Source organism: Labrys okinawensis, from assembly GCF_047345005.1.
Taxonomy (GTDB): Bacteria; Pseudomonadota; Alphaproteobacteria; order Rhizobiales; family Labraceae; genus Labrys; species Labrys okinawensis.
Genome location: NZ_CP178864.1, coordinates 1,461,847 through 2,378,582 on the forward strand (window position 1 = coordinate 1,461,847; position 916,736 = coordinate 2,378,582).

The following is a 916,736-nucleotide window of genomic DNA, read 5'->3' on the forward strand; positions in this document are numbered from 1 at the left end:
CTGATGCCATGGCGCGGCCGTCCCGAACCTTTCAAGCGCAGCATGATCGCGCGCATACCACCCATCCAACCCCTCGAGGACGCTGCCGAATGAACGCGCCGCTGAAAGCAGAAATTGCCAAGGTTCCCTGCACCATCGTCACCGGCTTTCTTGGTGCCGGCAAGACGACCCTGATCCGCAATCTCCTTGCCACCGCCAATGGCCGCAGGCTCGCTCTGATCGTCAACGAGTTCGGCGATGTCGGCGTCGACGGCGACATCCTGAAATCCTGCGGCATCGAGAGCTGTCCGGAGGACGCGATCGTCGAACTCGCCAATGGCTGCATCTGCTGCACCGTCGCGGATGATTTCGTGCCGGCGCTCGAAACCCTGCTCGCCCGGCCCAACGCGCCCGAGCATATCGTCATCGAGACCTCCGGCCTGGCGCTGCCCAAGCCCCTGGTGAAGGCGTTCAACTGGCCGGCGATTCGCTCGCGCGTGACGGTCGATGGCGTGATCGCCGTGGTCGATGGCGCCGCCGTTGCCGCCGGCCGTTTTGCCGACGATCCCGAGGAGCTGAAGCGACGGGCCGAGGGCGATGCCTCGCTCGACCATGACAATCCGCTGGAGGAGGTCTATGAGGACCAGCTCCTCTGCGCCGATCTCGTGGTGCTGAACAAGGCCGATTTGATGTCGGTGGTCGAGGCCGACAACGTCGAAAAGGATATCGAGAAAACCGTGCCGCGCGCCGTCAAGGTGGTGCGCACCTCCGAGGGCCGGATCGATGCAGCGGTGCTGCTCGGCATCGGCGCGGCGGCGGAGAGCGACCTCGAAGGACGCCCCTCGCATCACGACCACGAGGAGGAGCATGATCACGACGATTTCGACACGTTCATCGTCGACCTGCCCGCCATTCTCGAGGCCGATGCGCTGGTCCGCAGGCTGAAGGCGGCCGCCGAGACGCATGACATCCTGCGCATCAAGGGCTTCGTCGCGATTGAAGGCAAGCCCATGCGCCTGCTGGTGCAGGGCGTCGGCGCCCGCTTCTCGCAGCATTTCGACCGCGCCTGGGCGCCGGGCGAGACCCGCGCCAGCCGTCTCGTCATCATCGGCGAGAAGGGCATCGACCAAGGGGCCATCAGGAAAGCTCTGGAGAACTGATGCATCTGCTGCCGGCCGATACGCGTTCGCTCGATGCCAGCGAGGCGGCCATCGATCTGGGCCAGGCGCCCGGACCGATCGTCTTTGCCTCGCTGACCGATAGCGACCTCGCTCTGGCGGCAGCCACGGGGCTCGACGGCCTGCGCCTCGCGCCCTTGCAGAAACTGCGCCACCCGATGTCGGTGGATCTCTATGTCGAGAACACGGCGAGGCACGCGAAGGCCATCGTCGTGCGTCTGCTTGGCGGCATGGACTACTGGCGCTACGGCGTCGAGGAACTGGCAGCAGCGGCGCGTACGCACGGCATCGCCCTGGCGCTGATCCCCGGCGACGCCAGGCCGGATGGCCGGCTCGCCGCGCTCTCCACCGTGCCGGCGGAGGCGCTGGAGACGCTGGCGCGCTATTGGCGCGAGGGCGGGGCGGCGAATGCGCGATCGTCGTTGCTCTATGCCGCGCGGCTGGGCGGGTTGGATTTCGGCGATCCGGACGAGCCGGTCACTGTGCCGAAGTATGGCACGCTGGGAGCGCGGACATCTTGTCCGCATCTTGGAAACGTCACGCCTGGCGAGAAGGAAGATGCGGACAAGATGTCCGCGCTCCCAGCGGTCATCCTCTTCTACCGCTCCATCCTGCTCTCCGCCGACACCGCCCCCATCACAGCCCTTGCAGAGGCCCTGGAAGGCCACGGCCTCCTACCCACCGCCCTCTATGTCGGATCCCTCAAGGACGCCGAGACCGCCACCTGGGTGTGCGGGCAGCTCGGGGCCTTGAAGCCCGCCGTCATCCTCAACGCCACTGCCTTCTCCGCCCTGGACGACGACGGCGCTTCGCCGCTCGACAGAGCCGATTGCCCGGTGCTGCAGGTCATCACATCCTCCTCGGTGGAGGAGGCCTGGGAGGCGTCCAGCCGCGGCCTTTCGGCCAGCGATCTCGCCATGCATGTGGCCTTGCCCGAACTCGACGGCCGCCTCAGCGCCGGCGTGATCTCCTTCAAGGCCGAGCGGCAGGCCGGCGCTTTCTCGCACCTGGCGCATCGGCCGCATGCCGAGCGCATCGCCGCGGTGGCCGCCAAGGCCGCGGCCTGGGCCCGGCTTGCCGCCAAGCCGCGGGCAGAGCGCCGGCTCGGCCTGGTGCTCTCCAACTATCCCGGCGCGGACGGGCGCCTCGCCCATGCCGTCGGACTGGACGCGCCGGCCTCCACGCTGGCGATCCTCGATCGGCTGGAGGCGGAGGGGTATGCGATAGCGGAGCGGCCGAAAGACGGGGCGGAACTGCTAAAGCGGCTGGAACCGATTCTCGGGACCGCAGGCGTCTCGCCTGCCCTTGCAAACGATACCGGTTCGGGTGAGGGCGCAGGCTTGGTGTGCCGGTCTTCAGACCGGCATGCCCGCGACGGCGAAGAAGTTGCCGGTCCGAAGACCGGCACACCGACCCCGGTCCTTTCCCTCCAAGCCTACCGCACCTGGCTCGACACCCTCCCGAAAGCCATCCGAGAAAAACTCCTCACGCACTGGGGCGATCCCGCCACCGATCCGCTCTGCCGAGACAGCACCTTCACCTTCGCCGGCCTGATCTGCGGCCATGTCGCCATCGCCATCCAGCCCGACCGCGGTTCGGCCCTCGATCGCAAGGGCGATCACCATTCGCCGGACCTGCCGCCGCGCCATTCCTATCTCGCCTTCTATCTCTGGCTGCGCGAGAGCTTCGACATGGATGCGATGATCCATCTCGGCACGCATGGCACGCTGGAGTGGCTGCCCGGCAAGGCCACAGCTCTCTCGGCGGAGTGTTTCCCGGAACTGGCGGCCGGCCATCTGCCGGTGCTCTATCCCTTCATCGTCAACAATCCAGGCGAGGCGGCACAGGCCAAGCGCCGGCTCGGCGCCGTGACCATCGGCCACCTCACGCCGCCCTTGCGCGAGGCTGGGCTTTCGGGCGCCGCGATCGAAGTGGAGCGCCTTATCGACGAATATGCCAGTGCCGACGGGCTCGACCAGCGGCGCATGGGCTATCTGCGCCGGGAGATCATCGAGAAGGCGCAAGATGGCGGCCTCACCGCGGAATGCGGCATCGCGCCCGAAGCCGGTGAAGAGGAGACGCTAGCAAGGCTCGATGCCTTCCTCTGCGACGTCAAGGAGCTGCAGATCCGCGACGGCTTGCATGTCTTCGGGCAGACGCCGACGGACTCCAGCCATCTCCTCGATGTTCTGGCAGCAGCCGGCGGCGAGGCCGAGCGCCCGGCGCTTGCGGCCCGGCTCGAACGCTGTGGGGAGGCCGAGATGGCGGGCCTGATCGCCGGGCTCGACGGCCGCTTCGTCCGACCGGGTCCCGCCGGTGCGCCGACACGGGGCCGTGCAGACGTGCTGCCCACGGGGCGCAACCTCACCACGCTCGATCCGCGCGCCATCCCGACCCGCGCCGCCTATGCGATTGGATCGCGCGCGGCCGATGCCCTGGTGCAGCGTTTCCTGCAGGATCATGGCGACCATCCCCGCCGCATCGTGCTCGACCTTTGGGGCTCGGCCACCATGCGCACGGGAGGTGATGATCTTGCTCAGGCGCTGGCGCTTCTTGGTGTCAGGCCTGTCTGGGACAATGGCTCCAACCGGGTCTCCGGCTTTGAGATCCTGCCGCAAGCCAGGCTCGACCGGCCGCGCGTCGATGTCACCTTGCGCATCTCCGGCCTCTTCCGCGATGTCTTTGCCCAGCAGATCGCCTTGTTCGACGAGGTCGTGCGGGCCGTCGCAGCGCTGGATGAGACGCCAGAGTGGAACCCGCTTGCCGAAGCAGTCCGAGCCACTGCCGAACGCCCGCTGCGCATCTTCGGCGCCGCGCCCTCGGCCTATGGAGCCGGCGTCACCGATCGCATTGCCCGCGGCGCCTGGGAGACCCGCGCCGATCTCGGCCGCGATTATCTCGCCGCCAGCGCCCATGCCTATGGCGCCGGCTTGGATGGCGATGCCGCGCCCGCGGATTTTGCCGCGCGCGTCGCCAGCGCCGATGCCCATGTGCATGGCCAGGACCATCGCGAGATCGACATTCTCGACGATGTCACCTTTGCCGCGCACCAGGGCGGTTTCGCCGCGGCGCTGGAGGCGCTCGGCGCCAAGGCCGCGCTCTACCATGCCGATCTCACCAATCCTCAGGCCCCGAAGCTGCGCAGCCTTGGCGAGGAGGTCGGCCGCCTCGTGCACGGCCGCGCAGCCAGCCGGCGCTGGATCGACGGCATGATGGCGCATGGCTACGCAGGCGCTGCCGAGATGGCGAATGCCATGGATTCGCTCTTTGCCTTCTCCGCCACGGCGGGCGTCGTCACCAATGCCGCCTTCGACCGCATGCACGAGGCCTATGTCGAGGATGCCGAGGTCAGCGCCTTTCTCGAAAGGCACAATCCGGCCGCCGGCCGCGCCATCCGCGCCCGCCTCGCGGAAGCGATCCGACGCGGCCTCTGGCAGCCGCGGCGCAACTCCGCCAGCCAGCTTCTGGACGACGCGGCATGAGCGGCCAGCGCAAGGGCTGGTGCCCAGGCGCCCTCCAGCCGATGCGCACCGGCGACGGCCTGCTCGTGCGCGTGCGCCTGACCGGCGGACGATTGTCGCCGGCGCTGGCGGCGGCGCTCGCGCGAGCGGCGCGGGAGCATGGCAACGGTCTGTTCGATCTGACGGCACGAGCCAATCTACAGCTTCGGGGCGTGCGGGATGAGACCCTCCAGCCGCTGCTGGATCGCCTCTCCGAACTTGGCGTACTGGATGACAGCGCGGCGGCGGAACAGGTGCGCAACGTGCTGGCGAGCCCGCTGGCGGGCCTGGACGAGACGGTACTGATCGATGCCGGGCCGCTGGCGGCGGAATTGGAGCGGCGGCTGACGGGCGACGAGCGCTTTCATGCGCTGCCGGCCAAGTTCGGCTTTCTGGTCGACGGCGGCGGGGTGTTGCCGCTGGAGGGGATCGAGGCGGATATCGGGTTGCGGGCGGTGAGTGCGGAGGCGTTCAGGCTGACGGCGGATGAGGCCGAGTTGGGGCTGGTTTCGAAGGACGAGGCTGTGGAAGCGGCGTTGGATCTGGCGGAACAATTTTTACGCTCGCGCCAGCCCGAGGAACGCCGCATGCGCGACATGGTGAAACGCCTGCAAGCCGAGGCGCGGGCCCTCCCCACGAAGCTGGGGAGGTCACGCACACTCCGGTGTGCGTTGAGCAGGGGTGGGGTGCGGTCCGCTACGGAGGCCCATGCGGAGAGGGCTTTACCAAGCTTGGTCCAGCCTTATCCTGAGATTCCATTGCAAGCGGACCACACCCCCTCCGACCTCACTTCGCGAGGCCACCTCCCCCAGCTTCGTGGGGGAGGCTGGTCGCGCCTGGCTGGATCGTACGGCACCTTTTTCGCCGCAGCCGCTCCCTTCGGTCGACTCGATGCTGGCCAGCTCGAAGGCTTGGCCACACTCGCCGAGACCCACAACCTCGAACTCCGCCTCACGCCTTGGCGAGCCATCGTGCTGGCCGCCAGGGATACAGCTCCCGCTACCAAACTTGGGGACAACATCGCCGCACTCGGCCTTGTCACCGACTCCTCGGACCCCCGCCTTGCCATCGCCGCTTGTCCCGGCAGCCCTTCTTGTCTATCCGGCGAGGCACCGGCGAGGGTCGATGCCGAAAGGCTTGCGCCCGCGCTGGCGCCTTTCATTCGGGCAGGGGCCTCGGTGCATGTTTCTGGCTGTACGAAGGGCTGCGCCCGGCGCGCGCCGGCCTCGATCGTGCTGGTGGGGGAGGCAGGGCGATACGCTCTGGCTTTCGATGCCGACAGCAAGGCGGCAAGCCCATGGCCGGCGATGGAAGTAGACGAAATAGCGGCGTTCCTGGCCAAGAACCCGCCACTGAACAGTTCCAAGAGCTAGGGCGTTTCGTCAGTTATGGATTGGAGTTTGATGAGGTCAAAAAAGGCCAAATGGGAGGAGCAGCGCGACGCCAAGACATTCGTCTTGGCGAGCGATGCGACGCTGCAGTTGGCCTTTTTTCACCTCACCGCCTCCGGCGGCGGGGCGCTTTTGGCCGACGAGTGCGTCGCCACACCACAGGCTTTGCCTGTGGTGGACGTAGCAAGCCGCAAGGCTTGCGTCCTCACGCTCCTTCTCGTCGGCCAAAATCGCTCCCGTCAAACCCAACCCATAACTGACGAAATGCCCTAATCCCATGTCTGAACGCGACTATATCCGTGACGGTGCCGAGATCTATCGCCGCTCCTTCGCGATGATCCGGGCCGAGAGCGACTTGTCGCGCTTCACGGCGGAGCAGGCGCCCGTTGTCGTGCGCATCATCCATGCCTGCGGCATGGTGGAAGTCGCCGCCGATGTCGCGATGTCGGCGGATCTGGTATCGAGCGCCCGCGCGGCGCTGCGGGCCGGTGCCCCGATCCTGTGCGATTCCAAGATGGTCGCCAACGGGGTCACCCGCGCCCGCCTGCCTGCAGACAACCAGGTGATCTGCACGCTGGACGATCCGCGCACGCCTGATATCGCCAGGGAAATCGGCAATACCCGCACCGCGGCGGCCATGGAATTGTGGCGCAATCACCTCGGTGGCGCTGTGGTCGCCATCGGCAATGCGCCGACCGCGCTCTACCACCTGATGGACATGATCGACAAAGGCGCCCCGAAGCCCGCCGCCATCCTCGGTGTTCCCGTCGGTTTTGTCGGCGCGGCCGAATCCAAGGACGACCTCAAGGCCTGGGCTCATGTGCCCTGGCTGATCGTCAGGGGACGCAAGGGCGGCAGCGCCATGACGGCGGCGGCGATCAATGCGCTGGCGAGCGAAATCGAATGAGTGCCGGCCGTCTCTACGGTGTCGGGGTCGGCCCCGGCGACCCCGAACTGATGACGCTGAAAGCGGCGCGATTGCTGCGTTCGGCGCCGGTCGTCGCCTATTTCTGCAAGCTGGGCAATCGGGGGCATAGCCGCACCATCATAGAGGGCTTTCTCGCCGAGGGAGTGATCGAGGAGCAGCTCGCTTATCCCATGACGACGGAGGTCGCGGCCTCCGATCCGGCCTACCAAGCGGCGCTTACCAGCTTCTACGACGCTTCCACCGCGCGTCTTGCCGCCCATCTCGACGCCGGGCGCGATGTGGTGGTGGTGTCGGAGGGCGATCCCTTCTTCTACGGCTCCTTCATGCCGATCTTCCACCGCCTGTCTTCCTCCTATGAGACGGAGGTGGTGGCCGGCGTCTCCGGCATGGCGGGCTGCTGGACCCGGGCAGGCACGCCGATCACCTATGGCGACGACATCCTCACCGTGCTGCCGGCGACGCTGGGGCGCGAGGCGCTCAAACGCCATCTCGAACTCGCCGACGCGGCCGTGATCATGAAGCTCGGCCGCCATTTCGCCAAGGTGCGCGAGGTGCTGGAAGAGCTCGGCCTCGCCGCGCGCACCGTCTACGTCGAGCGCGGTACGATGGCAGGCGAAAAGATCCTGCCCCTGCCGCCGGCCGATTTCACCGGCGCGCCGTACTTTGCCATGCTGCTGGTGCCAGGGCAGGGGCGGTTGCTGTGAGGGAGATAGTCGGTCATCCCGTGCGCATTGCAGCGCGAAGCGATGCGATGCAGACACGGGACCGTTTTCCTGTTGTGTTTCTTTCGGCAGGCGGTCCCGTGTCTGCGGCGCGGCATGGCATGCCGCACCGCGCACGGGATGACGTAGGAGTCCTCCCATGACCGGCCGTGTCATGATCATCGGCCTTGGTCCCGGCCCCGCGAAATGGGTCACGCCCGAGGCGAGCGCGCTGCTGGCCGAGGCTACCGACATCATCGGCTACGGCCCCTATGTCGACCGCGCGCCGCCGAGCAAGGCCGTGCGCCATGCCAGCGACAACCGCGTCGAGGTCGACCGTGCCCGTCATGCCCTCGAACTTGCGGCCGGTGGCGCGCAGGTGGCCGTGGTTTCAGGCGGCGATCCCGGCGTGTTCGCCATGGCAGCGGCGGTGTTCGAAGCGGTCGAGGCCGGCGAGGAGGCCTGGCGCGAGCTCGACATCGTGGTGGCACCCGGCGTGACGGCGGTGTTGGCGGCGTCGGCTCGCATCGGCGCCCCCCTCGGCCATGATTTCTGCGTGATCTCGCTCTCCGACAATCTCAAGCCCTGGTCGGTCATCGAAAAGCGGCTGGTTGCGGCGGCCGAGGGCGATTTCGTGCTCGCCTTCTACAACCCGGCTTCCAAGGCACGGCCGGACCAGATCGCGAGAGCTTTCGAGATCCTGCGTCGAAAGGCCGGCGAGCGTATCGTCATCCTGGCCAAGGCGGTGGGGCGGCCGGACGAGGAAATCGTCTATACCAGCCTGGCGGCGGTCGAGCCGGCCGATGTCGACATGCGCACGCTGGTGCTGATCGGCTCGTCGCAGACGCGGATGATCGAACGCGAGGACAAGGAGCCGTGGGTCTATTCGCCCCGTCGCTGGGAGGCGTGAATGGAGGGGTGGAACGAGGTCGTAGAGCGCGACTCGCCTTCCCCACGAAGCTGGGGAAGGTGGCCCGACGAAGTGGGGTCGGATGGGGTGTGGGCCGACAGGCTCGACCTCTCAGGAAAGCGCTCCGCTTCTTTGCGAAATGGCACCTCATCCTGTCATAAGCGGCTAGCGGACCACCCCGCCTCCGAGCTCACTGCGTTCGGCCACCTCCCCCAGCTTCGTGGGGGAGGCTTTAGGTTGCGCCTCGTCCTAACCCAACCGCCTTTCGATCCAGGCCAGCGCCTCTTCTGCCGTCGTCACTGTCTCCACCTCAGCCACCTCCGGCCGCTTCAACAGGATCACCGGCAGCCCCAGTCGCCTCGCCGCGACAATCTTGCCGTAAGTCGCGCTGCCGCCGGAATTCTTGGTGACAACCACCTCGATGCGTTCCTCCCGCATCAAGGCAAGTTCGTCTTCCTCCGCAAACGGTCCGCGCGCCAGGATCAGCCGCGCATGTGGCGGCAGCTCTTCCGGCGCGTCGACAGAGCGCACCAGATAGAAATGGTGGGGCGCGGCGAGGAAGGCCGGCAGCTCCAGCCGGCCGGTTGTAAGGAAGACGCGGCGCGGTTCGCTCCCCAGCGCGACGGCCGCCGCTTCGGCATCCGCGACTTCGGTCCAGTTGTCGCGGGGCTCGGCGCGCCAGGCCGGACGGCGCAGGGCGAGCAGCTGTACGCCCGTCCGCTGCGCCGCCGCTACCGCTTGGGCCGACATCTGCTCGGCAAACGGGTGGGTGGCGTCGACCATCGCCCTCGCCCGACGCTCACGCAGGAAGGTGCTCAACCCCTCCACGCCGCCGAAGCCACCGACGCGATAGGGTATGGGTGGCGGCGCCGGGTTCTGCGTGCGGCCGGCCAGCGAGAGCATGGCTGGGATCCCCGGGCGCCCGGCCAGCAGGCGCGCCAGTGCCGCCGCTTCGGTTGTGCCGCCGAGGATAAGGATCATGATGGCCCCCAAGGCAAAACGCGTTTGGCTAGAAATGGCATTCCGGATTGGCTCATTGTCATCGAAGCATTTTGCGATTCTTGGCGATGCGATGAAGGTGTGGCGCCTTCGGGAAATCAATGATGGCTATCAATCATTCCCAACGCTGGCTGTCCATCGTGGGCATCGGGGAGGACGGTCTTGCCGGCCTTTCGCCGATCGCAGCTGCCGTGATCGCCCAGGCCGAGTTGCTGGTCGGCGGCGCGCGCCATCTCGCCATGGTGCCGGCGGGATCGGCCGAGCGCCTGGCCTGGCCGCCGCTTCTCACCGGCGCGATCGCTGCGATCGAGGCGGCGAGGGGCCGGCGCGTCGTGATTCTGGCGTCGGGTGATCCCTTCCTCTGGGGTGTGGGCGTTACGCTCGCCCGTTCCATCCCGGTCGAGGAGATCGCCTGCTATCCCGCGCCGTCCTCCTTTGCCTTGGCGGCAGCCCGGCTCGGCTGGGCGCAGCAGGATTGTGCGATGATCTCGCTGCATGGACGCCCCCTCGAGACGCTGGTGCCGCATGTCCAGCCTGGCGCACGCGTCCTGGCGCTAAGCTGGGACGGCACGACGCCAGCCAGAGCCGCCGAGCGCCTCACCGCCATGGGCTTCGGCCCCTCGCGCCTCGTCGTACTGGAGCGCATGGGCGGCCCGAACGAGGTGATCCGTGTGGCACGGGCCGATGCTTTCGATCTCACGGATGTCGACCCGCTGAACGTGCTGGCGATCGAGGCCGTGCCAGGTCCGGAGGCGCGGCCCTTGCCGCTCGCCGCCGGGCTGCCGGACGAGTTTTTCGAGAATGACGGTCAACTCACCAAGCGCGAGATTCGGGCGGTGACGCTCTCGGCTCTACAGCCACTCAGGGGCCAGCTCCTATGGGATATCGGCCTCGGCGCCGGCTCGATCGCCATCGAGTGGCTGCTGCGGCATGCCGCCAATCGCGCCATCGGCATCGAGGAGAATGCCGAGCGTGGGGCGCGGGCGATCGTCAACGCCGTCAATCTCGGCACGCCGCAACTGCGCATCGTGCATGGCGCGGCTCCCGCGGCCCTCGATGGGCTGGAGGCGCCGGACGCCGTCTTTATCGGCGGCGGAGTGGGAGACGAAGCGGTGTTCTCGGCCGCCTGGGCCGCGCTGAAGCCCGGCGGCCGGCTGGTCGCCAATGCCGTCACGCTGGAGAGCGAGCAGCGGCTGGCACAGTATTTCGCCCGTCATGGCGGCAGCCTGATCCGTATCGCCGTCGAGCGGCTCGTGCCGGTCGGCAGCATGCATGGCTGGCGGCCGGCGATGCCGGTGACGCAATGGAGCGTGGTGAAGCCATGACCCGCATCGTCGCCGCCGGGCTCGGCTGCCGCAAGGACTGTTCCGGCGAGGAGATCGCCGCGCTCGTCCGCCTTGCGCTGAACGAGGCAGGCCTGACGTCCGATGATCTCACCGGGCTTTTTGCCCCGGTCTTCAAGCAAAGCGAGGCGGGGCTCGCCGAGGCGGCGAGCCTGCTCGGGGTGCCGCTTGTGCTGATGCCGGACGCGGCGATGAAGGATGCCGAGCCGCGGGCCGTTACGCGTTCCGAGCGTGTGGTGGCCTTGACCGGGCTCGGCAGCGTGGCCGAGACCGCGGCGCTGGCGGGGGCAGGCGCGCAGTCGCGGCTCCTGCGCGCGCGTCTCGCGAGCGCGCACGCGACCTGTGCGCTTGCGGTGAGCGAGTAGGAGCGATCTGTTGCCTAACGGAGTTTTCTCATGACCGTGCATTTCATCGGCGCAGGGCCTGGCGCGCCCGATCTCATCACTGTGCGCGGTCGCGATCTGGTGGCGCGCTGCCCGGTCTGCCTCTATGCCGGCTCGCTGGTGCCGCCCGAGATTGTCGCACTGGCGCCGAAGGAGGCCCGCATCGTCGACACGGCGCCGCTGACGCTCGATCTCATCATGGCCGAGATCGAGGCGGCGCATGCCAAGGGGTTCGATATCGCACGCCTGCATTCGGGGGACCTGTCGATCTGGAGCGCGCTGGGCGAGCAGACACGCCGCCTGCGCGCCCTCGGCATTCCCTATACGGTCACGCCGGGCGTGCCCTCCTTCGCCGCCGCCGCCGCCTTGCTCGGCAAGGAGCTGACCTTGCCCGAGGTCACCCAATCGGTGGTGCTCACCCGCACCTCCGGCCGCGCGTCGGCCATGCCGGAGAGTGAGCGGCTGGAGGCTTTCGCCGAGACCGGCGCGACCCTGGCGGTGCATCTTTCCATCCACGCCCTTGCGCGCGTCGTTGCCGAGACCACCCCGCATTACGGTGCCGACTGTCCGGTTGCGGTGGTGTTCCGCGCGAGCTGGCCGGATGAGCGGGTGGTGACCGGCGCGTTGGGCGACATCGAGGCGAAGATTGCCGCGGCTCCGATGGAACGCACGGCGCTGATCCTGATCGGGCGCTCACTTGGCGTCGAGGATTTTCGCGAGAGCGCATTGTACGATCCCGATTATCGCCGCCGCTATCGCGGCTTCGAAGGGTAGGGACCCTCCGGGTGCACAGGCATCCTGCCCGTTCTTGTTCTCCCCCAAACGTGGTGGCTCCAAAAACGGGCAGGATGCCCGTGCACCAGGAGCGGCCGCAATCGAACAGGAATGTCGTGTTCAGGCTATTTTGTGTCCTGAATCCGGGCATTCTGCTGAAATCCTTCGTTGGTTGCGTCACGCCATGACTTCCCGTCAGACTGCTCTCTTCGGCGCTTTCCTGGCGCTGGCCGCCGGAACGGTGTTTTCCTTCGGCAGCATCACAGTGCGCGTCTCGCCCAGCCTCGATGCCGTGCAATATCTGCTCTGGCGCAGTTTCGGCCTGTTACCGCTTGTGCTGATCGTCGCCCTCCTCCAGGGCAAGTCACCGCTTCGGCAGTTGTTCTCCGGCGGCTGGCTCGGCCTGGGCGGTGCCGTCTGCATGACGGTGATGGCAGATCTCTTCATCTTCGCCATGAAGACCACCACCATCGCCAACGCCCTGCTGTTCTCAAGCGCCGCACCCCTCATCGGCGCCATACTGGCGCGGCTGATCCTGAAGGAGCGCATCCTCGTCTTCACCTGGCTCGGCATCGTCATCGGCATCGGCGGCCTGCTGATCATGACCTGGGGCGAACTCGGCAGCGGCAATGCCATCGGCAATCTCGCGGCCTTCGGCGTCGGCTTTGCCTATGGACTCTACTCGATCATCGCGCGGTTGGGGCGCGACCGCGACATGTCCGGCGTGGTGATGGGCTGGGCGGTGATCACCATCATCACCTGCAGCCTGTTCATGCTGGCGACCGGTTCGAGCTTCGCCACGCCGATGGTGGAGAACCTCGCGGCGATGCTGCATGGAGCGGCTTTCATCGGCGGCGGCATGTATCTGCTCAATACGGCCGCCCGCTATGTCGGCGCCGGGCGCCTCGTGCTGCTTGCCCAGACCGAGACGATCCTCGGGCCCGTCTGGGTCCTGCTCTTCTTTGCCGAGGTGCCGCGGCTGACCACCATCATCGGTGGCGCCGTGCTGCTGGCCGGCGTCCTGCTGTCGGCCTTCGCCCGCAGCGATGCTCCCGAGGACGAGTCTGAGGTGGCGGCGCGAGCCTCGGTGTAAGGCCGGGGTGCACGGGCATCCTGCCCGTTCTTCCTTACTCGTCGAGCTTGGTGATTCAAGAACGGGCAAGATGCCCGTGCACCCGGCGCTATCGAACCCGCGAAATGCGCAGTCCGTCGAGGATGTGCCAGACCACGGCGGCGAAGACGATGGCGCCACCGATGATCGCCGCCTGACCTGGGTTTTCGGAGAAGATCAGATAGACCCAGAGCGGTGAGAGCACCACGTCCAGCGTGGTGATCAAGCCCGATTCGGCCGCCGGGATCTTGCGGGCGCCGGCCAGGAACATGAAGAAGGCGAGCGGGATCGAGGTGAAGGCGAAGGCGGCGAGGACCAGCCAGTCCTGCGGCGTGGCATGGCTCGGCGAGGCGAAGGGCAGGCCGATCAGCGCCGTGAACAGGCAGCAGAACAGGTTCACCGGCAGCATTTCGAGGCCGGGACGGGCGCGCACGATCACCGCTACCGTGGCGAAGGAAAGCGCCATGCCGAACGCCATGCCGTCACCGAACAAATGGCTGGAGCCGAAGGAACCGGAAACCATGACGATGACGCCGGCCAAGGCCACCAGCGCGGCGATCAATGTCTTCAGCGGCACTGCCTCGCGCATGATCAGCCAGGCAAGGCCCGCCGCCCAGAAGGGCGTAGTGGCATAGATCACCGAGACATTGGCGATGGTGGTGTGGAACAGCGCGCCCACATAGAACAGCATCGACAGTGAGGCGCAGACCCCCACGCCGACACCGAACCAGCCGATCGAGCGGATCGCCGCGAGGCTGTTGCCACGATGCACGACGATGAGGCCGACCAGCATATAGACCGCGCCGATCGCTGCTCGCATGCTCACCGTGGTCCATTCATCGACGGTGAGCAGGCGCGCGAAGATGCCGCTGATGCTCCAGGCAACGGCGGACGCAGCAACAAGAAAAACGCCGAGACGATGGTCGGAGCGAAGGGTGGGAGAATCAGCGAGGGCGGACATGGGGGACCTGTAAGTTGCCCCGCACCATCCTGGTTTCCCGTGATTTCTTCAAGGTGGCTTAACTATCTTCATCGACAAGGAAATCTTGATGATCCTGGAGCGCTCCAAGGCTTGTCGCGATCCGCATCACTCATGTCGCGCCGTGCAAAGGCGCCGGCAGCTTTGCCCTGTCTATTCGCATCAACAGGAGGAACCTCATGGCCAGGACATTCGCGATTGTTGGAACGGGCGTCATCGGCGCCGGCTGGGCGGCACGAGCCCTTGCCCATGGACTCGATGTCGTGGCCTTCGATCCCGCGCCGGGTGCCGAGGCCAAGCTGCGAGCCGCCATAGACAATGCCTGGCCTGCGCTGGAGAAGCAGGGTCTCGCCGAAGGTGCCGACCGCAGGCGGCTGAGCTTCGCCAGGACGATTCCGGAGGCCGTCGGCCACGCCGATTTCGTCCAGGAGAACGCGCCCGAGCGCGAGGAATTGAAGCAAAGCCTGCTTGCCGAGATCGATGCTGCCGCCAAGCCCGGCGCCATCATCGGCTCCTCTACCTCTGGTCTGCTGCCGAGCCGCCTGCAGGCCAAGATGGCCAATCCCGGGCGCCTCGTGGTCGGCCATCCCTTCAATCCGGTCTATCTCCTGCCGCTGGTCGAAGTGCTGGGCGGCAAGCAGACCACGCCGGAGACGGTGGAAGCAGCCAAGGCCTTCTACACCTCGATCGGCATGCGCGCCCTGCATGTGCGCGTCGAGATAGAAGGCTTCATCGCCGACCGTCTGATGGAAGCGCTCTGGCGCGAGGCGCTCTGGCTGGTGAATGACGGCGTCGCCACCACCGAGGAGGTCGATGCCGCCGTGGTCTATGGCTGCGGTCTGCGCTGGTCGCTGATGGGCACCTTCCTTACCTTCCACCTGGCTGGTGGCGAGGGCGGCATGCGCCACATGCTGCATCAGTTCGGCCCCGCCCTGAAGCTGCCCTGGACCAAGCTGGTGGCGCCGGAACTCACGGAGGAATTGATCGACCGCGTCGCGGATGGCTGCGAACATCAGGCTGCCGGCCGCCCGATCAAGGAATTGGAACGGCGACGCGACGATTTCCTCATCGAGGTGATGGCGCTGGCGAAGAAGTATTGGCCCGAGGCGGAAGGGCTGAAGGGGAGAATCTGAGCTGGGAGCGCGGACATCTTGTCCGCTCTTGAACCGCCGTCGTTCGAATGTAAGAACGACCTACGTTAAAGACGGCGACCGCTTCAGGACTTGGCCTTTGCTATCGGCCTCTGCCACCTTCTTCACCCGATATGTTTCAAGAGCGGACGGGACGTCCGCGCTCCCAGGTTCCCATGCACCTCATCGACGAAACCGTCCGCCCGGAATGGCTCGACTATAACGGCCACCTCTACGACGGCTATTATGCCGTCATCTTCGCCAAGGCGATCGATGAATTCCTCATCCGGGCCGGCCTCACCCCGGCTGTGCGCGAGACGACGCGCCACACCATCTACACGATGGAAACCCATGTGCGCTTCCTGTGGGAAGTGAAGCTCGGCACGCCGGTGAGCGTGACCTGCCAGGTCCTGGACCTCGACGCCAAGCGCGTGCGGGTGTTCCTGTCGATGCACGATAAGGTCCGCAACATCGTGGTGGCGACGTCAGAGCAAATGCTGATGTCGATCGACCAGACCGGCGAAGCACATTCGGCGCCCTGGCTGCCGGAGAGCGCGCGCATTTTGGAGGGGCTGCGGAGCGAGCATGCCACCCAGCCGATGCCGAAGGATGCGGGGCGCAGCATCGCCATCAAGCGATAGGAGCACTCTTCTCGTCGACGCTGATCCGAAATCAGCTGTGCAGAAAGTCGTCGATCGCCTTCGTCTTCGCCTGCGACCCCTCATAGTCATCGGCAATCGTCTCGTAGAAGTCCGCGAGCGCTTCATAGAGCCGCGCGCTGGCCGGGTCGTCGCCCGCGAAGGCCGCGATCTCGCGCATCTCCGCCACCCAGCGATAGGCCTTGGGATACATGTCCGGCAGCGACTTGCCGAAGCGCTGCAGCAATTGGGCCTGGCTGACGCCGAGTTCCTTGTGAAGCGAGGTGGTCGCGCCTGCCCGCGATGCGGCGAGGATCATGGCGGCTGCGATGCCGGTGAGACCCTTGGTGATGCCGGCATAGGACATCTTGAGCGCCGAAGCGGTGCCGATGGGGCCTTCCATCACCACGGCGTGCAAGCCTACGCCATTGAGGGCATCGAGTTCGGGCGCCGGCCTCCCTGAAATGTAGAAGGTCGGGCCCACTCCCCCGGGAACCGGCGGGCCGCCGATAATTCCGGCATCGGCGAAGGGAGCACCGCTCGCCTCGATGACACCGGCCACCTGGACAACCGTTTCCACGCTGACGGCGTTGCAATCGACGAAAACCGGCTTGCGAGGGCTCTGCTTCAGAAGAGGAGCAATGGTTTCGGCAAGCGGAAGCGCTTGAGCCGGCGGTACGATGGAAAGCATGATATCCGCTTCGACGAGCCGGTTCGGCTCGACGCCGATCATGCCGGCGTCCTCGGCTCGCTTCCGGGATTCCGCGCTTCTCCCCTCCAGCAGGGTCGTGACACGGATGCCATGCTCGAGCAGGCGGCGCGCCACGGCGCTTCCCATCGCGCCCGGTGCAATGATGGCGACCTCTCGAATCATGGTCATCCTCTCAGGCTAAGCCCCCCGCCGAACCATATGTAGGATGAATTGAGCCGTTGTCGACTTTCAGATGGGCTTCTCTGGTGTTTTGCGCGGCTACGGTTCCAGCATCAGTCCGGCCAACCGCCGGGGCTCGTTTCTGCGCCGTCATCATATTTGGACAGCCACTCCACCGCCATGTCGCGATAGCGCGTCAGGCCCTTGTAGTCGACCAACTCAGGCGGCAGCGTCTTGAGAACCCGCGGCAGGCGACGACCCCATTTGGGCACGGTCACCAGTTCTTCCAGCTTGATCAAATAGCAGCGGATCGGGAAGACGATGGCATTGGAGCGCGGCAGGCGGAAGAAGCTCTGCAGTTCCACGCGCAGATGAAGCTTGTTGCCGATATTCTCGGGCGTCAGCGTGGTGCGGTCGGTGCCCCATTTGTGATAGTTCTCTGGCGAGGTGTCGAGGCGGGGATTGACCGTCATCGTCCAGTTGAGCCGGCGCGCCGGTGACCCCTGACGCAGGTTCAGCATGAACTTCAGCGCCCGCTCGAACACACCAAGCTGATGGGCGAGCGGCACCGGGCCGTGCCACTCCATGAAGTTCATGCCGATGTCGAAATCGAGCGACCAGTCGGCCTGGGTGGTGACGATGCCGGCATCCATCCACAGATTGCCGTCACGCTGGTCGAGCAGGCAGAAATCGCCCTGGGACTGCCTGGTGATGTATTCCATCGGCCCATAGGGCAGCGTCGAAACATCGCCGAAGGTGAACTTGTCATCGATGCCGAGCGGGCGGTTGACCCAGTGCCATTTGTCGCCATCGCGCGTCAGCGAGAAATGCTCGGGGTAAGAGGTCGACTTGCACTCCATCAGGAGTTCCAGGAGGTCCCAGCCGGCGAGAGTCATATGCGGCAGCGACTGGCAGCGCAGCGGATCTTCCTTGAGCACCAGCGCGCGGTCGGCCATCTCGGAGACGTAATGCTCGTCGACATCGATGGGATGCTCATAGACCGAGCCCTTCGGCCCGGCTACATGCGGCTCGATATTGACCGCATACATGTAGCTGTCCTTGTCGAAGGGAAAAGGAAAACGCCGGATCGCCGCCGGGCTGTTGCGGAATGTGAAATCGTCGCGGAAGGTTTCGTGGCGGAATTCGATACCCATGATGGCGTTCCTTGTGAGAGGTTCCTGGGATCGCAGGCGTCTCGCCTGCTCTTGGAAGCGATGCGGTTCAAGATGGAGGCGAGACGCCTGCGATCACAGGGAAGCTACAAATCCAGCACCAGTTCACGGCCCTCGAAGCGCGAGACGCAGGGCATGACCTTGGTGCCGGAGGCCTTGTCGGCCTCCGAAAGGTAGTGGTCGTTGTGCAGCAGCGTGCCGTCGCAGGCGATCACGCGCGTCTCGCACTGGCCGCAGGCCCCGCCCCGGCAGAGATAGGGCGCATCGACTCCGGCCGACTCGATTGCCTCCAGCATGCTCTGATGCGTGCCGACCAGAATGTGCTTGCCGGATTGGGCGAGGGTAATCTCGTAGGGCGAGCCGGTAGCCGGTGCCAGGAACTGCTCATTGTGCAGGTTCTGCTCGGGCCAGCCCTGATTGCGAGCGGTGGAAAGCACCCAGTTGATCATGCCGCCGGGCCCGCAGACATAGAGATGCGTGCCGAGCGGCTGGCGGGAGAGGAGCTGGCTCAGCGGGATCGCCTCACCCTTGTTGTCGCGATAGATGTGAATCCGCTTGCCATGGCGTTCGGCCAGATGGTCGAGATAAGCGCCATGCTCATCCGAGCGCACGGCGTAATGCAACTCGAAGGGCCGGTCCTCCTCCGACAGTTGCGCCATCATCGCCATGAAGGGCGTGATGCCGATGCCGCCGGCGAAAAGCAGGTGCTTCCTGGCGCGCTGATCCGGCGGGAAGAGATTGACGGGGTGGCTGATCTTCAGGACGTCGCCCGGCTTCACCTTGCCGTGCATGAAGAGCGAGCCGCCGCGCCCGTTCTCGTCACGCCGCACGCTGATCGTGTAGCAGGCCTTGTCGCCCGGCGTGCTCATCAGCGAATAGGGATTGCGCCGCAGCGTCGGGCCATCCTCCATCTCCACCACGACATGCGCGCCGCCGGAGAAGTTCGGCAAGGCGGAGCCATCGACAGGTGTGAAATGGAAGCGCTTGATCTCGGAAGTGACATCATGGATCTCGGTGACGCGCACCTCGATCTTTGGGGTCTTGTCGCTTCGACTCTTGTTTTCATTCATGGGAAGGCCTCCTCGGTCGCCGGGACGACGCCGGGTTCTTCCGCATCGATGCAAACCCCCTGAAAGGCAGCGATACGGCGGGAATAATGGTCGCGCACCAGCAATGTCAGTCCGCAATGGGCGCATTTGACCGGCTGCGTCCTGACATTCTCGGTGATGCCCTTGCAGTGCACGCATTGCACGCGCCGCTCCTCGGAGCCGCGATGCTCGGTCTGCATCGAGAGGTGGTCGACGCCGGCCTCGATCGCCACTTTCATGGCCTGGCCGATCAGGCCTTCGGTGCCGGCGAGATAGATCTGCGTGCCCATATGGGCGGTCGCCAGCGTCTGGGCGAGGCGGGGCAGGGCGGCGGCGATGGACGGGCCGAGGTAGAACATGTCGGGGCCGAGCGCCTTCAGCGCCTCGCCGTAGTTCTTCGGCGCCGCACCGGCCGGGATATAGATGATATGCGCCCTGTCGAGGAACGGCACGGTGGCCGTCTTGGCCGCATCGAGAATGGCCTGCGCCCCCTCGGCATCCGCCACGAACAGATGCAGCGTGGGGCCGGGGCGGATGGCGAGCTTGCCGTAGACGGGGCGGCTTTTGATGCCAGATACCAGCATTGTTCGTTCAGTCCTGCAGATCTCTCGGCTCCGCAAAGCAAGGAGCGGGCCAGAATTGGTACCGGGAACCCCTCTCTCAAGCTGAGAGAGGCAGGGGTGAGGCGCGGCCTTTGGAGTGTCGACCTCCGGTCGACATGTCGATCGGAGATCGACACTCCATTCGCCACACTCGGCAAGGTCTAGTCCCTGCCGCCCCCAACCTTCTCCACATTGTGGCGAGGAGATTCCACGCCTCAAGCAGCCGTGCGTTTCTTCTTCTCCGGATCATCGAAGGTGATGGTGTGGGCGATCGCGGAACACTGCACGTTCTTGCCCTTCACCTCGAGCTTGGTGCCCTGCTTGGCCACCCCGACATCCATGCGGGCGATGGCCATCGAGCGCTTGGTGGCGCGCGAATACATGCCGCAGGTGACCACGCCCACCTTCTTGCCCCCGGCCCAGAGTTCGTCGCCGGCATCCAGGATCTTGTCGGTGTCGGCGAGGACGCCGAAGATCTTGAAACGCTCCTTGCCCTTCAGGCGATAATGCTCCTCGGCGCCGCGGAAGCCGGTCTTGCCGGGCGAGACGGTGAAGGTGAGGCCGAGTTCCCAGAGCGTGTCGCCGGGCCCCTCGTTCTCGAAGGGATACATCTGCGAATTGTCATAGGGATAGAACAGCAGGTAGCTCTCCACCCGCAGCCAGTCCAGCGCGGTGAAGGAGGCAGGCACGATGCCCATGCGCTTGCCTTCCTTCAGGATGGTGTCCCAGATCTCGACCGCGTCCTCAGCCTTGCAGAAGATCTCGTAGCCGCGCTCGCCGGTATAGCCGGTGCGCGAGATCATCACCGGCTTGCCGAACAGGGTGGTCTGCATGTGGTGGAAATATTTGAGATCCTTGATCCCGGGCACGTGCTTGGCGAGGTATTTCACTGCGAGCGGGCCCTGCAGCGAGAGGTCCTGCAGATCGTCGTCGAAGATCACCGCGACATTCTTGCCGGCAGCATCACGGGCCATGTCTTCGAAGCCGGTGCCCGACCCATAGACCGTCATCCAGGAGTTGGGGCCGGTGCGGTAGAGGATGCAGTCATCCGTGAACTTGCCGGCATCGTTGAGCACGCAGGCGTAGGCGGACTTGCCCGGATAGATCTTGCGCACGTCGCGCGTGGTGAGGCGCTGCAGTACCTGATGCGAATGCGGGCCGACCAGATGCGCCTTGCGCAGGCCCGAGACGTCCATCAGCGCCGCCTTGGTGCGGATCGCCTCATGCTCATCCGCGAGGTCCGATTTGGTATAGGTCCATGCCGTCTCCATGCCGTTCCAGTCTTCCAGCGTGGAGCCGAGAGCCTTGTGGCGCGCAGCGAGCGGCGAACGCCGCCAGGACATGACACTCATCGATGGTTCCTTCTTTATCGGTGTTTTGTCGTCCCGGACGCATTGCAGCACCAAGTGATGCGATGCAGATCCGGGACCGTTCGTCGTTCAGGTGCCTTGTTCGTCTTGCGGTTCCGGATCTTCGTCACGGCATTGCATGCCGCTCCTCGTCCGGGATGACTCTCACATCTTCACCCTCGTCTTGTCCGGATCGTAATGGGCAAAGCGCACCACCTTTGCTTTCAGGCGCTTCTGGTGACCGTCGAGCTTGCCAACCTCGATTTCCGTGCCGATGGCGCTGGAGCCGACATCGACTCGGGCGAGCGCAATCGTCTTGTCAAGAATGGGTGAGCGCATGCCTGAGGTGACGACGCCAATGCGGGCGCGACCGGCATAAACAGCATCGCCATGATGGGCGCTTTCGCGGCCCTCGATCTCCAGGCCGACGAGCTTGCGCTGCGGCTCGGCCTTGCGCTTGACCAGCGCCTCGCGGCCGACGAAATCGCCCTTCTTGGAGACGAGCGGCACGGTGAAGGCGATGCCGGCCTCGAAGGGATCGATCTCGTCCATAAATTCGTAGCCGGCAAAAATAAGCCCGGCCTCGATACGCAGCATGTCGAGGGCTTCCAGGCCCATCGGCACCACGCCGAGCGGCTTGCCGGCGGCGAAGACGGCATCCCAGAGCGTCACGCCGTCGCGCGGGTGGCAGAAGATCTCATAGCCGAGTTCGCCCGTATAGCCGGTACGGGATACCACGAGCGCGGGGCCCTGCGCATCGCCGAGGCGCCCCACCGTGGAACGGAACACGCCGATTTCCGTCACCGCGGGCTGAGAAGGCGCAGTCCAGACGATCTTGCTCAGAAGCTCGCGGCTCTTCGGCCCCTGCACCGCGATGTTGTGGAGCTTGTCCGTGGAGGAGCGCACCCAGGCCTTGAAGCCCTTCTCGACGGCGAGCTGTCGCAGATGCACGCCGACATAGGGATCGCCGCAGATCAGGCGGAACTGCTGCGGCCCGAGGCGGAAGACCGTGCCGTCGTCGAGCATGCCGCCATGCGGATAGCAGATCGCGGTGTAGACCACCTGGCCGACCGCGAGCTTGGTGACATCCCGCGTCACCGCATAATCGAGCAGGGCCTCGGCATCGGGCCCCAGCACCTCGAACTTGCGCAGAGGCGAGAGATCGATCACCGCGACCTTCTCGCGGCAGGCCCAGTATTCGGCGACGGCGCCGTCGGCCAGGAAGGAATTGGCGAGCCAATAGCCGCGATATTCGACCATGCGGCGCGACAACGGCGCGATGCGCGAATGGAAGGCCGTTTCCTTGGTGAAAACGGGGGGTGAATCGGGTGTCATGCGGGTCGCAATCGCCTTGGGGAAGTCATGCTCCGCGCCATAGACGCGGACCTGGATGTCGGTGGGGTTCCAGCCATTGGCGGGATCGATGTCGTCGGCGCAGGAGGAGGCCGCGCAGGTGAGATCGACAAGAGCGCGCAGCAGCACATAGTCGCCGGGGCGCGACCAGGGCTCGTCCGCGCCGATGGTGCCGTCGTGATTGACCTGCGTGTTGAAGAAGAAGTTGATCGCCGGCCATCCCGGACGCGAGGGGATGCCGACGGGCGCCAGCACCTTGTTGAAGTTCTCCGAACAGGAATCATGGCCCGGATAACCCTGGTCGTCGTAATATTTCATGGTGCAGGCAAGGCCGAAAGTATCATGCCGCCCGCAAGTGTCCTGCACCACCTCGACGGTCGCCCGCATGCGCTGGTCGTAGAATTTCGAGAACAAGCCGGGGCCGGGATAGGCGCGGCCCATGATGGTTCGGGTGGCCGTGGCGTCGAGCCCGCATTCGATGCCCTGGCTGAGGAGTTCGGTATCGAAAGCGAGGAAGTCGGAGCACTGGCGGCCGTCGATATCCATGATCTGGATATACTGGCCGGCCTTGACTTCGAAGCGCTCGGCCGTCGCGGCCTTGATGCGGAAATCCTGGAGCGGTTCGGCGAGAGGCGGCGCTGGCTGGCTCGATGGCGGCGCCTGCTCGTTGCGAGCGATTTCCAGCGCGAAATCCGTGGCGGGGGCGACGGCATCGGCGGTGGAGGGCGTGGCGGGCACGATGAGCACGCAGGTCATTTCGTCCTCGGCCGCGAGGGCGAGGGCTTCGCCGGCCTCGGCCTGAGGCCCCGACACCAGGATGCCGCTGGCGCTGGCGAGATCGCGGCCTGCGAGTCGGTGGTGGGTGGCGCCGGCATTCTCATTGGCCGCGATCAGCCCCGCCAGGGCATCGCGCGGGGCTGCCGGATGCGAGGCGGGCAGGACGGCCTTGGGCCCGAAAGCATAGAGCAGGGCATTCTGGCCGCCCTCGATATCGAACACCCGCAGGCGGTCTCCCCTGCCAAGTGCAAACACCTGGCTCGAGCCACCGGCAACACGAAGCATTTCGGCTTCAGGCATGATGTGCTCCTGCGTTGGACAAGGAGGGCGCCGAGCCTTCCCCACGAAGCTGGGGAAGGTGGCATTGCGAAGCAATGACGGATGGGGTGTGGTCCGCTAGGTGAACAGTGGAGGTTCTGGCGCCGCATCCTGGCCACACCCCGTCCGACCTCACTTCGCTCGGCCACCTCCCCCAGCTTCGTGGGGGAGGCGAGTCGCGCTGCACTCCGTTTGGCATGTTCCTCATCAGCCGATCTCCTCGCCCAGAGCGCGGTAGCGGCCGCCGAAGAAAAGCAGCGGCTCGCCTTCGACATTGTGTTCCATGTCGACCACCCGCCCGACGATGATGCGGTGGTCGCCGCCCTCATATTGGGCGTGATGCAGGCAGTCGAAGGCCGCCATGGTGTTGGGCAAGATGGGTGCACCGAAGCGGCCAGGTGTGTAATCGACGCCTTCCCATTTGTTGCCTCCCGATTTGTTGCTTCCTTGGCGGGCGAACCGCACGGAAAGCGCCCGCTGGTCCTTGCGCAGAACGTTCACGCAAAAGCCGGGCGCTTCCAGGAAGGCGGACAGGCTGCGCGCCGTATTGGCGATGGAGAACAGCACGAGCGGCGGATCGAGCGAGACCGAACTGAAGGAATTGGCGGTGATGCCGATCAGGCCTGCCTCGGGATGGCTGGCTGTCACCACCGTCACGCCGGTGGCAAACAGGCCAAGGGCGCCGCGGAACCGCAAGGGGTCGAGCACCTGCGTCACCGATCCTGCCGCACGCCCCTGAGCCATGCTTCCTCGCACCCGCAAGCCGTTTCCGGTCCCATGGACCGGAGACAATCCCGCTTTCCTGTTTCCACGCATCCTCTTAGCCGAAAAGCCGGCGGGCTTTCCTCGAAAATGCTTGCCTGCAAGCGGGATATGAGCTGCCGTGACCACGATTTTACGCCGTTTTCCGCGCGGCGGGTGGATTGGCTTCGGCAAGAAGCCGTTCGGCCAGGGCGCGCTTGGCCTCGGCGTCCATCTTCTTGATCTCATTGGACAGAACACGCTCGTTAATCGCGGTGTTCCAGTAGTCCAGCGATTCGAAGCCGAGCAGCGAGGCCTTGCCGACGAACTGGCGCAGCACTTCATTGGTCGGGCCCATCACCCAGCCGGCCTTGGCGTCGCGCAGATAGCGTTCGATCTGCAATTCGGGCTTGTAGCCGGTGCCGCCGCAGGCATGCAGCATCTTGTCGGAGACATGGGCGACATTCTTGGCGGCGGCGAATTTGAGCTGCCAGAGCCAATGCAGGAGGCCGGCGCGCGGCAGATAGGTCACATCGTCCTTGTGGATGGACCAGTCATTGTTGCCGGTGGCGTCGTCGAGTGCCCTGGCGATCATGAAATCCATCGAGCGCACCACGTTGGTGTCGATGATGGCTTCCCCCACATAGTCCTGGATGGTGGGATAGTCGGCCACCCGCATGCCGACATCCTTGTGCGTCTTCTTGGTGGTGTGTGCCTTGGCAATGTCGATCATGCCCATGGCGATGCCGTTCCAGCAGGCCGAGGAACAGAGCAGGAAGAAGGGATCGACCACCTCGTCATTGGAACGGGCGCCATCGCCGACAGGGCCGACGAGGCGGTTCTTCGGTACCACCTTGTTGATTTCGAGCGGCCCGGACTGGTTGCCGCGCAGGCCGAGGCCGTTCCAGCCCGCCGGATCGTAGCTCGCCTCGTCCCCCAGGATCAGGAAGCAGGAGAGGTCGGCATAGTTGCCGTTGAAATTGGGTGAGGTCGTCTGGACGATATACCAATCGGCAAAGCCGCCCGAAGTGGTCCAGGAGGCCTTCTTCTTGACGTGCCAGCCTTCCTTGGTTTCCTCGGCTCCGGAGGAAATCGGATACCAGAAATGCGAGCCGGTCTCCGGGTCGGAATAGGAGAGTGTGCCGACAAGGCAATCCTTGTCGAGGCGCTTGAGGATGTCCTTGAGGGCGGCGTTGTCGTGATGGCGCAGCAAGGCGGCGGCGACGGCGCCGGTATGCATGGTGTAGCACATCGCCGTGGAGGCGCAGCCATAGCGGGCGATGGTCTCCACCACCATGGCGGCACAGACATGATTCTCGCCCAGGCCCCCAAGTTCCCTGGGCACGATCAGGCCGAGGAAACCGTGTTTGGCCAGGGCCTGGAAATTCTTGCGGGGATAGACGCGGTTGCGGTCGCTTTCGATGGCGTTGACGCGTAGCTCGGTGTGGCAGAGTTCGATGAGCGTGGCTTGCAGGGCCTTCTGGCGTTCGGTGAGAACCCATTGCGGGTCCCACTCGAAGCCGAGGCCCCAGAAGGGTTCCCCGCCCCACATCTTCCCTACCGCCATACTCGGTATCCCTGGTCTGGTCCCGGACTGTTATCGACACGTCCGATGATCGGCGAAGTTTCCAGACAAGAAACAAGTTTGTCCAGCAGGAAATTTTCGCAAGCCGTATTCTTTTTTGAGCGGCGCCACAACTAGGACGTGTATGAGCTGCTGAATTGATGCATGTGCATATAAATTAGGCAAAAAATCTGTGATTTGGGGCTTTTCCGCTAAAAACTAGGAGTTGACGCTTCCTCTCAGTGTGTCACTCTTCACTCATAGGAAAAAAGAAAGACGGTAGGTAAAGTCGGGAGCTCTATTCGGTCACCATGACTTGCCTTCGCGCACCATCCTGTGAAGTCGATCCGTCCGGGGAACCATAATGACAACAACCAATAACATCGCGGCCAGCGCGGAAGCGGAGGGCCAGCTTCTGCGCCATATCGATTGGCGCGGCGCCTTCTGGGTCGCCAGCGGCGTGCCCGCCCTCGTGCTGTTCTCCATCGGCGGCATCGCCGGCACGACAGGCACGCTGGCTTTCCTGATCTGGACGGCCTCCATGATCATGGGCTTCATCCAGTCGTTCACCTATGCCGAGATCGCGGGCCTGTTCCCGAACAAGTCGGGCGGCGCCTCGGTGTATGGCGCCACGGCGTGGCTGCGCTATTCGAAGTTCATCGCGCCGCTGTCGGTGTGGTGCAACTGGTTTGCCTGGTCGCCTGTGCTCTCGCTAGGCTGCTCGATCGCGGCCGCCTACATCCTCAATGCCTTCTTCCCCATTCCGGCCTTCACCGAGACCTCGCCGGAAGTGGTGGCTTATATCGCCGCCCATGCCGGAACGGTGCCGGCCGATGCGATCACCGCCGTGACCGCGGCGGCGACGCCGGCGATCCGCAACTGGACACTGTTCAGCCACACGCTCGGCCCGGTCGGCTTTTCCTTCAACGCGGTATTCTTCATCGGCGCCATCCTGATGCTGATCACCTTCGCCATCCAGCATCGCGGCATTCTCGGCACGGCCAATATGCAGAAATATATCGGCCTGCTGGTGATCATCCCGATGCTGATCGTCGGCGTGGTGCCTCTGGTCACCGGGCAGATCAACTGGGCGAATTACTCGCCGCTCGTCCCACTCGCCACGGCCTACGCGCCTGATCCCGGCCACTGGAACATCGCGGGCTGGACCCTTGTGCTCGGCGGCATGTTCATTGCCGCCTGGTCGACCTATGGCTTCGAGACGGCCGTCTGCTACACCAGCGAGTTCAAGGATCCGGGCACGGACACCTTCAAGGCCATCTTCTATTCAGGCCTCCTGTGCATGCTGCTCTATATCCTTGTGCCCTTTACCTTCCAAGGTGTGCTCGGGCTGAACGGCATGCTAGCCGGTCCGATCGTCGACGGTTCCGGCGTGGCAGCCGCCATGGCGCAGATGGTGCACGGCGGCGCACTCATCACCAACCTCCTTGTGATGCTGATGATCCTGGCCCTCATGCTGGCGATCATGACCGCCATGGCCGGTTCCTCCCGCACGCTCTATCAGGGCTCCGTGGATGGCTGGCTGCCGAAATATCTGAGCCATGTGAACTCGCATGGCGCGCCGACACGCGCGATGTGGACGGATCTCGTCTGCAACCTGATCGTGCTCGCCATCGCCTCGACGGATGCGACCAGCTTCTTCTTCATCCTAGCCGTGTCGAATTGCGGCTACATCATCTTCAACTTCCTCAACCTCAATGCCGGCTGGATCCACCGCATGGATAATGGCCATATCGCGAGGCCCTGGAAGGCGCCGACCTTCGTCATCGCCCTTGGCGCCATCTTCGCCTATGTCAACGCCGTCTTCATGGGTGCCGGCGCCAAGGTCTGGAACCCGATGGCACTGTGGGCCGGCCTGATCTTCGCAGCCCTCATCATCCCGGTGTTCTGCTTCCGGCACTACGTCCAGGATGGCGGCAAGTTCCCCGACCATATGCTGGACGATCTCGGTCTCAAGGCTTCCGATCTGCAGGTGAAGAAGGCGGGCATGCTGCCCTACCTCACCCTGGTCGCGGGCCTCCTCGTGGTGCTGCTGGCGAACTGGTACTTCACGATGTGAGTCGCCTGCCCGGGACCGACAAGGAAGCCTTCTCCGCACTGCGGGGAAGGCATTTTCTTTTTTCGCACGTCAGCCGATCTCGATTCGGGCGACCGCATAGGAAAGCAGGCTGATAGGGGCATTGCCGAGCGTGTGAGCTTGCTCGAAGGCTCCCACCCTCGTCGAAGCCTCGACGAAATTCGTCTCGTCCAGCGTGGCGATCCTGGCTCCATCAACACCCTTCAGCAACACCTCCTGCACCGCCGGCGTCAGGTTGGCGAGCCAGAGCACCGTGCGCTTCCCGGCACGATAGGCGAAGGCCTCGACGGCCGCCTTCCTGTCCGATTTCGCCTCGACCAGCGTGGCGCCGCCATCGGCCGCCAACGCCGCCATGACGTGGAAGGCCGGATAGAGCGCGCCGTCCGGTTGGCTTTCATAGAAGGGATGTGGCCCGTCCATGTGGCGGTGGATGAAGCCGAAGGGCCCGGTCGGCGCACCCATGCTCAAGGCGCTGACGCCGCCGCGGGCACAGGCTGCGGCATAGCCCAGCGTATAGGCGGCGTTGAAGAGGCCGCGCTGACGGGGATCAAGCCGCGACAGGCAGGCACGACGATTGTCAGGGTTGGGCGTGGTCGCCCTGCCATAGGGGTTCTCGCGGCAGCCGATGCTGCTCGGCCCGACATGATAGGGCTTCTCGCCCATGAAGGCCTGGGTGGACAGGAAAACATAGGGCAGTGATTCGAGCGTCTCCATCACGGATCGATCGTCGGCGGCATGCACGGTGGGGCAGGTGGTGTGGGTGACGAAGTCGAGCAGCGCGGCCGGCGGGCGCTTGCGGTTGAGCTCGGTGAAATAGGTTGCCATGCCACCGCCAAGCCTCACGCCCGGAAAGGCAGCGCGTGCCGCGCCGAGAATCGCCTCGAAGCTGGGCATCTCCGGCCAGGGCGAGCCGGGCAGCACGGATTTCATATCCTGGGCGGGGAAAACTTCGATCGCGGCCGGCGCCAGGCCGGATTCGGCGGCCGCCTGGGCTACGGGACTCAGATCGGCGGCCGGATCCATGCTGCCGGGAATGATGATTTCGAGCGTCACCTCGGCCCGCAGGGCTTCGGCGAGCTTGCGATAGGCCTGGAGTTCGCTGAGGCCGTCGCCGCGTCGGCGGTCGACCTCGCAGACCAGGAATTTGGCGCCGAGCGCCTTGAGGCGATCGATATGCTGCAGGGCATAGGGCGCTTCTTCCGCGGGCACGCCGATGCCGATGGTCGGAAATCTGCCCGCGGCTTCTCCACCAAGTGTAACGCTGATGGGCTGGGCGCCAACGCTCGCCACCGCCTTCGGCCGGTCGCCGCTGATCGAAAGCTTCACGGTCTGCGCAATCGGCTCTCCCTGCTTCAGCGTATAGGGCCAGGGCCGGGCGAGAGGGCGTACGTAGGTCTTGTAGGAAGCATCCGTCCAGTTGCGCTGGTCTTCCATCTCGAAGGTATCGCCCGTCATCGTGCAGGTGACCCAGGTACCCGGCACCACCTCATGCGAAAGCGAGCGGATATCGAGGAAGGGCTGCATGGGGTCGATGCGATCGGGGAACGCAGCGGCTTGCTCGGGGCCGTCGACATGTTGCACCTTCACCGGGTGGCCGGCCACGCCCACGAGCGGGTGCAGCACGATGAAGCCGGTACGGTTGGTGAGCACGTCGGTGTGAGGATGGGCAGTTACCTCGAAATCGAGCGAGCCGTCGCGGCGTCCGGCAATGCGCGCATCGTAGGTGAGCTTGCGCTTGGCATCCTCGCAGGTGGCGCGATAGGAAACGTTGAAGCCTTCGGAGGTCTCTTCCACCGCAAGGTCCGTGATCTCCGGCGAGAGCGTGCCCCAGTTCTCATCGCGGATCAGGAAGGCGATGGCGCGGATCATCTCGATGCCGCCGAGGCGGATGGCGCGCAGGGCGCCGCCATCGAGTTCCGCGGAGAGCGGGCCGGCCTCGAGCAGCCGTGTCTGGCCCAAGGCCTCCTCGGTGCCGTAGAGCCGGATGGCGAGACTGGGTTCGGGCATCGTCGTCACAGCGCTTTCTCCGTTGCGGCGTCGAACAATGACGCGCGATTGAGGTTGATGTCGAGAGGAATGCGCTGGCCCGGGCGACTGACGTCATGGGCCTGCAACTCGGCCAGCACCGACGTGCCGGCAAGACGCAGCGTCGCGAAGCTGCGCGAGCCCGTGGGCTGCAGCAATTCGATCTCGGCGTCGATGCGGACAATGCCGGGGCCGGGTGCCGGCCCGCTCGCGCGGCTTACATGTTCTGGTCGGATGCCGAGAAGGATGGCGCTGCCATCGGCGATACCGGCCGGCATACGCCCGGCAGGCAGGGGCAGGCTTTCGATCGGCCCGGCGAGGCGGATGGCGTCGCCGGCTTCGCTGCGCGCGAGCGTGCCCGGCACGAAGCCCATCTGGGGTGAGCCGAGGAAGCCTGCGACGAAGCGCGAGGCCGGCTTCTCGAACAGGTCAAGCGGTGCACCGCTCTGCTCGATCACACCGTCGCGCATCAGCACGATACGGTCAGCCAGGGTCATCGCCTCGATCTGGTCGTGGGTGACATAGATCATAGTGGTCTTGATGCCCTGGTGCAGGCGCTTGATCTCGCCGCGCATCTCCTCGCGCAACTGCGCGTCGAGATTGGAGAGCGGCTCGTCGAACAGGAAGATCCTGGGGTTGCGCACGATGGCCCGGCCTATGGCGACGCGCTGGCGCTGACCGCCCGAGAGCTGGCGCGGATAGCGGCCGAGCAAGGCGGTAATACCCAGCATGGCGGCGGCGCGGTTGACGCGCTCCGCGATCTCGGGCGGCGGCATCTTCCGGGCGCGCAGGCCGAAGCCGATATTCTCGGCGACCTTCATATGCGGATAGAGCGCATAGTCCTGGAACACCATGGCGACGTCGCGATCGCGCGGGCGCATGTCGTTCACCACCTCACCGCCGATGGCGATCTCACCCTCCGAGATATCCTCAAGGCCTGCTATGGTGCGCAGCAGGGTGGATTTTCCGCATCCGGACGGGCCGACAAGCACGGCGAACTCGCCGTCGGCGATGGCAAGATCGATGCCCTTCACGGCATGATAGGCGCCGTAGCGCTTGTGCAGGCCGCTGATCCTGACCTCAGCCATGGGGGACTCCGCGTTGGTTGAAGGGTGCGACCTCGCCTCCCCCACGAAGCTGGGGGAGGTGGCCCGGCGAAGCCGGGTCGGAGGGGGTGTGGGCAGAAAAGAGTACTGGAAGCGCGAACCCAGAACAGCGTTTCCCGAGCCTTACTCCGCCCACACCCCCTCCGACCTCACTTCGTTCGGCCCAGCGCACACAAAGTGTGCGCGATACCCCCAGCTTCGTGGGGGAGGCTGATCGCGCCTTTTCCTGACAACGATATCCCCTCATCCCCTCACAGCTCCCAGCGTCAGCCCCCGCACCAGATGCTTTTGCGCCAGCACGCCCAGCATGATGGACGGCACCAGCGAGACGATAGCCAGAGCGCTGGCCTCGCCATATTGCGCGCCCTGGAAGCCGAGGAAGGCACGGAACACGGTGGGCAGGGTGAAGGCGGCCCGGCTGGTCAGGATCAGGGCGAAGAAGAATTCCGTCCAGCAGGCGATGAAGGCGAACACTGCGGCCGCCACGATGCCGGGCGCCGAGAGTGGCACCGCCACGCGCCAGAAGGCCTGCCAGCGCGTGCAGCCGTCGACCAGCGCCGCATCCTCCATCGAGCGGGGCAGACCGCGGAAATAAGCGAACATCATCCACACCGTCACCGGCAGGGTGAAGACGGTGTAGGCGATGATGAGGCCGACATGCGTGTCATGCAGGCCGAAATTGCGGTAGATCAGGAAAATCGGCAGCACCACGGCGATCGGCGGCAGGAAACGCTGCGAAAGCACCCAGAAGGAGAGATGCCTTCCGCCCGTGCCGAAGCGCGCCAGGCTGTATGCCATCATGGTGCCGAACAGAGCGGAGAGGATGGTGGCCGCTACCGAGATCACCAGGGAGTTGATCAGCCCCTGCATGCCCCGATAGGCGAACAGTGCCGCGGTGTAATGCACGATGGTCGGCGCCTTCGGGAACCAGACCGGCGGCACGGCAAGATAGTCGTCGCTCGGCTTGATCGAGGTGATGAACATCCAATAAAGCGGCATAAGCACGAAGAGCAGGAAGAGGCCGATGAAGATCAGCCGGCCGACCATGCCCCTGCGCCGCCACTTCGGCGTGGGATCCGCCATCACGCTTCCTCCGTGTTCAGGAGACGCCGCACCAGGAGGCTCACCACCGCCGCGGTGAAGATCAGGAAGATCCATGCCCCCGCCGTGGCCTGGCCGATATGGAACTGGGTGAAGCCCACCGTGTAGAGATAGAAGGAGGAGGTGTAGGTCTTCGTGCCCGGTCCGCCTCCCGTCATGATGAAGATGGTGTCGAACAGCTTGATGGCGTCGAGCAGGCGGAAGGTAATCGCGAGCAGGATCATCGGGGCGAGCTGGGGTAGCGTGATGGCCCGGAAGGCCAGCCAGTTGTCGACGCCGTCGAGTTCGGCCGCTTCATATTGGTTGGCGGGTATCGAGGTAAGGCCGGCCAGCAGGATGACGAACATGAAGGGCGTCCACTGCCAGACGTCCGCGATGACCAGCGAGATGTAGAGCCACGGCGTCTCGGTGAGCCACGAGATGGTGACGTCGTGGCCGGTGAGCACGGAGAGCAGATAATTCGTCGGCCCGAAGGGGCGCTGGAGCAACAGCGCCCAGGCTTGGCCGACGATCACCGGGCTGATGAAGAGCGGGATGATGAGGATCGACATCACGAGCCCGCGGCCGGGAAAGCTGCGCACCATGGAGAGCGCCAGGGCGAGCCCCAGGCCGAATTCGATGATGACATTCACGGTCGAGAGCATGACGGTCAGCAGCAACGACCAGCGCGCCACCGGGTCGAACACGACCTGCGAGAAGTTCTTCAGGCCGATGAAGGCATGGCCGGGGATCTGGAAGTCGTAATTGACGAAGGCGACCCAAACCGAGAACAGCAAGGGGTAAACAGACAGGGACAGGATCAGCAGCACGGCGGGCGCCACCAGCAGCCATTTGAAATGCCGGTCGCTCCACTCCGACAGGCGCGTTAGGGCGCTTGGCGGTGGGCGAGGTGAGGGGGCAATACTGGCGGTCTGACTCATCGGATCCGGTCCATTGCCATTTCGGGATAAAGCGCGGGCCCTCCCCACGAAGCTGGGGAGGGGCAGGGGTGGGGTGTGGTCCGGATAGAGCGCACCCCTGAGCGCGTGGTGGGACCCATCGCTTGGGCCGAATAGGGCGAAGGAAACGAAGTGGTGTTACCGCGGCTTTTTCCGTGCCACACCCCCTCCGACCTCACTTCGTTCGGCCACCTCCCCCAGCTTCGTGGGGGAGGCAAGCCGCGCCTCACTCCTCTTGGGTCTTGCTCACTCCGCATTCCACCTCAGTCCAGCTTCACCGCCATCCCTAGCGATTCCACCGTATGGTCGGCCGAGGAACCCGGCAGCTTGTTGTATTCGGCGAAGAAGGCCTTCTGGCTGTCGACGCCGAGGCGCTCGGTGGTCTGGTCCCATTCGGCGGCGGCGGTATCGAGCGCCGCCTTGGGATCGGTGCCAGCCCAGACCGAGGAGCACATGCGGTCGAGCGAGAGGGCATAGTCCTGCCAGCCGGGCATGACCATGTCGAGCAGGCCGCCATTGGCCGAATTGCAGAGATTGACGAGATACTCCTTCGCATCCGGCCAGAGCGCCCGGTATTCCTCCGACTTGTAGTGAGAGAGGCGATAGGGATCGCGCAGCGAATAAGGCAGCATGGTGCGCGCCAGCGAGACCGGCGGCGAGGTCGCCCATTGCATGAAGAGATAGGCTGCCTCGGCATTGGGCGAGTCGGCCGTCAGTGCCTTGGAGTAGCCGGTGGCATGTTCAGGATGCCCGCCCGGCACCACGGCGTAGCCGACCTTGCCGGCGATCGAGGATTGCGGGATGAAGTTGATCGCCTTGGCGCTCTGCGAATAGTTCGCGGCCATGCGGCCCGTGGGCGGCCAGGAATAGATCATGGCGACCTTACCTTGCAGGAAGGCGGCCCAGAGCGAGACGGCATCGAGTTCGTTGTTGCCCGGGATCGAAGCCTTGTTGGCGGCGATCATGTTCTCCAGCGTCTTCATGCCGGCGGGCGAGGAAAGCTGCGCCTTCATGTCGGCATCGAAGAACACGCCCTTGTTGGCCCGGAACTGCTGCAGGAAGTCGAACTGGTTGCCGGGGCTGCCCGCCTTGCGGAAATGGCCGGCGCCATAGACATTGGGCTGCAACTGGTCGCTGATGAACTGGGCGGTCTGAGCATAATCTTCCCAGGTCTTGGGTACTTCGAGCGCCTTGCCGAACTTCTTCTGGTAGGCGTCCTGGAGCTTGGGATCGCCAAAGATGTCCTTGCGATAGTAAAGGGCGAACATGTCGCCATCGTCGAAGAAGCCCCAGATCTTGCCCTTGTAGGTCGGCAGCGCCTTGAAAAGCGGATGATAGTCGTCGAAATCCGCCTTGTTCATATATTTGGCGATGAAATCGTCGAGCGGGGCGATCACGCCGCCATCGGCGAGCGAGGGAGTCCAGGCCGGTTCGATATCGAGGATGTCATAGGCGCCGGAGGCGGCGATGTGCTCGGCGATCGGTTTGGAATATTGGTCGGGATGCGAAAGCTCCACCACATTGGACTTGATGCCGGTGAACTTCTCCCAGACGGGGCCGGAGAAGTTGCGCGGATCGAGCGCCTGCAGGCCGGACTCATAGGTCATGTTGAGGGTGACGCCCGAGAACGGCTTGGCCGCTTGCACGGCGCGGAAGGCCGATCCATCGGCCGGCCCTTCGGTGGACGCCTTGACAGCCGCGGCCTGGGCCTTGCCAAGCGGTGTCGAAGCGTCCGCGAGGTCGACTGCAGCCTGTGCGAGGGCCTGGTCCACCCAGGCCGGCAAAGCAAGGCCAGCCAGCGGGATCATGCCCATCATCTGGCCGAATCTCTTGATGAAGGTTCGCCGCGTGGGCTTGCCGGCCAGGAAGGCATCGACTTCCTCAGCCAAACCTTGTTCGAAATCACGCCGTTCACGCTCATTCATGGTCTTGCTCCTCCCGATCGTCTCGTCCCGAGGGCGCTTCGGCCGAGACCTGTTTATGCGAGGGCGCCCGGACACTGGGTCGTCTGTTCCTGGGCCGCCTTGCGGGCCGGCCTCCTTCCAAGATCTTCCTATTCACCTGGCCTTAGACGCCGCGCTGCCCCTCATGTTTGCTTCCCATTGCCCCCAAACCTCTCGCCATACTCCGTCAGCCGCCCCTTCCACCGTTCGCTTTCCAGCACCGCTCGATTGACGACGCCTCGCGGAACCCGGCCATGCTGAACCTCGAGCACGGCTGCGACATCGGCAGCTCCATTGCCGGCAAAGCACTGGTCCGTCCAGCACAATGCATGCGGCGCCAGGATGACGTTGTCGAGCTTGAGGATGGTATCATCCGGATCCGGCGGCTCCTGCTCGAGCACATCAAGCCCGGCGCCGGCAATGCGACGCTCCTGCAGCACCCTGGTAAGTGCTTTCTGGTCGACGATAGGGCCACGCGCCGTGTTGATCAGATAGGCCGTCGGCTTCATCAAGGCGAGGCGTTCGGCGTTGACAAGGTGATGCGTCTCGGGCGTCAGCGGACAGCTCACCGAGACGATGTCGGCCCGCCGGAATACATCCTCCAGCCCGACCAGCTCGATGCCCAGTTCGGCGGCCACCGCCTTGTCGGCATAGGGGTCGTGGGCGATGAACTTCATGTCGAAGGGCTTCAGCAGTCGGAAGAGTTCGGCGCCGATATTGCCGATGCCGAGCGAGCCGATTGTGCGTCCGACGAGGCCGACGCCCATATGCTCCGAGCGCTTGGCGAAGCCCTCTGCGGCCTGACGCGTCAGACCGTCCTTGACCATCAGCTTCCCGGTGAGAGCGAGCATCAGGGTGATGATCGAGACGGCGACCGGACGGCGCACGCCGTCCGGCGTGATCACCAGGGCGATGCCGGCCCTGGTGCAGGCCTCGACATCCACGGTGTCGTAGCCCACGCCGAAGCGCGCCACCACCGCGAGGCGCTCAGTTTTCGGCACGCTGTCGGCATTGAAGCGGTGGGTAAGCAGGATCAGGGCGTCGAAATCCTCAAGTTGCCGAGCCTGAAGGGGATTGGCCACCTCAAGGAATTGCATCTCGACGCCGGGCGCATTCCTGAGGGGCTCGAGATCGAAATCCGGGTAGGTCAGCGAACCGTCCGTCTTCCTGAAATCGCCCGAAATGGCAACGCGGAAAGGTGAGGCCATGGCGCTAGCTCCGGTGGCTCTTGGTGCCTTCGCGTAGGCGGCCGATCGCCTCCGCAAGGGCTGACTGGAGCACCCATACGTCGCCGGAATAGCAAATGAAATCAAAGCCTTCATTGACGAGCTGAATGCCCGTCTCGACATTTGGCACCAGGCGGCCGAGCGACTTGCCGTGCCTCTTGCAGGCGGCATGGGTGCGGGTGATCGCGTCCTTGAATTTCGTGTGCTCGAATTCGCCGGGAACGCCGAGCGAGACCGAGAGGTCGAAATGACCGACCCAGAGGCAATCGACGCCGTCGATCGCGGCGAGCTCGTCGGCATTCTCCACGCCCTCGGCCGTCTCGATCTGGCAGAAGAAGGTGGAGCGCTTGTTGGCGGCCACGAACTTGTCGGCGACGGCGCCCGGGGTGTAGCGGTCATGTGCCACGCCGAGTGCGACGCCGCGGCCGCCTTGCGGGTGGTACTTCATCGAGTTGAGGATGTGGCGGACCTCCGCGGCGTTGTTCACCATCGGCAGCATCAGCCCTTCGGCGCCCATGTCCATTGCGCGGGCGATGTGATGATATTCCTTTGAGGGTACGCGCACGATGGTGGGCAGGGCGGCTGCCTCGAAATAGCGGATGACGCTCTTCACGGTCTCGAAGTGAAAGCCGGAATGTTCGAGGTCGAACAGCACGAAATCGCAGCCGGCCGATTTAAGGATGTGACCGATGCCGGGCGTGGCGAATTCCACGACGAAATGCCCGAATTTCGGCGCCCGGCTCTGTGCCATGGCTTTGAGGCCCTGGTCCGTCATTCCAATTTCCTCCAAACAGATCCGCCCGTTTTCCGGGTCGATATCATCAAAAATCGGTTCGTTCACCGAAATATCTAGTCGGCAAACCAATTGGTCTGCTGGCGTGACAAAAACGCGACGGGCCCGCCCGCTCGCGGCATGCGCAGTCTTCTTGGACGTCAGGCCGAGCCTTCGCAGACAAGGCCACCCGTTGTCACTATTTTGCTGGCAACCATTTCCGCACTCTCGGCGTCGAAGGCGAAGTAATGCTTCGTCTTCATATGAGCGTCGAAGGCGGCGCGGTCGTCATAGATCTCGTAGAGCAGCACCCTGTCGGCCTCGCCATCGGGCTCGACCACGTCGAAGCGCCGGCAGCCGGGTTCATCATGGGCGGACAGCCTGGCGTTGAGATCGACCAGGGTACGGAAGGCGGTGCGGGCGCCCGGCTTGAGGCGGAAGTCGACCATGACGACATAGCGGCTCATTGCCGGCCCTCCACGATGTCCGTGTAGCGCTGCGCGACATATTCGAGATGGTTGCGCATGGCCTCCTCGGCCTTATCGGGATCGCGGGCGGCGACAGCCTCGTAGATGGCGCGGTGGGCCTCGAATACGGTCTGGTAGACGGCCGCGTCCTTGGCGGGCGCCAATGTGGTCTGACGCTGTTCCGTCAGCCAGTCGGCGAGCGCGGCATGGATAGCGGTGAAGATCGGGTTGCCCGGGATGACGGCCAGCACATAGTGGAAGGCAACATCCGTGTCGCGGAAGCGCTTGAGATCGCCGATGGCGGCCTCGTTCCGGTCGAGAGCCGTTTTGAACTCCGCGATGTCCTCGTCGGTGGCGAAGCGCGCCGCATAACGGGCCAGACCCGCTTCGAAGAAGACGCGGGCGTTCTGGAAGTCATGCACGCCGCCGGGCGCCGCCAGCATATGGCGGGCGGTGCCGGAAAGAGCGCCGATGACGAATTCCGGCGTCGGCCGGGTAACGCGGGCACGCTCGCCCGAGCGGATCTGCACCAGGCCCATCTTGCGTAGGTGAAACAGCGCCTCCCGCACCGCCGGGCGCCCAACGCCATATTGGCGCATCAGGTCACGCTCGGAAGGCAGGAAATCGGAGGGCGCATATTGGCCGTCCTGGATCAGACGCTCCAGGTCATCAGCCACTTCCTCATAGAGCTTGCGCCGTTTGATCGCTGCATGGGCCATTTTTGGTATACCTATGATACCATCCAAGAGGACGTTAATACCGGTGTGGCGGACGAGTCAAAGAAATTGCATGCTGCAATGCAGTGCCCCTGGGCTCGCAGGCATTCCTGCCGATATGGGCTAACTTTGTGGGGTCAGGCGACGGACACTGGAGGGGCGATCACCGATCGCCCTCTTCCCTCCCCGCAAGACGTATCGTTTCCAAGGTTGTCGATCGGTGATCGACACTCCAACTGGGCGCCCTCCCACCAATGTTGGCGCATATGGGCATCCTTGCCTGCTTTTCCTTGTCGGTACCGGTATCGTTTCCCGGAGCAGGCAAGGATGCCTGCAATCCCGGGGGCTGCGGACAGGTGAGCTCTATCCCGCTTCCGCTACCACCCCGTCGATCACCCGGCCGATCGCATCCAGCATCGCGGTGTCGTCACCCGCCATGCCTTCCATATCGGCCATACGGGCCGTGACGGTGGCGGCGATCTTCTCCTCCACCGTGTTCTCGGCATAGGCGTAATAGATCACCGCATGCTGGCCGTCGCGGTGGCAGCGCCCCTCGATCTGCTGGAGCTGGATGGCACTGTGGCGCATGTCGTGCACGATGAGGGAGCGTTCGCGCTCGCCGCCCGGCAGTTCGCCGCGATGGAGTGAGATCGATTCCGTCACCGTGAAGACGACGGCGTCGAGATCCCCGCTCTGGAAGGCGATGCGCACCGTCTCGTTCTTCTCGCCCGTCTGCGTGCCGTTGATCTCGCCGACGCGCCAGCCATGGCCCTTGAGCTTTTCGGCCAGCAAGGTGCTCGTTTCCAGGAAGGCGACGGAGAGGGCGACCTGTTGGCCGTTGCCAATCAAATCGTCGGCAAAGTCGGCGGTACCGGCGATGCGCAAGAGGCTGCCCTTCTGGCGAAAGCGTAAATCCGCCGCCCAGCCGGCGGCTCGTCGCGTGGAGCCGCCGAGCAGGCCGATCTCCCTGCGGAATTCGCGCCAGGTCGCCTCGTAGAGCCGGCGGCTCTCGGTATCGAGGGCGGTGGGTGTGACCTCGCGCTGTACTTCCGGCCAGCCGGCGATCTCCTCGGGCCGCCGCCGGAGGCCGATGGCGTTGGAGCCCTTGTAGAGCAGGTCCGACATCGCCTTGCGGTCCGGCTCGTTCGGCTCCCAGGACCAGTTCTTCCAGCGCCCTTTGGCCCTTCCGATCTTCAGACGCTTCATCAGGGCGCGGAAGGCATCGAGATCACCACCCTTGTCGCCGGTGGCAGCGGCGAGAAGCCTGGCGAGATAGGAGAGTTCATGCGGCGCCTGGCCGGCCGTGGCGCTCATATAGAGCGTGAAGGTTGCGGCCGCTGCCATTTGCCGGCAGACGAGGCCCTGCTGCGAATTGGGATTGCGGATGCGATGGCTCTCGTCGACAACCACCAATGGCCACACCCGTTTGGGCGTGCCGAGCTTGGCAAGCTCGTTGTTCTTCGCCCGGGTCGAGCGCTTGCTGCTCACGGGTGGCGGCGCCATCAGCGATTTCGTCTTTTCGAAATTCATCAGGGTGACGGATTTAGGCTTCAGGCCCGACCGCGCGATGGTGCTGCGCCATTGCGGGATGGCGCCCTTGGGACAGATCACCAGCACGTCCTGCTCGGGCATGGCCGACAAGGCCAGCCAGGCCGACAGCGTCTTGCCGAGGCCGGTCAGGTCACCAAGCAGGAAGCCGGGCTTGCCCGCCGCCCGTGCCGCAAGGATAGCGTCGCGGGCCTGGAGCTGATGCGGGCGCGGAACGAGAAGAGAGGGACCGCTCACTCCTTCTCCCGGAAATAGGGCTCGACCCTGCCCTTGAGCTTGATGGTCAGGGGATCGCCGTGGCGATCCCTGGCATTGCCGGCGGCGACGCGGATCCAGCCTTCGCTCACGCAATATTCCTCGACATTGGTCTTATCGACGCCGTTGAAACGGATGCCGACGCCGCGCTCCATCAGGGCCTCGTTGAAATAGGGGCTCTTGGGGTTGGCGGCGAGGCGGTCGGGCAGCGTGTCAGTCATGGTAGGCACTCTCGGAACGAAATCATGTGCCGCACTTACCCCCAAGTGCGTCCGATGCCAATGCATTCTGCACATTTTCCGATGCGGAAAGCGCGCCGGAACTCGTAAAGCAGGTGCATGTGGATGCGATGCCAGCTAAGCAGGGCGCTTGAGAATCGAATGCAGGAGCGCAGCGATGGACAATCTTCCCCTCAAGAAGGCGAAGCTGCTGGCCGAGATCGTCAACATCCAAAAGCAGGCCAAGGTGGCGGCGGTGCAGAAGAACCGCGGCGCTCATTACGAGCGCCAGGCCCGAGAAGCCGAGGAGCGCGTCGCCAAGCTTCGCGACGAGATCGCGACAATCGACGCTGAAATTACCGCTAGGAAGGGCTGAGTTCTTCTCCTTTATGGCTTGAGTCACCCGATGTCATAGAGATGCAATAGTCGCATAGCTTTTTATCAATTTGGTAAAAAACGAGGCAAAATAGCGTTGGAAGGTCGGAAGCTATGCATCTAGCGTGTCGCTGCAATGCGACATAGGTTATTGCAATGCAGCATAATCATGCCAAACTCTGACCAACAGAAGGAGTTTCATCATGATTTTTGCAAGCCTTATCGCCCATCTCAAGGATCGCATGGCCAAGCGCGCGGAGTTTCGCCGCCTGGTCGCCGAGATCAACAGCCTTTCCAACGGGGACCTCGTTGACCTGCGCGCCGATCGTTCGGATATGATCCGCTACGCCCACCAGCAGGTTTACGGCGTCTGAGCCGCTTCAATGACGGGCCGGCTTTGCTGCTGGCACTGCTGCCCCCTACGCACCGGATCCGTCTAAAAGTGGGATTGGGCCGTGTAGGAGATTCCGACGTCCTCGTCTGCTCTTGGAAATGGTGCGCATAAGAAAAAAGGGCGTAAACCTTCGTGGTTGCGCCCTTTTTTGCATCGTTGTCACTTCCAGGAGCGGATCGTCCGACACTCCTCCCGGGTGTCGCTGGGCCGTCCCCACTCCCAACCTACTCCGCCGCAGCCTTGGTCGGGACCACGCTTGCTTCCGCGGCTTCCTGGGCCTTTAGGGCCTCCGGATGCGGCATCGAGATGATGTTGTAGCCGGAGTCGACGAAATGCACTTCACCGGTGACGCCCGAGGCGAGATCCGAGAGAAGGTAAAGCGCCGAACCGCCCACTTCCTCGATGCTCACGGTGCGGCGCAGCGGAGCGTGGGCGCGCTGATAGTTGAACATCAGGCGGGCATCGGTGATGCCTGCGCCGGCCAGCGTGCGGATCGGGCCGGCCGAGATGGCATTGACGCGCACGCCCTGCGGGCCGAAATCGGAGGCGAGGTAGCGCACGGAAGCTTCCAGCGCTGCCTTGGCGACACCCATGACATTGTAGTTCGGCATCACGCGGGTGGAGCCGCCATATGTGAGCGTGATGATCGAGCCGCCGTCATGCATCAGGTCGGCCGCGCGCTTGGCGATCTCGGTGAAGGAGAAGCAGGAGATCACCATGGTCTTGGTGAAATTGTCCCGCGTCGTATCGGCGTAACGGCCCTTGAGCTCGTTCTTGTCGGAATAGGCGATGGCGTGGACGAGGAAGTCGATCTTCCCCCACTTCCTGGCAAGAGTGGCGAACACCTCGTCGACCGAGGTGATATCCTCGACATCGCAAGGCACCAGCAGGTTCGAACCGATGCTGTTGGCCAGCGGCTCGACGCGCTTGCGTAGCGCTTCGCCCTGATAGGTGAAAGCCAACTGGGCGCCGTGGTCGGCAAGGTTCTTGGCAATGCCCCAGGCGATCGAATGATCATTGGCAACGCCCATGATCAGACCGCGCTTTCCTTGCATAAGCCCCAACATCGCGTGCAACTCCAAATCCTGATCTTCAGTTGTTGGGTGCTATCACGACTGAATAGGCAGACCGCACCGCATTTCCGCCTCTTTACCACGTTTCGATAAAGCTGCTGGCGATTTGCTTGTTCCGCCAATCACTTTATCTGTCTCTTTGTTACGCGATATCGGCCGGAAAGCGGCTTTTGCGGCGGTTTTTCAGGCGTCGAGGCGCTTGAAGACCAGAGCCGCGTTGGTGCCGCCAAATCCGAAGGAGTTCGATAGAACATGGCTCAGCTTGGCGTCGTCGATCCGCTTGCGCACGATCGGCATGTCAGCAAAGGCCGGGTCCAACTCCTCGATATGCGCGCTCTCGCAGATGAAGCCATTATTCATCATAAGAAGTGAATAAATTGCTTCCTGTACACCGGTAGCACCTTGCGAATGGCCGGTCAGGGCCTTGGTGGCCGCGATCGGCGGGCACTTGTCTTCGGAACCGAAGACCTTGCGGATAGCTTCGATCTCCGGCGGGTCGCCGGCCGGGGTCGAGGTCGCATGGGGGTTGATGTAGTCGATCGGTGCCTTCACATTGGCGATGGCCATGCGCATGCAGCGCTCGGCGCCCTCGCCCGAGGGGGCGACCATGTCGTGGCCGTCGGAGGTGGCGCCATAGCCGGCAACCTCGCCATATATGCGCGCGCCACGCGCCTTGGCATGTTCCAGTTCCTCAAGCACCAGCACGCCGGCACCAGCCGAGATGACGAAGCCGTCCCGGTTCTTGTCATAAGGCCGCGAAGCCGTGGAAGGTGTGTCGTTATACTTGGAGGACATCGCGCCCATGCCGTCAAACAGCACCGCCAAGGTCCAGTCGAGCTCCTCGCAGCCGCCCGCGAACATCACATCCTGCTTGCCGTACAGGATCTGCTCATAGGAATTGCCGATACAATGATTCGAGGTCGCGCAGGCCGAGGAGATCGAATAGTTGACGCCTTTGATCTTGAACCAGGTCGAGAGCGTGGCGGAGGCGGTCGACGACATCGCCTTGGGTACGGCGAAGGGACCGACCTTCTTGGAGGAGCCGGACTCCCGGGCCTTTTCCGCGGCTTCGACGATCGTGCGGGTGGACGGGCCACCCGAACCCATGATGATGCCGGTGCGCTCGTTCGAGACTTCGTTCGGCTCGAGGCCGGAGTCGAGGATGGCCTGGTCCATGGCGACATGGTTCCAGGCCGTGCCGCCGCCATGGAAGCGCATGGCGCGCCGGTCGACCACAGAGGCCGCATCGAGGGTGGGTGCGCCGTAGACCTGGGAACGGAAGCCATGCTGGGCGAACTGTTCCGCCCGCGTGATACCGGACCGGGCTTCGTGCAGACTGGAGAGAACTTCCTGCGTCGAATTGCCGATCGAAGACACGATACCCATGCCGGTAACGACGACACGTCTCATGGCGATCCCTTCTCGTTTCGCGTCCGGCCCGGGGCGCTTCTGGGAAGCGCAAGCGGGCCGGTCCACGCAATACCAGCACGGCCGGAACAGGGCGTCTGCCTCATCCCAGCCACCTCATAACAAAGCGTCAGCCTCGACACCGCATCAGGCGGGCCAAGGGCCGCATCCCCCGGTTCATGTCAAAGCATATTGTCTCAGGCAAGCCAATTCCAGTTCCGCCCAAAAATGCGTCAGATCGACGTGAAATCCGAGGCACGGTCACATCCACCTATCCCCGCACTCCCGGTCCTTGCCGAGAGCGTAGCTACACCTGGAAGGTCCCGACGATCCGGCATGCCACCCTAGGCCTGGAACAGGCCAACACGCAGATCCTTGGCCTCATAGATGGTAGTGCCATCCGCCTTTAGCCAGCCATCGGCAATGCCCAGGATCAATTTTCCCTTGAAGACCCGCTTGAAATCGACCCCATATTCGACGTTCCGGACGCTGGGCAGCACCTGGTTGGTAAACTTGACTTCGCCGACGCCCAGTGCGCGGCCGCGGCCGGCCTGGCCGAGCCAGCCGAGGAAGAAGCCGGTCATCTGCCAGAGGGCATCGAGGCCGAGACAGCCCGGCATGACGGGATCGCCCTGGAAGTGGCAGGAAAAGAACCACAGGTCCGGCTTGACAGCGAGCGTGGCGCGCACATGCCCCTTGCCGTTCGGCCCGCCGGTCTCGGAGATCTCCGAGATGCGATCGAACATCAGCATCGGAGGGAGTGGCAATTGCGCATTGCCGGGGCCGAACATCTCGCCGCGCCCGCAGGCCAGGAGATCTTCATATTCAAAGCTGGAACGGCGCTCCGCCATTGCGTCTCAGTCCTTATCGACCTGTCAAAACCGTGCGGCCGGACGATTACGCCGCCCGCTCCACGGCCTCCCCTTAACATAGCATTTGCTGAACAGGAAAGCGGGGGGAGGGATGTGGGACATGGATGAATCGTTAATAATGTGACAGCTGGTTAAAGGCGAGCCGCCCAGAATTCGATGAAGCCAAGGCAAGCTTGAGCCTTTGCCACTCCATAAGGAGGCCTGGCGATTCCTTAGTGGGACCGCCGATGACTGAGGTGACGGTGCAGTATTTGGATTTCCAAAGTCGGGCTGATGTTTCGCTGCGCGAGTTCGATGGCGAGTCGTCACAATCGAGGGAATTGCTCCGACTGTGCGAAACCGTTACGTCGGTGTCTGGTCTGGAGTCGCAGGCGAGTGACAAGGTCCGCTCAGAGGCCTGAAACAGGGAGAGTTCTGCTTGACCATCCTTCCCCAGGAAATCATCCGCAAGAAGCGCGACGGGGCGTCACTGGCGCCGACCGAGATCGAGGCCTTCGTGCAGGGGCTCGTCGCGGGCAGCGTCACCCATGCGCAGGTCGCGGCCTTTGCGATGGCGGTTTATTTCCGCGGCATGAGCATGGAGGAGCGCATCGCGCTGACTCGCGCGATGATGCAGTCCGGCACCGTGCTGGATTGGCGCGGCCTCGATCTGCCCGGGCCGGTGGTTGACAAGCATTCCACCGGCGGCGTCGGCGATAACGTCAGCCTGATGCTGGGTCCCATCGTGGCGGCGTGCGGGGGCTATGTACCGATGATCTCGGGCCGCGGCCTCGGCCATACCGGCGGCACGCTCGACAAGCTCGATTCGATCCCCGGCTATGCCACGCAGCCCGACCTCGCTCTGTTCCGCAAGGTGGTGAAGGAGGAGGGCGTCGCCATCATCGGACAGACCGCCGATCTCGCGCCAGCGGACAAGACTGTCTATTCCATCCGCGACGTAACGGCGACCGTCGAATCGATCGCGCTGATCACCGCCTCGATCCTCTCCAAGAAGCTCGCCGCCGGGCTGCAGGCACTCGTGATGGATGTGAAGACAGGCTCGGGCGCCTTCATGAGGACGCTGGAGGATTCGCGCGAGCTTGCAGCCTCGATCGCCACGGTGGCGACCGGCGCCGGCCTGCCGACCGTTGCGCTGATCACCGCCAAGGACCAGCCGCTTGCCAGCGCCGCCGGCAATGCCGTGGAAGTGCGCAACGCCGTGGAGTTCCTGACCGGCGCCCATCGCGACGCGCGCCTCAAGGCGGTGACGCTTGCCCTTTGTGCGGAGATGCTGGTGCTCGGCAGGCTTGCCGACGATATCGGGGATGCGCGGGCCAAGGTCGAGCAGGCGCTGGACAGCGGCGCAGCGACCGAACATTTCGCCCGCATGGTCGCCGCCCTCGGCGGGCCGGCCGACTTCGTCGAGCATCACCAGCGCTATCTGCAGGTCGCGCCGGTAGTGAAGCCGGTCTTCGCCAGCGAGGCAGGCCGCATCGCTGCCATCGACACCCGGACCGTCGGCCTTGCCGTGGTGGCGCTCGGTGGCGGCCGCACGCGCCCTCAGGATGCCATCGACCATGCAGTCGGCCTCACCGACCTGGCAGAACTGGGCGAAGAGGTCGGCGGCGACCGGCCGATCGGCTTCGTGCATGCCCGCAGCGAGGAGACTGCCAGGGCGGCGGCCGAGACGCTGAGTGCAGCCTACCAGATCGGCGAGAGCCTGGAGGCCCTGCCGCCGGTTCTGGAACGCATCGTGGGAGCGTGAAATGGCGCGCGCCTTCATTCTGGTTATGGATTCCTTCGGCATCGGCTCAGCCGATGACGCAGCCCGCTATGGCGATGCAGGCTCGAACACTCTCGGCCACATCGCCGCAGCCTGTGCCGACGAGAAGTGCCGGCACTCCGGGCCGCTGCACTTGCCGGTGCTGGCAGGCCTCGGCCTCGGCAAGGCTGCCGAGGCCGCATCCGGCTTGGCTCCACCGGGGCTCGCCACCGAGGCCATCAGCGGTCTATGGGGCTACGCCGCTGAAGTCTCAAGGGGCAAGGATACGCCGTCGGGCCACTGGGAGATCGCAGGCTATCCCGTGCCGTTCGACTGGGGCTATTTCCCGGCTACGATCCCCTGTTTCCCGCCCGATCTCATTGCTGCGATCATTGGGGAAGCCGGCCTGCCGGGCGTGCTCGGGGAGAAACATGCCTCGGGCACCGAGATCATCGCCGAGCTTGGCGCCGAGAGCGTCAGGACCGGCAAGCCGATCTTCTACACCTCCGCAGACAGTGTGCTGCAGATTGCCGCCCATGAGGAGGCCTTCGGGCTGGAGCGCCTGCTCGACCTCTGCCGGATCGCACGACGCGATGTGGATGCGCTCAACATCGGCCGGGTGATCGCGCGGCCCTTCATCGGCGACGAAGCCGTCGGCTTCACCCGCACTGCCAACCGGCGCGACTTTGCCGTGCCGCCGCCGGCCGATACGCTGCTCGACGCGGTGGAGAAGGCCGGACGAACCACCATCACCATCGGCAAGATCGGCGACATCTTCGCCCATCGCGGCACTGGCGAGAACATCAAGGGCCCAGATAACGATGCTTTGATCGACCGCACGCTCGAAGCCATGAAGCGCCTGCCGGAAGGCGGCTTTCTTTTTGCCAATTATGTCGATTTCGACACGCTCTACGGCCACCGCCGCGATGTTGCGGGCTATGCAGCAGCCCTGGAGGCGTTCGACCACCGCCTGCCGGAAATCCTGGCGAAGCTCAATCCCGACGATCTCCTGATCATCACAGCCGACCATGGCTGCGACCCCTCCTGGACGGGGACAGACCATACGCGCGAATTCGTGCCCGTGCTGGCAAGGCTCGGCGGACGCAGCGGTCCCATCGGCCGCCGCGAGACCTTCGCCGACATGGCCGCAAGCGTGGCGGAGCATCTCGGCCTGGTTTGGCGAGGGGCGGGGCAGTCGTTTCTGTAGCGCACCCCGCATGTGCAGACGAAACGCCGAGGGAAGGCGTCGGAAGAGCACGAGCACGGAAATAATTCTCGCATGGCGCGATGCATGAGGGGACGCGCGGACGTCCTACTCCATGTCACTGTCATGGAGGATCTCTGCAATGGTCGATTTGTCCCATACCCCGATTACCGTCATCGGTGCCAGCCGCGGTCTTGGTCGCGTCCTGGTCGAAACTTTTCATCGTCTCGGCGCACCGGTGCTCGCTGTGGCGCGCGGGCAGTCTGGTCTCGACGTCCTCGCCCGCGATATGCCCGGCGTGGCGGTTCTCGCCTGTGATGCGTCGGCGGCCGGTGCGCCAGAGCGAGTCTTCGCGGTTCAGACCCCGCGCGTGCTGATTCTGTGCGGAGGCGCCATGCCGCCTTGCAAGCCCTTCCCCGAGGTCGACTGGGAGGCATTCAGCGACAACTGGAACAATGATGTGCGTATGAGCTTCCATTTCCTGCAAGCGGCGCTGGCGCGGCCCTTGCCGCCTGGCACGACCGTGGTCACGATCACCAGCGGTGCGGTGCGTCAGGGCTCGCCGATTTCCGGCGGCTATGCCGGCGCCAAACAGATGCAGATCTTCATGACCGGCTATGCCCAGAGAGAGGCGGAGCGCGCCGGCCTTGACCTGCGGTTCCTGTCCCTGGCCCCGGCGCGCCTGATGCCGCAGACGGATATCGGTGCGGCGGGAGTGAGAGGCTATGCTGCCTACAATGGCACCAGCGAAGCTGCCTTTCTGGAGGCAATGGGACCTGGCTTGAAGCCGGAGCAAGTTGCGGATGCGCTGCTCGATCTCATCGGGGAGGCACATCCGGGCCGCAATTTTATCGTTTCTCCCGAGGGTATGGCGGCGCTAGGCTGATGCAAATGGAGAATTCGATCACCCTCCCCGATGCTTCGAGCGCCTTTTCCGCTCTGGCGAGCACCATGCGCGGCGAACTGAAGCGACACTGCTATCGCATGATGGGCGGCGTGCAGGATGCCGAGGATTGTGTGCAGGAGACCCTGCTGCGCGGCTGGCGTGAATTCGCCAGCCTGCGCGAGGAGGCGGCAGGGCGCTCTTGGCTCTACAGCATCGCCACGCGCGTCTGCCTCGACGCACAGCGCACGAGCCGCCGCCGGCAGACCTTGTTTGGCCCCAGCCTCGAGGAGATGGAGCCGGGACTGGAACCATGGATCGAGCCGTGGCCGGGCGGGATTGCGCCATCCGACCCTGAACGCAGGCAAGACATCCGGCTGGCCTTTGTCTCGTTGTTGCACGGGCTTTCGCCACGAGCCCGCGCCATGCTGCTTCTCCATGACGGCGTGGGCATGACGTCGGCGGAAGCTGCAGCCGCACTTGGCATCAGCGTGGCGGCAGCGCGCAGCGCCTTGCAGCGAGCGCGGACGGCCCTGCCGCCGCAGGATGTCACTGCGAGCGATGAGGCTCCGATAGAAGCCTATGTCGAGGCTTGGAATGCGGGGGACGTCGATGCCCTGGTCAGTCTGCTCCACAGGGATATTGTCATGACCATGCCGCCGTGGCACCGCACATTCACCGGCCGGGACGAGGTCGCGCGTTTCATGACGGGCGTATGGCCGCGCTACAGTGGTTTCCGCGCCATGGCCGTTATCGCAAACGGGCAACCCGCGGCGGCCGTCTATACCCGCCGCGACGACGGGCCTCATTTGCCACATTCGCTGCATGTGCTGGCGGGCAGCGGGCAGGTCGGTGAAATCGTCCTTTATGCCCCTCCGCTGGGTCCGAGCCTGTTTGCCTTTTTTGACCTGCCGCCGACAATCTGAGGCATATGGGCGCCGTGGATTTCGCTCCCACCTGGCAAAGGCCTGCACGCTCACACCTTCTCAACCATGATTTGAGACCACATCGTCAATTCGGCGCCCGTTAACGCCTCGGCATCACCCGCCCTTCCATCATGACGCTGGACTTCGTTGAGTTGAGCAGTTTCATGATCGAGCGCATGCATTGGACACTGAGGGGCGGAATTGCGGCCGAGGACAAGGCGCAGTTCTGGGTAGGGCTTGCTCTGGCCGTGGCGACCGCCATCCTGCTGTTTGCAAGCTTCCTCGATCTGGTGATGATCTGATCTTCCCGGGCGCGCGGACATCTTGTCCGCCTCTACCCATCTTGCATCCGCGGCGTTCCCGGGTGCTGACGGGACGTCCGCGCACACGGGAAAGCACTCCCATCTACCCCAGATTCTCCGGCCCGAAGCTCTCCGGCAGCAACTCGTCCAGGGTGAAGCTGCGCCTTATGCCCTCAGGCCCGGCAATATGGATCGGCGTGCCGGGCGCCGCGAATTCGCGAATGCGCTGGCGGCAGCCACCACAGGGCGTCGTGAGGCCGGGCGCGTCGGGATGGGCATCCGTCCAGCCCAGCACAAGGATCTCGGCGATCTCAGTCTCCCCGCTCGCCACCATCAATGAGATCGCCCCGCCTTCGGCGCAGGCGCCGACAGGATAGGCCGCGTTCTCGACATTGCAGCCGGGATAGATCCTGCCGGAACGGCCGCGGATGGCCGCGCCCACCTTGAAGCGCGAATAGGGCGCATGCGCCTTTTCGCGCACGGCCTTTGCGGCCTCGAAGAGGTCGGCGAGCTTATCCATCACCGCTCCTTCACATAGGGCACGCCTGCAGCCCTGGGCGGATGAGCGGTGCCCACGAAGCCGGCGAGCATCAGCACGGTGAGGATGTAGGGCATGGCATCGATCAGTTCCGAAGGAATGTTGCCGATGCCCGGAATCACCATGTTGGAGCCCATCTGGTTGGCGATGGCGTTGAGCAGGCCGAAGAGGAGGCAGGCCCCCATCGACTGCCAGGGCCGCCACTTGGCGAAGATCAAAGCGGCCAGACCCATATAGCCGCGCCCGCCGGTCATGTTGGGCACGAAGGCGGCGGAATAGGAAGTCGAGAGGAAGGCCCCGGCAACGCCCGTCAGCACGCCGCAGATGATAACGGCCCGGTAGCGCAGCCAGGCCACCGAGATGCCTGCAGTGTCGACCGCCTGCGGATTTTCACCGACGGCGCGCAGGCGCAGCCCGAATCGCGTCCGGTAAATAGCCCATACCGTCAGCGGCACGCACAGGAAGGCGAAATAGGTCAGCGGGGACTGCTCGGAAAGGGCGCCGCTATAGATGGGGCCGATGACCGGGACGTTCGCAAGCGCCGCAGCGCCGGGCAGGTCGATCGGCAGGAAGCGTGCGCTGCCGGAGAGATCGGGCGTGCGCCCGCCCTGGCCATACCAGGTATTGCCCAGAAAGGCGGTGAGGCCGACGGCCAGCTGGTTGATGGCCACGCCGGAGACGATCTGGTTGCCGCGATAGTTGATCGAGGCGATACCATGCAGAACCGAGAAGGCGATCGCGGTGATGATGGCCGCGACCAGGCCGAGCAGCGCGGAATTATAGGTAGAGGCCACGACGGCGGCGGCGAAGGCGCCGGAGAGCATCTTGCCCTCCAGACCGATATCGACGATGCCCGAACGTTCGGAATAGAGGCCGGCGAGGCAGCAGAGCAGGAGGGGAGTCGCAAGGCGGATGGTCGCGGCGGGTGCGGTGATGCCCAGCGTCATCAGGAAGTCCATGGCGTCAGGCTCCTTTCGGCTTGCGACGCAGGAAAGGCCCGAGCACGGCGACGAGCTGCGGGCGCACCATCAACTCCAGGGCGCCGACGAACAGGATGATCATGCCCTGGATCACCTCGATGAGATGACGGTCGAACACGGGATAATCGAACACCAGCTCCTGCCCGCCCTGGATCAGCGCGCCGAACAGGATCGAGGCGAGCACGATGCCCACGGGATGCGACCGGCCCATCAGCGAAACGGCGATGCCGATGAAGCCGGCGCCGGCTGTGTAGTCGATGAACATGCGATGCTGGTCGCCCATCAGCACATTGGTGCCCATCAGCCCTGCAAGAGCGCCCGAGACCAGCATGGTGACGATGATGATGCGGGCCGGCGAGATGCCGGCATAGACGGCCGCGGTCTTGTTGTGGCCGACGGTGCGCATGGCATAGCCGAAGCGGGAACGCCAGATCAGCAGCCAGACCAGGAAGGCGGCAAGCAGGGAGAGAGGAAAGGCAAGATTGACCAGCGTGAGGTCCAGGTTGATTCCGAGATAGGCCAGTATGTCGCTGAGCGTCGGGAGGGCCGTATTATCTGGAAAAAGCTCCGACTTGGGGTCGCCGGTGCCCGGTTTCATCAGCACATGCACAATCAGATACTGCACAAGGTCGGTGGCAATGTAGTTGAACATGATGGTGGTGATGACGATATGGCTGCCGCGCTTGGCCTGGAGATAGCCGGGCAGGAACGACCACAGCGCGCCGAAGATCATCGCGGTGACAATGCCGATGGGAATGGCGAGAAACCAGGGCAGCGCGGTCGCATGCAGGCAGGCAAAAGCGATGCCGAGGCCCGCGACCTGTCCCTGTCCATCGACGCCGATATTGAACAGGCCGGCGTGGAACGCGACGGCCACCGCAAGGCCGGCGAAGATGTAGGTCGTGGCATAGTAGAGCGTGGTGCCGATGCCGTTGGCGTCGCCGAAGGCGCCCTGGATCATGGTGGTGCCGACGGTCAGCGGATCGGCGCCGACGAAGGCCCACACCACGATGCCGGAGACCAGGAAGGCAATCAGCAGGTTGATCAGCGGCAGCACGATGGTGTCGGCCCACCATGGCAGCGGTGTCAGCGAACTGGCATTGGCCGAGAAGGCCTGAATGAGAAGGCGGTGGAACTTTTGGGAGGGAGTGTCGAGCGCGCTCATGCCGCGTGCTCCGAAACGCCCGCCATCAACAGGCCGAGTTCGTTCTCGGTCGCGTTTCTGGCCAGGCGCTCGCCGGTGATCTGGCCCCCGCACATCACGAGAATGCGGTCCGACAGGCCCATGATCTCCTCCAACTCCACCGAGACCACCAGAATGGCCTTGCCGGCATCGCGCATGGCGATCAGCCGACGATGGATGAATTCGATGGCGCCGATATCGACGCCGCGGGTCGGCTGGCCGATGATGAGCAGCGAGGGATCGCGTTCCATCTCGCGTGCCAGCACGATCTTCTGGGCATTGCCGCCCGAGAAATTGGCAGTCTTGAGCTTGGGATCGCGCGGGCGCACATCGAAGCGCTCCATCTTGCCCGCGAGGTCGGAGATGATGCGGCGATAGTTGAGCAGCAGGCTGCCGCCGAGCTTGGGATCCTTCTGATAGCCGAGGATCGAGCTCTCATAGGCCGCAAAGGGCTTCACCAGCCCCATGCGCATGCGGTCCTCCGGCACATGGGCGAGCCCGAGATTGCGCAGATGTGCCGGATCAGCTTCCGCGATGTTGCTGCCGCGCAGGATGATCTGCCCCGATGCCACCGGGCGGATGCCGGCTATGGCTTCCAGCAGTTCCGACTGGCCGTTGCCGGCCACGCCCGCCACGCCGACGATCTCGCCGGCCCGCACGGTGAAGGAGACGTTGTCGACGCGGGCGACACCTTTCTCGTCCTTCACGATGAGGTTCTTGACCTCGAGGATGACGTCGCCGGGCTTCGCCTCGGCCTTGTCGACACGCAGGAGCACCCTGCGGCCGACCATCAATTCGGCAAGCTCGGTCGTGCTGGTCTTGGCGGTCTCGACAGTTGCCACCATTTCGCCGCGCCGCATCACGGAGACGCGGTCGGTGATGGCCATGATCTCGCGCAGCTTGTGCGTGATGAGAAGGATCGTCTTGCCCTGCTCACGCAGGACTTTGAGGATTTCGAAGAGCTGGTCGGCTTCGGAGGGCGTAAGCACGCCAGTCGGCTCGTCGAGGATGAGAATGTCGGCGCCGCGATAGAGGGCCTTCAGGATCTCCACCCGCTGCTGGTTGCCGACCGGCAACTCGCCGACGATGGCATCCGGGTTGACTTCGAGACGGTAATTCTGCTCCAGCGTGGCAAGCTCGGAGCGGGCATGAGCCATGCCGCTCGCCAACATGGCGCCGCCCTCGGCGCCGAGCATGACATTTTCAAGGACCGTGAAGGGATCGACCAGCATGAAATGCTGGTGCACCATGCCGATGCCGGCCGAAATCGCATCCTGCGAGGAGCGAATCGCCATCTCCTTGCCATCAACCAGGATTTCGCCGCTGTCGGCCTCGTAGAACCCGTAGATGATCGACATCAGGGTGGACTTGCCGGCACCGTTCTCCCCGATAATGCCGTGGATCGTGCCTTTCTCAACCGTAAGGTCGATCGCCTTGTTGGCATGGACCGGGCCGAAACGCTTGTCGATTTGCTTCAGTTCGAGGGCAGTAGCCAAAGCGGCCTCGCAAGATGACCGGAAAGGTCAGGACTGTTGATGCAAGGTTCGATAGAAAAAGGCCGACGGCAATATTGCCGTCGGCCTCTTGCCGTCAGACTTAGTTCACCGGGCAGGCATTGTCGGCCTGATAGTCATGCACGACAGTCTTGCCGTCGATGATGTCCTTGGTCACGGCATCGATGGCGCCCTTGTTGTCGGCGCTCACCAGAGACTTGTTGTTGTCGTCCATGGCGAGGCCGACGCCGTCCTGCTTCAGACCCAGCACGTTGGTGCCGGTCTTGAAGGTACCTGCTGCGCCCGACTTGAAGCCTTCATAGATGGCTTCGTCGACATGCTTGAGCACCGAGGTCAGCACCTTGCCGGGATGCAGGCCGTTCTGGTTGGAGTCGACACCGATGGAAAGCTTGCCCTCGTCGGCCGCAGCCTGCAGCACGCCGAGGCCCGTCTGGCCGGCCGCTGCGTAAACGATGTCGGCGCCCTGGGCGATCTGCGCCTTGGCCAGTTCGCCGCCACGGCCCGGGTCGTTCCAGGCGGCCGCGGTGGTGCCGGTCATGTTCTGGATGACCTTGATGTTGGGATTGGCGGCCTTGGCTCCCTGCACATAGCCGCAGCCGAAGGAGCGGATTAGCGGGATGTCCATGCCACCGACGAAGCCGATGGTGCCGCTCTTCGAGGTCTTGGCGGCGAGATACCCGGCGAGATAGGAACCTTCGTCGGCGCGATAGATATAGGAAGCGACGTTGGGCAGGTCGACCACATCGTCGACGATGCCGAACTGCGTCTTCGGATAGGCCTTGGCGACGGCGGCCAGCGCGTCCTCATAGGCAAAGCCCAGGACGATGATGGGGTTGTTGCCGTCCTTGGCGAAGCGGCGCAGGGCCTGCTCGCGCTGGGAGGCATTGGTGATCTCGAATTCGCGGTAGGTCTTTCCGCTTTCCTTCTTCCAGCGCTCGGCGCCGTTATAGGCGCCTTCATTGAAGGATTTGTCGAACTTGCCTCCCAGGTCGTAGATGATGGCAGGGCCGGGCTTGTCGGCAGCCGAAGCTGTCGTCGCAACACCGGCTGTGCCGAGGCTCAGCAGGACGGCCAGGCCAAGAAGGGTCGATTTCATCACGCTCTCCCGCGCTTATTCTCGTTGGTGGATGGAGGGCAATCCCGGTTTACCCGCGACAGCCTTCGCGTGAACATGGCATGGCAGTTACACTATTGAGAAGGGGTGTCGTGCGTTCCCCTGTACTTTTCACACAAATCCGGCGGGAAACGCGGGTTCAGAATGAGGATTTCGGATGGCCAAGCTGATCAAACGCACGCTCGCTCTCATTGCCCATGACCAGAAAAAGGATGAGATGGTGGCCTTTGCCGAAACGCATCGCACCATCCTGGCGAAGTTCGATCTCGTTGCCACCGGCACGACTGGCGGGCGCGTGCTGGCCGCTTGCCCCGAATTGTCGCTGACGGCGCTGAAGAGCGGACCGATGGGCGGTGACCAGCAGATCGGCGCGCTGATCGCGGAAGGGCAGGTGCACGGCCTGTTCTTCTTCGTCGATCCCCTGACGGCCATGCCGCATGATGTCGACGTCAAGGCACTGACGCGCCTCGTCCTGGTCTACGACATACCGATGGCCTGCAACCCTTCGACCGCCGACATGATCATCCGCCAGATGGCCCATCTGAGCTGACCAGATGCTGCTCGTCCGTGAGGGTCGCAACGACCGTGAAATGTCCGGGATGGATCTTCCCCCGGGCCGGGCGGGCGGCCGAGCCGCACGCTCGTGCGCGGAGCCTGGCGCGGGCGCGACCCGTGAGGAGATCGGGTGTGAACGCCCGAGCGCGAAAACCGGCGATGAAGGCGAAAACCTTTCTGTGGAGCGTCATTCCAAGCCTTGCGGCCCGGGAACGCCCCCCTTATATACCCGCCGAACCCGTGATTAATCCACGTCAGTTACGGGGTTTCCGATAGGGACCGGCCGGGTTCCTGAGGGCTTTCCCGGCCTAGGCGCTGCTGCTTCGGGGCGCGTCGGTCTGCTGCAAAGGAAGGATGAGACATATGGCTAAAGTTATTGGTATCGACCTTGGAACCACCAATTCGTGCGTCGCCGTGATGGAGGGCACGACCGCCAAGGTCATTGAGAATTCCGAGGGCATGCGTACCACGCCCTCCATCGTTGCCTTCACCGATGATGGCGAACGCCTCGTGGGCCAGCCGGCCAAGCGTCAGGCCGTGACCAATCCCGAGCGCACGTTCTTTGCCATCAAGCGCCTGATCGGGCGTACTTTCGATGACCCGATGACGCAGAAGGACAAGGGCCTGGTGCCCTACAAGATCACCCGCGCCAGCAATGGCGATGCCTGGGTCGAGGCGGACGGCAAGTCCTACTCTCCCTCGCAGATCTCGGCCTTCACCCTTCAGAAGATGAAGGAGACCGCGGAGGCTCATCTGGGCCAGACCGTGACGCAGGCCGTCATCACCGTTCCCGCTTACTTCAACGACGCCCAGCGCCAGGCCACCAAGGACGCCGGCAAGATCGCCGGTCTCGAAGTGCTGCGCATCATCAACGAGCCGACGGCAGCTGCTCTGGCCTATGGCCTCGACAAGAAGAAGGCTGGCACCATCGCGGTTTACGACCTCGGCGGCGGCACCTTCGACGTCTCGATCCTGGAGATCGGTGACGGCGTGTTCGAGGTGAAGTCCACCAACGGCGACACCTTCCTAGGCGGTGAAGACTTCGATATGCGTCTGGTCGAATATCTGGCGGACGAATTCAAGCGTGAGCAGGGCATCGACCTCAAGAAGGACAAGCTCGCTCTCCAGCGTCTGAAGGAAGCGGCCGAGAAGGCCAAGATCGAGCTGTCGTCCACGGCGCAGACCGAGATCAACCTGCCTTACATTACCGCCGACGCTTCGGGTCCGAAGCATCTGGCGCTCAAGCTCTCGCGCTCCAAGTTCGAAAGCCTGGTCGAAGATCTCGTCCAGCGCACCGTCGAGCCCTGCCGCAAGGCCTTGAAGGATGCCGGCCTGGCCGCGGGCCAGATCGACGAAGTGGTGCTGGTCGGCGGCATGACCCGCATGCCCAAGATCCAGGAAGTCGTGAAGCAGTTCTTCGGCAAGGAGCCCCATAAGGGCGTCAACCCGGACGAAGTGGTCGCCATTGGCGCCGCGGTCCAGGCCGGCGTGCTGCAGGGCGACGTCAAGGACGTGCTGCTGCTCGACGTGACCCCGCTGTCGCTGGGCATTGAGACCTTGGGTGGCATTTTCACCCGCCTCATCGAGCGCAATACCACGATCCCGACGAAGAAGAGCCAGACCTTCTCGACGGCCGAGGACAGCCAGACGGCCGTCACCATCCGCGTGTTCCAGGGTGAGCGCGAAATGGCCGCCGATAACAAGGCGCTGGGCCAGTTCGATCTCGTCGGCATTCCCCCGGCACCCCGCGGCGTACCGCAGATCGAGGTGACTTTCGACATCGATGCCAACGGCATCGTCAATGTTTCGGCCAAGGACAAGGCAACCGGCAAGGAGCAGCAGATCCGCATCCAGGCTTCCGGCGGTCTTTCCGACGCCGACATCGAGAAGATGGTCAAGGACGCCCAGGCCAACGCCGAGGAAGACAAGAAGCGGCGCGAGCTCGTCGAGGTCCGCAACCACGCGGATGCGGCGGTTCACCAGGCCGAGAAGTCGATCAAGGAGCTTGGCGACAAGATCTCCGCGGCCGACAAGTCGACCGTCGAGTCTGCCATCGCGGCGCTCAAGTCCGCGCTGGAAGGCGATGATGCCGAGGCCATCAAGGCTCGCACCAACGACCTTCAGCAGGCTTCGATGAAGCTCGGTGAAGCCCTCTACCAGCAGCAGCAGGCTGCTGGCGCCGAGGCCGGCGAGGCCGGTGCGAAGAACGACGATGTTGTTGATGCCGACTTCGAGGAAGTCGACGACGACAAGAAGCGCGCGTAATATACATCGATAGCGTGAGGGCCCTCGCCAGAAATGGCGAGGGCTTTCGCACACTCAGTAGTTGGGATGCTCCGAGCGGTTCTTATGGCCAAACGTGACTATTACGAAGTGCTCGAGGTTACTCGCGAAGTAACCGAAATCGAACTCAAGGCTGCTTTCCGCAAGCAGGCCATGAAGCATCATCCGGATCGCAATGCCGGCAACAAGGACGCCGAGGCCAAGTTCAAGGAAGTGAACGAGGCCTATGAGGCGCTGAAGGACCCGCAGAAGCGTGCGGCCTATGACCGCTTCGGCCACGCTGCCTTCGAGCAGGGCGGCATGGGCGGGGGAGGCGGCTTCGGCGGCGGGGCGGGCGGCGGCTTCGGCTCCTTCTCCGACATTTTCAACGATATTTTCGAGGATCTGGCCGGGCGCGGCCGGGGCCGCGCCAGTACAGGCGGGCGCGAGCGCGGCGCGGACCTGCGCTACAACATGGAGATCGGGCTGGAGGATGCCTTCAACGGCAAGACCGCCACGATCAAGATCCCGACCTCGGTGACCTGCGAAGCCTGTCACGGCTCCGGCGCCAAGGCGGGCTCCAAGCCCAAGACCTGCTCCACCTGCGCCGGCCATGGCCGCGTGCGCGCCACGCAGGGATTCTTCTCTATCGAGCGGACCTGCCCCGCCTGCCAGGGCCGCGGCGAGGTGATCGACAATCCCTGCCCCTCCTGCGGCGGCGCCGGCCGGACCACGCGCGAGCGCACGCTCTCGGTCAATATCCCCGCCGGCGTCGAGGACGGCACACGCATCCGTCTTGCCAATGAGGGCGAGGCCGGCTCGCGCGGAGGCCCGGCTGGCGATCTCTACATCTTCCTTTCCATCGCGCCGCATGAGTTCTTCCAGCGCGATGGCGCGGATCTCCACTGCCGCGTGCCGATTTCCATGGTGACGGCCGCACTCGGCGGCGAGTTCCAGGTGCCCACCGTCGATGGCAGCAAGGCCAAGGTGGTGGTGCCGGAAGCCACCCAGACCGGCAAGCAGATCCGCCTGCGCGGCAAGGGCATGCCGGTGCTGCGCTCGCGTGAACATGGCGACATGTATGTGCAGCTCTTCGTCGAGACGCCGAAGAATCTCACGCGTCGCCAGCGCGAGCTGCTCGCCGAATTCGACGAGCAATCGTCGAAGGAGACGCAGCCGGAGAGCTCGGGCTTCTTCGCCAAGGTGCGAGATTTCTTCGACGGGCTGGGGCAGTAACTCCTGGGAGCGCGGACGTCTCGTCCGCTCTTCCTTCCCGACAGATGCTACCGGTTCCAAGAGCGGACGGGACGTCCGCGCTCCCAGGGCGCCTCATGAACCTCCTCATCTTCGGCCTCGGCTACACTGCCTCGCATTTCGTGGCTCGCTACGGCCAGCGCTTCGCCCATGTCGCCGGCACTTACCGCTCGCCGACGCCCGGCGAGAAGCTGCCCGAGCTACCCGATGTCGAGCGCCTCGAATTCGACGGCCTGAAGGCTTCACCCGCGATCAAGGCCGCGATCGCGAACGCCACCCACATCCTCACCTCCATTGCACCGGACGACGAGGGTGATCCGGTGCTGCGCCATTTCGGCGCGGCGATCGCGCAGGCGCCGCATCTGGCCTGGATCGGCTATCTCTCCACCGTCGGCGTCTATGGCGACGCGGATGGGGCGTGGATCGACGAGACCGCGCCGCTCCGGCCAACCCTCGAGCGCAATGGCGTGCGGGTGAGGGTGGAGCAAGCATGGCTCGACCTTGCGCGCAAGTGCGGCGTGGATGCCCAGATCTTTCGCCTTGCCGGGATCTACGGTCCGGGGCGCAATGCCATCGTCAATCTCCGGCGCGGCACGGCACGGCGCGTCGTCAAACCGGACCAGGTGTTCAACCGCATTCATGTCGAGGATATTGCCGGCACCGTGATGGCCGGCATCGGCAATCCCAAGGCGGGGCCGTTCTTCAACGTCACGGACAATGAGCCCGCGCCGCCGCAGGATGTCGTGACCTTCGCGGCCGGGCGCCTTGGCATCGAGCCGCCACCGGAAGTTGCCTATGAGGCAGCGCAGATGTCGCCGATGGCACGCTCCTTCTATGGCGAGAACAAGCGCGTCTCCAACCGTTGCATCCGAGAGGATCTCGGCTACCGGCTGGCCTTCCCCACCTATCGCGAAGGCATCGAGGCCTGCGCGCGCGAGGATACGTAAGGCGTTTCGCCGCGGGCGGTGATCCCGCGGCGAGGAGGAACTTGCACTGACGCCTACTGTGGCCGCTTGACCCTGGGTATCGGGCGCTTGGCGCCCGGATGGCCGGGGCGATGATGCGGACGGTTACCAGGGTGGATGACGGGCTTGGTGCCGTGTGGCGGCCGGAAATGGGGCGGTCTTCCGCCAGGCGGGTGTATGCCGGGAGGACGCACATGGGGAGGACGCACATGGGGAGGACGCACATGGGGAGGACGCCCGCCAGGGGGATATACACCAGGAGGACGTGTGCCCGGCGGACGATAGCCCGGGCGGTTGTAATGCGGCGGCCGCGGGCGGCCATGACCCCACCACGTGTTGTACCAGGGGCGGCGCGCGTAATAATTGTCCCAATAGGCATAGCTGAAGACCACCGCTGGCAAAGCGAGGGTCGCCAGTCCGACGCGCGAGCCGCGAGCGGCCGACAGGTAACTGTTCGATACCCAGCCGCGATCGTCGCCAGCGGCGACGTCGCACCATGAGCCATCGCTGAGGCATCCATAGATGGCAACGAGTTCGCCCGCCGAGAGCGTGGTGACAACTGGATAGTCCGTGGCCGGGCCGGCGCGCATATTGACGTTCGACGTCGCATAGGCCTGCGCGGCGCTGGCTGCGGTGGCCGAGAGGACCGCCGTGCTGCTCGCGATGGAAATGGCGAGCAATGTCCATAGGATAACGCGCATTCGCGTCGATAAGGCTAAAATATCAGGCCGACGAAACGGCATTGCTTGACTCCATAATGTGGAAGTCGCCGCCGGCCGGAGCCGAACGGCTTACGCCGGCAGCATGCAATACCAGGGAGTCATCGCCAAGATGGCGGGATAAATATGCCTGCGATCCCAGGGCTCCTACCCCAGAGCCTGCGCGAGATCGGTCACGAAGCCCGCTATATCATCGGTGATGTAGTCGACATGCTCGGCCTTGGCGCCGTCCAGCTCCCAGGCGTCGCGCACGATCCGGGCATCGCGCCGGGGCACCACCAGCACGGTTCGCATGCCCCGGTCATGCGGCACGATCAGGTTGCGCGACAGATCCTCGAACATCGCCGCCCGGGCGGGATCGACATCGTGGCGCGCAAAGAAATTGACGTAGGTATCTGCCGCCGGCTTGGGAAGGTAGTCGGCCGAGACGATGTCGAAGACGTCGGCGAAGTGCTGCTCCACGCCGAGCTTCTTCACGATGTTCATGGCATGGCGGGTGGTGCCGGAGGTGAAGATCAGCTTGCGGCCCGGCAGCAGGCTCAAGGCCGTGCCGAGCAGGGGATTGGGCTCCAGCGGCGAATGGTCGATATCATGCGCGAAATCGAGGAAGTTGGCAGGATCGAGGCCCTCGTCGATCATCAGCCCACGCAGCGAAGTGCCATAGCGCTGATAGTAATATTTCTGCAGGCCGCGCGCACTGAGCCCGTCAACACCGTAGAAATTCGCCATCCAGGTGGTGATGCGATTGTCCACCTGCTCCCAGAGATTGGCATGATGGGGATAAAGCGTGTTGTCGAGATCGAACACCCACGTTTCGACGTGGGCGAAATCGGCCGCCAATTTCTCTTTGCTTGAATAAACCGTCTGATCCATCGCCTGTCTCTACCGGCAAGATATGACAGTATCCTGAGGCAATGTTAAGGACGGATTGCGAGGCGTCATCCCTGACACGGCACAGCACGAAGTGGTGCGCCGCAGTCGACCAAACAAAAGGGCTGGGCATTCGGGACGATACCGCTATCGCCTGATCAGCGTGCCCGCCCCGTGATTGGTGAGGAGTTCCAGCAGCACGGCATGCGGAACCTTGCCGTCCATGATGACGACAGCCTCTACACCGCGTTCCAGTGCGTAGATGCAGGTCTCGACCTTCGGGATCATGCCGCCGGTGATGGTGCCGTCGGCGATCAGGCGGCGGATACCTTCGACATCGATCTCCTCAATCAGTTTCTTGTCCTTGTCGAGGATGCCCGGCACGTCGGTGAGCAGGAGCAGGCGCGTTGCCCCCAGCGCCCCGGCGATGGCGCCGGCGAAGGTGTCGGCATTGACGTTGAAGGTGCCCCCATCGGCCGAGGCCGCCACGGGTGCCAGGACCGGGATGATGTCGGACTTGATGATCTGGTCCAGAACCGTGGTGTCGACCTTGTCGGGTTCGCCGACGAAGCCGAGATCGACCACCTTCTCGATATCGGAATCGGGATCGTAGATGGTGCGCGTCGCCTTCTTGGCGATCAGCATGCGGCCATCCTTGCCGGAGAGACCGACGGCCCGGCCACCCTCTGCGTTGATAAAGCCGACAAGCTGCTTGTTGATGGAGCCTGCCAGCACCATCTCGACGACCTCGACGCTGGCCGCGTCGGTGATGCGGTGGCCGGCGGCGAATTCGGACTTGATGCCGAGGCGCTGCAGCATCTCGGAGATCTGCGGGCCACCGCCGTGCACCACCACGGGGTTGAGGCCGGCCTGCTCGAGCAGCACGATGTCGCGGGCGAAGTCGCGGGCGACCTGCTCGTTGCCCATGGCGTGCCCGCCATATTTGACGACGATGGTGGCATCGTCATGCTGCTGCATGTAGGGCAGGGCCTCGGAGAGGATTTCTGCCTTGTCGTGGACGCTGAGATTGGGGCTCATGGCTTGGCGATTCCGGGGAAGGTTGGAAGGGCTTTTACAGCATGCTGCGGGCATGAAAAGGGGGGAATGTCATCCCGGATCTGCGATACATCACTTCGTGCCGCGCCGCGCACGGGATGACCTGCCGCTCACTCCGCCACTACGGGAGCGGTGCCCACCTTGGTGCGCAGCGGCCGCTCTTCCATCACGATCAGGCTGTAGAGCGTGAGGAGGATGCCGATCGCCGCGGCACCGAACACGAAGCGGAACACGGTGCCGATGTCACTGCCGCCGGCGGCAAGGGTGGAGGCCAGATTGTCCATGGTGACAGTAGCCGCCTTGTCGGCCGGCAGGCTGCCCATCACGATGGCGCCGAAGCCAGCGACGATAATGGCGCCGCCAAGCGAGCGGAAGAAATTCATGGTGCCGGTCGCGGTGCCCATCTGGTGCTGCATCACGGCGTTCTGGATTGCCACGGTGGTGACCGGCAGCACCGTGCCAATGCCGAAGGCCGCCACCGCCAAGATCACCTCGATGACGGCCAGCGGCAGGCCGACGGGCCGGGCCGCCACAATGGCGAGGGCGATGACGGAGACGGCGAGCCCGATCATCGGCGTGCGCTTGTAATGTGTCATATGCGCCATCAGGCGACCTGAGAAGGTGGCGCCCGTAACAGTGCCGACCATCAGCGGGATGAGCGCGAGGCCGGACTGGCTGGCGGTGAGCGTGTAGACGCCCTCCAGATAGATCGGCGTGTAGATGGTGAGGCCGATGAAGACACCCATGCCGAAGCAGGCCGCCAGCGTGCCCATCGCCACCACCTGGTTCTGCAGAACCTCGGGCGGAATGAGCGGTTCGGGCGCCGTCAGCAGGCGTGCGACGAAGGCGATCCAGAACAGCGCGGAGCAGCCGATGAGCCCCAGGATGGTCAGCGAGGTCCAGGCATAGCGCGGCCCGCCGAGGCTGAGGGCAAGCAGCAGCGCGACGGTTGCCATCGTCATCAGGGCGGCGCCGAGGAAGTCGAGCTTATGCGGCCTTTCGTGGCGTGGCAGCTTCTTGAGCTGCGAGTTCGTCATCCAGAAGGCGAGCAGGCCGAGCGGCAGGTTGATCCAGAAGATCGCGGACCAATGCAGCTTCTCGGCGAAGAAACCGCCCAGCACCGGGCCTGCGATGCTGGAGGTCACGAAAACGCCGGCGATCAGCCCCTGGTAGCGCGGGCGCTCCTTGGGCGGGACGATATCGGCGATGATGGTCTGGGCCAGCGAGATCAGGCCGCCGCCGCCGAGGCCCTGCAGAGCTCGGGCCAGGATCAGCACCAGCATGCTTGGTGCCAGGGCGCAGAAGACCGAGCCGACGACGAAGACGGTGATAGCCACCAGCAGCGTCACCCGCCGGCCGGCGATGTCCGACATCTTGCCGTAGAGTGGCGTGACCGCGGTCGAGGTGAGGAGGTAGGTGGTGACCACCCAGGGCAGGTTCTCGAAATCGCCGAGGCTGCGGCCGATCGTCGGCATGGCGGTGGCGACGATGGTCTGGTCCAGCGCCGCGAGCAGCATGGCAACCATGATGCCGATGATGATCGAGCGCACCTCGCTGGGGCTCAGCGCAGCGGCCGACGTCGCCGGTTCTGGGTGGGTCATTGGGAGAAGTCCAAGAAAAATGCCTGAAAAGGGCTTGTGAAATGAAAGTCCGATTATCGTGAAAACATGATCATAGTTTGATCATCCGCTCTAATGGGCAACGCGCACCCGAGGATTTCGGATGCGCGCCTGTCGAAATTCCGCCCGAGGCAGGCACCTTGACAGCACCTGGTGTCGGACGCCTGTCTACTCCGCCGCCTCGCGGGCAGGGGCGGGGACCGGTTGAAGATCGAGTGGGAGACGCTTTTCGGCCTCGCCGATATAGTCGCGTGTCAGCGGAACCGCATTGACCGACTTTGCCACCTGGATCTGGAAGACCATGTGACCGCCCCAGCGGAAGGTCGCCTCGGAGGAAGCCAGATACATCTCCCACATGCGGCAGAAACGATCGTCATAAAGAGCGCGGATCTGGTCGAGGTTGCGCTTGAAGCGCGCCCGCCAATGCTTGAGCGTCTCTGCATAATGCAGGCGCAGGATCTCGATGTCGGTAACGACGAGGCCAGCCCGTTCGATCGCGGGCAGAACTTCCGATAGGGCGGGGGAATAGCCGCCCGGGAAGATGTATTTCTGAATCCATGGATTGGTGGCACCCGGACCGTCGGAACGGCCGATCGCATGCACGAGCGCCACGCCATCATCGTTCAGCAGCTCAGCGATCTTGCGGAAATAGGCGTCGAAATGGTTGACGCCGACATGCTCGAACATGCCGACCGAGACGATGCGGTCGAATTTCTGCGTCACCTTCCGGTAGTCGACCAGGTCGAAGCGCACGCGGTCGGCGATGCCGGCGGCAGCCGCACGGGCATTGGATACCTTGTGCTGCTCCTCCGATAGCGTGATGCCTGTTACGTCGGCTTTGGTGACGTTGGAGATGTACAGTCCCAGGCCGCCCCAGCCCGAGCCGATGTCGAGCACCTTGACGCCCGGTTTCAACAGGAGCTTGGCCGCGATATGACGCTTCTTGTAGGCCTGCGCCTCCTCGAGCGTCACGTCGTTGGAGGGGAAATAGGCGCAGCTATATTGCCGGTCGTCATCAAGGAAGAGATCGAACAACTCGTCCTTGAGGTCATAGTGATGGGCGACATTGTTCTTCGAGCGACTGGCTGGATTGTACTGGGCGATTCGTCGGCCGACCTTTCGGGCCGTCGCGCCGATGCTGCTCAGCGGGCCAATATGAACAGACCAGCCGATATTCTGCATGAAGAGGGCGATCATGTCGTAGACGTCACCCTTTTCGATCACGAGCCGGCCATCCATATAGGCTTCGCCGACTTCGAGCTCGGGGTGCGTGAGAAGCTTCCAGGCAGTCGCCTTGTCGGTAATTCGGAGTGCGCTGGTAAAACCTTGGTCGTTCCCGTAGGTATGTACACGCCCGTCGGGATCGATAACCGTAAGTGCGCCCTTCTTGACCAGGCGCTTCAACATTGTATCGAGAATAAACATCTGCAAGACCCTAGCGGATTCATGTCGCTGGAGCTTGTTCTGCCGCACACCGCGTATAGTCACGCCCGGCGGACGAACTCTGTGCGGCTGGCAGATTCGACACGATCCGTTCCTAAATTGAACGCAATTTCGTGAGCGATGCAATTGTTTTTCTACACTCGAAGCTGATTCGGCCTCGCCGTTATGCATGGCAGGCCTTGAATACATTCATAGGCTCAGATTTTGTGCAGTGCAGCGATTGTTGCCAATCCAGCCAAGGCCGCATTTTGCCGTTGCGCCACGCCAAAGGATTTCTATGATGCGCGCGCCAAGAACAATTGTCTGAGGAATGCGCTCCGTGGCTAACTCGTCCCTTCGTCTCGCCCAGATCCAACTCGACGGCCAGCGCGCCGTGGCCGCCACCGAGGGAGGGGCCTCTCGTCTCGTCAGGAACACGGCCAGCGTGCTGGAGCTGGCGCAGGCCGCCATCGAGGCTGGGCGCTCGCTAAAGGCAGAGATCGAGACGCGGGGCCTCGGCGAAGGTGTTGATCTCGCGGCGCTGCTGAAGGCCGGGCGGGTGCTGGCGCCGATCGACCATCCCGATCCCAACCATGTCATGGTGGCCGGCACCGGCCTCACCCATCTTGGCAGTGCCGAGGGGCGGGACAAGATGCACAAGGATCTGGCCGATCTTTCCAAGGCCACCGATTCCATGAAGATGTTCCGCATGGGCCTCGACGGAGGCCGCCCGGAACACGGCACGGCGGGTGTTCAGCCCGAATGGTTCTACAAGGGCGACGGTTCCACCCTGGTGCCGCCGCAAGGCGCGTTTCCCTCGCCCTCCTTCGCCCTCGACGCGGGCGAGGAGCCGGAGCTTGCCGGCATCTATGTCAACGGCCCCGACGGCACGCCCTGGCGTATCGGTTTTGCGCTTGGCAACGAATTTTCCGACCATGTCACCGAGCGGCAGAACTATCTCTACCTTGCCCATTCCAAGCTGCGCGTCTCCTCGATCGGACCGGAACTGCTAGTAGGCGAGCCGCCTGCCGATATCCGCGGCACCTCCCGTATCCTGCGCGATGGCAAGGTGATCTGGGAAAAGCCTTTCCTCACCGGTGAGGCGAATATGTCGCACACCCTAGCCAACCTCGAGGGCCACCATTTCAAATACCGCCTGTTCCGTCAGCCGGGCGATGTGAACGTGCATTATTTCGGTACGGCGACCCTGAGCGTTTCCGATGGCGTGCAGACGCAGGAAGGGGATGTCTTCGAGATCTCGGCTGAGCCCTTCGGCCTGCCGCTGGCCAACACGATCGGCCGGGCGGACGCGCCCTGGCCGGTGGTGAAGGTGCTGTAGCTGGAAACGCGGAGGGCCTTGTCCCTTACGCGCCAACCCTGCGGAAAAGGTGCAGGGAACGCGGAGTGGCGATCTCTGATCGCCATTCTGGGAAACGAAGCGTTTTATGCTGAAGGAAGATGGCAGTCAGAGACTGCCACTCCGTGTTTGGCGCACCTCAGCCCGCAAGGTTTGCGCCTACGGAAGTCATTGTCCGCTCTCCCAATTAAGAAAAATACTGCCCCAGGATCCGCTGATAGATCCGCGCCAGGCTTTCCAGATCAATGATCGCCACACGTTCGTCGGTCTGGTGCATGGTCTTGCCGACCAGGCCGAACTCCACCACCGGGCAGATAGTCTTGATGAAGCGCGCGTCCGAGGTGCCGCCGGAAGTGGAGAGCGCCGGCTTGCGGCCGGTTTCCGCCTCGATCGAGCTCACCACCGCATCGACGAAAGCTCCAGGCGCGGTGAAGAAGGCTTCGGAGGAGGAGCGCCCGAACTCCAGGGCGTAGACGATGTCGTTGCCGGCAGCGCCGTCCAGCTTCCCGCGCACCCAGGCTTCCAGCTTCTCGCGGTTCCAGTGGTCGTTGAAGCGGATGTTGAAGATGGCGCGCGCCTCGCCCGGGATGACGTTGGTCGCCTTGTTGCCGACGTCGATCGAGACGACTTCGAGGTTGGAGGCGTCGAAATGCTCGCTGCCATGGTCGAGTTCGTCCGCCATCAGGGCGGCGAGCAGACGCACCATCTGCGGCACCGGATTCGTGGCGAGATGGGGATAGGCGACGTGGCCCTGCTTGCCATAGACGGCGATGGTGCCCGACAGCGAGCCGCGGCGGCCGATCTTCACCATGTCGCCGAGCGTGGCCGGGTTGGTCGGCTCGCCCAGCACGCAATGGCCGATGCGGTCACCCTTCGCGATGGCCCAGTCGAGCAGTTTGACGGTGCCGTTGATGGCCGGGCCTTCCTCGTCGCCCGTGATCAGGAAGGCGATGGGATCGTCCGGATGCTCTTCGAGGTGGCGCAGGCTTGCCGACACCGAGGCGGCGACACCGCCCTTCATGTCGACCGCGCCGCGGCCATAGAGCTCGCCATTGACGATATCGCCCGAAAACGGGCCCCGGCTCCAGCGCGCCTCGTCGCCCGGCGGCACCACATCGGTATGGCCGGCAAACATCAGCGCCGGCCGGTGGGCCGGGCCGATATGGGCGTAGAGATTGGTGACGTCAGGCGTATCCTCGTCGCTGAAGGAGACGAGATGGGTCTCGAAGCCACGGGCCTTCAGGATCTCGGCGAGGAGATGCAATGCGCCACCTTCTTCCGGCGTAACGGACGGGCAGCGGATCAGGGCCTGGGTGAGGGCGACGGGGTCGCGGGGGTCGAAGGTGAGGGGCATCGATATCCTGGGATCGCAGGCATCCTTGCCTGCTGGAAACGCAGCGCTTGAAGGATAGGAAGAGCAGGCAGGATGCCTGCGATCCCAGATTAATCCCGCAGCAGCTCGTTGATGCCGGTCTTCGAGCGGGTCTGCGCGTCCACCGTCTTCACGATCACTGCGCAGTAGAGCGAGGGGCCAGGAGCACCGTTGGGCAGCGGCTTACCAGGCAGATTGCCGGACACCACCACCGAATAAGGCGGCACATAGCCGCGATAGGTCTGGCCGGTGGCGCGGTCGATGATGGTGGTGGAAGCGGAGATGAACACGCCCATGGCGATCACCGAGCCCTGGCCCAGGATCACGCCTTCCACCACTTCCGAACGTGCGCCGATGAAGCAGTCGTCCTCGATGATGGTTGGGTTGGCCTGCAGCGGCTCCAGCACGCCGCCGATGCCGACGCCGCCCGACAGGTGCACATTCTTGCCGATTTGTGCGCAGGAGCCGACCGTCGACCAGGTGTCGACCATGGTGCCGGTGTCGACATGGGCGCCGAGATTGACGAAGGAAGGCATCAGCACCACGCCCGGAGCGATATAGGCAGAGCGGCGCACCACACAGTTCGGCACGGCGCGGAAGCCGGCATGGCGGAATTCGGTGGTGCTCCAGCCCTCGAACTTGGAGGGCACCTTGTCCCACCATGTCGTGCCGTGCGGACCGCCGGGAATGGCCGCCATGTCGTTGAGACGGAAGGACAGCAGCACGGCCTTCTTCAACCACTGATGAGTATGCCAGCTCTCCTTGCCCGTCGCACCCGCCACCTTCTCGGCCACGCGCAACTTGCCCTCGTCAAGCAGGCCTAGCGTGTGGTTGACGGCGGCGCGCAACTCGCCCTTGGTCTCGAAATTGACCTGGGCGCGATCTTCCCAGGCGGCATCGATGACGGTCTGCAAACGGGCGATTTCCATAATGTCTCCTCACAAGCTTTCGCCGCAATTGCCGCGCGAAGCCGAGGCGTGTCAAGCTCTAGAGGCGATCATCCGGCATGAATGCCGCGTCGCCGCCGCCCGATTTCCGGCAGGCCGTCAGATCACGATGTCGCCGACATCGACGATCCATCGGGTCTGGCGGGTTGATTCCAGCGTTCCCTGCGCGTCGAAGGGACGGAGCGTGGAGAAGTCGAGGCCGGTCTCCTGTTCGATCGCCGGGATCGTCGTCTGGATGTGCCGGCTGCGCATCTCGTCGACCGTATAGGGCCTCAGGCCGGAGAAGGCCTTGGCTTCGTAGAGCGCCTTCACATATTGCGTCTGACCCACGATGAAAGCCGCGGCTGCCACCCTGTCCGGCGTTTTTTGCAGCACTGCGATCTTCCAGTAGGACAGCGGAATCTGCCAGGGACCACCCGTGCGGCTCTTGCCGTAAAAGGGATCGTCATCCCGGTAGATCGGTCCGGTAAAGATGGTGAGGCGCTTTTGGTCTTCCTGCGCTTTGTTGAGCAGGTAATCTTCCAGATTGCCCCAGTCCACATCGTTATAGGTTTGAACCTGCGGCGCGGCGTTGGTGTAGTGAAACGTGTCCTCTCCGCTGGCCTGGGATTCAGCGAGATCTCCCGTGGTTGCGCTCCAGCAGGGATCGAGGAAGCGCACCTGATGTCCGCGGCTGAACTGAACCCTGTCGGTTCCCTTGCCCTTCTCGTAAAAATCGCCGTTGGGCTGATAATCATCCGCCATGCGCGCATCGCGCCGCCAGGTGTTCCGCCGCGCGCCGGGGGGGACCAGCTTATTGCCGTCTATGTTGACGGCGGTGATCAGCGGGAACTTGCGCTTGGCGTGAACCACGGACGTGAAGTGGTGGTAGGCGAGTTCATGTCCCGAGCCGTCCAGCAACGGTGCGAGCAGGCCCTTGGCAAGAGCCGGAGCGTAGATGGTGGAAAGATCGATCCGCAAGTTCAGAAAGGCCGGATCATATCCCGTAACGCCGACCCATCGCGAAAGCTCCAGCGGAGCATGATCGGCCTCGAGCGAGGAATCATTCAATACTTCCGCTCTAACAAGGGGGGACATGCCGAGCGACCTGTCGAGCCTGTCGAGTATCAGCCCAGCATGCGGATGGGTGAACCGCTGCCGTTCGAGAAGCTTGAAGATAGCACTGACGCGGATGCCTTCATTGGCCAGCCATTTGGTCTTTCCGGCAGGGGCGCCTGGCTTTGCCGGCGCCGGAACGGCCTTATGATGCACGGCAAGCACTTGCCACTGATCGTTGAAGACTGGCGATCCGGAGGAGCCAGGCTCCGTGTCGGTAGAATAGTGAAGGAAGCGATCAAGATCGATGCCGAGGTCCGCCTTGTCGAGAGTAAGTATCTGGCTTGCCCGGATCGCGATCTGTTTGGCCTGCCCGCCTGGATGCTGGATGATCGTCACCCATTCCCCATCGACGACCTTGCCCGGAACAGGAATGAGCGGCAGCCAGCCATAGCGATCGAGTGGGACGTCCTTGTCGGAATAGTGCGTGACGGCAACGAAGGTCACGTCCAGTTCGGCGTCGGTGAAGAAGATCTCATGCGGGCGCAGATTGAAGCGCACCGCTTGGCGCAAGGCGCCATCGCCGTCGTATTCGTAATCGAACTCGGCTTCGCATTGGCTCGCCTCGTCCGCGTCGCTGAGTACATGATGGTTGGTCACCAGCAAATGTGGGCCCACGAGAAAGCCGGTGCCGTACCATGCGCTGCCGTCATCGGGGACGTTGATCCGGCAAACTGCCTTGGCGGCACGCTGTCCACGCTCAAGGAAATTGATCGACATCAGATCGCTTTGGCCGATGATGCGTTCGTAGCCATTGGGATCGCTCTGCTGCGATTCAAGGAAATGCTTGCGCAGAGAGAAGCGTTTGTCGCTTTCGGCGCGTTGAATGCGCCGGGTCTTGTTGCTGAGCGGCGTGTAGCCGGAGTCCACCCTCACAGTCTTTTCGACCGCGTTTGAAAGTGCCGCCGACTGGGTTGCAACGATATCCTTGCGCGGCTCCGGACTTACCATGTTCGAGTCCATTTCGCTGCTCCTGGTATCAAGTATCACTCCGCAAGAGCAAATTATAGACTATTCTGCGTGAGGGAGGCGTGATGCAAATACTGATCGAGTGCCAGATACCGCTTCGAGCAAAGTCGATCAGAATACGCTCTTGGCCAATAATAAGGCGCCCGGCTTTACAGCGCGGATGGCGCACATCTTGACGGCGAACCTGGGTCACCGGGCACTCTTCTTGGTTGGCTCGGCCCGCGCTCTGCCGGCTTCGGCGATGGACGCAATCCCGGGCGATCTTACGACAAAATGCTTGACGGAGCGATGCATCGTTGATGGTCTGCGCGCCTGTTCCGATCCTGAAGAGGTTTACCATGCACAAGCCCATTGCGACCCATGACATGCGTCTCGACAAATTTGCCGAGACGGCGGTGAAAGTCGGCCTGGGCCTTGCGCACGGCCAGGAACTGGTGATGACGGCCCCGATTGAAGCGCTGCCGCTGGTGCGCCGTATCACGGAGCACGCGTACAGGGCCGGCGCCAGCCTCGTCACCACACTGTTCTCTGACGAGGAATCGACCCTGGCACGCTACCGCTTCGCGCCCGACGATGCATTCGATACCGCCACGGGCTGGCTGTTCGACGGCATGGCGGCGGCCTATGCCAGGGGCGCGGCGCGCCTCGCCATCGCCGGCGAGGATCCGGCGCTGCTGGCCGGGCAGGACCCCGCCAGGGTCGCCCGCGCCAACCGCGCCCGCTCGGCCGCCTACAAGCCGGCGCAGAAGCTGATTGTCGGCTTCGACATCAACTGGAACATCATCTCCTACGCCTCGCCCGCCTGGGCACGTACGGTATTCCCGAACGAAAGCGAGGAGGTGGCGGTGGCGAAATTGTGGGATGCGATCTTCGCCGCCTCCCGCATCGACGCGGAAGACCCCATCGCCGCCTGGGCCAGGCATAACGGGAATCTCCACGCCCGCGCCGCCCATCTCAACAACAAGCGCTATTCGGCGCTGCATTTCACCGGACCGGGCACCGACCTGACGGTAGGGCTTGCCGACGAGCATGAGTGGCATGGCGGTTCGGCCAAGGCAAAGAACGGCATCACCTGCAATCCCAACATCCCCACCGAGGAAGTCTTCACCACGCCGCATCGCGATCGCGTCAGCGGCCATGTCTCCTCCACCAAGCCGCTTTCCTACCAGGGCACGCTGATCGACAAGATCTCGGTGCGCTTCGAGGGCGGCAACATCGTCGAGGCGGATGCGGCTAGCGGCAAGGACGTGCTGTCGAAGGTGCTGGAAACCGATGTCGGCTCGCGGCATCTGGGCGAGGTGGCTCTGGTGCCATTCTCCTCGCCGATCTCGAAGAGCGGCCTCTTGTTCTACAACACGCTGTTCGACGAGAACGCCGCCAGCCACATCGCGCTCGGCCAGTCCTATAGCCAGTGCTTCATCAATGGCGGCTCGCTCAGCCCTGAGGAACTCGCGGCGCGCGGCGCCAACAACAGCCTGATCCATATCGACTGGATGATCGGCTCGGGCGAGATCGACGTGGACGGCATCACCGCCGCAGGCGCCGCCGAACCGCTGATGCGCAAGGGCGAGTGGGTCTAGTCCGGGAGCGCGGACTTCCAGTCCGCTCTTGAACCGCCTTCACCAGCCAAAAGGGCGCGGCCGTCATGTGAACTGACCCCCGAAAGTTGGACATCAACCTTCGGGGGTCAGTTCACATGGTCTGCGCCCTTTCTCTTACCGTCTTCGTTTCCAGGAGCGGTCTGGAAATCTGCGCTCCCGGGCTACTGGTCCCTCGGCTTGATGCCGATGTGGGGTCGCCGACAAAGGCCATTTTTCGAGATTTCCCGGCAGCAAGGCGAATTCCGAATGGCGAGCAGCGTCCGGACGATAGAAATTTCCTCGAATTCCGGTCATGCTATATAAGGAAAAAAATATTCCTAGGGAGAAAGGCGTCGATGGCCTCACGCGAAACGCCCCGCCTGGCAATCGCTGATGCGAACCCGCTGGTCATGGCGGCTTTGCGTGAATTGTTCGAGCGGGAGGGACGTTTCAAGGTCGTGCACACATGCACCGGCGGTGGCGCACTCGTCTCGGCCTTGTTGCAGTCGCGCTGCGATGTGGCGGTCGCCGGTTGGCGCCTCTCCGACATGACGGCGGCCGACCTTCTTGGCAAGCTCAAGTCCGGCGGCCCGGCAACCCGGGTAACGGTTCTGTCGAGTGATCACGACCCGACAATCCTGCGGCGCTGCGTCAAGCTTGGCGCCATGGGTTTCTGTTGGCAGAGCGATGCTCCCTCGGTGCTGATCGAAACCGTCGAGGCCGTGCATCACAATCGGATGAGCTTGCCCTATATCGATGTTTCCAAGATGGATGACACGCCGCTGTCGGCGCTGACCCCACGCGAGCGCGATCTCCTCAAGGCGCTCAGCGACGGTTGGAACAATCTGCAGATCGCATCGCGCTTCGGCGTCTCGCAGAACACGGTCAAGTACCACCTGAAGAACGTCTACGACAAGCTGGGGGTCAAGAACCGGGCGATGGCGATCACCTTGTTCGTGAGTGAAAACCGCCGCGGATGAGCCGTTCCGGCCTTTCGCATCCGTCGATCGCGCCGTCGATCCTTTTCCGCCGTGCAACAGATCGCTGATCCATCCGGGTAGGGAACAACCTACCCACCTGGCCCGGCGGGGCATACCCGTTCGTGTGAAACGGGCTGCCCGATCGTCGCTATTTCCTATCCGAGCGGGTGTTGTGACAAGCCGGCGTGCCATCGATGCTTCCCTCATAGCGGCGAGCGATGAACCAAGCCGCGATTCCTGGGAGACATCGTATGCCTGGTTACACGCACCTCTTCACGCCCGGACCGACCAACATTCCCGAGGTCGTGCGCCAATCGATGAACCTGCCGACGGAGGATATGCGCTCGCCGACTTTCCCCGACTTCACCCTGCCGCTCTTCGCCGACATCAAGAAGATCTTCCAGACCGAGACGGGGCGGGTCTTCATCTATCCCTCGTCCGGCACGGGTGCCTGGGAAGCGGCGATCACGAACACACTCAATCCAGGCGACAAGGTGCTGCTGTCGCGCTTCGGCCAGTTCTCCCATCTGTGGGCCGACATGGCTGTGCGACTCGGCCTCGATGCAGAGGTGATCGATGTCGAATGGGGCGCCGGCGTGCCCGTGGAGGCTTATGCCAGCCGCCTGGCCGCCGACAAGGGTCACGCCATCAAGGCGGTCTTCTGCTGCCACAACGAGACCGCTACGGGCGTGACGAGCGACATCGCCGCGGTGCGCGCCGCGCTCGACGATGCAGGTCATCCCGCGCTTCTTTTCGTCGATGGCGTCTCGTCCATTGGTTCCATCGACTTCCGGATGGACGAGTGGGGTGTCGATTGCGCCGTCTCCGGCTCTCAGAAGGGCTTCATGCTGCCGACCGGCCTCGGCTTTCTAGGCGTCAGCCAGAAGGCGCTGCAAGCGTCGAAGGCGGCGACCATGCCCCGCTGCTACTTCAGCTTCGACGACATTTCGCGCGCCAATGACAGTGGCTACTTCCCGTATACGCCTCCAACACAGCTGCTGCGCGGCCTGCGGGTTTCGATCGACCTGCTGCTGGCCGAGGGGCTGCCAAATGTCTTCGCGCGCCACAGGCGCCTGGCGGAGGGCGTTCGCAAGGCAGTCGACGCCTGGGGACTGAAGCTTTGCGCCAAGGAAGCGAAATGGCAGTCTGATACGGTCAGCGCCATTGTCGTGCCGGATGGCATCGACAGCGCCGAGGTGGTGCGTCGCGCCTATCATCGCTACCAGATCTCGCTCGGCGTCGGCCTCGCCAAGGTTGCCGGCCGCGTCTTTCGCATTGGTCACATGGGCTCCTTGAACGAGGTGATGGTCTGTGGCGCGATCGCCGGGGCCGAACTCGCGCTGATCGACGCCGGCGTCGCCATCAGGCCCGGTTCAGGGGTTGGCGCTGCGATCGAGCATTTCAGCCTCACGCCTCACCACGCCGCCCTCGCGGCCGCCGCCTGATCGACCGGGACTGGAGACCGACCATGAGCCATACCCTTCATCCCCTGCGCAAGCCGCGCCTGCAGCGCAGCGAGCTTGCCGTGCCGGGCTCGAACCCGACCATGATCGACAAGGCCGCCGCCAGCGCTGCCGATTTCATCTTCCTGGACATTGAGGACGCCGTCGCTCCACCCGACAAGGACAAGGCGAGGAACAACATCATCCAGGCGCTCAACGACATCGACTGGCGCGCCAAGGGCAAGACCATGTCGGTGCGCATCAATGGCCTCGATACCCACTACATGTATCGCGACGTCGTCGACGTGATGGAACAGGCAGGTGACCGGCTCGACACCATTCTGGTACCGAAGGTCGGCGTTCCCGCGGATCTCTACATGGTCGAGGCCCTGGTGAGCCAGATCGAGGCGGCAAAGGGTTTCCTCAATCGTGTCGGCCTGGAGGCCTTGATCGAGACGGCGCTCGGCATGGCCAATGTCGAAGCGATCGCCGCCTTCGGGGGACGGCTCGAGGCCATGCATTTCGGTGTCGCCGATTATGCGGCCAGCCTGAGGGCGCGCACCGTCAACATTGGCGGGCTCAACCCGGATTATCCCGGCGACCAGTGGCATTTCGGCCTGGCGCGCATGACGGTGGCCTGCCGGGCTTATGGCCTGCGCCCCATCGACGGCCCGTTCGGCGATTTCAGCGATCCGGAAGGCTACCGCCTCGCCGCCAGGCGCGGGGCGGCGCTTGGGATCGAGGGGAAATGGGCCATCCATCCCAGCCAGATCGACCTTGCAAACGAAGCCTTTTCTCCCCCGGACAAGGAGGTCGACAGGGCACGGCGCATCATCGCAGCCCTGAAGGAAGCCGAAGAGCAGGGCAAGGGTGCCGCCGCCCTCGATGGCAAGATGATCGACGCTGCCTCCGAGCGCATGGCGCGAAACGTCCTGATCATGCACGACGCCATCATGGCTTCGACGCCCAGCCACAATGCCGTTCCGGCCTGACCGCAGCCAAGGAAGCCTCTTCGATGGACATTCATGAATATCAGGCCAAGGAGATCCTCTCCCGCTTCGGAGTCGCCATACCGCGCGGCGGCCTCGCTTACTCGCCCGAGCAGGCGACTTATCGCGCTCGCGAGATCGGCGGTTCGCGCTGGGTCGTGAAAGCTCAGATCCATTCCGGCGCCCGCGGCAAGGCCGGCGGAATCCGCCTGTGCGCAAGCGATGTCGAGATCTCCGATGCGGCCGATGCCCTGCTGGGGCGCCGCCTCGTTACCTCGCAGACCGGGCCGCGCGGCAAATTGATCTCGCGCCTCTATGTCGAGGCGGCCTCGGAGATCGACCGCGAATATTATCTCGGCTTCGTAATGGATCGCACGTCGGAGCGGATCATGATCGTCGCCTCGGCCGCGGGCGGCATGGAGATCGAGGACATCGCCGAGAGCAAGCCGGACTCGATCATCCGCCAGACTGTCGACCCCGCCGTCGGCATGCAGCCTTTCCAGGCTCGTGAGATCGCCTTTGGCCTGGGGCTCGAATCCGACCTGATCGGCAAGGCCGTCGATACCATCATGGGTTCGTTCCGCGCCTTCAGGGACCTCGATGCCGCCATGCTGGAGATCAACCCCCTGGTTGTCGGCAAGGATGGCTCCCTCATGGCGCTCGACGCCAAGATGTCGTTCGATGACAACGCCTTGTTCCGCCGTCCGCAGATCGCCGAACTGCGCGACAAATCACAGGAGGACGCGCGCGAGACCTATGCCAGCGACCGCGGTTTGGCCTATGTCGGCCTCGACGGCCAGATCGGATGCATCATCAATGGCGCAGGGCTCGCCATGGCCACGATGGACATGATCAAGCTTGCCGGTGGAGAGCCGGCGAATTTTCTCGATATCGGTGGCGGCGCTTCGCCGGAGCGGGTGGCCAAGTCGTTCCGCGCGGTGCTCTCCGACAAGAATGTCGAGACGATCCTCGTCAACATCTTCGCCGGCATCAACCGCTGCGACTGGGTGGCCGAGGGCGTCATCAAGGCGATCGAGGAGGTCGGGGTGAATGTGCCGCTGGTCGTGCGTCTGTCCGGAACCAATGCGGAGAAAGGCCTCGCCATCCTGCGTGGTTCCGGGCACGCCATCACCACCGCCGAGACGTTGTCGGAAGCCGCGCAAAAGGCGGTCTCCGCCTGGCGCGCCAGCCGGATGAAGAAGGCAAGCTGAGGATCAATGGGATGAGCATTCTGATCGACAGGAACACCAAGATCATCATCCAGGGCTTTACCGGCCGGCTCGGCTCTTTCCACGCCCAGGAGATGGTCGATTACGGCAGCCGCGTCGTCGGCGGCGTGACCCCTGGCAAAGGTGGCTCGACCCATTTGGGCCTGCCGGTCTTCAACACCGTCAAGGGAGCGGTGGCGGAGACCGGCGCCACGGCCAGCCTCGTCTTCGTGCCGCCGCCTTTTGCCGCCGACTCCATCATGGAAGCGGCCGATGCCGGCATCAGGACCTGCGTCTGCATAACCGACGGCATCCCCACGCAGGACATGATCCAGGTGAAGCGCTTCATGCGCCGCTACCGCTTCGAGGACCGTATGCGATTGATCGGACCTAATTGTGCCGGCGTCATCACGCCCGGCCAGGCGATGATGGGCATCATGCCGGGCCATATCTACAAGCCCGGCCGTGTTGGGATCGTCGGCCGCTCGGGTACGCTTGGCTACGAGGCCGCCTCGCAGATGAAGACCCTCGGCATCGGTGTGTCCACCAGCGTCGGCATTGGCGGCGATCCCATCAACGGTTCGTCTTTCAAGGATATTCTCGAGCTCTTCGAGGCTGACGACGGTACCGACGCCGTCGTGCTGATCGGCGAGATCGGCGGGCCGCAGGAGATGGAGGCGGCGGATTATATCCGCACGTCGATGACCAAGCCGGTCATCGCCTATATTGCCGGCCTGAGTGCGCCGCGTGGCCGCAAGATGGGGCATGCCGGCGCGATCATCTCCGCATTTGGGGAGGGCGCAGCCGAAAAGGCGACGATCCTGCGCGAAGTCGGCGCGGCAATTGCCCCGACCCCCTCCGACATCGGCTCCACCGTGGCGAGGGCGCTTGCGGCGTGAGAGCGGCTTGTCGAACCGGCTAAGGCGATAGCAGCAAAAGTAGACCGGGTTGACTTGCAACCCGGTCTTGCAGATTGCCGGAGCAAGCCTAGTAATGCGGCTCGGGAAGGTCCCCCTTGGCTACTTGGTCCCGTAAATCCTGTCCCCCGCATCGCCCAAACCAGGCACGATATAGCCGTGATCGTTGAGGTGGCTGTCGACCGCGGCCGTCCAGATCTTCACGTCGGGATGGGCCTCCCGCAGGCGCTTGATGCCTTCCGGGGCGGCGAGGAGGCAGACAAAGCGGATGTCCTTCACGTCGCGCGCCTTCAGCCGCTCGATGGCGGCGACCGCCGAGTTGGCGGTAGCGAGCATAGGGTCGAGCACGATGACGAGGCGCTCGGCCACATCGGGCGGGGCCTTGAAGTAATATTCGACGGCCTGCAGCGTCTGCGGGTCGCGGTAGATGCCGATATGGGCGACGCGGGCGGAGGGCACGAGGTCGAGCATGCCTTCCAGGAACCCTTCTCCCGCCCGCAGGATGGGGGCGAGCACCAGCTTCTTGCCGGCGACGCGGGGCGCCATCATCTTTTCCAGCGGCGTCTCGATCTCGACCATTTCGAGCGGCAGGTCGCGCGTCACCTCATAGCAGAGCAGGCGGCCGACTTCGTTGAGAAGCTGGCGGAAGCCTTTGGTGGAGCGGTTTTTGTCCCGCATCAAGGTGAGCTTGTGCTGTACCAGCGGGTGATCGACGACTGTCACGCCTTCCATCGGGGTCTCCCTTAATCGGCCATTTCCTCTACCTAGCCGATTTCGGGCGCTGGGTAAGGCGTCGCGATGCTCCTTCCACGTCTTTCATCATCGAGGCGTGACATTTTGTGACATGCATGCCAAACAGGTGGCGCGAAACTTGCATCGAGCTGTCGCCCGTAGGACGACGGCCCGCGCAGGATAGTTCCCGACCCTGGCAATCTGAACGGGCCCCGAGTATGGCGTTGTCGCAAAGGCTTGAGTTCCGCCAGACACAGTCGCTGGTGATGACCCCGCAGCTGATGCAGGCGATCAAGCTCCTTCAGCTCTCCAATCTCGATCTCAACGCTTATGTCGAAGCCGAGCTCGAGCGCAATCCCGTGCTCGACCGCGCGGATGGCGAGTTCTCGCGCGAGCCGGAGACACTGGCGCCGGCCCTTGCAACCGACCCCGCCGACGGCGACTGGCTGCACGAGGACATGGCCCCCTCGCGAGAAGCGCTCGAGCAGGGGCTCGGTACCGATCTCGACAATGTTTTCCCGGATGAGCGCCCGCCGGAACGCGCAGAGGCGCCGGCGGCGATCGAGCAGCTTTCCGGCAGCGATCCCTATGTCTCCTCCTGGTCCAATGTCGGGGCCGGTGGTCATGGTGGCGAAGACGACATCAATTTCGAGGGTCTGGCGGCGGCTGAGATTTCGCTGGCTGATCACCTGGAAGAGCAGCTCACGCTGGCGGTGGAAGACCCGCGCCGCCGGCTGATCGGCCATTTCATCATCGATCTGATCGATGAGACCGGCTATTTCACCGGCAGCGTCGAGGAGATCGCCGAGCGCCTTGCCGCACCGGCCGGCGAGGTGGAGGCGGTACTGCGCATCGTGCAGAGCTTCGAGCCCTCCGGCGTCGGCGCGCGCTCGCTGAAGGAGTGCCTGGCAATCCAGCTCGCCGAGCGCGACCGGCTCGATCCGGCCATAGCTGTGATGCTCGACAATCTCGAACTGGTCGCCAAGCGCAACATCGCAGGTCTGCGCCGCCTGTGCGGCGTCGACGAGGAGGATGTCGCCGAGATGATAGGCGAGCTGCGAGCCCTAACGCCGAAGCCCGGCCTCGCCTTCGGCTCGATGCCGATCCAGCCGGTGGTGCCCGATGTGCTGCTGCGCGCTGCGCCCGACGGCACTTGGCTGGTCGAGCTCAATGCCGACACGCTGCCGCGCGTGCTGGTCAACCAGACCTATTACTCGAAGGTGGCTCGCACCACCCGCAACGAGGCGGACAAGATCTTTCTCGCGGAGGCCCTGCAGACCGCCAACTGGCTCACTCGCAGCCTGGAGCAGCGCGCCCGCACCATCCTGAAAGTCGCCACCGAGATCGTGCGTCAGCAGGATGCCTTCTTTGCGCTCGGCATCAAGTATCTGAGGCCGCTGAACCTGAAGACGGTAGCCGATGCCATCGGCATGCATGAATCGACGGTGTCGCGCGTCACGGCCAACAAGTTCATCGCATCGGCCCGCGGCCTGTTCGAGCTCAAATATTTCTTCACCGCCTCGATCTCCAACGCCGAGGGCGGCGAGGCGCATTCAGCCGAGGCCGTGCGCCACCGCATCCGCCAGATGATCGACGCCGAGGCGCCCGACGCCATCCTCTCTGATGACACCATCGTGACCCTGCTGCGCGAGGCCGGCATCGACATCGCCCGGCGTACCGTGGCCAAATATCGCGAATCGATGCGTATCTCCTCTTCGGTCGAACGGCGGCGGGAAAAGGCTGGGCGATAGAGCGTTTTGCGATTTGACGGAATCGGCAAGAATCGCAAAGACGCGTCGAAACAAAGAGCTAGAGCAGAGAAGCGCTTACGCCTAAACGCGCTTTGCTCTACTGGCGGGCGCTTATGTCGGTGTCGGCGAATATGCCGCCAGCAACATCAAGGACGCGTTGTGGCTTGCGTGAAAGCACACTTAAGCTGGGCCGAACGACAGCACGCGGAGGAGGAAACCGATGGCCAGGATCGCGATCGTCGGAACGGGGTTTGTCGGACGTGCCTGGGCGATTTCCTATGCCCGTGCCGGTCACGAAATCACCCTATGGGATCAGGAAGCTTCCGCGGCAGCCAAGGCGCTGGAGTATATTGCCGGCGTGCTGCCCGATCTCGCGGCCAATGACCTGACCGACGGCCAGGCGCCCGCGGCCATTCTCGACCGTCTCAAGCCCGTCGCCCGGCTTGCCGAGGCACTGGAGGGCGTCGACCATGTCCAGGAGAGCACGCCGGAGATCCTTGAGGTCAAGCGTGCCGTCTTCGCCAAGCTAGACCAGCTCGCCGCGCCGGAAGCCGTGCTGGCTTCCTCGACCTCGGCCCTGCTGCCCTCGGCCTTCACCGAAGGGCTGCCGGGCAGGCAACGTTGCCTGGTCGTCCACCCGCTGAACCCGCCTTATCTCATCCCCGCCGCCGAGCTGGTGCCGGCGCCCTGGACGTCACCGGAGACGATGGATCGCACCGCGGGCCTGCTGCGCAGGGCCGGGCATGCGCCGATTGTGATGAAGCGCGAGATCGATGGCTTCTTGATGAACCGCCTGCAGGGCGCGCTGCTGGAGGAAGCCTTCCGCCTGGTAGCCGACGGCTATGCCTCTACCGAGGACGTCGATATCGGGCTGCGCGACGGGTTGGCGCTGCGGTGGTCCTTCATGGGGCCGTTCGAGACCATCGATCTCAACGCGCCGGGCGGCGTGCGCGACTACGTGCTGCGCTACCAGCAGATCTATTCGAACATATTCCCCTCGACGCAGCGCCGGGTCGACTGGGCCGGCCCAGTGATAGAGACCGTCGAGGCCGACCGGCGCAAGCGCCTGCCGCCCACCGATCTCGGCCGCCGGGCCGTGTGGCGCGACAGGCAGCTGATGGCGCTCGCCGCCCACAAGAGGCGTACGCGCCGGGAACTTGGGGACTGACGTGTCGCTACCAGTCCTGCCCATCGACGGCCGGCAGTCGGCCGCTGCCCTGACCATCCAGCGCGGCGCCAGCCGGCTGCTACGCCAATATGGCCTGGCGCCCGTGCCGGAGGTGACGCTGCCGAGCGGGCGCCGCGCCGATCTCGCTGCCATTGGCCGCAAGGGCGAGATCTGGATCGTGGAGATCAAGTCCTCGGTGATCGACTTCCAGGTCGACCGTAAATGGCCCGATTATCTCAGCTTTTGCGACCGGCTGTTCTTCGCCGTCGGTCCCGATTTCCCGCTGACGCTGCTGCCCGAAGAGGCCGGCGTCATGGTCGCCGACGCCTATGGCGGCACGCTCCTGCGCGAGGCCCCTGAACAGAAGCTCGCCGCGCCCACTCGCAAGGTGATGACCCTGCACCTCGCCCGCCTCGCCGCCGCACGCCTGCACCAGGCGATGGATCCGGAAGGAGCGTTCGGGTTCGGGGAGTGATGGAACGAAGGTGTCCGGCCGGATCGATCTTGCGGCTTACGCTTGCTCCCGCCCGGCGCATCGTGATCTATGGAAGGAGCGGGCGCGAGGGCTGCCGCAAGGCTCCATATGGGAGAGGGCCATCGCCCGAGGAGGAATATGTCCATGGATATGAGCGGTTCGCAGCGCATCGAGGCTTCCCGTGAGAAGGTCTGGGAAGGCATGAACAATCCCGAAGTCCTGAAGAAGTGCATTCCGGGCTGCGAGTCGATCGAAATGACCTCGCCCACCGAGATGGTGGCCAAGGCGGTGCTGAAGATCGGGCCGGTGAAGGCGACCTTCAACGGCAAGGTCACGCTGTCGGATCTCGATCCACCCAATAGCTATACGATCACAGGTGAGGGGCAGGGGGGTGTCGCCGGTTTTGCCAAGGGCAGCGCCACGGTGCGGCTCGAGGCCGACGGCGAGGATGCGACGATCCTGCATTACGACGCCAAGGCCGATGTCGGCGGCAAGATTGCCCAGCTTGGCGCCCGCCTGATCGACGGGACAGCCAAGAAGCTTGCCGGCGATTTCTTCGAGAAGTTCGGGCAGGCGATTTCGCCGAAGGCGGAGGGGGAGGAGGTTCCGGCCGAGCCTGAGAAGAAGAAGGGCTGGTTCGGGAAGAAGTGAGCTGGGAGCGCGGACGTCTCTACGACACTCAAAAGAGTGTCGGACGATCCGCTCTTGAACCGCCAACGCCAAGGCAAGAATACCGTGGCCGCTCTCAGCCGAGGCGTTTTGTCTTTGCAACGCCTGCGGTTCAAGAGCGGACGAGGATGTCCGAACTGCGAGCAGTTCGCCTGAATGTGAAATAGGCGCCACGCCGGCCCTCGCGCAAGGCTTTGGCCTCGTAGCGTGTCGAGCGCCAACCCTCCCACGGTGTCAGCCAGTCGGCCTGGCGCTCCGCCGTCCAGACGAAATCCGGCGAGCGTGCGATGCGGGCGAGAGCATAGGCCGCGTAATCGTCGATGTCGGTGGCGAAGCGCAGTTCGCCGCCCGGCTTGAGGATGCGGGCAAGGCGCTCCAGCATGTCTTCGCCCAGGAAACGGCGCTTGCGGTGGCGGCGCTTGGGCCAGGGATCGGGATAGAGCAGGTAGATGCGCGCGATCGAGGCCTCGGGCAGCCAGTCCACCACCGCCTTGGCGTCGTCGTCCCACAGGCGGATATTGGCGAGCCCGTTCAGCTCGATCTGGGAAAGCATCTTGGCGGTGCCGTTGATATACGCCTCGCAACCGATGAAACCGACATCCGGATTCTCACCGGCACGCTGGGAAAGATGTTCGCCGCCACCGAAGCCGATCTCCAGCCAGATATCGGCGACGGTGGTTGGGAACAGCGTGCGCATATCGGCCGGAGCAGGGGTTTCGAGATCGAGCCGCAGGTCCGGCAGGGCGCCCGCCATCAGGCCGGCGTGACCCTTGCGCAGAGTCTTGCCCTTGCGCCGTCCGAAAAAGGCGCCGTGGCCGCGCTGCGGCGGCTCTTCGTCCTGCGGCTTCCCGTGGTTCTCGACCGTCACATATCACTCCATAGAAAAGGCCTTCACCACCGAGGCATTTTCAAGCGAAGTGGATACCGGTTCGCGTTGAAGAAAATGCCGCAACTCAAAAACAGAAGGCAATCAGCCTGACAACAGTCAGGCTGATTGCCTTGGCGGGAAAGGCTTCTTAATGCAGTTGGCCGCGAAGATTAAGCGCGAACCGCCTTCTTGAGTGCGTCGGCGAGATCGGTCTTCTCCCAGGAGAAGCCGCCGTCGCGCGCCGGCTTGCGGCCGAAATGGCCATAGGCGGAGGTGCGGGCATAGATCGCCTTGCTGAGGCCGAGATGCTCGCGGATGCCGCGGGGCGTGAGGCTGACGACTTCGCGCAGGGCCTTCTCCACCTTGTCCTCGGACACCGAACCGGTGCCGTGCAGATCGACATAGATGGCGAGCGGCTCGGAGACGCCGATGGCATAAGCGAGCTGGATGGTGCAGCGGTCGGCAAGCTTGGCGGCCACCACGTTCTTGGCGAGGTAGCGCGCGGCATAGGCGGCCGAACGGTCGACCTTGGTCGGATCCTTGCCGGAGAACGCGCCGCCGCCATGGGGCGCCGCGCCGCCATAGGTGTCGACGATGATCTTGCGGCCGGTGAGGCCGGTGTCGCCATCCGGACCACCGACGACGAACTTGCCGGTGGGATTGACGTGCCAGACAGTGTCGCCATTCACCCAGCCTTCCGGGAGGGTCTTGCGGATATGGGGCTCCACGAGCTTCTTGATGTCACTGGAGGTCAGCGTCTCGTCGAAATGCTGGGTCGAGAGCACGATCTGGGTCACGCCGACCGGCTTGCCGTTCTCATACTTTACCGTGACCTGGCTCTTGGCATCCGGCCCGAGCATGCCGAGTTCACCGGACTTGCGGGCCTTGGTGATGTCCTCGAGGATCTTGTGGGCGTAGTAGATCGGGGCCGGCATCAATTCCGGCGTCTCGCGGCAGGCGTAGCCGAACATGATGCCCTGGTCGCCAGCGCCCTCGTCCTTGTTACCGGCAATATCAACGCCCTGGGCGATATCGGGCGACTGGCCGTGCAGCAGCACGTCAATCTTGGCCTTCTTCCAGTGGAAGCCGTCCTGCTCGTAGCCGATCGCCTTGATGGCGCGGCGGGCGGCGGCCTTGACCTTGCCCTTGGTGATGCTGTCGGGGCCGCGATACTCACCGGCGATCACGACGCGATTGGTGGTGGCCAATGTCTCGCAGGCCACGCGAATCTGGCTGGCGTCCATGCCGGTCTTCGCGGCTTCGCGATAGAACAAGTCGACGATCTCGTCGGAGATACGATCGCAGACCTTGTCGGGATGGCCCTCAGCGACGGATTCGCTGGTGAACAGATAGTCGGAACGAGACACGAGAATTTCTCCACGCCAAAACGGAACCATATCTCCCCGTTTTGGCGAGGGCCGACGCCGACGTCAAGCGGCAAATCGTACGTTTTGTTCGTTTAAAGGAACGATGGTGCCGATTCCTGAGGAAAGACGGCGTCCGCTCTTCCGACCGGATATCGCTCCAATACCCGACACGGCGTCGAAAACAAAAACCTTCCCGAGCCGATGGCGGCGGGAAGGCTGCAAAAAAGGATCGATGCTTCAGGCCGCGGTCTCGTTGCTGAGCGTCGAGACGAGGTCGACAACCCGGCGGCGCACCTTGGGATCCTTGATTCTGGCGAACGCTTTGTTGAGCTGCAACCCCTCGGTGGTCGAGAGGAATTCGATGACATGGGAGGTGTCGCTCTCGTCCATCGCCTGGGCGCGAACGGCGCTGCTCTCGGAGGGAAGGCCTTCGAAAAAGAAGGAGATCGTGACGCCGAGGATCGATGCAATGTGCTGGAGACGGCTCGCTCCGATGCGGTTCGTGCCCTTCTCGTATTTCTGCACTTGCTGGAAGGTCAGGCCAAGGGCCTCGCCCAGCTTTTCCTGACTCATGCCCGTCAGGACACGGCGAATCCGGACACGGCTGCCCACATGTTGGTCAATGGGATTAGGTGCTTTCTTGATCATCAAATTTACTCCGGATCACATGCAAGTATTTGAAAATACGCATACTATTTTAAAACGAATTGTGGCTAAACCGTGGCAAAAGTGCGGTAACCCAAAGACACAATTGTGAAACCACAATCTGAGGTAGTTTGAGTCCGTGGTTGCACGCTGCAACAGGGAATATATGCTTATAAGCGAGAAAATCCATACCAATGCGCGGCATGAGCGCGCGGCCAGTTCACGATAATGTGCGTTCAGGTACGTTTTTGCTCGCTCCAAAAGCCAGAAATCGCGCCGATTGTGGCAAGCAGAAACAGTATAGCAATAATTGCATCGCCGGCCTTGACAAACACCGTCGGTGGCAGGCCTTCCGGCAAGCGCGAATCGAGCACGCCGCTCACGCCCAGGGGCAGGCTGGCGACGATGCGGCCGACCGGGTCGATCACCGCCGAAATGCCGTCATTGCCCGCGCGTACCAGCGGCAGTCCTTCCTCGATCGAGCGCGCACGCACTTCGACGAAATGTTGGTAAGGCCCGGGCGTCATGCCGAACCAGGCGTCATTGGTGACGTTCAGCAGCCAGCCTGGCCGGTTGGCGGGATCGTAGGCCTCGCCTGGGAAGATCGCCTCGTAGCAGATCAGCACGCCCACTGGCGGGGCATTCGGGATTTCGAGCGTGCGCAGCCCCGGTCCCGAGGTGAAGCCGCCACGCTGCTCGGTGAGCTGCTGCAGGCCCATCGATTCCAGGAAGGACTGGTAGGGCAGATACTCCCCAAAGGGAACCAGGTGAACCTTGTCGTAATTGCCGATGATCGTGCCGGTGGCATCGATCACATGCAGCGAATTGAAGAAGCGCCAGGTGCCGTCGTCGAGGTTTTCCTCGGCCCTGCCGGCGCCCGTCAGCAGCACGGCATCCGGGGCCACCAGATCGCCAAGCGCCTTCAGCGCGTCCTCGTCCTGAGCCACCAGAAAGGGAAAGGCGGATTCCGGCCAGATCAGATGGGTGATCTTGGCCATGCCGTCGACGCCGTCGGGCGTGGGCTGGCGGGACAGGGCCAGATACTGCGTCATGATCTGGTTGCGCATGCTCGGATTGAACTTGGCGTCCTGCGGCACGTCCGGCTGCATGATGCGCAACTGCACCTTGTCGACAAAGCGGGCTGGATATTGGTCGAGGCGCCAGGCACCAAAGCCGGCCATGGCGGCAAGTACCGCCAGGGACAGCATTGGCCAGCGCCAGCCGCCACGCCGCACCAGGGCGACAGGGGTTGCGAACAGCACCAGGGCAAGCAGCGTGAGGCCATAGATGCCAAAGATGGAAAGGCTCTGCGCCAGATGGATCTCGGCCGCCAGCGCATAGCCGAACAGGTTCCAGGGAAAGCCGGTGAAGATATGTCCCCGTAGCCATTCGGTGGCGAAGATCGCAGCTGCGAAGGCCAGGACCCGCGCTGTCCCCCGCGACCAGGCGAGGCGCGCGAGGGCGAAGGCGGCGGACATGAAGAAGGCGAGGCCGGCCGGCAGCAGCAGCACCGCGAAGGGCAGGAGCCAGGCGAACTGGTCGGCATCGACAAGGAAGGCATTGCCGATCCACCAGAGCCCCGCCAGGAAGAAGCCGAAGCCGTACCACCAGCCGAGCCTGGCGGCGCCCCAGAGGCTGCGCAGCAGCGAGGGCCCTGGCTCGTCCGGCGCGCCGAAGGCGATGCCATCCAGCAGCCAGATTGCCACGGGAAAACTGATGGCCAGCGCCGGAAAGATGTCGAAGGGCGCCATGGCAAGCGCCGCCACCGCGCCGGCCAGGAAGGCCACGCCGGCCCGGCGCCACCCCCTCAATGCGGCAATGTTGGAGGCGAAGCGGCCGATCACGTGGCGCCGTCGGTGCCTGCCTGGCCCGCCGCTGCTTCTTCCATGGGTGCGGCTTCGGCGGGAGCCGTCGCGCCCTTCCTGTCACGCTTGCTCTTGTCGCGCGGCTTGGCGCCGCTGCTGCCCAGGGTGTGGATGCGCACGCGCTTCACACGCCGGGGATCGGCATCGAGGATTTCGAATTCCAGCGTGCCGGGCCCTGGGACGATCTCGCCGCGCACAGGCACGCGGCCCGCCAGCGTGACCAGCCAGCCACCCAGCGTGTCGACATCGGCCTCGATGTCGTCGTCATGCAGCTGGATGCCGACGGTCCGCGTCACGTCGTCGAGATCCGCCCGCGCATCGGCGGTAAAGATGCCCTCGCCCGAGGCGACGATCATGTCGCCACTGTCCTCGTCATGCTCGTCCTCGATATCGCCCAGCACGATCTCGACGATGTCCTCCATCGAGACGAGGCCGTCCGTGCCGCCATACTCGTCTATGACCAGGGCAAGCTGGGTGCGGGTCGTCTGCATCTTGGCGAGCAGGTCGATCGGCGGCATCGAGGGGGGAACGAACAGCACGTTGCGCATCAGCGAGCGCACGGAACTCAGCGGCGCCGTGAGCGAGATATTGCCGAGCGCAAGAGCCGCCTCCTTAGGCGAGGCGGGCTTGGCCGGCGTCTCGCCTTCCTTGGGCGGCCCGCTCTGCCTGACGTCGCTATCGCGGGCCTTGCGGCTCTTGCGGGCTGCGATCGCAGCCCGCGATGCGAGCCAGGCAACGAAGTCGCGGATGTGAACCATGCCGCGCGGGTCATCAAGCGTCTCGTTATAGACGGGCAGGCGCGAATGGCCGGCGGTCTGGAACACCTTGAGCAGGTCGCCGAGCGAGATATCCAGCGGCACGGCCACGATGTCGGCGCGCGGCACCATCACATCATCGACGCGTTTGCCGCGCAGGCCCAGGATGTTCTTGAGCATGGCCCGCTCCTCCGGAGAGAAGCTGGAATCCTCCGACGCCCGGGAGTCCTCGAGCGCATCGGCAAGGTCTTCGCGGATGGAAGGATGAGATTTGAGGCCGAGCGCCGATTTGATGCGCTCGAACAGGCCTTCGGGGGCCTCATGGGAGTTGCTGGTCTGGCTGGTACTTCGGTCGTTGCTGTCGGACATGGCGGCTTGGATTAACTTGCTTCGCGCAGCAGGGGCGCGTCGGCATAGGGGTTGTCGATGCCGAGTGAGGCGAGGATGCGCACTTCCAGCGCTTCCATCGCCTCGGCTTCGGCGTCGGTGAGATGGTCATAGCCAAACAGATGCAGGAGGCCATGAACGGTGAGATGGCTGAGGTGATCCTCGAAGCTCTTGCCGGCTTCCTCCGCCTCGCGGGCGATGGTCTCATGGGCAAGGATGATGTCGCCCAGCATCGGCGCCCTGGCGATGGCCGTGCCCTCGGCCTGCGGGAAGGACAGCACATTGGTGGGCTTGTCCATTTGGCGCCACTGGGCGTTGATGGTGCGGATCGAGGCATCGTCGGTCAGTACGACCGAAAGCTCGGCGCCGGACGCATGCCTGAGCTTGGCGACGGCGACGCCAGCCGCCACGGCCTCGCTTATTCGGATTTCGATGGCATCGAGATCCTGCCACAGGTCGCTTTCCTGCGCGATCTCGATGGCGATGGCATCGCTCATGGCCTGCTTTCACCCGAGGGCTTGGTTTCGCTCTTCGCCTCATAGGCCCGCACGATCTTTGCGACCAGTTCGTGGCGCACGACATCGGCGGCGTTGAAGCGACAGATGGCGATTTCCGGGATGTCTTTCAACAGATCGATGGCTTCCACCAGCCCGGATTTCTGCCCGGGCGGCAGATCGATCTGCGTCGGGTCACCGGTGATGATCATGCGCGAGCCTTCGCCCAGGCGCGTGAGGAACATCTTCATCTGCATCGCCGTGCAGTTCTGCGCCTCGTCGAGCAGCACCACGGAATTGGCAAGCGTGCGTCCGCGCATGAAGGCGAGCGGCGCGACCTCGATCATGCCGGAGGTCAGCCCGCGCTCGACCCGCTCGGGCGGCATCATGTCGTAGAGCGCGTCATAGAGCGGGCGCAGATAGGGATCGACCTTCTCGCGCATATCGCCGGGCAGGAAGCCGAGGCGCTCGCCGGCTTCCACCGCCGGACGCGACAGGATGAGGCGGTCGGCCTCGCCCTTCTCGATCAGGGCGGCGGCATGGGCGACCGCGAGATAGGTCTTGCCCGTGCCGGCCGGACCAGTGGCGAAGACGAGCTCATGCTTCTGCAGCGCGCGGATATAGGCATCCTGCGCCGGCGTGCGGGCAGCAATGGTCTTCTTGCGGGTGCCGACGGAAGCGGCGCCGCCGGTCGAGGCGACTTTCGGCTTGCCCTCCGGCGTGAACAGCACGCCCTGCGAGCCCGCCATGCGCAGGGCGCCGTCGACATCGCCCAGCGCGATCTGCTGGCCGGTGCGCAGGCGCTGATAAAGGCTATCGAGCACGCGCCTGGCCTGCTCGACGCTGTCCTTGGCCCCACGCAGGGCGACATGATTGCCGCGCGCCGTGGCCTCGATACCGAGCTTGCGCTCGATGAAGGCGAGGTTCTGGTCGTGCTGGCCGAATAGCAGCGTTGCGAGGCGATTGTCCTCGAAGGCTGTGACGATCTCTGCCGGCGCATCTGCTGCCGGCATGGATGAAGCTTGTGATGTCATCCGTGTCCGCCGTTCCTCGTCAACCTTCAAGCAACTGCCTCCCTAGGTCTTGTACCCGCCAGAATACCATGAAGCGACCAGGCGCCGGTGGTCGTAATCTCGACCGGCGCCACCGTGCCGATCAGGCTCTCGTCGGCCTCGATCTGCACGGCCTGGAGATAAGGCGAGCGCCCGGCGATCTGGCCGGGATGCTTGCCCTTGCGATCGAACAGCACCTCCATGCAGCGGCCGATGCTCGCCTGGTTGAACGCCCTCTGCTGGCCCTCTGTCAGCGCCTGCAAGCGGGCAAGCCGCTCGGCCTTTACCGCCTCGTCGATCTGGTCGGTCATCCCGGCGCCGGGCGTGCCCGGGCGCGGCGAATATTTGAAGGAATAGGCCGACACGTAGGAGACGTCTTCGATCAGCCGCAAGGTCGCCTCGAAATCCGCATCCGTCTCGCCGGGGAAGCCCACGATGAAGTCGGAGGAAAAAGCCATGTCGGGCCGGGCATTCCGAATCGTCTCGATCAGCCTGAGATACTCCGCCGATGTATGCTTGCGATTCATGACATCCAGAATGCGGTCGGAGCCCGACTGCACCGGAAGATGCAAGAACGGCATCAGCGCCGGCAGGTCGCGATGGGCCTCGATCAGGCTGTCGTCCATGTCGCGGGGATGCGAGGTGGTGTAGCGCAGGCGCGTCACCGGCTCGATACGAGCGAGGCGATGCAGGAGTTTGCCCAGCGTCCATGTGCGGCCATCCGGCCCCTCGCCGTGATAGGCGTTCACGTTCTGGCCGAGCAGGCTGATCTCGCGCACGCCAGCCTCGGCCAGGCGCTCGACCTCCGCGACGATGCCGGCAACCGGGCGCGAGGTCTCGGCGCCGCGCGTATAGGGCACCACGCAGAAGGTGCAGAACTTGTCGCAACCTTCCTGCACGGTGACGAAGGCGGAGGGGCCACGCGCCAATATCTTCTCGCGCCGCGGCGCCGGCAGGACCTGGAACTTGTCCTCGACGGGGAAGTCGGTATCGACGGGCTTTTTCGTGCCTCCAACTCTCGCGATGAGATCCGGCAGGCGATGATAGGTCTGTGGACCGACGACGAGATCCACCGCCGGCGCCCGGCGCATGATTTCCTCACCCTCGGCCTGGGCGACACAGCCCGCCACGGCGATCTGCATGTCGCCACCCATACGTCGGCGTTCGTCGCGCGCCACACGCAGGCGCCCGATCTCCGAATAGACTTTTTCGGCCGCCTTTTCGCGGATATGGCAGGTATTGAGAATGACGAGATCGGCGTTGTCGGGGCTCGTCGTCTCGACATAGCCAGCCGGCGCGAGCGTATCGGCCATGCGCTGGCTGTCATAGACGTTCATCTGGCAGCCATAGGACTTGATGAAGACGGTTTTCGTGCCGGTATCACCTTGCGGGAGCGCGGGGCGTTCGGTCTTGGTCTCGTCAGGAATCATGGGTCTCGTGGTGGCCGCCTATTAGGGGAGGAGGAATAGCCGGTTTTGGGGGTGATGAGAAGGGCTGTGATCTGGAGAGGGCAAGCAAGCCTAGCCGCCTTACCCACGACGACAGCCCGGTCTAACGATCCATCAGCACCGGTACGTGCGGAAGAACACCCGGCTCGCTCCCCGCTCTATCCCCTGTCGGTAATGTCCACATCAAGCAGGCGACCATCAGGCGTCAACGGGGGCGATACCTAATTCCTTCAATAAAGCCACCGCCTTTGCAAGGCGGCCGTTGCCCGTCTTGCCAACCTTTCTGACTTCGATCTCAGCGCGCCAGTCGGCAACCTTCTCATGAAATGCGAGCCAGTGAACAGTTGCGGCCAGTTCGAGAACGGTTGAACTCTGGCCGGAAAAGCGCGTGAGAAGTTCGCGTGCACGATCGGCCTCAATCCGGCCAAGAGCTAGCACATCGCCGGCCGCCTGCGTCTTGAACGTGCTGTAAGGTGCTCCGTCAGACTTCCGAAAATCGGTTGCTTCTTCAAGCTTACCCCAGAACTTGGCGTCCGTGACAGCATCAGATACAGCCTCGGAATATGGACCATAGTGATGGTATTCGAACGGTGCGCCACTATCGAGGCCGAGCTGATCGAGCAGATAGATCACTTTTTGCAGCCGGATGCGCCCGACAAGGCTGCCGCCAGACAATGCAACGGCACCAACGACGATTTCGTCAAGTTGCGGCATTGATCTCTCCCGTGATCTTCTGGACTCTTGTGAAATCTTTTTGGTTAAGGAAATAGAAACGAAGAATGTCCTGGCTTTCGAAAAGCGCAGCAATTGGCTTGGAAAGCGAGGTGATATCGACGATCCGACCACCCTCTCGCCGAATGTAGACGCGCTTGAGCGGCGAGACGGATTCCCGTTTAGGGTCCTTGTAGATGGACAATGGAGCGCGATCCGGAAACACTGTCTTGCCGATCTCGTCCTTCATGTCGTTCTCGATGAACTTGCGCCTTGCGACATCGGCGGGTTGCTGGTTCACGGTATCGATCGGCACGACCTTCAAAATCCTCCTGGAGCAGATCCTATCGGCGAAATCCCGAATCGTTCCGTCTCCGTACGCTACGCATATCTCCAATGCACTCCAGACCACGGCATCGTCCAGCGCCACATATTGGTTGAGGTTGGGCGTTGCATCTCGATAGTAGACCCGAAGCGGGTGATCTTTATGAACGGGCAGCTTCGCCTTGCTCCCTTTGGCGGCCTCGCGCGCAAATTCCAGAAGAAACATGGTGAGCATCTGCTCGATCCCACGCGTTGTGCGATGCAGATAGACCTGTGAATAAAGGTGGAACCGCGCCAGGATAAAGCCTTCGACTGCCTGCAAGGCCTTCTCTTCGAAGGCGAAAGTCTGGATGACGGAACTTGAATTCTCCTCTGCGTCGTCGTCCGGATCCGGCGACACGTCGACTACGCGCAGATTATCCAGCAGCCAATCAAAATCGATCGCACCAGCCCCTGAGCCAGTCATCATGCGATCGCGTCTCAGATAGTCGAGACGGTCGGCATCGAACGAGCTGGAAACGACTGCGGAATAGAGATCCTGGGTCTTGCCAATGAGCAGGTCGGCGATGTCGTCGGCAATTGCCCCGTCTCCGCCAAACTCTTCCGTCAGTACCCGCCGGATATCGCCGCCCCTCTTGCGGATCATCTCGGCCGTCCAATCCTCATGATCTTTGTAGATCCCGCCCCGTTCGATCATGCGTGCCTTCTCCGCATTCTCAAACGCGTGGCTGAACGGGCCATGACCAAGATCATGAATCAGGGCCGCGATTAGTGCAGTACGTTTACGGTGATGTTTCTGCTTTTCACGCGGCACATAACGCTCAGCGACCTTCATCAGCTGGCGGGCAACGTGGAACACGCCAATCGAATGAGCGAGTCTCGTATGAGTTGCGCCCGGAAATGTGAACTCTGACACGCCGAGTTGCTTCACTCGGCGCAGACGCTGGAATTCTGGCGTATCGATCAGACGCCAAGCTGCCTTATCGATCTCGTCGTCGAGGTCGAAGGTGATGAGTCCGTGAACAGGATCGCGGAGGCGTTTTAAGGTGGGCATTGTGAAGAACAAATATAGAACAAGAGGGACGATTGCAAGATGGTTGCCCAGGATTGGATCATGGCACAAACAGCCTGCTAACGATCATGTACTACCCCGGTTCAAGAATCTCGCAACTATTTATAATAACGAGCTTCATCTCTTTGCCACAAGAACCGATGCAGTTTTTGCACATTCCGCAGGGCAAAGCGCGGCGCTTGATTTCGCCATTGAATTCACGGAGCTCGGTACTTTCAGATAAGGCATAGCGTCTGCTTTGACGCGGTTGTTTCAATGCAGTTTTCAGAAGGTGACCGTTATCTTTATTCCGCGCTTTAGCTACGGCCTGCCTCCGAACGATGCGAGAGAATGTGGGTCCTCGACCATTCGGCCGGAATGACAGGTTTGCCCTTGCCAGCCCCGCTTCGATCCCTGCACTGTGCGCCATCCCTCCAAGGCGATTCAAACCCATGCCCTTTGCCGATCCTGCCGTGTTTTCCGACGAGGCCGTGGCGCCCGCCACTGCGGTGCTCAATGCCGACATCCTCGCCCGCATGGCGAAGCTCCCCGATCTCTGGGCCTTTCCGCCGGAGCTCGTTCGGGAGTCCCGCCGGCAGGGCAAGGGGATCTTTCCGCTGCAGGCCAAGAGCAAGCGGGCTGAGGTGATCGAGATCGAGGGCAAGCACGGCAAGGTGCCGATCCGCATCATTGCGCCCGACCAGCCTAGCGGCGTCTACATGCACATCCATGGCGGGGGCTGGATGTTCAACCAGTCCGATTTCCAGGACGAGTCCCTGGAAAAGATCGTGGCTGAGACGGGCATGGCCTGCATTTCGGTGGAGTATCATCTCGCGCCCGAACATCCCTTTCCCGCCGGCCCGGACGATTGCGAGACGGCCGCGCTCTGGCTGGTCACGGAGGGCGCCAGGCGCTTCGGTACGGACCGCTTCTTCATCGGCGGCGAGAGCGCTGGGGCTCATCTCTCGGCCGTGACGCTGCAGCGCCTGCGCGACCGGCACGGCCTGACGCCCTTTCGCGGCGCCAATCTGATCGCGGGCTGCTACGATCTCGGCCTGGCGCCGAGTGCCCGCAACTACAACCGCGGCAAGCTGATCCTGACGCCGCGCGACATCTTCCTGTTCGTGCGGGCCTATATCCCGCCGGGCATCGATTTGCGCTCGCCCGATGTCTCGCCGCTTTATGGCAGTCTCGAGGGCATGCCGGCCGCCCTCATCTCGATCGGCACTTATGACGCGCTGCTCGACGACAGTGCCTTCATGGCCTCGCGCTGGCAGGCGGCAGGCCGGGAGGCCACCCTGAAGCTCTGGCCGGGCGGCTGCCATGTCTTCCAGGGCTTCGACTTCCCGATGGCTCATGAAGCCTTCGCCACCGAGGTTGCGTTCTTCAACAGTCACTGAGGGGTGGCGCCATGCCCAGCGAAGGACGGATTTGGGTTTCCGACGCGCCTTCGCTTGAGGACCTGCATCGCCTCGATGATCTGCTGGATCAGGACAATATCGAGCGCACCGGCATCCAGGACGCGCGGCTTCTGGCCGTCATGCTCCGTTCCGCGGATGGCGACCTCTACGCGGGCTTGCACGGCCATAGCTGGGGCGGCTGCTGCGAGATCAAGACGCTCTGGGTCGCCGACAGCCATCGGCGGCAAGGCATTGGTACGCGCCTCATGGCAGCCGCCGAAAAGGAAGCGGCAAGGCGGGGCTGCACACAGATCGTTCTGACCACCCACAGCTTCCAGGCGCCCGAGTTCTACGAGAAGCGTGGCTTCCGCCGCCTTGCTTCGGTCGATGATGACCCGATCGGGTACTCGAACATCCTGATGGTGAAGCGCCTGGAACGGTGAAGTGCGACGTCGCAACAAGAGTTTGGGGCCGGGAGTCTGCACGTCAAAGCCCAGTGTCAGGCAGGCGATCTTACGTGGGGTCGCTTCCCTTCACCTCGGGACGGAAGGGCTGGCGACCGGAGATCAGCGCCTCTTCCAGCAGGCCGAGCCGGTCCTGACCCCAGAAGACCTCGCCGTCGAGAACATAGGCGGGCGAGCCGAAAACGTCGGCGGCCACGGCATCCTGGAGGTTCTGTCGATAGATCTCGGCCGTTGCCTGCGCCTGGGCTTGCGCCAGGAGGGCAGGGCCATCGAGGCCGTGCTCGGCGGCAATGCGCTCCAGCGTCGCTTCGTCCGCCAGGTTCTCCTGCTTCTCCCAGATGGCCGAACTGGCGCGGGCGAAAAAGCCCATCGTGTCGCCCCCGCTTTGTTCGATGGCGATGACCAGGCGGTCGGCCAGCGTGGGATCGAAGGGCCAATGGCGTGGCTGGAGATGAAGGGGCAGGCCGAGCTTGTCGCGCCAGCGCTGGAGCTCAACGAGGCGGTAGCGCTGACGGGCAGGGTGGCGCTTGGCCAGCACCTGGCCGCCGGTCTCCGCAAAGACATTGCCGAGCAGCACCGGCTTGACCCGAACATCGAGGCCATGGCGCCGTGCCATATCCCGGAAGCGGCCATGGCCGAGATAGGCCCAGGGGCTGGAGAGCGAGAGGTAGTAGTCGATCCTGCGCGGCACGTGGTTCACCCCAAAAGAAAAGGCAGGGAAATCCCTGCCTTCTTAAGCAATCATGCCGGCCCGAGGGTATCGGTTTCAGGCGCATGCGATGCGACAAGATAGTCTTCAGGCACGAGCTGTGCGGCGCTCTCTGTCGCGGTCGCGGCGGCGATCCAGCACGGGCTGATAGGCAATCGAGGCATGATGGCTGCAATAGGGACCGGTTGGACCGACGCGGCTGCCGCAGAAGCGGAAATCCTCGCGGCCGGGGTCGCCCAGCGGCCAGCGGCACATGTGGTCGCGCAGCTCCATGATGGTGACCCGCTCGGACATCGGGATCACCACCTCCTCGATGGGGCGCAACTCAGGCTCCGGGCGCTCCTCGATCACCGTGAGGGGAATGATCTGGGTGGCGAGAGCGGTGTTGCCGCGCACCACCGGGGCGGTGGTCTGCGGGCGCAGCGGATGGGAAGGTGCGCGGGTCGGCTTGACACGACGCTGCGGTGCCGGCGCGGGCGCCTTGGCGCGGCCAGACAAACCAAGCCTATGTACCTTGCCGATCACGGCATTGCGTGTGACGCCGCCAAGTTCTGTGGCAATGGCGCTAGCAGAAAGACCTTCTGACCACAGCTTTTTCAGAAGTTCTACCCGCTCGTCTGTCCAGTGCATCAGCCTCTCCTGCATTCCGCCTTGTTTTCGCCCGAATTGCATACGCCGAATCCTTTCCCTTCAGCCGCGATGTCGACGTGACATCGTTGCGTGTTCACGCTGGGAGCTGATTGGAGTTACGAGACGCCGCACGAGATGTCGTGCTTAACGAAGCCTTAACTACAATAGGCAGTGACTCCGGCGCAAGAGTCCACCTGAAATCGGGCGCGTTTTCCCCAGCTTCGGTGCGAAAGTGAGTCTTTTCGGCAACAGCGTTTGATTGTTTCAATTGCCGCTTACGTCACGGAAGCGGCGTGAAAGGGTCGATGGGGAACCAGCGCCTCACGATATCGGCATAGAGACCCTGTTCCCAGATCTGGAAAAGGGCGTAGTCGATCGCCTGGCGCAGGTCGTCATCTTCCCGGCGCATCGCCATACCGATGCCATCTCCGAAATAATGGCTATCGAGGTAGGGCGAGCCCTCGAAGATGCAGCAGCCTTTCGCTTCCGAGCCGCTGAGCCAGAGCGAAAGGCCGATGCCATCGCTGAACATGAGGTCGACCTCGCCGTTTTTCAAGGCGGCCCGCAAAGCGTCGTCGCTGGGGAACGGCACGAGCCGGGCGGTGGTGAGATAGGCTTTCGCATAGGCTTCATGCGCCGTGCCGGCCACTACGCCGACCCGTCGCCCGGTGAGGCCCTGCAGGGTGAGGGCGGGCGGCGCATCCTGCTGGCGTGCCGCAAAGCGAGCTGGCCGCAGATAATAGGGGCGCGAGAATTGCAAGCGTTCCCGCGCTTGCGCGGTTGGCACCAGCGAAGCGGCGATGACGTCGGCCTGGCCTTCTTCCAGAGCCGCCACAATGGTGTCCCAACGTCGCGCCTGTATGGTGCAGGGCACTTTCAACTGCAGGCAGATGGCACGGGCGAGATCGACATTGAAGCCTTCCAGCGATCCACTCGCACCCTGGAAGTCGAAGGGCGGGAAGTCGTCCTCGGTCAGGAAGCGGATCTGCCGGATCGATCTGAGGTCGGGCTTTTCGGGGCGGCGATGCGGGTCCCACAGGCCAAAGGGGCCGGTCGGGGCTGCCTCGGCGGCGCGCGCGGGGCTGACGCCAGGCAGGGCGACGAACAGGAGCAGCGCGAGCATGAGCGCTGTCAGGCATATATCGCCGAACTGGCGCATGGTTCCAGCCCAGGCGCATCTGCCGGAATTATGCGAAGAGACAGCAATTTCCGAGTCAGTCCGAAGGATAGACTCGGAAATTTTACTTGGCCTGCGGGTTTTCAAGCTGCGACATTCCTATGCCAGCAGGGCGCGGACATCGGCCAGCGCCACCTCCAGCTTCGTGTTCAGGTCGAAAGTCGACCTGAAGCGCCCGCTTTGGTCAAGCAGGAAGACGTCGCTGGTGTGGTCCATGTTGTAGTTGGAGCTGGTGGTAGGCACCACCACGGCCTCGATGCCATAGATATCCCAGGCCACCGCGAGATGAGCGCGATCGCCCGTCAGGCCACGCACGGGTGGGTAGGCGGTCAGATAGGATTTCATCTGGTCCGGCGTATCCCGGTCCGGATCGACGGTGATGAACAGGGCATTGATCCGGCTGGCGTCGGGGCCAAGCCGGTCAAGCACCTGCGACATCAGGAATAGTGTCGTGGGACAGATGTCAGGGCAATGCGTGAAGCCGAAATAGACGAGGCTTGGCTTGCCCTGGATGTCCTTGAAGGTGAAGGGGAGGCCATCCGCATCCACCAGCTGAAAAGGACCGCCGACCTGACCGGCGGGACTCTTCGTCTGCGGCCAGAACAGCCAAAGGCCCGCGCCCGCAAACGCAAAAAAGCCCGCGATAGCCGCCAGGCTTTCTCTGCGTGTTAAGGTAGCCACTTACCGCGACAGGGCGTTGGCCAGGCCTTCGTAACTGCGGCGCAATTCCACCAGTGCTTCGTCGATCTCGCGACGTTGACGCTCCAGATGCTCGATCTGGTCGCGAACGGTGCTGGCGCTGATATCAAGGCTTGCGCCCTTGCCTTCGCCGTGATGGGCGATCATTTCGCCGATCTCCACGAGCGTGAAACCAAGGCGTTTGCCCTTGAGGATGAGCTGAAGGTGTTCACGATCCCGTGCACTGTATAGCCGGGTCAAATTGTCCCGGGTGGGATTTAAAAGGCCCTTGTCTTCATAGAAGCGCAAGGTGCGCAGCGTGACACCAAACTCGCGCGCAAGATCCCCAATTGTATAGGTGATCGCGCCATTTGAGGCTTTCTCGTGATCTGCCATGAATACAGTCACGGGTTGCCCCTTTGCATTTGTCGCCGATGAGGCTTCCAACTTTGACATGGTCTCTCTCTCATGCCTGATACAGGCCAGCAGCACCCCAACTCAAGATGTGGCAGCCGGTAGCATCATACGAAAACTTGTGGGCTTCAGCAATTAATATATTACCAAACAGTCGCCCAAATCTCCAGCAGAGTGACCATATCCCTCACTCTGCTTCATTTCAAGGGTAACGCACAAAATTAGTGCGAAATAAGCGCGCCAATTAACACGTTCCCAAAGTGAATATAACCCTTTTTGCAAAGTTTAATACGGGTTCTTGCAAGGTATCCAACTTTCCTGTCCAGGCCGCAGCTTGGTCCCTGCCAATGTCGTCATAAAAAGCGCTTTGAATGCTCAATAATGTTGGGCCCTCCACCAAAAGCGTTAGGGCAGCCTGAATTAACGCGATATTTACCCTGTTGGACGAAAACCTGTTGATGAGGGCATTGCATTTCGCTGCCAATTCCCGAATCGGCGTCGCGGTGGCCGCAGGATCAGGAGGGCGCGAGAATCGGGCGGATTCGCCGATTTTGCGTAGGATTTGATGAGTCAAAGCGTGCCATGGAGTGTCAAGGGAGTGGATCCCGAGACGCGCGAGACCGCGAGGGTCTTGGCGCAACGCTCCGGCATGACGCTCGGCCAATGGCTCCAGAGCTTGATCACGGAGCGAAAAGAGCCGGAAACGCCGCTTTTTCGTGACCTCGACCGGAGTGACGAGTCACCCTTGGCACGTATTGCGCGTCAATTGGAATCAGCGGGCAGACGGTATCATAGTAGCGATACGCTGAGTCGACGGACCGAAGAAAGAGCGGTGAATGTGAGCGCCGCCGTCCTCGCCCGTCACATCCGCGCCAGCGAGGCTCGCATGGCCGGCCTGGTCGAACGGCTGATCCGTCGCCAGGAGGACAGCGAGGCCCATATTGCCGCACTGGTCGATGCAGTGGTGGACGGCTTCGCCGGCCGACAGCCCGAGCCCGGAGCCACGCCGCAGCACCAGCGTGACAATGTTGCCGCGCATGGATCGGTGGAGGATCTCGAGCGGCGCCTGGCGGAGATGGCTGCCGGGCTCGAGGCCGCACCGGCCCAACCCGAGGTCGAGCCGCCGCCGGTCGATGCCCTGAGCGAGCAGATCGCTGCCCTCACGCGTGAGATCGCCGGACTCCGGCGTGCCAATATGGCGCCCCCTGCTGGCAAGGGGGACGTCACCGACCTGCGCGCCGACATCGCCGCGCTCGGCCAGCATCTGACCGGCATGGCGACGCCGGCACACATTGCCCAGCTCGACCGGAAGCTCGATCTGCTTGCCCGGCAGGCGCAGGACCCGGCCGTGCTTGCGTCGATCCAGCGTGAGACGGCCGATATCCGCACACGTCTTGGCGATCTCGCCCGTCAGCCCGACCCCTCGCAGCGTCTCGAACAGAAGCTCGATGCCTTGCAACGGGCCGTGGAGGACGGGCAGGCGGCAACATCTTCCTCCCTGTCTGCCCTGTCGGCCCGGCTTGAGGCGCTTGACGCCCCTGGTCACGACGATGCTGCCCTTGCCGCCCTCGAGCAGCAGATCACGATCATGGGCCGCTCCATCGAGGGGCTCAGCCAGATGAAGCCCGATCTTTTCGGTCTGGAGCCGGCGCTGCGGACGGCATTCGCCCAGTCTGCGCTCCAGGCCTTGCCCGAGGAGCTGCGGCGCCACTATCGCGAACTGCGCGCCCTGCAGGAGGGCGAGGTCCGCGAAGGCCGCAAGGCGCTCGATGCCCTGCAGACGCTGCTCCACCAAGTCGCCAGCCGGCTCGCCGCCGTGGAGGATCTCGTGCGCGCCCGCCCTGCCGGCACACTGGTCTCCGGGCCGCCGGAAATCGGCGACGTGCCACCCCTGTTCGGTCGCGAGCGTTCCGACGACATTGTCTGGTCGCGGGAATTGCCGCGTTCGCTCGCTGGCGATGCGCCGCTCGACGCGGCAGCGGAAAGACCCTTGGATGGCCGCCCCAGCCAGGTTTCCGTATTGGCCCCAGGCGATCCCAATTCAACGGGCAATACGCGCAGTGCCTTTATCGCAGCGGCACGGCGCGCCGCCCGTGCGGCAGCCGCAACCGAAGGCAGCCTCGCGGAAGAGACAGCCAGGCCGGGAGGAAACCATGAGCCGTTCTACAAGCGCCACAAGCGGCCTATCCTGCTGGGACTGGCGGCCGTGACGATGATGATGGGCGCCCTGCAGGGAGGAAAGACACCGGCTGCACCCAGCAGCGGCCGTCAGGTTACGCGGGCGGTTCCGGCCGTGACGCCGCCGGCCCCCCGCGCCGGGCTGGGCCTCGCCCCGGCCGCCCGAGCCCGCGAAGTGGGGCCGGCTGCCCTGGAGGACCAGGTGCCCATCGCTTCGTCGCTGCTGCCGGTTCCTCCCAACGAGGCCGTCTCGCTGTTCGAAGAAGCGCGCCAACTCGATACCTCGCAGGCCTCCACCCTCGATCTCGCCAAGGCAGCGGGCCTCTACAGGCAGGCCGCGCAGCTGGGCTATGCGCCCGCGCTTTTCCTCCTCGGCCTCGCCTACGACAAGGGACGCGGCGTCGGTCATGACACCATGCTGGCAGGCTTGTGGTATCAGCGCGCCGCCGAGCACGGCTCGGTTAAGGCGATGTACAATCTGGCTGTGCTCTACGCCGGCGGTGCGGTGATGGGCGTGCCCGACTACGAGCAGGCCGCCCGCTGGTTCCACCAGGCAGCCGAGCAGGGGCATGTTGCCAGCCAGTATAATTTCGCGCTGCTCGCGGCCCAGGGCCTAGGCACCCCGCGCGATCTCGTCGCGTCCTACCAATTCCTCGCTCAGGCAGCCGCCAAGGGTGACCTCGACGCCCTCGCCAAGCTCAATGAGGTCGAACAGCGCATGACGCTGGAGGAGAAAACCAGGGCGAAGGGGTAGCTGGGAACGCATCCCTGGGAGCGAGGACGAGAAACCCGCGCTCCCAGGCTCATCCCCCCAGACACCTTGCCCTCGGGAAGGCGAAGACGCGTTCGTCCCCCATCAGATGGGCAGTGAAACCGTTGGGAAAGAGAGGTGCGAACGCAGCGTCACGCACGTTCAGTCCACCCGCATAGGCGCCAAAGGCGGGCAGGATAGCCCGCCTGCCGTCACCCGCAAAGCAGCGCCGCCGCAATGAGCGACCGCGTGTCGCCACTCTCGCCACGGGGTGGAGGTGTCCCGCTATCTCGCCGGGTTCAGCGCCTTCGGTCGGCTCATGGCGGAACAACACCGGGCCGATGGCAAGCTCCGGCGTTGCCGTGCCAGCGAAGCCCGTAGGTGGGTGGGGGTCGTGATTGCCGGCGATCCAGAACACCTCGCGCCGGTGAAGGCAGTGGGAGAGGGCCTCGCGGTCGTGCGGGACGATACGGTCATCCGCGCGGCGGTCGTGGAAACTATCGCCGAGGAAGATCAGGCGCCTTGCCGCGAAACGGGCGAGCAGGCGAACCAGGCGCGCCAACGTGGCGGCAGTGTCGTAGGGCGGTAGCAACTGGCGACGCTCGGCAAAGGAGGAGCCCTTTTCGAGGTGGAGGTCGGAAACCACCACAAGACTCTCTTCCAGCCAGACCAGCGCACCATCGGCGGTCGCAAGGAATTCGGTGCCGGCGACACTGAGCACGGCTTCGTCGCGCCGGATCATCTCAGGCTCCGCCTCCTGTTCCTGCTGTACCCCGCCGCCCAACCATGGCCTCCGCAATCAGATCCTCCGCTGCGCCGGCAAGCGCACTGTCGGTGCCCTCGCCATAGACCGGCTCCCGGCCGATCTCCAGCATGATCGGCACCGCCAAGGGCGTGATGCGATCGAGATCCTTATGAATGATTCGGCCCTTGATACGCGAGAGCATGGTTGAGAGGCGGGCGAGATCGAGCAGGCCGGTGCGTGCATCGTCCCAGGCGGCGCGCATCAGGATATGGTCGGGTTCGTGCTGGCGCAGCACGTCATAGACGAGGTCGGTTGAGACGCTGATCTGCTTGCCCGTCTTCTCCTTGCCCGGGGCGCGGCGCTCGATCAGGCCGGAGATGATGGCGCAGGTGCGGAACATTCGCTTCATCAGGGCGGATTCGGCCAGCCATTCCTCGAGGTCGTCACCCAGCATTTCCTGGTCGAAGAGCTGGCTCATCGCACCCCGGCTCATATCGCCGACGCCCCAGACCGCGAGGGCGTAGTCGTTGGCGACGAAGCCCATCGGCTTGAGCCCGGCGCGCTCCAGCCGGCGCGTCAGCAACATGCCGAGCGTCTGGTGGGCAAGGCGCCCCTCGAAGGGATAGCAGACGAGGTAATAGCGATTGCCACGCGGAAAGGTCTCGACCAGCAGGTCGCCGGCCGGGGGCAGGCGCGAGATGTCACGCTGCAAGCGCAGCCAGTCCGCGACCTGGTCCGGCAGAGCGCTCCAGCTTTCGGGATTGGCGAGGATCGAGCGCACGCGCGCGGCAAGATGGGTCGAGAGCGGGAACTTGCCGCCGGCGAAGGAGGGGATCTTCGGGTCCTTGCCCGGCGCGGCGCGGGTTACCAGCACATCCTCTTCCGAAATGCCCTCGAAACGCAGGATCTCACCTGCGAACAGGAAGGTGTCGCCGACGCTCAACCCTTCGGCGAAATATTCCTCCACCTCGCCGAGCACGCGCCCGAAGCCGCGGCGCGGCGCGGCATCGCCGGGCTTCTTCCTGGGCGGGCCGGAACTCGTCGGGTCCATGAACCAGGGCAGATAGGGCGTCGGCTTGTCGGCGGCCATGCGCGTCGGCTCGCGCGGGCCGCGATTGGAAAGCCGCACCTTGAGCAGGGCCTCTTCCACGATGGTGCCGACATTGAGACGGTAAGCCTGCGCCACCATCGGGTTGGACACGCGCCAGAGCCCGTCCTTTCCCTGGCGGATCTTGGCGAAGCGGTCGTAGGTCTTCAGGGCATAGCCGCCGGTCGCGACAAAAGAGACCACATCGTCGAAGGTCTTGCGGTCGAGTTTCGCGTAGGGTTCCGCGGAGGTTACTTCCTCATAGAGCTTAGTCGCCTCGAAGGGCGCGCCGCAGGCAACCCCGAGCACATGCTGGGCAAGAACATCGAGCGCGCCGGTGCGGGCGACAGCCGTGTCCTGCTCCCCGGCATAGGCGGCATCGACGGCAGCCCGGCATTCCAGCACTTCGAAGCGGTTGCTCGGCACCAGGATTGCCTGCGAGGGCTCGTCAAGCCGGTGATTGGCGCGGCCGATGCGCTGCAGGAGGCGCGAGGCGCCCTTGGGTGCGCCGACATTGATGACGAGATCGACATCGCCCCAGTCGATGCCGAGGTCGAGGGTGGAGGTACAGACCACCGCCTTGAGCTTGCTTGCTGCCATGGCCTCCTCGACACGGCGGCGCTGGCCGACTTCGAGCGAGCCGTGATGCAGGGCGATCGGCAGGGCGTCCTCGTTCACCCGCCAGAGTTCCTGGAACACGAACTCGGCCTGCATGCGGGTGTTGACGAAGACCAGCGTGGTCTTGTGCGATTTGATCAGGGCATAGAGCTCGGCCATCGCGTGGCGCGCCGTATGCCCGGCCCAGGGCAGCCGCTCCTCGGTTTCGAGGATGTCGAGTTCCGGCGCCGCCCCGCCCTCGGCGATGACGAGATCGGCCATCCTGGTTTCGCCAGGGCGTTGCGGCACGATCCACCGGCGCAACTCGTCGGGATCGCGCACGGTGGCGGAGAGGCCGACCACTTCGAGATCGGGCACGAAATCGCGCAGCCGCGCCAGGCCGAGCGCCAGCAGGTCGCCGCGCTTGGAGGTGACGATGGAATGGAGTTCGTCCAGCACCACGCGCTTCAGCGAGCCGAAGAGATCGGCCGCTTCCCGGCTTGCCAGCAGCAGTGCGAGCTGCTCGGGCGTGGTGAGCAGGATATCGGGCGGATCGCGCTTCTGGCGCTGGCGCTTGGCCTGGGGCGTGTCGCCCGTCCGCGTCTCGATACGGGTCGGCAGCCCCATCTCGCCGGCGGGCCGTTCCAGATTGCGGGCAACGTCGACGGCAAGCGCCTTCAGCGGCGATATATATAAGGTGTGGAGCGAAGCCGGTGCGTCGGCGCGCCGCGGGGCGAGATCGATCAGGCTCGGCAGGAAGCCGGCGAGCGTCTTTCCGGCGCCGGTCGGGGCGATCAGCAGGGCCGAACGACCTGCCCGCGCCTTTTCGACGAGCTGGAGCTGATGGGCGCGCGGGCTCCAGCCGCGGGCCGCGAACCAGTTCGCAAAGAGGGGAGGAAGGGAAGACACCGTCCCTTGGGAAGCGATGTCTCCAATTTGTCTGTTCATGCCGCTATCGCCAATTCATGCGCAGATATTGGCGTGCGCCGACCAGAAGTCCACTCCCGGCGAGAACAAAACGCGTTCAGGCGGAGGCGGCATTTTATTCTAACTCTTTGTTTCGACGTATCTTTGCTATTTCAGGCTATACCGCCGAGAATAGCTATTGCGCGAATATGGCGACCATGCCGGGTACGGGGATGCCACGGTCCTGTCGAGCCCATTCGTCGTTCCGGCAGAGAAGAGTCAATCCTGCCGTCCTGGCCCAGGTCTCCATGCCGGCATGGGAGTGCGCATATCGCATGTCATGGTTGAGGATGAAGGGTTCCGGGCCGTCATGGCGCTGCGCCGTGAATGCGAAAAGACCGTTCGGCTCGAGCACCCGCGCGACCTCGTTGAACAGCGCCTGCAAATCGCCGAGATAGACGAAGACATCGGCAGCAAGTACCAGCTCGGCGCTTGCCGCCGGCTGGCTTTCGAGAAAGGCGAGGGCATCCTCGCATATGAGGTCGCGATAGAGGCTTTTGTTGCCGGCCTTCGCCAGCATGGCCTGCGAGAGGTCGACGCCGATCATCTCCGCGCAGCAAGCCTGCAAGGCCTCGCCTGCCAGGCCCGTACCGCAGCCAAGGTCCAGCATCCGCCGGAAGGCCAGGGGCTGGCGCAACTCGGAGAGTGCGGCTTTGAGCAAGGCCGGCCCGCGATAAGAGAGGTCGCCCACCAGCGAGTGCTCGAAACGCGGGGCGTATTCGTCGAACAAGGCGGCGACGTGCGAGGCGGTCATCGCGCCATCGGCGGGGCGCTCTCCAAGCCTCGCCAGCCTTGCGCCAGCGCCGGCAACATCTGAGGCGTCGAAGGCAAGGCTCTGCCGATACGCTTCGATCGCCTTGCTCCGCTCGCCGGCTTCCTCCCGCAAGTCGCCAAGCACGTACCAGCCCGCCGCCCAGCGGGGGGCGCAGTCCAGGGTCTGCTCCACGAGCTCCGCGGCGGCCGCAAGGTCGCCCTGCGCCTTGTAGTCCATGGCATAGGCGAAGCGGCGGTCGGCGATGGGGTCGCCGGAGGTGTGGAAAGAGTGCATGACGCGGATATAGGGCGGGCGGGGTTCTGGAGCGAAACTTGGCTGCTGCGCCGGTTATACCTATCTTGTCGTCATGCGGCCATCCGATTTGCTGATCCCGACGCCATCCGGGCTCTATTGTCCGCCTGCCGATGTCTATGTCGATCCGGTGCGTCCCGTCGACCGGGCACTGATTACGCATGCCCATTCCGATCATGCGCGCCCCGGGCATTACCAGGTGCTGGCGACGGAGGAGACGCTGGCGATCATGGCGGCGCGGCTCGGCGAGGATTTCTGCCATACGCGGCAGGTGGCTAGATGCGGCGAGACGCTCGATCTCAACGGCGTCAAGGTATGCTTCCATCCGGCCGGCCACGTACTGGGGTCGGCACAGATCGCCTTCGAGGCCGAGGGGCTCCGCATCGTCGCCTCCGGCGACTACAAGCGCCAGGCCGACCCCACCTGCATGCCCTTTGAGGTGGTGCCCTGCGACGTCTTCATCTCCGAGGCCACCTTCGCCCTGCCGGTGTTCCGCCATCCCGATCCTGCCCATGAGATCGCCAAGCTACTCAACTCGCTGGAGCTCTTTCCCGAGCGTGCCCATCTTGTCGGCGCCTATTCCCTCGGCAAGGCGCAGCGCGTGATCGCCATGGCGAGGAAGGCCGGTCACGATGCGGCGATCTATCTGCACGGCGCCATGGAGAAGGTGACGCGGCTTTACGAGCAGCACGGCATCGCTCTCGGCGAACTGCATCTGGTACGCGACACCAAGCCGGCCGAACTTGCCGGCGCCATCGTGCTCTGTCCGCCGAGCGCCGCTCAGGAACCCTGGTCGCGCAAGATGCCGGAGCCGCTCAGCGTCTACGCTTCGGGCTGGATGCGCATCCGCGCCCGCGCCCGGCAGAGCGGTGCCGAGCTGCCTCTGGTGATCTCCGACCATGCCGATTGGCCGGACCTGCAGCGCTCCATCCTGGAGACCGGCTGCTCGGAGCTCTGGGTCACCCATGGCCAGGAAGATGCGCTGGTGCATTGGGCGCAGAGCCAGGGCCTCAAGGCCAAACCCCTGCACATGGTCGGTTACGGCGACGAGGAGGCGGGAGAGGCATGAACCGCTTCGCTGCGCTCCTCGATCGTCTTGCCTATGAGCCCGGTCGCAACGCCAAGCTGCGACTGCTGACCGATTATTTTCGCGCCACCCCGGATCCAGACCGCGGCTATGCCCTGGCTGCGATGACCGGCGCGCTCAACTTCCGCAATGCCAAGCCGGCGCTGCTGCGCGAGCTCATCGCCCAGCGCACGGATCCCGAACTCTTCGCGCTCTCCTATGACTATGTCGGCGATCTCTCCGAGACCATCGCGCTGATGTGGCCGGCACGGCCCGGCGCCAATCATTCGCCGACGCTCACCGAGGTGGTCGAGGCTCTCACCCATGCTGGCAAGTCGGCCATGCCGGGGCTGATCGCCCACCACCTCGATGCCCTCGACGAGACAGGGCGTTGGGCCTTTCTCAAGCTGATCACCGGGGCGCTGCGTATCGGTGCGTCCGCCCGCCTCGCCAAGAGCGCAGTGGCGGCCTTGGGCAGGCTGGCGCCCGACGATATCGAGCTTGCCTGGCCGGGCCTGACGCCGCCCTACGAAGCCTTGTTCGCCTGGGCCGAGGGCAAGGGCGAGCGGCCCGAGACGGGCAATCCCGCTCCGTTCCGGCCGGTGATGCTGGCCCATGCGCTGGAGGAGAACGATCTCCCGGCCATGCTGCCGGAGGATTTCGTCGCCGAATGGAAATGGGACGGCATCCGTGTCCAGGCCGTGGGAGCGATGGCGCATGGCCTGCCGATGCTCAGGCTCTATTCGCGCACGGGCGAGGATATCGCACCGGCCTTTCCCGATCTCGTCGAAGCCCTGCGCTTCGAAGGCGCCATCGACGGCGAGTTGCTTGTACGCCGGGAGGCACGCATCGAGAATTTCAACACCTTGCAGCAGCGGCTCAACCGAAAGACCGTCACGACGAAGATGATCGCGGAGTATCCTGCCCATATCCGCGCCTATGACCTGCTGGCCGAGGGCGAGGAGGACCTGCGCAACCTGCCCTTCATCGAGCGTCGCGCGCGGCTGGAGGCCTTTGTCGCCAGGCTCGCCTCGCCGCGCCTTGACCTCTCGCCGATGGTAGCCTTCGCTATGCCCCAGGAATTGGCCGCGGCCCGCTCCGATCCCCTGGCGGCCGGAGCTGGGGAGGATGCAGACGCGGTCGAGGGCCTGATGTTGAAGCGGCGCGACAGCCTCTATGTGCCGGGCCGGCCGAAAGGGCTCTGGTTCAAGTGGAAGCGCGAGCCCTACCGCATCGACGCCGTGCTGATGTATGCCCAGCGCGGCCATGGCAAGCGCTCCTCCTTCTATTCCGACTACACCTTCGGCGTGTGGAGCGGGAACGAGCTCGTGCCTGTCGGCAAGGCCTATTTCGGCTTCACCGACGAGGAGCTGCGCGACATCGACCGCTTCGTGCGCAACAACACCGTCAACCGTTTCGGTCCGGTGCGCGAGGTGACGCATACGGCCGAGATTGGGCTGGTGGTGGAGGTGGCCTTCGAAGGGCTTGCGCGCTCCACCCGCCACAAATCGGGCGTCGCCATGCGCTTTCCGCGGCTGGCGCGCCTGCGCTGGGACAAGCCCCCCAGCGAGGCCGACCGTCTGGAAAACTTGACTGCGCTGCTTGACCGGACGCCCGCCACACCCGAAATAGAGGCCGGTTCGGCAGGAGACTAGGGCATGGCAGGCGGGGTTGAACGCTTCATGGGCGGTTCGGTGACGAGCACCATCATCAAGCTGGTGGTGATCTCGATCGCCGTCGGGCTCGTGCTCGCCTGGCTCAATCTGACGCCATGGGAGCTGCTCGAAAACATCAGGCGTTCGCTGGAGCACCTCTTCGCCCGCGGCTTCGGCATGGTGCGCGACCTCTTCGGTTATTTCCTTCTGGGCGCGGTGATCGTGATCCCGGTGTGGATCGTCCTGCGGCTGCTGCAATCCAGCCGGGGCGGGGGGAAGTAGAGGACTGCCTCGCACATCCAGGTGCACGGGCATCCTGCCCGTTCCTCCTATCCCACGGGTGCGGCGGTTCAAGAACGGGCAAGATGCCCGTGCACCCGGAAAAGCTTCCCTCTCCCTATGAGTCGGCTTGCGGCGCAGCGCGGCATCATTGCATGGTCTGGCCAGGACAGACGAGAAGGATGGCGGGTGCCAGATGGACGGTTCCAAGACGATGGCGCTCGGCGCCGCCATCCGGGCTGAATGGCCGCTCGATTGGAGCAAGCTGACCGTCAACCACGGTGCCTATGGAGCGACGCCCAAATGTGTGCTGGCGGCCCAGGCCGTGTGGCGCGACCGCATGGAGGCCCAGCCCAGCATCTTCATGCGCAGCATCCTGCCGGGTGCCCTTCGCACCAGCGCAGACGCTCTCGGCTCTTTTCTGAATGCCGATGGGCAGGACATCGTCTTTGTCGACAATGCGACGACCGGCTGCAACGCGGTCCTGCGCTCTCTCGATCTCAGGCCAGGCGATGAGATCGTGCTGCACGGACAGATTTATGGCGCCGTCGGCAAGACCGCCCGCTATGTCGCCGGGCGAACCGGCGCCAGGATCGTAGAGGTGCCGCTTCCCTTCCCGGGGAGCGATGCCGCCAGCTTCATCGATGCCTTGGCGGCGCGGCTGAATGATCGCACGCGGCTCGTCATCGTCGATCACATCACCTCGCCGAGCGCCCTGGTCCTGCCCGTCGAAGCTGCGGTGCGCCTCTGCCGCGATGCCGGCGTGCCTGTCCTCATCGACGGTGCGCATGGCCCGGGCCAGATCGAGGTCGATCTCAAGGCCATCGATTCCGATTGGTACGTCGGCAATTGCCACAAATGGCTGGCTGCGCCCAAGGGCTGCGCTTTCCTGTGGTCGCGGCGCGACAGGCAGGCTGGCCTGCATCCGACCACGATCTCGCATGGCTTCGAGCAGGGCTATCTCAGCGAATTCGACTGGACCGGCACGCGCGACGCCACGGCCTTCCTAGCCATCGAGGCCGCGCTTGCCTTTCACGAAAAGCTGGGCGGCCCGGCTCTGCGCCGGCGCAATGTCGACCTCGCCCACCAGGCCGGGCGCCTGCTGGCCGACCATTTCGGCACCGCCTATGGCAACGAGGCGCATCCCGTCGCCATGGCCATGGTCCGTCTGCCGTTCGGCGGAGCCACTTCGGCGGAACGGGCGCTCGCCTTGCGCGACCGGCTGCTCGACGAGTTCGGCTGCGACGCCCCGCTGATCGCCCATCCCGACGGCATCTGGGTGCGGGTATCGGCGCATGCCTATAACGAGATCGGCGACTACCAGAGGTTGGCGGAGATTTTGGACCAACTGATCCATACCGATGGAGCGGTTAATCAGAGCTGATCGGGTGGCAACAGCATTGCCAGGTTGGCGCAAACGCCGTCATTCCGGCGGAAGAGCCGGAATCCTAGAGCACAGTCTTGCGAAGATAGTGTTCACGGATCCCGGGTCTCCACTCATAAGCAAAGCTTGTGAGGAAACGGTAGCCCGGGATGGCGAGGTGTCTCCCTCCAACTCTCCAAAAAAGACGCAAGCGTCCTGCTGTCCGGGACCACAGCTCCATCAGTGGATTTCCAGCCTGGAGATCAGCCCGTCCGTCAGTCCAAAGCTGAACTCGAGATCGACCGGGCTGCCGGGAAAATTGCCCGTCACCTTGCCGACGACGACGGTGCGGTCGTTCTTATACGAAACGCGGAGCGGCTCGATGCTGTGCTGGTATTTCGCCTTGGATGAGGCCTTCCATTCGGCGATAGCCTGCAAGCCCGTGATGTCGCGCCCTTCGTCATGAACCACGGCGTCCGGGGCAAAGCAGCGCGGTATGACGGTGGCGTCGTCGCTGTTTTCGATGGTGAAGTAAAGTTCGATGGCTTTTGGCAGGTCCAGGGCCATATCTATATCCTTAAAAAAGTAGCGGTTGAGACAGGCCGTATCTGAGCTTAAGCTGCAGAAATGACAAGAACGCACGAAAAAGTAGGGTACTTACCTCAAGGTAAGGAAGCTGAGCACACGCTCGACAGTGCTGTCGAAGGCGTGGAGCAGATCTTCCGGCTGCTGGAAGGTCGCTGGAAATTCGTGATCCTGTTCCATCTGTTCGGCGGCAAGCTCAGGCGTTTCTCCGAACTGGAACGGGCGATACCGAGCGTCTCCCAGAAGATGCTGATCCAGCAACTGCGCCAACTGGAGGCCGACGGCATCGTGCGCCGCATCGTCCATCCCCAGGTGCCCCCAAAGGTGGAATATGGCCTCACCGACTGGGGCCAGGCCCTCTGCCCGGCGCTCGACGCGCTGCTGAAATGGCATGCGCAACGGGAGAAGCTGGGGGCGGGAGAGAGTGGAGCGGCGGCGCGAAGTCTTCCGGGACGAAGCTAGCCTGCACCGTCATTGCGGCGGGCGTTTGCACTTGGAAATTGTCCGTCCGCGGGATAGCTAGAAAGAAACGCTCCCTGGACTTTTTCCGATATCCATGACCGCCATTTCCTCGCCCGAAAGCACCGTCGTCCGCCCGGTCGCTGTCAGTCACCGCATTGTCTTCGGCATTGCCGCGCCGATGACGCTTGCGCATCTGTCGACTCCGCTGCTCGGGCTGGTGGACACCACGGTGATCGGGCAGATCGGCGATGCAGCGCTGATCGGCGCGGTGGCGCTGTCGGCAGTATTGTTCGACTTCCTGTTCTGGGGCTTCGGCTTTCTGCGCATGGGCACCGCCGGCCTGACGGCGCAGGCGCTCGGGGCCGGAGACAAGCTCGAACAGCGCGCTGTCTTCCTGCGCGCTTTGGTGATGGCGGCGGTGCTCGGCCTGGCGCTCATCGCGCTGCATGGCCTGATCGCCACTGTGGCCTTTCCGTTCTTCGAAGCCTCGCCGGCGGTCACCGACGCGGCCCGGCTCTATTTCGCCATCCGCATCTGGTCGGCGCCTTTCGCCTTCGGCAACTATGCCGTGCTGGGCTGGCTGATCGGCATGGGGCGCACCACCACCGGCTTGTTCCTGCAAATCGGCATCAACATCGTCAACATCCTGCTCTGCGTGCTCTTTACGCTGGGCATGGGCTGGGGTGTCGCAGGCACGGCCTGGGCGACGCTGCTGGCGGAGACCGGCGGCGTGCTGGTGGGGGTGGTCGTGGTGGCGCTGCATTTCGGCGGCGAGTTCGGCGTGCCGCGCGCTTTAGTGTTCGATCGCGCGAAGTTCATCCGCATGGCGGCCGTCAACCGTGACATCATGGTGCGCACCGTGGCTCTGCTCGCCGCCTTCGTGTTCTTCAGCCGGGAAGGGGCGAAGGCGGGCGACACCACGCTCGCGGCCAATGCCATCCTGAACAATTTCTTCCTCATCGGCGGCTATTTCCTGGATGGCATCGCCACGGCGGCTGAGCAACTCTGCGGCCGCTCGATAGGCGCCAACAACCGGCCCTCCTTCGAGGCGGCAGTACGCTATTCCGTGTTCTGGAGCCTGGTACTGGCGGTGGCGATGTCGCTGCTGCTGTTCGCCGCCGGTGGCGCCTTCATCGACTTCATGACGACGAGCGCGCCCGTACGCGAGGAAGCGCGACTGTTCCTGCCTTTTGCCGCGGTGACGCCGCTGGCCGGTGCTCTCGCCTTCACCTTCGATGGCGTCTATGTCGGAGCCACCTGGAACAGTGCCATGCGCAACCTCATGCTGGTAGCGCTGGCCTGCTTTTTCGCCGTGTGGTGGCTGCTGCAAAGCTGGGGCAATACCGGTCTGTGGATCGCGCTGGTGAGCTTCCTGGTCGCGCGCGGAGCAAGCCAGGCCATTGCCTATTTCAGGCTGATGCCGAAGGCTTTTGGCGGGTAGGGGGCGCCTGCATCACCTGCCCGCGCCGCGAAATACCCTGCCGATCCGGTCACCGGCAGGTCTTCGAGGTCCGCCACTCAGCTTCCGGCTTCGACCAGCACGGCGTCCGGGCTCTTGACCAGTCCAAAGCCAGGGCTGTCGGGCACGTTCAGGCGGCCGTTCTCGGGCACGGGTTCGTTGGAGAACAGGGGCCCGAACACGGGCAACACGCTCTGCCCGTCGGCGCTGTTGGCCACATATTCGCAATAGGGCGAATGGGGCTGCGACATCACGAAATGGTAGCTGAAGGGCCCGCTGCCATGCGGCACCACCGGGATATCGTAAGCCGCCGCGTGGGCCGAGATCCGGAGCAGTTCGGTGAGACCGCCGACCCACATCACGTCGGGCTGCAGGATATCGATGTTGCGGCCTTCGATCAGCTTGCGGAATCCGTAGCGGGAATATTCATGCTCGCCTGTGGTCCATTTGGTAGCCGGCAAAGCACGCCTAAGTAGGGCATAGCCGTCGAAATCGTCGGGATGCAGAACCTCCTCCCACCAATAGATGCCGAGATCCTTGCAGGCGGTGGCGAGCTCGACGGCATAGGGCACATCGAGCGCCATGTAGCAGTCCACCATCAGCGGGTAATCCGGGCCGATGGTCTCGCGATGGGCCTTGAGGAAGGCAACATTGGCGCGCAGCCCCTCGATACCGTCGGCCGGGCCATGGGGCAGGGGCACCTTGCCGCCCCAGAAGCCGAGCCTCCGGGCCGCTTCCGGGCGCGGGCCGGTGCAATAAAAGGTGATCTCGTCCTTGGTGCGCCCGCCGATCAGCTTATAGACCGGCTCCTCTCTGATCTTGCCGATCAAATCCCAGAGCGCGAGATCGACCACGCTTATGGTGGCGAGCGTAAGGCCCTTGCGGCCATAATACATCGAGGCCCGGAACATCTGGTCCCACAGGCGATTGAGGTCGCGCGGGTCCGCTCCCTCCAGGAAGCGCTTGAAGTGGTGCTGCACCAGCCAGCAGGCGGGCTCGCCGCCGAAGCCGGTGGCCAGGCCCACATGGCCGCTTTCGCTCTCGATCTCCACGACGATCGAGCCCATGATGTTGATGCCCCAGGAAGTGCGTGAGGCCTTGTAGTCTCCATAGCCCGACATCGGATTGGCGATCAGCGTGTCGATCAGCCAATGGCCCTGCTTCTGGCTGAAATAGTCGCCTCCGCCCGAGCCGACGAGATAGGTCCGTACTGCCTTGATACGAGGGCCGGCCATGCGGTTTCCTTTCTTCAAGCGCAGTCACTGGGGGCGCAAAATATGTAGCTAAGAAATTTGTAAGTCAAGTTTTAGGTTTCCTGGGATGCCTACGATCGCAGGGCGCAAACCCCCAGCGAACGCATCCATGATGCGCCGGTCCTTCGATGAATCTCGGCTCGCTTCATTTGACTGATTGACTGACAAGTTTAGGGATGCCAACCTTATTGTCAGGCCGCCGAAACACTGGACGGTCCTTGCGCGCCGATCTCGATTTGTCAGATGATCATAAGCTGATTCCGGCGCGATATTTGGGTTGCGGCTGGCCGGGAGCGAACAGGGAGACCGCGATGTCGGTGCTCGAAAGCATTGAGCCGTTCAGCCGCAAGCCGATCGCCGAGCGCGTAGCGGACCGACTGCTCGAGCTGGTGCGCTCCGGCAATCTCAAGCCGGGCGACAAGCTGCCGACCGAAAACGAGCTTGCGGAGGCCATGCGTGTGAGCCGCCCGGTGGTGCGCGAGGCCCTGCGCGGTCTGTCCATTCTTGGCGTGGTGGAATCGCGCCAGGGTGGACGCTGCTATGTCACCGATCTCGCGCCCTCGCGCCTGCTCGGGCCCCTGGAGCTGGTGCTCTCGCTGGACGAATCCAATGTCGATGCCCTCTATGACGCGCGTGTCGTGGTGGAGTGCGGTCTGATCCGCCGGGCGGCAGCTAGGGTCAGCGACGCCGAGCTCGCGCAATTGCATGACCTTGCGGTCGCCGGCTACAAGCTTGCCGCCGATCCGGTCAGTTTCCGCGTGCTGGACCAGGAGTTCCACATGCTCCTGATGAAGATCGCCGGCAATCCGGTGCTGGAGCGCGTGGCCGCCAGCCTCTACAAGCTTGGCATGGAATATCGCCGTGTAGCTTCCGAGACACCTGGCGTGATCGAGCGCAGCGCCGCCGAGCACGATGCGGTGGTGAAGGCGCTGGCAAAACGCGATCCCGACAAAGCCGACGAGGCCATGCGCGCCCATCTTCAATCGATCAACCGCACGACCTATGATGCCATGCGCAAGCTCGCCGGCGAGCGGCGCGGCGAAGAGCAGCCCCCGCTGATCGAGCGCGCGAGACTGCCTTTCTGAACTACCTTTCCGACGTCCCCAAAAGCCCAACATTTTTCAATTTTCAAAGGGAAGAAACGCATGACCACGATCATTCGCTATGAAGGCCGCGGCGCCGTCATCACCGGCGGTGCCTCAGGCATCGGTCGCAGAACGGCCGAGCGCATCGTGGCCGAGGGCGGCTCCGTCTGCATCTGGGATGTCGATGCGGCCCGTATCGAGGCGGTGTGCAAAGAACTCGGCCCCACGGCACATGGCGTTGCCGTCAACATCACCGATCCCGCGGCGGTGGAGAAGGCTGCGCAGACGGCCGAGCAGCATCTCGGCCGCATCGACGTGCTGGTCTGCTCGGCGGGCGTGGCGGGCCAGAACGAACTGGTGGCGAAGTACCCGATCGACGAATGGAAGCGCGTCTTCGATATCAACGTCAACGGCCTGTTCTACTGCAACCGCTTCGTGGTGCCGCTGATGCAGAAACATGGCTATGGCCGCATCGTGAACGTGTCCTCCATCGCCGGCAAGGAGGGCAACCCCACGGCCTCGGCCTATTCATCATCCAAGGCGGCGGTGATCGGCCTCACCAAGTCGCTCGGCAAGGAGCTGGCCAAGGACGGCATCACCGTCAACGCCATCGCGCCGGCTACCGTCGACACGCCGATCCTGGCGCAGGTGAGCGAGGCCCATATCGAGTATATGCGTTCGAAGATCCCGATGGGCCGCTTCGGCACGGTGGACGAGCTGGCCTCCATCATCACCTGGCTCGCGAGCGAGGAATGCTCCTTCACCACCGGCGCGGTGTTCGACATTTCAGGGGGACGGGCGACTTATTGAGCCCGGGCCCATTTCGCGCTTTAGAGGGTCATCCGGTGGGCCCCACAGGGTCAATCCGGGCGACCGAAGGGAGACCCGGAATCCATGAACACAGTCCCTCCATGGTCGTGTCCATGGATTCCGGCGCTTTGCTACGGCCGGAATGACGGCGCCGCCTGTCCGATGATTCCGCTATAACGCGGACGGGATCTGACGCCAGCCACCGACCCCTCAGTGGCTATGCTTGTCCGTGACGCTGAGTTCGAACACCAGCACAGCGAGCGCCACGGCGCCGATGAGAAGCGCCGTCAGCATCGCATCGGTGCTGGTGGCGGCGTAGCATGGCACCCCGCCATGCGCGTTCGGCAGGCAGGGATCGAAGCGGTTGGTGAGCTTGCCGAAATAGCCGCCCCTGTTTTCAAAGTAGAGGAAGGCTGCGCAGGCAAATGCCAGCACGGCAGAAAAGGCGATGCTGAGTGACCTCATGGCCATAGCTCCAGCGTTAGCCATATGTATATATGTATGGTTAACGCCAGTTGCATCAGGGAGCTGTTCCACCAGCTACAGGGATAGGGCCTTTCCGAGCGCCTCCAGCCTCTCCATCGCGAGCACGCCGTCATGAATGGTCGGCGCCGGCGTCTTTTCCACTTTGCACGCCGTCAGCCCGATGACGGGCGAGACCAGCAAGGAGACGCAGTCCACAGAGCGGCGGGCGGCTGAACCGAACGAACTTTCGCCGGCAGACTTTTCGGCTAAGACTTTTCCCGAATTCCTGGCGGGAGGCGAGTCGGCATGAAGGTTGTGTTCAGCGAGGCCCAGAGGCGGCACGATCCGACCTTCTTCCTCTCCAGCGGTGCCCAGCGTCCCAATCCGGAAGTGCCAGCCCGTTGCGACATCCTGCTGGAGGCCGCTCTCGGGCTCGGCCTGACCCAGGTCGCGCCCCCTGATGCCGGCCTTGCGCCTATCGCCGCCGTGCACAAGCCGGACTACATCCATTTCCTGCGCCACATCTATGAGCGCTGGCAGCATATCGAGGGTGCCTCCGCCGAAGTGATCCCCAACATCCATCCCGATCGCCGTAATGGAGCCTATCCCGCTTCTGCCGTTGGGCAGGCGGGCTACCACATGGCCGATACGGCCTGCCCGATCTCGGCTGAGACCTATGACGCCGCCGTCGCGAGCGCACACACGGCCTATCATGCCGCGCAACTCGTGTTCGGGGGTGAGCGGGCCGCCTATGCGCTCTGCCGTCCGCCCGGCCATCACGCCTTCGCTGATCTCGCCGGGGGTTTTTGCTATTTCAACAATTCCGGCATTGCCGCACAGGCGCTGAGGGCGCGGCATGAGCGCGTCGCCATCCTCGATGTCGATCTCCATCACGGCAACGGCACACAGGGCCTGTTCTACGGCCGGCGCGACGTCTACACCGTCTCCATCCATGCCGATCCCATCCGCTTCTATCCCTTCTTCTGGGGCCATGCGGACGAGCGCGGAGAGGGCGAGGGACTCGGCTACAATCTCAACCTGCCGCTCCCCCGCAAGACCGGCGACGAAGGCTTCCTCGCCGCCCTCGACCGGGCGCTGGAGCATATCGCTGCCTTCTCGCCAGGCGCGCTGGTGGTTGCACTCGGACTCGATGCGTTCAAGGGCGATCCTTTTGGTGGCCTCTCGGTAACCACGCGAGGGTTTGCCGCCATCGCCAGGCGCATCGCCGGGCTCGGCCTGCCCGTGGTGATCGTCCAGGAAGGCGGCTATGTCTGCGACGAACTCGGCGCGAACCTTGCGAGCTTTCTGAAGTGTTTTGCGCTTTGACAGAGTCGTTCAGAATCGCAAAGACGCGTCGCAACAATGTGCCAGAGCAAAGCAATGTTTACGCCTTGGCGCGCTTCTCTGTGATTGAAGCCTGTCATTCTAAATCCGCTAGGGAAGGCCGGCCGTGGCGTCTCCAAGGCCTGGAAGCGAAAACCGCCGGCGCCAAGGGCATTATGGACCAAAAGAACGGCTTTATTGCCGTCTTTTAATCCTGATTGGCCGTTTGTGACATCAAATTGCCCGGCTGAGCGCGCATTGTTCCTGCTTCCTCGAATCTTGTCGGGGAAATAGTGGAGATGGTCGGATGAACAGCTATCTTGCGGAGGCAGCCGCCTTCCTGGCTGCATTCTGGCTGCCCTATTTCTGGAAGATCCTGGTGGCCGACATCGTCATCGCGGTGGTCATCCTGTCGGGCTATTTCTGGCTGAGGCGCGCGGAGCACTGCACCTCTGCCCCCACCGAATTCAAATGGACCGACAAGCGGCACCATCGCAGGTGAGCGAAGGCATCAATGCCTGACCACACCCCTCGGTGCGGTCCTCGATATCCATGTCACCAGCGCCGATTTGAACGAGACAACCGCCTCGCGAGCGATCGGTATGCGAATGATGGCGCCACCTTCAAATTCGAACTCAGCGACCGCGAAACGGCGATGGTCCGGCGCGGTCAGGCCCCGAAACCGGGTTAGAAGCGGCGTGACGACCGGACCGTCATTGCCCTCATGCACGTCCGTGGGATCGCTCATGGCACCACCCGATTCCGTATATGCATTGATCCTCCCTCATATGGGGAAAACCTGTGACGCGCCCGTGATTCAACGATAAGATTGTGGAGTTTCACCCGATTTTTTGCGACACGCCATCGCGCGCAAGGTATCATGATGCTTGATGGCGGGGGGTCTGGCTCGGCTTGCCGATTTTGCCGATGGAATGTTGCAGCAGTGCAGCCAAGGTGAAATGTACAAGTGACTTGCGCGGGGCGGAGTGCAACTATACTGTGGGAAAGGAAGATCACGGAGCTACTCTGCAATGTCCTTCGACAAGAAAGTGCAGTCTCCAACCGCCGGTAGGTCCGGATCCGGATCTGTTTATCAATATAAGGGCTGGCTGTATCTTCATGTCGAGGGAGAGCCGTATGATCGAGGCTGGCATCATGGCTTTCTTCTTGCCGCAGAGATAAGAAGTGCACTCGACAGTATCGGCATATTATTATGGCAGGATACAGGGCTACCTTTCTCCTGGTATGCGGCCAATGCCCGTGCGATGTGGCTCGACCGTCTCGCTGGTGACGACGAGGGCAGGCTAACGGACGGTTCCGGTCGCGCGGCGATCGAGGAATTGCGCGGCATCGTGGATGGGGCGAACGCAAATCGCGCGGCCGATGCAGCCGAGATCACCATCGACGATATTCTGGGCTGGAACGGCTATCCCGAACTGATCTGTCAATGGCTGCCGGCGGTGATGTCCGGGGCGCTCAAGCCGGCCGTCCCGGTTCCCGGCGATCCTGGTCGCCTGGAGAAGATCGTCGCCAGCGGACGTTTTTCGACGGTGCATCATTTCCTCCCGCACCATTGCAGCGCCTTCGTCGCCACGGGGGACTGGACCGAGAATGGGGAGATCGTGGCGGCGCACACGACATGGCAACGTTTTGCCAATGGCGATTTCTACAACGTCGTCCTCCATCTGGTGCCGCCGACGGGGGAGGGCCTGCCGATCCTCATGCAGAGCGTGCCGGGCTATATCGCCAGCAGCATGGATTTCGGCCTCAATGCGGCCGGGCTTGTCGTCGCCTCCACCTCGATCTCTGCTTCCGGCTTCGATCCCGAGGGATTGCCCTATTTCTTCAGAGCACGCCGGGCCGGCCAGCGTGCTGCAACGATCGAAAATTGGGTCGAGCTCTTTCGCCGGGGCAACAACGGCGGCTACGTCAATACCTGGCTGCTGGCGGAGGCTTCGAGCCGGCGTGTCGCTGCCTACGAACTCACCAAGGCTCACGAGGAATTGCAGCCTCCGCTGGCCTCAGGGGCCTATTGCAGCTGCAACATCCCGCTGTCGGTGCCGATCAGGGTGCTCGACACCGGCGGCTCGGGATATGACAACATCCTTCAAAGCGGCGGCCGCCGCATCCGGTTCGAGCAACTGATGGCCGAGCATAAGGGCCGCATCGACGCCTCCGTTGCCCGCGCCATCCTGGCCGACCACCGCGACCTCTACACTTGCAACGACCTGCCGAGCGGGCGTACCATCTGCGGCCATATCGATGTGGATCCCGGCAATTTCGGCGGCGGGCACGCTCCTTACTATCCCTGGGGTTCCCTTGACGGCAAGGTGACCACAGGGGCCATGGCAAGGGAATTGTCGCTGCAGGGACGCTGGGGGCGGGCGTGCGGCACGCCATTCCAGGCCTCGGGGTTCTTCGCTCGCGCTCCCCAATATGGCTGGATGAGGAGCCTGACCCGTGATCGGCCGAGCCAGCCCTATTGCCTCTTCCGGGCCGGCGGAGACCCGGTCCGCCTCTAATCTTCCGTTTTTAAATAATTTCGATCGTTTGTCGTAAGTTGTGCTTATAAATTGGGCATTCTGACCACCAGGTTGCAGTTGTGAAGCCGCGATCGCCGGCATTACACTCCACATGGATTGGTTTGATTTGCTCCTCAGTTATGAATTTCGCTATTTAGATAAAGATGGCTTTCGCAAAAAATATGAATAAGTATGTTGTCTTGATTCTGAGCCGGAGTGAAATGATTTTTAGGTTGAAACTTGCTGTACTGTCTTCCAATTTTGGTAATGATAGAAGATATTTCACCTCTATATCGTCCTTGTCGTAACAAACGTGCCGTGTGACCTTCCAATTCGCGGGGATGAGCTGCTATGCCAGCCTGGAGACAAGCCTTTCAATATGGTATACGTGACCTGGGATTGGCAACGATCCTGCTTTGTGCCGGCTTGCTGGGGGCAATGTCGGACGCTTTTGCTGCGGATCCCTTTGCCGCCAACAATGGCGTCTATCCAACCGCCCAGGAGTGGCGGGGTCCCTACCGCGTCTCCAACTACAATTATCCGGAGACGGCAGAGAGTGCGTGGCTCAAGAAACTCGAAGACCTCAGGCAAAAGCAGCCGCAGTTGCGCGGCAAGCTCACACCGGACACCGCCGGGCTCTACGTCGATGCGCTCAAGCAGTTTCTTGAGCCTTCGATGGAAGCGATGATCGACAGGCCGGACAAGTTCGATCCAGCGGCGACCAACTGGTACAGCATGCCTTGGACCGGGGAAGGCAGCCCCACCAGTAGCGGCGCCACCGACACCACCAGCGGGCGGGAGGCTATTCTCGGCTCCTTCTCCGGTCAGGTCATCCAGGGCAGCAGTTTCAAGCTGCAGGCTATGGCCATGATGCTGAAAACCGGGCAGCAGATGCAGTTGGCCTATACCGACCTGCTCGCGGACATGCAGAACCATACCGTCATCTACTACGATCCCGTCGCAGCCACGATGCTTCGCAAGGTCTGGGCCGACCCCTTCAATCCCAATGCCCGGGCTGCTGACTTTCCCGAAGGGGCCCTCGTCATCAAGGCCGGGGCGGTGACGGCCACCGAGAGCCAGTGGCCGGTGGTGAAGGGTTCGGCCATCTGGCACGTATTCCGGCCGCCGTTCCAGCCCTACAACGATCCCAATCCTCCTTCCAACACGCCGAAGGTGACGGAACTGCGCGTGCTCCAGTTCGATGCCATCGTGAAGGATACCATCGCCTCGCCCGATACAGGCTGGGTGTTCATCACCTGGGTCTATAAATTCAATGCGCCCGGCTCACGGCCTTGGGACCGGCTGGTGCCGCTCGGCGCCATGTGGGGCAACGATCCCGAACTTGCGCAATATCCCGATGGCGTCGGCCCCTCGGGCAAGCTGCAGGAAACCTGGATCAATCCGGACGCTCCCGACTACGCCAGGAAGACCCTGGGGTGGGGCGGCCGCTTGTCGGGGCCCATCGACGTGTCCCTGCGCCATGGTATCGTGTTCACCAACGGCCAGATCCCCGGCAGTGGCGTGCGCGCCTCCTCGTGCATGAGTTGCCACGGCACGTCGCAGTATCCTTTCGTCGCCAATCTCTATCCCTCGCCCAACAAGATCTTCCCGAAGGACGGGGACACCTTCCTGCTCTATCCGCCGGGTTCGCGCGAATGGTCGTGGTGGTTCGCAAACCGGCCGGGCAAGGAGGCGCAGAACAAGGCCAACGACGTCAGTGCGGTCGGGCTCGACTATGACATGCTGCTGACCTTCGCTCTGAGTAATTTCAACAATGCGTCGGGCCACCCGGCGCTCGTCCAGCCCCGTTTCAGGGTGCATTGATGATTGCGGAGGTGCCGGGCGCGTGAGTAGGATCTGCCGGGAATGTCTCTATGTGAATGCCGCGGCGGCGCGCTTCTGCGGTGGTTGTGGCATTCGCATCGAGGAGGCGTCGCCGCTGCCAGTGCTTGAAAAGGCGCCGAACGGGGGAGCGGCCAATGTGGCGCAGCTCTCCTTCGGCGAGCGTCGTCTCCTGACGGTTCTTTTTGCCGATGTGGTGGGCGCCACCCAGCTCGTCGACAGGATGGATCCTGAGGATCTCGTCGACCTGATGGACGGCTACCAGAGCACCATCACAGCGGTGGCCGCGCGTCATCGCGGCGTCGTCAGCGCCCGGCTCGGCGATGGCATGCGCATCCTGTTCGGCCATCCCGTCGCACTGGAGGATGCCGCCCATGCGGCCGTGCGCGCAGGCCTCGACATCGTGCGCGCCGTCGAAAACCTGGGCGAGCAGTTCGGAGCGCCGGAGGATGTGGCGCTCCAGGTCCGGGTCGGTATCGCCACCGGCACGGTTGTCGCCTCCCTGAAGAATGCGGCCGAGGGCCTGGAGGACAATCTCGTCGGTTCCCCGCTCAATCTCGCTGCCCGCCTGCAGCATGTCGCGCCGCCCAATGGCGTGGTGATCGCCGAGTCGACGTATAAGCTGGTCTCGACCTCCTTCGCGCTGCGCGACATCGGCCTGCACGATCTCAAGGGCTTCCAGCAACTCGCCCGTGTTTATGAGGTGGGTGGGGAAATCCGGGACCAGAGCCGCTTTGAGCGCCGATTGCGCCAGGCCCGGACGCCGATGATCAACCGGGCCCATGAGCAGGAGATCCTGGCGCAATGCTGGGCGCGTGCGCGCCAGGGCCAGTCCGAATTCGTCTCCATCTATGGCGAGGCCGGCATCGGCAAGTCGCGCCTTGCCAATGCCCTCACCGAGCGGCTGGCAGACGAGCCGCATCTGGTGCTGTGGATGCAGTGCAAATCCACTTTGGTCAACACGGCCCTGCATCCGCATATCGATCTGCTCGAACGCATCTGTGGCATCGAGGCGGATGACGGGCCGCCGGCCCGCATTGCCAAGCTGCGCACCCTGCTGAGCGACGAGGACGAGGAAAGCGAGGAGGCCCTGGCCTTGCTGGCGCCTCTCCTGTCGATCCCCCCTGGTCCGGATGTGCCCCGCCTCGTGATGAGCCCGCATCTGCAGCAGCAGCGCACCTTCGATTTGCTGCTGCGCCTGTTGACGAGCGCCGCGGCCCGGGCGCCGGTGCTGCTCATCTATGAGGACCTGCACTGGATGGATCCCTCCTCGGGTGCTCTGGCGGCGCAGATCGCCAGCCAGGCGCGGGCCGCGCCCCTGATGGTGGTGGGCACCTCCAGGCCAGGCCGTCCCTTCCCTTGGGGCGAGGGGCGCAATGTCACCACCCTCAATCTCGGCAGGATGAGCAGCAGCGAAAGCGCCGCCATCGTATCCTCCTTTACGGCCGGATCGAGCCTTGCGCCCAAAGTGGTCTCCCGCATTGTCGCCCATACCGATGGCGTGCCGCTCTTCGTCGAGGAGATGACCCGCATGATCGTCGATGCCGGCCAGGACGGCGCCGATTCCGACTTGCCCGAGACCCTGCGCGACCTGCTCACCGAAAGGCTCGACAGGCTGGGCCGGGCCAAGACCGTTGCGCAAATCGGCGCGGTCATCGGGCGCGAGTTCCCCGTGGAACTGGTGGCCGCGGTCGCGCGAGTCCCTGCGCCCTCCCTTGCGGATGAGATCACGCAACTGCTCGAATCCGGCTTGGTAACCGGCTCCGAGGATAGCGATGTGCTAGTGTTCAAGCACGCGCTCGTGCAGGACGCGGCCTATTCTTCCCTCCTGGCCCGCGATCGCCGCGAGTTGCATGCCCGCGTCGCCGCGCAGCTCATAGCGGAAGCCGAGAACAGCGTGCCGGATTCGCCCGAACTGGTGGCACGTCATCTCAAGGCCGCGGGCGATCCGCTGGCAGCGGCGCAATGGTGGCTGCGTGCGGGCGTACAGGCCATCCAGCATGGCGGCGTCGCCGAAGCCGTGGCGCATCTCGAGGCGGGTCTGGAAGGTCTCGGCGAGGCGAAGCAGGGGGAGGCACGGCAACTGGCGGAACTCGATCTGCTGGCGCTGCTGGGCCCCGCCCAGATGGTACGGAACGGGCCGGGCAGCCCGCTATTCGGGGATGTGCAGCGGCGCGCCTTCGACACCATGAAGATCCTGCCCGGTCAGCCGGCCCAGTTCCCTGTGACTTACGGCCTCGCCCTCTTCCATTGGGCGCGAAACGAACTCGATAACGCCGAACGCTTGGCACGGGAACTGGTAACGACGGCCGAGATGCAGCCGACGCCGGAATTCGTCATGGCCGGCAACAACATGCTCGCCATGGTTCTCTTCCATACCGGCCAGCCGCAGGAGAGCCGCCGCCTGCTGCAGCAATCGGTGGGCCTCTACAACCCTCCCGAACATGGTGGGCTCTATCCGCGCTACATGATGGATTTTGGCGTGTTCGGGCGTTTCTACCTTGCTCTGGCGAGCTTCGCCTGCGGCGAGGCCGAGGCGGCGCGTGGCCTGGTGAAGGAAGCCCTGCCACTGGCCGAACAGCTGCAGCAGCCCCATTCCCAAGGCTTCGCCATGCTGGCGAATTTCGTGATCGCCTGTATGCGCCGCGACATGGAGCATGCCCTGTTCCATGCCGAGCGCTGCATTGCGTTCTCGGGCGAGCAGGGCTTTCCAGAATTCGTCGCCATGGCCACCATCGTCAAGGGTTGGGTGATCGCGCATCGGGGCTATATCGCCGAGGGACTGCCGATGCTCGAGCGGGGCGTCGCGCTCTGGAAGACCACCGGCTTCGAAGCCTGGCAAGCCTGGTTCGGCGCGCTCAGGGCCGAGCTCCTGGTAAAGGCCGGCAGGGGCCGGGAGGCGCTTGAGGAGATCGCAACACAGGAGGCCCGCCTCGCCCTCAATGGCGAGTGGCAGTTCGCCAGCATCCTGGAGGCCACCAAGGCGCAGGCCCTCGAACTCGAAGGCGCCGCGCCCGAGCTGATTGGCGGCACCTATGAGAGGGCACTCGACATCGCCAGGACGCAGCAGGCCGCGGGCTGGCACTTCCTCGTCTCGGCGGCCCATGCCGCGTGGATCCAGCGCGTGGGTCAGTTCGAGCAAGGGCGCCAGATTCTTGCCGGCGCCATCGCGCTTCTTCCGTCAGGGGTGGCGCCGGCGGATCTGATCGCGGATTGGCTGTGAAGAAAGGCCGAATGTTCTCGCCTTTTGCCGTGGGCTTTCGTTAGAGCCCGGCAAGACAAGATAAGACCAGGAGAGGGCGGGCGCGACGGAGACGCCCGGCAACCTCCGCCAATGGCGTCAATGATCTGGCGCGGATGTTGCACCCCGGCAAATTATGCTAGCCCATAGGCCCTGTCAGCGAAGATTGGGAGGCTCAGTATGCCGAGGATCGACCTTGCGGATGTTCCGCGACGCGAGGGCGCGGGATATCCGCCACCGTTCGATGCCCCCTGTGCCCAACGTGTGCGCCAGCGATTGGGCAATGCCGGCGGTCTCACCGATTTCGGGGTCAATCTCACGCGGCTGCCGCCGGGCAATTGGTCGAGCCAGCGGCATTGGCACTCGCATGAGGACGAATTCGTCTATGTGCTCGCAGGCGAACTGACGCTGATCGAGGATGACGGCGAAACCCTGCTGCGCGCTGGGGATTGCGCGGCCTTTCCCAAGGGCTCCGGCAACGGCCATCATATGATCAACAGATCGGGCGAGACGGCCGTCTATCTCGAAGTCGGCTCGCGTCATCCCGCCGACCTCACCACCTGCTCGGATATCGACATGATGAGCGCCAATGCCGACGGCCGGTTCGTGCACAAGGATGGCACGCCCTGTGAGACCGATGGGCACGGCTGAAGGGCTTCAGCGTTGTCGATTGTCCAACGGGGACACACAGGGAAGGGCAAACGACACGAAGCGGCCGACCACCGCTTGGAGTCGGTGGCCGGCCGGTATCTGTAGAAGCCGATGTCGAGCGTTCGGCAAACAAATCTGTAATACAATTACGCAGGCCTTCAACTTACGGTTTTGTAATTTCTGCCTTGCCAACTAATTTGTATTATCTGCAAAGGGCGCTAGCCGGCTAAAGATTTGGTGATTATTATTGCCGGTCGAAACTCGATTGTTGGGAGCTATCCGTGTCTGCGGATACCTTTTACGCGGTTGTGCCCTTTGTTCGGGATGAGCGTAACGAATTGGTGGCGCTGGAGCCTAAATCAGCGCCCACCCGATATTCCGCATTACGGGAGGCCTCTTTTTCGATCGGAAGAATGGAAGGAGATGTCCGGATCGTCGGCGCCGTGGTGTTCTCCAGAGGCAGGGATGACAGCGGCGCCTTTGAAGACATCCTCGTTCTTGCCCGCTACGGAGAAACGCCAACCGGCGACTAGGGCGTTTTATCTTCACGCGGAATCACCAAGGATCGCAAAATGCTTTTGATATCAAAGCCTTCCTTTAGAGGGCCGCTCCCGTGTGAAAGCATTTTGCTCGAGGGTTTTACTGCCAGGGCCTGTTTCTGCGACATTGACGTGTACCGCGCGGTACTGACGGGTCACAGCAATTTTGCCAATCTCGCGCTGCAATCCACCTATCGGATTGAACATGGGATTTGGCTGAAATGACAATGATCACTCATTCCAAAGTCGTCGCGTTCGTCGCGACCTTGGCATTTGTGGCGATCAGTTCTGTCGCCAATGCGCAAGGTCCGTACATTGTAAATGGCGCGCCACCCGCACCCAGAATCGCTGCCCTGATGGCTCGCGCGAATATGCCGCCTGGCTATTACTGGTGGGATTCCCAGACCTGTGCTTACGGGCGGGGTGCCAATCCCCTCCCGCTCGGCAAATACTGCCCCGACGAAGACCCTGGAAATGACCCAGCGCTTCGCGCGGACAGCCCATTAACGCTTTGGGACCTCATGCACTAAGCCAAAGAGGCCCGCGGCTCCGTCGAGAAGGGCGCCGCGGGTGATGGCTGTGGCCTTTCTACGGGCGATATCTACCGCGAGGCAGTGGCCATCCCATTTGATCTCATATGCCCAGTTCTCTCCAGTTGGGATCTTTGGCACGAGCGTGGCAACGCCGAGCTCGATCCGCTCCGACAGGGGATCACGGAAGAGACCGGACTGGTGTGGATCGATCGGACGCGGCGCCCTCGAGCTCGGAGCGCTGATGCTCGACTTGTGTTCCTTGAGAATGATGGAGCGGACAGGCATTTTACCGGGTTTGCTCATATTCCTCGGTATCGTCGATGGCGATGGCCATTGCAATCTCGGCCATCCTCCGTTTGCTCACGCTGCCCGCCTTCGATGATAAAGCACGCGGCCTGGAGCTGGTGTTGCGGGGGCGCCACATCGTTAATCATATTGTATTACTTTACCGCCCGGATCTTGTCGGACAAATGGGTTCCCTCCATCAATGTCGGCATTTAAGCCGCTGATTTGAGGGAATCTTTTTATGCGACCGCTCGGACGCGCTATTGGTATTATTTTACTTACATCCACAAAGAAGCGGCTACTGACGAACGTCTGCTGCGCCGCGCTGATGCTGGCTTGGGCGGTGTCGCCGGCCTGGGCCGGTGGCGGGATTGGCAGCGGTGCCACCGTTCCCAACGTTGGCACCAGTAACCCCGGTACAGGCGGCGTGGACGGATCGCCTGCGAGCGCGACCGGCAAAGACGCCACCACTATCCGTGGAGGCAACGTAGTGGGCGGCGGCGGTGGCGGCGGTGCCACGGATCTCACCACCGGCAATGGCGCTGCAGGCGGCGCAGGTGGTCTCTTCTACACCGGCGGCAGCGTTACCACTGGCACTGCCGGCACGACAGGCACAACGGGCGTGCAACTCACGGCGCCGACCAGCGTCCTCTCCACCACGGTCAGCGGCGGCACGGGAGGAGCGGGCCCGTTATCCGTTCCCAATACGAGCACCGAAGGCGGCGGCGGCGGCGGTGGCGTCGGCGCCAGCGCGGTGGGCGATGTCGAGGTGATCGGGACAGGCGCCGTCACGGGCGGAAGCGGCTCCGGCGCGGCAACCGGTGGCGGTGGCGGCGGCGGGACAGGCCTGTTTTCTTCGGCCAGTGTCATCGTCGATGCGGGAGGGACGGTCACTGGCGGTGCCGGCGGCAGCGGCAGGACTTCGGGCGGTGGCGGTGAAGGCGGCACCGCAGTCATCCTGACCAATGGCGGTACACTCGCCAACAACAGCACGCTGACGGGCGGCGTTGGCGGAACCAGCATGTTCGGCGCCGGTGGCGATGGCGGCGCCGGCGTCCAGATGCTGAACGGCGGAACCGTCGTCAACGGTGCCGGCGCCTCCATTACGGGTGGCGCTGGTGGCGTGTCGCCCAATCGAACATTTGGCTTCATCGTGAGTCCGGGACGCGGCGGCGTCGGCATCAGCGGCGCCAATTTGACCGTCGTCAATGCAGGCACCATTGCCGGCGGCCTCAGCGGCGCGGCTCGAACCGGAACGGCTCCCATCGTCCAGGCGAATGCGATCCAGTTCACGGGTGGCGTAAACTCGCTGGAAATTCAGGCCGGCTCGACGATCAGCGGCAATGTCGTCGCCTTCAGCGCGGCCGACACGCTGAAGCTGGGAGGCGGCACCGATGCCAGCTTCGATGTGTCGGCCATCGGTGCAGCGGCCCAATATCAGGGCTTCGGCAATTTCGAGAAGACGGGCACCAGCACCTGGGCGCTGACGGGTTCCACCACCTACTCGGGCAACGTGACGGTCGCGCAAGGCACATTGCAGGCCGGTGCTGCCAACATCTTCACTGCGGGGGCCGCCTTCACCGTCGACGCCGGTGCGCGGCTCGATCTCGCCGGCTTCGACCAGACGGTCGTGAGCCTGACCAATGCCGGCACCGTTTCCTTGAATGGTGCGCCGGGAACGCAACTGACGGTGACCGGCAACTATGTCGGCCAGGGCGGAACGATTGTTCTGAACACCGTCCTCGGGAATGACAGCTCGCTGACCGATCGCCTCGTGGTCAACGGCAATGTGTCGGGCAATACCCTGCTCGATATCCGCAATGTCGGCGGTTTGGGCGCCCAGACCGTCAACGGTATCGATGTCGTTCAGGTCGATGGCACCTCGACGGTGGATGCCTTCAGCCTTACGCATGCGGTTGCCGTGGGCGCGTTCGACTACGGACTATTCAGGGGCGCCGACCAGGACTGGTACCTGCGCAGCGTCAATGTAAACGGCAGTCCTGGCCTGAACCCTTCGGCGCAAACCGCCCGGCCCTATGCCGACATCCTCGGCAACTATGCGCTGGCCAGCCTGGGTACGCTGGCGCAGCGCGACGGCAATCGCATCTGGCCCGATGGCACGCCGCCCCAACTCGCCGCGGATCTGCCGCCCGCAGAGGCGATGCGCTATGCGCCCGCCGGACCCGCGATCTACGGCGCCGGGGCCTGGGGCCGGATCGTAGGGCAGTATTCCTCCTATGACCCCAAGGCGGGCTCGTCCTACACGCAGAGCCTGGGCTTCACCCAGGCCGGCTACGAGGGGACGGCCTACGAATCCGCGGCCGGCGATCTCTCGCTCGGGGGCTATGCAACCATTGGCACCTCGCGGGCGGACATCGACCTGACGCGCGATCCCGTCACGGGCGCAGCGCGTGGCTCGGCCCATATCACCAGCACGGGTTATGGTCTTGGCGGCACCATGACCTGGCTCGGCAGTGATGGATTCTATGCCGACGGCATCGGTCAGTTCACCTGGTACGACAGTGACCTTTCCAACCAGACCACAGGCGACGACGAGGGCTGGTCCACGGCCCTGAGCCTGGGAGTCGGCAAGCGCTTCACCCTGGGTTCCGGATGGGCTGTGGTGCCGCAGGCCCAGCTCGCCTGGACGCATGTCGACTTCGACAGCTTCATCGATGAGAACGGTTCGCTCAACGAACTCGGCAAGGGTGACAGCCTGAGGGGACGCGGCGGCCTGCGCCTTGAGAAGCTCGACACCTGGAAGGGTGAGGACGGCCAGGTCAGGCGCGTACAGCTCTATGGGGTCGCCAATCTCAGCTACGAGTTCCTGGACGGGACCTCGGTGGAGGTCGACAGCACCGAGATCGATCAGCAGGAGAAGAAGCTGTGGGGCGAGATCGGCCTCGGCGGGACCTATGCCTGGAACGACGAGTGGAGCCTGAACGGCGAGGCAAGCTATGGCGCGGCCCTGGCCTCGAACGCCGGCAGCAACTACGCGGTGAAAGGCACCGTCGGCCTGCGCTATCGGTGGTGAGCCGCCTTGATGGAAACGCTGGCGCGATGATGCATTTTTGGATGATAACGCGAGCGTGAGGCGGGCTCCCGGGGGTCCACACGGAATTTGCGCGCTTAAACGACGTGACCCCCAGCGCTGCACTAGTGGTACGAAATCTTACGCTTCTCAAGTCAATCATCGCTCGAACGATCAAATGGAGAAGCCCGATCGCTGCAATTAAATTGAGGCTCTTGGAGCACCAGGCTCATCTTTAAATGCAGTTCCTGATCGAAAAGGGCGCAATCTCACAATTAAGTACGGTGCGACAACCCGGCCCAGCATTTAAAAATGTCGTCGTGAATATGCTCGAATTAGACCCCAGTGATCAGCTTCCGCATGGGCGGTGAGTTTCGCACCTAAACAGGCATTTTCCCAAGAAATCCGGTAGCGGCCCGGCTACTTCGCAGTAGAGAGGGCTTCGATGGCAAAAGGTTGCTGCCACGAAGCAGGAGAATTCGGCATGCTACGGAGTTGCGGTCAAGGTGGAATGGGGAGCTCAGCCTTACGCAGCGACGCCAGGAACCGATCACGATCCGCTGGCTGGACATTTTTTAGCCCCGCCCAAGATCGAACGTTCGTCGCGAATTCGGGGGCGTGTGTCATCAACCATCGGCGTTGCGTTGCGGCCTCATCGGCAAGTCCGGCTTCTGCGAAGATCGCAGCCGCAATAAGGTGGTAGGCAGGATTGTCCATAACCGCAGCCTTCCTGACCAAGGTAGCTGCCTCCTTGTAGTCTTTGCGTACATACGCGCAGATCGAGAGAATGGTTTCATAGTATCCTGAAGGCCCAGGATTACGATCCAGCGCTTCCGCGATCAGTTCGCACCCCTCGTTCCATTGTCCGGAGTCGGCCAGGCGGGACCCGTATTCTCCCATAAGCTCGGTATCGTTTGGATTTGTCGCCGATGCACGTTTACCGACATTCAAAGCCGCGTCGAGCTGTCCGTCGAAATAAAGGGTCAACATCTTGGCCTGGAGGGCTCGTACGTTCTGCGGATCGAGATCAATGGCGCGATTTGCCGCCGCAATGGCTCGTTCAAGCGAGGCCGGCGACGTTGACGCATCAACCGGATAGCCAAAGCGCATCTCGTCGATATAGGTCTGTGCGAGAAGCGCCCAAGCCGTAGCGTAGTTTGGAAAGCGGGCCACTGCGTCCTCAAGGCATTTTCGCACATTCGGATGGGACTTGGCATCAAGATTGGCGCGGTATGCGAAATAGGAAAGGGTGCACGAATAGGCTGACCAATCGCCGGTCGTAGCCTGCATGCTGCGACTGGCATCCGCCTTGAAAATAATTCCATAAGGTTGCCCGAGCGCCGTCGCGACCTGTCGTGCAATCTCGGATTCGACTGCAATGATCTGTGAGGGCTCGAAAGCGGTCTCGTAAGTCTGAGCCCAGAGTACCGCAGAGTCTTCCGCATCCGATACGCGGGCCTGCAAACGAAGCTTGTCCGCAGCCACGCTGACGCCGCCTGCAAGAATGTAGCGAGCATTGCGCGCTATGGGCTTGGCGCTGCCGTCGTCTTCAACCGTCACTATATCCTTGAATTTTGCCAACTGGCCGATGATCTCCTGGGTCAGGCCCTTGACGACGACACGCGACGCGCCAGAGCCGGTAAGATCTTCAAAAGGTCGGACCATGAGGCGCGGAATAGCGGGCCCGACGGGTGGAGCGGCCGCAAAAAGCGTCAGCAGTCCAAAGGTGACAGCGGCTGCCGCGGCAAGCGTCGCAGCCAACGTGAGGGGTACAAAGCGACGTCGAGACGGCAGTCTGGTTGCCTCTGCTGGCGGCCGAAAGGTGACATTTGGCTCAAAGAGCGGGACATATCCACCCTTGGGAATCGAGATCCTAACGAGGTCTTCATGCCCGGCGGCCGCGTAATATTGATCGAGCGCTCGACGTAGTCGACCTGCCTCAAGCCGCACGATTGGATCACCGTGGGCATCGAAGTTGCTGTTGCGGCCGAATACATCGGTCGCAATCGTGAAGGCCTTGATGCGATCGGCACGGCCGGCCAAGGTCTCGTCGACCACATAAGCAAGGAAGTCCCGGGAGCGCTGGGTTGCTTCGAAGGCGGGCGTTTCAAGGATCCGCTTGAGCTGTGCGCGGACGCTTCCATCGGTGGTGGGAACCTCCGCGGGCAGGGAGACCATCTGCGGGGCTATACGCTCCTCGCGCGCCAACAGGCCTCCTAGCGCGCGGACAGAGGCGAACCACGAGCCCATGGCGTAATATTACCCCCCAATTTGCGTAATGTTACGCTCGATAAGCCTCTACCCACCCTACAATCATCCCATGATGACGGCGAGAGGAAATGTCATGGGCAGCTTAGACGTCGAAGGGCTGAACTCGGCGAAACGGCATTTTCCGAACCGTTCTCAAGATGTCGAATTGCTTGCCCAAGAAAGCGAGAGCTTCCGCGACCTGTGCGACGAGTTGGTGACCGCGGAGAAGGCGCTGGCCACCGTCGACCAGCTCGATGAAGCAACGCGTGCAGAGCGGCGCCTCGAATGGCTCGCCTATATCCGGAGCGCCCTGGCGGCGATCGAGGCCGAGCTGCAGCACGTCAATATCATTCCGATCGAGCGCGGCAGTCGAAGGCAGTCATGAAGCAGTCAATACCCGGATCCACGGGGGGGGAAGAAAGATGACACCGACATTGACGGCTGTCGCGGTGCTTTTATGCGCCGCAACGGGGGTGCCGGCGATAGCGCGGGATGCGATCCAGGCACCCGCTCAAAAAACCATCGGCGTTGTTCAGAGAGCTGGGGTCGAACCAGCGTTGATTGTCATGAACGCGGCCGGCGCCAAGCTCGATGGCACTCAGTTAACGCTGCTCAGCGCCGCGCCCAATTCGATCATATTCGCCGACCGGCCTGTGCGGGGCAGCAGGTCACGCGCTCACCGCGCATCTTCTCGAAGAATGGTACGCGGGATCCGACAGCTTCGCCAAGGATCCGCCCAACGCCACCATCTCAGTTTTCAGCAAGGATGGCTCCACGGTGAAGGACGCCGTGGTCACCCTAAGATCGCCCAAGATTGAGGGAGCGAACATCACGTTCGACGTCGCTGTTCTGGAGGGCGCCATACCGGTCGACGCCGACGGGCCGGCCTCCATTTTCATCGACATCATCGGCCTGCCATTCACGCCCCTTTCCTTTGCAGGTGCAGCCAGGCGAACCGCAATTCGCGGGGCGTTCTACGCAGGCGCCGCAGCTGGCGCAACCTACGGTTATCCCCCGCCTCCCGAAGTCTACCCGTATTACCACCCTTATTACCCTGCCCATCGGCCTTACTGGTAAGGACAAGATCATGCCCGATATCACCCGACGCGCTGCCCTTGGCGGCCTGAGCCTCGCCGCTGCCCTGGCGGTTTCACCCGCACGGGCCCTCGACGGCCCGCTTGCCGACCTCGTTACCAGCGCAGACGATTTCTGGACCGCGGTCGATGCCTATATCTATGGCTATCCGCTCGTCACCATGGAATTGACGCGCCGCGTCATCACCAACGTCACCGAAGTGAAGGGTACGCGAGGCCCGATGGGCCATCTCATCAAGTTGCGCGAATACCCGAACGCGACCTTCCGGGATGTCACCGCTCCCAATGCTGACACACTCTATACGACCTCGTTCATCGATGTGGGAGACGAGCCCTGGGTATTCTCGTTCCCGGATATGGGTGACCGCTACTTCCTCTTCCCGATGCTCGACGGTTGGACCAATGTCTTCCAGGTCCCCGGCAAGCGCACAACAGGCGGTGCGGCACAGACTTTCGCCATCACCGGTCCAGGCTGGTCGGGCACGCTTCCGCCTGGCATCACTCAATATAAATCACCAACCGCCATCGTCTGGCTCCTCGGTCGGATCTACTGCACGGGGACGCCGGAGGATTACGCCACCGTCCACAAGATCCAGGACGCCTGCAAGCTGCAGCCGCTCTCGACTTGGGGCAAGAATTACACACCACCGCGAGGCAAGGTGGACCAATCCGTCGATATGAAGACGGCCGTACGCGAGCAAGTCAATCGGATGAGCGCCGGGGAGTATTTTGGGGAGCTCTGCGAACTCATGAAGCGCAATCCGCCGGCCGAGGCCGACGCGCCGGCGCTGGAGCGCTTCGCTTCCATCGGCATCGTGCCGGGCCAGTCCTTTGACAAGGCAAAGCTTGACGCCACCTTCGAGAAGCGCGTTCCTGAAATAGGCTTCGACCGTATCATGTCGCACTTCAAGTTCAGTGACGGCGACGTGCAGCAGGTCAATGGCTGGGGTTTTACGACGAAAACCGGCCTTTACGGCACGAACTACACTCAGCGCGCCCTCGTCACCGCCATTGGACTCGGCGCCAACCGGCCGCAGGACGCCGTCTATCCGACTTCGCTAAAGGACGGCAACGGCCCACTTGCCCGCAGCTATGATGGCTCCAACAATTATGTCGTGAACTTTACAAAAGGCCATCTGCCTCCGGCCGCCGGCTTCTGGTCGATCACGATGTATGACGAGGGATACTTCTTCGTCGCCAATCCGATCGACCGCTACTCGATCAGCGCGCGCCAGGATCTCAAGGCCAATCCCGACGGGTCGGTCGACATCTTTATCCAGAACAAATCGCCGGGCGCAGACAAGGAATCGAACTGGCTCCCTGCGCCCAAGGGTAAATTCTATCTGATGATGCGCCTCTATTGGCCGGAAGAGAGCAATCCCTCGATCCTCGATGGCTCCTGGGTCATACCGCCAGTTAAACGCTTGGGCTGACAGCCTGAGCCTGCAGCTATACTCAACAAACGGAGATGCCGTGATGCAGATTCACAGGTTGCTAATTGTCGGAGCCCTCTTGAGCTTGGGCATGACGGGCGCGCGCGCCCAGGAGGCGACGTCACTCTCGAAATATGTCGACGCCAATGGCTTCCTTGACGTGCAGGCTCTGACCTGCGCCCAGCTTGCCGATACTTACCAGGAGGATGCAGACGCCCTCACAACCTGGTACAGCGGCTGGTATAACGGGCTCGCGCATAAGCACTTCCTGGACTTCAAAAAGGGAAAGGAAGCTGAGCACGAGGTTATCGTCTACTGCAAGGCTCATCGCGACAAGAAGATCATCGAGGCGATTGCCGTCGTCTTCAAGGACGAGCGGGCGAAGCTAGGTATCGAAATGAAGTGAGCCCGCGCATGGAAGGCGCCGGCGCAAGCGACGCCGACGCCTCCGACCATCGAGCTCACTAGAGCAAAAATGCGTTCAGGCAGGAGCGGATTACGAAATTAGCTTGTTGGCACCAAAAGCATTTTGCGATTCTTGGTGATTCGGTCTGAAAGTAAAACGCTCCAAGGATATCGTGGCGCACCATGATAGGCGACGTACCGACGCTTTCACAAATCTCACGAGTCATGCTGCAGGCGACGGCCCCGGCTTTCATGCTGGGAGCCACCGGCTCGTTCATCGGCATTTTGGTAGGTCGGCTGAACGTGATCATCGATCGCAGCCGCTCCATCCATGGCATCAAGGATGAGGATGAAGACCGGCCGCCTTTGAGGTCAGACAAGCCGCGTCTGACGAGACGTGCCGCATTGTTGCAGCGTGCACTGGCCCTTGCAGTGGCGAGCGCGATTTGTACCACGCTTCTCATTGTGTGGGGTTTTGCAGTTGCCTTCATCGGCTACGACCACGAAATGGGCGCAGCCCTGTTCTTCATCGCCTCGCTGCTTCTCTTCTGTGTCGCGCTGCTAACCCTCGCAAGGGAGGTTCGGATCGGCCTGGTCGATCTCGATCATCTGCCCTGACGTGCTGGGATGTCGCTCAATAGAATCGGCGACCAACCAGACCACAGGCGACGACGAGGGCTGGTCCACGGCCCTGAGCCTGGGAGTCGGCAAGCGCTTCACCCTGGGTTCCGGATGGGCTGTGGTGCCGCAGGCCCAGCTCGCCTGGACGCATGTCGACTTCGACAGCTTCATCGATGAGAACGGTTCGCTCAACGAACTCGGCAAGGGTGACAGCCTGAGGGGACGCGGCGGCCTGCGCCTTGAGAAGCTCGACACCTGGAAGGGTGAGGACGGCCAGGTCAGGCGCGTACAGCTCTATGGGGTCGCCAATCTCAGCTACGAGTTCCTGGACGGGACCTCGGTGGAGGTCGACAGCACCGAGATCGATCAGCAGGAGAAGAAGCTGTGGGGCGAGATCGGCCTCGGCGGGACCTATGCCTGGAACGACGAGTGGAGCCTGAACGGCGAGGCAAGCTATGGCGCGGCCCTGGCCTCGAATGCCGGCAGCAACTACGCGGTGAAAGGCACCGTCAGCCTGCGCTATCGGTGGTGAGCCGCCTTGATGGAAACTCTGGCGCGATGATGCATTTTTGGATGGCTGCAATTGCCGCCCGATAAGAGGTGAGGCTTGCCGCACCCGCTGGGCTGCGAGCACGACCTTGGAGGGAGTGGTCTTCTGTGACCAGAAAGTGGCCAGCAAGTGTCAAAATGGTGGCAACGTTCTTTTGATCATGCTATTGTTTTCTAGTCGGGAAACAGTAACGTAATACCTTCTCGGGGGCCGGTCAGGGTGTCTGCACCCAACCGCGGCTGCCTGGCCGGAACCCTTGGAAATAAAAGCCCGGCTCGGTGTAGCGAGTCGGGCGAAGTGCTTTATCGCTGGTGACCGGACTGTCGTAGGCAGAAAGGATTCGCGCGGCATTGGTTCGCAAAAAGCGGCTCGTCCGAAACTCGCGCTGACGCCTTCACATCCCCTCCACGTCATCCGGCGTTTCGCCATAGCGCGCCAGGAGCAAGGCGTCTTCAAAACGACCGGTCCCTGGATCACCCGATCTCGAGAAGGCGACGGCGCCGACGATGGTATCCTCGCCTCTTGTATCGCCCACTATGTTGAATGCATGGATCTTCGCCTTCGATACGTCTGGTGCTTCCTCTGCCTGAAGGCCAAGCAGTTCACCCTCGGGCGTGCGGACGAAGGGAAGAACGACATAGTAGGTGATGCGGGACATGATTTTCACCCCCAGCATGGCATCGCGGGACGAACTCCGCTTTCTAACATGGCGCGGCTCGATCTCAATACGGGAGGACATGGGGCGAACCGTCCAGGGATTTTTGTCCCAAGCCAGCATCGGGCTTCCCGCCCAGGCTGACGACATCACTTCTCCCAGCGCCGGTTTGGCGGCCTCAGGATCGAGCCGACGCATGGGGCGCGTCGCCAGGCAGAGAAGCGGTTGGGCACCGAGCACGCCTTGCGCTGGCGGAGGGCGTCGCCCATAAAACTCCAACTCTTGCATCCGAGACAAAAACCCCCGGCCTGTCGGGTGAAGGCCGGGGGTGCGCAGCCGCCACTCCTGTGGCAGTGGCGGGCGCATGACCGTCTGGCAGGTCAAGAGGGGCAATTCGCATCACCCCCCGCTACATACTACTTCTGGTTGAAACAAGAAATTGATGAATATACCCAGCAACTAAACAAAAATAGTCACCGCCGGCCCAAATGGTCCCGAAATTTCCCGCGCCTTTCGCTTGTCGAAGAAGGCTAGGCGCTCGCTAAACTCTGATCTCTAAAGGGAATTTCTGGAGCGGGCGATGGGAATCGAACCCACGACATTCAGCTTGGGAAGCTGACGTTCTACCTCTGAACTACACCCGCATCAGCGGTCTTGTATCCTGTTTCTAGCGAGGCAGGCAAGGGCCATCCCTGGCTTACGTCTTGCTCACCGGCTGGGAGCGAAGGCGGGCGGCGATGGCAGGGTCGGCGCGGCGGCAGAGTTGCGGGGGAAGGCCGCGCAGGATGAGTTCGAGATCGGCGACAGCCATGCTGCCAATCTGAAGGAGGGCGTCGGCGGTCCCCCCGGAGCGGTGGGCCGAGAAGATCATGTTCGGCGTGGTGCGCACGGGATCGTCGGCCGGTACCGGCTCCACCGGAAAGACATCGGTGGCGGCGCGGATATCGCCTCGGCGGGCAGCATCGAGCATCGCCGGGAAATCCACAACGGCGGCGCGGCTCATCAGGAGGAAGGCGGTACCCTTGCGCATCAGGGCGAATTCCCGGGCGCCGATGAAATGTGTGTTTTCCGTCGTCACGGAGGCGAAGACCACCACGAATTGGCTCACGGCCAGCAGCGTATCGAGATCGCTTTGCCGGCAATCCATCCTCTCGATGATCTCGGCGGGCAGCCAGGGATCATAGACGAGCACGTCGTTGCGGAAGGGGCGGATGAGCTCGCGGAACTTGCGGCCGAGATCGCCGAAGCCGATGATGCCCACGGATGCGCCCTCGAAACGGATTGTGTCGACATTGGCCTCGAGGCCGTAGGTTTCCGTGCCATCGCGAAAGGCGCGGTCGGCCGCGCTGATGCCGCGCGCAAGGTCGATGCACAGGCCCAGCGTGGTCTCGGCCACCGGCGCGGCGAAGGCGGAACCGGGCGTGATCACCCAGATGCCGCGCTCCTGACAGGCCGCATAGTCGATGTTGGGCAGGAAATTCGTCTCGACATTGACGATGGCCTTCAGCTTCGGTGCCCGATCCAGCCGCTCGCGTGGCATCGCCGTCTGGCCGAGGATCGCAACTGTTTCCGGCAGCAGCCGCTCGATCTCCCCTTCGTCCATAGGCCGCTCCTGCGAGATGAAGAGGCGTCCGAGCCGTTCGAGGCGCGCCCGTACCGGCGGCGTCATGATCAGATCGAGCGTTCGGGGCAGGGGATCGACGAGGATGACAGGCTCGGACATCGGCGATGGTCCTGTGAAGGAGTGGTCGGCCCGCAGCATGGAATCTCGCCGAGGAGTCGGCAATGTATGGTGTGTCGATCTGTAGACAACGCCTTTCGGCTCCCGGATTGCTCGGCTGCGCCCGCAAGGACGAACACACGCTGCTAATGCGGAGCCTGAACAACCTGCCGCTTTGTCTCGCCTGCCATTTCTTGCTAGCACGGTCTCAAGTCTTTTCAGAATTTGCGACTGCGGGCAGTCTTTCATGCAAGCCTTTGCCACCCCAACTCTTTGTCGGGCCTGACGCCATGGCCCGGAACCAGCCCAATTCACTTGCCGTCGGCGGTCTGGCGGCTCTGGCTGCCGGGCTCGGCATCGGCCGCTTCGTCTATACGCCCATTCTGCCGGGCATGATGGCCGATCTCGGTCTCACGGGCGGGCAGGCGGGGCTGATCGCCTCCGCCAATTTCGTCGGCTATCTTGCCGGGGCGCTCGCTGCCGCGCTGCCGATACCGGTTTCCCGCCGCCTGGTGCTGGCCGCCTGTCTCGGCGTGAGCTGCCTGACCACGCTCGCCATGGCGGGCCTCTCCGATTTCTGGATGATGACGGCTGTTCGCTTCATCGGTGGCTTTGCCAGCGCCGGGGTGCTGGTCCTTGCCACCGGGCTGGTGCTCGAGCGCAGCGCCGCCCGGGGCGACAAGCGAGCGCCGGGTATCCTTTTCGCCGGCGTCGGCGTCGGCATCGCCATGTCGGCCCTCCTGGTGCTGATTGTCGAAGAAGCGGGGCTCGACTGGCGCACCGACTGGCTACTCACCGGCCTGGTTTCGATCCTCCTCGCCGGCATGGCCGTGGCTAAGATCGACGAGGGGCCGTCCACGCAGGCCGCGCGCCAGCCGGCCAAGGCGCGGTTCACCGGCGGCCACGCTCCCCTCGTGCTGGCCTATGGGCTGTTCGGTGTCGGCTATGTCGTGACCGCCACCTTTCTGGTCGCCATCATCCGCGCCGATCCCGCACTCTGGGCGATAGAGCCCTACACCTGGTTCCTCGTCGGCGTCAGCGCGGCCTTTTCCGTGCCGCTGTGGCTGGCGGTCGCTGTCCGCCACGGCACGCTCGTCGCCTTCGCCGCCGCATGCGTCATCGAGGCTATCGGGGTAGGGGCGTCCGCTGCAGTCGCCACGGAAGCGGGCATGCTGCTGGCCGCCGCGCTCCTGGGCGGCACCTTCATGGGCATCACGGCACTCGGCCTGGTCGCGGCGCGCGAGCGCGTCAGCGGCAATCCGCAACGCCTGCTGGCGGTGATGACGGTGGCCTTCAGCATCGGCCAGATCGTCGGCCCTTCCGTCGCCGGCCATCTGCATGATCTCACCGGCAACTTTACCCTGGCCTCCTACGGCGCGGCTGGGGCGCTCGTGCTCGCCGCGCTGTTGGCGCTTCTCGCCCAAGGCTTGTCGCGTCCTGGCGCGAAGGTTTGACCGCAGGCCCGCCTCGGGCGTAAACCAAGGCATGTACACCCGCATCACGCGCCACATCAAAGTGACGGTCCGGCCACAATATGTGCCCGGGGAGTCGCGGCCGTCCGATGGGCGTTATTTCTGGGCCTATACGATCGAGATCGTGAATATGGGGCCGGAAACGGTGCAGCTGCGCTCACGGGCCTGGCAGATCACCGACGAGAGCGGCCGCCGCGAGGAAGTGCGCGGGCCCGGTGTCATCGGCCAGCAGCCGGTGCTCGATCCTGGAGAGCGCTTCGAATACACCTCGGGCTGTCCGCTGGGCACGCCTTCGGGCATGATGGTTGGCACCTATCAGATGGTCGCGGACAGCGGCGAGAGCTTCGATGTCGAGATCCCCGCCTTCTCGCTCGACAGCCCCCATGTCAAGCGCATCGTCAATTGAACCGCCGGCGATACGGGCCATTGACAGCAACGTCTCCGAGTCTCATATATTTTCGCGAAACAGCCGCCCCCAAGCAGCACCTTGGGGCGGCGTTTTGATTTTTTAGCCCTGTCATCTTCACCCCTTAGGACTGTAAATCCAGCCAACAGCCAATCGAAAGCCAATCCCGTGACCACCTCCGTGAAAACCGCTCAGCCCCATGATCCCGCTCAATCGGCCATCCTGCCGACCTATGCCCGCGCGGACGTGGCTTTCGAGCGAGGCGAGGGCGTGTGGATGTATGGTTCGGACGGCGAGCGCTACCTTGATTTCGGCGCCGGCATCGCGGTGAATTCGCTCGGCCATGCCCATCCCCATCTGGTCAAGGCCCTCACGGACCAGGCCCAGAAGATCTGGCATACCTCCAACATCTTCCAGATGCCGCTGGGCGAGAAGCTGGCGCGCCGGCTGGCCGACGCCACCTTTGCCGATCTCGTCTTCTTCACCAATTCGGGTGCGGAAGCGCTGGAGTGCGCCATCAAGATGGCGCGCAAATATCATTCGGCCAACGGCCAGCCCGAACGCTACCGCATCCTCACCTTCGAGGGCGCCTTCCATGGCCGTACGCTCGCCACCATCGCGGCCGGCGGCCAGGCCAAGTATCTCGAAGGCTTCGGTCCCAAGGTGGATGGCTTCGACCAGATCCCATTCGGCGATCACGAGGCGCTGGACCGGGCCATCACTCCCGAGACAGGCGCCATCCTGGTCGAGCCGATCCAGGGAGAAGGCGGCATCCGCACGCTGCCGCAGATCTGCCTGAAGGGCATGCGCCAGATCTGCGACGCCAGGGGCCTTCTCCTGATCTTCGACGAGGTGCAGACCGGCGTCGGGCGCACCGGCAAGTTCTTCGCGCATGAATGGTCCAGCGTGACCCCGGATATCATGGCGGTGGCCAAGGGTATCGGCGGCGGCTTCCCGATGGGGGCCTGCCTTGCCACCTTCGAAGCGGCCAAGGGCATGACGACCGGCGTCCACGGCACCACTTTCGGCGGCAATCCGCTCGCGATGGCGGTTGGCAATGCCGTGCTCGACGTCGTGCTGGAGGAGGGCTTCCTGCAGCACGTCGCGCAGGCTGGCCTGTTGCTGCGCCAGCGTCTCGCCGAGCTCAAGGACCGCTTCCCCGATGTGATCGAGGAGATCCGGGGCGAGGGCCTGATGCTGGGCATCAAGGGCCGCGTCACCCCGGCCGAATTCGCCGCGGCCCTGCGCGCCGAGAAGCTGGTGGCCATTCCGGCCGGCGACAATGTCGTGCGCCTGCTGCCGCCACTGATCATCACAGAGGAGGAGATTCTCGAAGGCGTGCGCCGTATCGAGGCTGCCTGTGTTGCCCTCTCGCGCAAGTTGAAGACTGCCGGAAACTGATCATGTTGAAGCATTTTCTCGATCTTTCGGAGATTTCCGCGCCGGAACTGCGGGCTGTTCTGGATCTCGCCGCCTCGATCAAGTCCAAGCGCGTCAAGGGCGCGGTGGCGGTCGAACGCCCGCTCACAGGCAAGGTGCTGGCCATGGTGTTCGAGCAGCCCTCGACCCGCACGCGCGTCTCCTTCGATGTCGGCATGCGCGAGCTTGGCGGCGAGACGTTGATGCTCACGGGCGCCGAAATGCAGCTTGGCCGTGGCGAGACCATCGCCGACACGGCCCGCGTGCTGTCGCGCTATGTCGATGCGGTGATGATCCGCATGCTCGACCACGCCGCAGTGCGAGAGCTCGCGGCCCATGCCTCGATCCCGGTGATCAACGGCCTGACAAAGCTCTCCCATCCCTGCCAGATCATGGCCGATATCCTCACCTATGAGGAACACCGCGGCTCGATCAGGGGCAGGACGGTGACCTGGACGGGCGACGCCAACAACGTCCTGGCCTCGTGGATCGAAGCCGCCCAGCGCTTCGACTTCACCATGCGTGTGGCCGCGCCGGGCGAGCTCACGGTTCGCAAGGAACTGGTCGACTGGATGAAGGCCAATCACGGGCGCCTCGAGATCGGCACGGATCCCTTCGAGATGGCCGATGGCGCCGACTGCATCGTCACCGATTGCTGGGTGTCGATGGGCGACAAGGAAGGCCACCGCCACAATCTTCTCAAACCCTACCAGGTCAACGCCAAGCTGATGGCGGCCGCCAAGCCGGATGCCCTGTTCATGCACTGCCTGCCCGCCCATCGCGGCGAGGAAGTCACGGACGAGGTGATCGACGGGCCGCAATCGGTGGTGTTCGACGAGGCCGAGAACCGCCTGCATGCCCAGAAGGGGGTGCTGGCCTGGTGCTTCGGACAGGCAGCTGCATGACAGACTCACATTTGATGGGGGATGACCACATCCTCCCGTTCCAGGCTGAAGGCCTGGATGTACGCGGGCGTGTCGTGCGGCTCGGCCCTGCCATCGACACCATCCTGCGCCGGCACGATTATCCGGCGCCGGTTTCGCGGGCCCTCGGCGAAGCGACGGCGCTGACCTTGATGCTCGGCACCACGCTGAAGTTCGATGGCCGCTTCATCCTGCAGACCCGCACAGACGGGCCCGTGCGCATGCTGGTCGTCGACTTCCAGGCGCCGGATCGCGTGCGCGCCTGCGCGACCTTCGACAAGGACGCCGTGGCCGAGGCGATTGCCGCCGGTAAAACCAGCACCATCGACCTGCTTGGCCAGGGGCACCTTGCGATGACCATCGACCAAGGGCCGGAGATGGCGCGCTACCAGGGCATCGTTGCCCTGGAGGGCGAGAGCCTGGAGGCGGCGGCGGACCAGTATTTCCGTCAGTCAGAGCAGATCCCGACGCGGGTGCGCCTGGCGGTCGCCGAGAACTATGTCGCGGGCGAGGGCCAGAGTTGGCGCGCCGGGGGCATGATGATCCAGTTCCTGCCCAGTTCGCCCGAACGCATGCGCATGGCCGATCTGCCGCCAGGCGACGCGCCGGAGGGCGCCGAGGTCCTGGAGCAGCGCGAGGACGACGTGGAGGATGATTCCTGGGTCGAGGCCAAGCTGCTGATGGGGACGGTGGAGGATCACGAGCTCACCGATCCGAATGTGCCGGCCGAGGAACTGCTCTACCGCCTGTTCCATGAGCGCGGCGCCCGCGTGTTCGAGAGCTCGCCCGTGGTCGAGAAGTGCCGCTGCTCGCGCGAGGCCGTGACGGGAATGCTGCGCAATTTCTCGCAGCAGGATCGGCGCGACATGGTGGCTGACGATGGTTCCATCGTCGTCACCTGCGAATTCTGCAACACCCGCTACGCCTTCGACAAGGCGGAGACGGAAGAGCTGGTGAACGCGTAAAACCTGGCCCCGGGTGCACGGGCATCCTGCCCGTTCTTGGAAACGGGACGCTTTACGAAAAAGGAAGGACGGGCAAGATGCCCGTGCACCCGGAAAGAGTCATGTCGCCGCCCCGCTACACCCCCATCGAGCTCACCGCCAAGCTGGTCGCCTTCGACAGCGTCAGTTCCCGTTCCAACCTGCCTCTGATCGATTTCATCGCCGACTATCTCGCCGCCCATGGCGTCGAGGCCATTCGCCTGCCCAACCCGGCCGGCGACAAGGCGGCGCTCTTCGCCACCATCGGCCCGGCGGACAAGCCCGGCGTCGTGCTCTCCGGCCATGTCGATGTCGTGCCGGTGGAGGGACAGGCCTGGAGCTCGCCGCCATTCGAGGCGCGGCTTGCCGACGACAGGCTCTACGGCCGCGGTACCTGCGATATGAAGGGGTTCGTCGCCACCGCCCTGGCACTGGTGCCGGAGTTCCTGACGATGGGCCTTAAGGAGCCGATCCATCTCGCCATCTCCTATGACGAGGAGATCAGCTGCCTCGGCAGCCTCGACATGATCCGCCGCTTCGGCACCGACATGCCGTTGCCGCGTGCCTGCATCGTCGGTGAGCCGACCTTGATGGAGGTGGTGGATGCGCAGAAGTCCCTCTCGGGCTACGTCACCCTGGTGACGGGCCGGCCGGCCCACTCGGCCATGCCGGCGCTCGGTGCAAATGCCCTGCATGCGGCGGCGCGCATCATCGCCCATCTCGACGACATCGCCGATGAGCTGAGGGCGGCGGGCGACGGCTCCGGCCGCTTCGACCCCGCCTATTCCACCGTGCAGGCCGGCCTGCTAACCGCCGGCAGGGCGATCAACATCGTGCCGGACGAAGCGCGCATCGTCTGGGAATGCCGCGGCCTGCCGTCCCTGCCGGTGGCGTTTGTGCCCGACCGCATCCGCGCCTTCAGCCGGGAAGTGGTGTTGCCGCGTCTGAAGCAGAACGCCCCGGAGGCCGATATCGTCACCCTGCAGGATGTCTCCGTGCCGCCTTTGGCGCCGGATCCCGGTTCACAGGCAGAGACCCTCGCCCTCTATCTTGCCGGGCGCAACGGCACGCAGGCCGTGTCCTATGGCACCGAGGCCGGGCACTTCCAACTCGCCGGCGTGCCCACCGTGATTTGCGGCCCGGGTTCGATCAAACAGGCACATGGCGCCGATGAATGGATGGCCCTCTCCGAATTCGAAGCCTGCGCCGGTTTCCTCCGACGTCTTGCCGCAACCCTGGCCGATTGAGGCGGCGATGTTCTACGAACCCCGCAAGGGCGATCACGGCCTGCCGCATGATCCGTTCAAGGCCCTGGTGGCGCCGCGTCCGATCGGCTGGATCACCACGCAGTCATCAACCGGGGCGATCAATCTCGCGCCCTTTTCCTTCTTCAATGCCTTCCAGGCCCGCCCGCACCTGGTGGGCTTTGCCGCCGACGGTCGCAAGGATAGCGTGGTGTTCGCGGAGGAGACGAAGGAGTTCGTCTGCAACCTCGTCACCGAGGACCTCGTGCACGACATGAACGCCACCTCGGCCCATCTGCCACGCGGGCAGAGCGAGATGGAGCATGCGCGCCTGGAGGCGGCGCCTTCGCGTCTCGTCAAGCCGCCGCGCGTCGCCAAGGCCGCCGCTGCTCTGGAGTGCCTGTGGACCCAGACCATCCATCTCGTCGATGCCGAGGGCCAGCCCAGCGATGCCTGGCTGGTCTGCGGCGAGGTGCTGGGCATTTATGTCGACGATCGCTTCATCAAGGACGGCAGGGTGGATACGGCGGCTCTGCGCATCGTCTCGCGCCTCGGCTACAAGGACTATGCTGTGGTGGAAAGGACTTTTGAGTTGACTCGCCCAACCTAATGTCAGCTTACTTTGATGCATAACGCCGTCATTGCTAGGGACGCACAGTCACTTTTCGCAAGCCTGGAGGGTTCATGCTTAAGGAATTTAGAGAATTCGCGCTGAAGGGCAATGTGATGGACCTCGCCATCGGCGTGATCATCGGCGCGGCGTTTACCAAGCTTGTAACCGCGGTGGTCGATGACCTGATCAACCCCATCATCGGGTTTGCGACCCCGGGCGGCCTTGATTTCTCGAATATCTATGTGATGCTGCGCGGCACCGTCCCGCCCGGCACCTCCCTCGTCGACGCCCGGAAAGTTGGCCCGGCATTCGCATTGGGCGATTTCGTCAGCGTGATCATCAATTTCCTGATTCTCGCTTTCATTCTCTTCCTTATGGTCAAGGGAATGAACAAGCTGCGTCGCGAAAAGCCTGCCGAGGCTCCGGCGCCGGCCGCGCCCCCGGCGGATGTGCAGCTCCTCACGGAGATCCGCGACCTGCTGGCTGCCAAGCGCTGAGTCGCTAATCTGTGAATCCAAGAGGATGGTGCCGGCAGGGCATTCATCCTGGCGATGGATCGCATTCCAAGATTTGGTTTTCGGCGCGCCCGGCGATGCCCTATGGTGAAGTTGGATTTCACAAGGACATCGCCGTGACTGCCGCTGCCGAGAAGCTTCCCCCCGCCCCCTCCTTTCTCGACGGATTGCGGCCGGAGGCGGTGGAGGCGCCGGAGAGCGGTATCGTCGAGGTGATGAATTACGGGCGGTTGCGCGAAGGCCTGATTCCGCTCTGGGCAGGGGAGGGGGACGTTGCCACGCCCGCCTTCATCGCCGAGGCGGCGACGCGTTCGCTCGCCGCCGGCGAGACCTTCTACACTTGGCAGCGCGGCATCCCCGATTTGCGCGAGGCTCTCGCGCGCTACCATGCCAACCTCTTCGGCAAGCCCTTCTCGGCAGAGCGCTTCTTCGTCACCCAGTCGGGCATGCATGCCATCCAGACTGCGGTCCGCATCATCGCGGGCGCCGGCGACGAGGTGATCGTGCCGACGCCGGCCTGGCCGAACTGCGCTGCGGCCCTCGGCGTTTCCGGCGCCAAGCCGGTGATGGTGCCGCAGGTCTTCACAGAGGAAGGCTGGAAGCTCGACTATCAGCGCCTTAGCGACGCCATCACGCCGCGCACCCGGGGCATCTTCATCAACTCACCCTCCAACCCAACGGGGTGGGTCGCCACGCCCGAGGACCTGGCCTTCGTGCTCGACCTCTCCCGCAAGCACGGGCTGTGGATCTTCGCCGACGAGATCTATACCCGCTTCTATTATGCCGGCACGCGCGCTCCCTCGTTCCGCGATATTCGGTCGCCGGAGGACCGCATCATCTTCACCGACACCTTCTCCAAGAACTGGGCCATGACCGGCTGGCGCATGGGCTGGATCGAGGCGCCGCCTGAGCTCGGCCAGGTCATCGAGAACCTCCTGCAATATTCGACCTCGGGCGTCGCCGCCTTCCTGCAACGCGCCGGCGTGGCCGCCCTCGAACGGGGCGAGAGCTTCGTGCAGCACCAGATCGCCCGCGCCCGCCTGGGACGGGACATAGTGGTCAACGGCTTGGGCGGCACCGGCAAGGTGCGCTTCGCGCCGGCAAACGGGGCCTTCTACCTGTTCTTCGCGGTGGAAGGGAAACCGGATGTCCGGCGCCTCGGCCTCGAAATCGTCGACCAGGCCAATGTGGGCCTCGCGCCCGGCACGGCCTTCGGCGTCGGCGGCGAGGGCTTCATGCGTCTGTGCTATCTGCGTAGTCCCGAACAGCTCCGGGTCGCGACGCAGCGCCTGGTGGACTGGCTGGGGCGGATCTGATCCGGTGGCTGCTCGTCAGACCCGGCTCTTCGCTCGGCGCGTATCCAGGTTCAGGCGAGTCTGAAGACCTGCCCCCCATTCACGGCGTCGCTCCCAGGCGCGACAGCCCTCCCTTGGCAGGCTTGCTGCCGGGGTCGAGTTCCAGCGCCTTGGAGAAATCGGCGATGGCGTTATCGCGGTCGCCCTTGGCTTCCTGCACCTGGGCCCGCGTGACGAAATAATCGGGCACGGTGGCGTCCGCCGCGATGGCGGCATTGGCGTCGGCCAGGGCTTCGGCATAGCGGTCGGCGGCGAGGTAGGTGAGCGACCGCTCCTCCAGCGTGTCGCCTTCGCCGCTCTTCAGAGAAAGGGCCTTGGTGAGGTCGGCCAGCGAATTGTCGTAGTCGCCCAACTCCCTCCAGGCGATGCCGCGCGAGACATAGGCCTGGTCGCTCGACGGCATCTCCCGGATCGTCTCGTCATAATCGGCCATCGCCTCGTCATAGCGGTGAAGCGAGGCGAAGAGCTGGCCGCGCTCGAGACGGGCGGCCGGAAAATCCGTATCGAGGGCGAGGGCCTTGGTGTAGTCGGCCACCGCCGCCTCCGTGTCGCCGCGCTGCCACTCCACATAGCCGCGACTGAAATAACCGGAGTCGAAATCCGGATCGAGGTCGAGCGCTTTCTGCAGATCCTCCATGGCGCGCTGATAGTCCTTCAGTTCGATCAGCGAGCGAGCCCGGGCATAGAAGGCGTTCTTGTAGGTCTTGTCGATGCGGATGGCCTGCGTGTAGTCGTCGATCGCCTCCATATGCTCCTCGAGGGCGCGGTGGCCGTCGCCGCGGCCCTTCCAGGCCTCCTCGTCGCGTGCATTCAGAGCGATCGCCGCGTCGAAATCGGTGATGGCATCCTGGTTGCGGTCGAATTGCAGCAGGGCAAAGCCGCGATTGACCAGGGGCAGGGAGGTACGGCGGTCGAGCGCGATCACGCTCGTATAGTCGGCCAGCGCGGCATCGGCATGGCCAAGGCGTGCCTGCGCATCGGCTCGGGAGGTGAGGGTCGAGGCATCCTTGGGACGCAGGTCCAGCGCCGTGCTGAAATCGTCGATCGCCTTATTGTCGTCGCCTGTCTCGGCATAAGCCTGGCCGCGCCGGAAATAGACCAGGGCCTTGGTCGATTTCGCCATCGGCCGGTCGAGGAGCTGGGTGCAGGCGGGAATGCGCTGCTCGGCGGCACCTTTCGAACAGTCGCGGTCAGCGCTATCGGCAAGAGCGGGCGTGGCCGCCGCAAGGGCGAGCAGGATAAGGCAGGGGCGTAGAAAGGCGATCATTCCAAAAGCAAGTCCGCAGGCAGGTCGGCCATCCATAGAACATGCCGTGCCAGCAAGGAATGGCAGAACTGTGTTTTCGTGGATCATCCCCGCACCCTTGTGGATTTCGATAAACATGTGATATCGATTTGACGTCGATTTGGCCGGACGACTGGGCCGGTGCGCCTTTGCTTAGCTGGGCGTACGTTCAGGACACCTCCCCAAATTTCGCAGAACCGGGCGATGCACGGTCAGCCGTGGGTCGTCCATGCTTTGGAACGAAGTGAAGGACTACCTATGAGCACGGGAACCGTAAAATGGTTCAACACCCAGAAGGGTTACGGCTTCATTCAGCCAGATGACGGTGGCCGCGACGTGTTCGTGCACATCACCGCTGTTGAACGTGCCGGCTTGCCGGAACTGCGGGAAGGTCAGAAGATCGGTTACGAGATTCTGACTGACCGCAAGACGGGCAAGGCTGCCGCGGGTAATCTCAAGCCCGTCTGAGTCATACGAGAATCTTCAAGCGGAAGGGGCTACCGGTTCGCGTGAAGGGGGAATAGACCATAACAACGAAAGAGGGATACACCGGCCGAACGCCGGGAAAGTCTCTCGACAAACATTCAGAGGCGCGCTTTGGCGCGTCTTTTTTATGTGCGCTGGCCCTTGCCGGCGACCTACCTGCGAGCGGCACACGATGCTGGTGCCCGCCAACCCTCACAAAAAGCTGAACAACCTTACAATTTGATCATTTGCGGCTGCGAAAGCCCCGTGACAGGGTTGTATTAACTTAAATTCTCCATGTTCGAAGGCAATTGGCTCTAAGCTATTGTCCGGCACGACCCCTCCCGAAAGGCCGTCTCCATGATCAAAATTCTCGCGGGCCTCACGGGTCTGGCCACCCTTGGATTGGCGGTGGGCGCAGTTGCGGGACCTGTGCCGGTTTATCTGCCAATCCTTTCTTTGGCTGTTCTGCTTGTCCTGCTCGTCGCCGATGGCGTGCCGCTTGTCAAAACCCGCGTTCCACTGGTGATGCGGTTTCTCATCGGTCTGTTTGCTGTGTCATTCGTCGTGCTAGCCCTCGTCGCTTCGGCAAACGGTGCTGGCCTGATTCCGGAAACGTTCCAACCGTTCCTGCCTCAAACGGGTTCCTCGATAATTTCGGCGATCCTGGCGATCGCCCACCTGGCGATCAGCTATATACCTGTCATTCGGCGTATCGCAGAAATGGCCAATCCGTTCTTTGAGGCCAAGGATCGCAGTCAACTGGAGATGGGAATCTTTGGCCGCTGGCCCATGAGTTTGAAAGCACTCGGGTTAGGACTTTTCGGTGTCATTATCGTTTTGAATGTCATACAGGTCTACCTGCTGGTTAGATTTAATTTTTGGTACAATGTTTTCTATACAGCGCTGCAAGAAAAGAATGCTTCTGTATTCTGGGCTCAATTGCTCGTCTTTACGTTCCTTGCGACAATCTGGATTATTCGAGGCATGACGGAGGCATACCTAACCGGAATACTCAAACTACATTGGCGCGAATGGCTTACCGAGCGTTATATGCGGCAATGGCTGTCCGACAAGGTTCATTATCGGCTTGCTCTCGATAGAAAATCAACAGACAACCCTGATCAGCGAATTTCGGAAGATGTGAGGGATTTTACGGACCAGTCATTCGATTTCTACATCAATATATTTAGCACATCACTAAATTTATACGCCTTCGTGCAGATCTTGTGGACGATTTCGGCACAATTCCCTTATAAGATCGGTGGTTTTGATTTGAGCAACGTGCCTGGATATCTGGTCTGGGTGGTCCTGGCGTTTGCCATTCTAGTAACTTACATAACTCATCTTGTTGGACGTCCCTTGATTCCACTGCAGTTCGGGCGCCAGAAGGTTGAGGCCGATTTCCGCTACAATCTTGTTCGTGTTCGCGAAAACAGCGAGCAAATTGCATTGTTGCAGGGAGAGGAGGTGGAACACGCAGGATTGTTGGATCGATACAAAGCGATTTTTGATAATACGCTCGCTATCATTTATAGGAATCTTAAATTAACCATTGTTACATTGGGCTATGCTCAAATAAACGCTATCTTCCCGTTGGTTTTGCTGGCCCCCGCCTACTTTGCAACAGAGAGTATGAAATTTGGCGACCTTCAACAAACGTCCGATGCTTTCACCAACGTTCAGAGCTCGGTTTCCTTCTTCATTACTTCATATGCCTCCTTGGCCGTGTTCAAGGCTATTATTAACCGTCTGACAACCTTCGATCATGCGATCGAGCAGGCAGATGCCGCACGGAACGATGGTGTCGAGGTGGTTCCCGCGCGGGGCGCTGCAGCGATTTCGGGCGAGAATGTCGATGTCCGTCTTCCGACGGGAGAGCGTCTCCTGGACAAGCTCGCATTTGCCTTACGCAAGGGCGAGCGGACCTTAGTGACCGGCGAGTCTGGGTCGGGCAAGACCACGTTGTTCCGGGTGCTGGCCGGCATCTGGCCCTATGGCAAGGGCAGAGTCACATTGCCCAGGGATGAGTCCGTGATGCTGCTACCGCAGCAGCCATATTTCCCATTAGGCACGTTGGCGGGAGCGATGGCCTATCCTCTTCCTGCTGGGACTTTCAGCACAGAACAGTTCTCAGAGGCACTGGTGCAAGTTGGTTTGCCACAATGGTCAGATAGGCTGGAAGCTCATGAGAACTGGTCGAGCGTGCTCTCCGGCGGCGAAAAACAAAGAATTTCCATAGCACGGGCCATATTGCGTAAGCCGGCTTGGTTGTTGCTCGACGAGGCAACCTCTGCCATGGACGAGGAGAATGAGGGAGGCCTCTACAATCTGCTGAGGCAAGCCTTGCCTGATACGACAGTCGTGTCGATCGGCCATCGTTCCTCGCTCGCCAAGCTCCACGACAGGCGGTTGGGAATCGTCAAAGACGATGATGGTGCCAGGCTCCAGGAAACACCACTTGCCGCCTTCGGGAATGCGTGAAGCCGCTCACGTCTGACAAAAGGCCGGTCGCGAGACCGGCCTTCTCCACATCCCTAGTCCGACCGCGTCTTACGCCGCTGGTTGGAATTTCATTTCGCCGTATGGCCCGCGGAAGGTCAGCGTGTAGCCGTCATAGAACCATTCCTGAGAGGTTCGCATCACGAACAGGAAGACCTGCTCGTTGTGCATCAGCCGGTCCTCGCATTTGCGCTTGGAGATGGCGACCGGGCCGATGACGAGGCGCTGGTCCTGGCGCGGCAGGATGGTGGCCGACCAGTTGTTGCAGGCCGAAAAGCCGATGCCGCGGTTCATGTCCGAGATCAGGATTGTCGGCCGGTCGTCCTTGAAGGTCTGGTCCTTGTAGGATATCGCCGCGAAGGTTCGGTTCAGTGGGAAAGGCAGCGATGTCTTGTTGTCCAGGGGTTTTGGCAGCGTCGGCGGCACATTGTTCGGCGGTATGGAACCAAACATCGAGCAACCCGCCAGGGTGAAGGCCGACAGGGCGGCAAGAGCAAGGGGACGCAGAACGCGCATCAAAACCTCCGGTTCATCGCGGCGCACGATAGTGGGGGAGCGACAAAATCGCAACGCGGCATATACAGCTTAGTTGTGTTCAAAAGAATGACGTTGTGGCGGTATGGTTTTTCTATGTCCGAGGGATTGAGGGCGGACCTTTGTCCTCAGCCCAATCGTGCGGTGATGCGGTCGATCAGGCCTTCGCGAAGGGCACGATAGGCATCGAGCTTCTGGTCGCGATTGCCGCTGGTCAGGCTCGGATCGGCGGTTGGCCAATATTCGACGTCGGCAGCCAGGGTTCGTGTGAGGTCGAGTGCCTTATGGTGCGCCTCGGGCGCCAGCGTGATGATGAGGTCGAAATTGAGCCCCTCCCATTCGTCCAGTTCCTCGAAGCTGTGCGGGCGGTGCTTGCCGAGGGAAATGCCGATCTCGTCAAGCACGATCGGCACGAAAGGGTCGGGCTCCCCTGGGCGCACCCCGGCCGAACCGAAGAAGATCGAGCGGCCGAAATAATAGCGCCCGATCGCCTCCGCCATGGGCGAGCGGATGACGTTGTGCCCACAGGCGAACAGGACCGACTGTGGACGGCGGCCCTCTCTCACGTCTCAGCCTTTCCAGTACAATGCGCTGATGAGGGTAAAGAGCCGCCTCGCGGTGGCGAGATCGAGGGCGATCTTGCCGGCGAGGCGCTCGCGCAGGAGTTCGGATGCCTCGTTGTGCAAGCCACGGCGAGCCATGTCGATGGTCTCGATCTGCGAGGGCGTGGCCATGCGGATGGCGGCGTAATAGCTGTCGCATATCGCGAAATAGTCGCGCACCACCCGGCGCAGCGGCGTCAGCGAGAGCACATGCGCCACCACAGGCTCACTGTTGACATTGCGGATGTCGAGGACAAGGCGGCCATCCTGCAGCGAGATGTGCAGGCCGTAGGGTCCGGTATCGTAGCCCACGGGCGCGAAGACATTCTCTTCGATCAGGTCATAGGCAGCCACGCGCCGCTCATGCTCCTGGTCGGGGCTGCCGCGGCCGATGCTGCGCTCATCGAGGTGAACGGCGATCAACCGGCAATCGGGGCCGAATTCTTCCAAGCCTTGATCCCCATGCGATTGTCGAGGCCGAGATGCACGCCGTCATTCCGAGTTCTCCCTTCGGAGCCCGGAATGACGTCGCTCCGCTCATAGCACGCGATTGCTGCGGATCGAAACCGAGCGCGCATGGGCTGCGAGCCCCTCCGCCTCGCCCAGGGTGATTGCCGCGGGGCCGAGGGCCGCGAGCTGCTCCGGCCCGCATTTGAGAATCGAGGTGCGCTTCATGAAATCGAGCACGCCGAGGCCGGAGGAGAACCTGGCTGAGCGGGCCGTCGGCAGCACATGGTTGGAGCCGCCGACATAATCGCCGACCGCCTCCGGCGTATGGCCGCCCAGGAAGATGGCGCCGGCATTGCGGATGCGGGCGGCGAGCCCGTCGGCATCGGCAGTGATGATCTCCAGATGCTCGGCCGCCAGCCGGTCGGCGAGGGCCGGTGCTTCGTCGAGGGAACCGAGCGTGATCACCGCGCCGAAATCGCGCCAGCTCGCGCCGGCGATCTCAGCCCGCGGCAGAGTCTGGAGCTGCGACGCCACCTCGTGCTCCACCGCATCCGCCAGAGCGGGGCTGTCGGTGATCAGGATGGATTGGGAGGCAGTGTCATGCTCGGCCTGCGCCAGCAGGTCCGCCGCGACCCAGGCCGGATTGGCGCCGTCGTCGGCGATCACGAGCACTTCGGACGGGCCGGCGATCATGTCGATGCCGACATGGCCAAAGACTCGGCGCTTGGCGGCGGCGACATAGGCATTGCCCGGGCCGGTGATCTTGGCGACGGGAGCGATCGTCCTGGTGCCATAGGCGAGGGCCGCGATCGCCTGTGCACCGCCGATCCGGTAAATCTCGTCGGCACCGGCAAGCTTGGCCGCCGCCAGCACCAGCGGATTGAGCAGGCCACCGGGGCTCGGCACCACCATCACCACGCGCGGGCAGCCCGCCACCTTGGCGGGAATGGCGTTCATCAATACGGAGGAGGGATAGGCTGCCGTGCCGCCGGGCACATAGAGGCCAACGGCCTCGATCGCCGTCCAGCGCCAGCCGAGCTCGACGCCGAGAGCATCGGTGAAAGCGAGATCGGCGGGCTTCTGCCGTTCGTGGAAGGCGCGGATGCGTTCGGCCGCCAGTTGCAGTGCCTGCAGCGCCTGCGGCTCGCATTCGGCGCGGGCGGCATCGATTTCCACTTGCGTCACGCGCAGTGTGCCGGGCGTCAGGTCGAGATGGTCGAAGCGGCTGGTATAGTCGATCACCGCCTCGTCGCCGCGTGAGACGACGTTCGCGATGATGTTGCGCACGGAGGTATCGACATCCTCGGAGATCTCGCGCTTGGTGGCGAGCAGCGCCGCAAACGCGGCGGCGAAATCGGCCTTTGAACTATCGAGCCGAACCGGCATGGCAATCCTCTGGAAGATCACGGGCAAGACAATGGCGAGGCGCAAGCCTGCCGCCGCACCCTATGAAGAATTTTCAGGCGGAAGTCACCCCGCCTTGTCTCGATGAAAGGGCTGTCTTTTCTGGGGGCAGGACGCCCGTGAACCCGGAGCGGCGCTGTGCTCACGCCCTGACAGGCGGCGGCGAGCCACAGGGCCAGGCAGGACCGAGATCGGACATCGCCGCTTCCAGGCACTCGACCTCGAGGCGGATAGCCCCACCCCCTTCGAAGAAAAGGGTCACCTGGCCGGCCGGATCGTCGCTCGCCTGGAAGGAGATCGACAGCAGCACTTCCGACTTCTCGCAGTTTTGCTCGAAATGCGAACGCTTGACGCCGAGCACGCGTTCGAAATGCAGGCCCGAGCGCCGACGCGTGCGCTCCCCGCTCTGCGCGCCGCACCAGTCATAGCGATCGACCACCAGCGCGAAACGCTTCTCGCGCGGCAGAAAAGCCATGTCGACAGACTTGACGGCCGCATCTTGCAGATGCGTGGAGATGACCTCCAGGTCTTCTCCGTCGAAGGCCAGCAACTTGAGGAGCTCGGGCGACAACATAACCTGGATGTAATGTTTGGTGGTTCGCAGGGCAAGAGGTGCGCCGACCTCCTGGTCGGCATGGAAACTCCGGCGTCGCCGAAAAAGCATGCCGGTCCGAAGGTCCAGCATATCCACGCCACGGGGTTGCCTTGCCTCTCAGACGGCGTATGACAGGCACAGTCCTTTCGAGAGTATCCATGACCCAGTTTCCTTCCCGCAATGGTGGCCGCCTGATCGTCGACGCGCTGGTGGCGCAGGGGGTCGAGCATGTGTTCTGCGTGCCGGGCGAATCCTATCTGGCCGTGCTCGACGCGCTGCATGATGCCCCCATCAATGTCACAGTATGCCGGCAGGAAGGCGGGGCGGCGATGATGGCGGAGGCCGCAGGCAAGCTCACTGGGCGGCCGGGCATCTGCATGGTCACGCGCGGGCCCGGCGCCACCAATGCCTCGCATGGCGTCCACATCGCCATGCAGGATTCGACTCCGATGATCCTGTTCATCGGCCAGATCGAGACCGGTATGCGCGAGCGCGAGGCCTTCCAGGAGGTCGACTACAAGGCCTTCTTCGGCTCGATGGCCAAATGGGTGGTGGAGATCGACAAGGCCGAGCGCATCCCCGAGCTCGTCACCCGCGCCTTCCGTGTCGCCATGCAGGGGCGTCCCGGCCCCGTCGTGATCGCGCTGCCGGAGGACATGCTGGTGGACCTGGCCGAAGTCGCCGATGCCGCCTATGTCGAGCCTGCGCAGACCTGGCCGGGCAATGCGGACATGATGCGTCTGCAAAGCCTGCTCTGGGCGGCAAGGAAGCCGTTCGTCATTGCTGGCGGCTCGGGCTGGTCGCCGAAGGCGGTGGCGAGCCTGGTACGCTTTGCAGAACGCTTCGACCTGCCGGTCGGGACCTCCTTCCGCCGCCAGATGCTGTTTCCGGCCGATCATCGCAACTATGCCGGCGATGTCGGCATCGGCCCCAATCCCAAGCTCGCCCAGCGAGTGAAGGAAGCCGATCTCCTCATCCTCGCCGGGGGGCGCCTCTCGGAGATGCCGTCCTCTTCCTACACGCTGGTGGATATTCCCACCCCGAAACAGCAGCTCGTGCATATACATGCCGGCGCCGAGGAACTCGGGCGTGTGTACCAGCCCACGCTCGCCATCCATGCCTCTGCCCAGGCCTTCGCCTCGGCGCTGGAAGGATTGCAGCCACCCAACAGCCTGCCCTGGTCAGGTGAAACGCGACAGGTCAACCAGGATTTTCATGCCTGGACCGACGAGCCCAAGCCCATTCCTGGCAGTTTCCAATATGGTGAGGCGCTTCTCTGGCTGCGCGACCGTCTGCCCGAGGATGCCATCATCTGCAACGGCGCCGGCAACTACGCCGTCTGGGTGCAGCGTTATCTGCGTTTCCGCCGCTTCGGCACGCAGCTCGCGCCGACCTCCGGTTCGATGGGCTATGGCGTGCCCGCCGCCGTGGCCGCCAAGGCTCTCTATCGCGACAGGACGGTAGTGTGCTTCGCCGGCGACGGTTGCTTCCTGATGAACGGCCAGGAATTCGCCACCGCCGTGCAGTATGAGCTGCCGGTCATCGTCGTGGTGATCGACAATGGCATCTACGGCACCATCCGCATGCATCAGGAACGCGAATACCCTGGCCGTGTCTCGGCGACGACGCTGAAGAACCCGGACTTCGCTGCCTATGCCCGGGCCTTCGGCGGCCATGGCGAGACGGTTGTGACGGCGGCGGAGTTCGGCCCGGCCTATGAGCGGGCGGTGGCCTCGGGCAAGCCCGCCATCCTGCATTGCAGGCTCGACCCCGAGGCGATCACACCGATGACGACGATCTCCAAGATCCGCGAACAGGCGCTGGCGAAATGAAGCATCCCTGGGATCGCAGGCATCCTTGCGTGCCTCTTCCTTTCCGAACGACGCCTGCGATCCCAGGGATGCTCGCACTCGCGCTTCTCGCGACGCCCGCTCTCGCCGCCGATGCCGCCAAAGGCAAGGCCGATTTCGCCAGATGCGGTGTCTGCCATCGTGTGGGGGAGGGTGCCAAAAATGTCGTCGGCCCCGAGCTCAATGGCGTGGTGGGCCGGCCGTCGGCAGCTGTGCCAGGCTTTCCCTATTCCGCCGCCATGAAGGCATCCGGCGTGACTTGGGACGAAGGCTCGCTACGCGCCTATCTCGCCAAGCCCTCTGCCTTCATCCCTGGCACCAAGATGACTTTTGCCGGCCTGAGCGATCCGGCCGTGATCGACGACGTCATCGCCTATCTCAAGACGTTCAAGCCGGACGGATCGCCGGCGCCATGAGCGATCCCCTGCAGAACCGCGTCACGCCCTTCGGCGAGATCGTCGCGGTCAGCGCCCGCGGGGCCATGATGGGCAATCGCGGCGGCCGGCTGCACGACGATCACAAGCGCCTGCGCCGGCGGCGCTGGGCTTCAAAGGCCTGGATCTGCTGCGAACTCAGCTTCAAGGGCTGGCACCGCGAGGTGATGGCGCCGCGCAACACCTATACCGAGCTCTTCTTCCTCGACGAGGTCACCGCGCTGGCGGCCGGCCATCGCCCCTGCTTCGAATGCCGGCGTGTGGACGCCAGGGCCTTCGCTGCCGCTTTTCCTGAGAAGGAAGCCCGCGCCGGCCGCATGGACGAGATCCTGCACGCCGAACGTCTGGCCGAGCACCGCATAGAGACGACGGTGGGCCTGCCTGATGGGGCTGTATGGGCGGATGACCAGGAAGCCTTTACGCGCCGCGGAGGCATGATCTTGCGCTGGTCGCCGGAAGGCTGGCACGAAATGGCGAAGTGGCGGGACAAGCCGGTGCGGTTGTTGACGCCGCCCGCTGTCGTGACGGCGTTGTGCAATGGGTTTGAGCCGAGATGGCACCATGCGGGGGGTGGGTCTTCAGACCCAGCGTCTTCCTGATCTCGGTAGCGCAGCGTTTCCGGCGGCCCTGAAGACCCGCCCGCCATCAATCCGCCAGGGCCGCCGAGATCCGCTTGTTGAGCTCCTCGGGATTGACCAGCGCCAGCGCGCCTCTCGTCTTTGCCACCAGCCCCTCCTTCTCCAGCGCCGAGAGTTCGCGCGAGACGGCCTCGCGGCGGCAGCCGATGCGTGCGGCAAGGTCGTGGTGGAAGGGCGGCGGAGAGAGCACACGCTGGCCGGAATGACCTGCACGGGGCAGGGAGAGGCGGATCAGCTCGGCATAGAGCCGGTGCTTGGTCTGCAGGAAGGAATGCTCGGCGAGCTTGGTGTTGAGGGCACGCACGCGGCTCGCCAACAGGGTCAGGATCTGCCTGCACACTGAGGCGTTGGTAGTGATCAGCTCCATGAAGACCGGGCCGGAGATGATGCACATCTGCGAGCGGTTGAGCGCGGTGACATTGGCTGAGCGGCCGACGCCGTCGATGGCCGAAAGCTCGCCGAAGAACTGGCCGCCGCCCAGTTCCGCCAAGATCACTTCCTTGCCGGTAATGGTGCGGTAGAGCACACGCACCTTGCCCGAGAGCAGGAAGTAGACGTCGTTGGAATTGTCGTCATAGTCGACCACCAGTTCGTTCTCTTCGAACCTGGCCCAGCGTACCCGTCCGTCATACGCCTTGATCGTTGCCTCGCCCAACGAATGGAACAATGGAATCTGCGACAGGGTATTCGACATCATTCCTCCGGCCGGCGGGCTTTCTCGTGCGCAAGGTGCGTCATGGCGCGTGTCGTGGAAGGTGCGTCATGGCGCGTGTCGTGGCAAGACCACGTTCGCCTGAGCTACAACGGAGCACCGAAGCTCGGCGTGATTCCGTCCGTTGCAGACGAATTCGGGGCCGCCGGCTTATCATCGGCCTGTCCCGGTTTGCCTCGCTGCGCCCCGCATCCTATTTTTGCACAAACGATTCGCCTTATTCCATAGCGTTCTGCGATTTGCCGTCACCGTCAAGACTCGCGAAGACGCGCCAAACCAAGGGTATACGATGTCGAAAACGCGCGTCGCTGTTTTGTTCGGGGGGCGCTCGCCGGAGCATGACGTCTCCATCGTCTCCGGCCTGCAGGCGCTCAACGCGCTCGACAGCACGAAATATGAGGGCTTTCCGGTTTACATCGCCGGCGACGGCGCCTGGTTCACCGGCGATGCGCTGCGCAATCGTGCCAACTACATACCAGGCGAAGAGGCCCGCAAGAACCTGGTCCGCGTCGATCTCGACCTTTCCGCCAACAAGGGCCAGCTGATCCCGCGCAGCAAGGGCGGTTTCTTCGCAAGAAAGCCCGAGCCGATCGGATTCGACGTGGCGCTGCTCGCCTTCCACGGCAATATCGGCGAGGACGGCCAGATCCAGGGCGTGTTCGAGACGGCGAACGTGCCCTATACCGGCGCGCGCACCATGGCCTCGACCATCCTGATGGACAAGGCGATCACCAAGCGCGCCTTTGCCGGCCGTGGCATCGGCATGCTGCCGGATGCGGTGGTGAACCGCCCCGCCACGGGCCTGATCCCCGACAAGGCAAGCCTGGAGGAGGCGCTACGCAATATCGCCTTCCCGGTGATCGTAAAGCCGGCCCATCTCGGCTCCTCCATCGGCGTCGCCAGGGCCGAGGATATCGACACCGTGCGCCAGGTGCTGCCCGGCATCTTCAAATTCGATACGCAGGCCATCATCGAACCCTTCGTCGAGAACCTGGTGGAATACAATGTCGCGGTGAGGCGCGAGAACGGCACCGTCGTAACTTCGGCCATCGAGCGGCCCAAGCGCCAGAGCGACCTGCTCGACTTCAAGACCAAGTATATGTCCGGCGGCTCCAAGAAGACCGGCGGCGGCAAGCAGCCTGGCGCCTCCAGCCAGGGAATGCTCTCGCTGACGCGCGACATCAATCCGGATATCCCGGGGGGGCTGGAGAACGCTATCCGGCAATGGGCGAGCGAGGCGTTCCTCGCGGTGAATGGCACGGGCGCGCCCCGTATCGACTTCCTCTCCAATGAGAAGACCGGCGAGGTTTGGCTCAACGAGGTGAATCCCTGCCCGGGCTCCTTCGGCTATTTCCTTTGGGAGGCGGCGGCCAAGCCGGTGCTGTTCACCGCGCTGCTCGACCAGTTGATCGAGGAGGCCAAGGTCTGCCACCGTGCGGCGCAACTGCCGAGCGACCCGACGCCGGCGGACGCGCGGCTGTTCAAGCGGTGACTGGGAGCGCGGAGGGCCTGTCCACTCCTGGAAACGAGGCGTTTGTTGGATGAGGAAGAGGCGGACGGGGACGTCCGCGATCCCAGCCACGGCGCTTTTCAATGACGGATGACGTACCCGCGCACAAGGAAACCTAACCGCGCGCCGAGCCCGAAGAACTAACGCTGTGGCTGGGACCGCGGACGTCCTCGTCCGCTTCTTCCTCGTTCCCGGGGGTGTCGTTTCCGAGAGTGGACAGGATGTCCGCGCTCCCGACAAAACCAAAGCCTCAACGCCCGGCAGCCCTCAACGCCGCCACCGTCTCTTCCACATCGACCCATGCCGGTTTATCCGGCGCGAAGCGCCCTCGCACATAGTGCGTGAGCTCCACGATCTGCCGGTCGTCGAGCGCCTTGCCGAAGGCCGGCATCGCGCCATGGCTGGAGTTGTCGATGCCTTCCATCAATACGCGCAGGAAGTTCACCGGCGTGGCGGCATGGAGATTGGTGTTGAGGGCGAGCGGCGGTCCGTCATTGATAAGCGGCGCGCCGCGCCCGGCCTCGTGGCAGACCGCGCAGGCGCCATCGAAGAGGCGTGCAGCCGGGGTGGTCGAGGGGTGGCGGGTTGAGGAACTGGCCTGCACGAGGTTGGCCGCGTGTGTCTGTGCATCCTTCGGCGTAGAGGGCACGCTGAACGTGGCGAGATAGACCGCCATGGCGCGGATGTCCTCATCCGGCAGGGCCTTCAATTCGCTGATCACCGGCGCCATCGGGCCTGCGGCGACGCCATGATGAACCGAAGCCCCGCTGCGCAGATAGGCGAAGAGTTCGTCTTCGCTCCAGGGAATCGGCGCCGGGGACAGCCGCGTCAAGGCTGGAGTATCCCAACCCTCGACCGTTCCGCCGGCGAGATAGGCCGCGCCGGTGCCCTCCGCCCCCAGAGCGTTGCGCGTGCTGTGACAGGCGCCGCAATGGCCGAGGCCGTCGACGAAGTAGCGCCCGCGGTTCCACTGCGCCGATTGTGCGGGATCGGTCGCGACCTCGCCGCTGCGGTTGTAAAGGAGGTTCCAGCCGGCCATAAGCGGGCGAAGGTTGAACGGGAAAGTTAGCCGGCTAGGTGGCGTCGTCTCTGCTACGGCGGGCTGCGCCATCAGATAGGCGTAGAGGGCTTCGAGATCGGCCTCGCTGGTCTTGGCGAAGCTCGGATAGGGGAAGGCCGGATAGAGATGGCGGCCGTCGCGGTGGATGCCCTCCCGCATCGCGCGCGCGAAAGCCGCGAAGGACCAAGCGCCAATGCCGGCTTCGGGATCGGGAGTGATGTTGGTGGTCATCACCGTGCCGAAGGGCGTGTCAATCGCAAGGCCGCCGGCAAAAGCTGCGCCGTTCGGCTTGGTGTGGCAGGTCGCGCAGGCGCCAAGTGCCGCCAGGACGCGTCCCCGTTCGATGGTCGCCGCCGAATAGACGGCAGGATCGGGACGTGGAATCGGCGGGATGGCGCTACGGATCGGCATGGCGAGGGCGGTGAGGCCGGCCAGCCCGGCGAACAGGGCACCGATACCGCCGAGCAGGCCGATCCGGCGTCGGGGCTTCGGCTCCACAGGCTTTGGGGGCACCTTGCCGAGGGCTGCGAGCACGCGCTCGGGCGTCAACGGCAATTCGCGGAAACGCACGCCAGTCGCATCATAGACGGCGTTGACGATAGCCGCAGCGCTGGGAACGGAGGCGGACTCGCCGGCGCCAAGGGGCGGCTCGAACTGCCGATCCATCATCATGACGTCGATGGCAGGCAGCTCCGGGAAGGCGAGGACGGGGTAACTGCCCCACTCCTTCTCCGCCACCGCCATGGTTTGCGTAAAGCTGACCTCCTCCTTCAGCACCCGGCTCGTGGATTGCACGACATTGCCGTGGATCTGGTGCTGGACTCCGGCGGGATTGACCATCATGCCGGTATCCTGGCCGACGACCACCCGCGTCACACTGACTTCGCCAGTCGAGCGGTTGACCGCCACATCCGCGGCCCAGGCCGACCAGGCCGCACCCACCCCCGGCCATCGGCCATGCACATAGCGCGCCTGGGCGAAGCCGCGTCCTCGCAGAATCGCGGCGTGCTCTTCCTGCGGTGCCGGGCCGACATGAGGCTGCCAGCCCGCACGCTCAGCTGTTGCCTTGACCAGTTCGGCCGCACGCGGATCGTCGATATGGCGCAGGCGGAATTCGACGGGATCGATGCCGGCCTGTTCTGCCAGCTCGTCGATGAAGCTTTCATGGGCGAAGACATTGGGCAACGCCGAGACGCCGCGCAGCCAGGAGGCGCGGGCAAGCGGCGCCATGTCATGCACCGTGACGCGCAGATTCTCGTAGGCGTAGGAGGGACGTGCCGTCCGGTCTCCCATCTGGACGACGGTTGGTTCGGGAGAAACGCGGCCCGTGAGCAGCAGGGCCAGGGTCGGCGCCGTGTTCGAGGGGTAGCGCGTCTGGAAATCATAGGCGAGCAGGCTGCCGCCCGGGCCGAGGGCACCGGAGACATCGATCAATTGTCCCGCACCCTTCGGCTCCCACAGATGCTCCTGCTCGCGCGTCAACTGCACCCGCACCGGCCGGCCGACAGCACGCGACATCAAGACCGCATCGGCAACCACATCGTCGGCGCAATTGCGGCCATAGCAGCCGGCGGCCTCGGCGCGGATGACCTTGATGGATGCTTCCGGCAAACCTGTCAGCAGGGCGAGATCGGTCCGCAACGGAAAGGGATTCTGCGAGCCGGACCATACCGTCATGCCGTCGGGCGTGACATCTGCGACCGCGCAGGAAGGGCCGATCGAGCCATGCATCTGATAAGGCCAGACATAGGTGCGGTCGAGCCGCTTCTTTGCCCCGGCCAACGCAGTCTCGACATCGCCTTCATCGATCAGGCGGCGCGAATGCACGGGCTGGGCCCGCAGGGCCTTGTCGAGATCGTTGAGATTCCGGCCGATCGCCCAGGGTTTCCAGGTTACCTTCAGTGCCGCGGCGGCCGCCGCCGCCTGTTCCTCACGCTCGGCGACAACGCCGATGAAGTCGCCCTCCACCACCACGGCCACGATGCCTGGAAGGCCGGCGATGGAACCATGATCGACAGCCTCGAGGCTGCGGCCGATGAAGTCTCCATTGTCGATGCCGGCGTAGGGCGGGCGAACGACACGGCCATGCAACATGCCGGGCACGCGCACATCGTGAACATAGACGAAGCGGCCCGCCACCTTGTCGGGAATGTCCACCCGACCGATGGGCTTGCCGATGATGCGATGCTCGCTCACGGGCTTCAACGGCGTATCATGCGCAACATGCATGTGAATGCGGCGGTTGCGCAGGAGATCGGCGAAGCTCACGCTCTGGGTGGCGTCGCTGAGAGAGCGTATGACGCCGTTCTCGGTGGTAAGACTGTCCGTGGGCATCCCCAGCACCTCGGAGGCGAGCTCGACGAGATGGTGCCGGGCCTGCGCCGCCGCGATGCGCAGCGGCTTGGCGGTGATCTGTATCGTCTCGCTGGCGATGGTGGCGCCTTGGTTGGGGGTCTCCTCCGTATCCCCGAGGATCACGGTGACGCTGTCGAAGGGGACGTCCAGCTCCTCTGCCACGATCTGCGCGAGGGAGGTGCGAATGCCCGTACCCAGGTCGACATGGCCGCAGAAGGCGTAGACCTTGCCTTCATCGGTCAGGCAGACATGGATATCGGTCTCCCTGCCATGCGTGCCGTGATGAGGTTCGGTGATGGCGAGCACGCCGCTGTGCAACAGCAGGTCACGGCGGGAGGGAACGCTCATGCCCGGGCACCCGCGTCCCGCAGTCTTTCCGCCGCCAGCCTGGCGGCGCGCAGGATTTCGACATGCGTGCCGCAGCGGCAGAGATTGTAGCGCAGTTCATTGCGGATCATGGCATCGTCGGGATCCGGCTCGCGCCGCAGCAGGGCGGTGACGGTCAGGATCATGCCGTTGGTGCAATAGCCGCACTGGGCCGCTTCGGCTTCGATGAAGGCCTGCTGCACCGGATGCAAGGCCTGTGGGGTGCCGAGACCTTCGAGCGTCACGATCTCGCGTCCCTCGGCCAGGCGCAGGGGAAGAACGCAGCTTCGCGCAGCGACGCCGTCGATCAGCACCGTACAGGCGCCGCATTCGCCGAGGCCGCAGCCATATTTGGGGCCGTTCAGTTCGAGGTCGTTACGCAATATATGCAGAAGCGCCGTATTGCCTGCGGCCTCCACGGCGTGGCCGGATCCGTTGACGTAAAGGCGATACGAACGCGTGTCTCTCATGGCGACTGCTTCTTCGGCCAAAGACGGCTTCGCATGGACCGGCGCCCCGCAGGAATCGTTTGTGTACACACAAGATGACCCAACCCTGCCGCTTTGACAACCGGAGGTACCAGGGTTGGGGAGACGCGGGGAGGTGGCTCGTCTTCAAGACGGAGAGCGCGACTCCAGCGCACACAAGTCGTGCGCTGGAGTCGTGCCTCATCCCGGAAAGTTGTTCAGGACACTCAGCGCAGTGTCCCGTTCAAAGTCCCAGACCCTTCTTCACCGCAGGCAGGCCTGGCTGTCCGTCGAAAGTGGTCACGCCGGCAAGCCAGGTATCGAGCACGCCGGGATTGGCCTTGAGATATTTCTCGGCTGCGGTGGGACCGTCCAGCCCGTCGCCGGTGATCATCTGCATCACCTGGTTTTCCAGCCCGACGGTGAATTTCAGATTGCCGATGAATTTCGCAGCATTCGGGCATTGCTCGGCCCAGCCGGTGCGCAGATCGGTGTAGACGACTGCCTTGCCGAAATCCGGGCCGAAAGTGTCGTCCCCACCCGTCAGGTACTGTATCCTAAAGTTGACGTTCATTGGATGCGGTGCCCAGCCGAGGAAGACGATGTCCTCGCTGCGCGAGACTGAGCCTTGGACCTGGGCGAGCATGCCCTGCTCGGAGGATTCCACCACCTCGAAGCCCTTGAGCCCATCCTTGTTGGCGTCGATCAGGCCTTGCACCAGGCGGTTGCCATTGTTGCCGGGCTCGATGCCGTAGATCTTGCCCTGGAGCGAATCCTTGAACTTGGCGATATCAGAGAAATCCTTGAGCCCCTTGTCATAGGTGTATTGCGGCACGGCGAGCGTGTATTTCGCGCCATCCGGCAGGTTGGCGGCGGAGACCACGATCGATTTGTCGTCGAGATAGGCCTTACGGTCATTTTCCATACTCGGCTGCCAGTCGCCGAGATAGACGTCGATGTCCTTGTTCTTCATCGAGGCATAAGTGACGGGAATGGACAGCACCGTGGTCTGAGGATCGTAGCCGAGACCCTTGAGGATGCGCGAGGAGATGGCGGTGGTGGAGGTGATGTCGGTCCAGCCCACATCGGAGAAACGGACCGATCTGCAGCCGTCCGGATCGCCCGCGAGGGCCGGGCTGGCTGAAAGCAAGGCAAAGGCGAGGAATGTGCTGAAGCGCTTCATGTCATGGTTCCCGGGATGATGACGACGATTTTTTCGCTTGTCGCTAATCCCGGCCTATGACGCGTAACCCTCTACGCTCGGTACACACTGCGGATCGGTGTCGCTGAAGACGAGATTAGGCGCCCCAGCCAAGCACAACGGGTCGATCTCGCCTATGTGACTACAGGCACCATCGCTCCCTTCCGCGAAAGGCCAGTGCTGCGCCTTGATTGCAGCTTGGTCGTTTATGGACCAGACGGTCTCGATCTTCCCTGCGGCGGACCGATAGAAAACAAAACACTTTTCATTTTCACCGATAGGATGAAGCCGGCGAGCACGAATGTGACGCCGTTGCCCAGCCAGATCGCCGGAGCATCTCGCAAGGCGCCGTAGAAAATCCAGAGGCTGGTTCCGGCTTCAAGCATCAGGAGCGTGGCCAAGCTGAAATCATTTGCGCTGCCGCTGCGCCAAGTCTTCACAACCTGCGGCAGGAACGCGAGTGTGGCTAGGCTGCTGGCCACGAAGCCTATATATTCGATAGCGTCCATGGCAACTCTCCCCAAACTGCGAGCATTTGATACCGCTCACCAACCGTGTGCTTGCAGGCAGGAATATAGCGGTCCACTATGGACTTAGGGAGTACGTACAAACAGGACATGTAGTATCATGGATGATAGTACTACCCGCCGATCACGGCAGCGGAAGGCCGGTCGTACCGGCTGCTCCGTAGAAGCGACGCTTTCCGTCATCGGTGGCGTCTGGAAGCCGGTCCTGGTTTTCCATCTGCTGGACGGCAAATTGCGCTTTAACGCCCTGTGCCGCGTCACGCCCTCCGCCACGCCACGAATGATCACCTTGCAACTGCGCGAGCTCGAGGCGGATGGAATCGTCAAGAGGACGGTGTTTCCCGAAGTTCCCCCGAAAGTCGAATATGAGCTGACGGAGCTCGGCCAGTCGCTCGCGCCTGTGCTGCTGAGCATGCGCGATTGGGGAGAGCGGCTTCAACAATCGGACTCGGTGGACTCCTAGGTGCTCCGGACAGGACCACCATAAGCGGTCCTTTAAGCTTATACCTCGAGCGAGCCGACCCTTGAGCAGGGGGCGTCTCCAAAGCCTCCTCAACGTTCGGGCCGGTTTTCCAGGCTCAATGCCCCACGATCACTGGTATCTTCGTCGCCGGCGGCGTATTCCGGCTGCGCTGGGTGCGGACCACGCCGTCGATGATGGTCATGCCGATACCGGGCAGGTCGCCGAGCTGGATGGAATCGAGCAGGTCCTTGCCAGCCGAATGCTGGGCCTTGTCCATGATGACGAAGTCGGCGGCGCGGCCGACTTCCACGATGCCGCAGTCGAGGGCGCGCAGGCGGGCGGTATTGCCGGTGGCAAAGCACAAGGCGATCTCCGCCGGGACGTCGCCGAGCGAGGAGAGCATCGAGACCATGCGCATGATGCCGAGCGGCTGCACGCCCGAGCCGGCGGGGGCGTCGGTGCCCAGGATGACCCGTTCGAGCTGGTTCATCTCGCGGGCGATGCGCAGCGTATAGAGGGCGGCACGCTCATTGCCGTTATGCACGAGTTCCAGGCCGCGGCCACAGCCTTCGCAGATGCAGCGGATCTGGTCGGTGGGCAAGGCGGTGTGGCCGCCATTGATATGGCCGACCACATCGGTATCGGCCTCCAGCACGACATCCTTGTCGATCAGGCCGGAACCGGGGATGGAGGGGCCGCCAGTGTGGATGGTCGACTGGATGCCGTATTTGCGGGCCCAGGCCACCATCCTGCGTGCGGTCGGGCCGTCCTTGACGCCGCCGAGGCCGACTTCGCCGAGCAGCTTCACGCCGGCGCTGGCGAGATCCCTGAAATCCTCCTCGACCATGTCGGGCTCGATCACCGGTGCGCCGGCATGGATTTTCACGCCGCTTGGGCGGAAGGCGGTGAAACAGCGCTGGGCATAGATTGCCATCGCCTTGAGGCCGACGACATCGCGCGGGCGGCCGGGCGTGTGCACCTCGCCGGCAGAGACCATGGTGGTGACGCCGCCATGCAGGTTGGATTCGATCCAGCCAAGCTGATTCTGGCGCGGTGTCCAGTCACCCGCAACGGGATGGACGTGGCTGTCGATCAGGCCCGGCGTCACCGCGGTGCCGTTGGCGTCGATGATGCTGGTGGCGCCGGAAAGGTCGAGATCCCCAGAGCGCCCAATCGCGGCGATCCTGCCGCCGATGGAGACGATGGTGTCGGCGTCGAGGATTGGCCTGGTGATATCGCCGCTCAGGAGAAGCCCGACATTCCGGATGACCAGCTTGTCGTTCGCCCCGCCAGCTTTGATTTCCTCTTGCGCCATCGTCCGCTCCCGTCGTTGTCCGAAGTCGTTAGTCTACAAACAATTCGGGGGAGCTCAAGCAGGCATCGCGCTCGCCGGGGCGATCGCGTCGTCTCATGCAATCCGCCTCTCTTTCCGAAGGCAACGCAGAGGCGTAGTATCGTCTCAAGTCTCCATCCAAACGTGTGTTGTCAGTGTGCTCTGCCAGCCGTTTTTTGCCGGTGGAATCATTCCCCGCGAAGCGGTGTGCGCTTGATGCGACCAAGGGGAACAAGATGAGCGACAAAAGTTTGATCGAAGCCTTCGTGCGCCAGAGCTACAGCCGGCGCCGTGCGGGCGATATCGAAGCCATCATGACGGATTTCGGGACAGATCCCGTTTTTCGGCTCGCGGGCGATGAGATCCTCGGTGCCTTGACCAGCGAGATCCGTGGTCGAGAGGCTCTGCGCCAGATGATTCAGTCACTGGTCGAGCTCTGGGATTGGTCCGAACATGGGATCGACACCATCCTGATTGACGGCAACCGCGTCGTCGTCCACGGCAAGGGTGTAGTCCGTTTCCTGCCAACGGGCCAGCGCTTCACCACCGAGACACTGGACCTGCTCACACTGGTGGACGGCAAGATCGCCGAATTCGTCGAGTTCTGCGACACGCACACCGTTGCGAAAGCGATGAGTTCATTGGCCGCCTGACCGCGGCGCCGTGCTGCCTTGGAGATGACGACAAATCGGGAGGAGGAACGTCGTGAGCGATCGTGACCGGATCGAAGCCATGGTGCGAGAAACCTATGCCCGGCGCTGCGCCGGCGACATTGACGGTTTCATGGCCATGTTTGGACCTGAGCCCCGCTTCCGGCTTGCGGGTGATGAGATCCTTGGCGACCTGACCGTTGAAATACGCGGCCACAAGGATGTGCGCGCGGTTCTGGAGCGTCTGACGAACGCTTGGGATTGGAGCGACTACCGGGTCGACGCCGTGGTGGTGGACGGCGATCGCGCCGTCGTGCATGGCAAGGGTACGATGTTCTATGTTCCGAAGCAGCAAAGGATCGCTACAGAGACGCTCGATATCCTGACCATCGCCGACGGCAAGATCACCGACTTTGTGGAGTTCTGCGACACCCACATGGCAGCCAGGGCCATGGATCTCCTGCCGGTGTGAAATAGACAGGCGGCTCAGCCCGTCTCCTCGTCCTCCTTCGCCTCCTCGGCGGCGTTGATGGCGTCGCGGTTCAGCGTGACGCCCATGGTGTCCGGCCGCTCCAGCGGTTCGGGCTTCAGCAGGCGCTTGGAGTTGACCAGATCGATACCGGCATAGATCCCGCCCTGTTGCTGGGCGACGATGCGCCTGGCGTCGCGGTCGCGCACATCGTCGATGATCTCCTCGGCCTCCATGTTGTCGACGCCGAGAGCCTCCAGCGTGGAGCGGCCAAAGGCGAGGGCGCTCTCGAAGGTCTCGCGCATATGGTAGTCGACGCCGGCCGTAAGCAGCGCCAATACGTGCTGGCGGTCATAAGCCCTGGCATAAACCTCGGTCAGCGGGAACTCTGCCTTGACCATCTCGACGATCTTCACGGCGTCGGCGCGGTTATCGATGGCGATGGCGATTACGCGCGCATCGGCCGCGCCCGCGGCGCGCAGCACGTCGAGCCGCGCCCCGTCGCCGAAATAGACCTTGGCTCCGAAGCGGGCGGCCACGTCGATCATCTCGACATCCTTGTCGATGATGGTGGTTTCGATGTTGGCGGTGCGCATGACCTGGCTGACGACCTGTCCGAAGCGGCCGAAGCCGATGACCAGCGCCTTGCCATGGGCGTCGGAATAGTCCTCCTCGATCATGGGCTCGGGGGGCGTAAAGCGTCTGAGCAGGCGCTCGGAGCCGGCCGCGATCAGCGGGCCGAACAGCATGGTCAGCGCGGCGAGGGCCTTGGCGAAGGCGGCCTGGTCGCCGTTGAGAAAGCCGTAGCTCGCGCCGAGCGGAATGAGCACGAAGGCGAATTCGCCAGCCGGCGAGAGCAGGATGCCCGAGCGCAGCGAGTCGAGCCGGGACGATCCCATCAGGCGGAACACGGCAGCGACCGAGACCGACTTGACCAGAGCGAGGCCGAGGGCAAGCGCGATCAGCGCCAGCCAGTTGTCGAGCACCAGCCGGCCGTTGATGTCCATGCCGACGCTCATGAAGAACAGGCCGAGTAGCAGGCCGCGGAAGGGCTCGATATCGGCCTCCAGCTCATGGCGGAACTGCGATTCGGCCAGCAGCACGCCGGCAAGGAAGGCGCCGAGCGCCATCGACATGCCCGCCCATTGCATCAGCAGGGCGGTGCCGAGCACCAGCAGAAGGGCGGCGGCGGTCATCACCTCGCGCGCTTGCGTGGAGGCGAGGATGCGGAACAGCGGGTTGAGCAGATAGCGCCCGGCCAGAACCACCATGGCGATCGACCCGATCATATAGGCAGCATTCAGCAGGCCGTTGCTCTCATGGGACGCACGCGCCATCTCGACCGAAAAGAGCGGGATCAGGGCCAGGATCGGCACCACCGACATGTCCTGGAACAACAGCACCGCGAAGCTGCGCTGGCCGTACGGGGCCTGCAATTCGCCGCGCTCATTCAGAACCTGCAGGGCGATCGCGGTGGCGGACAGGCCCAGTGCGATGCCGGTGATCGCCGCGCCGAGAATCGGCAGGCCAAGGGAATAGGCGATGCCGCCGATTACCAGCGCACAGACCACCAGCTGCAGTCCGCCCAGCCCGAAGATGTCCTTGCGCATGGCGAGCAGACGCGACAGCTGCAGTTCGAGCCCGATGACGAAGAGCAGCAGTACGATGCCGATCTCGCCGACATGCTGGATCGTGGTGGTATCGGTGAAGAGCGCAAAGCCCGATGGACCGATGGCCACGCCCGCGATCAGATAGCCGAGAATGGCGCCGAGCCCGATGCGCTTGAAGATCGGCACCGCGATGACGGCGGCACCCAGGAAGAGAAGAAGGCTCGGGAGAAAGGACGTGTTCGCGTGTTCCATGAGCCTTCATGCAACTGATGGGAGGGAGAGGTCAATTGGCTGGGAGCGTGGACATCCTGTCCGCTCTTCGAAGCGGAGCGTTTGATGGAGAGGTTGGAGCGAACTGTGTTGGATCCTTCCGGAGATTTATTCCGAAACCATGTCGTTTCAAGAGCGGATCGTCCGACACTCTCTTGAGTGTCGTAGGACGTCCGCGCTCCCAGCAAAGAAAAGGGCGGTGCCTTTCGACACCGCCCTCGTCATTTCTACAGGGAGCTAGGACTTAGAAGTCCATGCCGCCCATGCCGCCGCCGCCCGGCATCTGGGGCATCGGGGTCTTGTCCTTCGGCGCTTCGCCGATCATGGCTTCCGTGGTGATTAGGAGCGAAGCCACCGAAGCGGCGTCCTGAAGCGCGGTGCGCACGACCTTGGCCGGATCGACGATGCCCTTCTCGAGCAGGTCGACATATTCCTCGGTCTGCGCATCGAAACCGAAGGACTTCGACTTGTTCTCGAGAATCTTGCCGATGACGATCGAACCCTCGACGCCCGAGTTTTCGCAGATCTGGCGGATCGGCGCCTCGAGCGCCTTCTCGACGATCTTGATGCCTGCACGGATGTCGGAATTGTCGGAGGTCAGCTTCGACACGGCAGCCTTGGCGCGCAGCAGAGCCACGCCGCCGCCGGGAACGATGCCTTCCTGAACAGCCGCGCGGGTGGCGTTCAGAGCGTCGTCAACGCGGTCCTTCTTCTCCTTGACTTCCACTTCGGTGGAACCACCGACGCGGATCACGGCAACACCGCCAGCGAGCTTGGCGAGACGCTCTTGGAGCTTCTCACGGTCGTAGTCGGACGTCGTTTCCTCGATCTGGGCCTTGATCTGCCCAACGCGGCCCTCGATGTCCTTCTTCTTGCCGGCGCCGTCGACGATCGTGGTCTTCTCCTTCTCGATCGACACCTTCTTGGCGCGGCCGAGCATCTGGAGCGTCACGGTCTCGAGCTTGATGCCGAGGTCGTCGGAGATCACCTGGCCTCCCGTGAGGATGGCGATGTCTTCCAGCATGGCCTTGCGGCGATCACCGAAGCCCGGAGCCTTGACGGCGGCGATCTTCAGGCCGCCACGCAGCTTGTTGACGACGAGCGTGGCGAGGGCTTCGCCTTCGACGTCTTCAGCGACGATCAGGAGGGGCTTGCCGGTCTGCACGACGGCTTCGAGCACCGGCAGCATGGCCTGGAGGCCCGAGAGCTTCTTCTCGTGGATGAGGATATAGGGATCCTCGAGGTCCGCGATCATCTTCTCGGCATTGGTGATGAAGTAGGGCGAGAGATAGCCACGGTCGAACTGCATGCCTTCGACGATGTCGACTTCGGTGTCGAGGCTCTTGGCCTCTTCGACCGTGATCACGCCTTCATTGCCGACCTTCTGCATCGCCTTGGCAATTTCGCCGCCGATGAAGGCATCGCCATTGGAGGAGATGGTGCCGACCTGGGCGATCTCGGAGGAGTTGGCGACCTTCTTGGAGCGATCGGCGATGTCCTTGACGGCGGCCTGAACGGCCATGTCGATGCCGCGCTTCAGATCCATCGGGTTCATGCCGGCGGCAACCGACTTGGCGCCTTCACGCACGATGGCCTGGGCCAGAACGGTGGCGGTGGTGGTGCCGTCGCCAGCGGTGTCGTTGGTCTTGGAAGCGACCTCACGAACCATCTGGGCGCCCATGTTCTCGAACTTGTCCGCGAGCTCGATCTCCTTGGCGACGGTGACGCCGTCCTTGGTGATGCGGGGAGCGCCGAACGACTTCTCGATCACGACGTTGCGGCCCTTGGGGCCGAGCGTGACCTTGACGGCATTGGCGAGAATGTCCACGCCGCGCAGCATCTTGTCGCGCGCATCGGTGGAGAATTTGACTTCCTTGGCAGCCATATTGGTGTCCTCAGAGTGAAATTATGTGTGATATCCGCCGTTTAGGCGACGATACCCATGATGTCGGATTCCTTCATGATGAGGAAATCCTCACCATCGAGCTTGATCTCGGTGCCCGACCACTTGCCGAACAGCACGCGATCGCCAGCCTTGACGTCGAGCGGGGTCAGCTTGCCGGCCTCGTCGCGGCCACCGGGGCCAACAGCGACAACCTTGCCCTCCTGGGGCTTTTCCTTGGCTGTGTCGGGGATGATGATGCCGCCCTTGGTCTTTTCTTCGGCATCGACGCGCTGGACGACCACGCGGTCGTGGAGCGGACGGAACTTCATGGCTTTTTTCCTCTTGTGCGACAGGCGCGGGGTGCGCCCACATTCCACATCGAAGGGATTATCTTGACGCCGTTAGCACTCACCTCAAGCGAGTGCTAACGACTGGCCCGGATTTAGTCAGACCCCCTCGGACTGTCAAGAAGCGTGCGGGCAAAGAATTTGCAGCGGGCGCATTTTGATGAAGGCAGGATTGATGTGCCGGTCTTCAGGCCGGCATTCCTTTCCTGCAAGCACCGCTTCCTATGCCGGCCTAGCGAGCCTGACCGAAGAGTCACCGGAACGTGACTTTTTTGTCATTGCCGGGCTCGTCCAGGCAATCCAGCAGGCATGAACGCTCACAAAGTTGCGTCTGGATACCCGGGACAAGCCCGGGCAGGACAAAATCTGCGTCTCTTTCGGCTCTTTCGGAATTTTTGGGTCAGATTTTTCAACCAAGCACACCTCATGCCGTCCGACCGCGGCCCTGGCTGAAGGTCGCGAACAGGCAGGCGGCCATGATCAAGGCCGCACCGGCAAGCGTCCAACTCGTGGGGATCTCGGCGAAGATGAAATAGCCGAAGAGCATCGCCCAGATGAAGGAGGTGTATTCCATGATTCCGAGACGGCCAGCATGGCCGCGCGCGTAGGCCCAGGCAAGGCACAGATGGCCGCAGGTGCCAAACAAGCCGACGGCGCCGGCGATCAGCCAATGCAAGGGCGGCACGGGCTGCCAGTTCCATACCGCCGTCGGCAGCACGAAAAGAAAGGCGAAGCAGTTGGAGAGGAAGACGATGGTGACAGTCGAATCCTGGGCGGTCTGCTGGCGCATCAGCACCATGGACAGCGCATAGAAGAAGGCGCAGCCGAGCGCCGCCAGCAGTCCGACGAGATCGAAGCCGTGGGTCTCACCCATCTCCTGGCCGCGGGCGATGACAATCACCCCGACAAAGCCGACCAGGATGGCGACGAGCGCCGGGATCCCCACCTGCTCCTTGAGTATGAGGCGGCCGAGCAGCGCCATCAGCAGCGGTGCGAGGAAAGTTAGCGTGATCGCTTCAACCAATGGCAGGCGGGCGATGGCGGTGAAGAAGCAGGCTGCCGTCGCCACCACGATGAGGGCGCGCAGGGCGTTGCGCCTCATTGCGGCCAAGCTTGGCCGTCCACCGCCGAAGAACAGGTAGATCGCCACCGCAAACAGCGCCCCGCCGCCATAGCGAAGCGTAACAGCCTGCGTGAGCGGATAGGTCTCCGAAATCACCTTCATGCAGGCGTCGAGGAAGGACAGGAAAGTGACGCCGAGGCCCGACATCAGCACCGGGCGGAACGAGGCTTCGTTCCTCATGGCGCGCGATCGCAGACAAAGGCCGGCAGACCGCCGGCAGTTTGGCCGCCAGCCTCGCGGATGCGGATTTCGCAGGGGGAAGACACAGGAGACGATCGCGGGCGCAGGAGGGAAAACAGCCTCTCAATAAAGAGGCATCTCCTGCGCCGCAATCGCCATCTTGAGAGGCAGCGAAAGACGATCCGCTGCGGGCTGCCTATTTCTCAGGCATCATCTGGCCGCGGATCTCACCGCCCTTGTTCTGGTCGGTGTGGACGTTGAAATAGACATTGCCGTCCGCAAAGGCCTTGGCCTGCTCGGGCGTCAGCGTCGCGGAACCCTTGAAGGGGCTCTTTTTCGCCGTCACCGGCACCATCACGCCCGCATTGGTTCCCACCGGCGCCGGGCCATGGAAATGGGCAGCAGTCTCGGGCCCGGTGAGGCCGGTATAGCTGCCGGACCAGGTCAGCTTGCGGGTGGTGGTATCGAGATCAGCCTCGATCGTACCGGTGCCCTTGGAGGTGGTTGGCGGGTTTTCGCTGGGGCCCGAAAGATCTGCCTTGTACTTGATGATCTCGGCATGGGCAGGAGCGGCCAAAAGGGCGAGCGACAGGCCGAGGGCGGGGAAGAGCGTCAGGCGGCGAAATGACATGATGTACCTCCTTTGAAGGGCAGACAATGCTAGGGCCGATTATGGTCGCTTGCGTGACTATCGTAGGACGTCACGCTCATGTGATCCAGCGCCGTCGTGTCCTGGTGTCCCGAATGACAAGCGGCGATGGCTCGCAACTGCCTTCGCAGGCGCAAGGCAAGGAAACCGAAGACCACGAGCAACCCGGCGACGCTGAAGCCATGCAGGCGGGCGAGGGATCGAAACTGTTCGTCATCGAATGTCGCAAGGCCGTTCTGATGGCTGCCATGGATGACGAGGAGGCCGACGCCGCTGCCAACGACGCTGGCGATCAGGCCGTAACCTGCTTCCTTGCCGGAAAAGAGCAATGGCGCCAGGGCGAGGCACGGCAGATAAAACAATTCTACCCAGCTGCGAGGACCCAGTGCGGCAGCTGTGACAACGGTGTTGCCGATCGCGCAAGCCATCAGCAGGAGCCGGCCCGAAAGCGGTGCGCGGCGACAGACCGCCGGCACGGCGAGGAAGAATGGCGTGGAAAACCAGGTCAACAGAGCGGGCCAGAATTTTTCTCCCGCGATCGCTGCGACGTAGAGCGGATAGAAAGGCTGGCTGCCCGCGACGATGAGCGCTACGGAGCCCGCCGCCGCGAGGTGAGGCTCGTCATTGCCGAAGTAGGCATTCATGCGGCCAAGCCAGCGAAACCGTTTCATGGCACCACCGCAGACCATCATTCGAGAAAGCGCAGGAGGGGGATTGCCGAAGGGCACGACAGTAATACGTCCGGAAGGCCCAATTGGTTCAATCGAGGAGGCCGACCGAGATCCTCCTGGACACAGCAGCCTGCTCGGGCAATGGGTTCGGACAGAGCTGGGCGCGACCAATCGCCATCCGTGTCACGCAGCCTGATGCATTATCACAAGAATGACGATATGACTTTCTCAGTTTTGAGGAGTTCCACACGGGAGATCCCGTGACGTATCCTGGTGCACAGGCAATCCGGACGAGGTCCGGCAATTGAGGCCCAGGCATCGGTAAAGTTGGGTTGATATGATGAATTACACCGCGATCTTCGAAAATGCGGTCGACTCGCTCCGGCAGGAAAAGCGCTATCGGGTGTTCGCTGATATCGAACGTATCGCCGGGCGATTCCCGCATGCCCTCTGGCATTCGCCCCAGGGCCGGCGCGAGATCGTGGTGTGGTGTTCGAACGACTATCTCGGCATGGGACAGCACCCGGCCTCGATCGAGGCGATGGTGACTGCGGCCAGGCAGCTCGGCGTCGGCGCCGGCGGTACGCGCAATATTTCCGGCAACAGCCATCAGGTGGTGATGCTCGAGTCCGAGCTTGCGGACCTCCACGGCAAGGAAGCTGCGCTCGTCTTCACCTCCGGCTATGTCTCGAACCAGACCGGCATCTCCACCATCGGCAAGCTCCTGCCGGACGCGCTGATCCTCTCCGACCAGCTCAACCACAATTCGATGATCGAGGGTGTGCGCCAGTCGGGCCGAGAGAAGGCGATCTTCCGCCACAACGATCTCGACCATCTGGAAGACCTCCTGCGTCGTGCCGGCAAGGAGAGGCCCAAGCTCATCGCCTTCGAGAGCGTCTATTCGATGGATGGCGATGTCGCCCCCATCGGCCGGATCTGCGATCTCGCCGAGCGCTACAACGCCATGACCTATCTCGATGAGGTGCATGCGGTGGGCATGTACGGTCCGCGCGGCGGTGGTATCGCCGAGCGCGACGGCGTGATGGAGCGCGTCGACGTGATCGAAGGCACGCTCGCCAAGGCCTTCGGTGCCCTGGGCGGCTATATCGCCGCCGCGGCGCCGATCGTGGATGCGGTGCGCTCGCATGCGCCCGGCTTCATCTTCACCTCGGCCTTGCCGCCGGCGGTCGCCGCAGCGGCGCAGGCCTCGGTCCGCCATCTCAAGGTCTCGCAGGCCGAGCGTGCCGCCCAACAGGCCAATGCCGCCAAGACCAAGGCGGCCCTTTCCCGCGCGGGCCTCCCGGTGGCGATCTCCGATACGCATATCGTGCCGGTGATCGTCGGCGATGCCCAGCGCTGCAAGGCGGCGAGCGACCTGCTGCTGGCCGACCATGGCATCTATATCCAGCCGATCAATTATCCGACGGTGCCGCGCGGCAGCGAGCGACTGCGCATCACGCCGACGCCTTTCCATGACGAGGCGCTGATCGCCGATCTCACAAAGGCTCTGGTGGCTGTCTGGCACAGACTGGATCTGCCCTTTCAGGTGAAGGCGCAGGCGGCGGAGTAGGGCTAGGGACCGCAGGCTTCCACCCTGCTCCTGGAAGCCGCGAGCAGATAGAAGAAAGGCGCAGACCATAGTGGCTGCGCCTTTTCCTTTTGCGGCATTCGTTCAAGGGCAGGCACGAAGCCCGCAATCCCGGGACGGCCTGCGGTTCCGGCGGGCTCGTAAGCAAATAGTCACCATGATTCTGGATTGGGGCGCTCCCGCTCGCGCAAGTCGGCCTTAACGCGCCAGGATTCAGCCATTTTTTGCGAATTTGGCCCAGATCTTGGGCTGCAGCCTCAGGCAACCGGGGCTGCGGCAGTTTTGGCGTTTGTTCGACAGAGTACCCATGCGTGTATCCGGCCTTTTTGCCCTTCTCGGCGCTTGCCTTCTCTTGGCCGGCTGCGGCGCCGTCAGCAGCTATACCTCAGGCTCCCCGCGCGTATCGACGCCGGACACCACCGCGTCCATCGCCGATACGCCGGCTCCCCTGCCGCCGGCACCGGTCGAGCAACCCTTGCCGGACTCACGGGCCTTGCCGGATGCCCAGCCCTTGCCAGCCGCGGGGCCCCGAAAGACAGTCGCCTTCGTAGCCGTGCCTCCCGTCCGCCCGGACGCCGTTCCCCTGCCGCGGGAGGCGGCCAGGCGGTCCGGTCCACGCGATCGCATCTACGGCCGCCGCTTCAGCGATGCGAAGCCGATCAATTTCGGCAGGGCCTCCCCCCGCGCCTTCGCCGTGCATGGTGTCGACGTCTCGCGCTGGCAGGGCGACATCGACTGGCAGACCCTGCGCCTCCAGGGCGCCAATTTCGCCTTCATCAAGGCCACCGACGGCGGCGATCACCTCGATCCGATGTTCAGGTACAACTGGCAGGCGGCGCACCAGGCCGGCCTGAGGCGCGGCGCCTACCACTTCTTCTACTGGTGCCGCAACGCAGCCGAGCAGGCGCGCTGGTTCATGCGCAATGTGCCCAGGGCCGAGGGCGCCCTGCCACCCGTGCTCGATGTGGAATGGAATGCCGATTCGGATTGCAAGGCGCGCCTGTCGCCCGCCCAGGTGCAGGAAAAAATGCGCGTCTTCATCAACATGGTGGAGCGCTATTACGGCCAGCGGCCCATCATCTACACCGCGCCGGGCTTCTATCACGACAATCTGGAAGGCGCCTTCCTCGACTATCCCTTCTGGCTGCGCTCGGTGAAGCAGCATCCCTCGATGGTGTTCGAAGATCGGAAGTGGATCTTCTGGCAATATTCCGGCTCCGGCCTCTCCCACGGCGTCGATGGCAAGATCGATCTCAACGTCTTCAACGGCAGCGCCGATGCCTGGTACCGCTGGATCGGCGACAATGCGGGGTGACGCTGGGAGCGCGGACGTCCTTGTCCGCTCTTGGAAACGCAGTGTGTTGAAGAAAGAGCGCCGCCGTTAAGACTGCCGCATTTTTACAGGCGCCCCGTTTCCAGGAGCGGACGAGACGCTCAGGCTCCCACGAACAGTCTACTGATTTTATAGACCTTTACCTTCGCGCACAAATGGTGGATCGTTGCTTCCGACCGTATCGGAAACCGATGAAGCCTGCCATGCGCGTGATCTCTGCCGCCATCTCCGCCTTTCTGCTGCTGATCGCCTCGCTCGGGACGGTTTTCGCCGCCGAGCGCTGGGAGATCTTGCCGCCGACGCCGCCTCCCGTCGCCGGCGAAAAGAGCGGCTTTGCCGAGGTCAACGGCATCAAGCTCTATTACGCCACAGTCGGCAAGGGACCTCCGGTGGTGATGCTGCATGGAGGCCTCGGCAATTCCGATTATTGGGGGCTCCAGGTCAAGGCGCTCGCCCCGCATCACCAGGTGATCCTGGTCGACAGCCGCGGCCATGGCCGGAGCACGCGCGATACCAGACCTTACGGCTATGACCTGATGGCCGACGACGTCGTGGCGCTGCTCGACCATCTCAAGATCCAGCGGGCCGATATCGTCGGTTGGAGCGATGGCGGCATATTGGGCCTCGACATCGCCATCCGCCATCCCGACCGCATCAACAAGATCTTCGCCTTCGCAGCCAACACCGTGACCTCAGGCGTGAAGGATGGCGTGGAGAAGAACCCGACTTTCGCGGCCTATATCGAGCGCGCCGGCAAGGAGTACGGGAAGCTTTCGGCCACGCCGAAGGAATATGACGCCTTCGTCGACCAGATCAGCCATATGTGGGCGACCCAGCCCAACTGGTCGGACGCCGACCTGAAGTCGATCAAGGCGCCGGTGCTGGTGGTCGATGGCGATCATGACGAGGCGATCAAGCGCGAGCACACCGAATATATCGCCGCCACCGTGCCGGGGGCGGGGCTCCTGATCCTGCCCAACGCCAGCCACTTCGCCTTCCTGCAGGACCCGGAATTCTTCAACGCCGCGGTGCTTCATTTCCTGGATGAGAAGTAGGGCTGGGAGCGCGGACGTCTTTCACGGGACCGCAGGCATCCTTGCCTGCCTCTTGAAGTGGGATACTAAAGGAAAAAGGCGCAGACCTCATGAACTGACCCCCGAAAGTTGGACATCAACCTTCGGGGGGCAGTTCATCATCGGTTGCGCCCTTTTTGTTGAACCTGATACTTCCAGGGGGCAGGCAAGGATGCCTGCGATCCCAGGGGGCTCTGGGCTTACCCCTCGCCGGAAATCCGCTCGATCTGCGCGCCGCAGGCGGCGAGCTTGCGCTCCAGGCTCTCGAAGCCGCGATCGAGGTGGTAGACACGGTTGACCGTGGTCTCGCCCTGGGCCGCCAGTCCTGCGATCACCAGCGAGACCGAGGCGCGCAGGTCCGTCGCCATCACCGGCGCGCCCTTCAGGGTGCGTACGCCCTCGACGATAGCCGTCTGGCCGTCGAGATGGATGTGGGCGCCGAGCCGCGCGAGCTCCTGCACATGCATGAAGCGGTTCTCGAAGATCGTCTCGGTGATGCGCGACTTGCCCTTGGCCTTGGTCATCAGGCCCATGAGCTGGGCCTGCAGGTCGGTGGGGAAGCCGGGGAAGGGCTCGGTGGTCACCGCAACCGGGTCGATGCCATGGCCGTTGCGGCGCACGCGGATGCCCTCATTGGTGGCGGTGATCTCGGCGCCGGCCTCGCGCAGCACGTCGAGCGCATTCTCGAACAAGCCGGGCTGGGCGCCGTCGAGCATGACGTCGCCGCCCGTCATCGCCACGCACATGGCGTAGGTGCCGGCCTCGATGCGGTCGGAGACAACGCGATGATGGGCGCCCTGCAGGCGGGATACACCGGTGATCTCGATGGTGGAGGTGCCGGCGCCCTTGATCTTGGCGCCCATCTTGATCAGGCAGTCGGCGACATCGACGATCTCGGGCTCGCGCGCCGCATTGTGTATGACGGTGGTGCCGTGGGCGAGGGTGGCGGCCATCATCGCCACATGGGTGCCGCCGACGGTGACTTTCGGAAACTCGATCTCGGCGCCCTTGAGGCCGTCCTTGGCCTGGGCCACCACATAGCCGTTCTCGATGTCGATGCTGGCGCCCAGGCGTTCCATCGCCATCAGCAGGAAGTCGACCGGCCGCGTGCCGATGGCGCAGCCGCCCGGCAGCGAGACGCGGGCCTGGCCCATGCGGGCGAGCAGCGGGCCGAGCACCCAGAAGCTGGCGCGCATGCGCGAGACGAGTTCATAGGGAGCGGTGGTGTCGACGATTGTGCGGGCATCGAGGCGCACGGTCTGGCCGGTGAGCTCGACCTCGCCCGGGCGCTTGCCGGCAATGGTGACGTCGAGGCCGTGGTTGCCCAGGATGCGGGCGAGCAGGGCGACGTCGGCGAGGCGCGGCACATTGGTCAGCGTCAACACGTCTTCGGACAGGAGGCTCGCAATCATCAGCGGCAGTGCGGCGTTCTTGGCACCGGAAATCGGGATGACGCCGTGGAGCGGCGCGCCGCCGGTAATTTTGATGCGATCCATGATCAGTCCTTCGAAATGGCTTCGGCCCGTTCGCGAGGGAGGAGTTTTGGGGGGCCGGGACTCCGAAACGAGTCACTCAAACACTAAGGCTAACCGGTTTGAGTAAACGAACCACAAAGGCCGGACAAGGGCGAAACCCCGGACGCAAGGGGGCGACCGTTATTCGGAATCCTCTTGTGACTTTTTCGCATCGCTTTTCGGCGCTTCAGCCTCTTCGACCGAGGCCGCGTCGCGCCCGCGCGCCTGCGATTTGCGCCGCCCGAGATTGGCGCGGAGCGCCTTTGCAAGGCGCTCCGCCCGCTTTTCGGCTTCGGTTTTGGGAGGCGAACTCATGTAATCAGCAACTTTATACGGCAGGCGTCTTGCACTGAAGCCTCCCTTGTGGCACTAGGGCGCCGCGCCGGGCAAGTCCCTTCGGACGAGTCCCCTGGCAAATGCTGCAGTAGCTCAGTGGTAGAGCACTCCCTTGGTAAGGGAGAGGTCGAGAGTTCAATCCTCTCTTGCAGCACCATTATTTCTTGATTTAGATCAAGAAGTTAAGATAAATCAGCACCTTATGTATGCCTCGCCTTCACACAGAAGGCTCACACAGTGGCTCTTTGCATGCCCCGACCGATCAAGCCCGCAGCATCTTCAATGCTTCGCTTTAAGTCCCGCGTTCCTGCGGACATCCGCGACAAGGTGAAGGGCAGGAAGATTGAACTCCCTCTAGGAAGCGTTAAGCAGGTCGTGACTATCGGGGAATTCGTGGATGCGAGCCTTCAGACTGGCGACCCGACAGAGGCCAAGGCCCGGCACAGCGCGGCGCTTTCATTGGTTCTTCGGTATTGGGAGGCAGTGCGCGCGGGTCCCAAGGCGCTGACCCACAGGCAGGCGACAGCGCTGGCAGGCATCGTGTACAGGGACATCATCGCAGCGGTGGAGGACGAGGGCTCACCGACCTCGCAGAGGGGGTGCGAGCGGTCAGGGACATCGCTTCGGTAACTGACCGATCCATAGAGTTTGGCACTGAGGAGTTGATGCACCACCTTGCAACCGACGGGCCGCAAGGTCTTGTACGCCTCCTCAACAAATCCCAGATGGCGTCTATCTTTCCGGAGATCGATTGGTACGACCTGCTCGAAGTCGAGTTCGGGGAGAAGGTCGATAGGGTGCTGACCCGCGAGGGCATCGTGGTAGATGTCGACAGGAGGCGGCTTGTCCTTGATTGCGTGCGGGACGCCATTGCTGACGCGGACGCAGACACACGACGAAAAGTCGATGGCGACTACTCCCCCGATCCCAAGGCGGTGCGTTTCCCTCCACCGTCTGAAGCCAAGCCCAACGCCCGCTCAAAGCTGTCCCTAGACGACCTCTTCGCCGAGTACATTAAGGAGCTTCAGGCTGGAAGTGCGTTGTAAAGATCTCAAGCTGTAAATCGACAGACGGGACGGAACCGATCGCGAAAGGCCGCCGCCGCGCGAATGAAAATCGGGCCCGGCGTAGCCTAGGTGGACGTTTACGAGACCTTTCAGCGCGACGTGAGATTGCGGGCGATAAGCACCGCTGCCGTGCCTTGGACGCCTCCGTCGCGAATCGACAATTGCGATCCTGCCTTGATCGTAAGTTCGGTCATAACCTCAAGTATTTGTTTGTCCGTCTCGATGACGCCCGCGGCGTCGAAATCCTGGCGAATCTTCGTGAACACGTCGCTTCTTTCTGGGTCGAGGGCGTCCTTTGCCAGCGCGTTCGCGTAGACGTCGGTCTCTCCATTGGTTAGGCCCAATCTTTTGGCTGCCCATCTGCCCAGCAGCATGTTGCGGAGCATCATCTTCGTGGCTTCATCGAAGTCAGTCATTTGCAGCTCTCCGACTGCCCGGCTTCCGGCTCCTTTGCCAGAATGCGCTGCGGTGAGACGCATCTCGAAAGGAAGCGAAGAGCGAAAATACTCCCTCTGTCGATCGAAGCAAGGGACGCGGAACTGAAGTGCCTTAGGCCCTGCGCGCCCAGCTATGGACTTGTTTGGGTGACCTCGGCGCTTGATAGTTGCGCTCTGCGATGGGCTTCAAGCGCAGCGGCTGGCACAGCCAAGCTGCCGCTGCCCGCTGATTGAACGGCCACCGTAGTGTTGGCGAACTCGATGCCGGCCGCTGAAAAGGCATTAAACATCCTCTTCAACGCCTCGCGCTGCACAAAGGTCGGCTTGCTGGGACGCACAGTAAATTTGAACCTGACGACGAGCGCATTGTCGATGATGTCAGCCACCCCCTGCATCTTAAGCGGCATCATTATCTCATCCTTCAATTCGGCATCGTCCATCATCTCGAGTCCGATTTTCTTGACCGTTTTCCGGAGCTTCTCGAGATCAGTGTCGCGGACGAAACGAAGATTGAACTTCACCGTAGTCCAATCACGGCTGAAATTGGTAATCTGACCAAGCTGACCGAAAGGGATGGTGTGAATTTGTCCGTTTTGGTGGCGCAGGCGGATGCACCTGAGGGTGAACCCCTCCACCGTTCCTTTCGCCTTGCCGCAGTCGATGTATTCCCCAACCCGGAAGGCGTCATCGATCAAATAAAATATGCCCGACATGATATCGCGCACCAGTGTCTGGCTTCCGAACGAAATTGCCAACCCCACGATGGAAGCGCCTGCGACGAGAGGTGTGATGTTCACCCCAAGTTGCGACAGAAGGATCAGGACAGCCACAGCGCCAATGATGATGATCATGGCAACGCGGAACAGAGGCATGATTGTTGCCAGGCGGGTTGCCGCTGTTGCGGATTCATCGTTGTCGGAAGGTGTGAGACCGGCGCGACTGCGCGCATCTCCTCCCGTCGCGACTTTGACCACTTCAAGCGCCACGACCGCGAAGAACACGACGAATGCGGCTTTGAGCAGCGACCGACTGAGCGCGGGCCAATGCTCAGGCGACACCATGCCCGAGATGTCGACCAGCCAAACGCGACACAGAAGGATCAGCGCAGCAAATATCATCGTGATGCGAGCGATACGACTTATGAATTGCGCTAGCCGCGCTGGTCGCAGGTCAGCTTCCGACGTGGATGCCATCCTTCGAACAACGTAAGAAATGAGGGTCTCGCCAAACAACAGCACCAGCAGCGCAAGGATGCTTGAGATGGTTCCTCGAGCGACTTCGGGCCTGCCCGACAGCGCTCCATAGACGCGGGTTGCAGTGAAGATCGCGATGAGACATGTGCTCACGACAAGCCAAAGTCGGACAGCATGGTGCGTCGGCTCGTCGGCTCGTCCGGACGATGCAAGGCCCGCAAGCCACGCTCCAAACGAAGATCGCAACCCTATGGAAATCGCCAGATAGAGCATCGGAACAAATATGCTGTTCACCAGAAGCGCGGCTTGGATCATATCGGGCACGTCCAGGATCGCGACCCAGAATCTGCTCGCCATGACCAGCGCGACTGCTAGGATAATCGCTCGGTGAAGGCGCCTAGCGTCTTCGTTGCCGATCGGTGCCAGCCTTGCCCTGCCGTCGTTGGGACTGAACCAAATATCCGAGACACAAACTGCGGCACCTACGCCGACAATCCAGGTCATGACCCGCTCCGCGAATACAGTCTGAAAATCGGCTGAAGAGAAAAGAACGCCGATCCACGCGTGGCCGGTGAACCAAACCAAACCCAGGACCAGAATCTCGGCGATCGCGAACAGCAGGACATAGCCGAGAGTCAGGGTCGGCGAATGCGCCTCAATCCTATTGCGGAGACCTTTCACTGTCCTACGAAGAACGAGGCCAACGGCAGCGGTCAGCGCACTCACCAATGCGAGCAGCCCAAGAAATTCCCAGTTGGAGCGAGCACCCACCTCGCTACGATCGAGGCGATGCAGCGCTTGCACCGTTTGGATTGGTAGATCCGGCACCGCGCGCAGAACTTCGGGCAATTCCTTAGTAAGTTCGGCAGCTCGCTGCGCGACCAAATCATCGGAGCCCAATGGAACCCTGGCGTCTTTCGGATCTCGTGGCACGAGTCCTCGCTGGGCCAAGGATCGCACTGCGGCGTCGCTAACCTCCGATACGATTTCTTCGAATTGTTGTTTGGTCATGCCAGGCGGCGGTTCAGCAGCCCTGCCGGTTAGTGACAACGCGAGCAGCAGAAACAATGAAAGGCAAGCCCGAATGATCATGTGCGAACTCAAATCGGTATACCGGCAAGCCCACAAAACTAGCCGAATTGCCGCAGACTGGCGAGGAGCGTCCGTTTCAGAGGCATTCGAATGTGTTTCAGCGCTAAAGTATGACCCCGAGGCGATGCGAGCCTAATGCGCTGAACGTGCTATAGAATCTGGCCTGAGTATGGGGTCACCTTTGGCGCCGATCGTGACCCCTCCCTTGCTCGGGAAATCCGTTATGCCTCAGAGACTTCTGATAATTTTCCACGGGGTCGAACTTCGGTGCTGATTCTCATTCGAAATCTGCCCAAAGCTCACGATCAACAAAACAAGGACCTAATTTATCACCCATCAGAGCCGACATTCTCCTCTAACAACGAGCGTGGGCAACTCTCACACAAACCGTGCCACCGTCCTGCGAAGATATCAGTCCGAGGGCATCGGTAAGAAAGATAAGAAACAAAAGAAAGGCCCGACCCAGGGAAGCTGGGCCGAGCAAAGTATTTTCGGGCTTATGTGGCTAATAATAGCGACCTCCCAACTCTCATCGCTAGGCGAGCTAGGTCAAGATAAACCCGCCTTGTCGCCGGGAACGGCCAGACTGTCCCGACGATAACATTGGTAGGCATTCACTACAGCAGGGTTATAAAATCTCAGCTCGATCAAATCGTACAGATTCACATTGAGAAACCGAGATGCACCGCAAGTCGGCGCAATGTAAATATTCGCAAAAGGCTGATGGCAGACGGCTATGTATTCGAAAACCTCACCGTTATCCGAGGGCGGCCTACATCCCTCCCAACCAGCCGAAGAATATAATTAACTCACGCCGCGCACAGAAGAGCATTGCTTTTGCAGACGAGCTCGGTCCGATTATTTGCTTTAATTTTTCTCATCATATTGCGAACATGAATTTTTACCGTTGCCTCGCTCATACTCATTTTATAAGCAATTATTTTATTGGGATCACCAATGCGAAGGTAATTAAGCACTTCAAACTGTCGTTGGGTAAACATTCCAGCACCGGGGGCGTCAGGCGTGGCCGCAACGTTAGGGGTAGGCGCCGAGCGCATGGACATCAGGCTCGTCACGGGTACGAAAGTTCCCCCGACATTGACCAATTTGATAGCTCCAATAAAGACCTCAAGGTCCAAGTTCATTGGGGCGAAACCTCGCGCACCCTTTTCCAGTGCACTTATCATCAGATCCGGGCGGTCGAAATCCGAAACGATAATAACGCGTACGTTATTGGCAGCTTGGAGAGCTGCTTGCAGGTCTTGCTGCACGACCGTCTCGGTTGCTTTTTGACCAGTAGCACACAGCAATACGATCTTCGGGGTGTCCGAGCCAGTGTTGTCCGACCATTCATCAATGGTGTTGTAGGAGCGGATATCGAATTCCACTCCTATTTCTTTCAGGCATCGGCTTAGACAAGTACGGAAGAAGTTGTTGGTAGATACGACAGCAATTCTCGCCGTCGAAGCAGCAACGCTCAATGACGGGACCTGGGTCTTAGCGCTGTGAAGAAGGTAATCATTCTCGGAAGACAGAGGCGCGGCTAGTTCTCTTGTTGAGCTGGCAATGGAGGCGGCTGGTACAAAAGCGTTCATGGTTGGCCCGCAAGGTTTGTCGCTGCTGATGATCAATAAATATCCTTGTTTGCGGAATTCGTCGTTAGCTCATAATCCTAAGACGTAACAAGGCGTATAAATCTCTGGTCTCCGCACGCTGCGCAATAGTTCCATGTTGGTAGATTGGAGGGATGGGTGCTCAGCCGTTTACATCGCCTGTCCCTGACGGCTGACGCTCTCAAGACCACGCCAAGCGGTCCTCGTCATCGATGAGGATGAGGCGGCACGGCGCCGCGTCGCTCCACTTCCAAAGGACGAGGTCGAGGTCGTCATCGGTTGCACCGGGAGCAAAACTTCTGACGAGCAATCCATGGCAGCCCGCCGCTATGAGCCGTCGGGCGAAGGCTTGTGTCCCTCCTTCCCCTGTCGCCTTCATCTGGTCTCGCCAGCTCGGATCGGCGAGCGCTGCAGCATCCATCCCCTCCGCGCGCAGGGCGGCATCATCCCGGCTGTCGAACACGCGCTCGATATCGGCATCATAGGACACGAGCGTTGTCGGTTGCAGGTTACCGACCTGGTTGGCCTCCCGCAGCGCGGTTAAAATAGAGAGGCTGGTATAGAGTGCAGGCGTCCCCTTGCGATTGAAGCGGCCGCCATAAAGCTCCGCTCCACGGCCAGACAACGGCCCGCGCGCATAAACGGGGTTCAGCGCCCGATAAAGGGTTCCCTTGAAACGCATCAAGCCGATCAGGCGTGAACGCCCGCGTCGACCGCGTCGATATAGTCGAGCACATCATCGGCGCGACCGTCGCGGACCAGTTGCATTGCCGTCTGCCCCGAAAAGCCGGGCAGGGGCTCGGAGCGATACCAGGCATAGGCCATCAGCGCTGTTCCAAAGCGAGGCTCGACCTTGTTGATGATCTCGGTCATTTCGCGCAGCCGGCGCTGCGTCTTATCGGATCGGATGCGGTCCTTGCGCTGGATCGCATCCTTGCCGAGCCCGGTCGTGCGAGCGATCTCTTCGCTTGTCGTGCGGAAGGCATCTGCGATTTTGCGCGGCGAGAAAAGGCCGTCATCAGCATATTGGGCAAGGCCCATGGTCTTAACTCCTTTTCCAGCGCCAACTATTATGACGCTATATAGCGTCAATACTCCTGTGTTTCAATGGATGAGTGGTGGAGAATGGGAAGCACCGTCATGACACGCAACTCCCCTGGCACAACGCCGAGGAAAAAGTGACATGTCCAATGAGGAGAGGTGTCTAAGAGGGTCTACACGCTTGATTCGCATAACGGGCGGTATGGAACTCTGTAGTCACAGGTTCAAATCCTGCCTACGCAACTACTTACGTCAGTCGGCGGAAACTCGCATTGGCGGGGTAGGTCAGCATCAAGCGCCTCATGTGGCCAGATTTCGTTTAATCAACTGCACGCATCGACGAGTCTCTTCCACGCAGTCCAGGTACGGATCAATGTCGGGAACCCATCCCTCATACTCTATGGTGATGACATGAGGACGGTGGCTGCTTCGGATCGCCGACATCATCTCGGCGATTGGAAAATGCGGTTCCTCGCCTGCCTGGTCTAAACGAAGGAGCTTGGCATGGACGAGACGAGCCAACGGCAGGCACTCCTTGAACAGTTTAAGTTCCGCGGGAGCCGGTGCAATCGTTTCCTGTCTTTCGACGTGCGAAAGAGGGAGGTCTTCGGTTGCAACCCGCCATGCTTCGAAATCCGGCACGACGGTGAGTTCCGCCTGGCCGATTTCCCTGACCAGCCGCGTAACCGCCTGCGGCGTGCAAACAGTTCCCTGCGAGCGGGCTGACTCTAGCCCGACCGTCAGTTTGTAAGATCTTGCCAGGCAAACAAGCTCTTCGACGATGTGCCGGAACTTCTCCACGCCACGCTCGGTCATATATTTAGGTAGGGAATCCGCCGGTGTCATGACAACGACCTCGGCGCCAAGGTCCGAAGCGATCTCGAAGCATTTGTCGATCTGGTCCATGAGGTCGGTTAGTGATGACGTTTCGACCGCGCCAAGCATATCGATGTAAAACCATGTCGACGCCACCCGCAGACCGGCCTCTAAAATCCTGCTGCGGAGATTACGCCGGCCGGGAGCGCTGCCGTATTGCGGCAGACGAGAATAGTCTTCGTTGATCTCGATGGGGTCTATACCGAGACTTCCAAAGACGGGAAGAAGATCCTCAAGAGACCGCCCCTCGACGCGGCAAGATCGATTTGCTCCAAGCCCGCGTGATTGGTGCGGGATAGGCTCCTTCTTCATCAAAATTGCGTCAGAGCCAAATTTGCGTACCGATTGACAGGCGCTGCCGAGGTCTCGCCACCCCTTTATGTTCAGAAGACAGATTTAGGCCGCTCCGCCCTTGCAGAGCTGGAAGCAATCTCGGCCACACGCTGGCCAAGATGGGTGAACTGCTCTTGTTCTGGCCACTCTTTGTAGGGGCAGCCCGTGGACCGCAGCGGGCCGTTTTGGACGGCGCTCGTTTCAAGCAATGCGATCGCTATTAATTCTTGTTGTCACGCCAACTCGTGAAAGCTCGGGAGCCTCTACTCACACGGCGCCAACGCCTTCGCCAATATCGGGCCAAGGTCGGTGGGGGTGAAAGGTTTGTTGACCCGCGGGGCCGATTGGAGAGTACTGGCGAGTCCAAGATCGCCGTAGCCGGTAACGACAACAAACGGCAGCCGACGTGTGGCGAGCTCCGCGGCGATTGGGGCACTGCTTGCCCCTCCAAGATTCGCATCGAGAAGAACAGCATCCAACTTCTCGCTGGCGATTGCCTCCATCACCTCGGGAATCGTCGGGAGGGGCCCGACGACCTCATAGCCCAGATCCTCTAGAATCATGGTGATGTAGTCGGCGACAAGGTATTCATCTTCAACGATGAGGATGCGAAGTTTCGCGCCGGCCGATCGATCAACGGACGACATTTAAGCCTCCTCGCTGCCGTTTACAGCGTTAGTAATGCCTGTCGGGATCGTGAGCGGAAAGTCGATCGTCGCGCGAAGTCCCTCGGGCCGAAAATCCAGGGTCGCGTTACCGTGCAGTTCGTGCCGGACGCTACCCATGATGAAGCGTGTTCCCTGGCCAGCCCGGTCGGGCGCCGTCACGACTGGTCCACCGCTCTCGATCCAGGTAAGCACGATGCGCGGGTCGGTTCCGCTCGCCTCCAGTCGGCAGTTGATAGCGATCCTCCCGTTATTTGCCGAAAGTGCACCATACTTGAGCGCGTTGGTCGCTAGTTCATGCAGCAACAACGTAAGCGACTGGCTAGCGATTGGACTGAACTCGACTTGCGGGATATCGCCGATCTCCATGCCGCCATTGATCCTGAACGGATCTAACGCGAGCTCGACGATGCTGCTTAGCGGAATGTGTTGATAGCCGCCTTTCAGTGCGATGTCGTGCGCGCGGCCAAGCGCTTGGATGCGCCCGGTGAAAGCGTGGTCGAATTCTCCGAGCGTTTTGCTGTTGCGGAGCGTCTGTGCCGCAATCGATTGAACAACCGCAAGCGAATTCTTCACGCGGTGGCTGAGTTCCGCGACGAGCATGTCACGATGCTGCTCGGACTGCTTCCGCTCGGTCACATCGTCAAAAGCCAGCAGGATGAGATCGTCGCGGTCGCCATAACCGACGATCCGCTGCGCATTGAGCACCATCCAGCGGTGGCCGATCTTCGGAAACTCATGCTCCACCTCGAAGTTAACGATGCTTCCTGCCGAGGGCAGCAATTCACCGAGAAGCTTTCGCAGCTCTGGGACATCCCATTGACCATTGCCTAAGTCATAAAAGAGATGTCCCTCTGTCTCTTCGGCCGAACCCTGAAAATGCTTATAGAAAGCCGGATTGGCTGATTGAACACGTAGATCGCCACCCAACACGATCAACGGCTCGTGGACCGTCCGCACTATCGCCTGGGCATAATCGCGCGCCTCAGCGGTACGTGATTGCGATTGCTGGAGGTCGGTTACATCGACGAAACTTGCGACCGCGCCGGCGATGCGGTTGTCGCGTGTGCGATAGGGTTGCACGCGCAATGAATAGAAGCGACCGTTATCGGCCCGCACTTCCTCCTCGGTCGTGGCAAGCTTGTCTATCGCTCCACGCGCCTTGCCGACGAGATCTCCATTGACGAACTTCTGCGCGAGATTGGTGATCGGGCGTCCGATATCGCTATCGATGACGTCGAACACTCGCGTCACTGCGGGGGTAAACCACTTGATCCTTGTATGCGTGTCGAGGAATATGGTTGCGATATCGTTGCCTGACAATAGGTTGCGAAGGTCATCGCTGGTCTCGTCGAGTTCAGCCACTTTGTGTTCAAGTTCGACGTTGACCGCGTTTAGTTCCTCGTTGAGGGACTGCAACTCCTCTTTAGACGATTCGAGCTCCTCATTAGTCGCCTGAAGTTCTTCGTTGATGCTCGTCGCTTCCTCGTTTGCGGCCTTCAATTCTTCGTTCGCTGTTTCATATTCCTCGACGACAGCGTGAAGCTCGTCGCGAGCCTCCTTGAGTTCGTCGTCATAGTCGCGCTCGCGCTCAGGCTTCACTTTGTTCGCTCGCGTCGCTGCAGGGCGGGCTTCGGCACCTTTCCGAGCCGGCGAAAAACTGACCAACGTAAGCCCGTCGCCGCTCCGGCCGCCGAGGGGGGGTTGCTGTCACTTCGATCCGACCGGTCCTGGTATCGCTCGCGACGGTTGTCGCAGGTTCCTTTTCTTCAAGCGCCCGCTTTACCGCGCGACGGATCGACAACGCCAATCCGTCGCGCGCCATCGCCATAAGGTCAAGCGTCGGCGGGCCCGGCGGATGTATCAGGTAGTCCTCGGTCGAACCATGGAAATGCTGGATCCGGTAATGACGGTCGATCACCACGGAGGCGGGCCCGAAGTGATCGGCGAGCGCCTGGACTGCGACGTCGGCGAGCTTTGGTTTGGCGCGCTCGCGTTCAAGCGACTGGACCGGTGGCCAGATAGGAAAATCGATAGCTGCGGGTTGGCGTCCACCAGTCCGCTGATAGATACGCCAGCGCTTCGACACGATCGCGAACAAATGATCGCGTTGCCCAATCGATTCAGCGTTGCCGAGGAACAGATAGCCGCCCTCGCGGAGCGCAAAATGCGCGAGCGAGAGGACGCGATTCTGCCCGTCGGCGTCGAGATAGATGAGCAAGTTGCGACAACTCACCAAGTCCATCTTCGAGTATGGCGGATCGGCGAGCAGGTTCTGCGGCGCGAACACGACCATTTCGCGGATCTCGCGCTTGATGCGGTAACTTTCGTCGGCCTTCTCGAAAAAACGATCGAGGCGGTCGGAAGAGAGACTCTCGACCATGCTCGCAGGATAGATGCCGCGGCGCGCGGCGGCGAGGTTGTTGTCGGCAAGGTCGGTGGCGAAAATCTTAGCCTGCAAGCCTTTTTTAGCCCCTTCGGAATGTTCGGCCAGCAGCATTGCGATCGTGTAGGCTTCCTCGCCCGTCGAGCAGGCGGGAACCCAGGCGCGGATGGCCCGATCTGGCAACGCCTGTTGGACGATTGGCCCGATCACGTCGCGGTCGAGGGCCTCCCACGCCTCGGGATCGCGGAAGAAGCCGGTGATATTAATCATCATATCGCGGACTAGGGCTTGCAGTTCGGCGGCGTCATCGCGGAGCCGGACCAGATAGTCGTCGAATGATTCGAGCCCGGCGAGTCCCATCCGCCGATGGGCGCGGCGTGTCAACGTAGTGCGTTTGTACTGACGGAAGTCGTGGCCACTGCGTGTCCGGACCAGCGTCAGCACATCCCCGAAATTCGATTTCGACGCGTTCGAGATAGTTTCGACGGCGCCGCCCTCGATATAGGGGTGGTGAACATAGCGCATCAGCACAGAAGGCATATCGGCAGGTGTGAGCACATAATCGACCGCGCCCGAGGCGATCGCCTGTCGCGGCATGCTGTCGAACCTCGCCGTCTCCGGCGTCTGCGCCATACACATGCCGCCCGAAAGCTTGATGTCCTGGATGCCAGCGGAGCCGTTGCTACCGGCGCCGCTCAGCACAATCGCAATGGACCCGCTCTTGCGGTCCCTCGCGAGCGCGGTGAAGAAGTGATCAATGGGATGGCGCCGACCGCGCGGTTCGGCGGGGTCGCTAAGCCGCAGAATACCGTCCTCAATCAAAAGCGTCTGAGCGGGTACGATCACATAAACATGGTCGGCTTGAACCGCCATCCCATCTTCGACCTCGATGACCGGCATGTCGGTATGTTTGGCGAGCAGCTCGGCGAGGAGGCTTTTCCGCGTCGGCTCGAGATGCTGGACAATGACGAAACCCATGCCGCTGACGGGTGGCATCGCCTTTAAAAACTCGGTTGCGGCCTCGAGCCCGCCCGCTGACATGCCGATGGCGACAACAGGAAAGAGACCGCCATCGCTCTCTTCAGGGTTCACGCTCAGGGGATCGGTGGCAGCAGGGCCCTGCGGACGGCGAGCTCCGGATCTTCCGGGTGGCACCATTCTAGTTAAAGGAGCGCTTTTGCCCATTTCACTTCCGAGGAGCTGGCACAAGCTGGCGGCCTCGCCGGCCTCGATAGGATATTAATGCCTGTAACAGGCAGAACGGAGAGAATAAGGAGTTGTTCCATCGACAGATATCACCATTCCCATCGTCAGAAGCAAGAGCGGTATCTTTCCCTCGCCAGCCCGATTGTTTCCGAGCGGGTCGAGGCTCGAATGGCCCGCGTGGCGGTCGGAGCCGTTCGGGAAGCCGCATCCTGACGGTGCACATGAGATCGACGTAAGCAGCGATGTGGCCGGCATCCTAGCAATCGGCAGAAGGAGCCATTCGTCGGACCCGCTACGTAGCCGCATAAGGAACACCGGGCGCCGACCCCTACATCTCTCCTTTTACCCACCTGAGGGATCACTTCGCCGTATAGCTTCGGGAGCGGCGACTAACGAGGAGATCTTGGATCAACTCGGGTTCTCCGTCTCGAGCTCCAAGCGGCCGGGTCTCCACCAAAGTGAGACGGGTCGCCCGAATGGCGCTCGATTGTCCGCTGGCTGGCGTTGGCTGAACTCGAGATCTTAAGCGTCGCCGCGCTACGCGACGAGGGCGAGCTTGATCCTCCGTTGCCTGAGGCTTTGATCGGCCCCATTAAAAAGTCTCAGATATTCTCTTGGCGCATGATTTCGCACGGCTCTTGCTCTGCCGCCTACAGAAGCACGACTTTTGGAAATTCGACCGCCAAATGATCGATGAAGGCGCGAACCGACGGCAGCAGGCCCTGACGATAGGGGATCAGCGCCGTGAGCGTCGAGTCGCCAGCGAGCCAGTCCGGCAAGACGCGACGAAGACGCCCCGATCGCACTTCGTCGCGGCAGACATAGCCCGGCAAAGCGACGATCCCGAGGCCTGCGATCGCCGCCTGCTTGAGGCCAGCCATATTGTCGCTCAAGAGACGCGGTGTGAGAGGCATGACCACCTCGTCCTTGCCTTCGCTGGAGTGGCGCAGCCGCCAGGTAGGAGCAATCCCGGTCCGCATCATGAATAGCGACGGGTGTTTGGCGAGATCCTGCGGCGTCGCCAGTCCGCCATTGGCATCGAGATAGGCGGCGCCGGCAAAGAGGAACCAGGGCGCCGGCGTCAGTGTCCGCTGCACCAGCGTGGAGTCCGGCAGGGGCGCGGAATGGGCTCGGATCGCAACATCGAAATTCTCGCCAACGATATCGACGGCCAGGTCCGTGGCGTGGCAGACGAGGTTCACCTTGGGAAATCGGACGAGGAAATCGGCGATCATGTCGCACATTGCGAACTGGGCCGTCGCCACGCCCGCGGTCATTCGCACCGTGCCGGCCGGCTCGATCAGCCGATGGCGTATAACCGTCTCGGCCTGTTCGGCCTGTTGGAGCATTGCGACCGCATGGAGATAGAACTCGTCGCCGGCGTCGGTCATTCCAAAGCGCCGCGAAGTGCGATTAAGCAGGCGAACGCCGAGTTGGGCCTCGAGTTGGCGAATTCGATGGCTCAACGTCGACTTGGGCACGCGAAGCGTGCGTCCCGCCGCCGTGAACCCCCCTCGATCAACCACCTGGACGAAATAGTAGAAGTCGTTGAGATCGAGCACGCATCCTCCATCGTCCAATACGGCGAACGTTAAGTTCGAAGAATGCCGACTTCTTAGCCGCGGATCCAGAGCCTAGGTTTCCGCCATCGCACCATGTGGTCGCGACCCCGGATGCGCCGCGGTGGCCGACGGGGAATTGCACGGAGGCCCCAATGGAACGGCGTCAGTTCCTCCAGGCAGCGGCGATCGGAGCAACGGTGACCGCACTTAGAATCGTCCCGTCCCTTGCCGCCGCATTTCAACCACGCCGAATGCAGGAGAATGCAATGATCGACCAAGCCCGCCCCTATGAACCACTCACGTCCGAGAACGCAGCGCTCATTCTCGTCGACCATCAGATTGGCCTGATGACCGGAGTGCGCGATTATTCGACGGGAGAGCTGAAGCACAACGTCGTCGCTTTGGCGAAGGCAGCCAGGGCGCTCAATCTTCCGATCGTGGCGACGACCACGGCGCGCGACAGCATGTGGGGACCGACTTTCCCCGAGCTCGTGGAGGCGCTGCCAGGCGTGCGCATCATCGACCGCTCGTCTGTGAATGCCTTCGATGATCCGGCCGTGGCGCGCGCAATCGAGGCGACCGGCCGCAAGAAGTTGATCTTCGCCGGCATCTCGCTTGAAGTTTGCGCTGCATTCCCTGCGATCACGGCGATCGGCAAAGGCTTTGACGCCTATGTCGCCGTCGATGCGTCCGGCACGTTCAGCGAGACCAAGCGCGAAGCGGGTCTTCTGCGCATGCTCCAGGCCGGTGTCATCGTCTCGGACTATGCGACACTGATGGTCGAAGTCCTGAAGGACAATGGGCGACCCGAGGCTGGCGCCGTCTATGGGGCTCTCGACATGCCCTGGGCCAAGCTCGTCGGGCAGATCGCCCACGCCTATGGCAAATGACAGCGCGCCGCACTTCTATCCGGCGCTGAAGTGATGAAAGGAGATGGCGAGATTATCTTCAAGCTTGTGACTGGAGCGACAATAGCCCTTGCAGCGCTTCCTGCGTCAGGATTGGTGCAGGCCAGGGCGACGGATAAAGCGCAGCACGCAGGCGGATCCCGGCATAGGCATTGGCCCTGGGGCAGGGCGTTTCAGTGAGTTCCCAGTACCGGGGCCGATGGTGCAAGCAGAAAGCGGGCATTATGCGATCAAGCCATCGTGAAGCTGCGACGCTTGCTTGGGACGGCCGCATCGCGTTGAGTACCATGAGAATCTGGATTGGAGCACTGGAATGGGCGAACGGATCAAACTGAAGACCGCAGACGGCTTTTCGCTCAATGCCTACAAGGCCATCCCGAATGGCAAGCCTAAAGGCGGGGTGGTGCTACTACAGGAGGTATGGGGGCTCAATAACTGGATCCGAGGCGAGGTCGACCGCTATGCGCGGGAGGGCTACCTTTGTGTCGCCCCCGCGACGATGGACCGTCTCGAATACGGTTTCGAGAGCGAAAATTACGGTTCGGACCATTTCGCCAAAGTTGGTCAGCTCATGAAATCGTTTGATCCAGCCAAGGCGCTCATCGACGTCGAGGCAGCGGTGCAGGCCGCTGCCGATGGCGGCAAGGTCGGCATCACCGGCTATTGCTTCGGTGGCGCACTCAGCTGGCGCGCGGCGCATGCTGGCCTCGGGCTGTCCGCCGCCTCCGGCTATTACGGCGGTGGGGTGCCGAACTATATCGATCTCGCACCTGGCATTCCCCTCGAGATGCACTACGGCGAGAACGACACCGGCATTCCGCTCGATCAGGTGGAGGCCCTGCGTAAGCGCTATCCCGAAGTGCCGATCTACCTCTACCCAGCGGGCCACGGCTTTTGTAACAGCGACAGGCAGGTTTATGACGAAGCTAGTGCGAAAAAGGCTAATGCCCGAACGCTTGCCTTCTTCGCGCAGCATCTTGCCTAAGCGGCGGCCTCGCTTGTTTGGCGCCGATGTCACAGAAACTCGAGACTGAGTTCGCTCGCGTCGAGGAAGCTTTCGCTGCCGCCCGCTTGCATCCGCTATCGTTGCGCAAGACGCTCTTGGTTGCCGTGCTCCTCGACAACTATTGCGATCAGGCGTTCGACCTGCTGCGTAGGTCCCCGCCGGCGCGGATTTTCGATGTCGAAGACGTGCTCGCCTTCCGCGAGCGGCTGAGGGCGGAAGAGCCGGCGCTCGGGCTTATCTTCGACCTCTGTGCGTCAGCGCCGGGCGGTCCAAGCCTCCAAACCTGTGCCGTCACTGTGCCGATCGAGGAGTATGGCAAGCTCTCGATCGAGGACTATATGGTCAGCCTCTACAACGACAACACTGTACAGCGGGTCATGATCGTCGCTGCGGATGGGTCTATGGATCTGGCACATGAGGTGTTGGGCAAAGCGATGGCTTATCTCAGCAAAGCAATGGCGGGAAATTTGACGGTGAAAGCTTCGCACGGGCAAGCCAAGATATGAAGCGGTGCCATCGCGGCATCCGCAACACTATTAGTGACACGGCGTGCCGACCGACGTCTGGACCCCATACTGATTGACGGTCCAACGCCGCGATCATGCTCGTGACCAAGGACCAGACGGGCGCTAAACTCACATAACGCCTGGACCTGGCCTTCCGCCTGGCGGCTGCAACAAGACCCTGGTCAGGAGGCTGTCGCCGCGAGCGCAAGGAGCGCTACAAAGAAGCCGAGCGGCACAAGGTGGACAAACTCACGGTTACGCAAGACAGTCAAAACCGCAGCGGCGATAATGGCAGCGCCAAGGACCAGGCCCACCCCACGAGTGCCAGGGAGTGCGATCAGGGCGGCGTTCACCATTTCCAGCCCGCCAGTGACACGGCACCACCATGCGGGATAACCCCAGCGGACGAAGCTGTTTTGCGTGGCCGGCGTGCCGATAACGTTGAACAGGCCCGCACCGAAGAACGCGGGGACGAGAAGCCAGATCGAGACGGTATGCAGCATCTCAGGCCAGCCCCGCAATCAGGGGAATTGCCGCTAGGACCATGAGCGCCGCCGTCGCGCCATGGATGCCAATGGCCCTCTTCGCCGAGCCCTTCGCTGCCAGGATCAGCGACATGTCGCCGGCAGGGGTAATCGCTTCTATCAACAAGGCGATGCCGATTGAATGCGGGCCGCCCCATACGGTCAGGGCCAACACGACCAGCCCGGAAACGATGTCGCGGACGCCCTTGAGGCGAAGCCACCAATTGATGTTCGCGCCGTCTTCAGGGAGCGGCAGGCCGAAGCTCTGCGTCGCCACCCTTGGATTGAAGAGATACATAACGCCGATTGCGATGATTCCGACCGCCACGACCAGCGCCACGCCAACTGAGAACCAATGCATTGCAGCCTCCTTCGTTGCAGCGATACATAATCTAGCATTGCTATATTTTCAAGCCTTGTTATAAACGTACCTCCGCGAACGCGAAACGAGGAGGCGAGTGGTGGGCGTCGCAGAGAGAAAAGACAGGGATCGGGCTGAACGCGAGCGCCGGATCATAGCCGCGGCGAGACAGATTGCTGAAAGCGAGGGATGGAGTGCGGTCACGGTTCGCCGCTTGGCGGAGGAGATCGAATACAGCCAACCGGTCCTATACTCTCACTTCGAGAACAGGGACGCGATTGTGGCGGCAGTCGCTGTTGAGGGCTTCCGGGACCTGGCGAGCGCGCTCCGACAGGCTGCCCATGGATCGACCGATGGTGGAGATGCGATCAAGAACGTTGCCATGGCATATCTTGCATTCGCCAGGGATCAGCCAGCTCTCTACGAAGCGATGTTCACCATGCCAACCGGCCTGCGCTTTGCGGAAGCGGACACAAAATCAGAATTGAAGGAGGGCTTTGCGGCGCTGGCGGCTGTCGTCACCCCGTCGAGCAGCGATGTTGAGATCGCGACCGAGACATTCTGGGCAGCCCTGCACGGACTTGCCGAGCTGGAGCGCTCGGGCCGAATCAGGCGCAATGCCCGCGAAGAGCGGGTGGCGCTCGTCATAAACGGGCTTCGCAAGTAGCCTCGTCGATATGGAAAATCGCCCGCAAAGCTGACGCCGTTGCCGTTGAAGCGGGAGTAGGAAGACCCCTAACTAAGTATAGTGCGACGTTGTGTAAGGGCTTTATTGATTTCATTTGCACTTGAACTCGTAGCAGTGACAATTCTGTACCACGAAGAGTAAGGAAGCGACGCACAGTTAGCGCTGTGATATCTTCTAGGCTGCAGAGTAATCAGCGTTCGGGCCGATCCATTAGGTATTACTACGATTGGCTCCCTGCCGAAAGTAGCGACCGCGCTTCTACAACATCTCGAGTTTCAAACCCTTCGCGGAAAGAGCTGACGATTGGTGCCATCAATCCCACAGCATCTTCTGTTCTGCCCTGAGCCTGCCAGTAGCGCGCGATACCGAGTGCCGCTTGTAGCTCAAGTGAGGTCGCGTGCTGTGCCTGAGCAACTTCGAGAGCCCTTACGAAAGCACGTTCCACCTCCTGGGGCTTCGCGCCGGAGCGCACGAGCAGGGACGCCCGAACGCGACGAACCAACGACTCCCAACATCGTTCGCCGCTGGCTTCGATTTGGGCGAGTGCCTTGTTGACTGTCGCGAGGCCCTGATCGACTTGGCCGATTGCACCGTAAGACTCGGCCAGCAGAGCTTGGTAGAATGACTGCCGCAAAAGCGCACCGCGGGTCGCGCGCTGCTCAACAGCTGCCTGAAAGTCCTCGATAACCTCCGATCCGCGACCAAGAGCTGTCGCAACCCAGTCCCTCAGCATCCGCGCATTGGTACGCCAGATCTCGATGTTCTGCTCGGTCGTAAAGGCCAGCATCTCCTCTGCAAGGCCAAGTGCTGTTTGCCATTCGCCCCGTAATGCTCTGATCAACACGATCACCGACTGAGCGGTGGCAAGGCTTACTGGATGAGACAGCCGCTCACCCAAATCCAGCAGATCCCGGGCATAGCGAAGTGCCTGATCGGGAAACCCGAGCTGCCACTTGAGTTCGGCCGCGTGCAACCCCGCGCATACGCCGGGATCATGGCCAGCATAGATGAATGCGTGAGAGCGATGGCGATCGATGTCGTACAGCCGCAGACCTTGCTCCGCGTGGTGCAAAGCATGCGAAAGGTCGCCGATTGCATGGCAGGCGGTCCAGGCGGCGTGGTGGGCCTGCAACTGGAAACCGCTGTCCGGGAGTTGCGTGGCAAGTTCCACGACGTCATCCGCCGCGCGTTGTGCTTCTTGCAGATGTGCGCTCATGTGATAGTGCGCCCAAAGCCCAAAAAGTGCAGCAAATAGATCTTCAGCGTCGCCGACCCGTTCGCACAGTTGTCGCGCCTGATGGTAGATTCGTCCGACTTCCCGCCCGCCAGACCCTCTGATATTGGAAACTGCAGATCCCATAACGAGGTACATGTCGAGCGCCTGCTTCATGCGGACGCGGTTCTCGGGAAGAGATTCAAGCAGTGCCAGTCCCTTTTTCAGATGGGCAATTGCTTCGGCATCGGCCGAGGCCCGGGCGCTGCGCTCTCCGGCGCGCTGCCAATATGGAATAGCCCGCTCGACGAGCCCGCCTTGGGCAAAGTGGTGCGCCAGCAGTTCAGGTTGGATCTGCGCGACATCGGGAATGCCGGACTCGAGATATTCGGCGATCCTGGCATGTAGCGTCCGCCGCGCAGTGTTAGGCAAACTGTCGTAGGCGGCGTCGCGGACCAATGCGTGCTTGAACCGATACACGACCTCACCTGGCGTATCGGTTGGGAATACGAGCTCCGAAGCGATCAATCGTTCGAGCGCCTTGTCGACCTCCACCGCGGCCAGGTCTGAGATCGCCAAGAGGATCGAACGTTCGAAGCCGCGCCCGATACACGCTGCCGTCTGTGCGACGATCTTGGCTGGCCCCAGCCGATCAAGGCGGACCAGCAGCGAGCTTTCGAGGCTGGCCGGAATGACGGCCGCCGACTGGCTATCGGCGAGTTCCTGAAGGGCACCGGATTCAATGATCGCCTTTGTCAATTCTTCGATATAGAGGGGCATTCCATCTGTTCTCGCGGCGATCAGATCCAAAAGCCCGGTGGGCAGGAGCAGTGCGCCAGTGACCTGGGCGGCAATGGCCTGCGTCGCTCGGTGGCCCAAGCGGTTAAGCGTGAACCGCGACAAGTGTGGAGCGGATCCGAATCGATCGTTGAACTCCGGTCTCGCTGTGATGACGACAAGCGCACTTGCGTCTTGGACGCGGCCGATGATCAACCTCAGAAGTTCGAGTGATGTCGGATCGGCCCAATGGACATCCTCGACGATGAAAAGCACCGATCCCTGTTTCGCCAGGCTGGTCAGCTGGTCGGCGAGAAGGTTGAGCGTTCGATCGCGCTGTTGCTGACCGGAAAGGCCGAGAGCTGGATAGCGCGGGGCCGACTCGATGCCAAGCAGATCGGCGATCAGCCACACGGATTCGACGATGTCGTTCCTGCCGCGGCGCAAGAGGGCCTCGAGCTTTTCAAGCCTTTCAAAGTTCGAATCCGCCGCGGCCAAGCCGGCCGCCAAGTTAAGTTGCCGGATCGCCGGCCAGAGCGCGCTGTCAACGTGATAGGGGGAGCACTGCCACCGGACCATGAGCGGCGTGTATGCATCAAGTGCTTCTCGAAGGGCGCTGATCAAGCGCGACTTGCCGATTCCGCCCTCACCAGTGATCACTACACATTGCCCCAAGCCGGCGGCACTTTGACGCCATCGCTCCACAAGGAGCGCCAGCTCTTGGTCACGGCCGACCATTGGAAGGATGCTCGCGACTTTAGCTTTGGATCGCCTCTCCCCCAGGGCCGACGAGAACATGGCAAGCGAGTTCGCGGTTTCGGCACTCTTGCGCAGCGCACGCTGCTGCTCGATCTTTCGCAACTCCGGCTCGATCGCTCCCACAACGCTTCCAGTGATTTCGTCTTGCACGACAAAGCCGTCGGAAAGGTCTCGATCGTAGCGCTCCGCCCACAAGTGGGCGCCGGTCGCCACGTCGATCAGCTGCGCCGTAACGCGCACCTGCCGGGCCGCCTTCCGGACGCTGCCTTCGAGCACGTAGCGCACGCCCAGCTCATGCCCGATTTGTCTTACGTCGATCGCTCGCCCCTTATATGCAAAGCTCGAATTATGGGCAGTCACCAATAGACTGCGCAGGCGCGACAGTGCGGTGATGATTTCCTCAACTATGCCATCAGCGAAATAATCCTGCTCAGGATCACCCGTCAGGTTGGCAAATGGCAGGACTGCTATCGAAGGCCGGTCCCGCAGGGCGACACGTTCAAGCTGGCCAGAAGGCGAAGGCAAAGGTGCCCCCGCGAGCTCCCCCGCTTCACGAACTGCGCCCACAAATCGCAAGCCCTTGCGTGGCAGTGTCTTGATGAGGCGTTGTGCTTCGCCGCTGTCGCCGATTGCGTTGCGGGCCGCATTGATACGTGTGGTCAATGCCGACTCCGAAACAATTCGTCCATGCCAGATCGCAGCTAGAATGTCGTCCTTGCTGACGACGCGATCACGGTTGCGTACCAGGTAGGTCAGGAGGTCAAAAACCTGAGGTTCGACAGAGACTAGGCCTGCCGCCCCACGAAGTTCGCGGCGGTCGGTGTCGAGAGCAAAATCGCCGAAAAGAAACAGCAACAGCAACCCCCACTGCCGCTTAAGTCAGTGAGAAGGTTAGCACATCGGATCTTCCAATCTAAAGATCTCCTTAAGTGAAAATAAAGGCCCTCTGAAAGCGCCGCAGGCAGGGGCTTGTTACGCAAGATTTACGCGCCAACACCGACGAAAAGCCTTTTCGTCCAATCATTGCCGGCGCGCCGGCCCTGGCTCCGCGACGTGTCTAGTCGCCGAGAGTCTACCGCCCTTGGAGACACTGAAGGAGGGAGAATTATGACCATGCTTATCAAGGCACTTGCCGCGGTTGCGGCCGGTACAGTGCTCGTCACCAGCGCCTTTGCCCAAAGCGCAATGGATATCCGCGGCCCGTCACCCTACATCGCCATTGTGAACGAGCCAGCACCAAAACTTATCGTGGACCCCCCGCTACCCGAGGGATTGGCAATAGGTGTCTTCTGGGCTCAGTACCGCGTAGAAAACCTGCACATCGCACCAGTGTTTGGAGCCGGCGCCGCGCAGGCATCGCCGCGTCTCGGACATCTGCACGTCATTGTCGACGACTTGCCATGGTGGTGGGCAGACGCCAGCGACACCAACACTGTCGACATCGCGAATTTCCCGCCCGGTCCGCACAAGGTGACGATTGTGTTGGTCGACGCCAACCACAACCCCTTCCCCGGTCAGGTCGTGACGGTGCCATTCACCATCCCTGCCTCTGCGTCAACGCAGCACGTTCATCACACGAACTGAACACCAGCAGGCCGCGACCAGGCCATGCACCAGCCTGTCTTCGTAACTAGCGGAAGGGAACGAACTTGCTCGACTGGAAACAGACAATCCATGACCTGAGTATCCGTATCAGGGAACTAGGATCTCGCAGCCCCGACACGCTGAGGGGCGTGACATTGATCGCCGGTGCCGGCGCCAGGACCAATCATCTTGATGCGAAAATGCGCGAGCTGATCGCACTGTCAGTAGCCGTCACGACACGCTGCGACGGATGCATCGCATTTCATGCTGCCGAAGCAGTAAAGCTGGGTGTCAGTGATGAGGAAATCGCGGAGGCGCTAGGTGTCGCCGTCAATCTCAATGCAGGCGCAGCCATGGTCTATAGCGGCCACGTGCTCGATGCCATGGACAAACTTAAGCAATCCTGATCAATCGGAAGGAAAGCCCATCATGCTGAATGGAAAGACTGCGCTTGTCACGGGCGGGACTTCGGGCATCGGCCTTGCGACTGCAAAACTTCTGCACAAGCACGGCGCTCGCGTTGCAATTACGGGCCGTGATCCCAGCTATCTCGATCGAGCACGCGAGGCCATCGGGAGCGATGTCCTCGCACTTCGGAGCGACGTCCGCTCTCGCGATGCCCTGCGGCAGATGGCAGTGGACGTCAAGCGGGACTTTGGCGCACTCGACATCGTCTTCGCTAATGCCGGCGTGGCCTATGTCACCCCACTCGCGACGACCACCGAGGATGCCTACGACACCCTCATGGACACCAACGTCAAATCCGTCTTCTTCTCCCTTCAGGCCGTGGAGCCCATCCTGCGCGAGGGGGCCTCCGTCATCCTGAACGCCGCTTGGCTCAACCAGGTAGGGGTTCCCGGTCGTGCGGTTCTGTCCGCCTCCAAGGCGGCGGTGCGCTCCTTCGCCCGGACGTTCTCGGCCGAGCTGTTGGCACGACGAATACGGGTCAATGTGGTGAGCCCGGGCCTGATCGACACACCGATCCTACGTGGTGTGGGTCAATCCGAGCGTCCCGGCCAGACTGACGCCGAGTTCGAGGACTACTTGGCCGGCGCAGCAAAGCAAATTCCGATTGGACGACTAGGACATCCAGAAGAGATCGCGGCGGCGGTATTGTTCCTGGCAAGTGACGCCTCGAGCTACATGCTCGGCTCCGAACTGGTGGTCGACGGCGGTTTCGCCGGGCTCTGAATGCCATAGATAAGAAGGAGAGAGTGCAATGACCGGCTTGATCAAGACCACTACCGGCGGGGCTGAAAACGCGCTCGCAACACAGCTTTTTCTTCTCGAAGATGTTGAGGACGTGAGTAGGACGGGCGGGCTCGGCGAAAGCGATCTAAGGGCACTCCAGGCCGTCGTGGACTGGATCTACACGTTCGTGGCTAGGCCTCACAAGGATCTTGGCCGCCCAGGGCCCGTGTGTCCCTTCGTACCCCTGGCTCTGGAGCGCAAGACGCTTTGGCTGGCTGCCGAGCAGATTGCCGACCGCAGTCTCTTGGATGTCGTTAAGCTTGTGGACGGTTATAAGAAACGCTTCCTGGATCTTCGACCGTACGACGGCCATGACGCCAACTACAAATCGATGGTCCTTGTCTTCTCTGATTTGCAGGCAGTTCACGCAAAGGAGCTCTTTGACGGTGTCCTGCAGCATCTAGGAGTTCCATCCTATACAAAAGACGGGCTTGTGATGGGAGGATTCTACGAGCGGAACGAAGGGTCAGCGATTTACAACCCAAATTTTCGACCGTTCACACCACCTGTACCCTTCCTGCTCGTGAGACACGCGGTCGTCAGTGATTGGAAGTTTTTCCTGGACAACGAGGACTGGCTCAATCTCTGGGCGCGTCGTTATGGAGAAGCCGCAGTCCGGGCACTTGCGGAGGAGTTACGCGGCTTACCCTGGCGCACGCGTCTCGGCTAATCCTGTCGCGATGAGGTTTCAGACTGTGATCATCTCGAGCCTGCCAGCCGCTAGCCTCGCCACTTCGTCTTTCCTCGTTCGCACATGACTGCTCAAAAATACTTTCTATACAACGTTAGCATGACGCTGTTGTCTCCCTGCATAATGCGACCCAGTCTCCAGGATGATGCCAATCACGCCCATGATCGAGAGATCCTGGCCGCTCCGGCCGCTGGCCAGGCCAGGTAGGGAAATCGCATAACGGTTGTTATGCTTGGATCGTTTTGGCATTCGTCGGCGAGGGGCGCGTCAAACTGCGCGCTGGTTCCGTCGGACCTGTTCTCTCGATCGCTCGGTCTCACCAACCCCGTTTGGCCTGTTACTGATTTAATCCAGGCCGCTGCGTCATCTCTCCTGCGCATTCATCGCTCGCCTCCGATCCAGGTCGGGAACGCATTTCATCCGGTGAAAATGCAACCGTTCGAGGCGCCGGCCCGTCGGCAACATAAGATTGACGGTTGTTCCGCGAAATAGAATTGGAAGACGGCAATTCGGGGATATTCGATGACCAAGAGGCAGCATAGGCACATTGCGGCATAGAGTCCGGGTGGGGCTCTCCTTCGCGGAACGAACCGGTCATCACCGCGGCAATAACGGCGTTGGACCAAAATGGATTGCAAGGGCCCAGTGCCGGAGACGGATAGAACCTTATCGTCCGTTCTTTGGCTATTCCTCTATTTCGAGTCCAAGAAATATACGTTTGATACAGGAAATGGGAGATATAAAGGGCTGGACGCTTTCTGATCGACCTGTTGTCGGGTTTATCCTATGGTCGGTTCTGCAACGCGCGCCCATCGAGAGCAGTGTAAAGCAGTGAGAAGTCCAAATCCTGATTTGCACATGCCGTGCATCAGAGCTTGTTTTATGCACAATGCCCCCAAGCGGGGGCGCAATATATTGCTATGACGAGTGATAGAAGTCGCAAGGCCGAAGCTCTGGAACTGGCTCTCGAGCGCGCCCGGCTCGGCGTGTGGGACTGGGATCTGCGGAGCGGCAAATGTTATTATTCGCCGACCTGGTCGCACATGCTTGGCTACGACGCCAATGAATTGAGCGATACGTTCGACCGCTGGCTGAAGCTGACGCATCCGGATGACAAGGCGCAGGCATTGGAAAGTGGCGAGCGCCACATCGCGGGTCTGACGGATACGATCGAGACGGAACTGCGCCTGCAGCACAAATCCGGAGGTTGGGTTTGGGTCCTCGACCGCGGCGGCATCGTCGAGCGCGATGCCGAGGGGCGGCCGCTCCGTGTCATCGGAGTCCAAACCGACATCACCAGGCAGAAGCAGGCAGAGGCTCAACTCGAGCAAGCCAATGCGCGGTTGAGGCTGGCGTTGGCGGCCACCGGCATCGGGATCTGGCACCATGAGCTCCATAGCCCGAAGAGCTACTGGGATGCGCGAACTCGCGAGATCTACGGTGTTGATTCCAAGACGGACGAGGTCTCGGCGGATCTGTGGCATACCTTCCTGCATCCCGAGGATAGGGAGGCGACAGAGCGGGCGCATCTTGAACCCTTGGAGAATCACGGCGTTGCCGCCGTCGAGTACCGCATCATTCGCCGCGACGGCGAAATCCGTCATATCGAGTCGCTGGTCCGCTACCTGTCCGACGGCCCCTCGGCGGGGCAGATTCTCGGCACCGTGCGCGACATCACGGAAGAAAGGCAGCGCCAGCAGGAACTCGCTTTCGCGGCCCAGCACGACGTGCTCACGGGTCTGTTCAATCGCGCCGCATTCGAAAAGCTGCTGTCCGCGACCATCAGCGATCCCCTTCAGCTTCCGCTTGCGGTCCTCTACATCGATATCGACTACTTCAAGGCCTTGAATGACTTTGCCGGCCATGCTGCCGGCGACATTGCGCTCAAGAACGTCACCGCCAGCTTCATGGGCTGTCTGCCGCCCTCGGCTTTCGCGGCACGCCTCGGCGGCGACGAATTTGCTATGGTGTTTCCCACCAGCGACGCGGTTCAGGCCCGGATGTTTGCCGAGGCGATCCTCGCAGCCATCCGCAATGCGGATCTCGGGCAGGGGCTGTTGTCGCGCAAGCTGGCGGCAAGCGTCGGCATTGCCCTGATCACCGATTGCAGCACGAGCGTTGCCGACGCCCTCGCCAATGCCGACGACGCCTGCTATGCCGCCAAGGCCGCTGGGCGCAACCGGTTTGCCGTGTTCTCCGTTGACGGAGCTGGCGCCAGGGGCCTCAATTCCTCGCGGGTGGCGACGGATACGCTCGAGGCTCTCGACAAGGGCACCCTGCAGCTTTTCGGACAGCAGATCCACCTGCTCGGCAAGCCCTGGAAGGAAAGCCGCCGCATCGAGGTCCTGGCCCGGCTGACGACGCGCAACGGGACTTCCATTCCGCCGGGCGATTTCGTCAAGGTCGCCGAGCGGTTCGGGCTGGCCTCACGCGTCGACCGCTGGATCATCCTGCGAGCCCTTTCGCTCTATGGCGCCGCGACGAGATCGGGAGAGGCGATGCTTTGCTTCAACCTGTCGGCCCAGACGCTCAGCGACCCGCAGCTCTGGAGTTTCGTCGACAGCCTGATCGAGGAAACAGGCTCGTCCCATGCCGGCATTGGCTTTGAGATCACCGAGACGGCGGCCGTCACCAATTATGAAGCTGCCGCGCAATTCGTGCAGAAGGCGCGAGAGCGCCAATGCCGGGTCAGCCTCGACGATTTCGGCGCCGGCATGAGCTCCTTCGAATATCTCAGGCGCTTTCCGGTCGATGCCATCAAGATCGACGGCTCCTTTGTCGAGAACATCATACACAGCCGCTTCGATCGCGAGATCGTGGTGGCTGTCGCAGGCATCGCCAGGAGCCTTGGCTGCAGCGTGGTTGCCGAGAGGATCGAGCAGGAGGACGTGCTCGATATGCTGTACGAAATGGGCATCGATTATGGCCAGGGATTCCTGCTGCATCGCCCGGAACCCCTAGAGGCGCTCATCGCGCGGGCGGCGTCGAACGTCGGCTCCTGAACGAACGGCGTACTTGATCCGTTCGGATATCGCTTCAGTCGAAGATCGTGCGGGAGGAGAGGGCGGCGATCGAGATCCGCCCCTCTCCTTGCGAAACTACCAGTGCCTGGAGGTGCTGGACAGCTGCGTGCCGACGATAAGGCCCAGAACGAAGCCGATAATGCCGGCTGACGAGAGCACGGTGGCGGCCGTGCCGGGATTTTCCTTCATGGTGTCCGAGACGAGCTGGGCCTGTTCGCGCACCTGATGGAGCGAGCCACGAGCGTGACCCTTCGCACGGTCGAGGGCATCTGCCGCAGTTTCCCGCGTACGCTCCAGGCTCTCGGCGCCTTGCCGGGCGAGCATCTTGCTGAGGGCGCCGACCTCCTTTTTCAGATCCGCGATCTGCTTCTCGAATTCCTTGCGCATGTCTTCCGGTGACAAGGTGTCTGCCATGTGTTCTTCCTCGGCATTGAGTGGAAAGGCGCGACCGGATGTCCGCCGCTCTAAAAAAACTCCCGCCGGGGTGGTAGGTTCCCGCGTCGTCGGACCGGCGCGCTGCTTTGGAGCTTGCGCAGGCACCGCACGGTGATCGCGGCTGAGACGCCCAGCGGCATGCTGGCCATCGTCTGCATCGCGACCTGGCTTACATTTTGAACTGGGCCGCCCGGCGATGGCTCCGGTGGCGCCGCCCGCCAACAACAGAGCCTCGATCGGCTCGATGCAGACTTTCCGCGGCTTTGTGGGTGGTGTGGTGGGCCCGACCGTGACCGATTGATCACCAGGGCCGTTGACCCGTTCGTGCGGGAGCTTTTTACGGTACAGTAATCGGCGTGGCGGCGGGCGACCCGTGGTCTGCCCGCCGGAGCGTCAAAGCGTGTTCGCGTCTACTCGTTCGGCGTGGATGACGTAGCGTTTATGCGGCGCTCATTGGCAAGAAAGAAACGATGCGCGAGCACTATGATGGCCGCGACCACAAGATCGAGAACGATCATGTTGGTCATGTTCGAGGCGAACATTGTCTGGAGCAGATCGCCCGACAGTTGAGCATTTTGCGCGATATCAGCCATGACGTGCCTGGCCTCCGATTCGATTGCTGCAGCTGGGCTGCCTGAATTACCTCACGCTAGAGGCGATGACCTTGCACAAAGGTTAACGCACCCCGCGCTATTGGTACGTGATCAAAGACACACCTGTTACGCAACTCGGCCATAAGGGGGGATGCTTATCCTATTGGTGAGGGGTGGCCGTCGTGGCATGAACGCCGGCAGGTGGGGAAGGCGGAGGGGCATGTGAGCTACGGTCTCTACATCGGCAGGAATCACACTGCAGACGGCATCGCCTACCTTGCCGGCTATGGCGACGAGCCGTCCAGCCACTGGCTGGAAATCGTGTCGCGCCGGCACCACGAACCTGGTGCTGTTATCAGCGTCGGAGTGACGCAGCAGGCGGATCTGCCGGGGCGGATGAGCGAAATTCCGCAGGTTGTGGAGACAGCGCGGCATATTCGCGTCAGCTACAGCCACTACAGGGGCGTGCCGGCGCCGCTGACCAATGGTGGGCTCAACGAGCATGGAGTCGCCGTGCGCGACATCTGGTCGCCGTCCCGTCCCGAGCTGGTCGCCATGACACCGGTGGACCAGAGCGGCCCCAATTACAGCGATCTTGCCCGCATACTTTTGGAGAGGGCCAGGACAGCGCGCGACGGCGTGAAAATCATCGCCGATCTCATCGCCCGCCATGGCTATGCGGACTATGGCGGCAACTCGCATCTGATCGCCGATGCCGAGGAGGCCTGGGTGGTGATCCAATTCTCAGGTGGCAAGGGCCTATGGGTGGCTGAGCGGCTCGGTCCCGACGCCATCCGCGCTTCGCGCCCGGGCTATATTGGCGTGGTGCCGGTGCATGACACCGGCCGGGCCGACTTTCTCTATCCCGCGCATTTCGTTTCCTTCGCGCGCGGACAGGGCTGGTATGACGGCGAGGGGCCGTTCGATGCCAATGCTGTCTATGGCGACGGAAGGGGGCGTTGGGCTGGCGTCGCCTGGATCGAGGCTGAAATGGCTGGACGCGCCCGGCGGCCCGACAAGATCGGCCTTGCCGATGTGATCTGGGCGGTGCGCACGTCCCGGCTTACCGGCGATACCGCCGGCTATGGCCAGGTTGTGCCCCTGGCCACGCCTGCCCATGCGGAGCTCCGCATGCTCTGGCACACGCAGGTCGGTGCCGTTGCTGCGCCCTTCGTACCGGTGTTCATGGGCGTTGCCGGGGTGCCGGAGGAATATCGCGCCCACCGCCATCTCAGCGCCGGCGAGGCCGCTCGCTTCCTGGATGCGCGGCACGCCGACAAGGGGCGCCCCGATACGGTCTCGCTGATCCCGCAGGGTATCGAGTCGACCCGCTCCGCCAGCGCGGCCGGCAAACGCCTGCTCAATCTCATCTTCCAGCATCACGAGGCCTTTCTGCCGGAAGCGACCGCGCTGTGGGAGGCGATCGAGGCCGAACTGAGCCGCAGCCAGGCCGGTATCGCGCGCAGCGCTGCCATTCTCCTCGATGCCGGCGAGGGTGAGCTCGCGACGGAGCTGCTGACCTACTACAGCCATGCGGAGCTGAGGCGCGCCCTCGACAGCGTCGAGCAGCTTGCCCAGAGCCTGGAGTTGCGCACCCGCTACCGCCACGGCTTCAGAACCGATCCGGTGCCTTTGTCGCCGCCACAGATCTGGTGACATTGGCAAGGGCGCGCACGCATGCCTGGGCTGCGGTAGGCGCAACCTTGGGAGGCATCCTGCGTTGAATCTGTCGCGTGGGCCAGGCCGACAGGCCAAACTCGCCGATTTTCCCGGATCTTCCGAAATTATCGGAAAGAACCTTTGCCCGCACAATGAGCACTGCCGGGTCTGTACATCGGGCGTCAAAGGCGGCATAGCGCTGGGAAGGATCGATTTTGACAATATGATCGGTTGCTGAGTGAGCAGGGGAGACGCACAGGTGGCACAGGCAGATATTGCAGTCATTGGCATGGCGGTGATGGGGCGCAACCTCGCCATGAACATCGCCGAAAAGGGTTTCAAGGTCGCCGTCTTTAACCGCTCCCCGGCGCGCACGGATGAGGCGATCAACGAGGCGGGCGATCTTGCGGCCAACATGATTGCCTGCCACACGATCGAAGATCTCATCGCTGCCCTCAAGCCGCCGCGCGCACTGCTGCTGATGGTCAAGGCCGGCGCCGCCGTCGACGAGACGATCGACCAGCTCAAGCCCCATCTTTCACAGGGCGACATCATCATCGATGCCGGCAACGCCAATTATCGTGACAGCGTCGCCCATGACAAAGCGCTCGGCGCCGAAGGCTTCCAGTTCCTCGGCGTCGGCGTATCCGGCGGCGAGGAGGGCGCCCGCCACGGCCCCTCCATCATGGTTGGCGGCAGTCCCAAGGCCTATGAGCGCGTCAAGGATGTGCTGAACGCCATCGCAGCTCGCTATGAAGGCACGTCCTGCTGCGGCTATATGGGCCCGGCCGGCGCCGGCCATTTCGTCAAGACCCTGCATAACGGCATCGAATATGCCGACATGCAGATGATAGCCGAAGCCTATGGCCTGATGCGCTCGGGCCTGGGCATGGCGCCTGCCGCCATCGCCGATGTGTTCGAGGGCTGGACCAAGGGTCCGCTCGCCTCCTACCTCACCGAGATCACGGTGCAGGCCCTGCGTACGGCCGATCCCGCTACCGGCAAGCCGCTCGTCGATGTCATCCTCGACAGTGCCGGGCAGAAGGGCACGGGACGCTGGTCCGCCATCGAGGCGCTCGATCTCGGCGTGCCCGCCAGCGCCATTTCTGCCGCCGTGGAGGCGCGTGGCCTCTCCTCCATGCGCAGCCTGCGCCAGGCGGTGAATGGAGCCTTGGGCGATGCCGAGCGGGCGCCGATCGGTTCTGCCACGCCCGAGATCATCGCTGACATCGAGAAGACGCTGCTCACCGGCAAGATCCTTGCTTATGCCCAGGGCTTCGACGTGCTCGCCGCCGGCTCCAAGCAGTTCGACTGGGACCTGCCGCTGGCCGAGATCGCCAAGATCTGGCGTGCGGGCTGCATCATCCGCTCGCGCATGCTCGATTCGATGTCGAAGGCCTATTCGGCCACGCCCGCGCCCGAATCGCTGATCCTCGATCCGGACTTCGCCGGCGAGTTGAAGGCGGCCCTCCCGTCTGCCCGCAAGATCCTGGGCCTTGCCGTCGCCAACGGCCATCCGGTGCCGGCGCTTACCTCGGCAGTGAACTATCTCCAGCAGCTGCGCACCAGCCGCGCCACGGTGGACCTGGTCCAGGCCCAGCGCGACATCTTCGGCGCCCATGGTTTCGAGCGCATCGACCAGCCCGGCGCCCATCATGGCCCCTGGCATACGGGCGCCGAGTGAGCCCCACTATAAAAAGGCTGGAGCCGCCAAGCTCCAGCCTTTCTGATTCGTGGGATCCCAGGTCGCTCAGAAGCGCAGGACGCAGCGGTGACCCGAGGGATCGAGACGCATGCGGGGTGGGCAAACCAGACGGCGAGCCGCTGGAACAATCGGAGTAAAGCGCGGACCCTGGTGGACCACCGTATCGTTGTTGCGCTTGCAACGGCCGTAATGGTCGGGATGCGTGCCGTTTGGGCAACCGAAGGCCGCCTCCGTGGTCATCGACGACTCGTCATGCTGCGGCACGGTGGTCGGCATGGCCTGGGCAATACCGGCAGTGGCGATGGCGAAACCGAAAGCTGCGGCGAGTTTTGCATTCCTGAACATGGAGATCCCTTTTGCCCGGTGATTATCCAGGGTTCGTCCAGTGAAATAACGCCATGGGAATTGTCTTAACAAGATCTCCATGGCGGACCTTTTGACTCAAAGAATCCAAAAGAACCTACTCGTAACGCTCTCATTGGCTTCGAGATAAACACGATCCTTAGTGGCTTTATCTTGGTGGATGGTTCCATTTCTTGAATAGATCAGCCATGACATTCATAAGTAATTTATTGGGGCTGTGCTGGCATTCTTTTTTCACAACCATGATGATGCCATTGCCATCGGTGCTGCTGCCGACCCAATGATTGTCATTCCGGCTGTCCAGCCCCGTCCACCATCCGAGAATCCAGGTATTGCCTTCCCCCTCGAGCTGCGGCGTGGACAGCCAATATTTGCACGGCATGGTGCCGATGCCGACCGCCATGTAATCATAGGCCTGCGCCTGCGATACGCCCAACACCACCGGTATGGCCGCAGCCACGGCCAAGACAGACTTCCTCACCCTTCATTCCCATCACTGACAAAGTCAAAATGCTCCCCTTGCGGCGCGCGGTTGCGCGCGAGGCGGACTCCGACACCTCTACCATGATCCCAGATAAATTCGACCCCTCCTGTTTCGAGTGCCCGTCGAATGGCAGCGGCATTGGCCGCCGTGATCTGAGGAACGTCGTCGGCGGCATCCGCGCGGCGGATGGTCGCCACACCCAGCCTGGAGGCGTCGGCCAGCTTCTGGGCCGTCCACCGAAGCAAGGCGCGGCCTGCCCGGATCTGGGCCCCCGTGATCGGGGTCGCATGCATGGAGCCTCTCCCCTTTTTGATCTTATGATCATATTCGCATCAGCGATTATACGCTGTAAGGCCTTCCCATGAAACGGGGCTTCTGCGGATCGGCTCCTCGCCGATGCCCGCAATTGTGGATCATGGGCGGCACGCGGGACCCCTTCAAAAGATAGTCGCCATCTTTACCTGCCGGAAATGAACAGCCCTTTTTTGGCTGCAATCCACGCGCGAATAGGGACCATCCTGTTGTGTGTGGTCCCGTAATGTTCCCCGGCCGAAAATCGATCCTTGCCGTGAGTGGCGGCTGTCTCCTCGCCGCTTTGCTCGCCGTGGGCGCCTATGCGACCAATGCCCTTGTTACCGGTAATTTCGGCACGGTCGTGCCCGGCGAGGTCTATCGGTCCGCCCAGCTCGGCAACGGACTGATGACCCGCGACGTTCAGCGCTATGGCATCAAGACCATCATCAATCTGCGTGGCGCCAATCCCGGCCAGCACTGGTATGACAAGGAACTGGCCGACGCCAAGGCGCTCGGCGTCGAACATATCGACTTCAGCATGTCCGCCACGCATCGGCTGACGCAGGACCGGGCCCAGCAATTGATCGAGCTGATGGCGAAGGCGCCCAAACCCCTGCTGATCCACTGCAATTCCGGCTCCGACCGAACGGGCCTTGCCTCGGCCCTCTACGTGGCCTCGATCGCCAGGCAGGGCGAGGAGGCGGCCGAGAAACAGCTTTCGCTGCGGTTCGGGCACATCTCACTGCCTTTCGTGCGCGAATATGCGATGGACGAGACTTGGGAGAGCCTCGAGTCCTGGCTGGGTTTCGGCGATTCCTGAGAGAGCCGTTTAGGCATTGCTAAAAAATAAGTGCTTCAAGCGTGACGCTTGTGTGCCTCTCCTGCTCCCTGAACACCGGCTTGGCGAAGTACTGATTTCTTAACGCTTCCCAAGCGTTGACCTTCTTCGCCTCCACCGCCTTCTCACCGCAATGCGCAAGCGCTCTCGTTCCCACGCCCTTTCGGGCTGGGTTGATGAGGAGACCGGGCGATGGCGGCTGCGGGGCAGCCGTGAAAGCAGGATTCATGGAAGATGCAGGCCGCACTGTCGGTGCTGGCCGCCATCGCTCCGTTCCGGCGGCCCGGCACGCTGACAAAGCGCGCAAGGCCACCCGTTTTTCCGCCTTCTGAAGGCGGAGGCGAGCCGGGAGCGGATGGCACGGACCATCCGAACCTGACCAGCCGGCTCGGCACAGGGGCTGAGCGACGTCCATCCTGGCCGGACGGTGGCATCAGCCGTCTTCACCGCATCGGCGGGAGGAGGGACGAAGGCATTGCCGGGCTCAAGCCCTTCACGCTCCGTCCAGGGATCCAGGGCACTTCCATGGGGTGCCGATCCCGTCTGTCCCGCTCGTCACCCCTGGAGGCCGGCTTCGAAGGAAGCAGGACCGCCGCTTGAGCCTGCCACTTGGACAGGCTCTCGGGGTGGATGGAGGCGTTCGGGGCCGGGTTGTACCTGCGCCGGCCATTGACGCCTCATTCCGTTACGGAATAAAGCATAGGAAGGAACACAGGTCAAGATTCGTTCTTTTTATGTCCAACCAAATCCAACGCATCACCGGCGGACGAGGAAGCCGAGGGCGTGCTGTCGATTGACCCGGTTGCTGACGAGCGGTTTGACCGGCTAACCAAGGGATCGTTCAAGAATGAACGCTTCCAGCACCGCGCCTCTCCCGCACCGCGCCTCTCCCGCACTCCCGACATCGGCTTGCCGGTTCACTTATCTTTCAACGGCCCTACCAGAACCAAGCCTGCAGGCCGAGCGCGCCCAGAGCCAGGAGCAGGGCCGGCGGCATGGCGATGAAGCCGATCTTCAGGAAGGCCCAGGCGCTCACGCCATGTCCCTCGCGCCTGAGCGCGGTGAGCCAGAGAATGGTGGCGAGCGAGCCCGTAATCGAGAGGTTCGGACCGATATCGATGCCGATCACAGCCGCAGCCCGGATCGCATCCGGCACCTGAGCCGCCTGCACCGTACTGCCGGCGATCAGCCCCGCTGGCAGGTTGTTGGTGACGTTGCAGGCGAAGGCGGTGACGAGGCCGGTGACCCAGCTCGCCGCTGGGACGGACTGCCCGGCGAGCGCCCGCAGGTGGTCGACAATTGCGGTTAGCACCCCCGTTCCTTCCAGGGCCTGCACCAGCACGAACAAGCCCGCCACCAGCGGCAGCACGCCCCAGGAAATGTCGCGCATGACATGGCGCAGCATGGAGGGCGCACCCTCCTTGCCGATGATGGCGACGATCAGGGTGGTGGCGATGCCGGCGATCGCCGTCGGCAGCCCGAGATCGCGGCCGAGAGCCGAAGCGGTCATCAGGCCGATGGCCGTGGCGGCAATGCCGAGCGCGGCGGCGATGGCGCCTCGCGAGAGCGGCACCTCGGCGATGTCGCTGGCGATCGCGCTGGCGAAATGGCTGCGGAATGTCAGGCGCAGGGCGACATAGGTCGCGGCGATCGCCGCGAGCGAGGGGAGGGTGAAAATGACGAGCCACTGCAAGAGAGGCGGCATGGCCGCGCCTTGCACCACCAGATTGGCCGGGTTGGAGATCGGCAGCACGAAGGAAGCGGCATTGGCGACCAGCGCACAGACGAGCAGATAGGGCAAGGGCTTGTCGATCCGTGCCGCCCGCATCGCGGCCGCAACCGCCGGCGTCATCACCACCGCGGTGGCGTCGTTCGACAGGAAGACCGTGACCACCACGCCGACGCCATAGACCAGCGCGAAAAGGCGCAGCGGCGAGCCTTCCGCATGGCGCATGGCTTGCACCGCGAGCCAGTCGAACAGCCCTTCATAGCGCGCGATCTCCGCCAGCAGCATCATGCCGACCAGGAAGAGATAGACATCGGTTCCGCGCGCTACACCGGCGAGCGCCAGAGACGGCGAGAGCAGGCCGAGGACAAGCAAGAGCACCGCGCCCGCCACGGCCCAGATCGCCTCGGGCCAGTTGAACGGACGCAGGATGACGGCGGCGGTCGAGACAGCGGCTATACCGAGCGTGAGGTTTTCAGACATGCGGCCCTGTTACACGATCGCGAATGGTCTTCAATAGCGCTGGCCGTGACAATTGGTTCCAACGACGCCAGGGGAACAGGCGGAATTGGGGGGCGGGTCTTCAGACCCGCCTCTTTCGGAGAAGCGACCGCCAAGAGCCGGGTCTGAATAGCCCGACCGAAAAGTAGGCGGAACCTCGACTTTGTCATTGCCGGGCTTGTTCCGGCAATCCAGCGACGCGCAATCCGTGGAGAAGTGGTGCCTGGATACCCAGAACAAGCCGGGTATGACAAAATCTGCGCCTCTCTCGGCCTTCTCGGGGCTTTTGAGTCAGGCTCTGAAGACCCGCCCTCCAGCCGCGCTTCCATTACCCTTCCTTCTGTGCCCAGGGCGTGGCGTCGGCGGGATCCGGCGCCGTCAACGTGTAGCGGTTGAACTCGGCCCAGGCGCCGGGATCGACCTTGAAGTCGAGCTGGGAGAGATTGCGCGTCAGGCTCCTGGGATTGCCAGTGCCGATCAGCACCGAGGCAACGGCCGGACTGCCGAGCGGGAACTGCATCGCCGCCGCCGCGAGCGGCACCTTGTAAGTCGAGGCCACCGTTTCGAGCCCACGCACGCGCTCCCGAACATCCTCGGACGCTGGGCCATAATCGAAAGTGGCACCCGGGATCGGGCCGGTGGCGAGTATGCCGGAATTGAACACGCCGCCGATCACGAGTGAGGTTCCCTCCTTGAGGCAGCGCGCCAGCAGTTCCGGTTCGGCCGAGCGGTCGAGCAGCGAATAGCGTCCCGCCAGCAGGATGCAGTCGAGCGGGAAATGATCCATCAGATCCAGGCAGATCCGCACTTCGTTGACGCCGACGCCAACAGCCTTGATTGCGCCCCGGCTTTTCAGCTCGCCGAGCGCCTTGAAGCCGCTGTCGAGGAGCGCACGGACATGCCGGTCGTTCTCCGCCTTCCCATGGGTGAGAACGCCGATATCGTGGATATAGACGATGTCGATGCGGTTGAGGCCGAGGCGCGTCAGACATTGGTCGAAGGCGCGCATGATACCATCATAGCCGTAGTCGTAATCGGCGGCGAAGGGCAGGGGATCGGCAAAGCCGTAATCGGGCACCGCATGCTCCGGTACTGGGCGCAGGACTCGGCCGACCTTGGTGGAGACCACATAGCTGTCGCGGGATTTTCCATAGAGGAAGTCGCCAAGCCTGAGCTCCGCCAGGCCATGCCCGTACCGCGGCGCCGTGTCGAAATAGCGGATGCCGGCGTCCCAGGCGACCTGGAGCGTGGCCGCCGCTTCCTCGCGGTTGACGGGCTTGTAGAGATTGCCGATGCCCGTGCAGCCGAAGGAGATCTCGGTGACTTCGACACTGGTGCGGCCGACCCTGCGTGTCTTCATGACGGCTTCTCCCTTTTCCGGCTGTTGGCCCAATTGAACGCGCTGGCGCAATCCGTGCAAGGCCCGGCCGCCGCGATTTCCGCGTCGACGGATCATTTTTGCATAGTTCATGCAATATTCTTGACGTCGTCAAGAAGCGGGGCGTATGGCTGATGCGAGGCCGCGCGGAAAAGCGGCATTGGGAGCGCTCAGCAGGGGGGCCTCATGGCCAGGATCACACGCGTCGAGCTCTCGATGGTGGTGCTCGAACCGAAGGTGAAACGAGTCGACGCGATCCAGTCCTTCGTGGCGCAGGAAACCCCGATCGTGCGTATCATCGATGCCGATGGCGCCGTCGGCACAGGCTACAGCTACACCATCGGCACCGGCGGTCATTCGGTGCTGGAACTCCTGACCCGCACCTTCGCCCCGGCGCTGATCGGACGCGAGGCTGGCATGGTCGAGCAGATCTGGCGTGATCTCCTCTTCCTCAGCCACGCGACCACGGTTGGCGCCATCACCTCGCTGGCGCTCGCGACGGTCGACTCCGCACTCTGGGATCTGCGTTGCCGCAAGGCCGGCCTGCCGCTCCATGTGATGGCAGGCGGCGCGCAGGAAAAGGTGCGGCTCTACACCACCGAGGGCGGCTGGCTGCAGCTGGAGACGCAGGCCATCGTCGAGGACTCGCTCAAGGCCAAGGCGGATGGTTTTGGAGGGTGCAAGGTAAAGGTCGGTCGCCCTGTCCGCGAAGACGTTAGCCGGCTTATCGCCGTGCGAGAGGCAGTGGGCGGCGCCTTCGAGATCTTCACCGACGCAAACCAGGCCTTCGCCGTGGACGAAGCGATACGGCGCGCCCATCACTATCGCGAGGCCGATATCGGCTGGTTCGAGGAGCCGCTGCCGGCCGACGACGTCGACGGGCATGTACGCCTTTCCGCCTCGACCACCATCCCGATCGCAGTGGGCGAGAGCCTCTACAGCGCCTCGCATTTCCGCGACTACCTGCAGCGCCGCGCCTGTTCGGTGGTGCAGGTGGACGTGGCGCGGATCGGTGGCATCACGCCTTGGCTCAAGGTCGCCCATATGGCGGAGAGCTTCAACGTCGCGGTCTGCCCCCATTTCCTGATGGAACTGCATGTGGGTTTGTGCTGCGCCGTGCCGAATGCGCGCTGGGTGGAATATATTCCCCAGCTCGACGGCGTGACCCGTAGCGGCATGCGTATCGAAGCCGGCTATGCGGTGCCGTCCGCCGAGCCTGGGCTCGGCATCGACTGGGACTGGGAAGCGCTCGGCCGCCACCACGCCGAAGGATCGGCGCGGGCGATTTCCTGAGGAGTGGTGCATGGCTCCTCTCGAAGCCGGCAGACGGCTGAAGCTCCTGTTCATAGCCGTGAACTGCGACGAGGATTTCTTCGGCCCCGTTCGGTGCGGCATGGCCGACGCTGCCGCACTGATGGGGGTGGATGCCGAGTTCACGGGCACGGTAGGGGTGGATGCTATCGGGATGGCGGCGATCGCGCGGCTCGGGCTCGAACAGGGTGTCGATGGGCTTGCCATCGTGGTGTTCGATGCGGGCGCCTTCGCGCCGGTGATCGCCGAGGCACGAGGCCGCGGGGTGCCGGTGGTCGCCTTCAACATCGGTGCCGACCGGGACAAGGCTGGCACGCTCAGCAGCATCGCCCAGGACTTCCCGGCCGCCGGCCGGGCCCTGGCGCGACGCGTTGCCGCCGATATCGGGCCGGGCAGCACCGTGCTGCTCACCATGCACGATCCCGGCATTTCTGCGCTCGAGGAAAGGCGCGATGGCATCAAGGCGGGGCTTGCCAATCAAGGCATCGAGTGGGTCGAGACCGTCACCAGCCATTACCCTGAAGAGGCTGCGCGACACATTCTGCGCATTCTCGCGCAGCGGCCGGACATTTCCGCTGTGCTCGCCACCGGCCAGGCCGACACCGAGGGAGCGGCACTGGCGGCGGAGCTGATGTCACGACCCGTCTATGTGGCCGGCTTCGATCTCTCCCCGACGATCCTGCGCCTGATCGAGGCCGGGCATCTTGCCTGCACTACCGACCAGCAGCCCTACACGCAGGGTTTCTATCCCGTGATCCAACTGGTGCTGCACATCCGCTATGGCCTGCTGCCGGTCGACATGGATGCCGGCGCCGCTATCATCGATCGGACCAATGTCGCGCGTATCGGCGCCCTGTCGGCGGCTGGCTTCAGGTGAGGCCCATCCGAGGAGGAGAGGCCATGAGCGAAACCTTGGCCGCCGGCCGCGAGCCCGATGCCGTGCCTGTCGGCGGGCGGCGCCGGATGAACGAGATCGTTGGCCAGGTGCTGGCCGATCACATCCGTTCCGGCGCCTTGCCGGAGGGCTTCGTCATCCGCGAAAAGGCGGTGACGAATCTTTTCGGCATCGGCCGCATGCCCGCGGTCTCGGCGATGATGCGGCTGGAGGCTGAAGGTCTTGTTCACCGCAGGCCCTCCAGGCGCGGGGTGATCGTGGGCCCGCATCCGACGGACATTTCGATATTGGGCGAACTCGCCACCCATGTCGTGCTGCCGCCAGACGTCGTGGCGGAACTGCGCGTCCGCAATTGGCGGGCGCTGATCTACGCATCGGTGGAAAAGGAGGTCGCTTCCTGCCTGCTGTTCGGCCGTTTCCAGATTCGCTCGCAGATCCTTGCCGAACATTTCGGCGTCAGCCGCACCATCGCGCATGAATTGCTGCTTCGGCTGGAGCGGGTCGGCCTGGTGCGCCAGGAATCCAATGCGCGCTGGTATGCCGGGCCGCTGACGCCTGGCCGCATCAAGGAGCTTTACGAGATGCGTATCCTGCTGGAGCCCCCAGCGCTGCGGCAGGCCGCGCCGCGGCTTGACCCGCGCATGATCTGCGAGAGGCTGACGCGTGTTTGCGATGCCGAAACACCGCAGGCCCGCGCCGATCCGAGCCTGCTGCATCGGCTGGAAGTCGATCTGCACCATGACATCGTGCTCAAATGCAGCAATGACGAGCTGCGCGAGACGCTTTATCGCTGCCAGCTGCCGCTCATCACCGCGCATCTGTCCTTCGGCTCCTACCGGGAGCAGCCCGACATCCCGCGAATGATCGTCATGCACAAGGCCATTCTGAGCGATCTCGCCGAGGGCCGCGTCGATGATGCCGCCTGCGTGCTGGAGAGCCACCTCAGGGAATCCTCCGACAACAATCCCAGGCGGCTGGCTGGTCTGCCGCCGCTCGATCGCATCCGCCTCAGCCCCTATCTCGACCCGGCCTAAGGGCTCGAAAGCGGCATATCTATCGGGCGAGGTTAAGGTAAAATTGAACGGATGTGATCGCACTACTTGCATTTGATCGTTAATGACATCATAAAACGCCATCGAACTCGGCCGGACGTTTTGGCCGCGCGGTCCTGTGGCCGTGCACGCTGATGACCTTCCTACCAATTTCGACCAAAAGCGCTTTTGCTGCCCTCCTGCTGCAAAGGCACGTGCCCATAGGAAAGGTTCATCATGAGCACAGGTACCGTGAAGTGGTTCAACACCCAGAAGGGTTATGGTTTCATTCAGCCGGATGACGGCTCCAAGGACGTCTTCGTCCACATCAGCGCCGTCGAGCGTGCTGGTCTGCGCGACCTCCAGGAAGGCCAGAAGATCAGCTATGAGCTGGTCGAAGACCGCCGTTCCGGCAAGATGTCGGCCGACCGCCTTTCGGCGGCCTGAGACGTCGCTGACTGACCGGCACCCATACCGCGGTGTCGCGACAGAACCAACACATCAGAGCCAGGCGAGAGCCTGGCTCTTTTGTTTTCATGGACTCTCGTCAGCCTTCCCGCACTTCGCGCCAGGCTTGAACAATCGCGCTGGCCGAGCGCAGGGCGTCCGCTTCGCTGGTCTCACAGCCGATGAGCGAGAGGCGCATCACCCAGCGGCCCTGCCATTGGGCGCCACCGGCAAAGCAGGTGCCGTCTCGCTGGAGGGCGGTAATGGTACGGCGGGTGAGGTCGTCGCCCTTCTGTGCTTCCTCCCCCGCGCCGAAGCGCAGGATGACCTGGTTGAGCACGACATCGTTGACGATGGCGATGCCGGGTTCGCCGCGCAGCGTATCGGCGATGAGGCGGGCGAGATGGCAATGGCGCTCCACCAGGGCGGCGATGCCCTCGCGGCCATAATGGCGCAGCATGGCCCAGGTGGCGAAACCCCGGGCGCGGCGCGACAGTTCCGGGACGTAGTGGGAGGGATCTCGCTCTCCGTCACCCACCGAGGGCAGGTAGCTGGCCGCGATCATCATCGCGCGGCGATGGGCATCGGCGTTGCGGACGATGGCATAGCCGCAGTCATAGGGCGTCTGCAGCCATTTGTGTCCATCCGTCGCCCAGGAATCCGCGCCTTCGATGCCATCGGCCAGTGCGGCGCGCGCGGGACAGGCCCGAGCCCATAGGCCGAAGGCCCCATCGACATGGATCCAGCAATTGGAATGAACGCGGGTGGCGTCGATGATCGCCGCATACGGATCGAAGGCCCCGGTGTTGATCTGGCCCGCTTGCGTGACCACGATGAGGGGCGCGTCCCAGTCGACATTGCGCATCACCCTGGTAAACGCGTCGGGCAGCATGGCGCCTTCCCTGTCGGTGGCGACGCGGGTCACCCGCTCGTGGCCGAGGCCGAGATATTGCAAGGCCGAAAACACGGTAGAATGCGCGGCATCACCAATCAGCACCTGGATCGGCGGCGCATCGAACAGACCCTTGGCCTCGACATTCCAGCCGAGCCGAAGCAGCACCTCGCTGCGGGCGGCCGCCAGCGCCACGAAATTGGCGACGGTAGCACCGGTGACGAAACCGACCGAGGCTTCCCGCGGCAGGTCGAGCAGGTCGAGCAACCAGCGTGCCGCCACCGTCTCGCAGGCCGCAGCCGAGGGGGAGGCGGTGTGGTTGCCAGCATTCTGGCCCCAGGTCGAGGTCATCCAGTCGGCGACGACTCCGACGGGATGGGAACCGCCGATCACCCAGCCGAAGAAGCGGCTGCCTGTGGTGGCATGCAATCCGGGCGTAGCGCGCCGCACCAGGTCTTCCAGCACCGCCTCGGCAGGCTCGCCCGTCTGTGGCGTCGGCATCTCGAAGGCCGCCAGAGCCTCGGCATAATCGACCTCCGGCCTTTGCGGGCGCTCGTCGAGGCCGGCGCGAAAGGCAAAGGCCAGCTTCGCCGCCTGAGCGAAGAGATGCGCGATATTGGTCTGCGACTCCGTCATCTCAGGCCTCCCCCGGCATCTTCTCGTTATCGGGATTATGACAGAACCGCCGTCGTCATGAAGCCTTCGCCTTGGCGTCGAGCGCTTGCCGGTATTTCTCGGCTTCCCAGTGGGTGAGTTGATAATCTTGTTCCGGGGTCAGGCGCTGGATCGTTGCGCCAGCCGGAAGGCGCGAGGCGACGTTCCACAGGCAGAGCGCCAGCGCATCGGCCGCCGCGGTGGTCTGGTGATGCAGCACGATGCCGAGCCCCGGCAGCACCAGCATGGGCGGCGGGCCGTCCTTGGCCTCGGGCTTGCGGATGGCTTCGCCGGCGGCGATGTCGTCGGTCTCGATAACGCCCGGGCCGAGAAAGATGACATGGTCCGGATAAAGCGAGCCGCCGCGCACATGGCCGGCGCTGACCGGATCGAGCGCCACGCCATGCACGATCGGGTTGGCGGGCAGCCGGTAGTTCGTGCCTGCGACGATCGTCGCGAGCTTGCCAAGATCGGCCTCCTGCGCCGGGCGGTGCGGCAAAGCGAGGGCCTGGCAGACACGGTCCAACCTGTCCTCGACTTCGGCGACGCGGGCGCCGGAAACGACGAGGCCGTGATTGCCGAGGATCAGCACATTGGTGCCTGGTGTCGATCGCGCCAGGATCTCCTTCGACAACGGCACGCCGGGCCGGCAATAGGGCACGAAGGCCCAGACGACGTCGCCGAGCGGATCGAATCGCCTGGCGATTTCCGCCTCGCAGCCCGGCTGCACTGCGTGGGCGAGTGTCTCGACGCAGTGGATATGGGCGACCACGGCATGGGGAATGACGGCGTGCACGCTCGTCTCGATCGATGGCCGCAGGTTGAGGCGGTTGCGGGCCCGGTCGACGAAATCGACGGCGGTCTCGGCACGCGGATCCCCGTCGGCCAGCGCGGCAAGGAGGTCCGCCAGCACGACCGGCACCATGATATCCTGCTCCAGCGCATGGGCGAGCCAGGTGCCGGAGGCCTTGATCCACATCACGCCGTCAACCTTGAGCGATGTATTGCCGCCCGCCGCCTGGGTGCGGTCAGAATTCCGGCCGAGCGCCGCCGAGAAGGCGTTGAGGGCCTGGAACTCGCTATTCGCAGCCATAGGATGGGTCATGCGTTGGTGGCTCCGAGTGGACTGGCCGCGGGATTCGTTACGGCGGGATCGTAGATGATGTGTCGTCATGTCAGCAGTAGCGTATCCTCACAAACTTTGCTTGTAAGTGGATACGCCGACATCCACGGATTCGACTTTTCTCTGTTGAGCTGCATGCAAGGGTTCGGGATTGCTGGCCGAGGCGTCGGCCGACTTAGCCGCCATGTCCGGCGGCGAGGACGAGCGTGAAGACCGGCAAGATAGCAAGCAGGAAGTGTGCGAGTCTTTGACTGCTATCAATGATCCATAGGCCATGGCTTTTGCCAGAATGATGCTCTATTGAGGAATCATTCCCCTCCAGATTCTTGTTGCTCGATGAAGACGCCAATCAAACCTTTCGTTGTCGAGGTAAAGCGCTCGCGTTCCAGCGTTTCGGCTAGAGAGCCAGTTCCGATCCGACAGGCAATACTGGCCGAGACGATCGCACCCCCCGCCCCTGCCTCTCACACTGAAGCACGCCAGTTGGCCGAGCAGGCATTCAAGTCCTTGACGACCGCTTCCCCTGACCGGCGCGAGGAAGTCTTTAGGGCCGAGACTGTATTTCGAGCGCCGGCGCAGGCCGTAACGGCGGAGATCTCCGACGCTGAAGTCCTGACTGCTGATCCGCAGGTGCAGCCGGCGCCAGCACAGGAACCGGCGCCATCAAAGCTGCCCAAGCCGCGCGCCAAGAAGATGCAGGTTGCGCCGGCGCCTGCAAAAAAAGGACGGCCCTCGAAAGTCCTGGCGGCCACTACCACGACGCGAACGCAACAAGATGCGCCCGCCCCGGTCCCGAAGGTGCTTCCGCCATCGACATCGGCTGTGCAGGGCGCATCGGGAACGCTGCCGGTCGGAGAAGAAGAGCGCCAAAACACCCGGCAAAGCTGGGGATGGGCCCCCGGCGAGCGCTGGAAGAAGCGGTTGCGGCATTTGCGCTGAAGCGTATCGGCGCCATCCCGAAGGCTCGAGACTCGACCTCAGCCTGACAGCCTGGGCGATATGTAGCCGACGGGACCGGTGGGAGTGCTCTCCGCAGTTCTGCAAGCATCAGCTCCGGCAACCTCAACGGCCGATCTGGGTCCCATCTGGGGCAGGTTGGTTTCGTCGCCGAAGTCGTCCGGCGCTGCTGGGCAATGGGAGCCGGCTGGCCTGCGCATCAATGAAAATTGCCGATATACTATAATTGAAATTTTCATTGCGAACTCTGGTGATCCGTGATCCTCTCGGCGGAGGGTTCAAAAAACTCGTCCGTAAATGACGTGACGATCATCGCTTGGCAGAACTGCCGGCCGGTCGCCCTGAGGAGAGGTAATGATGATGCTGAAGTTCGCGATCAACCGCACTGTTTCGCCCTTCCGCGACCTCACCGCCTTCCTCGCTGTCGCTCGCGGTGTTGGCGTGCAGGGCGTGGAGATCCGAAACGATGTGGAGGGGCAAGAGTTTGCCAACGGCCTGGCGCCTCGCGAACTTGCCTCGCGCGTAGCCGAGGCAGGACTGACGATCGCCTCGATCAACGCCTTGCAGCGCTTCAACGACTGGAACGATGAGCGCGCCCAGGAAGCGCGTTTCTTGATCGAATACGCGGCGACATGCGGCGCGCCTGGCATCGTTCTCTGCCCGGTTGTGGATGAGTGGGACGGGCGCAGCCCCCTTCAATTGGAGTCCGACCTGCGGCGTTCCCTGCTTGCCCTGAAGCCCATGCTTGCCGACAATGGCGTCATCGGCCTGGTCGAGCCGCTCGGCATGCCGGCCAGCACCCTAAAGTTCAAAGGCCCGGCTGTGGCAGCTATCGAGGACATCGATGGCTTCGGCTCATTGGCCCTATGCCACGATACCTTCCAGCATTTTCGCTGCAGTGATCCTGCGTTATATCCGCAACACACCCGGTTGATTCACGTCTCGGGCGTCTCCCGCCGGGACCTTCCGCCCGAGGGGCTGCGCGAGCCGGATCGCGGCTTCGTCGGTGCCGATGATATCGCAGGCAATGTCGAGCAGGTGGTAAGGTTCCTTGGTGCTGGGTATGATGGCTTCATTTCCTTCGAGCCCTTCGATCCCGTCCTGCAGGCCCTTCCTGATCCCGGACCCGCCTTGGCCGAGAGCATCCGTTATTTGAACTCGGCGCTGGTCAATGCGAGAGCCTGACGCCTATGGCATTTTGCGATTTGACGGAATAGTCAAGAATCGCAAAGATGCGTCCAAACAAGAAGTTAGGGTGAAGAGCATTTGGGTGTGAGCGCGCCTTGCTCTCGTAATGACGGCTGCGGCCATACGATTTTCCGCCATCACATGCCGGCCGCCCCGATCAATCGCCCACTATCCAAATGCCTGACTATTGGGCCCTGTAAGATCGACTATAATCAGCAAAGAATATTCGGTGGGGAAACGCGATTTTGGAGAGGGACGTGATCCTTCTCGATGGCTTCGGGATCATCGCCAGCGATCTGGTGCCTCCTGGAACCGTCGCGATCATGCTTCACGGTGGCGATGTCAAAGTCGTACCCGCCGAAAATCTGCGGGCGACGGTCAAGCAGCTGGGCGCCGACAAAATCGAGGGGCTATCGATGGCCCCTTCGGATTTCGAGAAGGTCGAAGCCGTAATCGAACGCCGGAAAAAGGCTGCGAAATCCAGCGAAGAATAATGAAACCGCGAAGTGATCCTCGATCGCGGTTGCTCTTTGTTACGCCCTCGTCCCGATTGGGGCCCTGACGCTCACGCGACATGTATGCCCCCGCAGCGCCTTTTCTTGCAGTTTTGACCTGTGCCGGTAGCCCTTTACAGGAAAGCGTGTTCAAAGGCTGAACGCTGTTTTGCTTTAACTCTTTGTTTTTACGCATTTTCCTAATCGAAAAGTCTGTCATTCCCTCTCGAAAATGCTTTAGCGTCACAAACAGACGTGAGACGGTCCAGACAGGAGCAGTCGATAATGACAATAGACCCTAACGATCCGCCAAAACCGCCCGCCGATCCCGAACCGATCGAGCCCGAGACGCCACAAGAGGATCCCGCGGAAGAACCGGCCGAGGACCCGGAGTCCTATCCCTCGGAAGTGCCGAGGTTTGATGAGCCGTTCCTGGTTCCGTCGAGGGAGTTTTGAGGCACGGCCGCGACTTATCGAAGTTCATGGGCCGTCCCGATACCTTTCTCACGAAGCACCCCGGTGAGGCCCCGCGATTTTGGCGGCTGGTGTGGCACCTGGCTCCGCCAGCGGATAATCGGCTGACACCCGTTTCAAATGGCGCCCGAGGAGGACGCCTACCATGACGGAGCTGACGCCCCAGGCCGCCAGATAGAACAACCAGCGCGTGGACGCCCTCTGCGGATGCCGCTCTCGCTCGGTCATGGTCGCCCCATCCTTTCAGCGGTCGTCGCTTGACGCGTCTCAACGTGGCTAAGGTCGTACGGAACCGGGCAACGGACACTGCTCATATCAGCTTGAGCCCTCGGGGTCCCGACCAGGTCGCCGCGGTTGGGTGCAGACACCCTGGCCGGTCCCAGCCGGGTAGCGTTGCGACATGCCGGCCAGGACCACCATAACATTCGAATTTTTGCTTCGCCGCTTAGCTCATAGGAGTAGAGGTGCCGGGCCTTTGGCCCAAGTCGGTGCGACGATGCGCATCACTATTAATTTGGCCAAATAGGTGTGCGTTGATACTGCTTTCAGCTAATTTCGAATATCGTTCCATGTAAATCATTAATGAGTTGTGAATCATCCTATGAACTTCGAGCGAAACGAGTCTCTTGCCGGGTCCATTATCACCGATGTAGCTAAATCACTTGAGGAATTGTCAGCTCAACCGAAAGATTACATTTCAGTGATTGCAAGTCCGGACCTAAAGTTATCAAAGATAACTATCTTTGGCCAGGACAAGCCATTAGCAAGCATTGATTTCGACGCTGACCAACTCGACATTCTTATTTCAAGGATTGTGGCGGTGAGAGACGCCTTGAGCGGTCGGAGATAGTTTCCCGAGATTGGAAGATTCCCGGACCGCGACTTCCGTTTCCTCGAACTCACGCACTCGCCAGCCTGGTGCCTAGCGATGCGGCTGCGGTATTACTATCCGGCTTGCATGCAATTGGGCTCATTCCTGAGGCCCGGCATTTTCAAGTGCAACCCTTTAGTTGGCTGTCCAGCCGGGCTCAAATCACGATCGTCAGTGCAGCCCTTGACGTCACTCCCTGATTGGCTGGCCTCACTTTCGAGCCCGGGCCGTCGCCTTGAATTCCCCTGGCGTTGCGCGTGGCGCTGCGGCTCCCCGAAAAGAGCATAAAAAGCCCGGCTCAGAGAAACCTGGGCCGGGCCAGTTACTAGCACTGTGTGGTTGATGCCCACCTCATTGTTGTAGCAGAGAATTTCAGGCGGGTGCATGGCGCATAGGTTTGTGTGGCATCCACTCTACGCAGGGGGAGTAAGGCTTCGGGGTAGGTTAAATAATCCCCCATTCGATAGTGGCGATATGAGCGGCGTAGTGACACGCGTATAAGTATATATCCGTCTTCGGACACCGGCATCGGCAGTGGGCTTCGATACTGTTGATCAATCGAAGCGGCCGATGCATGCACAGTCCCGTTGTCTATTTACTCATCGTGCGCTGCAATCGAGCTTTGCACGAGGCAGAGAGCTGAGCCATGTGAGACTTCAGGCAAGTAGGTACGCCGGAGCTCGAATTAACGTATCCGCCACAGTATTGCTTGGCATCGCTGTAACAGGGGTTTGATCCGTGAACGGCCGCCAGCATATGAGCCATTGACGGAAGGGCACTGCTGGTAAGGCCGACCAGGATAATGGATCCTGCGAACACGAATCGTGAGAGCATTGCTATTCCTCCCTTGTCTTCGTACAGCCGCCAAACCCCAGACCATGATCTGCCAAAGGAATAAAGCTTACAAGGTCGGCTCGATTACGAAAGCCGCACTCATAAGATGTATCTGGTCTACCTCATTCGCGTTTGCTCGGGAGGCTCTGGTGTAGGCTGCACGCTTATTCAGCGGAAGGAGCGTGCTCCAGGGCGCGCTGTAACTTATGAGCGGGCAACGCATGTCTCCGGCCTGGGCCGGCGGTTCAGGCGGCTTGCCCGAGAGGTCAGGCCGGACGCTCTAATCTGACGTAACGAGAACTGGACGTCTTTACGTCAGCCACAAAATTTCGTAACGGAAGGCTCTGACAAATTCACAGAATGCCAGGCAGTGTGATGACCGCGAGACGGACAGTCACAATTGAGCACGCTGCAGGGCACTGAGGCAATCAGGAGAGCGCTGGCGGTGTTGCAGCAAAGTCAAGTTCCCACGTTCATGACTGCGTTCGAGCGCCAACGCCGCGTCATGGTGGCAGTGCTTTTGCGGAATGTCAGGACCCGATTTTTTGGGCATGGCTTGGGATATGTCTTCGCTATCCTGTGGCCGGTGGCGCACATGCTGCTTCTTGCTGCGATGTTCATAGGAGCCGGGCGGGCACCCCCGGTTGGCGAAAGTACCCTCCAATTCGTCTGTACGGGCTGCGTTCCCTTCATGGCCTATTCCTATCTTGCCCGCTTCATGATGGTTTCGCTGATATCCGCCAAACCTCTCATGGGCCTGCCGGAGGTCAAAGTGATGGACGTATTGCTATCGAGTGCCCTGCTTGAGATTCTCTCAGCAGCCGTCGTCATTATTGTCATGATTTGCCTTGGCGTGGCATTCGACGTGAGTGTCTGGCCACAAAGCATCACGACAGCCTTTTGTGCCATGAGTGCTGCCATTCTTCTCGGTGTCGGTTTTGGCGTCCTTAACGGCGTGATCGTTCTGGCCTATCCGATGTGGATGACAGGATACGCACTCTTGAGCATCGCTATCTGGGGTGCATCAGGGGTGATGTTCATCCCCGATCTGGTGCCGGAGCCTTACAGAACCTGGCTATCCTACAATCCCATGCTTCAAGTCGTCGAGTGGATGCGAGCCGCCTATTACGAGGGTTATGGGGACCAAACGCTCAACAGGAGCTACGTCGTCGCGTTCGGAGCCGCGACGCTCCTTGCCGGATTGATACTTGAACGCGTTATGCGGGGCTATGTGCTCTCGAGCCGTTAAGGCCCTCGGATCAAAATCCTGGCCCGACTTTTGACAAGCGGGCGGGTAGGAATGATTGTAGTTTCATATGCTCTTCAACATCCAATCGGACAATGGACACGCCATAGTCGGCTATGTAGTCCCTGACGACTACGAGAGAACCACAACGCTCCGGGTCGTTGTGGAGGGCGAGGTCATTGCGCGGGTACCCACGGACGAGTGCCGCATATCGCTGGTCGAAAGCGGCCGACATGGCACAGGATTATGTGGCTTCACCATCGACAACGCGGTCGTTCCCGATCTCTTCGATCTTCACGATCTCCAAATTTTCGAGGACGAAACGGGTATCTTGATATACCGGCGCCGACCTGCGAGCGCGGACATCCAGGAACGCGTTTTTCGTATCGAGACACATCTCTTTCCCTTGTGGCATATGGATACGGCATTGCAGGAACATTTCTGCCATTTCCATAAGGGCGTTGATCGATACGGCAGTGAGACAACGACGCAAATCTTCCTGCTAGACAACGCACAATCGATTTATATTAGCGGTCGACTTCCATATAGACAGTACTATTCGCACCTTGACAGCTTTGCATGCGTCACACTCCTGCATGAACCTTACTACGAACTTGCCGAGCGGCTCATGACGCTTAAGCACGCCACGAAGTATGGAGACACCTTGCTTGGGCCACGTGAATCGACGATTTTGCAGCCGGCCATCGATTTTGCCAATGCGTTGAATTCGGATGGCGAGGCGCTGTCACGCGCCTTTGCGGCAATGCCCGGTCCAGTCATCGCCCTTCTATCGAACCCCATTGCCCGGCAATTCGCGGCAGAATCCTTCGACGCGCCGGAGCCACGAGGCTCCGTCGCCACGGCTTTGGCGAACCTTTCCCAGTGCGCCCTTGTGGGCGTTCGCGAACGCGCCGCGCCCTTCGCGGGAGATTTGGAGAATTTGCTCGGTTTGCCACCCGCAACAGTCCAGATCGCCCCGATGCTGCAGCCGGCTCAGGCTCTGGCGAATAAGTTGCGCCATATTCCCGAGGTTGAAATTCTGCTTGAATCGGACCTCGACATTTACGCGCAGGTCAGCGAGGCTGTTCATCACGCCTACGGCATGGAAGACTAAAGCGTTTTGCACTTCCTGGTGAATCGATCTGAGAATAAGACTCTCTACTTGTCCGTGAAGCGCATTGAAGTGGGACCGCGCTCCAAGATGATAGGCGGACGGAGATGAGGCTCTATATCGCTTGATCCATGGGCCTGGCATCATGCAGTTGTAATCGAAATCTGGATCCCATTCAAAGCTGATTGAGATTCAGATACACAATCTTGTGCGTTTTCTGCGTGAATTGGTTCAGCAACTCCAACAAAACGGCCAAACGAACGCAGCCGATATTTGTGCGCAACCTCGGGTTTAAGTCTAAGTGTAAAGCCTTTTATCACTTTGCTCTGGTGGCGAGTTCCCGCGAATTCACCAGATTGATACCATGGGCTCCATGTCGAGTCGTGGTAACAAACACGGTGCTCCAAAATATTTTCGCCACAGCTTATAGCCACGCCCTCTATTCCGTTACCTAAATTTATCACCCCGGAATAGCTGCAAACATCTCCTATGTTTTGCAAATGAGCAATCAACACCAGATCAATGCGATCTCCCTCCAAGCTGTCCTCTCGCAGCGCCTCTCCTATCAATACATCCCTTCTATTTATAATAGTGTAAGCCCTATCGACTACTATGTCAGAATTACTTTTGCCAAATAACCATACTCTGGCATTCTTTTTCTTGGCGGTAACGCGAGTATCGCCGGCGTCCCCATCGTTATTGATCTTATCAAACAAAGATTGCGCAATATATTTAGGATTCTTGCAATGCAGCGCATATCCAGTGCCATCTTTACTCCCGATGTAATCGACAAGGGGTGAATGGTAATACTTGATATTTGTTTTGAATGCCATGTCCATCAATGTATAGTTTGGATTGATGCGCTCGGAATGGGCCAAGACAATTTGCCGCGAGGTCCCGCCGGAAAATCCCGATGCATGGAATACGGATCCGATGCCGCCCAATATTCTTTTTCTATCCCGAAAGATCGCTAGCTGTTCGCTGAGGCTCAGCGTCTCAGGGTAAATGATTTCTACGCCGAGATTCTCCAAACATTCCTCGATTTCGACTTCATTCACAATTCCTGTAATTTTGTTACTTATTTTTGACTTTGACAGGTAAACAATCTTATTGTTATTTGTTGTCGGTACATCCTTCAACAATTTATTACCTATTTCTCGGAAGAACTTCTGCGTTGTCTCGGGGTAAATCCATCCAAGCATCTGCATGCATGGAGTTGGAACTATTATGTCGTGAAAGACTTCGGTCTCGTTCAAACATTCTACTATGTCAGATCTTTCGATTCCTATCGCCGCCAGAAACGACTGTACAAACTCATGTCCGAACCAGTGTTCAAGGGGTGTCTGGGTCTGGAAAAGGACCTTCCTGCCATTCAGGCCTTTCTGGGCGATGTACCAAAGTCTCGACAGAGATTCGAATATAAAGTGACCATAGTACAGGTTTATCCTTCCCCCAAAGATGAGGCCGGACTTATCAGTGTCAATGACGCTTTGAGGATGACATGCAAGCTGAGGAATCTGATCCAGATATCGATTTGGAGACCCTTGATAATTAATAGCCTCCTCAATTGGATTCCCATCAAGATCGAAAACTCCCCACCTGCCTCCTTTGTAAAAAGGCGTGATAATTGCGCTTCTGACGTGAACTACGCGAGGCGTGCCCAATTTGATCTCAGTGGAAACCCTGCGCGGATCGTACCAAGGCCCGGCGCAAGGAATGAGAGGGGAATTGGTGCTGTCATGCGGCATATTTAGTCCATTTCGATTTATGATCGGCCGTATCAACAGGCCATTAGGGAAGCGGATCCTGACAGACAAGAGGCAAGGCGCCCTGACCAGGGATGGGGCGGCTAGCAATCATGAGGATTGCAGGGATGCCAGTATGTGAACTGTCGGCCAGAGATTGGCGAAGATGAATTACAGGCAATTGCCAATAGGCTACGCAGATTTCGCAACAGCGTCGCAACGATGCCTTCGCAGTAACGTTCGACTGTCGTAGCGACCTTCGGATTTCGGCCTTGCTGCAATGTCACCGGCGCGCTCCTGGTTACCCTGGCGTCGAAAATAGATCGTATCGCCGCTGGTGCTAACAAATACAGCGCATGCCATAGCGGCCGAAATCTGTTAGTGCCATTGGTCATAGGACTCTAAACCTTGCGTTAGCACCAGCTTCGGACCTATTCAAGGCAAGCGCTCGGGGGCCCGGGGAATAAGGCGGATGGCTCAGCGTTTCAACTTCGGCATGGGCGGGCGTGTGAAACGTCGCTGGCAAGCAGTAAGGACACACTTCGCGATTGAAGCCGACTTCGACGCGGCATTTTATGCTGACTACCATCCCGACCTTCAGCACCTCCGGACGCGCGGCGATCTCTGGCGCCATTATGAGAACCATGGTCGCATGGAAGGGCGAGCGCCAAACTGGAAGGAAGCTCTGCGGGCGTTGGAGGAGCGGCATGGGAGCCTTCCCGCGACATTCACGGTGCCAGTCTATCGAATGCTCAACGAGGATCTCGCCGGGATCTTCGTGACCGACTATCAATATGTCCGGCATTTCCTTGAAAATGGCAGGCGAGAGGGGCGTCCCTTCGAGGTGGCGAACGCTGACCCAGCTTCAGGGTTGCCGGAGGGGCCTTGGCAGGTTCTATTTCGCCCTGCGGAGTTTGCTGCGATGGCGCAGGACTGGCTGCCCCATCCTCCTCGGACAAAGCCGGAGATGTTGCAGGTATTCGCCATGGCGGGGGTGCCGCGCCTGGCGCCAATCAGGTTCACGCATTCGTTCGATCCGCTCTTCTATCGCCAGGCATATGATCTCGATCCCGATTTGGACGCATCGTCGCTTTATCGTGACTGGCTGGAGCACGCGGCCCAGCGCGCACCGAATGAAAGGCTTCTGCTCTATCCCTATCTTGGCGAGCGGGATTTTCCGGTCGGCTTCGATTGGAAGGCTTATGGGGCGCAATTGCCACGTGGACATCGCGCAGCGGTGGCGCATCGTTGGCAGGCGCTCATGCACCTGTTCGATCATCCGCCTTTGCACTCGCCGAGAGAGCTGGAGGCTCTCGGCTTTGAGATGCTTGCCGCCATCGGGGACTATCAGCTAAGGCGAGGCCGAATGCTTGCCGCCTGTGAGGTATGCGACCAGGCTGAAAAAACGATATCTGCTCCGTTGACGGCTGCTTTTCTCTCTCGTCGGGGCAAGGCGCGTAAGGCACGATCGCCAACCGAGGCCCTGTCGGATTTTTTCGCGGCGATCAAAGTTGGAGGTGCGCCTTGGGAAGCGGTCCATATGGCGGTCGAGATTCTCACCGAACAGGGACGTTTCGACGAGGCATTCGCACTTCTGCGGCAGGTGGCGCCCGAGTGGCGCAGGGTGCCTGAGTTCCTGGAATGTGCGCGCCGGGCCGTCGAGGCTCGCTATGATTTCATGTGTTCCAGCGCCATGGGCGCCTACGCAGCCGGGCAACGTGCACAAGCAGACTCATCGGTATTTCAGATCCTGCAAAAGCTTTGCGATCTCATTCAGGATCTGGAACCCCTTCCTCCCTTGCGCGCCGCCCGGCCGGATGGTCCGATCATGATTCTGGCCAACCAGGAACTGCCCCAATGCACGTTTTATCGTGTCGAACAGAAGCTTCGTCTGCTGGCGCACGCCGGTCTGGAGGCCCGCGCCTTTCGTCCAACCGAGATCGAGGCCTTCATCACAGCCTTGTTGCCTGCAAGAGCGGCGGTCTTCTACCGTGTTCCGGCGACTCCTGCCGTACTTCGTGCTTTGCTCTACGCCCGAGCCCTTGGCATTCCGACCTATTACGAGATCGATGACCTCATTTTCGACGCGTCGGACTTCCCCGACACATTCGAAAGTTACGAGGGCCAGATAACGTCTGAAGAGTATTGTGGCTTGCAGCTAGGCGTGCCGCTCCATCGCTTCGCGATGTCACTATGCCAAAAGGGAATCGCGTCCACGCCATCCCTTGCCGGCGCCCTGGCCGATATTGTCGCCACGGGCGAGGTCGTGCTTCTGCGCAACGGGCTCGATCAGCGAAGCGACGCCGCAATTGCACGAGCCGCCGTCGCCAGGGCGCCACAGGATACCGTCACCCTCTTTTACGGCACAGGCACGAAAGCACACAGCCTGGAATTCACGCGCGATCTTGCGCCGGCACTGATCGCTCTCCTCGATGCGCATGACTATCTGCGCCTCGTACTGGTTGGCTATCTTCAGCTTGGAGCCGAATTCGAACGTTATCGCTCGCGCATCGTCCAGGTAGGATTCATTGCCGATCTGGACGCTTACTGGGCATTGCTGGCGGCTTGCGATATCAATCTCGCCGTGCTGTCCCCTGGACGGATGACCGATTGCAAAAGTGAGATCAAGTGGCTGGAAGCGGCTGCGTTGGGGGTACCTTCTGTTGTCACCGCGACAGCCACGTACGGGGCCGCTCTCTCACACGGCGTTGATGGGCTTCTGGTCGAGACGCCAGACCAATGGATATCCATGCTGGACACCTTAATAAGGGACGGGGCCCTTCGCCGATCGATCGGCGGAGCCGCGCGAGCAAAAGCCCTGTTGAATTACGGCTTGGCTCCCAATTCCAGACGGCTGGCAGATGCCCTGGCCAAGGGCGATGAGATCCGCGTCTCGAGCGGCAAGCGCCCAATCAGAGTTTTGATCTGCCACGTCTTCTTCTCGCCGCAGAGCTATGGCGGGGCGACGCGAGTCGTCGAGGAGAATGTGGATTACCTCATAGAAAATTGCCCAGACATCGAGGTCAGCGTGTTCACGACCGATGAAGGGCGTCGGCCGGTGGGCAATCTTCGCTGCGAGAGCTATCGTGGGCGCCCTGTCTATAGAATCTCTCCGGCGGTCCAAAAACTAAGGGAGTGGCAGCCCTTTGACGATGAGATGGCGACAGTGTTCGAGAAGGTGCTCGAAGCTGCGGAGCCCGATCTCGTCCATTTCCATTGCATCCAACGCCTTACCGCATCGATCGTCCAGGTCTGCGCCCAGGCGCAAATACCCTACATCGTCACGCTTCATGACGGCTGGTGGATCTCTGATTCACAGTTCTTTATCGATCGGGATGGCGCAATAAGTTTGCCGGCAAATGATCCATTGACATTTTGCAGGATCGACGATGTCGACCTTCCACATTCTCTATGGCGGCGCCAAGCGCTGGCGCGCCTGCTGGAGGGCGCCAAGCATGTCCTGGCTGTTTCCCCCTCATTTGCCAAGCTTCACCAGGAAGCCGGTATCAAATCGGCATCATGGCTGGCAAATGGCGTACCGGCGATCGAGGCCAAGCCACGCCGTCCTCGCGGAGACGGTCGCCTGGTTCTGGGACACCTCGGTGGACGCTCAATTCAAAAAGGCGCTGTGCTGGTGGAGGCTGTCTTGAGGAAAGGCCACTTCGATCGTCTTGCCCTGGTCATGATCGATAATGCTCTGGCAGCGGATGTTCAGTACGAGGTCGTCTGGGGGCTAACGCACGTCACTCTTCGGGGACCGTGCCCGCAGGCAAAAATCGCTGATCTTTATGCCGAACTCGATGTGCTGTTGGCACCCTCCTTATGGCCGGAAAGCTTCGGTCTCGTAAGCCGCGAAGCCGCGTCCCTCGGGCTGAATATCATCGCCTCCAATCGAGGTGCCATTGGCGACGGCATCATGGCCACTGCCAACGTAGTCGTCATCGACGTGGGCAGCGACAAACCGCTGGCCGATGTCTTGACGGCCATGAACCAGAATACGGAAGGATGGCGCGCCAGAGATCCCCTAGCACAGGGCAGACTTCGCAGATCCAGCGATCAGGGGCGAGACCTGGCAAATCTGTACCGAGACATTCGTCGCGCCCCGTCAAGCAATGCGCCGGCGCAAATAGGAGACGGCACTGACGCTGACGAGCCAAGCCAGCACGCTAACCAGTAGAACCAACCCAATATTGATCTTGCGACGCGGATATTTAGCCTCTTCGGCTACGGCGGGCTCCACGATCGGATGAATGTAGAGCAACTTTCGCTCGCTTACCAACCTAGCCATGTTCAGGCTGGCCGAGGCCTCGGCGTAACGTGCTTCAGCAATCTTCTGTTCGAGTTCGAGATTGGAAAATTGGCCGAGCTTTTGGGAAAGCGCTTCATCGCCAGTGGATCCCTTCTGGGCTTCCGTGATCTTGGCTTGCGCGTCGGTAACCTGTGTCGTGAGTGAAGCTACCTTCTGTTTCAGCAGGCGCATTTGCGGGGCTTGGGGAGAGAGGGATGCGAGCCGGGTGTTGTAGTCCGACTGCGCCTTCAAAAGCTGGCCTTGAAGGTCCGTAAGCAGCGAGTAGAGGTGGGCGGTCTCCGATTTTACGTCAATAACGCCAGCGTCGTTGCGTGCCTTCTCATAATTGATGCGTGCTGTTTTCAGGGCGTCCGCTGCGGCTGCAACGTCTTTTTCGGAATCCGAAACCGTATCTCGAAACATTCGATCATTCAGCTGATTGATCATGGACTCGCATTCGGAGATAACGGAGGCCGCAACACGCTGGGCATCGGCGGCGTTGAAGGCCCGGACTCTGAGCGTCACGACACCTGAAGGATACGTGACGGCGGCGGATGAAAACTTGTTCCAGTAAGCGGTAAATTTTTCGATCGGCTGGTCTTCCTGAAAGCGTGACCACCGATCGATTGTATCTGCGCTGTATATTTTACGAAGAGTCACCGTATCTTGAAGCTTGGCTACCATCGCCTGGCTCTCGATATAGGAAACGACAATCATGGTGTCTTGTAAAATGGTGACCGGGGGCACGCCCGTTGCCGAGCCGATATCATCCATTTTAGGAAGCGCCCCACTCGAGACGGTAAACTTTGCTTCTGATTCAAATTGATCCGAGGCGATGAAGCCATAATAGCTTATCGAAGCCGCGTTCGGAATAATGACGACCAGGGCGAACAGGACGCGACGGATGAGCAGTGTAGCAGCGCGCCTGCGGGCGCTGGCACGTCCAAAAAAAGCCTCCTTCGATCGATTGGAAAATCGCGCCCGTCGGGCAGCATCCGTCAGTGCCGTTGATATATTTTTCGCTCGCTCAAGCGAGCGTTCATGTTGTTCTGGTGTAACTGGCGTTATTTCGTTCATAGATCTATCATTTGTTTAGGCGATTATACATTCTAATCGCATCATTTACATCATCATACATTATCAGACGACCATCGGCTAAAACCAAGCCTTTATCGCAATAGTCAGATATTGTGCGCATTGAGTGAGATACAACGATAAGCCCCGAGTTCTTTCGGCGTTCATCGAAGGCTTCCTGGCAGCGCTTCTGAAAGCGGGCATCACCTACGGCCGTCACCTCGTCGATGAGATAGACGTCAAACTCGATCGCCATCGACAGGGCGAAGCCGAGCCGCGCAGCCATGCCTGACGAGTAGGTCTTGATCGGTATGTCGAGGTATTCGCCGAGTTCGGAGAACTCCTCCACGAAACGATCGGCCTTGCGGATGTCCGCACCGTAGGCCCGAGCGATGAAATGCACATTCTGGCGGCCGGACATATGAGGATGGAATCCACCCGAAAAGCCGATGGGCCAGGATATTCTCACGGTTTTTCGAATTCTTCCGGAATTGGGTAGTTCGGTACCGGATAGAAGCCGTAGCGTCGTCGATTTCCCGGCGCCGTTTACACCTAGAATTCCGTAGGAATAAGAAGTATCGAAGACCATGGAAACGTGGTCCAAGATCAGCTTGCGGTGATTCTCCACCTTGTAAAACTTGAATACGTTATCAAGCTGGATCATTGCAGCTCCTGAACGCGCGTCGCGTGCAACCTGGAAACACTTGCGAATCTTATGGCTAGGGCATTGCCGGGCTAAGACAACGAAGGTGGGGAGGCAGGAACAATCTGGTTTGTGCCGGGGAAACCATGTGGCCTGCGTACTGGATTTTCCTCACCACGAGCCGCTGTGGCGGGCAATACATGTGACAATGCCCTGACATATGTCTCTTTGCCGTAATCCCTTCGGAGGAGAGCTGCGGCCTCTTCGCGAAGCGAATTCCATAGCTCCGGCGATCTGTAGACTCTCACGACTTGGCGAGCGAATTCCTCGGCATCATCGACCGGCACCGCGATCACGTGCTGACCGCTCTTCCAGCCCAGTTGATTGGCAAGAAGGTTGGTAATTACCGTCGGGATCCCATAGGACGCCGCCTCGTAGACCTTATAAGGCGTCCCTGCTGCAAAACGCGTCGGCGCAATGAGCAAGCGGTTCATATCGTAGACTTTTTCCAGCTCCACGACCGGGCCATGCCAAGTAACGCGAGAATGGCTGGTAAACCGATCGATCGGGACGCCCGGTGCACAGTGTCCCACGATGTTCAACCGGGTTTCCCAACCGAGCTCGGCTTCGATCAAAGGCATGACTTGATCGATGAACCAGCAGAGAGAATCGTAGTTGGGAGTGTCATCCCCATAAAGGCTGCCGACGAACAATATTCCTTCTCGCTCCTGCCAGGAACGTTCAGTCAGTTTGACTGGACGGTAGGTCCCGACGACTCGGGCATGCGGAAATCCGAAGCGATGGAGCACGGCTGCTTCGGTAGCGCTGACCGTGACGATCTCCTGGCAGAGATGCGCATGCTCGAATTCCCTCGACATCGCTTCCTTCAAGTCGAGATGTCTGCCCGCGCGCTTGGCCTGTACGGCCTCCCGGATTGAAAAGATCGCTTCGGTATCCAGTACGGTGGTTGTCTTCTTGGGATCGAAGTTCGCCTGCTCGAGCGCAGTCTTGAGCAAATTGAGATTGTGAGCCCGACAAATCCACACGCAATCGAAATAGTCACGCCTATCGGAGAGAAACTTGCCGATATTGTAATGCGTGACATCGTGCATGACCTCCACGCGTTCAGGGAAGTCTGCATAGATTTCGGCAGGCGTCGCCGTCGTGCCGTGCATAGGGTAGACAGTTACCTGATAGCCGATTTCATCCATGACACGGATAAGATCATTGCTTCTGACGGCACCGGCGCCCAAGCCGCGCAGTGGCACAAAGTCTTCGATGAATAGAACCCGCGGCCTGCTCTTTCCTGCGAAGCGGGCCATCGAAACTATATCGGGCAGATCCTTGAAGTGTCGCTTCAACTGCTGAAAATGCTTCGTGTAAAATGTCTTCTGATTGCGATGCATCATCGCAAAAGCAGCGCCTGACTCACGCGAACTGCCATATTCATAATGATAGACGGCTACGCTCGGATCATAAACGACACGATATCCTGCATTCCAAATTTCCAGACATAAATCTGCGTCCTCAAAATAGGCAGGCGCAAACCGCACATCGAAGCCGCCTATGCGCCTGACGACGTCAGTTTTGGTGAGGAGAAACACTCCCGAGCAGAAATCGACATCGCGTACGAAGTTCGCCTCCGGGCAGAGCGGAGACCAATCCCGCATATACCCAGTCGTACGTCCGTCGCGCCAGACGATGCACCCGGCCTCCTGCAGTTTTTCGTTGGTGCGAATAACCTTTGCGCCCACCGCTCCGATATCATCTTCTGACTCCAGTCGACTGACTGCCGCATCAAGGGCGCCTGGCGTGAGTTGAATATCGTTGTTCAGGAACAACAGATAGGGAGCCCGAACGTGAAGCAGGCCCGAGTTACACGCATTGACAAAACCGATGTTGGTTTCGAACCGAAGATGCAAGCCGCCTTGAACATGGCGGTCGATGAAGCGCGCTTCGTCGGTGGAACCTGAGTCGACGAGAATGACCTGGATCCTGCCGTGATAAGTTGCCCTTAGCGTCGTTAGGGCCGCCAGCGTCATCGGCAGATGATTGTGAATAATCATGATCACGCTGATCTGTGGGTCGCCTTCAAATCTGAAATCCAAAGGGTGCCGCGCACGCTGTGGCATCATATTGTCGGCGTGTGCGAGAAACAGCGCACGGGATTGCCGTTCGGGCACATCAACGGGATTGCCCATCGGTGCGAACGGCAGGCCTTTGAGTACGCCAATTGTAAGCAGATGCGCGAACGGCTCCTGTATATTCGCGAGCTGGGCGTCGACCATCACATTTGAACGCCGCGTCCAGTAATACTGGAGGTTGATATAGGGAGTCGGGTTGCGAAACTCGAACTGACCGAATCGAATGAAATGCAGATAGCCGCTGCGAAACCATTTGCCGAGCCCCACATCCTTGTCGAGCTCCGGATAGCGTTCCAAGTAGAACTTCTCACGAAAATACTCTAGAGGATTAAATTCTGTCGGCGTGGAGTTGGCGAGATAATGATGTAATGCACAGGAGAATTTCTTATTAAGAATTTCACTCTCTACTTCGGGATATTGTAATATGTACCAGTCGTTATCGAAATAAGTAGATGTCGGGATTTCCGTATTGTCGTTTTCGATTTGCGTAAGATAGTGCAAGAACGGGCATTCATCTTCCCCGATCCTGAAGCCGGATCGATCTATAAAGTTCTCGCGATATAGCGTCGTCGAGAACAGCGCATGTGCGATCCGATTTTCGCGCGAACCCACTTCCAGATAATGGTCGTAGAGATTGGCGAAGCCCAGCCTCTCAAGAGCTTCGTCCGTCAGATCAGGGTTCTTTTCGCGATAATAGCCGGGGTCAAAAAGCCAATGCCCGGCTCTTTCATGGCGGCCGCTCGTGCAATAATGCTCAAAGCCGCTGCGGATGCGGCCTTCGGTAAGCGCCTGCTGCACGACGGGGTTGGCCGCAGCATACCACTCTTCACAAAAATATATGTTCGGTGAATGCCCGAGTTTGAATCCCTCGGTCAGATAATACTCCAGAGCGCCCTGGCCATCCTCGGCAATGCCGTAGGTCTTGCGATACCACGCGGCGTCGAACACGGCCCAAGCTGCCCTGCGCCCATGCCCCGAGCCGGTCAAGGTGTCACGAACAACGCCTTCCAATGCACCACTCCTTTAAAAAACTGGTTAATTCTATGGCCTGTGGCCTTGATGCCGTAGGGATCAGCGACATTCAGCCTTGCTTGGCAAAGAAGGTCTCGCGTTCTCCCTTGAGCCACCGGAGATCTGCTGGTGACGCATCTTCGTCCTCCACAAACTTGTCGGTCATAAAATAGGGCCTCGGGGAAGGGCTTGCGGAACCGCTCAGTATCTCACGATAGAGCCCTATGAGATCCGTTGCCTGATCTTCTGCGGTGCGTGCACTCAAATGCACCTGGGGCGGCGAATCGAGGTAGCGCTCAGGATTGGCATCGATCGCCTCAAGGGTCCGCAACAAGGGTTCCAGGGTTGAGACATCAATGACCCATCCATTGACACCGTGCTCAATGCCCTCGCCAATCGCCCCACGGTCCGACGCAAGGACCCACATGCCTGCGGCACTTGCCTCGCGGGAAACCAGGCCGAAACTCTCCGGCCAAACGGAAGGCACCAGAAGGACATCCTGTGTTGCGTAGAGCGTGTGCATTTCTTCCTGCTTCGTCTTTCCGACGAAACGAACCAGGGTGTCGCCCCACCGCGTCTCAAGTATGGGGCCTCCGTAGCGCTGGTGATCAACGATCGTAAGCTCCAGGTTCGCGAAGCGCCCTTGCTTGAACGCGCCTTGGATCAGATGGAAGCCCTTGTGATGTGTCTGACCGCTCACCTGCAGCATGCGCACGCGTCCATTTTCGGAGCGAGACTTGGGAACCCGCTCCATGTGGGGAGTACCGTTCGGAACGGATCTGGTGCTCGGATATCCTGCTGCATGCATAATGGCTGTAAAGGCGTCCGACACACCAAGAATGGCGATCGAGCCCTCGAGGAGGCTGCGTAGCCGGCGGCGGCGCTCGAGCGAGTGCCCTATCGATTTGCCATGAGGCGGGATGGCTGGAAGGGGTTCTTCAGGCTGCACGGCTTCGCCTGTTGGAGCGGTCAGGAAATTATAATCTGAGACCCACCAACCATCATGGATCGTATTGATGTAGGGAATACCTTGGCGGACGCACGCCAACAGGATCGAAGCGCTGCCGCGCTGGATCGAATGGACATGAACCAGGTCGGGCCGCCACAGCTGCAGAACTCGTTCGAAAAGCTGACCGTAGCGAGCATTGAAGGGGCGCCACTCCTGGATCTCCTCGATGGGAGAGTTGGAGCGGAAGACACAAATACCGTTATAGTCTTCGACCCGTAATTGATACGGTACCGGATTGTCATTGTCGGACGTGACTACGGCAAATTCGCACTCGTCGGAAAAAGGAGAAGCGAGGAAGCTGTCGATATTGTCGCGTGCCACACGTGTCGAACCACCGATTGTTTGTGGCGGGAAAAAAATGTTGAAGAAAAGGATCCGCTTTTTGCGTCGCGTGGTGAGTTGCTTCCGCTTGGCGTCGGCCTGCTCGAAAGCGGGCTGCAGAAGGGCCAGGAACCGCTCGCTGTTTCTCTCAATCGAATAAAAATCGAGGGCCTTGGCGCGAGCAGCCCGGACCATCGCAAGACGCCGCTCCGGCGAGCGGATCAACTCGTCGAGCGCATGTTCCCATTCCTCCGAAGTGTTCGCAATGAAAGCGTCGACCCCATTTTCCAGGACCTCCTTGTATCGGTGCGTTGCGCTCACGACGGAGGCGACATTGAAGGCCGCCGCCTCCAGCCATTTGATTTCACTCTTGCAATCGGTTGTCGGCGATGAAACCAGCGTTGCCATCGCGATGTCGGCCTCCGACAACAGCGACCAATAGGACTGCACGTCCTTGGTCCAACCGAGTTGGACAATCCGATCGCGAATGGAGTCAAAGCGCGAGTCGAGGGAAAGGAAGCCGACCACCATCAGGCGCAAATTGGGATAGCGCGCCATCAATCGCAGGATCGGGTCGGCCATCAGGTCGAGAAAGTCGCTGTTATGGGCTTTCGTTCCGGAACCGTAGAAGAGCACGACCTCATCGTTGCGCCTGACCTTCGGAACCTGCTGGATGAAGAAACTTGTATCATGGCTGTCGATGCCATTCGGCAGGACGAAACTGCGCCGCGCTTGAACGACCTCTTCCATATATTGCGCCAGCAAAGTAGTGGACGAGATTGCATAGTCGCACATTGCCATCGCAGCGCGAAAAAGCGGCACGCCCATCTGCAACGAGTAATAGAATGATTTATTGACGGAGGCGCCGTAAGTCTCGATCGGCTCGGGGTAATACGCTTGATCGAAGATCAGATCATCGATGTCGTAATAGCTGGGAATGCCGAACGAACGACAGACCGACAGCGCACGGATGTTCATCGGCAGGGCCGGCAGCCGATAAAAAATTGCGGCACAGGCGCCGGGCAGGGCTGTCAAGAAATCTTCAACTTCCGCTTGCGTATAAACCTCGAGATTTACGCCTGCGGCTCTGGCAAGCTCGATTTTCTGCGTAACGCGATATTGTGTGCACTGGCGCAGGTCCACATTGGCCAGCATCACGACACGATTGACGGGATCTACGGGCAAGGGCGGTCCCAACGGGTCGAATTCGTTCCACCATGAGGCAATATCAGCAGCGACCTGGGTCAAAACCGCATCCGCCTCGCCGCGTTGCTCTTGGTGATAGAGCGCCTCGGCCATGGTCCAGGCGCGGCGAAACACGGCGTCGATGACGTCACGCAGAATATTGCGCCAGCGTATATCGCCATTGGCCGAGCGTTGGGTCCGCCGCAGCAGTTCGACGGCCAGGTCGGTATTGTCCCTTTTAAGCGCTGTACCGATAGCCTTGAGGGCGATGGGGACCTGCGTCGAGCCTTGCCTGACGGCTTGGAGATATTGATGCAGCGCCTGATCCCATTTTTCCTGGGCTGCGAAGCAATCGCCCCACAGCTCCGCGTTGGCGGCAGAAAGTGGGTTTCGAGCGTGCGCCAGTTCCAATAACGCCGCCGCGCGGGCTGGATTTCGTTCCCTTTTGGCGCCGGCGAGGCTTACTAGAAATTCCGATGCCCCCGGCTCTCTCAATGGGAGTTCTCCGACCGGAAGATCGTCGTTGGTCACCGCCAGATATAAGATACTCCAGCGGTCACTGGATGTGCGCCCCATGAGATGAGCATAATTTTTCCAGTCAAACCCATGAGGATAGACTGTGAGATTCAAGCCATAGTGCTTGAGATGTGCGGCGGGCGTACCCGGAACCTCGGCTTTGATACAATGATTCAGCCAGTGAATATACCGTTGAGGCGGGGCCTTACCGTCCTGTCCTTCATTGGCTTCAGCAAAATAATCGGGATCGAATTCGTGGCTAAATGAGATGGGAGCGATACGATCGAAACCCTCGCGAATCATCGCGCGCAACGCCTGCTGTTTGTCCGTAACCTCTCCGGCCCAGCGGGAATTCAGGAGATTGAATTCTTCGACATTCAGGCAATGCAGCCAGCTTGCTTCATCCAGGCCTTCGCCTTTGGCGATCTGTTCCAGTGTGGCGAGCGCACCCGCTGGTCGCCCGATCGTTTGATAGTGCTCCAACAAAGCATCTTCGGAGATTCGGGCCCCCTTGAAATACATGGAGCGATAGACTTCCGGTTCGAATCGAAAAGGGATGCGCCCTTCCTTGCGGCCGAACCTGAGGAAATGCCTCGTTGCCTCATAGGAAGACGTGATAAAAGCAAGGTCTGGATAGTTTGCGATGTATTCGAGCCAGCTGAAATTTTCGGGAAGCCGACCATATTCATCTTCGAGTTGAGACACGAAGCTGCGAATTGCGTCTCGACTATAAAGTCGCCCTTCGCGAGCGCCATGGGCAACATAATGCGCTTCAGCGCGAGACCGGTTCCAGTTGGAAAGGTCTTTGTGCACCTTGGTGTACGTATTCCAATCAAAATCCGACGGCAGTGCAGCTTGGACCGCCTTGGAATCATTAGCTCTAGCTTCCTTTTGCTCCACAGTAGTCACCGTCGGAAATGCAATTCTGGCAAGTACGGGAAGAATTTTCATAATGCTGTGTGGACCTTGCAGAACAACGTAAAGTTCGTGTCTTACGATTTAACTCGTTAGAAGTTGACCCAATTGCATCCGTCGACGGAAATTTGGAAGAAACTTTGCCTTCGAACCAGAGTGTCGACCGCGGCAATGCACATCGCCGGGTTTGCCGCCCGCAGGAGGGGCGCCGACGAAGGACGTTGCCGCGAGTTTGCCCTAACTGAAATTTTTCATAGTGGCGCTTCTACGATCGCGCAAGCCCTACATTCCCTAACGTTGACGAACAAGGAATACTAGGTGTAAAGAGAAATTGCTACCTTACTTTGGAGGCCTGCGCTTGATGGCACCGGAGTGGCCGGCTTTATACGGAGCGAGAAACACGGGCAGGGAAGGTGGGTCCACGCCGTGCACGGGATCGCCAGTCGGTCGCGAGTCTATTGGCTAAAAGTTCTCTAACCTCTGTGACGTCGGTCAGGCGTACATTTGGTCAGTTACTGTTTATTTTCATCAGGGGTGGTCTTGTAATCGGAAAATGAAAACTAAGTATAGTGTGCAATATGTGGAGAAATAATATTAATGATTATTTGTCTTAATCTATTTAAGGCATATTGTCTACATTCGTTGATTTTAGAAATTGTTTGTCGCGTATGTGTAGTCACCTTAGTCGATCCGGTGTATAGAGCGCCCTAGGGATAACGGTCATCTTGTTCCATCCTGTGATGAAGACGCACAACGGCTTGGCGAAAATCGACTCGTTCCGCTGGGAGGCCCGGGAGGTAGATCCGCACTTTACGTTTCGGGTGCGGCCGTGGTCGGCTCGGTATCTTGTCATCGAGATCGATGCGGATGTCGATCTCGATCCCGTTTTCTATCTTGATACGGGCTTCGGCTTTCACTCGGATTTCGAACAAGCCATGCCGACAACGCGTCATGGCGCCTACATCATACGGCTACAGGGTAGAGCACGGCTGCGGCGCGTGCGCTTCGATCCGCATCCGACACAAGCGGTCTTCGACTTGAAGGTGCGCTCTACTGTGACTTTGCGTGCCGCGCGCCGCGCTCTCGGTTCGGCGGGACGCTGCGCCTTTGTCGTCGGCGCGCAAGAGCAACCCCATGCGGTTTCTCTGCGGCGTGACATAGACCCGGGAGCTTACTTCCAAGCGGTGGTATCGCTCGCGGGCAAGCATTTTCAGGGCCCGGCGGCAGAGATATCCGATGTTCCGCTGCTGTCCTTCGTGGCACCTTTGTACAATTCCCGGCCGGACCATCTCGACGCACTCGTCCGTTCCTTTGTCGACCAACAGGCCACGAATTGGGAGCTCCTTCTCTGCGACGACGGCTCGACTGACCAAGCAACGCTCGCCTGGTTTGCGCGTCGAGGCCGCGATCCTCGAATCCGTGTCCTCCATGGTGATACGAACGCCGGGATAGCGCGCGCCACAAATCGCGGTATTTTCGCCGCCGCTGGCCGGTGGATCGCCCTCATCGATCATGACGATGCATTGGCGCCGCACGCGATAGGTTGCCTTAATCAGGCGATCCGCTCTTACCCGTCTGCAAAGTTCATTTACACTGACGAAACGATCACCGACGCATCGCTGAGGGCGACCGGCTTTTTCTTCAAGCCTGCCTTCGATCCGGTGCTGCTGTCGGGTGTAAACTACATCAATCATCTGTCCGTTTATGATCGTGATCGCCTCGTGGACATCGGGGGACTACGCCCAGGCTTCGAGGGATCGCAGGACTATGATCTGTTGCTGCGATATCTGGCCGGCGTTGCGGAGGAAGATATCGTCCATGTTCCCTACCCCGCGTATCTCTGGCGCCGGCACAAGGCTTCCTATTCGACGTTGTATGCTGAGAATGCGATCGTTAGCGCACGTCGCGCCCTTGGCGAGGCCTACGGACATCGGGCAGAGGAACCTCCGGTAGACCGAGCCCTCTCACCAGATCTGCATAGAATGCGGTTTGACCTGCGTCAGCAGGAATGGCCGATGGTCAGCGTCATTATTCCCAATCGCGATAGCTATCGCCTGATCCGGCGCCTGCTTGATGACCTTTCCATGCGTACGGATTATCCGACGTTGGAGATTATCGTGGTTGATAATGGCTCAACCGATCCCGACGTGACGCGGCTTTATCAGACCTTCAACTACGGGCGCATCAGGTTTGTGACCGATATAGTCGTGGAGCCCTTCAATTTTGCCCGCCAGATCAATCGCGGTCTGAAGCGTGCAAGCGGCGACGTGTTTCTACTTATTAACAATGACATCGAAATACAGGAGCCAAACTGGCTGAAGGAGATGGTGAGCTGTCTTGCCTATGATCGCGCCGGGATTGTCGGTGCTCGTTTGCTGTATCCTTCGCAAGCACTCCAGCATGTCGGCGTCATCGTTGGCCTGGGTGAGCTCGCGGGCCACTGGTATTGCAATGCGCCTTCGGCCTCAGCTGGGCCGATGAATCGCCTGAGCGTGCGGCAGAGTTTCAGCGCCGTCACCGGCGCCGCAATGTTGCTCACGCGAGCCTGCCATGAAGCAACAGGTGATTTCGATGAGAAGCTTTTTGCTATCGCCTATAACGACATCGATTACTGCCTGCGTGCCTCTCTGGCGGGATTTCGGACGGTATGGACGCCATTTGCGACATTGATCCACCATGAGTCCGCCTCTCGGGGCAGCGATGAAATTGCCGAAAACCGAGCGCGCTTCGAAGTGGAGAAAGGCAATCTTCGCTTGAAATACGGCACCAGCAAGCGTGCCGATCCGGCCTACAGCCCCTGGTATTCGACCATGTACAGCATTCCGCGCCAGATCGTGCCGCGCAATCTTCCTCCAGCTCGAACGTGGTATCACAATGCCATCCTCAACGCGTCGCACGAGCGGGGTGAGTAGTCATGCGGCATGTGCGCGGCGTGGCGCTGACGGCGATCGAGGATGTCGTGCTGCGGGACGGGCAGACGGTGTCATTGAGTTTGCTTCCGTGGATGCGGGTCGAGGTCGACACGGCGCTTTGGGCGGGACGCTGGATATGCCTCGAATTCGAAGCAAGCCTGCTCGATCCATTGACGCGTCCGATACTTCGCCTGGTTCAAAAGGAAGGACATATCGACTGCCTGTTGCCAGCCCCCGTCTTCGGCAGGGGGCGTTGGATCGGCCTCATTCCGGCTGATACAATCCAGATCAACATTTCGCCTGCAGACTGGATTGGTCAATTCGCGTTCCGTATCGCAGGTTTCTCGCGGATCGGCTTGTCCAGGCGAATGTTGAAAGCAATGCAACAGCGCCCTCGCAGTGCCATGCTCTCAATATGGGCGGGCATTCGCGGACAGGCAAGAATCAAGCAGTCGCGAATGCGGCTGGCGCTGGGGGCCACGCCGCTCGAGATGTACGGCAGATGGCGAGCGGCTGGCAGCCGAAAGATCGAATGGAATGGCCTGGATGCCCACCTCCTCCGAGCCGAAGACAATGTTCGTATCCACGTGCTCCTGGTCGGCGTTGGCGTTCATGAGCAGGCCAGCTGGAGGCGCTTTATCGACGGTCAGTCCTGGCGGAACGTCGGTTTGATGGCAGTAAGCGCCGACCAGCCCTTGGCCCATTTGCTGGCAAAATTCGCCGAAGATGACATTGTCTGCGCGATGGCGCCTGGCGAGCGACTGGAGCCCTTCTCGCTCGCGGCGGTGGCTCGGAGGGCGGCACACCAACCAGCGCAGCTCTATTATGCTGACGAGGAGACGCCCGCCGGGCCAATTTTCAAGCCGGATTGGAGCCCCGTGCTGGCACGCTACACCGACTTGATTGGCCGTTCCTGGTTTGGGCGCGTTCGGTGGCTGCGGGCAGCTTATGGACAAGGGGCGACGGCGAGTGATCTGTTCGGATCTGTCCCAACCAAAAACCTCACCCAGGTTGTGCATATCCGCCGGCCCCTGCTTGTTACGAGCGGCAAGAATGTTGTCGCTCGAGGCGCTGTGACGATGCCGGACACTCCAGAGCTGACGGTCGGAAACGGAAAGCCTCTGGCGACTATTATTATCCCTACCCGCGACCGTATCGATCTGCTTGAGCCATGTCTGCGCAGCCTGACCAGTAAGACCGCGTCCGATGCCTATGAGGTCATTATCGTCGACAATGACAGCTCTGAGCCTAAGACGGCGGAATTCTTCAATCAGTTGGAGCTGGATCAGCGCTTCAGGGTCCTCTGCGTACCGGGCCCTTTCAATTTCTCCTCCCTTTGCAACACGGCCGCACAAAAGGCACGTGCGGATACGCTGATCTTCCTGAACAACGATACGGAGATCATATCGAGCGATTGGCTGTCGATGTTGGTGTATTGGGCAAGCCAGCCCGATGTGGGAGCGGTTGGGGCAATGCTGCTCTACGGCGACGACACTATCCAGCACGGTGGTGTTGTGCTCGGGATTGGTGGAGGCGCTGCCCATTTTGAGCGCAGGCTGCCCTCGGCCGATGCCGGCTTTTTTAAGCGCCTGAGCGTTCCGCACGAGCTTTCCGCCGTGACAGCAGCCTGTTTTGCCATAGCCACAGAGAAATTCCGCGCAATTGAGGGGTTCGATGAGCAGAACCTGCCTATCGATCTCAACGATATCGATCTGTGCCTGCGTCTGGCGCAGCGTGGCTGGCAGACACTGCTGGAGCCGCGGGCTGTATTGCGCCATCATGAGTCGGCTTCACGTGGAAAGCAGGCTGCTTATCAACACCTTTATCGCAAGGAGATCGCCTATTTTCGGGATCGATGGCTGCATATTCTGCGCAATGATCCTTTCTTCCATCCCGCGCTGTCCCTTGATTGGTTTCGCGCCTCCCTGGGGTGACGGGATGAAGCAAAAGAGCGAACAATTGAGCTGCTTCCAGGATCACCCCAACGCAGGCAGGGATGCATGCAGGAGGCTTTAGACCGCAAACTTCAGTTGGAATTCAGAAGAAAACCTTCGATTTCGTGGCCTTCGGCATGAGCAGCGATCCAAGATCGGGTGCCGAAACGTCCGAGGGTTGGTCTTTTTGCTCCTCCAGACCGGGGCCGCGGCCGGCACCTATGTGCCTCAACAGATTTTGAATGGTCATGTCGAAATATCTAGTAATGTAGAACGACCCGTTGACTTGGGTATCGGCAATAAGCTTGCTGACATAGGCAGTAATGGTTTCCCCACCGGGCAGGAATGGGAAACGCCAGAAATAATTCAGCTCGTCTTGTTCTCCGTGTGAAACAAGGCCGTCGATGCGAAACAACGCCTTGCCGAGCACAAACACTGGGCAGTTCCTTCGAAGGGCCAAAAGAGCCGATGTGCTGTTGACCGTCACCACGCCACGTGCATGCCGCAACAGCAACCCCATCGGCGCATCGTCAATAACGACTACGCGGTCTTCAACTTTGGCCAATCTGGCCAGCTCCTGTACGAGCTTGTGGTAGGTTCGATGACCGCGATCGAGCGGATGTGATTTGAAGACCAGCTTCTCGTTTGCCGGTGCATATTTGGCAAAGGAACGGATGGTCGCTTCAATGACACGCTCCATATTCCAACCGGCACCATGCGCGCTCAACTGAAGATCATCGTGAACCTGAAGGGCAACGACAAAATATTTGCGCTCGAAGCGATCGAGCAGGTCGAGTGTCAGCCGCGAATTCCTACCGGCATGGCGATGCTTGCGATAAGCATTAAGCCCCCAGCAAATAATCTCACTCAGAGCCGAGCGGTTTCGATGGTGGGTGTATTGTCGATGAAAGATATTGCCGATTTTCAACGCTGTAAAATATAGGAAGGCTGACCAGGCCATTGGCCTGAAACCATTGTGGACGATGGCAACGGGTCGCGGTATAGCCGCCGGCCCATTGCGATACTTTGAAAGTTGACGCGGCAATAGTGAAGCCGCATTATTGCCCCCGCGCTCTACGGTCACGTAGTCCGGCCTGATATATCCTTCTTCAAGGCACCACACATCAATGCCAAGAGCGTTACATAGAGCGACCGCGATCTTGTGATAGGGGCGTTGGTCTCCGAAGAGGATAACTTTTTGTGGACCGTAGCCAGTCAGAAATTGCCGTAGCCAGACTTCCCACGAGGCAAGACCATCTCGATATGTGATGGCTGGCAGGCTGCCGCTATACATGATGTCACCAACATGGAAGTTGATCTTTATCACCCGGTAGCCTTGAGCCTCCAACGCCGTTCCCAGCTTGTTGAAGAAGGGACCGACGGGGCCTTGAAGAAGTACAATAATCGGTAAGGGGGAGAGCGGTTGCGCGACCACCTTGGAGAGCCCCATCAGTTTGCAACGAACGTTAGGGCAATTCTACACATGCCGCAGCGTTCTAGCAAATGGTACCTTAATATCTGCCGATAGGCCTAAAGGGTTTGGGCTATTTTTGGAGGAAATCCGGTCATACGCAGACCATGTATCAACGCTCAAGTCAGTTATCGCGGATATTTTGTTCGATTGCGTCGACGGTCTCTGCGACATGCGTTCTCCAATGACGCAGCGAGGATGTGGTTCTTGGAAACCGGTTCCTGGGGAGACCGGCGACAGCCAGGATCGAGCGCTCCCAGGCGGGCGCGTCCAGTGGATCCAATAGGAGCGTCCCAACGGGTGCGATCTCCCGATGGGCCGGTATATCCGAGGCGATAACGGGAATGCCCAGCGCGCCGGCTTCGACAAGAGGAAGACCAAAACCTTCAGCCAAGGAGGGCTGCACCAGTCCATGAGCCCCGGCCATGAGCGCCACCACTCCCCGGTCGCTCAGGTCGGCAACTTCGACAACAGCACTGGATAGACCCTTGCCGAGTCTCAACAGGTCGAGAGGGAGCTCGATCTTCCAACCTCGGCGGCCGACCAATACCAGGCGCGGGCACGAATCCCCCAGCCTCTCCACCAGGCGTCGCCAAACCAAGAGCAGAAAAGAATGGTTCTTTCGTGCTTCGATCGTACCGAGGCAAACGAAATAAGGAAGCGGCGACAGGTCCCGCGATGAGACCGTCGCGGAGAGAAAGTGATGTTCGGTGGCTAGCGGCACCACCACAGTTGTGGGCGGAGCAGTTTTCCGCTCGACGGACCATGCAAGGAAGCGTTCACGGGTATAGGCAGAAACCGTCACAACGAGGTCTGCGAACAAGACAATGTTCGCCAACCGGGCACAATGGCGCCGGTCTTCACCGTTGCGGCAAAATTCAGGAAAATCAATTGGAATGAGATCATGGAGGACAACGACAATCCTAATACCCTGTATCTTCAGCGCCTGTAAGTATCTCGTATCGTCCAGACCGGAATGCGAGGTATTGAGGTATACGGCACGGCTCGTCACCTTAGGCAACGCGCGCATCGACACGCGTAAACTCAGTGCAGCGATTGCATTTCCGAGGAGCGTTTGCCTGCGCTGATAATGTTCTGAGAGGTGGACGGCTTCTTTACCGTCCCAGGCACTTTTCGCCAGATGAGAAAAAAGAGCGGTTGAAACGGGGTCGTCGGTCGGACGAGCACTTTCCGCAAGGAAGGTCGAAACCCGTGCTGGTGATATGACTCGCGGGCGGCCTCTGCCCGCCAAGTAGGTCACAGTTTCGCAAAGCGCCGGCAATTCGCGGGCATAGGCAAGATCAACCCTGTCAATGCCTGTAAGAGTGGAATGCGCAGCACGACGAATGCTGCGCGATAGGTCAAAGAAGACATTCATAATAAGAGTAACTTACGTTACGAGGTAGGGTTTGTTTTGTTTGAACGGTCCGGCTTTTGCCAATAGCCGGATTGCCTTCTTTGCTGTGCATTGCCAGGACCCGGATTGGCGTTGGTGCGGCGAAGTAGGCCTGATTGGGTACCTTTTGGTCAAGGCTCGAATAGCGTTCGCTGGAGTTATGGAAGGTTAGACATCGGCCGGTGGATGCACGGGCACGCGCGCGTTGGCATAGGCCGCAGCCAGAGCGCTCCTCGCTGATTATCCAGTCAACTCCTCAGGGAGGCGCAGACTTTCAGTGAATAGTCGGGCTGGGCCGCATCGAATCGGTGGGCTAGGTGGAAGGCCATTTTCGCCTTTGAAGCCGCGGTGTGATGGTGGCGGCGCACGTCCTGATAAATTCTGCTGTCGGTGTCTTCAATCCCGATGGAAACAGTCCTCTGCCTGCTTCAAGAGTACAGATCTCGCGAGCTGGCAAGCCTTCATGGGCAATCACATCTCATTAAGAGCCTGATATTATTGTGAAAAGTATGCCATCAGTAATCTCGTGGTCTCTGATAGCTAATCAGTCTCTGAGTTTATCTTCGATAAAAATTAAATAGTGAACAAGGAAGGTGGCTTTTGATCTGCGATATACCTAGAGGCATACGTCGAGATGGCCGATACATGCTTCTGCCGGGCGTAGAGATTCTAGCCAATACACAACGGCAGGCAGCTAAGAATTGTTGCCTTATGGGTTCGATCGACGGTCTCGTCTCATAATGCCCTAGGTGCGATTCGACATTACGCCGCGGATGTTAGAATTTACGTAAGCTAAATCATTCCAAAAAATTTCTTTTTTCATTTTCATGAGTCAATATGTTTTTGCCTTACGCAGGAGTTGCATAATAATATGGGGCGTGCTTAACATGCGTCTCCTGCCAAAAAACAAAAGTGACCGTAGATGCCCATCTTTCGCTCGTTGCCAGCTGCATTCGCCGTGATTGCTATACCTGCCGCCACCATGGCGGCAGATCTCGCGCCAAACCGAATCGAGCCAATTGCGCCTGTCATGCCGTATTCCTGGGCCGGCTTCTATGTCGGTGCCAACGCAGGTTATGCGTTCGGCGGAAGCGATGAGGTGGGCCTGTGGCATAACTCAACGAAGGACGGCATCATCGGCAAGATCGGCGGCAAGGGCTTTGTCGGTGGCGTGCAGGCCGGATATAACTACCAAATCGACAACTTCGTGCTTGGTCTCGAAGCCGACATTCAGGGCGGCGCCGTAACCGATAGCGTCAGCAACGCAGCGCTTGATGGTGGTTCGCGCGCGCATTCGAAGATTAACTGGTATGGCACGCTCCGCCCGCGGGTAGGCTACGCGATCGACCGCACCCTGATTTATGCAACAGGTGGCTTGGCCGTCGCCGGCGTCGACTACCAGCTTTCGGCGACTAACTATGGCGCCTTCAGCAAGACCTCTACCAAGGCTGGCTGGACGGTGGGAGCTGGTATCGAGCAAGCCATCACCGACAATATTTCGGTCAAGCTTGAATATGACTATGTGGGTTTCGAGAGGTATCGGACAGGGAATACGAATCTCTATTCCTACCCAACCCCATCCTTCCATGCAATACGCGTTGGCGTGAACTATAAATTCTAAATATATATTTTCTCATTATGTGAAATGGCTTCTGTATCTTCCGGTACAGAAGCCTTTGATTTTAGGCCTTTCTGTCGCAACGCAAGATTCCGGAGCTGGATATCAGGACTGGCCTTTCGATTGCTTGAGAAGCAACATGATTTCAAAGAGTTATTTAATATATACTTTATTCAATCCTCAGTGGAGGGCTGGCATGTTGCATTTGCGCCGGCGTCTAAGCGTGGCAGTCGACAATGGATGCGCAGATCTGCGCCAGCACTCGGCAACGCAATTGGTTAAGGCGACCATCTTCATGCCGATGAGAATGCTCAACAGTTTAAGAAAGCATCACCCGACGCAACGCCAGCGCGAGGTGTCGCGAAGCGAAGTTTTCGATCATTACGTGGTTTCGATGCCGACCCAGCAGAATGCCGTTGATCTTGTGGAAGGATGGAACTGTGCCTTCCCGCCCGAGTTTGGCGTCGCCGGCGGTGAGCTAGCCGCATATCAAGACCCGAGAATCGGCTGGATGTTGGAAAAATACGGATCCACCGAGCACCGCTCGGTGTTGGAGTTGGGGCCGCTCGAGGGTGGGCACACCGTCATGATGGAGCGCTCGGGGGCAGCTCAAATCGATGCGATTGAAGCAAATAGCCTCGCCTATTTGCGCTGCCTGATCACCAAGGAAATCTTCGGCCTCACGCGCTCGCATTTCTGGCTGGGCGATTTCGTGAAGTGGATGGAGAATAGCGAAAAACGCTATGACCTCGTGATTGCATCAGGCGTTCTGTATCATTCGAATGACCCTCTGCATCTGCTTGAGCTGATTGCTCGGAGGACAGACTCCGCATTTATTTGGACTCATTTTGTCGATGACGTCGCAATGCCAGCCGACGATCCCAGACGTCAGGTAATCTCTCGAGAACCCCAGATCCAACATTTCCGGGGTATTCCCATCCGGACCTACAAGCGCACTTATCTCAACGCCCAACAGCATGCAAAATTCTGCGGAGGTCCAACGGATGAGCACCGATGGCTCAACCGTGACGACATGCTGGCCGCTCTCCGGGCCGTCGGCTTTACGGATATCAGTGTGGCTCACGAAGAACCTGACCATCAGTTTGGGCCGGCAATGTCTATCTTTGCCACCAAATAGTCTAAACCACTCTCTACCTCTACGGAATGAAGACGGGTGCACTAACCGCTGGGCTCGTCAGCATTCTACGGCCACAGCCTAAACTGGAACATTCCCATGGCTTTTGACGACATGCGCACAAAAGACGAGGAGATGTCGTCATCCGCTGACGTGAGAGAGACGTGGCCTTCGAGAGGTGTGGGGCTGGCACTTCGTAAGTTCACGAAAGATTTAACACTCCGAAAGACACAAGTCCCCGTGGAGGTACCGTCCAAAAAGGCGTCGCCGGTTTCCACGATTGAACCTTCGGTAAGGCGTTCCCATCCCTATTTGTGGACCTTCATCCTGTTCGTGTGTCTACCCTCGATCAGCGGCGCAGTCTATTTCATCCATTTCGCGGCCAACCAATATCAGTCAGAAGCGCGATTGTCCGTGCGCGCCATGGAACAAGAAGCATTAGGAAAGGGAGATGACGCCGAGGCAGGCACTTCGTCTGCGCGCAGTGCCTATGCTGCCACCTCCCCAATCCAGAATGCCTATATTCTCACGAGTTACATACGAAGTCGCGCGATTATCGATAGCATCGCGGCCGATCTGGATGTCGTGAAAATCTTCCAACGGCCGGAAGCGGACGCACTTACGGCTTTGAGACCCAATGCGTCGATCGATGAAGTTACAACCTATTGGCAGCGCATGGTCGACGCCTATGTCGATCCCTCCTCAGGGATTGTAATACTGGACGTCACAACTTTTCGGCCCGATGATTCCCTGAAGCTCAGCCAGGCAATTCTCCGTCAAAGCGAGAAGCTTCTCAATCGTATTTCAGAACAGGCACGCAACGACGCTACGCGTTCAGCCACCGAGGAAGTCAGACAAACATTCGTCAATCTGCAGGCAAGCCTGAAGGCACTCCAGGACTTCCGCAATAAGGATGCCATTATTGATCCAAGTGTGTCGTCGGCGCGCATTCTCAACCTCTTGACACCTCTCATGGCCGAGAGCCTGAAGGCAAGGAACGACGAGGCCATGATGGCCTCGACAATGGCTGCGGACGCACCCAGCCTGAAAGCTTTGCGCACGCGCATTGCCGCACTTGACGGCCAGATTACAACACTGAAGGGGCAGTTGACCGGTTCCGATTCACAGACCGTCGCGGCTTCCATCACCAAGTTCGAGGAACTCGACATAGCTCGTTTGATAAACGAGAAAAACTATAGTCGCGCCCAGGCGGCCCTTGATCGTGCGGAAATCCGGGCTCGTAGGCAAGCCGTGTATCTGAGTGTGTTTGTGCCGCCGTCGGCACCGCAGTCTGCTCAGTTCCCTTATCGCTTCGGCTACTCGTTTATGCTCTTTACGGCACTCCTGATACTTTGGGGGATCGGCGCCGCCATTTATGCATCCATCGAAGATCACCGTCTTTGAGCCGATTGCCGCCGGCGTTGATCTGCAAGCCAGGCAACAGCGTCCTCGGCTTCCATTGGCAACGAGAGCTTGGGATGGAGGTAGGCCGGGTATTGAATGAGGGAGGCCGCAACCAGTTCATTGAGCGAACATGAACGTGTACGACGATTGATCCGGACATGATCGCGGGTCAGGCCCCAGCCAGCATAAAATGGTGCGCCGTGACATGTGACAGGTTTGCAACGCAGGAGAGCCTCAAAGCCAGCAAGCGATGTGCGGACGTGAACCTCGTCCGCGAAATCGATCCATGCGCTTGCAGCGCCCTCGACAGCATAGTGATCCGCATGGCGGAGAACCTCGGCTTTCTCCGTCCGGCCGGATCTCCGCCCCGACACAAGATCGGGGTGCTCCTTAAAGACCACGAAAGCTCCCGGATTCGTGTCCCGGACAAACTTCAGGAGTGCCATGTTGCTTGGTTGCGTGGGCATGCCAAGCAGAATCGATTGATCGTCTGGCACCTGGGCTATCACCAGGAGCCGCCGCCGCGTGCCTGCCATAGTGAGCAGATCCGCGTGGACATCGCCGGATAGATTGTATTTCGTCAGATTGGCGGCAAGAATACTTTCACGCAGACGCTCTGCACGCGCAAGCAACGGTGGCGGAAAATGACCGGCCTCCAGCAGGATTTCGAGATCGCTTGGACGGGATGCATCATAGTATAAACCCTTGCTATCGAAAGCGAGGGAGATCGGCTGGTTGCCTGGGCGGCCGAGACCGACCGAGCGCAGAAATCCATCTTCGACGCTTATGTTAGGTGTCGCCACCTGTTTGGCGCAGCGCGCGGAAGATTTCGAACCCCACTGCAGTATTCGATCGACCGTTTTAGGAGTGCGCCCAAAGCTCAGCGATGCATCGGGCGCGTCGCAATAACGCCGAAGCATCTTGCGTTTGTGCATGGGGGCATTTGGGTACCAAGTATGTCCCCTCCATTGCTCGGAATGTCGCCGCCACAGCAAAATCCTGTCAATCGCCGCCTCAGGCTCTGTTTGCAGACTTAGCACGGGGTCCGTGTAGAGAGGGAAGCGCAGCAGTGCGACGTCGACGAGATCGACGCGATCCAAAGGACGTGACCTCGATTTTGCGCGGCGGTCCAATGCGCCCTTCGCCGCCGGTGTAAGTAACTCGTCTCTCGTAAGGCCCCAGCCAGCGTAAAAGGGAACGCCATAGCATCGCACCTTCAAGCCACGAAGCAGTGCATCGAAACCGAGCTGGCTCGATACGGTCCACACTTCATCAACCGCATCGAGAATCGCATGTGGAGAAAGTACCCCCTCGATGCGCCCGACGCGTGAAGGCACGACAATATTCGCAAAACTGCCTTTCGCCCTGCCAGAACTGACGTCGGGGTGAGCACGAATGAAGACATCGGCGTGAGGATCGGCGAGGGCGTCAGTCAGCATGCGGTGAAAGCTGCTTTTCTCGCCAAAGGCCCCCGAGATGGAAAGGTCGCCCTCGACTTGTTCCACGAGGAGAATGCGACGTCTGCCTCGTGATGATCCCAGACAGAGCGGTCGATCTGGCAGATGATTGTATTTTGTCAGGCGCTCGCGTGTGATCAGCTCGAGCATGTCGGTGGCGCGTGCGCGGGTGTCGCTGTCGTTCACCTCGGCGAGCATGAGTTCGAGCCGGGAAGGCGAGGCGGCGTCATAATAGACGCCACGATCGTCAAGCGTGATGCATACGGATGTCGCTCGCTGCTTGCCGAGTCCGACCGAGCGTATGAACCCATCTTCGGCCGTAAGATAGGAATGACCGAGAGTTTGAGCCAGTCGCCGGGCTCCTCGTGCCGGGAGCTTCCTCCCCCAGCCCAGCACCGCATCCACACGGAGCGGATTTAGCTCCAAGGGCACTAACCGATAATTGGGAAGAAGTGCTGGCAGAAATGACAGATTGCGAAGGGTGATCGAGGGGACGCCGATGCGGGCGCCTTGCGGAGGCAACCAGGCTTGATTCATCGGGTTTATAGTAGCTCGTGCAAGGTGGGGGCTGGCCGGCGCAATAGGCCGGCCAGCATAGGTTCATTTTGCGATTGAAGCGATATTCGCCCCTGTACCTACCATGCCAACACCCGTTCCGATCAGCTGCAGGAATTTGTACAGCTCGGTTGAAGGCGAACTCGATACAAAGATCACATCCTTGTCATGCATAAAAAAGCGTTGTGCAATCAGCAGGCTGTTGGGATCGATAAGATTAAGGCGATAGACCAACGGTACACGGCCGCCAACGTCGGCGCATTTCTTGCCCAGGAAATCCGCATAGACGCAGGCGTCCTCATACCGGAAGATAAAGACACCGGTTGCATCGGACCGCTGGTCGTCGAGGCCGCCGGCCTTGCCGATAGCTTCCGCGAGCGTCACTCTCTTGCTTTCAAAGTCAATGTTGGAATTTCTACCGCTGGCTCCCAGCACTGTGAAGCTCTTGGGATCTTGATAGAGGAAGATTTGATCTCCCGCCCGCAGATAAACGTTCTCGTCGGGATTGGACAAAAGGACCGACATGGGAACGACAGCACTGGATTTCCCACGGATCATGCGCACATAGATGTCCTGTGAGGACGTTTTCGGACCACCTGCTTCGGCGATGGCATCCAGCACCTTGTCACCGCGCAGGCTCAAAGGGAAACGCCCCCCTTGTCCGACCTCACCTGCAACCGACACGGTACTGGACATATTTTGTACCAGAGAGACTACAACCTGGGGCTCGATTGCCTTGGGCGAAAGTGCGCTGGTGATAGCCCGGGAGACCTGATCCGGTGTCAGGCCCGCGGCGCGGACCGTTCCCGCGAAGGGAACGTTGATGCGACCATCGTGGCCAATCTGCTGAGGCGGGATCTGCGCGCTTTTCGTACCTACACCTGTACCGACGTCGCCCGTGCCAAATAGCCCGCCGGACGACGCCTCGTATACCGATACTGAGACAATGTCGCCGATCCCAAGCGTTCCGCTCGGCGCCGGGCCCCTCAGCCGAAAGCTGCCGTGAAATCCAGTCGGTTTACGATTTTCAATCGCGGAGACAATTCGCTCGTCGATATCATAGACGGCATAGCGGCTTCGGGTCGCGCCACTCGTGTCGCGCGCCTGCTCGGAGCCGCTGACGATGGAATTGGCCGTCGGTCCCGCGTGCGGGAGAGTGCTGCAGCTCGCCAACAGCGAGATCAAAAACAAACTCGCGATAGGGGCATGGACACGCATAATATAAACTCTCTATCTTACCTGCGTTCCACGATGCAAACTCCACATAAAGTCAGAGCCAAAATTCACCGCACGCTCATCTTGATTGAATAGGCACCACATAACTGGTGTAGGGTTAAGGTATTTACTGGCCTACAACCAGTCGAGGAAGAGAAGTTCTTGCACGGCGTCCCACGGATGAGGGCCATTCCTCCAAGACCCGCAAGAGGTACTGGCCGTAACTGCTTTTCGACATGCCGGCAGCCAGCCTCGACACTTGCTGCGCGTCGATCCAGCCCTGGCTAAAGGCAATCTCCTCCGGGCAGGCCATGCGAAAGCCTTGGCGCCGTTCGAGCACTCGCACGAATTCGGCAGCTTCAAGAAGGCTGTCTGGCGTACCGGTATCGAGCCAGGCGAAGCCACGGCCCATGCGTTCGACATGCAACGAGTCCCGTTCCAGATAGGCTTGGTTGACGTCGGTGATTTCATATTCGCCGCGGGCTGATGGTTTGATATTGGCGGCTATGTTGACGACATCCGCGTCATAGAAATAAAGACCGGTAACCGCCCAATTCGACTTGGGGTTAGCCGGCTTTTCTTCAATCGATGTCACACGGCCTTCGGCGTTGAAATCGACGACGCCATACCGGTGGGGGTCGTTGACGTGGTAGGCAAAAACCGAGGCGCCAGACTGCCTGAGAATCGCCGATTGGGTGAGCCGCGGTAGGCCGTCGCCGTAAAAGAGGTTGTCGCCGAGAATAAGGGCTGAGGGCTGATTGCCGATGAAATCGGCACCGATGACGAAGGCCTGTGCCAAACCCTCAGGCTTGGGTTGTTCGGCAAAAGCGAGGCGCAGGCCCCATTTTGATCCGTCTCCAAGCATGCGCTTGAAATGTGGGAGATCGGAGGGAGTTGAAATTAAGAGGATATCCCGGATGCCCGCCTGCATCAGGGTTGAGAGCGGGTAATAAATCATGGGCTTGTCGTAAATCGGCAAGAGCTGCTTCGACATGATGCCGGTCATTGGGTGGAGTCGGGTACCGCTTCCCCCCGCCAGAATAATTCCACGCATGATCAATACTTTCTTGTTCCAAGCTCGCCGTCTTGTCGGCTCTTTTATGCCATATACCACACTCAGGCTTTGCGCCGGTGAGGGAAAGCAGTAGTAACAGGTGTCGATATTATGGAAAATCGGACCTATCGTCCCTTGAGAGCCTGAGCCTATGCCTCCGAAGCGCTTCGCCTATCGGAGCGGAAGATGCTTCAAACTTATCGTTACGTCAAGGGAATAACGTTGTCATATTTTGTCCAATATACGCTGTTAGTTTTTTTGAAGCTAAAATTGCGTGCACAGAATTTGACTCTTGAGGTATATATACAAATAACTTAAAGTAAGTTGAAATATAAAATTACCATTTAAAAGTATATGATGTTTTATTATGACAAAAAGAAAATCAATTTATAGTAAATTCGGAAGCAAATCGCAATACATCGGAGGATGTATCTAGTATATTTACATCTTTGTTGGCATATATAGATATCTTCCTTGTTTTGTGTCAAAAAAGACGCAAAGAAATATTACTTTCTGCGCTTCTCAAGCGACAGTAGGCTTTAAGAATCCGCATATGGCAGGGATCAGAGCCCGTGTCTTCGAAGAAATAGATTTCCTTTGGGGCAGCGTATTTAGTGCATGGAGCGGGGGCGTAACGCGGATACTAGTTGATCAGATCGATCAAATCCGGAAGGGCTATACCCGGCCGCCGGGAAGTAACGCTTTGACGCAAGCATCGAGCGAAGAGCGCCAATTTGGGAGCTCGATACCCAAACCCGCAAGTTTGCCACTGTCCAACCTTGAATTTGCCGGCCGCTTGGCCGGAGTGGGATAGGCCGAAGTCTCAATCCTTCTAACTTCGGCGCAAGGGCCGCCCAATGCCTTCGAGCGCGCGAATACAGCGTCCGCAACGTCGGCCCACACCGCATCGCCTTGTGCCGCCATGTGATAGATTCCCCAAGGAAACGATGGCTCGGCGGAGTGATCGGTCAGTTGCCGCGCCAGCTTGAGAATCGCTACCGCAATATCGTCAGCAGAGGTTGGACAGCCGTGTTGATCAGCAACCACACCAATTTCATCCCGCGTCAAAGCGAGGCGCAACATGGTCCGAACGAAATTATTCCCAAAGGTTGAATAGACCCAGGCGGTGCGCAGGATGACATGGCTCGGCGTAATGGCGCGAACTGCATTTTCGCCATCGAGCTTGGTTCTGCCATAAACCCCAAGCGGCCCTGTTGCGTCATTCTCCTGATAAGGCCGATCGAGGGTGCCATCGAAAACATAGTCGGTCGAGATCTGAATGATGGGTACGCCGGCAGATTGTGCTGCCCTTGCGGCCGCTGCTGCCCCTTCGGTATTTATGGCGCGCGCTTTGTCGGGCTCCAACTCGGCCTTGTCCACAGCCGTGTAAGCCGCGGCATTAACAATTACATCCGGCCTTGCCGCAATCAGTATCGCCGTCGCTTGCTCCGGGCGCTCGAGATCCAGGTCAGGTCGGCCCAGGCAAATGGCAGTGGCACCGAAACGATGGCTGGCTGCCGCCAGAGCTCGAGCCACCTGACCTTCGCGGCCGGTAACAATGACGCGCATTCGGATGTATCCATAAAGCGTTTTGCGGTTCTTGGTGATTCGAGCCGAAGGTAGGACGCGCTAGCAAGCGCTGACCGGTTCGGGTGCCGCCTCTGACGTCAAACCCAACCGTTCGCCCGAATAGACGTTCGATCGCAGCGGCCCCCACCACCATTCGTTTTCAAGGTACCACTCGATCGTGCTTGCAATGCCGGTTTGGAAATTCTCCTGAGCTTTCCAACCCAATTCGTCTTCGCAACGTGTGGCATCGATCGCGTAGCGCTTATCGTGACCCGGACGATCGGCAACAAACGTGATCAATTCGCGATGAGGCCGCGGAGTGGGGCGGAGCGTGTCCAGCGCATCGCAGATGGTCTCGACAACTTCCAGATTGGAGCGTTCGTTGCACCCGCCTACGTTATAGGTCCTGCCTGGCAGCCCCCCGCGCAAGATTGTCCATAGCGCGCGTGCATGATCTTCAACATACAGCCAGTCACGGATGTTGCTGCCATTGCCGTAGACCGGGAGCGGTCTACCTTCCATTGCATTCAGAATTGTGAGCGGTATCAGCTTTTCGGGGAAGTGGTATGGCCCGTAGTTGTTCGAGCAGTTCGAAACCAGTACCGGCAGGCCATAAGTTCGCATCCACGCGATGGCAAGGTGATCCGATGACGCCTTGCTGGCCGAATAGGGCGAGCTTGGATCATACCGAGTTTCTTCCGTGAACAGTCCCGTCTCACCTAGTGAGCCATAGACCTCATCCGTCGAAACATGCAGAAAACGAAAGGCCTGTCTCTCTGGGGCCGGCAACGTCGACCAATAGGCTCGAGCGGCTTCCAAAAAATGGAAGGTGCCGACGACGTTTGTCTGGATAAAGGCCAGCGCCCCTGTGATTGATCGATCGACGTGACTTTCGGCTGCCAGATGGATCACGCCGTCCGGACGGAAGGAGCTAAAGATTTCATCCAGTTTAGGCCGATCAACAATATCGACCTGTTCAAAACTGTAGTTGGGGAGAGCGGCGACAGAGCGCAACGATGCCAGGTTTCCGGCGTAAGTCAGCTTGTCGATATTCAGAATTTTGATTCCGTCCAATTTCGCAAGAAATCGGACTACCGCAGATCCTATGAAGCCGGCGCCACCACTGACGATAATACGCACTAGAGGCCACCCTTGTTATCGTTCGCGTAGCTGAAGACTTCGGGCAAATCCGCCAAAAGCGGCAAGTGACGATCCTTGTCCGATAGAATCGGACCGCCCGGAAAATCCGGCCATTCAATGCCTATGGCAGGGTCATTCCAGCGAAGGCCGCCATCGTCGCTCGGGCTGTAATAATCTGTGACCTTGTAGGCCACGAGGGTGTTTGGTTCCAAGGTGCAATAGGCGTGTGCAAATCCCACGGGCACCCAGAGCTGATCTCCGCCAATGCCATCAAGCCGGGCGCTTACATATTTGCCGTAGGTCGGAGAGCCTCTCCTGATATCGACGGCGACATCGAGAATGGCGCCCCGGATTACGCGCACGAGTTTGCCCTGGGCTCTTGGATTACGCTGGAAATGCAGGCCGCGAAGTGTGCCGGCTGCAATGGAAAACGCCTCATTGTCTTGGACGAAATCGACGGCTTCGACGCACTCGCCAAAAGTGTGCCTTCTGAAAACCTCATAAAAATAGCCGCGGTCGTCGCCATGGCGCTTCGGTCGAATTCGAACGACCTCGGGTATCTCTAGTTTCTCGGAAATCATGCCTGCGCGCTTCGAGTCTTGGAATTTGGAGGTCCAACGTCAGTGGACCTTGTGATCGCCGAGACAATATAGGTAACACCGAGAGTTGGTCAACCTCTACGTAATGTAGAGAGTAAATTACAATATGTATCTAATTACCTTACGTCTATAAGATTGTAATTATTGAAAATATCCAGGCCTTTATAATGAAATAAACGTACATATAAATATACACAGTATCTTATTCGACGAAGCTTCGTATCTATTTTACTTATATTCCTGTATCTACAGGATGTGTTCTTCAAGATAAGGGGGGAATGGCTAAAAAACACAAGTCAGTACAGCGCCCACTTGCCGCGCTTCGCCAGGTACAGCTCCGCCGGCAGGTGCAACCAACAAGACTATGGGCTACGATTGATCGCGATCGTTCAGCTCTTGATGGCAGCAGATGGGGGCGCCACCGTTCCAAGCGGTTTTGTTCGGATCTTCCTGCCGCCTGCAACTGATTTGGCGGCCGGAACTGCAGAAGAGCCATCGGTCATCAGCGATGCCTCCGGCAGCGTTGTCGAGTCAGCCCGACTGCCGGGCTCGTTGGGTGCCGAGAAAGTCTCCGCCGGCACGTTTTCAAGCCTGATTTCGCCTTGCAGCTTTGCAGTCGAATTGTCCGGCGGCGTTTCATCATTGCCAGGCATTGCCATCGAATCGGTCGTTATGACCGGGTTCTCCGTAGTCTCCATAGCAGGGCCATCGGACCGCCCGCTTTCGCCGTCGCCTCCGACGCTCCTTGTGTCGGCCGACGAGGAAGGGGCAAGGGCCGGCTGTGGTTCTTCGCCATCCGTCTCAGACCCATTCCCAAAATCGACCGACAGCCCCAGCAAGGCTTCGAGGGCATCGGTCTCCCAATCCTCGCCTTCAATTGCCGGAGCGCCGGTCCAGTCATTGCGCTCCTCTGTGTATGGCGTCTGCGCTGCCTCCAGATGATAGCCCGGCAGTTGGCCCTGGACATGAATCTCGATCAGGGTGGGTAGCTTGTCGTCATATTTCAGAATTGAGACCGGCAGGTGTGCCTCGCCATTTGTCCAGCGCCAAAGCCTGGTTTCCCGCCGTTCCGGCTCATAAAGGCCCTGAGTCAAAAGAGGATGATCGATCGCTACTTCGCGCTTGCCCGTGCCGTTACGCAGCACTATACGGCCTATCGCAATTCCCATAAGCCTGATGTCTTCGCTCGTCGCGTCGGCGACCTCGCGGAGGCTGTTCGACCGGGAAACAACACGCAGATCCTCAAAAACCTGAGGTATGGCGAATGTGTAGACTGCGCCCTCATTGGAGATAGGCCGGAAATCACGGCCATCCACACGCAGGCGAAGCGCTGGGTCGGTGCTGATCCGATAGGCTGGTGCCTTCTGCCTGCTGGCGGGCTTCTGGCTGACCATGGCGTGATTATATCCTTGCTGGCGTGACGACGTATTTCAATTCGGCTCGAAGTGCCCTCTACTCCGGTTCGAGGGCCGAAATAGGCGGCTGGAACACCATACACCCTAAGGATGCTATAGATGTCTTATTTCAGATTGCAACTGTCTGCGTGTTGCCGTTACGCCGACACCCTATGATGACGCCGAGCGCAAGTATTGTCCTCTTTGCGGTTGGCCGTTCTCCGCGGCTCTCTCGATATTCCGCTATGGCACTGGACGAGGCGTATCTGAAAGTGGAGGCCGAATCGCTCGACAATGGCCAACCGTTGTCCCGTTGATCGAGAACTTTGTCCGCAATGCGCCAAAAGATTCTTCGGCCTGGAGCGTGCCAGGCTAGCCAGTGCCATGCGAAGCAGCGAGAGACCGAGCTGCAATGTGGCGGACAAAGGGGATCGAACCTCTAACGATCCGCCAGGATAGAGCTCCAGTTTGGAACATAGTCCTCAAACCAGCACAGGCCCGCGAAGCGCTTTTCAACAAAGCGATAGAGTGCAATGTCGAACTGATTCCTGAAGGCGGTCAAATTCTCGACGCGCCTCAAGTCGAGCTCATGCATTTCCTGGTTGGGCGGCGTCACATTCTCACGCGTGATGGGAAGGCGAACTCCGATATGGGCACTGATGTTTTCCAGCGACGTTGCAAAATCCTCAACGCGGCCGACATACAAAAATGTCTTGATGATATTATCGATGGCGATATCGAGGTGCTCGCGCGTCACCGGTTCGGGGCCGACGTGGCCCGCGATGAAACGAACTTGGTAGTTATCGAACGTGATCTCATCCAAGCTCTCGATGGCCTCGAATATGGATCTACATTCCGCCAATCGTGGATCCGCGATCACGTATTTCATGTAGAAGTAACAGGAGATCAGGTGATCACGGGGGTTCCTCACAAAAGTCATATAGTTAAAGTTGCGATGCGATGCCGTATGGATGCCGTATGCGAAATGGCCATAGGCGATATCCACGTCATCCATGGCATTTAAGGAGAATTGCTCAATCTGCTCTCTGCGAACGTAAGGTGCGCTTTGATAAATGCGCAGCAGTCGAATATCTGATGCCCGCTCCAGAGCAACACGCATACTCGATCCTGCAGTCTTCGGAATATGCATAAAATAGAGGAGGGGAGAACTACCTGTTCGCATCGGTATATAGCGATGACTGGACCTGCTCAAAAGCACATCATTTGCATGAATTTCAAGGAGTATTTCCCTTTTGTGCATTGAAACATAAGCTGCAGGCTCGTAGTGGACGACCCAACCCGTGGAATAGCTGGCGCCAGTTGCCTTCTGAACATCGTCGCGGTGAGTCAGCTCCAGAAAATCAAGCTGTCGTCCATTGACCGAAATATTCAACGATTGAATCGGGTTGCTTGATGCGATCCAGCCCTCGACCCTCACGATACGGGAGACAATGACATCCTCATTGCCCGTTTCGATGTACGAAGTCATGAACTCAGAACCCTCTTGCGAATTCGAGGGTTTCTCTAACATAAGTCTTGCACCACGATATACAAAGCCCCCACGGCATATTTCACTGAAATATTGCGCCTAACTTATTCCATTGGTTTCTTGATTCAGCAACAGAGTGTACGGACAGCGATGGCTGAAGGCCCACGGCAACTTCCATAGATCGTTCCGCCACTCCCCCGTCGTTGTTATGCCGCAATTTTACATCCGCGTGAAGAACACGGCAACATGGCACCGGTACCTCCGATTTCTCCGTTTAAAACCCCTGAGTTCGTATATTCCGTAAATGGACATACTTCCAAGTGGAGTTATCAGCTCTATTCCGATATCGCAAGAGCCATAAGTTTTTTAGCTACGTTACGGCATCTAATGTGATTGACAGCCTAACTCCCGATATCTATCGTAACGTCGCTTATAAATCGTCAGCATGTAACTCGACAATACGTTAAGTTGCGTGCCCGATGTTTATTGGCTTAACAACAACACACTCAGATAAATTGAGGTAACTCCATGTACGTTCTGAATGAAACCGAAGTCGAAATGGTTGCCGGTGGCACGATTCTCGGCGCGATCGAGGGGGGCATCCTTGGCGCCGCCCTGGGTACCTATGCTGGCGGCACCAATGGCGGCTACGCGACCGCTCCGCTTGGCATCCTTGGCGCCCCGTTTGGCGCTCTCTTCGGCGCCGTGCTGGGTGCCGCTGCTGGCGCCGTCATCGGTTCCAACCTGACCCCCGCTCAGGTGACAAATGTGGCTGTTACCAACCTGCCGGGCATCATTGCGACGATCGGCCAAGGCAACCACTCGCTGATCTGAACATAGAATGGCTCGGCAGGCATTGGTCTCGCCGAGAGGCTACACCGGATAGGTCATTGGCACGCCACCTCGTCGTTGCGCGTTTTGATTTTGTCATGCCGGTAACAAGCGCGGGTTGGCGCCTCGTCAGCCCGCGTACCATTGAGCAATTCCATTAAGGCATTTTGAGATTAGGCAGAACCGACAAGAATCGCAAAGACGCGTCGAAATAAACAATCACAGCAAAGCATCGATTACCTTGAGCGCCCCTTTTGCTGTAGTGGTGAGATGATTGATCTTTAAATTCTTCGCTCCCCGCCGGCGGTGTAGACTTTGAAGATGAGCAGTTGACGCCAAAGTGAGGCGACGCAAATCCGCCGCTTGAAAATTCCCCAGTTTGCGCCGCCTCGGTCTTCCCGGGGTATGCCCCGGGAAGACCGAGGCGGCAATTCGCCGATGCTTCTTTCTATGGTCGAAGGGAGGCAGCCCGATGGTCGGGCTTGGGGAGGGGGCACCCATAGGCGCTAAGATAAGACGCAATTGTCGCGACGCGTCACCCTCCCCTTGATGGGGAGGGTCGGCCTGAAAGGCCGGGGCGGGGTGAGAACCACCATCCTCAGAAGGAAAAGTCGCGTTTTTTTACGATCTTTTGCAAGAAGTCACCCCACCCCGACGCTTCGCGTCGACCCTCCCCATCAAGGGGAGGGTGGGCGTCGCGCCCTTCTTCGCGCCTATGGAGGGGGCGCCTCGAGTGGGGCTTTTCAGTGAGGGCGTTATTGTAGCTGCAGCGAGCGGCATCGTCGGCAATGAGGGCTTCCTGGCCGCTTGACGGTCATGCGATTATTGGCGCTGGCCGAGACGCAGACCAGATCCGACCGAGAATGGCGCGGTGCGCTGGCGCGACCTGAGCCGGGTGATCGTGAACGTTTCGGCTTGGTCTATCTCGAGCGCAGCGTGGCCGCATCGTGATCGACTCAGCCTCTCCCACATCGCTGTCCGCGCCACCCCGACCAGATGGCCAGGACGCCCGCAGGGTTCGAGACTTCGAAGGCACGCTGAACCTGGCATAGCGCCCTGGAAGGCCCAGTGGGTACTCAAGTCAATGCCTTGCTTTTCAACAGAATAAATACGGGCCGGGTGAAACCCTGGTCTGACTGCTGGAAGTATTGCACAGAATGCCGCAGCCTTTCCGGAGTTGACGTAATCGGCTAGAAACGGAAAGACACGTTGAAACAATGAGTCGGAGCAATGTGGCGTTTGAGCTTATACGCACACTGCTGCTGAGCGTTTTATTTCAGATCAAAGCACCAAGAATTACGAAACGCTTTTGATAGCAGTTCGTTAATTTCGAAATCCGTTTCTATGTGAACGCACTTTGCCTTGGCGTAAAGCAAAACAGGGCGGCATCTGCGCCGCCCTGACGTCAAATTGGCAATCGCGACGATGGCGCTCAGGCCGCCTTCATTTCGATAACGCCCGAGGCGATCTGCATGCGCGCTCCGATCTTGATGACGAGCGTCGTGTCGCCACTCTCGGCGGATGGCAGATCCAGTGCTGCGTCAGCACTTGTCCAGCGCTGGGCCTCCTCCTGTTCGTACCAGCCGGGCAGGTTGAGATCGGCGGCAGTAACAATCTTTGTGCTACCGTTATTCAGCCATTCGATCTCGTTGACGGCGACACCCAGGAGACGGCGATCGTCAACAAAGGGGCCGATCGCATTGCAGGGCATCGATGCATTGGATAGCAGACGGACGGGCTTCCTGCCCTCCGGGATGTGGAATATTTCGCACCCTTCATTGCCTTCCTGGGGCTGAATTTCCTCTCCGTCGTCAAGCTGAACACGCAGTTGCGAATCCTGCCCGAGCCTTACCCACCAATCCATCGGCGCCAGGCCCGCTTCTCTCGCATAGGCATACAGGCGATGCCAGATTGGTTCGACAGTCGCCCGATCGACAGCCAAAGGCGCGGCGAGCACAACTGCTCCGTCGACTTCCGGCGCCGAGGCCCGATTGTCGAACGTCTCGCGATTGGAGCCGTTGAGATAGCTTTCAGTCATCAGCCCTTCGGACATCAGGATCGCGTGTTCTTCCAACTGAATATGGAAATACTCATACTGGGGTATGCTGCGGTCGATCATGATTGACTGGCGATTGACCAGCATGCGTGCCGGTATCAGCTTGCCGTCCACGAAAATGCAATGTTCCTGGGTCAAAAGTAGATCGCGTTGGGGCATATTCGGGGCGAAAGCGCCGGCCTTGATGCGAACGGGATAAACAACGGGATCGAAGTCGTATTGCCCCGCGTCCACATGGCCCGAACCGATCCAGGTGATACGGCGATACACGGCCTGCCCATTGACCACCGTGGCGACTTCGTCGCCAATGTTCAGATCTTCGACAGCAACCTCGCCATCCCTCGTCGAGATGAGCGTACCTCTCAGGAAACAACCGATAATAGTACCATTGGTGAAGGTATAGGTCTGACCGCCATTTTGTACCGCCAACCCAAACTGTCCGTCTGTATTGAGGTATATCGTTCCTCGCGCTATCGAGGATGTCGCTGTGGAGGTGGCTTCATTGATCGAGTAAGTCCCGGTAGAAGAGACATTCGGCAGGCTTACGGTGTCGCTGGCTCCAAAATTCTTCAGATAGGCGCCAGCCATGGAAGCTGGGCCCTTAAGGCCGGACGACGACTGGCTTCCATTTTGCGTGAGCTGTGCCACATGGCTCGAATCGTCCAAGATCGTCAGGCTACTCCCCGTCGTCCCCGAGAAATCGACGGCGCCGGTGACGGTCGATCCCTGCGAGACCGTCAGGTGGGCCCCGTTTATAACGACACCGCTAAGAGTGCTGGAGGCCGGAAGAGTGTAATAGGCGCCCGCTTCGAGAGTTGGATTGCTCAGGCCGGATGACAGAATATAAGGGTTAGCCTGTGTTCCCGCTCCACCCGTTACAGAGTTTCCCTTGCCGTCAGTAGCCATCGTCTTTCCACCTTTTTTGTCGCGTTACCGAGATTCAAGATATTGAAGCGCCGTCGATAGACAAAAGCGACAGAGGTCAATCTCTCCGTCGCCTTTCTGCTGCAGGGGATCGCTTGGCGAAAGCCGGTAGACTTTCGGCTCAACAGCAGCGACCACCCGTATTGCTCACCTTTCGTCTTCCCCCGCACCTTGCGTGCCGAGGATTGAAAGCTCACGGTTCGTGACCGGTGATATTTAGAGACCAGCGGGAATGCCCAGGCCGCCATGCAGCAGGCTGGTCAAGCTCTGGGAGGCAGCGTTGTCGAGAGTCGACGTCAGGGCGCCAAATCCGGTGCTGCCGAGCGGAACATAGGTCCCCAGGACTGTCCCAGTGGTCGACAAGGCCGAGGTGACGCCACCGGCGATGCCGCTGAGCGTCCCGCCCAGGATGCCGTTGCTCAGGACGGAATTGCCGAAGGTGGTGACACCATTGTAGGCCGCAGCCACCGGGGTGAGGGCGATGCTGCCGATAGAGCCGAGCAGGTTATCCAGGGCACTAACGAGCGAGCCGCCGGAGACCTGTTCAATCTCAAGTGCATTCAGTTCATACATCGTAGTCATGGTGATTCTCTCCAAAGTTCTCGGTACGTTGTTTTTTTGAGTTTTCTCAATGGGCCATAATAGAAGCTTTCCGATCGCCTCTATCGTATAGATAGGATTGATCTAGCTGTCGGAAAACATCACGCAATATGCCCCACTACATATTGTCGGAAGATCGGGAGACCTTCCAATGCCTGGCCATTGCTCAAGTGAGCGAAGCATCGCCGGACATTGCGAGAATTACCTCTCGACATGACTGGCAATGCCATCGAGTAATGCAGCGCCTCGGCGTCGCTGGCACTGCACATTACCAAAAGATAGGGTTCCCATCTGTTTTCTGAAGCAGCATCAATTCGAAACACTTCCTCGCACAGACGTGAAAGTGGCTACAAGCCTGACTCGATTCGTAGCGTCATGTCAATTAATTTTTTGAAATTTTGAATATAATCGTTCGTTGAAGGGTGATATATTATCTATGGTACGCAAGGGAATATGTCATTGGAACTAGGATATATCAAGGTGTTGACAACTCGTTGTGATGGTGTATGGGGCGACGTCGGCCGATCTGTGGGACCTCTCCACAGTTCAGCTACGGCATCTAGTTCCACGGTACCGCCCAGCACGGCAAGATAGCTATTTCAGCTTCATTTTAAGATGCGCTCAATCGGAAAAAGTAGAGGTGATGATGGCACTCTTCAGGGGGGAAGCTATCGCAGCAATGCAGAAAACAGAATTCGGAGCCCCCGTAGCGTCGCGTCCTATGGCGTGGACAGTCATGCTGTGTCTCTTTCTGATTTTTGGCGCCGCCACCATAACGGTTCTTTCGCTGGTCAAGTTTGCTCGCAAGGAAACCGCTTATGGAGCTCTCAATTTTTCCAAGGGTGAATTGCGCGTCCTTCCGGCCAGAGGCGGTGTCGTGCGTGAACTCTACGTGAGTGAAGGGCAGGCCGTGAGACAGGGCGACCCTCTAGCCCTGATTTCCACCGAGCAGCAACTTATCGGCGGCGCGGCCGTCGACGCCCATGTAATGGAAGCCATCGATGGCGAACAAGAGACGCTGGAAACAAGGCTTGCAGCTCTTGATGCTTCCGCTCCTTTGGAAGCCAAGGCGAAGATCGAACATATTCGTGGCCTGAACGGCCAGATCGACCAGTTGAAACAGACCTTGCCGATTCGCCTTGAGCGTCAGCGCCTATCGAAGCAAGCCGCTGACGAGGGGCGGACAGCCGCTACACGCGGCTATCTAAGTGGCGATAACCTGCGTCAGCGCGTCTATGATTCACTCGCCGCCCAGCAGGCTGTGAGCGATCTTCAGACCCAGATCGCCCAACTGGAATCCCAGGCCTCCGAGGAGCAGACCTCATTGGAGATGCTGCCTTCGAAAACCGCGCAGGAGCGCGCCAGCGTTCAGCGCGAGATCGTCTCCCTGAATGAGCGCCGCGCCAACACCCAAGCGCAGAACAGCTACCTCCTGAGCGCGCCGGAGGCCGGCACAGTTTCTTCACTGCAGGCGCTGGTTGGCCAGCCAGCGGACCCAGGCAAACCGTTGATGGCAATCGTCCCGATTGGCAGCACGCTCCAGGCTGAAATCTACGTGCCGTCCCGCGCCATAGGCTTTGTCCAACCCGGCCAGACCGTGCGTATTCTCTATGACGCTTTTCCGCATGAACGTTTCGGCATTGCCAGCGGCCAGATTACCGACATCGCGGGCACCATCCTCAAGCCCGACGAAATCACCACCGTGGCGCCCCAGAAGGAGCCTGCCTACCGGGTCCTCGTCAAGCTCGACCATGACGATGTCACAGCCTATGGGCGTAAATTCCCTCTGCGGTCCGGCATGGCTCTGACGGCCGACATACTCCTCGACAGACGCAGCTTCCTGGGCCTGCTGATGGACCCGCTGCTCGCCTCGGGTCACCGTATTTTCACCAACTGACCCACGCATTCGAACGTCTGGCTGCAGACTGCCAGCCCGATCGCCCAACGCCAGGAACTGATCTTGCCAACCGTACAAACCTTGCTCAATGTCACCGGTATCCGACGCATGCCTCTGGTCCGGCAGGCGGAGGCCTCGGAATGCGGGCTCGCCTGCCTTGCCATGATCGCGGGTTGGCATGGCTATGATGTGGATATTCGCGCTCTTCGCAGCCGGTTTCCCATCTCGATGAAGGGCGTGGCGCTCAAGGACCTGCTCGACATTGCCGCACGCATAGGCCTGGGAGGTCGTGCTCTGCGCTGCGAACTGGATGATCTGCCCAAGCTCCGCCTGCCCTGTATCCTGCACTGGGAATTCAAGCATTTCGTCGTGCTGTGCAAGGTGAAAGGCAACCGTGTCTGGCTGCACGACCCCGCCGTGGGCTTGCGCGTGATGTCACTGAAGGAATTCTCACCGCTGTTCACTGGCGTGGCCGTAGAGTTGAGTCCGACCGACAAGTTCGAGAGGAGAAAAGAACGCACCCCTATCAAGATCTCCAGCTTCTGGAAGTGGGGAACGGATAGTCTGTCAAGTGCTGCCCAAGGGTTGTTGCTATCGCTTCTGCTGGAACTGTTTGTGCTGATCACGCCGTTTTACATGCAGCTGGTCATCGACGAAGCGATCCAGAAGCATGATCTCGATCTGCTTGTCGGCCTCTCGATCGCCTTCGGGCTGCTGGCAGTGTTCAACACTGCCGCAGGTGTGCTGCGCAGTCTGGTCTTCCAATATCTCGCCAACGTGCTTTCCTTCGACATGGAGGCAAGGCTATTTCATCATCTGGCCAGGCTGAAGCTCGAATTCTTTCAAAGGCGCAGTCTCGGCGACGTGCTGCAGCGATTCCACTCGCTCGAACCGATCAAGGCCTTCATTCTCGGAGGCGGCATCACCGCTTTCATCGATGGCATGCTCGCCATCTTCACTGGCGCGCTGATGATGGCCTACAGCGTCAAGCTGGGAGCGATCGCGGTTGCGGTATTCCTGGTCTATGTCGCGCTGAAGTTCGGCGTGATGCCTTATGCGCGCCGATTGCAGACGGACCAGATCGTCGCGGACACGAATGAGCAGACGAAATTCCTCGAAACAATTCGCGCCATCCAAACCATCAAGGTGTCGGGCGGCGAGAGCAATCGCGAGGCCACCTGGCGTAATCTCTATGCCGAAAGGATCAACACCTCGATCCGCAACGGTAATCTTGGCATTGCCTATTCCGGCCTCAGCAGTCTCCTGTCGGGCCTGTCCGATATTGGTTTGATCTATTTGGCGGCCCGTATGGTCGTTGATGGTCAGATGACCATAGGCCTCATCACTGCCTTCATGGCCTATAAGGGACAATTCACAGGCAAGCTGACCTCTCTGATCGACCAGGCGGTCGCCTATCGCATGCTCGACGTACCATTGGACCGGGTGAGCGACATCGCGCTAGCCGAACGCGAAAAGGGCGGTGAGGCGATCGGCGCGTTGGATGATGCAAGCACCTCCTTCAGCACGCTGAAGGTGAAAGACGTGCATTTTTCCTATTCGCCGGTGGATCCGCCAATCCTGCGCAACGTCAGTTTGGAGATCCCGGCCGGCTCTTTTATTGCCATCGCCGGGGCATCCGGCGCGGGCAAGTCGACCCTGCTCAAACTCCTGATTGGCCTCTACGAACCGACACAAGGCGAAATTCTGGTGAATGGCCACGACATCGCGACGGTCGGCTCGGCTGCGTTTCGCAAGCGCCTCGGCGTCGTAATGCAGGAGGACCAACTGCTGGCCGGGACATTGTCGGAAAATATCGCACTGTTCGAGGAGAAGATCGACCTGGCTCGGGTCCGTGCCTGTGCGCAGCTGGCAGCCGTGGATGATGACATCATGGCGTTCCCGATGCAGTACAACAGCTATGTCGGCGACATGGGCAGCATATTGTCCAGCGGACAGAAACAACGCGTGATCATCGCACGCGCGTTCTACCGCAATCCGCAGATCCTCGTGATGGACGAGGGAACCGCCCATCTCGATCCCGTCCGCGCCGCCCATATCCTGAACGTGCTGAAGCAACTGCCCATTACCCGGATCATCGTCGCTCACTCTCTTGCGATGGTCCAGGCCGCGGATCGCGTTTTCGAACTGCGAGAGGGCCAGCTGCACGAAGTCGTCATCCCACGACCCGACGTTCCCGCCCCAAGCGGTGACCAGGTAGTGGCGGAGACGGGGCGGGGGCGGCAAAAGATGGAGGCCTGCGGATGACGGAATGCCATGCGCCGTATGGCGTTCGCGGGGATAGCGTGCGGCGGGCAAGCTGGAGGTCTGACGATGCCGCCTTCCGATTCCGAAAAGCTTCAAGCGGTTAGCTTCGGCTCGCAGCCTAACACCCGCCTTTGCTTTGCTCCCTACTTCACCTGCGATACAAATGCGATAGTCGAGCAGCCCTTCCGTGCGCCCTTGCTGGCGCAGATCTTGAAAATGTAGGCGTCTTTGCCGATAAAGCCCTTATTGGGCGTGTATATGAACCGATTGGCGCCGGTCTTGGTCAGTTTTCCGTTCTCTGGTTCGCGCTCGACCGTGAGGCCCGTGAAGGCATAGCCTGGGCCCTCGCCAAAATTATGCGTGCAGGACGAACCGCCATCGACGATCACGTCGACCACCACGCCGTCGTTCTTCTCAGGATGGAAGTCGAAAGGCTTGTAGAGACAGCCCGCGCGTGCGGCGGCGGGCAGGAGCATCAGCAGCGCGGCAACGGTCAGCAAACGGTATGACATCGATCTTGCCCCATTGCCTTACCCCGTCAGTCGCAGACTATCACAACCAGGATCGGAGGACATCTAGCCGGGGTCATCGTCACCATTGGCGCTCATCTCAGTTCATGGGGGAGCATGCGTCCTCGCAAGATCTCAAAGCCAGAAGGGTCATACATGGCGCGCTTGAGCGTCTTTCGCATGGCCGCTGCTCCATGGCTCCCCGATGGCGCGCTTCATGGCCTCGATGTCGTGCATCCGTGTTCTTGCGGGATATCTGAGAATGCACAGGCTGCACCATTCTCAGATAAAATGCATTTGCTGGGTCAGAGGTAAGCGATTCTCAGCTCAAAGTGTTGCCCAACAGCTCCTCACACCTGTCCGATACGCCATTGATAAGGCGGTGGCGTACCGTTGACGGCGAAGTCGCCGACAATTCGGTCCTTGTAGATGCGCGGGTTGTGTGAGGACAAGGTACGGGCGTTGCGCCAATAGCGGTCGAAGGCGCTGGTCCGCTGGGTGGCGGAGGCGCCGAGGGCGTCGAAAAGCAGGGTCGACGCGTCGAGAATGAGATTCGAGACCACGGTCTGCGCCTGTGCAACTTCGAGTTCGGCGATGGCATTGGCCTTTTCCTCGGCCGCCACATCGCCCTGGAAGCGTGCATCAAAGGCACGCTGCAGGGCCTCGGCAGACTTCAGCACGATCGCGCCGGCCGAATAGGCCGCACCGCGGATTCGGCCGACGACTTGCAGCACTTGCGCGTCCTCGGCCGGGCGCGGGGAGGGGGCGTTTGAATAGCTGCGCCGCCTGGCCTTCACCGCCTGTGCGACATCGTTCGTAACAGCCCGGCCTATGCCGGCGAGGGTGGCCAGGTGCACCAGCTGATAGAAGGCCGCCGAATATTTGAAGCGTTCCTCGTCGACGACGACATCCTGCACCTCTACTGGTGCGTCGGTGAATGTTGTCGTGCCGCTGGCGGTGAGGATCTGGCCAAAGCCATCCCAGTCATCGATGACATTGACGCCCGGCGCATGCCGCGAGACCACGGCAGAAAGCGAACTTCCATCCTCGCCGCTGGCGCCGATGTCGATCCAGTCGGCAAAGAGGGAGCCGGTGGTGTAATATTTGGCGCCAGTGACATGGGCCTTGTCCGCTCGCCGCTTGACGACGGTGGCGAAGGCGGCCTGCTTGGCCTCGCCAATCTCGGTCCAGGCACTGCCGGCGATCTCGCCTCTGGCGAGGCGCGGCAACCAGCGGTCGCGTCGATCCTGCGAATGCGAATTGACGATGTCCTCAGCAAAGCCGAAATGGGCGCGCAGAGCCTGGGTGACGTTGGAGTCGGCCTGGGAGAGCTCGGCTAGCAAGGCGAAGAGCTGAGGCAGGGTGGCGCCGAAGCCGCCTTCTTCAGCCGGAACGCGCAGTGCTCCGAAACGGGCATCCTTGAGCCAGGCGATCGGTTCGTGCGGCAGGGTGCGATTGAGTTCCCGCGTGACAGCGCCCTCGCGAATCCTTGAAAAGACCGGCCGGAACTGCGAGGCCAGATCCTCGTAATTGTCGCCGGGACCGCTGCCCCATCCTGCTTCTACCGTCGAGTGCGACTGCGTCATCTCGTTGTTTCTCTTTGATTTTAGGAAAATTCGCCGCCTGGTTCAGGCTGCCCGTCCCGAGGCTGGTGAGCCTCATGCGTCAAATCTTTATATATTTTCTATAAAAATACTAGACATTTGAATCGAGCGACGTTTTCATAGGCGCTCGAAGCGGTAGCCCGGTGCGGCGCCGTCCTTGTTTCAGCTCTGGAGATGCGGCATGGCCCGCCAAATTCGTTTCAACGCCTTCGACATGAACTGCGTCGGCCATCAATCGCCGGGCCTGTGGGCGCATCCGCGCGACAAATCGTGGAAATACAAGGATCTCGATTACTGGCAGGATCTCGCCCGCACGCTGGAGCGCGGCATTTTCGACGGCATCTTCATCGCCGACGTCGTCGGCTATTACGATGTCTACAAGGGCTCCAATTATCACGCCATCCATCAGGCAGCGCAGATCCCGGTGAACGATCCCCTGCAGCTTGCCGCACCCATCGCGCTCGCCACGGAACATCTGGGCATAGGCATCACCGCCTCCACCTCCTTCGAGCACCCCTATACCTTCGCCCGGCGTCTCGCCACGGCCGACCACCACACCAAGGGACGCGTGGGCTGGAACATCGTGACCTCCTATCTCGAAAGCGGGGCCAAGAACATCAGCCAGGGAGGCCTGCGCCAGCACAACAACCGCTACGAAGTCGCCAGCGAATATGTCGAAGTGCTCTACAAGCTTCTGGAAGGTTCGTGGGAGGAGGGCGCGGTGCTGCGCGACCGCGAGCGGCGCATCTTCACCGATCCCGCCAAGGTCCATGAGATCGGCCACAAGGGGAAATTCTTCGAGGTGCCGGGCTATCAGCTCACCGAGCCCTCGCCCCAGCGCACGCCGGTGCTCTACCAGGCCGGCGCTTCAGGCCCCGGCAAGGCCTTTGCCGCCGCCCATGCCGAATGCGTCTTCGTAGCCGCCCCCACCAAGTCGCTGCTCAAGGCCTATGTCGCCGATATTCGCCGCCAGGCCGCGGCGGCTGGGCGCGATCCTCGCAAGATCCTGATCTACAACCTCACCACCGTCATCCTCGACGCGACGGACGCCAAGGCGCAAGCCAAGTTCAAGGACTATCAATCCTACGCCTCCTATGACGGCTCGCTGGTTTTCCTCTCCGGCTGGAGCGGCATCGATTTCGGCCAGTATAAGCCGACGGACCCGATCAAGAAGGTCGAGACCAACGCCATCATTTCTGTCGTCGAGCACTTCGCCGGTGAGGACAAGACCTGGACCATGGAGGAGCTTGCCCTCTGGGGCGGCATCGGCGGTCTCGGTCCTGTGTTCGTCGGCTCGGCCGCCACGGTCGCCGATACGCTGCAGGAATGGGTCGAGGAAACCGATGTCGACGGCTTCAACCTTGCCTACGCGGTGACCCCGGAAAGCTTCGAGAATGTGGTCGACCTGCTCGTGCCGGAACTGCAGAAGCGCGAGGCCTATGCCACCGCCTACAAGCCCGGCACCTTGCGCGAGAAGCTGTTCGGAGAGGGGGCCTATCTTCCCGAGAACCACCCGGCTCATGCCTACCGCGATATCGAGGCAGTCAAGCGCCGTGAGGCGGCCGAGCGCGAAGCGGGAGTCTCGCGTCTCGCAACAGGCAGGTGAGAACAATGCCGGCGCCGCTGCTGCAGCTTCACGATGTCACGCTTTCGTTCAAGGGCATCATTGCCTTGAGCGGGCTCAGTTTTGATGTGGCCGAGGGCGAGATTTGCGCCCTGATCGGGCCGAACGGCGCTGGCAAGAGTTCCCTGCTCAATGTCATCAACGGTGTCTACCGCGCCAATGAGGGGGACGTGGTATTCGACGGCACGCGTTTCGGGGCGATCCACCCCTACAAGGCGGCGCATCTGGGCATCGGCCGCACCTTCCAGCACAATGCCCTGTTCGATCGGCTGACCGTTATCGAGAATGTATTGGCCGGACTCGCTCGCCATGGCCGCGCTACCTTTGTCGAGAACATCCTGAGGGTCGGGCGCGACGCGACGGAGCGCTGGAGTTTCAAGGTTCGCGCTCTCGATATCCTGGCTTTCCTGGGCTTGGATAGCCATGCCGACACGATCGTCTCGACCCTGCCCTATGGGCTGCAGAAGCGCGTCGATCTCGCCCGGGCGCTGGTGGCCAAACCCAAGCTTCTCCTGCTCGACGAGCCGATGGCCGGCATGAATCAGGGAGAAAAGCAGGAAATGAGCCGGCTCATTTTGGAGGTCAACACCAAGCTGCACACCACCATCGTGCTGATCGAGCACGATGTCGGCATTGTCATGGGTCTCGCCCACCATGTCGTCGTGCTCGACTACGGCCGCAAGGTTGGGGACGGCCCACCCGACGAAGTGCGCGCCAACCCCGACGTCATCGCCGCCTATCTCGGCACGGTTCACTGAGGCTGCAATGAGCTTTTTTCTCGAAACATTGGTCAGCGGGCTCCTGGCGGGCGTGATGTATTCGCTCGTCGCCATCGGCTTCGTGCTGATCTACAAGGCCTCGGGCGTGTTCAATTTCGCGCAGGGCGCCATGTTGCTCTTCGCCTCGCTCACCTTCGTGACGCTGGTCGAGCACGAGATCCCGTTCTGGCTTTCGCTCGCCGCCACAATATTGGTGATGATCATCGGCGCTGCGTTGATCGAGCGCCTTGTGCTGCGGCCGCTGATCAATCGCGATGCGCTGACCCTGTTCATGGCGACCCTTGGCCTCAGCTTCGTGATCGAAGGCCTCGCCCAGCTGCTGATGGGATCGGATGTCCATATGCTCGACCTCGGCATCGACGACATCCCCATCTCGATCGCTGGCCTTTCGATCAGCCAGTTCGACCTCTTCGCATCCGGCAGCGCGCTCGCCATCGTCCTGGCCCTCTCGATCCTGTTCGACCGAACGCGCATGGGCATTTCGCTGCGGGCCGTCGCCGACGACACGCTGGCCGCCCAATCCATCGGTATTCGCCTGCCGACGATCTGGCGCATCGTCTGGAGCGTTGCCGGCATCGTCGCGCTGGTGGCGGGCCTGGTCTGGGGCGCCCGGCAGGGCGTCCAGTATTCGCTCTCGCTGGTGACGCTAAAGGCCCTGCCGGTGCTGATCATCGGCGGCTTCTCTTCGGTGCCCGGCGCCATTGTCGGGGGGCTGCTGGTCGGAGCCACCGAGGCGCTCGCCGACATCTATGTCGGGCCGCTGCTGCAGGGCAGCGTCTCCACCTGGTTCGCCTATATCCTCGCCGTGGCCTTCCTGCTGGTGCGTCCTGCTGGGCTGTTCGGCGACCGTGCCATCGAAAGGGTCTAGCCGATGTCGTTCGTGTCCCAACGCACCGACGGCGCCTTGCTGCCTGAGGGCAGAAGCCTCAATCCCCACCTGTTCGCCATTGCCGGCGGCCTTGCCGTAGCTCTCGGCATAGTCCCGCTGCTGGCGAACGATTACTGGCTGTCCTCGATCATCATCCCGACCCTTGTCATGGGCGTGGCCGGCATCGGGCTGAACTTGCTCATGGGCTATGCCGGCCTGGTATCGCTGGGCTCGGCAGCCTTCATGTCGATCGGCGCCTTCGCCACCTATAATCTGCTTCTGCGCGTGCCGGTGTTGCCCCTGCCGGTGGCGCTGGCGACGGCCGGCCTGATTGCGGCCGCGGCCGGCGTCGTCTTCGGCCTGCCGAGCCTGCGCATCAAGGGCTTTTATCTTGGGGCCTCGACACTGGGCGCGCAGTTCTTTTTCGAATGGCTGTTCACCAACTGCAACTGGTTTTCCAATGGCAGCCAGTCGCTGACCATCTCGGCGCCGCGCCTTCAGGTCTTTGGGCATGATCTTTCCTCCGCCACCGGTCGCTATCTCCTGGTCGCCGTCACCGCGGCGGTATTGATCGCCTTTGCCTATGCGGTGGTGCGCAGCCGTGTCGGCCGCGAATGGATGGCGATCCGCGACATGGACACCGCTGCCGCCGTGATCGGCATCCATGTCGCCAGCCGCAAACTGCTCGCCTATGGCATCAGTTCCTTCGTCTGCGGCATTGCCGGCGCACTCTGGGCTTTCGCCTATCTCGGCACCTCTGATGCCCATACCTACGATCTCGACAAGTCCTTCCAGGTGCTGTTCATCGTGCTGATCGGCGGCTCGGCCACGATCTGGGGCAACTTCCTCGGCGCCGCCTTCATCGTGCTGACGCCGATCGTGCTCGACCGCATCGCGCCCTATACCGGCCTCGGCGCCTTCGCCGATCAGGGCGCGCTCTCCAACATCCAGCACATCCTGTTCGGGGGGATCATCATCCTCCTGTTGATCAAGGAACCGGACGGCCTCGCCAGCCTGCTCAAGCGGCTGCTGCAGGGGCTCTTGCGAAGGCGCCACGCGCCAGCCTGATCCGACCTCACAGAAAGACGGCCTGAACGGAGGATTTGGCCCGCCGGCAGGCAAAGAACGCCCAAAACCATCCAAAAACAGCAAATCAGCAACGGAGACGAACTCATGCCTTCCTCTTTCCTCAAGGCCCTGGCTGTGGCAGCCGGGCTCGGCCTTGCCGGGCTCTCCGCCTCGGCGCCGGCCCTTGCGCAGGACCACAAAGGAGAGCAGCTCTACCCGCTCTTCACCTATCGCACCGGCCCCTACGCGCCATCCTTCATTCCCTTCGGCGCCGGCAATCGCGATTACCTCAATTACGTCAACGACGTCGAAGGTGGCGTTGACGGGGTGAAGATCTTCATCCAGGAATGCGAGACCGCCTATGAGATCGAGCGCGGCATCGAATGCTACGAGCGCTACAAGAACGGCTATGACGGTGCGCTGACGGCGGCGATCTATCCGCATTCCTCCGGCCTCGACGTCGCGCTGACCGACAAGGCACGCATCGACAAGATCCCGATCGTGTCGCCGGGCGGTGGCCAGAACATTGCCACCGACGGGCGGGTCTTCCCCTATCAGTATCCGCTGATCTTCGATTACTGGAGCGAGGCGCAGATCGTCGTCGATTTCATCGCCCAAAAGGTCGGCGGCTATGACAAGCTGAAGGGCGTGAAGATCGCCACGCTCTATCACGATTCCGGCTATGGCCGCGACACCATCGAGCCGCTCGGCATCCTCTCCAAGAAATACGGCTTCACTGATATCCAGATCCCGGTGCCTCATCCTGGCGAGCAGCAGCAGGCTCAGTGGCAGCAGATCCGCAGCGCGGGTGCCGACTGGGTCTTCCTGCGCGGCTGGGGCGTCATGACGCCGGTGGCGATCAAGACCGCGGCTCGCGTCGGCTTTCCCGCCGATCACATCATCGGTGACATCTGGAGCGGTTCGGAAGATGACGCCCGGCCCGCCGGCAGCGTCGCCAAGGGCTACCTTGCCGTCTCGGTATTCCCGCCAGGGACCGACTACGACATCATCAAGACGCTGAAGGACAAGATTGTCGATACCGGTAAGAGTGATCTCAAGGACAAGGCCAAGTTCGGGACAGTCTATTACAATTATGGGGTGATCGAAGCGATTACCTTTGTCGAGGCCTTGCGGGTCGGCCACAAGAAGTTCGGCAACCGTCCGCTCACCGCCGAGGAGGGTCGCTGGGCCCTCGAAAATCTCAACCTCGACGACAAGCGCATTGCAGAACTCGGCGCCAAGGGCCTGATCTCGCCTCTGAGGACGACGCCCGACAATCATAAGGGCGAAACCATCGCTGCCAAGATCATCCAGTGGGACGGCGCCAAGTGGAATGCGCTGACCGACTGGATCAAGGCAGACTCGACGCTCTTCGCCGACACTATCCGCGCCAAGGCGGCAGCCTACGCTCAGGAAAAGGGCATCACGCCGGTGGCACAGACGAACTGATTGCGACAGACGCCTCTCCCGAGCGGAGACAGGCAGGGGTGAGAGGCTGGAGCGGGACGAGTGAGGCGCGGGGAGACTCTGCCCCACTCGTCGGAGGCCGGACCCTCATCCGGCTGCCGCTCCCTTCTCTTACCTGGACCAAGATACCCTTCATGGAGAGGCCGATGAGCGCCGCATTACCCCATCCCCGACCTCAAGCCTTCCTCGATGTCTCCGGCATAGAGGTACACTATGGCCAGGCGATCCTGGCGGTGCGGGATGTCTCGCTTTCCGTCGGCCAAGGCCAGATCGTTGCCCTTCTGGGGGCCAATGGCGCCGGCAAATCCACCACCCTCAAGGCCATCTCCAATCTGCTCGGCCCCGAACGCGGGGCGATCACACGCGGCAGCATTTCCTGGCAAGGAGAGTTCGTGAGCAGCCTGACTCCTTCGACCCTCGTGGGCCGGGGCGTTGTGCAGGTGCTCGAAGGCCGACATTGTTTTCCGCAGCTCACCGTCGAGGAGAATCTACTCTCCGGTGCCTTCCTGCGCCGGCCCGGACGGCGCGAGCTCGCCGAGGATCTCGAACAGATCTATGCTTGGTTCCCGCGCCTGAAACAGAAGCGCAAGACCAAGGCTGGCCTCACCTCGGGCGGCGAACAGCAGATGACAGCGCTTGGCCGGGCTCTGATGACGCGCCCAACGCTGATGCTGCTGGACGAACCCTCCATGGGTCTTGCCCCGATCGTGGTGCAGGAGATCTTCGAGATCATCCGCAGCCTCAACAAGGATAAGGGCGTCAGCTTCCTGATAGCCGAGCAGAATGCCAATCTGGCCCTGCGCTACGCCGACCATGGCTATGTGCTGGAAACGGGTCGTGTCGCCGCATCGGGGCCTGCGGCAGAGCTTGCGGTGAGGGATGATGTGAAGGCGTTCTATCTTGGAGCAACGACTATAAAATAGACAGTTTCGCTTTTGGCGATATTGCGGGCCTTCGGGGTTTGTGCCGACTTAACCCAATCCCGAAGCGACCCTTCGATTGGGACTGGGCGCCGGACGACGAGTCCTATAGCGGCGGTACGCTCTCTTCCCTGGTGCGGCGTTTGCCCTCGCCCAGATAGAGATCACGCATCAGTTGCGAACCGCGCAGTTCGGCGATGGCGCTGGCGGCGACGATGCGTCCGGACTGCATGAGATAGCCGCGCTGCGCCACGGATAGTGCCAGCGAGGCATTCTGCTCCACCAGGAGCACGGCGGCGCCGAAATTCGTGCGGACATCGGCAATGACGGTCTGCACTTCCTTCACCATCAGTGGCGACAAGCCGAGTGAGGGTTCGTCGAGCAGGAGAAGCCGGGGGCGTGCCATCAGGCCGCGGGCGATCGCCAGCATTTGTTGCTGCCCGCCGCTCAGGGTGCCACCTTTCTGGCCGCGCTTCCTGGCCAGGATCTCGAAATAGCCTTCCATGCGGACGATATCGGCTTCGATCCCATCGATGTCTCGGCGCGAATAGGCGCCGAGACGCAGGTTCTCCCGCACGGTGAGATCCGCGAAGATCTTCCGCCCTTCCGGTACCATGACGATTCCGACCTTCGCGAGACGGTCCGGCGGCAGCCGCGTGACTTCCTTGTCATCCATGGCAATGCGCCCGCGAGTCGGCCGAAGCAGACCGCAGATCGCTCGCAGGAGCGTCGTCTTGCCGGCACCGTTGGGCCCGAGGATGGTCACGATTTCTCCCTCCGAAACCGAAATCGAGACGCCGCGGTTGACGATGACCGGACCGTAGGCGGTGTCGAGATCGCTGACATCCAACAACGTCATGCCGGCGTCCCCAGATAGACTTCCATCACCTTCCGGTCCTGCAGTACTCCGGCCGGCGGGCCCTCGGCGATCTTGGTGCCGAAGTCGAGCACCACCAAGCGACTGCAGATAGAGGCGATCAGGTTCATGTCATGGTCGATCAGGCAGACACCCAGGCCCAGGCGCGGTAGGCGCACGATGATGTCGGCAAGGTCTTCGGTCTCGCCGTCGTTGAGGCCCGCGGCTGGTTCGTCGAGCAACAGGAGCCTCGGCCGCGCAGCCAGGGCCAGAGCCAGGCCGAGGCGCCGCAGGTTGCCGAAGGGCATCGAGCCTGCGATTTCCTCCTCGCGGCCCGCAAGCCCGACGAAGGACAGCAATTCCTCCGGCGGCACCGCCGACGGTGCGCCACGGCCGCCATGCTCGCTGGCTATTCGCACATTCTCCCGCACCGACAGAGCCTGGAAGGACATCGCCTGCTGGAATGTGCGGACCAATCCGCTGCGTGCGATCTGATGGGGCGGGTGGCCACTGATCTCCTTGCCCAGCCAGGTCACGCGTCCCGCCGTCGGTCTCAGCGCGCCGGAGATCACGTTGAACAGGGTCGTCTTGCCCGAACCGTTCGGCCCGACGATGCCGAGGATCTCGCCAAGGTCCATGGCGACGTCGATGCCGTCGAGCGCGACGACGCCGCCAAAGCTCTTGCGGAGGCCGGAGACTTCCAGGGCGCTCATGATCTCACCACCTTGCCGCGCAACGTCATATAGAGCTGTGCCAGGCCTGCCATCACCCCGCCGGGCAGGACCAGGATCACGAGGATCAAGCCGACGCCATAGGCGATGCGGGCATCGACGGGATCGAGGTTGAGTACTTCAGGCAGGAAGCTGACGATCAGGGCACCGACGAGCGGCCCGAGCAACAGGCGAGGGCCGCCCAACATGACCATCAAGGCGATATAGATACTCGGAAAGGCACCGTAGAGGTCGGGAGAAATGTGCTGCAGGAAATAGAGCTGCAGGATACCCGCGACACCGGCGAAGGCGCCGCTTAGCATGAATGCGCCGATTTTGTGCAGGGAGGTGTTGACGCCGAGCGCCGCGGCAAGCGGCTCGTTCTCCCGGATGGAGCGCAGTGTCCTGCCATAGGGCGAGGCGATGATCAGTCCCATCAGGGCGATGCTCGCCAGCACGAAGCACACCACCAGGAAATAGAGATTCTGCAGACGGCCGAAATTCACACTGAGAATGGTGCCGATCGGCGCAACGTCGAGTCCGGTCGCTGCGCCGGTGAAAGCGCCGCCATTGGTGAGTATGATGGTGAACAGGCCGCACATGGCGAAGGTGATGATGACGAAATGATGCCCGCCCACGCGCAACGAGGGCAGCCCCACCAGACCGGCCACGCCGGCCGAGAACAGCGCGGCGAAGGGCAATGCGGCAAAGAAGCCGAGATTGGCGTCACGGGCGAGGATCGCGCCGGTATAGGCTCCTACCCCCATCAGAGCCGCGTGGCCAACCGACATGATGCCGGCCTGGCCGAAGAGTACCGCCAGACCGCAGAGGGCGACGACGCTGACGCCCGTGGAGGCGGCCAGCGACAGGAAACGGTAGCCGGGATGCAGGAATGGCAGCCCGATGAGGATGATCGCAACAAGGAGGGGCACCAATGCTCTCTCGGCGAAAGTGACCCTGATATTCGTCGCCGGTCGTTCTGGCAGGCCTTTTGTCGATGCCACGTCAGGGAGTTCGATCTTTGCGTTCATGGGCTCTTGATGCTCCGGCCGTCACATGGCGCGCGGGCCGGCGGTGCCGCCGAGAAGGCCTTGCGGCCGGATGAGCAGGATCAGGATCATCAGGGCGAAGGAATAGGCTTCGGTCCATTCCGGCAGGCCATAGCCCGCGCTGAGGCCATCCATCAGCCCAAGCACCAGGCCGGCGACCACCGCTCCGGGAACATTGCCCAGGCCTCCGATCAGCGCCACGGCGAAGCCGCGGACAACCACGACGCTGCCGATGAAAGGGGTTATTGGAAACAGTGCGATCATCAGCGCCCCGCCGAGCCCGGCGAGCATGCTGCCATAGATGAAGACGCCGGTGACGTAGCGGCGTACCGGCACGCCCATCAGCGATGCCGTCTCCTGGTCGGCGACGCTGGCGCGTAGCGCCAGGCCGTAACGACTGCGGGAAATGCCGAAGAAGGTGATGCCCACGATGACCGCGGTGATCAGCACCACCACCGCACGCATCACGATGATGCGCACGCCGCCGATCTCCCATACTCCGCTCAAGGGCTCGGGGATGGCCTTCTGATAGGAATTCCAGAAACGGATGACGACGTGCTGCAGCACGACGATCAGGCCGAGCGAGATGATGAAGCCGTTCATCGGCCGCGACAGGGTGAGGCGGAACAGGCTCCTCTCCAGCAGGAAGCCGAGCAGTCCGACCCCGAGAATCGCCGCGACGAGGCCGAGGATGAAATTGCCGCCCTGGCTGACGACCAGCCAGGTCACCATGCCGCCAACCATCAGGAACTCGCCGTGAGCGAAGTTGATGATGCCGGTGAGCCCGAAGATCAGCGTGATGCCGATGCCGATGAGGACGATCACGCTCGCGACCGAAAGGCTGTTGATCAATTGCTGGATGAGGATGTCCATCGTCTACAAATCCCGCTGTATCTCCGCGGGAGCAGGTCGCGCCGCTCGCGGAGAGGCTTGCGCGAAAATGAAGTCAGTCGCGGGCCTGTGTCGGTGGAAAAACTGTCCGCCGGCTGGCCGTTGGGGGAGCGGCGCAGCCGGCGGGTGCGGGCTTCCTCAGCCCGCAGTGTCGCCTGCCGGAGGCTCCGCGGGCGGCTCCTCGACGGCACATTCGAACTGGTCGGAAGTGTTGGGTTCGACCAGGCAGACCTCGGTCGCGAAGGTCACCCGGTGGCGCTTGTCGAAATAGAGCGGCACCTTGGATACGACGCCCTGATACTTCATCTTTTCGAGCTGAGCGACCACCTTGTCCGGGTCGGTGGTGCCGGCTGCTTCCATCGCCTTGGCATACCAGTGAACATAATCGTAATAGAGCAGCGATACCGAGGACTGCACGCCCTTCACGGCGCCGGTGGCGAAATATCGGTCGAAATAGCTTTTTGCCTCCGGTGTGGGCGGGGCGCCCCAGCACATGGGAACGCAACTCAGCGTCACCGGCGCCGTCGAAACGAGCTTGCGCTCCGCCCAGACACCCGAATCGACACCGAATAGGAAATAGCCCTTGGCGACGTTGAGCTGCACCGCCTGCGGGAAGGCGATCAACGTCACATCGCCATTGTACCAGAAGTGCACCGTATCGGGATTCAAGCCTTTGGCGCGGGTCAGAAGCGGGGTGAAGTCGGTGGTGTTAGGCGGATATTTGATCAAGTCGACGTGCTGGCCAGCCGCCTCGAGCGCCTTGACATAGTGTTCCGACAGATACTGGCCCGTGGCGTCGTCCGCGACGAACACCACCGCGTTCTTCAGCGGCTGGCCGATTTCCTTGCCCAGCAGTTTCAGCACGCCGCGCGCGGTACTGCCGCTGCGCTGGAATTCGGGTGGCTCGGTCTGGAAGGTATAGTGCAGCGGCCCACCAGGAGCGACGGCCTCGTCGGTCAGGATCGCACCAAGAGAACTGTTGCCGGTGAATTGCAGAACCTTGGCGGGCCCGGTGATTTTGGTCATCGAAACCGAATAATCGTGCGTCTCGGTGCCGTACAAGGCGCTGACGGCGATGTCCTCAACCAGTTCGCGCCCAGCTGCAATTGCAACGTTGACGTCGGTGCGGTCGTCGCGGTTCTGCAAGTCGAACTTGTAGGTCTTGTCTCCGATCTTGATGCCGCCGGCATCATTGATCTCCTTGGTGGCCAGCGTCACGCCGGCACCTATCGTATTGCCTGCCGAGACGAAGGCGCCGGTCTGCGCAGCGACGACGCCGATCTTGACGGAGTCGGCATCCTGGGCTGTCGCGGGACTCACAAGCACGCCGACTCCCAATGCGAGCACTGCGGTTTTCAACAACTTGCTTTTCACTGTCGAACCCCTCCCTATTTTATTATTGCAGTCTTACAGGGTTGTATGACAACCCTGTTATAAGTTAGATGCGGTCGTACGAATTTGTCAAGCGTGAAGCACGTACCGGTCGCGTGCTCGGTTGAGGGAGATGCGTGGCTACGCAAGCAGGTTCGAGGTGTTAAGAGATATCGTCCGAGAGGCCGCGAGCAGACAACGACGAACAAAATCTCCGCCAAACGCGAACCAGTCTCTGGTCGTAAAGGCCACGCCTGCGCGGAAGATGGATGAAAGGCCGGGAGAAAAGGCCTACTATTTTGCCAAGGGTTCGACGGCAGGAAGCTCTGCCGACTGAGGCTCAACATCCTCGAAAATCCAGGCGGTCAGCAGTGTATAGGCCACGGCAAGAACCGTTGGGCCTATGAAGATGCCGAGAAGGCCGAAGGTGATCAGTCCCCCGATCACACCAGCCATGATGAGGAGCAAGGGTAGATCGGCGCCTCGCTTGATTAGGACCGGCCGTATGATCTGGTCAATTGTCCCGGCAACGAGCGTGAAGGCCAGCAGCACGCCGCCTCGGATCACCTCCCCCGAATAGAATAGCCAGATCACCGCCGGTAAGAGGACGAAGCCGGGCCCGGCCTGAACCAGGCACAGAATGAACATCAATGCAGTGAGCAGCGCTGCAAAATCGACGCCCACCGCAACGAGTCCTATCCCTCCGATGACACTCTGGACAATCGCAGTCACGACTACACCGAGCGCGACGGCTCGTATCGCCTTTCCCGCGAGGGCGACGGCCCGCTCGCCGCGTTCGCGCGCCATCCGCCGGCCGAAACGTAGCATATACGCGCCCGCGTTCTCGCCACTCGCGTAAAGGACCGCTGCGAGAACCGTCGATAGGAGAAGCTGCACCAGCAGCCCGCCAAGGCTTCCTGCCACAGAGGCCAGCCATCTTGTCGCGGTGCCCGTATAGGGAGCGAGCCAGGTTGCGGCGAGGTCCTGGACGCCGGTCGAGGTCAGGCCTTCCCAGGTATCCGCGATGCCTGCCCCGACGATCGGCACGCCGGCGAGCCATGGCGGTGGCGGTGGAATGCGCATCGAAAGGATCTTGCGCAAGAGGTCGGCGATCACATCGAGATTTGTGACTATTTTGCTGACGGCGAGCCAGAGCGGCACGATGACCAGCATTAGGATCAGGACCGTCATGATCAGCACCGCGATGCCACGTCGATTGCCGACATGACGCTCGACCCAGCGCATCAGGGGCCAGGTCGCCAGCACGAGCGTGGTCGCCCACAGGATTGCGGGCAGGAACGGTTGCAAAACAAAGAAGCTGGCGAGCAGCAGCCCTCCGATGAACAGTACGTTGAGGGTGACGCGCCCGATGTCCTGATGGCTCTGTGACATGCTGCGACCCGAAACCGGAGTGTTCACAACTCAGTATGATCTTGGCAAGCGCCACGATGCAAGCGATCCCGGTTTACGACGGCGGTACCGGCTCGGTGCCACGGAGCGTTTTCCCGGTTTTGTAGCTGCGACACCGAGCGCGAGGCCCTTCCGGGGCCCACGGGTGCCGATGCACGGCTCAACCAGCGCGATCCACGCGGGATACTAGGTCGTCGAAGCCGTTGACAGGGTGATGCTCCTTCGGACCGATACCTGACAGGCAGCGAGGAGTGAACATGCGTCCTGGGATCGAGTCGACAGCTTGTTGCCACAGGCTGGACAGACCCCCGCGGCTAAACCGTCGCCTCCAACAGTCGCCGGCAGCAACCCTCATCGGAGAATGCCTGCGTCATCTCGGAAAGCGTCGTGATCCGCGGCAAAATCGCCAAAGCATCTTCAGCCATGGGCGCCTCCAGAATTTAATGAAATGCAAGCAATTTGAACACTATTATGCTTTTCGATGATAAAAGCGGCGTCCGATTTCGTACGGCTGTTGTTCTGACCGCTAATATGCGAAATCTATCAGGGATGGCGCCTCAATCGGTGGGGATCGTAAATCGAAAAAGAGCCCCTCGCGGCTCGCATCTGGTCGCCCACAGCCGCCCGCCATGGGCTTCGATAATCGATCGGCAGATTGAGAGGCCCATGCCCATGCCGTCGGGCTTCGTAGTGTAGAAGGGCTCAAACAGACGTTGCAGGTTCTCCGGGCGCAGTCCAGCTCCAGTATCCCGTACAGCAACGCACACACCCTGCGGCTCGATACTCGAGGTGCTGATCTCTAATTCGCGGTTGCCGTCCTCAACGCCACTCATCGACTGGATGGCATTGACGATCAAGTTCAACATCACTTGCTGCAGCTGCACCCGATCGCCTTGGATGCGTGGCAATTCGCCCGCCAGTCGAGTGCCCACCGTGACGCTGGTCTTGACCGCTTCGCCGTGGGTTAGGGCGATCACTTCGAGGATCGCCGCATTCAGGTCGACAACTTCCTTCCGCGGTGGCGCTTTTTTGATGAGAGACCCGATCCGGTCGACGACCTCGCTGGCTCGATCGGTGTCGTCCACAATGCAGGTGAGCGCTTCCCTCACCTCCGCCACATCGGGCGGGCTTCTGTCCAAGAACCGCAGAGCAGCAGCGGCGTTGTTACGTGCCGTTGCAATAGGCTGCTTGATTTCATGAGCAATAGAGGCGGTGAGCTGGCCCATCGTGGAGACGCGGTTGGCATGCGCAAGCTCCCCCTGCACCTCGCGATATTGCCGCTCGCGACGGGTGCTCTCCAAGGCAATGGTGGCTTGCGCGGCGAAGTCCTTGCATAAGGAAATCTGTTGACCGGTGAACGGCTGCACCTGTCTGCGGCCCAGACTAATTATCCCGACTATCTCATCATCTTTGAGCAACGGCACACCCAGAGCCGATCGAAAACCTGCAGCCACCACCGCGATCCAAAAATCATCGCGATGATCGCCTTCAAGTGCTGTCACGTCGGGGGTGTGGGAGGGCAACCTGCTTGTTGCTAGCCGGCTGAGAAACGACCCCTTTTCTGCGAGCATTGGAAACGATGACCAGGCTTGTCTGACAAAAAAGGGGTCTCCTCGCACCGCCACGAGACGAAGGCCGTTTTCTTCGCAGAGACGTAAGCTGCCTATGTCTGCTCGGCAGAGACGTGTGGCGCTATCGAGGATGGCGTCGAAGATGGGCTGCAAGTCGTGTGGCGAACTCGCAATGACGCGCAGCACCTCCGAGATGGCTGCCTGTTGCTCGATAAGCTCGGTCACACGATCTTGCGGCTCAGAAGCGGTATTGTCCCCGTGGATACTCTCGTTCATGCGGAGCAGTCCCTCGGCTTAGACGGCGTGGGCAACATAACGGTTCCAGCCACAGTTCGCGATAGCCTCGCAGGCATCCAAACCGAAGAAGCCGCCAAACGTCTAATGTTTGAGTCCAGGTCGTGCAAAAAATCTTGAGGCTAAGGCGAGCGATTATCGATGGAGCGTCGGCTCAAGATTGGCTTCAGCACCTGGAGGCGAAATCGGTCCAGGTGCCGGTACGATGTAACCTGATCGAATGCCGTTCTCGCCTGAGTTCCTCTCTCGCGCGGACGGAGGAGCGTTGCTTTCCGCGGTCAAAGTCGGAAGGACCCGGCCCGAAGGAATCGTGGGCACGCCCGTCATACCTGGAGCAGGCTTCTCCAAGAAGAAACCGTCCGCCGAGGCCATATTCCCGCTCACATTTTATTCCGAGAGATCGGGACAGTCGAGCAGGAGAACGAGGATGGCAGTCGCAATCAAGGAAGATAAGAAACCGAAGCCTTTGCCTGCACCGGACAGCGACTTCTACCAGCTGGTCGATGTCCTGACCTCAGACGAACTGGCGGTGGTCAAGAAGGTACGGACCTATATGGAGAGCAAGGTCCAGCCCATCATCAACAAATACTGGTCCGAGGATGCTTTTCCTTTCGAGCTGCTGCCTTCGTTCAAGGAGCTGGGACTCGGCGGCGTTGGCTATGAGGGATATGGCTGCGCCGGTGGAAGCCAGAAGCTGTTCGGCTTCGTCGCCATGGAGTTGGCACGCGTCGATGCTTCGTTCTGCACTTTCTTCGGCGTGCATAGCGGCCTCGCCATGGGCTCCATCTATCTCGATGGATCCGAAGAGCAGAAGCAGAAGTGGCTGCCGCCGATGGCGCGCTGGGAAAAAATCGGCTGCTTCGGCCTTACCGAGCCCCTGGCCGGTTCGGGAACCAGCGGAGGCCTGACCACGACCGCCAAGCGCGAGGGCGACACGTGGGTGCTCAATGGGCAGAAGCGCTGGATCGGCAATGCGTGTTGATTTCCACTGAGAAGTGACCCAGTCGGAGGGGATTTTTCCATCGAGAATTGACCCATGTTCGAAGCTCCCCCTGTGCGGCTAGCGCAGGGGACGACGGAGTGATCAACATGGAGTTATTGAGCGTCATTCGACGCTGGCACTACCGGGACCATTTGCCGATCCGGGAGATATGCCGACGCACTGGGCTATCGAGGAACACAGTTCGCAAGTATTTGCGCGCCGAGCGGATTGAGCCTCGGTTCGCTGTTCCCGATCGGCCCAGCAAGCTTGATCCTTATGTGGACAAGCTGTCGGCGATGCTGCGGGTGGAAGCCGGCAAGAGCCGCAAGCACAAGCGCACGATCAAACAGTTGCATGCCGATCTGACAGTCCTTGGTTACGGAGGCTCCTACAATCGGGTGGCGGCCTTCGCGCGCGAATGGAAGGCAGCCCGCCAGCATGAGCAGCGCACCAGCGGTCGTGGCACCTTCGTGCCGCTGGCCTTCGTGTCGGGCGAGGCGTTCCAGTTCGACTGGTCCGAAGACTGGGCCATCATCGGCGGCGAGCGAACCAAGCTGCAGGTTGCCCACTTCAAGCTGTCGTGCAGCCGCGCCTTCACGCTGCGGGCCTATCTCCAGCAAAGCCACGAGATGCTGTTCGATGCCCACAATCACGCCTTCCGTGTCCTGGGCGGCGTGCCGCGCCGAGGGATTTACGACAACATGCGCACGGCGGTCGACAAAGTCGGCCGTGGCAAGGATCGCCAGGTCAACATCCGCTTCTCGGCAATGGTCAGCCACTTCTTGTTCGAGGCCGAGTTCTGCAATCCCGCCTCAGGTTGGGAGAAGGGACAGATCGAGAAGAACGTCCAGGATGCCCGGCATCGGCTGTGGCAGCCCATGCCGAACGTCCCGTCCCTGGAGGCGCTGAACGACTGGCTTGAGACACGCTGCCGGGACCTATGGTCCTTGACCCCGCACGGCGTCCAATCCGGAACCGTCGCCGATGTCTGGAACGAGGAGATCCGTCATCTGATGCCGGTCCAACGCCCCTTCGATGGTTTTGTCGAATACACCAAGCGCGTCTCACCGACCTGCCTGATCCATCTGGAACGTAACCGCTACAGCGTTCCAGCTTCCTTCGCCAATCGACCGGTCAGCGTCAGGCTCTATCCAGACCGCATCGTCGTCGCAGCCGAGGGCCAGGCTATCTGCGAGCATCGGCGGGTCTTTGTCCGGTCCCATTCCCAACAGGGCCAGACGATCTATGATTGGCGCCATTATCTGGCGGTCATCCAGCGCAAACCAGGAGCCCTGCGCAACGGTGCCCCCTTTGCCGATTTGCCGGATGCCTTCCGATCGTTGCAACACCGCTTGCTCAAAACGCCAGGCGGCGACCGCGAGATGGTCGAGATCCTGGGGCTCGTGCTTCAGCATGACGAACAGGTCGTGCTGACGGCCGTCGAACTGGCATTGAGTGCAGGTGTTCCGACCAAGACCCATATCCTCAACCTGCTGCATCGCCTGATCGACGGCAAGCCGATCACCCCACCAACCGTGGACGCTCCCCAGGCTCTGGTTCTGACCACTGAGCCCAAGGCCAATGTCGAACGTTATGAGGCCCTGCGCCGGGAGGCTCGCCATGCGTCATAATCCGGCAAGCGGCGCTCTCGTCATCATGCTGCGCAGCCTCAAGATGCACGGCATGGCCCAGGCCATCGGCGAATTGACCGAACAGGGCTCCCCGGCCTTCGAGGCCGCCATGCCGATCCTGGCGCAACTCCTCAAGGCCGAGACAGCCGAACGCGAAGTTCGATCAACGGCCTATCAGCTCAAAATCGCCCGCTTTCCAGCCTACCGAGACCTCAGCGGCTTTGACTTTACTTCCAGCGAGGTCAACGAGGCTCTCGTGCGCCATCTCCATCGCTGTGAGTTCCTCGAGGACGCTCATAATATCGTCCTGATCGGCGGCCCCGGTACGGGCAAGACCCACATCGCCACCGCACTCGGCGTTCAGGCGATCGAACATCATCATAAACGCGTTCGCTTCTTCTCAACCGTCGAACTCGTCAATGCTCTCGAGCAGGAAAAGCTCCAGGGAAAGGCCGGTCAGATTGCCGGTCGCCTCGTCCACTCCGACCTCGTTATCCTCGACGAATTAGGATACCTGCCCTTCAGTGCCTCGGGTGGCGCGTTGCTCTTCCACCTGCTCTCCAAACTCTATGAGCGCACCAGCGTTGTCATCACCACCAATCTCGGGTTCAGCGAATGGGCTTCCGTCTTCGGCGATGCCAAGATGACCACTGCGCTCCTCGATCGCCTCACCCATCACTGCCATATCCTGGAGACCGGAAACGACAGCTTCCGCTTCAAAAACAGCTCTGCGAAAAGTCCAAAGCCAGCAAAGGAGAAGGCACGAAACTTGACCTCAGCCTGACACACAAACATCATCGGGGCGGGTCAGTTCTCAATGGAAATCCCGGGTCACTTCTCAACGGAAATCAACAGTCGTCGCCATGCGGGTGGGACATCCCTTCGCCGACGACCCGACCATCGAGCGGTATTGCGAGATGCGGCACTTGGTTGTCTCGCAAAGCGGCGATCCTCACGGATTCGTCGACGAGCAGCTTGCGAGGCAAGGCCTCACGCGACGGATAGCGCTGACCGTTCCAAACTTTATGTTCGCCCTTTCGGTCATCGCGGAGACTGACCTCATCTCGGCCCTGCCGAAGCGGTTCGTTGTAATGAACGCGGCGCGCTTCAGGGTCAGGTTCCTGGACGCCCCCATTCCGCTTCCCGACTTCCGGCTCAACGCGGTCGCGCCCAAGGTCGCGATGCTGGACACGGGGCTGGCCTGGCTCTTCGGCATACTTGGAAAGCCTTCATAGAGTGGGCAAGCGAAAGCCCCAACCGCGGGCGGGAGTAATGTCCGCGATCGCAGTTGCCCCGATTATCGTAGAGCGGACAGATGAGCGGTGAGCCGGTATTGACCCGAACGCCGCCCTCACTTGCGACTTGTTCGGTGAGCTTTTGCTGTATTGCTTCGAACAGGTCGCTGGGCACGATGGCCTCTTGCTCGCCCCCGTAATGCTGGCCCCTGTGAACGACATCGCCCACATAAGTTCGATTGCGCAGGAGGCAGGAAAGGGCGCTTTTCTGAAACTGAACGCCGCCGCGGATGCCACCGTCTCGCCACAGGGTCCTTTTGGTGCGGACGCCTCTCCCATTCAGGTCGATCGCAAGTTTGGCGAGACTGCCGTGATCGAGACAGCTCAAGAAAATGGAGCGAACCCCGCCTTGAAGCCGAGCGAGGGTGGCACCGGCGGAACTGACGACGCTGTTTGGTCTTCCGCTTTTCCCCGGCTCGCAGGCTCTTGGACCGCGCTTTGCTGATCTCCCTCAGATTTCGCGGTGTGTCGACATCGAGATCGACATGGACTCAGGGCCTGCAACTTGTAGGCGACGACCTGCCATCCGTGACAGCAAGCGCACAAAGACAGCGCTAGGAGAAAGCACCGATCCAGCTATGTATTTGATTTCGCGGGTGTCTCTGTCGCGAACAGAAAACACGGAAAGTGCAGGAGCTGCTTGGTACAGTTGGGTGGACTCGAACCACCGACCTTCGGAGCCACAATCCGACGCTCTAACCAACTGAGCTACAACTGCATCTGGGCATGCGTTTAGCGGGATCGATCCGCTATTTCAAGTGTGGAGATGCGGGAAATTTGCACGCTCTCCCCGATAAAAAAAGGCCCGGACGAGCCCGGGCCTCCTCAAAATATCAAGACGTGCTGAAAACTCAGGCTACGCTCTTGAAAGACTTCTCAACCTGGGCCTTGACCGGCGCAGCCGTCTCGTTAGCGACCTTCTGGGCCAGCTCGCCGAATTCCTTGGCCTGAGCCGAGAGGCTCTCGGCCTGCTTGCGCACGAAAGCGGTGTTGAGTTCGATCACGTCGGAGAAGGTCTTCACGCCGAACAGGGCGATGGCATGGTCGAAGGTGGCATTGGTGTTGGTGCGTGCATTCTCGAGCACCTTGAGGCCGAGGGTCGAAACGCCCTTGGTGGCCGTCGAATAGGTGTTCTCGAGAGCGTTGGAGGCTTCGTCGGTCGCAGCCTTGATCTTGGTGTAGGTTTCTTTCGCCTGGGCAGCGCCCTTCTCGGCGAAGTCACGCACGGAAGCGGGAACTTCCAGCTTGGACAGATTTTCGAAGGCGAGTTCAGTTTCGGACTTGTTCTTGGCAGTAACCACGGGAAGCTCCTTGAGACAACGTTAAAGTGGGCCGGGAGGCCTGGCGATACCTGGAGGGGCCTGCGGCTCAACGCGCTGCAACAAAGGCAACCTCATCTGCCTGGTTTTATAGCAAATGCACTTGTGCGACGCAATATCTTTGTTGCACTGCACAATCATCGGACGATTTGGCTTTTTTGGGGATTTTTGGTGTCGAAACAGCGCGGCGAGCGGTCACTAAGCCCGTGCTGAACTCTTCCATTTTGGCGGCAATGCGACAGGATATTGCGGCGCAATAGGTATGAAGGTAACGGTCTTCACTCAGATCGGGACCGTTTGGTCCATTTTGTTCCAGTCGACTTCCGTTAAGGAAAGTAAACAGCAGCACCATCGCTCGCAGACATGCCGTTCTTGCAAGACAGGGCTGCGTTTTCGCCGTGTCTTGCAAGTTTTGCAATGGTTTTTACTTCTGAGGCTTGGCGACGTCGGAGGCGATCTTGCTCGCCGTGGAACCGATATCCTTTGCCTGTTCTCCAAAGGCCTGGAGCTGGCTTTTGATGAAATCGCTCTGCAACTGCAGCACTTGCTGCGGGTCTCGGGCTTTCACTAGGCTGGAGGCAAATTCGAGCGCGGCCGCGACATTCTGCTCGGCATAGGTCAGCGCCTTGCGCCCGATATCCTTGCCGCCGGCCTGGATGGTGTCAGTGGTGCCTTCCAGCGTGCCGGCTGCCTTATAGGCGGCGCCCATGAAGCCGTCGAATGCCTTCTTGGCCTGCTCGACGCTCTTTTCGGCCATCTCGCGCATTTCGGGTGGAATCTCGAAATTGGGCGGTTTGGTTGTCATCTCACTGTCCTCCGTGGCCTTTTCAAGGCTATTTGACGATAGCGCAGCCTCGCCGTTTTAACCATGCCCCAGATCAACGGGGGATGACGGAGGGCTGGCGATTTACCGTTTTGTTTTCCATCTGTATTCATACTTTGTTAGTCATTTTCGCAGGTTTCAGGGAACGGCATGATCGAGGCACTGTTGCGCACCGCACTGCTTGCCGATCAGCGTCTGCAGGCGCTGACGGACGATCCGCGCCCGGCCTTCGTCTGGCAGCTTGACGGGCGTTCGCTGGTCTGGGCGAATCGCGCCGGCGCACAGAGCCTCGGCCTGTCGCCCGCCGACACCACGCGCCAGCAGTCCAATGCGGCGCTGGTCTCCCTTGCGCCCCAGATCGCCGCCATTGCCCGCAAACTGCCGCGCCCTGGCGCGATGCGGCTCGAGCGCCTGCGCCTGCCGGGCATGGGCGCGCTCGACACGCTCTCCTGCGCCTGCCGCTCCTTCGACGGCCCCGAAGGCTTTCTCGGCCTCCTTGTGCAATCGCTCGACCTTCCGCGCCGCGGCCGCCGGCAGCAGGGCTGGGCGCCGCCCTCGGTGCCCGAGACCCTGCCGCCCTTGCCGCAGACCGACGATGCCGGCCTCACCAAGCCCTATGAGCAGAGCGGAGCCTGGAGTTGGGTCGATCTCGACGGGGAGAAGCCTGCCACGGCGGCGGAGGAAGCACTCCCCAGGCCTGCCGCGCCTGCAAGAGCGGAACCGAGCAAGGTGGAGCCGCCACCGCAGCTGGTGGCCGCGGCGCCCGTCCAGCGCAGCAGGTCCGTGCGCTTCACGTTCCAGACGGATGCCGGTGGACGCTTCGTCACGGTTTCGCCGGAGTTGGTCCAGGTGCTTGGCCGCACCGGGGCTGACTGGACCGGCCGACGCTTCGAGGATATCGCCGCCGCTGCCGGCCTTCGGGACAGCACGGCCATCGCAGCCGCCCTGGCCGGCACCCAGACCTGGACAGGTCTCTCCTTGGTGTGGCCCGACCGGGCCGGCCGCCAGGAAATCCCGATCACGCTCAGTGCCTCGCCGGCGACGGGCAGCGAAGGTCGCTTCCAGGGCTTCCGTGGTTTCGGCGTCGCCGGCCTCCCCAGGCCGATGCTGGCGGCCGCCGAGCCGGAGCCGCAGGCCTCGCCCTCGATCGTTTGGCAGGAGGCCGACCCCAACGACGAGGGCGAATCGGATGTTGCGAGGCAGGGAGCCGAGCCGACACCTTCGGCATCGCCGCCCGAGCCCGTAAAGCCTGTCCGCCCGTCGACGGAAAGCAATGTCGTGCGCCTGCCGAGCAAGCCGGCGGCCGAGCGCATCGCCCAGGAACGGCAGGCGCTTGACCGCCAGGGACATGATCGCCACAGCCTGACGCCGACCGAGCGCATCGCCTTCCACGAGATCGCCAAGGCCCTCGGCGCGCGCATCGAAGGCGAGCCCATGCCGGCTGCCAGGCCCGAGACGCCCAAATCCGATATCGCCAAACCCGGCGCGTCGAAACCGGAAGTCGCCAAGGCCGAGCCGGCCAGGATCGAGCATGCCAACCCCGAGTCCATTAAGACCGGGGTGATCGGGCTCGAACCACAGCCGGGAGCGCCACAGTTCCAGCCTCCCAGGCCTGAACCGGAGATGCTGGATGAAGAGGCCCGGCTGCCGCGGGCGACTGACGAGGATCGCTGGCGCGAGGAGGAGATCTCCGAACCGCCCGCCCTCGAGCTTGCTCCCGGCGAGACGGAGCCCCCCCGCCCGATCCGGCTCGGCAGGCTCGACAAGGTGCCGGTCGCCCTGATCGACCGCCTGCCGATCGGCATCTTCATTGCCCGCGGCGAGGATCTGCAATTCGCCAACCGCACGATGCTCGAACTGCTCGGCTATCCCGACGTTGAGGCGATCCGCCGCGACGGTGGGCTCGACCGCGTCTTTGCAGGCGCGGCACCGACGGTGAGTGGGGAAGCCAGTTCCGGCGTGCTTCTGAAGACGGCCTCGGGGGAAACCATCACGGTCGACGGCAAAGTGCAGACCACGCATTGGGATGGGGAAAGCGCGTTGCTGATCTCGGTGCGTCGTCCGCTCGGCGAGATCAGCGCCGAGAAGCTGCGCTTTGCCGAGCGTCGCGCCGATGAATTGCAGGCGGTGCTCGACACCGCCACCGATGGCGTGGTGATCCTCGACAAGGAAGGGCGCATCGTTTCCATCAACCGCAGCGCCGAGGCCCTGTTCGGCTATGAGCAGCGCGAGATCGTCGGCAAGGACCTTTTGCTGCTGTTCGCGCCCGAGAGCCACCGCGCCGCGTATGACTACCTCGACAGCCTGCGCTCCAACGGTGTGGCGAGCCTGCTCAATGATGGGCGCGAGGTGGTGGGACGGGTGCGCCAGGGCGGCTCGGTGCCGCTGTTCATGACCATCGGACGCCTCGGCGACGACGGCAAGCGCCTCTGCGCCGTGCTGCGCGACGTCACTTCCTTCAAGAAGGCGGAAGGCGAGCTGACGGCAGCCAAGCGCCAGGCGGAGGAGGCCTCCTCGCAGAAGTCGGACTTCCTCGCCAAGATCTCGCATGAGGTGCGCACGCCCCTCAACGCCATCATCGGCTTTGCCGAGGTGATGATGGAGGAGCGCTTCGGCCCGATGGGCAATGAACGCTACCGCTCCTATGCGCGCGACATCCACACCTCAGGCGAACATGTCATCAGCCTGGTGAACGATCTCCTCGACCTCTCGAAGATCGAGGCCGGCAAGCTCGACCTCACCTTTGCCAGCGTCAATCTCAACGAGGTCGTGCAGCAATCGGTAAGCCTGATGCAGCCGCAGGCGAGCCGCGACCGCATCATCATCCGCATGGCGCTCGCCAATGGCCTGCCCAATGTCGTGGCCGACAACCGCTCCATGCGCCAGATCGTGCTGAACCTGTTATCGAACTCGATAAAGTTCACCCAGGCCGGCGGCCAGGCCATCATCTCCACCACGCTCTCCGAGCGGGGCGAGGCGGTGCTGCGCGTGCGCGATACCGGTGTCGGCATGACCGAGCGCGAACTTGCCATCGCCATGGAGCCCTTCCGCCAGGTTGCCTCGACCACCCTGGGCGGCACCGGCCTCGGCCTGCCGCTGACCAAGGCGCTGGTGGAAGCCAACCGAGCCACCTTCGCCATCCAGTCGACCAAGAACGCGGGGACGCTGGTGGAGGTGATCTTTCCCTCGACGAGGGTGCTGGCGGAGTAGCGCTGTGGCTGGGAGCGCGGACATCCCAGCGGCACTCGAAGGGTGTCGGACGATCCACTCTTCCTCAATCATGGAGCGGAACGTTTCCAAGAGCAGACGAGGACGTCCGCGCTCCCAGCCACAGCGCTTCCCCGCTTCTCCCAGCCATGCTACATCCCCATCACCTTCGGTGCCCGCGGTGGCGGGAGAATCGGGAACGCGGTTGAAAGCCGCGACGTGCCCAACGCTGTAAGGGGGACTGCCCGGGCTGATGCCACTCGCGATCGCGGGGAAGGCGCCGGGGTGGGATGATCCCGAGTCAGAAGACCGGCCGGAGGCGATAGGTTCCCGCGCGCGGACGGCGCGGGGATTGCCATCGTCAGGGGACAATCGATGGACAATAGCGAAGCTCTTTCGGCTTGTGGCCCTTTCTCCTCGGCCGAGCGGGACGCCGTCTACCGCGCCATCTATACCAGGCGCGATGTGCGCAGCCAGTTCAGCTCCGAGCCGGTGCCGGACGAGGTGTTGGCGCGTATCCTGCTCGCAGGCCATCACGCACCATCGGTCGGCTTCATGCAGCCCTGGAACTTCGTCGTGCTGCGCAGCCTGGAGATCCGGCTCAGGGTGCAGGAGCTGTTCCGCGAGGCCAACGAGGAAGCCGCGGCCCTGTTTCCGGCGGACAGGCAAGGCGCCTATAGAGCCCTGAAGCTCGAGGGCATCGTCGAGGCGCCGGTCAATCTGTGCATCACATGCGATCCCGACCGCGCCGGGCCGGTGGTGCTGGGGCGCACGCATGACAAGGCGATGGACAGCTATTCCACTGTCTGCGCCGTGCAGAACATCTGGCTGGCGGCGCGGGCCGAAGGCGTCGGCGTGGGCTGGGTCAGCATTATCGATCCCCTCAAGCTGCGCGCGCTTCTTGGCATTCCCGAGCGTGTGATCCCCGTGGCCTATCTATGCCTCGGTTATGTGCATGAAGCCTATATCCGCCCGGAGCTTGAAGTGAAGGGGTGGCGCAAGCGTTTGCCGGCCGAGGAAGTGCTGAATTTCGAAGGTTGGGGGCAGACGGCTGCCAATGAGCCCTTGCTCACTTTGATGCAACAGGGCATGGAAGGCGGACTTGTGCGGCCTTCCCCTTCGTAACATCTAGCGGCTGGCAGGCTGGGGTTGAAGTCGTAATCATGGATGCCATACGCAAATGGGCCGGTTGGATCGCCGCTCTCGTGCTGGTGAGCCTCTTGTTGCTGCAGGTGCCACGGGGTGTCTTCCTTCTCGCCATCGCAGCGGGAGTGGGCGGTCTCTACTGGATGACGAGGCCCAGGGCGAAAGGCGCGACTGTAAATTCCCCAAGCTCGCAGGCCTTAGACCCTCGGCCTCTCAACAAGGGTGTCGACGGTCCCGATCCGGCCGCGCTGACGCGCCGCCCGTTGCACCATCTCCAGGATGTGCGCCTTGCCGCGGTGGTCCTGATGATCCAGCTGGTGCGCACCGGCGCGCCGCTGACAGCGGCGGAGAAGAACGTCATCCATGAATTGATGGCCGATCCCCTGGAGGTCGAGGATCGGCAGGCTATGTTCGAACTAGCCTGGCAGTTGACCGACCGCGGCCGGGTTTTCTCGCCGGTTGCCGATGACCTCACGCCACTGCTCGTCAGCCGATTGACCATGGACGAGAGGCTGCAGTTCATCGAGATGCTGACCCGCGTCGCCAATGCTTATGGCGAGGCGAGCGACCTGCAGCAGGAGGCCATCGTGCGCCTGAAGCGCCGGCTCACCATGGCGCAGGCGGCGAACCTGCGGCGATAATGTCCTTACTCGAAGACGTTGGACAGGTTGCGGCCCGATATCACGCCGTCCTTCAAAGCGCGCAGGCGATGGGCGGTGATCACGAACAGGCCGATGACCCAGCCGCCCAGCAGCGGATAGATCAGAGCGACGAAGACCAGCAGAATGGTGTGCCCGAAGGCGGCGGGTGCCAGGAGATAGTCGAGGCCGAGGACAATACCCTGATAGATCGCCATGACTACGACCCCAGCCAGGCCGACCCCTAGCACCGGCCAGCGATAGTCGCTGGTGAGATATTTGCTGCGTCTGAGCGAGGCGATCGGGCCGAGCTCTTCGGTGATGCAGACGATGCCCGACAAGACATAGGGAAAGACGAGGTAAAGGAAGACGGCTCCCAGCGCGATCGCCAGGACGATGGAGAGAAAGCCGAGAACGCCCTGGAGCAGCGCCAAGACCAGCGCCACGACGAAGGCGAACACGATATAAGCCGCCACGAAAATAAGAAGCAGCAGGAGAGCCGGCAGCGATCTCTTCGCCCCCGTCAAGGCCGCCTCCCGGTCGGAGACGGGCGCGCCGACGTAGCGATCGTAGAGGATGCGCGTCATAGCGCAGGAGCAGACGATCGAGACGATGAAGATCAGCACCTCAAGTGTAATGAAGCGACCCATATTCTCCCGGACCATCTGTTCCATGGCACTCCCGTCCGCGGAAAACATCGATTGGGAATCGGCCCCGAAGGCTGCCACGGCGGCGATGAGGATCGGCAGGTTGAGGAAGAAAAGCCCCAGATAGCTCTTGATGCTGGTATTCCAGGCATCGTTGACGATCTGCCCCACGCCGAGTGAGGAGTCGCCGCGATAGCTTGGATTGGGTTGATGCATCGACATGGGCGCTCCACTGGATAGGAAGGGGCCCGGCTGCCTCCAGACCTTTGCCGAGAGTGTGGCGGCAGTATCGAGACGCGCAAGTGAAATGTCGTACACAACCCGTCGGGGAGCCGACGGGGGAGAGCTTGTCGCTCCGCGATGGAAGCAGGCCGCATTGGGGGGCGGGTGTTCAGACCCGCCTCTTGATTGCAGGGTGCTCCCAGGCAGGCGGGTCTGAAGACCCACCCCCCCGACCGAACCTCTCCTTAACCGCAGTGCATCAGACGATCATCTGATAGGCGGGCAGAGTGAGGAAGTCGGCAAAATCCGGCGCCAGCGAAAGCTGCTTGAAAAGCTTCACCGCCTCCGGGAAGCGCCCGCCGGAGAAGGCGGCATCGCCCACTTCGCCACGCACGCGCTGCATCTCTTCCTCGAACACGCCCTCGAACCAGGACGGCGTCACCGTGATGGCGCCCTCCAACGTCACACCGTATTTGACGAACTGCCAGATCTGGGCGCGGGAGATCTCGGCTGTGGCCGCATCTTCCATCAGGTTGTAGATCGGCACGGCGCCGCGGCCGCGCAGCCAGGCTTCCATATATTGCACGCCCACCCGGATATTGTCGCGCAGGCCCTCTGCCGTGCGGGTGCCTTCATGCACTTTGAGGAGTTCTATCTTGCCGACCTTCACGTCCTCGCGCTTCTTGTCGAGCTGGTTGGCCTCCGGCATCAGGCGGTTGAACACCTCCATCGCCACCGGTACGAGATCGGGATGGGCGACCCAGGTACCGTCATGCCCGTCGCCGGCCTCGCGCTCCTTATCGGCCTTGACCTTGGCGAAGGCAGCCTCGTTGGCGGTGGGGTTGTTCTTGATCGGGATCTGCGCCGCCATGCCGCCCATGGCGAAGGCGCCGCGGCGATGGCAGGTCTTGATCAGCAACAGAGAATAGGCACGCAGGAACGCCTTGCCCATGACCACCTGTGAACGGTCCGGCAGGACATAGGCCTGATTCTTGGCCAATTTCTTGATGAAGGAGAAGATGTAGTCCCAGCGTCCGCAATTGAGGCCGGCCATGTGGTCGCGCAATTCGTAGAGGATCTCGTCCATCTCGAAGGCCGCAGGCAGCGTCTCGATCAGCACGGTGGCCTTGATCGTGCCCTTGGGGACGCCGAGGCTCTCCTGGGCCAGCAGGAAGACTTCGTTCCACAGCCGGGCCTCGAGATGGCTCTCGAGCTTGGGAATATAGAAATAGGGGCCCGACCCTTGTGCAATCTGCGCCTTCGCGTTGTGGAAGAAATAGAGGCCAAAATCGAAGAGCGAGCCCGACAGCGGCTCGCCGTCCAGCGTGACATGGGCCTCGTCGAGATGCCAGCCGCGCGGGCGCACGATCAGCACCGCCGGATCTGATTTCAGCGCGTAGGCTTTGCCGGTGGTAGCGTCGGTGAAGTCGATCTTGCCCGCCCAGCGATCCCTAAGATTGATCTGGCCGTCGAGGCAGTTCGACCAGGTGGGCGAGTTGGCGTCCTCGAAATCGGCCATGAAGACCTTGGCGCCGGAATTGAGCGCATTGACGATCATCTTGCGGTCGACAGGTCCGGTGATCTCGACACGGCGGTCGAGCAGGTCGGCAGGCAGCGGAGCGACCTGCCAGTCACTCTCGCGGATATTGGCCGTCTCGGGCAGGAAGTCCGGCGTCTCGCCGGCATCGAAGCGTTTCTGCCGTTCGGCGCGCCTCGCCAGCAGCTCCTTGCGGCGGCCGTTGAAGCGGCGCTGCAGCGCGGCGACGAATTCGAGAGCCTCAGGCGTCAGGATTTCATCGTAGCGCGGACCCATCGCGCCCGTGATGGTGAGACCGGTTGGAACTGAGTCAGGCATGAAAGGCTCCGTAGGGCTGAAATCGTCGGGGAAATGGATAGACCAATAGGCAGCACCCTTGAAACCCAATATGCGATTTTTCGAGGAAAACTTCCCCGCGGGGAGGGAGGCCCGGGCAGGGGGCGAATTGACCTTTGAGTCGCCATCCGTCACAAGGGCCGACACCACCTCCCCCCGCACGGATGCAAAGCCATGGCCGCCGAAGCAAAACTGAAAACAGCCATCGACCATCATCGCGAGGGCCGTCTCGACGAAGCCGAGGCGGGCTATCGAAAAGTGCTGGCCACGGACAAGCATGATTTCAACGCCCTTAACCTGCTCGGCACCCTGCTGCTCCAGCGCGAAGCCTATGCCGAAGCGGAAAAGATGCTGCTGCGTGCCGTGGAGATCAATCCGAGGAGTGCGGACGCCCAGATGCGGCTGGGGCTCGCCAATCGTGGGCTGGGCGATACACGGCGGGCCGAATATTGTTTCCGCTCCGCGCTGGATATCGATCCCAAGCTGGCGGATGCGCATTTCAACTATGCCGGCCTGCTCGCCTCACTGGGGCGCGGCGACGAAGCGTTGCGGGGGTACCTGGCCTGTATCGAGGCCGATCCTCGTCACGCCGAGGCCCATCTCAATCTCGGCTATCTCCTCCTGGAGCATGAGCGCTTCGAGCCAGCGGCAGCCCATTTCCAGCAGGCCCTGCAGCTCCGCCCCTCGGAGCCGGCGCTGATGGGCCTGGGACATGCGGCCAAGGCCGGCGGCCAGTTGGACGAGGCAAGACAGATCTTCGCAAAGGCGCTGGAGCTCAACCCGGCGAACGTGGTTGCGAAGAAGAATCTGGCGGAGCTGGCATCGTAGCTGACTTCGCAGGTTGAGCGCGCGCTTGCGCTGATATTTTCACCACGCTCCTACGAAGGCCGCGCCCGCCAGCAGCACTCCAGTCAGAATATTAGCCATGAACAAGCGGAAATTCACTTCCGGGCGGGCAAGGTCGATCCGCCAAGTCTGCCAGGCGAGATGCACGGCGATCACCAGCATTCCAATGGCGTAAGGCAGCGACATGCCCAGCAGCCAGCCCCCAAGCGACCACGCTCCGACCGCAAGAGCGTAAAACAGGCCAATGCAGGTCTTGCCACGCTGTCCGAACAGGATTGCCGTCGACTTCAGGCCGAGGCGGCTATCATCTTCGACGTCAACATAGGCATAGACCGTATCGTAACCGATCTGCCATGCGATGGCCCCGGTCCACATGAGCACGGCTCCTGCCGGGATGTGCCCCACAACCTCGGCCCAAGCCATCAGCATCCCCCAATTGAATGCCGCGCCTAGAACGGCCTGGGGCCAATGGGTGAAACGCTTGCAAAGCGGGTAGACGAACACGAGCGGTAGAACGCCTATCGCAATCAGGCGCGTATATGGCGAGAGAAAGAGCAGGAGAGAGGCCGCAAGCGCAAGCTGAACCGCTAGAAATACAAAGGCGTGTGGGATGTCGATCTGTCCGCTTGCCAAGGGCCGAAAGCGGGTGCGCTCGACGTGGCCGTCAAAATTCCGATCTGCAATGTCGTTGACTGTGGCGCCGGCACTCCTCATCAGGAGCGCGCCGAGAGAGAAGACAATCAGCTGCCGAAGATCCGGAAAACCGTGCGATGCCTGGATGAGCGCAGCCCAGCAAGGGAAAAGCGTCAGCCATATTCCCACGGGGCGATCCAGCCGCGCCAGCCGTGTGTAGGGCCGCCACGCGGTCGGCAATCGGCGGTCCACCCAATCGCCCCGACGAATGTCGCTCAGGTCCGGGCGGCTCAGAGTCATCATGACGTGATCCAAATTCCTGCCGTAATACTTCCAGCTTTTGTCCGCGCCTCGCTTGACGCCAAAGATTTCTTCAACGACGCGGCTGTCCGCATTTCCATAAAGTTGAACTCGACAGGATTGGGCTATCCTTACGCCGAGAGCGCCTTCGGCCTCGGACCGCCCGTCGCCCAGTCCAAAAGCTCCACCGTATGCACGATGGGTGTCGTGGTTCCCTGCGCCAGCTGCGTCATGCAGCCGATATTGCCGGCGGCGACGATCTCTGGCTTCGTCGCGGCGATATTGTCCAGCTTGCGTTCGCGCAGGCGCGCCGAGATTTCCGGCTGCAGCATGTTGTAGGTGCCGGCCGAGCCGCAGCACAGATGCGCTTCGGCGGCTTCCTTCACCACGAAGCCGGCCTGCTTCAAGAGGTTCTTGGGGGCGGTCTTGATCTGCTGGCCATGCTGCAGCGAGCAGGCGGCGTGATAGGTGACGCTCTGCCCAGTCCCCCGTGTCACCGGCAGCGGCGCCAGGGTGTCGAGATATTCGCTGATATCCTTGGCGATGGCGGAGACGGCGGCCGCCTTCCCGGCATAAGCGGGATCGTCCCGCAGCATGAAGCCGTAATCCTTGATCGTTGTGCCGCAGCCCGAGGTGGTGATCAGGATGGCGTCGAGGCCCCTGGCCATTTCCGCCGTCCAGGCGTCGATATTGACCTTGGCATAAGCGAGGGCCGAGGCTTCCTTGCCCATGTGATGCACCAGGGCGCCACAACATCCTTCGCCCTTCGGCAGCACCACTTCGAGGCCGTGGCGGTTGAGCAGGCGGATGGCCGCCTCATTGATGCCGGGCGCGAGCTCGGCCTGGGCGCAGCCGGTCAGAAGCGCCACGCGTCCCTTGCGCTCGCCCTTGGGGGCAAAGCTGCCTGGCTGCGTCGCGGCAGAGACGGCGGGCAGGGAGGAGGGCGCGAGGGCCAGCATGGCGGCGAGCCTGCCGCCTTCCGGGAGCTTCGCCGCGAGGCCGGCAAAGGGTCGGCCGAGACGGGCGAGCGCCATGGCCCAGCGAAAGGCCCTGCGGTTGGGCAGGATCCTGGCGAGCATGTCCCGCAGGAGCCTCTCGCTGGCCGGACGCTCGTAGGTCTTCTCGATATGCGCGCGCGCATGGTCGACCAGATGCATGTAGTTCACGCCCGAGGGGCAGGTGGTCATGCAGGAGAGGCAGGAGAGGCAGCGGTCGACATGCTTGACCACCTCCGCCGTGGCCGGCTTGCCGCCTTCCAGCATGTCCTTGATCAGGTAGATGCGTCCGCGCGGGGAATCGAGCTCGTCGCCGAGCAGCACATAGGTCGGACAGGTCGCCGTGCAGAAGCCGCAATGCACACAGGTGCGCAGGATCTGCTCGGATTCCTTCATATGCGGATCGGCGAGTTGTGCCAGGGAGAAATTCGTTTGCAAGGTCAGCCTCCCAGGCGCCCGGTATTGAGGATATTGGCGGGATCGAAGGCCTGTTTCACACGGGCACGCAGCGCTGCGAGCGGGCCATCCTTCTGGCCGAAGGCAAAGGTCTCCGCCCGATAATCGGCGCTGGCTCGGATCAGCATGGTATGGCCGCCCTGGGCTTTCGCGGCGGCCTCGACCGCCTTGGCTATCTCCGCTGTCTCGGGAGCCAGCAGCCAGATCAGGCCGCCACCCCAGTCATAGAGCAGCTTGAGGTCGCCGCTTCCGCGCAGGCCCTGCGCCAGCGCCACGGCCTTGGAGGGCGCGACCGAAATGCGCCAGACCGCGCCGCCCATCTGCGCAAACGGCGCGACATCGGCGATCTGCCACCAGAAGCCCTGGCACGCCTGGCTGTCGAGATGGTCCGGGCTGCCGAAGCGCTTGAGGAGGGCGGCAAGCTTCTCGCGCCGATAAGCGATCGAGCTCTCGAAATTCTCAAGCCGCAGCACGGTCTGCGCCGTGCCGGAGGCGAGATTGGCAGGGATATGTGCGGCGGCCGAGACTTCGAAGGGACTGCCGAGGCCGGCCGACATCAGCTCGACCGCCCTGGCGTCGTCGAGCCCCTGCCACACCAGGCCGGCGCTGGCCTCGGGCTTGGGCAGCACCTTGAAGGTGACTTCGGTGAGGATGCCGAGCGTGCCCCACGAGCCCGCCATCAGCTTGGTGAGGTCATAGCCGGTGACATTCTTCATCACCCGTCCGCCGCTCTTGATGGCATCACCCTTGCCATTGACGAAACGCACGCCGATGAGGCTGTCGCGGCAGGCCCCGGCCGTGATGCGGCGCGGCCCGGAGAAATTGGCGGCAACGAGGCCGCCCAGTGTCGGCTCCGTCGGTCCGCTGCCGAGCAGCCCGCGCCAGTCCGCCGGTTCGAAGGGCAGCATCTGGCCTCTCTCGTCGAGCGCGCCGGTGAGTTCGGCGAGCGGCGTGCCGGAGAGCGCAGAGATCACCATCTCGGCGGGTTCATAGAGCGTGATGCCGGTAAGGGCCCGGGTGGAGAGGGGAGCGGCATTTGTGGGACGCCCGATTCCAGCCTTCGAACCGCCGCCCGTGATGGCAAGGGGCTGCTTGGTGCGGAAGGATCCGGTGACGATCTCAGCGAGTTCGGCTTCGGTGGTGGGGGCGTGGGTCACGGCAGCGTCTCCCCAAATGCGTGGCGCGGGGAGGCTTTGCGCGGCGCCTCTAGGCATTCAAAACTCACTTCCAGCCTCCTGGCCGCATGTCGAGCGGGAACACCTTGGCCGGATTCAGCAGCCATTTGGGATCGAACGCCAGCTTCAAATCCCGTTGCTGGTCGAGATCGGCCTGGTTGAACTGTTCGCGCATCAGGTCGCGCTTTTCGATGCCGACGCCGTGCTCGCCAGTGAGGCAGCCGCCGGCCTCGACGCACAGGCGCAGGATGTCGAAGCCACAGGCCTCGGCCTTTTCGCGCTGGTTGGCGTCGTTGACATTGTAGAGCACGAGGGGATGCAAGTTGCCGTCGCCGGCATGGAAGACATTGGCGACGCGCAGGCCGTAACCCTGAGTGATCTCGTCGATGCGGCGCAGCACCATCGGCAGTTGGCCCGTCGGAATGGTGCCGTCCATGCAGATATAGTCGGCGATGCGGCCGGTGGCGCCGAAGGCGGATTTGCGGCCCTTCCAGATTGCCGCGCTCTCGGCCTCCGATTTCGAGATCTTGATGGTGGTGGCGCCATGCTCGCGCGCCATGTCGGAGATCAGGCCGAGCAGGCGGTCAATCTCGGCGTTGGAACCCTCGACCTCGATGATCAGCATGGCGGCGGCATCGAGCGGATAGCCGGCATGGGCGAAGCCCTCAGTGATCTCGATGGCAAGCTTGTCCATATATTCGATCGCCACGGGGATTATGCCGGAGGCGATGATGGCGGCGACGCAGCGCCCGGCATCCTCGGGCGCATCAAAACCCACCAGCATCGGGCGCGCACCTTCGGCCATCGGCAAGATGCGCACCACCGCCTCCGTAACGATGCCGAATTGGCCCTCCGAGCCGATGACGATGCCGAGCAGGTCGTAACCGTCGGCATCCATGGCATCGCCGCCGATGTCGAGGATCTCGCCCTCCACCGTCACCAACCGCACGCCAAGGATGTTGTTGGTGGTGACGCCATATTTGAGGCAGTGCGCCCCGCCCGAATTCATGGCGATGTTGCCCGCGATGGTACAGGCGAGCTGGCTCGACGGGTCGGGGGCGTAGAAGAAAGCCTCGTGGGCGACCGCGCCGGAAATGCCGAGATTTGTGATGCCTGCCTGCACGCGGGCGAGCCGGTCCTCGAAGCGCAGTTCCAGCACGCGGTTCATCTTGGAAAGCCCCACCACCACGGCATCGGCCTGTGGCAAGGCGCCCCCGGCGAGCGAGGTGCCTGCGCCGCGCGGAATCACGGGCACGCTCTCCTGGTTGAGGAATTTCAGGATCGCCGCGACTTGTTCCGTCGTCTCCGGCAGCACCACGGCAAGCGGTATCGTACGATAGGCGGTGAAGGCGTCCGTCTCATAGGCGCGGCGCTCGTCCTCACTGCTGATCAGGTTCTCGGCCGGCACGAGCCTCGCCAATCCGTCGACGATCGACTGGCGGCGGGCCAGAATCGCCGGATCGGGTGAGGGCATGGGAATGCCGGTGGTGCTTTGCGGCGTTCCTTCGGGCATGGTCCAATTCCTCCTGGGACCGCCGGCTCTCCAGCCGGCTTCAAACGCTTGGCCGGCTGGAAAGCCGGCGGTCCCAAGCGCTATTCTCGCGCGAGCCGCATGAAATTGCGATAGAGAATGGCGGCATTGGCCTCAAATGCCGCAGCATGCGCCGCGATCTCAGCCTGCAGCCTTTCCATGGCGCCCTCGCCGTTGGTCCGTTCGAGCGCCGCCCTATAGTCGGGGACGCAGGCCCATTCCCGGACGGCTTCGAGCTCGGCCTCGACATGGTACTGCATGCCCCAGGCGCGTGGTGTCGCCCGCATTGCCTGGACGGCACAGATTGGGGAGGAGGCCAGCACCTCGGCTCCCTCCGGCGGCTGCGCCACCCGTACCGAATGCCATTGCAGCGCGGGGAAGCTGGTAGCGAGGCCCTCGAAGAGCGGATCGATCTTGCCTGCCGCCACGAGATCGACATCGAAGACGCCGACCTCCGGCGGCTTCTGCGGCCCGCAGGTCCCACCGAGCGCATCAGCCAGCAATTGATGGCCGAGGCAGATGCCGAGAAACGGCCTTTGCAATTCGCGCACCCAGCGCCGGATGACACGCTTCTCCTCGACCAGCCAGGGAAACTCGTCGACATCCCAGACATCCATCGCCCCGCCCATCACCCAGAGCGCGTCATAGGGCTCCAACGCCGGGATGACGCCGCCTTCGTCGAGCTCCACCGCATCCCATTCGACGGCGTCCCTGGCGAAATGGGAGCGGAAGATGCCCGGATGTTCGGAGGCAAGGTGTTGGAGAACGAGGATGCGCATGGGAATCTCCGGGTGCTCGGGCATCCTGCCCGATCTTCTTCTTCCTTCAGGTTACGGGGGCTTTTATGAAACGGGCAAGATGCCCGTGAATCCGGCCGCCTGCTCTCAGCCCTGCGCCGCCTGCATGAAGTTGCGGTAGAGCAGGGCGGCATTGCCTTCCAGCTCGACGGCGCGGTTCACCATCTCCGTCTCCAGGTGCATCATGGCTCCCTCGCCATAACGCCGCTCGAAGGAGGCCCGGTAGTCGCCATGGGTGCTCCAATCCCGCACCGACTGGTCATCCGCCTCGGCGTGGAACTGCAGGCCCCAGGCACGCGGTGCGGCCTGCATGGCTTCGATGCTGCAGCCATCGCTGCTGGCCAGCACCTGCGCGCCCTCGGGCGGCTGGGCAACGCGTACCGCATGCCACTCCAGGGCCTTGAAGCGTGGCGAAAGGCCTGAGAACAGCGAATCCCCACGCCCGGCAGGCGTTGCCTCCATGTCTCGCAGGCCAACATCGGACTGGCGCATCGGGCCACAGGTGCCGCCGAGCGCATCCGCCAGTAGCTGGTGACCGAGGCAGAAACCGAGAAAGGGGCGCTGCAACTCCCGCACCCAGCGGCGGATCGCCCCCTTCTCCTCGACGAGCCAGGGATATTCGTCGACGTCCCAGACATTCATCTCCCCGCCCATCACCCAGAGCGCGTCATAGGCTTCGAGTTCGGGAATCGCCTCGCCGAGATCGAGACGGATCGCATCCCAAATGAGGCCGTCGCGAGCGAAGAACGAACGGAAGATGCCGGGATGGCCAGCGGTGAGATGCTGAAAGACGAGGAGGCGCATGAGGAGCCTTGATGAGAAGATCGAGTCGCGGAGCGGCCTGATCCGACCGCACATCGCCATAATGATCAAGAGCGGGGCGATGGCTCAGCTTTGTGAAGCTGCGGTGGCTGCTTGAAAGGATCGAGGATATCGACGCCACGTCCGCGTACATCAGAGACGTTGCGCGTGACGAGCACTAGGCCGTGGATTTGCGCGATCGCAGCCAGTCCCGTGTCTTCGATATGTTTCTCGCTCTGGCCCAGCATTTCGCCCCATCGTATGGCGATCCCTTCATCGATTGCAAGGATACGCCCTTGATAGGCCAAGCGTATATCATTCGCGGCCTGTTCGAGTCTGCCCGCCAAATCGGTGTCGCTCAGGCGTTTCTTCTCGATTCCTTTCCATATTTCACGAATGCTAATTACGCTGATCGCAAGCTGGGTATCATTAACATTTGCAAGCCGGGACTTAACGTTCGGATGAGGGCTCACTCTACCAATCTCTTTGATGAGATTGGTATCAAGAAGATATTTCACGAGTCATCATCCAACGCGTCGAGACCGGAATTTCGCATGGCCGCCTTGGCGGTTATTCTTGGGAAAGGACGCCCAACTTTGGGATGGAGTTCTGCATAAATCTGGGCCGCCAGGATCTGGTCCTCGTCGAGGGAGGGATAGTCCTCCCGCACGGCTTCGAGCGTCATGCCGCCCTCCAGAAGTGCTGCGATGCGATGAGCTTCGATGTCAGTGCCCTTGATCAGAGGCTCGCCCGTGGATGTGTCGATCTCGTCGGCGAGCCTGTTGAGGTCCTCAAGACGCGACTCCACTTCCCGAAGATGGGGCTTGATTTCGAGTTTGAGGCCACCGAACGCGACCGCTTCCATCTCCACCAACTGGGCTGGCCGCTTCACTAGCGCGTTATAGAGTTCGGCTCTTCCTTTAGGCGTGAGGGCTGTCCTGAGATCCCGCTCGGCATGAAGATAGACAAGATCCGGCAAGGCGACGGTCCGCAGCTTCAGGCGTCCGCGATGAACAAGTCGCACCCTGACAGGGCCACGTTCGACCACTTTCCTGATAACTTCGACGGGCTCCTTCAAGACATAGGCCGCCTCGGCAACCGTCCAGCTTTCCCGCATGTCATATTCTCCAACTAAACCCAATTTAGGGCTGAGTTGCGAAAACCGCAAGCGACTATCTTCATGGGCGGGCTACATTCTGAGCTCCGGCAGATTCTTGTACAGCGCCAGCGCTTCGGGGTTGGCCAGCGCCTCCTGGTTTTTCACCCCGCGTCCGGCCACGATGTCGCGCACCGCGAGTTCGGTGATCTTGCCGGATTTTGTGCGCGGAATATCCGCCACCTGCAGGATCTTGGCCGGCACATGGCGCGGCGAGGCGCCGCTGCGGATCTGGCGCTTGATGCGATCGACCAGGGCGTCGTCGAGCGTCACGCCGTCGCGCAGGCGCACGAAGAGCACGATGCGCACGTCACCATCCCAGTCCTGGCCGATGGCGATGGATTCCAGCACCTCCGGGATCTTCTCGACCTGGGCGTAGAGCTCGGCGGTGCCGATGCGCACGCCCCCGGGATTGAGGGTGGCATCCGAGCGGCCATGGATGATCAGGCCGCCGTGGCGCGTCCATTCGGCAAAGTCGCCATGATGCCAGACATTGTCGAAGCGCTCGAAATAGGCGGCGGTGTATTTCTTGCCGTCCGGATCGTTCCAGAACATCACCGGCATGGAAGGGAAAGGCTTCACGCAGACGAGTTCGCCCTTTTCCTCGCGCACCGGCTTGCCGTCGTCGTTCCACACGTCCACGGCCATGCCGAGCCCGGCCGCCTGGATCTCGCCGGACCAGACAGGAGCGGTGGGATCGCCCAGCACGAAACAGGAGACGATGTCGGTGCCGCCGGAGATCGAGGCGAGATGGAGATCGCCCTTCACCTCCTCATAGACCCAGCGGAAGCCCTCGGGGGAGAGGGGGGAACCGGTCGAGGTCATCAGGCGCAGAGCGGAGAGGTCATGCGTTGTCCTCGGTGTCAGGCCGGCCTTGTGGGCGGCGTCGATATATTTGGCCGAGGTGCCGAACAGCACGCCATTTTCTCGGCTGACGAAGTCGAAAAGCACGCTCGGCACGGGATGGAAGGGCGAACCGTCGAAGAGAAGCAGCGTCTCGCCATTGGCGAGGCCCGCGACCAGCCAGTTCCACATCATCCAGCCACAGGTGGTGAAGTAAAAGCTGCGGTCGCCAGGCTTGAGGTCGCACTGGTAGCGGTGCTCCTTGACGAGCTGCAGCAGCGTGCCGCCGGCGCCATGCACGATGCATTTCGGCACGCCCGTGGTGCCGGAGGAATAGAGGATGAAGAGCGGCTGGCTGAAGGGCAGGCGCACGAATTCCACCTGCCTGGCCGTGTGGGGCGCGATGAAGGCCTCGAGCGTGTGGGCGCCGGGGATCTGGCTGGCGAGAGCCTCGTCCTCGCCGAGATAGGGCACGATCACGCACCTGCCGCCGAGCAGCGCCGCGATCGCCACCACCTTGGCGGCATTGTCGATGCGCTTGCCGGCATACCAATAGCCGTCGATGGCGAAGAACAGCTTGGGCTCGATCTGGCCGAAGCGATCGAGCACGCCCCGGTCGCCGAAATCGGGCGAGCAGGAGGAGAAGATCGCGCCGATGGAAGCCGCCGCCAGCATGATGGCGATCGTCTCGGGTCGATTCGGCATCATGGCAGCCACGCGATCGCCCGGCTCGATGCCCTCGGCCCGCATGGCCTGCTGCAGGCGGGAGACAAGGGCGTTGAGCTCACGCCAGCTCATCGTGAGGCTGGCCTTGTCCTCGCCCTGGAAGATCAACGCCGGCGTGTCATCGTCGCGTACCAGGAGGTTCTCGGCGAAGTTCAGCCTGGCATCGGGGAAGAAGCGCGCCCTCTGGATGCGGCCGAGGTCGGTGGCGAAGCGTTCGCCCTTTTCGCCCTTGATGCCGCTGTTGTCCCAGACGAGGCTCCAGAAATCACCCTGGCTCTCGATGGACCAGCGATGCAGGTCGGCATAGGACTTTAGCGCGAGTCCGTGCCTGTCGTTGGCGGCGGCGATCAGGGCCATGACCTGCGTCCCGGCAACGCGTTCAGGCGAGGGGGACCAGAGCGGCTTATCGGCAGTCGTCATGAAGGGATCCTGGCAGGCGAGGCTTGCGGAGCGCGGACATCTTGTCCGCATTGTCCTTCGCCGCAAGCGCAATGTTTGAGAAAGTGGATGAGAGATTTCTGGGATTGCAGGCATCTCTGCCTGCTGCGGGCAACGTCGCATTTGTCGGAAAGGAAGATGCAGACGTCTCGTCTTCTCCCGGAACCGCCAAGCATTTCGACAAAGGCAGCGGCAGGTAAGGACGCCCGCGATCCCAGGAAGGTGGAGACCGCCACTCCGATCATCCGCGCAGCGCACCATAGTTCGGCGGCAGCACGAAACCGTGACCGAGCGGATCGTCGGGATCGATCTCGAAGGTGGCCGTGCCGCTAAAGGCCGATTGGCCGGCGACGCGGACCCGTACGGTATCACCCTTCACCTGCGTGATACGGGCGTGGAAGGGCAGGCCTGTCGGGCCCATGAAGCGTCGCTCGATATCCTTGCCGATCAGGCCGCGGCCATGGTCGCGCGCCATGCGGGCGGTGACGCCGCTGCCCGTGGGGCTGCGGTCGATCTGACCCTCGGCGAAGATGCAGAGGTTGTAGGTCGGTTCGGCCGCCGTGGCATCGTCCGTCAGGATCGTACCATAAAGGAAGCCCAGATCCGCTTCCTCGGGATGCGCGATGCTCAACTGCCGCCGCCCCGCAGCGGTGATGGCGGAGCCAGCTGCGACCAATTGTTCCAGCGGCGTCGAGAAGAAGTCCAGGCCGAGGCGCGAGGCCGGCAGGATAGCGTAGAAGGCGCCGCCGAAGCTGATGTCGCAGATCACGCGGCCAAAGCCGGGCACGTCGAGTTTGGCGTCCTGCTGGCTGAGGAAGGCCGGTACGCTCTCGAAGGCGGTTTCCACCACGCTTCCCGCTTCGATCCGGCAGGCGACATCGACGACGCCGCAGGGCAGCTCGAGACCAAACCGGGTTTCCGGCGCCGTGGCAGCGATCTGGCCGCTTTCCACCAGCCATTTGCCGATTGCGATGGTGGCATGGCCGCACATGGTACTGTACCCCTCATTGTGGGTGAACAGGGCGGCAAAGGCCGCTTCCCGCGCATGCGGCCTGACCGGAATGACGCCGTACATGCCTGCATGGCCGCGCGGCTCCAGCATCATCGCCCGGCGCAAATCGTCATGCTTGGCCAGCGCCTCGCGCCTTTTGTCGAGGATGGTGGTGCCGGTAAGTTCGGGATATCCGCTTGTGACGATGCGCACCGGCTCCCCGGCCGTGTGCATGTCCACAATGCCCAGCGTGCGAATTTGCGGCTTTCCCATAATAATTTCCAGCTTTGTTAACCATGCATCTGCCATGCTATAGACGTGGACAGTCTAGCAATACCCTGGGACGGTCACATATTACGTCGGTTCGGCCACGTCGCCCGGCATGGACGGGCCATCACAACCCGGCCTCGCTTTTACCACGATGGCCTGCCATCTATAGTGAACTTCGTTTGTGAGTCAGCCCCGCCTACCCGGCGCGCGCGATTGATAATCAAACATCTTTTGATCGAGTGAGGCGCGGATCCCGCATGAAGCGTATTGGGCTGTCTCTAGCCGCCATCGCTGCCGCGCTCGTCGCCCTGGTTCTCATCGTCCCGTCGCTGGCACCAGAGAGCGCGCTGCGCGAGGTGCTTACGCGCCAGCTCGTGGCGCTCACCGGACGCCCGGTGCGAATCGACGGCCCGGTGCGTCTGTCCTGGGCGCCGCTCCCCACGCTGCTCGTGGAGAAAGTGACCATTCCAGGCCCGGATGGCATGCCGCCCCTGCTCGTCACCGACAAGCTGCAGGGCGAGCTCAACCTGACGCCCCTGCTGATCGGCCGCCTCGATGTATCCAGCCTGATGCTGAAGCGGGCGCGCATCGGATTGACGACGACCAAGACCAACGGTCATTCCTGGGACTTCAAGACCGGGGTGCTGGCCGATGCAGCCAATGGTCATTTCGAGACGGCGATGCCGATTTCCGCCCTCCGGCTGGTCGACAGCACCATCCAATATGCCGATGCCGGCGGGCAATTGACGACGGTTTCGGTCGAGGACGCGACGCTGGCCTGGTCGGGCCTCACCGACGCGATGTCCGTTGCCGGCATCATCAATTGGCGTGATCGCAATGCCGAGATCTCGGTGGCGATCATCGAACCCGCCAGCCTGATTTCCGGCGGCAAGTCGGACATGCGCGCGCGGATCAAGGGTGAGATGCTCAACCTCACCACCAGCGGCACCGTGGACGGCGACGGCCGGCTGGAGGGGCAGGTCACCGCCAGCGGTGCTTCACTGCGCGAGACCCTGCGCTGGCTCGGTCTGCCCCTGCCGGACGGGCACAGCCTCGCCGCTTTCGAGGTGCAGTCGCCGGTCACCGTCGATCCCACGGGCATCTCGCTGGACGATGTCCAGCTTTCGCTCGACGGCAATGAGGCCGAGGGTTCGCTGGTGATCCAGCTTGCAGGCGAACGGCCCAAGGTCAGCGGCACCCTGGCGGCCGATACCATCGACCTGTCCGCCTATTCGAGCGAGGTACAGCTCTCCCGCGGCATGCCCAGGCAGTGGCGCGACGACCGCATCAACATCAAGAGCCTGATGGTCAGCGATCTCGATGTGCGCATCTCTGCCGGCGAGACGGTGATCGACAAGATCAGGCTCGGCCGCACAGCAGCAACCATTTCCAGCCATGATGGCTTGTTCGAATTCGCGCTCGGCGAAGCCGCAGCCTATGGCGGCTCCCTCAAGGGCAATGTCACGCTGAAGAGCACAGGCAGTGGGGTCGAGTTTACCGCTGGCGGCAATTTCGATTCCGTCGAGATGGGCAAGTCGCTTGCAGATTTCTTCGGCTTCCATCACCTCGAGGGCACGGGAGAGGGCAGCGTCGAGATCAGCGGTACCGGCGCTTCTGTAGCCGAACTGTCGCGCTCCCTGGAAGGACAGGCCGACATCAAGGTAAACAATGGCGCCCTGATCGGCATCGATCTTGCCGATCTCATGCAGAAGATTGAAAAGCGTCCGCTCTCGGCGCGGTTCGAGTCTGGCTATGGTGGCCGCACTACCTTCGACACCGCGCAGGCGAGCCTCAAGATCACCGCAGGCCTGGCCAAGACCACGGATTGTCGCATGGACAACGGCTCGCTTTCGGTGACTCTGGCCGGCCAAAGCAACATCGCCCAGCGCAGCCTCGACATGGCGGGCATGGCCAATTGGAGCGACGGCGACGGAGCCAGGCCCTTCCACCTGCCGTTCCGTGTCTTTGGCGGCTGGGAAGTGCCGGTGGTCGAGCCCGACACGGAAGCCCTGATCCGCCGCTCCGGCGCCGCCGCCCCGTTGCTGCGCAGCTTCGCCAAGCCTGGACAGGATGTGACCCAGGATTCGGTGACGAGCGTGCCGGCATCATCGGCGCAGGCGCAATAAACGTGGGAGCGCGGACGTTCGCGCTTCCCAAGCCTTACCCCGCCGCCGCGAGCCGCTCGGCCCTTTCCCGCTCTGCCTCTGCACGCCTGGTATAGATTGCGGCGGCGACCACGCCGATGGCGACTACGGCGAGCATCAGGGTGCAGGCAGCGTTCATTTCCGGCTTCACGCCAAGCTTGACCTGCGAATAAATGATCATCGGCAGTGTGTTGATGCCGGCCGAGGAGGTGAAGCGAGCAATCACGAGGTCGTCGAGCGAGAGCGTGAAGGCCAGCATCCAGCCTGAAATGACCGCCGGCGCGATGATCGGCAGCGTGATCAGGAAGAAGGACTTGAAAGGCCGGCAGCCCAGATCCAGCGCCGCTTCCTCGATGGAGCGGTCGAAGGAGAGTAGGCGGGACTGCACCACCACCGTGACGAAGCACATGGTGAGCGTCGTATGGGCAAAGGCCACCGTCCAGAAGCCCATCTGGACGTTCGTCGCCACGAAGAACAGCATCAGCGACACGCCGATGATGATCTCCGGCATGACCAGCGGCGCATATACCATTGCCGAGAAGGTCATCCGCGTTGGAAAGCGCCCGAGCCGCACCAGCACAATGGCCGCCAAGGTGCCGAGGATGGTGGCCAGCGTCGCTGACAGGGCGCCGATGCGCAGAGTGACCCAGGCGGCGCTCAGGAAGGCGTCATCATGGAACAGCACGCCGTACCAGCGGGTGGACCAGCCGCCCCACACCGTCACCAACCTGGAATCGTTGAAGGAATAGATCACCAGGATGAGGATCGGCAGATAGAGGAAGGCGAGGCCGAGTGCGACCGAGGTGGCATTGAACAAGGAGGCGCCATTTTTCATCGATTGGCCTCCAGAGCCTTAGCCTGAATATGCTGATAATAGGTGATCGGCCCAACCAGCACCACGAGCAGGATGATCGCCAGGGCCGAAGCAGTGGGCCAGTCGCGGTTCAGGAGGAAGAGGTCGAACAGCGACTTTCCAATCATCAGGGTCTGCGAGCCGCCGAGCAGGTCGGGGATGACGAACTCACCCACCGCCGGGATGAAGCACAGCATGCAGCCGGCGATCACGCCGGGCAGCGACAGCGGGAAGGTGACCAGCCAGAACGCCTTGATCGGCTTGCAGCCGAGGTCGGCGGCCGCCTCCAGAAGGGTGTAGTCCATCTTCTCCAGCGTCGAATAGAGCGGCAGCACCATGAAGGGCAGGTAGGAATAGACCATGCCGATATAGACGGCCCAGTTGGTGCCGAGCAGCTCCGGCGGGTTCGCCATGTCGACCAGGCCGACCTGCGAGAGGGCGAGGTTCAGCAGACCCTGGCCCTTGAGAATGCCCGTCCAGGCATAGACGCGGATGAGGAAGGAGGTCCAGAAAGGCAGGATCACCAGCATCAGCAGCGTAGGCCGTAGCGTTTTCGAGGACCGGGCCATGCCATAGGCGATGGGGTAGCCGATCAGCAGCAGCAGCACGGTCGAGATGAAGGCGATCATCACCGAGGAGAAATAGGACTTGATGTAAAGTGAGTCGCCGTCTTCGCCCCAGATGTTGAAGATCGAGTAGTAATTGTCGAAATTGAGCTGTGAGAAATAGTCCGTCAGGCTCTGCCAGGTGCCGTTGAAGCTGAACACAGGCGTATAGGGCGGGTTGCCGTCAGCGACCTGGCTGACCGAGAGCTTGAAGACGATGAAGAAGGGGATGGCGAAGAAAACCAGCGACCACAGATAGGGGATCGCGATGACGAGCGTGCGCCCGGAAAAGAAACGCTGGCGCGGTCCATTGTCCTTGGCTACGACGACGGTGCTGTCCGCCGGTCCTGCAAGAGGGGTGGCATCGGCCATATCAGCCCCCTACTTTGTCAGGAGCACGCCGGCATCCGGCGCGAAGGTGACGTAGACCTTGTCTTCCCAGGTGAGGGGCCGTTCGACGAAGCGGCTCATATTGGCCGAGCTTACCCGGATGCGTTGGCCGAGGCTGGCAATCTCGACGACATAATTGGTCCAATCGCCGAGATAGCCGATGTCGAAGACCTCGCCGATGAGGCAATTGCTGGTGTCGGCCGGCTGATCGAGCGATATGCGCATCTTCTCCGGGCGGATGGCGAGGAACACGGTCTGGCCCGTGCTTACCGGTTCGGCGCTCTCGACGCGGAAGGGCGGGTTGCCCGCGGACTGCACCGAGACGGCATTGCCGTTCACGCTGCCGACCTTGCCCTCGAAGATGTTGATGTTGCCGATGAAGTCGGCGACGTATTTCGAATTTGGCTGCTCGTAGATCACGCCCGGCGGGGCCACCTGCACCAGCTTGCCGTGATCCATAACCGCAATGCGGTCGGACATCGTCATCGCCTCTTCCTGGTCGTGTGTGACGATGATGAAGGTAATGCCGAGCTCGACCTGGATGTCCATCAGCTCGAACTGGGTTTCCTCACGCAGCTTCTTGTCGAGGGCGCCGAGCGGCTCGTCGAGCAGCAGCACCTTTGGTTGCTTGGCGACGGCCCTCGCGAGGGCAACGCGTTGGCGCTGGCCGCCGGATAGCTGGTGCGGCTTGCGCGCGGCGAATTTCTCCAGCTTGACCAGTTTGAGCATCTCGTTAACGCGTTCCTGGATCTGCTGCTTCGGCATCTTATCCATCTTGAGGCCGAACGCGATGTTGTCGGCGACCGACATATGCGGGAACAGCGCATAGGACTGGAACATCATGTTGGCCGGCCGCTCGTAAGGCGGAACGCCGGCAAGATCCTTGCCTGCCAGGGTGATGCGCCCTGAGGTCGGCTCCTCGAAGCCGGCCAGCATCCGCATCAGCGTGGTCTTGCCGCAGCCGGAGGGACCGAGAAGGGAGAAGAATTCGCGCTGGTGGATATCGATCGAGACATCGTTGACGGCGACGAAATCCCCGAAACGCTTGGTGACATTCTCGAAGCGTATGAGGGGAACAGCGGACGGATCGTTCCAGGGCTGGAATTTTCGGCGAACGCCCCCGATCGCCGTCTGCGATTTCACCGGCGCCGCGACGCCACCCCCGTCTGTGACACTCATGATATCCCGTCTGACTGTTATCGTTGCGTATAGCCTAAACCGGGAAGTCGACTGTGGTCCACTGAAGAAATGGGCTCTCGATCTATTTTGTGATCACATTCTTGCGGAGTCGAATTGACTTTTACCGCCCGCTGAAGGCAGTGTGTCCGCAGCGTCGGTTTACCGATGCCTCTTTTGCGCGTCTTCCTCGATGCGCGGCGCGTGCGCCTCCGCCCTCCTAAACCAAGGGCCCGAACCGGAGGTCAGTCGCGTGATGATCCCGGGCAGATTTCTCGGTCTGCCCTCCAGGGATCGTCAAACAGGTCGCCGGCGCTTGTTTCGGGTCGCCGCTCCGCATTTCGCGGGGTGGAAGCCGCATGTGTGCGACGATGAGCAAAAAGAAAAAATCAGAAAGGCTGGAAGTTTCCGGCGTGGCGGATATCGACTCCGCGCGCGGCATCTCCGGCGTGGAGAGCGCGAGGGACTGGTTCCGCGCCCGTACTATCGAGGAAATCGAATGCCTGGTGCCCGACCAGGGCGGCGTTGCCCGCGGCAAGATCATGCCGGTCTCGAAATTTCTCAACGCTCCGGTGATGAACCTGCCGCTGTCGATCTTCTACCAATGCATCACGGGCGAATATCCCGCCTATGACGGGCTGGTCGATGCGGTGGAAGCCGATACCGACATGTTCATGCAGCCGGACTGGTCGACCCTGACCTCGGTGCCCTGGGCGATGGATCCGACCGCGCAGGTCATCCACGATGCGGTGACGCGCGACGGGCGCCCGGTCGAACAGGCGCCGCGCCAGGTGCTGCGCCGCGTCCGCGAACTCTACCGCAAGAAGGGCTGGCAGCCGGTGGTGGCGCCGGAGATAGAGTTCTATCTGGTCGAGCCCAACACCGACGCGGATTACCCGCTCAAGCCGCCGATCGGGCGCTCGGGGCGCCCCGAAATCGGGCGCCAGGGCTATTCGATCTCGGCGGTGAACGAATTCGATGCCCTGTTCGAGGATATCTACAAATATTCCGAGCAGCAGGGTCTTGAGATCGACACGCTGATCCATGAAGACGGTGCGGCGCAGATGGAAATCAACCTGCGCCATGGCGATCCCCTGGAACTGGCCGACCAGGTCTTCCTGTTCAAGCGCACCATCCGCGAGGCTTCGCTTCAGCACAAGATCTATGCCACCTTCATGGCCAAGCCCATGACGGGCGAGCCCGGATCGGCACTGCATATCCATCAGTCCATCGTCGATGCTGAGAACGAGGAGAACATCTTCTCCGATCCGGACACCGGCGGCCCGACGCCGCTGTTCTTCTCCTTCCTCGCCGGCCAGCAGAAATATTTGCCGGCTATCATGTGCATGCTGGCGCCCTATGTGAACTCCTATCGCCGCCTTACGCGGGATTCCATGGCGCCGATCAATGTGCAATGGGGGTATGACAACCGCACAGCCGGGCTTCGCGTGCCGCCTTCCGGCCCCGCCGCGCGGCGCGTCGAGAACCGGGTGCCGTCCTCCGACGCCAACCCCTATCTCGCCACGGCGGCAGTGCTGGCGGCCGGCTATCTCGGCATGACCGAGGAACTGGAGGCCACCGCGCCGATCGAATCCGACGCCAAGAACCGTGATTTCGAACTGCCGCGCGGCCTGCTCGAAGCCGTGGCCGAAATGGAGGAGTGCGAACCGATCAAGCAGGTCATGGGCGCCTCCTTCGTCTCCGCCTATGCGGCGATCAAGAAGCAGGAATATGAGACCTTCATGAAAGTGATCAGCCCCTGGGAGCGCGAGCACCTGTTGCTGAACGTGTGAGGTCATGGAGTGGCGGTCTCCGACCGCCATCTTCCTGACCCACAAGCGTTGCGTTTCCAAGATTGGCGGTCAGAGACCGCCACTCCATTCCCGAATTGCCATCATGACCGAGAACACCGGCCATCCGGCCAATTCCTATTACACCGCTACCGCCCACAAGCTCGCGCCGCAGCCGGCGCTGACCGGCGACCAACGGGCGGACATCTGTATCGTCGGCGCTGGCTATACCGGCCTTGGCGCGGCGCTGGCCTTTGCCGAGCGCGGCCTGTCGGTGATCATCCTCGAAGCCGCCGAGATCGGCTCGGGCGCCTCGGGCCGCAATGGCGGGCAGGCGCATTCCGGCCAGCGGCGCGACCAGGACTATCTCGAAAATCTCGTGGGCCTCGATGGTGCCAAAGCATTGTGGGCAATGGCAGAAGAGGCCAAGGCCCACCTCAAGGACCTTATCGCCAGATATTGGATCGAGTGCGATTACAAGAACGGTATCCTGATCGCCGACCACAAGCCCCATTATGTGGCGATGTCGCAGGTTTATGCCGAGAAGCTTCGCACGGTCTATGGCTATGACAAGGTGGAGGCCATCGACAAGCGGCAGCTCGACGGCCTGCTCGGCGCGAGCGGCTATCATGGCGGCTTCATCGACCATGATGGCGGACATCTTCATCCGCTCAACCTCGCCCTCGGTCTTGGGCGCGCGGCGCTGGATGCCGGCGTGCGGATATTCGAGCAATCCCGCGCCGTGAGCTATGAGGTCAAGGGCGGCAAGGCACTCGTCCGCACCGACAAGGGAAGCGTCTCGGCGGACTGGCTGATCCTGGCCGGTGACGGCTATCTTTCCGGTCTCGACGCCTATACCGAGGCGAGGGTGATGCCGATCAACAATTTTCTCCTGGCGACGCAGCCCTTCTCGGACAACGAGGCGCGAGCGCTGATCGCGAACGACTATGCGGTGGCCGACAGCCGCTTCGTCGTGAACTATTACCGCCTCTCGGCCGACCGGCGTCTGATCTTCGGAGGTGGCGAGAATTATGGCAGCGGTTTCCCGTCCGACATGAAGGCCTTCGTGCGCAAGCGCATGCTCAAGGTGTTTCCGCAGCTTGCCGACAAGCCGATCGACTACGCCTGGGGTGGTACGCTCGGCATTACGACCACGCGCCTGCCTTTCGTGCGGCGACTGGCGCCCAACGTCCTCACGGCCTCCGGCTACTCCGGGCAGGGGGTGATGCTGGCGCCCTATTTTGGCAAGATCCTCGCCGATGTGACGGCTGCGACCCTGGGCGAGTTCGACCGACTCGCCGCCTTGCCGACGCCGCCTTTCCCGGGCGGAAGGCTGCTTCGCTGGCCGACGCTTGTCGCCGGGATGAGCTATTTTGCGCTGCGGGACAGGCTGTAAGCCCGGGAGCGCGGACCCTTTCGTCACAGTCGCCGGTTCAAGAACTGGCAGGATGCCCGAGGCACCCAAAGTCACGCATTGCCGGGGTATGCGAGTCGCAGCTTGTCTCCAGTTGGTCAATGTAGTAACGTTTATACATACCCGGAGGGGGCTATGTCTATCACAACCTTATCGAGCCGAGAGTTCAATCAGGATACCAGCCGAGCGAAGCAAGCCGCGAAGAACGGTCCCGTTTTCATCACGGACCGAGGCCAGCCAGCGCATGTGTTACTCAGCATCGACGAATATAGGCGTCTGACTGGCAACCGGCAGAAAATCTCAGATCTCCTGGCAATGCCGGGCGCCGAGGACGTCGATCTCGAACTGCCGGAGCGTGGTGAATTGGCCGATGGTGCGGACCTTTCCTGATGTTTCTTCTCGATACCAATGTCGTCTCTGAGTTGAGAAAGATCCGGTCGGGAAGAGCGGACGCTCATGTCGCGGAGTGGGCTGACAGCCAGGATCCTGCAGGCCTTTTCCTGTCCGCGATCACCATCCAGGAATTGAGCATCGGAATCCTCAGAGCGGAACGCAGGGACATTGCCCAGGGCACGGTGTTGCGAGCCTGGTTAGACAATCACGTCCTGCCGACTTTTCACGGGCGCATCCTGGCCTTTGACATGGCCGTCGCATTGCGGAGCGCGCAGCTGCATGTTCCCGACCCGCGTCCGCTTCAGGATGGATTGATCGCCGCAACCGCCCTGGTTCATGGAATGACGGTGGTGACGCACAACGTTGCAGACTTCGCCGGCATGGGCGTACCATTGCTCGATCCCTGGCAGGTCGTACGCTGAGACAGCGCAATTCCTGGTGCCGGGCAGCAGGAAATCACTGGAGCAGCGCCTGCATCCTCTCCATCCGGCGCCGGAACACGCCGGGATCATCCAGCGCCCGCGCCGCCACCAGCGCGCCCTGGATACCGGCGACGACTTCTTCCGAGAGGTCCGCGGCCGAGGCCTGATCGCGCCCAGACCGCCGCAATGCATCGGCCAGCGCCTCCCGCCACGCCGCAAAGTACGCATTGATACGGGCGGCGAACAGGCCGCGCACGTCGCTCAGCGCGAAGACGCCGACGATGCAGACCCGCTCGCCCGAATGGAAATAGCGGTCAGTGGCATCGAACATCGCCTCGATCCCCCGTCGCGGATCCTCATGGCTGCGGAGGGGATCGAAGACATGGGCGTGGAACCAGCCGTCGATACCCTCGAGCACGGCCGTTGCCATCTCCTCCTTCCCGCCCGGGAAGAAATTGTAGAGGCTGCCCTTACCCAGGCCAGTATGCTGGCTGATGAGGGCGAGGCTCGTGCCCTCGTAGCCGTAGGTGCGGAACACCTCGGTCAGGACAGGCAGGACATCGGCGCGCTCGCGGATGAGCTTCATGCGGCGTGTTACCTCCGGATCGAATCGCCTGGAATCGCAAAACGCTTATATTTTCAGGCGGGTTAGCTCGAATACTGCTTCAACCCGATCGCATTTTGCTTCGGGCATCAGAGCCCCAGATCGGACAGGCCCGGATGGTCTGATGGCCGGGGCTTGGAGCGGTCCCAATGGAACTTGCGCTCGCTCGCCTGGATCGGCAGGTCGTTGATACTGGCATGACGCACCGCCATCAGGCCGTTTTCGTCGAACTCCCAGTTCTCATTGCCGTAGGAACGGAACCACTCGCCCTCGTCATTGTGCCACTCATAGGCAAACCGCACGCCGATGCGGTTCCCGCCGAAGGCCCAGAGTTCCTTGATGAGGCGATAATCCAGCTCCTTCCGCCATTTGCGGGTGAGGAACTCGACGATCTCCGCCCGTCCGCGCGGGAATTCGGAACGGTTTCGCCAACGGCTGTCGAGCGTATAGGCGAGCGAAACGCGTTCGGGATTGCAGCTGTTCCAGCCATCCTCGGCAGCGCGGACCTTTTGGATAGCGGTCTCGTGGGTGAAGGGCGGGAGAGGGGGGCGTTGTTCGGACATGGGAGCACCTCGTTTGTACCAATCATTACAATATGTACTGTTCGGTACAAATGTCAAGCTCAACGCTTCTGAACGCAGCGTGTCCTTGGCTCATGGTGAAGATCCGGAGTTGCCTTTTGGTCGATTCTTGCCCAGGTTCTCCCCTCCTTAAGAGGCGCACAGGCAACGCTTGCATTCGTTAATTTAAGGAGTAAAAATTTACTAATCGATTTGGGCTCCCCGGAATTGATCGACGGTCAGGCCAGGGCTTGTCGTGGATCGGTTCGGCCGTGGCGGTCTCCACCGTGGCAGGGGTAGGGAATGGCAACGATCAAGGAAATCGCGGCGGCTGTCGGCGTTTCGTCGGCGACGGTCTCGCGCGTTCTCAACTATGACGCGACCTTGTCGATCTCGGCTGCGAAGCGCCAGGCGGTGATCGAGGCGGCGGAGGCCCTCAAATATGCCACGCCGCGTAATCGCCATCGCGCGGCGGGGGCTGCGGTGGCGGCACAGAGTTTGGTGCCCGGCGCTGGCCGCATCGCCTTGGTGCATTTCCTGCGGCCGACCCAGGAATTGACCGATCCCTATTATATCGGCGTTCGGCTCGGCATCGAGAACCGCTGCCAGGCCCTGAAGATCGAGGTCGTCAAGCTCTATCACACCGATGCCCCGCCGGAGGCCGGCCTGTTGCGTGACGCCTCAGGGGTGATCGCCGTCGGCTATCATAAGCCGCAGGAGGTGGAATGGCTGCGCGAACACAGCCGAAACCTGGTTTTTGCCGATTTCTTTCCTCCTTTCGACCTCGATGACAGTGTGGCAAGCGACCTCGCGCTCGCCACGCGCAAGCTGCTCTCCGCCCTTCATGGCCGTGGCTATCGCCGCATCGGCCTCATTGGATGGATCGAGGCGTTCTATGCGGATACCGATGTTTTCAACGAACCACGCTGCCGGGCTTATGTCGCCTGGATGACGGAGATGGGGCTGTTCGATCCGGATATCTGCCTCACCGAAAGGCTGACGCCGGAGACCGGCTACAGCCTGGCGCGTCGATTGATGCAGGGCGCCCGGCCGCCCGAGGTCATCATTACCTGCAACGACAATCTGGCTATCGGCGCCTATCGGGCCATCAAGGATCTTGGCCTGCGCATCCCCAAGGACGTGGCGATTGCCGGTTTCAACGATATTCCGGTGGCCGAACTCCTCAATCCACCGCTGTCGACCATCCGCATTCCCGCCGAACTGATCGGCGAAACCGCAGTCGATCTCCTGCTCGAACGCTTCTCGGGGCGCGAGACCGCCAAGAAGGTCACGCTGGCAACGGAACTCATCTGGCGTGATAGCGTGGCAGAGCGATAGAAAAGCCTTTCTTTCCAAGTGGATAGATCGTTTGGTAAAAATTTACTAAAGATCTTGCCTCTTTTTGCGTTCTGAGGAATACTCCTCGCGGGAAACGGGAGAAACCCGTTCCTCAAGCGGACCTCCAGGAGGAAACGATGAGGCATTTTCTGCGTGCGCTGCGCCCCCACCTTGCCAGCATGGCGCTGGCCGGCGCGAGCCTGCTGGCGGTCGCCGCCGCCGAGGCGAAGGATATCACCGTCTGGTGCTGGGATCCCAATTTCAATGTCGCGATCATGAAGGAGGCGGGCGAGCGCTACGCCAAGACCCATCCTGACGTGCACATCAATGTGGTCGACTTCGCCAAGGCGGATGTCGAGCAGAAGCTGCAGACCGGCCTCTCCGCCGGCACCGGCGCCGGCCTGCCGGATATTGTTTTGATCGAGGACTACGGCGCCCAGAAATATCTGCAGTCCTTCCCCGACGCCTTCGCGCCCATGTCCGGCAAGGTCGATTATTCCGGATTTGCGCCCTACAAGGTCAAGGTGATGACTGTCGGGGACAAGGTCTATGGCATGCCCTTCGATTCCGGCGTCACCGGCATGTATTTCCGCAAGGATTATATCGAAGCGGCAGGCTTCAAGCCCGAGGACATGCAGAACATCACCTGGGATCGCTTCATCGAGATCGGCAAGCAGGTGGAGGCCAAGACCGGCAAGAAGATGATCGGCATCGATCCCAATGATGCCGGTATCGTGCGTATCATGATGCAGTCGGCAGGTGGTTGGTATTTCGACAAGGATGGCAATCCCACCATCACCGGCAATCCAGCGCTGAAGGCCTCGCTTGAAACGCTGGGCAAGATGATGGGAGCCGGCATCTACAAGCCCGCCGCCGGCTGGGCCAATTGGGTGAGTACGTTCACCTCTGGCGACGTGGCGGCCGTGATCACCGGGGTGTGGATCACCGGCACCGTGAAGGCGCAGGCCGACCAGTCCGGCAAATGGGGGGTTGCTCCCATACCTGCCTTGAGCATCGATGGCGCCACCCATCAGTCCAATCTCGGCGGTTCAAGCTGGTATGTGCTGGCGAGCTCCCCTCAGAAGGATGACGCGATCGATTTCCTGAACGAGACCTATGGCAAGGATGTCGACTTCTACCAGAAGATCCTGCAGGAGCGGGGTGCGGTCGGTTCGCTCCTGGTAGCGCGTCAAGGCTCGGCCTATAGCCAGGCCGATGCCTTCTTCGGCGACGCAAAGGTCTGGCAAAGCTTCGCCGATTGGCTCGCCAAGATTCCGTCCGTCAGCTACGGCACCTATACCAACGAAGCCGATGCGGCGGTGATCGCGCAGATCCCGGCCCTTGCCAAGGGCGGCTCGGTCGACGACGCCCTGAAGGCGATCGAAGCGCAACTGAAGACACAGATCCAGTAGGCGGGGACACGCCCCAAAGCGACGGGCGGCATCAGTCATGTCGTCCGTCCGCGACGGTCAGGAAATGCCGATGGCTCTTGTGCGACCCGGCGGCGTGCGCCGCTATCATGATATCAATGGCTGGCTGTTCGTGGCGCCGGCGCTCGGGCTGATCGGCCTGTTCATGGTCTATCCGATCCTGTGGTCGCTCTGGATGTCCTTCCAGTCCGGGCGCGGGACCATGATCCGCTTCGTTGGCTTCGGCAATATCGTCCGTCTGTTCAACGATCCTGTCTTTCTCAAGGCCCTGACCACGACGATCACCTTCTTCGTCGTGCAGGTCCCGATTATGCTGCTGCTGGCACTGATCCTGGCGGCCGTCCTCAACAGTCCCCGGCTCGTCGGCCGCGATTTCTTCCGCATCGCGATCTTCCTGCCCTGCGTGTCGTCGCTGGTGACCTATTCGGCCCTGTTCAAGGGCATGTTCGCAAGCGACGGCATCGTCAACGCGACGCTGGAAGGGATTGGCCTGATCGCTTCGCCCATTCCCTGGATGACCGACCCCTTCTGGGCGAAGGTCATGATCATCATCGCCATCACCTGGCGATGGACCGGCTACAACATGATCTTCTACCTGTCGGCCATGCAGAATATCGACCGCTCGATCTACGAGGCGGCACGCATAGACGGCATCAGCGCCAGCGGGCAGCTCTTTCGCATCACCATTCCGATGCTGAAGCCGGTGATTCTGTTCACCGCCGTGATCTCCACCATCGGCACGCTGCAGCTCTTCGACGAGGTGGCGAACATCACGCTCGGCGGCCCCTCCGACGCGACATTGACCCTCTCGCTCTACATCTACAACCTGACTTTCAAGTTCATCCCCAATCTCGGCTACGCAGCCACCGTGTCCTATGTGATCGTGATCCTGGTGGCGCTGCTCGCCTTTCTGCAGTTCTACGCGGCAAGGGAGCGCGAGCAATGAGCGGCGATCGTTTCAGGGCCATTCTGGGCCAGGTGTTGATGTATGGCTTCGTGGGAGGCATGGCCTTCCTGTCGGTCTTCCCCTTCCTGTGGATGCTGGTCGGCACCACCAATACGTCCGGCGACATCATCAAGGGCCGCCTGTCTTTCGGGGGAGCGCTCGCCGACAACGTGCAGAAGTTCTTCTCGCAGGTCGACGCGCCCCTGATCTTCTGGAACTCGGCCAAGATCGCGCTGCTCAGCACCCTATTCACCCTGGCGGTCTCCTCGCTGGCCGGTTACGGTTTCGAGATGTTCCGCTCCAGGCTGCGCGAGCGGATCTACAGCGCCATTCTCCTGACGCTGATGGTGCCCTTTGCGGCCCTGATGATCCCGCTCTTCGTAATGATGGGCCGCGCCGGCTTGATCAACACCCATATCGCGGTGCTGCTGCCGACCATCGGCTCGGCCTTCGTCATCTTCTATTTCCGCCAGAGCACCAAGGCTTTCCCTTCCGAGCTTCGCGATGCCGCCAAGGTCGATGGCCTGAAGGAATGGCAGATCTTCCTCTATATCTTCGTGCCGGTGATGCGCTCGACCTATGCGGCTGCCTTCATCATCGTCTTCATGGCGGCCTGGAACAGCTATCTGTGGCCGTTGATCGTGCTGCAGTCCAACGAGACCAAGACGATCACGCTGGTGATCTCGTCGCTGGCCTCGGCCTACTACCCCGACTTTGGCGTGGTGATGGTTGGCGCGGTGCTCGCCACCCTGCCGACCCTCATCGTCTTCTTCCTCATGCAGCGTCAGTTCGTCCAAGGCATGCTGGGTTCGGTCAAATAGGAATGAACATGCGTATTGTCGAGAATTTCAATCAAGGCTGGCATTTCCATGAGGGCGCCATCGCGCCGGAGCAACTCGCCGCGGGGGGGCTTGCGGTCGAGCTGCCTCACACCGCCGTGCAACTGCCGTTCAACTATTTCGACGAGACCTCCTATCAGCGCGCCTTCAGCTACCAGAAGCATCTGCCCTGGCGCTCCGATTTCGCGGGCCGCGAGATATCGCTGGTGTTCGACGCAGCGATGGCCGATGCGGTGGTCTTCCTCAATGGCGAAGAGATCACCGCGCACAGCGACGGCTATACGCCCTTCGAGGCTCGGCTGACCGGCCGCCTGCGGGAAGGCGACAATCTCATCACCGTGAAGATCGATGGCAGCGAGAACCCGGCGATACCGCCTTTCGGCGGACGGATCGACTACCTCACCTATGCAGGCATCTACCGGGACGTCTGGCTGAAGGTGACCGACCCCATCTCGATCGCCAATCTCAAGATCGAAACGGGCAATGTGCTGGCCGAGCGCAAATCGGTGACGGTGCGCTGCGATCTCGCCAATCCGCAAGGTCTGCCCATCGAAGGAACCCTTACGGCCCGCCTGCGCACTGTGGGGGGCCGTGTGATCGCCGAGGTCGGCATCGCTGCCGGCGTGCAGGGCGGGCTGTTTTCATTCGAGGCCCTGGAGGGATTGTCGCTCTGGGATATCGACGATCCCGTTCTCTACGAGATGGACGTGGAGCTCCGCACCGCTGCGGGCAAGGACAGCCTCTCCTCCAGATTCGGCTTCCGCACGGCGGCCTTCACCACCGAGGGCTTCCTGCTCAACGGCCGCAAGCTGAAGATCCGGGGCCTCAACCGGCACCAGGCCTATCCCTATGCCGGCTACGCAATGGGCCGCTCGGCCCAGGAGCGGGACGCGGAAATCGTGAAGCGGGTACTCAAATGCAATCTCGTGCGCACCTCGCATTATCCGCAGTCGAAATATTTCCTCGATCATTGTGACCGCATCGGCCTGCTGGTCTTCGAGGAAATTCCTGGCTGGCAGCATATCGGCGACGTGGCCTGGCAGAAGGAGGCCATCGAGAATGTGCGGCGCATGATCCAGCGCGACTGGAACCATCCCTCGATCGTGATATGGGGCGTGCGCATCAACGAATCCCAGGATTCCCACGAGTTCTATGCCGAAACCAACCGCCTTGCGCGGGAACTCGACCCGACTCGTTCCACCGGCGGGGTGCGCTACATCACCGAGAGCGAATTCCTCGAGGACGTCTACACCATGAACGATTTCATTCTCGGCAATGAGGAACTGCCAGGGTCGAACCGCCCGCGCACGGCCTTGCGCCCGCAGCAGGAATGCACGGGGCTCGATCGCGCCGTGCCCTATCTCATCACCGAGTATGGCGGCCACATGTATCCAACCAAGAGCTACGACCAGGAACAGCGCCAGGCCGAACATGTGCGTCGGCATCTGGAGGTGCTCAACGCTTCCTACGGCGATGCCAGCATCTCCGGCTGCATTGGCTGGTGCATGGCCGATTACAACACCCACAAGGATTTCGGATCGGGCGATCGCATCTGCTATCACGGCGTGCTCGACATGTTCCGCGAGCCGAAATTCGCTGCCTTTGTCTATGCCAGCCAGTGCGATCCCGCCGAAGAGGTGGTGTTGAAGCCCGTCACTTTCTGGGCGAGGGGCGAGCGCAATATCGGCGGCGTGCTGCCGCTGATCATCCTCACCAATTGCGACGAGGTGGAACTGCGCTATGGAACACTGACCAAGCGTATTGGCCCCGATCGAGAAAACTTTCCGCATCTGCCCCACGCTCCCGTCGTCATAGACCACCGGCACTTCACCAAGGACGAGCTTGGGGTCTGGGGCATGCGTTGGGAGGATGCGCATTTCACCGGCTTCGTCGCCGGAAGACCTGTCGCCCAACTTCACATGGTCGCCGATCCCGTCCCGAGCCGGCTCGAGGTCGTCACCGACAGCCATACCCTTCAGGCAGGCGAGCGTGACAGCACGAGGGTGATCGTGCGGGCCCTCGACCAGGCGGGCTCGAAGCTGCCTTTCCTCAACGACGCTGCGACCATCCGCCTGGACGGACCGGCAAGCCTGATCGGCCCGGCCGTCGCGCCGTTCCAGGGCGGCACCACGGGCTTCTGGGTGGAGACGACGGGGGAGCCGGGCGCGATTAGCATCGAGGTATCATCGCCGCGCTTCGCCACCCATACGCTGCAGCTCAGTGTCGGTTGAGCGGAAGGAGAGGGAGCGGATGAGTGACCTCACGCTGAGCAATGTGCGCAAGTCGTTCGGCAATCTCGAGATCATCAAGGGGGTCGATCTCGAGGTGAGGTCCGGCGAGTTCGTTGTCTTTGTCGGTCCTTCGGGCTGCGGCAAATCCACCTTGCTGCGCATGATCGCCGGGCTCGAGGACATCACCAGCGGCACGCTGAAGATCGGCGACACCGTGGTCAACGATGTCGACCCGTCCCGGCGCGGTATTGCCATGGTGTTTCAGTCCTATGCACTCTACCCGCATATGACGGTGCGGGAGAATATGGGCTTTGCCCTGCGTTTTGCCGGGGTGCCCAAGGCCGATGTCGCACGACAGGTCGGCGAGGCCGCGCGCATCCTGGGCCTGGAACCGCTGCTCGACCGCAAGCCGAAGCAGTTGTCCGGCGGCCAGCGCCAGCGCGTGGCCATCGGCCGCGCCATCGTGCGTCACCCCAAGGTCTTCCTGTTCGACGAGCCGCTTTCCAACCTCGACGCCGAGCTGCGCGTGCATATGCGTATCGAGATCGCGCGCCTGCACAAGAAGCTGGCGACCACGATCATCTATGTGACCCACGACCAGGTCGAGGCTATGACCCTTGCCGACAAGATCGTGGTGCTGCGCGGTGGCGCCGTCGAGCAGGTGGGTGCCCCGCTCGATCTCTACGACGACCCGGCGAACCTCTTCGTTGCCGGTTTCATCGGTTCGCCGAAAATGAACTTCTTCAAGGGTGTGCTGGCGCGGGCGGGGGATGGCGGCTGGACGGCGTGCTTGCCAGATTTCGGCAATGCCACGATCCCCCTTACCCTGGCAGATGGCAGGGACGGGGCAACGGTGGTTGTCGGCATTCGCCCCGAACATTTCGATGCGAATGGCAGCGCCGCCCTGGAGCTGACGATCGACCTCCTCGAACAATTGGGCGGCGAGACCTTCATCTTCGCCCGGCATGGTGCCGGCGATCTGGTGACGATCCAGACCAGTAATGGCCGCGGCCTGAAGTCCGGCGAGCCGATTACGGCCCGCTTCGATCCCGTCAGGGCTCTGGTGTTCGCGGAGAGCGGGCAAAGAATGCGCTGATCAGAGGCGGCATGCCGCCGCGATCCCCGCATCAGGATCGGTCAGGCCTTTGCCGGCGGCGTCAGCCCATACTTCTCCGCCAGCTCGGCGAAAGCCTTCTCGCTGTCCGGATCCACGGGCACGCCCTTTATCCGGCGCTCGTCCTCGACCTTCCATTCACGGTCGCCCGGCGCCATCGGCTTGCCGGTCGCGTCCTCCGCCGGGACGGCGGCGCGGATACTGGCAAGATAGCGCGTGATGATGGCGCCATAGACCTCAGTGCCGATGAAGGCGGCGGGGTTGATGGCGAGCGCAAAGCCGCCCATGTCGCGTGGGGCGCCGGTGGAGGGCTTGCCATACATCGGCACAAGCTCGGTGGAGAGGGACATGCCGGTGAGGGGCGAGGACAGGATCTCGACGAGGCCCGCCAGTGCCGCGCCCTTGTAGCCCTGCTCGCCGCCGATCGGCGAGAGCGTGCGGGCGGCGTACGGATCGGTGGTGTGGAGGCCCTTCTCGTCCACGGCGACATTCTCGGGAAGTGTCAGCCCCAGCGAGCGATAGAGCAGCACGCGGTTCTGCGGGATGGCACTCGTCGCCATGTCCATCAGCCAGGGGCGCTGGCCGGGCACCGGCGCGCCGATGGCGATCGGGCTGGTGCCGTGGAAGGCGTCGCGCCCGTCGAACAGGCGCACGGCCGCGTCCGAATTGGCGACGAGCATACCGATGAAGCCCTGTTCGGCGGCCCACTTCGCATAGGCGCCGGCAGCACCCATGTGCGACATGTGCTTGATCGTCACGGCGCCGACACCCTGCGTCCTGGCGATGTCCACGGCCTCCTCCATGGCGCGATAGCAGGCATAGTGACCGATGGCGCCGTCGGCATCGAGCACGGCCGTGGAGCCTTCGCCGCGGAGGACCTCGATCTGCGGATGGCCGTTCACTTCCCCGCTTGCCACCACGCCGAGATAATAGGGCAGCAGGCGCACGCCATGGCTATCCACGCCGATGGTGGAGGCGTGCATCATCGCCCGGGTTGCGGCATTGGCGGAGGGAACGTCAGCTCCGCCAGCCAGAAGGGCGGACTCAAGGAAGGCCTCGAGGCTGGGGATGGTATAACGCTGCGGTTCGGTCATAGGTCACGCTCTGCATTGAAGGGATCGTCCTGGTCGGTCGGATCGGCCTCGTCATTCTCCGTGGCGGGAATGGCGTAGACACCCTTCAGCCAGCGTGACAGGTCGATATCGGCGCAGCGCTTGGAGCAGAACGGCTTCACGGCTTCGATGCTGGGTTTGCTGCAGATCGGGCATTTGCGCTTGAGCATGGGGGTGGCAACCGGTTCGCTCACAGATTTTCCCTCCAGGTGCCGCGGACGGGGAAGCCGGCGCCTTCGAGCAGGCTCACGGTTTCATAAAGCGGCAGACCGACGACATTGGTGTAGGAGCCGACGAGGCGCAGGGCGAAAACACCGGCGAGCCCTTGAATGGCATAGCCGCCGGCCTTGCCCCGCCACTCGCCGGAGTCAAGATAGGCATTGATCTCGTCGAGCGACAGATGCTTGAAACGAAGGCGCGTCTCGACCAGCCGAGTGCGGATCGTGCCCTGCGGATTGGCCACGGCGACGCCGGTCATCACGATGTGGCTGCGGCCCGAGAGCAGGCGCAGGCAGGCTTCCGCATCCTCCAGGGTTTCGGCCTTGGGCAATACGCGGCCAGTGCAGGCGACGACCGTATCCGCCGATACGGTATAGGCCCCGGCGAGGTCGTACCGGCTCTTCAGCGTGACCAGCGCGGCCTCGATCTTCTCCTTGGCCAGGCGCTGCACCAGCGAGCGTGCCGCCTCGCCGCGCCTGGGCGTCTCGTCGATATCGGTCGGCAGCAGGGCATCGGGCGCGCATCCGGCCTGTTCGAGCAGGGCATGGCGGCGTGGGCTGGCGGAGGCGAGGACGAGTTTGGGACGATCGGTCATGACAAGCCGGCAACAGGATTCGCCCCTGTGTGGACCAGTGGGGGGTAGTTTGCAATGCTTGGGAAAGAGCGCAACGCGAAAGCCTCCTTCAGCCTAGTGGAGGAGGCTCGCGCCGCGCCGATCACTGCCCTTCCGGATAATCGGCGCCTTCGGTCACCTCCGCCCAGGCGTCGAAATCGGCGGCGAGCTGTTCAAGCTTGATGCGGGCGCCGGCGAGGGCGACCTTGCCGAGCAGCAAGCGCAGCGGTGGCTTCTCCGCCTCGACGGCCTTCACGATCGCCACGGCCGCGCGCACGGGGTCTCCGACCTGCTTGCCGCTGTTGCCGCGGATCTGCGCCAACCGGGCGCCGGCAGTCTCGTGATAGTCGGCAATCGTTTGCGGTGCCTCGTTGGCGGAGCGACCGGCCCAGTCGGTGCGGAAGGGCCCGGGCTCGACCAGCAGGACCTTGATGCCCATCGGAGCAAGTTCCTGGGAGAGCGCTTCGGATAGCGCTTCCACTGCGAACTTCGTGGCGTTGTAGAAGCTCACGGACGGAAAGGCACGCAGGCCGCCGATCGAGGAGACGTTGACGATGGTACCCGACCGCTGCTTGCGCAGGGTCGGCAACACCGCGCGGGTCATATGAGTGAGGCCCCACAGATTGATGTCGAACATCTTGTGGACTTCGGCGAGCTCGCTTTCCTCGAAGGAGCCGAAATAGCCGATGCCGGCATTGTTCACGAGCACGTCGATCCGCCCCAGCCGCTCCAGCGCGATCTTGACCGCGGCATCGATGTCGTCCTGGCTGGTGACGTCGAGCTTGAGCACCAAGGCTAGCTCGCCATACTCCATGGTGAATTCTTCGAGCTGCGCCGGATTGCGGGCGGTGACCACGGTGGGATAGCCCAGCGAAAGCGTGTGACGGGCGAGTTCGCGCCCGAACCCGGTCGAGCAGCCGGTGATGAACCAGACGGGCTTTACACTATCGGACATGATAATCTCTGAAATGAAACGGGAGGGGCCGCTACCATAGAACCTGGCGTCTTGCGTGATAACCCGAATAATTCACGTGGCAGCCCGGGATCGCAGGCATCCCTGCCTGCTCCGGGAAACGTGACGTCAGTAGCAAGGAAAGAGCAGGCAAGGATGCCTGCGATTGTCTATTTCAATCCCATCGTGAAAGCCTAGCTTTTGGATGCCTCCAGCTCGGTGGCCGCCGAGCTGGAGGCGGGAGGGGACGGGTCGTGCCTGCGATAATCGAAGGACTGACTTAGGAGTCTGACCACCCCTCTCTTTTCCATGAGGCCTGAACGGATACCGGCATTGCTCCGGAGACAAGCAGAGGACTTGGAAAAGATGACGAGCAGCCTAGCACACAATGTCGGCACCGACATCGGCAAGGATCATTTGGATGTGGCTGTCCACCCGGCAGGCCTCATCAAGCGCTTTGCCAACACCCAGGCGGGCCATCGCGCCCTGCTTGCCTGGCTTTCTTCCTGGACTGTCGAGCGTGTGGTGTTCGAAGCAACGGGGGCCTATCATCGCGCCTTCGAACGCGCGCTCAACCAGGCCGGCCTGCCGGCCGTCAAGCTCAACCCGCGCCAGGCCCGACGCTTTGCCGAAGGTATTGGCAGGCTGGCCAAGACCGATCGCATTGATGCCATGACCCTGGCCCGCTATGGCCAGGCCGTCCAGCCCGAGCCGACCCTCATCGTCAGCCAGGCCCTTGAGGAGATGAAGCAATTGGCCGCGGCGCGGGACGCCCTGATGAAGATCAAAGTGGCAACCCAGACCCGCCAGCAAACCGCCGAACTCCCCCTGATCAAGCGCCAACTCGCCAAGACACTGGCTCTGACCCAAGCGCAGATAAACGCCATCGACGAGGAGATCGCCAGGCGGGCCGACAAGGATCCCGCCTTCAAGCGCAGAGCCGAAATCCTCGATTCCATCCCCGCCGTGGCACCCATCACAGCTCACGCCATGCTCATCCACATGCCTGAACTGGGCACCCTGTCTCCCCCCTCAAGCCGCAAGCCTGGCCGGCCTCGCCCCTGTCCCACGCGACAGCGGCAGCAAAAATGGCAAGCGCTTCATTCGCGGGGGAAGAGCCCTTCTGCGACGAGCCCTCTATATGCCCATGGTCGCCGCTATCCGATGGAACCCCGACCTCGCCGCTAAATACCAGGCCATGGTCGCCGCCGGAAAACCCAAAAAATCGCCATCGTCGCTATCATGCGCAAGCTCATCATCCTCGCTAACGCCCTCTTGCGAGATAATCGGATTTGGACACCTAAAGCTGCTTGACCGAATACGGATACTCCCAGGGCGCTACCCCAACTTCTTTTCCAACTCGCTGTACAGCGCATTCTGGGGTTCGAACACGAAGTCGAGATTGGTCACCGCAATTGCGGCCGCTCCCTGTTCAGTCAGCCAGGCGGCGAAGTCGAAGACCTGTCCGGAGGGGACATGGAAGGTGAGGGGCTGGCCCGGGGAGGGCAGCCCGAAGGGTGCGCTGGCGCTGAACTGGCGTGCTGCATCCTGCAGATGCTGCTGGTTGGCGCCGCGCAGGACGCAGCGGATCTCGCGCTGGGCGCTGCCCGTCGCCTTGGCGGCGAGGCGCCCGAGGATGGCGGCGGCACCGGCGCGGGCTCGCGGGCTCCAGTCGGCGCCGAGGGAAGCGACCAGATTGGCTTGGCTGCGCAGCATCACTCCGTCATCCACCACCTTCAGTGCATTGGCCGTCAGCGTGCTGCCCGTGGTGGTGATGTCGACGATGAGATCGGCCGCTCCGGAAGCGGGCGCGCCCTCTGTAGCGCCGAGGCTTTCGACGATGAGATAATCAGCCACCCCATGCGCGGAAAAGAAGGCCCGAGTCAGGTTGATATATTTGGTTGCGACCTTGAGGCGGCGGCCATGGCGCTGGCGAAAGCCTGCGGCGACATCCTCGATATCGTCCATGGTGCGCACATCGATCCAGGCCTGCGGCACGGCGACCACCACATTGGCGTGGCCGAAGCCAAGCGGCTGGATCAGGCTGACGCGCTCATCGGCGCGCGGGATGTTCTCGCGCACCAGGTCCTCGCCGGTGACGCCGAAATGGATGGCGCCGGAGGCGAGCTGGCCGGCGATCTCCGAGGCCGAGAGGAACAGCACTTCCACATCGTCCATGCCCGGCACCGCGCCGCGATAGTCGCGCGCGCCGCGTTCCTGCACGAAGCGGATGCCAGCGCGCTCGAAGAAGGCGGTGCAGTTTTCCTGCAGGCGGCCCTTGGAGGGAATGCCGAGAAGGAGGGGCGAAGGGGAAGCGTTCATCATGCGTCTCCGCCGAACCGGTCGAGCCAGATCGAGCAGCCGACAGCCGGGACGGCTTCAGCCGATCCAAGCTGGCTCATCAGCTTGTCGTAGCGCCCGCCGCCGACACGTGCCTGTGCATCGGGCTGGCCTGGATCATGCAGCTCGAACACGAAGCCTGTGTAGTAATCGAGGCGCCGTCCGAAGCCCGTGGCGAACTTGATGGCGCCGACTTCGATGCCGCGCGCGGCGAGGAAGCCGGTGCGTTCGTCGAAGGCATCGAGTGCGGCGTTGAGATCGAGCCTGGCGTCATCGGCAATACCACGCAATTCGGCGGATGCGGTGTCGGGATCGGCGGCCACGGCGAAGATCTTGCGCGTGATCGCCACTTTGTCGGCGTCCACGCCGAGACCGGAGGAGAGCGCCGCCTGTTCGAGAAAGCGATCGGCGATCTCGTCGACGCTGCGCCCGCCGACGGGCTGGATGCCGGCGATGGAGAGGAGGTCGGCCACGGCGGCGCGGGCCGAGCCGGGATCGGAGCCTTCGAGCGCTGCGAGGAAGCCGGCATAGGCCGCAGCGCCGTTCTTGGGCGCCGTGCTGCCGAGGCGAGCGAGGTCCTCGTCGAGGTTCTTGGAGCGGCGCAGGTCGCTCACGAGGCGCCGGCGCCAGACCGGCGGCAGATCAAGCGCATCGAGCATGGCGGTGACGATGCCGGCGTCGCCCATGCGGATATCGGGCTTGACGAGGCCGAGCCCTGCGGCAGCCTCGATGGCGATGGCCATCATTTCGGCATCGGCTGCCGGCTTGTCGCTGCGGCCATAATTCTCAAAACCGGCCTGCAGGAATTCGCTGGGACCATCGGTGCGGAAGCGGAACACCGGGCCGCGATAGGCATAGGCGCCAATGCTGCCGGGCCTGGTTTCCTTCAGATAATGCAGCGAGACGGGAATGGTGAAATCGGGCCGCAGGCAGAATTCGCGGCCCTCTGCATCGGTGGTGAGGAAGGCGCGCCGGCGCATGTCCTCGCCGAGCAGGTCGAGGAACAGCCCGGCCGGCTGCAGGACGGGCGGATCGATCAGCGCATAGCCCGAGCGCCGGGCAAGCGCATCGAAGGCTTCATAGGCTGGGTGGGGCATATGCGCGGTCCATCATCGAAATCGGGGTGTCTTCTAGCAAAGCAGGGGGTGTTGCGCGACTGGAAAGCCAAAACGAGGTTTATACCGGGAGCGTGGACGTCCTCGTCCGCTCTTGGAAACGTTGTGCTCGATGATGAACGAAGAGCGGACGAGACGTCCGCGCTCCCAGCGATTACCCCAGCATCTCCTTCACAGCTTTCACCAACTCGCCCCTCGGCACCACGCGCTGTGCCACGCGGGCCTCGCGCCATTCGGCGTTGTCGGCGATCGCCTTGGCCATCTCGGCGCCGAGCGCCAGGTCCTTGAGCTGCACCTCGCCCTTTTCGGCCTCGTCCGAGCCCTGAATCACCACGACTGGAGACTTGCGGCGGTCAGCATATTTGAGCTGCGCCTTCATGCCCGAGCCGCCGAGATAGACTTCCGACCTGATGCCGGCCTGGCGCAATTCAGCGGCCATGGTCTGGTAGTCGGCAAGGCGGGCCTGGTCCATGACACAGACCACGACGGGACCCTTCTCGCCGGCGGTGTCGACGCGGCCAAGCGCGGTGAGGGCGGCCAGCAGACGCGAGACGCCGATGGAAAAACCTGCCGCCGGCACGGGCTCGCCGCGGAAGCGCGCCACGAGGCCGTCATAGCGCCCGCCGCCGGCCACCGAGCCGAAGCGAACCGGGCGGCCCTGCTCGTCCTTGACCTCGAAGGTGAGTTCGACCTCGTAGACCGGCCCCGTATAATATTCGAGGCCGCGCACGATCGAAGTGTCGATGACGATGCGGTCCGGACCGTAGCCCGACTTGTCTACGAGGTCGGCGATGCGGGCGAGTTCCTCGACCCCGGCGCGGCCCGTGGCGGTATCAGCCACCAGCGGCCGGATACGCTCGACCGTCTCGGCATTGCTGCCACGCTGGCCGGTGACATAATCCAGAATGGTCCGGGCCTGGGCCGCCTCGAGACCGGCGCCCTTGGTGAAGTCACCCGACTCGTCCTTGCGTCCCCCGCCGAGGAGGTCGCGCACGCCCTCGGCGCCCAGGCGATCGAACTTGTCGATGGCGCGCAACACGGTGAGGCGGCGGCCGGCATTCTCGTCACCGCTGAGGCCGATCGCCTCCATGATGCCGTCGAGCACCTTGCGGTTGTTGATCCGCACCAGATAGGAGCCGCGTGCGATGCCGAGCTTCTCCATGGTGTCCGCGGCCATCATGCAGATCTCGGCGTCGGCGGCGACGGAGGGGCTGCCCACCGTGTCGGCGTCGAACTGCATGAACTGGCGGAAGCGCCCAGGGCCCGGCTTCTCGTTGCGGAAGACAAAACCGGAGCGATAGCTGCGATAGGGCTTGGGCAGGGCGTCGAAATTCTCGGCGACATAGCGGGCGAGCGGCGCCGTGAGGTCGTAGCGCAGCGACAGCCACTGCTCGTCGTCGTCCTGGAAGGAGAACACGCCCTCGTTCGGCCTGTCCTGGTCCGGCAGGAACTTGCCGAGGGCGTCGGAATATTCGACGAAGGGGGTCTCGCCCGGCTCGAAGCCATAGAGTTCGTATACGCTCTGGATGGTGGCGACCATCGCGCGGGTCGCCATGATCTCGCCGGCGCTGCGGTCCACGAAACCACGCGCCTGCCTTGCCTTCAATTTCTGCTTCTTGTCGCCGGCCATTGCTGCAAACTTTCAAAAATGTTGCCGCTGTTTAGGCAGCAATGGCGCTTGGGGCAAGGATTTCGCGCAGATTTATCGGGCGTTGGCTGCCTTTGTGCCTTGTGCTGCCAAAGGGTGCTGCCTTGGCAGGATGAGGTGCGGGATTGGAGTGTCGATCTCCGATCGACGTTCTTCCTCCCCGACAAGCGTCTCGTTTCCAAGACTGTCGATCGGAGATCGACACTCCGTGTTTGGTGCGCCTCGTTCATCCGCCGAACCGCAAAACTGTTCTCCATAAAAATTGCTCACCCTCCATGATTGAAAGCTGACTGAAAGCTTGGTGCGCTAGGCAGAGTAGCAAGCGCCCTCTCGCCATCCCTCGCGTTGGAAGAAGACCGGGCATCTGGAAACGCCATTTGGAGAAGACAATGTTCGCCAAACCCAACCTGCTGCGCGGCCTTCTGCTCGCAGGCACCGTTGCCACCATGACCCTGGGCGCTGCCGCCGTGGCGCGGGCGGACGACAAGATCACCATCGTCGTGGGCGGCTACGAAAAGCAGATCTACCTTCCCGCCAAGCTGGCGGAAGGCCTGGGTTACTTCAAGGACGAGGGCCTCGACGTCGAACTCCTGAACGACACGGCCGGCGTCGATGCCGAGACCGAGATGCTCGCCGGTACCGTGCAGGGCGTGGTCGGCTTCTACGATCACTGCGTCGACCTGCAGGGCAAGGGAAAGTTCGTCGAGAGCGTCGTGCAGTTCAGCCAGGCGCCGGGCGAAGTGATCCTGGTGTCGGCTAAGCATCCGGAGATCAAGTCGGCCGCCGACTTCAAGGGCGCTGATGTCGGCGTCACCGGCCTCGGTTCCTCCACCAACTTCCTCACGCTCTACCTCGCCCAGAAGGCCGGCGTGAAGCCGAACGAATTCACCACCCTGCCCGTTGGCGCCGGCGCCACCTTCATCGCCGCCATGCAGCATGACCAGATCCAGGCCGGGATGACCACCGAGCCGACCATCGGGCGCATGGTGAAGTCGGGCGATGCCAGCGTACTGATCGACATGCGCACGGTGAAGGGTGCCGAGGATGCCCTCGGCGGCACCTATCCCGCCGCTTCACTCTATATGCCCACGGCCTGGGTGGAGTCGCACAAGGATACGGTGCAGAAGCTCGCCAATGCCTTCGTGAAGACGTTGAAATTCATCAACACCCACAGCGCCGCCGAGATCACCGACAAGATGCCGAAGGAATTCTACGGCGACGACAAGGATGGCTATGTGAAGGGGCTCGATGCCGGCAAGGGCATGTTCACGCCCGATGGCGTGATGCCGGAAGATGGTCCCAAAACCGTGCTCGCCGTGCTGCAAACCTTCAAGAAGGAACTGCAGGACAAGCAGATCGATCTATCCAAAACCTTCACTACTGAGTTCGTGAAGAACGTGAAGTGAGATTCGGGGGGGCGGGTTTTCAGACCCGCCTTGGCGACAGCCGAACTATTGAAGGGCGAAAGGCGGGTCAGACCCGCCCCCCGAATGGAGGACCTCCATGACCCAGTCCCAGGCGCAGGCATCCTCGCCCGCCATCGAGCTCATCAATGTCACGCGGCGCTTCGTAACGCCGACCGGCAAGTCGCTCACGGCGATCCACGACTTCTCGATGACCGTCGCCCGAGGCGAGTTCGTCGCTGTCGTCGGGCCGACGGGCTGTGGCAAGTCGACCACGCTGAACCTCGTCACAGGCCTCGCCAGGCCAAGCGCCGGCGAGGTGCGGGTGATGGGCGGGCCAGTCAACGGTATCGACCCCAGCGTCGGTTTCGTCTTCCAGGCCGATGCGGTCTTCCCCTGGCGAAATGTCCTCGACAATGTCGCCGCCGGTCCGATGTTCCGCGGGGTGCCCAAGGCGGAGGCCTATGCCCTGGCGCGCGATTGGTTGAAGCGCGTCGGCCTGCCGCGGTTCGAGAACCATTATCCGCATCAGCTTTCGGGCGGCATGAGAAAGCGCGTCGCGCTGGCGCAGACCTTCATCAATCAGCCCAAGATCCTGCTGATGGACGAGCCCTTCTCGGCGCTCGACGTGCAGACCCGCGTGGTCATGCACAATGTGCTGCTGAACCTGTGGGACGAATCCAAGGCCTCCGTCGTGTTCGTCACCCATGACCTCGACGAGGCGATCGCGCTCGCGGACAAGATCTACGTGCTCACCGCCGGCCCGGCCACGGTGAAGTCCGTCTACACGGTCGACCTGCCGCGCCCGCGCATCGTCGAGGACATCCGTTACGACCAGAAGTTCATCGACTATTCCAGGATGATCTGGAACGACCTGCGCGAGGAGGTCCAGACCTCCAACCGCCGCGCTGCCGAAGCCGCGTGAAAGGAGGCAGCAAATGAGCGATGTCACCATGTCCCCGAAGACACCGACCTTTCGGCCCGGCACCTCGGATGCGGAAATCGAGGCCGCCGCAGCCAAGGCGGCGCAGATCCGGCGCACGAAAGTCATAGTCTGGCAGGCGGTGATCCTCGCGGCTCTGCTCGTGCTGTGGGAGATCTCCGTTCGCCTTGGCTGGATGACGGACCTCGCCCTTGGCATGCCCAGCACGGTAGTCGTGCGGCTGTGGGAGTGGATCACCCAAGGCGCCAACGGCACGCCGCTCTGGTACCATCTGTGGGTCACGGTGGAGGAAGCCACCATCGGCTTCGTCTTCGGCTCCATCGCAGGTGTGCTGGTGGGCGTGGCGCTGGGCCGCAATGCCTTCCTGGCCGATATCTTCTCGGTCTACATCAAGGTCTTCAACTCCATCCCCCGCGTCGTGCTGGCCCCGGTCTTCATCATCATGTTCGGCTTGGGGCTCCCCTCCAAGATCGCCCTGTCGTTCGTGATGGTGTTCTTCCTGGTGTTCCAGAACGCCTTCCAGGGCGTGCGCGAGGCCGACCGCTCTCTGATCGCCAATGCTCAGATCCTCGGCGCCAAGCCCTGGCAACTAACCCGGGCGGTGATCATTCCCTCGGCCATGAGCTGGATCTTCGCTAGCCTGCACGTCAGCTATTCCTTTGCCATTACCGGCGCGATCGTCGGCGAATTCGTCGGCGCCCGGTACGGAATCGGCCAGCTCATCGCCATCGCCCGCGGCTCCTTCGATGGGCCGGGCGTGGCGGCGGCGATCATCATCATCATGCTGGTGGTGCTGGCGGCGGGCTGGATCATGGGCCGTGTCGAAAACAGCCTTGCCAAGTGGCGTCCCAAGCCGCTGTCGGATCATTGAGCGGAGGCGCTGGTTTCACGGAATAAACATAAGCAGGATCAAAAGATCCCATCTCCAGCAAAGACTAATGCCCGGGTTCTCTCCCCGGGCATTTTTTTCGAGACGCGGGCGAGGCCAAAGCGTTTTTGCTTCCGGTGATTTGATCTGAAGGCAAAACGCCGTAGCGGCGAAAAGGCCCGCCCTCTACGCCTCCAGTGCCAGCAGGGTGACTTTGACCACCAGACCCGGCGGTGGCGCGTGGTCGGCCAGTTCGATTTCGCCCTCATGCGAAGACACGATCTCCTTCACCACGGCAAGGCCCAGGCCGGTGCCTTCGATGCCGGTGCCGAGGCGGCGGTAGAAGCGCTCGAACACCTTTTCGCGCTCATCGGCCGGGATGCCAGGACCGTTGTCCTCGACACGCAAGGTCACGGTCGATCCGCCGGCCGCCCGCACCCGAGCCGTCACCGTGCCGCCCTTCGGCGTGTAGCGCAGGGCATTCTCGACCAAATTGGTCGCCATCTCGCGCAGCAGCGTCGGGTGGCCATTGATGTGGAGCGGGGCGGGAGCCCCGTCGAAGCCGAGATCGATGCCAAGTTCCACCGCCATGATGGCGAGATCTTCCACGGCATCGTGGCAGAGCGCGTTGAAGTCGACCTTCTCGCGATGGAGGAGGGCGCTGCCCTGCTCGGCTCGGGCAAGGCTGAGGAGCTGGTTGGAAAGGCGCGTCATGCCCTCCACCGTGGCGCCTGCGGCCGTGAGCGATTCCCGTGCCGCAGGCGCGTCCGGCGCCCGGAGGCCAACGCCGACCTGCGCCTTCAGCAGGGCCAGCGGCGTGCGCAACTGATGGGCGGCATTCGCGACGAAGCGCCTCTGCGCTGCGACCTGGCGCTGGACTTGGGCGAGCGCCTCGTTGAGGGCCGTTACGAGCGGCCTCAGCTCGGTCTGGACGTCCGTGGTGTCGAGGGGCTCCAGGGAATCGGGGCCGCGCTGGCGCACCTCGTCACGCAGACGCAAGAGCGGCGTGAGGCCGCGCCTGAGCCCGAGCAGGGCCAGGATGCCGGCCACCGCCACCAGCAGCATCTCGTCGCGTAGCGCCCTCAGCCACAGGCTGTTCACCAGCCTGTCATGGCTACGCAAGGTCTGCCCGACGATCACCAGCGCATCGCCGCTTTTGCCGGCGGCCGAGACCACAGGCTGGGCAAGGGCGACGGCGCGCACCGCCTCGCCCCGATAGCTGCCCTTGAAGTAGACGTGCCGGAAATTGGTCGGCGTTTCGGGCGGTGGCAGCGTATCCGGATAGCCGGCGACCAGTTCGCCACGCGGGCCGTTGACGCGGTAGATCACGTGGTCGCGGTCGTCGGTAGCGAACATCTCCAGCGCGGAGGGCGGGATCGGAGCCTGGATGACGCCGTCGCTCTCGTGGATGTTCTCGGCGATCGAGCGGGCGGAGGAGATCAGCGTGCGGTCGGTGAGGAGATCGGCCGTCTCGCGCGCATCCGAATAGGAGTTCCAGACGTTGTAGCTCACCACCGCGGTGAGCGGCAGCACCAACCAGCCCAGCAATTCGCGGCGAAGGCTACGTGACATCGGCGCGCCGCAGCATATAGCCCAGCCCGCGCAGCGTGATGATGCCCACATCGCTGCCTTCGAGCTTCTTGCGCACGCGGTGGACATAGACCTCCACCGCGCTCGGCCCGGCCTCGTCGTCGAAGCCGAAGACGTTCTCCACCAGCCTTTCCTTCGGCACTGGGCGGCCGGCATTCAGCATCAGCGTCTCCAGCACAGCATGTTCGCGCGGCGTGAAGGCCAGGTTCTCGCCATTGAGGGCGAAGCTGCGCGATTGGCTGTCGAAGGCAAGCGCCCCATAGGCGAGGACCTGCTCGATGCGGCCCCGGCCGCGGCGCAGCTGGGCACGGATGCGGGCCTCCAGCTCCTCCACCTCGAAGGGCTTGACGAGATAATCATCCGCCCCGCTATCGAGGCCGCGCACGCGGCTGGAGACGGCGTCATTGGCGGTGAGGATGAGCACGGGCGTGGCATCGCCCCGCGCCCTCAGGCGCCGGAGCACCTCGATGCCGTCGAGGTCGGGCAGGCCGAGATCGAGGATGAGCAGCGCATAATCCTGCGACTGCAGCGCCGTATCAGCCTCGTCGCCCCGATGCACGCAATCCACCACATAATTGCTCTGGCGCAGCAGGCGGCTGACCCACTCGGACAGATCGCGATTGTCTTCAGCCAGGAGGATACGCATGGGCCTGCATTCGCGGCGGGAACCGATATTGTGATGATTTTACGGGATGGCAGCGTAGGGAAGCAACCCATGGGCAAGGGTGCCAACCCGGGCAGGCCGGTTGAGTTCGCGAAGAAGCCCCAGCCTGTGCCGCCACACCTACCGCCGTCTTTCCCTGAAAAATCCCTGCAGCAACTCCCGCGCGGCCGTTGCGTCGATGCCCGAATAGACCTCCGGCCGGTGATGGCAGGTAGGGGAGGCGTAGAATTGCACGCCGCTCTCCACGGCGCCGCCCTTAGGATCGTCGCAGCCGAAATAGAGGCGACGAATGCGAGCGAAGGAGATCGCTGCCGCGCACATCGGGCAGGGTTCGAGCGTCACATAGAGATCTGCGTCGACGAGCCGCTCGCTGCCGAGCATCCTCGCGGCGGCGCGGATGGCGAGCATTTCGGCATGGGCGGTGGGGTCGCGCAGCTCCAGCGTGCGATTTCCTTCACGCGCCAGCACCACTCCGTCCTTGACGACGACCGCGCCGACGGGTACCTCCCCGCGACCTGCGGCCGCACGTGCTTCCTCCAGCGCCAGTTCCATGATCGAGCGCTTCATCTCGTGACATGCCGCCTTTTCTGCCAAGGCGTTTTGTGATTTGACGGGATCGCCTCAAATCGCAAAACGCGTCGAAACAAAGAGTTAAAGCAGAGAGGCGTTTGCGCCTAGCCGCGCTTTGCTCTAGGAGCAATGAATGTCCGACGACGATAAACGATCTGGCGGCGACGGCCGCACGCCCCCGCGTGGGGGCAAGAAGCCTTTCGCTGCCGGCGACGGTCCCCGCCGTCGTGGTGTCAGTGGCGATGCACCGCCGCGCCGATCCTTCCGTGATCGCGAAGAGGGCGAGGGCCGTCCGCCCCGTCCCGCGCGTCCGGCCCGCTCCTTTGCCGAGAGCAGTGACGGCGAGCGCCGCCCCAGTCGCTTCAAGCCGCGTGAAGGCGAGGCTTCCGAAGCCCGCCCCCCGCGCAAGACTTTCCGCGACCGCGATGCCGGCGGCGAACGCCCCTTCAAGCCGCGCCCATCGTTCCGCGATCGCGATGAGGGCGGCGAGGCGCCGCGCCGCCCCTTCCGCCCGCGTGAGGACCGTGAGGGCGGCGAGGCACGCCCGCGCCGATTCGAGGACCGCGCCGAGCGTGGCGGCGACCGCCCCTTCCGCCCGCGCACCGATGCTCAGCGCGGCGACAAGGAGGAGCGTCCGTTCCGTGCCCGGCGCGAGGATCGCGAAGGCGGGCGCAGTGGCGATCGTCCCTTCCGTCCCCGTAGCGATGCCCCGCGCAGCGACCGGGAGGAGCGCCCCTTCCGGGCCCGGCGCGAGGACCGCGAGGGTGATGGTCCAGCCCGTCCCCGCCACGTCGATACTGCCTTCGAACCACGCGAAGGTCGTTCGTCCTTCGAGCCGCGCTTCGACGAGCGCCGTGAGAACCGCCCGGAGCGTCCGGCGCCGCGCCGCGCCGAGAAGCGGTTGCAGCCGCGCGAGGATACGGTCAAGCAGGCCCCGGCGGTCGAGGGCGAATTCGCCGGCGATCGTGTCGCCAAGGTCATCGCTCGCGCCGGTCTTGGCTCGCGCCGGGACGCGGAGGCCTGGATCGAGGAAGGCCGGGTCGCCGTGAATGGCGAGGTGCTGACCAGCGCCGCCCGCAACGTGCTGCCCACCGACAAGGTTACCGTCGATGGCAAGCTGCTGCCGAGGCGCGAGCGTACGCGCCTGTGGCTCTATCACAAGCCTCGCGGCCTGGTGACCACCGAGAAGGATCCCGAAGGCCGTCCCACGGTGTTCGAGAACCTCGATCCGTCGTTGCCGCGCGTGATGTCGGTCGGCCGTCTCGACATCAACACCGAGGGCCTGCTGCTTCTCACCAATGACGGCGGCCTCGCCCGCCAGCTCGAACTGCCCAAGACCGGCTGGCTGCGCCGCTATCGCGTGCGCGCCTTCGGCGAGACCGACCAGGTCCAGCTCGACAAGCTCTTCGAGGGCCTTACCATCGATGGCGTCGATTATGGCCGTATCGAAGCCAAGCTCGACAAGGAGCAGGGCTCCAACTCCTGGCTGACGCTCGGCTTGCGCGAGGGCAAGAACCGTGAAGTCAAGAATGTGCTGGGCTCCATCGGCCTGGAGGTGAACCGCCTGATTCGTGTTTCCTACGGCCCGTTCCAGCTCGGCGAGCTCGCCGAGGGCGCGGTGGAGGAGGTGAAGACGCGTGTGCTGATCGACCAGCTCGGGCCGGACCTGATCGCCGAGGCCGAATGCGAATTCGAGGCGCCCGCCTTCGAGCGCGGGGAACTCGCCGCCAAGCCGGTCGAGAAGCCTGCGAAAGCCGGCCGCGGCCTCCGCGTGAAGGCGGAAGAAGGCGGCAAGGAACGCGTGATCCGTGGCGGTCTTGTCGAGGACCGCCACGGTCGCCGCGTGCTGGTCCAGCGTGTCGCCGACGTTCCGGAAGACAAGCCGGCCAAGCGCAGCAAGCGCCCTGCCTTCCGCGACCGCGAGGAGGGCGGCGAGCGTCCCTTCAAGCCGCGCGCTTCCTTCCGTGATCGCGACGAAGGTGGTGATCGTCCGCGTCGCAGCTTCCGCGATCGCGATGAGGGTAACGAGCGCCCGCCCAGGCCTCGTCCGGCCTTCCGCGAAGGCGACGAGGGGGCCGAGCGCCCGCGCCGCAGTTTTCGCGAGCGTTACGAAGGGGAAAAGCCGCCCTTCAAGCCGCGCCCTTCCTTCCGAGACCGCGAGGAAGGCAGCGAGCGACCGCGCAAGCCGTTCCGCGCGCGCGAGGGCGCCGAGGACCGCCCCTTCAGGCCGCGCCCGGCCCGCCGCCGCGAGGGCGAGGAGGGCGAGCGCGCCTCCAAGCCCCGTCCGAGCTTTCGCGACCGCAACGAGGGCGGCAGCGACAGGCCGTTCAAGCCACGTTCTTCCTCCCGCGACCGGGACGAAGGCGGCGAGCGGCCGCGCAAGCCTTTCGGTGACCGTGAAGGCGGCGGAAACCGGCCCTTCAAGCCGCGTTCCGGTGGTGGCAAACCCACGGGCAGCAAGCCGAGCGGTGGCCCACGGCGGGGACGCTGACGGATCCGCTCATGCGCATCATCGGCGGGCAATTTCGCGGCAAGCAGCTGGCGACACCGAAGTCGGACTCGATCCGTCCGACGTCGGATCGTCTGCGCGAGACCTTGTTCAACATCCTCGCCCATGGCTATGACGACCCCGTGCGCGATGCGCGTGTGATCGACCTCTTCGCCGGCACCGGCGCACTCGGTTTCGAGGCTCTTTCGCGCGGTGCGCGCTTCGCCACCTTCGTGGATGAGGGGGCTGAAGCGCGTGGCCTCATCCGCACCAACATCGAGGCAATGTCGCTCGGTGGCAAGACGCGTCTGTTTCGCCGCGATGCCACCAAGCTCGGCGCCATTGGGCCGACCGAGCCCTATTCGCTCGCCTTCCTCGACCCTCCCTATGGCAGGAACCTTGCCTCCCTCGCCCTCGCCAGCCTTGCCGATGGCGGCTGGCTGACCGCGGGTGCGCTCTGCGTGGTGGAGGAGGCGACCGACGCGCCGCTGGAGGCGCCGGCCGCCTTTGCGCTGGCGGATCAGCGCGATTATGCTGGGACACGTCTGAGCTTCTTTGAGCGGCGTCCCCCGTAGCAAAGCGATTGCCGGGGTTAACCCGAATTCGGAGGTCCGGAGAATTCTGTCCAACCCTTTCTTTGGACAGAAATGAAAGGCATAGTGAAGGCATGACCGAGCTTCTTGAGAAGGCCGTTGCAGCTGCCCGCTCCCTTCCGGCTGATCTGCAGGGCGAATTGGCGCGCATCCTATTGCGTCTAGCAGACGCCGAGGAAGAACCTGTGCCGCTCACCGCTGATGAGCAGGCAGCCATCACCGTTTCGAAAGCCGCGGTCGCACGCGGCGAGTTCGCGACCGATGAGGAAGTTCGTGCGGTGTGGGCAAGCTATAGTCTGTGAAACTCCGTTATACGACGCCAGCTCTTGCCGATCTGAAAGCGATTGCCAAATATCTCGATCCGCGGTCGCACCAGGGAACGCGACGTGTCTTGGAACGCATCAAGGCACGGATTGAGCAGCTTCCCGATCAGCCCTTCGTCGACAAGCGCACGCAAGACCCTGATATTCGCCGCCTGAGAACAACTCCCTATCCCTAACTGATCTTTTATGAATTCAGTGGTGACGAGATTATTGTCCATGCCGTGCGTCATGGCGCTCGCGATCCTTGCGGCATGCCCGGCCAATCATGAAATTTGCTTGGCCTGCAGAACGTTTCAACGAAGTGCGCGATTTCCTCCATGCAAACAAAAGTCCAAGCGACGACGGTGTCGGACGAACTGGCTCCGACGGCATGCCGCGAACCCCTTGCGGCTCCTCTGCCGTAACGCTATGGGGGCTTCACAAAGTTCTTTTTCGGCCCATATTGAGCTGACTTCTTTTCCCCACCCGATCGGATCTTCAATGGCGATTGCGCTTATCCCCGGACTCGGCGGTGCCTCCCAGGCCCAGGGTCCGGCGATTACGGACTTCTATCTCGAAAACGGCCTGCATGTCGTCGTCATCCCCGATCACCGCGCGCCAGTCGTCACCCATATGATCTGGTACAAGGTGGGGGGAGCGGACGAACCGAAGGGCAAGTCCGGCATCGCCCATTTCCTCGAGCACCTGATGTTCAAGGGCACGGAGAAGAATCCCGGCGGCTTTTCCAAGCAGGTCGCCGAGCTCGGCGGCCAGGAGAACGCCTTCACGTCCCTCGACTACACCGCCTACTTCCAACGCGTGGCCAAGGAGCATCTCGGCGCCATGATGGCTTTCGAGGCCGACCGCATGACCGGCCTCGCCCTCACCGACGAGGTCGTCAACCCCGAGCGCAACGTGGTCCTGGAGGAGCGCAAGATGCGGGTCGACAACGATCCCGGTTCCCAGCTTGCCGAGGAGATCGCTTCGACCCTGTTCACCCACCATCCCTATGGCACGCCGATCATCGGGTGGGAGGACGAGATCGAGGGTCTGACGCGCCAGGATGCCATCGATTTCCACGCCCGCTTCTATACGCCCAACAATGCCAGCCTGATCGTGGCTGGCGACATCACGGCCGAGGGGGTTCGCACCCTCGCCGAGGCGACCTATGGCCAGGTTGCCCGTCGGGCCGAGCCTCCGCCGCGTCTGCGCCCGCAGGAGCCGCCACAACGGGCTGATCGCCGCGTGCGCCTCGCCGACAAGCGCGTGGAGCAGCCGATCTATCAGCGCCATTGGCGGGCGCCGTCCTATATCCGCGCCCGGAACGGCGAGGGCGAGGTGCTGGACCTGCTCTCCCAGATCCTCGGCGGCGGGCAGACCTCTCGTCTCCACCGCTCGCTGGTGGTCGACAAGAAGGTGGCCTCCGCCGCCGGCGCCTTCTACGGCGGCTCCGCCGTCGACGAGACACGCTTTGGCGTCTGGGGTATCCCGATGCCTGGGGTCAGCTTCGAGACGCTGGAGGCGGCAATCGACGAGGAGATCGCCCGCATCGTCGGCGAGGGTGTCACCGATGACGAGTTGGAGCGGGCCAAGACGCGCCTGGTGGCCGATGCGATCTACGCGCAGGACAACCAGTCGACCTTGGCGCGCTATTACGGCACCATGCTCTCCGTCGGCGGCAAGGTCGAGGACCTGCAGCTTTGGCCGCAGCGCATAGCCGCGGTTGCGGCCGAGCGCCTGCCGGAAGTGGGACGCCTGGTTCTGACCAATGGAAAGTCCGTGGTGGGCCTGCTCGAAGGGCAGGCCTGACAGCTGCTCGTCGCAACGCCGTCAAAGAAGAGTGTTTGGCTGATTTCCCTGTATGATCGACGCAAAGCCTCGATCTGACCGAGTATTTCCATGATTCAGAAGATCGTCTCGCCCCTCGGCATCGAAGCCTGGCTGGTGGAGGATTATGCCGTGCCGCTGGTTGCCGTCGACTTCGCCTTTAAGGGCGGCGCGGCGCAGGACCCGGCCGACCGCGCGGGCCTCGCCCATATGATGTCCGCTCTCTTTGACGAGGGCGCCGGGCCCTACGACGACCAGGGCTTCCAGCGCGCGCTCGAAGAGAACGCCGTGGAGATTTCCTTCCAGGCGGCGCGCGACCAGATCAACGGTTCGCTGCGCACTCTGGCCGACCGCAAGAACTTCGCCTTCGACCTTCTGCATTACGCCATCACCGAGCCTCGCTTCGAGGAAAGCGCGGTCGAGCGCATCCGCCAGAGCCTGCAGGCGGGCCTGCGGCGCGAGGCGAGCGATCCCAATGCCATGGTGTCGCTGGCCCTGTTCGCCGGCCTCTTTCCGGACCACCCCTACGGCCGCTCGCCCCGGGGCACGCTGGAGAGCATCGGCGCCGTCATCCGTGATGACGCAGCGGCCCAGCATCGCCGCCTGATGGCCAAGGATGGGCTGACGGTTTCCATCGTTGGCGCCATCGACGCCCATGACGCGGAGGAGATGCTCGACAAGGTGTTCGGGTCCCTGCCGACCTCGGCGCTCCTGCAGATCGTGCCGGAGGCTAGCCTTGCCGGTCTCGGCGAGCGCCGGATCATCGAGCTCGAAGTGCCGCAGACCGTGCTGCAATTTGCAACCCCTGGGGTGAAACGGGACGATCCCGACTACATGGCCGCCTTCGTGCTCAACCACATCTATGGCGGCGGCAGCTTCTCTTCGCGCCTGTTCCAGAAGGTCCGCGAGGAAAAGGGCTTGGCCTACTCCGTTTCCACCCAACTCGGGGCGCTCGCCCATGCCGCCTTCATCGGTGGCGGGGTCGCCACCCGCAACGACCGCGCGGCCGAGAGCCTCGCCATCATCGAGGCGGAGATGGCCGAGATCGCCCGCAACGGGCCGACCGAAGCCGAGCTCGAAAGTGCCAAGAAATACATCACGGGCTCCTATGCGTTGCGCTTCGATGCCTCTACCAAGATCGCCAACCAGCTCACCATGATCCAGACCGAGCAACTTGGCATCGATTTCATCGATCGCCGCAACGATCTGGTCGAGGCGGTGACACTCGACGACACAAGGCGCGTGGCACAGCGCCTGTTCGGCGGGGGGCGGCCCTTCGTGGCGGCGGTCGGCAAGCCTGAGGGCCTGACCTGATCCAATCAGGATGCCCGTGCACCCGTAAGCGCGCTGGTGTATGTCTGCGCGACTACCGTTGCCCAGCCGCAGCCGGACGATTCGCTTCATGACCATTCGAGCCCTTCCCCAGATCCTGATCGATCGCATCGCTGCCGGCGAGGTGGTCGAGCGGCCGGCCAGCGCGGTGAAGGAACTGGTGGAAAACGCCATCGATGCCGGATCGAGCAGGATCGAGGTGGTCAGCGAGGGCGGCGGCCAGCGCCTGATCCGCATCGTCGACGATGGCTCCGGCATGTCGCCGCAGGATCTGGAGCTGGCGGTGCAGCGCCATGCCACCTCCAAGCTGCCGACCGAGGACCTGCTAGCCATCACCACGCTGGGTTTTCGCGGCGAGGCGTTGCCTTCCATCGCCTCCATCTCCCGCCTTTCCATCACCACCCGGGCTCGCGGGGCCGATACCGGCTCGATGATCGCCATCGAAGCGGGCGAAAAACGGGCGATCAAGCCGGCGGCACTGAGCGAGGGCACGCGCATCGAGGTGCGCGATCTTTTCTACGCCACGCCGGCCAGGCTGAAATTCCTCAAGACGCAGCGCACGGAAGCCGCGGCGATCGGCGATATCGTCAAGCGCCTCGCCATGGCCAATCCGCAGATCAGCTTCACTTTGGCCGGCGAAGATCATGCCCCCACGACGTGGCCGGCGGGCGACGAGGCCGCTCGCCTCGGTGCCATCCTAGGCGCCGATTTCATTGACAACGCCATCGAGATCGATGTCCGGCGCGGCGACGTCCGCTTGCATGGGCAGATTGGTTTGCCGACTTATAATCGCGGCAACGGGCAGCATCAGTACCTCTTCGTCAATGGCCGGCCCGTGCGCGACAAGCTGCTGCTCGGTGCCGTCCGCGGCGCCTATGCCGACCATGTGCCGAAGGATCGCTTCCCCGTCCTGGCGCTCTTCCTCGATCTCCCCTCGCGTGACGTTGACGTCAACGTCCATCCGGCCAAGGCAGAGGTGCGCTTCCGGGACGGCGGCCTGGTGCGCGGGCTGATCGTCTCGGCCATCCGCACCGCGCTGGAGCAGGAATCCGGCCGGACCTCCTCCGGCAATGCCGATGTCGCGCTCGGACTGCTCGCCCGCAGCTTCGCGCGTCCTGCCAATGCCGATTGGGATTGGCGCCTGTCGCCCGCTGCGCCGCGCATGCCGCTCGCGGCGCCCGGAGGCTTTGCCGAGCCTGTCCAAGCCGGCTTCGACACGCTTGTGCTTCCCTCGGCCGATGCGCGCGCCAATGCGGCCCCCGTCGCGCCCGACAATCTCGACCGCCCGCTCGGCGCCGCCCGCGCGCAACTGCATGAAACCTATATCGTGGCGCAGACAAGAGAAGGCGTCGTCATCGTCGATCAGCATGCCGCTCATGAGCGCCTGGTCTATGAAAGGCTGAAGCGCGAGCGGGCGGCGGTGGGCGTGAAGAGCCAGATGCTCCTCATCCCGGAGGTGGTGGATCTCGACCCGGTCGATGTCGAGCGCCTGACCGCCTCCGCCGAGGATCTCGCTGCCCTCGGCCTCGCGATCGAGCCCTTCGGCCCCGGTGCATTGCTGGTGCGCGCCACGCCTGCCGCCCTCGGCACCACCAACCCAGCCTCGTTGATCCGCGACCTTGCCGATGGCTTTGCCGAATGGGGCTCGGAGATCGTGCTGGAACGCCGTCTCGACCACGTCGCCGCCACCATGGCCTGCCACGGCTCGGTCCGGGCTGGCCGCCGCCTGCTGCCGGCCGAGATGGACGCGCTGCTGCGCGAGATGGAGGTCACGCCCAATTCCGGCCAGTGCAACCACGGCCGGCCGACCTACGTGACACTGAAGCTGACCGATATCGAGGCGCTGTTCGGGAGACGGTAGGGGTAACCTGGGAGCGCGGACGTCCTCGTCCGCTCTTGAAACGATGACATTCCAGGAAAGAGCACTCCCATCGTCAAGGCTAAGTATGTTTCGGGGGTGCTTCTGATCTCTATGTCGTGCTCGGCCCCGCAAGCGTATCGTTTCAAGAGCGGACGAGGACGTGCGCGCTCCCAGCCTATTTGGGCAATTCGTTCCACAAGGGATAAAGCTTGGCCTCATCTTCCTCGATTGCGGCAAAGCGCCCGAGCCCGTCGAGGAAGATGTTATCCGTCAGGTCGTCATTGACCTGCGAGACCTCGCCTACGAAGACGGTGCCCTTGCCGGGTTCGCCATAGAATCGGTGCCAGAGATTGCGCGTGATGGTCACGCTCTGGCCCGGAGCGAGACGCAGCGGAGCGCCCGGCTCTAGAGCCGTGCGCACGCCGTCGACGCGCACCTCCACCGGGGTGTCGGCGCGGCGGCCATCCTCCGTCATGTTGTGGAACTCGATGATCAAATTGCCGCCGCCGCGCACGATGATGTCTTCCATCTTGATGCGATGGGCGTGGGTGGGCGTCTCCTGGTCTTCGCCCACGACGAGCAGCTTCTCGGCGTAGGGCTTGCTGTGGGGCTGGGACTGAAGGCCGTTGCGCACGCAGAAGATCACCAGTCCGCGCCTTGCGAAATCGCCAGAGCCGAAATCGGTGACGTCCCAACCCATCTGGTGAGCCCGGCAGTAATGCGCGGTTTCGGGATCACTCCGCCACTGAGCTTCGCCCCAGGTCGCAAAGAGAGGCAGCGCGAAGCGGTAATCGGCGAACAGCGCGGAGGCGGCCCTCTGCTGCCGGTTGATCTCGGAACGTTTCATGGCAATCCCTGTCAGAAGGAAGCGAGCAGCCCGCCATCGATGAGATGATAGGAGCCCGTAATGAAGCTGGATTCATCGGAAATCAGGAACGCCGCGAGCCTTGCGACCTCGATCGGCTGGCCGATGCGGTTGAGGGCGTGTTTCGCGCCCCATTCGGCAAGCACCGCCCCGGGATCCTCAGGGTTCCAGTGCCGTGCGTTGGCCTGGGCAAGGGGTGTGTCGATCGTGCCCGGACAGATCGCCGTGACGCGAATGTTCTGCTTGCCGTGATCGAGTGCCATCACGCGCGTCAGTGCGAGCACGCCGCCCTTGGTGGCGGCGTAGGCAGCGACTCCGGCCTGGGTGGCGAGGCCCTGGATCGAGGACATGTTGACCACGGAGCCGCCGCCATGGGCGATCATATGCGGAATGACATGCTTTGAGAGGAGGAAGATCGACTTGAGATTGACGTTCATCACCCGGTCCCAATCGTCCTCCGGCATGTCGATGACCGACCCGTGCAGTTCGATGCCCGCGGAGTTGAGGAGGCCCGTGATCCTGCCGAGCGCCGCGGCCCTGTCGGCCACGCGTTTGCATTCCTCAGCCCTGGTGATGTCGGCAACAGCGGGATGGATACGCTCGGAGGCCAGCGAGGCGAGGCCCTCGGCATTGATGTCGACGGCCAGCACCGTTGCGCCGCAATCGGCGAAATGCAGCGCCGATTCCCGGCCAAGGCCGGACGCGGCTCCGGTGACGATCACGATACCGGACAATTGCGCCATGATAGCCCGGCTCCCCCCCTGATGATGCGCCTGCGTCTAAAAGTCCGGGGGCACGCCCTGCGTTCGCCAGGGCCGTCCCCACCTGGAGGGCGAATGTGGAGCCCCTCGCTTGTGAGGTCAATGCAGCAGAAGGGCAGTTGGCCTGGCGGAGGTGCGGTTCGCGCAAACAAAATGAAAAAGGCCCGGAACGATCCGGGCCCTTCGAAAGTCGATCCTCGATGCCTCAGTGCATCTTCGGGGTCTTGAATATCCGCTCGTACCACGGCGCGCTCTCGTTGGCCTGGGAAGGCAGCGGCTCGTCGCCGCCGATCGGAGCAGAGGCCAGCGGCTTGCGATAGCCGGAAGGCGGATCGGTGAGGGAGCGGCGCGGCGGCTCCTGCCCAACGACCAGTGGCGTATCGTCCTCGTCGCCGGTCTTGATGCGCTTGCCATAGAGGTCACTCGGCTTCAGTGGCACGGCGCTCGTCTTGGCGGCGTCGAAGGGTTCAGCGCTATCCACCTGGCCGCCACCGGACCCCTGACCGCTAGCCATCTCGTCGGGCGAGAGGCGGCCGTCGCCATGTTCCGGCTTGCCCTTCGGAATGATGCCGGCAGACTTGCGCTTCTTCTCGTCCGGATCGTTCGGCCAGTTGGGGTCCGACGCATTGGATGTCGCGGTGCCGGGCGCCGGCAGGTCTAGTTGCTTGGGCTTCACCAGCGGCGCGCGCTCCGAATAGTTGATCGGCGGCGCATCGTCTTCGGTGCCCAGCATCTTCTGGAAGAAGCCCTGAACCGACTGCGCGCTGGCGGCACCGGCGGGGGCGATGACAATGAACGCAGTGGCCGTAGCCAAACCGATCCAATTCTTTGTCCGCATCCTAAATCCCAATCGCTGCTCGAACCCAGAAGATATCTCTGGAAATTACATCTTCCAGGAAAGTTGGTAAACTTTCTGCAGAGAAAATGCGTCAAAACAAAGAATTCCTGCCCAATTCAATCCATCGGGATCAGAATATCCACTAGGATAGATGGGCCCGAGGCTCCTTGTTCAGGACGACGTCATACAGCAGGAGGGCCACGCCTGCAACGATGGCGACGTCAGCGATGTTGAAGACGTACCAGCTGAAGCTGCCGACATGGAACAGAAAGAAGTCGGCCACGCCTTCGCGACGCAGCCAATCGGCCGTGAAGGGCCCTTCGATCGCCAGCAATCCGTCGATGGCATTGCCGATGGCGCCGCCGATGATCAGGCCGATTGCTACCGCCCCGGCGCGGGTGGGAATCCGCGCCAGCCAGGCGAGCAGGAAGATCGTCGCCAACAGGCGGAAGGCTACCAGCAGGATCATGCCAACCTGGCTTTCCTGCTGGAACAGTCCATAGGAGACACCCCGGTTCCACACCAAAGTGAACTGCAGGAACGGCGTCCAGTCCACCGGCCCCTGAAAGGCGACCTGGTCGGCGATACCGAAGATATGCAGCGCCCAGACCTTGAAGCCCTGGTCGAGAATGATGGCGACGAGCGCCACCAGCATTCCCAAAACCGTGAAACGACCGATGAAGCGTGACAGCATCGATCAGGCCCCTAGTCTGCTTCCGGCTTGCGCCTGCCATTCCCTCATCGCCGCCGCGTCGCGCGGGGTGATGTCGAGGAAGGCAGGATCGGCGGTCTTCGGGTCGAAATAGCGCCAGGAACGGGCGCACTTCACGCCGGAAGCCTTGCCGGGCACCACGGCGACGCCCTGAACACCTTCGAGACGGAAGGCCTCCGCCGGCCCGTCTCCGGCTTCGAGTGTCAGGCCGGAGACGATGCAGACATCATCGAAGTCGACGCTGCCGACCAGGCTTCGGGTCGTTGCATCGCCGATATAGACCGTGGGCGCGGCTTCCAGCGAGGAGCCGATGCGCTTGGCGGCGCGTTCCTGTTCCAGCGCGCCAGTGACGACGCGCCTGACATCGCGGATGACCTCCCACTTCTTCGCAAGCTCCGGATCGAGCCAGGCGGGATCGGCGCCGGCAAGCGGCTCGAGATGCACCGAGACCTCCTCTCCAAAACGCGAGGTCCACGCTTCCTCCATGGTGAAGCACAGCACCGGCGCCAGCCAGGTGGCGAGGCTCGTGAAGAGCCTGTTCACTACGCTGAGCGCAGCCCGGCGGCGCAGTGACGATCTCGGGTCGCAATAGAGCGCGTCCTTGCGCACGTCGAAATAGAAGGCCGAGAGGTCCGAGGTCATGAAGGTCGCAAGCAGAGCGATGACGCGTTTGTAGTCGTAACCTTCATAGGAAGCATGGATCTGCGGGCCGAGCTCCGCCAGCCTGTGCAGCATCAGCCGCTCCAGTTCCGGCATCTCGGCGGCCGGCATGTCGTCGCTTCTTTCGTAGTGGGCGAGCGTGCCCAGCATCCAGCGGATGGTGTTGCGCAGCTTGCGATAACTGTCTTCCACCGTCTTGAGGATTTCGGGACCGATGCGCTGGTCGTCGGCATAGTCGGATGTCGCCACCCACAGGCGCAGGATGTCGGCGCCGGAGCGCCTGATCACGTCCTGCGGGGCGACGGTATTGCCCAGCGACTTCGACATCTTCTTGCCCTGCTCGTCGAGCGTAAAGCCGTGCGTGAGCACCACGTCATAGGGCGCCCGGCCACGCGTGCCGCAGCTTTCCAGCAGCGACGAGTGGAACCAGCCGCGATGCTGGTCGGAGCCTTCCAGATACATCACCGTATCCTGGCCGCCATCGGCTTTGCGCACGATGCCGGCAAGACCCGGGAAGTGCCTGGGATCCTCCAGTGTGAAGGCATGCGTCGAGCCTGAATCGAACCAGACATCGAGGATATCGTTGACCTTGACCCAGCCTTCGGAGGCGCGTGCGCCAAGGAAGCGCTCGGCGGCGCCGTCCTTGTACCAGGCGTCCGCCCCCTCGACCTCGAATGCCCGAGCGATCGCTTCGTTGACGGCCTCGTCCTTGAGGATCTCGACGCCGCCGCCCCGCTTGTCGCGCACGAAGACCGAGATCGGCACGCCCCAGGCGCGCTGGCGAGAGACGACCCAGTCCGGCCGATTGGCGATCATCCCGGTGATGCGGTTTTCGCCAGCTGCCGGCACCCACTCCGTCACGCTGATGGCGTGCAAGGCGAGCTCGCGCAGGGACGAGCCGTCGCCGAGCACCGGGCCGCGATCGTTGCGCAAAGCGCCGTCGGCGGTGCGTGCGGGCGAGGCAGCGGGAACGCTGCCTGGCGGCACGACGTCGATGGGCATATCCATGGCGATGAACCACTGCGGCGTGTTGCGGAAGATCACCGGCTTCTTCGAGCGCCAGCTATGCGGATACTGGTGCTTCAGGCGGCCACGCGCGACGAGGTTGCCCTGCGCCACCAGCGCCTTGATCACGGCATCGTTGGCATCACCCTTCTCGCCCTTCTCCGTGATGACGCGCTTGCCCTCGAAGCCGGGGGCATCGGCCGTATAGAAGCTGTCGCCGTCGACGGGGTAGGGGATGTGGGTGGCGATGCCCTTGTCCTGCAGGAGGCGGGTATTGGCCATCCAGACGTCAAAATCCTCGCGGCCATGGCTGGGTGCGGTGTGCACGAAGCCGGTGCCGGCTTCGTCGGTGACGTGGTCGCCGTCGAGCAGCGGAACCCTGAAGCCATAGCCGGGATCCAAGCCCGCCAGCGGATGGGCGACCGTGAGCGTGGCGAACTCGCCGGCATCGACCCCGCCAAGGCGTTCGAAGGCCTCCACCTTGGCAGCCTTGAACACCTCGGCCGCCAACTTGTCGGCGAGGACGAAAGTATCCCCCACCTTGGCCCAGTTGTTCTCGGGCGCGGCGGTGACGCGGTAGAGGCCATAGGCGACGCGGCTGGAAAAGGCGATCGCACGGTTGCCGGGGATCGTCCAGGGCGTGGTCGTCCAGATCACGATGGCGGCCTTGGCGAGTTCGTCGCGGCGCGCGCCCTCGATAACAGGGAACTTCACCCAGACCGTGTCGGAGGTGTGGTCCTCATATTCGATCTCGGCTTCGGCCAGCGAGGTCTTCTCGACTACGCTCCACATCACCGGCTTGGAGCCGCGATAGAGCTGGTCGCTCATGGCGAATTTCATGATCTCGCGAGCGATCTGTGCCTCGGCGGGATAGGCCATGGTGAGATAGGGATGGCTCCAGTCGCCCTCGACGCCGAGGCGCTTGAACTCCTCGCGCTGGACATTGACCCAATGCTCGGCGAAGGCCCGGCATTCCTGGCGGAACTCGACCAGCGGCACCTCGTCCTTGTTCTTGCCCTTGGCGCGGTACTGCTCTTCGATCTTCCACTCGATCGGCAGGCCGTGGCAGTCCCAGCCGGGGACGTAGTTGGAATCGAAGCCCAGCATCTGCTGCGAGCGCGTCACCATGTCCTTGAGGATCTTGTTGAGCGCATGGCCGATATGGATGTTGCCGTTGGCATAGGGCGGACCATCATGCAGCACGAATTTCGGCCGCCCGGCAGAGGTCTCGCGCAGGCGCTTGTAGAGATTGCCCTTCTGCCAGCGGGCCAGGATCTCCGGCTCCTTCTGGGGCAGGCCGCCGCGCATAGGGAAGGCCGTCTGCGGCAGGAAAAGGGTCTGGGAATAGTCGAAGCTGTCGGCTTCGGGAGGGGACACAACGTCGGTCATGGAAACAGGTCCGTCGATACGGATGGAGAAGACAAGCGGCGCAAACCCGGACCTTCCGCGGAGCTCAGCCGAGCCCGCACGCGGAAGCCGGGACGATAATTCGTATGAGGCGCAGCGTATCTGTCATGCGGGCGTGAATAGCAGGCTATCGCGGCGGGATAAAGCGCGGCGGGGAATTTTCTGGGCATTTGCGAGCCGAGCGGGGGGAGGCTTGCGTCGCGCTCTTTGCAAGAAGTTGAGCACCACACTCTCGCTCCGCGATATTGTTTCGCTCCATCGTGCGCCTATATCCGTGGCATCCGCTATCACCCCGGAGCCCAACGCATGACCGACACGCCCGATTACACGCCTCCGAAAGTCTGGACCTGGAATAAGGCGAACGGCGGCCAGTTCGCCAGTATCAACCGGCCGATCGCCGGCCCCACGCATGAGAAGGAACTGCCGGTCGGGCGCCATCCGCTGCAGCTCTATTCGCTCGGCACGCCCAATGGCGTGAAGGTCACCATCATGCTGGAGGAGCTGCTGGCCCTTGGACACAAAGGTGCCGAATATGATGCCTGGCTGATCAAGATTGGCGATGGCGAGCAGTTCGGCAGCGGCTTCGTCGACGTGAACCCGAACTCGAAGATCCCGGCGCTGCTGGACCGCAGCGGCCCCAAGCCGATCCGCGTGTTCGAATCCGGCTCGATCCTGTTCTACCTCGCCGAGAAGTTCGGCGAATTCCTGCCCAAGGACACAGCCACCCGCGCCGAATGCATGTCCTGGCTGTTCTGGCAGATGGGCAGCGCGCCCTATCTCGGCGGCGGCTTCGGCCATTTCTACGCCTATGCACCGACAAAAAACGAATATGCCATCGACCGTTTCGCCATGGAGGTGAAGCGCCAGCTCGACGTGCTGGACCGGCGCCTGGCCGAGGTGACGTATCTTGCCGGCAATGACTACACCATCGCCGACATGGCCGTCTGGCCCTGGTATGGCGGCCTGGTGAAAGGCTGGCAATATGGCGCGGGCGAGTTCCTCGACGTGCAGAGCTACGAGAACGTACTGCGCTGGGCCGAGACGATATTCCAGCGTCCGACCGTGCAGCGCGGGCGCATGGTCAACCGCACCTCGGGCGACCCCTCGACCCAATTGCGCGAGCGCCACGACGCCAGCGATTTCGAGACGAGGACGCAGGACAAGCTGGAAACCGCGAGCTGAGCTGGGACTCGGGGAGCGGGTCTTCAGACCCGACTCTTTACTGCGCACGCCACGCACAGGCGGGTCCGAAGACCCGCCCCCCGTTCACTGCAACTGCGGCTTCCTGAGAAAGCTGTTGCGGTCGGCCGACTTCACGCGCAGCCAGGATTCGCGGCCCTCGCGCAGGATACGCAGCGGCACTTCCGCGCCGGCCGGCCCGGTCTTCCAGACCTTGCGGTAGAAATCAGCGAGGCCTTGCACTTCCTCATTGCGCACGTCGGAGATGATGTCGCCCGGGCGCAGGCCTGCCTTGGCGGCCGGGCAGCCGCCGGCGACACTGACCACCACCACCTTGCCGTCGCTCTCCGCCGAGAAGGCGCCGAGCCAGGGACGCGGCGGGCGGTTGACCTGGCCGCGCGTCAGGAGATCGTCGAGGATGGGCGGCAAGAGGTTGATGGGCACGACCATGTTGATGTCGAAGCTCTCGCCGTTGCGATCCATCTGCAGGAGCAGCGAGCCGATGCCGAGAAGCCGGCCATCATTGCCGATCAGCGCCGCCCCGCCCCAGGACGGATGGGCGGGTGCCGTGAAGATTGCCTCGTCCAGCAGATATTCCCAGTAGCCGGCAAATTCCTGCTTGGCCACGATATTGGCTTCGACATAATGGCCGGTGCCGTCGGCAAAGACGGCTTCATCGCCAACCTCGGCCTTGCCCGAATCGCCGAGATAAAGAGCCGGCAGGTCGAGCCTGCCGAGCGCCTGCACGAGGCCGAAGCCGGTCGTCTGGTCATAGGCCAGCGCGTGGGCGGGAACAACGCGACCGCCCTGCGTGGTCAGCCAGACCTCCTCGGCTTCGGTGATGAGATAGCCGATGGTGAGCACCAGCCCGTCGTCGCGGATGACGACGCCGCTGCCCTCGCGCTCGGTGCCGAGAGCCCCCGCAGTGAAGGCTTCCTGTGGAATGATAGAACGCACGGCCACGACCGAGCGCATGATCGACTGAATATCCATGGCTTTCATCTTGATAGGGCGCGGCTTTCGGACTGAGCACCGCGAGAGGCGGCAAAAGCCGCATGCATGACATCTTACGAAGGTATGAAAGCCTGGCTGCGGGCGCAAGGCACGGGATGGGTAAAAGCGCGTCAAGAATGGGTGAGGCGCAGGATTGGTGTGCCTCACTTCGCCAGCTGCCAACTACCCTCTTGTCTCACGGCGTCCGTCGCACGCCGAGCTGCACCAGCACTTCGCGCGGGATCGCGAGGTCGCGGATCACAGCGCCATGCGAAGATTGGCCCATCAATTCGCGCTGGATGAAATAGCCCCAAACCGCCTCGGCTGCTTCCGCCAGCAGGCGCGGGCGCTCCGGATCGTCGGTGGGCAGGGCGTTGAGGACTGCCACTGCCTTTGCGGCGGCCTCGCCGGTGCGCTCCAGCGAGATCGCCTTCTCCACACGGATCTCCGCGGCGAGGACATCGACGGCAGCATTGGGCGAGAGGCCGGACAGGTTCTGCGGTGGGCGGACGGTCATGGCGGCCATAGTGCCGCCGTGGCTGCCCTTTGTCGATCTCCCAGCGGCCCATCAACGATGGTGCAGGGGACTCAGGGGAGAGGCGGTGATGTCGTCGTGCCAGGGATCGAAGATAGCAGCACCACTACGCTGCAGGTCACGCTTACTTCGTGAAACCAGATAGAGATCCGCCTCGATGGCCGTCGCCGCCATCAGCGTGTCGATGACCGGCGGCGGATGTCCGGTATCACGCTTGACGCGGCCGGAGATGCTGCCCCACCTGCGGACCACGCTGTCGCTCAAGGGAAGGATACGGCCGCCGAAGCGAAGTTCCAGGGCATCGCGTATGGCTGCGAAGCGTTGCCGGTTCGGATCATCCTCGGGGAGATTGGCGATACCCTTGTCATATTCGGCGAGCGTGAGAACACTCAAGAACAAGCTATCCTCATCGACGGCGCGTCCCCAAGCCTTGACGCTCGGCGCTCCGTTCGGCGCGGCCAGCGAGGCAATGACATTGGTGTCGAGCAGCCATCCGATCACAGATCGACATCCCGGCCGGAGTCGGTTGTGCGCGACAGGTCGAGGCCTTCGGCGTGAAGGCTCTCCATGAACGCGACGAATGGCAGGGGTTCGGCCTTTTTCGGCAGAAGGCGCTGCAGTTCCTCGACATCGATGATCGCCACCGAGGGCCTTCCGCGGACGGTGACGTACTGAGGCCCTTCCGCATGCGCGCGACGAACCACCTCGCTGAACCTGGCCTTGGCCTCCTCCAGCTTCCAGCTGGAAGATTTCAGATTTCGCGGCATTGCTACCTCCTGACTAGCTAGTCAGATAATAAGGTACCGACCGGTGTTTTGCCAGTCTCTCGTCAGCTTCCGGCGTCCAAAGCATCAAGGATCGTCCAGTGCTTCAGGTCCTCCTGGCGCTGCGAGACGCGTCTTTGGTAGCTTGCCCTGTTCTTGGTGCGGATCAGGCTGTTCCTGGCTAGAGCGCTTTGCCTTCAGATCGAATCACCAAGATTCGCAGTGCTTTTGATGCCAGCAAGTTAATTCGAAATCCGCTCCTACCTCAACGCATTTTGCTCTCGGGTCCGCCAGTCGAGGTCGGGCTTGAGGTTGCGGATTTCGTGCTCGACATGACCGCGTATGTCCTGACGAGCGCTCAAGATCCATTCCCGCTCGTGCGAATCCTTCAAGAAGGTGTTCAGGCACGGAGTGGCGGTCTCCGCCACCATATCGGCTCTCGCCGATGTGGTGAGGCCATCTTCCCTCCGGCCATATGTTCCGGTTCCCAGCATGGCGGTCGGAGACCGCCACTCCAAATCCCGCTCCTACACCATCCGTGCCACCGCTCGCCCGGCCTGCCGCCCGCTGAACAGGCATCCGCCGAGGAACGAGCCCTCCAGCGCCCGGTAGCCATGCATGCCGCCGCCGCCGAAGCCGGATGCCTCGCCTGCGGCGTAGAGGCCTGGGATCACGGCGAGGTCGTGGCCGAAGACGCGGCCGTCGAGGTCCGTCTCCAGGCCGCCCAGCGTCTTGCGGGTGAGGATGTGCAGGCGCACGGCGATAAGCGGGCCATGGGCGGGGTCGAGCAAGGCATGCGGGGTTGCCGTGCGCACCAGCCTGTCGCCGAGATAGCGCCTGGCGTTGCGGATGCCCATCACCTGGCCGTCCTTCGAAAAGGCATTGGCGATCTCGCGGTCGCGGCCTTCCACCTCGCGTCGGACTGCGGCGGCATGGAGCAGCGGCTCGCCGGCGAGTGCATTCATACCGCCGACGAGGCTGTCGAGGTCGTGGCGCACCACGAAATCCTCGCCATGTTGCTTGAACGCCTCCACTGGCGCGGTCGCCTGCCGTCCCCTGATGCGGGCGAGGATCAGGCGCCAGTCGCGCCCGGTGAGGTCGGGGTTCTGCTCCGAGCCCGACAGCGCGAATTCCTTGCGGATGATGCTTTGGGTGAGGATGAACCAGGAATGGTCGAAGCCGCTGCGGCGCAGATGTTCCAGCGTTCCGAGCGTGTCATAGCCCGGATAGAACGGACCCGGCAGGCGCCGGCCCCGCGCATCGAGCCAGAGCGAGGAGGGGCCGGGCAGGATGCGGATGCCGTGCTGCGGCCAGATCGGGTTCCAGTTCCTCAAACCCTCGACGTAGTGCCACATGCGGTCGCGGTTGATCAGCCGCGCCCCGGCCGCCTCGGCGATGCCGAGCATGCGCCCGTCGACATGAGCGGGCACGCCGCAAACAAGGCTATCGGGTGGCGTCCCCAGCCGCGCGGGCCAGTTCTGCCTGACCAGATCGATATTGCCGCCGATGCCGCCGCTGGCGATGATCACCGCCCCGGCCTGCATCTCGAAGTCGCCCACCGTGACCCGCGAACTCGCCATCCCGCGGGCGGACTCGTTCGGCTCCAGCAGGCTACCCTGCACGCCGGTGACGACACCGTTGCGGACAACAAGCCTGTCGACGCGATGGCGGAAGCCGAAGGCGATCCGCCCGGCCCGCTCGGCCTCTAGCGCCCGCCGCTCGAACGGCTCCAGCACGCCCGGCCCGGTACCCCAAGTGACGTGGAAGCGCGGCACCGAATTGCCATGGCCGAGGGCATTGCCACCCCCGCGCTCGGCCCAGCCCACCACCGGAAAGATGCGATGCCCCATGCCGCGCAGCCAGGCGCGTTTCTCGCCGGCTGCAAAACGGAGATAGGCCTCCGCCCAGCGCCGCGGCCAATGATCCTCCGGGCGATCGAAACCGGCCGCGCCCAGCCAATCCTGGAGCGCGAGATCATGGGAGTCGCGGATGCCGAGCCGGCGCTGCTCCGGACTGTCGACCAGGAAGAGCCCGCCCAGCGACCAGAAGGCCTGCCCGCCGAGATTGAGGCGCGACTCCTGGTCCAGCACGATCACCCGTTTGCCGGCGTCGGCGAGCTCGGTCGCCGCAACGAGACCGGCGAGACCAGCGCCGACGATGATGACGTCTGCATCGGGCATGGGGGCTCCGAGGGAGGGCAAACTTCCAGGGCCGGTCACCCTGCCTTCGGAGGTCATCCTATTCGATATCAGCGGATGATTTGTAGGGGCGAATGTCGGCAGATGCCGGGAGTGGCCATTGCAGGCCGTCTTTCGACCCTTGTTGATCAGATGCCCCCATACCACTCATAGCCATTGTCTTCCCAATAGCCGCCATGGCCCATGCCGATTTGGGCGAAGCTGTCGACCAGCTCGATCTTCTCCAGATATTTCGGCATCTTGTAGCCGAGCTGCCGCTCGACTCGTACGCGCAGCGGGGCACCATTTGCGACCGGCAGAGGCTTGCCGTTCATGCCATAGGCCAGGATAGTCTGGGGATGCCGGGCGTCGATCAGATCGATCGAACCGTAATATTTGGTGCCATCGTCTTCGTCGATGGTATCCATGCAGTAGAACACCACATAGCGCGCCGAAGGTTTCGGCTTGGCTTCATCGAGCACAACTGACAAGGGGACCCCGGTCCATTTTGCGATGCAGCTCCATCCCTCCACGCAATCATGCCGCGTGATCTGCGTACGTGATGGCATGGCCTGCAATTGGGCGAGCGACAGCGACAGGGGCTTTTCGACCAGGCCGCCAACCTCGAGTTTCCATTCCTTGAAATTGTCGGATGCGAGCTGCTTGTAGTCTTCGTCGTCCGGATCCGTGCTGCCGTTCGGCCGCTGTGGCTGACGGATGTCCGCCTCCGTGAACTCCTCTGCCAGGGCATTGCGATCAGCCAATGCGCGGTGGACACGGTAGGTCAGGTTGTTGGCGCTCTCGAGGACGTTGCGGACGCTGCTGTCCCTGTCCAGGTCATCCAGCACATTGCAACTTGCGAGCAAAAGGCCCGAACCGCCGATGGCGGCGCCGGTGAGGAAGCTTCGACGGGACAGCCTGAACTTCGACATTCTCATATCTCCTGCTCAGGCGTGCTGTGGGGTGGCAAAGGGGGATCGATGCGATACCAGCCCGTAACGATCGAGCGCAGTTCGTTGAGCGGGCCCGCGGCGATCACCATCAGGATGTGCACGACGAAAAAGCCGACCAGCAGCAGCATCATGCAAAAATGGATGGTGCGCGCCGTCTGCCGGCCACCCAGAATATCGGCCAGATGGGGCACGGCGGCGTCTATCCCAGGCGACATCGTCAGACCGGTCAGAATGATCAGCGGCAGCACAACGAAGAGCACGCCGCCATAGGCCAGTTTCTGCAGGGTGTTGTAGTCCCGGGTGTGATGGAACCTGAATTTCAGGTGGTCGGTGACGTCCCGGGGCAGGTTTCGCAGGTCTCTGCCCCGCGGAACGAGGTCACGACCGAGGTGCCCGTTGATCAGGCCGCCAACGAACCAGCCAAGGAAGGTGATGACCAGAATCCAGGCAAAGAAAAAGTGCACCACCCGCCCGGTCCCGAGATCCTGATAGGAGGGTATTGTCACCCAGCTCGGAAAGCCGCGTTCCGTCGGCGTATTGTCGACTGCCGACAGGCCCAGCACGCCTGTGGTGTCAAAGCTCTTGCCGAACACGCGGGTAAAGCCGACGGGACCCGCCGGCGTGTCCTCGGAGCCTATCGCCAGTACTTCATTGGAAAAGCCGAAGCCTGACTGATTGCCGATGTAGAGCGTGGGATGGGCGTTGAAGATCTGCAGGCCGGACAGCAGCAGAAAGAACATCGCAAGGGCCCAGGTCCAATGCGTGACGCGCGTCCACAGAAACTGCCGATAGACGAGAGGCTTTGCGCCTGCGGATAGCTTCGCTTCGTCGGAACCGGATCGCCGCTGTTCCACCTTGTCGATCATCGCGGTACTCCGTAAGCGCCCATTTCGCCGGGTGAGGGCGGTTGGGACCGGGAAGATGCCGCTGCCCGCATCCGTCGGCCTGAGCCGGCAAATGCGGGCTAGTCGGCGAAATTGGCTTAATGCTGCATCGGCATCATGCTGTGCGATTTGCAGGCCTTTTCCATGGACTTCATCTTCATGGCATCAGTTTCCATTTTAGCCTTCTTCATGCAATCCGCCATCATGGCGTTCTTCGACATGGGCTTTGCCTTCATGGTTTCGGTCGCAAAGCCATTGCTAACCATCGTGAGCCCAATTGCTGCTGCGAGAAGTGTCGAGGCGGTCGTCTTCTTGATCGGGGTCATTGCTCTTCTTCCTGTTGTGGGGTCCCGCCGGCCGGGGCCCCGGTTGAGTTGCCCGATTGGGCAGTCCGGATCCGGGCGCCATGGCAGGCATCCTCATCCGAATTCCAGGAACGTCGTCCCCTGCAGCAAAGCGCGACTGAGCTTAAACGCCGTCTTGCGCCAACTCTTTGTTTCGACGCGTTTTTGCGGTTCTTGCCAAGGTCGGCAAACCGCAAGGGGCTCTAGGGATTTAGTCGGTCACTGCAGCCAGGATTGGCCCGCCATTGGGCACCTGCACCAGAATGGCCGTCCGCAGCCCAGCGCTCGCAGGTTCAAAGGTCTGCCTGAAGGCGCTTCCCGTCCAACTGCCGAGCCGCTTCAATTCATGAACGACGTTTGTATGAGGCAAGGTTCGTCCCGTGTTCTCGCCGCGACCCACCGCAACATTCACGACGTTTGGATCGTAGCGGACAAGCCAGATGTCGGTTCCGGAACGGGGGGCGGCGCCGGCCGCAAGGCTGACGCTGGTCGAGGAGAGCTCGATGGCCGGGCCATTCGACAGATGGCTTCCGCCAAGCAGGCCTTCGACGGATGAATAGTCGTTGCCCACCGTATCCCGGCTGCCGTTCACCACCATCTGAGGCGTGAAGGGACCGCTATGCCCCAGATTTGTCTCATAGGAGCTTTGCCTGTCGGTGAATTTTTCCTGGCCGAACACATCCTTCCAGCCCAGGCTGTCCCAATAGGTCACCGAAAAGCTCAAGGCCAGAACATCGTTGCGGCCGCGAAGCTTGATCAGATTGGCGTTGGCGGGCGGACAGGACGAGCAGCCCTGGCTTGTGAACAATTCGACCACGAGCGGCACGTGGCGTCCGGAAGCTTCCGCCAAGCCAGGCAAGCCCATAAAGACCAGCAGGGCACCGGAATAAATACCCGCGCGGAAAATTGAGCCTCTCATGCCTTGCTCCTTACAGTCACGACGATCGCCTTGGAGAATCCGTCTCCTGTTCGGGACTTCGTGGGGAGCGCCTTTCTGTTACATCACGTGTCCGTGATGGGTTGCTCGGTAGCCAGCTCGCCAGTGCCCCGACGGCGATTGCGGTGGATCTTGAACAGGAAAGGGGCGAAGAAGAGATTGCGCGTAGCCTTCGGGCGGCCAATCGCCATAGACGGTCCTGTCTGACGGGCGGGATTTGGCTCTGCGCACTGCTACGTCAAGTCCAGGTTCCCGCACCGGGATCCGTCGTCACGGCGCGCCAGCCCATTTGTTCGCCCACCGGCCGCATCATTCCCATCGCCCATAGCCAGGGCGTTGCGTTTTCAACCGAGAAATCATCGCCCGCTCCCATGATGTTGCCGGAGTTGCCGATGCCCTGTTCGGAGCCGTAGCAGAAGTGTGAATTCGTGCCGCCTTTTATCTTCCAGTATGTGTCCATCCCGGCCTTTGCGGAGGCAATCGCAAATTCGCAAAGCGGCAATCGCCGCATGACCCCGATATGATCGAGACCGATCGTATGACCGATCTCATGAGCGATCGTGTGATGTGTTCGCGGCTCACCTGGCTGGGGAACAGGGTCGACATGCGGAATGGTGTCCAAGGAATCATAGAGCAGGGAGTGTGATCTGAATGTCAGGCTATCCAATGGCTGGCCAGTGAGCATGGCCAGGTTGAGATAGGCGACATCGATAGTCCTGTGGGCGTCGCCGGTTGGAGCGAAGTCAACGGAGAGCTCGCAAACCACATTTGGCCGCCACTCCTTGGGCATTGAGATGATCTTCTTATTGTACTGAGAGAAACTGGGCGGTGAGACGAGCCAGAATTGACCGTTCCACATATTTGCCTGGGCCTGAGCTGCAGCGACGTACCGCCCCCATTCGACTGCGGGCCAGGGCAAGGTCCAAAACAGCTTGTCGTCGGCGTCGAAAATAAACGGCACTGACTTCGATTGTCGCAGTTTCATCCGGATCGCGATCGTCAATTTCATCGGCGCGAGGAAGGAGTCACTTGTCGGCTGGTAGAGAAAGGCATCGAACGATGCGGGCACGCTGCCGCCAGTGGTTGTATTGGAGGAGAATGTCGTTGCCGCTACAGGCATTGGATTGTACGAAATCGCCATAGTCTGGCCCTCTGCATTCTGTGCCGGTGTATAGCTAAACGTTATCTTAAATATACTTCTAAGCATATTAAGCTTTAAGGACTGCACGAGGGTTTAACGCGTCAGTCATAAAAGCGTGTAAATAACTACGTTCTTAAGTCTTGATTTAATGGTATTTAATAAATATCAAAAGATTGTGAGTTATATAGGTTTCATGCCTACTGAGGGATCGAATGGCCGGGATTGATGTCGCCCAGGTACATAAATAAAGTTCGCGGCGCTTTTGACTGCCGGAATCTTATTTCCAAGGAGATGTCCGAGCTCTTTCCATCGCAGGACACAAGCCGTGTTTCCTGCTAGCTCAGCCCGAAGCTGATGAACCCAGTAAGAAGCCAACGCCGTGACGAGGATGTGATCCGGTCTTCAGCGAATCTGGCTTGTCGCAGCGCAAAACCAAACCATTACGCCGCATTTCGCTGCTTGTCGTTGCGTCTCAATCGCATGGCGCACGCGAACCTACGTCATTGACTCGCGCGAAGCATCTGCAGTTCCGCAATGCAATTATCGGCGCGCCGGAGCCGTCGACAAAGCTCGCGGTTGATATTCTGTATCACCATGACATACGCGTGGATGTCGGCCTTGTAGAACGTGTAGAGTTTTCCGGCGGTGAGCTCGTACAGCACGATCGGACTCTCCGCGACGACGCTGGCTGATCGGTTCTGCATTTCGATGAGCGTCATTTCGCCAAAGAAATCACCGGGTCCGAGACCCGCTATGCGAATTGCGTGCTCCGAATCCCCTCGCTTGCTCACCGCGAGTTCGCCGGAGTGAACAATGAACATCGAGCGCCCCGATTCTCCTTCCACCACGACAGTGGCCCCGACGTCGAAGCGGCGCTCGACCAGCATTGCGACCAGGAGATCGAGGCTTGGCTCTGAGAGGCCACCGAAGAAAGGCGTGGAGAGCAAAAACGCTTTCAGATCGGGCAAGGTGGCTGCCATCGAGATATTATACCCCTGCTTCCGGCGGCGGCAAGCGGGCCAAGCCGTGCCGGGAGAAGGCCGGTTGGCAGCCGCTTTGGCCTTGGGCTCGCTCGCCTTCGCTTACGTCCACGGTGCTCCCGCCAGCGCCCCCGCCAGATAATCGATTACCACCTGCACCCTCAGCGGCCGCAGCGGGGAGGGCGGCATGATCAGATGCAGCGCCAGGGGCGGCACCCCCCACTCCGGCATGGCGATTTCCAGCGTACCGGCGCGCAGCTCGCGCCAGACGAGGAATTCCGGTTGAATGGCGAGGCCCATGCCCGCCACGAGAGCCGGATTGAGCATGTCTGCATTGTCTGTCCAGAGCCGCACCGGCGGCTGCACGACCTCTTCGCCGAACTGGGGATGGCTGAAGCGCCAGGAGCTGGGCGAGGGGGCCCTCGCATAGGCCAGCACCCGGTGCCGCTGAAGCTGGGCCGGATGGGTCGGGCGTCCCTGCGCGTCGAGATAGGCCGGCGCGGCGACCAGCAGCAGCCGCACCGTGCACAGCCGCCTGGCCAGCAGCGAGGAATCCTCGAGCCGGGCGATGCGCAGCGCGAGATCGAAGCCGTCTGCGACGAGGTCGACCTGGCTGTCGGTGAGCGAGACATCCAGCGTCACGTCGGGATAGGCGGCCATGAAGCCGGGCAGGGTGGCCGCCATGTAGGCGATGCCGAAGGAGAGGGGCGCGCTGAGGCGCACGCGCCCGCGTGGCGTGGCCGATTGCTCGACGGCCTCGTCCTCCACCGCCTCGCCCTCCTGGAGGATGCGCGTCGCCCTCTCCAGCGCGGCGCGGCCGCCTTCGGTCAGCGACAGCCGCCGCGAGGTGCGCGATATGAGCGCGATGCCGAGCCGCGCCTCGAGCCGGGCGATGGCCTTGGAGACGGTGGGATTCGACAGGCCGAGTTCCTGTGCGGCCCGCGCGAAGGAGCCTGTTTCAGCCACTTTCGCGAAAATGGCCCAGGCTTCGAGATCGGGGAGACGACGTGTCATTTTCGGAAACGATGAGATGACAATGTTTCTATTTCATTAAAGTAGGACAGCCGCCATCTTTCCGTCAACGCAGCAATCGTGCTGAACACGGAGACCTATCATGATCGATCGTCGCCCCTTCGCCAGCCTCGGCGGTGCCAATCACGGCTGGCTCGATGCCAAGCACCATTTCTCCTTCGCCAGCTATCATGATCGCAAGCGCATGGGCTGGGGTCCGATCCGGGTGTGGAACGATGACACCATCGCGCCCGGCACCGGCTTCCCGCCCCATCCTCATGCCGACATGGAGATCATCACCTATGTCCGCGAGGGCGCGATCACCCATCAGGACAGCATGGGCAATTCCGGCCGCACCGAGGCCGGCGACGTTCAGGTGATGAGCGCCGGATCGGGCGTGCGGCATTCGGAATATAACCGCGAGCCCGGCACGACGCGCATCTTCCAGATCTGGATCGAGCCGAAATCGCGCGGCGCCAGGCCGGCCTGGGGTGCCAAGCCCTTTCCGAAGGGCGATCGCTCGGGCCGGTTCGTGACGCTGGCCAGCGGCTTTGCCGAGGATGCCGATGCCCTGCCGATCCGCACCGACGCCCGCATCCTGGGCGCCACGCTGAAGGCCGGCGAGACCGCCGACTACGAGCTCGGCGCAGGCAACCACGCCTATCTCGTGCCGGCCAAGGGGTCCGTCGAGATCAATGGCGTGCGCATCGATGCCCGCGACGGAGCCGCGATCACCGATGAAAAGGTGCTGCATGTGACCGCGCTCGAGGACGCCGAGCTCGTCCTGGTCGACGCGGCCTGAGGCGGCGGCGCGTCGGCATCGCACCGGGGCGAACATCCGGAGGCGATGCTGGCGCCAGGTCGCGCAAGAAGGCTCGGCCGCCGGCGCGTGCTTCGACGAAAAAGGCGACGACCCTCGCTCTTCATCAAGAAAAAGCAGCGTTGTCAGCAAGTTGGCGGGATAGAATCGGTGCTCGAATGCCGGGGCGTGGGATTGCAAAACGCCAGATATCGCCGCCAACAAATCGCCGGTCATGGGGGTGAGAGTTGGCCCCTATTTAACATGGTTATTGGATAACCCCGGAATTGCCGCTTTGCTGTCACATTATTGACACAGGATCTCTCCGAGGTTCACCCCGGGGCTGATCCCAAGGAGACGATGACCATGAGAAAACTTGCTATCATCCTGGCAAGCACCATTCTGGCCGCTTCAACAATCGGTATTGGCGCAGCTTCCGCGCAAACGACGCCAGCGCCGGCGACGCCCGATGCCACGACGGCTACGCCCGCCCCGGATACGGCTGCGCCAATGAAGAAAGCCAAGCCTCACAAGGCGGCCGTCAAGCACAAGGCGATGAAGAAGAAGGCCGCGCCCAAGAAGAAGCCGGCCATGGAGCCGAGCGCGCAGCCGCAGCAGTAGGTTTCCGTAAGCGGGGATTGTGCCTGAGCCCGGCCGGCTTGCCGAGTTCAGGCGCAATCGCACCGGCCGAGAGCCTGATAAGAAAATTCTAACAGAGCTGAGAAAAACTCAGTTCGTCATGCCCGGCTTGTTCCGGGCGTGCAGGCGTGACTTTCGCCAATGTTTTGCGCCACACTGAATGTACACCGGACACTTGGCCGGTGGGAGACAAGTCCGGTGACGACAGGAAGTCGAGGCTCCGCGACTTTCGGTCAGGCTCAACGGACTTCGCACGCCGCTTGCAGGACCATCGCGAAGAGCAAACACAGAAGTGGCTGCACTTCATGAGCATTGGCGGCGCTGCCTGGAGCAGCGCCGCCGTGTTCTATGCCATCAATTGGCGATGACGCGGTCGCCGCGGCAAACATTCACATTGTTGTAGGTCGAGGTGTAATCGTCGCTGAAGCGCACCTTGATGTCGAACAGGCAGTTGTCGCCCGAAATGGTGAATTCGGATGTGGAGTTCGGCGCGATCGCCGACTCGACATCCGCCGCCTTCCAGGGGTCGGACTCCCCGGCATGGGCGAACCACACATCCTGGATCGCCAGGTTGCCGTTGCGGTTGACCACGGTGAACTCACCGGCCATGGCGGCCGATCCCTGGAACAGGGCACCCATCGCGAGGGCACCGACGACAACCAAAGCCTTGATGGACTTGCTCATAGCTGAATTCTCGCTTTCTGGAGGAAGTATTTGATATGACGGCCTGATTGACCACTCCGGCCGTCGCCAGAGCTATAGGCCAGACCTCGCCGCCTTCATGTTCCCCACGTTACGAAAATCCTGCAAAAGGGCCCGAAATCGGCCATTTTTGCCCCCAGCGCGTGCGCTTGGGCACAAATTTGGAGATTTTAAGCGCGGCGTGCCAGGTACAGGCTGGTCGTCATGTTCCGCACGACGCGATTGCCGAAGTCATACCGCGCGATGCGGCCAAGTTCTGCCAGGACCGTTTCGCGGTCGGCCCGGATATTCACATTGGAGTAGGTGGCGTAGAGCGCCATCGTCTGCTCGGCATTCAGGACCAGCGACCAGCGGCTCGACATGCCCTCAGCGGAGTCGAAGGCGCCTGTTCGATATATCGCTGCCAGCCGGGCTTCGGTATCGAGGCCGAAGGGGATGCCAAGATCGCCCGCCGAGGGGCCAGACGGCCCGTTTAGCAGGTCCCTGGTTGCCACATGGAAGGGATCCGGCTGGCCGTCATCGCCAAAGACATTCCATATCGCGGCCCACCAGCCGCCGGGACGGAGCAGCCGCGCAATCTTGTCAAGTGCGGCATCTTCCTCGAGCCAGTGGAATGAGGTGGCGCTGATCCCGAGATCGTAGCCGCCAGCTTCCAGTTTCGCGTCCTCGAACGCCACATTCTGTACGCACAGGGCCGGGTGAGCGTTGTTCTTGCACAGGAATTCGGCGAGGCGCGCGTCTGGCTCTATGGCCATGAGCCTGCGGACACCCTCAGCGAGCAGGCGGCGGGTGGCCTTGCCCGTACCAGCGCCGATCTCGAAGACCGCGGTGCCGCTGGAGAGGCCACATCGCGTCCGCAGCATGTCATAGATCCATTCCGGATAGTCGGGGCGCGCAATATCGTATCCAGCAGGATCAAGTCCGAAAGCCTTGCGTCCGATCTGCCTGGGGATCGTATTCATGGGCCGCTTTCCCCCTCTCGCATCCCGATGCTATCCCATGCCAATAACATGGCAGAATTCGTCGCTGAGGCTGCAGTGTCTACAGCAGCCAGGCAATGGGGGCTGCGAGGCTCTTATCGGTCAGACGCGACCGGCAACAGCCTATGCATGCGGGGAGGCGAACATGGACGCGGCCTATATTTCAGCGCTTTTCGGTCTCGCAGGCGCGATCGTTGGCGGGCTGGCTTCATTCAGCACGACCTGGCTCACGCAAAGCGCACAGCTCCGCGAGAGGCGGCGGGAGGTTGAAAGAAACCGGCGGGAACAACTTTTCGACAGCTTCATCACCGAGGCAACGCGCCTGTATGGCGACGCGCTGAGCCATGAGAAGGATGATGTGGCGGATCTTGTGCTCCTCTACGCGATCGTCGGCAGAATGCGGCTGACGACCTCGCGGACCGTGGTGGAGGCCGCGGAGCGGGTGTTGGATGCCATCGTCGACACTTATCTGTCACCCAACCGGACATTGCACGAGCTCCGCCAGCTCGCTCGCGACGGCGGCTTGAACTTCCTCGGCGAGTTCGGCGAGATCTGCCGTGCGGATCTTCTGGCAACCACGTATGGCCGGAGATGACATGAGGTTGGTGGGAAAACCTCACAACTCGTTGCCGCTGTCGCTTTCTTATTCGTGATCGGGATACGCCGCGGATGACGGCCTCATAGCGATGCCGCTATCCCAATTCTCATGGACCGCACCGCCATCTGTGCCGTGCATCCTGAAGCAGCCCTATGCCGGTCTTGTCGCTCAGCCGACCGGTATCGCCGCCCTCAGTTTTTCACTCTGGTCGACGGGCGGTCGCCGCCGGCGGCGTGCTCCTTGTGCCACTTGCCCTTGGCGTCCTCGAAATCGATCTCCGCATCTTCTCCCGGCGTGCGCTGCTCACGTGCGGCCCGCTCCGCTGCCGCATGGGCTGCTTCCCGTGTCGGGAAAGGCTCCGAGAACACGCCATCCGCTTTGTAGGCCCATCCCCCATCATGCTCGACGACTTCATAAATCTCTTGCGACATGAACAAACTCCATTTTGAAGAATCGGCGAGGGCCCTTGGGGTGGCGCTCTGTTCGGATGGGACTTCATTTCCACATTACGCCAATTGCCATTGAAAGCCATCGTATCGCCGCCGACCTTGGCCGTCTCGTCGGGCTCGGCAGGGTGTGGCGATTGAACGGGTGCTGTTTACGACCGGGGGGCTGTCCCTCAGCAGAAGAATCGCAGATGCAGCACCGGGCCTGATGTCCGCCACAGGTCCGGCGCCGTCGTTTCCACATGCGAGCAGCGGGGTGTTACACCCCAGCGTTAGGATACTCGCCGAGCCCGCGCCCGCCCGGCGTCTTGTAGTAGTCGTCCACGAGGCGGGTCCGATCGGGGTCGCTCCAGTCCCACTGCTCCTCAGTCGCATATTTGGGAGCGCGGGTGAGTTCGTCCTCGGTGACGCCGACCTGGTAGCCGCCGAGATCGGTATTGTATTTCAGCGTGTTCCACGACAGCGGGTAGTGGTCGTGGCCGATGCCCAGGAAGCCGCCGAAGGCCAGCACGGCGTAGGAGACCTGGCCGCTGCGCTTGTCGAGCATCACGCGCTCGATCGAGCCGATGCGCTCGCCATCCGCGCCATAGACGGCGGTGCCTTCAACCTTGTCGCTGCCGATAAGGTTGCCGTATTCGGTATTTTCGATTGCCATGGAAAATCCTCCTGTTTCCTCATCGTGAACGGGGGCAGGAGGCATTTGTTCCGGTGGCAACGTTTCTGCTTGGACCCGTAGGGCAAACGCAGGCTTGCGCGATTCACCTTCACCGCCAATGCTTTGGCAGGGCCTTGCTGTCGCGCGGCGGGTCAGCCTTCGTATGATACCCGCTACCGAAGGAGAATAACGAATGGCGGATAGTAGCCGCACCAAGATGATACCCAGGAGAACGCCGGAATCGGCGGCCATGCTGGCAAACGTCAAACGAGCGATGGCGATCACCGCCAGTCTCAACCGTCTGACATTCAACGACGCGGACGAAGTCCGCGCCCTGTTCAGCGATCTCATCGGTAAGAAGGTGGACGACAACTTTATGTTGATCCCACCATTCTACACGACCGGGGGGCTCGACATCCGTGTTGGGTGCAATGTTTTCGTCAATCAGAACTGCACATTTTATGACCTTGGAGGCCTTGATATTGCCGACGACGTGATGATCGGGCCGAATGTGAGCATCATTACGTCCGGCCATCCCCTTGCACCTTCACAGCGGCGCGCCTTCGTAACCGCAAAGCCCATCGTGATTGAAAGAAACGTCTGGATCGCGGCCGGCGCAACGATCATCGGCGGCGTTACGGTGGGCGAAAACTCCGTTGTCGCGGCGGGTTCCGTCGTCACCAAGGACGTTCCCCCGAATAGTCTCGCCGGAGGAAACCCGGCGAGTATCATTCGTTCGATTGCCGACTGAAGGATTCCAGTCGGCAACGTCGCTGCAGGGCGTTCGACTCCGCCTTCAGGCCGCCAGCGGCAGCAGTGCGCGCAGGCGGGTTTCGCGCAGATAGAGGCCGCCCCAAGTCAGTGCGCCGAGCAGGAGGCAGATGAGCTGGGGCGGCGAGCCGAGTTCACCGAGGCGGAAATGCGTGCAGATCGCTCCGCCGAGGAAGCCCGTGACCAGGATCGCGCCCAGCACGGCCGTACGGGGAATGGCATAGAGGATGGCGCAGGCGAGCATGATGATGCCGAGCGGGATAGCCTGGCTGGTCGGGAAACCGGTGGCCTCCATTTCCGCCTTCGTCAGACCGGGCGCGAAGAGCTGCACCAGGCCATCCGCAAGAAGGGCCAGGACCACGAGGCCGGAGAAAAGGCGGCCGATCCAGATCGCAGCCGAGGTTCCAGGGGTGGACGACATATGGATTTCTCCCGAAAGTCACTGCCGAACGACAAAGGCCGCGCCGGGCAGGAAGACGCTAACATATGGAAACAACGACATGATTCCGCCTCAGGACGGAAGGCCGCCGCGCGTCGGAGCCTATAGACCGGCCAGTGAAATCGTGCGTGACATGTGTTTGCAGACCGAGGCAGCCGGCGAGCCTGAAGCCGAAAGTCGCGGATGCGCGCACGCCGGCGCTCGCACTCCTCATGCCCCGGCCATCTCCCGCGCCACACGCGCATCCTCGTTCATGCGCGCGACCAGCGCCTCGATCGAATCGAACTTCTCCTCGCCGCGGATACGCCCGATGAAGGCGACCTCGATCACCTTGCCATAGAGGTCGCCCGAAAAGTCGAAGACATAGGTCTCCAGCAGCGGCGGACCGTTGTCGAAGGTGGGGCGGCGGCCAAAGCTGGCGACGCCGGGGCGGATGACACCGTCGATAACGGTGCGCACGGCGTAGATGCCGTGCTGCAGGCCGCATTGCGGCTCGAGTGCCATATTGGCGGTGGGAAAACCAAGATCGCGGCCGCGTTTTTCGCCATGGATGACCGGGGTGAGCACTGACCATTCATGGCCTAGCAGCCGGTTGGCCCTGGCGATGTCGCCAGTCGCCAGCGCCTTGCGGATGGCGGAGGAGGAGACGGCCTCGCCGGTCTCGCGCGTCGGCGCCACGATGGCAATGTCGAGGCCGAGCGCCCGGCCATGCTGCACCAGGAATTCGGGCGTGCCGCGCCGGTCCTTGCCGAAATGGAAATCATAGCCCACGGCAACCGCGCCGGCGCGCAGGCGCCGCACCACCAGCTCTTCCAGGAACTCCTCGGCCGTCATGCCGGCGAGCGCGCGATCGAAGGTTAGGGTGATGAGGGCATCGAGCCCGGCGCGTTCCAGGAGCAGCGCCTTAAGGGCGGGAGGCGTGAGCCGGAAGAGCGGCTCCTCCGGGCGGAATAGGGCGCGCGGATGCGGCTCGAAGCTCAACGCGATCGCCGGGCGTGGCGGGCCATGCGGGGCATTGTGCGGCCCCTTGGCCAAGGCCTCGGCGGCATCGATCACCGCTTTGTGGCCGCGATGGACGCCGTCGAAATTGCCGATCGCCACCGCCGCGTTGTGAAGGTGGGCGGGCAGGGAGACGGGATCGAGGAACTGCTCGAAAGGCATGGTGCGTTCACCAGATCAGACGCGGCATCACGGCGTCCGGGACGACGCCTTTGTCGGCGAGGAAGGCGGCCAGCGCGCCGGCGTCGATCTCGCCCTCGCCATGACCCGCTTCCAGCGCATGGATGCCACCGGAGATGAACAGCGCGCCGCAGCCGATGGCGGCGGCGCCGGCGAGGTCCGTGCGCACGGAATCACCGATGGCGAGGGTGCGGGCATGCGCCACGGAGCTGCCGCGCCTGGCCGCGGCGGTCTCGAAAGCGGCGTCGTAGATCGGCTGGAAGGGCTTGCCGCAGATCGTCGCCTCGCCGCCGATGGCGCGATAGGCCTCAGCGATGGCGCCGGCGCAATAGATCATGATGCCGCCGCGATCGACGACCAGATCCGGATTGGCGCAGATCATCGGTATCTTGCGGGCGAGGAGGGCGCGCAGCATCGGCCCGTAATTGTCGGGCGTCTCGGTGGTGTCGTCGAACAGCCCGGTGCAGACGACGATGTCGGCCTCGTCCGCCTCGACGAAGTTGATGCCGAGCCCATGATAGAGCGGGAGGTCGCGCTCGGGGCCCAGATGGAAGACCTTCTTCTCGGCGACGGCGGCGATGTGGGAGCGGGTGACATCGCCCGAAGTGACGATGGCGTCGTAGGCCTCGCGCGGCAGGCCGAGGCGGTCGAGCTGCGGGCTGACGGCGCCGTTGGGGCGCGGCGCGTTGGAGACCAGCACCACTGTGCCGCCGCCCTTGCGAAACGTGCTCAGCGCCTCTGCCACACCGGGGAAGAGGGCATGGCCATTATGGATGACGCCCCAGATGTCGCAGAACAGGAGGTCATAGGCCGGGGCGATCTCGCGAAAGCCATGGATGAGACGGGGCGAGGCAGCCAAGGCGGGACCTTTCGGATGGGGACGGAGCGGCGTCCTTCACATAAGCCGGGAAGGCGCGGGTGGAAAGGGGCGGAACGTCTCAGGGGAAGGCGGCAGGCCGCTTGCGGTAACCAAGCCCAGGGGAGGCTCGCATCGCGCCTCTCACTCCATCAATTCGCTCAGCCTTCGCTTCAACTGCTCCTTTGCCGGTTTCGCCAGCCTGAAAATCACGCTCGACCGTCCGAAATCCAGCGCCCGGATGCTCCCGACATTCGGGCGGATCAGGATATCCGGCCTGTATTGGGCGGCCTTCGCGTCCACGATCGCGCCCTGCATGATCTGCAGCGCGCCGAACATCGCCTCCCAGGCGCCGGGCATGTCGGTTTCGCCGGGCACCACCGGCGCGCCGCTGACGTCGATGCCGACGATGAGGTCGGCCTTGCCCGCCAAATGGTCGATCGGCAACGGGTTGACGGTGGCGCCGTCCACCAGCACCTGCCCGTCGATGCGTACCGGGCGTATCGCGCCGGGGATCGCCATCGAGGCGGCGATCGCCGGGCGCAGCGGGCCCTCGGTGAAGACTTTTTCTCGCCTTGCGTAGTAGTCAGTGGCAACCACCGTGAGCGGTATCAGGCATTGCGCGAAGGTCTGCGGCACGCCTTCTGGCAGGAAGGCGTCGCAGAAAGCCTCGCCATCGATCAGCACGGGGTTGCCCAGCGGCGAAAACAGGTCAGCGAGCCTGCCGACACGTGCGGCGAACAGCTTGCTGCGCGTGCCGCGACGGTCCGCCAGCGTCGCGAGGGTGTAGTCGTGCAGCTCGCGGGCCGAAAGGCCGCTGGCATAGGAAGCGGCGTAGATCGCGCCCATAGAGGTGCCGGCCAGCGCCGTTGGCTTGACGCCGAGCTCGTCGAAGACCTCCAGCATGGCGATATGGGCAAGGCCACGCGCCCCGCCGCCACCCAGAGCCAGCGCCACCGTCTTGCCCATGACTCAGACCTTTTTGATCGCGCGCCAGCCTATGTCGCGGCGGCAGAAGCCTTCCGGCCAGTCGACGAGATCGATGGCCTCGTAGGCGAGGGCCTGCGCCTCCTTGACCGTCTTGCCGGTGGCGGCGATGCCAAGCACGCGCCCGCCATTGGCGAGGATGCGGTCGCCCGAGCGTCGCGTGCCGGCGTGGAAGACCAGCACGTCGTCGACCGAGGCGGCCTTGGCGAGGCCGCGGATTTCCGAGCTGCGCGGAAAGTTGCCGGGATAGCCCTTCGTCGCCATCACCACGCAGAGCGCCGTATCGGGCTTCCAGCGCAGTGAGATGGTGGAGAGCAGGCCATCTGCCGAGGCGAGCAGCGCCGGCAGGAGGTCCGAGCGCAGGCGCGGCATGATCACCTGAGTCTCCGGATCGCCGAAGCGCACATTGTATTCGATGAGCTGCGGCCCGTCCCTGGTGATCATTAAGCCGGCAAACAGAACGCCTTTGAAGGGTGTGCCGCGTGACGCCATGGCCCGGACGGTGGGGCGAATGATGGTTTCCATGACGCGCTCCTCCATCTCCGGCGTCATGATGGGGGCGGGCGAATAGGCGCCCATGCCGCCGGTGTTCGGGCCCTTGTCGCCGTCGAACGCGCGCTTGTGGTCCTGCGCCGAGATCAGCGGAATGGCCGTGGTGCCGTCGCAGAGGGCAAAGAAGCTTGCCTCCTCACCCTCGAGATAGGCCTCGATCACGACTTCACGGCCAGCCTCGCCCACACTGCCGGCAAAAATGGCATCGACCGCCGCGAGGGCGTCGTCGAGGGTCATCGCCACCACAACGCCCTTGCCGGCGGCGAGGCCATCGGCCTTAACCACGATCGGTGCGCCATGCTCGCGGACATAGGCCTTGGCGGCGTCCGCCTCGGTAAAGCGCTGATAGGCGGCGGTCGGGATGCCGAACTCACGGCAAAGGTCCTTGGTGTAACCCTTGGAGCCTTCGAGTGCGGCCGCGGCCTTGCTCGGCCCGAAAGCCTTGATGCCGGCTTTGGCGAGATCGTCGACCATGCCGGCCACTAGCGGGGCCTCGGGGCCGACGACCACGAAGTCGATATCGTTCTCCTGGCAGAAGGCGATCACGGCCGCATGATCGGTGATGTCGATATCGGCACAGATGGCGCATTCTTCCATGCCGGGATTGCCGGGCGCGGCATAGAGCCTGTCGCATTCCGCACTCGCCGCTATCGCCCAGGCCAGGGCATGCTCGCGCCCGCCCGATCCGATCAGAAGAATGTTCATCGTTATCGCCTGCTGAGATTAGCCGGGCCGGACCTTTGCCCGATTGGGGGGAAGGATGCAATATTTGGAGTGGCGATCACCGATCGCCATCTTGCTTGCCGTGGGCACGGCTCGTTTCCAAGATTGTCGATCGGTGATCGACACTCCGTGTTTGGCGCGCGCCCACTCGCAAGGGTTGGTGTGCCAGTCTCCAGACCGGCATGTCCGCGACCTCTCTTGTGGTGGTGAGATGCCGATCTGGAGATCGGCGCACCAAACGGCCCCTACCCAATCGAAGTCTCCACGATCCACCAGCCTGGCTTGAACGGCCTGAGCGCCTCGGCGGCCATCCTCGCAGCCTCGCGCGTGTCGAACAGGCCGAACACAGTAGCGCCGGAGCCGGACATACGGGCGAGGCGGCAGCCGGGCTGCTGGCCGACCGCCTCGATCGCCTCTCCAATCACGGGACGCAGGGCGATGGCCGGCGGCTGCAGGTCGTTGCGGCCGGAGGCGATGAGGTCGATCAGGCTGGCGGCCTTGCCGGCCAGGCCGATCCGGCGAGGCAGCATCTCGTCATAGGGGGCGACACTGCCCGGCTCCAGGGCAAGGGCGCGGAAGACCTCGGCGGTGGGCGTGGCGACGCCCGGATTGACCAGCAGAGCAGGCAAAGGCGGCAGCGTCACGGGTTCGGAAAGCATCTCACCGGCGCCGCGCATCCAGCGGCTTCTCGCTTCCAGGCATACGGGAACGTCGGAGCCGGTGGCGCGGGCAGATTCCACCACGGCATCATGCGTCAAGGCGAGCTTGTTGGCGCGAGCGAGCAGGCGTAGCGCCGCCGCTGCATCCGAAGAGCCGCCGCCGATCCCGGCCGCCGCCGGCAGCGCCTTCATGAGATGGAAATGGCCGAGGATCAGGCCGGGAAAACGGCTCGCCAGCGCGTTCGCCGCCTTGAGGACGAGATTGTCGGCCAACGCGCCGGCCCCCTCCGCCCGCGGGCCGCTCACTTCCAGCGACAGGTCCGGCCCCAATTCCAGACTGAGGCTGTCGGCGACATCCGCGAAGGCGACCAGGCTGTCCAGGACATGGTAGCCGTCGGCGCGACGTCCTGTTACGGCCAGGGTCAGGTTGACCTTGGCGCGCGCATGCTCACTGAGGCGCATGGATCAATGCCTACAGGTGGCCTCAGCCGCCGCTGCCGGGAGCAGCGGGCTTGGGCGCGTCTGGCGGCTTGGGCGCGTCGGCCGGCTTGGGCGAATCCACCGGCTTTGTGGTATCCGCCGGCTTGGGCGCGTTGACGGGCGTCGGCGTCTCGACGGCAGGCTTGGGCTGCTCGGTGGGCTTGGGCGGGGCCTCGGCAGCCTTGCTGGCATCGGCCGAGGCGGTGTCCTTCATGCCCTGCTTCATCTTGAGCTCGAGCTCGGCCTTCTCATCCGCTTCGGGCTTGGAATCGAGGGCATGACGCCACTGGAAGGTCGCTTCCAGCTTGCGGCCGGCCTTCCAATAGGCATCGCCGAGATGGTCGTTGATGGTGGGATCGCTGGGCTTGAGCGAAACCGCCCGTTCCAGTTGCTCCACCGCCTCGTCATATTGGCCAATCTTGTAGTTGGCCCAGCCAAGGCTGTCGACGATATAGCCGTCATCGGGGCGCTGATCGACGGCCTTCTTGATCATGTCCATGCCTTCCTGGAGGTGGACACCCTGGTCAATCCAGGAATAGCCGAGATAGTTCAGCACCGAAGGCTGGTCCGGATAGAGCTCCAGCGCCTTCTTGAAATCGGCCTCGGCCTTGGGCCACTGCTTGGTGCGCTCATAGGCGATGCCGCGATAATAGAACGTCGACCAGTCGTTGCGGCTGGGCGTGCCGATTACGTCGATGGCCTGCGAGAAGGCCGTCACAGCTTCATCCCAGCGCTTGCGCGTCTGGTAAATGCCGCCGAGCGAGATGATGGCGTCGAGGTCCTTGGGATTGGTGGCGATGATCTTCTTCAGATGCGCCACGCCTTCATCCGTCTTGTCGAGTTCATCCAGCGTCGAGGCAAGCTCGATCTCGGCATTGCGCTTGAGTGGGGAGGAGGGCGGCACCGCCTGGAACAGTTGCTGGGCGATCTCGGGCTGCTTGAGATCGCTGTAGAGTTCGGCGAGGCCGATCAGCGCATTGGGGTTATTGCCGTCGAGATAGAGCGCCAGGCGATAGAACACCACGGCATAGTCGGCTCCGCCCTGCTTGGCGATGCCGGCGGCGACCGAGATCAGGATATCGGCCGAGCCCTGCTGGGCCGAATTCACCGCCGGGCCGATGCGCTTGCCGGCCTGGATATCGGAGATCAGGCTGGCGACGATGGGCTGGCGCGGCACCTTGGCGGCGTAGTCGTTGAGGACGGAAAGCGCTTCGTCCTTCTTGCCGCCGCGCACCAGCGCGCGCGCATAGGCATCCATCACCGACACGGCGTTGGAATCGCGCTCATGCGCATCCTTGAGGCGGGCGATGGCCTCCTCATGCTGGCCGGCGAGGTCCAGCATCATTCCAGCCGAGAAATTCTTGAAGGTGGAGAAGCCGTCATTGGACGAGATGTCGTCCGTGGCGGAGACGCCCTTCTTCGTCTGGCCGGCGCCCGCATAGGTCCAGGTCGAGATCAGTGGCGTGGCGAGCTGCAGGATCGGCTTGTCGAGGGTGAAGGCAAGCTCGGTGCGGGCCGCATTGTAGTTGCGCGCCTTCAAGGCGCGGATGCCGAGCACAAGGTGGGCGATCGGGTTCTTCTTGTCGATTGCGATCACCCGGTTGGCGAACATTACCGCCTTGTCCATTTCGCCGGAGGTCAACAGCGCGATGAAAGTGCGGTTGGTCAGTTCCTGCCGCGCCTGGTCGTCCTTGAACAGGCCGCTTCGCAGCGCCTGGGCATAGAAGGCTGCGGCATTGTCGTCATCGCGCAGATTGGCGGCAAGGCGCCCCGCCAGCAGGCTGCCGGAGGCCGTGGTCGGCCGGAACGGAGCCTCGGCGGATTTGGCCGCGAAGGCCGGTGCAACGGCGGCGGTCGAAACCAGGAACGCCACGAGGGCAACGGAAAGGGGCGCGCGAGAAGACAAGGCCACTGTTGGGAAAACTCCGAATCATCCGTTCGCCTCCGCGAGGCGACGCAGTCGCAAATCATTCCCTCCCACCATGGCCGCTTTGAGGCGAGGGAACAACCCGTCCCGAGCCGGGGGAATCGATTTTATCTTTCCCCCAATGTCGCAATTTCGTGAATGACGGGCCGCTGGTAAGGCCATTGCATGAGACCACAGGAGCTTTCGTCCCCGGCGCGTGTAGCGCGGGAAGGGGATCCAGGGGCCCAAGGTCTCGGATAGCTGCCCCCCGGGAATCGCTTCCCTTCGCCCTTTCTCACTTTACTCAAAAGCGGCTCAGCCGGAAATGACACTGAGCTTTGATCTGAAGCGACTGCTCCGCACTGGCATGTCCGCTTGACACGACGCGGCGATCGTCCGACCCCTTCGGCATGTCTGTCGCCTCCGCTTCCACCGAGCCCGTTCCTTACGTCGTCAGAGGTTCGGCCGCCTATCGCAAGATCAGCTTCGGCCTCTTCCTGGCGGGCTTCGCTACCTTCTCGCTCATCTATTGCGTGCAGCCTTTGCTGCCGCTGCTGGCCGCGCATTTCGAGATTGGCGCCGCGCAGAGTTCGCTCGCGCTGTCGCTGACGACGGGCCTGCTGGCGCTCGCCATCTTCGTGGCGGCGGCGGTGTCCGAAAGCCTCGGCCGTCGCGAATTGATGTTCGCCTCGATCGGCCTCGCCAGCCTCCTCAACATTGCCGCCGCCGTCACGCCGGCCTGGCATGCCATCCTCGTCATCCGGGCGCTGGAAGGACTGGCGCTCGGCGGCGTGCCGGCGGTGGCCATCGCCTATCTCGCCGAGGAGATCGAGCCGCGCGGTCTCGGCTTCGCCATGGGCCTCTATATCGCCGGCACGGCCTTTGGCGGCATGGCCGGGCGGGTGGCGACCGGCTTCCTCGCCGAATTCTTCTCCTGGCGCTTCGCGCTCGGAGGCATCGGCGCGATGGGGCTGGTGCTGGCGCTCGGCTTCATCGCGCTTCTGCCGCCGTCGCGCCATTTCACACCGAAGAAAGGCTTCGACCTCGCCTACCACGCCGGCGCCTGGGCCTCCCACTTCAGGGATGGCGGGACGGGCGCCTTCGCCAAGCCGATGCTCTTCGCCATCGCCTTCTGCACCATGGGCAGTTTCGTGACCATCTACAATTACGCTGGCTTCCGGCTGATGGCGCCGCCCTTCGATCTTGGCCCGACGCAAACAGGGCTGATCTTCACGGTCTATCTCTTCGGCATCGCCTCCTCGTCGCTCGGCGGGGCGGCAGCAGACCGTTTCGGCCGGGCGCCGGTGCTGATCGTCAGCCTGGTGCTGATGGCTGCCGGCGTAGGATTGACGGTCGCGCCGCACCTTCTGGGCATGATTGCCGGCATCGCGGTGCTCACCGGCGGCTTCTTCGCCGCGCATGCGGTGGCGAGCGGCTGGGTGGGCCGGCTTGGCGGGGCAAGCAAGGGGCACGCCGCCTCGCTCTATATGCTGGCCTATTATCTCGGCTCCAGCATTGCCGGTTCTACCGGCGGCTGGTTCTGGAGCGAGGGCGCCTGGCCGGCTGTGGCCGGCTTCACGCTGGTGCTGATCACGCTGGCGATCGGCTGTGCGGCGAGGCTGGGGGTATCGAGGGCAGGCGGGTAGGGCGCCCTGGGATCGCCGGCGTCCTTGCCTGCCCTGCCATTGTCGGAGAACGCGACGTTTCCAAGAGCAGGCAAGGATGCCTGCGATCCCAGGAAAGGAGTGCCGACCAAGGCCGGCACGCTGGACTTACCCCTTCACGGCCGCCGCCACGGTCTGCGCATAAGGCGTCGTCGGTCGGCCGGTCAGCCTGCTCAACTGCCTGCTGTCATCGAACAGCGCGCCCTTCGCGGCGCCCGCATCGGAATCCGCCAGCAGGCCGGCAAAACCTTCCGGCAGACCGGCGCCGACGAGCGCTGCCTTGAATTCCGGCTCGCTGAGATTCTTGTAGACCACGGGTTTGCCGGAGGCCTTGGCGATCTCGGCCGCGAATTCGGAAAGAGTGAAGGCGTCGTCGCCCGCCAGCTCGTAGATGCGCCCGCCCTGGTCCTCTTCGGAAGTCAGCACGGCGGCGGCGGCGCGAGCATAGTCGGCTCGGGCGGCGGTCGAGAGGCGTCCATCGCCGGCAGCCCCGAGGAAGGCGCCGTGGGCGAGGGCAGGGGGAATGGAGGCGGCATAGTTCTCGGTGTACCAGCCATTGCGCAGCAGCGCGAAGGGCACGCCCGATTGACGCAAGGCGGCTTCGGTCTGCCTGTGTTCGTCGGCGAGGCCGAGCGGCGTGGTGTCGGCGCGCAGGATGCTGGTATAGGCGATCAGCTTGACGCCGGCCTGCTTCGCCGCCGCGATGGCATTGCGATGTTGGCTGGCACGGCTGCCGACGGCGTTGGAGGAGATCAGCAGCAGCCGGTCGATGCCGGTGAAGGCGTTGGCGAGGCCGGCCGAATCGGCATAGTCGACCTTGCGCACTTCGACGGCCTTGGCCGCGAAGGCCTTGGCGGCATCGCCGTCGGGATTGCGCACTCCGGCGACGATCTGCGAGGCAGGCAGGCTTTCGAGCAGATCATCGACGACGAGGCGGCCGAGCTGGCCGCTGGCTGCGGCGACGAGAATACGAGCGTGGGTCATGGAAAGCTCCCTTGGAGGTCTGATTTCGGGAGTTGGTATATATTTGAAACCTTGTAGTGGCATAAGAAGGCAGGTTGAAGGAAGGTAGTTACTTCAATGTGCCTACGTCCGCGCTCCCAGCCTCACATATTCGGATAATTCGGCCCGCCGCCGCCCTCCGGCGTTACCCAGTTGATGTTCTGGGCGGGATCCTTGATGTCGCAGGTCTTGCAGTGCACGCAGTTCTGCGCGTTGATCACGAAGCGCGGATCCTTCTTCGCCGCCTCATCCCCATAAACCACTTCGTAGACGCCAGCCGGGCAGTAGAGCCGCGCCGGCTCCCCAAAGATGGGCAGGTTCTTCTCGATCGGGACCTTCGGATCCTCAAGGGTGAGGTGGATGGGCTGGTCTTCCTCGTGATTGGTCGAGGACAGGAACACCGAGGAGAGCTTGTCGAAGGAGAGCTTGCCGTCGGGTTTGGGGTAGGCGATCGGCTTCGACTCGGCGATCGGCTTCAGCGTGGCGTAGTCGGGCTTGCCATGCTTCAGGGTGCCGAACAGCGAAAAGCCGAGCTTCTCGTTGAGATGCATGTCGATGCCGCCGAGGATCACGCCGGCGAAGGTGCCGAGCTTGGACCAGAGCGGCTTGACGTTGCGCACCTTGTAGAGGTCCTGGCCGATCTCGCTGCCGCGCCAGGCCTGCTCATAGGCGAGCGGTTCGTCATGGGCCCGGCCCTCGGCCAGCGCCTGGGAGATGTGCTCGGCCGCCAGCATGCCCGAGAGCACCGCATTGTGGCTGCCCTTGATGCGCGGCACGTTGACGAAGCCGGCCGAGCAGCCGATCAGCGCGCCGCCCGGGAAGGAGAGCTTGGGCACCGACTGGTAGCCGCCCTCGGTGATGGCGCGCGCGCCGTAGGCGATGCGCTTGCCGCCCTCGAAGGTCGGTGCGATCAGCGGATGGTGCTTGAAGCGCTGGAACTCGTCGAAGGGTGACAGATAGGGGTTGGTGTAGTTGAGGTGGATGACGAAGCCGACCACCACCTGGTTGTTCTCGAGGTGGTAGAGGAAGGAGCCGCCGCCGGTCTTCGAATCGAGCGGCCAGCCGAAGGAGTGCTGCACGCGGCCAGGCACATGCCTGGCCGGGTCGACCTGCCAGAGTTCCTTGATGCCGATGCCGAATTTCTGCGGCTCGCTGTTGTCGTCGAGCTTGAAGCGAGAGATCAGCGTCTTGGACAGGCTCCCGCGCGCGCCCTCGGCGAACAGGGTGTATTTGCCGTGCAGCTCCATGCCACGGGTGAAGCCGGATTTCGGCTTGCCATCGCGCCCGATCCCCATGTCGCCGGTGGCGATGCCCGTGACGGCGCCGTTCTCGTCATAGAGGACCTCCGCGGCGGCAAAGCCCGGATAGATCTCGACGCCCAGCGCCTCGGCCTGAACAGCCAGCCAGCGGCAGACATTGCCCAGCGAGCCGACGAAATTGCCATGGTTCGACATCAGCTTGGGCATGCCGAAATTGGGCAGCCGCACGGCGCCGGAGGGGCCGAGATAGTAGAACCGGTCCTCGCTGACCTCGGTCACCAACGGGCGGTCCGGGGCCTCACGCCATTCGGGCAGGAGCTTGTCGAGGCCCACGGGATCGATCACCGCGCCGGAGAGGATGTGGGCGCCGACTTCCGAGCCCTTCTCCACCACCACGACCGTGATTTCGGGGTTGAGCTGCTTGAGGCGGATGGCGGCCGAGAGGCCAGCGGGCCCGGCGCCGACCACGACGACATCATATTCCATCGCCTCGCGGGGGCCGAGATCGGCGCTGTCGGTCATTCCACAAGTCTCCACGCATCGGGACAGTTGATCACGCGTGCTTTTTTCACGTTTTTGGAAGAGGTGCAAACCGCGTTGCGACGGAATCTTCGCTGGGAGCGCGGACGTCCCGTCCGCTCTTGAACCTCCATCCTTGCAGGAAAGGGGCGCGGCCTGTGTGGTGGCTTCGACAACTGTGTCAGGCTTCCCAGGAACTGCATCGTTTCAAGAGCTGATCGTCCGACACTCTCTTGAGTGTCGTAGGACGTCCGCGCTCCCAGCAGACTATTGCTCCCCGCGTCAGCTACTATAGGTTGATCTTGGCGGCAGCGATGCGATGGAGAGCACGGGCATGAGCCTCATGAATTTCATTTCCAAGCAATTTATCGACATCATCCAGTGGACGGCGGAAGAGCCGGGCCTCGTCGCCTACCGCTTCCCGATGCAGGACAAGGAAATCCAGAACGGTGGTCAGCTGGTCGTGCGCGAGACGCAGAAGGCGGCCTTTTTCAACGAGGGCAAGATCGCCGACGTCTTCGGGCCCGGCACCTATACGCTGAACACGCGGACGCTGCCGATCCTCACCTATCTGCAGAACTGGGACAAATTCTTCGAATCGCCGTTCAAGTCCGACGTCTATTTCTTCGACACCCATGACCAGATCGACCGCAAATGGGGCACCACTCAGCCCCTGACCATCCGCGACAAGGAATATGGGCCGATCCGCATCCGCGCCTTCGGCAATTATTCCTATGCCATCGGCGACGTCGGCCCCTTCTGGTCGCGGCTGGTCGGCACGGCCGAGCGCTGCACGACGGAGATGATCGAGGGCCAGCTGCGCGGCGCCATCCTCACCGCGATCGCCACTTATCTCGGCCAGAGCAACATCGCCTTCATCGACATGGCGGCCAATCAGGAGATGTTCTCCCAGAAGCTGGCGGAGGCGATCAAGCCGGCGCTCAGGGATTACGGCATCGATCTCAAGACCTTCTACGTGCAGAGCCTGTCGCTTCCCGACGAGTTGCAGCAGGTGCTCGACAAGGTCTCGTCGATGAACATGCTGGGCGACCTCAACCGATACGCCCAGTTCCAGACCGCCCAGTCGATCCCTATCGCGGCGGAGAATCCGGGCGGGCTTGCAGGCGCGGGCGCTGGGCTCGGCGCCGGCATGGCGATCGGCCAGGCGATGGCGCAGAGCTTCAGCACCGCCTCTTCGGCGTCTTCGTCCTCCGCGGCCGCGCCGCCAGCCCAGCTGGCGGAAGATCCGATCGCGCTGCTCGAAAAACTTGGCGGGCTCCTTGCGAAGGGGATTCTGACCCAGCAGGAGTTCGATGCCAAGAAGGCGGAATTGCTGGCGCGGATAAAGTAACGGTGTGCCGGTCTTCAGACCGGCGCTGCTCGCCTTGAGGATGCCGGTCTGAAGACCGGCACACCAGTTCCCACCCGGTCCCCGATCCCCATGCGGAAATTCGCCTGTCCCTCCTGCGGAGCCGATGTGGTGTTCCAGTCGGCGCAGTCGGTCTATGCCGTCTGCGCCTATTGTCAGTCCATGGTGGTGCGTACCGATCTCGACGTGAAGGCCATCGGCAAGATGGCGGCGCTGCCGGACGATATGAGTCCGCTGCAACTGGGCACCGGCGGCGTCCATGACGGGCTGGACTTCACCATCATCGGCCGCCTCAAGATTGGCTGGCGCGACGGGTTGTGGAACGAATGGCACATGCTGATGTCGGACGGCCGCCGTGGTTGGATCGGCGAGGCGCAAGGTTCGTTCTCGGTGAGCTTCGAACTGGAAGAACCCTTGCCACGAGACGTCATGGCGTCCCTGGAGCGCTGCCTGCCCCTGCTGGCCGGAAATGGGGAAAGTGGGGAGGAAGTGGCGCCTGGCTTCCCGGTCGTGCTCAACGGCCAATCGCTGCGGGCCGTCGACATCAAGCAGGCGACCTGCCTCGGCAGCGAAGGCGAGCTCCCTTTCGCCGCCCCCAAGGGCAGGCGGACGATCGCCATCGATTGCGTTGGCCCCGACGGCGGCTTTGCGACGATCGAGCACAATGCCCATGAGGCGCGCGCCTATCTGGGCCGTTATGTCGAGTGGGATGATTTTCGCTTCTCCAACTTGCGGCCGCTGGAGGGATGGTGATGGACGAGCAGCCCTCGCCCCAGACGCCACCCGCCCGGCCCGCCGGCAAGCCACGCACCTTCGCCTGCCCCAACTGCGGTGGCCCGGTGACCCTGCGCGCCGTCGGCCAGTCGATCAGCGCCACCTGCAGCCAGTGCTCCTCGCTGATCGACGTGGCGGACGAGAATCTGCGCATCATCGAGGAGGCGAACTCGGCCCTGCGCCAGGGCGCCATCCCGATCGGCACGCGCGGCAAGCTCAAGGACATCGAGTGGGAGGTCATCGGCTATATGCGCCGCTCCGACCGCTCGGGCGACTATCGCTGGACCGAATATCTCCTGTTCAACCCCTTTTACGGCTATCGTTTCCTCGCCGAGGAGCAGGACCACTGGACCCTGGTGAAAATGCTGAACCAGGACGTGCCCGGCGCCGGGGGCCAGGGCTGGGTGAGCGCCAACGGACGCTCCTACAGGTTCTTCGGCAAGGGTACGGCGCTGACCACCTATGTCGCCGGCGAGTTCTACTGGCGCGCCAGTACAGCCGATGTCACCACCGCCACCGACTATATCGCGCCGCCCTACCGCCTGATGGTGGAAAGCAATGGCGAGGAGATCATCGTCTCCGAGGGCGAATATCTCGATGCCGGCACGGTTGCCGCCGCCTTCAAGGTAGCGCTGTCGCGGCCGTCTTCCTGGTCGTCGGGGGTTAGCCAGGTCAACCCGCACAAGACCTCGCTGAGCGTGGGCCTGATCGCCATCGCTGCGGCGACGGTGCTGCAATTCGTCTCGCTGGCAATGTCGCCGGATCAGCAGGTGAATCGGCAGACCTACACGCTGTCGGCCGCCGACAAGGGCAAGACGCTCTCCTCCGACACCTTCACGCTGAAGTCCGGGGGCAATGTCGAGATCGATAGCAATGCTGCGCTCGACAATGATTGGCTGGAACTGGACATGACGCTGGTCAATGTTGAGACCAACCAGTCCTATCCGGTTTCCCAGGCGCTGGAGCATTATTCCGGCTATGACGACGACGGCTTCTGGAGCGAGGGCGACAACGAGAATTCGGTGCTGCTGCCGCCCGTTCCGGCGGGCACCTACAAGCTCCTCGTCGAGCCCGATGCCGGCGTGTTCTCCAAGGCGGCGGTTGCGCCTCCGACTGGTCTATCGCCCAGCATGCAACGCCTCCTTAAGGGTGGGGCGAACATGAACACGCAGGACTGGCTCAACGCGCCGCCAGATCCGCCGCCGCCTCCGCCTGTCCTGCCGACGCAGAGTGTGTCCATCGCGGTGAAGCACGGTGTTCCCGTGTGGTCCAACTACCTCATCGCCATCGTGCTGCTGGCCATCCTGCCCATCTTCAGCATCGCCAGGCGCATGATGTTCGAGAAGTCGCGCTGGGAAAAAGGCGGCCTTGCCGAGGAATTCGAGAAGGGGGATGCATGAGCAGACTTCAGATGATCTACGCGGCCCTCGTCGTGCTGGGCATGTCGGCGGCCAATTACAACGGCTATGCCGTCGCCTCGATGTTCAACGGCAAGCAGACCGCCACCCGCGGCGTCAACGCGTATCACAAATAGGGCGTGTCATTCTCGAACTGAGTCAGCAAGATCGCAAATTGCTGCTGATATCAGTGAGCTAAGCTAGAAGGACGTTTCGACTTGAACGCATTTTGCTCCAGGGGGCTTCGATGGATACGACCAGCCTGATCGAATGGAAATACGTCGTCGCTTCCCTGCTTTATTCAGGCATCGGCGTCGTCGTCTTCGTCATCGCTTTCGCTTTGCTCGACCTGCTGACGCCCAAGGTGCAGGTGTGGAGCGAACTGGTGGAAAAGCAGAACGTTGCGATGGGGATTTTCCTGGGCGCCGTGGCGCTGGGGATCGCGGTGATCATTGCCTCGGCGATCCACGGGTGAGTCTTTGGGGAAAGGGCGCGACTCGCCTCCCCCACGAAGCTGGGGGAGGTGGGCCGACGAAGTCGGCTCGGAGGGGATGTGGTCCGCTAGCTCTCTATTGCCGGAAAAGGCCTCCAATTATTCATGACAGAGGCTGAGACCTTTCTTCTGAGGTCCTTACCCGTCGGACCACACCCCCTCCGACCTCACTCCGTTCGGCCACCTCCCCTAGCTTCGTGGGGGAGGCGAGCCGCGCCTCACTCCTCCAGGACTCCCCCGTGGAAATCCTCCTCCTCTTCTCGGCCTTCGTGATCGCCACCTGCGGGCTGGTCTATGAGCTCATCGCGGGGACCCTCGCGAGCTATCTCCTCGGCGATTCCGTCACGCAGTTCTCCACCATCATCGGCAGCTACCTCTTCGCCATGGGCGTGGGCTCCTGGCTGTCGCGCTATATCGAGCGCAACCTGCTTGGCTATTTCGTGCGCATCGAGCTCCTTGTCGGGGCCGTCGGCGGCAGTTCGGCGGCGCTACTTTTCGTGCTCTTCGATCACGTCGCTTCCTTCCGCGTCTGGCTCTATTTCCTGGTCGGGGTGATCGGCATCCTGGTCGGCATCGAGATCCCGCTGCTCCTGCGCATCCTCGAAGGCCGGCTCGCCTTCAAGGACCTCGTCTCCAAGGTCTTCACCTTCGACTATGTCGGCGCGCTGTTCGCTTCGCTGCTTTTCCCACTGGTGCTGGTGCCCTATCTCGGCCTGATCCGCTCGGCCTTCCTGTTCGGCATCCTCAACACGCTGGTGGCGATCTGGGTGCTCTATGCCATCCGGAGCGACATTCCCCGGCGCGGCGCCCACAAACTGGCCGCTTTCCTTGTGCTGGCCGGCCTTGCCGCCGGCTTCGTCTGGTCCGAGCGCATCCAGTCGATCTCCGAGGCCAGCATCTATCCCGGTTCCGTCATCTTCGCGGAATCGACGCCCTATCAGCGCATCGTCGTCACCCGCCAGCAGAAGGACATCCGTCTCTTCCTCAACTCCAACCTGCAATTCTCCTCGCTCGACGAATATCGCTACCACGAGGCCCTCGTGCACCCGGTGCTGAGCGCCCTGAAGGAGCCGCGCAAGGTGCTGATCATCGGCGGCGGCGACGGGCTGGCGCTACGCGAGGTGCTGAAATATCCGGCGGTGGAGCATGTCACCATGGTGGATCTCGACCCGGCCATGACCAAGCTGTTCTCTTCCAACGACCTCCTGACCAGCCTCAACCAGGACTCGCTGCACTCGCCCAAGCTCACCCTCATCAATGCCGATGCCTTCCTCTGGCTCCGGGAACAGAAGCCGGCGGACGAACGCTACGATGCGGTGATCATCGACCTGCCCGATCCCTCCAATTTCTCGATCGGCAAACTCTATTCGCTCACCTTCTATCGTCTGCTGAAATCGGCGGTGAAGGACGACAGCATCGTGGTGATCCAGAGCACCTCGCCGCTGGTGGCACGCAAATCCTTCTGGTGCGTAGACAACACCCTGGAAGCGGCGGGCTACCAGACCGCGGCCTATCACCTCTTTGTGCCCTCCTTTGGCGAATGGGGCTTCATCATCGGCTCGCTTTCGCCCTACCAACCGCCGGAGAGGCTGCCCGAGGGCCTGCGTTTCCTCGACCTGCCGACCATGCGAGCGATGTTCCAGTTCCCGCCCGACATGTCGCATATCCCGACTGCGATCCAGCGCCTCGATGACCAGCCGCTCGTGCGCTATTTCGATGAGGAGTGGGGCGATTACCTTATTTATTGAGCAGGGGAGGGCAGGAGTTTCGGCTGCGCGAGATGAGCCGCATGAGGATAGAGCGCGTCCTCGAAGTCTCCTCGCCCCGTTCTTGCAAGCCTCATCTCGCCCGACCGAAGAGCGCGATCCGCCCAATCCTGTGATGGGCGACTTCCCCGCTCCGGGCGGACGGCCTTCGCGTGTGCCGCCGCCATGACCCGCATCACCCGCAAGCAATTCCTCGCCCTCGGCGCGGCCGGTCTCGCTGGCGCCGGCCTCCTTGGCATCGAGAAGTTCGCGTCCCCCGCCTCCACCAGCGCACCAGCCGTCCCCGGCCAGCTCGTCGGCGCCTCTTCCGCCATCGGCCACCGCCTGCGCTCCGGCGGCTTCCCGGCGCCCGAGGAAACCCGTTCCGCCGGCCTCGTCATCGTCGGCGGCGGCGTTGCCGGGCTCGGCGCTGGCTATCGTCTGGCCAAGGCCGGCTTCGACGATTTCCTGCTGCTCGATCTCGAGGCTGCGCCGGGTGGCAATGCCGCAAGCGGGCGCAATACCGTCTCCGACTATCCCTGGGGCGCCCATTATGTGCCGTTGCTGACGCAGGAGGCCAGGGCCGTGCGCTCGCTGTTCGAGGATTTCGGCATCATTACCGGCTATGGCGCCGACAGCACGCCCGTCTATGACGAATACGCCCTCTGCGCCGACCCGCAGGAACGGCTCTACCGCTATGGCCGATGGCAGGAGGGCCTGGTGCCAGCTATTGGCATCAGCCCGGAAGAGGAGGCCGAATACAAGCGCTTCTTCGCCGCCATGGCAGCCTACCGCCAGCGCATCGGCAGCGACGGCAAGCGCGCCTTCGCGATTCCCATCGACCTCTCCTCGCAGGACGCCGACCTCATGGCGCTCGACACCATCACCATGACGCAGTGGCTGGAGCGCGAGGGCTACCGCTCGCCCAACCTCGCCTGGTACATCAATTACGGCTGCCGCGACGATTATGGTACCGAGGCGCAGCATGTTTCCGCCTGGGCCGGCATCCACTACTTCGCCGCACGCAACGGCCGCGCCGCCGATGCCGACGACCAGGGCCTGGTGACCTGGCCCGAAGGCAATGGCTATCTCGCCCATCGACTGGCGGCCGCGCTGGGCGACAAGGTGCGCACCCGCCAGCTCGCTTTCCATGTCGAGACCGGCGCCGATGGCGTCGCCATCGATGTCTGGGATGCCACGGCCGACAAGGTCTACCGCCTGCAGGCGAAGGCCGCGATCCTGGCGACGCCCCATTTCGTCACGGCGCGCCTCACCGGCGATCCCGCGCTCGCCACCGGCTTCAGCTACGCGCCCTGGGTGGTGGCCAACATCACGCTGAGCGCCATGCCGGCGGGCCTCGGCGCAGAGCTCAGCTGGGACAATGTGATCTTCGACAGCGCCCTGCTCGGCTATGTGGTGGCGACCCACCAGGCCACGCAGATGCGCCCGCTTGCCACCGTTCTCACCTATTACTGGCCGATCAGCCACCTGCCGCCCGAGGATGCCCGCCGTGAGGCGTTGGCCCGGCGTCTGGAAGACTGGCAGGCGATCTTCCTCAAGGAGCTGCTGGCCGTGCATCCCGAGCTTGACGGCCATGTCGAGCGCTGCGACGTCTGCGTCTGGGGCCACGCCATGATCCGCCCCGAACCCGGCTTCATCTGGGGCGAGCAGCGCCGCGGGAGCCTCGTGCAGAAACCGCCACTCTTCACTGCCCATTCCGACATGAGCGGAATCTCGATCTTCGAGGAAGCCTATACCCACGGCGTGCGTGCGGCCGAGAATGCCATGACTTATGCTGGGCACAGTTTCGAGACGGTGCTTTGAGGGCTGGATGATGAGCGGTTCAAAGGCGGGCCTCACTACTCACACTTTCCACCCAAACCCGATGCTTCACACCCAGCCCTGGATCTTCTCCGCCCGCTTCGATCTCGGCTTCATCCTGGCGCCGGCGCTGCTGGTGACGCTGGCGGCACTCGCCTGGCCGCTGCTCGGCCGGGCGCCGGATGAGATCCCCGCCGCGCTCTGGCTGGTGCTGGTGGTGGGCGTCGACGTCAGCCACGTTTATTCGACGCTGTTCCGCACCTATCTCGACCGTGCCGAGCTCGGTGCCCGCCCGCTGCTCTACACGCTGACGCCACTCCTCGCCTGGGCCGGCGGCTGCCTGCTCTATTGGTGCGGCAGCCTCATCTTCTGGCGCGTGCTTGCTTATGCCGCCGTCTTCCATTTCGTGCGGCAGCAATATGGGTTCATGATGATCTATGGCCGGCGCGAGCGCAGCCTGCCGGCCTTCTGCCGACGCCTCGACAAGGCCGCCATCTATGGTGCCACGGTCTATCCGCTGATCTGGTGGCACTGTCACGCCAGGCAATTCAACTGGTTCGTCGACGGCGATTTCCTGCAGCTGGATCTGCCCCTGCTGAGCCGACTCGCCGGCGTCGCCTATGCCGCCGTCCTTCTCGCCTATGCCGCCAAGGAGATCTGGCTCTGGCGGGGCGGCCATGGCTTCAACCTGCCGCGCAATCTTCTGCTGGCTGGTACGGCGGCATCCTGGTTCATCGGCATCATCCTGTTCGACAACGACCTGATCTTCACCGGCACCAATGTCATCGCCCACGGCATTCCCTATATCGCGCTGATCTGGGGCTATGGCCGCAACCAGACGCAACTGCAGGGCCTGACGCGCAATTCCTTCCTGACGCCCTGGATCGCACGCCTGTTCAGCTGGCAGGCCGTGCCCTTCTATATCGGCGCTCTCTTCCTGCTCGCCTTCATGGAGGAGGGGCTGTGGGACGGCTTCGTCTGGCGCGAGCATGCCAGCCTGTTCGGCGCCTTCCAGGCCCTGCCGAGCTGGAGCGACTCCGCCAACCTGATATGGCTGGCGCCATTGCTCGCCATGCCGCAGGCGACCCACTACATCCTCGACGCCTTCATCTGGCGCATGCAGACAAGGGATACCAATTGGAAGCGCATCCTCTTCCTGCAGAATCCGGGGCGGCCATGACCGTATCAGCGCCCTTCGTCCCAGGTCTGCACCTCCTCATCGACTTCTGGGAGTGCCGCATGCCCGATAACCCGACCGAGATCGAGGTGGCCCTGCGCGAAGCCGCCGTCGCCTGCGGCGCCACCGTGCTGACGGTGGAACTGCATCATTTCGGCGAAAGCGGCGGCATCACCGGCGTGGCGCTCCTCGCCGAATCCCACATCAGCATCCACACCTGGCCCGAGACCGGCTACATCGCCCTCGACATCTTCATGTGCGGCCGCTGCGACCCGCAGCTTGCGGTGCCGGTCCTGCAGAGGCGGTTCCGGCCGGGACGGGTGAAGGTGGGCGCGCATCAGCGGGGACAGGATTAGCGCGCGAGGCTTGTGACGGGAAACGCGGTTTGCGGGGGGGGGGCGGGTCTTCAGACCCGGCTCTTCTGGACGGGGAGAGGTTACCAAGAGCCGGGTCTGAAGACCCGCCCCCAATCGTGCCCGATTCCGGCACGACATAGCATGCTCTGGAATCCCACCCTGAGCCTGCTACAACACCATCGATGGACATTCCGAGCCCTCCCATCCTGACCGAGAGTTCCCGCGCCGTGCTGCGCCTCCTGGCGATGCGGGGGCCGATCACGCGGCCGCAGCTCGGGGCCATTCTCGATCTGTCCAAGCCCACCATGTCGGCGGCGGTGTCGGAGTTGAGCGCGATGGGGCTGGTGACCTCCTTCGGGTCACACAAGGGCGCCATGGGACGCACGGCCGTGATCTACGGGCTTGGCCCAGCGGCGGGCTATGCGGTGGGAATCGATGTCGGCGAGGCGCAGGTCAGGGCGGTGGCGCATACGCTGGACGATCTGCCGCTCGCCACTATCGAGGAGCAGATCCCGCGCCGCCAGCGCGGCTCGATCGAGGGCGTGGGCGAGGTGATAGAATCGGTGGCGCGGGCGGCCATGCTGGCCGTCGGCGACAAGCATGGCTCCCCGCGTACGGTGGCCGTCGCGGTGCCGCGCATCGTCTCGCAGCATCATCTCGGCCAGAACAAGCGCCGCAGCCCCGAGGCAATCCTTCAGCAGCTCAGGAACTGGCTGGAGGTGCCCGTCATCCTCGAGAACAACGTCAATTGCGCCGCGCTGGGTGAACTTCATTACGGCGCCGCGAAGAGCCATGATGTCTTCGCCTATCTCCAGGTCGGCGTGCGCATCGGCCTTGGCATCGTCATCAATGGCAAGCTGTTCCGCGGCTTCAACGGGGCCGCCGGCGAAATTGGGCGTTTGCCCTTTCCCTGGTCGCTGTCGGACAGCCCGACGCGCGAAGGCCTCGAGCATTATCTCGGCTCCAACGCGCTGATCCGCCGCTGCACGGAGGACTGGCCGGAAGAAGAAGGGCCGGCGCCCGTTTCGGCCAAGGAACTCTTCGCCTGGGCCGAGGAGGGGCTGCCGCGCGCCGAGAAATGGGTAACGCGCCATGCCGCCGATATCGGCCGCCTGGTGGCCGCCTGCATCGGCATGGTCGATCCCGGCCTGATCGTGCTCGGCGGCGGCGTAGGGCAGAATCCGCTGGTGCTCAAGGAAGTGCAGCGGGTGGCCAGGGAGCTCACCTGGGCGGCCGACATCGCCGTCAGCGCCCTCGGCCCCGGCGCGACGGCCCTGGGCGCGACGCGGCTCGCCGCCGAGCACGCGCTCGGGCTGATCCTGGGCGAGAGCAATCGTTCGCTGGTGGTGCTGCCCTCGCTGAGGACGGGGGCGGTAACTGCAAGGTAGATGTGGAGTGGCAGTCTCCGACTGCCATCTTCCTTTCCTGCAGACGCACCGGATCCAAGATTGGCAGTCGGAGACTGCCACTCCAATTCCCACTATACCTCCGTCGGCGACCAGGGCTTCAGCTTGGTGTCAGTCTGGCGGTAGCGGAATGTGATGTCGGTCAGGCCGGCGGCGTCCTGCATCTCGCCGACGATAAGCTGCGTTGCCACGATATGCACGATGGCATCGGCGATCTCGTTGCCGCCTGATGGCAGGGTCATCACCGCGAGCTTGTCGGTGGGGGCGATATCGGTGCGGTTGGTGATCAGCACGCTGGGGCAGCCGAAGCCGGCAACGTCGACGGCGATCTGCGCCTCCCTGCCATTGCCGAAGGCGATAAGGCCGGTACGTCCGTCCTGCGATTCCATCGGCCCGTGCAGATAGTTCAGCGTGTCCCAGCCGGCAGCGGGGATGCGCACAGCCTCGCGGATCAGCATCGCGCCCTCGCCCGCGGTGGCAAAGCCTGCACCGGCGCCCACGAGATCGATGGAGGCGCGCTTGGCGAGGAGGTCGGCGGCCCGCTTGGCCGGGTCGGCGCTTTCCATGAGCACCCGAGCGATCGTGCCGGGCAACGGGCCCCAATGGGCGTCCACCGCCCTGCCGGTGAGGTGGTCCGCCAACTGGCCGATGGCAAGCAGCATGCTGGTATAGCCGGTGGAACTGGCGCCGTTGTCGTCGCCCGACTGTGTGCCGATCACCGCGCCGGTGATGCCGGCCAGCGGGTTGTCGGTGCCTCGGCAGATTGCAAGGCGCGGCAGGTGGCTGCGCGACTGCATGACATCGGCGATCTCCTTGCTCTGCCCGGAGGCCGAGAGCGCGACGAAGGCATCGGCGGCGTCGACAGCCTCGTAGAGGTCGGTCGAGCAGAAGGCGAAGGCGCGGCGGCCACGGGCGCGCAGGAAACTCGCGCCGGCCAGCGCCGCCTGGTAGCTGGCGCCGATGCCGGCAAAACCGACAGCCTTGCCCTCGAAGGCCGAAAGGTCGAGGACCCTCAGCGTCTCGCTGACCGCCGTCCGGGTCGTTTCCAGGGCTTCCGGCTGGCGGGCCACCGCCGCGCGATAACCGATCCGCCGCATTACGGCATCCTTTGTCATGGCTGAAACATCCGCTGTGAGTTTCGATTGGGAAGAAGAGGTTATTGGAGAGCGCGCTCGGCCAGCACCAGGGCGCCGGTGACGGGCGGGGCTCGCAAAAGCACGACGTTGCTGGCGGGCGAGATCTCGGCCATGCCGCTCCTGAAGGCCTGCATCAGGCGCGGCTGCTCGACGATGACGCCGCCGCCGGCGACCACGTTCGAGGCATCGGCCCCGCGGCGGATCAGGATGCCAACCAGCGCCGCCAACGCCTTGCCGCCCTCCGCGATCACCGTTTCGGCCAGGGGAGATCCACCATCGGCCGCGCGGAACACGGCGTTGGCGTAGCGGCCCCAGATCACGGCACTGCGTGTATCGTTGAGGAGGCGGCCCAGCATGGTGGGATCAGCTGTGCCGATCTCGGCCATCAAGGAATCGATCAGCCCATCGTTGCGATGGCCATTGTCGAGCGCGCCGCGCACTGCCTTGGCGGCCTCGCGCACAAGGGCCGGGGCGCTGCCCTCGTCGCCGAGGATCCAGCCCCAGCCGCCGGCGACCAGCATCTCACCTCTCGCCGAGCGCGCCACGGCGATGGAGCCGGTGCCGGCGACGACGCCGATACCGCCGACATAGCCGGCCGCCGGCGCCATCAGCTCGGAATCGTTGAAAACCTGGACCACGCCGGGCAGGTGCTGGCCGAGGGCCCGCTGATATTCCCGGCACTGCTCGTCCGTATCGCAACCATGCGCACCCACGGCGGTGGCGCCAAGCGCGGCCGCCGGCAGGTCCTTCTCGGCGCAGAGACGCGTGACGAGGCCGGCGAGGGAGCGCGCATCCGCTTGGACCTCGCGCACGCGCCATGCGTCGGTCGGCAAGGTGGTGTCGACGACGGGCCGCCCGGAACTATGGATGAGCACGCTGGTCTTGGTGCCACCTATGTCGATGCCCGCGATGATCTCTGTGCCCATGCCTTCACGCCACCCCAGCCGCCGGACGTCCGTTGAGACCGTCCTTCTAATTTAGTTAGGCAAGTTAACAAACTATCTAGCCACGGGGCAAGATCTATGATTTCTTAGCCGCATAGATAAGCGCGAAGCGTGCAACGGGAGATGGGGAATGGTTACAAAGCATATCGGGAGAACCCTTCTGGCTGCTGTTGCGGCTTGGGGCCTGGCGGCGTCGGCTGCCCTTGCCACCGAGATTTCGTTCTGGACCTGGCGCCAGGAGGACAAGGCCGCCTACAACGAGATGTTCGCGGATTTCACCAAGCTGAACCCGGACATCACGGTGAAGTTCGAGTCTTTTCCGGATGAGAACTATCCCACCATCGTCTCGACGGCTCTGGCGGCCGGCCATGCTGGCGATGTGATCCACACCCATGCCTATGGCTGGCTGGAGCAGTTCATCAAATCCGGTTATTTCGTGCAGCTCGACCCGTCGAGCGTGCCCTCAATCGCCAACATGCCAGCCGATGCGCTCGCCGCCACCAGCTATCGCGTCGACGGCAAGCTCTATTCGCTGCCTTTCGCCTCGCAGACGCTGGGCCTGTTCATCAACAAGGACGTCTTCGCCAAGGCGGGCCTGACCCCGCCCAAGACCTGGGACGAGTTCATCGCCGTCAGCAAACAGCTGAAGGAAAAGGGCATAACCCCGCTTGCCAACGGCCTCGGCACCAGCTGGTTCAACGAGATGTTCGTGGCTGTGTTCACCAATCCCTTCCTCAGCCAGGATTTCGTCAAGGATCTGGTCGCCGGCAAGACCACCTTCAAGGATCCGCGCTATGTCGCGGCGCTCGGCAAGCTGCTGGAGCTGCGCGATTACATGCCGCAGGGCTATGAGGGTGTCGATTACGACACTGCCGGGCAGCTCTTCCTCACCGGCCGCGCCGCCATGCTGGCCGGCGGCAGCTTCGACATCGCCACCTATCGCGGCCAGAACCCGGCGATCAATATGGACTTCGTCGCCCCGCCGTCGGCCAAGGCCGGCGATACGCCCGAAGTCACCAAGTTCTACGACGGCGGCTATGCGGTGAACGCCGCCTCGCCCAACAAGGAGGCCGCGCTGAAGCTCGTCGACTACATGGGCACCAAGGCCTTCGGCGACAAGCTGGTCTCGCTGCTCGGCAATATCTCGCCGATCAAGGGTGTCGAGGTGAAGGATCCCCTGCTTTCGGAAGTGGCGATGCTGAACCAGACGGCGATGCCCCACATCAACGTCGTCTATTTCCGCTTCCAGAAGCCGACCGGATCGGAGCTTCTGCAGGGCGACATCACCAAGATGATGGCCGGGAGCATCACGCCGGACCAACTCGCCGCCGACCTCACCAGCGGCCTGGCGAAGTGGTATGCTCCCTTCCAGGGGAAGTGAGGGGAGGAGGGCGACTTTCGGGGCTGATTGGCCACGGGTGGGCGCCCACCCGTCATCCCGGCCACAGAGCCGGGATCCATGAACACCATCCTGCCAGGTTTGGTGTTCGCGAATTCCGGGTCTCCACGCACAAGTGAAAGCTTGCGAGGTTACAGTCGTCCGGAATGACAGATCGTACCGTGGAGGCACCGCCGGATTGGGCTCGCCAAACGCGGAGTGGCGATTTCCAATCGCCGTCTTCCTTGCCGACAGGCGAGGCGCTTCCAAGAATGGCGGTCGGAGACCGCCACTCCCTTTTCTACGCCTCTCAAAGCAGAGACCACGCCGCACCGATGCACCAATCACGAGAGTCACTGGCATGACCAGCTTTCTGCCGCGACGCCGGACGCTCTGGATCATCTTCCTGCTCGCGCCGGCGACGATCACCATGACGGTGTTCGTCGTCTGGCCGCTCCTCTCGGCCCTGCGCCTGTCCTTCTACAGCTTCAACGGCCTGAAGCCGGCCGGCTTCGTCGGGCTTGAGAATTTCCGCCAGGTGCTGTTCGAGTCCCCCTACAGCGACTGGACCTACAACGCCTTCTTCCACAACGTCGTCGTCTTCATCGCCCTTATGGTGTTCGAGAACGGCACCGCCTTCCTCATTGCCTTCGCGCTCCTGAAAACCCTGCCGGGGCACCGTGCCCACCAGGTCATCGTCTTCCTGCCGGTGGTGCTCTCGGCCGTGATCGTCGGCTTCCTGTGGAAATTGCTGCTGCATCCGCTGTTCGGCCTGGTCAACCAGACCCTGGCGCTGGCGGGCGTTCCCCCGCATGCCTGGCTCGGCGATGAATCCACCGCGCTCGGCAGCATCATCCTCGCCAATGTCTGGCACTGGGTCGGCTTTCCCACGCTCGTGCTGCTGGCCGGCATGCAACGCATTAGCAAGGAAATCCTCGAGGCCGCCCGTCTCGACGGCGCCGGCGATGGGGTACTGCTGCGCCAGATCATCTGGCCGTTGATTGCCCCGAGCGTCACCATCGTGTGCATTCTCACCTTCATCGGCAGCTTCAACTGGTTCGAGCTGCCCTACATCATGGCAGGGCTGACCGGCTCGCCGGGCGGCTCCACCGACGTGCTCGGGCTCTATTTCTACCGCACGGCCTTCGGCAGCGTGACCAGCGGCATCCAGGATTTCGGGCAGGGCAGCGCACTCGCAGTGCTGATGTTCGTCTTCATCGCCGGCGTCACCGCCATCGCGCTGCGCATCCTCCGGCGGCGCGAGATCGAGGTATGATGAGCCTTTCCGCTGCCTCCACCACCGGCGAGACGCAAGCCCGGGCCGGGCGGCGGCCGGATATGCTCAAGAACGGCGCCATCCAGGTCCTCCTGCTGATCAACGCCTTCATCATGGTCTACCCGCTGGTGGTCATGGTGCTGTCGTCCTTCAAGACCAATGCCGAGATCTTCACCTCGCCCTTCGCACTGCCCGCCAGCTTCTCGCTCGCCAATGTCGAAAAGGTGCTGGCCGAGACGAATTTCGTGCGCTATCTCGCCAATTCCGTCGGCGTCACCGGCGCGGCGGTCCTGCTCATCCTGGTCTTCAGCACCATGGCGGCCTATGCCATCGCCCGCTACGAATTCCGCTTCAGCTCGCTCGTGCTGATGTTCTTCCTGAGCGGCATGACGGTGCCGCTGAAACTTGCCATCATCCCGCTCTTCATCCAGCTCGACACGCTGCATCTCATCGACACCTATGCCGGCCTGGTGCTGGTTTATGTGGCGATGGGCATCCCCTCGGCCATCTTCATCATGACCGGCTTCCTGCGCTCGCTGCCGCGCGAAATGGAGGAAAGCGCCCGCATCGATGGCGCCAGCGAATGGAAGGTGATGACCGCCATCATGCTGCCGCTTGCCCGTCCGGCCCTGGTGATCGTGGCGATCCAGAACGCCGTGCCGATCTGGAACGATTTCTTCTTCCCGCTGATCCTGATCAACTCGGACGACCGCAAGACCCTGCCGCAGGGCCTGACAGTGTTCATGGGCGAATTCACCACCAATTGGGGGGTGCTCTTCACCGGCCTGTCGCTGGCGGCACTGCCGATCACCCTGCTCTACCTCGTGCTGTCGCGCCAGTTCATCGCCGGGATCACCCAGGGCGCGGTGAAATAGGCATCCGAAGGCACGCGAACAGCCTGTGGAGATCCGCAGGCGCCCCTGGCCCTGAAACACAAAAAAGCGGAGGCGCGTGACGCCTCCGCATTGAACTTTGTCGTCCAGGCTTATCGGCCCTTATGGCCGCCATCGTTGCCGCCCTGCTGGCCGCCGTTGTTGTTATTGCCGCCCTTGTCGCCCTGGCCACCCTTGTCGCCCTGGCCACCCTTGTCGCCCTGGCCACCCTTGTCGCCCTGGCCACCCTTGTTGTCGTGGTCGCCCTTGTCGCCGCGGCCGCCCTTGTTGTCGTGGTCGCCATTATCGCCGCGGCCACCCTTGTTGTCGTGGTCGCCATTATCGCCCTGGCCACCCTTGTCGCCGCGGCCGCCCTTGTTGTCGTGGTCGCCCTTGTTGTCGTGGTCGCCCTTGTCGCCGCGGCCACCCTTGTTGTCGTGGTCGCCCTTGTCGCCCTGGCCACCCTTGTTGTCGTGGTCGCCCTTATCGCCCTTGTCACCGCGGCCACCCTTGTGGTCGCCGTCCTTGCCGCGCCCGCTGGAGCCATCGTGATCATGGTGGTGCCCATCCTTGGAGCCCGGATCGCTGTTCCCACCGTTGGGAGTGCCCCCGCCATTGCCCGGGTCGCCGCTTCCAGAACCCGGGTCGCCGCCCTTGTTGCCCGGCTTGCCGGACACCGAGGTGGATTTGGTCGAACCACCCGCGTCCTTGCCATGCGAACCGCCGCCAGGCGGGGGGTAGATTGCTTCCAGATCATAAGCTGCGCATGACCTGCCGCCGAAAGCTCCAAATATGGCGCCAAACTGCTGCAGCGAACAACCTCCGCGGGATCCGGCCGCATTCGCCGGCGCCGAAATACCCAGCATCAGCGAGACGGACAGCATGGTTCCGCCAAGAAGACAAATAACTTGTGCGTTCTTCTTCATGATCAATCTCTATGTGAAGTAAAATAGCTTTGTCTGACTGCGCTCTTTTGTTGGGTCAAAGCGAGTGAGTTGTTTATGGATAAAATAATATCGACTTTGCAGTGCTGTTTTTGTTTAAAGGGTCATGCTCTATGGCGTAAGAAGTTCTGCTCTTCAGGCTTAACCATTATGCTCTTGGGAGGCCGTGAGTTGCCCGCTCTTTGACCATTCGGATTAATCCCGAGCGTCGAAAGTCAATCGAGTGGGATGGGGCTCAAACTTCGGTGGAGAGTGTTTCTCCTAAAGCGATCGGTGAGAGGGGATCGCCATTCCTGGAAGCGAGGCGTTTCATATCGAGTGGAAAATGGCAGTCAGAGACTGCCACTCCGTGGCGATGACTCGCGACGGATGCCCTTTGGCCCTGGATTGCTTCGCGTCCCAAGCAATTCCAAAGGTTTGGTCGCGGCAATGACGGGTGGGGAATCCGTTTCCAGACTGCAGGCCTGGCCCTCATGCCACACAAGTCCGCATCCGGCGCCATGACCTGAGCGCGCGACACCGGATGCATGCCCTCTTACAAGCGCACCACGATCTTGCCGTTTGCTCCGCCGGCCTCCATCAGGCGATGGGCCTCGCGGATCTCTTCGAAGCGGAACACCCGCGCCGGCCTGGCCTTGTAGGTGCCGTCTTCAACCCGCTCGACGATGGTCTGCATGGGAATTTCGGACGTCGGAAACGCCGGCGTGCCGAACATGAAGCTGCCGAAGAAGCTGAAATGCACACCGCTGGGCAACTGCATGACCGGCATGAAGGTGGGGATCGGATCGAGGCCACCGAGGAAGCCGGCCAGGCAGAGGCGCCCGTGGCGACGAACCGTGGCGAGCGAGCCGACGACCGTGCTGTTGCCGACCAGTTCCAGCACGGCATCGACACCTTGCGGGTGCCGGTCGCGCACGCGCTGGGGCAGGTCGGGTGCTTCGAGCACCACTTCCTTGGCGCCCAGCGCTTCGAGTGTCTCCGCGCGCTTCGGGTTACGTGTCGTGGCGATGACATGGGCGCCGATATGGGCGGCGATGTTCACCGCCGCCTGACCCAGCGCCGAAGTGGCGCCGCGGATGACGATGGTCTGGCCGGCCTTGAGGTCCAGATTGCCATGGAGCGCAGCCCAGGCGGTTGCGTAGGATTCCGGGATCGCCGCCAATATGTCCCAGGCAAGCGAGGTTTTCACCGGCAGCACATTGCCGGCGGGCACGCTGGTCAGCTCGGCATAGCTGCCGTTGATGCTGCGCCCCATGCCGCCCATGAAGGCGACGACTTTCTGGCCCGGGGCGAGATGTCCATCCGGATCGGCCTTGACCAGGCCGACGCATTCGATGCCGCTGATTTCGGTCGCCTCGGGCCAGTTTCCTTCCCGCATATGGGTCTCGGCATGGTTCACGCCGAAGGCTTTGACCTCGATGAGCACATGGCCCGGCCGAGGTTTGGGATCGGGGCGTTCCTCGATGCTCAGCACGTCCGGGTCGCCATATTGCTTGATGACAATGGCGCGCATGACAGATCTCCAGGTTGGTTGGGCGCGCCCTTGATGAGTGATTGGAGATTTGATAAAAAGAATGAAGTTTCGATTATCTTAATAGGATTTGTCGATGATCGATGGCCTCACCCTGCATCAGCTGCAGTGCTTCGACGCGGTCGTGGTGGAGGGCGGCTTTCAATCCGCGGCCGAAAAGCTCCGGCGCACGCAGCCGACGGTCTTCACCGCTGTCAAGAATCTGGAGGCGCAGCTTGGTCTGACCTTGCTCGACCGCAGCGGCTATCGCGTGGCGCTGACCGAGGCCGGCCGCTCCTTCCATGACCAGACGCGCGTGTTCCTGCGGGAACTCCGCGGCTTGCAGAACCACGCTCGGCAATTGGCTATGGGCGAGGAGAGCGAGCTACGCGTCGTGATCGGCGATCTCTGCCCTGTGCGCGAGGTGCTTGCTCTGCTCCGCGCTTTTTTCGATCGCCATCCGGGCACCCGGCTGCATTTGCATGTCGAGGCCATTGCCGGCCCCTGGGAGCGGCTTTTCGACGGGGAGGCCGACCTGATCATCCACCATATCGACAAGGCCGACCCACGGCTCGAATTCATCGATCTTTGCGCCGTCAAGCTCATCCCGGTGGTGGCGCCCGGATTTCTGCGCATGCCCATCTCCTCGGAAATCACGTTCGACCAGATGCGTGGCTACGTCCAATGCGTCATTCGGGACACGGCCCGCCACAGCGTCCGGCCGAACTTCTACATTATTGAAGGCGCGCCGAGCTGGACGGTTGGCGACCAGCTGATGAAAAAGGAGATCATCGTGCAAGGCGCGGCTTGGGGCCACCTGCACGACGTCTTGATCGAGCGGGAACTGCGCGATGGACGCCTCCTGTCCATCGCCGGCCGGCATCTGAAGGGCGGCCGGATCGAGCTCACGGCAGCTCGGCAACGCGATCAGGTGCACGGCCCCGTCGCCAACCGGCTTTGGCAGCACATCGGAGAGATGGCCGCGAATTTTACTGTCGACGGCGACGAATGAGACGAATTCCCGCGTAATGCCGACGCGGCGTTTCGTTGCGACCGCCGGCCATTCTTCTTGGAAGGCCCGGCTTCATCGACGACGGCATATGATTGCTCTTGGCGATGGACGCCGATAATCGCATAAATCCGCATCGCGCTATTCATGCGCCTGTCATGTGGCGGGACGATGCTGGCTCGATTGTCACCGCCTGACGCTCGAATGCGAGTGATGGCCAAGGCGTCACCAGAGCGCCCTTTCGAGAAGTTTCGCGACATACCGAACTCGGCCCGCCCGCTTATGTCAGGTGGCGTGGTGTCAACGCAGATGGCCAGACCACAGCGCATCGGTCCTTGCAGGAGGAAATCATGGACGCCCCAACCCGTTCGAGCCTTGCATCAAAGCAGCAGACTCCCCAGCAAGCTCCCTCCGTGCCGTTTTTCGGACAGGCCGATGCCCTGTTCGAGCGCCATCTTTTGTCGGACGCCGTGGTCGAACCAGGCGGCGCCTATGAGCGGCAGCGCTTCGAGGCGCTGGGGCACTCCGTCCGCGATGTCCTGGCCGCGCAGTGGATCAAGACCCAGGCTGCCTATGACAAGGCCGACCCGAAGCGCATCTACTATTTGTCGATGGAATTCCTGATTGGCCGGTCGCTGACCAACAATCTCACCAATCTGATGTTGAACCCCTCGCTCGAGCATGCCGCGCTCGAGGCTCAGCTCGACTGGATCGGCATGGTCGAGCAGGAGCCGGACGCCGGTCTTGGCAATGGCGGCCTTGGTCGGCTCGCCGCCTGCTTTCTCGACTCGATGGCAACCATGCAGCTCCCGGCGATGGGCTACGGCCTGCGCTACGAATATGGCATGTTCAAGCAGGCGATCGACCAGGGCTGGCAGCGCGAACAGCCCGACAATTGGCTGCGCCGGCAGGATCCCTGGGAGATCTCGCGGCGGAGCGAATTCGTCGAGGTCAAGCTCGGCTGCACCTTCGAGATGCATCAGGGCAGTCTCCAGGTTGTCGCCGATCGGCCCTCGACGCTGATCGGCGTGCCCTATGACCGCCCGATCGTCGGCTTCGGCGGCCGGACGATCAACAGCCTGCGCCTGTGGAGCGCCACCGCGCCCGATTATTTCGACTTCCAGGAGTTCAGTTCGGGCGATTTCGTCGGCGCGCTCGTCGGCAGCATCTCGGCGCAGACCCTCACTCGCGTCCTCTATCCCGACGACTCCACCGAAATGGGACAGGGCTTGCGGTTCGCCCAGGAATATTTCCTCGTCGCCTGTTCGCTCGCCGATCTCGTCCGCCGTTTTCGCCGGCACAACCAGGATTGGCAGCTTCTGCCCGAAAAGGTTGCCATCCAGCTCAACGATACCCATCCCGCCTTGTCCGTGCCGGAACTCATGCGCATCCTGCTCGACGAAGCGCATCTACCCTGGGATGAAGCCTGGGATCTGACGACCCGGAGCCTGGCCTATACCAATCACACGCTGCTTCCCGAGGCTCTGGAGAAGTGGCCGCTGCATTATTTCCGCCAGATGCTGCCACGCCAGCTGGAGATCATCTACGAGATCAACAGCCGCTTCCTGAGCGATGTGCGCAGCAGCCATCCCGGCGACGAGGGCCTCGTCGAGCGCGTGAGCCTGATCGAGGAAGGCGCGGAGGACAAGGTGCGCATGGCGAACCTCGCCATCGTCGGTTCACACAGCACGAATGGCGTTGCCGCCATCCATTCGAACCTGCTGAAGGCGACGACGGTGCGGGACCTTGCCCAGATTTTCCCCGAGCGTTTCAACAACAAGACCAATGGCGTCACGCCGCGCCGCTGGCTGCTGATGTGCAATCCCGATCTGTCGCAGGCGATATCGAAAGTTATCGGCGAGGACTGGATAGAGGATTTCAGCAAGATCGTTGACCTGGCGCCGCATGCCGCAGAGCCGGAGTTCCAGCATGCGTTCCTGCAGGCCAAACGCAGCGCAAAGGCAAAATTCGCTGGCTGGGTGCATTCGGTCTCCGGCCAGTCCGTCGATCCGGACAGCATCTTCGACTGCCAGATCAAGCGCATCCACGAGTATAAGCGGCAGATGCTGAACGCGCTCAGGGTGATCGTGCTCTACAACCGAATCCGCTCGCTTCCGGATCTCGAGATGACGCCGCGGACCTTTTTCTTCGCCGGCAAGGCGGCGCCTGGCTATCGCATCGCCAAGCTGATCATCAAGTTCCTGAACAATTTGGCCGGCACCATCGATGGCGACCCGCTCGTGCGCGGACGCATCAAGGTGGTTTTCCTTCCGGAATATTGCGTCTCGCTCGCCGAACGCCTGATCCCCGCCGCCGATGTCTCGAACCAGATATCGACGGCGGGCTACGAGGCGAGCGGCACGAGCAACATGAAATTCATGATGAATGGCGCGCTGACCATCGCCACGCGCGACGGCGCCACCATCGAAATGGCCGAGCAGGCCGGGGAGGAGAATTTCTTCCTGTTCGGATTGACGGCACAGCAGGTCGCGGACAGCCGCGGCTGGTACGACCCACGCTGGCATTACGACAACGACCCCGAAACCCGGCAGGCCATCGACCTGATCTCGAGCGATTATTTCAGCCAGAACGAGCGGGGCGCCTTCGGGCCGATCGTCGATATCCTGCTACGTGGCGATCACTACATGCACCTGGCCGACCTGTCAGCCTACCTGACGGCAGACCAGGCCCTGTGTTCGCTCTATGCCGACCGCAACGAATGGGCGCGCAAGGCCATTCTCAACGTCGCGCATTCCGGCCCCTTCTCCAGCGACCGCAGCATCGCGCAATATGCGACGGAGATCTGGGGCGCGAAGTCATGCCCGGTGGTGTGAAGCGGGCGCAGCCTGGGAGGCGCTCTACAGTTGGGCGAGATGAGCCGGTTTGAGGGTGAAGCGAGGCAGTTGTGCCCTCTCTCCCCGTAAGAACGGGGTGAGGGGACTTCGACGGCGCACACCATTCTCAATCGTCTCATCTCGCTCAGCCGGGTCTTTGCCGCCCTGGCACTGCCGAGCGATGATCGAAGGCGGCTAAATCTTTCCTTAGCCGGCTTCTATTCTCCCTTCCACGGCCGCCACCGCCGCGAAGCCGCGGGCCAGCATGGTGGGCGTTTTGGGCAGGGCAACCGCGACGGGGCAGGCTTGTTCCTGCGAGGCCGTCGGGGAATAGAGTATTTGCCGCGCCGGCTCTTCCGCGAGAATGAATTCAAGGTGATCGAGGGATATTGCTTTAAGTCCGTGCGTCCAATAATCTATTTTCTAATATATAAGCGTCATAGATGGGTGTATGTGATTGAGATCTGGTAATTAGATCGATATATACTTGGATATGTTATGTTAATACCGATTGAACGGCATCGAAGGCCGATATGCAGGGAAGCAATATGCCAGCGCTAGGTCCCGCAGGGTGGCGACGAATAGGTCGAGGGAGATCTTGGTTGATGTCATGGGGATAAAGCAGAACGAATCTTGACTTTCATTTGGCCCCATGCTCTATTCCCTAACGGAATGAGGCGTCAGCGGCCGGCGTGTGCGCAACCCGGCCCCGAACGCTTCCATCCACCCCAGCGGCCTGTCCAAGTGGCAGGCGCAAGCGGCGGTCCTGCTTCTCTCGAAGCCGGCCTCCAGGGGTGACGAGCGGGACAGACGGGATCGGCACCCCATGGAAGTGCCCTGGATCCCTGGACGGAGCGTGAAGGGCTTGAGCCCGGCAACGCCTTCGTCCCTCCTCCCGCCGATGCGGTGAAGACGGCTGATGCCACCGTCCGGCCAGGACGGACGTCGCTCAGCCCCTTTGCCGGGCCGGCTGGGCCGGGTTCGGATGGTCCGTGCCGTCCGCTCTGGGCTCGCCTCCGCTTTTAGAAGGCGGAAAAAAACAGGTGGCCTTGCGCGCTTTGTCAGCGTGCCGGGCTGCCGGAACGGGGCGATGGCGTCTGGCACCGACAAGGCGGCCTGCCATCTTCCATGATCCTGCTTTCACGGCTGCCCCGCAGCCGCCATCGCCCGGTCTCCTCATCAACCCAGCCGGAAAGGGCGTGGGAACGATGGCGCTTGGCTGTGGCGATGAGAAAGCGGCGGAGGCGAGAGAGTCTCACGGCTGGGGCTGAAGTGCTTATCGTTTTTTGCTCTCCCGCCGAACCTTTCGTCCGGGGGAATCGCCTGCTTCACCTTACTCCGCCGCGTCCTTCACCGACTCCGGCGGCGTCCACCTGAGTACTGGCTGCCGGGCGGCCCGCGTTTCGTCCATCCATCGCTTCGGCGCGTGATAGGGCGCAGCCGAGAAGCGCACCTTTCGGAGCGGCCTCGACCCATAGAGCAAAATGCGTTCAGGCAGGAGCGGACTACGAAATTAACTTATTGGTACCAAAAGCATTTTGCGATCCTAGGTGATTCGATCTGAAAGTAAAACGCTCTAGCGGCCGTCCCATCATGCTGCCGGTATGCCCGGAAGCAGGCACGGAATTGAAACGGTAACGCGCTTTCTTTCCGTATCTGGAAGGAGCAGGCTCGGCCGACAGCCGTATCTTGCCAGTGATCGATGGCGATCTCGAAGATTTCGATCGGCCTGGTGCGCTGCCTCTCGGCAAAATCCTGCAATTGCGCTAGTATTCAACCCTCGAGGGAGAGACGAAAATTCAAGCGCTACCAATCGCACATCCGGAGAATGCGAAGGCGGCCCCGGGCGCCTCGCTTCCACTCGCCTACTCGACCGCGGCCCTCTGCTGGCTGCTTTCTGCCGGCGTCTATATTGCAGCCAAATGGGTGGCGCCGGAGATGGGGCCATGGGCGCTCTGCTTTTGGCGGCTGGCACTTGCTTTCGCGATCCTATTGCCAATCGTGTTTCACCACTATGGCGCGATGATCGCGTTGATCCGATCGCGGGCTGTGGAGGTGGTGCTCATTGGGGCGATTGGCATGACACTCTGTCAGGGCATGATCTACACGGGCCTCCACGATACCAATGCTACCACCGCTGGCATCATAATGGCGCTTTCACCGGTCATGACGATGGTGATTGCTCGAATTGTGCTGAGCGAGCCGCTCGGTCTGTGGAAGGCGATCGGCGCTGTTTTTGCCTTGGCGGGCATGATGATCATCGTCGCCCATGGCGATCTCGCCGCGTTGAAGCGGCTCCAGTTTAGCGCCGGCGAACTATGGATTGCCGCCAGCGCGCTGTGCTGGGGCCTATACACCGTCCTTTTGCGGCGTGCCAAATTCGACATCGAACTTTTGCCCATGGTCGTCCTCTTGCTCGGGGCTGGCAGCCTGGTCGCCCTGCCTTTCTATGCGTGGGAACTCTATTCCGGCGACCGCTCGACGTTGCACGCGAACGGCCTGATTGCGCTCGCCTACATGGCCGGCCCGGGTGGCGCACTGATGTACTATCTTTACAACCGCAGTGTCGCGGTACTTGGTGCCGGCCCTGCCAGCATGCTGCTCTACCTGCAGACGGTATTCGTTGCCTTGCTCGCCTATCTGCTGCTCGGAGAAGGTCTGCAAAGTTATGACGTCTACGGGGCGGCTTTTATTGTCGCCGGAGTCATATTGGCTACGTTGATCAAGCAAAAACCCTCCTCTGCCAATTCTTAATGGGCAGGCCCGCAAGCCTGTACGGAAGCGTTCCGGACCTCATGAACGCACCGGGGCCGCGAGCGGTATCTCGGCCGGTTTATCTACCGGCCCATCTTCCGCTCGAATGCCCACATAGCCCCCCGCCTTGGGCCAGCAGCCCCCAGTTTCACAAGTTGCCGACGCCTCCATCGACCAGCAGTTCCGTGCCGACCATGAAAGCGGATTCGTCTGATGCGAGGAAGACTGCGGCTTTGGCAAGTTCAAGCGGCGTGCCCATGCGTCCGATCGGCACGAGTTGCTGGATCTCCCTGCGCAGCTTTGCCTCGGCCTCGCCCTTCAATCCGAGCTTGCTGAGCGCGGACGTATCGGTCGGCCCTGGGCTCAGGCCGTTGACACGAATGCCGCGGTCCTTGAACTCGCCGGACAAGGTTCGGGCGAGTGAGAGCAGCCCCGCCTTGCTTGCTGCGTAAGCGCTTGATTGCGGCACTCCAATATGGGCGGCGACCGAACCGCAAAGGATGATCGACGATGGATTGGCAAACAGCGGCAACAGTGCACGGATAAGAAAGAACGGCCCTTTCAAGTTCGTGGCCATCAGGGCATCGAAGCTGGCCTCGTCCCAGTCAGCAAGCGGGCGATGTGTGACGTCGCCGGCGTTGACAAAGAGGATGTCGATTTTCTGCCAGTGCTTCCGAAGCGCCGCTGCCACGTCCTCCTGGCCTGAGACGTCGCCTGCCTCGCTGCGAAGCGTAAGAACCGTGCCGCCGAGCGCGCGCTTTGCAGCCTCCAACCTCTCTTCCGATCGGCCTGTAATCGCAACCGCGGCGCCTTCGATCAGGAACTGCCGCGCTGTTTCCAGGCCAATGCCACTTGTACCACCTGTGATCAGTGCAAGCTTGCCATCAAGCCGTGCCATGTTCTCTCCTCTGCCGTTTCTTTCGGCGGCAATTATCCTTCGGATGTATACTTTGTACAGCAAGCAACTTTTTTGACAAAGAACTCTCCAAAGTATGTCCGACAATGCAAATTGACCACAAAATGGTTCCAATTCAGATGACGGCACATCGGGTTGCGGTGGTTGAACTCCCTATCGCTGCGGGGCGGCAAGATGCAGGGCCTCAAATAATCGGCATGATGGCGTTGCTCGACAAGCACCGGGTGAAAGACTCGAAGATTGCACCAAAAAATTGTATAAATGCTTCCTAGGCAGGTTCCGAAAAAGTGTTGCAACACGGCTTGACGGTGTTGGGGGCGCGCCGTTCTTGCATTTCCCAGCCCTCCTTGCCGACACGCGGTAAATCCAAGCACATTCTTCCAGCGCTGACCCAACTTGCAGGGGAATTGAGATGAGCTCGCCCGATGGCGTTCACCTATTATCATCGTCGGTTCGGGAGCAGGCTGCTGCGTTGTTCCAGACGCAGTGGCAGACCTATCGCAAAGTGGTCGACAACAATTATCTCTTCCACAACGACGCCTATGCCGCGCTGCACCAATTTCTGATCGACGAACAACCGCTGCCCTTTAGTTTCCTCGATATCGCCTGCGGCGATGCGAGTTCCACCTTCGGTGCGCTAGCGGGAACGGCCGTGGCCCGCTATGTCGGTGTCGATCTTTCGGAATACGCACTTGAGCTGGCGGCGCGCGGCGCACTGCTTTCATGTCCGTGCGCCTTTCGGCTCGGCGATCTTGCCGATGCTTTGACGAGTTGGTCGGAACCGATGGACGTCATCTGGATCGGGCTGTCGTTGCATCACTTCCGTGCACCACAAAAACTTGACCTGATGCGCGAATGTTGCCGCATCGTCGGCGGCTCGGGAAAGCTCGTCATCTATGAGAACGCTGGCCCGGACGGAGAGACACGGGACGATTGGCTCGCGCGCTGGGATTGCCAGAGACCGAATTGGCATGCGTTCACGCCTGCGGAGTGGGCGGCTTTGAGAACCCACGTCCATGAGTACGACTTTCCTGAAACGGTTTCGAGTTGGCACGAACTCGGACGGGCTGCCGGCTTCGTTGCTATTCGTCAGCTCTTCGCCTCTCCCACCGACTTGTTCCGGCTCTTTGTTTTCCAAGCCTGAACAGCATCGCGCTCACAGGTGGGGAAAGTGCGCGAGTCCGGCGTTCCGCGGAAGGTCAAAATCAAGGCCCTGATGACCCTTCCGGAGGCACAACAGGAGGTCCCGCAAACAGGGGAAGCCCGCGGACCGCAATGCTGATATTCAAAGCCTGTCGGCGCTGGCTATGCATGCAGCGCCGCCGCCGGGAAGGGCTTGAGGATGCCGAGCACAAAGCGACCGACGGTTCTTGCACCGTTTCCATCCGCCGAGCATCTGGCGAAGGGCACCCCCTACAAGGTCAAGGATGGTGACAATTGGTGGAGTATCGCCAGCGCCAACCGGGTCGACGTCGCCGAACTGATCAACTTCAACTTCAAGACTTCCAATACCGACGAGATCAACTGGTATCTTCGCGAAAAGGTCGGGTGCCGGCTGGAGACGCCGGACCACGACAATTACCGGTTCGGCTCCGCAGACGTTCCCGGCACAATCTACATTCCCAAAGTGGCGCCGCCACCCTGTCCCAACGACTTCAGCAAGTCGTTCGAGATCGAATTGAAAGAGGCGCTCCGCACCAAGCACCAGAGCGTCGACGTCGCCAGCCGGTTTTTCACCACCGTCGGCGCGGTGGGGCGCACCGGCCGTTTCATTTCGACAATCAGTGACACAAAGTATTGGTTCGCCAAGCTCTATGAGATCACCACAGGCTTCGAGATCAGCGCGGCACGGGACTACAAGCAGCCTGGCTTCGTTCTGCACTTCATTCCGATCTTCTACAACATGTACAATCGCGCGCTGGATGCGTGGGACGCAGGCGGCGCCGGCGTTTCACCGCTATGGCGTCTGCATTTCATGAACACCGGCCGCCCCGACAACGATTCCATATTGGGTTGGTCGAGCGGGATCATGACCAGCCTCATCACCGGCGTTACCGCTCATATCCGCGGCGATATGGGCCAGGCGCTCGAGACCGCCTACCACTCCTTCGCCAGCAAATACTGCCTCGATCCGCCGCCGCCCTTCGATACCTACAAAGAGGACTTTTTCGCCATGGGCACGGTTTTCAATCAGGCGCGAATGGCGGCCATGTCACTGGTGGCGTCCCTCGGCCCGATCCCCGAGGCCGGGGTGAAAATCGGGGACTCGCTCGGCGCCGGCCTCGACGTTAACCAGGTCAACCAATGGCGCGCGGAAGCATGGGCCGACGCCAAGCGGCGTCTAGGGCAGTAGGGGAACGGCAGCGGAGGTGATGTACCTGCCCGAGGCGCTGCCATCCGCCTCGGCCGGCCCGTTCCCCAAGCTGGGAAACAGTCATTCACTCGCACCGGCCGATAGCGGCTCTGTGCCTCAGAAAGCCGGCGGATGAGCGCAGGCACCGCTGACCGATGCCGTAATCTGCATGATCTTGTCGAAGCTCAGCGCGAAGTGAAACTGCTGGAGCGTTTTGCGACTTGACGGAATCGGCAAGAATCGCAATGACGCGTCGAAAGAACGAGCTGGAGCAAAGCAGCTTTTACGCTTAAACACGCCTTGCTCCAGACCGAGTGGACGTTAACGACTTTGGTGCATGGCAGGCCGCTTGGCGAAGGCCCGAGCTTGCCAATCGAGCCGTGTGAGGGCAATCTCGGCTCAGCAAGACATTCAGCGGGCCTATGCCGGTGTATTCTCTGGTCGGGCGACAGGACAGGGGAACTTCAAAATCATGATCATGGATGGTGGCATCGCCGATGCCGGCGAGAGGGACGAAGCAGCTCGGCTTGGGCTTCAATCGGGGCTTCTCAACCGCCGGTCGTTTCTGTTGGGCTCCGCCGTCAGTCTCGGCGCGCTCGGACTGGCCGGTTGCGCAAACTCTGGCGGCATGAGCCGCGCCGAGGCGGCGAAGCTCTATGGGCCGGTGCCCGAAGAGCGATTCCCGATCCCGGCGGTCGATGTCAGCAAGATTGATCCGAAATATTATCGCCGGACGGTGCGTTACGACACCAAGGAGGCCGCAGGTACGATTATCATCGATCCCGGCCATTACTACGTCTACCGCGTCGAAGGCGATGGGAACGCCACCCGCTATGGCGCCAATGTCGGCCGCAAGGGATTCCTGTGGAGCGGCGAAGCCTATGTCGGGCGCAAGGCCGAATGGGCAGTCTGGACGCCACCCAAGGAGATGATTCAGCGCCAGCCCGAGGCGGCCAAATATGCCGGCGGTATGCCGCCCGGCCTCGACAACCCGCTCGGTGCCCGCACGCTCTATCTCTATCAGAACGGCAAATACACGCTCTACACGATCTACAGCACAAGAATAGCCCAGTCGATCGGGACCGGCGTTTCAAGCGGCTGTACCGGCCTGCTCACTCAGGACATGATCCACCTCTACTCCCAGACACCTGTGGGGACGAAGGTGGTCGTGCTGCCGGCCTAGGCAATCGCCTCGGCCCCCCGGTCCAGGCGCCGCCGGTGGGGGGCCAAGGAACAGGACCGATCGTTGGAGTCACGGTGACTGTGGCGGCGGCGGTCATTCGTCGTGTGTCGGCACTGCGCCGTTTCGAACGTCCGCTGTCTGGATGTTGCCTCCAAGAGTGGACCGACTGGAATGCACCAGAAGCGGGTATTGGCCACATGCTGAGAAGCAGGCCTTGTCAAAATTTGCGCGAAAAGACTGCACCCGACCCATCGTGAACCTGACGCGTCAGCGCAGTTCGTCGGGCGGGTCGCGTGATCAGGCAGGAACGTACGTCAACCTGATCGCTTCCTCGCCAATTCGATCGCTGGCCATGAGGCGGAGCGGCGGCCGGGGGCCGGCGAAGAATGGCTTGCCGCGACCAAGCACGACGGGGTGAAAGTAGAGGCGATACTCATCGATAAGACCAAGGTCGGTCAGGCTCCGCGCCAGGTCTGGTCCAGAAACGGCAATCTCCCCAACGAACTGAGCCTTCAGTCCCCGTACCACCGTCTCGATGCCACCCGAAATAAGCGTGGCGTTGGGGCCGACCGACTTCAACGAGCGCGACACGACCCATTTCGGCTGGTTCCTCCACGCCGCTGCGAACTCGCATTGTTCCGCACTCCACTCAGGACGGTCTTCGTCCCAATACCGCATCACCTCGTACATATGCCGACCGTACACGCTGCCGGCCAGGTCACGCACATGCTCTATCCAGTGACGAAAGAGCGCGGGGCCTGTCCGCATTTCCAGGTGGTCGACGTAGCCGTCCAGGGACTGGTTCATTCCAAAGATGAGCTTCGCCATGCTGCAAAATCTCCATCGCAGAATCAACAGCCCAGAACGCGCCAGCAGCTGACGTTCTTCAACGCGCCATAAGGCGACATCACGACTTGCGCGGGTGACGGCGGGTCGCCCGTTTGGAGGCCCTAGCCAGAAGCATCCGAGCCGCCCCGCTGGACCAGCTCGAAGGTAATGCCTTCAGGCCCCTCGAACAGCCGCAGCTTTCGGCTAATGTAGTCCATCTCGTCGCTCAGCATGGTTACGCCGTTGGCTACGAGGTGCGCGGTGGCTGCCTCGATGTCGTCGACGCGGAAAGCCAGGTGGTTGAAACCCAGCCGCCGCAGGTTTGTCGGGTGCGCCCCCGGATCGGTTCCTGTGGGCGGGTCGAACTCGAGCAGCTGAATCTCGAAATGAGGGTCCGCTCCCTCGAGAACGAGGGTGATGTGCTGCGCTTTCATGTCCGGCATGCCCATGTACCGGGCGGGAAGGCCACCGTCGATTGTCGCGACGTGCTCCTTCCGGAAGCCGAGGAGTGCGAAGAACTCGATCGCCGGCCCGGATTTGGCAACGGCGATCGTAACGTGATCCGGATTGAGTATCATCTCATTGCTCTCTGTCATGAACGCCTTCACGCCCTTGCAAGCTAGCAGCTCGCTCCGTCGCACGGTAGGCGGGTTGGCCGGTTGAAGCAGGGTACCGCTCTCCATCCGCGTCCGGCCCGCATGGCCTCGTTCCGATTTCCCGAAAGCGAATCTGCCGGGATTCCCCAACGGGTCAACTTCTACGATGGCGAATAAGTCGAGGTGCCACCTCGCGGTCAGATATGATATCCTTCTGAGTAGTCGGCACATGCAAAACAATAACGTTAACAGGAAGACGGAAAATGCAGGAGTAGATCTTGCCAGATTTGCGGTGATCCCAGCAATCCGTGCAGGTCAGCGGGCCAGGGGCAATCACGATGGATCAGAGTGCATTAGTCAGCCTATTGATCGGTCTGGCTGGTAGTGGGGCGAGCACAGGCATTTGCATTGCTATAGCAAACCATTACCTATCAAGGGAAAAACTTCGGGCGGAGGCCCAAAAGCTCGAAGCTGAAGCTGAGGAAACACGTGTCAGGGCCGAAGAGGGACGGATAAGGATTACGCAGCAACTCGCGAAGGCGAGTTTGCCGGAACTGGTCGACAACGCCGAGACACCGCTGCCACCAGGCTGGAGAACTTGGGGGGATGACGTCGGCGCCTATGAAATAGGACGCGATACGGAGACGGTTCATAATGGAAGCGCGAGCGGCTACGTCAAATGGCGACACCCAAACAACGGATTTGGGACGATGATGCAGGTCTTTCGCGCCGACAATTTCAAGGGGCAGCGCTTGCGGCTGAGTGCCTACGCAAAGACGAGCAATGTCACGGGTTGGGCAGGCATATGGATGCGCGTCGATGGCCTGAAAGACGCTTTACTTGGCTTTGACAACATGCAGCAACGTCCAATCAAGGGCACTACGGATTGGACCAAATATGAAGTAGTCCTGGATGTCCCGCAAAAGAGTGAACAGATAGCTTTCGGGTTCCTGCTCGCGGGACGTGGACAGCTTTGGTGCACAGGCTTGGATTTACAAGCAGTCAGCCGCGGTGTCCCCACAACAGACCTGACGCCGGAAATGCTGTCGAGCGATCCAGTCAATTTGGACTTCTCGCAATAGAGGTAGTCATCCTGGAGCGTTTTGTCTTTACACGGAATCACCAAGAAGCGCGAAATACGCTTGATGCCAACGAGTTGATTTGCAGATCCGCTTCGGCCGCCGGGGTACTTCCCCCGGCGGGCCCACTTCCCCACCTTACTCCGCCGCGTCCTTCACCGGCTCAGGCGGCGTCCACCGGAGAACCGGCTGCCGCGCGGCTCGCGTCTCGTCCATCCTGCGCCTCGGCGCGTGATAGGGCGCGCCCGAGAAGCGCGCCGTCTCGCCGCGCTTGGCCGCCATCGCGAGGTCCCGCAGGGTGGCGATGAACAGGTCCAGCGAGGCCTTGGATTCGCTTTCCGTCGGCTCGATCAGCATGGCGCCGTGCACGACAAGCGGGAAATACATCGTCATCGGATGATAGCCCTCGTCGATCATCGCCTTGGCGAAATCCAGCGTGGTGACGCCCGTATCCTTCAGCCAGGTATCGTCGAACAGCGCCTCATGCATACAGGGCTGGTCGCCGAACGGGGCCGACATCAGATCGTGCAGGCCGACGCGGATGTAGTTGGCCGAGAGCACCGCATCCTCCGAGGCCTGGCGCATGCCGTCGGCGCCATGCGAGAGCATGTAGGTGAGGGCGCGGGTGAACATGCCCATCTGGCCATGGAAGGCGGTGAGGCGGCCGAAGGGCGTCTCGCCGTTCATCACCTCCTCCTCCCGCTCGACCAGCACGCGGGCATTGACCACATAGGGGAAGGGCGCGAAGGGTGCGAGCTTTTCGGAAAGCACCACCGGCCCCGCACCCGGCCCGCCGCCGCCATGGGGCGTCGAGAAGGTCTTGTGCAGGTTGATGTGCATGGCGTCGACGCCGAGATCGCCAGGGCGGACCTTGCCGACGATGGCGTTGAAATTGGCGCCGTCGCAGTAGAAATACGCCCCCGCCTCGTGCACGGCCTCGGCGATGGCGATGATGTCCTTCTCGAACAGGCCGCAGGTGTTCGGGTTGGTCAGCATGATCGCCGCCACTTCCGGCCGGAGCGCCTTGCGCACATCGGCGGGATCCACCGTACCGTCGGGGCGGGCAGGGATCGATTCCACCGTAAAGCCAATCAGTGCCGCGGTGGCGGGGTTGGTGCCATGGGCCGAGTCCGGCACCAGCACCACCTTGCGCGTCTCGCCCTCGCCACGCGCGGCGATGGCGGCCTTGATCGCCATCATGCCGCAGAGCTCACCATGCGCGCCAGCCTTCGGGCTCATCGCCACGGCGGGCATGCCGGTAAGGGTCTTGAGGTAATGGGCGAGGTGGTCGATCACCGCCAGCGCGCCGGGCACGGTCGAGACCGGCTGCAGGGGGTGGATGTCCGAAAAGCCCGGCAGGCGAGCAATCTTCTCGTTGAGGCGCGGATTATGCTTCATGGTGCAGGAGCCGAGCGGAAAGAGCCCGGTGTCGATGCCGAAATTCTTCTGGCTGAGCCGCACGAAATGCCGCATCGCCTCCGGCTCGGAAAAGCCGGGCAGGCCGATTGGTGCCTTGCGCTCGAGGCCGCCGAGGCGCGGGGTGAACGCTTCCGGCTCGTCGATATCGACGCCGGTCACCTCCAGGCGGCCGGATTCGAACAGCAGCGCTTCCTCGATGATGAGGGCACGGTTGCCGGTGAAGGTAGCGTGGCTGGTGGCAGAGGTCTCGCCGGCGGAGGTGGGGCGTCCCTGGTTGTTCAACATCACACGAGCTCCTTCAGGGCGCTGACGAGGGCGACGCGATCCTCGTCGGTGTTCACTTCGGTCGAGGCTATGATCAAAAGGTCCTTGAGCTCGGCCTGGGCGGAAAGGCGCGAATAGGGCACCCCCGCGAGAATGCCCCTTGCGGCGAGCTTTTCGAGAAGCGCGGCAGCGCTGCCGGGCACGCGGATGGTGAACTCGTTGAAGAAGGCCTTCTGCAGGATCTCGATACCCTTCACGCCAGCGAGCATGTCGGCGAGCTTCACCGCATTGGCATGATTCACCAAGGCGAGCTTGCGCAGGCCGGTCTGGCCGAGCAGCGCCATATGGACGGTGAAGGCCAGCACGCACAGGCCCGAATTTGTGCAGATGTTCGAGGTGGCCTTGTCGCGGCGGATATGCTGCTCACGGGTGGAGAGCGTCAGGACATAGCCGCGATTGCCGTCCGCATCGACGGTCTGGCCGCAAAGGCGCCCCGGCATCTGGCGCACATATTTCTGCTTGGCGGCAAACAGGCCGATATAGGGGCCGCCATAGTTGAGCGCATTGCCGATGGACTGGCCCTCGCCCACCACGATGTCGGCGCCCATCTCGCCGGGCGACTTCAGGAGGCCGAGCGACACCGTTTCGGTGAAAACGGCGATCAGCAGGGCGCCGGCCTTCTGGGCGGCCGCGGCGATGGCGGTGAGATCGCGCAGATTGCCGAAGACGTCTGGCGTCTGCACCACCACGCAGGAGGTCTCGCCATCGATCTGGGCGATGATGTCCTCGGCGGCGGTGACGTCGGCCGGCATGGCGACGACGCTGTGACCGGCCATCATCGAGAGGGTCTGCACCACCTCCGTGTAATGCGGATGCAGGCCGCCCGAGAGGATGGCCTTGCCGCGGCGGGTGACGCGGTGGGCCATCAGCACGGCCTCGGCGGTGCCGGTGGAGCCGTCATACATCGAGGCGTTGGCAACCTCCATGCCCGTTACGAGCGCGACCTGGGTCTGAAACTCGTAGAGATATTGCAGCGTGCCCTGGGCGATCTCGGGCTGGTAGGGCGTGTAGGAGGTCAGGAACTCCGAGCGCTGGATCAAATGGTCGACGGTCGCCGGCACATGGTGCTTGTAGGCGCCGGCGCCGCAGAAGAAGGGTGCGGAGGAGGCTGTGAGATTGCGTGAGGCAAAGGCGCCCATGATCTTCTCGACTGCCATCTCGCCCTTTTCATTGGGCAGTACAGGCGGGGATTTCAGGAGCGCGCCGGCTGGCACATTGGCGAAGAGGGCATCGACGTTGTCGACGCCGATTTTCGCCAGCATGGTGGCGCGGTCGTCGGGAGTAAGGGGCAGATAACGCATCGATCAGGCTCCGATATGCGCCTTGTAGGCAGCATCATCCATGAGGGCGTCGAGTTCGGCCGGGTCGGAGAGCTTGACCTTGATGAACCAGCCCTTGCCGAGCGGATCCTCATTAACCGTCGAGGGCGCGTCGGGCAGGCCGTCATTGACCTCGATGATCGTGCCGGAGACGGGGGCATAGACCTCGCTCGCCGCCTTGACGGATTCGACCACGGCCGCCTCGTCGCCCTGCTTGAGCACCTTGCCGTTGGCTGGCAGCTCGACGAACACCACGTCGCCGAGCTGCGACTGGGCATAGTCGGTGATGCCGATGGTGGCGACATCGCCTTCGACGGAGACATATTCGTGATCGGTGGTGTACTTGATGGTGGCCATGGGTTGGGTCCTCTGGTGGGGATGGATTGATGGGGCTTAGCTGGCGGCCGGGCTTATAGAACTTAGGCCCAAACAGAGAAGGCGCTTGCTTGGGAAGCTCATGAAGCCCATGCCCGCCCCCTATCCCCGATGAAACCGGTGCGGTGCGAAGGGCATGGCGGCGACCTTGATCGGCACGTCCTTGCCGCGCAGCTCGACGAGGAGGCTGGTGCCGGGCGCCGACAGGGCTGGGGGCACATAGCCGATGGCGACGGGGCCGCCGACCGTGGGGCCGAAGCCGCCGGAGGTGACGATACCGACCGTTTCGCCATCAGTGTTCTTCAGCGGTGCTCCGTCACGCACGGGCGAGCGGCCTTCCGGGATGAGGCCGACGCGGGTGCGAGCCACGCCCTCGGCGATCTCCTTCTGCAGGCGCGCGGCACCCGGGAAGCCACCCTCGACGCGGCGGCGTTTCTGGATCGACCAGATCAGGCCGGCTTCGATGGGGGATATCGTCTCGTTGAGTTCATGGCCATAGAGGCAGAGCCCAGCTTCCAGGCGCAGGCTGTCGCGGGCCCCGAGGCCGATCGGCTTGACGCGGTCGTCGGCAAGCAGGGTGCGCCAGATCTGCACGGACTTGGAGGACTTCACCGAGATCTCGTAGCCATCCTCGCCGGTATAGCCCGAGCGCGAGAGCGCGATGTCGATGCCGTCGAAGGTGGAGGAGCGCGAGCCCATGAAGGGCATGGCGGCCGCATCCGGACAGTGATCGGCCATCACGGCGGCGGCCTGCGGCCCCTGCAAGGCGAGCAGAGCCCGATCCTGCACGATCAGCAGCTTGGCCCGGTCGCCGATCCTGCTCTTGATCAGCTCGAAGTCGGCCTGCTTGCACGCGGCATTGACGACGAGGCCCAGCGAGCCGTCATCGGCCTCTTCAGGTGAGCGGGAGATCATCAGGTCGTCGAGCGTGCCACCCTCCTCGTTGAGGAATTGCGAGTATCGCTGGCGGCCGCGGGGGAGGTTGAGGATATCGGCCGGCACCAGGGCCTCGAGCGCCAGCGCGATGCTGTCATGGCTCTTGCGGCCATCCTTGGCGGTCACGAAGGCCTGGCCCATGTGGGAGACGTCGAACAGGCCGGCAGCGATGCGGGTGTGGTTGTGCTCGGCGATGATGCCGGTGGGATATTGCACCGGCATGTCATAGCCGGCGAAGGGCACCATGCGCGCGCCCAGCGAAACATGTTCGGCATGCAGAGGGGTGGTAAGAAGCGGCGCTTGAAGGTCGTGATCTGCGACGGGATCGGCCATAGGCACTCCGGCAATAAGGTTGCACGCCGGACGAATGTCCGGTGGTGCCCCCTCTGTCGCGGTACCTGAGAGATTTCGTGACCTTGCCCCCGAATGAGGTGACGGATTCAAGGGTCACTTACGCCCGTCGGTGAGCCCGGACGCTTGCGCGCCCGTGCCGCTTTCCAGAGTCTCGTTCCCCCGCGGTCCGGATGCCTGAGAGTTTCCGGGGCGGTTGCTCCTTCGGCGCCAGCCATCGATTCACAGAGAATCGGACCAGTCTCTTCCGCGGGGATCGACCGAGTGGCCGGACCCTAGCCCTGCCCTCCTCTGTCGTCAACTGGGCAAAAGGCGGCGCAACCGGAAAAGGACTGGCGCCCGGGATCGCAGGCATCCCTGCCTGCTCTTGGAACCGCTGCATCTCCTGGAAAGGAAGAAGCAGGCAAGGATGCCTGCGATCCCAGGGACGAGCGCTCCCCGTTACCCGCGCTTCTTCTTCTTGTGAGGCAGGTTGGTCATGCCCTTGCCGTCGAAGCCGATCTCGATGTCGTAGGAGCTCAGCGGCTGCTGCAGGCCGATGGTGATCGGTGTGGAGGTGTCGACCACGCGGAACTTGCCCTGCGCCGCGCCCGGCTCGACCGTGGCCGAGACGCGCACGACCTTGGTGTAGACATCCTTCTCGTTGTTGTCGCGGATCGAGATGCGCACGGGTGCCGAGTAGGTGCCGCCGCCGGCGCCGGCGAGGATGACGTGACCCTCGACGCCGATCTTGATGGTGACGGTGGTGCCGCTGGCGAGATCGCACTCACGCGCAAAGTTCGAGATCGAGAATTGGGAGCCGTTCGGCGTGCCGTAAGCAGCGGCGCCGGTGGGGATGTTGATGGTGGGGCACTCGGTGTCCGGGTCGAAATCGACGCGGGTCGGGCCTGATGGGGTGGCAACCTGGGTGGCATTGACGTCGGGCGGCGTGCCGTACACGCCGGAAATGAAGGTGTTGGCCCCCGAACAGCCCGCGAGAGCGAAGACGCCCGCCAACAGGGCCCCGCGAGCCGCCCAAACGCCAAACTGACTGCCAACCATCGAAACGCTCCCTGGGCGGTAATTACTGGCGCCCTTATAGCATGCCCGTTGGCTTCGGCCAGTGTGACAGAGGGTGCCTTCACAGGCGTTGTGGGGTTGGCTCGGATTTGGAGTGTCGATCTCCGATCGACATCTTCCCCGTCTGCGAACGCCTCTTTTCCAAGGAATGTCGATCGGAGATCGACACTCCAAATCCGCGCCTCACAGCGACCGGTCGCTCTTTTCCAGGAAGCGGCGCAGGATGTGGTGGGAGTAATAGCTCGCCACCGCCCTGAGGAAGGCTGGGAAGTCGACATGGGCATTGTCGTCGGCGCTGTCTGAGATGATGCGCAACACGGCGCAGGGGACGCCGTAATCGTGGCAGACCTGCCCTATGGCGCCGCTCTCCATTTCGATAGCCATGGCATCGGGAATGTCATGGCGCAGGGCAGCGACGGCGTCATGGCCGTTGACGAACTGGTCGCCGCTGATGATCAGGCCCTGGTGGAGCCGCGGGGCGGCAAGGGCGAACTGTTCGCGGATCTCGGTTGGCAGCATGGGCAAGTCTTCGGCGAGAAAGGCGAGGACGGCCTCGCACAGGCCGGCGCTGAGGAGGGTATCGGCGGCAAAGAGCGACATGCCGGTGAGCGGCACTTCGTAGCGCGGGAAGATCGGCCGGGCATCGAGGTCATGCTGCAGCAGAGTCTCGCCAACCACGATGTCGCCGACCTTAACCGAGGCGGCGGCTCCGCCGGCGACGCCGACATTGAGGATGCCACCGACCTCGTACTCATGGATCAGCCCCGCAGCCGCGGTGGCCGCGGCCACCTTGCCGACGCGTGAGAGCGTGAGCACGCAGGCCCGCCCGAACAGGTGCCCGCTGTGATAGTCCCGCCCGCCGATGCGCCGCGTCCTGGTGGCGCCGTCCTGCTGCATCAGCGCGAAGAGTGCCTCGGCCTCCTCGGCGAGGGGAACAAGGATGCCGAGGGGCGAGAGGGAGGGCATGGGCATGGGCGCATTCCTGAAGGGCGGAGGTGGCGGAGACGTTCCTGGGACCGCAGGCGTCTCACCTGCTCTTGGAAACGAGGTTGTTCAAGATGCAGGCGAGACGCCTGCGGTCCCAGGCAGGTTGGGCGAAACGCCAGGTGGATAAATTACTTCGTCGGGAAAATATCTGGTTCTGGTGGCGGAAGCTCATTCTCCGTATCCCACGATCTCACCCAGGCCTCAACAGCTTCACCTGAAATGAAGATGCCCTTGTCGGCTTCGGCAACGGCGATCTTCAACGCCTCGAGTCTGCGTGCCTTGTGCTTAGCCGCCTCCTCTTCGTAGGAGTGCTCATCGGGAAATTCTTCTTGGCTTATTGATCCTTCTCCCATGACGCTCAACCGTAATCCGTCTCGCCCAAAAAGAAAGGCCGGGACGATGCCCGGCCTGTTCCTGAATTCGATGTTTCGCCGGCTCACACCGCGATGCGCTCTTCGATCTCGTTGGGCTCGCGCAGCACATAGCCGCGGCCCCAGACGGTTTCGATGTAATTGGCGCCGCTGGTGGCGTTGGCGAGCTTCTTGCGCAGCTTGCAGATGAAGACGTCGATGATCTTCAGCTCGGGCTCGTCCATGCCGCCATAGAGGTGGTTGAGGAACATTTCCTTGGTGAGCGTGGTGCCCTTGCGCAGCGAGAGCAGCTCCAGCATCTGGTACTCCTTGCCCGTCAGATGCACCCGGGAGCCGTGGACCTCGACCGTCTTGGTGTCGAGATTGACGATAAGGTCGCCGGTGGCGATCACCGATTGGGCGTGGCCCTTGGAGCGGCGCACGATGGCGTGGATGCGTGCCACCAGCTCGTCCTTGTGGAAGGGCTTGGTCAGGTAGTCGTCGGCGCCGAAGCCGAGACCCTTCACCTTGTCCTCGATGCCGGCGAGGCCCGAGAGGATCAGGATGGGCGTCTTGACCTTGGCCACCCGCAGGGAGCGCAATACTTCGTAGCCCGACATGTCGGGCAAGTTCAGGTCAAGCAGAATGATGTCATAGTCATAAAGCTTGCCCAGATCGACGCCCTCTTCGCCGAGGTCCGTCGTATAGACATTGAAACTTTCTGACTTGAGCATCAGCTCAATGCTCTGCGCCGTGGCGCTATCGTCTTCGACAAGAAGTACGCGCATCTCAATCCCCCACTGCGGCCTCGGAGGGTCGACCGCCGTCGCGAATGCGCAGACGACACGGTAAATTCACCTCGTCGATGATCAACCGCGACGCTACGCAGGAATGGTTAACAAATTGTGATTCTCTCATGCAAGCGAAACCTGAAAAAAGGATGTGAAACTTCCCGTAACACATTGCCTGAAAGACAAATTTGGCGAATGAAGGGCGTCAACATTCACATGAAGAAACCCTTCTAAGCGATTCATCGGACTCAACCATTCCGTCGCAAAGATTGACAAACGTGGTTGCGAGACCGTTGATCCGCATTAGGGATCATTAACGAGCCAGGTAAATTAAAGGTTACCGCGGCGGCAGGCTCTTAGCGATTTTGACCGAATCAGTCAGGCCTGCTGCCTCATTTTTGACGGACCTGTCCGATGGCGGCAGGCGAGGCCGGGGCCTTCCTGGAGAGGCCCGCCGCGGGACAATCTGAGGTCAAAAATAATCGATATATTTCAACGCATTGGGTGGAATCTGTTTTCGTGCCGGGCGAAGCCTGCAGAGCCTTCTGGAGGCATCTCCATGACGTTGCGGAACAAGGCTGCTGGTCCACTGGTCCGCGCTTCAAAAAAATCTTAAGAAAAATCTCCGTCTCCGGGAAAAGAGATGATTCATCTTCATGAACGGCGCCATTTCCTATCCAGCACTTGCCTGTCCCACGTTGGTTCGCGGCTTTTTCAGGGCCAGTAAGGAAGAATTCACGTCCATGCTGGATGGTGAAGCTCTCGCCGGGTCTGTTGCCCGGCGGCCAAATTATGCGGCCTATTCCGCGCCAGCACGGGCGGGCCGATGCGGCTGATGGAGTAATGAGTAATGAAGTCGCGCGATAGTCTCATTCGTCTCAAGCGCTTCCAGGTCGACGAGAAGCGCCGCCAGGTCATGCAGATCGAAACCATGGTTGCCGAGTTCGAGCGAATGGCCGGTGACCTCGACCGGGAGATCAAGGTCGAGGAGGCCAAGGCCGGCATCACCGATCCCACCCATTTCGCCTACCCCACCTATGCCCGCGCCGCCACCTCCCGCCGCGACAATCTGCGCGGCTCGGCCGACGACCTGAAGATCAAGCTCGAGGACGCGAGGGTTGCCCTCACCGACGCCATCGAGGACCTCAAGATGGTCGAGACGCTGGACGATCGCGAGAAGGCGAGCGAGCGCGGCCTCGCTGTACAGGGCTGAGATTGCCACTTCTGGTTTCGCGCAGGTAGGGGCGACGGCTCAGCCGGACACCTCCTCCTGCCACAGCGTCGGATAGATCCTGGCAAAGCCGCTGGGTGCAAGATCGATCAGGCCCTCAAAGGCCGAAGTCGGCGATTCATACCAATAGGTCGTCTCGCTTTCGCGCCGATAGATTTGCGGCAGGGCCGCCAGCGTACCCATGCCGACATCGAACCACACGACGGTGAACTTCACGCTCTGTCCGATTTCGAGGGCTAGCCGGCGCAGTTGCGGCATGTTGGTGGCGGGTGTGAAGCCGAAGTCGAGATCGGCGAGATGATTGAGGCCGTCGACAATCCTGCCGTCGAGAGACCAGCCGCCGGCTTCGTGCCGGATCACATGGTCGAAACGCTGTAGCCCCCGGAAGCCCTGCACCCGTCCGCTCAAGCTGTGCCAGCGCTCGTCGAGTTCGACCTCATAGCACAGGCCGGTAGGATCCCCGGTTTCATGGAACGCGGCATGCCCCTGCAGGAACCAGCCGCCCGGGCGCACTGTCAAAGCGGCCATGTCGTGGCCCGGCGCATCCAGACGCCGCCAGAATGCAAATTCGCTCATCGCAGCACCCAAAACCCTTTGCCGCAGGGCAGTCTATCACTGCTTGGGCGTCGGCGGCTTGGTGCTGGTGCAGCGGACTTCCTTCTTCACGCAGGAAATTCCGGGCGTGGAGCACATCGCCTTGCCGCTGACCACAGCGCAGATGATGCACTCATCCGTCAGCTCGCTGCAGTCGGGATTGGCGGCAATGAAGGCGAGGATGCTGTTGTCGGGCGCGATCGGCTGCGACGGGGCGGGGGGCGCCGGCGGCTTGCTGGGCGCATCCTCAGCCCGCGCAGCCACGATACCGGCGGGCCAGGCCATGGCGCCGATCAGGCAGAGACGAAAAAATGTGCTGCGCATGGTGGCGAAGATCCTTCCAGTCCCGGGGCTCCCATATCCTAACCGCGAAATGCCGTGACTTCGATCTCGACCTTCATTTCGGGCTTGAGCAGGTCGCAGACAAGAAGGGTCGCCGCCGGGCGGATCTCGCCGAAGACGCGCCCCGTCGCGGCGAAGACCGGATCGGCATACTCGGCCTTGGTGACATAATAGGTCGCCCGCACCACGTCGCTCATGGCAAAGCCGCCTTCGGCGAGCGCTTTCTCGATGGTGGCGAGGGCGTTCGCTGCCTGGTCGGCGACATCCACCGGCATGGCCATGCTGGCATAGTCATAGCCGGTCGTGCCGGCAACGAAGCACCAGGCGCCTTGCACCACGGCGCGCGAGTAGCCGGCCACCTTTTCAAAGGGCGATCCGCTGGAAATCAGCTTGCGCGTCATATGCGATCCTCAGGCCGTGGTCGCGGTAAGGCGCGAGCCGCCGTCGATGGTCTCGACCTTGACTTCCATGCTGGCAGCGCGGGCGATCAGCCCGGTGAAATAGGGCTGGATGACGTGGCTGTCGAGCGAACCGTTATCAGGCTCGCCGGCGAGCAGGCCGGTGAGGCCCTGGGGAATGCGCGAGTTCGTGCCCTGCGCCACGATCTCGAAGGTGGGCGTCTCCGCCTCGCCCGTCACCCTGGCGCTGATGGTGCCGCCGCGCGGAATGGTGGAACCGGCAACGACCAGTAGGTTGAGAAGCAGCTTCACCTTGTTCTTCGGCATGAACAGGCGCGGCGCCGTCCAGTTCAGCGTCACCTTCTCGTCCTGGATGAAACCGCGGGCGACATTCTCGGCATCGCTCAGATCGATCGAGGCGCCGGCCGAGCCGGCCGCTCCGAAGGCGATGCGGGCAAATTGCAGGCGGGCCGAGGCGGTGCGCGCGCTCTTCTTGATCAGATCCAGCGCAAAGGTCTTCATGGAAGCGTCGTCCTCGTCCTCCAGCACCTCCAGCCCATTGACGATCGCACCGACGGGATTGATCACGTCATGGCAGACCCGCGAGCAGAGCAGGGCGGCAAGATCAAGCGCATCGAGTTGAAAACCGGCGGTCATCGCAGCACCCACGGCAGAGAACAGGAGAATCACGTCGCATTGGACGCATTTCCAGATAGACTCTGCAGCTTCGTCTGTGAAGGCAGCCTTCCGGACCATCCCCCCGGGGCGCGACAAAGTTGCCTCGCGCGAGGAGGGTGCAAACCGCGATCCCGCTCCCTATATGCTTGCCAGTTGCGGCCTGGCTGACTAAACAGGCCGGGATGAACAGAGGGCCCATCGTGTCCCAATCCACGCAAGCCGCGCCAAGAGCCAAGTCGCATGATGAGAAAATTCTCTCTCACGACGACCTGGCGCGCGCTTTTGCCGATATCGCCCGCGAGGCGGGTGCCGCCATCATGCAGATCTATGCCAGGGGCTGCGCCGCGCGCATGAAGGAAGACCGCTCGCCGGTGACCGAGGCCGACGAAGTGGCCGAGGCTATCATCCTGGAGCGTCTGGCCAAGCTGGTGCCGGACGTGCCTGTGGTCGCCGAGGAATGCGCCGCCAAGGGTGTGCTGCCCGACAATGTGGGTACCCGCTTCATTCTGGTCGACCCGCTGGATGGCACCAAGGAATTCATCAACCGCAACGGCGAGTTCACCGTCAACATCGCCCTCATCGAGAACGGCAGGCCGGTGGCGGGCTGCGTCTTCGCGCCGGCGGTCGACACGCTCTATGCAGGCGGTGATACCGCATGGCGTGTGCAGAACGGCGTTGCGAGCGAGATCGTCACGCGGAACTATCCGAGCGAGGGTCTCACCGCTCTGTGCAGCCGCTCGCATCCCGATCCGAAAAGCGAGGCCTTCCTCGCAAACTACACCATCGCCGATCGCCGGGAAGCTGGCTCTTCGCTGAAGTTTTGCCGCGTGGCCGAGGGAACGGCGGACATCTATCCGCGCTTCGGGCCGACGATGGAGTGGGACGTGGCGGCCGGGCACGCCGTGCTGGCCGCAGCTGGCGGTACGGTGCTGATGCCCGGCGGCGAGCCTTTCACCTATGGCAAGACCGAAAGCGGCTTCAAGAACGTGGCTTTCGTCGCCTGGGGACAGGATGAGCTGAAATAGGGGAATTGGAGTGGCGGTGGGAGTACGCCGCTCCGCTTTCGGTGCGCCTCGCCGCTCTGTAGCAGACCGGTACCAAAGCCCCTTTCGTGACAAGATGTCCGGCCTCGCTTGACCATTTGGCCGGGGCGTAATGCTGCCGCGCTGCGGCGCTCCGAGCAAAGCCACCAGTTCATGGCCGGTGATCGAAAGACGGCATCTCCCGTTTAGCTTTCCGCGTTACTCCAAATTCTTGCCCTTTTCGCCGCAATCCGGCACGAGTTGAGTCACAGTTCCGAGCCGTTTGCTTGGCCAAATCACAATATCCGCGGCTGATGGAAGCAATTTGTTAACCCTGATCAGGCACAGATTGAGACCGAGTAAGGCCTAAGCAAACGAGGTTTGACATGAAAGACCTTCTTCCTCGCCGCAAGGCTCTGACGGTCATGGCCGGCATGACCCTCTCTGCCACCGGTCTGGTGACATCTTCCCTGGCCGTGGGCGAGCCCGAACGCCCGCAGCAGATCTCCTCCAACGAACTCATCAATTCCGGCCACCGCTTCTTCGGCACGGTATCGCGCGATCTGGCTCTTGCCATCCAGAACGCCGTATCCCGCTGGGGCGAGCCCAATGGCTATATTCTCGGCCAGGAAGGCTCGGGCGCCTTCATCGGTGGCCTGCGCTATGGCGAGGGCACGCTGTTCACCCGCAATGTCGGCGACCGCAAGGTCTATTGGCAGGGTCCCTCCGTCGGCTGGGACTTCGGCGGCGATGGTGCCCGTACCATGATGCTGGTCTACAACATGGCGCGGGTCGACGAGATCTTCAGCCGCTTCCCCGGCATTGCGGGCTCTGCCTATATCGTCGGCGGCTTCGGCATGACTGCGCTGGGCGACGGCACGATGATGGTGGTGCCGATCAAGTCCGGCGTGGGCGCTCGCCTCGGCATCAATCTCGGCTATCTGAAGTTCACGCCCTCCGCCACCTGGAACCCCTTCTGATCCCTCGGTTCATCCTTAGGGATCACGCGAAGATGAAGCTACGCCTTAAGCACATTGTGCGTTTTGTTCCTTCATCCCAGCGGCTTTGACGTATAGTGTGGCGACATCAACTCGCTGCACTGAGGCTTTACGGTGCTCGACTACGCGATAGCCTTTTTCCTGGGGGGATCCCTTGCAGGCCTGTTCGCCCTGGCCATGGTGCCGGCGATCTGGGCGCGCGCACGCCGGCTGATCCGCCGCGAGATGGAGACTGCGCTTCCGTTGTCGATGACGCAGGTTCGCGCCGCGCAGGACCATGTCCGCGCCGAGGCCGCGATGACGCATCGGCGCCTCGAACAGAAGCTGGAGCGCGAGCGCGGCCTGCGCCACGACCTGATGGCCGAACATGGCCGGCAGAGCGAGCGCCTGCGCCGCGTCGAGGCTCTGGTCGGGATCGATGCGAATCGGCTGGGCACGGTGGAGGAAGGGGCCGCCTCGGCCCAGCGCGACGTGCTCAACGCCCAGCATGACCTCGCCGCCCTCAAGGCCGAGCTTGCCGCCGCCCGTGTCACCATCGCGCTTCGCGACGACAAAGCGGCCGAGCATGAGCGCGACATCAATGCCGCCCGCATCAACAACGACAGCCTGCGTGTCGAGCTGGTCGCCCTGCGGACCAAGCTGAGCGCCGCCGAGGATGGCGCTGTCCTGAACCAGCGCGGGCTGCAGCAGGTGCTGGAGGCCGTTGCCGAGAAGGACGACCGCCTTGCCGTCCAGGCCATCGATCTCATGCGTGCGGAGACCGCGATCGCCGCGCTGGAAGCGCGTGCGGCCTCGCTTCAGCATGAATTCCAGGCGATGACCGACCGTCGCCATGCCTCGGAGACCGAGCGGGCGGATCTCGATACCCGTCTTGCCAATCTCACCGCCGATATGCGCCGCCGGGATGCGGCTCTCGCCGAGCGCGATGCCCGCCTCGCCATTGCCGCCGGCCGCGAGGCCGAGCTGGTGACCGAAGTGGCCCGCCTGCGCCGCAGCAACGAGCCGGGCGCCGCCGATGGTGAGATCGCCACGCTGCGCCTTGAACGTGCCCGCTTGCAGGCCGAACTCGCGGCGCTGCGCGAGGACGCCCACGAATCCTGGCTGCGCATCGAGGCCGACAACCGCATGCTCCGCCGCGAGATGGCGCAGGTCGCCGCCGCGATCGCCCGCGAGGTCGCAAGTCGCCAGGCCATCGGCGTGGCCCCCGCCGAGCGCTTTGCGGCCAACGACCAGGACAATGCCGCCAAGGGCGCGGCGGCTGTTTCCGACACGCACTGAGGCTGTTTCTGTGGCAGTGCCAAATCTTATGCCAGGCCCGTTGCTAAACGCGGTCGCAGAAATGATGCGTCAATAGGAGCTTTTGCAGCCGGACCATCATGTGCAGCAAGTGGAGCCCTTCGAAGCCGTCGGTGCACAGCATTGGCTCACTTTTTCCTGTTGCTCTGCTCTATGACGTGGTTTGCATATGGCCGCCCGTGCGCCAAGCCGTAATTCGACCTGCTCGGCTCTGATCTGCAGCGTGTCGACGTCAAACACCTGCATGGGCACTCCGGGTGGCCCCACTTCGAAGGTGAGACGAGCATCCGGGTCAAGGCGGACCCGCGTTCCAACCTGATTGAGAATGCCGGTGAACTTACCGACATGCATGAAGGATCGTTCCCCTTCCGGCCCTAGATCCTCAACCTGCAAAATCGTCTCTTGCCATGCGTCTGGATTACCGCCGCAGTCGAGTGTAACGAACGAGCCCGCCTTGACCTCGGTGACATGATAGCCGGGCCGGATAGTCCGGTCGCCATAGCGGATGATCAGGGCCTTGGCAGCGTGTGGGCCTAGAGCGCTCAAGATTGCGCCAAGCGAGGCATCACCGTGAAAGTCGACGAGAAGGGGACTGGCGGAAGCGTTCATGCTCGTGTATCCATTGTCTCAATATCTATTGAGATGTTGAGACAAACATGGACGAAAAGCAAGCGCTCAATGCCTTTGCCGCCCTTTCCCAGGAAACTCGGCTGCGGGTCGTCAAGTTGCTGGTGATAGCAGGGCCGGAAGGCATGGCGGCTGGCGCGATCGGCGAGGCCATGGACGGTGCCTCGTCCTCGCGCATGTCCTTCCATCTCAGCCATCTCGAGCAGGCCGGCCTCATCGAGTCCCGGCGGGAGGGGCGATCGATCGTCTACAGCGCCGCCTATCCGTCCCTCTCCGCTTTGGTCGAATTTCTGATGCGCGACTGCTGCCAGGGGCATCCGGATGTATGCAATCCGGCCGTCGCCGCTCTTTCTTGCTGCTGTGAGCCTGCCAAGGAGGTTGCCCGTGTCTGAGCCAAGCTTCACTCTCTCGCCATGAGGATCGACCTGCCCCGCCGCCTGGCTGCCGAAGGCCTGGGAGCGGCGTTTCTCGTGGCCACGATCGTTGGATCCGGCATCATGGCTGAAGGCCTAGCCTGTGATCCGGCCGTGGCGCTTCTCGCTAACACTCTTGCGACGGGCGCCATGCTGGTCGTGTTGATCACCATTCTCGGGCCGGTGTCGGGCGCGCATTTCAACCCGGCCGTATCCTTGATCTTTGCTCTGCGAGGCGATCTGGGCGCACGCGATGCGGGCCTGTATGTCCCCACTCAGATCATTGGCGGCATCGCCGGCACCTGGGTGGCGCATCTCATGTTCGCCCATCCCCTTCTTGAATTCGCCCTTAGGGAACGGTCAGGTATCGGCCAATGGCTTTCCGAGGGAATCGCGACCTTCGGTCTGGTCGCCACGATCCTCGCGGGGCTGCGCCATGACCGCAAGGCCGTGCCCTGGCTGGTAGGCCTCTACATCACGGCCGCATACTGGTTCACGGCCTCAACCTCGTTCGCCAATCCGGCCGTTGCGATCGCCCGTTCCCTGACCAACAGCTTTTCCGGCATCCGGCCGTCCGATTTGACCGGTTTCGTTGTGGCCGAGTTGATCGGAGCCTTGGCCGGTTTGGTGCTGACGGGCTGGCTGTTTCGCGAGTCAGCGCCTACCCAGAACCACGAATTCGAGACCCCGTCATGACCATCACAATCTATCACAACCCTGATTGCGGCACCTCCCGCAATACCCTGGCGATGATCCGCCAGAGCGGCGAGGAGCCGGTTGTCATCGAGTATCTGAAGACACCGCCGAGTCGCGAGCGCCTGCAGGCGCTGATCGCGGCGATGGGCATGAAGGTGCGGGACTTGCTGCGCCAGAAGGGCACGCCCTATGCCGAACTGGGCCTCGCCGACCCGAAATGGACAGACGAGCAACTGCTCAACTTCATGCTGGCACACCCGATCCTGATCAACCGACCGATCATCGAGACGCCGAAGGGCACGAAATTGTGCCGGCCATCGGAGGCGGTGCTCGATATCCTGCCTAATCCAGACATCGGCCCCTTCACGAAGGAAGACGGCGAGGTTGTCATCAATGGTGAGGGCCGGCGCGTTGTCTGACTCATCCACCACAGTATTTGCGGCATTCGAAATTCCTTTCCCAATTACGGTGGCAGCGTGACATGTCGACCGTCAGGCTTGGGTTGACGAACAAGGGCAACCCTAAAGACCACGCGCCGCCAGCCTCAAGAATATGCGTTTGCCTCCACCAAAAACCGTCGACAAACCCCTAGCTGAAAATTTTTTACCCCCGCGGGAATAAATCCAACCGCTCGCCAGTCTGGACCCTCATCGGAGGCACGCAAGGAAGTGCAGCCGTATGGCCAACGCCGCTTCGAATGAGGAGTGAACAGAATGTTGAATGTAACGCGCCGCACTGTGCTGGGCTCTGGACTGGCAGCTGCAGCTTTCGGCCTCGCGGGAAAGCTGGAGTTCGTTGCTCCTGCCCTGGCCGACACGCCGATCGAGCCGAGCGTCGGCTTCTACAAGTACAAGGTCGGCGATATCGAGGTGACCGCGATCTATGACGGCATCTGGCGCAAGCCCCACGACCCGACCTTCATCAAGAATGCCTCGGTGGACGATACCAAGGCTGCCCTGGCCAAGGCGGGCCTGACGACGGACTTCATGCCGATCCCGCTCACCGTGGTGGTGCTGAAGGTCAACGGCAAGCTGATCATGATGGATGCCGGTTCCGGCGTCGGCCAGTGGCAGACCAATGCCACCCACCTGCCGGCGAACATGGCTGCCGCCGGCATCGACTACAAAGCCATCGACACCATCATGATCTCGCATTTCCATCCCGATCACGTCTGGGGCCTGATGGAAAAGGGCACCAATGCTCCGGTGTTCCCCAACGCCGAGCTGATCGTCAATGCGACAGAATACAATTGGTGGACGGACCCCTCGCGCGTCGACAAGCTCGCGGAAGGCCGCAAGCCCGCTGGCAAACGCATCGTCGAGAACTTCCCGAAATGGAAGAACTGGAAGCTGGTCAAGGGCGGGGACGAGGTTGCCCCGGGCATCCACATCATGGACGCTCCCGGCCACACGCCCGGGCACTCAGTCTACCTCATGGGCTCGGGCAACGAGCAGTTCATGGTCTCGGCTGACATCATGTATGTGCCCGCTCTGCTCGCTCCTCACCCTGAATGGCAGGGCGCTTACGACCAGGACGGCGCGATGGCCATCACCACCCGGCGCAAGCTGATCGATCAGGTGATCGCCGACAACATTAAGATCTGCGGGTCGCATTTCCCGTTCCCCGGCACCGGCACTTTCGTGAAGGACGGCAACGCCTACGGGTTCACGCCCGCCACGCAGATCTAAGTGACTGATTAAAAGATCGCAGGAACCTGGGCCTTTTGATCCTGGGCACCACAAGCGCCTCGAAAGTTGGCGGTTGGATGCCCGGGACAAGCCCCGGCATGACAGATCCGGTCGTTGAGGCGGATTCCTGAAATCGAGATTCCCCCAAATCCCTGAGAGAAAACCCATGTTGAAATATGCTGTCGCGACCGCTTTCGGTTCGCTTGCAATCTTCACCGTCGCCACCACGGTGCTCTCGATCCCGGCCTACGCCGTCGATAATATCGAGTCCACGGACGCTCCGGACCTGACCTCCGTCAAAGCGAAGATCGAGGCCAAGAACTACACTGGCGCGCTCGAGGAACTTCGCGGCCTTGCCGAGGATACCCAGCAGGCCGATGTCTACAACCTTCTCGGCTTCACGCTGCGCAAGACCGGCGACTACAAGACGGCGCTGACCTACTACTCCAAGGCACTCGAAATGCAGCCTGATCACAAGGCGGCGCGGGAATATCTCGGCGAGCTCTATGTCGAGACCGGCGACATGGCCAAGGCCAATGAGCAGCTCGCAACGCTCGTCAAGCTGTGCCCGCAGGGCTGCGAAGAGCGCGAGGACCTGGAGAAGGCCATCGCCACCAAGGTGACGAAGTGACGACAAAGCCGGCGGGCGCCAATGTTGCATGGTGAGGTACGCGAAACGTGGAGTGGCGCTCTCCGGCCGCCATTCCTCTCGCTCAGGCGCCTCGTCTCCGAGATTGGCAGTCAGAGACTGCCACTCCAGACCCGCGCTTCTCACCGCAAAATCAGCGCCTGCCCCCAACATTGGAGTTGGTTGAGATGGCCCACATCAGCAAACTGATAGCGTGCTTCCCCGACACGGTCCTGCTCGCAAGCCGCCTGCTGCTCGCCCTGATCTTCGTGCATGAGGGGACGACCCTGGCGACGCATTTCACCGGCACCGTCAAGGCGATGGCGGTGGTTGGCATCGGTGCTCCCCTCGTTGTCGGCGTCATCGCGCTGCAACTGGGTGCGGGCCTCGCCATCGTCCTCGGGGTTCTCGCGCGGGTCGGCGCCGTCCTGCTCGGGCTGTTCTGCCTGATGACCGCGACGATGTTCCATATGGATTTCTCGAATCAGAACGAATTGCTGCATTTCGAGAAGGACCTGGCTATTGCCGGCGGAATGTTTGTACTGGCCGTCATGGGTCCAGGGCGGTTCTCCCTCGATCGGTTTGTCTCGCTTCCTTTCATGCACAAGCGTGGGACGGCAAGCGCGCGGACCGCTTCCGAGGCCAGCTGAGCGTCGAAGGTCGAGGTGCAGCTCGCGCCGCGTCCTCTTCATAGCGCAGCAGCGATCCTTGCGGCGAGCCGCGCGTTGTTCTCCACCAGGGCGATATTGGCGATCAGGCTGCGGCCCTCGGTGAGAGAAAGCATTCGGGAGAGCAGGAAGGGCGTAAGCGCCTTGCCGGAGACGCCGGTGGCGTCTGCCTCGTCGATGGCGGTCTCGATGGCCGGGTTGATCTCGCTGGCGGCGATCTCGTCTTCGAGCGGAATGGGATTGCCCACCAGCACGCCGCCGTCGAGCTTGAGCTCGGCGCGCGCGCGAATGAGGGCGGCGATCTCCTCGGGCCTGTCGAGGCGCAGCGGGGCCGGCAGGCCGCTCTTGCGGCTCCAGAAGGCAGGGAATTCGTCGGAGCCATTGACCACCACCGGCACCCCCAGCGTCTCCAGCGTTTCCAGCGTCTTGGGCAGATCGAGGATCGCCTTGGCACCGGCGCAGACCACGCAGACCGGCGTGCGCGCCAGCTCCTGCAGGTCGGCCGAGACATCATAGGTCTTCTCGGCGCCGCGATGCACGCCGCCGATGCCGCCGGTGGCGAAGACGCGGATGCCCGCCCGGTCGGCGGCGATCATCGTGGCGGCAACGGTGGTAGATCCGTTCCTCTTCTTGGCGACGGCGTAGCCGAGATCGGCCCGGCTGAGCTTGAGAAAACCTTTCGCCTGGCCCATCGCCTCGAGCTGGGCATCGTCTAGCCCGGCATGGATGATCCCGTCGAGCACCGCGATGGTCGCGGGCTCGGCGCCCTCGGCCCGCACGACGGCCTCGACCCGCCGCGCCGTCTCCACATTCTGCGGAAAGGGCATGCCATGGGTGATGATGGTCGATTCGAGGGCAACCACCGGCTTTCCAGCCTTCAGGGCGGCGGCGACGGCGGGGGAGTGGGTAAGGGAGGTCATGGGATGATCGTTTCGGTTGGTTGGGAGAGAGCGTATCGGGCAAGCAGCGCCGACATGGTCAGGTCGGCCCGCACGGTATGGGGCGATTCCACCGTCAGCGCGGCGGCAGCCATGGCCCGCCTTGCGGCAGGGATGAAATCGTCGCCCACAGCGAGGCGGGCGAGGGTGGCGCCGGCGAGGGCATCGCCCGCACCATTGACGTTGACCGGGCTGGACGCAAGAGCGGGGATCGCCGTCACCTTTCCATCCGCCCAGGCGAGCGCGCCGCGGGGACCGAGCGTAAGGAGGCCGCGCCTCACGGGCCCCCTGGCGAGACGATGCGCCAGGCTTTCGGCATCGTCCTCGCTGCCGAGCAGGGCGCGCGCCTCATGAAGGTTGAGAAAGAGGATGTCGAGATCGCCAAGGATCGATGTCAGGCGCGCAAGCTTCTGGATCGAAACGGGGACCGAGGCCAGCATGCGCCCGCCCTTTGCCTTGGCGATCGCCCGCAGGGTCGCGGGCTGGAGATTGGCGTCGGTAAACAGGACTGCGTCGGCGGCAGCCGTAGCAAGGGCCTCGATGGCGGTTTCGGGCGTGATCGCCTCAAAGACACCCATGTCGGCAAGCCCGATGACGAGTTCGCCCTCGCCGTTGAAGATGGCGGTGTAGGAGGCGGTCGCCGCCTGGCTGTCGCGCACCACCCCCGCCATGTCGATGCCGGCGCGGCTGCTGGCGGCGATGACACGCTCGCCCTCCGGATCATCGCCCACCCGCGAGAGCAGGCTCACGGGAATGCCGAGCCGTGCAAGGTTCTCGGCGACATTGCGGGCGACGCCGCCAAGGCTGGAGCGCATATGCCCGATATTGGAAGTATGCAGGCGCTCCTTCGCATCGACGGTCTCGCCGACGCGGTCGATCACGCAGCCTCCAATGCACAGAACAGAACGGTTCTTCATGCCTCCCCGTGCCACAGATTCGCGTTTCCAACAACGCAGGGAAGATGGTGCATCGATTCTTCTTGTTTTGCTGGCCGTTTACCGTCAATAGAGGCGCGGTTTCCGGGGCTAACCTGACTTTCACCCGCTGTCGCCACATTATGTGCATTCTTGTCTGCCTTGTGTGGCCGCCCTTCCCTCCGAGATGATTTCATGCGCACCGCCACCCTTTACGCCGCCCTGATGATGTTTGCCGCTACGCCGGCTCTGGCCCAGAACCAGGACTGCAGCAACAACGCCGCCGGATTTCCGCAGTGGCTCGAAGGCGTGAAGAAGGATGCGGCGGCCCAGGGTATAGGCGCACGCGGGCTCGCCTCGCTTGACGGCGTCACCTACGACCAGAACGTCATCTCGCATGACCGCGGCCAAAAGGGCACGTTCAAGCAGAGCTTCGAGGAATTCTCAGGACGCATGGTCAATGACTTCCGCATCAAGCGCGGCAAGCAGGTGATCAAGAAATATCAGGCGGTGTTCGACAAGGCGGAAGCCGATTATGGCGTACAGGCTCCCGTGATCGTGGCGCTCTGGGCCCTGGAAACCGATTTCGGCGCCAATATCGGCAAGTTCGATACCGTGCGCTCCCTTGCCACGCTCGCCTATGATTGCCGCCGCCCCACGCAGTTCCGGCCGGAACTCATGGATGCCCTCAAGATTATCGACGAGGGCGATGTCCCGGCTTCAGAGATGAAGGGCGCCTGGGCTGGCGAGATCGGGCAGGTGCAGTTCCTCCCCTCCAGCTACCTCCAGCATGCCGTCGACTTCGACGGTGATGGTCGCAAGGATCTGGTGAAGGACCAGGCCGACGTGATCGGCTCGGTCGCCAAATATCTCGCCGATGCCGGCTGGCAGCGCGGCGCCGGGTGGGATGAGGGGCAGCCCAATTTCGAGGCGCTCAAATCCTGGAACGCCAGCGAGGTCTACCGCAAGACCATCGCCCTCCTTGCCGACCGCATCGCCGGGCAGTAAGGCGCTCCCGGGGGAAAGCGCCAGATTCCCCTGTTCCGCGTGGAAGCCGCGTGGCAAGGTTGCAGCAGGACCTTGCTTCACCGGAGTTTCCCGATGCTTCGCCGTACCTTTCTTGGCCTTGGTGCCGCCGCCGCGCTCGCGTTCACGCTCGGATCAGCCTATGCCGATCCGCTGCCGGATCTCAAAGGCCGCACCATCGTCGCCGTGACCGAGAACGCCTATTTCCCGCTGAACTTCACCGATCCGAAGACCGGCAACGGCATTGGCTGGGAATATGATGCGATGAACGAGATCGGCAAGCGCCTCAACGCCAAGATCGAGTGGAAGACTTCGTCCTGGGACGCGATGATCCAGGCCGTGCAGGCCGGCCAGTTCGACATCGGCATGGATGGCATCTCCATCACCGACGAGCGCAAGAAGCAGGTGGCCTTCTCCGACCCCTATATGGTGTCCGAACAGTTCATGCTGGTGCGCAAGGACGAGAACCGCTTTACCGACGCCAAGAGCTTCTCGGCCGATGACAAGCTGCTGGTGGGCGCCCAATCCGGTACCACCAATTATTTCGTCTCGGTGTCCGACCTGCTCGGCGGCAATGACAAGAGCCCGCGCATGAAGCTGTTCGAAACCTTCGGTGCCTCGGTGCAGGCCCTCAAGGCGGGCGATGTCGACACCGTGCTGATGGACAAGGCCGGCGCGCAGGGCAATATCGCCGCCTCGCCCGACAGCTTCAAGATCATCGGCAACGGCCTGGGACATGACGAATTCGGCTTCATCCTCAAGCAGGGCTCGGATCTGGTGGCCCCGGTCAACGCCGCACTGGCGGCGATGAAGGCCGACGGCACGCTGGATGGGCTCAGCAAGAAGTGGTTCTACGACTACCAGGCCGCCGCGAAGTGATGTGGAGTGGCGGTCTCCGACCGCCATCTTGAAACCGCAGCGCTCGCAGGACAGCAAGATGGCGGTCGGAGACCGCCACTCCGCGCTTTCGGTGCCCTTGCCTCCGATGTCGGCGTTTTCGGACGGGACATCCACATTCTCGGGATATCCCGCGCCCCTTATGACATCCCCGCCCAACCCCACCCGGCATGCGCCCCCGCCGCCGCCATCCCGTATTTCCCGGATCCCCTGGTGGCTGGTGATCCTCTGCGTGCTCGGGCTGCTTCTCGTTGCCACCGGTCTTGCCAGCGAGCAGTATCGTATCATCTTCAATGTTGTCGGCTCGGGGCTGTCGGTCACCATTCGCGTGACCATTATCGCCTTCGCCGCCTCGCTGGTACTCGGCACCACGCTGGCGCTTGGGCTGGTGTCGGTGTCGCGCTGGCTCGCAGAGGGCCTCAAGGCCTATGTCGAGATCATGCGTGGCGTACCAATGATCGTGCTGCTCTATTATATCGCCTTCGCCATCGGCCCGGCGTTGATCGACGGCTATGGCTGGCTGTTCCACGGCGCCATCGCGATTGGCATCATGCCCGAGATCACCATCCGCGACTTCAGCTTCGAATGGCGCGCCATCTTTGCGCTGACGCTGGCCTATTCCGCCTTCATCGCCGAGATCATGCGCGGCGGCATCCAGTCCATCCATATCGGCCAGTGGGAAGCCGCCCAGGCCCTGGGGCTCAGCCGCTTCAAGACCATGCGGCTGGTCATTCTGCCTCAGGCCTTCAAGACCATGACACCGCCGCTCGGAAATGACCTCGTATCGATGCTGAAGGACTCCTCGCTGGTCTCCGTGCTCGGCATTGCCGACATCACCCAGAACGGCAAAACCTACACGGCCTCCACCTTCCTGTTCTTCCAGACCTATACGGTGGTGGCGTTCTTCTACCTCGTCATGACCATCGGCCTGACGCTGCTGGTGCGCCGGCTCGAAAGACGCATGAAACGCAACGAACAGCGGGTGGATTGACCGGGAGCAGGGGCGAGGAGGTTCGCGCTCCGAGGAAACTTGCATCCCGATGGCGGGAATGGCACCCTGCGTCAAGATCATGCCAGACATCGCTTCCCCCTCGGGCCCGCTCGTGGCCGTGCTCGTTTATGACGGCCTCTGCACCTTCGAATTCGGGGTGGCCTATGAGGTGTTTGGACTGCCGCGCCCGGAGATGGGCGAGGGGTGGTATCGCTATGCGACGGCCGCCATCGAGCCTGGCCCCTTGCGCGCCGCCGGCGGCCTGATGGTCGGCGCGGGCGCCGGACTGGAGGCCCTGGCGGAGGCCGACCTCATCGTCGTTCCTGGTTGGCGCGGCATCGATGCGCCGGTGCCATCGGATCTCGTCGCCCATCTGCAGACCGCCCATGCCCGAGGCGCCAGAGTGATGTCGCTGTGTTCGGGCATCGCCGTACTGGCCGCCTGCGGCTTCCTCGACAAGCGGGCGGCGACCACGCATTGGCGCTATGCCGAGGCGATCGGCGCGCGTCATCCCGATATCCGGCTCGATCCCGACAGGCTCTATGTCGATCTCGGCGATGTACTGACCGCTGCGGGCAGCGCGGCCGGCATCGATCTGTGCCTCCATGTCGTGCGCCGCGACTACGGCCCAGATATCGCCAATGCCGTGGCACGCCGGCTGGTGGTGCCGCCTCATCGCGATGGCGGCCAGGCCCAGTTCATCGAGCGGCCGATGCCGCGCGAGAGGGAGGCAGCCCGGCTCGGCCCGCTGATCGACTGGCTGCGTGCCAACCTTGGCGCACCGCACCGCATCGAGACCATCGCCGCGCGCTCGGGTATGAGCCAGCGCACTTTCCAACGACGCTTCGAAGAGACGACCGGCCTGCCGCCCGGCGAATGGCTGGTGGCTGAGCGCGTGCGCCTCGCCAGGGAGCAACTCGAGCGCAGCCACGGCGCCACCTTGGACGACATCGCGGCCAATTGCGGTTTCGGCTCGCTGGAAACCATGCGCCACCATTTCCGAAAGCGGGTCGGGGTGAGCCCGGCGGCCTATCGGGGGAGCTTCCTGGGAAACTCGACATCCCGAAGCTGAACAGAGTCATCCTCTATGTGCGCGATGTCGAGGAAACCGTCGCTTTCTATGAACAGCATTTCGGTTTCAGGGCCGTGCAGTTCTCCCGGGATCGCAGGCATCCTCGCCTACTCTTCCCTCGCCGTTGAGCGAACCGCTTCCAGGAGCAGGCAAGGATGCCTGCGATGCCAGGGAGGCTAAATCCTAAGCCCTGTCTCGCCATCGTAGAGATGGATCACCTCGGGCGGGATCGCCACGCTGATGGTGTCGCCCGGATTGAGGGCGCGCTTGTCGGTGACGGCAATGGCGAAGGGCGTGCCCTTGAGGTCGGCCTGCACGATGCGGCCGGAACCGAGTTCCTCCACGAAATCAACCGTAGCTGCGAGCGTGCCTGGCGTGCCATTCTCGGCGAGCGTGATCTGTTCAGGCCGCACGCCCAGCGTTACCCTGCGGCCGGTCTTCTCGGCCACGTCGAGGATCGGCACGGGAATGCGGGCATGGCTGCCTTGCGCGAAGACGCCGCCGCTCTCGATCGTACCTTCCAGCAAGTTCATGGGCGGAGAGCCGATGAAGCTGGCGACGAAGCGGGTGGACGGCTTCGAATAGACCTCGGCCGGCGTGCCGACCTGCTCGATATGGCCCTTGTTGATCACCACCAGCCGGTCGGCCAGGGTCATCGCCTCCACCTGATCGTGGGTGACGAAGATCGAGGTGGTCTTCAGGCGCTGGTGCAGACGGCGCAACTCTGCGCGCATCTGCACGCGCAGGCGCGCGTCGAGGTTGGAGAGCGGCTCGTCGAACAGGAAGACCTTGGGCTCCCGGATCATCGCGCGGCCCATGGCAACACGCTGGCGCTGGCCGCCGGAGAGGGCGGCGGGGCGGCGGTCGAGATAGTCGGTCAGGCCCAGCGGTTCGGCGATCTTGCGGATGCGTTCCATGCGCTGGGCCCGGGGCACACCCGCCACCTTGAGGCTGTAACCGATATTCTCGGCCACGTTCATGTGGGGATAGAGCGCATAGTTCTGGAACACCATGGCGCAGCCGCGCTCGCGCGGCTCGACATTGTTCACCACCTTGCCGGAAATGGAGATCTCGCCGGAGGTGATCGATTCAAGCCCCGCCACCATGCGCAGCAGGGTTGACTTGCCGCAGCCGGAGGGGCCGAGGATGACGATGAACTCGCCGTCATGGATGTCGAGGTCGACCCCGTGTACGATCTCGGTGCGGCCATAGCTCTTGCGGACATTGCGGACGGTTATTTCGGCCATTGCCATGCTTTCTCTGGATTACTTTTCCGTCGCAACCAGGCCGCGCACGAAGAAGCGCTGCATGAAGATCACGAGAATGAGGGGTGGCAGCATCACGATCAGCGTTCCGGCCATGGCGAGGTGCCATTCGGGGATGCCGTTCTGGCCGGGAATGAGCGCATGCAGGCCCACGGCCGAGACCATGTGCGAGGGCTCGGTGGTGACGAGCAGGGGCCACAGATACTGGTTCCAGCCCCAGACGAACATGATGGTGAACAGTGCCGCCATGTTGTTGCGCGAGAGGGGCAGCAGGATGTCCCAGAAGAAGCGGAGCGCGCCGGCGCCGTCCATCTTGGCCGCTTCCACCAGTTCTTCCGGCAGGGTCATGAAATGCTGGCGATACAGGAAGGTGCCGGTGGCGGTGGCGACGAAGGGCAGGATCAGGCCGGGATAGGAATTGAGCAGATTCCACTGCAGGTCCACCGTGGTGCCGGTAAGTGCGTTGATCACCGAGGTGATGCCAAGCGCGTCGAGGATAGCCTGGTAGGGTGAGAGGGCGTTGGTGGCCACCGCATAGGTCGGCACGATGCGCACTTCGAGTGGCAGCATCAGGGTGATGAAGATCGCCCAGAAGATCCATACACGGCCGCGATAGCCGAAGAAGACGAGCGAATAGGCCGAGATCGCCGAGATGACCACCTTGCCGAAGGCGAGGCCGGCACCGAAAATCACGCTGTTGAGCAGCACGGTGCCGAGATCGGCGCGCGTCCAGGCTTCCTTCACATTGGCAAGAAAATCCCGGCCGGGCCAGAGCGGCATCGGCACCTGGTTGACTTCCTGCAGCGAGTGGGTGGCGGCGATCGTCACGATGGCGAAGGGCAGCAAGGTGATGATGGCGCCGAGAACGAGGAGCACGTGCGTGACGAGGTTGAGGATCGGCGTGCGTTCGACCATAGCGCCCTCCTACCGATAGTGAACGCGCCGTTCCAGGAAGCGGAACTGCACGATGGTGAGAAGGATGACGAGCAGCATCAACACGATGGACTGGGCCGCTGCGCCGGAATAGTCGAGGCCCTTGAAGCCGTCGAAATAGATCTTGTAGACCATCAATTCGGTGGCACGGGCCGGCCCGCCCGAGGTCATGATATCGACGATACCGAAACTGTCCTGGAAACTGTCGGTGATATTGATCACCAGGAGGAAGAACAGGGTCGGCGTTATGAGCGGGATCTGGATGTCGAAGGCGCGGCGCAGCCAACCGGCGCCATCCATGGCGGCGGCCTCGATCTGCGAGCGTGGGATGGCCTGCAGGGCCGCGACCATGAAGATGAAATTGTAGCCGACATACTTCCAGGAAAAGGCGAAGATCACCGCGGCCATGGCGTCATAGCCGTTAAGCGTGGGATTCCATATGCCTGGCCAGATCTGGTTCACGAAAGCGATGAGGCCGGCGTCTGATCCCAGCATGAAGCGGAAGGCGAGGCCGATCGCAGGCGGGGAGATCGCATAAGGCCACACGAAGATGGTTCGGTAGAAGCGGTTGCCCGAGAGCTGGCGGTCGACGAGAAGCGCGAGGCAGAGGGCCGAGCCCATGGCAAGCCCGGTCGAGATGATGGCGAAGGCCAGGCTGCGGACAACGGACTGCCAATAGACTGTGTCGGAGAAGAGGGCAGCGAAGTTGTCGAAACCAACCCAATCGTTACCGCCACCCCAGGGCCTCTGCAGCGTGAAAGCCCAATAGAGGGCCTGGCTCGCGGGCCAGTAGAAGAAGGTGAAGATCAGGAAGAGCTGCGGCAGGATGAAAGCGATGCCGAGCCACTTGTTATTGAAGATTGCGCGCTTTTCCATGCATCCACACTTCTGTGCCGGAGCGGACCCTGTTCGGTGTGCCGGTCTTCAGACCGGCATCCTACAACCTTTCGAGGGGTCGCGGGCCTGCCGGTCTGAAGACCGGCACACCAATGGGACCCGCCTACTGACAAAGGCCGGAGCTCGAGCCCCGGCCTCGTACTGTCGATCGTGCTGGCGAAGCGGATCAGGGCAGTTCCTTGCCCTTGTAGGTCGCCTGGAAACGGCGCAGCACGGCGTCGCCGCGGCTGGCGGCATCGTCGAGAGCCTGCTGCACCTGGGCCTGGTTCGAGAAGATCGACTGCAGGGCGTTGGCGACTTCGGCGCGGATCTGCGGCATGCCGCCGAGGCGCAGGCCGCGGGTGATCGGCGTCGGCTCGGAGGCGGTCAGCGAGGCGATGGCGTATTCGCGGCCCTTATACGGCGCCTTGTCGTAGAAGCCGTTCTTGGTCATGAAATCGTAGCCCGTCTTGGTCACCGGGATGTAGCCGGTGTTGGAAGACCACCACAGGGCCTGCTCGGGCTGAGCGATGAAGTTCAGGAAGGCGGCGGCGGCCTTGTATTCCGTTGGGGACTTGCCTTGCAACACCCAGAGCGAAGCGCCGCCCACCAGCGAGTTCTTGCGGTCGGTGCCGGCATAGACAGGCAGTTCGGCAACCGACCAGTGCATGTCGGGCGCAGCGGTGCGGGTTATGGTGCCGTGGTCGCCAACGGAGGTCAGCGTCATCTGGCAGTGGCCCGCGGCGAAGGCGGTGATGTAGTCCTCACCCGCCTGCTTGGACTTCAGCTTGACGAGGCCCGCGTCGTACCACTTCTTCAGGTCGGTGACATACTGGACGAACTTGCCCTTATTGAAGACGAGTTCGGCGTCGAGCCCATCATAGCCGTTATTCTTCGTGGCGACGGGCTGATTGTGGATGGCGGAGAACTGCTCCATCAGCTGCCAGACTTCATCGGAGCTGATGTCGATGCCGAGCGGGCAGTCATAGCCGGCCTTCTTGAGGGCATCCATGTCTTCGGCGGCTTCTTCCCAGGTCTTGGGCGCGGCATCCTTGCCGATCTTCTTGAAGGCGTCCTGGTTCCAGTAGAGCAGGGCGGTCGAGGAGTTGAAGGGCATCGAATACATGTCGCCCTTCGAGGTGGCATAATAGGCGCGGATGCCGGGGAAGTAGTTGCTCCAGTCAACCTTGTAGCCATTTTCGGCCATCAGCTTGTTGACGGGGTAATAGGCGCCGGAGAGCATGAGGTCGAGCGTGCCGATGTCGAAGACCTGCACGATGGTGGGTTGCTTGTTTGCGCGGAAGGCGGCGATGGTGTTCTGCAAGGCGTTCGCATAGCCGTTCTGGCTGGTGCAGACCACTTCATAATCGGCCTGGGAGTCGTTGAAGTGCTGGCAGACGTCCTGCACGCGCTTGGCGATGTCGCCGGAATTGCCGAACCAGAAATCGACCTTCGTCTTGTCGGCCAGGGCGCCGCTGACGCTTGCGGCCAGCATTATCGCTCCGCCGGCAACACTCACCAGACTTTTCAGATTCGCCAGTTTGCCAAATAGTGACATCGCTCGTCCTCTCCCGGCAGCACGGTTGTGCTGCGATCAGGACGACGCTCCTAGAGATACTCTATGACACTTTATAAACAGCGCCCCGAAAAAGACTCAGTCTGATAAGCTTTCCAAAGTGCTTCAGAGAATGGTAATTAGCCGGCAAATTTAAGCGATGAATGGATGAGATCAATGAATTTTTCTCCATTTGCAGAGGCAGCGCTGCAAAGAGCCCTCCTCCCACTCGATGCACCATGCGGCCAGCCCCGCACAACCACCGGATGTGATCGTTGTGGCAAAAGCGCGACGTTGCCGGCGGGACCATCCAGGTCTTTCCGATCTTGCGCCAGCAGCATCGCGACCACGCCGGTCCGGCTGACGTTGCTCACATCGAGGTGAGGGTGTTGCACTGCACGATGGCTTTCCTATATTCGATAACTATCGAACTGTGAGGCTGCAGTGCCGCGCCCGTCCGGTTGACGTCAGAGGGCAAGGCTTGTGATTTCAGTCGATCAACACTTGATAAGGTTCATTGACGATGCCGACTTTGCTTGATCCGCTCCGCGTTGGAGCGCTTGACCTGCCCAACCGCGTCATCATGGCCCCGCTTACGCGCACCCGCGCCAGCGAAGGCCGCGTGCCTAACGCCCTGATGCGTGACTATTATGTGCAGCGCGCCTCAGCCGGCCTGATCATTACCGAGGCGACCTCGGTCACTCCGATGGGCGTCGGCTATCCCGACACGCCCGGCATCTGGTCAGCGGCGCAGGTGGCCGGCTGGAAAGAGATCACCAAGGCGGTGCACGCCGCCGGCGGCCGCATCGCCCTGCAGCTCTGGCATGTCGGCCGCATCTCCGATCCCATCTATCTCGACGGTGCCCTGCCGGTCGCGCCCAGTGCCGTCGCACCGAGGGGGCACGTCAGCCTTGTCAGGCCCGAGAAGGCCTATGTGACGCCCCGCGCCCTTGAGGCGAGCGAGATCCCCGCCGTCGTCGAGGCCTATCACCAGGGCGCCCTCAACGCCAAGGAAGCCGGCTTCGATGCCGTCGAGATCCACGGTGCCAATGGCTATCTGCTCGACCAGTTCCTGCAGGATTCCACCAACAGGCGCGAGGATGCCTATGGCGGCTCGATGGAGAACCGCGCCCGCCTGATGCTCGAAGTCACCGATGCGGTGATCTCGGTGTGGGGCGCCGACCGCGTCGGCATGCATCTCGCCCCCCGTGGCGATTCCCATTCGATGGGCGACAGCGATGCGCCGGCCTTGTTCGGCTATGTCGCGAAGGAATTGAACGCTCGTGGCGTCGCCTTCATCTGCACCCGCGAATATCTCGACGGCAGCAGCATCGCGCCGAAGATCCGCGAGAATTTCAAGGGCATCTTCATCGCCAACGAAAAGCACACGCCCGAGAGCGCCGAGGCGCTGGTGGAGCAGGGCGGTGCCGATGCGGTGGCCTTCGGCAAGCTCTTCATCGCCAACCCCGACCTGCCGGCCCGCATCGCCGCTCAGGCCAAGCTGAACGCCTGGAACGCCGCGACGTTCTACGCCAAGGGCGCCGAAGGCTATACGGATTATCCCGCGCTGAAGACAGAGCCGGCATAGCTTCCTGGGAGCGCGGACGTCGCGCCCGCTCTTGGAAGCGGTACAGACGTAGAATGGGGCGCGGCCTTTCGGTCGCGCTTTTTCGGGTGCGCGGGCATCTTGCCCGTTCTTCCCCTTTGCTGACTCCACGCTTCAAGGACAGGCAAGATGCCCGTGCACCCGGAGCGCTCCCACTCAGTTCGCCTTCTTCACGTCCTTGATATCCGCGAACACGATGGCCGGCGCGCGTTCGCCCTGGTAACGCAAGTCGAAGGCCGATTTCGCCATGAACACCGGATCGCCGTCGAGGTCGTCGGCGATCGAGAAAGTGTGCGAGGAGACGAAACTGTCGAGTTCCTGGCGCGTCGGCGCCGAGATCCAGCGGGCGAGGGCGAATTCGGAAGGCTCGAAGCGGATCTCCAGGCCATATTCGGCATCGAGGCGGTTCTGCAAGACGTCGAGCTGCAGGGCACCGACCACGCCCACCAGGGCCGGAGAGCCGTCGCGCGGGCGGAAGGATTGCACCACGCCTTCCTCGGCGAGATCCTGCAGCGCATCCCTGAGCTTCTTGGCCTTCATGGCGTCGGGCAGGCGCACGCGGCGCAGGATTTCCGGGGCAAAGCTCGGCACGCCCAGGAAGGCGATGTCCTCGCGCTCGGTCAGCGTGTCGCCGATGCGCAGCGCGCCGTGATTGGGGATGCCGACGACGTCGCCGGCATAGGCTTCCTCGGCCAGCGCACGGTCCTGCGCGAAGAAGAACTGCGGCGCGTTCAGGCTCATCGACTTGCCGGTGCGCACCTGCTTCACCTTCATGCCGCGCGTCAGCTTGCCCGAACACAGGCGCACGAAGGCGATGCGGTCGCGATGGTTGGGATCCATGTTGGCCTGGATCTTGAAGACGAACGCCGAGAGATTGTCCTCGGTGGCTTCCACCATGCGGGTTGAAGCCTCCTGGTCGCGCGGCTGGGGCGCATAGTCGCCGAGACCCTGCAGGAGGTCGCCGACGCCGAAGTTCTTGATGGCCGAGCCGAAGAACACCGGCGTCATATGGCCTTCGCGGAAGGCCTTGAGGTCGAAGGCGCCGCAGGCTTCCTGCACCAGGGCGATCTCCTCGGAGGCCGCCTCGGCATCGATGGAAGGCACCGCCTTGGCGAGCGCGGCCGTGTCGCCGGCTATTACCGGGATCGGCGCGATATCCTTGTCGAGCAGGCGGACATGGCTGGCGGCAAGATCGTAGGTGCCGGCGAAATCGCGCCCGCGGCCGAGCGGCCAGGTCATCGGCACGGTGGAGAGGGCGAGCGTCTTCTCGATCTCGTCGAGCAGTTCGAAGGGGTCGCGCCCCTCGCGGTCCATCTTGTTGATGAAGGTGACGATGGGAATATCGCGCAGGCGGCAGACCTCGAACAGCTTCCTCGTACGCGCCTCGATGCCCTTGGCGGCGTCGATCACCATCACAGCCGAATCGACCGCTGTGAGCGTGCGGTAGGTGTCTTCCGAGAAGTCCTCGTGGCCGGGCGTATCGAGCAGGTTGAAGACGAGGCCTTCATATTCGAAGGTCATCACCGAGGTGACCACGGAAATGCCGCGCTCGCGCTCGATCGACATCCAGTCCGAGCGGGTATTGCGCTTTTCCGCCTTGGCCTTGACCTGGCCCGCGAGCTGGATGGCGCCGCCGAACAGCAGCAGCTTTTCGGTGAGCGTGGTCTTGCCCGCGTCAGGATGGGAGATGATGGCAAAGGTGCGCCGCCGCTCGACTTCACGCTCGAGCGGGGTGAGGTTGGAGGTATGCGACAGATCGTTCAAGGCGAAACCGTTCAAAAAAGCACGAAGGCCAAAAAGCCCGTAGCTCTGGGAAATTCGGGATTGGGCGCGCTTTTGGCACGAAACGGCGCGCGCGTCACCCAGGGATTTGGGGTGGGGCCTGTGGATGAAAAGAGCCAAATGAAAATTTCTGACATTTCCCTGTTGCAATCCCGCCGAGCCTTTGGCATAGAGCGGCCTCGCTGATGGCACTTGCGTCGGCGGCCCACGGATGCGGGTGTAGCTCAGGGGTAGAGCACAACCTTGCCAAGGTTGGGGTCGAGGGTTCGAATCCCTTCGCCCGCTCCATTTTTCCTTCGGGAAATCAATAACTTAAGAGGCCTCCTTCGGGAGGCTTTTTGCTTCCCCGGCCCTCGTGACGAACGCGGGGAAGCAGGGGGGAAGCACGAGGAAGCAAGCACGGACGTGCTGCAACGCACAATCAGGGCCCTTTTCCCAGTGCTTCCCAAAATAATTCCCAACATCGATTCACTGATTCCTGCGCGACACGTTAAGGCGCTCACATGCATCGGCGACCCTGTGCGCCATCCTCTTCCAATAAACCATAGGAATGCAGTTTGTCAGTCGATACTGCGGCCCCCGGCTCGACGTTTCCCAGCACAACACCGAGCAGCGCTTCCTTCTTAACGTTAGGGAGACCTCAGTTGTGAGGCGACTTCCAGACCAGCTTGCCGACATAGAGCTAATTGTTGAGGATGCCGTTGCCGCGCTTGGGATTGCCATTGATGGTGCTGGCGTCCGAAGCGCCGCCGCCAGGACCGGCGATGCCATCCCTGTTCAGCTCATGAACAATGCGCTTGGCCGACTTGCCGCCGGCACAGTCGCGAAAGATACGGCGTATCACCTGCGCCTGGTGCTCGTTGATAGTGCACTCCCCGCGGGCCAACTCGCCACCGCCGTCGACCTTCCTGACCACGTCATAGCCATAGGCATTGCCACCGCCGACCTTGCGCCGCTCGATCCGTCCGCGCTGGCCGCGGCGAGTCTTGTCAGCGAGATCCTTCAAGAGCAGGGCATTCATCGTGCCTTTGACGCCAACATGCAGGCGCGAGACCTCGCCTTCGGAGAGGGTGTGAAGCTTTACCTCCAAATAGGCCATGCGCGCCATCGTCCTCATGTCGATTGAGTCGCCTGACGTTTGAACATATCAAGGAGTTCGGCGCGAATTTGGCGAAGCTGGGGCCAGGGCCGCTCATCCGCGTCCTCGCTTGGTTCATCGAGGGCAATCAAAGCTTCGATCTTGGCGACGATGCCGGGAATCGTCAGGGCCTCGGCAGCAAAGAGGTCGTCGGCCAGTTCTTGCTCGCGGGCCAGGGCAAGTTCCTCTTCCCGCAAGGCGACGGAATATCCCAAGCGACGATCGGCTTCGTCCCAACGGGCCTGTTGCGCGCAAAGTTCAGCTTCAACGAACTCGCGTAACGAACGGATCGAAGGCTCGCCAGATGCGAGGTTGTCGAATGTTTGCAATGATCCGACACGAGTCGGTTTGCCGAGTGCTGTAGTGTTTAGGATTAGCGATGGAAAGCCTATCGTGCGGACGAGTTCCGTTTCCAGACTCTGCTGCCTGCGGCACAGGGCAAGTGCCTTGCGTGAAGCCAAGTACCAAGCCTTCCCGGCAATAAGGGCAGGATCGTACTGCGCTCCCACGGTTGCGGCGTGGTGAAACGGACTGCCGGCGGCGGTCGCCACTAAGGTGGAGAGAACGTCCCTGCGCGATAATCTGGGCAGACTCGTGCTAGTCTCAGAATCAACCATGATCCGAGCTCCTCACAGCTTGGGTAGTGGCCAGGCCGGGCGAGTGTTACGAGCATTCGCTCGGTCGATTTCACATAATAGGCATATTTGCGCTTTTTACGCAATCATTGACGTGCAGTTGAATGAAGAACTTTCCCTCTCAAGTCCGGGCTGCTCGCGGGCTTCTCAATCTAACCCAACAAGATCTTGCTGACATTTCGCGGGTCAGTTTGCGTACGATCGTACAACTTGAGCGTGGAGAAAGGGAGCTGTCATCTTCCATCACGCAAGCGCTCAAGCTGTCGCTTGAAGCGGCGGGAGTAGAATTTATCCCCGAGAATGGTGGTGGTGCTGGTGTTCGATTGAGAAAGTGATTTTAGTTCAAGTGCCCGAATTGCAAGAGTTCTGCCAATCTGTTGACACGCGCCAACTACGGTCATTGGCCTCTGACGAGGTAGCGGACGTTCGGCTACGCGCCTAATCTCAGTCGCTGCGAGGGACTTTGCGGCTTCCTGAAAGCTGACATTTCTGGTCTCCACGACGGTCGTCGCGACTGCGCCAACTACGAGCAATAGCCTTGGGCTTTGCAGTGGGCCTTCCGCCTGACACCCTATTGTCCCAAGGCTACGCTTGGGCAAGTTAATACCCAGCCGAAATGGGGATTCCAGAATTCCACCTTTAGTGAAATGATTGAGCGTCGATCAAATCTTGGTCGTAATTACAATAGGTGAACACGGCCCATGCCTCGAATCAAAGATGAATACCTTGATTGCGTAATATATCTTTACCCGTCTGAGAAGGACGCTGACGAGGGGAAGGCTATCGGAGGAAGCGGATTCCTTATTAGTGTAGCGACCACACGCCTAGAGAGAAATTTTTACTGCGTGTACGCAGTAACCAATCGCCATGTTGTCGAGGATGGTGCTTGCGTTATTCGTATGAACTCAATTGATGGTAAGAAAGAGACCCTAGAAACAGACGAGAGGGATTGGCTTTATCATCCCGACGGCGATGATGTAGCCGTTTGTCTGATTTCTTTCGATCCTAAGAAATTTAAGTTTCAGCATGTCGATACAAAGCAACTTTTGACCAAGGAAATAGTCGAGAGCGCACATATAGGTCCGGGAGACGATGTTTTTGTTGTTGGCAGATTTGTCAACCACGAAGGAAAGCAAAGGAATAATCCGACTGTTAGATTCGGCAACATTGCTCAGATGCCAGATGAGCCGATAAGAGTGGGTGGATTCGACCAAGAAAGCTTTCTAGTCGAAGCAAGATCCATCGGCGGCTACAGCGGTTCGCCAGTGTTTTGGCACGTGCAGCCGTTTCTAGGAGGACCTTACAGACCAAGCGTAAGCATTGGTTATGGTCCGTACCTGATGGGAATTGAGTGGGGATACTTGCGAGCGTGGGTGCCGTTGAGCGATTCTCTGGGACGCCCCCTCGGGAACGGTCCACCGTGGGATAGGCAGGTTGAGCAAAACTCGGGAATGATGGCTGTTGTGCCATCTTGGAAACTTTTAGAACTGGTCAATGGCGGGGAGGTTTTGCGAAGAAGGCAGGAGATCGAGAACCAGGTGATGCAGACACTACGGGACAACCCGCCTAAAGAAGGCACATAACAGCCGTCTCGTTCGGCTATCTAGTGCTGGCGGCGGAAACAGTAGCGGCCTAAACCCGGTCAAATGCCCTGAGACCCGCCAGAAAGACATTTTATGTCAAAAGTATCGGAAAATGCGCTGATATTTCATCCAGAGTTTCAACAACGGCTCGGTGCCTTTGTGGCTGCATGGTCATCATTCGATCTGACAACGGATTTTGCGATCTGGAAATTCCTAAATGTCTCTTCTGTTCAGGCTCACTTAATTGTAAATGGTATGACCTTCGGTAAGAAAGCTAAACTTCTGTCCGATCTCATTAAGAGAAGTGAACATCCAAACAAAAACAATATCATTCGCGCATTCAATGAGGCGAGAAACTGTGTTGATCGTGACAGTATTATCCATGCCTACATACAAACAGATGATGATACTGTCACATTCGTCACAAAAAATCAATCTGGCTCTTACAAGACAAAGTCAAAGACTTTTACGCTTCAGGAGTTTAAGTTATACGTTGATACGTTTCAAATGAAAGGAGTATATTTTCATCTTGCAATGGGTCTATCGAGGGAGGAATACGCTACATTTGCAGAGGCCTCTATTGAACCATAACGTTTAGAGCGCGCCGCTGCATTTATCTCGCATAGCGAAATCACCCGGGAATGCATCGATGCCAGAAAGTCCAGCCATAGAATTGAGGCTAGCCATGGCCGGACTTGTCGAAGACCCGCGCGAAGTGAGAGGGAAAAAGGGCATTGCGCTGGGTCCGACAGCCAACCAAATCTCCATACGACAAGTGCTTGCGAATTTCGGCGCTGCGTTCGCCACGATAGCGAACGCAGTCGAGAACGGCGAGTTCGCGCTGTGGGTCGGTTCAGGTATGTTCCGGTTCGCTCCCAATCGCAGCAATCTGATCGGACGTGCATTCGAGAAGCCCGAGGAACCTCATGCTGGAGGGGGAGAGACAGGCAGCCGTGTAGCAAATGCTCGAACAGCGAACTAGTTGGGTGGCAGGATTGAGAGCAGTATCTCTCCCGACTCTTGGCGGTCAGTTTAAGTGTCTGTTTTCGAGACGGGAGCTGAGGCTCCCTTCCCACCCGAGAGCGGCAGATTGTTGATTTCCACTGAGAAGTGACCCAGTCGGAGGGGATTTTTCCATCGAGAATTGACCCATGTTCGAAGCTCCCCCTGTGCGGCTAGCGCAGGGGACGACGGAGTGATCAACATGGAGTTATTGAGCGTCATTCGACGCTGGCACTACCGGGACCATTTGCCGATCCGGGAGATATGCCGACGCACTGGGCTATCGAGGAACACAGTTCGCAAGTATTTGCGCGCCGAGCGGATTGAGCCTCGGTTCGCTGTTCCCGATCGGCCCAGCAAGCTTGATCCTTATGTGGACAAGCTGTCGGCGATGCTGCGGGTGGAAGCCGGCAAGAGCCGCAAGCACAAGCGCACGATCAAACAGTTGCATGCCGATCTGACAGTCCTTGGTTACGGAGGCTCCTACAATCGGGTGGCGGCCTTCGCGCGCGAATGGAAGGCAGCCCGCCAGCATGAGCAGCGCACCAGCGGTCGTGGCACCTTCGTGCCGCTGGCCTTCGTGTCGGGCGAGGCGTTCCAGTTCGACTGGTCCGAAGACTGGGCCATCATCGGCGGCGAGCGAACCAAGCTGCAGGTTGCCCACTTCAAGCTGTCGTGCAGCCGCGCCTTCACGCTGCGGGCCTATCTCCAGCAAAGCCACGAGATGCTGTTCGATGCCCACAATCACGCCTTCCGTGTCCTGGGCGGCGTGCCGCGCCGAGGGATTTACGACAACATGCGCACGGCGGTCGACAAAGTCGGCCGTGGCAAGGATCGCCAGGTCAACATCCGCTTCTCGGCAATGGTCAGCCACTTCTTGTTCGAGGCCGAGTTCTGCAATCCCGCCTCAGGTTGGGAGAAGGGACAGATCGAGAAGAACGTCCAGGATGCCCGGCATCGGCTGTGGCAGCCCATGCCGAACGTCCCGTCCCTGGAGGCGCTGAACGACTGGCTTGAGACACGCTGCCGGGACCTATGGTCCTTGACCCCGCACGGCGTCCAATCCGGAACCGTCGCCGATGTCTGGAACGAGGAGATCCGTCATCTGATGCCGGTCCAACGCCCCTTCGATGGTTTTGTCGAATACACCAAGCGCGTCTCACCGACCTGCCTGATCCATCTGGAACGTAACCGCTACAGCGTTCCAGCTTCCTTCGCCAATCGACCGGTCAGCGTCAGGCTCTATCCAGACCGCATCGTCGTCGCAGCCGAGGGCCAGGCTATCTGCGAGCATCGGCGGGTCTTTGTCCGGTCCCATTCCCAACAGGGCCAGACGATCTATGATTGGCGCCATTATCTGGCGGTCATCCAGCGCAAACCAGGAGCCCTGCGCAACGGTGCCCCCTTTGCCGATTTGCCGGATGCCTTCCGATCGTTGCAACACCGCTTGCTCAAAACGCCAGGCGGCGACCGCGAGATGGTCGAGATCCTGGGGCTCGTGCTTCAGCATGACGAACAGGTCGTGCTGACGGCCGTCGAACTGGCATTGAGTGCAGGTGTTCCGACCAAGACCCATATCCTCAACCTGCTGCATCGCCTGATCGACGGCAAGCCGATCACCCCACCAACCGTGGACGCTCCCCAGGCTCTGGTTCTGACCACTGAGCCCAAGGCCAATGTCGAACGTTATGAGGCCCTGCGCCGGGAGGCTCGCCATGCGTCATAATCCGGCAAGCGGCGCTCTCGTCATCATGCTGCGCAGCCTCAAGATGCACGGCATGGCCCAGGCCATCGGCGAATTGACCGAACAGGGCTCCCCGGCCTTCGAGGCCGCCATGCCGATCCTGGCGCAACTCCTCAAGGCCGAGACAGCCGAACGCGAAGTTCGATCAACGGCCTATCAGCTCAAAATCGCCCGCTTTCCAGCCTACCGAGACCTCAGCGGCTTTGACTTTACTTCCAGCGAGGTCAACGAGGCTCTCGTGCGCCATCTCCATCGCTGTGAGTTCCTCGAGGACGCTCATAATATCGTCCTGATCGGCGGCCCCGGTACGGGCAAGACCCACATCGCCACCGCACTCGGCGTTCAGGCGATCGAACATCATCATAAACGCGTTCGCTTCTTCTCAACCGTCGAACTCGTCAATGCTCTCGAGCAGGAAAAGCTCCAGGGAAAGGCCGGTCAGATTGCCGGTCGCCTCGTCCACTCCGACCTCGTTATCCTCGACGAATTAGGATACCTGCCCTTCAGTGCCTCGGGTGGCGCGTTGCTCTTCCACCTGCTCTCCAAACTCTATGAGCGCACCAGCGTTGTCATCACCACCAATCTCGGGTTCAGCGAATGGGCTTCCGTCTTCGGCGATGCCAAGATGACCACTGCGCTCCTCGATCGCCTCACCCATCACTGCCATATCCTGGAGACCGGAAACGACAGCTTCCGCTTCAAAAACAGCTCTGCGAAAAGTCCAAAGCCAGCAAAGGAGAAGGCACGAAACTTGACCTCAGCCTGACACACAAACATCATCGGGGCGGGTCAGTTCTCAATGGAAATCCCGGGTCACTTCTCAACGGAAATCAACAGGACACGTTCCTTCATCGACCGGCGACGGGCGCGCTCGAGGCCAATGTCCGCCATATCTTCTTCTCTGCACAAGCGGACGAGTTGAAGGATTGCCCCTCGGCAAAATCCGTTACCGATCGGCACGAACGCTGGGGCGACCTGGTTCCGATCGATGACCAAGCCCTGTGGAATTGGCTCGTCGGGCTCGACGAGGGCAGCCGGATGAATCTGCTCGCCCATTGCATCAGCTACGGCGTGAACGCGCTTTATGAGCGGCCGAACCCTTACAGTGGATCAGGCGTGAGCGAACACGGCCTGCAAGTGCGAATGTCGCAGGCCGACCGGCTTGCACGGGCGACGGGGCTCGACATGGTGAATGCCGGATGGCGGCCGACAGTCGGCAATTATTTAGGCCGTGTCACCAAGGCCCGAATCCTCGAAGCCGTGCGAGAGGGCGCCGGCGACCGAGCCGCCCAGGTCATCGACCATCTCAAGAAGGGCGACATGGCCAAGGAGGCCGAACGGCTTCTGTCTGACACGGGCTGGCTGCCGGAACCGCTTCGCCTTTCCCAGGTGGAACCCGTGGGTGAACAAATGACGGCAGACGGCGGCGAAACGGCTATGGACGAGACAGCGTCCGCCACAGAAGATGAAGAGGCCGGCGATGCTCCTCCTGTCGTCGCGGCCGAATAAATCGAGCCGAGTCACCACACTGGCCCGCCGACACTGGCGGGCCTTTTTCTTTGCAGGAGGCCCATATGGTGGAAGGAGCTCGTGATTTGGCCGCCCACCTCGCCAATCAGGCCGAGGCCACATGCCGGCACTACCTCTCGAACGGGCGGCGCGATGGTAAGTACTGGGTGGTTGGAGATGTCCGCAACACACCCGGCCGCTCAATGTTCGTCCGTCTGGGGGAAACGAGTAAGGGCGCTGCTGGAAAGTGGACCGATGCGGCAACGGGTGAGCATGGCGATCTCCTCGACGTGATCCGCGAAGCGCTTGGCCTCGTCGACTTCGCGGAGGTGGCCGAGGAGGCCCGGCACTTTCTCAGCTTGCCAACGCCCGACCCTGAAGTGGGGCCCAGGAAGCTTATTCGCAATCCAGCACCCTCAGGATCGGCTGAGGCGGCACGAAGGCTGCTTGCCATGTCGCAGCCGATCGGCGGTACGCTCGCTGAAACCTATCTGCGAGGTCGTGGCATCACGGCCTTGCACGGAGCTGGAAGCCTCCACTTCCATCCCCGCTGCTACTATCGGCCCGAGGAGCATGGTCCGACCCAGACCTGGCCTGCCATGATCGGCGCCGTCACAGATCTCATCGACAAGATCACCGGTGCGCATCGGACCTGGCTCGCCTCGGATGGGTCAAGCAAGGCTCCGATCCACCTTCAGCGCAAGGCGATGGGCGATCTCCTCGGGCATGCCGTCCGCTTCGGCCGGGCCGGCGAGGTCTTGGCAGCAGGCGAAGGCATTGAGAGCGTCTTGTCTGCACTGGAGGTCATGCCCGGAATGGCGGCCTGTGCGGCTCTCTCGGCCGCCCACCTCGCGGCCATCCTGTTTCCCGGTGGTTTGCGCCGCCTCTATATCGTCCGCGACAACGATCCGGCCGGCGACGTTGCACGAGATACCCTAATCGAACGCGCAAATTCTGCCGGGATCGAGGCTCTCGTGCTTTCGCCTGTTCTCGGGGATTTCAACGAGGATCTTCTTGCACTCGGGCGTGAGGCCCTGCGCGCGCATATCCGGGTGCAGCTTGCTCCCCAGGACGTCGCACGCTTCATGACCCTGCCGACATAAGCGGGAGGCAACAAGGTGGCCGCGCACCCCGCACCCCTTTCCGCTTGGATGGGAGGAGCCTTTGCGGGGACCGCGCCTCGGTCCTTCGAGAGGGCGATCGGCCCACATTCGGGGCGGACAAGCAATGGCGGAGGCCGACTATTTTCCAGCGGCGCTTTCGCCCCACGCGGCGGCGTGGGGCGAAAGCGCCTTTCCATCGCGAAACAAAATAGTCGGCCCCCGTCATCCTCCGCTGGCGCTTCGGCCCTGCGCTGAGCTTCGGGTGCAGGTCCGCTCCGCCCGTGGGCTCCGTCGCCATGAAGGCCGCGGCGGCCGCGGTCCAGCCAAAGGAACATCCCATGAGCGGATATGATGACGACGAACTGCATCGCGACGCATCCCCGACCACTTATGTCCTGCAAGAACTCCAGCTCTACGGCTATCGCCCTTACGAGGATGAGCCTGATCCCAGACCGCTCCCGGAGGGCAACCGCGTTGCCGGCGCTATCGCCGATATCTTCGACGCCCTGATCGCGGCACTGCAAGACACACGCCTGGAGCCCGACCTCGACGATCTCCTTTGGTCCACGGTCAATCTCTTCCACCGCGCCACGGACCGCGTCGGGCGTGAACTCGACGACAACGAGCGGGCGCAGGGCCGAAGCCAGCGCGAACAGGATGGCAGTGAAGTGAAGTCAGTCGAACTCGAGCGCCTGACCGCCGAGGGGCAGACTCTCATCGAACGCAGAAACGCTTTCGAGCTGATGCGCGACCAGGCGGCCGAGCATTTCGAACGGCATACGCACTCAAGCTGGCGTCCGCATACCGGATCCCTGGTGAACCATCGCAATCTCACCGCCGCACTGATCGACAGCCGCGACTTCCTCGCAGCCAGGCGGCGAGCGGAAACCGAGGTGATGCTGCCCACCGGGCCTAAGATTGTCTTCTCCGGCGGGGACACGACCGACCACATGCTCATCTGGGCCAAGCTCGACCAGATCCACGCCCGGCACCCGGACATGGTGCTGATGCACGGGGGATCACCGAAAGGCGCCGAAAAGATCGCTGCCCGCTGGGCCGATCACCGCAAGGTCCCGCAGATAGCCTTCAAACCCGACTGGACAAAACATGCCAAAGCCGCGCCGTTCAAACGCAACGATCAGATGCTGGCCGTCATGCCGATCGGCGTCATCATCTTCCCGGGGACCGGCATTCAGGACAACCTCGCCGACAAGGCCCGCTCGCTCGGCATCCCGGTCTACCGGTTCGGCAAGGGCGGTGCGTAAGCACTGCCTCTTCCACATTGCCACAACGTGGTCAGTGGTCGATCACAAGTGCCCAGAAGCGGTATCTCCAGCCTGCCAGCTGGACCGGAACGACCCCCTCGCTTGCCAGCGATGCCGGGGGTCGTGCTCCCCCTCTCTATGACCGCCAAGTCTACGGACTGCTCAGACAGCCTCAAGGATGAGCGGTCCCCCCAAAATTCCACGAATTTCGGTTCCCCCGCTCCCCGGCTCCGCCGGTCGCATGGCGATCCTCGACCCTATCTTCGCCAGTCCGCCGGCCCGGCCGTCATAGAGACAAAGGAGATCATCATGACCATCGTTTACGGAAGCTGCGTCGAACCCGGCGGTATGGAATTGGATGACACCACGAGCTGCGATCGGTGCCCAAGCTGCGACGGCCCTCGCTGCAAGTTCCAGTACTTCGAGTATGCCTCCTGCGGCTCGATCAATCTCCACCACAGCATCATCTGCGAGGATTGCGGCTATCGCGATCTGGATTTGCCCGACGCCTTGGTCTGTGATGACGATTTCGACCCGGATGACGCGGAGTGACACCGCGACTTCAGAGGGGAGGGCCGGCGCTCTCCCCTTGTTATTGGCACCACTTGTGTTGGCCTTCGCTCAGGTTGCTCGTTTTATTGGCGCGCGTTCGCAAGGAGCCATCGCCCAGCCACAGGTGAATTGTCAGCAGGGAAGTCCCTGCGCGAACGCATACCGGCCATAGCCATCCGCTTGCGCAGTAGCCGAGGTGCTTGCATTGCACGCCGATGGGCTCTGATGAATCTTGGCGCTCGGGTCCTTTACCGATGATCCTCGTAGCTTGCGCTAAGCATTTCCTTCCGGATCAACATCCTTCAGGGATCTATAGCGCCGTTCGGCAACCATTGCTCGCAAGGTCTCGATAGCATCAGCGGCTTCCAGCAGGGCTTCTTCGATTTCCACGGTGGGTCGATCATCGACCATCGACGCCAGAACTCTTAGCTTATCGACAATATCCATGGCGTATTCTCCGGACTTTGCTGAACATACATGAGCCGGAGGCAAAGCAAGCATGCGTCCCTTGCCGAAGATACGCGGGCGATATCGGATCATAATTCCCGAGACTGGAGCGGAATGGGTCTTTGTCGATTACGACATCGGCGGAAAATTCGAAATCACCCGCGAACGATATGAACAGAGAGGATATGAACCGCCCATCGACAGCCTGCCAACCAACGAGCAATACGAGGCTATCGTGGTGGCGAAGAAAGATGAATGAAATCTGTGGTTTGGGCGGATACGGCGTATTGCTCCATGCTGATATTGTCCCAAAGAGTAACTAGAACAAAGGAAGATCAAGGCATAAGCACCGCCTTCTCCACAACGGCGCATTCTCTGTACACTGGCCGGTCATGAGTGCCGAGAGGCTATGACTGCCAAGTCTAAGGACTGCTCGGACGCCTCAATGATGAGCCGTTCCCCCAACATTCGACGAATTTAGGCTCCCCCCGCTGCGCCTGCCGCCGAGCGCTCGTTGACGCTATCCTCGTCAGTCAGCCGACCCGGCAGTTACTACACGGTCATAGAAATTCTCAGGATCATCAATCGCCTTCGGCCCGGAAAAGGGAGCGCAACAATATCAGCTTCCCCAGACGGGTTGCGCTCGAAAATACCGTGAGCTCAGTGGCCCGCGGCCTTTGGCGACTTGTCCATTGCTATCGATGCGGCAACGAATTTTGCTCGGCTCTCCGTTGCAGGAAGTGAACAAACGAGCTTGAGAAAGCTGATCAAATCCGGTGTGGGCTTAGGAGCAAGGCCCAATCGTGAATTTGGGGCACGGATTGTGAACAAACGATCACGAATGCGGCGATTTGGATCATGATCGGACCGCGGGAGTCTAACCTTCCAAATTTGGCTGTCCTCTAAAACACTGAAAAATCTATTGTAATTTATCGGCGTGCGATCTTGCGCAGCTTTTTTGGCCTTCCCGCGCGCGTCGCAAAAAAGATCCAAATCATTAGTTGACAAATTCTATCGATTATAGATTCTAAGCGACCACGAAAGGAGCCGCCATGTCTGCGCGCAAAATTGTTGGGATCTCAGGAAGCGTAAGGCGGCCATCGCGCACGACCGGCCTGGTTCGCACCATTGTGGATGGTCTGCAGGACCTAGGCAGCGTTCATCTGCTTGAGCTTGTCGATGAGGCGCCGCACCTCTTTTCCTCGTTGACCGCCGCGACACTGTCGCCACGGGCCGCGCGTGTCGTCGATCTTGTGGAGAGCGCCGACCTGCTCGTCGTTGGCTCGCCGGTCTATCGCGCGTCATACACCGGTGCTCTCAAGCACCTCTTTGATCTCGTCGACTATCGTTCCCTGCAGGGCACGCCCGTCGTCCTCGCCGCCACGGGTGGCACGCCCCTGCATGGCTTGATGACCGAACACCAGCTTCGGCCGCTATTCGGCTTCTTTGGCTCTCGCACCATCCCGACTGCGGTCTACGCACTCGATTCCGACTTCAACGACTATGAGCTTGCCAACGAACGCGTGCAGGATCGCGTCGATCGCGCGACCGCCGAGGCCCGGCAGCAACTCGAACTTCAAACGCTGAGTGCACGGCCGGTCCCAGTTGCCTTGCCGGTCGACGCTTAAGCCTTCTCAGCTCCCCAGATCCAGGAAAACCAGAATGTCGTCCATTCCCCTGTCGTCCGAACGTGAACCGGTTAAATTTGCCTATTGGGTCCCAAACGTGTCCGGCGGCCTGGTGATCAGCAACATCGAGCAGCGCACGAGCTGGGACATTGATTACAACCGCGAGCTCGCCCAGATCGCTGAAAACAATGGCTTCGATTATGCCCTGAGCCAGATCCGCTTCACAGCAGGATATGGGGCAGACAATCAGCACGAGCCCGTCACCTTCAGCCAGGCGCTTCTGGCGGCGACGGAGCGCCTGAAGGTGATCGTTGCGCTCCTGCCCGGCCCCTGGAACCCCGCGGTTGCCGCCAAGCAGATTGCGACGATCAACAACATCTATGGTGGCCGCGTCGCCGTGAATGTGGTGAGCGGCTGGTTCCGCGGCGAGTTTACAGCCATCGGCGAACCCTGGCTTGATCATGACGAGCGTTATCGCCGCTCGGAAGAGTTCATCCGGTCCCTACGCGGGATCTGGACGCAAGACGCGTTTACCTTCCGGGGTGATTTCTACCGTTTCAGCGATTACAGCCTGAAGCCCAAGCCGATCGATCCTCAGCCGGAGATCTTCCAGGGTGGCTCATCTCGCGCGGCGCGCGACATGGCGGCCCGAGTCTCGGATTGGTACTTCACCAATGGCAATACACCCGCCGAGATCAAGAAGCAGGTTGATGACATCCGTGCCAAGGCAGCTGCCAACGGGCACGCGGTCAAGGTTGGCGTCAACGCCTTTGCGATTGCCCGGGACACGGAAGAAGAAGCCAAAGCGGTCCTGGCCGAGATTATCGCAAAGGCCAATCCGGAGGCGGTCCAAGGTTTCGCCCATGAGGTGAAGAATGCCGGCAAGGCCTCGCCCGAGGGCGAAGGCAATTGGGCCAAATCCTCCTTCGAAGACCTCGTGCAATATAATGACGGCTTCCGCTCCAACCTGATCGGAACACCGCAGCAGATTGCCGAGCGCATCGTGGCTCTCAAGGACGCCGGCGCCGACCTCATCCTCCTAGGCTTCCTGCATTTTCAGGAAGAGGTCGAATTCTTCGGCAAGCACGTCATTCCCCTGGTGCGTGAATTGGAAGCGGAGCGATCGCTGGCCGTCGCCGCGGAATAAGTCGGCCCGCTCCAGGCGAGCAGGTTCAACAATCACTTATTAGATCAACGGGAGCGGCTGATGGGCGCTACCTTCGGCGCGGCCTTGCAGAGCTCGGCAGACTACGATGTAGGACCCGCTGTCCCCGTTGAGGATCTGCGTGCTTCGGCATCTCCAACCACGGCACGACAACATGCCACCGCGCTTGCGGTCGAGGGCATAGGGTTGTCGTTTGGAGGCGTTACGGCCCTCAGCGAGGTCGATCTGGCCGTCTATGCCGGCGAGATTTTCGCGATTATCGGACCCAATGGCGCGGGCAAGAGTTCGCTGATCAACGTGATCAGTGGCATTTACCGGCCCGACCGGGGTCAGGTCCGCTTAGGAGGACAAGCGTTCGCCGTCGTGCCCACGACCCGACTGGCCTACCTGCGAGTCGCCAGGACCTTTCAGAACCTCGCCCTCTTCAAGGGGCTGAGTGTCGTCGACAATGTGGTTGCAGGCCGTGTGGCCGCCGGGCGAGCCAGTCTGTTCGAGCAAATCCTCGGTCTGAGGCGCGCCCGGCGCGAACGGCAGGACGCTTATGCTCGAGCAGACGAGATCATCGAATTTCTTGATCTTGCCGATTGTCGCGACCGTCTCGTCGGAACCTTGCCTTACGGCCTGCAAAAGCGCGTTGAACTGGCACGTGCCCTGGTGGCCCGTCCAAAACTGTTGCTTCTCGACGAACCGATGGCTGGCATGACGGCCGGTGAAAAAGCCGAGATGGCACATTTTATTCGGGCAGCGCGCGACGAATTCCACACCACCGTGGTGCTGATCGAACACGACATCGGTGTCATCATGGGCCTGTCGGACCGCATTGCGGTCCTCGACTACGGGCGCGTGATCGCGCAAGGCACGCCGCAACAGATCCAGAGCAATCAATCCGTCATCGATGCCTATCTGGGTGTCGAGGACGACGATGACGGCGGCGAGCATCCCCATGATCTCGAGAAAGTCAGCTGATGGACGGCTTCGATTACCAGTTCCTTATTGAAGTCCTTGTCGGAGGATTGCTGTCGGGCGTGATGTATTCGCTCGTCGCTATCGGCTTCGTGCTGATCTACAAGACCTCGGGCGTCCTCAACTTTGCACAGGGCGCGATGCTGCTGTTCGCAGCACTGACCTTCGTCAGCCTCGTCGAGCGCGGGTTTCCTACATCGCTGGCGATTGCCGCGACCTTGGCCATCATGGTGATCCTCGCCATTGGCATCGAGCGCACCGTGTTGAGGCCGCTCGTCAACAAGCCGCCGATGACTTTGTTCATGGCGACGCTCGGTCTTTCCTACATCATCGAAGGCGCCGCTCAGCTAATGTGGGGGACGCAGGTCCATGGCCTCGATCTCGGCATCGACGACACGCCGTTTGAAGTCTACGGCGTATTGATCTCGACGTTCGATCTGTTTGCGGCCGGGGTCGCCGGTCTCATGGTCGTTCTCCTGACCTTGTTCTTTCGCTTTACGCGGGTCGGGCTGGCATTTCGGGCAGTCGCAGATGACCAGTTTGCGGCTTACGCCACGGGCCTTCGCCTGCCGCGCATCTGGACTATCGTTTGGAGTGCCGCCGGTGTTGTCGCGCTCGTCGCGGGTTTGCTCTGGGGTGCCCGACTTGGTGTGCAATTTTCCCTGTCGCTAGTGGTTCTTAAGGCACTCCCTGTGCTGGTCTTGGGCGGGTTCGACTCGATCCTCGGTGCGATCGTGGCGGGATTGTTGATCGGTGCTCTCGAAAAGCTCGCCGAGGTCTATATCGGTCCGTTTTTTGGTGGCGGCATCGAGGGCTGGTTCGCCTATGTGCTCGCGCTTGCCTTCCTGCTCATTCGGCCGGCCGGCCTGTTTGGCCAAAAGATCGTGGAGAGGGCTTGATCCATGTCCTCGCTCACGATGCCTTCATCCCTTGACAAAGCCCGCCGGGTGCCAAGCTGGCTCGCGCCTTCGCTGCTGCTCGTCATCGCTTACTTCGTATTGCCTTTTCTAGGTACCGATTATCTGTTCGAGGCAATCCTCACGCCCTTTCTGGCTCTCTCGCTCGCAGCACTCGGCTTAAACTTGTTGACGGGATATGCCGGACAGCTGTCGCTCGGCTCGGCGGCTTTCATGGCGGTCGGGGCCTTTGCGGCCTATAACTTCAATCTTCGCATTCCCGGCATGCCGCTGCTTGGCAGCATGGGACTTGCGGGTGTGATCGCCGCCGCCATCGGCATCGTGTTCGGTCTGCCGAGCTTGCGCTTGCGCGGCTTCTACCTGGCTGTGGCGACCCTAGCCGCACAGTTCTTTGTCGAATGGGCGCTCACCAAATTCAGTTGGTTCTCGAACGACAATCCCTCCGGCGTCATTGACGCTCCGCAACTCACCATCGCGGGCCTGACCTTCGATGGCCCCGTGGGGCGCTATCTCTTCGCCCTGACCGTGGTGACCGGGCTCACCGCCCTTACATACCGGATTGTAAACACACAGACAGGGCACAATTTCATAGCCGTGCGGGATAACGAGATGGCCGCGCGGGTGATTGGCGTGCCCGTTCTGCGCACCAAGTTGCTTGCCTTCGGCCTGTCCTCGTTCATCGTCGGGGTTGCTGGCGTTCTGTGGGCTTTCGCCTATCTGCGGACAGTCGAGCCCGCCGGCTTCAATCTGGACCGTTCCTTCCAGATCCTGTTCATCATCATCATCGGCGGGCTCGCCACAATCCGGGGCGCATTCTTCGGCGCCGCCTTGATCGTGGTGTTTCCCTTGATCCTGTCGAGACTTGGCAGCCTGCTTTTTGGAGGCGCCTTCGACTCCGGCGTGCTCGACATGAGCCAGCATATCGTGCTGGGCGCGCTGATCATCCTGTTCCTCATCGCCGAACCAGACGGGCTCGTGGCCCTCTGTCGACGCTTGGTGAATCGCTTCTCCCCGCAAATCTGACCCGAAAACACGACCTCGTTGTCGATCAACACCCGGAATGTAACCATGCCAATCCAGAACTCCTCTTTCCTGCCGTACCTAAGGCGCACAGCGCTCGCTCTCGGTCTCGCGCTGGCGGTTGCCGCTCCGATCGGCCTGTCCGCGGCACAGGCGGACGAGCAATATTTTCCGCTGCAGAGCTACCGCGTTGGCCCCTATGCGGCTGGCGGCACCGGGTTTTTCGGCGGCTTCATCGACTATCTCAATCTGATCAACATCCGCGACGGCGGCGTGAACGGCGTGAAGCTCACCTGGGACGAGTGCGAGACCCAATATGAGGTCGAACGCGGCGTCGAGTGCTATGAGCGCCAGAAGAGCCATCCGGCGGCTGCGGCCTGGAATCCGCTTTCAGTCGGCATTGCTTATGCCATGATCGATCGCATTACGGCCGACAAAGTTCCGCTGATTACCATCAACCATGGTCGCACCGACTCAACGGATGGGCGCGTCTTTCCCTATGTCTTCCCATTGCTGCTCAATCCCTATAGCGAGACGTCGGGTATCATCAACTATATCGGCGGCAAGCTTGGCGGGGTGGACAACCTGAAGGGTAAGAAGATCGTGGTGCTCTACCATGGCTCGCCCTATGGCAAGGAAACCATCCCGATCTATGAGCTTCTGGCCAAGAAATACGGCTTCGACCTGCAGCAGATCGAGGTGCCGCATCCTGGCAACGAACAGCAGTCGCAATGGCTGACAATCCGGCGCTACAAGCCAGACTACGTTGTGCTGCGCGGTTGGGGCGTGATGAACCCGGTAGCGCTGAAGACCGCTCAGAAAGTCGGCTTTCCGGCAGACCATATTGTCGGCAATGTCTGGTCCAATTCCGAGGAAGACGTCATACCAGCCGGCGATGCCGCGAAGGGCTACACCGCCATCACGACGCAGGCTTCCGGCAACACCTATCCCGTGGTCCAGGAGATCGTGAAGACGGTCTATGGAGCCGGCAAAGGAAACCTTGAAGACAAGAAGCGCATCGGCAGTGTCTATCACAACCTCGGCATTGTGAACGGCATCCTCAATGTCGAGGCCATTCGCATCGCGCAGGAAAAGTTCGGCCACCGAACCTTGACCGGCGACGAGGTGCGCTGGGGCTTCGAGCACCTGCAACTTGATCCGGCCCGTGTCGAGGCGCTCGGGGCCAAGGACCTGTTCCATTCGATCAACGTCACCTGGCAAAACCACGAGGGCGACGGCTACGTGACCTTCCAGCAATGGGATGGCGCCAAATGGAATGTTGTGTCCGACTGGATTGCGCCGGACTGGGCATTGCTTCGCCCGATCATTGAAAAGTCCGCTGCGGCCTACGCGGCCGAGCACAAGATCGTTCCGCGAACCGCCGCCGACGCCGATCAGTTGGGCGCCAATTGACGTCCGTGCCCTTGCTCTCCCAACTTTGGGGGGCAAGGGCATCCCATCGGAGCAGAAGCGATGGCAGTCCAGCAACCTCTCCTTTCCATTACCGGCATCTCGGCTTCCTACAGCCATACGATCGCGGCGCTCCACAACGTCAGCCTGGAAGTGCGCGCGGGCGAAATCGTGGCCTTGCTGGGCGCCAATGGCGCCGGCAAATCGACAACGCTGAAAGCCGTCTCCAACCTGCTTCCGGCTCAGCGAGGAAAGATCACAGGCGGATCCATCCACTTCGACGGACATGATGTTTCGACCACGAGTCCTTCCAAGCTGGTTCGGCTCGGTTTGGTCCAGGTCCTCGAAGGAAGGCACTGTTTTCGCGCCTTGAGCATCGAGGAAAATCTCATCGTCGGGGGGCTTGGCCGCTCATCGAGCCGATCGGAGCTCGCCCAGGATCTCGAGCGGGTCTATGCAACCTTTCCTCGCCTGAAGCAAAAGCGCAGGACGGCCGCCGGGCTGACATCGGGGGGTGAGCAGCAGATGGCCGCCATTGGTCGAGCGCTGATGGCGCGGCCCCGGCTGCTAATCCTCGACGAGCCGTCAATGGGGCTCGCCCCGCTGGTCGTGCAGGATATTTTCCGCCGATTGAAGGGCCTCAATCAAAGCGATGGGCTCTCGATCTTGCTGGCCGAGCAGAACTCGACCATTGCGCTGCGCCACGCCGACCGTGCCGCAATCCTTGAGGTCGGGGTCACCGTCGTCGAGGGCACGGCGGCGGATCTGAGGGCCCGCGACGACATCAAGGCTTTCTATCTCGGCCAAGCCGTCACCCCGGCTGGGTCCCACACGCGCGCCGCCTAAGCCACCGAATTCAAACAGGAGCAATCCATGACCATTGCCGTCAAACAGGCCGACATCGATCCGAAGGTGCAGCCGGTTGCCATTCCAGCTGTGCCCCGCCCAAAAGAGCCAGCCCACCTGATCAAAAGCGACGCAGAAGCAATTGCCGTTGCAGAGGACCTCGCCCGGCGGTTTGCGGAGGGAGCGTCGGAACGCGATCGTCAGCGCATATGGCCCGTGGCCGAGCTCGACGCTTACTCGCAAAGTGGTCTGTGGTCCCTGAACGTGCCCAAGGCCTTTGGTGGCCCGGGCCTGTCCTATGTGACGATAGACAAGGTGATCCAGATTATTTCGGCGGCGGATCCCTCGATCGGCCAGATCACGCAGAACCATATTGGCGTCGTCGCGGCAATCTTGACCAACTCGGATGAAGCTCAGCAAAAGCTGTTCTTCGCTGAAGTTTTGAAGGGCACCAGGTTTGGCAATGCTTTCTCCGAATTCGGCTCGAAACGGGCTGCCGAATTCGAAACCAAGTTCACCGATGCCGGGGACCATGTGTTGGTCAACGGTAAGAAGTTCTATTCAAGCGGAGCCCTGCTAGCTCATTTGGTGCCGATAGTCGCGCTCGATGACCAGGGAAGAGCCTGGTACGCCATTGCAGAGCGTGACGCGGTGGGACTACAGGTGATTGATGACTGGTCGAGTTTTGGCCAAAAGACCACGCTCAGCGGCACTGTCCTGATCGACAATGTAAGAGTGCCCAAGACCCATCTCGTTCCGGGATACAAGGGCTTCGAGCGACCGACGGCGGACGGGGCCATCTTCCAGATCATTCAGGCAGCCGTCGACACAGGTATCGCCGAAGCGGCCATCAAGGATACCATCAGCTTCGTCCGCGGCAGCTCTCGCGCCTGGATTGACAGTGGCCTCGAGCACGCATGGCAGGATCCCTATACGATTCAGGCCGTCGGCGACCTGACCCTGAGGCTGCACGCGACCGAAGCTTTGCTCGAGAAGGCGGGGCTTGCTGTCGATCAGGCCGTCGAAAATGCGACCGCCGAGACTGTTGCCAAGGCACAGATTGCCGTCGCTGAGGCCAAGGTGCTCTCGACCGAAATAGCAATCGCTGCAACCAACAAGCTGTTTGAACTTGCTGGCACCCGTTCCACACTCGGGGTGCACAACCTGGATCGGCATTGGCGCAATGCCCGAACCCATACGCTTCATGACCCGGTGCGCTGGAAATACGCAATCTTGGGAAATTACGCGCTGAACGGGGTCAATCCTCCGGTTCACGCTTGGAGCTGAAACTGTGAATCTCGGGCCCGCGGGGGCGGACGTCGCGTGTTGGGTCGATACGAAAGGGCGCTTTCGCCAGCCGGAGATGTTGCGCCGATGGTCTTGCTCGGATGGTATCGACTGATGCCATCCGACGATCCAGTGGTGCATTTGGGCCGGAAGGTATCTGGCCCCCGAGAATGGCTGCATTCCCTCGACTGAATGCCGTTAGGCATAGTCATGGTATGACAGGGGGCCGCTCATTGTCGGCTCAGTTGGCGTCCACTGCCTTTGATGCTGGCGTCGGATTTGGCGCCATGAACACTTTAAGCGCTCGGAATACCTTTTTCCGGTGAGCAGGCTGCCAGACCAGTCGCCAGGCGACCTTTTTGGTTCTTGTCTCAACCTGCTGATAAACAGAAACAATTGAAGTGTTTCGTCGATAGAAGAGATAGATGCGACCATCAAACTCAACTTCGGTACCGCCCTTCTCGTCAAGGCGCCGGAATTTAACGTCCGATGAATTGCTCGACATCTTTGGCGGCGGGTCCTTTTTCGGCTGGTCCGGCGTATAGTTGAGCACAGATAAGGCAACGTCTCAGCCATCTGCTGGTTCCACTTCACAAGCATGTCGGACCGCGGACTAGCTCTCCAATGCTGGGCCTCGCCGTCCTAGAAACGCCGCACTAGGGCAGGGGGCCGATTGTGCCGCCACGGATGTCTTGCGACCGCAGGCATTGCCATAGGCCAGGATCGCTCAGGGTGCGAGCGAAGCTGGAGCTGGGCCCGTCATCCGATTTCGCAGAGAGTGAATAGTTCTTGAGTTTAACCGATGCATTCCCTCAAAGTGAGCGGGCCAGCAATCGCGCGACATTATTATAGCTTCACAGAGGTGTGGAATGCCTGTCGGTACCGTCAAGTGGTTCAATGCGACCAAGGGCTTCGGGTTCATTCAACCCGAGAGCGGTGGCGGCGACGTGTTTGTGCACATCAGCGCTGTCGAGCGAGCCGGTCTGCGCGATCTGCGAGAGGGTCAGAAGATTTCGTATGAGCTCGTGGCCGACCGGCGAACGGGCAAGTCCTCAGCGGACAATCTGAAGCCGAGCCAGGGGTGAGGCAATTGGGGGCAACGCCGGTCCCCATGGCGAACAGCACTGAGCCGTACTGACAGACCTATATCGATTTGCCTGTTCGAGCACGAAAAGCGCCTCGGGCGCAGATAGGGCCCAGGAGACGAATCGTGCCGATTGACGACGGCAACTCCATCAATGCTGATCTCATCGCCGTGCTTGTCGCGGTCACCGCCGATCGGCCCAGAGTTATGACCGTGCAAGGCGGTGATGCCTTGCCGTCGGGACCTTTCGAAGCCGGGCATCGGTCGCTGCAGTCCGGGTTGCGGGCCTGGGTGGAACGCCAGACCGGACATCCCCTGGGCTATATCGAGCAGCTCTACACCTTCGCCGACAAGGATCGCGCGGGGGAGGATGCCCATCGCGTTATTTCGATCAGCTATCTGGGGCTCACCCGGGAGGATCGAAAGGGCTCTGTCGAAACGGGTTGGCGCGACTGGTATGACTATTTTCCATGGGAGGATCACCGCGCGGGCCTGCCCTCCTTCTTTGAAGAGCGTATTGCGGTACCCCTGCGCCGCTGGGCCGAAAGCGCCGAAACTTCGACCTTGCGTGGGGAACGCCTTCAAAGGGTGAATATCGCCTTCGGCCTGCAAGGCTTCGGCTGGAACGAGGAACTCGTGCTGCAGCGCTACGAACTCCTCTACGAGGCTGGACTCGTGCCCGGGGCTGCGCAGGCTGGCGCGGGGAACAATGCGGTTCTTGTCCCGGGCAAACCGATGCTGGCTGATCATCGCCGTATCCTTGCCACCGGTATTGCCAGGCTCCGCGCCAAGATCAAATATCGACCCGTCGTCTTCGAGCTCCTGCCGCCGACCTTCACGCTCCTGCAGTTGCAGCGTAGCGTCGAGGCCCTGGCGGGGCGACTCGTCCACAAGCAGAACTTCCGGCGCCTCATCGAGCAACAGGAACTGGTCGAGGAAACCGGAGCCATGACCGCGGATACGATCGGGCGCCCGGCCAAACTCTTCCGTTTCCGCCATGCCGTCCTGGCCGAACGCGTGGTGGCCGGCACCAAGCTGCCGCTCTCGCGGGCTTGACATTCCTTATGCTCAGTATAAGCATATGTTCGATATATGCTCAATCGGAGTATAAAAGATGCCAAGCGATATCGCCCTTCTGGCCCGAACGGCTCCTCTCTACGATCGCGTGAAGCGGGTCATCCCAGCCATCGAATGGCCGGTCTTTGCCGACGATGTCGATGCCATTCTGGAGCTCAAGAGGCGGCGCAACGCCGTCATCCTGGCCCACAACTACCAGACGCCGGAAATCTTCCACTGCGTTGCCGACGTGGTTGGGGACAGTCTGGCTCTGGCACGCAAGGCGATGGAAGTCGATGCCGACATAATCGTCCTCGCCGGCGTGCATTTCATGGCCGAGACCGCCAAACTGCTCAATCCGGACAAGACTGTCCTGATCCCGGATAGGGCGGCGGGCTGCTCGCTCGCCGAGTCAATCCGTCCGGAGGATGTGCGTCTCCTGCGCCAAACCCACCCCGGTGTGCCGATCGTGACCTATGTCAACACCTCGGCTGCCGTGAAGGCCGAGTCCGACATCTGTTGTACCTCCGGCAACGCCAGGGCGATCGTGGAGGGACTGGGTGTCAGCCGCGTGATCATGCTGCCGGACGAGTATCTCGCCAGGAACATTGCGGCCGAGACGGATGTCGAGATCATCGCGTGGAAGGGACATTGCGAAGTGCATGAGCGCTTCTCGCCGCGGGAGGTGCGCCAGCTTCGCGAGGACCATCCTGGAATCATCATCCTCGCCCATCCCGAATGCCCACCCGATGTGGTGGCGGAGGCGGATTTCTCGGGATCGACAGCCGTCATGTCGGACTATGTCGCCGTCAACAAGCCACCGCGCGTCGTGCTTTTGACCGAGTGCTCGATGAGCGACAACGTGGCCGTGGAGCATCCCGATGTCGAGTTCGTGCGGCCGTGCAATCTGTGTCCGCACATGAAGCGGATCACCCTCGCCAATATCCGTCAGTCCCTGGAGACGAACAGTCATGTCGTGACCATCGACCCAGCTGTTGCCGTGCGGGCGCGCCAGGCCGTCGAGAGGATGCTGGCGCTATGAGCGATCATCCCAGGGCCTTTGCCGATCGGCCTGTTGTTGTCGGTGCGGGCATCGCCGGTCTGATGACGGCACTCTGCCTGGCGCCCGAGCCTGTCGTCCTGCTCTCTTATGGCCATCTTGGTGCGGAGACGTCGACGGCCTGGGCTCAAGGGGGCCTTGCTGCCAGCATCGGCTCGGACGATAGCCCCGAGCTGCATCTGGCGGATACCATCGCCGCCGGCCACGGTCTTGTCTATCGGGAGCAGGCGCGGCGTATCATCGAGGCGGCGCCGGCCGCCGTGCAGACGCTGAGCCGGCTCGGCGTCCGCTTCGACCGCGAAGGCGAGAGCTTGTTGCTCGGTCTCGAGGCCGCCCATGCACGCCGTCGCATCATCCATGCCGGAGGTGACAGCACCGGCCGGGAGATCATGCGGGCACTCATCCTGGCTGTCCGCCGCACGCCTTCGATCACAGTGCTGGAGGGCGTCGAGGCCCGCCAGCTCATCGTCGAGGAGGGCATGATCGCCGGACTGCTTGCCGCGCGCAGCACTGGACCTTTTGTGATCCCCACGTCGCGTGTGGTGCTGGCAACCGGTGGTATCGGTGGTCTTTTCCTCGACAGCACCAATCCGCGAGCTAGCATGGGGCAGGGCCTTGCCCTGGCAGCGCGGGCAGGGGCGCTGCTTTCCAATCTGGAATTCGTTCAGTTCCATCCAACGGCATTGGATGGCGCCGCTCGTCCCATGGCCCTGATCAGCGAAGCCGTACGGGGGGAGGGCGCCATCCTTGTCGACGAGACGGGGAAACGCTTCCTCGCGGATCTACCGGGAGCGGAGCTCGCCCCACGAGATGCCGTCGCTCGCGGCATATGGCGTCACCTTGCGGAGGGGCATTCGGTCTATATGGATGCACGCAGCAAGCCGGGCGCCGCCTTCTCCAAGCGGTTTCCTGGGATCAGCGAGATCTGCAGGCAGGCCGGCTTCGATCCACAATCACAGCCTTTTCCGGTCCGCCCGGCGGTGCACTATCACATGGGCGGCGTTGCAGTGGATGGAGAGGGGCGCAGTTCGATCGAAGGCCTCTGGGCTTGCGGTGAAGTGGCCTCTACGGGACTTCACGGCGCCAACCGTCTTGCCAGCAATTCGCTGATGGAAGCTGCGGTCTGTGCCTCATGGATTGCGGACAGCGTCAAGGGACAGGCCGCCCGACAGCGCGCCTTTCCGGCCTTGCCTGTCGTGCCAGCCCCACCCAACCCCACGCCCGTGCGGCCCATCATGTCGCGTTGGCTCGGGGTCCTGCGCAACCGGCATGGGCTTGAAAATGCCATCGCACAGCTCCTGCCACTCGCCAGCCGCCGAGCACCAGCTTCGGAGCCGGCGCTGATTGGCCTCATGATTGCCGTTTCCGCTCTTCGTCGCGAAGAAAGCCGCGGCGCTCACGCCCGCACGGACTTTCCCCATTCGGATCCGGCATCTCAGCGATCGCTCCTGTCTCTCGATGCCGCCATGACAGCCGCCGCCATGACAGCCGCCGCTGAGACAGCCGCCGCTGAGACAGCCGCCGCTGATCTGCCCCCGAGCCCGTTCCAATTTGCAGAAAGTGCCTAAGATGAATTTGTGCCCCCTTTCTCCCCTTTTGTTCGAACCGTTGGTTCGCGCGGCCCTGGTCGAGGATCTCGGGCGGGCTGGCGACCTGACGACCGACGCGATCGTTCCACCGGACTTGCGCGCGACGACCGTCCTTGCCGCTCGCCAGTCTGGTGTCGTCGCGGGGCTCGACATTGCCGCCCTCGCGTTCCGGATGCTCGAACCCGGTATCGGATTGGTCGTGGAGCGGCCGGATGGCAGCCCTGTCGAGCCAGGCTCGGTGATCGCAACCCTGAGCGGCTCTGCTCGTGCGCTGCTGACTGGGGAGCGCACGGCGCTCAACTTCCTATGCCATCTGAGTGGTATCGCCACGGCGACCGCGGCGGTGGTCTCCGCTATCAGTGAATACAAGGCCCATATCGTCTGCACCCGGAAGACCACGCCTGGCCTGAGAGCCCTTGAAAAATACGCCGTACGTGCCGGCGGCGGCAGCAACCACCGCTTCGGTCTCGATGACGCCGTGCTCATCAAGGATAACCATGTCGCGATCGCCGGCGGCATTCTCCCGGCCCTGGAACGCGCGCGCGCGGCTGCCGGGCATATGGTCAAGGTGGAGCTTGAGGTCGACACCCTCGCTCAGCTCGAGGAGGCATTGGCCTTCGGTGTTGACGCGGTATTGCTCGACAACATGACGCCGGATGAGCTGCGCCAGGCCGTCGCGATGGTCAACGGCCGTGCCTTGACCGAGGCCTCCGGCCGCGTCACCGCCGCCACCGCACCGGCCATCGCGGCCAGCGGCGTCGATCTGATCTCCATTGGCTGGCTCACCCATAGCGCCCCAGCCCTGGATATCGGGTTGGACTACCAATCCTGATCAGCCAAAGTGGGCAGAAACTAAACTTCGGTGGGGAATACGCCTTGAACGTCAAAGGGATTGAAGAAGGGCAGGGGCATTCTGCCGAGTCTTCCTATGCAGGCGCTTATCATCGTTGGGCGCGCTTTTACGACCTTATCTTCGATTGGCCGTTTCATCCTGGACGGTTGGCGGCCGCGCTTGCGGTCGCACAGGCTGCGCCGTCGGGAGGGGATGTCCTCGTTGCCGGGGTTGGTACAGGGCTCGAACTTGAACTGCTTCCGCGCAGGACCAGGGTAACCGGGATCGATCTTGCCCGACCGATGCTGGCGATCGCGTGTGAGCGAGTTGCACGAAAAAACCTGCATCACGTCGAGGGCCTGCACATCATGGACGCCGGTTCGCTCGAGTTCGCAGATGGCAGCTTCGACGTCGTTCTCGCCCCTTACATATTGAGCGTTGTGCCGTCGCCCAAACGCGTGCTCGAGGAAATGTGGCGGGCCACGCGTGTTGGGGGCGAGATGATCATCCTCAATCATTTCTCCGCAGCCGAAGGTCTGCGGGCGCGGGTAGAGGAGTCCCTGCAGGGGGCGGGCGGATGGCTTGGTTGGCGGCCTTACTTTCCCTACGCTATTGTCGCCGACTGGCTCGCTTCTCAAGTCGATGCCACAATCGTCGAGCAGCAGCAAGTTGCTCCCTTTCGCTTGTTCACTCTAATTCGCGTGAGAAAAGAGGCGCAACCGTGTTGCACCGCAGATCAATAGGGCTCCTTAGACCTTGGTAAAGCGCCCAGAAAAAGTAGCGTTTTATCTTTCGAGAGCTCGATGGGCTGACGCATGGCGCATCAGCGGGACCGAGGCGACGGGGCCTCGCCGTCTTCATCGTCGAAGAGGTTGGCGCTTTCGAGCCCTGTCGCGCGGATCGAGCCGTTTCATTGGCACATCGCGATGCGGCTGGTCGCACTCGATGCCAGGCAAGGGACCTTGCGCGAACAAGGGCGATGAACGGGTCATTGAGGCATTCGGCCCGTGACGAGAACGTCGGAGAATGGCGAGGCTAATTGCCTGGGACGCGGGGACAATGCCTGTGAAACTCATCGCGATCTTCTCTCGGGGCGAAGGGCCGCCAGCGTCTCCGGTTTCAATCCGTCTCCAGAGCGCACCAAACGGCCTCTTCAATGGGCTGATCTGACCGAAGGGCGGCTGAAGCCTCGACCGCCTATGCCGCAACGGCGCATCTCGACTTTCTTCCCCTGCCGGACTCCCACCCCACGCGGAGGCCGCGTGGGGACCTCGAGAGCGGCGACATTCCTCGCGAAGCAAGAAACTCGTGCCTGCGCCGTCCTCCGCGTTGCTCCGGTAGCGAGCGATGCGGCGTCGGTCGCCTCCGGTCAACCGATCGCCATCGAGGCCGCATGGTGCGGGCTCGGAAACAGAAAACGGAGACTTAAAATGGCGACCATCGGCACCTTCAAGAAGACCGGCACGAACGAGTTCACCGGCGAAATCGTCACCCTCAGCGTCCAGGCCAAGAACGTGCGCATCGTCCCCGACCAGCGCGCCACCGGCGAGAACGCCCCCAGCCACCGGGTCCTGGTTGGTCGCGCCGAGATCGGTGCCGCCTGGTCCAAGCGCTCCAACGAAGGCCGCGACTATCTGGGTCTCAAGGTCGATGATCCGAGCTTCAACGCTCCCATCTACGCCAACCTCTTCGATGACGAAGACGGCGAGGGCTACTCTCTGATCTGGTCCCGGCCCAACGGGCGGCGCAGCGATTGAGGTTCCAGACGAAGCCCCGCCGAAAGGCGGGGCTTCAGTCCCGCCAACGGATCGGCGGCATCCATCTCTTGGGCGCCATCACCCCATCCAAGCGTCGAAACACGTGATGGCACGGCCTTCTTTCTGCGCGTCAAACGTCTCCGAGTGGTGTAGTTTTAATGCGCATTTGATTTGCTTCACGGGAGCATCCTTGGAGAAGGGCACGAGAAGCCAGGGCATGGAACAATCCATACTGCCTTTTCTGGATGAGCCGCCGCAAAGCCAGCACCTGACGGCGTATGATCGCGCGCATATGGCGCTCTATCTCAGGCTGCTCGACGCCTCCCGCGATGGCGCTGACTGGCGTGAGGTCGTCCGGGTTCTGTTCGGTGTGAATGCCGATGACGAGCCCGCGCGCTGTCGCCGGATCCACGACACCCACCTGGCTCGGGCTCGCTGGATGACGCAATGTGGTTACCGCGAACTTGCCCGCGAGCACCGCCGCTCCTGACCAGGGGGATGCCAAAACGGCATCACCCGTTGCCAACAAAGAGACTTCTGCCGCGTGCTTAATCCGGGAATCCTCCGCCTTCCTTGATCACATGGGCAGCGGGAGGAACGCGACGATGCCGGCAGCATCCCAATGGCGCTCCTCGGCGTCGTACGACTATATCGACGACTTGACCGCGTCCGAACTTGCCTGGGAATGGTTGCGGCGCAACGAGGCCTATGGTCGCGACTACGAAGCATTCGCGGTTCCCGGAGCCGACGAGAATGCGTCGGGGACCCTGATCCGAGACCGTTGGGGGGTGCGATTTCCCAGTCGATCCATCGCTCGATTGGCCCGACGGAGAGGTGTTCTGGTCGCCGTTGGAGGACACATCGTCGGTCCTCCTGACGGCGCTGCCCGACCTTCCGATCGCTGATGACGATATTCGGGCCTGCATGAACAAGGTTGGCTTTCATGCCGACGAACTGGGTGCCCATGCTCTCTGCAATCTCGATGAGCGACAACGCCTGCAGCTGCTCTATGTCGGTGACGCGGAGCGGGGAGGGCCCATCGCCGCCATCGTGCCGCTCGGCCTGGAAGGTTTTGATCGTCTCGAAGCCATCTTCAGATTGCTGGCCGCGTTGCATCAACGGCCAGTCCCTCAGGACAGGCGACTGACGCCGCAGCAACGCTCGCGCGCCCGTCGCATGCTGCAAGCCTGGGACGGTGACCGCAACGGCGCCACCCAGCGCGAGCTTGCCGAGGTGGTTTTCCATCATGTCCCGCGCGGTCGCGACGAGTGGCAGGCGTCGTCGAGCCGCTACGCCGTCATGGCACTTTTGCGCGATGCCCGCCGGATGATCGCGGGCGGCTATCGGACATTGCTTCATCATCGCCGCCGATCCTAACCGTGCCGGCCGACAGTTGTGTGTGCGAATTCAGGTCTCCCCAACTTCGCACTGCATGTCGCAGGATTTCCTCCGCCATCGTGATCCTCGTTCCCCGTCGACCACCGGCGGCGTCCACGAACGCCACGAAAGGCTCCTTCATGCGACCCGATCACACCATCCTGCCGCCTCGCTTCCTGCGCACCAAGGAAGCGGCCGAATTCCTGAGCCTGTCCGCTCGTACGCTCGAAAAACATCGCACGTACGGGACGGGTCCCGCCTACAGCAAGCTGGGCGGGCGCGTGGTCTACGCCGTTGACGAACTGATGGCCTGGACCCGACAGGGGGCCGTGACCTCGACGTCCGATCCGCGTGGATCGGTCCTTCCTGCCAAGCGTCATCTGCCGACACCCTCGCTTCACGCCAGTCGTTTCACGCGCTGACCGCCAGTCGTTTTAGCGATGACCGCTCGACGTCAGTCCCCGCCGGCGGCAGGTCAGCTCGATCTCTTCCACTCCCTTCCCGGCGATTTCGCGCCTCGAGATGCGCAGGACCTTATGACCTATCCGTTCTTTTCCCTCTCCAAGACGCATCGGGTCAAGGCGATCGACTATAGCGCGCCCAATGTCTCGATCCGGGTCGAGGCCGTGCCCGAACATGGCATGGCGACGATCTGGGATGCCGACATCCTGATCTGGGCGGCGAGTCAGATCGTGGAAGCCCGCGATGCCGAACTTCGCACCTCACGGCTGATGGCCGCCACGCCCTATCAGATCCTCAGATTCGTCGGCCGAGGTACGTCGCTGCGCGATTATCTGCGCCTCAAGGCCGCGCTCGACCGACTGCAATCGACCACGGTCTGCACCTCGCTGCGCCAGCCGGCGGAAGGGCGGCGCCATCGATTTTCCTGGATCAATGAATGGAAGGAACGTGCGGATCCTAGCGGAAGGCCGCTCGGGATCGAGCTGATCCTGCCGGACTGGTTCTATCAGGCCGTCCTCGACGATGCGCTCATCCTGACCATCGACCGGGCTTATTTCGGGCTGACCGGCGGGCTCGAACGCTGGCTCTATCGCCTGGTGCGCAAGCATGGCGGCAGCCAGCGTGACGGCTGGCAGTTCGATTTCCGGCACCTCTATGCGAAGTCCGGCAGCCTGTCGCCCTACAAACGATTTGCCTACGAGCTGCGCGACATCATCCGGCGCCAGCCCTTGCCGGGATATTCGTTGTTCATCGAAATCGACCGGCGCAGCCGGCCGCTGCTGGCTTTCGAGCGATCGGCTCCCCTTGGACAGGCTGTGGATCAGCTCGTGCCATCGGGAACCGCCGCTCGCGTGCCATCGGGAACCCGTCTCTCGTGCCATCGGGAACCCGAACCGAGCCTAACCCACGGCGGCAACAGCGAAAATCGTGCCCTTAACTTAGAGTCTAACCTTGAATCTAACTCTTATAGACGCGCGCGCGGTGTGGAAAACGCCGCAGCGAGGGTGCCTGCCGGCGCTCTGATGGCGCCCCCTGAGCGTGATGCCTCCGCCAGGCTCAACGGCAATCGCGATGGGACGCTGCCCACGGCCAATTCCTCCTCTCTCACAGGAAGAAAATCATGACCGGTGCAGCTAGCTCTCCTCCGCGCGGCGCCCCGGCGCCGGCCGCGGATACCTCGACCATCTTCACGGATGTCGAATTGACCTGGATCGAGAAGCGGCTGGAGAACTGGATCCGTTTCGGCCAGGCGGCGCAAGAGCAGGTGCTTGATGAAAGGCGGCGCGTTCTCTCGTTTCGGCCCGGCAGCATCTTCGCGTTCCTGCGTTGGGCCGCCAATGACTACGGGACTGTGATCTCCCGGATCGACATCGTTCGCGCCGTCAAGCCTGGTGAGCCGTACCAGACAGTGCCTTTCGTGCGGCCAGGCGGCGACGTTTTGTTGAAGATCGACGGCTGGCCCAAGGTCGAACAGGTGCTCCGGCACATCGATGCCATCGAAGCGCTGCGCATCGAGCCGACCGACGTCGCCCCCGATCACTGGCGACACGTTCACAGCCGACTGAAAGCAGGGTTGCCGCCGCGCCCTTACACGGTAGCGCGCCATCAAGCGTGGCTCAGGCGACGGGGACTCGAACGATGATCCGCCCCCGCTATGCCCTACTGGCTACGGTCGCGGTGCTCGGCAGTTCCGTCACCTCCTACGTGACATTGCCCAGGAAACTGGTCTGGAACGCATCGGCCAGCACACCGATTGGCTTGTACTTTGTTGCCTCGCCACGAGATCTCGCCGTCGCGGATCTGGTCGTTGTCGACGCCCCCGCGCCGCTCGCGGCCTTCCTCGCGGAGCGCGGTTATCTGCCCAAGGGCGTGCCGCTGCTAAAGCGCATTCTGGCGATCCCCGGGCAGGTGGTTTGCCGGTCGAACCTCACCATCACAGTCGACGGCATTAAAGTCGGCACGGCGCTCCGGCGCGATCGCGCCGGCCGTGATCTGCCTGTCTGGCAGGGCTGCCGTCGCATTCCGACCGGTGAGGTCTTCCTCATGAATCGGCAGGTCCCTGACAGCCTCGACGGTCGTTACTTCGGCCTGACTTCCACAGACCGGATCATTGGCCGGGCCGTCCCTCTGTGTACGGATGAGCACGGCAATGGCCGCTTCGAATGGCGCGCGCCGAGCCGATGACCGCGCGACCGACGGGCGCCCAGCCAACCAGTTTCACATCGCAACCCCAACGAAAAGGAGATCGACATGCCACAGATTGGTGGTTTCACCAAGGGGGAGACGGGCTTTTCTGGTTCCATCCACACCCTCAGGCTCAAGCTCGACATCGCCCTGGTGGCGATGGACGCGAGCGATACGGAGAACGCACCTGACTACCGCGTCCACGCCGACAGCGATGAGGGTCCCGAGATTGGCGCCGGCTGGAAGCGCTCCAGTGAAAAGGCGGGCGAATACATCTCGATCCAGCTCGACGATCCGACCTTCCCGCAGCCGATCCGCGCCAACCTCTTTCAGAATGGCGACGACAAGACGTCCTGGTCGCTGCACTGGTCTCGCCCGCGCGATCGCGCCGAGAAGGATTGAGCGATGCCGTTTGGCTGTCCAGCGGCGAGCGGCCGGCGTGCTCTCGGAGCGCGGTGCGCAAAACCCACGGCTCTCCTTCTCCTTTCCGGCATCGTTGCCGCAACGATCATGCCGCTGCTCGCAAGGGCGAAATTCGCTGCCCCCACGCAATCGATTAGCGCCCGCTATGCCGTGCCTATCGCAGAGGCGGCGGCGCGGTTTCGGCTGCCGACCACATGGATACGTGCTGTCATTGGCGCCGAGAGCAATGGCGATCCGCGTGCGAGATCGCCAAGAGGCGCCATGGGTCTAATGCAGATCATGCCCCGAACCTGGGCTGATCTGCGCAAGCGCCAGCATCTTGGCAGCAATCCCAACGATCCGCGGGACAACATCATCGCGGGGGCTTGCTATATCCGCGAGTTGTTCGATCGCTATGGATGGCCGGGTTGGATCGCGGCCTACAACGCCGGTCCCCGGCGCTATGAGGCCTCGCTTGCCGGTCGGCCGGTGCCTCTGGAAACGCGCGCCTATGTCGCCAACGTTGTCTCCGCGATCGAAGGCCGCAAGGTCATTGGCACTGTGGTGGCGCGCCTATCAACGCTTCCGCAATGGCGGCGTGCGGCACTCTTTGCCGCCCCGTCGGATCGCCGATTCGCCGGCGATCCGACGCGTGTCGGGCATCCATCCAGTGCGATCCTGAAGGCGGCCTTCGTGCACGATGTCTCTGCCATCGAGCCGCAATCAGGCGATCTGTTTGTTGCGCGATCGGTTGGGAGGAATGCGCCATGAGCGTCCTTGACGTCGGTCGAGATATCTCGCGCTTCTGCGTGCCATGGCGTGCGGGGAGGGTGGGAGCAGGCGATACGACCGGGGGATGGCCAGATAAAAGGCCACAATGTGTGGCTCGGTCGGGGTGTTGTTTGGCTTGGGCTTTCTTAGGTTTTCGGCAATGTGCGCTCTTTCAGCGCAATGTGCGCGCCCGCTTCAAGTCTTTGTTCGTCCTGCGGTTTATGAACATTGCCGGAGATGGCGATGGCGGGTGACGACGATTTCCAGGTCCGGCCAGGACGCATCCGCTCCTCTCGCGCGCAGCGTGCGAGACTGTTCATCGCGCAGGCGCTCGCCGCCGCTGAGCGGGCCGGCGGCGGCATCTCGCGACAGGGCATGCTCAGAAGCGGGAAGCGTTCGGCGTTCGGGCGCGGTCGCGTCGCCAGCGTGCGGGCCAACCGTCTGCTGACCGGCCGCTCGCGTCTGGTCACGATCAAAACGCGCGTCGTGCGGCACACGGCACGCTCTGCGCCGCTCGCCGCCCATCTCGGTTATCTCCGTCGCGAAGGCGTCACCCGGGACGGGGAGAAGGCGCGCCTCTTCGGACCCGAGACCGAGGACACCGACCCGAAGGCCTTTGCGGAGCGATGCCAGGGCGACCGGCATCATTTCCGCTTCATCGTCTCACCCGAGGATGCCGTCGAGTTGTCGGATCTCAAGGGCTACGCCCGCGAGCTGGTCGGGCAGATGGAGAAGGACCTCGGCACCGAACTCGACTGGGTCGCCGTCGATCACTGGAACACCCAGCACCCGCACGCCCACATCATCGTCCGAGGCGTCGCCGAGGACGGCCAGGACCTCGTCATCGCGCGCGACTATATCAGAGAGGGAATGCGTGCCCGCGCCCAGGATCTGGTCACGCAAGAGTTGGGGCCACGCACCGATCTCGACATCCGTCGTGCACTCGAACGTCAGGTCGAGCAGGAGCGCTGGACCCAGCTCGATCGTCAGCTTGCCCGCGACGCCGATCGGCATGGCGTCATCGATCTGGCGCCCATGCCTGGCCAGCAGCCCGACGAATTCCATGCCCTGAAGGTCGGGCGGCTGCGCCGGTTGGAAGCGCTCGGTCTCGCGCATCAGCTTGGGCCCGGCCAATGGATGATGGCCGAGGCTGCAGAGTCCACCCTACGTGAACTCGGTGAGCGTGGCGACATCATCAAGCGCATCCACCGCGGCTTGAAGGAGCGGGGAATCGAACGCGGTACGGCGTCATACGTGCTCGCCGGCGAAAGCCTCGATGATCCTGTTGTTGGCCGGTTGGTCGATCGCGGCCTGGACGACGAGCTTAAGGGAACCGCCTATGCCGTGGTCGACGGCATCGACGGCCGCACGCATCACATCAAGCTGCCCGACCTCGATGCCGCCGGCGACAGCGCGCCGGGCTCGATCGTCGAGCTGCGCAAGTTCGACGACGCGAGGGGCCAGCGTCGCGTGGCAATCGCCGTTCGGTCCGATCTCGATATCTCGGCCCAGGTCACAGCGACCGGCGCCACTTGGCTCGATCGGCAAGCAATCGCGCGGGAACCAGCGGCACTCGGCCAAGGCGGCTTCGGCGCCGAAGTGCGCGACGCGATGGATCGAAGAGCCGAGGAACTTATCCGGCAGGGCCTTGCTGAACGCCAGGGACGCGGCATCACCTTCGCGCGCAACCTCATCGCCACGCTCCGCGGCCGCGAGGTGGTGGCACTCGGCGAGCGGCTCGCGGCCGAGACGGGGCGTTCGTTCAATCGTTCCGCGTCCGGCGAATATATCGCCGGCACCTATCAGCGACGTATGACGCTCGCGTCCGGACGCTTCGCCATGCTCGACGATGGGCTCGGCTTCCAACTGGTGCCCTGGTCGCCCTCGCTGGAAAAACAGCTCGGCCGCCATGTCTCCGGCGTCGCCCGCGATGATGGCGGCGTCGACTGGAGTTTTGGCCGCAAGCGGGGCCTCGGCCTGTGATCCGCCCCGATCCCTTACGCCTATCCTGAAAGGACCCTGTCATGTCCGCTACCAAAATCCTCTGGGGCCAGGTCATCACCATCTTTCTGATCGTGCTCATGACGATGTGGATCGCGACGGAATGGACGGCCTGGCGGCTCGGCTTCCAGCCGGAGCTTGGGCATCCCTGGTTCGAGATCTTCGGTTTCCCGATCTATCTTCCGCCAGCTTTCTTTGCATGGTGGTACGGCTACGATGCCTACGCCCCGCATATCTTCGTCGAGGGCGGCTATATCGCTGCATCCGGCGGCTTGATCTCCGTCGTTGTCGCGATCGGCATGTCGGTCTGGCGGGCGCGCGAGGCCAAGAACGTCGAGACCTATGGCTCGGCCCGCTGGGCGCAACCGAAGGAGATCGAGCTGGCCGGTCTGCTTGGTCCCGATGGCGTCGTGCTGGGCCGGCTCGACCGCGATTACCTCCGCCATGATGGACCCGAGCACGTGCTGTGCTTTGCCCCGACGCGCAGCGGCAAGGGCGTCGGCCTGGTCGTACCCTCGCTGCTGACCTGGCCGGGTTCGGCGATCGTCCATGACATCAAGGGGGAGAATTGGCAGCTCACCGCCGGCTTTCGCGCACGGCACGGCCGCGTGCTGCTGTTCGATCCAACCAATGCGAAATCATCCGCCTACAATCCGTTGCTCGAGGTTCGGCGCGGCGAATGGGAGGTCCGGGACGTCCAGAACATCGCCGACATCCTCGTCGATCCTGAAGGAAGCTTGGACAAGCGAAACCATTGGGAGAAGACAAGCCACGCACTGCTGGTCGGCGCCATCCTCCATGTCCTCTATGCCGAGGCGGACAAAACGCTGGCCGGGGTCGCCGCCTTTCTCTCCGATCCGAAGAGGCCGATCGAATCCACCCTCGCGGCGATGATGAAGACGGCCCATCTCGGCGAAGCGGGTGTTCACCCTGTCGTCGCTTCCGCGGCGCGGGAACTCCTCAACAAATCCGACAATGAGCGGTCGGGCGTGCTCTCCACCGCCATGTCGTTTCTGGGACTCTATCGCGACCCCGTCGTGGCGGAAGTCACGCGGTGCTGCGACTGGCGGATCGCCGATATTGTCGGGGGCAAGCAGCCGGCGACGCTCTACCTCGTGGTACCGCCCTCCGACATCAACCGGACCAAGCCGCTGATCCGGCTGATCCTCAACCAGATCGGCCGACGCCTGACCGAGGAGCTGCAGGCCAAGGGCCGGCGCCACCGACTGCTCCTGATGCTCGATGAGTTTCCGGCGCTGGGGCGGCTCGACTTTTTCGAGAGCGCGCTCGCTTTCATGGCAGGCTACGGCTTGAAGAGCTTCCTGATCGCCCAAAGCCTCAATCAGATCGAGAAGGCCTACGGACCCAACAATTCGATCCTCGACAATTGCCATGTGCGCATCAGCTTTGCGACCAATGACGAAAGGACTGCGAAGAGGGTTAGCGACGCACTCGGCACCGCGACCGAAATGAAGGCGATGAAAAACTATGCCGGGCACCGGCTCTCGCCCTGGCTTGGCCATTTGATGGTCTCGCGTTCCGAAACCGCCCGGCCGCTGCTCACCCCCGGCGAGATCATGCAGCTCCCGCCCGCGGACGAGATCGTCATGGTCGCGGGCACGCCGCCGATCCGAGCCAAGAAGGCGCGCTATTACGAGGACGAGCGGTTTCTCGAGCGTGTGTTGCAGCCGCCGGCGCTGACCCGGCCCGAGACCGCCCGCCCCGATGACTGGAGCGCTCGGCCGCTGCCAGCGCGACCTCAGGTCGCCGAGGCAACCCTCAGCGAACAGGCGGAAGACGACGATCCGACCGAATCGGAGCGTCGTCGACAGCCGGAACTCAGTAGGACGAAGCCGATCGAGAAGAAGGAGCCGATCGACAACGAGTTCGCGCCCGATGCCGACAATGAGATGGAGGACGACGCGGCCCGCATCGGCCGGATGAACCGCCTTATGCAGGGCGTCGTGCGGCAGGTCTCGCTCGATCCAGGCGACGGCATGGAGCTGTGAGGTGACAATTACCATGCGGAAAAAGAAAGCGGCCTTCTCCGTTTATCTCGATCCCGAAATCATGAAACGGTTGTCTGCCTATGCCGCACGGCGCGAGCAACCGATGTCGCTCATCGCGGAAGCCGCCGTTGCTTCCTTCCTGTCGCCTGATGCCGACGAGCGGCGCGAAGCGGCAATCGCCAAACGCCTCGACCAGCAGGACCGGCGCCTGGCGCGCCTTGAGCGCGATGTGGGCATCGCCGTCGAGACGCTGGCGCTGTTTATCCGCTTCTGGTTGACCACCACGCCGCCCTTGCCGGAGCCAGCCGCCCAGGCGGCGCGGGCCAAGGCGGGGGCGCGGTATGATAATTTTGTCGCCGCGCTGGGGCGCCGGCTCAACGAAGGACCGAAACTCAGGCAAGAGATCATGGAGGACATGGATCTCCCTCCGACGTCCCACCAAGATCACAACGAAACGCAGATGTAATGCGATCTTCTCTTGGCAAAAATCGTTTGGTGCGAATGCAAACAAGGCTTGGTCGAATACCACGCTCGATGAATAAATGACTACCTTCTATATACATCTCACAAGAACGCATCATTTTCTGGCAGAGGTGTGGCTGTTGATGGCTTGGGATTCGTACTTTGCCAGAAACTCTTCAGTCGACAACTTGCGGAAATCCGGCAGTGCTGCGCGCAAGCTTTCGTGATCCCAGTCCCACCAAGCTAGTCTGGCGAGTCGCGCGGCGATGTCGTCCGAGAATCGTTGCCTGACGGGGCGGGCGGGATTGCCCGCGACAATCGTGTACGCGGCCACGTCCTTGGTCACGATGGCACCAGCCGCCACCACTGCGCCCGTGCCAATATTGCGGCCGGGCAGCACGATTGCGCCATGGCCGATCCAGACATCGTGACCGATATGGACATGGTGTTGTCGGCGCCACTCGAAAAACTCCGCCTCGTCGGTCTCGCCCGGAAAGTAAATTCCGGCGCGGTAGGTAAAGTGGGCCTGGCTCGCGCGGTTCATCGGATGGTTGCCCGGATTGACCCGGGTCATGGCCGCTATCGAACAGAATTTGCCAATCGTCGTGTAGGTAATCTGGGAATCGTTCACGACATAGGAATAGTCGCCGATGGTCACTTCGTGGAGAAACGTGCGCGCACCGACCTCGCAATAGGCGCCCAGTTTTGCCTCGTGCAATTCGGCTGTGAGATGGACGGACGGTTGGACCGAAAGCGCTTTGGCGACCATGGTGGCTCCGCTGATTGTATGGTGGGTGCTCGTCCTGAGCAGTTTTGATGATCGTTTCGGGGCAGATCGAGACAGTGATACGGTGAACGGTTCCTGTTATTCGCGCCGGCAGCACCGGAGAGCAGGATCCAAGCCGCGCCGGCAAGAGCGACACTCTTTCGCCCTACGGCTGGCATTGGCCCGCTGTGCGCGGCCAACGTGCGGAGCCAGGCGCTCTTATGTGCCTTGCCGGGCACAGACCGAACTTAACCCGTGTCGAGGAGCCAAAGGAGTTGTCACACGTTCGTCGACTTTCGACGGGTGCCAGCATCAGAACAGAAACCCTGGTTGACCCGAAGCGTGTGCTCGTGAGGACGTTCGCATGTGAACTGGTGCGAAAGCCTGCGCAGCTTGCGTCCGACGATTTAACTGTCATGCTTGCGAACAACCACGTAAAGCTCGTCATTGAACCAGAGGCCGCCGTATTTCCTCAAAACCTTTTTTGTTGTTTCAATGTATCTACCGCTATGCATTGCCTCTGAGAGGCGCTCGTCCTCTATCTGAGCAACGTACGTTGCATTATTCCATGCGGCTAAGAGTGTTGACGTACCAATCGACGTCGACTCGTTTTCTACCTCGTCAGGCAGGGTGTACATCTGATACCTGAATTTAGCTCTATCTTCAGGATAAGCGTCGAAATTGTAGTGCTTGGCCTCAGAGCCGAGTGACAATCTTGTCTCTCTCAATATGTCGTGCCGGGTGTTTGCAAAGGGCGCCTCGCCGGGCCAGACCGCCTGGACGATCTCCAGCGCCGGGTCGTCGCCACACGAATGGATGCCGATAAGACGCCCACTTGGAGCGAGACTTTGGGCGAGAGGAGCAATTACCTTTTGCGCCTTGAAGGCCGCGGACGCGCTTGCACGGTATGGTTGGGACGCAATGATCAGGTCGTAGCCGGCGCTGACCGCACCGCGCTTAGGAATGACCTGATCGAGCAGAAATTTGTGGCTCTCCAAGTAGAGTACGAGAACCGTGGGCTGCTCGTAAACTGGATTGCCTGTCTTTTCGCTGACATTGGCCCGCCAATGCTGAGCCAGGAAGGGCTCCAGCGCGTTGATCTGCTGTTCGTACTCGCCAGCTGTGCTCCCCGACAGCGCGACTTCGCGCCAGACCAGACGGGCAGCCATTGAGGGTGAATTCGGCTGAAGACGCGTTGCTTCTGAATAGTAGAGATTTGTAAGGATCAGGACTGTGGCGGGGTGCTCGTGGAAGCGGTCCGACACCTTCTCAAGCGTCAGGCGCATATCCTCAAGACTGATCTCCTTGCCCACGATATAGAATGGCAATTTCTCGAAACGTTGGTGCATGGCGCGCAAAACACGCGCCAGCACCGTGCCGTCGCCGACACCGGCATCGAACACGCGAACTGCCGGTGGGCGCGGGCGAACGTATTCCAGTTCCTGAGAAATGCGTTCGGCAACCACCCGTTTCTCACTGCACGTGTTGACGAACATCAGATATTTCTGGCGATTGTCGTAGAAACGAAAATTCTGTTTCGAATTTTCGATTCCGGGTGCCGGGGCCGGAAGGTCGCCATGCACCGTTGCTTTTTGGGCGGTCTGCAAACCCATTTGCGTTCTCAACCTTGTTAAAAATTGCAGTGTCTTATGAGGCCGAGCCCTGCCGACCACCATTTGAGCCCGACGTGGCTAGTGTCTCGAGTGAGCCAACCGGTCGACGGATCCAGACCGGTGGGAGACGGGGGTGCTTGTCGCCCTTTGAGCGAGCGCTACGCGGCCTCCAGCACGTTATCGGCAAGAAGGTCTGACGGCGTCCGTTGCGCCACAATCTCGCCCTTCTGGATCAACAGTGCCCTGCCCGCCAGCGACGCAACGAAACTGAGATCCTGATCGGCGATGATCATGGCCGTCTTTTCAAATCGGTGGATCGACAGCAGGCATTCGGCGATTTCGTCCGTCACAGAGGGTTGGATGCCTTCGGTCAATTCATCCAGGAGAAGCAGGCGCGGAGAGCGAACCATGGCGCGGGCAAGCGCAAGCAGTTGCCGTTCTCCGCCACTCAAAGCCCCACTGGGGCGATCAAGAAGCTTCTCCAGCCTCGGAAAGAGTGACGTGATCTCTCCAATCGTTTTCGCCGTGCGGGCACCGGGCATCATGCTCGCGAGCATGAGGTTTTCCTTGACGGTGAGACCGGGAAATCCTGCTCCACCCTGTGGTGTGTAGCCGAAACCAAGACGGCTGCGTCGATGGGCCGGCAGGCGTTCGATTGCGACACCGTCCAGCACGATCTGGCCAGTCTCGACCGGCAGCAGGCCCATCAGCGTCTTCAGCAAGGTTGTCTTGCCCATACCGTTGAGGCCGACGATCCCGAGTATCTCCTGACTGCCCAGATCGAAACTCAAGCCGTGCAGCACCCTTGTCCGGTCGTAGCCTGAGGTTAGTCGCTCAACCTTGAGCATGGACTATCTCCTTCTTGCGGCCGAGGTAGATGTCGCGAACGGTCTCGTTTGCCTCGATCTTGTCCATCGTGTCCTCCACCAGCACTCTTCCCCGGTGAAGGACCGTAACGCGTTGCGCGAGACGTGCGATGAACTCCAGATCGTGCTCGACCACGATCACCGTCGCATGCGCATTGAGCCGCTTGATGATGTCGACGGTCTTCAACATCTCGTCGCGCGTCATGCCGGCGGTGGGCTCGTCCAGAAGGGCAAGACGCGGATTGCTAGCGAGAAGCATCCCAAGCTCACACCATTGGCGATGCGCATGCGAAAGGGTCGCTGCCGACTGCTTGGCGAGAGGGTCGTCGAAGCCGATCTCGTTGAGCGTCAGTTCGACAACCTTGCCAAGCTCGCGTTTGGCCAGTCCTCGCGGCAGCGCAGCCAGCCGAATGTTTTCCCTCACGCTAAGGTTGGCGTAAACACTCGGGATCTGGTTCTTGATGGCGATGCCCAGGCGAGCGATGCGATGTGTCGGCAGGCCCCGCAAGTCGCGACCGTTGAACAGGACATGACCGCTGGTTGGCTGGTGCTGATGCGTGAGGCATTTGAACAGCGTGCTCTTGCCGGCGCCGTTGGGGCCAATCAGACAGCGGATTTCGCCTGCCATCACAGCGAGGTCGACGCCGTCGACCGCCGCAACACCCCCGAAGCGTTTGACAAGACCGCGTGTAGCAAGAATGGGGGAGCCGTTCATACCGGTTTCTCCTTTCGCACCAAGCCGCTCAAGCGGCGTGGCAACTTCGGGTCAGCCAGGCTCAGGATCATCGGCAGCAGACCTCGCGGCACCAGCAGGACGAAGAGCAGGATCGTCGCACCGAAAATGAGTTCCGTGTTGAAGATCTGGTTTGCGCCTAGCTGGCTGCTCAGAAGCTGAAAGCCGAAGCTTGCTAGTGTCGGGCCCGCGAAGGTGCCGAGGCCGCCGGCGATCACCCACAGAACGAATTGCGAGGCCTGCGGCAGATCGAACACGTTAGGGCCGACGAAACCCATAACCGCTGTGTAGAGTGCCCCGGCAAGACCCGCAACGGCGGCGCTCACGGCAAAGCCTACGAGCTTGTAAAAGCGGATGTCGTAACCCAGAAGTTCGCTGCGCAACTCGTTTTCGCGGATCGCTGCCATGATCCGTCCGGCGTTGCTTGCGCGCAAGAACGAAAGCAGGATGTAAATGCCGGCAAGCGTGAGCAGGCAAATCGAGAATGTTGCCTCCACCGACAGTGGCGTCTGCGGGTCGGCCGGCATGTTGAGCGGCGGTATGGCCGTGATGCCGTTGAACCCGCCGAGCAGGACCGAGCCGATGTGGTAGGACGGATCGGCTGTCGATGTTGCGAAGGAATAGAAGATCAGTGTCACGCACAGCGTAATCACGCCGAGGTAGACGTCGCCGAGACGACTGAAGAACAGGAAGTAGCCGAGAACCAGCGAGAACGCGACCGGCAAGATTATCCCGATCAGCAAACCGGGCGTGCTGTCACCCAGATTGGAGGTAGCGACAGCATAGGCATAGGCCCCGAGACCAAAAAAGACCGAATGACCCAGGTTCAGGATGCCAAGCGTGCCCCATACGAAGGCAAGGCCGAGCGCCGCGATGGCCATGGCCGAAAAAGCGGACAGATTGATCAGGTCGAAGGGTTCCAGCACGAGTGGTCCCAAAGCCGCGAACAAGACCAGAGCGGCCGGTAAAACTGCATGTTTGAGTTGGCTCAGCATGGCGTTATCGAGCTCCGGTCCATAGGCTTGAGATACCCTTCGGCAGCGCGCGCAAAATGATCACTGCCACGAGCAGCAGCGAGGCCTGGCCCACGACCGGCGTCGCAAAAAAGGAAAGCAGCGCTTCCACGGGCCCGAGCACGGTTGCGGCCGACAGAAGGCCCGTTACCAAGGCGCCGCCGCCACTAATGACCGTGACGAAGGCGCGGGCGACGTAGGCGGACCCCATGTGCGGAAGAACGCCTGAGATCGGCGCGAGCAGAGCGCCCGACAAGCCGCTCAATGCGGAACCAACGACGAATGTAGCGGCGTACATGCGGCCGCAGTCGATCCCGACCGTCGCAGCCATCTCGGGGCTTTCCATCGCTGCTCGCGCCAGCAGCCCGTATTTCGTTTTGTAGAGCGTAAAGAGAGAGCACCCCACCAACACAATGGTGATCGCAATCAGGAAAAGCTGGTAGGCTCCGATGGAATAGGCGCCGACCTGGACATTGCCAAGTGGTGCGCTCACTCCCATGGTCGTGTTGCCGAATATGGCTGTCACCGCACCGATCAAAAACAGGCTGAGCCCCCAGGTGGCCAGCATCGTCGTCACCAGATGGCCGTAGAGCCGGCGGATGATGAGCCGCTCCGCCGCGACGCCGATCAGACCCACCACGACCGGGGCGACGACCAGCATCGACAGCCAAAGATTTATGCCGGCATGGGTGGCGATCACTGTCGCATATCCGCCCAGCATGATGAACTCGCCATGGGCGAAGTTGATGACCCGCATCATGCCGAAAATGACGGCCAGCCCTAGGCTGATCAAAGCAAGCATCGCGATGGAATTGACCACCGTGAAACACAATATGGCAAGCTGGTCCATGCTCTTCCCCTTGCTGAAAACCGAAAAAGTCAAGCGAAGCCGCGGCGCCGCCCGCATGCGGCGCCGCGGGCCTCCCCGCCTAAATCTGGGGCATGAGGAAATCCGTCTGGCTCGGATGGGCAAAGACGTCGCACCTGCCACCATAGTTGTCAGGCCGGATCTGTGACTTGGTTTCCACCAGGCTCCAGACGCGATTTTCGACCTTGATGATGCGAACGTCCTGGGTGGTGTGGTGCGTGGAAGCGTCAGTCGCCATCGTGCCGCCAGGCCCTTCCCACGTGATGCCACTTTCCCAGGCTTTCATCACCGCGTCGCGATCAAAGCTCTTGGCTCGCTTGACGCACTCAGCCCACAGCATGACGGTGTTGTAACCGCCGATGGCCTCTCCGTTGATGTAGGAATGGTCTTGGCCCATGGCTTCGGCGAAGCGCGCCAGGAAGGCTTTGTTTTGAGGCGTATCGAGCTCCTGGAAGTAGTTGTAGGCGGCGTAGATGCCATTGGTTTCCTGGGGTGACAGAATCTCGCTCTCCCGGCCACCGCCAAAAATAATCGAGATGATGGGAATCTTGTCCAGCATCCCCGCTGCGGCCCACTGCCGGTAGAATGACATGGACGGGCCACCAACCAGGCAGGAATGGATGAAGTCCGGCTTTGCCGCCTGGATCTTGGCGATGGCCGCGGTGAAATCGGTGACGTCCAGCGGATAATAGTCGTCGGCAAGCACCTCGCCACCCGCCCGCTTGGCCATAACGTGGTTCCAAAGCCCGAAGACGCGCGGCGCGTTGTAATCCGAGGCGATGTAATAGAGCTTCTTGCCAAGGTTTTTGAACGACCACTCAAGGAGCGGAACGACCTGCTGATTGCCTTCGGTGTTGCAGCAGAAGATGTTCTGCTCGCAGGCTCCGCCTTCATAGATCGAACCGTAAAAGTACGGGACCTTGTATCGATGCAGGATCGGACGTGTCGCCTCTCTGGCTGCTCCGGTCAATGCGCCGACCGCCATCACGGCCCGGTCACGAAGTGCTGCTTGTTGTGCGTATTGCGGACCCTTGTTGATGTCTGACTGGCAGTCATAGGCCTTCAGGACCACCTGTTTGCCAAGGAGGCCACCGGCCTTGTTCAACTCCTCGACGGCGAATTCCGTGCACATGTTCGACGGGACGCCGTAGACATCCAATGGCCCGGACAGATCGTACAGCGAGGCAATTGTGACTGAGTCCGATCCCGCCGACGCGATGCCGGGGAACGAGGCGGTCATGGAAACGGCGGAGACCGCCAGGGTAGAACCGAGAAACTGACGACGTGACAAGTTCATGAGGTCGCTCCTTGCGCTCAATTGGAAACAGATGAACAAACCCGCGGGCCATGAAGGCCACCGCGGCAAAGACCTGGCCGACTAGATCTGCGGCATCAGGAAATCCGTCTGGTTCGGATTGGAGAACACATTGCATCTGCCGCCGTAGGTATCAGGTGCAATCTGCTCTTTCGTTTCGATCAGGCTCCACACACGGTTCTTCACCGAGACGATGTGCACGTCTTGCGTGGTGTTATGGGTCGGACCGTCCGTCGTCATCACGCCGGCCGGGCCGTCCCACCGGATGCCGCTTTCCAGCGCCGCCATGACAGGCTCACGCTCGAAGCTTTGGGCACGCTTGACGGCTTCCGCCCATAGCATGACCCCGCTGTAGCCGCCGAAAACCTCGCCGTTGATGTAAGGATGGTTCTTGCCGGCCAGGGCTTCGACCTTGGCCAGGAATTCCTTGTTCTTCGGGGTGTCGAGTTCCTGGAAGTAGTTGTAGGCCACGATCACGCCGTCGGTTTCTTCCGGGGCAAGAACCTCGTGCTCGTTGCCGGCGGCGAAGACGATTGAGATGATGGGAATCTTCTTCAGCATGCCGGCCGCGGCCCACTGCCTGTAGAAGGACATGGCCGGGCCTCCTACGAGGCAGGAATGGACGATGTCCGGCTTGGCGGCCTGTATCTTTGCAATCGCAGCGGTGAAATCTGTAACGTCCAACGGGTAGTAGTCGTCGGCTACCACCTCGCCGCCATGGCGCTTTGCCATCACGTGGTTCCAGATGCCAAAATTGCGAGGCGCGTTATAGTCTGAAGCGATATAGTAGAGCTTCTTGCCGAGATTGTTGAACGACCATTCAAGCAGCGGAACAACCTGCTGGTTGCCTCCAGTGTTCACACAGAACGTGTTCTTCTCGCAAAGGCCGCCTTCATAGAACGAGCCATAGATGAACGGAATTTTGTACCGCCGCAGAACCGGTCGTGTGGCCTCGCGCGCCGCGCCGCTGAGCGCGCCCTGCACCATGACCACCTGGTCGTTCAGCGCCGCCTTTTGCGCATACTGCGGGTATTTGTTGATGTCCGACTGACCGTCATAGACCTTGAGTTCGATCTTCTTGCCAAGCAGGCCGCCGGCGGCGTTGATTTCATTGACGGCAACCTGCATGCACAGGTTCGACGGCACGCCGTAGATGTCGAGCGGGCCAGACAAATCGTGCAGCGAGGCGATGGCGACGCTATCCGATGTCGCCCAGGCGCGATCGGATATCGAGCCGGTGACAATCGCAGCGGAGACGGCTGCTGAGGATCCTAAGAACATGCGACGGGACATTTTCATGGGAATGCTCGCTGTCTTGCGTTGACATGACGGGGCTTGCGAAAGGCCGTCCGTTACCAATGTCCGCGACGCCGAGCTGGCCGCCGCGGACCAGTCCCTAGATTTCCGGCATCAGGAATTCGGTCTGGTTGGGGTTGGTGAAGACGTTGCACTTGGCTTGATAGGTGTCCGGCGCAATCTGCTCCTTCTTCTCGATAAGGCTCCAGACGCGGTTCTTGACCGTGATGATGTGAACGTCCTGTGTCGTGTTATGGGTGGGGCCATCGGTGGTCATGACGCCCGCAGGTCCGTCCCAACGGATCTTGCTTTCGAACGCCGCCATGACTGCATCGCGCTCGAAGCTTTGGGCTCGCTTGACGGCTTCGGCCCAAAGCATCACCCCGCTATAGCCGCCGAACGCATCGCCGTTGATGTAGGGGCGTTCTTTGCCGGCAAGCGCTTCGACTTTCGCCAGGAACTCCTTGTTCTTCGGTGTGTCGAGCTCCTGGAAATAGTTGTAGGCGACGGTTATTCCATCGGATTCGTCGGGCGACAGAACCTCATGCTCGTTGCCACAACCAAAGACGATCGAGATGATCGGGATCTTCTTCAGCATGCCTGCCGCCGCCCATTGGCGATAGAACGACATAGCCGGACCGCCAACGAGGCATGAGTGAACGATATCGGGCTTGGCTGCCTGGATTTTGGTGATCGCCGCGGTGAAGTCGGTCACGTCGAGCGGATAATAGTCGTCTGCGACCACCGTACCGCCTTCGCGCTTGGCCACCACGTGGTTCCAGACGCCGAAATTGCGTGGCGCGTTATAGTCCGAGGCAATGTAGTAAAGCTTCTTGCCGAGGTTTTGAAACGACCATTCGAGCAGCGGCACGACCTGCTGGTTGCCACCGGTGTTGACGCAGAACGAGTTCTTTTCGCAGAGGCCGCCTTCGTAGATCGAACCGTAGAAAAATGGTGTCTTGTAGCGCCGCAGGACCGGGCGCGTGGCTTCGCGTGCAGCACCCGTCATCGCGCCCTGTATCATCACGGCCCGATCGCTCAGGATCGCCTTCTGCGCATATTGGGGGTTCTTGTTGACGTCGGACTGGGTGTCGTAAGCTTTGAGGTCGACCTTCTTGCCGAGCAGACCACCGGCGGCGTTGATTTCGTCGACGGCAACCTGCATGCACAGGTTGGACGGAACGCCGTAGATGTTGAGTGGGCCAGACAGATCGTGCAGTGAGGCGATGGCGACCGTGTCCGATGTCGCGAAAGCGCGATCGGCGAACGAGCCGGTGACAATCGCGGCCGAACCGGCTGCCGAAGACCGTAAAAACATGCGACGGGACATTTTCATGGGAATGCTCGCTATCTTGCGTTGCAACGTTTAGGCGCGCCAAAGCCGGTCGGTCCGCTCGCGCAGCCGGAAAGGCATTTCAAGGCTGTGTGAGAAGTGGTTTTTCGTTTTACCGTGCCATCGGCACCACCTGTCGCTCGACCGGCAGGTCCGGGTCGTAGAAATATTTGGGGCTCGCGTCGAGGAAGTCGTGCGTATGGACGACCACTGCACCGTCATCGACAAATGCGATCGCGTAAGCCGGCGGTTCCATGCTGCAGGCAATTCCGCGCTTCAGATTGAAGTCGAGCCAAGTCTGGTGGTTCAGGCCGCGTAGGGTGGAAAAGGGAATGTTTCGCCAGGTACCGGCGATCGGGCGGTGAACATGGCCAAAAAACAAGTGACGAATGTTGTGGCCATCGAGGATCTCTCCCAGTGCTTCACCGTCCTCGAGCATGATTTCGTCGACGGCCCGAAGTTGGACTGGCAGAGGGTGGTGGTGCATGAAGAGATAGACGGATTTACCCTCTGCCTCGCGCAGACGCGCATCCAACCATGCTCTTCGCGCCTCGCAATACGAGCCTGCATGGCTGTCCGACCTGTTGGTATCGAGAAAGATGAACCGTCCGGCAGGGGCGTCGAGCACCGATTGGATAAAGCCATTGTCGTCGACTGGAAGCTCCGGAAACACTTCGCGGAACTGGTCGCGATCGTCGTGGTTGCCGATGAGAAGGCGCACCGGCATCGGCAAAACCTCGAGCGCTTTGCGCAGGCGAACATACGCGCTCCTTTGGCCGTGATGGGCCAGATCACCTGTCAGGACGCAAAGGTCGGCGTCGGAATGATGTGTGACGACATCGTCGAGGCATGCCTGGAGCCGCTCGCCGGGATCGCTGTCGAAAACGCGATCGCCTGGCGGCAGAAGATGAAGGTCGGTGATCTGTATAATTTTCATGTTATTTCCTGCTGCGGATCTTAACCTGACGCACGTCGTGCTTCAGATGCCGGGTGTCCTGTTCCAGAGGCGGCGCGACGCGATGTCGGCGCCATGGACCAGTGACTCCAGCTTTCGCCAGGCGATGTCTGGATCGACAGTGTGGAACGTCGCAAAGCTCGCAAAGCCGCAGTCAGTGCTGGCGATTACTCGCTCCCGACCGACCAGGTTAGCGTATTGCTCGATACGCTGGGCGACGACTTCCGGATGTTCGATATAGTTCGTGCAGGTATCGATGACGCCAGGCACGATCAGTTTGTCGTCTGGAAGCCTGGTTTCCTTGAACAGACTCCATTCATGGGCATGACGCGGGTTCGCGGCCTCGAGAAGGATTGCCATCGGCCTGGCCCTGACAATGATGTCGAAGATTTCGTAAAGATCGATGTCATGATGATGGGGCGACTCGTAATTTCCCCAGCACAAATGCATTCGCATGCGATCAGGGGGAATGTCGCGCAGAGCGTGGTTCAGAACTTCGACGAGAAGTGTGATTTCCTTGCGAAAATCGGCAACGTCCAGCGGTTTTTCGCGGAAATGGCGACCGAGCGCCAGATCCGGACAGTCGATCTGCAGAAGAATACCGGACTCCACAATAGCGTCGTACTCTCGCTTCATGGCATCGCCGAGAGCGTAAAGATATGCCTCGTGCGAGGGATAGAATTTGTTCGGCATGTAGTGCGCCATGATTCCTGGAGACGAGGCGTTCATGAACGCTTCCTCTATGGCACTCTCCGCAAGCGCCGCCTTCAGGTTCGCGATGTCAGTCGCGAGGATCGCATCGCCGTGGTAGGTGATCGGCCCGACGCAAGCCGGCGTTTTGATGTCAAGGACGATACGCTTGGCAAAATCCGGGAACTCCGCGAGCTCGGAAAGAGCCAATGGTTGATCGGCGCCCGTCAATCCGGTTAGGCGCTCACGGGCATAGGTGGCGTATGCGTACTTGCTCATTTCGCCGTCGTCGACGATGGAGATGCCGAGAGCTGTCTGCCTGCCGACGACGTTCTTGACCGCTAGAGCGATCTCGCTCGGCAACGACGCTCGGCTATCAGCATCCAGTTCGCCCTTTTCTTTGGCTGCGATTTTCATTTCGAGAGCCGTCGGACGGGGAAGGCTCCCGACGTGAGTTGTGAGAATTTGGTCCGTGCTTGTCTTCACCGATGTCTCTCCATTTGCTCACGGGGCGCTTACCCCAAAGCCGTGTTCTTCCCGTGCCAGTCGCATGGCACTTGCCGCTGTTCGCTTTCGGAGATAGCAAGCGCAGTTGACAGGCGTGTGTCTTCATATTAGCTCAGCTAATGCAACGATGAGCACCAAATGGGGCCGTCATGAAAGTTAGCTCTCCGCAAATCACAGCGTTCACCGAAGTTTTTCGGCAGCGAAGCGTCTCTGAAGCAGCCGCTGCCCTAGGGGTTACACAGTCTGCGGTTACACAGCAGCTGGCCAAGCTCGAGCAGCGAATTGGCTCCGCTCTCTTCGTTCGTTATCGTTCTGGTCTCCAACCGACAAAGGTAGCCCAGGAACTGTTCGCATTGACTGACAGGATTGACGTTATTGAGAAGTTGGTGGCGGAGAAGATCAGCGCGTACAGCAGCCTTTCTGATGGCCATTTAAGTATCATCGCTAACGCGCCACGCCCGGCGATGCCGATTATCGCTAGATTCAAAGTGCGCTATCCAGGGGTGAAAGTAACGTTCACTCTTTTGAACTGGACAATTACTATGCAAAGACTGGAGGCTCGCGATGTCGACATTGCAATCGTCACCGAGCCGAACGACATAGCGGGAACGTTCAAAAGCGAACTGACAAGGACTCGGCTGGTGGCAATGCTTCGAAGCGAGCACTCCCTGGCCTCTCGGAAAAATCTGACGCTGGCTGAACTGGCCAACGAGGTGATGATCCTTCCGGAAGAAGGCTCCCTGACACAAAGAGAGCTTCTTCGAGCAAGTTCACTGGTGGGTGTTCGATTTTCCAACGTCATCCAGGCCACCACATATCCCGTGATGAAGGAGGCTGTCTTGCACGGTCTTGGAATCGGTATTTTCCTGGAGGACAGCGTCTTTCCTTCTTCGGAAATCGTCAGCAAGCCGGTTGTTGAGCTCGATACGAGGTTTGCGACATATGTAGTCACCACGAAGGACAAAACGGATCTGCGACTCGTGCGCGCTTTCATCGATGAGAGCCTCGACTAAGGCAGGATCAACGGCCGTATCACCAGAAAGGGTGCTGACACCGGTTCGTCCCCAATCACAGCCGTCTTGCAGTCGCCAGCGTTTTGGAACGCCACATCACGCACGAGCGTCTCGGACATTAATGCCTGAGCTAACCACCGTTGGAACCAGAAGACCGGTGCCAAAACCTTCGGCAACAGCCTTGCACGCCAGATCAAAGGAGACGGTCGTCGGGCCTCCTCGCCCGTCGATAGCAATGCGTGGCCGCGCCGGTGCGCAGATCCCGAGGCGGTCCGCGCGACGCCGGGTTGCAGCGCCAACCCGCAATCGCGGTCGGAGATTTTTGAGCAGCTATTGGACGTCGATGAAGGCGGACCGGTCCGCATGGCGGCTGGCAACCTCGCTGCCATAATCCGCACGGTCGCCGAGCACGAGCCCTTCGATCAAACGGTCCGGCGGCGGCAGCAATCCGTTGGCCACACCAGGCCCAGTACAAACTAAGACCGCTTGAATGTGCAGATTTGTTGCGCGATGGTCGAAAGGCCCCAGAGCCCTGTGCAACGAATGACCACGACAAAAAGCGCACCGTTGTTCGTACCCACAGAGTTTCACGTAACTCCCGTCGCCGATGACGAGGGTGCGCTTGGCATCCTCTCCATTCAGACGACAAATGGACAACTGGACCTCGCTCTAGAAAGCGATGCAGCAGAAGCGCTCGTCAAAGCAACCTACGCTCTTCAAGCGCAACTTGACGGATTCCGGAATGAGGCCTCTGACGTAGGCTAACCACCCTACCAGGCGGGGACACAGAAAGCAGGCCATTCCTTTTGCGTGAGCATTCACTTATTTGCTGACAGTGACTTTGATCTATCGAACGCTGCCCTTGTCGTGCGGCGAATGAGACACAAGAGCTCGTCCCCTCCCGTTAGTATCGAGAGCGCCGCTTCTGTCGTGCCTTTGGCGCTTGTCACTTGTCGCCGGAGCTGCCCCGGCTCGCTTTCAGTTTGCATAGCCAAGGCGCCGGCGCCGAAAACAGTCTCCTTAGCGAGAGTCATGGCAAGTTGCCCCGGAAGACCGAGCTCGCGAGCGGCTATGGCAAGGCACTCCATGAAATAGAAGAGGTAGGCGGGACCGGAACCGCTGATCGCTGTCGCTGCATCCAACAAAGGTTCGCTATCCACCTTATGCACAGGGCCGCCCACGGCAAACAGTGACACCACTCTGTTCAGGCTTATCTCCTGAACGCCATCGCCTGGGAAGACTATCGTCGATCCCTTGCCAATTGCAGCAGCAGTGTTGGGCATAGCCCGTATCACGCGCGCTTTTCCGAGCAGCGCCCCCAAATCTCTGATGGTTATACCCGCAGCAATGCTAACGAAGACAGCTTGTTCGGCAAAACGACGATAGGCCGGGACCTCTGCCACCATTGCCTGAGGCTTTAGAGCGAAAACGACTAGATTGGCCTGGTCCGGCAGGCTTGCTGGCCCCTCATGTGCCTTGGTTCCTAGTCGCGCCGCTCGCTCGCGAAGATCGTCAAGGGGCTCAACGACATGCACGTTCCCCGGCTCGAGCGCCTTTGAGTCCAGCCAGCCGCTTAAAAGCGCGTAACCCATATTGCCGCAACCGACGAGTATCAATCGGCCGGCCGCTGCCGATGGTACAGTGCCAACCATCTGGCCCTTCCTTTCGCAGTTCCTCGCATTCCGAAGCACAAGGGTCGAGACGTCGTTTGCCTGAGTCCGCGAGGCCGCGCAGAGCCGATCGCGTCTAGGCCGGCGTTGATTGTTGCGTCGCCATCCGATCCCAACAATTGTTTAAGTCTGTCGGAAGCAAATGTTTCATGATCCTTTGACTTGGCGTGCGCTCGAACTCACCGACGACTTCGATGTAGCGAGGGTTCTGATAGGATGCCAATCGTTCGGCCAGCCAGCCGGATAGGTGTTCCGGTTCAATTGTCTTGCCTTTCTTGGCTTTGACGAACAGCTTGATGTCCTGTTCGCCGATGTCGGCAGTGACACCTATCATTGCGCAGTCTTCGACAGCGGGATGACCGGCCGCTACGTGCTCAACCTCCCAGGCCGACACGTTCTCGCCCTTGCATCTGACGCTGTCAGTGATGCGCCCGTGTAACCAGAGGTTTCCTTCAATATCCAAGGTGCCGGAGTCACCGGTGTGCAGAACTCCTCCCACCAGGGCTTTGTCGGTTGCTTCCTGATTGTCCAGATAGCCTTTGAAAAGCGAACCCTCTAACAAAGACCGGACAACAATCTCGCCTCTGCTGCCCGGAGCTATACGATTGCCACGCTCGTCTACTACGTCAACCGTGTACCAAGGCATCGGCTTGCCGACCGAACCGACCACGCCCTCGATATTGCAGGTGGTAATGCTCGAGGCTTCCGTCATGCCGTAGCATTCCCGCATTTCCACACCGAAGCGGTCCCGGAACTTTGGCCAGACATCCATGGGACAGCCGCCACCCCATGCAATGCGCACCAAATGTTGACGGTCGAGATCGCTTTCTGGCTTCTTGAGTAGAATTTGCAAGATGCCGCCGAGATAGTGAATGTGGGTCGCGCCAGCGTCTCGTACCTGACTCCAGAATGAGCTTGCGCTGAAACGATCAACCATGGCCAATGTGACATCTTCGATGATCGGCAAAGTGATCAATTGAGCGCCGCCGATGTGGAAGAGCGGCTCCCAAACGAAGAATACGTCTCCCGGTTTCATCGCCGTCAGGATGCGAGCGGCCTCCCCGGCAAGCCGCAGCATGCCATGCGTGACAAGAACGCCCTTCGGTCGTCCGGTTGTCCCGGACGTGTACATTATCGCAAATAGATCATCGGCTTCGATCCGAACGTCGGCGAAAGCTAATTCCTTCTGCAGAACCGTCTCGAGTGAACGTCGATCATAGGGCTGACCGACCGTCACCACCGCTTCGGATCGAATGCCGGCGTGGCAATCAACAACGCTCGGGAGAAGTTCCTGATCGCAGACCAGCAGTCGAGGCTTGCTGTGATCGAGGATGTAGCGCAGCCCCTCGCCTTTCTGATGAGTGTTTACCGGAACCCAGATGGCACCTGAGCGGGCAATCCCGAAAAGCAAGGCGAGCGATAGTCGAGAATTTCGCATCATCACAGCGACACGATCGCCACGCTGCACGCCTTTGCGACGTAGTTCAGCCGCAAACGTCGCAGACTGTTTGTTCAGCGTGGCGAACGTCAGCGCTTCACCGTTAAACTTGGCAAAGATCCGGTCCGGGTTCCGATCGGCTTTTTTGTTGAAGTCCGCAAAAAAGCCTTGGAGGGACTTGAGCATAGATGTCACGCCTTCCTGGCTGCACGTTCAGCCAGGAATTTTTCCATCATCCGAGATGTCTCGCCTGAGGCGTAGGCCTCACGATGGATCCGCACCGCCGCATCGAGACACTCGCGGAACCTGGCCTCGGTCATCTCACGAAGCCACTGCTTGTCCAGACGCATGGCAAGACGTGGTTTCGCTGCCAATTCGCGTGCCAGCGAGAGAGAAGCGTCCAAGACGTTTTCTGCGGGAACAATCTTGTTGATGATCCCGATGGAATGACACTCCGTTGCATCCATCAATCGGCCGCTGAGCGTCAAATCTGTGGTTCGAGCAAGTCCGAGGATTTCCCGCATGATCCACGGGCCAGTGACGCTCGCAATGCCCGAATTGATTTCAGGCTGTCCCATCCGTACTCCAGAATGGCCGATGCGGAAATCGCAGAGCAACGCAACCTGGAACGCTGAACCGGCAGCAACCCCATTCAGCGCTGCGATCAGCGGCTTATGAAGCGATCGAATGACATCGTACAATCGTTCCCATTCTGCGATCCACTTGGAACTGCTGTCACCGTCGAACGTCTTTGCCTCGTTAAAATCTTGACCTGCACAGAATGCCCGGTCACCCGCCCCTGTCACAACAATCGCACCGACGGTTTTGTCGCTCTGGAGTTCCAGGAGTGCATCAACAAGCTGGCTCCGCATTGGAGCGTGCCAGGCATTGAGGACTTCCGGCCTGTTCAGCGTAATGACAGCAACGGCGTCGCGTCTGTCGACGAGAATGTAGCGATCCACGGGCTAACTCACATTGGAATGCAATATTAGATATTATATAGTGTGAATAGATCGCGCAAGTAAGTCAAGCGTCTTTTCGCCCGTTCGGATTTGGAACGCCTTTCGCCAGAATCGTGTGTGGCGAGAGAAACCGCGACGGAAGTGGATTGCCCCGCGACCAAACCGGCAGACGCTTTTTAACGTCTGTACAAGGGCTTGCAGGCATTGCGAACAGATGCTCGACCACCGCATGCAGCTTCGTTTGGGCTTTGATATGACTATCGGTGTCCTGTGCCGTCAAAGTTTGCGCACGACGCTCGCTGAGGTGGATGTGGCTCGCTTTGCAGTAAAAATTATGCTCGTGTCAGAATGGGTTGTCAGCCTCACGCGTCACGAAGCACACGATGCTGCGGCGCTGCGGCTCACGAGAGTCGTAAGCCAAAATCGCGCTGCTGATCGCTTTGTCCAAACGCCTTTTCGATGGGTCAATGCAGGAGGTTCGACCGCCAATCTGGTGGACTAACAAGCCTCGGAGGGTTCTCACCCGGCCAAACGCTCGCCTATTGGTAGTAAACAGCGCACTTGGGCATCGCCATGATCATTGCCGGCACCACTTTCGCTCAGTCGCGCAAACCCGACGCGTCCGATACGTTTGGGTTCAAGCAGGTGCTGACTTGCAAACCGCGCAAGCTCGCGGTCGTCACGTTCAAGATGGAGCAGTTCCCTTGGCGATGACACTCTTCAAGAGCCTGCAATTTAGCTCATGTGCGCCTGTACTGGGACACCACCTTGGACATTTGGCGCGCGATTTCAACGGTAATCGGGCTCAGCTCAGCTTCCACTCTCTCAGCCGTCCAATTGGCGGTCGAAGCAGCAATATTAACAGCAGCCACAACCTTGTTGTCGTACCCGAAGACAGGCGCAGCGGTCGAAATGTCTCCCAGCATCGCCTCCTGACTGGCGATGGCAAAGCCTTTTTGGCGAACCTTGTCCAATTCCTTGAGAAGTTTTTGCCGACTTGTCGTTGTGTGTGGGGTGATCGCCGAAAGGCTCGAGCCATCCAAGATGGCGTCAGTAGCGTCGGCGTCGAGGTTCGCCAGAATCGCGCGACCCGGCGCAGTGGCGAAAGCGGGGAGACGCGTGCCGATCGTCACGTAGGAGCTCATCACGTTCCTGCTCGGAACGCGTGAGATGAATATGATGTCGGACCCTTCGAGCTCTGTCAGGTTGACCGTCTCCTGCGATTGTTTGTTGGCCTCGAGCAAGTAGGGAAATGTTGCCTCCACGATGGGATTGCTGCGAAGGTACGCATTTCCAATATCCATAGCCCTGGCGGCCAACGAATACTGGCGAGTTGTTTCGCTATGCGTTAGGTATCTCAGCGCCCGCAACGTGTAGAGCACGCGTTGGGTTGCACTCTTGTTCAACCCGGATGCTTCCGAGACCTCAGCCAGTGTCAACGGCCGGGGGTTGGCACAGAACGTATCGAGGATAAGCAGCCCCTTCTCGATCGTTCCCAGATAGAGCCGCTCGTCGATATCGGGCTTCGCGAATGCAACAGGCGGATTGAGCCCGCTCCTGCTCTTGTTCCTCTTGTCGAGCATCATCATACCCAATCCCTAGCGAAATGCGGTTCCGCATATTGCTATCCAATGTGGACTCAAAGCTCAACCCCCGTTTCAAGCCAAGAACGGAGCCAGCGCCCGTTACAAGCGCGGCTAAGCGATTTTGCTATTGACTCGCAGAAAACAATATGCGATATTGCATAACAATACAGAAAGCTCAATCGTTCGGGAGGAACCAGAGGGGCTTACGGCCACGTTGAATGAGGTATCCCGCTCGTGAAAACCGAGTGCGCCTGAGCTCAGCGCTTCGGTGAAGTTCGATATCCATTCAAGCGCGGCGTGCAGAAGCCTGCTCGGCAGATCAGGAGTTTTGGTCAAGCACGAGAAGGTGGAGTGACGTCGATCAGCTCGGCCGTATCCGCTGCAAGCCACTCTCGAATCCGTACGGCAAGACCTTAAGGGCGTTTGTTGATCCGATGAACCGTTCAGGAGATTAGCGTCGATCGTGAAACCAGATGGGCGAGTCGGTGCCCAGCGCGACATGTTCGCTGATATTGAACTCCAATCGAATGTCCTCCCGGACTGGTGTGCGATGCGTGCGGCGCGAATGCCGCGCGTATCGCGCTTCTTTACAAGCTTCGGCCTAGGCTCAAATGAACCGCTCAACCAATCTCAAAGTGCAGTCGCTGTTCATGTCACCTGCCGCATTGGTTGCAGTGGGCATAGTACTGCCGCCCCTTTGCTATGTCCTGATTACAAGCTTCAGAGCCGACGCCGGGCCCGCCTCAGCGTACACAGAAATACTCGAAGGCAGCCTATTTAGACAAACGTTAGCAACGACACTAATTGTCGCGTCAATTTCATCCGTTCTGAGCCTCGTGCTGGGATACATCGTCGCCCTTCATCTGGCGAGACAGAGTCCAAATCGACGAACTCTACTGATGTTTCTCATTCTCCTGCCGTTCTGGACAAGCATTTTAGTCAAGTGTTTTGCCTTCACCATCATCTTGGGTCGCTACGGTATTCTAAACAACCTCCTGAGATGGGCGTCTGGGATCGACGTGCAGCTGCCGCTCGTTCTCAATCGCGTCGGACTGCTCGTCGGCATGACCAATTTTCTCGTTCCTCTCGTTGTCCTGCCTGTGCTGGCCAGCCTGCTTGCAATCGATGGTTCACTTTATAGAGCCGCGTCCGTCATGGGTGCGAAACCGCCGAGGATATTTTGGACCGTGACACTGCCCCTAAGCCTCCCAGGAGTCGTGGCAGGTTTCCTAAGCGTGTTTGTTATGTCCTTGGGCGCGTTTGTGATCCCAGCGCTTCTCGGCGGCCCAAAGGATCAAATGCTCTCCAATCTGGTCGACTTCTATAACCGCGAAGTACTCGACTGGCCGAAGGCGTCGGCAATAAGCGTTATCTTGCTGACATTGGCGTCAATCTTCATCGTTCCGATGGCGCTTTGGCGTCGGCGCAGGATCTGAGAGGCTGATCATGGCGAACTCAGTGCTCGATCCCTTGTCGCAGCGGTACAGCTTTGTTGGTTCAAGCCTCGCAACAGTGATCTACATCTTCTTGCTGGCGCCGGTGGCTGTAGCGATTCCAATGGCATTCGGACCGACGAACGCGCTCGAATTCCCACCGTCAACATATTCGCTCGATTTGTTTAGGATTCTTTTTTCGTCGGATAGCTGGCTGTTACCGCTGTTTACCAGCCTCAAAGTCGCGGTCCTCTCCACGACTGCTGCGCTTTTCGTTGGTGCTCCTTCGGCATACTGGATTGCGCGTCATGAATTTCTGGGAAAGCTTGCAATCCTCGGCACGCTGCTTAGCCCTTTGGTCATTCCCTCGATCGTCTCCGGATTGGGAATTTACCTGTACTTTTCGTACATCGGCATTGGCGGAACAACGCTCTCGCTTGTGCTTGGCCATCTGCTGGTGACGTTGCCATTCGTTATCGTAATGATCATCGCAGGTGTACAGAAGCTCGATCGAAACCTGGAGTTCGGTGCAGAGTTGATGGGTGCGTCTCCGCCCCGCATGTTCCTTACGGTTGTACTTCCCCAGCTTGTCCCATCCTTGATAAGCGCCGCGTTCTTTGCATTTTTGCTTTCGTTCGACGAGGTTATAATCTCTTGGTTCCTCGCAGGCAGCGATACGGTGACACTGCCGGTCAAGATGTATAACGCCCTGTCGTGGGAAGTATCGCCGGTGATCGCAGCAGTATCGGCTCTACTGACGGCGCTGTCCGTGCTGGCCTGCATTGTAACTATTGGCCTGAGGAAACCGACAGGCGAGGATGTATCTTGACCAACGAAAACATAATTGCAGTTCGGCCTGCGACGGGCTTTCGCTCAGGCAGCGACCTGGCCAGATCGGAGCCTGGAAGTAGAAGCATGCGCGCCGATAATTCGATCAGTGCTGAGGCAATAACCCTGAAGGGGATCTCCAAAGCCTTTGGCTCGGTGACAGTCCTCAAGCCTACTGAGCTGACTGTCAAAAAATCTGAGTTTCTAACCTTGCTTGGCCCCTCCGGCTCCGGAAAGACAACCCTCCTGAACCTGATCGCCGGGGCTATTTCGCCTACCTCGGGCGAAATACTCCTGTCGGGCAGGAACATCACTCGTCTGCCGCCACGCGAAAGAGGCATCGGCATGGTGTTTCAGAACTATGCCCTTATGCCCCATATGACTGTCTTCGAGAACGTTGCCTATCCACTGCGCGCCAGGCGCGAGCCCTCTGGATCTATTCGGAGGAAAGTCCTGGATGCGCTGGATCGAGTTGGACTCAAGGGTTTTGACGATCGAAAGCCCCGGCAGCTTTCAGGTGGCCAGCAGCAGCGCGTCGGTATTGCCCGCTGCATCGTCTATTCGCCTGAGATCATCATGATGGACGAGCCGCTTGGCGCCCTCGACAAAAACCTTCGTGAGCAGATGCAGACTGAAATCAAACGTCTGCATCAGGAGTTGGGCACCACGATCATCTACGTGACGCATGATCAGGAAGAGGCGCTCAACATGTCTGACCGGATCTGCCTCATGAAGTCCGGCGAGATCGCTCAGCTGGGCACTCCGGATGAATTATACTTCAGTCCCAATAGCCGCTTTGTCGCAGAGTTCATCGGCGAATCTAATTTGCTCCGGGGCACGTGCATCGCGGCCGATAGGGTGTTGATCGAAGGGACCGGAGCTGTGCAGGTGCCGAGCTCAGAGCGGGCCCTCGCCTCGGACGTCCTGGTGATGGTTCGGCCGGAAAAGATGGAGGTCTCTGCTGCGCAGGCAGAAACCCCTACCGGTCACAACGTCCTTCACGGAACGATCGACGCGATTTCCTTCATCGGGGGCATGACTCGAATTGCGTTGAAAACGGAGCAAGGAGTTTCGGTCACAGCGAAGATCGTCTCCGGTCCCGCCCACACCCGCCCTGAGCTCGGATCCGCAGCCAAGCTTTTCTGGTCACCTGCCGAGTCTGTCTTGTTGGACGCTTAAGCGTCCAGCTCGGACCTGAAGTCGGCTTTGTCAAATGCGGCACGGTCATCGTCAACATAACAACGGGAAGGAGTGAACTATGTCGATATCGCACAATTTGTCGCGGCGGACGTTTCTTATCGGATCCTCGGCCGCTCTGCTCGCGCCAGCTGTGATCAACCGCGCCGGCGCGCAGTCCAAGGCGATCACCATTACTAGCTATGGCGGAACTTTTCAGGACGCGCTGGTAAGAACTGTCACCACACCTTTTACTGACGAGACGGGCATCAAAGTCAATCTGGTCCCGCTTCCAGATATTGCGAAGCTGAAAGCCCAAGCTCTCACCGGACGGGTTGATATCGATGTCGTCATGACCGTCGACGAAGATGCTGCGCTCGGATCCAAGCTCGGACTGTGGGACAAGGTCGACGTGGGCATGTTGAATGTCGCCGATATGGCCGTTCCCCCGCAGAAGGAATATGTGACGTCAAGCTCCTTCGTAGGGGGCATCGCCTGGGATCCTGCAAAGTATGGCGCTGATGCACATCCCAAGAACTTCGCGGAGTATTTTGACCTCAAGAAATTCCCGGGCCGTCGGACGCTTCCCAATCGACCAAATGAAACCTTGGAAGTAGCTCTGCTTGCCGACGGTGTTTCACCCAAAGGCATGTACCCGCTCGATCTGGATCGCGCGTTCAAGGTCCTGGATCGCGTGAAGTCCAGCATCGCATCCTGGGTGACCGCGACTCCCCAGACGATTTCGCTGCTGCAGACCCAGGAGGTCGACTTCAGCTACAGCTACGCCAATCGGGTCAAGGCCACCAACGCGCCGGGAGGCGGCAAACCACTTGCGTTCTCGTTCGAACAGAACCTACTCGGCACCGAGAAATTGATCATACCAAAGGGGGCGCCGAACAAGGAAGGCGGCATGAAGTACATCGAATATTTCTTGCGGCCTGAGGTCATGGCGCGCTTGTCCAACGCGGCCTTCATCGCTCCGAACTCCAAGAAGGCAATTTCGCTTCTCGATCCCGAACTCAAGAAGTGGACTCCGGATATCACCAACCCCAACAGCCTGTTCGTTGATGGCGCTTATTGGACCGACAATCTGGAGCCTATTTCGCGCCGATTCAAGGAATGGGTCATCGGCTGATTTGGATGCACGCTTGGGCGTCGCGATCGACGCCCAAGCTCACGCACGTAGTTGCGACGTTCATGTCGGGCAGACGTAGCTGAATTTATCGCGGGATTCATTATGGGTACGACAGCCGACATTGCGCAGTTCGTTCGAAAGACTACTTTTGATGAGTTTGATCCGAAGCTTGTTAAGCATGTGAAGAACGTTCTCCTTAGCGGCGTGGGAATGACGCTGGCTGGCGTGAACAGCGAAACCAGCAAGGCCGTTCTGAGCTATGTGAAAGAATGCGGCGCTCCGCAGGAAGTTGGTGTTATCGGCGCAAACTTCCGCACCTCCGTGGAATACGCGGCGGTGGCGAACGGGACGACCTCCCATACAACGGAGCTCGAAGATGATACCCGCGCTGAAAACATGTACAGCGTCGGCGTCTTTCCCGCGATGCTCGCATTGGGTGAGAAGCTGAAAATCTCGGGCAAGGAGCTGATTGAGGCGTTCGTCGTGGCCTGGGACGTTGCGTCAAAACTGGCCATCGCTTCGCAGGATATGATGGCCCGTGGATTGGCGCCTTGGTCTGCGGGATCCACGATCGGCGTGGCCGCTGGTGCAGCCAAGTTGCTCAAGCTCAGTGATCAGCAGATCGGTATGGCCGTTAGCATAGCGGCCTCACACGCGGCGGGCCTGTTCAAACAGGTCGGATCGGGGGCGCACCTTTACGAATCAGGCATGGCCGGGCGCAACGGCCTGGCTTCGGCTTTCCTGGCGAAGCATGGCCTGACCGGACAACTCGCCGCACTGGAATGCCCCCTGGGGTATCTTCATGGAGTGGCGGGAATTGCAAACCCTGATCTGAAGCTCGGGGCACCATTCAGGGCGCAGGATATCGAAATTAAGAAATATCCATGCTGCCTGTCCCAAATGCATCCTATCGATGCATTTGTCAGGCTAATCGAAGAGCACAGCCTTTCCGCTCACCAAGTCGCAGCCGTTCGGCTGGAGGCGCCACCTTCTTTTCAACTCGCCGCCGCGCTCTATCACCACCCAAGGAATGCGGATGAGGCGAAGTTCAGCTTGGCTCACAGTATCGCCAGCAGCTTCCTGGACAAAAGACCATGGCTGGACAGGTATACGACCGAGGGCGCTAACGGATCGGATGTGGCTGCCTTCCGCGACAGAATTGAGATCGTCTACCGAGAAGACCTCGCCGGCCAAGCGCTGCCAATCACCATCACGCTCAACGACGGGGCTCAGATTCACGTGGTGACGCGGAAGATTACCGAGCACATCGACGTCAGTGATGATGAGATCCTCGACAAATATCGCAAATGCGTCTCGGGCGTTTTTTCCGAGAGCCGAGGCGATCAGGTTGCCGAAATCCTTTTGTCTTTGGAGACAAACACCGACATCTCCGAACTCATGGCGAGTATCACTTACATCAATTAGCACTGCAGTGCCCATCCAAAGGCACGAAGGATTAAGAAATGGGGCGTTTGGACGGCAAAAGGGCTGTGATCACCGGTGGCTGCCAAGGCATCGGATTGTCCGCTGTGGAACTGTTCGTCGCGGAGGGCGCGAAAGTCGTAGTTGCAGACCTCCTTGCCCCGGAGGGAGAGGCCTTATGCGAGCGTCTCGGTCCCGCCTGTATGTTTAAGAAGACCGATGTTACGGACGAGGGTCAGGTCAAAAGCTTGATCGAATCGACCGCCAGACAATTCGGTCGCATCGATTGTCTGTTCAACAATGCTGGAATGCTCGGCCAAACCGGTGGCATTGAATCGATGCAGGTGGAACGATTTGACAGGGTAATGGCCTCCCACGTGCGGAGCGTCATGCTCGGCATGAAGCATGTTGCTCCCCACATGAAAAGGCAGGGATCCGGCAGCATTATCAACACGGGGAGCATTTCAGGCATCCAGGCCGTGTCTGCCTACATGGACTACTCCGCCGCCAAAGCGGCTGTCATTCACCTCACCAAGTGCGTGGCCATGGAACTCGGCGAATTTGGTGTGCGCGTGAATTCCGTTTCTCCTGGTCAGATCGCGACCGGAATGGGAAAGACGGGTCCGCAGGCCCTCCAAAAGGCCGCTCTCCTTCGAGAGTTCAACAAAACTCGTCAGCCGATACCGCGCTCCGGCCTGCCTGAGGATATCGCTTTCGCTGCGCTCTATCTTGCAAGCGATGAGTCCAGCTTTGTGAACGGCCACAACCTTGTTGTCGATGGCGGCATGATTGGCGGAGCCGGCTGGACCGAGCGTCAAAGAGCGGGCGCTGCACTTCAAAATGCCCTCAACTCGGTCCGGCCGGACTCGTCAAATCAACCTCTAATCAAAGTTGCAGAGTGAAGCATGGACCAGCGTTTGAAAGGCAAAGTCGCGATCGTTGCAGGAGCCGGATCCACCGGGGGGTACGGCCTTGGAAATGGCAAGGCGTCAGCGGTCGTTTATGCCCGCCATGGCGCCTCAGTCATGCTTGTTGATGTTAATCTGGAGGCCGCCGAAAAGACCCGCCAGATGATCGAGCAGGAGGGTGGCACCTGCTTTGCTTTTCAGGCCAACGTTAGCCAGCGCTCGGACTGCGAGGCGATGGTCAAAAAGTGTCTGGACGAATATGGGCAAATCGACATTCTTCATAACAACGTTGGTGTCGAGCCGAAGACATTTGGCGGAGTCCTCAACACCGACGACGATGAATGGGATCGCGTCATCAACGTCAACCTGAAGAGCATGTTCATCACCTCCAGCGCGGTCCTACCGTCGATGTTGGAACGTGGCAGCGGCGTGATTTTGAATATCTCTTCAGTCTCCGCCGAGAGGCTCTCACCAGGATTGTTCCTATATTGTGTCTCCAAGGCCGGAGTGAACATGCTTACCAAAGCAATGGCACTTGACTATGCCGATAAAGGCATCCGCGTGAATGCAATCATGCCGGGGCTCATGGATACGCCGATGGTCGAGAGGCACAAAGAATTCTATGGCGGCGATCTTGAGAAAATGCGCCAGCTTCGAAATGAGCGCGCCCCAATGAAGCGCATGGGAGAAGCTTGGGATGTCGCAAACGCTGCGCTGTTCTTAGTGTCTGAAGAAGCGAAGTACATCACCGGCCAAGTCCTTGCCGTTGATGGCGGATACCTTTGCAAGCCCTGACGTCGGCTGCTGCCTGCCACCGGATTCATCCTGTCGATGGGTTGGTCTAGAGGCGGCAGCCGTGCCTGGTAACCGATGTGCGGATGGTCTCGGGACAATGGAAGAGTACTCGAACTACGACGGCCTCGGTCTTGCAGAGCTCGTTCGCGGGAAAGACGTGAAACCGGAAGAACTGCTTGATGAGGCGATACGCAGAACTGAGAAGATCGACCCAGAAATCAATGCTGTAGTCATCAAGCACTATGACTTTGCCAGAGGGCAGATCTCGGAGGGTTTGCCGGAAGGCCCCTTCACCGGCGTCCCGTTCTTGCTGAAAGACATCACCACCCTGGCGGGGACGCGAACCACGTTTGGATCGAGCGCTTATAGTGAGTACGTGGCGGACCATAGCAGCACGATTGCCCGTCGCATACTGAACGCCGGCGTCACAATTTTTGGAAAGACCGCTGTCCCCGAGTTTGGCGCGCTGGGCACGACCGAATCCCGTCTGCACGGCCCAACGCGCAATCCATGGAATCTCGACTATTCAGCTGGTGGCTCTTCGGGCGGCACTGCTGCCGCAGTTGCTGCGCGCATCGTGCCGGTGGCGCACGCCAGTGACAGCGGCGGTTCCACTCGAATACCGGCCTCAATGTGCGGCCTGTTCGGACTCAAACCAACCAGAGCACGCACGCCGATCGGTCCCGATATCGGACTAGGGTGGGCCAGTTTGGTTGAATGCCCGCACGTAATCAGTGTGAGCGTGCGAGACAGTGCTGCAATGCTTGACGCGTTGTCTGGGCCGGAGCTCACCAGCCCTTTTCGAGCGCCCCCCGCGGAACGACCGTTTTTGGATGAAGTCGGTCGTAGCCCCGGCCGTTTGCGGATCGCCTTCACAACCAAGTCTCCTTATGGAGAGCACATCGACCCTGAAATTGCGAATGCGGTCCGCGAAGTGGCCTCGCTTTTGGAGCAGCTCGGTCATGATGTCGAGGAACGAGTGCCTTCTCTGCCTTTCGATCCGATGGAGGTCGGAGAGGTTATCAACGGGGCGAACTTGGTAGCATTGGCAGTGCGCTTTGCCGAAATGCGACTGGGTCGCCCAATGACCGACAGTGATCTCGAGCCGCTAACGCTCCTGCGCGCACGGAATGCCCAGATCGGAACTGCAATCGACTACGTGACCGCTGAACAATCAGTTTCTGAAATCTCTCGTTCCCTTGTCGAGTTCTTTACTACGTGCGAGGTGTTCTTATGTCCGACGCTTTGTGAGCCACCGATACGCATTGGAGAGCTTGATCCAATGATTCCTGATCTCGCGCGTATCCAGGCAGCACGCCGGCGCGTTTGGCCAATGCCAATTGTTTTCAATATGTCCGGTCAACCGTCAATGTCTGTTCCGCTCGCTTGGCACAAGTCAGGACTGCCGATGGGCATGATGTTCTCAGGCCGTTTTGGTGATGAGGCTACCCTGCTGCGGCTCGCCAGCCAGCTTGAGCAAGCGCGGCCGTGGAACTCCAAGATGCCGCCAAACTTTGCGGCGTAGCGGCTTGAGTTCAGAGTCCTGTATTTTCAATGTACAAATAGCGCCAACCGTAATGGCGAAGACAGGCGGAATCCTCCCCGCGCTCGACCCAGACGCCGCCAATCGGGGCGGTTTCGACATCAGTCTTCAGGCGGTTGCTCCTTATGACTTCCTGAACAGCGAGCTAGGAGACCTGTGCGCGGATAGGTTTCGACCTTGATTTTGTTTGATTTTTTATCGGTCTTGATCCGCCCCCAAAGAAACTGGACCGTTCTTGAGGTAGAGTTTTCCGCGGTCGATTCCCAAGGCTGGGAGGAGCGTAGGACGATGAAGGCAAGTTGGTTTTCGAAGGCCCAGAAGGCATTCATTCTCAAGCAGGGTGCTGATCGCGAGCCTGTGGGGAACATCTGCCGGCGGGTTGGGATCAGCCATGCGACCTATTCAACTGGAAGAAGAAATACGAGGGCCTGACACCGCCTGAGATGCGGTGCATGACTCTGCTCGAGGACGAAAACGCTAAGCGGCGCAAGCTGATTCCAGACCTGGCGTCGGACAAGCAGATGCCGCAGGACCTCATCTGCCGATTATTCTGAGGCTTGGTCTTACACGAAAACCTGTTGGCGTGATCTGCGCGGACTGAAACGTCTCGATCCGTAGGCCATGGGGTGCCCTGTGAGATGGCGCAAATTTCACGACCGGTACCTCTACAGAAAAGGGCAACGGGGACAAGTTGATTCTCGCCTCAGCAAGTCTTTTTTCTCCTCGCTACGCTGGGTTTCGACGGCAGTAAAAACCTTGTTGATCCGCCCCATTAATTGCCTTTTCTAATCATCCCCGTCGCCAATCGCATGCTGCGATCGGCCTTTGAAGGGGACGATCGTGGCGGTCACACCTCTCTATTCCGAAGCCTTCTCACGCGGCACCCGTATGCTTCGCACTGCGCTGGGTCCTGCGATTGCGACCTTCCTCGATGACCCTTCCATCGTCGAAGTCATGCTCAACCCCGACGGCCGACTTTGGATTGATCGGCTTTCGGGTGGCTTGGAGGATAGCCGGCTCATCATGTCGGCCGCCGATGGTGAGCGGATCGTGCGCCTGGTCGCCCACCATGTCGGCGCCGAGGTCCATGCCAGGGCTCCACGCATCTCGGCCGAGCTGCCCGAAACCGGAGAGCGGTTCGAAGGGCTTCTGCCGCCGGTGGTCGCGGCTCCGACTTTCGCGATCCGCAAGCCTGCCGTCGCGGTGTTCACGCTCGACGACTATGCCGCCGCCGGCGTCATGACCGTCGGGCAAGCCGCTGTGCTGCGCAATGCCGTCGCCGCGCGCAAAAACATCCTGGTCGCCGGCGGCACCTCGACCGGCAAGACGACGCTCACCAACGCGTTGCTTGCCGAGATCGCCGGCACCACCGACCGCGTGGTGCTGATCGAAGATACCCGCGAGCTGCAGTGCCGGGCGCCGAACCTCGTAGCGTTGCGCACCAAGGACGGCGTCGCATCGCTCTCCGATCTTGTCCGCTCGTCGCTCCGCCTGCGGCCTGACCGCATCCCAATTGGAGAGGTTCGTGGCGCAGAGGCGCTCGATCTGCTGAAGGCCTGGGGCACCGGTCATCCCGGTGGTATCGGCACGATCCATGCAGGCACAGCCCTCGGCGCCATCCGTCGGCTTGAGCAACTCATCCAGGAAGCCGTCATCACGGTTCCGCGCGCGCTGATCGCCGAGACCATCGATTGCGTCGCCGTGCTCTCCGGCCGTGGCGCCGAGCGCCGCCTTACCGAACTTGCCCTTGTCGCCGGGCTCGATCCCGCCACCGGCGACTATCGCGTCCTGTCCGCCGAGATGGGCGGCAAACCCAACCCAGCTGGAGAGCCGTTATGACTCGTATCCTTCCATCCCTTCGCCGCCAATTCGGCGATCTCGGTGCGATCGTCTTCGTCTCGCTGGCGTTCACGCCGGCGGCATATGCCTCCGGTTCGTCGATGCCCTGGGAGACCCCTCTCAACCAGATCCTGGAGTCCGTGCAGGGGCCGGTCGCCAAGATCATTTCGGTCATCATCATCACCGTGACCGGCCTGACACTGGCCTTCGGTGACACGTCAGGCGGCTTCCGTCGGCTGATCCAGATCGTCTTCGGCCTTTCGATCGCCTTCGCTGCATCGAGCTTTTTCCTGTCGTTCTTCTCATTCTCGGGCGGAGCATTGATCTGATGGCCGCGCTTAGCGATCCGGACGTTCCGGGCTTTTTCGCACCGGTTCATCGGGCACTCACCGACCCGATCCTGATGGGCGGTGCGCCGCGGGCGGTAGCAATCGCGAATGGAACGCTCGCCGCCGCCATTGCGCTCGGCCTGCGCCTTTGGATTCCAGGCGCGCTGATCTGGGCCGTCGGCCACACCGCCGCCGTCTGGGCGGCAAAGCGTGATCCGCTTTTCGTCGACGTGGTGCGCCGGCATCTGCGCTACCCGACCTATCTCGGCGTGTGAGGGTCTGATGCTGAACCTCACCGAATATCGCAATCGTCCCGCCGGCCTCGCCGATTTCCTACCCTGGGCGGCGCTGGTCGAGCAGGGCGTTATCCTCAACAAGGACGGCTCCTTCCAACGCACGGCCCGTTTCCGCGGCCCTGACCTCGATAGTGCTACGCCGGCCGAGTTGGTCGGCGTCACCGCACGCCTCAACAACGCGCTGCGCCGCCTCGGCTCGGGATGGGCGATCTTCGTCGAGGCGCAGCGCGTCGCGGCACAGACCTATCCGTACAGCAGCTTTCCTGATGCGGCGTCGGCGCTGGTCGACCTTGAACGACAGGATGCGTTCGAAGAAGCGGCACACATTTCGAGAGCCGCTATTTCCTTACGTTTGTCTGGCTGCCGCCAGCCGAGGACACCTCGCGCATCGAGGGCTGGCTCTATGAAGGTCGGGCGCACACCGGCGTCGATCCCTGGGAGCTGCTGCGCGGCTTCGTCGATCGCACCAACCGGGTGTTGCAACTGGTCGAAGGCTTCATGCCCGAGGTCGGCTGGCTCGATGACAGCGAGACGTTGACCTACCTGCATTCCACCGTCTCGACCCGCCAGCAGCGTGTTCGTGTTCCCGAGACGCCGATGCATCTCGACGCACTGCTCGCCGACGAGCCGCTGTCCGGCGGGCTGGAGCCGCGGCTTGGGTCCCATCACCTTCGCACGCTGACCGTCGTCGGTTTCCCGACCGCAACGCATCCCGGCATCCTCGACGAGCTGAACCGGCTCGCCTTTCCATACCGCTGGTCGACCCGCGCCATCCTCCTCGACAAGACCGAGGCAGTTCGTCTGCTCACCAAGATCAGGCGCCAGTGGTTCGCCAAGCGCAAGTCCGTCGCCGCGATCGTGAAGGAGGTGATGACAAACGAAGCCTCGACGCTGGTGGATTCCGACGCCGCCAACAGGGCGGTCGATGCCGACCTGGCGTTACAGGAGCTCGGCTCCGATGATGTCGGCCAGGCCTATATCACCGCCACCGTCACGGTGTGGGACGAGGATGCCGGTATCGCGGCCGAGAAGTCGCGCCTTGTGGAGAAGGTCATCCAGGGCCGCGACTTCACCTGCATGCTCGAGGGGGTGAACGCCCTCGAAGCGTGGCTCGGTTCATTGCCGGGGCATGCTTACGCCAACGTCCGCCAGCCGCCGGTCTCGACGCTCAATCTCGCCCACATGATCCCGCTCTCGGCGGTCTGGGCAGGCCCAGCGCGCGACGAGCATTTCCTGAGCTCCCCGCTCTTCCTGGGCAAGACCGAGGGATCGACGCCATTCCGTTTCTCGCTGCATGTCGGCGATGTCGGTCACACCCTGATCGTGGGGCCGACCGGCGCCGGCAAGTCCGTGCTGCTTTCGCTGATGGCGATGCAGTTCCGGCGCTATCGGCACAACCAGATCTTCGCCTTCGACTTCGGCGGCTCGATCAGGACCGCAGCGCTCGCCATGGGTGGCGATTGGCATGATCTCGGCGGCAGCCTGTCGGCCGGATCGCAGGACAGCGTTTCGCTCCAGCCGCTCGCGCGTATTGATGACGCGACCGAGCGGGCCTGGGCGGCCGAATGGGTGGCGGCAATCCTCTCCAAGGAAGGCGTCACGATCGACCCGACCGTCAAGGAGCATATCTGGTCGGCGCTGACCTCGCTGGCGTCTTCGCCCGTCAATGAACGCACGATCACCGGCCTGGCGGTGCTGCTGCAATCGACCGCGCTGAAGCAAGCGTTGCAACCCTATTGCGTTGGTGGTCCCTACGGCCGGCTGCTTGATGCCGAGGCCGAGCCTCTGGGGTCGGCATCGGTGCAGGCCTTCGAGACCGAGGGCTTGATAGGCGCGGGCGCCGCGCCCGCCGTGCTGACCTATCTCTTTCACCGCATCGAGGGCCGGCTCGACGGCCGCCCGACCTTGCTGATCATCGATGAGGGCTGGCTTGTCCTCGACGATCCGGCCTTCGCCCAGCAGTTGCGCGAATGGCTGAAGACGCTGCGCAAGAAGAACGCCTCCGTCGTCTTCGCCACGCAGTCGCTTTCCGACATAGACGGCAGCTCGATCGCGCCGGCTATTGTCGAGAGTTGTCCGACCCGTGTCTTCCTGCCGAACGAGCGTGCGATCGAGCCGCAGATCACATCCATCTATCGCCGCTTCGGCCTGAACGATCGGCAGATCGAGATCCTAGCGCGAGCGACCCCGAAGCGGGACTACTACTGCCAGTCCCGGCGTGGCAACCGCCTGTTTGAGTTGGGGCTCGGCCCGGTCGCGCTCGCCTTCTGCGCCGCGTCCTCCAAGGCCGACCATGCTGCGATCGAGCGTGTAGTCGCCGAGCATGGTCGCGAAGCCTTTACGTCGGCCTGGCTCGCCGACCGCGAATTGCTCTGGGCCGCTGACCTCATCCCCGACCTCGCCAATCTGGAGACATCCCTATGATCAAACTCCGCCATCTCGCGGCAGTGAGCACCGTTGCCCTCTCGCTCGCGCTCGCCGTTCCGCCGGCTCACGCCATCATTGTGTTCGACCCCACGAACTACGTGCAGAACGTGCTCACGGCGGCGCGCGAGCTACAGCAGATCAACAATCAGATTCAGATGCTGACGAACCAGGCGCAAAGCCTGGTCAATCAGGCACGCAACCTTGCCAATTTGCCGATGTCGACGCTGACCCAGCTTCAGTCGTCGATCGCCCAGACGCAATCCTTGCTCAGCCAGGCGCAGAATATCGCCTTTAACGTCCAGCAAATCCAGACGGCCTATTCCAGCAGCTATGGTGCCGCGCCGACAAACGGATCGAATGCCTCGTTGTTCGCCGCGGCGCAGACGCGCTGGCAAAACTCGGTGGGAGCGTTCGAGGACAGCCTGAAGGTGCAAGCGGGTGCCGTCGGCAACATCGGCAGCAACAGTTCCGCCATGTCGTCGCTGGTGACCGCCAGCCAGTCGGCGACCGGCGCTCTACAAGCCGCCCAGGCCGGCAATCAGCTCATGGCGCTGCAATCGCAGCAGCTTTCTGACCTGGTGGCGCTGCTCGCTGCCAAAGGTCGGGCCGATGCGCTGGAACAAGCGCGGGAGGCGGCGACGGAATCGCAGGGCCAGCAGCAGTACAAGATCTTCTCGACGCGCTCCGGCTACGTGCCCGGCAACGTCACCATGTTCCACGGCAACTGAGGTTTTGGACGATGGGGCGGTCGGACATTTTCCGCGCGTTGGCGATCGTTGTCCTTATCGGCGTCTTCATCGCAACGCTGACCGTGATCAACCGACATCCAGCCACGTCGATCGACCGAGACCCTCACACGACGTCTTCGCCCGACGATCTCTCGGCCGAGCTACGTCGGTGCAGTGGGCTCGGCCAACAGGATGCCGAAGACCCGCATTGCCAGGGGGTGTGGCAGGAGAACCGCCGCCGCTTCTTCGGCAGGCCGGCGCGGCCGTTGCCGCCAGCCTCTGCGCCGGCCAACGCCAAATCGGGAGAGGCACGATGAACAATGTCGGCGTTATCGACACGTTCCTCAACACCTTCACCACCTACATCGATTCCGGCTTTGGGTTGATCAAGGGCGATGTCACCTATCTGTCCTCGACCCTGATCGTCATCGACATCACGCTGGCGGGCCTGTTATGGGCCAGGGGCGCCGACGAGGATGTGCTGCAGCGCCTGGTGAAGAAGACCCTCTATATCGGTTTCTTCGCCTTCATCATCACCAACTTCAACAACCTCTCCGCCATCGTCTTCAACAGCTTCGCCGGGCTCGGCTTGAAAGCCGGTGGCTCCTCGATCTCGACCGCTGACTTCCTGCGGCCCGGCCGCCTCGCCCAGGTCGGGCTCGATGCCGGCCAGCCGTTGCTCGATGCCGCGAACCAGATGGTGGGGCCGGTCGCGATCTTCACCAACGCCATCCAGATCGCCGTGCTCATGGTATCGTGGATCTTGATCCTGATCGCCTTCTTCATCCTGGCGGTCCAGCTCTTCGTCACCTTGATCGAGTTCAAGCTGACGACGCTCGCCGGCTTCATCCTCATCCCCTTCGCGCTCTTCAACAAGACGGCGTTCCTGGCCGAGAAGGTGCTCGGTAATATCGTGGCGTCCGGCGTCAAGGTCATGGTGCTTGCCGTCGTCGTCGGCATCGGTACCGGGCTCTTCTCGCAGTTCACCCAAACCTATGCCGGCGGACAGCCGACGATCGAGCAGGCGCTGTCCGTGGTGCTGGCTGCTCTCGCCTTGCTTGGTCTCGGCATTTTCGGTCCCGGCATTGCCACCGGTCTTGTCTCCGGCGCGCCGCAACTTGGCGCGGGTGCCGCCGCCGGCACCGGCCTCGCGGTTGCAGGTGCGGCCATGGCTGCTGCCGCCGGAACGGGCCTTGCTGCTAGAGGCGGTGCCGCGGTCTTGTCTGGCGGAGCCGCTGCCGCGCGTGGGGCGTCCTTTGGTGCTGGCGCGGCCTCGTCCGCCTATAGCCTCGGCTCGGCTGGACAGCCGGGCGCGGCAGGCGTCGCCTCCGGTCTTGGTGGCGTCGGCCGTGCCGCTGGCGGTGCTGCGACAGCGCCGTTCAGGCGTGCTGTCACGCGCGCAGCCGGCAGCCTGAAGGAAAGCTATCAGTCCGGCGCGCAGGCCGTTGCCGGTTCGGCGGGCGGCTCCGCAACTCCAGACTCGGGTGTTGCCGGCCCTTCCAATCCTTCGTCACCGCCAGCCTGGGCGCAGCGCATGAAGCGCGGCGCCTCGACCGCCGCCGACGCCATCAAATCGGGGGATTCCCGTGGCGGCGGCCATTCCGTCGATCTGTCCGAAAGGCAATAGCCCCATGTTCCGTCGATCCACGGTGCGCTATGGACGCACCCCCGAACCCGAAACCCCCTACCAGAAAGCCGCCCAGGCCTGGGACGAGCGCATCGGCTCGGCGCGGGTGCAGGCGAAGAACTGGCGGCTGATGGCCTTCGGGTCGCTCGCGCTGTCGATGGGGCTCGCCGGTGGCCTGGTGTGGCAATCGACGCATGGCACAGCGATCCCATGGGTGGTGCAGGTCGACAAGCTCGGCGAAGCGCAGGCGGTCGCCCCCGCAGCGGCCGACTACACGCCATCCGATCCGCAGATTGCCTGGTATCTCGCCCGTTTCGTCGAGATGGTCCGCTCGCTGCCGGCCGATGCCATCATCGTGCGCCAGAACTGGCTGCAGGCCTATGACTTCACGACGACGGCGGGAGCAACTGCACTGAACGACTACGCCCGTGCCAACGATCCGTTCGGCAAGCTCGGCAAGCAGCAGATCGCCCTCGACGTCTCCAGCGTCATCCGCGCCTCGCCCGATTCCTTCCGCGTTGCCTGGGTCGAGCGCCGCTATCAGGACGGCGCGCTTGCCGACACCACCCGCTGGACCGCCATCCTCACCGTCGCGATCCAGCCGCCCACCGATGCCGACCGGCTGCGCAAGAACCCGCTCGGCATCTACGTCAACGCCATCAATTGGTCGAAGGAGCTGGGACAATGACCCCGCCGATTTCCTTAGATGCCGGCGGTCCGGCTTTCCGCATCTCCGCAAATCGGAAGAGCCGCAAAGGAGGTCTTGCGGGTTTCCGTAGAGCAGGATTAGCGGCACTGCTGATGTCCGTCACCGCGCTCGGCGGTTGCGCGCACAATTTCATTCCGCCCGACATCAACTATGATGAAGCGGCGCCGGCTAAGCTCTCGGCCGAGCCCCCGGCGCCGATCAGGATCGTCGAGCTGCCGCGCCCGCTGCCCTTGCCCGGTCAGTTGAAGCCGCTGCCGAGTGGTAAACCGTTGCCGGAGGCTCGTGATCCGCATGTCCGCGTCAACCAGGCCAACGCCGCCGCGCGCGTCCAGCCTGTACGTGCCGGCTTCATCAACGCCGTGCAGGTCTATCCCTTTTCCAGCGGCGCCCTTTTTCAGGTCTACACCGCGCCCGGTCAGATCACGGACATCGCGCTGCAGGACAGCGAGCAACTCGTTGGCTCCGGACCGGTCGCCGCCGGCGACACAGTGCGCTGGATCGTCGGCGACACCGAAAGCGGCGCAGGTCCGACGAAGAAGGTCCACATCCTGGTCAAGCCGACACGGCCGGAACTCGTGACGAACCTGATCATCAACACCGATCGGCGGACCTATCTCCTCGAGCTGCGCTCGACGGAGAAGACCTACATGGCCTCGGTCTCCTGGCAATATCCGGAAGACCAGCTGATCGCGCTCCGGCGCCAGAACCAGCAGGCTGAGACCGCGGCACCGATCGCCGCCGGCGTTGATCTCGCCGCCGTCAACTTCCGCTATGCGATCCAGGGCGACAATCCAGCCTGGCGGCCGCTGCGCGCCTTCGATGACGGACAGAAGGTCTATATCGAATTCCCGTCAGGCATTCGTCAGGGCGAGATGCCGCCGCTCTTCATCATCGGTCCCGCCGGCGGCTCCGAACTGGTGAACTACCGGGTCAACCGCAACTACTACATCGTCGATCGGCTGTTTGCCGCCGCGGAGTTGCGCCTTGGTGACAAGGACAGTGAGCGGCGCGTGCGCATCGTCCGCACTGACGGCAGGCCGCGGTCATGACGGACGAGCCGAACGAGGAGAGGGACGAGACGCCGACACCGGTTGTGCCTCCGGACCTGCGGCTCCGCGGCAGGCAGCCGCGCGTCACGCGCCTGTCGCGCCGGGTTCTAGTCGTCCTGGCCGGTGTCGCGGCGCTCGCCATCGCGGGGGCGCTCGGCTATGGGCTCCAGACCCGAAACAGGTCGGGGACAGGTCAGGAGTTGCTCTCGACCGAGAACCGTCCTTCGGCCGACGGCCTGGCTGGCCTGCCGAAGGACTATACCGGCCTGCCGCGCCAGGCACCGCCGTTGGGACCGCCGCTGCCCGGCGATCTCGGCCGGCCGATCCTCAACGCCGGGGCGGCCCCCAACACGGTCGTGACGGCGACCACGCCCGATCCCGAGGTCCAGCGTCTGGCCCAAGAAAAGGAAGCCGCGCGTGTCAGCCGACTCTTCGCTCAAACCACCCAGCAACCTCAGGGCGTTGCTCCCGTGGCGCAACCCTTCATCGCTGGAACGGACACGGCCGCGAATTCCACGCCGCCAGTCGATGCCGGCTCCGCCCAGAATATGCAGGATCGTAAAACGGCGTTCCTGAATGCGGCGATTGACAAGCGCACGGTCAGCCCCGACCAGCTCCAGGCCAAGGCCTCGCCCTATGTCGTGCAGGCCGGCACCGTCATTCCGGCCGCCCTTATCACCGGCATCCGGTCCGACCTGCCGGGCCAGATCACAGCGCAGGTGACGGAGGCCGTCTATGATTCACCGACCGGCAAGTACCTGCTCATTCCGCAGGGCGCAAAACTGATCGGACAGTATGACAGCTCCGTCGCCTTCGGGCAGTCGCGCGTGCTGTTGGTCTGGACCCGCCTCATTATGCCGAACGGCACCTCGATCGTGCTGGAACGCGAACCGGGTGCCGACACCGGCGGCTATGCTGGGCTCGAGGACGAGGTCGACAATCATTGGGGTATGCTGTTCAAGGCGGCCGTGCTCTCGACGCTGCTCAGCGTCGGCGCCGAAGCCGGCACCAGCCAGGATGAGAACAATCTGGTGCAAGCCATCCGCTCGGGGGCCTCCAACTCGATCAGCCAGACCGGCCAGCAGATCGTGCAACGCCAGCTCAATATCCAGCCGACCCTCACGATCCGGCCGGGCTTCCCAGTCCGGGTTGTCGTCTCGCGCGACCTGGCATTGGCGCCTTACGGTCAAGAAGGAAATTCGCCATGACGAAACTGAAGCTTGGACCGCTCGCCGACGACAAGCCGATTAAGCTGACAGTCGCGATTCCGGCGGCGGTGTTTCGGGACCTGCAGAGCTATGCCGAGGTGCTCGGCCGAACGAGCGGGCAGGGGGCTTCAGATCCCGCGAAGCTGATCGTGCCTATGATCCAGCGCTTCATGGCCACCGATAGAGGCTTCGTGAAGGCCCGCCGCGCAGGGTCGGCTCAAGCCGCGCCGGGATCCACCGAAAGATCAGGATAGCGCTCGCGAAGAAGGTCGAGAAAGAACGGGAGGGACGGGTTGCGGTTGGCCTCCCGCCAATACGCGCGAAAGGTGAGCCGCGTCGGCCCGTTGGCGTCATGCACCTCTCGAAAAATCACACCCGGATAGGATGCCCCGGTTGCACCCTCCAGCGCCAGCAGGATGCCACGACTGAGTCCGACAAGCGTCAAGAACCGATCGAGCCCCATGTCATGGCGGATAACACGACTGGGCTCCGAACAGTCCAGCTTGCTGAGCACAAGCTTTAGAAATTCGGGGCCGGGACCACGCTGCGGCATAAGCAGCGTTTCATTCGTCAGTTCGGCCTAATGAACCAGGTCGCGGCCAATCAGCGGATGGCTCTCCGGGATGGCGGCGACAACACGCTCGGTCCAGACCGGGAGCGACTTGTCAGTCCACCTCGGATTTTCTTCCGTTACGAAGGCGATATCGATTGCCGAACCGGTGAGCGCGGAAATCAGATGATCGCTCGACCCGTCGACCATGTGCAGCTCGATGTCGGGAAAACGGCGCCAGTGCTCCATCAGGATCGCCCGAAAGTTGCCTGCTGAAAGAGACGTGTGAATGCCAACAGCCAGTTGAGCACTTTGCCCCCGTGAATGCGCGGTTATGGTCGCCGCCGTTCTCCAGGTTAGCCGCGGGAGGGCAACAGTCGTCGCAGGAGCGTCCGCACCTAGCCACCTTGAACGATGCAGGAACGCGGAACGTCTCGCAAAACTTGGCAGCGATTTGATCCTAGTGAGCCAGCCGTACGAGAACGTTCGTCAGTATGTGAAGGAACTGCAAGAGGTGGCCGCCGCTGCGGCTCTGCCGTTGATGGTGCAGGACTGGGATGCAAACGGAACTGGCGTACCGCTCGCTTCTCTCCTGGAGGCTTAGGGGCTATCCCGCAATTCCGATCACTTAAAGTAGAGACTGCCGACGCCGGGCCAAAGTACACCGCTCTTAAGAAAGCCTCCGAAGGCAAGATGCATGTGTCCGGCGGGTGGACCGTCATGCAACTGATCGAGGCCTTGGACCGGGGCGTCGACGCTTTCATGCCGACCTCGCTTCATCGCATTTACGTAGGCATCTACAAACTGTATCAGGCTGGCGATCGGGACGGGGCTACAAAGCTGTTCAGGCGAGCTTTGCCGATCCTCGCATTTTCCAACCAACACCTTGAGCACTCGATTCACTTCTTCAAGCGGCTTCTGTGGAAGCAAGGCGTTTATCCGACGCCCAGGCTGCGCGCGCCCGTCTTCGTTTTTGATAGTCATCACGAACGCATGGCCGATGAGTTTATCGCGTTGGCCCTCGGGCTCGATGACGAATTGAAGGAACAGCACTCCTAGGGGCAGCGGTACGGGAAAAAAGCCTCCCAAGACCTGCGGGTCACGACTGGACCCAGTGCAATTGCACTGGGTCTTTTTTCGTGTGCGCCCAGCATGGGCGCACTCTTGCGGGTGCAAGTCCCGCCGTAAGCTGGTCACAGCGAGCGAAGAGAAGCGCAACTGCGAGAGGGTGACCGAGCGTGGGGAGGAAGCGTGGATCGAAGCTGCGGGCCGATGAACAAGAACCGGATAGAAGGCGGTGCCGACAGGGCGAGCGGGCACGTTTCCGCGAAGCTCTTGTGACCAAAGGTCGGTGACGTAAATCCGGCGGTCGTGCAGTGAAGGAGTGCGTTCTTACCTGGGGAGATCTCGCCTCATGCCTGAAAGGGCGACGGTGCAAGCCGGAGCGAGAAGTCAGCAGAGGCCATAGTAGGGAGCGGACAACCGTGAACGAAGGGCCAAACGAGGAGGAGAGTGCGTGACCTCTACCTCTCGGGCAGGCACGGCATCAGAAGTCGGATGGACATCCGAGCGCGTTAACCAGGGACGAGGTGAAGCCGAATCTCTGTTATCGAGTGATGAAGCCTGAACGGCGGGGTGAAGGACGAACGGCTCGGGGATAACCTCAACTCCTCGAACCGCCCGGTGCGGACCCGCATGCCGGGTGGTGTGGGAGGGGACGGCTCAGGGGAACCTGGCCGCCCCTATCCCGATAGTTGGTCGGCTAGGGAGCGCATAACGATGATCGACCAAAACCATGATCTGCAGCTGGAAGGTCTTCAAGAACGCCTCGGACATGCCGTTGGACTGGGAGACTTTTCACTGGACTGGGAGACTTTTCACCGGCGTGAATCAGGGGCCGAGGGCCAGCGCAGTGGCGAAGCCTCGGGCTCCTTGGCCGTGTGGAGCTGTCGTTGTGGGAGAGATGCTCGTCTGGATGAAGCGGCTTGCACGAGGGCGAAGCGCCGCACCCTTTGTCTCGCCCTGCTCGAGAGACACCGCTCGCTGAAGGAGAAAGGCCCGCAGCGAAAGGCCTGCCCCTACGCGGTGGAGCGGGCGAAGGGACTAGCACCCTCGGCCCCAACCTTGGCACCAAGGAAATGGCGCGCCGTCGCGGGTGATGATGAGAACTATGTCTACTCTATAACCCTCTAAGACCCACCCCTTTCAAGGTGTTTTCTTTTGTCGGCTGGGGGGGAGTCTAGCGGTTGCGACGTGAGCGCGGGCTTTTTCGGCCTCGACATATTCCTTGGGCTTTTGGAGTTTTGGCCCGCGTTTGCTGGCGGCGATCTGCGCCGGTCTTATATTGCGCGCCAACTCCAGGAGCTTTTCGGCCAGACGCTGAGGGTGGTCCGGGACGAACTGGCCCCATTGTTCGGGCGGAACGGCGATGAGCATGCCTTCATACCCGCTCTTGATGCTTTGGGTCAGATGATATGCGGAGACCTCGAACTGCGGCTGCACAGGCCGTATGGCGCATTCTATCGCTCGTTCCAGCAAGGCCACGACATTGTAGGCCAGCAGCGCCACGGCAAAGCCAAGCAAGGCCGCGCGTGGATGCCCCAGACTTCTGATCTCGCTGTGCAGAGCCGATTCGAGGCGATGGAACATATGCTCGATACGCCAGCGCCGGCGATACAAGGACGCGATTGTCGCCGCCTCAACCTCGGCGGGCAGGTTGCTCCAGATCGCCAATTGCGTCTCACCGACCTCGGTCGGCGTATCCAACGTAATCTCGATGCGACGCCACCTCGCTGGCTCGGGCTGCGTATCGTGCAGGTTCAGCACCTTGATGGTCTGTTCGCGCACAGTGCCTGTCTCGATATGCGAGGGGTCACTCCAAGCCCCTTGCTCGATCAGGCGGGGATGCGTGCTGTGCTCACGGATGATGAAGCAGGCCCACGCCTGATGCAGGCCGAGCATCACGGGCAGAGAGCAGAAATTGCGATCCGCGATCCAGACTTGGCCGGCCTGGGCGCTGGCCACCAGAGGCAGCACGCCAATGCGCTCACTCTCATAGGCGTCCTCGCAGGCCACCATGTCGCAGACAAGACCCGTGTCCGGATCATAGACAACCAGACTGTGGCCCGGCAGCGCCGCACCAGCATGGTCCCGCAGGACCGTAAGGCGTTTGTCGCTGCCAGGAAGATGATTGCCATCCACAATCCGAAGCGCCCAGCCAGGCAACACCGCAGAACAGTCCATGGATCGCACCACTGGCATCAGCCGCTGGCCGCTCCCTGTGACCAAGCCACGCAAGATCGCCGGTTCCGTCCGACGAAGTTTGTCATACAAGGCCGCCAGCGAGACCGGTAGATTGTCCATCTGCTTCACTGCCGCATGAAGGGAAGGACGAAGCCCAAGGGCCACAAGGCTCATCAACTCCACGATGGTCGAGAACAACAGTTCGCGCATATATTGGCGCTCACGGTGTGCCTCGAACACTTCATCAACCCAGCTCGACGGCAAGACCTGCTCCAGCGTCAGACGTGCCATAACGCTCGCTGGCGCATGCCGCTCAAATCGCTCCAACACTGCTTGCCACATCACCTTCGCCCGCGCTCCATTGATCCGAGCAAAGGTTCCGACATCAGTATTTAAAACACCTTGAAAGGGGTGCCTCTAAGACCCTTCTTTTGTAAGATAGCGAAGGCTCGCGCGCCTGGCGCAGCCTTGGCGTCTATGTTCCTCGTTGTTCTCGTCAGCGAGCATTGGGATATTCATTGCAGCTTGAAGGAAGCTGATATTCTGATCCGGCGGTAGGTTAGAATCCCTCCCGTCCCGTCGATTGCTGCCGTTCCTACGCTATGGCCAACCTCGGGTCCGGTCAGATTCAAGCCGAAATGCTGACTTTTGCATCAGGACGCACCACCCTTGAATTTTCGGGGAAAATCCTGTCGCAAAAGTCAGGTGCAAAAGTCAAACTTATGCGACGGACTTTCGCGACACTTCGCGGCCCGGATTCGAACCGAGGATATGGGAACTTGCAGTCCCCTGCGTAGCCAGTCCGTCATGAGGCCGTGATGTTGAGCCTATCATACGACAGTTAACCGACTTCACATCGGCCTCACGCCGATCGTTTCAGCGTCAAACTGGCGATCGCGATATTGACAGCGACCAGGCCGATCATTGCCAGCAACGCGGCGTCGATGCCGCGCGCCGCAATGAGACTCCCGCCGATATAGGGAAACCCGAACTGGCCGACGAAATAGCCGAGCGTGAACACCTGCGAGGCCACCGGCACCGACAGGTTCCGTTCCCCGGCCAGATTGACCACCATCGCATTCAGTGTCGAATAGGTGAGGCCATACCCGGTCGCGAACAGGATGGTGGCTGCGATGTAGAGCGTGACGTTTCCTCCGTTCACAGTAAGGAGCCCGATTCCTGCCAGGGTCACCAGAAAGAGCGTGAAGGCGAGAGGACCGAGCGGCAGTTTGCCGACCAGCGACGCACCCGAGAAGCGTAAGGCGACCGTGGTGACGGTGAAGGTCAGGAAGAAAATATCCGGCGCGAGGTCGCGTGATTGGGCATAGAGGCTCTGGAATACAGAGAGGCCGGCGAAGATACAGGCGGCAATGCCCATCATCATGACCGGCAGGACAGTCCTGGCCCGCAGGATCGGGAAGACTGCTTTGAGCGAAAGGGCAACGGCGTGCATCGGGAGCTGGGGTTGGTTTTTGATCTTCGGCCGGATGAACAGCACGAGCGCCGCTGCCAGGACGCAAAGAGCGCCATAGCAGACATAAGCGGCGCCTGGCCCGCCAAAGCGGCCAGCGACGAAGCGGCCGAGCGGGGCGGCAATGCCGAGGCCGAGCATCTGCGATCCGGACAGCAGCATCAGTGCCTCCAGCCGCGACGCTGGCTTCAGGCAATGGATGATCTGGATCGGGGCGAGCATGTAGAACAACGCCCAGCCCAAACCAAGCAGCAGCCCTCCGGCATAGGCGAAGGGCAGACCGCCGGTGCCTGTCAGGGCAAAGCAGGTCATGGCCCCGGCCATGACCGCTACCGAAGCGGACACTAGGACTATGATACCAGCGCGTTCCGCCACATGCCCCGCGAACAAAGCTCCGACTAGCGTGGCGAGAATGCCGGCGCTGATTACCGAACCGGCCACCGTACCCTCATATCCTACCGATCGCAGCAAGTCGGAAAGCAGGAAACTGGATCCGTAGGCCATTGTGTGCACGAAGGCGACGAGGAGATAAGGGACAAAAACGCTCGCCGGCAACCTGTCGGCAAGCATGTCGGCGGTGATGACCTGAAGGGCCGGGTTTGAGACCGGCGAAAGCGTTTCCGCTGCTAACCGGGAAGTGTTATCTGTATTTCTCATGAAAAGAGATAACAGTCTTTCCGCCGTTATTCAATCGCTCCGCGAAGTCATCGCCGACGCCCGCCCTGGCGACCGACTTCCATCGGTTAGAGAACTGCTTCAGGAGCATCGTGTCAGCCCCAAGACCGTCGAGCGCGCTTTTGCCCAATTGGCGAGTGAAGGACTGATCGAGCCGCGCCCTGGTCAGGGAACCTTTGTTCGTCCGCCGGCGGCCGACAGAGCGAAGGAAGCCGATTTCTCCTGGCAATCGGCCGCCCTTGGCTCTGCGCGCGGCGACGACGGCGTGATGCAAGCGCTGACCACGTTGCCCCCGGCCGGGAGCCTCGTGCTGAGCATGGGCTATCTGCCGCCTGAGCTTCAGCCCACTGACCTTCTCGCAAGCGCCTTGAGGCAAGTCGCAACGCGCTCCGAACTATGGGATCGCCTGCCGGTCGAGGGTCTGGAATCGCTGCGCGGCTGGTTTGCGCGCGAGGTCGGCCGTGGCGCTGTTTTCACGCCGAATGACGTAATCATTTATCCTGGAGGACAGGCAGCCATCGCCTCGACCTTCCGGGCGCTTGTACCGCCCGGCCGCCCCGTTCTGGTTGAAACGCCGACCTATACCGGCGCGATCTCGGCGGCACGCGCGGCGGGCCTCGAACTCGTCCCGGTCCCGATGGACGAACATGGCGCGCGGCCGGGTCTGCTGGCCGATGCGTTTCGGCGGACGGGTGCGCGGGTCTTCTACAGCCAGCCAACATTTTCCAATCCCAGCGGCGCAGTGATGCCGCCAACACGCCGCGCCGCCATCTTGGCCGCCGTTGCGGAAGCCCGCGCATTCGTGATCGAGGACGATTGGGCGCGTGACTTCAACCTTGCCAACGCGGCCCCCGAACCGCTCGCCGTGACCGACCGGGACGGGCATGTCATCTATATCCGATCGCTGGCGAAGTCGGCCGCGCCAGCCTTGCGGGTTGCGGCCGTGATGGCGCGCGGGGCGGCGCTGGCGAGGCTGAAGGCGATGCGTGGGTGTGACGATTTCTTCGTCTCCGGCCCCTTGCAAGCGGCGGCCCTGTCGGCGGTCACGGCACCGGCTTGGAAGCGTCACCTCCAAAAGGCACGCGCCGCCCTGGTCGAGCGACGCGACACGCTGGTTTCAGCCCTGAAATCCGAACTGGGGGACAGGATTGCGTTCCGGGTTCCTCAAGGCGGCATGCACCTATGGATACGCTTGCCGGATCATATCTCCGATACAGGGCTCGCCGCCGAAATGGCCCGGCAGGGTGTCGTTGTAGGTCCTGGCCGTGCGTGGTTCCCGGCCGATCCAGACGGGTCTTTCCTGCGGCTGACTTTCGCCGGGACGACCGCTACTCTTGTCGAGGGGGCAAAGCGTCTCGGGGGAGCGATCCGGAAAGAAAGCTAAACCTCTCGCAAAAAATCTCGACCAGATCAGGCATCAAGCTCCGCCCGATCTCTTGGCACCCTGTCAGTCAACGGTTGATGGTGGTGGAACAACTTGTGACTTGGCCAGAGAGTGCAAAGTCTACCCCTGTAGCGACGCTCTTTCGGGTGACAGGCGATCAGGTATCCGCTTCATTGCGCCTGCCTGAGCTGAAATCGACCTTGGAACTAGCATATATATGCCGTGAATTGGCGGCGACCGAATAGTGCGGCCGATGTCGGACGCTCGCAACCTGGAAACGGCACAAAGTCGCCTACTCTTTGAGTTCGTGCGCCACTGGTCGCGCCGATGGCACCCCGATGATGATACGCGCGGACGTCGAGGCCGCCATGGGCATTGTCACGTAAACGTCTGGGCGGTGCTAAGGTCGAGGGATGACGTCCATATCCTACGCCCGCCATCGCTTTCCGCCCACGGTGATTCAGCATGCAGTCTGGCTGTATCTTCGCTTTTGCCTGAGCTACCGCGACATCGAGGATCTCCTGGCGGAGCGCGGGCTCGACATTTCCTATGAGACCGTTCGTCGCTGGGTCGCCAAGTTCGGGCCGCGGTTTGCTCGGGAACTGCGTCGACGACGACCGCGTCCAAGCGGTCGCTGGCACTTGGACGAGATGGTCCTGACCATCGCGGGCAAGCGGGTCTGGCTCTGGCGGGCCATTGACAGCGAGGGCGAGGTCCTCGATTTGCTGGTACAAACGCGGCGGAACACGGTCGCGGCCATCCGGCTCATGCGCAAACTGCTCAGAAAACAAAGATTCACGCCGGAGGTGATCATCACCGACAGGTTGCGGTCCTATGGTGCCGCGATCCGTGAGCTTGGCCTTTCGGCGCGGCACGAGCAGGGCCAGCGCCAAAACAACCGAGCCGAGAATTCGCATCAGCCGACACGAAGACGAGAACATCGAATGCAGAGGTTCAAGTCGCCGGGATCGGCGCAACGCTTTCTGTCGACTTATGCTGCCGTCTATAACAATTTCAACCTCGAACGTCACCTCATCTCGCGCAAATCCCTGAAGTCATTGCGCGCCGCAGCCATGAACGAGTGGCGCGGTTCGACTGCTGCGCACGTCTAAACTGCGTGTTTCACGACCCTTTTGCAGACGTGAATGGACAACGTGACAACGCCGCTGGGATAGCTTTGCCCGCTTCGCCGATGATGGTCGGATCTGCATGTCGAACAATGCGGCGGAACGCAGCCTGCGCGGATGGACTCTTGGTAGAAATGCCTGGTTGTTCGCCGGTTCCGAACGTGGTGCCGACAGGGCCGCCGTGATCGCCACCCTCATCATCACCGCTAAGCTCAACGACGTCGATCCACAGGCATGGCTTGCCGACGTCTTCGCTCGCATCGCCGAAATCCCCCAAAGCCGGCTACACGACCTGTTGCCATGGAATTGGAAACAGTCGCTTCAAGCACCGGCAACCGCTCAGGCAGCCTGACACAGCCCCATCAAAGCCAGAGCCGACCACACGCTCCCATTACGCGGCCCTCCTCGGATGCGTACTGCGCAACTGCACTACATCCGATTGATTTCGAGCCCCATGAAGTATCACAAACGCTTGGACTGGGCCGAGCTTGGAGAAATGCCTTGTGGCCGAAGAAAAGCTCTATCTTGAAACCTATCGGCTTCAGCGAATCGTCGACGGCAGCACTAGGACCTTGCTACCTTCTATTCGCAGAAAGAAGCGCTAACGATAATCCCGAGCCTGGATGATCGCTACCGTCTGATGTTGGGTGACAGCCAGATGTGGCCTAACACAGCTTCGCCCAAATGTCGCGACAAGGTCGCATCTTAGCGACGCCGAATACGATGATCCGACATAGACATTCGTTTCTTGTCGACCGGATCAATTCAGGTCTCTGTGGTTTCCAGCTTGATCCTGATAGAGCCAATGGCTCTTACAATGGCGTCGGCAGCCTGCCGGTCAAGCGTGATTTCAAGTAGGCCCTCGGTGGTCATGATCGAGAGGATGCCGATAGCGCCCTTCTCATCCGTGACGATGCCGACGTGAATTTCGGTCGGCACGAAAGGGCGCGCCTTGTCCCTACGGTTCATCGTTCACCCCATCGGGGCGACAATCGCGTAACGAACCGACACATTCAAGCTGTCCTAGGTTGTTGAGCCGATTATCAATGGGCGTGAGAATGCCTTGATACGCGCCTACGCAGCCGCGGCCGTGGTGTCGACCATGGATGCCAAAAGCTCGCGGGTGTAGTCCTCTCTGGGGGAGTTGAGGACCTCGGTCACCGAACCGCTCTCGACAAGCTTGCCATGCCGCAGCACATATACGCGCTGGCAGAAGCTCGCCACGACGGCGAGGTCGTGTGAGATGTAGAGTATCGACAGAGACCGCTCCTTCTGCAGCGCCTTGAGAAGCTTGAGCAGTTGCGCCTGTGTCGTGACATCCAACGCAGATGTGATTTCATCGGCGATGATCATTTCGGGGTTCAACGCCAGGGCACGCGCAATTCCTACGCGCTGGCACTGTCCGCCCGACAGTTCCCGTGGTTTGCGATTCCAAAGGTTGCGCGGAAGCTCGACCATGCCAAGGAGCTTCTGGGCTTCGTTCATCGCATCGCGTCGGCTAGCCAGTCCGTGTCGCCAAACTGGTTCGGCGACGGCGTCCGAGATCGTCATACGGGGATTGAGGGCGTCGTATGGACTTTGGAAGATCATCTGCACACGCTTACGGAACCGCTGTAGGTCGGCTCCCCTTAGCGAATGAACACTGACACCGTCCAGTTCGACCGAACCTCTCTTAGGCTGGTTTTGGAGGACGATGGTACGCGCGAGTGTCGACTTACCGGAGCCGCTCTCACCAACGATACCGACCGACTCCCCTTTGGCCAGGTGGAGCTCAAGACCGTCGAGGGCCATAAATTCCTTGGAGCCGCCGACGATCTGCCGCGAGGCGACCTGGAACGATACCGCCAAGTCGCGCACCTGAAGCAGCGGTGTTGTCTCAAGTTCCGGCGCAATTTGTTCCTTTCCCTTCGGGCGCCGCGGCTGCGACTCGATCAAAAGCTTGGTGTACGAATGGCTCGGTCGACGGATGATGTCTTCGGTCGCTCCCTGCTCCACCACCTCGCCATTGCGCATCACGATCACGCGCGTGCAGATATCAGCAATTACCCCGAGGTCGTGCGAGATCAACATTATCGCGAGGCCGCGCTGTTGGTTGAGCTGCTTGAGAAGGTGAAGGATCTTCGCCTGGACGGTAACGTCCAATGCAGTCGTCGGCTCGTCCGCGATGAGGAGTTTGGGCTCGCCGCCGAGAGCGGCCGCGATCATCGCGCGTTGTTTCATGCCACCGGAAAATTGATGCGGGTACGATCGCGCGCGTCGCCGGGGATCTTGGATGCCGACTGCGTCGAGCAATTCAACAGCTTTGGACTTCGCGTCGTTCTTGCTCAGGCCCTTATGGCGGACGACCGGTGCGGCTATCTGGCTGCCGACAGTCTGCAATGGATCGAGATGAGAAGATGCGTTCTGGAAAATCATTGCGATCTCGGAGCCACGAACGTCCTGCCAACCGCGGTCGTCAAGTGAAAGGAGTTCCTTCGATCCCAGCCGAGCGGATCCAACCGCGCGCGCGGCGGAGGGCAAAATCCCCAAGAGCGCGCGCGAAGTCATTGACTTTCCGGAACCGCTCTCGCCAACGATGCCAAGGATCTCCCCTGGCATGAGGGAGAAAGACATCGCCTTCACGACTGCTAGGGATCCAATTTCGATAGAGAGATTGTCAACCGTCAGGAGAGCGTCGGTTGTCATCCTGGGTTTCTCCTGATTTGCAGCTGATCGCCGAGCAGCACAAAGCCGATACCCAACGAGACTGTCGCGAGGCCGGGGAACAAACAGATCCACCAGGCCTGGGAGACGAATGGCTGTCCTTCCGCGATCATCACGCCCCATTCCGCGAGTGGCGGCTGAGCGCCCAGGCCCAGGAAGCCGAAACTGGCACCTGCCAGCATGGCTAAGACCGCGTCACTTACTGCGTAGCCGAGGATCGGTCCGGCAACATTGGGCAAAATGTGCCGGAAGATGATTGTCCGGTGTTTGAAGCCCATGCACTGGGCCGCGGCAACATATTCGGCCTCTCTGGTCGTCAAAACTTCGGCCCTGACTAGGCGCGCGTAGGTTACCCAACCGACGATCGCGATCGCCACTATGAAATTGGTGAGTCCCGGTCCGAGGATGCCGACAATGGCCAGGACCAACACGAAAAAGGGAAAGGCGATCGTCAGGTCGTAGATGCGCATCAAAATGACGTCGATCATACCCCCAAAATAGCCACTGACGAGACCGATCAACGTCCCAAGGATGAGCGATGGGAGTACGCCAGCGATGCACAAGAGAAGATCGATGCGGGAGGCGAATATCACGCGCGAAAGGACGTCCCTTCCTACCTGATCGGTGCCGAACCAATGAGCGGCACTAGGTGGCGAGAGCATGCTCATGATGTCGATGGCGGTTGGGTCATACGGAGCGACGAATTCCGCAGTCAGCGCGATTAAGACCCAACATCCAAGAATGAGCGCGGCAAAGCATGCTCCGAGATTGATGGCGGCGGGCTTTCGCACTTCGGTTCGTGCAACTTGCGACATTGGAGCTCCTCACCCCCGAATACGGGGATCGATCATCATCGTCGTTATGTCGATGATGAACGTGACCAGTACGGTGGAGACCGCGAATAGTAGCGTTAGGCCTTGCACGACGTAGTAGTCGCGCCCAAGCAAGGATGAGATCATCAGTGTCCCGAGCCCAGGAATTGCGTACACCGTCTCCACAATGATCGTTCCGGCGATCACGTACGCGATCATCACACCCAACAGGTTGAGTGTCGGGACGACAGAGTTGGGAAGGACTGTCCGCCAAAGGATTTCACGCTCGCTCGCGCCCGCTGCACGGGCCGCCGTCACGAAGTCAGCCTGCGCCTTCTCGATGAGGGCGGCGCGTAGGCTCTGCAAAAGCACGGGGATCAACCAAAGAGACATGGAGAACGCCGGCAGAAAGAGATGGTGCAGCCGATCGACAAATGTGTCGCCATAGCCGGAAACAGGAAACCAGCCCAGCGCAATGCCGAATAGCCGCGACAACATGATCGCAAGCCAGAAGACGGGGATGGTCATGCTGGCCACGCCGACGATGCGGATCGCATTGTCGGCAAAGCCGCGTGGCTTACTGGCACTGGCAATCGCGCCGACAACAACAACCGGCACCGATATACATATGACATACGCGGTCAGGAAGAGCGTGGGCGAGATGAATTGCTCGATGAGCTGAATCACCGGACGCTGATATTTGAGCGACCAGCCCATATTCCCCTGAAGTAGGCGCAGACAATAGTAGGCAAATTGGTCCCACAAAGATTGATCGAAGCCATACTGGTGTCGTATGGCCTCAACCGTCGCCGCGGAAGCCCGCTCTCCGGCCAGAATTCGGGCCGGATCGCCAGGAGCAAGACGTACAAGCAGAAACGTCACGGCGCTGATACCAAACAGGACACCTATGAGTTGCAAAATCCGTCGCAAAAGAGCTTTCAAAGAGCCACCTATTCCAAAAGACCTGGTAGGGTGAGGCGCGCTAGGCGCATTGCCTCACTTGGAAGTGGTCATATCCTCGAAAGTCCAGCCGAGCGCCGGAGTGAATAGGAGCCCCTGTATTTTCTTGGAATAGGCCACCGGGTTCGGAGCGTTGAAGAGCGGAATATTGGCGACCTCATTGGTCGTAATTTCCTGGATCTTTTTGTATATCTCCGACCGCTTGGCCGGGTCCAACTCGCGAGTTCCCTCATCGGTCAGCTTGTCGACCGTTGGGTTCTCGTAGAAGGTCCCGTTGGAATCGGATCCGCAGGTGCCGCACAAGGCCCAGCGAACCAGGCCATCTGGATCGGGCGTTTCGTTGAAATACAAGCTCACGGTCGCGTCATAGTCACCCTTGCTAACGGCTTCATCTCTCGCGCCTTCGTCCATATTGACGATTACAGGTTTAAGCCCAAGGGCCATCAACTGAGCTTGGATAAGCACGGACAGCTGCTGCTCTGCCGTTCCAGGAGCCGCCAGGATCTTGATGTCATGTCCTCGCATACCCGAGGACGCGATAAGCTCCGCGGATTTCTTGAGGTCGTAGCCGATGCCGGGATACTCAGTATTGTGGAATAACAAGGTCGACGGTAGCGTCGTGTTGGCATAGATGCCGTAGCCGTGAGTGACTGCAGCTGCCACGGCCTTTACGTCGATCGCCATTGCGGCCGCTTGTCGAGCATCGACTCTTGAAAACGGCTCGCGTTTGTTGTTCAGGCGGACCTGATAGAGCGTCGTCGAGGGCTCAAGACGCATGTCGACCTTGTCGAACGATTTCAACCCATCGATTTGAGACCATTCCACCGCCCCCATGATGTCGATGTCGCCAGCCCTGAGCATAGCTTCCCGCGTCTGCGCCGATGAGACGGTTACGATTTCGACGTCGTTCTGGGACTTGGGGTGTCCTTTTCGCCAGTATTCCTGGTTGGGCTTCAGCACGATCTTGTCGTTGGGCTTCCACTCGGAGACCGTGTATGGCCCGGAGGAAACGGGAACGTCGGAAAATGCTTTATCTGCCCCTCTTTTTTCGACATCGTTCTTGGAAACGATCCCCATGTTCCAAATCTCGAGATTGGCCAGAAGGGGCGCGAAGGGGTATTTCAGTTTGACAACGACGGTCTTGTCGTCCTGAGCCGTAATGGCTGTGACGGCTTGGAGAGGCGCGGCGAATACCGAAAGCGGGTCGGTGCGGACGCGCTCCAGGCTAAAGGCCACGTCCGCGCCAGTGATCGGGGAATGATCTGAAAACTTGGCATCTCGCAAGTGAAAGGTATAGGTCAAGCCATCCGCCGATATTTCCCACCGCTCGGCGAGGCCGGGCTCAATTTCCCCCGTCTGCCAATTTCGCCTCACCAGATGCGTGTAGAGCTGCCCATAGACCGCAATATCCCCGCCGTTGGGCGACTTTATCGGGTCTAGGATCGTCGTAGCGTCTGGCATCGCAACATGAACCGTGTCTGCCGCTTCCGCCGAGGTTACGGGCACGATGGGTGACATCAAGACCGAGCAGCCCAGCGCGGTCATCAACAAGCGTTTGCGAACAGACATTGGATCCTCTCTGAGAGTTTTTGGTCGATTTAGGCGCGCTTGGGAGAGATCCCGGCGGTGGATACCGTACACAAATCGATTTAGATAGTAAGTCGAAAAAATTCCAAAATGCCAATTTTCCGACATTTTTGTTATCAATAGCGACATTCACGCATGAAATTTGACGAGAAGCGTCTCTTTCTTCACAAAATCTGCTGTTTTTTGTATACGCTAGTTGCCCTCCCCCGAGGGAGCGTGGAACGTTTCAGAAGAAGGGGCTGTTAGATGCACGGTCAATCGATGCACGGTCAATCGATGCACGGTCATCTGTCAGTCAGTGACTTCGAGAAGGCATCGCCTACGTTCGAGCTTTTCGACAACGGCGCGTTTCAACCGCCGCACGACGCCCGACCAGCGTTTTGCACCTTCGAGGGGGTGCTCACCGTTGACGAAACAATGATGAGCACTGACCCCGAAACTCTCACGGTGCCGTCTGCATTCGGTAAGGATCTCCGCCTCTTCCCAGCGTTCGAGATCGGATTTTTGTCGACAGATGGCGAATTGATTCCCGCCAATCAAGACCTCACCGCGCGACCCGGGGCAAGCTACTGGGAAGTGATCGTCCAGCCAGGCAAAGTATGGTCAGAAAATGGCGACGGCGATTGGTCGCGCGGGTCATTCCCTTTCGCACTCGTGAGCCGCATAGACGGCAACACGCACAACGGCGTCGCAACGTTTGTCTATCGTGAAAACGCCATCAGCTCACTTCGATATCAAATCGTACAGCAGACAGCCCCGTTGTCGCTGCCGGATAAGTTTTTGGCCTCCGGAGCTCTGAAAGCCAGATACCGCGCGGCCCCTCTTGGAAATCGGGATGAGTTGATCACCGAGTTTCGCAAGTTTGAAAAGATGCGCCTCAGAACGAGACCTTGGTCTGATCTGGCGGAACTAACGGGCTCAGCAAAGATCCACGATTTCGATAGCGACATCCTGCCTGAGAAGTTGGTGGCTGACGCGCTCCTTGTCGGCGAGACGCTCTATGTGAAATCCGCCGCCACTCCCGCTGGTGAACTTCCCTACGCCGGGCGCCAGCGTTTCGGCGTCTGGTCGATAACCAAAACAGCCGCGTTGGGCGTTGCTATTCTCAGGATCGCCCAGCAGTTCGATCGCGAAATCTTCACCAAAAGAGTCTCTGACTTTGTTGCCGAAGCGCGTGCGTTCCCTGGTTGGGTCGATGTCACATTTGGTGATGCCTACACCATGGCAGCCGGCCTGGGCTATGGATCCGACGATCCACAAAATGGGGCCATGGAGCCCTATGACGGGGTCTATCTCGACTGGTACTCAGCTCAGTCCTGGTCGGCGAAAATGAACCACATGTTCCGCAATACGAACCTCTATTCCTGGGGTCCTGGAAAAGTTGTTCGTTACCGCGACGAGGAGATGTTTTTCCTGGCGCTCGGTCTCGACGCCTACGTCAAGCAACAGCTTGGACCTGATGAGGATATCTGGAGCTATCTTACGCGAGAGGTTTACAACCCGCTCGAAATTCAGGTGCTTCCGACCAGCCGAACGGTTGAGCAAGACCTGAAGACCGGGGTGCCCTACATGGGATACGGGATGTATCCCACGCTCGAGGACCTGGCAAAGATTGCGAAGTTGTATCTGAACGAAGGCGAATGGAACGGAAACCAGCTGCTGCCGCGAGACATTGTTCGGGAACTGCTCGCCGGCAAGGAGCCGAGGGGATACCGCACTTATTGGAGCAAGTTTCCGTACTACTACCGCACATTCTGGTACGCGGCGCATCAGTGGAGGGGGGAACTCACCTACGTCCCTTGCATGTCGGGATATGGTGGCTCTGTCGTGGCGCTGCTTCCGAACGGCGTCGTCGCGCTGAGAATTGCCAACAGCATCGATGCAACCGACGACGTGGTAAAGATGCAGTCATTCTTGGACGTGGAGTTATAGGGGATTTGGCCTTTCAATCGATCCGTCATCGCCGATGTCGGATCGAGGCAGGCCTAAACCAACGCCCTTCCCAAGAGTTGTCCGTTGGTAAGTAGGCCACCGATGCGTGCCTCAATATCGAGGGACGCGGGATCGAGAAGTGACTTGCGATAGCCGAGGTTTGCAGGACCTGTTCCGTGCTCGGCGCTGAAGCTGCCGCCATATCCATCTGCAAGCAGCCGGTAGATGCGCTCTCGGACGGTCGCTGCAACATTGGCGTCATAGGCGGGAACGTCGCGATGCGGCCATACAAGGTTGAAGTGGTCCCCTCCATCTCCGCAGTGGCCGAAGTCACAAATGAGCAGCCACGGGTACTCGCGTAGCAGCAGCGCCCGGGCCTCGGCATGGAAGGGCTCGAGGTCGGGCCGCTTGGTAGAGATGTCCAAGCCGATGACGTGGCCCTCATCTCGCAGGGCTTCGGAAATTGAATGGCGGATTTTCCAGAGCGAGGCCGGATGGTCCATCACGGCATTGGTGATTGTGCCGGCCTCGAGCTGCTGCTCAAGAAAGGTGCTCAGATGCTCGGACAGACGCGGCTGCGAGTCGGCTTCGTCGGAGGCACGCGTCAGCTCGATCAGGGCCGCATACTCTGGGACCGCCTCCGGGAAGAAGGGATTCCTTGTGCCAGGTATGTGTCGGAGCACGCACGAAATAGCCTCGCCGGACATTCCCTCAAAAGATGTCAGGTCCCCACCGAAGGCCGCTTCGGACGCGAGGAGAAGGGGGACGACCGCTTTGCGGTTTTGGGGGGCTATGAGGGCCGTGGCCGACTGTCGTGGCAGCGGCTGGACTTCTAGGTCGACTCGGGTGATGACGCCGTAGGCGCCGCCCGTTCCGATAAACAGCTGCTTGAGGTCGAGCCCAACATTGTTCTTTCGAAGGCCGCTCCCCAAGTCGAGCCGCGTGCCGGCGTCGTCTGCCAGGACGACTTCCAGGCCGAGCACACTTTTGCGGACATCGCCGTAGCGGATAAAGCGGGACCCACCGGTATTGGTGGCCACCATGCCCCCGATCGAAGGGTCCGCGCCCAAATCTATAGGGTAGAATAGTCCGTGTTTTGCCAATTCGTCATTGAGAACCGACAGCCGTACGCCGGCTGAAACGCGCACGGAGCGATTGGCGACGTCCACGGCCAACTCACCTGCGAACTTTTCGAGGGACAAAATGCCCTGCCGGCCGGAGGAATCCGGGACGGCGGCTCCTACCAATCCGGTATTAGCTCCCTGCGGTATCAACGCGACCGCGTGCTTACGACAAATCGAAATGACCTCGGCGACGGCCTCTGTTGTGCGCGGGAGGACGACGAAGGCGGCTTTTCCATTTCCGTAGCGGGCCGCCGCCTCGTAGCGGCGCATCTCGGCATCGTCCAAGATGATGTCCGGCGCAGCCAGGCTAGCTCCCAACGCTGCGATACATTGCTGCAGGGACTGCGCACTGGTCATTGGGCGGCGGCCTGTTGAGCCGGTTTCCAGGTGGCGGTTGCATGGACCGCGAGGCGCCCCTCGGCATCCCACATGCGCGACTCAAGGAAGGAGATGTTGCGGCCCTTGCGTAGAAAGCGTCCCTCGCACACCGCTGAAGGCGGCAGAATGGGTCTCATATATTGCAGCTTCATCTCGAGCGTTGCTCCGCCTGCGCCGAACGAATGCTTGAGCAGATGTCCCATGGAGATATCCATTACGGTTGCGATGACACCGCCGTGCAAGGATCCTTGTGGATTAAACAGGAAGTCGCGAACGGGGAACGAAATTCGGCAGGTGTCCTCGGGATAGGTGATTTCGAGGTCCATCAGACGAGCCAGGAAAAACGTGCCAAAATCCGGCCTATGGGTTTTGATGGCGGTCTCGAACGCGTCCCGCGCTGCCTGTTCGTCCATCTATTTCCTCCTCGCACTTGCTGACAGCTAGCCGGCCGCTTGATGGGCTGCGACCCGGCTGATCCCGAAAACTCTCGAGCAATCATCGAGAGACACGTTCGCCGGCACGACTGCGCCGGCGAACCCATGAGCGATCATCAAGCCATCATCTTCTTGCTGGCCGGATCGTAAGGCGGGTTCTCCAGCGGCCGCGCGCCAAAGCGCTTGCCACCGATCTCGACCTCATAAGTGCTCGTCGGCGAGTCATCCGGAGAAGTCAGGAGGGCGAAGGCCAGCAACGAGCCGACCGTATGGCCGTACGCGGCTGATGAAACCATTCCGCAATAGACACCGTCACGATAGAAGGGCTCGTCGCCGTAGAGGAATTCATCGCCCGTGTTGTCGATGGCAAATTGCACGAGCTTGCGCGTCAGCTTCTCGTTCTTCTGCTTTGCGACCGCCTTCGAGCCGATGAATTCTTTCTTGGAACTGACCGCGAAGAGGAGGCCGGCCTCGGAAGGGGTGACGTCCGGCAGGATGTCGCGACCCCAGGAGCGGTAGGCCTTCTCCATGCGGAGCGAGCCGAGCGCATTGTAGCCCGCCCACTTGATGCCGAGGTCACTTCCGGCGGACCAGATTTGCTCCACGACGCCAGAGGCGACTTCCGGCGGGACGTAGAGTTCCCAGCCAAGTTCGCCGGCATAGGAGATCCGCGAGGCCAACACGCGAGCGCCGCCGATCGAGATCAGTTTGGCGGTTCTGAACGGGAAAGCCGCGTTGGACATGTCCGTGTCGGTGACGCGCGCAAGGAGCTCACGCGAATTCGGGCCCATGACGCCGAGCACGCCATAGCTGGACGTGATGTCTGTCAAAGTAGCGCGCAAACCTGAGCTGATGTTCTTGCGGATCCAGTTGAAATCCCGCGTCGTTTGTCCGGCGCCGGTGACAATGAGGAATTCCTGCTCCGCGCGCCTGATCACGGTCAGATCGGACTGGATGCCCCCGTTCTCGTTGAGCAGCGTGGTGTAAATCACGCGGCCCACGGGCACGTCCATGTTGCTCGAGAAGAGAGACTGTGCAGCGACGAGCGCATCTTCTCCGCTGAGGACGAATTTCGCGAAGGACGAGAGATCGAACAACGCCACCGTCTCGCGTGCGGCCTTGTGCTCAGCGGCGGAAATATCCAGCCACCAGGGCCGGGCGAACGGATTGTCCAGCTTCGGTTCGGCATCGCCATACCAAAGCGGACGCTCCCAGCCCATGAGCGAGCCATACTGTGCACCGTGCTTGCTGGTTAAGGTGTGGAATGGCGACAGACGCTGCGGCCGGCCGGTCGCATAGTCCTTGCCCGGCGCCGGAACCGCCATATGCCGTCCGACGATCTCGGTCGAGCGCACTCCGAGCCAGGTCGTGTTGTTGTGGATTTCGCCGAAGCGGCGAATGTCGTAGCGGGTCATGTCGACGGTTGGGCCACCATCGACGATCCACTCGGTGATGGTCCTGCCCATGCCGGCCGACATCGCGACGCCGCCTGAGTTGAAGCCGGTAAGTACGTAGAACGAGCGCAGCTCGGGAGCTTCGCCGATCAGAAGGTTGCCGTCGGGAGTGAAGCTCTCTGGACCGTTCATCAGGTAGCGGATTTCAGCAGTCTCGATGGCGGGTACACGCTGCATGGCATTTTGCATGTACGGTCCGACGTGATCCCAGTCTTCCTCGAGCCGGCCGAATGAGAAGTCGGCGGGAAGTTTGTCCAGGGACAGGGGCTTGGCGTCAGGCTCGAAGCAACCAACCAGGAGGCCACCGAGATCCTCGCGCATGTACACGTTGGCGTCTGGATCGTTGAGGATGGGCAGATTGCGATCGATGCCTTCGATAGGGTTCGTCAGCATGTAGAAATGCTCGGTTGCATGCAGAGGTACGTTCACCCCCGCCATCTCACCGATCTGACGCGACCAGATGCCAGCGCAATTGACTACGATCTCGCAGCTGATCGGGCCGTAATTCGTGACGACGCCGCTCACGGCGCCATTGCGCTGCTCTATGCTGAGAATCGAGCAGTTTTCGATGATCTTTACGCCGCGCGACTTAGCGCCCTTTGCGAAGGCAAACACCAAGCCTGTCGGATCCAAGCGACCGCTGCCAGGCTCCCACACCGCGCCGTGCAAGTCGTCGACGGAGGCCAATGGCCACCGCTCCTTGACTTGGGCAGGCGTAATCACCTCAGCGGCTCCGCCGAGGGCATTGAAAGTGGAGACCGAACGCTTGTAGTCCTCGAAGCGCGCGAGCGTCCTGGCGACCTTGATGTAACCGCAGTTGCGCCAGCCGACGGATTGCCCAGTCTCTTCCTCGAGGCCGGCATAGAGGTCCGCTCCGTAGCGGACCAATCCGATCAGACCCGTCGGCTTCATCAGCGGAATGTCGCCCGCGGAATGCCAAGTGGTGCCTGAGCTCAGGAGACCCTTCTCGAGCAACACGATATCGGTCCATCCGCGTTTGCTGAGGTGATAGGCGACGCTCGTACCAGCCGCACCACCGCCGATGATAACGACCCTGGCCGAGCGAGGGACCGTCGTCGGTTGTGAGGAAGTTTCGCTTACGCTTGGGTCAGAGGGTTGAGCCGCCATGATCAGGGTTCCAGTGGGTTGAATAAGGTAAAAGTGTTGTATCGTACATTGTATACAAAGCACAGTTGACCGATTTAAGCGCCAGCCCGATCATCTGTCAAGCCTCTAACTCTGGCCCGTTGCAGTGATGCCAGCTCTATCCGGGCACCAGGCAGGTTTCTAGGTTCCGGAGCCGAGGATCATCGCCGCTGACGTGCCAGTCTTTTTTCGAGCCTCGCCAAAAGCCACGCGGTGCCGAGGCTCAGAACGAGGAAAATTATGCCAACCAAAGTGAAGGGTTCGGTGTATCGGAAGGTGTCCGAACCGATGAGCTTGGCGGTCTGCAAAAGCTCCACTATGGCGACGGCGGAGAGCAGGGGAGTCTCCTTGAACAGGAATATGAGATAGTTTCCGAGCATGGGGATGATGGGGCGGATTGCCTGCGGCAGAACGACCAAAAAAAAGGTCTGACCTCGGCGCAGGCCCAGTGAGGATGCCGCTTCGCGTTGTCCCTTCGCGACGGTGGCAAGTCCAGCCCGATACGTATCCGACATGTAGCAGGCGTAGTGCACCGATAACGTCAGGATGCCCACCACAATTGCCGGCAAGGTAAGGCCGATCGCCGGCAGCGCAAAATAGAGCAGGTAGAGCTGAATGAGGATCGGCGTACCTCTTATGAAGTCGACGATCGCACGGCTGGGCCAGCTGACAATTTTGCGCCGCCCATCGCAAAGCAGCGCAACGCCGATCCCCAGGATCATAGCCACCACGAATGATGCCACCGTTGCCGTCAGCGTCCAGATCGCGCCATAGAGCAACGACGGCAGGATCTGCAAGGCAAAGGCCATGTTCCAGTCGATACCAGTCATGACCGCGCCCCGGATGCGAGTCGCCACGTCCCCACATAGTGATCAAGAATGCCTGCAGTCGCGGCGACGCATTTGGTCATAGCGTAGTAGATCAACATCACGGTCCCAAAGATGGGGACGATGTGCATCGAGAGCTGATTGAGCTGATATGCGCGATAGGTCAAATCCGCGATGGTTATAAGCGATACCAAGGACGTCGCCTTGACGAGCTGCACGTAAAGCACGCCGAGCGGTTTGATCAAAAGGACGGAGGCTTGGGGCAGGACGACGAGCCGCAGAATGGGGAGCCGACGAAGACCCAGCGAGGCGGCCGCTTCCCATTGGCTCTTATCGATCGCATTGATTGCGCCGGCGACAACAACCGCCCCGTAGGCGCCGTAATTCAAGGAGATAGCGCTGATTGCAACGACCTTTTCGGAGAGCAAGATTCCGAATTGGGGCAGGACGAAATACATCCAAAAGAGCTGGACGATGAGGGCGGTGCCCCTGAACAGCTCGACGTAGATTTTTAGTGTGTAGCGTAGCACCCGCCCGCCCATCGCCATCGCTGTGCCCACAACGATGGCGATGAGGAGGCTGAAAAAGATCGACTGTATCGCAATTTCGATCGTTGTTCCTGCGCCGGACAGGATGAGCAGAAAGCCGTTGGATGTCATCTCTCATCCCAACCCGTGATTCAGAGATTACCGGCAGAGCTCGGCAGTCTTCTTGTCAGGCAGATCCTTCTTGGTCAGGCCGTACGGCTTGATCACGCTCTCGAAGTCCGGCTCGGCCATGACTTCGGCGAGCGCCTTGTTGAACGCGGCCAGCAGCTCGGTGTCGCCTTTGCGGACCGCGAATGCGTCGTAGCCGCGCGCCGGCTTGCCGTTGACGACCGGATCCGAAAATCCCTCGACAAGGCTGACCGAGGTCCCGCCGTCCGTGGCGATGAGGCGGCGAGCGGCGAGAGCACTGATTGCGAAGACGTCGGCGCGTCCCGAAGTCACGGCAGCCACGCTGCCGGTCATATCCGGGTAGCTTTGGATCCGGCCCTCCGCGACGCCCAGCGTCTTGAGGTAGTTAGCTTGGACAGCACCGGACATCACGGCGATCTTCGCGTCACCCTTCACGAGGTCGTCGTAGCCAGCGATCTTCTTGGGATTGTCCTTGGCCACCAGGAGGGCCTGGCCAACCGAGTAGGCCGGCTCCGAGAAGGCGACTTCCGCGCAGCGAGTCGGGTTGACGAACATGGCCAGGACCATGTCGAACCGCCCAGCCTTCAGACCCGGGATGAGCGAGGAGAACTCGGTCAGCACGCCGTCCATTTCGGCAATGCCCATGTGCTTGACGACGCGTCTTGCGATGTCCGCGTCAACGCCCGTGAGCTGGCCCTTGTCGTCGGCATAGGCGTAGGGAACCTGATTGGGGAAACCAACGCGGATATAGCCAGCGCTCTTGGCATTATCGAGGGTCGAAGCTGCACTGCCCAGGCCAGCCGACGCGACCAGGGCAGCAACGGTTACGGCAAGGCATTTCAGCGCATCGATTGGTCGCATGTCTTCCTCCCAGATTGGACTGCGAGGCAGTTTTCTGTATACAAACAACAATGTCAAGTGGTTTGGAAATGGGAAGAGCGCACCGGCGAGCGTCAGCCACGGCACAAGGGATTGCGTCGGCGACCCTGGGTACCAGGCACCGAGGCTCTAAGTGCAAGCGCTGATGAAAATGGACGCTGTAGAGACGACTTGTCAGCTGTGCTCGTGCTTCAGAAATGTCTGGATGGAAGCCCACGATTTTTGAATCATGTCTTCCATGAGTGTACGAGCGTAATTCTTGTTCCGCTTTTCTATCGCGGAAAGCACCTCCTTGTGGCCTTCCACAGAGGCGCGCATCATTTCTGGAAAGTGCGAATAGGCAAGAATGCGGTACCGATACGACTGCTTGCCGATCGTGCTGAGAAGTTTACCCAGCGTCTTGTTGTGGGTCGCTGCATGAATCCTGGCAGAAAGAGCAAGATTATATCTGAAGAATTCCCGAAGGTCCGAGGATTCGATAGATGCTTCCAGTGCCTCCAAAGCTGCCCTAATATCCACTAAGTCTTGGTCGGTCCTCCTCTCGGCCGCCATTTCTGTAGCCAAAGCTTCGAGATTGAGTCTGCAAGCATAGACGTCGTTTAGATCGTCAATGCTCATCTCACTGACCCAGACGCCTCGCCGAGACTCTCTGATTGCGAGGCCTTCCTGTTCCAAAGAGCGCAATGCTTCCCGGACTGGAGAGCGACTAACCTTGTGCCGCTTTACGATATCTTCCTCAACCAAACGAGAGCCTGGCGGCAGCTCGCCGAATATAATCTGGTCTTCGAGGAAGCGGCTCAGTTCCTTCGCTATGATGTCGGGAACGTTGAACGCTGGGCCACTGTCTGAAATAAGCTCGTCCATGTCGGCTATTCTCCCATCGCTCCGCGATCCTGAACATAGGATACGAATCGGATAACAGCGATCCCCAGTCTGCTCAAGCAGCTTGATGACGGCAAGGGGCAACAAACTCGGAAAATTCGGCTAGTCCAAGCCGTCGTTTTCCGGATCTGATCCCAACTAGCGCGAAAAAAGGCGAGAGGCAAGCATTGACGCGGGTCGTTTTTTTGCGCTTAGTATACAAAGTGGTGAGCGCGTCCTCTCGCATTCCGTTTGATCGGCGTCAGAGCGGGAGCATTTTGAACCAGTCCTTTTAACTCGGAGAGACACTGATGGCTGCTAGCGAAACCCCCTGGGCGAACTACATAGGAGGCCAGTGGATTAAAGGTAGCGGTCAATCCATTGTCGTGAATGCGCCGGCGACCGGCCAGGCATTCGATGAAATTGCCGGTGCGAGCGAGTCCGATGTCGGCGCCGCGGTTGAGGCTGCCCGTCGCGCGTTCAACACCCGCGCGCTTTACGATATGCGTCCGCATGACCGCATGCTCCTCCTGTTCCGGATCGCGGCTGAGATCAGGAAGCTGTCTGACGAGATCGTCCCGGTTCTTGTGAAAGAGAATGGCAAGAGCGTCGGTTTCGCCAAGGACGAGGTGGAATGCACAGCGCAGTATTTCGAATATTACGGCGGCATCGCTGACAAGGTCCACGGAAAGTCCATTCCGCTTGGCTCCGGCTATCTCGACTACACGCAGCTGGTGCCATTTGGCGTCAGCGCTCAGATCGTGCCGTGGAATTTCCCTCTCGAGATCGCGGCGCGCGCAATAGCACCGGCGCTGGCATGCGGAAACGCCGTGGTGGTGAAGTCGCCCGAGCTTTCGCCATTGGCGATGTGCTTCCTGGCTACGGCTTGCGCCCGGGCGGGGCTCCCGGCGGGCTACTTCAATTTGATCACTGGCTACGGCAAGGACGCCGGCGAGGCATTGGTCTCGCATCCTGGCGTCGACCAGGTGGTATTCACCGGATCCGTGGAGACCGGCCGGAAAATTCTTCGAAACGCTGCCGAAAAGATCATTCCGGCCGTTGTCGAGCTGGGCGGCAAGTCCGCCGGCATCGTCTATGCCGATGCGGACACCACCTCGGTTGCAAGCAGCGCGGCAATCGGTATTTTCGCGCATGCCGGACAGGTTTGCTCGGCCGGTTCACGCCTGATCGTTCACGAATCCATCCATGATGAGGTCGTCGAGAAAATCGTGACCTGGGTCAAGGGGCAGACGATGGGGCCGGGCGAAGAAGACCACTTCTTCACCCCGCTGATCTCGGCGGCTCAGCGCGACAAGGCGGAGCGCTTCGCCATGATCGCGTTGCAGGCAGGTGCCACGGCTGCGACCGGTGGGCGTCGGCCGGATGGGCTGCCCGGGTTCTACATGACGCCGACTGTTCTGACCGGCGTGACTCCGGCCATGGAAATCAACAAGCACGAAGTGTTCGGACCTGTCCTTTCCGTGTTGAAGTTCTCCGACAGGGAAGAGGCGCTCTCGATCGCCAATGGAACGGAATACGGCCTGGCTTCGGGCGTCTACACAAAGGATCTGTCGCTTGCGCATTGGACGGCCGATCGCCTGGAGGCGGGCACGGTCTTCGTCAACCAATGGTTCGCGGGCGGCAACGAAGTGCCGTTCGGCGGGTTCAAGCGTTCCGGCTTTGGACGCGAGAAGGGCGTCGAGGCCATGGCAAACTATTGCCAGGTACGAAACGTCGCGGTTCGGATCTAGGCTCGAGATTTGAGCGCGGCAGTTCGTGGTGGCAGGCGACGGTGATTAATCACCAACGCTTCTCACGCGAACTGGCGTTGTTCCGACACCGATATCAACTATGCGCCCTTGCGTGCGGAGTTCGCCGCACGCGCGACATAGGCGTCGCCCTTGGCCGGAAATCGAAGGAGCAGGAACGTGCTGGCCCTTTACGACCATTTCATCGGCGGTAAGTCTGTTCCTCCGGCAAGCAACGAATATTTCGAAAGCGAAAATCCAACGTTTGGTCAGCCCTGGGCGCGGATTGCCCGTGGCACCGAGGAGGACGTCAACGCAGCCGTGGTGGCGGCTAAGGCGGCTTTTCCCAGTTGGTCGGGTTTGAAGCCCAGCCAGCGCGGCAGGCTACTCTATCGCTTGGCTGATGTCATCGAGAAGAAGGCCGAATACCTTGCCGAGATCGAGGTTCGAGACAACGGCAAGCTCTACGCCGAAATGCATGCGCAGATGCGCTACATTTGCGAATGGTATCGCTATTACGGCGGTTTGGCCGACAAGATCGAAGGCCACGTCATCCCCACCGACAAGAGCGGCATCTTCAACTTCACGCGCTATGAGCCATTAGGTGTCATCGGAATGGTGACGCCTTGGAATTCGCCGCTTCTGCTGCTGACGTGGAAGTTGGCTCCCGCCCTGGCCGCAGGAAACGTAGCAGTCATCAAGCCATCCGAGTTCACCTCGGCATCGACGCTAGAGTTCATGCGACTGTTCGAGGAGGCCGGCTTCCCGCCGGGCGTGGTCAACACGGTAACAGGCTTCGGTCTCGAGGCGGGAAAGCCGCTTGTCGATCACCCGGACGTTGCCAAGATCGCATTCACCGGCTCCGATATCTCGGGCCAGAAGATCTACGAGGCCGCGGCGCGTCAGATCAAGCATGTCACGCTCGAGCTCGGTGGAAAGTCACCGAACATCGTGTTTGCCGATGCCAATCTCGACGCGGCCATCAACGGCGTTATTTCGGGCATCTTCGCGGCTAGCGGACAGACCTGCATCGCGGGATCGCGGCTGCTGTTGCAGCGTTCAATCCATGACGAATTCCTCGAAAGGCTGCTTCGCGTCGCCGGCAGCGCCAAGATTGGGGATCCGATGCGTAAGGAAACCAATGTGGGGCCTGTCGCGACCCGCCCGCAATGCGCAAAGGTGCTCGAGTACATCGAAATCGCAAAAGCCGAAGGCGCGGAATGCGTGCTTGGAGGTGGGCGCTATCAGGGAGAGGGGGCAACAAGCGAGCTTTTTGTATCGCCGACGATTTTTGCCGGCGTGAAAAATAGCATGCGAATTGCGCGCGAGGAGGTGTTTGGGCCGGTCTTGGCCGTAGTGCCTTTCGAGGATGAAGACGAAGCCTATTCCATCGCCAATGACACGGCCTATGGCCTGGGATCCGGCCTTTGGACGAGCGACATCCGTAAGGCGATCGAAGGTTCGGCTAAGATCGAGGCCGGCACCGTCTGGGTGAATACCTATCGCGCCCTGAGCTACACGTCTCCGTTTGGCGGCTACAAGCGCAGCGGCATTGGCCGCGAAGGTGGTGTGGAGGCAATCAAAGAGTATCTTCAGACCAAGTCCGTTTGGATATGCACCGATCCCGTCGTCGAGAACCCATTCATCATGCGATGAACGACCCGAAGTCGAGCGGCCTGCATCCCGACGTTTGGCAGGCCTAGACACCGGCTGCTTGCCTGGTCATTGATTTGTAAGTCGCGGATTTTCGACTGCGTCTAGGTCGCCTGCATGGTTTCGTTCGAACACGGGGGCAGGGGCGCTGGAACACAGGCTGTGCGAAAACTCGCGGCTTGCTTGGGGTAAGACATTGTCGCGCGCGCCTCGGCGAGCGCGACCGGATCAGCGTCCCCAGACTAGCTTGTCGGTCCCGAAGGCGTTTGCGGCGTGGATCATGTTGTAGACCAGGACCGAGAGTGCCGCTTCGGCTTTCATGCGCCTCAAACCTCGGGTGAGGAACCTTCCTCCACCAGACATTCGCTTTATCGTGCCGAAGGGTGTTCGACAGTCCATCGGCGCGTCACCATAAGACTAGGATCGGCGTAGATCCCGGCTTCCATCGGATCGAGCGCCCCCTGATCGAAGAGTCGGTGGATGGTCCGTTGGGCGCCAGGGGTACCTCGCGTGATCCGCTTTGACGCCATACAGATTCTAGCGACGTTTGCGTTTATTAGGCATAAAAATCAGGTTCCGTGCATGAAGGTTGGCCCTATAGCATTACCCGACCGCCCGCGACGTCGAGGGTGACGCCGGTGATCCAGTCCGATCGATCGCCGAGCAGGAACATGGCCGCTTCGGCGACATCGCTGACCGTGCCGAGCCGGCGCAGGGGGAAACCCATTGCGATCTGGTCGCGGACCGACTCCGGCGCGGCCGCAAGGCGATCGGTGATGATTGCCGAGGGCGCGATCGCATTCACTCTTACGCCATACGGCGCCGCCTCGGCCGCGACTTGGCGGGTGAGCGATTGCAACCCCGCCTTCGCGGCTGTGTAGGGCGCCGAGGCGCCGGAGAGCTGTCGTCCGGCCGACGAAGACATCGTGACGATCGCGCCACGCCTCGCCTGCAACATGGCGGGCAGAAAGGTCCGCAGCGTCAGAAACGCCGACGTCAGATTGGCGTCCAGCGTGGTGCGCCAATGCTCCAATGTCTCCTCAGCGAGGGGCTTGAGCTCGCCGCCGCCGCCGGCGCAGGCGGCCAGAAGCGACACTGGGCCATAGACGCGCTCGGCCTCGTCACGCAGCGCACGAACATCGTCCTCGCGCGTAACATCCCCGGTGGCGGCGTGGGCCACGCCGCCAGCCTGTGTAATCATCCCCACAACCTTCGCCAAAGCTGCCTGGTCGCGGCCACAGACAACGACACGAGCGCCGGCGCGCGCGAGCGTGACAGCGATGCCGGCGCCTATACCGCGCGAGCCGCCTGTGACTACCGCGACGCGATTGGTGAAGTCTTCCGACGCCTCAGACATAGCGCGCCGACGCCATGCAGATGATAGTCACCGCAAGCAAGCCGGAAGCGAAGCGCTGGGCCATGGCGAGACGTGAACTAGCGACAGCTTGGTCGGACTGGCCGTGGCACAGCGCCCTGACGGCTTGACCGCCGACGGCGCCCTGGACGCCGGCCGCGTTGACCGCGCAAATGGCCCCTAGCGCCAGGGCCTTTTCGGCGGCTCCGAAAGCGCTCGCGTGCACCTGGCCCCGCAAGGCCCCGGTTCCGGCCCAGAAGACGACGGCAAGAACATGGAGCGACATGGCGACAATGAGGGCAAGCTGCATGACAGGATTCCTCTGAGAAGGGGAAGATTGACTATACGACCCGTACAGTCAATATGGAAAGTACGATGACTCCTCGTGCCTATGTCAGTCCCGCTCGGGCCGCCGCCGCCGGCGAAAAGCGCCAGCGCGTCATCGCCGCCGCGGGCGCTTTGCTGATCGAACGGACGAATGTCGCCACCTTTTCGATGGAAGTGGTGGCGAAGGCCGCCGGCGTGACACGCCTCACCGTCTACAACCAATTCGGATCGCGCCGCGGCCTGCTCGAGGCCGTGTTCGACGAGCGTGCGCGGCAAGGCGGGCTGCATCGAATCCCGACAGCCATGGCGATACCGGACCCGCGCACAGGCCTAAATCGTCTGATCCAGATATTCTGCGAATTCTGGAGCGGCGACGAAGCCGTCGGCCGCCTTCACGACGCAGGCGCGCTGGACGCGGAGTTCGCGCTGGCCCTTGCGGAGCGCAACGAGCGCCGCCGCCACGCGATCAAGGTCCTTGTCGGCAGGATCGGCGCAGATCTCGATCGTCCGGCCCCCCGGCGAGACGATCTGACCGACCTTATCTTCGGTCTGACGAGCTATCCGATGTTTCGGATTCTCAGCAGCGGTCGAACCCCAGAGGCGACCTGTGCGCTTATCACATCGGCCTGCATAGCCGCCCTCGAAACCCCATCCAATTAAGGAACGGCAATCTCCGTTGATGGCGTTGCGGTCGCATTGGCAGTTTTAGCACAGCCTGAACAGAGAGCCGCAGAACTTCAGCTGTTTGTCGACAGCGCGCTCGCTGCCCTCGAGGAATTCGCGCGGACGCCGGAATCAGGACGTCCTATTGAACAGGTCAAGCTCGCGCTGAGGCAAGTTGGCGAGCACCCGGCTTGGCCCGGCGCCAGGTTGCGGGTGTGCAAGCAGTTGCCTTCGGCCCTCGCCGTCGAGACGCGAAGCCCATCGCTTCACCGCCTTGTGGATCATCTAGCCGAGGCCTGCGTGGCGCCAACGCTCCGACATCGGCCGCACGGCGAGCGCCGAGGTGCCGTTGCTGCCATTCTGGATGCTTCCCGCCGCCAGACATTGATTGCGGAACCTTTACAGGGAGAGCATTCCGCGTACTTTGCCGGCCCTATTAACTGAGCAAGGATGCGAAAGGCGATGGAAGCGGCTCTCTGAGCGGGAGAGCCGCTGGGTCCTCGATTGTCGCGCTCGCCCCGGTCGGAGGTCGTGCTTCACATGCCGGGGTAGACCGGGCCTTCGCCGCCTTGTGGCGGCACCCAGTTGATGTTCTGGTTCGGATCCTTGATGTCGCAGGTCTTGCAGTGGACGCAGTTCTGCGCGTTGATGACGAAGCGCACGTCCTTGGCGGAAGGATCGGCGGCGGCGTTGCCGTCCTTGTCCACCCACTCATAGACGCCAGCGGGGCAATAGCGGGTCGAAGGACCGGCGAAGATGTCGTGCTCGGAACGCTGCTGCAGCGCCATGTCGCCGACGATCAGGTGCACCGGCTCGTTTTCCTCATGGTTGGTGTTGGACAGGAACACCGAGGAGAGCCGATCGAAGGTCAGCACGCCGTCAGGCTTCGGATAGGCGATCTTCTGATGCTGGGAAGCCGGCTCCAGCGCCGCGTAATCGGTCTTGCCGTGCTTCAACGTGCCAAAGGGCGAGAAGCCGAACAGCGTGTTGAGCCACATGTCCAGCCCGCCGACACCGACGCCGACGATGGTGCCGAAGCGCGACCAGAGCGGCTTGACGTTGCGCACCTTCTTCAGGTCCTTGCCGATGTCGGTCGTGCGCCAGGCTGCCTCGTAGGAGGCGAGTTCGTCATTGGCCCGTCCGGCGGCGATCGCGTCCGCGACATGCTCGGCGGCCAGCATGCCGGAGAGCACCGCATTGTGCGAGCCCTTGATGCGCGGCACGTTGACGAAGCCGGCCGAGCAGCCCATCAGCACGCCGCCAGGGAAGCAGAGCTTCGGCACCGACTGCCAGCCGCCCTCGGTTATGGCGCGGGCGCCATAGCCGATGCGCTTGGCACCCTCGAACGTGCTGGCGATGGCCGGATGCGTCTTGAAGCGCTGGAATTCCTCGAAGGGCGAGAGATAGGGGTTCTTGTAGTTCAGGTGCAGGACGAAACCGACCGCCACCTGGTTGTCTTCCAGATGGTAGAGGAACGAGCCGCCGCCGGTCTTCATGTCGAGCGGCCAGCCGAAGGAGTGCTGCACGAGGCCGGGCTTGTGGTTCTCCGGCTTGACCTGCCAGAGCTCCTTGAGGCCGACGCCGAACTTGGCCGGTTCGCGGCCGTCGGCGAGCCGGTATTTGGCGATCAGCTGCTTAGCCAAAGAACCGCGCGCGCCTTCGCCGATCAGCACATATTTGCCCATCAGCGCCATGCCCGGCGCGTAGGCCGGCCCGTGCGTGCCGTCCTTCTCCACGCCCATGTCGCCAGTGATGACGCCGGTGACGGCGCCGGCGTCGTTGTAGACGAGGCCTACGGCGGCGAAGCCCGGATAGATCTCGACGCCCAGCGCCTCGGCCTTGCTCGCCAGCCAGCGGCAGACATTGCCCAGCGAGACGATGTAGTTGCCGTGATTGTTCATCAGCGGCGGCATCAGGATGTTGGGCAGGCGGAACGAACCGGCGGGACCCAGCACCAGGAAATGATCGTCAGTGACGGGCGTCTTGAACGGATGGCCCTCTTCCTCGCGCCAGCCCGGCAAAAGGCGGTCGATGCCGATCGGGTCGACGACGGCGCCCGACAGGATGTGGGCGCCGACCTCGCCGCCCTTTTCCAGAACGACGACGGAAAGATCGGGATTGAGCTGCTTCAGGCGGATCGCGGCGGCAAGACCGGCCGGACCGGCGCCGACGATCACCACATCGAATTCCATGCTCTCGCGTTCGATTTCGCTCATCGGTGGATCAAAGCGCCTTTTGGAGCTCCGGCAGAATGACGAAGAGATCGCCGACGAGGCCGTAGTCGGCAACCTGGAAGATCGGGGCTTCCTCGTCCTTGTTGATGGCAACGATCACCTTGGAGTCCTTCATGCCGGCAAGGTGCTGGATGGCGCCGGAGATGCCGACCGCGATGTAGAGGTCGGGGGCAACCACCTTGCCGGTCTGGCCGACCTGCCAGTCGTTCGGCGCGTAGCCGGCGTCGACAGCAGCGCGAGAGGCGCCGACCGCGGCGCCGAGCTTGTCGGCCACAGGCAGGATGACCTCCTGGAACTTCTCCGACGAGCCAAGCGCGCGGCCGCCCGAGATGATGATCTTGGCCGAGGTCAGCTCCGGACGGTCATTCTCGGAAAGCTTGTTCTCGATGAACGATGAAATCCCCGGGTCGGCTGCCGCCGAGATGCTCTCGACGACAGCCGCATTGCCTTGGGAGGCGCTTGAAAACGATGCGGTGCGCACGGTGACGACCTTCTTGGCGTCGGTCGACTGCACGGTCTGGATGGCGTTGCCGGCATAGATCGGCCGCTTGAAGGTGTCGGGCGAAACCACCTCGATGATCTCCGACACCTGGGCGACATCGAGCAGGGCTGCGACGCGCGGCGCGACGTTCTTGCCGGACGAGGTGGCCGGGGCGACGATCGCTTCATAGGAGCCGGCGAGCGCGACGACCAGGGCGGCGAGCGGCTCGGCGAGGCGCTCGGAAAGCTCGTCGGCTTCGGCGAGCAGCACCTTGCGCACGCCCTTCAGCTTGGCGGCGGCATCGGCCGCGCCCTTGGCGCCCTTGCCGGCGACCAGCACGTCGACATCCGAGCCGATCTGGAGGGCCGCGGACAGTGCCTTGGCCGTCTGATCGGAAAGGGTTGCGTTGTCGTGTTCGGCGATGAGGAGAATTGCCATTGTTTTATCCCTGACTTTCGTCTTCGAGGCTCCCTGAAATCCGGTCAGGCTGAGCCGAAAACGGTTGGTTTCGAGAACCGGAGCGGAGCGTACACCCGTACGTGAGCACCGGAAGCGCAGAAGCCAGCCGTTTGCAGGCTGGCCTCATCGGATTTCCTTAGAGCACGCCGGCTTCGTTCTTGAGCTTCTCGACCAGCTCGGCCACCGACTTGACCTTGACGCCAGCCTTGCGGCCGCTCGGCTCCTCGGTCTTGACCACCTTCAGCCGCGGCTTGACGTCGGCGCCGTAGTCGGCCGGACTCTTCTCGTCGAGCGGCTTCTTCTTGGCCTTCATGATGTTGGGCAGCGAGGCATAGCGCGGCTGGTTGAGGCGCAGATCCGCGGTGACGATCGCCGGCATCTTCAATTCAACCGTCTGCAGGCCGCCATCGACTTCGCGCGTCACCTTGGCATGATCGCCGGCAAATTCCACCTTGGAGGCGAACGTCCCTTGAGCCCAGCCGACCAGCGCCGCCAGCATCTGGCCGGTCTGGTTCGAATCGTCGTCGATCGCCTGCTTGCCGAGGATGACGAGGCCGGGCTTCTCGGCGTCGACCACGCCCTTCAGCACCTTGGCGACGCCGAGCGGCTCGGTCTGTTCGTCGGTCTTGACCAGGATGGCACGGTCGGCGCCCATGGCGAGCGCGGTGCGCAAGGTTTCCTGCGCTTGGCTCGGGCCGACAGAGACGACGATGATCTCTTCCGCCTTGCCGGCTTCCTTGATGCGGATCGCTTCCTCGACCGCGATCTCGTCGAACGGGTTCATCGCCATCTTGACGTTGGCGAGCTCGACGCCTAGTCCGTCAGCCTTCACCCGGACCTTGACGTTGGCATCCACAACCCGCTTCACAGGCACAAGGATCTTCATGGTAGCCTTCTCTCTCTAGGCAAAATGCTCAAGGTCGGGACAGCTGCCGCCGCGTGTGCCGGACTTAGTCCAGGCAATTTCGCCGCGTCCCACCCTGGACGACGTCAAAGCCGTCCGCGGTGGGGCCAGCAGCTTCAGTCCAAATGCTAGTCTGCTTAAACTTCGACTTTGTAGGTCAGGCCGATTTCGTCGCCCGGTTCGCCCATCAGGCCCCACGCATAGCGCGGCTGTTGGGTGATGATGATGTCCAGGTCGCGCGGGTTGATGCCCGTCGCCGCGGGTACGCGCTGATACATCTGGCGCACCAGTTCCTTCAGAGTGTCCTTGGACCGGCCCTCGAAGGTACTGATCTCGACAATTGTATAGCGCTCGGAGCGTTCGCTCGGCGGATAGATGAAATCAGCGCGCTCCATCGGAAAGAAACGCTGGAGACGGCGCTCGGCAGGGAACTGAAATGCGATAGAGATCGATTCATTGACGGCGTCTGACATAGCCTGGCGAATAGGCTCCAGATGCTCCTTGATTCCGTAGATTTTAGCTTGCGGCATGTCGGGCTCCCAATTTTCGTACCAATCTCGTATACAAAAAACAAGAGAGATAAGCAAGCCGCTTCTCTAGGCTTTCTGGCTTCGGCTAGAGAGAAACCCAGATATCCGCAGGGTACGAGGACTTAGCCGCGAAACCGGCGAATTTTGTGGCGCAGGAGCCGAACACGCGATTGACGCCGTAGATTGGATACAGTACACATAAAGGCCTGCAAATGGATATCGCAAAGCGAGGAAAGGGTAATCCGATGCGTGCATCAGCGACGGCTAAAGAAGGCTCGAACGCCTTGGGCCGTGGTGGAAACATCAGCCCGACGGAGCAGGCATTATTCGATGATGCGGCTCGTTTCTTTCCGGGGGGCGCTCTGGGCGGCAATGCGCTCGCGGCAGATGCTCGCTTTGTTTTTGACAGGGGCGATGGTTCCCGGTTTTGGGACGCTTCTGGCAATGAATATATTGACTACGTGTTGTGTTCGGGCGCGATGTTCCTCGGCCACGCGCATCCAGCGATCCAGAAGGCGGTCGCTGACCAGGTCTCGCGCGGCACCCACGCATTTGCCTATCTGAACGAAACGGCGATCCGGCTTGCCCGTCGCGTCATGCCTCACATTCGCTGCGCCGAACGGATCAGGTTCACGACGGCGGGGTCCGATTCCACATTCCACGCCATCCGGCTTGCTCGCGCTTTCACGGGTCGCGAAAAGATCCTGAAGTTCGAGGGCGCCTATCATGGTGTTCATGACTACGCCCAGCTTAGTACGGCTCCCAAGGTCTCGGGAAACTTCCCTCATGGCGTGCCCGATACTGCAGGTATCCCTGCGGGCGTTCAGGACCTCATGCTGGTGGCGCCCTTCAACGATCCCGAAACGCTTGCGTCCATCTTGGCGGAGCATCATCAGGATATCGCGGCCATTATCATCGAGCCGATTCAGCGCATCCTGCATCCGAAGCCCGGGTTCCTCCAGGCGGTTCGTGAGCTGACAGCCAAATATGGGATCGTGATGATCCTTGACGAGGTCGTCACGGGCTTCCGGTATGGCATCGGCGGCGCGCAGGGATATTTCGATGTTGTCCCTGACCTTGCCACCTATGGCAAGATCATTGGCGGCGGATTGCCGGTTGGTGCCGTTGCTGGCCGTAAGGACATCATGGATCAGGCGGACCCGACGAATAAGGGCAAGCCAGGCTATGTCTATCAGAACGGCACGCTGCAAGGACACATGCTGGGTTGCGCGGCCTCTTTGGCGACCATGGACGTCCTGGAGCAGCCTGGGGTTTACGACAATGTGTTTGCAATGGCGGACAAGTTGCGCGAAGGACTTCAAAAGGTCTTCGATCGGCACAACTTGGGCATCCTTGTGTTCGGTGAGGGGCCGATGTGGCACATGCTTTTCACTGATAAGGTACCGCAGGACTGGCGTGAGGTTATTGCCACCGACACCAAGCGGATGGCGACCTTCGAGGCCGAGCTTTTGAGGCAGGGCTTGTTCATTCTGCCCAACAACCGGCGCTTCATCTCGATCCGCCACACCCAGGATGACCTCGAGCAAACGTTCGAAGCGGCCGATCGTGCGGCGCGGATCTTCAAACGATAGCAGGTCGTGACGAAAGCCTAAGACTCGCGAGCGGTCAGTTCCGGCCGTTCGCCCGCGCCTGGTCTGTGCGGCGGGCGTTTTCGGCGTTAACACAATTGCAGCGCTATAGGTGTTTCTGAAGTGCGCGATCCTAGGTACGACATCCTGTTCGAGCCGGTTAAGATTGGACCGGTCACCGTCAAGAACCGGTTCTATCAGGTGCCCCATTGCAATGGGCTGAGTGCCACGCTCCCGCGCGGGCATGCGGCCATGCGCGGCGTGAAAGCCGAAGGAGGGTGGGGCGCTGTTTGCACCGACATCCTTTCCATTCATCCCAGCTCCGACACGACCCCGTTTCCACAGAACAAGCTTTGGGAGAGTGGTGATGAAAAGCCGCTGCGGCTTTTGACCGACGCGATTCACGAGCACGGCGCGCTTGCGGGCGCGCAACTCGCTCATGGCGGTTGGGCCGTTGCTAACCGCTTGACGCGCGAGCCCTTGCTATCGCCGACCGACTTTCCGTCCCGCCGAGATCCGATTCAGGCCAAGGCGATGGATAAGGCCGACATCAAGGCTTATCGGGGCTGGCATCGCCGCGCCGCCTTGAAGGCAAAGGAAGTTGGCTTCGATCTCATCTACGTCTATGCCGCGGACGATCTGGAGTTGCTCCAATTCTTCCTGTCCAGGCGGCGCAATCATCGCATCGATGAGTATGGCGGATCGCTTGAGAACCGCACGCGTCTGCTGCGCGAAGTCATCGAGGATACGAAGGATGCGGTAGGGGATAAGTGTGGCGTCGTCGTGCGCTACACGGTGGATGAACTGTCCGGGCCGGATGGTCTCGTCGCCGAGGAAGAGGGACGCGATATTGTCGCGATGCTGGCCGAACTCCCGGACGCCTGGGACATCAAGGTGAGCGGCTGGCCCGAGGACAGTCAAACAAGTCGCTTCGCCAAGGAGGGCTACCAGGAGCCCTATGCCAAATACGTAAAACAGGTGACCACCAAGCCGGTTATCGGCGTCGGTCGTTTCACATCGCCTGACACGATGGTCTCTCAGGTGAAGCGCGGCATCCTGGATCTAATCGGATCCGCCAGGCCGTCGATCGCCGACCCATTCCTGCCGCGCAAGATCGACGAAGGAAGGCTCGATGACATTCGCGAATGCATCGGCTGCAATATGTGCGTGGCGACCTATAACGTCGGGGCGCCCATAAACTGCACGCAAAATCCGACCATCGGCGAGGAATACAAGCGTGGCTGGCACCCGGAACGTTACCGTCGTGCAAAGTCGGACGCCTCCGTCCTGGTGATTGGAGCAGGGCCGGCTGGCCTCGAATGCGCGCAGGCCCTGGGCAATCGAGGTTACGAGGTTCATCTGGCGGAGGCTACCCGCGAGCTCGGTGGGCGGGTCACGCGTGAATCTTCTCTGAACGGCCTATCGGAATGGGCGCGCGTGAGAGACTGGCGTGTCGGCCAGCTTGCCAAGATGACGAATGTTTCAATCTACCGCGAAAGCCGGATGACTGGCGCCGACATCTTGGAAATGGGCATTCCGACCGTGGTCATTGCCACCGGTGCGAGCTGGCGTTCCGATGGGTTTGGCAGAACCAACCATAAGGCCGTCCCGGTGGGGCAGGGCGTTCGCATATTCACCCCTGACGACGTCATGTCTGGAGCGCAAATCGACGGTCCGGTCCTGGTGTTCGATGACGACGACTTCTACATGGGTGGCGTTGTCGCCGAGACCTTGAAGGCCCGTGGGGCTGGTTCCGTCTCGTTGGCCACCCCGAATGCGATGGTTTCGGCGTGGACGGCCAATACCTTGGAGCAGTTCAAGATCCAACGCAGGTTGCTTGAGGCAGGTGTGGAGCTTCATGTCACGCGCAATCTGGTGTCGGCCTCCTCTGGCGAGGTCGAACTGGAGTGCGTATTCACCAAGCGTCGCCAGAAGGTGCAGGCCGCGTCCATTGTGATGGTCACCGCTCGCTTGCCGGAAATCACTCTCTACGACGAAATCTTGGTCCAGCTTGGATCGGAACCAGGTGCCGCGGTCAAGGCAATCACGCGCATCGGCGATTGCATTACGCCGGGCACCATCGCGGCGGCGGTCTTTTCTGGAAGACGTTTTGCGGAAGAGTTCGAAGAACCGCAGGCCGACATGCTCCGTATCGCGAACGAGCCTGTCGAGATCGACAATGTCGAGCGTTTCCACTCGCGACATGAAGACCGCACTGTCGCGGCCTTTCCGTTCTAGTCCAGCGGCATCTCTAATCGTCGCACGAGCGATATTTGTGCGGAATTGCCACTTCGAACTTCGTATACAGAATGCTCCGGAGATTGCGGAAGCCGCCCCGCAATCATATTGGCGGAGACCTCGTCCAGGAGGCTTGTGTGAAGCCTTAAAAAACAACAAAATCAGCGATGTAAAGCTTGCCTCAATGAGCCAAAGCATAAATCGGCGTATCGCACGAATTCCCTTGGTTTGCTGCAGGTACCCTGTAGACAGTGCCTGAAAATTGCACTAAGTATACAAAAAAGAGAATAAACACCGCTTGAATGGGGAAAAGTGGATGCAAGCTCTGTTGAGCGCGCCTCATTTGACAATCATGCGCTACCCGACTGAGGCGCTCGCGCAAGGCGGGTCGGTATGTTGACCGGCGTCGAACCGTTTGTGGAATTCTCCAACATACAAAAGACGTATGATGGAGAGTCGTTGGTTGTTAAGAACCTCAACCTCCAGGTTTCGAAGGGCGAATTCCTGACGATGCTTGGCCCGTCGGGGTCCGGCAAGACTACGTCTCTTATGATGCTCGCCGGGTTTGAGGCGCCCACCCATGGCCGGATAACGCTTGATCGTCAGCCCATAGACAAGCTGCCACCGCATAAGCGCAACATCGGGATGGTTTTTCAGAACTACGCCCTGTTCCCGCACATGACGATCGAGGAGAACCTGGCCTTCCCGTTGAAGGTCCGGAAGATGGGGCGGGCCGACATCGAGGGCAGGGTCAGGCGCGGACTTGAGCGGGTGCGTCTCGAGGGGCTCGGCAAGCGAAAGCCGGGGCAATTGTCAGGCGGCCAGCAACAGCGTGTGGCGTTGGCTCGCGCGCTAGTCTTTGACCCCAAATTGGTCCTCATGGACGAGCCGCTCGGCGCGCTCGACAAGCAGCTGCGCGAGCAAATGCAATTCGAGATCAAGCATCTCCATGCGCAACTCGGGGTCACGGTGATCTACGTCACTCATGATCAGGAGGAAGCGCTCACGATGTCCGATCGCATCGCGGTGTTCAACCAGGGTGTGATCCAGCAGCTTGCCTCACCGACGGAGCTTTATGAAAAGCCGCAGAATTCGTTCGTGGCTCAGTTTATCGGTGAAAACAATCAGTTGAAGGGCAACGTGGTGGAGCTGGCCGGAGCGGCCTGCAAGGTCTCCACCCCTTGCGGTAAGCTCATCCATGCCCGGGCCGTGAACGTAGAAGGCGTCGGTAAGCCGACGACGCTGTCTGTGAGGCCGGAAAGAATTGCACTCAATCCCAAGCCGGGTTCGCTTCACAACATCATCGAGGCTCGTGTCGAGGAGCTCGTCTACCTCGGTGACCACCGACGCATCCGCGTCAGGGTCTATGACAATAACGAATTCGTCCTGAAGCTGTTGAACGTTGACCAATCCGTTCCGCTGAGCTCGGGCATGACGGTCAATATCGGTTGGAACGAGGAGGATTGCCTGGCGCTTGACGTTGCTTGAGCGCTCGCCAGCAAGCGAAACAAATCATCAGAATAGGCAGAGTTTCGGCAATACTTGGTTCAAAAAAGGAAGGGAACTAATATGAAGAAGCCTTGTGGAATGAAGACTGTGTGGGGAATCGCCGGCATTTGCTTGGCAGCAGTCATGCCTATGTCGATCGCTAAGGCGGCCGACCTCACTGTTGTTGGATGGGGTGGGTCATATCAGGATAGTCAGAAGAAGGCCTATTTCGAGCCTTTCGCCAAGGAAACGGGGGTCAACATCAAGGAAGATTCCTGGAGTGGCGAGATTGCCAAAATTCGCGCAATGGTCGAGACCAAGAGCATAACTTGGAACGTCATCGACGCGGATTCGCGGACTGCTGTGCAGGGTTGTAATGAAGGCGTGTTCGAGACGATCGACTGGACCAAGCTCGGTGTCGACCGCTCCAAACTGATCACTGCCGACAAGTACGACTGCGCGGTGCCGACGATCTTCTACTCTCAGATCGTGGCCTATGACAGCGACAAGACCAAGTCGGGGCCGCAGACGATCGCCGACCTGTTCGATCTCAAGAAGTTTCCGGGAAAGCGCGGTCTTCAGAAGAACCCCTTCTTGAACCTCGAGTGGGCTCTGATCGCGGATGGCGTGGCTGCCAAGGACGTCTACAAGGTCCTTCGGACCCAGGAGGGTGTCGATCGAGCCTTTAAGAAGCTCGACACCATCAAGAGCGATGTCGTCTGGTGGGAATCAAGTGCTCAACCCGCCCAGTTGCTGGCAGACGGCCAGGTCGTGATGACCTCGGCCTACAACGGACGTATCGCCGATGCGAACAAGAAAGAAGGCAAGCATTTCGGCATCCTTTGGGACGCGCAGGGCCTCGACTCCGATCTGTGGATCATCCCCAAGGGAAGTCCCAATCTCGACGAAGCTTACAAGTTCCTCGCTTTCGCCAGTTCGCCCAAGGCTCAGGCTGAACAGACCCGCTACATTTCCTACGGTCCGGCGAACCAGGATGCCGTCCAGTTTGTCGACCCGGCCATCACGGCAACCTTGCCGACCGCGCCCGATCACATGGGTGACGCCATCCTGGTCGACGCCGACTTCTGGGGTGAAATGGGTGATCAGCTGCGCACCCGCTTCACGGCCTGGCTGGCACAGTAAGGGGCAATAGAGAATGGGGGCGAGGACAATTCCTCGCCCTCGTTCGAAGTGGGAGGATACTTCGATGGTCGATGCAACTATGGGAGCCGCACCCAATTCTGCCGGCCGCTCGGATCTGTCGAAGGAATTGCGCCGCGCCGAACGGAGGCAGGGACGCAAAGCGTTCTACCTGGTGCTTCCTTGTCTGCTTTTCATACTCCTGTCGTTTATCTTTCCCATTGCCCGGATGCTGTTTTACGCCGGGCACGACAGCGTCCTGGCTACCAACCTCCCGCAGACCGAACTAGCCCTCCAAAATTGGAATGGGGAGGGACTACCCGACGAAGGGGCCTATGCGGCCCTGGCGGTAGACCTCAAGCAGGCCGGGAAAGAGAAGACCGCGGCGGCGATCGGTAAGCGTGTCAACTACGAGCTGCCAGGCACACAAAGCCGCGTTGCGGCTACTGCGCGAAGACTCGGCCAAGTGACCACGGGTCCATACAAAAACGCCCTCGTCGCAATGGATCCGATGTGGGGAGAGCGCGACATATGGGCCGTGCTCAAACGTGGCGGATCGACTTTCACTTCGTACTATCTCTTGCGAACCGCGGATCTGCGCCTCAACGCGGATAGCTCGGTAGAGCAAGTGCCGCCCGACATCGCGATTTTCAGAGACGTCTTTGCGCGTACCTTTGCTATCAGCATTTCCGTGACGGCGCTGGCCCTGCTTCTGGGCTTCCCGCTCGCATATTTCCTGGCCATGCTCCCGCCACGCAAAAGCAACCTGTTGATGATCATGGTGTTGCTGCCTTTCTGGACATCCCTGTTGGTGCGCACCACCGCCTGGGTCGTCCTGCTTCAGCCGAGCGGCCCGATCAACAGCCTACTCATGGCGTTGCACATTGTGTCCGCGCCGGTCGACCTGATCTTCAATCGCTTCAGCACAGTCGTGGCGATGACATACATCCAGTTGCCGTTCACGCTGCTGCCCATCTACAGCGTCATGCGGGGGATACCCCCCACCTATGTGCGGGCAGCTAGGTCTCTCGGCGCCGGGCCCTTCTATGCGTTCTGGAAGGTCTATTTCCCGCAGACGCTGCCGGGGATTGGAGCCGGCTGCCTGCTGAGCTTCATTTTATGCCTGGGCTTCTACATCACGCCGGCGCTGGTTGGCGGTCCCCGCGACCAAATGATCAGCTACTTCATCGCGTTCTATACAAACCAAGAGCTGAACTGGGGAATGGCATCCGCACTCGGTTCGGTGCTGCTGATCATCACGCTCTTCTTCTACTACATCTACGTGAAGATCGTCGGCGTTGATCGCGTAAGGTTGGGATGACGAACATGCACGCAAACTCCTACGCATCTCCCGTCGAGAGAGTCTGGGCCGTCGCGAAGACCATCATCTGCGGAGCAATTTTGCTCTTTCTGATTGCTCCGATCCTGGTCATCATTCCTCTATCGTTCAATTCGGTGCCGTTTTTTACGTACCCGATGCCGGGGTTCTCGCTGCGCTGGTATGAGGACTTCCTCCTCAATCCCTCGTGGCGGCTAGCTCTGTCGAACTCTGTGTTCGTTGCCGTCTTCACGACCATCTTGGCGACCGTGCTCGGGACGGTCGCCGCTCTGGGCCTTAGCAGAAAGGACATGCCCTTTCGCAGCTTGATCATGAGCATCATCATCTCGCCATTGATCGTGCCGGTCGTGATTACGGCCGTCGGGCTCTATTTCTTCTACGCCGACCTCGGACTCCTAAACAGCTACACCGGCCTGATTTTGGCTCACACGACCCTGGCAACGCCCTTCGTCGTCATCACGGTCACGGCGACGCTCGCGGGATTCGATCAGAGCCTGTCGCGCGCCGCGGCTGGTTTGGGCGCGCCACCGCTGACCGTTTTTTTCAAGGTTATCTTGCCGCTAATTCTCCCCGGCATGATTTCTGGCGCACTCTTTGCTTTTGGCACCTCATTCGACGAAACGGTTGTCGTCCTCTTCCTCGCCGGCGGCGAGCAGCGCACGTTGCCGAAGCAGATGTTTACCGGGCTTCGCGAGCAGATCAGTCCGACTATAACGGCCGCCGCAACGGTATTGATCATTATGTCTTTGCTGATGCTCCTTACGTTGGAGTTTCTGCGTCGGAGATCTCAGCGCATGCGAGGTGCCGAGTGAGCACCGAACTGGCCGGCTGACTCGGAGTACTGGCTGCTGCCGACTTCATCCGAATCCTCAGGACGGACGGCGCAAATCGCGTCTTCCTTCTGCGGGGAGACGCTCATGTGCACGACCTCACACTGGTTACGCGACGCACGCACCAATTGGGCTTTGCGCGAGGACTCCGATCGGCTCTGATTCTTTTGCTGATGCAAGACCTGTAGGGTTCCTGCGCTAAACCCCCGCGGTTTGTAGAAGGCCTTGTGTCAGCTAGCTCCTCCTACTCTCGTTTTTGTATGCTCTTACCTCTGACTTAAGCCAGGCAATGAAGGCCTCTACGTTAGGGTTTTGGTTTGACTTCTGCTTTCTTACGATATGATAGGCATCGCGACTTGTGAGGACCAAGTCCGGGAAGGGCGCCGCCAGCTCTCCGCTAGCCAAAGCGTGCTCAGCAAGTTCCAGGGCACAGAGACCAATGCCTTCGCCACTCGCAACCATGCGCATCAGCACGTTGGTATCGTTCACCACATGGCCATTTTCCAGGCTGAAGTTCTCGAGCCGAGCAATCGTCAGCCAATCCGCCCAATCTCGCCTGTCTCGGTCGTGAAGGAGCTCGAACCGGCGGAGCTCGCCCAAGTCCTTTAGTTGTGAGTTTTCCTGTAACAAGGCAGGCGCGCACATAGGCGTGTATCGAAGCCCCATTAGCGGCTCGCTGAGATACCCCGCCCAGCGGCCGTTTCCCCATTTGATCGCGAGGTCCACGTGCTCGGGCAACGTGATCTTGATTGAATAGAAATGCTCCAACTGCACGTCTGGGTATTGGCGCTGAAATTTGCCGATCCGGGGAGCCAACCATGCAGCCGCGAAGCCGGAGTCGAGCTCCAGGCACAGGCGCTTGGAGACGCCGCCGGCCCGACAGCGCTCTACGGCTGAGCTCAGAGCATGGAGCGGCTCCGCGACATCGTTCAAAAGCGACTCGCCGGCTCTTGTCAGAGCGATGCCGTGCGCTGATCTCACCAGCAATTTGCGGCCCACAGAGGCTTCCAGCTTACGGATCTGATGACTGACGGCAGACTGCGTCAGGTTTAGAGCCGATGCCGCTCGACTGAAATTGCCATGCTGGGTCACGGTCACGAAGGCCCACAGCTGCTGCGCGGCTGGAAAGCGGTTTGGCATTGCCGGCTCCATCATGACGGATCGTAATAGTAAACAGCACGACAAATCATTTCGCAACGGGAAGGCGGGGGAATAGAATTTAGAAAAGAGAAGGCAAATTTACATGCAAGTATTGATCAAATGAATCAGCATAGATCGATCAGTAAAAAGTATTTTGAAGTGGAGGTCGTTAAAATCTCGCGAGAGGCGGCTGATGTTAAATCGATAAACCTAAAAGTACGAAGGAGAGACGAAGCAGTAGAAACCGAGCCTGGCAGCCATATCGGAATTCATCTGCCGGATATCGGAATACGCCAGTATTCAATAATCGGCGGTGGGGGCGGCGAATACAAGATCGCGGTCTATCGCGAAGCAGAGGGCCGTGGGGGTTCTCGGTATCTGCATGAAAGCGTTCATGTCGGCGATATTCTGCTTTGCGAGCCACCGCGCAACACGTTCCCGCTCAGCTTCGACGCTCAAAGCTACAAACTGATCGCGGGCGGTATTGGCATTACGGCGATTTTGCCGATGGCACGTGAGCTCTGGACGCGGGGAAAATCCTTCGCGCTGACCTACCTCGCCCGAGATCCTGACAAGGCAGCGTTTGTCGATGAATTGCTCCAGGCGCCTTTTCGAGGCTCTGTGAACATACATTACAGCGCCCTTAGCGGCCGGGCCGACATGCGCTCCATAGTGGGCCATGCTTTCGACGGTTCGCGAATATATTGCTGTGGTCCGCAAAAGCTCCTCGACGCGGTTCTCCGCGCCACGGAAGGATGGCCGACTTGCGCGGTAAATTTCGAGCGTTTCGCCGCCCCATCCCTCGATACGAAAGGGCGTGCCTTTCACGTCCGGCTGGCCAGCGGCGTCGAGTATTTGGTGCCTTTCGACAAGACGATACTGCAGGTGCTTCGCGAGAATGGGCTTGAGGTGCCCAGCATGTGCGAACGGGGCGTGTGCGGTTCTTGCCTCGCACCGGTGACTGAAGGGATTCCGGACCACAAGGACACCACCTTGTCGCCGCAAGAGAAGCTCGCGAATGACGTCATCGCGATCTGCTGCTCAAGGGCCAAGAGCGAAACAATCTGCCTGGATATTTGACAGGTCTGAGAAGGGATTGAGCTATGTACGACACATCGAGGATTCACGAATTGCTGTCGCAGAGGCGCGAAGGTTTTATGCTTCCGCAGCCGTTCTACAACGAGGCGCAGATATTCGAATTCGACATGGACGCGATATTCAAGACGTCCTGGATATTCGTTGCCTTCGACATAGAGTTGCCCAAGGTTGGCAGCTACCTGGCGATGAGCATCGGGCGGACCCCGATCGTTCTGGTGCGAGGGCGCGACGGGCTCGTGCGCGGGTTCTTCAACACCTGCCGGCACCGCGGCGCGCAACTGTGTTCCGACGGCAAAGGGAGGGCGCAGCGAATCGTATGTCCCTATCATCAGTGGTCGTTCGACCTTGACGGTCGTTTGGCTGTCGCTAGGGGAATGAACAGCGACTTTGAAATCGAAAACTACGGTCTGATCCCGATCCGTGTCGAATCCGTTGAGGGAACGATCTACGTTTGCTTGTCGGACAGCCCTCCGGACTTCGCTCCGTTTCGCGATGCATTCGCGCCCTTGGTTGCGCCCTACCGGCTGAAGGATGCAAAAATAGCCGCCGAACAGATCATCCTGGAAAAGGCGAACTGGAAACTCGCCATGGAGAACGCGCGTGAGTGCGCTCACTGTGCGGTTGGGCACCCGGACCTCTGCTTGACGTTAGTCGATTTCTTCACCCTGGACTACGAGAACGAACAGGACCCTCACCTGGTAGAATATGCGCGTCGGTTGAAAGAGAGCGGACGGCCAGTCGGCGCGGTGGAGGGCGATTGGTTTTCTACCGGACACATGCCCTTAAAGCCCGGCAAGAAGTCGATTACGATGGATGGAGACTACGTCGTTCAGAAGCACTTGATGAGCGAGCCAGGCCTCGGTGCCCTTCGATGGACGCTGCAACCACATTGTTACAATGTCGGTCTGCAAGACTACATATTCACGTTTTCAGCGATCCCAGTGAGCGCCGAGGAGACGTTGATCCATTCGAAATGGCTTGTTCATGGCGAGGCCATCGAGGGTGTCGACTACTCGGTCGATGAGCTGCAGAAGCTTTGGAAGGTGACCAATGAGCAGGACGTCGTTTTGACCGAGCGCAATCAGCGTGGCGTCAATTCTATCGGCTATCGACCTGGCCCCTACATTGAGGGCGCCGAGAGCGGATGCCAGAAATTTGCGGACTGGTACTGCGCCGAGGCGCACGAGTATCTGCGCAAAGCAGAGCCCGATCGCGCAGCCAAGACCGCAGCTTGAAATCGCCCAGTGTAGAACGGCATTGAACTAACTCGTCGAGATAGCGCTGGCGACTTCTTTGCTCGCCGGCGCCCAATGAATTTCCTTGCTGGATGCTGCAGCGACTGGGGGGGCGGACATAGCTGTCCGCGGTTCAGTAGGATGTGAGGCATCATCGCTGGCCCGTCCGGTTCAAAACCGGAGTGCTAAGCGGTCGTTCGGCATGGTCCTGAAGTGTGATCATTCGGCTAATCAGCCACTACCCGAACGAATGGGTTTTCTACCCACCCGGGGGTTTTCAAACAGTGCAAAAAGGGGTTTTCTCCTTAGCCTGACCGCCCTTCGGAAAAGTCCAGGCGCGCCAAGTTCGCAGGCGACCATCTGCCGTTTTTGGAACAAGACAAACAATCGGGTGACGCGTTGGAGGAGGGTCGACCACTTAGTTTCCAGGAGGACGCGCGCAGCCTTTTGTTGAGGTTGCTGGTCTCGGTCGTCAGCAAGCGCGAACCTGCTGTGGCGCAGGTTCTGTCTGGCGCGACGCCGCTGGACGCTTTGCCGAAAGAAGATCGCATCCACGCGTTGCAGGCGACCGGCATTTGGTTCCAGCTTTTTACCATAGCCAAGGAGCTGGTGGCGATGCGTTCAAGGCGCTCGCTCGAGCAACAGGGTGGCGCCGACGAAGTCGTCGGGTCCTTTTCGAACGTCATGAAGGAGATAGCGGCCGCCGGCCATCCACCCGCCACCATTCGGACAGCATTGGACAATCTGTCGGTCGGTCCGACGATGACGGCTCACCCGACTGAGGCCAAGCGGGTGACCATACTTGAAATTCACCGCCGCATTTATCGGAAGCTAACGGACCTCGAACAGCAGCGGTGGGCGCCGCGGGAGCGCGAGCAGCTCATCAACGACCTCGAGGGAGAGATCGAGCTGCTTTGGATGTCGGGTGAGCTGCATCTTGAGCAGCCGACGGTCGAGAGCGAGATCGCCTGGGGTTTGCAGTTCTTCAGAGAAGTCATCTTCGAGGCGACGCCTAAACTCTATGACTCCCTGCAGGAGGCGTTGGCGCGCCATTCTCCGGGGTTCGACTTCAATATACCGTCCTTCATGCGATACGCATCCTGGATCGGAGGCGATCGAGATGGAAATCCGAATGTCACGGCGAAGGTGACCGAATACGCCCTGAACGAATATCGCAACGCCGTCATTGGTTGGTACATCGCGCAGGTGCGCAAGCTGGTCACGATGCTCAGCATAAGCGCCAATGTCGTCGAGATTCCCGATGACTTCAAAAAAACGCTGGCGCGCGCGCTGCATCGTACCGGGGTTGCCGCCAAGATCGTCGAGCGCAACCCTGAGGAGCCGCTGCGCCAGTACGCGTCGACCATGTTGGCGCGTCTCCAGGGCACACTTGGCGGGGTATCGGCTAAGCCATATGCGAGTGTCGACGCGTTCAAAGCCGATCTACGCGACTTGGAAAGTGTTATGCACAAGCTTGGCGCCGACCTCGCGGCGAAGCGCCTTGTGCGGCCACTGCGTCAGCAGGCAGAGAGCTTCGGCTTCCACACCGTCTCTCTCGACATTCGGCAGAATTCGACCGTCGTCAACCGCGTATTGGGTGAGTTGTTTAAACAGCTCGACGGAGCCGCCGCCCCCGTTCAGAGCACCCCGCAGTGGTCCAACCGTATCCGCGTTGCGCTCCATTCGGGCGAACAGATCGCGGTTGACCGAGGGCAACTCTCCGACGAAGCGCGCGAACTCCTCGACCTGTTCGGCGTTGTCCGTAAAGCTTCTTTGGATCCGAACGGAGGCGGCATCGGCAGCTTCATCTTATCGATGACGCGCTCGAGTGAAGACCTATTGGCCGTCTACTTGCTCGCCCAATATGCCGGCATCGCGACCGCGCAGGGGGGAGGGGCTCCAATCAATCTACGCGTCGTCCCGCTGTTTGAAACCATCGCCGACTTGCGCGCCGCCCCCGACATTCTTGAACTATTGCTTGGCGACTCTGTCGTGCGGCGCTCGATCCGCGAGTTCGGCAATCGCCAGGAAGTCATGCTTGGCTATTCAGATTCGAACAAGGACGGCGGGTTCCTCGCATCGAACTGGGAGCTCAACAAAGCTCAGCGGCGGATAACGTCGCTTGGTCGCAAGAACAGAGTCAAGATCAGCTTCTTCCACGGCCGCGGCGGATCAGTTAGTCGCGGAGGCGCTCCCACCGGCCGGGCGATTGCGGCCCAACCCGCTGGCACCGTCGGCGGGGTTATGCGGGTCACGGAACAGGGCGAGGTGGTCTCCTCGAAATTCGCAAACCGCGGCACCGGGCTCTACCAGTTGGAGATCCTTGCGGCGAGCGTGTTTGCTCACTCCGTCAAGTCGCCCAACGAAGCCGAGCTCAAAGACATGCCCGAATTCAACGAGGCGCTCGAGGCGCTGGCCGGCATGTCGCAGGCACACTATTCGGGCCTGATCAACGATCCTGGTTTCGTCCAGTACTTCAATCAGGCAAGCCCCGTGGAAGAGTTGTCGCTGCTCAAGATTGGCTCACGTCCGGCACGACGCTTCGGCGCCCGCGGCATCTCCGATTTGCGCGCCATTCCGTGGGTATTCGCCTGGAGCCAAAATCGTCATTTGATCACCAATTGGTACGGCATTGGAAGCGCACTGAATTCTTTCGTCGACGTGCGCGGAATTGCCGGAAGGGATCTGCTTCGCCAGATGTTCGATAAGTCGCGCTTCTTCCGCCTTATCATCGACGAAGTTGACAAGGGACTCTATCAGACCGACCTCGAAATTGGGCGCCTATATGCGAGTCTGGTGCAGGATCCCAAGGCTCGGGAGCGCGTCTACGGCAAGATTGTTGCCGAGCATGCACTGACCCGCAAGATGATGTCGGAGATCCACGGCGGGCTGAAGCTCTCGGAGCGGTTCCCAACATTTAAACTTCACTTCGACCGCCTTCGCCCGCAGATGGATTCCATCCATCGTCTCCAGGTGCAGCTGTTGAGGGAGGTGCGAGCCAACGATCGCAGCCTGCCGAGCTCAAAGCCCTCCGTGGACGCGCTGCTGCTTTCGATCAACTGCATATCGGCCGGTCTCGGTTGGACGGGCTGAGTGGATTCATGGCGCAACGACACGCCGTTAAGGAGGAATAGGTATGAACATCCCAGCCAGGCCAGGTACTGGACGCAGAAACCGCTTTTTCGGTGCCGGCTTGGCCGAAGCGGATCCCGCGGTAAATGGCGCGATTGACCGTGAGCTCACTCGTCAGCGTGACGAGATCGAGTTGATTGCTTCCGAAAACATCGTCTCCAGGGCGGTGTTGGAGGCGCAAGGTTCCGTGCTTACCAACAAATATGCGGAAGGCTATCCCGGTCGTCGCTACTATGGCGGCTGTCAGTTCGTGGACGAAGCCGAGGAGTTGGCACGCGAGCGCGCCAAGCAACTGTTTGGCTGCTCATTCGTCAACGTCCAGCCAAATTCGGGCAGCCAGGCCAACCAATCGGTCTTCATGGCGCTGATGGAGCCCGGTGATACCTTTCTTGGCCTGAACCTTGCTGCCGGCGGACATCTCACCCACGGCTCGCCGGTCAACCAATCCGGTAAGTGGTTCAACGTTGTTTCTTATGGGGTTCGCTCCGACACACACCGCATCGACCTTGACGAGGTCCGGGACTTGGCCCGCAAGCAGCGGCCGAAAGTCATCCTTGCTGGTGGTTCGGCCTACCCGCGCATAATCGATTTCAAGGCGTTTCGTGAGATCGCTGACGAAGTCGGCGCCAAGTTGTTCGTCGATATGGCGCATTTCGCTGGCCTAGTGGCTGGTGGCTTTCACCCAAATCCTCTCGAACATGCGCATGTGGTTACCACGACCACCCATAAGACATTGCGTGGGCCGCGCGGGGGCATGGTGCTCTCGAACGACGAAGACATTGGCAAGAAGATCAATTCGGCGGTCTTCCCCGGTCTGCAGGGCGGTCCGCTCATGCACGTGATTGCCGCGAAAGCTGTCGCCCTAGGCGAGGCCTTGACTACGGAGTTTAAAAGCTACGCGGCCAATGTCGTCGCCAATGCTGGGGTGTTGGCGGAAACGCTGGCCGAGGGCGGTGTCGATATTGTCTCGGGCGGCACCGACACCCATCTCATGCTTGTCGATTTGCGCCGGAAGAATCTGACCGGTAAGGCCGTGGAGGCCGCGCTGGGCCGAGCTCATATCACGTGCAACAAGAACGGCATTCCGTTCGATCCACAGGGGCCGATGGTTACGTCGGGGGTTCGGCTGGGGACGCCGGCCTGCACCACGCGGGGATTCCTTGCGGAGGAGTTTCGGCAAGTAGGCCGCCTGACAATGAGTGTGATCGACGGCTTGGTTGCGAACGGCGAGGGCGGCAACGCGGCAATTGAAGGGGCCGTGCGGGAAGAGGTGCACGATTTGGTGCGCCAGTTCCCGATCTACGACTAATTTTTGTCGCTGGGTAGCTGGCAGGCCCGCGCACCGCGGTGTGGAATGTGTGCTTGATCGTTGGCTGGGCGCAAGTCGGCCGGCCAGCGATCGCAAGCACGGAGCAGCGCACGATGTCGTCGCAAGCGCTTCATCTAATTCGACCCAGGTGGAATGCCGAAGGCAACAGCGAGTTGATGCCAGAACAGCGGACGTTGCGTGTCATGATTGCCGAGCGCAACCCGCTGGTTATCTCGGCGTTGCGGGACTTGATTGATCGTGACGAGCGGTTTGTTCTCATTGACGGGACGCAAACTGGCGAGGGTCTGATTAAGGCACTGTCGGGCAAGCAAACCTTCGACGTGGCCATCGTGGGTTGGAAGCTGCTCGACATGGATGCAGGCCAATTGCTTGCGGAGGTTCAACAACGGCAAATCAACACCCGCGTGGTCGTCTTTTGCAACGACCACGACGTCGGCATCGTGAAGCACTGCCTGAGAATGGGCGCCCAGGGGTTCTGCTACCAGTTCGACGACCCCGGTATCCTGTTCGACACGCTTCTTGCGGTGGCAAACGGACGGATCTGTTTTCCGTATGTGGACATTTCGCGCATAGACGAGACGCCAGTGTCGAGACTGACCAACCGCGAACTAGAGTTTCTCGGCATGCTGGCCGATGGGTGGACCAATCTGCAAATCGCGACACGTACAGGGATTTCGGAGAACACCGTCAAGTATCATCTGAAGAATCTCTACGACAAGATCGGCGTTCGCAATCGCGCCATGGCGGTCGCTCTCTACGTCGGTGAGAAGAAGCGTCTTCCTCAGATCGCCATGCAATAGCGGTTGAGATCCTAAGGGATTTGCAGCGGCCGAGATGCCGACAGGCGCGGGCGAGGCTGTGCGTCTGTTGCAACCGCAGGTGGTCAGGCCTGAACAGTGCCGTTGTTTCTTCGCGTTTCTTCGATGAAAGGAAGGGCGGCCGAGGCCGCCCTAAGAAGTCTCAAGCAACCTGCTTCAATTGCTGAAGCACGCCAGTGATGGTCTCGCCGAACGCCGCCGGCGTCGGAACGATCGTGACGCCGGCCTTTTGCAGGCTCTCGACCTTCTCCTGCGCCGATTCGCCGAAGGCCGAGATGATCGCGCCGGCATGGCCCATGCGGCGGCCTCTCGGGGCGGAAAGCCCGGCGATGTAGGCGATCAGCGGCTTTCGCATATTGTCGCGCGCCCAGATCGCGGCTTCGGCTTCCTGCGGGCCGGCGATCTCGCCGATCATCACCACGGCGTCGGTGTCGTCGTCCTGCTCGAACAGCTCCAATATGTCCTTGAAGGACGAACCGTTGATTGATCGCCAAGACCCCTTCCTGAGCGAGGCACAAGAGGTGCTGCGCGCGGGCCTGGCGAGCGCCCGCTGGGTCAGCGTCGACGACACCGGTGCTCGGCAAAAGGCCAAGAATGGCTTCTGCACGCAAATCGGCAACGACCGCTTCACCTGGCTCGGCACCACCGGTTCCAAGAGCCGGCTCAACTTCCTCGAGCTGCTGCGCGCCGGCCATTTCGACTATGTGATCAACGCCGAAGCGCTTGCTTATAGGCCCAGTCGGCCCGAAGCTGCGATTTTGGCCAACTGGAAGAACGTTGTGGGAACATGGTCTGCGGGATTGACCTGGGAAGCTGCTATTCATGACATTGCGCTCCATTTTGAGGAGCGTGGTGATGAGTACGGGTATTTCGAGCTCGGATTTAGTCGGCCAATGGAGCCTGAGCTTCGCCGACATTGATTTCATCAATTCCAAACCGGCGGCAACCAGGCTCGGTCTGGCGGCGCAGTTGAAGTTTTTCAGCGCACGCGGATTTTTCATTGTTGATAGTGCGGCGATCCCGGACGATGCAGCCGACTATCTGGCGGAACAGCTCGGTGCTCAGACTGAGGAGCTATCCAGCTATGATTTCGGCGGGCGAACGGCGCGGCGGCATTGCGCCGAGATTTTGCAGCATCTCGGCTTTCGCCGCATGAAGCGGACGGACCGGGAGGCATTGTCGTTATGGATTATCGATGAACTGTGCCCGTCCGGACAATCCGTCAGTGCAATGCTTGAGGCGGTGTTCCTCTGGTGCCGGGATCGCAATATCTATGGTCCTTCGGGCAAGGAACTGGAACGGCTGGTCCGCTCCCAACGCCAGCAGTACTTGGACGGTTGGCTTCATGAGGTGAGCGCCGCGCTGCCTGCCGAGACCCTTGCCTTGATGGAAGGCTCCTTGGCTGACGCAGATGGACCGACCGGCTTTAATGCGATGAAAGCGGATGCAGGCCGGGCAACGCTGGATAATATCCTGGAAGTCACCGAACGTCTGTCATTCATCCGGACGCTGAACCTTCCCCGGAAGATGCTTTCGAACGTCAATCCGGTATGGGTCGATCAGGTCGTTCGCCGCGTTTCCGGCGAAAAAGCATGGGAGATGCGCCGTCACACAGAAGCTCGCCAGCTTGCGCTTTATGCGGTGTACCTGATGGCTCGGGAAACGGCGATGACCGATGCGATGGTCGAACTGCTGGTGGAAACGGTCCACAAGATCGGAACCCGGTCGAAACGGAATGTGGTAGGCGACATCGCCAAGGATGTCGAACGGGTCTATGGCAAGGAACGGCTGCTTGCCGATATTGCTACCGCATCGATTGACGATCCGGATGGTCGCATCTGCGATGTCATCTTTCCTGTCGTCGGCAAGGAAAAGCTGGCAGCGATCGTCAAGGAAAGCAATGCCAAGGGCGCGCTCGACCGCCGCATTTATGCAGTTATGCGCAACTCATGGGCCAATCATTATCGCCGGATGCTGCCAAGCCTGCTGTCGGTGCTGGAATTTCGATCGAATAACGCGGTCTGGCGGCCGGTCTTGTCCGCTCTCGATTGGATCAGGGCAAGGCTGGCCGATGGATGCCGGTTCGTACCGCAACAGGATGTGCCGACAGAGGGAGTAATCCCGGCAAAGTGGCGCAGTTCGGTCATCGACGGAAACGGCCGCGTGAACCGCATCAGCTATGAACTATGTGTTCTTACCCAATTGCGGGAGTGCATCCGGTCCAAGGAAATATGGGTTGTCGGTGCTGACCGTTACCGCAATCCCGACGACGATCTGCCGAAGGATTTTGCAGTTCGGCGCTCCTCTTATTATTCCCTGCTGAACCTGACGCAAAAGCCCCACGAATTTGTGGCGGTGGTTCGCAAGGAGTTGGAATACGAACTGCTGCTCCTGAACGAAACAATCCCACGAAACGAGAAGGTGCGAATCCTTTGGCGCGGGGAAAACCGGATTTCGATCACGCCGCTCAAGCCATCGCCCGAGCCGAAGGGGCTTGCCGGTATCAAATCGGAGATTGGCCAGCGCTGGCCGATGACGGGCCTGCTCGATGTTTTAAAGGAAGCAGCGCTCGACACCGGGTTCCTCGATGCGTTCGAAACCTCGGCCTCCCGTGTCGCTACCGAAGGCGGTGCTGGATCAACGATTGCTTCTTTGTCTCTATGGTCTTGGCACCAATGCCGGTCTGAAGCGGGTCGCCGGTGCCACCACCGATGCCAGCTATGAGGAGCTTCTGCATGTGCACCGGCGCTTCATCCACGCGGGCGCTTTGCGGGAAGCCTGCGCTCGTGTCGCCAATGCCACGCTCGCCATCCGTAATGCTGCGGTTTGGGGTGATGCCGGAACGGCTTGTGCATCGGATTCCACGAAGTTCGGAGCCTGGGATCGCAACCTTATGACCGAATGGCATGCCCGTTATGGCGGACGCGGCGTCATGGTCTACTGGCATGTCGAAAAGCGCGCCACCTGTGTCTATTCCCAGCTCAAACGGTGCTCGTCATCGGAAGTCGCATCGATGATCGAAGGTGTTCTTCGTCATTGCACCGATCTGGAAATCCAACGGCAATATGTCGATAGCCACGGCCAGAGCGCCGTTGGTTTTGCCTTCTGCCGCTTGCTCGGCTTTGAACTCGCCCCACGCCTGAAGGCGATTGCCCGGCAGAAGCTGGCACTACCGGATGCGAGCTTTCGGGCAAGATTGCCGAACCTGCTTGCGATCCTTTCCAACCCGATCAACTGGGAGGAGATCGAGCAGCAATATGACGAAATGGTCAAATATGCCGCTGCCATGCAGACGCGCACGGCCGATCCGGAGGCGATCCTGCGCCGCTTCGCGCGGGCAGAAGTGATACACCCTACCTACAGGGCGTTGAACGAACTCGGCCGCGCGGTCAAGACGATCTTCTTATGCCGCTATCTGCGACAGGAAGCCTTCCGCCGGGAAATCCATGAAGGGCTCAACGTCGTCGAAAACTGGAACAGTGCCAACGGCTTTGTCTTCTTCGGTAAGGGCGGTGAGATGGCAACCAACCGCATCGACGAGCAGGAGGTTTCGGCGCTGGCGCTGCATTTGCTCCAAGCCTCGCTTGTCTATGTGAACACGCACATGTTGCAAACGGTACTTGCCGAGCCGTCGTGGGAGGGCCGCATGACACCGGAAGATTATCGCGGCCTCACGCCACTGATCTATGCCCACGTCAATCCCTATGGCCGGTTCGATCTCGATCTGGACAGCCGGATAGATTTCGGCAAAATCGCCGCATGAGCAGCGGTGCAAAAAGTCGCGTTGCAAAACTCAGGCGCAAAATTCCAACTTTTGTTGGGAATTTCGCGACATGGGGGGAATATGGAAGGTGAAACGAGACAGACGCGAGCAACAATAATGCTCTCCGTGGGAATGGCTCTGTCGGGAACGGCAGGGCTTTTTTCTGTGTCGTCTGGTCAGCCTACCTTCAACGTGGTGTTTTTCCGCTGCCTCTTTGGAGCATTGGCGCTCATCGGCTGGGTATCGCTGCGTGGTGGCTGGAAAAGCTTGTTCTGTATCGAGCGACGACTATGGCCGCTCGTCCTGGTGAGCGGCGTCTGTTTGGTGCTCAACTGGCTGACCTTATTTGAGGCGTTTCACCGCACCTCGATCGGTTTTGCGACGATCATCTATCATCTGCAACCCTTTTGGATCGTGCTCACCGGTGGCCTGCTCCTGAAAGAGGTGCTGTCTCGCCACAAGATCCGCTGGATAGGCCTCGCCTTTGGGGGCCTCGTTCTCACCATCCTGCCGAAGATCGGGGACATGCAGACCGACAGGAATTGGCTGATCGGCGTCGGCTTGGCGCTCGTCGCCTCGCTGTTCTATGCTGCGACGACACTGACCACGCGCGCGGTCAAAGGCGTGAAGCCTGACGTTCTCAGTGCAGTTCACTGCCTGATCGGATGCGTCGTCTTCCTGCCCTTTCTCAATATGGAAACACTACAGACGGGTAGCCTGAGCATGTGGGGATGGCTCATCGGACTTGGGATCATTCATACTGGAATAGTTTATGTCTTACTGTACACCGCCTATCCCAAGGTCCAGACCACCGTCATTGCTGCTGCCGCGTTCCTGAACCCTGCTGCCGCTCTGTTATCCGATTTTCTTGTTTTTGGCCGCTCGATCACTGTCATGCAGGCCGTTGGCTTAGTCCTGATCCTGCTTGCAGGCCTCGGCGTGAATCTTGGTTGGCCGTTTTTCTTTGGTAGGTTCCGCAAATTGTCGCAAAAATCCTGATTTTTAAGCTTGTCAGGCGCGCACTGAAATCAGTGGGCAGTTCTTGTCGCAAAAATCGCTTGCAAAAGTGAGCCAATTGTAGGGATTTTTGCGACAAGCTTCCAACCTGTGGCACATTTGGGTATACCTATAAGAGACAATCATATGTGACGCGTAGCACGTCTAACAAAAGGGTGGATTTTCGATAAAAGTGACGTTACACAATCGATGCCACCCTAATGTTACAGATTTACCATGGCCCGCATCGGATACGCCCGCGTCAGCACCACAGAACAGGACCTCGACATTCAAAACGAGCGCCTGAAGGCCGCCGGTTGCGAAATCATCCGGTCGGAAACAGGATCGGGCGCATCAAGGAAAGGCCGCTCCGAGCTGGAAACCATCATGCCGTTTCTGCATGCGGGCGACGAGCTGGTGGTGTTGCGGCTTGATCGGTTGGGCCGTTCTACCCGCGACGTTCTCAATCTCGTTCATGAGCTTGACGAAAAAGGCACATCCCTCCGCGTCCTCGAACCGGAAGTCACGACAGCCGGAAGCATGGGCCGAATGGTCATCACCATCCTCGGTATGGTCGCCGACATGGAACTAAAGTTTATCAAGGACAGACAAAGGGCTGGTATCGATGCGGCAAAAGCCGAAGGCGTCTACAAGGGGCGCAAGAAGAACATCGACGATGAAGAAATCCGCAGTCGGATCGCTGCTGGCGCAACCAAGGCAGCCATCGCCCGCGAATTGAACGTCTCCAGGATGACCGTTTACCGCGCTTTGGAAGGTCATACAGCGCCGTCAGAAGCTATCTGATTATGCGTTCACTGTCCGTTCTTTGAGTTGGCCAAAATCGCAGCTTCGGGCCGACTGGGCCTTATATGCGCGACCGCTCGCTCGCCGCCCCGTTGATCCGCCTGCTCGCCGGACACGACGACAAGCACTTCGCCGGTGGCGCGGCATCGCAGGCCCATCTCGAACAGCTCGGCCTCAACGCGCTCGAGGTCACGCCCAATCCGGTGCAAATCGCCACTGAAGGCGCACTCTGGGGCAGCATCCAAGCCCGCGGCCTGCTGACCGACACGGTCATCGTCAGCGACGATGCCGGTCAGTTCCAGCTCGGCCAACACGGCCTGTGCTGGATTCATGCCGAACGCCTCGTCCACAAGCTCGACACCTTCACCGAGGCCCATCGCGCCGCGCAACAATGGATACGCGGCCTCATCTGGTGGTATTATTCAGACCTCAAGGCCTATCGGCGCGATCCGACGCCCGAACCCAAGACCGCCTTACGCGCCCGCTTCGATCGCATCTTCAAGCGCCGAACTGGCTTTGTCACACTCGACAAGCTGCTCGCTCGACTGCACGCCAACAAGGCCGAGTTGCTGATGGTGCTCGACCGCCCGGAGATTCCCCTTCACACCAATGGATCGGAGAACGATATCCGCTGCCAGGTCACCAGGCGCAGGATTAGTGCGGGCACTCGCTCCGATTCCGGTCGTGACTGCCGCGACGCCTTCCTCGGCCTCGCCAAGACCTGCTCCAAGCTCGGCATTTCCTTCTGGGACTACCTCGGCGCAAGGCTCGCCGTCCCTGGCAATCAGCCTGTCCCGCTCCTTGGCGATCTCGTCCGCCAGGCACATATGCCAGCCTGACCGGCCCGGGCTTTCGCTCCTATTACTCGCAACTGGCGCAAGTGATTGATAGTGTGACTCATTTGCAGCTTCCTCTGTGCGCCGGTCAAGCGACGCGGCCGGTTTCATTCTTGAACACCTTCTTCGTGTCCTCGAACAAAGGCAGCGTGAGATTGAGGAACGAGGTGGGCGCATGGTGGATGCTAGGTTCATCTGCCCACAGCACCTAGGCGGATAAAATCGTGAGCCGACGGCATGAAACGGGGCTAAACGCTTGGCTAGCCAGGAGGATAGTCGCGGACCACCTCATTGGCGGGCTATGAAACATAGCTACCCGACTTGGGTCGGGGCGCTTTGCGGAGAGCGCGATGCGTAACCGGCCACGAATGGCGCGTGCCACCTTCATCCCATGGCCGCTTAATCGGAGCGGCTTGTCGTGGGTAATTCATGAGGTGAATGTCGACAGATCATTTATTGATTTGGCAGATGAAGTCTGATCTGCGAAATCCTAGGGCAGACAATCGCCAATGAGGATTCAAGATGGCCGACATCGCCGAAATCAGAAATACCGTTAAGGTCTGCATGTTCGATCAGTATGGAACTGTGGTCGACATGCAGGGTGGCCTGATCAAGGTCGCCGAACCCTTCCTGAAGTCGAAGGGCTCGACCCTTTCGCCCCACAAGTTCGTCACATGGTGGCGCCGGCAGCACTTCGAAAACTCCATGATCGATGCGTTGCTTCACCGCGCGCACACTCCGTATCGCGAAATCGGCCATATGTCGGTTGCCCACGTCCTTGAGCGCTCGGGCATCGAGTACACGATGGACGAGGTCAGGTCGCTGGTCGCGGAAATCCCGAAGCTGACCTGCTTCCCTGAAGTTCCCGAAGCGCTTGCCCGTCTCCAGACGAAGTACAAGCTGGTGGTTCTGTCCAATGGCGACCCAGACATGCTGGAAGAGGCTCTGAAGTGGCACAAGGTGCCTTTCGACCAGGTGATTTCGGTCGCCGAGGCGAATGCATTCAAGCCGCATCGCGCAACTTACGAGAAGGGTGCGGAACTTGCTGGCGTGAAGCTCGAAGAGGTTCTCTTCGTGGCCAACCACACCTTCGACACCATCGGCGCGAAGGCTGCTGGAATGCGCGCCGCCTTCATCAACAGGCGCAACCGGCCTTTCGAACGGACCCCTTACCTCCCGGACATCAATGTCCCCACGATGACGGATCTGGCAGATGTCATGGTCTGACGCAAAGCCCCTGGCAGGTATTCGCATACTCGATCTCTGCCGGGTGGTCTCTGGCCCTTTTGCGACTATGCAACTCGGTGACCTTGGCGCAGACATCGCCAAGGTCGAGGAGCCGGGCCAGGGCGACGAGTCCCGCCGCTACGGCCCGCCATTCGTGGCGGGCGAAAGCGCCTACTACATGTCGGTCAATCGCAACAAGCGAAGCATTGCCATCGACTTGAAATCGCCCGAAGGCAAGAAGCTGGCGCTAGATCTCGCTGCGAAAGCCGATGTCGTTATTGAAAACTTCCGGCCCGGCGCCATGGAGCGGCTCGGACTGGGTTACGAGGACCTGCGCAAGGTCAATCCGCGGCTCATCTACTGTGGGATATCTGGCTTTGGTCGCTCCGGCCCCGAGGCCGGCCGTCCCGGTTACGATCTGATCCTGCAGGGAGAGGGCGGGCTGATGTCCATCACCGGCGAGGCAGGCGGTCCGCCTCTGAAGTTGGGCACTTCGATCGCTGACCTTGTGACGGGTCTCTACGCCACGCAGGCGGTGCTGGCAGGCTTGGCCCAGCGCGAGCGCACGGGAACGGGCGGCCGCGTCGATGTTTCGATGCTCGATTGCATGGCGTCGCTGCTGACCTTCAACGCGGGCATGTACTTCGCTTCGGGGAAGAGTCCTGCTCGCCGCGGCAACGCGCACCCGACGATCAGTCCGTACGAAGCTTTCGAGGCGAAAGATGGATGGTTCAACCTTGGTGTGGCGAACGACAAGTTCTGGTCGATCTTCTGCCGAACGGTGGGACGTGAGGAATTGCTCTCCGAGCCGGATTTTGCGTCCGCGCCCAAGCGTGTTGAAAACCGGCCCAGGCTGCGTGACCTTCTGGCTCCCATGTTCCTCACCGAGTCGCGGGAACATTGGTTGCGCCTGCTGACCGAGGCCGCCGTTCCATGTGGTGCCATACGGTCGGTCGGGGAGGTCTGCGAGGCGGAGAACCTGAAGTCTCGCGGCGTGTCGCGCGTCATGAGGCATCCAAAGGCTGGCGATCTGCGCTACATCGCAAGCGCGGTCAGGTTCGATGACCTGCCGCCGCCCGATCCGACGCCTCCGCCCTTGCTTGGGCAACATGGCGAAGAACTGCTCGCCGACTGGCTATCGCACGGGCGCGAAGACATCGAAGGGCTCGCCGAACGACGCGCATTCTATCGCCCGGTCTAAGGACCGGGCGCTAGGAAACCGCGGCGCGCAGGCTCTCGCGAAGCCAGCGAATTGCGGGATTACGGTCCTGGCGACGGTGCCAGTAAACGTTCCACGCGAATGTCGAACTGGAAAAAGGAAGGTCACAAGCCACGAGTTTGGGATCGGCAAGTGCCAGGTAAAGCCGTTCCGGCATAACCGAGACCAGGTCTGTTTCGCGAAGGATTTGCGGCACGACAAGCCAGTGCGGCACATTTAGAACAACCGCACGTTTTTTGGCGCTCGCAACAAGAATATCGTCAACAAAACGAAGATCGGTTGGTGATATGGAAACTCTAACGTGCTTTGCGGACAGAAAAGAATCGATGAATGGCTTGTTTAGCGAGAAAGGATGACCTTTGCGCACAATGCAAACCATTCGATCGTTCATAATCGTCTCTGACAGAATTGTTGCTCCATGCGACAGGCCGAAACTGATTGCAATATCGATTTCATCACGCTCCAGGGCATCTACGGTGCGATCGGGAGAAAGGTGAACGACGTCGAGCGAGACGCGGCTTTTCGGCAAGTCGAAGTGCTTGAAGAAAGACGGCAAGACCAACATGGCCAAGACATCTGATAGACGAACGCGAAAGTTCCGCTCCGTCGTGGAGGGGTCGAAGTGCTGATCGGGCTCAAAGACGCGCTCAATCTGTCGAAGAACACCGCGCACAGGTTCGATGAGTTCGAGCGCGCGGCTGGTTGGCTGCATGCCGCTAGGGGTGCGCACCAACAATTCGTCGGCGAACACGACCCGCAGCCGACGCAAGGCGTTGCTGGTCGCCGGCTGGCTGAGGCCGACTCTGTCCGCGGCTCGCGTGACATGCTGCGTCGACATCAGGGCATCGAAGACCACCAGCAGATTGAGATCGATGCTGCGAAGGTTCATGGCGCCGTACCAGTTAGTTGTTTGGTGAATGAAGGGCTATGTGTCATGCGCAAGAAGAATGTGCAAGACGCTGAGCCGTCCATTGTGAAAATGGGAGTGGGTCGTTGATCGACGCCCTGTTCTATCCCCGAGCATCTCGAGCTGCGCCGACGCGGGCCGACACGTCCGTTCGCAGTTTTCGCGAGGACCCCGCCCCGGACGTCACGTTGGCGTCTGGTAGTCCGGTGACCGAGCTCATTGTCGTGCTGCTGCCCGGCTTTTCACAGCTTTGTCTGGCATCCCTGATCGATCCACTTCGGCTAGCCAATTCCCTGTCACGCACGACGATATTTGGCTGGATGATCATCAGCCTTGACGGGAACCCAGTCGAATGCTCGAGCGGTATTCCGATCGGAGTGCACGGCAACATCCTCGATGCCGAAAAGTCGCTCGGCGCTCGCCAAAAACTTGTGCTGTGCGCGGGCGAAGGCGTTGAGCAACTCGACAGCGCTCAGCTCAGAGGCCCGCTGCGCCGTGCCGAGCGCGCCGGCGTGCCTATCTATGCGCTTGGCACCGCGACTTGGCTGCTTGCCGACGCCGCCGTGCTGCGCGCGACTAGGTGTACCATCCATTGGCGCTGGATGGCGGCACTCTCCGAGACATTCGAGAACCTCGCGATCGATGATGCTCTCTTTGTGCGTGACGGCCAGATCGTGACTTGTGCTGGGGAGTTCGCGACCTTCGATCTGGCGATCAGCCTCATTCAACAATTTGGGGATGCCTCGCTCGTTCGCAGTGTGTGCCAGCATGTTACCGCTGACCGGTGGCGCGATGGATCGAGTTGCCAATCGGTCCCGCCCGGCCTGCGCTACGCCGGTGTCGCCAGGCAGCTGCTGCCAATCATCAAGCTGATGGAAACGCACCTCGAGGATCCGCTCTCTCTCGACGATATCGCGCGCAGAGTTTCGCTCTCGCGCCGGCAGGTCGAACGGCTATTCGCGCGACATCTTTCGCGCACGCCCGGTCAACACTATATGGCCCTGCGTTTGGGCAAGGCCCGTCGGCTGATCGAGCTCACCAGCATGCCGATCACCGATATCGCGTTCGCCTGCGGCTTCGTCTCGACGTCGCATTTCCCCAAGACGTTTCGAGATCATTTTGGTCTGCTGCCCAGCGCCATTCGCACTTCGACACGTGAAGCCGGCAGCGTCGAACTGCGGGCCGTGGGAAGCGCCCTTGATGCTCCAGTCGTGGTGAAAAGCCTCGGGCGTTCCTCTCGTCTACAGCGAGTCGCAAGATGATCCCCGACATCAATTTGGTCAGTCGCGCCGGTCCTCATCGCATTGCGCGCGCGATACACAGCCTCGCTGTCGGAGCTGATTTTTCACCATTGATCGGACTGGTGATCTCACCTCAGTTTTGCGGGCCAAGTCGGTGCCACAATTTACGAAAGGGAAGACAATGGCGCACGTCCTAATGATTGGCGCAAGCGATATCGGGCTTTCTTTGCTCGGCCGGTGCTTTGCAGTCTCAGAATACCGAGATGGCCTGATCGAGCCAGGCATCATTGATCGGATCCTGCCGAGCAAGGGCTACACCTTCTCGGTGGTTGAGCCAGTGAATTGCGCACGCCTGAAGGCGGCTAGAATTGGTGCAATAGCTTATGCTTCGCTTGTCACGCTTTTGAGGCCTAATCTTGGGTTGGCCGAGTTCTCTGAGCTGGGAATGTTTTGCGCAAGGGACAATATGTCACTCGCAGTCGATCAGCGTTGTGAAGAAGAAGCGCTGGTGGACTGGTGAACGTTTCACATCGTGCTTTAGCCGCTCGCATGTCGAGCCCCGCCGGCGCGATACTGGTCGAGGCGACGACCGGCTCATTGCAACCGGACTAGTTGCCTTCGTCACACTGCGCCGTTCCAACGTTCAGGAGCTTGTTTGATGCCCTTTGCGATCGTTCGCACGGTTTCGAAGCTACGCGACACCGTCAGCGGTTGGCGCCGAGCCAATCTTCGCGTCGCGCTGGTGCCGACAATGGGCGCGCTGCACGAAGGCCACTTGAGCTTGGTTCGCGCGGCATTCGAAAGCGCCGACCGCGTGATCGTCACACTGTTCGTCAACCCCACGCAATTCGACAGCCAGACCGACCTGGCAGCTTACCCGCGGACCGAGGATGACGATGTCGCGAAACTGCTCCCGACAGGAGCGCACGTTCTTTACGCATCGTCAGCGGCCGAAATCTATCCGGCGGGCTTCGCGACATCCGTTTCCGTTTCGAGCGTCAGCGCAGGATTGTGCGGAGCGTTCAGGCCCGGTCATTTCGATGGTGTCGCGACTGTCGTCACAAAACTGCTTCTTCAAACCGGCGCCGACATCGCTTGTTTCGGAGAGAAGGATTTCCAGCAGCTCAAGGTCGTCACGCAACTCGTGCGCGACCTGGATATTCGGGTCACGATAGTGGGATGCCCGACCATTCGAGAGTCCGACGGTCTGGCGCTTTCGTCGCGTAACACCCGTCTTGACCTTCGAGCGCGGCGCATCGCGCCGGTATTCCATCAGGTTTTGAAAGACGCCGCAAAGCGCCTGCTTGCTGGTGAGCCGGTGCCATACACGCTGACCTGGGCGCGATCAGCCATCGTCGGGTGTGGTTATGATTCAATCGAATACCTGGAACTAAGAGCGGAGGACGATCTCGCACCGGCCTCGGGCCTCGAGAGGCCGGCGCGCTTGATCGCGGCGGCTTGGCTGGCTGGCGTGCGCTTGGTCGACAACGTCAAGGTTGAGAGCGACGGACCGTTGGCGCTCATCCACTGAAGTGGCAGAAGGGGGATTTCATGAAGATCGGCGCGCTTAAGGAAAGATATGCGGGCGAGACCAGGGTAGCAGTAACGCCATCTTCGGCGGCCCACATGGCAAAGCTCGGACACAAGATCTTCATCGAGGCTGGAGCGGGCGTCGCTTCGGGCTTCAGCGACGCCGATTACGAGAAAGCTGGCGCGACGGTGGCGACGTCGGCGGGCGCCCTGGTAGACGTAGCGGACGTGCTGGCCAAAGTGCGCCAGCCGACCGAAATCGAGCTCGGACAGATGAAGGAGGGCCAAACCTTGATTTCCTTCTTCTACCCGAGCCAAAGCGAGGCGCTTCTGAAGCAGGCGCAGAAGCGCGGCGTGACCGTCATCGCCATGGACATGGTGCCGCGTATCAGCCGTGCCCAGAAGATGGATGCGCTCTCCTCCATGGCCAATATTGCTGGCTACAGGGCCGTCATCGAGGCGGCGAACAATTTTGGCCGGTTCTTTACCGGCCAGGTGACGGCCGCGGGTAAGGTGCAGCCGGCCAAGGTCCTGGTCATCGGCGCTGGCGTTGCTGGACTTGCCGCGATCGGCGCGGCCCGTGGTCTCGGCGCCATCGTGCGCGCCTTCGACGTACGCCCTGAGGTCGCCGAGCAGATCGAATCGATGGGCGGGGAATTTCTGTTCCTCGACTTTTCGGACCAACAGGACGGTGCCTCCACGGGTGGCTACGCGGCGCCCTCGTCGCCGGAGTTTCGCGCCAAACAGCTTGAATTGTTCCGGGCTCAAGCCCCGGAGGTGGACGTGGTGGTCACCACGGCGCTGATCCCTGGGCGCGACGCACCGAAACTTTGGACCGCCGACATGGTGGCGGCAATGAAGGCTGGCTCGGTCGTCGTCGATCTCGCCGCGGAGCGCGGCGGCAATTGCGACCTGACGGTCCCGGATCAGAAGATCGTCACCAACAACGGCGTCACCGTCGTCGGCTACACGGATTTCCCAAGCCGCATGGGAGCCCAGGCCTCTGAGCTCTATGCCAACAACGTCCGGCACTTCGTCGCCGATCTCACGCCAGCCAAGGACGGCGCTATCAAGCACAACATGGAAGACGACGTGATCCGCGGCGCGACCGTCACGCATGAAGGCGAGATCACCTTCCCGCCGCCGCCACCGAAGGTCGCCGCGATCGCGGCGCAGAAGCCGAGGGAAAGGCCGAAAGAAGTGACTGCGCAGGAGAGGCGCGTGAGGGAGCGCGCCGAATTCCGGGCGCAATCGCGCTCGCAATTTACGCTGCTCGTCCTCGGCGCCGGACTGATGGTGCTCGTCGGGGTCTACGCGCCGCCGAGCTTCCTCGCCCACTTTATCGTGTTTGTGCTGGCTTGCTTCGTCGGCTTTCAGGTGATCTGGAACGTTAGCCACTCCCTGCATACGCCGCTGATGGCGGTGACCAATGCGGTCTCAGGCATCATCATTCTGGGCGCGCTGCTGCAGATCGGGCTGGGTTCCAGCTGGGTAATCGTGCTTTCCGCGATCTCGGTGCTGATTGCTTCCATCAACATCGTTGGCGGCTTCCTCGTCACGCGGCGAATGCTTGCAATGTTCCAGAAGTCGTAAGGGGATCGGCATGGAAATCGGACTCACTTCTGCGGTCTACGTCGTCGCGGCCATTCTGTTCATTCTGTCTCTAGGCGGCCTGTCCGGGCAGGAAAGCGCCAAACGCGCCGTGTGGTACGGCATCATTGGCATGGCCCTGGCTGTCGCGGCGACGTTGTTCGGCGCGGGCTCTGGAAATTGGCTGGTGACGATCGTGATGATCGCCTTCGGAGCGCTGGCGGGCTGGTATGTAGCCAACCGGGTTCAGATGACTGAGATGCCGCAGCTCGTCGCTGCACTGCATTCCTTTGTCGGTCTGGCCGCGGTTTTCATCGGCCTCAACGCCGAGATTGCTCTCATGGACATTTTGGCCGTCCGTAGCGCGGGCGGGAACGAAGCTTTCACGGGCTTCGCCGCCGTGCTTGCGCACAAGACGCCGGCGGAGATCGCGATGCTGAAGGTCGAGGTCTTCCTCGGCGTCTTTATCGGCGCGGTCACCTTCACGGGTTCGATCGTCGCCTTCGGCAAGCTCGCTGGCAAGATCGATGGCAAGGCGAGGAAGTTTCCCGGTGGCCATGTGTTGAACGCGGGCGCGGCGTTGATCTGCCTTGCGCTTGGGATCGCCTACTGCATGGGCGCGGGAATTTGGTCTCTGATCGCGATAGCGCTGTTCGCCGGTTTCATCGGCTGGCATCTCATCATGGGGATCGGCGGCGCCGACATGCCGGTGGTGGTGTCGATGTTGAATTCCTATTCGGGCTGGGCCGCGGCGGCCATCGGCTTCACGCTTGGCAACGATCTCTTGATCGTCACCGGCGCGCTGGTCGGTTCATCGGGTGCGATCCTGTCCTACATCATGTGCAAGGCTATGAACCGCTCCTTCGTCTCGGTCATCCTGGGAGGGTTCGGCGCTGCTCAGCAGTCAATTGCGCAGATAGAGGGCGAGCAGGTGGCGATCGATGCCGACGGTGTTGCCGCCGCGCTCAACGACGCCGAGAGCGTCATCATCGTGCCGGGCTACGGCATGGCAGTCAGCCAGGCACAGCAATCTGTCAGTGAACTGACACGCAAACTCCGCGGCGCCGGCAAGGAGGTGCGTTTCGCGATCCACCCGGTTGCCGGCCGCCTACCTGGACATATGAACGTGTTGCTCGCGGAGGCAAAGGTGCCCTACGACATCGTGTTGGAGATGGATGAGATCAACGAGGATTTCCCGAACACCGACGTAGTCATCGTCATTGGCTCCAACGACATCGTCAATCCAGCCGCGCAGGAGGATCCAGCGAGCCCAATCGCTGGCATGCCGGTCCTGGAGGTCTGGAAGGCCAAGAACGTGTTCGTCTCAAAACGCGGCCAGGGCACGGGTTACTCGGGCATCGAGAACCCGCTATTCTTCAAGGAGAACACGCGGATGTTTTATGGCGACGCCAAGAAGTCGGTCGACCAGCTCATTCCAATGGTGGTTTGATCTGTTTGGAGCTGCCTTCAGGAGCCGAGATTTGAAGGACGGAAGACCACTTCAGGAGGAGCGTGTTTTAGAGTCCTTAGAGCACTACTATGCCGGTCTGCTGACGAACGCGGAAGCGACCGCGCGTCAGTATCGAATGCCGTCGGTCCCCGGCGACATCGTCTACTGGGAATGGGGCGCATCCAGAGAAACTACTGCAATCCTGGTCCACGGCGGATCCGGTAGTTGGCTTCACTGGTTCCCAATCGTCGAGCAGTTAGCACCGAGACATAGGGTGATCGCTGTGGACCTCCCCGGGTTTGGCGAGTCGACGACATCGCGGATCGCCAGAATTGATCAGGTATCAGATGGCCTTGGATTATTGCTCGGCGCGGCAGGATCGAAACATACAGAAATTGTTGGCTTTTCCTTCGGCGCGGTTGTCGCCGCTATGGCGCTGGACGCGCTCAACTGGCCATTCAGGCTGCACGTCGTGTCCCCGGCGGGTTTCGGATCATCGGCAATCGATCAAAACCGCTTTGTGCCCTGGAAGAGTGCCAAGACGCCAGAGGGTCGATTGTCCGCACATAGGAGAAACTTGGTGGCGGGCATGGTTGCTTGCGGGGACTATGCGACACCAACCGTTGTGATGGCCTACGCCCGGGCGGTGGAAGCTGCCCAGTTCGACAGCCGGCAAGTCTCCTATTCGCGACGCTTCGAAGCTCTATTACCAATGGCGCGGATCGCATCTGCGACATGGGGCGGTTCGGACGCATTTGCCGGGGCAGATCTTCCGCGACGGGTCAAACTTTTTCGGGAAGCGCATCAGAGTGTGCCCTGGTTCGTGGTCGAGAAGGCTGGACACTGGTTGCAGCTGGAGGAGTCCGCTTTCGTGGCCGATTGGCTGCTGGAGCACGCCTTTGCGGAATGACGACGACCAGCGTTCGTTATCGGCCTGTGAAAAAGGTTCTCCCTGCGACAAAATGAAAAATGAAGTGTCCAGGGGCTGGGCGGACAGGGTCGGAACATTGTATACATCGCCAACGCTAGACTGACGGCACCAACGTGGTGCACCGTTGAACTCAGAGGGAAGAGACGATGACTGCCTTGCTGCCGAACGTGGACCCCGACGGCCTCCTTGAATATTCTGTCGTCTTCACCGACCGCGCGCTCAACCACATGTCCCAGGTCTTCCAGGGCGTCATGCGAGACATCTCCAAGACGTTGCGGCGCGTTTATAATGCGGAGGGAGCCGGCGAGGGCGTGGCGTTGGTTCCCGGAGGTGGCACTTATGCCATGGAGGCGGTGGCGCGCCAGCTTGCCCACGGCAAGAAGGTGCTGGTTATCCGCAACGGCTGGTTCTCCTATCGCTGGACACAGATATTCGAAGCGGGCTCCATCCCCGCGGGGAGCATCGTCTTGAAGGCAAGTCAGACTGGCTCGGAACCGGGCGCGCGCCAGCAGCCGTTCAGACCTGTTCCGGTCCAAGAGGCCGTGGCCGCCATCGAAGCTGAACGGCCAGATCTCGTGTTCGCGCCGCATGTTGAGACCGCCTCCGGCATAATGTTGCCTGACGAGTACATGAAGACAATCGCCGACGCGGTGCACAAGGTTGGGGGTCTTTTTGTGCTCGACTGCATCGCCTCCGGTGCCGTCTGGGTCGACATGAAGGCGATCGGCGTCGACGTGCTAATCTCGGCGCCGCAAAAGGGTTGGAGCGCATCGCCCTGCAGCGGCATCGTCATGTTGAGCGAAGCCGCCAAGGGGCAGGTGAAGGACAGCGCCAGCTCCTCCTTCGGCTGCGATCTGAAGAAGTGGCTCGAGATCATGGAAGCCTACGAGAAGGGTGGCCATGCTTATCATGCGACCATGCCGACGGATGCGCTGCGCGGCTTCCGCGACGCCATGATTGAGACCGAGGCGAGGGGCTTCGACAAGGTGAGGACAGCGCAGATCGAGCTCGGCGCTCAGGTGCGCAAGCTTCTTGCACAACGCGGTTTCGCCAGCGTTGCGGCTTACGGCTTCGCGGCACCCAGCGTCGTCGTCTGTTACACTGATGATCCCGGCATCAAGTCCGGCGCCAAATTTGTCGCTGTCGGTCTGCAAACAGCGGCAGGTGTGCCACTCATGTGCGACGAGCCCAGTGACTTCCAGACCTTCCGTCTCGGACTCTTCGGTCTCGACAAGCTGGCCGACATCGACCGCACGGTAGGCAACCTTGAACGCGGCCTAGACCAGGTGTTGGGCACGGCAAACGTTCGGTAGCCGGACGAGCTGGATCAAAAGCCACCCTGTAAAAAGGGCGGCTTCACTAGCGTTCAGACGACCGTGCTTCCACTGATCTAGCGGTGATCTCAAAGCCTACTAAGCCGGCGGCGGTTGGAACGCGGACTCGTGGGTTTCCGCTCCAAAGTATCTTGCGATCGCCAGATCGGTTGCGTCGATTTCCGGCTTCTTTCCGCCGACAAGATCGCTGATAACACGTGCCGACCCGCAACTCATCGTCCAGCCTAGCGTGCCGTGACCTGTGTTGAGGAAAAGTCCAGCAATCTTCGTCGGGCCGATGGCCGGCGTGCCGTCCGGAGTCATCGGCCGCAGTCCTGACCAGAACGAAGCCTTGGTGACGTCGCCGCCCGGGAAGAGGTCCGTGACGGAATGCTCCAGCGTCCGCCTGCGCGCCTGGCCGAGATCGTTTGTGTAGCACGAGTGTTGATTTCCACTGAGAAGTGGCTCTGACTCAGATTTGCTGCTGTTGCTGGCGACGCTTGTGCTGATTCACCGGAGGATCAGCTTATGCGCCATCGATTTCAGCGCGCGGGCCTCGCGCCGGACGGCTTTGTAATGGATTCAGTGAAGTTCGTCGGGGAGAGCGTTCAAATCCAGTTGCGACCACGCTTGCCCACCGGGATTTGCCCTGCCTGTGGCCGACAAAGCCGGCGCGTTCAAAGCCGATACGTGCGTCGACCTGCGGATCTGCCCCTCGGCGGTCGGCGAGTTGAGTTGACGATCGTGGCGCGTCGGTTCTGGTGTGACGCCGTTCTGTGCGGGCGGCGCATCTTCTGCGAACAATTCGAGGACGGCGTGTTGGCCCGTTATGGTCGGCGCACCCAGCGGCTGGAGACGATCGTCCACCACCTTGGTTTGGCGCTCGGTGGTAGACCCGCGGCGGCCTTTGCCAATCGCCTCATGATGCCGGTGAGCAATGACACGCTGTTGCGGGTGGTTCGTCGGCGTATTGCTGATCAGAACGATGAGCTCACTGACATAGGCATTGACGATTTTGCCTTCAGGCGCGGACAGACCTACGGAACAATCGTTTGCGACCTGGAGCGGCACAGACCTGTCACCCTGCTGCCGGATCGAGCATTGGATACGTCTCGGGCATGGCTCGCCCAGCATCAGTCCATATCCATCGTCGCTCGCGATCGCGGCGGCGGCTATGGTGAGGCCATCGCCAAGGCCTTGCCGGATGCTGAGCAGGTCGCCGACCGTTGGCACCTGATGGAGAATTCCAGCCGGGCATTTCTCGATGCCGTCGGCAAGTCCATGCGCCAGAAGGTCCAATTGCGACGTCCGAAGGACATGCACCTAGGCCAGTCGGAAGGTCAGATGTGAGAAATCCGCATGTCCTATTTGATGAACGGGACGTGAAACGAAGGCGGTGCCACATGGCCCTACCACCGTGCCCGTCTTCAACTCTATCGCAATTTTGGGGCATTGAAGGTCAGTTGCCCGCGCAAACCCCCTGGAGAGCTTGGGCGAGCGGATCGTGCAAGAAATCCCGACCGCCAGACTGCCGAATCGACGTCCGCTTCGCAATTGTGAAGCGCTTCTCGGCCTCCAGACGGGCCGAAGTCGAAGCTATTGCCTGAAGCACGGGAGCGGAAAGAGAGAGATCATCCTCGAAGCGCATTGGCGCAACATTGCCCTTCGGGACGGACGCGATAGGCGCAAGCGAGGAAATCTCGAGTATCGACGCTTGTTGCGATCTGGCCGAACACCTTCGCGATGGCCGCGTAGATCATTCCTGCTTGAGAGTCCGCACCGAGATAATCGGATATCTCGGCCATTTCCGATGTCCAGCGCTGCGCCTTCGGCAGCATGTTCGGCACGGATTTGGAGAAGGAGTCGAGCAGCCCAGACTGGGACCGGGCCAATTCCGCGGTCAGGCTTTCGTCGCATTGCTTCCGTTGCGCGGCAATAGCCGCCATAGTGGCAATCGCGATCAGCCCTTTTGTGATCGCGGCGTAGCTTAGCTTCAGTGCCGATGCAGCCCCGAGACCCGCATCCATCACGGTTATCTGCAGTCCGAGGTCTCCCACCTCGGCGAGAAGGCCGGCAGCCGGGCCGGAGGCATAAAGCGTCGGGCCTGGAGTATCGACGGACCAGTTAGCAAGGCCGATGATACCGCCGTCGATCAGGGTCATGCCGGCGGCGGCGAGGCGATCTGCGATGCACTGGAGTTTTCCGGGCGAGATCGCATTCCATTCGCAGTAGACTGGCTTGCGGGCGTGGGATCGGCAGATTGAAGCGACGCGCTCAGCGAGTGGGGCCGCGGCTTCGGACGGGACGACCGAGAAAAAGAAATCAGCGCCGCCAATCTCGTCTTCCGCAACGATCTCGATCCCGGCCTGCCGGGCGCGCTCCACCGAGGCGGCGCTCCGCGGGGGGAAGGTCACAACATGCTGGCCTTGGGCGATCATCCGGCGCGCCAATGCCACACCCATCTCGCCGACGCCGGCGATGGCTATCGTTCTCATCATCTCATCAGCCTTTCCGCCGTTAGAAAATACGGTCCGCCACGTCACGCCGCTAGACCGGCAGTCGATTCTGTTAGCGCTTCCAGCGCCGCGTATTCGGCAGGGGTAATATCGGCCAGCGGTGGGCGGGTCGGGCCGGCCCCACGTCCGACGATCCTAGCCCCGGCGCGCAAGATGGTGACCGCATAGCCAGGCGTGTTGCCGCGGATCGCGGTATAGGGCAGGAAGAAGTCCCGCAGGATCCGATCCGAAACAGCACGGTCTCCCTCGGAAAGCGCGCGGCGGAAGGCCGTCGCGATACCCGGCACGAAATTGAACACGCCCGAAGAATAGGTCGGGATGCCAAGGCCGGCATAGGCATAGGCGAACATTTCGGCCGTCGGCATCCCATTAACGAACAGCAGGCGGTCTCCCAGGGTGGACCGGAGCGCGACCAACACTTCAATGTTGCCATGGCCGTCCTTGATCCCAACTAGGTTGCGACAGGCCTCGGCCAGTCGCTTGACGGTATCCGGCGCCAGGTCGCAGGTGCCGCGGTTGTAGACCAGCACTGGAAGCCCGACGCTGTCGCAGACGGCGCGCACGAAGTGGAACAGGCCCTCCTGCGTGGCGCGGGTGAGATAGGGGGGCATCACCAGAAGGCCGTCGGCGCCGCCCGCCTCCGCCCGTCGGGCCATTTCGATTGCCAGTGTGAGATTGTAGCCGACCGAAGCGACGACGGGGATCCCTGTCGGGCGGCTCTCGATCGCTGTCCGCAGCAGGGCGTCGAGTTCCTGCCCGTCCAGCGAGAAGAACTCGCCCGCGCCCGCGCACGGGAAGATGGCGGCAGGATCGAACCCGCTCAGCCAGGCGAGGCGCTGGGCATAGCCGTCGAGGTCGACATGACCGTTGGCGGTATAGTCGGTGATTGGAAAGGATAGGACGCCCCCTTGCAGACGTGCAGCGAGGCCTTCGCTGATCTGATTGCAGCCCACGCTTCCTCCTCCCCTTCAAATGGCCAGGCCCTGCCGTCCAGCAGATCAAACTGGCTTGACATTTGTGCATAATGCATTATGCACAAAATCACAAGTGGGTAGGGCCGGGATGTAGTCAGGGAGGAAAAGCAATGAAATTTGCCGTCACGCCGACGATCGTCGCGTTCAGTGTGTTATCCGCGGTTTGGGCATCGCCGGCCGGTGCCGATACCGCAACAAAACGAATTGCATTCTCAGTCAACTACGCCGGCAACACGTTCAGGCAGCAGATGATCAAAGCGTTCGAGGATGTGGCGCAGAAGGCTTCGACCGACCATATCATCGGCGGCGCCAAGGTCTTCGTGACATCCCAGAATTCGGTCACTGAACAGGCGGCCCAAGTCCGCAGTCTGATCCTCCAGGGCTACAACGCGATCGTCATCACCGCCGCCTCGGGGGATGCGCTAAACGGGTCGGTTAAAGAGGCCTGCGACGCTGGCATCTTCGTGGTGACCTTCGACGGACTCGTCTCGGCGCCCTGCGCCTATAAAATCGAGGTCGACTACCACAGGCTCGGGCTGATGGAGGGCGAATATATGAAGGCCCATCTCCCGGCTGGCAGCAACCTGCTCCAAGTACGCGGTATCGCCGGCATCCCTGCCGAGCAGCAGATCAGCGACGGCCATTTCGATGGGCTGCAGGGCTCCGACCTGAAGGTCGTCGGCACGATCTACGGCCAATGGACGCAAACGGTGGCGCGCAAGGAAATCGCCGCGATTCTGCCGACCCTGCCGAGGATCGCCGGCGTGTTGACAGAGGGCGGTGACGGATTCGGCACTGCCCAAGCCTTTGCGGATGCCGGTCGGCCGGTGCCGCTCATCTATTTGGGCAACCGGTATGAGGAGCTGAAGTGGTGGAAGGAACAGCGCGACGCCAACGGCTACGAGACGCAGTCCACCGCCAGCAACCCGGCGTCCTCGACCTTGGCCTTTTGGGTCGCGCAACAGCTTTTGGACGGCGTGAAGGTGCCGATGCGTCTGCCCGACGAGTTGGTCACCGTCCAACCCTCGGATCTCGACACTTCGCTGGCCAGCCTGAAACCCGGCGAGGTGGTCAGCAAAAGGTACACGCAGAAAGACGTGATCGATCTGATCAATCGGTGAAATAACTGCGCTGACGGACAAAGATGACCCTTAATGCGGTGCGATCGGTAGCGAGTGGCCTGGCTGGTAAAGCAATTCCGGCGTCAGCGGGATGGTAGGAAAGGCTTCAGTCCGTGTATATTGTTGCGCTGAACGATGTGTCCAAGTCCTTCGGGCCGATCGCGGCCGTCACCGATGTCTCGCTCAGCGTCGGGAAGGGTGAGCGGATCGGCCTGCTGGGCCACAACGGCGCCGGAAAGTCGACCCTGCTGCACCTGATCGCGGGCAATTTGCGGCCGACTGCCGGCTCGATCACTGCTGCCGGGCTGCCGCCCGCCGCCGGCCGCAGAACCGCGATCCGTTGCGTCCATCAGGAGCTGAGCCTCTGCCCCAACCTCTCGGTGGCAGAGAACATGCGGATCATGTTCCCCTGCCTGCGCGGGGCAGCTTGGCGGCGCCCGGCGCGGGCCGCAATCGCGCAATCGCTCGACCGGGTGTTCCAGGAGCATGGGATCGACCCCGACGCTTCGGTGGGCAGCCTGCCCATCGGCAAGCGCCAGCAGGTCGAGATCGCTCGCGCCTTTGCCGTGGTCGAGGAGGAGCCGACGCTCGTCATCCTCGACGAGCCGACCTCGGCGCTCGACCGCAATGCGAGCCAACGGCTCTTCGCCCATCTGGAGCGCTTCGCAGCCGGCGGCGGCTCCGTGATCCTCGTCACCCATAAGATGGACGAGGTGTTCAGGGCGACAGACCGGATCGTGGTGATGCGCGACGGGCGCAAGGTTGCCGACGGCTGCACCTCGGACTACTCCTTCGACCGCCTCGTCAGCACGATGGGCCACGTGGCCGCCGCGCAGGTCGACCGCCGATACCAGCCTCAGAAGCTGCAGGCCGCCGCAGTCCGGGCCGAAACCCACGACGCCGCCGGCGCCCCGTTCCGAGTCCATGCTGGCGAGATCGTCGGCCTCGCCGGCCTCGCCGGGCACGGGCAGAGCGAGTTGATTAAGTCGGTTCTAACGCAATACGGCTCGGGCCGCGCCCGCTATGGGCAGAAGCCGCGGGCCGCGCTGGTGGCGGGCGACCGCCGCAACGACGGGCTGTTCACCCGCTGGTCGATCCTGCAGAACATCTCGCTTTGCAGCCTTGGCCGGCTGCAGACGACGCTCGGGCTCGACCTTTGCGCGGAGCGCGATCTGGCGCGACATTGGTGCGACCTGCTCCAGGTCAAATGCGGCAGCGTCAACGATCCGGTGATGTCGCTGTCGGGCGGGGGCCAGCAGAAAACACTCTTCGCCCGCGCGCTCGCCTCGGGGGCCGACTTAATCCTGATGGATGACCCGATGCGTGGCGTGGATATCTCGACCAAGCGAGACGTCTACCGGCTGATCCAGGAAGAGGCGACGAAGGGTAGGGCCTTCGTCTGGTACACGACCGAATTCGACGAACTCCTTGAATGCGATCGGGTCTATGTCATGCGCAACCACCTCATTTCCGGCGAAGTCCTCGCCGCGACGATCACTGAAGAGCGCGTCGTGGCGCTTTCCTTTGCACAATAGGCCCGTGCGATGGACAGTAGTGTAAGAGGCCAAGAGGGTCAGCGGCAAGTCGGACAGCGGCAGAGCCTTTCGCAGATTGTCGGTCCGCTGCACGCCCTGCTGCCGGTGATCGCTCTGGCCCTGCTGATGGCCTATGTCGGCTGGAGCCAGCCGCGCACACTGTCGTATTTTGGGATCAACCTCCTGCTCGGGCTCTGCCTGCCGATCGTGCTAGCGACTTTGGCGCAGGTCTTCATCCTGGCGATCGGAGATCTTGATCTCTCCATCGGCCAGTTCGTCTCCCTGGTCGCCTGCATCGGGGCCACTCTCTTGCCCAAGAGTCCGTTCCTGGGGCTGGCCGCGTTGGTCGGTCTGGTCGTCGCGTACGCCTTCGTGGGGGCGCTGATCCAGGTCCATCGGGTGCCCTCGATTATCATCACGCTCGGGCTCTCCTTCGTCTGGACCGGTCTTGCGCTGCTGATCCTGCCGGTGCCGGGGGGGCAGGCTCCGGACTGGCTGACCACGCTTGCCGGCTGGCAGACGCCGCTGGTGCCGAATGTGATCTGGGCGGCGACCATCGTAGCCGCCCTCGGCTATCTGATCATCACCCGCTCGGCCTGGGGGACGATGGTCCGCGCGGCAGGGGCGAATCCGCTGGCGCTTGAACGGTCGGGCTGGTCGCTGGCGCGGATGAAAGCGGGAGTCTATGCCGCCGCCGGCTGTTGCGGCATCCTGGCCGGGCTCGCACTGATCGGCGATACGGTTGCGGCCAATGCGACCATTGCGGATCAGTACACGCTGCTGTCGGTCGCCGCGGCGGTGCTGGGCGGCGCAGATTTCTCGGGCGGCCGGGTGGTGCCGGCGGGGGCGGTGCTCGGGGCCATTATCATGTCGATCGTCGGATCGCTCCTGATCTTCATAAACATCTCGACCGACTGGCAGGTCGCCGCCCAAGGCTGCATCCTGATCCTGGTGCTCGGCCTGCAGCATCTGATACAGAAACTCTCCGGATCCGTGGTGACCTCGTGAAACGCTTCAGGCCGGCCCTTTCGAAACCTTGGCAATGGTCCTTTGTCGCGGCCGTGGCGGCCTGGCTCCTGTGTATCGCCTCGGTCGAGGGGCGGGGTGCGCTGGACCTAATCCGCGCCGCCTTTGCCTTCGCCACCTTCACCTCGCTGGTCTCCTTCGGGCAGATGCTGGTGATTACCTCGGGCCCCGGGCAGATCGACCTGTCGATCCCCTCGGTCATCGTCATGTCGGGAACCATTGCCATGGTGGAGATGGGCGGGCAGGACGGCCGGATTGCACTCGGGCTCGGGCTGGCGCTCGGCGCGAGCATCGCGACGGGGCTGGTCAACCATGCACTGATCTGCCTGCTACGCATTCCGCCGATCATTGCGACGCTGGCCTCGGGGCTGATCGGCATGTCCGTCGCTACCGCCGTCGGGCGCGCGTCAAAGGTACCCCCGCCCGACCTGCTCGCCGCCACGGTGAACGCCAAGCTGCCGGGTGGCTTTCCGCTGCTCGGGCTCTTCGCGGTCGGCACCGGCATCCTGATCGCCGTCCTGCTCGCCCGGACGACCTATGGCCGCGGCCTAAGCGCGGTTGGCCAGAACGAGCGCGCCGCGCGGCTGTCGGGGGTCAATGTGCAGGGGATCCGGATGGCCACCTATGGCATCTCGGCCTTCCTCGCCGGGCTTACAGGGGTGCTCATCGCCACCTTCGCGGGCGGCAATGCGCTAGACCAGGGAGGGGAGTATCTATTGCAGACGGTCGCCGTCGCCGTCATCGGCGGCACCCTGGTGACCGGCGGTCGGGCCAGCGTCGCCGGAGTCATCGGCGCTTCGCTCTTCATGTTCTTCCTGCTCGCTATGCTAAGCACCACCGGCACCAATGCCGGGCTACGGGCGCTGCTGACCGGGGCGATCATCATCTTCGTGACCGTCCTCACCAGGCGCAGCGATTGACCGGCCTGCCTGCCTCAGCGCACCGCCCAGCCGCGGTGCAGCCAGGGCGCGAGCCGCTCGGGCCCGAGGTCGAAGCCGATCCCGCCACCCTCCGGCGCGGCGACTCGGCCCTTGGCATCGGGGCGGACCGGGCCGCAGATTGCCATCAGGGGATTCTCGCCGCAATCCACCTCAATCCAGGGGTAGTCTGGCGCCCGCCGGTTCGGGGTCGGGGGCAGGGTGGCGATCATCTGTAAGGCCGCGCGGAAACCGACCACGCTGCCCCATACATGGGGCACGACGGCAACGCCCCAGGCGGAGGCCAGCGCCGCGACTTGACGGAGGCCGGTATAGCCGCCGCAGACCGTTAGATCGGGCTGGACGATCGAAACCTCGGCGCGTTCGAGAAGACTTCGGAAGCCCTGCAGGGTCGCGAGGCTTTCGCCGGTCGCGATCGGTGTGACCACGCCCCTCGCTACGCGGGCATTGCCGTCGAGATCCTCGAGGGAAACCGGTTCTTCGGCCCAGATCAGCCCGGTTTCGGCCAGCGCAGCCAGCAAGTGCTCGGCATCAGCCACCGAATAGCCGCCATTCAGGTCGATCATCAGCGACACCTCCGCGCCAAGATCGCGCCGCAGATCGTGCAGGAACCGGATCGTCGCCGCGTTCGTCCCGCCAACCCGCGGCTTGACGGCCCGGAAACCGGCCTCGATGAAACCCCTAATTTCCTCCCCGAAACCAGCATAGGTATCCAAGCCTTGTGCCAGATAGGGGCCACTGGCGTAGGCGAAATGATGGCTCCGCATCGAGCCGCCAAGCATCTCGGCGACCGAGAGGCCGCGCGCTTTAGCGACCAAGTCGTGCAGCGCGATGTCGACGGCCGAGATCGCCATCATCGCCACTCCCCCGCGGTCATAGCCGCGCTGTCGCATCAGATCGTGCCAGATCGGCCCGATCTCGGCCGGATCTCGCCCGATCAGCGTCGAGGCCGCCACCTGCTCCAGCCAGGCACTGGCACCGGCGGGCGCAGGCCCGGCCTCACCCCAGCCAACTTGTCCGTCTTCGGTCACGAGGCGCAGCAGGAGGGCCTCGCGCCGGGTCATGAAACCATTGGCATTCCCCGCCGCCCCTCGCAGCGGCGCCACTAGATGGTAACCCTCAACCGCGGTGATCTTCATCTCGACCCTTTCCATCCAGCAATACGCGACACGCCCCTAAGAGCAGCTTCCAATTGCAAGATTATGCATAATGCATTATATTGCAATTGGAAGGCAGCGAGCAACGTAGCGACCCATGCTGAATCATGCTGAATTCGACTATGTTATTGTGGGCGGGGGCGCTGCCGGCTGCCTGCTGGCTGCGCGCCTGTCCGAAGATGCCGGTCGCCGCGTCGCGCTGCTCGAGGCGGGCGGTCGCGACAACACGATGCTCGTGACCATCCCGGCGGGGTTTTGGTTGTCGTTGAAGACCGGGTTCTACAACTGGAACTATTCGACCGAGCCGCAGAAGCATCTGAACAACCGGGTCATCTACTGGCCGCGCGGCAAAATCATCGGCGGGTCAGGCGCCATCAACGGTATGGTCTACATCCGTGGCGTCGAAAGTGATTATGACACTTGGGCACAGTATGGCAACCGTGGCTGGTCCTACCGCGATTGCCTGCCGTTCTTCAAGAAGACTGAGGGTTGGTTCCGCGGCAGCAATGACTACCACAACGCCGATGGGCCGTTCAAAGTCACCCGCTTCGGCGTCAAGCATCCGCTGCAGAAGGCCTTCGTCGAAGCCTGCCAACAGGCGGGCTTTCCTTACAACGACGATTTCAACGCCGGCGACCAGGAAGGTGTCGGGCCGCTCGACTGCAACATCTCCGACGCGCGGCGGGTCAACACCGCCCGGGCGCTGCTGCATCCAGCGATGGCCCGCGGCAATCTGTCGGTCGTCACCCGCACGTTGGCGACGAAAGTGCTCATCGAGGGTGGCCGCGCTACTGGCGTCGAGGTTCTGCAGAACGGCGAGCGGCGGCGGTTCCATGCCGCGCACGAGGTGATCCTGTCTGCCGGCGCGGTGAATTCGCCCCAGCTTCTGCAGCTCTCGGGCATTGGACCGCCAGATCACCTTCGCGCCCTGGGCGTGAAGCTGGTGGCCGACCTGCCGGGCGTGGGCGAGAATCTGCAGGACCATCTGGTCGCCGGGCTGAAGCAGAAGATCACTCAGCCGATCTCCTTCATGCGCGGCACCGAATGGCACAACGTGGCCCGCTATTTCGTCCAGTATCTGCTCACTAGGAGTGGCCCTGCCGCCTATCACGGCGTCGAGGCGATCGCCTTCCTGCGCAGCCGCAAGGATCTCGCCGATCCTGACCTCCAGATCCACATGACCAACATGATGTACGAAGACAACGGCCGCCGGACGATCAAGGAGCATGGCTTCATGCCATATTTCAACCTCTCGCGCCCCGAGAGCCGGGGCTATATCCGCATCAAATCGGTCGATCCGCGGCAGTATCCGGAAATACAGCCGAACTATTTCGAGCGCCAGATCGATATCGACGTGATGCGCGCCGGCTTTCGGATGTGCAGGGAGATCATCGATCAGCGGGCCTTCGATAGGCTGCGCGCCGAGGAGCTTTCGCCTGGCCGCAGCATCTCGACCGATGCCGAGATTGATGCCTGGCTGCGAGCTAATGCCGAGACGATCTATCACCCGGTCGGCACCTGCAAGATGGGCCGGGACGAGATGGCCGTGGTCGACGATCGGTTCCGGGTCAGGGGCGTTGAACGGCTGCGGGTGATCGACGCCTCGATCATGCCGACGCTGGTCAGCGGCAATACCCAGGCACCCACGGTGATGATCGCCGAGCGGGGAGCGGAGTTCATCCGCAATCCGGAGCTCTGAGCGCTGGCGCTGGGCGAGACCAGCCGGGGCGAAACTGTTACGGAAGGATGAGGCAAGTGAAGAGCCAGAAACATTTCATTGCCGGCGCGTGGCACGCGCCAAAGGATGGGCGGCCATTCGACGTGATCAACCCGGCGACCGAGGAGCCCTGTGCGAGGATCCTGCTTGGCACCGCTGAGGATGTCGACAGCGCTGTCCGCGTGGCCCGGCAGGCACTGAAAGGCTTCGCGCGCTCAAGCGTTGCCGACCGCATCGGCCTACTTCGGGCTGTCGAGGCCATCTACATCAAACGCAAGCCCGATCTTGCTGAGGCCATGACGCGAGAGATGGGCGCGCCGAAAAACTTCGCCCTCGGACCGCAGGTCGGCACTGGACTTGCCCATATCTCCCGCATGATCAGGGTGCTGGAGAACTATCCGTTCAGCATGATGCAGGGCGGAACCGAGATCGTGCGCGAGCCGGTGGGCGTTGCCGGCCTGATAACGCCCTGGAATTGGCCGAGCAACCAGATCGCCTGCAAGGTGATTCCAGCGCTGGCCGCCGGTTGCACAATGGTCCACAAGCCCTCCGAACTAGCGCCGCTTTCGGCCATCGTCTGGGCCGAGATCCTGGAGGCGGCGGGCGTCCCTCCAGGCGTCTATAACCTAGTTCAAGGCGACGGAGCGACCGTTGGTCGGGCCATCTCCGCCCATCCTGGCATCGACCTCGTGCATTTCACCGGGTCCACCCGCGCTGGCATCGCGGTGGCCCAATCGGCGGCAACCACGGTGAAGCGGGTCGCGCTGGAACTCGGGGGCAAATCGGCCAATATCGTCTTACCCGACGCAGATCTGGCCGCCGCGGTCACCGCCAATGTGACGAAAGTGATGGGCAATTCCGGCCAGTCGTGTGCCGCCCCCACCCGGCTTCTGGTGCCACACGATCAATGCGCCGAGGCTGCGCGGATTGCCGCCGAGGTAGCCGATGCGCTCGTCCTCGGCGATCCAGCCGACGCAGCGACTGATCTCGGTCCGGTAGCAAATGCCGCGCAGTTCGAAAAGGTGACCCGTCTGATCCGTAACGGGATTGCCGAGGGCGCAATCCTCGCCTGTGGCGGTGCCGATCGGCCGGCACATCTTCCGCGTGGCTATTTCGTCCGGCCCACCGTCTTCACCGAGGTGTCGCCCGGTATGCAGATCGCGCAGGAAGAAATCTTTGGCCCGGTGTTGGTGATCATTCCTTATGCTAACGAGGAAGAGGCCATAGCGATCGCCAACGCAAGCGAATACGGTCTGGCCGGCTTTGTACAATCCGGCAACACGGACCATGCGCGCCGTGTCGCTTTGCAGCTTGAAGCCGGGCGGATTGAGATCAATATGCCGGCCTGGGACGATGCGGCGCCCTTCGGAGGATACAAGCGGTCGGGCATTGGCCGTGAATATGGAAAGTGGGGATTGGAGGAGTTCCTTGAGGTCAAGGCTGTGATCGGCGGCCGATCGGAAGAAAGCGTTTAGGAAAATGCAGCCGCTGCATCAGGCACTTGCGATCGGAACCGCAAATGGAACGAAGTGATATCCAGAGCTTGCCAGTGCAGCGCAAGACATTGACTGAGCATACCTTCGATCTCATCAAAGGGATGATCCTCGACAATGCGCTACAGCCCGGCGAGCAGTTAAACATCTCCACTCTGGGTAAGAAGCTCGGGGTTAGCAGTTCACCGCTACGCGAGGCGCTCGTACGGCTCGAGGCCGAGCGACTGCTGGTTCAAAAGCTTTACTGCGGCTATGTCGTCGCCGAACAGCCAACGCCGGCCTATTACGAAAGTCTGCTGGAGTATCGTATCGTCACCGAGGGGTATTGTGCCGAGAGGGGGGCACAGAGGCGCGCCCCAGAGATCCTTCAGGCGCTTCGGCAAAGCTTCGAAAGGATGCAGGCAGTCAATCTGCTCGGCCAGAAATACGAAGAATACAAGGACTTCATCAGCGCCGATGCAGAGTTTCACCAGCTGATCGTCATGAGCTCGGGGAACCCTGTGATGGTGGAGACGCATAGGAGCCTGAACGTGATCCTCACCCAGTCACGTCTTTATCGGACAATCGGGTCCACACCGGAACGCTTCGCCGAAGTCATGGCCGAGCACGGTCTCATCCTCGATGCGTTTGAAAGGGGCGACGGCACGGGGGCCAGAATGGCGCTGAAGGCGCATCTTGAAGGCGGCAAACGCCGACTTGTAGACGCCGGATCGAAGGATCCGTAGGGAGAGATGTGGGACGATGGTCGCAGCACTAAATTAGCGATGTAAGGAAAGGCCTCGAAGGCCGCTTCACTCGCACCTGTCGGGCTGTCCATCACCCGACGTCTGAAGAGCCTGTATACTCGACAATGCGCGCCGGTTAATCTCCTCCAAGGCGCGAATTTCTCACTCAGTTCAGTACGAATAGACCTGGTGAAGCCAGCGATCTCATCGAGCATGACGGTGAGCGGATGCCACTGTGTCATTCCGCGCGGACGGTCAAACAAAAGCGGCGAATCGAATATGTTCCGCAATCGGTGCGGCAGTATCTCAACCCGGCTCTGAACGCCGAGTATTTCATTTCCAGACGGCTGCGCCAGGCAGGGCGCGATCACTCCTCTGCAGCCATTGTTGCCGCGCTGGCGCAGGTCTTTTAGCCCGCCGACTATCGCCGCAAATGTCGCGGCGAATTGTCCGGCGGAGAATGCCAGCGGCTCGGTATCGCGCTTGCGCTCGCCAGCCGCCCGGCGCTCCTGCTGCTCGATGAGGTTACGGCGTCACTCGATCCCGCGAATGGGCGCGCCATCGCCGACATCCTTGAAGCGCAGCTGGGTAGCGGAGACATGGCGATGATCCTTGTGTCGCATCAGCCTCAGATTGTCGCCCGCCTCGCGAGGGAGGTTCTGGAATTGCGCGACGGTCAGGTCATGCGCGCAGGTACGGAGGAAATTCAGTTTTCTGGTCAGAGCGAGATAGCGACCGAGCACAATTTCGTTGGAAGTGAGACGTCTCTATGCGCGTACTGATCTTTATCGGGTTTGTTCTGTTCTTTGTCGCGGCTCGGGACTGTCAGGAATTTCGTGCGCGGGGCGAGCATATTGGGAAGGATGGAGATCCCTTATGGCCCGACGCAGAGAGCCTGTTATCCCTGACGCGATCCTCGACCAATTGCTCGGCGGGGCGGACGCCAAGACGGCCTTCGATCAGAACGACCTGATCGACCAGCTGAAGAAGGCCCTGGCCGAGCGGGCGCTGAAAGCGGAGCTGGACCATTACCTGGGTGGCGATGCTAGCTGTTTGAACCCGCCTCTCTTCACCGTCTCGAACAGTTGACGGCGGCCCGTTTGCGGGACCGCGAAGCATAAGGAAGAGAGAGTGACATGATAGCAGCAACGACGGTAATGGGGATAGATGTGGCCCGTGACTGGCTTGACGGGTTCTGCTGTCCCGCTGGGCACCGTTTCCGCCTACCCAACACCTCAGAAGGTCACGCACAGGTGCTCGCACTGATCCAGCGCGTGCCGGGCGTCGCCCAGGTCGGTTTTGAAGCTACCGGCGGACAGGAATGGGCACTCTGGGTCACCCTCGTCGCGGCGGGGGTCAGAGCAGTGCAGTTGCCTCCGGCCCAGATCAAGGCCTTCGCCCTTTCCCGTGGCACACGCGCGAAGACAGATCGGATCGACGCGGAACTCATCGCCGGGTTTATGCTGTTCCGACCGGAAGCCGGACGGGCATTGCCGAGTGGAAACTTGCGCGTTCTCAGGGCTTTGACGACCCGGCGAGCTCAGATCGTCGATATGCGCAAGCGACTTATGGCGCAGATCTGCGCACGCGAGAAACAGGGTGTGGTGGCAGATGTCGGGGACATGGACAACGCTCTCGAGACCATGCTGGATGACCAGATCGGGGCTCTCGAGCGCCGGATCGAAAATGCCATTGCTCAAGAAGAATGCCTGGCTGCGAAGGCGCGACTGCTGCGATCCATTCCGGGAATTGGCTCAGTCTCGGCAGCCATGTTGATCGCCGAAATGCCGGAACTCGGTCGGATGACCGTAGGCGCGGCCGCAGCCATGATCGGCCTCGCGCCGGTGCCGCACGACAGTGGAACAATGCGGGGCCGGAGGATGATTGTCGGAGGACGGCGGGCGCTGCGACATGTTCTATTCCAGGCTGCGCTCGCTGCCGCGTGCCACAATGCGGTGCTGAGGCTACTCGCCAAACGTCTCAAGGAACGTGGAAAGCCCCATAAGCTCGTCATCATCGCAATTGCACGCAAGCTGGTCACAATCGCAAACGCAATCCTCAAAACGGCGACTCCATGGCGCTTAAACCCAGCTACCTAGACACAGTTGCTAGCGGCGAGCCGGTTCAAGTGTCCGTGCGATTTCAAGGAAGCGGCGCAAGGCGAGCCTGTTGTTGTCTGGTTGTGAGAGCGCACTGAAGACAACAGGGTAGGGAAGATTTGCAATTGGGCGAAAGATAACTCCTGGAAATGAAATTGCCGTCGTTGCCTCACCACACAGACCAAGGCAGCGCCCGAGCGCCACCTGGCTCAATAAGGCAACGCGCCCCAAGGTGCTGCGCTCGAGGGACGGATGACAAACGGCATTTTTGGCACCAAGCGAAATCGCGTTGATGATTTCTTCTGTCGGTTCGTTCTGGCCAATCAGAACATGCCACCGCGAGAGAGTAGGGAAGTCCACCGCCTGGCATGCTTCCAACGGATGCCCCGTAGGCAGAATCATGGACAGGCTTTCGCTCCAAACCCGTGTCAGGCGGATGGACGGCGAGGCGTTCTGGCCGGGGACAATGGCGACATCGAGCCGGCGGCTTCGTATCGAGGCCAGATGATCTGCGCTTTCGCCATCGAACAGCTTCTCCCGGATCATCGGGTATCGGGTCTTGAGGAGATCCAGCAAGGCATAAAGGAAGCGCGGGCTTATGGCGCAGGAGACCCCAATGCGCAACGCTCGCGATTCTCCTTTCACGATCGTATCGGTCGCCGCCTGCAGGGCCTCCAGTGCGGGCTGGGCACGATTGAGAAACTCTCGGCCTTCCGGAGTAACCTCCACGCCGCTTGGGCCGCGAACGAAAAGTATCGCACCCAGACGGGTTTCGAGGTCATGAATGCGCTTGCTGATTGCTGACGGGTGAATATTCAAGTAAGCCCCCGCCCGACGGAAGCTTCGATGCTCGGCTGCCGCAATGACATATCGAAGTTGGCGCAGATCGATTGGACTCGCCTGTGGACGATACTGCTCGAAAGCTGACGCTGGCCGTTGACCATGCATGTGCGAACCAGCCCGCTAACATCGCTTCAGACAAGAGCCCAAGCTATTGATACGACACCCCTCGATAAGTTTTGAGGCACCTGTAACCCATCAACTCGTGAGGGCCTCCAACAAGCAAGCTATATTGGCGAATGTATTCTTTCTTCGCGGGGGGCCATCCATTCCCTCGACGTCAATGGACTTGTCTGTGCGGACATTCCCTCGCCTCAGACACGCTTCAAGCGAAATGGCCATGAGCCACGTTCGAACGGATATTAGCTCCACTTGGATCCGTCGCACATCGTTGAACCTTCGGATTGCCGGAGTTCCGCCGTTGTGGTGGAGCGCAGGCGGCGAAGAGTAGCACTACGACTGCGATCACGTCCGTTCGGGGGCGAACAAGACAACCCCCGTTGGCAATCAATCTCGGTGATCGGTGATGTTCAAAGCGGCATGTCGCGGCCCCGGTGTGCTTAGCCTAGCGCTTTTTGCGCAGTTCCATGTCGGGCGGAAGCAGGAGCTCCAGATAGTCAATTTCGAGACCCGCGCCGATCGCGAGAAGCGACTTCAGCGTGGCATTCTGCTGACCCCGCTCAAGGGTGCTGAGATATTGTTGACTGAGTCCCGTCAGATCCGACACCTGCTCCTGCGTCAATCCCAGGCGCTTTCTGATACGCCCGAAATTCTCGCCAAGATGCTTGTACGTGTCCATGTCGACAAGCATCGGCAAGTGGGGTGCCGAAGTTTATCAACTGTAATATGTAAGTGCGGTTAGATTGACGAAAACCAGTCTTCACGCGCTTGCCTGACACGCTGTAACCCGAAGGCGATGTGGTTGCGCTGAATATAGCCGACCGCCTTCACATCGCCGACCGCAAGGGCGTGAGCGGTCTCGGCCAGTTCGTTGGAGAAATCCTCGATCTGTTCGCCGAGGAAGCGCCGGATGACGCTGTACCAAATCCGCGAGGCCTGAAAATAGTAGCGCTCGTGGGTTTCGCGAAGAGCCTTGTTGGCGATCAGACGGTTGGTGGCGAAATGAAGCTCGTGATTCAAACCCCAGAAGCCCTCCAGTTCCCTGCTTATCTTCAGGGGCTCGAGCTTCTCCTGCAAGGCCATGACAGCGTTGCGCGCCGATAACACCTCGTCAAGGGCGGGGAAGTCGCCGAGCAATTCGCTGAGCCGTAGCCGAAATTCGTATATCTCCTCGAAGGCGAGACCGTCGACGCCGGTCACGATCGTGCCCACGCCATTGCGGGTCGTGGCAAGCCCATCATACTCCAGCCTCTGCAACGCCTGGCGCACGGGGGTGCGACTCACGGCAAATTCGCCAGCCAGTTCATGCTCACTCAGGCGCATGCCCGGCGGGTAACGCAGCAGGCAAATACGCTCGCGAAGGGCGTCGTAGATGTCTGGAGCCTGACCCCTGGGGGAAGGGGAAGTGACCTGGGCTGCCCCTCTATTTTCAGGCTCCATCGCGCGCTCTAATAATCTTGAAACAATCTTCCGCAATCCGTCCGACGATCAGTGATGTCGGCGAGCCGCAGGCAGTCCCACATCATCGCCTGGTTGCTGGTGACGACCGGCTTGCCAAGTCTTACCTCCAGATCGGTGATGATGTCGATGGAGCGCAAGGCGCCACAGCTGATGAACATGGCATCGGCTTCCGGTCGATCGACGAACTGAGCAAAGTCGAGGATCGTCTGAGGAGACACTCGGACCATGTCGGCATCGTTCTCGATATCGAGCCCCTGGATGTTGACGATCTCAAATCCCCTGGCGGCCATGTAACGCTGCTCGATGACATTGACCTCCGCCAAATAGGGCGTGGCGACTGCGATGCGGCGCGTTCCAAGCGTATTCAAAGCCTTCATGACCGATGAGATCAAGCAAGTCGGCCTGGCTTTGGGTTTGCCGCGCTTTAGTTCCGAAAACACCCGTTCTTCGCCGATCACCACGCTGCCTGATGTGCAGGCATAGCAGGCGACATCAAGATCCTCATCGGGGAGCAGGAGACCAGCGGCGTCTCCGATGCCGGCCGCCATGGCGGAGAGCGTCGCCACACTGATCCGATTGGCCATGGGCGCACGAGTGAAGTGGACGCCCACGCCGGGTGGACACAGGCGAAACATGTCCTCTTCGATCGTCTGCTCCATGGCCAGAAGCACAAAGCCGATCTTTGCCCGGTGGTGACGCCCCTTATCGAAGTCGATCCTTCGCGGCCATGGAGGTATAGCTGTATGCAGCAATGCGACGTTGTCACCCGGTATACCGTCATATTCGACACTTGACATCACCTTTTCCTAATCATTAATGGACATAGCACTCAAGCTGCATACAGGTTCAATCATGACAAGTCCATATGCTCAACGCACCTCAGATCTTCGGCACGCTCTGGCCGCAGTCGACGTCGATGTCGCAATCCTGACCCATCCAGACGCGATCGCGTATTTCGCGGGCTACTGGAACTATCTGGGCATGGAGTTCGGGCGGCCGACGATCTTGATCGTGGCCATCGGGTTCCCACCCACGTTGATCACCCCTCTCATGGAAGTAGAGATGTGTGCCTCGATGACCTGGATCGGCGACATCAGGCCCTGGAGCGATGGCGGCGAAGAATGGCGTCGGCCTCTCAGGGACCTGATCGAGGGCTGGCGATCCTCTCGCGTCGGTGTCGACGCGAAGTTTATTCCCAATGTTGTTTCTCACGAGTTGGGGAGCCTGGTTTGCGAAGGCCAGATCCAGGATATCGGCCCGGTTGTTGCAGCATTGCGTCGGATCAAGTCACCCGAAGAAATCACCATCATGCGCCAGGCTGGTCAGGTCGCGATCGCGATGATGGACGGTGCCCGCGGTGCAATCGGCGAAGGCGTTCCTGAATATGAGATCGCCTTGACGGCAATGGCCGCAGGAACGCGCAAGGCCGCCGAATTCCTGGCTGCGTCGTCCGATCGCTTCGTCTCCCCACTCATTCACGACCTGCAGATCCTGCAGTCCGGCCGCGACACCTGTATGGTGCACAGGCGTGCTTCGACACGCCGGCTGGAGCGCGGCGATCCTGTCTATCTGTGTTTTTGCGGCATGGTCCGGTTTCGCAATTATAAGCTCGGCTTCGATCGTCAATTCTTTGTCGGGGAGGCCACCGACGAACAGTTGCGTGTTCAGCGGGCCGCTGTGGCGGCTCAGGAGGCCGCCCTTGCTGCAATCCGTCCCGGCGTCACCTGTGAGGCGGTCAATGAAGCTGCCGAGCACGCCTATGCGCGGGAGGGCTTTCAACCCGGCTACCGCACCGGCCGTGCCGTCGGCCTCTCCCTGCTGGAGGCCCCCGAGCTCAAACGCGGCGAGGGCACCCGGATCGAGCCCGGCATGACCTTCGCCGTCGACGGGGGCATAACTTTGCCTCGAACAGGGGGCGGACGGGTCGGCGATTCCATTGTCGTTACCGACGATGGTTTCGAATGGTTGACACCCTATCCACGCGATGACGCCATCGTTTGAGACATCGTTTTGAGTGAAAAGGAGGACTGCCGTGCCCCGTGCGCTATCGTCAAACGGGGGCGTCGGGGGCAAGCGGCGTGGTCGGGTCTATGGGACGCTGAGAACACAAGCGTTGCACTATCGGTTCAAGCCAGGTCAACACCTGCCGATCGGCGTGATCGCCGGGCTTCTCAAGGTGTCCAATACGCCGGTGCGAGAGGCGTTGACGCAGCTCTACGCCGAGGGATTGGTCAATGCGGTGCCGGCGAGGGGGTTCTTTGCCCGGGAACTGCGCCTTCAGGACATCGTGGAAAACAACATGATGCTCGAGATGATGGTGCGCCATTGTCTCGAGGGAGCCGATCTGGCGCGCTGCCAGCGCCTTGGGGAGGTTGCTGATGCCGGTATGGTTGATGCTGGGCAGAAAAGACGTTCTGCCCCTCGCAATCTCGCATGTGAAGCGGAATGCCTGTTCCAGACGCTTGGCGCCACGATGGGAGAGAGCACGATACCGGTCTGCATTCGTCGACTATGCGAGCAAACCCATCACATTCGCCTGCGTGCCTTCGAAAGTCGACGCATCGGGGGCAAGCTTCGTCAAGCCTATGCGGGCCTGACCGAGGCCGTGCAGCAACAGGATCGGTCGATGGCGCTGGAGACCTTCGGTGGGTTCTCCCGGCTTTTTGCTAAGGCGCTTCCTCATATCGTGAGCCACGTGCTTGGAAGCGCCTATCAGTCTGATCTGAAAGACTTGGCGAATTTGGTCATGAGCGACGATCAGGCGACCTGTTGAGCACCTGAGGAAGAAGCTTCATCGTCGACGGAGAAGTTGTCAGGCGCATGCCATCGCACCAACCCGGCCTGTTCCAGCGCCTGCCCGATCGTCAGCAATCTACGATCCGCGAAACACGGGCCGATGAGTTGCAGGCCGATCGGCAATCCAGCGGAATTGCGGGCGACCGGTACGGATAGGCATGGATTGCCGGTGAGGTTGAAAAGGCAAGTGAAACGGGTCAGCGCCTGGCCAACCGGCTCTTCAATTATGCCGGCCGTTACAATCCGGGCTCCAAGTCGAGGCGCTACGATGGGGGTCGTCGGTGCCACGATGACGTCGATATTCTGGAACAAATGCTCGATCTCGAGCCGTTTGACCTCCATGAAACGCAAGGCCTGCACATAGTGCTCGGCGAGTATGAACTGCCCCTGGAGGAGACCGTCGCGAACGTCTTCGCCGTAGAGCGCAGCGTGTATTTTCAACCGGGGCTTATGCCACGCAAAGGCTTCGACGAGTTGGATGACAAGCGAGGCGGTGCGAACATGAGCCATGTCGATCGCTGGCAGGGCAACCAACTCGGAACCCAGATCCCGGCATCGCAGCAGGAGGTCATCGACGGCGTTGCCAATTTCGGGATCGACATCATCGAAGAAATAGGGGCGAGGGACGCCGATGCGCAGCCCCTGGAGCGCTGCGGTTTCCGTGCCATGTCCGAGCGCAGTCAACCGCTCAGCGGATGCTTCACGACCGGCCAGAACTTGAAGCACGTCGCTTGCATCGGCACAGCATCTGGTAATCAGGCCGACATGGTCGAGCGACCAGCAAAAGGGAATGACGCCTTTGGCCTCGATTAGACCCATCGTCGGCTTCAGTCCCACCAGACCACACAAGGCGGCGGGCACGCGGATGGATCCTCCGGTGTCGGTCCCAAGCGCAAAGACGGCGCTCCCCTGCGCCACCGCCACGGCCGATCCGCTGCTGGATCCACCCGCAATCCGGGTGTCGTCGTAGGGATTGGGCGGCGTGCCGAAGGCGGCGTTCTCGCCGGTGATGCCATAGCTGAATTCGTGCAGATTGGTCTTTCCGATCAGGATCGCACCCGATGCCCGCAGGCGCTGAATGGCGAGTGCGTCCTGAGTGGCGCGATAATCGGCCATGGCCAGCGACCCTGCCGTCGTTGGCATGTCCGTGGTGTCGAACACATCCTTGCAGGCATAGGGAATGCCAAATAAGGGGCCAGCGGTTTCGCGACCTGCAAGAGCTCTCACTTCTTCGATCGCGGCATGGTTCGAGAGCGAGATATAGGCGTGGCTTTGATGGTTCCGACGCCGGGCTCGATTGAGGGAGGCCCCAACCAGTTCCTCGGCATGCAAGACACCAGCACGCAGGTCCTTGCGGATGTCGCGAAGCGAAACAGGGAGAGGTTTATTCATCACCGGGCCTCGCGCCAAGCAGGCGATGTGGAATGGCCACGACGCCAAAATCGAGATTGGCCAGGATCTGCGCAGCGAGCAGAAGATCTTGAGCCGGAGAGACCAGGCCGCTGCCGGACGAAGCCGTCAGACGGGTAAGGTCGCTTCGATCCCAGGCATAAGCCGCGAAGGCGATCGACACGGCCTCCAGAAGGTCCACCTGCAAGGGTGAGGGGACAGCGATCAAGGCGCCCTCCCAGGAGAAAGGGTGCCTCGGACCAGGGCGATTGCCACCATCACAAGCGCAACCACCGCGATGAGCAACGTCGCCGCGGCCAAAACGGCGGGGCTCAGCTGATCACGCACGCCTGACCACATTTGGAGGGGCACTGTCCTCTGGTCGTAGCCGGCCAGAAACAAGGCAACCACGGCCTCATCGAACGAAGTGATGAAGGCAAACAATGCGCCGGCCAGGATGCCAGGGGCCATCAGCGGCAGGGTAACTTTCCAGAAGGCTCCAATGGGATTGGAACCCAGGATCGAGGCAGCCAGCAGCAGGCGTTCGTCGAAGTTGGCGAATGCGCCGCCGACCGTCACCACGACATAGGGCGAGGCCAGCGCTGTATGCGCCAGAATGATGCCGGCAAACGATTGGGTCAGTCCGAGAGGCGCCAAGAACAGATAGCTGCCGGTCGCGAAGATGATGATCGGAACAATGAGCGGTGACGACAAAATCATAACGACGGCGCCCTTCTGGCGCGAAGGCAGACGGCGCAGGCCGAAGGCCGCCAGCGTGCCCAGGGCTGTTGCCGCCGGTGTCACCACCGCCGCGATCAGGAGGCTGTTGCGGAACGCCAGGCGCCATTGCGGATTGAGGGCAATGTCGCGATACCACCGCAAGGACCAGCCATCCGGATCGAGCGTGAGCATCCGGCGCGTGAACGAGAAGTAGGGCTCGGGATTGAAGGAAAGCGGGATCACCACTAGCACCGGCACGATCAAAAAGGCACAGACGGCACTCGAGAAGATCCACAGCATGATCGAGGTGAAGCGGTTCATACGCTGAGTCCCCCCCGCCGGGTCAGATGCGGCAGCGCCAGTGCGATCATGATGACGATGGCGAGCAGCACGCTGCCCAGTGCCGCGGCCAGGCCCCAGTTCAGGCTCTGCTGCATATGAAATGCGATCTGGTTGGAAATCAGCTGCCCAGTCCGGCCGCCCACCAGCGCCGGCGTCACATAGTAGCCAAGCGACAGCACGAAGACGAGAATGCTTCCAGAGGCGATGCCTGGAAAGGTCAAGGGCAAATAGACCCGCCAGAATGTATAAAGAGGCCGCGCACCCAGGCTGGCTGACGCCCTGACATAGGCGTCTGGCAGGCCGACCATCACCGAATACAAAGGCAGTACGAAGAAGGGCAACAGGACATGCACCATGACGATGATGGTGCCGGTCAGATTGTAGATGAGCTCCAGCCTCTGATTGTCGCGCAGAACACCAGCGGCGACGAGCATTTCATTGAGAACGCCCTTGCGCTGAAGAAGAACGATCCAGGCCGTGGCCCGCACCAGCAGCGACGTCCAGAAGGGAAGCATGACGGTAAAAAGCAGGACCAGCCTCAGGCGGGGCCCTGACCGGGTGATCGCGTGCGCGAGCGGATAGCCCAGCAGGGCGCACAAGACCGTCACCGTCGCCGCGACGCCAAGCGTGCGTAGAAACAGGGCAACATAGATCCGGCGGCTCGAGTCCTGGGGCTCGACGCTGCCATCCGCATCTACCTTGAAATCAAAGGCATTGAGGAAATGCGTGGCGGTGAAGACTTGCGTCTGGCTCGCCAGCACCTGCCACACCGCTCGCGATTGCCATTGTGGATCTAGATTGGCTAATTGCGCGGTCGGCCGGGTCTGCAGGGCCGCGCAAGTCGCTTCGATGAGTGGTCCAAGGCCTAACCCTTCCCGGTTGAGACGCAGAACTAGCCGGCCCGTCGTCCCTTGCTGGGCGCTCGTCGCCAGATCGTCTCTGGCGGCGTCAAATGCCGTGGCTGGCGGCATCCCTGCGCCGTCCCAAACTGCCAGTGCCACCCGTGTTCGGGGCATGAGCTCCGCCAGTTCCGGGTCGTAGGCGCTACGCAAGAGCATGAGCGCGATCGGCGCTATGAAGGTCACGAGGATGAAAGCCAACAGAGGCAGGACCAGAAGCCAGCCCGTTCGGGTCGTGCGTGTGAGCTTCATTGCGCCAGCCACGCCGCGTAGCGTTCATTGACGACGTCACCATGGTCCGTCCACCATTTGGCATCGAAGGGTAGGGCGCTTTGAAAATTCCCGGGCGCGGTGGGCAACTCGGGTGCGAGTGAAGGATCGACGAGTGCCTGGGCAGACCGTCGCACGGGCCCGTAGGTCAGATAGCGTGTCTGCGTCGCGAGCGGTTCGGTTCCAGTTGCGAAGGCGACGAACGCCTGGGCGCTCCGGCGGTTCTTGGTGCCTGCCACCACCGCATAGTAGTCGGCATTCCAGATCTGGCGATCCCAGATGATGGCCAGGGGTTTCTTGTCGTCGCTGATGGCGCCCTGGACGCGGCCATTATAGGCGGTCGACATGGCGACCTCGCCATCGGCCAGGAGCTGAATCATTTGCGCTCCGGTCTCCCAGAACACCGCCTGGTCCTTGATGGTGTCGAGCTTGGCAAAGGCCCGATCGAGGCCTTGTGCCGTGGACAACGTCGCATAGACGTCCTTGGCTGGCACGCCATCGGCCATCAGCGCCCATTCGAGCAAGGCATTGGGGCGCTTGGGCAGGCCTCGCTTGCCTGGAAAGGCCTTCAGGTCGAAGAAATCCTCCAACGTCCTTGGTTTGGCCTGAGGGAAGGCCGTCTGGTTGAAGGCGATGACATTCGACCAGACGACAGAACCGACGCCGCATGGCTGGAGGGCCCCCGGCAGGAAGTCAGCGGGGGCCGGCACGCCGTTGGCTCCGGCTGGCAGGGCGGCCTGGTCGATTTTCTCGAACAATCCGTCGGCACACCCTTTTGCGAGGTCTTGTTGTTCGACGTCGACGACATCCCAACTGACCGTTCCTGATCGTACCTGCGCGATCAGTTCCGCCAACCCTCCATTGTAGTCGACCGACTGGATGGCAGTTCCGGTTTTTGCCGTGAACGGCTGGTACTGCGCCTTGCTTTGGCTCTCTGTGTACTGACCACCATAGGAGGCGACGGTGAGCGCATCGCCGGCATGGGCCGGCGCCGTTGAGACCATGACCAATAGGCAATAGGATACCCATGCTGTCGGACGACAGTTCATTTGAACCTCCAGATGTATGGTTTCTTGTTCAGATGCGAGGCGCTGGAAAGGCGCGCGCATCTTCCGTGCGCCAGCCCAATCTTATTGTCTCTCCCGGCGTGGGCAGGGCCTGGCCCCCGCAATTGGGTAGTTTCCAGATGATTTCTGTGCCGTCGCTCGCACGCGATCGGACCCGGTGGCTGTCGCCCAGATAGGTGGCGTCGATGACCTCGACATGGAGAACATTTGGGCTGCCCTCCGGGACGGCCTTCACCCGTTCTGGCCGTATGGCGAGCGAAACGGGCTCGCCATAACTCCCGTTGCCGATGTTGATCGCGCAGACGATCTCGCCGCCCTTGAGCCGCACATGACACCGATCCCCATCGGAGGACAAAAAGATCCCGCCGATCGCATTGTTCTCGCCCAGGAAACCGGCCACGAAGGCATTTGTCGGCGCCTCGTAAAGATCGGTTGGCGCGCCAATCTGGGCAATGCGGCCGCCCTCGAAGACGCAGACCCGGTCCGACAGGGACAGGGCTTCGCCCTGATCGTGTGTTACGTAGATGATGGTAGGACCCAGCTTGCGATGGATCCGGATGATTTCGTCCTGCATCTGGTCCCGCAACTGCTTGTCGAGAGCACCCAGCGGCTCATCCATGAGCACGAGCTGCGGATTGTAGATAAGGGCGCGGGCGAGGGCGATGCGCTGTTGCTGGCCGCCTGACAGCTGACTTGGGTGCCGACTTCCCATCGCCGTCAGACGCACCAAAGAAAGGGCCCATTCGACACGCTCGGCGACATCCTGGCGCGCCCAGCGCCGGGCCTGGAGCGGATAAGCGAGATTCTGCGCAATCGTCAGATGCGGAAAAAGCGCGTAGTGCTGGAACACCATACCGATATTGCGCCTGTGGGGCGGCAATATCGAAACGTCGCGCTCTCCAATTCGGATCGAACCGGCGCTAGGGCGCTCGAAGCCGGCCAGCATCATCAGGATGCTCGTCTTGCCCGACCCGGACGGACCGAGGATGGTGAGGAACTCGCCGGCCCCCACATCGAGATTGAGCGCATCGACGACATTTGCGCTGCCGTCATAGCTCTTGCTGATACCGCGCAAGAGGACGGGCTCCGCCCTAAGAGGGCCTGCATCGCCTTGTGGGAAGTCGACACCCTGTGTCATCTGCTTTCTCCCTCAATCACGTTCGCCCAGCACGAAGCTGGTGATGCGATTGAGCGTTCGGGCGATGTGATTGCGCCGGATAAACCCCACGGCTTTGACGTCGCCGGCTTCGAGCGATGCGACAATCTCCCCGATCTCCTCGGCCTGGGCCAGGACCTCGGGCGCCCAGCTGAGGTCGGGCAGGATCTGCAGATAGGCCCTGATGGTCTTGTAATAGAGGACCTCGGAAATCAGCCGGTACTCGGCATTGCCGGACAATTGTAGGATTTCGTCCTGCAGTCGATGACTGATCTGAGCCAGCGCCTGGACGTCATGGTTGACCATCAACGGGGTGCATTCTGCGGCCAGCTCGCGCAGCGATGCGATGGTGCCAGTGAAATTGGTTGCCGGACTGAGATCGCCGAGCAGTTCCGCCAGCTTGATGCGCAACGCGTAGGCATCGCGCAGAGCCCGCAGGTCGACGGCCGTGACCATCGAGCCGACACTGGGAGTGGTTTCGATCAGGCCCTCGTTCTCGAGAGCCTGCATCACGCGCCGCATCGGTGTGCGGCTGACCCCGAACTCACGGGCGAGTTCCGCCTCGCTGAGGGCTGCCCCGGGGGGATAGATCAGCAAGCATATCCGATTGCGCAGCGTCTGATGGATGGCGGCAAAGCGCTGGCGCGGCGATGGCGCCTGACGTTCGATGCTCAATGACATGAAGCGACCTCCCGATGAGGTTCTATTACATATTATAATATGTATTGTCAACGACGGAATACCGACAGCGCGAGCCGGTATACCGGTTGTCGGAAAGGTTCTAAGTCATTGGAGGAGCGAATATATTCTACAATGTAGTTTGCATGTTCGTTCGCTGGCGCTCAAGCTTGGGCCATAAGCATGTCCCACAACGAGGCTATCGATGGTGACACCCAATTTGCCCCCCGCAGGGAAGGTCCATGTCGCGAAACACGACTTTTCAGGTAGCTACAATCGCGATTGGCCACATCGCTATATCAAAGCGCATCTGGCGCTCGACTACATCATTCCGGATCGGGCGAAGCCCGTGTTTCTGGCGATTCTGGAGCGCTATCGGGCCATCCGTCAAAGAGATCATCTTAAGATTGTCGATGTGGGCTGCTCCTATGGCATCAACGCAGCGCTGCTACGCACCGATATGAACCTGGATGACCTCTATGCCGCCTACACTGCGATCGAGGGGCCCTTGAGCGGTAGGCTAAGCGCCGATCATCGCGCTTTTTTCGAGAGCAGAGATCTTGGGGCAGACATCCGGATTATCGGTGTCGATCCAAGCCAGCGCGCAGCCCGGTATGCGCGTTCAGTCGGCTTGGTCGATGCCATCGTGACCACAGACATGGAGGGGTCGGATCCCACGGCCGCCGAGATGCGGGCCCTCGAAGGTGCCGACATCATTATCTCAACGGGTTGCGTGGGCTACGCCACCGAGCGCACCTTCGGGCGCATCTATCAAGCCACCGCCGCGTCGCATCCCTGGGTCGCAGCGTTTGTCATGCACTCGTACCCCTATGACGGCATCAACAACGTGCTTGCGAGCCATGGCCTGCGGACACGGAAAATGTTGGTCGCGCGTCAACGTCGGTTCTCAACCAGCACCGAGCAACGCGGCCTTCTGGCAGCCATGTTGGACCAAGGTTGCGACGGTCGCCTCGAGCGCACGACTGGCTACATCTATGCCTCACTTTATCTGTCCACCTTGCCGAATGAGCCTGTTGGCGATCGCATCGGTATGTGAACACGCACCATCGCTGAGCTGAACTCGGGTGAAATACATGCGTGCCAAGGCGCAAAGAGCGATTCATTAGCCTGTCGGCAGGACCCGAGGACGATGACGCGAGGAGCGCTTAATCGGATTGACAAGGTCGTTTGCCTCTGTGGGCTTCCTTAGAGACCTTATGCAAGTTTGTTCAGGTCGGGCACAATTAACATATTATAGTTGATAAACTTACGGAGCCGCGCGCGCCAACCTCCGACGCATGGATATGCGCAAGCTCGTGGGGCAAAACTTCGCTCGTCTGCGACAGGAAAGAAGCCTGACGCAGGAGGACATGGAAGCACGGTCGGGCTTCAGTCAGCAATATCTCAGTAAGTTGGAGCAAGGTCAGCGCAATCCAACCATCATCACGCTATACGAGTTAGCCCAGGCTCTCGGCGTGAGTCATGTTGAGTTGGTTCTTCCCCCGAAGAAGGAAACGTAAGGCGTGATAGCTGCTGATATTGATCTGAGCAATGTTAAACGACTGATGAGAGCATTTGCGCACGTGCAGATGACGGATGTTACCTTAAGTATCTGATAGTGCAATATTATCGGATATCGTAATGCACCTTACCTGCGGCGGTTTTACGCCTTCCTGTTGGCTCTAAGCGCCAAGCTGGTCTAGCCGCCCTGGCCATGCCCTTTCCCGGGGCCACGCTACCGCCAACCCCGCGCCCTGCGACCCGTGCCGGACTCGGTCAGGATCAAGACTGCGTTCGCAGGCGCCTCGGAACTCGCCGAGACGCCGCAGGCAGGCGGGCTGTTCGCGGTAGATGTCGACGCGCCCGGCCCGAGGCAGATTCTAGCCGCGATTTAGCCGGGACGAGCGGCATCCGTGGTTAGCCTCGCATAGCTGAATTGAGGCTTCCTGTTCATAGCATCCGGTCGTCAGTCGTGACTCAAGTGTGCGATTAACGCGCATAAGTGCGTAATGTTGACAGATGGGCAGTGGCGAGTTTATCTACCTTTCGTGATCAGCGCTCAGAGTAGCGGGCCGTGAGGATCTCGCCACCTGATGATTTCGAATAGGGCGCCGAGGAGACCTGAGGCCGCCGACTGCAAGTCCTGACTCGCCGGCAATGAAGGGATGTCTCGGATGTTAAATTCTCTGCGGGAGCTTATGCACGCCACGGGCACGATCGACGTGCACGAGCATCACTTGCCCCAAATATTCGGGAGCAAGGAGGTTTCGCTTAGCCGGCTTTTCCGCGAAAGTTACGCAAGCTGGACGAAGATGCGCGCTTATCGCCTGCCGTCCGAGCCACCTGCTAACGAAGACCCAAGCGTGCCAGTGCCCACGTCGTGGGAAGCGCTGGCTCCCTACTTGGAACATAGCGGTTCTAACGCTTTCGTTCGTAATCTTGTGTACGGAATCCTTGAACTCCACGATCCCGACCAGACTGCCATTACCCGCGACAATTTTGAAGCTATCGATGCGGCTGTACGTTCGCACCATCGCGACCCACAGTGGCTCAGAAGAGTAATAAGACGAGCAGGAATTGAACGGATCATAACGGATCCCTATCTGGACCCTATGTTGAACGCGCGGGAGACTTTAGGTGCGGAGTACGACTCGGTGCTGCGCATCAATGCGTTTGCAGTCGGGTGGAACCCGGAATCTCGCTGTCACAATGGAAATTGTGCGCATTCGCTTCTCCGGCTCGCCGGCATGGAAGTAAAGTCGTTTGACGACTATTGCACTGCATTGCGGGAATTGGTCGCCGGATGTGCCAGCCGCAATCAGGTCGCCCTCAAGAATGCGCTTGCATACGACCGTGATCTTAATTTCGACGAACCCGACGAACTGCTCGCGCGTCAGGCCTGGGGCAAGGTTTCCCCATCACCAGAAGAGAAAAAAGCTTTCAGCGATTTTATCGTTGATTTGTTGTGCCGCTGTGCAGCTGAGCACGATCTGCCTGTGCAGACCCACCTTGGCACCGCCATCATCCGCGGATCCCACCCGCTGAACGTTGCTGGCCTTATAGAGAGACATCCTCGTACACGCTTTCTATTGATGCATTTCGCCTATCCGTGGAGCCGCGATTTGCTCGGGCTCGCGTTTGTCTACAGGAATGTCTGGCTTGACGTTTGCTGGGCGCCCCTACTGAGCCCGTCGCACTTCAAGCTTGCATTACATGAAGCGATTGAAGTTCTACCGGATGAGACTCGGATAATGCTTGGTGGCGATTGTCTTCATATTGAGGAATCCTATGGCGCTATGCAGAAAATAAGACATCTAACCTGTGACGTTCTTGAGGAAAAAGTCGCCAATGGATATTTTGCCGCCAGCGACGCCGAGCGCTTAGCTGGAAAGATTGCTCGAAACAACGCCGCGAGCTTCTTCAATTTTCCTAACCTTGCGTTCTGAACACGGATATAGAACTCGCCCCTCTGCTTCTCAACGAGACGCTTCATCTTCGGTCTGGGTGGTGCCTGCCGAAGCGTCTGGGCTGCCGACTTTTCCGGCGCCCTCATTTCTCGTAGGATACGTCGCACTTGCTGTTCACAGCCGATCTCACAGCAACAGGGATCGGCTACGCCACCCCGACCCGCGACACTGCTACCCTGTTGCTGTCCGCCCTCGGTCGCAGATCAAGAGCGCACGGCGTGCAAGGTCCTGGGAACCAGGTATGGTCGGAGTGTTCGAATGCTTTGTTCTCCCACGACATCGAGCGCCTCCATAATCCCCAGAAGAATACACTCCACCCTGGGCTCCGTGCCAGCCTTGTCCAGTTCGAGGAGGCCAGCTGATAGCCCCAGAGTTACCATCGCATGTGTGGAATTTGCGAGCTTGGGATTCACCAAGGCGAGTTACCCCTCCATCGTTCTCAAGGACTTGCATTGACCAGGCGGGTTGGTCACATCGCTTCGATCAGTTCCTTCTCGAGATCGCTGATTTCGGCGCCTCCGGCCATCAGGCGGCGAATTTGCGGACCTTTAAGATCTGTCTTAGTTCCCTCGCCGATCACCTCGCCCAGCGAGAGGAAAGTATATCTATCAGCGACAAGCTGAGCGTGGAGTTCATTGTGAGTGATGAAGATGACGGCGATATCGCCTCGGGCGCGTACCCGTGATATCGTCTTTAACACCTGCAATTGCTGTTTTTGCCCGAGTGCCGAAGTTGGCTCATCAAGCACGAGAACCTTTGCGCCGAAGTAAATGGCGCGTGCTATTGCAAGCGTTTGCCGCTGGCCTCCCGACATCGTGCCGACTGCCTGCTGCGGATCTGAAATATCTATGCCGATCTTGATCATCTCGTCATGGGTGACATGGTCCATCTCATTCATTCGCAAGAAACCGAATGGCCGAGGTCCCTGATAGATTTCACGACCCATGAAGAAGTTGCGTGTGACGCTCATTAAGGGGTTGAGCGCGAGATCTTGGTAGACGGTGCCAATGCCTGCGAGGCTGGCGTCGCGAGGCGAACGGAAGCCCACCACCTTGCCTTCGACGAATATCTGTCCACTGGTTGGCTGGTGGACCCCACTCAAGATCCTGATCAGCGTCGATTTTCCCGCGCCGTTGTCTCCTAGCAGCGCATGCACTTCTCCAGCGTAAGCCTCCAAGTTTACCCCGTTCAGCGCGGTGAACGGTCCGAACTGCTTTACCAAGTCCCGGACACGAATAAGCGGCTCAGCCATTTCAGAGCCCTCCTGTGATACGCTTGCGAACACTCTCGTTAAGGAAAACCGCGAGGAGCAACACTACGCCGACAAAAACGCGATAGTAGCTGCCGTCGATAGCGGGGATGAAGAAGACCGCGTTCGCAACGAGCCCAAAGGTAATGGCCCCAAACACCACTCCAATGACGGAACCGAAACCGCCTGTCATCAGCGTGCCACCGACTACGGCGATCGCCACGGCCTCGAGTTCCTTCATGTTTCCCTTCGCCGCATCGGCCGTGTTGGTGTCGAAGACTTGGCAGGCTGCGAAAATCGTTGCGCAGAAGGCCGTGAACATGAAGAGCGAAATGCGGACCTTATCTACCGGTACGCCGTTGGCGCGCGCGCTTTCGCGGTTGTCGCCGGTCGCAAAGATCCAGTTGCCTGCCTGCGTGCGCGAAAGGACGACATAGGCCACCGCAGCGATCGCGAGCCACCAGATGACTTTCGCATCGAGGCCCGTTACCCACTGTGCGCCAGTGCGGCTGATATTGCCGCCAAGGGCAAACCACAGATTATAAAGCCATTGAAAACTCTGCCCGCCGAATGCCGCAGCAATCCAGCTGTGCTGCTTGAAGTCAGGCAAACCGGAAATCTGGGTGGACTGGTTGATCACTCGAAAGCTCACTTCAGTCACACCGCGCAAAAAGAAAAGGAAGGCCAGTGTCACGATGAAGCTCGAAAGCTTCGAATGCACAACGATGGTGCCGACCAGCCATCCGATAAACAGGGTCATGACGAGCGTGACTAAGAAGGCCGTCATCGGCGTCGCTGCGCCAAGCCCGAATGGCAGGCCCCACTTGAGCATCATTGCCATCGACATTCCAGCAAAGCCGATCACAGAGCCGATGGAAAGATCAAATTCTCCGGCGATCATCAGGAGGCTCGCCCCTGTCGCTATGATCCCAAACTGTGCGATGATCGAAAGATTGTTTTTGAGTCCGAGCGGATTGAAGGCGGTGCCCCTGGTCGCGATACCGATAGCGAGGATCACCAATGCCATGACTAAGAAAACGCCGACTTCGGGACGCCTCTTCAGCGCGGACAGGCGCCCTCCCTTATTAAGCCGGTCCCTCTCGGTGCGGCCGGTCGCGATGCCGGATATCTGAACCATGTGTCTCCTCCCGCTCGAATTGGGGAGGCCGATGGCCGACCTCCCTAGGGTTGCTCTCTGATGAATCAGCGCGTAACGCCCGCCAATTTGGCCACACTTTCGGCGTTTGACTTGTCAACAAAACCAGGTCCGGAAGGAATGTTGCCAAACGGGAGCATGTGAGCGTTGGTGTTGTAGAGATGTAAGATCACAACGGGTAGATATCCCTGCAGATACTGCTGCTGGTCCACAGTGAAGTCGACTTTTCCTTCTTTAATCAGGTTGGTCACCCCCGGCGAAAGGTCGAAGCAGTCGAGATGTACTTTTGCGCCAACATCTTGTACCGCCGCGGCAGCTGCTTCGCAGACGTGTGATCCAACTGCAAGCAGCCCATCGAGCTTGGGGTCAGCCTGGAGCGCCGCGGCAGTCCGGGTCTTAATCTGGGCGGGATCGGAGGAGACGTCGATCATGTTGAGCTTCTCGCCGAGCGCGTCGAAATAGCCGCTGCAGCGATCGGCCAACGCCGTGTTGAATGCCTCCTGATTCAGGCAGAGCGCATGGGTAACGCCGTCCTTCTTCGCACGTTCTCCGGCTGAATGGCCCGCCACGCTTTCCGGTTGACCGATATGCATGATGGCCCCGACCTCCTTCGAGTGTTCCAGGCCGGAATTGATGGTGACCACCGGAATGCCGCTCTCGACGGCTTTCTTGATCGACGGACCCAGTGCGTCGTAGTCCGGTAACGAGACAATCAGCCCGTCTGGATTACTGGCGGCGGCGGCTTCGATAAGCTTCGCCATGTCAGCCATGTCCCCCGACGGCGCGTACTTGTATTCGAAGTCAACACCCAACGCCGCTGCCGCATCCTTGCCTGCCTTCTCAACGACTGGCCAGAACGGATCGGTTCCTTGAGTATGTGTGATCATAAGATAATGCTCGGCATGAGCAGCACTGCTCAGCATAAGAAATGCCGCACCAACGGCCACGAACCTCATCACGATAGCTCCTCCCTCTTACTGGAACGCCTCGAACGGCGATCGATTGCGCATCCCTTCCGGTGCTGCGCCAAGCAGGAGCGCGGCCTGTCTTGGCCCGGTTACGGGCGAACAAATCGCACGAAGCCAAGGCGGTGTCAATAAACGCGCAGTTGCGCGATAATCGCGCGTCCTTGGCCGAGATACGGGCGCGTATGCCCATGCCTGGCAGCCGGGAACCCCCCGCAAACGGTCAGGTTTCGATTTCTGGCATGTGCGTTAATCGCGCGTATGCGCGGATCTTGACGTACGCGAGTCACCGTCGCAATGTGCGCTCCTAGGGTCGGGTGTGGATCTAGTCGATCTCCTTCGGTAGGCGGCGCGCTGCCACGCTGCAGTTTTTATCGCGCACCCAGGCAAACCACCCTTTTGACTCAAAACAGCAGTTCCGGTCGGTCGAGTGACAGAAGAGCGCGAATATGAAGGACGTTGAAATCATTGCGAGCGGTCTAAAGTTCCCGGAGGGTCCGGTATGCCTCAGCGACGGATCAGTACTTGTTGTAGAAATCGAGCGCGGTACGGTTACAAAGGTGCACGGAGACGGATTGATTTCTGTCGTGGCGGACGTTCCCGGAGGGCCAAACGGTCTCGCTGTTGGACCCGATGATAAGATATACATTTGCAACAATGGAGGCTTTAGCTGGAGGAGTGTTAAAAACTATCGGTTGGTTTCAGGAACGGCGACCGACTACAATGGTGGCCGCATAGAGACATTAGATTTGCGAACAGGGCGAGTTGACGTTCTATATAATTCGTGTGATGGACGAGGACTTCGTGGGCCAAACGATCTTGTCTTTGACAAATCAGGTTGTTTTTACTTCACAGACCTTGGAAAGCAGCGAGAACGAGATCGCGATGTAGGCGGTGTATACTACGCGAAGCCAGATGGATCGGCCATATCTGAAGTAATATACGGGATGCTCACGCCCAACGGAATAGGCCTGTCGCCGGACCAGAGTACCCTTTATGTCGCAGAAACCGACACCGGCAGGCTATGGGCGTTTACCCTGGCTGGTCCAGGTCAAATTCGAAAGGAACCATTCCCCTCGCCCCATGGAGGACGACTTATCACCACAATGAGTGGCTTCCAGGGATTCGACAGTCTTGCAATCGACTGTGAGGGGAATATCTGCGTGGCCACGTTGTACTCAGGAGGAATTACCGTCATTTCACCAGACGGAGAGGTTCGCTATCAAAAGCTGATGCCGGATCCTATCACAACAAATATTTGTTTCGGTGGGGTGGATATGAAGAAAGCTTATGTGACGCTGTCGGCAACCGGGAAGCTTGCCGTCTTGGATTGGCCGTGCGCGGGACTGAGGCTGCCCTTCAACCTATAGCGGTAGAGAGTGACCGGTTGAGCGATGACGGCGTTGCGAGGGATCTCGCCCGAGCATTCTTGTTCCGGTAGGAGTAGTGTCTACAAAGCTGGATGGTGATGCAAGCGGCGAGACCGCTCGAAGAATGAGCGTTGCAAACGTGCCCAGTCCGCGGGCTGGAACTTTGGCGGACAGAGCAAGGAATGGTCCGGGCCGAGTTCTTCGTCGCTTGCGATCATGGAACGACCGGGTTCCATCGCTTTGATGCGTTATTCGCGCGACCGTGCGGCTATCGCGCATAGAGTTCCTATGCTACACTCGCCTAATTGTTCCGGGGGGTGCTGTGGAAATCAAGAAACAAGACTTTGCACAAACACTTGCTCGGGGCCTTGCTTGTCTCGATGTCCTCGCGGCAGCGCCCGCGCCGTCGACAGCGTCGGAAGTCGCGGCCGCGACGGGCGTCCATCGTGCCTCCGCCCGGCGAATTTTGCTCACACTCGAAAACCTTGGATATGTCAATGAGCGCCAAGGTCGTTTCACGTCGAGCCCGAAGGTTCTTGCGCTGGGCCGCGGCCTGTTGAGCAAGATGAGCCTGTGGTCCGCAGTTACACCTGAGGTTGTGAGCCTCGCCAATCTGGTCAATGAGCCCTGCTCTATATCTGTCCTTGATAATCTCAGCATCCTGTTTGTGGTGCGAGATTCCACGCGGCGAATCTATACTTCAAGGCTCGGGGTCGGGGATCGTCTGCCGGCGCACTGCTCGGCTAGCGGAAAGGTCCTCCTTGCGGCACTGACGCATAGCGAACTTGAGCGCCGGCTCGACGGCGTTCAGCTAGAGAAGCGCGGCCCTAAGAGTATAACGGACAAGAAGAAGCTTGAGGTGGCGCTTGCTGCAGTACAAGAGGCTGGCTACGCGACCGCCGTCGACGAAATGGAAGAAGGTACCCTTTCGATATCAGTCCCCTTACACGAGCGGACAGGCCGCGTTGTCGCCGCGATCAGCGTAGCTTCGCACATCAGTCGTATCTCCGCATCGGAACTGGAAAGCAAGGTGTTGCCCAAACTCAAATCGACGGCCAGGATGATCGAGCTGACCATTGGCGACTTCCAAGATCGCGGGTTTGGAATTTTGTGAGCGCGATATGTTCCTTCCTTGCGATGTCCAACTCAAATGCAGTGGAGGGGCTTGAAGGGTGCATGTCAGCGGCACTTGCTGGAACGTTTTTGGTGAGATGCGTTGCTGGCTAAGGACTGGCTGAAGGAAAATCGATGCAGGTCCTCAGCCTCGACAAGTTCGCCCCGACTTCGAAGACGATCGCTCGGATCACCATCTCGTGGCCTTGCCCGCGGCGGGGATTATCGCCTCGCGTTTAGCGCCAAGCAGGTCTGAGGCGGTCCGAAAAGGCGAACCGGACCAGTTGCGGTGCGGCAATGTAGCCTGCTGTCCGAGGAAATGGAGGCTGGTGGTAGCTTCGCAGTGGAGTTCCTCGGGTGGTCGTCGGGTAGATCGATGATCATGAGCACAGACCGTCGCATGGGTGAGTCGGCGAAGCAGTGCCCGGCGATTGAATATCTATGCACCGAGGAGTGCTTCTGCCTGGAAACACCCTACTAGCGGCTTGGCTGGGGCGGTATGGTGGTCGAGGAGTTGAGGTCATCAATGCGCAAGGGCCTTACCTGAGCGCCGATCAAGGTGCACGCGCCAGCCTGTTAGGCGAAGTCGTGTCGATAACGAAATGCCTCCTGCGCCTGTTCGACTGGGGGAATGTCAGTAATTCCATCCGCTGTGCAAAAAGGCCACGGGATATCAAAAGAGTCGCCGGGTCGAGATCCGTCGGTCATCCACGTCTTCAGCAAGCCCGCCCGCCAATGCCATAGTCGTTCGGATGCGCCCAAGGCCGGCCAACAAGTCTCCTCTCGATTTTCAAAGCGCGCAAAGGCGTTGCTGTAGTCCCGGAACGTCGATATGGGCCTGGAATATCCCGCCTGCATTCGGTGAGCTTGCCAATTCCTCCGGCGTATGGCGTACGCGAAGCGTCGTGATGAAAAGGGTCTTCAATTCGGGGCCACCCAAGGCGACACATGTCGGCCCCTTTGTGGGAAGTTCGACCTGGGCGGTAATGCGCCCTTGTGGGTCGAACCGAACAGCGCAACCGCCCCAGACCCTGGCGTTCCAGTAATTGCCTTCGGCATCAACGGAGCCACCATCAGGACGACCCGGAGCTGCGTCCGCATCCACGAGTGGCGAAATTTCCTTGAAGGATGAGAAGTCGGCCCCGATCCGGAACCGTCTAATGACGCCCACGTGCGTATCCGCGAAATACATGATCTCGCCGTCGGGGGAGAACGCCAAGCCGTTGCTGACGGTGACCCCGCCCAAGAGCTTACTCAAATTTCCGTCGGGGCCAAGTCTGTAGAGGGATGCGATGGGCCTGCGCGCAGCCATGTCGTGGGTCTCGTCGAAGGTGCCGAAAACCACCCCCCCGAACGGGTCCACCGTCGCATCGTTGGCGCGGGTCTGGGGCAAATCCGTTTCCACATCGTGCAACTTCTCGAAAGACGTCAAGTCGCCATTCGCGCGAACGATCTGTTTGGGAAAGCCGATCAGAAATCCTTCATCGGCCCTAGGGAGGATAAAGCCCGCTCGTCCGGGAAGTTGATACCGGTTCGTGACTCCATTCTGTGCCCTACGGTAAACGCAACTTCGCTCGATATCGGTCCACCAAAGCGCCTCGTCCCTCGGGTCCCAGTAGCAACCTTCGCCGAGCTCGTTCTTGCCGTCGACAAGCAATTCGCTACGCATCCGGGTCAGCCTCCGACAAATGCTGCCAGCTCGCCCGCCAGCGCGGACTTCAGCAAGTTCACGTCGCTATTCGGCACGACAAAATCGAAGCCCTGATCCGCTCGTCCTTTTGCGACCGAGCCAGACGGGCAGAACAGTCCCGCTCTTTTTCCAGCAGCCTTTGCCGTTGAAAGGCAGTGGTCGATGGCCGAGCGAACCTCGGCATCGGTTGGGTCCGCTGCCGTTCCTTTTCCCAGATTGAGGCCAAGGTCGCTTGGACCGATGAATATTCCGTCCAGTCCCGGGACTGCGCAGATCGCTTCGACCTCGGCAAGGCCCTCGCGCGTCTCGATCATGGCGAACCTTACGATCGTGTGGTTCGCATGCAGCGGGTAGTCCGGGCCACCGTAGAGAAGACCTCGGGCCGGGCCGAAACTTCGGCCCCCGAGGGGTGGATAGGACGACGCATTTACGAGGCATACTGCATCGTGGACCGTGTTCACCAGCGGGCAGATAATCCCATAACTGCCTGCGTCGAGTGCCTTCATGATGACGCCCGGTTCCAAGTTCGGTACCCGGACGAACGGCGTGGCCGGAGTCGCCGAGATGGCCTGCAACATGATGATCATGTCGGAGATGTCGGTCATCGCATGTTGGAGGTCTACGGTGACGCAGTCCACTCCGCTCAGCCCAACGATTTCGGCCGTGTAGCTGTCGCCAATTGACAGCCATCCCGACACCGCCGCCTTGCCTTGGCTCCAGCATTGTCGAACCCTGTTCGGTCTCATCTCACTTCCCTTCGATCGCTGCAGCATTGACCACGAACTGTGCGTCAAGGCGGCCGTCCAGCCCGCCAAGGACGTTTTCGACCGTCTTCATTCCCATGGCGATGAGCGAGCCTTCGGTAAGCGCCGCCGAATGGGGGCTCAAGACAATGCGATTCTGCCCCACCAAAGGAGACGTGACCGGAAGAGGTTCCTGGTCGAAGGTATCCAGACCCGCGCCGTGGATCGCGCCCCTTGCTACAGCTTCCGCCAGCGCAGTCTCATCGATCAGCCCGCCGCGGCTGGCATTGACGACGATCGCATTAAGTGGGAGGAGCGCAAGCTCCTCCGCACCGAGAATGTTGCGTGTCTCCGGCGTCAACGGAACATGGAGAGAAACGACATCGGCAGTCGGTAGGGCCTCTTCAAGGGAAGCAAACCGTGTCACACCTTCTTCGGTTGCGTTCAAATAGGGATCGTAAACAGCGACTTCCATGTTGAACGCCCTTGCTCGCTTCGCGACCTCCCGTCCGATGCGGCCATAGCCAATCAGGAGGATCGTCTTGCCGCTAAGCTCCAGGCTGAGGGAATTGCTTCGTTCCGAAAAGCGACCGTCGCGGACCGACTGATCGAGGTGCACGCCCACTCTTGCAGCCGCCAGCATGAGAAAGATCGTGTGCTCGGCAACGGAAATCGCGTTCACCGGCCCGACCACGGTGACGGGTATTCCGCGTGACGAGCAATAGTTGACAGGAATGTTGTCGAAGCCGACGCCGTGCCGTGACACAACACGTAGCTTAGGTGCCGCGGCAAGCACCGCCTCACTGAGCTTGGCGTCACGCACAGTGATGCCGTCAGCGTCCGCAACACGTTGGAGCAGATTTTCCTCGGCGAAGTCCGTAACGACCTCGAACTCGATGTCCGACCTGGCTTCAAGCATCGCGAGAGCCTTCGGATGCAGCGGCTGCACCACCAATATTTTTTGCATTACCATCTCCTCCCAAATCTCGGAACGTCGGAGAACTGCGGCAATACGGCCTCGCGGAGGCGCGCTGCGAAGTCTCGGACCTTGTCCATCGGTCCAAGAGTTGGGATGTGCCGGGATGTTGGCACATACCCGATAGCGGCTCGAGCACCTTCCAGGTCCCAGCGCGTCCCGCGGTTTTCCGACATAATGTTGATCACCGCCGCCCCTTCGAATGGAGCCGTGGATGATTTCACTACGGCTTGAGCCCAATCTTCATTGGATAGCCACATTTCCTGCCCCCACCGGCCAAATGCCATGTGCGGACCCGGAGCATTTTCGGCGGGCGCGCAATACCCGATACGGAGCGAAAGGAATGCCATGCCTGTGCGCATGGATTGAGAGATGCCGACCCGTTCGACGAACAATTTTGAGGCACCGTAGGGATTTATCGGACGCGGGGGTGTGTCTGCGGCGAGCGTCTGATTGGTGAACCTGTATCCACCAAGGATCCAGTTGGAGCTTGCGAAGACGAAACGCCGCACGCCGGCTTCCTCGGAAGCCCTGAGGACATTGAGAGCCAGATCGACGTTGAGCGTCTGGACTGATTCCCAAGTTGCGACAGGTTTCGGGTCAGCCGCCAGATGGAGCACCGTGTCTACGCCGACGAACGCCTGAGCCCATTTTGGGTCAAAGACCTCAAGGTCAGCGGGTATCACGTCCCCGACGCCTTTGGAGTTGCGGCCGATCCTCACGACTGCAACATCGCTCAACGCCCGGAGGGCCGTGACGGCCTTCTCGCCGAGATTACCCGTCGATCCAGTGACAAGTACGCGCATCCCGCCCATTAGGGTTCTCCGTCAGAAACCGACGGACGAGAGGTATTCGCGGTTTGCACGGGCCATGTCGACCTTGCTCACCATGGCGTCAGGCGCACAGTCCTGCTCCACCGTGCACCATCCTTGATACTCGATCTTTTCAAGGAACTGGCGCAACGCGGCGAAGTCGACTTCGCCTTTCCCCATCTGGCAGAACATGTCCTCTGAGCATGCCTTATAGAACTCGATATGATCGCGGACGACCACGGCCTTTTTCTCGGGATCGATGTCCTTGAGGTGCACATGCGAGATGCGATGTGCGTAGCGTTCGGCAAGCTCGAGCGGGTTCATTCCAGCAAGCGTCGAGTGAGCCGTGTCCAGGCAAACCTTGAGAAGACGTTCGTCGACCGCTGATAGGAGCCTGTCGTGTTCGTCTTCGAAGTCGCAGTAACCCCCAGCGTGCGCGTGGATCGATGCGGTGAGTCCAAACTCACCGACAGCGATGGCGCAGGCTTCCCGGATGCGGGCCACGAAGCCGGTCCAGTCTGCCGGCGACAATTGCGGGGCATCTCCAGGCCTTCCGAGGGTCCGAGTTCTTTCGGGGGCGATCGAGTCGATGAGAACCAACTGCTTCGCGCCTTGGGCGACAAGGCTGCGACAGGTCCGGATGTGCGCGTCCTTGACCTTCTCCCAAGCGGAGGAGTCGTGAAATGGTTGGAAGACGACGGCGCTGGAGAGGGTCAATCCTCTGGACGCCAAAGCATCCCGCAACTTGCCAGCATCTTCTGGGAAAAAACCGACGGGGCCAAGGTCGATGCCTTGATAGCCGGCGGCGGAGCATTCGTCGAGCACGGCCCCCCACCTAGGATTTCTGGGGTCGTTGGCGAATTCGACGCCCCACGAGCATGGCGCGTTTCCTATTTTCATTAAGGCCTTCCTTGTTGCGATGGCAGCAGTAAGGCGATGCCGAAAGGGTGTCAACAAAAAACGCACAATTTGGGCGATAATTGTAAACCCGTAGAGACTCTAAAGGGAATGAGTTGGCGCCAAAAAGTCATTGAGTAGTGGCAATAATCCGTCAGATCGGCCATTTTTAGTTGTTGACAGTGCGAAAGAGACTCGATACCCATCGTACAAATTAATGGAATATTTGTGCTATTATCGCACAATGGGAGGAATGATGAAAACGATGAACTGGGGCATTGTCGGCGGCGGCGAAGGTAGCCAAATCGGATTCGCCCATCGTGCGGGTTCAGCGCTCGACAGAAAGTTCAAGTTCGCCGCGGGTGCGCTCGATGTGGACCCGGCCCGTGGAAGAGAATTCGCAATCTCGCTCGGCGTCGACCGGGCGCGTGCCTATGGCGACTGGTGGGAGATGCTGCAAGGCGAGAGGTCGCGCGACGACAGAGTGGAGCTTGTTACGGTCGCCACGCCCAACGTGACACACTTTGAAATCTCAAAGGCTTTTCTCGAAAATGGCTTCCACGTGCTCTGCGAGAAGCCGATGACGATGACGGTCGAAGAGGCTCGCGAGCTCGTGGCGGTGGCCAAGCGCGCGAACCGGGTGTGCGGAGTCAACTACGGATATTCGGGCTATCCTTTGGTCCGCCAGATGAAGGCGATGGTAGCGGACGGCGTGCTGGGCAAGATTCGCGTGGTCGTCGCCGAATTCGCCGGGGGCTTCATGGCGGATGCCGCCGATGCTGACAACCCGAGAGTACGGTGGAGATTCGATCCTAAGCAGGCCGGTGTTTCGGCGGTTTCGGTAGACTGCGGGATTCACGCTATGCACATGGCCTGCTTCGTGACCGGCCAGAAGGTCACGAAGGTGTCGAGCGACTTTGCACACGGTATCACCAGTCGCGAGCTGGAAGATGATTCTTCGACCGCGTTTCGCATGGATGGCGGTGCAATCGGACGGCTGTGGGCAAGCGGGCTTGCAATCGGGCGCACGCACGGCTTGACGCTTCAGGTCTTTGGAGAAGTGGGTGGTCTGAGTTGGAAGCAGGAGCAGCCTAATCAACTTCTATACACACCACTCAATGAGCCCACGCGGATTATCGAGAGAGGTTCGGCCGGGCTCTCGCCGGCATCCCTGAGGGCGGGTCATGTCACCGTCGGCCATGCGGAGGGCATGGTGGAGGCCTTTGCTAACATTTACCGCGACCTTGGCGATGTAATCGAGGCGGCAAAGGTTGGTGCTCAGCCTAATCCGTTGGCTCTCGATTATCCGACCGCAGAAGACGGCCTTCATTCCATCGAGTTGATCCACGCAATGGCCCGTTCGGCGAAGAACGGCAGCCAATGGACAGACCTGATCTGACAAGAATTCCGGCCTAGCCGGATGTCCTGCCCATTCGGGCCAGAGGATCGGCTTGGGCCGATCCTGACTTTAAAGCCGGGCACTATGCCCAAATCTCGGGAGGAGAATATGAACGTAGGCAAATTCATCACCGCGGCGGGTTTTATGGCTCTGCTCGCTGGTAGCGCCACTGCAGCGACAATCGGCTACTCGAGTCCGAACTTCGACGATAATTTCCAGACGATCCTTCGCGAGGCAGCCAAGAGCTACGCCGAGGGCAAAGGCGACAAACTTCTCGTCGAGGATGCCCGCGAGGACGTCGGTACCCAACTGAGTCAGGTCCAAAACTTCATTGCGTCGGGCGTAGACGCGATCGTCGTGGCACCCGTCAGCACCGAGTCCACTCCCGCAATCACGAAGCTCGCGAAGCAGGCAGGAATCCCGCTCGTCTATGTCAATCGCCGTCCGGCCGATCTGAACACTTTCGACGGCAAGGTGACTTATGTCGGATCGGACAACTATCAGGCCGGCAAGCTCGAAGGCGAAGCCGCCTGCAAAGCCGCTGGCGGTAAGGGTGATGCAGTCATCCTGATCGGCTTCCTGCGCAATGAAGATGCCCAAAACCGCACGAAAGCGGTCAAGGACGTGTTGGCCACCGACGGCTGCAAGAACATTAAAGTCCTCGCCGAGCAGGAGGGCGAATGGCAGCGAACAAAGGCCCAGGACATCGTAGCAAATTGGCTCTCCGCCGGAATGAAGCCGTCCATCGTGTTAGCCAATAATGACGAGATGGCGCTCGGAGCGGTCCAAGCCATGAAGTCTGCTGGCATTTCGATGAAAGATGTTGTGATCGCCGGGATCGACGCAACGCCGGACGCAATCAAATCGATCGAGGCTGGCGACATGGACATCACCGTGTTTCAGAACGCCAAGAGCCAGGCAACCAACAGCATCGACGCCGCACTCAAAATCATCGGCGGTGAAAAGGTGGACAAGTATATTGATGTTCCCTTCGTTCCCGTGACCAAGGAAAACCTAAACAAGTTTAAGTAAGGTTCGCCTTCGGCAGATCGAGCGGGGCAACAACTGTCGTCCCGCTCCAATTCACAGGGAGGAAATAAGGTGCCCGATATCGTACTTAGCACTCGCGGTCTTACGAAGCACTATGGCGGAGTGCATGCACTCGTGGACGCTGACTTCGAGATTCGCAAGGGCGAGCATATCGCGATCGTGGGTGACAACGGGGCAGGCAAGTCTACCTTTGTGCGGCAGATCACGGGCGTCGAACAGCCCACCTCAGGCTCGATAATTTTTGAGGACCAAGAGGTCTCCTTCCAAAGTCCGCTCGACGCGCGACGAGCTGGTATCGAGACTGTATTCCAGAACCTAGCGCTCGCGGACGACCTCGATGTGCCCGCAAACATCTTCCTTGGTCGGGAAGAAGTGTATTTCAATCTCGGCCCGTTTAGCTTTCTCAATGAAAAGAAGATGCTGAGGATGGCCGAAGAGGGTCTAACGCGGACTGCAGTGAAGATCCCCAACCTGCACAACACAATTGGAAATATGTCAGGTGGACAGCGGCAGTGCGTCGCGATCTCTCGTTCCGCTACTTTCGCCTCCAAGCTTATTATCATGGACGAACCGACCGCCGCTCTTGGCGTTCAGGAAACAACGCAAGTCGAGAATATTATCCGGACTCTCAAGGACCAAGGCGTACCCTTGATCCTCATCAGTCACAACCTCAGGCAGGTGCTGAACCTGGTAGATCGGATCGTGGTGTTTCGGCGCGGCCGCATCGCGGGCACCCTCGACGCAAAGTCCACGAATGGCAACGAAATCGTCTCCATGATCACGGGCCTCGAAACTGGCGTTCATGAAAACGCCAGCTACATCTGAGGAGCCGTCAATGTCGATTAAGAGGTTCCTCCCAGCGGACGCGAGCATCTTCCTGATTTTCATTGGGGTGGTACTCGCGTTCGAGCTCTTGGGATGGCTTGTGATGGGCCAGAGCTTTGTTTTCAACACCCGGCGCCTTCCTATTATAGTCCTTCAAGTGGCCGTGATTGGCATCATCGCGATTGGCGTCACCCAGGTCATTATAACGGGTGGCATCGACCTCTCCAGTGGCTCGGTCGCAGCGCTAAGCGCAATGGTCGCAGCCAGCTTCGGCCAAGCTGCCAACGGTTACGCAATGTATTTTTCAGCCTTGGCTGACTTGCCCACAATTGTCCCGCTATTCGTCGGGATCGCGGTTGGTTGCGTGGCGGGATGGGTAAACGGAGCGATCACAGCTTATACCGGTGTTCCGCCTTTCATTCCAACGCTCGGAATGATGGTGAGCGCACGTGGACTTGCCGTTCTGTATAACAACGGCAACCCAGTGGTTGGCCTCACAGATGGGTTCAATGCACTGGGCTCCGGGGCAGCACCTATCGTGATTTTTGCCATCGTGGCACTCCTTTTTTATGTTGTGCTCGCTAAGACCCTCTATGGACGGCGCACATATGCCATTGGCTCGAACGTCGAGGCCGCTCGCGTCTCGGGAATAAATGTCAAATCCCACAAGGTTCTAGTCTACACGATCGCTGGTGGCTTGGCGGGTCTGGCGGGGGTTGTGATGTGTGCCCGCGCGACGATGGCGCAGCCAGGCATGGGCCTTATGTACGAGCTGGACGCAATCTCCGCTGCGGTCATTGGCGGAACATCACTATTCGGTGGACGCGGTCGAATATCTGGAACCGTTATCGGAGTACTAATTCTAGGCGTTATTACATCTGGCTTCACCTTCCTTCGCATCGACTTTTACTACCAGGAAGTTGCCAAGGGGCTTATCATTCTGGCTGCCGTCATCGCAGATCGGTATCGCCAAGGTGCGAAATTCGGGATGCGCTAAGATGAGCAACATTGCACAAAAGAAGCCGATAATGCTTCCACGTGAAGCCGGGATTCTCCTCGTCCTTATCGGAGTGGCCTTGGTATTCGAGGTCGCCGGATGGGTCATCCATGGTCAAAGCTTCATATTCAATATCGAGCGGATCTACATCATCGTCTTACAGATGGCGATCATTGGGATCATGGCGGTCGGAGTGACGCAGATCATCGTCATGGCAGGAATAGATCTTTCAGGAGGCTCGATCGTCGCGTTTGCGGGACTCGTTGCGGCTTCACTCGCTCAAGCCTCCTCTGCAGGAGAGGCAGTGTATCCTTCCCTGACCGATCTGCCGATAATTCTCCCTCTCTTAGTGGGACTCGCGATCGGCGCTGTGCTCGGGCTGATCAACGGTTCCATCATAGCGATAACCGGGATTCCCCCATTTATTGCCACCCTTGCAATGCTTGTGATCGCGCGGGGGTTGGCTCGTTGGTATACGTCGGGCAAGCAAGTGAGCTTTTTCACTCCGGAGTTCGCTAGCTTCGGGGCGGGCGCAACGCCGATCTGGATCTTTCTTGGTGTCGTCGCGGTCTTCCACATTTTGATGACTCGGACATTGTATGGTCGACGAACCTACGCCATCGGGTCGAACGAACTGGCCGCGCGCATGGCCGGTGTCAATGTTGGGCGCCATAAAGTGCTCGTCTACAGTATCGCGGGTCTATTGTATGGGCTAGCCGCGGTCATTCAGACGTCTCGCGCAGAAACTGCGCAATCTGGCACCGGCCTTATGTGGGAATTGGACGCCATCTCGGCCGTCGTCATCGGTGGAACCTCGCTGATGGGCGGTGTCGGCCGCGTTCCAGGAACAGTTGTCGGCGTATTGATCCTGGGGGTTTTAACGTCAGGCTTCACCTTTCTCGGGATCAACGTCTTCTACATCGCGATAGCCAAAGGGGTCATCGTAGTCGCCGCCGTGGTCGCGGACCGATACCGGCATCGGAACAAGCGGGCAAACTGACCCGCAGATTTGAAGGTTAGAAAGATCATGGACTTCTATTCATCTGAAAAGAAAGAGCGCCTTACACTTTCGCAAGCGCTCGTGAAGTTTCTTCAAGCTCAGTACAGCGAGTACGACGGGCAAGAGCAGCGTTTCATTCAGGGGATTTGGGGAATTTTCGGGCATGGCAATGTGTCCGGAATGAGTCAAGCACTGGTCGAGTGCGGAGCCGATCTGCCGTATCATCAGCCCAAGAACGAGCAGTCGATGGTCCACGCGGCGACCGGGTTTGCGCGCGCAATGCGGCGGAAGGCCACTATGGCCTGCACGACATCCATAGGTCCCGGCGCAACCAACATGATCACCGGAGCAGCTACGGCAACAATTTGCAGAATTCCGGTGCTGCTGCTGCCGTCCGACTACTACGCCTCTCGGTATCAGGGGAAGGTGCTGCAGGACATCGATCATCTCACTTCGGACGATATGTCTGTCACGGACACGTTCCGAGTCGTTAGCCGATTTTACGACCGCATCACGCGGCCCGAGCAGATTCTCGCATCGCTGCCGGAAGCAATGCGCATATTGACCAGCCCGTCTGATACAGGCGCGGTTACCATCGCACTTTCCCAGGACATCCAAGGGTATGCCTACGACTACCCGGTAAGCTTCTTCAGAAAGAAGGTCTGGCGAATCGAGCGGCAACATCCCAATCCCGACCGCATTCGCGAGACTATAGAACTGCTCAAGTCGGCCAAGAAGCCATATATTATTGCAGGTGGAGGTATCCATTACTCCGAAGCATGGGACGAACTGGCGGAATTTGCGGAACGATTTGGTATTCCTGTCGGCGAAACGCATGCGGGCCGCGGAGCAATCAAGAACGGTTCCCACATGCTCCTAGGAGGAACTGGTCATTTGGGTACGCCATCTGCAGGACGGATCGCTGTGGAGGCCGATCTCGTCATTTGCATTGGTACCCGCCTGCACGACTTCGTGACGGGTTCGAATTCGGCTTTCGAGAATCCCGATGTGAAATTCGTCTGCATCAACGTGAACGGCCGCGACGCCTACAAACTTGGGGCGCTCCCCGTGACCGCAGATGCAAGGATCGCGCTACGCCAGCTTTCGCAGGCGGCTTCCGAAGCCGGACTGAAGCCGAATACCGAGTGGGTCTCCAAAGCCAAGCAACTCCGTGAAGGTTGGGAACACACCAAGCGGAGCGAGGTCTTCGTCACTCCAGTGGGAGAAAAGATTAGCCAGGGTCATCTGATTGGGGTCATCAACAAAGAGATGCGCTCTGGCGATACGCTGCTCGCAGCAGCCGGGACAGTTCCTTCCGATTTGACCAAGTTGTTCGACGTCAACGGGGGGAAGACGGTTCACATCGAATTCGGCAACTCCTGCATGGGTTATGACATCCCGGCTGCGATCGGCGTCAAGCTAACGGGAACGACAGGCGAGGTCCTGGTTCTGATGGGAGACGGGAATTATCAGATGCATCCGCTCGAGCTGATCACCGCAGTTCAGGAGCGGACCAAGATCACTGTCATTCTGAACGTAAACAATGGCTATCAGTCCATTCACGGACATCAGAAAGCCCTTGTGGGGCATTCACTGGGCAACGAGTTCAAAGTGCGCGACCAAGATAGCGGCCTTCTGGACAAAGGCTCGTTTGTTGAGGTCGATTACGTCAAGAACGCCGAAAGCCTTGGGGTTAAAGCTTGGCTCGCGACGGATGAGGAAGAGGTTCGATCAGCCCTTCGCGCTGCCCGTGAAGAGCAGGGTCCGTGCATGATCGTCGTGCCCACCGAGCGCTATCGGTTCCCGCCGGGATCGGGTGTCTGGTGGGACGTCGTCGGTGCAGAGGTGACCTCTGACACCAAGACCCGCGCGCTGGTTGAGCAGCGAGAGGCAGGACGCGTCAAGCAGCGATATTATTACTGATTCCTCGCGCATCCGCCATTTCTATGGCGGATGCGCATTCGGTAATGTAAATCGCAAGAAGACGGGGAGCACACGATGGCGGTCACAGAAGAGGTCGAGGATCAGAGCAACGACTACTCGCTCTCGCTGGCGCGCGGCATGCGAATACTCGAAATCTTCAGTCCTGAAGTGCGGTCTGTAACCACCAGCGAGACGGCAGATTTCGTCGGGATAAGCCGTGCGGCAGCGCGGCGTTTCCTGTTGACACTTGTGAACCTTGGATATCTCGAGCAAAGCAAGTCTTCGTTTGTTCTGACCGATAAGATTGCAACCATTGGCCAAGGTGCTTTGGCCCGCGACACTCGTTGGCTCCGCGCGGCTGCGCGGGTGATCGAGCTCTCAAATAGAATGAATGAGCCGTTCTCTGTTTCCGTGCTCGACGGCCTGAAGATACGGTTCGTCGCACGGGATCAGAAAAGGCGGATTTACTCCGCCAGGCTTGGGGTAGGGGACACGTTGCCCGCATATTGTGCGGCGGCTGGAAAGGTCCTTCTGTCGACGCTGGAACCCGATGAGATCGATGACCTCATACATAAGCACGGGCCACTGGTGAAGCGGACGTACCGGACGATTACCGATCGGGAGGAGCTTCTCGGAGAGTTGCGAAAGGTGAGATTGCGGAGTTGGGCGACCGCCGAAGACGAAATGGACATCGGCACTCTCGGCATCGCCGTCCCTATTTTTGACAATAACGGTAAGGTTATCGCCGCACTCGCCGTCGGATCCCATAAGATGCGGCGTTCCATCGAGGAGTTACAGCGTGACTTTCTACCGGTTTTACTCGATGCCGCCGATCGGATAAGTGAAGACGTGGCTTAACAGCAACTATGTCAGCATTCCGTGCTTCGCTTTCACAGTTTCCTATGCTTTGAACTCAGTGAGAATATAGTCCCGCGGATGCGGCGACCTCCCAAATCGCCGAATAGGCTTGGGGACGCGACTGCCAGGGCGGGCGCGGTGTTCAGTTTGTTTCAGTTTGCGCTTGACGCTCGGCTTTTCTGTATCCAGCACCAACGGCTCGACACATCTAGATGGTGCTGGCGGCAAAGGTGGCTGCTCGACGGGCTTTGCGCTGATGAGATATCCTGGAGGGGAAATCGGGCAATCTCGACCTTGCGTTCGGGCCAGGCGAAAATGTTCTATGAATCTCCGGATCACAGCAATCGCCAGTCAATGGCCGGCCGTGAAAAAGGGGCCCGTTTCGTTGCTAAATCGCGCCGTATTTGCATAACGACGAACTCGTACAATGGAGTGGGTCGTGGCTCCAGCCGTGTTCGCGGGGGGATCGTCCTTGCTGCCTCAAGTGAGCGTCAAGCGCTGCCGCGAATAATCAATTTGCCAGGCAATACGTGTACTGCGCCGCCGTCCGACGGCCCCAGGGTCTCGTCGTCTATCATGTCTAGGGCTTCTTGTATCATCCGATCAACCGGCTGTCGTATCGTTGTCAAGCGATACGACGTCCATGCTGCCATGGGTATGTCGTCAAAACCGACGATCGAAATGTCGTCACCGATCCGCAGACCACGCTCGCGAGCAGCGTCGATGGCTGCGAGTGCCATTATGTCGTTGCAACAAAATAGTGCATCTGGGGCGTCTGGCTGCGCGTAAAGGCTCATCGCCGCAGCATAAGCGGAATGATAATTGAAGTCGCCCGCGGCCTCGGCATGCAGGCTTCGACCAGCCTCGCGAAGAAGGTCTTTGAATCCCCGGGCGCGCTCGACGTGGGTAGAGGTATCCGCTGTCCCGGCAATAAATCCTATTCTCTTTCGGCCATTTTGGACAAGAAACTGAGCAATATCGCGCCCGCCACCGTAGTTGTCGCAGGAAATTGAGTTCAGTTTAAAATCACGCTGTATCCTATTCAACAATACCACCTTTATTTGATGTTGCCGACAGGCTTGGGCTAGGCGCGAGGACAGTAGTGCCGATGTAACGATGACGGCAGCAGGGCGCGCCGCGAGAATTTGGTCTGTAATGATATCGATGTCGCCGTGATCAGGTAACGCGTAGACCAACAATTGCCTATCTGAAAGCTGCAGTTGTCTCGCTAGAGTGTTAAGCACCATCGGATAGAAGGGATTGAGGAGATCTCCGGCAATCAAGGTGACGGTGGTCGCGGCAATGGCCTGAGCGGTGCGTCGAGCCGGGCTCACATATCCGATTGCCTCGGCTGCCGCGAGTATGCGCTTTCGCTTGTCCGTATCCAGGGATGCCCCCGGCGTGAAAGCCCGCGAAACGGCTGAAAGGGATACGCCCGCAGCATGCGCGACCTCTTTTGCGGTTGGTTTCATACACATTCCTTGAAAATTTTGCAAAGCTGCCTTGAAAACTTGCATCACGGTCGTAGCAAATTACTCTCTCTTGAGAAAGGGAGAACACAGATGGCAATCACCTACCTGAAGCGAGGTAAGCCCGAGGCGGCGCGATCAGAGGACGACGCCAAAGTTCGGTCGACTGTCGAGAACATCCTTAAGGACATTGAAACTCGCGGCGACGGGGTAATCCGGGAGTTGTCCGAGAAATTCGACAGGTATTCGCCGGCTTCATTTCGGCTGAGCGAGGGGGAGATCGACGCGCTGATGAACCAGGTCGCGCCCCGAGACATGGAGGATATCAAATTTGCTCAGGAACAGGTTCGCAATTTCGCGCGGGCCCAACGTGCTTCCATGTTGGATATCGAGGTCGAGACTCTTCCCGGCGTGATCCTCGGTCATCGTAACATTCCGGTTCAATCAGTCGGTTGCTATGTCCCTGGTGGCAAGTTTCCGATGGTCGCGTCCGCACATATGTCGGTCGCGACCGCCTCCGTTGCCGGTGTACCTCGGATCATCGCTGCGACACCGCCGTTCAAGGGAGCGCCAAACCCAGCCGTCATCGCTGCAATGAAGCTCGGCGGCGCTCACGAAATCTATGTCATGGGCGGCATCCAGGCTATCGGCGCGATGGCTTTGGGAACCGAAACCATCAAACCTGTCGACATGCTCGTTGGACCGGGCAACGCGTTTGTCGCGGAAGCGAAGCGTCAACTTTATGGCCACGTCGGCATTGATCTCTTTGCCGGTCCCACCGAAACCATGGTGATCGCTGACGAGACAGTCGACGCCGAGATCTGTGCCACTGACCTGCTCGGTCAAGCCGAGCACGGTTACAATTCACCAGCGGTGCTGCTGACAAACAGCCCCGCACTTGCCGGGGCAACCCTGGTTGAGATCGAACGCATTCTCACCATTCTTCCAACCGCCGACACAGCGCGGCGAAGCTGGGAGGACTACGGCGAAGTCATCGTTTGCGACAGCCATGAGGAAATGCTGGACGTGGCCAACGACATCGCCAGCGAGCACGTCCAAGTGATGACCGATCGCGACGATTGGTATCTTCAGAACATGCACAGTTACGGCGCTCTGTTCCTCGGCGCGCGCACCAACGTTGCCAACGGAGATAAGGTGATTGGCACCAATCACACTCTCCCTACAAAGAAGGCGGGGCGCTACACCGGCGGCCTCTGGGTCGGCAAGTTTCTGAAAACGCACAGTTATCAGAAAGTGACGACTGATGAGGCGGCTGCAAACATCGGCGCCTACGGATCCCGTTTGTGTATGCTCGAGGGATTCGTCGGGCACGCCGAGCAATGCAACGTTCGGGTTCGACGTTATGGCGGTCGAAACGTCGCTTATGGGCAGGCAGCCGAATGAGCCCCCTGCAACTGCCGCGGACCCCGACATTTAGGTTGGATGGAAAGGAAGCGCTCGTTGTCGGCGCTTCCTCGGGTATCGGCCAGGCGGCAGCGGTCGCATTGGCTGAGGCGGGAGCGCACGTGACGCTCGCGGCTCGTTCGCTCGAGAGGCTTGAGCAGACGGCGTCTGCTCTTCGGGACATGGGCCATTCCGCACAAGCCGTTAAGCTTGACGTGAATCGCGTGGAGGAGACCGAAGCAACTGTCGCCGTCTTGCGACCCTTCGATATTCTGGTCAACAGTGCCGGTGTCGCGCGGCACGGACCGGCGCTCGACACAACCGTTTCGGATTTTGACGCCGTGGTTGGCATCAACCTACGCGGGGCCTATTTCCTCACTCGTGTCGTTGCCAGAAAGCTGATTGAAGTCGGCCGGCCGGGCTCTCTCATCAATATTTCATCGCAAATGGCACATGTCGGTGGGATCGATCGAGCTGTCTACAGTGCGACAAAGCATGCCGTAGAAGGGTTCACAAAGTCGATGGCGATCGAATGGGGGCGCTATCGCATCCGCGTCAACACGATCTGCCCGACTTTTATTCGAACGCCGCTGGCCGAGCAGACTTTTGCCAATCCTGACCGCGTCAAGTGGATAGAAGAGAAGATCAAGCTCGGCCGCGTAGGCGAGCTCGAAGATATCATGGGCCCCGTCACTTTCCTCGCCTCCGACGCAGCAAACATGATCACTGGCTCTTCACTGTTGGTTGATGGCGGCTGGACCGCGGATTGATCAAGAAACGGTATGTAATGCCCCCACGCTCGAACTGGTGGCGTCGCTATTATCGAGGAAGAGTGATGACGAAGTGGGTGTACGGGTTCGGCGACGGCAAGGCCGAAGGCGAACAGGGCATGAAGAACCTGTTGGGTGGCAAGGGCGCCAACCTGGCCGAGATGTCGAATATCGGCCTGCCGGTGCCGCCGGGCTTTACTGTGACCACCGAGGTCTGCACCTACTATTACGCCAATGGCCGCTCCTATCCATCGGAGCTGAAGGGCGAGGTGGAAGCGGCGCTCGCCGAGATCGGCCGGATCACCGGCAAGACCTTCGGCGATGCCGCCAATCCCCTGCTCGTCTCGGTGCGCTCGGGCGCCCGCGCCTCGATGCCGGGCATGATGGATACCGTGCTCAATCTCGGCCTCAATGACACCACGGTGGCCGCCGTGGCCGCGGCCTCAAAGAATGAACGCTTTGCCTGGGACAGCTACCGGCGCTTCATCACCATGTATTCGGACGTGGTGCTGGGCGTCGACCACAGCCATTTCGAGGAGATCCTCGACACCTACAAGGAACGTCGCCGCCTTGACGACGACGTCGATCTTCGCGAACAGGACTGGCGCGCCGTTGTCGACGAGTACAAAGCGTTAGTTCTGCGGGAATTTGGCGATCCATTTCCACAGGATCCGCACGAGCAGCTCTGGGGCGCCATCGCTGCAGTGTTCTCCTCCTGGATGAATGCCCGCGCCATCACCTACCGCACCCTGCACGCCATCCCGGAGGAATGGGGCACGGCGGTGAATGTGCAGGCCATGGTCTTCGGCAATCGCGGCGACAGCTCTGCCACCGGTGTTGCCTTTACCCGCAATCCCTCCACCGGCGAGCATGCGCTCTACGGCGAGTTCCTGATCAACGCCCAGGGCGAGGACGTCGTCGCCGGCATCCGCACGCCCCAGCCTATCTCCAGGGCCGCCGCTGCCGCTTCGAGCTCCAGCAAGCCCTCGATGGAGGAAGCGATGCCTGCTGCCTTCCAGGAATTCGTCGGCATCACCAGGACGCTCGAAAAGCATTACCGTGACATGCAGGACATCGAGTTCACGGTCGAGGACAACAAGCTGTGGATGCTGCAGACCCGCTCGGGCAAGCGCACGGGCAAGGCCTCGCTGCGCATCGCGGTGGAGATGGTCAAGGAAGGCCTGATCAGCAAGGAAGAGGCGATCGCCCGCATCGATCCCGCCGCCCTCGACCAGCTCCTGCATCCCACCATCGACCCGAAGGCTGAGCGCATCGAGATCGCGCGCGGCCTGCCAGCCTCCCCCGGTGCCGCCTCGGGTGAGATCGTCTTCTCCTCGGAGGAGGCGGAAGCCGGCAAGGCCGCCGGCAGGAGCGTGATCCTGGTGCGCCAGGAGACCAGCCCCGAGGACATCAAGGGCATGCTGGCGGCGTCCGGCATCCTGACCCGCCTCGGCGGCATGACCTCGCACGCTGCCGTGGTGGCGCGCGGCTGGGGCAAGCCCTGCGTTTCCGGCGCGGGCAATATCCGCGTCGACAATGCCACGGGCACGCTGATCGCCGGCGGCAAGACCTTCCGGAAGGGCGACATCATCACCATCGACGGTTCTACCGGGCAGGTGCTGGCCGGCAAGATCGCCATGGTGCAGCCCGAGCTTTCCGGCGAATTCGCCGACCTGATGGTCTGGGCCGACGGCGTACGGCGCATGAAGGTGCGCACCAATGCCGAAACGCCGGCCGATGCCCGCCAGGCCCGCACCTTCGGTGCTGAAGGCATCGGCCTGTGCCGCACCGAGCATATGTTCTTCGACGAGGGCCGCATCGTCGCCATGCGCGAGATGATCCTCGCCGATGACGAGAAGGGCCGCCGCACCGCTCTCGCCAAGCTGCTGCCGATGCAGCGCGAGGATTTTCGCCAGCTCTTCGAGATCATGTCGGGCCTGCCGGTGACCATCCGCCTGCTCGACCCGCCGCTGCACGAGTTCCTGCCGCATACGGAGGACGAGATCGCCGAAGTCGCTGCGTCGATCGGGGTGTCGCCGGCCAAGCTCAAGGCCCGCGCCCAGGAACTGCACGAATTCAATCCGATGCTCGGCTTCCGCGGCTGCCGCCTGGCAGTCGCCTTCCCCGAGATCGCCGAGATGCAGGCGCGCGCCATCTTCGAGGCTGCGGTGGAAGCCGCCGCCTCCACCGGCCAGCCGGTTACGCCGGAAGTGATGGTGCCGTTGGTGGCGACGCGGGCCGAGCTCGATATCGTCAAGGCGCATATCGATGCGATGGCGCAGGCGGTAGAGAAGGAGCGTAGCGTCAAGCTGGTCTACCAGGTCGGCACCATGATCGAGCTGCCGCGCGCCGCCATCCGCGCCGGCGACATCGCGCAAAGCGCCGAGTTCTTTTCCTTCGGCACCAACGACCTCACCCAGACCACCATCGGCATCTCGCGCGACGACGCCGCCTCCTTCCTCGGCACCTATGTGCAAAAGGGCATCTTCGCCGCCGACCCCTTCGTCTCGATAGACCAGGAAGGTGTCGGCGGGCTGGTGGAGATCGGCGCCGAACGCGGCCGCAAGCAGCGCCCGGGCCTCAAGCTCGGCATCTGCGGCGAGCATGGCGGCGACCCCGCCTCGATCGCCTTCTGCGAGAAGACCGGGCTCGACTACGTCTCCTGCTCGCCCTTCCGCGTGCCGATCGCAAGGCTCGCAGCGGCGCAGGCGGCGCTGTTAGTGGGCCAGTGACTATGCGGCAGACACTAAGACCTCTGACTACAACCGTGAGCGATCCTCCCAGCTCCGGTCTTGGCCGAGTCCCTAGCTTTGGGACTCGGCCCTTTTGGCAATTCTTTATTCAGCATCCTTGGATCTGGCGAACAGAGCCGCGAAGATCCCATGAGTAATAAAGCGCGACCGACCCACTACAAAGCTTTCGAAGGGAACGTTGTAATGTCAGGTGTATATGATGTCCTAGTCGACCTATGGGCTCGCCAAAATACCTCTGAAGATACAGGACCGCTGATTTACGTTGGTCGAATGCCGCTTTGGAGGGCCATTCGAATCGTAATGGTCGATTGGGATGGAGAATTTCTCCAGCGCGGCGCCGAGATCTTGTATTTCGATACCGGGGAGAAACTCTACTTCGACCACATACATGCGAAATACGATCAAGACGATTTTCCTGCAAAGCGGGACCGCGGCCCAAAGCGAGCGTTGGGCCTCGCTAGGATGTACTAAGGCCCAGGTTGTAGCCACCATCTTTGCCCTTCTTCGAGTGCAAGAGCCCGGCATTCTTCAACTCGCCAAGGATCGTATCCAGAACCTTCTTGGGGATGCTGTTCTGTCCACCAATTTCCGCGACCAGGACAGGTTGGCTCGGCTCGGCACCGGCCAGATAACCCATGCCCCTCAGACCGTATCTTCCTTTGTTGGTGAGTATCAAACCCTCGGGCCCATAGGGGGCGCTATAGTCAACTTTGTTCATAATATAGGAGGATTGATGGAAATTACATGGCTCTCCCAAGGTGGATCTCCCGCCTTGCCGTAAAGCCTGAATGTCCACAGGTCCCAGAATATTTGCTCAAACCATTTCGCGACGGTATGGCTGGAACAGGCCCGACAGCGGCGACCGCAGGTCCCTTTTCTTTCGACCGCCAGGGCCGCGCCACCCCTCATCGCACGCCTGTTCGATTGCCGGACCTGCTTCATGTGCGAGCCTAGCTGTCCCGAGGACGCTCCGTTCGTTCATTCCAACGCTGATGAAGCCATCGGCGTCGAACTTGCTTCGGTCAGGCGAGCGGGACTGCGGGCAGCTATCGTCTTTCCATCGGCTGGACCAAGGAGAGCGTGAACAGGCGGACAAACGACATGTCGCACGAATTTATTGGTGAGGGATAGCTCGGCCAGAGCGTTTCAAAGGGGCAAAAGCCTTTTGGGCAAGCCCCGAAACGGGTGGCATCTCGATCCGCCACCGTGGTTGACAATCAATATATAAAATATATATACTCTATTGATTTAATATAAAATAGCTGCCATCGTGCTGGCAGACGCACTCCGCCGGATCGCGAGTGCTGGCTTTCTTTCTTTTGAGTCGGGGAATCCTGCGATGGCAGACACACGCGATGGTCACGCCTCGAGACGTGACGTTATTCTTGGTACGTTTGCCCTTAGCAGCGTAGCGGTTCTTGGAACTGGGCGCCCGAGTACGGCGGCCGGTTTGACGACACTCCGCGTTGCGACAGGTGAGGCCGATGGTGTCAAGGGAACACTCGATCCTGCCTATGGCAATAACGACAACGATGCCGCGCGAGCCAGCCTCGTCTATGAGCGGTTGGTGGTGCCGGACGAAGCCTTTTCCGCCCAGCCTCAACTTGCCCTGAGCTGGAAGCCGGACGACACCGGGCAGGTATGGACCTTCGCCCTGCGCAAGGACGTCAAATTCCAGGACGGCGCGCCCTTCACGGCAAAGGATGTCATCTACACCTTCAGACGCCTGGTCGATCCGAAGACGGCTTCCGCTGCCGCTGCCATCTTGAGCCAGATTGATCCGGACGGCATCCACGCGCTCGACGACCACACGGTGGAGTTTCGACTGCGTGCCCCTGTTGTCGAGTTCCCGCTCCAAATTGCCAACCGCTTCACCTATATCGTGCGGGAGGGCCAGAGTTCGGATGAGTTGCGCACGACTGGTATCGGCACTGGGCCCTTCAAAGTCGAGAAGTTCGTACCCGGCGAGGAGCCGACGATCTTTCTCAAGAATGAGCACTATTGGCAGCGCGGGCGTCCGCATGTGGACAGGGTCGAATTGCGCGCGATCGCTGAGCCTTCCTCGCGGGTAGCCGCGCTGCTGGCCAACCAGGTCGATATTGTCACCGAGCTTCCCGCTCTGGGGCTGCAGCGGCTCGAGGCGAGCGCGGATGTCAAGATCCAGTCGGCGCGCACCTCGTTCTGGCACGGCTTGGCAGCCTTCACCGACGTGCCGCCCTTCAATGACGTACGGATCCGCAAGGCGCTCAAGCTCGTGGTGAACCGGGAGCAATATCTCAAGGCCATCGTCGGTTCCCACGGCACGGTCGCCTATGATACGCCCGTGCCACCCTGGCAAACCTATGGCTTGCCTGAACAGCCTTTCAAGCCCGACATCGAGGCAGCGAAGAAGCTTCTCGCCGATGCGGGCCATCCCGACGGCATCGATCTCGACCTCTACACCTCGGCCGCCGATGTCGGGCTGATCCAGCTTGCCACGCTGTTCAAGGCCCAGGCCGCGCCTGCCGGTATTCGTGTCAATATCATCCAGGCGCCGGCGGCCGACTACTGGAGCAATATCTGGCTCAAGAAGCCCTTCGTGGCGACCGGATGGAACGCCCGTTCCGCCGATGAGGCTCTGTCGTTGGAATTCCTGTCGACCGCTTCGTGGAATGAAACCCACTGGCACAACAAGGACTTCGACGAACTCGTCTCTGAGGCGCGCAAGACATTGGACGAGGGCGCCCGTACGGAACTTTACCACAAGGCCCAGCGGCTGATTCAGGATGACGGCGGAGCGCTCATTCTGATCTATGCCGACACGGTCGGCGCTACGCGGGCCAATATCCAAGGCTACAAGGTCCATCCCCAGAAGATCACCCACGACTTCTCAGACGTCTCGATCGTGACCTGAGAGCGATGACGTTGCTGGCTCCCTTCGCCGGACCCGTCGGCCGGCTGATCGCACGAAGGCTGGTGTTTGCCGTCCTTTCGCTGCTGGCAGTGGCGACCATCGTTTTCTGGGCCATCGAGTTGCTGCCGGGGGATGCGGCACAGCGCATCCTCGGGCGGGAGGCGACACCCCAGGCGCTCGACGTACTGAGGCAGAGGCTGCATCTCTACGATCCCGCCTCATTACGCTATCTGCGCTGGCTGGTGGGATTGTTGCATGGAGATTTCGGCATCTCCCTTGCGGCGAACCGCCCGGTTCTTCCCTATGTGGTCGATCGACTCGACAACACGCTGCTTCTCGCCACGGCGGCGTTGATCATTCACATTCCCCTCAGCATCGGACTTGGCCTGGTGGCAGCCGGTTCCCGTCGGAACGGGCTGCTCGATACACTGTTGTCCGTGGCTGTCCTGCTTGGCATGTCGGTTCCCGAATTTGTCATCGGTATCTGGCTGGTGGCGTGGCTCGCCACCGCCTGGAACTGGTTTCCTCCTCTGGCATTAATCGATCAGGCCCGTTCCGCCTGGCAACTCATCGTCTTCCTGACACTGCCGGTAATTACCCTGAACCTGGTCATGACCGCCTATGTCGTGCGCCAGACTCGCTCATCGATGATCGACATCCTCCAGTCAGATTTCGTGCGTGCCGCCAGCTTGCGTGGTCTGTCGCGCGGCCAGGTTCTACTCCGTCATGCGCTGCCGAGCGCGATCGGGCCAGCCATCAACGCCATAGCGCTGAACGCCGGCTGGCTCATCGGCGGCATTGTCGTCGTCGAAGCCGTCTTCAATTATCCGGGACTTGGACGCCTGCTCGTGGAGGCCATCGGCAACCACGACGTGCCGCTGGTGCAGGGCGCGGCGATGGCATTGTCGGCAGCCTATATCGTCGTCAACCTCATCGCCGATATCGCTGTGACGCTGCTCAATCCAAAGCTTCGGACCGCCTTGGCATGAGTACCGTCTCGACAGGCCTGGCGCCAGGAACCGCGTCCTTGTCGCAAGCGGCGGCCAAACGCGCGCGAGGCATCTTCATCGCGCCATTGCCGTGGACGGGCTATGTCGGCTTGGCCGTTCTCCTTCTCTACGCCGTCGCGGCGGTCGCCGCCCCCATGATCGCCGCCAATTCTCCCACGGACGTCTTCGTCGGCGGTCCCTTCGAGCCACCCTCGGCCATGCTTTGGCTGGGAACGGACGGGCTGGGGCGCGACGTGGCCAGCCGTTTCCTCTATGGCGGAAGAACCGTGCTTTCCACTGCTTGTGGCGCCGCCGCCCTGGCGACAATCCTGGGCGGTGCCGTCGGCATGGTGTTGGGGCTGCGAAGTGGTCTGGTCGATGAGATCGGCATGCGACTGCTTGAAATCGTCATGAGCATTCCCTCGATCATCTTCGCCCTGCTCGTCATCGGTCTCGCGGGCTCCGACCATCTCACCGTGGTCCTCACGGTGGGCCTGCTCACCGTTCCGAATGTGGCGCGCGTCATCCGGGCTGCCACGCTGACCTTTGTCGCGGAGGATTTCATCGCAGCGGCGCGGGCTCGAGGGGAGGGCCTGTTGTCGATCGCGTTGCGCGAACTGTTGCCCAATGTCGCCGGTACGCTGATGGTCGAGTTCTCGATCCGCACCGGCTATGCCGTTCTGTTCATCGGCGGCCTCGGCTTCCTGGGCTTTGGGACGGCGCCTCCGGCACCGGACTGGGGGCTGATGATCAATGAGGGGCGCTCTTCCCTTGATTCCGCGACCTGGCCGGTGCTGGCACCGGCTCTCGGTATTGCGGTGCTGGTAACGAGCGTGAATCTTCTCACCGATGCGCTCTTGCGCAGCATCACGCCGGCTGGTCGGGGAGGCGGCAAGGCATGACGCGCCAGGCGAAGCCCTTGCTGCAGTTGCGGGCTGTCAGTGCGGATTATTGTCTGCACGGTGGATGGCAGAGCGTGCTGCGCAACATTTCGCTTGATATCGAGGCAGGCGAATCCGTGGGGCTCGTCGGGGAGTCCGGCAGCGGCAAATCCACCCTGGCGTCCCTTGCTTTGGGAGAGCGTCGCAGCGACCGTCGCATCGTTGCGGGCAGCGTGCTGTTCGATGGGATCGATCTGTTCGGCGCCGATCGCGGCACGGTGCAGCGCCTGCGTGGTGCGAGGCTGGCTTTCGTGCCGCAGAACAGCGGCGCCTCGTTGACGCCCACCATGCGCGTGGCGAAGCTCTTCGAGGAAACGTTGCGCCGCCATCGGCCGGGACTGAACCGTCCGGCCACGCTCGGGGCAATCGTCACACTGCTGTCGGATGTTGGGCTCACCGATCCGGTGGCGGCGATGGCGCGCTATCCTCATCAGTTCAGTGGCGGCCAGCAGCAGCGCATCGCCCTGGCGCTGGCCCTTAGCTGTGGGCCCAATCTCCTCGTTCTCGACGAGCCGACGACCGGGCTAGACCCGGTCATTCGCCGCGCGATCATCGGCCTGCTGAAGGCGCTCTGCCGCCAGCGAGGCGTTGCCATGCTCTTCGTCTCGCACGACCTGGAGACGGTGGCCGAACTGTGCTCGCGCGTGGCGGTGATGTATGCAGGCGAGATCGTTGAGGCGGGAACGACCGCCTCGATCTTCTCGGCCCCCCGCCACGCCTACACGCAGGCACTCATCGATGCGCTGCCGCGTCTCGATCGCCCGGGTCGGCCGGCCAGCCTGGCCGGCGAGGGTGCCATCCTGCGGAAGGTTGTCTGATGTCGAGAATCATCGAAACGACCTCCCGCTTTCGCTCTCCGCCGCTGCTCGCGATACAGGACGTTTCCTATGGCTACCGGGGCAGCGCGGAAGCAGCCAAAGCCTTGCAAGCCGTGTCCTTTGTCATTCGCCCCGGCGAGATCCTCGCCCTCATCGGGGAGAGCGGCAGCGGAAAGTCAACGCTCGCGCGTATCATTTCCGGCCTGCTGCCGGCGAGTGAGGGCCGCATCCTTTTCCAGGGCAAGGAGATCGACACGCTTGTCCAGCGGCGAACCAGGGATGTCCTGAGGCAGATCCAGATCGTCTTCCAGAATCCGGATGCTTCGCTAAATCCCCGTCACCGGGTCGGCACCATCATCGGGCGGCCCTTGCGGCATTTTCTGGGACTGAAGGGCCGCCTGCTGAGTGACCGCGTCCATCAACTCCTGGCCGATGTTCGTTTGCCAGCTCACTTTGCAGACCGCTATCCGGCCGAACTCAGCGGTGGTGAGCGGCAGAGGGTGGCGGTAGCGCGAGCCTTGGCGGCCGAACCGCAAGTGCTGGTCTGCGATGAGATCACCTCGGCTCTCGACGTCTCGGTCAAGGCCTCCTTGCTCGACCTTCTGAAGGATGTACAGGGGCGCACAGGTATAGCGATCCTGTTCATCACGCATGACCTGCCAGTTGTGCGCTGGTTCGCCGACCGCGTAGTCGTGCTCTATCGCGGCGTTCTGTGCGAGGACACCACCATTCCGGATATTTTCCAGCAGCCGCGGCATGCCTACACGGCGAGCCTGATCGATGCGGTTAGCGCCGGCTCTCGCGATCTTTCCAACCTGTCAGCGAGCCTTCAATGACACATGTCCGCCGTCTCAAGCTTGGCCTGTCATTTTATCCCTCCGGCTATCATGTTGCCGGCTGGCGCTTTCCCGGCGCCATTCCTGACGGCGGCATCAATCTCCAGCATCACGTGGACATGGCGAGAGCGGCGGAAACCGCCTGCTTCGACTTCTTCTTTCTCGCCGATACCAATGCGATCTGGGACGAAAATATCGAAGCCGTCTCGCAAACGACTTGGGGTGCCAAGTTCGAACCGTTGACGGTTCTCTCTGCGCTGGCCATGGTCACGAGCCGTATCGGGCTCGTCGGCACGGCCAGCACTACTTACAACGATCCTTACAGCCTGGCGCGGCGTTTCGCATCGCTCGATCACATCAGCAGCGGAAGGGCAGGCTGGAACCTCGTTACATCGGCATCTGCCTCGGAAGCCGGAAACTTTTCGCTGGAGCAACACCCCCAGCATGGCGACCGCTATGCGCGTGCGCGGGAGTTTGTCGAGGTGGTGACCGGGCTGTGGGATGGTTTCGATGACGACGCCTATCGCTTCGACAAGGATAGCGGCGTGTGCTTCGAGGCCGGCAAGGCTCGGCGCCTTGACCACCGCGGCCGGGATTTCCAGGTCCACGGTCCGCTAAGCCTGCCCCGGCCAGTTCAGGGCCATCCGGTCATGGTGCAGGCCGGGCTGTCCGAAGCGGGGCGCGAACTGGCCGCCGAGTCTGGCGAAATCCTGTTCACGGCCCAATCCGAACTCCCAGTTGCAAAAGCTTTCTATGACGACGTCAAGGCCCGGCTCGTCCGACATGGCCGGTCGCCGAACTCCTTGAGCATCATGCCTGGTGCTGTCACCATCGTGGGCGGCAGCCGGGCGGAGGCGGAAGACCAGATCGATGCGCTCAATCGCCTGTTGCCACCCGTTGCAGGACTTGCCTTCCTTTCTGGCCTGATCGGCGACACCGACCTATCCGGCTTTCCCCTCGACGAACCGGTGCCGGCGCTGCCTGCCACCGAGGGTCCCAAGGGGCGCCAGCAATTCGTCCTCGATGCGGCGCGCCGGAAGGGGCTCACCCTTCGGGAACTTTACAGCTCGATCGCCCTGACCAGTGGCCACCGGCTGGTCTACGGCACACCTGCGGACGTGGCCGATCAGTTGGAGGAATGGTACGTGGCCGGCGCCTGCGACGGCTACAACATCGCTCCGGCGCATCTGCCTGGCGGATTTGAGGCCCTCGCGGCTCTCGTCGTACCTGAACTGCAGCGGCGCGGCTTGGTGCAACGCTCCTACTCCGGCAGGACGCTGCGGGAGAATCTCGGGCTTTCCCGCCCACTCAGTCGCTACCACCGCCCCGCCACCCTCAACGCGCTCGCGAGCTAACCATGGATCCGCCCCGGCAGACACTGCCGCGCTTCTGTTCAGCCCTCCGGGAAAGGCTTGGGCAATTGCCTGAGTCGGCGCCCGAGGTAAGCGGCGAAGCAGCCTCCGTCCTTGCTCTATTGCCGGCGGAGGAGACGCGTTTCCGCCGGCCTCCGGGAGAGAACTGGCCTGCCCCCCCGCCGGTCGTGGCCTGGCTCGAGACCGCCCTGTCACAGGCGCAGGTCGGCCCCGAAGCCGCGCTCGCGGCGGCGGTTTCGGCGTTCGCCTCTGAGCTAGTCTGGACTTTCGGCTATCCACCTGATCCGCGCTGGCCTGGTCTCGGCTCGTCAGTCGGCTTCGCAGATATCATCGGAAAATCGGGCCTGCTGGCAGCGGCGGATCTGGTCGTTGGACTGACACTCCTCGCACCTCACACCTACTATCCGCTGCACGCTCATCCTGCTGTCGAGCTCTATCTCGTGCTTTCAGGCACGGCAGAGTGGACGGCCGGTCCATCCGTGGCGATCCGGCCGGCAGGCTCGCTCATCCTACATCCGGCGCAATTGCCGCATGCCATGAAAACGCACGACGAACCACTCCTGGCTCTCTTCACCTGGAGCGGAGACATCAGATCGTCTTCAGTATTCGTGGAATAGGCATAACCAGCTTTCGCTTAGCTTCAAGAATGGCTTTTCGCCTTGCCAGAGATTAATTATGACACGTGAAATTCGTCTCAATGCTTTCTTCATGAATTGTGTCGTGCATCAGTCGCCGGGACTATGGCGTCATCCCAGAGATCGCACACGGGATTATACGAACATCGACTATTGGGTTGACCTCGCAAGGACTTTGGAGCGCGGGAAGTTCGACGCGCTGTTCCTCGCCGATGTGCTCGGTGTCTACGATGTCTATGGCGGCAGCGTGGACGCGGCCCTGAGCGGTGCCGTGCAGGTTCCCGCCAACGATCCGGTGCTGCTGGTTCCGGCCTTGTCCTATGCCACCAGCCATATCGGCTTCGGCGTTACCAGCATCCTCTCCTACGATCAGCCCTATGCCTTCGCACGGCGCATGTCGACGCTCGACCATCTCTCCAAGGGTCGGGTGGGCTGGAATGTCGTCACAGGCTATCTCGACAGCGCGGCGCGTGCGGCGGGTCGCTCGCGGCAGAATGGCCATGACCTGCGGTATGAGATCGCGGACGAATATATGGAGGTGGTCTACAAGCTCTGGGAAGGGAGCTGGGAGGACGGCGCCGTTCTCAGGGACCGCGAGGCCGGCCTCTTCACGGATCCGAAACGGGTGCATCGCATCCGCCATGAGGGCCGGCATTTTACGCTCGATGGCTATCACCTCAGCGAGCCTTCGCCTCAGCGCACGCCCGTCCTGTTCCAGGTGGGATCCTCACCGCGGGGGCGAGCCTTCGCCGCGCGTCATGCCGAATGCGTCTTCATAGCCGGCAATTCGAAGACGGAGATCCGCAAGCTCGTGGATGAGATCCGCAGTCTCGCTAAAGCGGCCGGGCGGCCACCCGAGGCGATCACGGTTTTTCTGAGTGCCGTGAGCGTGCCGGGATGGACCCGCAGCGAGGCCGAGAACAAGCTCGACGACTATCGGCGCTATGCCAGCGTGGAGGGAGGTCTCGTCCTGCAATCAGGTTGGCAGGGCCTCGATTTCGCGAGCGCGCCGCTGGAGGCCGCCATTGGTGAGGTTCGCAGGGGATCGGTTGAAGCCCATGACCGCAGCGACCGCGCAGCAGACCGCCGGACGATTCAGGAATTGGGTATGGCGACCACGCTGGGGGGAGGTGCGCCACTTTTCCTCGGCTCGGCTGCTGAGATCGCGGACGAGATGCAGGACTGGGTGGAGCAGGCCGATATTGACGGCTTCAACCTGACCAGTGTCGTCGCCCCCGAGAGCTATGTCGATTTCGTCGACATCGTGGCGCCGGAACTGCAAAGGCGCGGCGCCTACAAGCGCGACTATGCCAAGGGAACACTACGCGAGAAACTTGGTGGCGCCGCGCGGCTTGCCACGTCCCATCCCGCGGCGCGTCATCGCGTTGCAGAGGCCTTGGTGTGAGCGGGCGGACACCGCGCCCGGGGGCCAGGACAGGAGGATAAGCCTAGCACGAAGAAATTTAATACATTTAGTCTATAAATTATATAGACATATGACTCGAAACCAATAGGATGTGCTTCGCAAAACGTCGATGCGCTCCGCCGCGGCAAACATTCATCCCGGCGGCCTTGTGGAGTTTCCATGTCTTTCTCAATCAATTTCAACCGTCTGGGTCGCGATCTCGCAGCCATGGAGGCTGCTGGCACGGCTGGCCGAACGATGAAGGGGCGCCGTCTGCGCCTTCGCTCGGGCCTTGTGCTCGCGACGCTCTCCGGCGCAATGCTGGCGGCCGGAATCGGCGCCCAACCCGGCTGGGCCGCAGATGCCGCGACACCTGTTTCGGGGGGAACCCTGATATACGCCACCGATCGCGAGCCGACCTGCCTGGACCCGCATGTCGACGGCGACATGCCCCAGGTCTTCGTAGCCCAGCAATTTCTCGATTCTCTCGTGTCGATGGACAAGGACGGTCACATCGGTCCTTGGCTGGCCAAGAGTTGGACCATCTCGCCAGACGGCAAGACCTATACGTTCAGCCTTCGCGATGATGTGACCTTTACCAATGGTGAGAAATTCACCTCCGCGGCCGTAAAGGCCAATCTCGATCACATGATCAATCCGGCCACGCAATCTTCGACGGCCGGTGGCTATGTCCAGCAATATGTCGGCACGGATACGCCGGACGACCATACGGCGGTGGTCCATCTCTCCAAGCCTTACGCCGCATTCCTCGAGGTGCTGGCGCAAGGTTTTCTGGGAATCGAGGCTCCTTCTGCGCTCAAGCGTTCCCGAGACGAGAATTGCCAGAGCCCAGTGGGTTCAGGCCCGTTCAAGGTCACACGCTGGGACCACCAGAGCCAGGTCGTGTTGGAGCGAAATCCCGACTACCGTTGGGCTCCGCCGACGACACTCCACCAGGGGCCTGCTTATCTCGAGAAGGTCATCTGGAAATTCATCCCGGAGCCGGCGGTTCGCTTTGCCGCCTTGCAGAGCGGCAGCGTCGACGTGATCGAGGTTCTCCCTCCTGAATCGGAAGCCGCCGCGGAAAAGAACCCGGACCTTACGCTGCTCATCAAGGACCGTCCCGGCAATCCGACCAACGGGGAACTGAATACCAAGCGAGCCCCTTTCGACGACATTCGTTTTCGAGAGGCATTCGTTCGGTCGGCCGATATCGACGGGGCGCTCGCCAGTGTCTACTTCGGCCGCTATCACCATGCTTCGGGGCCGTTGAGTTCGGCAACGCCCTTCTATTCGGGTGATTTCCAGCACGCTGACGACTACGATCCTGACCGTGCCAACAAGCTGCTCGATGAGGCAGGGTGGAAGGATAGGGATTCCTCGGGTTTCCGTGTCAAGAACGGGCAGTCCCTCGTCGTGCATGTTCCGATCGGAGCTTCGATCAGTCCGGCCGAGCGTTCGCTCTGGGAGCAGGTCCAGGCCACCGCCGGGCAGGTTGGCTTCGATGTCCGGCTTGAGCCGGTCGGCGACACCGAGTCGAGCGAGCGCCAGGGCAAATGGGACTATGACGTCACCCTGGACTATTGGAACACCAATACGGCCGACGTGCTGCGGATCGTGTTCGGTTCCGAGTTTCTCGGCGCCGCCGGATCCGGCGGCTATCACCAGAACGGTTCGGGCTTTAAAAATGCCGAATTCGACGATGTCGTCGAAAAGGCGCTGGAAACCCAGGATCCCGATAAGCGCAAGGACTACTACCATCAGGCACAAAAAATCATTTCGTCCCAGTATCTGCAGTTGCGGACTTACCCCCAAAGCACACGCCTGGGGGTCTACAAAACGGCGCATGACGTCAGGCTCGAACCCTCCCTAACCGTCACGACGCTTTATGACGCCTGGGTCTCGAAATGAGTATGGCGGAGAGGCTCGCGGGACATGTACCGGTTCCGGCGGACGGCCGGTTCCGGCGTCTTCTCCAACGAATAGCGCTTCGCGGGGCCGGCGGCGCACTGGTGCTGCTGGCATCGGCGACCGTGACGTTCTTCGCTCTTCATCTGACACCGGGCGATCCGGTGCGTGCGCTCCTGGGAGGGCCGACATCCAATCCGACGCCGGAAACCATCGCCGCGGCCATCAAGGAGTTCGGGCTGGATAAGCCCTTGCTCACCCAATACGGCATCTATGTGCTCCGGCTGTTGCAGGGCGATTTCGGCATGTCCTTCTCGCAGCACATGCCGGTGAGGTCCGTCATCGCGGAGCAAGCTTGGTCGACACTGCAGTTGACGATGCTGTCCTTGCTTCTGTCGTGGATATTGGCGCTGATTTCCGTGCTGGGGACCACGCGGCGCGGCCGATGGCTGAGCGGTATCGGCTCCGCGATCGAAACCATCAGCGCCTCCTTGCCGCAATTCTGGCTCGGGATCGTGCTCCTTGCGGTCTTTGCCTTCGGTTTGCAGCTATTCCCTCCTGGAGGAAGCGACGGTTTTTCGAGCCTCGTGCTTCCGGCCCTCGCACTGGGACTGCCGCTGGCCGGCTTCCTGGCGCAGGTGATGCGTGAAACGCTCGAGCTCGCGCTTGATCAGCCATTCATCCTGTCGGCTCGTACGCGCGGGCTCAGCGACTGGCACGTCCGCATAAGACACGCGCTGCGCCACGCGGTCTTGCCGGCCATCAGCCTGTCCGCCTGGGCTGTCGGCTCGCTGATCGGCAATGCGGTCCTGGTCGAGTACATCTTCTCCCGCCAGGGCCTGGGACGACAGCTTTACCAGGCCGTCTCCCTTCAGGACATGCCACTCACCATCGGCATCACGCTGTTCGTGACCCTGGTCTACATCGTCACGAGCATTGTGGTCGATGCCCTCTACGTCGTCGTGGACCCCCGTCTCAAGGCAGGTCGCAGATGAACACTTCAAATTTTGCAATGGCCGCCCAACTCGCGCCCGGGAGCCGTTTCAGAGCCTTCCTTGCGCCGGGGCCGGCATTGGCCGGATTGTTGCTCATCGCGATCGTGGTTGCAGCGATCGCGCCTCAACTGTTCTCGCATCTCAATCCTTTGGCGATTGCGCCACGTGAAGCGTTTCGGGCGCCCGGGTGGGCACATTTCTTTGGCACGGACCAGTCGGGGCGCGACATCTTCACGCGTGTGATCTATGGCACCCGCCAATCATTGCTGCTCGGTGTGGGCGCGGTGGTGCTATCGATGGTCGTGGCCGTCATCCTCGGGCTGCTGGGCGGTCTCACCGGCCGACTTGGCGAACGTGCCGTCGGCTGGATCCTGGATGTCTTGTTTTCTTTTCCGACGATGATCTTGGCGCTGCTGTTCGGCGCTCATCTGGGTAACGGCATCATCCCGCTCATCATCGCTACCGGGATCGGCAATGCTCCCGGTTATGCCCGCATGGTGTTCGGCCAGGTCCTGACGGCGCGCAATGCCGGTTATATCGAGGCGGCGCGTGCGCTTGGGCATTCTCCTCTGCGAACGATCCGCCGGCAGATTCTGCCCAATGCCATGCGCCCCCTGATCGTGACGATCACGATGGGCGTGGGACAGGCGATCGTATGGGCTTCGGCCCTATCCTTTCTCGGCCTCGGTGCCAAGCCGCCGGCGGCGGAGTGGGGCACGATGTTGTCGATGGGTCGCGATTTCGTCCAACAGGCCTGGTGGCTGACCTTCTTTCCCGGCCTGTTCATCGTTCTGACCACGCTGTCGACCACCATACTTGGCCGATACCTTCAGCGCCGATTGGAAGGGCGTGTGTCATGAGCGCAGCAAGCCTGATTGTCGAGGATCTCTCGATTACGCTTGGGCAGGGATCCGCTCGCCGCAATGTCGTGCGCAGCATCTCCTTCAGCGTCGAGCCAGGGAAAGCTGTCGCCCTGGTCGGTGAATCTGGCTCAGGCAAGAGCGTCACCGCTCGTACGCTTGTGGGGCTGACCGGGGGAAACAGCCAGATAAGCGCGAGCACGTTCAGCTATGGTGGCCAAGACTTGCGTCAACTCTCGGAAACGCAATGGCGGGCCCTGCGCGGCAAAGAAATCGGGTTCGTCCTGCAGGACGCGCTGGTCTCGCTGGATCCGTTGCGGGCCGTTGGGCAGGAAATCATCGAGGCGCTCGCTGCCCATAACTGGGGGACGCCGCAGCGCCGCAGAGAGCGCATGCTCGAACTGTTGGGCCTGGTCGGCATTCCCGAGCCCACGCTACGATCCCATCAGAGACCGGATGAACTGTCAGGCGGCTTGCGTCAGCGTGCCCTTATCGCCACAGCTCTCGCACTTGATCCGGCGCTCGTGATCGCCGACGAGCCCACAACCGCCCTGGACACAACGGTGCAGGCCCAAATTCTGGGTGTACTGGGAGACATCAAGCGGCGAGGCAATGGCCTGCTTGTCATTAGCCACGACTTGGCGGTCGTTTCGGAATTGGCTGACGAAGTGCTCGTCCTCAACCATGGCGAGGTCGTCGAGCAGGGATCTGTGGAACAGGTCCTCAATCGGCCCAACCACCCTTATACGCGGGCCTTGCTCGATGCAGTGCCTGGTACTCATCCACGCGGCACCAGGTTATCTCCAGCCAATGGCAGATCCGCGGTGACACGGGCGACCCAACTGCCACGTCCCGTGCTTCAGGCGAAGGACCTTACGAAGGCCTATGATGGCCCCGACCATCTCAGCAGACTGGCAATCGACGGCGTCGGCTTCACACTCGACGCAGGCCGCACCCTCGGGATCATCGGCGAGTCAGGATCTGGCAAGACGACCACTGCCCGCATTGCTCTTGGCCTGATCGAACCAGACGCCGGCACCGTGAATTTCGATGGGCGGCCATGGGTCACGGCTGGAAAGACAGGAAGGGTCACCGAAAGAGACCGTCGGTCGAGGCGCCGGGAATTTGGCATCATCTATCAAGACCCGCTGAGTTCTTTCGATCCGCGCTGGAGCGTTGCGCAAATCCTTGGCGATGCCCTCGATGCCTGTGGTGTGCCGCGCCGGCACCATCCCGATCGTATTGCGATCTTGCTCGAAAAGGTCAGGCTGTCGCCCGACTATGCGAAGCGCTGGCCCCTGCAGCTCTCGGGCGGGCAGAGACAGCGCGTCGCAATTGCGCGCGCGATCGCATCCGAGCCCAAGATCATCGTCTGCGACGAACCCGTCTCTGCCCTTGATGTTTCCGTCCAAGCCCAAGTCCTCGACCTGCTAACAGACCTTCAGGATGAACTCGGCGTGTCCTATCTCTTCATTTCGCATGATCTCGGCGTCATCCGGCACATGAGCGACGATGTCTTGGTGATGCTCGGCGGGCGGATTGTCGAACATGGGTCCGTCGAAAAGGTCTTTCACGACCCGCGCCACGAATTCACCAAGCGGCTCCTGGCCGCCTCGATTCACAAGATTTCTCCTTCGCGTCAGCCCAATCGGGCCTTTGGCTGAGATCGCGGTCAAAGACCAGCAATTGCTTTCAATTCCAATGGATCAGCATGACCAAGCAAATTCACTTCAACGCATTTGAGATGAACTGCGCCGCGCACCAGTCGCCTGGCCTCTGGGCGCATCCGCGCGATCGCTCCTGGCAATATAAGGACATCGAATATTGGACCGATCTGGCGCAGATTCTGGAGCGCGGCATCTTCGATGGTGTCTTCATTGCCGACGTCATCGGCTACTATGACGTCTACAAAGGCAATAATTATCACGCCATCGAGCAAGGCGCGCAGATCCCCGTCAACGACCCCCTGCAACTCGCCGTGCCGATCTCTATGGCTTCCAAGCATCTCGGCATCGGCATCACGGCTTCGACGACCTTTGAACATCCCTATACCTTTGCCCGGCGCCTATCGACCGCCGATCACCTGACCAAGGGGAGGGTGGGCTGGAATATCGTCACCTCCTATCTGAACAGCGGTGCTCGCAATGTCGGCGAGAATGGACTGCGCCGTCATGACGATCGCTATGAGGTGGCGGAGGAATATCTCGAAGTCCTCTACAAGCTCTTCGAGGGGAGCTGGGAAGAGGATGCAGTGGTTCGCGACCGCGAGCGCCGGATCTTCGCGCTTCCGGAGAAGGTTCATGAAATCGGTCACCACGGCAAATTCTTCGACGTGCCCGGTTACCATCTGAGCGAGCCGTCACCACAGCGCACGCCTGTGCTCTACCAGGCCGGTTCCTCGGGGGCCGGAAAGCGCTTCGCCGCCCGGAATGCCGAATGTGTCTTCGTGAGCTCTCTCTCCAAGAAGCTGCTGAAGGCCTATGTGGCCGATATACGCCGGCAGGCAGCGGAAGCGGGGAGGGATCCGCGCAAATTACTCGTCTATACGCTGGTGACGGTGATCGTCGACGAAACCGACGAAAAGGCGCTTGCCAAGTTCAGCGAGTATCAGCGCTATGCTTCTTATGACGGCGCGCTTGTGTTCATGTCGGGCTGGAGTGGCGTCGATTTCGGCCAGTTCGCGCCTTCGGATGTCGTGAAGGACATTCCACCGAATGCCATCACCTCGATGATGGAGGAGATTGCCTCGGATTCGAAAGCGTGGTCCGTGGAGGAACTGGCAAGCCGTGGCAGCATCGGCGGGCTTGGCCAGGTGTTTGTCGGATCTGCGGCAACAGTGGCGACCACCCTGCAGGAATGGGTTGAGGAAACGGATGTTGATGGTTTCAACCTCGCCTATGCCGTGGCGCATGAGACTTTCGAGGATATCGTGACCTATCTCGTGCCCGAGCTTCAGCGACGAGGCGTCTATCCTACGGCCTACCGACCCGGGACTTTGCGGGAGAAGCTGTTCGGGGACGGGCCGTTTCTACCGGAAGATCATCCCGGCAGTCAGTTTCGCGACATTCAAGCAGTGAAGCAGCAGAGGATCGGTCGCCAGCCGCTCCCTCGACCTCAGCACCCATGATGACCCGGACCGTTGCTTTCACAGCACACGGACGGCCCTCGGGGGGGGGGCGGTCCACCGGTCGTGGAATTTACAACTCAGGGGCAGGCTCCCTTGGCATCGCCAGAGCTATCGCCGAACACTCCGGCCCACGTCCCAACTGGATCGGCCATGAGATTTCGGATGATCACGCGGACTATCTGCGACAGGGGTTGATGGACGTCGCCATTGACCAGGACCCGGCTGGGCAAGCCATCGCGGCGCTTCAAACCCTGCTGCACGCGATCGGAGTGACGGATCGTCGCCCGTGGACGTCGCGCGGCGAATTGCGGGTATATACCCGCTACGTCCCCGGCTCGATGCTTCCGGGCGGGACGTTGCCTCTGTCACTTCCATTGGTGTAATGTGCAAGTTTGTCGATCGTTGGCCGGCGCGCAGCGATCTGGGGCGCCTCGAAGCGTGGTTATAGAATAGGGCCATTTCGGAGGTGATACCCGGCAATTCCGGTCCGGTTTGGTGCATCCGTGGTACCAGCCTTAAGGGGCAATCCTGAACGAAAGCTACGCTGCGGTCCGAAATAGCCCACTGACACACGCGATAGCGACCTTTTCCAGAACGCCTTCATAGCGAAAGCAAAAACGCAATTTGAGATGGTTGCAGGCCCCCGCAACCACTTTTATCATAACTCAATCGCCATCTGGGTCTGACAACCTGGATGGCGTTTTGCGTTCGTACACGTACTGCGCACCACGCGAACAGCCTACTCTCACGATGGCAGGCTGAGCGTAGATTTGGATGCCAGCGGCAGCCGACGCCACCGCGCGCCGCCGGGCCTTGGGATCTCGTGTGTATAGTGTTATGCTATACGCGTATCGAAGACTCGTATAGGATAACGCTATGCCGCCCGAAAAGTCCGCGCAGGTCAATTTGCGCCTCACACCGTCATTGAAGGCTCGCGCCGAAAAGGCTGCGGAGCGCGATCACCGTTCGCTAACCAGCCTCATCGAAAAGCTTCTGGCCGACTATCTGTGCGGGCGCGTGAGCCTCGAAGTGTGGCACAATGCGGCGAAGGAGAAATTCGAACGTCTCGCCCTCGACCGTGGGGAGGCTAAAATCCTTTCGCCGCGCAAGTATCGCACGCTTTCGTTCTCGATCCATACTGCCGATGCGTTCGAGTTCGAGCCCGCCGCGCTTCTTCCGATGGTCAATGCGCTGCCGTCGCTTATGGCCGGCTATCGCACCCAGCTTTTCGACGTCTACACCCGTGAGGGACTTGCGCCTTATCTCATTGCTGACGCCAAGGCCACGCCGACCGGCAAGACCTCAGAAATTCTCGAAAGCGCCATATTCCCTGACAGGGCGGTTACCGGCTTGACCGACTTTTGGCGGGTCGCCCCCGGCGGCTTTGCCACGCACATCGGCGTCTACTATGAAGACCGGAAAAAGAGCTACGACGGCTTTGAGCCCGGCACGTGGTTTTGGCCGTTTCAAGCCATGCGCGAGGTTAACGCGCTCGTTCTGATCGCGATGGTAATGGCTCAACGGCTGGAAGGTGCAGAGAGCGTCGAATTTCGATGTGAATGGCAGGGGCTCGGGGGCCGCGCGCTTTCTGATGCAGAATTCGGCTTTCCTTGGCTGCCGGGTCTCACCTCTTATGAGGAAGAGCGGGTCACGCTTGGCGAATGGAGTGTCGACGATCTGAAGCACCAGCCCGTCATCGTATCCGAATTGGTTGGGCCGCTCGTTCGGTCGTTCTATCCGTCCTTCCCATGTGATCCCGATTGGGTCGGCCGCCAGATCGCCTTGCGGCGATAATTTCCGCAAGGGCTAGGGAGGTATTTGGATGGGACGGGGCAAAGGCTCACCGACCCAAGGCGTGTTCGACCTCGCGAAACCCGAAGACTTCTACGCGCTGATGATCGCGGACTGCATTCGAAGCAGCATGGATGCAGACCGTTCACCCGCAATACGTCCGCGCGCTCCAACTTGCGGACAGTCGGCCTAAAATACAGCCAGTGGTGGCGTTTCCGGGGTTGTTGGTGAGATAGATCTGAAGCAGACGGCTTCGTCGTACTGGATTTGTACAAGATACTTCCGTATGACTACCTACAATTGCCTATCCGCGAGCAAGATGGCTGTGTGAACTAATGGATATCGATGGTATTGCTAAGCTTGCGCAAACCTGCTTTGCAAGCAATCCGGTGCTTGTACTTGGAAGCGGGGCTTCGGCCCCACATCAATTACCGGGAATGGACGCCCTGAAATATCACCTGATGGCGGTAGTTGCAGCAGATGGCCCGGAAGAGGAGACTGCATGGGATCAAGTCCGACAAGCGTTTGAGGCTGGAGAGCATCTTGAGAAGGCACTTACCGGAAAGGTGCTGCCGACGCGCCTGACGAAAAAGATTGTTGATGAAACTTGGCGCTGCATTAATGCTGCAGACAAGGCCGTATTCTTCCGTGCTTTGTGTGGGACCGAGGTGTTTCCCTTGGCTACGCTACTGGCTTCTCTTTTCCGAAGCAGCAACAAAACAGTCGACATTGTCACTACAAACTATGATCGCATCGCAGAATACGCCTGCAACTCGACAGACCTTCTGTTTTCGGCGGGGTTCATCCCCGGGTACATTCAACTGCGTGAGGGGGGAGACCCTGTCCATTTTCATCGAGGCGGTAAGCAGATGCGAACTGTTCGTATCTGGAAGGTCCATGGGTCACTGGACTGGTTCGAACGTGCGGATGGCAGCGCCATCTCAGCTCCACTTTTCGATCTTCCGGATGGGCCTATCACCCCGCTGATCGTTACGCCCGGTTTCAACAAGTTCGAACGTACGCACGATGAACCATTTCGTTCAGCAATCCAGGGTGCTGATAGGTCGCTTGAAAATGCTGATGCCTTTCTATGCGTCGGGTTCGGGTTCAGAGACACTCATATCGAACCTAAGATGCTGGGTCGTTGCAGACAAAAAAATCTGCCCGTGACTGTTATTGCCCGTTCACTCACCGATGAAGCACTTGGATTCCTGCGTGACAAGGCGGGAGCGCGGTACCTTGGGATTGAAAAAAGCGGGACCGGTTCAAGGGTATACGTAGCAGAACACCCAGGGGGCTTATTTATTGCTGATAAAGACTTCTGGTCAATGGACGGCTTTATCAAATTAGTGACTTAAGGAAGAACATGCCAATCTTCAATTTCGCCGACAACGAGGCGCTTGGTTGTGTTATCTCCGTCGATACGGCGACCGTTACTATTAGGGTTGATGCGATCGAGAGATTGCGTCGGATTCAGGTGAATCGTCTCACGGCTCTCCAAAGCAGTCGCGCAGGGCAACATCTCATTGGCGTCGTTACCCGCATAACTCGACGCGCGGAAGATCGCGTGGATGCGCCGGCGGGCGAAGTCGATCCGATCGATCAGGTGCTCCCTGAGAACAACCTCGTGAGGATCACGTTGATCGGCACGCTGCTGGACCGTGTCGGCATCCTGGAGAACGTCTTCCGCCGAACACTTGAGACGGTTCCGGAAATCGACTCAAACTGCTTTGCGTTAGAGGGCGAGCGCCTGACCCAGTTTATGCAGGTCATCTCGGATGTGGGAGCTGACGGCCCACGTCTGTCTCTAGGTACGTTCACTCTCGACGATGATGCAGTGGCCTACCTAAATGGGAATAAGCTATTCCAACGCCATGCTGTCATTGTCGGTGGAACCGGTTCGGGCAAGTCGTGGACCACCGCACGTCTTCTCGATCAGGTCGCTCAATTGCCCCAGGCCAACGTCATTCTTTTCGATATTCACGGCGAGTACAAGCCGCTGATTGGGGATGAATTTCGCCACTTTCGGATTGCAGGGCCGGTTGATATCGAAAGAAAAGCCGGCCTTGCTGACGGGGTATTGCATCTCCCCTACTGGTTGCTGGGCTATGAAGCACTGATTTCGCTGTTCGTTGATCGCTCTGACCAGAACGCACCCAATCAGTCTATGATGATGATGCGCTCCATTACAGATGCGAAGCGGGCGGCATTGAGTGTTCCGGCTCACGCTGACATTCTTGCAAATTTCACTATTGACAGCCCAGTGCCGTTCGACATTGGCGCCGTGCTGTCAGAACTTGGGCGCCGTAATGTCGAGATGGTTCCGGGAAAAACAACGGAAAAGCAGGGACCTTATTTCGATAAGCTCAGCCGCCTGATTGCCCGACTAGAGGCCAAACAGCAGGACCGCCGCCTCGGGTTTCTCTTTCAACCGCCGGCGGAATGTATGGATATGAGCTGGCTTGCGCAGGTCGTCCATCTGCTGGTCGGCGGTCGCGGGGCGCAAGCCGACGCCAAAGGAGGCATAAAGATCATCGACTTTTCGGAAGTGCCCTCGGATGTCTTGCCGTTGATGGTGAGCCTTCTTGCTCGACTGGTTTTTACAACGAGCCAATGGACGGAGCAGGCAGATCGGCACCCGATTGCGCTCTTGTGTGATGAAGCTCATCTGTACATCCCGGAGCGCACAACGTCGGATAGTAGCGATGCTGTCTCCGTGGAAATTTTTGAACGCATTGCGAAAGAGGGCCGAAAGTATGGAATAGGCCTGGTTGTCATTAGCCAGCGTCCCGCCGAGGTGAATCGGACGGTACTCAGCCAATGTAACAACGTAATCGCTATGAGACTGACCAACGGCGACGACCAGATTGTCATTCGCCGGCTGCTGCCCGACAGTCTTGGAAGCTTCGGTGACCTTTTACCCGTGCTGGATATAGGCGAGGCCCTCGTTGTTGGCGATGCAAGTCTGCTACCAACCAGGGTGCGGGTAGCGGAACCACGTCATAAGCCGAATAGCCAGACGGTAGCATTCTGGGATTGTTGGAATGAAGCCGAGGGCAAGGGGGATTCGCCGAAGGCTGTCAGAGCCTGGCGCCGTCAGAGCTTTCAACTCTAAGCTTTTCTACAACACGAACTCAGGGCCTTCCTAAGTGTGAATCGGCATTGCGGAATAACCCCGGTCGCTGCAACAATATCAATGACATAAGATGCCGATCGGCGCCCAAACTCCATGCCGATTCACAGCCGGGGAAGTCCTGACTGCCCCGCCGATCGGTCGAACAACGGAAGGTGAGATGCCGCCCTGGCAGGGATGATCGCCCTTAACGTCGGTTCAATCTCACCAGGATCGGCAAATCGCCCAGCTCAAATCTGAGCAGTCGAAATAGATCAACAGGTTACACTGGGGGTCATGTTTTGGGTGCAGCTGGCACCGTGATCGGCGACGAGGTAATGGAAATCGCGCCCTTGATGTTATCGATCGCCTTTTGGTAGGCCATGGCTTCTGGCCGGTTGTTGGTGGGGTTTTTCAGATCGGCGTCGGCAGGACACGGAAGCTCGGAAACATAGCCTGTCCATTTATTCAGCGACGCGACAGTGCCGGCCAAGTTCGCATTGACCTTTTCCCTATCAGAAGCGAGAGCCACGACTTGATCTTGCAGCTTGGTGTTCCCGGCACTGAGCGCCACGACTTGCTCTTGGAGATTGGCGTTAGTTGACTGAATAGTGTTCGTTTCCTTTTGAGATAATATACCAAGTATCATTATAATAATAGAAAATAGCATAAAGATATAAACGGGCGCTCTCTGCTGCGTATAATGCATAAGAAGCCGGAAAGATAAAACCGCGCAGACGCCGCCTAAGCCGGTGACGCCATAGTTCAACGCAGATAGCAGCCCCATTTTATGTCCCCCTGGCTCGTCACTAGTATCGCGCCCCCGCGCCCAATCGGAGATTATCTCAAAAGCACCGTGACCTTGCCGTGACCCTCCAATACAACGGCGGGAGGGGCTGCCGCTTGTGGATCAAGCGCTCCTCCAAGCAGAATGCGCCCCATCAACCGGGCGGTCCCCAATGGCTGAGGACAGCAAAGAAGCGCCGGAGAGCGGCGCCAAGCACCCGGGCGGCCGCCCTACCAAATACGATCCGGCCTTCGCCAAGCAGGCTGCCAAGCTCTGTAAGCTGGGCGCGACGGATCCCGAGCTGGCCGATTTCTTCGAGGTAAGCATCCGGACTGTGGAGCGCTGGCGTAGCGAGCATCCTGAGTTTTGTCGTGCCGTAAAGGTCGCTAAGGCCGCTGCCGATCAACGCGTTGAGCGCAGCCTTTACCAACGCGCCATCGGCTACAGCCACCACGCTGTGAAGATCTTGCAGAACGGCGGCGACGTCATCACGAAGGAATATCGGGAGATCTACCCGCCCGACACCGCGGCTTGCATTTTCTGGCGCATGAACCGCGACAAGGAGCGCTGGCACGACAAGCAAGAGGTCGAGCATGGCGTCACGGGTGAAGTGTCCGAGCTGCTGAAAGCGATCGATGGCAGAACCCGCGGTCTTCCAAACGGCGGTTGACCGGTTCCTGGATGTCAGGTGGCGCCTCAGCAACCTCCATTACATCACGGATATGACCAATCCAATCCTGCAGCTGCCTGACGGTGCCACGCGGTGCGCCGAACACCCCATTACTTGCGCCCTAGCGTGACCAAATAGCGCCCAGCGGGGTGATGAAAGCTCGCTCGGATAAAATCGATCTTCTAACCTCACGGCCGATCTTCTGATCGAGAGCCGCCATCCACGGGGGCCACCGGACCAATATTAGCATTTGCGCCAGGATTGCCGGTCTTTGTTAGCGCTTTGCTGAAAACCCAGCCCGTTGCCCCGTTCTCCAGGCGAACGTGACTCCAGCCTTGCTCTTCATTCAACACCAAGACTACAGAATTCTTCTGCAGAGTTCCGATTACCAGATACTTCGACCCCGGTCCTTCTCGAAGATTGAGGCCCGTGTTCGTGTAACGGACTACGGGTGGTGGAGCAGGGAGGCCAGAAACGCTCGACGGCGAGTTCGGTGTGCTGAGTGAATGGGCTTCGTTCGTTGCCGAAGTTAAAGACTTCGGTGTCGTGACAGAAACGGATGAAGAATGAGGCACTGCGCTCGGAGATTCCCCAACGTTCGAAGAGGACGTTTGCGAATTCACATTGGCGCCTTGCGCAGGCGCTGCAGGGGCACCTGTGAACTGAGTTGAGATACTCCGCTCGAGTTCCTTGCTGAGACGTGTGGTGGTGGCCTCATCCTTGCCTTTGAGCAATACCGCTGTAAGCGGCAGCAGAAGAAAGGCAGCGCCCGCAATCATCAGACTGCGTACCCCGCTAAGCTTCTTTTTGTGTCCGGTCTGCGGTTCGAAGGTGTGGACTGCCGGCGTCGCTGCATCAGGGGCTGAAAGTGCCGGGCTCGTTTCTTTTGGAAGCCGTGCGAGTTTCAAACACCCGTCCGCAAAGTCGGCAGCCTTACCTGTCTGTGAGAACTCAACGAGCTCATTCACGCCGCTGTCGCTTTGGAGGTGCACCGTTTCGTATAGACAGATGGGTAACTGGCGATTGCTTTTGAAACGCCGATCCGGTCCGCCATTCTTGTTGGGGTGTTCCCAAGTATGGTCGACAACTTGCGCGTCGATCGGTAGCCGTTCGGTTTCGATGAACCGGGATTCCTGCCAGCGGAGGCGAAGGTCAGCGTAGCTCACTGCACCAACTTTCTTGCCGTCCTGAATGAAGACCACGTCCGGCATGAAGAACATAGTCTGCTTCCCAACGCCCATTGCCGGTGCAGAAACGTTGCTCTTGATCACCGACGGAAGCGAGTTAGTTAGGGTCGTCGCTTTCCTACGAACCAGATACGACGCCCCGGCATTTCGCTTCCACGCAGCAAGGCTTTGGATAGCGCCACCCGCTTCGATGTGCCATTTGCCCGCACACCTCGCGAGCCCGTCAAATCCTTCTGCAAGACGGTTGTATGCAGCCTCGGCATCGCCTTCGAGGTCGTAGTAGAGAACGACGCTGCGGCGATAGGAATCAAACCATCGTCCGATGGCCCATGCTGGCAGAGCAAGGACGGCAAGGACAAGGCCGGGGCCTCCCGAGGCGAAGCCTGCTACGACGCCGACTACGATCATCGTCCAGCACAAAGCAACAGACATTCTGATCTGGGCAGCCTTGGTGTTGATTTCGTCCAGCATCTCCCCGAAGGACTCATCGCGCATGTGCACCACGTCGGCAGACTCGACTTCGGTCATCGCGACGTCGTCATTCGCTGTAATGACGGGTTGAAGGGGTTGGGCGACGGATTGTGCCGCTCTTTGCCGTCCAGCGTTACCGAGCGAAGCTCGATAGTAGAGTCCGCCGCGGCCGGCATGAATGTAGTGGCCACGCGGTCCGGTGCCGAACCTCAGACCTTTCACGCCGATCGAGACGCCCACTCCGCCTTTTGAGAAGTTAAAGCGAAACGGGCCAGCGGATACAGATTTTCGAATATAGAACGGCACGATCGGCCCCAGTTGAGAGTGACGATTTTTCCAATGCACAGCCAGCGCTGATAACCATAAGCGTTCCGGCTCCGAGTACCGCGCACCTCACGAATTGCTCTCCTAATTTGAAGGGGCGTCGTCCGACCCTTGGGATTTGGCAACTGAGGATGATGACGGTTCGTCCACGCCGCCATAGGCTTTGGAGGCCTTTAGACGCGCGTCCCAATTCGCCTCAAACTCCCGGGCAACCGGCGGGCTGAATATCACGAGCAAGTTTTCAGCGTTTCGCGTCTTGGCAGCCTTGGTGAAATTGTAGCTGCCGGTGATCACCCTGGCATGGTCAATCACCATAACCTTGTTGTGGGCAATCCCCGGTGTGGTGTCGATCCAGACCGGGATGTTGTTGTTCGTCAAGTACGTCGCGGCGCTGTATTTGCCACGATCGTTGCTCTTATCGAGAATGACCAGCACCTCGACGCCGCGGTTCGCAGCGGCCTTCACCGCCTGAAGGATCGGGATCGAGGTGAAACCATAGGCCTGGATCAAGACCTGCTTAGTGGCCGCTTTGAGCGCTTCGACCACCTCAGCCTCGCAATCCTCGCCGGGCGTAAAGCAAACTGACACACTAGGCGGAAGTACCCGACGGATTGGCTCGGCCACAGCAAATTGCGGGATGAACAAAGCGCAGATAATAGCGGCAACGATTTTTTTCATAGACGGAAAACGGCGCTCATTCAGTTGTTTACCCGACTATTGAATTGATCAACGGCTTCATTGTACGCTTGGAGAGCAGCATCGGATTCTCTCTTCATACATTGCAAATAGTCGTCGACATCAGACTTATAGCTCCTCATTTGACTAAGGCATTCCTCGTAATCGCTCTGGTCATCGAAGGCTCCCGACTGTTCGCTGCAGGCAGGCCTTTCAGGTTCGGAGCATAACGCTTGCGCCGGCGCTATATTGCCGACCACCAGAAGGATGGAGCAGGTGCAACCAATAATTTTGGCAGTTGCCATGGCTTACTCCCAGCGCGCAACACCGCCATGGTGACTGCAGGTGCCTTGATGATGATGGGAGTAGCTGTGGGTGCCGTCCCCACAGACTGCGATTTCCTTGCCGTGTTCTCCGTTGCTTTCCGGCACATGCACCCAAGTGCCGTCGCTTGATTGGTAGTAGCTGCCTTCCCGGTTATAGTCCCTCGCTTGAAGGGGCTGAAAAGGAAGGATCGCTGTGGCCAATGCGAGCAGCGCAATATCTGCGAATCTCATGCGTTTCCCCAGCCGGCCCCACCTGCTTCGTGGTCTCGTCCGGTCGGGCTGAACCCACGCAGCTACCGTATTCGTGACGCGAGCGTGACGCGATAAGGGCAGGCCTACTTCGCGCGCTTGATCCAGCCTTTTCGCCGCGCAATCTAACGGCGAAAACGTTGGGGGGATCACCGAAAGCGTGTAAATGAGTGCCAGCGGCGTCTCGGCGGCGGCAAATGCGTTTATGTGCCGCGCTGATGCTCAACAAGAGACAAGGGCGCATAGCCAAGTATGGGGTTCGCTCGCTACAAACTGACGAAATCAACGCAGCAATGCCCGCCGCCGATTTTGACTGGAACTCTCGGAAACTAAACTGTGAAAAGTAATGCTCTATCCCGCCTCCTCGATGGCATCGCAAAGCCTTCGCATGACAGGCGTCCGTCGATTGAGACCTTCCCAGACATTGATACCGACCGGCTCGCCAAGCAGATGGACCTCGCTGGTCGCGGAAGGGAGCGAGGCGCAAACAATGAACCGCCTACTTCCGTAACAGCGCCAGATCAAATCGAAGCCGAGATTGTCGAGCGGATCGAGGCCGTAAAAAAATCGTCTCATGCATTAATCGAGGATGAACTGCGAACTTACGCCGAGCGCCTGGCGGCGTTAGATTTCGAAGATCGCTTTACTCAAATCCAGCATGCAGCACCAGCTGCAGTTGGCGACTTCAAGTTGGAAGCGAGGGCTGGCAAGGACGATCTTTACGCCTTACGCAGGAATTTGCGGGACCTCGACGCCGAGCAGCAGGCATTCCGCAGGAGAAATAAGATCGAGCACACCGCGCGTGTTCAGGGAGGTGCAACAACATTTCTTAAGATTGCGATTTTAGTGGTATTGTTTCTTGTTGAAGCTATCGCCAACGGCAATTTTCTGTCAAAAGGAAATGAATTAGGTCTTCTAGGCGGATTGACTGAAGCATTCGCATTTGCGGCGCTTAATATCGTTGGTACTGTCATCATAGGACTTTACGGTATTAAACAGATAACGCATATAAGTATATCTCGTAGGGCGATTGGTTTCATATCTGTTCTCTTCTATCTAGTTTTCTCCTTCTGCCTTAATCTCGCTTTGGCACATTATCGTGAGGTCTCGGGAACGATTTTGGAGGGTGCTGGTGCAGAGGTTGTTCGCCGTCTGGCAAGTAGACCCTTCGAACTTCAAGAACTCAATTCCTGGATCCTTTTCGCGCTCGGCCTACTCTTCTCCCTCATTGCCCTTATCGACAGCTTGACGTTCTCGGATAGCTACCCGGGGTATTCCGACGTGCAACGGCGTCTTGAGGCCGCCCGCGAGGACTATCGTAGGACGAAAGCAGATCTTGGCGACACGCTGCGGGAGGTCAGAGACGAGTACCAGGAGCGGATGGAAGAGATCAGTCGTGATTTGTCCGTACGGAGGAGTGAATATGAGGCGATCGTCGCCAACCGTTCCAGAATGATCAAACTGTTTGTCCAACATCAGGAGCACCTGGAACGCGCAGCAAACGTTCTTTTGGGAATCTACAGGGAGGCCAACAAGGCATCCCGACCGTCAAAGACTCCTAAAAGGTTTGACAGCACCTTCAGTCTTCCTCGGATCCAAATTGATGCCCATGCGGACGGTGAATGGAGTGCCCGTGAATTACGCTCCCGCATTGGGGAAATACACTCGCTACTCATTTCAGAGGTGAAGGAAATCCACGCTTACTATCAAGCAACAATGGACGAGTACCGTCAGCTTGACGACATCGTGCCAGAACCAGGGGAACGCGATGGCGCGCAGCCGGCGTAGACGGACGCGAGGCCGAAACGGCTTGCCTCAGATATTGATAGCCTGTGTGCTTTGCGTTCTCGCAGCTGGTGTGCTTGGGGCTTACGGGTATTTCGAATTCACCACCCCCCGCCCGGCGAAGCGCGGACCTGACGGATGCCCGGTAGACGGACCTGCAGGCGTGACCGTGGTGCTTGTGGATACGTCCGATGCAATGCCACCGATAGGGCGAGAGGAGCTAACGACGCAACTCGTGGACCTGGCAGAAGGCCTGCCAAAGCTCAGCCTCCTCGAGCTTCGCGTTATGGATCCTGGGATCGCGAGTGGGGCTGTGAAATTTCATGCCTGCAACCCCGGCGACGGGGCTGATATTGACCCCCTTACAGGAAATCCCGAGCTGGCAAAAAAGAGGTGGAGAGAGTTTCAGGACAAACTAAAGGCTGTACTGACACAAGGTCTCAGTGACATTCCTTCTGAGCAATCTCCGATTATGAAGACTATTCAAGCGATAGCTGTTGAGGATTTCACGACCTCTCGTGTTGAAAATATCGCAAAAACATTAGTTGTTGTGTCTGATATGCTTGAGAACGGACCCGATTACAGCCAATACCGAGGCGATCTCTCTTTTGCACGTTTCAAAAAATCTGCGGCATATAGAGACTTCCGGACCGATTTGCACGGGACGAGCGTATTCATCAAATATGTACAGCGCCAGCGTCCGCCCATCGACAGTGTTGCCCACATCGCTTTTTGGAAGCAGTGGATCGAGGACAATAATGGGCAATTCGTTAGCGCAGAAAAACTGCAGGGAGTTAACTAGGCATGCCACAGCTCAAGATAACTCCAGCAACTGATAGCGCCATAAACGCAACCCTGTTTAGTGTTTTCGTTGTTGCCGGTGCAATTTATATCATTTTTGCCAAGCTTTATGACTATCCAGCGGCTGTGGTAACAGCTGTGCCAGTGGTTTTCATGTTGGCCTACGCTCTGATCGTCATGGTCCTGCGACGTCTTCGGCTTCGCTTGGACCAAGTGGGCGACAATAGCTATTACATGGGCTTCCTGTTCACCCTCACTAGCTTGGGCGTTTCACTTTACCTATTCCAGGTCGAAGGTGCTGCGGAAGAAATTGTCCGAAATTTTGGTGTTGCAATTGCTTCTACGATCGCGGGGGTGGCGCTCCGCGTTTTGTTTGGCCAGATGCGTCAGGATCCTTACGAGGTGGAACAGGCTTCGCGTCTGGAGCTTGCTGAAGCTACTCGCAGGGTCCGGCGCGAACTCGACACGACCGTGATGGAACTCGCGCATTTCCGGCGCTCGTCTCAGCAAATGATACTTGAGGGGCTTACCGAAGTGCGCGAGGGCGCGACTGAAGCCACCAGGAAAGCCATAGATAATTTCGAGGATCTCACTAAGAGGGCCGCAGGCCCGATCGAGGCTAGCGCGGATGCAACCGCTACCGTGCTCAAAGCTTTCACGCAATCCGCCTTTGAAACCATCGAAGCAGCAAACACTAATTTCGCGACACAGGCTTCCAAACTCACCGATGGCACGAGGGATCTAGCCGTGACTCTCGCGGTGATGTCCGACCAACTAAAAGAGCTGAAGGCTCCGTCCAAAGTGATCGAGGAGAAACTGGAGCCATCCGTAACTCAGCTCACCGACGCTGTCGGCGAACTGAACAAGAGTCTGTCGGTGTTTATCGAACAAAATGCACACATGACACAGGCTCAAGTGCTGGAAGTCGAACAGAGAAGAAACGCTCGTTTCGATAGCCTTGCGGACGCCATACTCAACATGACGCGTCAGCTGGAGGCCGCGAATGCTGCTGCTTCTGAGCGCAGAACGCCATTCAAATATTTTGAGCGCCTGTTCGCAAAGGAGGCGCCCGATGCCTAGGATTACCTCGATCACAGCTGATGGGACGGCTTATCGACGGGGAATAGTTCTCGGCCTTACCATGGCCGAGATAATGCTGCTGCTGGTCTTCTGCCTTCTGATTGCACTGTCGGCGATGTTCACGCGGGAGAAGCAACAAAACGACTCATTGGCGGCCCAGCTTGCCGCGGCGCGCATCCAAATTGATGAGGAGCGCGCCAAGGAAAAGACCCTCACGGCTAAAGCCGACGACTTAAAGTCTCAAATTAAGCGACTGAGTGATCTGCTAAACGCAATGCAGGTTGCTGGACCCAAGTCGGATAACGACTGGATGAAGCTCGTCGACGCGAGCAAGATTGTTGACGCCATCCGTGCAAGTGGAGTTGATCCTCAGCAGGTAGTCAAATACGCGAACCAGCTGAACGATCTGGTCGACGTGCTGAGCTCAAATGCTAAGGGTACTGAGGTCGCCGAGGCATGGCGAAAGCTGCAGACGGCCAAAGGACAGCTACAAACTCGTGGTCTCCAGGATGTCGCGATCCAGGATTTGGACAAGGTCATCGTTGAGGGCGTTCAGGCGGAGCGAGATAAAAAGCAGGGCCTTGGTGAGCACGACTGGCCGCCTATCATTAACCTCAGCGAGGCCAGCGGCTACAGCTTCGCCGTGGGCAAGGCAGACCTGACGCCAAGTTTTCAAAGCAAGCTGAAAACGAGCGTCATTGACCAGGTCGCGGACATCGTCAGCCGCTACAATGTCGATATTGTTGAGGTGATCGGCCACACGGATGAGCAAACGGTGAATAACCGGATCTCCAATCTTGATGGAAAGCTTATCTCTGCGTCTGATGGAAGCTTTCCGATTGACGGCTTGACGCCCGCTGACAATGCCGGCCTTGGCATGGCCAGGGCTGTGTCCGTTGCGAGCATTCTCAGAAGCGATCCAAAGTTGAAGGGCGTGACCGTGTTGCCGCTCTCTGCTGCCCAGATGATAATGCCTGGCGACAAAAGCGCCGACGGCACCGCCAAGGGAAATGTCAAGGAACGGCGCCGGATTGAGATCCGCGTGCGTCGATCAGTAAGCAAACTCGCTGATGCGCCCCTTCCACAATCCAGTTCTCAATAGGGCTACTCTATTGTTGACAGATGTCATCGCTGACCATCTGTCAACCGAAGTGAGGATCCGTCTCCTTTGGCGAGATGAGCATGTCATGGTCGACGTTCGTCATGATCAAGCCCTCCGACCACCGCCTCGAATTCCGCAAGCAGCCGTAGCAAAGCGGCTGGAGGGATCTCGATGGGATCTGCACACACCGATTCCTCGAAGCCGGCGATGCCGACAAAATGCGACCGGTCCACGATCCGTTGTCGTCGCCCCCGCACAGGGCTGACCACCCGCCATCGGACCTACATGACGGATGACCACACGGCCGGCCAGCACCACGACCTGGACACTTTCGCCGATCAGGCGCCAGGGCACAGAGTAGCTGTTCGTGTCGAGATCGATCGAGAAGTCGACCTGGACCTTGCGGACCAAATCGCGCCACTGACCAAACGGGGCACTGCCGGTTGACTCGGCGTCGGATAGGTGAAGCTACGCTGTTTTGCTCGACCAGATCGCTTTGCCCGGTGCCTATGCCGACTAGCAGGAGCAATGGGGGATCGTTAGATCTGTGAGGGCGATGGGGGTGGCGGCCTAAGCCGCCACTCTACCCTGCCACCCGCGGTCGCGCTTCGCGGGGAAATCATCTTGGTCGTATACGGCTTGGATGGCTCCCAGATCCATCAATGAAGCGCCTTGATCTCTGAGGATCTGGGCATCCATCTGCCGCTTGGAGCCAAGCACCCAATCGACAAGCACGATCCGCACAGCTCGCCACAGTGGCATCGGTCCAAGCTTAATTGCCTGCGTGATATTCCTATTTCCAAGCGCCTTGTCGTTGTCCGCGCTTGTGGTGACAATATCCACCAACTCTTCGTAATCTATCACACTCATCATGTCCTCAGAGTCTCACAGAAAATGCCGTCCGGTGAGGTAGTATTTGCATGCCTGGCACGGGCTTCAAGGGACGCCTCGATCGATAAATCAATTTAACTTTTGGCATCGGAAAAATTTTTTTCATTTGCTCGAACTTTATCTTTTCGACCCTATCGGTGTCGATCCCGAAACTGGCCAAGGGCTGCCCGCCAAGGCCTCCGACACTGGTCTGAAAGCTCTCGACTGTCGTTTGACGATGCTCATGCTTCATTCATTCTCGAACGCCTGCTTTCCCTTCGTTGCCCAGAGCGCCCGCGCCTGTTCTCTCTGTTCGCTCTGGAGCTTATCGGCCATCCAAAGTAGCGCGCCATAGATCATGGCGCGATCATCACCGGTCAGTTCGACGATGCCGGCTTTGATGACCAAGCCACCCAGTTCGATCAGCTGTCGCGTGCGCTGGCGGCGCTCGATTTGCCACGAGCGCATGTCATGCCGAGCCCGTACCGCCTGATGGCGGTTGCGGGCTGATCTGTTGTGTTTGAGCGCCACCTGTGTCGCGGTCAGTCGCTGGAGCAGGTCGCCGTGCTCGCCCCTGGAAAAACGTCGCTCCGCGCCTGGCCCATGCCTCCCTCCTGCCGGCATCCTTGGTCTCCGCCAGTACGATCAGTGCACCCGCTAGTTCCTCGGCGCTGAGGGCATCGGCACCGGTGGCGATCACCAACTCGCCGAGCTGCTGCACCTTGCGGTTCTTGAGCTCCCGTGCCTTGTCTTCGAGGGCTTTCAGCTCGGCATCGAAGTCTTTCGGCTTGCGCATTGTCATCTCCATCATCTTCGTCGATTGTCGATGCAGCGATGATAGGTGAGCCCCTGCCGAAAGGCTCCAGGGTCGCCAGGACAGGCTGGGACGGGAAGGTCCCACCCGAGATTTTTTCGAGGGAGGGCGCGCTTATACGTCGTTCCGACGTGTGCTTGGCCGTGCCACAGATCGCATCGCGATGGCGATCTATCATCTTCACGTCAAGGTTATTGGCCGCAAAGCCGGCTCCAGCGCAGTGGCCTCGGCTGCCTACCGCTCGGCCTCGCGCTTGCACGACGAGCGCGTTGACCGCAGCCACGACTTTTCGAGTAAGCGCGGCGTCGTGCATTCCGAAGTCATGCTGCCTGAGAACGCACCCGAGGTCTGGAGCGATCGCGAGCGGCTGTGGAACGATGTCGAAGCCTTCGAACTCCGCAAGGACGCCCAGCTTGCCCGAGAGGTCGAATTCTCGCTTCCGCGCGAACTGAGTGAGGCGCAGGGCATCGAACTGGCGCGAGACTTCGTGCAGGCCGAGTTCGTCGATCGCGGCATGATCGCTGATCTCAATGTGCATTGGGACTTTTCCGAAGACGGCCTGCCCAAGCCTCATGCTCATGTCATGATCACCATGCGCACGGTGGAGGTGAATGGAGACGAGGTTGGCTTCGGTCAGAAGGTACGGGACTGGAACCGCACGGAAATGGTTGAGCACTGGCGTGAACGCTGGGCCGAGCTTGCCAATGAGCGCCTGGCCGAACTCGACATCGACGCCCGCATTGATCATCGCAGCCTGGAGGCCCAGGCCATCGCCCTGGAGCCGCAAAGCCAGATCGGTGCACCCGCCAAACGTATCGAGGACGAGAGTCTAGAGGACGGAGGCACCGAGGCAGACAGAGCGGAGATGCACCGGGAGATCGCACGCGGCAATGGTGAACGCATCATCGCCAATCCCAGTCTGGCGCTCGACGCCATCACACATCAGCAATCGACCTTCACGCGGCGCGACATGGCGAGGTTCGCCCATCGGCACAGCGATGGCCTCGACCAGTACAACGGCGTGATAGATGCGATCCGTAGCGCGCCTGATCTCATTGAACTAGGGAAGGACGGACGGGGCGAGGACCGCTTTACCACACGCACCATGATCGAGGCAGAACAGCGCCTGCACCGCGCTGCCAACTTGATGGCGGAGAGGGAACGCCATGGGGTCGACGACCACGACAGGGAAAAGGCTCTGGCCGCTGCTGAAAAGCGCGGTCTCGTCCTCTCTGGCGAGCAAGCCGAGGCATTGGCGCATGTCACCGATGGGCGCGATCTGGCGATCGTGGTTGGCAATGCCGGCACCGGCAAGAGCGCCATGCTGGGCGTGGCACGGCAGGCCTGGGTCGCGGCGGGGTTTGAGGTCCGGGGTGTGGCGCTGTCCGGCATCGCCGCCGAAAATCTCGAAAGCGGATCGGGCATAGCTTCCCGCACCATCGCCAGTATGGAACATGGCTGGGGGCAGGGGAGGGACATGCTCACTTCGCGCGATGTCCTGGTCATCGACGAGGCTGGCATGGTCGGTACGCGCCAGTTGGAGCGCGTGCTCTCCCATGCCGCCGAAGCGGGCGCCAAAGTCGTGCTGGTCGGCGATGCCCAGCAGCTACAGGCCATCGAGGCGGGCGCAGCCTTCCGCTCGATCCATGATCGGCACGGCGGGGCCGAGATCGGCGAGGTTCGCCGCCAACGGGAAGACTGGCAGCGGGACGCCACGCGCGATCTGGCGACCGGCAGGACCGGCGCCGCCATTGATGCCTATGACAGCCATGGCATGGTGCATGAGGCCCCAACCCGCGAGCAGGCACGCGAGGATCTGATCGAGCACTGGGATCGCGACCGGCAGGCCTCGCCCGACCGCAGCCGCATCATCCTCACCCACACCAATGACGAGGTCCGTGCCCTCAACGAGGCCGCGCGCGAACGCATGCGCGACGCCGGCGATCTCGGCGATGATGTCCCAGTCACGGTCGAGCGCGGCGAGTGTCGTTTCGCCAGCGGAGACCGCGTCATGTTCCTGCAGAACGAGCGCAGCCTCGGCGTCAAGAACGGCACGCTCGGAACCATCGAGCATGTCAGCGCCCAATCCATGAACGCGCGCACAGACGATGGCCGAAGTGTCGACTTCGATCTCAAGGATTATAACCGTATCGACCATGGCTATGCCGCGACCATCCACAAGGCACAGGGCATGACGGTGGACCGCACCCATGTGCTGGCATCACCGGGCTTGGATGCCCACAGCAGCTATGTCGCCCTGTCCCGCCACCGCGATGGCATGGAGCTTCATTATGGCCGCGACGACTTCTCCGATCGCGGCCGACTGGTCCGCACCCTGTCACGCGACCGGGCCAAGGACATGGCCTCGGATTATGACCGGGCCGATCCTGCGCAGAGTTATGCCGAGCGGCGCGGCATCAGCTTCCGCGAGCGCGTCGCCGAGATCGTCAAGAGGATCGTGCCCGAGAAGGTGCGCACCATGCTCGAGGGCATGCGTCCGTCCGTCCAGGCGCCCGGCCAAAACGGCGTGCAAAGGCCGGAACCGGAAGGCGCTGGACGGGACACCGCCAGAGAGGCCAGACACGAACCCGCAACGCCCGCCAAAGAGAGCGCAGAAGATCGCGAGGCGGCGATGCGCAGGGCCCGCAGCGAGGCGCTCGTGCGGCATGCCAGCGCCGTGGATGCGATCTTCGAGACGCAGGAGAGGGGCGGCAAAGCCAGCTCGGCGCAGACACGCGATCTGAATGACGCCCGCAACGCCTTCGAGAAGGTCCGGCCCCATGGCTGGCGCGATGCCGAAGCCGCCTATGTCAAGAACCCGGAGCTTGCCCTCGAGGCGGCGGGCGGCCGGGTCGGCCGCGCTGTGCGTGCCCTTCAACTCGAGACCGAGCTGCGCACCGATCCAGTCCGCCGTGCCGACCGTTTCGTGGAACGCTGGCAGAAGCTCGACCAGGCCAGCCAGCGTCAATATCAGACGGGTGACATCACCGCCTATAAGGCCACGCGATCTGCCATGGGCAATATGGCCAAGAGCCTCGAACGCGATCCGCAGCTGGAGTCCATCCTCGCCAGCCGCAAGCAGGAACTCGGCATCGGGTTCGAATCAGGCCGACGTCTCGGCCTGGAACTCGCGTTCAGCCATGGCATCGACCTTGGAAGGGGACGGGGGCTCGGCTTGTGATCCATCCCAATTGCCGCCGTCTCTTCGCTGCAGCAGGACGACGAACAGAACCTGCTTGTACGCGCACACGGGACTCCTGTCTCTCATCAGAAGTAACCACAAACAGTCAGCAGGAGATAGGGCGGCCATGCGCGAACCAGATCGTATCATCCGTTTGAAGACCGTCCTGTCCCGGACTGGGCTGTCCCGGTCCACCATCTACCGCAAGATCGCCGAGGGCACATTCCCGCCTCAGATCAGGATCAGCGTGAACGGCGCTGGTTGGCATGAGTCCGAGATCAGTCGCTGGATCCGCGATCCTATATCGTGGCACCCAGAAGGTGAGGGATGAGTTCTGGTGAGGGAGGTCCACATTCGGTGGTAAGCTATCCTTCATGCAAGTGAAGCGCCCCTCATTCCCGATCGTACAAATTGCTTGGGTAACACTGCTTGTCTCGGCTACTCCCAAGCTCGGCGATAACAGTCGAGGGTACAAACAGCGTTGCTGTCACCCTCGCAGTTGGTGTCAACACCGACGGCCGGCGCGAAGTGTTTGGTATCGATATCGGTCTGTCGGAAGCGGAGACTTTCTGGACCAGCTTCCTGCGCAAGCCTACACGCCAACCCGCGCGCGGCAGTCACGCGGCCTTCGTCGTATGCGTACGTTTCTTCCTGCCGGTTCGTGTTCCTTCTGGAGTTTTTCCGATGCTGGCCCGCACTCCCGTCACAACCTCTCCGATCGGGCGGCATCGAAAATCTTGATAATTCAGGCGTCAATAAGGTCCCTGTGCGCTGCCGATTCACAAGCGGCTAGTACCAGCGCATTGGTGGCGGATCGCCGAGGGGATCAGCCAACTCGTCCGAGGCCGGATTCGGAAATAGGGTCGCATCGCCGAGATGCCTTTCAACGCCATCGGTGTTCAATTGCCCTTCGATTTTGCGAAGCTTCTCCCGCGTCCACTCGATCATGCGAGCAGTTTGGCTGTCGGCATCCACTCCAACCTCAAGCTGCGTTCGGCCGAGCCAAGAGCGCAGAATCTCTGCCTCGTTGGTCAAGCGGATCACCCTCTCAAGGAATTTGTGTCGGGCCTCCTCGCGCTCCCGCCGCTTTTTGAAAAGGTCATGTCGATAGGCGAGTTCGTTGCGCTGGCGCTCTCTTTCTTCGTTGGCCTCCCGCCTTGCCTTGCGTGCGGCCAACAGCACCTCGATGCCGTCGACAATTGATGGAATGACATTCTCTAGCCGCTGCAGGCGCCCATCGCTCCAGCGACGGCGAACGCCATCGCCATATCCGTCAATCTGGATAGTGAGTTCTCCTGTCCAGACCGTATCATGTGACGGGTACACCGACCCGTATGGTGGTCGCGGCCATCTCGACGGATTCCGGTAGTGCCGTTCCAGTTGCTCTTTGCGGCGCGCTTCTTCAGCAAGTTCTGCCGGCGTCGGAACATGTGGAACCAATTGAGTCCGCTCGCTCAATGTGAAGGTAACAGAGTCCCTGCCAACAGCCACCTGCATCGCCTTGCCGGTGCAGATCATGGGCATTTGCTTGGCATCCAAGGCCTGGGCCAATCGGTCAAGCACGAAGATCACGCGTTCGACGCTCGCACATCCGACCGTTGCCCCGCACATGCCCTCTGCCGTGGCTTCGACGAAGGTATCTTCCACTTTGAAGCGGCGCAGGGCGCGGGCTGATATCTGCAAGGTCAAATGAACGTTGACCACCACTTCGATTTCTGCTGGAGGTCGAGGAGATTTTGGCGCCTTTGGTCTTTCGAGCTTCCTACGCTCGCGCTGATCGGCCAGGACTTGTTGAACAGGTTCGGGCAAATCGGTCCCTCCACCGATCTCGATTTGATCCAGACGCTTGTCGGCCGCCTCGGCGAACGCGGCCTTCTTCGGTTTTTGCCCAGCCTGAATCTGCGCCCAATAGCCCCGGCTCGGCGTCGGCACCCGATGTCTTTCGCAGGTCTTCTTCAGGCCGACGTCAGAGATGCCGAACTGTTCGGCAAGGCGGATCATCGGCGTCGACCAGACCAGGTCGTAGAGTTGCCGCCTCGTCAGCCTTTTATTGCTCGTCATGCTCAGCGCTCCCAACTCGTTTCAGCCGTGGCAGTCAACTTCTCCGCCGCCGCAAGGCACCGGCAGCGAAGCTGACATTTCTGCGGCCGACCCTAAACGACCGCTTCCCACCCAGAGCCGCAGATGGATCGCGAGATCAATAGGCTAGGTTGCGCCACTTTTGACACTCAGCTGAATCACAGGAGCGGACCTTCGGAAGGCCCGCTCCTTGCGGCTGCAACTGGCAGCCTTTTTTCAACTGAAAAGCATTTGTTGGCGTCGTCCCTGGGAGCAGTGAGTGCTCAGTGTCATATTTGCGGGGATACCATACAGCGGTCGGCTCGGCTTCCTTGACCTGCTCCTGAGGCCTGCACTTATTGACAGGCATGGTGCACAACTTTGCGAATCTATCCGCGACAGATTTTGAAGAGTTAAGCCGCGACTTGATCGGCCGGGCCCTTGGCGTGCGTTTCGAGGGCTTCACTCCCGGCCCGGATGGCGGGATCGATGGCCGGCACGCCATCGGCCCCACGGCAACAATTCTCCAGGCCAAGCATTTTGGAGCGTCGAGTTTCGCCAGCCTTAAGCGAACGATGATCAAGGAACGCACTTCGATCGACCGCCTCGCGCCTCAGCGCTACATCCTGGCAACCTCGCAAGGCCTAACGCCACCGAATAAGGCAGCTCTGAAAGGCATTATCGGACCGTCTCTCCGTGACGAAGCCGATATCTTCGGCATTGACGATCTCTCTGGATTGCTGCGCGAGTACCCTGACCTTCTGAAGGCTCATCCGAAGCTCTGGATGGTGAGTGGCGGCCCGCTCCAGGAAATCGTGACGTCGGCCGTCGCCGCGGGGATCGAGCGCACCCGAGAGGTGCCGAGACCGCTTGTCGAGTTACTCCAGCCAACCCATGCCATCAAGTCGGATTTGGGCGCCGAGAATCCCGCAGCAAACCGGGACGTCCTATTTGTCGCCAAAACGAGACAGGATGACGAGTTTGCTTTGTGGCTCGCGCCGAAGCTCGAGGCAGAGGGCTACAACATTTTTGCCGACATCCTGACGCTTGAACCTGGTGATCGGTGGCGCAAGGAACGCTCCCAGGCTCTGCGTAACCGTGCGATCAAGATCTTGCTACTGTGTCGCGACACATCGCTGACGACGAGCGAGATCCAAGACGACATCTCGATGGGCGGGGAGCTCGCCGAGGAACTGGGCGACAAACGCTTCATCATCCCCTTGCGGCTTGAGCCCTATAAAAAAGTGCATGGCATCGGAGATGCAATTCACATCGACTTCGTTCGTGGATGGGCAGAGGGTTTCCAGGGGCTTCTGGACACCTTAAAACGGCAGGGCGTGCCCAAGCGCGCTGGAGATCCTCAGATCCATCCGAATTGGGAGACCTTTCGCCGACGCAGCGCTATTCCGCTGCAAGATGAGCCCGAGCGGCTGACATCCAATTGGCTACGCGTCAGCGAAGTACCTGATCAGATCTTCTATTACGAGCCGGTCGGCCATATTGATCGCGATCTGCTGGCCCGGGCGCTTAGCAAGTTTCCGCGACCGGTGAGCGTTCAAGGAGCGGGTTTCTTTTCCTTCGCAGATGGGCATGAGGTCGATGCTGCCTTGGCGAATCACGGACGCTTCAAGGTCAAACATGCTGTCCGCCTCGACGATTTTCTCGATAATGGATTAGCCGCCTTAGGCGTCGAACCGCAGACGGCTTCCAACATTCTCTACGTGCTATTCCGGGTGGCTTGGACAGCGCATTGCACTCAGCGCGGCTTCATCAAGAGGCAATACTCGAATGCTGCCGGATTTCACGTCTCTCAAGACCAGGCTGCAATCGCCCAACGTATTCCGTACGGTAAGCAGGGAGAGCGACGCTGGTCGATGCTGCGAAACGTCGCAAAAGCCGTAATCTGGTCTTTCGGCGTCACCGCGATCCCTGTCTTCCAACCCTTCTTCCATTTCCGGCTGAAATCGCGGGTTCTTTTCGCCACACCGGAGGCAACGAAGGGAGAAGAGGTCATCGACGATGCCCGGAAACAGCATCGTCTGAGGCGCACGATATGCAAAGGCTGGCGAAACAAGCAGTGGCGCGGCCGGCTCTTGGCTTTCCTCGAGATCCTTTCTGAGGACTCGGCATTTGTCACATTGCCGGTATCAGACTCGGGGTCGATCATCCTCGACGCTTGGCCGATGCTTTTCACCTCGCCGGTTAGCACTTCGCTGCCCGATGAGCTGAGGGACGACGAAGAAGAGGTCGACGCGTCGACGCTGGGACGGCCCGAACCGGACGAGGTCGAACCATGAAATTTCCGGAGCGCTCTCTCGTCGTCGAGCATTTTCAGGAGCCGCCGCTCGAATTCGCTGCGAAGCAGCGGACGGCGCATCCAAAGGACGGCCTATTCCTTTATGGTCCTCTCGACAAGGCCCGGAGGTCGCAGGACGTCCGAGTCGGCGTCGTCGGGACGCCACAGGGGATCTCACATTTCAAGAGCTGGGGAAAGAAGATCCACTGTATGATTGCCGTTCCTCCTCCCGCGAGGGGCGAGAAGGCGGATCGCCTCCATCTGGCGAATTTCCCAGGCCTCGAAGCCACCTTCAGCATCTCCTTCGATCCCGATGCCTGTAGTTGCCTGAGCATTCCGCTGCCCGACATCGACCGTGCATCGCGGATCCTCAATCTTACCGAGGCTGTCGCCAAGGTGGCCGGACTCTATGTCGATCGGGTCAAGAAACACCTGGCGAATGACGAACGGGCCATCGACCTTTGGATCATTCTGATTCCCGAGATCGTCTACGAGCGCTGCCGGCCAGAATCGAAGCGCACCGGCCTTCCGATGGTTGTTGGCGATTTCATCAAGAAGCAGCGGGGTAAGGAGGATCTGCCACTTCTGGCACCGGTCCTCGACCAGTCTGCCGAGGCGATCTTTGAGGACATGCCTGACTTCCACCGACGGATCAAAGCCGAGTTCCTCGGCATCGCGCCGACACAGCTCATCCGCGAGACAACGATCGCGCCTCAGGAATTCTTGAACAGGGCGGGATACCCTCTCCGGAAGACACAAGACGAGGCGACGATCGCCTGGAATCTCGCCACTGGGCTCTATTACAAGACGCAGCCGAGACCGCCATGGAAGTTGGCTGAAGTGCGGCCAGGGGTTTGTTACATTGGGATGGTGTACAAGGCGCTGCCGGCCGATCCTGACGGCCACTCCTGCTGCGCGGCGCAGATGTTCCTAAATGAGGGCGACGGCGTGGTTTTTCGGGGCGCCAACGGCCCTTGGAAGACGGGTGACAACGAGTTCCACCTGAGGCCACAGGCCGCCAAAGACCTCCTCGCAATGGTCGTGGAAACCTATAAAGAGGAGTATGGCGGCCCACCAAGAGAGCTGTTCATCCACGGCCAGACATATTTTAACGACGATGAATGGAAAGCTTTTGTTCAAGCTGCCCCGAAGGAAACGAATGTTGTCGGTGTCCGCATTCGGACCACCGGAGGCGAAACCAAGCTTTTCCGGGATGGCGACTATCCAGTACTGCGGGGTACGGCGCTCCTGCTCGATGAGCGAAATGCTTACCTATGGACAACCGGATACGTTCCACAGATCGACACATACATCGGTCCCGAGACGCCCAACCCCCTCCTCATCAAAGCTTTGCGCAGCAAGAAGGAGATGCCCGATATCCGGACGATCCTCGGCGATATCATGGGTCTGACCAAGATCAACTATAATTCTTGCAACTATAATGACGGTCTTCCGGTGACGCTCCGTTTCGCCAAGATGGTCGGCGATGTTCTAACGATGGGGTCGGCGAGAGGCGCGGAGCGTCAGCCCTTCAAATTCTACGTTTGAGGCTCCGAGACGGCACAGTTGTAGGCGTGCCGCGGATGTTCATTAGAAGTCGCGATCCATCGCCGCTTCAGGAATCGGCGGCCCGGGACATCGCAAACTCAAAGAGACCCTTCAATCTCGAAGGCAAAGTACTGCCTACATCTGCGACCTTGAGTTTATCGACGTCAGACGAGTGTAGGGTCAGCCTCCGAGTGGCGAGAGCCATGAGAAATTCCGCGCAAGCCTCACCCTGCGCGTCACTGTGGCGTTCGAGACAGCGCTCCACCAAACGGCGCATTTCCGAACTGAGATCAGGCCTCGCGCTGAAATTGAGTTCGTGAGGGTAAGCCAATCTGAGGAATGCGGACTGAATTATCCCGTCGTTGTATCGGCCGAAAATTCCTGGCGACAGCACAGTGCAATGAAATTCGGTATGAGAAATCGTCGGCTCGGGACGATCACGATGACGCGTCGTCCGCATGTGATGGAGCAGACTACCGATCGTGGCCAGGACATCGCCTTGATCCGCGTTCGCCGTCGGCGCCATCGGAGGCCAAAAAGCAAAACCGTCCCGAAGCTTCAGTTCTACTCCATGCGTTGTTGGTAAAAAGAATTGATGGCCCTCGATCACATCCTTTGACAAGATGGTCAGGCGGTCTTCGAAATACTCTCGTTGGTCAGGCGGCAGGTCATTATAGGATTCGTTACTACCAAACTCCTCGAGTACTTGCCTTTCGCGCATCCATGCAGTCAAACTAGAGCTTCGTGGAAGGGACAACGTGTAGATGAAATCAAACTCATGATTGTAACCGTGTGAATTGTAAATCAGGTCGCTTCGAAACGACTTGTGCCTTTCAACTTCCGCATGTTTTGCAACCACACCGAGATAAACCCGCGGTTGGTCCTTGAATATATCCCGAAGGTCTCTGCTGACTGATTGGAGAGCGCTTCCTGATCCTATGCACCCTGACGCAACAACGATTGAGCCGATGTCATTCGGATCGATATTGCCAGCGTCGCGCGCAAATATCACCCGCAAAGACGGGCGGCCGTACTCGGAGATCTTTTGATTGAGCAGATCGGCGAACGCTTTCGAGTCAGGGTCGTTCAGATGCACAATGTGGCTAACGGACGCCGGAATATATCGCCGTGCTGCCTTGGCGACCTTCTCGTCGGTGTCTTTCGCCTGAATAAGCTTGCTCGCGTCGATCCAAAATCTGTGAACGTTTGAATTCGTCGAATCGGTCTTGAGCTTAAAAAGGCCACGTCCCGCCAGTGCCTTCATCGTACTTGAAAGATCCGGGGGTGCGTCTTTGACGACAACAAGATGCGGTCGATATGTAATGGCATTCGCAAGGAACTGGTCGCCGACAAAGCGGATAAGTGGGGAGCCATCCCGGCAAAATGGACAACTTATTTCGGGATAGAGCGTCATCACCGAATGATCGCTCTCCCATACAAGCGCCTCGTCAGATACGTCACATAAAACCGTCAGATTCGTCGCACCTCTCACGGAAGAGAACAGGTTGACGACCATTGCCGGACGTAATCTGTTCATATCAGTGAGTTTTCGCGCGAGTCTCCCGCTCGCCGTTGCCGATATAAGTACAAGAGATGAATCCGGATATTCGAATTTTGTTTCGGCGATACCTTCATACGAGTGAAAGCTTTCGATGATCGGGACTTCGTAGCTTCCAAAGCTTTGCCTCATCGATACCATCGCATAGGCGATACTCGCGATTGTGGAGGTGTCGATCCAGATCCTTTTTGGGTTCTTTGCCAGGAAGGGCAGGAGCGCCATTGCGATGAAGCTGACTTCCGTGCCTTGAACCAACGCATTTGCCGCTCGCAAGAACCCTCGAGAGTGGTCTCCGTTTGGGTGGACAAAATGAAGTGCTGGGCCAGGACGCACTAGTACGTCGCGAGTTCGAAACACCTCCAGCAGACCTGCCTTCTTGAGATCATCGAATGAATCTGCGTCAAACGACCCTGAGTGGTTGTTGACATCCTCGACAGAAGCGATTTCTCCGTCACTTCTGAATGAACCGACCGCGATCGGCACTCGCGCCGGCTCGAATCGCAGGGCGCTGCCTCCATTCACAAGGTTTCTCACGCCTTTCGCATATTGAGACGCCCGGGTTTCCGGCACGATCACAACTATGCCATCCGGGCGGAGATTTTCGCGATAGTCCTCATCCAGTGAAAGAACGAAACTACTTCCCTCGAAATCTGCGGTCGAAAACACGACCAGCACTGACTTTCGCGAAGTTCGAGGCTGCCAGCGGAACGTGAAGTACATCGTCATTCGAAAGCAATCCCCACCGGAAGAAGAAGAGTGATGACTGCACCTGAAACCTGCCTTTGTGCCTCTCCCCCGACATCTTGCAATCGTTCCAGCTCAAAATCAGATTTTTCGAGAACTATCTCTTGCGGCGAGTATCCTCCTGGCGGAAACGCTCGAAACAACGTAAGCCGACCTGTACGGAGGAACAAGAAACCGCTCCGCTCCTTCAGCATGTGGAGCACACGTGTCAGGCCGAGGCCATAGCCCGGCCTGCCAACACTCGTCGCGTTTTTCAAGAAGCACTTCTCAACCAGCCTATGTTCTATCTCGATGCTCATCCCTTCAGGGAGAGAAGCCTCATTTATCCTGGCAGCCAGCCCTGGACCACTATCGAAGACGGTCAACTCAATCATCTTTAGCGTATCTCGCCGTTCGACGTGCGTCAGTGCCGCAAGATAGGAAACGAGAGGAGGCAGACCCATACTGAACTGCGCAATTATTTGACGTTTGACGTTACGTTGAGCGACAATCACCCCACGGACACCGCGTCTATATCGGACGCCCTCTGCATCTCGTCTCGCATGGATATGCGTATTCACGAAGAGTTCGCGAAGCGCTTCGGCGAGGTCTTTCACGACCGTCGCCATGGACGAGGCGTAACTGTGTGAGCTCTCGCGGATCAGATCCCAAACAAGGCTTTCAAACTCCGCAGGGCTTCGAAACGAATCTTCTCCCGTGGGGTAGTAGAATGGCCGCAGCCTCGCCAGCGACGAGGGGTCAACGCACACAAGATCTATTGCCTGGCCTCGCTGCAGTCCTCTTATATCCAAAGAATTCATTGCGTCGACGCGTGACTTGGCGCTCGCGTTGACCTCACGGGTAATCTCAGTTCGACCGTCGTTTGCGAGAATCCGGGACGCAAGCATAGCACCGCTCAGCCCGTGGAGCTGTTTGACAAATCGGTCGATCGCTACGACGTCGTCAGCTCCTGTTGCATAGATCGCCAGATCGGGCTTCGAAACGTTTCGAGCCCATGTCGCTACGAGTTGTGCGGCTCGAGCCGCTCCGCCAGGTCCTTTTGCAAGATCCCATTCAGTCGGCAGTCGCAGCAGGGGTCTTTCGCCCTTTGAAAGCGCTCGATCCAAGGCAGATTCGAATTCCGTCGCCGTCATTGAGGAGTTGACGACGAGTTGGCTGCTCCAGGACTCTGATGTCTGACTACCCAGCATAGGCACTACTTTCGATCGGTCTCTTGGCGGTTGCGACCGCGGTCAAATGGGCGAATCATATCGCCTAGTTAGTCGCCCGGCAGACCGAAGGTGAAGCAAACTTCTGTCCATTCCCGCGTTGTCAGCCCGCTCGTCGTTCCCGTCACCTTTTCTCCCAAAATCATTCGTTTCACGGCCTCGATTGCGGAGCGGGACAGGTTCGTAGCTCCCATGCGGTGTTCCATAAACGCCTCATGGCTAAGTGGGACCCAACGCTTCATGATATCGAGCATCACTTCGGCGTAAACACGGATCTCGTATTGCGCGTGCGAGTCTGCGCGGAGGCGCAGAAAACCCATGAGATTGTGTAAATTCGTCTTCCAATACCATTGTGTGTAGGTATTGAGGGTTAGATTCATTCGTGCGAGTTCGCGCGCAAGACCAGACCGGTCCGGATCGACTTGATTTGCTTCGGCACCCTCGTTCAACATCCAGGCGTAGTCAGCATAGTTTCGCTCGGCATCATCGCGCAAGATTTGCAAGACACGTTGTGCTTCGCTTCCTTCGAGCACGGTTCCACGACCTTGTCTATTTACGCTGGATTGCGCCGCGAGCTGTTCGGGCTCCGGGATGTAAAATTCCTTGTCCAAGATCGAGTACCTCGCTGAATACTCGTTCACACTGGCCGTCCGATGACGGATCCACTGCCGCGCAACGAATATCGGGAGCTTGACGTGAAACTTAATATCAGCCATTTCGAACGGCGTCGTATGCCAGTGCCTCATCAGATACATGATAAGACCGCGATCCTCACTGACTTTCCTAGTGCCGCGTCCATAGGAAACCCGAGCTGCTTGGACGACAGAAGTATCGTCACCAAGATAGTCGATGACACGGACAAACCCATGATCGAGAACTGAGAAGGGTTGATACAAGACCTGCTCGAGCTCTTGCACCGTGGGACGTAACGTTTGGAAGGTAGTGGATCTACTCTGTCGTATTTCTTCGTGCTGCTGGCTGGAGATGCTCATTCGTATACCTTCGCGTCCTAGATCGAATTCCCTTACGCTGGGCGTAATTGATAGCTCAAAACCTGGACGGCGATAACGCCTGATCGAATTAATGTCCCTTTCCGATCGATTGCGAGGGCCGCGCGATTGCTCAATTTTGAAGAGGTCCGCCAGCAAACGACGGATCAGATCGAGGCTTCAATTCGCGGTGGTGATCAGCAGCCGGTGGGGGGTACGGTCACGTCGTGCTGCGGCGCTATACGTAAGAAGTGGCGGCATGAGCCTTCGCCGGCATGACTTTGGAGCGACATTTGTCACCGAGGATATCGCAATTCCTCACAGGCGACCACCAACCTTTGCCAGGCGCCGCCGGAAGCGTGTACCGGCAAACGAGCGCTACGTACTTAAATTTTCCGGACCTCTGGGATGTCCAGCGTTCCCGGACGACTCAACAAGGAGTGCACGGCGCGTTCTTCGTAAATGTCCGCTTATCGCGAGGAAGCCAACGTCTCAAATGGGTCAATATCGACCCTCTGTAGCGTTCAACCATGGTTCAACGGCTTGGATTGCAGCCTTGCGCTGCAAACCCTGTCCGTCGGCGAGACCCGGGCAGCACGGGACAGGAGAAGTCTTTGGCACCGTGGAATAAATGGAGGAGGCCCGCTTGCGGGAAAGAGGCCGTTTATGCCGCGGAAGGCCAAAGAGTTCTCTTGACCCGCGCGGGCGCGGAGCCCCTCCTATACAAAGCCCGATTGTGTGCGAATGGATGCGGCCTCATGTGGCGAATATGAAGTCATATGCACCCCGCTACGAACTCCGCATTCGCACGCCGGGACTACCACCATTGGTAAATTCGACGCCAGCTTCTTCTAAGGCTGCTCGGATTTTTCCCTGTGTGGCTTGTGACACTGGAGCCGCGGTGCCCGTGTCGCTCTCACAGCGCTTAATAGTGGGAATGGACACGCCAGCTCGCTGAGCGAGTTCCGCTTGCTCCATACCCAATAGGGCACGGGCAGCGCGCATTTGACCGGGTGTCACCAAATTGCTTGATCCCTATAGATCATTACCCTATGATCCAAACGTATCATTGGTGTTCCCGAACTTATCTAACTTTGGACTCGCAAAGCGGCTGAGCAGGATGTTTGCACCATCCGGCCCAGCCTTACCACCACCCAAGCTGTCAGGAGCTCGGATCATGGCTGCTTCTGAGACTAGCACGAGTCTGCCCAGATTATCGCGCAGGGAAGTTCTCTCCACATTAATGGCAGCGGCTGGGGGAACGGCCCTGGCCTCCACTTGTGCGACGACTGTGGCGGCCGAAGCATCGCAAGACGCGGCGATGACCGCTTGGCGGGCGTGGCATTCCGCCTCCGGGCGTGCACTCGCCTTGTGCCGGAAGCAACAGCGTCTCGAGACCCAGCTTGTCGCCATGATCGGCTTTCCGTCAGTGGTGATAGAGGACCCGGCTCTCGGCAATCCCACTCGGATCCGATCACTGCGGGCTTTCGACGATTTGGCATCGTCGGTGCCTTCGATCCGTCATCTGCGCGACTCCGTCGATGCTGAGCTGTCAGCTCATAAGGCGCGGTGGGCCGAGGCCGATGAACGGATCGGCTACTCGAGAGCACGCCACGAAGAAGAACTGGCGATGAATCGAGAACAAGAATTGGCCGATCTCCTGTGGTCGATGCCGGCATCCTCGCTTGCCGGCATTGCAGCCAAACTCGCAGCCCTGATCCACTCTGGGGAACCGTCGGAGGATTGCGACGAGTTCCCCTGGCCACAGATCCGATCCGCGCTTGCCGATCTGCTGCGCCTTTCACAAGCCGGCAGCTTCATAGAGGTGCGGAATGAAGGGCAGGGGCGATGAAGACGTGTTTGAGCTCGGACAACGTCCAAACCCATTCCGACGTGAATCTCCGGCGGGATCAGCTAATTCTGCTTTTCGTCATGGAGCCGGACCAGCGTCAGTCCCTCAAGGCCAGGCCGCTTCGCGGTGGCGCGTGCCGCGCCAGCCTTGACCGGCTGCCACTGGCCCGGCAGGGGCTCTCCAAGCAGTTAAGGCCGATTGGGAGCAAGGCGCTCCAAGCCAGACACAGAGGAGGGCAGGGGCATGCAGCCGCGAAGGGACGAATGGAATGATGGAATGTAGGGGGCACGCCCTGCCGCTTCATGGCAGCCATTGGCGGGAGGCTCGCGAGCATCGTTCGATTTGCCGATCATCGGCTCGGGATCGCAAATGGCGCGCCTCGGTCGGAGAAAGGCCATTTCTGGAATCTACGCATATGCCGCCGACAGCAAGTTCTTAAACGCCAGGGTACGCCGATGGCGTTTTCGGGCTTTTCAATCCGATCTTGCTCTCGCTTCCTGTCTGTTTGTCCCGAAAAACGGAGCAAGCGACAGCATGGGAGAGGATCGAAAATCGCCGCCGGAAGGATACACGCCGGCCAATGACAATCGTCCTTCCTCGAATGAGGCAGGAGATGAAGACATCGTGCCTTGCCAGCCGAGTGGTCGAGTGGACCGGGTGGTGCTCGACATCGCCAGGCTGATTGGGCGACGCTTGGCGCGGGAGCAGTTCGAGGCTCGGCTCGCCGCCAATGACAATCTGCCCCGGACCGCTCACCCTGCACAGGCCGAGGTCGACGAGGATTGAACCGAACGGAGAGGCTGATGACCCGCGCTGCACTCTATGCCCGCTATTCCTCCGACAGCCAGCGGGAGGCCTCCATCGAGGATCAGTTCCGGCTGTGCCGTGAACAGGCGGCGCGCGAGGGCTGGAATGTCACGGGAACATACCAGGATGCGGCGGTCTCGGGCGCCAGCACCGTGCTGCGTGCGGGCATCCAGCAATTGGTGCGCGATGCCCAGCGCGGCTTGTTCGAGATCGTGCTGGCCGAGGCTCTCGATCGCATCAGCCGCGATCAGGCCGATGTCGCCACGCTCTTCAAGCACCTCAAATTCGCCGGCATCACCATAGTCACTTTGGCCGAAGGTGAGATCAGCGAGCTGCATGTGGGCCTCAAGGGCACCATGAACGCGCTGTTCCTGAAAGACCTTGCCTTGAAGACCCATCGCGGGCTGCGGGGCAGGGTGGAGAAGGGCAAAGCTGGAGGAGGGCTCTGCTACGGCTACCGGGTGGTGAAGAAGTTCGATGCTGAAGGCGAACTGCTCCGCGGTGATCGCGAGATCGTGCCGGAGGAAGCGGCCATCGTGCGCCGCATCTTCCGTGAGTTCGCGGCCGGCAAGAGCCCGAAAGCCATTGCCGTCGACCTCAACAAGCAAAGCATTCCCGGTCCCCTCGGCCGCCATTGGGGCGACACCAGTGTGCGCGGGCATGTGATCCGGGGTAACGGCGTCATCAACAATGAGCTCTATACCGGCGTATTGGTATGGAACCGCCAGCGCTTCATCAAGGATCCTGCCACGGGCCGACGCGTCTCGCGCGCCAATCCATCCAGCAAATGGATCCGCACCGAGGTGCCTCATCTCAAGATCGTGGAAGACGAGCTGTGGCAAGCCGTGAAGCAGAGGCAGAAGGTCATCGCCAGCCGGTCCGAGGCAGTGACCACCGGCACCCGCAAGGCCAGGGCGGCGAAGCTGCACGCGATGAAGCGGCCGGTTTCCCTGCTTTCCGGGCTCCTCACCTGCGGCTGCTGCGGTGGACGCTATGGCCTGTTCCAACGCGACCGCTACGCCTGTCTCAACCACCAGCGCCGGGGCATCTGCGATAATGGTCGCACCATCACCCGTGAGAAGATCGAGCAACGTGTTCTCTCAGGCTTGAGGGAAAGGCTGGTCTCTGCCGATGCCGTCGCCGAGGCGGTGCGGGCCTTTGCGCAGGAGACCAACCGCCTGAACCAGGAACGTCGTCTACAAGGCGAGCAGGACCGGAAGGCCCTCGAAAAGATCGAGCGCGCCATCGCCGGCATCATGGCCGCGATCGAGGACGGCATGTATCAGCCTTCGATGAAGGCCAGGATGGAAGACCTGGAGAGGCAGAAGGCGGAGATCACGGTTCGTCTTGCCGAAGCTCCAGCCAACGCTCCCGACCTGCATCCCAGCATCGCCCATCTCTATGGCAAGCGCGTGGAGCAGTTCACGCACATGCTTGCTGACCACGAGGACGGCCGCCAGGCCGCCGAGGCATTGCGCTCATTGATTGGGCAGATCGTGCTCACGGCTGGCGAGAAGCGCGGCGAGATCCATGTCGAGCTACGCGGCGAGCTGTTCGGCATCCTCGAAATCGCCAATCCCGAACGAAACCAATGGGTTGGCGATGTTATGACAAAAGGGGCTGCGGGCCCTGGATTTGAACCTAGGTTTGACCAACGGCGTTCAAACAATATCATCCGAGCAAAAAGCCAACTGAAGAGGCGGTTTTCGGATAATCGGGACCTCTGGCCCTCGCCCCGTTGTCCAAACGAGAAACTTTCCCGGGAGGGTTTCGATTGCCCTGAATGGGAATGTCTTGAGGTGAGCAACGCCCTCATCTAGGCCGATTGGCTGGCGCTAGGAAGTCGCGAGCAGCTTGGCAGTCTGGGAAAACCGCATTAGCTTTGCTTCCTTCATCGAGAGCACCTCTCCACCGTCCAGCAACCTGCCTATTTCGGCAGCCACCTGGTCGGCGGCGATCACCAAGGCTGCGTCCAGGTGGATGTAGCGCTGCGTGACGCCGCGCGGCCCGTGCCCCAGCAACCCAGCGACGGTGAGTTCGCTATATCCCAACGATGCGGCGATGCTCGCGAATGTATGGCGCAGCGTATGAGGGGTCACGCCCTTGAGACCGGCCCTCGCACACACCCGATCAAGCACACGCACGACGCCGATGAAATGGCCATCTCCCCAATCCGCCGGGAAGACAAATGGCGCGGTGGTCCGCTGTCCAAAGCTCGTCAGGTGCCCGATTGCAGCATCGCCCGCAGCGCGCTTCTGCGCACCCGACTTCGTGTCAGGGAAGGCAACGCAGTTGTCCTCCGGCTCGATCCACTCCTTGCGCATGGCGAGGATTTCCGTCCTCCGAAATCCCGTCAGCAACATTGCCCGAATGGCAGCAATGCCGGTGGGGTGTTCACCCTCGCGCTCCATGTGGGTCATGATCTTGCCCATATGTCGCACTTCGCCCGGCGTCAGGCGGCGCTTCAGCCTGTCCGATGCAATGACGCGAACGCCGTTCGCGGGGCTCCGCTCGATGATGCCTAGCCGGCGGGCGTGGTTAAGCAGGCTTCGCAAGGTACCGATTGCGCGTCCAGCAACGCCGGCGCCGCCAGAGGTCCGGCCACCTCGTCCTGATTGCCGTCCGCGCGCGCTCTTGCCCGCTGCGATATCGGCCTGCAGGCGTTCGATATCGGCAAGTTTCAGGTGACTGACAATGCGCGTCCCCAGGAGCGGCTTGATATGTTGGTCGATGCGGCTCTTGTCACCGTTAACCGACGATAGCTTGATCGGTCGCCTGTTGCGTCCCAGCAGACGTCCTGCGCCGGCCTGTTCGATGTACCAGTCGCACACCTCAGCGACGGTCATACCTTCGCGCGCAGCTCGTTTCTCGGCGGACGGGTCGGCACCATCGATGACCGAAGCCAATTTCTTCTTGGCAATGTCCCGGGCACCGTCAACTGTCAGCACGCCATATTGGCCGATGACAAATCGGCGCGTGCGGCGCTCCCCGTTGCGGTACTGGATCACAAAGGTCTTGGTACCCGAGGGTTTCAGGCGAACCCCAAATCCCCTGACGATCGTATCCCAGACGAACAGGTCACGGCCATCTTCATGTTGCAGTGCATCAACGACACTCTTGGTCAATTTCGGCATTATTCCGCTCCTCATGCTGCTATTTCTGCTTCAAGATCAATGGCTTGCAGCGATGGCGGGCCGCGTGGACACACCGATTTGCTTCCCCACGCAGGTGCAGCACGAGCGGGGAAGCAGGGGGGAAGCATCACAGAGGAAATCAGGGGTTTTTCTAGCGTACGTCCGGCGGACCGCGTGTCAATATAAGCTATTGATCCGTCGTGATTTTTCGTAGTATGTCGCGCAATGACCTGCTGTGGCGAAAACGACCCGAACCAGTTGCCAAGGTTGGGGTCGAGGGTTCGAATCCCTTCGCCCGCTCCATTTTTCCTTCGGGAAATCAGGACGATACGAGAAGGCCGCCGCAAGGCGGCCTTCGTCGTTTCTGTTGTGGTGTCCACATGGTGTCCACCATGGCGGAAGGTGGACATCACGCGTGTTCCCACCGCGAGCCGCGCCTCATTGAAGTTCAAGCGTTTCCAATATATATTCCGGTGCAGCGGAAGATTTATATGGAGACTGCCATGAGCTCTGCTGCCGACATGTTGAAGCCGTCCGAGGCTGCGGTGGTCGCACGCGTGGCGCTTCGGGACGTCAATCGAGTCATCGATGAGCACATTCTGCCTGAGGGTTTCTTCTCGCTTGACGACGGCCGACGCGTTGCAGCGACCGCCTGCACGCTCATCGCGTTCTACTTCGATAGCGCCAAGCGTCTCACATCGGAAGAACGTCTATTCGCGATCCGCGAGGTAGGGTCGCGCCTCTACAGATTCCGCGCCCGCGCGCTCGCCTCGCTGATGGAAGAAGATTGGACTGTACGCGATGAATTCCTGACCATCGACCTGGCGCCCTTCGTTCGTCGAACCAAGGAACGGATGGAGCGTTTGGCGGCCGCCCGCAAGATCATCATATCTAATCCGGACGTGCTCGGGGGCACCCCGGTCGTCCGCGGCACGCGCGTTCCCGTTCATGACGTCGCCGCCTCAGTGGCGGCCGGCCTTTCGACAGACCGCATTCTCGCGGCCTATCCCTCACTCGACGTGGATAAGATCGAACTCGCAGCGATCTACGCTGAAGCAAATCCTATGCGGGGCCGCCCCAAAGCGAGTGAGGACCTTCCCGGAGGCGCGGTCATCGTCACCGACCGCCGGGTCCCTCGCCGCAGGAAGGCGGGATGAAGTTTTTGATCGACGAGTGCCTCAGCCCCGAACTGACCAAAGTTGCGCACGCCAAAGGACATGGCGAGTCGTCCCATGTCGTCTGGCTCGGCCGGGCCGGTCTAAAGGACTGGGAGTTGAAGCCACTCATTCTCGATGGGGACTGAACCTTCGTCACCAAGAATTCCATCGACTTCCGCGGTCCGGAGCAACGACCGGGGACAAAGGGCGAGTACGCCGACGTAACCCTCCACGCTGGACTTGTCTGCCTCAACGGGCCGCCAGGTATGGATCTGGATATGCAGATCGAGCTTTTCGAGCAGGCCCTCGGGGAGCTTGACGTCGACCCTGATCTCGTAAACCAAGTGTTGGAAATCACCTTCGAGGAGTATGCTCTCGACATCAGGCGCAATAAGCTTCCGGCGATCGAATTATAAAAGCTATTCTGTCAGATGAAACGCACAGGGCTTCAAATGAAATTAGCTCGAATAGTTCGGCCAGTTCACTTCGAGGATTTTAGCGGAGCCGAGTTCGAGCGCCTAGTCTTCGCCTATCACCTTTGTGAAGGCTGGACCGATCTCGCGTGGTTCGGCCAGACAGGAAGCGACCAAGGTCGCGACATCATCGGACTGCGCCCCTTTGATGATCGACCAGCCCAACGCACCGTCATCCAATGCGTCAATCGAAGCACTCTTACCCAAGACAAGGCGGAGAAGGACATGGCGGCTGCCGCCGGTGCTGCGACCGGACGACCAGACGCATTCAAGTTCGTATGCCGGAGCAGCGTTTCGGCCCAGCGCCGCGACGCAGTGTGTGCGGCCGCGGCCCGGCTTGGAGTCCGGGAAGTGACGATCTGGTCCGGCTCCGAATTCGAGGAACACCTGCGTCTACGCGCCGAATTCCTCCTACGGCGTCTGATAGACGGCGTCGCCTTTCCTGACGCCGAGGTGGAACTGCGAGACTTCGTTGAGCAATTTCAGGATATCGATGACGGCCAAGCGTTGGCCAGGGTCTGTCAGAGCAAATTGCCGAAGGTGGAGGGGTAAGGTAGGGAGCGAGGATGTCGCGCCCCAAACCCAAACCGTTTCGCTATTTCAATTCGTCGCCGGAGATGATCCGCCTCGCTGTGATGATGTACGTGCGTTACCCCCTGTCATTGAGGAATGTGGAGGATCTGCTGCATGAGCGTGGCATTGACATCTGCCATGAGACGGTGAGGTTTTGGTGGAACCGCTTTGGCCCATTGTTCGCTGGCGATATCCGCAAGCGGCGGATGAGGGCTAGAAACTTCAGCCGCTGGCACGTCGATGAGGTTTTTGTGAAGGTCAACGGCGAGCTCCATTATCTTTGGCGGGCCGTCGATCACGAGGGCGAGGTGTTGGAGTTCTTCGTCGGCAAGACGCGGGACAAGGCCGCCGCTTTGAAATTCCTCAAGAAAGCCATGAAGCGCTACGGCCGTCCCGAGATCATCGTCACCGACGGGTTGCGCTGCTATGGTGCGGCAATGCGGGAACTCGGCAACCTCAAACGCCGGGAAGTGGGCCAGTGGAAGAACAATCGGGCAGAGAATTCCCATCAGCCGTTTCGACGACGAGAAGCGGCGATGCTCAAATTCCGCAGGACCAAAACACTACAGAAATTCGCCGCTGTCCACGGCCAGATCCATAATCATTTTTATTCGGAGCGCCACCTCGTCAGCCGGCAAATCTACAAGCAGAGACGCTCGGCTGCCCTGGCCGAGTGGTGGGCCGTCGCGGCCTAAACCGAGCCTCGGTCTGACCTCTGTGCATCTGGCAGAGACAACTTAGGGTTAGTCTGACAACACCGTGGAAAGGGCTGTGCTCTTCGACGAAACGGACGCTTCAATCATTCTCAAACGCTTGCTTCCCCTTTGCCGTCCACAGCTCGCGTGCCCGTTCGCCCTGATCGCTTCTGAGCTTGTCGGCCATCCACAACAGTGCTCCATAAATCGTCGCGCGGTCATCGCCGGTCAATTCCACCAATCCAGCTTTGAAGACAAGTCCGCCGAGCTCGATGAGATGCCGCGTGCGCTGGCGGCGCTCGACCTGCCAGGTGCGCATGTCATGCCTCGCCCGTGCCGCCTGATGGCGGTTGCGGGCTGATCTGTTGTGCCAGAGCGCTGTTCGTGTCGCGGTCAGGCGCCGATGCAACTCGCCGTGCTCGCCCCTGAAAAAACGTCGCCCCGCGCCTGGCCCATGCCTCCCTTTTTCCGGCATCCTTCGTCTCGGCCAGCACGATCAGCGCACCCGCCAGTTCCTCGGCACTGAGCGCATCGGCTCCAGTGGCGATGACCAGTTCGCCAAGCTGCTGCACCTTGCGGCTCTTGAGCTCCTGTGCCTTGTCTTCGAGTGCCTTCAGTTCGGCATCGAAATCCCGTGGCTTGCGCATCATCGCCTCCCTAAACTGTTGATGCAGCGATGATAGGGGAGCGCCCAGCGAAAGGCTCCAGGGTCGCCAGGACAGGTTGGGACGGGAAGGTCCCACCCGAGATTTTTTCGAGGGAGGGCGCGCTTATACGTCGTTCCGACGTTCGCTTGGCCGTGGCACTGATCCGATCGCAATGGCGATCTATCATCTTCACGTCAAGGTCATTGGCCGCAAGTCCGGCTCCAGCGCGGTGGCCTCAGCCGCCTACCGCTCGGCCTCGCGCTTGCGGGACGAGCGCCTCGATCGCAGCCATGACTTCTCGGCCAAGGGTGGCGTCGTGCACTCCGAGGTCATGCTGCCTGAGCACGCACCCGAGGCATGGTGCGACCGCGAGCGGCTCTGGAACGACGTCGAGGCCTTCGAAATCCGCAAGGACGCCCAGCTTGCCCGCGAGGTCGAATTCTCCCTTCCACGTGAATTGAGCGAGGCACAGGGCATCGCGCTCGCTCGCGACTTTGTGCAGGCGGAATTCGTCGACCAGGGCATGATCGCCGATCTCAATGTGCATTGGGATTTTTCCGAAGACGGCATGCCCAAGCCCCATGCCCATGTCATGCTGACCATGCGCCAGTTGGTGGTCGATGGGGACCAACATAGCTTCGGTCCGAAGGTGCGAGACTGGAACCGCACCGAGATGGTCGAGCACTGGCGTGAACGCTGGGCCGAGCTTGCCAATCAGCGCCTGGCCGAACTCGACATCGATGCCCGCATCGACCACCGCAGCCTGGAAACCCAGGGCATCGGGCTAGAGCCGCAAAGCCAGATCGGCGCGCCCGCCAAACGTATCGAGGGGGAGGGCTTCGAGGATCGGGGCATTGCGGGGGAAGGGCTCGAGGCGGACCGCGCGGAACTGCACCGCGAGATCGCGCGCGGCAATGGCGAGCGCATCATCGCCAATCCTTCTCTGGCGCTCGACGCCATCACGCATCAGCAATCGACGTTTACACGCCGCGACATGGCAATGTTCGTCCACCGCCATAGTGATGGTCTCGAGCAGTTCAATGCTGTGATGGGAGCGATGAGCAGCGCCCCTGATCTCATTGAACTCGGCCAGGACCGAAAGGGCGAGGATCGCTTCACCACCCGCGCCATGATCGAGACTGAACAGCGCCTCCATCAGGCGGCCGCGCGCATGGCCGAGAGGGAACGCCATGCAGTCGACGATCGGGAAAGGGAAGAGGCTCTTGCCGCCGCTGAAGAGCGCGGCCTCATCCTGTCGGGCGAGCAGGCCGACGCGCTGGCGCATGTCACGGATAGCCGCGATCTTGCCATCGTGGTCGGCAATGCCGGCACCGGAAAGAGCGCCATGCTGGGCGTGGCGCGGCAGGCATGGGCAGCGGCAGGCTATGAGGTTCGGGGCGTGGCCCTGTCCGGCATTGCGGCCGAAAATCTCGAAAGCGGATCGGGCATATCCTCCCGCACCATCGCCAGCCTGGAACATGGCTGGGGACAGGATCGCGATCTGCTCACTGTGCGAGATGTCCTGGTCATCGACGAGGCGGGCATGGTCGGCACGCGCCAGTTGGAGCGCGTGCTCTCCCATGCCGCCGAAGCCGGAGCCAAAGTGGTGCTGGTCGGCGATCCCCAGCAGTTGCAAGCCATCGAGGCGGGCGCGGCCTTCCGCTCGATTCACGACCGTCATGGCGGGGCGGAAATCGGTGAGGTCCGCCGCCAGCAGGAAGGCTGGCAGCGTGAGGCCACGCGTGATCTGGCGACCGGCAGGACCGGGGATGCCATCGGCGCCTATGACGCCCATGGCAGGGTGCATCAAGCTCAGACACGCGAGCAGGCGCGCGAGGAACTGATCGAGCATTGGGACCGCGACCGGCAGGCCTCATCCGATAAAAGCCGGCTCATCCTCACCCACACCAATGACGAGGTCCGCGCCCTCAACGAGGCAGCGCGCGAATGCATGCGGGACGCCGGCGATCTGGGGGACGATGTGCACCTCACGGTCGAACGTGGCGCGCGCCGTTTCGCCAGCGGCGACCGCGTCATGTTCCTGCAGAACGAACGCGGGCTCGGCGTCAAGAACGGCACGCTCGGAACCATTCTGGAGGTCAGAGCGCAATCCATGAGCGTGCGCAGCGACGATGGCCGAACCATTGACTTCGACCTCAAGGATTACAACCGCATCGACCACGGCTATGCCGCGACCATCCACAAGGCACAGGGCATGACAGTGGACCGCACCCATGTGCTGGCGACACCGGGCCTGGATGCCCATGCCAGCTATGTCGCCTTATCCCGCCACCGCGATGGCATGGACCTCCATTATGGCCGTGACGACTTCTCCGATCAGGACAGGCTGGTCCGCACCCTGTCGCGCGACCGGGCCAAGGACATGGCCTCGGATTACGAGCGCGCCGATCCGGCACAAGCCTATGCCGAGCAGCGCGGCATCAGCTTCCGCGAACGGGTTGTCGAGATCGTCAGGAAGATCGTACCCGAGAAGGTGCGGACTATGTTTGACGGCCTACGTCCGTCCGCGGATGTGCCTGGCCCAGATGACGTGCAGAGGCCGGAACGGGAAGGTGCAGGACAGGAGGCTGGAAGGGAGGCGCACCGTGAACCCGCAGCGCCAGCGAGAGAGACTGCCGAAGATCGCGAGGCGGCGTTGCGCAAAGCCCGCGCTGAGGCGCTCAAGCGGCATGCTCGTGCGCTAGACGCGATCCTCACTGCCAGGGAAGCGGGCGGCAAGGAGAATCCCGAACACATGCGAGAACTAACCGAAGCCCGCAAAGCTTTTGAGGGGGTGCGGCCGCATGGCTGGCGCGATGCCGAAGCCGCCTATGTCAAGAACCCCGAGCTTGCCCGCGAGGCGGCTGGTGGCCGGATCAACCGCACCATCCAAGCCCTTCAGCTCGAAACCGAACTGCGCACCGATCCGAGCCGCCGCGCCGACCGCTTTGTCGAACGCTGGCAGAAGCTCGACCAAACCAGCCAGCGTCAGTATCAGGTGGGCGACATCTCCGGCTACAAGGCCACGCGGTCTGCCATGGGCGATATGGCCAAGAGCCTGGAACGCGATCCGCAGCTCGAATCCATCCTCGCCAATCGCAAGGCCGAGCTCGGGATTGCATTCGAATCAGGCCGCCGGCTTGGCCTGGAACTCGCCTTCAACCACGGCATCGACCTCGGCAGGGGGCGGGGGATCGGCTTGTGATCCATCCCAATCACCGCCGTCTCTTCGCTGCAATAGGACGACACTCAAAATCCTCTTGCGCGCCCGCGACAGCCTGTCCTGTCTCACATCAGCAGCAGCCAGAAACAGCCGACAGGAGGCAGGGCGCCCATGCGCGAACCGGACCGTATCATCCGCTTGAAGACCGTCCTGTCGCGAACCGGGCTGTCCCGGTCAACCATCTACCGCAAGATCGCCGAAGGTACGTTCCCACAGCAGATCAGGATCAGCGTCCACGGCGCGGGTTGGCACGAAGCCGAGATCAGTCGCTGGATTACCGATCCTGTGTCATGGCGTCCGAAAGGCGGGGGCAGTGAGGTCGGGTATTGATCTAACCCAGTTTGTTTCAAAAACTTAATTACGACCTCGCGTGTCACACCACCATCCCAGCCCACCTCGATGAACGTCCGATCATGGCTCTCAAAGAGGAGATAGACATAGATCTCGCCATCGAAATCTATCTCACCTGGTAGAAACCAAGTTTCCCCCATCCATCTTCGATCGTCATGTCAAAGCGACGACCGGGACTTCGCTCGATCTGATCCTTCGTCGCCGTTATCCCTACGCAGAAATTTAAGTCACTCCGTATGCATCTGTTGGCTGGCATTATTGAGAGCTTGGATACCGAGGGTGCCGGGGCACGAAATGAATGCAGCCAGTGGCCCAAAAATCGACGCATTTGGTAACCGATCTCAACGGCAATTATCTGGAAGGACTTCGCAATATCTCGAGTTTTGTTCCGATTACTGAAGTAACAAGCAGGAGAGCAAAAATCAGAACGAGAAGAACTTTGATAACTAACAATTCGTGATTCATATTCCGACCGATTTTTCGCAAATTTCCCAATTAAAACGGGACTTTTGCATCTGACTTCTGCAACCGCTCTACAACCACCAGCGCGTCATCCGGCAACGGCCAGCGCTTCTACTATCTACCTCCGCTAGACGAGTGCCATCGGGCATTTGAGGGGTGGATCGATGCCTCTATCGACTGGGGTGACGACGAGATCTAGCGTCGTCTCGCTCGATCTCTAGCGTCGTCCCGCTCAATCTCCGCGTTAATGGTCTCACGAAGAGCCATCGTTTCTATGAGGCTCTCATCTGACCCAAACAATGAAAAGCTATTGAGATTGTAATCGTCCAGTCGCTTCAAGACGTTCATTCTCTCGTGTATCGGTATAGTAAATTTATGAATTGAATCCGGCCCGGCAGCGCCACTCGCGTATCCGGCTTCATGTCGCATAAAGCGCCAGTCGCCGACTAAGTATCTAAAGCAAATGGTATACTCACCCTTCTGCAAATAGTGCCGTCGGTGCGTCGCTACATTTGGACCAAAGATATGGATTTGAGCTCCCCCGCTTGAATAGACGTGCCCCTTCGGAGCTCGACAGTACGCATATATCGCTACACGCTCACTCGCTAAGCGCCTTCCTGAGGGAGGGTTAAAGGCAAAGTACGCGGCGACGTATGGCGATCCGGTCCAGTCCAACAACGGGGATGGGAATCCGTGATGGCGCAGATAAGCCAAATATCCGTAGGCGGGTAGATCACCCCGGGTTAAGCTTAAACTGAAGCTATCGTAATCATCCAAGACCTTCGATATTTCCGCGGGGTTCGGAATGTCCCATTTGGTGTCAGTAAAGGCCTCAATCTGTGTGAGGCAATTTCTAGCCCTGCGATAATATTCCTTGGCGTCTATTTCTGGCCACGTTCTTTCTAGTGTGGTTTGTATCGGCCAATTTTGGTCTGCTTGACCTCTGTACAACACACGCATTCCTGCAACGGCGTTCCCATCCTGGAATGTCGTGAGTTTCTGCTCGAAGTCCTCCCAGGTGTCGCAGCTCGTGACCGGTATATCGTAGGTGGTCAAGTCAATCACAAAGCTGGCGCTTTCGTTGGGCTTGTCACTCATTTTTGGGTTGTCCAAGCGCGAAGTGCGATCGTCGGCAGGTGTTGAGGCTCTGGGGCAGGGATCGTCGGGTGAGGCGTTACGACCCCAGCAGAAGGTTAGTTAGAGCAGGCAGGAAGGGCGCGACAACCGTCATATGGTTGGCTACGCCGGCCACAAAATGTTGGTACGAACTAAACTGTGCATCTTTGGTGTCAGCGGCCTTCATGGCTTCGATCAATGCCGTGAGCCTAGCCTGCTCTTCCTGTTTCTCGATACTTGTGCGCACGACGTCAATTAATTGCGTAAAGAGTTTGTCGTGCCGATCGCCGTATTGATTAACCGAATTGTCAGTCGAATTGATATTAACACGGGCATTGTCGCCCGAAATATTATTTATGATTGTTTGCATCGGTGCCAATGGAGCGCCGCTCCTTCGATACTTTATTTCCCAATGAGCCAGCGGTGGCGACGGGTAGCAATGGGCGCTGGTGACAATATAGTCTTCACTCAGTTTGCTCGGAAGCTGACGCAGAATATGGTCGCCTAGCTCGATCGGCAGCGTCACGTCGGAGACGAAAATCATCCTGGCTTGCACAGATGCCCTAACGTTCTCTTGGAGCAAGGTGCCGTCTTTCTTGATGATCGTAATCCGATCAGTCACCAGGCCATGCAGGGACATTTCCTACTCCTCCGTTCGATGCCGCCTTCGACTACCGCACTTTCGATGTGAATCGCGAACTTTCTAAGCACCTCTGGGCGCCCAATATATCGGTATAAAAACCCGCGCGAACTGCTGGCGCTCAACCACAATGACGGTAAGCATCCGGCGGAGGCCGCAAGCTGATCACTCTGACGGGTCCCAACGCTTGAGTAGCGTGGGGTCATCCTTATGCATCTTGATGAGCTCGGTCAGGTTCTCGATTCCGAAGTCGGTGAATGCCATGACGCCGTCTTCTCCGACGCCGTAGACCCAGATGACGCCGTCCTCGATTTCCATTTCATTGGCGACATCGCGGAGCCAGTCCTCGTCTTCGCCGAGATCTTCGGCGACGCGAGAGATGGTCGTGACGTGATGGACCTTGTTGATGTGCATAATCAGGCCGCTCGAGCGCGGATCGCCGATGCTGGAGACGTCCAGTTCCATGGCAGCAACTCGTCCAGCCGGTGAACGGGATGGGCGGCGATGCGAGAGAGGACGTCAGCCAGCCAGGCCTGCGCATCGACGCCGTTCATCTTGGCCGTGACAATGAGGCTGTACATGGCCGCGGCACGCTGGCCGCCGCGGTCAGATCCGCAGAACAGCCACGACTTTCTGCCAAGAGCAATACCACGCAGACTTCGTTCGGCGGCATTGTTGGACAGGCAGACCCTCCCATCTTCGAGGAACAGGGTGAAGCTCGCCCACCGCTTGAGGATATAGTTGAAGGCCTTGGCCAGGTCATGCCCGCGAGCCAGCCTAGCGGTCTGCTCACGCATATAGACACGAAGCTCCTCAACCACGGGCCGGCTTAGGGTCTGGCGAACCGCCAGGCGCTCTTCTGGGCTCTGGCCATTGATGGATCGCTCGATCTCGAACAAGGTATCGATGCGACGCACGACCTCGATCGCAATCGGCGACAATACGATCTCCTTCTTGCCCGCGGCCTTGCGACGCGCATTCTCCTCGATATCGGCCATGGCAAAGAACGGGCGCCGCGCATGCACCCAACATGCCGCTTCCCGAATAGGACCGGGATTGCGGCCGGCCAGATAGAGCTGGCCATAGCCCTCAAAGGCATCGGCCTGCAGGATGCCGGCATAGTTGGCCAGATGCGCCTGAGGATGTTCGCCCTTGCGATCGCGTGAGTAATAGAACATCGCCGCCGGCGGCCCCGTGCCCCCAAAAGGCCGGTCATCCCGCACATAGACCCAGCATCGACCCGTATCCGTCTTGCCCGCCGCGAGGACGGGCACCGTCGTATCATCTCCATGAAGACGTTCGGCCGCCATGACATGGGCCTCAACAAGCCGACGCAAGGGATCCAGCACCGCGCAGACCGATCCCACGGCGTCGGCCATGGTCGACAGGGCGACGGGTACCCCCTCCAGGGCGTAGCGCTCGGCTTGACGGTTCAGGGGCTGATGCTGACCGAACTTCTCGAACATGATCATGGCCAGGAGGCTGGGGCCCGCCCATGCCCTGGCGATGACATGGAACGGCGCCGGCGCTTGCGTGATCTTCTCGCAGTCCCGACAGCTGAACTTCTCCCGCACGGTCTCGATCACCTTCCATTGCCGAGGGATCGATTCCAGTGTTCGGGTCACGTCCTCAACAAGTTTGCGCAGGCGGCTGCCGCCACAGCACGCACACGCTGTCGGCGCCTCGATCACCACGCGCTCGCGGGGAAGATGATCGGGGAATGTATTGCGCTCGGGGCGCTTGCGCGTAAATCCGTTCACAGCTGTTGTGTTGGCAACCGCTTTCTCGGCCGCGAGCTCATCTTCGGTAGCGCTGGCTTCCAACTCTTCGAATGAGAGTGCCAACTGATCAATCAGGCGAGAAGAGCGTTCCGATCGCTGCCCGTAGACCTGGCGCTCCAGCTTGGCGATCCGCAGCTTCTGCTGGGCGATCAATGCCAGATCCTCGGACGCTTTGGCCCGCGCGACCGCGAGTTCCGCTGCCATCTGCAAAGCCTGCGCGCGCTCGATCCTCAACGCCTCTTTCAGGGCGGCGATGTCGTCGGGAACGGCGTCGCTTGCAGCATTCATACCAGGAAGTGAATCACAAATTCGGCGCGTTGTGGCGCCCTAAAATGCGTTCCGCTCTACTTTTCTGCCTCAACCCGCGCGCTCGGGCCGCCATGTCAGTTGGGGATTTCGCCAGTCGATCCCTTCCAACATATAAGCCATCTGGGCCGCCGAGATCGACACCGCCCCAGCCGACGCCGAGGGCCAGATGAACTTGCCGCGATCCAGCCGCTTGGCGTAAAGGGACAGCCCGATGCCGTCATGCCACAAAATTTTGGCTAGATCGCCACGACGGCCCCGGAAGATGTAGAGATCGCCCGCATGCGGATCGCGCTTCAGGCTCTCCTGCACCGTCAGAGCCAAGCCTTGCATGCCGCGGCGCTTATGTAGTGCACTACATAAGCGGCGTTATGCGGCGCGTACGATTATGCGGAGTCCGGGGCAGAGATGCGGGCTTTCTCTATTAATTTCAGCATGATGAATGACCTCCATCAGGTTGCGGGCTCCACATAATCTAAGCTTTCTCCAGCGCCAACCTGACGCGAGGAGAGAAGCCATGAGCAGCGTTGAGAGACCGGCCAGAGTGCCACGGACCATGGAAGGAGGAGACCTTGCACCATGGGTCGCTGCATTCGCCAGCGAGCTTGGAGCGTTGAGCCACACGCCCCTGACTATCGGTGGTTACACGGATTGCGCCCGCCATTTCGCGGCTTGGCTTGCATTCAACAACATCGGACTCGATGAAGTTAGCGACGAGTCCCTTAATCTCTTTGGGAAGCACCGCTGCCGCTGCGGGGGTTATCGGCGCGCCATGCCGCCCTCGGGTAACTATCTAAGCCGCGTTCATCGCTTCATCGTGTTTCTCGCCGGACGCGGCGTCATCGCACCGCTAGGCGAACCGGTTGCCAACCCCATTGATCCACTTGTCGAAGACTACCAAGCGTGGCTCACGCGCCATCGCGGCATTTGCGCATTGACGGCCAAGCGGCACGGAAGAATGGTCATGCGCCTGCTTCCCGCATTGGGGGGTGAGCCGCAAGCTTACGACGCGGGAACAATCCGGACGGCCATCCTGCGAGAAGCTCAACGCTGCTTGCCCGCCTACACCAAGACGATGACAACCGCCCTGCGTGGATATCTACGCTTTCTTGCCGCCATCGGTCTTTGTCGTCCTGGGCTTGAGCATGCCGTACCGCTCATTCCGCATTGGCGCCTTTCGGCATTGCCACGTTATCTGTCGCCTGATCAGGTCGAGCGGCTGATTGCTTCCTGTGATGTTCGCACAGGGCGAGGCGTCCGCGACCGCGCTATTCTGCTCCTCCTAGCCCGCCTTGGGCTAAGGGCCGGCGACATATTAGAGATGCGTTTCGGGGACATCGATTGGTCTTCGGGAACGTTGCGGGTGAAGGGCAAGGGACGCCGCGAGACTCGTCTGCCAATGCCCCAGGATGCCGGCGACGCCGTGCTTGGTTATCTTGATGGCGTGCGCCCCTCGACCCACTGTAGTCGCCTGTTCGTAAGGTCGATCGCGCCTTTTGACCCCTTCGCCTCGTCTTCGACAGTCTCTAACATCGTGGCTCTGGCTTTAAAGCGGGCCGGTATTGATAACCCACCATCGCGCGGCGCCAACCTGCTGCGCCACTCGGCGGCGACGCACATGCTCCGTGGCGGCGCGACGCTCCATTCGGTCGGCGCTGTTCTGCGTCACAGGTCGCTGGAGACCACGACCCTCTACGCCAAAGTCGATCTGAATATGCTGGCGCGGGTCGCACAACCCTGGCCCGGAGATGCGACATGCTGAGCGATAATCTCGCGCGCTATGTCGCGCTTCACGAGGCACTGGGCTTCAGCTTTCGAACGCAGCGCATACTGTTACGCATGTTTGTGGCCAACGCGGAGCGTCACGGTGACAACTTGATCAAGAGCGATCGGGTGGTCGCATGGGCGGTCGAGGCACCTTCACCCGAGCAACGACGCAACCGGCTCCTTACCGCTCGCCGGTTCGCAATTGCCATGCACGCCGAAGACTGTCGTCATGAGGTGCCCGCCGTCGATGCGCTCGGCCGGGGGCTCTTCCGCCGAACCCAGCCATACATTTATTCCGGCGAGGAGATTGGGAAGCTGATGGAGGCCGCGGCTTCCCTCGGTCCCGCCGGCGCGCTTCGGCCACTCACCTACTTCATATTGTTTGGCTTGCTCGCCGCAACCGGAATGCGGATATCAGAAGCGCTGGCATTGCGGCTCAGCGACATCACCGATGACGGGCTGATCATCCTCAGGACTAAGTTCAAGAAGAGCAGGCTTGTTCCACTCCATCCCACGACCCGTGCCGCCCTCGATCGCTATCTCTCGTCGCGGCTGACGATCTGCGCCAACGTCGAGTCCCTATTCTTATCCAACGCTGGAACTCCGCCCCGTTATGACACCGTTAGCGCGCTATTCCGGCAGATCTCGCGCAAGATCGGGTTGCGGGGCGAGCCGGGCCAATCGGGACCGCGCATCCACGACTTGAGACATACCTTCGCCGTCAAGTCGCTGGAACAATGTCCATGCAACGCTGATGCCGTATCGCGCCACATCCTCGCCCTGAGCACCTATCTTGGTCACGCCCACGTCGCCGATACCTACTGGTATCTTCAGGCCGCGCCCAGCTTGATGGCGCAGGTCGCCGATATCGCAGAAGCCTTCGGCCAGACAGGTGCGGCATGACTGCACTCGCACCGCCTCTATCCCGCTTCCTCAGCGAGCACCTTCCGCGCGACCAGCGCGCCAGCCCACACACATGCGACGCCTATGCCTACAGTTTCCAGTTGCTTGTGACATTCGCCGCTCGACGGCTTCGCAAGACGCCATCGCGGCTGGAAGTCGAGGATATCGGCGTGCCGATGATTCTGGCCTTCCTCGATCATATCGAGCAGGACCGTGGCAACACGGCGCGGTCGCGCAATGCTCGATTGGCAGCGATCAGATCATTCTTCCGGTTCCTCGAGTATCGTGTCCCCACCTGTCTGGATCAGTCGCTTCGTGTTCGCGCGATCCCGATGAAGAAGACTGACGAGGCGTTGGTCGCTTCACTTACCAGGGTTGAGATTCAGGCGCTGGTCGACGCGCCCGATCCCAAGACCATCTTTGGTGCCCGAGACCGCGCAATGCTCCACCTTGCTTTTTCGGCGGCCCTGCGCGTCTCGGAGTTGGTCGGATTACGTCTTGATCAACTCGATTTGCGAAGTCCTAGTGCAATCCACGTCATCGGCAAAGGTCGGCGCGAGCGTGTGCTCCCACTGTGGAAAGAGAGCGTCGTGGCGCTCAGGGCCTGGCTTGCCGTGCGTGAACAAAGGCAAGATGGCGCGATATTCCTTAACGCCGCCGGCCTCACCATGACCAGAGCTGGGTTCGAATATATCCTTGACAAGCACGTGGCCACCGCTGCCCAGCGCCTTCCATCCATCGCGGCTAAGCGCGTGACGCCCCATGTCCTGCGCCACAGTTGCGCAATGCACATGCTGCAGGCCACGCGTGATGTTCGGAAGGTGGCATTGTGGCTGGGACATGCCAGCCTGCAGAGCACGGAGGCTTATCTACGCGCCGATCCGACGGAGAAGCTCGAAGCCCTCGCCGCTGCTGCCGCACCCACGTTGCGACCGGGCAAGTTCAGGCCGCCTGACAAGCTCATCGCCATGCTAAAGGAGCAGCACCACCCGTAATATTATGCGGAGTGACATCGACGCTCACGCCAGGGCCTTGCTCACGTCGAGGCCCCGGACTCCGCATAATCGTACGCGCCGCATAACGGCGCATATCGGTGTGGCCCGTCGCGATCCAAACCCTGACATTGCTTGGGATCGGGATCATCGCCGGCTCAGGACATCAAGTACGCGTCTCAACGCCTCGGCGTCGACATTCTCATCGACCCGGATACTTTTGCCGTCACCGAGTTTGATCTCGATCAGGCCGCGGCGTTTCCTGACGGGCGCCCCCGATGGCGGTTCCATGGAGGGTGCCTTCTCGGCCACGGGCTCGGCTGGGACGATCCGGACTGGAACAAGATGTGCCACTGTAGAAGGGCTCCTCGCAACCCGAGCCTGCCGCCGCCACGTGAACACCAAACTGGTCGCAATGCCGTGTCTGCGCGCGATCTCCGCCACCACCGCGCCAGGCGCCAACGTCTCTTCAATGATCCGCATCTTCTCGTCGCGAGACCAGCGACGGCGGCGCTCAATTCCGCCCAGAACTTCAACCCGCATCAACCGACCTTAAGGCTAGCCTTAAAGCCGCATGCTTCGCCTCAGGCCGTCACCATGCAAGGCGGCCCTCGCCGGAGGCATACCAATGACGATCCTGTCGCCGTGGACAATCAGCGCCACGTGCGGAAGGTGCTCGAGAGCGCTGGGCCGGTCGTCTGCGCCTGGGGCGCCCATGGTGGGCATCTCGGCCAGGACGAAACGATGCTCGGATGGCTCGGACCCAGCCATCTCTATGCCGTCAAGATCACCGCGGCTGGCCACCCAGCACATCCGCTCTACCTGCCGAGGCACATCAAGCTCAAGACGTTGGCACGATGAAGCGCAATGTAAAAGGTGACCCCCGATGATCTCGAAGACTGAGCAACTCTCTGCCGAGGTCCAGGAAGCTGCTACTGCTCGACCACGGCGGCATACCTCGCCGCATAAGGCCTTAATTCTCGCTGCGGCGTTGCTCTCGGCAGCAATGGTGGGCGGCACTATCGTGGCTGCCGCCTATGAATATGGCGTCATCTCCGCGGTCGTTTTGTTCGTGCTCGCGCTTGTCCTGATTATCGCATTCGTCGACGTGTTTTTTGCCAATGAATAGCAACGTTTCCGAGTTGCACCGCATCTATCAGCGGGGAGATATTGCCTTGCCATTCCGAGGGGGATGCTACCGACCTTGCGTTGCAGGACCATGGAAGCCAGCAAATCACCTGCCTGATTGTGATCCTGTGCCAGATGAGTCGCGAGCTTGGTATATTGCATCACACTTTCGCGGACTTGCCGCGTAACTGTAGGCTCTCTTGCAAGGAGCCGCTGTAGCGATGATGTCCATGATGGGCGACACGAGCATCAACGTCGCACCATATCTCGCCGCCACAACCCCTGGTCCATCGATCACAAAATGCATAATCCTCGCCAAGGATATTATTATGTTCATCTTTTGCTAGATCAAATAATCCATGATATTTGAGGTTTGGGGTGGTCAAATTATCTTTGAGGGCATCCCAACGGTATTCCGTTTCTGCATACTTCCGGACCATCGACTCAAGGCAATCCCGCCGCAAAAGCATCAGCCCAGCTCCGATACGCGAAGCTTTTGCAAAGCCGCGGCGAACAGCGAGCTTCTCCTGGCCCGTGATTATCGCCGGATTGTCGAACACCACGTTCCAATTTACGGTGGCGGCATGAAAAGTATCAAGGTTCTTCGGCAGGTTGCCTTCAGGTAGTGGGTAATCGTAGTTCTTTGACACATAGGGTGCGGCTGCGAATGGTACATCTGCTCGCAGCAGGCGAAGTATGGTGTGAGGCGACCATTCCATATCGGCGTCTACGAATAGTAAATGTGATTTATCCTTCCTCGCGAGAAATTCTGCTACAATAGCGTTCCTTGCGTGGCTAATTACCGCGCACCCGCTGAAAGAGAATATTGCCGCCTGGGCCTTTTCCTGCAGCAGAGTAACTATGGTATTTGTTATTGAGGTGGCCGTCTCCACGTATAATTTTCTGTCGTAGGAAGGTATGGCGATCAGAATGTTCCAGGTTTTCATTCAAGGTACCTAAATATTCTAAGGGGACTTTCGACGGGGAAGTGCCCCGTCGTATTAGTTCCATCGGTAGAGAGTTCGCCTCAGCGCTAATGTTGCGGTTCGCTGAGCGGGACGACAGTCGCATATCAAGCTGGTCGCTATCCAACAAGGTAGAGGTTGACTCGTGGAGTGAGAAAAGAATGATCTCACACCTTGTGATCTTGCATTGGCAGTTCGACACGCCTGAGCGTGTATGACTCCACCAAAATTCTCTGTTTTTTAGATCCTATGCACAATATTTAAAGACGCCTTGCTTCCCTTGTCTCTTCTGGATCGGCCCATCACGATCTCGCGCTTGGCGGGCGGAACGACAATTAAGGTCTCTCTCTCTGCAGGACGCGCGCCGTGACATTGGTGAACCGGTGGATCCACAGAGGCGAAAATGGCAACGACACCGGCGCCGACAGCGGTGACCAAGGTGCCTCGATCTAACGCGGCGGCATCGGTTCCGGCTCCTGGGAAATGGGCGGTTCGCAAGGCAACGGGGCGATGGCATGCAGGGCGGCTCGTCGGCCAGGAAGAATGGCAAAGAGCACGGAAACGGTGATTGGCCAGGAAACGGCGGCGGGCTCGTTGGCAATGGCGACTAATTACTGACCAGCAAGGCCGCCCCGTTCGCCCGGGCAGCAAGTCAGTACACCTTGATTGAAAAAGAAAACCCGGCTGGGAGGTCAAGCTCAGCCGGGTTTTCATATTTGCTTTGAGCCTCGCGAGCTCACTTCAAAACGTAGCAGCAATCGCATTAAGGTCAAGAGCACAACCTTGAAGAACGCAATTTTTGAGACTCATAATGGCTAAGAGCGTTTCCGCAGATTGTGTGTCTTTTTTGATACGACCATTTAGCGAATCGAGCTTGGAATGAGGCCAAAGTCTGGTCTGAACGTAGAAGGAAATAGGAAATGGAAGGTGAAAAGAAAAAAAGAGGCAAAGGATGGGAGCCGAGCTTACGTATAGATTGGAACAGAGTAAGAAAAGACTTGCGCGTTGCTCGTAAAAAAAGAGGATTGTCTTTTCGAAAAATGGAAGAACTTGTAGGAATGTCTTTTGCAAGTCTTTCAAAAATGGAGCTTGGAAAATCAAAATGCTCAGCAGACGGCTTGATAACGATTATAGACTTTATAGATGGTAATATTCACGAATATATAGTTAAATCTGAGATTTAACTGCATATTGCTGTAGTGTCGTGTCTATCTATACACGCTATAAGAAATATAAATTGAAATTATAAAAATTATTACCATTAGAATTAAAAATTAAGCTTCAACATATTTTAATTTGTAGCTTTGTGAATTTTAGATTTTATAAAAGTAGCTTTAGAAACGTTATTGTACACTTTGATATCGCTCAAAAATTGATTGGCCGGCCAATACTGCAGGAGTTAGTTGTGTGTCTTCCACGCCACACCGTTGCTGCAAAGTGGCATTTTGGTGACGTCATCGCGACGCCGGGCATTGCAATTTGCAACCCCTTGTAAGCATTCTCACTCAACGGTCCCCGATCAAGGGATCGGCATCCGGATTGCAAGCAGTGAGTGTGATCGGGGTCTCGCAAACGGTCAGCTGTATCTGGCCATAACAAACCTGTCTTGGAGGTCATCCTTATGATGATTAAGTCTCTTCTCCTCGGCGCCGCCGCCGGTATCGTCGCTCTCGGCGCTGCTCAGGCCGCCGATCTGCCCATGACCAAGGGCGAAGCCGTCGAGTATGTTAAGGTCTGCTCGACCTTCGGCCCCGGCTTCTTCTACATCCCCGGCAGCGACACCTGCCTCAAGATCGGCGGTGAAATCCGCGCTGACTATCGCGTGTTCGGCGGCGATACGCCGGTTGCCGGCCTTCGCTCTGGCAGCTTCAACCGCAACGACAACCGCAGCGCCTTCGGCACCCAGGGTCGTATCTGGTTCGATGCCCGCACCCAGACCGATTGGGGTCTGCTGCGTTCCTACTTCCAGATCAACGCCTCCGGCCGTACCGCCACCCGCATCGGCACTGGCTCCACCAACACTTTCTCGGTCGATAAGGCCTTCATCCAGTTCGGCGGCCTGACGGCTGGTTATGCCCATTCGTTCTTCGGCTTCTACGATAACGAATACGGCGACACCATCTGGGCGCCCTACTACGCCGAATCGAACACCGTGAACCTGCTGGCGTACACCGCCCAGTTCGGTGGCGGCTTCAGCGCCACGCTGTCGATCGAAGACGGTCGTGATCATCGCGCCGATGGGCTCGACGGTGTGTTTGTCGGACTTGGTGGCGGCACGGGCACCGCTTATCTTGCGGGTGGCCAGCAGGTTCCGGATATTGTCGGCCAGCTGCGCTATGACGCCGACTGGGGCTCTTTGGCAGCGCAGGCTGCCGGTCACCAGACTCGCTCTGGCGACATTATTGGTGCTAACGGTGTTCCGCTTCCGCCCGGCGGCGGCGGTATCCCGCATGAGAACAAGTATGGGTTCGCGGTGGGCGGTACGGTGCTCATCAAGATCCCGGTCATCGACGGCGGCCACTTCATCGTTGAAGGTCAGTATGCCGATGGTGCGACCGACTACCTCGGCGCTGGAAACACCGTCTTGGGCAGTTCCGATGTCTTCTTCTCCAGCACGGCGGTCGCCCGCGCTGAGCGCGGCAAGGGCTGGTCGATCGTCGGTGAACTCGGTGGCAACATCACGCCCGTGTTGAACGCCAACCTGGTCGCCAGCTATATCGACACCCAATACAACAATGCCGTCCTCACTCCGACTGGCGGCTTCCAGGATTACAAGATCCAGGAGTTCACGGTCGCCGGTAACCTGACCTACACCATCGTGAAGGGCCTGACGATCGCGGGTGAAGTTTCCTACACCCGCGTCGAGCAGAATAACATTCCCAACGCGGTGGTGGCGCCGACCGCGCTCATCGACGACAAGGCCAATATCTGGCAGGCTGGTATCCGCCTGAAGCGGACCTTCTAAGCTATAGCCTAAGTTTGCGGAAAGGCCCGGCGAAAGCCGGGCCTTTTTGCGTTGTATCGTGTCGCACAAAGCAGGTCGGTGGCCTCGCACAACAAATGCGGAAGCGCAGCTAATTTACGAACTGACTTCCGGCTTAAGCATGGCAATCTTGATAGGACCCCTTCTCTTATCTCTTGTGATGTCGGAAATAATAAGATTGTTCGAGCAATCGCGATTTAGTTGAGTCCGGGCGTTTCTATGATCTCGACGTTGGGTCACCCCGCGGCGTTATCCATTACTCCCTGCAGGGCTAAGGTTTTTTTTAAGTTCGAATCGATGCATCGCAGGTTGCGTACCACATTGGCGATCGGCGTCATGCTCATAGAACAGATCGAACTGGTGTGTCATGGGTTGACGCGGCATGGACTTCTCCCCGAGTCGTGTCGTGAGAGCCCAATGCTGCGCCGATGCCTTGCGATTGCGAGAAAGCCCCTATGTCATGAAGAAGTCGCGCCAGAGCGCCGAGCACTGCAAGGTCGACGCACGGGACTGTCGTAATACGCCAGTTCGCGCTGGCTACCCGGTCGAACATCCATGCCGGAACCTCCAGCCACCGATGTGACGACCGGCCAGAAAGACTGCAGCGCAAAACCGCAACGTCATGCTTCTCGATCACTTCATGGATATGGACTTGTCGCCCGGCCCAGGGGTGCCACGGATAAAGAAGCTCCCGCTGGACGGTCCCGTGGGCGTTCCTTCGCTGAGTTGTATAACGAGGTTCGTCCTCACAGCGCCATCGGCAACAAGGTGCCGATATCGCTCATGAACGGCCCCGGCGCATCCCAGCCGCCGTGAGCCTTAGCCCGGAAAATCCGCCGGCCGGGCGGTCCAAATTCAGGGAGCACCTCAATCGGTACAAGAGGATGCATGAATTCAATACTTTCATTAGCGAAGCTATTAGGTAGTGCGCCCGCGCTCGGATATACGATCTGTGGCAAGCTTCGACTCAATGCGGAAACAAAACAATGAAGAAATTCGAGTGGCTTGCGATGGTTGCAGGACTAATCATCTGTGGAGTTACGATTTCGGTCGGCATAAGGCTGCTCGAATTTGCATGCCGAACTCACCTCAGTGGGCACACTCAATAGGTGTTGGATTTGGCGTTTTCCTTGGTAGCGTTACAATAAACGTAGTGAGCCGGGCGCAAAGCACCAAAAGCGGGGACTTGCCGTGAGGCTCAGGAAAAGCATTTGCGTCGTCGCGGCCCTCGCCGCTGGACTTTCAACGCTCGTGCAGGCAAACGCCGACGAACTTCATATTCCTCATGCGACTGAGCAGATGCAACGCGTGGTCATGGACCGGATCAAGGCGTGCATGTCTCCAGCGGCTGACGGAGACTCGATCGTTCGCATAGCTGTCAATAAGGACGGCACACTCTCTGGCAAGCCGATTGTCATTAAGTCTTCGACGCAGAATGCGGGTAACATGGTGTTACGTGCCACTATACGATGTATAACCGTTGCCGATCCGCTGAAGATACCGGTTGGTGACTATGACAAATGGAAGGTGGCGGATTACGATTTTCACCTCCAAATGACTGGAAGTGAAAATATTTTGGGGCAAGGCGATCGTTATGGTGATCATTCCCCGCGATTTCGAAAAGAGACTGCGAGAGATCCTTAGCGAATTTCGGGCACTTGCGGCTCAAGCTGAGAAAGAGCTGACGAAGTTAAATGAAATAAAACTTGATGAAAACGGAATCGATCAATCAGATAACCTCACTTTATACTCTGAGTTGGCACCTACCTTCGCGAAATTACCGCGTCGCGGCGTGCTACCCGACGTTCAACGGAAGGAATTTTCCCAGAGGGAAATCGAGCGAACCATTCGTGATTCTAAAAGTAAGGCAGACAAATTTGAAAAATACATTCCAAGACTGTCTTCATTGATCGAATACGCTTCGGAAAAACAAGCCAAAGGATATCGGAGATTCCTTTCTGAAACCAGAAGGAGTTCAGACAAAAAAGATTTTATCTCTAATGCTTCGAAGAACCTCATTCACAATATAGTGAAAGATGTATGTCCTGACGTCCATCCCAGTGACATTTGGATGCTGACATTTATGTTCTATCAGTACCACTATACAGAATACTGAATCTGCATACGATCAATTTTGCCGGAAAAATCTCAGACCTCAGCGCCACGCCGCCGACCCGCCAATTCCCCCTTGCCCGCTATTTTGTCCGGGTAAAAATGATTCTACAATCCAAGAATGTAGATCAAAAAAGGCATGCTCCGACTTGGCAGAATCCAATAGAGCTTGCCCTACTGGGTAAGACCGTATGTCCGCCTCTGCCGGTGAGGTGGCTCGCCCTACACTGCGCGTCCGAGGGTTGCTCGGGCGGTCCGAGCCGATCCTCATCACAGGAGGACGAGCCGTGGCGGATTATAGGGAAGCTTTTGTCGGAATCGATGTCGCGAAGCTGAGGAATGCCATCGCGGTTGCCGAAGCCGGCCGGGAGGGCGAGGTTCGCTACTTCGGCGAGGTCGATGCATCAGATGCAAGCATGCGCCGGGTTATCCAGCGGATCGCCGCCAAGTTCGATCGGGTCCACTTCTGCTACGAGGCCGGCCCCACCGGCTATGGTCTCTACCGGCTGATCCGTTTGCTCGGCCATGAATGCACCGTGGTGGCGCCGTCGCTGATTCCAAGGAAGCCTGGCGATCGGGTGAAGACGAACCGCCGGGATGCTCTTTCACTGGCACGATTGCTGCGCGCCGGCGAGCTCACGGCGGTATGGGTTCCTGATGAAGACCACGAAGCCGTGCGAGATCTGGTTCGCGCCCGCACGGCAGCGGTCGAGACGCTGCGGGTCCATCGTCAGCAGGTGAGTGCCTTCATGCTCAAGCATGGTCGTACCTATCCGCGTACGAAGGGATGGACCATGCGCTACCTGCGTTGGCTACAGGAGCAGCGGTTCGATTATCCTGCCCATCAGATCACACTCCAGGAAATGTGTCGCGTTGCCTCGTGTAATTTTGTTACCGGATGCCTCACCGAGAATGTTACCAATCCGCCTAGCATGCGGCCTTCGAAGCGGCTGTTCGCGCCATCCTGCTCCCGGCAGCGATCTGCCGCCGAACGACTGCAGTGAACGCGAACAGCGGGACCATAGGGTTGAGTTTCTTGGTTGCTGGCCGTCCCGGAGCCTTAATCTAGTCACGTGGCATGGGCTGCTTTGTTGATGCTACGGCTGTGGGCCTGTGGGCAACGCGTGAGCGTTGTCCAAGCTTCGCCTCCGGCGAAGCGTCATGTCCACACCCTTATTTGCGTGGAGTGCCGGTGGGGCGATCTTGCCGGTAACATTTTCGGTGAGGCAACGACACCCGTTCGGTAACATTTTGTTTGAGGCAATGCGACAACAATGAACTCTACACCGGGGTGCTGGTGTGGAACCGCCAGCGCTTCATCAAGGATCCTGCCACCGGCAGGCGCGTCTCACGAGCCAATCCGCCGAGCAAATGGATCCGCACCGAAGTGCCGCATCTCAGGATCGTCGAGGACGAGCTGTGGCAGGCCGTGAAGGAGAGGCAGAAGGCCATCGCTAGCCGGTTCGAGGCGGCGACCATCGGCACGCGCAAGGCAAGAGCCAGGAAGCTGCACACCATGAAGCGGCCGGTCTCCCTGCTTTCCGGCTTGCTCACCTGCGGCTGCTGCGGTGGGCGCTATGGCTTGTCCCAGCGTGATCGCTATGCCTGCCTGAACCATCAACGCCGGGGCACCTGCGAGAACGGCCGCACTATCACACGCGAGACGATCGAGCAGCGTGTCCTGGCGGGCCTGAAGGAAAGGCTGGTCTCGGCCGATGCCGTGGCCGAGGCGGTGCGGGCCTATGCCCAGGAAACCAACCGGCTCAACCAAGAGCGCCGCGCGCAAGGCGAGCAGGATCGCAAGGCGCTCGACAAGATCGAGCGGGCTATCGCCGGCATCATGGCTGCGATCGAGGATGGCCTCTATCAGCAGACCATGAAGGCCAGGATGGAAGATCTGGAGCGACAGAAGGCGGAGGTCACCGAACGCTTGGCACAGGCTCCCACCGATGTTCCCGACTTGCATCCCAACATTGCAACTCTCTACCGCAAGCGCGTGGAGCACTTCACCCAAACGCTCGCTGACCACGAGGACAGCCGCCAGGCCACCGAGGCGTTGCGCTCGCTGATCGGGGAGATCGTGCTTACCCCCCGCGACAATCGCGGCGAGGTGCACGCCGAGCTACGCGGCGAGCTGTTCGGCATCCTCGAATTCGTCGATCCCGAACGAAATCAAAGGGTTGGAGAAGTTATGACAAAAGGGGTTGCAGGCCCCGCAACCAACGATCCTTGCGACAGCAAGCGACCCAAAATCCCGACCTCCGAAAGGACGTCGGGGTTTTTCTTGTTGGCGGCAAAGCGCAGCATGGCGGCCAAATCCCCGCGCAGCACGATGGCGAGCGTGCCGGCATCCGGGACCAGGGTGATGCTCTCGACCAGGCTGCGCAGGATCGCCGCCGCTTCGCCGATCGTCGATGGGTCCTGGAGGTTGGTGTGCAGGTCAGTGATACGCTGACGGTAGAACTGCGTCATATTCGGGTGGAGCAGGGGCGGCGGCTTCTCGACATTCGCGAGCATGCCGGTCAGTTCCGACTTGCGGACCTCCAGTGCACCGATCTTGTCCTTGAGCGTTGCGCCGGGCACGCCGTCAAGGATCGCCTGAACGGCCTTGTCGAGTTCCCGGTTCGTGCGTTCGAGTTCTCGCCGCTTGGCCTCGATATCAGCACCTCGCTGGATGCGTAGCCGATTGACCTCGCGGGTGAACGCCTCGCAGAACTCCTCGAACAGGGCCGGCTCCATCAGCTGGGTGCGCAGGCCATTCATCACCGAGGCTTCGAGGGCGGCACGCCGGATGTTGAGGCGATTGCCGCAGATTCCCTTGTTACGCGCCGTGGTGCAGCCGAGCAGATCCTTCGAGATCATCCCGTAGCCGCCGCCACAGCAGCCGCACTTCACCAGGCCCGCGAACAGATGCCGGGGACGGCGATGCTCGTTGAGCTTGTTCTCACCCGGGGCGGAGGGCTCATAGGCGAGTGTCTGCTGGCGGTTCTTGGCGGCATCCCAGGTCTCTTGCTCAACGATACGCAGCGCGGGGACATCCTGGATTACCCATTCGGATTCCGGGTTGGGCCGGGAGACGCGCTTGCCGCTGTCCGGATCCTTGATGTAGCGCAGCCGATTCCAGACGAGGCGGCCGACATAGAGTTCATTGTTGAGGATGCCGACGCCACGCCTCGGGTTGCCGTGAATGGTCGAGGGTCCCCATTCGGCGCCCTGTGGTCCGGACACGCCCTCGTGGTTCAGCTCGAAGGCGATGGTGCGCGAGGATTTGCCGGCGAGGTAATCGGCGAAGATGCGGCGGACGATTGCCGCCTCCGCGAGATTGATGGTTCGCTCGCCTCGGGCAAGTTGCCCACCGACGGCGGCTTGGCCGACGACGTCGTAGCCGAAGCACAGGCCCCCGCCTGATTTGCCATCCTCGATACGCCCCCGTAGGCCTCGCCGGGTCTTGTCGGCGAGGTCCTTGAGGAAGAGCGCGTTCATCGTGCCCTTCAGGCCGACATGCAGATGGGTGACATCACCTTCCGACAGGGTGACGATGCGCACGCCCGCAAAAGCCATGCGCTTGAACAGGCCGGCTATATCCTCCTGGTCGCGGCTGAGGCGGTCCATGGCCTCGGCGAGCACCACGGTGAACTTGCCGCGCATCGCATCGGCGATCAGCTCCTGGATGCCGGGCCGGAGCAGGGAGGCCCCGGAGATCGCCCGATCCGTGTAGCTGTCGACAATGGCCCAGCCCTGCTGCTCGGCATGGCGACGGCACAGGCGCAGTTGGTCCTCGATCGAGGCGTCGCGTTGGTTGTCGGAGGAATAGCGGGCGTGGAGCGCAACCTTCATCGGCGGGTCTCCTCAGTCGGGGAGGTCATCCTGCTCCCGCGATCGAGCTTCGGCCAGCACGAAAGCCTGCGCGGCTTGTCGCGCCAGCAGGCGGACGAGGGCGACGAGGCGAGGATCCGGCCGGGCAGGGGGCGAGGACGGCGAGCCACGGTCGACCGTGTTCGGTCTCGCGCCAGGCTTTGCGACCGATATCCTCTGTCGTCTGGCCACGATGGTCCCGCTTTCTCTCTCCGGAGAGCTTCGCATCGGCAAAGCATGCCAGGGCAGGGGGTGATCGCAAGACAAAAGTCGAGCTTAAACAAAGGCTTGCCTCGTAAGGAAGCGGGTTAAGGCGCAAGTTGGATAAACGCGGCGATAAACGGCGGGAAAGGGCGGCGCGGTCAAAACATCGTGAGCATCGGCCAAATGCCCCCTACGAATGAGCCCAGCTAGGCTGGTTCGATTGCCCTTTCTGAAAATTGTTCATGATCGTCCTGTGTGAAACGGCGGAGGTCGGCGAGGATCAGCCTCAGTTGCGGCCATGGGAACTCGTCGGAATCCTCCGAGGGTTCGCCCGAACGCAGAACGGCGTCGAGCTTGGCGGCGACGCCGGATAAGGATGAGGCGGCAATGCTCCATAGTGCCTCGGCCAGCTGTTGTTCGTAGTCGAAGGCGGCGGCTTCTTCGGCGAGCGCGGCGGAATAGCCGATCCGGCGGTCGGCGTCCTCCCAACGCCGGCGGTGTTGCTCGAGTTGCAATAGCGCTTGGGCTCGGAGGGCGGCCATGGTGGGATCGCTTGCGTCTAGCCGCTCGACGTCGCGCGCGCAGGTGATGCGTATCGGCTTGGTCCCGATGGCCGGGACAAAGACGATTTGAGGCAGGCCTACCGTTTGCTGCAGCTTGGTCTCCAGACGCTGCTGCTTGCGGCAGAGCGCCAGGCTGGCGCGTGAGGCCGCGTCCCAGGCACGCCAGGCGTCGACGGCGGGGTCGGTCTGTTCGCTACCGTTGGCAATTTGAGGCAGAAATGGCGCTGTCGAGGCGGCCAATGCCGTTGAAATCAAACGTCTGCGCGAAACGACGGGCAGACTCGTGCTAGTCTCAGAATCAGCCATGATCCGAGCTCCCGATAGCTTGGGTGGTGGTTAGGCTGGGTTGGGTGTTCCCGCACTCGGCCCAGCCGGGTCACGTGCAATGCACGTGCAATGCATGTGCGTATCTTTGCTCTCGTTCCTTGGTAAATGCAAGCATCAAAAGACTATGTCGAAACAGCCGTTCACGACCCGCATTGATGCCGAGATTCTTAAGCTCGCTAGGCGCATTGCTGCGTCTGAAAGACGTTCGATCACAAGTCTGATTGAGGTGGCGCTGCTGGAATACGCGGAAAAGGCCGGCTTCGCTGATGAACGTCGGAATAACGAATTAAAGTCGAAAGAGCGGTCAGATTGACGAAAACATCACATGGATCGCTGGGGGCAGACGTTCCGCGCTTTCGGCTGCAGCGGAATTCCGCGCGGGGCGTCAATTGTAGCGGGCCCTGCTAAGGGCTCCGCCCCCGCGCGGGTCAAGAGAACTCTTTGGCCTTTCGCGGCATAAACAGCCGCCTCCCCACAAGCGAGTCCCCTCCATTTATTCCACGGTGCCAAAGACTTCTCCTGCCCCTTGCTACCCCGGTCTCGCCGACAGGCAGGGTTGCAGCAAAGAGCTGCAACACACGCCCAAAAACCTAACGACCCATGAATGAGCTGAAGCAGGAAGCCTAAACTGGTTGACCCTGCTTTGGCGTCAACCCCTACAGTCCGCGAGCGGACCGGTTGGGCTTCGCCGGAATGGCCAGCCCGGGTTCTCCAATCTCAAGAATCAGGTATCAAACATTCTGAACCGATGATGGAGATCAAGGAACTGGCCGGACCCCTGCCGACCTCTCGAAAGCACCCACGCAAAGGAAAAGGCCGATGCCGGCCTGACACAGCAGTGGCGGTTGAGACTTCAAGCCAAGAACGAGAAAAATTGGGCGGACAGCAGACTGCAGCTTTTGGAGAGCGCGACCAGAAATCTGACTTATCGCTAGTGTTCAAACCACACTCTCGTAGTTCGAATCTCTTCCGGTGCTCTCGGTGGGCCTCGAACACCTCATCAACCCAGCTCGACGGCAAGGCCTGCTCCAACGTCAGCCGCGCCATAACGCTCACTGGCGCATGCCGCTCAAATCGCTCCACCACTGCTTGCCACATCACCTTCGCCCACGATCGATTGCTTCAAGCAAAGGGTCAGGCCACAGTATTTAAAACACCTTGAAAGGGATGGGTTTAAGGAGCGGCCCAAGCAAAGCGCGAGTACGCGTCTCTAAATTCGGATGGCAGCCGAATTCTTCTGGCCTCCGATGGTGTCAAAGGAGAGCGAAGCTCCCGCCACAAGCGGCGCGGAGCAGCGCGACCACTGCAAGCGTCCGTTAGGACGATCTATGGGGCCTTGCGAAGTGGCAGGGGGTAGAGGCAGCATCTCTATCGCCACTTCCGCGCTCAGCCTCGTCACCGATCACCGAGATTGCGTTTGAGCCAACACGGCATACCGGACATCAATTCAGAATTACGCAAAACACGCCCGGGAACAATAGCGAAGCGAATCCCTCTTACCTAACTGAGGCTTATCGCGTCAAAACCGCCGAATTACATTCCACTTTGGTGAAGTAAGTCTTTGTCCAATCCACTCGCCAGACATGCTATTGTAAAAAGTGCGTCATTTTTCCGATTGATTTCAGAAATACCTTCACTGTATGGTTAAGCGCCGTGGGGTCGGCAAAGAGAGGCATCTTTCATTCGCCAATGCTGCGGAAGCCAGCATCGAGGTGCTGCGTACAAATATAAGCATTATGCTTCTTACTACGCTTTGCAGATGTGACCGACTCTGACGTGATACTGATTATGTATCTCTAAGTAAAAATTAGCACTATTAAGAGCTTATGTCGCAATGCCTAACGGAGGCCGTGCTCCCAATGTCCAGCTTTTATCCTCGTGGCAATCCTGTCGGTACTCCAACCGTTTTAGGGCACCATTACGAACTTACGACTGTCCTTGGACCGGTCGGTACCCCCGGACTAACGGTTGACTCTGCCTTTGACGCAATGCTGAGCTTTTCGGCTCCAGGCGTTGTTGGCATAAAGGTGGAAGATAACAAAGAATATACCCTAACGGGCAATAATAAAATTATTACTATTGTGGATTATGAAAATCATGTTGAAGAAAACGTTACGGTTCCAGGAGAGCATATATTTGATGACGGGAGCGTTAAAAGAACCATAGAGATTGAGAATGGATTTATTGTAGTAAAGACCGTTGGCTGGGGGCAGTCAGTCAGCATGCCAGCCGTAGATATATTAAACTACGTCCTGGGGGAAGCTATATTCAAAGATATAGATAACCAATTAGTGAATTATTTGGCTCAGAAATATCACTATGCGAATCCTTATGAGCCACAACAGCCTTTCGGGCCGATGTGTTTTGCTCCGGGAACGCTTATATTGATGGCGGACGCGAAATTAAGGCCTATTGAGCAAATTCGGATCGGCGACCAGGTAATGGCGTTTGACGAAAATGTCTCCAGTGGGCGGGGCGCTCTGACTCGTAAAAGGGTGACAAAGCTTTACCAAAATATAACTACGGAGTGGCTTAAAATATCCGACAGAAATATTTTTGTAACGCCAGGTCATTACTTTTTGGATGAAATGGGGCGCTTTGATAGAATAATCAATATCGTCGCGAGGAAAGGAAACATTGTTCGGGAAGACGGTGTGGTCGAGCCACTGTCCGTTGAGAGAATTATTTATTCTGAAGATACTCGCCACCTATTCGAGGAGGCGGAGGACATCTTATACGATACAATTGGCGGTACGGCAATTGCCCCTTGCGCAATACATGGCTGGCGAACGTATAATTTTGAGGTGGAGGGCTTTCATACATACGTTGCCGGTGGATATCGTGTACACAACGAGTCGACGATAGTTGGAGATCTTGTCGACGGAGTAGTTTTGGGAGCGACTCCGCTGGCTCTCGGTGCCGTTGCACTCGCTGAAGATGGTGTGATTACTACTGTTGGAGTGGTGAAGGACCTCGCTAGGTTTAACATCATCGGCGCGGTCAGTGACGTTTTTGCCGGTGCCCGATTGGCGGGTGCTGTCGTTCTGGCGAGTCTAGGCTCGGCAATCCGTGGGATCGCTGGCGGCATCGGTGGTGCTCTTGGTGTCGCCGCCAACGATATTTCAGGAGTCACTTCGACGCTCGCTAACGGGATTGGCGGGCCAATTGGGGGTGTGATTGGCGCACTCGGTGGCGTGGCTGCAGGCGTCGTAGGTGGTATTGGCGCTGTGTTGTCGGGTATCTATTCGGGGCGGCCTCTCGCGAATACGATTGCAGATGAGGCACCTCGGGTTGGAACTCCTGACGCTAATCCGGATAGTTCAGGCACGGATGCTGGCTTTGCAGACAAATCTGGCGTCTATCACAATACCTACGACGAGGCCGTGGCCGCTAATCAGGCGGCTGCCGCTAAGCAGGAGCTAGCCTCTCAGGATCCGAGTTTTGCGCGTTTCGACCCCGCCGGTAACAGCCCCGCAGCTGGCGACGGTGGTGCCTTAGCGAGAAGCTTGGGACTGCCTGGACCGAGCGGACAAAGTGGTACCAGTAATGGCAGCAACAGTAGTTCCTCGGGCGGAAGCGCCGGTACTGGCCCCGGTCAAAACAGCAACGGCGCAGGTGGGCGCGCTAGCGAATCGAGCGGGGAAAATGGTGGGAGCAAGCCCGTAATTTTGAACCTTGACGGTAAAGGCCTAAAGGTCACATCGCTTTCCTCATCCACCCAGTTCATCGACACGGATGGCAGCGCCTATCAGCATCTCACGGCCTGGGCCGGCGCTGGCAATGGTGTGCTGGTGCTGGACCTCAACAATGATGGTCAGATCAATCAAAAGAACGAATACACCTTTACAGACTGGGATCCGACCGCAACGTCCGATCTCCAGGCCCTGAAGGACGTGTTCGACACCAATCATGACGGCAAGCTCGATGCGGGGGACGCCAACTGGTCGGAGTTCAAGGTCATGGTCAACGGCCAGATGGTGTCGCTGGCGTCGCTCGGCATCACGTCGATCGATTTGACACCGGTGGGCAGCGGCGAAACCTTCAACGACGGCTCGGCCATTACCGGTGTCACGACCTATACCAAGTCCGATGGCACGACCGGCCAGGTGGGCGATGCCACCCTGGCGACGGACAGCAATGGCTACTTGATTCACCAGACCCAGATCACCAACGCTGACGGCTCGGTGACCACCGACATCAAGGGTTACAATGCGGACGGCTCCGAGGCCTTCGAGAATGTCGTCACGATCAGCGGCGATGGCCTCTCCAAGACCATCAAATATGACGACAATGGTGATGGTGTCTTCGATCGCTCGCAGACCGACAACATCGTCGCCAATGGCGATGGCTCGTCCACCGAGACCATCAGCGATTTCAATACGGACGGCTCCTTGAAGGATCGCACGGCAACGACGACCAGTGCTGATACGAAGACGGTGACGACGCAGGTCGACCAGAACGGCGATGGCATCTGGGACCAGTCGGAAGTCTTCGGCACCAATGCCGACGGTTCGACCTCCACAACCACCAAGAGCTTGGCGGCCAATGGTACGGTGATCAACCAGACGCAGGTCACGACCAGCACCGATGGGCTGGCCAAGGCCACCAAAGTCGACAATACGGGTTCTGGCACCTTCGATCAGATCAAGATTGATGCGACCGTGGTCAATGGCGACGGCAGCCGCGTAGAGACTGTCTCTGATACCGGCAACAATGGCACGCTGCTCGATAAGACAGTGACGACGACCAGTGCTGATGGTCGCAGCAAGACCGAAGACGTCGATGATACCGGTTCCGGCGTCTACGACTTCGTCACGAGTTCGGCGATCGTTGTAAACGCTGACAATTCTATCACCACCACCGTGCAGGACAGGAACGCCGATGGCTCGCTGCGCGACGAATCTGTCACCACGCTCAGCGCGGACGGGCTATCAAAGACGGTCTCGGCCGATATCGATGGAGATGGCAGCGTCGATCAGGTCTCATCCGATATAGCGGTCGTCGCTGGTGATGGTACCCGTACCGAGACGATCGCTCTTGAGAGCGGCAACGGCACATTGCTAAGCCAAAGTGTGACGGTGACCAGCGGTGATCAGAGGACGATCACCACCACCACGGATGGCAATGGCGATGCGGCGCCCGACGAGGTCAAGACCATCATCGTCAATGCCGATGGCTCGACCACCACGACGGTGTCGGATTTCGCGCCGAATGGCGCGTTGGTTGACCGGACCCTGACCACGACATCTGCCAATGGCCTGTCGAAGACCGTGAAGGTCGATCTCAGTGGCGACGGGACCTACGACGCCGTCACCACGGATACCACGGTCATCAATGCGGACGGCTCCAGCACGGAGACGGTTGCAGATACCAGTGCCAGCGGGGCGTTGATCGACAAGACGATCACCACCACGAGCGCCAATGGTCTGACGCAGACCATACAGAGCGATCTCGATGGCAACGGTACAATCGATCAAACCACGACCGATGCCATCGTGCTGAGCGCCGATGGCCGCCGCACCGAGACGGCGTCGACGACCAGCTATAACGGCACGCTGCTGTCGAAGACGATGACAGTGGACAGCCCAGACCGCAAGTCAACGGCGCTGAGCTTCGATAGTAATGGCGACGGGCGGGTCGACGAGGTGCTGGTCAGCGTGATTAATGCCGATGGTTCAACCACTGAGACGGTGATGGACGGGGCAATCAAAGGGGCCTTGCTCGACGAGTCAGTCACCACCACTAGCGCCAATGGCTTGAGCGCGACGACCCAGACCGACATCGATGGCGATGGGATCTTTGACGGCTCGACCAGCGATATAGTGGTGCTGAATGCCAATGGCTCAAAGATCGAGACCAAGAGCAGCTTCAGCGGCAATGGTGTCCTGCTAGGCAGAAGCGTCACCACGACCAGCGGCAACGGACTGTCGGTCACCACGCAGGTGGATAGCAATGGCGACGGCATCTTCGATGGCGAGACGACCGATGTCACGATTATCAGTGCCAATGGTTCGAGGACGAGCACCGCATCAAATTACAACGGCGCTGGCACCGTATTGCTGAACCGGACGGCGACCACCACCGCCGCTGATGGATTGTCGACGGTGACCACCGACGACGTCGATGGCGACGGCACGGTCGATCAAACGGCGAGCGATGTCATCACGCTCGATGGCGACGGCTCCCACGTCGAGACCATAATCACCACCAGTGCAAACGGCACCCTTAACGCCAAGAGCGCGATCACGACGAGCGCGGATCACAAGACAATCACGACGGTGATCGATCTCGACGGCAATGGCGTCAACGACATCACCGCGACAGCGATCGTGAATGCCGATGGTTCGACGAGCACGACGATTTCGACCTACAACGCGTCGGGCACGTTGACCTCAACCTCGACCAAAGTTGTGAGCGCCAACGGTCTTTCGATCACCAGCCAGACCGATCTCGACGGTAACGGCACGATCGACCTGTCGACCAGCGACATCACGGTAATCAATGCGGATGGCTCCAGGACCGAGACGCAGGCGGAATATACCAGCACCTCCACTTTGAAGAACAAGGCCATCACCACCACGAGCGGCAATGGGCTGTCTGTGACGACGACCTGGGACAACAACGGCGATGGAACCGCGGATCGAACCCAGACCTATGTGAAGACAATGAATGTCGATGGCTCGACGACTGAGGTAGTGACCAATAGCGGCAGTCTGGCCAACACGACGACTACCACGATCAGCGTCGACAAGCTGACGACGACCGTCGCCAAAGACATTGATGGCAATGGCACCATCGACCAGACCATCGTGGCACAGGTGAATGCGGATGGTTCGACAACCATCTCGTCAATGGACGGCTCTCTGAAGTCTGGCGCGGAATATAGTTTCAACGGCGTAGCCAACTATGGTGCAACAGACGGGCGCTATGAGCATGATAGTGCCGACGGCCTATCGAAAACCATTCAGTACGATCCGCACGGTTGGGGCAAAGCCGTTACACAAACAACCGACGACACAACGATCAATGCCGATGGCTCAAGGGTAGAGACGATCACCGATTCTGACTTATCGCTCATCAATGTAACGGCCGGCGTTGGAAACTACAATGTCACCCCCGTTGATAGGGAAGTCATCACTACGAGTACCGACGGACTGACCCACACGGCGCAATACGATCTGACCGGGAGCGGTATTTTTAGCGAGATCAACACGGATCAAATAGTTCTCAACACTGATGGGTCCACGACTGAGACGCAGACTGAAACCAAGGCTGGCGTGCAGACTGATCGCTATGTGATGACCACCAGTGGCAACGGGGTGAGCATCGGTAGGCAGTGGTATTTCGGGGCTTCAACTACGGCGAACGAGACGCAGACGGATGTCACGGCCATTCATGCGGATGGCTCGAGCACAGATACGATCACCAATCGCAAGGCCGATGGCTCACTGCTGTCCAACACCGTCAAGACCACGAGTGCCGACGGTCGCACTGTGTCCCTCCGGCAGGATACAACGGGCTCCGGCTCGATGACGCAGGGGAGCAACACCACAGCCGCGACACTGGCTGACGGCACTGAGATCACTACAGTCCATGATCTCAATGGCGATGGCAGCCTGAAAGATATTGTGACCACCGAGGTGAGCGGCGATGGCCTCACCACCACTATCAACCGCGATGCGAATGGCGATGGCATAAACGACCAAGTGGAGACCATTACCAAGCTGGTCGACGGCAGCTCCGGCGATATCATCACGGACTACAGCGTGTCCGGCGCGAAGACCGGCCAGATGACCTCGTCCGTCAGCTCCAACGGTCTCACGACGAATGTTAGCTGGGATTTCAATGGGGATGGAGTGAACGATCGCACCCGTAGCGACACCAAGGTCTACAATGCTGACGGCTCTTATACTGAGACCATTAAGGATTACCAGACCAGCACGGCAGTCGCCGGGGGATGGGGGGCGGCACAGACTCCAGTCTTACTGAAGACAACTGGCGTTAGTGTTAGCTCCGACGGCAGATTGACGTTCACGGAGGTCAAATTCAACAGCGATACCACTGCCGATATCTCAACCCATCCCACCAGGGGGATCGATGGATCCCTTGTGATGCAGACGACCACTGATGCAACGTCGCAGGCCGTGGCTCCGCTCCCGGGCCATGTTCTGTGGAACTCGGTCATTGCCACCAGCCATAAGACTGTAGCCTTCTACACTATCACCACGACCAGCGCGGACGGCCTGTCCAAGACTGTTCAGGCTGACTATGACAGTAATGGAACTTTCGAGCATACTGAGACCTGGCAGACGCAGATCGACGGTTCACAGGTGGGCACAATTCAAGATGTTAATGCAAGCAACGCCGTCGTGGCCAAGGGCACTGAAACGATCAGCGCCGACGGATTGATCACCACACTGCAGGAGGACTCCGACAACAACGGCACCATCGATCATGTCGATACGGCCGTGACCCATGCCGATGGCTCGATCACCGAGACCGTGACGGACAACAATCCCAACGGGTCGCTCAAACAGACGACTGTGACCTATGTCAGTGCCGATGGTCAGTCGACGGCGGTGGTAAAAACCGTTGCGCCGACCACTGTCGGTGCCCCAATAACCTCGACGGCAACCATCACCGGAACAGGTGCTGAAGGAGCGGCGAGCGGTTCGAACGACACGGCTACGATTACTGGCAATAAGAATGTCCTCTCGCTCGACGCGGGTACCGACACGGTCACCGTCAGCGGAACAGGGAACGTCGTCGATGTTGGGTCGAATGTGTCACTGACCGTCACCGGCGGCACGGGCGATGTCATTACTGTCACCGGCACCGGTAACACGCTGAATGCGAACTCCGATACGATCAATGTCGGTCCTGGGGCCAGCGCTACGGTGACGGGTACGACCAACACCGTGAACGTCACAGGCAATGGCATCGTGTCGACGACCGGCAACACCAACGCGGTGACGGCGACGGGCAGCGGCGCAACGGTGACGATGAAGGGTGCAACTGGCGGCAAAGCGACCATGACCAATGGCACCCTGAATCTGGGAAACAGCACCGCGGTGCTGCTGACGGGATCGGGCAATGCCATCAAGGAGACGGGCAGCGACACGCTGACCGGCACCGGTACGGGAGGTACGCTCGATGTGACCGGCATCACCAATGCGGCGACCCTGTCGTCCGCGGCGGTGACGGTCGAGGGGGGCGGCATACTAACGCTCACCGGCACATCGGATAGCGTGACCCTGATGGGCAATGCCGCGCAGGTGACGGTCTCGAGCGCCACCGACACCGTCGACGTCATCGGCACCTCGGCCAAGGTCACGATCACCGGCGGCGGTGGCCAGGTCACGCTGCAGAACGGCGCCTCGGCGACAGTTGCAACCAACGCCGCGGCGGTGACGCTGACCAGCAACACCAGCCTGACGGCGAGCAGCACCGCCGACGCCATCACGGTGACCGGCACCGGCAACACCATCACCGGCTCGTCAGAGACGGTCAATGTCGGCGCTGGCGCCAGCGCGACCGTGACGGGTGCGACCAACACGGTGAATGTCACCGGCAACGGCGTTGTCTCTACCACAGGCAACACCAATGCGGTGACGGCGACGAGCAGCGGCGCGACGGTGACGATGACGGGTGCGACCGGCGGCAAGGCGACCATGAGCAATGGCAGCCTGAACCTGGGCACCAGCACCGCTGTCCTGCTGACGGGATCGGGCAACGCCATCAAGGAGACGGGTAGCGACACGCTGACCGGCACCGGCACGGGTGGTACACTGGATGTGACCGGCATCACCAATGCTGCGACGCTGTCGTCCGCGGCGGTGACGGTGGAAGGCGGTGGCATCCTGACTCTTACCGGCACCTCGGATACCGTAACCCTGATGGGCAATGCCGCGCAGGTGACCGTGTCGAGTGCCACCGACACCGTCGATGTCGTCGGCACCTCGGCCAAGGTCACGATCACCGGCGGCGGCGGTCAGGTTACGCTGGAGAACGCCGCCTCGGCGACGGTGACTACCAACACGGCGGCGGTGACGCTGACCAGCAACGCCAGCCTGACGGCCAGCGGCACCGGGAACACGATCACCGTGAATGGAACCGGTAATACCATCACCGGCTCGTCGGAGACGATCAACATCAGTGCCGGGGCCAGTGCCACGGTGACGGGTGCCACCGACACGGTGGGGATCACGGGCAATGGTGCCCTCACGATCTCAGGGAACACGGCCCATGTCACGGCGACTGGAACGGGCGGTTCTGTCACCTTCGCGAGCGGGACTGGTGGCACCGCGACGATCTCCGGCGGCACGGTCACTCTCGCAAACGCCATCTCTGCGTCGGTAACGGGCTCGAACGACACGATCAACTTCGGCAAGGGCAGCTCGGTCACCGCAACTGGCTCTAATGACACCTTCGTGTTCACACCGAGCTTCGGCCTCGATACGGTCACGGGCTATCAGGCGTCGGGGACCGGCGCCGATCAGATCAACATCGCCCACACGGTGTTCGCCGACTGGGCGACCTTGCTCTCCCATACAGCGCAGTCAGGCACCGATACGATCATCACGGCCGATGCCAGCGACAAGATCACCTTGAAGAACACCACCGTGGCCAGCCTGCAGCAGAGCAACTTCCACTTCACCTGAACGGGTCTCGGCTCAAACATTGGCCGGGCAGTTCACCTGCCCGGCACCTCCGCAACTGCTGTCGGACAGCAGGTGCAATCTCCACTTTTGTCTTTCCTGGTGTGTTCATGACCGAGCAGGTAGGATTTCTGCCCGCTTCCCATACTTCCGCGGCTTCCAGCTCGGACGACGAATGGATCGGAAGCTCTGGCCTGAGCTTTCGGGGAGGCCTGGACGCCACAGCCCAGACGCATGGACTGGGCCCCGCGGCGCCCTTCGTCTACGCACCAGTGGTCAGCGATCACGACTCGTTTTGGTCACCGGCATCAGCCAATCCGGCGGAGGTCTCATCGTCCGCCCAATCTCCGGCGAGCGAGGCGACCCTTCACCTCTTCGACAGCTGGATCAACACGCTGGCGCCCTGGACGCAGGCCGGCACGGCGACTGTGCTGCTGCAGAGTGGTGGCTTTGACGAATACGCCCTGGCCGCCAGCGGTATCAACACCATGACCCATGGCGGTTGGAACAGATGATGATGTCCCACCGCAGTACCTTTGCCACACTCCGATCTTGATTTCGAGCCTGCATGGACACCTCCGACACCGCCACTGCCCCGACCGAGCCGCTCGATTCCGGCCTCAGGGCGCTGTGCGGCATCGCCGCCTTCTACCGCATCGCCGCTGATCCGAAGCACCTGGCTAAGGAGCTCGCCCTCACCGGCCGCTTCGCCACAGAGCGCGACCTGATCCGCGCCGCTTCGATGATCGGCCTCAAGGCCCGCCTGCTCATTCGCGTCAATGCCAAGCGCATCGAGACCATCCCGGTACCAGCGATCGTGCGGGTGGCCGACGGCTCCTTCCATGTCTTCGGCGGCAAGAACCCGAACGGCAAGTTCCGCCTGGTCGATCCCATCACCCGCATCGACCGCGAGCTCAGCCTGGAAGCCCTGCTCGTTGAGATCGGCGGCCAGGTCGTGCTGATCGGCCGGCGCCTGCGCGGAGCGGGCTCGGATCCGCGCAGCTTTGGCCTCGGCTGGTTCCTGCCCTCGATCTGGCGCTATCGCAAGCCGCTCGCCCATGTGCTGCTGGCTTCGCTGTTCGTGCAGATCTTCGCTTTGGTCACGCCTTTGTTCTTCCAGGTCGTGGTTGACAAGGTGCTCACCCACAAGGGCTACTCCACCCTGTTCGTGCTGGTGGCCGGCATCGCCGGGATCGGCATCTTCGACGTGGTGCTGCAATATCTGCGCAGCTATGCGCTCTCCCACACCACGAACCGCATCGATGTCGAACTGGGCCAGAAGCTGTTCCACCACCTGCTGCGCCTGCCCCTGGGGTATTTCGAGACAAGGTCGGCCGGTCAGACCGTGGCGCGGGTGCGGGAACTGGAGACCATCCGCTCGTTCCTCACCGGGCAGGGGCTGTTCTCGGCCATCGACCTCGTCTTCACCCTCGTGTTCATCGCCGTGCTCTGGGCTTATTCCTGGAAGCTCACCCTCATCGTCGTCGGCTCGATCCCTCTCTATATCCTGATCGCCGTACTGGTGCGGCCGTCCCTGCGCGAGATGATCAAGGAGAAGTTCAACCGCGGCGCCGTCTCCCAGCAATTCCTGGTCGAAGCCATCGTCGGCATTCACACGGTGAAGGCCGGGGCGGTCGAGCCGGTGATGCAGGCCCAATGGGCCGAGAGGCTCGCCTCCTATGTGCGCACCGCCTTCGATGCCACCATGCTCAGTGCCGGTGGCCAGAACGCCATCCAATATGTCTCCAAGCTCTCCACTGCCTTGCTGCTGCTGTTCGGCGCCAAGGCGGTGATCGACAATGAGCTCTCGGTTGGCGCCCTGGTCGCCTTCAACATGATCGCCGGCCAGGTGACGGCGCCGGTATTGCGCCTGTCCCAGCTCTGGCAGGATTTCCAGCAGGTGCAGATCTCGATGGACCGGCTCGGCGACATCCTCAACACGCCGATGGAGCGTTCCCCGCAGACCAGCTTGGTGCTGCCGCCCCCGCGCGGCCTGATCGAGCTGAGGCAGGTCAGCTTCCGCTACCGGCCCGGCGCGCCCGAAGTGCTCAAGCAGGTCTCGCTCGCCATTCAGCCTGGCGAGGTCATCGGCATCGTCGGGGCCTCCGGCTCGGGCAAGTCGACCCTCACCAAGCTGATCCAGCGCCTCTACCTGCCGGAAGAGGGACAGGTGCTGCTCGATGGCGCCGATCTCTCTCAGGTTGATCCGGCCTGGCTGCGCAGCCAGATCGGCGTGGTCCTGCAGGAGAACCTTTTGTTCAACCGCACCATCCACGACAACATCGCCTTTGCCAATCCGGCCCTGCCCAGGGCCAATGTCATCGCCATCGCCAAGCTTGCAGGGGCCGACGAGTTCATCTCCAAGCTCCCGGCCGGCTATGACACCATCATCGAGGAGCGTGGCGCCAATCTCTCCGGCGGCCAGCGCCAGCGCATCGCAATCGCGAGAGCCCTCGCCACCAATCCGCCGATCCTGATCTTCGACGAGGCGACCTCGGCGCTGGACTATGAGAGCGAGCGAGTGATCCAGACCAATATGCGTGAGATTGTGCAGGGCCGTACCGTGATCATCATCGCCCATCGCCTGGCGGCGGTGAGGCCCTGCCACCGCATCATCGGCATGGCAGAGGGCCGCATCGTCGAGGCCGGCAGCCATGCCGAGCTGCTGGCCCGTCCCGACGGCGTCTATGCCCGGCTCTGGGCTCTGCAGAACGACCAGGCGAGCGCCGCATGAACGCCCAGTCCCCCCCTCCCTCCGGCATGCCCATCCCGCCGCCGCGCCGGCTGAAGCCGCGGCGCTCGGACCAGGAGTTCCTGGCCCCGGCGCTGGAGATCCTGGAGACGCCGCCCTCGCCGGTGCGCATGGCGCTGATCGTCATCATCTGCCTGTTCGTCGCCGCGGCGCTGATCTGGGCCTATGTCGGGCGCATCGACATCATCGCCTCGGCGCAAGGCAAGTTCGAGCCGACCGGCAAGGTCAAGATCGTGCAGCCCTTGGAGACCGGCAAGGTCAGGACATTGCCGCCGGCTGACGGCGCCCATGTCAAAGAAGGCGATGTGCTACTGGCGCTCGACGACAATGAGGAGATCGCCGACGAGGCTGGCTTCAACCGGGATCTCGCCTCCTTCAAGGCCGAAGCAATCCGCAGGCGTACCGCCATCGCCGCTGCCAGGGACCAAAAGCTCGATCCTGTGCCGGTGATCGCCTGGAGCGACGACATCCCCGATGTCCTGCGTCGGCGCGAGCAGAACATTCTCAATGGCGATATCGGCCAGCTTGCCTCGGCACTCGCCTCGCTCAGGGCGCAGCGTGAGCAAAAACTATTGGCTCGCGACAAGTTCGCGTCGACCATCGAGACGCAAAAATCGCTGATCTCGACCCTGCAGGACCGCGTGACCATGCGCTCTGCGGCGGCGGCGAAGCAGGCTGACACCAAATCGAGCGTCATCGACGCGACCGAGACTCTCAAATACCAGATCACCCAAGAGGCGATCCAGCAGGGCGAACTGGCCGATGCGGAGGCGGGCGCGGCCGTGCTGGAACGCGAGATCGACAAAGCGGTGCTGGGCTTTATCAGCGACAATGCCGAAAAGCTTGGCGAGGCCGAGCGCCAGATAGACGATCTCACCCAGAAGCTTGCCAAGGCCACCGCCGAGCGCGAGCATAAGACCATCCTGGCGCCAATCTCCGGCACGGTGCAGGAATCGGTGATCACCAATGTCGGCCAGGTCGTCACCGTCGGGCAGGAGGTCATGCGCATTGTGCCGGATGATTCCAAGCTTGAGCTGCGGGTCTATGTGCTCAACACCGATATCGGCTTCGTCAAGACCGGGCAGGAAGCGGTGGTGAAGATCCAGTCCTTCCCCTTCACCCGCTACGGCACCATCACCGCGAAGGTGACCAACGTCGCCACCGATGCCATCCCCGAGCCAGACGCCAAAGAACTCGAGGGCAACCCGGCGGCACAGATCGCCAATGCCACCTTCGCCGGCGCCGAGCGCACGCAGAACCTGGTGTTCCCGGTTACGCTGGTGCCAGACAAGACCATCATGAGCGCCGATGGCCACAACGTGCCGCTTACCCCCGGCATGGCGGCGACAGTAGAGATCAAGACCGACAGCCGAAGGATCCTCGAATATGTGTTCTCGCCCATCGTCGAGGTGACGAGCGAAGCGTTCAAAGAGAGGTGAAGTAGAGTAGGTGTTAAGTGAAATGTGTACCCTGACTCCCTAATCAACGAAAAGGGCCCTCAAGATGCTAACACTTGTAAATGACAATAAGTTTCCGGTGGTAAACACAAATAGATTTGTCTTATTATCTTGGAGTCTAGTTTTTCTTGCCCTTGTATTTATTGCAATATCGACCTCATGTCATTCCGCGGAAAACGATAATGATAACGCTTTATCGCCTGATTTGTCTTTCCATTTTAAATGTCTGGGCAATGCGGACCCTCCTGATTCAGCCAGAATAGGATCATTTCTTCAGGCGAAGGGGTTTCGCGTTCTTGATAAAGTGCAGCTGGCGCGAGAGCACCGTATACCATTTCGATTTACTCTTTACATCAGCGCCCTGGATAAGGATCGTCGCCTGATCAACCTATTAGGATTGCCCCTGGACGACAATATGTATACTCTTCGACTAAACTCTCCTCCTCCGACTCATCACGATGCCGCTCTTGAGGCTGAACTACTATCATTTGTAGGCGGTGACCTCAGGTGTGAAGTTCGACAAGTGTCTCGAAATGAAAATTCTTCTAGATCCACTCCGCTTTACAATCAGATTTTTGATATGACAGAGGGGTGGTTTAAACAAGCGCAAGAACTAGGAACGGTTACACCGTAGTAAACGTGTGAACCAGAATGGAGTTTGGGTGCCGATCAGGGGTTCTGTCGCAACCTTGGAGTTGAGCCACGCAAGGGCCTAGGGACCGATGTTCACGCCACGATGACATTAAACTGCTCGGCCAAAGACGGTGCTGGGTTATAGACGTACTTCGCCTGTCGTTTGCGCATCATTTGGATCATCTCGATGCCGGACAGGATCGCCTCTGCGCAGGCGAATGATTTGAACCCGAGCATGGGTCCAACTCGGCCTTTGATGCGCCGATGATGCTGCTCGATCCGGTTGTTGAGGTATTGGTTTCGGCGGATACAGATTGGTTTCTGAGAACGGCGCGATCGAACCAGCAACCGGCTCTCGCGGTCACAGGCGTTGAGTGCCTCCCTGTTTGTCTGGCTGCCATCAATGACGATGCGATCAGGCCGGCCGTGACGCTGCAGTGCCTTGCGGATGAACCGCTTGGCCGCCAACAGGTCACCATTTTCGCTGAAAAAGAACTCGACCGTGTCGCTGACGCTGTCGATGGCGCGGTACAGATACGTCCAGCGGCCACGGACCTTGATGTATGTCTCGTCGACATGCCATTTGCCGGTCACAGCTCGTTTACGCTGATTGAACCGTTCAAGCCGCAACGGCGAGAACCGGACGACCCAGCGATGGATCGTGGAATGATCGACGCAGATGCCGCGTTCGATCATCATCTCCTCCAGATCGCGAAGGCTGAGCTTGTAAGCCAGATACCAGCGGACGCACAGCAGGATCACCGACCGACGAATTGGCAGCCCTTGAACATCGAAACGCTCCACTGAACCACAGGAGATTTATGTCACGGCTGACTTTGACGGAACCTTTGCGACAGAGCCTGGCGGTCCACTTCCTCAAAATCCGAGATTTATGTCGAGGATGAAGGGCCCGGCATTCCCGCGGAGGAGCTCGATCAGGTCACGCTTCGCTTCTTCAGGGGACGCCACGAGAGTCTGAGAGGCAACCGACAGGATTCGAACCTGTGGTCTTCGCCTTCGGAGGGCGACGCTCGGCTTCGAGGAGATGAGCTGGCTGTTTGCGGTGGCGAGTAGGAGGGAACTCACGTGTTGAGCGCGACCACCTGGGCTATGATCGCTCGCAGCCGGGTCGCGTCCGAACCTTCTTTCGAGAGCCGCTCGGCCAGCACGCGGATCAAGTCCGCATCGAGTTCCGGGACATCATCAGCAGAGTTGCCATCTTTCGATTGTACGGACTTCCCCTCCAGGGCTGTCGCTAGCAGCTTTTCGACGCGCTTCGCCGCCTCTAGAGATGGGTTGTGCTGCACATGCGCGTAGATTGCGGTTGACCGAAGGTTTGCGTGACCCAAGATCGCCCCGGTGAGAGCCAACGCCTCACCGCTCGACGTGGCCGTCGATCCGAGCGTATGGCGCAGCGTATGCGGGGTGACGCTGGGCAAGTTGGCGATCTTGATCACCTCAGCCCAGACTTTGCGCGTGCTCTGGTAGTAGCCTTCGCCCGTCTCGGCCGGGAACACGTAACCCGGCTTCCGATCCTTCAGAAGTTGCGCAAGCAGTGTGGCGGCCGCTGGCCCGAAGGGACGAATGGATTTTCCGGTCTTCGTATCGTCGAACTCAAACCGGTTCTGGTCCAGCCTGACCTCGTGGACCTTGAGTTCCGCGATTTCGTTACGCCGACAGCCGGTCAGCGCCCACAGCCGCGCGATCGCGATGGCCTTCGGATTGGCCCCGTCGGCCTCGACCTCGTTGAACGCCTCTCCCAGCCGCGAGATCTCCTCCAGAGTGAGAAAGCGTTCGCGGCGGTTATCCGTTTTCCTCACCGACGCGTTCTCGACGGGGTTTGTCGTGACGAAGCCGTGCCGCGCACCGAAGTTGAACATAGCCGACACATCCCGCACCACCTTTCGTGCAGCGCCCTCGCCGCCACGGACAATGATGCGTTTGCGTGGACCGACCTTCTCGTCTTTCGCTGTTTTCCCTGCCGTAATGTCCGCGACCATCGTTTCGATGTCGCCTGAGCTGATCTCGCTAACCCGACGGTGGCCGAGCAGCACCTCGAAGTGATTGCGGAGCCGGCCTATCGTGTTCTTCTTCGTCTGGGGCTTCATCGGCTTCCCTTTGTGGATGCCGCGCTGAATGAAGCAGCCATGCTCCTCGTAGAAGTCGAGCATCTCGCGCCCCGTCTTCTCGCGACGTTTCTCCTGCACGTCGCCGGCCGGATCTTCACCGCTGGCGGCTGCGCCCAGCAAGGTCTTGGCCTTCTTCCTCGCTTGCTCGACCGTCAGCGTCCCAAAGCGTCCGACGGTCAGGAATCGCCGCGGTGCGGACCGGCCGCCCCCGTCGGTGCGGTAGCGGATGATGAACGTCTTCGTACCGCTCTTTTCGACCCGCAGGCCAAAGCCGGCAAGCTCCAGGTCCCAGAGGTCGTAGCGGATGTCGCGAACCTCTGCCTTCTCGGCTACCGTTTTGGTCAATCGAACGCTGGACGACCGATTCATGACGCGCCTCCACGCCCGTCTTCCAATGGTCACCAGCTTACAATGGTGTCCACATGGTGTCCACCATGATAGAAAAGCGTGGCGCGTGCGATCGTAAGCCGGACGGCTCGCCGCATACTAAGCAACTGATATCGTGGTAAATTGGCGTAGTGCAGAGAGAGCCTGGCGGATCCAAAGGATGTAGAGCACAACCTTGCCAAGGTTGGGGTCGAGGGTTCGAATCCCTTCGCCCGCTCCATTTTTCCTTCGGGAAATCAATAACTTAAGAGGCCTCCTTCGGGAGGCTTTTTGCTTCCCCGGCCCTCGTAACGAACGCGGGGAAGAAGGGGGGAAGCAGGAGGAAGCAGGCAGGGACGTGCTGCAACGCACAATCGGGCCCTTTTCCCAGTGCTTTCCACGATAATTCCCGTCATCGAATCACTGATTCCTGCTCGACGCCTTCCAGCACTCGCCTGCGTCACCGCGACCTTGTGCGCTATTCTCTTCCAATAAACCATAGGAATGCAGTTTGTCAGTCGATACTGCGGCCCCCGGCTCGACGTTTCCCAGCACAACGCCGGGTAGCGTTTCCTTCTTAACGTTCGGGAGACCTCAGTTGTGAGGCGACCGCCGCGCTCTTTCAGACCCATAGAGCCTTCGGGCAGGTCCGTTATCGCTGACTGTGAATCGGCATCGTCGAGTAACCCCAGTCGCTACAACAATATCAATGACATAAGATGTCGATCGGCGCCCAAACCCCACGCCGATTCACGACGGCGCGCCACAGGCACAGGGTGGGTCGCTGACCGCTTCCATCTCCTTCAAAGCCCATGTGATGCGATCGATCTCCAACCGAGAAGCGCGGATCGGGCAGCAGGCCGAGCTTTGCTGCCAGCCAGCAAAGATGAGGAAGGCCGGGCGATGGTCGCCTGAACGCGACTACTTCACGGACGACTAGTTAACATGCGTTCCACGGGTGACCTTTGCGGGTCATATCGGAAACGCCGGGGAACGGCCGCCGCGCGCATTCCCGGTAAAGGTCGACGCGCCAATACACGAGGTCGCCGCGGTTGATGCCGATGTCCGCAAGCAGATGGTCGTCGAATTCCGCCAGTTTGGCGAGATCCCTGTGGACTTGGCGACGATGCTTGATGTGCGCTACGGCTCGCCGAACCAGGGTCGGGAGAGCTTTGGACCACCGGCCAGCACCGGTGCCGGGCAAAGGCACCTGGGATGCAATTGAGGAACTATTGGTTTTCATCTTTCACTCCTTGTGTCGTAGGTCAACGTTGGACGTGCCGAGTCGAAGCTGAGTTGGGAGTGCAAGATGAGGCGATGCAGTTGCGCGCCGATTTCAGAAAAGCAGATTTTAGTTACGTCTGAAATATGCATCATTATTTTCGCGTTCTTTTCGGAATTTGAGCAAAGGTTCCAGGAGATCCATGTTCTGGCTCCTGTTTCTTGTTTCCCGGCTATTCTTCGAGGGCGCGATGCTGTCGAGGCTACAAGCTTATAGCGAAGCCGTAGGCTTCTGACCGCCGATCGCCTAGCCAAGCGGCAACCCTAGAACGCGGGCAATACGGAGCAGGTACTCCGGTTCAGCCCTCTCACCAGCCTCGATCTTGGCGATCTCGGCGGCGGTTAGGCCCGTGGCGATCGCCATTTCCTCAATACCGTAAGCCTTTCCCAATCGAGCTTCGCGAATAATATCGGCCGTTACGCTGGCGGGCAGCTGTACCTCGTCGCCGGTAGCTCGCTGGAATCTTGAGTACGTCATTGCAAGCTTCCTTCTTGTCGACGCTGCGAACTCATAAAAGGTAAGAGAAGTTCACGGGTTGGCGTAAAGCGACGCCATCCCGTGAGCTGATCGGCAGACAGGCCCAGATTAGGAAGCAGTGCTCCGCGGCGCGCGCAACGATGCCAGCGTTCGGCGCCAAACTCCTCAACCAGCGCGCGGGTCAGTGACCCTCATGGTTTGGTCTCTGACCAGACGCGCGGCAGCGCCCCCTCGACGTGACCCAGGGCTATGAGCCCTTGATGGATCGAGCCGCTGAGGCAGCGCAAGGATTGATCCAGACAAAATTCAATGCGCTGAGGCGAGCCCGACACTTTGGGCTGGGCGCTACAGCGATTAATACTCAGGGACAACGTTCTGATTCAGGCTAAAAAAGTTGGTCGGGTCGTATTTGGTTTTGACCGCGACCAGGCGGGCGTGATTAACCCCGAAAGCGGCCTTGATCGCGACCGGTGCCTCCTCACCAAGGAAGTTCAAGAGATAGCCACCGCCGGAGTAGTGGTGCAATGCGTTCCACGTCTCACGTGCCCACCTCATGTGTCGGTCGCCGTCGTCACCGGCAATCCATTGCGCAGTGATCCCGAGATTGAATTGCGACTGGCGCTGAGCAAAGGCGGTAGCATCCGGACCGACCCGCCCAGCGGCGCCGCCATAAAATTCGAGCAACGTGGCGGACAGGGGCGACTGCGCCCTGTTGCCATGCTCGACGATGAGATCGATCGCATCGTCGCTCAAATCCGACAGGAATAATGATTTCCAGTAATTGTGTGTCCCATCCGGGAACGAGGCGTCGGCCAACTGTTGCATTACCGGAAAGGGCATTTCCTGGATTAAGTCTTGCAGTGGCGTGCCGAAGCTACGCAACGGTCGTAAGATTCGTTCTCCCTCAGTGAGGTTTCCGCAGTAACATGCGAGCACGGCGGTGATCGGCTCGCCGTTCGGAGCTGAGACCAATCCAGCATATGCGGTAAGCTCGTCCGGTGCTGAGGCCATGAAATCCCGATAATGGCGGAGCACCGCTCCGGCTTGATCGCGTGGATACACAATGAGGCCACCAAGTACCGTCTTGACTGGATGCGCCTGGAAAAGGAACGAGCAGACGATGCCGAAATTCCCGCCGCCGCCTCTCAGGCCCCAGAACAGATCCGGGTGGCTCTCAGCGCTGGCAGTAACAATGTCGCCGGAAGCTGTCACGACCTCGCACGACAAAAGGTTATCGCAAGTCAGCCCGTGCTTACGCACCAGCCAGCCGACGCCGCCGCCAAGTGCGAGGCCGGCGATACCTGTGCGGGAAACAACGCCGGTAGGGACTGCGAGGCCATGCAGATGCGTCTCGCGGTCCATGGCACCCAACGTCGTGCCGGCCCGCACGCGGACAGTCTGTCGCCCGGGATCCACGAACACACCGGTCATCGCCGAAAGGTCGATGACCATACCGTCGTCGCACGTGGCACGGCCGCCGACATTGTGTCCACCGCCGCGGACGGCGACCAAAAGGTCGTTGAGCCGCGCGAAGCGCACGGCGTGAACAACGTCCGCCACACCTGTGCATTGTGCGATCAAACCGGGATACCTGTCGATGCTGGCATTCCAAACGCGTCGCGCCTTTTCGTAGGCAGCGTGGCCGGGCTGGATCACCGACCCAGCGAACCCTTCCTTGAATTTTTCAATCAACTGCCCGTCAACACCGGTGCCATCGCGCCGTCTCAAGCTCTTATTCTGCATGTTCGTCCCCCAAAACCAGTCGTCGGAGGTCAACCTGCAGCTGCAGCACTACAATCTGACTACGAACCTCCGCTAACGCGTTACGCTTGTAGCAAATTTGGGACTATGCGTTCTTGCCGTTGTCCTATAGCGCAAAATGCGGCAGCCCCTCCTCGGGTGCTCCGCTGCAAGGCCGAACCGCCATTGCCCTGGATGATTAATCGGTGGCAACAGGCCCGCGAAAGCCCGGCATGACCAATCCGTGACCAAGACCAGTTGTATTTTCCGATTGGGAGGGCGCCCGAGAGGATTCAGTGGTTATGCCCGCGCCCTTAGTTCACTTTACCATCAACCGCCGCCCTGCGTCCCGTGCCGGCCTGGGCCTGCGCTAAAACGGCACCGCCGAGCGCGGCAGACACCGCCTCGCCCGCCGGTGCGGCCGTTGCCGTACTGAAGGCGATGGTTCTGGCCGAGCCCGCCTTCGCCGGCGTTTGCCGCCATCGGCCGGCTGGTCGGTGCGGGCGGAGTTCCATATGCTCTCCGGCAGGCGAGGGCGGTGCGCTATGCGTCCGCTGGTTCAAGGACGTCCGCAATGCTGGCCACCGGCTGCGCGCCGCTCCGCGCCGTTTCCGGCGAGAATTTCGCTCTTCTTTGACACCACCAGACCCTGGGCGGGCCGACAGCTGCAAGTTGCCAGTTTCCCGTGCCCGGCCCGTCTCGCTACAACCGTAGCCAGCATCTTCAAGCCTGAAATGTTTCTGTAGCCTGGGGCCAGCAACCTCTACTCCGTCAATACCTGGCAAATAGTGGAGAAAGCAATGCAGCTTGAAAGAAAGGTGCCACGTCGCGTAACTGCCACCGACGGGAACCACCGCGCCCGCGGATGGGACGGAGAACCGTTGGATCTCGTCGAGGCCATTCCGCCCTTCACACTCAAATCTGAGCCGCCCACAATCGAGCACCTCGTCAGATCGCCGAAGCGAGGGCCCGCGCCTTATATGTCACCGTTTGCACACCTCAGGCCAAAGACACTCCCCCTGCGGCAAGAGCGCCGCGGCGCGTTCTTTGGCACGCATCCTGCTCATGCCCACTCAACCCTCGGAGGTCCGGCAAAACCGGCCCCGTTGCGTGGCTTCAACTGAGAGAACCCCACAATGACGAAGTACAAGCTCGAGTATATCTGGCTCGACGGCTACACTCCGGTGCCGAACCTGCGCGGCAAGACGCAGATCAAGGAATTCGATCACTTCCCGTCGCTGGAACAGCTCCCGCTGTGGGGTTTCGATGGCTCCTCGACCAATCAGGCCGAAGGCCGCAGCTCCGATTGCGTGCTGAAGCCCGTAGCCGTCTATCCCGATCCCGCCCGCAAGAACGGCGCCCTGGTGATGTGCGAAGTGATGATGCCCGACGGCGTCACCCCGCACGCATCGAATGCCCGCGCCACCATCCTCGACGATGACGGCGCCTGGTTCGGCTTCGAGCAGGAATACTTCTTCTACAAGGACGGCCGTCCGCTCGGCTTCCCCGAGCATGGCTATCCCGCCCCGCAGGGCCCGTATTACACCGGCGTCGGCTACAAGAATGTCGGCGACGTCGCCCGCCAGATCGTGGAGGAGCACCTGGAGCTCTGCCTCGAGGCCGGCATCAACCACGAAGGCATCAACGCGGAAGTCGCCAAGGGCCAGTGGGAATTCCAGATTTTCGGCAAGGGCTCCAAGAAGGCCGCCGACGAGGTCTGGATGGCCCGCTACCTCCTGCAGCGCCTGACCGAGAAGTACGGCATCGACATCGAATGGCACTGCAAGCCGCTCGGCGACACCGACTGGAACGGCTCGGGCATGCATTGCAACTTCTCGACGAAGTTCATGCGCGAAGTCGGCGGCAAGGCCTATTTCGAAGCGCTGATGGGCGCCTTCGAGACGAATATCGAAGACCACATCGCCGTCTACGGCCCCGACAACCACATGCGCCTGACCGGCAAGCATGAGACCGCACCGTGGAACAAGTTCTCCTACGGCGTGGCCGATCGCGGCGCCTCCATCCGCGTGCCGCACTCCTTCGTGCGCAACGACTACAAGGGCTACCTGGAAGACCGCCGCCCGAACTCCCAGGGCGACCCATACCAGATCGCCTCCCAGGTGCTGAAGACCATCGCCTCGGTCTCCACGGAAGCAAAGTCAGAGGCTGCGTAAGCGTAACGTGCGTATCTTGAGTCTTACGGCGCGGGTGGCAACACCCGCGCCGTTTTTGCTTTCCGGGTGCACGGGCACCCTGCCCGTTCTTCCCTTGACCTCTGGCGTATCGTCTCCAGGAACGGGCCTGTGCACCAGGAGATCCATTATTCTATAGCCCCGGCCAACATCAGGATTTCCACATGTCGGCACTTTCGATCGAGCCGGCGGCGTGTCTCGCGCTCGCTGCCGTCACTCGGGCAGGGTCACACTCGCGCCTGCTGTCGATTTGTAGTGCATGATGAGCCCGCGATATCTAATTTGATCAATGACTTGAGTGAGACTTGGTATTAGTCTCAACGTGCCGGGTCGTCTAAGACAAGCGTTCTTTTAAATGACTGAAAAATTTACAGTATTTCATTACCGTACGATTTCGCACCGCTCTTGTTCTGAGCCCATATTCGAGCGCCCGCGTCCGCATTTTCTGCGCTGGCATCGCGAGAACTGTTTCAAGCACTAGGGATGGATCGGAATTGCCGGAGCTGCCGCAAAGTACCGACCATAGAAAGCTCTTGACAGCGTCATCAAGGGCTGCCGGTCGATGACCGCTTATGGCGCAGTCGCGACGAAGTCGGGAGACGCGGTAGGTCACCATCATGAAACATTCGACACCGATATTGCTTAAAAATTCTCTACGCCCTTCAGCTGTCTCAGCACATCACAAAAAATGGACCAGCTGAAGCATACATGCGAGCCCATTTGTTGGCCCTATCACGGTTTATATCCATCGAGAATCCTTGCAATCGTTCGGTTCATCACATTCCTGTCGTCCGTCGAATTCGAAATGATCATTGCTCCTTCCAAACTTGCAACGATTTCAGACGGAAGCATCGCAACAACTTCACGCCCGTACTGTTGATTTAACTCCGTTAGCCACGCGATATTCATTTGAAAGAAATCCCGGACCTTGGCGTTGATTTCAGGCGGCAGTCCATTGGCTTCAGCCCCGAGCACTGCGCACAGGCACATCGACTCCCCAACAACCAAGGCATCGGCGTACAGAGTGGCGAATGCCGAAATTGCGCCCAGCAGGTCGGATTGATCGATCGTATCCAAGGAAGCTCTGAACCTCGCTGCATAGCGCTCCACCAATTGCACGCCGAGATCGGTCTTCTGCGGGAAGTGGTAGTGAACGCTCGCACTTTTGACGCCGACGTCCTCGGCCAGCTCGCGAAAACTAACCGCTTTGTAGCCGACCGCGCGGACGCGCGTTTCGGCGGCATCGAGTATTAACTCGCGCATCGATGACTGGGTCGACATGAATAACTCCGCTACCTATCGATTGATAGATAGGTGTTGACAGGGCGCAAGTCAACGCGTAAATGACCGATACCTATCGATCGATAGATAGACAAAAAATCGATAGCTACGGAGAGAGCACATGGCAAAGCGCGTTCTAATGGTTCTGACTTCCCACGACATCATGGGCTTGAGCGGCAAGAAGACCGGCAATTGGTTCGATGAGATCGCAACCCCCTACTATACGTTCAAGGAGCGCGGCTTCGACGTCGTGATCGCATCGCCCAAGGGCGGAGCGGCTCCCATCGATCCGTTCAGCTTCGATCCTGCGTTCACGACCGCCAATACCGATCGGTTCGAGAAGGATGCGAGTGCACAGCGCGCGGTCGCAAATACGTTGAAGCTGAGCGATGTAAACTACCACGATTTCGACGGTGCATTCTTTCCCGGCGGCTATGGCCAGCTCTGGGATCTGGCAAGCGACTCGCTGGCGATCAAGATGATCGAGGATCTGATCGCCGCCAACACGCCGGTGGCGATGGTGTGTCATGCCCCGGCAATCCTGCGCGACACCAAGAAGCCGAACGGCGAGCCTCTCGTGAAGGGCCTGAACGTGACGGGTTTCACGGACGCCGAGGATATCGAGCTCGACCTTTCCCGCCATCTGCTTTTCTCGCTGGAGAAGGCGTTGATCGCCAACGGTGGCAATTTCATCCGGTCTGAAGCCAATTGGAACGCCAACGTCGTCGAAGACGGCGCGCTCATCACAGGTCAGAACCCGGCATCTGCAGCACCTATCGCTGAAGTGCTGGCAAATCGCTTGGGCTAACGGGGATTAGAGGGAAGCTTCACCCGGCTTCCCTCTCTCTGCGGCGGAGGTTGAAACATGAGAATTAACGCTGACTTTAGGATGCGTGCGGTTGTGCACGGCGCTTTGGCTGAATGGACACCATCGCCCGTACCCGGCGCCGAACGTCTGATGCTCGATCGCATCGGACACGAAGTCGCCCGAGCAACGTCCATTGTCCGTTACGCACCTGGAAGTGCCTTTTCGCGCCATGAGCAAATATCGCCCATATCAGGCGGATGACACGCTTCATCGCAAGATATTGCTATGTCTCATAAATTTTCGAGGCGGACTCTAGCAACGATTCATGCCGCCGCAACCGCGAAGCGCGTCACACGGTAGCGCAAATAATCAGCGATCTGAGCCAGGGCAAGCTCGCTCGTAATTGGCCAACCCCGTTTGCCGGCCGTCGGATCTCTATGTGATTGGCTAGACGATGAATACTCAAACAAGCAAGCTCGACGACGTCGAACGCCGAGCACTCGATCAAACTGGCTCCCATGCGAGCAGCGAGCGCCGCCAACCAATCGGCGTCCTGGTCGTCGACAATGATCCCGCGATGCAGCATATGATCGTGGACTACCTCAAGGATCACAATATCCGCGCTCTCTCCGCCTACCGGCGGCAAGAGATGATGAGGCACCTTTCGGCCGAAGACCTTAGCCTGATCCTTCTCGACCTGCACCTCGGCGAACAGGACGGGCTCGATCTGTTGCGCGAAATCCGATCGCAATCGGATGTCCCCGTCATCATCACCAGCGGCCATCGCCGCGACGAGATCGATCGGGTCATTGGCCTGGAGCTCGGAGCGGATGATTATATTACCAAGCCGTTCGGCCTCCGCGAGCTTCTGGCGCGTATTCGTGCCGTGCTCCGGCGTGAGACCACGCGCGCTGCCACGCCGAGGGATTCGGAGCGTGGAGGCTATCGGTTCGGCGGCTGGAAGCTGGACCGGCGCCTCCGGCGCCTGACCGCCCCCTCCTCGGAATTAGTGGCCCTGACGAAAAGCGAGTATGCCCTGCTGGTTGCGTTTCTTGACGCACCGCAACGGCCACTCACGCGGGAGCATCTGCTGCAGGCAACCCGCATACATGAAGACATCTTCGATCGCAGCATCGACGTGCAGGTGCTCCGGTTGCGGCGAAAGCTTGAGACCGATCCGATGGCGCCGAGCATCATCGTGACCGAGCGAGGCGTTGGCTATACGTTCGCGCTGCCAGTCGAGCTGTATTAACGCATGGAAGAGTTCCGGTACGCTATCGAGGAGTTGCCAGTTCTTCAGGGCTTATCGTCGCAAAAGTAGAAGCCGTCATTTAGCTGATTCATGGTCATCTGCATGCCCTGGGCTTCGTACGCGCTGATCCAGGCGGTAATGAAGCCCGAAAAACTGTTAAGCTTGTAAATGCCGACATTTGGATCGAAGAAATGCACTTGGCCAGCTTTGCTCTTGTATGCTCCGACCGCGTGGCGGGCTATGATGGCGCCGCCCGGTATCTTCAGGAAGGTCATCGACATGACAAGACCAGCGCCGCCCTGAAAATCAGTTCCTTCGCACAGGTCTCTAAAGCTGCGCTGAATATCGGTTACGGGTTGATAAGTTGGTGCACTACCCTTGTTCTTTTGCGCGGGCGCGTCATGGAGATACAGCTCCTTGCCCTTGTATAGATTGTGGATGTTGCCGTTCGCCGCGTACTCGATCTGCCCGGGCGCGGCAGATCTCATGAGGCTGGCCACCTTGGCAGAATTCTTGTCGTCACCGCCCCCCGCCGTGAACGTTTTTTGGCTCGTGCTGAATAGGGAATTGGAGCCCAGCACCTTTTCCTTCAGCCAGTCCGCCACGAGGCTGGCGCAGATGCCACCTCTGATCGAGTCATAGGTGGCGTAGTTCCAAGATACATGATTTACCACATTGCCGGCCAGCAATGCGGCCGGCTCGAGATTAAACATGTTCCGCCCCTGCTGGAACTTCATTTCCTTCGTCGCCCATTTCTTGAGAGCTTGAAAGCGATTCTGACCGGCCATCGATTGTCCCCAAATAGCGAGAAGTGATCGGACGCCCAAAAGAGGGCGAAGCACGGCGTGCTGCCGCGAGATCACCAATTCGGAGCCATGTCGCCAGAAGCGGGCTACGTGCGGATTTCAAAAGCCGATTAAACTGACTACACCTGTAGCGGTGCCCCTTCGGGGCCGGGCCAGATCAGGGTGTCGCATTGTACTTGACTGCGGTCTTTCTCCCCTGTCGTGCTGGATAGGCAGGTGGGCCGCAACATCCGGGCGCATCTCGACGCAAAGTCGGCCGAAAGAGCTGGCCCGCGATTGTGGCGCGATCCGCGGCGCGCGCTTGGCGCTTTCCAATTCACCGCTCTTGGATGAACTCGATGAACGCGCGCAACTTGCTCGGCGTGTGGGCGCGATTCGCATAATAGAGATGAAACGGCTGGTCCGGCGGCAGAAACGGGTCGAGTATGGCAATGACGGCCCCCGAGGCGATCTCGGCGGCCGCGAATTGGCGGAAGACGAGGCCGAGCCCACTGCCCTCACACGCGGCGCCGAGCACTGCGCGCATGTCGTCGAGCACAAGTCGGCCGCGCACGTCGATGGTTACGTCCTTGCCGTCGACACGAAATTCCCACTCAAAAAACCGCGCGCGGTTGAGGCGGTGACGGATGCAATCGTGCTCAAGTAGTTCGTGCGGCGTTCTCGGCCTTCCGCGACGTCTAAAGTAGTCTGGCGAACCGACGACCGTCAGTTGTTGCATCGGCCCCAGCGGTACGGCGATCATGTCGAGTTGCAACGCGTGGCCCAGGCGGATGCCAGCATCGAAGCCGCCGGCGACGATATCGCTGAGATTGTTGTCGATCGTGATATCGAGCGTGATCTCTGGGTATCGCTCGCCGAACGAGGCGAGGCGCGGCTGAATCAAAGCAGCGTACGCGACGTACGAAGTGTTGATACGAAGCAGACCATGTGGGCGCTCAGAGAAATCTCCCGCTTGCTGCACCGAATCACGGATCTGAGCCAATGCGGGTGCGAGCGTGCCGAGCAGCTTCGTCCCGGCCTCGGTGAGCGCGACACTGCGGGTCGTGCGGTTGAACAGGCGCACGCCCAACTGCGCTTCGAGCTGCTTGATCGTCTTCGAGATCGCTGTGTTGGTCACGTTGAGCTCTTCTGACGCGCGGACAAAGCTGAGATGCCGCGCCACGCATTCGAACGAGACCAATGCGGGCAGGTGAACCGGTCGTGGAGCGCGCTGCGTAGGGGTTGCGGGCAGAGAGTTTCGCATGACTCGGACTATGAACCCAGGGTTCATACCAGATCAACGTCTGCGAGGATTTAATTCATAGCTGCCGGAGGTAGGCTGTCTCCCATCAAGCGCCCACCGCAAGGGATCATCAATGTTCACAAACGACTCTCTCCGATCGGCCAACGGCCCCGCCGAAGGCTCCAGGATTGTCACATCGTGCAGTTCGCGATCCCAGAGACGGAGAAACGGTGCAGCGGCCACATCGTGCGGATCACGACCAGCTTGATCAAACACGCCAAGTCCCAACGGCCATCCGCGCTCGCCTCCTGCCACAGCCCAATCGGCTTGCCGGACCCCCTTATAGTTCTCGATACCGGAAGAACCCGATGTCCAACACAAGTCCTGCTTTCGTTTTCGTTCATGGCGCCTGGCACGATGCCGCGACCTGGCACCTGGTCACGCCGCTGATCGAGGCACGTGGCTATGCTGTGCGAGCCTTGGATCTTCCCGGCGCAGGTAGAAATGCCAAGGCTCCACGCGCGAACGGTCGTCGCCCCCTGGATCTGGCAATCGAGCCTTCACCTAACGCTCATGTGAGTCAGGAGGATCGCACCCGCGCGGTGGTTGCCTTGATTGACGAGGTGACGCGTAACCAAGCCAGACCAGTCGTTCTCGTCGGTCATTCGCTTGGCGGCCTCACAGTGAGTGCGGTCGCCGAAGCTATTCCTGAACGAGTGTCCGCCGCCGTGTATCTCACTGCCCTGCTCCTGCCGCCCGGCATGACTGCGCTTACCATGGTCCAACATCCGACCATGGCCGACTCGTTGGTGCCGTCACTGTTCCTTGCCGATCCTGGGCTCGTGCAGGCGATGCGAATTGACCCGCGGTCAGACCGACCGGACTATGCGCTGCAGACGAAATCCGCCCTATATGGCGACTTGAGCGACGCAGACCTTCAAGTCGCGCTGTCTCATCTCCATTCTGATGAGCCGTGGGGTGTGATGCTGAACCCGGCACATGTAACGCCGGCCCGCTTCGGTCGTGTCCGCCGCCACTTCATTCGATGCTTGAACGACAGGGCCATTCCGATTGCCGCTCAAGATTTCATGATCGGCGCAATCGATGAGCACGTCTATGGGCCGACGCACGCCCACACGTTGGCGACAAGTCACTCGCCCTTCTATGCGCAGCCCTCCGCGTTAGCAGACATCCTGATGGAGATTGCCGGCAACGCCAATTGAAGAGTGTTGCTCGCGAGCAAGCGCGCGCCTGACGCGTGGACTTGGTGCATTGGCTTTCGCGATGGGACCGTCCCGGCTGCGGCGCTGGCGCTCGCCACAGTCACTTCGTCCAAGCGTCGCGATGACAAAGGAAACCTACGATGAGCAAAGGTACTTTTCTCCTGGTGGCGTCTAGCGCCAACATGTTCGAACTGCAAGATGGCAAATCCACCCCCGCCGGCTTCTATCTCAACGAGCTGAGCGTCCCGGTGATGGCGGCGGTCGCCGCCGGCTATGACTTCGTCCTAGCCACGCCGAAGGGCGACAAGCCCGTGGTCGACAAGAACTCGATTTCCGCGTCACATTACGGCAACAGCGAGGAAGCGCTGCAGGCCGCGGTCGATTTTGTCGAGAAGGACCCGCGGATGCAGGCGCCCGTCTCGCTGCGCTCGGCGATCGAGGGCGGCCTTGACCACTTCATCGGCGTGTTCATCCCGGGCGGCCACCCGCCAATGGTCGATCTGATGCAGGACGAGGAACTTGGCGTCATCCTGCGCCACTTCCACGAGAAGGCGCAGCCGACCGCGATGTTGTGCCATGGCCCGATCTCGGTGACCGCTGCGATGAAGGACCCCCGCGGCTTCCACGGCGCGATGGCCGCCGGCAACATCGAAACGGCCCGCAAGGCGGCCGAGGGCTGGCAGTATGCCGGCTACAAGATCACCGTCTTCTCGAACAAGGAAGAGAAGGTGGCTGAGGAGCACTTCATCAACGGCAAGCTGAAGTTCTATGCCGGCGATGCGCTGACCGTCGCTGGCGCGGACCTCACCAACAATGACGGCCTGTTTGAGGCCAACGTGGTCGAGGATCGCGAACTGATCACCGGCCAGAACCCCCCCTCGGACCATGGCGTCGCTAATCTGTTCGTCAAGGCGCTCGATCGCCAATCGGCCAAGATCGCCGAAGCTGTCTGACGTCCCCACCACCCCCGATCCCCTCACCAAGGGTCGGGGTGGATTGGCGGTCCTGCGCGACGCCAATTTTCCATTTCCATTCGAAGGTGAACCATGACGACCAAGGCCTATGCAGCGCAATCGCCCGACCAGCCGCTCGCCCCGTTCGATATCGAGCGGCGAAACCTCGGCCCGAAGGACGTGGTCGTCGACATCCTCTCGCGCCGCCAAATGCTGGTCTCGGGTGCGGGATTCTTGCCCATCACGTTTTTCGCGGAGGCCGCCATGGCTCAAGACACATCATCCGTTTCGGAAACCAACCGCGCGATCGTAGCGCGTGCCTTCGCCAACTGGTCGCGCGGCGCGGGCAACGTCTTCATGGACCTGCTGGCGCCCGACGCGACCTGGACGATCGTCGGCCGGTCGCAGGTGGCGCGGACCTTCCCGACACGGGAGGCATTCCTCAGCCAGGTCATCAGCCCATTTGGCCAGCGTATGGCACGCCCGCTCGTGCCGACGGTGCGCAGCCTCGTCGCCGACGGAGATCAGGTCGTGATCCATTTCGACGGCGAGGGTGTCGCCCATGACGGGCAGCCTTATCGCAACAGCTATGCCTGGTTCTTTCGCATGCGGGACGGGCGTGTGACGGAGGCGACGGCGTTCTTCGACAGCATCGCCTTCGATGACCTCTGGTCGCGCGTGTCGCCCGAGCCGGCAAAGTAAGCGGCAGGCGCGGGCTGGGGAAGTAGCTCTCGGACGCAAGATTGCGACATATCACTCAATAGCGAAGCGGCGGAGTGAAATCTCTCCCGGCAATGTCATTGCGGGTCGGCGCCGGTGCCGACCCGGATGAAGGGCGGCCGGCGGCTCGCTCGCAAGAAGATATCGCCATGAAGTGAGACCGTATGTCCGCCTCTGCCGATGAGGCGGCTCGCCCTGCACTGCGCGTCCGAGGGTTACTCGGACGATCCGAGCCGATCCGCATCACAGGAGGACGAGCCGTGGCGGATTATAGGGAAGCATTTGTCAGAATCGATGTGGCCAAGCTGAGGAATGCCATCGCGGTCGCCGAGGCCGGCCGGGAGGGCGAGGTTCGCTACTTCGGTGAGGTCGATGCATCAGACGCAAGCATGCACCGCGTTATTCACCGGATCGCCGCCAGGTTCGATCGGATCCACTGCTGCTACGAGGCCGGCCCAACCGGCTATGGTCTCTGTCGGTTGATCCATTTGCTCGGCCATGAATGCACCGTCGTGGCGCCGTCGCCAATTCCAAGGGAGTCTGGCGATCGGGTGAAGACGAACCACCGGGATGCTCTGTCACTGGCAAGACTGCTGCGCGCCGGGGAACTGATGGCGGTATGTGTTCCTGACGAAGACCACGAGGCCATGCGAGATCCGGTTCGCGCCCGGGCGGCCGCGGTCGAGGCGCTGCAAGTCCATCGTCAGCAGGTGAGCACCTTCATGCTCAAGCATGGTCGTACCTATCCGCGTACAAAGGGGTGGACCATGCGCTACCTGGCCAAAATTGAGGCCGAACACGGCATGGGATCCGAAGATCTTGTCTCACATTGGCAGCTAACCTGAGACTGGGGTCTGCTTCAATCTCGGGCCAAAATGCCAAATAGCGCGAACAATCTTGCAGTCTCACGCGAAGATACCAAGCGACACGCCGCTACAGGTGTAGTCAGTTTGATCGGCTTTTGAAATCCATACGTAGCCCGCTTCTGGCGAGATAACTCCGAATTGGTGATCTCCCGGCCGCGCGCCGTGTGCCGTCCTCCCTTGGCCGTCCGATCACTTCTCGCTGCATAGGAACAATCGATGGCCGATCAGGATCGCTTTAACGCCCAGCAGAAATGGGCAACGAAGGAAATGAAACTTCAGCAAACGCAGACCATGTTTAATCTCAAGCCGGATCAAACCGACGACATAACAGATCGGGATGACGCAGACGCTGGGGTGCGGCTGGCCGCGATCGCCATCCTGTCCCTCCTTGCCGGCCTGGCCTTTCTCGCCGCCGTTATTGGTATCGGCTTGGCCGTCCACGGGGCTCACCCATGATCTCATTAGAGCGTTTTACTTTCAGATCGAATCCCCAAGAATCGCAAAATGCTTTTGGTACCAATAAGTTAATTTCGTAGTCCGCTCCTGCCTGAACGCATTTTGCTCTAGCCACGATCTTTGCCCGTCGCAAATCCCAGAAATCACGCGCCGGTCGTCCACCCGTTGAGCACGTAATCTATGGCTTCAAGACGGAGGAGGCGGCACACGCCTTCAAGGAGCGCTTCGGTGGCTTCAGGATCGGGCCGACGGATGGAAAATGCTGGGACGGCTTGTAGTCGTCGTCTTTAGCTCGCAATACAGGAACGGCCCCATGATTTGATCCGGGCATCCGCAACGCTTTCGACGACATAGCATGCGGATCGGCGTCTGAGCCCTTTACTGACCACATTCCAAAGCCACGATCGTGCTCGCGGCCACGAACCAGGCTGGCGGATTCGCATAACGGCTGTTATGGCCGGCAAACGCTCGCCCGTTCCTAATGGGCACGGGCATATGCGCCCGTACATGCTATCAGACTGCCGCCGCGTACCGATGCGGAGCCTGAGGGGTATCAGTGACCTCCTACTATTGGCTGTCTTCGTCCGCCTGCCGGATGGCTGCTACCATGTGGTCCGAGGGTCACGAAAATGCTGATTTGGATGAGGAAGGTGCTACGCCGGGCCTTGGGCCTGTCCCCGGAGATTAGTCCAGGGGAACGCCACGACCGATTCATGCGGCGCTGCGTTGGATTACCGGACGGCAGCCGGTGTCTCCGCGACAGCCAAGGACGCTTCTCGGTCGCAATGCGGCCCCGTGGAGTCAAGGAAAGAGAAGGCCACGGCGCACCGGCACGTCCCAGACGACACCCGCTCCCGATACTGCGTTCGTGGCCATGGTGAACGTCGCGCTGAGTGTCTTCGGGCCGCCTTCGTGATCTGAAATCGACGCCGCCACCGGTTTTCATACGGCCAATTGATGCAACTCTTGACGAAGGCGAAGGCCTGACCGCCCCTTTAGGGGTCGGAACAAGAGCTGCTCAAAATCGCACGGTAACGAAATACTCTAAATTTTTCAGTCATCTGGGAGGGCGCCTGACTTAGACAACTCGGCATGGCGAATGATGTGCCTCGTGACGCGCTCTGCCACTATCTGGCGTGGGCTCGAATTGTGGAGACGACATCCCCATATGCCGGTCAGTGCGCGTATGCGCGCGGGAGATGCTGTCGATGCGCTTGAGTGCCTTCAATTGTCGGCGATTTGTTTCAGTCCTGGCAATCTTGCTGCTGGCGTTGTTTGCAGGGGCCGAGCATGCCGATGCCCGGCGTGCCTCCGGGGGTGGCTTCGGTAGCCGCGGAACACGGACCTTTCAAGCCCCGCCGACGACAACGGTGGCCCCCACGCCCGCTGCTCCCATCCAGCGGTCGATGACGCCGCAGCCTCAAATCAACCAGACGACCCCGAACCAAGCGCAGGGCACCGCGCCACGCCCCGGCTTTTTTAGCAATTTCGGCGGTTCACTCGTAGGAGGGCTGTTGGTGGGCGGCTTGGTAGGGGCGCTTCTCGGGTATGGTTTCGGTGGTGGAGCGGGCATCCTGGGAATGCTGCTGCAAATCGGAATCATCGTCGGAGCGATAATGCTGGTGATGCGCCTTATCCGGGGGCGCCAAGGACAGGCTTCCTCTGCTTCCGCACCCATTGGACAAGGCGGGTTCAATGGGCTGGCGGGCTTGGGCCCGTCCTCGGCTCCGGCAAGGCAGGCTGCCTCTGCTCCACCGCGCAAAACCGATGAGATCGGCCTGGTTCGGGATGATTTCGATACCTTCGAAAGACTCCTGAATGAAATCCAGTTTGCCTATGGTCGCGAGGATTATGCGGCACTGCGAAGCCGAACAACGCCCGAGGCTATGTCGTATCTGGCAGAGGAGTTGGCTGAAAACGCGACCCGCGGAGTGCGCAACAGCGTTTCCGATGTCCGCCTTCAACAAGGCAACCTGGCCGAAGCTTGGCGAGAAGATAACATTGAGTACGCGACTCTCGCGATGCGGTATTCGAGCGTCGATGCAACACTCGATCGTGCGACCGGGAAGGTAATCGATGGCGACGCGAAAAATGCCACGGAAGCCACTGAAGTATGGACATTCGCTCGAAAAACCGGGGCCGATTGGAAGCTCTCAGCAATCCAGTCAACATAAAAGTAGTGTTGGTGCCCCGAGTTAGTTCATCACCGGCCTTTGGTCGGCCCGTCTGCATGAATATGGACGGCGCCATGGGACAACCTGCCGACGGTTGCGGGTGAAAGGGAAGGGGGGAGGAGGAGGGCGACGCCGAGGATGAGGCGGTCGAAGAACTTCCGAGGGCCTATTCCTATATTCCATCGGCGCCGCGCAACAACATTCCCGCTTGGGGAAGAACGGATAGCGATTTCGCGCCACCCGTCTGCAAGTGGGGCCCCCACAATACCAGCACGGCGCACAAACTGCTTGTTAGCCATTCAAAGCCACCAGGATCTACCTGTTGCTGCCCTCCACCCTTCGAGGCAAACCCTATCCGGCAGTGCTTTGCCTTAGCCGGCCGCGCCTCCCAATGGAACTGGCCGCGACAGCTGATGCGATCAACAGGCAGAGGGTGCTGAGAACCATCGAGAATCTCATGCCCGCGACGGATGGTCCAATGGCACCAAAGACTGCGACGCCGATGGCGCCGCCAGTTTGGCGCAGAGCGTCGAACGCGCCGGCGGCGATACCGGCCCTGCCACGCTCAACTGTCTCCATCATTGCGGCCGTCAGGGGCTGATAGGACGCGGCCGGCCGATCTGGACAGCGCCGGCCGGCCCCCTGCATCGCTGAGCACGTGTCGCTCACGGACGAACGCGGATGATTGTCTTCCCCTTGCGCCGCTCGATCGGGTTGAGGGCGGCGACGGCGTCGTCGAGGGTCGCGATATTGCCGATGTTCGTCCGTAGTCGTCCGTCCCGCACTCGCTGGATGATTTCACTCAGCTGAGCACGATCGGACTCGACAACGAAGTCGACCGCGAGGCCGTCGGCCGGCCGCGCCTCGGCCGGCCCGACGATTGACACCAGTGTTCCTCCGGCTCGAATCAGGCCAGCGGACCGCTTCTGGATGTCGCCGCCGATACCATCGAACACCAGATCGACGCCGCCGACGTCTTCGAGCCTGTCGTTATCAAGGTCAACGAACTCCTGCGCGCCGAAGTCGAGCACCTTCTGACGGTCGGCCGCTCGTCCAGTGCCGATGACATATGCGCCAGCCTCGCGCCCAAGTTGCGTCACCATCGTCCCGACTGCGCCTGCCGCGCCATGCGCGAGCACGCTCTGCCCCGCCTGAAGGCGGCCGTGCTGGAACAGTCCCTGCCACGCGGTAAGGCCCGAGATTGGCAGGCTCGCACCCACCGTGAAGTCGACATCGCCCGGCAGTGGCGCGAGGTTGCGTGCCTCGATGGCTATATATTCCGCCAGGGTGCCGTCCCGATACCAGTCGGCGAGGCCGAACACTCGCTGTCCCACCGACAGTCCCGTCGTGCCGTAGCCGAGAGCCGTGACCACTCCGGCCAGCTCGTGGCCCGGGATGGACGGTGTTCGGTCACGGTCGCAGCGATCAGTCCAGGTCGAGGGCCACGCCATCTCAGTCGGGACGAACCCCGACGCGTGAACCTGAACGACGACGTCGTTTATCGCCGGTTGCGGCTCGGGCCGCTCCGCCAGCTTCATTCCGGCTGTTCCCGCAGCCTGGTCCGTCACAATGATTGCCTTCATCATCCACCTGCCTGTGTGAAGCTCGTCATCTTCCGGATTCCTTTGCGGACGAGCGAAAATAAGAAGGCGAAACTCGATGGGTCCGATGACCTCTGGTTATTGGATCGGCGCTAGCGACGCAGCGCGCAAAAAACACCGGTCGCAGCGACGAAGGTTCAGACCTTCATCGGCTTCTCCTTCTATCAGCCTGAAGATGCCCCTCATTGGGTCGGATAAAAGTGCCAAGAACCCGAAGAAATTGTGTACTACGGCGGGATGCGCGAGCCGCTGAACCTGAGTTTAGACCGCACGGCAAAGATTCCCTTGGCGGAGCAGATCCGAAAAGGGGTGAGTGGCGCTATCGCGGATGGAGTGCTGCAGCCCGGTGCGCGCTTGCCTTCATGGCAGGATCTCGCTGCCCAGCTGGGTGTCGCGCGCGGCACCGTACGGACTGCGTACGAGAAGCTGGCTGCCGCCCAGTTGATCGAGGCCTCGCGGGCGACCGGGACGCGTGTCGCCCCGCGTCCTCGCGCCGTCATAAGGACCGAGCCACCGCCGGACGCGGGCTCGTTCATGAGCATTTATCAGGAAATGACGCAGGGGCCTGCGTCCTTCCAGATGGGGGTGCCCGCAATCGAGACCTTTCCGGCGACCTTGTTCGCGCGGATTCAGGCGCACGCGGTCCGTGCCGAGGCGAGTGCCTTCCCCCTTTATCCCGATCCTCGCGGCGAGCTCGTGCTGAGGCGCGAAGTCGCCGGCTATCTCGCGGTCGCCCGCGGCATCACCTGCTTGCCATCGCAGGTCATCATCACTGGCGGCTTCAGCGCTGGGCTCGGCCTGGCGCTCAGCGTGTTGGGCCTGGGCGGGAAAACGGCCTGGATCGAGAACCCGGGCTTCCCGTGGTCCAGAAAGGGTCTTGAGCTCGCAGGATTGTCCCTCGCTCCGATCCCGGTTAATTCCGAGGGTATCGATATCGATTACGGCCTGCACCAGCATCCTGGCGCCAAGCTCGTCCTCGTCACCCCTGGTCAGCAGGCGCCGCTTGGGCCCCCTTGTCGCTTGAGCGCCGCATTCGTCTGCTCGAGTGGGCAGCCGCGAACAAGGTTTGGGTGATCGAGGACGACTATCTGAGCGAGTTGCAACTGGCGGGGAGGGCCGCGCCGGCGCTCGCATCGCTCGACCGCGACGGACGTGTCATTCACATCGGCTCATTCAGCAAGACGATCAGTCCGGCTGTTCGGCTCGGCTTTCTGATCGCGCCCCTCGATCTGATGACTCGGTTCGCGGAGGTGGCAGCGTGTCTCGCGCCGCCGCCTTGCCCTTCGGTACAACTCGCTATCGCCGAGTTCATGCGCGAGGGCCATTATATGCGCCATCTCCGGCGCACGAAGCGTGCTTATGCCGCCAAGCGACAGGCGTTGCTGGCCTGTCTTGAATCATCCGTCAGCACTGATCGTCTTGCCGCGCCCGGTTTGGCCGTGCTGCTGAAATTGCCGAAGGGAATATCGGATGTGGCCGTGGCACGCGAAGCGTTGACGTTCGGTATGTCTCCGTCGCCGCTTTCAGCCTGGTATGTCTCGTCCGACGGCGCCGATGCCGGGCTTCTCCTGGGTGTTGCCACCGCGCCGATGAAAAACCTCGCTCGAACCTGTGATCAGCTCCTCGATTTAATCCGTCGGTTTGGCTGATCGGCGGCAAGGCAGAGCCATGGACTATCAAAGTTTTCATGTTGGCCACGCGCAACGGCTTGAACCATCTGAACCGCATTGTCACGGAAACGTCGAAGCCGAGGTTCAGGTTGGGGATGGCGTCAATTTCAGACACCCGCCGTTGTTTTCCGCCTGCGTGTGAATCGGCAGCATGAGTTGACCCTGGTCTCCACAACAATATCAGCGTCATAGGGCGCCGATCGGCATCCAAACCCTATGCCGATTCACATCCGGCATCGGGAGGCGTCTTTTGTCTACCGGGCCGTGCAGGCCGCCTTCTCGATCGCAGCGTATTCCAATGGACGGGGCCGTAAGCGTATCCTCCCCTTGTCGCCTTCATCGCGGCGGCCGAGGATTAAATACTTGCCCTCACTAATAGCAATTCGCATGGCTCTGCAATATAGTTGTCAGAGTTCGCTGACATCGGGACCCTCTCACCAGCAACCGATCAGCGCTCGAACTGAGTCGGTGGCATGCAGGCTGGGACCGATCCGAACAATCCTTCATTGGCGCGTGGCGAGGAACCGGAAGGGTTCCGGCTCGCCCGTATCCGCGACCTGCAGGATCTGGAAGGCGGCGTGTATTGGCCGCAGTTACAGCCGCACTTCCTCAAGCCTCATTTCAAGCTGTTGCGCTATAAGATACAGGAGGGGGCCAGAGCCGACCGGACCCCGAAATTCTTTTCGGTCCGGGGCGCAAGCGGGGTCGGCGAGCTGGATGTCGCCTACATCGCGGATCGTCTCGCCGCGACGCTGACGGTCACCGGATCCGGCATACCCGACTACTGCCTCACCGCCGTGAGCAGGGGCGCCCTGGAGTTCGGCGGCGCGCCGGGCGCTCGGACAGCGCTTGGAATCGGCCGCAGCGTGGGCCTGGTGTACCGCGGAGCGCCCGGAACGACACTGTCCGCGACCGGGAACCACGAGCGAATTTCAGTGTGGATACCCGCGACGAGCCTGAACCAGCGATTGGCTGCGTTGCTAGGCCGGCCCCTGACGAAAGACCTCGCCTTTGAGCCGGTCGTCGATTGGGGTGCGGCGCCGGCGCAGAGCTTGAGGCGCCTTATGGAGTTGATGGTGGAGGAGCTTCGCGCGCCGACACCCTTTGCGGGCAGCGAACTCGCCATCCGTTCCTTCACCGACCTCATGCTCTTCACGCTCCTGCGCGCGGTTCCTCACAACTATTCAGATCATCTAGCACGGGCGGGCGGCCCCGCTGTCCCAGGAATCATACGGCGAGCGGAAGCCTATATCCACGCCCATGTCGAAGAGCCCATCGCGCTGCACGAGGTCGCGGAGGCGGCGGGGTGCAGCGTACGCAGCCTGCAACTTGGCTTCCAGCGGTTCCGCGAGACGACACCGCTGGCAGCGATCCGCCTCGCCCGGCTCGTGGCGGTGCGCGATGCCCTCCGGTGCGGTGACATCGCGGGCACGGTCACCGACCTCGCTCTTCGGTTCGGCTTCACCAATCCCAGCCGCTTCGCGCACGACTACAAGGCGGTATTCGGTGAGGCCCCGCGCGACGCCTTGCGTCACGATTCAGGACATCGACGACACGGCCGGTGATCACGGCGCCATGCAGGCCTGGGGCGCTTCGCCGCTCTCGCGATGTTTGCGCCATCTGTCCTATTCTTTCGCTTTCCGCATAGAACGCCGCCTTAGCGTCGTGGTAGCTTGGGCCTGTCGCGCTCTACAGCAACCTCACCGCAAGGCTGAATGGAGCCAACTAGATACTGAAACCCGGCTTCCCCTGGGAAAGGGTGCTTCATGAACGACCTAGCCTCGACGTTTCGACCTGCCGCACAAGTGATGGACTTTCGCCAATTGGCCCGCGGCCTGGGAACCGTCATCAACTATGCCCCCGGTGATACGATCTTTCGAGAGGGAGACGAACCCTCCTATGCCTACATAGTTCTGAGCGGAAAGGTCGAGGTGAGCAGCCACGGCAAGCTCATCGAACAGGTCGGCGAGGGCCGGCCATTTGGCGTTGTTTCGCTCATCGACAAAAAGCAACGAACGGCCACGGCAATGGCTGTCGAGGCGTGCGAAATTGCCTTGGTGGCCCCGAGGCAGTTCCGCTTCATGATTGAGACGACCCCGAACTTTGTATGGTACGTCCTCTCCGAAGTCGTTGACCGACTGCGCGCAACGAACTCAGCATTGTGAGAAATTGGACTTGCCGATTGCGCGGGCTCCGGAACTTCGTAGCCCGGCATCGCACCTTCACCCGCTCGGCGTGACGCTGTCGCTCCCGCGCCGACTCGCTCGTCTCGAATGGGCACGGGCGAACGACGCCTGGATCAACACCAACCCCTTGAACGGCTCTGTCGGAGCAGATTGCAGAAGATGACCTGGAAGGGTAGGGAGCGAGGATGGTGAGCCCCAAGCCTGATCCGTTTCGCTATTTCAATTCGTCGCCGGACGTGATCCGCCTCGCTGTTATGATGTGTGTGCGTTACCCCCTGTCATTGAGGGGTCGGAACAAGAGCTCTTCTCGCGCACTGAAAGAAGGCCTTGCTCGACCTCGTCGGGAGGGATGGGTTCTTCGGGGGCAACGACCTGCTGGCGCTGTCCTTGTTCTACCCCGGCCTCGAGCTGGCCACCACCGTCTCCTGAAAACCACCTTCGAGCCATCACAGGCCCGGCCAAAACGATCCGGTGGAGGGTCTAATCAGGCACGCCGGGGAGTCGCGGATTGCGAAACCCCATCGTCGCCCATGTCATCATCAGTTTGACGAAGAACCTCCCAGGCCGACCGCGAAAGCGCGGCACCCCATCGTCCGGGAACGCCGTGCCATCCACCACATCGCTTGTCATCACGCGCATTGACGGCGCGGGTGCATCCGTGACCCGACCGCGATAAATCGAAACCCAGAAACCCTTCGTGAAGTCCCCGAACATCGGAGTGCCGCAACACGAAGCGACCATGCGGCGCGACGGCGATTCCGGCTTAAGGCGATGAGCCACCAGACGCTCGCTTCCTCGCACGCAACGCACCCGGTCCTTTCGCCATAGCACCACCGGCGTCCCACCGGCAATATCGACAATTGGAGCAACAGGGGATTGGACGTCAAACGCTCGCCCAGCCGTACGGCAGCTTGTGCAATGGCAAATCACAGTCATCATCGAAGGGGCGATGGCCTCGAGGCATACCGCGCCGCATGCACACACAATCGCTACCATTTTTTCTCCCCCGCTTAAGCGGACCGTCGCTTAAGTACCATCGATTTCTGACAATCCGGCGGGTTCGAATCACGCAACCTACATATTCTCTCAGCTGGCGGGCGGACTGAGGCCATAACGGATGAGTCCGATTGCAGTGCCCATATGGAATCCAGCTTGGGTACAACCGGCGGGTCGCCAAGAGGTTCGCGCAAGCTCCCTACCAATAGGAGCTCGCAACTAACAGCCCAATCCCAGGCTTCCCCTCTTTACCGAGCCAAAGTGTGGCAGCAAGCAAGGCAAGACCACTCAGGAACTAATTGAAGGTACTGTAGTGCAATCAACTGCCGAACAATGCTGTTTGCATGGCGCTGAATCTGGAGCGTCCGAGCTGCCGAATTGAACGAACTATTAGGCGTTGAATAAGGACGCCAGGAATGATCGCGACGGCACAACCGATAATGCCAGCGGCAATGAGCGCAGCGTTGCGTGCATCTGTGATCATGCATTCGTTTCTAATTACGGCCTAGATCGAGGTGCTCGACCGGCTCCTCGGATGGAAGAACCAGCCGAAGTAGAGAAAGACAAGAAAGATCACGAAATGGACCGCTCCGCGCACGCCGCTGAACTCCGGCGACTGAACGGCGCTCGTCCACACGAGAGGAACTGGGAGCTTCGCTAGGTAGAAGTAGCTCTGCATGCCGCTGCTGGCAAAGAACGCGCCGGCCAGGAATTTGCGGAACTCGCGGTATCGCACCGCGGCGTAGATCGTCGGCAATCCAATGAAAATAAACGTGCCGACAAAGTACGGAAGCATGGACCATCTCCGGGCTCGCCCCTTGCCACCGGCCTTTCCGACGAGTTACATATTCGGAATATGCCGAATATGTCAAACGAAGTTCTAAACGAAAAGCAGCTTCGCTTCGTCGAGGGCGTGGCGGCTATATTGACGCCTTGGGGGGTGCCGTCAGTGGCGGCGCAGCTCTACGGCTATCTGCTCCTGTGCGAAGCCCCCGCGAGCCTGGATCAGATCACCGCCGGCCTGGGAATCAGCAAGAGCACGGCGAGCGTGGCCGCTCGGCTGCTTGAAAGCTACTCGCTGGTTCGCCGACAGCGCGAAGCTGGGACCAAGCGAGCGCTGTACGCGGCAGCGGACAATTATGAGGCCATGATCGCCCAACAGAACCGGCTGCTCGATGCGCTGGCCCAGCAGTTCGATTCCGGCGCGGGCATCGTCACAGCGAAGGGAGTGGGCGCGCGCCTCAAGGAGATGGCGCACTTTTATCGGCTGATGCGTGACGCGATGGACGATGCCTTAAGCCGCTGGAGACAGACGAAGCGGTCGTGACCAAGAGACTCGTCGAAGCCCTCACGGGGTTGGAGTTCGGGAATGAAGGGGACTTCGTTGATCCCCTCCAGTCTGAGGACCAGAGGGGATCAATGCGCTTCGACGAGTCGAACAACACAAATAGTCTAGCATATTTGTTGTGTACAGCCGAAACCTACCCTTACCATCAATAATGATAATAGTAGTGCCGAGGATGATAGTATGGCCTATGGTAATAGTGTGGATGATAATAGTAATGTCGCCGATAGTATCTGTGATAGGGATGATAATAGTAGTGGTGCCCATAATAGTGGCGATAGTAGTATATCCTCTGTGCTTGCGGCCCGTTGTCTGCTGCGGCCAAGGGTACGACATATTCTGCTGGGGCGATCGGTAGCGCAGAAGACGGCGTCGGCGCCATCGCCCAACCGATCGCCAGCGGAGCCATTGCAAGCAATGATCTAATCGTGAACCGCATCATCATCTCCCATTGTCGTATGGTGGCCGGGAAGGACCATTGCCTCTTTGCTTGGCGCTGCCGTCGCCCAACAGGCACGGGACCGCCGACAGAGAAAACGCATGGCAGCCATAAAAGTTCGGCCTGTAGGGCAGGGCGCCAGCGAAATCGGCGGGTTTGGCCGCGGTTGGGGCCTCGCCTTAGGATGTAGATCGTAGAGGCTGGGATTCACTGCGCCCAGGTTTTCCACAATCTGCTCGGGATCATTGCGGTGCTCTGTGGGCAGGCGCTCAGGCTGCCACGCATAACATCTCCAAGGGTACCAAACGGAAAGTTCTATCGAGATCAGACGCTAGACGCTCTGGTTTACCCCGGGCCGGCGACTCGGCATTTGTCCGCAGAGACCTCACGGTCTTCTGTCGAACGGAGCCCATTCGGCGCTTTTGTCGTTCCAGCCCTCGGAGTTCGATATTGATTGTTTAGTCGACAACGGAACCGGGAACCGCGTCGAGCGCTGGAGGCTGCCATGTTTCACTCGATGCAGAAGGTACCGTTCGAAAGGCCGGTATATTTCACACGGCAGGGCAGCCTTGTTGAGCGGGTGAGCAGCTTCGACGAGGCTGCATATTATCTTCTGCATCGCTGGCTAAATCCCTCCGGCGCTGCACATGAGGCGGCCCGCCGGAAATATCGGGAAGTCATGGCGAAAACTTGCGGAGAAGGAGCTGCGCGAGAGGCCTTTGTTCTGGCCGTAGCCGAAGCCGGCATGACCATCGTGGAGCGATGATGGATCTAGTTTTTTGGCAGATCTAGTTTTCTTAGAGACAGATTTCGTCGTCTGATTGCGACCGTCAGTCACGCCATTGGCGCGTCGAAATCTTGCCAACGTGACAGTGCCGTCTATACCAATATTGCGGAAGATGATCTTGCTATCTTTCTCACGGCCTACGATGTGGGTGTAGTGACATTTAACTCAATCCATGTCTCCAAAGTGGCTATCGCATCTTCCATCCAAATAGCCCTGTACACGACCTCGTAATGTATTGAGATAGTACATTGAACGCCCACTTTGGCCTTTTATAGCGCTCGCAACGCAACCTCCAAATGAGCGCATCATATAATATGTACTATAGAGCAGGCCGAGGTGATGCCGGCGCAATACATAGCCCATGCCGCGGCCATATCCCCGCACCTTCAGCTGCATGGGTGCATCCATGACATCCAGGATCATTTCCGGATGATGGGCATAGATGTTGTCGTCGTAATAGGCACGATAGCCCTTGGCCATCATGCGAAGCACGATCTCCGGTCCCTCGCAAGATTGCCAGGGTGAGGGAGCACCAGCGCCGACATATTCATCGAAGCCGTTCACGGTCACAAAAGCGCTACGCTTGCAGAACGATACCCACTCGATAACGGTGCTGAAGACATCTTTCCTGTCGATCCAGCGGGCCCCCTCGGCGAAGCGGCCATTGATTGATCGCCCCGCCTCGTCCGCGGCCCGCCCGTTGACGATATCTGCGCCCGTATGCTCGAACGTGCGCACGACCTTGTCGAGGAGCGTCGGCGGATACGTGCAGTCGTCGTCCGGAAAGCCAAGAAGATCGCCGGTCGCGGCCCGCGCTCCGATATTGCGCGCCCAGCTGGCCCCCACATGCCTTTGCCCGTTGCCTACGGGACCGACCATAGCCCGCAAATGCCGGATCGGGAAAGGGCGCGGCTTCTGTGCTAGGATATCGGTGACCCGTTCATCCATATTCTGGTCGACGATGATGACCTCGAAATCCTTGAACGTCTGGCTTTCCAGACTATTAAGCATCGATGTGATTTCCCCGGAACGGCCGAGGGTCGCCATTATGAGCGAGATTCGCACAGTTGAGATCCCTAAAGAGAAATCCAAAAAACGACATGTTCGGAGTGCTGGCAGACGAGAGCCACCCCTGATTAGGTGCTGGGCCAGGAGAGTGCCGACGATCCTTCTGCGTCAATGAGCCCAGGTTTTGGGGGGACGTTCGGGCAGAAGTTCGCAGCGCGTCGGCGGCGCCGTCCTCCTGCGCCCCATTCAGGGTTACATTGCCCTTTCTCGTGATGTAGACCCACTTGGCCATCTGCGAATGACCCAGGCTCCAGCCCGGGCCGCGGCTGGCCTTCCTGGTATGGAGATGCACGCTGCGAAGGCGATCCATCTACAGGCAAACTGACATACTTCGGCCAGGCATAGAGTCGCGGGTTCTCGTCTAATCGGGGGCCATATTCGCGCGCACGGACCACAGCCCGACCGCCATGTCGCCGCCGTGGCCAGTTCAGATCCTTCAGGACAGCCGTGGTCAGAACCTCGAGGACGGCGCCTAAGTAGAGTCCGGCACCGTCGGCGATGACGCCGCTGTTGTCCACAACAATACCCACGTTGACCTCGAACGATCTTTTAGTCTCCTTAAAGAAATCCGGCACGGGCGGGAAATCGTCGTCGGAAAAAATCATGGTATCTGCAGGGGAAGCCTTCATCATGGCTTTGCTCCGCGATGCGAGGACGCTCTCATGCCCGAAACGATGTGGATATGCGGAACGATCTGACTTAGTCCCGCCACATCTGCGCCTTCGGGCTCCACCGGGTTGATCGGAGGCTTGCCGGGGATGCGGCGCCGATGCGCCATGAAGCGTTTGGTTTCCGTCAACACTTCCGTGCCGCCAGCCTTAGCAATGCCAGTTGCTATTTTTGTTTTATTCATCGTGCTCACCGCCGAGTGTCCTCAAGTGATCTTCAAAACGGTGCAATCCACCCTGTATCTCCGCAAGAACTGTTCTAATAATACCAGACTCGATCGCATAGGGTTGGCTTAGCAACAAAGTAAAACTTATTATAATTGTGGCGTCTATTTCGATCCGCACGTTCAATACCTTGCTACACAGCGATGCTGCGTTAGCTGCTAGACTTTACTTGTCAAGGCAGAGCATTTCCGAATATCCAGTCTGTGGGTATTTTTCCCACAGATTGGATATTCGGAAAGCCTTCTGCTGTCAAGGCGTTTGCACCGGAATTGCAGCTTCCGACGACGCCCTCAGTCGCAGGCCCGCGCCCGTACAATAGTGATTGGGGAGGGAGGCCAACACTCTCTGGCACCGCAGGGCATGGCACAGGGGGGGGCTCTGTCAGAGCAAATGCCGAAGGTGGCGGTGTAGGGTAGGCAGCGAGGATGGCGCGGCCCAAACTCAATCCATCTCGCTATTTCAATTCGTCGCCAGAGGTCATCCGCCTCGCGGTGATGATGTACGTTCGCTACCCCTGGTCATTGAGGAATGCGGAGGACCTGCTGCATGAACGGGGCGTCGACATCTGCCATGAGACCGTGAGACTTTGGTGGAACCGCTTTGGCCCGTTGTTCGCTATCGAAATCCCCAAGAGGTGGGTGAGCGCCGGAAATTTAAGCCGATGGCGGCGTGAGGCGGCGCTTCAGCCTGTCCGATGCGATGACGCGAACGCCGTTCGCGGGGCTCTGCTCGATGATGCCTAGCCGCCGGGCGTGGTTAAGCAGGCTTCGCAAGGTCGGGGTCCAGGGTTCGAATCCCTTCGTCCGCTCCATTTTTCCTTCGGGAAATCAATAGCTTAAGATGCCTCCTTCGGGAGGTTTTTTGCTTCCCCGAGTCACGTAATCGATGTCGGGCGAGCGCAAAGTAAGCATGCGAAGCCCCATTTTTCGTTGTCGGATTCGTGGCCCGTCCTCCGACACCGCGAGATTTGCTCCATGATCGGCCCTTGGATGGATCGGCGCGGCCAAGCTTATTGCGCATAACGACGCGCTTGGAAGAGAGCTATTCGGCAAGCTCCGTGATTTCGAAATGACGTAGGCCCGTCGCGGCCGCCAGGAGCGACAGGCGCTCGCTTACCGCCTCGCTATCCGGGACTCTGACCAAACGCCCGACCTCGAGGCGCAACCGCTTGGGACCGATCACCAGCCGGGAGCCTGTCAACACCGCCGGCATTCCTCCCGAAAGGCGATAGGCCAAAAGGATGGCGCGCCCGAGTATTTCGGCGCGGCGACGAGCCTTGCCGGACAGAAGGTTGATCGCAGGAGAGAGCCAGGGGGCGTCAAAGCGCCCCGCATAACGCGAGTTCATGGCGACGGCCAGGAAGGCCCTCTCGGCATGCTCGATGCCGATAAAGGGAAACTGCAGGACACGGCGAAAGCTCTCCTCGGCGCGGATGTCGGGATGATCGCGCCAGCCCAGGTCAGAGAGGGCGCATAGCGCCACACGCAAGCGCGTATCGGCGGGACCTTCATTCGGAGACAGCCCGGCCGTCCAGGGCACGAGCGCATGGGCGAAATCCGGCACGCGCGCCCCCGGCAGCCCTACGAGCTGCGCACCCTCGATCAACGGGTCGAGATAACGCTCTTCATGCGGCAATTGGGAATAAAGCCAGCCCTCCCGCAGGCCGAGGGCGGAAAATATGACCTGCTCCGGGGCCAGATGCCTCAGCACGCGATCAAGCACCAGGGCAGCAGCAGGCAAGGTTCGGGCACGGCGTCCCGGCACGCCTGTCAGGTCCGCCAGCTTGCCGGGCGGCATCCGCAGGATAGTCTTGGCAAAGGCGCGAGCCTCCTTTGTGGGGATGCGATAGCCATGCACCACCTGGACCGGCGCCTCCGCGGCGTGCATTTGGGCCCTGGCGAAGGCGCGCCAGCCACCGCCAACGGCGTAGAAAGTGGGCTGGGACAATGTGGAAGGCAGATTCTCCGCCAGCAGGGCGTCGATGCGGTGTTTGGCATCGCCGTCACCCTGCATCAAAGCCTCAACCGGCAGGGCACCGAGCGGGAGGCTGACCCAATGCTCCCCGACACGGTCGTCGAGCGCTTCGGCGACCTCCAGGCTACCGCCACCCATGTCGCCGACCAGACCAATCGGACGGTAGAAGCCCGAGATCACGCCGAGGGTTGCGAACTGAGCCTCTTCGGCACCGGAAAGGATACGCACCTTCACGCCAGCCTCGGCATGTATCGCTTCGACAAGGTTCTTGCCGTTATCGGCACGGCGGATGGCTTCGGTCGCGGTGGCGTCGAGACGAGCGACCCCCATGGCGTCGGCGATGGCCCGGAAGCGCCGCACGGCCTCGATCGTGCGGCGAAAGCCGTCCGCGGAAATCATGCCCGTTTGGGCAAGCCCTTCTCCAAGGCGGCAGAGCGACTTTTCGTTGAAGCGCGGCAGGGGGGCCCGGCCCAGCTGGTCATAAACGACCAGGCGGACCGAATTGGAACCGATGTCGACAATCCCGTAGGGAGCTCGATCAACGCGTCCAGCTCTCTCCGGGTCAAGCTCGAGCGGACGATGTGCCGGCGCCGAAGGATTCCCAGTCGTCATTGAACGCCCCCTGGATACTCCGGGTTGAGTTGGTCGTCTTAACAAAGTGGAGACTACCAGCTTGCCGGCCATCATGGGTAGACTCTGGCTGGTTTTGTGGTCAACGCCGACCATGCCATCGCGGCCCCAGTCGTCATCACAGCAGCGTGCAAAAAAATTCGTTTGCTCGATCATTGACTGGGAACTTCTCACGCCTATCCGCGTTTGCCTGTCAGGTGACGAGCGACCCCTCGCCACTCCAACTTCGCCCGGCCCTGCTTTTCCAAAATGCATCGCCGGGCTCTCTATGAGATAGGCCTCGTAGACATGAACGAAATTTACCCTGTGCAGACTTTGCGCGTGAAACTGGAGGCTGAACGCCTTGCGGCCATCGAAGAGCTGGCGGCTTCAAGTGACACGTCTGCGCTCGAGGGAATGCAGAAGCTTGCCGTCATCCAGTCCGCGCTAACCGCCGTGGTCGAGGAAATCGACCGGCACCGAGTGAAACTCGGCGGCGGAAGCGAAGAGGGCCTGAAGTAGGCCTGCTGGTTGTTGGTTGTGACCGCTGGAGCTTAATGCACGCTGCACGAAATGAGCTCACGTCGCCACACCTCGCTCTTGTGTCGATCGCCCACCATTCCACGCTGTATATCGGCAGGGGCTCTGATGCCGATCGGCGCACTATTTCTCTGAAATTGCTGCCGAGGTCGGGGTTATCTTATGACGCCGATCCGTACCATGCCAAAGACTTGCCGGCCGCCGGGAAAGTCTGAAGAACTGCTATCAGCTGTTGTTCACTAAACGCGAGATCAACTTGGCGTCGCGCAGCACCGCTTTTCGATATATGTTCATCGTGATGACGTGAGCACGGAGCTAAACCAAAAGCGATCGTAAGAGGATGCTTTGCTCGTGACGCCTGCTATGGTTTTCAGGATGCGGTCACGCTGGGGTCACACGAGAGTCCTGAATATTATCCGCGAGGCCTCTTGAGCCGGATACTCACCTCCCACTCGATAATTATTGCCGTGATGTGAACCTCGCTGAGGTTCCGGTTAATGTAAACGAGAAGATATCGAGTCCAAATGCTCTCATCGCGAGGCTAGCCTCGACCTATAGTATCTTTGACTATGAATGGTATAGTGTATGTCGCCTGGGCACTACGAGGGCGGGAGTCGATCCTAACTCTTGGCGGAATGGAAAAAGTGCCGGGCGGGGACGGACTCTCGTTTTAGGAGGCTTGGGATCCATTTCCTGATAGAGCGTGCTTGAGCTGGCAAAGCCCTCTCAAGCCCAAGGTCCTTGGGGGAGCCTGATGAAAGCGCATATCGTAGGTGGCGGGTTCGGAGGACTCGCGGCGGCAGCATATCTCATCCGCAACGCAGGAGTGTCCGGAAAGGACATCATCATCTACGAAGCGGAACGGCAGATGGGCGGCGGGTTCTTCCTCGGCGGCACGGCAGAGACCGGCTACAACCTGCCCGGCTCTGTCTTCGATGATAAATTCGTCTGCGCGTTCGACCTGCTTCAGGGGATCCCTTCTACTCTCAATCCCGATATTTCAGTGAAGGATGAATTCTTCACATTCAACAACCGCGAAATGTTCCAGGACCGGGTGCACATTATCGATCGCAACGGCGCTGTCCTGCGCCGCCCGCATTTCGGCCTCAACATGCGCGATGCCTTCGACCTGGTGAAACTCGCCCTGACGCCCGAGTCACATCTCGACGGGCGGCTCATCAAGGAGTTCTTTCGAGAACAGTTTTTCGATTCCGAATTCTGGTGGCTCTGGTCGACGATCATGGGCTCGTTGCCCGAGCATAGCGCGGCAGAATTCCGGCGCTACATGAACCGCGCCCTGGCTTTGTTTCCGGATCTTTCGGATATGAAGCACATTCTGCGAACGCCCGTGTGCCAGTACCAGACATTCATCGAACCATTGGTCGCCTGGTTGCGTCCGCGCGGCGTGAATTTTCTGGCTGGCGCCTTCGTACGGGACTTCGGCCTCGATCCAGCGCCCGACCGCATAACAGTCAATCGGATCGATTTCGAACAGGACGGCGCGGCACAGTCGGCTGTCGTCGGACCCGAAGACATCGTGCTCGCCACGCTCGGATCACAGGTCGAGAACATGGCAGTGGGTTCGATGAAGGAGGCGCCTATCCCACAAACCGCCGGACGATCATCGGCGCTCTGGCGGCGGCTGGCGGAGAAACGTCCGGTTTTCGGCAATCCTGAGCTCTATTTCGGGCCTCAGAAGCCCACTTCCCGCTGGGTGTCATTCACGGTCACCACGACTGAGACTTCATTCGTGGATCAACTTTCGAAATTGACCCTCAGCAAGCCGGGGCTTGGTGGGCTCCTGACCTTGAAGGATTCGGGATGGGTGCTGTCGGTGACGATCTTTCATCAGCCGGAAGTGATCGGCCAGCCCCCTGGCACGCATGTCTGGTGGGGTTACGGCTTGTATCCGGAACGCGACGGCGATTTCGTGAAGAAGCGGATGGATGCCTGCTCCGGTGAGGAAATCCTGTCGGAGGTGCTGCAGCAGTTGCGGTTCGACCACAAGGACGAGATCATGGCCTCGTCCATCTGCATCCCCTGCGACATGCCCTTTGTGAACAACATCTGGCTGCCGCGTGGCCGGGCTGACAGGCCCGCTGTGGTTCCCGAGGGGGCAACCAACCTTGGGCTTATCGGCCAATACATCGAGGTTCCGAAAGATATCGCATTTACCATCGAGTATTCTGCCCGCACGGCGTGGGAAGCGGTCCATCAGTTGCTGAAGCGCGGTCCTCCACCACCGAAGGTATTTCAAGGTCAGTTCGATCCGAAGGCTCTTTGGGGGGCCATTAGGGTGTTTCTTTTCCAGTGACGGCCTTGGCTAATTCGCGAAGGCGCATGCTACTCCAAGCATCGTAGAAGGAAAATCACTATGAGGATCGCTCGCTTTTTCGCCTATGTGCTGGCGATCGTTGCCGGCCTCTACCTCATAGCCGCAGTCCTATACGCGATCCCGGTGACTCTCGGAGCGTTTGACGACACGTTGCAGGTCAAATTCGACCGTCCTGATCCTACAATTGTCGCCGATTACGACAACGGACTGACGCAAGCTCAGAAAGAGAGTTTCTATCACCTGTCGCAAGGCTCCGAGATTTTGCCTTGGACCTTTCTGACCGCCCTTGACGTTGCCGATCCAGGTTCTACCAAGCCTTTCGTCGAGGATCTCGGGCGTTTCGGCCTGTTACCCGATCCTGCGCACAAAGACGGCCTGCCGGTAGGCCTCACCCTGTCCTCCAACACTTTCACCTTCGGTATGGAATTTGCCGGGATCACCTGCGCGGCCTGCCATGTGGGTGAGTTGCGCCACAACGGCAAGACGGTCCGCGTCGATGGCGCGCCAAATATGTTCAACATGCAGTTGTTCTATTCTCAGGCAGTCGACGCGTTGACGGCCACGCTGAACGATCGAGGCAAGCTGTGGCGGGCGCTCAAGCGCCTTGGACGGCAGGATTACGAACGGTATGGCATTGCTGCACCTTTGGTGCGACCGGCAACTCTGGTTTATTACGGTGTTAATGTATTGATGCGCCGTGACGTTCTGGATGCACGGAGGGAGCTGATCGACGTCATCGGCATCGCCAAGGCGCAGCGGGACCCGGAACATCCGACATCCGGCTTCGGCCGGCTGGATGCGTTTGATGGCACGCGCAATTTCATCCTGACGCGGCTGCGCAAAGAAAATCCGCAGGATGGCTTCAAGGTCAACACCGCGAACCTGGTCAAGCTCGACGCTGCCGTAAAATTCCCGCCGCTGTGGTCCAAAAAGGCGCAACCACCTCAATCGGTGGAGTACTATCGCGACCAACCTGAGAAATTCCCGCAGGTTTGGGGCTTCAAGGACTATGATTGGGTCGAATGGACGATCGACACCAATACGGTGATGGAACGCAATGTCACGGAGACGCTCGGCGCGGGGGCCACCGTGATTCTCGATCCCGCGCAATCAAGCTCACTGTTCGGGAGTTCCATCCCCGTAAGCAATATGCACGAGCTGGAGTGGCTCGCCTATTACATCGATCCTCCGCGCTGGCCTGAGGCAGCCTTCGGCGCAGTCAAGCCCGACCTTTCGGCTTCTGGCGAACAGATATTCAAGACCCGTTGCGCCAACTGCCATGAGTATGGGAGTGATCAACGCACCTCAGCCGGCCTGATCAAGCTGCGTGGCATGCGGCCGGAGGCCGTTGGGACGGATGCGACCGCGGCGCTGCGAATCTCCTGTCCAGTTCCCGATATCGGCGCTCTCAAGGTCGAGCCAAAATCCTATACCGCCGCAGACGCCGAGCTTCTCAAAGACTGTGCCGGTGTGAAAGCCGGCGTGGCGTTCACTGGTAATTCCTTTGCCAGAACCGTGCAAACCGCAGTGGATGGCATCAAGCAAAAGGCCTATGCAGCCGGCGGAATTGATGCCGCGCGGCAGCGGATGATGGAGGACCTCGCCCGGCGCGGCAGCGTTGCCTGGCGGGACACCCTGCTCGATACGCAATCACCCTATGGCCCCTATGCCGCGAGGCCCCTCTATGGAGCTTGGGCAGCGGCGCCGTATCTTCACAACGGATCGGTCCCTACATTATACGACCTGTTGCTTCCGCCCGATCAGCGGCCCAAAGCCTTTGCGCTCGGCGCACGCGACTATGACCCGGTCAAGCTCGGCTTCGTCGTGACCAAATCCTGCGACAGGCAGGATTGTCTCGTCGACACCAAGCGCACCGGCGATGGTAACGGCGGGCATATCTGGGGCACGGACTTGAGCGAGTCAGACCGCATGGCCCTGTTGGAATTCCTCAAGACCTATTGAGCGCTTCAGGGATCAGCCACGAGCTTGAATGAGTCCGGGAACGCCCCATCATAGGCCGGCGGCCCCGCTGGGCGCAGATTCGCGCGCTTTAGCAGCGGCTTTATGATCTGCGGGATCTGAATCTGACTGATGTATCGACCGAAGCAGGCGTGCATGCCGGTAGCGAAGTGCAGATAATTGTTAGCCGGCCGATCGAGCCGGAACTCTTGCGGCGCCGCCACGACATGCGGGTCGAACATGGCAGACCAGGTCAGCGCGAAAACCATCGTACCTTTGGGAATAAGCGTCTGGTGGGGCTCGCCCGCCGCAAGAAGATAGTCTTCCTGGGTGACCCGAACGATCATGGGATTGATCGGGGCGAAACGGAGCGCCTCGAAAACCAGGCGCGCGAGCCCCTCATCGTCATTGGCTTTGGCAGCGGAAACGGCGCTGGCGAGTGCGTCGGGCTTGGAGAAAAGCATCGCTAGAGATTGGACGACGGCCTGGGAGGTCGTCTCAACCATGCCGATGAACAGGCCCATCAAGGTGCGGTAAATGCCTTCATCGTCGAGACCCGCAACCTCGCCCGCTGATTGCAGCTGCAACAGGCGGCCAAATACATCGTCCTTAGCCACAGCGCCCGGTGCACGACGCTCTGCCAGAAGGGTATCGAAACGCTGGCGCATCTCAGCACCGGCCGACACGGCAGGCGCGCGGACGGCAGGATCGTCCAGAAGATTGATGAAGAACTCCCGAAAGCAGGCCCGGGCCCAAACCATCAGTTGTGAGTCAATAGCCGCGGAAAACCCATAATATTCGTCCGCCAGCCGAACCGGGACCTTCCGGGTGAGGGTCTGAACGATGTCTGCGGGCTCGCTCGTTCGAAAAAGGTTGCTGACAATCTCGTCAGCGACCGCCGCAACGATATTCTTCACGCGCAGCAGGTCTTCGCGCCGCACGACAAGATGCATGACGGAGACATCATGATCGTAACGGGGCGTAATATCCTGGGATAGAACGAATGGGCCGATCACGCCCGTCATTCGCGGCAGATAACGGCTGACGGTAAAGATCGTCTCACGATGGAGAATCTCCTCGACATCGCGGAAGCGCGAGACCAGCGTCGCCATTGGGGTTCGAAATATTGGCCGAAAGTCGCGCAGCTCCTCAAAGAAGGGGAGGCCATCGCCCCGAATATGGCTCATGATGAACTGGAATTGCTTGGTGGCGACTTCCTTGGGGTCGCCGCCCTTTGCCGCGATCGCGTCGAACGCCTGCAGGATGGGACCGCCCGAATTTTGTGCGCTGACGTCATTTGTGGCGGTTATATTCAGGGAATTCTCGATTGTAGCCATAGCAAGACCCCGATTGACTGCACACACAACGATACACTGTCAGGGCATACTTTGGCAGAAAATTTCGGAGAAGCTCCAAACGCGTGGGAGTGGATTCCGGCGCCGACACGTTGCGGACGTGACCCGCTCGAGGTGGTCAGATGCTGCAAAGGTTTGACCGGCTTCGCCAATGACTGCAGAAATTGCTCTCCATTCGTGATATTCATAGTTCAAAGAGAGCAAAATATTGAGGGGGAGGGGAGACCTTTTCGGGCCATCGACCGTCCGTTCACCGCGCCAAGATCTAGCCGCCATCGACAATTCGAGATACAGGCTTGGAAGTCTTTTGTGGGATAACTGGGTGAGACTTCAGCGGAACTTGGCAGTAAGAGGCCATCAGTGTGTTAGAATCACGGTCTCGTCACGCGATCGTCGTATCCTTTTAAAGGATCGTAATTAAAAGTCCGGTTGCCGCTTCTCCAAGGTGGTTTTGCCATTTGGTCTCGTGATAAAATTTTAAGTAACATTCTTGACGCTAATATTGAGTAGTAGTGAATTATTACTTGGAGTGTGCTAAGGTTTATTGGTATATGGTGATACTTCAGGTATCTTGATCGTGTTCGATTTTCAGGAGAAACAGATTTCTGTCTTCGGGATCGTCGAGAGAGAGGCCTTGAAAGATGAGCACAATCGTTCTGACGACCTACACCATACGGCGATTTGTCATCCTTGCTATCGGCATTACAGCACGGCTTCCTAGCGGCCGAGCTGCCTATGCTCGAGTGGAAGGTCAATGAAATGTGATGAGAGGGGACGGTTCGATGCTGAAAGCGATTGTTTCGACTGCGTTATTCTTATGCGTGGCGTCGGTGGCCCATGCTCAGACAGTAACGGATCCAAACGAAATTGCCTCGCGTCTTCGCTTTTGGGCGACGGACGCTGGCGATCCAGTTTACTATGGGGAAGTCAAAAACGTCAACCGCCGGGGCATGCGGCCGGCGGGGCACTACCAGTGCTTGGCCCTGGCATTCATCAAATATGAGAACGGCGCATTTTCTTACGCTCACAAGATGTGGTCAAAGTCTCGGGATGGATCCTGTCACTATGACGATGTGACCTCGCGTAAGGTCGGCAATCATGGCACTTGTGTGCGAGATACAAATGCAGGCTTCGGTAACGCTGTCGGTACAGCACTCATGACCAAGGCTAATATCGATTACCAGCACAGTACCTTCAGAACAATCGATACGAAAACTCGCCGAGTTGGTGAGACGGCGGCATGCGTCCCCCCCAGGGGAGCGTCGGCAGGACTTTACTCCCTCAAGATTGAGGATGGCCGCTTGAAGGTGATGACGACCAGGCCCTTGGACTACGAGGTGAATATCAATCCTCAGGATCCACTACATCCTCCGACTCAGCCAGTTTTCTAATCATGCCTGATAAGGGAGCATGAGCTGTCTTGTATCTTTCGACAGCGTAACAAGTCCTGGCATCCGAATGGAGTTCTTATTGAAAGTGTTGCGCACGGACAGCGCTCTCTCCTTGCTGAGCCGTGCGTACACTGGCTGTTTGAATTCCAAAGGGGATCACGACGGTGCGGAGACAATCACAATGGCTGTTGACCGCGTCCGGGCATAATATTTCTTGTGACGTCGACAGAGTCGGACAAGATCACGTAGTTCATCTTGAAGACCACAATTTCAGCTGCGTCCTCGCAAATAGCGCCGATCTCCTGGAAGGCTTTTCAAGTTTTGAAGGCACTATGACGTGGATGTAGTACATTACACTGCATAGGGACATCGATGCCAAAGCGGAAGCGTGAGATGATAGTGATGCCAGTTTACGATGGCGTCGATCTCCTGGACGTGACAGGTCCCTACGAAATGTTCCACTGGGCGCAACTGGACGTGCTCTTGGTCGCCGAACGGGTAGGGCTCGTCACCAGTAATAGTGGCCTAGCCCTTCATGTGGACAAGGCGTTCAGCGATGCTCCAACTGGCGATGTCCTTTGGACACCGGGTGGTGAGCCTGCCGTCCTAAGTCGTTTGATGCGAGATCCCAGTCGCGCTTACCTCAACTTCCTGATTGCTCAAAGTAAGACCGCACGTTACGTCGCTTCGGTATGTGAAGGGGCTCTGCTCCTTGCGGCGGCAGGGCTACTCGACGGGTACAAGGTGACAACGCATTGGGCGGTTATCCCATGTCTGCTTCAGCGATTTCCACACGTAAAGGTTGCGGACGGTTACCCTCGCTTTCATCTCGATCGTAATCGTCTCACCGGTGGGGGTATCTCATCGGGCCTTGATGAAGCACTTGAGCTTATTCGACTGCTCAAGGGCGAAGAAGTGGCTCAATCAGTACAGCAAACGACACAGTATTATCCTAAACCTCCAGTGCATAGCGAAATTCCGGCCACCGTAACATGCCCTCTCGATGAGATAGAAGCCTGAAGAGGACTAGAAGAGGTCTACATGTTTGTACGCAATACGAAGGACGTCTAAATTTATAATAGCAGCGCAATTCCTCTAGAATGCGCAGTGGTATCGTCAATACGGGCCACCTGCAAGTTATTCAGACCTTAGGACGGGGCAGATGACTTTGCCCAGGTGGATTGAATACGGCAAATTCTCGAAGGGAGCTGGTTCAAATGACAGCGACATTCACACGAAATAACGCTTGGGATAATGGCGGCACCCTTGAAGGCAATGCCGACCTACTTTGGTACGCGATTGGTGTCGGCAAGATGATGCAGCGCAGCATCACCGACCCGAAGAGCTGGTGGTACTTCGGCGCGATTCATGGCGATGGCCCCGAATGGGCTGGCATTACCGCCCCGCCCCAGGTGCCACCGCTGCCTTCCCGCGACTTGAAGGGTTGGAGCCAATGCCAGCACGCCACTTGGTACTTCCCACCCTGGCACCGCGGCTACCTCATCGCCCTGGAAAATCAAGTTCGCGAGGACGTTATTTCCCTGGGAGGGCCATCAAGCTGGTCGTTGCCGTATTGGGACTATTTCGGACAGCAGAATCCGCCGGATCAGTTCAATATCCCGCCGGCGTTTCTAGAGCAGAACTTCCCCCAGGCGGCCCAGCTTCCACCTAATGTGCCGTCAAACATACCAGGATCTCCGAATCCGCTGTTTGTGAGTGCTCGTTACGGCCCGAACGGCGACGGGGTCATCTTTGTGCCGACACAGGCCGGCGTTAACGCTCACCCCCAAGATCCCAACTCGGATTTCGATTTCGGCCTCGTTACTGCAGATTGCCTGTCGGATACCACTTATACCAACTCCTTCGGCGGTGGTCAGACTGGATTTGAACATTTCGATTCCGCCACCGGAGACCTGGAGAATAATCCGCATAACCTGGTGCACTCCTATATTGGCGGTTTCCAGGGGAACAATCAGAATAACGAGCAGGGGCTGATGGGCGATCCGCTCATGGCCGGTCTCGACCCGGTTTTCTACTTGCATCACGCCAATATCGATCGTCTCTGGGCGATCTGGAACGTTACCTTGAAGAAGGACAACCCAAACAACGTCAACTGGCTTTTCGGCCCGACTACCAACGGGCAGCCGGATTTTCAAATGCCCAAAGATGGCTCATGGTGGCTTTTCACGCCAAGCGATGTTACCGACATCAGTAAGCTCAACTATACTTACAAGGAGCTGAGCGCTCCGGCGGGGGTGGTTACCGCGGCGCAAGCCTTCTCCGCGCGGCTGACGGCCCTGGGCAAGGCTCCCGCCGCCGGCACAATCGGGGGAGTCACGAACGTGGAACCCGGGAACAAAGTTGAACTGATGGGCGCCACGCAAGGCTCAGTCGTGGTGAATGGGGCAGGCGCCCGCGCGCCTGTCAGGCTCGATACCGGGGTTCGCAACGAGGTGGTCGCGAGCCTGCAAGGCGCCTCGCAGGCCGCGCCTCCCGACAGGGTGCTCCTGCGGCTGGACAATGTGGTCGGTAAGATCGGCGGCGTTATCAGCGTTTACATCAACATGCCGGAAGGCGGGAAGCCCTCTCAATTCCGGCATCTCAGCGCCGGCTCGATCGGACTGTTTGGCCTGCGCGAGGCGAGCGAGCCAGCCGGGAAGCACGGTGGCAAGGGCATGAGCTTCACGCTCGACATCACCAAAGTGATCGATCAGTTGCACCTCGACCGGGCGTTCGATCTCAACACGCTGTATGTGAGTCTAGTGCCCTCCAGAGCCATCCCCGAAAGCACTCCGATTACGGTGGGACGCATCAGCATTTACCGCCAGGCCCACTAGCGCAAAATGCGTTCGGGTCGGAGTGGATTTCCAAATTAACTTACTGGTATCAAAAGCATTTTGCGGTTCCCAGTAAGTCGGTCTGAAAGCAAAATGCTCCAGGCGGATCGGGAGGAAGGATGATTGACATCGCCCGTGAAGTGGCCCGTGTCCGTTATCCGGTAATGGCGCTCAGCACACTCGCATGGGGCGCGCTGGCATTCGGGCCGGGCATGCACGTCGAAGGTCTGGACGTTTATTGTTCGGCAACCGGCAGCGGTACCGCGACAATAGCCGCATCGCCTTCTTTGCTGCTGGCGCTGAACCCCCCGTCGGCGCTCGCCGCAGGGTGGGCGCTGATGCTGGTAGCCATGATGTCTCCGCTGATAGTCCCGGAGATCCACCACATTCGTTTCACGTGTCTCAGATCCCGCCGGGCGCGCTCGATCGCCCTTTTCGTGGCTGGCTACGCTTGTGTATGGATGATGTTTGGGGCCGTCCTGGCAAGTGCTGAGCTTGCGTATCTGGCATTGGCGCCTGAATCCTATATTCCGGCGATTGTGACTGGCCTGGCGACAGTCGTCTGGCAGGCCTCTCCATTCAAGCAACGGTGCCTGAACGGGTGCCACGACAACCCCCCTCTTCGGGTGTTCGGACTGAAAGCCGATCTCGACGCGCTTCGCTTTGGCTGGTCGCGGGGTGTATGGTGTGTCGGATCCTGCGGCTGGCTGATGCTGTTCTCCCTGTCGCTGCCGGCAGGTCATTTGATGGCAATGGCCGCTGTGGCCATTCTGGTCTTTTGCGAGCGGCTGGAAGATCCCGAGCCGCCGAGATGGAAGATGCGTGGCTTGGGAAGGGCAGGGCGAATGACAGCCGCGCGGCTTCGTATCCGCTGGCGGACGGTGCGGCGCAAACTCGATCTCGTTTTGGAACAGTAATGCGAATTATCGGGAGATGCCCTTCGAGCTGTACGCCGGCTTCGAGCACGTCGCCCGGTCCATTCTCCCTCCCAGGAGACAACAAATAAGCGGTCCTTCGGGGCCGCTTCTTGCGTTCTTGACCGGTCCCCACCCCGACGAATACCTGCCGCTGCTCCACCCGGCGCAAGACCATGGCCGAATTGTCCGTGAGGCTGGTGGATTGACACCGTCCGCCGGTGGTGTAACAGATTTTGTGAAATCTGTAACAGGTTTGGACGGCAGCTTTTGACCGCACGAAGGACAGAGCGGGTTTTTGCCTTGATCGCCGCCCTCGATCGGCGCCGGATTATCCATCTGAGCGAGGCGGCCCAGCTCCTGGGCGTGTCGGAGATGACCGTTCGGCGCGATGTCGCCCAGAACCCCGAGCAATTCGCCTTCCTCGGCGGCCATATCCTGGCGGCGTCGCACGCGGAACGCGACGTGCCCTACGAATTATCGACGGCGGCAGACAGCCACGCAGCCGCCAAGCGTGAAGCCTGCGCCCATGCCGCCAGCAAGATCCGGCCGGACGAAACGATCTTCGTGGACTGCGGCACGACGCTTGTTCACCTCGTCGACCTCATACCGGACAATTATCAAATAACTGCAATATGCTACGCCATGAATGTGGCACAGCTCCTGACGAAGAAGCCAGGCATTACCACCATCATGCTGGGGGGCGTTTATCATCCGGCATCCGCTTCCTTCTCGGGAACACGCGATTTCGATATTCTCGATTCCGTCGGCATCAATGTGGCGTTCCTGTCGGCCGCCGGTGCGGATGCCAAGCGCGGCGCCACCTGCGAGCATTTTCACGAGGCCGAGGTGAAGCAGAAGGCGATAAGCCTTTCGCGTGAGAACTACCTGGTCGTCGACAGCAGCAAGATCGGCAAGATCAAGAGAGCTTTTTTTGCGGACCTCAAGGTGTTCGATGCGATCATCACGGAACACGGGGAGACCAAGCTCGATAGCGATTGAGCTTGGCTCCGAATGATTGACTTTTGACTGTCGTGATGGAAAAGTCACAAAAAAAGTAAGGCAAATCTCATTTTTCGAGATCGGCGTCGAGGTACGCCCATCTCCGGGAGGCGGCCGGACGCACCATGACTGAACAGGATCGGATGGTGCGCGAGCCTCTCGAAGGGCCGCCCTTGCTGAAGGCGACCGGCATCGCCAAGAGCTTTGGCGGCGTTCGTGCCCTGCTCGGCGTCGACCTGGAGATCCTGCATGGAGAGGTCCATGCGCTGCTCGGCGAGAATGGCGCCGGCAAATCGACCCTCATCAAGATCCTCAGCGGAGTGCAGAGACAGGATGCCGGGACCATCGAAATCGAAGGAGAAGCGGTCTCGTTCGACTCGACGGCACAGTCCCGTGACGCCGGGGTCGCGGTCGTCTACCAGGATCTAAGCCTGGTGGAGTCGCTGACGGTCGCCGATAATCTGCTGCTCGGACGCGAGCCGAGAACGCGCTTCGGCTTTCTGAAGAAACGGGAATTGCTGGCAGAAGCCGAGGCGTTCCTCAAAGCCCACAAGATCCCCCTCAACGCTCGTGCCACGCTCGGGTCGCTGCCCTTCGCCTATCGGCAGATGACCGAGATCGCCAAGGCGCTCATGGGGAAGGTGCGGCTGCTCATCCTCGACGAGCCGACGTCCGCCCTGACCGATGACGAGGAGAAGATCCTCTTCGATGCCATCCGTACCGTAACGGCCCGCGGGGTGGGCGTCATCTATGTGACGCATCGCCTGAACGAGGTCTTCCGCATCTCGCATCGCGTTACCGTGTTCCGGGACGGAGCCAATGCCGGAACGTTCGAGACGGCGAAGACCGACATGGCCCAGTTGGTGAGCGCGATCGTCGGGTCCAAGCAGATGAAGTCAGGCCATGCTTTGCGCGAGGGCGAAAGCCGGAGGACGGCAACTGCGGCGAACCTACCGTCTCCTGAGGCTGCCGCGGTGGAATTGCGCGGCGTTCGAAACGATCGTTTGAAAGGGGTGGACCTCACGATCAATCGTGGGGAGATCCATGGCCTCGCCGGATTGATCGGCAGCGGCCGGACCGAGATTCTCGAGACCATCTTCGGACTGAGGCCGGTGGTGGGCGGCGAGCTCCTCGTTGCCGGCTCGCGCATGGAACATCTCGATGCGGCGACCGCAATTCGTCTCGGCATGGCGCTGGTGCCGGAGGACCGGCATGTGCAAGGCCTGGTGCTCGAACACACCATCGAGCGCAACTTGACGCTGCCTCGCCTGCCCGCCCTTTCGAAATGGGGCTGGTTCCAGGCTTCGGCTGCCCTGGTCCGGGCGCGGAAGGCCGTTTCGCAATTGTCGGTAAAGGCGCCCGGGCCTGGGACCTATGTGAAGAACCTGTCCGGAGGCAATCAGCAGAAGGTCGTTTTCGGCAAATGGAACGAGCCTCGGCCCCGGATCCTGCTGCTCGACGAGCCGACCGTCGGTGTCGATGTGGGCGCCCGCGAGGAAATATACGGCGTTATCCAGGATGCGGCGGCTTCCGGAACGGGTGTGCTTCTGGTGTCGTCTGACCTGAGCGAACTTCTCGCCTTGTGCGATCGCATCTCGATCGTCGTCAACGGGCGCACCCTGCGCGCGGTGCCGCGTGCTGATCTGGGGAGCGCCGAGGCTCTCCATCACCTTCTTCAGACCCAGCAAGCGACTGAGCAGGCAGCATGACACAGACCCAGCCGGCCACCGATGGAACTCCCGGCAACGCCCAGGCTCGCAGGCGCATCTTCCTGAGGCATCTGCTTCGCGGCGAGCGGCCCTATATGCTGTATATCGCCTTCGCCGTCATGCTGGTGGTCTTCAGTTTCGCCTCGCCCTGGTTCCTGTCCGTCGACAATTTCCTCAACATCGGGCGGCAGACGACGCTGGTGTCGATCATCGCCGTGGGGATGACGTTCGTGATCATCGCCCGGCAGATCGATCTGTCGGTTGCTTCGACGCTGGCGCTTTCCGGCATGGCCGCCGCACTGGCGATGTCGTTCCTCTACAACAGCTGGATCGTCGGCGCCGTCGCCGGGCTCGGCACCGGCGCCGTGATAGGACTGATCAACGGCCTCCTGACAACCCAGCTCAGCATTCCCTCTTTCCTGGTGACGCTCGGCACCCTCAGCGCCGCCCGCGGCCTCGCCTTGATGGTGACGAACACGAAGCCGGTGATCATCACGAACGAGTACTACTTCGCCATTTTCGGGGAAGGGTCGGTGCTGGGCGTTCCGGCGCCGATCATCTGGACGGCCGCGGTGGTGGTGGGCGGTATTCTCCTGCTTCATTTCACGGTCTACGGCCGGCGCATCTATGCCGCCGGCGGCAATCCGACGGCAGCTCTCTATTCCGGCGTCTACATCAAGCATGTGACGACGCTGGCGTTCGTGATGACCGGAATGCTGGCGGGCCTGGCGTCTCTTGTGCTCTCCGCCCGGTCTCACGCCGCCCGGCCCGATGTCGTCCAGGGCATGGAACTCGACGTCATCGCATCGGTGATCCTCGGTGGCTGCAGCCTGTTCGGGGGGCGGGGCTTCGTTCTCGGCACGCTGCTTGGGAGCCTGATCATCGGCACCCTCAACAACGGCCTCGTGCTCCTCGGCGTGAGTTCATCGCTTCAACTCGTCATCAAGGGCGCGATCATCGTCGCGGCCGTCGCCTTCACGCGAAGATAGTGGCGTAACCCTGTGAGTGGCAGGGCAATTAGTCGGAAGAAATAGAAAAACTTATTCAAGGGAGGAAGATCATGAAGTCCTGTGAACGCGTCGGCGTAATCCTGGGTTATGCCATTGCAGCCGCCAGCGCCGTTGCTTTTTCAACCTCGGTGAGCTTCGCGCAGGTCCCCGATACCTGCGTCAAGGGCGTCGATCTGGCGACCCTCGGCCCCAAAGGCATCGTTGGCCAGGGACCGCATGGCGAGACGGCGGCCTCGCCGGAGGTGCTGGCGCTCAGCAATGACGAAGCGGCGAAAGTCAAGGCGGGGAATTTCAAGGTCGGCATCTCCATGCAGACGGTGAATCTCGACTGGTCCCAACTGCAGGTTCAAGGCATCACCGATACGCTGAACAAATATGGCGTGACCGTCACGGGTGTTGCATCGGCCGAATATCAGGTCGACAAGCAGATTGCCGATATCGAGAACACGATCCAGCAGCACCCAAACGGGATCATCTCGATTCCGGTGGACTTTACCGCGACCGCGCCAACCTACAAGAAGGTCGGCCAGGCCGGCATCAAGCTCGTCTTCATGGATAGCATTCCGACCGGATTGAAACATCCCGACGATTTTGCAGCGATGATCTCGGCCGATAGCCAGGGCAATGGCCAGATCGCCGCGCAGATCCTGTCGTCCTGCGTGCCGAAGGGCGGAACCATCGGGCTGGTGAATTTCGGCGTCGACTACTTCAGCACCAATGAGCGGACCAAGGGCGTCAGCGCCTGGATGAAGGCGAACCGGCCTGACATCGTGATGAAGCAGGTGGATTTTACCGATCCCTCCAAGGTATCGCAGATCGCAGGCGACTTCCTGACGGGCAATCCTGATATCAAGGGGCTGTTTGCGGTGTGGGATCAGCCGGCGCTGGATACCCTCTCCTCCATGCGGGCCCAGGGTATCGACATTCCCATCACCACCGTCGATCTCGGACTGCAGTCGGCGATCGAGATTGCCAAGGGAGGCCCGTTGAAAGCGACCGGCTCCCAGCGCCCCTACGACCAGGGCGTAGCGGAAGCACTGGCGATGATGAAGGCACTCATCGGACAGACGCCGCCGGCGTGGGTTGGTGTCCAGTCGCTGCCGGTCGTCCAGTCGAATGTTCTCGAATCCTACAAGACGGTGTTCCACAAGGACCCGCCCCAGGAGCTTCTGGACGCCTGCAATGGCGCCAAGCCTGCCTGCAACTGAAGCGGCGAAGCGCCGGCGCGGCAGTCGTTTCTGCCGTGCTCGGGCTCGCGTCGCCACATGGACTCACAAAAAGCCGCCGCAAGGCGGCTTTTCTATTGCCGGCCGACGAAATCGCCAGATGCAGGTGTTTAGTCCCGTCTCATTATCGTCTACCTCGTTCCATCCATTATTCCTCAGGTGGTTTTTCATGAAGAAGATCGGTTTTCTCTCGTTCGGGCACTGGACTCCCTCACAGCAGTCGCAGACACGCTCGGCGGCGGATGCGCTCCTGCAATCCATCGATCTCGCCGTCGCGGCGGAGGGCCTGGGTGCGGATGGTGCCTATTTCCGCGTGCACCATTTCGCCCGCCAGCTTGCCTCGCCTTTCCCGCTTCTGGCGGCCGTGGGGGCCAGGACCAGCCGCATCGAGATCGGGACTGCGATCATCGACATGCGCTACGAGAACCCGCTCTACATGGCCGAGGATGCCGGCGCAGCCGATCTCATCGCCGGAGGCCGCCTGCAATTGGGCATCAGCCGGGGATCGCCCGAGCAGGTGATCGATGGCTGGCGCTATTTCGGCTACGCTCCGGCCGAGGGCCAGAGTGACGCCGACATGGGGCGGAGCCATGCGGAGGTGTTTCTCAACGTGTTGCGTGGCGAGGGTTTCGCCCAGCCCAATCCACGGCCGATGTTCGCAAATCCCCCTGGCCTGCTGCGTCCTGAGCCCTATTCGGAAGGGTTGCGCGACCGGATCTGGTGGGGCGCCGGCTCCAATGCAACGGCGGTCTGGGCCGCGAAGCTCGGGGTGAACCTACAAAGCTCGACCTTGAAGGACGACGAGACCGGAGAGGCTTTTCACATCCAGCAGGCCGCCCAGATCCGGGCCTTCCGCGCCGCCTGGAAGGAGGCCGGCCATACGCGCGAGCCGCGGGTCTCGGTCAGCCGCAGCATCTTCGCGCTGGTGGATGACCGCGATCGTGCCTACTTCGGACGCGACGACGGCCAGCAGGATCAGATCGGGTTCATCGATGAGAAGACCCGGGCGATCTTCGGCCGTAGCTACGCGGCCGAGCCGGATGTTCTCATTGAGCAATTGAAAAAGGACGAGGCTATTGCCGAGGCCGACACCTTGCTGCTGACCGTCCCCAACCAGTTGGGCGTCGCCTATAATGCCCATGTCATCGAGGCGATCCTCACCCATGTCGCGCCGGCCCTCGGCTGGCGCTGATCCGGCTGCTCAGGCTGTTGGAAACTTATCTGCCGCCACGCTGGCGAACGATCAGGGAGCCGAGTTGGCCTAGCCCGCGCGAGGCGCCAAAAACAATGAGCGTGCCGACGAGAACCGCTCCGGTGACGATATCCTGCTGTTCCGGCGTCATGCCGACCAGGCCCAGTGCGTTCTTGACGAAGGCGAGGACGAGGAGGGCGAGCAGCACGCCGACGAGGCTGCCCGACCCGCCAAAGATGTTGACGCCACCGAGCACCACGGCCGTGATCACCTGGAGTTCAAGCCCAACTGCCGTGTCCGATCGAGCGCTGGCGAGGTAGGCCGTCAATACGATCGCTGCGATCGCCGATACCGTGCCCGACGCGACGAAGACACTGACCATCGCCCGTTCCACGAAGATTCCGGAATAGCGCGAAGCCTCCTTGTTGTTGCCGATCGCATAGATCGACCTCCCGCCGCGCGTGAAGTGCAGAAAGAAGCCAAAGCCGGCGAAAAGGGCCAGGAAGATGAGGATGCTCCAGGGAATGGGCGTGTCGCCGATCGTGCCGAAGCCGATGTTTTGATACCAGTCCGGAAAGCTGTTGACGCCGCGCTCCTTGAGGATGATCTGGGCGATGCCTCGATAGAGGGCCAACGTGCCGATGGTCACGACCAGCGATGGCAGGCCGAAGCCCACGATGACGGCGCCATTGAACAGGCCAGCCAGGGTGCCCACCACGAGGCCGGCTAACATTGCGAGCTCGACCGGCCATTGGTGCTCGAGGCATACGGCCATGACCGAGGCACATAATCCAACGATGGATCCAACCGAGATATCGATCTCCCCCGTAATGATGACCAATGTCATGGGCAGCGCGATGAGCGCCACGGGCACCGTCCCGGCAAGGGCGATGGAGAAGTTCGACGCCGTGAAGAAATACTTGGAGGCGCCGCCGCCAAGGATCAGGACCACGATCAACGTGACAAGGAGGAACGTCTCCCATCTCAGCAGCCAGGGTGGCGCCTTCATGGTGTTCCCTTTCTGCTCCGCGACGTCTCGGACCTTCGCGTCAACTGGCTGTAGAAGATCACCGTGGCCAGAATGGCGGCTCCGAGCAGGGCCGGAATCCAGAACTGGTCGAGACCCAGCAATTGGACACCATTCTGCAGCACAACAAAGATTGCCGCGCCGATTGCCGCGCCGTAGACGGAACCACTGCCACCGAAAATGCTGACGCCGCCCACGACGGCTGCAGAGATGGTCTGCAACTGCAGATCGGGCGCAATGATGGCATCGACCGTGCCGAAGCGTGCACCCCAAAGCACACCCGTCAATCCGCAGAGACCGCCGGAAAGAACGAAGAGATAGGCGATGTGGCGGCGCACGCCGATACCCGCAAACTCCGCTCCCTCGGTATTGCTGCCGATGGCGTAGACATTCCGTCCCGTCCTCGTGAAGCGGGCAAGCCAGCCGAGGATCACAACAAGGGCCAGCGTTGTCCATACCAGGGGCGACTGGCCGCCAATATGCATCTGGGCGATATTGCCGTAGCTGTCCGGCAGGACAGTCGCCGAAATCTGGCGCCCGCCTGCATAGACGATGATGCCACCGCGATAGATGGCAAGCGTTCCGAGCGTCGCCACGATGGCGGGAATGCGAAGACCGGCGACCAGCACGGCATTTCCGGCGCCCAGCAACAGGCCGATCGAGATGCCGATCAGGAAAACGAAGATCAGCGATCCATCGGGATGGGCAGCCAGCCAGTCGGCCGACACGAAAGCGCTCGCGGCAACCATGGCTCCGACGGACAAGTCGATCTGGCGACCGACGATCAGGAGGGCCTGGCCGAGTGCGACCATGCAGACGAGCGTCCCCGAAAGCGCAACCTGTTCGAGGTTGTCCAGATCCAGGAAACGCGGCTCGCGCACCGAAATCGCGCTGCATATAAGCAGCAGCGCCAGCAGGAGCTTGGCTTCCCGCGAGGCAAGCCATAGACGGCTCAGGGAACGACGGCTCTGCCCGGCCGAGGCTTGTCGTGCCTGCTCGGTCATCCGGTGCTCGCTTTCTTGCCGGACGCCCCGATGAGAACCTCATGCGCCGCCGCCAACAGTATTTTCTCGCGATCAAAGGTGCCGCGGTCGAAGGAGGCCGTGATCCGCCCGCCGCGAAAGACGAGAATGCGGTCTGCCATGCCGATCAGTTCCTCGGCGTCGTCGCTGATCATGATGATCGACATGCCGGTCGTCGCCAATTGCGAAATGGCGCGGTGGATCTCGGACTTTGCACCGACATCGATACCGCGGGTGGGTTCATCCAGGATCAACAGGCGGGGGGTGGGCATGAGCCACTTGGCGAGCAGGACCTTCTGCTGGTTTCCGCCCGAGAGCGTGCCGGCGGCCTGCTCGACACTGGAAGCGACGACCCGCATGCGCTGGGCGTAGTCCCGCGCAACCGTCTCCTCGCGCGCGCCATCGATGCGGCCAAGCAGGCCGGAAAGGGCGCCGAGCATAGGCAGGGTCTCGTTTGCACGGATGGAGAAGGGCAATACGAGCCCTTGCTTGTGACGGTCCTCAGGTACGAGCGAGATGCCCTCGCGGATGGCCTGGCGCGGAGAACGAAGCTCGATCTGTTCGCCTCCCAAGGTGATCGTACCTGCGTCCGGCCTGATGATGCCGAACAGCATGCTGGCGATTTCAGAACGGCCGGCCCCCACCAGGCCAAAGAAGCCGAGGATTTCGCCGGTACGGACCTCGAAGTCGACATCTGTCACGAATCCCGCACCAGACAGGCCCCGCACGCTCAGGACCGGCTTGCCGATCTCGGCCTCCTGCTTGGGAAAGAAAGACTCGAGTTTCGTCCCGATCATCGCCCTGACGATCGTTTCGGGCGTGAAGGTTTCGGTCGGGCTGGTCACCACATGCCGGCCCGAACGCAGCACGGTCACGTCGTCGCTGAACTTCATGATTTCATCAAGGAAATGGGTCACGAACAAGACCGCTACGCCTCTTTGCTTCAGCCTGCCGACAAGGTCGAAGAGTCTGATGACCTCTGTCCCCGAGAGCGCGGAGGTCGGCTCGTCCAGGACAAGAACGCGGGCGTCGATGGCAAGCGCGCGTGCGACTTCGATCGCCTGCCGCTCGGAAACGCCAAGATGCTTGACGGGGGTGTCGACATCGAAGGCCACGTCGAGTTGCGCCAGGAGTTCCCGGGCGCGGGCATTCATATAGCGCCAGTCGATCCTGCCATTGCGCCGGGGCTGATGGCCGATGAAGACATTTTCGGCGACGGTCAAATCGGGGAAAAGGGCAGGGTGCTGGTGCACCACGGCAATCCCCTGACGCCGGCTTTCCAGGGGAGACAGCAGCTTGAGGGGCTGGCCCTCTTTCAGGATCTGTCCCGCGTTGGGCTGGTGGACGCCGCCTATGATCTTCACCAGCGTGCTCTTGCCAGCACCGTTTTCGCCGGCGAGGGCATGCACGCGGCCTGGCCACAAGGCCAAGCTGACATCGACGAGTACATCGATGGCACCGAAACGCTTACTGACGTGCTGCAGATCGAGCACCGGTACGGTCAAGGTAGATGCACTCTTTAAGCGTCTTGCGATTTGCTGGGGGCGGATCAGCAAGATCCGCCCCTTCTGGCACTCTAGAAATTGAAGTCCTTGTAATTATCCTTGGTAAACTCGACAGGCTTGCCCGTAATGATCTGCCCGTCCTGGCCGATCGTGTAGGTTCCAGGCCATTTGCCTTTGTCGATCACGAATGAATCGCCGGGTTTTCCAGTGATCTTTCCGTCGACGAGCGCCTTCGCCGCATAATAGGTAACATAGCCAAGTTTGCTGGGATCCCAAAGATAAAACCCTCCGATGGTGCCATCGAGCATGTATTTGGAGGTAATGCTTGGTACGCAGTTTCCCGAAAGCTTGATCTTGCCATGCCCCTTGTCGACGCTTTCCAGCGCCCTTGCCACGGCGGGAAGACCCGGGCAGGTGGGTGCAAAGATGCCGGCAAGATTGGGATGCTTGGTCGTCAGGGCGACCGTGGCATCGAAAGCCTTCTGTTCGTTGTCGTAACCATAGACGGTGTCGACCACCTTGAGCCCGGGATATTTCGAAACCTCGTCCTTGAAGGCCTCGATCCACAGGTTCTGGTTAGCCGCGGTCGGCTGGGCAGACACGACCGCCACCTCGCCCTTGGGATCCGGCCCGAGTTCACGGATCAGCAATTGCGCGCCGAAACGGCCAATGGAATCGCTGGTGGCCTGGTTGACGAAGAAGGATCGGCCGCCTGACGCGTCCGCGTCGAACGTAACGACCTTTGCACCGAGCTTCGCCGCCCGTTGCATGGCGGGCACGACGGCATCTGGATCGCTGGGTGCGACCGCGATAGCCGTTACGCGCCGATCCGCGAGGCTATTGATGATGTCGACCTGGGCCTTGGCGCTGGACTCGGTCGGTCCGTAATTGTCGACCTCTCCGCCCGTCTCCTGCGCGGCAATCTTCGCGCCGGCAAGTGTCGCGTTGTAATAGGGGTTGGTGGTGGACTTGATCACCATTCCCAACTTGAAATCATCGGCCAGGACGACCGAGGGCAGCGCGAAGGCAATGAGCGCTCCCGCCAATAAGACGTGCCTGAGATTCCTGGACATCAAGCTCCCTCCCATCTGTTTGGTCGACATTCAGCTCGCTGGCGCATCTTCAGTCGCCCGTCGACCTATCCCGTCACAGGCTTACCCGAATACCGGGCGCCGGATTGCTTTTGTTGACGTTTCCAATCGGTTGCACGTTATCGTTATCGTGTCAATATCGTGCGAACCGAGATCGAGATCCCCAAGGTTGGGCCTGATATTGATGACGCAACGCGATGCTCAGCGCGAAAACGTGAAATTTGGAAGGCAGCGGTCCATTGTGAAATCGCCAAGCTATGTTATCGATATCCCAATCACGAAGGGCTGGGACATGGTTCGATGAAGCAGAGACTATTTGGACGCACGGGGCGCCTCGTCAGCGAGATCGGCTTCGGTTCATGGGGCATCGGAGGCGCGCAATGGACGGCGGTCGATGACACGGAGGCGATGAGCGCCATAACGAGTTCGCTGGATCTCGGCGTCACCTTCATCGATACCGCCGACGTTTATGGCGACGGCCGGTCCGAGAAGCTGATAGCACAGGCGCTGCGTGGTCGCAGCGAACGCCCCTACATCGCAACGAAGGCGGGCAAGCGGCTGCCCTCGCAGGTCACGGCCGGCTACACCCTGGCCAATCTGCGCGATTGGATAAGGCGCAGCCGCGACTATCTGGAGACCGATATTCTCGACCTCGTACAGCTTCATTGTCCTCCGACAGATCTCTACTATCACCAGGAGGTGTTCGAAGCATTGGACCGTCTGGTCGAGGAGAAACTCATCCGCAACTACGGCGTCAGTGTCGAGAAGATCGAGGAGGCCATCAAGGCGATCGAGTATCCCAACGTTGCGAGCGTGCAGATCATTTTCAACATTCTTCGCCAGCGGCCGATCGAGTTGTTCTTCGAGCTTGCCAAAAAGAAGAATGTCGCCGTGATCGCCCGAGTTCCTCTCGCCAGCGGTCTCCTCTCGGGGAAGTTCAGCCGTTCGTCTGTCTTTGAGAAGGAGGATCACCGCAATTTCAACCGCAATGGCGAGTTCTTCGATGTCGGCGAGACATTCTCGGGCATGCCTTATGAGCAGGGCCTGGATGTCGTGGAAAAGATCCGCCCCCTGGTGAACGGCAGCGAGACCATGGCGCAGTTCGCGCTGCGGTGGATCCTGATGTTCGATGCCGTGAGTGTCGTCATTCCAGGGGCGCGTACCGTCGCGCAGGCCCGGTCCAATGCGGCCGCATCCGCCCTGCCGCCCATCTCCGATGAGGCGATGGCACAGATCCGCGCGATCTATGATGCGGATGTCCGGCCGTTCGTTCATCAGCGCTGGTGATCTGCGGGCACCTTTACGGGGCCTGGCGTCCTCTTGTCAGGCCCCTTCGGTCGAGGCACGCAGCACGAGTTCCGGCTCGATGACGATCCCTTGCTGGATGTGTCGCTGGTCGATGCGATCGATGAGCATCCGCATCGCGGCGGCGCCGAGATCCTCCTTGGCAACCCGCAGAGTCGAGAGCGGGGGGTTGACGAGCGAGGCGGCAAGGATGTCGTCGCACCCGATCATCGCAATGTCATGGGGAACGGCAATCGAACGCTCCTTCAGGACTCCGAGCAGGCCGATCGCGATCAGGTCATTGTAGCAGATGATCGCATCGATCTGCTTGCCGCTGTCGAGGAGCGCCGTCGCTCCCGCAACCCCGCCCTGAATATCGGGAGAGCAGGGGACATCCAGCACGAGTTCCAGGCCATGGCTGTCGAGCGCCTGCAGGATGCCTTGGCGACGCTGCTGATCTCCTCTTGAGGTTGCGTGGCCACCCGCATAGGCAATGTGCCGGCGACCATTCCTGACCAAATGGTCGATAGCCGCAATCATGCCGCGCCGGTAGTCGACCTCGATCGTGCCGGCGATGCTCTTGGGAGCCGACCGATTGATCAGCACGGCGGCCTTGCAGCGCTTGACCGAGTCGAAGAGCCGTTTGTCGCTCATCCGCGCGCTGCAGATGATGACGCCGTCGACACGCCGGTTCAGCAGCGTTTCGAGAACCTCCTCCTCACGAGCGGGATCCTCCACGACATTGCAGCACAACAGCGTGTAGCCGGCGGGGCGCGCCGCAAGTTCGGCACCTCTTATGATTTCCGGAAAGAAAGGATTTACAATATCGGGGACGATCAGGCCGACAATGCCGGAGCGATCGATCTTCAATCCTTTTGCGAGGGTGTTCGGCCGGTAGTCGAGTTCACGAACAGCCGCCAGGACGCGCTCTTTCGTTGCCGCGCTGGCGCCGTTCCGCCCGTTGATGATGCGCGAGACGGTCATGGGAGACACGCCCGCCTTGGCTGCAACATCCGCCAAAGTCGCATGTCTTTGCATCGCGGGCTCCCATCGGAACGATAACGCTATCTAGAAATTGAAGGAAATTGGATGACTTCAATTTGTCGACGGGCTCAGCATCCACAAATAATAGCGTAATATCAATAGTTCAGATAGAAACTGGCCTTACTGCCGAATGATAACGCTAACACATGGCGGGGAATCCGCTTCGCGGGGGATGTCAGATCGGGAAACTGCCGAAGTCTCCCGATCGTCTTGTATGCGAGATCGCGGTCCCTGCATCGAGCAGGTTACGATGTCTTCGCTTAGCCGGCTACTGGGGCGGCGTCGGCCTGGCCGCTCAATGCTGCTGCGCCTTCAGGCGCTGACGGTGGGCGGCCTGCTTGGCGCGGTTGCCGCAGATCGCCATGCTGCACCAGCGCCGGGCGTGGCCGCGAGTGTGGTCGGCGAAGAGCAAGGTGCAGGCCGGGCCTTCGCAGGCTTTTACATGGGTGAAATCCTCCGTGCAGACGAAACGCGCGAGGGCCTCGCCGATCGGCTGTAGCAGGGATTCGGGCGTGCGCCACTTGCGCAGGGATTGCAGCTCCAAGCCGGCGGTGCCGGTTGAGTTGCGAAGAGCGATCCGGCCGAAGGCCTCGTCCCGCTCCATGAGGCGGTTCAGCGGCTCGAGCTCGGCGAGACTTTCGGCCGGCAGCGGCCGGCCCTTGTGGCCGCGCACGAAGCCCCTGAACCATTCACGCAGATTCCGCACCTGTTCGGCCACCCTGTCAAGCTCGCCCGGCAGAGCCTGCGCCCGGATCGCATCGAGCGCGGCCGATGGTGCAAGCCTCGCCTGCTCCAGCCAGTTCAACAAGCCCTCGCCATCATCGAGCCACTCGATGGTGGTATCGACCGGCGTGGCGATTGAATTCAGGAAATCCAGTCCGAGTGCGTCAGCAACGAAAATCGCTGGGTAACGATGCGCCATCACAACTCCTCTTCCGGCCCTTCCGTCCCGCGGATCCGGCCGCCCTCCAAACCTGCCGCAACAAATAACCTCTTCGGGGCATCTTGACAAGTTACGACTTTTCTTAGTAACCATATTAAAGCGATCAGAGAGGTTATCAAATTCACGCGAGAGGAGAGCGGAGATGCCTGCAACCAATGTGACCATCGTGCTGGTACATGGCGCCTGGGCTGATGGATCGAGCTGGGCGAAAGTCATTGCGCCATTGGCGGCCGATGGCCTGAAGGTGACGGCAGCTCCCCTGCCGCTGACCTCCTTCGCCGACGATGTGGCGGCGCTCGACCGTACGCTGGAGCGAGTCACGGGGCCGGTGGTGCTCGTGGGCCATGCCTATGCCGGGGCGGTCATTGCGGCAACGCGCAGCGAGAAGGTGAGGGCGCTCGTCTATGTCGCGGCGCTGGCTCCCGACGAGGGCGAGACGGTCGCCGATGTCTTCTATCGCGCCGAGCCGCATCCGCAGGCACCGAAGCTCGCCCCCGACAGCCACGGGCTGATCTATCTGCCGGATGACGCCTTCTCCGCGGCCTTCGCCCAGAATGCATCAAAGGAGGAGCAAAGATTGCTGGCAGCGGTGCAACGGCCGATCTCGCCGGCCTGCATCACGGTTGCCGTCGACAGGCCGCTCTGGAAGGACCGGCCGGCCTGGTTCCTGATTGCCGAACAGGACCACATGATCGTCGAGGAGACCCAGCGCTTCATGGCCAGGCGGATGAACGCCCATATCCACGCCCGTCCGGTCGATCATACCCCGCTGGTAACGGCTCCTGCCGTGGTCGTCGACATCATTCGCGAGGCAGTAGGGGCGGTGGCGGCGGCCTGATCCCAGCTCTTTGAGGACGCGGAAGGGGAGTGAGGCCAATGCAAGAGCGGCGAATGACGACGGAGCGGGTCAGCGCCTTTTCGGACGGCATGATCGCGGTGATCATCACGATCCTGGCGCTGGAACTCAAGGCCCCGGAGGAAGCCAGCCTTGCGGCGATCCTGCCGCTCTGGCCGACGGCGGCGAGCTATCTGCTAAGCTATCTGTTCATCGCGATCATCTGGGTGAACCACCATCATCTGCTGCATCTGGTGCGTTTCGCCTCGCCGCGCCTGATCTGGATCAATTTTGCCCATCTGTTCCTGGTGTCGCTCCTGCCCTTCACCACCGCCTGGATGGCGAGGACCGATCTCGCGCCGGTGCCGGTCGCCGTCTACGCCGGCGTCTTCGTCCTGGTGAACGTGGCCTACCTCCTTTTCGAGCGCGAGGTCTTCGTCCAGGCCGATGCCAGCGCCGTCTCGCACCATGCGCGGCACATAGCGCGGCGGCGAACGCTGGGCGGCGTCGCTCTCTTCGCCCTGGCAGCCGTGACGGCATCAGCCTTGCCGCTTCTGGGCTTCCTCCTGATCTGCTGCGCCCTTGCTCTTTATCTGCGGCCAGAGGCCCTCGTCACGCACGGAAAATAGCCGTTCGTCCATGCGGCTTGGGATCGGGCGGAACGGTTGTAGGCCGCATCGATAACCCTTTAAAGATATCTGAAACAGTTACTTTAATCCCAAAGGAGACAATGCCATGACGACCATCAGCTACCGCACAGCCGACGTTGACGGCTTCAACATCTTCTACCGGGAAGCGGGAACGAAGGGTGCTCCCAAGCTTCTCCTCCTGCATGGCTTCCCAACCTCCAGCCACATGTTCCGCGATCTCATCCCGCTGCTGGCGGACCGCTTCCATATCGTTGCGCCCGATCTCCCGGGCTTCGGCCGGTCCGACCTGCCGGGCCGCGGCCACAGTTTCGAGCGGATCGCCGAAGCGATCGATCGTTTCACCGAGGTGGTGGGTTTCGATCGCTATGCCGTCTATGTTTTCGACTATGGCGCGCCGACCGGCTTCCGCCTGGCCGTGAAACATCCGGAGCGCATCACCGCGATCATCTCGCAGAACGGCAACGCCTATGAAGAGGGGCTCAGCGAGGGCTGGAACCCCATCAGGGCCTATTGGCAGGACGCTTCGCCGGCAAATCGCGAGGCGCTGCGGGCCTTCCTCAAGCCCGACACGACCGTCTGGCAATACACCCACGGCGTAGCCGATCCGAATGCGGTTTCCCCAGATGGCTATTCGCTCGACAACTTCTACATGGCGCGCCCGGGAGTGGAGGAGGTGCAGCTCGACCTCTTCGGCGACTACCGCAGCAATGTCGCGCTCTATCCCACCTTCCAGCGCTATTTCCGCGACCACAAGCCGCCCTTCCTGGCGGTGTGGGGCCGGAATGATCCATTCTTCCTGCCGCCGGGTGCCGAGGCTTTCAAGCGCGATATTCCGGATGCCGTCATAAGCTTCTTCGATACCGGGCATTTCGCGCTGGAGACCCACGCGGCCGAGATCGCCGCCGCCATCCGCGATTTCCTCGCTCCCTGAGCTCGCAACGCCCTCAAATCAGGGAGACTTCGGATGTCCAACTCAGTCGCGATCGTCACAGGCGCCAGCCAGGGCATTGGCCAGGCCACGGCCATACGCCTCGCCCGGGACTTCTCGGCACTTGTGCTGGTGGCGCGCAGCCGCGCCAATCTCGAGGAAACGGCGAAGGCGGTGGAAGCGGCCGGCGCCAGGACACTCGTCATCGATGGTGATCTCGCCAAGCCTTCGGTGGCGCAAGCCGTGGTCGATCAGACGCTGCAGGCTTTTGGCCGCATCGATGCGCTGCTCAACGTCGCCGGAGCTGTGCCGCAGATCGATCTCTTCGAGATGACCGACGAGCAGTGGGACAACGGCCTCGCCCTGAAGCTGCACGGTGCCCGGCGGCTCACCATCGCCGCATGGCCGGCCCTCAGGGCGGCGAGGGGATCGGTGGTGCTGATGTCGGGCAACTCTGCCTTGTTCCCGAAGGCGCCCTATGCGGCCGTCGGCACGATCAACGCCGCGATCGTGGCGTTGGCAAAGGCCTTTTCCGATCGCGGCATCGCCGATGGCGTGCAGGTCAACAGTGTCCTGCCCGGCCCGGTGATGACGGGCCGCCGCCGCTCCTATCTCCAGCACTGGGCGCCGCTGCACGACATGACGGTGGAGGAGGCGACCGCCAACTTCCCGAAGGAAGCCGGCATTGCCCGCTATGGCGAGCCGGAGGAAATCGCCGAGCTGATGGCCTTCCTGGTCTCGCCTGGGGCACGCTGGATGACGGGTTCGGCGCTCCGCATGGACGGCGGCGAGGTGAAGTCGATCTGAGGGGGCCTGAACGAAAAATCGCGGGAACCTCGACTTTTTGTCATCACCGGGCTCGTCCCCCACCGGACAAGTGTCCGGTGTAGATCGAGGGTGACGCGAACATGGTTAGGGACCGGATGCCCGGGACGGGCCGGGCATGACAAATCTGCGCCTTTTTTGCTCTGTTAGGGGCCGTTAAAAAGTAAGTGAACCGGCAAGCCGGTGTCGGGAGTGCGGGCTCGGCGCTTGAGGCGCTCATTCTCGAACGATCCCTTGGTCAGCCGGTCAAACCGCTCGTCAGCGACCAGATCGATCGATAACACTCCGCGTGGCCTCCTCCTGCGCCGGTGATGCACGCCGTTGGTCACAGGCCAGACAGAAATAGAACGGATCTTGACTTTCGTTCGTTCCCATGCTATATTCCGTAACGGAATGAGGCGTCAGCGGCCGGCGAAGGTACACCCCGGCCCCGAACGCCTCCATCCACCCCGACAGCCTGTCCAGGCGGCAGGCGCATGCGGCGGTCCTGCTTCTCTCGAAGCCGGCCGCCAGGGGTGACGAGCGGGACAGACGGGATCGGCACCCCATGGAAGTGCCCTGGATCCCCGGACGGAGCGTGAAGGGCTTGAGCCCGGCAACGCCTTCGTCTCCACGTCCCGCCGATGCGGTGAAGACGGCTGATGCCACCGTCCGGCCAGGACGGACGTCGCTCAGCCCCTGTGCCGAGCCGGCTGGGTCGGGTTCGGATGGTCCGTGCCATCCGCTCCAGGCTCGCCTCCGCCTTCAGAAGGCGGAAAAACAGGTGGCCTTGCGCGCCTTGTCAGCGTGCCCGGCCGCCGGAACGGGGCGATGGCGTCTGGCACCGACAAGGCGGCCTGCCATCTTCCATGAATCCTGCTTACACGGCTGCCCCGCAGCCGCCATCGCCCGGTCTCCTCATCAACCCAGCCGGAAAGGGCGTGGGAACGAGAGCGCTTGGCTATGGCGGTAAGAAGGCGGCTAACGCTTGGGGATCGCTAAATAATCTCCCGGCGCATGCGCGACTCTCGCTTGTGGATCGCACAGTGCCAGAATCAGCGGCGTGGTATCGATCAGAACCGCGTGAGTGGGATGTTGTCTGTCCGCCTTGTCCGCCGGGGGTTGCCCGGGTGCTGGAGTGCCGGGATATGGCCACCAAGCCGCTACCGTCGAGGCAGCGCAGCATGCGGGCGATCACTTTCGGCCCATCGGCTCAAAAATGCTCAACACCTTTTGGATCAGGCAGCCTTATTGACCTAGAAAACACCAAAATCAATCTCTATTCATAGATGGTGGTATACCCCGAACGTCCGAGGCTGGGATCGCGTCGAGCTGGGTGTGCTGGAGCAAAGCGCGTTTAAGCATGAACGCCGGTTTGCTCTCGCTCTTTGTTTAGACGCGTCTTTGCGATTCCTGCCGATCCCGGCAGATTGCAAAACGCTTTAGAGATAGTCGCCGTAGGCACGATGGGTCCCCGAACGATGAAAAAGCTTTCCATTCTTCTTTGCGGCGTCGCCCTGGGCGCGATGGCCACCGTTGCGGTGACGCATCCGCAGCTGCTTCTGGTCGGGCATGCGCGCGCAGCCGATTCGGACGTCTACAAGCAGCTCAACCTGTTCGGCGATGTCTTCGAACATGTGCGCGACGACTATGTCGAAAAGCCCGACGACAGCAAGCTGGTGGCGGCGGCACTCGACGGCATGCTCACCTCGCTCGATCCCCATTCAAACTACATGGATGCCAAGAGCTTCCAGGATATGCAGGAGCAGACCTCCGGCCAGTTCGGCGGCATCGGCGCCGAGGTCTCCGCGGAGAACGGCGTGATCAAGATCGTCTCTCCGATCGACGATTCGCCCGCCGCCAAGGCCGGCGTCCTGGCCGGTGACAGCATCATCGCCGTCGATGGCGTCTCGATCCAGGGCATGACGTTGGAGCAGGCGGTCGCCAAACTGCGCGGGCCGATCCACACGCCGGTCATCTTGAAGATCCAGCGCCCCGGCAAGACCGATCCCTTCGACGTCAAGCTGATACGCGACATCGTCAAGGTCGCCTCGGTGAATTCGCGCAAGCTCGGCGACGATATCGGCTACATCCGCATCAGCCAGTTCACCGAGCAGACCTTCGACGGCCTGAAGAAGAGCCTGGACAAGCTGAACAAGGACATCGGCAAGGACAAGCTCAAGGGCTATGTCGTTGACCTGCGCGACGATCCCGGCGGCCTCCTCGACCAGGCGATCGCGGTGTCCGGCGCCTTCCTTGGCCGCGGCGAGGTCGTCACCACCCGCGGGCGCAACCCCGACGACGTGCAGCGCTTCACCGCCAGCGGAACGGACCTCACCGGCGGCAAGCCGCTGATCGTGCTCGTCAATGGCGGCTCGGCCTCGGCCTCGGAGATCGTGGCGGGCGCCCTGCAGGATCATCGCCGCGCTACCATCCTCGGCACGCGCTCCTTCGGCAAGGGCTCGGTGCAGACCATCATCCCGCTGCAGGGTGATGGCGCCCTGCGCCTGACCACGGCGCGCTACTACACGCCTTCCGGCCGCTCGATCCAGGCCAAGGGCATCGAGCCGGAGATTGTGGTGACCGAGAACGTCCCCGCCGACCTCAAGGGGCAGGACGAGACCCATGGCGAGGCTGGCCTCAAGGGCCATCTTGCCAATCCCGGCGACGACAAGTCGGAGGAGGGCGGCTCCTCGGCCTATGTGCCGGCCGACGAGAAGGACGACACTCAGCTCCAAGCGGCGATCAAGCTGCTCGAGGGCACGCAGAAGAGCGCCTATTTCCCGCCGGATGCGAAGGCGGCCATTCCGAACTGAGGTCACGCGGCGCGATAGGGCTTGGGCCCGGTTCACGGATCGGGTCCGTGGCTGTTGCGCCGCCGCTATCGGATTTGTCCATCGTCGAGCCCATGGCGCGTTTGGTGCGTCACGTCGAATGGAGCTGCCCGGCTTCGTGCGATGTCGCATTAACCTTTCTTTAAGGATTGCATTGATCCAGCCCCTTGCCTCGTCCCTAATTGCTCAAGCTGGGCGGCAATACGGTGGCGACGATAATGTGGCGCTGGTTCAGGCTCTCCTTTTGGGTTCTGTCTTTCTGCACGGCGATTGCCGGAAGCGCCGAGGCATCGCCCCATGCCCAGGCGAGCGGCGTGAGCATCCCTCAGGCGACTTACGCGATCATCGGCGGCCCGACGCACATGCCCCATGGCTGGGTGGATTTTTGCGGACGCCGGCCCGAGGAATGCAAGGTTCCCCCACTGCCGGCGGTCGACGTCAAGCTGAGCCTCCACACCTGGCAGATCCTCGACCGCATCAACCGTGAGGTGAATGCCGCCATCGTGCCGATCAGCAATTTCGACCATTGGGGCACCTTGGTCGATCACTGGGACTATCCCGTGGATGGCATGGGCGACTGCAAGATCTATGCGCTCCAGAAGCGCAGGTTATTGATGGAACAGGGGTTTCCGCGCCAGGCCCTGCTCATGACGATCGTCCGCGACCTGAACGGTGAGGGGCATGCCATCCTCACCGTGAAGACGGATCGCGGCGATTTCATCCTCGACAACATGGTTGGCAACATCCGCTCCTGGGACGCGACAGGCTACCAGTTCTATTCGCGCCAATCGCAGGAGAACCCCAATGTCTGGGTGTCGATCGAGCCGGGCGCCGCCGGCGCACCCGAGACGTCCAGCCGTCTCGCCGCCAGAGCCAATTGATCGAAAACCTGCGCCGTCAGGGCAATAGGTTCACTTGAGGCGGGAAACGCTCAATTTTGTCATACCCGGGCTTGTCCCGGGACCCAGCCATGCCCTCAACGACAGTGTTCCATGCCGGATTGTCGGGATAAGCCCGGCAATGACAAAAGTAGCGCGAACTCGCTCTTGCTTAAGTGAACCGCATTGGCACCAGCAGGGTGCCTTCTACTCCAGGGTCGCCACCCAGGCGCTATCCGGGCCGCGGGCGAAGTGGATGGTCACGACCTCGGCCGAGGCGGCCGGCGTCTTCTTCACGCTCGTTAGGCAGACTACACCAGGCTCGCCGGTGGCGGCCTTGCAGGATTTGATCGTGGCGGTCCCGTGCTGAGATTGGGAATTGCCTTGTGCGACCGCCGGGATGGCGCGATAGGCGGCGGTCGCCTCCGCGTCGCTGGGCTGGTCGAGGAAGACCGCGGCTGAGGCATTGCCGATCGGAGCAGCCGCTAGCAAGAGAGCAAGGATGGTGAAACGAACACGCATGCCCTAGGCCTCAACAACAATAATTCGCACCAGTCTGCAATTTCACAAAGTCCGCCAGCCGAAGCTGGCGGCAGTTTATGTTGGAAGTCACGACGTGTCTCGGCATCCCTCAAACAGAGTGACGTTAAGGCACGTTTTCAGTATGGCATTTTGGTGTGGTGATAGTTGGGCGCTCATATGAGAAACTGAAGAGATCTTGAGGTCGCGACCCGACTTGGCGTGCTTTTCTAAAGCCATCGGCCCAGCGATGGCTTTCTGCTCTTGGGCCGGCCAGACGCCGTCGAACCGACCCTGGAATGGGCGAGTCTGCCCGGCCTTGCCGCTGTTCAGAGCGACTCCCGGATGACCTTTCCAAGCCGCTCGATGCCCTGGTCGATCGCCTCGTCGCCGGCGAGCGAGAAACTGAGGCGGATAGTATTCGCGCCGGTGCCGTCGGCATGGAAGGCGCGGCCGGGCACGAAGGCGATGCGCGCCGTCTCGATCGCTCGGGCCAGCAATTCGGCCCCGTCGAGTTGCTCGGGCAGGGTGACCCAGATGAACATGCCGCCTTCCGGCCGCGTCCAGCTCACACCGCCGGGCATATGGCGATCGAGCGCGGCGAGCATACGGTCGCGGCGATGGCGATAGGCGCCGCGGATCTTCTCGACCTGGGCCGGGAAAGCGTGCTCGGCGACGTGGTGCATCGCCATCTGGTTGATGGTGGGACTGTGCAGGTCGGAGGCCTGCTTCATCAATACGAGTTTGCGGATCACGGGGGCGGCGGCGCAGATCCAGCCCATGCGCAGGCCCGGCGACAGCGTCTTGGAGAAGCTGCCGCAGGAAATGGTGCGCGTTGCGTTGATGCCACCATGCCTCATGACGTCCAGCGCCAGCATCGAGGGGACGGCGGTCCCGTCATAGCGCAGCGATTGATAGGCCGTATCCTCGATCACCACGATGTCGAGCTCTTCGGCGAGATCGAGCACGCGCTCGCGAGCCGCCTTGTCGAGCGTCTCGCCGGTGGGATTGTCGAAATCAGGCGTGAGATAGGCGAACTTCACCTGGCCGCCCGCCTTTTCGGCGGCGTCCCGATAGGCGGCCGGCGTGCGGTTGCCGTGCATCGGTGTCAGCCTGTCATAGCGCGGCTCATAGGCGTTGAAGGCCTGCAGCGCGCCGAGATAGGTCGGCCAGGTCACGAGGGCGGTATCGCCGGGCGAGAGCAAGAGCTTGCCGAGATAGTCGAGCGCCTGCTGCGATCCCGAGGTGATCAGGATATTGTCGGGCCCGCAATCGACGCCGAGCGCGGTCATCTGGCCCATCACCCAGTCGCGCAGGGCCGGGAAGCCCTCGCTGGTGGAATATTGCAGGGCTGCAGCGGCGCTGCCATCCGCCAGCACGCTGGCATAGGCCTCACGGAAGGCCTCCTTCGGAAAGAGCGAGGGATCGGGAATGCCACCGGCGAAGGAGATGATGTCGGGCTGCTCCAGGAGCTTGAGCAATTCGCGGATTTCCGACGCCCGCATCCGCCCCGAGCGCGTGGCGAAGATCGCTTCCCAGTCCAAGACCGTATCCTCCTGAAGGCTTGTTGCGGACACCATGCGCCTTCGAGGAAAATATGTCAATAATACTGACATATCATTCGGAATGTTGCGCGGGAGACGATATTCGGTTCCGCTTCAAAACTCTTGCCAGCCTCGCACCTTTTCGATCCCGCCAGCCATGCATAAGTTCGACTGGTCCGGCTGAGCCTGCTTGACCATGCACAGCGACTTGGCCCCGCACAACAAGGAGCAATGCCATGTCAGATCTGGATGCCGGAAAGTCCGGCAGCTTCAACATCGGCGGTGACCTTCCCGTCCATCGCCTCGGCTTCGGCGCCATGCGCATTACGGGTTCGGGTATCTGGGGCCCGCCGGCGGATCACGCGGAGGCCATCCGAACGCTGAAGCGCCTGCCGGAACTCGGCGTCAATTTCATCGACACGGCCAATTCCTACGGCCCGGATGTGTCGGAGGAGCTGATTCACGAGGCGCTGCACCCCTACAAGGGCCTGGTCATCGCCACCAAGGCCGGCCTGACGCGTTCCGGTCCCGATATCTGGACACCGAACGGCCGGCCCGACTATCTCAAGGCTGAAGCCAAGAGGAGCCTGAAGAAGCTCGGCGTCGAGCGGATCGATCTGTGGCAGTTGCACCGCATCGATCCAAAGGTGCCGCGCGATGAACAGTTCGGTGCGGTGAAGGAATTGCTCGACGAGGGACTCATCCGCCACGCCGGCCTCAGCGAGGTTTCGGTGGCCGAGATCCAGGCCGCCGCCAAGGTCTTCACGGTGGTGAGCGTGCAGAACCGCTACAACCTCGTCGACCGCGGCAGCGAGGATGTGCTGGATTATTGCGAGAAGCACGGCATCGGCTTCATTCCCTGGTATCCGCTGGCGGCCGGCGATCTCGCCAAGCCCGGCTCACTGCTCGACCGTCTCGCCAAGGCGCAGGGAGTAGCGCCGAGCCAGGTGGCGCTCGCCTGGGTGCTGAAGCGCAGCCCGGTGATGCTGCCCATCCCCGGCACCTCCAGGGTCTCGCATCTGGAAGAGAATGTCGCAGCGGTGAACGTCACCCTCTCCGAGGCCGATTTCACTGCCCTCGACAGCGAGGGCAAGAGGGCTTCGGCGGCCTGAGATATCACGCTTGACCGGGAACGCTTGAACGGACCCCTTGCGGGTCCGTTTTTGCGGCGGGGCAGAGGTCGGCGGTGTCAGTGCTGACGTTGGAGATTGATGGCGAGATCCCAGCCCGTCATTGCGCTCGCGATGACGGTGTTTGTGCCATGTCAATTGAAATGAGCGCCTATCGGCTTCGGCATGGCGGCAAATAAATTTCAAGATCGCCTGGAATAAAGCCGCCCTTAGCTTGTCTGTCTCCCTGACGATGCCTTTCGCTCGGGAGATTCAATGAGCAACTCCTCATCTTTTCGGCCGCAGCTTCACCGCCTTGCTACGGCCGGCCTCGCCGGTGCTCTCCTTCTGTCCCTGGTTTCTACCCTCCAGGCTGGCACGGACGAGAAGCCCTTTCTCGATGCCAATGATGCCGCCATGGCCAGGATGATGGCCGGCATGGCCGCCAAGCCCACCGGCGATGTCGATCGCGATTTCGTGGCGATGATGGAACCGCATCACCAGGGCGCCATCGAGATGGCTCAGGCCGAGCTGCGCTACGGCTCGAACGAGCAACTGCGCCGCATCGCTCAGGAGATCATCGTCGAGCAGCAGCAGGAGATCGCGGCGATGCAACTGGCGATCAATGCACCGCTTCCACCCTCCCAGCCTTCCCCCGACCAAGCCACGCCCAATCAGCCGTAACAGGAGCCTCGCGTGAAAAAGTCATTGCTCATCCTGGCCGTCCTGGCCACCACGGCCCTTGGCGGCCTGCGGCCCGCCTTTGCCGGCCAGGCGCCGGGCGCGGCCTCTTTGCCCGACATTCCGGTAAGCCATCGCGATCGCGTCTATGCGGCCGAACAGTTCTCCAACACGGTGTCGGTGACCGATCCGGTCGACAACCGGCTGCTCGGCGTCATCCGTCTTGGCGATCCGCAGCCCGGCAATCTCAGCCCGCTCTATCGTGGCCAGGTGCTCGTGCACGGCATGGGTTTCTCGCCCGACCACCGCACGCTCGCCGTCGTCTCGATCGGCACCAATTCGGTGACCTTCATCGACACCGCCACCAACGCGGTCAAGCATACGACCTATGTCGGCCGTGCTCCGCATGAGGCTTTCTTCACGCCGGATGGCAAGGAAGTCTGGGTCACCGTGCGCGGCGAGGACTATGTCTCGGTGATCGACGGCCAGACCTATGAAGAGAAAGCTCGCATCAAGCTGCCGGCCGGGCCGGGCATGACGATCTTCTCGCCGGACGGCAAATATGGCTATGTCTGCTCCTCCTTCAATCCTGAGACCGATGTCGTGTCGGTGGCCGACCACCAGATCGTCGGCAAGGTGAAGCAGGACAGCCCCTTCTGTCCGAACATCGCCGCCTCCGCCGATGGCGACCAGGTCTGGTTCACGCTCAAGGATGTGGGCAAGACCATGGTGTTCAACTCCAAGCCGCCCTTCAACGTGCTGCGATCGATCGACACCGGCCCCATCACCAATCATGTCAATCTCGTGCGCACGCCCAAGGGGAGCTTCGCCTATGTCTCGATCGGCGGCCTCAACGAGGTGAAAGTGTTCAATACCGCCGATTTCAGTCTGGTGGCGACCATTCCCGTCGGCAAGTTGCCGCATGGCGTCTGGCCCTCCGGAGACGGCTCGCGCGTCTATGTCGGACTGGAGAATGCCGATGCGCTCACCGCCATCGACACGGCCACCAACAAGGTGATCGCCACCATCCCGATCGGCCAGGCGCCGCAGGCGGTGAACTACGTGCCCGATGCCGTGCCCGAGGGCGAGGGAACGCAGAACCTGCAGCCGCTCGGCCTTGCCGGGCAGACCGCCCATCTCCAGCTCAAGGCTGTGAAGGGCGGTGCGGCGTCGCCAACCAGCGTCTCGCTATTCGACCAGGGTCTTGCCCAGGTGCTGCAGGCCTCCGTCACCGGGCTCGAGCCGAAGCAGCCCTATGTGCTGGCTCTTGCCGACAAGGCCGATGGCAGCGGCAACGTCGAACCGCTGGCAAGCTTCATGACCAATCCGGCCGGGGCTGCTATTGTCAATGCCGTGGGGCCGATCCGCCAGATCGTGCAGGGGGACGGCAAGTCCGCCAGGCGCTATCTGGTGATCCTGGCGGGGGATGATGCCAAGACCGGCAAGCCGGTCCAGATCCAGGCGGATTGAGATGATGCGGCTCGATCGGGATGCGCCCCTTAACGACATGAAGCGTCTGATCGAGCCGCAGATCCCGGCCTTGCGCCGCTACGCGCGCGCACTCGTGCGCGATCCCGTGGCCACTGACGACCTGGTGCAGGACTGCCTCGAGCGGGCGATCAGCCACTGGTCGCAGCGGCGGCAGGATGGCGAAGTGCGCCCCTGGCTGTTCTCCATCCTCCACAATCTCGCCGTCAACCAGATGCGGCAGGCGGCGCGGCGGGGCCGTCACGACAGTCTGGAAGTAGCTGATGAAGTCGCATTGGCACACCAGCCCGCACAGGAATCCCCTCTCTTGCAACGCGATATAATCAAGGCGCTCGCCACTTTGCCGGAGGAACAACGCAGCGTGCTCCTGCTGGTCTCGGTGGAAGAACTCAGCTACGCGGAAGCGGCGCGCGTTCTCGATATTCCATTGGGGACGGTGATGTCGCGGCTGGCGCGTGCCCGCGAGAAACTGCGCGAAGCGATGAATGGCGGCAATGTCGTGCGGCTCGACCCTTCTGCCTTCCGGAGGCCGAAATGAACAACGAACGTCCGACGGAAGACGAACTCCAGGCCTTTGTCGACGGCGTGCTCGACGAGGCTGCCCATGCCCATGTCGAGGATTATCTCGTCGGCCATCCCGAAGAGGCGGAGCGTATCGCCGACTATATCGCCCAGCGTGGCGAATTGCGGCATGTGCTCCAGCCCATCGCCGAGGAGAAGGTGCCGCCGAGGCTTGACCTCGATCGCATCATCGCGGCCACGCAGGCAAATAACCGACGGCGACCCTGGTTCGCCGACTGGCGGGCAATGGCTGCAGGCCTCGTGCTATTGCTGGCCGGCGGCGCCTCCGGCTGGTTCCTGCATGGTGTGCCGACTCCCGAGAGCGGGGGCATCGCCACCCTGGCGCGCGAGGCTGCCGACAATTACGCCGTCTATGGCGCCGACCATGTGCGGCCGGTGGAGCTCAAGGCCGATGCCCGCACCGAACTGGTCAAGTGGGTCTCCAATCGCCTGCAGCGGCCCATCTCCGTGCCCGATCTTAGCGAGTCCGGCTACCGCTTCATGGGTGGGCGCCTGGTGGCGACAGCGCATGGCCCGGCCGGGCTGTTCTTCTATGACGACGACCGCGGCACGCGTCTCGCCATGCTGATGCGGCCGATGGAGGTCGACAAGAACGCGCCGATGACCGAGCTCGACCTCGACGGTACCGGCGGCGTCACCTGGTCGAAGGATGGGCTCGGTTACAGCTTGGTCGGCCCGTCGCCACCAGCCCTCCTGCATCCGCTGGCGGACGAAGCCCGTCGGCAGATCGACGCGGCGATCTGATCGCTTCATAGTTCCATGAGGAGAGTGGCGATGGGATTTCTGAAGAGCCTCGCTCGAGAACGATGCCGGTAAAGGCTCGGAGTTCCTCATGCCCGGTAATGACAAAACGTCGAGGTTCCCCGGATCTTTCGATCTGCTCGTGAAGACGACAGCCCTACTGCTGGGTGCGAGCGTGCTGGCCCTGGTGGCAGTCTTCGGCCTGCTGGAGCCGATGTAGAGCGGGGATCCTGGGTCGAAGCGGGAACACATGGGGGGCGGGTCTTCAGACCCGGCTCGTTACGGGAACGGCACGGCCGAGAGCCGGGTCTGAAGACCCGCCCCCCAAGTGCCTTTCCCCTTAAGCACGTCGCCTTTACCCCCGCACCGTCACCGCGAAATCCGCATCTGGCCAGGGCTCGCCGATCTGGGTCACGCGGAAGCGGATTTCTGAGCCGGCGGGCAGGTTCGCCGTCGGCAGGTCGACATAATGCAAGGCCAGGCCCGGATCGGTGGTGTGGTCTTCGCTGTGACCAGCCCACTTGTCGAAGCTCCAGCGGACCGAGGAGAAGTCCAGCAATTCCACGCGCAGCACCTCGCCCGGCGCGATCGTCTTGCGCTGGTGATTGAGGCGCCAGAAGCGCTTGTTGCTCGTGACCTTTTGCCTGCAATAACGCTCCACTGTCTGGGGCGGGGTGTCGAACACCTTGCCGTCGCGCAACGAGCGCAAGAGCTTGATGTGCTCGCCATGCGCCCAGACCAAAGGCATGGCGCTGCCCGAGGGCTTGCCGAAGAAGAGTTCGTCCTCCGGCTGGTCCGGGCTGTCCCAGATCTGTTCGGGCAGCATGCCGCCGGGGCCGGCCGAGAGCTCCAGGGCCCTGAGCAGGCGCCTGGCTTCCTCCGGGTGGCCGGCGGCGAGCTCGTAATGGGCGCGCTCGCCCGTCAGCAACGGCCAGAGACGGCCGACGCCGGTGCCATCGAAGGCCGAGCCGTCCTCATGCTCGCCATAGCCATCATTGTTATAGCGGTACCAATAGGGTCCGTTGGGCAGGTCCCGCTTGAGGAGGCTGTCGATCGCCTTCGCGGTGGCGATCATGCGCGGATCATTGGCTTCGCGCAGGCCGAAGCGTACCAGCGCCAGCGCATCGGGGCTCAGCAGCATCTTGGCGCTGAGCACGGCGTCCTGCGCCGAGCGGTTCTTGATCGGCACATTCTCGCTTAGGCCGGCGCTGTCCTCGATGTCGCCGGGGCCGATGCGGACATAATACCCCTCGATTCCGAGCTTGCCGGCAAGGTCCGTGCCGGTGGCGAAGGTCCAGTCGTCGATTTCGCTATGCCAGCCGTCGGCGGTCTCCCGCAGGAAGGTCGCGGCCGCCGGCTTGCGGGCTGCGTCCATGGCGTCGGCGGCAGCGAGAAGGGCGGCGATCTCCACCGCGAGCGTGAAGGGCGAATAGCCGGTGTCCTCTTCCCAGCGGTCCTCGTCGGTGACCGGGCCGTTGCGCAGCACGAAGCTCGCCGCCTTCTCCAGCGTGGGCTGGAAACGAGCGCGATCGGCCTCGGTGATGCTGCCGGCCCGCTTGAGCATGTCGTAGAGCAGGATCGGGAAGGCGGTCTCGTCCATCTGGATGCCGTCCCAATAGGGATGACCGTCGATCCAGTTGTTCTGCGACCAGTGCCCGTCCTCTTCCTGGATGGCGGCGAGATAGTCGAGGATGCCGCGGGCATCGGCCGGGCTGCCGGCTGCCAGGAAGCCGCCAGCCGTCTCAACGAGATCGCGCGGCCAGACGAGGTGATAGCCTCCGAGATTGTTGTCGCCCATGTTGAAGCCCCAGGGCGTCGACAGGCTGGCGATGGCCCCGCCTGTGAAGGCGCCAGTGCGATGAGCGGCGAGCATGGCGGTGGAGGTACGGTAGCCGGTGGTCTCGCTGAGGCTCTGGCTATCGAGCGCCTCGAGGCCGCCCTGCCAGCCCTGCCAGATTTCGTGGCTGCGGCTGCGAGCAGGCTCGATGCCCTGCTGCAGGCTGGCGATGGCGTTGAGCGCCGCCTCCTCAGGCCCGAGGCCGAGGCCGAGCGTCACCAGAGCGTGGCCATCGCTGTCGGAGAGGTCAAGCGTGCCGGTGAGCGCGACGTTGCCGTCACTCGCTCGCTGCCAGTCGGTAACCACCCCCTGGCCGCGATGCAGCGTCTGCCAGCCATCCGACGTGCCGACGAAGCCGGTCGAGCGAGCGCTCCACCGCACAGAGGCGGCGAGGGCGAGGGAGACATTGTTGGTGCCGCTGGCGAACAGCAGGCCATAGCCCTTGTAGTCGTCAACCCAGGCGTTGTTGTGGGTACCCTGGTTGAAGATATGGGGCGCCAGCAGGACATGGAGCTTGTAGTCGGCGAGTTCGCCGTGCAGGGCCTCGAAGTGGATATCCTGCAGCACGCTCTCGTGGAAGGGATCGGCAAGGATGGTCTTGGAGATGCGATAGCGTCCGTCGCTGGCGGTGTTGACCAGCTTGAAGACCGGTACACCGTCCTGGTCCATGCGGATGTCGGAGACGGTGTCGCGCTTTTCCTCGGAGAAATAATCCGGTGCGGTGACGAGGAGGCCACAATCGCGCGTGCAGGCACGATCGATGCGCGGATAATAGACCTCGTTGAGAATGCCGTGGCTGAGGGCGAACCACACCCGGCTGGCTGGGGAGGCGGCAGTGCCAATGCCGCTCTTGGCCGCGGAGGTCCAGCGCGGCAGCAGGCCCGGGGCGCCGGGCGGCACCTCGCCATGGCTCATGTCTTGGCTCCCTTGGCGGGAGCCGGCGGGGCTTCCTCGGACGACCAATAATTCTTCAGCCGCCACAGCGCGGCGCCGCCATCAAGGCCGGCGTCATTGGAGCCGATTGTGATGTTCTTGGGAAATTCCACCTTGAGATGCTTGGTGTTGCCGCCGCCGAGATAGAGATGATCGAAGTGGAACAGGGTGAAGAGCACCTCGGTGACATATTTGACCCGCTTGTTCCACCGCTTGCTGCCGATCTTCTCGCGCGCGGCCTCGCCGATATAGTCGTCGTAGGTCTTGTTCTTGGTAATCGGGTGGTGCGCCAGCTCCATGTGGGGCATCAGCTCGCCGTCGCGGAATACCGCCGTGCCGGCGCCTGTGCCGAGGGTGAGGGCGAGTTCGATGCCCTTGCCCTTGATCAGGCCCAGGCCCTGCACCTCTGCGTCGTTGATCACGCGCGACGGTTTGCCGAGCTTGGCCGAGAGCTTGGCGCCGAGCGGGAAATTGTCCCAGCCTTCAGGGCTGAGATGGGGAGCGGTGAGGATCTTGCCGTGGCGAACCATGCCGGGGAAGCCGACAGAGATACGGCCATAGGCGGGCAGGGGCGCGACGAGCTGCGCCAGCGTGTCGACCAGCAGGGCAGGCGGGCAGGGATGCGGGGTGGGCACCCGCACGCGGTCGCCCTTCATCTTGCCGTTGGCGTCGATGATCGCCGCCTTGAGGCCTGTGCCGCCGATATCGATGGCCAGGATATCCGTGTTTGCGCTCGCCAACTCCGCGTTCCCTCTTTTTAGGCTTCCATTACGTAACAGTTCCGTGACGATGGGACTGTCCAATTGTGGCTGACTTGTGTTGAAGCGCAAGGGGGTGTCCGAATTCCCTCGCACGCCACGCGCATGCCGCTCCTAACTAAACCCAGGGTTGTTAACCATACGGCCTGCACTCAATTGAGGCGGATTGTTGCCGTTTTATTAAGCGGCGTGCACGAAATCCATGCAGGCGCCGCATAGCCGGCATACGCACTTATGCGTGCGATTTTTTACCGTTCGGTGCGGATTCGGGATATAACCCAGCCCAACAAATCAATCGAACTTGGAAAGTAAAAGTTATGGTTCTCTTTGGCTTCATCTCTGCGATCACTTCGCGTCTCACTGCTTATCGTAACTATCGCCGCACCCTGCAGGCCCTGTCGGCTCTCGATGATCGTGAGCTGTCGGACCTTGGTATTTTCCGCGGCCGCATTGAAGAGATCGCTCGCGGCGCTGCCCGCTAAGAATTTGCTCTCCGGAGCACCGAAAAGTCAGGCCGCTGGGGGAAACCTCAGCGGCCTTTTCTTTGCTGACCTTCGGGAATTACTGCCGGCAGCATACGCCAGCCGATATAGGCGCTGAGAAAGCTCAGCAGGGCGGTTGAAAGAGCCACCGAAAGGAAGGCCGTGATCAGCGCGTATGCGCGCATGGCTTGCGCCGCAGGATCCATCGGGACCATCGGTTCGCCATAGCCACCCGGTACCAAAGCCGGATCGATGCTGAGGCGATAGGCGAGGGACGCCACGACACCCAGGCCTGCCACCGCGAACAGCCCGGCAATGCGCGCAACGCCGTTGTTGACGCCGGATGCTGTGCCGGCGAGGGAGTCGTCGGTCGCCGTCATCACCGTGGTGGTGAGCGGGGAGACCACCAGTCCCATGCCGATGCCCATCACTGCCATGGCCGGCATTATGCCGAACCAGAAGGCCTGCAGGGCGACGGCGAGGCCCAGGCCGAGGAAGGAGAGGCCGGTGACGCCGGCGCCGAGCGTCAGGGGCAGGCGCGGGCCGATCCTGTCGGTGAGCTTGCCGGCATAGGCGCCCATGATTGACATGGTGACGGTAAAGGGCAGGAACACTGACCCCGCATAGGCTTCCGGCAGCCGGAGGGCCTCGATCAGCGTGGTCGGCAGGAAGAACAGCGCACCGGCGAGCGAGAAATAGAGGAAGAAGGTGAGAAGGTTCGCGCCGTTGAACACCGGCAGCGCGAACAGGAAGCGCGGCAACATCGGCGCCTTCGACCGCCCTTCCCAGAACCAGAACAGTGCCAGCGCCGTGACGCCGGCAAGAAAGGCGAGGGCGATCCGCAGGACGTCCGGCTGTGCATCGCTGGCATAGGTCAGCCCCAGCGCCAGAGCGCCGAGGCCGATCGTCACCAGCAGCGCACCGACGAGATCGAGGCCGCCGTCCTGCTGGGCGGCGAAGCGCGGCGTATGCGCAAGCAGCAGGGCGAGCGCGATGAGGCCGATCGGCAGGTTGAGCCAGAAGATCCAGCGCCACGCCTCCGGCCCACCGGTCTCGATCAGAAAGCCTGCAATGATCGGCCCGAAGGCCGAAGCGATTCCCGAGGCCATCGACCAGATGCCGATAGCCCGCCCGCGCTCCCGCGACTCATAGGCTCGGGCGATGAGGGCCAAGCTGCCCGGTATCATGAAGGCCGCTCCTGCGCCCTGGATCGCCCGCAGGGCGATCAGCTGGCTGGGCGAGGCGGCAAGCGCGCAGCCGATCGAAGCCAGGCAGAAAACCGAGATTCCGCCCGCAAAAGTCTCGCGCAGCCCGAACCGGTCTCCTGCTGTCCCGCCCACCAGGATCAGCGAGGACAGCAGCAGCATATAGGCATTGACGATCCACTGCGCCTGGCCGAATCCCGCCTCGAGGCTGGAGCGGATGGCCGGGATCGCTACCGGCAGCACCGAACCATCGATGAAGCCGAGCGAGGAGGCGAGCACGGTTGCGATGAGCACGGCGGCGCGGATCGACCGGGGCGAAGAAGCATCGGACATGTCTCCGCCCTACCAGTTACGGACAAGAAACGACAACTCATTTCATGGGGGAGGCAGGGAAGCGCGCGCCCGTCATCCTCGATCCTCCCCCGTTTTGCTTCCCGCGTTCTTGCCAAACCAAGCCAGGGCCTCGTCCAGCTGCGTAAACTTCGCCTCTTCGTCGAGCTTGGTCCGCTCGCCGTCCTTCTTCTCGAAGCGCCGGCCGCGGTAGAAAGTCGTCACGCCCCTTCCATCGGTGTTCGGCTTGTCGAGCTTCCACAGTTCCGCTGCCTCGTCCTCGCGAATCCTGACCCAGCGCAGCGTCACAGGCCGTTGATCCGCATCAGGGCGTCGAAATGGAGCCTGGCCTGGTGATCGAGCACGGCAGTCCACTCGCGCGCGGTGCTTTCCACCACCTGCTGGGGAATCAGCTTCAGCGGCTTGCCGGTCGACATCGCCAGCACCTGTTGGCGGCAGGCCCGGTCGAGATAATAGAGGTCGTCGAAGGCGGTGGCGACCGAGGGGCCGCCGACGATCACACCGTGATGGGCGAGGAAGACGATATCGGCCTTCTGGTCTGACTTGGCGGTGGAGGCGATGCGCTCGCCCTCCTCGGAGCCGGAGGCGAAGCCGCCGAATTCGTCGTTATAGGCGGTCCGGCCGTAGAAACGCGCGGCGGTCTGATGGGCCATTTCGAGACGCCCGCCTTCCACCATGGTCAGGCTGGTGGCCCAGGGCATATGGGTATGCAGCAAGCACAGATGCCGTGGATTGGCGCGGTGGCCCGCGATATGGATATTGCGCGCCGTCGCCTCGAGTTCGCCTTCGCCTTCGATGATCTCGCCCTTGCCGTCGACGAGCAGCAGGTCGTCCGGGCGCATCTCCGACCAGTGGATACCATAGGGGTTAAAGAGATAGCACTCCTCGCCCGGCACCTGCACCGAGAAGTGGTTACAGATGCCCTCGTTGTAATCGAACTTGGCGGCAAGGCGGAAAGCGGCCGCAAGCTCGCGGCGGTAGACATCGATATCGGGCATCTCGGGCGGTCCGGTTCGGGAGAGAGGCCGAACCTATCGACGTGGTGGGCAAAGGACAAGGCCGTCATCTCGCACGCGCTGCGATGCGAAGCCTTGCCGCGCAGATGCGGGACCGCCCGTCGCAAAAATCAGCGGAAGGTCCCGCATCTGCGCCGCGGCATTGCATGCCGCAACGCGTGCGGGATGACAGCCTTTTACTGGCTGCCGATCAGGATGCCGGTGAACAACACGAGCAGGCCGCCCAGCACCACCTGGACGATGGCTGAGGTGAAGGGCGTCGCCATGAAGCGCGTGCGGATCCAGGAAATGGCGATCAATTCCACCACCACGACGCAGCCCGCGACGCCGGTGGCCACCCAGAAATCCGGGATGAGATAGGGCAGCGTATGGCCAAGCCCACCCACGGCCGTCATGATGCCGCACGCTGCGCCCCGCACCCACGGCAGGCCGCGGCCGGTGATCTCGCCGTCGTCGGAGAGGGCTTCCGTCAGGCCCATGCTGATGCCGGCGCCGATCGAGGCGGCGAGGCCCACCAGGAAGGCGTCCCAGGAATGCTGGGTGGCAAAGGCGGCGGCGAAAATCGGGGCGAGGGTGGAGATAGAGCCGTCGATCAGCCCGGCCAGGGCCGGCTGCACGATCTGCAGCACGAAGAGCTTCCGAGCCGTCTCCTCCTCGCTCTGCCTCTCCTCCTTCGGCACACCTGCTTCCAGCGTGGCCGCCAGATTCTCGTGACGCTTCTCCTCCTCCGCGAGGTCGGCCAGGAGGGCGCGGATATCGATATCGCGGGCTTGCCCGGCCGCCCGCTCATAATATCTCGCCGCCTCCAGTTCCATCGTCTCGGCCTGCTCGCGCATGGCGTCGATGCGCAGATTGTCGAGCAGCCAGATCGGGTTGCGCTTGAGGAAACCCGTCACGTCCTGGCGGGTGATGTAGGGCAGGGTGTCGCCGAACTTCGAGGTGTAGAGCTCGGCGAGGCGGTGGCGATGGCCGTGCTCTTCGTCCGCCATCGCCTCGAAGATCCTGGCGGAAGAGGGATAGTCCGCCCGCAGGCGGTTGGCGAACTGGAGGTAGATGCGCGCATCCTCCTCCTCATTGGAGATGGCGAGCGCGAGAATCTCGGCCTCGTTCAGGTCAGCGAAGCGTTTCATGGCATATTCAGATTTTAATTGGAATAATTCTAAATTAGGTAATCGTTACCCTGCTTCAGCCGGAGAGTCGAGTGCAATCTCCGGAGCGGAGCGTTTCGATCCCGAAAAAAGGCTGTGAAGAAAGGCCGAAATAGTCTCAGCTCCCAGGGCTGCTCGCCAACCAGATAGTGTGCCGCGCGCCACTGCGGCCTTTGTTGGCGCGCACACGCACTTCGTCGACGGTGAAGCCTGCCTTCAGCAGGCGTTGGGTGAATTTCGGATCGTCGCGCTGCGACCACACAGCGAGCACGCCTTCGGGTGTCAAGGCCCTCGCCGTTGCCACCAGACCCTCGATCTCGTAGAGGCGGTCGTTCGACTGGCGTGTCAGACCTTCCGGCCCATTATCGACATCGAGCAGGATGCCATCGAACCGGCGCCCGGACCGGATCACCTTGCCGACATCCGCTATCTCGATGCTCACGCGTGGATCATCCAGACTGGTGCCGAAAATCGACGCCATCGGGCCCCTTGCCCAGGCCACCACAGCCGGCACAAGTTCCGCCACCGCGATCTCGGCATCATCGGGAAAACAGGCGAGCGCCGCGCGCAGCGTAAAACCCATGCCGAGCCCGCCGATCAGGATGCGAGACCGCTTGCGTGCGCCGATCCGCTCCCGAGTCATGGTTGCCAGTGCCCCTTCGGAGCCGCTGAGACGGCTGTTCATCAGCTCGATCGGACCCAGCATGATCGAAAACTCGGCCCCACGCTGCATCAGGCGCAGTTCCCCATCGCCACCCGGGATCGTCGATGTAGCAAGGCGATTCCAGGGAATCATGGGCACTCCAGTGCAAGACGGCGACGGTATGGGTTCGTCTAGAGCAAGGCGCGCTTACAGGCAAACGAACATTGCTTAACCCTTTGATTTAACGTGTCTTTGCGATTCCTGTCATTCCGTAAAATTGCAAAACGCTATCGCAGAATGCCACGATAAAGGTAGCGCGCCTTGGGCGGATCGTCGCAAGTGCTGAGTTCAAGGCATTGCTGGCTGTAGCGGTCAATGGGAGGCGGTCCGTGTGTCATGTTCAAATTCATCGATGAGTGTTCGATTGCGCTGTCTCAAGGTGAAGCGATCGTTTTCGGCATTTGTCATTCCACCCCAAACTGGCAGGATGGCGAAAATGATGCGAGGAGAGAGCGATGGCGACGCGATTGAACTGGGGGATACTGGGAACCGGCTGGATTGCGGATCTCTTCGTCAAGGACCTCCAACTGACGGGTCGCAAAGTCGTCGCCGTCGGCTCGCGCAGCTAGGCCGGAGCCGATCGCTTCGCCAAGACCTTTGGTATTCCCAACGCTCATGGCAGCTACAAGGACCTCTGTGACGACCCGGAGGTCGATCTGATCTATGTCGCCACCCCACATCCGATGCATGCCGAAAACGCGCTCATGGCGCTGGAGGCCGGCAAGCACGTGCTGATTGAAAAGCCCTTCACCATCAATGCCGAAGAGGCGCGACGCATCGTCCACCTTGCGAGCGCCCGCAAACTTGTCGTGCTGGAAGCGATGTGGAGCCGATTCCTGCCGCACATGGTTCGCGTGCGCGAGATTCTCGCCTCCGGCGCGCTCGGCAAGGTGTACTCGGTGATCGCCGACCACACCCGCGACCTGCCCAGCGATCCTGGTCATCGCCTCAACGCCCTGGAACTCGGCGGCGGCGCTCTGCTCGATCTCGGCATCTATCCGATTTCCTTCGCCTGGGATGTGCTTGGCAAGCCCGAGGAAATTGTCTCCATGGCGCGTTTCAAGCACACGGGCGCCGACGCCGAGGTCGCCACCATCTTCCGCCATGCCGGCGGCGCGATGTCGACGACGATTTCGACCAGCGACAATGGCGGACCCAATGTCGCCGTGGTTCTCGGCACCGAGGCGCGCATCGAGTTTGCCGCAACCTGGTATATGCCGACCTCGTTCCGTGTCATCGATCGGCATGAAAAGGTGCTGGAGACCTATTCTTTTGACGTCCCCGGGCGCGGCATGCAGTATCAGGCTGATGAGATCGAGCGACTGGTGAGGGAAGGCCGGCTCGCCGGCGACATCCTGCCGCCGGACGAAACCGTCGGCATAATGGAGACGCTCGACACCATTCGACGGCAGATTGGCCTGCGCTACCCCACGGAGCAGTGAACACCGGCGCGTTTCCCTACGAGTTGTCGCAGTCGGAAGGACCCGTTCGTGCGCCTGGCGGTGATAGCTCAGTCCTAGTTTGACAGTTCCTGTGTGGATTGTCGTCAGGCCGCCGGCAGATACGGCACGCTGAACAGGCGCGACAGGATGGCGCTGATCACGAAGTTGATGATGATGCCGATCAGGATGACGGCGATGGTGTAGATCAGCGACCTGTCCTGCGGCGTGCGCATCATGACGGGCACGCCGGTAAAGAGCAGGTAGATGCTGTAGAGGCCGAGGAGGCCGAGAAAGCCCAGAAGAGGGATGACGGCGAAGATTCCCGCGAGCCACGCCGCTGTCATGGAATAAGCCACGAGCTTGAACGCGTTGAGGAAATCCGACGTGCTGTCGAAACTGGGCGCCAGCTTGTCCACAAGCAGCGCCACGACATAGACGACCACCAGCGAGGCCGCGTAGCTGAGAATTGCGAAGATCAGGCCGCTGAAGAAGCCAATCCGCATGCCGCCGAAGCCGATCAGCCATGTGCCGAGGAAAGTCGCGACGGGACCAATCGCCGCGAGATAAACCACGTAATGGCGGTAGATTGCCTCGACGCTGGTAGCCTCCCCGGCGATGACCCGCCATTCCTCGCTGGGAGACAGCAGGAGGTTTCGTGCTCGTGCAACCACGTCCATGCCAGCCTCCCGTGGAGTTCAACCCGCCCAAAATACCACACGGCACCTTCGGTTGTATGGCAATCCCTGGCGTATCTCGTCAGTTATCCAATGCCGTTGAGCTGGCAGAGGAGGCGCATGCGATGAGCGGCGCGTTCGGGATCGACAAGCAGCTGCGCCTTGTCGGCGAGACGGAAGACATCGGCATAGTGGGCGATCCCACGGGCCGATTCAGCCCCGCCCACCATGCGGAAATGATCCTGGAAACCGTTCAGCCAGGCCATGAAGACCACACCGCTCTTGTAGAACTGGGTGGGCGCTTCGAACAGGCGGCGCGAGAGGGCGACCGTGGGATCAAGGATGGCGCGGAAGCCTTCGGCGTTGCCGGCGCTCAGGCGGTCCATCGCGGCGGCGGCGGCAGGTGCGATCGGATCGAAGATGCCGAGCAGGCCATGCGAGAAGCCCTGGAGGTCGCCCTGCATCAGCTCGGCGTAGTTGAAGTCGTCGCCGGTGTACATCGCCACGCCCTCCGGCAGCAGCCGGCGCATGGTGATCTCCTTGCCCGTGTCGAGCAGCGAGATCTTGATGCCGTCGATCTTGGAGGCGTGGCTGCGGATGAGCTCCAGCACCGTCTGCATGGCCGGTTCGAAGCTCTTCGAACCCCAGTAGCCCTCCAGCGCCGGATCGAACGCGTCGCCCAGCCAGTGCAGGATCACCTTGTCCTTCGTCTGCTCGATGAGCCGGCCATAGACGGAGAGATAGTCCTCCGCCCCACCCGCCACCTGGCAGAGCGCACGGCTTGCCATCAGAATGATTCGTCCGCCATGTTTCTCGACATGAGCGATCTGCTCCTCATAGGCCTTGACGACGTCATCGAGGGAACGGGCCGCTTCCGGCTCGAGCTGGTCGGTGCCGGCGCCACAGGCAAGATCCGCCCCTTCGACGCTGCGGGCCTCGCTGAGGGATCGCTCGATCAGCTCGGCCGCGCCGGGCCAGTCGAGACCGAGGCCGCGCTGGGAGGTGTCCATCGCCTCGGCGATCTTGAAGCCGAGGTTCCAGAGATGGTGGCGGAATTTCATTGTGGCGTCCCAATCGACGGCCGGCTTGCGCCAGGGATCGGAGAGCGCGCGTGCATCCGCCACGACATGGGCGGCGGCATAGAGAATGCGGGGGAAATCGCCGGAATGCAGCGTGGAATAGGGGGAGGCAGGGCCATGCTCATAGGGCTCCAGGCCACCGTCCAGCGTAGGCAGAACCAGCGCGCTCATCGCACTCTCCTCGATCGTCTCCCATCCTCGCTTCTTGCTAATCGAAGCTGCGCGCGAGGTGCCCGAAGAAGACAATTAGAACGTTCCAAAGTCAAGGCGTATTCGATTTTTTTTGATTTTAGCAAGATAAAACAAGGGCATGAAGATACTGCTTTGAGATAGTTGACATTGAAATCAGAACGTTCCAAAAATAGCGCCGTCGGCTCAGGGGAAGAAGGCCGAACAGGAGAGAGCGCGGATGGACGGGGCGAAGCGCGGCGCGGGCCGGGCGACGACAATCGTTGACATCGCTAGGGCGGCGGGCGTGTCGAAATCGACCGTGTCGCTCGTTCTCAAGGAGTCTCCTCTCGTCAAGCCGGCCACGCGTGAACGCATCATGCGGGCCATCGACCAGCTTGGCTATGTCTATAACCGCTCGGCGGCGAGCCTGCGTACCGCGCGCTCCAGCTTCGTCGGCATGGTCATCTCCGATCTGATGAATCCCTTCTTCACGGAGCTTGCCGTCGGCATCGAGGACGGACTGCACAATATGGGTTTCGTGCCCATCCTCGCCAACACCAATGAGGACGTGGGCCGGCAGACCAAGGTGCTGCAGTCGCTGCGCGAGCACGGCGTGGCCGGCATCATCATGAGCCCGGCGCGGGGCACGGATGTCTGGTCCCTAGCCGAGACGTTGCCGCGTTCCCTGCCAATGGTGCTGACCATGCGCCGGGTCGACGGCTCGACGCTGCCCTATATCGGTCCGGACAACCGAACCGGGTCGCGCGAGGCGGTGACCCACCTCATCAATCTCGGCCATCGCTCGATCGCCTTCTTCGGCGGCTACAGCACCATGACGACGCAACGCGAGCGCATTTCCGGCTATCGCGACGCCCTGATCGCCGCCGGCCTGCCGCTGCATGACGAACTGATCTTCGAGAGCATGCCGACCCGTGCCGGCGGTGCGGAATCGCTTGCCGCCGCGCTCGCCAGCCCTCTGAAGCCGACGGCCGCCTTCTGCTACAACGATATCGTCGCGATGGGCGCTACCCGCGCACTCGGCCTCCGGGGCATTCGTGTCGGCATCGATTTCGCCGTGATCGGTTTCGACGACATCGTCGAGGCCGAGCACAATGCGCCGCCGCTGACCACGGTGAACGCCGACACCCGCATCATGGGCACGCGCGCCGCGCGCAGCCTGCTCGGCCTGATCGACGGGGCCGATCCCGAGGCGATGTCGTACACGGGCACCACGCGCCTGGTGGTGCGGGAATCCTGCGGCGGCCATCGGCGCGAAACTTTCAAGGAGACGGCATGATGGCCAAGGGCTTGCGCTGGGGGATCGTCGGAGCGACGACGATCGCCAGGGAGTGGATGATCGGCGCAATACGCGAATCCGGCGGCGAGGTGGTGTCGGTGATGTCCTCCGACGTCGAGCGCGGCAAGGCCTATGCCAGGGAGAATGGCATCCCGCATTCGACCAAGAGCCTGTCGACACTGCTCGGCAAGGACATCGATGCCGTCTACGTCGCCACCACCAACGAGAAGCACAAGGCGCAGACGCTCGCCGCCGCCAAGGCCGGCATTCATGTGCTGTGCGAAAAGCCACTGGCGCTGAGGCTTTCCGACGCCCACCAGATGGTGGCGGCCTGCAAGGCGGCGGGCGTGGTGATGGGCACCAACCATCATCTGCGCAACGCCGCGACCATCCGCGCCATGCGGGATGCCGTGGCGGGCGGGAAGATCGGCAAGCCTTTGTTCGCGCGTGTCTTCCATGCCGTCTATCTGCCGCCCCATCTGCAGGGCTGGCGCATCAAGGACGCCAAGGCGGGTTCCGGCGCCGTCATGGACATCACCGTGCATGATGCCGACACGCTGCGTTTCGTGCTCGGCGAGGAGCCGGTCTCGGTCACCGCCTATACCCAGCAGGGCGGCATGGGCGGCAGCGGCATCGAGGACGGTGTGATGGGCGTGGTACGCTTCAAGAGCGGCGTGCTTGCACAGTTCAACGACGCCTTCACCACCAGATATGCCACCACCGGTTTCGAAGTGCATGGCAGCGAGGGCTCGCTCATCGGCACCAATTGCATGACGCAGAAGCCCGTGGGCGACGTGGTGCTGCGTGACGCCTCCGGCGAGCACAAGCTCGAGATCAAGCCTGAGAATCTCTACGTGCGCAGCGTGACCGCCTTCCAGAATGCCGTGCGGGGCCAAAATCTTTCCAGCCCACCCCAACCCGCCGCCACAGGCGAGGACGGCATCCGCTCGATGGCGCTGGCGCTCGCCGCGCTCAAATCTGCCCGAACCGGTCGCGAGGCCAAAGTCGAGGCAGGCTTGGTCGAGACGGGGCTCTGAGCGATGGCATTTCCGAAGGTTCTCACGACCGACCAGGCTGCGGCGCTGATCCCGGATGGGGCTGTCGTCACGGTTTCCTCATCCTCGGGCCTGGGCTGCCCCGATGCGACCCTCGCCGCCATCGGCAAGCGTTTCGAGGAGACCGGGCATCCCCGTAACCTCACCACGCTGCATCCGATCGCGGCTGGCGACATGTGGGGCATCAAGGGCGTCGACCATATCGCCAAGCCGGGCCTGCTCGCCCGCATCCTCGGCGGCTCCTATCCCTCCGGCCCCTCGTCGGCCGAGCCGCCGGCGATCTGGAAGATGATCACCTCCAACGAGATCCCCGCCTACAACATCCCCTCGGGCATCCTGTTCGATATGCATCGTGAGGCGGCCGCCAAGCGTCCCGGCGTGCTGACCAAGATCGGCATGGACACCTTCGCCGACCCCGCGCGCCAGGGCTGCGCCATGAACGCCAAGGCCGCCGAGGAGCCGGTGGTGCGCAAGATTGAATTCGATGGCGACGACTGGCTCTACTTCAAGGCGATCGTGCCCCAGGTCGCCATCATCCGCGCCACCACGGCCGATGAGCGCGGCAATCTTTCCTATGAGCATGAGGGCGGCTATCTCGGTCCACTCGATCAGGCCCTGTCGGTGCGCAACAATGGTGGCATTGTCATCGCGCAGGTGAAGCGCCTCGCCAAGAGCGGTACCATCAAGCCTCAGCAGGTGCTGGTACCGGGCATTCTCGTCGATGCCATCGTGGTAGTGCCCGATCAGATGCAGACCACCCATACCGTCTACGAGCCGGCGATCTCGGGCGAGATCTTCCGGCCGCTGTCGAGCTTCGAGGTACCGGAATTCGGCGTCTCCAAGGTGATCGCCCGACGGGTGGCGCAGGAACTGCGCTATGGCGATGCGGTCAATATCGGCTTCGGCATTTCCGCCAACGTGCCGCGTATCCTCATCGAGGAGGGGCGGCATGGCGATGTGACCTGGGTGATCGAACAGGGCGCCGTCGGCGGCGTGCCGCTGCTCGACTTCCAGTTCGGCTGCGCCTCCAATGCGGAGGCGATCATGCAGTCACCCTATCAGTTCACCTACTTTCAGGGCGCGGGTTTCGACGCGTCGCTGCTGTCCTTCCTGCAGATCGACCGGCAGGGCAATGTCAACGTCTCCAAGCTCGGCGTGCGCCCGCACGTCACCGCGGGGGCAGGGGGCTTCATCGACATCACCGCGCGGGCCAAGCGCATCATCTTCTCGGGCTTCTTCACCGCCGCGGCGGGTCTTGCCATCGAGAATGGCGCGCTGGCGATCACCAGGGAGGGCAAGGTGCGCAAGCTCGTCAACGATGTCGAGCATGTCTCGTTCTCCGGCAGCCGGGCCGTCACCCAGGGCCAGGACATCACCTACATCTCCGAGCGCTGCGTGATGAAGCTGACGGCCGAGGGCATCCTCGTCACCGAAATCGCCCCAGGCGTAAACCTGGAGCGCGACGTGCTGGCGCAGGCCGAGTTTCCGCTCAAGGTGGCAGGCGATCTCAAGGTCATGGATGCGGTGCTTTTCCAGCCGGGGGTGATCGGCCTGGATATTGGGGGAGGGCGCGCCGATGTCTGAGCCCGTCCGCCTCGAAATCGAAGGCCTCATCGCCGTCATCACTCTGGCCCGGCCCGAGAAGCTTAATGCTCTCGATGAGGCGATGATTGGCGGACTTGCCGCCGCGGTGGACGCCATTGATGCCAATGTCACCGTGCGCGCCGCCATCCTGACTGGCGAGGGCAAGGGCTTCTGTGCCGGCGGCGACATCGCGGCCTGGGGCAAGCTGTCGCCGCTCGAGATGGGCCAGCATTGGGTACGCAACGGCCATCGTGTCTTCGACCGGCTGACGCGCCTGCGCGTGCCGCTGGTGGCCGCGCTCAACGGCCATACGCTCGGCGGGGGGCTGGAACTCGCCGCTACCGCCGACATCCGCATCGCCGAGGAGCAGGCCAAGTTTGGCCTGCCGGAAACAGGCATCGGCATGGTGCCGGGCTGGTCGGGCACGCAGCGCCTTGTCGCCCGTTTCGGCGCCGCCGCCGTGCGCCGCCTTGCCCTGACCGGCGAGATCGTCACCGCCGAGCGCGCCCTCCAGCTCGGCCTCATCGACGAGATCGCGCCGAAGGGCGAGGGGCTGCAGCACACTCGCGCGCTCTGCGAGAAGATCGCCGCGCGTGGGCCTGTCGCCAATATCGTCGCCAAGCAGATGATCAATGCCGCCGAGGGCGAGGATGCCGCGGCGGCCATGGAAATACTCGCCGGATCGCTGGTGTCCTACACCAGCGATCTCAAGGAGGGCGTCGCCAGCTTCGTCGAGAAGCGTCCGCCTGTCTTTAAGGGATTTTGACCGTGACCATTGCCGTACGCCTCGACCAGACCCGCCTTTCCGCCGCGCTCGCCAGCGTCCCTCAGACGCATGAACTCTTCATCGGCGGTCGTTTTGGTCCCGCCGCCAGCGGCAAGACCATCGAGCGCCTCAGCCCCGGCCACGGCGTCAGGGTCGCCACCTATGCCGAGGCCGGCGCAGCCGATCTCGACCGTGCCCTTGCCGCTGCGCGCAAGGCCTTCGACCACGGGCCCTGGCCCGATATGACGGGGGCAGAGCGCTCGCGCCTCCTGCACAAGGTCGCCGATCTCGTCGAGGCGAAGCTCGAGATCTTCGCCACGCTCGACAGCCTTGAATCCGGCAAGCCGATCAGCCAGGCGCGCGGCGAGATGGCCGGCGCCATCGACATCTGGCGCTATGCCGCGGGCCTCGCGCGCGACCTGCATGGCGAGAGCTACACCACGATCGGCGCCAACAAGCTCGGCCTGGTGGTGCGTGAAGCCATCGGCGTTGTCTCGATCATCACGCCCTGGAACTTCCCCTTCCTGATCGTCAGCCAGAAGCTGCCCTTCGCGCTCGCCGCCGGCTGCACCGCCGTGGTCAAGCCGAGCGAGATGACCTCGGGCTCCACGCTCCTGCTCGGCAAGGTTCTCGCAGAGGTCGGCCTGCCGGAAGGCGTCGTCAACATCCTCTCCGGCTATGGCCCGGAGATCGGCGCGCCGATGACCACGGATGCCCGCGTCGACATGGTCTCCTTCACAGGCTCGACTCGCGTGGGCAAGGCAGCGATGGCGGCGGCTTCGAGCACCCTCAAGAAGATGTCGATGGAGCTCGGCGGCAAGAACCCGCAGCTGATCTTCCCCGACGCCGACATGGATGCGGCGCTCGATGCGGCTGTGTTCGGCTCCTATTTCAACGCCGGTGAATGCTGCAACGCTGGCAGCCGCCTGCTCGTGCATCAGGATATCGCGGCCGAGTTCGAGGCTGAGTTCGTCGAACGTTCGAGCCGTGTGGTGGTTGGCGATCCGCTCGATCCCACGACGCTCGTCGGTGCTCTGATCTCGCCGCAGCATTTGGCGCTGGTGGAAGGCCATGTCGCCCACGCCAGGTCGGAGGGAGCCAATGTCGCCCTTGGCGGCAGCCGGCTCGACAGCGATGGGGGGCAGTTCATGGCGACGACCGTAGTCGCCGGTGCCAAGCCTTCCATGGCGATTGCGCGCGACGAAGTCTTCGGACCGGTGGCGACCCTGATACGCTTTTCAAGCGCCGATGAAGCGGTGGCTATCGCCAACGGCGTCGATTACGGGTTGTCAGCCAGCGTGTGGAGCCGGGACTTCGACACGGCCGTTGGCGTTTCCAAACGTTTGCGCGCCGGCACGGTATGGACCAATACTTTCATGGATGGCGCGGCTGAGCTGCCTTTCGGCGGCTTCCGCCAATCCGGCATCGGGCGGGAACTCGGCCGCAATGCGGTGGCCGACTATACGGAAGAAAAAACTTTGCACCTTCATTGCGGACCGCGAACGGCCTGGTGGCTGCCGCGGTAGGCAAATGAATTCAGGAGCCATTGTCGATGGCTCCTGATGCCCTTCTGTGAATCTTCGCCAAATCTCCGGTTTGGCATCGAAAATTCACAGGTGTTCAGGGACCGGGCGTTCCAGCGCCGCTGGCCCCTGACAAAAGACGTCGCCGGAACGTATCCGGCATTATGGTCATGGGAGGATTATATGACCGTTCGTATGAAACTGATCGCCGGCGTGGCCCTTGCCGCTGCCAGCTTCGGCCTGGCGGGTCTGAGCGTAACGGCCGCTCAGGCGCAGACCAAGGAAGTGCAGATGCTGCACTGGTGGACCTCCGGCGGCGAAGCAGCCGCCCTGAGCGTTCTCAAGAAGGACCTGGCCGACGAGGGCTATGCCTGGAAGGACGTGCCGGTGGCCGGCGGCGGCGGTGACGCTGCCATGACCGCGCTGAAGGCAATGGTCGCCAACGGCAACAACCCGACCGCGTCGCAGATGCTTGGCTACACCGTGCTTGACTATGCACAGGCCGGCAAGATGGGCGATCTGACCGATCTCGCCAAGTCGGAAGGCTGGGACAAGGTGGTGCCGGCGCCGCTGCAGAAATTCGCTGTCTATGACGGCAAGTGGGTCGCCGTTCCCGTCAACGTCCACTCGGTCAATTGGCTGTGGATCAACAAGGCGGTGTTCGACAAGATCGGCGGCACCCAGCCGAAGACCTTCGACGATTTCATCGCTCTCCTCGACAAGGCCAAGGCTGCCGGCGTGACGCCGCTCGCCCTCGGCGGCCAGGATTGGCAGGAAGCCACCATGTTCGACTCGGTCGTGCTCTCCACGGGCGGTCCCGAGTTCTACAAGAAGGCCTTCAACGATCTCGACGAAGCCTCGCTGAAGTCGGACACCATGAAGAAGTCGTTCGACAATCTGGCCAAGCTCAAGGCCTATGTCGATCCGAATTTCTCGGGCCGCGACTGGAACCTGACCACCGCCATGGTCATCAAGGGCGACGCCCTCGTGCAGGTGATGGGTGACTGGGCCAAGGGCGAGTTCAAGGCCGCCAAGAAGACCCCGGGCACCGACTATATCTGCATGCGCTTCCCGGGCACCGACGGCAGCGTCGTCTACAACTCCGACATGTTCGGCATGTTCGCGGTTCCCGACGATCGCAAGGAAGCCCAGGTCGCCCTGGCCAAGGCAACGCTGTCCAAGTCCTTCCAGTCGTCCTTCAACGTGGTCAAGGGCTCGGTCCCCGCGCGCACCGACGTCCCGGACACGGACTTCGACGCTTGCGGCAAGAAGGGCATCGCCGACCTTAAGGCAGCCAATGAAGGCGGCACGCTGTTCGGCTCGCTCGCCCAGGGCTATGGCGCTCCTCCAGCCATCGCCACCGCCTACAAGGACGTCGTGGACAAATTCTTCAACGGCCAGATCAAGACCTCGGATGAAGCTGTGACCCAGCTCGTCAAGGCCATCGACGAAGCCAAGTAAGAGCCGAAGGCGGCCGGGCGCGGCTTGCCGCGCCCGGTTTGCCCAAACCTTTGTGCCGTGTCGGTCGTCATTGCAAGCGGAGCCAAGCAATCGGGCTGTAGGCCTTCGCGAGGAGTGGTTCGAACTGCTCCGCTCGCAATGACGATCTCGACCGACGGGAACCGAGGACCACAAGAACAACCCAGCGGGGGACCTCCATGGCTCTAGCTTCAACAACCGCCGCAAGTACTGCGCCTGCGCGGCCGGGCTTGCGTGAAAAAATGCAGGATGCCCTGCCGAAGATCGTGCTGGCGCCGAGCTTCGCCCTCATCCTGGTGTTCGTCTACGGCTTCATCCTTTGGACGATCTATCTGTCCTTCACCAATTCCAAGACCTTCCCCAGCTACGAGCTGACGGGCGGCCTGGCCTATCAACGCCTCTGGGGCTGGACCTTCGAGAGCGATCCGCCATCGAGCTGGTATTATTCGATCACCAACATGGCGGTGTTCGGTGTGCTCTATGTCGGCATCTGCATGGTGCTCGGCCTGTTCATCGCCATCCTGCTCGACCAGAGGATCCGTGGCGAAGGCATTCTGCGTCCGATCTATCTCTATCCGATGGCGCTTTCCTTCATCGTCACCGGCGTGGCCTGGAAATGGTTCCTGGACCCGGGCCTCGGCCTGGAGGCAACCCTTCATAATCTCGGCTGGACCAGTTTCCATTTCGACTGGATCAAGAATTCCAGCCGCGTGATCTACACTGTGGTCATCGCCGGCGTCTGGCAGGCCTCGGGCTTCGTCATGGCAATGTTCCTCGCGGGTCTGCGCGGGGTCGATGGCGAAATGCTGAAGGCGGCGCAGATCGACGGCGCCTCGACCTTCCAGGTCTATTGGCGCATCGTCATTCCGATCCTGCGTCCTGTCTTCCTGTCCGCCTTCATCGTGCTCGCCCATATGGCGATCAAGTCCTACGACCTTGTCGTGGCCTTGACCTCGGGAGGCCCCGGCGGCTCCGCCTGGCTGCCCTCCAACTTCATGTACGAGTACACCTTCAAGCGCAATCAGATGGCCATCGGCTCGGCGAGCGCGGTGATCATGCTGATGACCATCAGCGCGATCATCGTGCCCTATCTCTATTCCGAATTGCGGGAGAAGAAGTGATGGCCGCCGCAAGTCGCGAAACTTCGGGGCCTGTCGGCTCCAACATGGTCAGCCGCATCGTCATCTACGGGTTGCTGCTGTTCTTCGCCTTCGTCTATCTCGTGCCGCTCTTCGTCATGCTGACGACTTCGTTCAAGACGATGGACGAGATCCAGGGCGGCAACATGCTGGCCTTGCCGAGCTCGCCCACGGTCCAGCCCTGGATCAAGGCCTGGAACGAGACCTGCGTCGGCCTCACCTGCGCCGGCATCAAGGGCTATTTCTGGAACTCGATCAAGATGGTGGTGCCGGCGGTGGCGATCTCCACCATGCTCGGTGCGCTGAATGGCTATGTGCTGACCAAATGGCGCTTCCCCGGCCACAAGATCGTGTTCGCCATGATGCTGTTCGCCTGCTTCATCCCGTTCCAGTCGGTGCTGCTGCCGATGGCGACGGTGCTGGGCAAGCTCGGCATGGTCGGCAGCTTCCTGCAGTCGACCATCGGCACTTCGCTCGGCATCGGCTCTTCCACCGCAAACCTCGTCTTCGTGCATGTGGTCTACGGCCTCGGCTTCACCACGCTGTTCTTCCGCAACTACTACGAGGCGTTTCCCAACGAACTCGTGCGGGCGGCGATGGTGGATGGAGCCAGCTTCTTCCAGATCTTCCGCCGCATCCTCTTGCCGAATTCGATCCCGATCTTCGTGGTGACGGTGATCTACCAGTTCACCAATATCTGGAACGACTTCCTCTTCGCCTCCTCCTTTGCCGGCACCGGCGACGTCATGCCGATGACGGCGGCGCTGAACAATGTCGTGAACACCACGACGGGCGCGGTCGAATACAACGTCAACATGGCGGCTGCGATGATCGCGGCGCTTCCCACCCTGTTCGTCTATATCGTCGCTGGCCGCTACTTCGTGCGTGGCCTGATGGCGGGCGCTGTGAAAGGCTGACCCCATGGCATTTCTCGAAATCGACAACCTCAAGAAGCGCTATGGCGCCGTCGAGATCCTCAAGGGCATCAATCTCGATCTCGACCAGGGAGGCTTCCTCGTCCTGGTCGGCCCCTCGGGTTGCGGCAAGTCCACCTTGCTCAACACCATTGCCGGGCTCGAGAACATCTCGGAGGGCCATATCCGCGTCGCCGGCAATGCGATCAACGATCTGCACCCTTCCAAACGCGACATCGCCATGGTGTTCCAAAGCTACGCGCTCTATCCGAACATGACGGTGGGCGGGAATATCGCCTTCGGCATGGAAATGCGGGGCGTGCCCAAACCCGAGCGCGAGAAGGCGATCGAGCAGGTGGCGAAGACCCTGCAGATCGGCCACCTGCTCAGCCGCAAGCCCTCGCAGCTCTCCGGCGGCCAGCGCCAGCGCGTCGCCATGGGCCGCGCCCTGGTGCGCGACCCCAAGCTCTTCCTGTTCGACGAACCCCTGTCGAACCTCGACGCCAAACTGCGTGTCGACATGCGCGTCGAGATCAAGCGCCTGCATGCCACCACGGGCAAGACCATCGTCTATGTCACGCATGACCAGATCGAGGCGATGACGCTTGCCACCAAGATCGCGGTGCTCAAGGACGGCGAACTGCAGCAGGTCGGCACGCCAGCCGAAATCTACAACAAGCCGAACAACCTCTTCGTCGCCGACTTCATGGGCTCGCCCGCCATGAACCTGATCCAGGCCAAGACCGCCCAGGAGAATGGCCGTACGGTCCTGAAGATCCTCAACAAGAGCGGTGGAGGCGTCACCTTGCCCATGCCGGCCGGCATCGCCGCCGAACCGCTCGCCGATGGTCGCGAAGTGATCTTCGGCATCCGCCCGGAGGCGATCACCGACCAGGACGGGGCGGATCGCAATTCGCGCGCAATCGAAATGGTGAACGCCGTGGTGGATGTGGTTGAGCCGGCCGGCGCCGACACCTTCGTCGTCACCCACCTCGGCGGCAAGGAGGTTACCGCCCGCATGCGCTCGGACGCCATGGTGCAGCCGGGCCAGGAGCTGCCCTTCGCCTTCAACCTCGACAAGGCTGTGGTGTTCGACCCGGGTACGGGCAAGAGGCTGTAAGGGGCCGGACAGCCTTCCCGCTCCGCCGGGAAGGCTTTCGCGCCGCGAACGTAGCAGGAGTTCCCATGTCCTCTCCCGATATCGTCATCATCGGCGCCGGCATGGGCGGAGCAACCGTTGCGAAAGCGCTCGCGCCAAGCGGCGCTGACATCCTCATCCTCGACAAGGGTGCGCAACTGCCCGATCGGCCTGAGAACCGCGACGCGCGCGCCATCTTCCAACAGGGGTTCTTCCGCCCGAAGGAGTTCTGGTACGACAGCAAGGGCAACCCGTTCAACCCGGGCAATTACTACTGCAATGGCGGCAATTCGAAGTTCTACGGCGCGGTGCTGCTGCGCTATCGAGCCGAGGATTTCGACGGTGTCAGCCACACGGACGGCCACGCCCCGGCCTGGCCGTTTCACTACGGCGAACTTGCGCCCTTCTATGACGAAGCCGAGATGCTCTACCAAGTGCGCGGCAAGGCGGGCGAGGATCCGACCGAGCCGCCTCGCAGCGGCGACTTCGCCTTCCCGCCGGTGCCGGACGAGCGCGCCATCGCCGAGGTGCGCGAGCGGCTGCGCAAGGTCGGGCTCAAGCCCTTCTCCCTTCCGCTCGGTATCGACATCGACGCATGGCTCTCGCACGGCAAGACGCCCTGGGACGCCTTTCCCGATGCGCGCAGCGGCAAGATGGACGCCGAGACCTGTGCGCTGCTGCCCGCGCTTACCCATGCCAATGTGCGCCTTCAGAACAACGCCGACGTGAAGCGCCTGATCCTCGGCGCGGACGGCAGGCATATCGAGGCGGTGGAATATGAGCGGGACGGCGAGACCCGCCGCGCCACGCCGAAGCTCGTGGTGCTCTCGGCCGGCGCCGTGCGCTCGGCGGTGATCCTGCTGGCCTCCTCGCCCGAAGGCCTCGCCAACCGCTCAGGCATGGTCGGCCGGCACTTCATGAACCACAACCTTTCGGCGATGATCGGCATCGATCCGCGCTTCAACAACGACGCGATCTACCAGAAAACCTTCGCCGTCAACGATTTCTACCTGAGCGACGGGAAGGGCGGGCCGCCGCTCGGCAATGTCCAACTGCTCGGCCGCGTCTCCGGCCCGATCCTGAAATCGGACCTCAAGCAGGTGCCCGAGTTCATCCTCAGCGCCGTGGCTCGGAAATCCATCGACTTCCTGATCATGACGGAAGACTTGCCCGATCCGGCCAGCCGCGTCCGGCTCGACGGTGAGAAGATCGTGCTGGAATGGCGCCGCTCCAACATGACGGCGCACGAGGGGTTGAAGACGGTCATGCGCGCAAAGCTCAAACAGGCGGGCTTTCCCATCGTGCTGACGCATCTGTTCGACCGCAGGACGCCGTCCCATCAATGCGGTACCATCCGCATCGGCGCCAATCCGGCGACGGCGCCGCTCGATCCGTTCGGCCGCGCCTATGACCATCCCAATCTCTTCGTGGCCGATGCTTCCACGCTGGTCACCTCTGCCGCTGTCAATCCTTCGCTGACAGTGGCCGCCCTCTCCCTGAGGACCGCCCGGCATATTCACGAAACGGAGCTCAATGCATGACCCGTCCCGTCCTTCTCGTCACCGGCGCCCGCCGCGGCATTGGCCTTGCCATTGCGGTGGCCTTCGCCGAAGGGGGCTATGACATCGCCTTCACCGATATCGTCGACGACGATGCGGTCGACGATGCCGAGCTTGCCATCGGCGAGGCCGGCGGCGCGGCGATGTTCTTCCAGAACGATGTCGCCGATCTCTCCAGCCACCAAGCCCTGGTCGACGATGTCCTGAAGAGCTACGGCCGGCTCGACTGCTTCGTCTCCAACGCCGGCATCGCCTCGCCGGTGCGCGGCGACCTGCTCGAGCTTGCGCCCGGCAATTACGACCGGGTGATGAACGTCAATGTCCGCGGGGCGATGTTCCTGAGCCAGGTGGTGGGGCGCACCATGCTGACGCTGCCACCGCCGCAGAAGCCCACGCGCAACCGTTCCATCCTGTTCATCACCTCGGTGAGCGCCGAGATGGCTTCACCCGAGCGGGCTGATTACTGCGTCTCCAAGGCCGCGCTGTCGATGTGGGTGAAGAACCTCGCCGTGCGGCTGGCGCCTGACAGCATCCCGGTCTTCGAGATCCGCCCTGGCGTGATCCGCACCGAGATGACGGCGGCGGTCGCCTCGACATATCAGGCCCGCATCGATGACGGTCTTGTGCCGGCGCGCCGCTGGGGGGAGGGGGCCGACGTCGCCCAGATGGCCCTGGCGCTTGCAGGCAGTTCCTTCGGTTTCGCCACCGGCAGCGCCATCGCCTGCGACGGTGCCCTTTCGATTTCGAGGCTGTGATGTTTCCCGGGTGCGCGGGCATTCTGCCCGCATCTTCCTATCCATTGAACGTCGCGGTTCCAAGAGGCGGACAGGATGTCCGCGCTCCCAGGAGGCTGCCATGACCGACTACATCATCACCGGCGCCGGCCCTGCCGGCTGCGCCCTTGCGGCCCGCCTCAGCGAAGACCCGTCCGTGAAGGTCCTGCTCATCGAAGCGGGCGGGCGCGACAGCCATCCCTATTTCCACATGCCAGCCGGGTTCGCAAAGATGACCAAGGGCATCGCCAGCTGGGGCTGGTCGACGGTGCCGCAGAAGCATCTCGACAATCGCGTGCTCTGGTATACCCAGGCCAAGGTGCTCGGCGGCGGCTCCTCGATCAATGCGCAGATCTACACCCGTGGCAATTCGCGCGACTACGATATCTGGGCCTATGTGCATCGCTGCACAGGCTGGAGTTATGCGCAGGTGTTGCCCTATTTCAAGCGCGCCGAGGATAACCAGCGCTTCGCCGATACCTATCATGCCTCCGGCGGCCCGCTCGGCGTTTCCATCCCGATCAATCCGCTGCCGATCAATGAGGCCTTCATTCGCGCCGGCCAGGAATACGGCCTGCCCTACAACCCCGATTTCAATGGTGCCAGGCAGGAGGGCGTCGGCCATTACCAGGTCACCGTGCGCGATGCCAGGCGCTCCTCGGCCGCCTCGGCCTATCTGAAACCCTTGCGCGGCAAGCGGCCGAATCTCACCATTCGCACCGGCACGCTGGTGACGCGCATCCTCGTCGAGAATGGCCGCGCGGTGGGCGTCGAGGTCATCGAAAATGGCGAGAAGAGCGAGATCCGCTGCGAACGCGAGGTGATCGTCTCCTCCGGCGCCATCGGCTCGCCGCGCCTCCTGCTGCTTTCGGGCATCGGCCCGGCTGCCCATCTGAGCGAGGTCGGCGTCAAGGTGGTGCATGATCTGCCGGGTGTCGGCGAGAACCTGCAGGACCATCTCGACGTATATGTCATCGCCGAATGCACCGGCGACTACACCTATGACAACATCGTCAAGCCGCACCGCACCGCCTGGGCGGGCCTGCAATATCTCCTGTTCAAGAAGGGGCCGGTGGCCTCCACCCTGTTCGAGACGGGCGGTTTTGCCTATGCCGACAGGTCGGCGCGCTCGCCCGATATCCAGTTCCATCTCGGCTCGGGTTCCGGCATCGAAGCCGGCGTCGCCAGGCTCAAGAATGCCGGTGTGACTTTGAACTCCGCCTTCCTGCATCCGCGCTCGCGCGGCACGGTGCGCCTGAAATCGGCCGATGCGAATGACCACCCGCTGATCGACCCCAATTACTGGTCGGATCCCTATGATCGGGCGATGTCGCTGGAAGGCCTGCGCATGGCGCGGGAAATTTTCCGGCAGAAAGCATTGCAGCCCTACATCCTGGCGGAGCGCATGCCGGGGCCTGGGATCGAAAGCGAGGGCGAACTCGCCGATTATGTTTACAAGACCTGCAAGACCGATCACCATCCCGCCGGCACCTGCAAGATGGGCGTCGACGATATGGCCGTCGTGACGCCGGAGCTCAAGGTACGGGGGCTCGACGGCCTGCGCGTCTGCGATGCCTCGATCATGCCGATCGTCAATTCCTCCAACACCAATGCGCCAACGATCATGATCGGCGAAAAGGGTGCTGATATCATAGCCGGCAAAGAACCTCTCCCGGCCGTCAATCTGCAGCCGGTTCCCGAGCTGGCGCAATGAGACGCTCGCAGATCGAGGCGATCATTGAGAAGTCCCTTGCGACGATGGGCGAGCAGGGCTTTCAACTGCCCCCTTTTGCCGACTGGACACCGGCACAATGGCGCGAGAAGGCAGAGGGGACGCAGGCTCTGCGCGCGGCCGGGCTCGGCTGGAACATCGTCGAGTTCGAGAAGGACGCCTTTTTCAAGAGCGGCATTGCTGTCTTCACCCTGCGCATGGGCGACTATCGCGACCTGTCCAAAGGCCGCGGCCGACTCTATGCGGAGAAGGTCTTCGTGCTGTTCGAAGGCCAGCGCGTGCCGCATCACTATCATCGTGTGAAGACCGAAGACCTGATCAATCGCGGTGGGGGCATTCTCGGCGTCAACCTCGTGAAGGTCGATGCGGACGGCGAGCCTCTCGCTGAGGCGATCACGCTGGAGCGCAACGGCATCGAGGTCGGCGTGCCGGCCAACACCACACTGCATCTGGAGCCGGGCGAGAGCATCGTGCTGGAGCCTGGCGTTGCGCATGCCTTCATCGGCGTGGGCGAAGTGCTGTGCGGCGAGATTTCGCTCGCGAACGACGATGCCACCGACAATTATTTCCTTCAGCCGCTGCCCGCACCCTCGGCGATCGTCGAAGATGTCCCGGCCCGCCATCTCGTGCTGGCCGACTACAGGAGCCTTGCCTCATGATCCGTCACATCGTGCTCGCCAATCTGCGCAGCGATCTTTCGCCGGCAGAGAAGGAGAGCCTGTTCGCCGCGCTTGCCGGCATGAAGGAGCACATTCCCGGCATCGTGGCCTTCACCGCGGGCGCAAACAACAGCCCCGAGGGCCTCGACCGCGGCCACAGCCACGGCTTCACGGTCGACTTCGTCGATGCGGCGGCGAGGGACGCCTATCTGCCGCATCCCCATCACGTCAAGGTAGCCACGCAATTGGTGGGCGCGACGGAGGGCGGTGTCGGCGGCCTTCTCGTGCTGGATTACGAGATCTGATGCTTGGGAAATCATGTGGGGGAAGAGCGATTGGAGTGGCGATTCCCAATCGCCATTCTTTGAAACGGCTCGCATGCGGGAGAGGAAGATCGCGGTCAGAGACCGCCACTCCAAGTGCGGAGAAGGCTCCGCAATGAAAGACAGCGCCGCGTCCAAAGCCTATGTTGTCGGCACAATCGGGCTGTTGCTTGCAGGCTTCGTCCTCAACAGCCTCTACCAGGTCGGTCTCTACTCAGATGGAGCCTATTATTTCCTCGGCCTCCTGTCAGAGCGCTTCTATTTCATCTCCTCCTGGTACCGGCTGGGAGCGATTGTTCTTACGCAGACCTTCTTTCTGGCGGCGCTGCATCTCGGCGTGACCTCCATCGATATTCTCGCCGTGCTGCACTCGGCCAATCTGGTGGTGGTGCCGACACTGTGCTTTGTGGCCTCCACCTGGATCGTACGGTGGAATCCGCTTGCCCTCGTCGCCAATACGGTGGCGATCGCCTGCTGCTATGTTCCTGTGAGCTTCTATGCGGTGGGCGAGTTCAACGGGCTCTACGGCCTGTTCTGGCTGACGCTTGCGCTGCTGCTGTTCGTCGAGAGGCGGGACAGGACCCATTTCCGCCTGATCACCGGCCTCGGCCTCTTCATGGTGGCGAGCTACGAACTGACCGCCATCACCGGCCTCATCCTCGCCGCCATCTGTGCCATTCGCCGGGCGGCGGAGGCGGAGGAGGGGACACGGCGCGCTTGGAAAATCGCCATTATCGTTTTCCTCGTCGGCAGTCTCTACGGGCTGGCCGGCATCGTCTTTCCCAGGGACCCGGCCAATGCTTCGAGCTTTGGCCGGGCTCTTTTCGAGCTTTCCGAAAACCGGATACTCTTCGGCCTGTGCGGCATCACCGTCCTGAGCGCGATCGCGGCCTATTCCAGGCCGGCGCGAATCCTGGCGCTTGCTGCCGCTGCGGCGGGTATCTGGCTCTTTGTCGAGCGCCTGCACGCGCCCATCAGCACCACTGCGCTCAATCTGGGAGACCAAAGCGAGCAGCGCGCGCAGGTCTTTCCGATCCTCCTCGTGGCGACGGTGGGACTCATCGTCGCCGGTCTCCGGCCGAGCTGGCTTGCCTTCAAAGCAGGAGGGCAGGCCTGGCCGCTGTTGATTCCCCTCGCCACCGTCTTCCTCATCTATGGCAGCGACCTCTTGGCCTGGCGAGGCTTCACCCGCGACATCTGCCGGGAATTGAAATCACCAAGCGCGGACGCGTCTCAAACCGCTGCCTTCTTCGGCCAGAATCGCGTCATCCGCTATGGGTGGTACTGGAACTGGCCGGTGATCAGTGTGCTCTACCGGCCGGTGGACTCGCAGCGCATCCTGTTCGATCCGCACTATCAGGGCTGGCTCCCCTTCGACCGTCCCGAGGACGCTCCTGATATCAGCCGCTACAAGGCTGTCTCCAGCCTGTGCAATCCGTGAAGCCGGGCGGCCGTCGGTTGGGGTTCCGAGTTCGGGCAATAATGACGGCGTCCTGCCTTTCTTGACCGGAGTTCGAAACCCTTGCCCTTCTCCCCCAGGCTTGAGAGAGGCGGGGAAATGGCGTAGCAACCCTGGGGTTATCCAACCGGCGAATGGGATCTCGTGCAGGACAACCTCGTATTCTCAGTCGTTGTACCTTGCTTCAACGAAGCGGAAGTCCTGGGTGAGTTCCACCAGCGTCTTTCGGCCATCATGGCAAGGCTCGATCGCTGGGAGGTCATCTATGTCAATGATGGCAGTACCGACGATACGTTGGCTCGGCAGATCGCCCTGCATCATGAAGACGCCCATGTCGTCGTGGTCAACCTCTCTCGCAACTTCGGCAAGGAAGTCGCCACCACGGCCGGACTCGACCAGGTGCGCGGCGAGGCGGTGATCGTGATCGATGCCGACCTGCAGGACCCTCCGGAACTGATCCCCGAACTGGTCGAGGGCTGGCGCCAGGGTTTCGATACCGTCTATGCGCAGCGCCGCACGCGCACCGGCGAGAGCTGGCTCAAGATCTTCACGGCGCGGATGTTCTACCGCGTGATGCAGACCTTCACCGGGGTAACGCTGCCGCCCAACACCGGCGATTTCCGGCTGATGAGCCGCAGAGTGGTCACAGCACTGCAGGAACTGCCCGAGCATCACCGCTTCATGAAGGGGCTGTTCGCCTGGGTCGGCTATCCCAGCAAGGCCGTGCTCTATGATCGCGCGCCACGCTTTGCTGGCAAGACCAGCTGGAGCTACTGGAAGCTCTGGAGCCTAGCGCTGGAAGGCATCACCAGCTTCACCACGACGCCGCTCAAGCTCGCCACCTATATCGGCCTGATCATTTCCACTGTGGCCGGCCTCTATGGCCTCTGGATCATGGGCAAGACCATTGTCTTCGGCAGCGACCTCCCCGGCTATCCCAGCCTGATGGTGGTGGTGCTCTTCATGGGCGGCGCCCAATTGGTGTTCCTCGGCATCATCGGGGAATATCTCGGCCGAATCTTCAACGAGACCAAGAGGCGCCCCCTTTATTTCGTCGAGCGCATCCTGCGGAAGGGCGAAGAAGAGCCCTGATCGGGCAGCCGGTCGCCAAGTGGGCGAGATGAGACTTATGCTTCACCGCCTCATCTCGCCCGGCCACAGCCTCGTTCGTTACACCTCGTCCATTTTCTTGCCGCATCGATAGCGTAGCAAGGGCGGCCTCGTGCAACGGACGTCTTATGTCCGCGCTCCCAACTCCCTCTTGGCGAAGCTCGCGACTTCTGGTAATGAGAATGAACGTTCATTCTCATGCTGAGGTTTGCGGTGGGTATTGTTGGCACGTCGGCGAGCGGGGAAGCCGCCCATTCTCAGGCAGAGCCGAAGGGGCTGGACGTACGCCGCACGCGCATTCTCGATGCCTTCGAGAATTGCATCCAGCGCGCCGGCTTCCATCGCACCACCATGCAGGACGTTGCCCGCGAGGCCGGCATGAGCGCGGGCAATCTCTATCGCTACTTTCCCTCCAAGGAGGCCCTGGTCTCCGGCATGATCGGCCGTGACAGGGAGCGGTTCGGCGCCGATTTCCGCGAGGTCGCGCAATCCGAGGACGTGATGGGCTCCTTCATCGCCCTCGGCCGCAAGCATTTCACCGAAACGCCGCGAGCCCGCTGTGTCCAGTTCATGGAGATTTGGGCCGAGGCGAGCCGCAATCCGATCGTGGCCGACATGTGCAACGCCGTCGACCGCGAGATCAACGACTACATGATCGCCATTCTTGAAGCTGCCAAGACCTCGGGGCAAATCCCCGCCTCCGTCGACAGCGCCGCCACCATCACAGTGCTCTCGGCCATGGGCGACGGCTTTTTCACCCGCCGCGCGCTGGAGGCGGACTTCGACGCCTGGGAAGGTTTTCGCCTTCTGGTGAACGTCATGGACGCTCTCTTGTCGGGAAAGGTCGAACTCGATCGTCCTTTATCCAGCACCTCGAATTCTCTGGGCCCCTCGCCCGCTTCTGAAGGAAAACCCCATGTCCGCTCTTGAAAAGCAGAACCGGTCGGACCGCGACGTCGTTGAGCGTCGCCAGGGCCCCGGCTTCGAGGGAGATTCCGGCATGCCGACAATCCATCAGGCCGGGCATGGCGCAGGCAATCATGCCCACGGTGCGACGGTCGAGCATCGGCGCGCACCCTGGTACACCACCCTGGCGGTCTGGCTGGTGATCATCGTCATCGCCGCAGGCGTGCTCTATGCCCAACGCGAATCGATCGTGGCGTTGGTGAACCCGCCTGCGCAGGCGGTGGTGGTGACGAAGCCGCCCTCCATCACCGTGACCAGGGCCACGACGGGCTCCATCACCGAAAGCGTCGTCGTCACCGGCAATCTCATTGCTCGTGAGGAGATCCTGGTGTCGCCGCAGATCGATGGCTATGCCGTCGACAAAATCAATGTGGAAGAGGGCGACCGGGTCACGGAAGGCCAGGTGCTGGCGCAATTGTCGCGCACCACCATCGACACCTCGCTTGCCCAGAACGAGGCGCAATCAGCCCGCGCCGATGCCGCGATCGCGCAGGCCCGGTCGTCCATCGCCGAGGCCAGCGCCAACAAGGATCAGGCGGTCAGCGCCTTCGCACGCTCGCAGGCCCTGGTGAAGAGCGGCAACACCACAGCCGAGACACTCGACCAGCGCGAGGCCAATGCCAAGATGGCGGATGCCCGTCTGGAAGCCGCCCAACATGCCCTGACCGTGGCGCAGGCCGACAAGAAGCTCGCCGACGCCCAGCGCATGGAGTTGATGGTTCGCCTCGATCATACCCAGATCCGTGCTCCGGCGTCCGGCATCATCAGCCGCCGCACGGCCCGCATCGGTGCCGTCGCTTCGGCGGCTGGTGACCCGCTGTTCCGCATCATCCGCGACGGCGACGTCGAACTCGAGGCCGACGTGCCAGAGACGACACTGGCCCGCATGCTGCCGGACATGAAGGCTCAGGTGATCACCGCCTCGCGCAAGGAGCCTTTCCCGGCCCATGTGCGCCTGGTCTCGCCCGAGGTCAGCCCAACGACTCGCCTTGGCCGGGTGCGCATCGCCATCGACCAGGCCCCAGGCCTGACCATTGGCGCCTTTGGCCGGGCGAGCGTGCAGATCGCAAGCCATGATGGCGTCCTCGTGCCGCAATCGGCCGTGCTCTATTCCGAAGAAGGCGCGACCGTGCAGGTCGTCAAGGGCGATACGGTGTCCACCAGAGCCGTTACGCTCGGCTTGCGTACGGAAAGCCAGGCAGAGATCGTCAAGGGCGTGGAGGCGGACGACGCCATCGTCGCCACCGCCGGCACCTTCGTGCGCGACGGCGACAAGGTGACGCCCATCGACGCGGCCACCACCCCCGCTCAGGCGAAGTGAGGCGGCGATGTCCTTCAATATCTCCGCTCTTTCCATCCGCCATCCCGTTCCCTCGATCGTGCTGTTCGTAGTGTTGCTGCTGCTCGGCTGGGTCTCCTTCGAGAGCCTGCCGGTCACCAAATTCCCCAACATCGACGTGCCCGTCATCTCGGTGACGATTACCCAGCAAGGCGCCGCGCCGTCGGAACTGGAAACGCAGGTCACCCGCAAGGTCGAGGATGCCGTCTCGGCCGTCGCCGGCGTCAAGCACATCCAGTCGACGGTCACCGATTCGAGCTCGGTCGCGGCGATCGAGTTCTGGCTGGGTACCGATACCGACCGCGCCCTCAACGACGTGAAGGACGCGATCACCAAGATCCGCACCGTCCTGCCGCGCGATATCGACGAACCGGTGATCAGCCGCGTCGATGTCGAGGGGCAGTCGATCCTGACCTATTCGGCCTCCGCGCCGGGCATGACGCTGGAACAATTGTCCTGGCATGTCGACGATGTCGTCACGCGTGAGCTGCAGGGCCTGCGCGGCGTCGGCCGTATCGACCGTCTCGGTGGCGTCACCCGCGAAGTGCGCGTTGCCCTCGATCCCGACCGCCTGCTCTCGCTCGGCGTGACGGCAGCCGACGTCAATCGCCAGCTGAAGGCGACGACCGTCGACCTTTCGGGCGGCAAAGGCGACGTCGGCAACCAGGAGCAGTCGATCCGCACGCTCGCCGGCGCCCATACCATTGACGAGCTCAAGGAAACCAAGGTCACGCTACCCGGCGGCCGGCAGGTGCGCCTGAACGAGATCGCCGACGTCACCGATGCCTATGCGGACCAGAAATCGTTCGCGCGCGTCGACGGGCATGTCCCGATCGTGGCCTTCTCGGTGTTCCGCGCCAAGGGCGCCAGCGACACGGTGGTCGCCGATGCCGTGGCCAAGAAGCTCGTCGAACTGCATGCGGCCCATCCCGACGTCGCCTACGCGCTGGTCGACGATGGCGTCAAGAACACCTATGGCAATTTCAAATCGGCGATGCAGACCCTGATCGAGGGCGCCATCCTTGCCGTCATCGTGGTGCTGATCTTCCTGCGCGACTGGCGCGCCACCATCATCGCCGCCGTGGCGCTGCCGCTCTCCGCCATCCCGACCTTCTGGGCGATGAGCGCCATGGGCTTCTCGCTCAACCTGGTCAGCCTGCTGGCCATCACGCTGGTGACTGGCATCCTGGTCGACGACGCCATCGTCGAGATCGAGAACATCGTTCGGCACATGAAGATGGGCAAATCGCCCTACCGCGCCTCGATCGAGGCGGCTGACGAAATCGGCCTCGCCGTGATGGCGATTACCCTCACGATCATCGCGATCTTCACGCCGGTGAGCTTCATGGGCGGTGTCGCCGGCCAGTATTTCAAGCAGTTCGGCCTGGTGGTTGCCGCAGCGGTGTTCTTCTCGCTCCTGGTGGCGCGGTTGATAACGCCGATGATGACGGCCTATTTCCTCAGGCCCCATCTCCATGTCGAGCCGCGCGACGGCTTCATCATGCGCTTCTACACGCGCTTCCTGGGGTTCACGCTCGCGCGCTGGTGGTCGCCTTATCTGACGATCGCCGCAGGCTTTGGCCTGTTCTTCGTCTCGCTGCACCTGATGGGCTACCTGCCGCAGGGCTTCATCCCGCCGGACGATTCGGGCCGCATCGTTTACGCCGCCGAGGTTCCGCCGGGCGCAAAGCTCGAGGATACGCAGGCCAAGACCGACGAACTCGCCACGGCGATCCGCAAGATCCCTGAGGTGCAGCGTGTCTTCGTCATCGGCGGTTCCTCGCCGACGGGCCAGCTCGAGCTGCGCAAGGCAGCGATCTATGTCGAGCTCTCCAACAAGGCTGACCGCGTGCGCCACCAGTCGGAGGTCCAGAACGACATCACCGCGTTGATCGCCGGCATCCCTGACGTCCGCGCCTGGCGCGTGAACGATCGCGGCGACCGGGACGTCAACCTTGCACTGCAAGGCACCAATCCTGTCGAGCTTGAAGGGGCCGTTGCCAGGCTCGAGGGTGCCATGCGCCATGTCGAGGGCTTCAACAATGTGGCGGCCTCCACCGGTCTCGATCGACCGGAGGTGCGCATCATCCCGCGAACCGACGATGCGGCCCGTTACGGCATCACGACCGAGCAGATCTCTGAAGCCGTGCGCGTGGCGACGATCGGCGATATCGACGCCAACCTCGCCAAGTTCAACGCGGGCGATCGCCTGATCCCGATCCGTGTGCAGTTGACGGAAGCCTCGCGCGCCAGCCTCAGCCTGATCGAGGCCCTGAATCTCACGACCAGCGCCGGCGGTACCGTGCCGCTCTCGGCGGTGGCCGATGTCAAATTCGGCCAGGGCCCGTCCTCGATCGACCGCTACGACCGTGCGCGCCAGGTGAAGATCGGCGCCGATCTCCGGCCCGGCCTCGAAATCGGCGAGGCGCTGGAAAAGGCCAAGGCGCTGCCGGAAGCCAGGAACCTGCCGGCCTCGGTGAAATTCGCCTCGACAGGCGATGCCGAGATCATGGAAGAGGTCTTCTCCGGCTTCGCCATGGCGATGGGCGCGGGCCTCCTGATGGTGGCGGGCGTGCTGGTGCTGCTGCTTGGCAGCGTCTTCCACCCGATCACCATCCTGATGTCACTGCCGCTTTCGCTGCTCGGTGTCGTGCTGGCGCTCCTGGCGACGCATCATTCGATCTCGATGCCGGTGGTCATCGGCATCCTGATGCTGATGGGCATCGTGACGAAGAATGCCATCATGCTGGTGGACTTCGCAGTCGAGAGCGTCAAGCACGGCATGCATCGGCATGATGCGATCATCGATGCTGGGCGAAAGCGCGCCCGGCCCATCGTGATGACGACCATTGCCATGGTGGCCGGCATGCTCCCGACCGCTCTCGGCCATGGCGACGGTGGCGAGTTCCGCGCCCCGATGGCCATAGCGGTGATCGGCGGCCTGATCGTCTCGACACTGTTGTCGCTGGTCTTCGTGCCGTCATTCTATTCGGTGATGGACGACATCACCCGCGGCGTGTCCTTCATCTTCGGCCCGCTGGTCGGGCCAAAAGACGAACCGACGGTTGGGAAGCCGGTGCGCGAGGTTTATGAAAGACACGTCGGTAGGGGCACCGCCGCCGCGGCTGAGTGAGGACAGACAATGAACTTCATGCCCCGGCCGGAGCGCGATCCCACGCCTCGCGAAAAGGCCTATCTGAGCGCGCTGGAGGCGGGCGAGCTGCGTCCGTCGATCAGCGGCCAGGCCGGACATATGTGCCGCAGGTTCGGCTGGTGCGAGGCCGTGTACCGCCTGCCTGATGGCAGCGAGCTCCGGCGCTCGGAACTGCCGGCCCAGATGGATTCCATCGCCATCGTCAAGGCCGGCTACCGCGCCATCGGCTACTGCCTGACGGCAAGGGGCCGGGCGGCGCTGGCGAAGGGGTAGGGTGGTCCGGAGCGCGCCCAGGATCGCAGGCATCCTTGCCTGCGATTCCTTTCCTGAATGCGTCTCGTCCTGAATGCGTCTCGTTTCCAAGTGCAGGCAAGATGCCTGCGATCCCAGGAAGGCGGCCGCACCCGGCAGGCACCGAGCGCAGCCTTTCTCATTCTCAAGGCTTATTTCGTCGTTTCCCCATACAGAACCACGTCCGACGCCGGTCCGAGCAGGAAGCCCTTCACATTGCTGCGCTCGGCGGTCTGCTTGATCTCCTGGAACATGATGATGAACGGACCCTCGTCCATCACCTTCTTCTGCAGGTCCTTGTAGTCCTGCTCGCGCTTGGCGAGATCGCGTTCTTCCACCGCCGCTTCCGTCATCTTGCTGATATCGGGAATAAGCCAGGAATTGCGCCAGGCTAGCGGCTTGGTGGCGGGATTGTCGGAATTGTCGGTGTTGCGGGCAAAGCTGTCGGCGTTGGTGTGCGGATCCATATAGTCCGGGCCCCAATAGACCAGCAGCATCTGGTGCTGGCGGGCGCGATATTTCGTGAGCAGGGTCTTTTGCTCGGCCGGGATGATCGTCACCTTGACGCCGCCCTGCGCCATGCTCGCCTGGATCGACTGGGCGATGTTGATATAGGGCGAGGAATTGGCGGCATCGAGCGAGAGTTCGAGGCCGTTGGGATAGCCGGCGGCCGTCAGCAATTCCTTGGCCTTGGCGGGGTCGAACTTGTATTCCTTCTCGTCGAGCGAGGCCCAGAAGCCCGAGGGCCAGAAGGTCTGGTGTACCTGGTCCTGGCCCTTCAGGAACGAGTTGACCATGCCGTCATAGTCGACGAGGTAGTGCAGCGCCTGGCGCACGCGCACGTCGTCCAGCGGCTTGTGGGCGACGTTCAGGCCGACATAATGCAGCGTTGCCTGCGGCGATACTGAAATGGCGACATCCTTGTTGCCGCTTAGACCGGCGATCTGGTCGGGCGAGAGGTCGCGCGCAATGTCGGCGTCGCCCTTCTCGATCATCAGGCGCTGGGACGCCGGCTCCGGCACATGGCGGATGACGACGCGTTTCAGCTTTGGCTCGCCCTCGCGATAATTCGGATTGGCATCGAGCACCACGCTCTCATTGGCCTGCCAGGAGCGCAGGGAGAAGGAGCCCGAGCCGGCCGAATGCGCCTTCAACCAGGCATTGCCGAGGTCCCCGCTCTGGTCGTGCTGCATCACGGTCTGCTTCTCGACCACCGATCCGACGATGGAGGAAAGCAGGGACAGGACCAGCGAGGGCGAGAAGGGCGGTGCGATAGTGATCTGCAGCGTGGATGGATCGACCACCTTCACCATCTGGTCGACATTGTCCTTGGTCCAGCCGAGCTGCGAGATCAGGAAGGCCGGCGTCTTGTCCAGCTTGATGACCCGCTGGAGCGAGAAGGCGGCGTCCTCGGCCGTGATCGGGTCGCCCGAGGCGAATTTCATGCCCGCGCGGATCTTGAAGGTGAAGGTCTTGCCGTCCTCGCTCACCGTCCAGCTTTCGGCGACGCCGGGCTCGATCTTGGTCGGGTCCTTCGCGTCGATGCGCACGATGCGGTCATAAATATTGGCGTCGACCTCGATGCCCGACAATTCATAGGCCTCGGCTGGATCGAGGCTGATCATGTCGTCGATATTCTTGGCCATCACCAGCGTGTTGGCCGGCGTGGCCGCGAAGGCCGACGTGGATGCCAGCAGCATCGTGGTCATGACGGCGATGGCAAGTCTCGGTCTGAAGTGCAGCATGCTCGGTTCTCCTGCGGAGGGTATTCTTGTCGGACAAACTCCAGCATCACAGTGCGTTTCGAGGCGGAATGCAAGGAGTAGGGTAGGGAGTGTCGATCACTGATCGACATTCCTGGAAACGATACGCCTGGCGATGAGGAAGAGGGGCGATCGGTGATCGCCCCTCCGCATTCGGCGCGCCTTCATGTCAAGCCGCGCTGGTTCTCCGATATCCCTGGCTCATGGCGATCAGGTCGAGTGTGTAGGCTTCCCTGGCTTCACCCTTGCGCAGGTTCTCGACATCGAGGACTTCGAGGAGCCGACCCCCGCGCATGACGCCGACCCGGGCGCAGAGATGCGCGACGACGGCGAGGTCATGGCTCACCAGGATGGAGGTGAGGCCCCGCTCTGCGCGCAGCCGGACGAGCAGGTTGAGAATCTCCGCCTGTACGGAGACATCGAGAGCGGAGGTCGGCTCGTCGAGCAGCAGGATGGCCGGCGCCAGAATGAGGGCGCGGGCGATGGCCACGCGCTGGCGCTGGCCGCCGGAGAGCTGGTGCGGAAAGCGATAGCGGTATTGCGGCGAGAGATCGACGGCCGCGAGTACTTCCGCGACGCGCAGTTCCGGCCGATCCAAGCCCTGGATCTCCAGGGGTTCGCGCAACTGCCTGTCCACGGTCTGGCGCGGATGCAGCGAGGCATAGGGATCCTGGAAGACCAGCTGCTGCATGCGCCGGTCAGCCGGGCTGCGCCTGGAGGTGAGCGTCCTACCTTCAATGGCGATGCTGCCTGCCGAGGCTTCGACCAGACCGGCGATAGCGCGCAGCACGGTAGATTTGCCAGAGCCGGATTCACCAACGATGCCGAAGCTCTCGCCGGCCGCCACCGAGAATGAGACGTCGCGGACCGCCGTCGTCAGGCCGCCAGCGACGCGAAAGGTCACCGACAGGCCCCTTATGTCGATCATGGGTGCGCTTGCGGTCATGCCAGCCACGCCGGGTCGCGGCGGACCACGCTCAATTGGGGCCTGGGATGGGCAAGATCCGGCACCGAGGCGAGCAGGGCTTTCGTATAGGGGTGTTTGGCGGCGCCAAGGTTCCGGGCGTCGAGCGACTCCATCACCTTGCCGCCATACATTACCAGCACCCGGTCGCAGAAACTGGAGACGACGGCGAGGTTGTGGCTGATGAAGATGAGACCCATGCCGCGCTCTGCCACCAGGCGGTCGAGGATGGCGAGGACGCTGTTTTGCACGCTGACGTCGAGGGCAGAGGTCGCTTCGTCCGCAATGAGGATTTCGGGTTCGGCCACCAGCATCATGGCGATCATCACGCGCTGGCCCATGCCGCCCGAAAGCTGGTGAGGATAGAAGTCGAGCACCCGTTCGGGATCGCGGATCTGCACGGCCTCGAGCATGGCGAGCGCGCGACGTCGCGCTTCGCCAGCCGAGGCGCGGCGATGCAGGCGATAGGCCTCGGCGATCTGGCTGCCGACCCGCATGATCGGATTGAGCGAATATTTCGGGTCCTGCATGATCATCGCCATGCGGCTGCCACGGATGTCGCGCCACTCGCTGCCAGACAGGGTGCGCAGGTCCTTGCCCTGCAGGGCGATGCGGTCGGCGGTGACGCTGGCGGGTGGTCCGAGCAGGCCGAGAAGGGCGCGGCCGGTCGTCGATTTGCCCGAACCGGATTCGCCGACGATGCCCAGCCGTTCCCGCCCGAGTGTGAAGCTGACGCCCCGCACGGCCTGGATCACGCGGCCACGCGCGGGAAAGCTCACCGACAGGTTCCGGATATCGAGAAGGGGCTCTTCCGCCTTGCCGCTCATCCCGCGCTCCTGGGATCGAACACGTCGCGCAGCCCGTCGCCCAGAAGGTTGAAGCCGAGACTGACGATGAAGATGGCCAGGCCCGGATTGGTCGCCACCCACCATTGATCGAGCACGAGGCTGCGGCCCGAAGCGACCATGGCGCCCCATTCGGCGATGGGCGGCTGCGCGCCGAGGCCGAGGAAGCCGAGCCCGGCGGCGATGATGATGATACCGGCCATGTCGAGCGTGAGGCGGACGATCACCGAGGAGAGGCAGAGCGGCACGACATGGCGCAGGAGGATCCGGGCGGTCGAGCCGCCCTGCAGCTTGATGGCGGCGATGAAGTCGGAGCGGGCGATCGAGGCGGTTTCTGCCCGCGCGAGGCGCGCATAGGGCGGCCAGGCCGTCAGCGAGATGGCGATCACAGCGTTGACGATGCCGGGCCCCAGCGCTGCCGCGAAGGCGAGCGCCAGCACAAGGCTTGGGAAGGCGAGGAAGATGTCCGTGATGCGCATCAGGACCGTATCGGTGATGCCGCGGAGAAAGCCTGAGACGGTGCCGACCAGCAGACCGAGCGGCACGACGATGACTGCTACCAGCGCCACGATGGTCAGCGTCACCCGCGCGCCATAGACAGTGCGTGCGAAGATGTCGCGACCCAATTCATCCGTGCCGAACCAGTGGACGGCGCCGGGCGGGGCGAGGCGGCCGGCCAGGTCCTGTTCGATCGGCGAGATGCCCCAGGCGATCAGCGGGGCGAACAGCGCCATCAGGATCAGCAGTACGACGACGACAAGCCCGGTAAAGGCCAGCGGATTGCGCAGAAGTGCTGCGAGCACGCGCCAGGTACCGCCCAGCCGCGCCTGCAGCGGCGAAGACGGCGATTCGGCGGTGAGCCAGGCATGCCAGCCCGGCCGTGTCTCGTTCACACTGAGGTTGCTCATGTCCCCCTCAACCGCGGATCGACCAGCTTGTAGAGGAAGTCGCAGGTCAGGTTGATGGCGATGAACATGGTGCCGACCACGAGCGTGCCGCCGAGCACCGCATTCATGTCGGCATTGAACAGCGATTGCGTGATGTAGAGGCCGAGGCCCGGCCAGGCGAACACCGTTTCGGTGAGCACCGCGCCCTCCAGCAGCGTGGCATAGCTGAGGCCGATAACGGTGATCAGCGGTACCAGGATGTTGGGAAAGGCGTGCCGCCAGACCGCGCCCCAATAGGAACGGCCCTTCACCTGCGCGACGGTTACGTATTCCTGGCTGATCTGGGAGATCATGAAACTGCGGGTCATGCGTGCGATATAGGCGAGCGAGAGATAGCCGAGGATGGCCCCGGGCAGGACGAGATGCTGGGCGGCGCTCCAGAAGGTATCCCATTCGCCGGCCAGCGCGCTGTCGATGAGCACGAAGCCGGTTACTGGTTCGACGATTCCCTCGAAGGCGACATCGATGCGCCCGGGACCGGCGACCCAGCCGAGCTTGCCGTAGAACAGCGCGAGCCCTACGAGGCCGAGCCAGAACACCGGCATCGAATAGCCGAACAGGCCGACGATACGCACGAAGTGATCGGGCCATCGCCCGCGCGTGGCGCCGGCGACTACGCCGGCCGGCACACCGAGCGCCACGCCGATCACGGTGGCGACGGTCGAAAGCTCGATGGTGGCCGGGAAGAAATGCAGGAGGTCCGACAGTACCGGGTTCGAAGTGATCACCGAGGTGCCGAGATCGCCATGCAGGACCTTGTTGAGATAGATGAGAAACTGCTCCGGGATGGGCTTGTCCAGACCCATGGCAAGGCGCGTCCGGTCATAGATATCGCGCGGCGCATGGTCGCCGACCACGGCGAGCACGGGATCGGTGGGGATGAAGCGGCCGATGCAGAAGGTGACGAGGCTGAGGCCGAGCAGGCTCAGCACCACAGAGGAGACGAAGGTCACGCAGGTGCGAAACAGGCGGTAGCCCAGGCTGTGCGCAACGAAAGGCTGGTCGTCGGGCGGCCCATCGGTGGCGCTCGCAGAGGCTTGGCTCATGCCGATCGAATGCCTCCCAAGCTGGACGTTTCCGTCATGCGCAAATGCTTCCGATTATACCGCCGACCACGCCGCGCATCTTCGAACGGTATGCCGGCAAACTCAAGGGGAGAAGCAAGGAGCGCGCCACCCCCGACTTCCCCCTTATAGCCAGTTCCTCCAGCGGAAAATGAAATAGGGCGCGACGGCGACGATTACCATCAGGGCGAGCGCCATCGGGTAGCCATAGTCCCATTTGAGTTCGGGCATATGCTCGAAATTCATGCCGTAGACAGAGGCAACCAGGGTCGGCGGCATGAAGATCACCGCCATCACCGAGAACAGCTTGATTATGTTGTTCTGCTCCAGATTGACCAGGCCAAGCGTGGCGTCGAGCAGGAACTGGATCTTGCTGGACTGGAAGCTGGCATGTTCTTCGAGCGACTGGAGGTCGCGCAGGGTCGCCTTCACTTCCTCGCGCAATCCGCTCGGGATATGGGCGGCCTTCAGCCCAGCCGAGAAGGAGAGCAGCACGCGCTCGATCGACACCAGGCTCTCACGCAGTTTGGAGATGATGTCGCCGTGGCGGCCGAGGCCGCGCAGCGTGCGTTGCAGCGTGGTGTTGCGGTCGCCCTGCTTCACGTTTTCCTTGAAGACATCCCGCGAGAGCGCGTCGAGGCGGTCGCCGGTATTCTGCAGGAGCTCGGCGCAGCGCTCGATGATGGCATCGATCAGGCCGGCCATGATGGCCTCGGCCGTGCCGCTGCAGCCGCCGGGCTTGGTGGCATGGCCGACGAATTTCGAAAAGGCCCTGGGATCACAGTAGCGCACCGTCACCAGGACCTGGCCGGCGAGGATGAAGGTCACCGCCGATATCTCGGGGTCGCTGGTGTCGTTCTTGATCAGCAGCCGCATGGTCATGTAGCGGGTGCCGTTCTCCGTCCAAAGGAGTTCGGACGGCTCGATATCGTCCATGTCCTCATGGGTGGGAATGGAGATGCCTAGCAGCGCCTCGACCTGCTGGTCCTCCTCCTTGGTTGGCTCGTAGAGGTCGATCCACAGGACATCGCCCGCGAGCGTCTCGTCCGGCTGCAAGAGATGGGGCAGGAGCCTGTCCTTGTTGTCGGGGCAGAGGCGATGGGTAATGATCATGGGTGTCGGTTTCCGGTCATGGCCCGCAGGCTATGAGCTGTAGATGTCGGCCATAAGTATATTGGTACCGGGTCATCCTTCCAGTTCTTCCCGCAGCATCTCCAAGGCCAGCCATTCCTCCTCTGCCTTCGCCTTGTCGGCCTCGACCTTCGCCAGATCGTGACTGAACTGGCCGAACTTCTTGGAATCCTTGGCGAACAGGGCGGGATCGGCCAGGCGCTCATGCAGGGAGGCGGCCTTGGCGGCAAGCTCGTCGATCTTCTTCGGCAGGGTTTCCAGTGCGTGCTTTTCCTTGAAGGAGAGCTTGCGCTTGGCTGCGCGCTCCGGCGGGGCGGCGGGGAGGGCCGTGCTCTCCTTCGACGCCTCGGCTTTTTCCGCGACCTTGCGGGCGACTCCGGCACCGCGCTGGGCCACCATGTCGGAATAGCCGCCTGCATATTCGGTCCAGCGCCCGTCGCCCTCACTCATCAGGATGGAGGTGGCGACGCGGTCGAGGAAGTCGCGGTCGTGGCTGATGACGATGGCGGTGCCCTGGTAGTCGCCGATCATCTCCTGCAGGAGGTCGAGGGTTTCGAGGTCGAGATCGTTGGTGGGTTCGTCCAGCACCAAAAGGTTGGAGGGTTTGGCGAGCGCGCGCGCCAGCATCAGGCGGCCACGTTCGCCGCCAGAGAGCACCGAGACGGGCGTGCGGGCCTGCTCGGGCGAGAACAGGAAGTCGCGCATGTAGCCGACCACATGCTTGCGCTCGCCGCCGACCTCGACATAGTCGGAACCGCCGCCCGTCAGGGTGTCGGAGAGTGTGGTCTCGGGATCGAGGCTTTCGCGGCGCTGGTCGAGCGTCACCATCTCGAGGCTGGCACCGAGCTTCACCTTGCCGCTGTCGGGCGGGATCACCCCGGTGAGCAGGTTGAGCAGCGTGGTCTTGCCGGCGCCGTTCGGGCCGACGATGCCGATCCGGTCGCCGCGGGCGACACGAATCGAGAAATCCTTGACGATCGGCGGGCCGCCCCAGTCCTTGTTGACGCCGACGGCCTCGATGACGAGCTTGCCGCTCTCCTCGCCCTCGGTAAGCGTCATCCTCACCGTGCCGGCGACGCGGCGGGCGTCGCGTCGCTCCTGGCGCAGGGCGGCGAGATTGGCCATGCGGCGGACATTGCGCTTGCGCCGCGCCGTCACGCCGTAGCGCACCCAGTGCTCCTCGGCGACGATCTTGCGGTCGAGCTTCTGGCGGTCGCGCTCTTCCTCTTCCAGCACCTGGTCGCGCCATTCCTCGAAAAAGGCAAAGCCGCGATCCATGCGGCGCGTTACGCCGCGATCGAGCCAGATGGTGGCGCGCGAGAGATTTTCGAGGAAGCGCCGATCATGGCTGATCAGCACCAGGGCGGAACGCAGCGAGCCGATCTCCTTTTCCAGCCATTCGATGGCGGGCAGGTCGAGATGGTTCGTCGGCTCGTCCAGCAGCAGGATGTCGGGCTCCGGCGCCAGCACGCGCGCGAGGGCGGCGCGGCGGGCCTCGCCGCCAGAAAGATTGGCTGGATTCTCAACGCCCGTCAGGCCGAGCTCATTGAGGAGGTAGGCGGCGCGATAGGGCTCGTCGCCGGGGCCGAGGCCTGCCTCAACATAGGCGAGCGTGGTGGCATAGCCGGTGAGATCGGGCTCCTGCGGCAGATAGCGCACCGTGGCGCCGGGATGGACGAAGCGTTCGCCCTTGTCGGCCTCGATCAGGCCGGCGGCGATCTTGAGGAGCGTCGATTTGCCCGAGCCGTTGCGGCCCACCAGGCAGAGCCGCTCGCCGGGCGCAATCGAGATATCGGCGCCCTCAAGCGTCGGCGTGCCGCCGAAGGTGAGGTGGATGTCCCGCAGGAAGAGTAGAGGAGGAGCCATGCGCGCCTTGTGACGGCGGGCGCGGAGGCGGTCAAGCCTTTTGCAGCGCAGCTCCTTGCGTCCGATGGGCAGAAGCTGATTGCTGCTGCCGAGGCAGGAGAGCCATACGTCAGTTTTGCACCTTCATCTTTCGGACGGCGTCGGTTCGGGCTTCATTCCTTTATCGCTCGTGTCACGCCGAGCGGCTTATGAAAGTAAGGTTAACGACTATGCTTTCACGAAACCGCGATGCAAAGAAATGTGAAACGTTGCAGCAAAACAACAGCCGAACAGGCTAGTCTTGCTTATTGTATGCGTCGGTTCTCCCGATCCCTGTAGGATGTATAATGTCGTCTCTTTCCCGCCGCGCCTTTCTGATGGGCGCATCCATGACCGGCCTTGGTTTGAGCCTCGCGAGCTGCATAACCGATTCCGCCTCGATCAAGCCCGTCGTGGTCGCTTCCAGCGACCCCGCAACACTGCCGATGCCTGCGGACGGTAGACCCACGGACGCGATCAGCCAGCCCGTGCAGCCGCTCAATCCCGACGGCACGTATGATTATAAGACAATCTACGGGCAGATGACCGACGGTAAATTCATTGTGCCGGCCGTGGATACCAAGCGTATCGGTGCGGAGTTCCTGCGCGCCGAGGTCGATTACCCGACGGAACAGCCGGCCGGCACCGTCATTGTCGATGCGAAGGCACACTACCTCTACTATATCCTGGGCGACGGCCGTGCCATGCGCTACGGCGTGGGTGTGGGCAAACAGGGTTTCGGCTGGTCCGGAACCGCTCAGGTCCATTTCAAGCGCGAATGGCCGGATTGGTATCCGCCCAAGGAAATGATTGCCCGCCGGCCTGATCTGCGGCCCACCCTCAGCAAGCTGCAGAGCGGCATCGGCATGCAGGGCGGTCCGCGCAATCCGATTACCGGGCGCGCCATGTATCTGTGGCAGGACAACAAGGATACGCTCTTTCGCATCCACGGCACCAACGAGCCCTACAGCATCGGGCACAATGCTTCCTCAGGCTGCATCCGCATGATCGTCCAGGACGCGATCGACCTTTACCAGCGGGTGCCGCTCGGTGGCCGCGTGGTCGTTCTCGGCCCGGGGCAGGCCAGCGCCTGATAACTGAATTTCAAAGCGTATTGCGTCCATTTCAAAGCGTAGTGCGTATTTAATGTTGGGGAAGAGGCCGGGCGCAAATGCCCGGCCTTTTTTCGTTGCGCTCCAGCGTCTCAAGAAGAATTTTGCTTGGTGTACGTACGTCAGGCGCGTTGCGAAGCCTCACGCGATTTGCCATGGTGGGAAAATCCAAGCAACGGGCCGGTGAACGGGTCCGCATATCTTCATGGCAGGAGACGCAGCAATGGCGGCCACGATCAAGGGACCGGCGATTTTTCTCGCCCAGTTTGCGGGCGACTCGGCGCCCTTTAATTCGCTCGATTCCATCTGCGCCTGGGCCGCCTCGCTTGGCTACAAGGGCGTGCAGATCCCGACCTGGGACGGGCGCCTGTTCGACCTGAAGAAGGCCGCCGAATCCAAGACCTACTGCGACGAGATCGCAGGCGTCGCGAGGAAACACGGCCTCGCCATCACCGAATTGTCGACTCATCTGCAAGGCCAGCTCGTCGCCGTGCATCCGGCTTATGACAGTGCCTTCGACGCTTTCGCGCCCGTGGAAGTTCATGGCAAGCCGAAGGAAAGGCAGGCCTGGGCCGTGCAGCAGCTTAAATACGCCGCCGCCGCCTCGCGCCATCTTGGCCTCGATGCCCATGTCACCTTCTCCGGTGCGCTGGCCTGGCCCTTCGCCTATCCCTGGCCGCAGCGCCCGGCCGGCCTGATCGAGGAGGCCTTCGGCGAGCTTGCCAAGCGCTGGAAGCCGATCCTCGACGCCTATGACGCGGTTGATGTCGATGTCTGCTACGAGATCCATCCGGGCGAGGACCTGTTCGACGGCGCCACCTTCGAGCTCTTCGTCGATCGCCTTAAGGGGCACAAGCGGGCCAACATCAATTACGATCCCTCGCATTTCGTGCTGCAGCAGCTCGATTATCTCGCTTTCATCGACATCTATCACGAGCGCATCAAGGCCTTCCATGTGAAGGATGCCGAGTTCAACCCAACCGGCCGGCAGGGCGTCTATTCAGGCTACGCCTCCTGGACGGAGAGGGCGGGACGCTTCCGCTCGCTCGGCGACGGGCAGGTCGACTTCTCCGGCATCTTTTCCAAGCTCGCCCAGTACGACTATGATTCCTGGGCAGTGCTCGAATGGGAATGCTGCCTCAAGCATCCCGAGGATGGCGCCGCCGAGGGCGCGCCCTTCATCCAGAGCCACATCATCCGCGTGACGGAAAAGGCCTTCGACGATTTCGCCGGCGGCAGCACGGACCGCAAGGCGGTGCGCAAGCTGCTGGGGCTGAGGTAAGTGGAAGGGCGTTGGGTGCAGTGGTGATCGAGTTTGCAAAGGTCGCGCAGCCCCTTACCTCTATCCTCTCCCCGTAAGAACGGGGCGAGGGGGCGCAACCGTTGCGATCGATCCTGCGGCGGCTCATCTCGCCCGACCGTTGAGCGAGATGAATCGTTCTGAAAACGAAGCTCGTCGACGAAGTCCCCTCGCCCCGTTTACGGGGAGAGGATAGAGGTGAGGGGCTGCGCGGCGCTTTAAGAGATGGGTGGGAGCTGGCTAAGGCCCGCGCCCCAAATTCGATGGAAAGGAAACGTTCAGATGGCAATCGAAGGCCGTTCGGATAGCAAGGCAGGCGGGCGCGTGCGCTACGGCATGGTCGGCGGCGGGGAGGGTGCGTTCATCGGCGCCGTGCACCGGCTCGCGGCCCGCATGGACGACGATTACGTCTTCGTGGCCGGCGCCTTGTCCTCGACCCCGGAGAAGGCACAGCGCTCGGGCGAGGCGCTGGGGCTCGACCCCGCGCGCATCTATCCAGATTTCGCCACCATGGCGCAGAAGGAAAAACGCCGGAAGGACGGCATCGAGGCGGTTGCCATCGTCACGCCCAACCACATGCATGCGCCCGCCGCCGAGGCCTTCATCAAGGCGGGCATCCATGTCATCTGCGACAAGCCGGTGACGACGACGTTGAAGGACGCGCTGAAGCTCAAGAAGCTCGCCGAGGAGAAGGGCGTGATCTTCGCGGTGACCCACAACTACACCGGCTATCCCCTCATCCGCGCGGCGCGCGAGATGGTGATGGCTGGCGACCTCGGCGAGATCAGGCTGATCCAGGTGGAGTATCCGCAGGACTGGCTCACCACGAATATCGAGCAGACGGGCCAGAAGCAGGCCGATTGGCGTACCGATCCCAAGCGCTCCGGCGCCGGCGGCTCGATCGGCGATATCGGCACACATGCCTTCAACCTGGCACAGTTCGTCGGCGGCCTGGAAGTCTCCCAGCTCCTGGCCGAACTCACCACCTTCGTGCCCGGCCGCGCCCTCGACGACAATGTCCAGGTGTTGCTGCGCTATGCCAACGGCGCTCGCGGCGCGTTGTGGGCGAGCCAGGTGGCGCCGGGCAACGAGAACGGCCTGATGCTGCGCATCTATGGCTCCAAGGCCGGCTTCCACTGGCGCCAGGACAACCCGAACTACCTCTATTTCACCCCGCACGGCGAGCCGACCCGCATCCTCACCCGCGGCTCCGGCGCTGTGGGGGAGGCCGCTGCCCGCGTGACGCGCGTGCCACCGGGCCATCCCGAAGGCTATCTGGAGGGCTTCGCGAACATCTACACGGAGATCGCCCGGGCGATTAAGGCAGCCCGCACTGGCGCGAAGCTCGACCCAGCCGTGACTTTCCCCGGTATCGATGACGGCATCGCCGGCATGGCCTTCATCGAGGCCGCAGTGAAGTCGTCGAAGAAGGGCGGGGTGTGGGTGAATTGGTAGCTGGGGTGTGCCAGTCTTGGAGCTGGCATTTCCTTTTTCTGACGAGGCATCGATGGAGAGTGCCCAACCACATTGGACAAAGAGTGTTCGCATTTTCGACTGGATCGATGTAGGCAGCACTTCTCCAGCCAAATATCCCAATACATGGCTTCTACAAGGATTACTCGATGACGAGGCTGCCGCCGAACGAGTTCGCGATTACGAGCGCGGCACGTCAATCGACATTCACTATGCCTGCACGTTCACGGTGGTGCTGGTCGATGACTCGGAGCAGGCCGTCACCGGGTTGGTGAAACTCCCGAGAGTGCGAAGGAACGTGACCAACAGAGTCATCGCCAACCTGATCTTCTTCATGTTCAAGACGTCTGGCAGCATCAACTTTAAGGATCATCCCCAGATCAAGGATCTGGTGCTTCTGAAAGAGGTAGCGAGCGGTTGGTCACTCCCCTAAGTGTCGCTTTCTCAGGCGTGGCGCCTGCGGTCCCAGGGATCTTCCCCCACTCCCACCATCATCTCCGCATCAGCCCCTTCACCTTCCCCGCGATTCCCTCCCTGAACGCCAGCACGCAGACCACGAACACCACGCCCTGCGCAACCGTGACCCAGGAGCCGAGCCCGGAGAGATAGGTCTCCATCGCCACCACTAGAAGGGCGCCGAGCATCGGGCCGAACAGGGTGCCGGTGCCGCCGACCAGTGCCATCAGCACGACTTCGCCCGACATCGTCCAATGCACATCGGTAAGCGAGGCGAGCTGGAAGACGATCGCCTTGGTGGCGCCGGCGAGGCCCGCGAGCGTCGCCGAGAGGGTGAACATCAGGAGCTTGAAGCGCTCGGCATCGTAGCCGAGGGAGAGCGCGCGGGGCTCATTGTCGCGGATCGCCTTCATCACCTGGCCGAAGGGCGAGTGCACGATGCGGTGGATAACGAAGAGGCCGGCGAGCACGATCACCGCCACCACGACATAGAGCGTCATATCGTTGGAAAGATCGATCAGGCCGAAGAGCTTGCCACGAGGCACGGACTGGATGCCGTCCTCGCCGCCGGTGAAGGGCGCCTGCAGGGAGAAGAAATAGACCATCTGCGCCATCGCCAGGGTGATCATGGCGAAATAAATGCCCTGGCGGCGGATGGCGAGCGCGCCGATGACGAGGCCGAGGAGGCCGGAGACCACCGTGCCGCCGAGGATGGCGAGTTCCGGCGTCAGACCCCATTCCTTGGCGGCGTAGGCGCAGACATAGCTCGCCATGCCGAAGAAGGCAGCATGGCCGAAAGAGAGCAGGCCGCCATAGCCGAGCAACAGGTTGAATGCGCAGGCGAAGAGGCCGAAGCACAGCACCTTCATCACGAAGATCGGATAGGCCACGAAGGGCGCCAGCACGATGACGGCGACCAGCAGCAGAACGAGGGCGCGGTCGCCCATGAGGCCGCCGGCGCGTTGCTGGAAAGCGGTTTCGCCCGGCCCCGCCATTACGGGGCCCTCCCGAACAGCCCGGCGGGGCGGACCAGCAGCACGATCGCCATGATCACGAAAACTGCGATCGAAGAGCCTTGCTGGTAGAAGATCTTGACGATGCCCTCGATCAGCCCCAGGCCGAAGCCGGTGACGACCGAGCCAAGGATCGAGCCCATGCCGCCGATCACCACCACCGCAAAGACGACGATGACGATATCGGCGCCCATGTTGGGATTGACCGAATAGATGGGTGCCGCCAGCACGCCTGCCAGGGCCGCGAGCGCGACACCGAAGCCATAGGTCAGCATCATCAGGCGGGGCACGTTGATGCCGAAGGCCTCGACCAGCTTCGGATTCTCGGTGGCAGCCCTGAGATAGGCGCCCAGGCTGGTCTTTTCGATGATCAGCCAGGTGGCGAGGCAGATGAGGGCCGAGAAGACGATAACGAAGCCGCGATACATCGGCAGGATCATGAAGCCGAGATTGACGGGCCCGGCGAGCTGCTGCGGTATGGCATAGGGCAGTCCGGAAACGCCGTAGTAATTGCGGAACACGCCCTGGATGATCAGCGCCAGGCCGAAAGTGAGCAGCAGGCCATAGAGGTGGTCGAGCTGATAGAGCCGGGAGATAAACAGGCGCTCCAGGACGACACCGAACAGACCGACAGCCAGTGGCGCCAGGATCAGGGCCGGCCAGAAGCCGATGCCGCAATAGTTCAACAGCATCCAGGCCGCGAAGGCGCCCATCATGTAGAGCGCCCCATGGGCGAAGTTGATGATGTTGAGCAGCCCGAAGATGATGGCTAGCCCCAGGCTCAGCATCGCATAGAAGGAGCCATTGATCAGCCCGAGCACGAGCTGGCCCAGCAAGGCCGGCAGTGGAACGCCGAAGATCATCGTCACGGTTGGGCCTTCCTGCTGAGAAAAGGGATGGGCATGGCGCGAGCCTCCCCCGGCTTCGTGGGGGGCTCGCGCCATGCCTCTTATCGTCTCACTTTATCGCGCAGCCTGAATCGGCCACCGACTGGAAGGCCTCCGCTGCCGGGATGGTGGCGAGCAGGTTGTAATAATCCCACGGGCCCTTCGACTCCTCCGGTTTCTTGACCTGGAACAGATACATGTCGTGGGTCACGCGGCCGTTGGAGAGCACCTGGCCCTTGCCGAAGAGCGGATCGTCGGTGGGCGACGCCTTCATCCCGGCCATCACCTTGGTGGCGTCCTTGCTCTTCGCCGCCTCGATGGCTTTCAGATAATGCAGCACGCCGGCATACACGCCCGCATGCACCATGGTGGGCATCTTGCCACCGCTCTTCTCGGCGAAGCGCTTGGCGAAAGCACGGGTGTTGTCGTTGAGATCCCAGTAGAAGGCCTCCGTCAGCACCAGGCCCTGTGCCGCCTGCAGGCCGAGGGCGTGCACGTCGCTGATGAAGATGAGCAGGCCCGCAAGGTTCTGGCCACCCTGGGTGATGCCGAATTCAGCCGCCTGCTTGATGGCGTTGACGGTGTCGCCGCCGGCATTGGCGAGGCCGATGACCTTGGCGCCGGAGGACTGGGCCTGCAGCAGGAAGGAGGAGAAGTCACTGGTGGGGAAGGGCGCCTTGACGTCGCCGACGACCTTGCCACCGGCCGCCGTGACGATCTTGGACGCGTTGTCCTCGAGCGACTTGCCGAAGGCGTAGTCGGCGGTGATGAAGAACCACGAGTCGCCGCCCCGCTTCACCATCGCACCGGCGGTGCCCTTGGCGAGGGCATAGGTATCATAGGTCCACAGCAGCGTGTTGGGGCTGCATTGCTTGCCGACGAGATCGGTGGAGCCGGCGCCCGAATCGATGAAGATCTTGTTCTTTTCCTTGGTGACCTGGCTCACCGCCAGCGCCACCGAGGATGTCGGCACGTCGAAGATGGCATCGACGCCATCCTGGTCGTACCACTGGCGCGCGATGCCGGCGCCGACGTCGGGCTTGTTCTGATGGTCCGCCGAGACGATGTCGACCTTGATGCCCTTGTCGGCCGCCTTGAAGTCCTCGACCGCCATCTGCGCTGCGATCACCGAGCCCTGGCCCGACAGGTCGGCATAGACGCCGGAGCGGTCGTTGAGCACGCCGATCTTGACCGAGATGTCGTCGGCAGACGCGGCGCCGAAGCTGAAGCCGGCCATGACGGCGGCCAGCAGCAAAGGTTTGAATTTCATGAATTATCCTCCCATTCCCAAGCTTTAATTGGAGCTACACGCCGAGATAGGCGTGCAGCTTGTCGATATTGGCCTCCAGGTCGCCATTGGGGATCATGTCGATCACCTTGCCCTGCTCGACGACGTAGTGGCGGTCGGCCACCGTCGAAGCAAAGCGGAAATTCTGTTCGACCAGGATGATGGTAAAACCCCGTTCCTTCAGCCGGGCGATCGTGTGGCCGATCTGCTCCACGATCACGGGCGCGAGCCCTTCCGTCGGCTCGTCCAGCAGCAGGAGTTTGGCGCCGGTGCGCAGGATCCGGCCGATCGCCAGCATCTGCTGCTCGCCGCCCGAGAGCTTGGTGCCCTGGCTGGCGAGGCGCATCTTGAGGTTGGGAAACAGCGTGTAGATCTCCGCCACCGGCAGCCCGCCCGGCTTCACCACCGGCGGCAGCATCAGGTTTTCTTCCACCGAGAGGCTGGCGAAAATGCCGCGCTCCTCCGGGCAATAGCCGATGCCGAGCCGGGCGATCTGGCGCGAGGGCAGGCGGATGGTCTCGTGGCCGTCGAAGCGAATCGAACCCTGGCGCTTCGCCATCACGCCGATGATCGATTTCATCGTGGTGGTCTTGCCGGCACCGTTGCGCCCGAGCAGCGTGATGACCTCTCCAGGATTCACGTCGAAGTCGATGCCGTGCAGCACATGGGATTCGCCATACCAGGCCTGGAGACCGCGCACGCTGAGCAAGGGGGCGGGTTTTTCGGGATCAGGCATGGCCGCTCCCGATATAGGCCTCGACCACGCGCGGATCGCTCGAGACCGTGTTGTAGTCGCCCTCCGCCAGCACCTTGCCGCGTGCCAGGACGGTGATGGTGTTGGAGAGCGTTTCCACCACGGAGAGATTGTGCTCGACCATCAGGATCGTGCGGCTGCGCGCAATGCGGCGGATGAGTTCGGTGGTGCGCTCGACATCTTCATGGCCCATGCCGGCCATCGGCTCGTCGAGCAACAGCATTTCGGGATCGAGCGCCAGGGTCGTGGCAAGTTCCAGCGCCCGCTTGCGGCCATAGGAGAGCGCCGAGGCCGGCGTGGCGAGCAGGTCCGAGAGGCCCACGCTGTCGGCGAGGGCGGCCGCCTCCTCGTTTAGCGAATCAAGTGTGCGCTGCGAACGCCAGAAATCATAGGAATGGCCGCGCCGGCGCTGCAGGGCGATGCGGATATTGTCCTGCACACTCATCTGGCCGAATACTGCCGAGATCTGGAAGGAGCGCACGAGGCCGAGCCTTGCCACGGCAGCCGGCTTCATGCCCGTAATGTCCCGGCCCTTATAGGTGATGCGTCCGCTGGACGGGGAGAGGAAGCTGGTCAGCAGGTTGAAACAGGTGGTCTTGCCGGCACCGTTGGGGCCGATCAACGCATGCACCGTACCGCGCTGAATGGTGAGGGCGACATCATCGACCGCGCGAAAGCCCCTGAAATCCTTCGTCAAGCCTTCGGTCTGCAGGATTGTGTCTGCCGCCATGAACCGAACCGTCTTTCCTGCCCACTTAATCCATTGTTTTGCCTTAGCTTGTCGTTCCCGACCGGGTTCGTCAATGGCGATATGGCGTTAAATCTGACGCAAAGTTAGGCATGGCATTAGGAGACGAAGAATAAAGGAATATGACGGGGCATCCTGGGCTAGCAGGCACCCCTGCCTGCTTCTTCCATTGCCAGGAGGCGTATCGTTTCCAAGAGCAGGCAAGGACGCCTGCGATCCCAAGCGCCGCGGGAACGGCATGCGGTGCCCTTGGTTGCGGGATGTCGGTCTGAAGACCCGCCCACAAAATGGGCCTTGTTTTGACAGTACGGCGGTTCCAGAGCTGCACCGCTTCCCAGCCTGATCTCCCCATCACACCGCTTTTTCTTGCATTGTTTAGCGATAGGTGAAACACTAAACAAATTGCCAGCGGAGCGACGGCGTTGTTTGCACCGCGCGGAGATACTGCATGGGGTCAGGCGATGGATCAACAGGCGAAGGAGCAGCTCATTCGCGCCGTTGCCGCCACCATCTTCGATCATGCCGATGAACTGACCGCTCTCGACCAGGCCATCGGTGATGGCGATCACGGCCTGAACCTCAAGCGTGGCTTCGAGGCGGTGGTGGCCGAATTGCCCGGCCTTGCGGCAAAACCCTGGCCGGACCTCTTCAAGGCCGTCGGCATGGCAATGGTGATGAAGGTTGGCGGCGCCTCCGGGCCGCTCTTCGGCACATTCTTCATGGAATTCGGCAAGACCATCGGCGCAGAGCCCGACCGGGCCGCGGTGGCGGCGGCTTTCGCAAGGGCGATCGAGGCGGTCAAGGCGCGCGGGCGTTCGGAAGGTGGGCAGAAGACGCTGCTCGACGTCTTGATCCCCGTCAATGCCGTTCTCGCGGATGGTGGCGATGCTGCGGCGATCAACGCCGAAGCCGCTGCCGCAGCCGACAGAACCGTGCCGCTCAAGGCGATCCGCGGCCGTGCGTCCTTCCTGGGCGAGCGCTCGATCGGCCATATGGATCCGGGCGCTCGGTCCTTCTCGCTGGTCATCATGGCAGCGGTCGACGCGCTCAAGAATCAGGGTTTCGTGCAATGACGGTGAATATCGTGATCGTCTCCCATTCGCCCAAGGTCGCCGAAGGGGCAGCCGATATGGTGCGGCAAATGGTCGGCGAGGCCGTGCGTCTGGCCTGGACGGGCGGCGATCCCGGCGGGGGGCTCGGTACGGATGTCGCCAAGATCATCGCGGCGATCGACAGCGTCTGGTCGGAGCAGGGCGTTGCCGTCCTCGTCGATCTCGGCGGAGCGGAGACCAATGCGGAGATGGCGATCGAGCAACTCGACGAGCACAAGCGCGATCTCGTGGTCATCTGCAACGCGCCGGTGGTGGAGGGAGCCGTGATCGCGGCAACCGAAGCCTCGGGCGGCTCCTCCCTCGCCGCCGTCCGCGACGCGGCCGAAGATCTCTATGGATAGGCCCTAATATGCTGGATATGGACAGGACATTGACTGGCAAGGCCCTGCTGACCAACACGATTGGCCTTCATGCCCGGCCGAGCGTGAAACTCACCCAGCTTGCCAAGCGTTTCCAGTCCACCATCCGACTGGCGCTGGAGGAGAGCGGGCCGTGGATCGATGCCAAGAGCCCGGTGAAAGTGATGCGAGCCCGAGCGCCGAAGGGCAGCATGCTCTATTTCAACGTCTCCGGGCCGGATGACGAAGCGGCCCTGGCGGCCATCCTGGCCCTGATCGAAGACAAGTTCGGAGAAGAGTAAGATGCGGCTCGGGGGGCTTTGCAGCGAGGAATTTGGCAGATGACGGAGAGGCGGCTCACGGGACGTTCCGCCTCGCCCGGGCTGGCCGCCGGCCCCGTTTTCGTTATCGGCGGCCCGGTGCCGCATCGTGCGCCCATTCTGCTGGACGAGGATGGCGAGGCTGCCTTGCGCCAGGCCATCGACGCTGCTCTCACCGATCTCGTTGCTCTCGTCGAGAAAGTCGACGAGGAGGGAGCCGATATCATCGGCTTCCAAATCGCCATGCTGGAGGACGAGGCCCTGTCGGAAGGTGCCTTCGATGCCATCGCCGCCGGCGTCCCTCCCACTCACGCCTGGCGTTCGGCGCTCGATGCCGAGATCCTCGACTACGAACACAGCGAGGATCCCTATTTCCAGGCACGCGGCATCGACCTTGCCGATATTCGCGACCGCGTGCTTGCCCATCTCACCGGCACGGCCGGCCCCACGCATGCGCCGGCAGGTTCGATCCTGATCGGCGAGGAGGTCGCGCCCTCCCTCTTCCTGTCCACCGACTGGAGCAAGGGAGGCGGCATCGCGCTTGCCAGCGGCTCGCCTTCCTCGCATGTCGCCATGCTCGCCCGCAGTCGCGGCATTCCCATGGTGACGGGGCTGGGCCAGCTCGGCACGGCAGAATATGCCATCCTGGACGGAGAAACCGGCGTGGTGACCTTGGATCCCGGTCCGCAGGCGCTGGCAGGACTGGCGCCTGCTCTCGCAGCCAGCAACCAGGCCAATGCCCATGCCGAGGAGCTCAGGGCCAAGCCCGCCTTCCTCGCCGATGGCACGCGCATAGAGGTGATGATCAATGTTGCCTCGCCGGCCGATATCAAGGGCTACAGCCCGGAGATCTGTGACGGCATCGGGCTGGTGCGCACCGAATTCCTGTTCGAGCCCGGCCGCCCCCTGCCGGACGAGGAAAGCCAGTATGCCGCCTATATGGCGATCGCGGCCTGGGCCAGCGGGCGGCCCGTGACCTTCCGCACCCTCGACGCTGGCGGGGACAAGCCGGTGCAGGGGCTGACGGAGGCGAACGAATCCAACCCCTTCCTGGGCTTGCGCGGGTTGCGCCTCTCCCTCGCCCGGCCGGAAGCCTTCCGGGACCAGCTCAGAGCCCTCGCCCGCGTGGCGCTCCATCATGACATCCGCATCATGCTGCCGATGGTGACCATTCCTTCTGAATATGCCCAGGCATCGGCCATGCTCGATGCGGTGGTGGCCGCTCTGGTCGGGGAGGGGACGGCCTGCCGCCGTCCGCCCCTGGGGATGATGGTGGAGGTGCCCGCCGCGGCGCTCGGTGCGCTGCGCTTCGCCGCCGACTTCTACTCCATCGGCTCCAACGACCTCACCCAATATGCGATGGCCGCCGCGCGCGATATTTCGACGGTGGCGGCCCTCAATGATGCAGGTGATCCCGCAGTGCTGGAATTGATGGCGCGCGCGGTCAGTGCCGGCAAGGTGCGCAAGGTTCCGGTCTCCATCTGCGGCGATGCGGCGGCGGATGTGCGCCTCATACCCCAGCTTCTCGGCCTCGGATTGACCACATTGTCCGTCCCACCTGCCTTTGTCGGCCGGGTGAAGGCGGCAATTGAGAGTTTCGCGCATGTCTGACGCCAAGGAAATCAGTGCCCGCTCGATCGCCGCCTACAAGTTGATACTGCGGCGGGCGCTGGACAACCGTCCCTCGGGCACGCGCCTCAAGCTGGCGGCGGCGCTCGGCACCAACCGATCCTTCATCTCGCAGATCACCAATCCCGGCTATCCGATACCGATCCCCGCTCAGCATCTCGACGTCATCTGCGAAGTCTGCCGCCTGGCGCCTGCCGAGAAGGCGGAATTCCTCGAGGCCTACCACGCCGCCCATCCGGGGCGGGCCACAGGCCAGAACCGCCAGGCGCAGAGCCGCAACCTGACGCTGACCTTGCCGGATCTTGGCGACGAGCGGCGCAACCAGGCCATGGAGCGGGCCATTCTCGATTTCGCCGCAAGCCTCGTCCACTATACCCGTGAACTCGACCGCCGCCCCAAGGGGGAAGGCGGCGCTGTGGCGAGCGAGTTCGAACCACCTCAAGTCAATCAATAAGCCGAAGATCCGCCCCTAGTGACAGCCGGGCGATATCTCGACAGGGAAGGAACGTTCGATGAAGAAGCTCATCAACGCCGTGGATGATGTGCTGGCTCAGAGCCTCGACGGTTTTGCAGCGGCTCATGCCGATATCGTCGTGCTCGGTGAAGAGCGCAAATTCGTGCGCCGCAGGCAGATCCGCCACGGTAAGGTCAGCCTGATCTCGGGTGGGGGCTCCGGCCACGAGCCGCTTCATGCCGGCTTCGTCGGCGTCGGCATGCTCGACGCCGCCTGCCCTGGGCAGGTCTTCACCTCTCCGACCCCCGACCAGATGCTCGCGGCGGCTGAATCGGCAGATGGAGGAGCCGGCATCCTCTACATCGTCAAGAATTACGAGGGCGACGTGATGAACTTCGCCATGGCGGCGGAAATGGGCTCCGGCCTGGTGGAGAGCCTCGTCCTCGATGACGACGTCGCCGTCGAGAATTCGACTTGGACGACGGGCCGGCGCGGCGTGGCCGGCACACTCATCGTGGAAAAGATGCTGGGCGCCGCCGCGGACCGCGGCGATTCGCTCGTCGACCTCAAGGCGCTCGGCGGGCGCATCAATGGCCGCACCCGCTCGATGGGCGTGGCGCTGACCTCCTGCACCGTGCCCGCCGCCGGCAAGCCAACCTTCGCGCTCGGCGAGGATGAGATGGAAATGGGCGTGGGTATCCATGGGGAGCCGGGCCGGCGCCGCGTCAAGCTCGCCTCGGCGGACGCCATCGTCGACGAGATGCTGGGCTCCATCGTCAACGACCTCTCGCTGAACAGCGCGACCGAGGTGCTGCTCTTCGTCAACGGTTTCGGCGGCACGCCCTTGATGGAACTCTATCTGATGCAGGATCGCGCCCGCAAATGGCTCGACGCCAAGGGGATCAAGGCCGCACGCTCGCTGACCGGCTCTTATGTAACCTCGCTGGACATGGCCGGCTGCTCGCTGACGCTCTCTGTACTCGACGAGCAGGCGAAGACCCTGTGGGACGCACCGGTGCACACGGCCGCGCTGCGGTGGGGGATGTAATCCAGGGGGCGGGTCTTCAGACCCGCCTGGATATGTACACGTTCAAAAAGCCGGGCCTGAAGACCCGCCCCCCGCGAGGCTCGCCTCGATCAGCATGTCGGCCACATCCGCGACAGAGCCGGCCGGGCCGCCCTCGTGGAAGATCTGGCCGCTGACGAAGGCGCCTTCGATCAGGAGCAGCAGGCCGTCCGCCAGCAAGCCCGTATTTCTGGCGCCCATCTGGCGGGCCATGCCCTCCAGGCGGTCGCGCAAGAGTTGCTTGCCGCCTTCGGCCACCAGCCGGGCCGGATTGTCCTTCTCCGGATATTCCACCGCCGCATTGCTGAGGCCGCAGCCACGATAGCCAGCGCCGGTCGCCCGCTCGCCGAGGCCGCTGAGGTAATTGTGAAGATGCCGGCGCGGATCGTTCTCGCACCCCACGCCGGCGCTTTCAAAGCGCTCCCAGAACTCGGCGTCGTAGTCCCTGACATAAGCAGCGGCGAGCTCGTCCTTGGAGGAGAAGCAGCGATAGAGTGTCGGCTTGGTTACGCCGGCCTTCGAGACAATGGTGTCCACACCGACCGCGCGGATGCCCTCCTTGTAGAAGAGCTCGCGCGCCGTCTGGCGGATGCGTTCCCGAGCCCGCAGCGGCGGAGCGGACTCCAAGTTCGGAGAATCGACCATAAGCCTCTTTCCTTTTCGATCCTTCGATGTTACAGACCGGTACGTACCTAGTCAAACACTTCCTCTCGCCCGAGTCTATCCGATGCAGAAAGCAAGCCGTAGGCCCTTCGGCCAGAACTATGCCTTTGTGGTTGTCGGAGTGATCTTCCTCTCCCTGCTTGTCGCCGCCGGAGTGCGGGCCGCGCCCGGCCTGCTGATCCAGCCGCTCCACAAGGATTTCGGCTGGAGCGTCGACATCATCTCGCTCTCGGGCGCCCTCGGTATCCTGTTGTACGGCCTGGTCGGCCCCTTCGCCGCCGCCTTGATGAACAGGTTCGGCGTGCGCCAAGTGCTGGTGGTGGCCCTCCTCCTGATGGCGCTCTCCATCGGCGCCAGCCTTTTCATGACACAGCCCTGGCACCTGATCGCCACATGGGGCGTGCTCTCCGGCCTCGGCTCCGGCTGCGTCGCCATGGTGCTGGGCGCCACCGTGGTCAATCGCTGGTTCACCACCAATCGCGGCCTGATCATGGGCCTGCTCTCGGCGAGCGCCGCCACCGGCACGCTGATCTTCCAGCCGGGCCTCGCCAAGCTCGGCGAGATCGGTGGCTGGCCCTGGATGGTCACTGCCGTGGCGCTCGGCTGCGCCATTCTGATCCCGCTCGCGCTGTTCCTGGTGCCCAACCAGCCCAGCGACATCGGCCAACGGCCCTTCGGCACCGACCCCTCGACGCCGATCGCCCCCGTGCCGCCGCGCGAGGGCCTGATCGACGCCTCGTTCGGCGCCCTGGCCCGCGCCGCGAAGACCCGCACCTTCTGGTACCTCTTCGCCACCTTCTTCATCTGCGGCTTTACCACCAACGGCCTGGTGGGGATGCATCTCGTCTCCTTCTGCGGCGACATGGGCATTCCCGAGGTGCAGGCCGCGAGCCTGATGGCGATGATGGGCATCTTCGACCTGTTCGGGACCACCTTCTCGGGCTGGCTGACGGACCGTTTCGATCCGCGCAAGCTGCTCTTCCTCTATTACGGCCTGCGTGGCCTTGCCTTGATCTATCTGCCCTTCAGCGGTTTCAACCTCTACACACTGACCATTTTCGGCATCTTCTACGGCCTCGACTGGATCGCCACCGTGCCGCCAACCCTGCGCCTCACCAACGAGGCGTTCGGCGACCGCGACGCCCCCGTGGTGTTCGGGTGGATCGCGGCCGGCCACCAGATCGGCGCGGCCAGCGCCGCCGCTCTCGCCGGCTATCTCAGGGTGATGCAGGGCAGCTATGTCGAAGCCTTCGTCATCTCCGGCCTTACCGGCATCGTCGCCGCCCTGATTGCGCTGCTGATTGCGCGCCGACGGGCGGGAACCGAACCTGCACTTGCCTAAGTAAAAGGTTGCGCCGGTCATTTGTTAGACTAATGTCCGGCCAACTCCGCTCAGCTCCAGGAAGATTGTTATGACATTGCACGCCCGTAACTTTATCGCAGGCGAATGGGTTGCCGCCACCGACCTCGCGCCGGACGTCAATCCTTCCAACACCGGCGAGATCGTCGGCCATTTCCCGCGCGCCAGCAAGGCGGATGCCGAACGTGCCATCGCTGCCGCCAAGGCCGCCTTCCCGGGCTGGAGCCGCTCGACGCTGCAGGAACGCCATGACGTGCTCAAGCGCATCAGCGGCGAGATTCTCGCCCGCAAGGACGAGCTCGGCGCCATCCTGTCGCGCGAGGAAGGCAAGACCCTGCCCGAGGGCATCGGCGAAGTCGCGCGCGCCGGCCAGATCTTTGGCTTCTTCGCAGGCGAGGCGCTGCGGCTTGCCGGAGAGATCATCGGCTCGGTGCGCCCGGGCGTCGGGGTTGAGATCACCCGCGAGGGCATCGGCGTAATCGGCCTGATCACGCCCTGGAACTTTCCTGCCGCGATCCCGGCCTGGAAGATCGCTCCGGCGCTCTGCTACGGCAATTGCGTGGTGCTGAAGCCCGCCGATCTCGTGCCTGCCACCGCCCACGCGCTCGGTGAGATCATCGCCAAATCCGGCGCGCCGGCCGGCGTGTTCAACCTTGTGATGGGCCGCGGCTCCGTCGTGGGCGAGGCGCTGCTCAACTCGCCGGATGTCGATGCCATCTCCTTCACCGGCTCGGTGGGCACCGGTCGCAAGATCGCCGCCACCTGCATCGCTTCCTCGCCGATGAAGAAGGTGCAGCTCGAAATGGGCGGCAAGAACCCCTTCGTGGTGCTCGACGATGCCGAAATCAAGGTCGCGGTTGACGCCAGCGTCAATGGCGCCTTCTTTTCCACCGGCCAGCGCTGCACGGCCTCCTCGCGCCTGATCGTCACCGACGGCATTCATGACGCTTTCGTCGCGGCCCTGGTCGAGCGCCTCAAGGGCCTGAACGTCGACGATGCCATGAAGAGCGGCACTCACATCGGGCCGGTGGTCGACCAGAGCCAGCTCGACCAGGATCTCAACTACATCAAGATCGGCAAGGACGAGGGCGCCAAGCTTGCTTTCGGCGGCGACCTGGTGAAGCGCGAGGCGCCCGGTTTCTACCTGACGCCGGCGTTGTTCACAGGCGTCAGCAACGATATGCGCATCGCGCGCGAAGAGATCTTCGGCCCCGTCGCCGCCGTGGTACGTGTGAAGAATTACGAGGAGGCGCTCGCCGCCGCCAACGACACCGAGTTCGGCCTCTCCGCTGGCATTGCCACCACCAGCCTGAAGCACGCCACCCACTTCAAGCGCAATGCCCAGGCCGGCATGGTGATGGTCAACCTGCCGACCGCCGGCGTCGACTATCACGTGCCGTTCGGCGGCCGGAAGGGCTCGAGCTACGGCCCGCGCGAGCAGGGCCGCTATGCGGCGGAGTTCTATACGACGGTGAAGACGGCCTATACGCTGGCGTGATGTCGCGCGCCGATCCCTTGGTCGGCGGGTTGTCGAAGTTGACGAAGTTGCATGGAGTCCCTATCTTTAGTGAGGAGGGTTCCATGACAGCGAAGATGCAGACCAAGACCGGATCCGACGCCGACAGGCAAGCGGGTGGCGTGACCACTATTGTTCCGCTTAAGGGCGACCTTGTCGCGATCCTCAAGGACGTGCAGCTTCCCAAGGGCGTCAACCTTGGGTTCTACGCGACGGAACCAGAGGCGATCGCGAGCCTTAAGAAGCAATTGGGCGCAAGGGCGGGCAGAGTGCGTAGGTTCGGCGGCAAGTCGGCGCAGCGGCCGGGCCAGCCCACTGCCATCAGCCGGGATGCTTTCCGGCCGAGTGCCCGAGCCCAAGCCGTGCTTCAGGGTATCCGCATCGCCGAAGAGGATCTTCGCGCGGCGGGTGGCGCTTATGATCTTGATGAAGTCATGGCCTTGCTGCACGGGATTTCGCGCCAGGCGGTGGACAAGCGTGTGCAGGAGGGAAGTCTGCTCGCCGTGCCCGGGCCAAGCAATCGGCGGATGTATCCGACGATCCAGTTCCAACGCGATGGTTCCCTTGTCGAGGGTCTTAAGGCGGTACTGCGGGCGCTCCCGACTGATAATCCCTGGACCGTCCTGAATTTCCTCGTCCATCCCGACGGCCGGTTGGGTTCGCGCAAGCCGATCGACGTGCTGAAGGCAGGCGAGGTGGACCTGGTGGTGGAGGCAGCGCGCCGCCTCGGTGAGCAGGGGGCTTGAATGCGCCCCTGCCGCCTCCGGACCTCTCAGACCGGTCGCCGGAAATCGTATCCCTACCTGGGGGCGCGCAGATACACCGCTTCTACACCGCACTCTACGAGCCGATCTTTTTCGATATTTCACGCAGCGGCCGGCTGAATGCACCGGATGCGAGCTACGGCGTGCTTTATGCTGCGAAAGAAGAGAGTGGCGCCTTTGCGGAAACCTTTCTGCGCGTTCCCGGCCGCACGTTGATCGATACCGGCCTGCTCCGGCGCAAGGCCTATGTCCGCCTGGGTCTCCTGACAGATCTCACGTTCATCAAGCTTGCCGGCCCGGGACTGGCCCTTCTTGGCGCAACCGCTGAAATCGTCCATGCCGGCCTGCCTTATGATACTCCGCAGATATGGTCGAAGGCTCTGTGGGATCATCCCGTCAGGGCCGACGGCATCGCCTACTACGCGCGCCACGACGATGAGGCGCTTTGCTATGCGCTCTTCGACAGGGCCAAAGCAGCGGTGCATGAGATCGAGAGGCAGGCAGATCTCGATCAGGACTGGTTCTGGCAACTTGCGAACCGCTACGGTCTCGGCATGGCAACGCCGTAGACAAGCCGCCACCCGAACGTCGTCTTCACCGCCCGTCGAACACTTCAACAGCGCGCAGGCGTTCCACGTAGATGGCGGGCAGGAGGTCGCTCCCGGCCAGCAGGTGGGCGAGATAGGCCGCACGCGGCTTGAGGTTCGTGTCGAGAAAGTTGCGGGCGACATAGGTGACGGCGTCGACCTCGTCACCTATCCCCGGGCGGTGAACCGTCACCGCCATGCGCTCGTAATGGCCAGCGGCGACGTTTTCGTAATGATCGAGGACGTCGAGCCCCGCCTCAGGCATCCGATTGAGCGTGCCCAGCACATGCGCGCCCGTGGTCGCAGCGATATTGGCGGCCGACGCGCCCGGGAAATAGGCCGACCGCTTGTCGAAGACCAGTGACCAGCCCTCCAGCCGGCCGAGAACGCGCTCGGAGCAGATCACGCCAGCCGGCTGCAGACGAGCCGTGATCAGGCGGGCCGGATCCATGTTGGAGCCATAGGCGAAATACCAGACGGAGGGCATGAGTGGCGCTGCCGTGACATCGCGAGAAACGAGGTGGCCATCATGCCTCGCAAGGCTCGGGCCGTCGAGCGGGATGGCAGCGAGAGGCCAAACTCCCTCACACAGCACCAGAAAGTTCGAAATGGCCGGCGTTCAGGAGCCCGATGATGATGCCGAGCGCCTGGCGCAAGTCACCGAGCGAGGGCGCGGCGCCCACATTGATGCGTACGGCATGAGCGAGGGTCTCGCGGCCGATGGCGAAGGCGTCGGCAGGCAGCACGCCGACGCCGCGCTGGCGGCAAGCGCGCGCGAAGCTGGCGCCGCGCCAGGGTTCCGGCAGATGCAGCCAGGCATGCGGCGAAACGGCATGGCTTTGCACATCGAAGGGCTTGAGCACTTCGCTCAGGATCGCCTGGCGTCGCTGCAGTTCTTCGCGCTGGCGCTCGATGATCCGCGCCACCGAGCCGTCTTCGAGCAGGCTGGTGGCAATGAGCGGGATGAGCGGGCTGACGCTCCAGCAATCGATGCGCAACGCCGCTGCGACATTGCCGAGTACCGCGCGGGGGACCACCACAAAGCCGAAGCGAAGTCCCGGGGCGACACATTTCGACAGGCCGCCGACATAGACCGTGAGTTCCGGCTCCAGCGTCGCGAAGGAGGGCAGGGCGGTATCGAGCAAGGGGCGATAGACGTCGTCCTCAATGATCAGCACATTGTGCCGCCGGGCGATGGCGGCCAGCGCCCGGCGGCGTTCCTCGCCGAGGGTTACGGTCGTCGGGTTGTGGAGGGTCGGCACCAGGAACACGGCGCGTGGGCGCAAGGTCTGGCAGGCATCCTCGAAGGCGTCGGGACGCATGCCCTCCCGATCGGCCGGCAGTCCGCGCAGGTCGAGCCCCTGCGAGCGGCAAAGCGCGCTGATGCCCTGATAGGTAATCTGGTCGACCAGGACGATGTCACGTGGCTGCGTCAGGGCGCGCAGCACGCAGGCGAGGCCATGCTGTGCCCCGTCGGTCAGGACGATGCGGCTGGCGTCGCCATCGCCGGCAATGCCCTGCAACCAGCCGGCCACGGCACTGCGCGCCCAAAGCGGCCCCTCTGGCGGATGATAGTCCTGTACGGCGCCGAACCGACGGTCCCTGGGCAGGCGCGGCAGCAGTGCCGACAGCGCCTCGAGATAGGCTGAGGTCGCCGGCCGGTTCACCGACAGGTCGATCAGATCCGCCTCGTCGCTCGGCGCGGATTTGAAGCCGGCATCCTCGCTCTCGCGCGAGACGACCAGGGTGCCGCGGCCCGGGCGGGCCTCGACCAGGCCACGCTGCTGAAGGGCCGAGAAGGCGCGGGTGACGGTAGTGACGTTGACACCGAGGACGCGAGCGATCTCGCGCTGAGGCGGTAATTTCTCGCCTTCCGCCAGATCGCCACGAGCGATGCGCTCGCCGATCGCATCCGCGAGGCGTTGATAGATGGGCCGGTCGTTCTCCGGCAGTTCCAGATGATCCAGCATACCCGTCCTGGCGCCCCGAGCGGCTACTCCCTCGCCTCTCTTAGCATGGTGATCACAGTCAGACAATTGGGGTTGTATGCAGAAATTTATTGGGCTGATAAAACTTGTATCCCATACAAGGCGACAAAATATCTCCGTATAAGGCTATTGACGTCGCCGATTATCGCACATATGGTCACTCAAACAAAAGTTGTATGACCAGACAATATGCGAAGTGTGGCAACGTGCTTCCCTGGAAGCAGGCTGTCGCGACACAAGCGCTTCCGCGAGGGATGCGGTCACGAGGATGGGATGGCGATGGCAGCCAGGTCGGTCGATGACGAGATGGACGGGGCCCGATTTGTCGAGTTCATCGACGTCGAGAAAATGTACGGCACCTTTCATGCTGTAAGACGCCTCAACCTCGAAATCCGCCGCGGCGAGTTCCTCACCTTCCTGGGACCGTCAGGTTCGGGCAAGACCACGACGCTGAACATGCTGGCAGGGTTCGAGCGGCCAAGCCTGGGCGAGATTCGCCTCAATGGCCAGCCGGTCGAACGCATGCCGCCCTATGAGCGCAATATCGGCATGGTCTTCCAGAACTATGCGCTCTTCCCGCATATGAGCGTGGTCGACAACGTGGCCTTCCCGCTCACGGTGCGGAAGGTGCCAAAGGCGGACATTGGACCGCGGGTCATCCGAGCCCTCGAAATGGTGCGTCTCGAGCAGTTCAAGGACCGCAAGCCGGCCCAGCTCTCCGGTGGCCAGCAGCAGCGTGTGGCGCTTGCCCGCGCCCTCGTCTACGAGCCCACTCTGGTATTGATGGACGAGCCGCTGGGCGCGCTCGACAAGAAGCTGCGCGAGCATATGCAGATCGAGCTCAAGCAGCTCCACGAGATGCTCGGCGTCACGGTCGTCTACGTCACGCATGATCAGAGCGAGGCGCTGACGATGTCCGATCGGGTGGCGATCTTCGAGAGCGGCCTGATCGCCCAGATCGGCACCCCGGACCGGCTCTATAACGAGCCCTCCAACGCCTTCGTCGCCGGGTTCATCGGCGAGAACAATGCCCTCGACGGTACGGTCGAGCGGGTTATCGGCAATGAGTGCGCTGTCGTTCTGCCCCAGGGATTGCGCGTGACCGCCAGGGCGGTCGGCGAGGTTTCGCCGGGCGTGCCGGTCCAGCTCGCCATTCGTCCCGAGCAGATCAAGCTGGCGGCAGAGGTCGCGCAGAACGACAACCGCATCGGTGCCACCGTCGACGGCCGAATCTATCATGGGGATCATCAGCGCCTTCTGGCGCGGCTCGCCAATGGGCAGATCCTTACCGTCAAGATTCGTCCCGAGGCTGTGATGGCGACGGGCGAGGCCGTCGATCTCGCCTGGGCCATAGAGGATTGCCGCGCCTTTCCGATGAGCGCGGCTGGCGGCAAGCATTAACAACGGGAGAGAACCATGAAAGGCTTGCGAGGATCCGTCGTGCTCGCTCTGGCGGGAATGGCGTTGTGTAGCCAGTTGCAGCATGCTGCGGCTGGGGAGCTTACGATCATGGCCACAGGCGGCGCCTGGCAGGCGGCGCTGCGGCAGGCGTGGTTCGAGCCCTTCGCCAAGAAGGCCGGCATCACCTTCAACGAGCAGGAATATACGGGCGAGCTCGGCAAGATCAAAGCCATGGTAGAGACGGGCGACGTGCCAATCGACCTGGTGACGGTCGAGACATCCACGGTGCTTCAAGGTTGCGACACCGGCGTCCTGGTCCAGCTCGACTACGGCAAGATCGCCGACCGCTCGCGCTTCCTGCCCGGAACGGCACTGGATTGTGGTGTCGGCATCGACGTCTATGGCGATGTCGTGGCCTATGACACCACCGTTCTGAAGCAGGCGCCGACCTCCGTGCTCGACATCTTCGACACACAGAAATACCCCGGCAAGCGGGCGTTGCGAAAGGCGCCGGCGCAGAATCTCGAATGGGCTCTCATGGCCGATGGCGTGCCGATCGACAAGGTCTACGACGTACTGGCAACGCCCGAGGGGGTCGATCGCGCCTTCAAGAAGCTCGATACCATCAAGAAGGACGTGGTCTGGTGGGATGCCGGTGCCCAGCCGGCGCAGCTCCTTGCTTCCAAGGAAGTGGTGATGACGACCGCCTGGAACGGGCGTATCCAGAGCGCCATCGACCATGACAACAAGCCTTTTGCCCTGGTCTGGGACAACCAGATCGTCGAATACGACATGGTCGCCATCCCGAAGGGCGCCAAGAATGTCGACCTCGCCTATCAATATCTCGCTTATGTCGCGCAACCCGAGATCAGCGCGCAACTCGGCCGCTACATTCCTTACGGGCCGGTGACGACGGATGCCACACCCTTCGTTCCCAAGGACGTCCTCGCCAAGCTGCCGACGTCGCCTGACCATATGCAGAAATACCTGGTGGCCAATGTCGAGTTTTGGGGCGATCACGGCGAGGACCTGGTGAAGCGCTTCAACGCCTGGCTGGCGCAGTAGGCCTGCACTGCCGCGACGTGTTGGATCGGGCGGCCTGACGCCCGATCTCCAGCCTTTGGGCCAGAGTGCGTCCTTTGAAACCCACTTTCCTCTGACTCTTTGTTCTGGCGCATTTTCTCAATCGAAAGTCGAGCAGACTTTATCGGAAATGCTTTTTGGGGAACGACAATGGCATCGATCGCCATGCCCAGGATCCGGATGAACGAAAGGCGCGAGGGCCTGCGTCCGCTCGCACTGGCAGCGCCGCTGCTTGTGCTTCTGCTGTTCAGCTTCGCGGCGCCGATCCTCGCTTTGTTGTCGAGGGCCGTTTATGAGCCGACGATTGCCAACACGCTGCCACGCACCGCCACGGCACTCCGCCAGGACCTTTCCTCGGGTGTGCCCGGCGATGCCGCTTTCATCGCCCTCGCCGCCGACCTGAAGGACGCGGCTGCCGCCGGCGCCATTCCCGAATTCGCCAAGAGCCTGAATGTTCGACTGGCGGGTGCCCGCAGCCAGATCCTGCGCCTCGGACGTGGTGTGACTTCCGGCCAGGTGGCGGATAGGGCCAGCATGATCAAAGCCGCGCCCCTGCTCGGCGAGGACCGCAGCTGGACAGCGATCCGGGGCGGCCTCAATCGCTTCACCTCCTTCTATCTGCTCTCTGCCTTCGACCTGCGCTGGACCGAGGATGGCGGCATCGGCGCCGTCCCGCCCGACCAGGCCGTGTTCACTCGGGTGCTCGGCCGCACCTTCCTGATCGCGACCCTGGTCACGCTCGGAACTTTGATCCTCGGCTTTCCGCTTGCCTATTGGATGACCAATCTCAAGCCTGCACTCGCCGGTATCGTCCTCGTGCTCGTGCTACTGCCGTTCTGGACCTCGATCCTGGTGCGCACCGCCGCCTGGACGGTGATCCTGCAGAAATTCGGCCTGCTCAACGACATGCTGCTCTGGCTCGGCCTGACATCCGAGCGGCTGGAATTGATGTACAGCCGCACCGGGCTGGTGCTGGCCATGACCCATATCCAGCTGCCGTTTACCCTGCTGCCGATCTACAGCGTCATGCGATCGGTTCAGACTTCGCAGCTCAGGGCCGCCCAGTCGCTCGGCGCCCGGCCCTTCACGGTGTTCCGGCGGGTCTATCTGCCGCAGGTGATGCCGGGCGTGCTGGCGGGCTGCCTGCTCACCTTCATTCTCTGCCTCGGCTACTACATCACGCCTGTCCTGGTCGGCGGCGCAAGTGACCAGCTCATCAGCAATTTCATCGCCAACTACGTCAATGTCGAACTCAATTGGGAGATGGCGGCGGCTCTGAGCTTCGTGCTGCTGGCCTCCACCCTGGGGCTCTATATCGCGATGACGCGCTATCTCGGCCTCGACCTCTTCAAGATGGGATGAAGCCATGCTGTCGCCCTACCCAACCCTCGGTGAGCGCATCCGCGTGACCCTTCTGTGGTGCTGGTGCGTGCTGGTGCTGATCTTTCTGGTGGTGCCGATCTTCGTGCCAGTGCCGCTCTCCTTCAACTCAGGTTCCTTCTTCACCTTCCCGCTCGCGGGGTTCTCCACACGCTGGTACGAGGTGGTGCTGGGCACGCCGCGCTGGTTGGCGGCGATCGGCAACAGCCTCATCATCGGTGCTGGCGCAACTGCCCTCGCGACGGTGCTGGGCACGCTGACGGCAATCGGCCTCTCCGATCCGCGCTTCCCCGCGCGGCGCTTCATCGTGCCGCTGCTGATTTCGCCGTTGATCGTGCCGGTCGTGGTGACGGCGGTCGGGACCTATCTCTTCTATGCCAGGATCGGCCTCGCCAGCAGCTATGCCGGCATCATCCTCGCGCACACCGTCCTGGCCAGCCCCTTCGTGGTGGTGACGGTCGGCGCGAGCCTCTCCGGCTTCGATCGCAACCTGATGCGGGCGACCTCCATTCTCGGCGCCAAGCCTTTGACCGGCTTCTTCCGAGTGATGCTGCCGCTGATCCTGCCAGGCGTGCTGTCCGGAGCGGCCTTCGCCTTCGTGACATCCTTTGACGAGGTCGTGGTGGTTCAGTTCCTCGCCAATGCCCAACAGCGCACTTTGCCGCTCGAAATGTTCACGGGTCTGCGCGAGCAGCTCAGCCCGGCTATCACGGCGGCGGCAACGCTGATGATGGGGCTGTCGATCGTCCTGCTCGTCGTCGCCAACCTCCTGGCCCGGCGCTCGCGCCGGATTTCCGGGTCGGCGGCGTGACGGGTCGTCCCAGGACCTGTTGGAGGGATCGAAGCGGCTGATATAAGGGCGGGCTTGAGTCTATTTGCCGGAGCCCGCCGTGACTGTTTCCCCCGCCGCCCCCCCGTCCTGGGATTTCTGGATCGATCGCGGCGGCACCTTCACCGATATTGTCGGGCGCGATCCCCAAGGACGCCTGCATCCCCATAAACTCCTCTCCGAGAATCCCGGTGCCTATCGCGATGCGGCCTGCCAGGGCATTCGCGAACTGCTCGGCCTCAAGGCGGGCGAGGTGATCCCGGCAGGGCTGATCGGTTCGGTGAAGATGGGCACGACGGTTGCCACCAATGCGCTGCTGGAGCGCAAGGGCGAAAGGCTGGCGCTCGTCACCACGCGCGGCTTCCGCGATGCGCTCGCCATTGGCTATCAGGCGCGGCCGAAGATCTTTGCCAAGAATATCATCAAGCCAGAGCAGCTCTATGCGCGGGTGGTGGAGCTCGATGAGCGCGTGCTCGCGGACGGCACGGTGGAGAAGGCCGTCGATCTCGACCAGGCCGAGGAGGCGTTGCGGGCGATCAAGGCGGATGGCTTCGAGGCCGTCGCCATCGTCTTCATGCACGCCTATCGCTATCCCGAGCACGAGAAAGCGGTGGCCGGCATCGCCCGCCGCCTCGGCATCGCCCAGGTCTCCGTGAGCCACGAGGTCTCGCCGCTGATCAAGCTGGTCGGGCGGGGCGATACCACCGTGGTGGACGCCTATCTCACCCCGATCCTGCGGCGCTATGTCGACCAGGTCGCCGAGGAGCTCGACACGGCCCGCACCGGCGCGCGGCTGATGTTCATGATGTCATCGGGGGGGCTCACCGCAGCGGATCTCTTCCGCGGCAAGGACGCCATCCTGTCCGGCCCGGCCGGCGGCGTTGTGGGCTTCGCCCAGACCGGCGCGCAGGCGGGTTTCCGCCACCTCATCGGCTTCGACATGGGGGGCACCTCCACCGATGTCTCCCATTATGACGGCGCCTATGAGCACGCCTTCGAGACCGAGGTCGCGGGCGTGCGCATGCGTGCCCCGATGATGCAGATCCACACGGTGGCGGCGGGCGGCGGCTCGATCCTGCATTTCGATGGCTCGCGGTTCCGCGTCGGCCCGGATTCGGCCGGCGCCAATCCAGGACCCGCCTCCTATGGCCGCAACGGGCCTCTTACCGTCACCGACGCCAATGTAATGGTCGGCAAGCTCCATCCAGAGTTCTTCCCGAAGATTTTTGGACCGGGCCGCGATGCCCCGCTCGATGCCGGCGTGGTGCGCGCCAAATTCGAGAAGATGGGGGCGGAAGTGGGCGATGGCCGCAGCCCCGAGGCGATCGCCGATGGCTTCCTCGCCATTGCCGTGGCCAATATGGCCAACGCCATCAAGAAGGTCTCGGTGGCGCGCGGCTATGACGTCACGCGCTATGTGCTGCAATGTTTCGGTGGCGCCGGTGGCCAGCACGCCTGCCTGGTGGCGGATGCGCTGGGCATGACGAAGATCCTGATCCATCCGCTCTCCGGCCTTCTCTCCGCCTATGGCATGGGCCTCGCCGATATCCGTGCCACGCGCCAGCGCGCGATCGAGGCGACGCTCGGCGAGGCACTGCTCGGACGCCTTGCCACCGAGGCGGACGAAATCGCCGCTGAAGCCCGGGGCGAAGTCGAGGGGCAGGGTATCGCCGGCGGCGACATCACCGTCTTCTCCCGCGTGCATCTGCGCTATGCCGGCACCGATGCGCCGTTGGTGGTGGAAGCCGGCAGCATTGCATCGATGCGGGATGCTTTCGAAAACGCCCATCGCAGCCGCTTCGGCTTCATCGATCCGGCAAAAGCACTGATCGCCGAAGCGATTTCAGTCGAGGCCGTTGGCGGCGGTTCTCCCTTCAGCGAGCCGGAGTTACTGCTCGACGGCGATACGCCTGAAGCAGCCGAGGCGTTGCGCTTCTTCAGCGAGGGCACCTGGCGCGACGGGCACATCTATCGTCGCGAGACGCTCACACCCGGCCGCCATGTCGACGGCCCCGCTTTGGTGATCGAGCCGCACCAGACCATCGTGGTCGAGCCTGGCTGGCGCGCCAGCGTCACCGCCAGGAACCACCTGCTGCTCGAACGTGTGGAAGCGTCGCCGGCCCGCGTCGCCATCGGAACCTCGGCAGATCCCGTCATGCTGGAGATCTTCAACAATCTCTTCATGTCTATTGCCGAGCAGATGGGCGTGACGCTGCAGAACACGGCCTCCTCGGTGAACATCAAGGAAAGGCTCGACTTTTCCTGTGCCGTGTTCGCCGCCGACGGTTCGCTCGTCGCCAACGCCCCGCATATGCCCGTGCATCTGGGCTCGATGGATTCCTCTGTCGAGACGGTGCTGCGTCTCAACCGTTCGGCGATGCGGCCTGGTGATGTCTACTGTCTGAATGCCCCCTATAATGGCGGCACGCATCTGCCTGACATCACTGTCGTGACGCCCGTCTTCGACGAGAAAGGCGAGGATATCCTCTTCTTTGCCGCCTCTCGCGGCCATCACGCCGATGTCGGCGGCGTCTCCCCCGGCTCGATGTCGCCGCGCGCCACTTCGATCGACGAGGAGGGCGTCTATATCGACAATTTCAAGCTGGTCGACCAGGGCCGTTTTCGCGAGGCGGAACTGGAGGCGTTGCTGACCGGCGCGAGCTATCCGGTGCGCAACCTCCTGCAGAATGTCAACGACCTCAAGGCGCAGATCGCCGCCAATGAGAAGGGCGTGCGCGAGCTGCGTCGCATGGTCGGGATGTTCGGGCTGGAGACGGTCGCCGCCTATATGGGCCATGTTCAGGACAATGCCGCCGAGAGCGTGGCGCGAGTGATCGACCGCTTGGAGGATTCCCGGTTCACCTATGCAATGGACCAGGGGACTGAAATCAAGGTCGCCATTACGGTGGACAAGGAGAAGCGGCGGGCGAAGGTCGACTTCACTGGCACCTCGCCCCAGCAGCCGAGCAATTTCAATGCGCCGGCCCCGGTCGCCCGGGCGGCGGTGCTCTATGTCTTCCGCGTCATGGTGGAGGACGAGATCCCGATGAATGCCGGGTGCCTGCGCAACATCGACATCGTCATTCCGGAAAAGTCGATGCTCTCGCCCGAATATCCCGCCGCTGTGGTGGCCGGCAATGTCGAGACCAGCCAGGCAGTGACAAATTGCCTCTTCGCCGCGCTCGGGTCGCTCGGCATGGCGCAGGGCACCATGAACAACCTCACCTTCGGCAATGCCCGCCATCAATATTACGAGACGCTCTGCTCGGGCGCGCCCGCCGGCGCCGGTTTCGACGGCGCGCCGGCGGTGCACACCCACATGACCAATTCGCGCCTCACCGACCCGGAGATCCTGGAACTGCGCTTCCCGGTTGTGCTGGAGGATTTCCACATCCGCCAGGGCTCGGGCGGAAGGGGCCGCTGGCACGCCGGCGATGGCACGGCGCGCACGCTGCGTTTTCTGGAGAAGATGGACTGCGCCATTCTTTCCGGCCACCGCCGCGTCCCCCCACCTGGCATGGCCGGCGGCGAGGCGGGCGAACTCGGCTGCAACAGCGTAAGGCGGCTGGATGGTTCGGTCGAGACGCTGGAGGGCTGTGACCAGACGGTGCTCGAGGCCGGGGAGGCGATCACAGTGGTGACGCCCACCGGCGGCGGTTACGGCTCGGCGGCATAGGCGCGGGAAATTCGGGTATGCGGGCACCTTGCCCGTCCTTCCGATAGCCACATCGGTTCAGGAATGGGCAAGATGCCTGTGCAGCCGCGGCTACTCGTCCTGATCGCCCGTCGGATCCTGGATCGAGCCGGTGAACTCCGGCTCGGGCTGCGCCATGCCCCGGCGCTGGGCGGTGGCGAGCCAGCCGGCGGGGACGCGCGGGCGGCAGATATGCACGTCGCGCGTCGCGCTGTGGCGGGCGAGGTCGAGATGGAGATGGTTTTCGTGCATGCCGTCGGAGGTGCCGGGGCCGAGCACGGTGTTGAATTTGCGGCAGCCGCCATAGGCGACATCACGCCAGAAGGCCTGCTCCTGGGCAGAGCCGCGCCATCCGGTGAGGACGCGCGTTTCGCGGCCATCGGCGAGCTTGAAGCCCTTGACGTCAACTGCGTTCGCGAAGGCATGTTCGGAGAGTTTGCCCACCATGCGGTTGTCGCGGCGGCGGCAGGAATAACTGCCGAATGTGGTCATCTCCACGATCGGCGAGCCGAAATTGGCAAGCGCCGCCGGCTGGACATCCTGCGTCAGCCAGCGCGTCAAGGTCGGGACCATCGAGCACGACATCACGAGGCTGCGGTCGAGCGAGACCGAGAACGGCCCGCCGTCGCGCAGTTGGACCGGGCCGGCGGACTGCATCGGCTCGGGCTGGTAGGGAAGGGGAGCCGCGGCCCCGCCATCGCCGATCGAGCCGGTGGTGTCGCCCACGGGCGCTGGCGGCAGCAGGCCGTCGGGCTGGGCGACCGGCGCCGGTGCATAGTCAGGCTGGGCCTGGTACTGGGGCTGCGGCTGGTATTGGGGCTGCGCCACCCGTGGCGCACGGGGCTGCAGATTGGCATAGACGGGGGCGGAGCCGCCGCCGCTGCCGGTATCGAGCGCGGAGACCCGGAAGGGATGGTCGACGCCGCAGGGGCCGGGCCCCTCGATGGCCTTGGCGATGCGGATACCAGCGGTTTCATGCACCTCGCCGGAAGCCAGGCACTGGGCCTCGACCTGCGCACGCCAGGGCTCGCGCTCTTCCAGATCGAAGAGCGACCCGCAACCGGCCAGGCCATACAGCATAGAACCCAGCGCAAGGGAAAACGCAACGCGACGCAACATGGCTTCACTTTAGAAGCCATTTTCAAAAAGAAGAGTTAAGAGGGGTGTATGGTGCCGTCTCCTCATCAGTTTTCCGATGTGGCCAAACCGTTGGATTGCGTGTAGTCGGCTGGCGGCAGGGCCTGGCCGCGTCGAGGCAAAGCCGCAGAGAATTCCATGTTTGACGAAGATGATTTGCCTTTGACGGATTACATCGCGGTTGTCCTCGCCGGTGGCGAGGGCCACCGCATGGGGCGCAACAAGCTGCTGATGGAGATCTCGGCCCGGCCGATGATCCGCCACGTCGTGGAAACCGTCCGCGGCGTCTTCTCCGACATCATCGTCGTCACCGGCCATCAGCGTGAGCGCGTCGAGGAGACACTCGCGCGCTCTCCTGTGGATTTTGTGGATTCGCCTGCCGCCGACGGCGTGTCGGCGGCTGTCAGGGTAGGCATGGCGCAGGCGCGCCGGCGGGCTTCCCATGGCGCCTGCAAGGGGATTGTCCTATGTATTGGCGACCAGCCGCGACTGACAGAACGTGAAATTGTCGGCCTGATAGAGGTCTACGACGCCGGCGACAAAAGCAAGCCTCTCATACCGGTTCGGGAGGAACATCGTGGCTACCCGGTGATCATTCCGCCCGACTTTGATCTCGGAGATATTGATCTTTCAAGCGAAAGTGTCGTGCCGGATTTCATCGACCGCGTCGCAGTCTTTCCGACGAAGAATCCCGTGTATGTCTCGAGCGTCGACACCCCGGAAGATTATCGTAGCTTTTTCGACATCTGAAACTTCCTTTTTACATGCCGCAGCGCGTGGACAATGTGCCCCAACGGCGCAATCGCCCGACTAGCGCGTGCGCAAAGGTCCCCAAATTTGAACCTCGTGCGGATTTTGTCTGTATTCAGCTTCCGTTGAGAATGGCTTTACGTAAATATTCATTCGATATTTCGAGGTATGGATTCGTAGGCGTTTGAATTATTGTGGCGGCTGGAGGGTATTCAGAAATAACCAACTTAACTTTTTTAATTATCGGGGTTGTGCTGTTAAATTAGACTTAATCCAAAAGGGTGCGATTTCCTCCTACCGCTTTTGCAAGACTTGCCCTGATGGTATGTGAGCGGTAAGGGGCAAGGCAACATGTACCCGTGATTGCCAAGAGGTTCGCAGATGTCCCTTTCCCTCAGGCCAGAGACGACACTTCCGATGGATGGAGTGGCTGGAACGCTGATTGGACGCGTCTGGCTGCCCGAAGTGGATGGTCCGGCCGTGGTGGTTGCGAAGGGCGAGGGCCTGCACGACATCACGAGCAGCTTTCCGACAGTGCGGGATCTGTGCGAGGCGCGCAACCCGGCCCAGGCCGCCGGTGCCGCTCCTTCTGCGGAGGTGGGCTCGATCGCCGAAATCCTGGCCAACACCCCACCCGCCAACCGGGATTCGCGCAAGCCCTGGCTGCTGGCGCCAATCGACCTGCAGGCCATCAAGGCGGCGGGCGTGACCTTCGTCGTCTCCATGCTGGAACGCGTGATCGAGGAGCGCGCTCGCGGCAATTCGGCCGCCGCCGCTTCGCTCCGCACCGAGATCGTCAAGCTGGTCGGCGACGACCTTGCCAAGCTGCGGCCAGGCTCGGCCGAGGCGGCCAGGCTCAAGGAGGTGCTGATCGCGCAGGGCGTGTGGTCGCAATATCTGGAGGTCGGCATCGGCCCGGACGCCGAGATTTTCTCCAAGGCCCAGCCCATGGCCGCGGTCGGCACCGGCGCGGATGCCGGGCTGCATCCCAATTCCACCTGGAACAACCCCGAGCCGGAGGTCGTGCTGGTGGTATCCTCAAGCGGTAAGATCGTCGGCGCCACCCTCGGCAATGACGTGAATCTGCGCGACTTCGAGGGCCGCTCGGCACTGCTGCTTTCCAAGGCCAAGGACAACAATGCCTCGGCAGCGATCGGCCCCTTCGTCCGCCTGTTCGATTCCACCTTCTCGCTGGATCACGTCCGCCGCGCCGAGGTCAAGCTCGAAGTCCGTGGGCCGGACGGCTATGTGCTGACGGGGACGAGCTCGATCTCCAAGATCAGCCGCGATCCTGGTGACCTCGTATCGCAGATGATCGGCGTCAACCACCAATATCCGGATGGCGCCGTGCTCTTCCTCGGCACCATGTTCGCGCCGATCGAGGATCGCGATGAAAAGGGCAAGGGCTTCACCCACAAGATTGGCGACATCGTCACCATATCGACGCCGGGCCTGGGTTCTCTCACCAACCGCATGGTGCGCACCTCCGAGGCTCCGCCCTGGACCTATGGCGCCAGCCACCTGATGCGCAACCTTGCCAAGCGCGGGCTGCTGTAACGCTCCTGGGATCCCAGGAGCCTCAGCACAATTCCTGTGTGCGCAGTTCCTCCGGTGGGTAGCCGGCGGAAACGAAGCCGCGCACGGTGAGGCCGATCTGCCATTCCCTCGGCTTGCCGGTGATCGAGAAGAGATTGTATGAGGCTGGCCAGCGCGCGCGCTCCGGCGCTGCAGAGGCCGAGGGAGTGCACACGACCGGAATGGTCCCTTTCGGCCCCTTGATGCGATGCACGAGGCCGGTATGAATATGGCCATGCAGCACCAGCTCTGCACCTGTTGCGCGCAGCACGGCCCTGAGCCGGTCGGAGTCGATCAGCATCGCTGTGGGCCCCGCATCCTGCCGGCGCACCGGATGATGCAGCATCACCACGCGGCAATAGCCCTCATGTCCCAAATGTTCGAGGATCGGGCCAAGGCGGGCGATCTGACGCGGGCCGAGCTTGCCGGTCGCCATGAAGGGCGCCGTCGGGATCGCGCTGGAGAGACCGACCAGGGCGATCTTGCCGCGGATGCGAACATAGGGGAAGCGCTCGTCCTCGTCGAGCGGGCGGGCGCCGGCATTGTCGCCCCGCATCCAGGGATCGAAGGCGGAGAGAAGATGCAGGGCGCCGCCCTTGGTATAGGCATCGTGGTTGCCGGGCACGAGGGAGACATAGTCGGGAGCGCCGACCGTCTCAAGAAAGGCACGGGCGGCCGGATATTCTCCGGGCAGAGCGAGGTTCACGACATCGCCCGTGAGGGCGATATGGTCGGGTGCCTGCGTCCTCAAATCCTCGAGCAATTGCTGCAGCACGTCCATGCGATGGGTGTCGCGCCGGCCGCGATTCCAGTTGATCCAGCCCAGCACCCGCTTGCCTGCCAGCTCCTTGGCTCTGGCTCGCGGCAGTGGCCCGATATGGGGGTCTGAGAAATGCGCGAGCTTGAACATCGAAACCAATCGGTACTCCGCAGGGGATATGGCGCTACCGTGACCTTGCGGAGGGTCGCCTGTCAACGCAAAACGCCCGCGCATTCTCGTGAATGGGCGGGCGTTGGGATTAAGGCGCCTTGCGATCAAGCGGCATTACAATGTCTCGCAAGGACGCGTCGAAACGGAGAGGTGAGCAAAATGGTGCTCTCTCTCAAGCGCGTTTTGCTCTGGCAGTTGACGATCTTCGACAGCCGCTTTGCGGCAGGACGATCGTCAGTTTTTGGTGAAGGTCAGGAGTGCGACGGCGTCGCTGGCAGGACGGGTCTTGGCACGGATTAGCGCGGCGCTGGCAAGCAGCCGGAAGTAGGTAAACATCAAACAACACCGGGGCGACGGCCCCTTGGTCTCCTCTATTACGGTGAGCGTGATATACGCCAGGAAAGGATTTTTTCCTACCCCCGGCAGCCTGCTTGGCCCGCTTGACAGCTATGCGCGAAAGGGATGACGAGTTATAAAGATTAGTTTCGAAAGCTATTTTTCAGATCCTGATGCCATAGTTTCTCCTTCACTGGTTGGCCGTTCATGTCTACTTCAGCAATAACCATGCGCCAAAGGATTGGACGTCTGATGACGCCGGTCCTTTTTGGTTATTTCCATCTCGTGCGTGGCATGACTTTAGGCGTGCGCGCAGCCGTGCTCGATGGCGATAACAGGGTTTTCCTGGTCCGGCATACCTACGTGCCCGGATGGTATCTGCCGGGCGGGGGCGTCGAGGCAGGCGAAACCTCGCAGGAAGCGCTGGTACGCGAACTGGAGGAGGAGGGGAACATCCGCCTCGACGGCCCGGCCGAGCTGCGGGGGCTCTACTGGAACCGGGAGGCAAGCCGACGCGACCATGTCGCCTTCTTCGTGGTGCGGCAGTTCACGCAAGTGAAGCCCCGCCTGCCCGATCGCGAGATCGCCGAGGCCGGTTTCTTCCCGCTCGACGCTTTGCCCGAGGACACCACCCGGTCGACGCACCGTCGGCTCGATGAGGTGGCGGGAATCCGTGGCCCGGATGGATTCTGGTGAGGTGTCATATCGCGCACGGGATGACAGTTGTTACGTGAAATCCGGTTGTATCGTTTGAAGTTTTGCTGTACCCGCCCCGTCATGATGACGATGAGCCTCCAGCTGCGACGACGAATCGTGGATTTCGCCCACGTGTTTTCGCGCGCCTGAACGGCTGAGCCCGGCAGGCCGAACCTGCCTGCCGGAATTGAACCATGCCTGAAATCGCCATCGACCTCACCCCCGAGACGCCGGAAGACTGGCCCGTCATCGACAAGCTGCATGAGCGGGCCTTCGGCCCCGGTCGTTTCGCCCGAACGGCCTTCCGGCTGCGTGAAGGCGTTCCGCCCGATCCCAGGCTGTCCTTCGTCGCCCGCATCGGCTCGATGATCGTAGGCTCGATCCGCTTGACGCCGATCCATATCGCCGAGCATTCCGCCTTGCTGCTCGGCCCCCTTACGGTAGAGCCGGCCTTCCGCTCTCGAGGCATCGGTCTGGCGCTCATGCAGGCGAGCCTCTCCGCCTCCATCAAGGCCGGCCACAGGCTGGTGGTGCTGGTGGGCGACGAGCCCTATTATGGCCGCATCGGTTTCAAGCGCATCACGCCCGGCCGGGTGGTGCTGCCGGGCCCGGTCGACCCGCTGCGCCTGCTGGTAAAGGAACTGACAGAAGGCGCCTTCGAAGGCATTTCCGGCGCCGCCCGGGGCGGCTGATTTGGGGGGCCTTCAGACATGACCCACAAATCGCGGAAACCTCGACTTTTTGTCATTGCCTGGCTTGTCCCGGCAATCCAGGATGGCGCAAAAGTTGGCAAGGTCGCGTCTGGATGCCCGGGACAAGCCCGGGCATGACAAAACCTGTGCCTGCTCGGCGATCTCGCGATTTTTTGGTCAGGCTCTGACCCGCCCCCGGTCACGGCGTCACCCTTACCGCATCCGCCAGGATGGCCTGGCGCAGTTCGCGGTTCTCCGGAAAGCCTTCGTCGATCCAGGCCTGTTCCGCGCGGGCGAGGATTCTCCCGACGCGCGGGCCGGGCTCGACCCCGAGGCGGGCGATGTCCTTGCCGCCAAAGGGCGGCCGCGGCGCCTTCCAGGCGGCGGGAAGGGCGAAGACTTCGCTGAATTCCTCATCCGGCCTCTGAGCGGCAAGGGCGAGCATGCCGTCCTCGAAGGCCGCCTGACCGAGTCGGTAGAGCAATTCCCTGGCACGGCTCGGGGAGGGCATGCTCCGCTCGGCCTCGAGCAACAGGGCGATGGAGAGGAAGCGCTTGGCCTCGGCATTCGACAGGCGCAGCTTCTTCGCCAGGCGCTCGGCATCGAGCCTTGTGAAAAGGCAGAGCACGGCAAGCCGGCGGACCGGATCAGGCGCAATGCCAGAGCGTTCCTCCAATGAAATCAGCCGGCTAAAGTTGCCGACCCGTGCGACACCGCCGAGGATTATGGCCAGGAAACCTGCGCCGTCGATCTCGGCCAGCACCTCGCCGGCCCTTGCCGCCATCACGAGCTTCAGGAGCTCGGCGCGGATGCGCTCGGCCGAAAGCTGGCGCAGGCCTTCCCGCCCCCGGATCGCCGCGGAAAAGCTCTCGGGATCGATCGGGCCGACGCCGTAGCGGGCGTGGAAGCGGAACAGCCTGAGGATGCGCAGATAATCCTCGGCGATGCGTTGCTCCGCCTTGCCGATGAAACGCACGCGCCGGGCTGCGATATCGTCGAGGCCGCCCGCATAGTCATGCAGCGTGCCATCCAGCGAGAGCGAGATGGCATTGATGGTGAAATCGCGGCGGAAGGCGTCTGCACGGAAGTCGCGCCCGAAGCGCACCACCGCATGGCGCCCGTCGGTCTCGATATCCTCGCGCAGGGTCGTCACCTCGAAAGGGTGGCCGTCGACGACCACGGTGACGGTGCCGTGCTCGATACCGGTCGGCACCGTCTTCCAGCCCATGACCCGGGCGCGGGTGCTCACTTCCTCGGGCAGGGCGCTTGTGGCTATGTCCCACTCGACCACCTGTTCCCCAAGCAGGGCGTTGCGCACCGAGCCGCCCACCACGCGCGCCTCCTCGCCGCCGCCGTTGAGGGCAGCGAGAAGAGAGGCGAGGGGCGGTTTGTTCAGCCAGGGAAAACGCGTCCCCATCAATCCTGTACTCATCGCGTCTCGGGCTGGACCAGCTTGCCGTCTTCCATATGGGCAGGAATATACGCGCTGCCGGCCGGCGCGCCACCATAATGCGCGAAGAGGGCAAGCCCCGCCGCGACGCAGATCACAGAGGCGACCAGCAAGGAGAGGAGAGGCGCCTCTTCCCACGCCCCGAGGCTGAAGCCGCGCCTGCCACGAAACAGGAGATAGAGGCTGTAGGCCAGAAATGGCAGGAGGAAGAGCACTGTCTCAAACAGGAAAGGCCTCAGCATCAGCCATAGACCCTTTCATAGAGGGTATGGATGATTCCAGCCGTCACACCCCAGATATAATGGCCCTGCCAGGGCATTGAATAGTAATGCCGCATGATGCCGCGCCATTCCCGGCGCTCGGCGACATGGTTGGACGGGTCCATCAGGAAGGCGAGGGGGCATTCGAACACGCCCGACACCTCGTCCGGATTGAGATGCAGCACCATGCCGGGATCGGCCAGCGCCACGACCGGCGCGATGCGGTAGCCTGAGCCGGTGAGATAGAGGTCGAGATAGCCGATCGGCTGCACCAGGGAGGGGGAGAGGCCGACTTCCTCCTCCGCTTCGCGCAGGGCTGCCTCCAGGGGGCCGCGATCTCCCGGATCGATGCGCCCACCGGGAAAGGCGATCTGCCCCGAATGGCTGCGCAGGGCGCTGGAGCGCTGGGTGAGCAGCAGGGTCGGGCCATCAGGTCGATCGACGACGGGAATCAGCACCGCCGCCGGCTTGGCCGGCACGCCGGGTAATTCATTCAGCAACTCGGGCGAGAAGCGGTGGTCGCCATGGGCAGGAATGTTCTCCCGATAGAGCGCGTCCGGCGGCTGGAGGGCAAGCCGCTGGGCCGCGCGCTCCAGGAAGGCGGCGAGCTCGGGATGGACGCTTGGGGCGGTGACGGGGGAGAGCATCGTCAGGACAATGCGCCAATTTCGTCCGCCGGCGCCATGGCGAAGAAGCGTCCACCTGATGAAAGGCCGAACATGGCCTTGCCGTCGATGTCGCGGATTTCGCCGAGATCGGCAAGGTCGTAGAATAGCGCGCGGTTCACCCGGGCCCACAGGTCCGCCCGCACATGCACATAGGGCTTGAGGCCTTCGGAGGCGCCGATCTCGAAACGCATGGGATGGTCGGGGCCGGCTGTCGTCCAATCGTCGACATTGGTGCGGAAGGAAAGGGTGCGCGCATCGCCTTCACCCTCGACGCGCAGTTCGACGGCGATGAAAGGCACGTCCTCGACCTCGATGCCGACGCGTTCTACCGGCGTCACCAGCACATAGCGCTCGGGATCGCGCCTGAGGATCGAGGCGAACAGCTTGACGAGTTCGATACGGCCGATCGGGCTCTTCATGTAATGCCAGGAGCCGTCGCCGGCGATCCGCATGTCGATGTCGCCGCAGAAGGGCGGATTCCACAAATGCACCGGGCGTTCGCCTGCCTGCCTGGCCGCCTTGGTCAATCCGGTGAGATCGGTTTCGGCCATCGCAATACTACTCGTGATAAAACGGACGTGAAAACGACATGGAAGCTCTCGCTCCTGCCTTAGTTGGTCTCTAATATCGGGGGATACAAGGGAATCGCGCAAGCGTTCCCGATCCCTCAGCGCCCTTGGGCGTATTTACAGCGAGGCATGATGACCGCCGACACTGCCACCAATCTTGACGAAGCCATCATCCGATCGGCGGAAAACACGGCAGAACTCATCAAAAAGGCGCGAGAAGCGGTTCATACCGTGATTTTCGGCCAGGATGCCGTCGTCGATGGCGCCCTGATCACCCTGCTTTCGGGCGGCCACGGCCTCCTTGTGGGCGTGCCTGGCCTCGCCAAGACCAAGCTTGTGGAAACCCTTGGCATCGTGCTCGGCCTTGACGCCAAGCGCGTGCAGTTCACTCCGGACCTGATGCCCTCCGACATTCTGGGCACCGAGGTGCTGGACGAGAATTATGGCGGCACCCGTACCTTCCGCTTCATTCGCGGGCCGGTCTTCGCCCAGCTCCTGATGGCGGACGAGATCAACCGCGCCTCGCCGCGCACGCAGTCTGCCTTGCTGCAATCCATGCAGGAATACCACATCACGGTGGCGGGCGACCGGCACGACCTGCCCAAGCCCTTCCATGTGCTGGCGACCCAGAACCCGCTCGAGCAGGAAGGCACCTATCCGCTGCCCGAGGCTCAGCTCGACCGTTTCCTGATGCAGATCGACGTGCCCTATCCTCAGCGCGAGGAGGAGAAGCGCATCCTTTTGTTCACGACCGGCGCCGAGGAGATACCGGCGCGCCAGGCCATGAATGCTGAGGATCTCCTTTCCGCCCAGCGCCTGGTGCGTCATCTGCCTGTCGGCGAATCGGTGGTCGAGGCCATCCTCACTCTGGTGCGCTCGGCTCGCCCTGGCGAGACGGCGGAGCTGGCCGGCAAGATCGCATGGGGTCCCGGTCCGCGCGCCAGCCAGGCGCTGATGCTGGCCGTGCGCGCCCGTGCTCTGCTGCAGGGGCGTTTCTCGCCTTCCATCGACGATGTGGCGGCGCTCGCCGAGCCGGTGCTCAAGCATCGCATGGCGCTGAGCTTTGGAGCCCGCGCCGACGGCGAGACCGTCGAGAACCTGATCGGGCGCCTCGCGCGTAAACTGGGCTGAGCCCCATGGCGGTATCCACCCGGCTCGTCAGCGAACAGGCGGCCCTCAAGTCGGTCGGTGTGCAGCAGGCTGCCCTCGATCTCGCGCAGGCCATGCCCAGGCTCGCGCTCGAGGCAAGGCAGGTTGCGGCCACCGCGATGCATGGCCTGCATGGCCGCCGCCGCGCC

Annotated in this window: 812 protein-coding genes, 5 tRNA genes, 20 pseudogenes and 2 riboswitches (2 of these 839 only partly in view); of the genes and pseudogenes, 462 read left to right on the forward strand and 375 right to left on the reverse strand. The window is 61.4% G+C overall.

Going from position 1 to position 916,736, the window contains the following annotated elements; genetic code table 11:
• The 8 genes from ACMDCR_RS07005 to cobJ all read left to right on the forward strand — a co-directional run.
• Window positions 1-93, forward strand: the final stretch of a protein-coding gene (locus tag ACMDCR_RS07005; RefSeq protein WP_413991835.1) for a DUF1636 family protein. It extends 291 nt beyond the left edge of the window; the window shows 93 of its 384 coding nt (coding positions 292-384); the start codon falls outside the window, past its left edge; it ends in the stop codon at window positions 91-93.
• Window positions 90-1,139: a cobalamin biosynthesis protein CobW gene (cobW, locus tag ACMDCR_RS07010; RefSeq protein ID WP_413991836.1), complete on the forward strand. Its 1,050-nt coding sequence runs from the start codon at window positions 90-92 to the stop codon at window positions 1,137-1,139. Before ACMDCR_RS07005 ends, cobW begins: the two co-directional genes overlap by 4 nt.
• Window positions 1,139-4,639, forward strand: coding sequence for a cobaltochelatase subunit CobN (gene cobN, locus ACMDCR_RS07015; RefSeq protein WP_413991837.1), 3,501 nt, complete (start codon window positions 1,139-1,141; stop codon window positions 4,637-4,639). Before cobW ends, cobN begins: the two co-directional genes overlap by 1 nt.
• Entirely contained in the window at window positions 4,636-6,030 is a 1,395-nt protein-coding gene (gene cobG / locus ACMDCR_RS07020) for a precorrin-3B synthase (RefSeq protein WP_413991838.1), read from the forward strand. The genes cobN and cobG overlap by 4 nt, the downstream gene beginning before the upstream one ends.
• Window positions 6,031-6,060: 30 nt before the next feature.
• Window positions 6,061-6,321: a hypothetical protein gene (locus tag ACMDCR_RS07025; RefSeq protein WP_413991839.1), complete on the forward strand. Its 261-nt coding sequence runs from the start codon at window positions 6,061-6,063 to the stop codon at window positions 6,319-6,321.
• Window positions 6,322-6,325: 4 nt separating this feature from the next.
• Window positions 6,326-6,955: a precorrin-8X methylmutase gene (locus ACMDCR_RS07030; RefSeq protein ID WP_413991840.1), complete on the forward strand. Its 630-nt coding sequence runs from the start codon at window positions 6,326-6,328 to the stop codon at window positions 6,953-6,955.
• Window positions 6,952-7,680 carry a precorrin-2 C(20)-methyltransferase gene (locus tag ACMDCR_RS07035; RefSeq protein WP_413991841.1) on the forward strand — a complete coding sequence of 243 codons (729 nt, stop codon included), beginning with the start codon at window positions 6,952-6,954 and terminating at the stop codon, window positions 7,678-7,680. The genes ACMDCR_RS07030 and ACMDCR_RS07035 overlap by 4 nt, the downstream gene beginning before the upstream one ends.
• 157 nt (window positions 7,681-7,837) lie before the next feature.
• Window positions 7,838-8,587, forward strand: a complete 750-nt coding sequence (cobJ, locus tag ACMDCR_RS07040; RefSeq protein ID WP_413991842.1) for a precorrin-3B C(17)-methyltransferase — start codon at window positions 7,838-7,840, stop codon at window positions 8,585-8,587.
• A gap of 249 nt (window positions 8,588-8,836) precedes the next feature.
• On the opposite strand, the gene ACMDCR_RS07045 is transcribed toward cobJ, so the two are convergent.
• The gene (locus ACMDCR_RS07045) at window positions 8,837-9,568 is read right to left on the reverse strand and encodes a cobalt-precorrin-6A reductase (protein WP_413991843.1); all 732 of its coding nucleotides are present in this window, start codon (window positions 9,566-9,568) and stop codon (window positions 8,837-8,839) included.
• A gap of 119 nt (window positions 9,569-9,687) precedes the next feature.
• Here ACMDCR_RS07045 and cbiE point away from each other — a divergent pair, with 119 nt between their 5' ends.
• The 4 genes from cbiE (at window position 9,688) to ACMDCR_RS07065 (ending at window position 13,179) form a co-directional block, all read left to right on the forward strand.
• Window positions 9,688-10,911 carry a precorrin-6y C5,15-methyltransferase (decarboxylating) subunit CbiE gene (gene cbiE, locus ACMDCR_RS07050; protein WP_413991844.1) on the forward strand — a complete coding sequence of 408 codons (1,224 nt, stop codon included), beginning with the start codon at window positions 9,688-9,690 and terminating at the stop codon, window positions 10,909-10,911.
• Entirely contained in the window at window positions 10,908-11,294 is a 387-nt protein-coding gene (locus ACMDCR_RS07055; RefSeq protein ID WP_413991845.1) for a cobalamin biosynthesis protein, read from the forward strand. Before cbiE ends, ACMDCR_RS07055 begins: the two co-directional genes overlap by 4 nt.
• Before the next feature lie 30 nt (window positions 11,295-11,324).
• A complete protein-coding gene (gene cobM / locus ACMDCR_RS07060) occupies window positions 11,325-12,086 on the forward strand; it encodes a precorrin-4 C(11)-methyltransferase (RefSeq protein WP_413991846.1) in 762 nt (253 codons plus the stop codon).
• 184 nt (window positions 12,087-12,270) lie between these two features.
• A complete protein-coding gene (locus ACMDCR_RS07065) occupies window positions 12,271-13,179 on the forward strand; it encodes a DMT family transporter (RefSeq protein ID WP_413991847.1) in 909 nt (302 codons plus the stop codon).
• An 88-nt stretch (window positions 13,180-13,267) separates the two neighbouring features.
• Here ACMDCR_RS07065 and ACMDCR_RS07070 read toward each other — a convergent pair whose 3' ends face one another.
• Window positions 13,268-14,158 (reverse strand): DMT family transporter, encoded by an 891-nt coding sequence (locus ACMDCR_RS07070; protein WP_413991848.1) that lies wholly within the window; start codon window positions 14,156-14,158, stop codon window positions 13,268-13,270.
• Between the two features lie 197 nt (window positions 14,159-14,355).
• Between ACMDCR_RS07070 and ACMDCR_RS07075 the strand changes: the two genes are divergently transcribed.
• Together ACMDCR_RS07075 and ACMDCR_RS07080 are read left to right on the forward strand one after the other, a co-directional pair.
• On the forward strand, window positions 14,356-15,309 hold the full coding sequence (locus ACMDCR_RS07075; RefSeq protein ID WP_413991849.1) for an L-carnitine dehydrogenase: 954 nt from the start codon (window positions 14,356-14,358) through the stop codon (window positions 15,307-15,309).
• A gap of 173 nt (window positions 15,310-15,482) precedes the next feature.
• Window positions 15,483-15,947 carry a thioesterase family protein gene (locus ACMDCR_RS07080; protein WP_413991850.1) on the forward strand — a complete coding sequence of 155 codons (465 nt, stop codon included), beginning with the start codon at window positions 15,483-15,485 and terminating at the stop codon, window positions 15,945-15,947.
• Between the two features lie 31 nt (window positions 15,948-15,978).
• Here the strand turns inward: ACMDCR_RS07080 and ACMDCR_RS07085 are convergent, their stop codons facing one another.
• The 8 genes from ACMDCR_RS07085 to ACMDCR_RS07120 form a co-directional block, all read right to left on the reverse strand.
• Window positions 15,979-16,818, reverse strand: a complete 840-nt coding sequence (locus tag ACMDCR_RS07085) for a DUF1932 domain-containing protein (RefSeq protein WP_413991851.1) — start codon at window positions 16,816-16,818, stop codon at window positions 15,979-15,981.
• A 110-nt stretch (window positions 16,819-16,928) separates the two neighbouring features.
• A complete protein-coding gene (locus ACMDCR_RS07090; RefSeq protein ID WP_413991852.1) occupies window positions 16,929-17,969 on the reverse strand; it encodes a heme-dependent oxidative N-demethylase family protein in 1,041 nt (346 codons plus the stop codon).
• A gap of 104 nt (window positions 17,970-18,073) precedes the next feature.
• Window positions 18,074-19,057 (reverse strand): PDR/VanB family oxidoreductase, encoded by a 984-nt coding sequence (locus tag ACMDCR_RS07095; RefSeq protein ID WP_413991853.1) that lies wholly within the window; start codon window positions 19,055-19,057, stop codon window positions 18,074-18,076.
• The gene (locus ACMDCR_RS07100; protein ID WP_413991854.1) at window positions 19,054-19,659 is read right to left on the reverse strand and encodes a dimethylamine monooxygenase subunit DmmA family protein; all 606 of its coding nucleotides are present in this window, start codon (window positions 19,657-19,659) and stop codon (window positions 19,054-19,056) included. The genes ACMDCR_RS07095 and ACMDCR_RS07100 overlap by 4 nt, the downstream gene beginning before the upstream one ends.
• Before the next feature lie 233 nt (window positions 19,660-19,892).
• Window positions 19,893-21,020 (reverse strand): aminomethyltransferase family protein, encoded by a 1,128-nt coding sequence (locus tag ACMDCR_RS07105; RefSeq protein ID WP_413993554.1) that lies wholly within the window; start codon window positions 21,018-21,020, stop codon window positions 19,893-19,895.
• Between the two features lie 171 nt (window positions 21,021-21,191).
• Window positions 21,192-23,456 carry a DUF1989 domain-containing protein gene (locus tag ACMDCR_RS07110; protein ID WP_413991855.1) on the reverse strand — a complete coding sequence of 755 codons (2,265 nt, stop codon included), beginning with the start codon at window positions 23,454-23,456 and terminating at the stop codon, window positions 21,192-21,194.
• A 225-nt stretch (window positions 23,457-23,681) separates the two neighbouring features.
• Window positions 23,682-24,218: a flavin reductase family protein gene (locus ACMDCR_RS07115; RefSeq protein ID WP_413991856.1), complete on the reverse strand. Its 537-nt coding sequence runs from the start codon at window positions 24,216-24,218 to the stop codon at window positions 23,682-23,684.
• Between the two features lie 151 nt (window positions 24,219-24,369).
• On the reverse strand, window positions 24,370-25,782 hold the full coding sequence (locus ACMDCR_RS07120) for an acyl-CoA dehydrogenase family protein (protein WP_413991857.1): 1,413 nt from the start codon (window positions 25,780-25,782) through the stop codon (window positions 24,370-24,372).
• Window positions 25,783-26,143: 361 nt separating this feature from the next.
• Between ACMDCR_RS07120 and ACMDCR_RS07125 the strand changes: the two genes are divergently transcribed.
• Complete coding sequence (locus tag ACMDCR_RS07125) at window positions 26,144-27,856, forward strand: APC family permease (RefSeq protein ID WP_413991858.1); 1,713 nt, start codon at window positions 26,144-26,146, stop codon at window positions 27,854-27,856.
• Between the two features lie 69 nt (window positions 27,857-27,925).
• Here ACMDCR_RS07125 and ACMDCR_RS07130 read toward each other — a convergent pair whose 3' ends face one another.
• The 11 genes from ACMDCR_RS07130 to ACMDCR_RS07180 form a co-directional block, all read right to left on the reverse strand.
• A complete protein-coding gene (locus ACMDCR_RS07130) occupies window positions 27,926-29,881 on the reverse strand; it encodes a hypothetical protein (protein ID WP_413993555.1) in 1,956 nt (651 codons plus the stop codon).
• A 5-nt stretch (window positions 29,882-29,886) separates the two neighbouring features.
• Complete coding sequence (locus ACMDCR_RS07135) at window positions 29,887-30,987, reverse strand: ABC transporter ATP-binding protein (RefSeq protein ID WP_413991859.1); 1,101 nt, start codon at window positions 30,985-30,987, stop codon at window positions 29,887-29,889.
• Window positions 30,988-31,248: 261 nt separating this feature from the next.
• Window positions 31,249-32,088, reverse strand: a complete 840-nt coding sequence (locus tag ACMDCR_RS07140) for a carbohydrate ABC transporter permease (RefSeq protein ID WP_413991860.1) — start codon at window positions 32,086-32,088, stop codon at window positions 31,249-31,251.
• A complete protein-coding gene (locus tag ACMDCR_RS07145) occupies window positions 32,088-33,026 on the reverse strand; it encodes a carbohydrate ABC transporter permease (protein WP_413991861.1) in 939 nt (312 codons plus the stop codon). The genes ACMDCR_RS07140 and ACMDCR_RS07145 overlap by 1 nt, the downstream gene beginning before the upstream one ends.
• 281 nt (window positions 33,027-33,307) lie before the next feature.
• Window positions 33,308-34,969 (reverse strand): extracellular solute-binding protein, encoded by a 1,662-nt coding sequence (locus ACMDCR_RS07150; RefSeq protein ID WP_413991862.1) that lies wholly within the window; start codon window positions 34,967-34,969, stop codon window positions 33,308-33,310.
• A gap of 161 nt (window positions 34,970-35,130) precedes the next feature.
• Entirely contained in the window at window positions 35,131-36,195 is a 1,065-nt protein-coding gene (locus ACMDCR_RS07155) for an NAD(P)-dependent oxidoreductase (protein ID WP_413991863.1), read from the reverse strand.
• A 4-nt stretch (window positions 36,196-36,199) separates the two neighbouring features.
• On the reverse strand, window positions 36,200-36,988 hold the full coding sequence (locus ACMDCR_RS07160; protein ID WP_413991864.1) for an HpcH/HpaI aldolase family protein: 789 nt from the start codon (window positions 36,986-36,988) through the stop codon (window positions 36,200-36,202).
• 158 nt (window positions 36,989-37,146) lie between these two features.
• A complete protein-coding gene (locus ACMDCR_RS07165; protein WP_413991865.1) occupies window positions 37,147-37,452 on the reverse strand; it encodes a putative quinol monooxygenase in 306 nt (101 codons plus the stop codon).
• On the reverse strand, window positions 37,449-38,171 hold the full coding sequence (nanR, locus tag ACMDCR_RS07170) for a transcriptional regulator NanR (RefSeq protein ID WP_413991866.1): 723 nt from the start codon (window positions 38,169-38,171) through the stop codon (window positions 37,449-37,451). The genes ACMDCR_RS07165 and nanR overlap by 4 nt, the downstream gene beginning before the upstream one ends.
• Window positions 38,172-38,531: 360 nt before the next feature.
• A complete protein-coding gene (locus tag ACMDCR_RS07175) occupies window positions 38,532-39,953 on the reverse strand; it encodes a DEAD/DEAH box helicase family protein (RefSeq protein ID WP_413991867.1) in 1,422 nt (473 codons plus the stop codon).
• On the reverse strand, window positions 39,950-40,192 hold the full coding sequence (locus ACMDCR_RS07180; RefSeq protein ID WP_413991868.1) for a DUF3297 family protein: 243 nt from the start codon (window positions 40,190-40,192) through the stop codon (window positions 39,950-39,952). Before ACMDCR_RS07180 ends, ACMDCR_RS07175 begins: the two co-directional genes overlap by 4 nt.
• A 175-nt stretch (window positions 40,193-40,367) precedes the next feature.
• On the opposite strand from ACMDCR_RS07180, the gene ACMDCR_RS07185 reads away from it, so the two are divergent.
• Window positions 40,368-40,565, forward strand: a complete 198-nt coding sequence (locus ACMDCR_RS07185) for a hypothetical protein (protein WP_413991869.1) — start codon at window positions 40,368-40,370, stop codon at window positions 40,563-40,565.
• 202 nt (window positions 40,566-40,767) lie between these two features.
• The gene (locus ACMDCR_RS07190; RefSeq protein ID WP_413991870.1) at window positions 40,768-40,938 is read left to right on the forward strand and encodes a hypothetical protein; all 171 of its coding nucleotides are present in this window, start codon (window positions 40,768-40,770) and stop codon (window positions 40,936-40,938) included.
• A 244-nt stretch (window positions 40,939-41,182) separates the two neighbouring features.
• Here the strand turns inward: ACMDCR_RS07190 and fabI are convergent, their stop codons facing one another.
• From fabI to fabA, 3 genes are all read right to left on the reverse strand, one after another.
• Window positions 41,183-42,025, reverse strand: a complete 843-nt coding sequence (fabI, locus tag ACMDCR_RS07195) for an enoyl-ACP reductase FabI (RefSeq protein ID WP_413991871.1) — start codon at window positions 42,023-42,025, stop codon at window positions 41,183-41,185.
• 189 nt (window positions 42,026-42,214) lie between these two features.
• The gene (gene fabB / locus ACMDCR_RS07200) at window positions 42,215-43,441 is read right to left on the reverse strand and encodes a beta-ketoacyl-ACP synthase I (RefSeq protein WP_413991872.1); all 1,227 of its coding nucleotides are present in this window, start codon (window positions 43,439-43,441) and stop codon (window positions 42,215-42,217) included.
• Between the two features lie 341 nt (window positions 43,442-43,782).
• Window positions 43,783-44,289 (reverse strand): 3-hydroxyacyl-[acyl-carrier-protein] dehydratase FabA, encoded by a 507-nt coding sequence (fabA, locus tag ACMDCR_RS07205; RefSeq protein WP_413991873.1) that lies wholly within the window; start codon window positions 44,287-44,289, stop codon window positions 43,783-43,785.
• A 445-nt stretch (window positions 44,290-44,734) separates the two neighbouring features.
• Between fabA and deoA the strand changes: the two genes are divergently transcribed.
• The 5 genes from deoA (at window position 44,735) to ACMDCR_RS07230 (ending at window position 49,366) form a co-directional block, all read left to right on the forward strand.
• Window positions 44,735-46,054: a thymidine phosphorylase gene (deoA, locus tag ACMDCR_RS07210; RefSeq protein WP_413993556.1), complete on the forward strand. Its 1,320-nt coding sequence runs from the start codon at window positions 44,735-44,737 to the stop codon at window positions 46,052-46,054.
• A gap of 1 nt (window position 46,055) precedes the next feature.
• Window positions 46,056-47,258, forward strand: a complete 1,203-nt coding sequence (locus tag ACMDCR_RS07215) for a phosphopentomutase (protein ID WP_413991874.1) — start codon at window positions 46,056-46,058, stop codon at window positions 47,256-47,258.
• Between the two features lie 139 nt (window positions 47,259-47,397).
• Window positions 47,398-48,141 carry an SDR family NAD(P)-dependent oxidoreductase gene (locus ACMDCR_RS07220; protein WP_413991875.1) on the forward strand — a complete coding sequence of 248 codons (744 nt, stop codon included), beginning with the start codon at window positions 47,398-47,400 and terminating at the stop codon, window positions 48,139-48,141.
• A 65-nt stretch (window positions 48,142-48,206) separates the two neighbouring features.
• On the forward strand, window positions 48,207-49,064 hold the full coding sequence (locus ACMDCR_RS07225; protein ID WP_413991876.1) for an RNA polymerase subunit sigma-70: 858 nt from the start codon (window positions 48,207-48,209) through the stop codon (window positions 49,062-49,064).
• Between the two features lie 164 nt (window positions 49,065-49,228).
• Window positions 49,229-49,366: a hypothetical protein gene (locus ACMDCR_RS07230; RefSeq protein ID WP_413991877.1), complete on the forward strand. Its 138-nt coding sequence runs from the start codon at window positions 49,229-49,231 to the stop codon at window positions 49,364-49,366.
• Between the two features lie 103 nt (window positions 49,367-49,469).
• Here the strand turns inward: ACMDCR_RS07230 and ACMDCR_RS07235 are convergent, their stop codons facing one another.
• From ACMDCR_RS07235 to ACMDCR_RS07255, 5 genes are all read right to left on the reverse strand, one after another.
• Window positions 49,470-49,886 carry a cytidine deaminase gene (locus tag ACMDCR_RS07235; RefSeq protein WP_413991878.1) on the reverse strand — a complete coding sequence of 139 codons (417 nt, stop codon included), beginning with the start codon at window positions 49,884-49,886 and terminating at the stop codon, window positions 49,470-49,472.
• A complete protein-coding gene (locus ACMDCR_RS07240; RefSeq protein ID WP_413991879.1) occupies window positions 49,886-50,863 on the reverse strand; it encodes an ABC transporter permease in 978 nt (325 codons plus the stop codon). Before ACMDCR_RS07240 ends, ACMDCR_RS07235 begins: the two co-directional genes overlap by 1 nt.
• 4 nt (window positions 50,864-50,867) lie before the next feature.
• Complete coding sequence (locus tag ACMDCR_RS07245) at window positions 50,868-52,049, reverse strand: ABC transporter permease (RefSeq protein WP_413991880.1); 1,182 nt, start codon at window positions 52,047-52,049, stop codon at window positions 50,868-50,870.
• Window positions 52,046-53,563 (reverse strand): ABC transporter ATP-binding protein, encoded by a 1,518-nt coding sequence (locus tag ACMDCR_RS07250; RefSeq protein WP_413991881.1) that lies wholly within the window; start codon window positions 53,561-53,563, stop codon window positions 52,046-52,048. The genes ACMDCR_RS07245 and ACMDCR_RS07250 overlap by 4 nt, the downstream gene beginning before the upstream one ends.
• A 100-nt stretch (window positions 53,564-53,663) precedes the next feature.
• Window positions 53,664-54,677: a BMP family lipoprotein gene (locus tag ACMDCR_RS07255; protein ID WP_413991882.1), complete on the reverse strand. Its 1,014-nt coding sequence runs from the start codon at window positions 54,675-54,677 to the stop codon at window positions 53,664-53,666.
• 175 nt (window positions 54,678-54,852) lie between these two features.
• Between ACMDCR_RS07255 and ACMDCR_RS07260 the strand changes: the two genes are divergently transcribed.
• The 4 genes from ACMDCR_RS07260 (at window position 54,853) to ACMDCR_RS07275 (ending at window position 59,713) form a co-directional block, all read left to right on the forward strand.
• Window positions 54,853-55,245 (forward strand): methylglyoxal synthase, encoded by a 393-nt coding sequence (locus ACMDCR_RS07260; protein ID WP_413991883.1) that lies wholly within the window; start codon window positions 54,853-54,855, stop codon window positions 55,243-55,245.
• A gap of 368 nt (window positions 55,246-55,613) precedes the next feature.
• Complete coding sequence (gene dnaK / locus ACMDCR_RS07265) at window positions 55,614-57,515, forward strand: molecular chaperone DnaK (protein ID WP_413991884.1); 1,902 nt, start codon at window positions 55,614-55,616, stop codon at window positions 57,513-57,515.
• Window positions 57,516-57,599: 84 nt separating this feature from the next.
• Window positions 57,600-58,748 (forward strand): molecular chaperone DnaJ, encoded by a 1,149-nt coding sequence (gene dnaJ / locus ACMDCR_RS07270; RefSeq protein WP_413991885.1) that lies wholly within the window; start codon window positions 57,600-57,602, stop codon window positions 58,746-58,748.
• Window positions 58,749-58,843: 95 nt separating this feature from the next.
• Window positions 58,844-59,713 carry an SDR family oxidoreductase gene (locus ACMDCR_RS07275; RefSeq protein ID WP_413991886.1) on the forward strand — a complete coding sequence of 290 codons (870 nt, stop codon included), beginning with the start codon at window positions 58,844-58,846 and terminating at the stop codon, window positions 59,711-59,713.
• 53 nt (window positions 59,714-59,766) lie between these two features.
• Here ACMDCR_RS07275 and ACMDCR_RS07280 read toward each other — a convergent pair whose 3' ends face one another.
• The 5 genes from ACMDCR_RS07280 to ACMDCR_RS07300 form a co-directional block, all read right to left on the reverse strand.
• Window positions 59,767-60,432, reverse strand: a complete 666-nt coding sequence (locus tag ACMDCR_RS07280) for an SH3 domain-containing protein (protein ID WP_413991887.1) — start codon at window positions 60,430-60,432, stop codon at window positions 59,767-59,769.
• A gap of 165 nt (window positions 60,433-60,597) precedes the next feature.
• Window positions 60,598-61,323 carry a pyrimidine 5'-nucleotidase gene (locus ACMDCR_RS07285; protein WP_413991888.1) on the reverse strand — a complete coding sequence of 242 codons (726 nt, stop codon included), beginning with the start codon at window positions 61,321-61,323 and terminating at the stop codon, window positions 60,598-60,600.
• A gap of 144 nt (window positions 61,324-61,467) precedes the next feature.
• Window positions 61,468-62,358: an acetylglutamate kinase gene (gene argB / locus ACMDCR_RS07290; RefSeq protein ID WP_413991889.1), complete on the reverse strand. Its 891-nt coding sequence runs from the start codon at window positions 62,356-62,358 to the stop codon at window positions 61,468-61,470.
• A gap of 128 nt (window positions 62,359-62,486) precedes the next feature.
• The gene (locus ACMDCR_RS07295; RefSeq protein ID WP_413991890.1) at window positions 62,487-63,977 is read right to left on the reverse strand and encodes an MDR family MFS transporter; all 1,491 of its coding nucleotides are present in this window, start codon (window positions 63,975-63,977) and stop codon (window positions 62,487-62,489) included.
• Window positions 63,978-64,163: 186 nt separating this feature from the next.
• The gene (locus ACMDCR_RS07300; RefSeq protein ID WP_413991891.1) at window positions 64,164-65,420 is read right to left on the reverse strand and encodes a class I SAM-dependent methyltransferase; all 1,257 of its coding nucleotides are present in this window, start codon (window positions 65,418-65,420) and stop codon (window positions 64,164-64,166) included.
• Window positions 65,421-65,757: 337 nt separating this feature from the next.
• Here ACMDCR_RS07300 and araD1 point away from each other — a divergent pair, with 337 nt between their 5' ends.
• Window positions 65,758-66,756, forward strand: coding sequence for an AraD1 family protein (gene araD1, locus ACMDCR_RS07305; RefSeq protein WP_413991892.1), 999 nt, complete (start codon window positions 65,758-65,760; stop codon window positions 66,754-66,756).
• A 205-nt stretch (window positions 66,757-66,961) separates the two neighbouring features.
• Here the strand turns inward: araD1 and dapE are convergent, their stop codons facing one another.
• The 3 genes from dapE to ACMDCR_RS07320 form a co-directional block, all read right to left on the reverse strand.
• On the reverse strand, window positions 66,962-68,128 hold the full coding sequence (gene dapE, locus ACMDCR_RS07310) for a succinyl-diaminopimelate desuccinylase (protein WP_413991893.1): 1,167 nt from the start codon (window positions 68,126-68,128) through the stop codon (window positions 66,962-66,964).
• 89 nt (window positions 68,129-68,217) lie between these two features.
• A complete protein-coding gene (dapD, locus tag ACMDCR_RS07315; protein WP_413991894.1) occupies window positions 68,218-69,075 on the reverse strand; it encodes a 2,3,4,5-tetrahydropyridine-2,6-dicarboxylate N-succinyltransferase in 858 nt (285 codons plus the stop codon).
• 117 nt (window positions 69,076-69,192) lie between these two features.
• Window positions 69,193-71,151 (reverse strand): DNA/RNA non-specific endonuclease, encoded by a 1,959-nt coding sequence (locus ACMDCR_RS07320; RefSeq protein ID WP_413991895.1) that lies wholly within the window; start codon window positions 71,149-71,151, stop codon window positions 69,193-69,195.
• A gap of 344 nt (window positions 71,152-71,495) precedes the next feature.
• Between ACMDCR_RS07320 and ACMDCR_RS07325 the strand changes: the two genes are divergently transcribed.
• From ACMDCR_RS07325 to sucD, 6 genes are all read left to right on the forward strand, one after another.
• A complete protein-coding gene (locus ACMDCR_RS07325) occupies window positions 71,496-72,737 on the forward strand; it encodes an aminopeptidase (RefSeq protein WP_413991896.1) in 1,242 nt (413 codons plus the stop codon).
• A 116-nt stretch (window positions 72,738-72,853) separates the two neighbouring features.
• Window positions 72,854-73,717, forward strand: a complete 864-nt coding sequence (locus tag ACMDCR_RS07330) for a response regulator transcription factor (protein ID WP_413991897.1) — start codon at window positions 72,854-72,856, stop codon at window positions 73,715-73,717.
• A gap of 251 nt (window positions 73,718-73,968) precedes the next feature.
• Window positions 73,969-75,162: an aminotransferase class V-fold PLP-dependent enzyme gene (locus tag ACMDCR_RS07335; RefSeq protein ID WP_413991898.1), complete on the forward strand. Its 1,194-nt coding sequence runs from the start codon at window positions 73,969-73,971 to the stop codon at window positions 75,160-75,162.
• A 23-nt stretch (window positions 75,163-75,185) separates the two neighbouring features.
• Entirely contained in the window at window positions 75,186-76,151 is a 966-nt protein-coding gene (locus ACMDCR_RS07340) for an HpcH/HpaI aldolase/citrate lyase family protein (protein WP_413991899.1), read from the forward strand.
• 23 nt (window positions 76,152-76,174) lie between these two features.
• Window positions 76,175-77,359: a malate--CoA ligase subunit beta gene (locus tag ACMDCR_RS07345; protein WP_413991900.1), complete on the forward strand. Its 1,185-nt coding sequence runs from the start codon at window positions 76,175-76,177 to the stop codon at window positions 77,357-77,359.
• Between the two features lie 11 nt (window positions 77,360-77,370).
• Complete coding sequence (gene sucD, locus ACMDCR_RS07350; RefSeq protein ID WP_413991901.1) at window positions 77,371-78,255, forward strand: succinate--CoA ligase subunit alpha; 885 nt, start codon at window positions 77,371-77,373, stop codon at window positions 78,253-78,255.
• A 120-nt stretch (window positions 78,256-78,375) separates the two neighbouring features.
• Here sucD and upp read toward each other — a convergent pair whose 3' ends face one another.
• Window positions 78,376-79,005: a uracil phosphoribosyltransferase gene (gene upp / locus ACMDCR_RS07355; protein WP_413991902.1), complete on the reverse strand. Its 630-nt coding sequence runs from the start codon at window positions 79,003-79,005 to the stop codon at window positions 78,376-78,378.
• Window positions 79,006-79,223: 218 nt separating this feature from the next.
• Between upp and rpoN the strand changes: the two genes are divergently transcribed.
• The 4 genes from rpoN (at window position 79,224) to ACMDCR_RS07375 (ending at window position 83,050) form a co-directional block, all read left to right on the forward strand.
• Window positions 79,224-80,756: an RNA polymerase factor sigma-54 gene (gene rpoN, locus ACMDCR_RS07360; RefSeq protein WP_413991903.1), complete on the forward strand. Its 1,533-nt coding sequence runs from the start codon at window positions 79,224-79,226 to the stop codon at window positions 80,754-80,756.
• Between the two features lie 220 nt (window positions 80,757-80,976).
• Window positions 80,977-81,924, forward strand: a complete 948-nt coding sequence (locus tag ACMDCR_RS07365; RefSeq protein ID WP_413991904.1) for a 3-hydroxyacyl-CoA dehydrogenase — start codon at window positions 80,977-80,979, stop codon at window positions 81,922-81,924.
• A 1-nt stretch (window position 81,925) separates the two neighbouring features.
• Window positions 81,926-82,399: an MmcB family DNA repair protein gene (locus ACMDCR_RS07370; protein ID WP_413991905.1), complete on the forward strand. Its 474-nt coding sequence runs from the start codon at window positions 81,926-81,928 to the stop codon at window positions 82,397-82,399.
• A 144-nt stretch (window positions 82,400-82,543) separates the two neighbouring features.
• Window positions 82,544-83,050: an SRPBCC family protein gene (locus tag ACMDCR_RS07375; RefSeq protein WP_413991906.1), complete on the forward strand. Its 507-nt coding sequence runs from the start codon at window positions 82,544-82,546 to the stop codon at window positions 83,048-83,050.
• 130 nt (window positions 83,051-83,180) lie between these two features.
• On the opposite strand, the gene trmB is transcribed toward ACMDCR_RS07375, so the two are convergent.
• The 10 genes from trmB to ACMDCR_RS07425 all read right to left on the reverse strand — a co-directional run bounded on the left by trmB (window position 83,181) and on the right by ACMDCR_RS07425 (window position 94,038).
• The gene (gene trmB, locus ACMDCR_RS07380) at window positions 83,181-83,936 is read right to left on the reverse strand and encodes a tRNA (guanosine(46)-N7)-methyltransferase TrmB (protein ID WP_413991907.1); all 756 of its coding nucleotides are present in this window, start codon (window positions 83,934-83,936) and stop codon (window positions 83,181-83,183) included.
• A 170-nt stretch (window positions 83,937-84,106) separates the two neighbouring features.
• Window positions 84,107-85,303, reverse strand: a complete 1,197-nt coding sequence (gene metK / locus ACMDCR_RS07385) for a methionine adenosyltransferase (protein WP_413991908.1) — start codon at window positions 85,301-85,303, stop codon at window positions 84,107-84,109.
• Window positions 85,304-85,540: 237 nt separating this feature from the next.
• Window positions 85,541-85,951, reverse strand: a complete 411-nt coding sequence (locus tag ACMDCR_RS07390; RefSeq protein ID WP_413991909.1) for a helix-turn-helix domain-containing protein — start codon at window positions 85,949-85,951, stop codon at window positions 85,541-85,543.
• Window positions 85,952-86,184: 233 nt separating this feature from the next.
• A complete protein-coding gene (gene lnt / locus ACMDCR_RS07395) occupies window positions 86,185-87,792 on the reverse strand; it encodes an apolipoprotein N-acyltransferase (protein WP_413991910.1) in 1,608 nt (535 codons plus the stop codon).
• On the reverse strand, window positions 87,789-88,937 hold the full coding sequence (locus ACMDCR_RS07400; RefSeq protein ID WP_413991911.1) for a hemolysin family protein: 1,149 nt from the start codon (window positions 88,935-88,937) through the stop codon (window positions 87,789-87,791). Before ACMDCR_RS07400 ends, lnt begins: the two co-directional genes overlap by 4 nt.
• An 11-nt stretch (window positions 88,938-88,948) precedes the next feature.
• Window positions 88,949-89,452 (reverse strand): rRNA maturation RNase YbeY, encoded by a 504-nt coding sequence (gene ybeY / locus ACMDCR_RS07405; protein WP_413991912.1) that lies wholly within the window; start codon window positions 89,450-89,452, stop codon window positions 88,949-88,951.
• Window positions 89,449-90,462: a PhoH family protein gene (locus ACMDCR_RS07410; protein WP_413991913.1), complete on the reverse strand. Its 1,014-nt coding sequence runs from the start codon at window positions 90,460-90,462 to the stop codon at window positions 89,449-89,451. The genes ybeY and ACMDCR_RS07410 overlap by 4 nt, the downstream gene beginning before the upstream one ends.
• A 47-nt stretch (window positions 90,463-90,509) precedes the next feature.
• Window positions 90,510-91,928: a tRNA (N6-isopentenyl adenosine(37)-C2)-methylthiotransferase MiaB gene (gene miaB, locus ACMDCR_RS07415; protein WP_413993557.1), complete on the reverse strand. Its 1,419-nt coding sequence runs from the start codon at window positions 91,926-91,928 to the stop codon at window positions 90,510-90,512.
• Between the two features lie 219 nt (window positions 91,929-92,147).
• The gene (locus tag ACMDCR_RS07420; RefSeq protein WP_413991914.1) at window positions 92,148-92,663 is read right to left on the reverse strand and encodes a hypothetical protein; all 516 of its coding nucleotides are present in this window, start codon (window positions 92,661-92,663) and stop codon (window positions 92,148-92,150) included.
• Window positions 92,650-94,038, reverse strand: coding sequence for an HD domain-containing protein (locus ACMDCR_RS07425; RefSeq protein ID WP_413991915.1), 1,389 nt, complete (start codon window positions 94,036-94,038; stop codon window positions 92,650-92,652). Before ACMDCR_RS07425 ends, ACMDCR_RS07420 begins: the two co-directional genes overlap by 14 nt.
• A gap of 449 nt (window positions 94,039-94,487) precedes the next feature.
• Between ACMDCR_RS07425 and ACMDCR_RS07430 the strand changes: the two genes are divergently transcribed.
• On the forward strand, window positions 94,488-95,435 hold the full coding sequence (locus ACMDCR_RS07430) for an alpha/beta hydrolase (RefSeq protein ID WP_413991916.1): 948 nt from the start codon (window positions 94,488-94,490) through the stop codon (window positions 95,433-95,435).
• An 11-nt stretch (window positions 95,436-95,446) separates the two neighbouring features.
• Complete coding sequence (locus tag ACMDCR_RS07435) at window positions 95,447-95,878, forward strand: GNAT family N-acetyltransferase (RefSeq protein WP_413991917.1); 432 nt, start codon at window positions 95,447-95,449, stop codon at window positions 95,876-95,878.
• 70 nt (window positions 95,879-95,948) lie between these two features.
• Here ACMDCR_RS07435 and ACMDCR_RS07440 read toward each other — a convergent pair whose 3' ends face one another.
• The 5 genes from ACMDCR_RS07440 to ACMDCR_RS07460 all read right to left on the reverse strand — a co-directional run bounded on the left by ACMDCR_RS07440 (window position 95,949) and on the right by ACMDCR_RS07460 (window position 99,549).
• Window positions 95,949-96,590 (reverse strand): 2-hydroxychromene-2-carboxylate isomerase, encoded by a 642-nt coding sequence (locus ACMDCR_RS07440; RefSeq protein ID WP_413991918.1) that lies wholly within the window; start codon window positions 96,588-96,590, stop codon window positions 95,949-95,951.
• Between the two features lie 105 nt (window positions 96,591-96,695).
• Entirely contained in the window at window positions 96,696-97,238 is a 543-nt protein-coding gene (locus ACMDCR_RS07445; protein ID WP_413991919.1) for a GcrA family cell cycle regulator, read from the reverse strand.
• 280 nt (window positions 97,239-97,518) lie between these two features.
• Window positions 97,519-98,397, reverse strand: coding sequence for a transporter substrate-binding domain-containing protein (locus tag ACMDCR_RS07450; protein ID WP_413991920.1), 879 nt, complete (start codon window positions 98,395-98,397; stop codon window positions 97,519-97,521).
• A gap of 117 nt (window positions 98,398-98,514) precedes the next feature.
• Window positions 98,515-99,096 carry an SCO family protein gene (locus tag ACMDCR_RS07455; RefSeq protein ID WP_413991921.1) on the reverse strand — a complete coding sequence of 194 codons (582 nt, stop codon included), beginning with the start codon at window positions 99,094-99,096 and terminating at the stop codon, window positions 98,515-98,517.
• The gene (locus ACMDCR_RS07460) at window positions 99,097-99,549 is read right to left on the reverse strand and encodes a MerR family transcriptional regulator (protein WP_413991922.1); all 453 of its coding nucleotides are present in this window, start codon (window positions 99,547-99,549) and stop codon (window positions 99,097-99,099) included.
• Between the two features lie 796 nt (window positions 99,550-100,345).
• Here ACMDCR_RS07460 and ACMDCR_RS07465 point away from each other — a divergent pair.
• A complete protein-coding gene (locus ACMDCR_RS07465; protein ID WP_413991923.1) occupies window positions 100,346-102,439 on the forward strand; it encodes a hypothetical protein in 2,094 nt (697 codons plus the stop codon).
• A gap of 49 nt (window positions 102,440-102,488) precedes the next feature.
• Here ACMDCR_RS07465 and pdeM read toward each other — a convergent pair whose 3' ends face one another.
• The 3 genes from pdeM to ACMDCR_RS07480 all read right to left on the reverse strand — a co-directional run bounded on the left by pdeM (window position 102,489) and on the right by ACMDCR_RS07480 (window position 106,879).
• Window positions 102,489-103,178: a ligase-associated DNA damage response endonuclease PdeM gene (gene pdeM / locus ACMDCR_RS07470; RefSeq protein WP_413991924.1), complete on the reverse strand. Its 690-nt coding sequence runs from the start codon at window positions 103,176-103,178 to the stop codon at window positions 102,489-102,491.
• A gap of 1 nt (window position 103,179) precedes the next feature.
• Window positions 103,180-105,813 (reverse strand): ligase-associated DNA damage response DEXH box helicase, encoded by a 2,634-nt coding sequence (locus tag ACMDCR_RS07475; RefSeq protein WP_413991925.1) that lies wholly within the window; start codon window positions 105,811-105,813, stop codon window positions 103,180-103,182.
• 154 nt (window positions 105,814-105,967) lie between these two features.
• A complete protein-coding gene (locus ACMDCR_RS07480) occupies window positions 105,968-106,879 on the reverse strand; it encodes a methyltransferase domain-containing protein (protein WP_413991926.1) in 912 nt (303 codons plus the stop codon).
• A gap of 73 nt (window positions 106,880-106,952) precedes the next feature.
• On the opposite strand from ACMDCR_RS07480, the gene ACMDCR_RS07485 reads away from it, so the two are divergent.
• The 4 genes from ACMDCR_RS07485 (at window position 106,953) to ACMDCR_RS07500 (ending at window position 111,281) form a co-directional block, all read left to right on the forward strand.
• On the forward strand, window positions 106,953-107,966 hold the full coding sequence (locus ACMDCR_RS07485; RefSeq protein ID WP_413991927.1) for a ligase-associated DNA damage response exonuclease: 1,014 nt from the start codon (window positions 106,953-106,955) through the stop codon (window positions 107,964-107,966).
• Complete coding sequence (locus ACMDCR_RS07490) at window positions 107,963-109,618, forward strand: cisplatin damage response ATP-dependent DNA ligase (RefSeq protein WP_413991928.1); 1,656 nt, start codon at window positions 107,963-107,965, stop codon at window positions 109,616-109,618. Before ACMDCR_RS07485 ends, ACMDCR_RS07490 begins: the two co-directional genes overlap by 4 nt.
• Window positions 109,619-109,621: 3 nt before the next feature.
• Complete coding sequence (locus tag ACMDCR_RS07495; RefSeq protein WP_413991929.1) at window positions 109,622-109,900, forward strand: DUF6460 domain-containing protein; 279 nt, start codon at window positions 109,622-109,624, stop codon at window positions 109,898-109,900.
• 193 nt (window positions 109,901-110,093) lie between these two features.
• Window positions 110,094-111,281: an aminotransferase class V-fold PLP-dependent enzyme gene (locus tag ACMDCR_RS07500; protein ID WP_413991930.1), complete on the forward strand. Its 1,188-nt coding sequence runs from the start codon at window positions 110,094-110,096 to the stop codon at window positions 111,279-111,281.
• Between the two features lie 219 nt (window positions 111,282-111,500).
• On the opposite strand, the gene ACMDCR_RS07505 is transcribed toward ACMDCR_RS07500, so the two are convergent.
• On the reverse strand, window positions 111,501-111,827 hold the full coding sequence (locus tag ACMDCR_RS07505) for a nuclear transport factor 2 family protein (protein WP_413991931.1): 327 nt from the start codon (window positions 111,825-111,827) through the stop codon (window positions 111,501-111,503).
• A 60-nt stretch (window positions 111,828-111,887) separates the two neighbouring features.
• Between ACMDCR_RS07505 and ACMDCR_RS07510 the strand changes: the two genes are divergently transcribed.
• Entirely contained in the window at window positions 111,888-112,307 is a 420-nt protein-coding gene (locus ACMDCR_RS07510; RefSeq protein ID WP_413991932.1) for a winged helix-turn-helix transcriptional regulator, read from the forward strand.
• A 94-nt stretch (window positions 112,308-112,401) separates the two neighbouring features.
• Window positions 112,402-113,748 carry an MATE family efflux transporter gene (locus ACMDCR_RS07515; RefSeq protein ID WP_413991933.1) on the forward strand — a complete coding sequence of 449 codons (1,347 nt, stop codon included), beginning with the start codon at window positions 112,402-112,404 and terminating at the stop codon, window positions 113,746-113,748.
• A 77-nt stretch (window positions 113,749-113,825) separates the two neighbouring features.
• Here ACMDCR_RS07515 and rhmD read toward each other — a convergent pair whose 3' ends face one another.
• Window positions 113,826-115,001, reverse strand: coding sequence for an L-rhamnonate dehydratase (rhmD, locus tag ACMDCR_RS07520; protein WP_413991934.1), 1,176 nt, complete (start codon window positions 114,999-115,001; stop codon window positions 113,826-113,828).
• A 329-nt stretch (window positions 115,002-115,330) separates the two neighbouring features.
• Here rhmD and ACMDCR_RS07525 point away from each other — a divergent pair, with 329 nt between their 5' ends.
• Together ACMDCR_RS07525 and ACMDCR_RS07530 are read left to right on the forward strand one after the other, a co-directional pair.
• Window positions 115,331-116,104 carry a FadR/GntR family transcriptional regulator gene (locus ACMDCR_RS07525; protein WP_413991935.1) on the forward strand — a complete coding sequence of 258 codons (774 nt, stop codon included), beginning with the start codon at window positions 115,331-115,333 and terminating at the stop codon, window positions 116,102-116,104.
• Window positions 116,105-116,164: 60 nt separating this feature from the next.
• A complete protein-coding gene (locus tag ACMDCR_RS07530) occupies window positions 116,165-116,914 on the forward strand; it encodes an SDR family NAD(P)-dependent oxidoreductase (RefSeq protein ID WP_413991936.1) in 750 nt (249 codons plus the stop codon).
• A 210-nt stretch (window positions 116,915-117,124) separates the two neighbouring features.
• On the opposite strand, the gene ACMDCR_RS07535 is transcribed toward ACMDCR_RS07530, so the two are convergent.
• Both ACMDCR_RS07535 and ACMDCR_RS07540 read right to left on the reverse strand, forming a co-directional pair.
• Window positions 117,125-117,379, reverse strand: coding sequence for a hypothetical protein (locus tag ACMDCR_RS07535; RefSeq protein WP_413991937.1), 255 nt, complete (start codon window positions 117,377-117,379; stop codon window positions 117,125-117,127).
• A gap of 75 nt (window positions 117,380-117,454) precedes the next feature.
• On the reverse strand, window positions 117,455-117,580 hold the full coding sequence (locus ACMDCR_RS07540; RefSeq protein ID WP_413991938.1) for a hypothetical protein: 126 nt from the start codon (window positions 117,578-117,580) through the stop codon (window positions 117,455-117,457).
• 105 nt (window positions 117,581-117,685) lie between these two features.
• Here ACMDCR_RS07540 and ACMDCR_RS07545 point away from each other — a divergent pair, with 105 nt between their 5' ends.
• Both ACMDCR_RS07545 and ACMDCR_RS07550 read left to right on the forward strand, forming a co-directional pair.
• Window positions 117,686-118,705, forward strand: coding sequence for a histone deacetylase family protein (locus tag ACMDCR_RS07545; protein WP_413991939.1), 1,020 nt, complete (start codon window positions 117,686-117,688; stop codon window positions 118,703-118,705).
• Between the two features lie 304 nt (window positions 118,706-119,009).
• The gene (locus ACMDCR_RS07550; protein ID WP_413991940.1) at window positions 119,010-119,204 is read left to right on the forward strand and encodes a hypothetical protein; all 195 of its coding nucleotides are present in this window, start codon (window positions 119,010-119,012) and stop codon (window positions 119,202-119,204) included.
• 9 nt (window positions 119,205-119,213) lie between these two features.
• On the opposite strand, the gene ACMDCR_RS07555 is transcribed toward ACMDCR_RS07550, so the two are convergent.
• Complete coding sequence (locus ACMDCR_RS07555) at window positions 119,214-119,450, reverse strand: hypothetical protein (protein WP_413991941.1); 237 nt, start codon at window positions 119,448-119,450, stop codon at window positions 119,214-119,216.
• 283 nt (window positions 119,451-119,733) lie between these two features.
• Between ACMDCR_RS07555 and ACMDCR_RS07560 the strand changes: the two genes are divergently transcribed.
• From ACMDCR_RS07560 to ACMDCR_RS07595, 8 genes are all read left to right on the forward strand, one after another.
• Window positions 119,734-121,224: a C45 family autoproteolytic acyltransferase/hydolase gene (locus tag ACMDCR_RS07560; RefSeq protein ID WP_413991942.1), complete on the forward strand. Its 1,491-nt coding sequence runs from the start codon at window positions 119,734-119,736 to the stop codon at window positions 121,222-121,224.
• Between the two features lie 438 nt (window positions 121,225-121,662).
• Window positions 121,663-123,048, forward strand: coding sequence for a hypothetical protein (locus ACMDCR_RS07565; RefSeq protein WP_413991943.1), 1,386 nt, complete (start codon window positions 121,663-121,665; stop codon window positions 123,046-123,048).
• Between the two features lie 22 nt (window positions 123,049-123,070).
• Window positions 123,071-126,289, forward strand: a complete 3,219-nt coding sequence (locus tag ACMDCR_RS07570) for an ATP-binding protein (RefSeq protein ID WP_413991944.1) — start codon at window positions 123,071-123,073, stop codon at window positions 126,287-126,289.
• Window positions 126,290-126,487: 198 nt separating this feature from the next.
• Window positions 126,488-126,958 (forward strand): cupin domain-containing protein, encoded by a 471-nt coding sequence (locus tag ACMDCR_RS07575; protein ID WP_413991945.1) that lies wholly within the window; start codon window positions 126,488-126,490, stop codon window positions 126,956-126,958.
• Between the two features lie 281 nt (window positions 126,959-127,239).
• Window positions 127,240-127,491 (forward strand): hypothetical protein, encoded by a 252-nt coding sequence (locus ACMDCR_RS07580; protein WP_413991946.1) that lies wholly within the window; start codon window positions 127,240-127,242, stop codon window positions 127,489-127,491.
• A gap of 227 nt (window positions 127,492-127,718) precedes the next feature.
• On the forward strand, window positions 127,719-128,027 hold the full coding sequence (locus ACMDCR_RS07585) for a hypothetical protein (protein WP_413991947.1): 309 nt from the start codon (window positions 127,719-127,721) through the stop codon (window positions 128,025-128,027).
• Window positions 128,028-128,350: 323 nt separating this feature from the next.
• The gene (locus tag ACMDCR_RS07590; protein WP_413991948.1) at window positions 128,351-128,539 is read left to right on the forward strand and encodes a hypothetical protein; all 189 of its coding nucleotides are present in this window, start codon (window positions 128,351-128,353) and stop codon (window positions 128,537-128,539) included.
• Between the two features lie 17 nt (window positions 128,540-128,556).
• Window positions 128,557-131,349, forward strand: coding sequence for an autotransporter outer membrane beta-barrel domain-containing protein (locus ACMDCR_RS07595; RefSeq protein WP_413991949.1), 2,793 nt, complete (start codon window positions 128,557-128,559; stop codon window positions 131,347-131,349).
• Window positions 131,350-131,847: 498 nt separating this feature from the next.
• Here the strand turns inward: ACMDCR_RS07595 and ACMDCR_RS07600 are convergent, their stop codons facing one another.
• Window positions 131,848-133,554 (reverse strand): hypothetical protein, encoded by a 1,707-nt coding sequence (locus tag ACMDCR_RS07600; RefSeq protein WP_413991950.1) that lies wholly within the window; start codon window positions 133,552-133,554, stop codon window positions 131,848-131,850.
• 112 nt (window positions 133,555-133,666) lie between these two features.
• On the opposite strand from ACMDCR_RS07600, the gene ACMDCR_RS07605 reads away from it, so the two are divergent.
• The 6 genes and pseudogenes from ACMDCR_RS07605 (at window position 133,667) to ACMDCR_RS07630 (ending at window position 137,681) form a co-directional block, all read left to right on the forward strand.
• The gene (locus tag ACMDCR_RS07605) at window positions 133,667-133,981 is read left to right on the forward strand and encodes a hypothetical protein (protein WP_413991951.1); all 315 of its coding nucleotides are present in this window, start codon (window positions 133,667-133,669) and stop codon (window positions 133,979-133,981) included.
• A gap of 37 nt (window positions 133,982-134,018) precedes the next feature.
• Window positions 134,019-134,673 (forward strand): annotated as a pseudogene (locus ACMDCR_RS07610) (hypothetical protein).
• 10 nt (window positions 134,674-134,683) lie between these two features.
• Window positions 134,684-136,123 carry a DUF1254 domain-containing protein gene (locus ACMDCR_RS07615; protein WP_413991952.1) on the forward strand — a complete coding sequence of 480 codons (1,440 nt, stop codon included), beginning with the start codon at window positions 134,684-134,686 and terminating at the stop codon, window positions 136,121-136,123.
• Window positions 136,124-136,214: 91 nt separating this feature from the next.
• Entirely contained in the window at window positions 136,215-136,529 is a 315-nt protein-coding gene (locus ACMDCR_RS07620; protein ID WP_413991953.1) for an HdeA/HdeB family chaperone, read from the forward strand.
• 224 nt (window positions 136,530-136,753) lie between these two features.
• Window positions 136,754-137,146: a DUF2721 domain-containing protein gene (locus ACMDCR_RS07625; protein ID WP_413991954.1), complete on the forward strand. Its 393-nt coding sequence runs from the start codon at window positions 136,754-136,756 to the stop codon at window positions 137,144-137,146.
• A gap of 1 nt (window position 137,147) precedes the next feature.
• Window positions 137,148-137,681 (forward strand): autotransporter outer membrane beta-barrel domain-containing protein, encoded by a 534-nt coding sequence (locus ACMDCR_RS07630; protein WP_413991955.1) that lies wholly within the window; start codon window positions 137,148-137,150, stop codon window positions 137,679-137,681.
• A 412-nt stretch (window positions 137,682-138,093) separates the two neighbouring features.
• On the opposite strand, the gene ACMDCR_RS07635 is transcribed toward ACMDCR_RS07630, so the two are convergent.
• The 3 genes from ACMDCR_RS07635 to ACMDCR_RS07645 form a co-directional block, all read right to left on the reverse strand.
• On the reverse strand, window positions 138,094-138,552 hold the full coding sequence (locus ACMDCR_RS07635; RefSeq protein ID WP_413991956.1) for a hypothetical protein: 459 nt from the start codon (window positions 138,550-138,552) through the stop codon (window positions 138,094-138,096).
• A gap of 371 nt (window positions 138,553-138,923) precedes the next feature.
• Window positions 138,924-138,998 (reverse strand) — tRNA-Gly (locus ACMDCR_RS07640).
• Between the two features lie 53 nt (window positions 138,999-139,051).
• Window positions 139,052-140,077, reverse strand: coding sequence for a hydroxyacid dehydrogenase (locus ACMDCR_RS07645; RefSeq protein WP_413991957.1), 1,026 nt, complete (start codon window positions 140,075-140,077; stop codon window positions 139,052-139,054).
• A 287-nt stretch (window positions 140,078-140,364) separates the two neighbouring features.
• On the opposite strand from ACMDCR_RS07645, the gene ACMDCR_RS07650 reads away from it, so the two are divergent.
• The 9 genes from ACMDCR_RS07650 to ACMDCR_RS07690 all read left to right on the forward strand — a co-directional run bounded on the left by ACMDCR_RS07650 (window position 140,365) and on the right by ACMDCR_RS07690 (window position 148,965).
• Window positions 140,365-141,528, forward strand: a complete 1,164-nt coding sequence (locus tag ACMDCR_RS07650; protein ID WP_413991958.1) for a YbfB/YjiJ family MFS transporter — start codon at window positions 140,365-140,367, stop codon at window positions 141,526-141,528.
• 31 nt (window positions 141,529-141,559) lie between these two features.
• On the forward strand, window positions 141,560-141,952 hold the full coding sequence (gene apaG, locus ACMDCR_RS07655) for a Co2+/Mg2+ efflux protein ApaG (RefSeq protein WP_413991959.1): 393 nt from the start codon (window positions 141,560-141,562) through the stop codon (window positions 141,950-141,952).
• Between the two features lie 168 nt (window positions 141,953-142,120).
• Window positions 142,121-143,353: an aspartate aminotransferase family protein gene (locus ACMDCR_RS07660; protein WP_413991960.1), complete on the forward strand. Its 1,233-nt coding sequence runs from the start codon at window positions 142,121-142,123 to the stop codon at window positions 143,351-143,353.
• Window positions 143,354-143,355: 2 nt separating this feature from the next.
• Window positions 143,356-144,276: an ornithine carbamoyltransferase gene (gene argF / locus ACMDCR_RS07665; protein ID WP_413991961.1), complete on the forward strand. Its 921-nt coding sequence runs from the start codon at window positions 143,356-143,358 to the stop codon at window positions 144,274-144,276.
• On the forward strand, window positions 144,273-145,259 hold the full coding sequence (locus ACMDCR_RS07670) for an Hsp33 family molecular chaperone (protein WP_413991962.1): 987 nt from the start codon (window positions 144,273-144,275) through the stop codon (window positions 145,257-145,259). The genes argF and ACMDCR_RS07670 overlap by 4 nt, the downstream gene beginning before the upstream one ends.
• Window positions 145,260-145,360: 101 nt before the next feature.
• Window positions 145,361-146,524: an acetylornithine deacetylase gene (gene argE, locus ACMDCR_RS07675; protein ID WP_413991963.1), complete on the forward strand. Its 1,164-nt coding sequence runs from the start codon at window positions 145,361-145,363 to the stop codon at window positions 146,522-146,524.
• A 7-nt stretch (window positions 146,525-146,531) separates the two neighbouring features.
• Window positions 146,532-147,131 carry a flavin reductase family protein gene (locus tag ACMDCR_RS07680; protein ID WP_413991964.1) on the forward strand — a complete coding sequence of 200 codons (600 nt, stop codon included), beginning with the start codon at window positions 146,532-146,534 and terminating at the stop codon, window positions 147,129-147,131.
• A 74-nt stretch (window positions 147,132-147,205) separates the two neighbouring features.
• Window positions 147,206-147,631, forward strand: a complete 426-nt coding sequence (gene mscL / locus ACMDCR_RS07685; protein WP_413991965.1) for a large conductance mechanosensitive channel protein MscL — start codon at window positions 147,206-147,208, stop codon at window positions 147,629-147,631.
• A gap of 134 nt (window positions 147,632-147,765) precedes the next feature.
• A complete protein-coding gene (locus ACMDCR_RS07690; protein ID WP_413991966.1) occupies window positions 147,766-148,965 on the forward strand; it encodes a pyridoxal phosphate-dependent aminotransferase in 1,200 nt (399 codons plus the stop codon).
• Window positions 148,966-149,044: 79 nt separating this feature from the next.
• Here the strand turns inward: ACMDCR_RS07690 and ACMDCR_RS07695 are convergent, their stop codons facing one another.
• Complete coding sequence (locus ACMDCR_RS07695; RefSeq protein ID WP_413991967.1) at window positions 149,045-150,271, reverse strand: tetratricopeptide repeat protein; 1,227 nt, start codon at window positions 150,269-150,271, stop codon at window positions 149,045-149,047.
• A 276-nt stretch (window positions 150,272-150,547) separates the two neighbouring features.
• Between ACMDCR_RS07695 and ACMDCR_RS07700 the strand changes: the two genes are divergently transcribed.
• Both ACMDCR_RS07700 and ACMDCR_RS07705 read left to right on the forward strand, forming a co-directional pair.
• Complete coding sequence (locus ACMDCR_RS07700; protein ID WP_284311317.1) at window positions 150,548-150,757, forward strand: cold-shock protein; 210 nt, start codon at window positions 150,548-150,550, stop codon at window positions 150,755-150,757.
• 357 nt (window positions 150,758-151,114) lie between these two features.
• Entirely contained in the window at window positions 151,115-153,238 is a 2,124-nt protein-coding gene (locus ACMDCR_RS07705) for an ABC transporter ATP-binding protein/permease (RefSeq protein ID WP_413991968.1), read from the forward strand.
• 69 nt (window positions 153,239-153,307) lie between these two features.
• Here ACMDCR_RS07705 and ACMDCR_RS07710 read toward each other — a convergent pair whose 3' ends face one another.
• From ACMDCR_RS07710 to ACMDCR_RS07730, 5 genes are all read right to left on the reverse strand, one after another.
• Window positions 153,308-153,772, reverse strand: a complete 465-nt coding sequence (locus tag ACMDCR_RS07710) for an META domain-containing protein (RefSeq protein ID WP_413991969.1) — start codon at window positions 153,770-153,772, stop codon at window positions 153,308-153,310.
• A gap of 146 nt (window positions 153,773-153,918) precedes the next feature.
• On the reverse strand, window positions 153,919-154,290 hold the full coding sequence (locus tag ACMDCR_RS07715) for a low molecular weight phosphatase family protein (RefSeq protein WP_413993558.1): 372 nt from the start codon (window positions 154,288-154,290) through the stop codon (window positions 153,919-153,921).
• A gap of 69 nt (window positions 154,291-154,359) precedes the next feature.
• On the reverse strand, window positions 154,360-154,842 hold the full coding sequence (locus ACMDCR_RS07720) for a UPF0262 family protein (protein ID WP_413991970.1): 483 nt from the start codon (window positions 154,840-154,842) through the stop codon (window positions 154,360-154,362).
• Window positions 154,843-154,929: 87 nt separating this feature from the next.
• A complete protein-coding gene (hisD, locus tag ACMDCR_RS07725; protein ID WP_413993559.1) occupies window positions 154,930-156,228 on the reverse strand; it encodes a histidinol dehydrogenase in 1,299 nt (432 codons plus the stop codon).
• A gap of 160 nt (window positions 156,229-156,388) precedes the next feature.
• Window positions 156,389-156,931: a DUF2948 family protein gene (locus ACMDCR_RS07730; protein WP_413991971.1), complete on the reverse strand. Its 543-nt coding sequence runs from the start codon at window positions 156,929-156,931 to the stop codon at window positions 156,389-156,391.
• Window positions 156,932-156,999: 68 nt separating this feature from the next.
• Here ACMDCR_RS07730 and ACMDCR_RS07735 point away from each other — a divergent pair, with 68 nt between their 5' ends.
• The 3 genes from ACMDCR_RS07735 (at window position 157,000) to ACMDCR_RS07745 (ending at window position 159,724) form a co-directional block, all read left to right on the forward strand.
• A complete protein-coding gene (locus ACMDCR_RS07735) occupies window positions 157,000-158,673 on the forward strand; it encodes a thiamine pyrophosphate-binding protein (protein WP_413991972.1) in 1,674 nt (557 codons plus the stop codon).
• Between the two features lie 68 nt (window positions 158,674-158,741).
• Window positions 158,742-159,107: a c-type cytochrome gene (locus ACMDCR_RS07740; protein WP_413991973.1), complete on the forward strand. Its 366-nt coding sequence runs from the start codon at window positions 158,742-158,744 to the stop codon at window positions 159,105-159,107.
• Window positions 159,104-159,724, forward strand: a complete 621-nt coding sequence (locus ACMDCR_RS07745) for a hypothetical protein (protein ID WP_413991974.1) — start codon at window positions 159,104-159,106, stop codon at window positions 159,722-159,724. Before ACMDCR_RS07740 ends, ACMDCR_RS07745 begins: the two co-directional genes overlap by 4 nt.
• 46 nt (window positions 159,725-159,770) lie before the next feature.
• Here ACMDCR_RS07745 and ACMDCR_RS07750 read toward each other — a convergent pair whose 3' ends face one another.
• Window positions 159,771-160,460: a Crp/Fnr family transcriptional regulator gene (locus ACMDCR_RS07750; protein ID WP_413991975.1), complete on the reverse strand. Its 690-nt coding sequence runs from the start codon at window positions 160,458-160,460 to the stop codon at window positions 159,771-159,773.
• Between the two features lie 304 nt (window positions 160,461-160,764).
• Here ACMDCR_RS07750 and ACMDCR_RS07755 point away from each other — a divergent pair, with 304 nt between their 5' ends.
• Entirely contained in the window at window positions 160,765-161,967 is a 1,203-nt protein-coding gene (locus ACMDCR_RS07755; protein WP_413991976.1) for a hypothetical protein, read from the forward strand.
• A 268-nt stretch (window positions 161,968-162,235) separates the two neighbouring features.
• Here ACMDCR_RS07755 and ACMDCR_RS07760 read toward each other — a convergent pair whose 3' ends face one another.
• The 4 genes from ACMDCR_RS07760 to ACMDCR_RS07775 form a co-directional block, all read right to left on the reverse strand.
• The gene (locus tag ACMDCR_RS07760; RefSeq protein ID WP_413991977.1) at window positions 162,236-165,748 is read right to left on the reverse strand and encodes a molybdopterin cofactor-binding domain-containing protein; all 3,513 of its coding nucleotides are present in this window, start codon (window positions 165,746-165,748) and stop codon (window positions 162,236-162,238) included.
• On the reverse strand, window positions 165,745-166,236 hold the full coding sequence (locus ACMDCR_RS07765; protein ID WP_413991978.1) for a (2Fe-2S)-binding protein: 492 nt from the start codon (window positions 166,234-166,236) through the stop codon (window positions 165,745-165,747). The genes ACMDCR_RS07760 and ACMDCR_RS07765 overlap by 4 nt, the downstream gene beginning before the upstream one ends.
• Before the next feature lie 241 nt (window positions 166,237-166,477).
• A complete protein-coding gene (locus tag ACMDCR_RS07770; protein ID WP_413991979.1) occupies window positions 166,478-167,416 on the reverse strand; it encodes a choline ABC transporter substrate-binding protein in 939 nt (312 codons plus the stop codon).
• Between the two features lie 224 nt (window positions 167,417-167,640).
• Entirely contained in the window at window positions 167,641-167,943 is a 303-nt protein-coding gene (locus tag ACMDCR_RS07775) for a SemiSWEET family sugar transporter (RefSeq protein WP_413991980.1), read from the reverse strand.
• 118 nt (window positions 167,944-168,061) lie between these two features.
• Here ACMDCR_RS07775 and ACMDCR_RS07780 point away from each other — a divergent pair, with 118 nt between their 5' ends.
• Window positions 168,062-168,424 carry a winged helix-turn-helix transcriptional regulator gene (locus ACMDCR_RS07780; RefSeq protein WP_413991981.1) on the forward strand — a complete coding sequence of 121 codons (363 nt, stop codon included), beginning with the start codon at window positions 168,062-168,064 and terminating at the stop codon, window positions 168,422-168,424.
• Window positions 168,425-168,539: 115 nt separating this feature from the next.
• On the opposite strand, the gene ACMDCR_RS07785 is transcribed toward ACMDCR_RS07780, so the two are convergent.
• A complete protein-coding gene (locus ACMDCR_RS07785) occupies window positions 168,540-169,739 on the reverse strand; it encodes an amidohydrolase family protein (protein WP_413991982.1) in 1,200 nt (399 codons plus the stop codon).
• Between the two features lie 254 nt (window positions 169,740-169,993).
• On the opposite strand from ACMDCR_RS07785, the gene ACMDCR_RS07790 reads away from it, so the two are divergent.
• Both ACMDCR_RS07790 and ACMDCR_RS07795 read left to right on the forward strand, forming a co-directional pair.
• A complete protein-coding gene (locus ACMDCR_RS07790) occupies window positions 169,994-170,410 on the forward strand; it encodes a nuclear transport factor 2 family protein (protein WP_413991983.1) in 417 nt (138 codons plus the stop codon).
• A 52-nt stretch (window positions 170,411-170,462) separates the two neighbouring features.
• Entirely contained in the window at window positions 170,463-170,879 is a 417-nt protein-coding gene (locus tag ACMDCR_RS07795; protein ID WP_413991984.1) for a nuclear transport factor 2 family protein, read from the forward strand.
• Between the two features lie 14 nt (window positions 170,880-170,893).
• Here ACMDCR_RS07795 and ACMDCR_RS07800 read toward each other — a convergent pair whose 3' ends face one another.
• The 6 genes from ACMDCR_RS07800 to ACMDCR_RS07825 all read right to left on the reverse strand — a co-directional run bounded on the left by ACMDCR_RS07800 (window position 170,894) and on the right by ACMDCR_RS07825 (window position 177,611).
• Window positions 170,894-172,738 (reverse strand): monovalent cation:proton antiporter-2 (CPA2) family protein, encoded by a 1,845-nt coding sequence (locus ACMDCR_RS07800; protein WP_413991985.1) that lies wholly within the window; start codon window positions 172,736-172,738, stop codon window positions 170,894-170,896.
• A 262-nt stretch (window positions 172,739-173,000) separates the two neighbouring features.
• Window positions 173,001-174,641 (reverse strand): chaperonin GroEL, encoded by a 1,641-nt coding sequence (gene groL / locus ACMDCR_RS07805; protein ID WP_413991986.1) that lies wholly within the window; start codon window positions 174,639-174,641, stop codon window positions 173,001-173,003.
• Window positions 174,642-174,682: 41 nt separating this feature from the next.
• A complete protein-coding gene (groES, locus tag ACMDCR_RS07810; RefSeq protein WP_284309883.1) occupies window positions 174,683-174,970 on the reverse strand; it encodes a co-chaperone GroES in 288 nt (95 codons plus the stop codon).
• 442 nt (window positions 174,971-175,412) lie between these two features.
• Complete coding sequence (locus ACMDCR_RS07815) at window positions 175,413-176,291, reverse strand: DMT family transporter (RefSeq protein ID WP_413991987.1); 879 nt, start codon at window positions 176,289-176,291, stop codon at window positions 175,413-175,415.
• Window positions 176,292-176,487: 196 nt separating this feature from the next.
• A complete protein-coding gene (locus ACMDCR_RS07820) occupies window positions 176,488-176,922 on the reverse strand; it encodes a CHRD domain-containing protein (protein WP_413991988.1) in 435 nt (144 codons plus the stop codon).
• 29 nt (window positions 176,923-176,951) lie between these two features.
• Window positions 176,952-177,611, reverse strand: a complete 660-nt coding sequence (locus ACMDCR_RS07825) for a hypothetical protein (protein ID WP_413991989.1) — start codon at window positions 177,609-177,611, stop codon at window positions 176,952-176,954.
• A 340-nt stretch (window positions 177,612-177,951) separates the two neighbouring features.
• On the opposite strand from ACMDCR_RS07825, the gene hemA reads away from it, so the two are divergent.
• The 3 genes from hemA (at window position 177,952) to ACMDCR_RS07840 (ending at window position 181,587) form a co-directional block, all read left to right on the forward strand.
• Window positions 177,952-179,181 (forward strand): 5-aminolevulinate synthase, encoded by a 1,230-nt coding sequence (gene hemA, locus ACMDCR_RS07830; protein WP_413993560.1) that lies wholly within the window; start codon window positions 177,952-177,954, stop codon window positions 179,179-179,181.
• Between the two features lie 325 nt (window positions 179,182-179,506).
• On the forward strand, window positions 179,507-180,514 hold the full coding sequence (locus tag ACMDCR_RS07835) for a GH25 family lysozyme (RefSeq protein WP_413991990.1): 1,008 nt from the start codon (window positions 179,507-179,509) through the stop codon (window positions 180,512-180,514).
• Between the two features lie 221 nt (window positions 180,515-180,735).
• Complete coding sequence (locus ACMDCR_RS07840) at window positions 180,736-181,587, forward strand: alpha/beta fold hydrolase (RefSeq protein ID WP_413991991.1); 852 nt, start codon at window positions 180,736-180,738, stop codon at window positions 181,585-181,587.
• A 218-nt stretch (window positions 181,588-181,805) separates the two neighbouring features.
• Here ACMDCR_RS07840 and murA read toward each other — a convergent pair whose 3' ends face one another.
• Window positions 181,806-183,101: a UDP-N-acetylglucosamine 1-carboxyvinyltransferase gene (murA, locus tag ACMDCR_RS07845; protein ID WP_413991992.1), complete on the reverse strand. Its 1,296-nt coding sequence runs from the start codon at window positions 183,099-183,101 to the stop codon at window positions 181,806-181,808.
• Window positions 183,102-183,537: 436 nt separating this feature from the next.
• Between murA and ACMDCR_RS07850 the strand changes: the two genes are divergently transcribed.
• Together ACMDCR_RS07850 and ACMDCR_RS07855 are read left to right on the forward strand one after the other, a co-directional pair.
• Window positions 183,538-183,612: transfer RNA gene (locus ACMDCR_RS07850), tRNA-Thr, on the forward strand.
• A 508-nt stretch (window positions 183,613-184,120) separates the two neighbouring features.
• Window positions 184,121-184,501: a hypothetical protein gene (locus tag ACMDCR_RS07855; RefSeq protein WP_413991993.1), complete on the forward strand. Its 381-nt coding sequence runs from the start codon at window positions 184,121-184,123 to the stop codon at window positions 184,499-184,501.
• 110 nt (window positions 184,502-184,611) lie between these two features.
• Here ACMDCR_RS07855 and ACMDCR_RS07860 read toward each other — a convergent pair whose 3' ends face one another.
• From ACMDCR_RS07860 to ACMDCR_RS07905, 10 genes are all read right to left on the reverse strand, one after another.
• Window positions 184,612-184,938: an ATPase inhibitor subunit zeta gene (locus ACMDCR_RS07860; RefSeq protein WP_413991994.1), complete on the reverse strand. Its 327-nt coding sequence runs from the start codon at window positions 184,936-184,938 to the stop codon at window positions 184,612-184,614.
• Window positions 184,939-185,090: 152 nt separating this feature from the next.
• Window positions 185,091-187,244: a mechanosensitive ion channel family protein gene (locus tag ACMDCR_RS07865; protein ID WP_413991995.1), complete on the reverse strand. Its 2,154-nt coding sequence runs from the start codon at window positions 187,242-187,244 to the stop codon at window positions 185,091-185,093.
• A gap of 809 nt (window positions 187,245-188,053) precedes the next feature.
• On the reverse strand, window positions 188,054-188,875 hold the full coding sequence (locus ACMDCR_RS07870; protein ID WP_413991996.1) for a LuxR C-terminal-related transcriptional regulator: 822 nt from the start codon (window positions 188,873-188,875) through the stop codon (window positions 188,054-188,056).
• Window positions 188,876-189,038: 163 nt separating this feature from the next.
• On the reverse strand, window positions 189,039-189,539 hold the full coding sequence (locus tag ACMDCR_RS07875; RefSeq protein ID WP_413991997.1) for an RES family NAD+ phosphorylase: 501 nt from the start codon (window positions 189,537-189,539) through the stop codon (window positions 189,039-189,041).
• 8 nt (window positions 189,540-189,547) lie between these two features.
• Entirely contained in the window at window positions 189,548-189,898 is a 351-nt protein-coding gene (locus ACMDCR_RS07880; protein ID WP_413991998.1) for an MbcA/ParS/Xre antitoxin family protein, read from the reverse strand.
• A 300-nt stretch (window positions 189,899-190,198) separates the two neighbouring features.
• Window positions 190,199-191,086: a sugar phosphate isomerase/epimerase family protein gene (locus ACMDCR_RS07885; RefSeq protein ID WP_413991999.1), complete on the reverse strand. Its 888-nt coding sequence runs from the start codon at window positions 191,084-191,086 to the stop codon at window positions 190,199-190,201.
• A 284-nt stretch (window positions 191,087-191,370) separates the two neighbouring features.
• On the reverse strand, window positions 191,371-191,754 hold the full coding sequence (locus tag ACMDCR_RS07890) for a response regulator (protein ID WP_413992000.1): 384 nt from the start codon (window positions 191,752-191,754) through the stop codon (window positions 191,371-191,373).
• The gene (locus ACMDCR_RS07895) at window positions 191,755-193,374 is read right to left on the reverse strand and encodes a sensor histidine kinase (protein WP_413992001.1); all 1,620 of its coding nucleotides are present in this window, start codon (window positions 193,372-193,374) and stop codon (window positions 191,755-191,757) included.
• Entirely contained in the window at window positions 193,364-195,250 is a 1,887-nt protein-coding gene (locus ACMDCR_RS07900; RefSeq protein ID WP_413992002.1) for a CheR family methyltransferase, read from the reverse strand. The genes ACMDCR_RS07895 and ACMDCR_RS07900 overlap by 11 nt, the downstream gene beginning before the upstream one ends.
• Before the next feature lie 764 nt (window positions 195,251-196,014).
• A complete protein-coding gene (locus ACMDCR_RS07905; RefSeq protein WP_413992003.1) occupies window positions 196,015-196,926 on the reverse strand; it encodes a LysR substrate-binding domain-containing protein in 912 nt (303 codons plus the stop codon).
• Window positions 196,927-197,192: 266 nt separating this feature from the next.
• Here ACMDCR_RS07905 and ACMDCR_RS07910 point away from each other — a divergent pair, with 266 nt between their 5' ends.
• The 3 genes from ACMDCR_RS07910 to ACMDCR_RS07920 all read left to right on the forward strand — a co-directional run bounded on the left by ACMDCR_RS07910 (window position 197,193) and on the right by ACMDCR_RS07920 (window position 199,346).
• Entirely contained in the window at window positions 197,193-197,816 is a 624-nt protein-coding gene (locus ACMDCR_RS07910) for an isochorismatase family protein (RefSeq protein ID WP_413992004.1), read from the forward strand.
• Between the two features lie 331 nt (window positions 197,817-198,147).
• Window positions 198,148-198,819, forward strand: coding sequence for a dienelactone hydrolase family protein (locus tag ACMDCR_RS07915; protein ID WP_413992005.1), 672 nt, complete (start codon window positions 198,148-198,150; stop codon window positions 198,817-198,819).
• 17 nt (window positions 198,820-198,836) lie between these two features.
• Window positions 198,837-199,346: a hypothetical protein gene (locus tag ACMDCR_RS07920; protein ID WP_413992006.1), complete on the forward strand. Its 510-nt coding sequence runs from the start codon at window positions 198,837-198,839 to the stop codon at window positions 199,344-199,346.
• 182 nt (window positions 199,347-199,528) lie between these two features.
• On the opposite strand, the gene ACMDCR_RS07925 is transcribed toward ACMDCR_RS07920, so the two are convergent.
• The gene (locus ACMDCR_RS07925) at window positions 199,529-199,849 is read right to left on the reverse strand and encodes a DoxX family protein (protein WP_413992007.1); all 321 of its coding nucleotides are present in this window, start codon (window positions 199,847-199,849) and stop codon (window positions 199,529-199,531) included.
• 1 nt (window position 199,850) lies between these two features.
• Window positions 199,851-200,231: a DUF4267 domain-containing protein gene (locus tag ACMDCR_RS07930; RefSeq protein ID WP_413992008.1), complete on the reverse strand. Its 381-nt coding sequence runs from the start codon at window positions 200,229-200,231 to the stop codon at window positions 199,851-199,853.
• Between the two features lie 100 nt (window positions 200,232-200,331).
• Between ACMDCR_RS07930 and ACMDCR_RS07935 the strand changes: the two genes are divergently transcribed.
• A complete protein-coding gene (locus tag ACMDCR_RS07935; RefSeq protein WP_413992009.1) occupies window positions 200,332-200,898 on the forward strand; it encodes a TetR/AcrR family transcriptional regulator in 567 nt (188 codons plus the stop codon).
• A gap of 241 nt (window positions 200,899-201,139) precedes the next feature.
• Here ACMDCR_RS07935 and ACMDCR_RS07940 read toward each other — a convergent pair whose 3' ends face one another.
• Window positions 201,140-203,707: an AAA family ATPase gene (locus ACMDCR_RS07940; RefSeq protein WP_413993561.1), complete on the reverse strand. Its 2,568-nt coding sequence runs from the start codon at window positions 203,705-203,707 to the stop codon at window positions 201,140-201,142.
• 47 nt (window positions 203,708-203,754) lie between these two features.
• Window positions 203,755-204,523, reverse strand: a pseudogene (locus tag ACMDCR_RS07945) (winged helix-turn-helix domain-containing protein); the annotation flags it as partial.
• Between the two features lie 252 nt (window positions 204,524-204,775).
• Between ACMDCR_RS07945 and ACMDCR_RS07950 the strand changes: the two are divergent.
• The 5 genes from ACMDCR_RS07950 (at window position 204,776) to ACMDCR_RS07970 (ending at window position 210,196) form a co-directional block, all read left to right on the forward strand.
• Window positions 204,776-205,252 (forward strand): DUF6130 family protein, encoded by a 477-nt coding sequence (locus ACMDCR_RS07950; protein ID WP_413992010.1) that lies wholly within the window; start codon window positions 204,776-204,778, stop codon window positions 205,250-205,252.
• 65 nt (window positions 205,253-205,317) lie between these two features.
• Window positions 205,318-205,659 carry a carboxymuconolactone decarboxylase family protein gene (locus tag ACMDCR_RS07955; protein ID WP_413992011.1) on the forward strand — a complete coding sequence of 114 codons (342 nt, stop codon included), beginning with the start codon at window positions 205,318-205,320 and terminating at the stop codon, window positions 205,657-205,659.
• A gap of 22 nt (window positions 205,660-205,681) precedes the next feature.
• On the forward strand, window positions 205,682-206,443 hold the full coding sequence (locus ACMDCR_RS07960; RefSeq protein ID WP_413992012.1) for an SDR family oxidoreductase: 762 nt from the start codon (window positions 205,682-205,684) through the stop codon (window positions 206,441-206,443).
• A 28-nt stretch (window positions 206,444-206,471) separates the two neighbouring features.
• Window positions 206,472-207,173 carry a DUF6875 domain-containing protein gene (locus ACMDCR_RS07965; RefSeq protein WP_413992013.1) on the forward strand — a complete coding sequence of 234 codons (702 nt, stop codon included), beginning with the start codon at window positions 206,472-206,474 and terminating at the stop codon, window positions 207,171-207,173.
• A gap of 941 nt (window positions 207,174-208,114) precedes the next feature.
• Window positions 208,115-210,196, forward strand: coding sequence for an EAL domain-containing protein (locus tag ACMDCR_RS07970; RefSeq protein WP_413992014.1), 2,082 nt, complete (start codon window positions 208,115-208,117; stop codon window positions 210,194-210,196).
• 96 nt (window positions 210,197-210,292) lie between these two features.
• Here ACMDCR_RS07970 and ACMDCR_RS07975 read toward each other — a convergent pair whose 3' ends face one another.
• Window positions 210,293-210,631 (reverse strand): hypothetical protein, encoded by a 339-nt coding sequence (locus ACMDCR_RS07975; protein ID WP_413992015.1) that lies wholly within the window; start codon window positions 210,629-210,631, stop codon window positions 210,293-210,295.
• Window positions 210,632-211,062: 431 nt separating this feature from the next.
• Window positions 211,063-211,245 carry a hypothetical protein gene (locus ACMDCR_RS07980; protein ID WP_413992016.1) on the reverse strand — a complete coding sequence of 61 codons (183 nt, stop codon included), beginning with the start codon at window positions 211,243-211,245 and terminating at the stop codon, window positions 211,063-211,065.
• A 222-nt stretch (window positions 211,246-211,467) separates the two neighbouring features.
• On the opposite strand from ACMDCR_RS07980, the gene ACMDCR_RS07985 reads away from it, so the two are divergent.
• Window positions 211,468-212,901 (forward strand): C69 family dipeptidase, encoded by a 1,434-nt coding sequence (locus ACMDCR_RS07985; RefSeq protein ID WP_413992017.1) that lies wholly within the window; start codon window positions 211,468-211,470, stop codon window positions 212,899-212,901.
• Between the two features lie 292 nt (window positions 212,902-213,193).
• Window positions 213,194-214,588 carry an NADP-dependent phosphogluconate dehydrogenase gene (gndA, locus tag ACMDCR_RS07990; RefSeq protein ID WP_413993562.1) on the forward strand — a complete coding sequence of 465 codons (1,395 nt, stop codon included), beginning with the start codon at window positions 213,194-213,196 and terminating at the stop codon, window positions 214,586-214,588.
• A gap of 66 nt (window positions 214,589-214,654) precedes the next feature.
• Here the strand turns inward: gndA and ACMDCR_RS07995 are convergent, their stop codons facing one another.
• From ACMDCR_RS07995 to ACMDCR_RS08005, 3 genes are all read right to left on the reverse strand, one after another.
• The gene (locus ACMDCR_RS07995) at window positions 214,655-214,954 is read right to left on the reverse strand and encodes a hypothetical protein (protein ID WP_413992018.1); all 300 of its coding nucleotides are present in this window, start codon (window positions 214,952-214,954) and stop codon (window positions 214,655-214,657) included.
• 166 nt (window positions 214,955-215,120) lie between these two features.
• Window positions 215,121-215,432: a hypothetical protein gene (locus ACMDCR_RS08000; protein ID WP_413993563.1), complete on the reverse strand. Its 312-nt coding sequence runs from the start codon at window positions 215,430-215,432 to the stop codon at window positions 215,121-215,123.
• A gap of 17 nt (window positions 215,433-215,449) precedes the next feature.
• Window positions 215,450-215,749 (reverse strand): transcriptional regulator, encoded by a 300-nt coding sequence (locus tag ACMDCR_RS08005; protein WP_284309897.1) that lies wholly within the window; start codon window positions 215,747-215,749, stop codon window positions 215,450-215,452.
• A 275-nt stretch (window positions 215,750-216,024) separates the two neighbouring features.
• Between ACMDCR_RS08005 and ACMDCR_RS08010 the strand changes: the two genes are divergently transcribed.
• The gene (locus ACMDCR_RS08010; RefSeq protein WP_413992019.1) at window positions 216,025-216,570 is read left to right on the forward strand and encodes a dual specificity protein phosphatase family protein; all 546 of its coding nucleotides are present in this window, start codon (window positions 216,025-216,027) and stop codon (window positions 216,568-216,570) included.
• Window positions 216,571-216,822: 252 nt separating this feature from the next.
• Window positions 216,823-217,188 carry a hypothetical protein gene (locus tag ACMDCR_RS08015; protein WP_413992020.1) on the forward strand — a complete coding sequence of 122 codons (366 nt, stop codon included), beginning with the start codon at window positions 216,823-216,825 and terminating at the stop codon, window positions 217,186-217,188.
• A gap of 337 nt (window positions 217,189-217,525) precedes the next feature.
• Here the strand turns inward: ACMDCR_RS08015 and ACMDCR_RS08020 are convergent, their stop codons facing one another.
• Entirely contained in the window at window positions 217,526-218,797 is a 1,272-nt protein-coding gene (locus tag ACMDCR_RS08020; protein WP_413992021.1) for an arsenic transporter, read from the reverse strand.
• A gap of 346 nt (window positions 218,798-219,143) precedes the next feature.
• Window positions 219,144-220,175, reverse strand: a complete 1,032-nt coding sequence (locus ACMDCR_RS08025) for an aldo/keto reductase (RefSeq protein WP_413992022.1) — start codon at window positions 220,173-220,175, stop codon at window positions 219,144-219,146.
• Between the two features lie 204 nt (window positions 220,176-220,379).
• Here ACMDCR_RS08025 and ACMDCR_RS08030 point away from each other — a divergent pair, with 204 nt between their 5' ends.
• The 4 genes from ACMDCR_RS08030 (at window position 220,380) to ACMDCR_RS08045 (ending at window position 223,877) form a co-directional block, all read left to right on the forward strand.
• Window positions 220,380-221,486 carry a mandelate racemase/muconate lactonizing enzyme family protein gene (locus ACMDCR_RS08030; protein WP_413992023.1) on the forward strand — a complete coding sequence of 369 codons (1,107 nt, stop codon included), beginning with the start codon at window positions 220,380-220,382 and terminating at the stop codon, window positions 221,484-221,486.
• 10 nt (window positions 221,487-221,496) lie between these two features.
• Window positions 221,497-222,381 carry a substrate-binding domain-containing protein gene (locus ACMDCR_RS08035; RefSeq protein ID WP_413992024.1) on the forward strand — a complete coding sequence of 295 codons (885 nt, stop codon included), beginning with the start codon at window positions 221,497-221,499 and terminating at the stop codon, window positions 222,379-222,381.
• A gap of 23 nt (window positions 222,382-222,404) precedes the next feature.
• The gene (locus tag ACMDCR_RS08040) at window positions 222,405-223,433 is read left to right on the forward strand and encodes a GntR family transcriptional regulator (RefSeq protein WP_413992025.1); all 1,029 of its coding nucleotides are present in this window, start codon (window positions 222,405-222,407) and stop codon (window positions 223,431-223,433) included.
• A 234-nt stretch (window positions 223,434-223,667) separates the two neighbouring features.
• Entirely contained in the window at window positions 223,668-223,877 is a 210-nt protein-coding gene (locus ACMDCR_RS08045) for a cold-shock protein (protein ID WP_284309905.1), read from the forward strand.
• 100 nt (window positions 223,878-223,977) lie between these two features.
• On the opposite strand, the gene ACMDCR_RS08050 is transcribed toward ACMDCR_RS08045, so the two are convergent.
• Window positions 223,978-225,405 (reverse strand): pyridoxal phosphate-dependent decarboxylase family protein, encoded by a 1,428-nt coding sequence (locus ACMDCR_RS08050; RefSeq protein WP_413992026.1) that lies wholly within the window; start codon window positions 225,403-225,405, stop codon window positions 223,978-223,980.
• Window positions 225,406-225,460: 55 nt separating this feature from the next.
• Window positions 225,461-226,528: a class II aldolase/adducin family protein gene (locus tag ACMDCR_RS08055; RefSeq protein ID WP_413992027.1), complete on the reverse strand. Its 1,068-nt coding sequence runs from the start codon at window positions 226,526-226,528 to the stop codon at window positions 225,461-225,463.
• A 501-nt stretch (window positions 226,529-227,029) separates the two neighbouring features.
• Between ACMDCR_RS08055 and ACMDCR_RS08060 the strand changes: the two genes are divergently transcribed.
• The 6 genes from ACMDCR_RS08060 (at window position 227,030) to ACMDCR_RS08085 (ending at window position 233,724) form a co-directional block, all read left to right on the forward strand.
• The gene (locus ACMDCR_RS08060; protein ID WP_413992028.1) at window positions 227,030-227,485 is read left to right on the forward strand and encodes a hypothetical protein; all 456 of its coding nucleotides are present in this window, start codon (window positions 227,030-227,032) and stop codon (window positions 227,483-227,485) included.
• Between the two features lie 372 nt (window positions 227,486-227,857).
• Complete coding sequence (locus ACMDCR_RS08065) at window positions 227,858-228,688, forward strand: TIM barrel protein (RefSeq protein WP_413992029.1); 831 nt, start codon at window positions 227,858-227,860, stop codon at window positions 228,686-228,688.
• 260 nt (window positions 228,689-228,948) lie between these two features.
• On the forward strand, window positions 228,949-229,185 hold the full coding sequence (locus ACMDCR_RS08070; RefSeq protein ID WP_413992030.1) for a hypothetical protein: 237 nt from the start codon (window positions 228,949-228,951) through the stop codon (window positions 229,183-229,185).
• Between the two features lie 285 nt (window positions 229,186-229,470).
• Window positions 229,471-229,641: a hypothetical protein gene (locus ACMDCR_RS08075; protein ID WP_413992031.1), complete on the forward strand. Its 171-nt coding sequence runs from the start codon at window positions 229,471-229,473 to the stop codon at window positions 229,639-229,641.
• Between the two features lie 2,123 nt (window positions 229,642-231,764).
• Entirely contained in the window at window positions 231,765-232,613 is an 849-nt protein-coding gene (locus ACMDCR_RS08080) for an ABC transporter permease (RefSeq protein WP_413992032.1), read from the forward strand.
• 67 nt (window positions 232,614-232,680) lie between these two features.
• Complete coding sequence (locus tag ACMDCR_RS08085; RefSeq protein WP_413992033.1) at window positions 232,681-233,724, forward strand: hypothetical protein; 1,044 nt, start codon at window positions 232,681-232,683, stop codon at window positions 233,722-233,724.
• Between the two features lie 140 nt (window positions 233,725-233,864).
• Here ACMDCR_RS08085 and ACMDCR_RS08090 read toward each other — a convergent pair whose 3' ends face one another.
• Complete coding sequence (locus ACMDCR_RS08090; protein ID WP_413992034.1) at window positions 233,865-235,469, reverse strand: glycosyltransferase family 61 protein; 1,605 nt, start codon at window positions 235,467-235,469, stop codon at window positions 233,865-233,867.
• A 469-nt stretch (window positions 235,470-235,938) separates the two neighbouring features.
• On the opposite strand from ACMDCR_RS08090, the gene ACMDCR_RS08095 reads away from it, so the two are divergent.
• Entirely contained in the window at window positions 235,939-239,643 is a 3,705-nt protein-coding gene (locus tag ACMDCR_RS08095; protein ID WP_413992035.1) for a glycosyltransferase, read from the forward strand.
• On the opposite strand, the gene ACMDCR_RS08100 is transcribed toward ACMDCR_RS08095, so the two are convergent.
• The 4 genes from ACMDCR_RS08100 to ACMDCR_RS08115 form a co-directional block, all read right to left on the reverse strand.
• The gene (locus ACMDCR_RS08100; protein ID WP_413992036.1) at window positions 239,572-240,831 is read right to left on the reverse strand and encodes a lipopolysaccharide biosynthesis protein; all 1,260 of its coding nucleotides are present in this window, start codon (window positions 240,829-240,831) and stop codon (window positions 239,572-239,574) included. The genes ACMDCR_RS08095 and ACMDCR_RS08100 overlap by 72 nt on opposite strands.
• 7 nt (window positions 240,832-240,838) lie before the next feature.
• The gene (locus ACMDCR_RS08105) at window positions 240,839-241,492 is read right to left on the reverse strand and encodes an ABC transporter ATP-binding protein (RefSeq protein WP_413992037.1); all 654 of its coding nucleotides are present in this window, start codon (window positions 241,490-241,492) and stop codon (window positions 240,839-240,841) included.
• Between the two features lie 71 nt (window positions 241,493-241,563).
• On the reverse strand, window positions 241,564-244,626 hold the full coding sequence (locus ACMDCR_RS08110) for a glycosyltransferase (protein WP_413992038.1): 3,063 nt from the start codon (window positions 244,624-244,626) through the stop codon (window positions 241,564-241,566).
• A gap of 70 nt (window positions 244,627-244,696) precedes the next feature.
• Window positions 244,697-248,608, reverse strand: a complete 3,912-nt coding sequence (locus tag ACMDCR_RS08115) for a glycosyltransferase (RefSeq protein WP_413992039.1) — start codon at window positions 248,606-248,608, stop codon at window positions 244,697-244,699.
• 689 nt (window positions 248,609-249,297) lie between these two features.
• On the opposite strand from ACMDCR_RS08115, the gene ACMDCR_RS08120 reads away from it, so the two are divergent.
• Window positions 249,298-251,484 carry a glycosyltransferase family 2 protein gene (locus tag ACMDCR_RS08120; RefSeq protein WP_413992040.1) on the forward strand — a complete coding sequence of 729 codons (2,187 nt, stop codon included), beginning with the start codon at window positions 249,298-249,300 and terminating at the stop codon, window positions 251,482-251,484.
• A gap of 2 nt (window positions 251,485-251,486) precedes the next feature.
• A complete protein-coding gene (locus tag ACMDCR_RS08125) occupies window positions 251,487-253,418 on the forward strand; it encodes a glycosyltransferase family 2 protein (protein WP_413992041.1) in 1,932 nt (643 codons plus the stop codon).
• A 103-nt stretch (window positions 253,419-253,521) separates the two neighbouring features.
• On the opposite strand, the gene ACMDCR_RS08130 is transcribed toward ACMDCR_RS08125, so the two are convergent.
• On the reverse strand, window positions 253,522-254,868 hold the full coding sequence (locus tag ACMDCR_RS08130; RefSeq protein ID WP_413992042.1) for a DUF6716 putative glycosyltransferase: 1,347 nt from the start codon (window positions 254,866-254,868) through the stop codon (window positions 253,522-253,524).
• A 145-nt stretch (window positions 254,869-255,013) separates the two neighbouring features.
• Complete coding sequence (locus ACMDCR_RS08135; protein WP_413992043.1) at window positions 255,014-256,267, reverse strand: glycosyltransferase family 4 protein; 1,254 nt, start codon at window positions 256,265-256,267, stop codon at window positions 255,014-255,016.
• Between the two features lie 940 nt (window positions 256,268-257,207).
• Here ACMDCR_RS08135 and ACMDCR_RS08140 point away from each other — a divergent pair.
• From ACMDCR_RS08140 to ACMDCR_RS08150, 3 genes are all read left to right on the forward strand, one after another.
• Entirely contained in the window at window positions 257,208-257,906 is a 699-nt protein-coding gene (locus ACMDCR_RS08140) for an outer membrane protein (RefSeq protein ID WP_413992044.1), read from the forward strand.
• 193 nt (window positions 257,907-258,099) lie between these two features.
• Window positions 258,100-259,041 carry a class I SAM-dependent methyltransferase gene (locus ACMDCR_RS08145; RefSeq protein ID WP_413992045.1) on the forward strand — a complete coding sequence of 314 codons (942 nt, stop codon included), beginning with the start codon at window positions 258,100-258,102 and terminating at the stop codon, window positions 259,039-259,041.
• A 96-nt stretch (window positions 259,042-259,137) separates the two neighbouring features.
• Complete coding sequence (locus tag ACMDCR_RS08150) at window positions 259,138-260,442, forward strand: capsule biosynthesis protein (protein WP_413992046.1); 1,305 nt, start codon at window positions 259,138-259,140, stop codon at window positions 260,440-260,442.
• Here ACMDCR_RS08150 and ACMDCR_RS08155 read toward each other — a convergent pair.
• From ACMDCR_RS08155 to ACMDCR_RS08190, 8 genes are all read right to left on the reverse strand, one after another.
• Window positions 260,430-262,436: a capsular polysaccharide biosynthesis protein gene (locus tag ACMDCR_RS08155; protein WP_413992047.1), complete on the reverse strand. Its 2,007-nt coding sequence runs from the start codon at window positions 262,434-262,436 to the stop codon at window positions 260,430-260,432. The genes ACMDCR_RS08150 and ACMDCR_RS08155 overlap by 13 nt on opposite strands.
• Before the next feature lie 63 nt (window positions 262,437-262,499).
• Complete coding sequence (locus ACMDCR_RS08160; RefSeq protein ID WP_413992048.1) at window positions 262,500-263,672, reverse strand: polysaccharide biosynthesis/export family protein; 1,173 nt, start codon at window positions 263,670-263,672, stop codon at window positions 262,500-262,502.
• 124 nt (window positions 263,673-263,796) lie between these two features.
• On the reverse strand, window positions 263,797-264,723 hold the full coding sequence (rfbA, locus tag ACMDCR_RS08165) for a glucose-1-phosphate thymidylyltransferase RfbA (protein ID WP_413992049.1): 927 nt from the start codon (window positions 264,721-264,723) through the stop codon (window positions 263,797-263,799).
• 675 nt (window positions 264,724-265,398) lie between these two features.
• Window positions 265,399-266,292: a dTDP-4-dehydrorhamnose reductase gene (gene rfbD / locus ACMDCR_RS08170; RefSeq protein WP_413992050.1), complete on the reverse strand. Its 894-nt coding sequence runs from the start codon at window positions 266,290-266,292 to the stop codon at window positions 265,399-265,401.
• A gap of 60 nt (window positions 266,293-266,352) precedes the next feature.
• Window positions 266,353-267,432 (reverse strand): dTDP-glucose 4,6-dehydratase, encoded by a 1,080-nt coding sequence (gene rfbB, locus ACMDCR_RS08175; RefSeq protein WP_413992051.1) that lies wholly within the window; start codon window positions 267,430-267,432, stop codon window positions 266,353-266,355.
• Complete coding sequence (gene rfbC / locus ACMDCR_RS08180; protein WP_413992052.1) at window positions 267,432-268,013, reverse strand: dTDP-4-dehydrorhamnose 3,5-epimerase; 582 nt, start codon at window positions 268,011-268,013, stop codon at window positions 267,432-267,434. The genes rfbB and rfbC overlap by 1 nt, the downstream gene beginning before the upstream one ends.
• Window positions 268,014-268,420: 407 nt before the next feature.
• Window positions 268,421-269,425 carry a hypothetical protein gene (locus tag ACMDCR_RS08185; RefSeq protein ID WP_413992053.1) on the reverse strand — a complete coding sequence of 335 codons (1,005 nt, stop codon included), beginning with the start codon at window positions 269,423-269,425 and terminating at the stop codon, window positions 268,421-268,423.
• A gap of 439 nt (window positions 269,426-269,864) precedes the next feature.
• Window positions 269,865-270,914 (reverse strand): hypothetical protein, encoded by a 1,050-nt coding sequence (locus tag ACMDCR_RS08190; RefSeq protein ID WP_413992054.1) that lies wholly within the window; start codon window positions 270,912-270,914, stop codon window positions 269,865-269,867.
• Between the two features lie 528 nt (window positions 270,915-271,442).
• On the opposite strand from ACMDCR_RS08190, the gene ACMDCR_RS08195 reads away from it, so the two are divergent.
• Window positions 271,443-271,748, forward strand: coding sequence for a hypothetical protein (locus ACMDCR_RS08195; RefSeq protein WP_413992055.1), 306 nt, complete (start codon window positions 271,443-271,445; stop codon window positions 271,746-271,748).
• 1,429 nt (window positions 271,749-273,177) lie between these two features.
• Here ACMDCR_RS08195 and ACMDCR_RS08200 read toward each other — a convergent pair.
• Both ACMDCR_RS08200 and ACMDCR_RS08205 read right to left on the reverse strand, forming a co-directional pair.
• The gene (locus ACMDCR_RS08200; RefSeq protein WP_413992056.1) at window positions 273,178-274,707 is read right to left on the reverse strand and encodes a Hint domain-containing protein; all 1,530 of its coding nucleotides are present in this window, start codon (window positions 274,705-274,707) and stop codon (window positions 273,178-273,180) included.
• A 234-nt stretch (window positions 274,708-274,941) separates the two neighbouring features.
• Window positions 274,942-275,307, reverse strand: a complete 366-nt coding sequence (locus tag ACMDCR_RS08205; protein WP_413992057.1) for a hypothetical protein — start codon at window positions 275,305-275,307, stop codon at window positions 274,942-274,944.
• Between the two features lie 661 nt (window positions 275,308-275,968).
• On the opposite strand from ACMDCR_RS08205, the gene ACMDCR_RS08210 reads away from it, so the two are divergent.
• Window positions 275,969-277,222: an HlyD family secretion protein gene (locus tag ACMDCR_RS08210; protein WP_413992058.1), complete on the forward strand. Its 1,254-nt coding sequence runs from the start codon at window positions 275,969-275,971 to the stop codon at window positions 277,220-277,222.
• A 162-nt stretch (window positions 277,223-277,384) separates the two neighbouring features.
• Complete coding sequence (locus ACMDCR_RS08215) at window positions 277,385-279,487, forward strand: peptidase domain-containing ABC transporter (RefSeq protein ID WP_413993564.1); 2,103 nt, start codon at window positions 277,385-277,387, stop codon at window positions 279,485-279,487.
• Between the two features lie 143 nt (window positions 279,488-279,630).
• Here the strand turns inward: ACMDCR_RS08215 and ACMDCR_RS08220 are convergent, their stop codons facing one another.
• On the reverse strand, window positions 279,631-279,999 hold the full coding sequence (locus ACMDCR_RS08220) for a hypothetical protein (RefSeq protein ID WP_413992059.1): 369 nt from the start codon (window positions 279,997-279,999) through the stop codon (window positions 279,631-279,633).
• A gap of 347 nt (window positions 280,000-280,346) precedes the next feature.
• Window positions 280,347-281,582, reverse strand: a complete 1,236-nt coding sequence (locus tag ACMDCR_RS08225) for an acyl-CoA dehydrogenase family protein (protein ID WP_413992060.1) — start codon at window positions 281,580-281,582, stop codon at window positions 280,347-280,349.
• Window positions 281,583-281,781: 199 nt separating this feature from the next.
• Between ACMDCR_RS08225 and ACMDCR_RS08230 the strand changes: the two genes are divergently transcribed.
• The 6 genes from ACMDCR_RS08230 to ACMDCR_RS08255 all read left to right on the forward strand — a co-directional run bounded on the left by ACMDCR_RS08230 (window position 281,782) and on the right by ACMDCR_RS08255 (window position 288,329).
• Window positions 281,782-283,206, forward strand: coding sequence for an LLM class flavin-dependent oxidoreductase (locus ACMDCR_RS08230; protein WP_413992061.1), 1,425 nt, complete (start codon window positions 281,782-281,784; stop codon window positions 283,204-283,206).
• 5 nt (window positions 283,207-283,211) lie between these two features.
• The gene (locus ACMDCR_RS08235; RefSeq protein WP_413992062.1) at window positions 283,212-283,982 is read left to right on the forward strand and encodes an ABC transporter ATP-binding protein; all 771 of its coding nucleotides are present in this window, start codon (window positions 283,212-283,214) and stop codon (window positions 283,980-283,982) included.
• 7 nt (window positions 283,983-283,989) lie between these two features.
• A complete protein-coding gene (locus ACMDCR_RS08240; RefSeq protein WP_413992063.1) occupies window positions 283,990-284,871 on the forward strand; it encodes a branched-chain amino acid ABC transporter permease in 882 nt (293 codons plus the stop codon).
• Window positions 284,872-284,874: 3 nt separating this feature from the next.
• A complete protein-coding gene (locus tag ACMDCR_RS08245) occupies window positions 284,875-285,939 on the forward strand; it encodes a branched-chain amino acid ABC transporter permease (RefSeq protein WP_413992064.1) in 1,065 nt (354 codons plus the stop codon).
• A 105-nt stretch (window positions 285,940-286,044) separates the two neighbouring features.
• Entirely contained in the window at window positions 286,045-287,388 is a 1,344-nt protein-coding gene (locus ACMDCR_RS08250) for an ABC transporter substrate-binding protein (RefSeq protein ID WP_413992065.1), read from the forward strand.
• A gap of 164 nt (window positions 287,389-287,552) precedes the next feature.
• Window positions 287,553-288,329, forward strand: a complete 777-nt coding sequence (locus ACMDCR_RS08255) for an ABC transporter ATP-binding protein (RefSeq protein ID WP_413992066.1) — start codon at window positions 287,553-287,555, stop codon at window positions 288,327-288,329.
• 103 nt (window positions 288,330-288,432) lie between these two features.
• Here ACMDCR_RS08255 and ACMDCR_RS08260 read toward each other — a convergent pair whose 3' ends face one another.
• The 7 genes from ACMDCR_RS08260 to ACMDCR_RS08290 form a co-directional block, all read right to left on the reverse strand.
• On the reverse strand, window positions 288,433-289,185 hold the full coding sequence (locus ACMDCR_RS08260; RefSeq protein WP_413992067.1) for an ABC transporter ATP-binding protein: 753 nt from the start codon (window positions 289,183-289,185) through the stop codon (window positions 288,433-288,435).
• On the reverse strand, window positions 289,182-289,895 hold the full coding sequence (locus tag ACMDCR_RS08265) for an ABC transporter ATP-binding protein (protein ID WP_413992068.1): 714 nt from the start codon (window positions 289,893-289,895) through the stop codon (window positions 289,182-289,184). Before ACMDCR_RS08265 ends, ACMDCR_RS08260 begins: the two co-directional genes overlap by 4 nt.
• Entirely contained in the window at window positions 289,892-290,824 is a 933-nt protein-coding gene (locus ACMDCR_RS08270; protein ID WP_413992069.1) for a branched-chain amino acid ABC transporter permease, read from the reverse strand. Before ACMDCR_RS08270 ends, ACMDCR_RS08265 begins: the two co-directional genes overlap by 4 nt.
• Window positions 290,825-290,944: 120 nt before the next feature.
• Window positions 290,945-291,814: a branched-chain amino acid ABC transporter permease gene (locus ACMDCR_RS08275; protein WP_413992070.1), complete on the reverse strand. Its 870-nt coding sequence runs from the start codon at window positions 291,812-291,814 to the stop codon at window positions 290,945-290,947.
• A 156-nt stretch (window positions 291,815-291,970) separates the two neighbouring features.
• The gene (locus ACMDCR_RS08280) at window positions 291,971-293,158 is read right to left on the reverse strand and encodes an ABC transporter substrate-binding protein (protein ID WP_413992071.1); all 1,188 of its coding nucleotides are present in this window, start codon (window positions 293,156-293,158) and stop codon (window positions 291,971-291,973) included.
• 339 nt (window positions 293,159-293,497) lie between these two features.
• A complete protein-coding gene (ydiK, locus tag ACMDCR_RS08285) occupies window positions 293,498-294,595 on the reverse strand; it encodes an AI-2E family transporter YdiK (RefSeq protein ID WP_413992072.1) in 1,098 nt (365 codons plus the stop codon).
• Between the two features lie 575 nt (window positions 294,596-295,170).
• The gene (locus ACMDCR_RS08290) at window positions 295,171-296,460 is read right to left on the reverse strand and encodes a sensor histidine kinase (protein ID WP_413992073.1); all 1,290 of its coding nucleotides are present in this window, start codon (window positions 296,458-296,460) and stop codon (window positions 295,171-295,173) included.
• A 445-nt stretch (window positions 296,461-296,905) separates the two neighbouring features.
• On the opposite strand from ACMDCR_RS08290, the gene ACMDCR_RS08295 reads away from it, so the two are divergent.
• The 4 genes from ACMDCR_RS08295 to ACMDCR_RS08310 all read left to right on the forward strand — a co-directional run bounded on the left by ACMDCR_RS08295 (window position 296,906) and on the right by ACMDCR_RS08310 (window position 300,326).
• Complete coding sequence (locus ACMDCR_RS08295; protein ID WP_413992074.1) at window positions 296,906-297,460, forward strand: acyl-CoA dehydrogenase family protein; 555 nt, start codon at window positions 296,906-296,908, stop codon at window positions 297,458-297,460.
• A 107-nt stretch (window positions 297,461-297,567) separates the two neighbouring features.
• Window positions 297,568-299,091 (forward strand): IS21 family transposase, encoded by a 1,524-nt coding sequence (gene istA / locus ACMDCR_RS08300; protein WP_413989053.1) that lies wholly within the window; start codon window positions 297,568-297,570, stop codon window positions 299,089-299,091.
• On the forward strand, window positions 299,081-299,875 hold the full coding sequence (gene istB, locus ACMDCR_RS08305) for an IS21-like element helper ATPase IstB (protein WP_413991136.1): 795 nt from the start codon (window positions 299,081-299,083) through the stop codon (window positions 299,873-299,875). The genes istA (ACMDCR_RS08300) and istB (ACMDCR_RS08305) overlap by 11 nt, the downstream gene beginning before the upstream one ends.
• A gap of 79 nt (window positions 299,876-299,954) precedes the next feature.
• Entirely contained in the window at window positions 299,955-300,326 is a 372-nt protein-coding gene (locus tag ACMDCR_RS08310; RefSeq protein WP_413992075.1) for a LysR substrate-binding domain-containing protein, read from the forward strand.
• On the opposite strand, the gene ACMDCR_RS08315 is transcribed toward ACMDCR_RS08310, so the two are convergent.
• The 4 genes from ACMDCR_RS08315 to ACMDCR_RS08330 form a co-directional block, all read right to left on the reverse strand.
• The gene (locus ACMDCR_RS08315; RefSeq protein ID WP_413992076.1) at window positions 300,247-300,714 is read right to left on the reverse strand and encodes a recombinase family protein; all 468 of its coding nucleotides are present in this window, start codon (window positions 300,712-300,714) and stop codon (window positions 300,247-300,249) included. The two genes, ACMDCR_RS08310 and ACMDCR_RS08315, sit on opposite strands and share 80 nt — an antisense overlap.
• A 313-nt stretch (window positions 300,715-301,027) precedes the next feature.
• Window positions 301,028-301,104 (reverse strand) — tRNA-His (locus tag ACMDCR_RS08320).
• 133 nt (window positions 301,105-301,237) lie between these two features.
• Entirely contained in the window at window positions 301,238-301,687 is a 450-nt protein-coding gene (locus ACMDCR_RS08325) for a phasin (RefSeq protein ID WP_413992077.1), read from the reverse strand.
• A 442-nt stretch (window positions 301,688-302,129) separates the two neighbouring features.
• On the reverse strand, window positions 302,130-302,510 hold the full coding sequence (locus tag ACMDCR_RS08330; RefSeq protein WP_413992078.1) for a phasin: 381 nt from the start codon (window positions 302,508-302,510) through the stop codon (window positions 302,130-302,132).
• Window positions 302,511-302,678: 168 nt separating this feature from the next.
• On the opposite strand from ACMDCR_RS08330, the gene ACMDCR_RS08335 reads away from it, so the two are divergent.
• The 3 genes from ACMDCR_RS08335 to ACMDCR_RS08345 all read left to right on the forward strand — a co-directional run bounded on the left by ACMDCR_RS08335 (window position 302,679) and on the right by ACMDCR_RS08345 (window position 307,522).
• A complete protein-coding gene (locus tag ACMDCR_RS08335) occupies window positions 302,679-305,738 on the forward strand; it encodes a PAS domain-containing protein (RefSeq protein WP_413992079.1) in 3,060 nt (1,019 codons plus the stop codon).
• Window positions 305,739-305,888: 150 nt separating this feature from the next.
• Window positions 305,889-306,068: riboswitch (cobalamin riboswitch) on the forward strand.
• 42 nt (window positions 306,069-306,110) lie between these two features.
• The gene (gene bluB, locus ACMDCR_RS08340) at window positions 306,111-306,860 is read left to right on the forward strand and encodes a 5,6-dimethylbenzimidazole synthase (protein ID WP_413992080.1); all 750 of its coding nucleotides are present in this window, start codon (window positions 306,111-306,113) and stop codon (window positions 306,858-306,860) included.
• Window positions 306,861-306,898: 38 nt separating this feature from the next.
• On the forward strand, window positions 306,899-307,522 hold the full coding sequence (locus ACMDCR_RS08345; protein WP_413992081.1) for a TerB family tellurite resistance protein: 624 nt from the start codon (window positions 306,899-306,901) through the stop codon (window positions 307,520-307,522).
• Window positions 307,523-307,527: 5 nt separating this feature from the next.
• Here ACMDCR_RS08345 and ACMDCR_RS08350 read toward each other — a convergent pair whose 3' ends face one another.
• Complete coding sequence (locus ACMDCR_RS08350; protein ID WP_413992082.1) at window positions 307,528-308,388, reverse strand: hypothetical protein; 861 nt, start codon at window positions 308,386-308,388, stop codon at window positions 307,528-307,530.
• A 259-nt stretch (window positions 308,389-308,647) separates the two neighbouring features.
• Window positions 308,648-310,243: a malate synthase A gene (aceB, locus tag ACMDCR_RS08355; RefSeq protein ID WP_413992083.1), complete on the reverse strand. Its 1,596-nt coding sequence runs from the start codon at window positions 310,241-310,243 to the stop codon at window positions 308,648-308,650.
• 192 nt (window positions 310,244-310,435) lie between these two features.
• On the opposite strand from aceB, the gene ACMDCR_RS08360 reads away from it, so the two are divergent.
• Window positions 310,436-311,089 (forward strand): tetratricopeptide repeat protein, encoded by a 654-nt coding sequence (locus tag ACMDCR_RS08360; RefSeq protein WP_413992084.1) that lies wholly within the window; start codon window positions 310,436-310,438, stop codon window positions 311,087-311,089.
• 39 nt (window positions 311,090-311,128) lie between these two features.
• Here ACMDCR_RS08360 and ubiA read toward each other — a convergent pair whose 3' ends face one another.
• From ubiA to ACMDCR_RS08410, 10 genes are all read right to left on the reverse strand, one after another.
• Entirely contained in the window at window positions 311,129-312,043 is a 915-nt protein-coding gene (gene ubiA / locus ACMDCR_RS08365; RefSeq protein WP_413992085.1) for a 4-hydroxybenzoate octaprenyltransferase, read from the reverse strand.
• Window positions 312,044-312,171: 128 nt separating this feature from the next.
• Window positions 312,172-313,473 (reverse strand): glycolate oxidase subunit GlcF, encoded by a 1,302-nt coding sequence (glcF, locus tag ACMDCR_RS08370; protein WP_413992086.1) that lies wholly within the window; start codon window positions 313,471-313,473, stop codon window positions 312,172-312,174.
• Between the two features lie 2 nt (window positions 313,474-313,475).
• Window positions 313,476-314,648, reverse strand: a complete 1,173-nt coding sequence (glcE, locus tag ACMDCR_RS08375) for a glycolate oxidase subunit GlcE (protein ID WP_413992087.1) — start codon at window positions 314,646-314,648, stop codon at window positions 313,476-313,478.
• Window positions 314,649-314,712: 64 nt separating this feature from the next.
• Window positions 314,713-316,179 carry an FAD-linked oxidase C-terminal domain-containing protein gene (locus tag ACMDCR_RS08380; RefSeq protein WP_413992088.1) on the reverse strand — a complete coding sequence of 489 codons (1,467 nt, stop codon included), beginning with the start codon at window positions 316,177-316,179 and terminating at the stop codon, window positions 314,713-314,715.
• 80 nt (window positions 316,180-316,259) lie between these two features.
• The gene (locus ACMDCR_RS08385) at window positions 316,260-316,976 is read right to left on the reverse strand and encodes a type 1 glutamine amidotransferase (protein WP_413992089.1); all 717 of its coding nucleotides are present in this window, start codon (window positions 316,974-316,976) and stop codon (window positions 316,260-316,262) included.
• Window positions 316,977-317,081: 105 nt separating this feature from the next.
• The gene (locus ACMDCR_RS08390) at window positions 317,082-317,798 is read right to left on the reverse strand and encodes a type 1 glutamine amidotransferase (protein ID WP_413992090.1); all 717 of its coding nucleotides are present in this window, start codon (window positions 317,796-317,798) and stop codon (window positions 317,082-317,084) included.
• 65 nt (window positions 317,799-317,863) lie between these two features.
• Window positions 317,864-318,313, reverse strand: a complete 450-nt coding sequence (locus ACMDCR_RS08395) for a type II toxin-antitoxin system VapC family toxin (protein WP_413992091.1) — start codon at window positions 318,311-318,313, stop codon at window positions 317,864-317,866.
• Window positions 318,310-318,912 (reverse strand): DUF433 domain-containing protein, encoded by a 603-nt coding sequence (locus tag ACMDCR_RS08400; protein WP_413992092.1) that lies wholly within the window; start codon window positions 318,910-318,912, stop codon window positions 318,310-318,312. Before ACMDCR_RS08400 ends, ACMDCR_RS08395 begins: the two co-directional genes overlap by 4 nt.
• Window positions 318,913-318,984: 72 nt before the next feature.
• The gene (locus tag ACMDCR_RS08405) at window positions 318,985-320,940 is read right to left on the reverse strand and encodes an acetoacetate--CoA ligase (RefSeq protein ID WP_413992093.1); all 1,956 of its coding nucleotides are present in this window, start codon (window positions 320,938-320,940) and stop codon (window positions 318,985-318,987) included.
• A 259-nt stretch (window positions 320,941-321,199) separates the two neighbouring features.
• Complete coding sequence (locus tag ACMDCR_RS08410) at window positions 321,200-322,222, reverse strand: proline racemase family protein (RefSeq protein WP_413992094.1); 1,023 nt, start codon at window positions 322,220-322,222, stop codon at window positions 321,200-321,202.
• A gap of 254 nt (window positions 322,223-322,476) precedes the next feature.
• Between ACMDCR_RS08410 and ACMDCR_RS08415 the strand changes: the two genes are divergently transcribed.
• The gene (locus ACMDCR_RS08415; protein WP_413992095.1) at window positions 322,477-324,345 is read left to right on the forward strand and encodes an AsmA family protein; all 1,869 of its coding nucleotides are present in this window, start codon (window positions 322,477-322,479) and stop codon (window positions 324,343-324,345) included.
• A gap of 34 nt (window positions 324,346-324,379) precedes the next feature.
• Here ACMDCR_RS08415 and ACMDCR_RS08420 read toward each other — a convergent pair whose 3' ends face one another.
• The 3 genes from ACMDCR_RS08420 to ACMDCR_RS08430 are packed head-to-tail and all read right to left on the reverse strand — an operon-like array spanning window position 324,380 to window position 327,390.
• On the reverse strand, window positions 324,380-325,198 hold the full coding sequence (locus ACMDCR_RS08420; RefSeq protein WP_413992096.1) for an ABC transporter permease subunit: 819 nt from the start codon (window positions 325,196-325,198) through the stop codon (window positions 324,380-324,382).
• Window positions 325,195-326,193, reverse strand: a complete 999-nt coding sequence (locus ACMDCR_RS08425) for an ABC transporter permease subunit (RefSeq protein ID WP_413992097.1) — start codon at window positions 326,191-326,193, stop codon at window positions 325,195-325,197. The genes ACMDCR_RS08420 and ACMDCR_RS08425 overlap by 4 nt, the downstream gene beginning before the upstream one ends.
• Before the next feature lie 9 nt (window positions 326,194-326,202).
• Complete coding sequence (locus ACMDCR_RS08430; protein ID WP_413992098.1) at window positions 326,203-327,390, reverse strand: ABC transporter ATP-binding protein; 1,188 nt, start codon at window positions 327,388-327,390, stop codon at window positions 326,203-326,205.
• Between the two features lie 356 nt (window positions 327,391-327,746).
• Between ACMDCR_RS08430 and ACMDCR_RS08435 the strand changes: the two genes are divergently transcribed.
• The 4 genes from ACMDCR_RS08435 to ACMDCR_RS08450 all read left to right on the forward strand — a co-directional run bounded on the left by ACMDCR_RS08435 (window position 327,747) and on the right by ACMDCR_RS08450 (window position 331,406).
• Entirely contained in the window at window positions 327,747-329,180 is a 1,434-nt protein-coding gene (locus tag ACMDCR_RS08435) for a glutamine synthetase family protein (RefSeq protein WP_413992099.1), read from the forward strand.
• 103 nt (window positions 329,181-329,283) lie between these two features.
• Window positions 329,284-330,573 carry an NAD(P)/FAD-dependent oxidoreductase gene (locus ACMDCR_RS08440; RefSeq protein WP_413992100.1) on the forward strand — a complete coding sequence of 430 codons (1,290 nt, stop codon included), beginning with the start codon at window positions 329,284-329,286 and terminating at the stop codon, window positions 330,571-330,573.
• 153 nt (window positions 330,574-330,726) lie between these two features.
• Window positions 330,727-330,981 (forward strand): type II toxin-antitoxin system Phd/YefM family antitoxin, encoded by a 255-nt coding sequence (locus ACMDCR_RS08445; RefSeq protein ID WP_413992101.1) that lies wholly within the window; start codon window positions 330,727-330,729, stop codon window positions 330,979-330,981.
• Window positions 330,978-331,406, forward strand: coding sequence for a type II toxin-antitoxin system VapC family toxin (locus tag ACMDCR_RS08450; RefSeq protein ID WP_413993565.1), 429 nt, complete (start codon window positions 330,978-330,980; stop codon window positions 331,404-331,406). Before ACMDCR_RS08445 ends, ACMDCR_RS08450 begins: the two co-directional genes overlap by 4 nt.
• A gap of 34 nt (window positions 331,407-331,440) precedes the next feature.
• Here the strand turns inward: ACMDCR_RS08450 and ACMDCR_RS08455 are convergent, their stop codons facing one another.
• A complete protein-coding gene (locus tag ACMDCR_RS08455; protein WP_413992102.1) occupies window positions 331,441-331,992 on the reverse strand; it encodes a TetR/AcrR family transcriptional regulator in 552 nt (183 codons plus the stop codon).
• A 107-nt stretch (window positions 331,993-332,099) separates the two neighbouring features.
• Entirely contained in the window at window positions 332,100-332,573 is a 474-nt protein-coding gene (locus ACMDCR_RS08460) for a DUF1348 family protein (RefSeq protein ID WP_413992103.1), read from the reverse strand.
• Window positions 332,574-332,873: 300 nt separating this feature from the next.
• Between ACMDCR_RS08460 and ACMDCR_RS08465 the strand changes: the two genes are divergently transcribed.
• The 6 genes from ACMDCR_RS08465 (at window position 332,874) to ACMDCR_RS08490 (ending at window position 340,450) form a co-directional block, all read left to right on the forward strand.
• The gene (locus ACMDCR_RS08465) at window positions 332,874-333,908 is read left to right on the forward strand and encodes a LacI family DNA-binding transcriptional regulator (protein WP_413992104.1); all 1,035 of its coding nucleotides are present in this window, start codon (window positions 332,874-332,876) and stop codon (window positions 333,906-333,908) included.
• Window positions 333,909-334,045: 137 nt separating this feature from the next.
• On the forward strand, window positions 334,046-335,320 hold the full coding sequence (locus ACMDCR_RS08470; protein ID WP_413992105.1) for an ABC transporter substrate-binding protein: 1,275 nt from the start codon (window positions 334,046-334,048) through the stop codon (window positions 335,318-335,320).
• 70 nt (window positions 335,321-335,390) lie between these two features.
• Entirely contained in the window at window positions 335,391-336,284 is an 894-nt protein-coding gene (locus ACMDCR_RS08475; RefSeq protein ID WP_413992106.1) for a carbohydrate ABC transporter permease, read from the forward strand.
• Window positions 336,281-337,105 (forward strand): carbohydrate ABC transporter permease, encoded by an 825-nt coding sequence (locus ACMDCR_RS08480; RefSeq protein ID WP_413992107.1) that lies wholly within the window; start codon window positions 336,281-336,283, stop codon window positions 337,103-337,105. The genes ACMDCR_RS08475 and ACMDCR_RS08480 overlap by 4 nt, the downstream gene beginning before the upstream one ends.
• 8 nt (window positions 337,106-337,113) lie before the next feature.
• Window positions 337,114-339,354 carry a glycoside hydrolase family 2 TIM barrel-domain containing protein gene (locus ACMDCR_RS08485; RefSeq protein ID WP_413992108.1) on the forward strand — a complete coding sequence of 747 codons (2,241 nt, stop codon included), beginning with the start codon at window positions 337,114-337,116 and terminating at the stop codon, window positions 339,352-339,354.
• Between the two features lie 19 nt (window positions 339,355-339,373).
• On the forward strand, window positions 339,374-340,450 hold the full coding sequence (locus ACMDCR_RS08490; protein WP_413992109.1) for an ABC transporter ATP-binding protein: 1,077 nt from the start codon (window positions 339,374-339,376) through the stop codon (window positions 340,448-340,450).
• Window positions 340,451-340,491: 41 nt separating this feature from the next.
• Here the strand turns inward: ACMDCR_RS08490 and ACMDCR_RS08495 are convergent, their stop codons facing one another.
• The 4 genes from ACMDCR_RS08495 to ACMDCR_RS08510 form a co-directional block, all read right to left on the reverse strand.
• The gene (locus ACMDCR_RS08495) at window positions 340,492-341,562 is read right to left on the reverse strand and encodes an Ldh family oxidoreductase (protein ID WP_413992110.1); all 1,071 of its coding nucleotides are present in this window, start codon (window positions 341,560-341,562) and stop codon (window positions 340,492-340,494) included.
• On the reverse strand, window positions 341,559-341,750 hold the full coding sequence (gene yacG / locus ACMDCR_RS08500; protein WP_413993566.1) for a DNA gyrase inhibitor YacG: 192 nt from the start codon (window positions 341,748-341,750) through the stop codon (window positions 341,559-341,561). Before yacG ends, ACMDCR_RS08495 begins: the two co-directional genes overlap by 4 nt.
• A 20-nt stretch (window positions 341,751-341,770) precedes the next feature.
• Window positions 341,771-342,394 carry a Maf family nucleotide pyrophosphatase gene (locus tag ACMDCR_RS08505; protein WP_413992111.1) on the reverse strand — a complete coding sequence of 208 codons (624 nt, stop codon included), beginning with the start codon at window positions 342,392-342,394 and terminating at the stop codon, window positions 341,771-341,773.
• A 121-nt stretch (window positions 342,395-342,515) separates the two neighbouring features.
• The gene (locus tag ACMDCR_RS08510) at window positions 342,516-343,367 is read right to left on the reverse strand and encodes an oxidoreductase (protein ID WP_413992112.1); all 852 of its coding nucleotides are present in this window, start codon (window positions 343,365-343,367) and stop codon (window positions 342,516-342,518) included.
• A 363-nt stretch (window positions 343,368-343,730) separates the two neighbouring features.
• Between ACMDCR_RS08510 and ACMDCR_RS08515 the strand changes: the two are divergent.
• Window positions 343,731-344,678: pseudogene (locus ACMDCR_RS08515) on the forward strand (IS110 family transposase).
• 24 nt (window positions 344,679-344,702) lie between these two features.
• Here ACMDCR_RS08515 and hisG read toward each other — a convergent pair.
• The 3 genes from hisG to hisS form a co-directional block, all read right to left on the reverse strand.
• On the reverse strand, window positions 344,703-345,689 hold the full coding sequence (hisG, locus tag ACMDCR_RS08520; RefSeq protein WP_413992113.1) for an ATP phosphoribosyltransferase: 987 nt from the start codon (window positions 345,687-345,689) through the stop codon (window positions 344,703-344,705).
• The gene (locus tag ACMDCR_RS08525) at window positions 345,686-346,801 is read right to left on the reverse strand and encodes an ATP phosphoribosyltransferase regulatory subunit (protein WP_413992114.1); all 1,116 of its coding nucleotides are present in this window, start codon (window positions 346,799-346,801) and stop codon (window positions 345,686-345,688) included. The genes hisG and ACMDCR_RS08525 overlap by 4 nt, the downstream gene beginning before the upstream one ends.
• A gap of 172 nt (window positions 346,802-346,973) precedes the next feature.
• Complete coding sequence (gene hisS / locus ACMDCR_RS08530; RefSeq protein WP_413992115.1) at window positions 346,974-348,449, reverse strand: histidine--tRNA ligase; 1,476 nt, start codon at window positions 348,447-348,449, stop codon at window positions 346,974-346,976.
• Window positions 348,450-348,913: 464 nt separating this feature from the next.
• Between hisS and ACMDCR_RS08535 the strand changes: the two genes are divergently transcribed.
• The 3 genes from ACMDCR_RS08535 to ACMDCR_RS08545 all read left to right on the forward strand — a co-directional run bounded on the left by ACMDCR_RS08535 (window position 348,914) and on the right by ACMDCR_RS08545 (window position 351,684).
• Window positions 348,914-349,873, forward strand: a complete 960-nt coding sequence (locus ACMDCR_RS08535; protein ID WP_413993567.1) for an ABC transporter substrate-binding protein — start codon at window positions 348,914-348,916, stop codon at window positions 349,871-349,873.
• Window positions 349,874-349,970: 97 nt separating this feature from the next.
• On the forward strand, window positions 349,971-350,795 hold the full coding sequence (locus ACMDCR_RS08540) for an ABC transporter ATP-binding protein (RefSeq protein ID WP_413992116.1): 825 nt from the start codon (window positions 349,971-349,973) through the stop codon (window positions 350,793-350,795).
• A 13-nt stretch (window positions 350,796-350,808) separates the two neighbouring features.
• Complete coding sequence (locus ACMDCR_RS08545) at window positions 350,809-351,684, forward strand: ABC transporter permease (protein WP_413992117.1); 876 nt, start codon at window positions 350,809-350,811, stop codon at window positions 351,682-351,684.
• A 183-nt stretch (window positions 351,685-351,867) separates the two neighbouring features.
• Here ACMDCR_RS08545 and ACMDCR_RS08550 read toward each other — a convergent pair whose 3' ends face one another.
• The 3 genes from ACMDCR_RS08550 to ACMDCR_RS08560 form a co-directional block, all read right to left on the reverse strand.
• Complete coding sequence (locus tag ACMDCR_RS08550; protein ID WP_413992118.1) at window positions 351,868-353,253, reverse strand: sensor histidine kinase N-terminal domain-containing protein; 1,386 nt, start codon at window positions 353,251-353,253, stop codon at window positions 351,868-351,870.
• Window positions 353,243-353,917, reverse strand: coding sequence for a response regulator (locus tag ACMDCR_RS08555; RefSeq protein ID WP_413992119.1), 675 nt, complete (start codon window positions 353,915-353,917; stop codon window positions 353,243-353,245). The genes ACMDCR_RS08550 and ACMDCR_RS08555 overlap by 11 nt, the downstream gene beginning before the upstream one ends.
• 138 nt (window positions 353,918-354,055) lie before the next feature.
• A complete protein-coding gene (locus ACMDCR_RS08560) occupies window positions 354,056-354,502 on the reverse strand; it encodes a nucleoside deaminase (RefSeq protein WP_413992120.1) in 447 nt (148 codons plus the stop codon).
• Between the two features lie 136 nt (window positions 354,503-354,638).
• Here ACMDCR_RS08560 and ACMDCR_RS08565 point away from each other — a divergent pair, with 136 nt between their 5' ends.
• The 7 genes from ACMDCR_RS08565 to mutL all read left to right on the forward strand — a co-directional run bounded on the left by ACMDCR_RS08565 (window position 354,639) and on the right by mutL (window position 362,908).
• Complete coding sequence (locus ACMDCR_RS08565; RefSeq protein WP_413992121.1) at window positions 354,639-356,996, forward strand: pseudouridine synthase; 2,358 nt, start codon at window positions 354,639-354,641, stop codon at window positions 356,994-356,996.
• Window positions 356,997-357,007: 11 nt separating this feature from the next.
• Window positions 357,008-357,568, forward strand: a complete 561-nt coding sequence (gene rsmD / locus ACMDCR_RS08570) for a 16S rRNA (guanine(966)-N(2))-methyltransferase RsmD (protein ID WP_413992122.1) — start codon at window positions 357,008-357,010, stop codon at window positions 357,566-357,568.
• Window positions 357,569-357,660: 92 nt separating this feature from the next.
• Complete coding sequence (locus ACMDCR_RS08575) at window positions 357,661-357,888, forward strand: hypothetical protein (RefSeq protein ID WP_413992123.1); 228 nt, start codon at window positions 357,661-357,663, stop codon at window positions 357,886-357,888.
• Complete coding sequence (locus ACMDCR_RS08580; protein WP_413992124.1) at window positions 357,885-358,085, forward strand: type II toxin-antitoxin system RelE/ParE family toxin; 201 nt, start codon at window positions 357,885-357,887, stop codon at window positions 358,083-358,085. The genes ACMDCR_RS08575 and ACMDCR_RS08580 overlap by 4 nt, the downstream gene beginning before the upstream one ends.
• Before the next feature lie 304 nt (window positions 358,086-358,389).
• Window positions 358,390-359,697, forward strand: a complete 1,308-nt coding sequence (locus ACMDCR_RS08585; RefSeq protein WP_413992125.1) for a M16 family metallopeptidase — start codon at window positions 358,390-358,392, stop codon at window positions 359,695-359,697.
• Window positions 359,698-359,787: 90 nt separating this feature from the next.
• On the forward strand, window positions 359,788-361,029 hold the full coding sequence (locus ACMDCR_RS08590; RefSeq protein WP_413992126.1) for a M16 family metallopeptidase: 1,242 nt from the start codon (window positions 359,788-359,790) through the stop codon (window positions 361,027-361,029).
• A gap of 88 nt (window positions 361,030-361,117) precedes the next feature.
• Window positions 361,118-362,908: a DNA mismatch repair endonuclease MutL gene (gene mutL, locus ACMDCR_RS08595; RefSeq protein ID WP_413992127.1), complete on the forward strand. Its 1,791-nt coding sequence runs from the start codon at window positions 361,118-361,120 to the stop codon at window positions 362,906-362,908.
• Window positions 362,909-363,083: 175 nt separating this feature from the next.
• Here mutL and ACMDCR_RS08600 read toward each other — a convergent pair whose 3' ends face one another.
• From ACMDCR_RS08600 to ileS, 5 genes are all read right to left on the reverse strand, one after another.
• Window positions 363,084-363,755 carry a D-lyxose/D-mannose family sugar isomerase gene (locus ACMDCR_RS08600; RefSeq protein WP_413992128.1) on the reverse strand — a complete coding sequence of 224 codons (672 nt, stop codon included), beginning with the start codon at window positions 363,753-363,755 and terminating at the stop codon, window positions 363,084-363,086.
• 11 nt (window positions 363,756-363,766) lie between these two features.
• Entirely contained in the window at window positions 363,767-364,516 is a 750-nt protein-coding gene (locus tag ACMDCR_RS08605) for an SDR family NAD(P)-dependent oxidoreductase (RefSeq protein WP_413992129.1), read from the reverse strand.
• Between the two features lie 223 nt (window positions 364,517-364,739).
• Window positions 364,740-365,372, reverse strand: coding sequence for a hypothetical protein (locus ACMDCR_RS08610; RefSeq protein WP_413992130.1), 633 nt, complete (start codon window positions 365,370-365,372; stop codon window positions 364,740-364,742).
• 142 nt (window positions 365,373-365,514) lie between these two features.
• Window positions 365,515-366,066, reverse strand: a complete 552-nt coding sequence (gene lspA, locus ACMDCR_RS08615; RefSeq protein WP_413992131.1) for a signal peptidase II — start codon at window positions 366,064-366,066, stop codon at window positions 365,515-365,517.
• A gap of 3 nt (window positions 366,067-366,069) precedes the next feature.
• Window positions 366,070-369,138: an isoleucine--tRNA ligase gene (ileS, locus tag ACMDCR_RS08620; protein ID WP_413992132.1), complete on the reverse strand. Its 3,069-nt coding sequence runs from the start codon at window positions 369,136-369,138 to the stop codon at window positions 366,070-366,072.
• 324 nt (window positions 369,139-369,462) lie between these two features.
• On the opposite strand from ileS, the gene yghU reads away from it, so the two are divergent.
• Window positions 369,463-370,338, forward strand: coding sequence for a glutathione-dependent disulfide-bond oxidoreductase (yghU, locus tag ACMDCR_RS08625; RefSeq protein ID WP_413992133.1), 876 nt, complete (start codon window positions 369,463-369,465; stop codon window positions 370,336-370,338).
• Between the two features lie 84 nt (window positions 370,339-370,422).
• On the opposite strand, the gene ACMDCR_RS08630 is transcribed toward yghU, so the two are convergent.
• The 13 genes from ACMDCR_RS08630 to ACMDCR_RS08690 form a co-directional block, all read right to left on the reverse strand.
• On the reverse strand, window positions 370,423-371,328 hold the full coding sequence (locus tag ACMDCR_RS08630) for a S1C family serine protease (protein WP_413992134.1): 906 nt from the start codon (window positions 371,326-371,328) through the stop codon (window positions 370,423-370,425).
• A gap of 196 nt (window positions 371,329-371,524) precedes the next feature.
• Entirely contained in the window at window positions 371,525-371,854 is a 330-nt protein-coding gene (locus ACMDCR_RS08635; protein WP_413992135.1) for a DUF6665 family protein, read from the reverse strand.
• Between the two features lie 42 nt (window positions 371,855-371,896).
• Window positions 371,897-372,364, reverse strand: a complete 468-nt coding sequence (locus tag ACMDCR_RS08640; RefSeq protein ID WP_413992136.1) for a type II toxin-antitoxin system VapC family toxin — start codon at window positions 372,362-372,364, stop codon at window positions 371,897-371,899.
• Entirely contained in the window at window positions 372,361-372,630 is a 270-nt protein-coding gene (locus ACMDCR_RS08645) for a type II toxin-antitoxin system Phd/YefM family antitoxin (RefSeq protein ID WP_413992137.1), read from the reverse strand. The genes ACMDCR_RS08640 and ACMDCR_RS08645 overlap by 4 nt, the downstream gene beginning before the upstream one ends.
• A gap of 524 nt (window positions 372,631-373,154) precedes the next feature.
• Window positions 373,155-374,807 carry an FAD-binding dehydrogenase gene (locus ACMDCR_RS08650; protein ID WP_413992138.1) on the reverse strand — a complete coding sequence of 551 codons (1,653 nt, stop codon included), beginning with the start codon at window positions 374,805-374,807 and terminating at the stop codon, window positions 373,155-373,157.
• A 146-nt stretch (window positions 374,808-374,953) separates the two neighbouring features.
• Window positions 374,954-375,736, reverse strand: a complete 783-nt coding sequence (locus ACMDCR_RS08655; protein ID WP_413992139.1) for a molybdopterin-binding protein — start codon at window positions 375,734-375,736, stop codon at window positions 374,954-374,956.
• A 2-nt stretch (window positions 375,737-375,738) separates the two neighbouring features.
• Window positions 375,739-376,623 carry a cytochrome b/b6 domain-containing protein gene (locus ACMDCR_RS08660; protein WP_413992140.1) on the reverse strand — a complete coding sequence of 295 codons (885 nt, stop codon included), beginning with the start codon at window positions 376,621-376,623 and terminating at the stop codon, window positions 375,739-375,741.
• A gap of 116 nt (window positions 376,624-376,739) precedes the next feature.
• Window positions 376,740-376,967 carry a hypothetical protein gene (locus tag ACMDCR_RS08665; protein ID WP_413992141.1) on the reverse strand — a complete coding sequence of 76 codons (228 nt, stop codon included), beginning with the start codon at window positions 376,965-376,967 and terminating at the stop codon, window positions 376,740-376,742.
• A gap of 229 nt (window positions 376,968-377,196) precedes the next feature.
• Window positions 377,197-377,904, reverse strand: coding sequence for a DUF1223 domain-containing protein (locus ACMDCR_RS08670; protein ID WP_413992142.1), 708 nt, complete (start codon window positions 377,902-377,904; stop codon window positions 377,197-377,199).
• An 83-nt stretch (window positions 377,905-377,987) separates the two neighbouring features.
• A complete protein-coding gene (locus ACMDCR_RS08675) occupies window positions 377,988-378,113 on the reverse strand; it encodes a hypothetical protein (protein ID WP_413992143.1) in 126 nt (41 codons plus the stop codon).
• 47 nt (window positions 378,114-378,160) lie between these two features.
• Entirely contained in the window at window positions 378,161-379,063 is a 903-nt protein-coding gene (locus tag ACMDCR_RS08680; protein ID WP_413992144.1) for a hypothetical protein, read from the reverse strand.
• A gap of 500 nt (window positions 379,064-379,563) precedes the next feature.
• Window positions 379,564-380,043 (reverse strand): Crp/Fnr family transcriptional regulator, encoded by a 480-nt coding sequence (locus ACMDCR_RS08685; RefSeq protein WP_413992145.1) that lies wholly within the window; start codon window positions 380,041-380,043, stop codon window positions 379,564-379,566.
• A gap of 102 nt (window positions 380,044-380,145) precedes the next feature.
• Window positions 380,146-381,057, reverse strand: a complete 912-nt coding sequence (locus tag ACMDCR_RS08690) for a LysR substrate-binding domain-containing protein (protein ID WP_413992146.1) — start codon at window positions 381,055-381,057, stop codon at window positions 380,146-380,148.
• Window positions 381,058-381,157: 100 nt separating this feature from the next.
• Here ACMDCR_RS08690 and ACMDCR_RS08695 point away from each other — a divergent pair, with 100 nt between their 5' ends.
• Together ACMDCR_RS08695 and ACMDCR_RS08700 are read left to right on the forward strand one after the other, a co-directional pair.
• On the forward strand, window positions 381,158-381,856 hold the full coding sequence (locus ACMDCR_RS08695; protein ID WP_413992147.1) for a pirin family protein: 699 nt from the start codon (window positions 381,158-381,160) through the stop codon (window positions 381,854-381,856).
• Between the two features lie 363 nt (window positions 381,857-382,219).
• Complete coding sequence (locus tag ACMDCR_RS08700) at window positions 382,220-382,474, forward strand: hypothetical protein (RefSeq protein WP_413992148.1); 255 nt, start codon at window positions 382,220-382,222, stop codon at window positions 382,472-382,474.
• Window positions 382,475-382,846: 372 nt separating this feature from the next.
• On the opposite strand, the gene ACMDCR_RS08705 is transcribed toward ACMDCR_RS08700, so the two are convergent.
• Together ACMDCR_RS08705 and ACMDCR_RS08710 are read right to left on the reverse strand one after the other, a co-directional pair.
• The gene (locus ACMDCR_RS08705) at window positions 382,847-383,176 is read right to left on the reverse strand and encodes a hypothetical protein (RefSeq protein WP_413992149.1); all 330 of its coding nucleotides are present in this window, start codon (window positions 383,174-383,176) and stop codon (window positions 382,847-382,849) included.
• A 188-nt stretch (window positions 383,177-383,364) separates the two neighbouring features.
• Window positions 383,365-384,156 carry a class I SAM-dependent methyltransferase gene (locus ACMDCR_RS08710; RefSeq protein ID WP_413992150.1) on the reverse strand — a complete coding sequence of 264 codons (792 nt, stop codon included), beginning with the start codon at window positions 384,154-384,156 and terminating at the stop codon, window positions 383,365-383,367.
• 163 nt (window positions 384,157-384,319) lie between these two features.
• Here ACMDCR_RS08710 and ACMDCR_RS08715 point away from each other — a divergent pair, with 163 nt between their 5' ends.
• Window positions 384,320-384,769 carry a hypothetical protein gene (locus tag ACMDCR_RS08715; RefSeq protein ID WP_413992151.1) on the forward strand — a complete coding sequence of 150 codons (450 nt, stop codon included), beginning with the start codon at window positions 384,320-384,322 and terminating at the stop codon, window positions 384,767-384,769.
• Between the two features lie 194 nt (window positions 384,770-384,963).
• On the opposite strand, the gene ACMDCR_RS08720 is transcribed toward ACMDCR_RS08715, so the two are convergent.
• On the reverse strand, window positions 384,964-385,203 hold the full coding sequence (locus ACMDCR_RS08720; protein ID WP_413992152.1) for a DUF2188 domain-containing protein: 240 nt from the start codon (window positions 385,201-385,203) through the stop codon (window positions 384,964-384,966).
• A 274-nt stretch (window positions 385,204-385,477) separates the two neighbouring features.
• A complete protein-coding gene (locus ACMDCR_RS08725; protein WP_413992153.1) occupies window positions 385,478-385,873 on the reverse strand; it encodes a PRC-barrel domain-containing protein in 396 nt (131 codons plus the stop codon).
• Between the two features lie 193 nt (window positions 385,874-386,066).
• On the opposite strand from ACMDCR_RS08725, the gene ACMDCR_RS08730 reads away from it, so the two are divergent.
• Window positions 386,067-386,624: a sugar O-acetyltransferase gene (locus ACMDCR_RS08730; protein WP_413992154.1), complete on the forward strand. Its 558-nt coding sequence runs from the start codon at window positions 386,067-386,069 to the stop codon at window positions 386,622-386,624.
• Between the two features lie 45 nt (window positions 386,625-386,669).
• Here ACMDCR_RS08730 and ACMDCR_RS08735 read toward each other — a convergent pair whose 3' ends face one another.
• The 7 genes from ACMDCR_RS08735 to ACMDCR_RS08765 all read right to left on the reverse strand — a co-directional run bounded on the left by ACMDCR_RS08735 (window position 386,670) and on the right by ACMDCR_RS08765 (window position 394,431).
• Window positions 386,670-387,065, reverse strand: coding sequence for a DoxX family protein (locus ACMDCR_RS08735; protein ID WP_413992155.1), 396 nt, complete (start codon window positions 387,063-387,065; stop codon window positions 386,670-386,672).
• A 228-nt stretch (window positions 387,066-387,293) separates the two neighbouring features.
• Complete coding sequence (locus ACMDCR_RS08740; RefSeq protein ID WP_413992156.1) at window positions 387,294-388,244, reverse strand: bifunctional riboflavin kinase/FAD synthetase; 951 nt, start codon at window positions 388,242-388,244, stop codon at window positions 387,294-387,296.
• Between the two features lie 7 nt (window positions 388,245-388,251).
• Window positions 388,252-389,121, reverse strand: a complete 870-nt coding sequence (locus ACMDCR_RS08745; protein WP_413992157.1) for a TIGR01459 family HAD-type hydrolase — start codon at window positions 389,119-389,121, stop codon at window positions 388,252-388,254.
• 141 nt (window positions 389,122-389,262) lie between these two features.
• Window positions 389,263-390,087 carry a patatin-like phospholipase family protein gene (locus ACMDCR_RS08750; RefSeq protein ID WP_413992158.1) on the reverse strand — a complete coding sequence of 275 codons (825 nt, stop codon included), beginning with the start codon at window positions 390,085-390,087 and terminating at the stop codon, window positions 389,263-389,265.
• 3 nt (window positions 390,088-390,090) lie between these two features.
• Window positions 390,091-391,362, reverse strand: a complete 1,272-nt coding sequence (purD, locus tag ACMDCR_RS08755; RefSeq protein ID WP_413992159.1) for a phosphoribosylamine--glycine ligase — start codon at window positions 391,360-391,362, stop codon at window positions 390,091-390,093.
• 263 nt (window positions 391,363-391,625) lie between these two features.
• On the reverse strand, window positions 391,626-392,501 hold the full coding sequence (locus ACMDCR_RS08760; protein WP_413992160.1) for a 4-(cytidine 5'-diphospho)-2-C-methyl-D-erythritol kinase: 876 nt from the start codon (window positions 392,499-392,501) through the stop codon (window positions 391,626-391,628).
• Between the two features lie 22 nt (window positions 392,502-392,523).
• Entirely contained in the window at window positions 392,524-394,431 is a 1,908-nt protein-coding gene (locus tag ACMDCR_RS08765) for a tetratricopeptide repeat protein (RefSeq protein WP_413992161.1), read from the reverse strand.
• A gap of 404 nt (window positions 394,432-394,835) precedes the next feature.
• On the opposite strand from ACMDCR_RS08765, the gene ACMDCR_RS08770 reads away from it, so the two are divergent.
• Window positions 394,836-396,071 (forward strand): MFS transporter, encoded by a 1,236-nt coding sequence (locus tag ACMDCR_RS08770; protein WP_413992162.1) that lies wholly within the window; start codon window positions 394,836-394,838, stop codon window positions 396,069-396,071.
• 126 nt (window positions 396,072-396,197) lie between these two features.
• Here the strand turns inward: ACMDCR_RS08770 and ACMDCR_RS08775 are convergent, their stop codons facing one another.
• The gene (locus ACMDCR_RS08775; protein WP_413992163.1) at window positions 396,198-397,073 is read right to left on the reverse strand and encodes an SDR family oxidoreductase; all 876 of its coding nucleotides are present in this window, start codon (window positions 397,071-397,073) and stop codon (window positions 396,198-396,200) included.
• Window positions 397,074-397,195: 122 nt separating this feature from the next.
• On the reverse strand, window positions 397,196-398,872 hold the full coding sequence (locus ACMDCR_RS08780; RefSeq protein WP_413992164.1) for a 4Fe-4S dicluster domain-containing protein: 1,677 nt from the start codon (window positions 398,870-398,872) through the stop codon (window positions 397,196-397,198).
• A gap of 331 nt (window positions 398,873-399,203) precedes the next feature.
• On the opposite strand from ACMDCR_RS08780, the gene ACMDCR_RS08785 reads away from it, so the two are divergent.
• From ACMDCR_RS08785 to ACMDCR_RS08830, 10 genes are all read left to right on the forward strand, one after another.
• Window positions 399,204-400,220: an SPFH domain-containing protein gene (locus tag ACMDCR_RS08785; protein WP_413992165.1), complete on the forward strand. Its 1,017-nt coding sequence runs from the start codon at window positions 399,204-399,206 to the stop codon at window positions 400,218-400,220.
• Between the two features lie 90 nt (window positions 400,221-400,310).
• Window positions 400,311-400,991 (forward strand): DUF4178 domain-containing protein, encoded by a 681-nt coding sequence (locus ACMDCR_RS08790; RefSeq protein WP_413992166.1) that lies wholly within the window; start codon window positions 400,311-400,313, stop codon window positions 400,989-400,991.
• Window positions 400,991-402,412 (forward strand): DUF4178 domain-containing protein, encoded by a 1,422-nt coding sequence (locus ACMDCR_RS08795; protein WP_413992167.1) that lies wholly within the window; start codon window positions 400,991-400,993, stop codon window positions 402,410-402,412. Before ACMDCR_RS08790 ends, ACMDCR_RS08795 begins: the two co-directional genes overlap by 1 nt.
• Window positions 402,409-402,546, forward strand: coding sequence for a hypothetical protein (locus ACMDCR_RS08800; RefSeq protein ID WP_284316537.1), 138 nt, complete (start codon window positions 402,409-402,411; stop codon window positions 402,544-402,546). Before ACMDCR_RS08795 ends, ACMDCR_RS08800 begins: the two co-directional genes overlap by 4 nt.
• Before the next feature lie 110 nt (window positions 402,547-402,656).
• Window positions 402,657-402,884 (forward strand): DUF350 domain-containing protein, encoded by a 228-nt coding sequence (locus ACMDCR_RS08805; RefSeq protein WP_413992168.1) that lies wholly within the window; start codon window positions 402,657-402,659, stop codon window positions 402,882-402,884.
• A 257-nt stretch (window positions 402,885-403,141) separates the two neighbouring features.
• Window positions 403,142-404,650, forward strand: coding sequence for a polyamine aminopropyltransferase (locus ACMDCR_RS08810; RefSeq protein ID WP_413992169.1), 1,509 nt, complete (start codon window positions 403,142-403,144; stop codon window positions 404,648-404,650).
• Window positions 404,651-404,833: 183 nt separating this feature from the next.
• Window positions 404,834-406,471: an FAD-dependent oxidoreductase gene (locus tag ACMDCR_RS08815; RefSeq protein WP_413992170.1), complete on the forward strand. Its 1,638-nt coding sequence runs from the start codon at window positions 404,834-404,836 to the stop codon at window positions 406,469-406,471.
• Window positions 406,472-406,478: 7 nt separating this feature from the next.
• Window positions 406,479-407,648 (forward strand): hypothetical protein, encoded by a 1,170-nt coding sequence (locus tag ACMDCR_RS08820; protein ID WP_413992171.1) that lies wholly within the window; start codon window positions 406,479-406,481, stop codon window positions 407,646-407,648.
• A complete protein-coding gene (gene speD / locus ACMDCR_RS08825; RefSeq protein ID WP_413992172.1) occupies window positions 407,645-408,001 on the forward strand; it encodes an adenosylmethionine decarboxylase in 357 nt (118 codons plus the stop codon). Before ACMDCR_RS08820 ends, speD begins: the two co-directional genes overlap by 4 nt.
• A 182-nt stretch (window positions 408,002-408,183) precedes the next feature.
• Window positions 408,184-409,389, forward strand: a complete 1,206-nt coding sequence (locus tag ACMDCR_RS08830) for an ROK family transcriptional regulator (protein WP_413992173.1) — start codon at window positions 408,184-408,186, stop codon at window positions 409,387-409,389.
• 92 nt (window positions 409,390-409,481) lie between these two features.
• Here the strand turns inward: ACMDCR_RS08830 and ACMDCR_RS08835 are convergent, their stop codons facing one another.
• Window positions 409,482-410,522: an SIS domain-containing protein gene (locus tag ACMDCR_RS08835; RefSeq protein WP_413992174.1), complete on the reverse strand. Its 1,041-nt coding sequence runs from the start codon at window positions 410,520-410,522 to the stop codon at window positions 409,482-409,484.
• Window positions 410,523-410,563: 41 nt separating this feature from the next.
• Window positions 410,564-411,469 carry a BadF/BadG/BcrA/BcrD ATPase family protein gene (locus ACMDCR_RS08840; protein WP_413992175.1) on the reverse strand — a complete coding sequence of 302 codons (906 nt, stop codon included), beginning with the start codon at window positions 411,467-411,469 and terminating at the stop codon, window positions 410,564-410,566.
• 148 nt (window positions 411,470-411,617) lie between these two features.
• Between ACMDCR_RS08840 and ACMDCR_RS08845 the strand changes: the two genes are divergently transcribed.
• The 3 genes from ACMDCR_RS08845 (at window position 411,618) to ACMDCR_RS08855 (ending at window position 415,016) form a co-directional block, all read left to right on the forward strand.
• A complete protein-coding gene (locus tag ACMDCR_RS08845; protein ID WP_413992176.1) occupies window positions 411,618-412,868 on the forward strand; it encodes an extracellular solute-binding protein in 1,251 nt (416 codons plus the stop codon).
• Window positions 412,869-413,226: 358 nt separating this feature from the next.
• The gene (locus tag ACMDCR_RS08850) at window positions 413,227-414,141 is read left to right on the forward strand and encodes a carbohydrate ABC transporter permease (RefSeq protein WP_413992177.1); all 915 of its coding nucleotides are present in this window, start codon (window positions 413,227-413,229) and stop codon (window positions 414,139-414,141) included.
• On the forward strand, window positions 414,138-415,016 hold the full coding sequence (locus tag ACMDCR_RS08855; RefSeq protein ID WP_413992178.1) for a carbohydrate ABC transporter permease: 879 nt from the start codon (window positions 414,138-414,140) through the stop codon (window positions 415,014-415,016). Before ACMDCR_RS08850 ends, ACMDCR_RS08855 begins: the two co-directional genes overlap by 4 nt.
• 110 nt (window positions 415,017-415,126) lie before the next feature.
• On the opposite strand, the gene ACMDCR_RS08860 is transcribed toward ACMDCR_RS08855, so the two are convergent.
• On the reverse strand, window positions 415,127-415,939 hold the full coding sequence (locus tag ACMDCR_RS08860) for a hypothetical protein (protein WP_413992179.1): 813 nt from the start codon (window positions 415,937-415,939) through the stop codon (window positions 415,127-415,129).
• A 553-nt stretch (window positions 415,940-416,492) separates the two neighbouring features.
• The gene (locus ACMDCR_RS08865; RefSeq protein ID WP_413992180.1) at window positions 416,493-417,470 is read right to left on the reverse strand and encodes a zinc-binding dehydrogenase; all 978 of its coding nucleotides are present in this window, start codon (window positions 417,468-417,470) and stop codon (window positions 416,493-416,495) included.
• A gap of 97 nt (window positions 417,471-417,567) precedes the next feature.
• Between ACMDCR_RS08865 and ACMDCR_RS08870 the strand changes: the two genes are divergently transcribed.
• The 3 genes from ACMDCR_RS08870 (at window position 417,568) to ACMDCR_RS08880 (ending at window position 424,064) form a co-directional block, all read left to right on the forward strand.
• Window positions 417,568-418,479: a LysR family transcriptional regulator gene (locus ACMDCR_RS08870; RefSeq protein WP_413993568.1), complete on the forward strand. Its 912-nt coding sequence runs from the start codon at window positions 417,568-417,570 to the stop codon at window positions 418,477-418,479.
• Window positions 418,480-418,826: 347 nt separating this feature from the next.
• On the forward strand, window positions 418,827-421,310 hold the full coding sequence (locus ACMDCR_RS08875; RefSeq protein ID WP_413992181.1) for a glycogen/starch/alpha-glucan phosphorylase: 2,484 nt from the start codon (window positions 418,827-418,829) through the stop codon (window positions 421,308-421,310).
• A gap of 1,797 nt (window positions 421,311-423,107) precedes the next feature.
• Window positions 423,108-424,064 carry a DMT family transporter gene (locus ACMDCR_RS08880; protein ID WP_413993569.1) on the forward strand — a complete coding sequence of 319 codons (957 nt, stop codon included), beginning with the start codon at window positions 423,108-423,110 and terminating at the stop codon, window positions 424,062-424,064.
• A gap of 148 nt (window positions 424,065-424,212) precedes the next feature.
• Here the strand turns inward: ACMDCR_RS08880 and ACMDCR_RS08885 are convergent, their stop codons facing one another.
• The gene (locus ACMDCR_RS08885; protein WP_413993570.1) at window positions 424,213-424,962 is read right to left on the reverse strand and encodes an SDR family oxidoreductase; all 750 of its coding nucleotides are present in this window, start codon (window positions 424,960-424,962) and stop codon (window positions 424,213-424,215) included.
• Window positions 424,963-425,392: 430 nt separating this feature from the next.
• Here ACMDCR_RS08885 and ACMDCR_RS08890 point away from each other — a divergent pair, with 430 nt between their 5' ends.
• The 3 genes from ACMDCR_RS08890 to ACMDCR_RS08900 all read left to right on the forward strand — a co-directional run bounded on the left by ACMDCR_RS08890 (window position 425,393) and on the right by ACMDCR_RS08900 (window position 428,516).
• Window positions 425,393-426,124: a class I SAM-dependent methyltransferase gene (locus ACMDCR_RS08890; protein ID WP_413992182.1), complete on the forward strand. Its 732-nt coding sequence runs from the start codon at window positions 425,393-425,395 to the stop codon at window positions 426,122-426,124.
• A 198-nt stretch (window positions 426,125-426,322) separates the two neighbouring features.
• Complete coding sequence (locus ACMDCR_RS08895) at window positions 426,323-427,333, forward strand: DUF5995 family protein (RefSeq protein ID WP_413992183.1); 1,011 nt, start codon at window positions 426,323-426,325, stop codon at window positions 427,331-427,333.
• Between the two features lie 472 nt (window positions 427,334-427,805).
• Complete coding sequence (locus ACMDCR_RS08900; protein ID WP_413992184.1) at window positions 427,806-428,516, forward strand: L,D-transpeptidase; 711 nt, start codon at window positions 427,806-427,808, stop codon at window positions 428,514-428,516.
• A 297-nt stretch (window positions 428,517-428,813) separates the two neighbouring features.
• On the opposite strand, the gene ACMDCR_RS08905 is transcribed toward ACMDCR_RS08900, so the two are convergent.
• Window positions 428,814-429,344, reverse strand: a complete 531-nt coding sequence (locus tag ACMDCR_RS08905; protein WP_413992185.1) for a dihydrofolate reductase family protein — start codon at window positions 429,342-429,344, stop codon at window positions 428,814-428,816.
• A 122-nt stretch (window positions 429,345-429,466) separates the two neighbouring features.
• On the reverse strand, window positions 429,467-429,940 hold the full coding sequence (locus tag ACMDCR_RS08910) for a VOC family protein (RefSeq protein ID WP_413992186.1): 474 nt from the start codon (window positions 429,938-429,940) through the stop codon (window positions 429,467-429,469).
• 338 nt (window positions 429,941-430,278) lie between these two features.
• On the opposite strand from ACMDCR_RS08910, the gene ACMDCR_RS08915 reads away from it, so the two are divergent.
• Window positions 430,279-431,022 carry a hypothetical protein gene (locus ACMDCR_RS08915; RefSeq protein ID WP_413992187.1) on the forward strand — a complete coding sequence of 248 codons (744 nt, stop codon included), beginning with the start codon at window positions 430,279-430,281 and terminating at the stop codon, window positions 431,020-431,022.
• Window positions 431,023-431,157: 135 nt separating this feature from the next.
• Here ACMDCR_RS08915 and gcvPB read toward each other — a convergent pair whose 3' ends face one another.
• From gcvPB to ctrA, 8 genes are all read right to left on the reverse strand, one after another.
• Window positions 431,158-432,723, reverse strand: coding sequence for an aminomethyl-transferring glycine dehydrogenase subunit GcvPB (gene gcvPB / locus ACMDCR_RS08920; protein ID WP_413992188.1), 1,566 nt, complete (start codon window positions 432,721-432,723; stop codon window positions 431,158-431,160).
• Window positions 432,723-434,063, reverse strand: a complete 1,341-nt coding sequence (gene gcvPA, locus ACMDCR_RS08925; RefSeq protein WP_413992189.1) for an aminomethyl-transferring glycine dehydrogenase subunit GcvPA — start codon at window positions 434,061-434,063, stop codon at window positions 432,723-432,725. The genes gcvPB and gcvPA overlap by 1 nt, the downstream gene beginning before the upstream one ends.
• A 3-nt stretch (window positions 434,064-434,066) precedes the next feature.
• Window positions 434,067-434,438: a glycine cleavage system protein GcvH gene (gcvH, locus tag ACMDCR_RS08930; protein ID WP_413992190.1), complete on the reverse strand. Its 372-nt coding sequence runs from the start codon at window positions 434,436-434,438 to the stop codon at window positions 434,067-434,069.
• Window positions 434,439-434,558: 120 nt separating this feature from the next.
• Window positions 434,559-435,725: a glycine cleavage system aminomethyltransferase GcvT gene (gene gcvT, locus ACMDCR_RS08935; RefSeq protein WP_413992191.1), complete on the reverse strand. Its 1,167-nt coding sequence runs from the start codon at window positions 435,723-435,725 to the stop codon at window positions 434,559-434,561.
• A gap of 173 nt (window positions 435,726-435,898) precedes the next feature.
• A riboswitch (glycine riboswitch) is annotated at window positions 435,899-436,003 on the reverse strand.
• A 181-nt stretch (window positions 436,004-436,184) separates the two neighbouring features.
• On the reverse strand, window positions 436,185-436,784 hold the full coding sequence (locus tag ACMDCR_RS08940) for a hypothetical protein (protein WP_413992192.1): 600 nt from the start codon (window positions 436,782-436,784) through the stop codon (window positions 436,185-436,187).
• Window positions 436,785-436,985: 201 nt separating this feature from the next.
• Window positions 436,986-437,774: a 5'-methylthioadenosine/adenosylhomocysteine nucleosidase gene (locus tag ACMDCR_RS08945; protein ID WP_413992193.1), complete on the reverse strand. Its 789-nt coding sequence runs from the start codon at window positions 437,772-437,774 to the stop codon at window positions 436,986-436,988.
• A 143-nt stretch (window positions 437,775-437,917) separates the two neighbouring features.
• The gene (locus ACMDCR_RS08950; protein ID WP_413992194.1) at window positions 437,918-438,151 is read right to left on the reverse strand and encodes a hypothetical protein; all 234 of its coding nucleotides are present in this window, start codon (window positions 438,149-438,151) and stop codon (window positions 437,918-437,920) included.
• A 74-nt stretch (window positions 438,152-438,225) separates the two neighbouring features.
• A complete protein-coding gene (gene ctrA / locus ACMDCR_RS08955) occupies window positions 438,226-438,927 on the reverse strand; it encodes a response regulator transcription factor CtrA (protein WP_413992195.1) in 702 nt (233 codons plus the stop codon).
• Window positions 438,928-439,780: 853 nt separating this feature from the next.
• On the opposite strand from ctrA, the gene fliJ reads away from it, so the two are divergent.
• Window positions 439,781-440,143 carry a flagellar export protein FliJ gene (gene fliJ, locus ACMDCR_RS08960; RefSeq protein WP_413992196.1) on the forward strand — a complete coding sequence of 121 codons (363 nt, stop codon included), beginning with the start codon at window positions 439,781-439,783 and terminating at the stop codon, window positions 440,141-440,143.
• Window positions 440,144-440,182: 39 nt separating this feature from the next.
• Here fliJ and ACMDCR_RS08965 read toward each other — a convergent pair whose 3' ends face one another.
• Genes ACMDCR_RS08965 through chpT form a run of 4 tightly spaced genes read right to left on the reverse strand, consistent with a single transcriptional unit; the run spans window position 440,183 to window position 442,152 of the window.
• Entirely contained in the window at window positions 440,183-440,737 is a 555-nt protein-coding gene (locus ACMDCR_RS08965; protein WP_413992197.1) for a putative glycolipid-binding domain-containing protein, read from the reverse strand.
• 36 nt (window positions 440,738-440,773) lie between these two features.
• Window positions 440,774-441,079, reverse strand: coding sequence for a hypothetical protein (locus ACMDCR_RS08970; RefSeq protein WP_413992198.1), 306 nt, complete (start codon window positions 441,077-441,079; stop codon window positions 440,774-440,776).
• Window positions 441,080-441,117: 38 nt separating this feature from the next.
• Complete coding sequence (locus ACMDCR_RS08975) at window positions 441,118-441,498, reverse strand: RidA family protein (protein WP_413992199.1); 381 nt, start codon at window positions 441,496-441,498, stop codon at window positions 441,118-441,120.
• Between the two features lie 9 nt (window positions 441,499-441,507).
• Window positions 441,508-442,152 (reverse strand): histidine phosphotransferase ChpT, encoded by a 645-nt coding sequence (gene chpT, locus ACMDCR_RS08980; protein WP_413992200.1) that lies wholly within the window; start codon window positions 442,150-442,152, stop codon window positions 441,508-441,510.
• Between the two features lie 338 nt (window positions 442,153-442,490).
• Between chpT and cysQ the strand changes: the two genes are divergently transcribed.
• The 3 genes from cysQ (at window position 442,491) to ACMDCR_RS08995 (ending at window position 445,471) form a co-directional block, all read left to right on the forward strand.
• Window positions 442,491-443,198, forward strand: a complete 708-nt coding sequence (cysQ, locus tag ACMDCR_RS08985; RefSeq protein ID WP_413993571.1) for a 3'(2'),5'-bisphosphate nucleotidase CysQ — start codon at window positions 442,491-442,493, stop codon at window positions 443,196-443,198.
• A gap of 383 nt (window positions 443,199-443,581) precedes the next feature.
• On the forward strand, window positions 443,582-444,175 hold the full coding sequence (locus ACMDCR_RS08990; RefSeq protein WP_413992201.1) for a DUF1134 domain-containing protein: 594 nt from the start codon (window positions 443,582-443,584) through the stop codon (window positions 444,173-444,175).
• Window positions 444,176-444,307: 132 nt separating this feature from the next.
• On the forward strand, window positions 444,308-445,471 hold the full coding sequence (locus tag ACMDCR_RS08995) for a hypothetical protein (protein ID WP_413992202.1): 1,164 nt from the start codon (window positions 444,308-444,310) through the stop codon (window positions 445,469-445,471).
• Window positions 445,472-445,567: 96 nt separating this feature from the next.
• Here the strand turns inward: ACMDCR_RS08995 and ACMDCR_RS09000 are convergent, their stop codons facing one another.
• The gene (locus ACMDCR_RS09000) at window positions 445,568-446,098 is read right to left on the reverse strand and encodes a DUF6428 family protein (RefSeq protein WP_413992203.1); all 531 of its coding nucleotides are present in this window, start codon (window positions 446,096-446,098) and stop codon (window positions 445,568-445,570) included.
• A gap of 47 nt (window positions 446,099-446,145) precedes the next feature.
• Between ACMDCR_RS09000 and ACMDCR_RS09005 the strand changes: the two genes are divergently transcribed.
• The 6 genes from ACMDCR_RS09005 (at window position 446,146) to ACMDCR_RS09030 (ending at window position 450,191) form a co-directional block, all read left to right on the forward strand.
• Window positions 446,146-446,508, forward strand: a complete 363-nt coding sequence (locus tag ACMDCR_RS09005; protein ID WP_413992204.1) for an ArsR/SmtB family transcription factor — start codon at window positions 446,146-446,148, stop codon at window positions 446,506-446,508.
• A gap of 21 nt (window positions 446,509-446,529) precedes the next feature.
• Window positions 446,530-447,225: an aquaporin gene (locus ACMDCR_RS09010; RefSeq protein WP_413992205.1), complete on the forward strand. Its 696-nt coding sequence runs from the start codon at window positions 446,530-446,532 to the stop codon at window positions 447,223-447,225.
• Window positions 447,222-447,644, forward strand: a complete 423-nt coding sequence (arsC, locus tag ACMDCR_RS09015; protein WP_413992206.1) for an arsenate reductase (glutaredoxin) — start codon at window positions 447,222-447,224, stop codon at window positions 447,642-447,644. Before ACMDCR_RS09010 ends, arsC begins: the two co-directional genes overlap by 4 nt.
• A gap of 294 nt (window positions 447,645-447,938) precedes the next feature.
• Window positions 447,939-448,913: an MBL fold metallo-hydrolase gene (locus ACMDCR_RS09020; protein ID WP_413992207.1), complete on the forward strand. Its 975-nt coding sequence runs from the start codon at window positions 447,939-447,941 to the stop codon at window positions 448,911-448,913.
• Window positions 448,914-449,079: 166 nt separating this feature from the next.
• Complete coding sequence (locus tag ACMDCR_RS09025) at window positions 449,080-449,544, forward strand: tetratricopeptide repeat protein (protein ID WP_413992208.1); 465 nt, start codon at window positions 449,080-449,082, stop codon at window positions 449,542-449,544.
• Between the two features lie 185 nt (window positions 449,545-449,729).
• Window positions 449,730-450,191 carry a DoxX family protein gene (locus ACMDCR_RS09030; protein ID WP_413992209.1) on the forward strand — a complete coding sequence of 154 codons (462 nt, stop codon included), beginning with the start codon at window positions 449,730-449,732 and terminating at the stop codon, window positions 450,189-450,191.
• Window positions 450,192-450,229: 38 nt separating this feature from the next.
• Here the strand turns inward: ACMDCR_RS09030 and ACMDCR_RS09035 are convergent, their stop codons facing one another.
• On the reverse strand, window positions 450,230-451,129 hold the full coding sequence (locus tag ACMDCR_RS09035) for a pseudouridine-5'-phosphate glycosidase (RefSeq protein WP_413992210.1): 900 nt from the start codon (window positions 451,127-451,129) through the stop codon (window positions 450,230-450,232).
• Window positions 451,126-452,064 carry a carbohydrate kinase family protein gene (locus tag ACMDCR_RS09040; protein ID WP_413992211.1) on the reverse strand — a complete coding sequence of 313 codons (939 nt, stop codon included), beginning with the start codon at window positions 452,062-452,064 and terminating at the stop codon, window positions 451,126-451,128. Before ACMDCR_RS09040 ends, ACMDCR_RS09035 begins: the two co-directional genes overlap by 4 nt.
• A 192-nt stretch (window positions 452,065-452,256) precedes the next feature.
• On the opposite strand from ACMDCR_RS09040, the gene ACMDCR_RS09045 reads away from it, so the two are divergent.
• The 5 genes from ACMDCR_RS09045 to ACMDCR_RS09065 all read left to right on the forward strand — a co-directional run bounded on the left by ACMDCR_RS09045 (window position 452,257) and on the right by ACMDCR_RS09065 (window position 456,175).
• Window positions 452,257-453,069: a lytic transglycosylase domain-containing protein gene (locus ACMDCR_RS09045; protein WP_413992212.1), complete on the forward strand. Its 813-nt coding sequence runs from the start codon at window positions 452,257-452,259 to the stop codon at window positions 453,067-453,069.
• A 93-nt stretch (window positions 453,070-453,162) separates the two neighbouring features.
• Entirely contained in the window at window positions 453,163-453,966 is an 804-nt protein-coding gene (locus ACMDCR_RS09050; protein ID WP_413992213.1) for a transporter substrate-binding domain-containing protein, read from the forward strand.
• A 160-nt stretch (window positions 453,967-454,126) separates the two neighbouring features.
• Entirely contained in the window at window positions 454,127-454,975 is an 849-nt protein-coding gene (locus ACMDCR_RS09055; RefSeq protein WP_413992214.1) for an amino acid ABC transporter permease, read from the forward strand.
• 58 nt (window positions 454,976-455,033) lie between these two features.
• Complete coding sequence (ftrA, locus tag ACMDCR_RS09060; RefSeq protein ID WP_413993572.1) at window positions 455,034-456,047, forward strand: transcriptional regulator FtrA; 1,014 nt, start codon at window positions 455,034-455,036, stop codon at window positions 456,045-456,047.
• Window positions 456,048-456,064: 17 nt separating this feature from the next.
• Window positions 456,065-456,175, forward strand: coding sequence for a hypothetical protein (locus ACMDCR_RS09065; protein WP_413992215.1), 111 nt, complete (start codon window positions 456,065-456,067; stop codon window positions 456,173-456,175).
• A 48-nt stretch (window positions 456,176-456,223) separates the two neighbouring features.
• On the opposite strand, the gene ACMDCR_RS09070 is transcribed toward ACMDCR_RS09065, so the two are convergent.
• From ACMDCR_RS09070 to ACMDCR_RS09085, 4 genes are all read right to left on the reverse strand, one after another.
• Window positions 456,224-457,294 (reverse strand): sn-glycerol-3-phosphate import ATP-binding protein UgpC, encoded by a 1,071-nt coding sequence (locus ACMDCR_RS09070; RefSeq protein WP_413992216.1) that lies wholly within the window; start codon window positions 457,292-457,294, stop codon window positions 456,224-456,226.
• An 18-nt stretch (window positions 457,295-457,312) separates the two neighbouring features.
• The gene (locus ACMDCR_RS09075) at window positions 457,313-458,227 is read right to left on the reverse strand and encodes an ABC transporter permease subunit (protein WP_413992217.1); all 915 of its coding nucleotides are present in this window, start codon (window positions 458,225-458,227) and stop codon (window positions 457,313-457,315) included.
• A 9-nt stretch (window positions 458,228-458,236) separates the two neighbouring features.
• Window positions 458,237-459,121, reverse strand: a complete 885-nt coding sequence (locus ACMDCR_RS09080; protein ID WP_413992218.1) for a carbohydrate ABC transporter permease — start codon at window positions 459,119-459,121, stop codon at window positions 458,237-458,239.
• Window positions 459,122-459,308: 187 nt separating this feature from the next.
• Window positions 459,309-460,652 (reverse strand): extracellular solute-binding protein, encoded by a 1,344-nt coding sequence (locus ACMDCR_RS09085; RefSeq protein WP_413993573.1) that lies wholly within the window; start codon window positions 460,650-460,652, stop codon window positions 459,309-459,311.
• Between the two features lie 547 nt (window positions 460,653-461,199).
• Here ACMDCR_RS09085 and ACMDCR_RS09090 point away from each other — a divergent pair.
• Window positions 461,200-462,264 carry an alkene reductase gene (locus ACMDCR_RS09090; RefSeq protein ID WP_413992219.1) on the forward strand — a complete coding sequence of 355 codons (1,065 nt, stop codon included), beginning with the start codon at window positions 461,200-461,202 and terminating at the stop codon, window positions 462,262-462,264.
• Between the two features lie 174 nt (window positions 462,265-462,438).
• Here ACMDCR_RS09090 and ACMDCR_RS09095 read toward each other — a convergent pair whose 3' ends face one another.
• On the reverse strand, window positions 462,439-464,046 hold the full coding sequence (locus ACMDCR_RS09095) for a peptide chain release factor 3 (protein ID WP_413992220.1): 1,608 nt from the start codon (window positions 464,044-464,046) through the stop codon (window positions 462,439-462,441).
• A 231-nt stretch (window positions 464,047-464,277) separates the two neighbouring features.
• Between ACMDCR_RS09095 and ACMDCR_RS09100 the strand changes: the two genes are divergently transcribed.
• Window positions 464,278-464,352, forward strand: a tRNA-Gly gene (locus ACMDCR_RS09100).
• Window positions 464,353-464,587: 235 nt separating this feature from the next.
• On the opposite strand, the pseudogene ACMDCR_RS09105 reads toward ACMDCR_RS09100, so the two are convergent.
• The 3 genes and pseudogenes from ACMDCR_RS09105 to ACMDCR_RS09115 form a co-directional block, all read right to left on the reverse strand.
• Window positions 464,588-464,701, reverse strand: a pseudogene (locus ACMDCR_RS09105) (IS1595 family transposase); the annotation flags it as partial.
• Window positions 464,702-464,746: 45 nt separating this feature from the next.
• Window positions 464,747-465,163: a recombinase family protein gene (locus ACMDCR_RS09110; protein ID WP_413992221.1), complete on the reverse strand. Its 417-nt coding sequence runs from the start codon at window positions 465,161-465,163 to the stop codon at window positions 464,747-464,749.
• 14 nt (window positions 465,164-465,177) lie between these two features.
• Window positions 465,178-465,819, reverse strand: coding sequence for a hypothetical protein (locus ACMDCR_RS09115; RefSeq protein WP_413992222.1), 642 nt, complete (start codon window positions 465,817-465,819; stop codon window positions 465,178-465,180).
• 122 nt (window positions 465,820-465,941) lie between these two features.
• Between ACMDCR_RS09115 and ACMDCR_RS09120 the strand changes: the two genes are divergently transcribed.
• The 10 genes and pseudogenes from ACMDCR_RS09120 (at window position 465,942) to ACMDCR_RS09165 (ending at window position 474,595) form a co-directional block, all read left to right on the forward strand.
• Window positions 465,942-466,172, forward strand: a complete 231-nt coding sequence (locus ACMDCR_RS09120) for a helix-turn-helix transcriptional regulator (RefSeq protein ID WP_413992223.1) — start codon at window positions 465,942-465,944, stop codon at window positions 466,170-466,172.
• Window positions 466,173-466,682: 510 nt separating this feature from the next.
• Window positions 466,683-467,420, forward strand: a complete 738-nt coding sequence (locus ACMDCR_RS09125; protein ID WP_413992224.1) for a trypsin-like peptidase domain-containing protein — start codon at window positions 466,683-466,685, stop codon at window positions 467,418-467,420.
• A 93-nt stretch (window positions 467,421-467,513) separates the two neighbouring features.
• The gene (locus ACMDCR_RS09130; RefSeq protein WP_413992225.1) at window positions 467,514-468,011 is read left to right on the forward strand and encodes a hypothetical protein; all 498 of its coding nucleotides are present in this window, start codon (window positions 467,514-467,516) and stop codon (window positions 468,009-468,011) included.
• A gap of 94 nt (window positions 468,012-468,105) precedes the next feature.
• Window positions 468,106-468,402, forward strand: coding sequence for a hypothetical protein (locus tag ACMDCR_RS09135; protein ID WP_413992226.1), 297 nt, complete (start codon window positions 468,106-468,108; stop codon window positions 468,400-468,402).
• Between the two features lie 222 nt (window positions 468,403-468,624).
• Window positions 468,625-470,148: an IS21 family transposase gene (gene istA / locus ACMDCR_RS09140; protein WP_413989053.1), complete on the forward strand. Its 1,524-nt coding sequence runs from the start codon at window positions 468,625-468,627 to the stop codon at window positions 470,146-470,148.
• Window positions 470,138-470,932, forward strand: coding sequence for an IS21-like element helper ATPase IstB (istB, locus tag ACMDCR_RS09145; RefSeq protein ID WP_413991136.1), 795 nt, complete (start codon window positions 470,138-470,140; stop codon window positions 470,930-470,932). Before istA (ACMDCR_RS09140) ends, istB (ACMDCR_RS09145) begins: the two co-directional genes overlap by 11 nt.
• A gap of 47 nt (window positions 470,933-470,979) precedes the next feature.
• Window positions 470,980-471,675 (forward strand): annotated as a pseudogene (locus tag ACMDCR_RS09150) (DNA-binding protein); the annotation flags it as partial.
• Window positions 471,676-471,740: 65 nt separating this feature from the next.
• A complete protein-coding gene (locus tag ACMDCR_RS09155; RefSeq protein ID WP_413992227.1) occupies window positions 471,741-472,778 on the forward strand; it encodes a toprim domain-containing protein in 1,038 nt (345 codons plus the stop codon).
• Window positions 472,779-473,116: 338 nt separating this feature from the next.
• Window positions 473,117-474,043 (forward strand): DUF2493 domain-containing protein, encoded by a 927-nt coding sequence (locus ACMDCR_RS09160; RefSeq protein ID WP_413992228.1) that lies wholly within the window; start codon window positions 473,117-473,119, stop codon window positions 474,041-474,043.
• Between the two features lie 309 nt (window positions 474,044-474,352).
• A complete protein-coding gene (locus ACMDCR_RS09165; RefSeq protein ID WP_413992229.1) occupies window positions 474,353-474,595 on the forward strand; it encodes a hypothetical protein in 243 nt (80 codons plus the stop codon).
• Window positions 474,596-474,868: 273 nt separating this feature from the next.
• On the opposite strand, the gene ACMDCR_RS09170 is transcribed toward ACMDCR_RS09165, so the two are convergent.
• The gene (locus ACMDCR_RS09170; RefSeq protein WP_413992230.1) at window positions 474,869-475,042 is read right to left on the reverse strand and encodes a hypothetical protein; all 174 of its coding nucleotides are present in this window, start codon (window positions 475,040-475,042) and stop codon (window positions 474,869-474,871) included.
• Between the two features lie 52 nt (window positions 475,043-475,094).
• Between ACMDCR_RS09170 and ACMDCR_RS09175 the strand changes: the two genes are divergently transcribed.
• The 9 genes from ACMDCR_RS09175 (at window position 475,095) to ACMDCR_RS09215 (ending at window position 484,278) form a co-directional block, all read left to right on the forward strand.
• On the forward strand, window positions 475,095-475,301 hold the full coding sequence (locus tag ACMDCR_RS09175; RefSeq protein ID WP_413992231.1) for a hypothetical protein: 207 nt from the start codon (window positions 475,095-475,097) through the stop codon (window positions 475,299-475,301).
• 793 nt (window positions 475,302-476,094) lie between these two features.
• A complete protein-coding gene (gene msuE / locus ACMDCR_RS09180) occupies window positions 476,095-476,670 on the forward strand; it encodes an FMN reductase (RefSeq protein ID WP_413992232.1) in 576 nt (191 codons plus the stop codon).
• Window positions 476,671-476,704: 34 nt separating this feature from the next.
• The gene (gene sfnG, locus ACMDCR_RS09185; protein ID WP_413992233.1) at window positions 476,705-477,817 is read left to right on the forward strand and encodes a dimethylsulfone monooxygenase SfnG; all 1,113 of its coding nucleotides are present in this window, start codon (window positions 476,705-476,707) and stop codon (window positions 477,815-477,817) included.
• A gap of 60 nt (window positions 477,818-477,877) precedes the next feature.
• On the forward strand, window positions 477,878-478,801 hold the full coding sequence (locus ACMDCR_RS09190; RefSeq protein WP_413992234.1) for an ABC transporter ATP-binding protein: 924 nt from the start codon (window positions 477,878-477,880) through the stop codon (window positions 478,799-478,801).
• Entirely contained in the window at window positions 478,801-479,697 is an 897-nt protein-coding gene (locus ACMDCR_RS09195) for a branched-chain amino acid ABC transporter permease (protein WP_413992235.1), read from the forward strand. Before ACMDCR_RS09190 ends, ACMDCR_RS09195 begins: the two co-directional genes overlap by 1 nt.
• Before the next feature lie 3 nt (window positions 479,698-479,700).
• The gene (locus ACMDCR_RS09200) at window positions 479,701-480,738 is read left to right on the forward strand and encodes a branched-chain amino acid ABC transporter permease (protein ID WP_413992236.1); all 1,038 of its coding nucleotides are present in this window, start codon (window positions 479,701-479,703) and stop codon (window positions 480,736-480,738) included.
• Between the two features lie 45 nt (window positions 480,739-480,783).
• Complete coding sequence (locus tag ACMDCR_RS09205; protein ID WP_413992237.1) at window positions 480,784-482,148, forward strand: ABC transporter substrate-binding protein; 1,365 nt, start codon at window positions 480,784-480,786, stop codon at window positions 482,146-482,148.
• A gap of 60 nt (window positions 482,149-482,208) precedes the next feature.
• Window positions 482,209-482,991: an ABC transporter ATP-binding protein gene (locus ACMDCR_RS09210; protein WP_413992238.1), complete on the forward strand. Its 783-nt coding sequence runs from the start codon at window positions 482,209-482,211 to the stop codon at window positions 482,989-482,991.
• A gap of 27 nt (window positions 482,992-483,018) precedes the next feature.
• Window positions 483,019-484,278 carry an SfnB family sulfur acquisition oxidoreductase gene (locus ACMDCR_RS09215; RefSeq protein WP_413992239.1) on the forward strand — a complete coding sequence of 420 codons (1,260 nt, stop codon included), beginning with the start codon at window positions 483,019-483,021 and terminating at the stop codon, window positions 484,276-484,278.
• Between the two features lie 241 nt (window positions 484,279-484,519).
• Here the strand turns inward: ACMDCR_RS09215 and ACMDCR_RS09220 are convergent, their stop codons facing one another.
• Window positions 484,520-484,831, reverse strand: coding sequence for a hypothetical protein (locus ACMDCR_RS09220; protein ID WP_413992240.1), 312 nt, complete (start codon window positions 484,829-484,831; stop codon window positions 484,520-484,522).
• A gap of 316 nt (window positions 484,832-485,147) precedes the next feature.
• Here ACMDCR_RS09220 and ACMDCR_RS09225 point away from each other — a divergent pair, with 316 nt between their 5' ends.
• From ACMDCR_RS09225 to ACMDCR_RS09315, 19 genes are all read left to right on the forward strand, one after another.
• Complete coding sequence (locus ACMDCR_RS09225) at window positions 485,148-485,363, forward strand: cold-shock protein (RefSeq protein WP_413992241.1); 216 nt, start codon at window positions 485,148-485,150, stop codon at window positions 485,361-485,363.
• Between the two features lie 125 nt (window positions 485,364-485,488).
• Entirely contained in the window at window positions 485,489-486,418 is a 930-nt protein-coding gene (locus ACMDCR_RS09230) for an NUDIX hydrolase (RefSeq protein ID WP_413992242.1), read from the forward strand.
• 58 nt (window positions 486,419-486,476) lie between these two features.
• Window positions 486,477-487,460, forward strand: a complete 984-nt coding sequence (nadA, locus tag ACMDCR_RS09235; RefSeq protein WP_413992243.1) for a quinolinate synthase NadA — start codon at window positions 486,477-486,479, stop codon at window positions 487,458-487,460.
• Window positions 487,457-489,046: an L-aspartate oxidase gene (locus ACMDCR_RS09240; protein ID WP_413992244.1), complete on the forward strand. Its 1,590-nt coding sequence runs from the start codon at window positions 487,457-487,459 to the stop codon at window positions 489,044-489,046. The genes nadA and ACMDCR_RS09240 overlap by 4 nt, the downstream gene beginning before the upstream one ends.
• Before the next feature lies 1 nt (window position 489,047).
• Window positions 489,048-489,899, forward strand: coding sequence for a carboxylating nicotinate-nucleotide diphosphorylase (nadC, locus tag ACMDCR_RS09245; RefSeq protein WP_413992245.1), 852 nt, complete (start codon window positions 489,048-489,050; stop codon window positions 489,897-489,899).
• Window positions 489,900-489,943: 44 nt separating this feature from the next.
• The gene (locus tag ACMDCR_RS09250; protein ID WP_413992246.1) at window positions 489,944-490,642 is read left to right on the forward strand and encodes a class I SAM-dependent methyltransferase; all 699 of its coding nucleotides are present in this window, start codon (window positions 489,944-489,946) and stop codon (window positions 490,640-490,642) included.
• A gap of 687 nt (window positions 490,643-491,329) precedes the next feature.
• On the forward strand, window positions 491,330-491,656 hold the full coding sequence (locus ACMDCR_RS09255; protein WP_413992247.1) for a DUF736 domain-containing protein: 327 nt from the start codon (window positions 491,330-491,332) through the stop codon (window positions 491,654-491,656).
• Window positions 491,657-491,873: 217 nt separating this feature from the next.
• Window positions 491,874-492,146 (forward strand): DNA -binding domain-containing protein, encoded by a 273-nt coding sequence (locus ACMDCR_RS09260; RefSeq protein WP_413992248.1) that lies wholly within the window; start codon window positions 491,874-491,876, stop codon window positions 492,144-492,146.
• Window positions 492,147-492,261: 115 nt separating this feature from the next.
• Window positions 492,262-492,561 (forward strand): transcriptional regulator domain-containing protein, encoded by a 300-nt coding sequence (locus ACMDCR_RS09265; protein WP_413992249.1) that lies wholly within the window; start codon window positions 492,262-492,264, stop codon window positions 492,559-492,561.
• Window positions 492,506-493,033: a DUF2285 domain-containing protein gene (locus ACMDCR_RS09270; RefSeq protein WP_413992250.1), complete on the forward strand. Its 528-nt coding sequence runs from the start codon at window positions 492,506-492,508 to the stop codon at window positions 493,031-493,033. The genes ACMDCR_RS09265 and ACMDCR_RS09270 overlap by 56 nt, the downstream gene beginning before the upstream one ends.
• Before the next feature lie 140 nt (window positions 493,034-493,173).
• Window positions 493,174-493,455, forward strand: coding sequence for a helix-turn-helix transcriptional regulator (locus ACMDCR_RS09275; protein WP_413992251.1), 282 nt, complete (start codon window positions 493,174-493,176; stop codon window positions 493,453-493,455).
• An 18-nt stretch (window positions 493,456-493,473) separates the two neighbouring features.
• Window positions 493,474-494,619, forward strand: coding sequence for a replication initiator protein A (locus ACMDCR_RS09280; protein WP_413992252.1), 1,146 nt, complete (start codon window positions 493,474-493,476; stop codon window positions 494,617-494,619).
• Window positions 494,616-495,137 carry a DUF2840 domain-containing protein gene (locus ACMDCR_RS09285; RefSeq protein ID WP_413992253.1) on the forward strand — a complete coding sequence of 174 codons (522 nt, stop codon included), beginning with the start codon at window positions 494,616-494,618 and terminating at the stop codon, window positions 495,135-495,137. The genes ACMDCR_RS09280 and ACMDCR_RS09285 overlap by 4 nt, the downstream gene beginning before the upstream one ends.
• Window positions 495,134-495,679 (forward strand): S26 family signal peptidase, encoded by a 546-nt coding sequence (locus ACMDCR_RS09290; RefSeq protein ID WP_413992254.1) that lies wholly within the window; start codon window positions 495,134-495,136, stop codon window positions 495,677-495,679. Before ACMDCR_RS09285 ends, ACMDCR_RS09290 begins: the two co-directional genes overlap by 4 nt.
• A 66-nt stretch (window positions 495,680-495,745) precedes the next feature.
• Window positions 495,746-496,081, forward strand: a complete 336-nt coding sequence (locus ACMDCR_RS09295) for a DUF736 domain-containing protein (RefSeq protein ID WP_413992255.1) — start codon at window positions 495,746-495,748, stop codon at window positions 496,079-496,081.
• A 3-nt stretch (window positions 496,082-496,084) separates the two neighbouring features.
• The gene (locus tag ACMDCR_RS09300; RefSeq protein ID WP_413992256.1) at window positions 496,085-496,852 is read left to right on the forward strand and encodes a lytic transglycosylase domain-containing protein; all 768 of its coding nucleotides are present in this window, start codon (window positions 496,085-496,087) and stop codon (window positions 496,850-496,852) included.
• Window positions 496,853-497,095: 243 nt separating this feature from the next.
• On the forward strand, window positions 497,096-498,835 hold the full coding sequence (locus ACMDCR_RS09305) for a relaxase/mobilization nuclease domain-containing protein (RefSeq protein WP_413992257.1): 1,740 nt from the start codon (window positions 497,096-497,098) through the stop codon (window positions 498,833-498,835).
• Between the two features lie 41 nt (window positions 498,836-498,876).
• A complete protein-coding gene (locus tag ACMDCR_RS09310) occupies window positions 498,877-500,862 on the forward strand; it encodes a conjugal transfer protein TraG (protein ID WP_413992258.1) in 1,986 nt (661 codons plus the stop codon).
• Window positions 500,863-500,869: 7 nt separating this feature from the next.
• Complete coding sequence (locus ACMDCR_RS09315) at window positions 500,870-501,328, forward strand: CopG family transcriptional regulator (protein WP_413993574.1); 459 nt, start codon at window positions 500,870-500,872, stop codon at window positions 501,326-501,328.
• Window positions 501,329-501,439: 111 nt separating this feature from the next.
• Here ACMDCR_RS09315 and ACMDCR_RS09320 read toward each other — a convergent pair whose 3' ends face one another.
• The 11 genes from ACMDCR_RS09320 to ACMDCR_RS09370 all read right to left on the reverse strand — a co-directional run bounded on the left by ACMDCR_RS09320 (window position 501,440) and on the right by ACMDCR_RS09370 (window position 513,189).
• Window positions 501,440-502,093 (reverse strand): chloramphenicol acetyltransferase, encoded by a 654-nt coding sequence (locus ACMDCR_RS09320; RefSeq protein WP_413992259.1) that lies wholly within the window; start codon window positions 502,091-502,093, stop codon window positions 501,440-501,442.
• Between the two features lie 404 nt (window positions 502,094-502,497).
• Window positions 502,498-503,703 carry a hypothetical protein gene (locus ACMDCR_RS09325; RefSeq protein WP_413992260.1) on the reverse strand — a complete coding sequence of 402 codons (1,206 nt, stop codon included), beginning with the start codon at window positions 503,701-503,703 and terminating at the stop codon, window positions 502,498-502,500.
• 158 nt (window positions 503,704-503,861) lie between these two features.
• Complete coding sequence (locus tag ACMDCR_RS09330; protein ID WP_413992261.1) at window positions 503,862-504,551, reverse strand: ABC transporter ATP-binding protein; 690 nt, start codon at window positions 504,549-504,551, stop codon at window positions 503,862-503,864.
• Window positions 504,538-505,284 carry an ATP-binding cassette domain-containing protein gene (locus ACMDCR_RS09335; RefSeq protein WP_413992262.1) on the reverse strand — a complete coding sequence of 249 codons (747 nt, stop codon included), beginning with the start codon at window positions 505,282-505,284 and terminating at the stop codon, window positions 504,538-504,540. The genes ACMDCR_RS09330 and ACMDCR_RS09335 overlap by 14 nt, the downstream gene beginning before the upstream one ends.
• Window positions 505,281-506,183, reverse strand: a complete 903-nt coding sequence (locus tag ACMDCR_RS09340; protein ID WP_413992263.1) for a branched-chain amino acid ABC transporter permease — start codon at window positions 506,181-506,183, stop codon at window positions 505,281-505,283. The genes ACMDCR_RS09335 and ACMDCR_RS09340 overlap by 4 nt, the downstream gene beginning before the upstream one ends.
• A 118-nt stretch (window positions 506,184-506,301) precedes the next feature.
• The gene (locus tag ACMDCR_RS09345; protein WP_413992264.1) at window positions 506,302-507,165 is read right to left on the reverse strand and encodes a branched-chain amino acid ABC transporter permease; all 864 of its coding nucleotides are present in this window, start codon (window positions 507,163-507,165) and stop codon (window positions 506,302-506,304) included.
• A 79-nt stretch (window positions 507,166-507,244) separates the two neighbouring features.
• Window positions 507,245-508,480 (reverse strand): ABC transporter substrate-binding protein, encoded by a 1,236-nt coding sequence (locus tag ACMDCR_RS09350; RefSeq protein ID WP_413992265.1) that lies wholly within the window; start codon window positions 508,478-508,480, stop codon window positions 507,245-507,247.
• Window positions 508,481-508,561: 81 nt separating this feature from the next.
• Window positions 508,562-509,857, reverse strand: a complete 1,296-nt coding sequence (locus tag ACMDCR_RS09355) for an ABC transporter substrate-binding protein (protein WP_413992266.1) — start codon at window positions 509,855-509,857, stop codon at window positions 508,562-508,564.
• 37 nt (window positions 509,858-509,894) lie between these two features.
• Window positions 509,895-511,130: an ABC transporter substrate-binding protein gene (locus ACMDCR_RS09360; protein WP_413992267.1), complete on the reverse strand. Its 1,236-nt coding sequence runs from the start codon at window positions 511,128-511,130 to the stop codon at window positions 509,895-509,897.
• Window positions 511,131-511,239: 109 nt separating this feature from the next.
• On the reverse strand, window positions 511,240-512,064 hold the full coding sequence (locus ACMDCR_RS09365) for a phosphodiesterase (RefSeq protein ID WP_413992268.1): 825 nt from the start codon (window positions 512,062-512,064) through the stop codon (window positions 511,240-511,242).
• 42 nt (window positions 512,065-512,106) lie between these two features.
• Window positions 512,107-513,189 carry a cobalamin-independent methionine synthase II family protein gene (locus ACMDCR_RS09370; protein ID WP_413992269.1) on the reverse strand — a complete coding sequence of 361 codons (1,083 nt, stop codon included), beginning with the start codon at window positions 513,187-513,189 and terminating at the stop codon, window positions 512,107-512,109.
• Window positions 513,190-513,428: 239 nt separating this feature from the next.
• Here ACMDCR_RS09370 and ACMDCR_RS09375 point away from each other — a divergent pair, with 239 nt between their 5' ends.
• A complete protein-coding gene (locus tag ACMDCR_RS09375) occupies window positions 513,429-514,292 on the forward strand; it encodes a LysR family transcriptional regulator (RefSeq protein WP_413992270.1) in 864 nt (287 codons plus the stop codon).
• Between the two features lie 330 nt (window positions 514,293-514,622).
• On the opposite strand, the gene ACMDCR_RS09380 is transcribed toward ACMDCR_RS09375, so the two are convergent.
• The 4 genes from ACMDCR_RS09380 to ACMDCR_RS09395 form a co-directional block, all read right to left on the reverse strand.
• The gene (locus ACMDCR_RS09380) at window positions 514,623-514,751 is read right to left on the reverse strand and encodes a hypothetical protein (protein WP_413992271.1); all 129 of its coding nucleotides are present in this window, start codon (window positions 514,749-514,751) and stop codon (window positions 514,623-514,625) included.
• A 359-nt stretch (window positions 514,752-515,110) separates the two neighbouring features.
• Window positions 515,111-515,944, reverse strand: a complete 834-nt coding sequence (gene proC, locus ACMDCR_RS09385) for a pyrroline-5-carboxylate reductase (RefSeq protein WP_413992272.1) — start codon at window positions 515,942-515,944, stop codon at window positions 515,111-515,113.
• A gap of 94 nt (window positions 515,945-516,038) precedes the next feature.
• A complete protein-coding gene (locus tag ACMDCR_RS09390) occupies window positions 516,039-517,586 on the reverse strand; it encodes a class I adenylate-forming enzyme family protein (protein ID WP_413992273.1) in 1,548 nt (515 codons plus the stop codon).
• 5 nt (window positions 517,587-517,591) lie between these two features.
• A complete protein-coding gene (locus ACMDCR_RS09395; protein ID WP_413992274.1) occupies window positions 517,592-518,362 on the reverse strand; it encodes an enoyl-CoA hydratase/isomerase family protein in 771 nt (256 codons plus the stop codon).
• 214 nt (window positions 518,363-518,576) lie between these two features.
• On the opposite strand from ACMDCR_RS09395, the gene ACMDCR_RS09400 reads away from it, so the two are divergent.
• Together ACMDCR_RS09400 and ACMDCR_RS09405 are read left to right on the forward strand one after the other, a co-directional pair.
• On the forward strand, window positions 518,577-518,864 hold the full coding sequence (locus tag ACMDCR_RS09400; protein ID WP_413992275.1) for a hypothetical protein: 288 nt from the start codon (window positions 518,577-518,579) through the stop codon (window positions 518,862-518,864).
• Between the two features lie 71 nt (window positions 518,865-518,935).
• Window positions 518,936-519,076 carry a hypothetical protein gene (locus tag ACMDCR_RS09405; protein WP_413992276.1) on the forward strand — a complete coding sequence of 47 codons (141 nt, stop codon included), beginning with the start codon at window positions 518,936-518,938 and terminating at the stop codon, window positions 519,074-519,076.
• A gap of 26 nt (window positions 519,077-519,102) precedes the next feature.
• Here the strand turns inward: ACMDCR_RS09405 and ACMDCR_RS09410 are convergent, their stop codons facing one another.
• Window positions 519,103-519,951, reverse strand: a complete 849-nt coding sequence (locus tag ACMDCR_RS09410; protein WP_413992277.1) for an IclR family transcriptional regulator — start codon at window positions 519,949-519,951, stop codon at window positions 519,103-519,105.
• 608 nt (window positions 519,952-520,559) lie between these two features.
• Here ACMDCR_RS09410 and ACMDCR_RS09415 point away from each other — a divergent pair.
• The 20 genes and pseudogenes from ACMDCR_RS09415 (at window position 520,560) to ACMDCR_RS09510 (ending at window position 539,654) form a co-directional block, all read left to right on the forward strand.
• Window positions 520,560-521,384, forward strand: coding sequence for an ABC transporter permease (locus ACMDCR_RS09415; protein WP_413992278.1), 825 nt, complete (start codon window positions 520,560-520,562; stop codon window positions 521,382-521,384).
• Between the two features lie 10 nt (window positions 521,385-521,394).
• Window positions 521,395-522,210, forward strand: coding sequence for an ABC transporter permease (locus tag ACMDCR_RS09420; protein WP_413992279.1), 816 nt, complete (start codon window positions 521,395-521,397; stop codon window positions 522,208-522,210).
• A gap of 86 nt (window positions 522,211-522,296) precedes the next feature.
• A complete protein-coding gene (locus ACMDCR_RS09425; RefSeq protein WP_413992280.1) occupies window positions 522,297-523,388 on the forward strand; it encodes an ABC transporter ATP-binding protein in 1,092 nt (363 codons plus the stop codon).
• 79 nt (window positions 523,389-523,467) lie between these two features.
• Window positions 523,468-524,520 (forward strand): ABC transporter substrate-binding protein, encoded by a 1,053-nt coding sequence (locus ACMDCR_RS09430; protein WP_413992281.1) that lies wholly within the window; start codon window positions 523,468-523,470, stop codon window positions 524,518-524,520.
• Between the two features lie 102 nt (window positions 524,521-524,622).
• Window positions 524,623-525,945: an MmgE/PrpD family protein gene (locus tag ACMDCR_RS09435; protein ID WP_413992282.1), complete on the forward strand. Its 1,323-nt coding sequence runs from the start codon at window positions 524,623-524,625 to the stop codon at window positions 525,943-525,945.
• A 38-nt stretch (window positions 525,946-525,983) separates the two neighbouring features.
• On the forward strand, window positions 525,984-526,844 hold the full coding sequence (locus ACMDCR_RS09440) for an SDR family NAD(P)-dependent oxidoreductase (protein WP_413992283.1): 861 nt from the start codon (window positions 525,984-525,986) through the stop codon (window positions 526,842-526,844).
• Window positions 526,845-526,847: 3 nt separating this feature from the next.
• Complete coding sequence (locus ACMDCR_RS09445; RefSeq protein ID WP_413992284.1) at window positions 526,848-527,645, forward strand: SDR family NAD(P)-dependent oxidoreductase; 798 nt, start codon at window positions 526,848-526,850, stop codon at window positions 527,643-527,645.
• Between the two features lie 97 nt (window positions 527,646-527,742).
• Window positions 527,743-529,170 carry an amidase gene (locus tag ACMDCR_RS09450; RefSeq protein ID WP_413992285.1) on the forward strand — a complete coding sequence of 476 codons (1,428 nt, stop codon included), beginning with the start codon at window positions 527,743-527,745 and terminating at the stop codon, window positions 529,168-529,170.
• Window positions 529,171-529,476: 306 nt separating this feature from the next.
• Window positions 529,477-529,733: pseudogene (locus ACMDCR_RS09455) on the forward strand (transposase); the annotation flags it as partial.
• Between the two features lie 295 nt (window positions 529,734-530,028).
• Window positions 530,029-531,027 carry a P-type conjugative transfer ATPase TrbB gene (gene trbB, locus ACMDCR_RS09460; RefSeq protein ID WP_413992286.1) on the forward strand — a complete coding sequence of 333 codons (999 nt, stop codon included), beginning with the start codon at window positions 530,029-530,031 and terminating at the stop codon, window positions 531,025-531,027.
• Window positions 531,024-531,356, forward strand: coding sequence for a TrbC/VirB2 family protein (locus ACMDCR_RS09465; protein WP_413992287.1), 333 nt, complete (start codon window positions 531,024-531,026; stop codon window positions 531,354-531,356). The genes trbB and ACMDCR_RS09465 overlap by 4 nt, the downstream gene beginning before the upstream one ends.
• Entirely contained in the window at window positions 531,356-531,631 is a 276-nt protein-coding gene (locus ACMDCR_RS09470; protein ID WP_413992288.1) for a VirB3 family type IV secretion system protein, read from the forward strand. The genes ACMDCR_RS09465 and ACMDCR_RS09470 overlap by 1 nt, the downstream gene beginning before the upstream one ends.
• Window positions 531,632-531,638: 7 nt before the next feature.
• Window positions 531,639-534,076 (forward strand): annotated as a pseudogene (gene trbE / locus ACMDCR_RS09475) (conjugal transfer protein TrbE).
• Window positions 534,073-534,807, forward strand: coding sequence for a P-type conjugative transfer protein TrbJ (gene trbJ, locus ACMDCR_RS09480; RefSeq protein ID WP_413992289.1), 735 nt, complete (start codon window positions 534,073-534,075; stop codon window positions 534,805-534,807). Before trbE ends, trbJ begins: the two are co-directional and overlap by 4 nt.
• Window positions 534,808-534,818: 11 nt before the next feature.
• Window positions 534,819-535,124: a putative entry exclusion protein TrbK-alt gene (gene trbK-alt, locus ACMDCR_RS09485; protein WP_413992290.1), complete on the forward strand. Its 306-nt coding sequence runs from the start codon at window positions 534,819-534,821 to the stop codon at window positions 535,122-535,124.
• On the forward strand, window positions 535,121-536,434 hold the full coding sequence (trbL, locus tag ACMDCR_RS09490) for a P-type conjugative transfer protein TrbL (RefSeq protein WP_413992291.1): 1,314 nt from the start codon (window positions 535,121-535,123) through the stop codon (window positions 536,432-536,434). Before trbK-alt ends, trbL begins: the two co-directional genes overlap by 4 nt.
• A 4-nt stretch (window positions 536,435-536,438) precedes the next feature.
• Window positions 536,439-537,122 (forward strand): conjugal transfer protein TrbF, encoded by a 684-nt coding sequence (trbF, locus tag ACMDCR_RS09495; protein WP_413992292.1) that lies wholly within the window; start codon window positions 536,439-536,441, stop codon window positions 537,120-537,122.
• Window positions 537,119-538,192: a P-type conjugative transfer protein TrbG gene (gene trbG, locus ACMDCR_RS09500; protein WP_413992293.1), complete on the forward strand. Its 1,074-nt coding sequence runs from the start codon at window positions 537,119-537,121 to the stop codon at window positions 538,190-538,192. Before trbF ends, trbG begins: the two co-directional genes overlap by 4 nt.
• Window positions 538,189-539,400, forward strand: coding sequence for a TrbI/VirB10 family protein (locus tag ACMDCR_RS09505; protein ID WP_413992294.1), 1,212 nt, complete (start codon window positions 538,189-538,191; stop codon window positions 539,398-539,400). Before trbG ends, ACMDCR_RS09505 begins: the two co-directional genes overlap by 4 nt.
• Window positions 539,397-539,654: a DUF2274 domain-containing protein gene (locus tag ACMDCR_RS09510; RefSeq protein ID WP_413992295.1), complete on the forward strand. Its 258-nt coding sequence runs from the start codon at window positions 539,397-539,399 to the stop codon at window positions 539,652-539,654. The genes ACMDCR_RS09505 and ACMDCR_RS09510 overlap by 4 nt, the downstream gene beginning before the upstream one ends.
• On the opposite strand, the gene ACMDCR_RS09515 is transcribed toward ACMDCR_RS09510, so the two are convergent.
• On the reverse strand, window positions 539,618-539,953 hold the full coding sequence (locus ACMDCR_RS09515) for a hypothetical protein (protein ID WP_413992296.1): 336 nt from the start codon (window positions 539,951-539,953) through the stop codon (window positions 539,618-539,620). The genes ACMDCR_RS09510 and ACMDCR_RS09515 overlap by 37 nt on opposite strands.
• 27 nt (window positions 539,954-539,980) lie before the next feature.
• A complete protein-coding gene (locus tag ACMDCR_RS09520; RefSeq protein ID WP_413993575.1) occupies window positions 539,981-540,409 on the reverse strand; it encodes a LysR family transcriptional regulator substrate-binding protein in 429 nt (142 codons plus the stop codon).
• A gap of 261 nt (window positions 540,410-540,670) precedes the next feature.
• Here ACMDCR_RS09520 and ACMDCR_RS09525 point away from each other — a divergent pair, with 261 nt between their 5' ends.
• Window positions 540,671-541,009 (forward strand): hypothetical protein, encoded by a 339-nt coding sequence (locus ACMDCR_RS09525; RefSeq protein WP_413992297.1) that lies wholly within the window; start codon window positions 540,671-540,673, stop codon window positions 541,007-541,009.
• A gap of 1,146 nt (window positions 541,010-542,155) precedes the next feature.
• Here the strand turns inward: ACMDCR_RS09525 and ACMDCR_RS09530 are convergent.
• On the reverse strand, window positions 542,156-543,484 hold the full coding sequence (locus ACMDCR_RS09530; RefSeq protein WP_413992298.1) for an IS4 family transposase: 1,329 nt from the start codon (window positions 543,482-543,484) through the stop codon (window positions 542,156-542,158).
• A 571-nt stretch (window positions 543,485-544,055) separates the two neighbouring features.
• Window positions 544,056-545,321 carry an MFS transporter gene (locus ACMDCR_RS09535; protein ID WP_413992299.1) on the reverse strand — a complete coding sequence of 422 codons (1,266 nt, stop codon included), beginning with the start codon at window positions 545,319-545,321 and terminating at the stop codon, window positions 544,056-544,058.
• Here ACMDCR_RS09535 and ACMDCR_RS09540 point away from each other — a divergent pair.
• The 3 genes and pseudogenes from ACMDCR_RS09540 to ACMDCR_RS09550 all read left to right on the forward strand — a co-directional run.
• Entirely contained in the window at window positions 545,320-546,723 is a 1,404-nt protein-coding gene (locus ACMDCR_RS09540; RefSeq protein WP_413992300.1) for a PLP-dependent aminotransferase family protein, read from the forward strand. The two genes, ACMDCR_RS09535 and ACMDCR_RS09540, sit on opposite strands and share 2 nt — an antisense overlap.
• 413 nt (window positions 546,724-547,136) lie before the next feature.
• Window positions 547,137-547,835, forward strand: coding sequence for an IS6 family transposase (locus ACMDCR_RS09545; RefSeq protein WP_413992301.1), 699 nt, complete (start codon window positions 547,137-547,139; stop codon window positions 547,833-547,835).
• 52 nt (window positions 547,836-547,887) lie between these two features.
• Window positions 547,888-548,202: pseudogene (locus ACMDCR_RS09550) on the forward strand (transposase domain-containing protein); the annotation flags it as partial.
• A gap of 413 nt (window positions 548,203-548,615) precedes the next feature.
• On the opposite strand, the gene ACMDCR_RS09555 reads toward ACMDCR_RS09550, so the two are convergent.
• The 5 genes from ACMDCR_RS09555 to ACMDCR_RS09575 all read right to left on the reverse strand — a co-directional run bounded on the left by ACMDCR_RS09555 (window position 548,616) and on the right by ACMDCR_RS09575 (window position 553,894).
• A complete protein-coding gene (locus tag ACMDCR_RS09555; protein WP_413992302.1) occupies window positions 548,616-548,819 on the reverse strand; it encodes a hypothetical protein in 204 nt (67 codons plus the stop codon).
• Between the two features lie 105 nt (window positions 548,820-548,924).
• On the reverse strand, window positions 548,925-550,535 hold the full coding sequence (locus ACMDCR_RS09560; RefSeq protein WP_413992303.1) for a dipeptide ABC transporter ATP-binding protein: 1,611 nt from the start codon (window positions 550,533-550,535) through the stop codon (window positions 548,925-548,927).
• Complete coding sequence (locus tag ACMDCR_RS09565; protein ID WP_413992304.1) at window positions 550,532-551,368, reverse strand: ABC transporter permease; 837 nt, start codon at window positions 551,366-551,368, stop codon at window positions 550,532-550,534. Before ACMDCR_RS09565 ends, ACMDCR_RS09560 begins: the two co-directional genes overlap by 4 nt.
• A gap of 9 nt (window positions 551,369-551,377) precedes the next feature.
• Window positions 551,378-552,307: an ABC transporter permease gene (locus ACMDCR_RS09570; protein ID WP_413992305.1), complete on the reverse strand. Its 930-nt coding sequence runs from the start codon at window positions 552,305-552,307 to the stop codon at window positions 551,378-551,380.
• 54 nt (window positions 552,308-552,361) lie between these two features.
• Window positions 552,362-553,894: an ABC transporter substrate-binding protein gene (locus ACMDCR_RS09575; RefSeq protein WP_413992306.1), complete on the reverse strand. Its 1,533-nt coding sequence runs from the start codon at window positions 553,892-553,894 to the stop codon at window positions 552,362-552,364.
• Between the two features lie 264 nt (window positions 553,895-554,158).
• On the opposite strand from ACMDCR_RS09575, the gene ACMDCR_RS09580 reads away from it, so the two are divergent.
• Window positions 554,159-555,844, forward strand: coding sequence for a hypothetical protein (locus tag ACMDCR_RS09580; protein ID WP_413992307.1), 1,686 nt, complete (start codon window positions 554,159-554,161; stop codon window positions 555,842-555,844).
• Window positions 555,845-555,897: 53 nt separating this feature from the next.
• On the opposite strand, the gene ACMDCR_RS09585 is transcribed toward ACMDCR_RS09580, so the two are convergent.
• The 7 genes from ACMDCR_RS09585 to ACMDCR_RS09615 form a co-directional block, all read right to left on the reverse strand.
• Window positions 555,898-557,253 (reverse strand): FAD-binding oxidoreductase, encoded by a 1,356-nt coding sequence (locus ACMDCR_RS09585; RefSeq protein ID WP_413992308.1) that lies wholly within the window; start codon window positions 557,251-557,253, stop codon window positions 555,898-555,900.
• A 68-nt stretch (window positions 557,254-557,321) separates the two neighbouring features.
• A complete protein-coding gene (locus ACMDCR_RS09590; RefSeq protein ID WP_413992309.1) occupies window positions 557,322-557,759 on the reverse strand; it encodes a PaaI family thioesterase in 438 nt (145 codons plus the stop codon).
• Between the two features lie 137 nt (window positions 557,760-557,896).
• Window positions 557,897-560,362, reverse strand: a complete 2,466-nt coding sequence (locus tag ACMDCR_RS09595) for a GcvT family protein (RefSeq protein WP_413992310.1) — start codon at window positions 560,360-560,362, stop codon at window positions 557,897-557,899.
• Between the two features lie 179 nt (window positions 560,363-560,541).
• The gene (gene ehuD / locus ACMDCR_RS09600) at window positions 560,542-561,210 is read right to left on the reverse strand and encodes an ectoine/hydroxyectoine ABC transporter permease subunit EhuD (protein ID WP_413992311.1); all 669 of its coding nucleotides are present in this window, start codon (window positions 561,208-561,210) and stop codon (window positions 560,542-560,544) included.
• A complete protein-coding gene (locus ACMDCR_RS09605) occupies window positions 561,207-561,866 on the reverse strand; it encodes an amino acid ABC transporter permease (protein WP_413992312.1) in 660 nt (219 codons plus the stop codon). Before ACMDCR_RS09605 ends, ehuD begins: the two co-directional genes overlap by 4 nt.
• 27 nt (window positions 561,867-561,893) lie before the next feature.
• A complete protein-coding gene (gene ehuB, locus ACMDCR_RS09610) occupies window positions 561,894-562,745 on the reverse strand; it encodes an ectoine/hydroxyectoine ABC transporter substrate-binding protein EhuB (protein ID WP_413992313.1) in 852 nt (283 codons plus the stop codon).
• Window positions 562,746-562,937: 192 nt separating this feature from the next.
• Window positions 562,938-563,627: a GntR family transcriptional regulator gene (locus tag ACMDCR_RS09615; RefSeq protein ID WP_413992314.1), complete on the reverse strand. Its 690-nt coding sequence runs from the start codon at window positions 563,625-563,627 to the stop codon at window positions 562,938-562,940.
• Between the two features lie 308 nt (window positions 563,628-563,935).
• On the opposite strand from ACMDCR_RS09615, the gene ACMDCR_RS09620 reads away from it, so the two are divergent.
• Together ACMDCR_RS09620 and ACMDCR_RS09625 are read left to right on the forward strand one after the other, a co-directional pair.
• On the forward strand, window positions 563,936-565,375 hold the full coding sequence (locus ACMDCR_RS09620; protein WP_413992315.1) for an aldehyde dehydrogenase family protein: 1,440 nt from the start codon (window positions 563,936-563,938) through the stop codon (window positions 565,373-565,375).
• Window positions 565,376-565,555: 180 nt separating this feature from the next.
• A complete protein-coding gene (locus tag ACMDCR_RS09625; protein ID WP_413993576.1) occupies window positions 565,556-567,028 on the forward strand; it encodes an aldehyde dehydrogenase in 1,473 nt (490 codons plus the stop codon).
• A 592-nt stretch (window positions 567,029-567,620) separates the two neighbouring features.
• Here ACMDCR_RS09625 and ACMDCR_RS09630 read toward each other — a convergent pair.
• Together ACMDCR_RS09630 and ACMDCR_RS09635 are read right to left on the reverse strand one after the other, a co-directional pair.
• Window positions 567,621-568,382, reverse strand: coding sequence for an SDR family NAD(P)-dependent oxidoreductase (locus ACMDCR_RS09630; protein WP_413992316.1), 762 nt, complete (start codon window positions 568,380-568,382; stop codon window positions 567,621-567,623).
• Window positions 568,375-568,689, reverse strand: coding sequence for a hypothetical protein (locus ACMDCR_RS09635; protein WP_413992317.1), 315 nt, complete (start codon window positions 568,687-568,689; stop codon window positions 568,375-568,377). The genes ACMDCR_RS09630 and ACMDCR_RS09635 overlap by 8 nt, the downstream gene beginning before the upstream one ends.
• 65 nt (window positions 568,690-568,754) lie before the next feature.
• Between ACMDCR_RS09635 and ACMDCR_RS09640 the strand changes: the two genes are divergently transcribed.
• Window positions 568,755-569,366: a TetR/AcrR family transcriptional regulator gene (locus ACMDCR_RS09640; protein ID WP_413992318.1), complete on the forward strand. Its 612-nt coding sequence runs from the start codon at window positions 568,755-568,757 to the stop codon at window positions 569,364-569,366.
• A 539-nt stretch (window positions 569,367-569,905) separates the two neighbouring features.
• Here the strand turns inward: ACMDCR_RS09640 and ACMDCR_RS09645 are convergent.
• The 4 genes from ACMDCR_RS09645 to ACMDCR_RS09660 all read right to left on the reverse strand — a co-directional run bounded on the left by ACMDCR_RS09645 (window position 569,906) and on the right by ACMDCR_RS09660 (window position 574,034).
• On the reverse strand, window positions 569,906-571,585 hold the full coding sequence (locus ACMDCR_RS09645; RefSeq protein WP_413992319.1) for an electron transfer flavoprotein-ubiquinone oxidoreductase: 1,680 nt from the start codon (window positions 571,583-571,585) through the stop codon (window positions 569,906-569,908).
• A gap of 7 nt (window positions 571,586-571,592) precedes the next feature.
• Window positions 571,593-572,522 carry an electron transfer flavoprotein subunit alpha/FixB family protein gene (locus ACMDCR_RS09650; protein WP_413992320.1) on the reverse strand — a complete coding sequence of 310 codons (930 nt, stop codon included), beginning with the start codon at window positions 572,520-572,522 and terminating at the stop codon, window positions 571,593-571,595.
• A gap of 157 nt (window positions 572,523-572,679) precedes the next feature.
• On the reverse strand, window positions 572,680-573,429 hold the full coding sequence (locus ACMDCR_RS09655; RefSeq protein WP_413992321.1) for an electron transfer flavoprotein subunit beta/FixA family protein: 750 nt from the start codon (window positions 573,427-573,429) through the stop codon (window positions 572,680-572,682).
• A gap of 155 nt (window positions 573,430-573,584) precedes the next feature.
• The gene (locus ACMDCR_RS09660; RefSeq protein ID WP_413992322.1) at window positions 573,585-574,034 is read right to left on the reverse strand and encodes a tautomerase family protein; all 450 of its coding nucleotides are present in this window, start codon (window positions 574,032-574,034) and stop codon (window positions 573,585-573,587) included.
• Between the two features lie 155 nt (window positions 574,035-574,189).
• Between ACMDCR_RS09660 and ACMDCR_RS09665 the strand changes: the two genes are divergently transcribed.
• The 6 genes from ACMDCR_RS09665 (at window position 574,190) to ACMDCR_RS09690 (ending at window position 582,583) form a co-directional block, all read left to right on the forward strand.
• Window positions 574,190-575,569 carry an aspartate aminotransferase family protein gene (locus tag ACMDCR_RS09665; RefSeq protein ID WP_413992323.1) on the forward strand — a complete coding sequence of 460 codons (1,380 nt, stop codon included), beginning with the start codon at window positions 574,190-574,192 and terminating at the stop codon, window positions 575,567-575,569.
• 120 nt (window positions 575,570-575,689) lie between these two features.
• Complete coding sequence (locus ACMDCR_RS09670; protein WP_413992324.1) at window positions 575,690-577,804, forward strand: FAD-dependent oxidoreductase; 2,115 nt, start codon at window positions 575,690-575,692, stop codon at window positions 577,802-577,804.
• Window positions 577,805-578,197: 393 nt separating this feature from the next.
• Window positions 578,198-579,292: an ABC transporter ATP-binding protein gene (locus ACMDCR_RS09675; protein WP_413992325.1), complete on the forward strand. Its 1,095-nt coding sequence runs from the start codon at window positions 578,198-578,200 to the stop codon at window positions 579,290-579,292.
• Window positions 579,293-579,436: 144 nt separating this feature from the next.
• A complete protein-coding gene (locus tag ACMDCR_RS09680) occupies window positions 579,437-580,435 on the forward strand; it encodes a polyamine ABC transporter substrate-binding protein (protein ID WP_413992326.1) in 999 nt (332 codons plus the stop codon).
• A 64-nt stretch (window positions 580,436-580,499) separates the two neighbouring features.
• Window positions 580,500-581,753 carry an ABC transporter permease gene (locus ACMDCR_RS09685; RefSeq protein ID WP_413992327.1) on the forward strand — a complete coding sequence of 418 codons (1,254 nt, stop codon included), beginning with the start codon at window positions 580,500-580,502 and terminating at the stop codon, window positions 581,751-581,753.
• A 5-nt stretch (window positions 581,754-581,758) separates the two neighbouring features.
• The gene (locus tag ACMDCR_RS09690; protein ID WP_413992328.1) at window positions 581,759-582,583 is read left to right on the forward strand and encodes an ABC transporter permease; all 825 of its coding nucleotides are present in this window, start codon (window positions 581,759-581,761) and stop codon (window positions 582,581-582,583) included.
• Window positions 582,584-582,835: 252 nt separating this feature from the next.
• Here ACMDCR_RS09690 and ACMDCR_RS09695 read toward each other — a convergent pair whose 3' ends face one another.
• Window positions 582,836-583,756 (reverse strand): LysR substrate-binding domain-containing protein, encoded by a 921-nt coding sequence (locus ACMDCR_RS09695; protein WP_413992329.1) that lies wholly within the window; start codon window positions 583,754-583,756, stop codon window positions 582,836-582,838.
• Between the two features lie 105 nt (window positions 583,757-583,861).
• On the opposite strand from ACMDCR_RS09695, the gene ACMDCR_RS09700 reads away from it, so the two are divergent.
• The 5 genes from ACMDCR_RS09700 (at window position 583,862) to ACMDCR_RS09720 (ending at window position 591,336) form a co-directional block, all read left to right on the forward strand.
• Window positions 583,862-584,821, forward strand: coding sequence for a PDR/VanB family oxidoreductase (locus ACMDCR_RS09700; protein WP_413992330.1), 960 nt, complete (start codon window positions 583,862-583,864; stop codon window positions 584,819-584,821).
• Between the two features lie 23 nt (window positions 584,822-584,844).
• Window positions 584,845-586,074, forward strand: coding sequence for an aromatic ring-hydroxylating oxygenase subunit alpha (locus ACMDCR_RS09705; protein ID WP_413992331.1), 1,230 nt, complete (start codon window positions 584,845-584,847; stop codon window positions 586,072-586,074).
• Between the two features lie 450 nt (window positions 586,075-586,524).
• Entirely contained in the window at window positions 586,525-589,167 is a 2,643-nt protein-coding gene (locus ACMDCR_RS09710) for a phosphoenolpyruvate carboxylase (protein WP_413992332.1), read from the forward strand.
• A gap of 43 nt (window positions 589,168-589,210) precedes the next feature.
• Window positions 589,211-590,515, forward strand: coding sequence for a serine hydroxymethyltransferase (gene glyA / locus ACMDCR_RS09715; RefSeq protein ID WP_413992333.1), 1,305 nt, complete (start codon window positions 589,211-589,213; stop codon window positions 590,513-590,515).
• A 176-nt stretch (window positions 590,516-590,691) separates the two neighbouring features.
• Complete coding sequence (locus ACMDCR_RS09720) at window positions 590,692-591,336, forward strand: LuxR C-terminal-related transcriptional regulator (protein WP_413993577.1); 645 nt, start codon at window positions 590,692-590,694, stop codon at window positions 591,334-591,336.
• Window positions 591,337-591,496: 160 nt separating this feature from the next.
• On the opposite strand, the pseudogene ACMDCR_RS09725 reads toward ACMDCR_RS09720, so the two are convergent.
• Window positions 591,497-591,838, reverse strand: a pseudogene (locus ACMDCR_RS09725) (succinate--CoA ligase subunit alpha); the annotation flags it as partial.
• Between ACMDCR_RS09725 and ACMDCR_RS09730 the strand changes: the two are divergent.
• The 8 genes from ACMDCR_RS09730 to ACMDCR_RS09765 all read left to right on the forward strand — a co-directional run bounded on the left by ACMDCR_RS09730 (window position 591,813) and on the right by ACMDCR_RS09765 (window position 600,181).
• A complete protein-coding gene (locus ACMDCR_RS09730; RefSeq protein ID WP_413993827.1) occupies window positions 591,813-592,274 on the forward strand; it encodes a hypothetical protein in 462 nt (153 codons plus the stop codon). The pseudogene ACMDCR_RS09725 and the gene ACMDCR_RS09730 overlap by 26 nt on opposite strands.
• Window positions 592,210-594,078, forward strand: a complete 1,869-nt coding sequence (locus ACMDCR_RS09735) for a DUF4158 domain-containing protein (RefSeq protein ID WP_413992334.1) — start codon at window positions 592,210-592,212, stop codon at window positions 594,076-594,078. Before ACMDCR_RS09730 ends, ACMDCR_RS09735 begins: the two co-directional genes overlap by 65 nt.
• Complete coding sequence (locus ACMDCR_RS09740; protein ID WP_413992335.1) at window positions 593,999-595,117, forward strand: transposase; 1,119 nt, start codon at window positions 593,999-594,001, stop codon at window positions 595,115-595,117. The genes ACMDCR_RS09735 and ACMDCR_RS09740 overlap by 80 nt, the downstream gene beginning before the upstream one ends.
• 81 nt (window positions 595,118-595,198) lie before the next feature.
• Window positions 595,199-596,116 (forward strand): DMT family transporter, encoded by a 918-nt coding sequence (locus ACMDCR_RS09745; RefSeq protein WP_413992336.1) that lies wholly within the window; start codon window positions 595,199-595,201, stop codon window positions 596,114-596,116.
• 234 nt (window positions 596,117-596,350) lie between these two features.
• Complete coding sequence (locus ACMDCR_RS09750; protein WP_413992337.1) at window positions 596,351-596,917, forward strand: recombinase family protein; 567 nt, start codon at window positions 596,351-596,353, stop codon at window positions 596,915-596,917.
• Between the two features lie 65 nt (window positions 596,918-596,982).
• A complete protein-coding gene (locus tag ACMDCR_RS09755) occupies window positions 596,983-597,756 on the forward strand; it encodes an IS66 family transposase (protein ID WP_413992338.1) in 774 nt (257 codons plus the stop codon).
• 519 nt (window positions 597,757-598,275) lie between these two features.
• Entirely contained in the window at window positions 598,276-598,980 is a 705-nt protein-coding gene (locus ACMDCR_RS09760) for a haloacid dehalogenase type II (protein ID WP_413992339.1), read from the forward strand.
• A 67-nt stretch (window positions 598,981-599,047) separates the two neighbouring features.
• Window positions 599,048-600,181 carry a CaiB/BaiF CoA transferase family protein gene (locus ACMDCR_RS09765; protein WP_413992340.1) on the forward strand — a complete coding sequence of 378 codons (1,134 nt, stop codon included), beginning with the start codon at window positions 599,048-599,050 and terminating at the stop codon, window positions 600,179-600,181.
• A 10-nt stretch (window positions 600,182-600,191) separates the two neighbouring features.
• Here ACMDCR_RS09765 and ACMDCR_RS09770 read toward each other — a convergent pair whose 3' ends face one another.
• Entirely contained in the window at window positions 600,192-601,088 is an 897-nt protein-coding gene (locus tag ACMDCR_RS09770; RefSeq protein WP_413992341.1) for a LysR family transcriptional regulator, read from the reverse strand.
• A gap of 104 nt (window positions 601,089-601,192) precedes the next feature.
• On the opposite strand from ACMDCR_RS09770, the gene ACMDCR_RS09775 reads away from it, so the two are divergent.
• The 7 genes from ACMDCR_RS09775 to ACMDCR_RS09805 all read left to right on the forward strand — a co-directional run bounded on the left by ACMDCR_RS09775 (window position 601,193) and on the right by ACMDCR_RS09805 (window position 609,161).
• Window positions 601,193-602,368 carry a GlxA family transcriptional regulator gene (locus ACMDCR_RS09775; RefSeq protein ID WP_413992342.1) on the forward strand — a complete coding sequence of 392 codons (1,176 nt, stop codon included), beginning with the start codon at window positions 601,193-601,195 and terminating at the stop codon, window positions 602,366-602,368.
• Between the two features lie 160 nt (window positions 602,369-602,528).
• The gene (locus ACMDCR_RS09780; protein WP_413992343.1) at window positions 602,529-602,867 is read left to right on the forward strand and encodes a hypothetical protein; all 339 of its coding nucleotides are present in this window, start codon (window positions 602,529-602,531) and stop codon (window positions 602,865-602,867) included.
• A 138-nt stretch (window positions 602,868-603,005) separates the two neighbouring features.
• Complete coding sequence (gene panC, locus ACMDCR_RS09785; RefSeq protein WP_413992344.1) at window positions 603,006-603,878, forward strand: pantoate--beta-alanine ligase; 873 nt, start codon at window positions 603,006-603,008, stop codon at window positions 603,876-603,878.
• 20 nt (window positions 603,879-603,898) lie between these two features.
• Complete coding sequence (locus ACMDCR_RS09790) at window positions 603,899-605,470, forward strand: Re/Si-specific NAD(P)(+) transhydrogenase subunit alpha (RefSeq protein ID WP_413992345.1); 1,572 nt, start codon at window positions 603,899-603,901, stop codon at window positions 605,468-605,470.
• Window positions 605,471-605,480: 10 nt separating this feature from the next.
• Window positions 605,481-606,917 (forward strand): NAD(P)(+) transhydrogenase (Re/Si-specific) subunit beta, encoded by a 1,437-nt coding sequence (locus ACMDCR_RS09795; protein ID WP_413992346.1) that lies wholly within the window; start codon window positions 605,481-605,483, stop codon window positions 606,915-606,917.
• 31 nt (window positions 606,918-606,948) lie between these two features.
• Window positions 606,949-607,827 (forward strand): alpha/beta fold hydrolase, encoded by an 879-nt coding sequence (locus tag ACMDCR_RS09800; RefSeq protein WP_413992347.1) that lies wholly within the window; start codon window positions 606,949-606,951, stop codon window positions 607,825-607,827.
• Window positions 607,828-607,994: 167 nt separating this feature from the next.
• Window positions 607,995-609,161 carry an aminotransferase class V-fold PLP-dependent enzyme gene (locus ACMDCR_RS09805; protein ID WP_413992348.1) on the forward strand — a complete coding sequence of 389 codons (1,167 nt, stop codon included), beginning with the start codon at window positions 607,995-607,997 and terminating at the stop codon, window positions 609,159-609,161.
• Between the two features lie 99 nt (window positions 609,162-609,260).
• Here ACMDCR_RS09805 and ACMDCR_RS09810 read toward each other — a convergent pair.
• Window positions 609,261-609,602, reverse strand: a pseudogene (locus tag ACMDCR_RS09810) (FAD-dependent oxidoreductase); the annotation flags it as partial.
• 87 nt (window positions 609,603-609,689) lie between these two features.
• On the opposite strand from ACMDCR_RS09810, the pseudogene ACMDCR_RS09815 reads away from it, so the two are divergent.
• Window positions 609,690-610,451 (forward strand): annotated as a pseudogene (locus ACMDCR_RS09815) (ISL3 family transposase); the annotation flags it as partial.
• Window positions 610,452-610,792: 341 nt separating this feature from the next.
• On the opposite strand, the gene ACMDCR_RS09820 reads toward ACMDCR_RS09815, so the two are convergent.
• Both ACMDCR_RS09820 and ACMDCR_RS09825 read right to left on the reverse strand, forming a co-directional pair.
• The gene (locus ACMDCR_RS09820) at window positions 610,793-611,704 is read right to left on the reverse strand and encodes a DUF1932 domain-containing protein (protein ID WP_413992349.1); all 912 of its coding nucleotides are present in this window, start codon (window positions 611,702-611,704) and stop codon (window positions 610,793-610,795) included.
• Window positions 611,701-612,630 (reverse strand): 5-dehydro-4-deoxyglucarate dehydratase, encoded by a 930-nt coding sequence (locus tag ACMDCR_RS09825; protein WP_413992350.1) that lies wholly within the window; start codon window positions 612,628-612,630, stop codon window positions 611,701-611,703. The genes ACMDCR_RS09820 and ACMDCR_RS09825 overlap by 4 nt, the downstream gene beginning before the upstream one ends.
• Window positions 612,631-612,761: 131 nt before the next feature.
• Here ACMDCR_RS09825 and ACMDCR_RS09830 point away from each other — a divergent pair, with 131 nt between their 5' ends.
• The 4 genes from ACMDCR_RS09830 (at window position 612,762) to ACMDCR_RS09845 (ending at window position 617,253) form a co-directional block, all read left to right on the forward strand.
• Entirely contained in the window at window positions 612,762-613,772 is a 1,011-nt protein-coding gene (locus ACMDCR_RS09830) for a substrate-binding domain-containing protein (protein WP_413992351.1), read from the forward strand.
• Window positions 613,773-613,885: 113 nt separating this feature from the next.
• Entirely contained in the window at window positions 613,886-615,307 is a 1,422-nt protein-coding gene (locus ACMDCR_RS09835) for a sugar ABC transporter ATP-binding protein (protein WP_413992352.1), read from the forward strand.
• Window positions 615,308-615,316: 9 nt separating this feature from the next.
• Window positions 615,317-616,315 (forward strand): ABC transporter permease, encoded by a 999-nt coding sequence (locus tag ACMDCR_RS09840; protein WP_413992353.1) that lies wholly within the window; start codon window positions 615,317-615,319, stop codon window positions 616,313-616,315.
• The gene (locus ACMDCR_RS09845) at window positions 616,312-617,253 is read left to right on the forward strand and encodes an ABC transporter permease (RefSeq protein ID WP_413992354.1); all 942 of its coding nucleotides are present in this window, start codon (window positions 616,312-616,314) and stop codon (window positions 617,251-617,253) included. Before ACMDCR_RS09840 ends, ACMDCR_RS09845 begins: the two co-directional genes overlap by 4 nt.
• A 14-nt stretch (window positions 617,254-617,267) precedes the next feature.
• On the opposite strand, the gene ACMDCR_RS09850 is transcribed toward ACMDCR_RS09845, so the two are convergent.
• On the reverse strand, window positions 617,268-618,410 hold the full coding sequence (locus ACMDCR_RS09850; protein ID WP_413992355.1) for a mandelate racemase/muconate lactonizing enzyme family protein: 1,143 nt from the start codon (window positions 618,408-618,410) through the stop codon (window positions 617,268-617,270).
• A 115-nt stretch (window positions 618,411-618,525) separates the two neighbouring features.
• Between ACMDCR_RS09850 and ACMDCR_RS09855 the strand changes: the two genes are divergently transcribed.
• The 7 genes and pseudogenes from ACMDCR_RS09855 to ACMDCR_RS09885 all read left to right on the forward strand — a co-directional run bounded on the left by ACMDCR_RS09855 (window position 618,526) and on the right by ACMDCR_RS09885 (window position 624,462).
• Window positions 618,526-620,127 carry a GMC family oxidoreductase gene (locus ACMDCR_RS09855; RefSeq protein WP_413992356.1) on the forward strand — a complete coding sequence of 534 codons (1,602 nt, stop codon included), beginning with the start codon at window positions 618,526-618,528 and terminating at the stop codon, window positions 620,125-620,127.
• 47 nt (window positions 620,128-620,174) lie between these two features.
• Window positions 620,175-621,620, forward strand: a complete 1,446-nt coding sequence (locus ACMDCR_RS09860) for an aldehyde dehydrogenase family protein (protein WP_413992357.1) — start codon at window positions 620,175-620,177, stop codon at window positions 621,618-621,620.
• Window positions 621,621-621,664: 44 nt separating this feature from the next.
• Window positions 621,665-622,363, forward strand: a complete 699-nt coding sequence (locus tag ACMDCR_RS09865) for a GntR family transcriptional regulator (RefSeq protein ID WP_413992358.1) — start codon at window positions 621,665-621,667, stop codon at window positions 622,361-622,363.
• A gap of 227 nt (window positions 622,364-622,590) precedes the next feature.
• On the forward strand, window positions 622,591-622,776 hold the full coding sequence (locus ACMDCR_RS09870; RefSeq protein WP_413992359.1) for a hypothetical protein: 186 nt from the start codon (window positions 622,591-622,593) through the stop codon (window positions 622,774-622,776).
• Between the two features lie 33 nt (window positions 622,777-622,809).
• Window positions 622,810-623,145, forward strand: coding sequence for an AAA family ATPase (locus ACMDCR_RS09875; protein WP_413992360.1), 336 nt, complete (start codon window positions 622,810-622,812; stop codon window positions 623,143-623,145).
• A gap of 94 nt (window positions 623,146-623,239) precedes the next feature.
• Window positions 623,240-623,413, forward strand: a pseudogene (locus ACMDCR_RS09880) (IS256 family transposase); the annotation flags it as partial.
• Between the two features lie 86 nt (window positions 623,414-623,499).
• Entirely contained in the window at window positions 623,500-624,462 is a 963-nt protein-coding gene (locus ACMDCR_RS09885; RefSeq protein WP_413992361.1) for an IS110 family transposase, read from the forward strand.
• Window positions 624,463-624,471: 9 nt separating this feature from the next.
• Here the strand turns inward: ACMDCR_RS09885 and ACMDCR_RS09890 are convergent, their stop codons facing one another.
• The 4 genes from ACMDCR_RS09890 to ACMDCR_RS09905 form a co-directional block, all read right to left on the reverse strand.
• On the reverse strand, window positions 624,472-625,410 hold the full coding sequence (locus tag ACMDCR_RS09890; RefSeq protein WP_413992362.1) for a LysR family transcriptional regulator: 939 nt from the start codon (window positions 625,408-625,410) through the stop codon (window positions 624,472-624,474).
• Window positions 625,411-625,867: 457 nt separating this feature from the next.
• Window positions 625,868-626,113, reverse strand: a complete 246-nt coding sequence (locus ACMDCR_RS09895) for a helix-turn-helix domain-containing protein (RefSeq protein WP_413993578.1) — start codon at window positions 626,111-626,113, stop codon at window positions 625,868-625,870.
• A gap of 47 nt (window positions 626,114-626,160) precedes the next feature.
• Window positions 626,161-626,862: a GntR family transcriptional regulator gene (locus tag ACMDCR_RS09900; RefSeq protein WP_413992363.1), complete on the reverse strand. Its 702-nt coding sequence runs from the start codon at window positions 626,860-626,862 to the stop codon at window positions 626,161-626,163.
• 8 nt (window positions 626,863-626,870) lie between these two features.
• Window positions 626,871-627,680 (reverse strand): arylmalonate decarboxylase, encoded by an 810-nt coding sequence (locus ACMDCR_RS09905; protein WP_413992364.1) that lies wholly within the window; start codon window positions 627,678-627,680, stop codon window positions 626,871-626,873.
• 55 nt (window positions 627,681-627,735) lie between these two features.
• Here ACMDCR_RS09905 and ACMDCR_RS09910 point away from each other — a divergent pair, with 55 nt between their 5' ends.
• Window positions 627,736-628,884: a M24 family metallopeptidase gene (locus ACMDCR_RS09910; protein ID WP_413992365.1), complete on the forward strand. Its 1,149-nt coding sequence runs from the start codon at window positions 627,736-627,738 to the stop codon at window positions 628,882-628,884.
• Window positions 628,885-628,915: 31 nt separating this feature from the next.
• Complete coding sequence (locus ACMDCR_RS09915; RefSeq protein ID WP_413992366.1) at window positions 628,916-629,656, forward strand: GntR family transcriptional regulator; 741 nt, start codon at window positions 628,916-628,918, stop codon at window positions 629,654-629,656.
• Here ACMDCR_RS09915 and ACMDCR_RS09920 read toward each other — a convergent pair.
• Genes ACMDCR_RS09920 through ACMDCR_RS09950 form a run of 7 tightly spaced genes read right to left on the reverse strand, consistent with a single transcriptional unit; the run spans window position 629,641 to window position 636,203 of the window.
• Entirely contained in the window at window positions 629,641-631,071 is a 1,431-nt protein-coding gene (locus ACMDCR_RS09920; RefSeq protein WP_413992367.1) for an amidase, read from the reverse strand. The genes ACMDCR_RS09915 and ACMDCR_RS09920 overlap by 16 nt on opposite strands.
• Complete coding sequence (locus tag ACMDCR_RS09925) at window positions 631,064-631,297, reverse strand: hypothetical protein (RefSeq protein WP_413992368.1); 234 nt, start codon at window positions 631,295-631,297, stop codon at window positions 631,064-631,066. Before ACMDCR_RS09925 ends, ACMDCR_RS09920 begins: the two co-directional genes overlap by 8 nt.
• The gene (locus ACMDCR_RS09930) at window positions 631,294-632,109 is read right to left on the reverse strand and encodes an ABC transporter permease (RefSeq protein ID WP_413992369.1); all 816 of its coding nucleotides are present in this window, start codon (window positions 632,107-632,109) and stop codon (window positions 631,294-631,296) included. Before ACMDCR_RS09930 ends, ACMDCR_RS09925 begins: the two co-directional genes overlap by 4 nt.
• Window positions 632,106-633,281 carry an ABC transporter permease gene (locus tag ACMDCR_RS09935; RefSeq protein ID WP_413992370.1) on the reverse strand — a complete coding sequence of 392 codons (1,176 nt, stop codon included), beginning with the start codon at window positions 633,279-633,281 and terminating at the stop codon, window positions 632,106-632,108. The genes ACMDCR_RS09930 and ACMDCR_RS09935 overlap by 4 nt, the downstream gene beginning before the upstream one ends.
• Entirely contained in the window at window positions 633,278-634,348 is a 1,071-nt protein-coding gene (locus ACMDCR_RS09940; protein ID WP_413992371.1) for an ABC transporter substrate-binding protein, read from the reverse strand. The genes ACMDCR_RS09935 and ACMDCR_RS09940 overlap by 4 nt, the downstream gene beginning before the upstream one ends.
• A 28-nt stretch (window positions 634,349-634,376) precedes the next feature.
• Window positions 634,377-635,504 (reverse strand): ABC transporter ATP-binding protein, encoded by a 1,128-nt coding sequence (locus ACMDCR_RS09945; protein ID WP_413992372.1) that lies wholly within the window; start codon window positions 635,502-635,504, stop codon window positions 634,377-634,379.
• Window positions 635,505-635,516: 12 nt separating this feature from the next.
• Entirely contained in the window at window positions 635,517-636,203 is a 687-nt protein-coding gene (locus ACMDCR_RS09950) for a GntR family transcriptional regulator (protein ID WP_413992373.1), read from the reverse strand.
• A gap of 202 nt (window positions 636,204-636,405) precedes the next feature.
• Between ACMDCR_RS09950 and ACMDCR_RS09955 the strand changes: the two genes are divergently transcribed.
• The 3 genes from ACMDCR_RS09955 to ACMDCR_RS09965 all read left to right on the forward strand — a co-directional run bounded on the left by ACMDCR_RS09955 (window position 636,406) and on the right by ACMDCR_RS09965 (window position 639,646).
• Window positions 636,406-637,257: a hypothetical protein gene (locus ACMDCR_RS09955; protein ID WP_413992374.1), complete on the forward strand. Its 852-nt coding sequence runs from the start codon at window positions 636,406-636,408 to the stop codon at window positions 637,255-637,257.
• A gap of 241 nt (window positions 637,258-637,498) precedes the next feature.
• Complete coding sequence (locus ACMDCR_RS09960; protein WP_413992375.1) at window positions 637,499-637,720, forward strand: helix-turn-helix domain-containing protein; 222 nt, start codon at window positions 637,499-637,501, stop codon at window positions 637,718-637,720.
• Between the two features lie 654 nt (window positions 637,721-638,374).
• Window positions 638,375-639,646 (forward strand): amidohydrolase family protein, encoded by a 1,272-nt coding sequence (locus tag ACMDCR_RS09965; RefSeq protein WP_413992376.1) that lies wholly within the window; start codon window positions 638,375-638,377, stop codon window positions 639,644-639,646.
• A gap of 490 nt (window positions 639,647-640,136) precedes the next feature.
• On the opposite strand, the gene ACMDCR_RS09970 is transcribed toward ACMDCR_RS09965, so the two are convergent.
• From ACMDCR_RS09970 to ACMDCR_RS09980, 3 genes are all read right to left on the reverse strand, one after another.
• Complete coding sequence (locus ACMDCR_RS09970) at window positions 640,137-640,919, reverse strand: ATP-binding cassette domain-containing protein (protein ID WP_413992377.1); 783 nt, start codon at window positions 640,917-640,919, stop codon at window positions 640,137-640,139.
• A gap of 1 nt (window position 640,920) precedes the next feature.
• Window positions 640,921-642,054 (reverse strand): ABC transporter permease, encoded by a 1,134-nt coding sequence (locus ACMDCR_RS09975; RefSeq protein WP_413992378.1) that lies wholly within the window; start codon window positions 642,052-642,054, stop codon window positions 640,921-640,923.
• Between the two features lie 65 nt (window positions 642,055-642,119).
• Window positions 642,120-643,028: a sugar ABC transporter substrate-binding protein gene (locus ACMDCR_RS09980; RefSeq protein WP_413992379.1), complete on the reverse strand. Its 909-nt coding sequence runs from the start codon at window positions 643,026-643,028 to the stop codon at window positions 642,120-642,122.
• 458 nt (window positions 643,029-643,486) lie between these two features.
• Here ACMDCR_RS09980 and ACMDCR_RS09985 point away from each other — a divergent pair, with 458 nt between their 5' ends.
• Complete coding sequence (locus ACMDCR_RS09985; protein WP_413992380.1) at window positions 643,487-644,407, forward strand: SMP-30/gluconolactonase/LRE family protein; 921 nt, start codon at window positions 643,487-643,489, stop codon at window positions 644,405-644,407.
• A gap of 322 nt (window positions 644,408-644,729) precedes the next feature.
• Window positions 644,730-645,521, forward strand: a complete 792-nt coding sequence (locus tag ACMDCR_RS09990; RefSeq protein ID WP_413992381.1) for an IclR family transcriptional regulator C-terminal domain-containing protein — start codon at window positions 644,730-644,732, stop codon at window positions 645,519-645,521.
• A 789-nt stretch (window positions 645,522-646,310) separates the two neighbouring features.
• Here ACMDCR_RS09990 and ACMDCR_RS09995 read toward each other — a convergent pair.
• From ACMDCR_RS09995 to ACMDCR_RS10015, 5 genes are read right to left on the reverse strand one after another with little or no spacing between them, the layout of a single operon-like run.
• Window positions 646,311-647,189 carry an SMP-30/gluconolactonase/LRE family protein gene (locus ACMDCR_RS09995; RefSeq protein WP_413992382.1) on the reverse strand — a complete coding sequence of 293 codons (879 nt, stop codon included), beginning with the start codon at window positions 647,187-647,189 and terminating at the stop codon, window positions 646,311-646,313.
• 5 nt (window positions 647,190-647,194) lie between these two features.
• Complete coding sequence (locus ACMDCR_RS10000; protein WP_413992383.1) at window positions 647,195-647,956, reverse strand: HpcH/HpaI aldolase family protein; 762 nt, start codon at window positions 647,954-647,956, stop codon at window positions 647,195-647,197.
• Window position 647,957: 1 nt separating this feature from the next.
• Window positions 647,958-648,920: a hydroxyacid dehydrogenase gene (locus ACMDCR_RS10005; RefSeq protein WP_413992384.1), complete on the reverse strand. Its 963-nt coding sequence runs from the start codon at window positions 648,918-648,920 to the stop codon at window positions 647,958-647,960.
• Window positions 648,920-649,744, reverse strand: coding sequence for an NAD-dependent epimerase/dehydratase family protein (locus ACMDCR_RS10010; RefSeq protein WP_413992385.1), 825 nt, complete (start codon window positions 649,742-649,744; stop codon window positions 648,920-648,922). Before ACMDCR_RS10010 ends, ACMDCR_RS10005 begins: the two co-directional genes overlap by 1 nt.
• A 12-nt stretch (window positions 649,745-649,756) precedes the next feature.
• Window positions 649,757-650,566: a sugar phosphate isomerase/epimerase family protein gene (locus ACMDCR_RS10015; protein WP_413992386.1), complete on the reverse strand. Its 810-nt coding sequence runs from the start codon at window positions 650,564-650,566 to the stop codon at window positions 649,757-649,759.
• Window positions 650,567-650,891: 325 nt separating this feature from the next.
• On the opposite strand from ACMDCR_RS10015, the gene ACMDCR_RS10020 reads away from it, so the two are divergent.
• The 7 genes from ACMDCR_RS10020 (at window position 650,892) to ACMDCR_RS10050 (ending at window position 658,690) form a co-directional block, all read left to right on the forward strand.
• The gene (locus ACMDCR_RS10020; RefSeq protein WP_413992387.1) at window positions 650,892-652,037 is read left to right on the forward strand and encodes a Gfo/Idh/MocA family protein; all 1,146 of its coding nucleotides are present in this window, start codon (window positions 650,892-650,894) and stop codon (window positions 652,035-652,037) included.
• Between the two features lie 108 nt (window positions 652,038-652,145).
• The gene (locus tag ACMDCR_RS10025; RefSeq protein WP_413992388.1) at window positions 652,146-653,069 is read left to right on the forward strand and encodes a sugar ABC transporter substrate-binding protein; all 924 of its coding nucleotides are present in this window, start codon (window positions 652,146-652,148) and stop codon (window positions 653,067-653,069) included.
• A gap of 69 nt (window positions 653,070-653,138) precedes the next feature.
• Window positions 653,139-653,912 (forward strand): ATP-binding cassette domain-containing protein, encoded by a 774-nt coding sequence (locus ACMDCR_RS10030; protein ID WP_413992389.1) that lies wholly within the window; start codon window positions 653,139-653,141, stop codon window positions 653,910-653,912.
• A gap of 10 nt (window positions 653,913-653,922) precedes the next feature.
• The gene (locus ACMDCR_RS10035; protein ID WP_413992390.1) at window positions 653,923-654,909 is read left to right on the forward strand and encodes an ABC transporter permease; all 987 of its coding nucleotides are present in this window, start codon (window positions 653,923-653,925) and stop codon (window positions 654,907-654,909) included.
• A gap of 1 nt (window position 654,910) precedes the next feature.
• Window positions 654,911-655,909, forward strand: a complete 999-nt coding sequence (locus tag ACMDCR_RS10040; protein ID WP_413992391.1) for an ABC transporter permease — start codon at window positions 654,911-654,913, stop codon at window positions 655,907-655,909.
• A 27-nt stretch (window positions 655,910-655,936) separates the two neighbouring features.
• Window positions 655,937-657,832 (forward strand): 3D-(3,5/4)-trihydroxycyclohexane-1,2-dione acylhydrolase (decyclizing), encoded by a 1,896-nt coding sequence (iolD, locus tag ACMDCR_RS10045; protein ID WP_413992392.1) that lies wholly within the window; start codon window positions 655,937-655,939, stop codon window positions 657,830-657,832.
• A 75-nt stretch (window positions 657,833-657,907) separates the two neighbouring features.
• Window positions 657,908-658,690 (forward strand): IclR family transcriptional regulator C-terminal domain-containing protein, encoded by a 783-nt coding sequence (locus ACMDCR_RS10050; protein ID WP_413992393.1) that lies wholly within the window; start codon window positions 657,908-657,910, stop codon window positions 658,688-658,690.
• A gap of 491 nt (window positions 658,691-659,181) precedes the next feature.
• Here the strand turns inward: ACMDCR_RS10050 and ACMDCR_RS10055 are convergent, their stop codons facing one another.
• Window positions 659,182-660,162 carry a substrate-binding domain-containing protein gene (locus ACMDCR_RS10055; RefSeq protein ID WP_413992394.1) on the reverse strand — a complete coding sequence of 327 codons (981 nt, stop codon included), beginning with the start codon at window positions 660,160-660,162 and terminating at the stop codon, window positions 659,182-659,184.
• 90 nt (window positions 660,163-660,252) lie between these two features.
• Between ACMDCR_RS10055 and hisD (ACMDCR_RS10060) the strand changes: the two genes are divergently transcribed.
• The 3 genes from hisD (ACMDCR_RS10060) (at window position 660,253) to ppdK (ending at window position 665,065) form a co-directional block, all read left to right on the forward strand.
• The gene (gene hisD, locus ACMDCR_RS10060; RefSeq protein ID WP_413992395.1) at window positions 660,253-661,563 is read left to right on the forward strand and encodes a histidinol dehydrogenase; all 1,311 of its coding nucleotides are present in this window, start codon (window positions 660,253-660,255) and stop codon (window positions 661,561-661,563) included.
• On the forward strand, window positions 661,560-662,333 hold the full coding sequence (locus tag ACMDCR_RS10065; RefSeq protein WP_413992396.1) for an SDR family NAD(P)-dependent oxidoreductase: 774 nt from the start codon (window positions 661,560-661,562) through the stop codon (window positions 662,331-662,333). Before hisD (ACMDCR_RS10060) ends, ACMDCR_RS10065 begins: the two co-directional genes overlap by 4 nt.
• Window positions 662,334-662,398: 65 nt before the next feature.
• Complete coding sequence (ppdK, locus tag ACMDCR_RS10070) at window positions 662,399-665,065, forward strand: pyruvate, phosphate dikinase (RefSeq protein ID WP_413992397.1); 2,667 nt, start codon at window positions 662,399-662,401, stop codon at window positions 665,063-665,065.
• A 478-nt stretch (window positions 665,066-665,543) separates the two neighbouring features.
• Here ppdK and ACMDCR_RS10075 read toward each other — a convergent pair whose 3' ends face one another.
• A complete protein-coding gene (locus tag ACMDCR_RS10075; RefSeq protein WP_413992398.1) occupies window positions 665,544-665,723 on the reverse strand; it encodes an Rrf2 family transcriptional regulator in 180 nt (59 codons plus the stop codon).
• Window positions 665,724-666,536: 813 nt separating this feature from the next.
• Here ACMDCR_RS10075 and ACMDCR_RS10080 point away from each other — a divergent pair.
• From ACMDCR_RS10080 to ACMDCR_RS10155, 16 genes are all read left to right on the forward strand, one after another.
• Window positions 666,537-667,979, forward strand: a complete 1,443-nt coding sequence (locus ACMDCR_RS10080) for an ABC transporter substrate-binding protein (RefSeq protein WP_413992399.1) — start codon at window positions 666,537-666,539, stop codon at window positions 667,977-667,979.
• 5 nt (window positions 667,980-667,984) lie between these two features.
• Complete coding sequence (locus ACMDCR_RS10085; RefSeq protein ID WP_413992400.1) at window positions 667,985-668,968, forward strand: ABC transporter permease; 984 nt, start codon at window positions 667,985-667,987, stop codon at window positions 668,966-668,968.
• Window positions 668,965-669,870 carry an ABC transporter permease gene (locus ACMDCR_RS10090; RefSeq protein WP_413992401.1) on the forward strand — a complete coding sequence of 302 codons (906 nt, stop codon included), beginning with the start codon at window positions 668,965-668,967 and terminating at the stop codon, window positions 669,868-669,870. Before ACMDCR_RS10085 ends, ACMDCR_RS10090 begins: the two co-directional genes overlap by 4 nt.
• Window positions 669,867-670,727 (forward strand): ABC transporter ATP-binding protein, encoded by an 861-nt coding sequence (locus ACMDCR_RS10095; RefSeq protein WP_413992402.1) that lies wholly within the window; start codon window positions 669,867-669,869, stop codon window positions 670,725-670,727. Before ACMDCR_RS10090 ends, ACMDCR_RS10095 begins: the two co-directional genes overlap by 4 nt.
• Complete coding sequence (locus ACMDCR_RS10100; RefSeq protein WP_413992403.1) at window positions 670,727-671,563, forward strand: ABC transporter ATP-binding protein; 837 nt, start codon at window positions 670,727-670,729, stop codon at window positions 671,561-671,563. The genes ACMDCR_RS10095 and ACMDCR_RS10100 overlap by 1 nt, the downstream gene beginning before the upstream one ends.
• On the forward strand, window positions 671,560-672,918 hold the full coding sequence (locus ACMDCR_RS10105) for an LLM class flavin-dependent oxidoreductase (RefSeq protein ID WP_413992404.1): 1,359 nt from the start codon (window positions 671,560-671,562) through the stop codon (window positions 672,916-672,918). Before ACMDCR_RS10100 ends, ACMDCR_RS10105 begins: the two co-directional genes overlap by 4 nt.
• 2 nt (window positions 672,919-672,920) lie before the next feature.
• The gene (locus ACMDCR_RS10110) at window positions 672,921-673,553 is read left to right on the forward strand and encodes a dimethylsulfonioproprionate lyase family protein (RefSeq protein WP_413992405.1); all 633 of its coding nucleotides are present in this window, start codon (window positions 672,921-672,923) and stop codon (window positions 673,551-673,553) included.
• A 58-nt stretch (window positions 673,554-673,611) separates the two neighbouring features.
• Window positions 673,612-674,976, forward strand: a complete 1,365-nt coding sequence (locus ACMDCR_RS10115) for an LLM class flavin-dependent oxidoreductase (protein ID WP_413992406.1) — start codon at window positions 673,612-673,614, stop codon at window positions 674,974-674,976.
• 180 nt (window positions 674,977-675,156) lie between these two features.
• The gene (locus ACMDCR_RS10120; RefSeq protein ID WP_413992407.1) at window positions 675,157-676,887 is read left to right on the forward strand and encodes an ABC transporter substrate-binding protein; all 1,731 of its coding nucleotides are present in this window, start codon (window positions 675,157-675,159) and stop codon (window positions 676,885-676,887) included.
• Between the two features lie 2 nt (window positions 676,888-676,889).
• A complete protein-coding gene (locus tag ACMDCR_RS10125) occupies window positions 676,890-677,879 on the forward strand; it encodes an ABC transporter permease (protein WP_413992408.1) in 990 nt (329 codons plus the stop codon).
• Window positions 677,876-678,739, forward strand: a complete 864-nt coding sequence (locus ACMDCR_RS10130) for an ABC transporter permease (protein ID WP_413992409.1) — start codon at window positions 677,876-677,878, stop codon at window positions 678,737-678,739. The genes ACMDCR_RS10125 and ACMDCR_RS10130 overlap by 4 nt, the downstream gene beginning before the upstream one ends.
• Complete coding sequence (locus ACMDCR_RS10135; RefSeq protein ID WP_413992410.1) at window positions 678,736-680,403, forward strand: dipeptide ABC transporter ATP-binding protein; 1,668 nt, start codon at window positions 678,736-678,738, stop codon at window positions 680,401-680,403. Before ACMDCR_RS10130 ends, ACMDCR_RS10135 begins: the two co-directional genes overlap by 4 nt.
• Window positions 680,404-680,450: 47 nt before the next feature.
• A complete protein-coding gene (locus ACMDCR_RS10140; protein WP_413992411.1) occupies window positions 680,451-681,866 on the forward strand; it encodes an LLM class flavin-dependent oxidoreductase in 1,416 nt (471 codons plus the stop codon).
• 876 nt (window positions 681,867-682,742) lie between these two features.
• A complete protein-coding gene (locus ACMDCR_RS10145) occupies window positions 682,743-683,660 on the forward strand; it encodes a hypothetical protein (RefSeq protein WP_413992412.1) in 918 nt (305 codons plus the stop codon).
• 332 nt (window positions 683,661-683,992) lie between these two features.
• A complete protein-coding gene (locus ACMDCR_RS10150; RefSeq protein ID WP_413992413.1) occupies window positions 683,993-685,015 on the forward strand; it encodes an SIR2 family protein in 1,023 nt (340 codons plus the stop codon).
• A gap of 8 nt (window positions 685,016-685,023) precedes the next feature.
• Window positions 685,024-686,772 (forward strand): ATP-binding protein, encoded by a 1,749-nt coding sequence (locus ACMDCR_RS10155; protein WP_413992414.1) that lies wholly within the window; start codon window positions 685,024-685,026, stop codon window positions 686,770-686,772.
• 292 nt (window positions 686,773-687,064) lie between these two features.
• Here the strand turns inward: ACMDCR_RS10155 and ACMDCR_RS10160 are convergent, their stop codons facing one another.
• Window positions 687,065-687,556: a hypothetical protein gene (locus ACMDCR_RS10160; RefSeq protein ID WP_413992415.1), complete on the reverse strand. Its 492-nt coding sequence runs from the start codon at window positions 687,554-687,556 to the stop codon at window positions 687,065-687,067.
• A gap of 172 nt (window positions 687,557-687,728) precedes the next feature.
• On the opposite strand from ACMDCR_RS10160, the gene ACMDCR_RS10165 reads away from it, so the two are divergent.
• Entirely contained in the window at window positions 687,729-688,226 is a 498-nt protein-coding gene (locus ACMDCR_RS10165; RefSeq protein WP_413992416.1) for a helix-turn-helix domain-containing protein, read from the forward strand.
• A gap of 188 nt (window positions 688,227-688,414) precedes the next feature.
• Here the strand turns inward: ACMDCR_RS10165 and ACMDCR_RS10170 are convergent, their stop codons facing one another.
• The 4 genes from ACMDCR_RS10170 to ACMDCR_RS10185 all read right to left on the reverse strand — a co-directional run bounded on the left by ACMDCR_RS10170 (window position 688,415) and on the right by ACMDCR_RS10185 (window position 691,440).
• On the reverse strand, window positions 688,415-690,190 hold the full coding sequence (locus tag ACMDCR_RS10170; protein WP_413992417.1) for a DUF4236 domain-containing protein: 1,776 nt from the start codon (window positions 690,188-690,190) through the stop codon (window positions 688,415-688,417).
• Window positions 690,191-690,292: 102 nt separating this feature from the next.
• A complete protein-coding gene (locus ACMDCR_RS10175) occupies window positions 690,293-690,886 on the reverse strand; it encodes a phospholipase D family protein (RefSeq protein WP_413992418.1) in 594 nt (197 codons plus the stop codon).
• Between the two features lie 20 nt (window positions 690,887-690,906).
• Window positions 690,907-691,188 (reverse strand): hypothetical protein, encoded by a 282-nt coding sequence (locus ACMDCR_RS10180; RefSeq protein WP_413992419.1) that lies wholly within the window; start codon window positions 691,186-691,188, stop codon window positions 690,907-690,909.
• A gap of 3 nt (window positions 691,189-691,191) precedes the next feature.
• Window positions 691,192-691,440 carry a DUF3761 domain-containing protein gene (locus ACMDCR_RS10185; RefSeq protein ID WP_413992420.1) on the reverse strand — a complete coding sequence of 83 codons (249 nt, stop codon included), beginning with the start codon at window positions 691,438-691,440 and terminating at the stop codon, window positions 691,192-691,194.
• A 354-nt stretch (window positions 691,441-691,794) separates the two neighbouring features.
• Here ACMDCR_RS10185 and ACMDCR_RS10190 point away from each other — a divergent pair, with 354 nt between their 5' ends.
• The 4 genes from ACMDCR_RS10190 (at window position 691,795) to ACMDCR_RS10205 (ending at window position 696,226) form a co-directional block, all read left to right on the forward strand.
• Window positions 691,795-693,246 carry a hypothetical protein gene (locus ACMDCR_RS10190; protein ID WP_413992421.1) on the forward strand — a complete coding sequence of 484 codons (1,452 nt, stop codon included), beginning with the start codon at window positions 691,795-691,797 and terminating at the stop codon, window positions 693,244-693,246.
• Between the two features lie 160 nt (window positions 693,247-693,406).
• Window positions 693,407-694,045, forward strand: coding sequence for a hypothetical protein (locus ACMDCR_RS10195; protein WP_413992422.1), 639 nt, complete (start codon window positions 693,407-693,409; stop codon window positions 694,043-694,045).
• A 2-nt stretch (window positions 694,046-694,047) separates the two neighbouring features.
• Entirely contained in the window at window positions 694,048-695,124 is a 1,077-nt protein-coding gene (locus ACMDCR_RS10200) for a hypothetical protein (RefSeq protein WP_413992423.1), read from the forward strand.
• On the forward strand, window positions 695,048-696,226 hold the full coding sequence (locus tag ACMDCR_RS10205; protein ID WP_413992424.1) for a hypothetical protein: 1,179 nt from the start codon (window positions 695,048-695,050) through the stop codon (window positions 696,224-696,226). Before ACMDCR_RS10200 ends, ACMDCR_RS10205 begins: the two co-directional genes overlap by 77 nt.
• An 83-nt stretch (window positions 696,227-696,309) precedes the next feature.
• On the opposite strand, the pseudogene ACMDCR_RS10210 reads toward ACMDCR_RS10205, so the two are convergent.
• The 4 genes and pseudogenes from ACMDCR_RS10210 to ACMDCR_RS10225 form a co-directional block, all read right to left on the reverse strand.
• Window positions 696,310-696,667: pseudogene (locus ACMDCR_RS10210) on the reverse strand (Mu transposase domain-containing protein); the annotation flags it as partial.
• Between the two features lie 129 nt (window positions 696,668-696,796).
• On the reverse strand, window positions 696,797-697,099 hold the full coding sequence (locus tag ACMDCR_RS10215; protein ID WP_413992425.1) for a hypothetical protein: 303 nt from the start codon (window positions 697,097-697,099) through the stop codon (window positions 696,797-696,799).
• Window positions 697,100-697,345: 246 nt separating this feature from the next.
• Window positions 697,346-697,564: a conjugal transfer protein TraD gene (locus ACMDCR_RS10220; protein WP_413992426.1), complete on the reverse strand. Its 219-nt coding sequence runs from the start codon at window positions 697,562-697,564 to the stop codon at window positions 697,346-697,348.
• Between the two features lies 1 nt (window position 697,565).
• The gene (locus ACMDCR_RS10225) at window positions 697,566-697,892 is read right to left on the reverse strand and encodes a conjugal transfer protein TraD (RefSeq protein ID WP_413992427.1); all 327 of its coding nucleotides are present in this window, start codon (window positions 697,890-697,892) and stop codon (window positions 697,566-697,568) included.
• A 181-nt stretch (window positions 697,893-698,073) separates the two neighbouring features.
• Between ACMDCR_RS10225 and traA (ACMDCR_RS10230) the strand changes: the two genes are divergently transcribed.
• The 3 genes and pseudogenes from traA (ACMDCR_RS10230) to ACMDCR_RS10240 form a co-directional block, all read left to right on the forward strand.
• Window positions 698,074-701,091 carry a Ti-type conjugative transfer relaxase TraA gene (traA, locus tag ACMDCR_RS10230; RefSeq protein WP_413992428.1) on the forward strand — a complete coding sequence of 1,006 codons (3,018 nt, stop codon included), beginning with the start codon at window positions 698,074-698,076 and terminating at the stop codon, window positions 701,089-701,091.
• A gap of 127 nt (window positions 701,092-701,218) precedes the next feature.
• The gene (locus tag ACMDCR_RS10235; protein WP_413992429.1) at window positions 701,219-701,422 is read left to right on the forward strand and encodes a helix-turn-helix transcriptional regulator; all 204 of its coding nucleotides are present in this window, start codon (window positions 701,219-701,221) and stop codon (window positions 701,420-701,422) included.
• A 146-nt stretch (window positions 701,423-701,568) separates the two neighbouring features.
• Window positions 701,569-701,706: pseudogene (locus tag ACMDCR_RS10240) on the forward strand (transposase); the annotation flags it as partial.
• Between the two features lie 174 nt (window positions 701,707-701,880).
• Here ACMDCR_RS10240 and ACMDCR_RS10245 read toward each other — a convergent pair.
• Window positions 701,881-703,152 (reverse strand): hypothetical protein, encoded by a 1,272-nt coding sequence (locus ACMDCR_RS10245; RefSeq protein ID WP_413992430.1) that lies wholly within the window; start codon window positions 703,150-703,152, stop codon window positions 701,881-701,883.
• Window positions 703,153-703,517: 365 nt separating this feature from the next.
• Between ACMDCR_RS10245 and ACMDCR_RS10250 the strand changes: the two genes are divergently transcribed.
• Window positions 703,518-705,446, forward strand: coding sequence for a TIR domain-containing protein (locus ACMDCR_RS10250; protein WP_413992431.1), 1,929 nt, complete (start codon window positions 703,518-703,520; stop codon window positions 705,444-705,446).
• On the forward strand, window positions 705,443-706,993 hold the full coding sequence (locus tag ACMDCR_RS10255; protein ID WP_413992432.1) for an argonaute/piwi family protein: 1,551 nt from the start codon (window positions 705,443-705,445) through the stop codon (window positions 706,991-706,993). The genes ACMDCR_RS10250 and ACMDCR_RS10255 overlap by 4 nt, the downstream gene beginning before the upstream one ends.
• Window positions 706,994-707,060: 67 nt before the next feature.
• Here ACMDCR_RS10255 and ACMDCR_RS10260 read toward each other — a convergent pair whose 3' ends face one another.
• From ACMDCR_RS10260 to ACMDCR_RS10275, 4 genes are all read right to left on the reverse strand, one after another.
• On the reverse strand, window positions 707,061-709,277 hold the full coding sequence (locus ACMDCR_RS10260) for a hypothetical protein (RefSeq protein ID WP_413992433.1): 2,217 nt from the start codon (window positions 709,275-709,277) through the stop codon (window positions 707,061-707,063).
• On the reverse strand, window positions 709,274-710,485 hold the full coding sequence (locus tag ACMDCR_RS10265) for a hypothetical protein (RefSeq protein ID WP_413992434.1): 1,212 nt from the start codon (window positions 710,483-710,485) through the stop codon (window positions 709,274-709,276). The genes ACMDCR_RS10260 and ACMDCR_RS10265 overlap by 4 nt, the downstream gene beginning before the upstream one ends.
• Before the next feature lie 68 nt (window positions 710,486-710,553).
• Window positions 710,554-711,495, reverse strand: a complete 942-nt coding sequence (gene thyX, locus ACMDCR_RS10270; protein WP_413992435.1) for an FAD-dependent thymidylate synthase — start codon at window positions 711,493-711,495, stop codon at window positions 710,554-710,556.
• A 786-nt stretch (window positions 711,496-712,281) separates the two neighbouring features.
• Window positions 712,282-712,497: a helix-turn-helix domain-containing protein gene (locus tag ACMDCR_RS10275; RefSeq protein ID WP_413992436.1), complete on the reverse strand. Its 216-nt coding sequence runs from the start codon at window positions 712,495-712,497 to the stop codon at window positions 712,282-712,284.
• Between the two features lie 406 nt (window positions 712,498-712,903).
• On the opposite strand from ACMDCR_RS10275, the gene ACMDCR_RS10280 reads away from it, so the two are divergent.
• The 3 genes from ACMDCR_RS10280 (at window position 712,904) to ACMDCR_RS10290 (ending at window position 715,971) form a co-directional block, all read left to right on the forward strand.
• Window positions 712,904-713,344 carry a hypothetical protein gene (locus ACMDCR_RS10280; RefSeq protein ID WP_413992437.1) on the forward strand — a complete coding sequence of 147 codons (441 nt, stop codon included), beginning with the start codon at window positions 712,904-712,906 and terminating at the stop codon, window positions 713,342-713,344.
• A gap of 369 nt (window positions 713,345-713,713) precedes the next feature.
• Window positions 713,714-714,130, forward strand: coding sequence for a hypothetical protein (locus ACMDCR_RS10285; protein ID WP_413992438.1), 417 nt, complete (start codon window positions 713,714-713,716; stop codon window positions 714,128-714,130).
• Window positions 714,131-714,147: 17 nt separating this feature from the next.
• Complete coding sequence (locus tag ACMDCR_RS10290) at window positions 714,148-715,971, forward strand: recombinase family protein (RefSeq protein WP_413992439.1); 1,824 nt, start codon at window positions 714,148-714,150, stop codon at window positions 715,969-715,971.
• A gap of 15 nt (window positions 715,972-715,986) precedes the next feature.
• Here ACMDCR_RS10290 and ACMDCR_RS10295 read toward each other — a convergent pair whose 3' ends face one another.
• Window positions 715,987-717,285 carry a tyrosine-type recombinase/integrase gene (locus tag ACMDCR_RS10295; RefSeq protein WP_413992440.1) on the reverse strand — a complete coding sequence of 433 codons (1,299 nt, stop codon included), beginning with the start codon at window positions 717,283-717,285 and terminating at the stop codon, window positions 715,987-715,989.
• A 491-nt stretch (window positions 717,286-717,776) separates the two neighbouring features.
• Between ACMDCR_RS10295 and ACMDCR_RS10300 the strand changes: the two genes are divergently transcribed.
• The 5 genes from ACMDCR_RS10300 (at window position 717,777) to ACMDCR_RS10320 (ending at window position 720,183) form a co-directional block, all read left to right on the forward strand.
• A complete protein-coding gene (locus ACMDCR_RS10300; protein WP_413993579.1) occupies window positions 717,777-718,442 on the forward strand; it encodes a DUF433 domain-containing protein in 666 nt (221 codons plus the stop codon).
• Window positions 718,439-718,588 (forward strand): hypothetical protein, encoded by a 150-nt coding sequence (locus tag ACMDCR_RS10305; protein ID WP_413992441.1) that lies wholly within the window; start codon window positions 718,439-718,441, stop codon window positions 718,586-718,588. The genes ACMDCR_RS10300 and ACMDCR_RS10305 overlap by 4 nt, the downstream gene beginning before the upstream one ends.
• Before the next feature lie 132 nt (window positions 718,589-718,720).
• Window positions 718,721-718,858: a hypothetical protein gene (locus ACMDCR_RS10310; protein ID WP_413992442.1), complete on the forward strand. Its 138-nt coding sequence runs from the start codon at window positions 718,721-718,723 to the stop codon at window positions 718,856-718,858.
• A gap of 15 nt (window positions 718,859-718,873) precedes the next feature.
• Entirely contained in the window at window positions 718,874-719,467 is a 594-nt protein-coding gene (locus tag ACMDCR_RS10315) for a restriction endonuclease (RefSeq protein ID WP_413992443.1), read from the forward strand.
• A 65-nt stretch (window positions 719,468-719,532) separates the two neighbouring features.
• Entirely contained in the window at window positions 719,533-720,183 is a 651-nt protein-coding gene (locus tag ACMDCR_RS10320; protein WP_413992444.1) for an IS6 family transposase, read from the forward strand.
• A 100-nt stretch (window positions 720,184-720,283) separates the two neighbouring features.
• On the opposite strand, the gene ACMDCR_RS10325 is transcribed toward ACMDCR_RS10320, so the two are convergent.
• Both ACMDCR_RS10325 and ACMDCR_RS10330 read right to left on the reverse strand, forming a co-directional pair.
• Complete coding sequence (locus ACMDCR_RS10325) at window positions 720,284-720,502, reverse strand: conjugal transfer protein TraD (protein WP_413992445.1); 219 nt, start codon at window positions 720,500-720,502, stop codon at window positions 720,284-720,286.
• A 1-nt stretch (window position 720,503) separates the two neighbouring features.
• Window positions 720,504-720,830 (reverse strand): conjugal transfer protein TraD, encoded by a 327-nt coding sequence (locus ACMDCR_RS10330; RefSeq protein ID WP_413993580.1) that lies wholly within the window; start codon window positions 720,828-720,830, stop codon window positions 720,504-720,506.
• 172 nt (window positions 720,831-721,002) lie between these two features.
• On the opposite strand from ACMDCR_RS10330, the gene traA (ACMDCR_RS10335) reads away from it, so the two are divergent.
• Both traA (ACMDCR_RS10335) and ACMDCR_RS10340 read left to right on the forward strand, forming a co-directional pair.
• The gene (traA, locus tag ACMDCR_RS10335; protein ID WP_413992446.1) at window positions 721,003-724,035 is read left to right on the forward strand and encodes a Ti-type conjugative transfer relaxase TraA; all 3,033 of its coding nucleotides are present in this window, start codon (window positions 721,003-721,005) and stop codon (window positions 724,033-724,035) included.
• A gap of 129 nt (window positions 724,036-724,164) precedes the next feature.
• Window positions 724,165-724,383 carry a helix-turn-helix transcriptional regulator gene (locus ACMDCR_RS10340; RefSeq protein ID WP_413992447.1) on the forward strand — a complete coding sequence of 73 codons (219 nt, stop codon included), beginning with the start codon at window positions 724,165-724,167 and terminating at the stop codon, window positions 724,381-724,383.
• Between the two features lie 678 nt (window positions 724,384-725,061).
• Here the strand turns inward: ACMDCR_RS10340 and ACMDCR_RS10345 are convergent.
• The 5 genes from ACMDCR_RS10345 to tnpB all read right to left on the reverse strand — a co-directional run bounded on the left by ACMDCR_RS10345 (window position 725,062) and on the right by tnpB (window position 729,042).
• A complete protein-coding gene (locus ACMDCR_RS10345) occupies window positions 725,062-725,964 on the reverse strand; it encodes an FRG domain-containing protein (RefSeq protein WP_413992448.1) in 903 nt (300 codons plus the stop codon).
• A gap of 76 nt (window positions 725,965-726,040) precedes the next feature.
• Window positions 726,041-726,622: a hypothetical protein gene (locus tag ACMDCR_RS10350; RefSeq protein WP_413992449.1), complete on the reverse strand. Its 582-nt coding sequence runs from the start codon at window positions 726,620-726,622 to the stop codon at window positions 726,041-726,043.
• A 165-nt stretch (window positions 726,623-726,787) separates the two neighbouring features.
• Window positions 726,788-727,087 carry a hypothetical protein gene (locus tag ACMDCR_RS10355; RefSeq protein WP_413992450.1) on the reverse strand — a complete coding sequence of 100 codons (300 nt, stop codon included), beginning with the start codon at window positions 727,085-727,087 and terminating at the stop codon, window positions 726,788-726,790.
• The gene (gene tnpC / locus ACMDCR_RS10360) at window positions 727,039-728,691 is read right to left on the reverse strand and encodes an IS66 family transposase (RefSeq protein WP_413992451.1); all 1,653 of its coding nucleotides are present in this window, start codon (window positions 728,689-728,691) and stop codon (window positions 727,039-727,041) included. The genes ACMDCR_RS10355 and tnpC overlap by 49 nt, the downstream gene beginning before the upstream one ends.
• Before the next feature lie 69 nt (window positions 728,692-728,760).
• Complete coding sequence (gene tnpB, locus ACMDCR_RS10365) at window positions 728,761-729,042, reverse strand: IS66 family insertion sequence element accessory protein TnpB (protein WP_413992452.1); 282 nt, start codon at window positions 729,040-729,042, stop codon at window positions 728,761-728,763.
• 184 nt (window positions 729,043-729,226) lie between these two features.
• On the opposite strand from tnpB, the gene ACMDCR_RS10370 reads away from it, so the two are divergent.
• From ACMDCR_RS10370 to ACMDCR_RS10380, 3 genes are read left to right on the forward strand one after another with little or no spacing between them, the layout of a single operon-like run.
• Window positions 729,227-730,471, forward strand: coding sequence for a tyrosine-type recombinase/integrase (locus ACMDCR_RS10370; RefSeq protein WP_413992453.1), 1,245 nt, complete (start codon window positions 729,227-729,229; stop codon window positions 730,469-730,471).
• Window positions 730,465-731,379 (forward strand): tyrosine-type recombinase/integrase, encoded by a 915-nt coding sequence (locus ACMDCR_RS10375; RefSeq protein WP_413992454.1) that lies wholly within the window; start codon window positions 730,465-730,467, stop codon window positions 731,377-731,379. The genes ACMDCR_RS10370 and ACMDCR_RS10375 overlap by 7 nt, the downstream gene beginning before the upstream one ends.
• Window positions 731,376-732,374: a tyrosine-type recombinase/integrase gene (locus ACMDCR_RS10380; RefSeq protein ID WP_413992455.1), complete on the forward strand. Its 999-nt coding sequence runs from the start codon at window positions 731,376-731,378 to the stop codon at window positions 732,372-732,374. The genes ACMDCR_RS10375 and ACMDCR_RS10380 overlap by 4 nt, the downstream gene beginning before the upstream one ends.
• A 144-nt stretch (window positions 732,375-732,518) precedes the next feature.
• Here the strand turns inward: ACMDCR_RS10380 and tnpA are convergent, their stop codons facing one another.
• Complete coding sequence (tnpA, locus tag ACMDCR_RS10385; protein ID WP_413992456.1) at window positions 732,519-732,854, reverse strand: IS66-like element accessory protein TnpA; 336 nt, start codon at window positions 732,852-732,854, stop codon at window positions 732,519-732,521.
• On the opposite strand from tnpA, the gene ACMDCR_RS10390 reads away from it, so the two are divergent.
• Window positions 732,792-733,232, forward strand: a complete 441-nt coding sequence (locus ACMDCR_RS10390) for a DUF1643 domain-containing protein (RefSeq protein WP_413992457.1) — start codon at window positions 732,792-732,794, stop codon at window positions 733,230-733,232. The two genes, tnpA and ACMDCR_RS10390, sit on opposite strands and share 63 nt — an antisense overlap.
• Before the next feature lie 25 nt (window positions 733,233-733,257).
• On the forward strand, window positions 733,258-733,500 hold the full coding sequence (locus ACMDCR_RS10395) for a hypothetical protein (protein ID WP_413992458.1): 243 nt from the start codon (window positions 733,258-733,260) through the stop codon (window positions 733,498-733,500).
• A gap of 160 nt (window positions 733,501-733,660) precedes the next feature.
• Here ACMDCR_RS10395 and ACMDCR_RS10400 read toward each other — a convergent pair whose 3' ends face one another.
• Window positions 733,661-734,446 carry a hypothetical protein gene (locus ACMDCR_RS10400; RefSeq protein WP_413992459.1) on the reverse strand — a complete coding sequence of 262 codons (786 nt, stop codon included), beginning with the start codon at window positions 734,444-734,446 and terminating at the stop codon, window positions 733,661-733,663.
• Between the two features lie 938 nt (window positions 734,447-735,384).
• Between ACMDCR_RS10400 and ACMDCR_RS10405 the strand changes: the two genes are divergently transcribed.
• Together ACMDCR_RS10405 and ACMDCR_RS10410 are read left to right on the forward strand one after the other, a co-directional pair.
• Window positions 735,385-735,648, forward strand: a complete 264-nt coding sequence (locus ACMDCR_RS10405; RefSeq protein ID WP_413992460.1) for a helix-turn-helix domain-containing protein — start codon at window positions 735,385-735,387, stop codon at window positions 735,646-735,648.
• Window positions 735,649-736,085: 437 nt separating this feature from the next.
• A complete protein-coding gene (locus ACMDCR_RS10410) occupies window positions 736,086-737,429 on the forward strand; it encodes a porin (protein WP_413992461.1) in 1,344 nt (447 codons plus the stop codon).
• A gap of 764 nt (window positions 737,430-738,193) precedes the next feature.
• On the opposite strand, the gene ACMDCR_RS10415 is transcribed toward ACMDCR_RS10410, so the two are convergent.
• On the reverse strand, window positions 738,194-738,406 hold the full coding sequence (locus ACMDCR_RS10415; protein WP_413993828.1) for a hypothetical protein: 213 nt from the start codon (window positions 738,404-738,406) through the stop codon (window positions 738,194-738,196).
• 232 nt (window positions 738,407-738,638) lie between these two features.
• Here ACMDCR_RS10415 and ACMDCR_RS10420 point away from each other — a divergent pair, with 232 nt between their 5' ends.
• The 4 genes and pseudogenes from ACMDCR_RS10420 to ACMDCR_RS10435 form a co-directional block, all read left to right on the forward strand.
• On the forward strand, window positions 738,639-739,091 hold the full coding sequence (locus ACMDCR_RS10420; protein ID WP_413992462.1) for a hypothetical protein: 453 nt from the start codon (window positions 738,639-738,641) through the stop codon (window positions 739,089-739,091).
• On the forward strand, window positions 739,042-739,563 hold the full coding sequence (locus ACMDCR_RS10425) for a hypothetical protein (RefSeq protein ID WP_413992463.1): 522 nt from the start codon (window positions 739,042-739,044) through the stop codon (window positions 739,561-739,563). The genes ACMDCR_RS10420 and ACMDCR_RS10425 overlap by 50 nt, the downstream gene beginning before the upstream one ends.
• A 187-nt stretch (window positions 739,564-739,750) precedes the next feature.
• Window positions 739,751-740,425, forward strand: a pseudogene (locus ACMDCR_RS10430) (IS110 family transposase); the annotation flags it as partial.
• A gap of 431 nt (window positions 740,426-740,856) precedes the next feature.
• Window positions 740,857-741,192 (forward strand): annotated as a pseudogene (locus tag ACMDCR_RS10435) (recombinase family protein); the annotation flags it as partial.
• Window positions 741,193-741,731: 539 nt separating this feature from the next.
• On the opposite strand, the gene ACMDCR_RS10440 reads toward ACMDCR_RS10435, so the two are convergent.
• Complete coding sequence (locus ACMDCR_RS10440) at window positions 741,732-743,396, reverse strand: recombinase family protein (protein WP_413992464.1); 1,665 nt, start codon at window positions 743,394-743,396, stop codon at window positions 741,732-741,734.
• Window positions 743,397-743,824: 428 nt separating this feature from the next.
• Window positions 743,825-744,487, reverse strand: coding sequence for a hypothetical protein (locus ACMDCR_RS10445; RefSeq protein WP_413992465.1), 663 nt, complete (start codon window positions 744,485-744,487; stop codon window positions 743,825-743,827).
• Window positions 744,488-744,632: 145 nt separating this feature from the next.
• Here ACMDCR_RS10445 and ACMDCR_RS10450 point away from each other — a divergent pair, with 145 nt between their 5' ends.
• The 5 genes from ACMDCR_RS10450 to ACMDCR_RS10470 all read left to right on the forward strand — a co-directional run bounded on the left by ACMDCR_RS10450 (window position 744,633) and on the right by ACMDCR_RS10470 (window position 759,357).
• Window positions 744,633-744,821 (forward strand): hypothetical protein, encoded by a 189-nt coding sequence (locus ACMDCR_RS10450; protein WP_413992466.1) that lies wholly within the window; start codon window positions 744,633-744,635, stop codon window positions 744,819-744,821.
• A 1,714-nt stretch (window positions 744,822-746,535) separates the two neighbouring features.
• Window positions 746,536-755,169 carry a hypothetical protein gene (locus ACMDCR_RS10455; RefSeq protein WP_413992467.1) on the forward strand — a complete coding sequence of 2,878 codons (8,634 nt, stop codon included), beginning with the start codon at window positions 746,536-746,538 and terminating at the stop codon, window positions 755,167-755,169.
• 107 nt (window positions 755,170-755,276) lie between these two features.
• Window positions 755,277-755,681: a hypothetical protein gene (locus tag ACMDCR_RS10460; protein ID WP_413992468.1), complete on the forward strand. Its 405-nt coding sequence runs from the start codon at window positions 755,277-755,279 to the stop codon at window positions 755,679-755,681.
• Window positions 755,682-755,734: 53 nt separating this feature from the next.
• On the forward strand, window positions 755,735-757,900 hold the full coding sequence (locus ACMDCR_RS10465; RefSeq protein WP_413992469.1) for a type I secretion system permease/ATPase: 2,166 nt from the start codon (window positions 755,735-755,737) through the stop codon (window positions 757,898-757,900).
• On the forward strand, window positions 757,897-759,357 hold the full coding sequence (locus tag ACMDCR_RS10470; RefSeq protein WP_413992470.1) for an HlyD family type I secretion periplasmic adaptor subunit: 1,461 nt from the start codon (window positions 757,897-757,899) through the stop codon (window positions 759,355-759,357). Before ACMDCR_RS10465 ends, ACMDCR_RS10470 begins: the two co-directional genes overlap by 4 nt.
• 744 nt (window positions 759,358-760,101) lie before the next feature.
• Here the strand turns inward: ACMDCR_RS10470 and ACMDCR_RS10475 are convergent.
• The 7 genes and pseudogenes from ACMDCR_RS10475 to ACMDCR_RS10505 all read right to left on the reverse strand — a co-directional run bounded on the left by ACMDCR_RS10475 (window position 760,102) and on the right by ACMDCR_RS10505 (window position 766,005).
• Window positions 760,102-760,799, reverse strand: a protein-coding gene (locus ACMDCR_RS10475) for an IS6 family transposase (RefSeq protein WP_413992471.1) whose coding sequence is annotated in 2 segments (ribosomal slippage) — window positions 760,102-760,778 and window positions 760,778-760,799 — 699 coding nt in all. Because the reading frame shifts where the segments join, the coding sequence is not laid out codon by codon here.
• Between the two features lie 190 nt (window positions 760,800-760,989).
• Window positions 760,990-761,126 (reverse strand) — tRNA-Arg (locus tag ACMDCR_RS10480).
• Entirely contained in the window at window positions 761,091-762,506 is a 1,416-nt protein-coding gene (locus tag ACMDCR_RS10485) for a tyrosine-type recombinase/integrase (RefSeq protein ID WP_413992472.1), read from the reverse strand. The genes ACMDCR_RS10480 and ACMDCR_RS10485 overlap by 36 nt, the downstream gene beginning before the upstream one ends.
• Window positions 762,507-762,989: 483 nt before the next feature.
• Window positions 762,990-763,135 (reverse strand): annotated as a pseudogene (locus tag ACMDCR_RS10490) (IS1595 family transposase); the annotation flags it as partial.
• A gap of 308 nt (window positions 763,136-763,443) precedes the next feature.
• Window positions 763,444-763,746 carry a DUF1127 domain-containing protein gene (locus ACMDCR_RS10495; protein WP_413992473.1) on the reverse strand — a complete coding sequence of 101 codons (303 nt, stop codon included), beginning with the start codon at window positions 763,744-763,746 and terminating at the stop codon, window positions 763,444-763,446.
• A gap of 285 nt (window positions 763,747-764,031) precedes the next feature.
• Window positions 764,032-764,262 (reverse strand): helix-turn-helix domain-containing protein, encoded by a 231-nt coding sequence (locus ACMDCR_RS10500; protein WP_413992474.1) that lies wholly within the window; start codon window positions 764,260-764,262, stop codon window positions 764,032-764,034.
• 354 nt (window positions 764,263-764,616) lie between these two features.
• Entirely contained in the window at window positions 764,617-766,005 is a 1,389-nt protein-coding gene (locus ACMDCR_RS10505) for an FAD-binding oxidoreductase (RefSeq protein ID WP_413992475.1), read from the reverse strand.
• A gap of 1,133 nt (window positions 766,006-767,138) precedes the next feature.
• Here ACMDCR_RS10505 and ACMDCR_RS10510 point away from each other — a divergent pair.
• Window positions 767,139-768,176, forward strand: coding sequence for a glutamine synthetase beta-grasp domain-containing protein (locus tag ACMDCR_RS10510; protein WP_413992476.1), 1,038 nt, complete (start codon window positions 767,139-767,141; stop codon window positions 768,174-768,176).
• A gap of 750 nt (window positions 768,177-768,926) precedes the next feature.
• Here ACMDCR_RS10510 and ACMDCR_RS10515 read toward each other — a convergent pair.
• The gene (locus ACMDCR_RS10515) at window positions 768,927-769,475 is read right to left on the reverse strand and encodes a TetR/AcrR family transcriptional regulator (protein WP_413992477.1); all 549 of its coding nucleotides are present in this window, start codon (window positions 769,473-769,475) and stop codon (window positions 768,927-768,929) included.
• Window positions 769,476-769,596: 121 nt separating this feature from the next.
• Here ACMDCR_RS10515 and ACMDCR_RS10520 point away from each other — a divergent pair, with 121 nt between their 5' ends.
• From ACMDCR_RS10520 to ACMDCR_RS10530, 3 genes and pseudogenes are all read left to right on the forward strand, one after another.
• The gene (locus ACMDCR_RS10520) at window positions 769,597-770,283 is read left to right on the forward strand and encodes a type 1 glutamine amidotransferase domain-containing protein (protein ID WP_413992478.1); all 687 of its coding nucleotides are present in this window, start codon (window positions 769,597-769,599) and stop codon (window positions 770,281-770,283) included.
• A 57-nt stretch (window positions 770,284-770,340) separates the two neighbouring features.
• Window positions 770,341-770,514, forward strand: a pseudogene (locus ACMDCR_RS10525) (cupin domain-containing protein); the annotation flags it as partial.
• Window positions 770,515-770,860: 346 nt separating this feature from the next.
• Window positions 770,861-771,535: a response regulator gene (locus ACMDCR_RS10530; RefSeq protein WP_413993581.1), complete on the forward strand. Its 675-nt coding sequence runs from the start codon at window positions 770,861-770,863 to the stop codon at window positions 771,533-771,535.
• A gap of 44 nt (window positions 771,536-771,579) precedes the next feature.
• On the opposite strand, the gene ACMDCR_RS10535 is transcribed toward ACMDCR_RS10530, so the two are convergent.
• Window positions 771,580-772,323: a YopT-type cysteine protease domain-containing protein gene (locus ACMDCR_RS10535; RefSeq protein WP_413992479.1), complete on the reverse strand. Its 744-nt coding sequence runs from the start codon at window positions 772,321-772,323 to the stop codon at window positions 771,580-771,582.
• A 334-nt stretch (window positions 772,324-772,657) separates the two neighbouring features.
• The gene (locus ACMDCR_RS10540) at window positions 772,658-773,611 is read right to left on the reverse strand and encodes a LysR family transcriptional regulator (protein WP_413992480.1); all 954 of its coding nucleotides are present in this window, start codon (window positions 773,609-773,611) and stop codon (window positions 772,658-772,660) included.
• A gap of 320 nt (window positions 773,612-773,931) precedes the next feature.
• On the opposite strand from ACMDCR_RS10540, the gene ACMDCR_RS10545 reads away from it, so the two are divergent.
• From ACMDCR_RS10545 to ACMDCR_RS10570, 6 genes and pseudogenes are all read left to right on the forward strand, one after another.
• Entirely contained in the window at window positions 773,932-774,786 is an 855-nt protein-coding gene (locus ACMDCR_RS10545; protein WP_413992481.1) for an alpha/beta fold hydrolase, read from the forward strand.
• Window positions 774,787-774,926: 140 nt separating this feature from the next.
• On the forward strand, window positions 774,927-775,739 hold the full coding sequence (locus tag ACMDCR_RS10550) for a type 1 glutamine amidotransferase domain-containing protein (protein ID WP_413992482.1): 813 nt from the start codon (window positions 774,927-774,929) through the stop codon (window positions 775,737-775,739).
• A 93-nt stretch (window positions 775,740-775,832) separates the two neighbouring features.
• On the forward strand, window positions 775,833-776,441 hold the full coding sequence (locus ACMDCR_RS10555) for a nuclear transport factor 2 family protein (RefSeq protein WP_413992483.1): 609 nt from the start codon (window positions 775,833-775,835) through the stop codon (window positions 776,439-776,441).
• Between the two features lie 278 nt (window positions 776,442-776,719).
• Window positions 776,720-777,256: pseudogene (locus ACMDCR_RS10560) on the forward strand (IS110 family transposase); the annotation flags it as partial.
• A 285-nt stretch (window positions 777,257-777,541) separates the two neighbouring features.
• A complete protein-coding gene (locus ACMDCR_RS10565) occupies window positions 777,542-777,781 on the forward strand; it encodes a hypothetical protein (protein ID WP_413992484.1) in 240 nt (79 codons plus the stop codon).
• A gap of 1,208 nt (window positions 777,782-778,989) precedes the next feature.
• On the forward strand, window positions 778,990-779,955 hold the full coding sequence (locus ACMDCR_RS10570; protein WP_413992485.1) for a Tim44 domain-containing protein: 966 nt from the start codon (window positions 778,990-778,992) through the stop codon (window positions 779,953-779,955).
• A 665-nt stretch (window positions 779,956-780,620) separates the two neighbouring features.
• Here ACMDCR_RS10570 and ACMDCR_RS10575 read toward each other — a convergent pair.
• Window positions 780,621-781,538, reverse strand: a complete 918-nt coding sequence (locus ACMDCR_RS10575) for an NADP-dependent oxidoreductase (protein ID WP_413993582.1) — start codon at window positions 781,536-781,538, stop codon at window positions 780,621-780,623.
• Between the two features lie 255 nt (window positions 781,539-781,793).
• Between ACMDCR_RS10575 and ACMDCR_RS10580 the strand changes: the two are divergent.
• From ACMDCR_RS10580 to ACMDCR_RS10590, 3 genes and pseudogenes are all read left to right on the forward strand, one after another.
• A pseudogene (locus ACMDCR_RS10580) lies at window positions 781,794-783,205 on the forward strand (PLP-dependent aminotransferase family protein).
• 494 nt (window positions 783,206-783,699) lie between these two features.
• Window positions 783,700-784,791, forward strand: coding sequence for an AraC family transcriptional regulator (locus tag ACMDCR_RS10585; protein ID WP_413992486.1), 1,092 nt, complete (start codon window positions 783,700-783,702; stop codon window positions 784,789-784,791).
• Window positions 784,792-784,992: 201 nt separating this feature from the next.
• Window positions 784,993-785,391 carry a Crp/Fnr family transcriptional regulator gene (locus ACMDCR_RS10590; RefSeq protein WP_413992487.1) on the forward strand — a complete coding sequence of 133 codons (399 nt, stop codon included), beginning with the start codon at window positions 784,993-784,995 and terminating at the stop codon, window positions 785,389-785,391.
• A 1,522-nt stretch (window positions 785,392-786,913) separates the two neighbouring features.
• Here ACMDCR_RS10590 and ACMDCR_RS10595 read toward each other — a convergent pair.
• The gene (locus ACMDCR_RS10595) at window positions 786,914-787,204 is read right to left on the reverse strand and encodes a hypothetical protein (protein ID WP_413992488.1); all 291 of its coding nucleotides are present in this window, start codon (window positions 787,202-787,204) and stop codon (window positions 786,914-786,916) included.
• A 69-nt stretch (window positions 787,205-787,273) separates the two neighbouring features.
• Here ACMDCR_RS10595 and ACMDCR_RS10600 point away from each other — a divergent pair, with 69 nt between their 5' ends.
• Both ACMDCR_RS10600 and ACMDCR_RS10605 read left to right on the forward strand, forming a co-directional pair.
• Entirely contained in the window at window positions 787,274-787,735 is a 462-nt protein-coding gene (locus ACMDCR_RS10600; protein WP_413992489.1) for a GbsR/MarR family transcriptional regulator, read from the forward strand.
• 962 nt (window positions 787,736-788,697) lie between these two features.
• The gene (locus ACMDCR_RS10605) at window positions 788,698-788,958 is read left to right on the forward strand and encodes a DUF982 domain-containing protein (protein WP_413992490.1); all 261 of its coding nucleotides are present in this window, start codon (window positions 788,698-788,700) and stop codon (window positions 788,956-788,958) included.
• A gap of 186 nt (window positions 788,959-789,144) precedes the next feature.
• Here the strand turns inward: ACMDCR_RS10605 and ACMDCR_RS10610 are convergent, their stop codons facing one another.
• From ACMDCR_RS10610 to ACMDCR_RS10620, 3 genes are all read right to left on the reverse strand, one after another.
• Window positions 789,145-789,990, reverse strand: a complete 846-nt coding sequence (locus ACMDCR_RS10610; protein ID WP_413992491.1) for a glycosyltransferase family 2 protein — start codon at window positions 789,988-789,990, stop codon at window positions 789,145-789,147.
• Between the two features lie 125 nt (window positions 789,991-790,115).
• Window positions 790,116-790,679, reverse strand: coding sequence for a hypothetical protein (locus ACMDCR_RS10615; protein ID WP_413992492.1), 564 nt, complete (start codon window positions 790,677-790,679; stop codon window positions 790,116-790,118).
• Window positions 790,676-790,909: a hypothetical protein gene (locus ACMDCR_RS10620; protein ID WP_413992493.1), complete on the reverse strand. Its 234-nt coding sequence runs from the start codon at window positions 790,907-790,909 to the stop codon at window positions 790,676-790,678. The genes ACMDCR_RS10615 and ACMDCR_RS10620 overlap by 4 nt, the downstream gene beginning before the upstream one ends.
• A gap of 456 nt (window positions 790,910-791,365) precedes the next feature.
• Here ACMDCR_RS10620 and ACMDCR_RS10625 point away from each other — a divergent pair, with 456 nt between their 5' ends.
• Window positions 791,366-791,683, forward strand: coding sequence for a hypothetical protein (locus ACMDCR_RS10625; RefSeq protein WP_413992494.1), 318 nt, complete (start codon window positions 791,366-791,368; stop codon window positions 791,681-791,683).
• 298 nt (window positions 791,684-791,981) lie between these two features.
• Here the strand turns inward: ACMDCR_RS10625 and ACMDCR_RS10630 are convergent, their stop codons facing one another.
• Window positions 791,982-793,526 carry an exopolyphosphatase gene (locus ACMDCR_RS10630; protein ID WP_413992495.1) on the reverse strand — a complete coding sequence of 515 codons (1,545 nt, stop codon included), beginning with the start codon at window positions 793,524-793,526 and terminating at the stop codon, window positions 791,982-791,984.
• Window positions 793,527-793,832: 306 nt separating this feature from the next.
• Here ACMDCR_RS10630 and ACMDCR_RS10635 point away from each other — a divergent pair, with 306 nt between their 5' ends.
• From ACMDCR_RS10635 to ACMDCR_RS10645, 3 genes are all read left to right on the forward strand, one after another.
• Complete coding sequence (locus tag ACMDCR_RS10635; RefSeq protein ID WP_413992496.1) at window positions 793,833-794,045, forward strand: hypothetical protein; 213 nt, start codon at window positions 793,833-793,835, stop codon at window positions 794,043-794,045.
• A 772-nt stretch (window positions 794,046-794,817) separates the two neighbouring features.
• A complete protein-coding gene (locus ACMDCR_RS10640) occupies window positions 794,818-796,377 on the forward strand; it encodes an oleate hydratase (protein ID WP_413992497.1) in 1,560 nt (519 codons plus the stop codon).
• Window positions 796,378-796,437: 60 nt separating this feature from the next.
• Window positions 796,438-798,360, forward strand: coding sequence for a di-heme-cytochrome C peroxidase (locus ACMDCR_RS10645; RefSeq protein ID WP_413992498.1), 1,923 nt, complete (start codon window positions 796,438-796,440; stop codon window positions 798,358-798,360).
• A gap of 5 nt (window positions 798,361-798,365) precedes the next feature.
• Here ACMDCR_RS10645 and ACMDCR_RS10650 read toward each other — a convergent pair whose 3' ends face one another.
• Window positions 798,366-799,694, reverse strand: a complete 1,329-nt coding sequence (locus ACMDCR_RS10650) for a cytochrome P450 (protein ID WP_413992499.1) — start codon at window positions 799,692-799,694, stop codon at window positions 798,366-798,368.
• A gap of 800 nt (window positions 799,695-800,494) precedes the next feature.
• On the opposite strand from ACMDCR_RS10650, the gene ACMDCR_RS10655 reads away from it, so the two are divergent.
• The 9 genes from ACMDCR_RS10655 to ACMDCR_RS10695 all read left to right on the forward strand — a co-directional run bounded on the left by ACMDCR_RS10655 (window position 800,495) and on the right by ACMDCR_RS10695 (window position 810,993).
• Window positions 800,495-801,103, forward strand: coding sequence for a hypothetical protein (locus tag ACMDCR_RS10655; RefSeq protein ID WP_413992500.1), 609 nt, complete (start codon window positions 800,495-800,497; stop codon window positions 801,101-801,103).
• 393 nt (window positions 801,104-801,496) lie between these two features.
• Window positions 801,497-802,123: a DJ-1/PfpI family protein gene (locus ACMDCR_RS10660; protein ID WP_413992501.1), complete on the forward strand. Its 627-nt coding sequence runs from the start codon at window positions 801,497-801,499 to the stop codon at window positions 802,121-802,123.
• Between the two features lie 197 nt (window positions 802,124-802,320).
• Window positions 802,321-803,940: a tyrosinase family protein gene (locus ACMDCR_RS10665; protein ID WP_413992502.1), complete on the forward strand. Its 1,620-nt coding sequence runs from the start codon at window positions 802,321-802,323 to the stop codon at window positions 803,938-803,940.
• A gap of 119 nt (window positions 803,941-804,059) precedes the next feature.
• Complete coding sequence (locus tag ACMDCR_RS10670; RefSeq protein ID WP_413992503.1) at window positions 804,060-804,857, forward strand: DUF2182 domain-containing protein; 798 nt, start codon at window positions 804,060-804,062, stop codon at window positions 804,855-804,857.
• Between the two features lie 267 nt (window positions 804,858-805,124).
• Window positions 805,125-805,856 (forward strand): DeoR family transcriptional regulator, encoded by a 732-nt coding sequence (locus ACMDCR_RS10675; protein ID WP_413992504.1) that lies wholly within the window; start codon window positions 805,125-805,127, stop codon window positions 805,854-805,856.
• A gap of 125 nt (window positions 805,857-805,981) precedes the next feature.
• Window positions 805,982-807,565: a sugar ABC transporter ATP-binding protein gene (locus ACMDCR_RS10680; RefSeq protein WP_413992505.1), complete on the forward strand. Its 1,584-nt coding sequence runs from the start codon at window positions 805,982-805,984 to the stop codon at window positions 807,563-807,565.
• Window positions 807,562-808,554, forward strand: a complete 993-nt coding sequence (locus ACMDCR_RS10685; protein ID WP_413992506.1) for an ABC transporter permease — start codon at window positions 807,562-807,564, stop codon at window positions 808,552-808,554. The genes ACMDCR_RS10680 and ACMDCR_RS10685 overlap by 4 nt, the downstream gene beginning before the upstream one ends.
• Window positions 808,555-808,625: 71 nt before the next feature.
• Window positions 808,626-809,783: a substrate-binding domain-containing protein gene (locus tag ACMDCR_RS10690; RefSeq protein WP_413992507.1), complete on the forward strand. Its 1,158-nt coding sequence runs from the start codon at window positions 808,626-808,628 to the stop codon at window positions 809,781-809,783.
• Between the two features lie 187 nt (window positions 809,784-809,970).
• Window positions 809,971-810,993 carry an LLM class flavin-dependent oxidoreductase gene (locus ACMDCR_RS10695; protein WP_413992508.1) on the forward strand — a complete coding sequence of 341 codons (1,023 nt, stop codon included), beginning with the start codon at window positions 809,971-809,973 and terminating at the stop codon, window positions 810,991-810,993.
• A 25-nt stretch (window positions 810,994-811,018) separates the two neighbouring features.
• On the opposite strand, the gene ACMDCR_RS10700 is transcribed toward ACMDCR_RS10695, so the two are convergent.
• The 4 genes from ACMDCR_RS10700 to ACMDCR_RS10715 all read right to left on the reverse strand — a co-directional run bounded on the left by ACMDCR_RS10700 (window position 811,019) and on the right by ACMDCR_RS10715 (window position 815,620).
• Complete coding sequence (locus ACMDCR_RS10700) at window positions 811,019-812,002, reverse strand: ABC transporter permease (protein ID WP_413992509.1); 984 nt, start codon at window positions 812,000-812,002, stop codon at window positions 811,019-811,021.
• Window positions 811,999-813,024: an ABC transporter permease gene (locus tag ACMDCR_RS10705; RefSeq protein WP_413992510.1), complete on the reverse strand. Its 1,026-nt coding sequence runs from the start codon at window positions 813,022-813,024 to the stop codon at window positions 811,999-812,001. Before ACMDCR_RS10705 ends, ACMDCR_RS10700 begins: the two co-directional genes overlap by 4 nt.
• Complete coding sequence (locus ACMDCR_RS10710; protein ID WP_413992511.1) at window positions 813,021-814,547, reverse strand: sugar ABC transporter ATP-binding protein; 1,527 nt, start codon at window positions 814,545-814,547, stop codon at window positions 813,021-813,023. Before ACMDCR_RS10710 ends, ACMDCR_RS10705 begins: the two co-directional genes overlap by 4 nt.
• 71 nt (window positions 814,548-814,618) lie before the next feature.
• Window positions 814,619-815,620 (reverse strand): substrate-binding domain-containing protein, encoded by a 1,002-nt coding sequence (locus ACMDCR_RS10715; RefSeq protein ID WP_413992512.1) that lies wholly within the window; start codon window positions 815,618-815,620, stop codon window positions 814,619-814,621.
• A gap of 318 nt (window positions 815,621-815,938) precedes the next feature.
• On the opposite strand from ACMDCR_RS10715, the gene ACMDCR_RS10720 reads away from it, so the two are divergent.
• Window positions 815,939-816,925 carry an aldo/keto reductase gene (locus tag ACMDCR_RS10720; RefSeq protein WP_413992513.1) on the forward strand — a complete coding sequence of 329 codons (987 nt, stop codon included), beginning with the start codon at window positions 815,939-815,941 and terminating at the stop codon, window positions 816,923-816,925.
• A gap of 36 nt (window positions 816,926-816,961) precedes the next feature.
• Here ACMDCR_RS10720 and ACMDCR_RS10725 read toward each other — a convergent pair whose 3' ends face one another.
• Window positions 816,962-817,960 carry a LacI family DNA-binding transcriptional regulator gene (locus ACMDCR_RS10725; RefSeq protein ID WP_413992514.1) on the reverse strand — a complete coding sequence of 333 codons (999 nt, stop codon included), beginning with the start codon at window positions 817,958-817,960 and terminating at the stop codon, window positions 816,962-816,964.
• A gap of 301 nt (window positions 817,961-818,261) precedes the next feature.
• Window positions 818,262-818,888 carry a CGNR zinc finger domain-containing protein gene (locus ACMDCR_RS10730; RefSeq protein ID WP_413992515.1) on the reverse strand — a complete coding sequence of 209 codons (627 nt, stop codon included), beginning with the start codon at window positions 818,886-818,888 and terminating at the stop codon, window positions 818,262-818,264.
• 163 nt (window positions 818,889-819,051) lie between these two features.
• Here ACMDCR_RS10730 and ACMDCR_RS10735 point away from each other — a divergent pair, with 163 nt between their 5' ends.
• From ACMDCR_RS10735 to ACMDCR_RS10760, 6 genes are all read left to right on the forward strand, one after another.
• Window positions 819,052-819,747 carry an alpha/beta fold hydrolase gene (locus ACMDCR_RS10735; protein WP_413992516.1) on the forward strand — a complete coding sequence of 232 codons (696 nt, stop codon included), beginning with the start codon at window positions 819,052-819,054 and terminating at the stop codon, window positions 819,745-819,747.
• Window positions 819,748-819,800: 53 nt separating this feature from the next.
• Window positions 819,801-820,373 carry a TMEM175 family protein gene (locus ACMDCR_RS10740; protein ID WP_413992517.1) on the forward strand — a complete coding sequence of 191 codons (573 nt, stop codon included), beginning with the start codon at window positions 819,801-819,803 and terminating at the stop codon, window positions 820,371-820,373.
• 106 nt (window positions 820,374-820,479) lie between these two features.
• Entirely contained in the window at window positions 820,480-821,325 is an 846-nt protein-coding gene (locus ACMDCR_RS10745) for an alpha/beta fold hydrolase (RefSeq protein ID WP_413992518.1), read from the forward strand.
• 33 nt (window positions 821,326-821,358) lie between these two features.
• On the forward strand, window positions 821,359-822,129 hold the full coding sequence (locus tag ACMDCR_RS10750) for an SDR family oxidoreductase (protein ID WP_413992519.1): 771 nt from the start codon (window positions 821,359-821,361) through the stop codon (window positions 822,127-822,129).
• A gap of 1,478 nt (window positions 822,130-823,607) precedes the next feature.
• Window positions 823,608-824,942, forward strand: coding sequence for a S41 family peptidase (locus ACMDCR_RS10755; RefSeq protein ID WP_413992520.1), 1,335 nt, complete (start codon window positions 823,608-823,610; stop codon window positions 824,940-824,942).
• 332 nt (window positions 824,943-825,274) lie between these two features.
• On the forward strand, window positions 825,275-825,841 hold the full coding sequence (locus tag ACMDCR_RS10760; protein ID WP_413992521.1) for a transglutaminase-like cysteine peptidase: 567 nt from the start codon (window positions 825,275-825,277) through the stop codon (window positions 825,839-825,841).
• 204 nt (window positions 825,842-826,045) lie between these two features.
• Here the strand turns inward: ACMDCR_RS10760 and ACMDCR_RS10765 are convergent, their stop codons facing one another.
• Entirely contained in the window at window positions 826,046-826,360 is a 315-nt protein-coding gene (locus tag ACMDCR_RS10765; protein WP_413992522.1) for a hypothetical protein, read from the reverse strand.
• Between the two features lie 326 nt (window positions 826,361-826,686).
• A complete protein-coding gene (locus ACMDCR_RS10770) occupies window positions 826,687-827,937 on the reverse strand; it encodes a PLP-dependent aminotransferase family protein (protein WP_413992523.1) in 1,251 nt (416 codons plus the stop codon).
• Between the two features lie 200 nt (window positions 827,938-828,137).
• Here ACMDCR_RS10770 and ACMDCR_RS10775 point away from each other — a divergent pair, with 200 nt between their 5' ends.
• The 6 genes from ACMDCR_RS10775 (at window position 828,138) to ACMDCR_RS10800 (ending at window position 832,722) form a co-directional block, all read left to right on the forward strand.
• A complete protein-coding gene (locus tag ACMDCR_RS10775) occupies window positions 828,138-829,013 on the forward strand; it encodes an aldo/keto reductase (RefSeq protein WP_413992524.1) in 876 nt (291 codons plus the stop codon).
• Between the two features lie 273 nt (window positions 829,014-829,286).
• Window positions 829,287-829,694 (forward strand): DUF305 domain-containing protein, encoded by a 408-nt coding sequence (locus tag ACMDCR_RS10780; RefSeq protein ID WP_413992525.1) that lies wholly within the window; start codon window positions 829,287-829,289, stop codon window positions 829,692-829,694.
• A gap of 12 nt (window positions 829,695-829,706) precedes the next feature.
• Window positions 829,707-831,161, forward strand: a complete 1,455-nt coding sequence (locus ACMDCR_RS10785; RefSeq protein WP_413992526.1) for a YncE family protein — start codon at window positions 829,707-829,709, stop codon at window positions 831,159-831,161.
• Between the two features lie 4 nt (window positions 831,162-831,165).
• Window positions 831,166-831,717, forward strand: a complete 552-nt coding sequence (locus ACMDCR_RS10790; RefSeq protein ID WP_413993583.1) for a sigma-70 family RNA polymerase sigma factor — start codon at window positions 831,166-831,168, stop codon at window positions 831,715-831,717.
• Window positions 831,714-832,505 (forward strand): anti-sigma factor family protein, encoded by a 792-nt coding sequence (locus tag ACMDCR_RS10795; protein ID WP_413992527.1) that lies wholly within the window; start codon window positions 831,714-831,716, stop codon window positions 832,503-832,505. Before ACMDCR_RS10790 ends, ACMDCR_RS10795 begins: the two co-directional genes overlap by 4 nt.
• A gap of 88 nt (window positions 832,506-832,593) precedes the next feature.
• Window positions 832,594-832,722 carry a hypothetical protein gene (locus tag ACMDCR_RS10800; RefSeq protein WP_413992528.1) on the forward strand — a complete coding sequence of 43 codons (129 nt, stop codon included), beginning with the start codon at window positions 832,594-832,596 and terminating at the stop codon, window positions 832,720-832,722.
• Window positions 832,723-832,857: 135 nt separating this feature from the next.
• Here the strand turns inward: ACMDCR_RS10800 and ACMDCR_RS10805 are convergent, their stop codons facing one another.
• Window positions 832,858-835,254 carry a glucan 1,4-alpha-glucosidase gene (locus ACMDCR_RS10805; RefSeq protein ID WP_413992529.1) on the reverse strand — a complete coding sequence of 799 codons (2,397 nt, stop codon included), beginning with the start codon at window positions 835,252-835,254 and terminating at the stop codon, window positions 832,858-832,860.
• Window positions 835,251-836,012 (reverse strand): ROK family protein, encoded by a 762-nt coding sequence (locus ACMDCR_RS10810; protein ID WP_413992530.1) that lies wholly within the window; start codon window positions 836,010-836,012, stop codon window positions 835,251-835,253. The genes ACMDCR_RS10805 and ACMDCR_RS10810 overlap by 4 nt, the downstream gene beginning before the upstream one ends.
• Window positions 836,013-836,347: 335 nt before the next feature.
• Here ACMDCR_RS10810 and ACMDCR_RS10815 point away from each other — a divergent pair, with 335 nt between their 5' ends.
• Window positions 836,348-836,512, forward strand: coding sequence for a DUF1127 domain-containing protein (locus tag ACMDCR_RS10815; protein ID WP_284311480.1), 165 nt, complete (start codon window positions 836,348-836,350; stop codon window positions 836,510-836,512).
• Between the two features lie 47 nt (window positions 836,513-836,559).
• On the opposite strand, the gene ACMDCR_RS10820 is transcribed toward ACMDCR_RS10815, so the two are convergent.
• The 5 genes from ACMDCR_RS10820 to ACMDCR_RS10840 all read right to left on the reverse strand — a co-directional run bounded on the left by ACMDCR_RS10820 (window position 836,560) and on the right by ACMDCR_RS10840 (window position 841,028).
• A complete protein-coding gene (locus tag ACMDCR_RS10820) occupies window positions 836,560-838,050 on the reverse strand; it encodes an MFS transporter (protein WP_413992531.1) in 1,491 nt (496 codons plus the stop codon).
• Window positions 838,051-838,122: 72 nt separating this feature from the next.
• Window positions 838,123-838,356: a hypothetical protein gene (locus tag ACMDCR_RS10825; RefSeq protein ID WP_413992532.1), complete on the reverse strand. Its 234-nt coding sequence runs from the start codon at window positions 838,354-838,356 to the stop codon at window positions 838,123-838,125.
• Window positions 838,353-839,066: an aldolase gene (locus ACMDCR_RS10830; protein WP_413992533.1), complete on the reverse strand. Its 714-nt coding sequence runs from the start codon at window positions 839,064-839,066 to the stop codon at window positions 838,353-838,355. The genes ACMDCR_RS10825 and ACMDCR_RS10830 overlap by 4 nt, the downstream gene beginning before the upstream one ends.
• Window positions 839,067-839,260: 194 nt before the next feature.
• Window positions 839,261-840,214: an iron exporter MbfA gene (mbfA, locus tag ACMDCR_RS10835; RefSeq protein WP_413992534.1), complete on the reverse strand. Its 954-nt coding sequence runs from the start codon at window positions 840,212-840,214 to the stop codon at window positions 839,261-839,263.
• A gap of 136 nt (window positions 840,215-840,350) precedes the next feature.
• A complete protein-coding gene (locus tag ACMDCR_RS10840) occupies window positions 840,351-841,028 on the reverse strand; it encodes a spermidine synthase (protein ID WP_413992535.1) in 678 nt (225 codons plus the stop codon).
• 509 nt (window positions 841,029-841,537) lie between these two features.
• Between ACMDCR_RS10840 and ACMDCR_RS10845 the strand changes: the two genes are divergently transcribed.
• Window positions 841,538-842,377 (forward strand): Gfo/Idh/MocA family protein, encoded by an 840-nt coding sequence (locus tag ACMDCR_RS10845; protein WP_413993584.1) that lies wholly within the window; start codon window positions 841,538-841,540, stop codon window positions 842,375-842,377.
• A 104-nt stretch (window positions 842,378-842,481) separates the two neighbouring features.
• Here ACMDCR_RS10845 and ACMDCR_RS10850 read toward each other — a convergent pair whose 3' ends face one another.
• Complete coding sequence (locus ACMDCR_RS10850; RefSeq protein WP_413992536.1) at window positions 842,482-843,054, reverse strand: Yip1 family protein; 573 nt, start codon at window positions 843,052-843,054, stop codon at window positions 842,482-842,484.
• Window positions 843,055-843,137: 83 nt separating this feature from the next.
• Window positions 843,138-844,301, reverse strand: a complete 1,164-nt coding sequence (locus ACMDCR_RS10855) for a dihydrodipicolinate synthase family protein (RefSeq protein ID WP_413992537.1) — start codon at window positions 844,299-844,301, stop codon at window positions 843,138-843,140.
• Window positions 844,302-844,539: 238 nt separating this feature from the next.
• On the opposite strand from ACMDCR_RS10855, the gene ACMDCR_RS10860 reads away from it, so the two are divergent.
• From ACMDCR_RS10860 to ACMDCR_RS10955, 20 genes are all read left to right on the forward strand, one after another.
• The gene (locus ACMDCR_RS10860; protein WP_413992538.1) at window positions 844,540-845,598 is read left to right on the forward strand and encodes a LacI family DNA-binding transcriptional regulator; all 1,059 of its coding nucleotides are present in this window, start codon (window positions 844,540-844,542) and stop codon (window positions 845,596-845,598) included.
• Entirely contained in the window at window positions 845,598-846,635 is a 1,038-nt protein-coding gene (locus ACMDCR_RS10865) for a Gfo/Idh/MocA family protein (RefSeq protein ID WP_413993585.1), read from the forward strand. The genes ACMDCR_RS10860 and ACMDCR_RS10865 overlap by 1 nt, the downstream gene beginning before the upstream one ends.
• A 3-nt stretch (window positions 846,636-846,638) precedes the next feature.
• Window positions 846,639-848,237, forward strand: a complete 1,599-nt coding sequence (locus tag ACMDCR_RS10870; RefSeq protein WP_413992539.1) for an acyl CoA:acetate/3-ketoacid CoA transferase — start codon at window positions 846,639-846,641, stop codon at window positions 848,235-848,237.
• On the forward strand, window positions 848,230-849,003 hold the full coding sequence (locus ACMDCR_RS10875; RefSeq protein ID WP_413992540.1) for an enoyl-CoA hydratase/isomerase family protein: 774 nt from the start codon (window positions 848,230-848,232) through the stop codon (window positions 849,001-849,003). Before ACMDCR_RS10870 ends, ACMDCR_RS10875 begins: the two co-directional genes overlap by 8 nt.
• A gap of 8 nt (window positions 849,004-849,011) precedes the next feature.
• Window positions 849,012-850,529 carry an aldehyde dehydrogenase family protein gene (locus ACMDCR_RS10880; RefSeq protein WP_413993586.1) on the forward strand — a complete coding sequence of 506 codons (1,518 nt, stop codon included), beginning with the start codon at window positions 849,012-849,014 and terminating at the stop codon, window positions 850,527-850,529.
• Window positions 850,530-850,709: 180 nt separating this feature from the next.
• Window positions 850,710-851,987, forward strand: a complete 1,278-nt coding sequence (locus ACMDCR_RS10885; protein ID WP_413992541.1) for an ABC transporter substrate-binding protein — start codon at window positions 850,710-850,712, stop codon at window positions 851,985-851,987.
• A 197-nt stretch (window positions 851,988-852,184) separates the two neighbouring features.
• Window positions 852,185-853,126: a carbohydrate ABC transporter permease gene (locus ACMDCR_RS10890; RefSeq protein WP_413992542.1), complete on the forward strand. Its 942-nt coding sequence runs from the start codon at window positions 852,185-852,187 to the stop codon at window positions 853,124-853,126.
• Window positions 853,126-854,061 carry a carbohydrate ABC transporter permease gene (locus ACMDCR_RS10895; RefSeq protein ID WP_413992543.1) on the forward strand — a complete coding sequence of 312 codons (936 nt, stop codon included), beginning with the start codon at window positions 853,126-853,128 and terminating at the stop codon, window positions 854,059-854,061. Before ACMDCR_RS10890 ends, ACMDCR_RS10895 begins: the two co-directional genes overlap by 1 nt.
• Before the next feature lie 4 nt (window positions 854,062-854,065).
• Window positions 854,066-855,178: an ABC transporter ATP-binding protein gene (locus ACMDCR_RS10900; RefSeq protein WP_413992544.1), complete on the forward strand. Its 1,113-nt coding sequence runs from the start codon at window positions 854,066-854,068 to the stop codon at window positions 855,176-855,178.
• A 65-nt stretch (window positions 855,179-855,243) separates the two neighbouring features.
• A complete protein-coding gene (locus ACMDCR_RS10905; RefSeq protein ID WP_413992545.1) occupies window positions 855,244-856,737 on the forward strand; it encodes an FAD-dependent oxidoreductase in 1,494 nt (497 codons plus the stop codon).
• The gene (locus ACMDCR_RS10910; RefSeq protein ID WP_413992546.1) at window positions 856,734-857,510 is read left to right on the forward strand and encodes a 3-ketoacyl-ACP reductase; all 777 of its coding nucleotides are present in this window, start codon (window positions 856,734-856,736) and stop codon (window positions 857,508-857,510) included. Before ACMDCR_RS10905 ends, ACMDCR_RS10910 begins: the two co-directional genes overlap by 4 nt.
• A 100-nt stretch (window positions 857,511-857,610) precedes the next feature.
• Entirely contained in the window at window positions 857,611-859,242 is a 1,632-nt protein-coding gene (locus tag ACMDCR_RS10915) for a GMC family oxidoreductase (RefSeq protein WP_413992547.1), read from the forward strand.
• Window positions 859,239-859,919: a D-lyxose/D-mannose family sugar isomerase gene (locus ACMDCR_RS10920; protein ID WP_413992548.1), complete on the forward strand. Its 681-nt coding sequence runs from the start codon at window positions 859,239-859,241 to the stop codon at window positions 859,917-859,919. The genes ACMDCR_RS10915 and ACMDCR_RS10920 overlap by 4 nt, the downstream gene beginning before the upstream one ends.
• Entirely contained in the window at window positions 859,916-860,224 is a 309-nt protein-coding gene (locus ACMDCR_RS10925; protein ID WP_413992549.1) for a Dabb family protein, read from the forward strand. Before ACMDCR_RS10920 ends, ACMDCR_RS10925 begins: the two co-directional genes overlap by 4 nt.
• Before the next feature lie 133 nt (window positions 860,225-860,357).
• A complete protein-coding gene (locus ACMDCR_RS10930; protein ID WP_413992550.1) occupies window positions 860,358-861,683 on the forward strand; it encodes a hypothetical protein in 1,326 nt (441 codons plus the stop codon).
• 162 nt (window positions 861,684-861,845) lie between these two features.
• Window positions 861,846-862,793, forward strand: a complete 948-nt coding sequence (locus ACMDCR_RS10935; RefSeq protein ID WP_413992551.1) for a glycosyltransferase family 2 protein — start codon at window positions 861,846-861,848, stop codon at window positions 862,791-862,793.
• A gap of 216 nt (window positions 862,794-863,009) precedes the next feature.
• Window positions 863,010-863,741 carry a TetR/AcrR family transcriptional regulator gene (locus tag ACMDCR_RS10940; protein WP_413992552.1) on the forward strand — a complete coding sequence of 244 codons (732 nt, stop codon included), beginning with the start codon at window positions 863,010-863,012 and terminating at the stop codon, window positions 863,739-863,741.
• Window positions 863,728-865,098: an efflux RND transporter periplasmic adaptor subunit gene (locus ACMDCR_RS10945; RefSeq protein ID WP_413992553.1), complete on the forward strand. Its 1,371-nt coding sequence runs from the start codon at window positions 863,728-863,730 to the stop codon at window positions 865,096-865,098. Before ACMDCR_RS10940 ends, ACMDCR_RS10945 begins: the two co-directional genes overlap by 14 nt.
• Before the next feature lie 7 nt (window positions 865,099-865,105).
• Entirely contained in the window at window positions 865,106-868,249 is a 3,144-nt protein-coding gene (locus ACMDCR_RS10950; protein ID WP_413992554.1) for an efflux RND transporter permease subunit, read from the forward strand.
• A 9-nt stretch (window positions 868,250-868,258) separates the two neighbouring features.
• Window positions 868,259-868,543 (forward strand): hypothetical protein, encoded by a 285-nt coding sequence (locus ACMDCR_RS10955; RefSeq protein WP_413992555.1) that lies wholly within the window; start codon window positions 868,259-868,261, stop codon window positions 868,541-868,543.
• 170 nt (window positions 868,544-868,713) lie between these two features.
• On the opposite strand, the gene ACMDCR_RS10960 is transcribed toward ACMDCR_RS10955, so the two are convergent.
• From ACMDCR_RS10960 to ACMDCR_RS10990, 7 genes are all read right to left on the reverse strand, one after another.
• A complete protein-coding gene (locus ACMDCR_RS10960; RefSeq protein WP_413992556.1) occupies window positions 868,714-870,306 on the reverse strand; it encodes an ABC transporter substrate-binding protein in 1,593 nt (530 codons plus the stop codon).
• A 187-nt stretch (window positions 870,307-870,493) separates the two neighbouring features.
• Window positions 870,494-871,270: an ABC transporter ATP-binding protein gene (locus tag ACMDCR_RS10965; RefSeq protein ID WP_413992557.1), complete on the reverse strand. Its 777-nt coding sequence runs from the start codon at window positions 871,268-871,270 to the stop codon at window positions 870,494-870,496.
• Window positions 871,267-872,115: an ABC transporter ATP-binding protein gene (locus ACMDCR_RS10970; RefSeq protein WP_413992558.1), complete on the reverse strand. Its 849-nt coding sequence runs from the start codon at window positions 872,113-872,115 to the stop codon at window positions 871,267-871,269. Before ACMDCR_RS10970 ends, ACMDCR_RS10965 begins: the two co-directional genes overlap by 4 nt.
• Window positions 872,112-873,041 (reverse strand): ABC transporter permease, encoded by a 930-nt coding sequence (locus ACMDCR_RS10975; protein WP_413992559.1) that lies wholly within the window; start codon window positions 873,039-873,041, stop codon window positions 872,112-872,114. The genes ACMDCR_RS10970 and ACMDCR_RS10975 overlap by 4 nt, the downstream gene beginning before the upstream one ends.
• Window positions 873,038-874,126, reverse strand: coding sequence for an ABC transporter permease (locus ACMDCR_RS10980; RefSeq protein WP_413992560.1), 1,089 nt, complete (start codon window positions 874,124-874,126; stop codon window positions 873,038-873,040). The genes ACMDCR_RS10975 and ACMDCR_RS10980 overlap by 4 nt, the downstream gene beginning before the upstream one ends.
• 144 nt (window positions 874,127-874,270) lie before the next feature.
• Window positions 874,271-875,257: a magnesium/cobalt transporter CorA gene (corA, locus tag ACMDCR_RS10985; protein WP_413992561.1), complete on the reverse strand. Its 987-nt coding sequence runs from the start codon at window positions 875,255-875,257 to the stop codon at window positions 874,271-874,273.
• A gap of 72 nt (window positions 875,258-875,329) precedes the next feature.
• The gene (locus tag ACMDCR_RS10990; protein ID WP_413992562.1) at window positions 875,330-877,141 is read right to left on the reverse strand and encodes an ABC-F family ATP-binding cassette domain-containing protein; all 1,812 of its coding nucleotides are present in this window, start codon (window positions 877,139-877,141) and stop codon (window positions 875,330-875,332) included.
• Between the two features lie 326 nt (window positions 877,142-877,467).
• Here ACMDCR_RS10990 and ACMDCR_RS10995 point away from each other — a divergent pair, with 326 nt between their 5' ends.
• The 4 genes from ACMDCR_RS10995 (at window position 877,468) to ACMDCR_RS11010 (ending at window position 881,477) form a co-directional block, all read left to right on the forward strand.
• Entirely contained in the window at window positions 877,468-878,253 is a 786-nt protein-coding gene (locus tag ACMDCR_RS10995; RefSeq protein ID WP_413992563.1) for a L,D-transpeptidase, read from the forward strand.
• Between the two features lie 241 nt (window positions 878,254-878,494).
• On the forward strand, window positions 878,495-879,553 hold the full coding sequence (locus tag ACMDCR_RS11000; protein WP_413992564.1) for a sugar phosphate isomerase/epimerase family protein: 1,059 nt from the start codon (window positions 878,495-878,497) through the stop codon (window positions 879,551-879,553).
• A 300-nt stretch (window positions 879,554-879,853) separates the two neighbouring features.
• Window positions 879,854-881,026 (forward strand): Gfo/Idh/MocA family protein, encoded by a 1,173-nt coding sequence (locus tag ACMDCR_RS11005; RefSeq protein ID WP_413992565.1) that lies wholly within the window; start codon window positions 879,854-879,856, stop codon window positions 881,024-881,026.
• Between the two features lie 52 nt (window positions 881,027-881,078).
• A complete protein-coding gene (locus ACMDCR_RS11010) occupies window positions 881,079-881,477 on the forward strand; it encodes a hypothetical protein (protein WP_413992566.1) in 399 nt (132 codons plus the stop codon).
• Window positions 881,478-881,535: 58 nt separating this feature from the next.
• Here ACMDCR_RS11010 and ACMDCR_RS11015 read toward each other — a convergent pair whose 3' ends face one another.
• From ACMDCR_RS11015 to ACMDCR_RS11035, 5 genes are all read right to left on the reverse strand, one after another.
• Window positions 881,536-882,447, reverse strand: a complete 912-nt coding sequence (locus ACMDCR_RS11015; RefSeq protein WP_413993587.1) for a branched-chain amino acid ABC transporter permease — start codon at window positions 882,445-882,447, stop codon at window positions 881,536-881,538.
• 47 nt (window positions 882,448-882,494) lie between these two features.
• Window positions 882,495-883,382, reverse strand: coding sequence for a branched-chain amino acid ABC transporter permease (locus ACMDCR_RS11020; protein ID WP_413993588.1), 888 nt, complete (start codon window positions 883,380-883,382; stop codon window positions 882,495-882,497).
• 88 nt (window positions 883,383-883,470) lie between these two features.
• On the reverse strand, window positions 883,471-884,670 hold the full coding sequence (locus ACMDCR_RS11025; protein ID WP_413992567.1) for an ABC transporter substrate-binding protein: 1,200 nt from the start codon (window positions 884,668-884,670) through the stop codon (window positions 883,471-883,473).
• Window positions 884,671-884,704: 34 nt separating this feature from the next.
• The gene (locus ACMDCR_RS11030; RefSeq protein ID WP_413992568.1) at window positions 884,705-885,424 is read right to left on the reverse strand and encodes an ABC transporter ATP-binding protein; all 720 of its coding nucleotides are present in this window, start codon (window positions 885,422-885,424) and stop codon (window positions 884,705-884,707) included.
• Complete coding sequence (locus ACMDCR_RS11035) at window positions 885,417-886,172, reverse strand: ABC transporter ATP-binding protein (RefSeq protein WP_413992569.1); 756 nt, start codon at window positions 886,170-886,172, stop codon at window positions 885,417-885,419. Before ACMDCR_RS11035 ends, ACMDCR_RS11030 begins: the two co-directional genes overlap by 8 nt.
• A 479-nt stretch (window positions 886,173-886,651) precedes the next feature.
• Between ACMDCR_RS11035 and dhaL the strand changes: the two genes are divergently transcribed.
• From dhaL to dhaK, 6 genes are read left to right on the forward strand one after another with little or no spacing between them, the layout of a single operon-like run.
• Entirely contained in the window at window positions 886,652-887,263 is a 612-nt protein-coding gene (gene dhaL / locus ACMDCR_RS11040) for a dihydroxyacetone kinase subunit DhaL (protein ID WP_413992570.1), read from the forward strand.
• A complete protein-coding gene (dhaM, locus tag ACMDCR_RS11045; protein WP_413992571.1) occupies window positions 887,260-887,643 on the forward strand; it encodes a dihydroxyacetone kinase phosphoryl donor subunit DhaM in 384 nt (127 codons plus the stop codon). The genes dhaL and dhaM overlap by 4 nt, the downstream gene beginning before the upstream one ends.
• Window positions 887,644-887,651: 8 nt before the next feature.
• Window positions 887,652-887,942: an HPr family phosphocarrier protein gene (locus ACMDCR_RS11050; protein WP_413992572.1), complete on the forward strand. Its 291-nt coding sequence runs from the start codon at window positions 887,652-887,654 to the stop codon at window positions 887,940-887,942.
• Window positions 887,943-887,981: 39 nt separating this feature from the next.
• Window positions 887,982-889,571: a putative PEP-binding protein gene (locus ACMDCR_RS11055; protein WP_413992573.1), complete on the forward strand. Its 1,590-nt coding sequence runs from the start codon at window positions 887,982-887,984 to the stop codon at window positions 889,569-889,571.
• A complete protein-coding gene (locus ACMDCR_RS11060) occupies window positions 889,564-890,043 on the forward strand; it encodes a hypothetical protein (RefSeq protein ID WP_413992574.1) in 480 nt (159 codons plus the stop codon). Before ACMDCR_RS11055 ends, ACMDCR_RS11060 begins: the two co-directional genes overlap by 8 nt.
• 58 nt (window positions 890,044-890,101) lie before the next feature.
• Window positions 890,102-891,091 carry a dihydroxyacetone kinase subunit DhaK gene (gene dhaK / locus ACMDCR_RS11065; RefSeq protein WP_413992575.1) on the forward strand — a complete coding sequence of 330 codons (990 nt, stop codon included), beginning with the start codon at window positions 890,102-890,104 and terminating at the stop codon, window positions 891,089-891,091.
• Window positions 891,092-891,133: 42 nt separating this feature from the next.
• On the opposite strand, the gene ACMDCR_RS11070 is transcribed toward dhaK, so the two are convergent.
• On the reverse strand, window positions 891,134-891,754 hold the full coding sequence (locus tag ACMDCR_RS11070) for a TetR/AcrR family transcriptional regulator (RefSeq protein ID WP_413992576.1): 621 nt from the start codon (window positions 891,752-891,754) through the stop codon (window positions 891,134-891,136).
• An 82-nt stretch (window positions 891,755-891,836) separates the two neighbouring features.
• Here ACMDCR_RS11070 and ACMDCR_RS11075 point away from each other — a divergent pair, with 82 nt between their 5' ends.
• From ACMDCR_RS11075 to ACMDCR_RS11090, 4 genes are all read left to right on the forward strand, one after another.
• Window positions 891,837-893,114 carry an MFS transporter gene (locus ACMDCR_RS11075; protein WP_413992577.1) on the forward strand — a complete coding sequence of 426 codons (1,278 nt, stop codon included), beginning with the start codon at window positions 891,837-891,839 and terminating at the stop codon, window positions 893,112-893,114.
• Window positions 893,115-893,184: 70 nt separating this feature from the next.
• On the forward strand, window positions 893,185-894,630 hold the full coding sequence (locus ACMDCR_RS11080; protein ID WP_413992578.1) for an aldehyde dehydrogenase family protein: 1,446 nt from the start codon (window positions 893,185-893,187) through the stop codon (window positions 894,628-894,630).
• Window positions 894,631-894,713: 83 nt separating this feature from the next.
• Window positions 894,714-895,394: a hypothetical protein gene (locus ACMDCR_RS11085; RefSeq protein WP_413992579.1), complete on the forward strand. Its 681-nt coding sequence runs from the start codon at window positions 894,714-894,716 to the stop codon at window positions 895,392-895,394.
• Complete coding sequence (locus tag ACMDCR_RS11090; RefSeq protein WP_413992580.1) at window positions 895,391-895,981, forward strand: RES family NAD+ phosphorylase; 591 nt, start codon at window positions 895,391-895,393, stop codon at window positions 895,979-895,981. Before ACMDCR_RS11085 ends, ACMDCR_RS11090 begins: the two co-directional genes overlap by 4 nt.
• Window positions 895,982-896,006: 25 nt before the next feature.
• Here ACMDCR_RS11090 and ACMDCR_RS11095 read toward each other — a convergent pair whose 3' ends face one another.
• The gene (locus ACMDCR_RS11095) at window positions 896,007-896,486 is read right to left on the reverse strand and encodes a gamma-glutamylcyclotransferase (RefSeq protein WP_413992581.1); all 480 of its coding nucleotides are present in this window, start codon (window positions 896,484-896,486) and stop codon (window positions 896,007-896,009) included.
• A gap of 97 nt (window positions 896,487-896,583) precedes the next feature.
• The gene (locus tag ACMDCR_RS11100) at window positions 896,584-897,969 is read right to left on the reverse strand and encodes a PLP-dependent aminotransferase family protein (protein WP_413992582.1); all 1,386 of its coding nucleotides are present in this window, start codon (window positions 897,967-897,969) and stop codon (window positions 896,584-896,586) included.
• Between the two features lie 297 nt (window positions 897,970-898,266).
• Between ACMDCR_RS11100 and ACMDCR_RS11105 the strand changes: the two genes are divergently transcribed.
• The 5 genes from ACMDCR_RS11105 (at window position 898,267) to ACMDCR_RS11125 (ending at window position 906,356) form a co-directional block, all read left to right on the forward strand.
• The gene (locus ACMDCR_RS11105) at window positions 898,267-899,388 is read left to right on the forward strand and encodes an ABC transporter ATP-binding protein (protein ID WP_413992583.1); all 1,122 of its coding nucleotides are present in this window, start codon (window positions 898,267-898,269) and stop codon (window positions 899,386-899,388) included.
• A 15-nt stretch (window positions 899,389-899,403) separates the two neighbouring features.
• A complete protein-coding gene (locus tag ACMDCR_RS11110) occupies window positions 899,404-900,453 on the forward strand; it encodes an ABC transporter substrate-binding protein (RefSeq protein WP_413992584.1) in 1,050 nt (349 codons plus the stop codon).
• Between the two features lie 168 nt (window positions 900,454-900,621).
• Window positions 900,622-901,833: an ABC transporter permease gene (locus ACMDCR_RS11115; RefSeq protein WP_413992585.1), complete on the forward strand. Its 1,212-nt coding sequence runs from the start codon at window positions 900,622-900,624 to the stop codon at window positions 901,831-901,833.
• Between the two features lie 4 nt (window positions 901,834-901,837).
• A complete protein-coding gene (locus tag ACMDCR_RS11120) occupies window positions 901,838-902,662 on the forward strand; it encodes an ABC transporter permease (RefSeq protein WP_413992586.1) in 825 nt (274 codons plus the stop codon).
• Between the two features lie 79 nt (window positions 902,663-902,741).
• Window positions 902,742-906,356 (forward strand): hydantoinase B/oxoprolinase family protein, encoded by a 3,615-nt coding sequence (locus tag ACMDCR_RS11125; protein ID WP_413992587.1) that lies wholly within the window; start codon window positions 902,742-902,744, stop codon window positions 906,354-906,356.
• A gap of 90 nt (window positions 906,357-906,446) precedes the next feature.
• On the opposite strand, the gene ACMDCR_RS11130 is transcribed toward ACMDCR_RS11125, so the two are convergent.
• Window positions 906,447-907,493 carry an extensin family protein gene (locus tag ACMDCR_RS11130; protein ID WP_413992588.1) on the reverse strand — a complete coding sequence of 349 codons (1,047 nt, stop codon included), beginning with the start codon at window positions 907,491-907,493 and terminating at the stop codon, window positions 906,447-906,449.
• 156 nt (window positions 907,494-907,649) lie between these two features.
• Here ACMDCR_RS11130 and ACMDCR_RS11135 point away from each other — a divergent pair, with 156 nt between their 5' ends.
• Entirely contained in the window at window positions 907,650-908,261 is a 612-nt protein-coding gene (locus ACMDCR_RS11135; RefSeq protein WP_413992589.1) for a nucleotidyltransferase family protein, read from the forward strand.
• A 381-nt stretch (window positions 908,262-908,642) separates the two neighbouring features.
• Window positions 908,643-909,818 (forward strand): fumarylacetoacetate hydrolase family protein, encoded by a 1,176-nt coding sequence (locus tag ACMDCR_RS11140; RefSeq protein WP_413992590.1) that lies wholly within the window; start codon window positions 908,643-908,645, stop codon window positions 909,816-909,818.
• A 22-nt stretch (window positions 909,819-909,840) separates the two neighbouring features.
• Here the strand turns inward: ACMDCR_RS11140 and ACMDCR_RS11145 are convergent, their stop codons facing one another.
• The gene (locus tag ACMDCR_RS11145) at window positions 909,841-910,746 is read right to left on the reverse strand and encodes a metallophosphoesterase family protein (protein WP_413993589.1); all 906 of its coding nucleotides are present in this window, start codon (window positions 910,744-910,746) and stop codon (window positions 909,841-909,843) included.
• 609 nt (window positions 910,747-911,355) lie between these two features.
• Here ACMDCR_RS11145 and ACMDCR_RS11150 point away from each other — a divergent pair.
• Window positions 911,356-911,799, forward strand: a complete 444-nt coding sequence (locus tag ACMDCR_RS11150; protein ID WP_413992591.1) for an NUDIX domain-containing protein — start codon at window positions 911,356-911,358, stop codon at window positions 911,797-911,799.
• A 194-nt stretch (window positions 911,800-911,993) separates the two neighbouring features.
• Window positions 911,994-912,491, forward strand: coding sequence for a GNAT family N-acetyltransferase (locus tag ACMDCR_RS11155; RefSeq protein WP_413992592.1), 498 nt, complete (start codon window positions 911,994-911,996; stop codon window positions 912,489-912,491).
• A 199-nt stretch (window positions 912,492-912,690) separates the two neighbouring features.
• Here the strand turns inward: ACMDCR_RS11155 and ACMDCR_RS11160 are convergent, their stop codons facing one another.
• The 4 genes from ACMDCR_RS11160 to ACMDCR_RS11175 are packed head-to-tail and all read right to left on the reverse strand — an operon-like array spanning window position 912,691 to window position 915,420.
• Window positions 912,691-913,923 carry a CCA tRNA nucleotidyltransferase gene (locus tag ACMDCR_RS11160; protein WP_413992593.1) on the reverse strand — a complete coding sequence of 411 codons (1,233 nt, stop codon included), beginning with the start codon at window positions 913,921-913,923 and terminating at the stop codon, window positions 912,691-912,693.
• Window positions 913,920-914,183, reverse strand: a complete 264-nt coding sequence (locus ACMDCR_RS11165) for a DUF6111 family protein (protein WP_413992594.1) — start codon at window positions 914,181-914,183, stop codon at window positions 913,920-913,922. The genes ACMDCR_RS11160 and ACMDCR_RS11165 overlap by 4 nt, the downstream gene beginning before the upstream one ends.
• Entirely contained in the window at window positions 914,183-914,848 is a 666-nt protein-coding gene (locus ACMDCR_RS11170) for a CoA pyrophosphatase (protein WP_413992595.1), read from the reverse strand. Before ACMDCR_RS11170 ends, ACMDCR_RS11165 begins: the two co-directional genes overlap by 1 nt.
• 2 nt (window positions 914,849-914,850) lie before the next feature.
• Window positions 914,851-915,420, reverse strand: coding sequence for a DUF1285 domain-containing protein (locus tag ACMDCR_RS11175; protein WP_413992596.1), 570 nt, complete (start codon window positions 915,418-915,420; stop codon window positions 914,851-914,853).
• A gap of 150 nt (window positions 915,421-915,570) precedes the next feature.
• Here ACMDCR_RS11175 and ACMDCR_RS11180 point away from each other — a divergent pair, with 150 nt between their 5' ends.
• Both ACMDCR_RS11180 and ACMDCR_RS11185 read left to right on the forward strand, forming a co-directional pair.
• The gene (locus ACMDCR_RS11180; protein ID WP_413993590.1) at window positions 915,571-916,569 is read left to right on the forward strand and encodes an AAA family ATPase; all 999 of its coding nucleotides are present in this window, start codon (window positions 915,571-915,573) and stop codon (window positions 916,567-916,569) included.
• Between the two features lie 5 nt (window positions 916,570-916,574).
• Window positions 916,575-916,736, forward strand: the 5' portion of a protein-coding gene (locus ACMDCR_RS11185) for a DUF58 domain-containing protein (protein WP_413992597.1). 747 nt of this gene lie beyond the right edge of the window; only the first 162 of its 909 coding nucleotides appear in the window; the start codon lies at window positions 916,575-916,577; the stop codon falls past the right edge of the window.

Bases quoted from the DNA above. Each gene is read 5' to 3' on its own strand.
- ACMDCR_RS08090 (WP_413992034.1), bottom strand. From the start codon at position 235,469: ATGCCGCATGACAGCACCAATTCCCCTCTCATTCCTTGCGCCGGGCCT.
- ACMDCR_RS07825 (WP_413991989.1), bottom strand. From the start codon at position 177,611: ATGAAACGGTTTCGCTGGCTTGGCCGCATGAATGCCTACTTCGGCAAT.
- ACMDCR_RS08560 (WP_413992120.1), bottom strand. From the start codon at position 354,502: ATGAAGCGCTCGATCATGGAACTGGCGCTGGAGGAAGCACGTGCGGCC.
- ACMDCR_RS07680 (WP_413991964.1), top strand. From the start codon at position 146,532: ATGTTCTACGAACCCCGCAAGGGCGATCACGGCCTGCCGCATGATCCG.
- ACMDCR_RS07460 (WP_413991922.1), bottom strand. From the start codon at position 99,549: ATGTCAAAGTTGGAAGCCTCATCGGCGACAAATGCAAAGGGGCAACCC.
- ACMDCR_RS10755 (WP_413992520.1), top strand. From the start codon at position 823,608: ATGAAAAAGCTTTCCATTCTTCTTTGCGGCGTCGCCCTGGGCGCGATG.
- cobG (WP_413991838.1), top strand. From the start codon at position 4,636: ATGAGCGGCCAGCGCAAGGGCTGGTGCCCAGGCGCCCTCCAGCCGATG.
- ACMDCR_RS10595 (WP_413992488.1), bottom strand. From the start codon at position 787,204: ATGCTTCCGTACTTTGTCGGCACGTTTATTTTCATTGGATTGCCGACG.
- ACMDCR_RS10820 (WP_413992531.1), bottom strand. From the start codon at position 838,050: ATGTCCGATGCTTCTTCGCCCCGGTCGATCCGCGCCGCCGTGCTCATC.
- ctrA (WP_413992195.1), bottom strand. From the start codon at position 438,927: ATGCGCGTACTTCTTGTCGAAGACGATAGCGCCACGGCGCAGAGCATT.
- ACMDCR_RS08065 (WP_413992029.1), top strand. From the start codon at position 227,858: ATGATGATGCTGAAGTTCGCGATCAACCGCACTGTTTCGCCCTTCCGC.
- ACMDCR_RS07145 (WP_413991861.1), bottom strand. From the start codon at position 33,026: ATGAGTCAGACCGCCAGTATTGCCCCCTCACCTCGCCCACCGCCAAGC.
- ACMDCR_RS08735 (WP_413992155.1), bottom strand. From the start codon at position 387,065: ATGTCGTCCACCCCTGGAACCTCGGCTGCGATCTGGATCGGCCGCCTT.
- ACMDCR_RS11150 (WP_413992591.1), top strand. From the start codon at position 911,356: ATGACGCCGGTCCTTTTTGGTTATTTCCATCTCGTGCGTGGCATGACT.
- ACMDCR_RS08590 (WP_413992126.1), top strand. From the start codon at position 359,788: ATGATTCAGAAGATCGTCTCGCCCCTCGGCATCGAAGCCTGGCTGGTG.
- ACMDCR_RS07220 (WP_413991875.1), top strand. From the start codon at position 47,398: ATGGTCGATTTGTCCCATACCCCGATTACCGTCATCGGTGCCAGCCGC.
- ACMDCR_RS09160 (WP_413992228.1), top strand. From the start codon at position 473,117: ATGAGCGGATATGATGACGACGAACTGCATCGCGACGCATCCCCGACC.
- ACMDCR_RS07745 (WP_413991974.1), top strand. From the start codon at position 159,104: ATGAGCGATCCCCTGCAGAACCGCGTCACGCCCTTCGGCGAGATCGTC.
- ACMDCR_RS09420 (WP_413992279.1), top strand. From the start codon at position 521,395: ATGGCGAACTCAGTGCTCGATCCCTTGTCGCAGCGGTACAGCTTTGTT.
- ACMDCR_RS08655 (WP_413992139.1), bottom strand. From the start codon at position 375,736: ATGTCGAAGTTCAGGCTGTCCCGTCGAAGCTTCCTCACCGGCGCCGCC.
- ACMDCR_RS09735 (WP_413992334.1), top strand. From the start codon at position 592,210: ATGAGTACGGGTATTTCGAGCTCGGATTTAGTCGGCCAATGGAGCCTG.
- ACMDCR_RS10325 (WP_413992445.1), bottom strand. From the start codon at position 720,502: ATGCGCACCTGGCAGGTCGAGCGCCGCCAGCGCACGCGGCATCTCATC.
- ACMDCR_RS10795 (WP_413992527.1), top strand. From the start codon at position 831,714: ATGAACAACGAACGTCCGACGGAAGACGAACTCCAGGCCTTTGTCGAC.
- ACMDCR_RS09260 (WP_413992248.1), top strand. From the start codon at position 491,874: ATGGAACAATCCATACTGCCTTTTCTGGATGAGCCGCCGCAAAGCCAG.
- hisG (WP_413992113.1), bottom strand. From the start codon at position 345,689: ATGATGAACGCTTCCCCTTCGCCCCTCCTTCTCGGCATTCCCTCCAAG.
- ACMDCR_RS07445 (WP_413991919.1), bottom strand. From the start codon at position 97,238: ATGCACTGGACAGACGAGCGGGTAGAACTTCTGAAAAAGCTGTGGTCA.
- ACMDCR_RS07165 (WP_413991865.1), bottom strand. From the start codon at position 37,452: ATGAGCCGCTATGTCGTCATGGTCGACTTCCGCCTCAAGCCGGGCGCC.
- ACMDCR_RS09650 (WP_413992320.1), bottom strand. From the start codon at position 572,522: ATGGCAATTCTCCTCATCGCCGAACACGACAACGCAACCCTTTCCGAT.
- ACMDCR_RS08690 (WP_413992146.1), bottom strand. From the start codon at position 381,057: ATGACACGTCGTCTCCCCGATCTCGAAGCCTGGGCCATTTTCGCGAAA.
- rfbA (WP_413992049.1), bottom strand. From the start codon at position 264,723: ATGCGTGGAATTATTCTGGCGGGGGGAAGCGGTACCCGACTCCACCCA.
- ACMDCR_RS09430 (WP_413992281.1), top strand. From the start codon at position 523,468: ATGTCGATATCGCACAATTTGTCGCGGCGGACGTTTCTTATCGGATCC.
- ACMDCR_RS08240 (WP_413992063.1), top strand. From the start codon at position 283,990: ATGAGCTTTTTTCTCGAAACATTGGTCAGCGGGCTCCTGGCGGGCGTG.
- ACMDCR_RS08115 (WP_413992039.1), bottom strand. From the start codon at position 248,608: ATGAAAATTCTTCCCGTACTTGCCAGAATTGCATTTCCGACGGTGACT.
- ACMDCR_RS10410 (WP_413992461.1), top strand. From the start codon at position 736,086: ATGATGATTAAGTCTCTTCTCCTCGGCGCCGCCGCCGGTATCGTCGCT.
- ACMDCR_RS10310 (WP_413992442.1), top strand. From the start codon at position 718,721: ATGCAGATCGAGCTTTTCGAGCAGGCCCTCGGGGAGCTTGACGTCGAC.
- ACMDCR_RS07160 (WP_413991864.1), bottom strand. From the start codon at position 36,988: ATGACGGACCAGGGCCTCAAAGCCATGGCACAGAGCCGGGCGCCGAAA.
- ACMDCR_RS10515 (WP_413992477.1), bottom strand. From the start codon at position 769,475: ATGTCGACCCAGTCATCGATGCGCGAGTTAATACTCGATGCCGCCGAA.
- ACMDCR_RS07150 (WP_413991862.1), bottom strand. From the start codon at position 34,969: ATGAATGAGCGTGAACGGCGTGATTTCGAACAAGGTTTGGCTGAGGAA.
- ACMDCR_RS08840 (WP_413992175.1), bottom strand. From the start codon at position 411,469: ATGGGCACAGAGATCATCGCGGGCATCGACATAGGTGGCACCAAGACC.
- ACMDCR_RS10315 (WP_413992443.1), top strand. From the start codon at position 718,874: ATGAAACGCACAGGGCTTCAAATGAAATTAGCTCGAATAGTTCGGCCA.
- ACMDCR_RS08400 (WP_413992092.1), bottom strand. From the start codon at position 318,912: ATGCGGGAAAGCTGGACGGTTGCCGAGGCGGCCTATGTCTTGAAGGAG.
- ACMDCR_RS09510 (WP_413992295.1), top strand. From the start codon at position 539,397: ATGACGAAACTGAAGCTTGGACCGCTCGCCGACGACAAGCCGATTAAG.
- ybeY (WP_413991912.1), bottom strand. From the start codon at position 89,452: ATGAGCGATGCCATCGCCATCGAGATCGCGCAGGAAAGCGACCTGTGG.
- istB (WP_413991136.1), top strand. From the start codon at position 470,138: ATGCGTCATAATCCGGCAAGCGGCGCTCTCGTCATCATGCTGCGCAGC.
- argE (WP_413991963.1), top strand. From the start codon at position 145,361: ATGTCGCCGCCCCGCTACACCCCCATCGAGCTCACCGCCAAGCTGGTC.
- ACMDCR_RS08705 (WP_413992149.1), bottom strand. From the start codon at position 383,176: ATGAGCAAGTCCATCAAGGCTTTGGTTGTCGTCGGTGCCCTCGCGATG.
- ACMDCR_RS07115 (WP_413991856.1), bottom strand. From the start codon at position 24,218: ATGGCTCAGGGGCGTGCGGCAGGATCGGTGACGCAGGTGCTCGACCCC.
- ACMDCR_RS10780 (WP_413992525.1), top strand. From the start codon at position 829,287: ATGAGCAACTCCTCATCTTTTCGGCCGCAGCTTCACCGCCTTGCTACG.
- ACMDCR_RS11060 (WP_413992574.1), top strand. From the start codon at position 889,564: ATGTCTGACGCCAAGGAAATCAGTGCCCGCTCGATCGCCGCCTACAAG.
- ACMDCR_RS07285 (WP_413991888.1), bottom strand. From the start codon at position 61,323: ATGGATCAGACGGTTTATTCAAGCAAAGAGAAATTGGCGGCCGATTTC.
- ACMDCR_RS07400 (WP_413991911.1), bottom strand. From the start codon at position 88,937: ATGTCCGACAGCAACGACCGAAGTACCAGCCAGACCAGCAACTCCCAT.
- ACMDCR_RS07185 (WP_413991869.1), top strand. From the start codon at position 40,368: ATGGACAATCTTCCCCTCAAGAAGGCGAAGCTGCTGGCCGAGATCGTC.
- ACMDCR_RS09865 (WP_413992358.1), top strand. From the start codon at position 621,665: ATGGAACGAAGTGATATCCAGAGCTTGCCAGTGCAGCGCAAGACATTG.
- ACMDCR_RS08875 (WP_413992181.1), top strand. From the start codon at position 418,827: ATGGACGCCCCAACCCGTTCGAGCCTTGCATCAAAGCAGCAGACTCCC.
- ACMDCR_RS10745 (WP_413992518.1), top strand. From the start codon at position 820,480: ATGACGACCATCAGCTACCGCACAGCCGACGTTGACGGCTTCAACATC.
- ACMDCR_RS09285 (WP_413992253.1), top strand. From the start codon at position 494,616: ATGACCGGTGCAGCTAGCTCTCCTCCGCGCGGCGCCCCGGCGCCGGCC.
- ACMDCR_RS11015 (WP_413993587.1), bottom strand. From the start codon at position 882,447: ATGGGCGACCGCGCCCTCGTTCTGCTGCTGGTCGCCGTCATCGTGCTG.
- dhaL (WP_413992570.1), top strand. From the start codon at position 886,652: ATGGATCAACAGGCGAAGGAGCAGCTCATTCGCGCCGTTGCCGCCACC.
- ACMDCR_RS09255 (WP_413992247.1), top strand. From the start codon at position 491,330: ATGGCGACCATCGGCACCTTCAAGAAGACCGGCACGAACGAGTTCACC.
- ACMDCR_RS10055 (WP_413992394.1), bottom strand. From the start codon at position 660,162: ATGAAACCAACCGCAAAAGAGGTCGCGCATGCTGCGGGCGTATCCCTT.
- ACMDCR_RS10990 (WP_413992562.1), bottom strand. From the start codon at position 877,141: ATGGCTCCTCCTCTACTCTTCCTGCGGGACATCCACCTCACCTTCGGC.
- ACMDCR_RS08805 (WP_413992168.1), top strand. From the start codon at position 402,657: ATGGATACGACCAGCCTGATCGAATGGAAATACGTCGTCGCTTCCCTG.
- argB (WP_413991889.1), bottom strand. From the start codon at position 62,358: ATGAGCCCCAATCTCAGCGTCCACGACAAGGCAGAAATCCTCTCCGAG.
- ACMDCR_RS09690 (WP_413992328.1), top strand. From the start codon at position 581,759: ATGCACGCAAACTCCTACGCATCTCCCGTCGAGAGAGTCTGGGCCGTC.
- ACMDCR_RS08260 (WP_413992067.1), bottom strand. From the start codon at position 289,185: ATGACGTTGTTGGATGTCAGCGATCTCGACACCGCCTACGGTCCGGTC.
- ACMDCR_RS09325 (WP_413992260.1), bottom strand. From the start codon at position 503,703: ATGGGTTTGCAGACCGCCCAAAAAGCAACGGTGCATGGCGACCTTCCG.
- ACMDCR_RS11000 (WP_413992564.1), top strand. From the start codon at position 878,495: ATGGCGGCCACGATCAAGGGACCGGCGATTTTTCTCGCCCAGTTTGCG.
- ACMDCR_RS07670 (WP_413991962.1), top strand. From the start codon at position 144,273: ATGACAGACTCACATTTGATGGGGGATGACCACATCCTCCCGTTCCAG.
- ACMDCR_RS07330 (WP_413991897.1), top strand. From the start codon at position 72,854: ATGGTCTGCGCCCTTTCTCTTACCGTCTTCGTTTCCAGGAGCGGTCTG.
- ACMDCR_RS09340 (WP_413992263.1), bottom strand. From the start codon at position 506,183: ATGGCCATCGCGGCGCTCGGCCTTGCCTTCGTATGGGGCACGCTTGGC.
- ACMDCR_RS10950 (WP_413992554.1), top strand. From the start codon at position 865,106: ATGTCCTTCAATATCTCCGCTCTTTCCATCCGCCATCCCGTTCCCTCG.
- arsC (WP_413992206.1), top strand. From the start codon at position 447,222: ATGACCATCACAATCTATCACAACCCTGATTGCGGCACCTCCCGCAAT.
- ftrA (WP_413993572.1), top strand. From the start codon at position 455,034: ATGGCACCCTGCGTCAAGATCATGCCAGACATCGCTTCCCCCTCGGGC.
- hisD (WP_413993559.1), bottom strand. From the start codon at position 156,228: ATGCCGGTTCGGCTCGATAGTTCAAAGGCCGATTTCGCCGCCGCGTTT.
- ACMDCR_RS07840 (WP_413991991.1), top strand. From the start codon at position 180,736: ATGCGCGTGATCTCTGCCGCCATCTCCGCCTTTCTGCTGCTGATCGCC.
- ACMDCR_RS10610 (WP_413992491.1), bottom strand. From the start codon at position 789,990: ATGCTTAATAGTCTGGAAAGCCAGACGTTCAAGGATTTCGAGGTCATC.
- ACMDCR_RS09005 (WP_413992204.1), top strand. From the start codon at position 446,146: ATGGACGAAAAGCAAGCGCTCAATGCCTTTGCCGCCCTTTCCCAGGAA.
- ACMDCR_RS07345 (WP_413991900.1), top strand. From the start codon at position 76,175: ATGGACATTCATGAATATCAGGCCAAGGAGATCCTCTCCCGCTTCGGA.
- ACMDCR_RS10600 (WP_413992489.1), top strand. From the start codon at position 787,274: ATGTCAAACGAAGTTCTAAACGAAAAGCAGCTTCGCTTCGTCGAGGGC.
- ACMDCR_RS09190 (WP_413992234.1), top strand. From the start codon at position 477,878: ATGGGCGCTACCTTCGGCGCGGCCTTGCAGAGCTCGGCAGACTACGAT.
- ACMDCR_RS08545 (WP_413992117.1), top strand. From the start codon at position 350,809: ATGAGCGATGTCACCATGTCCCCGAAGACACCGACCTTTCGGCCCGGC.
- rfbC (WP_413992052.1), bottom strand. From the start codon at position 268,013: ATGATTTCCGAGAAACTAGAGATACCCGAGGTCGTTCGAATTCGACCG.
- ACMDCR_RS08485 (WP_413992108.1), top strand. From the start codon at position 337,114: ATGCGTATTGTCGAGAATTTCAATCAAGGCTGGCATTTCCATGAGGGC.
- ACMDCR_RS08495 (WP_413992110.1), bottom strand. From the start codon at position 341,562: ATGACCGAACCGCAGCGTTATACCATCCCCAGCCTCGAGGCCTTCCTT.
- ACMDCR_RS07045 (WP_413991843.1), bottom strand. From the start codon at position 9,568: ATGATCCTTATCCTCGGCGGCACAACCGAAGCGGCGGCACTGGCGCGC.
- ACMDCR_RS07880 (WP_413991998.1), bottom strand. From the start codon at position 189,898: ATGGGCCTTGCCCAATATGCTGATGACGGCCTTTTCTCGCCGCGCAAA.
- ACMDCR_RS08670 (WP_413992142.1), bottom strand. From the start codon at position 377,904: ATGAGAGGCTCAATTTTCCGCGCGGGTATTTATTCCGGTGCCCTGCTG.
- ACMDCR_RS09930 (WP_413992369.1), bottom strand. From the start codon at position 632,109: ATGAACCGCTTCACCTCGATCATGCTGTGGATCTTCTCGAGTGCCGTC.
- ACMDCR_RS10905 (WP_413992545.1), top strand. From the start codon at position 855,244: ATGTCCTCTCCCGATATCGTCATCATCGGCGCCGGCATGGGCGGAGCA.
- ACMDCR_RS08665 (WP_413992141.1), bottom strand. From the start codon at position 376,967: ATGACCCCGATCAAGAAGACGACCGCCTCGACACTTCTCGCAGCAGCA.
- ACMDCR_RS10655 (WP_413992500.1), top strand. From the start codon at position 800,495: ATGCTGAAAGCGATTGTTTCGACTGCGTTATTCTTATGCGTGGCGTCG.
- ACMDCR_RS08490 (WP_413992109.1), top strand. From the start codon at position 339,374: ATGAGTGACCTCACGCTGAGCAATGTGCGCAAGTCGTTCGGCAATCTC.
- ACMDCR_RS08900 (WP_413992184.1), top strand. From the start codon at position 427,806: ATGATCATGGATGGTGGCATCGCCGATGCCGGCGAGAGGGACGAAGCA.
- ACMDCR_RS07155 (WP_413991863.1), bottom strand. From the start codon at position 36,195: ATGGCCTCACCTTTCCGCGTTGCCATTTCGGGCGATTTCAGGAAGACG.
- ACMDCR_RS07275 (WP_413991886.1), top strand. From the start codon at position 58,844: ATGAACCTCCTCATCTTCGGCCTCGGCTACACTGCCTCGCATTTCGTG.
- ACMDCR_RS07735 (WP_413991972.1), top strand. From the start codon at position 157,000: ATGACCCAGTTTCCTTCCCGCAATGGTGGCCGCCTGATCGTCGACGCG.
- ACMDCR_RS10155 (WP_413992414.1), top strand. From the start codon at position 685,024: ATGCCAATCTTCAATTTCGCCGACAACGAGGCGCTTGGTTGTGTTATC.
- ACMDCR_RS10295 (WP_413992440.1), bottom strand. From the start codon at position 717,285: ATGCCGAAATTGACCAAGAGTGTCGTTGATGCACTGCAACATGAAGAT.
- ACMDCR_RS10925 (WP_413992549.1), top strand. From the start codon at position 859,916: ATGATCCGTCACATCGTGCTCGCCAATCTGCGCAGCGATCTTTCGCCG.
- ACMDCR_RS07915 (WP_413992005.1), top strand. From the start codon at position 198,148: ATGGGCGAACGGATCAAACTGAAGACCGCAGACGGCTTTTCGCTCAAT.
- ACMDCR_RS08890 (WP_413992182.1), top strand. From the start codon at position 425,393: ATGAGCTCGCCCGATGGCGTTCACCTATTATCATCGTCGGTTCGGGAG.
- ACMDCR_RS09320 (WP_413992259.1), bottom strand. From the start codon at position 502,093: ATGGTCGCCAAAGCGCTTTCGGTCCAACCGTCCGTCCATCTCACAGCC.
- istB (WP_413991136.1), top strand. From the start codon at position 299,081: ATGCGTCATAATCCGGCAAGCGGCGCTCTCGTCATCATGCTGCGCAGC.
- fabI (WP_413991871.1), bottom strand. From the start codon at position 42,025: ATGTTGGGGCTTATGCAAGGAAAGCGCGGTCTGATCATGGGCGTTGCC.
- ACMDCR_RS10545 (WP_413992481.1), top strand. From the start codon at position 773,932: ATGTCCAACACAAGTCCTGCTTTCGTTTTCGTTCATGGCGCCTGGCAC.
- ACMDCR_RS11145 (WP_413993589.1), bottom strand. From the start codon at position 910,746: ATGTTCAAGCTCGCGCATTTCTCAGACCCCCATATCGGGCCACTGCCG.
- hisD (WP_413992395.1), top strand. From the start codon at position 660,253: ATGGCAATCACCTACCTGAAGCGAGGTAAGCCCGAGGCGGCGCGATCA.
- ACMDCR_RS10000 (WP_413992383.1), bottom strand. From the start codon at position 647,956: ATGAGACCGAACAGGGTTCGACAATGCTGGAGCCAAGGCAAGGCGGCG.
- ACMDCR_RS10320 (WP_413992444.1), top strand. From the start codon at position 719,533: ATGATCCGCCTCGCTGTGATGATGTACGTGCGTTACCCCCTGTCATTG.
- ACMDCR_RS09170 (WP_413992230.1), bottom strand. From the start codon at position 475,042: ATGGATATTGTCGATAAGCTAAGAGTTCTGGCGTCGATGGTCGATGAT.
- ACMDCR_RS09350 (WP_413992265.1), bottom strand. From the start codon at position 508,480: ATGAACTTGTCACGTCGTCAGTTTCTCGGTTCTACCCTGGCGGTCTCC.
- ACMDCR_RS09050 (WP_413992213.1), top strand. From the start codon at position 453,163: ATGCTTCGCCGTACCTTTCTTGGCCTTGGTGCCGCCGCCGCGCTCGCG.
- ACMDCR_RS10275 (WP_413992436.1), bottom strand. From the start codon at position 712,497: ATGCGCGCTGCCCGTGCCCTATTGGGTATGGAGCAAGCGGAACTCGCT.
- ACMDCR_RS10740 (WP_413992517.1), top strand. From the start codon at position 819,801: ATGACGACGGAGCGGGTCAGCGCCTTTTCGGACGGCATGATCGCGGTG.
- ACMDCR_RS09240 (WP_413992244.1), top strand. From the start codon at position 487,457: ATGAGCGATCATCCCAGGGCCTTTGCCGATCGGCCTGTTGTTGTCGGT.
- ACMDCR_RS10900 (WP_413992544.1), top strand. From the start codon at position 854,066: ATGGCATTTCTCGAAATCGACAACCTCAAGAAGCGCTATGGCGCCGTC.
- ACMDCR_RS09605 (WP_413992312.1), bottom strand. From the start codon at position 561,866: ATGACATCCAACGGCTTTCTGCTCATCCTGTCCGGCGCAGGAACAACG.
- ACMDCR_RS10775 (WP_413992524.1), top strand. From the start codon at position 828,138: ATGTCAGATCTGGATGCCGGAAAGTCCGGCAGCTTCAACATCGGCGGT.
- ACMDCR_RS08830 (WP_413992173.1), top strand. From the start codon at position 408,184: ATGGACATTCCGAGCCCTCCCATCCTGACCGAGAGTTCCCGCGCCGTG.
- gndA (WP_413993562.1), top strand. From the start codon at position 213,194: ATGGCGGTGATGGGGCGCAACCTCGCCATGAACATCGCCGAAAAGGGT.
- ACMDCR_RS09335 (WP_413992262.1), bottom strand. From the start codon at position 505,284: ATGAACGGCTCCCCCATTCTTGCTACACGCGGTCTTGTCAAACGCTTC.
- ACMDCR_RS07780 (WP_413991981.1), top strand. From the start codon at position 168,062: ATGGATGATAGTACTACCCGCCGATCACGGCAGCGGAAGGCCGGTCGT.
- ACMDCR_RS09950 (WP_413992373.1), bottom strand. From the start codon at position 636,203: ATGTCATTGAGCATCGAACGTCAGGCGCCATCGCCGCGCCAGCGCTTT.
- ACMDCR_RS07790 (WP_413991983.1), top strand. From the start codon at position 169,994: ATGAGCGACAAAAGTTTGATCGAAGCCTTCGTGCGCCAGAGCTACAGC.
- ACMDCR_RS09885 (WP_413992361.1), top strand. From the start codon at position 623,500: ATGATAGCAGCAACGACGGTAATGGGGATAGATGTGGCCCGTGACTGG.
- ACMDCR_RS07430 (WP_413991916.1), top strand. From the start codon at position 94,488: ATGCCCTTTGCCGATCCTGCCGTGTTTTCCGACGAGGCCGTGGCGCCC.
- ACMDCR_RS09205 (WP_413992237.1), top strand. From the start codon at position 480,784: ATGCCAATCCAGAACTCCTCTTTCCTGCCGTACCTAAGGCGCACAGCG.
- ACMDCR_RS07815 (WP_413991987.1), bottom strand. From the start codon at position 176,291: ATGAGGAACGAAGCCTCGTTCCGCCCGGTGCTGATGTCGGGCCTCGGC.
- apaG (WP_413991959.1), top strand. From the start codon at position 141,560: ATGTACACCCGCATCACGCGCCACATCAAAGTGACGGTCCGGCCACAA.
- ACMDCR_RS10910 (WP_413992546.1), top strand. From the start codon at position 856,734: ATGACCCGTCCCGTCCTTCTCGTCACCGGCGCCCGCCGCGGCATTGGC.
- ACMDCR_RS09675 (WP_413992325.1), top strand. From the start codon at position 578,198: ATGTTGACCGGCGTCGAACCGTTTGTGGAATTCTCCAACATACAAAAG.
- ACMDCR_RS08510 (WP_413992112.1), bottom strand. From the start codon at position 343,367: ATGTCCGATAGTGTAAAGCCCGTCTGGTTCATCACCGGCTGCTCGACC.
- ACMDCR_RS10075 (WP_413992398.1), bottom strand. From the start codon at position 665,723: ATGGGTTATCTGGCCGGTGCCGAGCCGAGCCAACCTGTCCTGGTCGCG.
- iolD (WP_413992392.1), top strand. From the start codon at position 655,937: ATGGACTTCTATTCATCTGAAAAGAAAGAGCGCCTTACACTTTCGCAA.
- ACMDCR_RS10505 (WP_413992475.1), bottom strand. From the start codon at position 766,005: ATGCAGAATAAGAGCTTGAGACGGCGCGATGGCACCGGTGTTGACGGG.
- istA (WP_413989053.1), top strand. From the start codon at position 297,568: ATGGAGTTATTGAGCGTCATTCGACGCTGGCACTACCGGGACCATTTG.
- ACMDCR_RS08905 (WP_413992185.1), bottom strand. From the start codon at position 429,344: ATGGCGAAGCTCATCTTTGGAATGAACCAGTCCCTGGACGGCTACGTC.
- ACMDCR_RS08630 (WP_413992134.1), bottom strand. From the start codon at position 371,328: ATGGATATTCAGTCGATCATGCGCTCGGTCGTGGCCGTGCGTTCTATC.
- hisS (WP_413992115.1), bottom strand. From the start codon at position 348,449: ATGGCCGGCGACAAGAAGCAGAAATTGAAGGCAAGGCAGGCGCGTGGT.
- ACMDCR_RS08390 (WP_413992090.1), bottom strand. From the start codon at position 317,798: ATGCGCCTCCTCGTCTTTCAGCATCTCACCGCTGGCCATCCCGGCATC.
- ACMDCR_RS10120 (WP_413992407.1), top strand. From the start codon at position 675,157: ATGTCTTTCTCAATCAATTTCAACCGTCTGGGTCGCGATCTCGCAGCC.
- lspA (WP_413992131.1), bottom strand. From the start codon at position 366,066: ATGCTGTCACGCTTCATCGGTCGTTTCACGGTTTTGGGAATGCTGGTG.
- ACMDCR_RS08455 (WP_413992102.1), bottom strand. From the start codon at position 331,992: ATGAAGCTCATCCGCGAGCGCGCCGATGTCCTGCCTGTCCTGACCGAG.
- ACMDCR_RS10085 (WP_413992400.1), top strand. From the start codon at position 667,985: ATGACGTTGCTGGCTCCCTTCGCCGGACCCGTCGGCCGGCTGATCGCA.
- ACMDCR_RS10550 (WP_413992482.1), top strand. From the start codon at position 774,927: ATGAGCAAAGGTACTTTTCTCCTGGTGGCGTCTAGCGCCAACATGTTC.
- ACMDCR_RS07500 (WP_413991930.1), top strand. From the start codon at position 110,094: ATGGACGGTTCCAAGACGATGGCGCTCGGCGCCGCCATCCGGGCTGAA.
- aceB (WP_413992083.1), bottom strand. From the start codon at position 310,243: ATGCCTGACTCAGTTCCAACCGGTCTCACCATCACGGGCGCGATGGGT.
- ACMDCR_RS10535 (WP_413992479.1), bottom strand. From the start codon at position 772,323: ATGGCCGGTCAGAATCGCTTTCAAGCTCTCAAGAAATGGGCGACGAAG.
- ACMDCR_RS08975 (WP_413992199.1), bottom strand. From the start codon at position 441,498: ATGACGCGCAAGCTGATTTCCAGCGGATCGCCCTTTGAAAAGGTGGCC.
- ACMDCR_RS10110 (WP_413992405.1), top strand. From the start codon at position 672,921: ATGGATCCGCCCCGGCAGACACTGCCGCGCTTCTGTTCAGCCCTCCGG.
- ACMDCR_RS07930 (WP_413992008.1), bottom strand. From the start codon at position 200,231: ATGCATTGGTTCTCAGTTGGCGTGGCGCTGGTCGTGGCGGTCGGAATC.
- ACMDCR_RS08150 (WP_413992046.1), top strand. From the start codon at position 259,138: ATGGCTTTTGACGACATGCGCACAAAAGACGAGGAGATGTCGTCATCC.
- fabA (WP_413991873.1), bottom strand. From the start codon at position 44,289: ATGGCGGAGCGCCGTTCCAGCTTTGAATATGAAGATCTCCTGGCCTGC.
- ACMDCR_RS10895 (WP_413992543.1), top strand. From the start codon at position 853,126: ATGGCCGCCGCAAGTCGCGAAACTTCGGGGCCTGTCGGCTCCAACATG.
- ACMDCR_RS07585 (WP_413991947.1), top strand. From the start codon at position 127,719: ATGACAATGATCACTCATTCCAAAGTCGTCGCGTTCGTCGCGACCTTG.
- ACMDCR_RS08030 (WP_413992023.1), top strand. From the start codon at position 220,380: ATGGCCAGGATCACACGCGTCGAGCTCTCGATGGTGGTGCTCGAACCG.
- traA (WP_413992428.1), top strand. From the start codon at position 698,074: ATGGCGATCTATCATCTTCACGTCAAGGTTATTGGCCGCAAAGCCGGC.
- ppdK (WP_413992397.1), top strand. From the start codon at position 662,399: ATGACGAAGTGGGTGTACGGGTTCGGCGACGGCAAGGCCGAAGGCGAA.
- ACMDCR_RS09080 (WP_413992218.1), bottom strand. From the start codon at position 459,121: ATGGAAAAGCGCGCAATCTTCAATAACAAGTGGCTCGGCATCGCTTTC.
- ACMDCR_RS11135 (WP_413992589.1), top strand. From the start codon at position 907,650: ATGTTTGACGAAGATGATTTGCCTTTGACGGATTACATCGCGGTTGTC.
- sucD (WP_413991901.1), top strand. From the start codon at position 77,371: ATGAGCATTCTGATCGACAGGAACACCAAGATCATCATCCAGGGCTTT.
- ACMDCR_RS09655 (WP_413992321.1), bottom strand. From the start codon at position 573,429: ATGAAGATCCTTGTGCCTGTGAAGCGGGTTGTGGATGCCAACGTCAAG.
- ACMDCR_RS08205 (WP_413992057.1), bottom strand. From the start codon at position 275,307: ATGACTACGATGTATGAACTGAATGCACTTGAGATTGAACAGGTCTCC.
- ACMDCR_RS09265 (WP_413992249.1), top strand. From the start codon at position 492,262: ATGCCGGCAGCATCCCAATGGCGCTCCTCGGCGTCGTACGACTATATC.
- ACMDCR_RS10815 (WP_284311480.1), top strand. From the start codon at position 836,348: ATGGTTCTCTTTGGCTTCATCTCTGCGATCACTTCGCGTCTCACTGCT.
- ACMDCR_RS07420 (WP_413991914.1), bottom strand. From the start codon at position 92,663: ATGCCGCAACTTGACGAAATCGTCGTTGGTGCCGTTGCATTGTCTGGC.
- ACMDCR_RS10460 (WP_413992468.1), top strand. From the start codon at position 755,277: ATGACCGAGCAGGTAGGATTTCTGCCCGCTTCCCATACTTCCGCGGCT.
- ACMDCR_RS11115 (WP_413992585.1), top strand. From the start codon at position 900,622: ATGGCATCGATCGCCATGCCCAGGATCCGGATGAACGAAAGGCGCGAG.
- ACMDCR_RS08555 (WP_413992119.1), bottom strand. From the start codon at position 353,917: ATGCGTATCCTCCTGGCTGAAGACAATCGCGATCTGTCCGAGTGGGTC.
- ACMDCR_RS07055 (WP_413991845.1), top strand. From the start codon at position 10,908: ATGACCCGCATCGTCGCCGCCGGGCTCGGCTGCCGCAAGGACTGTTCC.
- ACMDCR_RS10865 (WP_413993585.1), top strand. From the start codon at position 845,598: ATGGCCAAGGGCTTGCGCTGGGGGATCGTCGGAGCGACGACGATCGCC.
- ACMDCR_RS10960 (WP_413992556.1), bottom strand. From the start codon at position 870,306: ATGCTGCACTTCAGACCGAGACTTGCCATCGCCGTCATGACCACGATG.
- ACMDCR_RS07065 (WP_413991847.1), top strand. From the start codon at position 12,271: ATGACTTCCCGTCAGACTGCTCTCTTCGGCGCTTTCCTGGCGCTGGCC.
- ACMDCR_RS09870 (WP_413992359.1), top strand. From the start codon at position 622,591: ATGCCACTGTGTCATTCCGCGCGGACGGTCAAACAAAAGCGGCGAATC.
- ACMDCR_RS07970 (WP_413992014.1), top strand. From the start codon at position 208,115: ATGACGAGTGATAGAAGTCGCAAGGCCGAAGCTCTGGAACTGGCTCTC.
- ACMDCR_RS08155 (WP_413992047.1), bottom strand. From the start codon at position 262,436: ATGAATCAAGCCTGGTTGCCTCCGCAAGGCGCCCGCATCGGCGTCCCC.
- ACMDCR_RS08055 (WP_413992027.1), bottom strand. From the start codon at position 226,528: ATGACCCATCCTATGGCTGCGAATAGCGAGTTCCAGGCCCTCAACGCC.
- ACMDCR_RS10665 (WP_413992502.1), top strand. From the start codon at position 802,321: ATGACAGCGACATTCACACGAAATAACGCTTGGGATAATGGCGGCACC.
- ACMDCR_RS09705 (WP_413992331.1), top strand. From the start codon at position 584,845: ATGTACGACACATCGAGGATTCACGAATTGCTGTCGCAGAGGCGCGAA.
- ACMDCR_RS09620 (WP_413992315.1), top strand. From the start codon at position 563,936: ATGGCTGCTAGCGAAACCCCCTGGGCGAACTACATAGGAGGCCAGTGG.
- ACMDCR_RS08235 (WP_413992062.1), top strand. From the start codon at position 283,212: ATGCCGGCGCCGCTGCTGCAGCTTCACGATGTCACGCTTTCGTTCAAG.
- ACMDCR_RS08645 (WP_413992137.1), bottom strand. From the start codon at position 372,630: ATGCCGCGAAATCTGAAATCTTCCAGCTGGAAGCTGGAGGAGGCCAAG.
- gcvH (WP_413992190.1), bottom strand. From the start codon at position 434,438: ATGGCCACCATCAAGTACACCACCGATCACGAATATGTCTCCGTCGAA.
- ACMDCR_RS08650 (WP_413992138.1), bottom strand. From the start codon at position 374,807: ATGCCCGATGCAGACGTCATCATCGTCGGCGCTGGTCTCGCCGGTCTC.
- ACMDCR_RS08710 (WP_413992150.1), bottom strand. From the start codon at position 384,156: ATGAATACGATCCCCAGGCAGATCGGACGCAAGGCTTTCGGACTTGAT.
- ACMDCR_RS08525 (WP_413992114.1), bottom strand. From the start codon at position 346,801: ATGCCCCACCCAGCCTATGAAGCCTTCGATGCGCTTGCCCGGCGCTCG.
- ACMDCR_RS11080 (WP_413992578.1), top strand. From the start codon at position 893,185: ATGACATTGCACGCCCGTAACTTTATCGCAGGCGAATGGGTTGCCGCC.
- ACMDCR_RS08855 (WP_413992178.1), top strand. From the start codon at position 414,138: ATGATGAGCCTTTCCGCTGCCTCCACCACCGGCGAGACGCAAGCCCGG.
- ACMDCR_RS08380 (WP_413992088.1), bottom strand. From the start codon at position 316,179: ATGCCCGAAGGAACGCCGCAAAGCACCACCGGCATTCCCATGCCCTCA.
- ACMDCR_RS09555 (WP_413992302.1), bottom strand. From the start codon at position 548,819: ATGAACCGTAGGGACAAGGCGCGCCCTTTCGTGCCGACCGAAATTCAC.
- ACMDCR_RS08015 (WP_413992020.1), top strand. From the start codon at position 216,823: ATGCAGGCCGCACTGTCGGTGCTGGCCGCCATCGCTCCGTTCCGGCGG.
- ACMDCR_RS10495 (WP_413992473.1), bottom strand. From the start codon at position 763,746: ATGAAAACCAATAGTTCCTCAATTGCATCCCAGGTGCCTTTGCCCGGC.
- ACMDCR_RS08780 (WP_413992164.1), bottom strand. From the start codon at position 398,872: ATGACCGACAGCGCCGATCTCGGCCCCCGCGAGGCGATGGAATATGAT.
- ACMDCR_RS10050 (WP_413992393.1), top strand. From the start codon at position 657,908: ATGGCGGTCACAGAAGAGGTCGAGGATCAGAGCAACGACTACTCGCTC.
- ACMDCR_RS11010 (WP_413992566.1), top strand. From the start codon at position 881,079: ATGGAGAGTGCCCAACCACATTGGACAAAGAGTGTTCGCATTTTCGAC.
- ACMDCR_RS10150 (WP_413992413.1), top strand. From the start codon at position 683,993: ATGGATATCGATGGTATTGCTAAGCTTGCGCAAACCTGCTTTGCAAGC.
- ACMDCR_RS08220 (WP_413992059.1), bottom strand. From the start codon at position 279,999: ATGTCATACCGTTTGCTGACCGTTGCCGCGCTGCTGATGCTCCTGCCC.
- ACMDCR_RS07245 (WP_413991880.1), bottom strand. From the start codon at position 52,049: ATGAGCGCGCTCGACACTCCCTCCCAAAAGTTCCACCGCCTTCTCATT.
- istA (WP_413989053.1), top strand. From the start codon at position 468,625: ATGGAGTTATTGAGCGTCATTCGACGCTGGCACTACCGGGACCATTTG.
- ACMDCR_RS08295 (WP_413992074.1), top strand. From the start codon at position 296,906: ATGGCAGTCGCAATCAAGGAAGATAAGAAACCGAAGCCTTTGCCTGCA.
- ACMDCR_RS08085 (WP_413992033.1), top strand. From the start codon at position 232,681: ATGCTCTTCAACATCCAATCGGACAATGGACACGCCATAGTCGGCTAT.
- ACMDCR_RS10640 (WP_413992497.1), top strand. From the start codon at position 794,818: ATGAAAGCGCATATCGTAGGTGGCGGGTTCGGAGGACTCGCGGCGGCA.
- ACMDCR_RS08045 (WP_284309905.1), top strand. From the start codon at position 223,668: ATGAGCACAGGTACCGTGAAGTGGTTCAACACCCAGAAGGGTTATGGT.
- ACMDCR_RS08140 (WP_413992044.1), top strand. From the start codon at position 257,208: ATGCCCATCTTTCGCTCGTTGCCAGCTGCATTCGCCGTGATTGCTATA.
- ACMDCR_RS10225 (WP_413992427.1), bottom strand. From the start codon at position 697,892: ATGCGCAAGCCGAAAGACTTCGATGCCGAGCTGAAAGCCCTCGAAGAC.
- ACMDCR_RS10345 (WP_413992448.1), bottom strand. From the start codon at position 725,964: ATGAGTGACAAGCCCAACGAAAGCGCCAGCTTTGTGATTGACTTGACC.
- ACMDCR_RS10445 (WP_413992465.1), bottom strand. From the start codon at position 744,487: ATGGCTGATTCTGAGACTAGCACGAGTCTGCCCGTCGTTTCGCGCAGA.
- ACMDCR_RS10995 (WP_413992563.1), top strand. From the start codon at position 877,468: ATGTCGTCTCTTTCCCGCCGCGCCTTTCTGATGGGCGCATCCATGACC.
- ACMDCR_RS08850 (WP_413992177.1), top strand. From the start codon at position 413,227: ATGACCAGCTTTCTGCCGCGACGCCGGACGCTCTGGATCATCTTCCTG.
- ACMDCR_RS08845 (WP_413992176.1), top strand. From the start codon at position 411,618: ATGGTTACAAAGCATATCGGGAGAACCCTTCTGGCTGCTGTTGCGGCT.
- ACMDCR_RS08125 (WP_413992041.1), top strand. From the start codon at position 251,487: ATGCGGCATGTGCGCGGCGTGGCGCTGACGGCGATCGAGGATGTCGTG.
- ACMDCR_RS08385 (WP_413992089.1), bottom strand. From the start codon at position 316,976: ATGCGCATCCTCGTTCTCCAACACCTTGCCTCCGAACATCCGGGCATC.
- ACMDCR_RS10010 (WP_413992385.1), bottom strand. From the start codon at position 649,744: ATGGGCGGGATGCGCGTACTTGTCACTGGATCGACGGGTAATCTCGGC.
- ACMDCR_RS08190 (WP_413992054.1), bottom strand. From the start codon at position 270,914: ATGACTTCGTACATCGAAACGGGCAATGAGGATGTCATTGTCTCCCGT.
- ACMDCR_RS10730 (WP_413992515.1), bottom strand. From the start codon at position 818,888: ATGGCGCATCGTTACCCAGCGATTTTCGTTGCTGACGCACTCGGACTG.
- ACMDCR_RS08610 (WP_413992130.1), bottom strand. From the start codon at position 365,372: ATGCGGACAAAGAATTGGATCGGTTTGGCTACGGCCACTGCGTTCATT.
- ACMDCR_RS10705 (WP_413992510.1), bottom strand. From the start codon at position 813,024: ATGACCGAGCAGGCACGACAAGCCTCGGCCGGGCAGAGCCGTCGTTCC.
- cobN (WP_413991837.1), top strand. From the start codon at position 1,139: ATGCATCTGCTGCCGGCCGATACGCGTTCGCTCGATGCCAGCGAGGCG.
- ACMDCR_RS09905 (WP_413992364.1), bottom strand. From the start codon at position 627,680: ATGTCAAGTGTCGAATATGACGGTATACCGGGTGACAACGTCGCATTG.
- ACMDCR_RS08245 (WP_413992064.1), top strand. From the start codon at position 284,875: ATGTCGTTCGTGTCCCAACGCACCGACGGCGCCTTGCTGCCTGAGGGC.
- trbF (WP_413992292.1), top strand. From the start codon at position 536,439: ATGTTCCGTCGATCCACGGTGCGCTATGGACGCACCCCCGAACCCGAA.
- ACMDCR_RS09075 (WP_413992217.1), bottom strand. From the start codon at position 458,227: ATGGTCGAACGCACGCCGATCCTCAACCTCGTCACGCACGTGCTCCTC.
- rhmD (WP_413991934.1), bottom strand. From the start codon at position 115,001: ATGGCCGGCCCTCGTATCAAGGCAGTACGGACCTATCTCGTCGGCTCG.
- ACMDCR_RS10355 (WP_413992450.1), bottom strand. From the start codon at position 727,087: ATGGAACTGGACGTCTCCAGCATCGGCGATCCGCGCTCGAGCGGCCTG.
- ACMDCR_RS07590 (WP_413991948.1), top strand. From the start codon at position 128,351: ATGGCGATGGCCATTGCAATCTCGGCCATCCTCCGTTTGCTCACGCTG.
- ACMDCR_RS09900 (WP_413992363.1), bottom strand. From the start codon at position 626,862: ATGGAGCCTGAAAATAGAGGGGCAGCCCAGGTCACTTCCCCTTCCCCC.
- ACMDCR_RS07860 (WP_413991994.1), bottom strand. From the start codon at position 184,938: ATGACTGACTTCGATGAAGCCACGAAGATGATGCTCCGCAACATGCTG.
- ACMDCR_RS10605 (WP_413992490.1), top strand. From the start codon at position 788,698: ATGTTTCACTCGATGCAGAAGGTACCGTTCGAAAGGCCGGTATATTTC.
- ACMDCR_RS08130 (WP_413992042.1), bottom strand. From the start codon at position 254,868: ATGGGGCTCTCCAAGGTGGTCGCGCAACCGCTCTCCCCCTTACCGATT.
- ACMDCR_RS11105 (WP_413992583.1), top strand. From the start codon at position 898,267: ATGGCAGCCAGGTCGGTCGATGACGAGATGGACGGGGCCCGATTTGTC.
- ACMDCR_RS10520 (WP_413992478.1), top strand. From the start codon at position 769,597: ATGGCAAAGCGCGTTCTAATGGTTCTGACTTCCCACGACATCATGGGC.
- ACMDCR_RS08800 (WP_284316537.1), top strand. From the start codon at position 402,409: ATGAGCAGACTTCAGATGATCTACGCGGCCCTCGTCGTGCTGGGCATG.
- mutL (WP_413992127.1), top strand. From the start codon at position 361,118: ATGACCATTCGAGCCCTTCCCCAGATCCTGATCGATCGCATCGCTGCC.
- ACMDCR_RS09840 (WP_413992353.1), top strand. From the start codon at position 615,317: ATGGACAGTAGTGTAAGAGGCCAAGAGGGTCAGCGGCAAGTCGGACAG.
- ACMDCR_RS10980 (WP_413992560.1), bottom strand. From the start codon at position 874,126: ATGAGCCAAGCCTCTGCGAGCGCCACCGATGGGCCGCCCGACGACCAG.
- cbiE (WP_413991844.1), top strand. From the start codon at position 9,688: ATGATGGCTATCAATCATTCCCAACGCTGGCTGTCCATCGTGGGCATC.
- sfnG (WP_413992233.1), top strand. From the start codon at position 476,705: ATGTCGTCCATTCCCCTGTCGTCCGAACGTGAACCGGTTAAATTTGCC.
- ACMDCR_RS09755 (WP_413992338.1), top strand. From the start codon at position 596,983: ATGCGCGACCGCTCGCTCGCCGCCCCGTTGATCCGCCTGCTCGCCGGA.
- ACMDCR_RS07750 (WP_413991975.1), bottom strand. From the start codon at position 160,460: ATGATGTCGAATACCCTGTCGCAGATTCCATTGTTCCATTCGTTGGGC.
- ACMDCR_RS08915 (WP_413992187.1), top strand. From the start codon at position 430,279: ATGGATCAGAGTGCATTAGTCAGCCTATTGATCGGTCTGGCTGGTAGT.
- fabB (WP_413991872.1), bottom strand. From the start codon at position 43,441: ATGAGACGTGTCGTCGTTACCGGCATGGGTATCGTGTCTTCGATCGGC.
- ACMDCR_RS07480 (WP_413991926.1), bottom strand. From the start codon at position 106,879: ATGCACTCTTTCCACACCTCCGGCGACCCCATCGCCGACCGCCGCTTC.
- ACMDCR_RS08990 (WP_413992201.1), top strand. From the start codon at position 443,582: ATGAAAGACCTTCTTCCTCGCCGCAAGGCTCTGACGGTCATGGCCGGC.
- ACMDCR_RS07340 (WP_413991899.1), top strand. From the start codon at position 75,186: ATGAGCCATACCCTTCATCCCCTGCGCAAGCCGCGCCTGCAGCGCAGC.
- ACMDCR_RS07555 (WP_413991941.1), bottom strand. From the start codon at position 119,450: ATGAGCGATCCCACGGACGTGCATGAGGGCAATGACGGTCCGGTCGTC.
- ACMDCR_RS10175 (WP_413992418.1), bottom strand. From the start codon at position 690,886: ATGAAAAAAATCGTTGCCGCTATTATCTGCGCTTTGTTCATCCCGCAA.
- yacG (WP_413993566.1), bottom strand. From the start codon at position 341,750: ATGCTCAAGCGCAAATGCCCGATCTGCAGCAAACCCAGCATCGAAGCC.
- ACMDCR_RS11140 (WP_413992590.1), top strand. From the start codon at position 908,643: ATGTCCCTTTCCCTCAGGCCAGAGACGACACTTCCGATGGATGGAGTG.
- ACMDCR_RS08475 (WP_413992106.1), top strand. From the start codon at position 335,391: ATGGCTCTTGTGCGACCCGGCGGCGTGCGCCGCTATCATGATATCAAT.
- ACMDCR_RS09590 (WP_413992309.1), bottom strand. From the start codon at position 557,759: ATGGACGAACAGGCAGCGCGGGACGCGTTCGAGACCGCCATCAAAACC.
- dapD (WP_413991894.1), bottom strand. From the start codon at position 69,075: ATGGAAATCGCCCGTTTGCAGACCGTCATCGATGCCGCCTGGGAAGAT.
- ACMDCR_RS10305 (WP_413992441.1), top strand. From the start codon at position 718,439: ATGAAGTTTTTGATCGACGAGTGCCTCAGCCCCGAACTGACCAAAGTT.
- ACMDCR_RS09750 (WP_413992337.1), top strand. From the start codon at position 596,351: ATGGCCCGCATCGGATACGCCCGCGTCAGCACCACAGAACAGGACCTC.
- ACMDCR_RS09405 (WP_413992276.1), top strand. From the start codon at position 518,936: ATGATCATTGCCGGCACCACTTTCGCTCAGTCGCGCAAACCCGACGCG.
- ACMDCR_RS09575 (WP_413992306.1), bottom strand. From the start codon at position 553,894: ATGTCTGTTCGCAAACGCTTGTTGATGACCGCGCTGGGCTGCTCGGTC.
- ACMDCR_RS10510 (WP_413992476.1), top strand. From the start codon at position 767,139: ATGACGAAGTACAAGCTCGAGTATATCTGGCTCGACGGCTACACTCCG.
- ubiA (WP_413992085.1), bottom strand. From the start codon at position 312,043: ATGATGACTCTGAGCCGCCCGGACCTGAGCGACATTCGTCGGGGCGAT.
- ACMDCR_RS07995 (WP_413992018.1), bottom strand. From the start codon at position 214,954: ATGTTCAGGAATGCAAAACTCGCCGCAGCTTTCGGTTTCGCCATCGCC.
- cysQ (WP_413993571.1), top strand. From the start codon at position 442,491: ATGCAGATCTATGCCAGGGGCTGCGCCGCGCGCATGAAGGAAGACCGC.
- ACMDCR_RS08265 (WP_413992068.1), bottom strand. From the start codon at position 289,895: ATGAGCGCCCTGGAAGTCTCCGGCCTCCGCAAGAGCTTTGGCGGCGTC.
- traA (WP_413992446.1), top strand. From the start codon at position 721,003: ATGGCGATCTATCATCTTCACGTCAAGGTCATTGGCCGCAAGTCCGGC.
- ACMDCR_RS07070 (WP_413991848.1), bottom strand. From the start codon at position 14,158: ATGTCCGCCCTCGCTGATTCTCCCACCCTTCGCTCCGACCATCGTCTC.
- ACMDCR_RS09200 (WP_413992236.1), top strand. From the start codon at position 479,701: ATGTCCTCGCTCACGATGCCTTCATCCCTTGACAAAGCCCGCCGGGTG.
- ACMDCR_RS08505 (WP_413992111.1), bottom strand. From the start codon at position 342,394: ATGACCGATCGTCCCAAACTCGTCCTCGCCTCCGCCAGCCCACGCCGC.
- ACMDCR_RS09165 (WP_413992229.1), top strand. From the start codon at position 474,353: ATGACCATCGTTTACGGAAGCTGCGTCGAACCCGGCGGTATGGAATTG.
- ACMDCR_RS08195 (WP_413992055.1), top strand. From the start codon at position 271,443: ATGTACGTTCTGAATGAAACCGAAGTCGAAATGGTTGCCGGTGGCACG.
- ACMDCR_RS08020 (WP_413992021.1), bottom strand. From the start codon at position 218,797: ATGTCTGAAAACCTCACGCTCGGTATAGCCGCTGTCTCGACCGCCGCC.
- corA (WP_413992561.1), bottom strand. From the start codon at position 875,257: ATGATCATTACCCATCGCCTCTGCCCCGACAACAAGGACAGGCTCCTG.
- ACMDCR_RS10720 (WP_413992513.1), top strand. From the start codon at position 815,939: ATGAAGCAGAGACTATTTGGACGCACGGGGCGCCTCGTCAGCGAGATC.
- ACMDCR_RS07975 (WP_413992015.1), bottom strand. From the start codon at position 210,631: ATGGCAGACACCTTGTCACCGGAAGACATGCGCAAGGAATTCGAGAAG.
- ACMDCR_RS07620 (WP_413991953.1), top strand. From the start codon at position 136,215: ATGACGGGCGCGCGCGCCCAGGAGGCGACGTCACTCTCGAAATATGTC.
- dapE (WP_413991893.1), bottom strand. From the start codon at position 68,128: ATGCCCCTCACCTTCGACCCCCGCGACCCCGTCGCCCTCACCCAGGCC.
- ACMDCR_RS08600 (WP_413992128.1), bottom strand. From the start codon at position 363,755: ATGAAACGTTCCGAGATCAACCGGCAGCAGAGGGCCGCCTCCGCGCTG.
- ACMDCR_RS08430 (WP_413992098.1), bottom strand. From the start codon at position 327,390: ATGAGTGTCACAGACGGGGGTGGCGTCGCGGCGCCGGTGAAATCGCAG.
- ACMDCR_RS10375 (WP_413992454.1), top strand. From the start codon at position 730,465: ATGCTGAGCGATAATCTCGCGCGCTATGTCGCGCTTCACGAGGCACTG.
- nanR (WP_413991866.1), bottom strand. From the start codon at position 38,171: ATGGCCCATGCAGCGATCAAACGGCGCAAGCTCTATGAGGAAGTGGCT.
- cobM (WP_413991846.1), top strand. From the start codon at position 11,325: ATGACCGTGCATTTCATCGGCGCAGGGCCTGGCGCGCCCGATCTCATC.
- ACMDCR_RS08635 (WP_413992135.1), bottom strand. From the start codon at position 371,854: ATGGCCGCCATGACCGTCCGCCCACCGCAGAACCTGTCCGGCCTCTCG.
- ACMDCR_RS08345 (WP_413992081.1), top strand. From the start codon at position 306,899: ATGGATGCCATACGCAAATGGGCCGGTTGGATCGCCGCTCTCGTGCTG.
- ACMDCR_RS07225 (WP_413991876.1), top strand. From the start codon at position 48,207: ATGCGCGGCGAACTGAAGCGACACTGCTATCGCATGATGGGCGGCGTG.
- ACMDCR_RS11170 (WP_413992595.1), bottom strand. From the start codon at position 914,848: ATGCTCTCCCCCGTCACCGCCCCAAGCGTCCATCCCGAGCTCGCCGCC.
- ACMDCR_RS07080 (WP_413991850.1), top strand. From the start codon at position 15,483: ATGCACCTCATCGACGAAACCGTCCGCCCGGAATGGCTCGACTATAAC.
- ACMDCR_RS07785 (WP_413991982.1), bottom strand. From the start codon at position 169,739: ATGGCGCAAGAGGAAATCAAAGCTGGCGGGGCGAACGACAAGCTGGTC.
- ACMDCR_RS08660 (WP_413992140.1), bottom strand. From the start codon at position 376,623: ATGATCGACAAGGTGGAACAGCGGCGATCCGGTTCCGACGAAGCGAAG.
- proC (WP_413992272.1), bottom strand. From the start codon at position 515,944: ATGGTTGGCACTGTACCATCGGCAGCGGCCGGCCGATTGATACTCGTC.
- ACMDCR_RS07925 (WP_413992007.1), bottom strand. From the start codon at position 199,849: ATGCTGCATACCGTCTCGATCTGGCTTCTCGTCCCCGCGTTCTTCGGT.
- ACMDCR_RS08040 (WP_413992025.1), top strand. From the start codon at position 222,405: ATGAGCGAAACCTTGGCCGCCGGCCGCGAGCCCGATGCCGTGCCTGTC.
- ACMDCR_RS10790 (WP_413993583.1), top strand. From the start codon at position 831,166: ATGCGGCTCGATCGGGATGCGCCCCTTAACGACATGAAGCGTCTGATC.
- ACMDCR_RS08465 (WP_413992104.1), top strand. From the start codon at position 332,874: ATGGCAACGATCAAGGAAATCGCGGCGGCTGTCGGCGTTTCGTCGGCG.
- ACMDCR_RS09965 (WP_413992376.1), top strand. From the start codon at position 638,375: ATGTTAAATTCTCTGCGGGAGCTTATGCACGCCACGGGCACGATCGAC.
- ACMDCR_RS08480 (WP_413992107.1), top strand. From the start codon at position 336,281: ATGAGCGGCGATCGTTTCAGGGCCATTCTGGGCCAGGTGTTGATGTAT.
- ACMDCR_RS08965 (WP_413992197.1), bottom strand. From the start codon at position 440,737: ATGAGCGAATTTGCATTCTGGCGGCGTCTGGATGCGCCGGGCCACGAC.
- ACMDCR_RS10570 (WP_413992485.1), top strand. From the start codon at position 778,990: ATGCGCTTGAGTGCCTTCAATTGTCGGCGATTTGTTTCAGTCCTGGCA.
- ACMDCR_RS09955 (WP_413992374.1), top strand. From the start codon at position 636,406: ATGGTGACACCCAATTTGCCCCCCGCAGGGAAGGTCCATGTCGCGAAA.
- ACMDCR_RS07215 (WP_413991874.1), top strand. From the start codon at position 46,056: ATGGCGCGCGCCTTCATTCTGGTTATGGATTCCTTCGGCATCGGCTCA.
- ACMDCR_RS10020 (WP_413992387.1), top strand. From the start codon at position 650,892: ATGATGAAAACGATGAACTGGGGCATTGTCGGCGGCGGCGAAGGTAGC.
- ACMDCR_RS07535 (WP_413991937.1), bottom strand. From the start codon at position 117,379: ATGAGGTCACTCAGCATCGCCTTTTCTGCCGTGCTGGCATTTGCCTGC.
- ACMDCR_RS07320 (WP_413991895.1), bottom strand. From the start codon at position 71,151: ATGGACTCGAACATGGTAAGTCCGGAGCCGCGCAAGGATATCGTTGCA.
- ACMDCR_RS10370 (WP_413992453.1), top strand. From the start codon at position 729,227: ATGAGCAGCGTTGAGAGACCGGCCAGAGTGCCACGGACCATGGAAGGA.
- ACMDCR_RS09415 (WP_413992278.1), top strand. From the start codon at position 520,560: ATGAACCGCTCAACCAATCTCAAAGTGCAGTCGCTGTTCATGTCACCT.
- ACMDCR_RS10285 (WP_413992438.1), top strand. From the start codon at position 713,714: ATGGCGCGCCTCGGTCGGAGAAAGGCCATTTCTGGAATCTACGCATAT.
- cobJ (WP_413991842.1), top strand. From the start codon at position 7,838: ATGACCGGCCGTGTCATGATCATCGGCCTTGGTCCCGGCCCCGCGAAA.
- speD (WP_413992172.1), top strand. From the start codon at position 407,645: ATGACCGTATCAGCGCCCTTCGTCCCAGGTCTGCACCTCCTCATCGAC.
- ACMDCR_RS10765 (WP_413992522.1), bottom strand. From the start codon at position 826,360: ATGCGTGTTCGTTTCACCATCCTTGCTCTCTTGCTAGCGGCTGCTCCG.
- mscL (WP_413991965.1), top strand. From the start codon at position 147,206: ATGCTTAAGGAATTTAGAGAATTCGCGCTGAAGGGCAATGTGATGGAC.
- ACMDCR_RS08945 (WP_413992193.1), bottom strand. From the start codon at position 437,774: ATGCCCATGCCCTCCCTCTCGCCCCTCGGCATCCTTGTTCCCCTCGCC.
- ACMDCR_RS08415 (WP_413992095.1), top strand. From the start codon at position 322,477: ATGAAGCGTATTGGGCTGTCTCTAGCCGCCATCGCTGCCGCGCTCGTC.
- ACMDCR_RS09765 (WP_413992340.1), top strand. From the start codon at position 599,048: ATGCAACTCGGTGACCTTGGCGCAGACATCGCCAAGGTCGAGGAGCCG.
- ACMDCR_RS11165 (WP_413992594.1), bottom strand. From the start codon at position 914,183: ATGCTGAGGCCTTTCCTGTTTGAGACAGTGCTCTTCCTCCTGCCATTT.
- ACMDCR_RS07710 (WP_413991969.1), bottom strand. From the start codon at position 153,772: ATGCGCGTTCTGCGTCCCCTTGCTCTTGCCGCCCTGTCGGCCTTCACC.
- ACMDCR_RS09465 (WP_413992287.1), top strand. From the start codon at position 531,024: ATGACTCGTATCCTTCCATCCCTTCGCCGCCAATTCGGCGATCTCGGT.
- ACMDCR_RS07550 (WP_413991940.1), top strand. From the start codon at position 119,010: ATGAACAGCTATCTTGCGGAGGCAGCCGCCTTCCTGGCTGCATTCTGG.
- ACMDCR_RS09635 (WP_413992317.1), bottom strand. From the start codon at position 568,689: ATGCAGCTTGCCCTCATTGTCGCCATGTCGCTCCATGTTCTTGCCGTC.
- ACMDCR_RS09530 (WP_413992298.1), bottom strand. From the start codon at position 543,484: ATGGCACGTCTGACGCTGGAGCAGGTCTTGCCGTCGAGCTGGGTTGAT.
- ACMDCR_RS07180 (WP_413991868.1), bottom strand. From the start codon at position 40,192: ATGACTGACACGCTGCCCGACCGCCTCGCCGCCAACCCCAAGAGCCCC.
- ACMDCR_RS09535 (WP_413992299.1), bottom strand. From the start codon at position 545,321: ATGAGAAATACAGATAACACTTCCCGGTTAGCAGCGGAAACGCTTTCG.
- ACMDCR_RS10250 (WP_413992431.1), top strand. From the start codon at position 703,518: ATGGTGCACAACTTTGCGAATCTATCCGCGACAGATTTTGAAGAGTTA.
- ACMDCR_RS07300 (WP_413991891.1), bottom strand. From the start codon at position 65,420: ATGTTTATTCTCGATACAATGTTGAAGCGCCTGGTCAAGAAGGGCGCA.
- cobW (WP_413991836.1), top strand. From the start codon at position 90: ATGAACGCGCCGCTGAAAGCAGAAATTGCCAAGGTTCCCTGCACCATC.
- ACMDCR_RS07835 (WP_413991990.1), top strand. From the start codon at position 179,507: ATGCGTGTATCCGGCCTTTTTGCCCTTCTCGGCGCTTGCCTTCTCTTG.
- ACMDCR_RS10590 (WP_413992487.1), top strand. From the start codon at position 784,993: ATGAACGACCTAGCCTCGACGTTTCGACCTGCCGCACAAGTGATGGAC.
- ACMDCR_RS09175 (WP_413992231.1), top strand. From the start codon at position 475,095: ATGCGTCCCTTGCCGAAGATACGCGGGCGATATCGGATCATAATTCCC.
- ACMDCR_RS07875 (WP_413991997.1), bottom strand. From the start codon at position 189,539: ATGCGTTTCAAGGGAACCCTTTATCGGGCGCTGAACCCCGTTTATGCG.
- ACMDCR_RS08715 (WP_413992151.1), top strand. From the start codon at position 384,320: ATGGACGCGGCCTATATTTCAGCGCTTTTCGGTCTCGCAGGCGCGATC.
- ACMDCR_RS10105 (WP_413992404.1), top strand. From the start codon at position 671,560: ATGACACATGTCCGCCGTCTCAAGCTTGGCCTGTCATTTTATCCCTCC.
- ACMDCR_RS10035 (WP_413992390.1), top strand. From the start codon at position 653,923: ATGTCGATTAAGAGGTTCCTCCCAGCGGACGCGAGCATCTTCCTGATT.
- ACMDCR_RS07025 (WP_413991839.1), top strand. From the start codon at position 6,061: ATGAGGTCAAAAAAGGCCAAATGGGAGGAGCAGCGCGACGCCAAGACA.
- ACMDCR_RS08460 (WP_413992103.1), bottom strand. From the start codon at position 332,573: ATGTCCGAACAACGCCCCCCTCTCCCGCCCTTCACCCACGAGACCGCT.
- ACMDCR_RS10265 (WP_413992434.1), bottom strand. From the start codon at position 710,485: ATGCTGGGTAGTCAGACATCAGAGTCCTGGAGCAGCCAACTCGTCGTC.
- ACMDCR_RS09560 (WP_413992303.1), bottom strand. From the start codon at position 550,535: ATGACAACCGACGCTCTCCTGACGGTTGACAATCTCTCTATCGAAATT.
- ACMDCR_RS07190 (WP_413991870.1), top strand. From the start codon at position 40,768: ATGATTTTTGCAAGCCTTATCGCCCATCTCAAGGATCGCATGGCCAAG.
- ACMDCR_RS10890 (WP_413992542.1), top strand. From the start codon at position 852,185: ATGGCTCTAGCTTCAACAACCGCCGCAAGTACTGCGCCTGCGCGGCCG.
- ACMDCR_RS07085 (WP_413991851.1), bottom strand. From the start codon at position 16,818: ATGATTCGAGAGGTCGCCATCATTGCACCGGGCGCGATGGGAAGCGCC.
- ACMDCR_RS08290 (WP_413992073.1), bottom strand. From the start codon at position 296,460: ATGAACGAGAGTATCCACGGGGACAATACCGCTTCTGAGCCGCAAGAT.
- ACMDCR_RS07770 (WP_413991979.1), bottom strand. From the start codon at position 167,416: ATGAAGCGCTTCAGCACATTCCTCGCCTTTGCCTTGCTTTCAGCCAGC.
- ACMDCR_RS10245 (WP_413992430.1), bottom strand. From the start codon at position 703,152: ATGACGAGCAATAAAAGGCTGACGAGGCGGCAACTCTACGACCTGGTC.
- ACMDCR_RS09275 (WP_413992251.1), top strand. From the start codon at position 493,174: ATGCGACCCGATCACACCATCCTGCCGCCTCGCTTCCTGCGCACCAAG.
- ACMDCR_RS07515 (WP_413991933.1), top strand. From the start codon at position 112,402: ATGACCGCCATTTCCTCGCCCGAAAGCACCGTCGTCCGCCCGGTCGCT.
- trbG (WP_413992293.1), top strand. From the start codon at position 537,119: ATGACCCCGCCGATTTCCTTAGATGCCGGCGGTCCGGCTTTCCGCATC.
- ACMDCR_RS10970 (WP_413992558.1), bottom strand. From the start codon at position 872,115: ATGAGCGGCAAGGCGGAAGAGCCCCTTCTCGATATCCGGAACCTGTCG.
- ACMDCR_RS09695 (WP_413992329.1), bottom strand. From the start codon at position 583,756: ATGATGGAGCCGGCAATGCCAAACCGCTTTCCAGCCGCGCAGCAGCTG.
- ACMDCR_RS08565 (WP_413992121.1), top strand. From the start codon at position 354,639: ATGTCCGACGACGATAAACGATCTGGCGGCGACGGCCGCACGCCCCCG.
- ACMDCR_RS07715 (WP_413993558.1), bottom strand. From the start codon at position 154,290: ATGGCGGAGGCGATCGGGCGCTATTATTTCGGCCGCTCGATCTTCTTC.
- ACMDCR_RS10450 (WP_413992466.1), top strand. From the start codon at position 744,633: ATGTCGAAACAGCCGTTCACGACCCGCATTGATGCCGAGATTCTTAAG.
- ACMDCR_RS08095 (WP_413992035.1), top strand. From the start codon at position 235,939: ATGGCTCAGCGTTTCAACTTCGGCATGGGCGGGCGTGTGAAACGTCGC.
- ACMDCR_RS08760 (WP_413992160.1), bottom strand. From the start codon at position 392,501: ATGCGCCTCAGTGAGCATGCGCGCGCCAAGGTCAACCTGACCCTGGCC.
- ACMDCR_RS09400 (WP_413992275.1), top strand. From the start codon at position 518,577: ATGCTCGACCACCGCATGCAGCTTCGTTTGGGCTTTGATATGACTATC.
- ACMDCR_RS07730 (WP_413991971.1), bottom strand. From the start codon at position 156,931: ATGCTGGACCTTCGGACCGGCATGCTTTTTCGGCGACGCCGGAGTTTC.
- ACMDCR_RS09310 (WP_413992258.1), top strand. From the start codon at position 498,877: ATGTCCGCTACCAAAATCCTCTGGGGCCAGGTCATCACCATCTTTCTG.
- ACMDCR_RS10975 (WP_413992559.1), bottom strand. From the start codon at position 873,041: ATGAGCAACCTCAGTGTGAACGAGACACGGCCGGGCTGGCATGCCTGG.
- tnpC (WP_413992451.1), bottom strand. From the start codon at position 728,691: ATGAATGCTGCAAGCGACGCCGTTCCCGACGACATCGCCGCCCTGAAA.
- ACMDCR_RS09035 (WP_413992210.1), bottom strand. From the start codon at position 451,129: ATGACCTCCCTTACCCACTCCCCCGCCGTCGCCGCCGCCCTGAAGGCT.
- ACMDCR_RS09630 (WP_413992316.1), bottom strand. From the start codon at position 568,382: ATGTCTGAGGCGTCGGAAGACTTCACCAATCGCGTCGCGGTAGTCACA.
- ACMDCR_RS10330 (WP_413993580.1), bottom strand. From the start codon at position 720,830: ATGCGCAAGCCACGGGATTTCGATGCCGAACTGAAGGCACTCGAAGAC.
- trbK-alt (WP_413992290.1), top strand. From the start codon at position 534,819: ATGGGGCGGTCGGACATTTTCCGCGCGTTGGCGATCGTTGTCCTTATC.
- ACMDCR_RS10840 (WP_413992535.1), bottom strand. From the start codon at position 841,028: ATGATTCCCTGGAATCGCCTTGCTACATCGACGATCCCGGGTGGCGAT.
- ACMDCR_RS07960 (WP_413992012.1), top strand. From the start codon at position 205,682: ATGCTGAATGGAAAGACTGCGCTTGTCACGGGCGGGACTTCGGGCATC.
- ACMDCR_RS07295 (WP_413991890.1), bottom strand. From the start codon at position 63,977: ATGACCCACCCAGAACCGGCGACGTCGGCCGCTGCGCTGAGCCCCAGC.
- ACMDCR_RS09030 (WP_413992209.1), top strand. From the start codon at position 449,730: ATGGCCCACATCAGCAAACTGATAGCGTGCTTCCCCGACACGGTCCTG.
- ACMDCR_RS08225 (WP_413992060.1), bottom strand. From the start codon at position 281,582: ATGACGCAGTCGCACTCGACGGTAGAAGCAGGATGGGGCAGCGGTCCC.
- ACMDCR_RS09365 (WP_413992268.1), bottom strand. From the start codon at position 512,064: ATGAAAATTATACAGATCACCGACCTTCATCTTCTGCCGCCAGGCGAT.
- ACMDCR_RS09935 (WP_413992370.1), bottom strand. From the start codon at position 633,281: ATGAAGCTCACACGCACGACCCGAACGGGCTGGCTTCTGGTCCTGCCT.
- ACMDCR_RS08075 (WP_413992031.1), top strand. From the start codon at position 229,471: ATGACAATAGACCCTAACGATCCGCCAAAACCGCCCGCCGATCCCGAA.
- ACMDCR_RS09375 (WP_413992270.1), top strand. From the start codon at position 513,429: ATGAAAGTTAGCTCTCCGCAAATCACAGCGTTCACCGAAGTTTTTCGG.
- ACMDCR_RS08730 (WP_413992154.1), top strand. From the start codon at position 386,067: ATGGCGGATAGTAGCCGCACCAAGATGATACCCAGGAGAACGCCGGAA.
- ACMDCR_RS08740 (WP_413992156.1), bottom strand. From the start codon at position 388,244: ATGCCTTTCGAGCAGTTCCTCGATCCCGTCTCCCTGCCCGCCCACCTT.
- ACMDCR_RS10165 (WP_413992416.1), top strand. From the start codon at position 687,729: ATGGCTGAGGACAGCAAAGAAGCGCCGGAGAGCGGCGCCAAGCACCCG.
- ACMDCR_RS07695 (WP_413991967.1), bottom strand. From the start codon at position 150,271: ATGATCGCCTTTCTACGCCCCTGCCTTATCCTGCTCGCCCTTGCGGCG.
- ACMDCR_RS09980 (WP_413992379.1), bottom strand. From the start codon at position 643,028: ATGAGGTTCGTGGCCGTTGGTGCGGCATTTCTTATGCTGAGCAGTGCT.
- ACMDCR_RS09450 (WP_413992285.1), top strand. From the start codon at position 527,743: ATGGAAGAGTACTCGAACTACGACGGCCTCGGTCTTGCAGAGCTCGTT.
- ACMDCR_RS08750 (WP_413992158.1), bottom strand. From the start codon at position 390,087: ATGGGCAAGACGGTGGCGCTGGCTCTGGGTGGCGGCGGGGCGCGTGGC.
- ACMDCR_RS09045 (WP_413992212.1), top strand. From the start codon at position 452,257: ATGCGCACCGCCACCCTTTACGCCGCCCTGATGATGTTTGCCGCTACG.
- ACMDCR_RS07650 (WP_413991958.1), top strand. From the start codon at position 140,365: ATGGCCCGGAACCAGCCCAATTCACTTGCCGTCGGCGGTCTGGCGGCT.
- ACMDCR_RS09390 (WP_413992273.1), bottom strand. From the start codon at position 517,586: ATGCTCAAGTCCCTCCAAGGCTTTTTTGCGGACTTCAACAAAAAAGCC.
- ACMDCR_RS07700 (WP_284311317.1), top strand. From the start codon at position 150,548: ATGAGCACGGGAACCGTAAAATGGTTCAACACCCAGAAGGGTTACGGC.
- ACMDCR_RS07910 (WP_413992004.1), top strand. From the start codon at position 197,193: ATGATCGACCAAGCCCGCCCCTATGAACCACTCACGTCCGAGAACGCA.
- ACMDCR_RS08910 (WP_413992186.1), bottom strand. From the start codon at position 429,940: ATGACAGAGAGCAATGAGATGATACTCAATCCGGATCACGTTACGATC.
- ACMDCR_RS08585 (WP_413992125.1), top strand. From the start codon at position 358,390: ATGGCGATTGCGCTTATCCCCGGACTCGGCGGTGCCTCCCAGGCCCAG.
- ACMDCR_RS09425 (WP_413992280.1), top strand. From the start codon at position 522,297: ATGCGCGCCGATAATTCGATCAGTGCTGAGGCAATAACCCTGAAGGGG.
- rpoN (WP_413991903.1), top strand. From the start codon at position 79,224: ATGGCGTTGTCGCAAAGGCTTGAGTTCCGCCAGACACAGTCGCTGGTG.
- ACMDCR_RS07765 (WP_413991978.1), bottom strand. From the start codon at position 166,236: ATGAGAGACACGCGTTCGTATCGCCTTTACGTCAACGGATCCGGCCAC.
- ACMDCR_RS07450 (WP_413991920.1), bottom strand. From the start codon at position 98,397: ATGCGCCAGTTCGGCGATATATGCCTGACAGCGCTCATGCTCGCGCTG.
- ACMDCR_RS08470 (WP_413992105.1), top strand. From the start codon at position 334,046: ATGAGGCATTTTCTGCGTGCGCTGCGCCCCCACCTTGCCAGCATGGCG.
- ACMDCR_RS07565 (WP_413991943.1), top strand. From the start codon at position 121,663: ATGTCGGACGCTTTTGCTGCGGATCCCTTTGCCGCCAACAATGGCGTC.
- gcvT (WP_413992191.1), bottom strand. From the start codon at position 435,725: ATGGCCGATCCCGTCGCAGATCACGACCTTCAAGCGCCGCTTCTTACC.
- dnaJ (WP_413991885.1), top strand. From the start codon at position 57,600: ATGGCCAAACGTGACTATTACGAAGTGCTCGAGGTTACTCGCGAAGTA.
- ACMDCR_RS07135 (WP_413991859.1), bottom strand. From the start codon at position 30,987: ATGGCTGAGGTCAGGATCAGCGGCCTGCACAAGCGCTACGGCGCCTAT.
- ACMDCR_RS10690 (WP_413992507.1), top strand. From the start codon at position 808,626: ATGAAGTCCTGTGAACGCGTCGGCGTAATCCTGGGTTATGCCATTGCA.
- ACMDCR_RS09445 (WP_413992284.1), top strand. From the start codon at position 526,848: ATGGACCAGCGTTTGAAAGGCAAAGTCGCGATCGTTGCAGGAGCCGGA.
- ACMDCR_RS07855 (WP_413991993.1), top strand. From the start codon at position 184,121: ATGCACCACCTTGCAACCGACGGGCCGCAAGGTCTTGTACGCCTCCTC.
- ACMDCR_RS08100 (WP_413992036.1), bottom strand. From the start codon at position 240,831: ATGAACGAAATAACGCCAGTTACACCAGAACAACATGAACGCTCGCTT.
- ACMDCR_RS07495 (WP_413991929.1), top strand. From the start codon at position 109,622: ATGGCAGGCGGGGTTGAACGCTTCATGGGCGGTTCGGTGACGAGCACC.
- ACMDCR_RS09595 (WP_413992310.1), bottom strand. From the start codon at position 560,362: ATGGCGGCTCAACCCTCTGACCCAAGCGTAAGCGAAACTTCCTCACAA.
- ACMDCR_RS09780 (WP_413992343.1), top strand. From the start codon at position 602,529: ATGGCGCACGTCCTAATGATTGGCGCAAGCGATATCGGGCTTTCTTTG.
- ACMDCR_RS07820 (WP_413991988.1), bottom strand. From the start codon at position 176,922: ATGTCATTTCGCCGCCTGACGCTCTTCCCCGCCCTCGGCCTGTCGCTC.
- ACMDCR_RS07425 (WP_413991915.1), bottom strand. From the start codon at position 94,038: ATGCCCACCTTAAAACGCCTCCGCGATCCTGTTCACGGACTCATCACC.
- ACMDCR_RS08105 (WP_413992037.1), bottom strand. From the start codon at position 241,492: ATGATCCAGCTTGATAACGTATTCAAGTTTTACAAGGTGGAGAATCAC.
- ACMDCR_RS10090 (WP_413992401.1), top strand. From the start codon at position 668,965: ATGAGTACCGTCTCGACAGGCCTGGCGCCAGGAACCGCGTCCTTGTCG.
- ACMDCR_RS07525 (WP_413991935.1), top strand. From the start codon at position 115,331: ATGTCGGTGCTCGAAAGCATTGAGCCGTTCAGCCGCAAGCCGATCGCC.
- ACMDCR_RS09910 (WP_413992365.1), top strand. From the start codon at position 627,736: ATGACAAGTCCATATGCTCAACGCACCTCAGATCTTCGGCACGCTCTG.
- ACMDCR_RS10290 (WP_413992439.1), top strand. From the start codon at position 714,148: ATGACCCGCGCTGCACTCTATGCCCGCTATTCCTCCGACAGCCAGCGG.
- dnaK (WP_413991884.1), top strand. From the start codon at position 55,614: ATGGCTAAAGTTATTGGTATCGACCTTGGAACCACCAATTCGTGCGTC.
- ACMDCR_RS09020 (WP_413992207.1), top strand. From the start codon at position 447,939: ATGTTGAATGTAACGCGCCGCACTGTGCTGGGCTCTGGACTGGCAGCT.
- ACMDCR_RS10135 (WP_413992410.1), top strand. From the start codon at position 678,736: ATGAGCGCAGCAAGCCTGATTGTCGAGGATCTCTCGATTACGCTTGGG.
- ACMDCR_RS08605 (WP_413992129.1), bottom strand. From the start codon at position 364,516: ATGGCGCAATTGTCCGGTATCGTGATCGTCACCGGAGCCGCGTCCGGC.
- ACMDCR_RS08005 (WP_284309897.1), bottom strand. From the start codon at position 215,749: ATGCATGCGACCCCGATCACGGGGGCCCAGATCCGGGCAGGCCGCGCC.
- ACMDCR_RS09410 (WP_413992277.1), bottom strand. From the start codon at position 519,951: ATGATGATGCTCGACAAGAGGAACAAGAGCAGGAGCGGGCTCAATCCG.
- ACMDCR_RS07435 (WP_413991917.1), top strand. From the start codon at position 95,447: ATGCCCAGCGAAGGACGGATTTGGGTTTCCGACGCGCCTTCGCTTGAG.
- ACMDCR_RS09860 (WP_413992357.1), top strand. From the start codon at position 620,175: ATGAGGCAAGTGAAGAGCCAGAAACATTTCATTGCCGGCGCGTGGCAC.
- ACMDCR_RS10555 (WP_413992483.1), top strand. From the start codon at position 775,833: ATGACGACCAAGGCCTATGCAGCGCAATCGCCCGACCAGCCGCTCGCC.
- ACMDCR_RS10885 (WP_413992541.1), top strand. From the start codon at position 850,710: ATGACCGTTCGTATGAAACTGATCGCCGGCGTGGCCCTTGCCGCTGCC.
- murA (WP_413991992.1), bottom strand. From the start codon at position 183,101: ATGGATCGCATCAAAATTACCGGCGGCGCGCCGCTCCACGGCGTCATC.
- ACMDCR_RS09895 (WP_413993578.1), bottom strand. From the start codon at position 626,113: ATGCTTGTCGACATGGACACGTACAAGCATCTTGGCGAGAATTTCGGG.
- ACMDCR_RS10140 (WP_413992411.1), top strand. From the start codon at position 680,451: ATGACCAAGCAAATTCACTTCAACGCATTTGAGATGAACTGCGCCGCG.
- tnpB (WP_413992452.1), bottom strand. From the start codon at position 729,042: ATGCAAGGCTTGGCTCTGACGGTGCAGGAGAGCCTGAAGCGCGATCCG.
- ACMDCR_RS07030 (WP_413991840.1), top strand. From the start codon at position 6,326: ATGTCTGAACGCGACTATATCCGTGACGGTGCCGAGATCTATCGCCGC.
- ACMDCR_RS07800 (WP_413991985.1), bottom strand. From the start codon at position 172,738: ATGGAACACGCGAACACGTCCTTTCTCCCGAGCCTTCTTCTCTTCCTG.
- ACMDCR_RS07615 (WP_413991952.1), top strand. From the start codon at position 134,684: ATGCCCGATATCACCCGACGCGCTGCCCTTGGCGGCCTGAGCCTCGCC.
- ACMDCR_RS09805 (WP_413992348.1), top strand. From the start codon at position 607,995: ATGACTGCCTTGCTGCCGAACGTGGACCCCGACGGCCTCCTTGAATAT.
- ACMDCR_RS10395 (WP_413992458.1), top strand. From the start codon at position 733,258: ATGATCTCGAAGACTGAGCAACTCTCTGCCGAGGTCCAGGAAGCTGCT.
- ACMDCR_RS10280 (WP_413992437.1), top strand. From the start codon at position 712,904: ATGATCGGCTTTCCGTCAGTGGTGATAGAGGACCCGGCTCTCGGCAAT.
- ACMDCR_RS07980 (WP_413992016.1), bottom strand. From the start codon at position 211,245: ATGGCTGATATCGCGCAAAATGCTCAACTGTCGGGCGATCTGCTCCAG.
- ACMDCR_RS08680 (WP_413992144.1), bottom strand. From the start codon at position 379,063: ATGGCGATTTCGTACAATCCAATGCCTGTAGCGGCAACGACATTCTCC.
- groL (WP_413991986.1), bottom strand. From the start codon at position 174,641: ATGGCTGCCAAGGAAGTCAAATTCTCCACCGATGCGCGCGACAAGATG.
- ACMDCR_RS10915 (WP_413992547.1), top strand. From the start codon at position 857,611: ATGACCGACTACATCATCACCGGCGCCGGCCCTGCCGGCTGCGCCCTT.
- ehuD (WP_413992311.1), bottom strand. From the start codon at position 561,210: ATGACTGGTATCGACTGGAACATGGCCTTTGCCTTGCAGATCCTGCCG.
- pdeM (WP_413991924.1), bottom strand. From the start codon at position 103,178: ATGATCCGGCGCGACGAAGCCGTGCTCAGTGTCGCCGGCACCGAATTC.
- ACMDCR_RS10750 (WP_413992519.1), top strand. From the start codon at position 821,359: ATGTCCAACTCAGTCGCGATCGTCACAGGCGCCAGCCAGGGCATTGGC.
- ACMDCR_RS08770 (WP_413992162.1), top strand. From the start codon at position 394,836: ATGTCTGTCGCCTCCGCTTCCACCGAGCCCGTTCCTTACGTCGTCAGA.
- ACMDCR_RS09300 (WP_413992256.1), top strand. From the start codon at position 496,085: ATGCCGTTTGGCTGTCCAGCGGCGAGCGGCCGGCGTGCTCTCGGAGCG.
- ACMDCR_RS08405 (WP_413992093.1), bottom strand. From the start codon at position 320,940: ATGACGACTGCCGATAAGCCGCTCTGGTCCCCCTCGCCTGAACGCGTT.
- ACMDCR_RS08685 (WP_413992145.1), bottom strand. From the start codon at position 380,043: ATGGCAGCCACCTTGCCCGATCTGAAAGCGTTTTTGCTCTCCACGCCT.
- ACMDCR_RS07605 (WP_413991951.1), top strand. From the start codon at position 133,667: ATGATGACGGCGAGAGGAAATGTCATGGGCAGCTTAGACGTCGAAGGG.
- ACMDCR_RS09135 (WP_413992226.1), top strand. From the start codon at position 468,106: ATGGCCGGACTTGTCGAAGACCCGCGCGAAGTGAGAGGGAAAAAGGGC.
- ACMDCR_RS10860 (WP_413992538.1), top strand. From the start codon at position 844,540: ATGGACGGGGCGAAGCGCGGCGCGGGCCGGGCGACGACAATCGTTGAC.
- ACMDCR_RS08535 (WP_413993567.1), top strand. From the start codon at position 348,914: ATGACCCTGGGCGCTGCCGCCGTGGCGCGGGCGGACGACAAGATCACC.
- ACMDCR_RS11160 (WP_413992593.1), bottom strand. From the start codon at position 913,923: ATGAGTACAGGATTGATGGGGACGCGTTTTCCCTGGCTGAACAAACCG.
- ACMDCR_RS07090 (WP_413991852.1), bottom strand. From the start codon at position 17,969: ATGGGTATCGAATTCCGCCACGAAACCTTCCGCGACGATTTCACATTC.
- panC (WP_413992344.1), top strand. From the start codon at position 603,006: ATGCCCTTTGCGATCGTTCGCACGGTTTCGAAGCTACGCGACACCGTC.
- ACMDCR_RS08200 (WP_413992056.1), bottom strand. From the start codon at position 274,707: ATGGCTACTGACGGCAAGGGAAACTCTGTAACGGGTGGAGCGGGAACA.
- ACMDCR_RS09290 (WP_413992254.1), top strand. From the start codon at position 495,134: ATGATCCGCCCCCGCTATGCCCTACTGGCTACGGTCGCGGTGCTCGGC.
- ACMDCR_RS09305 (WP_413992257.1), top strand. From the start codon at position 497,096: ATGGCGGGTGACGACGATTTCCAGGTCCGGCCAGGACGCATCCGCTCC.
- ACMDCR_RS11085 (WP_413992579.1), top strand. From the start codon at position 894,714: ATGACAGCGAAGATGCAGACCAAGACCGGATCCGACGCCGACAGGCAA.
- ACMDCR_RS09730 (WP_413993827.1), top strand. From the start codon at position 591,813: ATGTCCTTGAAGGACGAACCGTTGATTGATCGCCAAGACCCCTTCCTG.
- ACMDCR_RS07705 (WP_413991968.1), top strand. From the start codon at position 151,115: ATGATCAAAATTCTCGCGGGCCTCACGGGTCTGGCCACCCTTGGATTG.
- ACMDCR_RS10540 (WP_413992480.1), bottom strand. From the start codon at position 773,611: ATGAACCCTGGGTTCATAGTCCGAGTCATGCGAAACTCTCTGCCCGCA.
- ACMDCR_RS09995 (WP_413992382.1), bottom strand. From the start codon at position 647,189: ATGCGTAGCGAATTGCTTGTCGACGGCAAGAACGAGCTCGGCGAAGGT.
- ACMDCR_RS07595 (WP_413991949.1), top strand. From the start codon at position 128,557: ATGCGACCGCTCGGACGCGCTATTGGTATTATTTTACTTACATCCACA.
- ACMDCR_RS08700 (WP_413992148.1), top strand. From the start codon at position 382,220: ATGAGAAAACTTGCTATCATCCTGGCAAGCACCATTCTGGCCGCTTCA.
- ACMDCR_RS10100 (WP_413992403.1), top strand. From the start codon at position 670,727: ATGTCGAGAATCATCGAAACGACCTCCCGCTTTCGCTCTCCGCCGCTG.
- ACMDCR_RS07560 (WP_413991942.1), top strand. From the start codon at position 119,734: ATGTCCTTCGACAAGAAAGTGCAGTCTCCAACCGCCGGTAGGTCCGGA.
- ACMDCR_RS08425 (WP_413992097.1), bottom strand. From the start codon at position 326,193: ATGGCCGATGCCACCCCTCTTGCAGGACCGGCGGACAGCACCGTCGTC.
- ACMDCR_RS11035 (WP_413992569.1), bottom strand. From the start codon at position 886,172: ATGGCGGCAGACACAATCCTGCAGACCGAAGGCTTGACGAAGGATTTC.
- ACMDCR_RS07760 (WP_413991977.1), bottom strand. From the start codon at position 165,748: ATGAGCGTTCCCTCCCGCCGTGACCTGCTGTTGCACAGCGGCGTGCTC.
- ACMDCR_RS07075 (WP_413991849.1), top strand. From the start codon at position 14,356: ATGGCCAGGACATTCGCGATTGTTGGAACGGGCGTCATCGGCGCCGGC.
- ACMDCR_RS09960 (WP_413992375.1), top strand. From the start codon at position 637,499: ATGGATATGCGCAAGCTCGTGGGGCAAAACTTCGCTCGTCTGCGACAG.
- ACMDCR_RS08160 (WP_413992048.1), bottom strand. From the start codon at position 263,672: ATGCGTGTCCATGCCCCTATCGCGAGTTTGTTTTTGATCTCGCTGTTG.
- ehuB (WP_413992313.1), bottom strand. From the start codon at position 562,745: ATGCGACCAATCGATGCGCTGAAATGCCTTGCCGTAACCGTTGCTGCC.
- ACMDCR_RS09010 (WP_413992205.1), top strand. From the start codon at position 446,530: ATGAGGATCGACCTGCCCCGCCGCCTGGCTGCCGAAGGCCTGGGAGCG.
- ACMDCR_RS07510 (WP_413991932.1), top strand. From the start codon at position 111,888: ATGACAAGAACGCACGAAAAAGTAGGGTACTTACCTCAAGGTAAGGAA.
- ACMDCR_RS11180 (WP_413993590.1), top strand. From the start codon at position 915,571: ATGACCGCCGACACTGCCACCAATCTTGACGAAGCCATCATCCGATCG.
- ACMDCR_RS10800 (WP_413992528.1), top strand. From the start codon at position 832,594: ATGCCCGGTAATGACAAAACGTCGAGGTTCCCCGGATCTTTCGATCTG.
- ACMDCR_RS09505 (WP_413992294.1), top strand. From the start codon at position 538,189: ATGACGGACGAGCCGAACGAGGAGAGGGACGAGACGCCGACACCGGTT.
- ACMDCR_RS11095 (WP_413992581.1), bottom strand. From the start codon at position 896,486: ATGCCCTCCGTCTGGTATTTCGCCTATGGCTCCAACATGGATCCGGCC.
- ACMDCR_RS09615 (WP_413992314.1), bottom strand. From the start codon at position 563,627: ATGGACGAGCTTATTTCAGACAGTGGCCCAGCGTTCAACGTTCCCGAC.
- ACMDCR_RS08215 (WP_413993564.1), top strand. From the start codon at position 277,385: ATGATCGCGGGTTGGCATGGCTATGATGTGGATATTCGCGCTCTTCGC.
- ACMDCR_RS08885 (WP_413993570.1), bottom strand. From the start codon at position 424,962: ATGGCACGGCTTGATGGCAAGCTTGCACTGATCACAGGTGGTACAAGT.
- trbJ (WP_413992289.1), top strand. From the start codon at position 534,073: ATGATCAAACTCCGCCATCTCGCGGCAGTGAGCACCGTTGCCCTCTCG.
- ACMDCR_RS08435 (WP_413992099.1), top strand. From the start codon at position 327,747: ATGTGTGCGACGATGAGCAAAAAGAAAAAATCAGAAAGGCTGGAAGTT.
- ACMDCR_RS07335 (WP_413991898.1), top strand. From the start codon at position 73,969: ATGCCTGGTTACACGCACCTCTTCACGCCCGGACCGACCAACATTCCC.
- ACMDCR_RS10920 (WP_413992548.1), top strand. From the start codon at position 859,239: ATGAGACGCTCGCAGATCGAGGCGATCATTGAGAAGTCCCTTGCGACG.
- ACMDCR_RS08310 (WP_413992075.1), top strand. From the start codon at position 299,955: ATGCGGGTGGGACATCCCTTCGCCGACGACCCGACCATCGAGCGGTAT.
- ACMDCR_RS09000 (WP_413992203.1), bottom strand. From the start codon at position 446,098: ATGAACGCTTCCGCCAGTCCCCTTCTCGTCGACTTTCACGGTGATGCC.
- ACMDCR_RS08275 (WP_413992070.1), bottom strand. From the start codon at position 291,814: ATGGACATCCTCATCCAGCAATTGATCAACAGCCTTTCGGTCGCGAGC.
- ACMDCR_RS09890 (WP_413992362.1), bottom strand. From the start codon at position 625,410: ATGCATGGTCAACGGCCAGCGTCAGCTTTCGAGCAGTATCGTCCACAG.
- ACMDCR_RS07775 (WP_413991980.1), bottom strand. From the start codon at position 167,943: ATGGACGCTATCGAATATATAGGCTTCGTGGCCAGCAGCCTAGCCACA.
- ACMDCR_RS09120 (WP_413992223.1), top strand. From the start codon at position 465,942: ATGAAGAACTTTCCCTCTCAAGTCCGGGCTGCTCGCGGGCTTCTCAAT.
- ACMDCR_RS11075 (WP_413992577.1), top strand. From the start codon at position 891,837: ATGCAGAAAGCAAGCCGTAGGCCCTTCGGCCAGAACTATGCCTTTGTG.
- ACMDCR_RS07230 (WP_413991877.1), top strand. From the start codon at position 49,229: ATGATCGAGCGCATGCATTGGACACTGAGGGGCGGAATTGCGGCCGAG.
- ACMDCR_RS09540 (WP_413992300.1), top strand. From the start codon at position 545,320: ATGAAAAGAGATAACAGTCTTTCCGCCGTTATTCAATCGCTCCGCGAA.
- rsmD (WP_413992122.1), top strand. From the start codon at position 357,008: ATGCGCATCATCGGCGGGCAATTTCGCGGCAAGCAGCTGGCGACACCG.
- ACMDCR_RS09435 (WP_413992282.1), top strand. From the start codon at position 524,623: ATGGGTACGACAGCCGACATTGCGCAGTTCGTTCGAAAGACTACTTTT.
- ACMDCR_RS07490 (WP_413991928.1), top strand. From the start codon at position 107,963: ATGAACCGCTTCGCTGCGCTCCTCGATCGTCTTGCCTATGAGCCCGGT.
- ACMDCR_RS07375 (WP_413991906.1), top strand. From the start codon at position 82,544: ATGGATATGAGCGGTTCGCAGCGCATCGAGGCTTCCCGTGAGAAGGTC.
- ACMDCR_RS10940 (WP_413992552.1), top strand. From the start codon at position 863,010: ATGCTGAGGTTTGCGGTGGGTATTGTTGGCACGTCGGCGAGCGGGGAA.
- ACMDCR_RS08135 (WP_413992043.1), bottom strand. From the start codon at position 256,267: ATGAATGTCTTCTTTGACCTATCGCGCAGCATTCGTCGTGCTGCGCAT.
- ACMDCR_RS09225 (WP_413992241.1), top strand. From the start codon at position 485,148: ATGCCTGTCGGTACCGTCAAGTGGTTCAATGCGACCAAGGGCTTCGGG.
- ACMDCR_RS10005 (WP_413992384.1), bottom strand. From the start codon at position 648,920: ATGCAAAAAATATTGGTGGTGCAGCCGCTGCATCCGAAGGCTCTCGCG.
- ACMDCR_RS10855 (WP_413992537.1), bottom strand. From the start codon at position 844,301: ATGAGCGCGCTGGTTCTGCCTACGCTGGACGGTGGCCTGGAGCCCTAT.
- ACMDCR_RS08815 (WP_413992170.1), top strand. From the start codon at position 404,834: ATGACCCGCATCACCCGCAAGCAATTCCTCGCCCTCGGCGCGGCCGGT.
- ACMDCR_RS09685 (WP_413992327.1), top strand. From the start codon at position 580,500: ATGGTCGATGCAACTATGGGAGCCGCACCCAATTCTGCCGGCCGCTCG.
- ACMDCR_RS08970 (WP_413992198.1), bottom strand. From the start codon at position 441,079: ATGCGCAGCACATTTTTTCGTCTCTGCCTGATCGGCGCCATGGCCTGG.
- ACMDCR_RS09720 (WP_413993577.1), top strand. From the start codon at position 590,692: ATGCCAGAACAGCGGACGTTGCGTGTCATGATTGCCGAGCGCAACCCG.
- ACMDCR_RS07885 (WP_413991999.1), bottom strand. From the start codon at position 191,086: ATGAAGAAGGAGCCTATCCCGCACCAATCACGCGGGCTTGGAGCAAAT.
- ACMDCR_RS08025 (WP_413992022.1), bottom strand. From the start codon at position 220,175: ATGAAGACACGCAGGGTCGGCCGCACCAGTGTCGAAGTCACCGAGATC.
- ACMDCR_RS09110 (WP_413992221.1), bottom strand. From the start codon at position 465,163: ATGGCCTATTTGGAGGTAAAGCTTCACACCCTCTCCGAAGGCGAGGTC.
- ACMDCR_RS10160 (WP_413992415.1), bottom strand. From the start codon at position 687,556: ATGGGGCTGCTATCTGCGTTGAACTATGGCGTCACCGGCTTAGGCGGC.
- ACMDCR_RS10220 (WP_413992426.1), bottom strand. From the start codon at position 697,564: ATGCGCTCGTGGCAAATCGAGCGCCGCCAGCGCACGCGACAGCTGATC.
- ACMDCR_RS08210 (WP_413992058.1), top strand. From the start codon at position 275,969: ATGATGGCACTCTTCAGGGGGGAAGCTATCGCAGCAATGCAGAAAACA.
- ACMDCR_RS10095 (WP_413992402.1), top strand. From the start codon at position 669,867: ATGACGCGCCAGGCGAAGCCCTTGCTGCAGTTGCGGGCTGTCAGTGCG.
- ACMDCR_RS07485 (WP_413991927.1), top strand. From the start codon at position 106,953: ATGCGGCCATCCGATTTGCTGATCCCGACGCCATCCGGGCTCTATTGT.
- ACMDCR_RS10930 (WP_413992550.1), top strand. From the start codon at position 860,358: ATGAAAGACAGCGCCGCGTCCAAAGCCTATGTTGTCGGCACAATCGGG.
- ACMDCR_RS08185 (WP_413992053.1), bottom strand. From the start codon at position 269,425: ATGGTCAGCCAGAAGCCCGCCAGCAGGCAGAAGGCACCAGCCTATCGG.
- ACMDCR_RS09945 (WP_413992372.1), bottom strand. From the start codon at position 635,504: ATGACACAGGGTGTCGACTTCCCACAAGGCGATGCAGGCCCTCTTAGG.
- ACMDCR_RS09985 (WP_413992380.1), top strand. From the start codon at position 643,487: ATGAAGGACGTTGAAATCATTGCGAGCGGTCTAAAGTTCCCGGAGGGT.
- ACMDCR_RS09855 (WP_413992356.1), top strand. From the start codon at position 618,526: ATGCTGAATCATGCTGAATTCGACTATGTTATTGTGGGCGGGGGCGCT.
- ACMDCR_RS10645 (WP_413992498.1), top strand. From the start codon at position 796,438: ATGAGGATCGCTCGCTTTTTCGCCTATGTGCTGGCGATCGTTGCCGGC.
- ACMDCR_RS10400 (WP_413992459.1), bottom strand. From the start codon at position 734,446: ATGAAAACCTGGAACATTCTGATCGCCATACCTTCCTACGACAGAAAA.
- ACMDCR_RS07965 (WP_413992013.1), top strand. From the start codon at position 206,472: ATGACCGGCTTGATCAAGACCACTACCGGCGGGGCTGAAAACGCGCTC.
- ACMDCR_RS09070 (WP_413992216.1), bottom strand. From the start codon at position 457,294: ATGGCCGAAATAACCGTCCGCAATGTCCGCAAGAGCTATGGCCGCACC.
- ACMDCR_RS08940 (WP_413992192.1), bottom strand. From the start codon at position 436,784: ATGGTTGGCAGTCAGTTTGGCGTTTGGGCGGCTCGCGGGGCCCTGTTG.
- ACMDCR_RS10440 (WP_413992464.1), bottom strand. From the start codon at position 743,396: ATGAAGGTTGCGCTCCACGCCCGCTATTCCTCCGACAACCAACGCGAC.
- ACMDCR_RS08255 (WP_413992066.1), top strand. From the start codon at position 287,553: ATGAGCGCCGCATTACCCCATCCCCGACCTCAAGCCTTCCTCGATGTC.
- ACMDCR_RS09040 (WP_413992211.1), bottom strand. From the start codon at position 452,064: ATGAAGAACCGTTCTGTTCTGTGCATTGGAGGCTGCGTGATCGACCGC.
- ACMDCR_RS10300 (WP_413993579.1), top strand. From the start codon at position 717,777: ATGGAGACTGCCATGAGCTCTGCTGCCGACATGTTGAAGCCGTCCGAG.
- ACMDCR_RS10180 (WP_413992419.1), bottom strand. From the start codon at position 691,188: ATGGCAACTGCCAAAATTATTGGTTGCACCTGCTCCATCCTTCTGGTG.
- ACMDCR_RS09280 (WP_413992252.1), top strand. From the start codon at position 493,474: ATGACCGCTCGACGTCAGTCCCCGCCGGCGGCAGGTCAGCTCGATCTC.
- ACMDCR_RS07325 (WP_413991896.1), top strand. From the start codon at position 71,496: ATGCACAAGCCCATTGCGACCCATGACATGCGTCTCGACAAATTTGCC.
- groES (WP_284309883.1), bottom strand. From the start codon at position 174,970: ATGAAGTTCCGTCCGCTCCACGACCGCGTGGTCGTCCAGCGCGTCGAT.
- ACMDCR_RS07755 (WP_413991976.1), top strand. From the start codon at position 160,765: ATGTCGAAAACGCGCGTCGCTGTTTTGTTCGGGGGGCGCTCGCCGGAG.
- ACMDCR_RS07625 (WP_413991954.1), top strand. From the start codon at position 136,754: ATGCTGCAGGCGACGGCCCCGGCTTTCATGCTGGGAGCCACCGGCTCG.
- ACMDCR_RS07240 (WP_413991879.1), bottom strand. From the start codon at position 50,863: ATGGACTTCCTGATGACGCTGGGCATCACCGCACCCGCCGCGACCATC.
- ACMDCR_RS10500 (WP_413992474.1), bottom strand. From the start codon at position 764,262: ATGACGTACTCAAGATTCCAGCGAGCTACCGGCGACGAGGTACAGCTG.
- ACMDCR_RS10530 (WP_413993581.1), top strand. From the start codon at position 770,861: ATGCAGCATATGATCGTGGACTACCTCAAGGATCACAATATCCGCGCT.
- ACMDCR_RS08540 (WP_413992116.1), top strand. From the start codon at position 349,971: ATGACCCAGTCCCAGGCGCAGGCATCCTCGCCCGCCATCGAGCTCATC.
- ACMDCR_RS10465 (WP_413992469.1), top strand. From the start codon at position 755,735: ATGGACACCTCCGACACCGCCACTGCCCCGACCGAGCCGCTCGATTCC.
- ACMDCR_RS11110 (WP_413992584.1), top strand. From the start codon at position 899,404: ATGAAAGGCTTGCGAGGATCCGTCGTGCTCGCTCTGGCGGGAATGGCG.
- ACMDCR_RS09370 (WP_413992269.1), bottom strand. From the start codon at position 513,189: ATGAAAATCGCAGCCAAAGAAAAGGGCGAACTGGATGCTGATAGCCGA.
- ACMDCR_RS09155 (WP_413992227.1), top strand. From the start codon at position 471,741: ATGGTGGAAGGAGCTCGTGATTTGGCCGCCCACCTCGCCAATCAGGCC.
- dhaM (WP_413992571.1), top strand. From the start codon at position 887,260: ATGACGGTGAATATCGTGATCGTCTCCCATTCGCCCAAGGTCGCCGAA.
- ACMDCR_RS10575 (WP_413993582.1), bottom strand. From the start codon at position 781,538: ATGAAGGCAATCATTGTGACGGACCAGGCTGCGGGAACAGCCGGAATG.
- ACMDCR_RS09850 (WP_413992355.1), bottom strand. From the start codon at position 618,410: ATGAAGATCACCGCGGTTGAGGGTTACCATCTAGTGGCGCCGCTGCGA.
- trbL (WP_413992291.1), top strand. From the start codon at position 535,121: ATGAACAATGTCGGCGTTATCGACACGTTCCTCAACACCTTCACCACC.
- msuE (WP_413992232.1), top strand. From the start codon at position 476,095: ATGTCTGCGCGCAAAATTGTTGGGATCTCAGGAAGCGTAAGGCGGCCA.
- ACMDCR_RS09770 (WP_413992341.1), bottom strand. From the start codon at position 601,088: ATGAACCTTCGCAGCATCGATCTCAATCTGCTGGTGGTCTTCGATGCC.
- ACMDCR_RS07740 (WP_413991973.1), top strand. From the start codon at position 158,742: ATGCTCGCACTCGCGCTTCTCGCGACGCCCGCTCTCGCCGCCGATGCC.
- ACMDCR_RS09525 (WP_413992297.1), top strand. From the start codon at position 540,671: ATGCAACTGATCGAGGCCTTGGACCGGGGCGTCGACGCTTTCATGCCG.
- ACMDCR_RS08575 (WP_413992123.1), top strand. From the start codon at position 357,661: ATGACCGAGCTTCTTGAGAAGGCCGTTGCAGCTGCCCGCTCCCTTCCG.
- ACMDCR_RS10850 (WP_413992536.1), bottom strand. From the start codon at position 843,054: ATGGACGTGGTTGCACGAGCACGAAACCTCCTGCTGTCTCCCAGCGAG.
- ACMDCR_RS08695 (WP_413992147.1), top strand. From the start codon at position 381,158: ATGATCGATCGTCGCCCCTTCGCCAGCCTCGGCGGTGCCAATCACGGC.
- ACMDCR_RS09295 (WP_413992255.1), top strand. From the start codon at position 495,746: ATGCCACAGATTGGTGGTTTCACCAAGGGGGAGACGGGCTTTTCTGGT.
- ACMDCR_RS09940 (WP_413992371.1), bottom strand. From the start codon at position 634,348: ATGAACTGTCGTCCGACAGCATGGGTATCCTATTGCCTATTGGTCATG.
- ACMDCR_RS10625 (WP_413992494.1), top strand. From the start codon at position 791,366: ATGGCGCGGCCCAAACTCAATCCATCTCGCTATTTCAATTCGTCGCCA.
- dhaK (WP_413992575.1), top strand. From the start codon at position 890,102: ATGAAGAAGCTCATCAACGCCGTGGATGATGTGCTGGCTCAGAGCCTC.
- ACMDCR_RS11100 (WP_413992582.1), bottom strand. From the start codon at position 897,969: ATGCTGGATCATCTGGAACTGCCGGAGAACGACCGGCCCATCTATCAA.
- ACMDCR_RS08050 (WP_413992026.1), bottom strand. From the start codon at position 225,405: ATGACGGAGTCGCAGACCAATATCGCGCATCTCTTCGCTCAGGCGGCG.
- ACMDCR_RS09645 (WP_413992319.1), bottom strand. From the start codon at position 571,585: ATGAGCGAAATCGAACGCGAGAGCATGGAATTCGATGTGGTGATCGTC.
- ACMDCR_RS08895 (WP_413992183.1), top strand. From the start codon at position 426,323: ATGCCGAGCACAAAGCGACCGACGGTTCTTGCACCGTTTCCATCCGCC.
- ACMDCR_RS10650 (WP_413992499.1), bottom strand. From the start codon at position 799,694: ATGGCTACAATCGAGAATTCCCTGAATATAACCGCCACAAATGACGTC.
- ACMDCR_RS07130 (WP_413993555.1), bottom strand. From the start codon at position 29,881: ATGCCCGAACCCAGTCTCGCCATCCGGCTCTACGGCACCGAGGAGGCC.
- ACMDCR_RS11025 (WP_413992567.1), bottom strand. From the start codon at position 884,670: ATGAAATTCAAACCTTTGCTGCTGGCCGCCGTCATGGCCGGCTTCAGC.
- ACMDCR_RS09090 (WP_413992219.1), top strand. From the start codon at position 461,200: ATGCCGACTTTGCTTGATCCGCTCCGCGTTGGAGCGCTTGACCTGCCC.
- ACMDCR_RS07940 (WP_413993561.1), bottom strand. From the start codon at position 203,707: ATGTTCTCGTCGGCCCTGGGGGAGAGGCGATCCAAAGCTAAAGTCGCG.
- ACMDCR_RS09830 (WP_413992351.1), top strand. From the start codon at position 612,762: ATGAAATTTGCCGTCACGCCGACGATCGTCGCGTTCAGTGTGTTATCC.
- upp (WP_413991902.1), bottom strand. From the start codon at position 79,005: ATGGAAGGCGTGACAGTCGTCGATCACCCGCTGGTACAGCACAAGCTC.
- ACMDCR_RS08035 (WP_413992024.1), top strand. From the start codon at position 221,497: ATGGCTCCTCTCGAAGCCGGCAGACGGCTGAAGCTCCTGTTCATAGCC.
- ACMDCR_RS07125 (WP_413991858.1), top strand. From the start codon at position 26,144: ATGACAACAACCAATAACATCGCGGCCAGCGCGGAAGCGGAGGGCCAG.
- ACMDCR_RS07890 (WP_413992000.1), bottom strand. From the start codon at position 191,754: ATGTCGTCCGTTGATCGATCGGCCGGCGCGAAACTTCGCATCCTCATC.
- ACMDCR_RS11175 (WP_413992596.1), bottom strand. From the start codon at position 915,420: ATGGCCGAAACCGATCTCACCGGATTGACCAAGGCGGCCAGGCAGGCA.
- ACMDCR_RS09975 (WP_413992378.1), bottom strand. From the start codon at position 642,054: ATGGTTCAGATATCCGGCATCGCGACCGGCCGCACCGAGAGGGACCGG.
- ACMDCR_RS07865 (WP_413991995.1), bottom strand. From the start codon at position 187,244: ATGATCATTCGGGCTTGCCTTTCATTGTTTCTGCTGCTCGCGTTGTCA.
- ACMDCR_RS07505 (WP_413991931.1), bottom strand. From the start codon at position 111,827: ATGGCCCTGGACCTGCCAAAAGCCATCGAACTTTACTTCACCATCGAA.
- ACMDCR_RS10630 (WP_413992495.1), bottom strand. From the start codon at position 793,526: ATGACGACTGGGAATCCTTCGGCGCCGGCACATCGTCCGCTCGAGCTT.
- ACMDCR_RS09440 (WP_413992283.1), top strand. From the start codon at position 525,984: ATGGGGCGTTTGGACGGCAAAAGGGCTGTGATCACCGGTGGCTGCCAA.
- ACMDCR_RS10735 (WP_413992516.1), top strand. From the start codon at position 819,052: ATGCCTGCAACCAATGTGACCATCGTGCTGGTACATGGCGCCTGGGCT.
- ACMDCR_RS08820 (WP_413992171.1), top strand. From the start codon at position 406,479: ATGATGAGCGGTTCAAAGGCGGGCCTCACTACTCACACTTTCCACCCA.
- ACMDCR_RS10635 (WP_413992496.1), top strand. From the start codon at position 793,833: ATGAACGAAATTTACCCTGTGCAGACTTTGCGCGTGAAACTGGAGGCT.
- ileS (WP_413992132.1), bottom strand. From the start codon at position 369,138: ATGACCGACGTTGTGTCCCCTCCCGAAGCCGACAGCTTCGACTATTCC.
- ACMDCR_RS10695 (WP_413992508.1), top strand. From the start codon at position 809,971: ATGAAGAAGATCGGTTTTCTCTCGTTCGGGCACTGGACTCCCTCACAG.
- ACMDCR_RS07235 (WP_413991878.1), bottom strand. From the start codon at position 49,886: ATGGATAAGCTCGCCGACCTCTTCGAGGCCGCAAAGGCCGTGCGCGAA.
- ACMDCR_RS10805 (WP_413992529.1), bottom strand. From the start codon at position 835,254: ATGAGCCATGGCGAGGTGCCGCCCGGCGCCCCGGGCCTGCTGCCGCGC.
- ACMDCR_RS09360 (WP_413992267.1), bottom strand. From the start codon at position 511,130: ATGAAAATGTCCCGTCGCATGTTTTTACGGTCTTCGGCAGCCGGTTCG.
- ACMDCR_RS07100 (WP_413991854.1), bottom strand. From the start codon at position 19,659: ATGCTGGTATCTGGCATCAAAAGCCGCCCCGTCTACGGCAAGCTCGCC.
- ACMDCR_RS07575 (WP_413991945.1), top strand. From the start codon at position 126,488: ATGCCGAGGATCGACCTTGCGGATGTTCCGCGACGCGAGGGCGCGGGA.
- fliJ (WP_413992196.1), top strand. From the start codon at position 439,781: ATGAAGTCGCGCGATAGTCTCATTCGTCTCAAGCGCTTCCAGGTCGAC.
- ACMDCR_RS09665 (WP_413992323.1), top strand. From the start codon at position 574,190: ATGGATATCGCAAAGCGAGGAAAGGGTAATCCGATGCGTGCATCAGCG.
- ACMDCR_RS10715 (WP_413992512.1), bottom strand. From the start codon at position 815,620: ATGTCCAGGAATCTCAGGCACGTCTTATTGGCGGGAGCGCTCATTGCC.
- rfbD (WP_413992050.1), bottom strand. From the start codon at position 266,292: ATGCGCGTCATTGTTACCGGCCGCGAAGGTCAGGTGGCTCGAGCTCTG.
- ACMDCR_RS09545 (WP_413992301.1), top strand. From the start codon at position 547,137: ATGACGTCCATATCCTACGCCCGCCATCGCTTTCCGCCCACGGTGATT.
- ACMDCR_RS08230 (WP_413992061.1), top strand. From the start codon at position 281,782: ATGGCCCGCCAAATTCGTTTCAACGCCTTCGACATGAACTGCGTCGGC.
- ACMDCR_RS10115 (WP_413992406.1), top strand. From the start codon at position 673,612: ATGACACGTGAAATTCGTCTCAATGCTTTCTTCATGAATTGTGTCGTG.
- ACMDCR_RS07410 (WP_413991913.1), bottom strand. From the start codon at position 90,462: ATGCCGGCAGCAGATGCGCCGGCAGAGATCGTCACAGCCTTCGAGGAC.
- ACMDCR_RS10485 (WP_413992472.1), bottom strand. From the start codon at position 762,506: ATGAATCGGTCGTCCAGCGTTCGATTGACCAAAACGGTAGCCGAGAAG.
- ACMDCR_RS08330 (WP_413992078.1), bottom strand. From the start codon at position 302,510: ATGACAACCAAACCGCCCAATTTCGAGATTCCACCCGAAATGCGCGAG.
- ACMDCR_RS10130 (WP_413992409.1), top strand. From the start codon at position 677,876: ATGAACACTTCAAATTTTGCAATGGCCGCCCAACTCGCGCCCGGGAGC.
- ACMDCR_RS07255 (WP_413991882.1), bottom strand. From the start codon at position 54,677: ATGAAATCGACCCTTCTTGGCCTGGCCGTCCTGCTGAGCCTCGGCACA.
- ACMDCR_RS09515 (WP_413992296.1), bottom strand. From the start codon at position 539,953: ATGCCGCAGCGTGGTCCCGGCCCCGAATTTCTAAAGCTTGTGCTCAGC.
- ACMDCR_RS11155 (WP_413992592.1), top strand. From the start codon at position 911,994: ATGCCTGAAATCGCCATCGACCTCACCCCCGAGACGCCGGAAGACTGG.
- ACMDCR_RS10125 (WP_413992408.1), top strand. From the start codon at position 676,890: ATGGCGGAGAGGCTCGCGGGACATGTACCGGTTCCGGCGGACGGCCGG.
- ACMDCR_RS08720 (WP_413992152.1), bottom strand. From the start codon at position 385,203: ATGTCGCAAGAGATTTATGAAGTCGTCGAGCATGATGGGGGATGGGCC.
- ACMDCR_RS08145 (WP_413992045.1), top strand. From the start codon at position 258,100: ATGTTGCATTTGCGCCGGCGTCTAAGCGTGGCAGTCGACAATGGATGC.
- ACMDCR_RS10660 (WP_413992501.1), top strand. From the start codon at position 801,497: ATGATAGTGATGCCAGTTTACGATGGCGTCGATCTCCTGGACGTGACA.
- ACMDCR_RS08785 (WP_413992165.1), top strand. From the start codon at position 399,204: ATGAGCCTCATGAATTTCATTTCCAAGCAATTTATCGACATCATCCAG.
- ACMDCR_RS10340 (WP_413992447.1), top strand. From the start codon at position 724,165: ATGCGCGAACCGGACCGTATCATCCGCTTGAAGACCGTCCTGTCGCGA.
- ACMDCR_RS07260 (WP_413991883.1), top strand. From the start codon at position 54,853: ATGGCCAAGCTGATCAAACGCACGCTCGCTCTCATTGCCCATGACCAG.
- ACMDCR_RS08775 (WP_413992163.1), bottom strand. From the start codon at position 397,073: ATGACCCACGCTCGTATTCTCGTCGCCGCAGCCAGCGGCCAGCTCGGC.
- ACMDCR_RS10405 (WP_413992460.1), top strand. From the start codon at position 735,385: ATGGAAGGTGAAAAGAAAAAAAGAGGCAAAGGATGGGAGCCGAGCTTA.
- ACMDCR_RS08410 (WP_413992094.1), bottom strand. From the start codon at position 322,222: ATGGGAAAGCCGCAAATTCGCACGCTGGGCATTGTGGACATGCACACG.
- ACMDCR_RS10065 (WP_413992396.1), top strand. From the start codon at position 661,560: ATGAGCCCCCTGCAACTGCCGCGGACCCCGACATTTAGGTTGGATGGA.
- argF (WP_413991961.1), top strand. From the start codon at position 143,356: ATGTTGAAGCATTTTCTCGATCTTTCGGAGATTTCCGCGCCGGAACTG.
- ACMDCR_RS09195 (WP_413992235.1), top strand. From the start codon at position 478,801: ATGGACGGCTTCGATTACCAGTTCCTTATTGAAGTCCTTGTCGGAGGA.
- ACMDCR_RS11055 (WP_413992573.1), top strand. From the start codon at position 887,982: ATGACGGAGAGGCGGCTCACGGGACGTTCCGCCTCGCCCGGGCTGGCC.
- ACMDCR_RS09470 (WP_413992288.1), top strand. From the start codon at position 531,356: ATGGCCGCGCTTAGCGATCCGGACGTTCCGGGCTTTTTCGCACCGGTT.
- ACMDCR_RS10965 (WP_413992557.1), bottom strand. From the start codon at position 871,270: ATGACCGCAAGCGCACCCATGATCGACATAAGGGGCCTGTCGGTGACC.
- ACMDCR_RS07545 (WP_413991939.1), top strand. From the start codon at position 117,686: ATGAAGGTTGTGTTCAGCGAGGCCCAGAGGCGGCACGATCCGACCTTC.
- ACMDCR_RS10215 (WP_413992425.1), bottom strand. From the start codon at position 697,099: ATGATGAGTGTGATAGATTACGAAGAGTTGGTGGATATTGTCACCACA.
- ACMDCR_RS08250 (WP_413992065.1), top strand. From the start codon at position 286,045: ATGCCTTCCTCTTTCCTCAAGGCCCTGGCTGTGGCAGCCGGGCTCGGC.
- ACMDCR_RS07475 (WP_413991925.1), bottom strand. From the start codon at position 105,813: ATGAACAGACAAATTGGAGACATCGCTTCCCAAGGGACGGTGTCTTCC.
- ACMDCR_RS10565 (WP_413992484.1), top strand. From the start codon at position 777,542: ATGGCCGATCAGGATCGCTTTAACGCCCAGCAGAAATGGGCAACGAAG.
- ACMDCR_RS10040 (WP_413992391.1), top strand. From the start codon at position 654,911: ATGAGCAACATTGCACAAAAGAAGCCGATAATGCTTCCACGTGAAGCC.
- mbfA (WP_413992534.1), bottom strand. From the start codon at position 840,214: ATGAAACGCTTCGCTGACCTGAACGAGGCCGAGATTCTCGCGCTCGCC.
- ACMDCR_RS09130 (WP_413992225.1), top strand. From the start codon at position 467,514: ATGTCAAAAGTATCGGAAAATGCGCTGATATTTCATCCAGAGTTTCAA.
- gcvPB (WP_413992188.1), bottom strand. From the start codon at position 432,723: ATGTTGAACAACCAGGGACGCCCCACCTCCGCCGGCGAGACCTCTGCC.
- ACMDCR_RS08725 (WP_413992153.1), bottom strand. From the start codon at position 385,873: ATGGCAATCGAAAATACCGAATACGGCAACCTTATCGGCAGCGACAAG.
- ACMDCR_RS10870 (WP_413992539.1), top strand. From the start codon at position 846,639: ATGGCATTTCCGAAGGTTCTCACGACCGACCAGGCTGCGGCGCTGATC.
- ACMDCR_RS10955 (WP_413992555.1), top strand. From the start codon at position 868,259: ATGAACTTCATGCCCCGGCCGGAGCGCGATCCCACGCCTCGCGAAAAG.
- ACMDCR_RS07530 (WP_413991936.1), top strand. From the start codon at position 116,165: ATGACCACGATCATTCGCTATGAAGGCCGCGGCGCCGTCATCACCGGC.
- ACMDCR_RS10350 (WP_413992449.1), bottom strand. From the start codon at position 726,622: ATGTCCCTGCATGGCCTGGTGACTGATCGGATTACGATCATCAAGAAA.
- ACMDCR_RS10725 (WP_413992514.1), bottom strand. From the start codon at position 817,960: ATGCAAAGACATGCGACTTTGGCGGATGTTGCAGCCAAGGCGGGCGTG.
- ACMDCR_RS08350 (WP_413992082.1), bottom strand. From the start codon at position 308,388: ATGTCGATGCATCAACCCAATCCAAGCTATCGCGGCGACTCCTCACTC.
- ACMDCR_RS10875 (WP_413992540.1), top strand. From the start codon at position 848,230: ATGTCTGAGCCCGTCCGCCTCGAAATCGAAGGCCTCATCGCCGTCATC.
- ACMDCR_RS10260 (WP_413992433.1), bottom strand. From the start codon at position 709,277: ATGACGATGTACTTCACGTTCCGCTGGCAGCCTCGAACTTCGCGAAAG.
- ACMDCR_RS09700 (WP_413992330.1), top strand. From the start codon at position 583,862: ATGAATCAGCATAGATCGATCAGTAAAAAGTATTTTGAAGTGGAGGTC.
- ACMDCR_RS10200 (WP_413992423.1), top strand. From the start codon at position 694,048: ATGCCACAGCTCAAGATAACTCCAGCAACTGATAGCGCCATAAACGCA.
- ACMDCR_RS11130 (WP_413992588.1), bottom strand. From the start codon at position 907,493: ATGTTGCGTCGCGTTGCGTTTTCCCTTGCGCTGGGTTCTATGCTGTAT.
- ACMDCR_RS08790 (WP_413992166.1), top strand. From the start codon at position 400,311: ATGCGGAAATTCGCCTGTCCCTCCTGCGGAGCCGATGTGGTGTTCCAG.
- yghU (WP_413992133.1), top strand. From the start codon at position 369,463: ATGACCGACACGCCCGATTACACGCCTCCGAAAGTCTGGACCTGGAAT.
- ACMDCR_RS08445 (WP_413992101.1), top strand. From the start codon at position 330,727: ATGTCTATCACAACCTTATCGAGCCGAGAGTTCAATCAGGATACCAGC.
- ACMDCR_RS10145 (WP_413992412.1), top strand. From the start codon at position 682,743: ATGCCGCCCGAAAAGTCCGCGCAGGTCAATTTGCGCCTCACACCGTCA.
- ACMDCR_RS10680 (WP_413992505.1), top strand. From the start codon at position 805,982: ATGACTGAACAGGATCGGATGGTGCGCGAGCCTCTCGAAGGGCCGCCC.
- ACMDCR_RS09025 (WP_413992208.1), top strand. From the start codon at position 449,080: ATGTTGAAATATGCTGTCGCGACCGCTTTCGGTTCGCTTGCAATCTTC.
- ACMDCR_RS07365 (WP_413991904.1), top strand. From the start codon at position 80,977: ATGGCCAGGATCGCGATCGTCGGAACGGGGTTTGTCGGACGTGCCTGG.
- ACMDCR_RS09210 (WP_413992238.1), top strand. From the start codon at position 482,209: ATGGCAGTCCAGCAACCTCTCCTTTCCATTACCGGCATCTCGGCTTCC.
- ACMDCR_RS08795 (WP_413992167.1), top strand. From the start codon at position 400,991: ATGGACGAGCAGCCCTCGCCCCAGACGCCACCCGCCCGGCCCGCCGGC.
- ACMDCR_RS07635 (WP_413991956.1), bottom strand. From the start codon at position 138,552: ATGCGTCGGCTCGATCCTGAGGCCGCCAAACCGGCGCTGGGAGAAGTG.
- ACMDCR_RS10700 (WP_413992509.1), bottom strand. From the start codon at position 812,002: ATGAAGGCGCCACCCTGGCTGCTGAGATGGGAGACGTTCCTCCTTGTC.
- ACMDCR_RS08860 (WP_413992179.1), bottom strand. From the start codon at position 415,939: ATGAAGAAGAACGCACAAGTTATTTGTCTTCTTGGCGGAACCATGCTG.
- purD (WP_413992159.1), bottom strand. From the start codon at position 391,362: ATGAACATTCTTCTGATCGGATCGGGCGGGCGCGAGCATGCCCTGGCC.
- ACMDCR_RS08865 (WP_413992180.1), bottom strand. From the start codon at position 417,470: ATGCGCGCCATTGTCATCAAGCAATATGGCGACCCGGACGTGCTGAGC.
- gcvPA (WP_413992189.1), bottom strand. From the start codon at position 434,063: ATGCGTTATCTGCCCCTTACTCCCGACGACCGCGCCACCATGCTGGCG.
- glyA (WP_413992333.1), top strand. From the start codon at position 589,211: ATGAACATCCCAGCCAGGCCAGGTACTGGACGCAGAAACCGCTTTTTC.
- ACMDCR_RS10255 (WP_413992432.1), top strand. From the start codon at position 705,443: ATGAAATTTCCGGAGCGCTCTCTCGTCGTCGAGCATTTTCAGGAGCCG.
- ACMDCR_RS07950 (WP_413992010.1), top strand. From the start codon at position 204,776: ATGACCATGCTTATCAAGGCACTTGCCGCGGTTGCGGCCGGTACAGTG.
- ACMDCR_RS10770 (WP_413992523.1), bottom strand. From the start codon at position 827,937: ATGGTGTCCGCAACAAGCCTTCAGGAGGATACGGTCTTGGACTGGGAA.
- ACMDCR_RS09680 (WP_413992326.1), top strand. From the start codon at position 579,437: ATGCCTATGTCGATCGCTAAGGCGGCCGACCTCACTGTTGTTGGATGG.
- ACMDCR_RS10025 (WP_413992388.1), top strand. From the start codon at position 652,146: ATGAACGTAGGCAAATTCATCACCGCGGCGGGTTTTATGGCTCTGCTC.
- ACMDCR_RS09055 (WP_413992214.1), top strand. From the start codon at position 454,127: ATGACATCCCCGCCCAACCCCACCCGGCATGCGCCCCCGCCGCCGCCA.
- ACMDCR_RS10425 (WP_413992463.1), top strand. From the start codon at position 739,042: ATGGTGATCATTCCCCGCGATTTCGAAAAGAGACTGCGAGAGATCCTT.
- ACMDCR_RS09580 (WP_413992307.1), top strand. From the start codon at position 554,159: ATGCACGGTCAATCGATGCACGGTCAATCGATGCACGGTCATCTGTCA.
- ACMDCR_RS10380 (WP_413992455.1), top strand. From the start codon at position 731,376: ATGACTGCACTCGCACCGCCTCTATCCCGCTTCCTCAGCGAGCACCTT.
- chpT (WP_413992200.1), bottom strand. From the start codon at position 442,152: ATGACCGCCGGTTTTCAACTCGATGCGCTTGATCTTGCCGCCCTGCTC.
- ACMDCR_RS09345 (WP_413992264.1), bottom strand. From the start codon at position 507,165: ATGGACCAGCTTGCCATATTGTGTTTCACGGTGGTCAATTCCATCGCG.
- ACMDCR_RS10670 (WP_413992503.1), top strand. From the start codon at position 804,060: ATGATTGACATCGCCCGTGAAGTGGCCCGTGTCCGTTATCCGGTAATG.
- ACMDCR_RS09215 (WP_413992239.1), top strand. From the start codon at position 483,019: ATGACCATTGCCGTCAAACAGGCCGACATCGATCCGAAGGTGCAGCCG.
- ACMDCR_RS09745 (WP_413992336.1), top strand. From the start codon at position 595,199: ATGGAAGGTGAAACGAGACAGACGCGAGCAACAATAATGCTCTCCGTG.
- ACMDCR_RS09565 (WP_413992304.1), bottom strand. From the start codon at position 551,368: ATGTCGCAAGTTGCACGAACCGAAGTGCGAAAGCCCGCCGCCATCAAT.
- ACMDCR_RS10830 (WP_413992533.1), bottom strand. From the start codon at position 839,066: ATGCCCGATATCGATGTCTACCGCCGCGAGCTTGCGGCCGCTTTCCGC.
- ACMDCR_RS11050 (WP_413992572.1), top strand. From the start codon at position 887,652: ATGCTGGATATGGACAGGACATTGACTGGCAAGGCCCTGCTGACCAAC.
- ACMDCR_RS08835 (WP_413992174.1), bottom strand. From the start codon at position 410,522: ATGACAAAGGATGCCGTAATGCGGCGGATCGGTTATCGCGCGGCGGTG.
- ACMDCR_RS10235 (WP_413992429.1), top strand. From the start codon at position 701,219: ATGCGCGAACCAGATCGTATCATCCGTTTGAAGACCGTCCTGTCCCGG.
- nadA (WP_413992243.1), top strand. From the start codon at position 486,477: ATGCCAAGCGATATCGCCCTTCTGGCCCGAACGGCTCCTCTCTACGAT.
- ACMDCR_RS08440 (WP_413992100.1), top strand. From the start codon at position 329,284: ATGACCGAGAACACCGGCCATCCGGCCAATTCCTATTACACCGCTACC.
- ACMDCR_RS10585 (WP_413992486.1), top strand. From the start codon at position 783,700: ATGCAGGCTGGGACCGATCCGAACAATCCTTCATTGGCGCGTGGCGAG.
- ACMDCR_RS09115 (WP_413992222.1), bottom strand. From the start codon at position 465,819: ATGGTTGATTCTGAGACTAGCACGAGTCTGCCCAGATTATCGCGCAGG.
- ACMDCR_RS09795 (WP_413992346.1), top strand. From the start codon at position 605,481: ATGGAAATCGGACTCACTTCTGCGGTCTACGTCGTCGCGGCCATTCTG.
- tnpA (WP_413992456.1), bottom strand. From the start codon at position 732,854: ATGCGGATCATTGAAGAGACGTTGGCGCCTGGCGCGGTGGTGGCGGAG.
- thyX (WP_413992435.1), bottom strand. From the start codon at position 711,495: ATGAGCATCTCCAGCCAGCAGCACGAAGAAATACGACAGAGTAGATCC.
- ACMDCR_RS09760 (WP_413992339.1), top strand. From the start codon at position 598,276: ATGGCCGACATCGCCGAAATCAGAAATACCGTTAAGGTCTGCATGTTC.
- ACMDCR_RS10945 (WP_413992553.1), top strand. From the start codon at position 863,728: ATGTCCGCTCTTGAAAAGCAGAACCGGTCGGACCGCGACGTCGTTGAG.
- ACMDCR_RS11120 (WP_413992586.1), top strand. From the start codon at position 901,838: ATGCTGTCGCCCTACCCAACCCTCGGTGAGCGCATCCGCGTGACCCTT.
- ACMDCR_RS09970 (WP_413992377.1), bottom strand. From the start codon at position 640,919: ATGGCTGAGCCGCTTATTCGTGTCCGGGACTTGGTAAAGCAGTTCGGA.
- ACMDCR_RS10185 (WP_413992420.1), bottom strand. From the start codon at position 691,440: ATGAGATTCGCAGATATTGCGCTGCTCGCATTGGCCACAGCGATCCTT.
- ACMDCR_RS09330 (WP_413992261.1), bottom strand. From the start codon at position 504,551: ATGCTCAAGGTTGAGCGACTAACCTCAGGCTACGACCGGACAAGGGTG.
- ACMDCR_RS07390 (WP_413991909.1), bottom strand. From the start codon at position 85,951: ATGATCAAGAAAGCACCTAATCCCATTGACCAACATGTGGGCAGCCGT.
- ACMDCR_RS07095 (WP_413991853.1), bottom strand. From the start codon at position 19,057: ATGAATGAAAACAAGAGTCGAAGCGACAAGACCCCAAAGATCGAGGTG.
- ACMDCR_RS11030 (WP_413992568.1), bottom strand. From the start codon at position 885,424: ATGCCTGATCCCGAAAAACCCGCCCCCTTGCTCAGCGTGCGCGGTCTC.
- ACMDCR_RS10470 (WP_413992470.1), top strand. From the start codon at position 757,897: ATGAACGCCCAGTCCCCCCCTCCCTCCGGCATGCCCATCCCGCCGCCG.
- ACMDCR_RS09920 (WP_413992367.1), bottom strand. From the start codon at position 631,071: ATGAATAAACCTCTCCCTGTTTCGCTTCGCGACATCCGCAAGGACCTG.
- ACMDCR_RS08360 (WP_413992084.1), top strand. From the start codon at position 310,436: ATGGCCGCCGAAGCAAAACTGAAAACAGCCATCGACCATCATCGCGAG.
- ACMDCR_RS07140 (WP_413991860.1), bottom strand. From the start codon at position 32,088: ATGGCGGATCCCACGCCGAAGTGGCGGCGCAGGGGCATGGTCGGCCGG.
- ACMDCR_RS07110 (WP_413991855.1), bottom strand. From the start codon at position 23,456: ATGCCTGAAGCCGAAATGCTTCGTGTTGCCGGTGGCTCGAGCCAGGTG.
- ACMDCR_RS07120 (WP_413991857.1), bottom strand. From the start codon at position 25,782: ATGGCGGTAGGGAAGATGTGGGGCGGGGAACCCTTCTGGGGCCTCGGC.
- ACMDCR_RS07035 (WP_413991841.1), top strand. From the start codon at position 6,952: ATGAGTGCCGGCCGTCTCTACGGTGTCGGGGTCGGCCCCGGCGACCCC.
- ACMDCR_RS08420 (WP_413992096.1), bottom strand. From the start codon at position 325,198: ATGAAAAATGGCGCCTCCTTGTTCAATGCCACCTCGGTCGCACTCGGC.
- ACMDCR_RS08675 (WP_413992143.1), bottom strand. From the start codon at position 378,113: ATGGCGATTGGCCGCCCGAAGGCTACGCGCAATCTCTTCTTCGCCCCT.
- ACMDCR_RS08550 (WP_413992118.1), bottom strand. From the start codon at position 353,253: ATGTCACGTAGCCTTCGCCGCGAATTGCTGGGCTGGTTGGTGCTGCCG.
- ACMDCR_RS10685 (WP_413992506.1), top strand. From the start codon at position 807,562: ATGACACAGACCCAGCCGGCCACCGATGGAACTCCCGGCAACGCCCAG.
- ACMDCR_RS07280 (WP_413991887.1), bottom strand. From the start codon at position 60,432: ATGCGCGTTATCCTATGGACATTGCTCGCCATTTCCATCGCGAGCAGC.
- ACMDCR_RS10615 (WP_413992492.1), bottom strand. From the start codon at position 790,679: ATGATGAAGGCTTCCCCTGCAGATACCATGATTTTTTCCGACGACGAT.
- ACMDCR_RS09640 (WP_413992318.1), top strand. From the start codon at position 568,755: ATGACTCCTCGTGCCTATGTCAGTCCCGCTCGGGCCGCCGCCGCCGGC.
- ACMDCR_RS07105 (WP_413993554.1), bottom strand. From the start codon at position 21,020: ATGTCCTGGCGGCGTTCGCCGCTCGCTGCGCGCCACAAGGCTCTCGGC.
- hemA (WP_413993560.1), top strand. From the start codon at position 177,952: ATGAATTACACCGCGATCTTCGAAAATGCGGTCGACTCGCTCCGGCAG.
- ACMDCR_RS08335 (WP_413992079.1), top strand. From the start codon at position 302,679: ATGATCGAGGCACTGTTGCGCACCGCACTGCTTGCCGATCAGCGTCTG.
- ACMDCR_RS11005 (WP_413992565.1), top strand. From the start codon at position 879,854: ATGGCAATCGAAGGCCGTTCGGATAGCAAGGCAGGCGGGCGCGTGCGC.
- nadC (WP_413992245.1), top strand. From the start codon at position 489,048: ATGAATTTGTGCCCCCTTTCTCCCCTTTTGTTCGAACCGTTGGTTCGC.
- ACMDCR_RS09790 (WP_413992345.1), top strand. From the start codon at position 603,899: ATGAAGATCGGCGCGCTTAAGGAAAGATATGCGGGCGAGACCAGGGTA.
- bluB (WP_413992080.1), top strand. From the start codon at position 306,111: ATGGACAATAGCGAAGCTCTTTCGGCTTGTGGCCCTTTCTCCTCGGCC.
- ACMDCR_RS10205 (WP_413992424.1), top strand. From the start codon at position 695,048: ATGCTGCTGCTTCTGAGCGCAGAACGCCATTCAAATATTTTGAGCGCC.
- ACMDCR_RS11070 (WP_413992576.1), bottom strand. From the start codon at position 891,754: ATGGTCGATTCTCCGAACTTGGAGTCCGCTCCGCCGCTGCGGGCTCGG.
- ydiK (WP_413992072.1), bottom strand. From the start codon at position 294,595: ATGTCACAGAGCCATCAGGACATCGGGCGCGTCACCCTCAACGTACTG.
- ACMDCR_RS07645 (WP_413991957.1), bottom strand. From the start codon at position 140,077: ATGTCCGAGCCTGTCATCCTCGTCGATCCCCTGCCCCGAACGCTCGAT.